The organism is Acidiphilium multivorum AIU301, assembly GCF_000202835.1.
Taxonomy (GTDB): domain Bacteria; phylum Pseudomonadota; class Alphaproteobacteria; order Acetobacterales; family Acetobacteraceae; genus Acidiphilium; species Acidiphilium multivorum.
Genome location: NC_015186.1, coordinates 1,605,393 through 2,290,000, shown reverse-complemented (window position 1 = coordinate 2,290,000; position 684,608 = coordinate 1,605,393). Strand labels below are relative to the sequence as shown.

The following is a 684,608-nucleotide window of genomic DNA, read 5'->3' as shown; positions in this document are numbered from 1 at the left end:
CGGTGGGTGCTAAGGTCCATCGTCGAGAGGGAAACAGCCCAGACCACCAGCTAAGGTCCCCAAATTGTGGCTAAGTGGGAAAGGATGTGGGAATTCCAAAACAACCAGGAGGTTGGCTTAGAAGCAGCCATCCTTTAAAGAAAGCGTAATAGCTCACTGGTCTAATAGAAATCCTGCGCCGAAAATGTAACGGGGCTAAAGCCACATACCGAAGCTGTGGGTGCATGGAAACATGCGCGGTAGCGGAGCGTTCCGTAGGCCTGTGAAGGGAGATGGGGTGACCCCTCCTGGAGGTATCGGAAGTGCGAATGCTGACATGAGTAGCGACAAACAGAGTGAGAAACTCTGTCGCCGAAAGTCCAAGGGTTCCTGCGCAAGGTTAATCCGCGCAGGGTGAGCCGGCCCCTAAGGCGAGGGCGAAAGCCGTAGTCGATGGGAAGGGGGTGAATATTCCTCCGCCTGCTGGAAGTGACGAATGCGAGATGTTGTCTGTCCTTATCGGATTGGGCAGGCTTTTTGAGCATTCCGGGAAATAGCTCCAGCGTATAGACCGTACCCTAAACCGACACAGGTGGACTGGTAGAGTATACCAAGGCGCTTGAGAGAACGATGTTGAAGGAACTAGGCAAATTACTCGCGTAACTTCGGGATAAGCGAGACCCGTATGTGGGCAACCATGTGCGGGTGGCACAAAAGAGGGGGTAGCGACTGTTTAGTAAAAACACAGGGCTCTGCGAAGTCGAGAGACGACGTATAGGGTCTGACGCCTGCCCGGTGCCGGAAGGTTAAGAGGAGAGGTGCAAGCCTTGAATTGAAGCCCCGGTAAACGGCGGCCGTAACTATAACGGTCCTAAGGTAGCGAAATTCCTTGTCGGGTAAGTTCCGACCTGCACGAATGGCGTAACGACTTCCCCACTGTCTCCAGCATCGGCTCAGCGAAATTGAATTCCCCGTGAAGATGCGGGGTACCCGCGGTCAGACGGAAAGACCCTATGAACCTTTACTGCAGCTTTGCAGTGGCATCAGAAGAGTGCTGTGTAGGATAGGCGGGAGGCATTGAAACCGGGGCGCTAGCTTCGGTGGAGCCAACCTTGAAATACCGCCCTGCGCGCTTTTGATGTCTAACCGCGGCCGGTTATCCCGGTCCGGGACCCTGCATGGTGGGCAGTTTGACTGGGGCGGTCGCCTCCTAAAGAGTAACGGAGGCGCGCGATGGTGGGCTCAAGCCGGTCGGACATCGGCTGTTGAGTGCAATGGCATAAGCCCGCCTGACTGCGAGAGCGACAGCTCGAGCAGAGACGAAAGTCGGCCATAGTGATCCGGTGGTTCCACGTGGAAGGGCCATCGCTCAACGGATAAAAGGTACTCTAGGGATAACAGGCTGATCTCCCCCAAGAGTCCACATCGACGGGGAGGTTTGGCACCTCGATGTCGGCTCATCACATCCTGGGGCTGGAGCAGGTCCCAAGGGTTCGGCTGTTCGCCGATTAAAGTGGTACGTGAGCTGGGTTTAGAACGTCGTGAGACAGTTCGGTCCCTATCTGCCGTGGGTGTTGGAGACTTGAGAGGATTTGTCCCTAGTACGAGAGGACCGGGATGAACATACCTCTGGTGCATCGGTTGTCACGCCAGTGGCACAGCCGAGTAGCTAAGTATGGACGGGATAACCGCTGAAAGCATCTAAGCGGGAAACCCACCTCAAAACTAGGTCTCCCCGAGGGTCGTGACAGACCATCACGTTGATAGGCCGGGTGTATAAGCGCGGTAACGCGCTCAGCTAACCGGTACTAATCACCCGATAGAACTTGAATATCTCAACCACCCCCACCATGCACAAACACCAACACAACTCACACAACACACCAAATCCACACCAGCCCAGAAACAACGATAGGCTGGACGACCTGGTGGCCATTGCGGGGAGCCTGCACCCGATCCCATCCCGAACTCGGCCGTGAAAATCCCCAGCGCCCATGGTACTGTGCCTCAAGGCACGGGAGAGTAGGTCGCCGCCAGGTCCTCCAGCCTATCGTAACCTCATCCACCGCGGGGTGGAGCAGCCCGGTAGCTCGTCAGGCTCATAACCTGAAGGTCACAGGTTCAAATCCTGTCCCCGCAACCACCATTACCGAACTCGCGAACAAACCAGATACACCCGCGCCCACTCGCGCGGCTTTTGACGCTCTGGAACCGGGCTCCAGCGCCAGCCCAACCATCGCCGCCAGTGCGCCCGTCAGCACAATCTTCGGCAGAGAGCGGGTATCGTCGCCATCAGGCGGTGACACGTCGACGCGCTCGATCAGCGCGCGAACCGCTTCCAGCGCCGCGGTGCCGCCATCCTCGCGGGTGAGGGCGGCATGAAGGTCGGTCACCCGCTCGCGATAGGTCTCCGCCAGGTTCGGATGCAGCAACGGTAACGAAATCCCGGCGGTCTCGATCTGCCGGGTCAGTTCCGCCTTCCGCGCCTCCAGCGTGTCGAGCTTCTGTTGCAGCCCCGGTGCACGCATCCCCTCCGCAATCGCATCGATCAGGCCATCCAGTTTGCGGGTGACACTCTCCAGTTCGCGCTTATGCGACGCGAGGGCGGCTGAGCGTTCGGAATTGAGCCGGTTATACTCGGCCGTGTATTCCGCCACGAACTCCGCGACGTGCTCGGGCTGCATCAGCTGGTGGCGCAGCGCATCCAGAATCAGGCTCTCGAGCTCGCTCCGCCGGATACCGCGCCGGTTGTCGCAGGTGCCCTGCTTCCGCGCGGCGGTGCAGGAGAGATAATCCTGGCCGACGGCGCCGAAGCTGCCACCGCAGCCGCCGCAGAACACCTTGCCCGTGAGTACGTGCTTCGCCCGGCGCCGCTCATGAAAGACCGCGCGGTCGATCTTGTACGCGCCCGACGCGATACGCACCGCGGCCAGGCGCTGCTGCACACAATCCCAAAGGTCCTGGTCGACGATCCGCAGATGCGGAACCTCCTCACGCACCCATTCCGTGGTTGGGTTCATCCGCGAGACGCGTTTGCCGGTGGCCGGATCCTTTATGTAGTGCATCCGGTTCCAGACCTGGACGCCAATGTAAAGTTCGTTGCGCAAGATGCCGGTGCCGCGGTTCGCATGTCCCCGAATCGTCGTGTCCTGCCAGGCACGCCCATTGGGTCCCGGGATTTTTGCGCCGTTCAGCGTCTTGGCAATGGCAATCGGGCTCGCACCCTCTGCCGCCATCGTGAAAATCCGGCGGACGACCGCCGCTTCGGCCTCGTTGATCGCCCGTTCGCCGCGGATCGGCTCGCCCTTGTGGTCGGTGCGGCGGACCACGTCATAGCCATAGGCGCGTCCGCCGGCAGAGAGGCCCGCCTCTACCCGGCCGAGTAGCCCGCGATGCGTCTTCTGGGCCAGATCCTTCAGGGCCAGCGCGTTCATCGTGCCCTTGAGGCCGATATGCATCTCGTTGATCTCGCCCTCGGAGATCGTCACGATCGAAACACCGGCAAAGCGCAGGCGCTTGTAGAGAGCGGCAATGTCCTCCTGGTCGCGGGAAAGCCGGTCCAGCGCCTCGGCCAGCACCACGTCGAACCGGCGCCGGCCGGCGTCCTCCATCAGTGCCTGAATGCCGGGACGGAGCATCGACGCACCCGAGATCGCTCGGTCCGAGTAGCTCTCCACTACCGTCCAGCCCTCGCGCTCAGCCCGCGCCCGGCAGATCCGCAGCTGGTCCTCCACCGACGCATCACTCTGCAAGTCAGTGGAATACCTCGCATACAAGGCTACTCGCACAGCCATCACCCGACTCCAGGGCAAATTGTGGAATGACGAAACCTACCATGCCAACGTCGCCGTGAAAGCCAGAATATAGCCATCCCACGCGGAACCGCCGGGCCACACCCGCAAGCGAACGCTCCCGGCTCCCGGCGGAACAGCGGATACCGAACTATTGCAAGAGCTTGAACAGCATGTCGGCACAGTCCGGGATGGGCCGGATGCGGATTCCGGAGAATTCGCCGGAGACTGCCCTTCCGCTATTGAGCCAGCGCTGATGACCGAGGGAAGACCCCGGGGCGTCGGAGGCAGGCGGGATGAACCCGAACTCCGGGTTCACTTCGGCAATGCCCCTGCGGTTCACGGCTCCGGGGAGTTGCTTTAAGAACCCCCGACAATTCCGGCTACCGAGGACCCATGATTCGTCTGGATAATATCAGCAAGCAGAACGGCACCCGCCTGATTTTTGTCGAGGCGTCGGCTGCCTTGCAGCGGGGTGAGAAGATTGGCCTTGTTGGCCCCAATGGTGCCGGGAAGTCCACGCTGTTTCGCATGATCAGCGGTCAGGAGCCTCCCGACGAGGGCAACATCCTCATCGATCGCGGCATCAGCATTGGCTTGTTCAGCCAGGATGTCGGCGAGATGGCGGACCGCAGCGCCGTGGCCGAGGTGATCGTAGGTGCCGGGCCAGTGAGCGAGGTGGGCGAGGAGCTGGCAAAGCTGGAAGCCGCTCTGGCCGATCCCGACAAGGCTGACCAGTTGGACGCCATCCTGGAACGCTATGGCGAGGTCCAGGCGCGCTTTGAGGAGCTGGGCGGCTACGCGCTGGAGGGCAAGACGCGCGAGGTGCTCGACGGCCTCGGCTTCAGCCAGGAGATGATGGACGGCGACGTGGGCCTGCTCTCTGGCGGCTGGAAGATGCGCGTGGCACTCGCGCGAATTCTGCTCATGCGCCCGGACGTGATGCTGCTGGACGAGCCGAGCAACCATCTGGACCTGGAGAGCCTCATCTGGCTTGAGCAATTCCTCGCCGGTTACGACGGCGCGCTGATGATGACATCGCACGACCGCGAATTCATGAACTGCATCATCAACAAGGTCATCGAGATCGACGGTGGCAATCTCACCAGCTTCTCCGGCGACTATGAGTTCTACGCCCGCCAGAGCGCCCTGAATGAGAGGCACCAGCAGGCGCAGTTCGAGCGCCAGCAGGCGACGCTCGCCAAGGAGATCGCGTTCATCGAGCGTTTCAAGGCCCGTGCCTCGCACGCCGCGCAAGTGCAGAGCCGAGTGAAGAAACTGGACAAGATCGACCGCGTGGAGCCACCCAAGCGGCGCCAGGCCATCGCCTTCGAGTTCCGCCCAGCCCCGCGCTCGGGTGATGACGTAGCCAAACTGCGTGGCGTCTCCAAGCGCTATGGCAGCAAGGTGATCTATGACGGGCTCGAATTGCTGATCCGCCGCAAGGAGCGCTGCTGCGTGCTCGGCGTGAATGGTGCGGGCAAATCCACGCTGCTGAAGCTGGTAACCGGCAACACTTCACCCGATACCGGCACGGTGACGCTGGGGGGCAGCGTGAAGATGGGTTACTTCGCCCAGCACGCCATGGACCAGCTGGACGGCGACGCCACAATCTTCGCAACACTCGACGCTGCCTTCCCGCATGCGGGCCAGGGTAGCCTGCGTACGCTCGCCGGGGCGTTCGGGTTCTCAGGTGACGAGGTGGAAAAGCGCTGCCGCCAGCTCTCGGGTGGGGAGAAGGCGCGGCTCGTCATGGCCCTGATGCTCTACGATCCGCCAAATTTCCTGGTCCTTGACGAGCCGACCAACCATCTCGACCTCGCGACGAAAGAGATGCTTATCACCGCGCTCTCGAACTACGAGGGCACCATGTTGTTCGTCTCGCATGATCGCCACTTCCTCGCCAGGCTCTCGAACCGGGTATTGGAGCTCACCCGGGAAGGCATCCATGACTATGACGGCGGATATACCGAATACGTGGCCCGCACGGGCCAGGAGGCACCCGGTCTGCACGGGTGAGCAAGGCCCGGGGGGTTGGGCCGGGAGCAGGCGGGCAGGTTTGGTATGGCGTACCGACAAGGCCGCCATCTCAACTGATCCACCGCGACAATATGCTTTGTCGCTAAAATCCTAAGTTACGCGACACACCCGGTCCGGGTAAAAACGACCCAACGATGTCATTCACAAAACGGGAATGGTCTTCGGAAAGCGGACTCTGTGCCGATCGCTGGAGGGCAGGCACCTGGGCCGAGCGAGTTGATGCAAGAATCTACACCTGAGCATCGTCGCCCGTCCCTTTAACGCGTGGCGCTTATCCAATACGACCCTCTGAAGGGCTATCGGGGAGCCTCCCATCTTAGAGGGGGGCATAGTTCGCTAGCTAGGTTTGGCGGTAATCTCCAAGGGCACTTACGGACGGGCGACCTCCAAAGGAGTTTCATGCCAGCCGACATGCTGGTGAGCTCAGTGCCGTTGTCGCTGACCACCATGAGCGGGCGCGCCCCGCGCTCAGTGATCGCCATATCCAACTCGCGTGCCACCCGGGCGCCCGAAATTGACGTGTCGGCGATCAAGCGAACGCATTCGCGGCTGAAATCGTCCACGACGGCGAAGATCCGAAACCTGCGCCCGCATGTCAGGGCGTCGGAGACGAAATCCAGCGACCAGCGCTGATTGCAGCCCTGCGGAATGGTCATCGGAGATCGTGTGCCCAAGGCCCGCTTTCGCCCGCCGCGACGGCGAACCTGAAGGCGTTCTTCGCGGTAAAGGCGCCGAAACTTCTTGTGGTTCATGGAAATTCCTTCGCGGCTGAGCAGCCAGTGCAGGCGCCGATAGCCAAATCGACGGCGCTCGCCCGCAAGCACGCGCATGCGTTCGCGAGCCTCCGCATCATCCGGGCGGCGGCTTTGATACCGCACCGTGGTCCGATCCACGCCCAGCGCATCGCAGGCCCGGCGTTGGCTCACCTCGAACAGGGTCCGAAGGTGAGCTACCGCCTCCCGCTTATGGCTGGGCGCTAGAATTTTATGGAATGGCCCGCCCCTTTCCCGCTTGTAGAGTAATCTGCCGGGGGCCAACGGAAGAAAGGGAGGCAGGCAATGAAGACAGAGATCGCGGTTTTAGGGATTGATCTGGGCAAGAACAGCTGCAGCCTTGCGGGACTGGATGGGACTGGTGCGGTGATCAAACGGCGGCGGATGCGACCGGAGACCGTGGTGACGTTCACGAAGGAGTTGCCGCCTTGCGTGATAGCGATGGAGGCGTGCTGCGGCGCTCATCATCTTGCCCGTCTTCTCGCGGCGCAGGGACACGACGTCCGGCTGATGTCGCCGGAATACGTGCGCCCTTATGTGAAGGCGCAGAAGAACGATGATCGCGATGCCGAGGCGATTGCGGAGGCGGCAACACGGCCAACGATGCGTTTTGTGTCCATGAAAACGGAGGAGCAGCTTGACATGCAGACCCTGCATCGGGCGCGTGACCGGCTGGTCGGTGAACGGACGGCGCTGATCAACCAGTTGCGAGCGATCCTGTTGGAGCGCGGGGTTACGGTGCCGCAGGGGCGGAGCAAGCTCGAGCGGTCCCTGATCGAGATGTTCGATGGCGATGAAGCCGAGCCACCGGCGACATTGACGCCGCGGCTGCGGGCGCTGATTGCCGACATGCGGGCCGAATGGCGTGAGCTGGATCGGCGGATCACCGCTTTTGAGGACGAATTTGTCGCTCGCACGCGCGAGGACGAAGCGGCACGCCGGCTGATCAGCATTCCCGGGATCGGCGTGATGAACGCGACCGCGCTGATTGCCGCGATCGGCAACGGTGAGACGTTCAGCCGGGGCCGCGATCTTGCTGCCTGGCTTGGTCTGGTGCCGCGGCAGATCACGACAGGAGGCCGACCGCGGCTGGTCGGGATCAGCAAGCGCGGCAACAAGTATCTGCGCAAGCTGCTGATCCATGGTGCTCGCGCCGCTCTTCCCAGTCTGTTGACCAGCTCAACGCCGCTCGGCGGCTGGCTGCGCGGGCTCACCGCTCGGGTCCACAAGAATGCAGTGGTTGTCGCACTGGCCAACAAGCTGGCGCGGATCGCTTGGGCGGTACTGAGAAACGGCGGCACGTTTGATGCCAGGTCCGCATCAGGGATGGCATGATTAGCCGGCTAATGATCTCGCTAACTTGATAGCCGGTCATGATGTTTGCGGGTGGTGGAATGAAGATGGCCTGACAGTCGACCGGCGTTTCGGGAACCTGCTTCAAAAAATGGCGCGCTTGATGCCGTGAATTTTATGAGGACCGGATCGCGCGGATCTCCATCTTGGCCGGGAGCTTGCTCCGAGGCCGGATACGTTGACGCAGACTGGTCAGTTCATCGAAAATACCACTTGCAGACGGGGCGGGCCATACGTTTTTGACGCAATTTCCTTGAGCATGGCGTTGTCCAGCACGGCGTCCGCCAACAGCCGCTTGAGCCGAGCGTTCTCGTCTTCCAGCTGTTTGAGCCGCCGGGCGTCCGAGACTTCCAACCCGCCGAATTTAGCCTTCCACTTGTAAAACGTCGCAGAGCTGATCCCGTGTCGACGGCAGACCTCCGCCGTCGACATCCCCGACTCCTGCTCTTTGAGGATGCCGATGATCTGTTCCTCGCTAAACCGACCGCTCTTCATCTCGTTCGTCTCCCTGATGGGGCGGACTCTACTCATTCCTGGAGGAAATCCACGGGCTCAGACCACGCACTGATATTGGTTAAATCCGTCCACGCGGCCTAGGGCATGTGGGGATTTAGGATTCCCATTTGGGGGTGGCTGTGATTATGGGATGGCCCGCCCCTCTCGTGGCGATCTGGTAGGATCGCCGCTGGTTTGGAGAGAGGAGCAGACCGATGGATATCATGATTCTCGGCATCGATCTTGGGAAGAACTCTTGCAGCGTGGTGGGCATGGACGCCGCCGGCCGGGTTGTTTTGAGGCGGAGACTTCGGCGGGGAACGTTGGAAAGTTTCGTTGGCGAGCTTGGGTCGTGCATTGTGGCAATGGAAGCATGTTGCGGCGCTCATCACCTCGGGCGGATTTTCGCCGCGCGGGGCCACGAGGTGCGGCTGATGTCGCCGGAATATGTCCGTCCGTACGTGAAGGCGCAGAAGAACGATGATCTCGACGCGGAGGCGATCGCAGAGGCTGCGACGCGGCCAACGATGCGTTTCGTGCCTGTGAAGAGCCAGGACCAATCTGATCTCCAGGCTTTGCACCGAGCCCGGGAGCGCCTCGTCTCGGAACGGACGGCGCTGATCAATCACTTGCGGGCGTTGCTGCTGGAGCGAGGGATCGTCGTTCCGCAAGGCCGGAGGAAACTGGAAGCCGAGCTTGAGACATTGGCCGAAGATGGCGGTTTTGCCGCGTTGAGCCCGCGCATCCGGACGTTGATCGAAGATCTTCGGGCGGAATGGCGTTCACTCGACCAGAGGATCACCGGCTTCGACGCCGAGTTCGTTCAGTTGGCTCGTGACGACGTGGCTGTGCGACGTTTGACCAAAATCCCAGGAATTGGAACGATAAACGCTACGGCGCTGGCGGCGGCGGTCGGCGAGGCGCATGCATTCAAACGTGGGCGGGACATGGCGGCGTGGCTGGGGCTCGTTCCACGGCAAATGACAACGGGTGGAAAACCGCGCCTGCTCGGCATCAGCAAACGCGGCAATCGTTATTTGCGGAAGAACTTGATCCATGGCGCACGAGCGGCGCTGCCTTATCTTGTCGAACGCGATACGCCGTTGGGCCGCTGGGCGCGGGGATTGCTCGATCGAGCGCATAAGAACGTGGTCGTAGTCGCGCTGGCCGCGAAGCTGGCTCGGATTGCATGGGCCGTTTTGGCGCACGGTTGCGATTACGACGCCCAATTCGAAGCGGCGGCTGCGGCCGCATGACGGAATCGCCCGAACAGCGCTCACAGTTGGGCGCGAAAGGGCAGTCGATGTCTGCGTGAGGTGAAAGGAAGATGGCCTGACAGTCGAACGGCGGCTTGAAAACCTGACGCAGTGAACGGCCTCCGAGGCCGGTGTGATTATGAGGATCAGGCCGCGCGGATCTCCATCTTGGCCGGGTTCGAAGCCCGAGACCGGATACGTTGAAGCAGACTGATTAGAGCCAGATGAAAATCACCCCTTGCGGACGGGGCGGGCCATACGTTCACGCTGTGAATGGAACGATTTGTACTGACGGACGCCCAATGGGCGAGGATAGAACCGCATTGTCTTGGCAAGGCGAGTGACCCTGGCCGCAGCGGCCGGGACAATCGGCTGTTTCTGGAAGCGGTGCTTTGGATTGTCCGTACTGGCAGTCCGTGGCGTGATCTGCCTTCGATGTTTGGCAACTGGAGCACGGCCTACCGCCGGTTCAACGACTGGCGCCGCGCTGATGTTTTCAAACGGATTTTCGACGCGGTATCTGATGAACCCGACATGGAATACGCCATGGTCGACGCCACGATCGTCAAGGTCCACCGTCACGGCCAGGGCGCAAAAGGGGGACTCAAAGCCAGGCCATAGGCCGTTCCAAAGGTGGCATGACAACCAAAATTCTGGCGCTGACGGATGCCTTGGGCAACCTTGTGCGCTTTCGTCTCATGCCGGGCAATCGCTATGACAGCATCGAGGTCCCGCCACTGATCGACAACGTCGAATTCGGTGGATTGATCGCAGACAAGGCATTCGACAGCAACGCTCTGGTCGCAGAACTCAACGAAAGAGGCGCCAGGATCGTCATTTCCCAGCACCCGGCCCGGGCACTGAAGCTGAAAATCGACCACGAAACCTACAAATGGCGTCATCTGATCGAGAATTTCTTCTGCAAGCTCAAGGAGTTCAAACGCATCGCCCTGCGCGCCTGCAAAACAGACCAGAGCTTCCAGCCAATGATCCACCTCGCCGCAGATCGCGTCCCTGGTGGTGGTGTAGGAGACCGCTGATCAGCCTGCCGGCGTGACCGTTGAGTGTCTGACGGCGGCGGGCTGATTGGCGGCCATCGCGGGGATTTTGGGTAGGGTTGGGTTGCGAACAACAACTCTGACCGGGAGATCCCCACGATGACCAATGACAAGATCGCGCTTCGTGACCTGCTTGAGAAGGGTTCGGACGCCGGCTTTCTGCGCGAGATGATCGGCTTTGCGGCGCAGCGGCTGATGGAACTCGAGACCGAGGAGCTCTGTGGTGCGGCGCATGGCGAACGGACCGCCGAACGGCGCAACCAGCGCAACGGCTATCGCGACCGGGACTGGCAGACCCGGGCCGGCACTGTCGAGCTGCGGATCCCGAAGCTGCGGCGGGGCAGCTACTTTCCGGCGTTCCTGGAGCCGCGGCGGATGGCGGAGAAGGCGCTGACCGCGGTGATCCAGGAAGCCTACGTCCAGGGCATATCGACCCGGTCGGTCGACGACCTGGTCAAGGCAATGGGAATGGAGGGGATCAGCAAGAGCCAGGTCTCCCGCCTCTGTTCCGAGATCGACGAGCGGGTCCAGGCATTCCTCGAGCGGCCGCTGGAGGGCGACTGGCCGTATGTCTGGCTTGATGCCACCTACGTCAAAGCCCGCCGCGGTCACCATATCGTCTCTGTCGCGGTGATCATCGCGGTCGGCGTCAACAGCGATGGAAGGCGCGAGGTGCTCGGCATGACCGTCGGCCATAGCGAAGCCGAACCCTTCTGGGTCGAGTTCCTGCGCAGCCTTGCGCGGCGGGGTCTGCGCGGGGTTAAGCTCGTCGTCTCCGATGCGCACGAGGGGCTGAAGGCCGCGATCAGCAAGATACTCGGCGCCACCTGGCAACGCTGTCGGGTTCATTTCATGCGCAACGCGCTGGCCTATGCCGGCAAGACCCAGCGGCGCATCGTCGCCGCCTGGATCGGCACCGCCTTCGCCCAGAACGATGCCGAAGCCGCCCGCAAGCAATGGCGCGAGGTTGCCGATCAGGCCCGGCCACGGGTTCCAAAACTCGCCGCCCTGATGGACGATGCCGAAGCCGATGTTCTCGCCTACATGAACTTCCCAGCCCAGCACCGCGCCAAGCTGCACAGCACGAACCCACTCGAACGCCTCAATGGCGAAATCAAGCGCCGCAGCGATGTCGTCGGCATCTTCCCCAACGAGGCCGCCGTCGTGCGCCTCATCGGCGCCCTGCTCCTCGAGCAAAACGACGAATGGGCCGTCCAGCGCGCCCGCTACATGACACTGGAAACCATCGCCACGGTAAGCAATACTGATCCCGTCAGCCTGCCGCCCATGGCAGCCTGACAGAGCAGCCAACCCTGCTCAGGAGACCCGCTCCTACACCACAACACGGGACACGATCTCGCCGCAGCCGTCATCAACTCACGATGAATCCCCACAAACCCTAGAATCTCAGGGGTGATGGGGATCACGTCAGCTTGTTTTTGTGTTAATCAAATCCCGCACCAGCGTCATGTCCGGCGCGCGCGGGTCCAGGCCGGGCTTGGGCGCAGGGAGCGGTGGTTTTTCTGCTGGGTAAGGCCGCCAGCCACCAAACACGGGAAGGGCTACGCGAGTTCTTTCGTTTCCGCCATTCGGAACGTGAGGATTATTGAAATGTATGAGTTGTGTCGGATCAAGCCAGGCCGGGTAATCCTTCTTCGACACGGGCAGTTCTATCTCGCTGCGGCGCAGTTTTTCCGCTATGTCGGCGAATTGTTCTAGCGCCTCTCGCTCGACGGGCAGAAGTTTAGCCGCCGGAACATGTTTCGTCACTAGCGCAATAAAATCCTCAATCTGCGCCACAACCACCGGATAATGGCGCGACTTAATTAAACCGGGGCCTTCGAGTATTGTGTCTAATTCTCCTAGCTTTTTGTGTATTTCAGGAGTCTCACTTACAGAATGATCGCCAATGACATAGGTTAATGTCCCAATATAAGATCTGTCCACCGGTATCGGTAGGCGCTGTGCTTCAATCTCCTGCTTGAGCCAGAGCAGTTGGTATACGATCCGGCCATAGAAATTATCGTTGGCCGGAGGATGTGCCTTGAAAGCATCGAGCAGAAAGATGATGCGCTCCATGGCATCAGCATATTCTTCTTCAATGCCAGGGCCGATGATTTCGGACGTAATCGGGATCATATTACGGAGAGACCTTTATAAGAGAGGTAATGGCTCCAGCAGGAGGTGTAACCTGTGTTCCACCGCCATCGAGCATGAGCATGCCATTGGTGATCGAACCGTCCGGATGGGTAAGCGCAAAATTCTCGAAGGCCGGGCCGATTGTCGCACTCTGCCCGGTTCCCCCGGTGGATACCACTCCCTGATATATTGCATTCGCCTGATTGGCACAGGGCAGCGCCAGATATATTTTTATGCCTGCGCTGTTCAATTCGCCTGTACTCGGATTTCTGTATTTGGACATGACATCATTGAAGCCATTCTGGTCCAGATAATACGCACTGTTGGGGCTAGGCGCGTACCCATCCGATCCAATTTTATACATAGTTTCACCGTCAACAACGGGTCGGGGTGTGAAATTCCCACCGCTATTGATGACTTGCCGGGCGTCAGTTTCCGAATAGCCAAGTTTTTGCAGAGCATCGTAGGCCGACTGATCACTGTCAGTCATTGCACCTGTTTTAACATTTTTCAAATTCTCGAATTTTGACCAGGTGGCCGGGGATGTCTTCCTTTCCTGATACGCCGCCAGAACCTGCTGGCGTGGGGATTTGGGAGGTAGGGGCTCATCTTCTGCCTCTGGCGCCTTGGGTTTCACCTCATGCACGCGCCTGACGATTTCGCGGAGCAGGACGAGGAGGCCCAGCGAGACCAGCGCCGCCGCGGCGAGTTTGGCGGCGAGTTTGATGTCATCTTCCGTGCGGGCGTGACCGGCCTTGACCACCGCCTCGGCGAAATCCTTCCCGGCAATCAGCCCCGCCCAGCCGAACTGCCACCAGGCAAGCCCGGCAATCATGCCGTCCACGATCGCATCCGCCCCCGGCACCGCCTGCACGACCGCGATCCCGCCGAAGAATAGCGCCATCACCGCAAGGTTCTGCGGCGTCAGGAATGCCTCGAATTCCGCCCTGGCCGCTTCGGTCAGATATTCGGGGATCGCCTCGAACATGGCGACCACTTTCTGCCCACCGCTCCAGCCGGACACCGGGCCGCGGCCCGGTAGGATCCCGCTACCCGCATCGCCGCGGATCATGCTGCGATGCGGGTCTCTCACGAAACGGAAGACCGCAAGCGCGCCTTGGCGGACATCCTCCTGCAACTGCCGGATCAGGAGTGCCCGCGGGACCTCCTGACGTTCGTTCCGCCAGGCCGCGTAGAAGCGACGGATCGCCGCAAGATTGCCCGGATGACTGAAAAATGGCGTGCCGCCCTGGCGCATGGTGTCGAGCATCTGCTCGAATTCAAGCCGGCCGAGGGTATCCGACCCCTGATACGCCTGGAACCGATAGACATCCCTCGTCTCCGCCGAGGTCGGCAGGACGAGATAGACAGTGTGGAGGCTCCGCAGTTCAAGATGGAGTGCTTGCGGATGGGGTATTGCCATCCAGGGGCGCGGTCCAGGTGAGCCTGAAAGTGCATTTCCCATTCGCGCCATCATAGACGATCATTGCAGAAGTCGGTTCATGCATAAACCCGTGATTTCGAGATGAAATCTAATCGCCGGGATAAGCAGAACTTTCAGGCGAGTCACTGAGGCAGCATGGTGTCATTCCGTAAGGCAGCGCGATTTGACGCGTGACTCGGGTGTTTCTTCACGGACCAGAATCGACCCAATGCAGCTTAACGATGAATGTCTGCTTTATCCAGCCCACGCCAGACAGCGGACAAGCGGTTATCCCCCCATGGCGGTCGACCGCCGACCGTCCGCGAGTGTCAGCTCCGGAGCATGCCCTCATGATGGCTGGACGACTGGGAAGGGCGCTGAGTGTCTGTAGCGTGTTTGTGATGTTCCCAGAACGACAAAACCCCTCGTCCTGAGTTGGGACGAGGGGGCGTTGTCATGTGGTTGAGTTCGGATCGATGAGGGCGAGGAGGTGCTTGCCGCTGGCGATGGCGCGGTTGCCGCGGTTTTCCACGAGGCGGCAGGCATGGCGGATGGCGCTCATGTTGTCGCGGCGGATGCGGGCGGCGGTTGCGGTGTCCATGGCATCGGCGGGGTCCTCGCCTTCGCCGCCGAGCATGGCGGCGAGGACGTCGAGCGTGTGCATCGCGAACTCGAGTGTATCGAGATCCGTGCTGAGCTGATCGCGGATGGCGTTCAGGCGCGCGGAATCGGTGGGCATGGCAACGATTGCCGTGCCCGGTGTGACCGGTTCGGTCATGGTGGTCTCCTGATGATATGGTTGGGGAATGGCGTGGCCGGGATCGGATCCCGGCGCAGACAGGGCCGGAGGAGCGTTTAGGTGGTTTCTCCCCGGCGACGCCAGGATGACTATCTGCTCACCAGATGTGGGAATATAATCAAGTATTTCAATATGTTATAGAAATATTCGTGCGATATTTGCTCTAAATGTCGAGCAATTCATTCCCTCCGCCGCCTGATCTTCGCCAGCCGCGCGTGGTTGTTCGCCGCCTGGGTCGCGGCGAGCATCTCGGCATGGAAGAATTCGGTGGCGATGATGGCATTGGCCCGGTTGTAGTGCTCGGCCGCGACCGCCTCGCTGATGTCGAGCACGGCGCGGGCGAGGCCGGGCTCGGCGCGATTGACCAGGGGTGTTGTGGTGCCGAGCGCGTGGCGGAACCGGTGCGGCCCGATCGCGACGCCGAGCAGGGCTTTGGACCGAACCCGGACAAGCTTCTGTCAACGGCGGATCAAAACCAGACTGGCGTGGCGGCGTAAAAACCAGCCACTGGATTGTGACGTGACGGATATGAGAACGGCCCCTGCAGGGGCCGTTCTCATATCCGCAGCCTGCTTGGCGGTGGGTATCAGCTGTCGTTGATTTCGCCGGTCTCTGGATCATGAGGCAGGTCGTCACCGGCCTTTTCGATACCCTTCCGGCGCCGGACGCGGGATTGCTTCAGGCGGTAGCTTTCGCCGTTCATCTCCAGGATCTGGACGTGGTGCGTGAGACGATCGAGCAGCGCGCCGGTCAGCCGTTCGGCGCCAAACACGCTCGTCCAGTCCTCGAAGGGCAGGTTCGAGGTGTCGATGGTCGAGCCGCGCTCGTGCCTCTGGCTGAATACCTCGAACAGCAATTCTGCTCCGGCCCGCGAGAACGGCACATAACCCAGTTCATCGATGATCAGGAGTTTGAGACTGGCAAGCGGCGCCCGCAGTCTCAGCAAACGGCGCTCGTCCCGCGCCTCCATCAGCTGGTGCACCAGGCCGGCCGCCGTCATGAACCCCACGGACAGTCCGCGCTGGCAGGCCGCCAGACCAAGAGCCAGGGCGACATGCGTCTTGCCGGTGCCGGCATTTCCCAGAGCGATGATGTTGTCGCAGCGCGCCAGATCGAGCACCAGCATCTTGTTCAGCGACTTGTTCAGCGACGGGATCGCGGTGAAGTCGAAGGTATCGAGGCTTTTGACCGCCGGGAAGTGCGCCGCACGGATCCGCCGCTCCACCAGCCGGCGTTCACGATCGAGCAGTTCCCGCTCCGCCAGCCGCAGCAGGAATTTCGGATGATCCGCGCGATCCTTCGCGCACTCGGCAGCGACCTTGGCATATTCGCGCAGGAAGGTCGGCAGCTTCAGCGCCTACAGATGATGCGCCAGCAGCACCTGCGGCGTCTCGATCGCGCCGCTCATGCCGCGTCTCGGCTCGGCAAAACGCCATAATCCGCGGCAGAGGTCATCCGCACATGCGCCGCCGGCAAATAGGGATAGCGCGGCAGGTCCAGCTGTGCCGGCCGTTGCTCGACCCGTGCCAGAACCAGCTGCTTGACCGTGTCAAAGCCAATCGCGCCAAGCCGCATCGCATCATTCACCGCGGCCGAGATCACCGTCTCCGCGAACACCTCCATCAGCCGCATGATCTGGATGAGCTCCCGCTTCCTGCGGTTCCCCATCCGCGCCTCCAGGAGTCGCCGGATCCTCTGAAACCCTTCCGGCAGAGCCCAGTTCTGCAAGGGTGCCGCCTGATCCAGCGCCCCAGGCTTCTGCTCGATCAGCGCCAGATAATGCAGCGGATCGAAGATGAACTCGCCGCGGCCATACACCCGCTCGTGGCGGGCGATGACCTCAGCCCCGGCCACGACCAGCACCCGATCGACGAAACCTTTGACCAATACGTCCCGGAAGGCATAGGTGCGCCGGCACCGAGTAGTCGTTCATCCGATAGCGGACCAGCGCCGTCGACGAGACCCGCGCCGGCTTCTTCTCGCAGGGCTCGAACGGTCCCGCCGGCAACACCCTCAATGCCGCGAGGTCGCGCAGCAACCGCTCGCCAATCGTCTCTTCATGGCGTCCAGAATGCTCATCCTGCCGCGCCAGACAGCGTGCTTCCAGCGCCGCGTTCAGGGCATCGAAGCTCGCCGCATGCGGCAGCGGCGTCATGAAGCGCCGCTGCGTATACTTCACCAGCCCCTCGACTTTCCCCTTGTCGTTACCTTTGCCAAGACGGCCGAACCGGCCCCTGAACAGGTAGTGGCTGATCAACTCCGTGAAGGCGCGCGTCCGCGTCCGTTGGCCATCGCCAAGGATCCGCGCCGCCGCCAGCTTCGTGTTGTCGTAGAGGATCGACAGCGGCACCCCGCCGAAGAAGGCAAAAGCCGACACATGCCCGTCCAGAAACGCTTCCGTCGTCTCCGCCGGATATGCCTTCACGAACGGGGCATCCGAGTGCGGCAGATCTATGCAGAAGACGTGCATCACCGTCCGCACACCGCCGATGAAGCCGATGCACTGGCCAAAATCTACCTGCGCATGCCCTGGCGGATGAGACAGCAGCACGAATGCCTCGCGTAGCCACTGCCGTGCCGTTTGAAGTCGATCATGCTCCAACTCTTGTTTGGCGATTAAGTTCATCACTTTCGGTTGACGCGAGAGCGTCAACCGAAAGCAATCTTGCTCTCAAATAAACTTTAGGAAGTCCGTTGCGGGGACACGATGAGGCTTGACGCCACGACCGCCCCGATCTAGTTACGATAACGGAATCAGATCCGGGATCGACAGATGGCCATAACAAGAATTGATTTCGAGCAGGTTGTCTTCCTTAAGCCGGGGTCAGAATACCGGCGCGCGCTGATGATCTACAGCCTCGCCTATACAGGGATCTCATGGAAATCGTGGAGCGACCAGGGCGAAAACGTGGCGGTCTATTATCCGCCCAACGACGTCATTTTCGCCTGCCTTTACGCGAATTACAGAGCCGCTCCCACCAAGGCCAAGTTCATGCAGTTGTCCTTCATGCTTATGCCTAGGAATAAAAAAGAGGCCGGGTTCATGATCGACCCGGCGCACAGGACGAGCGGCGCCCGGAAGGCTGCCCTTAGTAAGATCCCGGGAGTCAGCCGCGGCGAAGTGCTGGCTTCCGAAAATTGGCTGTTGCAGGTCTATTCCGAAATGTGGCTGACAGACGGGGGATCGCTGAGGGGATGGGCCGCGCAACAGCCGCAGGGCGTGGAAGGTATTTTGCGGGATTATGAGAAGAACAAGCTCACGGTCCAAAAATCCACCGAACTGATGACCTATTTCGAAACGCTCAGAAAGAAATTCTGTGGCGAAGGGATGGCGCAATCCTCGATCACCAAGGCCAATGTGTCTGCCTTCAGCGAGAGCGAGGTGGGATTTAATGTGCAGTGGGGTCGCCTGCGCTCCAATGGGAACTTGCCGAGGCCCATTTTCAACTGACCCGCGCCAGCCTTGGTCGCGTTTTCGCCGGTTTCGTCGTCCATTCCGCTCGCCCTCCGCCTCAGCGGCGTCGGCGCGCGCCAGAGCTAGGCGTTGAGGGTCGGGGTGTGACATGATAACGGCGGCGAATTGGCGGACGCGCGAATAGCGGCCACACATTCATCCACACGCTGCCAATTCATGACCGGATCGGTGAATCATGAATTCACCAACCTTCACAGGGGCAATGCGGGCGGCAAGATACCCTGCCACCACGGAACATAGCGGCAGGGCAAGATGAAATTTTATTGGGCCATTGAAATCGAATTCACAAGTTGATGTGTTTGGAAGCCTTACGGCTCTTGCGCATGACAAGACCCAACCCGGCGAGGCCGCTGCCCAACAACATCAACGAGCCTGGCTCCGCAGGGGCTACGCATGAAAATTTCGGGCATAGTTGACGGCATGGAATCGGGTGTGATTCGGGGAGTCTCCTTGAGATTGGGAGACGTGCATGTCGGTGAGGCGGCTTGTGGAGGAATTTTCGGCGTTGGAAGACCCCCGCTGCGGCGGCAAGGTTGAGCACCGGCTAATTGATATTCTGGTGATTGCGGTGTGCGCGGTGATTGCCGGGGCGGAAAGCTGGGAGGATATGGCACTGTATGGCCGTAGCAAGCAGGAATGGCTGGGCACGTTTTTGGCGCTGCCGAACGGCATTCCATCGCACGACACCTTCCGGCGTGTGTTCATGCTGATCGATACCGGGCGTTTCGAGGCATGTTTCGAAGCGTGGGCGCGCTCATTCGGGACGACTTTGGACCGGGAAGTGGTGGCGATTGACGGGAAAACGATCCGCGGCTCGTTTGATCGCAGCCGGGACCAGGCGGCGCTTCACGTTGTGAGTGCATGGGCGAGTGATCGGGGGCTGGTGCTCGGCCAGCGTCAGGTCGGCGACAAATCGAACGAGATCACCGCGATCCCGGAATTGCTGGATGTGCTGGACATCAAGGGCGCCATTGTCACGCTGGACGCGATGGGGTGCCAGCGAGCCATCGCGTCCAAAATTCTCGAGCGGGGTGCTGATTATCTCGTCACCCTCAAAGCAAACCAGGGGAAGAAACACAGCGCCGTGCAGGAGTATTGCGCAACCACCTGCTTCAGCCGCTCACCCGTTGATCGGCCGGTGCATGACGAATTCGATGATGGTCATGGTCGTCTTGTTCGGCGCCGGGTGTTCGTCTGTCCGGACGCCGTAGCGCTGGAACCGCTGCGCGACTGGCCGGGGTTGAAGAGCGTTCTGGCCGTGGAAACCATCCGCGGCGTCAACGGATCCGGCAAGATCGAAGCCGAAATCCGCTACTTCCTGTCCAGCAGCGACGATCAACCCGAAATCCTGGCGAAAGCGATCCGTCAACATTGGCAGATCGAGAACAGCCTACACTGGGTGCTCGACGTCACCTTCAACGAAGATCACTGCCGGATCCGGGATCGCAACGCCGTCCAGAACTTCTCCCTGCTTCGCAAGATCGCAATCAACCTCGTTCGCCGCCATCAGGCATCAAAGGCCAGTCTCAAGGGGCGCCGCAAAATGGCCGCCTGGGATAACCGTTACATGGAGCAAGTGCTCACCGGCTTCTTTCATGCGTAACCCCTGCCTGGCTCCGGAACATTGGTTGTCGATGAGAAAGACACGTTTACGCCCTTGCCGCCCTGGCTCGTCAAGGAGAAAAATCCCGGCGAACTTGCATAGCCAGTCAACGAAGCATAGCCCATGCCGCTGAGCGCAAAACCGAGATTTGTTTCACTGTAGGAAAATGATTTCAGAAAGAAACTTGTCGTCTCGCCATTTAAAGTTGCCGTATAGACGGTTTCCGGTGTGAAGTTTGTCAATGAAATATTTGACATTTCCACACAAGCATAGCAGCCAGAGCTGAAAGCGGGCGAGAAGCTCCCATAGGCTGTCCCAGAAACGATGTTGGCCGGACCGTTGAAATTGATCGAACTAGAACTGTAGGTCGCACCGCCATTCATGCTGATTTGACCGTTGAACATGGGATCGGCGAGCGCGTTTGATGGCAAACTCACAAAAGCGGCCGCAGCCAACATCGAAACGATGAGTAATTTTTTCATGTTAAATCCTATGATTGCTCAGACATACGGTAGCGTTCGATATAAGCAAAAATCATGCCAAATTTAAAAATTCATATAAAACAATGATTTAGATTTTTTTGCCAGTAGGCGTGTAAAGAATTCTGACACGCTCATGAGTGTTTTGCGAGTTATCTGCGTTAAAATATCGGGATGAAACTCAACATTTATGTTCAATTACCGGCATTTTTGTTAGAATTACCGGTAACGTCGACGCCTAAAGCGCCGCATTTTAGGGTGTTCTTATTCCGTTCCAGAAAGGCAATCAGGTGTTATCACGATCATGCCTGCCGGTCCGGCCAAATTCCGTGATTTTCGCTTTGCGATATACCGGAGCCAGTTCCATCCGGCCTTGTGAACGGACTGAGGATTTGGCCTACCAATGAGCGAGGCATTGCGGTGTCGATGCCATAGCTCGAAGGCCAGCGCTCGGGCAGATGGAGTGTGCCGAATATCCAATCGACCAATGGCAGCATGGCCGCATAATTCCGATCGCGCATCGAATCGTTGGTGTGATGCCAATGATGAAAAAACGGTGTCGCCACCAAAGATTCAAGAAAGCCGAACCGCCACCGCAAATTAGCGTGGATAAAAAATCCCCATAGCGTGCCCAAGACAATGATGATCGCAGGTATTGCGACACCTTGTGTCAGCCCGAGAGCGAAGACGGGTACGAATCCACAAAGTCGCACGAAAACGATATCGACCGGGTGAGCGCGGGTGTTGGAGAGGAAATCAAGCTGTTCGGCACTGTGGTGAATGGAGTGAAATCGCCAGAGCAGTGGTATCTCGTGGGACAAGCGATGCCCCCAATAGAAACCCGTCTCAGCGACGAAAATCGACAAAATCAGTGTCAGCCAGGATGGCAGATCCGCAATGGCGCGGAGCAAAACGGTTGGCATCATCGCATGGACGGTCGCGCCGAGCAAAGCGAGGGGAAACGCGAGCACTGCTCCGGTCAGCAACGAATTCAATGCATAATAGGCGAGATCCACAGCAAGTTGGGCACGAAACACCGGCTGTCGATGAACCGCAACAAGCCGTTCCAGAGGAACGAAAAGCGCAGACAGCAGAGCCAGCCAGACGGCGAGGTGCAGCACTTCAAAGAGAAAGGTCTCCATTTAGCACATCCAAACATGCCGATGGTCAGCCGTCCAGGCACGTTGCCCGGACGGCTTTCATGTTGTCAGGCCTCGGTTTTCGGCGTCTTCGTTGCCTTGCGGCGACGGCGCAGCACCAAGCCAAGCCCCACCAAACCACCGCCGAGCAACGCAAGTGAGCCTGGTTCCGGAACATCAGTGGCTGAAACATTGGTCAGGAGCGCCATTGGCGGTAGGCCGTTCGGCGTTCCCACTGAAAGGAATTTCAGCGTCTCCGACGTGCTGGACGCCACGAAATCGAGCGTCGCAGTCTGCCAACCGGTGAACCCTTGGCTTGCATTATTCAGTACCGCCGTATTCTGGGTCTGCGAGCCAAGCGAAACCGCGAGGTACTCAGTCGTTGCCCCATGCCTGCTCTGCATCTGGGCCCCCGCCCAGTTGAAGCTGACTTGATAGGTGCTGCCAACGGTCAGATCCTGCAGCACCTGCTGGATACTGGCTTGGACTCCGTTTGTCTGGTCGCCATCAAGGCCAACAAATGTACCCGGACCAGACGGCGGGGCCGATGCTCCCCACAGCTTTTCCAGGCCTGTATAAGTGTACTGGCCAGTTGCATTTACATTCACTGCTGCGTTGGCACTCGGGTACCAGATTTCGTAGCCGTTATTACCGGTCCACGCAGAGATAAATTGCTTCGTCGCAACCGTAGCCTGAGTGCCGAATTGAGTAGGTCCAGTAATCCCCCCGGTGACAGATGAAAAATCACCGTTGGTAACCAAATTGATTGGCGCCGCAAAGGCGGACCCCATTGCCGTGCCGACAACCAAGCCCGTCGCCAATAAAATCGTTCGCAATCGCATCGAGAAGTTCCCTTTTCCCAAAATCTATGGATGTAAGCAAAAGATGGTGAGTTGCTGCGCATGTCAGGGCACAACCAATATAAGCACAGCAAATTTTGTGCCATAAAATATTATCTATACAAAACAATGAATTAAGTGATGGTAATTCTTATTTCTTGTGTTCGCGTGTAAAAAAGCCCGACACTATCTATGGTTGTTGTTTTGGCCTTCTTGCTCCAAAAGGTTGCCACGAATTCCATGGTAGATTGCGATTTTGCATCGACATGGAATCCCAGCGTAAAGGCCCCGAATGTCTTTTGAGGCAGAAGGCTCTCTCGCTTTTCCAGCAGGGTCTTGGTCCGCGCCGAACTTGACCCTATCATCAACGGAATCTTCGAGAATCTATCATTGGGTTGCAGGCGCTGTAGACGGGTTTCAAGTTGATAGGCGCACCACATTCAAGCGCTCACGGTGCTGGCCGAGGCCAGGCCCTCTTCAACTACATCACGCCACAGGCGCTATGGGGCTAGTCATCGACCTTGACGCTCATGCCCATCGCCAACGAGAGTTTCTCGTCGTGCTCAGCAACATACGGGTATCAACTCTCGGTGGTTTCCTGTCCCCGCAACCACCATTACCGAACTCGCGAACAAACCAGATACACCCGCGCCCACTCGCGCGGCTTTTGACGCTCTGGAACCGGGCTCCAGCGCCAGCCCAACCATCGCCGCCAGTGCGCCCGTCAGCACAATCTTCGGCAGAGAGCGGGTATCGTCGCCATCAGGCGGTGACACGTCGACGCGCTCGATCAGCGCGCGAACCGCTTCCAGCGCCGCGGTGCCGCCATCCTCGCGGGTGAGGGCGGCATGAAGGTCGGTCACCCGCTCGCGATAGGTCTCCGCCAGGTTCGGATGCAGCAACGGTAACGAAATCCCGGCGGTCTCGATCTGCCGGGTCAGTTCCGCCTTCCGCGCCTCCAGCGTGTCGAGCTTCTGTTGCAGCCCCGGTGCACGCATCCCCTCCGCAATCGCATCGATCAGGCCATCCAGTTTGCGGGTGACACTCTCCAGTTCGCGCTTATGCGACGCGAGGGCGGCTGAGCGTTCGGAATTGAGCCGGTTATACTCGGCCGTGTATTCCGCCACGAACTCCGCGACGTGCTCGGGCTGCATCAGCTGGTGGCGCAGCGCATCCAGAATCAGGCTCTCGAGCTCGCTCCGCCGGATACCGCGCCGGTTGTCGCAGGTGCCCTGCTTCCGCGCGGCGGTGCAGGAGAGATAATCCTGGCCGACGGCGCCGAAGCTGCCACCGCAGCCGCCGCAGAACACCTTGCCCGTGAGTACGTGCTTCGCCCGGCGCCGCTCATGAAAGACCGCGCGGTCGATCTTGTACGCGCCCGACGCGATACGCACCGCGGCCAGGCGCTGCTGCACACAATCCCAAAGGTCCTGGTCGACGATCCGCAGATGCGGAACCTCCTCACGCACCCATTCCGTGGTTGGGTTCATCCGCGAGACGCGTTTGCCGGTGGCCGGATCCTTTATGTAGTGCATCCGGTTCCAGACCTGGACGCCAATGTAAAGTTCGTTGCGCAAGATGCCGGTGCCGCGGTTCGCATGTCCCCGAATCGTCGTGTCCTGCCAGGCACGCCCATTGGGTCCCGGGATTTTTGCGCCGTTCAGCGTCTTGGCAATGGCAATCGGGCTCGCACCCTCTGCCGCCATCGTGAAAATCCGGCGGACGACCGCCGCTTCGGCCTCGTTGATCGCCCGTTCGCCGCGGATCGGCTCGCCCTTGTGGTCGGTGCGGCGGACCACGTCATAGCCATAGGCGCGTCCGCCGGCAGAGAGGCCCGCCTCTACCCGGCCGAGTAGCCCGCGATGCGTCTTCTGGGCCAGATCCTTCAGGGCCAGCGCGTTCATCGTGCCCTTGAGGCCGATATGCATCTCGTTGATCTCGCCCTCGGAGATCGTCACGATCGAAACACCGGCAAAGCGCAGGCGCTTGTAGAGAGCGGCAATGTCCTCCTGGTCGCGGGAAAGCCGGTCCAGCGCCTCGGCCAGCACCACGTCGAACCGGCGCCGGCCGGCGTCCTCCATCAGTGCCTGAATGCCGGGACGGAGCATCGACGCACCCGAGATCGCTCGGTCCGAGTAGCTCTCCACTACCGTCCAGCCCTCGCGCTCAGCCCGCGCCCGGCAGATCCGCAGCTGGTCCTCCACCGACGCATCACTCTGCAAGTCAGTGGAATACCTCGCATACAAGGCTACTCGCACAGCCATCACCCGACTCCAGGGCAAATTGTGGAATGACGAAACCTACCATGCCAACGTCGCCGTGAAAGCCAGAATATAGCCATCCCACGCGGAACCGCCGGGCCACACCCGCAAGCGAACGCTCCCGGCTCCCGGCGGAACAGCGGATACCGAACTATTGCAAGAGCTTGAACAGCATGTCGGCACAGTCCGGGATGGGCCGCAGAGGGCGGGCTGGCGGCTTTCGGGCAGAGGGCGTAAGAAACCAACATCCAGTCAAAGCTTGACTGAGGTGCGGATCGCCGCGGCTCTGTATGCGGGGCCTTTAACTACGCATCGAAGCGCCCCCGAGAAACTTCAGGAAAGCATGCAGGATGGTAAAGCGTCGCAAGGAGGAAGAAATCGTCGGTGTGCTCGAGTTCGAAGGCAGGACCGGCGAGGATTCGGAAGTTATGAACTGGTTGGCCGAGCACAAGGCGCGGAACGGGGGCAAAATCCGGGTGAGCCGGGGTAGCACCGGCGTCCGAGTGGCATTCAGCAAGGCAGCAGACATGGCGTTGTGGCAAGAGCGGTCAATGCAAGCAAGCAAGGGGAAGCGATCGCCGCGTTCCTGAGCCTCGTTCATACCATGGAGGATATCCGCAGTGACGAAGGAAGAGCTGACCCTCTGGGCATTGGCGAATGGCTGGCGGCTCATCGCAGGCCATCCCAGCCTGACGAAGCCGGGCGCGCCCAACGATCCCATTGTGCGTCTTGTGATGAAGGCGACGGTAGTTAACCTCGAAGTGCGCAAGCCGGCGGGCAAATGGGAGAAAGTGGCTGGTGAGAGCTACGCTGATATCGTGGCAGGCGCGGAAGACGAACTGCCGCGTGGCCTTGGCTTCGAAACAGTCCCGAGCATCACGCTGCTGATGCAGGAAAATCGCGACGCCTTGGTATTCGCACGATTCAGCGGCAGATAGAGGCCGACCCGAGATCTTGATCACGCGCCTCTGCGTACCTGCTGCCGAAAGCGGTGCCTCCAACTCAGCCAAATATGCAGTCGTCTGATCGGCAACCCCACACAAAGCCAGCTTTCGTCCCATCTCCAACGGGGAGCGGGTTCGATAAATTTTTCGGAAGAAAATAATCCGCCCCAACGCAGCACCGAAATTTTACACAAGTGTTTCCCAGTGCTGCCAGTCATCCACCCTCCCAGTTGCCCCTCTTTCAGAGCCGGACCTCAAAAGATACTTGAGCGATTTCAGCGGGTTGTGATTCAGTTCGTTTGCGGAGACGAACAGAGATACAATGGACTTGACTGAAATTGCTCGGCAACGATTTTTCTGTCTCGGATTTTGGTACGCAAGCGACCTCACCGACGCCGAATGGGCCTTGATCGAACCATTCATGCCCTTTCTTTCGCAGAATTGGTGGCTTGCTCGCTGTCCCCCCACCCCGCCCGGTGGAACGGTCTCCTGTCAACCCTTCCAGAGCCCGAGCCGGCGCGCCAACCGTTCCGCCCGCTCGTAGATATAGGCCGCGGCTTCCTCCTCGGAGGGCCATTCCCGGTAGTTCCGCTTGCTGCCGCGCTCGCTGAAATAGGTGAACCACTTGCCGTCAACCTGCTCGATGCCATCGATCTCGCCGCCGCCGAGGCTGCCGTGCGTGTAGAGATCGCCGTCCTCGACGCCGTGAGCGCTGAGGCGCGCCTTCATCTCGCTGACCTTCATCTGGACCTCCCCTAGCGAACTCGCTGCAAGTAACCAGGACGGACGAGATCGCCAACCAACATGTCCGTCTTGTATTGTCCACCGTCCCGTCCAGCGCCTCGAACACCGCATCGCCGGCCGCCACCGCCCCGCCAAACCTGATCCCGATCCGCATTTCTGGCCCGAAATAGCGCCCGAAGCGCCTATCGCCCGGGCCGAACGTCCATTGCCCTGACATATGGGTTGCAGGCCGGACCGGCACGACAACCGCGCGGCGCGGTTCAGACCTCAGTCCGCCAGCAGGTTCGCCACGCCGCCGAAGCCAGGCACCGCCCGCAGAGCCACCAGCGCCAGCATCAGCCCGCCGAGGAGCAGGACCATGATCGGCCGCAGCACCGTCGCGGCCGCCTGCGGCACGACAATCCCGATGCCGCCGACCGCGATGTGGAAGCCGATCGCCGCATAAAGCCCGGCGAGGCCGATCTCGCCAAGCCCGAGCCCCAGCGCCGCCAGCCGGAATGTCAGCTTTCCCGCCGGCGTGCCGAGCGGCATGAAGAACATCGCCGGAATGAACACGAGCGCGAGCAGCAGTAGGAGCACCAGTTCGTTCGCTCCCAGCGCTGCGCGCAGGGACGCGACGCTGTCCACTCCTGGCAGGGCTAGGAACGCCCCGAGCGCGGTGAAGTCGATAATGAACAGGCAAGGCAGGGCCAGCAGCCCGGCTGCCGCGAAAGCCGGCGCCGGCACCAGCCGGGCAGGGGGCGACGGCCGCGGCGCGCTGGCCGATCCCGGCGGCAAGGCAGAAGGCCAGCAGAGCCCGCCAGGGCGCGACCGGCGCCAGCGCCAGCGCGCCCAGCCACAGCACAGTCCGGCGCACGCCGCCATCGCTGTCTGGCGGGCCCGCCACGCCGCGACGAACGGCAATGTCAGCGCCACCGCCATCGGCGTCGCCTGTTTCGGCGGGCCGTCCGTCGACATCGCCGTCCCGTCGATCCCCGGCATCGCCTCCCATGTCTCGATCGGCGCGGCAGGGTCGAGCCAGCGCAGCGAGACCAGCGCCCGCCAGATCACATACAGCCCCGGCGTCGCAAGGATGCTGACCGGCGCGGTGAGAAACAGGTCCCCGGCTCTGTCCGCCCCCACATGCAGCGCGAGCAGCAGCAGGATCGCCGTAAGCGCAGTCTGAACGACGGCCTTGCGTTGGCGAGCGAGCGCTACGCGGCGGCTGGTAGAGCGGCCTGAGTTTTCCAGGCCCAAGGCAACAGGGTGTCGATTTCGTTGGCCCTGGTGGTTCCGGCGACGATGCGTTCGAGGATTTCGGTGAGCCAGGCGAGCGGCTCGACGCCGCTGAGCTTGGCGGATCCGATCAGCGTCGCCATCAGCGCCCAGTGCTCGGCGCCGGTGTCGTTGCCGGCGAACAGGGCATTCTTCCGTCCCAGGGGGATCCGGCGGATCTCGCGCTCGACGGTGTTGGTATCGAGCTCGATCCGGCCATCGTCGAGGAAGCGGGTCAGCCCCTCCCAGTGCCGCATGACGTAGCGCATCGCCTTCGCCAGTTCCGATCCTTTCGAGATCCGCGGCAGTTGTTCGTCCAGCCACGCGTGCATCGCCTCGATCTCCGTGCGGGATCGCTCCCGCCGCACGGCGAGGCGGCGTTCGGCGGATTGTCCGCGGATCTCGGCCTCGATCGCATAGAGCCGCGCGATCCGGGCCAGCGCCTCGGCCGCGATCGGGGACTGCGTGGCCTGGTGGAATTCGTGGAAGCCGCGCCGCGCATGCGTCCAGCAGAAGGCCTGCGCCAGGGCGTCATCGTCGCGCTCCTTCACGACCTTGCCGAACCCGGCGTAGCCGTCCACCTGCAGAATGCCGCGGAATGAAGACAGATGCGCAGCCGGGCGCTCGCCCTTGCGATCGGTCGCATAGACGAAGGCAACCGCCGGCGGCGCCTGCCCACACCACGGACGGTCATCGACCGCGTAGCACCATAATCGGCCGGTCTTCGTCCGCCCGCGCCCCGGATCCAGCACCGGCAGCGTGGTGTCGTCGGCGAAGATCTTCTCCTGTGCCATCACATGCGAGAGGATCCGATCTTAGAGCGGCCGCAGCCACCAGAACGCCCGGCCGACCCAGTCGCCCAGCGTCGAACGGTCCAGCCGGATCCCGTGTCGCTCGTAGATCTGTGCCTGGCGATACAGCGGCAGATGATCGGCGAACTTGCTGACCAGCACATGCGCCACCAGCGCCTCGCTCGCCATGCCACCATCGATCGGCCGCGGCGGTGCCGGCGCCTGCACCGGCGGCCCGTCGCAGGACGCACAGGCATAGCGTGGCCGGCGGATCACCTTCACCCGGAACGACGCTGGCACGAAGTCCAGCATCCGGCTCACCGTCTCGCCCACCTGATGCAGCGCGCCGCCGCAGCAGGCACATTGCTTCTCCTCAAGATCGACCACGACCTCGACCTGCGGCAGGCTGTCCGGCAACGCCCCGAGATTGCGCTGCCGCCGCTTGCGTTCACGTGTCTGCCCATCCGCCGTGCCAGCTTGCGCCGATTCGTCTCCCGCAGCCTCCGCCTGTTCGAGATCTTCCAGCGCCAGGGCCAGCTGGTCCGGATCCATTTGTTCGGAGCGTTGGCCGAAGCGGTGCCGCTGCAGCTTCGCGATCAGCAGGTGCAGCTTGTCGATCTCCGCGCGCAGATCGTCATTGACGCTGCGCAGGCCGGCATTCTCATGCTCCGCGTGGCTCACCAGGTCGCGCAGGATGCCCGGGTCGTCGGGAAGGGCGGCAAGATCGATCGGCACGGTCAAACTATCGCAAGCAACCAGGCAGGATGCCAATGACTCTCGCGTGAGCGGGCCTATCCCGCCAGCACCGGCCGCAGGCTTTGCACCGGAGCCCGCCATTCGCAGCCCTCGAGCAGCGTGGCAAGTTGCGCCGGGCTCAGCGACATCAGCGCCGTCCCGCTTTGCGGCCAGGCAAACGCGCCTCGTTCCAGCCGCCTGGTCAGCAGGCACAACCCCACCCCGTCATGCCAGAGCAGCTTGATCTGTCCGGCACGCCGGCCGCGGAATGCGTAGACCGCACCATCAAACGGGTTCCCGCCAAAGACCTGCTGGACCAGCATCGCCAGCCCGTCCAGCCCCTTCCTCATGTCCGTCCGGCCGCAGGCAAGATAGACCCGGACACCCGCGCCGGGTGCGATCATGCGTCCCTCAGCGCCGCCAGCACCCGGCTCAATGCCGCCTGGCTCACCCCGGCGCCGACACGCAATCCCACCCCGTCCGGCAGCGTGATCTCGATCGTCTCCATCGCCGTCGGCGCTGACGCCAAGCCCAACGCCGGCGCAGTCCCGCTTACCACCGCCCGCGCAAAGCCCGGCACCAGCGGCGCCGCTTCAGCCAGATCGCCATCCCGATATTGTCGCCGCCACGTGCTCAGTTGCCCGCTGCTGATCTCGTGCTGACGGCACAGTGCCGAAACCATCACGCCGGGCGCCAGGCTCGCCTCCACAATCGCCCGCTTCACCGACCTCGACCACCGCCGGCGCGCCCCGCGCGTGATCACCTCAACCCGCTCCTTCGAAGCACTCGTATGAGCACTCGTACGAGCCGCTCCTATCGCCTCAACCCGATCCGCTTCAAAAATCTCAGAAATACTGACGTCGCTCATGCCCACAAACATCGGGCCCAGTCTGCGTCACAACAACAATGCCGGTCCCACAGCGTTTACCTGCTGCCGCCTGTTGGCATGCGATAATCCATCGGCCCGGCAACTGAAATCAACCAATATCAAGGCTTCGATGGCGGTATTGGGTGCAGAGCCGCCAGGCTGTTTTGGGTCCGGAATGGGCCGATTGCGGAATGACGGGTTACGGGTCCCGCACAGAGGAAAGTCGACTTTCAGGCGAGGACCGGCATTGGCCCGAATCGACCCACATTCGCCATTCGGGCGCACGAACTGCCCACTTGAAAGCAGCCGTTCGCGCCCAACCAATGAAGACCGCTTCGCAGCCGGCTCGGGGTGAGCCATGCCGGATCCATCGCTCGGCTGTTCGCCAGGTCGTTGCTCTCGGTCCAGGCGCCGATATTGCGCGACCGTGGGCTCTTGTCGCCTAACTCGTGGTCAAGGCCGCCTCGATCGTGGTCTTCAGATCTTCTGCCACGATGTAATTCGCTGGGATCGTGAAGGTGTTGAGAAGCTTGTCGTCCTTACCGCGCCTCTTCGCGACGACCTTCAGCGCCGCATGGAGCTTCTTCCCCTTTACAGTGGAGGGAGCCTTGCCGCCCGCCGCATCCCACATTGCCTCGGCATCGGGCGAGCCCCCATTCGGCCACACAGCCCGAACGATCATTTGACGCTTAGAGAGGAAGGTATCGCGTGCTTTCTCGACGGACTGGGCGGCCTCGCTGCGCCAGTCTTCGGCCTCCTCCAACGAGATGCCATATAAAGCGGCGAGATAGGGAGCGGTGCAGAAGTAGCCCTCCATGTCAGACCCAGCGGTGACCCATGGGAACACACCCTTGGTGTGGAAGGTCTTCTTCCACCGCCCGGCCTCCTCCTCGGTCATAAAGTCGCCGTCCCGGTGGATGATGGCGTTCACCTTTAGCTCACCATCAACGAGTAGGCCCTCGAGCAGCTTGTCGCGCGGGAGGTTGTCGATCCCGAAGCAGCGGCAGACCGCGATCTGACGACTGAGATCGGGCCATTGCCGCAGGATCGCCCGGAGGGGCTTGTCCTCCTCGTCCTCGACGAAAAATAGAGCTGACTTGTCCAACCCACCCCATCCTAGCATCCGACGGATCGCATCGTCGTCCTCCGTCTGTACGCGGCCGTCCTTCATCCAGACGAGTTTCGCCGATGGGCTAGCAGCCCTGACGATATGCGGGCTATGGGTCGCGAGGATAACCTGGGTGTCATAGTCGCTGGCGGCGCGTTCGAGCGCCTCGATGAGGCGCTCCTGCTTATCAGGGTGAAGGTGTGCGTCTGGCTCGTCGATCAGCATGACCTTCGGTTCGAAGAGTATGAGGTACGCAAATATTTGGACGACCTGCAAGACACCAGTCGCGGCCATCTCGAGCGGAATCTCCTGCCCCGAAAACTCTTCTGTCCGGATCGAGGCCGATATGTGGTAGTCCTCGCGTTCGTCGAAGGACACGTTGATCGAGACGCCGGGGTGTACTTGGTTGATGAGTTCGTTGAGCTGGTGCAGTCGCGCCCGGCCGCCAGCGTCATCGACCTCGCTCATCCTTCTGCTTCGAAGATTGAGGAGGATGTTCCGCAGCACCCCGCCCGCGTCCCCGCTTGCTGCCTGACGTCGTAAGGTCGGCTGGGCCAGGATCGTCTCCCTCTCGGAAAGACCGGCGAGCCCCGGGATGTAGGCCGTTATGAACTGAAAGCGCTGCTTGTATGGCGTGACCGCGGCGCCGCCATCCATGTAGGCGGTGATGCCGCCCCGGTTCCGGGCGGCGCGGATGCGCACCGTCGTCTGGATTACGTCCTCGCCGACCGGGCGGTGCGAGAATATCACTTCAACCGGCGTCGAGCTGGAATCCGTCTTCAGTTCGCCCTTGTAAAGCGTCTTGAGCGGCTCGCTTGACGGGACATAGTCCAGGCGCTCGAAGGAAATCATCTCCTTCGTGTTCTTGGGGAGCACGTAGCTCGCCGCACGAGCCGCCCAATGGATCGCCTGCAGAACGGACGACTTTCCGCAGCCGTTCGGGCCGACGAGGATCGTCACGCGGCTGACGGGAATCACCGCCTCCTCAGTCGCCTTGAATTTCCGAACAGTTATGGAATCCAGAGCACTCCAGCGACGGGCCCTCGATGATCTGGTGTCCGTGATACCCGGTGAGGTTGGCGGCGGCGACTGGAGCCCCTCCTCCGGCTCGCCCGTCACGTCGACGCTGGGCTCCTTGCCATCGAGCGGGACGGACTCCACCACCGCCTGGGCGGGCGTGATCTCCCCGGCGCTCTTCAGAACCTCGAATTCGGCGGCCTTTGCGGCCTCGTCGTCCATGTCGCCCGGTGCCCCTAGCCTGAAGACGCGCTCATCGCTCCGCGATGTCAAATAGCAGCGAAAACTAGGATACAGCTAGGGCGTTATAGCCGGGATATGCAAGGCACCTTTCCCTAGACCTACAGTGCAGGAACGAACGGCCGGTCTGCAGCCGTGCTTTCCAGAACGGGCCGGTGCGAGGCGCGGCCTTGAGCTGAGTGTTCGGTCTAGACACATCCTGGCCCGGAGGCGGACCGACAGAAAACTCCCCAAGGCCACCGTAAGCCTTCCCGAGGCGCGTGTCCGCTTCCGGGAAGCGATCCAGCTCGACCAAATAACCTGAATGGTGAAGGTTTTCGGATGCCTGCGGGCGTACGAAAACCGCCCAAGCACGAACCCGCGGTGAGCGGGCGCTAGTCTATGGGGAATTTGATTTTCGGCTGAGGCTGGGGATGGTTGCGTGGTCCCTGAGTAGGGGCCGGCGTGGAGTCTGGTTCCGCCATTGGCGGCTGGCACGGCGATTTCGCGTTCTGGGATGATGGTTGAGAGTGATTATGGGATCGCGGGTGATAGGCTTGGGCACAAGGGGAAGCGTTGACCGAAGCGCGGTTGCTGCGGTGTGCGTGTAGTTCGATCGGCGCCGGGTCACGATGAATTTCTCCCGGTTGACGTCGTGGGACACGGCGGCGCCCTGGGCTGACACCAGCGGGCGAACGTCTCGACGATGACCATGTGGCCGCCGCAGCAGGGGCACGGCGGACGAACATCGCGAGGCTCATCGGGCTCATCGTTGTTGGAGGGCGGCGCGGCGGCGAGGAGTTCTCGGGCGCGCACGAGATTGGGTTTGCGCGCCGTGGCGGAGAGCAAGCCGTAGTGGCGGATGCGGTGGAAGCCGCGTGGCAGGACGTGGATCAGAAAGCGGCGGATGAACTCGTCGGCGGCGAGCGTCATAGCCTGGTGGCGGTCGGCGCCATCGCGACGATAATCCTTGTAGCGGAAGATGACGCTGGCTTCGTCAAAGGCGAGCAGCCGCCGGTTCGAGATGGCGATGCGGTGGGTATAGCGCGAGAGATAGGCAAGCACCGCTGCGGGGCCGCTGAAGGGCGGCTTAGCGTAAACCACCCAGCGTTTGCTGCGGACCGGCGAGAGGTGGCGCAGAAAGGTGCGCCGGTCGGCGAGTGGTGCGAGGTCGCCAAAGAAGGCAAGCCGTCCTTGATCGTGGAGCGCGATCAGGCCGGTGATGAACAGGCGGCGGAACAACTTGCCCAGGACGCGCACCGGCACGAGGAAGGCCGGCCGCGAGGAGATCCAGCGCTCACCGTCGAGCGAGATGCCGCCGCCCGGCACGATCATGTGCACGTGTGGGTGGTGGGTCAGTGCCGACCCCCATGTATGGAGCACGGCGGTGATGCCGATCCGTGCGCCCAGATGCCGGGGATCGGCGGCAATCGTCAGCATCGTCTTGGCCGCGGCGTGGAACAGCAGGTCATAGACGGCAGCCTTGTTGTGGAAGGCGATGTCGGCGATCGCGGCCGGCACGGTGAAGACGACATGGAAATATCCAACCGGCAGCAGGTCGGCCTCGCGCGCGGCGAGCCAGGTGCGCGCGGCGGCACCCTGGCACTTTGGGCAGTGCCGGTTGCGGCAGCTGTTATAAGCGATCCGTCGATGGCCGCAGTCCTCGCAGGCTTCGACATGACCGCCCAGGGCGGCGGTGCGGCAATTCTCGATCGCCGACATGACCTTGAGCTGATGCAGGCTCAGCTGCCCGGCATGGCTGGCCCGATAAGCGGGGCCGGCGACGCGGAAGATATCGGCGACCTCGAGCGAGGCGTCCACCGCCTCAGCCGGTGGATGCCTTGCCCTCCATCAGTGACGCCAAACGCTCGAGTGGACTGGTGACCGAGCGTATCGTCTTGGTCGCCACACGCGCGTAGAGCGCGGTCGTATCGAGCTTGCTGTGCCCCAGCAGCACCTGGATCACGCGGATATCGACGTCCTGCTCCAGAAGATGGGTCGCGAAGCTATGGCGCAGCGTGTGGGGCGAGACCCGCTTCCGGATCCCGGCCGCTTCCGCGGCCTCATGAACCGCGCGGTTGATCTGTCGCGTCGAGACCGGATCGGCGGCACTGCGTCCGGGGAACAGCCAGCCATGGGGCAGCATGACGCCACGGCGTTTGCCTTCCGTCCACCACAACCGCAACAGGGCGAGCAGCTGGGGTGAAAGCATGGCGTTGCGGTCCTTGCGGCCCTTGCCCTGCTCGACCCTGATCAGCATCCGCGTGCTGTCGATATCGTCGACCTTGAGGCTTGCCACCTCCGACACGCGCAGGCCGGCGCCATAGGCGGTACCGAGAATGGCCTTGTACTTGATGCCGGGGGCAGCCTCGAGCAGCCGGCCGACCTCATCGACACTCAGCACATCCGGCAATTTGCGAGGCGAGCGCGCCAAGACCAGGCGCCGCGACAGGTCCGGCCGATCGAGCGTCACCGTGAAGAAAAACCGTAGCGCCGAAACCGAGCAGTTGATCGTCGGCGGTTGCACCCCGCTCTCGTGCTGGTGAACCTGAAAGCGACGGATATCCTCAGCTGTCGCCGTGTCCGGCGGCCGCCTGAGGAATGCCGCGAAGCTCTGAACAAAGCGAATATAGTCCCGCTGCGTGGCCGATCGCAGGCCGCGCATCGCCATATCTTCGAGCATGCGCTGCCGGAGCGCGCTGACAGGCCGTTCGATAGGTGAAACTGGCATCGGAGGTTCCTCTTAAAATGAAGGGAACCCCATGCTGAGAAGCCTACCGCCCCGCGCTCAAGACCTCATCGAAATGTGCCGCTTCAACCCCAGCCCTATTCCCGCGAAGCGGGTTCGTGCATGGGCGCAAAACCGCCTAGCCGCGCTCGGCTTGAACGGGCCGGGAGCCGACCATCGGGTTTCGGATGGACACCACGGACGAGCGGACATTGCTGCCGGAGGTGCCAATCTCGCCTATCTACCCAGCTTGAACATACGCGGGTTTAATTCGGCTTCCCGTTAGCGGACACAGAATAATTTTTCTGATACAATCCAGATTACCGCAAGTGGCTCACTATTTCATGATACTCTAACTATGATGACCAGCTTCAACGGCCGTAAAGGCGTCCTCTACTTCAGCCAATTTAAGCCGAGCGGGCCGTACGAGATCGCCGACAGCATCGTCGTCGTCCCGTCGGGAGGACTCATGCTCCCGATGCACAGCGGCGCCTCCCGTTGGGTGTCACGCTCGCATTTTGTCGCGCCTGCCGACTGGCCTGATAGCCTTGTATTTGAGCGGTTTCGGGATTGGCTGATCTTTGACTGCTTCGTGATGATGAACAGCCATGGGGCAGCGCACTACGACGACAACCTCCACGTCCTCGAAATCATCGCCAATCCCGAGGATGGCGGCGATTTACGTTATGCCGTGGACTATAACGACGTGGTTGGATTCCTCGTCGGTGCGCATGTCGCACGACCAAAGGGCTTGCCAGTGCGGTCGTACGCGGAGCTTTATGATGCATTCCGGGTGCTGCACTCGGAGACACGATCCGCAATAGAATGGTTTGTCTCCCAACCGCCCAGCCCGCGCCGTCTCGCCCCGCTCTTTGGCCAATACTGGGGCCTACTGCACATGACGATTCTCATCGAAAGTCTCATCGGCCTTCCGCCCAACTGCGGATGCTTGTCTGCTGCATGCCAAGTCTGCAATGCACCCCCCAGGCCCCACTACAAGGTATCGCGGAGGGATTGGCTGCGCCAAGAATTGACCCGCCGCGTCGAAGACACAGCTCTTGTCGGAGCGTACGTTTCACTAATTGAGGCGGGCAAGCGCGTCCGGGACAAGATGTCTCATGGCCCACATTTCGATCGAACCACACACCCCATTATGAACGTTGGAGAAGTGGCTTCATATGACGCCAAACGAGCTATCGGTGAGTTCAAGATTGACAGTAATGCTCTTGACACCCTGCTTGTTTCGCTCCGTGACGTAGCGCATGCTCTACTTGTCGACGAAGCATTTAGCATCAAACATTTCAGGCCACCATCCGATTTGAAAGTCGCAGTGGTTGGCTAGCACAGATGAGCCGCAATTTTGAGATCATCCAGCTCCAAATCAATGAAGCCACACTCAAGGCGCTGCCGAACCGACAGCGCAATCAGCTTCTTGCCTGTATGCACGCCCATAATGAATTGGCGGTTATGAACCGGCTGCTCATGTTCAGTTGCAATGCTGTGGGAGTCGGAGAACTGCATGACCACGCACAAGGCGTCCAAATGTGGTGCATCATGCAAGTCTTAACGGGCAAACTCTTTGAGGTATGGAAAATGCTCGATGAGCGTTTTCTAAAATCAAATCCGACTGACCCCGCTATTGCTGCATTGAGCGGCGATCACAAGGAGAATCTTGAATGGCTACAGGGCTATTTTGATACTAAGGATACTGCCCTGCGCATCATCCGCGATAAAAGTGCATTTCATTATGATAAACAATTAAATCTTGACGAGGCTGTTGCAGACGTTACTGAGGACGAGCGGCGAGTGTATCTCGCTGAACACCCTGCTAACGGACTCTATTACTTAGGCTCCTCCATAGTGTTCCGCACCGTATTCGCGATTGTCGCTGACAAGGCGGGCGGTACATCTGCGATGTCGCAGATCGAACGAATGCAAAAAGGGGTCGACGTTGCCCTCACCGATGTCCAGGAGGTGAATGTCCGCCTTCACGCCGTTCTCTACGGACTAGAGCGTATTTCGATCAGTCCGGGTCATATCCGCATGAGCTGAAGTAGTTGGCGCATTCGCGGTGCTGGAAGCTGTCGACGAGCCTGCCGATCAGGTCCCATAGGCCGGAGACGGTTCGCTCTCCGATCTTTCTGAGGATGGCCTTGAGGCGCGCGAACGCCTTCTCGATCGGATTGAAGTCGGGACTATAGGGCGGGAGGAAGCGCAGGGTTGCGCCGGCCGCTTCGATCCGTTCACGCACCGCGTCACGCTTGTGGCTCGACAGATTGTCCATGATGACCACGTCGCCGGGCCGCAGTTCGGGTGTGAGAACTTTGGTGACATATGCCTCGAACCAGTCGCCGTTGATGGGGCCGTCCAGCACCATCGGCGCGACCATCCCGGTCATGCGCAGCCCCGCCACCAACGTGGTGGTCTTGCGGTGACCGTGTGGGAAGCCCATCCGCAGACGTTCGCCCCTGGCGCAGCGGCCATGGCTGCGGGTCATGTTGGTGGCGGTCCAGGTTTCGTCGATAAAGACGAGGCGATCCGGGTCCAGATCGAACTGGCTATCGAACCAGTCCTGGCGCTGTTTCAGCTGAAGTTTTCACTGGTTTGAATGCAAACTCCCCGCATTTATCGACAACGTTTCTGATCAGGTTTTGACGGTTACTGGACACGCATGGGGTCGATCCCGATCAGGGCGAAGGCGGCGGTTTGCAGCGGCGTGGGGTTTGCCAGGGTGGTGAAGGTGGCGTTCGGGGCCTTGGGCAGGGCCGCGGTGTTCAGGGTCTGGGTGGCAAGATGCGCCATCAGGTCGGCGAAGCTTGAAATCGGCAGGTTCTGGTCGTTGCGGCGTCGCCCGCGCTTGCGATCGGCGGCCGGGGATGTCGATGCGGGGGCAACCGGCGATAAGCGTTCGGTCTCAGCTCCCGGGCGGTCGTGATCCTGGAACAGTAGGGGCTTGAGGGCGTCGCGCAGATGCCACTCGACGTAATAGGCCATCATGCAGAGAAAGACGTGGGCACGCACCCGCGGTGAGAGCCAGTGATGCACCGGGCGGATCGCGAGATCGACCGATTTGAGGGTCCGGAACGCCCGTTCCACCCGCGAAAGGTCCTTGTAGGCTGACACGGCTTCGGTCTCGCTCATGACGTCCGCGCTCACACTGGTGCGGATGACATAGATGCCGTCGAGGGCCGCCTCGCGCGCGATGCTGGCGGCGTTGCGCTGGAAATCGAAGCGGCTGGCGGTGATGGTGAGATCGAAATGCTTGGCCATCTTGCGCTGGTTGATCACCGCCCCCACCGCCAGCCCGATCGCGGCCTCGCCATGAAGAGGAGCGCGTTTGCGCCGTGTCGCATCCCGGATCCGCGCCAGTTCCGTCTCGGTGGCCACGAGCAGCGCCTCGCGCTTGCGCCGTCGTTCGGTCGCAAGGGCCGCGTTGCGACAGGCGATCAGCCGCTCGCCCGGATAATCGGGCGACGTGATCGCGGCGATATCGCGCTCGTCGAACAGCGACATCTGCAGCGGTCCCTCGGCAAGATCCTGGATCTGCCCCGCGCGCAGGCAGCTGATCCAGTCCAGCCCCGCCGGCTTGATCGTCTCGCGGATCCGCGCCGTGGTGATCATCCCGCGATCACCCACCAGGACGACGCGCTCGAGATGGAACCGCCGCTTGAGTTTCTCCACCTGCGCGGCGATCGTCGCCGGATCGGCGGTGTTGCCTTCGAACACTTCCACCGCGATCGGCCGCCCCTCGCGATCGCACAGCAGGCCATAGACGATCTGTGGCCGATCGGGCCGGTGATCGCGGCTGTATCCGTGGTGTGCCAGTTCGCAATGCCGGCCTTCGAGGTAGGATGAACTGACGTCGTAGAGCACCAGCGTGCCGTCGCGCAGATGGCGCCTTGCAAACTGCCGCTCGATCCGGCCCTGCTGCGCGCCCAGCCAGTCCAGTGCGGCGTAGATCTCGCGCTCTTCAATGGCGCCGAGTTCGAGGATCTCGCCGAGACTCGATGTCGCGGTCTGCGGGTTCAGACCGCGCAGGGTCGAGAGCTTCGAGCCCGGTGCGATCACCCGACCCGCGATCAGCGCCAGGGCAAGATCGCGCTCACGCGACGCCCTCCGGCCCAGCAGGCCGGGAATCTCAAGCTTGCGCATCATCCCGAGTGCCGCCGCCACATGACCGTGCGGCAGCGAGCGCCGGATCTCGAGTGCCTGATCGGCACCACCGACCACCGCGCCACCCGCGAGAAGCGCACGCAGCCCATCGATCAGCTCCGGCGGCATCTGGCTCAGATTGGCGATGGTGCGTTTATGAACCTTGCGACCCTCGCGGAAACTCTCCCGCAACAGCACGGCCGGCGCCGATCGGCCATTCGGAACCACGTCAATGAACATGGAGGCAGGGAACGTATGGCCCGCCCCGTCCGCAAGGGGTGATTTTCATCTGGCTCTAATCAGTCTGCTTCAACGTATCCGGTCTCGGGCTTCGAACCCGGCCAAGATGGAGATCCGCGCGGCCTGATCCTCATAATCACACCGGCCTCGGAGGCCGTTCACTGCGTCAGGTTTTCAAGCCGCCGTTCGACTGTCAGGCCATCTTCCTTTCACCTCACGCAGACATCGACTGCCCTTTCGCGCCCAACTGTGAGCGCTGTTCGGGCGATTCCGTCATGCGGCCGCAGCCGCCGCTTCGAATTGGGCGTCGTAATCGCAACCGTGCGCCAAAACGGCCCATGCAATCCGAGCCAGCTTCGCGGCCAGCGCGACTACGACCACGTTCTTATGCGCTCGATCGAGCAATCCCCGCGCCCAGCGGCCCAACGGCGTATCGCGTTCGACAAGATAAGGCAGCGCCGCTCGTGCGCCATGGATCAAGTTCTTCCGCAAATAACGATTGCCGCGTTTGCTGATGCCGAGCAGGCGCGGTTTTCCACCCGTTGTCATTTGCCGTGGAACGAGCCCCAGCCACGCCGCCATGTCCCGCCCACGTTTGAATGCATGCGCCTCGCCGACCGCCGCCGCCAGCGCCGTAGCGTTTATCGTTCCAATTCCTGGGATTTTGGTCAAACGTCGCACAGCCACGTCGTCACGAGCCAACTGAACGAACTCGGCGTCGAAGCCGGTGATCCTCTGGTCGAGTGAACGCCATTCCGCCCGAAGATCTTCGATCAACGTCCGGATGCGCGGGCTCAACGCGGCAAAACCGCCATCTTCGGCCAATGTCTCAAGCTCGGCTTCCAGTTTCCTCCGGCCTTGCGGAACGACGATCCCTCGCTCCAGCAGCAACGCCCGCAAGTGATTGATCAGCGCCGTCCGTTCCGAGACGAGGCGCTCCCGGGCTCGGTGCAAAGCCTGGAGATCAGATTGGTCCTGGCTCTTCACAGGCACGAAACGCATCGTTGGCCGCGTCGCAGCCTCTGCGATCGCCTCCGCGTCGAGATCATCGTTCTTCTGCGCCTTCACGTACGGACGGACATATTCCGGCGACATCAGCCGCACCTCGTGGCCCCGCGCGGCGAAAATCCGCCCGAGGTGATGAGCGCCGCAACATGCTTCCATTGCCACAATGCACGACCCAAGCTCGCCAACGAAACTTTCCAACGTTCCCCGCCGAAGTCTCCGCCTCAAAACAACCCGGCCGGCGGCGTCCATGCCCACCACGCTGCAAGAGTTCTTCCCAAGATCGATGCCGAGAATCATGATATCCATCGGTCTGCTCCTCTCTCCAAACCAGCGGCGATACTACCCGATCGCCACGAGAGGGGCGGGCCATCCCATAATCACATACCGAGACGCGCCGCAAGCCCCATGTATGGACACAAACAGAATACAGAAAAACAGCGCTACGCAAGGAAATCCGCCATGTTCAGGTTATTCTGAAGTAAAAACTTCAGTTTCAGGATATCGGGGCGATCCTGCTCGATGGCGTGGCCAGTCTTTTTTTACGCGTCATGCCGCGGCGGATGAAGAAGCGGTGAAGCCCGGCCACCGAGACGTGCAAGCCGACCTCGATCAGCGCCAGGCGCAGCTCTGCAAGCGAGATGTCCTTACGCGTTTCCCAGATTGCGAGAATGTCCGCCCGCCGTTCCTCAACCCGACGTGAGCGCGTGTCGCCACCCTGAGGCTTCGGAGCAAAGCTGCCGGTATCGCGACGCTGCGCTCGCCAGCGGATTGCCGTCGCCGGCGCCACCCCAAAGCGGGCTGCCGCTGCCCGGCAACTCATCCCCTCATCAATCGCCGCCAAAAGCCGCCGACGAAGATCCATCGATAGTGGTTGGCCCATCCATGCCGGCCTCCTTCACCAGCACGGATTCTGAATCATGTGTGGACGGCCCGTTGGGTTCAAGTCGTTAAAGCAGAATTTGGTATCGGTTCGAATGCGGTCATGTGTCCGGCCTTTGACGCGGTGGTCTGACCGCTGGCCCAGATGGGTGCCGCGAGCAACATCCAAACAGAAATTGCGGCATGGAACTGCCGTAGATTCAGACGGATTTTGTTGCTCGTCGGTTCGACCGATAACCATCTCCTGTTTGCCCCTAAACCCTCGGCACCGGCGCGCGGATCAGGCGGCTACCGGCTGACGCCGATACGCTTCACCACGCGCCATCATGGCCCAGATGATCCGGGCCATCTTGTTGGCCAGAGCGATCGCCGCGACCTTGCGCGGCTTCCGCTCCAGCAATTGCAACAGCCAAGCGGTCGCTGATTTGCTGCCTGGTTTAGCGAAGCGGATCACCGCCATCGCCCCGACCACGAGCAACTGTCGCAACCTCTCATTGCCTGCCTTACTTATCTTTCCCATACGATGCTTGCCGCCGGTGGAATGCTCTCGCGGAGTCAGCCCGAGCCACGCTGCAAAATGCCGCCCGGTCTCAAAATTCGCGGGGTTCACATTGAGCGCCATGGTGATCGCGGTGATTGCCCCAACGCCGGGAATCGCGGCGAGGAGCTTGCTGACCGCGTTGGCCTTGTGCTGTTCGAGCAGCTGTCTCTCCAGTGCGTCGATCTTTGCATCGAGATCCGTCACATGCTGACCCATTTGCTCAAACATCGCCTTTGCAATTGCTGGAATCGCTTCCTCGGCAGACAGGAGAACAAGCAATGCTGAGACGTTCGCGCAGCCCTTGGCGGCAACGATGCCAAATTCCGCCGCGTGCCCCCGCAACGCGTTGATCGCCTGGGTTCGTTGATTCACCAAGAGTTCCCGGTGCTTCACGATGATTGCTGCCGCTTGCTCATCCACCGATTTGACCGGAACCGTGCGCATGGTCGGGCGGGATGCTGCCTCACTGATCGCTTCTGCGTCGTTGCGATCATTTTTACTCCGCTTCACGAAGGGCTTCACATATTGCGGTGGGATCAACCTGACCCGGTGGCCCATACCGCCCAACACCCGCCCCCAGTGGTGCGAGCCTGCGCAAGCTTCAAGAACCACCTCCGTCGGAGCCAATTTGACGAAGAACGGTTCAACCTGAGCCCGCCTGATCTCGCGCCGCAGTAACGGGCGCTCCTGGTCATCGACCCCATGGATCGTAAAAACATGCTTGGACGTGTCTATAGAAATCCGCTTAAATTCCATTGGGCGGCCCTTTCATTAGGTTCGTTGTTCGACCCTATATTGGCACATTGGATGCCGTTGGGCCGTCCACCCCAACAGAAATCAACGCCAATGGGAATCCCCTCGCGATTCAGACCGGTCGAAAGCCGCTCTAATATCGGCAGCACTTAAGAAGCCTGAAGGAGCACCGCTTGCCGAGATTCACCAGCTACGGATTCCTGTAGTCGATGCTCCTCCACCTGGAATTGTTGCGTTGCCGATGTTTCTCGATGTTGGAAAGTGATGGCAGGTTCGGCAGATTTTGCACGCCGAAGCCGCCATTTCGGTCTCGGGTAGGTCGCACGCCGATCCGAACGTCCGGTATCTTCTTTCTTTGCCCAAAAGCGGCCCTTCTGCTTCCCCCCAAGGCCACCGTAAGCCTTCCCGAGGCGCGTGTCCGCTTCCGGGAAGCGATCCAGCTCGGACATATAACCTGAATGGGCGCTGAGCGTCCGTAGCGCGTTTGTGATGTTCCCAGGACGACAAAGCCCCCTCGTCCTGAGTTGGGACGAGGGGGCGTTGTCATGTGGATGAGTTCGGATCGGTGAGGGCGAGGAGGTTCCTGCCGCTGGCGATGGCGCGGTTGCCGCGGCTTTCCACGAGGCGGCAGGCATGGCGGATGGCGCTCATGTTGTCGCGGCGGATGCGGGCGGCGGTTGCGGTGTCCATGGCATCGGCGGGGTCCTCGCCGTCGCCGCCGAGCATGGCGGCGAGGACATCGAGCGTGTGCATCGCGAACTCGAGTGTATCGAGATCCGTGCTGAGCTGATCGCGGACGGCGTTCAGGCGCACGGGATCGGCGGGCATGGCAACGAGTGCCGTGCCCGGTGTGACCGGTTCGGTCATGGTGGTCTCCTGATGATATGGTTGGGGAATGGCGTGGCCGGGATCGGATCCCGGCGCAGACAGCGCCGGAGGAGCGTTCAGGTGGTTTCTCCCCGGCGACGCCAGGATGACTGTCTGCTCACCAGATGTGGGAATATAATCAAGTATTTCAATATGTTATAGAAATATTCGTGCGATATTTGCTCTAAATGTCGAGCAATTCATTCCCTCCGCCGCCTGATCTTCTCCAGCCGCGCGTGGTCGTTCGCCGCCTGGGTCGCGGCGAGCATCTCGGCATGGAAGAATTCGGTGGCGATGATGGCATTGGCCCGGTTGTAGTGCTCGGCCGCGACCGCCTCGCTGATGTCGAGCACGGCGCGGGCGAGGCCGGGCTCGGCGCGATTGACCAGGGGTGTTGTGGTGCCGAGCGCGTGGCGGAACCGGTGCGGCCCGATCGCAACGCCGAGCAAGGCTTTGGACCGAACCCGGACGAGCTTCTCGATTCCCGGCTCAGCGAGCGGTTTGCCCAGCGTGCCGACCCAGAGCGCGCCATGATCCGTGCCACGCAGCAGGGCAGGGCGGATCTCGCCGAGATAGCGATCCATGAATGGCGTCAGGCGAGCGGGGAGCAGAACGTTGTCACGCCGTGCGGTCTTGATCTGGTCGGGTCGGTAATCGATCCGGTAACGGCCGTCGACCTTGTGGAGATTGTCCGTTGCCATGGTCTGTGCCGTGGTGCGGAGGCGGCGGGCGCGGGAGCTCAGCACCGCGAAGATCAGCCCGTCGCGGAACTGGAGCAGTGCCTTGCGCCGCGTCCGGCACTGCTCCGCCGTCCCCATCAGGCGCAACCCCTCGGCATAGAGGATGCGGGTATCGGGGATGAGGAGTTCACGCTTGTCCATGAACAGGCGCTGGCGGATCGAGGCGCCGTTGGGCTGGAGGATGCAGGTCCGGTCGGCCTCGGGTGCCAGAACCCGGATCGCGAGGTTCAGTTCGGCGAAGCGGCCGGCGATGGTGAAGGGCGCATTGCCGCGCGCCATCAGGGCACGGAACCAGGCGGCGCTGCGGGGATGGGAGATCCGGGCGCCGGGCGGCGCTGCCGGGTCGAGCCATCCGGCCTCGTCGAGGAACCGTAGCCAGTAGGTGTAGCCCCTGGCGATCTTGAGCCGGCTGGCGAGGCGCAGCGTGCTGCCATATCCGGGATCGTCGAGCGGATCGGCGGCCGCACAGTTCTGCTCCCATCGCTGCCGGTCGATCGCCGGCCAGGTGGCGAGATAGCGCGCAAGCCGCCGCGCAAGCCGGGCCTCGTCCCGCGAAGCCGGCTTCTGTTCCCCAAGGTCACGCATCACGCTCTCCCTCCCATCGCTCTGTGGCGATCCGTCCTGCGGTCGGGCCCGGATTTCCGCGGGCGGAGCGTCCTCATCTGCTCGAGCACGGTCTGGTCGAAGCGGTCGAACGCACTGTCCTTCTCGGGGCCGGTATAGGATTTGCGTGCCGTCCGATCGGTCTTGTGGCCGAGCAGGACGCGGATGACCTCGAAATCCCCCGGATATCTCTTCAGATGGGCGACCGCGGCGCGATGGCGGACTAGATGGGAATTGATCTCGCAGCCCACCCGCTCGGCGACGATCCTCGCGAGCGTACTGCCCATCGCCTGCCGCGTCATCGGCCGCCCCTTCACGCCGGCGAAGAGGTAGGGATTGTCGGCTGCGGCGATCAGCGGGCGGAATTTTTGCTCCCACGCGATGATCATGTCGCTGGTCAGGGGCAGAACCGGGCGATCGATGGTCACGCGGTTCTTCACTTCCCCGGCCGGGATCAGGAAGCGGGTGATCGCGCTGCCGCCATGGCCCGGCCCGATGAAGTGGCGATCCCGGCGCAGGCCGAGCAGGTTGCTGACCCGGAACGCGTAGAACAGACCCAGATGCAGCACCAGCGCGCGCTTGGCCGCACTGACCGCGAGCACGCCGGAACGGGGCAGCAAAGCCTCCGCCTCCTCCATCAGCACTGCCGGCAGTGCGAGAATTTTCTGCTCGGCCTCCGGCGTCAGCAGCGGCTCGAGGCGTCGCCGGTTCTTCTCGGTCATCTCGCTGTATTCGGGCGTCACCGCCTTCTTCCATCCGGCGATGCGCTCGACCTCTGCCTTGGGCAGGCCGACATGGAATTTGGCGATCTGCCGGAGGATCTCGGCGACATGGCCGGCCGGGGCCGAGCGTTGCTTGCCGGCGCGGTCGCGCATGAAGCGGATGGCTTGGCGGGCCCGCTCGACCGGCACGACGAGGTCGCGGATACCGCGGATCTCCTCGAGCGGCACGCCGGTCTGCACCAGCGCCCAGACGGCCTGGCGGGCATGGCGCATGCGCTCCTCGATGGTGATGGCGCGCAGCGCCCGCCGTGGCGCCGGGGATGGTGATGCCCGACCGGCCAGACCGTCGTCATGATCGCCGCGGAGGTGATCGGCATCGAGATCATCGAGATCGGAACAGCCGAGGTGGCGCCGCATGCGCTCGAGATCGGCCTGCAGGCCGGGATGCATGGCCTCGAGCGGGACGGTGCACCGGACCCGCTGGCGTGCGGCGCCGAGGATCGGCAGCCCGAGATTGGGCTGTTCACGTGCGGCCTTGTTCCATTGATAGCGCATCTGGGCGAACAGCCGGGACGGGCTGCGGCAGAGGGTCGCGGCACGGATCCAGGCCTGGAAGCGCTCGAAGCTCGCATCCGAGACGGTGGACGGCGGAATGCCCTCGCGGCTGTGGAACTCGATGAAGCGGGTGAGGGTGGTTGCCGCCCGGGACGGGAGGCCGTCGCGAAGTGATCTCCAGTCGGCATCCAGGGGCGCGCGCGGCTCCAGCCGGCCGAGGCGGCGCATCACGAAGCGTGTATTCGAGCGCACGGTTGCCATCGAGGTCGCCGAGATCCCGAACAGCTGGGGCGGCTTGCCGAGCACCCTGGCGTTCAGCTCTGCCGGGCAGAGGCGCAGCTGGGCCGGATCGGTCCCGGCGATGCGGGCGAGTGCGCGCAGAGAGGAGATAATGCTCCGGCGACGTTCGTTCGTGAGATCGCTCCACGAGGCGACGAGCGCGATGGCTTCCGCAACGGTTGGTGCCGCGGGCGGAACATCGCCCGGACCCGGATGTTGAGTGTGTTCAGTCACTGTCTTGCTCCGTTTTGACAAGTGAGGACAGAGGCGGACATTAATGAGGACGCTATAAAGCAATACCAGGCCAATTGACTGATCGTGTTCTAATGAACATGAGCAATAGCTTGATATTGTGTTGTCTTTTGACTGGCTTTGATTTGTGTGCATTCGCGCGGCGCCGGCGGCCCGGTTTGTCCGTCCCGCCTGTCCGAACCACGGATCGCACGGCATGGCTCAGCGCCTCAGGCGCCGGGCGATCAGCGCGCGAATATCGGCAGGGTGGAAGAATACGGCGCCGCCGATCCTGACCGGCTTGAGGTGTCCGGCGGCGATCCAGCGCCGGAGCGTCCTGTCACCGCGGCCGAAGGTGGCGCACAGATCGTCAATGCCCAGGAGCGGCTCGATGGCTTCGGCAGCCTGCGGTTGGCCATCGTTCGGGATATCGGTTGCCGTGGAAGGCGGGACCGGCGGTGATCGCCGCTCAGCCATTGCCGGAGAGATCGGCGCTGGTGAGCGGGGATGTATCCACGACGGTGCGGTCGCCGGAGCTGACAACCCGCCGGAAGTCATCGCGCGCGGCCTGGGCGGCCAGAACCCGAATGATGCTCCGCAGCGATGTGCGCGCGGTGGCATCGGCAGCGCTGCCGGCGACCGGTTGGTCCTTGCTGCCCGCACCCGACGAAATGTGTGGCTCTCGACTCATCGAGAGCTTCAATGCGCGCGCTCGATGCCCGGATTCAAAACATCAGGCGTGCGGGAATGCCGAAACTTCTGAAGGGGCGGCTCAGCCCGATACCGGCATGTTCAGCAATCGCCGGATGTGTCCCAGCGTCTCCGCATCCGGCTCCATGGCCGAGCCGGATACCGATGGCCGAGGAGCCTGCAGGCGCTCGGCAATCCGGCGGATCTCGTCATCGCGCGCACCGTGGAACCGGCGCAGGGCGCTCCGCAGTTCCGATGCCGGGAAGATTCCGAGCGCCTCGTTCAGGAATTCTTCCACGAACCGCGAGAACGTGCCCGCCTTCGGATAGCGCCCCCTGATCGGTTCGTTCCTGAATGAGATCCACAGCGAGGCGCAGCACGTCACCGCGAAGTCCGCCGGGTCCGACATCTCCCGGCGCCCGTATCTTGTGCCAGCCACGTCCTCCGCGATCGAATGGGCCCCACGGTCTCCCACCGCCAGCAGCAGCCGGCACAGGGCGCGGAGACGCCGGGCCGCACCGCCGGGACGATCAATCGGGACCCCGGGTTCTATGGTGGCCCTGGCCTCCGCCATCGGGCGATAGGAGAGCAGCTCGAGGCGCTCCCCGAACCGGAACTTCAGCAGATGGAGCATCGTGTGATCCGCCCAGCGCCGGGCCTGCTGGAAGGTCTCCAGCGTGTTCGTCAGGGATGGTTCCGCACGCAGCCCGTCCCGATAGTCGCCGCATCGTAGCGCGACGTCGGCCAGCCTTGTGGAAAGATCCTCGCGCCCGAACCAGGTCTGGGCCAGGGCCTTCAGGTGCGCCTCGGCATCGATCGGTGGCGTCGGTTCCGCGGGAGCGCCCTTGCGCCGCCGCCTCACTCTGGTGGGCTCGAGGCCGCCCCTGGCGCGACCCTCATGCCGCGCATTGGCGGCAAGGAGGTCGAGCAGCTCGACGAGCCCCTGGATCGTGCGCGTCGCCCGCAGCAGGCCTGGTTGCGGCAGCCCCCGCGGGTTGAATAGCTGGCGCATCAGATCGGCGTGCTGGCTCGCATCGAGCTGCACCAGGATCGCCCGCAGCCGCTCGGCGCTCGCGGCAAGCATGGCGAGATCGCGCAGAAGATGCGAGCGCGGCCGATGACGCGCCGCGATACGTCGACGGCGCCAGTCCGCGATACGTAAACGGCGCCGGCGGGCGAACGTCATGAAGATCGAATTCGGGGGATCGCTGAGCGGCGGATCGCTGAGCGCCATGGGATGCGCGAGGATCTCGGCGGTCACCGCATCGATCAGCCCGAGATCGAACGAGGCTGCGTGCGCATCGGCCGCCGGCGCCCGCGTAAAATCGGCGGTTTGTGTGGTTGATCCAGGGGAAGTTTCCGTCATGGCCGCGGCATCCTTGTGAACGAGCCATCGAATCGGTCCGATTCGGGTGGGGCATCATAACCCGATTTGCGTGTTTGGCAGGAGCTGGGCAGGTGACGTACAGCACTTAACCAACTGTTTTTGCTGGCACTGAGTGTGTCCGGATCTTCCAGAACCCGGTCACGCTTCGCTGGTGACGCTGGTTCGAAGGAATAGCAGGCCAGCCCCCGCACAGGTGCGAGGGTGGCTGCTCAATCGGCATCGGTCCACGCCCCGCCGGAGCCCGCCCGTCCCGAAAGCCCCCTGCCGCTGGAGCCGGCAGGTAGGATGGTTCGCCGCTTCTCGAGAGGTGCTCCTCCTCCCGGGCGTCCCTGGGCCTCGAACCTTCGCAGTGCCCTTCGGGTGGATGACGCCTGCCCCACAGTACCCGATCCATCGCCCCGCTGCCGTCCAAGACCGACCAAGGCGAAGGGCCACGGCCAAATCCCGCCGTAACGGCACATCCCTGCCGCGGATCCACCTCGTTCCGGAAGGCGGTTCCGCGTGCGTGAATGCCGGAAACACTGAAGGGTGAGTGCGTGAATGACCGAGACATTGAAGGTTGGGTGTGCGAATGCCCGAGATTTTGAAACCCGGGACCGTCAGCCGTGCAGGATTGCCCGAAATATTCAACAGCTGGACACCCGCATTAACCCTGTGAGTGTTGTTGAATTCGTGATTCACTGAGGCGGTCGTGAATTGGGGGCGGGTGGATGGAGGCGTGGTCGCTGTTCGGGCTTTCGGAGCATCTTGAGCGTCTGAGCAAGACCGGGGACCCGCTGGAGGTTCTGGAAGCGACGGTCGATTTCGAGCATTTCCGTGGCTGGCTGGTTGACGGGCTGGGCTACGGGGACGGAGCCAGGGGTGGCCGCCCGCCCTTCGACCCTGTTTCGATGTTGAAGGCGCTGATCCTTCAGGCCCAGCACAATCTGAGCGATGCCAGGATGGAGTTCATGATCCGGGACCGCCTGTCCTGGATGCGCTTCCTGCGCTTTGATCTTGGCGGGCCGACGCCGGATGAGAACACGATCCGGCTGTTCCGTAACAAACTGACCGAGACCGGCACGCTGAAGCGGGTGATGAAGGCGTTCGACTGGCAGTTGCAGAAGAAGGGCTACATCCCGATGTCGGGCCAGATCGTCGATGCGTCGCTGGTGCCGGCGCCGAAGCAGCGGAACACGGACGTAGAGAAGGAGGCGATCAAGGCCGGCAAGACAGCGCGTGAGATCTGGCCGGACGAGCCCCACAAGGCGGCGCAAAAAGACACGGACGCGCGGTGGACGCTCAAGATCGGCGGCAAGATCCGGTATCGGCCGGACGGCACGCCACTGCCCCAGATTGCGCTGCCGGTGTTCGGCTACAAATCCCACATCGCGATCGACCGGCGCTTCGGCTTCATCCGGGAGAGTGCGGTGACGTCGGCATCCCTTGCGGATGGCCGGGTGCTGCCGCGGTTGGTGACGACGGACAACACCTCCTCGGAGGTCTGGGCCGACAGTGCCTATCGCTCGCAGAAGAATGAGAAATGGCTGGCATCAAGGATGTTGGTCAGCCGCATCCACAGGCGCAAGCCGGCGGGCAAGCCGATGCCGCACAATATCGCGCGGGCCAATGCCGCGAAATCGTCGATCCGTGCCCATGTCGAACACGTCTTCGCCCACCAGAAGAACAGGTTCGGCCTGTTCATCCGCACCATCGGCATCGCACGGGCCGAAGCGAAACTCATCCTGGCCAATATCGCCTACAATTTCGACCGGCTCATCTTCCATGAACGCGCCCAAGCCATGGGATGAATCCGTCCAGACCTCGGGATTGCGGCACCGATCGCAGCCTCCGCGACCCACGCAGACGGTCAAATAAGGCCCTTCAAACGGCCAAGAGCGCCGTATCCAGATTCAGATCCAACCAACCGCTAAATCCGCAAGGGTAGATACGGGTGTCCAGCTTGTTGGCGCAACGCGGCGGCAATAGCGCCGCGTCGGTATCTCCGTACGCTGCATAACGGCATAGCGACACGGCAAATGATCAGGCTATTTGGCATTTCGATGTGCGGGGTAATCTTTCTAATCCTTATAGGCATGGCCCTCCGTGCCGAATTTTATGGCTCAAGCCACTGACGCCGAGGCCGGAATACAGTGCGTATTTTGGTAGCCACCAGCACCACAACCGTTGCGTCACTGTGCAAGGTGATCAAAAGGTGACACAGAGATCTTCAATAGGCCATCTGTGCTCTCTGCGTATGTGAAATTGGTGGCATATGCATATCGGGGTCGCTAGCAAACACTGTTACGAGATCACCGGCCACAAGCCGAGAATAAATCGGGTCGGATATCGAAATCCCATAAGGAAATCCAATTTTTTGCAGCGCAGCATCATAGTTGTCGGGAAGCATGGCCATTAGGCACGCGCAATACGTAAGGTTTGGATATTGCCGAGGTTCCGCAATCTTCTTGAAACCGAGCCGTCGATACATCGGCATATGATGGGGACGAACCGCATTTATCATGATATCAGCTTCAAAATACAACCTCAGATACGCAACTATCCGAAAGGCGGCGATGATCAGGCTACGGTCATTGGCAAACGCGGGATCACGGGCGAAACGAGTAATTTCGATTACTCGCCCCGGATTTCCTTCTTGGATTGCTGCGGCCTCCAGCGCCAGGATCTCTTCGCGGAATATCTCCATGGCGGGTATCCGACTGGCGTCAGGCCAGGTCCCGCTATGATCATGGAGACAGATGCGGATAGTGGCTGCGGGAATATCGGCCCGGTAAATGACGACCGTTCGTTCATTCCGAGCCTGGTCATATGTGTCGGAAAACAGTCCCCCTTCCTGTGGGGCAATATATCCATAGGAGAGGTAACCATCATGCCGAATTTTGTATGCTTCTTTGAGTTCCTTAATCGTCACAGCCAGCCGTGCAGAGGTGTCGCCTTCTGACGGGATATTAAGAATTGTATCGCGCCGGTATGTGATCGGCGAGGAAAAGGTAGATCCGTCCATTTTTCGATTCTCCAGGATTGAGGTGTTTGGGAGTTTATCTCCTGAGAAATCATATGGTAGAAAAGTTTCAATTTTTATATAAATAGGCGTCAGGACGAATTTGGAGGTATCGATAATGCCATGCGCGACACGGCTAAAAGCGCACATTATTCATTTCTGTAAAAATATTGAAACGCTTCTATCGCGTCTATCCGGCCTTATTATTGTTCCAGTCCAGTACCGCTCTGCTGTTCAAATGGCCCAGATCGATTCTCGAGCTCGTCTTAGTTCGAAAATGGCGGTTGTTGGCGAAATTGTTTTGCTCGCATTTGCCTATGGATATGTTGGAAAGCCAAGGACAGCTTCATTTTTTATCTTCGTCATTTTAGTGTCTGTAAGCTATGGGGCATTGGTCTGGCTTGGTCAAAGCTGGAAAAGAAGCCAACGTAAGAGTAAATTTGTACCTAATTTCCATTGGGGTTACTGCGTAACGCAGTTTACATTAGGCGCAGCCTGGGCTGGGGTTGTTTCTGCTGCACTTCCTCAAGCAGACAAGGATCAGCTTGCCCAGATCTATGCTATTCTCATTGGATTGGTCGGAACGGCGGTATTTGCTGGTCCCGCTATTTATTCATTATTATTTTGGACTCCTCTCGTTTTTGGTTCAACTATTGCGCTAATTCTGCCTAGCGCGCAAACTAATGGCGCAACACTCATTGGTATATTTTCGTTTTATTTTCTCACGTTTGTTTCTATAATAGAGCTTAGTCGGAAAATGGTAGAGCGTGAGGTTGGTACGATCCGGATCGCGCACCATAAAGAAGAGACTGAAATTCTTCTGCGTGACTTTCAGCAGGGCGCAAGCGACTGGTTCTTTGAACTCGATCGTGATTTGGTGATCGTCAACCCATCCGACAGATTCTGTGAGGTGGCGCAACGCTCTGTGACTGAGATGCAGATCTCATTCCATAATCTGCTGCTGAACGGTGATGGCTCGATAATTCGCCACCGAGACGACGCAATCGATAAGTTGATGACGCATCTTGAAGGGCATACAATTTTTCGCGACGCAATCGTTTCAATCCCTTTCTCTGGCGAGTTACGTTGGTGGGATCTCTCCGGTAAGCCGATATTCGACGAGAGTGGAAGCTTCGTTGGCTATCGCGGCGTTGGCCGAGACGTTACTGACCTTCATCGGTCGCGCGAGCGGGTCGTCTATCTTGCCCGTCACGATCCGCTTACGTCCTTGCTCAATCGTGAGATGTTCTCCATCGCCCTTGAGCAGTTTCCGCATGACGCCGACGCTATGCAGACAGCAATTTTGTGTGTCGATCTCGACTATTTTAAGTCGATTAACGACAGTTTCGGCCATGGTGTCGGGGACAACCTACTGCGAGCCGCGGCTGAACGCCTGCGTAGCTGCGTCCGTGAAAGAGATATGGTGTTTCGTCTCGGCGGTGATGAATTCGCAATCATTTTGCCGGAAGTCGAGCGATCTGATGTTGAACTTATCGCAAAGCGAATCATCGATCACCTCGCGCAGCCATTCCGCATCAGGAATCTGACGATGACTATCGGTGCCTCGATCGGTGCGGCGATGCTCCCAAGCGATGCTAATTCCCCCGCAGGGGCTCATCATTGCGCTGATATCGCCCTCTATCAAGCCAAGGTAGAGGGCCGCGGAAAGTTCTGCTTTTTCGATGCTAGGACGCAGGATGCAATCTCTAAGCGCATAACAATTCATACTGACCTCAAGAGCCCCGCGGTTCGCCAACAGCTATTCCTTGAGTATCAGCCGATTATCGATCTCCGCACCGGTAAACCAATAGCGATGGAAGCACTGGTCAGGTGGCAACATCCTGTACGCGGTGTGATTAATCCAACAGATTTCATTTCCATTGCTGAGGATAGTGGCTTTATCAATGTCATTGGTAAGCACGTTATTGATATGACTTGCCGCTCTGCCGCACTTATGACCCCTAACCTCGAATTTGCAATCAACTTGTCCCCGCGTCAGCTTCGCGACGAGATGCTTCCCGATAAGATCTCTGAAGTTCTGCGTAAGAATGACATAGACGGAAGACGCATTTCCTTTGAGATTACCGAAACATGTCTACTAGATGTTGGTGGGAATAGCCTTGGTTTACTTGACAAAATACGAGCTCTCGGATGTCGTATCGTTCTTGATGACTTCGGAACAGGCTATTCGTCCTTTCGTCCTCTCCATAATTACGATTTCGACAGAATAAAGATCGCCCAAGCACTTCTGGATGACGTATTTCTATCGCCTAGCCGCCAGATTATCCTTGAGACTGTGGTCGCTATGGGCCAGCGCATCGGTATTGATATGATTGCAGAAGGCGTCGAGACCGAGCAGCAGGCGGCATTGCTGCGTAGCCTCGACTGTCCATTTGCGCAGGGGTTTTGGTTTTCTCGACCAATTAGCGATACCCAACTTATTCGTGAATACGGAGTAGCGAATACACTGTAGGATGGAAAAGCGGCTACAGCGCCTCCGAGGCAATCTTCGTCTTCAGCGTTGCATCAACCTTCCGTCTCGTCTTGTTCATGTCCTGCTCCGTCACCACAGCGAGCCGGAACTCCCCGACTTAGCCGCTGGTGTCATTTCCCTCGGCCAGCTCAATCGAGAGGGCACGTACAGCGTGGTCCCGTGATGCCACCACGGCGGAGGTGAAGAACGCAACGAAGCGGAGAGTCTCAAATCAGAATCGAAAGACTTGAGTTCGGTATAAGTGGCTGTGTGTCCCCGCAACCATCTTGATTTGCGCCTCCAGAACAGAAATAGAACCAAGCCCCGTTGCAGCAGCGCCGGGGCTTTTGTCGTTCCCGCCCCCTGACGCAAGACGTAGTATTCCCGCCAGCGCGCCTCGGAGTTCAACCTTCAGTTCCGCGCCCTCCGGAACCAGGATCACCGCCTCGATCAGCGTGCGGATGATACTGAATGCCTCGTCCTTCGTGGTCGGATCCTGCAGCGCCTCGTGCAGGTTGGCGACCGCCTCGCGGTAGAGCTCAGCCATCGCCGGATGAAGCGAAGGTTCCGGCACGGTCTCGCGGGCGAGAAGATCGGTCAGTTCGGCCTTGCGGGCCTCGATCCGGATCATCTCGTCGCGCAGGCTGGACGCCGGCATGCCCTCGGCGATCGCATCGATGATCCGGGCCTTGCGGTGTTCGATGCGTTTGAGTTCATCCCGCATCCCCGAAAAATGCGCCCGCCTCTGCGCGCTGGCGGCATTCTGCTCGGCGACGAACGCCTCGGTGAATTCCCTGAACAGCGCCGGGTCCATCAGCCGGTGGCGCAGCCCGTCGAGCACGATGGCTTCGAGCCGGTCGCCGCGGATATTCAGCCGGTTGTCGCAGGTGCCCTTGTTCCGCGCTGTCGCGCAACCGAACAATGTCGCGCTGATCTTGCTGTAGGCGCCACCGCACACACCGCACCGCATCAGGCCGGTGAGAAGGTGTTTGGGCCGCTGGTGGCGCCAGAATTCTGCCCCCGATGAGTTGCGGCGGGCACTCGGTTCCCTGGTCATGTCCGGGCGGGTCGCCTTGCGCATGTTGCCCTGTCGTTCCTTGACCGCGGCCCAAAGCTCGTCGTCGATGATCCTCAGCGCGGGGATCTCGGTGATCACCCATTTGCCTGGATCGTTCAGCCGTGAAACACGCTTCCCGGTGGCCGGGTCCTTTATGTAATGCAGCCGGTTCCACACCAGGCGCCCGATATAGAGTTCGTTGTTCAGGATACCCGTGCCGCGTTCGGGGTTGCCGTTGATCGTGCTCTGGCTCCAGCCTTCACCGCGCGGCCCTGGAATCTTCTCCTTGTTCAGCTGGACGGCGATCGCGCGCGGTGATTTGCCATGAGCAAATTCCCTGAAAATCCGGCGCACGACCTCGGCTTGTGCTCCATTGATCGTTCGCTCGCCGGTCTTCGCCGCGCCATCGGCGCCGAACTGGCGGACCACGTCGTATCCATATGAGTTGCCACCACCAGAGCGCCCAGCTTCGACCCTGCCTCTCAGGCCCCGCCGCGTCTTGTCGGCGAGGTCCTTCAGGAACAGCGCGTTCATCGTGCCCTTCAGACCGATATGCATCTCGCCGATCTCGCCTTCGGCAAGGGTCACGATCGAGACATTGGCAAAGCGCAGGCGCTTGAACAGCGCAGCGATGTCCTCCTGGTCGCGGGACAGGCGGTCCATTGCCTCGGCCAGTACGATGTCGAACTGGCCGCGGCCCGCGTCGGCCATCAGATCCTGGATGCCCGGCCGGAGCAGCGACGCCCCAGAAATCGCCCGGTCGGAGTAGCTGTCCATTACCCGCCAGCCCTGCCGCTCCGCATGCTCCCGCCACACACGCAGCTGGTCCTCGATCGACGCCGCACTCTGCAGGTCACTCGAAAAGCGGGCGTACAATGCAACTCGGGCGTTGGTCATCGCTCTGGCTCTGATCAGGAGTGAGCACCTATCGTTTGGGACCGCGGCACCCAATGTCAAGCTTTCTGCGGATTGCGCGCCGGAATCCAGACCAATCAATTCCAACCGCAGGTCGCCCACCCAAGGTCCAACACCGCAATGAAGTCGCCGTTCACGGCTCCGCCCGCCGATCAAGACGACGGATGATCCAATCCTTCCGGCTTGCTGGGGTGGGGGACCGGGGCTAGCATCCTCCGCGTCGATATATCTTCAGGAATAGAAGCCATGATCCACGAACTCCGCATCTATCACTGTATGCCGGGTCGACTTCCTGATCTTCTGAAGCGGTTCGAGACCGTGACACTCGGATTGTGGGATAGGCACGGCATTCGTCAGGCAGGGTTCTGGACGACGCTTGTCGGAGAATCCAACATGGATCTCACCTATCTGCTGGCGTGGGAATCTCTCGCTGAGCGCGAGAGCAAATGGACCGCTTTCCAGGCCGATACCGAATGGCTGGCCAAGCGCGCCGAAACCGAGAAGAACGGTCAGATCGTGGCCAGCATCACCAATCAGATCCTCGTGCCTACGGCATTCTCGGCAGTACGCTGACGTCCTGCGGCTGCGAGGGCTTCAAAATTATGTCGGTGCAGAAGGCTGGACGGCACTGCCGCCAGCCCCCCGTTCAATTGTCCGCCCATGATAGAAGGGGCGGTAGCAGAATGGCGGGTTTTGAGCAGCATGGCGACAAGGCTGCCATTGTAACTGGCCCGTCGGCTACCCTCTCCCCTACCGCCTTGTCGCATAAATCCTAAGTTGTGCGACAACCCTGGCCCCGGTGAAAACGACCATGGCAGCCGCCAGACTTCAGATCGCGTGATCCCGAAATCAGACATTCAACTCCACCTAATCGCGGCTTGCGAAGCTCCAGATTTCGAGTGCATCGTGCATAGATGACCTGGAAAACTCATACATTGGCAACAGAGGGTGAAGTATTCGAGCTTCTGATAAGGTGGCGCGGGGATAAGTGGTATTCGCGAGGCCAGTCAAAATGTTACAATTGTCTGATACCATCGATTGACCGTGATGCGATGAACGGGAAATCCCGTCCAGAGAAGATCAACCTTGAGCGTAGGAGCATAGACATCTTTCGTGCTTCAGCCAGGTTCTTCTCACACCCAGGGGAAATACTCGCTCTTACAGATGATCTTATCGCACTCGCTATACTGCGCCATCATGGTGCGCGGACTCGTCTGCTTGACTGGTCGCGCTCACCCTTTGTGGCTGCATATTTTGCGGTTTGCTGTGATGATGACGAAGATGGCGAGATTTGGGGATTCGATGAAAGCGAATACATGAAGAAGGGTGTATCGCAGTGGTCAAACCCGGCTGAATGGAAATACGAATTTGAGAAGGCGGCATTTTGCCCGGGCAATGGTCTAGATTTTTTTGTGTGTATGACTTATCCGACAGGTTTTGGCCGACAAAATGCCCAAGACGGTCTTTATTCTCTTACATCGGTATTCGACCGAGATCACGCTGAACGAATAGAACAACTATTAAACAAACCTGAATCGCACGCTCGATACCTAATTCCAAAAACACTCAAAGCGACAATCCGAGATCGGCTGCGCCTGGAACATGGCATCTGGGATGTATCGCTATATCCTGACTCTGCGGGTGCGGCCAAGACAGCAGGGGCTGTGTTCCCGTAAGATATTATTAAGATATACGCTAGCATTTCGTGGAAATGGCCCCTACCCATCTATCATCTGCCAAACTCGGGAGTGGTTGGTTTGTCCGGTATCTCAGAAGCCTTTGTTTAAAGCAGCCGTTCCGCTTTCCCCCAGCTAGGTCACCGATTGTCGCATAACTTGTGAATTACGCACCAGCCGGAAACGACCGGGCTTTGACACTTGCAGGTCATTCAGGCGCATCGACAAGCAGATACTAAATTTTGGTGGTATCATTGAAAGGGCGTTGGCCAATGTTTTCGACCAGACGAAGCAGGTAGCCATCCGGGTCCATGACCAGAAACTGTCGCTGGCCGAATTCAACCGTGTTGGCTCGATACCACGCCTCCTCAGGCTCCTTGAATAGCGGACATCCCGCTTTTGCCAGTCGGTCTAGGATCGGCCGGAGGGTCGGTGTCTTGATCTGGAAATTGATGCCACGACCAAGTGGTGCTTCGAGCGGCCCCGTCACCCATTGGTCGTCTGCCGTGTTGCGCTGCTCAAGCATTACCTGAGCACCGTCAAGGTCCAGGTATGCGAAGCCGGTTTCCGGCCGGTCGAATGCTACGGAGAAGCCGATCAGATTGCACCAAAAACGCAGGCTCACCTCCAAGTCCGAAACCACCAGTTCCGGAACCAGCCTCGATAGCGTCCGTCAATGTGGTGGAAATTGGGGTGTGATTGAGCGGCCATTGATTATGCGGCCACGGTGGTAATTTCAGCAGGCTTGATGTCGATCAAGAGCGGCGCGAGTTCGGCCATCGCCTCGATCTGCATGTAGCGGTTCTGGGTCTGCCATTCGTCGTTGGCCTCCAGCAGCACGGCGCCGATCAGGCGGATGATCGAGCCCTCGTTGGGAAAGATCCCGACGACATCGGAGCGGCGCTTCACCTCCTTGTTCAGCCGTTCCAGCGGATTGGTGCTGTGGATTTTGGTTCGATGCTGGGCGGGAAAGTCCATGTGGGCGAGCACGTCGATTTCGCTGTCATCAATGAACGCGCCGAGTTTCGGCCATTTGCCGCGGAGCTGATCAGCGACGTGGCGCAGGGTCTGGCTCGCATTGGAGCGATCCGGTTGGATGAACGCCTGGCGCAGCGCAGCGGCCACCATGCTCTGCTGCGCTTTCGGCACGTAGGACAACGCGTTGCGCATCCAGTGAACCCGGCACCGTTGCCAGGAAGCGCCCATCACCCGGCGGATTGCTGTCTTCAGTCCCTCATGAGCATCGGAGATCACCAGCTTCACGCCGCGCAAGCCGCGGCGGAGCATGCTCTTGAGGAAGGTTGACCAGAAGGTCTCGGCCTCGGACGGGCCGATGTGCAGGCCGACGATCTCGCGCCGGCCATCGGTGTTCACCGCCACAGCGATTATCGCCGCAACCGAGACGATCCGCCCGCCTTCGCGCTGCTTGAGATAGGTCGCATCTAACCAGAGATACGGCCAATCACCGGCAAGCGGACGATCAAGGAAAGCATTCACCCGCTCGTCGATGTCCTTGCACAGCTTGGAGACCGTGCTCTTGCTGATCCCTGTTAGCCCCATCGCCTGCACCAAGTCGTCGACACGCCGGGTCGAGACGCCGCCTATCCAGGCTTCCTGGATCACCCAGGGGCTACGCATGAAAATTTCGGGCATAGTTGACGGCATGGAATCGGGTGTGATTCGGGGAGTCTCCTTGAGATTGGGAGACGTGCATGTCGGTGAGGCGGCTTGTGGAGGAATTTTCGGCGTTGGAAGACCCCCGCTGCGGCGGCAAGGTTGAGCACCGGCTAATTGATATTCTGGTGATTGCGGTGTGCGCGGTGATTGCCGGGGCGGAAAGCTGGGAGGATATGGCACTGTATGGCCGTAGCAAGCAGGAATGGCTGGGCACGTTTTTGGCGCTGCCGAACGGCATTCCATCGCACGACACCTTCCGGCGTGTGTTCATGCTGATCGATACCGGGCGTTTCGAGGCATGTTTCGAAGCGTGGGCGCGCTCATTCGGGACGACTTTGGACCGGGAAGTGGTGGCGATTGACGGGAAAACGATCCGCGGCTCGTTTGATCGCAGCCGGGACCAGGCGGCGCTTCACGTTGTGAGTGCATGGGCGAGTGATCGGGGGCTGGTGCTCGGCCAGCGTCAGGTCGGCGACAAATCGAACGAGATCACCGCGATCCCGGAATTGCTGGATGTGCTGGACATCAAGGGCGCCATTGTCACGCTGGACGCGATGGGGTGCCAGCGAGCCATCGCGTCCAAAATTCTCGAGCGGGGTGCTGATTATCTCGTCACCCTCAAAGCAAACCAGGGGAAGAAACACAGCGCCGTGCAGGAGTATTGCGCAACCACCTGCTTCAGCCGCTCACCCGTTGATCGGCCGGTGCATGACGAATTCGATGATGGTCATGGTCGTCTTGTTCGGCGCCGGGTGTTCGTCTGTCCGGACGCCGTAGCGCTGGAACCGCTGCGCGACTGGCCGGGGTTGAAGAGCGTTCTGGCCGTGGAAACCATCCGCGGCGTCAACGGATCCGGCAAGATCGAAGCCGAAATCCGCTACTTCCTGTCCAGCAGCGACGATCAACCCGAAATCCTGGCGAAAGCGATCCGTCAACATTGGCAGATCGAGAACAGCCTACACTGGGTGCTCGACGTCACCTTCAACGAAGATCACTGCCGGATCCGGGATCGCAACGCCGTCCAGAACTTCTCCCTGCTTCGCAAGATCGCAATCAACCTCGTTCGCCGCCATCAGGCATCAAAGGCCAGTCTCAAGGGGCGCCGCAAAATGGCCGCCTGGGATAACCGTTACATGGAGCAAGTGCTCACCGGCTTCTTTCATGCGTAACCCCTGCTGGATCACCGCTGCCAACGCCTTCTCCGAAGTCCGGCGTGCCTCCAGAAAGGGCGGGAAATAACTGCCCTGCCGCAGCTTTGGGATCCGCAGCTGCAGGCTACCAAGGCGAGTGTCCAATGCCCGGTCCCGGTAGCCATTGCGATAGGTGGCGCGCTCGCCACTGCGCTCATAACGGCCGGCGCCGATCAGCCCATCCACATCGGTCTCCATGAGCAACTGCACCACGGTCTCCGCAACGCTACGCAAAAAGTCGCCGTCGCCGGCTTTGGCCAATAGCTCGGCCAATGGTAATCTCTCCTCGGTCATCGGGGTCTCCAGGCTTCAGGTTGAAGTGTCGCAACTCCACCATAGCCGACTGATCCGATGGCCACCCCAATCTACACCGCTACGGATTCCAAAAGTCCACCACCAGCCCGGACACTACCCCAGCCTCGCCGAGTTTGCCATTCCAATAAGCCCTTTAACCCCTATCCGACCGCTGTAATTACAGCTGCCCGCTGCTGCTACCCCCCAAGTTCGCCGCGCTCGTGCGAAATTCCTGATTTTCGCATTTTCTGATTCCAATAATGATGCTGTATCGTGGCGCGGATGGGAAATGCACTTTCAGGATCACCTGGACCGCATCCGTGGATGGCAATGCCCCATCCGCAAGCACTCCATCTGGAGTTGCGAAGCCTCCACGCAGTCTATCTCATCCTGCCCACCTCGGCGGAGACGAGGGAAGTCCACCGGTTCCAGGCGTATCAGGGGTCGGATACCCTCGGCCGGCTTGAATTCGAGCAGATGCTCGACGCCATGCGCCAGGGCGCCACGCCATTTTTCGGTCATCCGGGCAATCTTGCGGCGATCCGTCGCTTCTACGCGGCCTGGCGCAACGAACGTCAGGAGGTTCCGCCGGCACTCCTGATCCGGCAGTTGCAGGAGGATGTCCGCCACGGTGCGCTTGCGGTCTTCCGTTTCGCGAGAGACCCGCATCGCAGCATGATCCGCGGCGATGCCGGCAGTGGGGTCCTGCCGGGCCGCGGCCCGGTATCCGGCTGGAGCGGCGGGCAGAAGGTGGTCGCCATGTTCGAGGCGATCCCGGAATGTCTTGGAGAGGCCAGCCGGGCGGAATTCAGGGCGTTCCTGACACCGCAGAACCTTGCAGTGATGGCGCTGTTCTTCGGCGGGATCGCGGTCGTGCAGGCGCTGCCAGGGGCGGATGCGATCGTGGACGGCATGATCGCCGGGCTGGCCTGGTGGCAGTTCGGTTGGGCGGGGTTGATTGCCGGAAAAGATTTCGTCGAGGCGGTGATCAAGGCCGGCCACGCCACGACGGGTGAGGAGATCAAACTCGCCGCCAAACTGGCCGCGGCGGCGCTGGTCTCGCTGGGCCTGCTCGTCCTGCTCCGCGAAATCGTCAGGCGCGTGCATGAGGTGAAACCCAAGGCGCCAGAGGCAGAGGATGAACCCCTACCTCCCAAATCTCCACGCCAGCAGGTTCTGGCTGCGTATCCGGCGCGCGGCTCGACCGACGATATCATGCAACGCTACAACAACGGGAATGATGGCGTTACATATCCCCGGCGCGCCGATCAATTCACACCGGACAGCGTTTATGATTCAACCGCGCCTGCGGCTGACCAGCGTACTGCCATCAATCAGTTACAGAGCCAACTCGACTCAAGTGGAAATCCAGCGTGGGACGACGACAAGATCGACCAAATTCTGAATAGCGGCTCCAAATTTGGCACCAACGATTACTCCGCGGACGATAATATCTACAAAATTCAGAATCTTGGCTACAACCCTGATACACCCAGCCCCTATATTCTGGACCAGAATGGCATGAATCAGTTGATCAATCAGGGATATGTCGATGAGAATCTGAACGTGACGAACGCCGCCGGGGTCAAGCAATATCTAGCTTTACCATGTTACAATATGGCCCAAACAATATTCCAAGGGCAGGTCACGGCACCAACAACAGGCGTCACGTCACAGATCAATTCCGCTTCGGAATTGTTCAATCTTGATAATGGGGCGGGTGGCGTGGATGAAGGAAAGCTGCTCATGACCGGTGGCGGCTCTCAGGTTTCATTGCCGCCTTCAGCGGTCAGCTTTGGTAAATAGAGGAACATTTCCATGATCCCCATTACGCCTGAGATCATCGGCCCTGGCATTGAAGAAGAATATGAAGATGCCATGGAGCGCATCGCGTTCCTGCTCGACGCCTTCAAGGACTACCCCGCCTCGAACGAAACCGCGCATGGCCGCGTGGTCTATCAGCTCCGCTGGCTCAAGCAGGAGATTGACGCGCAGCGCTTGCCTGTTCCCGTGCATAAGAGCTGGATCGGCACGCTTTGCTACGTCGTTGGTTCCTGCGAGGTGGATGACTCCAAGGAAATCGCCAAAGCCTTGGGGGAGTTAAAGCGTATCTTGCAAGGCCCTGGCTTGCTCAAGCCTCGGCATTTCCCGGTTGTCGCGGCGCAGATCGACGATCTGGTGGCGGATATTCATCTATTTGGAGATCCGCTGACACCGGATGAAATAAAGTTCGTCGCGGATTTGGAAGACACCGCCAAGGGGATCCGATCCGGTCAAATTATTCCTCCGCTGACCGTTCCAAAAGGTATTCACCCTCTGAAGTTGGCTTTGATGCATGCCAAACGACTAGAAAATATACTCCCACAGCCACCAAACCCACATGAATATTGGAAACAATCACATTTTTTGCAACTTCCTCTATTTTCAGCCTGGCGTCCTTACGTAGTCCAAAAGCCTCCCTTGGGAGCGCCAAATCCTGGGCTGGGACCAGAAGCACCAGATTTCACGCTGGTTCGTAATCTGGTGAATACAAACGTAACGAAAACATAAGAGGCTATTTCGGAATGGAAGTGGAACGGCTTTGATGAGCGGTTGGATGGTTGGGCCGGATGTGATTTCGGGCAGGTGTTCGAAGCCTTGCCGGAGACACCATGTGGACGCCAACCACCCATGCGCAGCATAGCCGCACTGGGCTGCGCTGTGGAAGTGACGTGACTGACGCGGAGTGGTTACTCCTCTCGCCGTTCTTGCCCGCGCCGAGCCCATGTCGCATAACTTGTAAAATGTGCGACAGGCTGCGGTGAGCCGCAACTGGTCTGAGCCCGTGGATTTCCTCCAGGAATGAGTAGAGTCCGCCCCATCAGGGAGACGGACGAGATGAAGAGCGGTCGGTTTAGCGAGGAACAGATCATCGGCATCCTCAAAGAGCAGGAGTCGGGGATGTCGACGGCGGAGGTCTGCCGTCGACACGGGATCAGTTCGGCGACGTTTTACAAGTGGAAGGCCAAATTCGGCGGGTTGGAAGTCTCGGACGCCCGGCGGCTCAAACAGCTGGAAGACGAGAACGCTCGGCTCAAGCGGCTGTTGGCGGACGCCGTGCTGGACAACGCCATGCTCAAGGAAATTGCGTCAAAAAAATTCTAGCGCCCAGCCATAAGCGGGAGGCGGTAGCTCACCTTCGGACCCTGTTCGAGGTGAGCCAACGCCGGGCCTGCGATGCGCTGGGCGTGGATCGGACCACGGTGCGGTATCAAAGCCGCCGCCCGGATGATGCGGAGGCTCGCGAACGCATGCGCGTGCTTGCGGGCGAGCGCCGTCGATTTGGCTATCGGCGCCTGCACTGGCTGCTCAGCCGCGAAGGAATTTCCATGAACCACAAGAAGTTTCGGCGCCTTTACCGCGAAGAACGCCTTCAGGTTCGCCGTCGCGGCGGGCGAAAGCGGGCCTTGGGCACACGATCTCCGATGACCATTCCGCAGGGCTGCAATCAGCGCTGGTCGCTGGATTTCGTCTCCGACGCCCTGACATGCGGGCGCAGGTTTCGGATCTTCGCCGTCGTGGACGATTTCAGCCGCGAATGCGTTCGCTTGATCGCCGACACGTCAATTTCGGGCGCCCGGGTGGCACGCGAGTTGGATATGGCGATCACTGAGCGCGGGGCGCGCCCGCTCATGGTGGTCAGCGACAACGGCACTGAGCTCACCAGCATGTCGATCCTACGCTGGTCGAAAGAGCGGAACGTGGAATGGCATTACATCGCGCCCGGCAAGCCCCAGCAAAACGGGTTCGTCGAGAGCTTCAACGCCCGGCTCCGGGACGAGTGCCTGAACGAGACCTTGTTCACGAGCCTGCCTCAAGCGAGGTCCGTGCTGACCGCCTGGCGTCACGACTATAATCATCACCGCCCCCATTCGAGCCTGGGCAACAAAACCCCGGCAGAGGTGGCGGGAAAAATCAGCGGCGCGCCGGGTTGGGGGTTAACCCCCACCCCGGCTGTTGCACCTACGCCCAATCGTGGACACCATTCGGCAATTAGACTCTACTCCTGAATGGCGGGAACTTAGGGCTCAGACCAGCCGACCCGTCGGCTCCGCACCCATCCTGGTCAGTGTGGCGCCCTTCGGCATGGTCCGAAAGCCGAAATAAGAGACCTGTGCGCGGATAGGCGTAGACAGCGGTTCGGGTTGCTGATTCTCTGTTGCCGTTCGGAGATGGAGAGGTTCAGTGGTGCGACGTCGGATTGGCCAAGAGCTGCTTGCCATGGCGGGACCAGAACGCGACGCGTCTTCGCTCGACGCGCCGTCAAAACTTATTGATTGGCAGCCGATCTCTGATCTGCTTGGGCCGCTCCATCCGGTAAGGAAAGGTGAACCCGGTTGGCCGCCACTGGCAATCGTCAAGGCACTGCGCTTGGCGATGTGGCACGACCTGTCCGACGTCAAACTCGCCGAAGCTCTCGATGACCGCGCTTCGTTCCGCTGGTTCTACGGCTTTGTGCGGTTGGAGACGACGCCCGAGCGGACAGCTTTCGTGCGCTTTCGCCGCCTGCTGGTGGCACGCCGGCTCGATGGTGGATTGTTCGAGGCCATCACCGCGCAGCTGAAAGCGAAGGCGATCACAGTGAAGACCGGCACCCTGGTCAATACGACGATCATTGCTTCTGCAAATAAGGACGATGGCGAAGGACGCTGGGTCAAGCATAAGAGATGACCCGCCATCCACGGCTTCAAAGCCCAGGTCGGCGCTGATGCCAGCACGGCGCTGGTCGAGAAAGTCTCGGTGACGCTGGCGAACGTCAATGACGGCCGAGCCGGCGAAAGCGGCGGGCCCAAAAACCAGCCCTCTGTACGGCGAAAGCCAGTATCCCGTATCTCAGAAGGCCGGATCATCCGACGCATGGCGGCCGATCAGGGAGCGCAGCTCGCGGTCGATTTCAAGCAGTCGCGGATCGTAGCTGTCACGCGGGCGCGGTAGGGTTACTGGAATTGACTGGACGACGCGCGAGGGGCGCGGCGAGAAGACGATGATCCGGTCGGCGAGCCGGATCGCCTCGCGCACATCGTGGGTGACGAAGACAAACGTTGTGTTCTGCTCCCCGGCGATCCGTGAAAGGTCGGCGATCAGCCGGTCTCGCGTCTGCGCGTCAAGGGCGGCGAAGGGCTCGTCCATCAGCATGAACTCGGGTTCGGTGGCAAGCGTGCGGGCGATCGCGATGCGCTGCTTCATGCCGCCGGACAGCGTGCTCGGGTAGGCGTTCTCGAAGCCGGCCAGCCCGAGATGCTGGACGTAATGCTCGGCCCGGGCGCGGATTTCGGCACGGTCGAAGCGGCGCATCATCTCGAGGCCGAACATGATGTTGCCGAGCACGGTGCGCCAGGGAAACAGCACAAAGTCCTGGAAGACGATGCCTCGGTCCGGTCCCGGTCCCGCAACCGGCTTGCCGTGCAGCATCAACTCGCCGCCGCTCACCTTCTCGAAGCCGCCGATCATGTATAGCGTGGTTGACTTGCCGCAGCCGCTCGGGCCGAGCAGCACGGTGAACTCGCCGCGGCGGATCTGGAACGAGACGTCCTCGACGGCGACGACCGGTGGGTTGCCGTCCTGCGGAGTGAAGACCTTGCGGAGATTGCGGGCCTCGACGACAATCGGGCCTGCGGCGAGGCCGGTTTCTTGAACCGGTGTGACGCTTCCGTCCATCGTGCCGAGTCCTCCTTCGGTTTCGTGCGTCCTGGCGTTCATACGACCAGCCCCCAACGCTTAAGTGTGCGGCGTTCGAGCTGCGGGAACAGTATCTTCTCGATAGTGAGCCCGAGGAGCGCGATCAGGATAACGCCGGCATACATCGTTGCCACGTCAAAGAACTGACGGGCCGCGAAGATGGTGACACCAAGCCCTTCACCGTGCTGCGTGATGATCTCGGCGGCGATCACTGCACGCCAAGCATAGCCCATTCCGACGCGCAGCGCCGGCAGCATCTGCACCAGCGCGCTCGGTACAATGATGTGGCAGACGGTCGACCAACGGGTGGCTCCGTAGGAGCGTGCGACCCAGAGCTGACGGGCGGCGACCGAGCGGGCCCCCTGCAGCGCCCCGAGATAGAGCGGAATCCAGGCGGAAAAGATGACCGTGCAGACGATCACCGCCTGGCCCACGCCGAGCCAGAGCGAGAGCACGGGGATCGTCACGATCCCGGGCAGCGGGATCCAGAGTGCCACCAGTGGATTGAGCGCGGCGGCGATGTCGTCGTTCCTTCCGGCGAGCAGACCCAGCGCCGAGGCGGCAAGGAGCGCGATCGCAAAGCCGAGGATGAGGCGGCCGAGTGTAGCGGCCGTGGCGATCGCGAGGATGTGGTGCGGCCCAAGGAAGCCTTTCCAGAGGCTGTGCGCGATCGCGGTCGGGCTCGGGACCGCTGGGTTGTGGACGAGGCCGAACCCGACGAGCATCTGCCAGATTGCGAGCAGTGCAATCAGGATCAGCGGGTTGGAATGGCGCCGGACGAAGCCGGCGAGGCGGCCGCGGCGGGGCGGTTCGCAGGCGGTACCGCGAGCGTGGGCCGGCTGCATCACTGACTGCCTCCCGAGGCAATTACGCCCCAGCGGATCGCCGTGCGACGTTCGGCACGGCGGAACAGGGCTTCGATGCCGAAGCCCAGCAGCGCGATCACGACCATGTAGAGATAGATCGTGCGGGTGTCGAAGAACTGGGCGGCCTGGAAGATGGAGTAACCGAGGCCACCGGACAACGCGGTCAGGCTTTCGGTCGCGATCAGGGAGCGCCAAGCATAGCCCATGCCCATGCGCAGTCCGGCGATCAAGGGTACGGCGATCCCGGGCAGTAGGATGTGGCGGAAGACGTCGACTGGGCGGGTGCCGAAGGAACGGGCGGTCCAGTAGTAGCGCCTGTCGACCAGCTTCACGCCCTCATGGACGTAGACCGCGATAGGCACAAAGGCGGTGAAGATCACGACCGTTACGTCGGTCGCGTTGCCGATGCCGGTGATCAGCATGAGGATCGGCACGATGGCGATAGCCGGTACGGCCATTAGTACGGCGAAGACTGGCTGGAGCAGCTTGCCGGCCGGCGGCCACAGGGCCGAGATTACGCCGAGCGGCACTGCAAGAGCGACGGCGCAGGCGAAGCCGCCGAGCAGGCGGACCATAGTCAGGGTGATGTCGTGTTCGAGCTGGAACGGCACCGCGCCGCCCTGCCCGGCGAGCACGACGGCTTGGCGGGCAAGCGTGACCGGCCCGGGCAGCAGCACGGTGGGCACGACGCCGAGACTGGACATGGTCTGCCAGAGGAGAAGGACCGTCCCGACCGAGGCGGCACCAATGCAGATGTTGCGCGAGGGACGCCACCGTCCCCTGGCATGCCCCGCCATGCTGGCTGCACCGGACATGGTTCAGTGCTTTTCCTTGGCCTTGGCCATAGTGAAGGCGAGGCGCAGCGGCTCGGGGTCGATCAGCTTGCCGAAATCGGGAACTTTCGCGATCTTGTGTTCCCTGACCATGAAATCGCCGACCCTTTCAAGTGCCGCGGTATCGGCCTTCGTGATGTGCATGTCGAAGGTCATATGATTGAAGGCGCGAGTGAAGGCGGCGGGGCTGACCGAGGCGCCGCTCTCGCCGGCGACCTTCGCGGCGAGCTTGCCGGCACCGGTCGGGTCCGTCTTGATGAAGCGATACATGTCGATCATCGAGGCGAGGACCCGCACCACGGCGTCGCGATGTTTCTCCACGAAGGCCTTTCGCGCGATGAGGAGCGACGGATCGGAACTGACCTCGCCGAAGCTCTGGATGACCTTGGCAATGCCCTTGGTCACCAGGATCGAGGGAGTCGGCTCCCAGACCAAAGCGGCGTCGATCTGGCCCGAAGCGAGGGCTGACCCCATGTCCCCGGGTTTCATGTTGACGATGAGGAAGTCGCTGTTCTTCCAGCCCTTCTCCTTAAGATAGAGCTCGAAGATGATATAGGCTCCAGAACCGACCGGCATGGCGATGCGCTTGCCCTTGAGGTCGGCGAGCGACTTGTAGGACGCGCCGGGCTTCACCATCAGCTCATGGCGCTGGCCGCCGGAATGGGTGGCGGCGACGATGACGAGTGCGCCGGATGCGTGACCGAAAGCGCTAAGTGCGGGACCCGATCCGCTGTCGGCTAGATCGGAACGGCCGGAGAGCAATGCCTGCATCGATTGTACCCCCGAGGGCGAGACGGTCCCGGCCACATGCACACCGTAGGGTTCTGCCCAGTTCCTGGCGCGGTAGACGAAATCTTCCGGCACGCGCTGCATCGCGTAGTGAACCGTGGGCAGGCCCGCGCGGGCGAGGCGCGGCAGTATCACGACCGCCGGCGCGGCGACGGCGATCGTCATGGATTTCCGTCGGGAAAGAAGCTGGGTCATGGGACGTTTCCTTGTTCTGGCTTCTGGTGATCCTGTTTCGGATGCGATGCACGGGTTCCTACTGGGCGGCGGAACGGCAGGGGTTACGCATGAAAGAAGCCGGTGAGCACTTGCTCCATGTAACGGTTATCCCAGGCGGCCATTTTGCGGCGCCCCTTGAGACTGGCCTTTGATGCCTGATGGCGGCGAACGAGGTTGATTGCGATCTTGCGAAGCAGGGAGAAGTTCTGGACGGCGTTGCGATCCCGGATCCGGCAGTGATCTTCGTTGAAGGTGACGTCGAGCACCCAGTGTAGGCTGTTCTCGATCTGCCAATGTTGACGGATCGCTTTCGCCAGGATTTCGGGTTGATCGTCGCTGCTGGACAGGAAGTAGCGGATTTCGGCTTCGATCTTGCCGGATCCGTTGACGCCGCGGATGGTTTCCACGGCCAGAACGCTCTTCAACCCCGGCCAGTCGCGCAGCGGTTCCAGCGCTACGGCGTCCGGACAGACGAACACCCGGCGCCGAACAAGACGACCATGACCATCATCGAATTCGTCATGCACCGGCCGATCAACGGGTGAGCGGCTGAAGCAGGTGGTTGCGCAATACTCCTGCACGGCGCTGTGTTTCTTCCCCTGGTTTGCTTTGAGGGTGACGAGATAATCAGCACCCCGCTCGAGAATTTTGGACGCGATGGCTCGCTGGCACCCCATCGCGTCCAGCGTGACAATGGCGCCCTTGATGTCCAGCACATCCAGCAATTCCGGGATCGCGGTGATCTCGTTCGATTTGTCGCCGACCTGACGCTGGCCGAGCACCAGCCCCCGATCACTCGCCCATGCACTCACAACGTGAAGCGCCGCCTGGTCCCGGCTGCGATCAAACGAGCCGCGGATCGTTTTCCCGTCAATCGCCACCACTTCCCGGTCCAAAGTCGTCCCGAATGAGCGCGCCCACGCTTCGAAACATGCCTCGAAACGCCCGGTATCGATCAGCATGAACACACGCCGGAAGGTGTCGTGCGATGGAATGCCGTTCGGCAGCGCCAAAAACGTGCCCAGCCATTCCTGCTTGCTACGGCCATACAGTGCCATATCCTCCCAGCTTTCCGCCCCGGCAATCACCGCGCACACCGCAATCACCAGAATATCAATTAGCCGGTGCTCAACCTTGCCGCCGCAGCGGGGGTCTTCCAACGCCGAAAATTCCTCCACAAGCCGCCTCACCGACATGCACGTCTCCCAATCTCAAGGAGACTCCCCGAATCACACCCGATTCCATGCCGTCAACTATGCCCGAAATTTTCATGCGTAGCCCCTGGGCGGAACGGCGTCCTTCCCGCGCGGCGAGGATGTGCCGGGCGGCGGATTCACCGGCCTGGCGGCCGAACACGGCGCCGGAGGTGAGACCCGAGCCGCCAGGGTAGTTGAAAGCGAACAGGCCGCCGACCAGTTCGCCCGCCGCGAACAGGCCGGGGATTGGCACGCCCGCGACATTCTCGACCATCGCTTCGGTATTCACCTTCAGCCCGCCGAAGGTGAAGGTGATGCCGCAGGTGACGGCGTAGGCGACGAAAGGCGGTTCGGCGATCGTGTTGGCCCAGTTCGATTTCGGCACGGCGAGGCCGGCGGTTCCGCGTCCGTCCTTGACGTTCGGATCGAACGTTATGTCCTCGCGCACGGCTTCGTTGAAGGTGGCAACCGTGCGCAGGAAGCCTTCGGCGTTGACCCCCTCCATGCCGGCGGCCAGTTCCTCGAGCGTATCGCCCCTGGCCTTGGTGACCTCGCGGATCCGGTATTCGTCGCGCAGCAGGTGGGAAACCTTCGCGTCGAACACCTGCCAGGCGAACATGCCCGGCTGCATCAGGATCTCGCGGCCGTATTTCGCGTAGGTGTAGTTACGGAAGTCGGCCCCCTCGTCGAGGAAGCGCTCGCCGCGAGCGTTCACCATGATGCCGAATGGGTAGGAGTGTTTCTGGAACTGGTCGCCGATCGCAAGGTCGCCGAAGGCGGGGGCGTTCAGGTCCCAGCCGACCGCGTGGCAGCCGGACCAGTGGCCGGCGGGCATCGCCCCGATCGCGAGGGCGCTGCTGATCCCCTCGCCGTTATTGAAGCGCGTGCCGCGGACTTTCGCGAGGTCCCAGTCCGGGCCGAGATAGCGCGCCCGCATTTCGGCGTTCGATTCGAAGCCGCCACAGGCGAGGATGACGGCGCGGGTGCGGATGGTGCGGCGCCGTCCACCATGTTCGATGCGGACGCCGCAGATACCCTCATCATCGGTCTCGAGCCCGACCATCCGGGTCTCGTAGGCGATGCGGATGCCTGCGCGGCCAGCCGCCGCATACAGCATGTCAATGAGGCCGGGACCGCCGCCGACCACCTCGCAGGCGACGCCGCCCCAGAAGCGGAACTTGCCGTTCACCTTGAAGGCCTGGCGGCCAAGGCTGGGCTGGAAGCGGATGCCCTGCCGGCGCATCCAGGCCAGGGTAGCCCTACTGCGTCGGACCAGCATTTCGGCGAGGTCCGGGTCGCAGCGGTTTTCGGTGACGCGGAACAGGTCGTCGAAGAACCGATCCTCGGTGTAGCGGCCGAAATCGACGTCTCGCCGGTCCGTCTCGCTGAGTTCGTCGATCACTTCGGCATATTCGTCGAGATCGGCATAGGCGAATCGCATCGCGCCGGCGGTGTAGGCCGAGTTGCCGCCGCGTTCGGCCTCTGGCGCGGCCTCGATCACCAGCGGCACAACTCCCGTCTCGGCGGCCGCGAGAGCGGCGCAGATCGCGGCGTTGCCGGCACCGACGACGACGATCTCCGCCTCATTTGGCCATGGCGCGTCCATGTCCCGTTTCCTCTTCTTGTTTCCCGTTCTTGTTTTTTTTCCGGCGCCGCCGCTCGGCGATCAGCCGGTCGAGCGCGGCCGCCTGAGGGGCCGGCAGGTAGTTCTGGCGCAGGCGCAGCAGCGCCGGGCCGAATTCGGCGTCGAGCTCGCGTTCGAAGCGCGCGAAGATCTCGGCGACGTAGATTTCATGGCGGATCAGGCTCTCGGCGAGTGTGACCACCGGCAGGTTGCGCGTGTGCGCGCCGATGCCGCCTTCCGCCGTGTTCACCGTCAGCGCCTCGGCAAAGTCGATCGCGACGGTGACGAGCGTGTAGCCAAGCCCGACCTCGATGCCGTTGTTCTCGTGCATGAAGATCCGGCTGGGCGGGGCAAGCGGATATTCGTCGACCACCGAGGGATCGCCGAAGACGATGAGGACCACCTGCACGCCGCGTTCGGCCGCGGCGAGAAGCGCGGGACGATGGTCGCGCAGCAGGCGTTCGTGCGCCTTGATCCAGACATGCTGGGTCGCGGAAGCGATCATGCCGGCGATCTTGGCGTGGATCGCCTCGGTGCCGCGCAGCGACCAGACATGTTCCTCGCCGTCCGGGCGGTCGATCTCGGCCAGTATTTCGGCGGCGCGGCGGCACTGCGCTTCGAAGCCGGTCTGCATCCGGGGAAACAGCACCTCGGGGCGGACCGGCGCATAGCGCACCGGGTTCTCGGTGACCGGCTGGCAGGCGCCCTTCTTGCTCAGGGTTTCGAGCGCCGCGTAGACGTTGGCGCGCGGCAGGCCGGTCTGCTTGCCAACCTGGTAGGCGGTGACGGGACTTTCGCGGAGAAGGGCAATATAGGCTTGGGCCTCGTAGTCGGTGAAGCCAAGGCTGCGAAGTGGCTCGATCAGGTCGGTCATCGCCGGTGTGGTGTTCGTTCCCATCGCGCCCGTCTCAGGCCATCAGCCGGTAATTGACGGCGCGCCCGATCCCCTGGCGGAGCCCTTCGAGGCGGAGCACCTGGCCGGGAGTGACATTGGCAAGATTGATTTCAGGACCGTAGAGATTCAGCATTTCGGCGTGCTGCTGCGGGAAGCGGTAGGGGTCGGTTTCGATCAGGAGGCTGGCGAACCAGTCCTGCCGCACGAGCGTCCTCATCGCGTCCGCGTCCAGCATGTCGATCTCGCTCTGTTCCACGATCACGTGGGCGACGCCCGCGTCCGTCACGTCGGCCACGAGGCGGCCAAGCTCTTGCACCGTGAAGGCGGCTTCGGGATTCTTGCGCCCGAATTCGTAGATCACTTCGAAGCCGCGGGACTGAAATCGTTCGATGAGCCGAAGCCGCTCGTCGTCATCGAGCGTCACGTAGTTCTCGGAGATTTCGAGCATCGGGATGCCGATGCGTTCGAGCAGCGACAGCATTTCATCGAGCGCACCGCGCTGCCAGGCATATTCGAACAAGATGCCGCCGCTATAGGTCATGATGCCGGCATCGGCGTAGGTGGCAACGATCATCTTCACCGTCGTCTCAGGCATGAGCAGGGAATTGAGCGCGTAGATCTTGGCGTAGTCGATATAGGCGCCGGCGCAGGCGATGAGGTCGTGGATCGCTGCGGGACCGGTCCAGCCGAACGTGTCAGGCCCGAAATCGATCATCGCGGTGATTCCGCGCGCGCGAGGCTTTGGATTATGGCGGGGCAGGGCGAGCTCCATTTCTCAGTCTCCCGCCGGCTTCGCGCCGGAGATGGTGACGACGCGGGCAAGCGCCTCGATTTTCGCCGCGGGAACGTAGAGAACCCCGTCCATGATCGGACGCGCCGTGCGTTCGACCTCGGCTGACCGGATGTGGAACTTTTCGCCCTCAGCCGCGATGTCGGCATTGACGCGAAGCACACCGGCGGGATGGCCGAGCCGGATCGGACCGCCGCGCCAGCCCAGGGCGGATTCGGCGATCACGCTGCCTGCGACTGCGGCGGCGACGGCGGTGCAGATCGACCCGGTGACCGCCAGCGCCTTGTGCGGCCGCTGCATGGACATCTGGCGCACGCAGAGATCGACGTCGCCGGCGCCGACGATCATCCCTTCGGGCGTTTCGTAGTCCTGCGGCGGGGCGACCATGATCACGCGCGGGACGTTAGGGCTCGCCGCGCGGGCGGTCCCGGGTGAGGCGGCGAGGCCAAGCACGGTGGCGGCCCAGCCCCGCACGGCTTCGAGCCGGGCGAGGAGTTCCTCGTCGGCGGCGATGGAGGCTGCACTCTCGGTGCCTTTCCGGCCGAGATCGGACGCGCGGACGAAGACGAAGGGCGTCGCGGCGTCGACCAGCGAGACCGCGGCCGCGACACCGTCGAGGGAGATGCGGTCATACGCGTTACCGGTGGGCAGCAGATGGCCGGAGACCGCGCCAGAGCAGTCGCCGAAATCGAGGCCGATTCGCGCCCCGGTGCCGGGCACGCCCGGAATTGCGCAATCCCCCTCGATCGCGGGCAGCCCGTCCTCGACCGGGATGCGCGCGATGATTACCTGGCCGGTGTTGGTCGCACGGATGCGGACCGTGGTTTCCGGCGCTGTGGGGGGAACGAGGCCGCGTATGATCGCGAACGGGCCGACGCCGGCGAGCATGTTGCCGCAGGTTCCGCCGACGCCGATCTGCGCCGAGTCAAGCGAGACTTGGCAGAATGTGTAGTCGACATCGGCGTCCGGGCGTGTCGACGGCGCGACGATCGCGGCCTTGCTTGTCAACGCATCTGCACCGCCGATGCCGTCGATCTGCCGCATGTCGGGTGAACCGAAGGCGGCGAGCAGCAGAGCGCCGCGCTCGCGCTCGTCCGCGGGCAGGTCCTCGCCGAGAAAGAAGCCGCCGCGACTCGATCCTCCGCGCATGAACAGGCAGCGCAGGGATCTTTGCCGCGGATAGCTGACCCGGATGGGTTCAGGCGGCGCGGAGTGCGGGCTTTCCATCGGCCACCACGGTCATGCCGGGAATGATCGAAGCGTTTTCGAGCGTTTCGATATCCATCAGCGTGCGATTGAGTTCGGTGGCGCGCTCGTCGTCGATGGTGAGAGCGGCCATGCCGATGAACTTGCGTTCCAGCTCCTCGGCGGAGAGCGGGTTGGTCGGCTCACCGCGCGGCTCGGAGGATTCGCGGTGGATTGTCTGCCCGTTCCTGAGCCGGATCTCGATCCTCGCCTGGCGGCCGCCCAGGCCGAATGCCGGCTCGGCGACGAGGGTGACGCGGTGCTGCGCGGCGTCGTGGATTTCGGGCATCTCGAAGCCGGCCCAGTAATCGCGCAGGCCGTTGCTGCCGAGGGCGAGAGCGAGAGCGATGCCAAACTGGGTGCTGCCCATGGCCACATTGAGGTTCGGACAGGGCAGTTTCGAGGCCTGGCGGATCGCCAGCTCGCTCATGTGCACCTTAATCCGTTCGACGTCGGCAAGGCGCGCGCCGTCCTCCCAATAGGCAGCCTGGGCAAGGTCGAGCGGGCCATGCGCATAGCGGCAGGCGGCATGTGGCTTGAAGCCGACTTCCATGATCGCGTGACGGGTGCCCAGCCCCTCGACGAGTTCGGCGGCGTCGAAACGGCTGGTGAAGGCGTTGAGGAAGCCTTCGCGCGATTCAAGCGCCTTGCGCGGGCCGGTGAACCCGCTGCGCGCCATGATCGCGGCCATCATGCCGTTCATCGCCCCCTTGCCGGGGCTGAAAGGCTTGGCCATGCAGGAATCGTCGAGATACGCTTGGATGCCGGCGGACTGCATCGCGGCGAGGCCGATGGCGCAGGCGATCTGTTCCTCGTCGCCGCCGAGCAGTTTCGTCGCCATCGCCGCCGCGCCGAGCAGGGCGACGGTACCGGTGGTATGGTAGCCGCGCTGGCGGTGGCCGGGATTGATCGCCTTGGCGATGCGCACGGCGATTTCGTAGGCGCCAACGACGCCGGCGACGAGCTCTCTGCCCGAGCAGCCGGCAAGCTCGGCACTCGCCATCGCGAGGGATATGATGACCGAGCCGCCCTTGATCAGGCCCGAGCCGTGTGCGTCGTCGAGTTCGACGCCGTGACCTAGCATGGCGTTGCAGAGCACAGCCATCGGCGCCGGCACCTTCAGCCCGTAGCCGGTGACCGTGGCTTCGGGCTTGCCGCCCCAGCCACGCACCAGTTCGACCATGCGGGCGGCGGGTTCGGCGATGGCGGAGGCAGCGATCTGGTTACCCACGCCGTCGCGAATGATTGTCTTCGCCTTGAGGATGACCTCTTCGGGCAGATTCTCGTAGCGCAGGCCAGCGAGATGCCTGGCGTAGCGCATTGTCAATCCGGCGATCCGGCTTTCATCGGCATGGCGATCAAGCAGTCCCTGGTCCACTTTGTTTCCTCCGCGCAGAACGTCGCTGTAATCACTACTACCAAAATCCGAGAGGCATGCAACCCCTTTATGTCCACCTTTTGTGTGTCGACACATCTGACCTGTCCGCATACGCACCAACGATCCGGTCGCTGCATTCGAGGGGACCGCAATCACTGCGTCTTGAGTAGCAAGTCATCGAGCTACGTATTCGTCAGCTACGGCTTTCAGGATTGCTCGAGTTAACCTCGGCCTATCGGCTAGCTGGATACGAGCGCGTGTCCGCTACGCGTGAACGTCCACTAGGTTCAGCCATTCTCCGGGAGCGCACTGGCGGCTTTGGAGTGGAAAAACTAGGTAAGCTGCCATTGGTGGTCGGCAGTCGCACCAGGAGATGATGGCCCAAGCCGACGTGAAAAACGGGGGGCACGATGCCTGCTGATGGCGGGTGCGTTCTTCCAGGGGACTTTCGTATGCTCTCGGCGCCCAAAATTTTCCAGGATTCCGCCTTGTCCGGCTTTGGGCATGACCTGCAGGATAGCGGACACAGGGGGTTAAGTAGAATTGACTCTGTCTGGGGTTTCCAAAGCGGGAGTCTTGGCAATTCCCGCGAGCGGTATCGGCGCAAAAATCACGAGGTTTCCCGCCAAGATGAACGGCACGCCAAGCAATGCACGCCACGTCCAGGCATAGCTTTCGAGTATGGAGGATAAAACGAGCGCAATGATCGGCGAAATAACCGTGACGTAGGCAGCGTGCGACGGGCCGATCCTGGCGACGAGTGACAGGTAGGCAAAGAAACCAACGATTGACCCGATAAGCACAAGGTAAGCCAGGCCACCCAAATAGGCCGCCGAGACGTGCGGCATGTATCTGTAGTCACCGATGAAGACCACCGAGGCTAGGATCAACGCGCCCCAGCTCATCCCGCGAGCGATTGCATTGGGCAGGTTGGTGCCATCGGCCGTTGCGCGGCGTGAGGCAAGATTTCCCAACGAAAACGAGCAGGTTCCCGCCATGGCCAACAGCACACCCCGGACGTAGTGGGTTCCACCCGGTGCCGTGACTTGGTCTGCGAAGAGTAGCCCCACTCCGGCGATACCTAATACTCCGCCTACCAGAACGCGCCACCCGGGGCGTATTTTATGGAAAAGCCACTGGTTCAGCACGTTGAAGACTGTCGCCATGCTGAAAATGACGGAAACCAACCCGCTCGGAATGTCGTGTTCCGCAGAATAGAAGAGGAGGAAGTTTCCCGAGAAGAGCGTCAGGCCCATCGCCGAGAACCAGAAGTGCTGCCTTGGGCGGACCCGCCTGACTTTCCGGGTCGCCAACAGGATTAACCACGTGCCCGCAGCCGCAAGCGCAAAACGCCAGAAGACCGAGACCACATCCGGCGTGAGACCGAGCTGAAGGTGAATCGCATACCAGGTGAGACCCCACGCGATCGAAACAATTAGGAACAGGAACACCTGCATATGGTCACAACTCCGGAAGCGATTGGCGTATCCCGATCATGGAGCGATCTTGCAGTCCTGTCTGTCAGGCTCGGCCTGCGGTTGTCAGATTCTTGCTGTTTTCTATCAGCCCCGCGTGAGACACTATTGCTGGCGCCGCCGCGCTCTGGTCCTTTGCGTCCAGGGAACGCATTCGCAATGCTCAATCTTGCCGGCCACTCAGTCTACGACCATCTCGCCAGCGCAGGCGTGCCGCTTCGCGCTGCCGCCACGTTCGGCGACGGCCTCGCCGGAGCATTGTGGGATCGGAATGAGGACGCGACGGCGCGATACGAAACGCCGAGCCATCACACGCTGAGCCTGTACGTTTCGGGTGGTCTCGCGTTCCGGCGGAGGCTTGGAGAGGCCGCTGTGCCCAGCTTCGGACCGGGGAGCCTCTGCCTCATGCCGCGGGGAGCTTCTTCCGAATGGGAGGTCAGTGGCCCAATCCGCATGCTGCACCTCTACATCTCGCGACAGGCATTCGACCGTGCCGTCGTTGCCACTATCGACGCCGATCCTGATCGAGTGCATCTTCTGGATGTTCCCTATTTCCAGGACCCGGTGATCGAATCGGTCATGCGTCAGGTCGTGTTACCTCTCGACTGGAACGAGCCGTCAGAGCGAGTGGCGATAAGCCATGCCGCAGAGACGTTGCTTGCGTATCTCATCAGTCGTTTAACCGAACGCGGGCCTCGGGCGCTGGAAGCCCGGGGCGGACTTTCCCCAGCGGCGCTACGACGCGTATCCGAATTCATCGCAGCCCATCTGGCCGCTCCCCTTTCAGTCATGGATCTTGCGTCCTGTGCTGGGCTCAGTCCCCACCATTTCGCGCGGGCATTCCGCCGATCTACGGGCGAGAGTCCGCACGCGTTCGTGCTTCGCTGCCGGATCGAACGGGCAAAAGAAATTCTCTCGGGCGGCATGGCGGTGAGCGATGTGGCTGCACTTTGTGGCTTCAGCAGTCAGAGCCACTTCACAGCAAGATTTCGCCAGATGACCGGCGTGACGCCCGGGCAATTTGTGCGGGGAATATGAATGTCGGCAGAGTGGCGCCACTGACCGCCTGGTGTCCGCAATGCGCCCTCCAGAACTGGAAATGCTAATATTGGCTGCCTTAGGCAAGGCCGACCAGATGGGCCGGCGCCCGGAGTTGCCGACGCATCGACGCCTGCTGAGCTAGACGACGTCCTCTAAAGGCTGTGGTGATGCGCGGAGAGTAGCCGACGTCAGACGCTTCCCGTGCGTTCAATGACCAGCACGCGCGCTGCCCCAGTCGGTACGGCTCGGTGAGCTTCGCCTTCTTCCGCATAGAAAATGGAACCCGCAGTCAGCCTCAATACCCATTCTGCTCGGTCCTTTCCGACTTCCATGTCAACTATTCCGTCCAGCACGACAAATATTTCCGGCCCATCGTTGACATGCCAAATATAGGGCTTGTCGGTCCAATGCAGCCGCACGGTGACTCCATCCAATTCAGCAATTGCGATCGCATCCCAAGCCCGCTTACCCGTGAACGTATCTGCCTCGACGATGTTCATCTCCATCTCCTCCTGACGTCCGGGAGATGCTATAGCATCGTGATATGGACAAGATTGCGAATCGTCGTGATTGGCGACACTTCGAAAGTGCGCAATGAACCGATTGGGCAAGCGATTAGACGAGATTGATCGTAAAATCGTCGGCTTCCTGCGGCATGACGCACGCCGCTCGACAGCCTCAATCGCGCGAGCACTCAAACTCTCCCGGACGGCGGTTCAGGCTCGGATCGCCCGCTTGGAAAGCGACGGCATCATCCTGGGCTATTCGGCGGAGTTGGCACCCCATGTGGATGGCGGAATATCGGCCCTGATTACAATTTCGATCGCTGTTCGACCCTGCAGCCTTGTGGTGGATCAACTCCTGTCATGGCCGGTGGTCGAACGAGTTTATTCAATAGCAGGTGATCAGGATGCCGTTCTCGTCGCTTCAGTGGCATCTGCTGCGTCCTTGTCCGACCTGGCGGACAAGCTGCAGGCCCTTCCCGGTGTGCGCAAGGTTCAAACGACCGTAATTCTTTCCGAGCACAAAGCACAAACGTCAGCTCTGCCATAGCCATCGCCCAAAAAGCGAGATTGGTTCGAGCAACGTTCCTTTTACAGTGCCCTTCGTGGGCTTGCCGTTGCCAGCCCCAGATCTGCTGGGTGTCGGCCTCGTCGCTCAGCCGAACAGTGCGCGCAGATGATCATTCAGGAATACACCACCCGGATCCATCTGACGGCGGAGTGCGCGGAAATCTTCGGCCTTGGGGTAGAGGGCGGTGACGTCCTCGGCGTCAAGGAAGTGCATCTTGCCCCAGTGCGGTCGCGAATTGTAGCGGCGTAAAATCGCGTCGACATCGCGCAGATAGTCCCAGTAATCGATCCCTGGCCCGCCGGAGACCGACAAAGTAACGCTGTCCTGCTGATGGAACGGGCTCATCCACGCCGGATCGCCCGCGGTGAAGCGAAACTCGATCGGGTAGATGCAGTTTGTGTGTTTGGTCAGCATCAGCTCGCGTACATCACGCAGGGCATCCTTCCCGTGTTCGGCCGGCACTGCGTATTCAAGTTCGTGGAAGTTCGGTACGTATTCGATCGGATAGATGTCCGAGCTATAGGCGATGCGCTCGAACGCACCCTCCGTCGGCGGGGCCTCGGTAATGTCCATCACTTTCATCTCGCAGACATCGGCAGTCTTATTCGTGCTGGAAACTGCCGCGGTGTCAGGGAGGCAGTAGAGGTGGCGGCTTTCCGGCACCGGGCACCAGAAGAAGCCGAAATGGCGATGGGTGGCGGCGAGTTCATCGCTTGCCTATCCGGTTGTTACCCACACCCACTAAATGTAGGGTGTGTCCATTCCCCGGAATAAAGCTCGTCAAAGGTTGGTGCGGCTGCCCTACCCGCGATTCCGAGCAGCGAGCGGAACGCGTTGAAGGGATAGAGGCGCCGGTTGAACCGAAACGTGAATTCATTGAGGTAGGCTTGTAGATGTTTGGCGCTGACCCCGTGATGGATGCCGTTGATCCAGGTCTTCAGGTTGGTAAAGACCAAGTGGACGATCGGCAGGAATTCTTCTGCCACCTCCGGGTCGCCGCATTCGGCGATTGCATGGTGGTCGAACCCGCGCCTTCCGAGACCGGCATAGCCGCTCCAGTCGTCGGTAACGATCAGCGATCCGGGAGCAACGGCGTTTTCGACGAATCCGCAGAGCGAATTGGCGCTACGGTCGGGGACAACAGCGAGACGAACGCGTCCCGCGTAGCGACCGTCTTTCCGATTGTCGAGCTTGGTTCCCGGTTTCCGGTGGCGCACCTCCACGGCACAGGCGACGAGAACCTTGTGATGGACACCCCGTCCATCGCCTCGGGTTCGTCCTCCAACCCACGTTTCATCCACTTCGACGTGTTCTTGCGGCGTGTCGCCAATCTTGTCGCGCTCGGGGCGCACCATCCCGGCGCGCAGCTTATGAAGGATGCCGAAGGCGGTCTCGTAGCGCGACAGGCCGAGTTGCCGCTGAAATTGGACGGCCGACATTCCGGGCGTCTGGCTGGCGATCAAGTAAGCCGCCCAGAACCAAGTCGACAGCGGCGTGTGACTGCGTTCCATAACGGTCCCAGCCATCAGGCTTACGTCTTTGCGACAGGCCCGGCAGCGCAGAACGCCCGGGCGCGCCTCGAAACGGAACGGCTCGCCAACGACGCCGCACCTTGGGCAGGCGAACCCTCCATTCCAGCGGGCGCTTTCGAGATAGGCGGCACAGGCCGCGTCGTTCGGGAAAATACGCTGGAATTCCGGCAGAGACTGCGGGAACGGCAGGTCTTCACGGGCCAGGACATCCATGCCCAACACTAGATCTAGTAGGTATGGGAGTCAACCGGATAGGCAAGGTTCATCGTAGCGCTCCATGCAAGTTTCGAAATCGTCGCGCCAGAGCCTTTCGTGCAGATTGTAGGCCGGCATCGCTTGCAGGGTGATTTCCGAAATCACTCCGAGCGTGCCGACCGCGACCCGCGATGCGTGCAGCATGCCCATGTCACGTTCATCTACGGTGAGGATAGCACCATCCGGCTGCACCAGCCGCATGGCGACAATCTGCGAGGCCATATTCGACAGACGTGCCCCAGTGCCGTGGGTGCCGGTGCAGAGCGCGCCGGCCACCGCTTGGGTGTCAATATCACCCTGGTTGACCAGCGACAGCCCGGCCGCCTTGAGCGCCCGACCCACCTCGCTGATCCGCGTGCCGGCGCTCACCGTGACGCGCTGGCGTTCGGTATCGATGGTTCGGATGCCAGTCATGCCGGCGAGGGTGAGCAGCAGCCCGCCGGTTGCGACGATAGGAGTGAAGGAATGACCCGAGCCAGCGCAGCGGATGTTCAAACCCTGCGCATGGGCTCGGGCTATCATTTCGGCCAGTTCGGCCTCGCTAGCGGGAGCCCCCTTATAGAGCGGCACACAGGATTGGTTGCCGACCCAGTTTCTCCAGAGACCACCTTTTTCGAACGCTGACATGAACACCTTCGCTCAGATCGAGGTAAAACAATTGTCGACGAACAGATGGGCGCCGCTAATGAAGCTCGCCTCAGGGCCAACAAGGAACAAGGCGGCTTGCGCGACCTCCTCCGGTCGGCACATCCGCCCTTGCTGCGCCGCGATCGCCGCCTCAGAAACATCGACGCCGATGCCGGAAAGCAGATCAAGTTCCCGTTCGCCATGAGCTGTTCGAATGAAACCGGGGCAAACCGCGTTGCAGCGGATGTTCCGGTCGCGATATTCCACCGCAATCGCGCGAGCGAACATGTGACAGGCACCCTTGGTGGTATCGTAGAGCACCTCGCCCGGCGTCGCCGCGACCGCCGAGATCGAGGAGGTGCAAACGATGCTACCCCCGCCCGCCGCGATCATCTGCGGCAGCACTGCACGGGTCATCAGGAACATGCTGCGCACGTTGATCGCCATCAGCCGGTCCCATTCTTCGGCCGTAGTGTCGAGAAACGGCTTAACGATCAGGGTACCGGCGTGGTTGAACAGCACGGTGATTGGCCCAAGAGCGTCGCTCACCATGCCAACGGCGGCTGTAACTGCGGCTTCATCCGACACGTCGGCGGCGGCGAACACCGCTTCATGCCCCGCCTCGCGCAGTGTTGTGGCCAAGGCTTCGCCGTCGCTGCCTGGCAGATCGACGATGCCGATCTTCGCCCCTTCGCTGGCGAACAGCACCGATGCCGCCCGCCCGCAACCTCCTGCACCGCCACTGACGACCGCGATCTTACCAGCCAACCGCCCGCTCATAGCATCCACCCTTTCGTCAGTGTCGGCATGTTCAGTCTCCGCTCCCTTCCAGTGCTTGTTCTTCCAGCGTGATCAGCTGGGCACGCTCGGCGATCTGCTCGCGGCTGATCGGCGGTCCCTGAAAGCGTTTGCGCTCGAAGCCGAACCAGATAACGGTGGTCAGCGCCAGCACGCCAAGGGTTACGGTCAGCGCCTGATTGTTCGGTGGCTGCACACCGACATAGAGCAGCACGGCAGCACCGATGATTGCGAGCACTGCGAACACCGGATAGAGCGGCCCGACATCGAACGGCCCCATCTGCGTCCAGCTGCGCCGGTAGGCGATCAGTCCCGCGACTATTGGCAGTAGATAGGAAATATAGAGGAAGATCACGCAGACCGCCGCGATCGTGGTGTAGACCGGTGCATAGACCGTGAAGCCGATCGAGAGCAAAGAGACCACCCAAATCGCAATCATCGGTGTACGGAAACTGTGACTCACTTTGCGCAGATAGCGTGAACCGGGCAGCCCGCCGTCACGCGAAAAGGCAAAGACCATGCGACTTGCAGAGGTGACGGTAGCGAGACCGCAGAGGTACTGTGCAATCGCAATAGCGATATAAAGCGGCAACTTCAGCCCGACCGGGATCGCGTGATCCATGATCCAGAAAAACGCGTTACCGCCTTGTGCCGCGGCCTTGTCCATGTTCGGCACCGCAAGAATCACAGCCGAGAGCATGACCCAGCCGAATAAGCCGGACCAGACCACGGAATGGATCATGCCCCGCGGAATCGAGCGAGCGGCGTTAATGGTTTCCTCGGCAGTGTGTGCCGAAGCGTCGAATCCAGTAACGGTGTAAGCCGGCAATAGGAGGCCGAGCAGGAACAGATAGGTGAGGTTGCCGGTGTGCGGCCAGGTACCGCCGCCGGCCTTGCCGCTGTAGTTCGCGAAGGTCCAGAGTCGCGAAAGGTCGAGATGCGGCGCATAGGCGAGCAAGGCGACGGTGAGCGCAATAGCGCTGCCAAAAATCAGATAGCCAGAAAAATCGGTTAGTTTCGAGGTGAGCCTGATCCCGAGATGGTTGACCAATCCTTGGCTTAGCGTGATGCCACCGACGATTATTGTCTGGGTCAGGATACTGTAGCCGGTCGGGATGCTGGGTGTGAGGGCGGCGGTGTCGATCCCCAGCGCCGGCGCGAGCGCCCCCAGCAAAAACAAATAAGTACCGACATTGATGGCTGCAAGCACGGTGATCAGCCCGATCAGATTGAACCAGGCGGTTATCCAGCCAAGAAACCGACCGCCGAGCAGCGAACCCCAGTGATACAACCCACCCGCCGTCGGATAGGCCGAGCCGATCTGCCCCATCGCAATCGCGAAAAATAGCGAGAATAGGCAGGAGAGTGGCCAGCCGATACCTATTGAGGCGCCGCCCACGCTTGCAATGCCTTGGCTGAACGAGTTGATGCCGCCGGAGACGATACAAATAATCGAGAAAGATATCGCGAAGTTTTGGAACGTCCGCATTCGGCGGGCAAGTTCTTGAGCATAACCCATTTGGTGCAGCGTCGCTGTATCTTGATCGAGCACGCGGATATCATCGGGTCGTTCGGACATGATCGGTCTCCCAAAATTCGATGAAGGCACCGGGTAAGCTGACGTGAGCCCCCCTAAGCGCGCTTCGCTCCTGACGATCTTCCGCTCTTTGAGAGGCGGGTTATGATATGATGAATTTGTGACGTCGCCGGATAAAACTCGCTATATCCCGAAAGGGATACGAGGGCTGTAGGGATCTAGGAGTGACGGATGACCGGATATCCAGATGAACCGGCCGCTAATATGTCGGTGGCACGCGAAGCTGACACGATCGCAGCTGTAATTGGGCGAATCGGGACGCCAGATTTGCTGCTCACGCTTGATCAGGTGCTGAAATCTATCGCGGATTTCGATCTCTCCGTAGTCTTCGGCTATCCGTACGGCGAATGCCCGCGCCTGCTACACAATGGCTATGGTGCACACGCGACACACGAGGCGCTCGATGCCTACCTGCGTGGCGCCTATCTGCTTGATCCGTTCTATACCGCGAGCGTACACGGTCATTCACCCGGACTGTGGCGGATGCGCGAACTCGCACCAGATGATTTTTTCCAGTCGGATTTTTACGGTTCGTCCGAGGTCCACCCTTGTATTTCGCTCGAACCGGGGTCTTTGGTCGAGGAAATCGGATTTCTGGTGCCGCTGCCCTGTGGCTTCACCGCCGCCTATTCGCTGATGCGCAAAACGGGGCGGCCGCCATTCAACGAAGGCGAAATGAGCCGTCTGCGCGCGTTTGAACCTATAGTACGCGAGGCGCTGCGCAGCCATTGGCGGCAACTCGACAGCAGCGCTCCGGTAAGCCCACCCGGCGGCGGCCTGGAAGCGGCTTTCGCTCGATTCGCGCAGGATTATCTGACTTATCAACAGCGCCGGATCGTCCAGCTCATCCTGCGCGGCCACAGCACGCTCTCGATCAGCACAATTATTGGCAGCACCGAAGGCACCGTCAAAATTCATCGGAAAAATATCTATCGGCGGCTCGGAATTTCGAGCCAAAGTGAATTGTTTGGCTGTTTCATCAAGAGCTTATTCGGCGATGAGCGGTCATGTCCGGATTCCATTTCTGGGCGATCCGACTGCCCGCCGGCGACGAGTTTTCGGAGATGAGCGATCCGGCAAGTGGGGCTCCAAGTGCGTAGAGGATATCGGGTTGAGCGGACCAGGCGGTCGAGCCGGGTGACCATTGATGGTATCATCGGCCTCCAGCCCGTCGATCACCTTGCGGAGCTGGACGCCGTCGGTCCTGGCGTCGCGTCGCTAGCAGTTTCCTAGAAGACCTTCCCGCAGCCGGCGGCTTTCAGATGGGTGACCTGGGGGACCACGCTCTGCCCATCGGTGGAGACCCGGGCATACGCATAAATCATGCAGGAACTATGGATTGGCCGGCCCCCGATGAGTGGCCAGAGTTGAAGTTTGGCCGAACGCATTCAAGCGCCTGCCTGAATCGGAGTGGCGGCTGTGTGGCAAAGAGCGTGCGGCGGATACTTTACGGGCGGGCTGTATTCAGGAGCAAGTTAAGGTGGTTGCGGGGATATGAAACCACCGAGAGTTGATGCGCGTATGCTGCCGAGCACGACGAGAAACTCTCGTTGGCGATGGGCATGAGCGTCAAGGCCGGTGACAGGTCCTATGGTGCGCGTGGAGTGATGTACGTGAAGAGGGCCTGGTCTGCGGCCAGCACCGTGTTGAGCAGCTGATGCTCGAGAACGGCTTCCCGGCGCGCCCGAAGCGCCGCGCCTAGGCGAAGGACAAAGGCGAGCGCGCGATGATCCCGACAACATCCTTGATCGGGAGTTCTCCGCCGCCCGGCCAACCTAAAAATGGCAGGTCCGCTTCATTTATATTTGGGCCACCGCAGGATGACTGTACGTGGCCGTGGTTCATTGTCTCTTCTCCAGACGCATCATCGGCTGGTCGATGAAGACAGAGCGCGACGCTGCGCTGGTCATAGATGCGTTGAGGATGGCCGTCTGGCGCCGCGGCAATACTTCTTCATCCAGATCGGCTATGTCACCCTCATGGAGTTTAAGGCCCAGGCTATGCTAATTTATTGCCCATAAAATCGGCAGCAGCTCAGTCGGACTCGGTAGCCGCGCCGGACGTCCGGCGGAAGGGTAGTGTGATTTCATATGGACCGTTTCGTAATTCGGTAGAGGCAAAGAACGGGATCAACGCTCTTATTCGGAAGAAATTTGGCTTTGCCCGCACGACAAAAATGGGAATCGTCTGGCAGGAAGGCGATGCGTGCACCATGCTCCAGCCAGCGTTGCCCCATCCTAGCGGCTATTCAGAAATGATGGTGGAGGAGGTCGGTCACGCCCGGAAAACGCCGTCGATCGGCTCGATGGCCTGGTGGATACAACCGACACCGTGGTTGCCTATATGGCGCTCGAGGCCTTTACTACGGCGATTGCTGTTGTGGTGGGAGTGGTTGCGGATATCGCCGTCGGGGCGGGAGCCATATGCCTGATCACGTTTCTGGGCGTGGAGGCATTGGATGCGATTGCCTTTCTGGCTGCAGACGGGGCCATGACAATACCGGAAGCCAGAGATAGATTGACCGGCGGTAATCGTGCTGAACAGCCAGTCAAGAGTCATGCACTCTATAATCCCATCGAGACGTGGGGACCGGTGATTGCCCTGCCCGCAGTCGGCCGCGATATCTGGGAGTTGTTCAGATTGTCCGGGAAAATACGGCTTGTGAGCGATCTGCGGTCGCAGATGATCACGCATGGCAAGGCGGTGCTGCGCGAGATGCGGGCGACCGAAGCGTTCATTGGCGCCGAGGGCGATGCGGCACTTCGCGATTCCTATGCGTTTCTGAAAAGGAGCGTTCACGAAATGCGAGAGTCTCTGGTCGAGGTCGGGCGGGATTTCAACCGGCTGAGGCTGATGGGCGCGCCCGGTGACGGCCTGTCGCTGGTCAATGACGTGGTCAACTGGCACGACATAAAGGACGGTGTCATGGGCGATGTCGACGCGATTGGCATGTGGCTTTATTCGGGTGCCGGGCGGATTGCCGCAGGTGTGGCGCCGCAGCTATCCACACCCTATGCGGCGGAACGGTTCAGCGGAGCTGACCGGATGCACGGCGATCCGAAGGTAAGGATACACAGCTCGGTACGGATCACCATGCATCTGATCAGCGGGATGCATGTCAGGTCGAAAAAGGCCGAACGATGAGAGATCCTCGGTCTGGCCCGGCTTCATCGTTCGGAGAGCGGCAGTGGGAGGCACGCTTGTTCGGAGGATATCTGTTCTTTGCCGTCGCGTGTTCCGCGTTCACGTTCATGACAGGATCGATTCTGATTTTTCGCGGCAGCATCCATTTTGACGGCGACCTTATGACCATCGGCTGTGTCAGCGGCGGTATTCTGGCCATGGTCTTCGCCTATTTCGGGGCGCTTCGAAAGCACATGATCGTAATTCCCATCCTGAAATGATGGACGATCATCACGCTGCCCCTTCAGATCATCGTGTTTCTGGTGGCGCTGGGAGCAATGTTTCATTACGGCTTCTATAATCCAGATCATCAGGAGTTCGACAGCGGTTTGGCCGCCTTCCTTTCGCTGATCGGTTTGTTTTTCGGGGTGTACGGAGTGGTCCGCGGGGCGCGGCATCGCTGGTTCGGGCATGTGCTTCAGCGGGATTATCTTCGGTGAGACGCCGCTTTGGGAGTTCGGTGGGGCCGATCGGACGTGAAGCAATCCGAAGGAGAGGATACACAGTACGACGCTGTACGTGGCGGTAGAGAAGTAGGCCACGTAGCGGCGGCATTTTGCGCTGCGTGGCGGTGTAAAAACTGGCCACCTGTAAGGTCGCCCTTTGCGGATGGGGCGGCCGGGAGTGTTTTCGGTGAAGTTTATACGGCAAAAGCTGATCTGCCCCGTTCTGATTGGTCCGGAAGAGATCATCGCAAGTTGCGCGAGGCTGAGATTGTTCTGGCGCAGGGCGGGACGGTTGGGGATGCGTGCCGTCGGATCGGCGTTACCGAGCAGAGCTATTATCGGTGGCGCAAGGAGTATGGCGGCCTCAAGATGGACCAGGCGCGTCGCATGAAGGAACTGGAGCGGGAGAACGCTCGGCTGAAGCGTCTGGTGGCCGATCTGTCGCTGGACAAGGCGATCCTGACGGAGGCGGCACGGGGAAACTTCTGAGCCCCGTGCGGCGCCGGCGCTGTATCGATCACATCAGAGGAACGATGTCTGTCTCCGAGCGGCGGGTGTGCCGCGTGCTCGGACAGCATCGATCGACGCAGCGCAAGGTGCCACGCGGGGCGGATGACGAGGCGGCCCTGACCGGGGACATCATCGCCCTGGCCCGGCAATATGGTCGTTACGGTTATCGGCGGGTGACGGCTATCGCGCGACAATCAACTTGAGAATCCAGCGTCAATCAGGATGAGAATGCGGCTGGGGAGGCACCGGCGGAGGGCGTAGCCCGGAGCCGGTGCCTCCCCAGCCGGGCGGCGTCCTTGCCAGGGCGCCGCCGTGGTCGCGGCCGTCTGGGCCGCGGAGGATACCTCGTCACAACGGGGAGACCTTCGTGCCCGGCCGCCACATCAACGACCACCAGAAGAGGCTTTTCATGAGATATCGACAGACAGACGGCGTTGCCCTGGCGGCCGCCAAGGCCGGCTTCAGCACGGCCGCGGGCTACCGGCTCGAGCAGGAGCGGCACTTACCGTCATCGCCGAAGCCGCCGCGCGGCCGGCGCCGCCCGGATCCGCTGGCGACGATCTTCGACGCTGAGGTGGTGCCGCTGCTGGAAGCCGCGCCCGGCCTCAGGGCCGTGGCGATCTTCGAGGAGATGTGCCGGCGGCATCCCGATCTCGCCCCGGGTGTCCGGCGGACGCTCGAGCGGCGTATCCGCACCTGGCGCGCGCTGCACGGGCCGGAGCAGGAGGTCATCTTTCGCCAGACCCATGAGCCGGGCGCGATGGGCCTGTCCGACTTCACCGACATGAACGAGCTCGGCATCATCGTCGCCGGCGCCCCGCTCGACCACCGGCTCTATCACTTCCGCCTGGTCTGGTCCGGCTTCGAGCACGCCCATGTCATCCTGGGCGGCGAGAGCTACGTCGCCCTCGCCGAGGGGCTGCAGAACGCCCTCTGGCTTCTGGGCGGCGCCCCGCGCGAACATCGCAGCGACAGCCTCTCCGCCGCCTTCCGCAACCTCACCGCCGAGAACGTCGCCGACCTGACCCGCCGATATGACGCGCTCTGCACCCATTACGGCATGACCCCGTCGCGCAACAATCGCGGTGTCGCTCATGAGAACGGCGCCATCGAAAGCCCCCACGGCCATCTCAAGCGCGCGGTCCGCGACGCCCTTCTCCTGCGTGGCAGCACAGTCTTCGTCGACCTCGAAGCCTATCGCCGCTTCATCGCCGAGATCGTCGGCCGCCAGAACCGGCGCCACGCCGAGCGCATCGACGCCGAGCGCGCCGCCCTGCAGAAACTCCCCGATCAGCGCACCGCCGATTACGAGGAGACCGTCGTCACCGTCACCTCCTCCGGCGGCTTCACCCTCAGGAAGGTCTTCTACACCGTCCCCTCCCGCCTGATCGGCCAGCGGCTCCGCGTCCGCCTCTATGACAACCGGCTCGAGCTGTTCCTCGCCGCCACCCCGCTGATGACACTCCCCCGCGGCCGGCCACAACCGGATGGCAGGCACGGCCACGTCGTCGACTACCGCCACGTCATCCACAGCCTGCGCCGCAAGCCGATGGCGCTGCTCAATCTCGTCTATCGCCACCAGCTCTTCCCGCGCGATGCCTATCGCCGGACCTTCGAGCACCTGCTCGAGCAGACACCGCCCAGGGACGCGTGCAGGATCATGGTCGAACTCCTCGCCATCGCCCATGAGCGCGCCTGCGAGGCTGAACTCGCCAGCGTCCTCGCCGCCGATATCAAAGCCGGCCGTCAGCCCGACCTCAAGGCCATCCGCCAGCGCTTCGCACCCGATCCTGCCAGCCTGCCCGCACTCACCATCCCGACCATGCCGCTCGCCAGCTATGACATCCTGCTCCAGGGAGCAGCCGCATGAGCGAGACCGCACGCACCGTCGACGCCCAGCGCCTTACCCTGCTGCTCAACGAGCTCAGGCTCCCCGCCATCAAGCAGGTCTGGCCCGACTTCGCCGCCCGCGCCGACAAGGAAGCATGGCCCGCCGCACGCCTCCTCGCCACGCTCGCCGAGCACGAGGTCGCCGAGCGCGACCGCAGGCGCATCGAGCGCCACCTCCTCGAAGCCAGGCTGCCGCCCGGAAAGACCATCGCCACCTTCACCTTCGAGGCCGTGCCGATGATCTCCAAGGCCCAGATCCTCGCCCTCTGCTCCGGCGACGGATGGCTCGAGACCGGCGCCAATCTCCTCGCCTTCGGCCCACCCGGCGGAGGAAAGTCCCATCTCGCCGCAGCCATCGGCCTCGCCCTCGTCGAGAATGGCTGGCGCGTGCTGTTCACCCGCACCTCCGACCTCGTCCAGAAGCTCCAGATCGCACGTCGTGAACTCGCCCTCGAGGCCACCATCGCCAAGCTCGACAAATTCCACCTGCTGATCCTCGACGACCTCGCTTACGTCACCAAGGATCAGGCCGAAACCTCGGTTCTCTTCGAACTCATCAGCGCACGCTACGAGCGTCGCTCCCTGATGATCACCGCCAACCAGCCCTTCGGTGAGTGGGGCAAGGTCTTCCCAGATCCCGCCATGACACTCGCCGCCGTCGACCGCCTCGTCCACCACGCCACCATCTTCGAGATGAACGTCGAAAGCTATCGCCGCAAAACCGCCATCCAACGACGAGCCGGACCAGGACGCCCACCCACACGCGCGACAATCAACGAAAACATCAGATTGTCGCTCCACGACAATCAAGTCGCCGAAACACGCTTGCCAGCATCAAACCAATCCGATTAACGTTCCGAGGTCGCGATCACTTTCTCATCCTGATCGCCGCGCTTCTCATCCTGATTGTCGCGCTACAGACGGCCTTGCTGCGAGATGCGGGATGGCATGTGAACCGCAAGCGGGTCGAGCGGATCTGGCGGCGCGAGGGTCTCAAGGTGCCGCAAAGGCAGCCGAAGTGCTCACGCATCTGGCTCAATGACGGGTCATGTATCCGGCTGCGGCCTGAGTATCCCGGCCATGTGTGGTCCTACGACTTCGTCGAGGGACGGACCCACGACGGCCGCAAGTTCCGGATCCTGTCGATCATCGACGAGGCCAGCCGGGAGTGCCTGGCCCTGCCGGTCGCGCGACGGCTCAGGAGCGAGGATGTGCTGGGCGCTCTGGCCGAGCTGTTCGTCACCAGGGGGCCACCCGCTCATATACGGTCGGATAATGGTCCCGAATTCATCGCCCGGGCTGTGCGGCAATGGCTCGGGAAGGCCAGTGTGAAGACGCTGTACATCACGCCAGGTTCGCCATGGGAAGACGGATACTGCGAATCCTTCAACGGCTCGCTGCGTGATGAGCTACTCAACGGGGAGATCTTCTACACACTGGTGAAAGCGAAGGTCCTGATCGAGGCTTGGCGGTGGCACTACAACATCGTCGGGCCGCACAGTTCGCTCGGATACCGGTCCCCAGCGCCAGAGGTGAAATTGCACTAACTTTCAACCCGGCCCACTCAGTGTAGCCGGTCATGCGCCCAGGTGGATCCGCACGCGCCGGCTTCGGTGGCGGCATCGTTCCGCTCGCGCCGGACATGGCGCGGATGCACCTGCTCGACGCCGAAAGCGGCCTCGTCGTGTAACCATCGCGCGCCCTTGCGGGCGCGCGCGGCTTGCGCTCGGCCTGTCCTGCGCCGCCTTACGCGGTCAGCACGCGTCCCCGCGTCTCCGGCAGGGCGAGAGCGGCGAGGAAGAACAGGGTATAGGCCGTAACCGCAAAGATCGCGATGGCGTTGCCATACCCAACCGATTTGGTGAGAAAGCCGATCAACGCCGGAAACAGCGCGCCGAGGCCGCGGCCGAAATTGTAGCAGAACCCCTGGCCCGAGCCGCGCAGGCGGGTCGGGAACAGCTCGGTCAGGAACGGGCCCATGCCCGAGAAATAGCCGCTGGCGAAGAAGCCGACGGGAAAGCCGAGGATCAGCATCGCATCGTTGGGGATGTCGATCTGGGTGTAGGTGATGATAGTGATGATCGCGCCCGCCGAGAAGATCAAGAACAGCATGCGCCGCCCCAGCCGGTCGGACAGCCATGCCCCCGTGAGGTAGCCGACGAAGCTGCCGAGAATCAGTACCGCGAGATAGGGCGTGCTGCCGACGATGCTCAGATGCCGATCCACCTTCAGGAAGGTCGGCATCCAGAAGGTGATGGCGTAGTAGCCGCCCTGCGCACCCGTGGAGAGCAGCGCGCCGAGAATAGTGACGAGAAGGGTTTCGCGCCCGAAGATCGCCAGCAGCCCGGGCGAGGCGTTCCGCCGCGCGGCGATGGCGATCGCCGGCTCGGCGACGTTGCGCCGTAGATAGAGTACCAGCAGCGCCGGCAACGCGCCGATCGCGAACATCACCCGCCAGGCAATCGCCGCGGGGGCCAGCGAAAACACGATCGCCTGCGACAGCACGGCAAGCCCCCAGCCCACCGCCCAGGCTGATTGCACCGACCCCACCGCGCGCCCGCGATAGGCCGGGCGGATGACCTCGCCCATCAGGATGGCGCCGGCCGCCCACTCGCCGCCGAAGCCGAAGCCGAGCAGGGTGCGGGTGATGACGAGCTGGTCGAAATTCTGCGCAAGGGCAGAGAGTAGACTGAAGGCGGAGAACCACAGGATGGTGATCTGCAGCACTCTCACCCGACCAATACGGTCGGACACGTAGCCGGCAATCCAGCCGCCGACGGCGGAGGCCAGCAGGGTCAGCGTCGCCGCCAGCCCGGCCGGGCCGGGCGCTACCGACCATTGATGCATGATCGTGCCGATCACCAGCGGGTAGATCATGAAATCCATCCCGTCGAGGCCCCAGCCGCCGGCGCAGGCGCGGAAGGTGCGCCACTCCGCCGGGTTCATCTCCTTGAAAAATGCGCCGAGCCCGCCGCGCGTCGCGGCTTCCTCCACGCTTGTCTCGCTCGCCATTGCCATTTCCCCTCTGTTGCTGGATTGTTGCGTTATCAGAATGTCGCGGCTGCCCGCGCCGCCTGGTTATAGATGCCGGAGAGGGCGCGGAGAACGGTTGCTACATCTTCGAGTGAAGTCTCGCCAGGCCCGGTCGCAGCGGCCGCCTCGACCAGCAGGCGCTCGCGGATCTCGCCGTAGCGGGCGCAGAGCGCGATGCCGGCGGCGCTGGCGCTCACACGCTTTTCCTTGCCCGCGCGCTCGACCTCGATCAGCCCGGCCGCCGCCAGCTTGCGCAACGCGTAGGTGACGAGATGCGTCTCCTCGATGTCAAGCACGAGCATGATGTCGGCGATCTGCTTCGGCCGGTCGCGATGGCGGACGGTGTGCAGGATCAGCACTTCGAGCGGCGAAAGCCCCGGCAGCCCAGCCGCCGCCATGCAGCGCACCATCCAGCGCTGATAGGCCATCGTCGCGAGGTTGAGGCCGAATTCCACCGCCGACAATCCGGGCGACCGCCCCGCCGCCAGATGCGCGGAAGACACCACGGGCTCTCCCGCCACCTTGCTTGCGGGTTTCTGCGCCGCGTTGCGTCCGGGTTTTGCCGCCAAGGCCGCCTCCTCGATTTTATTCCAGCCCGACATTGACAATTTGTCGATAAATCGTCAATAAAAAATTTCAATGGCGCCATCGCTCGCTGCTTGCGCCAGGCAGGGGAGGAACCCGCATGCAGACCGGCCCGGCGACCGCTTCATCCGAACCCGCGCCCCGCTGGCGATTCTGGATCGACCGCGGCGGCACCTTCGCCGACATCGTGGCGATCGCGCCGGACGGCGCGCGGCGGACGCTCAAGCTGCTGTCCGAAAACCCCGGCAGCTATGATGACGCGGCGATAGCCGGAATCCGCATCTGCCTTGGCCTCGGGCAGGACGATCCGATGCCGGTGGATGCGATCGAGGCGGTCAAGATGGGCACCACCGTCGCCACCAACGCGCTGCTCGAGCGCAAGGGCGCGCGGGTGCTGCTGCTGACCGATCGGGGCTTGGGCGATGTGTTGCGGATCGGCACCCAGGCGCGGCCCGACCTCTTCGCGTTCGACATCCGGCTGCCGAGCATGCTCTACGAGCGCGTGGCCGAAATCGGCGGGCGCATCGGCGCCGATGGCGCCGAGATCGAGACGCTTGACGAAGCGGCGGCGATTGCGGCCCTGACCGGCGCGCGGGCGGCGGGGATCGAGAGCGTCGCCATCGCGCGGATGCACGCGTGGCGCCATCCGGCGCATGAGCTGCGGCTGGCGCAACTCGCCGCCGATCTCGGCTTTCGCCAGATCTCCGCGAGCCATGCGGTCAGCCCGGTGCTCCGGCTGGTCCCGCGCGGCGACACCACGGTGGCGGATGCCTATCTCTCGCCCGTCCTGCGCCGCTATGTCGATCGTGTCGCCGCCGGCCTGCCGGGCGCGCGGCTGTTCTTCATGCAGTCGCATGGCGGCCTCGCCGAGGCGCACCACTTCACCGGCAAGGATGCGATCCTCTCCGGCCCTGCGGGCGGCATCGTCGGTGCCGTCCGCACCGCTCAGATGGCCGGGATAGACCGCATCATCGGGTTCGACATGGGCGGCACCTCCACCGATGTCGCGATCCATGACCGCGCCTACGAGCGAAGCCTCGAGACCGAAATCGCCGGCGTGCGGCTGCGGGTGCCGATGCTGTCGATCAACACTGTCGCCGCCGGCGGCGGCTCGGTTCTCGGCTTCGATGGCGCCCGTCTGCGCGTCGGGCCCGACAGTGCCGGGGCGAATCCCGGCCCCGCCTGCTACCGGCTGGGCGGCCCGCTGACCGTGACCGACGCCAATCTCTTCCTCGGCAAGCTGGCGCCGCATCACTTCCCGAAGATTTTCGGCCCCACCCATGACGAGGCGCTGGATGCCGCGGTGGTGCAGCAGAAATTCACTGAGCTCGCCGCCGAAGTCGCCGCCGCAACCGGCACCGCGCAGACGCCGGAGCGCATCGCCGAGGGGTTCATCAGCATCGCCGTTGCGCATATGGCGCAGGCCATCAAGCAGATCTCGATCCAGAAGGGGCGCGACCCGGCGGCGTTCGCGCTCGCCTGTTTCGGCGGCGCCGGCGGTCAGCACGCCTGCCTCGTCGCCGAGGCGCTGGGCATGCGGACCATCCTGATCCACCCGCTCGCCGGCGTGCTGTCGGCCTATGGCATGGGTCTGGCTGACCAGATCGTGCTGCGCGAGCAGGCGGTGGAACGCGAGCTGAGCGCCGATTCCGTGGCGTCGATCGAGGAGGTGGCCGCCGGCCTCGCCCGCGCCGCCGCCACCGCCCTGGCCGAGCAGGGGGTCGATCCCGGCGTCGTGCGGACGCTGCGCCGCGCCCAGCTGCGCTATGCCGGCACCGACACGCCCCTGCCGGTGACCCTGGACGATGCAACTGCCATGCGCGCCGCGTTCGAGGCCGCGCATCGCCGCCTGTTCGGCTTCGTCGCGGCGGACCGCGCGCTGATCGTCGAGAGCGTCGAGGTCGAGGCCGTGGCGCCGGGCGAGAAGGTGACAGAGCAGATGCTGCCCGCCCGCGCGTCCGGCCGGCCGGAGCCGATCGACCATATCCGCCTCTACAGCCGCGGCACCTGGCACAACGCCCCGGTATTCGACCGCGAGGCCCTGTTCGCCGGCGATACGGTGGACGGCCCGGCAATGCTGCGCGAGGCCAACGCCACCACCATCGTCGAACCCGGCTGGCGCGCCGAAATCACCCCGCACAACCACCTGCTCATCACGCACCGCGCCGCAATCAGGACTGCCGCCAGCGCCGATGACGCCAGCCTCGATCCGGTGCGCCTCGAACTGTTCAACAACCTGTTCATGGCCGTCGCCGAGCAGGCCGGTGCGGTGCTGCGCAACACCGCAAGCAGCGTGAACATCAAGGAGAGGCTCGATTTCTCCTGCGCGCTGTTCGACGCCGAGGGCAATCTCGTGGCGAATGCGCCGCATGTCCCGGTGCATCTCGGCGCGATGGGCGAAAGCGTGCGGACCGTGCTGCGCCGCCGCGGCGCGGCTCTCAGGCCCGGCGATGCCATCGCGCTGAACAACCCGTTCGACGGCGGCACCCATCTGCCGGACATCACCGTCATTACCCCGATCTTCGACGATGCGGGCACCACGCTGCGCGGCTTTCTGGCGTCGCGCGGGCATCATGCCGATATCGGCGGCCGAACCCCGGGGTCGATGCCGCCCTTCGCCACCACGCTGGAAGAGGAAGGCGTGGTGATCGACGACATGAAGCTGGTCGATGCCGGCGTGTTCCAGGAAGAGGCGCTGCGCGCGGTGCTCTCCGGTGCCGCCTATCCGGCCCGCAACCCCGATGAATGCGTGGCCGATCTCAAGGCCCAGCTCGCCGCCAACGAAGCGGGCATCGCCGCGTTCCGGGCCATGGTCGACCAGTATGGCTGGCCCACCGTCGCCGCCTATATCGCGCATGTGATGAACAACGCCGAGGCCTCGGTCCGCCGCGCCATCGGCCGGCTGCGCGACGGCAGCTGGGACTACCGGATGGACGATGGCGCGCGGCTCATGGTCGCCATCAGGGTCGACCGCGCCGCCGGCACCGCCACCATCGATTTCACCGGCACCGCGCCGCAGCACAAGGGCAATTTCAACGCCCCGCCCGCCGTCACCCGCGCGGCCGTCCTCTACGTGTTCCGCTGCCTCGTCGACGATGAAATCCCGCTGAACGAAGGCTGCCTCCGGCCGCTCACCATCATCATCCCCGCCGGCAGTTTCCTCAACCCGGCACCCGGTGCGGCTGTGGTCGCCGGCAACACCGAGGTCAGCCAGGCGGTGACGGCGGCGCTGCTCGGCGCGCTCGGCGTCGTCGCGTCGGCGCAGGCGACGATGAACAACCTGCTCTTCGGCAACGCCCGCCACCAATATTACGAAACCATCTGCGGCGGCGCCGGCGCCGGGCCGGATTTCGACGGGTGCGACGCCGTCCATACCCACATGACCAACACGCGCATGACCGATCCCGAGGTGCTTGAACTCCGCTACCCGGTGCGCGTCGAAACCTTCGAGATCAGGCGCGGCTCCGGCGGCGCCGGGCGGCATCGCGGCGGCGATGGCGTGCGCCGCAGGCTGCGCTTTCTCGAACCGATGACCGTGACGATCCTCGCCTCGCGCCGCACCGTGCCGCCCTTCGGTATGGATGGCGGCGCTCCCGGCGCGGCCGGCCGGCAATGGGTCGAGCGCGCGGAGGTTGGGGGCGAGGTCAGGATCGAGGCCATGGGCGGCCGCGACCAGGCGACGATCGCCGCCGGCGATTCCGTCGTCATCGAAACCCCCGGCGGCGGCGGTTACGGAAACCCGTAGAGCCGGTGGGCGTTGGTGGTGAGGATGCGGTCCCGGACCGCGTCATCCGGCGCCCAGTCCGCCAGCAGGTCGAGCAGGTCGCCGACATTGGGCATATGCGCCCAGTTCGCGACATGAGGCCAGTCCGACCCCCACACGCACCGCTCGGGTGCTGCCCCGACCAGCGCGCGGGCAAGCTCAACGGTCCGCGCATAAGGCGGCCCGTCCAGCCGATAGGCACCCGAGAGTTTGACCCAGCCGCCATCGCGCACCAGGCCGAGCATGGTGTCGAAGCCCCGCCGCCCGGCATCCCCGGCAACCGAGAAATGGCCCATGTGGTCGATCACGAACGGCACGCGCAGGCGGCTCAGCCGGCCGGCGCGGTCGCCGAGCGCGCGAACATCGGTCAGGAACTGGAGGTGCCAGCCATGCTCGGCGCAGATCGCCTCGTAGCGGTCGAGCTGGTCGAACCCGACCCCGCCGCCGAACAGCGTGTTGATCCGCAGCCCCACGACGCCTGCCTCCGCCATCGCCCGCCATGCCTGCGCCGGCAGGTCGGGCGGGCTTACCGCAATGCCCCGCAAGCGGGCGCGATGCGCCGCCACGGTCTCCAGCATCAGCCGGTTGTCGGTGCCATGCACGCTGACCTGCACCAGCACGCCATGGGTCATGCCGGTGGCGTCGAGCATCGCGAGATAGGCCTCCGGCGTCGCCGGCGGCGGGGTGTAGCTCCGTTCGGCGACATAGGGGTGTTGCGGCGGCGCGCCGATGACATGCGCATGCGTATCGACCGCGCCATGCGGCACCCTGAACCGCGCGGGACCGTGCGGGGAGGGGGCGGGGCGGGGGCAGAGAGGGCCTGGTTCGTCCATGGATGAATCCTCGCTTGCGCCCCGGGGCGCGTCAAGCGGCATTGTCACGTTAACCCCGGTCGGGCAGCAGAGCTCCGCAGTGGATGGAGATGCACAGGTGATGTCACACGTGTCCTGCCGCCAGATATCGAAGGCCTGAGAGCGGAGAGCACGGTATGCCGTGGCGGTCATGAGGTGACGCCGCGGATGGAAGTGGCAGTGGATGAACGCGTGCGCAGAATGAAAGTTTTGCGCTTGATCCGGTACTTTGAACCGCTGCATCTGCCGCTCTCGTCGTCGCGTCGGTCGATGTGAATTCTCGGCGCGGTTGTTGAGATACCGGCTTTGCCGGTGCTCTACATTGGGAAGCAGTGACCGGCGCGCCACGCCGTAGCTCTTCAGTTGTCGGTGACGATCACCCTCGGCACGTACTGCAACCCCTTCAGCAACTTTTTGAAGAAGCGCTTGGCAGCGCGGGCGTCCCGCCGCAGCTGAACGAGGATTTCAGCACGACACCATCATGATCGACGGGACGCCACACGTAATGCTGAACGCCTTGGATCCGGATAAAGATCTTATCCATATGCCACTTGTCGCTCGGACGAGGTCGCCGTCGGCGCATAGCGTGAGCGAAGCTGGCGCCAAACTTCTGACACCAACGCCGCACGGTCTCATACGAGACCGTGACGCCACGCTCAGCCAGAAGCAGCTCAACATCCAGCACAGGCTGAGGCTGAACACATGATAGAGCCAGACGGCATGGTTGATGACCTCAGCCGGGAACCGGTGGCGGTAATGAGGATCGGATGACCGCTTCATGTCCCCAGTCTTCCCCGCCTCAGGCTCCGCCGCCAGAGCCAGGCACGATTACCGTGACAATGCCCTGCGAACACCTACCCGGAATCACGTATGGCCCAACCATTCAACTTTCAATCAAAAACGTTCCGATTTCATTCCGAAATAGCCTCTGACTCTATAATTTGCTAAGTCGTGTTTTTCGGCTTGTCCATGAAATTTGCACATGGATTTTAGTTCCGCCTCCGTTGGGTTCATGCGAGATCCATCCCGCATTGCTCCCGCGCGATATCGACGAAGCGCTGCACCCGGTGCGATGCCGTCTGTGGCTTGACCGCGAGCAGCAGTTCGCTCGCCGCCCCCGGTTCGCCGAGCTTGCGGCTTGCCACGTCGGAAATGCCGATGCGCACGTAGCATTCCGGCAGGATCGCGATGCCGATCCCGGCGGCGACCAGCCCGAGCACCGAGCCGAGTTCCCGCGCGTGCTGCACTACCCGCGGCGCGAACCCGGCCTCGCTGCACAGCGTCATGAAATGGTCGTACATGCCGCAGCCGATATCGGGCGCAACACTGACGAATGTCTCGCTTCCCAGCCGAGCGAGTTCAAGCGGCCCGTCCGCCCCGGCGAGCCGGTGCCCCGCCGGCAGGAACACAGCGAGTTCGTCGCGCCAGATCCGGTGCGCGACCAGCCCCGGCCCGGCCTGGAAGTAATAGGGCGGCCGCAGGATGCCGATGTCCAGCTCCTCGTCGAGCAGCGCCTGGAGTTGCTGAGCGGTCGACATGTGCCGCAATTCGATCCCGATCTCCGGATAGCGGTCGCGGAAGGCGCGCATCAGCCGGGGGAACATGTCCAGCATCGGCACCGAGCCGGTGAAACCGAGCCGGATCAGCCCGGCCTCGCCCTTCGCCGACAGCGCCACCACCTCCGCCGCGCGCCGTAGTTCGCCTAGCGCCTTGCGCGCGGAATCCAGCAGAAGCACCCCGGCATGGGTGATCTCTACCCGCCGCCGCGTCCGGTTGAACAGGGTCGCGCCGAGTTCCTCCTCCAGTGCCTTGATCTGCATGCTGAGCGGCGGCTGGCTGACATTCAGCCGTTCCGCGGCGCGGCTGAAGCTCAGCTCCTCGGCGACCGCGACGAAATAGCGGAGCTGGCGAAGTTCCATGACTTATATTCTTTCCTGATAAGTCGGCGGTCAAGATCGTATTGGACTTTATAAGTCGCATCGCGTCGTATGCCCCAAAATGGGGAGAACGACAGCATGCTGGGATTCAGGATCAATCGCCGCGAACGCCGTGTGCCGGCCAACCTGGTGGCACGGTTCCACGACCTGCCGACCGCGAACGTGAGCGACGTGATGGCCCGCATGGCCGGCGGCGGCGCGCGGCTGCGGCCGATGCATGGCGGCGGCGTCCTCGCCGGCCCGGCGCTCACGGTCAAGACGCGCCCAGGCGACAATCTCATGGTCCATAAGGCGATCGACATCGCCCTGCCGGGCGACGTCATCGTCGTCGATGCCGGCGGCGACCTCACCACCGCGATCATCGGCGAGATCATGGCGAGCCACGCCGCCGCGCGCGGCGTCGCCGGCATCGTGATCAACGGCGTGATCCGCGACTCCGCGGCCCTGCGCGCCGGCCGCTTCCCGGTCTTCGCCGCCGGCGTCGCCCATCGCGGCCCCTACAAGGACGGGCCGGGCGAGATCAACGTCGCCATCGCCCTCGACGGCATGGTCATCGAACCCGGCGATCTCGTGCTCGGCGACGATGACGGCCTGGTCGCCGTGCCCTTCGATCATGCCGAGGCGGTCTGCGCCGCCGCTGCCGCCAAGCAGGCGGCCGAGGACAAGATCCTCGCCGCCATCCGTGCCGGCCACGGCCAGGACCGCTCCTGGGTCGACGAAACCCTCAAACGCCTCGGCTGCGCGTTCGACGCCAGCTGACAAACCATCACAATCAGGAGGAAACGATGTCATCGAGCGAAGATCTCGAGACGGCGACCATGCGTCGCGTCTACTGGCGGCTGATCCCGCTGCTGTTCACGGGCATGTTCCTGAACTATCTCGACCGCATCAATATCGGCTTCGCCGCGCTGCGGATGAACCATGATCTCGGCCTGACCCCCTCGGTCTTCGGCTTCGGCGCCAGCGTGTTCTTTCTCGGCTACATGCTGCTCGGCGTGCCGAGCAACCTGATGCTCGACCGCATCGGCGCACGGGTCTGGATTCCCGTGATCCTGGTCTTCTGGGGCGTGGTGGCGACGCTGACGGCCTTCGTCCAGGGCGCCACCAGTTTCGATGCGGTGCGCTTCCTGCTCGGCGTCGCTGAGGCCGGCGCGCTGCCGGGCTTCGCACTCTATGTCACCCAATGGTTCCCGGCGTCCTACCGCGCCCGCGCCATCGCCGGCTACATCATCGCCGGCCAGGCCGCGGCCATCTTCGGCAGTCCGCTGGCCGCCTTCCTGATCACGATGACCGATCGCGGTTTCGGCCTGCACGGCTGGCAGTGGATGTTCATCATCGAGGGCCTGCCGACGATCCTGCTCGGCCTAGCCTTCCTTTTCCTGCTCACCGAGCGTCCGGCCGATGCGCGCTGGCTCGCCCCCGAGCAGCGCGAGTGGCTCCAGCGCAAGCTCGACGAGGAGCGCGCCGCCGCCGAGCGTGTCCGCCGCTTCCGCCTCGCGGATGTCGTCACCGACGGCCGGATCTGGTCGCTCTCGATCCTGTTCGGCTGTGCGCTGGTCGGCATCTACGGCCTGCTCATCTGGCTGCCGCAGATCATCAACGCGATGGGCCACATGAGCCTGTTCGAGGTCGGCCTGCTCGCCGCCATCCCGCCGGCGCTCGGCGTCGTCGGCCAGATCGCCGTCAGCCGCAGTTCCGACCGCACCGGCGACCGCAAGGTGCATCTCGGCGCCGTCTACGTGCTCGGCGCCGTCGCGCTCGCCCTCAGCGCCGTCTGCCCCAACGCGATCCTCGCCTACGTGCTGCTCTGCGTCGCCGGCTTCGGCATTTTCGCCGGCAACCCGCTGTTCTGGAGCATGGCCACGGCGATGATGACCGGCACCGCCGGCGCCGCCGCCATTGCCTTCATCAACAGCGTCGCCCAGTTCGGCGGCCTGATCGGGCCGTGGATGATCGGCTGGGTGAAGGGCACGACCGGCAGTTTCGAGATCGCCCTGCTGGCGCTCGCCGCCTTCCTGATCATCGCCGCGCTCATCGCCTTCGCGATGCGGGTCGCCCCGCGCCCCGCGGCGGCGGCGAGCGAAGCCTGACCACCAGCGAAAGGATCCGCCCCGCCATGATCATCGATTGTCACGGCCACTACACCACGTCCCCTCCGGCGCACGAGGAATGGCGGCGCCGGCAGGTGGCGGCGGGGCCGGGCGCGCCCCCTGGCCCGGCCCCGCGCATCTCCGACGACGAGATCCGCGACACCATCATCGGCGGCCAACTTCGCGTGCAGAACGCGCGCGGCGTCGACATGACGATCTTCTCGCCGCGCGCCGCCAGCATGGCGCACCACGATGCCGACGCCGTCGGCAACGCCGCCTGGGCGGATCTGTGCAACACGCTGATCCACCGCGTCTGCCGCCTGTTCCCGCGCAACTTCGTTGGTGTCTGCCAGCTTCCGCAGGCGCCGGGCGTCTCGCCGGCGAATTGTGTCGCCGAGCTCGAGCGCTGCGTCACCGAATACGGGTTCGTCGGCTGCAACCTCAACCCCGACCCCTCCGGCGGCTACTGGACCGACCCGCCGCTGACCGACCGCTGGTGGTATCCGCTCTACGAGAAGATGGTCGAGCTCAACGTGCCGGCGATGGTGCATGTCAGCTCGTCCTGCAACCCGAACTTCCACGCCACCGGCGCGCACTACATCAACGGCGACACGTCGGCCTTCATGCAGTTCCTCACCTCCGACCTGTTCCGCGATTTCCCGACGCTGAAATTCGTCATCCCGCATGGCGGCGGCGCAGTGCCCTATCACTGGGGCCGCTATCGCGGCCTCGCGCAGGACATGGGCCTCCCGCCGCTGCCCGAGCTGCTGCTCGGCAACGTCTTCTTCGACACCTGCGTCTACCATCAGCCCGGCACCGAGCTGCTGGCGCGCGTCATCCCGGTCGACAACATTCTCTTCGCCTCGGAAACCCTCGGCGCCGTCCGCGGCGTCGATCCCGAGACTGGCCACCCTTTCGATGACACCCGCCGCTACATCGAGGCCGTGCCCTGGCTCACCGCGTCCGACCGCCAGCAGATCTATGAGGGCAACGCCCGCCGGGTCTATGCTCGTCTCTCTGCGCAGATCGAGCGCCAGGCCGCCGCATGAGCGCCGGCGCGGAAAGGGAAGGGGAAACAATGGGTTCTATGCCGGTCCGCGTCGCGGTCCTCGACGACTGGCAAGGCCTCGCCCGCGAGGCGGCCGACTGGGCGGCGCTCGAGTGTCGCGCCGAGGTGGTGTTCTTCTCCGCCCCCTTCGCCAGCGAGGACGGCGCCGATTCCGGCGAGGCGACCGCCGAACTCGCGCTCGGTCTGATCATCGCCGCCGCCCGCTCGCTCCCGGCGGGCGACGCGGCAATCCGCGCCGGCGGCTTCCAGGCGGGCGTGCCGGCCGGATTCCAGCTTGCCGGCAAGACGCTGGGAATCATCGGCCTCGGCCGCCTCGGCGCGCGCCTCGCCCGCTACGCCGTCGCCCTCGACATGAAGATTCTCGCCTGGAGCCAGAACCTGACCGACGAGGCCGCCGCCGCCGCCGGCGCCATCCGGGTCGGGAAATACGAATTGCTCGCCGCCGCCGACGTGGTCAGCCTCCACCTCGTCCTCTCCGCGCGCACCCGCGGCATCATCGGCGCCGCTGAGCTGGCCGCGATGAAGCCGGGAGCGCTGCTGGTCAACACCGCGCGCGGCCCGCTGGTCGACGAGGCAGCGCTGGTCGCCGCCCTGTCCACCGGCCGCATTCGAGCCGCCCTCGATGTCTATGACAGCGAGCCGCTGCCCCAAGGCCACCCGCTCCGCGCCTGTCCACATGTCGTGCTCTCGCCGCATCTCGGCTACGGCACGATGGAAACGTTCCGTGCCTTCTACCGCCAGGGGATCGAGAACGTCCTCGCCTTCCTCGACGGCGTGCCGGTCCGCCGGCTCGACCCTATCGCCTAGATTTTGGGTCGGAAGACCCGTCAGCATCGCATGTGCCAAGATGAGGTCTCGAAACAAAGTCGGCGGATGGGGGAAAGATCGTCCAATGCCTGAAAGCGCATTTCCATTGATGCGTCGAAGAACGTCTTTACGATCCATGGTGTCGACGATGCGGAACGTTCAGGACCACAGCTAGAGCGCGTCTGTTGATCGATGAATCGAATGTGAAGTGACTTGGGCTGGTTTGGCTGATTTTTGAGTGAGGTGGATGATGGCGAGAGCACTGAGTGATGATCTGCGGCCCCGGGTCCTGAAGGCTTCGCCGGAAGGGATGTCGGCGCGGCAGGTGGCGGCGCGGTTTAGGTTCTGAACTCAACTGATCCGTGATGTGACGGCGAGGACGAGACAGATACCCGCGAGGAAGTTTCGTGCGGTTTTGTCGTAGCGTGTTGCGATGGCACGCCAGTCCTTGAGCCTACAGAAGGCGCGCTCGATGAGATTGCGCTTTCTGTAGGCGACGGGGTCGAAGGCCAGTATGGCGCGGCGGTTGGGCATCGGCGAGATCACTGGCCTGGTGCCTTGGGGGTGAGGAAGGCGCGGAGGTCATCGGCGTCGTAGGCTTTGGCGGCGATCGGGTCTTCTGGCGGCGGCATGGTGGGCAGAAGGGCTCGGGTGCCGCTGATGTCGGATGCCTGTCCTGGCGTCAGGAGGACGGCGGCGATGCGCCCCTGCTCATCCGCGACGGCGTGGATCTTGGTCGTCCGTCCACCCCTAGACGAGGCCCGCACTCCGCTAATCTATGCCGAAATCTACGCCAAATGTTCTAACGACAGACAAGCTGATGAGATCGTAGCTCTCCAGATTGTTGGGTGCCTGTGAGGTGCCGCGACGGGCGAGATCGTTCGGCGCCACGCAGGTTACCCAAGGAAACTCGCACAAGACCTGGGCGCGGTTGCCCGGAATGCCATCCAGCGGACCGGTGCGGATCGTAAGATCAATTGCCTCATCCGCGAGATCGGCCATACGGTCGCTTCCGCGCAAATTGCGTTCGGTCTGCTGCAATTGGTCTCGGGCGTGTTGCGGGAGCGGCACCAGGCAGGTCGTGAGGATAGACGTCGGCGCCGTGATGCGTACTCGGCCTGCGACGCAATCCCTCGACGCAACACTGATTGCAGCATCGGCCTTCTCTATCCCTCGCGTGACTTCCCCCGCCAGTGGCAGCAGGCGCTCGCCATCCTCGGTGAGTGAGACGGCATGGGTGGAACGGTTAAGCAGCCGTATTGTCCGTGCTTGTTCAAGCCTGCTGATCGTCTTGGGCACGTCGGGGTCGTCATGCCGAGGCAACGCCCGGCCGCTGCGAAGGACCCCGCCTCAGCGACGGCCAGGAAGCATGGCAGCTGGGTCATTGTCAGGGGTGACGATGTGGGCATGATGTCAACACTATTTGGGCTCCAATGGCGCTTCAAGCGGCTCCGCAATCCGACGATATTGCGGTTCATGCCAAGGAGCGTTTCATCATGAACATGATCCATGCCCAACCTTTTCTCGACGTAATGCATGCGAAGGCTTCGGTGGCGTTGGAAAAATATCTCGACCCGGACGTCACTCTCAGGAGCCCATTCCTCCCTGAGCCGTTCGTCGGCCGGGACGCGGTTGTAAGCGTTTTGAAGGCTTTGCTGGCCGGAATCGTTGCAATCCAGCAAAAGCTGGCACCGCTCGTTGGTGTGCCCGCGCTGGAACTGGTCGAGCGAGGACGGGGCTGATATGAACGTCTCCCTCAGCATTCCTGAGGAGACTCCCGTGCTACCTTCTATGCGTCTGTGTTCCGCGCCAGGTTCGCCTCGAACGCCTGGCAAGAGAGCAAATCTCGTCAGGCCGCCCGCCGAGAGCGCTATTGCGGACTGGTTTGTCGGTGCGGATCTGGTCGACGCCTATGCCATAATGCTGCCCGATGAGGCGCCCCATGATATCGAGGCCCTGGCGCGCGAGGCCTTGGAACACCCGCCGGCCTGGTTTCGGGTGCTGCTCCGCCTCCGCGACGCCGTCGTCTCGGCGGGCGGCGTAAAATCCTCTCGGCGGATACGGCAGGATGCCGAGTCCGAAGGTCGCGCGACCGTGGCGTTCTTTCCGGTCCTGGCGCGTTCGGAGCGGGAGCTTGTGCTGGGGGAAGACGACCGGCACCTCGATTTTAGAGCCTCAGTCCTGGTGCGGGTCACGACGGACGAGGAGAAGCGCGTCCTTATCATGACCACGGCCGTGCACTGCCATAATCTGCCGGGCCGCGTGTACCTGATGACGATCGCCCCGTTCCACCGCCTTATCGTCCGCAGCAATCTCGAACGTTTTCTTGCACGCTGACCCTTCAGGGGCGGTTGCATTTTCTTGGCGATTATTTCCGAATGTGCGTCGGAGCCGACGCACCCGCGTCACGCAGGCGGCAGAAATGCCCTGTCTGGGAAGGATTTCTCCACGACGTTCAGGAAGGCGCGCACCTTCGCCCCGACAAGCCGGCGGGAACTTTGTAGCGCCCAGAGCTCGACTGGAGGTTCGGACACTGGTCCCCAAAGGACGAGGCGGCCCGCCGCGACATCGTCGGCGACAAGCATTTTGGGCAACACCGCAGCCCCGGCGCCGGCCAGCACCGCGTCGCGCACCATCAACAGCGATGACAGCCGCAGCACAGGCTCCGGCTTGATAAAGATATCAGATCCCTGATTGGCGCGGAGCCGCCAGGTGATGTCCGGCGGCGTCGTGGTCAACACCACCGCCCGCACGGCAAGTTCACCCATCGCCGCTGAATGGCTCGTAGCCCGCGGCAAGTCCGGCGGCGCCACGATCAGGCGCTCGTCATTCAGGAACCGGCGGCCGACCAGTCGGTCGTCCGGCGCTGGATCAACGCGGATGACGAGATCATAGTCGTCCTCCACCGGGTCAACCTTGCGATCCTCGGCGACGATCTCGAGCTGAACGTCCGGATAGGTGAGGGCGAAACGCGCGCCGATCCGGCCGAATGCCATATGCGCGATGACGACCGGGATGCTGACCCTGAGCCGACCGCGCGGGGTGGAAGCTCCCAGCACCACCGCCTCGCGTGCTTCCGCGATCTCGTCAAGCGGCCCACAGGTGCGCTCATGCAGGGCGCGTCCCTCTTCGGTCAGGCGCAGGCTCTGCGAGCCGCGCTCGATCAGCCGCACGCCGAGATTCTGCTCCAGTTCCGCGACCTTGCGCGACAGCGTCGCCTTCGACCGGCCAGAAGCCCGGCTGGCGCGACCGATCCCGCCATGGGTGGCCACCAGATTGAAATCGGACAGGGCTTGCAGGTCCATAAGATGTTCCATTTTTAGGATGGTCTGTTTCAAACATGGCGGCTTTCAGCTAAAAATGGAACGGCCATTTTGCTCCTTATCGCGGATGGATTTCCGCAGCCACCAGAGGAGTACCTATCATGAGCATTCTCGTTACAGGCAGCACCGGCACGATTGGCGCCCAGGTTCTGGCCTATCTCCAGGAGCGCGGGGCCGATATCCGCGCGCTCACCCGCTCGCCTGGCAAGGCGTCGCTTCCCTCCGGCGTTACGCCGGTACGCGGCGACCTCGCCGATATCGACTCGGTGCGCGCGGCACTCGAGGGAGTAAGCACACTCTTCCTGCTCGTTCCCAATGTTGCCGATGAGCTGACCGAGGCCATGCTGACACTGACGGTCGCGCGCGAGGCCGGCGTCAAGGGCATCGTCTATCTGTCGGTGTTCAAGGGCGAGACCTATGCCGACGTGCCGCATTTCGCCGGCAAGCACACGGTCGAGCGGATGATCGAGGCGCTGGACCTGCCGGCGACAATCCTGCGTCCGGCCTACTTCATCCAGAACGACCTTCGCCAGAAAGACCCGCTGCTGAAGTTCGGCGCCTATGCCGCGCCGATCGGTTCGAAGGGGGTCTCGATGGTCGATATCCGCGATATCGGTGAAGCCGCTGCCATCGAACTGCTCCGCCGGGACCAGGCACCCGCACCGATTGGTCGCGAGATCTATGAACTGGTCGGCTCAGACAGCCTGACCGGAGAAGGTCTCGCGGCGATCTGGAGCGACGCACTCGGCCGCGCCATTCGCTATGGCGGCGACGATCTCACCGTGATGGAGCAGCGGATGAAAGCCATGCTGCCCGCGTGGCACGCGCTCGACCTGCGTCTGATGTTCGGTCGCTATCAGACTGACGGTGCCACGGCGACAGCTGCCGACATTGCTCATCTTGCCAAGCTGCTCGGTCGCGCACCCCGCTCTTACGCGGACTTTGCCAAGGATGCCGCCGCCCAGTGGGCGAAGGGCTGAGTGCCGGGCCATACGTCAAACAAGGAGACGGTTCATGACCGACATTCATCCCCTGCTTCCTCAGGACGCCGCGGCTGTCGCCGCGATGCGGCAGGCTGCGTCACCTCACAAGGGCGAGGTCCTCGGCCCAGAGGCGCGGCCGATATTCGACGCCATGCTCGCCGCGACCTCCCCTGCGGCGGGGATACGTATCGAACCGGCGACGGTCGGCGGCATCGAAGGCTTCTGGCTTCGCCCGGACACGGCGCGGCCCGCGGCACGGATGCTCTACCTGCATGGTGGTGGTTACATGCTTGGCTCGGCCCGGGCATTTGCCAGCTTCGCCGGGCAGATCGCCACGCGGAACGGCGCCGATACGTTCGTGCCCGATTACCAGCTTGCCCCCGAGCACCCGTTCCCGGCCGCAATCGACGATGTGCTCGCCGCCTATCGGGGCCTCGTCGCAGACGGAGCCGAACGGATTGTTGTTGCGGGCGACTCTGCAGGCGGTGGCCTGACGCTGGCACTGCTGTCGATCCTCGCGGACGAAAGGAAGAGGGGAACTTTGCAACCCGTCGCGGCGGCCGTGATGTCGCCCTGGACCGACCTCGCTCTCACCGGCGCCAGCTTCGAAACCCGCGCCGAGGCGGACCCGATCTTCACGCGTGGGACACTCCAGGCCTTCGCCGACGCTTACCTGCAAGGGCAGGCAGCCACCGATCCCAGGGCATCGCCGCTCTACGCACGGCTTGGCGGTCTGCCGCCGATCCGTATCGATGTCGGCGAAGATGAGGTCCTGCTCGACGATTCCGTCCGCTACGCGGATCGGGCGCGGGCAGCCGGCGTGGACGTCACGCTAGCGGTCTGGAACGGTATGCCCCACGTCTTCCAGTCTTCCCTCGACCGCTTGCTTGCGGCCGAGCAATCCCTGAACGCCATTGGCCGGTTCCTCCATCAGCGGCTCATCGCTGCGGCCGATTCACCAACCCGCCTGGACGCGTGACGCTCAAATTCACTGCTTTTGAACCCGAAACTGCGAAAGGCGGACTGCCGACAAGGCCGCGGTCCATGCGGGGATGATGTTCCAGCCTGGCCTGACCGGCGTCTCCACCGGGCGGCCATGGCTTGGAAGGGCGGTCCGGGTCACGGGCCGGCGGCATGGCCCGGGAAATTCATGCCGCCGCGCCACGTCTTGCCCAGGTCATCAGACTTGCCTTGACCATGTGACGGCGTCAGCCCCGGCGGGAATGCGCGTTGGCGCGTTGTCGTCCGTGGTGGCCCGCCATATAGCCTCCGCAACGTCCAACGGGCGAGTGAATTCCTCATGCTCGCCCATCAGGCCCGCAATGACGGCCTGGCCCAGCGGGGCGTAGGGTTCGGGAAACTGCAGCGCACCTGGGGTGAGGGCGCGGGCATTGTCACCGAAGCGGGTCTCCGGTGCGAGGCCGGGGAGAACGAGTTTGACCTTGATGTTGAAGGGTTCAAGCTCCAGCGCGAAGGATTCGGTAAAGGCGTTCACCGCCGCCTTGCTGGCCGTATAGACCGAGAGCAGCGGCAGCGGGCGCAACGTAACCGTCGAGGTCACATTGATGATGGTGCCGGACTTGCGCGCCCGGAATTGCGGCAGAACGGCCTGGATCATCGCCATGGTACCGAAGGTATTGGTTTCGAAGATGCGTCGGACCATGTCGATCGGCGTGCCTTCGAGCGCGTTCAGCCAGCCGATGCCGGCATTGTTCACGAGCACGTCGATATTCCCAGCCGCGGTGATGGCCTGCGCGATGCTGCTCTGGTCTGTCACATCCAGCTTCAACAGCTGCAGATTGGGGGCAGGGGGAATAACGCTATCATCCGGGGTGCGCATGGTGGCGATGACGCGCCAGCCGCGTTCGAGGAAGTATTTCGCGGTCTCCAGGCCAAAGCCCGAGGAGCAGCCGGTGATGAGTATGGATTTCATTATGACTCCTGCGATGAAGAGGAATGAATGGGAAAAGGAGGTTAGACTGGCACGCAGGGACGGAATATGATAAGAAATCCATATTTCATTTTAAGGAGTCCAGATGGCTGATCCTCTTGCCGAAATCGTCACGTTGCTCCGGCCCCGGATGAAGTTTTCTAAAGTGGCCAGCGGAGCGGGGCCATGGCGGCTGCGCAAAGAGGGGGATGGACATCTTTTCTATGGTGCCGTCGTGGAAGGGAGTTGCCGGCTGCAAGTGGAAGGGCGCGAGGCGTTGACGCTGGGCGTGAATGATTTCGTGCTGATTCCCGCCGCGGTGGATTGCATCATGATGAGCCTGCATCCGGAGGCGGAAGAGATGCCCCTCTCCGAGCCGGTGCGTTTGCCGTCGGGTGAGTTCAGATTGGGCGATCTGGCGGGGCCAGCAAATGTACGGAATTTAATAGGACATTGTGAATTTGCCTCGCCAGATGCGGCGTTGCTTGTCTCGCTCCTGCCGGAGCTGGTGCATGTGAGGGGCCAATCAAATCTGGCGACGCTTGTGGCGCTAGTCGGGGAGGAGGATCGCGCAAATAAACCGGGGCAAGGAATAGTTCTGGCGCATCTGCTGGAGGTGATGCTGATCGAAGCGTTGAGATCAGCTGCCGAATTCGGGGCTTCACCGGGCCTGCTGCGCGGCCTGGCGGATGGAAGACTGGCCGTGGCGATCAGGCGAATGCACGAGGCGCCAGAGCGAGCCTGGAGTGCAGCGGAGCTGGCGAAGGAAGCTGCTTTGTCGCGCTCGGCCTTTTTTGAACGCTTCAACCGAGAGGTGGGATTGGCGCCGATGGAATACCTGCTGACGTGGCGGATGGCTTTGGCGAAGAGGCTGCTGCGCAATGGTTACAGGGTAGCGGAGGTCGCGGCGCAGGTGGGTTATCAGTCCGCTAGTTCCTTCAGTGTGGCCTTTTCACAGCGTGAGGGGGTGCCTCCCGCGCGTTACGCGCGGGAGGTGGCGGAAGGCATTTCCCTGTGAAGACGTCTGCGAGATTACGAGCGTAAGAGGGAACGTGGCGGTAAAGAAGCTCTGATACCATCGGTGCTGAAGCTGATTGCATTCCTTCAGCCGCCCCATAAGGCAGAGCAGTTCAGGCCCCGTATTGTTCTTCTGGGATTGAGCATAGGCGCGAACTTCGCAGCCTGCCAAAAGCCAGGCCGTAAAATTGCTGGAAACTCATAATCCAGGGCTGCCAACAATCCGGATCGACACGGTTCGGAAAGGGCAATAGCATAGTCACCCGTGAAAAATCGAACTTTGCTGATCTGGGGGCGATGTTTTGGTGGCTGGCAATATTGGGATTTGCAGGGTCTGGGCGAGCTGAGGGGAAAAACCTTGCAAAACCGTTGGAGCGTTGCGCGGTGGTCGCGATCGTGATTCTCTCCCTTTGATGTCGAACATCATGCGTTTGGCGTGGAGGAAAGAATGCCGCCGAAGCTGAATGCCTCGCAGGATGATCTCGAACTGTTCCGCTCGCGGCTGGAGAACATCATCGACCAGCGGCATCCCCTGGTGCGGCTGGCCCGGCTGATCGACTGGCGGGTTTTCGAGGAACGCTTCGGCTCACTCTACGCCGAGGCGGCGGGACGTCCGGCACTGCCGACCCGCCTGATGGTGGCGCTGCATCTTCTCAAGCACATGGATGGGCTGTCCGACGAAGCGATCTGCGCGCGCTATCTCGACAGTCCGTATGTCCAGGCATTCTGCGGCGAGACGCATTTCCAGCACACGCTGCCGCTTGACCGATCCTCGATGACGCGCTGGCGCAAACGGATCGGGCCCGAGCGGATGGAGGCCCTGCTCGCCGAGACGCTGGCGGCCGCCGAGCGGGGTGGGGCCGTGGCGGAGAAGCACTACAAGCGGGTCACCATCGATACCACGGTCCAGCCAAAGGCCGTGACGCATCCGACCGACAGCAAGCTCCTGCACAGCGGCATCGAGACACTGGCGCGGATGGCACGCAAGCACGGTATCACGCTACGCCAGTCGTATCGCCGGGTCGCGCGCTACGCCAGGCAGGAGGCGGCGCGCCTGCACCATGGTGGCAAACGCCGCGAGGCCGAGGCTCGCGTGCGCAAGCTGCGAACCTGGCTGGGCCGGCTGGCTCGTGACATCACCCGCAAGATCGCAGGCAACGCTGAAGCGAAGGCCACTTTCGCCGAAACGCTGGGCCTGATCAATCGCCTGCTTCGCCAGAAGCGCTCCGACCGCGGTGCCGACAAGCTCTATTCCCTGCACGCGCCTGAGGTGGAGTGCATCGGCAAGGGCAAGGCCAGGACGCGATTCGAATTCGGCGTGAAGGTCTCCATCGCCACCACCAACGCCGCCGCACCCGGCGGTCAGTTCGTTCTCGGCATGCAGAGCCAGCCGGGAAATCCCTATGACGGCCACACCCTGGCCGGCCAGATCGAGCAGGTCGAGCGGATCACCGGCGTTGCCGTCGCCCGCGCCTATGTCGACCGCGGCTATCGCGGCCACGGCGTCGAAGCCGAGGGCAGAAGGATCTTCATCTCCCGCCAGAAACGCGGCATCACCCCCACCATCCGCCGCGAGTTGCGCCGACGCACAGCCATCGAACCCGTCATCGGCCACATGAAGACCGATGGCCATCTGGGGCGAAACTTCCTGCTCGGCTTCGACGGTGATGCCATCAACGCCATCCTTGCCGGCGCCGGCCACAACCTCCGGCTGCTCCGCAGATGGCTGATCAGGCTTCTTTGCGCCATCTTCACATGGCTCTCGGCCGCAAGACCCTCTCCAGACCTTCGCCTACCGAACTACCACATCGCTTAATTCACAGACGACTAGCATAATAGCATCTTCAACATGGACACGATCGACATGGGTTTCGAAAATCAATCTGTGTTTCGGCGTGGAAAATTGGCTCTGACTCACTTTTGATGGAATTGGCTGTTTGTATTGCCTTGGATTCGGGAAAGGAATCAAAGGCATGCGAGGTTGCCGTCCGGCGTTGCTGATCCGGTTGGATTTGCTGCGGAAAGCGTAGAGACAGAAGGAGATACGGCCACCATCAGGGTTCGCGCGGTGGCCGGGCGCGGTATTTGCCCGAACTGTGGGCGGGCGTCTTTTCGTGTTCATAGTCGCTACCATCGCCGCCTGGCGGATCTGCCCGCTGGTGGACGAATGGTCCGGCTCGTTGTTCTGGCGCGCCGGTTCTATTGCCACGAGGCTCGGTGCAGCCGGCGGATTTTCGCCGAGCGGTTCAGGGAACTGGCACCATGGGCACGCCGAACCGCACGACTGGATACGATTGTTCAGCATCTTGGGCTGGCACTCGGTGGTCGGCCGGCAGCTGTTTTGCCGGGCGGCTGATGATCCCGGTCAGCAACGACACGCTGCTGCGGGTGGTGCGCCGGCGCGGTACATCACCTCTGATACCGCCGCGTGTCGTGGGCGTTGATGATTCGGCTTGGCGGCGTAATTTCCGCTACGGCACGATTGTCTGCGATCTTGAACGACGGCGTACGATTGCACTTCTACCGGATAGACCGGGCCCAGCGGGCGCTGCTGCCAGGTCGTCACCTCGTCCGGCACCGCATCGGTAATCGTGCTGATCAGTTCTGCGGACGCATCGATGCCGTAGATCTCGGGCAGATGTTCCGCAATCTCGCGGGTGCTCAGCCCCCGCGCATACATCGAGATGATCTTGTCATCGAAGCCCGGAAACCGGCGCCGGTATTTGGCGATCAGTTGCGGATCGAAGCTGCCCGCACGGTCGCGCGGAACCGCAATCTCGATCTTCCCCGTGCCGGTCGACACCGACTTTCGGCCGTAGCCGTTCCGGCTGTTCTCGACCTCCGTGTCGTTACCGAGTGGTAATCCATCTCCGCGCTCAGAACCCGCTCCGCCAAGGCCTTCTTCTGCGCGTTCACCAGATCACCGAGTACAGGGCTGCCGCCGCGTCATCGCCAGTCAGCAACTGATCCAGTAAGTCGTCCGGGATCGCCAGTGCTTTCCGTCATGCCATATTGGGCTTCCTTTCTACCCATTATCCCAAACACACACAAAATTCAGGATAGTGCCCACAGCGCCAGTGCCCAGTCGGTGCCGACGTCTTCGGTGAGATCGAGGACTTGCGGGTAGTATCGCCAAAGTTGCTGACGGGCGCAGTTGGCCAGACCGATACACTCCCCCTTGAGTTCCTCGGCCATACGCGACCACTCGCGCAATTCCACGACGGCAGGGTCGAGTGCTTCCACGCGCTGAAAACAGCGACAATCGGTGCGCAGCGACGAGGCCAACATCAGGGCGTCGCGGCGGTCGTCCTTGGCACCGGCCGGCGAGAAGCGGTCGCGGAAACGGTCAAGCTGCTTGGGGTTGATGTCGAACACGGTTATGCTGCGGTCCAACAGCGCTTCGACAACCGGCGCATGCGGCGTCTCGATTGCAACGCTGACCTGGCCCGGCTGCTTGGCCTGGCTGCACAACCAATCGACCATCGCGCCGATCCCGGCGGCGTTATGGCGAACGCTCGCTGGACCGGCTGCTTCGGCCCCCATCGAGCGGACTTGGTGTGCGCTGCTCGCCCAGTCAATGCCGACGAGGACGAGCGATTCAGTGTCGATGGCTACCTCCCGCTTGCTGTTGTGCCAAGCGATAGCGTCCGTCAATGTGGTGGAAATTGGGGTGTGATTGAGCGGCCATTGATTATGCGGCCACGGTGGTAATTTCAGCAGGCTTGATGTCGATCAAGAGCGGCGCGAGTTCGGCCATCGCCTCGATCTGCATGTAGCGGTTCTGGGTCTGCCATTCGTCGTTGGCCTCCAGCAGCACGGCGCCGATCAGGCGGATGATCGAGCCCTCGTTGGGAAAGATCCCGACGACATCGGAGCGGCGCTTCACCTCCTTGTTCAGCCGTTCCAGCGGATTGGTGCTGTGGATTTTGGTTCGATGCTGGGCGGGAAAGTCCATGTGGGCGAGCACGTCGATTTCGCTGTCATCAATGAACGCGCCGAGTTTCGGCCATTTGCCGCGGAGCTGATCAGCGACGTGGCGCAGGGTCTGGCTCGCATTGGAGCGATCCGGTTGGATGAACGCCTGGCGCAGCGCAGCGGCCACCATGCTCTGCTGCGCTTTCGGCACGTAGGACAACGCGTTGCGCATCCAGTGAACCCGGCACCGTTGCCAGGAAGCGCCCATCACCCGGCGGATTGCTGTCTTCAGTCCCTCATGAGCATCGGAGATCACCAGCTTCACGCCGCGCAAGCCGCGGCGGAGCATGCTCTTGAGGAAGGTTGACCAGAAGGTCTCGGCCTCGGACGGGCCGATGTGCAGGCCGACGATCTCGCGCCGGCCATCGGTGTTCACCGCCACAGCGATTATCGCCGCAACCGAGACGATCCGCCCGCCTTCGCGCTGCTTGAGATAGGTCGCATCTAACCAGAGATACGGCCAATCACCGGCAAGCGGACGATCAAGGAAAGCATTCACCCGCTCGTCGATGTCCTTGCACAGCTTGGAGACCGTGCTCTTGCTGATCCCTGTTAGCCCCATCGCCTGCACCAAGTCGTCGACACGCCGGGTCGAGACGCCGCCTATCCAGGCTTCCTGGATCACCGCTGCCAACGCCTTCTCCGAAGTCCGGCGTGCCTCCAGAAAGGGCGGGAAATAACTGCCCTGCCGCAGCTTTGGGATCCGCAGCTGCAGGCTACCAAGGCGAGTGTCCAATGCCCGGTCCCGGTAGCCATTGCGATAGGTGGCGCGCTCGCCACTGCGCTCATAACGGCCGGCGCCGATCAGCCCATCCACATCGGTCTCCATGAGCAACTGCACCACGGTCTCCGCAACGCTACGCAAAAAGTCGCCGTCGCCGGCTTTGGCCAATAGCTCGGCCAATGGTAATCTCTCCTCGGTCATCGGGGTCTCCAGGCTTCAGGTTGAAGTGTCGCAACTCCACCATAGCCGACTGATCCGATGGCCACCCCAATCTACACCGCTACGGATTCCAAAAGTCCACCACCAGCCCGGACACTACCTGCCAAGCCGCCGCGCCGCTTCGCCGTTCCCTGTACTGGCGTTCACGGCTGCAATCAGTCAAGGCGCGACTGTACAATATGGGCGACCGGATGAGGCGCGCGTAACCCCCCCAAGGTGCTCAACGGCAAAGGGGGCAAAAAGGCAGCTCTCAACCGATCAGCCCGATACGGCTATGAAGAATCATAAACCGCGGCCAGATAGGTACAGGGCGCAAAGCCAAGCGATCTGCCGGTCGAGGGGTGAACGGGCGACCACGATTCACGCCGTCGCGGATGAGCAGGGGGGCGCATCGCCGCTATCCTCCTGACGCCAGGACAGACGTCTGAAATAGCGGCGCCCGAGCCCTTTTGCCGACCATGTCGCCGCCAGACTATCTGATCGCCGACAAGGCTTACAAAGCCGACGACCGCCGCGCTTTCCTCACCCGGCAGGGCAGCAGGTCGGTGATCTCACCCATGCCCAACCGCCACGCCATGCCGGCCTTCGATCCCGTCGCCTACAGAAGCGCAAATTCATCGAACGCGCCTTCTGCAAGATCAAGGGCTGGTGCGCCATCGCCACACGCTACGACAAAGCCGCACGAAACTTCCTCGCCGGTATCTGTCTCGTCCTCGCCGCCACCGCGTGGATCAGTTAAGTCCAGAACCTAACGTTCGTGCACATACGCCCCCGGCGCATCGCCGAGCACCGGCAATCCTCGCGATGGCGCTGCCATCGGCGGCGGATCTGCCGCGCAGCCCGTGCCGACGCCGCCGATCCAGTCACGCCACGCCGGCCACCAGCTTCCCTGGCGCTCCGGGGCGAGCGTTGCCCAGGTGTCCGGATCGACATAGCGCTCGCCATGGCGGCGCGTCAGGATCTGGAATGTGCCGATGGACTGGTTCGGCGGATTCACGACTCCCACATTGTGCCCGCCGGATGCCAGCACGAACGTGATATCCGTATCTGCGAATAGCGCGATCTTATAGACCGAACGCCAGGGCGCAATATGGTCGCGCGTGGTGGCAACGGCAAACAGCGGGACGCGGATGTCCCGCAGGGCGATGACCCGCCCCTCGACCGCAAAACGGCCGGCTGAAAGCCGATTTTCGAGAAACAGCCCGCGAAGGTATTCACTGTGCATGCGTGCCGGCATGCGGGTCTGGTCGCTGTTCCAGGCCGACAGAGGGGTCATCCTGTCACGCTCGCCCAGCATGTAGTTGCGGATCAGCCGCGACCAGACCAGTTCGTTGGAGCGCAGCGCCTGAAATGCTCCGGCCATCTGCCGGGTATCCAGATAGCCCTGATCCCACATGAGGTCCTCGAGCAGGAGGAATTGCCGCTCGTCGAGAAAAAGCATCAGGTCCCCGGCATCCGCGAAGTCGGTCTGCGCGGCGAGCAGGGTCAGGCTCGCCAGCCGGTCGTCATGATCCCGCGCCATGGTCGCAGCCGCGATCGCGAGGATCGTTCCGCCAAGACAATACCCGCAGGCGTGAATGGCACGGTCGGGCACGATGCGGGATACGGCATCGAGGGCTGCCATCACGCCGTGGCGCCGGTAATCGTCGAGGCCGACGTTGCGATCGTGCCGGTCGGGGTTGATCCACGAGATGATGAAGACGGTATGGCCGTTCGTCACCAGATAGCGAACCAGCGACGTCTCGGGTGTCAGGTCGAGGATATAGTATTTCATGATCCACGCCGGCACGATCAGCACAGGCTCGGCCGTGACCTTTGCCGTCGCGGGCGCATACTGGATCAGCTCCATCAGTTCGTTACGGTAGACGACTTTTCCGGCCGTCGTCGCGACCACCTCGCCGACGGGAAACGCCTCCGCGCCATAGGGGCCCTGCCCGGCCAGAAGACGTTCCGCGTCCTCGATCCAGTTCGACCATCCGCGAAGCAGATTGAACCCGCCTTCCTGCAAGGTCCGGCGAATGATTTCGGGATTCAACCACGGGATGTTGGTGGGCGCGGCAATATCGAGGATCTGCCGCGCCATGAAGGCGACCTCGGCTTCGTGCCGCCGCACCAGCCCGGGCACCTGTCGTGTTGCCTCCCGCCACCAGTCATCGGCGACAAGAAAGCCCTGGACGATGGCGTTGAACGGATAGGCCGACCAGCCTTCATCGGCGAAGCGGCGATCTCCCTCGGGGGGGCGCAAGGGCGGATTTTCAGGTTCGCCGATGGCCGCGCGAGGAAGCCAGAAGCCGAGCCGGAGCAGAAACGTCGCCGCGCGCATCGCCAGGGCCTCCTGCTTGCCGAGCGCCAGTTCGAGATGCAGCGCCCAGTCTGTCCAGGCATCGGCGACGGCGAGCGGCGACACACCCTGGCTGATCCGCGCGAACATCGCGCGCGAAAGGCGGTCGAACGTCGCGAAGCCCGGCATGGCGGTCGTGCCGCTATCGGCCCGGCGACGCGAAGGCAGGACGGGCGCGTTCGGCGAGGGCCGCACTTCCCGCGGCGGGGGGCGGCGCGGCGGCTGCCGCGCAGGATGTTTTCGATCCGCCATGGCCGGCTCCACCGCAATTGAAGCGGCCCAACTCCTGCCGCGCGGCTTTCTATTCCACGTTCTTCCGGGTGAAGCCTTGACGCAGGTCAACCAGAGCGGCGGCGGGTGGGAGGCACGATGTCTGCCACGGTCACGTCTGCCGCCGGCCCGGCAGCATTTCGTGCATCACGAACAGGGGGCCGACCAGCAGGTAGCGGAGATCGTCGAAAAAGGACGGCTTGCGGCCCTCGATGTGATGGCCGACGAATTGTCCGATCCAGGCGATGACGAAAATGCCAAGCGCGAGCGGCAGGATCGCTGACGGCGGAATGACGAGGGTCCAGAGCGCGAGCATCGCCGCAAGGACGGCCGCCATCGCCGCCGCGGCGCGCAAGGCCACCATCCGATCGGGGTCGATGAAGGCGTAGTAGATGACGGCGGCGATCAGCGCGATACCCGCCACGACGGGATTGATCGCCACCAGCCCACCCACCACCGCGAAGACGATCGCCGGCACGCATACGCAATGGATCAGCACATTCCGGCGATTCCTGTGGCTCTCCGCGTAGTGGAGCAGCTTCTGTTCGAGGGTGGTGTCCATGGCGGATTTCCTGCGCGTCAGCGTGTTGGACCGGGCGATCCGGAACCGGCGGCCGCGGATGGGGGCCGCGCCGCATTGTCGCAGATCAGGTTGAGCAGCCGGGGCACCACGCCCGGCGCGATGTCGTGGCCCATGCCGGGAATGACGACGAGGCGCGCGTCCGGGATCGCCGCCGCGGTCGCGCGGCCACCGCTCGGGTGCACCATCGGGTCCCGGTCGCCATGCACCACCAGCGTCGGCGCGGTGATCCGCCGCAGCATCGCGGTCCGGTCGCCGGATTTCACGATCGCGGTGATCTGCCGCACGATGCCGGCATCGCGGTCCGGGCCGCCACGATCCCAGGCCTTGCCGGCGTAATCGGCAAGCGCCGTCGCATCGATCGGGAAGCCGCGGCCTCCGATCGCGCGCATCGAGTCGACGAAGCGCTGCACCGCCGCCTCGCGCGTGCGCGGCGGCCCCTGCAGCAGGCGCAGCAGCGAGGCCAGCGCCGGCTGGCCAACCCGCCGCGCGCCGGTGGTCGAGAAGATGGAGGTCAGGCTGCGCACCAGGTCAGGCCGTGTCGCCGCCAGGGTCTGCGCGATCATCCCGCCCATCGACATGCCGACCACATGCGCGGGGCCGAGGCGAAGGTATTCGAGCAGGCCGGCGGCGTCCGCCGCCATGTCGGTCAGGTCGTAGTCCTGCGTCCGGGCCCGGCGCAGGAGCAGTTGCAGCTTCGAGGGCGGTGCGATCCCGATGCGGGACGAGCGGCCGACGTCACGATTGTCGAAGGTGATGACGCTGAAGCCGCGCTCGACCAGCCCATCCGCCATGGCGACCGGCCAGGAGTGCAACTGCAATTGCAGGCCGGCGATCAGCAGGATCGGCGGCCCGTTGCCGCGGACCCGGTAACAGAGGCGCGTCCCGCCGGCGAGGTCGCAGAATTGCTCGTCGGCGATCGGCAAATCTCGGGGTCGGTCCGGGCTTTCGGTGTTCTGGTTCTGCATCCGATTTCCTCTCGCGGATACAGATTGACGCAAACGGCAGGGAAATCAAAGGGGATGACGCACAAAGAATCGCGACAGCGCCCCGCCGGGTACGGGTCAGGCCCCGGCCGGTGCCTTCGCCGGCGCCGGCGCGGCCGCCCGGAGGATCATGCCGAACAGATCGCGCGGCTCGTCGGGGTCGGCCAGCATGTCGAGTCCCTCGTAGAGCCCGGTTCCGGCCAACTGGTCCCGCACATAGCGCAGGGCCGAGAAATCCTCGGTTGCGAAGCCGACCGAGTCGAACAGGGTGATCTGCCCCGGATTGGCGCGGCCCGGCGCGGCGCCGGTGATGACCTGCCACAGTTCGGTCACCGGATGATCCGGCGCGAGTTGCTGGATTTCCCCCTCGATCCGCGTCTGCGGCGGGTATTCGACGAAAATGTCGGAGCGCATCAGGATGTCGCGATGCAGTTCGGTCTTGCCCGGGCAATCGCCGCCGACGGCGTTGATGTGGATGCCGGCGCCGACCATGTTGTCGGTCAGGATCGTGGCGTATTGCTTGTCGGCCGTCACGGTGGTGACGATCTGCGCGCCGGCCACCGCCTCTTCCGCCGACTGGCAGGGTGTGATGTCGAAGCCGAACCCGGCGAGGTTGCGGATGCATTTCCGCGTTGCCGCCGGATCGATGTCGTAGAGGCGAAGCTGCCGGATGCCGAGCAGGGCGCGGAAGGCCACGGCCTGGAATTCGGACTGCGCACCATTGCCGATGATCGCCATGCACGCGGCATCCCGCGGCGCGAGGTGGCGGGCGGCCACCGCCGAGGTCGCCGCCGTGCGCAGGGCGGTCAGGATCGTCATTTCCGACAGCAGGACCGGATAGCCGGTGCCGACATCGGCCAGGACGCCGAAGGCGGTCACGGTCTGCCGCCCCTCGCGCGTATTCTTCGGATGGCCGTTCACGTATTTGAAGCCGTAGGTGCGGCCGTCGCTGGTCGGCATCAGTTCGATCACGCCCTCCGCACTGTGCGAGGCGAGGCGAGGCGTCTTGTCGAAGGTCTCCCAGCGGCGGAAATCCTCCTCGACATATTCGGCGAGGCCGGCGATGAAGCGCTCGATGCCGACGCGAAGCACGAGCTTCATCATGTTGTCGACGCTGACGAACGGCACGATATTCAGGTTCGGGATCATGATCAGAAGCTCCGTGTGGGATAGTCGAGCACGCGGCGGCCGAGCAGGCTGGCCAGCAGGTCCACCATCAGGATGGCGGTGCGGCCGCGTTCATCGAGAAAGGGATTGAGTTCGACGAGGTCGACGCTGCCGACCAGGCCGCTGTCGTGCAGCATCTCCATCACCAGATGCGCCTCGCGGAAGGTGGCCCCGCCGGGAACCGTGGTGCCGACGCCGGGCGCGATTGCTGGGTCAAGGAAATCGACGTCGAGGCTGACATGCAGGTGGCCGTTCGCCGCCGCCACCCTGGCAAGAAAGTCACGCAGCAGGGGGACGACGCCGTGCTCGTCGATGGCGCGCATGTCGTAAACCGTGATGCCGGCGCCTTCCAGGATGCGCTGCTCCGCCGGATCGACGCTGCGGATGCCGAGCATGCAGACATTTTCCGGACGGATGCGTGCCGCGGCCGGCGGGAAATAGCCCTCGAACCCAGCCTGCCCGGTGGCATAGGCCATCGGAACGCCGTGCAGGTTGCCGCTTCGGGTCGTATCGAGCGTGTGGAGATCGGGATGGGCGTCGAGCCAGAGCACGAAGAATTCGCGCTGCCGCTCCGCCGCCCGGCGGGCCAGGCCGGTCAGCGACCCGGCAGCGAGACTGTGATCGCCGCCGAGGCAGACCGGAAAGGCATCCTCGGCATCGAATGCCGAATAGGCAGCCTCGGCCAGAGAAGACGTCCATCCGGCAACCTCCGGCAGGCACTTCACCGTGCCGTTGCCATGCGGCTTCGATGCTGTCGGACGGGGTGCGATATTGCCGAGATCGTCCACCGCGTGACCGAGATCGCGGATGGCGCTCGCGATTCCTGCGGCTCGGAACGCGCTCGGCCCCATCTCGCAACCAGGCCTGCCGGCGCCATCCTGCACCGGAACACCGATCAGCCGGCATTGCTTCCGCTGCATCATCGATTGCTCCTCCGTCACCATTGCCATACACATCAAACCAGAGGCTGGCGGCGGAATGCACCCGGAAAATTGACATGTTTTCAAGTGGTATCTAGCATTCTGAAAAGCTGAATTGATCAGAATGGCACCTCCTTCATGGTACAGAACGATCCGCTCGACGACAGGCTGATCACCCTTCTCCGCCATGACGGCCGGCGAAGCATTTCCGACCTCGCGATCGAACTCGGCGTGTCGAGGGCGACGGTTCGCGCACGGATCGACCGACTGGAACGGAGCGGCGTGATCATCGGCTACACGGTGATCCTGCGGGCCGATACTGTTGCCGCACCGGTACGCGGCCTCATGCTGATCGAGGTTGAAGGCCACGCCGCCGACCGGGTGGTCCGCGCCCTCAGCGCCTTTCCCGAGGTGGTCGAGATCCATACAACCAATGGCCGGTGGGATCTCATCGTCGAGTTGGCCTCACCCACCCTCGCCGATCTGGATGGCATCCTGCGCCGGGTCCGGCTGATTCCCGGCATTACCGCCAGCGAGACTAACCTGCTGCTCAATACCCCGCGCAGCACAAGAGCGCGGCTCTAGGTTCTGTACCTATTGCATGACTACGGCGGCGCGTTTGATTCAAGCCTCTTCGGAGGGCTTGGAAGATGCCGGAGCTATTCTGGCTGAACGACACGCAATGGGCAGCGATCGAGCCACTGCCGCCGGACTTCGGCGGCAAACCGCGGGTTGACGATCGCCGGGTGCTGAGCGGCATCCTGCATCGCATTCGCGAGGGCTCGCGATGGCGAGCTCTTCCGGATGCCTAAGGGCCACGAACCACCGAATTCAACCGGTTCAACCGCTGGAGCCAGCGTGGCCTCTGGCGGGAGATGTTTGCCACTCTTGTCGCCTGCGCGGATCCGCCGCGCATCGCCATGGTGGATAGCACCTTGGTTCGGGCACATCGCGCGGCCGCGGGCGGTAAAGGGGGGTGCAAAGCCAGGCGATCGGCCGGTCGAGGGGTGGACGGACGACCAGGATCCACGCCGTCGCGGATGAGCAGGGGCGCATCGCCGCCGTCCTCCTGACGCCAGGACAGGCATCCGATATCAGCGGCGCCCGAACGCTTCTGCCCACCATGCCGCCGTTAGAAGACCCGATCGCCGACAAAGCCTACGCACCGATGATCTCCGCGCCTTCCTCACCAGGCAGGGCACAAGGCCAGTGATCTCGCCAATGCCCAACCGTCGCGCCATACCGGCCTTCGACCCCGTCGCCTACAGAAAGCGCAATCTCATCGAGCGCGCCTTCTACAGGCTCAAGGACTGGCGCGCCATCGCCACACGCTACGACAAAACCGCACGAAACTTCCTCGCGGGTATCTGTCTCGTCCTCGCCGTCACCTCATGGATCAGTTGAGGCCAGAACCTAAAGTGCTGCCCAACCACTCATTGAGGGCGACAAGAGACGTTGTCCCGAGTCTTTGCGCACGGCGGTCGCGACGTCGCTTCCGCATTGCTGAGCCATTTCGGCAAGGCCTTGGGCGTCATTTCCGGCCCATTGCCTGAACGGATACTCACAATATTACCTGCTTACCCATCTTGATCCGCTGATTCTGGCGCGGTACGAAACATGAACGTGCTGGCATGATCGGGAGGTTTGGATGGCGCGCAACGCGGTGCAGTTTCAGAAGGGGCTGAGCGAGGCAGAATTTGACCGGCTGTATGGCACCGAGGAACTGTGCCGGGCGGTCGTCATCAAGCTGCGGTGGCCGGATGGGTTTTCCTGTCCCGTCTGCGGTGGCACGGCGCATAGTATCCATACCGCGCGCGGGTTGTTTCAGTGCACGCGCTGCCGTCGCCAGACCTCGCCGACCGCAGGGACGATCTTCGCGGCGACGAAATTGCCCCTGCGCACGTGGTTCCGCGCGATATACCACATGACGCAGAGCAAACAGGGGATCTCCTCGATCGAACTCGGACGGCGCCTCGGCGTGCGGCAGACGACCGCGTGGATGCTCAAGCACAAGCTCCAGCAGGCGATGATGGAGCGTGACGGGCGCAAACGTCTGAAAGGGCGGGTCGAGATCGACGATGCGGTTCTCGGCGGTCAGCGCTCCGGCGGCAAGCGCGGACGCGGCGCGCCGGGCAAGACGCCGTTTGTCGCGGCGGTCGAGACGACCGAAGACGGCAAGCCGGTCCGGCTGAAACTGCGCCGGGTCGCGGGGTTCACCGGCCAGGCGATTTCACGCTTCGCGTTGCACAGTCTCGATCCTGCCTGCAACGTCGTCAGCGATGGGTTGGCCTGCTTTCATCGGGTCGCCGACGCCGGCTGCGCGCACGAGGCGATCGTCACCGGAGGCGGTGCCGAAGCCGCGCGTCACCCGGTGTTCCGATGGGTCAACACCACCCTGGGGAACATCAAGTCCGCGATCGTCGGCACCTACCGGGCGATCAGCAGCAAGCACGCGCCGCGATATCTCGCCGAATTCGAGTACCGCTATAATCGCCGATACGATCTCGCGAGTATGATCCCAAGGCTCGGATACGCTGTCATCCACGCGCCGCCAATGCCCTACAGACTACTGAAATTGGCGGAGATTCATGGGTAAGCAGGCAATATTAACCCTTTGCTGCCTAAAGACGACGAAACGGATTTTCGCCTCATCGAATCACAAGCAAGAAAGTGGATATGCGGTTTCCTCACCCGCCATGCCAGAAACTCCGGATTGTGCTTGTTGTGACATCTCGCCTCGCCGCGTCGAAATCCCGCAGGACTCTCGTGGCGGGCATCCTTCTCGCCTGCTTGCCAATTGTCGGTAATGCCTGGGCTCAGAGCGTCACCTTTGGCTATACCGGCGCCGCCCAAACCCTGCGCATCGCGATCACGGGAACCTACCAGATCACAGTCGCGGGCGCCCAGGGCGGCAATGGTGGCAATTCACGGCAAGGCGGCGCCGGTGCCGTGATCGTCGGCGACTATGATTTTTCCGCTGGCGAGGTCCTGAACCTCATTGCGGGTGGGGCCGGGAGTAGCTCGACTTATGGCGGCGGCGGCGGCGGGGGAGGTAGCTTCGTGTTCGACCAGTCGAGCAACACATTGGTCGTGGTCGCGGGCGGCGGCGGCGGCGCTGGCTCCAATCGAGGCGGCGGCGGCGGCGGACAGGTTACGACCTCAGGTGCCTCTGGCAGTGGCGCGGGCGCCGGGGCCGGGGGTAGCAACGGCGATGGCGGCGCAGCTAACCCCTACGACCATGGCGGGGGCGGGGGCGGCTTTCTTACGGCTGGGCAGAACAGCGGTTCTTTCGCGACCGGCGGCGCCGCCTACCCGTCTCTCGCCGGCGGTGTTGCACGATACGGCGAGGCGGGCGGTTATGGTGGCGGCGGAGCCGGGACCACCGAAGGCGGCGGCGGTGGCGGCTATTCGGGCGGCGGCGGCGGCTCGGGATATTTGAGCTTCGGCGGTGGCGGCGGCGGTTCTTACGAAGCAAGCGGGTTCACGCTGATCTCGGCGACCGCCGGCAGCTCCGGCAACGCCATCTCGGTCGCCGGAAATTTTGGAAACGGCTACATCAGCTTCCTTCTCTCCCAATCCAATATCTCCGGTCAGGGCGGGCAATTATCTGACGTCGGATCGTCGCTGACCACCGAGTTCGACGGAGGCAGCCTGACCAGCGACGCCAACGCCACCACGGCTGCCTCCTTCACCATCACCGGCAAGGGTGGCACACTGAATGCCGCCGGCCATACACTGATCTTCACAGGCGTCTTCTCTAATGCCAATGGCAGCACGCCAGGGCATCTGATCATCTCGTCCAATCCGAGTGCCGGCGGCGTCATCGTCCTTGATCCCGTTGGGGCGAATACGTTCACCGGCGGCATCCAGGTCCTGGCCGGCGCCACGCTGCAGATCGCATCTGCGAGCGCTCTGGGTTCGGGGACGCTTGCGCTTCTGGGTACGGCCACGATGCCCGCGGAACTGAGTGTCACCGGCACGACGGCCATAACTGACCCGATCGTGCTCGAGGGCGATCCGACCTTCGATATTGCCAGCGGCAAAACCACCACGATCGGCAGCGTGATTTCCAACGCGACCCCGGGGAGTCCCGCCGGCGATCTCGTGAAGCAGGGTGGCGGAGCGCTGGTGCTGACGGGGGCGAACACCTACACCGGAGCGACGACGATCGATGCCGGCACGCTTGCGCTTTCGGGAACCGGTGGAATTGTCGATTCCGCCGCGGTGACGAACAACGCGACATTCGATCTCTCCGGCTCCAGGCAATCGGTCAGGCTCAGCGGCGACTATACCCAGAGCGGGAGTGGCTTGCTGGTGCTCGGTGCGACCCCGACGATGACAATCGGCACCGGCTATTCTCAGCTGCTGGCGAGCGGACGGGCGACGCTTTCCGGCGCGCTCGGTATCGATCTCGGCTCTGGCACCTACGCAATCGGCGGCAAGTACGACCTTATCCACGCGAGTGGCGGGGTCTCCGGGACTTTCTCGCAGGTCGGCTACGCGGGCAGCTTCGGCCCTTACATCCTCCCCAGCGTCGTTTACCAGCCGGATGATGTGTATCTCGAACTCAGCCCGCAGCCGGTATTGGTCGATAGCGGCCGGGCTTATGTTGCGAGCCGGTTCGCCATCAACGAGGCGCTGTTCGACGACATTGACGCAATCCTTGGCGGCGATAGTGCAGGCTCGGCGCGTTCGGGCGTCTGGATGCATGCGCTCGGGAATTTCGGGAGCGCGAATGGCTTCGACTTCCGCACAGGCGGAACGCTGGTCGGACGCGGCTTTCCGATCTCGCCCGTCTGGATTGCGGGCTTTGCCGTGAATGCGTTGTTCACGGGCACGAGTGGCCGCTACGGCACGGTAAACAATACGGAGACCGGCATCGCCCTCTATGGGATTTATCATCATCGCCATCTCCAGATATCCTTCAGTAATGCGGTGGGCGGTCTCTCTGACAATTTCGAGCGCTCGGTGCCGGAATTCGGCATCGGTGCCCGTGCCGGCGGGGCTGGACTCTATGACGTGGCGGCGATGCGGGCGCAGTATGCGCTGCGGCAGGGCCTGTTCTTCCTGGCTCCGGATATCGAGGCAGCCTACGCTCATACACAGATCGGGACGGTGGTGGAGACTGGGGTCGGCAGTTTGGGTCTGACCTATGAGGCGCTCGCCACGGATCTCGGCCGGATCTCCGCGGGCATAACCGGAGGCATGGTCCTGCGCCGATCTTTCGGAACTGTCGAACCGTTCGTTTCAACCGGCGGCTATGGCAGCGTCGGGCAGTGCCGCTACAGTAACGTTGAGACGCTGCAACTCTCGAGTTCGGTGCAGACGGCGACCGTGGCAGCAACAGCAGCTTACACGGAAGGCGCGGGAGTGAAAGTGATCGGAACCGGACATTGGCGCGCTGAAGCCTATTGGGAGGGAGCATGGGGCGATAACAGCTCCATGCAAGATCTCGGTTTAGCCGTGCGCTATGTCTGGTAGCGGCCCAAACGCGTCGCTTCGCCCCTCCCCAGCGACATAGCGGGGCGGTCTTTAATCTCTCTGGCACCCACCTGTACAGAATTCCCTCTTGCGAGCGCTTTCCCACTTCTGTCGGCGACCGCCCCTGGGCGTAATTTTGTGCCGCCCCGGCGATCGCGTGAAGGGAAAGGCCGACGACGGCACGGACGGCCCGCTTCCGCGGGCGATCAGACGATCATGCCGATCAGCACGACGACCAGAAGAAGCAGGTAGGTCCGGGCGTGCCAGCCATCCGGAATCCGCCCGATGAAGGGTGCTGCCGCGCGGATGCCCAGCAGGGACCCGATCACGAGAACGACGAAGGCGAGCCCATCGACGCTTCCCACTTGCCATTGCGAGACCGCTACGGCATCGGCTGGCAGCAGCATGTAGATGCCCGCGCCGATCAATGCCACCGGCAGGGTGAGCGGCGTTGCCATGGCCGTGGCCCGAGTCATGTCCATGCCCCGCCGCCGGTTCATCGGAACCGTCATCACGCTGCCCCCCACGCCGAGAAAGGTCGCAATCGTGCCTATGATGATACCGGCAACGGCCGTAAACTGGGCCGGCATCCTCGGCAGGGGGCCGTCGTCTGCTGCCCTGGACAGGAAGCCGCGCCGCAGCAGGCAATCCAGGATTGTCACGCCCAGGTAGGCCACGAAGGCCCAGCGCATGACGTCATCGGAAGCGCTGGTCGCAAGCATCGCTCCGATACCTGCGCCGATCGCGATGTATCCTGCGAGTGGCCAGAGTTCAGCCGCGACGAGGTTGCCGAGCCGTGCGTGTCGCATCGTCGCCATGAAAGAGTTGACCACCATTACTGCGGTCGACGTGGCAACCGCCACGTGCATGGCGGCAGGACTCGCGCTCGTACCCCGCCCCAGATCCACCGTGAGGATCGAGAAGAGCAGCGGGACGATGACAAAGCCTCCGCCAAAGCCGAAGAGCACCGTTGTCACACCGCTGAGGACGCCAAAGACAGTCAGAATCAGGTAGGTCAGCACGCCGTATTCCCGCTTTCGAACAGGATCGCTCTACACAGATAAATCTTGCCCTGCTTGCGATGATAGGTCAGATATTTTCGAGAATGCGCCAAAACGGGAACGCCACGATGAACAGCCGCCAGATCCCTGTCGCCCGCAGCGACGGCATCGATCGGCCGGTATTGGCCTTCGGCACAGACTACCCGGACGGGACCTTGCTATCATGGCACTGCCATGCCCGCGCGCAGCTGCTCTACGCCGCCGTGGGTACGATGCGGGTGGACACGGAAAACGGCACCTGGATCGTGCCGCCGCAGCAAGCGGTCTGGATCCCGGCGGGCCATTCGCATCAGGTCCTGATGCAGCGCGCAAGCACGCGCAGTGTGTATGTCGATCCACCTGTCGCACCACGCTCCGGGCAATTCTGCGAAGTGCTGCAAGTGACGCCCTTGTTACGACAGTTGCTTATCGAAGCGGTGGAAGCGTCTGCGGACTACAAAGCCGGGGAACGGGATGGGGCTTTGTTCGAACTATTGCTGCACGAGATCGGCCGTGCCGCGGCTTTACCCCTTCATGTGCCGCTTCCTGCGTCCCCCGCGTTGCTGGAGCTGTGCCGTCGCTTCCTGCACGCCCCCGATATCCGGATTACGGCCGATGACTGGGCCCGCGGCCTTGCCATGAGTCGGCGTAGCCTCAACCGTCTTTTCCTGCGTGAAACCGGGACTACTCTCCTCCACTGGCGTCAGCGGGCCTGCGTCCTGGCTGCGCTCTCGCGTCTCGCGGACGGGACACCGGTTACGGTCGTCGCACTGGATCAGGGATACGAAAGCCCGGCGGCTTTTACGACAATGTTCAAGCGGATTCTGGACAGACCACCTTCCGCCTTCATGCGGCACCGGGTGTGATCGGGCACCAGATTTAGTCGCCTGCGGACGACTGTCACGATGCCCAGTGAACCGGATGGCCAATTCCGGCGTCAAACTGCGGCCTGCATACGCCCTTGCACTCGAGCTTCTACCGAAAGCCCACTGCTTTCAGGACCACTCGCGATGCATCGCGAGCGGCGGCTATCCAGGCAATGTGCGGAGGAAAAGCAGGATTTCGCTCAGAATTTGCCAGCGGTTGCGTTCCATCACCATCATATGTGTGGCTTCGCCGATCTCGATCCAGCGCCGATAGCGGGCACCAGTGAGGCGCTGAAAGAGGGCCGACATGCGCGGCAGCGGCACATCCAGATCCCATTCGCCGTGCAGCAGCAGCACAGGCGCGGTGATCGCTTCCGGTTCATAGAATGGACGGCCAACGGACCAATAATCCCGCACATCCTGGATGACGCCGGCAGGGGCGCGAATGATGCCGTCCTTGGACGCCGGATCACTCGCCAGAATGATTTCGGCCCAGGCGGCGAACCATGCGCTGGGCAAAATCTCCTCCTGCCGCTCGGTCGGCACGCCTTCAAGCCAGCGGTTGCGGAAGGCATGGACATCGAAACGGCGATAGGCCGGCACCGGGCCACCCGGATCAATGCGCGGCGGCCCGTCGCTCAGCCATTGCGGGGCGATGAGGACGAGTTTCGCGACATTGGTGGGATGAGTCGCGCTGTAGGTGCCAGTCACCGTGCCGCCCCAGGACATGCCGATGAGAGTCAACTGAAGAAGATCCTGCGCGGCCCGGATGTGATCCACAGCAGTAGCCAGGTCGCGTACCGCTTCCGCGGTGGAGACTTGAGGCGGGGCTGCGTCCGGCGCCCCATCCATGCCGGCGGGGCGGGTCGAACCGCCAAAGCCACGCACATTCAGCGCCCAGACATCGAAGCCTGCTTCTGCCAACACATCCATGAAAGCGCCTTCGCCGACCGGCACGTCATAGAGGCTTTCGGCCGGGAGCGTCGCGCCATGCATGAGCAGCAGGGTGCGTTCTGCTCCGAAGGCGGCGATGCCGGTGCGGCGCTTGCGGCGGAGATGGAGGGAAATGCCCGGTGTATCACTCGGGATGAGCCGGTTTTCGGTGGTGAGGTCGCTCATGATGCAGAGTTTTCCTTCGGATTTACGAACTTCCAGGCAAACCCGGGGCCGTTCCGCGTGATACGGCCGGCGCCGCTTTCGGCAAAATGGGCGGAAAAGCAGAGAGCACCACTTTCAGCGGCTTGCGCCAATACACCGCGGCGCGACTGCTCTGCTGTCTTGGGAAACTCGCAGTAGACCGACCGCAGATCGGGCCGGTACGCCTGCAGTGGATGATGCATGATATCGGCGATGAACCAGGCTTCCTCACCGCGAGAGCGTAGGCGGATAACGGCATGGTCGATGCTGTGCCCGGGTGCGGGATGGAAGGAGAGGCCGTCCGCAATCTCCTTGCCGTCGATCGCGATGGCCTGGCCCAGGCCGGCGTCGATCACGGGTTTCAGACTATCGGTATAAACCTGCGGCATGGGCGGATGATCCGCGCGGCCGAGATCTGCTGGAGGCAGATCGGGCGCAGGCGCGAAGCCGTCCAAGGCGGCGGCGTAACGTGCCTCTGTTTCGGAATAGACATGTCGTGCGCGGGTGAAGAGCGGTTGCCAGGTGTTATCCTGCAGCACCGTATTCCAACCGACATGGTCGGCATGAATATGCGTCAGCAGGACGAGATCGACCTGTTCCGGCGTCACCCCGGCGGCCGCAAGGCGGGACAGATAGGGCGTGTCGAGACGGTCCAGCATCGGGGCGCTGGGCCGCGGCTTGTCGTTGCCGGTGGCGGTGTCGATCAGAATGACGCGCCCGGCATGACGCACCAGCCAGGAATGCGTGCCCTGGGCGAGCTTGCCCGTATCAGGATTGTAGGAGCCGGCCGAAAGTTGGCTGCCATAGGCGCCCAGTGCTGCGGCGTCGAGATCGGGATAGAGCCGGGCAGGATCGGCATTCGTCCAGCGGAGTTCAGGGATACGGGTCACGAGCGCATCGCCGACCCGGAAGGAGAGCGGGGGTTCTGCGCCGTTGGAGGATTGCTGCGTCATGAACGGGAAGCTATGGTCCGTGGGGTCATCATGCAAATCGATTTCGGTCATGCGCTCTATCGATCACTTCAATCTCCGTTCCTTCGACCTCAACCTGCTGGCCGCCTTCGACGCCCTGATGACCGAGCGCAGCGTGACGCGGGCGGCGCAGCGGCTGAAACTCGGTCAACCGGCCATGAGCCACGCGCTGTCAACGCCGCGGCTTCTCCTGGATGACGAGGTTCTGGTCCGTGTCGGCACGGCGATGAATCCGACTGCCAAGGCGATCGCGCTGGCGCCGCGGCTGCGCGAGCTTCTGTTGCAGATTCAGAACACCCTGACAGACGGCAAGCCCTTCGACCCGCAATCCGAAACGCGAATAGTACGGCTTGGCTTTTCGTCTGAGTTGGAGATTCTACTGCTCCCCAGGCTGACTGCCTATTTGCAGGCCCATGCTCCGGGCATCAGCTTGCTGACCCGCTCGGTTGCGCGGGGTGACGCACATCGCATGCTGGATAACGGTGAACTCGATCTTGCCATCGGCTGTTTCGACTACGAGCTGGAACGGCATTGCGGCACGCCGCTATTTGAACAGTCACTTGCTTGCTGTTTCAATCCGGATCTCGTGCAGCCCGGGTTGCCTTTGACCGCTGCCGACTACATTGCGCATCCGCATGCATTGATGACGTTGAAGGACGATATCCAGGGCTGCCTGTCCGAGGCTTTGGCGCGCGCCGGCAAGGCGCTGCATGTGGTGCTGGCGGCGTCCGATTTTCTCACCGTTCTGGCTACTGCCGCCGAGGCACCGGTCATCGCCACGTTGCCAGCGCGAATGGCAGCACGCTATGCGCCGCGCTTCGGCCTCACGGTCGCGGAGATTCCACTCGACCTCCGCCTGCCTTCAGTGGCTCTGGTGTGGTCGATGCAGAACGACCGTGACCCGGCACTCGCATGGCTGCGGGCGCAGGTCGTGCCGCTATTGCAGGCTGCGTCCGCTTCGGAGATCGCTCGATCCTCGGTCAGGCAACCGAGCTGAGTCGATTCCGAATGTCGAATAAATTAGGGAATTGACCTGCTCCCCAATTTGTCAGCGTCCATAAGTTGGCGCTGTTCGTGTTTTGGTCCGCTCTGGACTAGTTTGCAAATTCGGTCGGGGTGAGACCGTCGAGGCTCGTGTGTGGTTTGTTCAGGTCGTAGCCGATCCTCCATTCTTCGATGATGTCTCTTGCGTGGCGATAACTGCGGAACAGATGCTCGTTGAGGCATTCGTCCCTGCGGCGGCCATTAAAGCTCTCGACGAAGCCGTTTGCATGGGCTTTCCTGGCGCGATGTAGTGCCATGCGACACCGCGATCCCGCTGCTATTTCAGCATGGCGTTTGGAGTGAGTTCGGCTCCGTAGCACGTCAGGAATGGGAGCCGCCGAGCCAGCGGGGCGCGGAGCCACGATGTTCGGCGATCGCATCCAGTTCTCGGGCCACGCGTTCCCCGGAGATCGAATTGTCGACAACGGCCGCAAGGCACTCCCGGCTGAAGTCGTCGATGACACACAGGATGCGGAAGCGGCGCCCGTCGACCAGGGTATCGGGCACTATCCTGAATTTTGTGTGTGTTTGGGATAATGGGTAGAAAGGAAGCCCCATATGGCATGACGGAAAGCACTGGCGATCCCGGACGACTTATTGGATCAGTTGCTGACTGGCGATGATGCGGCGGCAGCCCTGTACTCGGGTGATCTGGTGAACGCGCAGAAGAAGGCTCTGGCGGAGCGGGCCTGATGGCGGAGATGGATTACCATTTGAGTGATGATACGGAAGTTGAGAACAGCCGCAACGGCTACGGCCGCAAGTCGGTGTCGACCGGCACGGAGAAGATCGAGATTGCGGTTCCCCGTGACCGTGCGGGCAGCTTCGATCCGCAACTGATCGCCAAACGCCAGCGCCGGTTTCCGGGCTTCGATGACAAGATCATCACACACTACCATTCAGATTCAGGCTCTGAGGTAGTAACGGCTCGATCGCGCCCATTGCGTGTCGTTCAGCCAGGAAAGGCCCGCCATGTTCCATGGCCCTCAGTAGCGGCTTGGATCAAATCCTCTGTAGTCATCGCAATAGGTACAGAACCTATGCTGTGCACGGGTGGTTGCAAGTCCATATTGTGTCTCCGGCAAGGCTTCGAACACCTCCCACAATCACATCTGGCAAGTCACCCCTCACAAGATAATTCCTGAGTCGTTCCGAAATGGCATTCTCGCAGTATCAGAAAAGAACCATTCATTTTTTATTATCGCCTACTACACTTTCTAAGTTTTTTATTTTCCTGATTGCATCCTGCAAATTTCCTTTTTTTGATATCGGTGGATCGGTTATCACCATAAACAAAGCCGACTGCGGTCCTGCCGGAATTCTATTGATATAATCATTTTTTATTTCATTAATTTTTGAAATATCATGCATCTTTGAAGCTGTAAAAGCTAAATTTACAGCAATCTGCGCTTCAGAATTGCTAAGCATTCCACTTTTGGGGATTTGCAGTCTAGCTAGAGCAGACAACGCATGCTCCTCGGTCTTCCAATCTTTTTTCCGGTCAGCGTCAATAATAATTTTTTTTAATTCACTGTTTTTATGTTTTTCTTCGATGAATATTTTTTCATCTACATGTTTATTCTTCTTCATTGTTTCCATTTCATTATTCAATTTGTCAATTATTCTTTTTTGGTCAAAAGAAAGGGGCAGGTTGTTGATTCGGTTTAATATAATTTGTGCCGAGTCCAGATTATTTTGCCTAATTTGAAATTTTGCTAAATCAATTGACAATTCAAATTTTTTTCGGTCATTTTTTACGGTTTTTATGATTGTATTAAATATTTTTTCGGACGGATGATTGAGGCCGAGATCAAGAAGTTTACTAGACAATATCTTTAGCACCGGCATACCAAGCGAACTACCTGGTATAAGATCCATATTATCTTCAATTAGCGCAGCGGCAGCCAATGGACTCATTTTTTTTAAATTATCATCATTTTCAAGTGTGTTAAAGAATTTTTGCCGCAACCCATTAATTGAATCAGTCTCGTTGGGAAATAATATAAGTGCGCGATTCAAACCGGCCATTGCCTCTGTCCATGCACCATAAGCCGCCTGAAGTTGGGCTAAATGCAAGCGTAGGGACAATTCATGATGCTCCCCCCGCCAATCATAGATATGGTTTAATAATAAAGACGCCGCCGATTTGGCATCAATTTTATTCAACTTATATTCAAGCATAATCATGCGTGAGAAAGCGATGGCAGCATCACGATTATTTCTCGATTTTATTATATCATGATAGCTTATTAGAGCATTTTTGTTATTGCCTAATTTTTCCTGCAGCTCCGCTTTCTCCAGCCGGAGGTATTTCTCATTTGGGAATAATTGAAATAATTGCTCCAAAGCATGAATTTTTCCAGATCTAATAAGTGCTTCGGCAACAATTGGGGTAACTTGTCCTCTTAATGCAACTGGTAACGCCGACAAAACATTAATGTATTTTCTAAGAATATTACCAGAATTCTGATTATTATAAATTTCTGCATCGGCAACCCCGCGCCAAAAATTCGCCTGGTCTTCGCTTTTCGGCATCTTTTGAAGATGCTTCAGGGCCTTGTTCGGATGAAATGAGACGATATCTGAAACAGCATGCAGCAACTGCCACTGCGCGCTCCGCACGATGTATGGTTGGCTCTGTGCTAGACGATCCAGGGCAGCTCCAGCTTCGGGCCCCATATCCAAGGCGAGCATCACGCGAGCTAGGCGAAATGTTGCCTCTCGCCTATCGAGAGGCGGAGCTTCCGCAACTGCTACCCGTTCAATACCAAGCCTTCGTCTCAATCCGATTATGCCGTATTGTGGTAAATTTATGCCATTCGGAGTGTCTGAAACGTCTGTCAAAGGTGGCTTTACAAATGGATTTCCGATCGGCAGCCTGGCTTCAGGCTCCATTGCTTGCAATACAAAGCCTGATGGCTCTGGAGACAGCGTTATTGCATCGGATGACGCTACCACGGCAATTCCACGAGATGCCGGTATGAACCGATATCCTGGGCCGCTGAGATTACTTTTTATCGAGCAGGACCCAAGCACAGTGCCGACAAGCAAGGGACGGCCAGTCCGAGGATCCGACATTGATACGACCGCTGCGGATCGATCACACTTCAGATTGATTGCACCCTTATTGAATGAAACAGGCATTGCTTTTGATGCAATTGATTTCGCTATATCTACATGAAACGAACCTTGCCTATCCGGTTGACTCCCATACCTACTAGATCTAGTGTTGGGCATGGATGTCCTGGCCCGTGAAGACCTGCCGTTCCCGCAGTCTCTGCCGGAATTCCAGCGTATTTTCCCGAACGACGCGGCCTGTGCCGCCTATCTCGAAAGCGCCCGCTGGAATGGAGGGTTCGCCTGCCCAAGGTGCGGCGTCGTTGGCGAGCCGTTCCGTTTCGAGGCGCGCCCGGGCGTTCTGCGCTGCCGGGCCTGTCGCAAAGACGTAAGCCTGATGGCTGGGACCGTTATGGAACGCAGTCACACGCCGCTGTCGACTTGGTTCTGGGCGGCTTACTTGATCGCCAGCCAGACGCCCGGAATGTCGGCCGTCCAATTTCAGCGGCAACTCGGCCTGTCGCGCTACGAGACCGCCTTCGGCATCCTTCATAAGCTGCGCGCCGGGATGGTGCGCCCCGAGCGCGACAAGATTGGCGACACGCCGCAAGAACACGTCGAAGTGGATGAAACGTGGGTTGGAGGACGAACCCGAGGCGATGGACGGGGTGTCCATCACAAGGTTCTCGTCGCCTGTGCCGTGGAGGTGCGCCACCGGAAACCGGGAACCAAGCTCGACAATCGGAAAGACGGTCGCTACGCGGGACGCGTTCGTCTCGCTGTTGTCCCCGACCGTAGCGCCAATTCGCTCTGCGGATTCGTCGAAAACGCCGTTGCTCCCGGATCGCTGATCGTTACCGACGACTGGAGCGGCTATGCCGGTCTCGGAAGGCGCGGGTTCGACCACCATGCAATCGCCGAATGCGGCGACCCGGAGGTGGCAGAAGAATTCCTGCCGATCGTCCACTTGGTCTTTACCAACCTGAAGACCTGGATCAACGGCATCCATCACGGGGTCAGCGCCAAACATCTACAAGCCTACCTCAATGAATTCACGTTTCGGTTCAACCGGCGCCTCTATCCCTTCAACGCGTTCCGCTCGCTGCTCGGAATCGCGGGTAGGGCAGCCGCACCAACCTTTGACGAGCTTTATTCCGGGGAATGGACACACCCTACATTTAGTGGGTGTGGGTAACAACCGGATAGGCAAGAAACGAACTATTGCCGACCGTTGTAATTATGTCTTGTCCAAGCGGAAGCGGAATTTGTAAGACCGTTGCGCCGGGGAGATGAACTACTGTGGCATCTGGAATGCCGGTGACTTGGCGGAGGGCAAATTTCCGAACAGGGAGCTTGGCTGCCAGTACGATGTATTCATAATTTCCTTCACGGAAAATTGCCTGGCCAATTTGGGACGGCGCTAAATTATTTGGAACAAGAATACGAAACCAATATGGCTTCGTACTGATGGCGAGGGACGGTTCCGTACTGACAGCCAAAATGCCGCAAATATGCAGCAACATTTTAATTCTTTTGCTACATATCTTTTTTTGAGGTGAACGATTCATGGCGCGCCATCGGGCAGAAGTGAGGCAGCAGGCTGAGCTTCGATGGATGGCTGTGAAATTCCCGCAAGCTTCTCAGTAACCATCTGTGCTTTCTCGGGAGTCATGGCCGCCAGTATCGGTGCTGATTTCCGGCTATTCATTCGCTGAAGCACATTCAGTACGACTTCCGGATCTAACCCGTCAAAAATGCGTGCCGCGCTGCGTGGATCCATCGTTTCATATGTGGAAACCAAAGCAGCCCACTTCTTTTCATTCGCGGCGTGATGCTCTGCATTCATCGCTTCAAGCCGCTTGGCCAATGGCTTGAGTGCGGCGACTTGCTTTGCAATTGCTGCTTTTGCCACCGTCAGTTCAGCTTCCCGTTGATCCAGAGCAGCGGCTCTCGCATCAAGTTGTTTAGCCCGCTGCTTGAGTTGAAGCAGTATCTTGCGTTCTCCAGCCTGATCAAGCGGATCTGGCTTGCAAAGAGGAGGCGGAGGGGGGCGATCTGTCCAGTTAGCGACGGGTGCATAAGGCATTGTGTTGGAATTCGGTGGCGCGTTCGGTCCTGTCGGTTCGGCATCGGAATGACGGGCGTCAATCTTCTTGCTTACTTGCGACGTAGCCTCGGTCTTCGCAAACGCAGCCTCAATGAGGCCAGCCGACTTGAAGAGGATGGTTCCACATAGGCAGAACATTACAATAGGCAGGAGGCGTGGAGTACCGCCGGATCGGGAGTCGTTAGGTGACATCAGCCAACATCCGGACAAGATCGCGTTCGGCCCTGCTCTGCAACTTGACGCTCCGTCGTGACGATGAGGGGCGTGCAAGGGAATTTGGTGTGGCGGTTAACACTCCGTGCGGCGGAGCTATCAAGTGGGTGCTCTGAGGCTGCGTTGTCATCGCGGGCTTTAACGGTGCTTCGACAGCTTCCTGGCGTTCCATGAGCGGAGGCATATTGGCAACGATTGTTGCCTGGCTTATTGCGTCGTCGAGACGCTTGGTGGCTACCGCCGCTGCCTGGCAAGCTTCATCTAGTACAGCGGAACTCTTGCCCGCTTCTTTCGTGAGCCGATCTGTGGCGTCTATGGCAGCAGTCACAGATGTGCCGATCCGGTCGATAAGCTCCTGCAACGTCTGCCGTTCGGCTCGCATCTGGATGATTGATCGGTCCAGACGGCGCGCATAGATCAGAGTGAATACCAGAAGCCCAAAAAGGACAACCTGGAACCCCCAGGTTCCGAACTCGAGCAGATCTACTAGCATCGTTTGCACCATTTTGCGCCTAAGTTTTAAGAAACCACCAGATATCGAAGCTATTGGACAATCAGTTCCTGAAAGAGAATATCCTTAACGATTGCCGGAGCGGTCGCGATTTTAACACGATTGATTAAAGCTTCACGTAAGCGATAAGTACCTGAAGCACCGCGCAATTCGTCCGGCCGCATGGCACGAAGATAGGTTTCAAATACATCTACAACGCGCGGCATGTCGGTCATTGCAATTTTTGCTGATTTCGGATCAGCTAATTCTATGGTAGCTTCAAGTTTCACGTATGAATCTTGCCCACTTGGTACATTGAGATTGGCAACAATTTCAGGGACCTTGACATAGACTGGACCGGCCAACTTGTGATGATTTCTCTGCCCGAGAAGATGAGGCAGGATTCCCGTTATCCAGAGACCGACAACCAAAAGCATGATAGCGGCAACAGCCCCACCAATCACAAACAGCTTGCGTCTTGATGACTTGGCTGGCGCTTCCTCGGCCCCGGCTTCAGGCAAAGGGGTATCGGCAGCATTTTTTGCGGCGGTGGGCGTTTTGGCCATTTGTCGTCCTCTGGTCCTGCTCGCGCAGTATCGTGGATGAATGTTAATGAATGGTTATGTTTGGTGTTGCGGTCAGTGAAAATCACGGCTTCGTGGCAGGCTCTTCCTCTGCGGTACCGTGCCGCACGGCTCGGCCTCAGCTGAAGGCCGGTCCAGCGCCTCCAACAGGGCGGAGAGATCGCTCAGTGCTTCGACCAGGACATGCACGATGGCAGCATCCTTCTCGACGCTGCGCTGCACCCGTCCGCGCGCGCCGAGCAGCGATGCGCCGATCACCTGTGTCCGCAGGCTTTCGACCAGGGCCGGCCGGACAATCAGATTGGCGATCCCCGTTTCGTCCTCGATCGTAATGAAAACCGTTCCCCGTGCGCTCCCGGGCCGCTGGCGGATGGTGACGATCCCGGCGAGATCGACGATGCTGCCATCGGCGGCGAAGGCCGTAACGGCCTGGCAGGTCATCATCCCCTCAAGCCTGGGGTGGCCGCGTAGCAAGCCCATCGGATGTGCGCGCAGCGACAGCCCGGTGGCACGATAATCGGCGGCCACGTGGTCCTCGGGTCGCATCGCCGGCAGGTCTGGGGTTCCGCGCGGCGGCGCAGCCAGCGACAGCAGGGGGAAAGAGGCCGGCGGTTCCACAAGGCCGGCCTGCCAGAGCGCGGTACGCCGGTCCATGCCCAGAGATCGCAGGGCGCCGGCCTCGGCAAGCGCTTCGAGCGCGGCTGTCGGCAGCGATGCCAGCGCGGGCAGGCAGATTCGGCCCTCCGCCCGCAGGGCGTCGATCCGTGCGGCCCAGTCCGCCCTGAAGCCCCTGATCATGCGCAGGCCGAGCCGCAGCGCCCCGCTTTCCACCGTGCAGTCCCACGAACTCGCCGCTACATCGGCGGCGCGGACGGCGATACCATGCTCGCGTGCATCGCGCACGATCTGCGCCGGCTGATAGAACCCCATCGGCTGGGCGTTCAGCAGGGCAGCGGCGAATTCCGCCGGGTGGTAGCATTTCAGCCATGCTGAGACATAGACCAGGTGCGCGAAGCTCGCGGCATGGCTTTCGGGAAAGCCGTAGGTGCCGAAGCCCTCGATCTGGCGGAAGCAGCGTTCCGCGAAATCGCGCTCATGGCCGCTCGCGATCATGCCCTCGATCATCCTGTTGAAGAACCGCTCGATCGTACCGGGACTGCGGAAGGTTGCCATGGCGCGGCGCAGTTCGTTGGCTTCGCCGGGCGTGAAGCCTGCCGCCTCGATGGCGATCCGCATCGCCTGTTCCTGGAACAGCGGCACGCCGAGCGTCTTGCCGAGGACGGAGCGCAGGGCGGGCGAGGGCATGTCCGGCGCTTCCAGCCCGTTCCGCCGCCGCAGATACGGATGCACCATATCCCCCTGGATCGGCCCCGGCCGGACGATCGCGACCTCGATCACCAGGTCGTAGAAGGCGCGCGGCCGCAGCCGCGGCAGCATGTTCATCTGCGCCCGGCTTTCCACCTGGAACACGCCGAGCGCATCTCCCCGGCTCAGCATGTCGTAAACGCGCGGGTCCTCGCGCGGCACGTCGGCCAGATCGGCGATGCCCAGCATGGCGAAGCACTTGCGGATGCAGGTGAGCATGCCCAGCGCCAGCACGTCGACCTTCATCAGCTTTAGCGCGTCGATATCGTCCTTGTCCCATTCGATGAAGCTGCGCCCCGGCATGGCGGCCGGGCCGACCGGCACGATCTCGTCGAGCCGGGTGCGCGTCAGCACGAATCCGCCGACATGCTGGGACAGGTGCCGCGGCAGGTCGACCAGCTCGCGCGCGAGGCCGATGGCGCGCCGCAGGTCCGGCGCGGCCGGATCGAGCCCGGCCTCGCGCAGCCGGGGATCGGACCACAGCGCATCGCCCGGATTCCAGCTCTGCGCCGCCAGCGTCTCGATCGTCGCTGCGTCGAGGCCGAGCGCCTTGCCGACATCGCGGATCGCGCTGCGCGACCGGTAGTGGATCACTGTTGCCGCGATTGCCGCCCGCGCGCGGCCGTAGCGGCCGTAGATATACTGAATGACCTCCTCGCGCCGCTCATGCTCGAAATCGACGTCGATATCCGGCGGCTCGCCCCGCTCGGCCGAGACGAAGCGCTCGAACAGCAGGTCGATCTCGGCGGGATCGACCGCGGTGATGCCGAGCGCGTAGCAGACCGCCGAATTCGCCGCCGACCCGCGCCCCTGGCAGAGGATCCCCTGTCGCCGGGCAAAGCCGACGATATCGTTCACGGTCAGGAAATAGCGCGCGTAACCGAGCCGGGCGATCAGGTCGAGCTCGCGACGGATCGTCGCCGCGATCGCCACCGGCACGCCGCCGGGATAGCGGATCGCCGCCCCCGCCCAGGCGAGGTCGGCGAGATGCGCATCTGGCGTCCTGCCGGGCGGCACCGGCTCGTCGGGATATTCGTAGCGTATGTCGCCGAGCGTGAAGCCGACCGCATCCAGAATCTCTGCCTGCGCCGCGATCGCCGCCTCATGGCCGCGGAACAGCCGTGCCATCTCGTCCGCCGGCTTGAGATACCGCTCGCCATGCGGCTCAAGGCGCAAGCCGGCTTCGGCGATCGTGCAGCCATGGCGGATGCAACGCATCACGTCCTGCAACGGCCGGCGGGACGGCGCGTGATACAGAACGTCGTTCACCGCCACCAGCCGCCGCCGCCGTCCGGCCAGCGCGGCGAGCGCCTCCAGCCGCGCGGCGTCGTCCGGCGCATAGCGGCGCGCCGCCCCGAGCCAGACCGGGGCGCCGAAGCCCGATATGCGGTCGAGGCTGGCGGCGAAGGCGGCATCGGGCCAGGGCGGCGGCATCACGATCAGCGCCATCCCGGCCGCGTGGTCCTCCAGATCATCGAGGCGAAGGCGGCAGCCGCCTTTCGCCGCCCGCCCCTTGCCGAGGCTGAGCAGCCGGCAGAGCCGCCCCCAGCCCTCGCGGTCGCGCGGATAGGCGATGACGTCAGGGCCATCCTCGAAGCCCAGCCTGCTGCCGACCAGCAGCCGCAGCCCGCCTTGCTTCGCCGCGACATGCGCGCGCACCACGCCGGCGACCGTGTTCCGGTCCGCGATGCCCAGCGCCGCATGGCCAAGATAAAGTGCCTGGTCGACCAGTTCCTGCGGGTGCGACGCACCTTCGAGGAAGCTGAACGCGCTGGCGGCGGCGAGTTCGGCGTAGGCGGGCATCAGAACACCCCGTGGATGAACCATCGCGGCGGCCGCGCCCCGCCATGCAGCCCGGCGCGGAACACCCAGAAGCGGCGCCCCGTCTCATCCTCGATCGCATAATAGTCGCGCAGCATCTCTGCCTCGGCGCAGCCGGCGGCCTCGCGCGGTTCGTGCCGCCACCACTCCCGCGCGATCCGCTCCGGCCCGGTGGCGCGGGCGATGCGATGGCTCGCTCCGCGCCATCGCATCAGCCGCGGCGGATCGTCGGGTACCGGCGCGATTACCTCGATCCGCTCGGGCCGGACGAACAGCCGGACCGGCCGCGGATGCCCGGCGGGTGGCCAGCCTGGCGGCGGCTCCGTTACCGGAATCCGGCGCATCGCGCGCTCCGGCACATGGCTCGCCACCGGCGCCAGCCGCGACAGCCGGGCCCGGCCGGCCATCAGGTCGAAGGTGCGGGCGTGATCCGGCCGCACAGCGCCGCCCAGCTCCGGCTGCCCGGCCGGCAGCGACGCCACCTCCCCCTCGATCTCCAGGCCTTCCACGCCGAATCCCGGATCGACCCGGTTCAGAAGCTCGGCCAGTAGCCGACAGATATGCGGCGCATCGCGGGCGGGGGCGGCGAAGCCGATCGTCTCCCCGATCACCCGCGCATCGACCCGCCGGAACCTGACCCGCAAAACCGTCAGCCCGCATTCGGCTGCCTCCAGCCTGTCGCAGAGCCGGATGACGAGCCGTGTGAGCGCCGCGCGGAGCTGTTCGGCCGTCAGCAAGGGGTCGTGATGTGATTCAGCCTCGCGCCACGCGGCCGGCGGCGGCAGGAAATGCAGCGGCTCCGCGACCCGTCCGTGCAGCCGGTCGAGCCTGAGCAGCAGGTCTTCCCCGAAACCGGCCCGGATCTCGCCGCGCGAGAGGCGCGCCAGCGCATCGATCCGTCTGATGCCCAGCCGGTGCAGTCGCCGCGCCACCGGCGCGTCCAGCCCGAGTGCTGTCACCGGCAGATCGTCGAGTCTGGCGCCCGCCGTCATGCCGTGCCGCGCCAGCGCCCGTGCCGCCGCTGCGGTGGCGCCGATCGCCACAAGGGCACCGGGCAGCATGGCGCCGATCCGCGCGCACAGCTGCGCCTCGCCGCCAAAGAGATGGGCACAGCCGGTGATGTCGAGCAGAAGACCATCCGGCGGGTCCAGCGCCACCAGTGGCGTGAAGGCCTGGCAGCGCAGGGCGAGCCGCGCGAGGGTCTGCTCAGCCGGCGCGTCTGAGAGGTTGCTGGCGGGCAGTCCCGCCGCCAGCCAGATCGAAAGCATACGTCGCGCCGTCATGGCCCAGCTCTAGGCCGAAGGAGCCCGGCGGCACGCCGTGCGCATGCAGCAGCTCGGCTCGCCAGCGCCGCGCGCCATCCGGCCCCGAGGGTTCTGCGCCAATCCGCCATCTCGTCGCGAACGCATTAGAGTCACTTGCCTTTCCCATATTCAGCACCAGCCCGACAGCCTGGCCCCGCCGTGCCGCCAGCGCGAGGCGGCGCACTGCGAGGCGGGAGATCCGCGCCACCGGCCCGGCCGCATGTAGGCCGCCGGCCAGGGCGGTTTCGAGCAGCGCCAGTCGGTCCTCCTCCCGCTCCGCCTCGGCCATGACGAGCCGGCCGGGATCGAGCGCCAGCCCGGCAAGCCCTGGCGGGTAGAGATCGATCGAACTGCCGACCCAGCAGATCGGCGCCCCCCGCGTGCGGCCGAGCAGCAGGGCCGCGAAACTCACGATGGATTGATCGCCGGCGATTTCATGCACAGTCCCCGGTCGGATCTCCGGGGACTGCAGACCGGAAAAGAGCGCCACACTGGTCATGATCTTGTCCTTTGTTCTTATTTTGTTCTTTTTTAGGGCGGCGTCAATCCGGGTATCGCGATGGCGGCTGGGCGAATTTATTCCGCCGCTTAGCGGTTCATTAAGCTTTCAGCGCCATTCTCGCCATGCACGACCGCTCGTGATGTCCCAAAAGGGTGACAGGACAGGATGCAAAACACCAGCACGATCATTCTTTCGCGCATGCTCACGGCATCGCGCAATGTCGACGTGATCGCGAACAACATCGCCAACGTCTCGACGCCCGGCTACGAGTCGATGCATCTCGCCTCTACGACCTGGCTTGATCACATGCGCAATGTGACAGCGCCTCCCGGCGGATCGACGCTTGCCTACACACAATCGAACGGGACCTGGCGTGATGAACGGCCAGGCGCGATCCGCAACACAGGTAACGCTCTCGACCTGGCTCTGCCCGGCGGCGGCTATTTCACTGTGCAGACCCCGAACGGCCCCCGCCTGACCAGAGACGGACAGTTCAACCTGATGCCGGATGGCACAATCGCCAACGCCAACGGATACAGTCTGCTCAGCACGAACGGCCAACCCATCACCGTACCACCGCAGAGCGGCACTCTGACAATTGCTGCCGACGGTACGATCAGCACACCACAAGGCATTATCGGGCAGGTCGGCGTCGTGACCGTCCCCGATCAGCAGTCGCTGACAGCGCAAGGCAGAAATCTCTTCAAGGCCTCGACAACCCCGATTCCCGATCCCAATCCACAGATCGTGCAGGGGGCCATCGAAGAATCCAATGTCCAACCGGTTGTCGAGATCACCAACATGATCCAGGCCAGCCGGAACTACGAGATGCTTGCCCAGTTCCTCGCTTCCGAGAAGAACCGTAGCCAGACCGCCATCTCCCAGATTCTGGGTGCGACGACCAGCTGATACCCACTCCCCCGACAGGAAAGCAAGAATGCGCGCACTCGACATCGCGGCAACGGGCATGCAGGCCCAGCAGACCAATGTGGAAGTCATTTCCAACAATATCGCAAACATGACGACCACGGGCTACAAGGCCCAGCGAGTCGCCTTCCAGGACCTGCTCTATCAGGATCTGCGGCGCGCTGGCTCGAACAGTTCGGATGCGGGCACGATCGTTCCTTCCGGCACCCAGATCGGCCTCGGTGTGAAGACTGCTGCAATCTACCGGATCGACCAACAGGGAAACCTTCAGCAGACGAACAACACGCTTGACATGGCGATCTCCGGTAATGGGTGGTTCCAGGTCACCCTTCCTTCCGGCCAGACGGCCTATACGCGCGACGGTACGTTCGGCCTGTCGCCAAACGGCACGATCGTTACCGCAGACGGTTATGTCGTCCAGCCTGGCATCCAGATTCCGACCAATGCAACGAATGTCACCATCAATGCTTCAGGTCAGGTCCAGGTTTCGCTCCCCGGCCAGACGGCCCCGCAAACGGTGGGACAGTTGCAGCTCGCCGTCTTCCCGAACGATGCCGGTCTCGCCGCGCAGGGCGGTAACCTCTTCCTGCAGACTGCGGCCTCGGGAAATCCAGTTACAGGCGCTCCCAGCGCTCCGGGCTTCGGAACAGTCATGCAAGGCTTTGTCGAGAATTCGAATGTGAATGTCGTCAGCGAAGTCACAGATCTCATAACCGCCCAGCGGGCTTATGACATGAACAGCCAGGTTGTCACCGCAACAAACCAGATGCTGTCTACACTGACACAACTCTGAGGATCGCAAAATGCCTCGTTCAACCGGATATGCGGCCATGGTCATGTCTATCATGGCCAGCCTCGTCGCGCGTACCTCCCTGGCCGCACCATCGCCTCGAGGGATCGTTTCAATAGATCGTCCGGTTGTCGAACTTCAGGATCTCTTCAACGATGCAGGCTCGCATGCCAAGGACGTGCTGGGGTCAGCTCCTGCGCCTGGCCAGAGAATCGAAGTCGGCGGTACGCAACTTGCAGCGATCGCACACCAATATGGCCTCAAATGGAAGGACGACGGCTCTGATAACGCCGTGGTTATCGAGAGGTCAGGCATTCCCGTCAAGCCGTCCTTCATCATCCGGGCACTGCGCCCGCTGTTGTTGGGCGCAGACGCACCGAACCACTTCGTTGTGCAACTCGGTACGACCAACTTGCCGATGGTTCCACCCGGAACAAGACCACATGTCGTCGTAAACAATATTCGCTATGATCAAGTGAACGGGCAGTTCGATGCCGTTGTTCTTCTAAATGCCCGAGGAATGAAACCGGAAAGCTTCGAGCTCTCAGGTATCGCTGCACAGGCAGAGCGCGTAATTGTCGCTCGCCGCACCCTGGAACCGGGAGAGATCGTCACGATCAACGACGTGAAGATGTCTTGGGTGGCCCGAGCTGCGCTGCCTCAAGGCACATTAACCCAAGCCGCGGATGCTCTGGGCATGCAGGTTGACCGTCGGATTGCTGCCGGAACCCCTCTCAGCAAAAGGGTTGTTGCGCAGGTCATGATGGTAAACCGAGGAGCAACAGTAAACCTCGCAGTGGAAATGCCAGGCCTTGAAGTAACGGCCGAGGGCGTTGCCCTGGCTGCTGGCCCGAAAGGCGCCGTGATTCCAGTTCTGAATCCGAGTTCACACGAGGTGGTACAGGCTGTGATAGACGGTGAAAATCACGCTCACGTCATCCCTGGCAGCCGCCCAATGCCTCAGAGCGGGACAATTTCTTATTATAACCGCATGGTAGGACAAAGTGGCTGAGCTTTCCAAAATGGTTTGCGCGGGAAGCCGTCGACACCTCTTCCGGCTTGCAGCCTTCGGCCTTGTATCCCTGCTCGAAGGTTGCGGCACCTTCTCCAATCTTGCCTATGTTGGCCATGCGCCGCCGATGACGCCGATCACGAATCCGACAAAGGCACCATCATGGCGTCCGGTGAGCATGCCGATGCCGCCGCTCAGACGAGCACCAACGGAACCTGATAGCTTATGGCGCCGTGGGGCGCGTGCCTTCTTCAAGGATCAACGAGCTTCGCAGGTGGGTGACATCATCACCATCTTGATCAATATCAACGATGCCGCAACTTTGAAGGATCAGACCACACTTGGACGTACAGGCTCAGAATCCCTGGGCGTACCAAATCTTTTTGGCCTGGAGAGTCTGATTCCCCGTGTTCTGGGCAAATCGGTAAACCCATCGAGTCTGGTGTCTCTTTCCAGTGCAGGCAACTCGACCGGAACCGGGCAAATTCAGCGAAACGAATCAGTTTCTTTGTCCTTAGCGGGCGAGATCACGCAAGTATTGCCAGATGGTAATTTTGTCGTGGTAGCCCGGCAAGAGATGCGTGTGAATCACGAACTACGCGTTCTGACTGTTTCAGGTATTTGTCGTCCACAAGACATTTCAGGAAATAATACAATACAATCCAATCAGTTGGCGGAAGCCAGAATTTCGTATGGCGGCCGAGGTATTGTAAGCGGTGAACAATCACCGCGATATGGTCAGCAGGTTCTGGACGATATTGTTCCGTTCTGATTGTCCATCTGAAAGCATTTTGAATTTCTGTATTTATTTATAGACGGATATTAAAATATAATTTAACAATTTCAATGGGTGATGACTCGGTTCGTTTTCGCAGACCGACGCTATCTGTCTTTCGGTATGGAATAAGTGGTCTGCCTCAGAGCCCGAATCTGAATGGTAGTGTGGCTATCTGTGACGGGCGATTTTTCGTGTGATCAGGCGGATATGTGCGAGGAAGAGCCATGCGGTGGCGCTGATAACGGTGGCTTCGAAATCCTTTGCGAGGCGCCGGCATCTGCCGAGCCAGGCAAAGGTTCTCTCTACCACCCAACGTCGCGGCAGAAGTTCGAACCCGCTGGCGGCGTCGGAGCGCTTGACGATCTGTATGGTCCATTTGCCGATTTTGGCGAGGCGTCCATTGAGTTTGGGACCGGCATAGCCGCCGTCGGCGAATACGTGCCGCAACCAGGGATACAGGGATTTGACGGATTTGAGCACGTCGGGCGCCCCATCCCGATCCTGAATACCGGCATGATGAACGATCGCACCGACGAGGTGGCCGATTGTATCGGTGACGATGTGGCGCTTGCGTCCCTTGATCTTCTTTCCGGCATCGAACCCGCGCGGCCCGCCAGCCTCGGTGGTCTTGACCGACTGGCTGTCGATCACACCGGCTGTGGGAGACGCCTCTCGTCCGGCTATTTCCCGCGCCTGCATGACCAAGACGTGATTGATGCGATCGAACGTGCCGTCGCGACAGAAGCGGTAGAAATAGCCCTGCACAGTGGTGAACGGCGCGAATTCCTTCGGGATCTGCCGCCACTGGCAACCGGTCGACAGCATGTAGAAGATGGCCTCCACAATCCTTCGCAGTGCCACCGTTCGGGGCCTGCCTCGATGCGGCGGCAAGGGCATGAATGGTTCGATCAAGGCCCATTCGGCGTCGGTGAGGTCGCTTGCGTAGCGCAATCCGGCCCGGCAATATCGTTGCCGAGCGGTTTCAGTCCAAGCCATTGCGAATCCGTCTGTTGTTGCAAACCGACAGAATCACAACCTACTGAAATCGCTCAACTATCTTTTTCGGTCCGGCTCTCAGAGTCCATTTCGAATCTTTTTTCAACGAGCCAACCTGCGTAGCAAGAGGATGCTGGAGGCGGCGTAGAGGAAGGTTTCAGCGCTTTCGATGCTTGCCTCGAAGTCCTTTGCCAGCCGCCTGTTGCGATTGATCCAGGCGAAGAACCTTTCGACATGCGGTGATCGCGATCCGGCGGTTTGATCTGTCAAACTGGGGCGCGAAGCGAGCGGGTGGTCCGCTTGTTGGAGCCGAGGGAGGCAATCATGGCGCACTACGCAGGACTGGACATTTCGGACAAAGACACCGCCATTCACGTTGTGGACGACAACGGGAAGCTGGTCTGGCGGGGCAAGAGGGCCAGCGAGCCGGACGTGCTCGCCGCGGCCCTGCGCCGGCATGCGCCCGAACTCGTTCGGGTCGGGCTCGAGACCGGACAGTTGGCGCCGTGGCTCTACCATTCGCTCAAGGACCTCGGTTTTCCGGTGATCTGCCTCGATGCGCGCCATGCACGCGTGGCGACAGCGTTGCAGCGGAACAAGACTGACGCACACGACGCTGAAACTTTGGCGCAGTTGGTCCGGACTGGCTGGTATCGGGAGGCTCGTGTGAAAGGCTGGGCCGCACACGCCATGCGCCGTCTGGTCGGTGCCCGTTCGCAACTCGTCGGCATTTCCATCGATTTGTCGAACCAGATCCGCAGTACGCTGAAGACGTTTGGGCTGAGGGCGACTGGCGGGGCCGGACGCGTCTTCGAAGCGAAGGTGCGCATCGCGCTGGAGGGCCGGCCCGAGGTCGCCGGCGTGGTCGAGCCGTTGCTTGCGGCCTGGCGCGCCGTCCGCGATCAGGTCGCCGTACTCGACCGCAAGCTGATGGCCGCGGTCAAGGCCGACCCGACATGTCGGCTGCTGATGACCTGTCCGGGTGTCGGCGTAGTGGTTGCCGCGAGCTTCAGCGCCGCCGTCGAGGCCCCAGCGTATTTCCGGCACTCACGCTCGATCGGCGCCTATCTCGGACTTACGCCCCGACGCAACCAGTCCGGCGAAATCGACCACAGCGCCGGCGTGTCCAAGCGCGGGGACCGGTTGCTGCGGAGCTACCTGTTCGAGGCGGCTGCCTCGCTGCTGGTGCGGGTGCAAAGCTCATCAGCATTGAAAACATGGGGGCTGGCACTCGTGCAACGACTTGGTTTCAAGCGGGCAGCCGTTGCCGTCGCCCGTAAGATCGGCGTTGTGCTGCACGCCATGTGGAAGTCCAACAAGCCGTTCGAGGCTTGGCACGGCGCAACACCCAAGACCCGAGCAGCCTGACGGTTTCGCCAGTTTACTGAATCCGCCCCTCAGGCGGACGCAGGCGTCCTCGCCGGACGCGACGAGGCTACCCCGAGTTGGGTCTTGCTGCCGGACTATCCGGACCGCGCTCTCGACATGGTGGGCCTCGCCTTCGAAAAGCATGTTGCGGCGACCAACGAGGGTCGACCCCGGAAACAACCAAGATCCGGCGATGATGCAGCGAGCTGCAAGAAAGGAGTTGACAGGTCAGTCGCGATCAAACAACCCACCGGCGGGTGATGACGGCGAAGCCAACCTGTCTGTCGGCCTTGCGCACCACCTCGATGCGGATTGGGCTGGCGTCGGCGACGCGGGGCCCGGCATAGCCGCCATCTGCGTAGCCCAGCGCCACGAACGGCCAACTCGCACGCGACGCACGGAGCAGCGGCCCAGCCCCGTCACGATCCTGAATGGCGGCCGAATGGGCATGCAGCTTGAGCGCCGGGCCGTCGGTATCGACCATCGCGTGGCGCTTGCGGCCCTTGATCTTCTTCCCCGCGTCGTAATCCCGGGTCCCACCACTCTCGGTCGTCTTGACGCTCTGACTGTCGATCACTGCCGCCGTGGGCTCGCCTCCCGACCCGCCCGTTCGCGGTCCAGCATCACCAGATGATGGTTGATCCGCTCCCAGGTGCCATTGTCACGGAAGCGTGCAAACCAGCGATAGGCCGCGGGCCATGGCGGAAAATCCTTCGGCAAGAGGCTCCAGGCAATCCCGCCTCGCAGGACGTAGAAGATCGCGTCGACAATCTCGCGCATCTCCCACTTCCGACGCCGGCCGCATAGGCGCGGCGTGGGCAGAAACGGCGACAGGAGCAGCCATTCCGCGTTGGTCACGTCACTTCCATAGCGTAGTCCACTGCGGTTACGCTGCACACGGGTGGTTGGCGTCCACATGGTGTCTCCGGCAAGGCTTTGAACACCTGCCCGGAATCATATCCGGCCCAACTATCCAACCCCTCATCAAAACCGTTACACATCCATTCCGAAATGGCCTTTAAGGCGGCCGAACATGTTTTCGATGTGGTGGCGTGGGCGGCAGGGCGTCTTGTCGTGAGGCAGCGGCTCTTTCCCTCTCCTGATTGATGGAATGCAGGGCGTGAAGCCGCGTTCGAGGAGGGCCGCGCGGAAAGCATTGCTGTTGTAGCCGCGATCGGCGAGCAGTTCGCGGGCCGACGGCATGGCGGACAGCATCATCGCCGCGCCTTTGTGATCGCTCATCTGGTCTTCGGCCAGAAGCAACATGATCGAGCGGCCCTGTCCGTCGCAGACGGGGTGAAGCTTCGAGTTCAGGTCGCCCTTGGTGCGCCCGATAGAGCGTCGACAAGCCCCCTTTTGAAGCAGACTGGCCGCGGTGCGATGCGCCTTCAGATGAGTGGCGTCGATCATCAGCCGTTCCGGCGTGCCGGCTTCGGCCGCCAGGGCCGCGAAGATGCGGCTGAACACGCCAAAGGCGGCTCCAGCGGATGAACGATTGTAGAGCGTCTTCGGCGGCCCGTAGCCGCTTGGCGCATCCTTCCACTGCAGGCCATGCGGGATCACGCAGATCATCCCGCCGACCCCCCGCCCGTCATCTATCGGCGCTTGCAGCAACGCAAGTTAGCCACCTAAAATCCAACCCAGATGAGGCCTTCTCTTTCGTATCGCACCCCAAACTTTGCGCCAAATGTTTCGACAACGGACAAGCCAGAAATGGCCCGCCACGTTCCACGCCCTCCGTAGGGCCTTGAATCAAACGCGCCGTAGTCATGGAAATAGGTGCAGAACTCAAACCCTCTTGTACTGTTTGAATCCATAATGCTCGAAAATCTTCAGCGCTGCTGGTGACTGAATAAATGACAACCAAGCCTTTGCTGCATGCGGATGAGGAGCATTCTTCACCATCGCGCCACCGTAAATAGCGGTCGTGTTGTAACGTGCCGGCAGATCGACATGGCTGATCGGATGACCAATCTCTTCCTGAAAGATTGCCTCTGATTTCCAGGTTACGCCCGCATCAGCAAGACCTTGCATCAAAAACAACGGCGTCTGCCGGTGGTGGATATGTGTGAGAAGCGTCGTGCCATTCTTGACTCCAGTGTTGTAAATCTCATGTTCGAGCTTCTTGCCACCAGCTTTTCGCAAACTAGCCTCAATCTGACGGGCAATACCTTCAAAAGCAGGATTTGGCATCGCCACCTTCACGCCTTTGCGTGCGAGATCTGCAAGATCCCTGATGTGGTCAGGATTCCCCTTCGGCACCATGATCGTAAGGTCATTCGTCGCATAGGCCACCGCCGGCGCCGTCAGCCTACCAGCAGCGATCAGCGACTTTACCTTCTTCAGGCCTGCGAGATAAGCGTCGGGCTTAGCGGTAAAGCTCATATTGCCGATCATGAATCGCCCGTCCGCATTCATGGCCTTAATCAACATTCCTGGCGGGATGGTGACAACGAAGACCTTCCCCAAGTATTGGGGGTTTTCTTTCTCAAACATCTTCACCAGTGGAGCGACGGCGAAATAGTAGTTACCACCGATATACAGAACGAGCCTAGGATGATCGACATCGCCATGGAAATCGGCAACGTCGTCCACTTCCGGAATGGTGAATACAAAGCCCTTGTTTACGGTGTCGTTGTTGGCGCCGCCTTGCCAGGGCGGGAAGATGGCACCGCGATATTGTGGCGGCTGAACCTTGCCACGCCACCCCGTGTCGTGCGGCGACGTGGCGTGGGCAAGGCCTGCACCGGCCAAAAGGACGAACAAGCCCGTCGCGACCGCTTTTATATGCCTATTTCGCATACTGAAATCCTGCGAGTTCGAATTGGGGAATCGTCCCAACTATACCAGGTGTTAGTATGGCCCCGGGGATCAGATGATTGGTGAACTCGGCGGCGAGCTGCTCATGGGAAAGCTTGTCGGGATTAATGCCCCTTTTGAGCACAGCCATCGTGAGTTCCCACACTTCGTTATGGCATGCGCAGAATACGGCGCCGCGCCGTTGCAGCACGACGATAGAGTTGTCGTGCGGGGAAAAGACTCCCTTCGGATCGTTGAAGCTGGAGGCCGGCGAACTAGCCGCCGACGGCTCTTCGATCCAGATGTTCGATGAGAATTTTCCGCCGGTAAAACTGGATAAGTATTTTTTCCAGATATAGTTGTCATAGAGTGCGAGATGGGCGCTTCCGTGGGTGGCCGATACGGCGATAAAGTTCGGATGCTTCCAGGACCAGATCTGCGCATTCATAGCGTTTCGCATCAAGTTGAGCCACGGACCGGTAAGGTCTGTGTTGTCCCAGATCTGTTTCGGACCGGCCGCATAGGTAAAAAGGATATGTAGAGCTTCACTGTCCCATTGATCGGAATTTGTCAGGATCATTGGCACGGATTTGTAATTCCGCCGACGGGGCGCCTTGGCAAGGGCCGCAGCCAAAGCTCTGAGTTTTTTACTCTCTGGTGTGATCAGGTTCGGTGGAGGCGCCGAATTCGCAGCTTCGGCCGCGGGCATGATCATGGCGCCGATGACGGCTGTTCCGACACCTACCGCGGGTAGGGAGAGGGCAGTACGTCGGCTGAGTTGGAGGGATGAATCCCGTTCAGTCTGGCCAGTGTCAGACATTCCGTGCTCCTTTGCACCGATTATTTATTCGATCCGAGCAGATGGCCGTTCACCTTGCGGCCATACATCGAGAACTTGCTATCGTGGAATGCCTTCCGTGTTGCCGCGACGCTGCCGGAGAAGCGCGGGTCCTGCGGCCGATCGTGACTGTCGACATATTGCGCGACGTCCCAGGCTTGCTGGACGCTCAGTGTGCCGACGGCGCCGAAGGGCATGTTAGCATAGATGAATTCGGCAGCGTTCTTCACGCTGCCCATGCCGGCGCCCCAGTTGAAGGACTTCGTGCCCCAGAGCGGCGGGAAGACGGTTTGTCCGCGCGCATATTGCCCCTGGCCGCGGGCCCCATGGCACAATGAGCAGTCCTGACGATAGACGGTCCTGCCGCGGGCATAGTCCGGTGATTCCGCTGCCGCGGCAAGCCTGGGGTAGCCACGGCCGGCGAGGTGCGCGCCGGTCGGCGCGTTTTTGGCGAGCCAGAAGGAATACGCTTCGAGCGCAATGATTGTCTTGCTGTCGAGCGCTGGCACTCTGCCGTTCTCGCTGAAGCGGAAGCAGCCCTGTAGCCGCATGCCGAAATTGTTCACCTTGCGGTTCTTTTTCCGGTATGCCGGATAGCCCGTGTAGGCGGCCCACATCGGCGCCGAACCGGCAAGGCGGCCGGCATCCAGATGGCAGTTGCTGCAGTTCAGCGCGTCGCCGATCACGCCATGGGCATAGACGGTGGTATGGCGGAAAATATTCTCTCCAAGTTTGACGGCATCGCCGAACGGGCCTTTCGGCATGTCGGCCCGCGGCGGCGGTGCAAATGAGGGTTGTGCGGGGTTGGTGGCCAGCGCCGCGGCGATCGGCAGTTGAGCCGCGAGAAGTGCGGCGATTGTCCGGCGGATCATTGTTTGCCTCCGTCCGGCACGAGACCGGGCAGGGTGGTCGGGTTCGGCGACAGGCTGGCGTAAAAGGCGCTGACCGCCGAAATCTCGGCCGCCGACAACTGTCTCGCTACATTGCTCATCAAGTGGAGCGGATCGCCTGTGCGGCTGCCATTCTTCCAGGCAGTCAGTTGCGCCGAGATGTAGGATTGCGGCTGCCCTGCAAGGCGTGGGAACGAGACGCCGACGCCGATACCATAGGGACCGTGGCAGGAATCGCAGGCGGGAACACCTGTCAGTTTGCCGCCCCAGACACCGTTCATGGCAAGGGCTTCGCCCTGCGTGTTCAGCCTCTTGGTCGACTCGGGCGTGGCTGGCACCGGCAGCGTCGCATAATAGGCGGCGATGGCCGCGCGCGCCTTGGCATCGAGTGGATTTGCCATTGACTGCATCACGGCGTTCTTGCGCTCGCCATGTTTGAAGGCGGTGAGTTGGCGCTCGATATACGGCGCCGGCAGCCCCGCCAGGGCTGGAAAGCCGGCGCTGAGGTTGCCCATGCCGTTGACGCCGTGGCAACTAGCGCATGTCGCGATTTGTGGCGGTGCCGCTGCAATGCCGTTTCCAATGGAGATGGGGCTGACGAGGAGAGCCATACTGATGACAGCAAATCTCGACGATCTCGGACGGCGCATTCGCATCGACGATCTCCTTTACCTGTAGTATCCTCTTAACCGATATAAACAAACAGACTGCTTGGGAGATCAAATACATCACTGAATTCGATAATTTAGATATAAAAATAATTTGCGGATACCTGTGCCTTGAAAACATGGCCTGATCTTTCCCTTCGGAGTGATCCTGGATCTGCTTTAGATTTTGGCATGAAGGAGAGAGGGATGGCGAGGAAACACAAGCCAGAAGAGATCATCGCAAGTTGTGCGAGGCTGAGATTGTTCTGGCGCAGGGCGGGACGGTTGCGGATGCGTGCCGCCGGATCGGCGTCACCGAGCAGAGCAACTATCCGTGGTGCAAGGAGTATGGCGGTCTGAAGATTGATCAGGTGCCGCGGATGAAGGACCTGGAGCGTGAGAACGCCCGGTTGAAGCGGCTTGTCGCTGATCTGTCGCTGGGCAAGCCGATCCTGACGGAGGCGGCGCGGGGAAACCTCTGAGCCCTGCGCGGCGCCGGCGCTGCATCGATCATATCATGGAAAAGATGACTGTCTCGGAGCGGCGTGTTTGCCGCGTGCTCGGACAGCGCCGATGGACGCAGCGCAAGACGCCACGCTGGCTCGGCGGACCCCATTCCCGACGTGCTATGGTCCTGAATTCATCGCCAGGGCGGTGCGGCAATGGCTCGGGAAGGCCGGTGTGAAGACGCTCTACATCACGCCAGGTTCGCCATGGGAAAACGGATACTGCGTGTCCTTCAACGGCTTGCTGCGTGATGAACTGCTCAATGGGAGATTTTCTACACACTGGTGAAAGCGAAGGTTCTGATCGAGGCCTGGCGGGGGCCTACAACACCGTCAGGCCGCACAGTTCGCTCGGATATCGGCAGCCCCGGAAGCCGCGCCGTCGCCATGGCCGGCCTCCGGCTCCACTTCGCTCCACCCGCGGCCGGTCATGGCGCCAGACACAACAATGCACCAACTTTCAACCCGGACCACTCATCGGGGGGACGGTCAATCATCCACGCCATGATTGGATCAGGCGGCGCGCGCCACGTCCATCTCCCGCCAGACCAGGCGCAGCGCGTCGATCAGCCGGTCGATATCCGCCTCGGTGTGCAGCGGCGAAGGGGTGAGGCGCAGGCGCTCGGTGCCGCGCGGCACGGTGGGGTAGTTGATCGGCTGGACGTAGATGCCGAAGCGGTCGAGCAGGATGTCGCTGATCTGCTTGCAGAGCGTCGCGTCGCCCACCATCACCGGCACGATGTGGCTCGGGTTGGGCAGATGCGGCACGCCGATCGCGTCGAGCTTGCGGCGCAGGGTGGCGACGCGGGCGTGCATCGCGATGCGCTCGGCGTCGCTGGTCTTGAGGTGGCGGATGCTGGCCAGCGCGCCGGCGGCGACGGTGGGCGGCAGGGCGGTGGTGAAGATGAAGCCCGAGGCGTAGCTGCGCACGAAGTCGCACAGCGCGGCGCTGCCGGTGATGTAGCCGCCGATGACGCCGAAGCCCTTGGCCAGCGTGCCCTCGATCAGGGTGAGGCGGTGGGCGAGGCCCTCGCGCTCGGAAATGCCGCCGCCGCGCGGGCCGTAGAGGCCGACAGCGTGCACCTCGTCGAGATAGGTCATGGCGTTGTAGCGGTCGGCGACGTCGCAGATCTCGGCGATCGGGGCGATGTCCCCATCCATCGAGTAGACGCTCTCGAAGGCGACGAGCTTGGGCCGCGCCGGGTCGAGTGCGGCGAGGTGGCGGGCGAGGTCGGCCGGGTCGTTGTGGCGGAAGACGATGCATTCGGCCCGGCTGTGGCGGATGCCCTCGATCATCGAGGCGTGGTTCGAGGCATCCGACAGCACGGCGCAGTTCGGCAGCTTGTGCGCGAGGGTGCAGAGCGAGGCCCAGTTGGACATGTAGCCCGAGTTGAACAGCAGCGCCGCTTCCTTGCCGTGCAGGTCGGCCAGTTCGGCTTCGAGCAGCACGTGATAGTGGTTGGTGCCGGCGATGTTGCGGGTGCCGCCGGCGCCGGCGCCGCAGCGGTCGAGCGCCTGGTGCATCGCGCTGAGCACGGCGCTGTGCTGGCCCATGCCGAGATAGTCGTTCGAGCACCAGACGGTGACCGGGCGGCCGCCATCGTCGCCGTGCTGGGTGGCGCGGGGGAAGTTGCCGGCATGGCGCTCGATGTCGGCGAAGACGCGGTAGCGCCCCTCGCTGCGGAGCTGGTCGAGCTGGGAGCGGAAGAACTGTTCGTAGTCCATGGCGCGTATCCTCCCTTTCTTGGTGTTGGTGCCGCGCGGTGACGGATCAGGTGGCGAGGTGCAGTTCGCAGCCGGCGAAGGCGGCGGCGAGGCCGGTTTCATCGAGATCGCGGCCGATGGCGACGACCCGCGGGGCCTCCCCCTCGGCGGCGGCGAAGGCGGCCATGCTGGCGTGGTGGCCGGCGACGTCGAACTGGATCCAGCCGCGGCCGACGCGGGCGAGGCCCTTGAGCCGGGCGACCGGGCCGAAGGTGCCGCGCGCCGCTGCCTCGATCACCCGGCCGATCGCCTCGGCATCGCAGAGCGGGCCGAGCGTGCCGTGCCAGGAGACGAAGCCGGCGGCGGCGCCGTGGTCGTGATCGTGGTGGTCATGGTCGTGGTCGTGGTCGTGATCATGGTCGTGGTCGTCGTGATCGTGATGGCCGTGAGCGGCGTCGTGGTGGTGCGCATGATCGGGCGCGTGGTCGTGGTGGTCATGCGCGTGGTGATCGTGGTGATCGTGGTGATCGTGCGCGTGCGCGTGCGGGGTCGCGGCCTGCGGCGCGGGGCGGGGGGTCAGCGCGTCCGGCGGCACCGCGCCGTAGCAGGCGGTGACCAGCCTGGTCTCCGGGCTCAGCCGGTGCAGCGTCGCCTCGACCAGCAGGCGCTCGGTCGGGCTGACGAGATCGGTCTTGTTGATCACCACCAGCGAGGCGAGCCGGGCCTGGACGGTGAGGTGCGCCTGCATCTCGGCGAAATCGGCGAGGAAGGCGCCGGCATCGATCAGGGTGATCACCCGCAGGTCGCGCACGAAGCCGGCGATGGTCGGGCGCTGGATGACGCCGATCAGCGAGGCGAGATCGGCCACGCCCGAGGGTTCGATCAGCACGCGGTCGGGCGCGAAGCGGGCGACCACCTCCTCGAGCTGGGTGGCGAGATCGTCGCGCAGCGAGCAGCAGATGCAGCCGTTCGGCAGCTCGACCACATCCGCCCCCTGGCCGCGCAGCAGCGAGCCGTCGATCCCGACCGTGGCGAAATCGTTGACGAGGACGACGGTCTTTTCGCGGGTGGCGGCCGGCTGCTCGGCCAGCATGGCGAGGCGGCGGCGCATGAAGGTGGTCTTGCCGGCGCCGAGGAAGCCGGCGACGATCTCGACCGCGAACGGCCGCGCCGGGGCGCGCGAGCGCAGGCTCCATTTCCACAGCCGCGCCGCCGGCAGCGGCAGCACGAGGAACCAGTGCTCGAGGATGGCGAGCGACATCATCGTGCCGAGGAACATGCCGCCGACGCGGGCGAAGGCGGTGGGGGCCGCGGTGGCGCGCTGGAACATCAGCACGGCGATCACCGTCGAGATCGTGATGGAGAAGGGAAAGAGCAGGTTCATCGGCCGCTTGCGCAGGAAGCTCTTCAGGAAGGTCAGGTGCTCGGGGAGGAATTCCTCGTTGAGGTTGCGCACGCCGAGAAAGACGTTGAGCTTGGCGCTCTGGTGCATCCACCACAGCACCATGAAGGTCCAGGTGCCGATCTGGTTCGGCTGGCCCCAGGTGAGGGCGACGACGAGGCCGGCGGTGGCGATGATCGCCAGCTCGTGCCACAGGCTCGTCTGCACCGCGTGGCCGAAATGCCGCCAGCCGGCGCAATTCTCCGGGCAGGGCGCGCGGCGCGGCCCGGTGACGTAGCCCATGTAGAAGCTGATCTCCTGCCAGCCCCAGGCGAACAGGCCGTAGAAGAAGGCGAGATAGGCGGCGCCGACGGTGGTTCGCCCGGCGGTGTCGTGCAGGCCCCACAGACAGGCGAGCAGCACCGCGCTGGCGCCGAGCATGCTCCATTTGAAGGTGCGGCGGGGCAGGCCGTCGAGATAGATGATCGCGCCGGTGCTGAACCACCAGACGAACAGGGCGAAGGCGGCGGGGATGACATACTGGTGCATGGCGCGGCTCCTACCAGACCGGCTGCATGCGGATGTCCGCCGGCAGGGCGTTGGGCTTCGGGCGCATCAGGTAGAGCCGGCCGAAGGCGAGGGCGGCGCGGGCGGCGTTCGCGCCGCGGCGCAGCCGGGCGAGCGGGCCGGGCACCTCGCGCAGGGCGAGATTGGCGACGTCGAGCCGGCGCAGGGTTTCGAGCCCGGCGAGGAAGGCGGGGTTCTCGATGTCGAGCGTCAATGGGAAGACCTGCCGGCAGATCGCCGAGGTGATGCGGAAGACCTGCATGTCGTAGGCGGTGGGGTCGAGCCCGAGGGCGGCGTGGAAGCGGGGGCGGGCATGGTCGCGGATGTACATCGTGGCGAAGACCGCGAGCTGGAAGAAGCGCACCCAGAGCCGGTTGGCGCCGGTGAGCATGCCGGGATTGGCGCGCATCAGCAGCGCGAAGGCCTCGCCGTGGCGGAATTCGTCGTTGCACCACTCGCGGAACCACTTGAAGATCGGGTGGATCCGCAGCTCGGGATGGCGTTCGAGCTGGCGGAAGATCGAGATGTAGCGGGCGTAGCCGATCTTCTCGGAGAGATAGGTGGCGTAGAAGATGAATTTCGGGCGGAAGAAATGGTATTTCTTCGCCTTCGTCAGGAAGCCGAGATCGACCTTCATGCCGATGTCGTGCAGCGCCTCGTTGATGAAGCCGGCGTGGCGCGCCTCGTCGCGGCTCATGTAGCCGAACAGGGCCTTGAGGTCGGGGTTGGCGATGCGCTTGCGGATCTCGGCATAGAGCACGCAGCCGGAGAATTCGGCGGTGACCGAGCTGATCAGGAAGTCGATGAATTCGCGGTGCAGCTCGGGCTCCATCCTCGAGAGATCGACGGCGAATTCGTCGGTCCGCACGAAATGGCCCTTGTTGGGATCGGCCTCGAACTCGGCCATCAGCCGGTCCCACTCGGCGCGCACCGGCTCGATCGAGAGCCGGTCGAGGGCGGGGAAATCGGTGGTGTAGAAGCGCGGGCTGAGCATGGTGCTCGACTGGGCGATGGCCGTCTGCGCGTCGGGTGCTGCGGTGGGTGCTGTTCTTGCGTTCATGGCTCAGGCTCCCGGTGCGGCGAGGGCGGCCTCGGCCTCGGCGAGCGGCATGAAGCCGACCTCGTAGAGCTCGGTGATCTCGAGGATCGAGCGGAACTCGACCCACCAGCGCTCGATCGGGCTGGCGCGCCGCAGGGTGGCGCGGCGCGCGCAGGTCAGGCGCGTGCCGAAGCCGATCGCGGTCGGCATGTCGTGGACGATCACGACATCGCCGGGGCGGATCTCGACATCCTCGGGAATGGCGTGGGCGTGAAGGCTTTCGGGCGTTTGCTCGATGTCGATCGAGCAGAGCAGCTCGATGTCGCGGATGCTGCCGATCATGATGGCTCTCCCGGTTTGAGGGTCTCCGCGTTGCGGAGCAGCGTCGCGAACTGTTTCGCGTTGGCGGGCCCGAAGGCGCGCAGGTCGATCCGCTCGTGCGTGGCCGGATCGGCGACGACGAGGCGGTCGGGCCCGTAAAGGGCGAGCTGGAAGGGAAGGTCGCGGGTGATGCCGGCGCGGGCGCGGGCGGCGAAGAGGATCCGCATCGTCGCGCGCAGGAAGGTGTCGGCGGTGGGGGCGATGCGGGCGATGGGCTGCGCGGTCGCGGCGTTGCGGATCACCAGCGCGTCGTCCGGCGCCTGGGTGAAGCGCAGCAGCACGGCCTCGCGCGGCGGCGGGGCGGGGTGTGGCTGGCGCGTGAGGCGGGCGCCGGCGGCGAGCGCGATCGTGCCGGCGACCAGCAGGAAACAGCCGGCGAGCGCCCAGGCGGGGATGTGAATCCGGTCGTCATGCGCTTCGAGACCGTCATCGATCTGGGAATAGACGACCCTGCCATCGCGCGGCAGCGCGGCAACAGGTCCGGCGGCGCGGGGCAGGGCGGGGCGGGTCATGCCGGGCTGGCCTCGCCATGCGCGCCGGCCGGCTGGATCGCGGGCCGTGCGGCTTGTGGTGCGATGGGTGTGGCGAGGGGGCGCGGGGCGACGCCGTGCGCCGTCAGCGCATCGGCAAGGCAGGCGGCGACGGCTTCGGCCTCGGGCACGGCGCGCAGCATCGGCATCGCCCGCGCCCCGCGCCCGGCGCGCACATGCGGCCAGAGCAGGAGATAGGACAGCCGCGCGTCCGGGCGCGGGGTCAGCGGAATGTCGCCGGTGCCATCGGCGAAGCGGCGCAGGCCGGCGGCGTCGATCGCGGTGAAGGGCAGGTTGAGATGCTTGCGGATGGCGGCGCCGTGGGCGATCACAACGCGGCGGCTGGTGATGGTATAGACCGTGCTGCGCGCGGTGAGGCCGGCGAAGGCGACCAGCAGCAGCAGCGGCACGGCGCCGAGGGCGACGCACCAGGCGGCGGCGGCGAGGCCGGCGGCGGTGGAGTGATCGGCGATCGCGCTGCTGATCCCGCCCCAGGCCACCAGCAGCCCGACATAGACCAGCCAGAGCCGGATGCGGAAGGCGGAGACCAGGAGACGGCCGAAGCGCGGCGCGCCCTGCCAGAGCAGCGCCTCGCCGGCGGGCAGCGCGTGGGGCAGGCCGCGCGGCGCGCTCACAGCAGCGGCTCGGCGCGCTGGGGCGTTGCGTAGAGATGGCCGGAGGCGAAATAGGCCATCAGCCGGTCTTCCTCGCGCGGGCTGATCTGGTCGGGATGGGCGAGCGCGGGGGCGGCGGCGAACTGTGCAGCGGTGACCGACTTGATCATGACCTTGACCGTCTGGCCCGGCGCGCCGCCGGTCACGCGGGCGAGCATGATCGGCACCAGGACATGGCGGGCGGGATCGGCGGCGAGGCTCGCTTCGAGCCAGACGGCCATCTGGTCCGCCCGGTCGATCCAGATATCGACGACCGTGCCGGGGGACTGGCGGTCGCAGCAGATGACCGCGGCGCCGCGCGGATCGGGGTCTTCGCTCGCCACCCAGTGATCGGTCGCGACGCGCAGCGGGACGATCCGCGCCTCGCCCTCGGGCATCAGCTCGGGATCGGTGTCACGCTGGGTGAAGGCGGCCGGGCCGAGCCCGTCCTGCATCGGGTCGCCGAGCGGGATGATCGGCGCGCCGTCCCAGGGCGCGCTGGATTTCGCGTTCAGCACCTCGATCGGCTCGTTCCACGGCACCGAATGGGTCTTGCCGTTGGGCAGGAGAAAGGTTTTCGGCGCCGGCAGGGTGGGAAAGCCTTCCAGCCGCTCGCCCTTGTGCCCGGTGACCAGCGGGTAGCCCTCGCGCTTGCTCTCGCGCTGGAGATAGATCACGAGGCCCGCGAAGAAGATCCAGAACGCGTAGAGAACGACCTGGGCGACATCGATATAGGGGGTTATGGCGCCGGTTGGCATGACGGACCTCATTGTCAGGGGTGGTGGGGCAGGATGGCGGCAAGGCCGGAAGGCTGCCTGCCGGCGCGGCGGACCAGCGGGCCGATCGCGACGAGGGTGGCGAAGAGCAGCAGGATCTCGAGGTGATAGACGACGCCGTAGCCGGCGGCGGGGCCGGCGAGGGCGGTGCCGAGCGCGCCGGTGGCGGCGAGATGGGCGACGGCGTCGCGCAGCACGCCGGCAATCGCGATGGCGAGGCCGGCGGCGAGCGCCTGCACCGCGCCCCAGGCGCCGAGCGCGAGGCCGCTCATGTTGCCGACGACGCGGATCATCGCATCCGACAGGGTGCCGGCGAGAAACAGCCCGCCGCCGAAGCCGATCAGCCCCACCCCGGCGGCGAACAGCGCCGGCGAGGCGAGCGGGGCGGAGCAGATCACCGCGCTGAAGGCGAGCAGGCCGGAGAGCGCGCCGGCGGCGGCGATGCGGTAGGGGTCTCCGCCGCTGGCGAGGCGGCGGCTCGCGACCAGGAAAGCGAGCCCGGCGCCGCCGGCCAGCATCGCGGTGAGTGCCGTGGTCGCGCCCACCGGCAGGTGCAGCACCTGGCCGCCATAGGGTTCGAGCAGGATGTCCTGCATCGAGAAGGCGAGCGTGCCGATGAAGATGGCGACGAGGCGGCGCAGCGCGTGCGGCTGGGCGCGGAAGCGCGACCAGGCGAGGGCGAGGTTTTCTGCCGGCATGGCGGCCGCGTCATCCTCGGCCTCCTCGGTTGCTGGGCGACGACGGGGTTCCTGTTTCCACAGGGCAATGCCGTTGCAGACGAGGGTGAGCAGGGCGGCCGACTGGATCACCTGGATCAGCCGGAACGCGCTGAACGGGGTGAGGGCGGCGCCATAGGCCAGCGCGCCGCCGATCATGCCGAGCAGAAGCATCGCGCAGAGCATGGCGACGACGCGCGGGCGGGCGTGTTCGGGGGCGAGATCGGTGGCGAGGGCGAGGCCCGCGGTCTGCGTCGTGTGCATCCCGGCGCCAGTCATCAGGAAGGCGATGGCGGCGCCGAAGCGGCCGGCGACCGGGGCGGTGCCGCTGCCGAGCAGCAGCAGGGCGAAGGGCATGATCGCGAGGCCGCCGAACTGCATGATCGTGCCGAACCAGATATAGGGCACCCGCCGCCAGCCGAAGGCGGAGCGGTGACGATCCGAGCGGAAGCCGATCAGCGCGCGGGCCGGGGCGAGCAGCAGCGGCAGGGCGATCATGCTGGAGACTAGGGCGGCGGCGACGTGCAGCTCGACGATCATCACCCGGTTGAGCGTGCCGATGAGCAGGGCGGCGGCGAGGCCCACGGTGAGCTGGAACAGCGACAGGCGGAGCAGGCGCGGCAGCGGCAGCTCGGGGGTGGCGGCATTGGCGAAGGGCAGCCAGCTCGCATCGAGCCGCATCCAGAACGGCGCCGCCCCGCCGGTGCGCCGGCGCTTCACCGCCGCAACTCCAGCGCTTGGGAGATGTAGAACCCGGTGCTGATCCGCCGCGTGCGCCCCGCTTCGAGGCGGGCGAGCGCCGGGCTGAGGCCGATCGCGTCGCGCAGCGCACCCTCGGGCTGCGGCACGATGCCCGGCGCGCGGTCGCCGCGCGGAAACCAGCTGCCGGCGAGGTGCATGATCGCCAGCAGCGCGGTGCGGGGGGCGAAGGTGAAGAGCAGCGAGCGGTCGGTGCGGGCGGCGAGCCGGCCGAGGGCGGCGATCACGTCCGCCCTGTCGTAATGGATCAGGGAATCCATCGCGACGACATGGTCGAACCTGCCGTGCCCGGCGCCCAGCATGTCGCCGCTGACGAAGTCGATCCGCGTGGCGGCGGGGTCGGACGCGGCGCGCTGGCGGGCGAGATCGACCAGCTGCGGCGAGAGATCGACCGCGACCACCTCGGCACCGCGCCGCGCCGCCGCGAGGGCGAGCGCGCCGGTGCCGCAGCCGGCATCGAGCAGGCGGAGGCCGGAGAGATCGGCGGGCAGCATGTCGAGCAGGGTGGCGCGCATCGCGTCGCGCCCGGCGCGGACGGTGGCGCGCACGCCGCTGACCGGCGCGTCGGACGTCAGCCGCGCCCAGTTCGCCAGCGCGGTGCGGTCGAAATAGGTTTCAATCTCGCCGCGGCGGCGGTGGTAGCGGTCGGCGGTGGCGGCGTCCGGCGTCATCACTCGAATCCCAGCAGGTCGAAGATCTCGCGGTCGCGCAGCGGGACCGCGGCGAGCGGCTCGACGCCGGCCCAGAGCGACGCGGCGAGATCGAGATAGGCGGTGCGCACGGCGTCGAGCTCCGGTGCGTCCTCCATTTCGAAGACGACGGATTTCCTCAGCCGGCTGCGGCGGATGGCGTCGAGATCGGGGAACCGGGCGAGGGTGGAGAGGCCGGTGGCCTCGTTGTATTTCGCGAGCTGGTCGACCGCGGCGCTGCGGTTGGCGATGACGCCGCCGAGCCGCACGCCGTAGTTGCGCGCCTTCGCGCCGATCGCGGCGACGATGCGGTTCATCGCGAAGATGCTGTCGAAATCGTTCGCCGTGACGATCAGCGCGCGGTCGGCGTGTTGCAGCGGGGCGGCGAAACCGCCGCAGACGACATCGCCCAGCACGTCGAAGATGACGACGTCCGACTCCTCGAGGAGATGATGTTCCTTGAGCAGCTTCACCGTCTGCCCGACGACGTAGCCGCCGCAGCCGGTGCCGGCCGGCGGGCCGCCGGCCTCGACGCATTGCACGCCGGCGAAGCCCTCGTAGACGAAATCCTCGACGCGGAGTTCCTCGGGGTGGAAATCGACACCTTCCAGCGCGTCGATCACGGTGGGGACGAGACGCTTGGTCAGGGTGAAGGTGGAATCGTGCTTGGGGTCGCAGCCGATCTGCAGCACACGGCGGCCTTGCAGGGCGAAGGCGGCGGAGAGGTTCGAGGAGGTCGTACTCTTGCCGATGCCGCCCTTGCCGTAGATGGCGAAGACCTTCGCCCCGTCGATCCGCAGCGCGGGATCGAGGGCGACCTGCACGCTGCCCTCGCCGTCGCCGCAGCCGGTGGCGCAGCGCGCGGCTGCGGGAAACGCGCCGGCTTGGGGGCTGATGTCGTTCATGCGGCTTGCTCCATGTCGAGACCTTCGAGACGGTCTTCCAGTTCGGCGCCGGCGCGGCGCAGCGCATCGAGCATCGCCTCGTCCGGGCTCCAGTAGTGGCGCTCGTGCGCTTCGAGCAGGCGGTTGGCGATGCGGACCGAGGCCACCGGGTTCAGCTCGGCGAGGCGGCGGCGCATTTCGGGGTCGAGCATGAAGACGCTGCCGATCTCGCGGTAGATCCAGGGGTCGACCTGGCCGGTGGTCGCCGACCATCCCAGCGTGTTGGTCACCGCCGCTTCGAGGTGGCGCACGCCCTCGGCGCCGTGGGCGAGCATCGCCTCGAAATATTTCGGGTTCAGCGTGCGGGTGCGGGTTTCGAGCGAGACCTGCTCGGCAAGGCTGCGCACGGTGCCGGCGCCGGTGGTCTGGTCGCCGATATAGACCGCGGCCTCGCTGCCGCGGGCGGCGCGGACCGCCCGGCTGATGCCGCCGAGGCCATCGAAATAGTGATCGACCGTGGTGACGCCGAGATCGAGGGATTCGAGGTTCTGGTAGGCGAGATCGACGGTCTTGAGCACGCCGCCGAGCACCGCGTCGCACCGCGTCGGCCGGCCATCGGTGCCGTAGGCGAAGCCCTTGCGGCGGAGGAAGGCATCGCCCAGCTCGTCCTCGGTCTGCCAGGTACCGGACTCGACGAGCTGGTTCACGTTCGCGCCATAGGTGCCGTCGGCATTGCTGAAGACGCGCAGCGCCGCCGTCTCGATCGTGCCGCCATGGGCGGCGATATGGGCGCGGGCGTGCCTGGCGACGAAGTTTTGCGTCTCCGGCTCGTCCGCCCGGGCGGCGAGCAGCAGGGCTTCGGCGAGCAGCTTCGTTTGCAGCGGCAGCAGGTCGCGGAAAATGCCGGAGAGGGTGACGATCACGTCGATCCGCGGCCGGCCCAGCTCGGCGAGCGGCACCAGCTCGGCGCCGGCGAGGCGGCCATAGGAATCGCGGCGCGGCCGGGCGCCGACGAGGCAGAGCGCCTGGGCGATCGGGCCGCCTTCGGATTTCAGGTTGTCCGACCCCCAGAGCAGCATCGCCACGGTTTCGGGCAGCCGGCCGCAATCGGCCATGTGGCGGGCGAGCAGGCGGTCCGCCTGGCGGGCGCCGTCGTCCATCGCGAAGGCGCCGGGCATGCGGAATGGATCGAACCCGTAGATGTTCCGCCCGGTGGGCAGGATTTCGGGGTTGCGCAGCAGGTCGCCGCCCGGCGCGGGGCGGATATAGCCGCCATCGAGCGCGTGGATGATGGCGGGAAGCTCGCTGTCGGCCGCGAGCAGCGCGTCGGTCTCGGCGCGGCGGGCGGGATCGGTGATCCCGGCGGCATCGAGCAGTTCGGCGCGCTGGCCGGCGCCGGGCGCCTGGCCGACGACGTGCAGGCCGACCGGGATCAGCGCGTATTCGACATCGAGCAGAGAGGCGTGCAGCCGGGCGATGGCGGCATCGGCGTCGGCCCAGGAGGGATCGGCCGGGTCGGCGGGGGCGAGATCGAGCCGCGCCGCCTCGGCCTGGATCAGGGCGGCGAGGCCCTGCCGCTCTTCGGCCCCGGCTTCGGGCGGCAGGGCACGCCAGCGGAAGACCGAGGCCTTGAGATCGGCGAGGCCGCGATAGAGCCCGGCCTCGGTGACCGGCGGGGTGAGGTGGCTGATCAGCGTCGCGTTGGCGCGGCGTTTCGCGAGCATGCCCTCGGAGGGGTTGTTCGCCGCGTAGAGGCAGAAATTCGGCATCTCGCCGATCAGCCGGTCGGGCCAGCAGGCGGCGGACAGGCCGGCATGCTTGCCGGGCATGAATTCCAGCGCGCCGTGGGTGCCGAAATGGAGCAGCGCGTGGGCGCCGAAATCCTGCCGCAGCCAGCGGTAGAAGGCGCTGAAGGCGTGGGTCGGCGCGAAGCCGCCCTCGAAGAGCAGGCGCATCGGGTCGCCTTCGTGGCCGAAGACCGGCTGGACGCCGATGAAGACGTTGCCGAAGCGGGCGCCGAGGACGAACAGCGACGCGCCGTCGGTATCGTGGCGGCCGGGAGCCGGGCCCCAGACCGCCTCGATCGCGGCGAGATGGGGTTCGGCGCGGAGATGCGCATCGCGCGGGATTTTCGCCGCGACATTGGCGGCCGCGCCATGGTCCTGCGCGTTGCCGACACAGACGGCGTGGCGCAGCGCGGCGACATCGGCGGGCAGATCGACCGTGTAGCCGGCGGCGCGCAGGGCGGCGAGGGTGTTGAACAGGGATTCGAAGACGGAGAGATAGGCGGCGGTGCCGGTGGCGCCGGAATTGGGCGGGAAGTTGAAGATGACGATGCCGATGCGCCGCTCGGCGCGGGCGGTGCGGCGCAGGTCGACCAGGCGGGCGACGCGGGCGGCGAGCATGGCGGCGCGCTCGGGATGTGCCGACATGCGGCGCACGCCATCGCCGCCGTCCTCCTGACCCTCGGCGCGGCCGCCATAGGTCATCGGCATGATGCCGCCATCGAGCTCGGGGAGGGCGATCATCATCGTCGCCTCGATCGGCGTCAGGCCGCGCGGGTCGGCCTCCCAGGCGGCGATGCTCTGGAATTCAAGGGCGTGGGCGGAGATGTAGGGCAGGTCGAGCCCGGCGAGGACGGCCTCCGCCGATTTCGAATCGTTGTAGGCCGGGCCGCCGACCAGGGAAAACCCGGTGAGCGAGACCAGCGCGTCGATCACCGGCGCGCCGTCCGGCGCGAGATAGCGCGCGATGGCGGGGCGGGCGTCGAGCCCGGCGGCGAAGACCGGCAGGGTACGGAAGCCGGCGGCCTCGAACGCCGCGATCACCCCGTCATACTGGCCGACATCGCCGGACAGGACGAGGCTGCGCAGCAGGATCAGCCCGATCGTGCCGCGGCTGCCGGCGAGGCGGGGCAGGGACGCTGCGTCGGTCGCGATGCGGCCGGGAAGGCGCGGATGGTAGAGCCCGGTTTCGGGATAGTCGCGCGGCGGGGCGATGGCGGCCTGGCTGCGCAGGGCGGCGCGGGGGCCGGCGGCATAGCGCGCGACCAGCAGGCGGAGCAGGCGCTCGATATTGTCGGCCGAGCCGGCGAGCCAGTAGGACATGCCGAGGAAGAAATTGCGCAGGTCCTGCGCGGTGCCGGGGATGAGCCGCAGCAGGCGCGGCAGCCGGCGGAGCATGCGCAGCTGGGATTCGGCCGCCGAGACCTCCTTGCCGCCGCGCTTGCGCAGCGAGCGGAGGAATTGCAGCGCCGGGTTCTTCTGCCGGCTCATGTCCAGCCGGCCGAGCCTGGTCAGGTTCACGATCTCGGCGGCGGAGAGGATGCAGAGCATGGCATCGCAATTCGTCCGCCTCGCTTCGAGATGCGGGCGGACGAGGCGGATGTGATCGTCGAGGAAGAGCATGGTCGCGATCACGATGTCCGCCGTCTCGATCGCGCGCACGCAGGCGGCGAGGGACGCGGGGTCGGCGGCGAAGCGCTCGGCGGTGTGCAGCTCGACGACAAAGCCGGGATGGTCGGCGGCGAGGGCGGCGCGCGCGGCGGCGATGACCCCGCTGAGATGGGAGTCCATCGTCACGATGGCGATGCGCAGGGGCGTCGCCTCAGGCGGAGAAATGGGCCTTGGCGTCATAGATCGTCTCGATGGTGATCGGGTTCAGGCCGCGCTCGCGGGCGAAAATCTCGGTGTTGCGCCGCGCCTTGCCGCGGACGAAGAAGGGGATCTTGCGCAGCTCTGCCTCGGCATCGTCGCGCCAGACAGGCGCGCTGGCCAGTGTGTCGGCCAAGGCGCCGGCGGTTGCGCCGGCAGGGGCGGGCGCGGGCGATGCGGGTTCTGGCGGCGTGGTGGCGTGCGGGCCGAGATGGGAGGGGGCGGCGGTGTCGTTGAATTCGAAATCGTCGCGGAACATGCCGAGGAGATGTTCCTCGAGCCCCATCATCAGCGGGTGGATCAGGGTGTCGAACAGCACGTTCGCGCCCTCGAACCCGGCGAAGGGCGAGTGGCGGGCGGGGAAATCCTGGACATGCGCAGGGGCCGAGATCACCGCGCAGGGAATGCCGAGGCGCTTGGCCATGTGGCGTTCCATCTGGGTGCCGAGGACCAGCTCGGGCTGCGCCGCGGCGATGGCGGCCTCGACGGCGAGATAATCGTCGCTGATCAGCGCCTCGATCCCGTAGGACTGGGCGGCGGCGCGGACGGGGGCGGCGAATTCGCGGCTATAGGTGCCGAGACCGACCAGGGAGAAGCCGATCTCGGCGGTGGCGACGTGCGCGAGAGCGATCGCGTGGGTGGCATCGCCGAAGATGAAGACGCGCTTGCCGGTGAGATAGGTGGAATCGACCGAGCGCGAATACCAGCCGAGCCGGCTCTCCCCGGCGAGGCCGGGCGGTGGGGTGATCTGCGCTAGGCCGGCGATCTCGGCGACGAAATCGCGCGTGGCCCCGAGGCCGATCGGCACGGTGGCGATCGTTTTCTGGCCGAAGCGGCGGGCGAGATAGGCGGCGGCGGTGCCGGCGGCCTCGGGGTAGAGCACGAGATTGGCGTGGGCCGCCGGCAGGCGGGCGAGATCGGCGAAGCTGGCGCCGAGCGGGGCGATGACGTTGACGGCGATGCCGAGCCGCGCGAGCAGGGCGGCGATGTCGCGCACATCGTCGCGATGGCGGAAGCCGAGTGCTGTGGGGCCGAGGATATTGACGCAGAACGGCTGCGCCGCGCGGTCGGGCGGGGCCTGGCCGGCGGTCGCAACGCGGACGAGCTGGTAGAAGGTTTCGGCCGCGCCCCAGTTTTCCTTGCGCTGGTAGGCCGGCAGCTCGACCGGGATGACGGGGATCGGCAGGCCGAGCCCGGCGGCGAGTCCGCCCGGATCGTCCTGGATCAGCTCGGCGGTGCAGGAGGCGCCGACGATCATCGCCTCGGGGCGGAAGCGGTCATAGGCGTCGCGCACCGCGGTGCGGAACAGCTCGGCGGTGTCGCCGCCGAGATCGCGGGCCTGGAAGGTGGTGTAGGAGACGGGCGGGCGGCGGTCGCGCCGCTCGATCATGGTGAAGAGCAGGTCGGCATAGGTGTCGCCCTGGGGGGCGTGCAGGACGTAGTGCACGCCGTGCATCGCGGTGGCGATGCGCATGGCGCCGATATGCGGCGGTCCTTCATAGCTCCAGAGCGTGAGCTGCATCGGTTCAGACCTCCAGCAGCGCGCGGCGCGCGAGGGGGCGGGCGAACAGGGCGGCGAGGTCGGCGGCCTGTTCGAAGCCCTGGATCGGGCTGAACACCAGCTCGATCGACCATTTGGTGGCGAAGCCCTCGGCTTCGAGCGGATTGGCGAGGCCGAGGCCGCAGACCACGAGATCGGGGCGGGCCGCGCGGCAGCGGTCGAGCTGGCGCTCGACGTCCTGGCCCTCGGCGAGCTGGGCGCCGGCGGGGAGCAAGGCGAGATCCGGCGCCATCAGCCTTCGGTTGAGGAAGGGTGTTCCGACCTCGGTGAGGATCATGCCGCATTCGCGGGCGAGGAAGCGGGCGAGCGGGATTTCGAGCTGGGAATCGGGAAAGAGGAACACGCGGCGGCCGGCGAGGCGGGCGCGCGGCGCGGCGAGGGCGGCGGTGGCGCGGCGGACGGGCAGCGACAGCACGCCATCGACATGGGCGGGATCGATGCCGAAGGCGGCGGCGATGCTCTCGAACCAGAGCCGCGTGCCCTCGGCGCCGAGCGGGCAGGGGGCGGCGATCGGCACCGCGCCGCGCCGCTCCAGCGCGGTGGCGGTTTCGCCGAGGAAGGGCTGGGCCAGCACGTAGCGCGTGCCGGGGCCGACCGGCGGCATCGCGTCGGCGCGGCGGGCGGGCAGGAAATCGACCGTGGCGATGCCGAGGGCGGCGAAGAGGCGGCGGAACTGGTCCTCCACCACATCGGCGAGGGCGCCGACCACCAGCAGCCGCGTGGCCGGGCCGGGCGCGGGCGCGAGGGTGGGGACGAGGGCGGACAGGCAGGCATCCTCGCCCTCGGTGAAGGTGGTGCCGATGCCGCTGCCGGAATAGGCGAGCACGCGCGGGCTGCGGCCGAAGCGCTCCTCCAGCCGGGCGGCGGCGCGGCCGAGATCGAGCCGGATCACCTCGGACGGGCAGGAGCCGACCAGGAACAGCAACCGGATATCCGGGCGGCGGGCGATCAGGCGGGTGGCGACGCGATCGAGTTCGTCGTCGAGATCGGCGCGGCCGGCGAGGTCGCGCTCTTCGATGATCGCGGTGGCGAAGCGGGGTTCGGCGAAGATCATCACCCCCGCCGCCGACTGGAGCAGATGCGCGCAGGTGCGCGAGCCGACGACAAGGAAGAACGCATCCTGGATGCGGCGATGCAGCCAGACGATCCCCGTCAGCCCGCAGAACACCTCGCGCTGGCCGCGCTCGGCAATCACCGCGTGCGGTCCGGCCGGCGATGTGGCGCAGGCGCTCATCAGCCGGGGATCGCGGCGCGGGGGGCGGCTTCGAGCCGGGCCGCGCGCAGCTTCATCAGGAACTGGGTGGCGTTAACCAAGTAGGTGCCATAGGCCGCGAGCGCGATCAGCATCTGCGTGTGCGCGGGTGCTGCGCCGGTGACCAGCACCGCGACGTAGGTGACGTGCAGCCCGATCACGAGGACGCTGAACACGTCTTCCCAGAAGAAGGCCGGCGCGAAGAGATACTGGCCGAACACCGCGTTTTCCCAGATCGCGCCGGTGACCATGATGGTGAACAGGATCGCGGTCTTGGCGAGGATGGAGGCGGTGGCGATGGCCAGGCCCTCGCCGGTGGCGAGATAGCGCAGCACGAGGCAGACGCTGATCAGGAAGACGGCGAACTGGAGCGGCGCGAGGATGGCCTGCACCGTGGTCCAGGGCGTCGAATCCCGCCGCCGCCGCTCCTCGACGCTGTAGAGATAGGGCGAACGCCGCGTGCCGCGCCGGGGCGCGGGATGGGCCTGCGCCGAGATGCCGTAGGCGTGGCCCTGCCACGGGCAGCAATTCACGGGGGCGACCAGACGGTCGATGATGCGTGTAAAGTCCACTTGACATGCCCTCTCGAGAAGCGTTCGATCCACAACGAAAAGGAAGCCGGCAGGCAGTGGTCCGCTATCGTGCGGGCGCTACCCAGCCAGCCCGCTGGGGGCAGCGATGGCCAGATTTCATTTTATCAAGCCGAATCATCGGAATTTCCTCGGTCGCGTCATAGCGACAATTGAAAGGCTAGCGTCCGGCCGCTCCGAATGTCAATCTATATTTACGTCAATATCGATTGACATTCGGGAAAAATTAATGCCATCCTGTGCCCATGTTCGGGAGGTATCTGATGCGTGAATCTGCAGATGCGTATCTGGATTTGCACTTCGGGGACACCGAGAGCGGTACCGAACAGATCGACAGCGGCGGCCTTGCCGACCGGAACGCCCTTCGGCGTCAGCCGCAAACATACTTCCCTCCCTGGTCGGACCTGCTGGATCGTGTCCTGCGGCAGCAGGTTCTGCCGCGCGTCATCGCCAGCCATCTGCCCTTGCCCGTCTGGGTCGATGTCAGTCTGGTCAAGCCTTCGGCGCGGGAGGTCGAGCAGTTTCTCGGCTGCATCCTGATGGACGATGTCAGCCGCGCCCATGGGCTGATCGAGCAGTTCGCCGCGCGTGGGGCGGATCACGACATGATACTGCGCGATCTGCTCACCCCGGCCGCCCGTCGGCTCGGGGTGCTGTGGGAGGAGGATCGCTGCGACTTCGCCGCCGTGACGCTTGGAATGGTGCGACTGAACCAGATCCTGCTCGAGACCAGCCCGCCGCCAGAGCTGCCGGCTGGTATGGAGCGGATGGCCGGGCAGGCGTTGTTCGCGGCGGCGCCAGGCGAGCAGCACACATTCGGGATTGCGGTGCTGGCCGATGTGTTCCGCCGCACCGGGTGGCTGGTGAGTACCGAGCCGCGCAGCACGCGGACGGTTCTGTTGGCAATCGCGCGGCGCAACTGGTTCGACGTGATCGGCCTTTCGGTGACAGCTGACCGCTGGTTGAAAGGGCTGCCGGCCATCATCCGCTCGCTGCGCGCGGTGGCGCCAAATCCGGCTCTCCATGTCATGGTCGGCGGCAAGGTCTTTCTCGATTATCCGGAACGCTGCCAGTTCGTGGGGGCCGACTCGATGGCCGTCGACGCACAGGACGCGCTGCGCCAGGCAAACCGGCTGGATCTCAACCGGACGGCCGCACGGCGTTGAGACAACGCCCGAACTAGACGCATGTCACTACGCGTTGACGATCGGGGTAGTTGAAAGTTGACACTAGGGAGGATACTTCAGACGTCTCGAATATTTAAACGAATTCCTGAAAGAGTGGTCCGAGATGAAAGCCTTCAAATCGCCCGGCAAATGGCTCGTCGGCATGAGTGCGGACATTGTCGGGATGGTGATCGCGACGATGGCGGACATCGCCCTCATCGTCGACCGGAAGGGTGTGATCCGCGACATCGCGGTTCAAAATACGGCGCTTGCGCGGGAATTCGCCGAGATTTCCGACTGGGTCGGACGGCCCTGGGTGGAGACCGTGACGTTGGAAAGTCGTGACAAGGTGGTCGCGATGCTGAGCGCGGCGGGCGAGGCTCCTGCGGATCAGGCGCTTGCCACGGACCGGCACGTGAATTGTCCCGGGCGGGATGGCAGGGACGTGCCGGTGCTGTTTTCGGCCATGGCGATCGGCGAGAAGGGCAGCATCGTCGCCTTCGGCCGCGACCTCAGGACCATCGCGACGCTGCAGCAGCGGTTGATCGACGTGCAGCAGTCACTGGAGCGGGATTTTTCGCGGCTGCGCCATGTCGAGACGCGCTATCGGATTCTCTTTCAGCAATCGTCGGAGCCGATGCTGGTGCTCGATGGCGCAACGCAGCGTGTGGTCGAGGCCAATCCGGCGGCACAGCAGATGTTTCGCCGACAGGGCAAGCTGGTGGGGCGGGCATTTGCCGATGTCGTCGAACCGGGCAGCCGGGCCACGCTCGAGCGGTTGCTGGGCGGCGTGAGCCGGACGGGCCGCGCCGATGACACGCCGATCGGCCTGCTCGGGCAGAAGGAACCCGTCGGCCTCTCGGCCTTTGTGATCCGCCAGGGCAGCGGCCTGAATTTCCTCATCCGGCTTTCGCCGGTGAAACTCCCGGATCGGCAGGACGTGCTGCCCGCTGGCAAGGCGAACCTGCTCAAACTGATCGACAACGCGCCGGACGGGTTCGTCGTCGCCGGGCATGACGGGCGGGTGATCGCGGCGAATGCGGCCTTCGCCGAGATGGTGCAGGCGGCATCTCCCGAGCAGGTGGTTGGGCTTTCGCTGGACCAGTGGCTCGGCCGACCTGGCGTCGACCTGCCGGTGGTGACAGCCAATTTGCGGCAGAACGGCTCGGTTCGCCTCTATCCGACGACATTGCGCGACGAGTTCGGCGCCGAAATCGATGTCGAAATCTCGGCCGTTTCGCTGGTCAGCGACGGCAAGCCCTGCTTCGGCTTTGCGATTCGCAACGTCGCCGGGCGGGCTACGTCCGAACTCATGCGCCCTGCCGCGGCGCGGACAGTGCCGCGCTCCCTCGAGCAGATCAGCGAACTGATCGGCCGGGTGTCGCTCAAGGATATCGTCCGCGAGACGACCGACGTGATCGAGCGGCTGTCGATCGAGGCGGCGCTCGACATTACCGGCGACAACCGGGCCTCGGCGGCCGAGATGCTCGGCCTGTCGCGACAGAGCCTTTACGTGAAGCTGCGGCGGTACGGCATGATGGATGCCGCGCCGGCCAGCCCCGGATAGGCCGAAGGGGGAGCGATGGCGTCAGCGAAAGAGACGAACCTCACGCTTGCTCCCCTGCGCGTCGCCCCGGCATCGCTGCCCGGCTTCCGGGTCTGTCTCGAACTTCTCAAGCCGGTCACCTGGTTCGCCGCGATCTGGGCCTTCGTCTGCGGCGCCGTGTCCTCCGGCGCGCCGCTGGCCGGGCGCTGGCCGGAGCTGCTGCTCGGCATGGTGCTCGCGGGGCCGATGGTCTGCGGCACCTCGCAGGCGGTCAATGACTGGTTCGACCGCCATGTCGATGCGATCAACGAGCCGGACCGGCCGATCCCCTCCGGCAGGATGCCGGGGCGCTGGGGGCTTTACGTCGCGCTGATCTGGACCGCGCTGTCGCTCGCGGTGGCGGTGCCGCTCGGGCGCTGGGGGTTCGGCGCCGCGGTGTTCGCCCTGCTCGCGGCTTGGGCCTATAGCGCGCCGCCGCTGCGGCTCAAGCGCAATGGCTGGTGGGGCAATGCCGCCGTCGCCCTCTGCTACGAGGGGGTGCCGTGGTTCACCGGTGCCGCGGTGATGCGGGGCGCGCTGCCCTCCGCCCCGGTGCTGTGGCTGGCGCTGCTCTACAGTTTCGGCGCGCACGGCATCATGACGCTGAACGATTTCAAGTCGGTCGAGGGGGATCGGCGGAGCGGCATCCGGTCGTTGCCGGTGCAGCTCGGCGTTGCCCCGGCGGCGCGGCTCGCCTGCGTGGTGATGGCGCTGCCGCAGCTCGTGGTGATCGGGCTGATGATCGCCTGGGATCACCGGCTCGCGGCGTTCGCGGTCGGGCTGCTGCTGGCGTGCCAGCTCGGGCTGATGGGAAGGCTGCTGCAGCGCCCGCGCGAGCGCGCCCCCTGGTACAACGCGACCGGGACGACGCTTTATGTCATCGGCATGCTGGTCTGCGCCTTCGCGCTCGCCGGCGGAGGAGCGTGAAATGGCCGCGATACAGGATTATGACGTGGCGGTGATCGGCGGCGGGCCGGCGGGGGCGACGGCTGCCGCCACGCTGGCGCGGGCCGGCCGCTCGGTGCTGCTGCTCGACCGCGCGGGGCGGATCAAGCCCTGCGGCGGCGCGGTGCCGCCACGGCTGATCCATGATTTCGACATCCCCGATCACCTGCTGGTGGCCCGCGCGCGGGGGGCGCGCATCGTCTCGCCGCGCGGGCGGCAGGTGTCGATGCCGATTGCCGGGGACGGGTTCGTCGGCATGGTGGACCGCGACGTGTTCGACGAGTTCCTCCGCGCGCGGGCGGCCTCGGCCGGGGCGGTGCGGCTGACCGGGCGGCACGAGCGCATCGAGCGCGCGGCGGACGGGCGGACGCTGGTGCATTACCGCGCCGGCGAGGTGCGGCACACGGTGGCGGCGCGGGCGGTGATCGGCGCCGATGGCGCGGCCTCGGCGGTTGCGCGGCAGATGGTGCCGGCCGCGGGCGCGGCGCGGCGGGTGTTCGCCTATCACGAGGTGATCCGCGCGCCGGCGGCGGGCGCTGCGGCCGCGGGCTGGGATGGCAGGCGGTGCGACATCTATTACGACGCCCGGGTTTCGCCCGATTTCTACGCCTGGATCTTCCCGCATGGCGAGACCGCGAGCATCGGCACCGGCAGCGCGGTGAAGGGGTTCTCGCTGCGCCGCGCGGTGGCGGCGCTGCGCGACGAGACCGGGCTCGGGCAGGCGGAGACGATCCGCGCCGAGGGCGCGCCGCTGCCGCTGAAGCCGCTGGCGCGGTGGGATGACGGGGTGAACGTGCTGCTGGCCGGGGATGCCGCCGGTGTGGTGGCGCCGGCCTCGGGCGAGGGGATCTATTACGCGATGCTCGGCGGGAAGCTCGCCGGCGAGGCGGCCGACGCGTTCTGCGCCAGCGGCGATGCGCGGGCGCTGCGCGAGGCGCGGCGGCGGTTCATGGCGGCGCATGGCATGGTGTTCGCCGTGCTCGGGATGATGCAGGATTTCTGGTATGCCAGCGATCGGCGGCGGGAGCGGTTCGTCGCCATCTGCGGCGATGCCGACGTGCAGTCCATCACCTGGCAGGCCTATATGGAAAAGGCGCTGGTGCGGGCGAAGCCGGCGGCGCATCTGCGCATCTTCGCGAAGAACATCGCGCATCTCACCGGGTTGGCGCGGGCATGAGCGCGCTCGGGGGCGGCTGGGGGCCGGTGCTGGTCGCGGCGGGTGCGGCGGCGGCGACGGCGCTGGCCGGCGGGCTCGCGACCCGGCTCGGCGCCTGGTACCGCCAGCTCCGCAAGCCGTCCTGGCAGCCGCCGGAATGGCTGTTCGGTCCGGTCTGGACGCTGATCTTCGCGCTCGCAGCCGCCGCCGGCGTGATCGGCTGGGAGAGCGCGCCCGCGCCCGGCGCGGCGGGGCGGCTCCTGGTGCTGTTCGGGCTCAACGCGGTGCTGAACATTCTCTGGAGCGTGCTGTTCTTCACCCTCAAGCGGCCCGACTGGGCGCTGGCCGAGCTGGTGGCGCTGTTCGCCTCGATCGCGGCGATCATGCTGGCGATGCAGCCCTATGCTGCGGGGGCGAGCCTGTTGCTGCTGCCCTATCTGCTGTGGGTGGGCTTCGCCGGCGTGCTGAACCTGACGATCGTGCGGCTGAACCGCCCGTTCGGCGCCGCCATGGGAGCGCGCTGACATGGGCCCGTATCCGTTCAGCGCGATCGTCGGCCAGGCGGAGATGAAGGAGGCGCTGCTGATCGCGGCGATCGAGCCGGCGCTCGGCGGGGTGCTGGCGCTGGGCGATCGCGGCACCGGCAAGTCGACCGCGGTGCGGGCGCTGGCGGCGTTGCTGCCGGCGGTGAGTGCGGTGGCGGGCTGCCGCTATCGCTGCGATCCGGCCGATCGGCGGCGGCTCTGCCCGGAGTGCCGGGCGCGTCGCGTCGGCGGGCGGTTGCCGCGCGAGCGGGTGCGGGTGCCGGTGGTCGACCTGCCGCTCGGCGCCACCGAGGACAGGGTGGTCGGCGCGCTGGACATCGAGCGCGCGCTCGCCGACGGGGTCAAGGCCTTCGAGCCGGGGCTGCTGGCCCGCGCCAATCGCGGCTTTCTCTATATCGACGAGATCAATCTGCTGGAGGATCATCTGGTGGATCTGCTGCTCGATGTCGCGGCGTCGGGCGAGAACGTGGTCGAGCGCGAGGGGCTGAGCCTGCGCCACCCGGCGCGCTTCGTGCTGATCGGCAGCGGCAACCCCGAGGAGGGCGAGTTGCGGCCGCAACTGCTCGACCGGTTCGGGCTGTGCGTCGAGGTCAGGACGCCGACGGATATCGGCGAGCGGATCGAGGTGGTGCGGCGGCGCGATGCGTTCGAGCAGGACCCGGCCGGCTTCGCGCGGCGCTTCGCGGCGGCGGAGGCCGGGCTGCGCGAGGCGATCGTCGCGGCGCGGCGGTTGCTGCCGATGGTCGCGGTCGCCGACGAGGTGCTGGCGCTCGCCGCCCGGCTGTGCGTGGCGCTCGGCACCGACGGGCTGCGCGGCGAGTTGACGCTGCTGCGCGCGGCAAGGGCGAAGGCGGCGCTGGAAGGCGAGATCGCGGTGACGCCGGCGCATCTGCGGGCGGTGGCCCCGGCGGCGCTGCGCCACCGGCTGCGGCGCGATCCGCTCGATGAATCGATGGCCGGCGCGCGGGTCGATCGCGCGCTCGACGAGGTGTTCGTCGCATGAGCCCGATGCCGCCGCCGCGCCCGGCGCGCAGTGCGGCGGTGGTCGCGGCCCTGTTCAGCCTCGACCCCGCGGGGCTGGGCGGCATCTGGGTTCGCGCGCCGTTCGGCCCGGCGCGGGACGGGTTTGTCGAGCATGTCCGCGCCCTGCTGCCGGCGGGGGCGGCGATGCGGCGGGTGCCGGCCGGGATCGATGACGGACGGTTGCTCGGCGGGATCGATCTCGCGGCGAGCCTTGCCGCCGGGCGCCGGGTGATGGCGGCCGGCCTGCTGGCGGAGGCGGCGGGCGGCGTGCTGGTGCTGCCGATGGCCGAGCGGCTCGACCGCGCCCTGTGCGCGCGGCTGGCGCAGGCGCAGGAGGGCCGGTTCGGCGCTATCGCCCTCGATGAGGGGATCGGGCCGGAGGAGCATCTCGCCCCCGCGCTGGCCGACCGCATGGCCTTCGCCCTCGATGCCGCCGATCTGCTGGCGCGGCGTCCGCCTGCGCGGGTGCGCGGGCTCGGTGCGGCGCGGCGGCGGCTGGCGCGGATGCGGATGGACGACGGCGTGGCCGAGGCGCTCTGCCATGTGGCGGCGCAGCTCGGCATCTTCTCGCTGCGGCCGGTGATCCTCGCCATGCGGGCGGCGCGGGCCGCCGCGGCGCTGGCCGGCCGCCGCAGCGCCGGCGAGGAGGACGCGATGCTGGCAGCCCAGCTGGTGCTCGCCCATCGGGCCACCCGCTTGCCGGCGGCGGAAGAGGACACGGACGCGGAACCAGAGTCCGCGCCGCCGCCGGCGTGCGGCGACGAGGCGGCGGAGGCGGCGCCATCCGAGACCGAGGGCGAGCAGGCGGCGGACCGGGTTCTCGATGCCGCCCGCAGCGCGCTGCCACCGGAACTTCTGGCCGCGCTGCTGCTCGGCCAGGGCCGCCGCGGCACTGCCGGCGGGCGCGCCGCAGCCCCTGCCGCCGCGACCGCCGCGCATGGAAGGCCGCTCGGCGCGCGCCCCGGCCGGCCGGGGCGGGAGCATGGCCTCGCCCTCGTCGAGACGCTGCGGGCCGCCGCCCCGATGCAGGCGCTGCGCCGGCGCGAGCGGCCGGATCATCCGGGGCGGGTCATCGTTCTCGGCGGCGATTTCAGGGTTCGCCGGCATCAGGCGCCGGTCCGCTCGGTGGCGATTTTCGCGGTCGACGCCTCCGGCTCGTCGGCGCTGAACCGGCTGGCGGAAGCGAAGGGCGCGGTGCAGCTGCTGCTGGCCGATTGCTATGTGCGGCGCGACCAGGTGGCGCTTCTGGCGTTCCGCAACCGCGGCGCGGAGCTGCTGCTGCCGCCCACCGCGGCGCTGGCCCGCGCCCGGCGGAGCCTTGCGGCACTGCCCGGCGGCGGGGCGACGCCGCTGGCCAGCGGGATCGACGCCGCGCGGGACATGGCACTCGGCGCGCGGCGGCGGGGCAACCGGCCGCTGCTGGTGCTGCTGACCGATGGCGGGGCGAATATCGGCCGCGACCGGCAGCCGGGCCGCGCGGCGGCAGCGGCGGATGCGCGGGCGGCGGCGTCTGCCTGTGCCGCCGACGGAATTCCCGCCCTGGTGATCGACACGGCGCCGCGGCCGAACGCTTTCGCCGCCGAACTCGCCGGCGCGATGCGGGCGCGCTACCTGCCACTGCCCTTTGCCGATGCGCGCGCGCTGAGCCGGGCGATCCGCACGGAGCAGGCCGCATGAGCGCCGCCCTCGCGCTGTGGGACCGGGTGTTCGACGCCGATGCGCCCGACTGGGAGACCGACGGGCGGGACTGGCCGAACCGGGCGGCGAGCCGCTTCGTGACCGCCGGCGGGCTGCGATTCCACGTTCAGGTGATGGGGGCGGGGCCGGTTCTGCTGCTGCTGCACGGCACCGGGGCGGCGACCCATTCCTGGCGCGCGCTGGCGCCGCTGCTGGCGCGGGACTTCACCGTGATCGCGCCGGATCTGCCGGGCCACGGCTTCACCGCGGCGCCGTTCTGGCCGCGCATGTCGCTGCCCGGCATGGCCGGGGCGATCGCGACATTGCTCGACGTGCTGGAGGCGCCGCCGGCGCTGGTGGCCGGGCATTCGGCGGGGGCGGCGATCCTGGCCGAGATGTGCCTGCAGGGGCGGATCGCGCCGGCGGGGCTGGTCAGCCTCAACGGCGCGCTGCTGCCGCTCAAGGGCGTTGCCGGGCAGGTGTTCTCGCCGCTGGCGCGGCTGTTCGCGCTCAACCCGCTGGTGCCGCGCGTGTTCGCCTGGCACGCGGCGGACAAGGCGGTGGTGGCGCGGCTGCTGCGCGGCACCGGATCGCGCATCGATGCGCAGGGGGCGGAATTCTATGCACGGCTGGCGCGGCGCAGCGGCCATGCGGGGGCGGCGCTGATGATGATGGCGAACTGGGACCTCGCACCGCTGGCCGCGGCGCTGCCGCGTCTCGCGCCCAGGCTTTTGCTGATCGTGGGGGCGGCGGACCGCTCGATCCCGCCGGCCGATGCGCGGGAGATCGCGCGTCTTGTGCCGGGGGCGCGGGTCATCGTGCTGCCGCGTCTCGGCCATCTCGCGCATGAGGAGGCGCCGGAGCCGGTCGCCGGGGAGATCGCCGGCTTCGCGCGCGAGATCGGGGTGCTGGCGGCATGAACGTGATCGCCCGTCGGGATGTGGCACCGGAGGCGATGGCGAAGCGGCCGCATGCCATCGTGATCGGGGCGGGGTTCGGCGGGCTGGCCGCCGCGATCCGGCTCGGCGCGCGGGGCTGGCGCGTCACCGTGCTGGAGCGCTGCGAGCAGCCCGGCGGCCGGGCCTCGGTGTTCCGGCAGGACGGGTTCGTGTTCGATGCCGGCCCGACCATCATCACCGCCCCGTTCCTGCTGGAGGAACTCTGGGCGCTGGCCGGCGGGCGGATGGCCGACGATGTCGATCTCCGCTCGATCGACCCGTTCTACCGCATCCGCTTCGATGACGGCATGCATATCGACTGCTCCGGCGATCATGCCGCGATGTGCGCGGAGATCGGCCGGCTCGCGCCCGGCGATGTCGCCGGCTACGAGCGCTTCATCGCGATGACCGAGGAGATCTACCGGATCGGGTTCGAGCAGCTCGGCCACGTGCCGTTCGGCCACTGGACCGACATGGCGCGCATCCTGCCCGACCTCGTGCGGCTATCGGGCCATCGCAGCGTGCACGGGCTGGTCGCGCGGCATGTGCGCGATCCGCGGGTGCGCGCGGCGCTGAGCTTCCATCCGCTGCTGGTGGGCGGCAATCCGTTCCGCGTCAGCGCCATCTACGCGCTGATCCTGCATCTGGAGCGCCGGCATGGCGTGCATTTCGCGATGGGCGGGACCGGGGCGATCGTCGCCGGGCTGGCGCGGCTGATCGAGCGGCAGGGCAACCGCATCCGCTGCAACACGCCGGTCGACCGGATCCTCGTGCGCGAGGGGGCGGCCAGCGGCGTTGAACTCGCGGATGGCAGCCGGATCGCGGCGGATATCGTGGTCTCGGACGCCTGCACCGGGTTTACCTATGGCCACTTGCTGCGCGGGGTGGCGCGGCGGCGCTGGACCGACCGCAAGCTCGCCGCGGCGCGCTACTCGATGGGATTGTTCGTCTGGTATTTCGGCACCGACCGGCAGTTCGGCGAGGTGCCGCACCACACGATCGTGATGGGGCCGCGTTATCGCGGGCTGCTCGACGATATTTTCGAGAAGAAGCGCCTGGCGCCGGACATGAGCCTCTATCTGCACCGGCCGACGGCGACCGATCCGGCGCTCGCGCCCGCGGGGTGCGACGCCTTCTACGCGCTGGCGCCGGTGCCGCATCTCGGCGGCGGCCAGGACTGGGCGCGCGAGGCCGAGGCGTTCCGCCAGCGGGTCGAGCGGCGGCTGGAGGAGACGGTGATGCCGGGGCTTGGCGGGCACATCGTCACCTCGCGGGTGATGACGCCGCGGGATTTCGCCACGCGCTACGATTCGACCTTGGGCGCCGGCTTCGGGATGGAGCCGGTGCTGACCCAGAGCGCCTGGTTCCGCCCGCACAATGCGAGCGAGGATGTGCGCAACCTGTTCCTGGTGGGCGCGGGCACCCATCCCGGCGCCGGGGTGCCGGGCGTGCTCTCGACCGCCCGGGTTCTCGATACGGTGGTTCCCGATGCCAATGCGTTCGTCTGATCCCGACATCGCCGCCTGCGCGGCAAGGCTGCGGCGCGGCTCTGTCAGTTTCCACGCCGCCTCCCGCCTGCTGCCGGCGGAGGTGCGCGCCGCGGCGACCGCGCTCTACGCCTTCTGCCGCGAGGCCGACGACGCGGTCGACCTTGCCGCCGACAAGCAAGCCGGGGTTGCGGCGATATCGGCGCGGCTGGAGGCGATCTGCCGGGGCGTGCGGCTCGACGATCCGGTCGATCGCGCGTTTGCCGCGACCATCGCCCGGCACGGTATCCCGCATGCGCTGCCCGAGGCGCTGATCGAGGGGCTGGCCTGGGACGCGGCGGGGCGGCGCTATGCCACGCTGGCGGAGCTGCGCGCCTATGCGGCGCGGGTGGCGGGGTCGGTCGGGGTGATGATGGCGATGCTGATGGGCGCGCGGGACGAGGCGAGCCTTGCCGCCGCCTGCGATCTCGGCCTCGCGATGCAGCTGACCAACATTGCCCGCGATGTCGGCGAGGATGCGGCCGAGCGCCGGCTCTACCTGCCGCTCGACTGGCTGGACGAGGCGGGGCTGGAGCCCGAGCGGTTCCTCGCCCGCCCGGCTTTCACTCCGGCGCTGGCACAAGTGATCGGGCGCCTGCTGGAGGAGGCCGAGCGGCGCTATGCGGCCGCCGGACGGGGCATTGCCGCGCTGCCGCTGGCCTGCCGGCCCGGCATTGCGGCGGCGCGGCGGATCTATCGCGAGATCGGCCGGCTTCTGGCGGCGAACGGGCTCGACTCGGTCTCCACCCGCACCCGCGTTTCCAGCCGGCGGAAGCTCGGGCTGGCCGCACTCTCGCTCGCCGATGCCGCGACCGCCGGGCTCTGGGCGCCGCTTGCCGCATCGCCGCCGCCCTGCCCGGAAATGCGGTTCCTGATCGAGGCGGCGGCATCCGGCGGCGAGACGGTGGGGGCGGCGGCGCGGGTGATCCTGCTGATCGACCGGCTGGAACGCGAGGAACGCGCGGCGCGGATGATTGCGGCCGGGGCGCGCCGCCCGCTCGTCTGCGGCGCGGCGGAGCCGGCGTGATGGAAGAAGTGTGATGGAAGCCTGGGCCAGCCACTATGCGACCTTCCTGGAGTTTTCCGGCATCGACGTGCTGGTGCTGGCCGCCGCCGTCTGGTCGCTCGTGTCGGTGCGGCGGAGTCTGCGGCGGGACCGCGAGCGCGACGGCTCCTAGAGCACGTTCCGATCCTTTCGGATCGGATGATGCTCTGATCGGCTGCCTCAATCTCAGATGAACCGTCGCGGCATGCGGAAGGGCAGCATGAACTGGACGGCGGGATGGACGAGACGGTCGCAATCGAGCGTTTCGTGCACGGCCTCGACCGGTTCGCCGCCGAGCGAGGCGCCGATGCGGGCGCGGGCGTAAAAGGGCGTATCCTCGAGATTGCGGATGAGGCTGGCGCCGCCATCGCTGCGGGTTTCGCGCGCGAGGCGCCAGCGCGTCGCCGGCAGGGCGGCGGCGGGCGGGGGCGTGAAGGCGGTGGCACCGCCGCCGGCGGCGAAGCCCAGCGCGAGCGAGGTCTGCCCGCCGTCGCGCCGCTCCGCGTGATAGAGGATCGCGGCACCCTGCCGCGTTGCCGCGCGCGACCAGTGCCAGCGCCGAAAGGCATGCGCGATCGGCTCGTCGCCGTCGTTGCGATCGAGATAGGCGTTGCCTTCCCAGGCGAGCTCCGGCGCGGTGAAGGCGACGCGGATGCGCGCGCAGGGGGCGAGCGGCTGCCAGCGGTGCCGGCCCGCCGCATCGAGCTTGTAGGTGGTCGGTTCAAGGGCATGGGGGACGAGGCGGACCGTGCCGCGCACCCGGCGCGGCAGCGGGTTCGACCATTCGGCGATCTCGGCGGCAAGCCCGCCGGCATCGACGGCGAGCCGGCTCGGGCCGATGGCGAGGCTGTCGGCCTCGGCCCGCAGGCTGTGGCGGCGGCGCTCGGTCATGGTCCAGCGGTTGCCGCGGGGCCCGTAGAGGGCGAGGTTGATGGCGACGAAATCCTCAGGTGCGGCCCTGCCGGGGGCGAGGCGACGGGCGGCGGCGTAATAGGGCGAGAACACCGAGCCGATGAAGGCGATCAGGGTGAGCGCGTGGCGCCCGTCGTCGCTCAGCGCGTCGACATACCACCAGGCATAGCCGCCGCGCGGGACCGGGCGATCGAAGCGGATCATTCCGCATCCGCCATGATGGCGGCGGCGGCGAAACTGCCGGAGAGCGCGGCCATCGGCAGGCCCGGGCCGGGATGCGCCGAGCCGCCGGCGAGGTAGAATCCCGGCAGCGCGGTGCGCGCCCGCGGGCGGGCGAAGGGGTCGCGCCAGCCGGCGAGGTCGCGGCCGTAGAGCGCGCCGCCGGCGCCGGGGAACAGGCGCTCGAAACCGGGCGGGCCGGTGACGGAACTGCCCACGATGTCGAGTGTGAGGCCGGCGGCGGCGAGGCGGGCGCGCACCCGCGCCCAGCAGGCGTCGGTCGCGGCGTCGTCCGGCGCGGCGCGGTCGCCGAGCGGCGGGGCGTTGACCAGCACCAGCAGGCGTTCCGCAGCAGGATCGGGGTTTCGCGGGGCGCGGTCCGGAGTACGATCCTGGGCGCAGACATAGATGGTCGGGTCCGGCGGCAGCGTGCCGGCGGCGAGGGCGGCGAACTCGGCGGGGTAGTCGCGGCTGAAGAACACGTTGTGATGGCTGAGCGGGAAGCCGCGCGCATGGGCGACGACCTGCCAGGTCACCGCCGAGAGCGAGCGCGGGGCGGCGGCGGCGCGGCCGAGGGCGGCGCGGGCGGCGGCGCCGAGGCGGCCGGCGCCGATCGCGCCGATCTCGCCGGCGGCGATGACCGTGCGGCCGGCGATCTCCGAACCGTCCGCGAGGCGGACGCCGCTGACGCGGGCGCCATCGGTCAGCACCTCGGCCACCGGCGCGCCGAGGTGGAAGCGCGCGCCGTGGCGGCCGGCGGCGCGCATCAGGGCGGAGGCCAGCATCTTCATGCCGCCCTCGATCGTCCATACGCCGCGCTGCTCGGCATGGGCGATCAGCATCAGCGTCGCTGGCGCGGCGAAGGGCGAGGCGCCGGAATAGGTCGCGTAGCGAGCGAAGAGCTGGCGCAGCCTCGGATCGGTGAAGCGGCGGCCGAGAACCGACCACAGGCTGGCAAAGGGCGAGGCGCGGCCGAGGGCCAGCAGGCCGGCGAGGCCGGTGCGGCGGCCAAGGCCGAGAAGACCGGGCGCGGGGTTGCGCATGAAGGCGGCATCGAGCGCGTCGTAGAGCGCCCGGCTGCGGCGGCAGAAGACGCCGAATTCGCGGGCGGCGCGCGGGCCGAAGGCGGCGAGGATGGCGGCCTCGCTCGCCTCCGCGGTCTGCCGCAGGTCGAGCCGGGTGCCGTCCTGCCAGTGATGCCGGGCGATGACATCGAGCGGCGCGAGGCGAAGCTCGGCCGCGAGGCTGGTGCCGGCGGCGCGCAGCAGGTCGTCGAACACGTGGCGCATCGTCACCACCGTCGGCCCGGCATCGATGGCGCGGCCGGCGACGGCGACCGCGCGCAGCTTGCCGCCGGGTGCTGCCGCGCGGTCGAACACCACGACGCGGCGGCCGGCGGCGGCGAGGCGGATCGCCGCGGCGAGGCCGCCCATGCCGGCGCCGATGATCAGGACCGTCGATGTGTCTCGTGCGGAAATCGCGGGGTCCTCCGTTGCGGGCGAGTATCCGAAATTACTTGACTGAGTGTCAACCAAATCGCACAGTAAAAAACGACAATAAAAAGTGACAAACGGCTCAACCATCGGAGGTCCGTCATGGATGCCATGTCGCTCATCGAATCCACCCTCACCACTGCCATGCTGCGGGCCGAAACCGGCGGCGGGCCGCCGAAGCTGGCGGCGGCGATGCGGCACGCGGTGTTTCCGCGCGGCGCGCGGGTGCGGCCGCGACTGTGCCTCGCCGTGGCCTCGGCCTGCGGGGCGGACCGGTTCGACGCGGCGGTGGCGGCGGGGGCGGCGCTGGAATTCCTGCACTGCGCCTCGCTGGTGCATGACGACCTGCCGTGTTTCGACGATGCGGCGACGCGACGCGGCCGTCCCTCGGTGCATGCCGCGTTCGGCGCGCCGATCGCGGTGCTTGCGGGCGATGCGCTGATCGTGCTGGCGTTCCAGACCCTCGCACTTGGCTGCGCAGTGCAGCCTGGCCCGGTGATCGCGCTGAGCGGGATCGTCGCCGAGGCGGTGGGCATGCCGGGCGGGATCGTCGCCGGCCAGGCCTGGGAGAGCGAGGACGAGGTGGATCTCGCGCGCTACCAGCGGGCCAAGACCTCGGCGCTGTTCGCGGCGGCGGCGATGGCCGGGGCGGCGAGCGCGGGCGAGGATCCGCTGCCGTGGCGGGCGCTGGGGGACAATCTGGGCGATGCCTATCAGATCGCCGACGATCTTTGCGATGCCGCCGGGGATGCGGCTTCGTGCGGCAAGCCGGTCGGGCGCGACGCCGCGCTGCACCGGCCGAGTGCCGTGCGGCGCTTCGGCATCGAGGGCGCGCTCGACCTGCTGGACGAGGTGGCCGAACGCGCGGCCTCGTCGATCCCCGATTGTCCGGGCGTGGCGTCGCTGCGCGCGCTGATCGTGCAGGAGGCGAAGCGGCTGGTGCCCAAGGGGCTGGCCCGCGCGGCGGCCTGAGGCGCGCGCGGTGACGGCGAGCGCGTCGGGCTTCGTGGACCCGCCGGTGCCGGCCTGGCAGCGGCGCTGGCGGGATCTGCGCAACCGGCTGCTTGCGAACGGCACCTTCCAGGATCTTGCGGCGCGCTTTCCGCCGACCCGGTTCGTGGCGCGGCGGGAGGCGCGGGCGCTGTTCGATCTCTGCGCCGGCTTTGTCTATTCGCAGACGCTTGCGGCCTGCGTCGAGCTCGACCTGTTCGCCCAGCTGGCGAAGGGGGCGGAGACGGTCGAGCATCTCGCCGCGCGCGGCCGCCTCGCGCCGGCGGCGCTGCTGCGGCTCGCGCGGGCGGGTGCGGCGCTGCGGCTGCTGGAGACCGATGGCGCGCGGGTGGCGCTCGGCCCGCTGGGTGCTGCGCTGCTTGCCAATCCCGGCATCGCGGCGATGGTCCGGCATCATGCGCTGCTCTATCGCGATCTCGCCGATCCGGTCGGCCTTCTGCGCGGCGAGACGAACGCGACCCTGGCGGGGTTCTGGCCGTATGAGGGCGGCGACGCGCCGCGGGCGGATGCCTATTCGCAGTTGATGGCGGCATCGCAGCCGATGATCGCCGCGGGGATTCTCGCCGCCTGGAAATTCCGCCGGCACCGGCGGATTCTCGATGTCGGCGGGGGCGATGGCCGGTTTCTCGAGGCGGTCGCCGCCCGCGCACCGGCGCTCGCGCTCATGCTGTTCGACCTGCCGGATGTGGCGGCGCTGGCGCGGGCCCGCTTCGCCCGCGCGGGGCTCGCCGGGCGGGCCGCCGCATGGGGCGGCGACATGCGCGTCGACCGGCTGCCGGAGGGGGCGGACATCGCCACCCTCGTCAGGGTGCTGCACGATCACGACGACGACGATGCGATGGCGATCCTGCGCAATGTCCGCGCCTGCCTGCAACCCGGCGCGACCCTGCTGATCGCCGAGCCGCTGGCCGCGGCGGCGGGGGCGGCGCCGGTCGGCGATGCCTATTTCGGTTTCTACCTGCTGGCCATGGGGCGCGGCCGGCCGCGGCGCGCTGCGGAGCTGGCCGCGATGGCGGAGCGCGCCGGTTTCATCGGGGCGCGGCAGATCGCCACGCCGCAGCCGCTGCTGACCGGGCTGATCGCGGCACGCGCCGGATGAGCCGGGGCAATAAAAGAAGCGTTGACTGTAAGTTTAGATTGACATTTTGTTTTGTACTTGTAGGCTGACATTTACAATACGACCGCACGGCTCGCGGCACTCCAGAGGGGACGTGCCTTGCTCGACAGTCTCGCCATCATCATCGAAAGACCGTTCGACCTGTCGCTCCGGCGGGTGAGGCTCGATGCGCCCGCGGCCACGGATGTGGTGGTCGAGGTGGCGTGGTCGGGGGTGAGCACCGGCACGGAGAAGCTGATCTTCACCGGCGAGATGCCGCCCTTTCCGGGCATGGGTTATCCGCTGGTGCCGGGCTACGAGGCGACGGGCACGATTGTCGAGACGGGGCGCGAGGTGCGCGGCCGGCTGGGCGAGACGGTGTTCGTTCCGGGAGCCCGCTGCTTCGGTGAGATGCGCGCGCTGTTCGGCGCGGATTCCCGACATTTGGTGGTGCCGGCCGAGCGGGCGGTGCGGGTTCCCGCCGCACTCGGCGCGAACGCGACCCTGCTGGCGCTGGCGGCAACCGCCCGGCATGCGATCAGGGTTGCCGGCGGCGCGCCGGAGCTGATCGTCGGGCATGGCGTTCTCGGCCGGTTGATCGCCCGCCTCGCGACGCTCGATGGCGGGGCGCCGGTGGTCTGGGAAACCAGGGCGGCGCGGTTCGCGGGGGCGCGAGGCTACGAGGTGCGGGCCGCGGCGGACGATTCGCGGCGGGATTATCGCACGATCATCGACGCCTCGGGCGATTCCGCAATTCTCGACCGGCTGATCGGGCGCCTCGCGCCGGGGGGGATGATCACCCTCGCCGGGTTTTACGCCGCCCCGCTCGGCTTTGCCTTTCCCCCGGCCTTCATGCGCGAGGCGCGGATTGCCATCGCCGCCCAGTGGCAGCCGGAGGATCTCGCCGATGTCGCCGCGCGCGTCGCGGCGGGGCGGCTCGACCTGTCCGGCCTGGTGACGCACCGGGTGCCGGCGGCGGACGCGGCGCAAGCCTATCCCGCCGCCTTCAACGACGATTCCTGCCTCAAACTGCTCATCGACTGGAGAGACATGACATGAACGCAAGCGCCGGCCGCACGGCTCCCGATACCGAGATTGGCGCGAGCGCGAATCCGGCGAAGAAGACCCAGATCATCGCGATCTACGGCAAGGGGGGGATCGGCAAGAGTTTCACCCTCGCCAACCTGTCGTATTCGATGGCGCAGCTCGGCAAGCGGGTGCTGCTGATCGGGTGCGACCCGAAAAGCGACACGACCTCGCTGCTGTTCGGCGGCAAGTCGTGCCCGACGATCATCGAGACCTCGGCGCGGCGCAAGGCCGCCGGCGAGGCGGTGGAGATCGGCGATGTCTGCTTCAAGCGCGACGGGGTGTTCGCCATGGAGCTGGGCGGCCCGGAAGTCGGGCGCGGCTGCGGCGGACGCGGGATCATCCACGGGTTCGAGCTGCTCGACAAGCTGGGCTTTCACCAGTGGGATTTCGATTACGTGCTGCTCGACTTCCTGGGCGACGTGGTCTGCGGCGGGTTCGGCCTGCCGATCGCCCGCGATCTGTGCCAGAAGGTGATCGTGGTCGGCTCGAACGACCTGCAATCGCTCTATGTCGCCAACAATGTCTGCTCGGCGGTGGATTATTTCCGCAAGCTCGGCGGCAATGTCGGCGTTGCCGGGCTGGTGATCAACAAGGATGACGGCACCGGCGAGGCACAGGCTTTCGCCGCGGCGGCGGGGATTCCGGTGCTGGCCGCGATTCCGGCGGATGAGGATATCCGCCGCAAATCGGCGAATTACGAGATCGTCGGGCGGCCCGGCGGGCGCTGGTCGCCGCTGTTCGAGGCGCTGGGCGTGCAGGTGGCCGAGGCGCCGCCGATCCGCCCGACGCCGCTGAGCCAGGACGGGCTGCTCGGCCTGTTCAAGGGCGACGCGGTGGGCCGCGGCGTGGTGCTGGACCCGGCGAGCCTTGAGGACATGTGCGGTTCGGACGTGCTGAACCGGCCGTCCCTCGAAGTCGTCTACGAGGGGGCCTGACCATGCCCCCGCCGGAGGGAACGATCGCGCGGCCGCAGGACTCCGGCTGCCATGGCGGGCGGGAGACGATGCGCGAGGCCGCCCGCGCCGCCGGCAAGTCCGCCGTGCTGGAGCGGCTCGCCGCCGATTACCCGCAGGGGCCGCACGACCAGCCGCAATCGATGTGCCCGGCCTTCGGGTCGTTGCGCGTCGGCCTGCGGATGCGGCGGGTGGCGACGATCCTGTCCGGCTCGGCCTGCTGCGTCTACGGTCTCACCTTCACCTCGCATTTCTATGGCGCGCGCCGCAGCGTCGGCTACGTGCCGTTCGATTCCGAGACGCTGGTGACCGGCCAGCTCTTCGAGGATATCCGCGACGCGGTGCGCCGGACGGCGCAGCCGGACGCGTATGACGCCGTCGTCGTCATCAATCTGTGCGTGCCGACCGCTTCGGGCGTACCGCTCGACCTGCTGCCGCGGGAGATCGACGGTGTGCGGGTGATCGGCATCGACGTGCCGGGCTTCGGCGTGCCGACCCATGCCGAGGCGAAGGACGTGCTGGCCGGGGCGATGCTGCGCTATGCGCGGCGCGAGGCCGAGGCCGGGGCGGTGGCGCGGCCGCGCGCGGGGCTTGCCGAGGAGCGGCGGATCACCCTGCTGGGCGAGCTGTTTCCGGCCGATCCGCCAGGGGTCGCGGCGATGCTGGCGCCGATGGGGCTCGGCGTCGGGCCAGCGGTGCCGGCGCGGGAGTGGCGGGATCTGTACGGCGCGCTCGATTGCGTGGCGGCTGCCGCGGTGCATCCGTTCTACACCGCCAGCGCGCGGGAATTCGAGGCCGCGGGCCGCACGCTGATCGGCTCGGCGCCGGTGGGCGAGGAGGCGACGGCCGACTGGCTCGACGCCGTCGGCCGCGTCGCCGGGATCGAGGCGGCGCGGATCGACCGGGCGAAGGCCGCGGCGATCGCCCCGGTGCGCGCAGCACTCGCCGCCAACCCGGTTTCGGCGCGGATGATCGTTTCGGGCTACGAGGGGTCGGAGCTGCTGGTCGCGCGGCTGCTGATCGAGGCGGGGGCGGAGATCCCCTATGTCGGCACCGCGCTGCCGGCGACGCCGTGGAGCGAGGCGGACCGCGCCTGGCTCGCCCAGCAGGGCACGCATGTGCAGTTCCGCGCCTCGCTCGAACAGGATTGCGCGGCGCTGCGCGACGTTCGCCCCGACCTCGCCTTCGGCACCACGCCGCTGGTGCAGGCGGCGAAGGAGGCGGGTGTGCCGGCCGTCTATTTCACCAACATCGTGTCATCGCGGCCGATCTTCGGCGCATCCGGTGCCGCGGCACTCGCTGCCATCGTCGCGGCGCAGACGCGCGGGCGCGAGCGGTTCGGCCGGATGATCGGGTTCTTCGCCGGCGATGCGGCGCAGGCGGAGGAGGTTTGCTGATGCTGGTGCAGGATCATGACCGGGCGGGCGGGTATTGGGGCGCTGTCTACGCCTTCGCCGCGATCAAGGGGTTGCGCGTCGTCATCGACGGGCCGGTGGGTTGCGAGAATCTGCCGGTGACGGCGGTGCTGCACTATACCGACGCGCTGCCGCCGCACGAGCTGCCGATCGTGGTGACGGGGCTCGACGAGGAATCGCTCTCGATGAGCGGCACCGAGGGGCCGATGAAGCGCGCCGCCGGGATCGGCGACCAGAAGATTCCCGCCGTCGTCGTCACCGGCTCGATCGCCGAGATGATCGGCGGCGGGGTGACGCCGGAGGGCTCGAACCTGCGGCGCTTCCTGCCGCGCACGATCGACGAGGACCAGTGGCAGTCCGCCGACCGGGCGATGGTGTGGCTGTGGAACGAGTTCGGCAACGCGAAGGCGAAGCGCCCGGAGCGCAAGGCGGGCAAGCCGCGCGTCAACATCATCGGGCCGATCTACGGTACGTTCAACATGCCTTCCGATCTCGCGGAGATCCGCCGGCTGGTCGAGGGGATCGGCTGCGAGGTCAACCTGACCTTCCCGCTCGGCGCCGACCTCAAGGACACGCCGCTGCTGGCCGATGCGGATGTCAATGTCTGCCTCTATCGCGAATTCGGCCGCAAGCTCTGCGAGGCGCTGGGCAAGCCCTACCTGATGGCGCCGATGGGGATTTTCGCGACCACGAATTTCCTGCGCAAGCTCGGCGAACTGGTCGGTGTCGATCCCGAGCCCTTCATCGCCCGCGAGAAGGAGACCACGATCAAGCCGATCTGGGATCTGTGGCGGAGCGTGACGCAGGATTTCTTCGCGACCTCGTCGTTCGGGGTGGTGGCGACCGAGACCTATGCCCGCGGCCTGCGCCGCCTGCTCGAGGAGGAGCTCGGCATTGCGTGCAGCTTCGCGATCGCCCGTCGCCCCGGGGTGAAGCCGGACAACGACGCGGTGCGCGCGGCGATGGCGGCGACCCCGCCGCTGGTGCTGTTCGGCTCGTATAACGAGCGGATGTATGCGGCGGAGCGCGGCGGCCGCTCGGTCTATATTCCGGCGTCGTTTCCGGGGGCGATCATCCGCCGCGCGACCGGCACGCCGTTCATGGGGTATGCGGGTGCGACCTATGTCGTGCAGGAATACTGTAACGCGCTGTTCAACGCGCTGTTCAACATCCTGCCGCTCGGCGCCGATCTCGACCGGATCGAGCCGACGCCGGCGCGCGCCGATGCGGGCGAGGCCTGGGCCCCTGATGCGGCCGCGGCGCTCGACCGGCATCTCGCCCATGAGCCGTTCCTGATCAGGATTTCCGCGGCCAAGCGCCTGCGCGACCGCGCTGAGCGGTGCGCGCGCGAGGCGGGTGCCGCGCGCGTCGAGGCGGCGCATGTCGCCGTGGCGCTGCGCGAGACGGTGCCGGCATGACCGCTTCACCCGACAGAGCCGCACCTGGGCCGACCCTGGTGCTGCCCCTCCTGCTTGCCCCAGCGGCGAGGCTCCCCCATCGGCCGCCCGCCGCACGGCGCCGGCCGTCCCCCCGCGCGGGGTTCGCGCGGAACTGGCAGGCGAGGGCAACCGCGCCGGCCACAACGAGGATAACAGTCTGATGTCCATGACCACACATGATCGGGAAGGGTCGTTATCCGGCCTGACCGAACGGGAGGCGAAGGAGTTCCACTCGATCTTCATCGCCAGTTTCATCGGCTTCACCGTCATCGCGATCATTGCCCACTTCCTGGTGTGGCAGTGGCGCCCGTGGATCCCGGGTCCGCACGGCTATGTCACGGGGTTCCTGGATAACGCGCATATCGGGGTGAAGATGCTCACCTCGCATATCGGATAAGGGAGGACAGACCATGTGGCGCATGTGGCTTCTTTTCGATCCGCGCAGGGTGCTGACCGCGCTTGGCGTGTTCCTGTTCGCGCTGGCGATCCTGATCCACTTCATCCTGCTGAGCACGCCGCGTTTCGACTGGCTCGGCGGCGCCCCCGCGATGACGACGATGCAGCAGCAGTCGGCCATGCCGGCAAACAAGTAACGGGGCCTGCCAAACCCTTCAGATGATCCCGGTGCCGGTCGGCTCGTGCCGACCGCGCCGGGGGGAGGGGCCCCAACCGAACGGTGAGGAACTGCCCGATGGCACTGCTCAGTTTTGAAAGAAAATACCGCGTCCGCGGCGGGACCCTGATCGGCGGGGACCTGTTCGATTTCTGGGTCGGGCCGTTCTATGTCGGCTTCTTCGGTGTGACCGCCGCCTTCTTCATCATGCTCGGCACGGCGCTGATCATCTGGGGCGCGGCGCTCGGGCCGACCTGGAACATCTGGCAGATCAGCATCGCGCCGCCCGACCTTTCCTACGGGCTCGGCCTCGCGCCTCTGGCCAAGGGCGGGCTCTGGCAGATCATCACGGTCTGCGCGATCGGCGCCTTCGGCTCCTGGGCGCTGCGCGAGGTGGAGATCAGCCGCAAGCTCGGGATCGGGCTGCACGTGCCGGCGGCGTTCAGCGTCGCGATCTTCGCCTATGTCACGCTCGAGGTCATCCGCCCGCTGCTGATGGGCGCCTGGGGCAACGGCTTTCCCTACGGCATCATGAGCCATCTCGACTGGGTGTCGAACACCGGATACGCCTATCTCAATTTCGAATACAACCCGATGCACATGGTCGCCGTGACGCTGTTCTTCACGACGACGCTCGCCCTCGCGCTGCACGGATCGCTGGTTCTGGCCGCGATCAACCCGCCGGCGGGCGAGACGGTGAAGTTCGCCGAGCACGAGGACACGTTCTTCCGCGATTTCATCGGCTACTCGATCGGCACGCTGGGCATTCACCGGCTCGGCCTGTTCCTCGCCCTCGGGGCGGGGTTCGCCAGCGCCACCTGCATCCTGCTCTCGGGCCCGTTCTGGACCCAGGGCTGGCCCTCGTGGTGGGGGTGGTGGCTGCATCTGCCGATCTGGCAGTTCGGCGGTCATTGAGGTGCGCCATGCAAGACCGCACCAGTCATAACCTTCAAGCAGTCCGGGGGCTCGGATGATCGAATATCAGAACATCTTCACGCGGGTGCAGATCCGTGGGCCGCTGCATGACGGCGTTCCGGCGCCGGCGGGTGTGTGGGGCCGGCAGGGCAAGCCGTTCTTCAGCTACCTGCTCGGCCAGATCGGCAACGCCCAGGTCGGCCCGATCTATCTCGGCTCGCTCGGCGTCGCCTCCATCGCCTGCGGCCTGATCGCCTTCGAGATCATCGGGCTGAACATGATGGCCTCGGTGAACTGGAGCCCGATCCGCTTCGTGCGCGACCTGCCATGGCTCGCGCTCGAACCGCCGCCGCCGGCCTACGGGCTGCGGCTGCCGCCGATGGACCAGGGCGGGTGGTGGCTGCTGGCCGGATTCTTCCTGACCACCTCGCTGCTGCTCTGGTGGCTGCGGGTCTACCGCCGCTCGAAGCAGCTCGGCCTCGGCACCCATACCGCCTGGGCCTTCGCCTCGGCCATCTGGCTGTTCCTCGTGCTCGGCTTCATCCGCCCGCTGCTGATGGGCAGCTGGGGCGAGGCGCCGCCCTTCGGCATCTTCCCGCATCTGGACTGGACCGTCGCGTTCTCATTGCGATACGGCAACCTGTATTACGATCCGTTCCACATGCTCTCGATCGTGTTCCTGTATGGCTCGGTCCTGCTGTTCGCGATGCATGGCGCGACCATTCTCGCCGTCAGCCGGTTCGGCGGCGAGCGCGAGGTGGAGCAGACGGTGGACCGGGGCACCGCATCGGAGCGCGCCGCGCTGTTCTGGCGCTGGACGATGGGGTTCAACGCGACGATGGAGAGCATCCATCGCTGGGCCTGGTGGTTCGCGGTGCTGACCACGCTGACCGGCGGGATCGGCATCCTGCTCACCGGCACCGTCGTCGACAACTGGTTCCTGTGGGCGGTGAAGCACCATGTGGCGCCGGCCTATCCGCACATCTACGGGCATATCGCCGATCCGGCGCAGGGTGCGGCCGCGGGCAAGGGGACAATGCCATGAAAGTCACGATCACCCTGCTCGCCCTGATCGGCGGCATGACGGCGATGGTCATCGGCGTGCTGACCTTGCAGCCGCCCACGGTGCGCTCGGTGCAGCGCGGCTATCGCGGCACCGGCCAGCAGCTCGAATACAGCCCGGCGGTGATCGCCGCCGCCTTCGCCGCCAACCAGGCGCCCACCGCCCTGCCGCAGAACAATGCCGGGCCGCCGGCCGGCACGATCTACAAGAACGTTCAGGTACTCAAGAACGTTCCGGCCGGCGCCTTCGCGCGGATCATGGTCTCGATGGTGCAGTGGGTCGCGCCGAAACAGGGCTGCGGCTACTGCCACGTCGCCGGCAATTTCGCCTCCGACGCCAAGTATCAGAAGCGGGTCGCGCGGCGGATGCTGGAGATGACGATCTTCATCAATGCCGACTGGCAGACGCATGTGAAGAAGGTCGGCGTCACCTGCTATACCTGCCATCGGGGCAACAACGTGCCGAGCCGGGTCTGGTTCGAGGGCGTCGCCCCGCCGCATGCGGGCGGGCTGCTGCAGACCGACAGCGGCGAGGCGCGGCCCTCGGCGGTGGCGGATGGCTCGGCGCTGCCGGCCGATCCGCTCACGCCCTTCCTGCTCGGGCACGAGCCGATCCGGGTGACCGGTACGACCGCGCTGCCCACCGGCAACCGCCACTCGATCCAGCAGACCCAGTGGACCTATGCGCTGATGATGCACTACGCGACGGCGCTGGGGGTGAACTGCGATTTCTGCCACCAGACCCGCGCCTTCGCCGACTGGTCGGAAAGCACGCCGCAGCGGGTGACCGCCTATTACGGCCTGCACATGGTCCGCGCGCTCAACAACGACTATCTGCTGCCGCTGACCGGCACCTTCCCCAAGGCCATGCTCGGCCCGGCCGGCGATGTGGCGAAGGTGGACTGCGCGACCTGCCACCAGGGCGTGTTCAAGCCGCTCTATGGCGCGCCGATGGCGAGCCAGTTCCCCTATCTCCGCGGTCCCGCCGCGCTCGCCCAGCCCGATCCGAAGGCGGCGGCGGCGCATGGCGAGGACAACCCGGCGATGATCACCATGGCGTCCGCCCCGGCTTCGGGCAGCGCCAAACCGACAGCGTCCCCCGCCCCGACCGGGGCGGGTGCACCGGGCCAATAGCGCCGCGGCTCCCCGGCGTTTGCCCGATACTTGGCGTGGGTCGAAAGGCCCACGCCTTTTTATGCGTCACTCGGCCTTGGTGGCCGCTTGCCATTGGGAGGTCGGGGATCTGTTCTGGGACCTTGGCAGGAAGAAGGATCGGGATGGCAAGGAACCATACGCTGGAAGATCACGGGCGAGCTGCGTGAGGTTGTGCAGGCGAAATTATCAAATCCCGCGCGACGCCGGCGCTGTATCGATCACATCAGAGGAAAAAAAGGCCGTCTCTGAGCGGTGCCATCCTCCACGGCAGGTTTCGGCAATGGAGGCTCACCGCGGAACAGATTGCCGGGCTGGAAGGCCGCGCCAGGGATCCGGCCACCGGCAGGCGCGTCTCCTGGATAAACCCCATGACGGAATGGGTACGTGATGAAGTGCCGCCTCTGCGGCTGCCGCAGAGGCGTTTTCGCCGTTGTCGGCCAGAATGATCTCGCCTGCTCCGCTCGCGGAGGCAGACACCATGATGTCACTCCGTGATGGGCCGGACCATCCGTTCCCGGATCATTTGACGACGGACAGAAAGCGGGTTGGTTGTCGGGTCAGGCGGGGGCGGGCGGGGCGCGCGGGCGGCGCAACGGCCGCGCGCCGCGTCGGGCCGGGCGGTGTGGCCGGGTCGGCGGGTCGGCGGCGGCCGGGGTGCCGGGTGCGCGGGTGCGGCGCGGGCAAGATTGCGGTGCGGGGAGCAAAATCCCGAGGGTGCGGCAAAGCGGGCGGAGGATGCGGCCGAGCCGGGGTTCGGCGGCGATGAGGGCGCGGGTTTCGGGTTCGGCGAGGAAGGCGCGGAGTTGCGAGGCGGTGGCGGTGGCTTCGGGCACCGGGGCGAGCAGCCAGCCCCGGCGGCGCGGCAGGTCCGGCGCGCTGCGGGCGCGGGCCGGGCGCGCGGGGTTACTGCGCTGGCGCGGACGCGGCGGCGGGGCGCCGGCGGCGAGGCGGGCGAAGCGCGCGACGGCGCGTTGCAGGCGGGACCAGAGCAGGACGGTCAGGGCGTGGGGGTTGGTGAAGGCCGAGCCGCGACGCGACGTTTCGCGCACGAACGCCCCGTTAGCGCCGCGCATGGCGACGGCGGCGCAGAGGGCGTGGAGGATGGCGGCGAAGCGGGCGGCCAGGTTCATGCGGCGCAGAAGACCATGGACGGGCGGGGGTGGGCAATCGTTTTTTCTCCGCATCGGTTGTGTGACCGCGAACACTTTCTGCTGTGTCAAATCCCGATTAGATCGCAACGACCGCTTCGCATTCGCGGATTGCGTGGGCATCGTCGGGCGGGGACCGTGGTGCCGAATGAGGGAGCGTGCGACGCGCTTGACGCGGGTGTGGGCCGGTAGGTGTTGGACCTGGAAGTTGTGTTTTAACGATCTTTGCGGCACCGGTCGTTTTGCTCCCGAATTCGTCTTGTCGGCCGATCGATGCCGGTTCATGAATGACGCATGGGTATAAACGGAGAGTCTGGATGTCAGGAGTTGTTGGCAAGGCTGTTTCCTTCATCCCTTCCAAGGTGAAGCTGGGCGCCGTCAGCGAAGGGGTGAAGGCTGTCCACACGGGCAGCGGCAATTTCCTCGCCGGGGTGTTCGACCTGATCACCGCGGACCCGGAGAATCCCGCCATCGACAATCCGTTCTTCGAACAGAACGGCCATGACGGCCCCTCGCCAAGGACGGCGGACTATTTCTCCGCGATGAAGCCGCTGGTGATTGGCGCGACCATGGGCGTGTCGATGATGGACATCGTCGGCATCACCAGCCTCGTGCAGACGGGGGCGAAAGGGCTGGTCTGGTACCGGCTCAACGCGCTGTTCGAGCAGTTGGTGCCGCCCTCGCGCCGGGCGAAGCCGGTCGTCTATGCGGGGTGGTTCTCCTATGAGGTGGCGCAGAAGGCGGTGCCGGCGGGTAGCCTGGAGGCGCGGCTGACCGCGATCATCCGGCAGAAGATGTACGCCACCGGCATGAGTGCGATGACGGCCACGACCAAGTTGACCACCGAAGGGCTTGTCGGGTTCTTCGTCGACTCGGCCATCGCCTGGGCGGGGCCGACGCTGGATTCCTGGTTTGGACAGGACACGATCGTTCTCGCCCAGGGGCTGCACTGGTTCGCGTTTCTGGAGACGGTGGTCGGCCGCGGACAGGGCAAGGGGCCGGCGCTGCGCATCCTCGAAGTCATCTGGAAGGAATTCGCGCTGGGCTCGGTGGCGCTGCCGAAGCTCGAGGATATCGTCCGCGAGCCGCGCGGCTGGCTGGTGATCGCCGAGAGGCTGAAATAGAGCACTTTCCGATCCTGTCGGATCGGATGTAGTGCTCTATCATATTGATAAGCAGAGCATCTTTATCCGATCAGATGACTCCATCTGATCGGATGATGTTCTAGTGTCCCGAATCTGAAATCCATCGGATTTCAGAGTCAAAGTGGACACTGGAAAAAACAATAGTTTAGAAGCCTGCTTGTCCCTGAAATTCACCCACGAATTTCAGGGGCAGGACACTAGAGCACTTTCCGATCCATCCGGATCGGATGTAGTGCTCTACCACATTGATAAACAGAGCATCTTTATCTGATCAGATGACTCCATCTGATCAGATGATGCTCTAGAGCGCCGGCCGCGACGGGCACCGGGGTGCCTGGGATGCGAGGGCGGCGACAGAGGTCGGGCGCGGTTCGGACGTTCCGCCCGTGATGCCGGCCACACACCGAACAGGGCCGCCGCATCGTCTGCATGATTCCGGACGATGCGGCGGCGAGTCTTGTTGTTCCGCTCAATCATGCGAGCGGGTATCTCTCATGCCGTTAGAACGGTGCCGGCGCTGGTCGCGGCGCTGTGAAGCGCATTGGTAAACTGGCTGATCAGGACCCTGCTGCCATCGTTCAGAGTGAGTAGTGTGCCGCCGGCCGAGGTTGTTTCAGTTTGGCTGATCGACAGCCCCGACTTCAGCGTGATCGAGTCGAGAGTTCCCGTTGCGCCGAACCCGGCAATCGTGGTCGTGGCATTGGCCATCTGGCTGTTGAGTTGGAAGATATTGCTTGCGCCGCTGACGGTGCTGGCGACAAGCATTTCATCGCCGGAGCCGCCAACGATGGTGTTGCTGGTGCCATTGCCAACCAGCGTGCTGTTGCCGCTGGCCGCGAGGTAGTTGTTGCCCGTGGTCCCGCCGATGAACACGCTGCCGTTATCAGCGCCCATTGCTGTAACCGCACCTTCGCCCCCGGTCATGACGATTTGTCGGCCGCTTGCCAGGTCGTTGATAAACAGCGTCCCGCGGCCGCCGTTGATGGCAAGCCCGTTGCTTCCGCCAGGAGAGGGGCTCCCGGCGAAGATCGTGTCATTCCCGCCGATGTCGTTGATGGTTGAATTCCAGGATCCGCCCGGGATGGAAATCACGCTATCGCCCGTCTGCGTCGTGATGACGTCGAACCCGGTGGCGACGATGGTGTCTGCGGCGGCACCGGAAGCTGCGGCAACGGTGACGGCGGCATTTCCGCTGGCGTTGATCAGGTTGCCCGCCCCGGTGACGAGGATGGGCGAATAGACCGTCGCACTCACCGTATCGTTCGAGCCGCCGACCGTGGCGCCGATGGCTCCGGGTGCTCCCGCCTTGATGTCCAGCATCGCGGTATTGCCTGAGCCGCCGACACTGACGGTGGCGTAGCTGGTCGCCGAAACGTAATCGCCGGTTCCCGTCTCGTTGATCATCAGGGAACCGAAAGTATTGGACGACGTGACGGAATCGCCCTTACCCGCCGCCGTCACCACACCACCGGTGACCGACATCTGGTCATTCGCCCCGGTCATGGTGACGTTGCCATAAGTGGCGTAACTTCCTGGCCCGCCCACTCCGTTGATCGTGTCGTTCGAACCCGCGATGGTCAGGAAATCGGACTGTCCGAGTTGCTGGACGTTGATCGCGGCGCCGCTGTGCGTGTCCGGGGCGGGCAGATTGTCGCCGCCGGTGATCGTCTCGGACAGCGGGGGCGGTGGGGCGGTTGGCGGAGGCGGTGCCGACAAGGGAGTGGCCGCGACAAACCAGCTTGCTTGCGGCGTGGACGAGAGATCTCTCAGCGTGAGTGTCGCCCCGCTCCCGAGATCGAATGTTGCCGTCGATCCGGTGACGGTGGCCGTCTTGAGAAGCGCGTCGATCTGGGTGGTTGTGGGCGCCGTGCCGCCGGCACCCGCCAGGGAGATCTGATCCGTCGCCGGATTGAACCCGTAAACGGTCGCCATCTGCTGCGCCAGGGGCTGAACGACAACGGTGGCACTGCCGGAGCCGGATATGGAGGCCGAAGCGTTCATGCCGAGAACAACTGTGCTGCTTGCGCCGTTCTCGGTGATGATGGTCGGTGTCACGTCGCCGCTGGCGGTGACGGAGATCACGTCGTTGCCCGTCCGCGTGGTGATGGTGTTGAAACTGGTGGCGACGATGGTGTCTGCCGCGGCACCCGAAGCTGCGGCAACGGTGACGGCGGCATTTCCGCTGGCGTTGATCAGGTTGCCCGCCCCGGTGACGAGGATGGGCGAATAGACGGTCGCACTCACCGTATCGTTCGAGCCGCCGACCGTGGCGCTGACAGCCCCCGGGGCACCCGCCCTGAGGTCCAGCACGGCGGCATTACCCGAGCCGCCGACACTGACGGTGGCGTAGTTGCTCGCCGCAACGTAATCGCCGGTTCCGGTCTCGTTGATCGTCAGGGAACCGAAAGTATTGGACGACGTGACGGAATCGCCCTTACCCGCCGCCGTCACCACGCCCCCGGTGACCGACATCTGGTCATTCGCCCCGGTCATGGTGACGTTGCCGTCGGTCGGAAAACTGTTGGCCCCGCCCACTCCGTTGATCGTATCGTTCGAACCCGCGACGGTCAGGAAGTCGGACTGTCCGAGTTGCTGGACGTTGATTGCGGCGCCGCTGACCGTATCGGCGATCGAACCGCCGTTCCCACCAAGGACGGTTTGTGCCGAACCCGAAGTGACGATCGACATGGGCGTGCTCGGCGCGGCGGGCGTTGGCTGACTCGGCGCTCCGCCACTTCCGCTCGCGGGCGTCGAAGCGGCTGCTGCTGCATTGTACGCTTGCGCCGCACTGATCAGCGAAGCCGACGGCGTGATCGTCTGGTTCTGCTCGTTGAACCAGGCGCTGCCGGGAACCGTCTCGTTGGCGACGAAAAGTGTTTCATTGGGAGAAACGGCAAACTGGATGCCCCCGTTGACCGTGACGGCCGTCGCCTCGATCGCGGAAATCTGTGCTGCGGTCAGCGCCGTGCCGTTCGCGTTGACGATGTCAACCTTGTCAACAGCAGGGTTGAAGCCGGCAATCGTGACGGCGCCGGCTGCCGCCGCATTGAGGACAAACAGATCCTGCCCGGTGCCGGCGGTGAGCTGCGCTGTGCTGCTCGCCTTGATGTAGGTCGCGCCCCCGCCTGCGATGATCGTATCGTTGCCGGCGCCCGCGAAGATGTCGTTGCCATTAGGGCCACCGAAAATGACATCGTTGCCGGCGCCGCCGAAGAGCAGGTTGATGCCGGCGCCCCCGATCAGCGTGTCGGCACCGCCGCCCGCGTAGAGCAGGGCATTCTGCGTCGCGTCGATGGGGGTGAGGGCAGTTGCGCCGCTCGCCCCGTCCTTGCCGAGGACCATGTTGGCGAAGGAAAGAAGCTGACCATTCGCCAGGCGGGGATCGATCAGGAACTGCGGATTACTTGCGGCAATCTGTGATGGCGTGGTGAACGGCGCACCACTATCGAGGAGCCAGCCGAAGGCTTGCATCGCCTCGTACTGGTAGTTACCCATGACGGCCGGGTTCTTGACACTGACAGTGATGATGCCGGCGAGGGACTGCATTGCCAGGGCACCGTAGTCACCCACGCTCTGCCCCCAGTTCATGGTTCCCGAAGCCGTGATGTTTGATTGTCCGGCGGCTTGCGTAGCCTGCTCAATCTGCGCCCAGGTCTGGTAATAGGGGCCGCCGGCACTAAGGCCACCCGGGCCTGCGCCGACGGAGAGATTGTAGGCAATTCCGTCTTGTGGTGCGAAGCCCTGGCCTTGTGCGAAGAAGCGGCCGACCAGGAAGTTGGATTCCCATTTCAGGAAGGTGAGGGCATTGGTGTTGCCCATTTCGGCACCCTGGACGACCGTGCTTGCGAGATAATCCTCTTCCCAGGGCGGCAAGGTCGCAACGCCGGAACCATATACTCCTGGCAAATACCCGTATGCCTGACCTTCTGCGGTCGTAAGCTGGGGGATCAGGGATACCACGTAGCTGTAGTTCGCGTTGGTGACCGCAGTGAAATACGCCTTGTCCGCCGAGCCTGTCGGGTTGGCGTAGGCGGCCTCCTGGATGGTGCGCAGGCTCCAGGCGGAACCACGAATCTGGTTTCCGAAACTGGCGACAATCGCTTGGCCGCCGTTGCGCGGAGATGGCCAGAACTGGGTAACGGCAAAGGACGCCTCGGCGTTCAGTTGTTCAAGCGCGACGACATTGCCGGTCAGCATGTAGTTGACATAGTTGAGGTCCGGCATATGAGCCGGGTCGGCGGTCCAGCCGGTATTGGGACTGACCTGCTGGGTAAGGCCAGTGGTATAGGATGACGGACCACCTCGCCCATCCGTCCAGATATTGGCGTAGTCGGCAGTGTTGAGGAAGCTTCCGTTGCTCGTCGGATCGTAGAAATGCCACGGCACAGACGCGGCTTCCATAGCCTGACCCAGCGCGAATGAAGCCGCGGCGCCATTTTGGGTGATCAGCCACGTCGCGTTCCCCTGGGTGGTCGGCCCGATATCGGCACGACCGCCCGTCATTGGCATGTATTGCGTGATACCGTCGGTGCCGAGCGGCGCGTTCCAGCCCGGCGCGTTGATTGCAGAGGTCGCGTTGGCGATGCTGCCGCTCGGGACACCGTATTGCGTATCGAAATTGGGAATGGCCCCGGTGGCTTCGAGATAGGCGATGTCATGCTGCACATTCAGGCTGGCAGCGGACGGGGTGGTTCCTGTTGAGAGACTCCAATCCTGGTATTGATATTGGGTCAAGTTCGATTGCTGGGCGACGGTGACGCCGTTCTGGATCACGGTGGCGCTGTACGTAATCGTCCCGCCATTCGCCTGCATCGCGGCGTCGTTGTTGAATTGCAGGGTCGTGCTGACCTGGCCATTGGCATAGGCGGTCACATCGGCTTCGATGCGCAGGGAACCGGTAACCGGTATGCTCACGATCGCTTCGCTCGCCAGCGGGCCGGAGAGCCAGGACTGTACGGTGCCGGCGGCGAGCGCGCTACGAATTGCACCCGCGATGTCAATGGTTTGCGAACCGGTGTTGCCGCCTTGATTGGCCGTGATGTTGAGGGCCGCCGTCAGACTGTAGTTCGCGAGAGCCGAGGCAAGATTGACCGCCGGCGCCGCGTTGGCTGGCGCCAGGTTCAGCATCGCGGAAACGGAGGTTCCGGCAGCAATGGCGGGCGCATTGATGGTGACAATCCCGCTGGCGACCGACCCGTCCGGGTTGAATGTCTTGGCGTCAAGCTGGGCCGGATAGGTCACGCCGCCGATCGTCACCGTCAGACCGGAACCCTGCGGAACCGCTCCAGGCGCGAAGACTTCGTTGAGCGTAACGGGCTGCGCGGCGAGAGTTGTTGTGCCGGTATTCTGAAGGATGAAACCGACAATCTGGCCCGGAGCGGTGGCCGATGCGACCGCAGGAGCAACGATGTTACCCGGAGGGGTGAGGCTTGACGACATGGGACCTTCCGATATCAGAGCGGAATGAGGATAGGCATTACCGGATCAGGCGTTTTGCCGGAAAGCGCCCCGAAAATATCTAGACTATTCTTAACAAATGATTAGCACGACAATCTAAATATCCCATGGGATGAGTCATGGGTATATTTATGATTCAAATCGAACAGATGTTGATGCCGCCTCGTCACTTGTAAAAAAAATGCGACTTTGTCTGTTGTTCGTCGATTTTTGGTTGCCGCACGTATCAGCATTCGCGAGGGGAGGCCGTCTTGGTCTCAAAAACATGTAAAATCCCCGAACCGATCGTGATCTGGATGCAGGAGAAACGGATGATGCCGAAGCGGACATTGCCGCGGGATGAGGTGGAGCCGTTCCGATGCCACCTTGGCCCAACCCGGACAGTGAATTTCATGATAACTAGCGATTTCAGCAAGTTATACGCCAGCAGGCTGGCATTGCCATTGTCCGGCGTCAGGATCCATAGGGCAATTGAGTCGAATTGGACAAGGGTGGATTTCCGGCTCAACTGCACCCCGTCGTCGTCACGATGAGCCAGAAATCCTGGCGCCCGAAATCCCCCGCTGAGGCGGTAGTTCCGCATCCGCCAGGCGAACCGGCGGCTCTCCTTGGCGGGTTAGAAGATGTGCATCGTATTCGACGGCGAGATGATGCGGCAGATCATATTCGCCAGCCGTAACCCGCACAGCCATCGGCTGCTCGCACCTACGATCTCTCGGACTAAGCGGGTCCGCAATATGGCGCAAATGCACGCGCCGGCGCGTCATGTAGCCAAACCGCACAAGGGATGGTTTCGGCCAGCGCTCCGGTTCCACACCGTAGAAAATATCTTGGCGTGCGACGGTCGGCTCCTCTCATGCCAACCTCCCATGAATCTCTCAAGCGTCGGTTCGGGAACCCAAAAGACACCCGCGGCATTGCGTAGAGATAACATGACGTTTGTCTTGTCTTCCATCTCGATGGACATGAAAATAATTTTCTTGCCTACATGGATGTCCCGGCTCAACGCAGGGTCAAGATCCGTTCAGCGAGCCCAATCCAGGATAGCGTCCGTCAATGTGGTGGAAATTCTGGTGTAGCTGAAGCGGCCAATGGTCACGCGGCGACGGTGGAAATTCGTGGTGTATCGGCATCGATGGCGGGTGCCATGAGTTCGACCATTCCCTCGATCTGCATATAGCGGTTCTGTGTCTGCCATTCGTCGTTGGCCTCGAGCAGCACGGCCCCGATCAGGCGGATGATCGAACCTTCATTGGGAAAGATGCCGACGACATCGGCGCGGCGCTTGACCTCCTTGTTCAGGCGTTCGAGCGGATTCGTCGAGTGAATTTTGGTTCGGTGCTGGGCGGGAAAGTCCATGTGCGCCAGCACGTCGGTTTCACTGTCGTCGATGAACGCGCCAAGTTTTGGCCATTTGCCCCGGAGCTGGTCGGCCACATGGCGCAGGGTCTGGCTGGCACTGACGCGATCCGGCTGGATAAACGCCTGACGCAACGCGGCAGACACCATGCTCTGCTGCCCCTTCGGCACATAGGACAAGGCGTTGCGCATCCAGTGAACGCGGCATCTTTGCCAGGATGCCCCCATCACCCGGCGGATCGCCGCCTTCAACCCTTCATGAGCATCGGAGATCACCAGTTTCACCTCACGCAGCCCACGGCGGACCAAGCTCTTGAGAAAGGTCGACCAGAAGGTCTCCGCCTCGGACGGGCCGATGTGCAGGCCGACGATCTCGCGCCGACCGTCGGTGTTCACCGCCACTGCGATTATCGCTGCAACTGAGACGATCCGCCCACCTTCGCGCTGCTTGAGATAGGTCGCATCCAACCACAGATACGGCCACTCGCCGGCGAGTGGCCGGTCGAGGAAGGCGTTCACCCTCTCATCGATGTCCTTGCACAGTTTCGAGACCGTGCTCTTGCTGATCCCCGTCAGCCCCATGGCCTGCACCAGCTCGTCTACCCGCCGGGTCGAGACACCGCCAATCCAGGCTTCCTGGATGACCGCGGCCAGCGCCTTCTCCGAGGTCCGGCGAGCTTCCAGGAACGGCGGGAAGTAGCTCCCCTGCCGCAGCTTCGGGATCCGAAGCTGCAAGCTGCCAAGCCGCGTGTCCAATGCGCGTTCCCGGTAGCCGTTGCGATAGGTCGCGCGCTCGCCGCTGCGCTCGTAGCGGCTGGCGCCGATCAGCCCATCCACATCCGTCTCCATCAGCAGTTGAACCACCGCCTCCGCGACGCTGCGCAGAAAATCGCCGTCCCCGGCTTTGGCCAGTAGCTCAGCCAGTGGTAATCTATCTTCGGTCATCGGGTTCTCCAGGCTTCAGGTTGAAGTCTCGCAACTCCACCATAGCCGACTGATCCGATGGCCACCTCAAACTACACCGTTACGGGGCCCAAAAGTCCACCACGACCCCGGACACTACCCCAATCCAGCGCCTGACACGGAAAGCAAGCTCTGCGCCGATGTCGTCGGCATCGCCGCGCCCTACGTGTAAGCGTCGCTAAGAAAGTCAATTCCGTGAAATTTCTCTGAAGGGTCTCCGAAGAAAAGTGAGCACTGAACCGTCGCCGCTGAATTCACCAGGACTTCCGGTGAGTTACGTATGATCATCGCCCGATCGTTTCCCACGCGGGCAGGTTGACTCGAAGGACGTTGTTACGGATACGAAAACGTACGCGGTTAACTGGTATTTCGGCAAGTCAGACGTCGCCTGCAGATCCCGGAATCTCGCCGCGCCAAGTCATGGCTATTCAATACACTGGAGTCTGAAATGCTGAAACGCGTATTGTCCGGAATTGCATTCTCGATCGTGCTCGCCGGAGGAAGCCTTGCGGATGCCAACAGCGTCAGCGCTGGAAAGGCGTTGTATGTGTCCCATTGCAGCGGATGCCACCGTGCCAATGGCGCCGGCGGCTTGCATTTCGGCAAGGCCGTCTCGGCCGATCTGCAAGCGCCGGGGCTTGAAAATACCTATCATCACAGCACGAAACTTCTCGTCCGCGCCATCCTCGATGCCCGCGACGAGGATGGCGACCGCCTCGACCGGCCAATGCCTGCCTGGAAGGGCCGATTGTCGCGCGCGCAGGCACTCGACATCATTGCGTTTCTCAAGACCCTTCACGCCTGAGGCCGGCCGGCCGGGCGCGGTCGCGGGCTATACCGGCCGGGAGCCGCTCGCCTGCACCAACGGGCGAAGACCAGCCATCTGGCCTGACGCCTCCGGGCGTCCGCGCCGCGTCCGCCGCCGATGAGACGCTGACCTCGCATCTCATTGACGGCGGCCGCTCCACGCCACTCCTTGCCGCACATCATACGCGACGGAACACCCCGACTCGGCACTCGGACAGGCCTATTCAGAAAATGTGTAAATCGATCTGGTAACCCGATCCGCCGGCTCGCATTCGACTGACTAAATCGCAATCGAATATTTCAAAATGATGTCGCCGTGTTCGCGTTGACTTCAAAACATAACGTGACAGACTGTAACTCGAAGGCTACCTCCCCACCGAGATTCGAACGCAGCCTGCCTCTGATGCCTGAGGTGCTGCCGCCATTGCGTCAAACTGGGAGAAGGTCTGATCATGAAATATGTTCGTTCCGAATCAGCAAGGTCGACATTGCGCACCCTGCTGCTTGCTGGCGCGAGTCTTGCTGTCATCCTGCCACGGGCCTCCGCGCAGACCGTCAGCGCCGGACAGGTCTCGGCGACCGCGACATCGGATTACTACACTCATCTCGGAAAATCGAGCGTCAAGCTCACCAAGAAAAAGATCTTCAAGTCCTCGCAGTCCGAGGCCGTGGTCAGCCGCCAGGACATCCAAGCGCTCGGTCCCTCGACCAGTTCGGCCGGTGTGTTGTCGGCGGCGCCGGGCGTGCAGATCCGCGGCTATGGCGGTAATTCCGACACCGCCCGCTATCAGATTCAGCTGCGCGGCTCCAAGGTCGGCTGGTCATCGACAAATGGCGACGCCGAACGCAATGGACTTACCGTGCTGTTCGACGGCATTCCGATGAACAACACGATTTCCCATAATGGCCAGTGGGATTCAAACGAAATCCCGATTACCCAGCTATTCAGCGGCATCAATATCATCTACGGGCCGGGTAACCCCGACTCCCGCTGGTTCGACTCGGTCGGCGGCACGATCAACTACGTTCCCGTGCAGCCGACCAAGCACCCGCATTACCAGGTCGGCATCGCCTATGGCAGCCAGCAGACCGAAAATCTTCATTTCATCTTCGACACCGGTGAATATGACGGTTGGAGCGGCGTTGTTGCCGGCGGCTACGCGGGCGCCAAGAGCTACTGGGGCGGCACTTCGGTCGGGCACTATTCCTGGCCGGCGCAGTCGCACGCGATCTATGCCAAGTTGGTCAAGGACTTCGCCAACGGCTCGCTAAGTTTCGCCGTCTATAACGACAACAACGTCGAATACGCGCCGCGGCCGAACTTCATTCCGCTGACGCCGATCCCCGGTGTCACGGTAACAGGCTATTCCGGTTCGCCACTGTTCAGCCAACAGACCTCGGGCTTTTACGGCACCGGCACACCGGATATCTGGTTCAAGCAGTTGCAGGTGCGCGACACGATCCTCTACAGCAAGATGTCGGTTGCCCTGTCGAAGAACATGACGTTCCACAACAATATCTGGTATCGCTGGGGGCATCGCGTTCATTACCGCATCAACAATTACGGCACGAATTCCCCGCTGTCCGGTGCCGCCTATGTGCCGAATGCGACCAATGCCGAATACTATTATCCGACCACCAACCAGTATGGCGACAATCTCTTCTTCGACTATCACCTGCCATATAACGACATCAAGTTCGGCGGCTATGTCATCTACGAGCGGTATTTCTCGCCCTATCGCGGCTACAACGATCTCGGCGTCGGCGGCTCTACGCAGGCGAATCCCGCCAGCATCCAGCAGTTCACCCTCTACACCACCTACGCCAACGGCTTCCTTCAGGACACGATCCACCCCTTCCGGGGATTTTCGATCACGCCGGGCATTGCCGAGGTTTCGTATCATACGGATTTCCACAACGACTTGCCGATCGGCGGCACGAATGCCGTAGGTGCGGCGGATGCCTCGAAGACCTTTGTCCGCGCCGAGCCCTCGATCGGGCTGCGCTACGAGCCGGTGCCCTGGGCCGCGCTCTACGGCAGCATGGCGCTCTCCTACCAGAACCCGACGGACAATGCGTTCGGCGCCAACCAGTCGACCTCGCCCAATCTGTCGTTCCTGAAGCCGACCCAGGCGCGGGATTATGAGATCGGCCTCAAGCTGTTCAGCGACCATGTGCCCTACCTGCATCACGCGACGCTGAACCTGAACTATTTCAACGATACGCTGACCAACGAAGCGATCGCGATCTATCACGCGAACATCGTCAATTCCTCGCTGGCCGCGGCGAATGCGCGTCTGCAGGGCGTGCAGATCGACGCTTCTGTCGAGCCGAACTTCCACTGGCGCGCCTTCGTCAATGCAAGCTTCGACAACAACAAGTATCTGCAATACGAAACCGGCAACGTCGTCTATCACAACGAGCCGATCGCCTATAACCCGAACATCCTGCTCAATTTCGGCCTGAACTACCGCACCTTCATCGGCTCGACGCTGGTCACACTCGGCTTCCTCGACCAGTACACCGGCGCGCAGCACTACTTCAATAACAACACCAACAACGTCTCGTCGCGCAAGCTGCCGGGATTCAACGTCGCCAACCTGTCGATCGCGGCGAACATTCCGGTGCCGCAGAGCCTGTCGCACGCGGTGAAGGTTCTCGAACTCTCCTTCAACATCAACAATGTCTTTGATACGAAATACAACGACAACGGTTATATTACGTCCGGTGGCTATTTCGGCACCAATGCCGCTGGAGCAAATACCGCGAACGCGATCCTGGTGCAGCCGGGCGCGCCGCGCCAGTTCATCGCAGCGCTGACCGCGAAGTTCTGATCTGTTCTACCCACCCGGCAGCTCCGGCCGGGTGGGACCATCTGATTCCGGCTGTCGGCGTTCTTCTCACCGCTCCCGCTCTTGCCTTCTTGTCCTAGTTAAGCAGAGGATTTTACGCACCTGTAGCGGCTTTATACGAAATCGTGAGGGGGGTGAGAGACGATAGTGCTTTTGCGAACTGGTGACGGTGATCTGCCGCCTTCTGAGTGGTCCGGGATCTGTTTTGGATTTGGCCTGAAGGAGGACTGGGATGGCGAGGAATCACAAGCCGGAAGAGATTATTGGCAAGCTGCGCGAGGCTGAGTTTGTTCTGGCGCAGGGCGGGACGGTTGCGGATGCGTGCCGTCGGATCGGCGTCACCGAGCAGAGCTATTATCGGTGGTGCAAGGAGTATGGCGGCCTGAAGATGGACCAGGCGCGGCGCATGAAGGAACTGGAGCGGGAGAACGCCCGGCTGAAGCGTCTGGTGGCCGATCTGTCGCTGGACAAGGCGATCCTGACGGAGGCGGCACGGGGAAACTTCTGAGCCCCGCGCGGCGCCGGCGCTGTATCGATCACATCAGAGGAACGATGTCTGTCTCCGAGCGGCGGGTGTGCCGCGTGCTCGGACAGCATCGATCGACGCAGCGCAAGGTGCCACGCGGGGCGGATGACGAGGCGGCCCTGACCGGAGACATCATCGCCCTGGCCCGGCAATATGGTCGTTACGGTTATCGGCGGGTGACGGCCTTGCTGCGAGATGCGGGATGGCATGTGAACCGCAAGCGGGTCGAGCGGATCTGGCGGCGCGAAGGTCTCAAGGTGCCGCAAAGGCAGCCGAAGCGCTCACGCCTCTGGCTCAATGACGGGTCATGTATCCGGCTGCGGCCTGAGTATCCCGGCCATGTGTGGTCCTACGACTTCGTCGAGGGACGGACCCACGACGGCCGCAAGTTCCGGATCCTGTCGATCATCGACGAGGCCAGCCGGGAGTGCCTGGCCCTGCCGGTCGCGCGACGGCTCAGGAGCGAGGATGTGCTGGGCGCTTTGGCAGGACTGTTCGTCACCAGAGGGCCGCCGGCGCATATACGGTCGGATAACGGTCCTGAATTCATCGCCCGGGCGGTGCGGGAATGGCTTGGCAGGATCGGTGTGAAGACGCTCTACATCACGCCAGGTTCGCCATGGGAAAACGGCTACTGCGAGTCCTTCAACGGTTCGCTGCGCGATGAACTGCTCAACGGGGAGATCTTCTACACCTTGGCGGAAGCGCAGATCCTGATCGAGGCCTGGCGGCGGCACTACAATACCGTCAGGCCACACAGCTCGCTCGGATATCGCCCGCCGGCCCCGGAAACCGCGACGCCGCCACGGCCGCCCTCCGGTTCCGCTTCGCTCCACCGGCGACCGGCCATGGCGGCGGAGACAACAATGCACTAACTTCCAACACGGACCACTCACTGGCGGCCGGTCACTGACGGGAGTGACCTACACCATGAAATCGGCGCCCCCGCCGAATCGGGCGCCGTTTAGAGATCGGCTAGACACGGGATCAACTCATCTCCAACCGTGTGAACCGATGTCGGAACTTGCAAGATGACGAGCAGATGGCGTGATCGATCGATCCCCGACGCGAGACACTCCGAGGCTGCCAGTGGCCCTCTATGCGGTCGCTCCATTGTTCGGAACTCGCCTCGCGGAAACCATCTTGGCCAGCGTTCATGCGCGAGCGCACCAACAGGCCGGACATATGGACGCAAGCGATCCGATCACATCACCCTCTTATCCTGCGGAAATTTCGGCAAAATTCTGAAAAATATTGCGAAAGACGTCACGCCAGATTTTCTTCCGACGCTCGGTGAATTGCGCGACAACCAATATCGTGAGCGGCACGCCGAGAAGTTCCATCGATCGGGTTTGCCATGCCGTCACGGGCCAAGGTGACTCGGCGGCAACGAATTGTAAAAGCGGCAGATGCATGAGATACAAGGTCAGAGTTGAGCCCGCGATCCAGCGGATCGGGGCCGCTGACTTGGTCAGAATCCCCGCCGGGACATGGGAAATACGTCTGAAACCGATCAGGTGGAGCGTAAACAGCGTCCCGATGATATAATCTTGAATGATGTGGGCGCGCCCCAGCCAGTTCGCTGCAACCGGCCGACCGAGGTGCCACGCCAGGAACTCGTAGCCTCCCCACGCGATGATCGCGCCAACGCACATGAGCCAGCCGAGCGTGAGGGGGATGACCCATTTGGCGAGTGCATGATAGGCCGCCACGCCCATTAGCCAAATGGGCAAAAGCGCATCGATTTTCGGCCCCATGATCAACAAGGCCAATATCATCAAGACGACGCGTCGACGCTTCGATGTGAACATCACAACGCCGAACGCGATATAATACCAGACCTCGAAGCCCAATGACCAGAATGGCAAATCGGATCCGGGCGCTATTCGATTGAACCAGATCTGGTTTGTGAAGGTTATGGCATGAAGGAATTGGGACACGCGGCCCGTCCAAGCATACCCCCAGTCGGCGGTGTAAAGCGAGGGCTTGGCGGCGCGGCCGAGCGCATCGAGAACGAATGTCAATATCAGCGCAGGTGCGACGACCGAGTAGATGCGGGCGCAGCGACTGATGGCGTATTCCGTCAGATCATGCTCGCGCGTATCGCAGACATAGGCGATGACAAAGCCCGACAGAACAAAGAATACGTCTACGGCCTCCGCGCCATAGGGGCCGATTTGCCAGAAGAGGCCACCTGTCAGCCGGGCGCCAGCGGCATGGCTTGCGAAGACGATGAAAGCCGCGACAAAGCGGATCAGATCCAGATAGATCGATGTCGATTTATTCATGACAGTGTAGCCACGTTTATTCATGTGACTTGCCGATGCTCGGTTGTGAAAGAGTAGAGGCGATAAAATTCACTGCCAGGCGCAGTTGCGCCAGGGTATCCGTACTTATGATCATAGCGCGGGGCGTTCATCGATAAGCCAAGTCAGTGCGGTGACGATAGGGGCAGTGGTATTATCCACCAATTCAAGCAGTCGATTAGCGGTTGGATGCGGCGCCGAAGCGTCGGCGAAAATAGTCAAAAACGCCGGCACGTATCGATTTGGCGCCCTGCTGACCGGAGACGAGCCAGAGCAGCGGGGCTGCGGATTCCTTGGCGGCTTGCCAGTATAGATCGCGAATGACGCGGAACAGGCCGATCGGGGAGCGATCATGCTTTTCCCACAACAGGAACTTATTGCGCGCGATATAATACAGTTTGCGGGGCGTCATGCGGGCGCCGAAGCTGCGTGACTCGAAATGGATGATCCGCGCGGAATTGAGGCACAGGCTCGGTATGCCGAGCGCCTTCGCACGGAGAAAGAAATCGGTCTCCTCGAGCTGAAGAAAAAACCGTTCGTCAAACATCCCGACCCGGTCGAACACGGAACACGGGATCATCAGGCAGGCACCGTAGGCGAAATCAAGCGGGTAAAGGTGCGGCTGGCCTTGAAGTGCCGCGCTGGAGGGATTCTGGGCGGGGTCAAGCTGGATACCATCCCCAGGATCGCCGTAATCGATGGCGGGGTGCAACAGGCAGTCTCCAACCTGATCGAGCGCGCCGAGCAGGGGCGCGAACGCGCCGACGGCGGCCAGCGTGTCGTTGTTCAGCAGGCAGACGGCCCTTGCGCCGCGCGATCGTGCCCACGCGATCCCGACATTATTGCCGCCGGCCCAACCTTGATTGGCCGGCAGGGTGACGGTGTCGATACTCGGAAACTCGCGGCCCAGCGTGTCGGCCGCCCCCGTCCCGGTGCCATTATCGATGACCAGAACCCGCCAGTCGGCCGGCAGGCCGGGCGTCAGCGCGGCGAGGCAGGCGCGGGTATCGGCGAAGCTACCATAATGCAGGATGATGACGACGAGAGCGGGTTGCATTCCAGAGGTGACTACTAGATACAAGATCAAACTTTATTGATTTTCCGTACCAGTGGCGGGCAGTTACCGTGCCTGTTAAATATCGCGTCGCGAAGAGAAAGAAATAAACTTAACAATAGAGCTCCCTTCACTTTGAGGCCTCTTTTTTCAATAGAACGGCCCAAAAGTACTGATTTTATTTCCCATGCCATACACCGCCATGCAAATATCAACGATTTTTTATCGAGATTTTTCCTTGCAAAAAATATTCTATTTCTTGCTATAAAGTAGCGATATAATGGTGAACTAACTCCGCCAAATGTTTGTGCCCCAATATGAAAGCAAATAGATTTTTTTGAAAACACACAGCGCATGTTATTTGATCGCGCTCGAAAACACCAATCCGTTTCATCATAATTTAGAAAATAGCGCTCATCGAAATATCCTATTTTGTCAAATCCTTTTTCGGTGATTAAAAATGAACATCCTTTCAGTTCTGGAACATCAATATCAGGGCCGTCAAATACAAATTCTGACTTTTTCATTGAGGTTTGTCGCGAAAACCCCGACTCCGACGTTAGCTGAGATCCAGCAAATTCAAGCCAATCCGGGTTCGAATATGAGATCACAACCGAACCGACAGCCGCAACATCCTCAGCGTCAATTGCCTCAACAAGAGCGGATAGTGTTTTTGGCTCAACACGGATATCTGGATTGATTAAATAAAAATAATTGTACCCATGCAATTTTGCAAGTTTTATTCCATAATTATTACCACCAGCCCACCCTAAATTTGAACCAGAATTATATATCTCAATATAAGGAAATATTTTTCTTATATTTTCAATAGAACTATCTTCCGAATTGTTATCAATTATATAAATTTTGAATTTCGGATAGATGATTCTTTGAAGAGACTCAATGCATGCGATAGTATTTTTTGAGTCGTTCCAGTTCAGAACGATGATAGCGACCGCTGGGTAATCTTCGTAATTTGACATGCTATGATAGGCCTTCGTCTTTATAAAAATCCATCGCGCCCGCCAATCGCGCTGCGAAGGCCGACTGTGACTGGGTCCGCTCTACAAAATCACGCGCCCCTCTTCCGAGCTTTTGAGCGAGATCAGGCTTGGCCAATAATGTTTCAATGGCGTGGCGAAGCGCTTGAGGATCATCTGGAGGGACTGTCAGGCAAGTCTCCCCGGGTTTGAGAACGTCGCTCAGAACGGCGGTATGGGTGACGATGAGGGGTTTGCCCATGGCTGCCGCTTCGAGAACGGCGCTGATGCCGCCCGCGTTCAGCGTTTCGACGAGGGGGATCACGACCAGTTTTGCCTTGGCGTAGAGGGTTCGCAGATCGGGGAATGGTAGGGGCTTGCCGATGATTTCGACGTTTTCGGGTTGATTGAGATCTGCGACGACCGCTGGGGATGTGCGGATCTTGACATGAGTGGCGAGCGGCGAAACGGCCTTGAACAAGGTTCCGTAGTCTCGGCTCGCGTCATTGCCGAGCGACAGTACAAAGTCATCGGGTTCGATGGGTTGCGGTCGAAAAAATACGGTATCGACCGAGTGGCCAATCATTTGAACGGGCGCCCGCAAGCGCCACTTCGCCTCGATATAGCGTTTTTGCTCGGAGGCGAGGACCATGACTCCGTCAACGCGCGGCAATACGTAATCGAGAACCCGCATACGCAGCCGCCATGTCTCGGTTAATCCGACATCCCAGAGAATGATCTTGGTGCGGAAGCCGAAAACATGACGGGCCATGAGCAGGGGAGCGGCATTGCCTTCGAAGACGGAGACGATCAGGTCATAACGCCGTTTGCGCGCAAGGATTTTGAGTGCGCGGAGCGGGTCGAACGACTGAAGCAATGGATTCATGCCGCCAAACGGATTCCACGGCCGGACGCCGGGGTCGAGAATATCAACGCACCATCCAAGATCGTGCAGTGCGGCGTCGAGACGTTGGGGAACCGGCCCGCCATCCTCTCCCACCGTTTCCCGATAAGGTAACCATCTGATCGGCGGGACCATCAGAACGCGGCGGATGGTCATGGAGCGCGTCCCGGGACGATCCAGTATTGGGGCTGCTCGGCGCGCGCCTCCGGGCTGGTTTCCGGGGCGTTGGCGTGATCGAGCCAGTGATAGGCCGCGCGTGCCCGGGCGGAGTGGGTCGTGTTGATGATCCCGGCGAGCGCGGCAAGGCGGGTCTGGGCGTAATAGCCCTGGCTGTGCGACCAGCCCGTGCCGTTGGCCTGGCCGCCTCGCTCGGTCGCGCGACGGATCGCAGCCCAGCTGGTGAAATATTGGTGGGTCGAGGGGTCGTAGGTCGCCAGGTTATAGGCAATGCCGTCATGCGGGTTGAAGCCGCGGGCGAGCGGGAGCAGTGAATTTGCGAGGAAATGGGTCTGCCAGCGCACCACGACGCGCGCGCCTTGCTCCCCAAACCGGGCGAGGCGGCTCATCGTGGTGGCGAAGAAATCCTGCTGCCACGGGGCCATTGATGCGCCATTGCCATAGGCGCCGGGTACATATCCATAAGCCTCGCCTTCGCGGACCTGCCAGATGGGGATTTTGCGGCGGAGAAAATCCAAGTTGTTGGCGACCATGCGGGCAAAGTAGCGGCGCATGGTGCTGTGGTCGGGGTTGATGTAGGCGGCCTCGGCGATTTCACGGAGGTCCCACGCCGCCCCCCGCACCTGATTGCCCGACCCGACGACAATCCCTTCGCCGCCGTTGCGAGCCTGCGCCGCGGGCCAGAAGTCGGTCTCGGCGAAGCTGGCCTGGGCGTTCAGCTGGTCGAGATAATAGCGGCGCCCGGTCAGCAGGTAGGGAATGTAGGCAAGGTCTGGCTGATGGGAGGCGTCTGGGGTCCAGCCGGTATTTCCCACCTGCTGCGTGAGGCCAGTCGTGTAGGAATGCGGGCCGCCGCGCGGATCGGTCCAGATATTCGGAAAATCGGCGGTGGTCAGGAAATTGCCGGCTTTCGGATACCACATGTGCCAGGGAACGGCGCCGGCGGCATCGGCCTGCCCGATCGCATACTCCGCGGCAATCGGGTTCTGGCTGATCAGCCAGACCGCGTTGGCGCGGGTGGTGGGGCCAATGCTGCCGCGTCCGCCCGTGGTCGGCATATATTGGGTCACGCCATCGGCGGCGAGCGGAGCGTCCCAACCCGGTTGCATGATTGCGCGCCGATATCCCACCAGCAGGCTGGGTGCCGCCCCTGGGTGCAACGCATAATGGGGAATCGCGCCCAGACGCTCCAGCGCTGCGATGTCATGCACCACGTTGATCGGCACGCGGCCATCGGTACGCAGGACGACGTGCCAGTCCTGATATTGGTGCTCCGTCAGCGGGCCGACGCGATAGATCGTCTTTCCGCCGAGGCTGATGCTGACGGTTTCGCGCATGGCACCGCCCGACGATGTCATGGCGCGGTCATTGTCGAACTGGATGTCCGCGCCGATCGCGCCGCTGCGATAGGCCGTCAGATCGACCACGAGGCGGAGCGAACTGGCCAGCGTGCGGCTGAGCCGGACCTGGTGGGCCAGCGGGCCTTGCAGCCAGGTTGACAGACGATCTGCTGCCTGGGCGCGTCGATACCAGCGGCTGAGGTCGATCGTGAAGGTTTGGGGTGTTCCGCCTTTGGGCGTGATCACGGCCTTGATGGTGATTGGATGGGCGGCCAGCGCCGGTGCGATCGCCACTGTACCGCGGGCGGCGCGGCCGTTTGCGCGCAGGAGCAGGCTGGCATTGGCGGCGGCGGCGATAGGCGGTGTTTGCAGGGTGATGACCGCGAATTTGGCCGAGCCGTCCGGATAGCGCAGCTTCACATCGGCCTGTGCCGGCAGCGCGCCCGCACTGATGCCGGTGCCGCGGGGCAGGGCGCCGTCAGCGAACATGGCGGCAAAAGTGATCAGGCGCGGCGGCAGGGCGTGGTGCGTCGTGTTTTCAAGCACGACGCCTGTCAGCGCACCCGGAGCGCGAGGCACGGGCGGCGCCATCACAAAGCTCTGCGCACGAGCTCCGCGCGGGAGGACGACGGCGGCAAGAGCGAAAACGAGGTAAAGACGTTTCATGCCGGAAGCCGCCTTGTCTCGATGCGCCGGAGCATCGCACGAAGAAAATCGAGCAGGTCGCGTTCGGCACCCTCTGGCCGGCCGGCCAGAAGCCATAGGCCGATCAGCGATGCGGTATAGCTGATCGCACCGATCATGACGGCCGCACCGAGATGGATCGCCTGCCAGCGGTCGGTGCCCGGTTCATCGCTCCAACCGAGATGCAGTGTTACCAGCAGCGCGGTCATCAATGCGGCGGCGGCGATGCTGCGCCAGATCCGGCCAAGCACGGTACCCAGCGACAGGTCCAGCCGATGAACGGTCACGACGATAAGGACCAGCTGGTTGACGATGTCGGTCAGTGCAATGGCAATGGCTGCGCCGGGGAGGCCATAAACGGGCAACAGCACGATGATCAGGCCGAGGCGCGTGAGGGTGACGGCCGCTCCAAGTTTGAATAGGGCTTTCATCCAGGCCCTCACGCTGAACACCACTCCGCTGATCATGCCGAAGATGCTGAATGCATTTGCGATGCCGATGATCTGAAGCAGCGGCACGGCGCCGATCCAGTTCTTGCCGAACCCGAGTTGCACGATGGGATAGGCGGTCAGCGACAGGCCGAGCCCGGCGGGCAGGGCGATGATGGTCATCAACGCGAGCAGGCGCAGCAGCAGGCTGGCTCCATTGTCGTCATCGGCCCGCGCATGGGCGAAGCCGGAGAAGGCCGAACGGCAGAGGGGGCCGACCAGTTCAGTGTTGGGCAGACCCGCAATTTCGTTGCCGAGGCCGAAAATGCCGACGGCTCCAACGCCGAGCATTTTCCCGATGATGAAATTGGTGCCGTTCGAATTGAGCTGCGAAACGAGGTTATTCACCCAGATCCACGCGGAATAGCCGGCCATGCGGCGCCAGGCGACCAGGCTGAGCCGCGGGCGGTAGGGATGCAGCCGATAGGTCATCATGGTGGTGATCGCCTGGTTGGTCAGCAGCGCGATGATCAGCGCCCAGTAGGAACGCAGGATGAAACTGAGCGTGATGCCGATAGCGGTCTGAACGATGCGGGGGATGATCTTCAGGACGAATTCGCGGTCGAAGGCGATGAACCGGCGGAAATCGACGACGCCGATATTCTCCATCGCGCCCAGCGCGCTGATTCCCGCCACGGCCAGCAGCACCGGCGCCAGATTCGGATTGTGGAACAGCGCGGCGATCGGAAATGCGCCGATCAGCAGCACCAGCGCCACTCCGAAGCCGCGGATCAGGTTGATGGTAAAGCCCGTATCATAGAGGGCGCGGTCGGGGTGAGGATCGCGAATGATCGCATCTTCAACGCCGACTTCGCACAGCTGGCCAAAGCCCTGAACGAAACTGGTGGCGAGCGCGACAATGCCGAAATCGGCCGGCGTGAGCAGACGCACCAGGATCAGCGTGCTGAACAGGCCGATGAACCGGGTGCAGAACCGCCAGCCAATCACCCATCCGGCGCCGCGCGCCGTGCGGCTGAGGATCGAGCCTTCGCCGGCCAGGCTGGCGAGGCCGGCGTCCTGCGAGGCCGTGCCGTCCCGCGGGCCGGCGGATCCAGGGTCAGCTGTCATGGGGCACCCGGCGCTGGTGCTGCCAGTCGGCCAGGAAGCTGTCGAGCACCAGAAGGTGCCAGAGCAGCGCGGTATGGTCGCGCCGGCCGCTCGCATGGGCATCGAGCAGGCGGGCCACGGCGGGGCCATCGAACCAGGTGCTGGCCAGGAGGGCGGATTGCGGGCCGCAGAGCATCTCCCGCAACTGCGGCGCCGCCTTGCGCATGTCCGGGCCGAGCGTGGCGGCGAACCCCTGTTTCGGGCGATTCATGACCGAGGCGGGCAGCAGCGACGCCGCCACATCGCGCAGGATCGCCTTGCCGCGGCCGCCGCGCAGCTTCAGATCCGCCGGCAGCGCCAAGCCGAAAGCCAGCAGCGTCGGGTCGAGCAGCGGGCATCGCACCTCGAGGCCGACCGCCATGCTCGTGCGGTCGGTCTTGACCAGGATGTCCCCGGGCAGCCAGGTTTCGAGGTCGATCCGCTGGGCCACGCGCAGCGCATCGTCGTCCTCATGGTCGGCGGCGACGGCATGAAAGCGCGTGGCGGGGTCGTGACCCTCGATATCGCGGCGGAAGCCGGCGCTGAACAAACCGTGGCGCGTCGCGGCCTCGCTGCGGCCGACGCTGCGGTAATACGCCTCGGCGGAGTCGAGGCTGAGTTCGGTAAGCGTCGATTTCGCCCGCAGCCAGCGCGGCGCGGCGTCGAGCTTCGGATAGGCGCGGGCGATCGTGCCGATCACGCGGCGTCGGACCGGCCCGGGCAGCATGCGCCGCGCCGCGTCGGTAAGATGATGGAACCGGTATCGCCGATACCCGCCGAATGCCTCGTCACCGCCATCGCCGGACAGGGCGACGGTGACGTGACGCCGCGCCAGGGCCGCGACGGCGCGGCTCGGCACCGAGGAATGATCGCCGAACGGTTCGCCGAACATCGCGGCCTGGGCCGCGGCATCGCCGAGGATGGTGTGAGCCGACATCTCCGCGGTTTCGTGCTCGGCCCCGCAGTGGCGGGCGATCTCGCTGGCGGCCTCCCGTTCGTCGGCCTCGGGGAAGCCGATCGTGAAGCAGCGGAGCGGCCGGTCGGTCCGGCGCGCCGCGAGCGCGACGACGCAGCCCGAATCGATGCCACCCGACAGGAACGCGCCGAGCGGAACATCGGCGATCATTCGCCTGGCCACGGCATCCTCGAACAATCCGCCCATGACACCGGCGGCCTCATGCGCGTCGGCCGGCGGATGGGCGCGCGGCAGGCTCCAGTAGCGGAACGGGGCCGGCAGCGGCCGGTCGGCCTCGATCAGCATCGCATGGGCGGGCGGCAACTTGCGGATGTCGCGGAATGCGGAGGCCGGGTCGGGAATATAGCCGAGGGCAAGAAAATCCTCGATCGCCGTCGGGTCGAGCCGGTCGGTCAGGCCCGGCACCGGCCTGAGCGCGGCGAGTTCCGAGCCGAAAGCCAGCGTGCCGTCCGGCGCCGTGCCGTAATAGAGGGGCTTCTTGCCGATCCGGTCGCGGGCAAGCAGAAGCTGGCGCGTCCGCCGGTCCCACAGCGCGAAGGCGAACATGCCATCGAGCCGGTCGAGCACCCCCGCACCCCATTGGCGCCAGCCATTGAGGATGGTTTCGGTGTCCCCCCGCGTGCGGAAGCTCTGACCCAATACCGCCAGTTCGGCGGCAAGCTGCCGGAAATTGTAGATTTCCCCATTGAACACGATGGTCTGCGCCCCGTCGGCGCTGTGCATCGGCTGCGGGCTGCCGGCCAGGTCGATCACCGCAAGCCGGCGGAAGCCGAGCCCGATCTGCCCGTCGAGCGCGAGCCCTTCGGAGTCGGGGCCGCGATGCGCGATCGCATCGGTCATGCGCTGGAGAAGGGCGCCATCGACCGGACCGGACCGGGCAAAAACAGCGTCGCTCCGAAATAATCCGGTCAGGCCGCACATGGGGCCAAATGTCCGAGACCGGTCATATCGTCATTGTCAAAAATGGAAGCTTTCACGGTTTTTTTACGATACAAAACAATAATAGGTCATAGTTGAATTTCGCTATAATTATATCATAATTTCACATTGACAATGCGTCTTGTGAGGCGAATGTAAGACGTCGTTTCAACAAGCATCGCGGGTGAATTGAGATCGGAATGCTGTCGCGTCTGAGTGCCGCGGCAAGACATATGCGCCGCGAGGATGCTGAACGGCTCGCCTGGCCGAAGGCGGCGCTGCTGATTTTTCTCGTCTCGGTCGCGGCCTGGGCCGTCATTCTCGGATTGATCATCTGGGTCTGAGGTCTCCGTTTGGCGCGCACGGCGCGAGGAGGCCGAGCCAGTCCGCCGTCATCCGCGCCACATCGAACAGCGTCTCGGCCCGGCGGCGATTGGCCGCGCCGATCACGGTCAAATCCATCGTCCCGGCCGCCCTGAAGGCGCCGGCCAGCGCCTCGTCGCTGCAATGGGCGAGCAGAGGCCGGTTTTGTTCGGAAACCATGGCGCGAATATCGCCCACCGCCGTCGCGATCACGGGCAGCCCGCTCGCCATCGCCTCGATCACGGAGAGCGGCATCTGCTCGGTGTCCGAGGACAGCGCGAACAGATCCGCCGCGCGATAGAGCGGCGCCGGATCGGCGATGTCGCCGAGAAATTCGACATCGAGCGACAGGCGGGCGGCGAGATCCCGCAGCGCGGCACCCTCGGGGCCGTCACCGGCGATGAGCAGGCGCGGCCGCGGCGTCAGGTCGGCCAGAGCGAGCGCGCGCAGCAACCGGCCGAGATTTTTCTCCGCCCGCAATCCGGCGACGCAGAGCACCGTCAGCCCGCTCCCCTCGGTCCGGGCCGGCGCGGCGGGATGAAAGCGCTCGAGGTCGATGCCGTTGGCGATGTAGTGGAGGCGCCGCGGCGGCAGGCGCCAGACCTGCCGGGCGATGTCGTTCAGTGTCGACGAGGGCACGACCACCTCGCTGCGCCGCAGCGCGATCCGCCGCGTGAGGACGCGGCGGCGCAACTGGCTCTGGCGCTCCTCCGGCCCGAAACCGTCCTCGGTATGGATATGCCGGCGAATTCCGGCGAGCGATCGGGCCATCGCCCATTCGATCGATCCCCAGTTGCTCGTGATCAACAGGTCCGGGCCGATCTCCCGCAGCATCGCGCGGATGCGGCGCAGCCGCCCGGGCAGCGAGGGGGCCGACGCCGGCGGATCGATGAAGGTGACGTCGAGGCCGGGTGCGAGATGGCTGCGGCAGCCGGTCTGCCGGTCGAGTGCTACGATCGCGTGGCGGAACCGCGCGCCGAAGCGGTTGGCCAGCGTCGCCATGCGCATCTGCGCGCCGCCGACGGCGAAACTCGGGAAGACATGCAGGATCAGCATCGCGGCGGGCGGCGTCATGAGCGCGTGGCGAGGGCGATGATGCGCGCCGCATTCTCGTCCCAGAGATAGGGGTGCGACAGCACCTCCGCGCGCGCGGCGCGGCTGAGGCGGCCGCGCAGCGCCGGGTCGGCGGCAAGCCGGCGCACCGCGCGCCACAGCGCCGCCCGATCCCCCGGATCGACCAGCAGCGCGTTGCGCTCGTGGGTCAGCACCTCGCGGATATTGGGCTGGTCGGGGGCGACGATGGCGCAGCCCGCGGCCATGTATTCGAACAGCTTCAGCGGCGAGGCATAGGCGACTGAGGCGGGCTGCAGCGCGATATCGATGCCGGCGAGAAGGGCCGGAACCGCCTCGCGGTCGACCAGCCCGGCGAAGCGCACCCGGTTCTCGATTCCGAGGGCGGCGGCGCGGGCCCGCAGGTCGGGCAGCGCGGGCCCGGTGCCGGCGATCACGAGGTCGAGCGGCAGGGTGCTGTCGCGAGCCATGTCGTCGATGATCAGGTCGAGCCCGTGCCAGGGGCGGACGAAGCCGATGAACCCGAGCACCGGCGTATGCGCGGCGGCGCGGTCCGGTTCGGGAAACCGGCCGATATCGACGCCGTTCGGCGTGATCGTGATGCGGTCGGCCGGCGCGCCCTCGGCCACGAGTATGTCGCCCAGCACCCGGGTGACGGCGAAAACCCGGTCCGCGGCGCGCCAGACGGCGCGTTCCCCGGCGCGCGCCACCGCCTGCAGGCGCAGGCCGCCATGCTGCGCGCGCTCGTCGGCCAGCGGGGAATTGACCTCGACGAAATAGCGGCAGCGGCACAGCCGCGCGGCCCAGGCGCCGGCGAGGAAAAACAGGTTGTAGCGCTCGTAGATCAGGTCGGGGCGGAATGTCCGCACCGCGCGCCACAGGCGCCAGAAGGCGGGAAGATTATAGGCCAGCTCGGCGAGTTCGCCGATGGCGGCGGGCAGCAGCCGGCGCAGCGCGCCGGCCGCGCCACCCGAATCGCCGAAGCGCGACGCGGCATAGGCGCCGGGGCCGACCACCAGGACCTCGTGCCCGGCCCGCCGGAACGCGGCGATCAGGTCCTCGAGATGCACGGACTGGCCGTCGCGCGACTGGATCCGGTGGCTGTAGAGAATTTTCATGAGGGAACGCCGGTTGTCTGGCCGCGCCGCCGGCGGGCGCGGCGCAGGGCGCCGAGCCGCTCGCGGGCGAGCATGGCAAGGCCGGCGGCGCTGCGCGGATTGATCAGCAGCAGCCCGGCCATGGTCCGGTGCCGGGAAACCCAGTCGCGCTTGTAGCGATCGTCGCCGCGCCCGAAATCGAGGTGATCCACGGTGTCGGCGGCGAGGATCGACCTGATCATCAGCGCCGTCAGAACCGTTCCGGGCGAGCGCGCCACAGCGCCCTCGACATGCGCCAGCTTGAGCAGATAGGCGCGGCCGCCGCTGATCGCCCAGTATTGCGCGGCGATCGGCCCGTCGTCATCGGCGAGAATGCCGGCGCGCAGCAGCCCCGCGCCCGCCAGCCCGCGCATGATCCGCGCGTTGATCCCGGCGAAGGGCTCGGCGGGCTTCCATGATCGGTCATAAACCGCGTCGAACTGCGCGACGGCCTGGTCGAGATCGACCGGCTCCGGCTCCGGGCCGTCGCCCGGCGACGCCGCGCCGAAGCCGAAGCAGCGGAACCGCAACGCGCCGGCGGCCCGCATCCGCCGGCGGATGGTGTTGCGCAGCGCCCCCGGCCGCCCGGAGAGCCAACGCTCGAAATCGCCATCCACCGGCATGAACCAGTTGCTGAAATGATCGAACCGGCTGACCGCGAGGCCATGCGCCGCGGCGGCCCGTTCCAGCGCGGCGATGGCCGGATCGTCCGGGTCGAGCGCGTCGAGCCGGACGACGCCGCGCACCTGGCCCATGAGATGGCGGGCGACAGCGGACGGATCGTGACCGCCCGGCCGGAACACGAGCGTATAGGGGCTGTTCAGCCCGGCCACCGGCACCAGCGCGCCGGCCCGTGAGCGGCACCATAGCGGCAGGCTCGCCCCATCTTGTGTCAGCATGGCGGGCACCAGATCACGCGGCCGCGCCGCCCCGGCGATCATGTCGAACCACAGAAAACTGCCGAACAGGTCCCGCGCCGGATCGGCAAAGCCCATCGCTCCGGCGCCGGGCCAGGGCATGATGCCCGCCGCCCCGCTCATGGCCGTGCGCCGTCATGACACGCGGCGATGAATTCGGCCGCCTTCAGCCGCCAGTCGGATCGGCTCGCGCGGGCGCGCCCGCCTTCGGCCAGCCGCGCGCGCAGCGCCGCGTCCTCGCGCAGGCGGCGCATCGCCGCGGCGATCGCCGGAACCGAATGACCGTCGACCAGCAGCCCGTTCTCGCCGTCGCGCACGGCGGCGGGGCTGCCGCCGTCGCGGCCGGCGATCACCGGCAGGCCGGCGGCATTGGCTTCCAGGAACACGAGGCCGAACCCCTCCGTATCGCCGGAGGCGAGCGCCCGGTTGGGCATCACGAACACGTCGCCGAGACGGTAATGATCGGCGAGGTCGGCATCCGGCACGTCCCCCGCGAACACCACCGCCTCGCCCACGCCCTCGGCCACGGCGATCTGCGCCAGCGTTCCGGCATAGGGCCCGTCGCCCACCACCAGGAACCGCAGCGCCGGATCCGCGCGATGCAGCGTCGCGAAGGCGCGGATCGCGTTGTCGATGCCCTTCTTTTCCAGCAGCCGGCAGACGGAGACGAACACGAAATGCCCTCGCAGGCCATGGCGTTCGATCAGGTCGCCGCGCGGGCCGCCCGGCGCGGGAGCGAATCGATCGAAATCGACGCCATTCTCGATGAGCCGGATCCGGTCCCGCGCGCCCGGCAGCATCGATGCCACGGTATCAAAGGTGAAGCGGCTGACCACGATGATGACATCGGCGGCGGCGAGCGCGGCGCGGCGGCGGCGTCCGCTCGGGTCGTAATTGTCGTCGGTGGTGATTTCCTCGCCATGGACATAGGCCACGCGGCGCAGCCCCGGCCAGAACCGCAGCACCCGCAGGATCCAGGCGCCGGACATCAATTCGCCGACGCAGACCGCACTGATCGGCCGCGTCGCCAGAATCGCGACGAGGCGGCCGAGCACCGCCAGCCGCAGGGCGAGGTCATAGGCGATGAAGCGCAGCCGGGCGATCGGGGGTTCATCGCCCGACTGGCGCAAAGGCGTGCGCAGCAGCATCAGCCGCGTCACGCGGAACGGGGCCTGCCGGTCATGCTCGCGCCAGCCGATCAGCGGCAGATCGTCGGCGTAATGGGTGCGGGGGGCGAGAACCTCGACCATGCCGTTCGCATGGCGGGCGAGTTCGCTGTAGACGAGCGCCGAGCCGCCGCGCACCGGCGGGAAATTGTTGGCGATCAGCAGGACGCGGCCACCGGCCATCACCGCGCCGCGGTCATCGGCTGCGGCCCGGCGGGGGCGAGCAGGCCGGGAATGGCATCGGTCCGGACGAACCGGCAACCTGTCCGGTCCGCGAGATCGGTCAGCATGGCCGACAGGTCGTCGTAGAAATGATGCAGGTCGCGCCGGCTCCGCACATAGGGGTTCCGGCCCGGCCAGATCGAGGAGCTATGGAAGCTGAGCGGGAAAATGCGCTGCTCCCGCGCGAGCAGGGCGTCGGTCAGACGCCGCGCCGCCCCCGCGCCATTGCCCTCGGGCGAGAGCGTCACGCGTTCGGCGCAGCCGAGGCGGGCCAGCGCCGCGCCAAGGATCTGCCGCCGGCGGCCCGGCTGGTTGATCCACCTGTAAGCCGCGCGGCCGAACGCCCGGCCCCAGCCGATGACCGACCGGCAGAGCGGCAATTCCAGGAGCTTCCGGTCATCGCCAAACCAGAACGGCTCGAAATCGATCGCGCTGTAATCGAGCCCGCCCTCGCCGGCCATCGAGGTTCTCGGCGCAAGGCTGGTATCGATCGAGACGCCGAGTTTGCTGATCAGCCGCGCGGTATGGGGGCCGAGGCCATAGCGGCCGGAGCGGAACACGGTTGGCGGCATCGCGAAACAGTCCACGAACTTCTCGTGGAGATTCTCCAGCTTCTGCGCCTCGATTTCAGAATCGAGATTGCTCGCGAACGACAGGTCCGAGCGCGGCTGCCCGGCGAAAGGGGGCGTGATCCAGGCGTGAAGCTGCAGGCCGAGGGCGCAATCGCCACGCTCCGCCATCCGCCGCAACTGGGTCACGATTTTCGGATTCTCGAGAACGGGGTAGGTCAGCAGCAGCGTGGGAACGGCGCCATAGGCGCGCAGGATGGGGCTCAGTTGATCGAGGTGATGCAGGTAGGCCGTGTCAAACGGCGTACCCTCGACCGGCGTCAGCCAGTCGAAATCCTCTTCCGTGTCGATGATGACGGTGGCAACCGGCGTAGGCTCGCGCAGCCGCGCCGGAACCGGAGCAATAAATAGATCTGAAATCAATTCAGGCATGACAATTTAATCTTCTTATGGAATTATCTTTTTTTTAATGACACGTGGAACCTTCGATTTCAAGCGCAGCCCGTCGGGCTCCGATCACGATCCGGCCCTGACGGTGGTGGTCGAGGACGATCCGGACATCGCCGCCCTTGGCGAGGAATGGCAGGCGCTGGAGGCGCGGGCCGACGGCTCCTTCTTCACCTCATGGACCTGGATCGCGGCCCTGCTGGCCAATGGTCTCGTCCATCCGCTGGTGGTGCGCGTCGAGGCGGCCGGGCGGCTTGTGGCGATCGGGATTTTCCACCGGCGGGCGAGAGGGTTCTCGCGCTCGCTGAGCCTGACCTCGGTGGATGACCCGGAATACGACGCCCCCTATGTCGAGCATAACGGACCGCTGGTCGATCGCGACTATCCGGAGGCGTCAGGGATCTGGTGGCAGGCGATCGGCCGGCTCGGCGCCAGCGTCGTCTACCTGCCGGGGATCGCGCCGGAGGCGCTGCCCGGCCTGCGCCGGCTCGGCACGGTGCTGGTCGAGCGGCAGCAACCGGCCCCGCGCCGCAGCCTGGCGCCGGTGCGCGCCTGCGGTGGCGACGTCACGGCGCTGATGTCGCCCAACAGCCGAAGGCAGATCCGCCGCGCGATCCGCGCCTGCGAGCAGAGCGGCCCACTGACGTTAGAACGGGCGACGACGCCGGACGACGCCCGCCTCGCCTTTGCCCGGATGGCGGAGCTGCATCGCGCGGGCTGGCGGAGGCGCGGCCAAGCGGGGGCGATGTCACCATCGTTCTGCCGGTTTCATCTTGATGTTCTGGCCCGGGGTGTCGCGGCCGGTACGGCCGATCTGCTGACCGTCAGGGCGGGCGACCGGCTGATCGGCCATCTGTACAATTTCCGCTACGGCCGGACGGTGTCGGCCTATCAGAGCGGCTTCGCGTATGACACGGCCGTGCCGCACGAAAAGCCGGGGCTGGTCTGCCATGCGCTGGCAATCCGGCATTATGCCGAACAAGGCCTGGAGATTTACGATTTCCTCGCCGGGGCGGCACGCTACAAGACCAGCTTCGCCGACCATGCGCGGGATCTGGTCTGGCTTCGGCTCGCGATGGGCCATGCGCCGCTGGCATTGATGATCCGGGCGCGGGCGAGGGTGGCGGCGTATCGGGATCGCCGGGATATTTGAAAGAAGATCCTGTCCGGAGAATTTCCACGTCACGCATTCTGGTTCTCTGGAAAGGCAATAATCCGCTGGAATCATTGAGTGCGTCGTTGTCGTCGCACGCGCGCGGCATGAACGACCGCGGCGATGCCTTCGGCAGGCCGATGGCTTGGCCCGCTCTATGTTCCGGCGTCGCTCGACATCGCGAGGCCCAGGCGCCGCATCAGCACGGGGTTTCCGGGCGAGACAACGTCGGCGAGCGTATAGCGGTCGAACACGCCCAGAAACGCGTCCCGCGCCTCATTCATCACGGCCTGAAGATCGCAGCACCCGCCGATCGCGCAGCGCCCGCCCTCCTGGCAGGCAACCAGCGCCAGGCCCGGTTCCATCGCCCGGATGACCTCGCCAAGCCCGATATTCGCAGCCGGCCGGGCAAGGCGCATCCCGCCATGCCGGCCGCGGATCGTCTCGACCAGGCCGGCCTGGCCAAGGGCATGCACGACCTTGGTCAGGTGATGATCCGAAATGTCGTACGAAGCGGCGATTTCGGCGATCGACGCCTGGCGGTCCGGCCGCAGGGCGAGGAAGATCAGCGTGCGCAGACCGTAATCGGTGAACATCGTGAGATGCATCTGTCCTCACTATCGCCACGGCCGGTCCGGATCAACGCAGCTGGACCTGCTCGGCGAGAATCTGCGCCTCCGGCACGCCATGCCACCGCGCCGTCGTCACCACCGCCTCGACCAGCTTCGGCGGACCGCAGACATAGATGTCCGGCGGCGCGGCGGCGTTGGAAAGCCATGAATCGAGGGCCTCGGCGGAGGTGCCCGTAAATCCGCTCCAGTCTCCCTCGGGATGCCAGATCGCGGTGGTGACGGTGAGGCAGGGCAGTTGCGCGGCCAATGCCGCAATCTCGTCGGTCGCGAACAGTTCGGCCTCGCGGTTGGCGCCGAAGATCAGGTGGGTTTCCTGCATGTCCTGGAATTCGGCGAGGTGCCGCAGCATCGAGAGCAGTGGCGCGAGGCCGCAGCCGCCGCCCACCAGGCAGCGCGGTCGGGGGCTGGTGTCGTCCAGCACGAAACGGCCGAGCGGGCCGCGCAGCGAGAGCGCATCGCCCGGCTTCGCCTCGGTTCCGAGCCAGGTCGAAAAGGCGCCACCCGGTACCAGCCGGATCAGGAATTCCACCCGCCCGTCCCAGTTCGGCAGGTTGGCCAGCGAATAGGCCCGGCGGATATCGGTGCCGGGGATCGCCACCTCCATATACTGGCCGGGCACGAAATCGGCGGCCTGTCCGAGTTCGGCATCCGGCCGCAGGCGCAGGGCGAGCGAAACGGCGCTCGCGCCCGCCGGCGCGATCCGCTCGATCACCGCCTCGCGGGTCGGCGCGCGATGCCGCAGGATCGCCGACTCGGCATAAGGCAACGCCACCGTCATGTCGGAGGTCGGGCGGCACTGGCAGAGCAGCACGTCGCGGGTGATCGTCTCGCCAGGCTGCCCGCCGGCATCGTGGTCGCCGCTGGCGATTTCGGCGCGGCACAGGCCGCAGCTGCCTTCATGGCACATCGAGGGCAGGAACAGCCCGGCGGCCTCGGCGGCGGCGAGCACGGTTTCGCCCGGCGGGCAGGCGACGTCGAGACTCGCGCCGTCGCGCGTGAGAAGGGTGATGTCGTTCATCGTTCGGTTCCTGGGGTCGATCCCTGGTTCGGATGCGGGGGCCGGGGCGGCGCGTGGCCGTCCCGGCTTGTGGTCGTCAGGCCGCCGCCTTCGGCGCGAGTGCGTCGGCAATGTCGGCCTCGGCCGAGGTGATCGGCCGCACCCCGAAGCGGTTCACCAGGATGTCGAGCAGCGCCGGCGTCAGGAAGCCCGGCAGCGTCGGCCCGAGGCGGACGTTGCGCACCCCGAGTGCGAGCAGCGTGAGGAACACCGCCGCCGCCTTCTGCTCGAACCACGAGACCACGAGCGACAGCGGCAGGTCGTTCACCCCGCATTCGAAGGCGCCGGCCAGCGCCTGGGCGATCACCAGCGCGGAATAGGCGTCGTTGCACTGGCCGATATCGAGCATCCGCGGCAACCCGCCGATCGTGCCGAACTCATGCGTGTTGAAGCGGTACTTGCCGCAGCCGAGCGTCAGCACCACCGTGTCGTCCGGCGCCTGTTCGGCGAACTCGGTGTAGTAGTTGCGCCCGGGCGCGGCACCGTCGCAGCCGCCGATCAGGAAGAAATGGCGGATCGCGCCGGCCTTCACCGCGCCGATCACCTGCTCCGCCGCCCCCAGCACGGCCTCGCGCCCGAACCCGGTGGTGACCGTCCTTTCCGGCTCGGTGCGGGTAAAGCCCGGCAGCGCCTTCGCCGCCTGCACCACCGGCGAGAAATCGCCATCGGCGATATGCCGCAGCCCCGGCCAGCCCACCGGCCCGGCGGTGAAGATGCGGTTGCGGTAAAGCGGCTGCGGCTCGATCAGGCAGTTCGAGGTCATCACGATCGGGCCGGGGAAGGCGGCGAACTCGGTCTGCTGGTTCTGCCAGGCGGTGCCGTAATTGCCGGCGAGATGCGAATAGGCGTGCAGCTTCGGATAGCCGTGCGCCGGCAGCATCTCGCCATGGGTATAGACGTTGATGCCGGTATCCTTCGTCGCCTCCAGGATCGCGTGCAGGTCGCGCAGGTCATGGCCGGAGACCAGGATCGCCTTGCCCTCGACCGGCGTGATCCGCACCGGCGTCGGCGCCGGCGCGCCATAGGTGCCGGTATTCGCGGCGTCGAGCGCTTCCATCACGGTGAAATTGACGCGGCCCAGCGCCAGCGCCTCTTCCAGCATGAGTTCGAGATCGACCGGATCGCCGGCCAGCAGGTCGAGCACCCGCGCCACCCCGTCGGCGATCGCCTCGCGGGTCTCGCCCAGCACCTCGGCATGGTGCGCGTAGGCGGCAACGCCCTTGAGGCCATAGAGCAGCAGGGCGCGCATGCCGATCACGTCCTCGCCGACCGCCTCGGCGCCGGCGCGCACGCTGGCGACATTCGCCTGCGCCAGCAGGCCCACCAGCGAATCCGCGGGAATGAACGCGGCGGCGCCACCCAGCGCCTCCGGGGTCTGCCCCGCCTCGCTCGCCGCCTCCGCATAGGCGTCGCGGAGCCGGTCGCGCAGCCGCGCCGCCGTGGCAATCATTTCAACGAAGCGGGCCCGGTTGAAATTCACATTGGTGAGCGTGGTGAACAGCGCATAGAGAATGAAGCTGTCCGCCTCGGCGTCCCGGCGGCCGAGTGCCTGCAGCCGCGTCACATACTGGCCGATGCCCTTGAGCTGATGGATCAGCACGTCCTGCAGGTCGGCGGTCGCCTCGTCCTTGCCGCATACGCCTTTCGGCCCGCCGCAACCCGCTGCTCCCGTCTCGGAGCGCATCGTCTGTTCACACTGAAAGCAAAACATGAATCTGAAATCCCTTCGCTGGTGATCCTCCCGCGCGGGGCCGTCGGGCCGGCGTCAAAAGGTGTATCCGAAATGCCTGTTAAAAAACGTATCCGCCTTGATCTGGATCATGCGGCCGGAAAATCATGTCGCCCGCATCACGCGGGCGCAAAATCATGTCGTGCGCTTGCGGAACAGCCAGGCCGCGAGGCCGAGATTGACCGCGCCGATCGCCGCCATCGGCCAGAACTGGCCGGCCAGCGTGCCGAACCCCGCCCCTTGGAGAAACGCGCCGCGCACGATCACCAGCATGTAGCGCAGCGGGTTGACCAGCGTGATCCGTTCCACCCAGACCGGCATGTTGGCGATCGGTGTCGCGAAGCCCGACAGAATGACGGAGGGCACCATGAACAGGAACGCGCCGAGCAGCGCCTGCTGCTGTGTGGCCGACACCGCCGAAATCGCGAGCCCCACCCCGGTCACGGCGGTGACGAACAGCAGCAGCCCGACATAGAGAGCCACGATGTTCCCGCGCAGCGGCACGTGGAACCAGAACACCGCCGCGAGAATGATCACCGTGGCCTCGACCATGCCGATCAGCAGCCCCGGCACGCTCTTGCCGATCAGGATGTCGAGCTGTGTCAGCGGCGTCACCAGCAGCTGGTCGAAGGTTCCCGCCTCGCGCTCGCGCGCCACCGAAAGCCCGATCACCACGAGGGTCACCACCTGGGTGAGCAGTGCGACGATGCCCGGCACCACGAACCATTGCGAGCGCAGCGCCGGATTGTAGCGCGCCCGCATCACGAGATGCGCCGGCGGCCCGCGCCCGCCCCGCGCCGCCCGCCAGTCATCGCCGAAGCGGGTGAGGATCGTGTTCGCATATCCCACGATGATCAGCGCGGTGTTGGAATTCCGCCCGTCCACGATCACCTGCACGGGCGCCGCCCGCCCGCTCAGCAGGTCGCGCGTGAAGTGCCGGCCGATCACCAGCACCATCTGCACCGCGCGGGAATCGATCAGCGCGTCGATCCGGTGGTCGCTGTGCAGCGTGTCCGCCAGTTCGAAGGTGGGCGCGCCGAGAAACCGCGCGACCAGTTCCCGCGAGGCCTGGCTGCCATCCTGGTTGTAGATCGCGACCGGCACTCGGTTGAGGTCGAAGGTCGCGGCATAGCCGAACACCATCAGCTGGATCAGCGGCGCGGCGAACAGCACCACGCGGCCCCTGCGGTCGCGCAGGATCGCCTGCAGCTCCTTGATGATGAGGGCGATGATGCGCGCCATCCCGCCTAGTCCAGCCGCTTGCGCGCCAGCGCCCGCGCCAGCCCGAGAAAGATCGCCGCGAGCACGACGAGCGCCGCCGCGTTCGGCAGGATGACGGCCCAGACATCGCCCGCCAGGAATACGGATTGCAAAATCGCAACGAAATATCGCGCCGCCACCACATGCGAGATCGCCTGGACGAAGCCGGGCGTGCTGTGCAGGTCGAACACGAAGCCCGAGAGGATGAAGGCCGGCAGGAAGGTGGTGATCAGCGCGATCTGCCCGGCGACGAACTGGTTGCGCGCCACCGTCGAGATCACCAGCCCCATGCCGAGGGTGGCCAGCATGAACAGCGCGGCGCAGGCGCTGAGCACCACGATCGAGCCGTGCAAGGGCACGCCGAAGAGAAACACCGCGATCGCGACCGAGCCGAGCATCCCGCCCATTCCGAGCACGAAATAGGGCACGAGCTTCGCGATCAGGATTTCGCGCAACGCCACCGGCGTCACCATCAGCGCCTCCATCGTCCCGCGTTCCCATTCGCGGGCGATGACGAGGGCCGTCAGCAGCGCGCCGGTCAGTGTCATGATCAGCGCGATCAGGCCGGGGATCAGATAATGCCGGCTGTTGACCGAGGGGTTGAACCGCACGCGCGGGCGGACATCGAGCGGCAGCGGATCGCGCACCCCCTGCCGCGCCGCCTCCGCCGCGACCCATCCGGCCCACACCTGCTGGACATAGCCCTCGACCAGCCGCGCGGTATTGGCATCGACGCCATCGATGATGACGCCGATCGGCGCGCCGGCCGACCCGCGCGCCTGCCGGCCGAAATCGGCCCGCAGCCAGACGATCCCGTCCACCTTCCGCGCCGCCATCGCCCGTTCGGCCGCCTGGCCGGTCAGGTAGCGGTGCGGATCGAAATAGCGCGAGCGGTCGAACCCGGCGGCGAAGCTCGCGGCAAGCGCCCCCGGCTGCTCCACCACGATGCCGAGCGGCACCCGCCGCGCATCGAGCGTCACGCCGTAGCCGAACAGCCAGAGCAGGATCGCCGGCAGCAGGAAGGCGATGGCGAGCGCGGACGGGTCGCGCAGGATCTGCAGCGCCTCCTTGCGCATCAGCCCCCGCACCCGCCGCAGCGCCGCGCCGTTCATGCCGCCTTCCCCTCGGCCGCGCCGATCACGGCGATGAACGCGTCCTCCATCGTCGGGTCGGGCCGGGCCGCGTCCGCCGCCGCGGCGCGGATCGAGGCCGGCGTGCCCTCGGCGAGAATGCGCCCCTGCGCCATGATCACCAGCCGGTCGCAATACTCGGCCTCTTCCATGAAATGGGTCGTGACCAGCACCGTCACCCCGGCCTCCGCCAGCGCGCTGATCCGCCGCCAGAAATCCCGCCGCGCCAGCGGGTCCACACCCGAGGTCGGCTCGTCGAGAAACAGGATGTCCGGCTCGTGCATCAGTGACGCGGCGAGGGCGAGGCGCTGCTTGTAGCCGAGCGGCAGGTCGCGCGCGGCCGCCCCGCGCATCGCCTCCAGCCCGAATTCCGCCAGCGCCCAGCCGATCCGTGCCGCCCGCCGCCCGCCGCGCAGCCCGCAGGCGCTGGCGAAGAAGGTCAGGTTCTGCGCGACGGTAAGGTCGCCATAGAGCGAGAATTTCTGCGCCATGTAGCCGATCCGCCCGCGCGCCGCCGCCGCCGCGCGCCGCAGATCGTAGCCGGCGACGTCGAGCCGCCCCTCGCTCGGCGGCAGCAGGCCGCACAACATGCGGAACGTGGTCGATTTTCCCGCCCCGTTCGCGCCGAGCAGGCCAAAGATCTCGCCGCGGCGCACCTCGAAACTCACGGCATCGACGGCGGTGAAATCGCCGAACCGCCGCGTCAGCCGCTCCACCGCGATGACGGTCTTCGCCGCCTCGGCCGCCGGCATCGGCGGGGCAGGGGAGGGGGCCGCAGGCGTTGCCGCCCCGCCGCGCAGGCGGAGCAGTTCGTCGACGAACCCGTCCTCGAAGCGCGGCGCCGCCGGCAGCGCCTCGATCCCCGGCGGTCCGCGCCAGGGCGCCGCATCGCTCACCACCCGCACGAAACGTCCCTCGATGACGGTGTCGATCACCCCCGCTGCTGTGGCGAGGGCCGCCTGCAGCCGCCGTCGTTCGCCCTCGGGTGCGGCGACGCGAAAGGTCCGTCCCGCCATCGGCGCGGTGAACTGCGCCGGCGGGCCGTGCGCCAGCAGCCGACCCTCGTGCAGGAGCAACACGGCGCGGCAGCGCGCCGCCTCGTCGAGATAGGCGGTGCTGAACAGCACCGTCACCCCCTCATGCGTGGTCAGCCGGTCGATGATCTCCCACAATTCCCGGCGCGACACCGGATCGACGCCGACGGTCGGCTCGTCGAGCAGCAGCAGCCGTGGCGGATGCACGAGCGTGCAGGCCAGGCCGAGCTTCTGCTTCATCCCGCCCGAAAGCCGCCCGGCCCGCCGCGCGGTGAAGGGGGCGAGGCCGGTCATCGTCATCAGCTCGGCATAGCGTGCGGGCCGTTCCGCTGCCGAGACGCCCTGCAAATCGGCGTAGAGGTCGAGATTTTCGCGGACCGTCAGATCCTCGTAGAGCCCGAAGCGCTGCGGCATGTAGCCGATCCGCCCCTGCACCGCGAGCGGATCGCGCCGCACATCGATGCCGAGCACCTCGATCGCGCCGCGATCCGGGCGCAACAGCCCGGCGATCAGCCGCATCAGCGTGGTCTTGCCCGCGCCGTCGGCGCCGATCAGGCCGGTCACCCCGCCATGCGGCACCACGGCGCTGACCTCGTCCACCGCCGCAATCTCCCGCCCGCCGCCGCTGAACCGCCGGCAGACCCGGTCGAGGCGCAAGGCCGGCGTGTCACCGTCCGCCATCATGGTCCGGCAAGCAGCCGGTCGCCCCGGTTGCCGGCGCAGCCTTGTCGATCCGCACCGTCGCCGGCATGCCGAGCCGCAACTGCCCGCGCGGATCGCAGACATAGACCCGTATCCGGTAGACCAGCGCGGTGCGCAGTTCCGGGCTTTCGATGGTTCGCGGGGTGAATTCGGCGGTGGGCGAAATGTACCCGATCCAGCCGCGATACCGCGTGCCGGGAAAACTGTCGGTACTCACCGAGGCCGTCATGCCGGGCCGCAGCCGGCCGAGTTCCGCCTCCGGCACATAGGCGCGCACCCAGAGCGGGGAGGGGAGGGCGATGGTGAACACCGGTGTGGCCGGCGAGGCCATGTCGCCCGGCTCCAGGATCCGGTCCTCGATCACGCCGTTCGCCGGGGCATGCAGCTTCGTTTCGTCAAGGTTGCGCCGGGCGAGGGCGACGGCTGCGGCGGCTTCCCGCCAGGCCGCGCGCGCGGCGGCGATGTCCTCGGCGCGCGGCCCCTTCACCGCGAGAAGATAGGCCTGCCGCGACGCCTGATACTGGTCCCTGGCCGCCAGGAATGCGGCTTGCGCGTTGTCCCGGTCCTGAAGGCTCGCGGCGCTCTTCCGGCTCAGCGATTCGAGGCGGCGATACACCCTGCCATCGTTGTCGGCCTGCGCCTTCAGGGCGTCCATCGTGGCCTTCGCCTGGGCGATCTCCTCGGGGCGGGAGCCGGCCAGCATCCGCGCGAGCGTCGCCTTCCGGTTCGCCATGGCGGCCTCGGCCTGCGCGAGCGCCGCCGCATAGCTGGTATCGTCCAGCGTGGCGAGCAGTTCGCCCCGCCGCACCCGCGCGCCTTCCTGGACCGCGATCCGCGTGATCCGCCCGCTCACCTCGAAGGCGGGCATCGTCTCGCGGATATCGACATTGCCGTAGAATGTCATCGCGTCGCTCTTCCGCCCGTCGCCGAGGCGGAGCAGCGCGGCGCCGCCCGCGGCGGCGAGCAGCATCACCGCCACGAGAACGAGGCGGACCGGTCGGGACGGCAATTTCGGCAAGTCGCGGCTCCTCGCGATGTGCGATGCTTGTAACGCCGCGATACTGGACGCCGCCCCGCCCCGCCGCATTGATCGGGATCAACACCGCCGGCCCCGCAAACGGCGAAGGCGGATGCGACATCGCCGCATCCGCCTTCCGTTGACCCTGCCCGGCCGAAGCCGGCGCGAAGGGTCAGGGCATCAGTTACCCACGAACGGGGTGAAGCCCGGGGAGGTCGTCACCGGCGTCTGCGTGCCGGCCGGCGCACCCGCGGTCGCGCTATTGCCGAACGACACGGCGCCGTTGCTGTGCGCCGCTTCCGCGGCGATCGGCTGGCTCTGCAGCGGAATCTGCGCGGCCATCGCCGTGCCCGCCGTCATCACCGTGAAACCCGCAAGCGCCGCCATGATCTTGATCGTCTTCGTCATTGCACTTCTCCATGTCGCGGAAGGCTCTTCGGCCATTCCGTCGGTTTCCGCCGGCAGGGAGCAGCCGGCTTACGGAGAAGCAGATGGGTCCTTGTGGCGGTTCGATGAACATGCCCTGTCTCAATATCATTCATGTGCAGAATGTATCGGTGCGGGGCTTGCGGCCGCTCAGGGAGCGATAAACCGTCCGCGCGCCGCGCCCAGCCGCTCGCCGATATGCCGGGCCACCTCGCTCACCCGCCTTGTCTTGTGCGTGTCGGGGTGGGCGATCAGCCAGTAGCTCCGGGTAAAGCGCAGGTCAGGCACGAGGCGGCGCAGCTCGGGAAACCCGATGGCCGCGTAATCGTGCAGGATGCCGATTCCATGCCCCGCCCGCACCGCCTCCATCTGGCCGACCACGCTGCCGCATTCGAAATGCCGCCGCATGATCCGCCCCAGCGTCGCCGCGTAGTCGAGCGCGCGGCTATAGGCGAGCTCCTCGACATGGGTGACGAACAGGTGCCCGGCGAGGTCCTCCTGCCGCCGGATCGGCCCGTGCCGGTCGAGATAGGACGCGGCGGCATAGACGCTCAACGTGTAGTCGGTGAGCTTGCGCACCACGAGCCGCCCCTGTTTCGGCCGCTCCAGAGTGATGACGAGATCCGCCTCCCGCCGCGACAGCGAGAAGGTGCGCGGCAGCGGCACGAGCTGGATGGTCAGTTCGGGGTGCCGCGCCGCCAGCGCGCCGAGTTCGCGGGCGAGGAAATAGTTCCCGAGCCCATCCGGCGCGCCGACGCGCACCACCCCCGCCACGTCTTCCGCCGTTCCGGCCAGCGCCGAGCCGACGCGCAGGAAATCCGATTCCGCCCGCTCGGCGGCGAGCAGCAGCGCCTCGCCCGCCCCGGTCAGCGTGCAGCCGCCGGTATGCCGCTCGAACAGCTTCGCGCCCAGTTCCTCCTCCAGCGCCGAAAGCTGCCGCCCCACCGTCGCGTGGTTGAGCCGCAGCTGCCGCGCCGCGCCGAGAATCTGGCCGTGCCGCGCCACCGCAAGGAAAATCCTGATCCGGTCCCAGTTCATCGCGGCGAACGTTATTTCATGCACATCGATACCGCAATTCTGCGCGTTGATATGCGGAATTCAAAGCGCGAAAAACGGTGCCGCCATCCCATCAGACGGAGGAGGAATTTCCATGCCGACCGAGATCCAGCATTTCATCGAGGGCCGCCTCGTGCCGGGCCAGAGCGGCCGCACCGCGCCGGTCTACAACCCTGCCACCGGCGAGGTCGCCGCCCAGGTTCCGCTCGCCTCCGAAGCCGAGATCGCGGCGGCGATCGCCTCCGCCCACAAGGCCTTTCCCGGCTGGGCCGAAACCACGCCGCTGCGGCGCGCGCGCATCCTCAACCGCTTCCTGCACATCCTCGAAGAGCGGATCGACGATCTCGCCGCGGTGATCTCCGCCGAGCACGGCAAGGTGATCTCGGATGCGAAGGGCGAGGTGCAGCGCGGCATCGAGGTGGTCGAGTTCGCCACCGCCGCCCCGCTGCTGCTCAAGGGCGAGGTCACCGAGAATGTCGGCACCAGGATCGACAGCCACTCCGTCCGCCAGCCGCTCGGCGTCGTCGCCGGCATCACCCCGTTCAACTTCCCGGCGATGGTGCCGATGTGGATGTTCCCCGTCGCCCTCGCCTGCGGCAACTGCTTCATCCTCAAGCCCTCCGAGCGCGACCCCTCGGCTGCCCTGCTGCTCGCGCAATGGCTGAAGGACGCCGGCCTGCCGGATGGCGTGTTCAACGTCGTCCATGGCGACAAGACGGCGGTGGACGCGCTGCTCGCCCATCCCGACATTTCCGCCGTCAGCTTCGTCGGCTCGACGCCGATCGCCCGCTACATCTATGAAACCGCCGCCCGCCACGGCAAGCGCGCCCAGGCGCTGGGCGGCGCGAAAAACCACATGATCATCATGCCCGACGCCGACATGGACCAGGCGGTCGATGCGCTGATGGGTGCCGCCTATGGCTCCGCCGGCGAGCGCTGCATGGCGATCTCGGTCGCCGTCCCGGTCGGTGAGGCGACCGCCAACGCGCTGGTCGAGCGCCTCGCCCCCCGCGTGCGCGACCTGCGCATCGGCCCGGGCACCGACCCCGAGGCCGAGATGGGCCCGCTCGTCACCCGCCAGCATCTCGACAAGGTGCGCGGTTATATCGACGAGGGCATCGCCGCCGGCGCCGAGCTGGTCGTCGATGGCCGCGATTTCCGCCGCCAGGGCTACGAGAACGGCTTCTTCATCGGCGGCACGCTGTTCGACCGCGTCACCCCGGAGATGAAGATCTACCGTGAGGAAATCTTCGGCCCCGTGCTCTCGGTGGTCCGCGCCGGCAGCTTCGACGAGGCGGCGGGGATGATCAACGCCCATGAATTCGGCAACGGCACCTCGATCTTCACCCGCGACGGCGATTCGGCCCGCGAATTCGCCCACCGCATCCAGGTCGGCATGGTCGGCATCAACGTGCCCATTCCGGTGCCGATGGCGTTCCACTCCTTCGGCGGCTGGAAGGCCTCGCTGTTCGGCGACCACCACATGCACGGGCCGGAAGGCGTGCGCTTCTACACCAAGCTCAAGACGATCACGACCCGCTGGCCCACCGGCATCCGCGCCGGCGCCGAATTCGTGATGCCGACGATGAAGTAATGCAGGCTCCCGCCTGACGAAGTGGCGCCGCTCCCGGCGTGAGTCAGAACGGCCCGGATCACCGATCCGGGCCGTTTTCATTGCGGCCATCCCGATCCTCGTCAGCCCCCGCTCAGGGCGCGGGGGCCGCGCCGAGTTCGTATTCGACCTCCGCCGTATAGGCCGGATGGTCGTCGCTCAGGTGCGAGCTGAACAGCGTCATGTGCCCCACCTCGATCGGCGGCGAGCGGTAGAGATTGTGGCTCTGCACGAATTCGGCGAAGCGCGGTCCCACCGGCAGATCCATCCGTGCCAGCGTCACGTGCGGCGCGTAGCGGCGGCGTTCCGGCGGCAGGCCGATCCGCCGCAGCGCGGTCTCGATCTTCGATTGCAGGTGCAGCAGCGCCGGATTGCGGTCCACCCCGATCCACAGCGAGGTCACCCGGCCGCCCTTCTCGAACCAGCCCGCACCGGCCAGGGTAAGCGGAAACCCCGGCGCGCGGATCGCGGCGAGCGCGTGATCGATCTCCTCGGCCTGGAGCCGGCTGGCCTCGCCGATGAAGCGCAGCGTCACGTGCATGTTCTGCGCCGGCACCCAGCGCGCACCTTGCAGGTTGAAGGCGAAGCCCGCCAGGGTCTGCCGGATCTCCCAGGGCAGATCGAGGGCGATGAAAAGTCGCATCGGTTTGCCCTCCTCTCGGCGCTCATCGTGGGCGGCGCCGTGCGGCGGGTCAAGATCAGGCGTGCGCCGCGGCGCGGACCTCCCGGTTCGCGTTCAGCCCGAGCATCAGTCCGATATTCTGCACCGCCGCGCCCGAGGCGCCCTTGCCCAGGTTGTCGAGCCTTGCCACCAGCACCGCCTGGCTTTCGGCCTCGTTTTCGAACACGAACAGCTCCATCAGGTCCGAACCTTCGGCCGCCGCCGCCTCCAGCCGCTGCTCGCAGGGCGTCTTGCGGACCACCACCTGCCCGCCGCCGTCATACCGGTCCATCAGCGCCGAGCCGATCTCGCGCGCGGTCGGCCGGCCGGGCAGGGTGTCGAGATGCAGCGGAATCGAGACCAGCATGCCCTGGCGGAAATGCCCGACCGAAGGGACGAAGATCGGCCGCCGCGCCAGCCCGGCATGGGCGACGATCTCCGGCAGGTGCTTGTGGTTGAGCGACAGCGCGTAGAGCTCGAAGGGCGGGCCGCCGGCGCTCTCGTGATCGGCGATCATCGCCTTGCCGCCCCCCGAATATCCCGACACCGCGTTGATCGCGACCGGATGATCCTCCGGCAGCAATCCGGCATCGACCAGCGGCCGCAGCAGGGCGATGGCGCCGGTGGCGTAGCAGCCCGGATTGGCGACGCGCGGCGCCGCGGCGATGGCGGCCGCCTGTCCCGGCGCCAGTTCGGCGAACCCGTAGGTCCAGCCGGGCGCGGTCCGGTGCGCCGTGCTGGCGTCCAGCAGGCGCGGGGCGGCGCTGCCCATTCCCTCCACCATGGCGGCGGCCTCGCGCGCGGCCGCATCCGGCAGGCAGAGCACCACGAGGTCCACGGATTCCATCATCGCGCGGCGCGCGGAAGGGTCCTTGCGCATCGCCGGGTCGAGGCTGCGCAACGCCACGCCGGGCATCCGCCGCAGCCGCTCCACTATCTGCAGGCCGGTCGTTCCGGCCTCGCCGTCGATGAACACGCTCCTGGTCATGGCGCAAGCTCCTTGTCGCGTCATGCTGGCACCAAACGCGCCCCTGTGCTAGGCGGGCCATCAGTCAAATGGAGCCACCACCAATGTCCGAAACGCAGATCGCGCCGCTCACGCTCAACATCCAGTACACGAAGGACCTGTCCTTCGAGGTTCCCGGTGCGCCGGCGATCTATACGCTCCTCCGCCAGGCTCCGACCGTGAACATCAACCTCGACGTTCAGGTCCAGCGCCTGCAGGACGACGCCCATGTCTACGAGGTGACGCTGACCACCCGCGCGGAAGCGACCCATCCGGCACCGGCCGAAAGCGGCAACGGCGCTGAGGGCGGCAAGGACCTCACCGTGTTCATCGCCGACCTGTCCTATGCCGGCGTGTTCACCCTGACCGGCATTCCGGACAACCAGATCGAGCCCGTGCTGCTCGTCGAATGCCCGCGCCTGCTGTTCCCCTTCGCCCGCAACATCCTCGCCGATGTCACCCGCGATGGCGGCTTCCCGCCGGTGATGCTCGGCCCGGTGGATTTCGTCGGCCTCTGGCAGGCCCGCCGCGCCCAGGGCGACGGCGAGACGATCGCCAACGCCTGATCCGCAGCGGCGCCGCCGCGCGCGGCGCCGCACGCTGACGCCTTTCCAGGAACGACCTGCCGATGCGCTACGTCTCCACCCGCGGTGCGGCCCCGTCCCGTGAATTCGACGATGTCCTGCTGGCCGGGCTGGCCGAGGATGGCGGGCTGTTCGTGCCCGAGACCTGGCCGGTCTTCTCCCCGGCGGAATGGCGCGCGCTGCGCGGCCTGCCCTATGCCGAGCTCGCCGCCCGCGTCATGGCCCCGTTCATGACCGGCGGCGCCATCGGCTTCGACGATCTGCAAGCCATCACCCGCGCCTCCTATCGCGGGTTCGACCATGCGGCGGTCGTCCCGCTGGTCCAGCTCGAACCCTCGCTCTTCGTGCTGGAACTGTTCCACGGCCCGACCCTCGCCTTCAAGGATCTCGCCCTCCAGGTCGCCGGCCGCCTGTTCGACCATGTCCTGTCCGCCCGCGACGAGCGGGTGACGATCGTGGGCGCCACCTCGGGCGATACCGGCTCCGCCGCGATCGAGGCCTGCCGCGACCGCCTGCGGGTCGACATCGCCATCCTCCACCCCGAAGGCCGCACCTCCGAGGTCCAGCGCCGGCAGATGACCACGGTCAAGGCCCGCAACGTCCTCAACATCGCCCTCTCCGGCACGTTCGACGACTGCCAGGACCTGGTGAAGGCGATGTTCGCCGATGCGCCCTTCCGCACCGAGCTGCGCCTGTCGGCGGTGAATTCGATCAACTGGGCGCGCATCGCCGGCCAGATCCCCTATTTCGCCGCCGCCGCCCTCGCCCTCGGCGCGCCGGACCGCCCGGTCGCCGTCGCGGTGCCGACCGGCAATTTCGGCAACATCCTCGCCGCCTGGGCGGCGCGGCAGATGGGCCTGCCGATCGAGCGCTTCATCGTCGGCAGCAACGCGAACGACATCCTCGCCCGCTTCCTCGCCGCCAACGACATGCGCACCGCCGGCGTGGTCGAAACCGTCTCCCCCTCGATGGACATCCAGGTCAGCTCGAATTTCGAGCGCCTCCTGTTCGAGGCGCTGGGCAGGGATGCGCCGGAGACCGCCCGCACCATGGTCGATTTCCGCGCCAGCGGGACGATGAAGGTCTCCCGCGAGGTCTGGCAGTCGGTCCGGCGGGATTTCGCCGGCCTCGCCCTCGACGATGCGGCGACCCTCGCCGAAATCGCCCGGATCCGCGCCGAAACCGGCTACATCGCCGACCCGCACACCGCGATCGGCATCGCCGCCGCCCGCGCCGCCGCCCCGGTCGGCGTGCCGGTCATCGCCGCGGCGACGGCGCACCCCGCCAAGTTCCCCGAGGCAATGCATCGCGCGATCGGCATCCGCCCGGGGCTGCCGCCGCGTCTCGACGACCTATATGACCGTCAGGAACATTTCGTACGCGCGGGCAACAGCCTCGACGAGGTCGAGACCCTGGTCCGCCATTTCGCGCACAGGAACGATGCATGAGTGATACAGTGCAGGTGACGAAACTCGACTCCGGCCTGACCATCCTGACCGAACGGATGGACCGGGTGGAGACCGTCTCCTTCGGCGCCTATGCCGGCGTCGGCACCCGCCACGAGACGGCGGCGGAAAACGGCGTCTCGCATTTCCTCGAACACATGGCCTTCAAGGGCACCGAGCGCCGGAGTGCCGCCGCCATCGCCGAGGCGATCGAGGATGTCGGCGGCCACATCAACGCCTACACCTCGCGCGAGCAGACCGCCTATTACGTGAAGCTGCTGAAGGAGGATCTCTCCCTCGGCATCGACATCATCGGCGACATCCTCTGCCATTCCACCTTCGATCCGGCGGAATTCGAGCGCGAGCGCGGCGTCATCCTGCAAGAGATCGGCCAAGCGAACGACACGCCGGACGATATCGTGTTCGACCATTTCCAGCTCGCCGCCTATCCCGACCAGCCGATGGGCTGGCCCACCCTCGGCACCGAGGAGATCATCCGCGCCATCGGGCCGGACGCGCTGCGCCGCTACATGAAGGCGCACTACACGCCGGAGAACCTCGTCATCGCCGCCTCCGGCAATCTTGAACACGCGCGCGTGGTCGATCTCGTGGCGAAGCACTTCGCCGACCTGCCGGCCGCCACCCGCGCCGAGCCGCTGCCGGCCGATTACGCCGGCGGCGAATACCGCGAGCTGCGCGATCTCGACCAGGCGCATCTCGTCCTCGGCTTCCCCGCCGTCGGCTACGCCGATCCCGATTTCCACGCCGCGATGCTGCTCTCCACTTTGCTCGGCGGCGGCATGTCCTCGCGCCTGTTCCAGGAAATCCGCGAGAAGCGCGGCCTCGTCTACTCGATCTACAGCTTCGCCCTGCCGGCGCGCGATGCCGGGCTGTTCGGCATCTATGCCGGCACCGGCGAGGCCGAGGCGGCCGAACTCGTCCCCGTCACCCTCGGCGAGCTGGCCAAGGTTCGCCAGAGCGTCTCCGAGGCCGAACTCCGCCGCGCCCGCGCCCAGGTCAAGGCCGGTCTGCTGATGTCGCTGGAAAGCACCGGCAGCCGCTGCGAGCAGATCGCCCGCCAGTGGCAGATCTTCGGCCGCATCGTGCCGACCGCCGAAACCGTCGCGAAGATCGACGCCGTGACGGTGGACGACATCACCAGCGTCGCCACCCGCATCTTCCGCGCCAAGCCCACCCTTGCCGCGATCGGCCCGGTCGGCCGCGTGCCGCAGATGCCGAAAATCATCGAGAGGCTGGCGGCGTGAACCGGCTCGACCTGCTCGAAGCCCTGCTCGACGCCGCGAAGCGCGCCGGCGCGGATTCCGCCGATGCGCTGATGGGCTCCGGCACCTCGCTCTCCGTCGGCCGCCGCCTCGGCAAGGTCGAGGAGATCGAGCGCGCCGAAAGCGACACGGTCGGCCTGCGCGTCTTCGTGGGAAGCCGCAGCGCCATCGTCTCCTCCGGCGCGATCGACCCCGCAGGCTTCTCCCGCCTCGCCGAACAGGCGGTGGCGATGGCCCGCGTCGTCCCCGAGGATCGCTTCTCCACCATCCCCGACGCGCCGCCGCCGCCCGATTCCGCCCCGCTCGACATGGACGATCCGGCCGAACCCGGCGTCGAGGCGCTGCTCGCCCGCGCCGCCGCGGCGGAAGAGGCGGCCCTCGCGGTCAAGGGCATCACCAATTCCGAGGGCGCCGGCGCCTCCTGGTCGCGCAGCCACATCGCGCTGGCCACCTCGCGCGGCTTCGCCGGCGCCTATTCCCGCTCCAACCACGGCGTCTCCGTCTCGCCCATCGCCGGCGAAGGGGTGGGGATGCAGCGCGACTATGAATATTCCGCCGCCGTCCACGGCGCCGACCTTGCTGACCCCGCCGGCCTCGGCCGCGCCGCCGCCGAGCGCGCGGTCAGCCGGCTCGACCCGCGCCGCCCGGCCACCACGAAACTGCCGGTGGTCTACCACCCCCGCGTCGCCGGCTCGCTGCTCGGCCATTTCGCCGGCGCCATCAACGGCGCCGCCATCGCCCGCGGCACCAGCTTCCTCAAGGATGCGATGGGCCAGGCGATCTTCGCCCCCGGCATCTCCATCATCGACGATCCGCTGCGCCGCCGCGGCCTGCGCTCGCGCAGCTTCGACGGCGAGGGCCAGACCGTCTCCCGCCGCGCCCTGATCGAGGATGGCCGGCTGACCACCTGGCTGCTCGACTCCCGCAGCGCCGCCCAGCTCGGCCTCGCCACCACCGGACACGCCGCCCGCGGCACCTCCGGCCCGCCATCCCCGGCGCCGAGCAATCTCTACATGCAGCCCGGCGCGCTCTCGCCCGAGGCGCTGATCGCCGATATCGGCCTCGGCCTCTATGTCATCGAGCTGATCGGCATGGGCGTGAACGGCATCACCGGCGATTATTCGCGCGGCGCCGCCGGCTTCATGATCCGCGACGGCCAGCTCGCCGAGCCGGTCGCCGAGGTCACCGTCGCCGGCAATCTGCGCGAGATGTTCCTCCACCTCACCCCGGCGAACGACCTCGAATTCCGCCGCGGCACCGACGCGCCGACGCTGCGGATCGAGGGCATGACGATGGCCGGAGCCTGAGCCGGGAGGCTCAGGACGGCCGGAGCCTGAGCCGGGACGCTCAGGACGGCCGGAGCCTGAGCCGAGGGCTCAGGACGGCAGGCGCCTGAGGCTCAGCCCTCCGGCGTCAGCCCCTTCAGCACCGCGCTCATCGCCCCGGCCAGTTCGGTCGGCAGCAGGATCGTCGCCCCCCGGTCCTTGTTCATCTCGTAAACCAGGTTCATCTGCCGGATCTTCAGCGCCATCGGGTTGGCGGCATACACCTCCCCGGCATGGACGATCTGCTCGGCGATCGCCACTTCCGAACTCGCCAGCGTCACCCGCGCCTGCTTCTCCTTCTCCGCCTGCGCGTTGCGGCTCATCGCGTCGTTCAGCTCGGCCGGAATCCGCACGTCGCGGATCTCCACCGCGATCCCGCCGATCCCCCAATCCTGCGACTTCGCGGCGATCGCGGCGCGGATCTTCGCATCCATCGCCTCGCGATTGCCGAGAATCTCGCCCAACCCCATCCCGCTGATGATCTCGCGCAGCGAGGTCTGCGCCACCTGGCCGATCATCGCGCGATAATCGGTCAGCTCGGTTGCCACCCGCCGCACATCCTCCACCTTCCAGAACAGCACCGAATCCACCGCGACCGAAACGCCATCCAGCGTCAGCGTGTTCTCCGCGCTGATGATCGTGCTCTGCTTGCGGGTATCGACCAGCACATAGACCGTCTCGATGACCGGGATGATGAAGAACACGCCCGGCCCGCGAATGCCGGCGAAGCGGCCGAGCCGCAGCACCACGGCGCGCTCCCATTCGTTCGCCGTCCTGAGCGTCAGCCCGCAGGCGATGCCGAGCAGCGCCACCACGGCGCCGGGAAAGGCGAGGCGCAGCGGCACGGCGATGAGAACGCCAAGCACGATCAGGATCACGGCGATGGTCGCGGCGGAACGGTTCATCCGGCGTCTCCCTGCGCCGCCCCGCCACCGCCCGGCGCGGTGGCCGTCACGCGGCCGAAACTGCTCCGCCGATCATGCGATGCGGGCGAGGGCGGCGTCCAGCCTCGCCATCTCCGCCTCGGCCGCTTCCAGCCGCTCGCGGTTCTCGGCGATCACCTCTTCCGGCGCGCGGCGGACGAAATCCTCGTTGCCGAGCTTGCCGCGCAGCTTGCCGGCCTCGGCCTCGGCCTTGGCCCGCGTCGTCGCCAGCCGCTTGCGCTCGGCGGCGAGGTCGATGATGCCGGCGAGCGGCAGCACCAGCGTCGCCTCGTCGAGAATCGCCTGCGCCGCGCCCTGCGGCATCTCGCCCTCCAGCGGGGCGAGGGTCGCCACCCGGGCGAGCCGGCCGATCTCCTCGCGCCAGCGTGCCGCCCGCGCCAGGGTTTCCGGCGCCGCGTCGCGGATCAGCAGGTCGATCCGCGTTGCCGCCGGCACGTTCATCTCGCTGCGCACGGCGCGGATTTCCGAAATCGCGCGGATCGCCCACGACACCTCGTCGCGCGCCGCGGCCGCCTCGCGCACCGCCTCCGGCACCGGCCAGGCGGCGCGGATCAGCGAGCCCGGCGCGCCATAGCCGAACTCGTCCCACAGCGCCTCGGTGACGAACGGGATCACCGGATGCAGCAGCCGCAGCAGCAGGCCCAGCACATGCGCCGCCACCGCCCGCAGCTCGCGCGCGGCGTCGTCCTCGCCGGCCAGCCCCGGCTTCGCCAGCTCGAGGAACCAGTCGCAGAAATCGCCCCAGGTGAAGCGGTAGCAGGCCTGCGCATAATCGGCGAGGCGGAACCCCTCCAGCGCCTCGGTCGCCTCCAGCACGGCGCGGTTCGCCGCATCAAGGATCCAGCGCGAGAGCGGCAGCGCCGCCGTCTCCGGCCGGAACGCCGGGTCGGGCCGGCACTGGTTCATCTCGCAGAACCGTGCCGCGTTCCACAGCTTGGTGACGAAGCTGCGATTGGCCTCGACCATGTTCGGCCCGAGCTTGATGTTCCGCCCGGCGCCGCTCTGCGCGATCACCGTATAGCGCAGCGCGTCCGCCCCGAACTGGTCGATCAGCGCCAGCGGATCGATCACGTTGCCCTTGGTCTTGCTCATCTTCTGGCCGCGCTCGTCGCGCACCAGCCCGTTGATCATGACGGTGCGGAATGGCACGTCGCCCATCGCATACATCCCCATCATGATCATCCGGGCCACCCAGAAGAAGATGATGTCGAACCCGGTCACCAGCACGTCGCCCGGATAGTAGCGGTCCAGCTCCGGCGTGTTCTCCGGCCAGCCGAGGGTGGAGAACGGCCAGAGGGCGGAGGAAAACCAGGTGTCGAGCACGTCGTCGTCCTGCCGCAGCGCGACGGCATGGCCGAAATGCTCCGCCGCCTCCGCAAGGGCCGCCTCCTCCGTCTCGGCGACGAACACGGTCCCGTCCGGCGCGTACCAGGCGGGAATCCGGTGCCCCCACCAGAGCTGGCGCGAGATGCACCAGGGCTCGATGTTGCGCATCCAGGCGAAATACGTGTTTTCCCACGATTTCGGCACGAACTGCACGCGCCCGTCCTCCACCGCCTCGATCGCCGGCCCCGCCAGCACTTCGGCGTTGCAGAACCACTGCTCGGTCAGCAGCGGTTCGATCACCGCGTTCGAGCGGTCGGCATGCGGCACCGCGTGCACATGCGGCTCGATCTTTTCCAGCGCGCCGATGTCTTCCAGATGCGCCACGATCCGCCGCCGCGCCTCGAACCGGTCGAGCCCGTCGAGACTGTCGAGAAATGCCGCATCCGGCGGCGCGCTCTCCGCGCGGATCTCGGCCAGGGTGATCCGCGCCTCGCGGTCCAGCACCGAGGGCATCGCCAGCCCATGCCGCTGGCCGACGCCGAAATCGTTGAAATCATGCGCCGGGGTGATCTTCACCGCGCCCGATCCCTTTTCCGGGTCGGAATGCTCGTCGGCGACGATCGGAATCCGCCGCCCGGTGATCGGCAGGATCACGGTGCGGCCGACCAGGTCGGCATAGCGCTCGTCGGTCGGGTGCACCGCCACGGCGGTATCGCCGAGCATCGTCTCCGGCCGCGTCGTCGCCACCGTGATGGTCCGCTCCGTGCCCTCGACCGGGTAGCGCAGGTGCCAGAGATTCCCCTTCACCTCGCGCATCTCGACCTCGAGGTCGGAAATCGCCGAGCGGAACACCGGGTCCCAGTTCACCAGCCGCTTGGCGCGGTAGATCAGCCCGTCATTGAACAGCCGGACGAAGATGGTCCGCACCGCCTTCGACAGGCCCTCGTCCATGGTGAAGCGCTCGCGCGACCAGTCCGGAGAGGCGCCGAGCCGGCGCAGCTGGCGGGTGATGTTGCCGCCCTGCTCGGCCTTCCAGGTCCACACCCGGTCGAGAAAGGCGTCACGGCCGATCTCCTGGCGCGACGTTCCCTCGCGCTGGAGTTCCCGCTCCACCATCAGCTGGGTGGCGATGCCGGCATGGTCGGTCCCCGGCTGCCACAGCGCGTCCCGCCCGTTCATCCGGTGATGGCGGATCAGCACGTCCTGCAGCGTCATCGTCAGCGCATGGCCGACATGCAGGCTCCCCGTCACGTTGGGCGGGGGGATCATGATGGTGAAGGGCGTCGCCGCGCGCGACGGGTCGGCGGCAAAGGCGCCCGCCTGTTCCCAGAGACCGTAGAGCCGCGACTCGAACGCGGCCGGATCGAAATTCTTGTCCAGCATGAAGCCTCTATGCGCGAAACCCGGGAGAGACGGAAGGCCGCGGCCTGATGTCCCGTATCTGAAATCCGACGGATTTCAGATTCACGGCGGACACTGGAAAAATCAATATTTCAGCGCGCAGCCCCTGGAATCCACCCGCGAAGTTCAGGAGCGGCGGCCTAGCGGCCCTCCTCGCCGATCAGCCGCTCGATCTCGGCGCGGACGATCCGCTCCACGAGATTGGGCAGATGGGCGTCGAGCCAGGCCTTCAGCAGCGGGCGCACTTCCGAGCGGACGACGTCCTCGATCGTGAGGTCGCCGCGGCCGAGCGAAAGTCCCCGATCCGCCGAAACCGTGCGGCGCAGCGAGTCGATATGGCTCGCGGCGCGCTCCGCGGCCTCGGCGCTGACCAGGCGTTCCGGATTCTGCAGCGACATCGCGGCGGCATCGACCGTCTGTCCGGTGGCCATGCCCGGCGGCGTCGCCGGCGACAGCGCCGGCGCCGAGGCGACGGCGCCCGGCTGCTCGAACTCGGCCGCGCCGCCGGCCTTCCCCGGGCCGCGCCCCTCGGCCACGATCATCGACGGATCGAGGTCGAGCACGGGTTTCCCCGCCTCCTCGGGCACGTCCGGCGCCGGCATGGCGACGGCATCGTCATCTTTCAGGATGCGGCGGATGGAGGAAAGGATTTCGTCCATCGAGGGTTCGGCCGCGGGGTCCGTTGGCGTTCCGCTCATGGGTGTGTGTCCTCGGGCTGGATATGCAGTTCGGTCGGGCCGCTTGGCGCCATTTTGGGCCGGGCGAGAAGGGTGCCGTCCGGGGCGATGCCGGCGTCGCGGAACGCGACGTCGCCATTGCCGAACAGGGCGTCCTTCACGGTGTCGTAGTATTTGAGGTCGTCGTAATGCGTCACCGGCAAGGCGAGATCGGTCGCCGTCAGCCGGCCGATCGCGGCGGCGATCGCATAGGACTGCTCGACCTCGTTGGCGATGTTCTGGATCTGCGTGGTCTGCGCGTTGAACAGGAGCTGCTGCGCGTTCAGCACGTCGAGCGTGTCGCGCGTGCCGACGATTTCCTGCCGCTCGGTGCCGTCGAGCGCGATCGCGTCGGCCTTGATCTGCGCGCGGGTGCTGACGATCGCCGCCTTCGAGGCCTTCAGCCCCTCCCATGCCTGGGTCGCCTGCTGCACCGCCGTCCGCTGGGCGTCGATCACCGCCGAATAGGCATACTGCACATTGTCCCGCGCCTGCCGGATCGCGGCATATTCCTTGCCGCCCTGGTAGAGCGGGATGGTCAGGTTGGCGAGGATCTGCCCGCCGGTGGAGCGCGAATGCGGCCCGCCGGGGTTCGACTCGTCGAAGGCCGAGGCCGAGAGGGAGAGCTGCGGCCCGAGCCCGGCCACCGCGGCATCGACCGAATCCTTCTTCGACGCCATGGTGAACAGCGCCGCCACCACGTCGGGATTGTTGCGCAGCGCGGCATGGGCGAGGGGGGTCTTGCCCCGCACCGGCAGTTCGAGCGGCTGCGGCGGCACCAGTGTCCGCGCCGGATAGGAGCCGACAAGCTGGCGGAAGCTCTCGTCGGCGATATGCAGGTTGCCCTTCGCCACCGCGACCTGTTCCTGCGCCCCGGCGAGCGAGGCCTCGGCCTGCGCCACCGAGGTTTCGGTGATCTCGCCGACATTGAACTGGTCCTTCACCGCGCGCAGCTGCTGGGCGAGGACGTTCTCGTTGTTGATGTCGAGATCGAGCAGGTGACGGTCGGTGATGACGGTCACATAGGCATTGACCACCTTGGCGAAGACGGTCTGCTCGGTCGCCAGCAGCTGCGCCCTGGCGGCGTAGACGCTGTTCTTCGCCTCATGCAGCTTGGCGGCGGTCAGCCCGCCATCGAAGATCGACTGGTTGACGGTGATCTGCCCGGTCGCGTCGTTGCGCGCCGCGGTCAGGCTGTTGCGCGTCAGGGTTGGCGGGTTGCCGACGTTGAACGCGGATTCCGTGGTCTCGTCGACACGCCCGGCCGACCCCTGGATCGTGACGGTGGGCCGCCAGCCGGAAAGCGCCGCCGGCACGTTCTCGTCGGTGGCGCGCAGCGTCGCCCGCTGTTCCTGCAGGGTCGGATTGTTCGAATAGGCTTCCGCCAGCGCCGCGGTCAGGGTCGAGGGCCTTGCGTCGCCGGCCCGCGCCGCCGGCGCCGCCAGCAGCGCCGCCATCGGCAGCGCGGCCCAGAGCGCGGCCCGCCGCCGCCATCCCGGTTTCGCTCGCAATGCCTGCAAATGCCGTGTCTCCTGAAAAGAGGACATGAAACCTATCATTTCTTTATGATCAAAAACTGAATGCCGCCTTACGCTGGAACGATGCTAACAACGGCGCGTTCCGGTCGGCAAGCGTCCGGTGCGCGAAGGCGCCGCCCACCGCCTCGGCAACCACCAGCCGGCCGATGCCGTCATCGTTCAGGATGGTGACGAGCCGGCCCCCCGGCGCCAGTTGCGCCGCGAAGGCCGCCGGCAGCATGTCCACCGCGCCCTCGATCACGATGACGTCGAACGGCGCCTGCGCCGGCGCGCCGGCCGCAAGCGGCCCGGCCACCAGCCTCACATCCGCCGCCTCCGCCGCCAGCGCTTCCGCCGCCATCGCGCGCAGCGCGTCGTCTTCCTCGAGCGCCACCACCGCCGCGCCGCCGGAGGCGAGCACCGCGGCGCCGTAGCCGGTGTTGGCCCCCACCACCAGCACCCGCGTGCCCGGATGCGTGGCGGCGGCTTGCGCCAGCCGCGCGATCGTCAGCGGCGCCGGCATGAACCGGCCATGGCCGAGCGGCAGGTCGGCATCGGAATAGGCGCGGCCCGTCTGCGCCGGCGGGCAGAACCGCTCGCGCCGGATCGTCCGCATCGCGGTGATGACCCGGTCATCCGCGATATTGTTGGGCCGGATCTGGCCGTCCACCATCAGGGTGCGGGCGTCGCGGAAATACCGTTCATTGTCCGACATCGGGGATCCTCTACGCTGGGGCCGCCCCTCTATAGGACGCGGGGCGCGATCGGGCAAAGCCATCCTCCGCCGCGGGGCTTGACCGGAACCCGGCCCGGCCCGATAAGCCGCACTCAGTCGCGCGCCGGTCCGGTGGCAGAGTGGCTATGCAGAGGACTGCAAATCCTTGGATGTGGGTTCGATTCCCGCCCGGACCTCCAGCAGCGCGCGCCTCCGCGCTGCCAGACTGCGCCAACGCGCGGTTTCGTGCTGCCGGATCTCGCCTCGCGCGAGCGACTCCTCCGCCCCGATTGCCCGCCGCCCGGCTTGCTCCTAGTCTCTCCGTAACGACCGGCCAACGGAAGCGAGGGAGCGGAAAACATGTCCAGCGAATACCAGGCGCGCTACGATTCTTGGCATCGGGCCCCCGAGGCCTACTGGGACGAGGCCGCCCGCCGGATCGACTGGATCACCCCCTATGAAAAGGTTTTTGATCCCGCCCAGGGTCCGTTCGGCCGCTGGTTTCCGGGCGGCACGCTGAACACCGCCGCCAACTGCCTCGACCGTCACATCGCCGCCGGCGCCGGCGAGCGCGTCGCCCTGATCTGGGACAGCGCGATGGAGGGCCGCATCGCCCGCTACACCTACCGCGCCCTGCGCGACCGCGTGGCGAAACTCGCCGGCGCGCTCGCCGCCCGCGGTGTCGCGAAGGGCGACCGCGTGGTGATCTACATGCCGATGGTCCCCGAAGCGGCGATCGCGATGCTGGCCTGCGCGCGGCTCGGCGCCATTCATTCCGTCGTCTTCGGCGGGTTCGCCGCCCCCGAGCTGGCCAGCCGCATCGACTCCGCCGAGCCGAAACTCGTCATCGCCGCCTCCTGCGGCCTCGAACCCGGCCGCGTCGTGCCCTACAAGCCGATCCTCGACGCTGCCCTGGAGCGCGCCGCCCACAAGCCGCGCGCCTGCCTGATCTTCCAGCGCGAGGCCCTGCGCGCCGATCTCGTCCCCGGCCGCGACGAGGATTATCTCGACGCCGAGGCCGCCGCCGTCCCGCACGATCCCGTCCCCGTCGCCGCGACCGACCCGCTCTATGTGCTCTACACCTCCGGCACCACCGGCCGGCCCAAGGGCATCGTCCGCGACAATGGCGGCCACGCCGTCGCCCTCGCCGCCACCATCCCGATGATGTACGACGTCCATCCCGGCCCCGGCAGCGCGAGCGAGGTGATGTGGACCGCCTCGGATGTCGGCTGGGTCGTCGGCCACACCTATATCGTCTATGCCCCGCTGCTCGCCGGCGTCACCACCGTGATGTACGAGGGCAAGCCCGTCGGCACGCCGGATGCCGGCGCCTTCTGGCGCGTCTGCGCCCAGCACGGGGTCAAAACCCTGTTCACCGCCCCCACAGCCCTGCGCGCGATCAAGCAGCAGGACCCCGAGGGCGCGCTCACCCGCCAGCACGATCTCTCGAAACTCGAAGCCCTGTTCCTCGCCGGCGAGCGCTGCGACCCGCCGACCGCCGAATGGATCGCCGCCCTGCTCGGCAGGCCGGTGATCGACAACTGGTGGCAGACCGAAACCGGCTGGCCGATCTCCGCCCGCTTCCGCGGCCTCGGCCTCACCGCGTTCAAGCCCGGCTCCGGCGGCCGCCCCTGTCCCGGCTACGAGGTCCGGGCGCTCAACCCCGAGGGCGGGCTGATGCCCTCCGGCGAGGTTGGCGCCCTCGCCATCCGCCTGCCGCTGCCCCCCGGCTGCGCCCCCACCCTCTGGCACGACGACGAGGGCTACCGCCGCGCCTATCTCGAAACCTTCCCCGGCTGGTATCGCACCGGCGATGCCGGCATGGTCGATGAGGATGGCGACATCTGGGTGATGGGCCGCACCGACGACATCATCAACGTCGCCGGCCACCGCCTCTCGACCGGCGCGATGGAAGAGGTTCTCGCCGCCCACCCCGATGTCGCCGAATGCGCCGTGATCGGCCGGCACGACGCGGTGAAGGGCGAGGTGCCGCTCGGCCTCGTCGTCCTCAAATCCGGCGTCGCCCGGGCGGATGCCGAAATCGCCGCCGAGCTCGTCGCCCTGGTGCGCGAGCGCATCGGCCCGGTCGCCGCGTTCAAGGACGCGCTGGTGGTCCAGCGCCTGCCCAAGACCCGCTCCGGCAAGATCCTCCGCGCCACGATGAAGCAGATGGCGAACGGCGCGCAGCCGGTCATCCCGCCGACGATCGAGGACGCCGCCGTGCTCGACCAGATCGCCCCGCTGCTCTCCCCCTGATTTTTGCCCCGGCCCGCCGCCGGGGTCAGACTCCTGCCCCGGCCCGCGGCCAGGGTCAGACTTCTGCTCCGGCCCGTCGCCAGGGTCAGAATTTATCCTTGGCGGCGCGCAGCCGGGCGAATTCCTCGGCCGAGGCGGCGCGGAGGAAGGGATTCGCCGCCAGCTCGTCGGCGAGCCGCACCGGCAGCGTCGGCGCGCCCGCCGCGCGCAGCCGCTCCACCTCCGCCGCCCGCGCCGCCAGCGCCGCGTTGTCCGGGTCGACATGGCGGGCGAACCGCGCGTTCGACAGCGTATATTCATGCCCGCACAGCATCAGCGTCTCGGGGTCGAGTGCCGCCAGCGCCTGCAGACTGGCATGGAACTGCGCCGGCGTGCCCTCGAACATCCGCCCGCAGCCGAGGCTGAACAGCGTATCGCCGCAGGCCGCCGCCGCATCGCCGAACAGGTAGGTGACATGCCCGACCGTATGCCCCGGCGTCGCGATCATCCGCACGGCCTCTCCGCCAAGATCGATCGTCTGCCCCGGCGCCAGCGCCGCATCCAGCTTCGGCAGCCGCGCCGCATCCGCCGCATTGCCGGCGATGCGCGCGCCGAACCGCGCCGCGAGGTCCACCGCCCCGGCGATGTGGTCGTCGTGATGATGCGTCAGCAGCACCCAGTCCAGCCGCCCGCCCGCCGCCTCGACGGCCTCGATCGCCGCCGCCGCGTCCGCCGGGTCGACGAAGGCGCTCGCCCCGCCATGCGCCACCAGCCAGGCGTAATTGTCAGCGAGCATCGGCACACGCGTGATCGTGAAGCCGCGATGGGAAATCGCCATGATCCGTCCTTCTCACATGCTATAGGTGGAGGGATGCGTCTCGATGCGCCCTCGATCGCCGATTTCTACGCCACGCCGCGCGGCGCCGCCACCGCGCGGCTGATTCGCGCGCGGCTGCGGGAGTTCTGGCCCGAGGCGCGCGGCTGCGAGATGCTCGGCCTCGGCTATCCCGGCCCCTATCTGCGGCTCTGGCGGGATCAGGCGGCGCGCTGCATCGCCGCCGTGCCGGCGCAGATCGGCGCCGCCCCCTGGCCCGTCTCCCGTCCCGGCCTCAGCGTGCTGGTCGAGGAGGATGCCTTGCCCTTCGCCGATGTCAGCGTCGACCGGCTGCTGCTGATCCACGGTCTCGAACACGCCGAAACCGCCCGCCGCCTGCTGCGCGAGGCCTGGCGGGTGCTGCGCCCCGAGGGGCGGATGATCGTCGTCGTGCCCAACCGCGCCTCGCCCTGGGCCTATCTCGAACGCACGCCCTTCGGCCACGGCCAGCCCTATTCGCCCTCCCAGCTCGGCCGCATGCTGGCCGACTCGCTGTTCCGGGTCGAGCGGCGCGATGCCGCCCTGTTCCTCCCCCCGCTCGGCGGCCGCGCCATCCTCCGCGCCGCCCCGCTGGTCGAGCGGGCCGGCCGGCGCATCGCCGCCCAGGCCGGCGGCATCATCCTCACCGAGGCGACGAAGGACGTCGCCGGCGTCATCCCGCTGCGCGCGGGCCGCCGGCGCCGCCTCGTCCTCGCCGAGCGCTGACGGGGGAGCTCACCCCTTCGCGCGCAGCTTCCGGTGTTCGAGGTGCCGCTTCGCATAGGCGCGGAACATCGCGTCCACCTTCTTCTGCTGCGTGGCGTCCAGCTTCGTGTAGAGCGTCTGGAACGCGGCGGTCAGCTTGTTCATGTTGTCCGCCTGCTTCGCCTGGATCGCGGCGAAGGACTCCATGTTCTGCACCGCGTTCATCGTGGCGAGATGCGCGGCCCGGCTCTGGTAGAGGGCGGCGATCGAGGTCGCGTTGTCGCGCGAGACCTGGGCGAAGCCATGCCAGGCCGCCTGCTCGGCCTTGGTGATGCCGAGTTTCGTCTTCAGCGCCGCCAGCCGGTGATCGACATGCTTGAGCACGGGCGAATGCGGGGCGGCCGCCGTCGTGGTCTTGGTCTCGGGGGTTGCGGCGCGCGCATGGGGCAGGGCGAGGGCGGCGATCGAGGCGCCGGCCATGGTCGCGGCCAGCAAGGCGGCGGGGGCGTGGGCGCGGAGGGAGCGGATCGGCTTCATGTCGGAACTCCGGTTGGTTGAACCGCTCCGCCTTAGCCTGCGTTTCATGACGCGATGCTGGCGCCGCCGTGTCGGAATCATGGCCTACGCCGAATTCATCCGCGGTTTTGCCCTGCGTCAGCCCCCCTTGTCCTTTGCCCCGATCGGGACGATGTTGTGCCGAAAGGACCGCACAGGTCCGGTTTGAAATACGGAGTGTCTTCCATGTTCATCGAAACCGATGTCACCCCCAATCCGGCCACGCTGAAATTCCTCCCCGGCCGCGAGGTGCTCGGCCAGGGCTCGGCCGATTTCGACTCCGCCGATGCCGCCGCCGCGAGCCCGCTGGCCGAGGCGCTGTTCGCGCTGCCGGGCGTCGTCCGCGTCTTCCTCGGCGCCGATTTCGTCTCCGTCACCCGCGATGAAGGCACCGAATGGACCTCCCTCAAGCCGCAGGTGCTCGGCGCGATCATGGAGCATTATCTCTCCGGCCGCCCGGTCATGGCCGGCGCCCAGGCCGAGGTGGACGAGGACGTCGATCCGGCCGACCGCGAGATTGCCGACCAGATCAAGGAACTGCTCGACATGCGGGTCCGCCCGGCGGTCGCCGGCGATGGCGGCGACATCGTCTTCCGCGGCTTCCGCGACGGCATCGTCTCGCTGCACATGCAGGGGGCCTGCTCCGGCTGCCCGTCCTCGACGGCGACGCTCAAGATGGGTATCGAGAACCTGCTCAAGCATTACGTGCCCGAAGTGAAGTCGGTCCGGCAGGTGATGGCCTGAGCCGGCGATCCCCGCCGTCCCCCAGCTGAACGGAGAGTCCGCATGACGCTCGATGACGGCGCGCTCGACGCGCTGTTCCGCACCGCCCGCACCAAATCCGCCTGGACGGCCGACCCGGTGCCGGACGAAACCCTTCACCAGCTCTACGACCTGCTGAAGAACGGCCCCACCTCGGCCAACTGCTCGCCCGCGCGCTTCCTCTTCCTGCGCAGCGCGGAATCGCGCGAGCGGCTGAAACCCGCCCTCAACCCCGGCAATATCGAGAAGACGATGGCCGCGCCGGTCACCGTCATCGTCGCGCACGATCCGCAATTCTACGAGAACCTGCCGAAGCTTTTCCCGCACGCCGATGCCCGCGCCTGGTTCGCCGGCAACCCCGACCTCGCCGAGGAAACCGCCTTCCGCAACGGCACGCTGCAAGGTGCCTATCTCATCATGGCCGCGCGTGCCCTCGGGCTCGATTGCGGGCCGATGTCCGGTTTCGACAAGGCGAAAGTCGACCAGATTTTCCTTTCCGAACAGGGATGGCGTTCGAATTTCCTCGTCAATCTCGGCCACGGCCAGAAAGACGACCCGTTCCCCCGCGCCCCGCGCCTCGAATTCGACGAAGCCTGCGTCCTGCTCTGAGATGGCGCCGCCCGCCGCGCGCCTGCTGGTGCTCGATGCCGCGCTGAAGCGCGCCCATGTCGGCGTGATCGCGGGCGAACAGGTTCTCGCCGCCCGCGAGGGCGCGCCCGAGACCGGCCTTGCCGATTTGCTGCCGGTCTGGGCGGCGGACTGCCTCGCCGAGGCGGGACAGCCCGCCGCCGGCCTCGACGGCATCGCTGTCACCATCGGCCCCGGCAGCTTCACCGGCCTGCGCGCTTCCCTGGCCCTTGCGCAGGGAATCAGCCTCGCCGCCGGCATTCCGGTCCACGGCGTCACCGTGGGCGAGGCGATGGCGGCGATGCTGCCCGATCTTGCCCGAAAGCTCTGGGTCGTCACCGCGGCGCGGCGTGGCCGCGTCTTCCTGGAACGCGACGGTGTGGCCGCCGCCTTCGACGACGCCGATCTGCCCTCGCCGGACGGTCCGGTCGCCCTCGCCGGCGACCGCGCCGCCGAGGCCGCCGCCCGTCTCGCCGCGCGCGGTCACGACGTCCTGCTGACTGGCCTGCGCGCCTGCGCCATCGGCGGCATCGCCACCGCCCTGCGCCGGCGCCTCGCCGCCGGGCTGGCGCCGCGCCCGGCCCAGCCGCTCTATGTCGACCCGCCCGAGGCGCGCCTGCCCGCCGGCGGCCTGCGTCCGCCCCCGCGCCCGTGAACGGCTCCGGCCCGGCGCCCGTCAACCGGGTCCACGCCGAAGCCCTGGCCGCCCTCCACGAAGCCGCCTTTCCGGACGACCCGTGGCCAGGCTCCGCCTTCGCCGCCCTGCTCGACAATCCGACGACCTTCGGCTTTCTCGACCCCGCCGGCGGTCTCGTCATCGCCCGCGCCGTCGCCGGCGAGGCCGAAATCCTCACCATCGGCGTCGCCCCGCCGGCCCGCCGCTGCGGCCTTGCCCGCGCGCTGCTCACCGTCGCCCTCGCCGCGGCGCGGGCGCGCGGGGCCGAAACCGTGTTCCTCGAGGTCGAGGCCGATAACGCCGCGGCCATCGCCCTCTACCGCGCCGCCGGCTTCATCGCCGCCGGCCGCCGGCGCGATTACTATGGCGCCGGGCGCGATGCCCTTCTGTTCAGTCTTCGGCTTTCCGGATCACCAGAATAGCGCTGCCATCCGGCAGATCGATCATGTCGAGCAGGTCGTGACCCTGGTCGGACGCCGCGCGGGGAACATTCGCCCGCGGCTCCGCGCCGCGCAGCCGGACCAGCAAAACCTCGCCCGCCGCCATCGAATCGAGCGCGAGTCGCGTGCGCACGTAAGTCATCGGACAGGTTTCGGCAGTAATGTCGATTGCCCTGTCATGGGCGGGGAGTTCCATGATTTTCGTGTCCTGCATTACCGTTTCCTAATCATGCACAAAAAATGGAACAGTTGTTACCCGAATTACCTGCTCCTTTCGGACGATTTTTTGCGGCAAATTCTTGCAATTCATCCGGAAATGTTCCAAATCAGCCGGAAGTTCAACATTGTTTTTGACTTCATAAAAGGACAAATCATGCCGGAGAGCCAGGATAACCAGCAACTCCTTCAACTGACGGCGCAGATCGTGTCGGCGCATGTATCGCACAATTCGGTTTCCGCCGAAATGCTGCCGGCGCTCATCCGGGATGTCTATCAGAGCCTCAGCGGCACCGAGCAGCCAGTCGAGGAACCGCCGCCGCCGCTGGAACCGGCTGTCAATCCGAAGAAGTCAGTCTTCAACGACTACATTATCTGTCTCGAAGACGGAAAGAAGCTCAAGATGCTTCGCCGCCATCTGAAGTCGGCCTATAATCTGACGCCTGAACAGTATCGTGAACGCTGGGGCCTTGCGAACGACTATCCGATGGTCGCGCCCGCCTATGCGAAGCAGCGCTCCAACCTTGCCAAGAAGATCGGCCTCGGCACCAAGCCCGCGAGCCAGGCGCCCGCTTCCGGCTCGCCCCGGAGCAAGAAGGGCGACTGACCGCCGCCCTGCTTCCGGTTCTCCGGACGAAATCGACCCGGCGGCACTGTCCGCCGGGTTTTTTTGTCTCCGTGAACCGCCGCTCTGATTGTCAACATGATAAGGCACGGCATCCGATCCTTCAGGGTCGGAAAGTGCTGGATGCGGGACGATGGTTGCGTTTTGATCCGCCGTGCTCCAATGATGTTCGCAAGCGAAAGCCGGCCGGCCGGCATCGCGCCTGAAACAGGGGGAAGCGCGTGTCGGACAATTCCGCATCCATCAGCCGGCGGGCCGAAATCGTCGCCCTGGTCGGCTCGAACGGATTTCAGACCATCGAGGCGCTGGCCCGCCACTTCGACGTGACGGTGCAGACCATCCGCCGGGATCTCAATGCCCTCGCGGCGGACGGCAAGCTCAGCCGCTATCGCGGCGGCGCCGGCCTGCCCTCCAGCGTCGAGAACATGGAATACCAGCGCCGCCGCGTCGTGCATCTCGAGGCGAAGCAGCGCATCGCCGACATGGTGGCGGCGGACATTCCCGAACACGCCTCGCTTTTCATCAATATCGGTTCGACAACGGAGCAGGTGGCCCGCGCCCTGCTCGGCCATCACGACCTTTCGGTGATTACCAACAACCTCAACGTCGCGCGGATCATGAGCGAGGACACCGATTTCCGCGTCATCGTCGCCGGCGGCATGGTGCGCAACCGCGATGGCGGCATCACCGGCCAGGCCACCCGCGACATGTTCGACCGGTTCCGCGTCGATATCGGCATCATCGGTGTCTCCGGCATCGATGCCGACGGCGCGCTCTACGATTTCGACATGGACGAGGTGATCTGTTCGCAGGCGATCATCCGCAATGCCCGCCGTGTCGTGCTGGTGACCGACCATTCGAAATTCGGCCGTCCGGCGATGGTGCGGATCGGCACGCTCGCGCAGGTTTCCGCCCTCTATACCGACCAGCCGCCGCCGCCGCCGATCGCCGCGCTGATCGGCACGCTCGGAATCGAACTTCATGTTGCCGATTCGGGGCCGGCTTCCGGCGCCCCATGAAAAACGCCCGGTCCCTCGCGGGGCCGGGCGTTGCGGACTGCGTCGCGGTCAGGGGCTCAGTCGGCGGCCAGCGCCATGTGCTTGCGGGCGATCTCGCCGCTGACATAGGCCTCCACTGCCTGGCCGATCGCGTCGGCATGGTTGGCGAACACGTGATCGGCGCCCTCCAGCACGCGGTAATCGACGGCGACACCCTTCTGCGTGTTCAGCTTGTCCACCAGCTTGCGCACCGAAATCTCGGGCACCAGCTCGTCGGCGTCGCCGTGGATCATCAGGCCGCCGCAAGGGCAGGGGGCGAGGAAGCCGAAATCGTAATGCGCCGCCGGCGGGGCGACGCTGATCCAGCCCGACACTTCCGGCCGGCGCATCAGCAACTGCATGCCGACGAAGGCGCCGAAGGAATAGCCGGAAATCCACAGCCCGCCATGTCCCGGGTTCAGCGCCTGCATCCAGTCGAGCGCGGCGGCGGCGTCGTTGATCTCGCCCATCCCGCCGTCATAACTGCCCTGGCTGCGGCCGACGCCGCGGAAATTGAACCGCATCACCGAGAAGCCGAGGCGCTGGAACACCTGATACATCGTGTAGGTGATGCGGTTGTTCATTGTCCCGCCATGCAGCGGGTGCGGGTGCAGCACGAGGGCAAGCGGCGCGCCGCGGTCCTTGGCGTGATGATAGCGTCCTTCAAGTCGGCCGTCCGGCCCGGCAAACATAACTTCAGGCATGGTCTTGTCTGGTCTTTCTCACTCGATCGTCAGGTCATCCGATATCGGGGATGGGCGGATATCGAAGGTTCCGGTCAACGCGGCCCCCCGGCCGCTCGGCGAATCCGTTCAGGTGCCGCCGGATCCGGGAAATCGGACTAGGCTACCACTGTATATAGGCATAATCCGCGCATTATTGACCGGTCCGGTCTGCATACCTACTCTCCTGAACGTGACAATCATTGTCTCTCGTAAGGATGAACCGTGTGATTCGCGTCTGGCCCGTTCAATGCGGCAGTCCAAAGAGCCAGCGGAGGGCCGTGCCGTTCCGCCGTGTTCGCCGGGCCGGGCCCTTGCCAAAAATGTTTCTCCCTGTGCTTTCAATCCGGCTCCGCAGCGCCACATCTCGCCGCGGGTATCCACAATTAGTGGATAGGATTGAAATTTTCCACGGAAATGTCGCATGAGCCGCATGTTTTTGCGTGAGACCATCCGGGCCTACCGCCAGCGCGACCCCGCTGCCCGTTCGGATCTTGAGGTCCTGCTGTGCTACCCGGGCCTGCATGCCGTCCTGCTGCACCGCGTCGCGCACTGGTTCTGGCAGCGCCGGCTGCGCCTGACCGGTCGGTTCATCTCCCATCTCGCCCGCATGGCGACCGGCATCGAGATCCATCCGGGGGCAACGATCGGCCGCCGCTGCATGATCGATCACGGCATGGGCGTGGTCATCGGCGAAACCGCGGTAGTGGGCGACGATGTCTATCTCTACCATCAGGTCACGCTCGGCGGCACGTCGAGCGAGCGCGGCAAGCGCCATCCCTCGGTTGCGAACAACGTCATCATCGGCGCCGGCGCCAAGGTGCTGGGCAACATCCTGATCGGCGAGAACGCCCGCATCGGCGCCAACGCCGTGGTGGTGGCCGACGTGCCGGCGAACACCACGGTGGTCGGCATCCCCGCCCGCCCGGTCGAGCGGGGCTCGGCGACCCGCCCGCCCAAGCCCCGCTTCGACCCCTACGGCACGCCCTGCGACCCCTGCCTCGACCCGCTGCTGGGCGAGATCGAGCGGCTGCGCACCGAACTGACCGACCTCGAGGCCCGCATGGCCCGCGCCGAACGGCGCGAAACGGAGCATGCCGAACGGCGCGAAACGGAGCATGCCGAACGGCGCGAACCGGATCGTGCCGGGCCGCGCGAAACCGACCATGACGAGCCCGTTGCCCGGGGCTGAGCCGGGCCTCTACCTCGACGCCAACGCGACCGAGGCGCTGCGCCCCGAAGCCCGCGAGGCGGTGCTCGCCGCCTTCGATCTCGTCGGCAATCCGGCCTCCGTCCACGCCGATGGCAGGGCCGCGCGCAAGCTGCTCGAATCCGCCCGCGCCGCCCTTGCCGCACGCCTCGGCGCCCGGCCGGAAAACGTCGTCTTCTGCGCGGGCGCGACCGAGGCGAACGCGATGGCGATCCATGGCCTCGCCGGCGGCGGCGCCATCGTGATCGGCGCCACCGAGCACGATGCCGTGCGCGCCGCCGCCCCCGCCGCCCTCATCGCCCCGGTCGATGCCGCCGGCCGGCTCGACCAGACCGCCTTCGCCGCCCTGCTGGCCGCGCACCGCCCGGCACTCGCCTGCGTCATGGCGGCGAACAACGAAACCGGCGTTCTCAACGACATCGCCGCCATCGCCGCCCTCTGCGCCGCGCAGGGCACGCGCCTGCATGTCGATGCCGTGCAGGCCGCCGGCCGCGTCGCCGATCCCGATTATCTCGCCCAGGGGGCGTCCAGCGTCGCGACCTCCGCGCACAAGCTCGGCGGCCCGAAAGGGGTGGGCGCCCTGCTGCTCGCACCCGAGGCCGCGTCCGCCTTCGCGCCGCTGATCCGCGGCGGCGGGCAGGAGCGCGGCCGCCGCGGCGGCACCCACAACCTGCCCGGCATCGCCGGCTTCGCCGCCGCCCTCGACGCCGCCCACGCAACCACATGCCCCGATCCGCGCCTCGCCGCCCTGCGCGATGCGATCGAGGCCGGCGCGCGCGACTGCGGCGCCCGCATCGCCGGCGCCGGGGCCCCGCGTTTGCCGAACACGACCTGCCTCGTCCTGCCCGGCCTTGCCGCCGAAGCCCAGGTCATCGCGCTCGATCTCGACGGCATCCGCGTCTCCGCCGGCTCGGCCTGCTCCTCCGGCAAGGCCGCCAGCAGCCACGTTCTCGCCGCCATGGGCCTCGGCGATCTCGCTGGCAACGCCATCCGCGTCTCGTTGCCCTGGAACGCGCCGGACGACGCGCCCGCCCGTTTCCTCGCCGCATATCGGCGTCTTGCCGCCCGCGCCTTGCGCAAATCCGCGCATGTCTCTACCTCGGCAGCGTGAATGGCGGCGGAACGGCGCGCGCCTTCCACCACGCAACGGGTTCAAGGGTTTCAAATGCCGAACATGACTTTCATCGAGCGCGACGGCACGCGCCGGACGGTGGACGCGCCGTCCGGCCTGTCGGTGCTCGAAATCGCCCACAAGCACGGGATCGACATCGAGGGCGCCTGCGAAGGCTCGCTCGCCTGCTCGACCTGCCATGTCATCGTCGATCCCGACTGGTTCGCGAAGCTCGCCGCCGCCTCGGAAGACGAGGAGGACATGCTCGACCTCGCCTTCGGCCTGGAAAAGACCTCCCGCCTCGGCTGCCAGATCGTGATGTCCCCGGCGCTGGACGGGCTCGTCGTGAAGCTGCCCGCCGGCGTGCGGAACGCGCAGAACGGCTGAGATCGTGCGCGTCGTCGTCGCCATGTCCGGCGGGGTGGACAGTTCGGTCGTCGCCGGGCTGATGCACGAGGCCGGGCACGAGGTGATCGGCGTCACCCTCCAGCTCTACGATCACGGCGCGGCCACCAGCCGCAAGGGGGCCTGCTGCGCCGGGCAGGACATCCACGACGCCCGCAACGTCGCCGACCGTCTCGGCATCGCCCATTACGTGATCGACGCCGAGGCCGCCTTCCGCGCCGCGGTGATCGGCGATTTCGCCGAATCCTACGCCGAGGGCCGCACCCCGGTGCCCTGCGTGCGCTGCAACCAGCACCTCAAGTTCGGCGACCTGCTCGGCCTCGCCCGCGACCTCGGCGCCGAGGCGCTGGCCACCGGCCACTATGTCCGCCGCGAGGACGGGCCGGAGGGAGCGGAGCTTCACCGCGCGGTCGATGCCCGGCGCGACCAGTCCTGGTTCCTCTTCGCCACCACGCGCGACCAGCTCGCATTCTCCCGCTTCCCCCTCGGCACCATGCCGGACAAGGACGCCGTCCGCGCCGAGGCCGCGCGGATGAACCTGCCCGTCGCCGAAAAGCCGGACAGCCAGGACATCTGCTTCGTTCCCTCCGGCACCTATGCCGACATCGTCGCGAAGCTCCGCCCCGATGCCGCCGCTCCCGGCGAGATCGTCACCGAGGACGGCGCCGTGCTCGACCGTCACCAGGGCATCGCCCGCTACACGGTCGGCCAGGCCAAGCGCCTCGGCGCCGCCTCCGGCCACGTCGTCACCCGGATCGACGCCGCCCGCCGCCGCATCGTCGTCGGCCCCCGCGGCGCCGGCGGTCGCGAGGTGCGGATCGCCGAGCCGAACTGGCTGATCGATCCGCCCGCCGCCCCGTTCCGCGCCAGCGTCAAGCTCCGCGCCGGCGAGACGCCGCACCCCGCCGAGATCGACATCGCCCGCAACCTCGTCACCCTCGACACCCCCGCTCTCGCCGCCCCCGGCCAGGCCTGCGTCGTCTATCGCGAGTCCCGCGTTCTGGGAGGCGGTTTCATTTTATGAATTCATTCGCATCATAAGATAACATAACGTTAAATTCGCGTCCGCTGAAGCATTAAAAAAATTGAATCTCTTGTTGTCGTTGCTTATCATGGCGTCAGAATATTTCAAATTTCAGACATATTTGAACGCGGGAGAGCGGCATGTCCGATGTGACAATACCTTCTGGTGATACGCTGATTCTCAATGCATCGCTGACCAGCAACTTTTCATTTCCAACGACGGGGTCAGCCCCGACGGATCTCGTCATCGAGCCGTCCGCCCTTTCAATAACCTTCGTGGGGGTCACGACGGCCGTCACCGCGCTCGAACTGGGCGGCAACATCCAGCATTTCGGACCGAACGACACGATCGTCCTGGCCGATGCCACGACCGACTTCTCCAATTTCGACACCTCGCCCTCGGCGCCGAGCGATGTCACGACGTTCCAGAATATCGCCGGCCTCGCCGTGAGCCAGGATCTCAGGATTTACGCCTCGGATGGTCTGATCCAAACCGACAGTCCCCTCATCAACCTCGAGTACGGATCGGCACTGAATACGTCACTCGCGCCGTTCATCAACGCGATCGAGCAGTCCCTGTTCGGCAGCATCCCTTCCACCGGCACGCTGACCCTCTCGGTCGGCCTTAGCGATTTCGGCGACTCCTCGGCCGAGCCCGGCCCTGCGTCCGAGACCGGCGGATACGCCTTCACCATCACCACGGGCAGCGACATCAACCCCTGCTTCGCCGCCGGCACGCAGATCCGCACCCCGGCCGGCGAGACCCCGGTCGAATCCTTGCGGGCCGGCGATACCGTCCTCACCGCCGCCGGCGCCGAACGCCGCGTGGTCTGGATCGGCCGCCGCACGCTCGACCTCAGCCGCCATCCGCGCCCCGAACTGGTCCGCCCGGTCCGCATCGCCGCCGGCGCGCTGGCCGATGGCGTCCCAGGGGTTACGCATGAAAGAAGCCGGTGAGCACTTGCTCCATGTAACGGTTATCCCAGGCGGCCATTTTGCGGCGCCCCTTGAGACTGGCCTTTGATGCCTGATGGCGGCGAACGAGGTTGATTGCGATCTTGCGAAGCAGGGAGAAGTTCTGGACGGCGTTGCGATCCCGGATCCGGCAGTGATCTTCGTTGAAGGTGACGTCGAGCACCCAGTGTAGGCTGTTCTCGATCTGCCAATGTTGACGGATCGCTTTCGCCAGGATTTCGGGTTGATCGTCGCTGCTGGACAGGAAGTAGCGGATTTCGGCTTCGATCTTGCCGGATCCGTTGACGCCGCGGATGGTTTCCACGGCCAGAACGCTCTTCAACCCCGGCCAGTCGCGCAGCGGTTCCAGCGCTACGGCGTCCGGACAGACGAACACCCGGCGCCGAACAAGACGACCATGACCATCATCGAATTCGTCATGCACCGGCCGATCAACGGGTGAGCGGCTGAAGCAGGTGGTTGCGCAATACTCCTGCACGGCGCTGTGTTTCTTCCCCTGGTTTGCTTTGAGGGTGACGAGATAATCAGCACCCCGCTCGAGAATTTTGGACGCGATGGCTCGCTGGCACCCCATCGCGTCCAGCGTGACAATGGCGCCCTTGATGTCCAGCACATCCAGCAATTCCGGGATCGCGGTGATCTCGTTCGATTTGTCGCCGACCTGACGCTGGCCGAGCACCAGCCCCCGATCACTCGCCCATGCACTCACAACGTGAAGCGCCGCCTGGTCCCGGCTGCGATCAAACGAGCCGCGGATCGTTTTCCCGTCAATCGCCACCACTTCCCGGTCCAAAGTCGTCCCGAATGAGCGCGCCCACGCTTCGAAACATGCCTCGAAACGCCCGGTATCGATCAGCATGAACACACGCCGGAAGGTGTCGTGCGATGGAATGCCGTTCGGCAGCGCCAAAAACGTGCCCAGCCATTCCTGCTTGCTACGGCCATACAGTGCCATATCCTCCCAGCTTTCCGCCCCGGCAATCACCGCGCACACCGCAATCACCAGAATATCAATTAGCCGGTGCTCAACCTTGCCGCCGCAGCGGGGGTCTTCCAACGCCGAAAATTCCTCCACAAGCCGCCTCACCGACATGCACGTCTCCCAATCTCAAGGAGACTCCCCGAATCACACCCGATTCCATGCCGTCAACTATGCCCGAAATTTTCATGCGTAGCCCCTGGATGGCGTCCCCGCGCGCGACCTCGTGGTCTCGCCCGACCACGCCCTGTTCCTCGACGGCGTGCTGGTCCAGGCGAAGGATCTGGTCGACGGCACCATGATCGCACCCGACCGCCGAATCTCCCGCGTCACCTATTTCCATGTCGAGCTCGACCGGCACGACGTCCTGCTGGCCGAGGGCGCGCCGGCGGAAAGCTTCCTCGATACCGGCCATCGCGGCCTGTTCGAGAACGCCGGCGAACCGATCACCCTGCACCCCGACCTGATGCAGGCCCGGCGCGAGGCCGAAGGCTGCGCCCCGCTGGTCACCGGCGGCGACGCCCTGGCCGCGATCCGCGCCCGCCTCGCCGCGCGCCGCGCCGCGCAGGGCTTCGCCCTGGTCCGCGTCCGCCCCGCGCTCCGCCATGGCGACCTGATCATCGAGGCCAGCGAGGAGAAGCCCGGCACGTTCCGCTTCGCCCTGCCCGCGAACGCGACCGAATTCGAACTCCTCGCCGGCACCTTCGTCCCCGCCGAGGTCGACCCGGTCTCCACCGACCGCCGCCGCCTCGGCCTGTCGGTTGCCGGCCTCGCGCTGGACGGCGTGGCGCTCGACCTCGAAACCGCGATCCCAGCACCCGGCCGCCTGCCGCGCGCGGGCGGCGATGCCGGCGTCTGGACAAGCGGCAACGCCGGCATCCGCCTGCCCCGCGCCGGCGCCGAACTGGCGCTGACGCTGACCGCCCAGGCCCTGTTCTGGACCGCGCCGGCCGCCATGCGGCGCGCCAGCGCCTGATCTCCGCCGGCCCACCGGCCGCGCCCTGTGATGGTGGCGGGTGTGTGATGCACCCGCCACAAGCGTTTTTTTATCCCATGCCGGGCGCTTCCGATTGGTTTCGGCGCCCCGGCAAGCTATATCTCCGCCTGCGGCATCCGTTTGCGGGCTCTCCGAACGGGCGGGGCCGAACATGCGGCAGCGGGTTCCGGCCCGATGCCATGACCCGATGCACCCACGCCATGGCAACCGCCATGCCCGGCAAGAAAAAAAGGACTCCAGACGTGGCCAACGAAAAATCGCAGAACGTGCAGGATGTCTTCCTCAATCACGTTCGCAAGAGCAAGACCCCGGTCACCGTGTTCCTGGTGAACGGCGTGAAGCTCCAGGGTGTGATCACCTGGTTCGACAATTTCTCCGTCCTCCTCCGCCGCGACGGGCACACCCAGCTCGTCTACAAGCACGCGATCTCGACCGTGATGCCCGGCGCGCCGATCCAGCTCTTCGACGCGACCAAGGCCGAGGGCGCCGCGCCGGCGGGCGGCGCCACGCTCAGCCTCGGCCGCGCCGGCGATCCCGACCGCGATGCCGGGTAGGCCGGGTTGAGCATACCCACCCAGGCCGCGCCCACCCGCGCCGCCGTCCTGCTGCCTTGGGAACATGGCGGACGCAACGGCCCGCGCGAGGCCGAGGCCCGCCTCGCCGAGGCGATCGGACTCACCGCCTCGATCGGCCTCGTCATCGCCCATGACGAAATCGTGCAGATCCGCGCGCACCGCCCCGCCACCCTGTTCGGCGAGGGTCAGGTGCGGCGGATCGGCGAGTCCATCGCCGAGGCCGAGATCGGCGTCGCGGTGGTCGATTCCACGCTCAGCCCGGTGCAGCAGCGCAATCTCGAACGCGCCTGGAAGTGCAAGGTCATCGACCGCACCGGCCTGATCCTCGACATTTTCGGTGAGCGCGCCCGCACCGCCGAGGGCGTTCTGCAGGTCGAACTCGCGCATCTCGCCTACCAGCGCTCCCGCCTCGTCCGCTCCTGGACCCATCTGGAGCGCCAGCGCGGCGGCTTCGGCTTCCTCGGTGGCCCCGGCGAAACCCAGATCGAGGCGGACCGCCGCCTGATCACCGACCGCATCGCCCGCCTCCGCCGCGAGCTCGACGAGGTCCGCCGCACCCGCGCCCTGCACCGCGCCGCGCGCAACCGCGTGCCCTATCCGGTCGTCGCCCTGGTCGGCTACACCAATGCCGGCAAATCCACGCTGTTCAACGCGCTCACCGGGGCCACCGTCCACGCGCAGGACCAGCTTTTCGCCACCCTCGACCCGACGATGCGCCTCATCGTCCTGCCCTCCGGCCGCCAGGCCATCCTGTCGGACACGGTCGGCTTCATCTCCGACCTGCCGACCGAACTCGTCGCCGCCTTCCGCGCCACCCTCGAAGAGGTCGCCGCCGCCGACATCATCCTCCATGTCCGCGACTGCGCCCACCCCGACAGCGCCGCCCAGCGCGCCGACGTCGTCTCCGTGCTCGACGGCATGGCCCGCTCGGGCATGATCGACGAGGGATGGTCGTCCCGCTGCATCGAGGTGATGAACAAGATCGATCTGCTCGATCCCGCCGCGCGCGACCTGCCGGGCGCTTCCGCCATCGCCGTCTCGGCGCTGTCCGGCGAGAATCTCGACACGCTGCGCGCCACGATCGATGCCCGGCTCGCCGGCGCCATGCAGGTCGCGACCTACTGGCTCGCGCCGGCCGACGGCGCCGGCCTCGCCTGGCTCTACCGCCACGGCGAGGTGCTCTCCCGCGCGGATGGCGAGGACGCCATCGCCATCGAGGTCCGGCTCCGCCCCGAGGACCGCGCCCGTTTCGAGCGCGATCACGAAGCCGCGCTGCACGCCCCGGTCCCCTGACCCACCGCCACGGATTCCAGCCCATGATGCCTGACAGAACCGACCTTTCCGCCATCGCGGCGCTGCTGCGCGACGTCGCGCGCACGATCGTGATGCCCCGCTTCGGCCATATCGGCCCGGCCGACCTGCGCACCAAGTCCGGCCCGCTCGACCCCGTCACGGTGGCCGACGAGGCGGCCGAGCGCGCCCTCACCGAAGGCCTGCGCGCCCTGTTCCCCGATGTCGCGGTGATCGGCGAGGAATCCGTCGCCGCCGATCCCGCCCTGCTCGGCGCGGTCGCCGGCCCCGGTCCCGTCTTCGTCATCGACCCGATCGATGGCACCCAGAACTACGCCGCCGGCCTGCCGCTGTTCGGCCTGATGATCGCCCTGGTCGAGGACAATCGAACCATCGCCGGGCTGATCCACGACCCGCTGCGCGACGACACCATGCTCGCCACAAGCGGCGGCGGCGCCTTCCTGCTCCGCGGCGCATCCGATTCAGCCGAATGGCTGCCCCTGCGCGTCGCCGCCCCGGCGCCGCTCGCGCAGATGATCGCCTCGGTCTCCTGGCAATACATGGCGCGGGCCGAAAAATCCCGCGTGCTCGGCAGCCTCGCCGCCCTCGGGCAGACGCCCAACCTGCGCTGCGCCGCCGCCACCTACCGCGCCATGGCCTCCGGCCATATGCACGCCTCGGTCTCCCGCCGCACTTTGCCGTGGGACCACGCCGCCGGCACGCTGATCGTCGAGGAAGCCGGCGGCCATGTCCGCCGGCCGGATGGCGAGGCCTGGCGCCCGGCCGATATCGATGGCGGCCTCATCGCCGCCACCGACCGCGACACCTGGCACCGCCTGCGCGACGCGCTCTACGGCTAGAGCACGTTCCGATCCGAACGGATCGGATGATGCCCTAGAGCACCATCCGATCCATCCGGATCGGATGTAGTGCTCTATGATATTGATAATTAGAGCATCTTTATCCGATCAGATGACTCCATCTGATCGGATGATGCTCTAGCCCTCCCGCTTCACCGCCTGCCAGAGCGCTTCCATCTCGGCGAGCCCGGCCGCCTCCGGCGTCGTCCCGGCGGCGGCGAGCCTCGCCTCCACCGCGCGGAACCGGCGCTCGAACTTCGCATTCGCCCGCGCCAGCGCCTGCTCGCCATCGCAGCCGAGCTTGCGGGCGAGATTGACCATCACGAAGAACATGTCGCCCAGCTCGTCCTCGATCCGCGCCGGGTCCGCCCCCGCCAGCTCGGCGCGCAGCTCCGCCGTCTCCTCGTCGAGCTTGTCGAGCACCGAATCCGCATCCGGCCAGTCGAAGCCGACCCGCGCCGCCCGCGCCGCGAGTTTCCGCGCCCGCATCAACGCCGGCAGCGTGGAGGCGATGCCATCCAGCACGCCGCTCTCCGCCCGTGCCGCCCGCTCGCGCGCCTTGTCCGCCTCCCAGGCCCGGGTCTGCGCCGCCTGGTCCCGCGCCGCGGCCTCGCCGAACACATGCGGATGCCGGCGGATCATCTTCTCGGCGATCCCGGCGGCCACCTCCTCGAAGCCGAACCAGCCGCGCTCCTCGGCCATCCGCGCGTGATAGACCACCTGGAACAGCAGGTCGCCCAGCTCGTCGCGCAGCGCGTCCGCATCGCCTTTTCCGATCGCGTCCGCAACCTCATAGGCCTCCTCGACCGTATAGGGAGCGATGGTGGCGAAATCCTGCTCGCGATCCCACGGGCACCCGGTCTCGGGATGCCGAAGCGCTGCCATGACGGCGAGGAGGCGGTCGATCGGTCTGTCGGTCATGCGGTCCCGAAGCTGTGAAGGGTGGTCCCGCGCGGGTCACGGCGGGTTGATGAATGGCCTGCGCGCACCAGAGTAATCTATCGCCCGAGGAGAACAACCATGCACGTCATCCGCAAACCGGACTGGTCCCTGCCCGAAACGGAGGCGACCCCGCCGCATCTGGCGCTCGACCGCCGCGCCGCCCTTGCCACGCTGGGCGGCGCCATGCTCGGCTTCGGCCAGATCGGCGCCGCCCTCGCCGACACCAACGCCAACGCGAACGCCAAACCGGGCGACCGCATCTCCGACTACCCGCCCTCCGCCGCGCGTTTCGACCCCGAGCGCAGCCTCACCCCGCGCCACAATGTCGAGACCTACAACAATTTCTACGAATTCGGCCTGAACAAGGACATCTGGCGCAAGGCCCAGAAACTGCCCACCGAACCCTGGACCATCCGCATCGACGGCATGGTGGAAAAGCCCTTCACCATCTCCTTCGACGACCTGATGAAGAAGGTCAGCACCGAAACCCGCATCTACCGCCATCGCTGCGTCGAGGCCTGGTCCCTCGTCGTCCCCTGGGAAGGCTTTCCGCTCGCCGATCTGGTGAAACTGGCCAAGCCGCTCTCGGGCGCGAAATATCTCCGCTTCACCACGCTGTCCGACCCGAAGGTGATGCCCGGCCTGTCGATCCCGTTCTTCCCCTGGCCCTACCACGAGGGCCTGACCATGGCGGAGGCGACGAACGAGCTCGCCTTCGTCGGCACCGGCATGTATGGCGCGAAGATGCCCAGGCAGGACGGCGCGCCGATCCGCGTCGTGCTGCCCTGGAAATACGGCTTCAAATCGGCGAAATCCCTCGTCCGCATCGAGTTCGTCAAGGAGCAGCCGGTTACCTTCTGGGAAAAGACCAGCCCGGACATGTACGGCTTCTGGGCCAATGTGAACCCGAAATACCCCACCCTGCGCTGGAGCCAGGCGCGCGAGCGCGTCATCGGCACCGGCGAGGTGGTGCCGACGCAAATCTACAACGGCTACGGCAAATGGGTGGCCCCGCTCTATGCCGGCATGAAGCAGGACAAGAAACTGTTCATGTGACGACCAGCAGCCGGCGGGCGATGCCGATCACCCGCCGCGCCTCGCTCCACAATTCGTAGCGGTCGAACTCCGCCGCCCTGACCCAGGCGATGTCGGTCACGTCACCGCCCGCCACCGCCTCGCCGCCCTGATACAGCCCGGCGAAATCGAGGATGGTGTAGTGAAACTCGATCCGCTGCGCCGCGTCGCGATGGATCGAGTCCACATGCGCGGCCAGCACCAGCGCGCCGGCCTCGAGCCCGGTCTCCTCGCGCAGTTCCCGCCGCGCCGCCGCCTCCGCCGTCTCGCCGAGCTCCTGCGCCCCGCCCGGCAGGCTCCAGGCGCCGAGTGCGGGCTTGCGGCCGCGGCGGATCAGCAGCACCTCGTCGCCGCGCAGCAGCACCACCCCGATGCCGACGCGCGGCGCCGCCGGATAGGCCCGGCTCATCCCGCCACCAGCGCGCGGATCGCGCGGTCCTGCTCGAACAGGTGCAGCAGCACCCGCGCCGCCCGGCCGCGCGGGGTTTCCAGGTGCGGGTCGGTGTCGAGCAGCAGTGTCGCGTCCTTCTGCGCCATCGGAATCAGGTCCTCGTCGCGTTCGGCGTCCGCCAGCCGGTAGCCGGGCAGGCCGGACTGTTTCGCCCCCAATATGTCACCGCCGCCGCGCAGCCGGAAATCCTCGTCGGCGATGCGGAACCCGTCCTCCGTCTCCCGCAGGATCGCGAGCCGGCGCCGCGCCGCCTGGCTCAGCTCGTCGCCGTGCAGCAGCAGGCAGAAACTCGCCGCCGCCCCGCGCCCGACCCGCCCGCGCAGCTGGTGCAGCTGCGCCAGCCCGAACCGGTCCGCCCGCTCGATCACCATCACGTTCGCCTCCGGCACGTCCACCCCCACCTCGATCACCGTGGTCGAGACCAGGATGTCCGCCTCGCCGCGGGCGAAGCGCTCCAGCGCCGCCGCCCGGATCTCGATCGGCTGCCGCCCGTGCGCCAGCACCACCCGGTCGCCGAACCGCTCTGCGAGTGCGGCGAACCGCGCCTCGGCGGCGGCGATGTCCACCGCCTCGCTCTCGGCCACCAGCGGACACACCCAATACACCCGCCCGCCCCGGCGGATCATCCGCGCCACCGCGGCGACGATCTCCTCCATCCGCCCCGCCGGGTGCAGCGTGGTGCGGATCGGCTTGCGTCCGGCGGGCTTCGCCAGGATCCGGCTCACACTCATCTCTCCCCAGTGCGAGAGCAGCAGCGTGCGCGGAATCGGCGTCGCCGTCATCACCAGCATGTCCGTCGCACTTCCCTTGGCGCCGAGGGCGAACCGCTGCTCGACGCCGAACCGGTGCTGCTCGTCGATCACCGCGAGGCCGAGATCGTGGAACGCCACGCTCTTCTGGAAGATCGCATGGGTGCCGACCACGATCGGGATCGACCCATCCGCGAGGCCGGCCAGTACAAGCCGCCGCTCGGCCGCCCGCAGCGAGCCGGTCAGCAGCGCCACCGGCACCGGGCAGAGTTTTTCCAGCGTCGCCAGATGCTGGCGGGCGAGCAATTCGGTGGGGGCGAGCAGGGCGGCCTGTGCGCCGGCCTCGACCACGCGCAGCATCGCCAGCGTCGCCACCAGCGTCTTCCCCGCGCCGACATCGCCCTGCAACAGCCGCAGCATCCGGTGCGGCGCGGCGAGATCGGCGTCAATTTCGGCCAGTGCCGCCGCCTGCGCATCGGTCGGCGCGAAGCCGAACCGCGCCAGCGCGGCGGCCCGCAGCCTTCCATCGCCGGTAAAGGCGCGCCCCGGCCGCCGCCGCCGCCGCGCGCGGATCAGCGCGAAGGCCAGCTGCCGCGCCAGCAATTCGTCATAGGCGAGCCGCCGTGCCGGGCGGTCGTCCGGCATCGATTCGGGCGCGTGCAGTGTCCGCAGCGCGGCGGTAAAGCCCGGCCAGCGCCGCTTTTGCAGCACCGAGGGCAACTGCCATTCCGGCAGCTCCGGCAGCCGGGCGAGGGCGCCGTCCACCGCCCGCGCCATCACCCGTGCCGTGAGTCCCGCCGTCAGCCCCCGCACCGGCTCGATCGCCGGCAGGCTCGCCGCCTGCGCCGCCGGCAGCACGTAATCGGGGTGGGGCAGGGTAGGGCGGTCGGCGAAGCGCTCGATCTTGCCCGACAGCAGCAGTTTCGCGCCCACCGGAAACTGGCCGAGCCGCCCGGGGTGGAACAGCACCACCTCGCCGAAGCCGCTGGCGTCGCGAATCACCACCCGGTGCGGCTGCCCGCGCCGCGCCGGCGCCTCGTGCCGCACCACCTCGACCATCACCGTCGCGACCGATCCCGGCTCCGCCTCCGCCAGCGTCGACTGCCGCGAGCGGTCGATGAAATGCAGCGGCAGGTGGAACAGCAGGTCGCCCACGCTCGGCCCGCCCACCGCGCGCGCGATCAGCGCCGCGAGTTTCGGGCCGATGCCCGGCAGGCTGGCAAGCTCGGCCCGGAACGGCGCCAGCGACTCGGAGATGTTGGTGGTCACGGGCTGACAGTGGCGGAGCACTCGACTATATCGCAAGCCATCATGACCGAAGTATCGTCCGAGGCGCTCATCCAGCGCCGCCGCCGGCTGCTCTACCGCGCGACCCATCGCGGCACCTACGAGAACGACCTGATGATCGGCGGCTTCGCCCGCAAATACATCGACGGGATGGACGATGAGGCGCTCGACGCGCTGGAGGCGGTGATGGAACACCCCGATGCCGAGCTGGCCGACTGGCTGACCGGCCGCAAGCCGGTCCCGGCCGAGGCGGAGTCGGACATGCTCCGCCGCATCCGCGACGAGGCGGCGGAGATCGCCCAGGGCGAGTTCGGCGCCAAGCGCGGGCGATGAGCCTGCTCACCGTCTACGGCGCGCCGGAAGGGTTCGACGCCGACCTGATCGCCCGCCGCGCCGCCGAGGCGGGCACGGTGCTGCACATCGCGCGCGACGATGCCCGCCTCGCCCGGCTGGAGGACGCGCTCGCCTTCTTCGCCCCCGCCGCCGAGATCATCCGCTTCCCCGCCTGGGACTGCCTGCCCTACGACCGCGTCTCGCCCAACCCGGCGATCGTGGCCGACCGCGTCGCCGCCCTGGCCCGGCTGCTGGAACCGGCGAAGGGCACCCGCATCGTGCTGACCACGGTGAACGCCGCGGTCCAGCGCACCCCGCCGCGCGCGCGCTTCGCCGATGCCAGCCGCACCATCGCCCCCGGCGGCGCCGCCCCGCCGGACGATCTCGCCCGCTTCCTCGAACAGCGCGGCTATCACCGCGTCGGCACCGTCATGGAGCCGGGCGACTTCGCCGTGCGCGGCGGCATTTTCGACGTCTGGCCCTCCGGCGAGCCGGCGCCGGCCCGCATCGACCTGTTCGGCGACACGGTGGACACGCTCCGCCGCTTCGACCCAGGCACCCAGCGCAGCGGCGAGGCGCTGCCCTCGCTCACCTTCCGCCCCGCCTCCGAACTCCCGCTCGACGCCGACTCGATCAGCCGCTTCCGCACCGGCTTCCGCGAGCTGTTCGGCGCCGAGGCGCTGACCGACCCGCTCTACGAATCGGTCTCCGAGGGCCGCCGCCATCCCGGCATGGAGCATTTCGCGCCGCTCTTCTGCGCGACGATGGAAACCGTGTTCGACTATGCGCCCGGTGCCGCCATCAGCCTCGACCACCAGGCCGAGGAGGCCGCCGCCGCCCGCTTCGAGATGATCGCCGATCACTACGAGGCCCGCTCCGCCCCGCCCCGCGCCGGCGAGGCGCCGTACCGGCCGGTCGCGCCCGCGCGCCTCTATCTCGACCGCGCCGGCCTCGATGCGCTGCTCCGCGCCCGCGGGGCAACCGTGTTCTCGCCCTTCTCCCGGCCCGAGGGCGCCGAGGGCGTGGAAGCCGGCGGCCGCCCCGGCGCCATCCTCGCCTCCGCCCAGGGCATCGCCTCGGTCTATGAGGAATTCCGCCTGCTCGCCGCCCGCTGGCGCGAGGCCGGGCGCCGCGTCGTCCTCGCCGCATGGTCCGCCGGCTCGCGCGACCGTCTCGCCGCCCTGCTGCGCGACCACGGCATGCGCTCGATCCCGATCGACAACGCCGCCGAGGCCCGCATCGCCCAGGGCGACGCCGTGCTGCTCGCCGTCCTCGGCCTCGAACGCGGCTATGTCGCCGACGATCTCGCCATCGTCGCCGAGCAGGACCTGCTCGGCCAGCGCATCGCCCGCCCGCCGCGCCGCCGCCAGCGCGCCGACCAGTTCATCGCCGACGCCACCGAAATCGCCGAGGGCGATCTCGTCGTGCATCAGGATCACGGCATCGGCCGCTATGACGGGCTGGTGACGCTGAGCGTCGAGGGCGCGCCGCATGACTGCCTGCGCATCCTCTATGATGGCGACCAGAAGCTCTTCCTGCCGGTCGAGAACATCGACATGCTCTCCCGCTTCGGCAGCGAGACCGCCGGCGTCGGGCTCGACCGCCTGGGCGGCGCCTCCTGGCAGGCGCGCAAGGCCAAGGCCCGCAACCGCATCCGCGACATGGCGGCCGGCCTCATCCGCATCGCCGCCGAGCGCAAGCTGCACGACGCCGCGATCCTCGCCGCCGATGACGGCGCCTTCGCCGAATTCTGCGCCCGCTTCCCCTACACCGAAACCGAGGACCAGGCTCGCGCCATCGCCGACGTGATGGAAGATCTCGCCGCCGGCAAGCCGATGGACCGGCTGGTCTGCGGCGATGTCGGCTTCGGCAAGACCGAGGTCGCGCTCCGCGCCGCCTTCATCGCCGCGATGTCCGGCGCCCAGGTCGCCGTGGTGGTGCCGACCACGCTGCTCGCCCGCCAGCACTACCGCCTGTTCTCCGAGCGCTTCGCCGGCCTGCCCATCCGCGTCGAGCAGCTCTCCCGCCTCGTCTCCGCCAAGGATACCGCGAAGGTGAAGGCCGGCCTCGCCGACGGCACGGTGAACATCGTCGTCGGCACCCATGCGCTGCTGTCGAAAACGATCGCCTTCGCCGACCTCGCGCTGCTGATCGTCGACGAGGAGCAGCATTTCGGCGTCGCCCACAAGGAACGGCTGAAGCAGCTCAAGGCCGACATCCACGTCCTCACCCTGACCGCGACGCCGATCCCCCGCACCCTCCAGCTCGCGCTGACCGGCGTGCGCGACCTCTCGCTGATCACCACCCCGCCGGTCGACCGTCTCGCCGTGCGCACCTTCATCATGCCGTGGGACAAGCTGGTGATCCGCGAGGCCATCGCCCGCGAGCGCTTCCGCGGCGGGCAGATCTTCTGCGTCGTCCCGCATATCGAGGATATCGACCGGATGCGCGAGCGCCTGGCCGAGATCGCGCCGGACCTGCGCACCGCCACCGCCCATGGCCGCCTGCCGCCGACCGAGATCGAGCGGGTGATGACCGAGTTCAGCGAAGGCAAGCACGACGTCCTGCTCGCCACCAACATCGTCGAATCCGGGCTCGACATGCCGGCGGTGAACACCATCCTGATCTGGCGCGCCGATCTCTTCGGCCTCGGCCAGCTCTACCAGCTGCGCGGCCGCGTCGGCCGCGGCAAGCAGCGCGGCTACGCCTATCTCACCTGGCCGGCCTCGCACACGCTCGCCGCCTCCTCGCAAAAGCGCCTCGAAGTGATGCAGACGCTCGACACGCTCGGCGCCGGCTTCACCCTCGCCTCGCACGATCTCGACCTGCGCGGCGCCGGCAACCTGCTGGGCGACGAACAGTCCGGCCATATCCGCGAGGTCGGCATCGAGCTCTACCAGCAGATGCTGGAGGATGCGGTGGCCGAACTGCGCGCGGCCGGCGGCAGCGAATCGCGCGAGGCCGCGCGGGACTGGACGCCGAATATCAGCCTCGGCCTGCCCGTCCTCATCCCCGAAGCCTATGTTGCCGACCTGCCGGTCCGCCTCGGCCTCTACCGTCGCATCGGCGGACTCGCGACCGATGCCGAGAGCGAGGCGCTCGCCGCCGAGCTGGTCGACCGTTTCGGCCCGATGCCCGAGGAGGTGGAAAACCTCCTCGCCACGGTGGCGCTGAAGCGCGCCTGCCGCGCCGTCGGCGTCGAGAAGCTGGAGGCCGGGCCGAAGGGCATGGTCGTCGCCTTCCGCGGCAACGCATTCGCCAATCCCGGCGGCCTCGTCGCCTGGCTCGCCACCCGCGCCGGCCTGCTCCGCCTGCGCCCGGACCACAAGCTGGTCATGGTCCGCGAGATGGACGTGAAGGCCCGCCTCGCCGCGGCCCGCGACATAATATCGAACCTGCAACGCATTATCGACCAGTCGAAGGCGGCATGAATCGAATTCGTAACTAAACGAATCGAAACTTGCCTCATCCTGCCGGGTCCTCATCTTCTCGTGAGGAAGGCGGCCGCTCCTCGGCCGCCCAGCCCACGTCCGCCCCGCGGTCGTGACGCTCGCGGCCGCTCCCCGGCCGTCCAGTACAGGAGGTCATGCCCATGACAGACCGAACCCTTTTCCGCGCCAGCGCCGTTGCCCTGATCGCCGCCGCGATGGCGAGCGCGCCGGCCCTCGCGGCGACCGGCAGCCCCGCCGCCGCCGCGCCCGCGCCCACCACCGGGTCGATGTCCGCGGCGCCGTCCGCATCGCCGCAAACCATCGCCAGGGCCGGCAAGGCCCTGCACCAGGTCCTCGAGATCAACCACAGCTACGGCGCGAAGCTCGCCCACACGACCGATCCCGCCGGCAAGCAGCGCCTGATCGCCTCCGCCAAGGACAAGGCCACCACCGCCATCACCGCGCAGGGCCTCACCGTGCGGCAATACGACCAGGTGCTGGCCGAGGCCCGGCAGAATCCGGCCCTGCGCGCCCGGCTCTTCGCCGCCGCCGGCCTGCCGGCGCAGAAATGATCACATGACCGCTTCGAGGATCACCGCCGTCCCATAGGCGGTGACCTCGTTCATCGCCTGGCCCTGGCCGGCGTCGAACTCCCCGGAATCGAACCGCATCCCGATCACCGCATTGGCGCCGAGCGAGGCGGCATGCGCCTTCAGCGCCGCGATCGCCTCGTCCCGCGTCTGGTTGACCATGGCGATGTAGCCCTCCTGCGAACCGCCGAAAATCGCGCGGATGCCGCCGAGCATGTTGCCCACGATGGTCCGGCTGCGGATCGAGGTGCCATAGACCGGGCCGACCACCCGGGCGATCCTGGCATTGGCCACCTCGTTGACGGTGACGACGAGAATTTCGTTCATGGCCTGGGTCCGTTCCTGCCTGTCCAACCGCGCGTTCATATCATTGACCGGGCGCGGCCGCATCGGCTTTATGATTTTGTCATGGATCTGGTTCCCCCGCGCCCCGAACAAGACGCCGCCGCCTGCGCCGACGGGGAGCTGCCCCCCTGCGTCCTCACCCGCCCGCCGCGCCAGTCCGCCCCGGTCGTGGTCGCCTCGCCGCATTCCGGCCGCGCCTACGCGCCGGATTTCCTCGCCCTCTCCCGGCTCGACGCCCGCGCCCTGCGCAAGAGCGAGGACGGCTTCGTCGACGAGCTGTGCGCCGGCGCCCCCGGCCTCGGCCTGCCGCTGCTCGCCGCCCGCTTCCCCCGCGCCTGGTGTGACGTCAACCGCGAGCCCTGGGAACTCGACCCCGCGATGTTCGAGGACGCCCTGCCGCCCTATGTGAACGCCACCAGCCCCCGCGTCGCCGCCGGCCTTGGCACCATCGCCCGCGTCGTCGCCTCCGGCGAGCCGATCTACCGCCGCAAGCTCCGCTTCGCCGAGGCGCAGGCGCGGATCGAGGCCTGCTGGCGCCCCTATCGCGCCGCCCTGGCCGGGCTCATCGCCGAAACCCGCGCCGCCTTCGGCGCCTGCCTCCTGCTCGACATCCATTCGATGCCGCGCCCGCCCGGCCTGCCGCACGGCCACGGGCCGGACATCGTGGTGGGCGACCTGCACGGCGCCTCCTGCGCCCGCCCGGTCGTGCAGCTGGTCGAGCAGGCCCTGCGCGGCGAGGGCTTCGCGATCCGCCGCAACGATCCCTATGCCGGCGGCTACGTCACCCGCCACTACGGCCGCCCGCGCGAGCACGTCCATGTCGTGCAGATCGAGATCGCCCGCGCCCTCTACATGGACGAGGCGACGATGCTCCGCCTGCCCGGCTTCGCCGCGCTGCAGGCGAGCCTCACCCGCATCCTCGCGCGGGTCGCCGCCGCCGTGCCGGCGCTGGTCTGACCATGGCGCCCCCCGATCGCGAACCCGCCGCGCGGGTGCCGCTCTACGCCCGGGTGAAGGAGGCGATCGTCGAGCGCATCGCCAGCGGCCAGATCGGCCCCGGCGGCCGCCTGCCCTCCGAGCACGAGCTGATGGCCGAATTCGGCGTCTCGCGGATGACGGCGCATCGCGCCCTGCGCGAACTCTCCGCCGCCGGCCTCGTCGCCCGCGTGCAGGGCAGGGGCAGCTTCGCCGCGCCGCCGCGCCCGCGCCTCGAATGGCTCGAAATCCGCGACATCTCCGATGAGATCGTCGCCTCCGGCCACCGCCACCGCGTCCGCGTCCTCGCCCAGGAAGCCACCCGCGCCCGCGCCGACCAGGCGCTCGCCTTCGGCCTGCGCCCCGGCGCGCGCATCTTCCACGCCACCCTGCTGCATTACGAGGACGACGTGCCGGTGCAGATCGAGGACCGGCTGGTCTCGCCCCGCTTCGCCCCGGATTTCCTCGAACAGGATTTCACGAAGGAGACCGTCGCCGCCTATCTCCTCCGCCTCGGCCCGGCGACCGAGACCGAGCACGTCGTCTACGCGACCACGCCCTCGCCCGAGATCCGCGCCCTGCTCGAGATCGGGCGCGACGAGGAGCAGGCCTGCCTCGTCGTCCTCCGCCGCACCTGGAGCGGCGGGCTTCCCGCCACCCAGACCGAGTTCATCCACCCCGGCGCCCGCTACGCGCTCGGCACCCGCTCCTCGATGGGCGACCGGCCGGACGGCCCGGCCGCCCCCTGAACCTCAGCCGGTGATCCCCGGCAGGTTCAGCCCGTTCTCCCGCGCGCAGTCGATGGCGATGTCGTAGCCGGCATCGGCATGGCGCATCACCCCGGTCGCCGGGTCGTTCCACAGCACCCGCTCCAGCCGCTTCGCCGCCGCCTCGGTGCCGTCGGCGACGATCACCATCCCCGCATGCTGCGAATACCCCATCCCGACCCCGCCGCCGTGATGCAGCGAGACCCAGGTCGCCCCCGAGGCGCAGTTGAGCAGCGCGTTGAGCAGCGGCCAGTCCGACACGGCGTCCGACCCGTCGCGCATCGCCTCGGTCTCGCGGTTGGGGCTGGCGACCGAGCCGGAATCGAGATGGTCCCGCCCGATCACCACCGGCGCCGACAGCTCGCCCCGCGCCACCATCTCGTTGAACGCGAGGCCGAGCCGGTGCCGCTGCCCGAGCCCCACCCAGCAGATCCGCGCCGGCAGGCCCTGGAAGGCGATCCGCTCGCGCGCCATGTCGAGCCAGTGATGCAGGTGCGGATCGTCCGGGATCAGCTCCTTCACCTTCGCGTCCGTCCGGTAGATGTCCTCGGGGTCGCCCGACAGCGCCGCCCAGCGGAACGGCCCGATCCCCCGGCAGAACAGCGGCCGGATATAGGCCGGCACGAAGCCCGGAAAGTCGAACGCGTCGGCCACCCCCATCTCCTGCGCCATGGCGCGGATGTTGTTGCCGTAGTCGAGCACCGGAATTCCCATCCGCCAGAAATCGAGCATCGCCCGCACCTGCCCGGCCATCGACCGCTTCGCCGCCAGCGCCACCGCCTCGGGGTCGCGCTCGCGCATCGCCGCCCAGTGCTCCAGCGTCCATCCCGCCGGCAGGTAGCCGTTCACCGGATCATGCGCCGAGGTCTGGTCGGTCACGATATCCGGGCGGATGCCGCGGCGGACGAGTTCGGGAAACACCTCCGCGGCATTGCCGAGCAGCCCGATCGAGACCGGCTTTCCGTCGCGCTTCGCCTCCTCCAGCATCGCCATCGCCTCGTCGAGCGTGTCGGCCCGGCGGTCGAGATAGCGCGTGCGCAGCCGCATCTCGATGCGCGAGGGCGTGCACTCCACCGCGATCATCGAGGCACCGGCCATCGTCGCCGCCAGCGGCTGCGCCCCGCCCATGCCGCCAAGCCCGCCGGTCAGGATCCACCGCCCGGCGAGATCGCCGCCGTAATGCTGCCGCCCGGCCTCGACGAAGGTCTCATACGTGCCCTGCACGATGCCCTGCGAGCCGATATAGATCCACGACCCCGCCGTCATCTGGCCGTACATCATCAGGCCCTTGCGATCGAGTTCGTGGAAATGCTGCCAGTTCGCCCAGTTCGGCACCAGGTTGGAATTGGCGATCAGCACGCGCGGCGCGTCCGCATGGGTGCGGAACACGCCGACCGGCTTGCCCGACTGCACCAGCAGCGTCTCCTCCGGCCCGAGGTCGCGCAGCGCGCCGAGAATGCGGTCGAAACTCTCCCAGTCCCGCGCCGCCCGGCCGATCCCGCCATAGACGACGAGTTCCTCCGGCCGCTCCGCGACATCGGGGTCGAGGTTGTTCATCAGCATCCTGAGCGGCGCCTCGGTCAGCCAGGACCGGGCGCTGAGATCGCTGCCATGCGGCGCGCGGATCGTCCGCGCATTGTCGAGACGACGATTCATCCTGTTCATTCCTTCGAGTTCGCGAAATCGAGGCAGTCGCGCAAAATCCCCTCCAGCACGCCACGCAGCGTCGCCGCCCGTGCCGGATCGTATGGCGTCGGCCAGTTCGCCGCACTGGGTGCCGACGGCTCCTCCATGTAGCCGCGGCAGGCGAGTTCCATCTGCACCGCATGCACGCCTTCGGCCGGCGCGCCGTGATGCCGCGTGATCCAGCCGCCGACAAACCGCCCGTTAGAAACGTGGCTGAACCCCGCCTCGGCGCAACGTCCGGCGATCCGCGCCGCAAGTCGCGGATCGGCCGCCCGCCCGCGATCGGTGCCGATATTGCAGACCGGCAGCTCGCCCTCGAACAGTCGCGGAATCACCGAGCGGATCGAGTGGCAGTCATACAGCACGACGCGCCCGTGCAGCGCCCGCAGCCGCGCGATCTCGCCTGCGATAACATCATGATAGGGATCGTGAAACGCCTGCCGGCGCCTCGCGATTTCCGCCTCGTCCGGCTCCCGCCCGTCGCGATAGAGCGGCGCGCCGTCGAAATCCGTGGTCGGGCACAGCCCCGTCGTCGCCTGCCCCGGATAGAGCGAGGCGCCGGACGGATCGCGGTTGACGTCGATCACGCTGCGCGAGATCCGCGTGCGGATCACCGTCGCATCGAGCCCGGGCGCGAAATCGTAGAGCCGGTCGATCCACCAGTCCGCATCCCGCAGCGCCTGCCAGGACGAGACGAAATCCCCCGCCAGCGCCTCGGGAATTTCGGTCCCCGTATGCGGAATGCTGACCAGCAGCGGTGCGGCACCCCGCCGCAGCTCGATGAACGGGGCAGGGGAGGGGGCGCTCACGCGTCGAGCTCCGGCAGCGCGTCGCATCCCGCCGCCCGCTCGGCGGCGCCGCTCTCGATCAGCGCCCGCGCCCGCGCGATGTCCGGCGCCATCAGCCGGTCCTCGCCGAGCACCGGCACGCTCTCCCGCAGCGCCGCGTGCATCCGCCCGAGCGGCGCGCTGGTCGCGAGCGGGGCGAGCAGGTCGATCCCCTGCGCCGCCATCAGATACTCGATCGCCAGAACATGCGAGAGATTGTCGGCCATCCTCAGCAGCCGCATCGCCCCGTGCGTCGCCATCGAGACATGGTCCTCCTGGTTGGCCGAGGTCGGGATGGAATCCACGCTGGCCGGATGCGCCAGCATCCGGTTCTCCGCGACCAGCGCCGCCGCGGTCACCTGCGGAATCATGTAGCCCGAGTTCAGCCCCGGCGCGCGGGTCAGGAAGGCCGGCAGCCCCGAATGCGCCGGATCGACCAGCAGCGCGATCCGCCGCTCCGCCAGCGACCCCGCCTCGGCGATCGCCAGCGCGATCTGGTCGGCGGCGAAGGCGACGTATTCGGCGTGGAAATTGCCGCCCGAAATCACCTCGCCGGTCTCGGCGAACACCAGCGGATTGTCCGACACGCCATTGGCCTCGGTCGCCAGCGTCCGCCCCGCCTGGCCGAGCAGGTCGAACACCGCGCCCATCACCTGCGGCTGGCAGCGCAGCGAATACGGGTCCTGCACGCGCGGATCGCCGATCCGGTGCGAGTCGCGAATCCCGCTTCCCGCCAGCAGCGTCCGCAGCGCCGCCGCCACCGCCATCTGCCCCGCATGTCCGCGCAGCGCGTGGATGCGCGGATCGAACGGCGCGTCTGACCCCCGCGCCGCATCCGTCGTCAGCGCCCCGGTCAGCAGCGCCGCGCGGCACAGGCGCTCGGCGCGGAACAGCCCGGTCAGCGCGATCGCGGTCGAAACCTGCGTGCCGTTCAGCAGCGCCAGCCCCTCCTTCGGGCCGAGCACCAGCGGCGCCATCCCCGCCCGGCCGAGCGCCGCCGCGGCATCCTCCCGCCCCGCCGCGCCCAGCACCTCGCCGATGCCGAGCAGCGCGCAGGTCATGTGCGCGAGCGGCGCGAGATCGCCGGAGGCGCCGACCGAGCCCTGCGCCGGAATCACCGGCAGGATGTCATGATCGAGCAAGCCCTGCAGCGCCTCGATCGTCTCCCACCGCACGCCCGAGGCCCCGCGCGCCAGGCTCGCGAGCTTCAGCGCGATCACCATCCGCACGATCGGCGCCGGCAGCGCCTCGCCCACCCCCGCCGCGTGCGACAGCACGAGATTGCGCTGCAAGGTGGTGAGGTCCGCCGGCTCGATCCGCGTCGAGGCGAGGCGCCCGAACCCGGTATTGATGCCGTAGACCGCCTCGTCCCTCTCCAGGATCGCGGCGACGCATCCCGCCGCCGCCTCCACCGCCGCGCGGCATCCCGCATCCAGCCGCGCCGCGTCGCCCTGCTGCACCGCCCGCCAGTCGGCGAGCCGCATCGTCCCCGGTGAAATGATCACGCATCAACTCCTTTCAGAACGCGCCGCTCCAGCGGCGCCGGCCCGACCCAGGCGAGAACCTGGTCGAGGCTGTCCACACTCCAGATCGCGAGGTCGCACGACCGCCCCGCGTCGATCGCGCCGCATTCGCCGCCGAGCCCGAGCGCATCGGCGGCATGGCGGGTGATGCCGAGCCAGGCCTCCTCGAAGGATAGGCCGAAGAACACGCAGGCCATCTGCGCCGAAAGCCGCAGCGAGGCGATCGGCGAGGTGCCCGGATTGCAGTCGGTCGCCACCGCCATCCGGCATCCCGCCGCGCGCATCGCCGCGACATCCGGCCGCTTCGCCTCGCGCAGCACGTAATAGGCGCCGGGCAGCAGCACCGCGACGCTGCCCGCCCGCGCCATCGCCGCGATTCCCTCGGCCGAGGCATATTCCAGATGATCGGCCGACAGCGCGCCGAACCGCGCCGCCAGCGCCGCCCCGCCGCCCTCGGCGCGCTGGTCGGCGTGCAGCTTCACCGCCAGCCCCGCCGCCCGCGCCGCGGCGAACACCGCCGCAACCTCCCCGGCGCCGAAGGCGATCTCCTCGCAGAACGCATCGACCGCATCCGCCAGCCCCGCCTCGGCGATCGCCGGAATCATCCGCCGGCACACGAGATCGAGATAGGCGGTCCGGTCCATCTCCGGCGGCATCGTGTGGGCGCCGAGATAGGTGGTGGCGACGCGGAACCGCCCCGCCCGGCCGATCGCGCGCGCCGCGCGCAGCATCGCGAGTTCCGTCGCCTCGTCGAGCCCGTAGCCCGACTTGATCTCGACCGTCGTCACCCCCTCCGCCGCCCAGGCAGCCAGCCGCGCCTCGGCGCCCGCCCGCATCGCCGCCTCGTCCAGCGCCCTCGTCGCCCGCATCGTCGCGCGGATGCCGCCGCCTTCGCGGGCGATGCTCTCATAGCTCTCGCCAGCGAGCCGCCGCGCGAACTCGCCCGAGCGGTCGCCGCCGAAAATCAGGTGGGTGTGGCAATCGACCAGCCCCGGCGTGATCCAGCGCCCGGCGCAGTCGATTGTCTCCGCCGCTTCCAGCGCCGGCATCTCCGCCTCCGGCCCGGCCCAGACGATCCGTCCGTCCCGGCTCGCCACCGCGCCGCCCTCGACCACCCCGAGCCCGGGGCGGTCCGGCGCGCAGGTCGCCAGTCGCGCATTCCGCCACAGCCGGTCGCATCGCATGATACCCTCCTGACAACGCCGAACAAAATGTATATACAACTAGCCGAACGACGATGGCAACCCATTCCCGAAAGGACCGACCATGCGGCGACTCTGGCTCGAACAGGCTTTTCTCCCCGAAGGATGGGCATCCGGCGTCGCGCTCGACATCGACGGGTCCGGCCGCATCGCCGGCCTCGCCGCGAATGCCCCGCTGGCCGATCGCGAAACCGTCCCCGGCTGCGTGCTGCCCGGCCTGCCCAACCTGCACAGCCACGGCTTCCAGCGGGCGATGTCCGCGCTCGCCCAGCGCCGCCGCGCCGCCGCCGAGGATTTCTGGTCCTGGCGCGGCGTGATGTACCGCACCGCCCTCGCGCTGCCGCCGGACGACATCGCCGCCGTCACCGCCATGGCCTTCATGGAAATGCTCGAGCGCGGCTTCACCGCGGTCGCCGAATTCCATTACCTGCACAACGATTCCGCCGGCGCCCCCTATGCCGATCCCGCCGAGCTCGCCACGCGGGTGATCGAGGCGGCGGCGCAAACCGGCATCGGCCTCACCCTGCTGCCGGTGCTCTACAGCGCCGCCGGCCCCAACCGCCCGCCCGAGCCGGGCCAGCGCCGCTTCATCACCGATCTCGACGGGTTTCTGCGCCTGCACGCGGCCACGGCGGAACGGCTGCGCGCCCTGCCGGGCGCCGTGCTCGGCGCCGCGCCGCACTCGCTGCGCGCCGCCCGCGCCGCCGATGTCGCCGCCCTGTCCGGCCTGCTTCCCGAAGGCCCGCTGCACATCCACGCCGCCGAGCAGACCGGCGAGGTCGCCGAGGTCGAGGCCGCGCTCGGCGCCCGCCCGGTCGAATTCCTGCTCCGCGAGGCGGGGGTCGACGCCCGCTGGTGCCTGATCCACGCCACCCACATGACGGCCGAGGAAACCGCCGGCCTTGCCCGCGCCGGCGCCGTCGCCGGCCTCTGCCCGATCACCGAGGCCGATCTCGGCGACGGCATCTTCAATGGAAACGCCTTCATCGATGCCGGCGGGCGTTTCGGCGTCGGCACCGATTCGAATGTCGCGATCGAGGCCCCCGCCGAGCTGCGCCAGCTCGAATGGAGCCAGCGCCTGCGCGACCGTCGCCGCCTCGTCCTCGCCGACTCGGCGCGCGACGGCGGCTCGACCGGCGCCGCCCTCTACCGCGCGGCCCTCGCCGGCGGCGCGCAGGCCCTGGCCCAGCCCATCGGCGCCATCGCCCTCGGCTGCCGCGCCGATCTCGTCTCGCTCCGCCGCGCCGGCACCGACCTCGCCGCGCTCTCCGCCGAAACCCGGCTCGATCACTACATCTTCGCCGGCGGCGCGCGGCTGGTCGACCATGTCTACGTCGCCGGGCGCTGCCTTGTGCGCGAGGGCCGGCACGATGCCCGCGCCGCCATCGAATCCCGCTTCGCCGCGGCCCTCCGCCGCCTGGAGGACGCGCTCTGAACTTGTATGTACAATCTCAGCCCGGCTGGCCGCCATCCTCGCGGATCAGCGCCAGCCGGCGATAGAGCGTGTTGCGGCTGATCCCGAGCCGCCGCGCCGCCCGGCTCATGTTGCCGCCCGCCGCCTCGATCGCCTGCAGGATCAGCTGGTCCGCCCCCTCCCGCAGCGAGGCCGCCGGCACGGCTGGCGCTGGCGCCGCCGCCGCCACCGGCGCGTCCGCCTTCGCCGGCCGGGCGCCGCCGCGCAGTTCCTCGGCGATATCGTCCGGCAGGTGCTCCCAGCCGATCTCCGTCTCGTCCGCCTCGCACATCGACTGGCCGATCCGCAGCACATTGGCGAGCTGGCGGATATTGCCCGGCCAGTCATGCGCCCGGAACGCCGCCATCAGCCCGGGGGCGACGCCACGCACCGTCTCCCCCGCCGCATCGAGCCGCAGGATGCGCTCGACCAGCGCATCGAGGTCGGTGCGCCGGCGCAGCGGCGGCAGGGCGACGCCGAGCCCGTTGATCCGGTAGAACAGGTCGGCGCGGAACCGCCCCTCGGCCACCGCCCGGCGCAGGTCGCAGTTGGTCGCGCAGATCAGCGCGAAATCCACCGGCGCCGGCCGCCCGCCGAGCGGGGTCACCACCCGCTCCTCCAGCACCCGCAGCAGCCGGGTCTGCATCGCCAGCGGCATGTCGCCGATCTCGTCGAGGAACAGCACGCCGTCCGCCGCCTCGCGGATGCGCCCCGGCGCGCCCTCGCGCCGCGCCCCGGTAAAGGCGCCGGGCGCGTAGCCGAACAGCTCCGCCTCGATCATCGTCTCCGGCAGCGCCGCGCAGTTGACGGCGACGAACGGCCCGCCCCGCCGCGGCCCCGCGGCGTGGATCGCCCGCGCCATCACGTCCTTGCCCACCCCGGTCTCGCCATGGATCAGGATCGGGATCGCCCGCCCCAGCGCCCGCCGCACCTGGCCGATCGCCCGCGCCACCAGCGGATCGCCGGTCTCCAGCGCCGCCAGCGCGTCGGTCGGCCAGATCGTCCTCGGCCGCGCCGGCCGCGCCGCCCGCGGCATGTCGACGCGCAGGAACACCCGCCCGCCGCCCGGCGGCCGCAGCTCCAGCGGCTCGCCGCCGCCGCGCCGCTCGCGCGCCAGCAGCGCCTCCACCGTCTCCTCGAACACCTCCACCGCCGACACCTGGCCGAGATCCTCGCGCCGCAGGCCGAGCATCTGCATCGCCGCCCCGTTCGCCCCGCGCAGCGTGCCGTCCGCCCCGAACGCCACCACCCCCTCGGCCAGCGTCCCCACCCCCTGGCGCGAGGCATGGAAGCGCAGCTTCACGTCACGCAGATGTGACATCTCGAACATCCGGTTCTCGATCATCTGCGCCGCCGCCCGCACCAGGCCGAACGTGTGCGGATGATACACCCGCTGGTCGCAGGAAATGTCGATCACGCCGAGCAGCTCGCCGGTCGAGGCGGTGAGGGGGGCGGCGGCGCAGGCGAGGAAATTGTTCCGCTCCAGGAAATGCTCCGCGCCGTGGACGACGACCGGCGCCGCCTCGATCAGCGCGGTGCCGACGGCGTTGGTCCCGCGGTCCGTCTCCGCCCAGCTCGCCCCCGGCTGCAGCGCCACCCGCGCCGCCCGCCCGCTGAAGCCGGGATCGCCCACCGCGTCGAGCAGGAAGCCGTTGCAGTCCGACAGCAGCACGATGCAGCCGGAATCGCGGATCTGCCCGTAGAGATATTCGATGATCGGCCGCGCCCGCAGCGCGAGGTCGGAAACCCGCTCCTGTGCCGCGCGCAGCTCGGCGCCGCAGAGATGCGGGGCCTCTCCCGCCGCGCGGTCGGGCGCGAGCCCGGCGCTGACGCAGCGCTGCCACGACCGCGCGAGCAGCGGGCTCGGCGCCGCCCCTGGCAGCCCGGCGGAGAGCCGCTCCTTGCCGGCCCGCAACCGCGCGGACCTGTCGTCGTGATGTGTGGAAAGATGGTCCATGGGCGTAGTCCGTCCTGCGTTTCCTCGATCGTCGCGGCGCGCTCCTGCTGGCGGCCGTCGTCATGTTTGCCTGACACTATGCCCCGTCGTCCCGCCATGCAACGGAACAATACGAAACGTCCCGTTTTGGGACAGTGTCCCCGATCGGGACGTCCCGCCTGTCCCGCGCCCGGCGCGCCCGGCACGCCGGCGGGCGGATTCGGCCGCGTCCCGGCCTTGGCACGGCGCTTGCAGTCCTCCCTGGCGAAGCAACCAGCGCGGCCCGGAACGTCGGGCCGCAGGACGGAGGAAGACCAATGCCCGACGGCGCCATTCGCCCCTCGCCCGGAACCGCACCCGGCGGATTCACCTTCAAGCCCCGCTACGACAATTTCATCGGCGGCCGCTTCGTCGCCCCGGCCGAGGGCCGCTACTTCGCCAACGTCACCCCGGTGACCGGCCACGCCTTCACCGAGGTCGCCCGGTCGAGCGAGGTCGATATCGAGCACGCGCTCGACGCCGCCCACGCCGCCGCCGAGTCCTGGGGCCGCACCGCCCCGGCCGAGCGCGCCCTGATGCTCAACCGCATCGCCGACCGGATGGAGGAAAACCTTGCCCTCCTCGCCTATGTCGAGACGGTCGACAACGGCAAGCCGATCCGCGAGACCACCGCGGCCGACATTCCGCTCGCCATCGACCATTTCCGCTATTTCGCGAGCTGCATCCGCGCCCAGGAAGGCACGCTCTCGGAAATCGACCACAACACCGTGGCCTACCACTTCCACGAGCCGCTCGGCGTCGTCGGCCAGATCATCCCCTGGAACTTCCCGATCCTGATGGCGGCCTGGAAGCTCGCCCCGGCGCTGGCGGCGGGCAACTGCGTCGTCCTCAAGCCGGCCGAGCAGACCCCGGTCAGCATCCTCGTCCTCGCCGAGCTGATCGCCGACCTGCTGCCGCCCGGCGTGCTCAACATCGTCAACGGTTTCGGCCTCGAGGCCGGCAAGCCGCTCGCCTCCTCCAGCCGCATCGCCAAGATCGCCTTCACCGGCGAGACCACGACCGGCCGGCTGATCATGCAATATGCCAGCCACAACCTGATCCCGGTCACGCTGGAGCTCGGCGGCAAGTCGCCCAACATCTTCTTCGCCGACGTCGCCGCCGAGGATGACGACTTCCTCGACAAGGCGCTGGAAGGCTTCGCGATGTTCGCGCTCAATCAGGGCGAGGTCTGCACCTGCCCGTCGCGCGCGCTGATCCATGAAAGCCTCTACGACCGCTTCATGGAGCGCGCCGTCCCCCGCGTGCAGGCGATCCGCCAGGGCAGCCCGCTGGATGCGGCGACGATGGTCGGCGCCCAGGCCTCCAGCGAGCAGGTCGAGAAGATCCTCTCCTATCTCGACATCGGCCGCCAGGAAGGAGCGGAAGTGCTCACCGGCGGCGGCCGCGCCGCGCTCGGCGGCGAGCTCGCGGACGGGTTCTACGTCCAGCCCACCATCTTCCGCGGCCACAACCGGATGCGGATCTTCCAGGAGGAAATCTTCGGCCCCGTCGTCTCGGTGACGACCTTCAAGGACGAGGCCGAGGCGCTCGCCATCGCCAACGACACGCTCTACGGCCTCGGCGCCGGTGTCTGGACGCGCGATGCCAACCGCGCCTATCGCTTCGGCCGCGGCATCAAGGCCGGCCGCGTCTGGACCAACTGTTATCACCTCTACCCGGCGCACGCGGCGTTCGGCGGCTACAAGCAGTCCGGCATCGGCCGCGAGACGCACCGGATGATGCTCGACCACTACCAGCAGACCAAGAACATGCTGGTCAGTTACGACCCGAAGAAGCTCGGCTTCTTCTGACCATGACGGGACCGGATCATCCCCCGCGCGTGACCGCGACGCCATCGGCCCTCGCGCTGATCGCCGAGCTGACGGCGCGTCACGGCCCGGTCCTGTTCCACCAGTCGGGCGGCTGCTGCGACGGTTCGGCGCCGATGTGCTACCCGCAGGCGGATTTCGTCGTTTCCCCTGACGATATCTGCCTCGGTGCCATCGGCGGCGCGCCGTTCCACATCAGCGCGTCGCAGTTCGAGTACTGGCGTCACACCCAGCTCGTCATCGACGTCGTCGAGGGGATCGGCGGCATGTTCTCGCTCGACAACGGCACCGGGCTGCGCTTTCATGTGCGCTCGCGGCTGTTCTCCGGAGAGGAAGCCGCGATGCTCGCCGCCGCCCGGGCTCCCCTAACCTGACGGCGCAACAAACCGCCGCTCTTTGATCCTGACAACACCAGAAACCTCTTAGGGAGATCTTCATGAAGTCCAGATTTGCCAGAACCGGAACCGCGCTGATCGGCGCCCTCGCCGGCACGCTGCTCGCCGCCGGCGCCGCCTCGGCCCAGCCCGCCTACCCGAGCGTTACCCAGGCCCGGCTCGACAACGCCGCCGCCTCGAAGGGCTGGCTGATGTTCAACCGCAGCTACGCCGGCGACGATTACGCGCCGTTTGCGCAGATCAACACGAAGAACGTCGCCTCGCTGAAACCCGCGTGGTCGTCTGCGAAAATCGACATCCCCAACGGCTTCGAAGGCACGCCGATCGTCAATGGCGACTACATGTTCGCCACCACTCCGCTCGACCATCTCATCGCCTTCAACGCGAAGACCGGCAAGAAACTCTGGGAATACGACTACGACCTGCCGAAGACCGCGCTGAAGACGGTCTGCTGCGACGTGAACAACCGCGGCGTCGCCGTCTACGGCAACGAAGTGTTCATGGGCACGCTGGACAATCACGTCCTCGCCTTAGATGCGACAACCGGCAAGGTGCTGTGGAACGTCGCGCTCGAGAAGCCGGGCATCGGCTACTCGATCTCCGAGGCCCCGATGATCGTCGACGGCAAGGTGATCATCGGCTCCGGCGGCGGCGAATACGGCGCCCGCGGCTTCATCGTCGGGCTCGACGCGCAGACCGGCAAGCTGCTCTGGAAGACCTACACGATTCCCTCGCCGAGCGAGCCTGGCGGCAAGACCTGGCCGGCCGGCGCCTACAAGCACGGCGGCGGCAGCCCGTGGATGACCGGCACCTACGATCCGAAGACCAAGCAGCTCTTCTGGGGTGTGGGCAATCCGGGCCCGTGGCTCGCCTCGATGCGCCCGGGCAACAACCTGTATTCGGACAGCGTCATCGCGATCGATCCCAATACCGGCGCCATCAAGTGGCACTACCAGTACACCCGCAACGACACCTGGGACTATGACGGCGTGAACACCGCCCAGCTCGCCGACATCACCTACAAGGGCAAGCCCTACCACGCCCTGGTCGAGGCCAACCGCAACGGCTATTTCTACGCGATCAACCGCGAGACCGGGAAGCTGATCTACGCCGTGCCCTTCGTGCACGACACCTCGATCACCGGGATCAAGGACGGCCAGGCCGTCAACAACATGAAGCTGCGCCCCGCGCTCGACAAGCAGATCTTCACCTGCCCGAGCTTCCTCGGCGGCAAGAACTGGTGGCCCGGCGCGGTCGATCCCGCGACCAACATGGCCTATGTGCCGACGCTGCACGCCTGCATGACGATGAAGGGCGTTCCGGTCAGCTACGCCGCGGGCCTGCCCTATCTCGGCGAAACCTTCGAGATGAAGCCCGACCCCGCCTCGCCGCACCACATGGGCTCGATCCAGGCGATCGATCTGTCCACCGGCAAGCAGGTCTGGCAGCACCGCACGAAGGAGCCGTGGGACGGCGGCGCGATGGCGACCTCCGGCGGCCTCGTCTTCTCCGGCACGGCGGACGGCCATCTCTACGCCTTCGACGCCAAGACCGGAAAGATCCTGTGGAAGAGCCCCTATCTCGGCTCCGGCATCATCGCCAACCCGATGTCCTACGAGATCGACGGCAAGCAGTATGTCGCGGTCTGGTCGGGCTGGGGCGGCGTGTGGCCGCTGTGGTCGGGCAAGCTCGGCGCCTCGCTCGCCAAGGCGCCGCGCGGCGGCCAGCTCCATGTCTTCGCGCTCAATGGCTGAGCGCAGGCACCCCCGGCCGCTTCGGCGGCCGGGGCTTCTCCGCGCCGCGCTGGCCGGCATCGTGCTGGCGGCGTGCGGCATCGCCTCCGCCCGCGCCGCCGGCCCCACGGTCTGCATCGACCGCGCCAATCCGATGCAGCGTGTCGATCGCGCGCTCACCGCCGCCATCGGCCGGCTCGACGGCGTCGCCCCGCGCATCGTCAGCATCGACACGCGTGACGGCACCGACGCGCTGAATGCGAAGAAGCCGCGCTTCTTCAGCATGCTTGCCCGCCAGCGCTGCGACCTCGTGATGGGCTTCCCGGTCGAGACCGGCGATCCGGCGCTGCCGCCCGGCGTCGCCGCGACGCATCCCTATGTGAAGACCGGCTTCGTCATCGCCGGCGAAGCGCCGCCGCCCGCCTTCTCGCGCCTCGCCCCGGGCACGCAGGTCGGCGTCGTCTATCTCACCGTGCCGACGACCTATTTCGGCGCGGGTCCCGGCGCGCGCCTCGCCGAGCACCAGTATTCCACGCCCGCGCACGTGCTCGCCGCCCTCAAGCGGCACGAGATCGCCTATGCCCTGCTCTGGCAGCCGCTGCTCGAACAGGCCCTGGCGCGGGACGGAATGCACCTCCACCAGCGCCCGCTCCGCCAGCCGCACGCCAACTGGTCGGTCGTCGCCCTCTACGCGCCGACCGCATCCGGCCGCGCCGCGGCCCGCCGCTTCGATGCGGCGCTCGCCCATCTCGCGAAGGACGGAACCCTTGCCCGTCTCGTCGCCCCCTACCATACCCCGTGACTCGCGGCGGGCAGGCTCGCCCGCCGGTTCACCCGCTGAAAGGATACCCCTGATGCTCCGACGCCTCTCCCGCACCCTGCGCCGCCCGGATGCGCGCCTGCTCGCCGGTCTCGCCGCGGCGGGTTTCTGCACCGCGATCGCCGCCGCCGCCCCGCTTCCCGCCCTCTACACCAAGGCCCAGGCCAAGGCCGGGCACGAGGCCTTCGAGACCCATTGCTCGATGTGCCACGGCAAGAACCTGCAGGGCATCAGCGGCCCCGCCCTGGTCGGCCAGGGCTTCGCCAGCGCCTCGAACAACTACACCGTCGCCGCGATCTTCGACGAGCTGTCGCAGCAGATGCCGGCCGGCGCCCCCGGCAGCCTGCCGCACAAGGACTATGCCGACATCATGGCCTTCATCCTGAGCAAGAACGGCTACCCCGCCGGCAAGACGGCGCTGACCTATTCCGCCGCCCAGTCCTCGACCGCGAAGCTGGTCTCCCAGGTGAAATGACTCGGGCCGCAAGCCGGCGGCCGGCCCCGCGCCGGCCGTCGGCGCGGCATCCCTTCATTTCTCGAAAATAACGACAAATCCCATACAACGTTACAGTCCGTCGCGTTATTTCGATATTTCGAGACTTACATGCACCGGTCTCCCGGACGGTCACCTTGTATTACAATTCTTAATCCCGGCAATATCATTTCCGATTTATTTATTGTCCGAATAGATGGCGGAAATGAACCGCCGACATTCGTCATTTTGCAATATTTCCGGGAAGACTCGAAATGCAGCAGAATAATACCGAAAAAGGGTCGGTCGCGACGCCGTTCGTGCCCTTTCTGGCGCGATCGCTGGAGCGTCCGCGCCTCCCTTATTCATCGCCTCCCTTATTCATCGCCCGTCCGCGCCGCCGCGGTCGAGGCGGCGGTGCCGGGGCGCACCCGGATCGGCCTCGTCGATTCCTCGCGGCTGACGCGCGAATGCCTTGCCAGTGCCCTCGTCGCCCAGGGCGCCGATTTCGCGGTCCGCAGCTTCGTCACCGCCGAGGACTGCATCGATGCGGCCGGCGAGGGGTTCGATCTCCTGCTCTGCCACGCGCATGAGGACGGGCCGGCGGCGAAGGCCGTCCTCGCCGACATCGCCGCCCTGCGCGAGGCCTTTCCCGGCCTGCCGATCGTCGTCCTGCACGATGCCGCCGAGACGCCCGACACCGGCTTCGTCCGCCTCCTGTTCCAGGAAGGCGCGCAGGGCTTCGTCCCGACCCGCATGGTCGGCATCCCGCTCGCCGTCGCCGCCATCCGCTTCGTCCAGGCGGGCGGCCGGTTCGCCCCGGTCGATCTCCTGCTCGACGACCGTCCGCCGCCCCCCTCCGGCTTCGCGCCGGGCGACGATTTCCTGACACCGCGCCAGAAGCTCGTCTTCGCCCATCTGCGCCAGGGCAAGGCGAACAAGATCATCGCCTACGAGCTGGGCGTCAGCGAAAGCACGGTGAAGGTCCACATCAAGAACATCATGCGCAAGATCGGCGCCACCAACCGCACCCAGGCGGTCTACAAGGCGCAGTCGGCGCTGCTGCGCGCCTTCGCGCCGGATGCGGGCTGAGGCCGCGCGTCCGGTTCAGTCGGGCAGGTCGAGATCGCCCTCGACGATCCTGGTCCCGCCGCAGACGAAGCCGCCGCTCGCGGTCACCGAGGGCGTGCCGGGCGCGTAGCTGGCCTGGCCCGCCCCATAGGGCGTCCGGTTGGCGATGGTCGGCGGCGCCGGCGAAAATCCGGCCTCGCACTGGCGCGACAGCGCGGTGATCGACAGGCCGCTCGCCGTCACGAAGGCGGGGCTGAACGCGTAGCCGTCGCGGAACTCGGCGCCGCTCGCGCCGATGGCGCCGGAACTGTCCGTGTTCGCCATCATCACCGCGTAGATCGACGCGACCCCCATGCTGGTCTCAAGGATCATCCGCCCGTCGGTGTCCGGGGCGACGCTGAGCGGCCCGGATGGCCCCGTGATCCCGCCGGTCCCGCAGGCATAGATCGGCGCCGTCCACTGCCCCGCGGCACCCGGCCCCGCGGCCGGCGCCTGGCAGAACGCCTTGCCGATCCCGCTCGACTGCATCGTCACCGCGACCGGGGGGATGCTGAGGTCGATCGTGTTGCCGGTCATGCCGGTCAGCTCGGCCAGCGCCCAGAGTGTCGCGAGAACGATGGCGGATGCCGCCGGAATGCCCAGCGAATCCGGCGAATTCCGCAGCTTGCGGCCCACCTGCACGACAACCAGCTGTCCCAGCGCCCGCCATGACAGGATCGTCGGATCGCCAATGCTCACGCGGTCACCGGAGTGTATGATTTCCGAGGCCATTGCCGAAATTTAACACTGGATTTACCTCGGGAACAACCAAAAACTTCGTGACATCGCCGCCGCCACCCGCATTGCGTGCAGGATGTTGCGGCGTCACATGATGTCCGGCGGCCAACTGCCTGACGGGCATGGCTTCCGCCGCCCGCATCCGCGACGCGGCGGCGACGGACCGCGCCGGATGGACCAGGGGATGAACCGGAAACCGCGCAAGACGCTCACGAACGCGTGAAATCTGCGTGTCGGAAAATTTTACACACCAGCCGGTTTATGCCGACGGTTCGCTGATAAATAATTGAAAAATAATGATAATATTTTCTGGCATCGTTTTTGCATATGCCTTTGCAGAGAGCTAGCATGCAATTCCGAGAGAGGGCTATCGTCATGAATTTGAAGTCCCGGCTTTTCCCAGCGGTGCGAACCGCCGCGATCGCCCTGGCCGGCCTGATCGCCACCGCCACCGCCGCCCAGGCCGGCGCGATCGCGAACCCGATCAGCCAGCTCAGCGCGACCTATTATTCAGTGCCGAACGGTATCGCCGATTTTGGCAATGACCCCATCAAGGCCATACCGAACGACGTCAAGTCCACCCTTGGCCCTGACGGTCTGCCGGTCAACAACGCCAACTACCAGAACGTGAATGGCGCCGGCGAACTGCAATGGTGGCAGAGCCAGTACGAGACCGGCACCGGAACCGTCACGTTGCCGATCAATAACCCTTCCAATTACTTCCCGCCGAACGGCACCGGCCTCAATGATTCGACGCACTTCCTGACCGCGATCTTCCGTGGGACGTTCACGATCGCCAGCGCCGAGAAGCTCAGCTTCACCATGGCGGCCGATGACGATGCCTACCTGTTCATCGACAACAAGCTCGTCGCCGATATCGGCGGCATCCAGGCGCTGTCTCCGCTGAATTACTCATCGGCCATGCTGGGAGCCGGTATGCATACGCTCACCCTCTTCTATGCCGACCGGCATACCGTCCAGGCAGGCCTGACGCTCGCCTTGAACACCCAGGGCGTCACGATCACCGCCGTGCCGGAACCCGGCTCGCTCGCCCTTCTCGGCACCGGCCTGCTCGGCATCGGCCTGGTGGCGCGCCGCCGTCGCCGCCGCGGCTGAACCGCCCGCCGCACGACCGCGTCATGCCTCGCGGCGCCTCCGGGCGGCGCGAGGCTCCTGTCCGACCCGCATCCCGCCCGGCGCGAGACGCTCTGTCCGGTCCGGTCCCCCGGATCGGATCAGAGCATCTGCCCGCCATCGACGACGATGTTCTGCCCCGTCACCCAGCGCGCCGCCGGCGAGCCGAGGAACATCGCCACCTCGGCGATTTCCTCCGCGGTGCCGAACCGCCCGAACGGAATCGAGGCGAGGGTCGCCTCGTAGAGTTTCGGATTGGTCTCCTTGCGCTGCTCCCACAGCCCGCCGGGAAACGCGATCGAGCCGGGCGAGATCGCATTCACCCGGATCCGCTTCGGCGCCAGCGTCGCCGCCTGCGACATCGTGTAGTTGATCACCGCGGCCTTCACCGCCGCGTAGGGCAGGCTGCGGGTCGAGGCGCGCAGGCCGGAAATCGAGGCGATGTTGACGATCGCGGCCCCCTCGGCGGCCTCCAGGAAGGGCAGGGCGGCATGGCTCGCCCGCACCACCGCCATCACGTCCACCCCGATCGAGGCGGCCCATCCCGCCTCGTCATCGGTCATCCCGAAGCCCGAGGCATTGTTCACGAGAATGTCGATGCCGCCCAGCGAAGCGGCCGCCTCCGGTACGAAACGGGCGATCTGTTTCGCCTCGGCAAGGTCGCAGGGGGCGGCGAACACGCGCCCGCCATGCCCGGCGATCTCGCGCCGCGCCACCTCCAGCGCTTCGGCGCCGCGCGCGCAGATCGCGACCGCGGCCCCCTCGGCGGCAAACCCCATCGCGATGGCGAGGCCGATTCCCCGGCTGCCGCCCATCACCACGACCTTCCTGCCCGCAAACCGCATCGCCCGCTCCTCGCCCTTCATGTTGTGGCAGGGCCGGGGCAAACGCGCCCCGGCCCGCCGGTTCAGGCCGCCTTCTGCTTCGCGGCCGTCGGATAGTCGGTATAGCCCTCGGCGCCGCCCTGGTAGAAGGTCGACATGTCGGGCGGGTTCAGCGCCAGCCCGTCGCGGAACCGCTCCACCAGGTCCGGGTTCGCGATATAGAGCTGCCCGAACGCCACCGCGTCCACCTCGCCCGCCTCGATCGCCGCCTCGGCGGTCTCGCGGGTGAACTTCTCGTTGGCGATATACACGCCGCCGAACGCCGCCTTCAGCTGCGGCCCGATCCAGTCCGCCGCCTTGTGCTCGCGCGCCGCGATGAAGGCGATCTTCCGCTTGCCGAGTTCGGTGGCGACATGGGTGAACAGCGCCAGCTTGTCGGAATCGCCCATCGTGTGCGCATCGCCGCGCGGGGCGAGATGCACGCCCACCCGGTCGGCACCCCAGACGCCGATGGCCGCGTCCGTCACCTCCAGCAGCAGCCGCGCGCGGTTCGCGATCGAACCGCCATACTGGTCGGTCCGCTTGTTGGTCGAATCCTGCAGGAACTGGTCGAGCAGGTAGCCGTTCGCGCCATGGATCTCGACGCCGTCGAACCCGGCCGCCTTGGCGTTCCGCGCCGCGGCCCGGTAGGCCTCGATCACGCCCGGAATCTCCTCGGTCTCCAGCGCGCGCGGCGTCACGAAGGGCCGCTCCGGCCGCACCAGGCTCACATGCCCGCCGGCCGCGATCGCGCTCGGCGCCACCGGCAGTTCGCCGTTGAGGAAGATCGGGTCGGAAATCCGCCCGACATGCCAGAGCTGGGCGAGGATGATGCCGCCCTCGCGATGCACCGCCTCGGTGACGATGCGCCAGCCCGCCACCTGCTCCTCGGACCACAGGCCCGGCGTCGCGGCATAGCCGACGCCCATCGGCGTCACCGAGGTCGCCTCGGAGAGGATCATGCCCGCGCCGGCGCGCTGGGCGTAATACTGCGCCATCAGCGCGTTGGGCAGGCGCGCCTCGCCGGCCCGCGCGCGGGTCAGCGGCGCCATGACGATGCGGTTGCGCAGGGTGAAGGCGCCGGCCCGCAGGGGTTCGAACAGTTTCGACATTGATCAGCCTTTCCGGTTGATGCTGCGAATTCAGGGAGTGGGTTCGGGCCGATCGAGGGATTTCGCGAGTCCCCTGATCAGCGCGTCGATCGCGCCGTCATTGCGCCGGTAGAACACGAAGGTTCCGACCCGCCTGGTCTCGACCAGCCCCGCCGCGTGAAGGGCGGCGAGATGGGCCGAGATGCTCGATTGCGACAGCGGGCAGCTCCGCTCGATCGCCCCCGCGCACACGCCGAAGGAGAGCGGGTGCTCCTGCCCGGCGAAATGCCGTTCGGGTTCGGCGAGCTTGGCGAGAATCGCGCGCCGCACCGGATGCACCAGGGCCTTCAGCCCCTCGTCCAGATCCGGTGCGTGGTCATGATCGGCATCGATCGTCATGCGACGATAGATGGATCGGGTTCACCCGATATGAAGATCGGGGATTTGCGAACTTGCGCAGGGCAGGGATGCGCGCCGGCAGCCCGGCGCGCATCGCGGGCATCAGCCCCGCTGGTCGATCGAGACGTAGTCGCGCCGCGGCGCCCCGGTATAGAGCTGGCGCGGCCGGCCGATCCGCTGCGACGGGTCGGCGATCATTTCCATCCACTGGCTGATCCAGCCGGTGGTGCGCGCCAGGGCGAAGAGCGGGGTGAACATCGTGGTCGGGAAGCCCATCGCCTTGAGGATGATGCCCGAATAGAAATCGACGTTCGGATACAGCTTGCGCGAGACGAAATAATCGTCGTCCAGCGCGATCTTTTCAAGCTCCATCGCCAGTTCCAGCAGCGGCTCGTGCTTGATGCCGAGCTCGCCCAGCACCTCGTGGCAGGTCTGCTGCATGATCTTCGCGCGCGGGTCGAAGTTCTTGTACACCCGGTGGCCGAAGCCCATCAGCTTGGTGTGGCTGTTCTTGTCCTTCACCTCGGCGATGAAGGCCGGGATGTTGTCCTTGTGCCCGATCTCGCCGAGCATCTTCAGCACCGCCTCGTTGGCGCCGCCATGCGCCGGCCCCCAGAGCGCGGCGATGCCGGCGGCGATGCAGGCGAAGGGGTTGGCCCCGGTCGAGCCGGCGAGCCGCACGGTCGAGGTCGAGGCGTTCTGCTCGTGATCGGCGTGCAGGATCAGGATGCGGTCCATCGCCCGCTCCAGGATCGGGTTCTTCCGGTACGGCTCCGGCGGCACCGCGTTGATCATGTAGAGGAAGTTCTCCGCATAGGAGAGATCGTTGCGCGGATACATGAAGGGCTGGCCGGTGGAGTATTTGTGGGCCCAGGCGGTGATGGTCGGGATCTTGGCGATCAGCCGAAACGCGCTGATCTCGCGCTCCCGCGCGTCGTTCACGTTCACGCTTTCCGGATAGAAGGCCGAGAGCGCGCCGACCACGCCGCACAGCACCGCCATCGGGTGGGCGTCGCGCCGGAACCCGTCGAAGAAGCGGCGCACCTGCTCGTGCAGCATCGTGTGCATGGTCACGCCGCGGTTGAACGACTCGAACTCCGCGGCCGTCGGCAGCTCGCCGTAGAGCAACAGGTGCGCGACCTCGAGAAAGGTCGATTTCTCGGCGAGCTGGTCGATCGGGTAGCCGCGATACAGCAGCACCCCCTCATCGCCGTCGATATAGGTGATCTTGCTCTCGCAGGAGGCGGTCTCGCCATAGCCGGGGTCGAAGGTGAAGATCCCGGTCTGCGCCTGGAGCTTGCGGATATCGGCGACCTGCGGGCCGAGCGTGCCGTTCAGGAGCGGGAGTTCGGCCGTCTTGTTGCTGCCGGGTATCGTGAGCGTCGCGTGCGTCGCGCGCGCGCCTTCGGTCGTGCTGCTCATGGTCAAGATTCCTCTAATGTCCGGTCGAACCGTCCTGATCCGCGCCCTGGTCAGGGGCTGAGACTAATCGGTCTGAGTTCCCATTCTGTAAATCCTTCCGGGACAATCGCGCAACCTTCGCGCCTGCAACATGACACTCATGTTCAGCCGGGAGGAGGCGGATCGATCACCCGCTGCAGCCGCGCGCCGGCCGGCCGCAGGTCCCGCCAGGGGGTGAGAACGAGGAATTCCGCCGCCCGCATGGTCGGGAATCCCTCCTCCAGCCGCGCATGCGCCGCGTCGCGCGCCTGCGCGCCCGAGGCCAGCATCAGCGCCAGCTCGTGCAGCCCCGGATTATGGCCGACCAGCATCACGCTCAGCATCGTCTCCCGCAGCTCGCGCAGGATTTCCAGCAGCCGCGCCGCCGGCGCCATGTAGAGCGTCTCCATCACCTCGATGTTCGGCGTCCGGTCCTCCCAGAACGCCACGCCCTCCAGCGTCTCGCGCGTCCGCCGCGCCGAGGAGACCAGCACCACGTCCGGCTCGATCGCGAGGCCCCGCAGCCGGTTGCGCATCCGCCGCGCCGCCTCGCGCCCGGCCGGGCTGAGCGCGCGATCGTGATCGGCCTGGTCGTCGCGGGCCCGTTCGGCCTTGGCGTGGCGCATGAGAATGAGCTGGTGCATGAATCTCTTTCGCGGCAGGGGTTGGCGGGGGCGTTTATGCGCGGCTCCGCCCTCGCGATCCAGAGCGCGTGCCCTATTTATTGCATCGGAGCGTTGCGCGGCCGGCGTCGCGGCATCCATTCGCCGCCCGTTGCCCGTAACCGCAGGGAAACCGTGAAGGAGGAACGATGACCGACGCCCCCATCGGCCGTCGCGGCGTCCTCGCCGCGGCGGCAGCCCTGGCGTTGCCCGTCCCGCGGGACGACCGCCTGGCATTCGACATCTACCGCAACGGCAGCCATGTCGGCCGGCAGAGCCTGCGCTTCATCCGCGCGGGCGACCATCTCCGGGTGGAGAACCACGCCGCCCTCAAGGTCGGGCTGATCGGCATCCCGCTCTTCACCTACCGCGCCCATATCGTCGAGCACTGGCAGAACGGGGCCTTCCGCGCCGCGACCAGCGAGATCGACGACAACGGCCGCAAGATCCGCCTCAGCGTCGAGCGGACGGCGTCCGGCGTCGTCATCGCCGGCAACCGCATCGCCCGCTACACCGCCCCGCGCGACGCCCTGCCGCTCACCTACTGGAACAAGGCGATGCTGAACGGCCCGATGATCAACATGCAGACCGGCCATACCGACCGGCCGACCATCACCCGCCAGGGCTGGTTCCACCTGCCCGCCATGCCCTCCGGCACCGTCACCGCGGCGCGCTACCAGCTCACCGGCCCGATCCGTCTCGCGGTCTTCTACAACCAGGCCGACACCTGGTCCGGCCTCGACTTCCATCACGAGGGTCACGTCACCTACCGCCCGATCCTCGGCTGATGCCCGGCCACCTGCGCGTCATCCTGGGCGACCAGCTCTCGCCCGCCATCGCCGCCCTCGCGGGCCTCGACCCCGGCGCCGACACGGTGCTGATGGCCGAGGCGATGGGCGAGTGCACCTATGTCCCCCACCATCCGCAGAAGATCGCGCTCGTCCTCGCGGCGATGCGCCACTTCGCCAGGGCCCTGCGCGCCCGCGGCGTCGCGGTCCGCTACGTCGCGCTCGACGATCCGGCCAATACCGGCACGCTCGCCGGCGAGGTCGCCCGCGCCTGCGCCGCGCTGAAGCCGGACGCCATCATCGCCACCGAACCCGGCGAATACCGGGTGCTCGAGGCCATGCGCGGCTGGGCCGAGCAGACCGGCATCCCCTGCGAGATCCGCGACGACACGCGCTTCCTCTGCTCCCGCGCCGATTTCGCCGCCTGGGCCGGATCGAAAAAGCAGCTCCGCATGGAGTTCTTCTACCGCGAGATGCGCCGCCGCCACCGCATCCTGATGGAGGGCGACGACCCGGTCGGCGGCAAATGGAACTACGACCCCGAGAACCGCAAATCCCTGCCCGCCGGGCTCGCGCCCCCCGAAGCGAAGCGCTTCCCGCCCATGGCCGAAACCCGCGAGGTGCTCGCCCTCGTCGCCGCCCGCTTCGCCGATCATTACGGCAGCCTCGATGCGTTCGACTGGCCGGTCACCGCGCGCGACGCCGAGTCGGGCTTCGCCGATTTCCTCGCCCGCCGTCTCCCCGGCTTCGGCGACTGGCAGGACGCGATGGCGGCGGACCGGGATTTCATGTTCCACTCGCTGGTCTCCGTCCCGCTCAATCTCGGCCTGCTCGACCCGCTCGATCTCTGCCGCCGCGCCGAGGCCGAATACGAGGCCGGCCGCGCCCCGCTCAACGCCGTCGAGGGCTTCATCCGCCAGATCCTCGGCTGGCGCGAATTCATCCGCGGCATCTACTGGCGGCACATGCCCGGCTACGCGACGCTGAACGCCCTCGGCGCCGACCTTCCGCTGCCGGATTTCTACTGGACCGGCGCCACCGACATGCGCTGCATGGCCCAGGCGATCGGGCAGACGCTGCGCCGCGCCTACGCCCATCACATCCAGCGCCTGATGGTCACCGGCAATTTCGCCCTCCTCGCCGGCATCGCGCCGGATGCGGTCGACCGCTGGTATCTCGCCGTCTACGCCGATGCCTATGAATGGGTGGAAATGCCCAACACCCGCGGCATGGCGCTGCACGCCGATGGCGGCATCGTCGGCTCGAAGCCCTATGCCGCCTCCGGCGCCTATATCGCCCGCATGAGCGATTACTGCGCCGGCTGCCATTACGACGTGAAGGACGCGACCGGCCCGCGCGCCTGCCCCTTCAACGCGCTCTACTGGGATTTCATCGCCCGCCACGCGGATCGCTTCGCCGCCAATCCGCGCATGGCGATGCCGGTGCGAACGTGGCACAAGATGGCGGAACCGAAGCGCCGCGCCCTGCGCGACCGCGCCGCCGAGCTGCGCCGCCGCCTGCAACACGGAGACAGAATATGAAACCCGTCACCAGCGCCGACGGCATCGTCTGGATCACCGGCGCCTCCAGCGGCATCGGCCGCGCCCTGGCCGAGGCGCATGTGGCGCAGGGCTGGCGCGTCGCCATCACCGCCCGGCGCGAGGCCGAGCTTCGCGCCCTCGCCGAAACCCATCCGAGCCGCATCATCGTCGCGCCGGCCGACGTGACCGATCCCGACTCGGTGCGCGAGGCGGTGAACACCATCACCCGCGACGGCCCGATCGCCCGCGCCATCCTCAACGCCGGCACCTATGAGCGCGACACCGCCGAAACCTTCACCGCCGATCGGCTGCGCCGCCAGGTCGAGCTGAACCTGCTCGGCACCGCGCACGGGCTCGAACTGGTGATGCCGGCGATGATCGCCCGCAAGCGCGGCCAGATCGCGCTGATGTCCTCGCTCGCCGGCCTCGCCGGCCTGCCCGGCTCGGTCTCCTATTCGGCGACCAAGGCGGCGCTGATCGCCACCGCCGAAGCCCTGAAATTCGACCTCGACCGCCACGGCGTCGCGATCTCGGCGATCTGTCCCGGCTTCGTGAAATCGCCGCTCACCGCGAACAACCGCTTCCCGATGCCCTTCCTGATGGAAACCGACGCCGCCGCCCGCGCCATCCTGCGCGGGCTCGATGCCGGGCGCTTCCTGATCGCCTTCCCCGAAGGCCTGGCCCGCCCGCTGCGCATCCTGCGCCTGCTGCCCCATGCCGCCTTCTTCCCGCTCGTCGCCCGCTTCACCGGGTCGCGCACGCCGGGCAGGGCGGAGCCGGACCCGGAGAGCTAGTTCCCCATCGGGAAATCGAGCCCGGTGCTGCCGAACCCGCCCGCCTCGCGCGCGGTCCGGTCGAGATCGTCGGTCTCCTGCCACACCAGCCGCGACACCGGTGCCAGCACCGCCTGGGCGATCCGCATCCCCCGCGTCACCTCGAACGCCTCGGTCCCGGCATTCAGCACGATCACCTGGATCTCGCCGCGATAATCGCTGTCGATCGTCCCCGGACTGTTCGGAATCACGATCCCATGCTTGAGCGCGAGGCCCGAGCGCGGGCGGACCTGCAACTCGAAATCCGGCGGCAGCGCGATGGCGAGCCCGGTCGGCACCAGCGCCCGCGCCCCCGGCGCGATCACCACCGGCGCATCGACCGCCGCCAGCAGGTCGAGCCCCGCCGATCCGGCGGTGGCATAGTCGGGCAGGGGCAGGCCGGCGCCATGCGCCAGCCGCTTCACGGCAACTGCAATCGTCATTGGAAAATCCCTGAAATCCTCTCCGCCAGCCGGTCGGCCACCGCGTCCTTCCCGGCGCGCGGCCAGGGCTCGGCGCCCGCTTCGGTGATCAGCACCACCTCGTTCTCGGCGCCACCCATGATGCCGGTTCCCGCGCCGACATCGTTGGCCACGATCCAGTCGCACCCCTTGCGCGCCCGCTTCGCCGTCGCCTGCGCGACAAGGTCGCCCGTCTCCGCCGCGAACCCGACGACAAGGCGCGGCCGCCGCCCCTCAAGCCGCGACACTTCCGCGAGAATGTCGGGGTTTTCCACCAGCGCCAGCGCCGGCGGCGCGCCGGTCTTCTTGATCTTCCGCCCCTGCGCCTCGACCCGCCAGTCCGCGACCGCGGCGCAGAACACCGCGGCATCGGCGGGCAGGGCGGCGAGCACCGCCGCGCGCATCTCCAGCGCCGTCTCGACCCGCACCACCGCCACGCCGGCCGGATCGGCCAGCGCCACCGGCCCCGAGACCAGCGTCACCCGCGCCCCGCGCCGCGCCAGCGCCGCGGCGATCGCGTGGCCCTGCCTGCCCGAACTGCGATTGGCGATGTAGCGCACCGGGTCGATCGGCTCATGCGTCGGCCCGCTGGTCACCACCACATGCCGCCCGGCCAGAATCCGCTCGCCATCGAGCCGCGCGACGATCGCCTCCAGAATCGCCGCCGGCTCCGCCAGCCGTCCCGGCCCGAACTCGCCGCAGGCCATCGGCCCCTCCTCGGGCCCGACCACCGAAACCCCGCGCCGAAGCAGCGTCTCCAGATTCGCCACCGTCGCCGGATGCGTCCACATCCGCACGTTCATCGCCGGTGCGACCAGCACCTCCTTGTCGGTCGCGAGCAGCAGCGTGGTCGCCAGGTCATCCGCCATCCCCGCCGCCATCTTCGCCAGCAGATCCGCCGAGGCCGGCGCCACCACCACGAGATCCGCGCTGCGCGAGAGCTGGATATGCCCCATCTCGCTCTCGCCGGTCAGCGAGAACAGGTCGGTATGCACCCGGTCCTCGCACAGCGCCTGCACCGAAAGCGGGGTGACGAATTTCTCTCCCCCGGCGGTGATCACCGCGCGCACCGCGCCGCCCTCCTTGCGGATCAGCCGGATCAGCTCCAGCGCCTTGTAGGCCGCGATCCCCCCGCCAATGACGAGCAGCACCCGCCGCCCGGCGAGGCGTGCGCTCACAGCCGCCATCCCGAATGGATCGCCGCGATCCCGCCGCTCAGGTTCCGGTATGAAACCCGCTCGAATCCCGCCCGCCGCATCATCCCCGCCAGCGTCTCCTGGTCGGGGAACATGCGGATGCTCTCGGCGAGATACTGATAGCTCTCGCGGTCCTGCGCGACCCGCGCGCCGATCGCCGGCAGCGCCACGAACGACCACTTTTCGTAAAGCGGCTGCGCCGCCGCCACCTGCAAGCGCGAGAACTCCAGGCAGAAGAACCGCCCGCCCGGCTTCAGCACTCGCCGCGCCTCGGCCAGCACCCGGTCCTTGTCGGTGCAGTTGCGCAGCCCGAACGCGATCGACACCCGATCGACGCACGAATCCCGCAGCGGCAGCGCCTCGGCATCCGCCACCGCGAAGCCGATCCCCTCGATCCGCGCCTGCTCCTCCGCCCGTCCGCGGCCGACGCGCAGCATCGCCTCGTTGATGTCGGTCATCAGCACCGGCCCGCCGCCGGCGGCGAGCCAGCGCAGCGAAATATCCCCGGTCCCGCCCGCGAGGTCGAGCAGCGTGCGGTGCGGCCGCGGGTCCATCATCGCGACGAATTCCCGCTTCCACAGCCGGTGCACGCCGAGCGACATCAGGTCGTTCATGATGTCGTAGCGCCCGGCGACGCTGTCGAACACCTCCCGCACCTTGTGCCGCTTCTCGCCGCGCGGCACGGTGGAAAACCCGAAATCGACGGTCTCGCTGCTGGTATCGGCCATGGGCTCAGGCTATAGCCGCAAACGCACCATGCCGGAACTCCCCGAAGTCGAAACCGTGATGCGCGGCCTCGCCGCCAAGCTCGAAGGCCGCCGCCTCGCCCGGGTCGTCCTCGCCCGGCCCGACCTGCGCTGGCCGATCCCCGAGGGCTTCGTGCAGTTCCTCTCCGGCGCCCGCGTCGAGGGTTTCCGCCGCCGCGGCAAATACATGTTCATGCGGCTCGACCGCGCGCTGTCGGTGCTGATCCATCTCGGCATGTCCGGCCGGATGACGATCGATTCCGCCCCGCTGCCGCACCAGCACCTGACCCTCGAAACCGACGACGGCGCCATCATCGGCTTCGTCGATCCCCGCCGCTTCGGCGCGCTCGACCTCGTCGCGACCGCGGCGGAGGACTCCCACCGCCTGATCGCCGGCCTCGGCCCCGAACCGCTCGACGATGCCTTTTCGCCCGCCACTCTTGCGTCCGCCCTCGAAGGCAAGAAAACCCCGATCAAGGCGGCGCTGCTCGACCAGTCGGTCGTCGCCGGCCTCGGCAACATCTATGTCAGCGAGGCCCTGTTCCGCGCCGGCATCCTCCCGCACCGCCTCGCCGGCACGATCGGGCGGGGCAGGGCAGGGCGCCTGGTGCCGGCGATCAAGGCCACGCTCACGGACGCCATCGCCGCCGGCGGCTCCTCGCTGCGCGACTACGTCCAGCCCTCCGGCGAACTCGGCTATTTCCAGCACGCCTGGAAAGTCTACGACCGCGCCGGCCAGCCCTGCGAACGCTGCCCCGGCCCGGCCGCCTGCGCCGGCATCAGCCGCACCGTCCAGTCCGGCCGCGCCACCTATTTCTGCGCCCGCACCCAGAAATAGCCCGCGCCGGGCAACCGCCGGCCCGGCCTCAGGCCGCGTGCGCCGCCGCGACGAAGTCCCGGATCAGCGGAACCGATTTCTCCCCCGGCGCGCTCTCCACCCCGGAGGACACATCCACCGCCGCCGCCCCGCTCGCGCGCACCGCCGCGGCCACGTTCGCCGGCGTCAGCCCGCCCGCCAGCAGCCACGGGGCGGGGGCCTGCCAGCGCTGCATCACCGCCCAGTCGAACGCGGTGGCATTGCCGCCCGGCCGGTCCGCGCCCCGCGGCGGCTTCGATTCGATCAGGAACCCGTCCAGCCCCTCATCGTCGCGCGGCAGATCGGCGGCGGAAGCAACCCCCACCGCCCGCCACACTTTCGCGCCGAACCGCGCCCGCATCGCCCGGCAGGCTTCCGCGCCGGCATAGATCTGCAGAAATTCGAGGTCCTGCACCTTCAGCACCGCCTCGATCGCCGCCGGTTCGGGGTCGACGAACAGCCCCACCCTTGGCACCCGCGCATCCGCGCCGATCGCCTTCAGCGCCTCGGTGGTGAGAAAGCGCGGCGAGCGCGGAAAGAACACGAACCCGACCCAGTCCGCCCCGGCGTCCGTCGCCGCCAGCCAGGTCTCCCGCGTCCGCAGCCCGCAGATCTTCGCCCGCGCCATCAGCCGATCGACGCCGCGATGGAAGCCGCCGCCGCCGCCGGGTCCGCCGCCGTGGTGATCGGCCGGCCGACCACGATATAGCTCGCCCCCGCCGCGATCGCCGCCTCCGGCGTCGCCACCCGCGCCTGATCGCCATGATCGGCGCCCGCGGGCCGGATTCCCGGCACCACCAGCACCGGGTCGGCGCCGAACGCGTCGCGCAGCACCGAAATCTCGTTGGCGCTGCACACCAGCCCGTCCGCCCCGGCGGCGAGCGCCAGCTTCGCCAGCCGCAGCACCTGCTGGCGCGGTCCGCCAGCCACCCCGGTCTCCGCCAGCGCGCCGGCCGAAAGGCTGGTCAGCACCGTCACCGCCAGCAGCACCGGCCGCGCCGCGCCCGCCGCCTCGGCCGCTTCCCGCGCCGCCGCGATCATGGCGCTGCCGCCCGCCGCGTGCACCGTCAGCATCGCCGGCCGCAACGGCAGCAGCGCGCGCACCGCCCCGGCCACCGTGTTCGGAATGTCGTGCAGCTTGAGATCGAGAAACACGTCGTGCCCTGCGGCGGCGTCCAGCAGCGCCGGCCCGTTGGCGCAGAACGCCTCCAGCCCCAGCTTCACCAGCCCGCAATGCGGCCCCACCGCGCCGGCCAGCCGCCGCGCCTCATCGAGCGAAGGCGTGTCGATCGCGGCGATCAGCCGCCGCGCGCCATGTCGTGCCGCGCCCATGTCAGACGGCCGGCGGCAGGCTGATCGTCTCGTCCGCCGGCGCTTGCGGTGCCGGCGGCTGCGCCCGCAGCGCCGCGAGCTGCCGCTCGGCCCGCTTCGCCCGCCGCTGCGCCCGCAGCCGGTGCGGCACATGGATCAGCATGCCCAGCAGCATGCCCAGCCCGAAGGCGATCAGCACGATCGCGCCGAGCACCGCCGAGCCCAGCGTGCCGAACGGAAAGAACGAAACCGCCACCGGCGCGCGGTTCGACAGGAGAAAAATCACCAGCGCCAGAATCACCAGCGCCCCGAAAATGAGCCGGACGGTCTTCAGCGGTCTACTCCTCGTCGTCCTCGTCGTCGTCCCCGGCGCCATCGGCCCCGCCGTCGAGCGGTTTCATGCCCGCGTTGACCATCTCGCGCAATTCGCGCCCGGCGCGGAAGAAGGGCACGGTCTTCTCGTCCACCTTCACCGTCTCGCCGGTCCTGGGGTTGCGCCCCGCCCGCGCCTGGCGCTGCTTCACCGAGAACGCGCCGAAGCCGCGCAATTCCACCCGCCCGCCCGCGGCGAGGGTGGCGGTCATCTCGTCGAACATCGCGGTGACGATCCGCTCCACATCCGCCAGCGTCAGGTGGGGATGGTCAGCCGCCAGCGCCGCGATCAGTTCAGATCTTGTCATGAGCCCGCCTCCCGTTTGCGTTACGGTGCCAGACGCGCCCGGTCCGGTCAATCCGCGCCTTGCCTAGAATGTTGAAAACGGCGGAAATTTCCGCCTCAGCCGAGATGCAGCGCGGCCTGCGTGCCCTCGATGATGAACTGCGCCGCCAGCGCCGCGACCAGGATGCCCAGCACCCGCCCGACCACGCTGGCCCCGGTCGCCCCCATCAGCCGCGCGAGCCGCCGCGCGCCCAGCATCGAAACCAGGGTGGCCGCGATCATCGCCGCCAGCGCCAGCGCGTTGGCGAGCACCGCCCCCGGCTGCCCGCCCGCCTTGGCGTGCAGCAGCACCATCGTGGTCATCCCGCCCGGCCCGGCGATCAGCGGAATCGCCAGCGGAAACACGCTGATATCCTCGGTCGACTCGCTCGCGGCACTGCGCTCCTCGCTGCTCGCCCGCAACTCGCCCTTCGCCGTCACCATGTCCTTGGCCGAGAGGAACAGCAGCGCCCCGCCGGCGATCTGCAAGGCCGGAATCCCGATCCCGAGCAGCCGCAGCAGCTTTTCCCCCGCGAGGCCGAACACCAGCAGCACGAGGAAGCTGATCGCCGAGGCCCGCCTGGCGATCGTCCGCCGCTTCGCCGCGTCGTCATGCGTGGTGAGCGCCGCGAAGATGATCGCGGTGCCGACCGGATCGATGATGACGAACAGCGCCACCGCGGCATAGAGGAAATCGGCGATGAACGCGTTCAGCACCGCCCCGCCTCCGCCGCGTCGAGATCGGCCTGCGTGTTGATGTTGACGAACGGGTCGCGCTCATCCGCGAACGCCACCGCGCGCATCCCGATCTCCGCCGCGAAGCCCGACACCCGGTATGGTCCCTTCCCGTCGAGGAAGCGCTCCAGCGCGTCCGCCGCCGCCACCGGCCAGAGTGCGACGAGATGATGCGTCCGCCCGTGCGAGGCCGCCACCGCGGGTGCCGCGCCAAGCCGGGCCGCAAGGTCGCGCGGCGCGAAGGGCGTGTCCACCGGCAGGCTCAGCAGCGTCTCGCCGCCTGAAGCCGCCGCCCAGCGCATCCCGGCGAGCACCCCGGCCAGCGGCCCCTTGCCGCGATGCCGCCCGTCCTCCAGCACCGGAATCCCGAACCGCGCGAAACGCGCCGGATCGCCCGCCGCGCTGAGTGCCACGGCGCCGACCTGTCCCGAAACCGTTGCGATGGCGTGATCGAGCATCGTCCGTCCGTGCAGGATCAGCAGCGCCTTGTCCACCCCGCCGAGCCGCCGCCCGGCGCCGCCGGCCAGGATCACCGCCCGGAGATGAGAACCCGATGGATCTGCCATGAGGGAATTGCGAGGGGCAAAAAGATGGGGCGAACGATGGGGCTCGAACCCACGACATCCAGGACCACAACCTGGCGCTCTACCAGCTGAGCTACGTCCGCCGACGGACGGGGGTTTAGGCCGATCGACGCGGTCTCGTCAATCGGCCTTCCCGGATAATCAGGCGGCCTTCCTGCCGATCAGTCCGCGCTTGACGATCGTCTCGGCGATCTGCACCGCGTTCAGCGCCGCGCCCTTGCGCAGATTGTCCGAAACGCACCAGAAGCCGAGCCCGTGCGGCACCGTGGGATCGACCCGCAGCCGCGACACATAGACGGCATCCTCGCCCTGGCATTCCAGCGGGGTGACGTAGCCGCCATCCTCGCGCTCGTCGAACAGCGTCACGCCCGGGGCCGCGCGCAGCGCCGCCCTTGCCGCCTCCAGCGGGGCCGGGTTGGCGAACTCGACATGCACGGCCTCGCCATGGCCGATGAACACCGGCACCCGCACGCAGGTCGCGAACACCGCGATATCGGGGTCGAGGATCTTGCGGGTCTCGACCGTCATCTTCCACTCTTCCTTGGTCGCCCCGTCCTTCATGAACACGTCGATATGCGGGATCACGTTGAAGGCGATCGGCTTGGTGAAGACTTCCGGCTTCGTCGTCTCGTGGACATAGGTGGCCTTGGTCGCGCGCTCCAGCTCGTCCATGCCCTCCTTGCCCGCGCCGGAGACCGACTGGTAGGTCGCGACCGACACGCGGCGGATGCCGAACTTCTCGTGCAGCGGCTTCAGCGCCACCACCATCTGGATCGTCGAGCAGTTCGGATTAGCGATGATCCGCCGCCAGTCCGGCTTCGCCATGAAGGCTTCCAGCGCGTGGGTGTTCACCTCCGGCACCACCAGCGGCACGTCCGGCTCCATGCGGAAATGGCTGGTATTGTCGATCACGATGCACCCCGCCTCGGCCGCGCGCGGCGCGTGCACCGCCGAGATCGAGGCGCCCGGCGAGAACAGGCCGAAATCCACCCCGCGGAAATCGAAGGTCTCCAGGTTCTTCACGGTGAGGATCGCCTCGTCGCCAAAGCTCACCTGCTGCCCCGCCGAGCGCGGGGAGGCGAGGGCGATCACCTCGGAGGCGGGAAAGTTCCGCTCCGCGAGCGTCTTGAGCATCTCGCGCCCGACCGCCCCGGTGGCCCCGACAACTGCAACTCTATACGCCATCTGCCTTCATCCTCATCCAATTCAGCTGCACGAGCTAGCGTCCCGCCCGGCAAGGTGCAAGGGAAATGCCCGCACCTCACAACGGAACGGCGCGAAATTCCTCGCGGTGGATCGCCGTGCGCAGCATCCGGTCGCCGCCGATCATGCCGCGATACATGCCCGACGAATTGAACGGCATCACCGGGTCGCCGGCGGCGCCGAGCGCGATCAGCCCGCCATCGCCGCCGCGCGGCGCGAGCTCGGCGATCACGTCCGCCGCCGCCTTCGCCAGGCTCTCGCCCTTGTAGCGCAGCCGCGCCGCGATGTCGGCGGCGGCGGTGTAGCGGATGAACACCTCGCCCGTCCCGGTGCAGCTCACCGCGCAGGTCTCGTCATCGGCGAAGGTGCCGGCGCCGAACACCGGCGTGTCGCCCACCCGTCCGGCGCGCTTGGCGGTGATCCCGCCGGTCGAGGTCGCCGCGGCGAGATGCCCGTGCGCGTCCCGCGCCACCGCCCCCACCGTGCCGTGCCGGTCGGCGTCCGAGCGCGTGTCCGGCGCGCCCGAGGCCCGGCGCGCCAGCTCCATCTCCAGCGCCGCCCGCCGGTTAGGCGTCTCGAAATAGGCCTCGGTCTCGAATTCCAGCCCCGCCGCCCGCGCCACCGCCAGCGCGCCGTCGCCGATCATCAGCACATGCGGCGTCGTCTCCATCACCGCCCGCGCCGCCAGCACCGGGTTCACCGGCCCGCAGATCCCGGCCACCGCCCCCGCCGCGCGATCCGCCCCGTTCATGATCGCGGCGTCCATCTCCAGCGTGCCGGCATCGGTCAGCACCGCCCCGCGCCCGGCATTGAACAGCGGATCGTCCTCCAGCACCACCACCGCCGCCGCCACCGCGTCCAGCGCCGAGCCGCCCTCGCTCAGCACGTCCCAGCCCGCGCGCAGCGCCCGCCGCAGCCCCTCGTGCCGCGCCTCCGCCATCTCCGGCGTCATGTCCGCCGCCCGCATCGTGCCCGCCCCGCCATGGATCGCGATCGAGATGCTCATTTCGTCTCCTTATTGCCGTAAGCGTCAGTTCTCGCCATACTCGGCGCACCGGCGCACACTAGTCGCCCGGAACGCAGGGAGGAACAGGAATGGCGGCAGAGCTGATCGTGGAAAGCGTCGGAGCGGTGCGGGTGCTGAAGCTCAACCGGCCCGACCGTCTGAACGCGCTGAACGAGGCGGTGCACGAGGCGCTCGCCGCCGCCTTCGCCGCCATCGAGGCGGACGATTCGGTCCGCGCCGTGCTGCTGACCGGCGAGGGCAGGGGGTTCTGCGCCGGCGCCGATCTCAACCAGTCCCTCGGCGGCGGCCCGCGCGATCTCGGCGCCTCGATCGACCGGCACTACAATCCGCTGGTCCGCCGCATGCGCGCCCTGCCGAAGCCGATCGTCGCCGCGGTCAACGGCGTCGCCGCCGGCGCGGGCGCCAATCTCGCCCTCGCGGCGGATATCGTGCTCGCCTGCGAGTCGGCGAATTTCACCCAGGCCTTCATCCGCATCGGCCTGATCCCGGATGCCGGCGGCACCCATTTCCTCCCCCGCGCGGTGGGCGATGCCCGCGCCCGCGGCCTCGCCATGCTGGGCGAGACCATCACCGCCCGCCAGGCCGCCGACTGGGGCCTGATCTGGCGCTGCCTGCCCGACGAGGGCTTCCTCGCCGCCGCCCTCGCGGTCGCGGCCGATCTCGCCTCCCGCCCGACCCAGGCGCTCGCCGCGATGAAGGCGGCCTTCAACGCCGCCGGCGCCAACGGGCTCGACGCCCAGCTCGATCTCGAGCGCGACCTGCAACGCCGCATGGGCCGCACGCCGGACTTCGCCGAGGGTGTGATCGCCTTCCGCGAGAAGCGCCCGGCGAACTTTACCGGCGCGCCGCCAGCGCGAGACTGAGCGCGATCGCCCCGAGCCCCGCGAACAGCGCGCGGGGCCCGGCCCCCGCGTGCAGCAGCGCGGTCAGGATCAGGCTCGCCGCGACCATCCCGGCGGCGGAGAGAATGTTCGTCCCCGCCACCGCCCGCGCCCGCGCCTCCGCCGGCGCCCAGGCCTGCACCGCGGCGAAGCTCGGCACCGCGATCACCCCGCCGCCGAGGGCGACGACGAACAGCAGCGCCAGCGTCACCCCGAACCGGTCTGCCGCCGCCAGCGCCCCCAGCGCCAGCGCCGCGATGCCGACGGCGACCGTCCCGCCCCATGCCGGCGCCAGCGCGATCCGCCCGCGCAGCCGTGATGCCGCGAGAAAACTCCCCGCGCCGATGCCGAGCGAGAACACCGTCAGCCCCAGCGTCACCGCGCCCGGCCCGCGCCCCAGCGTCGTCCGCGTCAGCACCGGCAGCAGCGTCATGCAGGTGATCCCGGCGAACCAGAACCAGGCGTTGACCAGCGCCGCCCGCCACAGCGGCGCCGCGCCGCGCAGCGTGCGCAGCAGATCCGCCGAGGCCGCCACCGGGCTCGCCGAGAGTTTCAGCCCCGGCCGCGCCGCCCCCGGCCGGGGGATCAGCGCCGCGGCGCCGAAGGCGAGCAGGGCGAACCCCATCACCACGGCGCCGAGCAGCCAGGGCTCCCGCGCGCCGAGCAGCCCGCCCAGCGCGGTCCCCGCCAGGATCGCGAGGAAGGTCGCGAAATCCACCATCGCGTTGGCGAGCGGCAGCCGCGCCGTCTCCAGCAGGTCCGGCAGCAGCCCGTATTTCACCGGCCCGAACAGCGCCGCCAGCACCCCGAAGGCGAGCAGGGCCGCGAACAGCACCGGCACCGAGCCGGCGAGAAACCCCGCCACCGCGAGCCCCGCCGCCCCGATCTCGACCCCCTTGACCACGGTCGCGACCCGCGCCTTGTCGAACCGGTCCGCCAGCTCGCCGGCAATCCCCGAACACAGCAGGAACGGCAGGATGAACACCCCGCCCGCCAGCGCCACCAGCGCCGGGCCGTCCTTCGCGCGGTAGAGGATCAGCACCACCAGCGCGGTCTTGAGGAAATTGTCGTTGAAGGCGGCGAAGGCCTGGCACCAGAACAGCGGCGCGAAGCGCCGGTCCAGCAGCAGCGCGCCTGGGGTCGCGCCCGAAGGCGCGCCGGATGTCGCGCCCGAAGGCGTGCGGGCGTTCGCGCTCAGGCTTCGTCCGGCGTCTTGAGGTCGAGGCTGAGCGCGTGCAGCCCGGTCTCGAACTCGGCCTTCAGCGCCTCGTTCACCGCCCGCTGCCGCGCCACCCGGTTCATCCCCCGGAACGCCTCGGCCACCATCTTCAGCCGGTAATGCGTCTCGCCCGCCTCCGGCGCGTGTCCCGGCCCGGTCATCCGGCCGATATGGCTGGCGTGTTTCGCGCTGTCGTCCTTCAGCTCGAGCAGGCCGGGCGCGAAGCGTTCTGCGAGGATCGCGCGGATTCTGTCGGATCGTGATGTCATGGGTGGATTGTGCGCCGCCGCCCCCCGGTTGCCAAGACGCCGGCAAAGGGCAAATTAGGGAACATGACGAGACTATGCCCATGACCCGGACCACCCGCCGCGTGCGCGCCTTCGCGCCCGACCCGGATGCCCCGGGCCGCGCCTGCGACATGCCCGACTGCGACAAGCAAGGCGAATACCGCGCCCCCCGCTCGCGCGAGCACCTGCGCGACTGGCACTGGTTCTGCCTCGAGCATGTCCGCGCCTACAATGCCGGCTGGGACTACTACAAGGGCATGAGCCCCGGCGAGATCGAGGCGCATCTGCGCGCCGACACCGCTTGGCAGCGCCCCACCTGGCCGCTCGGCCGCGCCGGCGCCGTCGGCGAGGCGGTGGAGGCCGAGCTCGCCGCCTTTTCCGGCCTCGGCCGCGCCCGCCGTCCCGAGCCCGAGCGCGCCCCGCCCGAGCTGCGCGAGGCGCTGGACGTGCTCGGCCTCGCCTGGCCGGTCACCCGCGAGGCGGTGCGCGCCCGCTACAAGGAGCTGGCCAAGCGCCACCACCCGGACGCCAATGGCGGCGACCGCAGCGCCGAGGAACGGCTGAAGACGATCAACCTCGCCTACGCGACGCTGCGCGCCCGCCTGCCGGCCGCCGAGGGTCAGCCCCGCGCCGCCGCCGGCGCCTGATCCCTTGCGCGCCGCGCCATGCCGAGTACTCTGACGACAAGAGACCTGAGGATGATGGATCGATGAACAATCTCGCTGCAATCGCCGAAACCCGCGGCACGCCGACCTCGGCGATCAACCTGCCGGACCGCACCGTCTCGGCGCGCGAGGTCTTCGGCATCGAGTGCGGCTTCGAGATCCCCGCCTTCTCCGAGCGCACCGAGCACGTCCCCGAGATCGACGCGACCTACCGCTTCGACCCGGAGACGACCATCGCCATCCTCGCCGGCTTCGCCCTCAACCGCCGGGTGATGATCCAGGGCTATCACGGCACCGGCAAGTCGACGCATATCGAGCAGGTCGCCGCCCGCCTCAACTGGCCCTGCATCCGCGTCAATCTCGACAGCCACATCTCCCGCATCGACCTCGTCGGCAAGGACGCGATCGTGCTGAAGGACGGCAAGCAGGTCACCGAATTCCGCGAGGGCCTGCTGCCCTGGGCGCTGCAGCACCCCTGCGCGCTGGTGTTCGACGAATACGACGCCGGCCGGCCGGACGTGATGTTCGTCATCCAGCGCGTGCTGGAGGTCGAGGGCAAGCTCACCCTGCTCGACCAGAACCGCGTCATCCGCCCGCACCCGGCCTTCCGCCTCTTCGCCACCGCCAACACGGTCGGCCTCGGCGACACCACCGGCCTCTATCACGGCACCCAGCAGATCAACCAGGGCCAGATGGACCGCTGGAACATCGTCGCCACGCTGAACTACCTGCCGCACGGCCAGGAAGTCTCCATCGTCATGGCCAAGCTCGGCATCACCGAGGCGGACGCGGCGGAGAAGAAGCGGATCGAGAGCATGGTCGCCCTGGCCGATCTCACCCGCGCCGGCTTCATCAACGGCGACATCTCCACCGTGATGTCCCCGCGCACCGTCATCACCTGGGCCGAGAACGCCCGCATCTTCAACGATGTCGGCTTCGCCTTCCGCCTCACCTTCCTCAACAAGTGCGACGAGGCCGAGCGCGCCACCGTGGCCGAATACTACCAGCGCTGCTTCAACGCGGAGGTTGAAACCGGCGTGCATCCCCGCCGCGGCGCCTGATGCCGGCCGAACCCTCCCGCAGCGAGGAATTCAAGCGCGCCACCGCCGGCGCCGTCCGCGCCATCGCCGGGTCGGACGAGGTGCAGGTCGCCTACCAGCCGGGGGCGGCGGGCCTCGCCGGCAAGCGCGCCCGCCTGCCGGCGCCGACGCGCGCCCTGCCGCCGGCCGAGGTCGCCAGGCTGCGCGGCATCGCCGATGCGATGGCGCTGCGCCTGCGCCATCACGACGACGCCATCCACGCCGCCCGCGCCCCCGTCGCCCGCGACGCCCGCGATGCCTACGACGCGCTGGAACAGGCCCGCGTCGAGATCGTCGGCGCCGCCCACATGCAGGGTGTCGCCGCCAATCTCCAGCGCAAGCTGAACGAGGACGCCGAGGCCGAGGGGCTCGACCGGATGAGCCGCGCCGAGCAGCTCTCCACCGCCCAGGCGCTCGGCCTGCTCGCCCGCGAGCGCATGGACCCGGCCTCGATCCCCGCCGCCGCCCGCCACATCCTCGATCTCTGGCGCGAGACCCTGACCGGCGATGCCGACCGGGCGCTGGACGATCTCGCCGCCGAGCGCGCCGACCAGGACGCCTTCGCCCGCGCCGCCCGCCGCCTGCTCGCGGTGATGGACCTCGCCGAGGCCGAAGCCGAGTCCGAGGAAGGCGAGGACAGCGAGGAACAGGGCGAGCAGGGCGAACAGTCCCTCTCGCAGGACAATTCCAGCGAGGGCGAGACCCAGACCCGCGAGGACGACCAGGACCTGCTTTCCGAGGCCCCCGACTCCCTCGAATCCGAAGCCTCCGACGCCGAGGCCGACGAGGAGACCGACGACGATTCCGCCGCCGCGCCGGACGAGGCGCCCGCCGGCCCGCAGCAGCGCCGCAAGCCGGTGGAAGATGAAACCGGTGCCGCCTACCACGCCTATACCCGCGCCTTCGACGAGGAAATCGGCGCCGAGCAGCTCTGCGATCCCGAGGAACTCGCCCGCCTGCGCCAGCAGCTCGACCAGCAGCTCCAGCATCTGCACGGCGTGGTCTCCAAGCTCGCCAACCGCCTGCAGCGCCGCCTGCTCGCCCAGCAGCAGCGCGCCTGGGATTTCGACCTGGAGGAAGGCCTGCTCGATGTCGGCCGCCTCGCCCGCGTCGTCGCCGACCCGCTGCTGCCGCTCTCCTTCAAGCGCGAGCGCGAGATGGAATTCCGCGACACGGTGGTGACCCTGCTGATCGACAATTCCGGCTCGATGCGCGGCCGGCCGATCTCGGTCGCCGCCATGTGCAGCGACATCCTGGCCCGCACGCTGGAGCGCTGCGCGGTGAAGGTGGAAATCCTCGGCTTCACCACCCGCGCCTGGAAGGGCGGGCAGAGCCGCGAGAAATGGGTGGCGGACGGCAAGCCGCGCAATCCCGGCCGGCTGAACGACCTCCGCCACATCGTCTACAAGGGGGCGGACGAACCCTGGCGCCGCGCCCGCCGCAATCTCGGCCTGATGCTGCGCGAGGGGCTGCTCAAGGAAAACATCGACGGCGAGGCCCTGGCCTGGGCCTATCGCCGCCTCTGCGCCCGGCCCGAGCACCGCCGCATCCTGATGGTCATCTCCGATGGCGCGCCGGTCGACGATTCCACCCTCTCGGTCAACCAGGGCAGCTATCTCGAACGCCATCTGCGCGACGTGATCCGCGACATCGAAAGCCGCGACTTCGTCGAGCTGGTCGCCATCGGCATCGGCCACGACGTCACGCGCTACTACCGCCGCGCCGTCACCCTGGTCGATGCCGAGGAACTCGGCGGCACGATGATGAAGAAACTCGCCGAACTCTTCGACCAGGACGCCGCCGAAAGCTGGGCCCGCGCCGCCGCCCTCCGCGCCCCCCTGGTCGCCTGAGGGCGGCGCCCGCGCCTCAATCCGCCGAGGTGAGCCGGAACTCGATCCGCCGGTTCTGCGCGAGGTCCTGCGGCGTATTGCCCGTGGCGATCGGGTGATCCGCGCCGAACCCGGCCGCCACCACCCGGTTCTTCGGCACCCCGTCCGCGATCAGCAGGTGCAGCACCGAAAGCGCGCGCGCCGCCGAGAGGTCGAAATTGTCCTTGTACGGCCCGCCGGTGATCGCCTCCTTGTCGGCATAGCCGGTGACGCTCAGCACCCAGTTGATCTTGTCCGGAATCTTCGGCGCGATCGCCTCGATCGCCTGCGCCACCTTCGCGATCTCCGCCTTGCCCTTGGCCGAGAGCCGTGCCGAGTCGGAGGGGAACAGCACCGCGCTCTCGAACACGAAGCGGTCGCCCACCACCTTGATGTCCTTCTGGTCCGCCAGCGCCTTGCGCAGCACGCCGAAGAACTCGCTGCGATACTGCTCCAGCGACTGCACCTTGCGCGCCAGCGCCTCGTTCAGCCGCTGGCCGAGATCGGCGATCTGCACGTGCTCTTCCTGGTCCTTCTTCTGCGCCGCATCGAGCGCTGCGGCGATCGTCGCGAGCTGCAGCCGCAGCGCCGCGATCTGCTGGTTGAGCAGGCTGACCGTCTGCAGCTCCTGCGCGTTCAGCTTCACCTGGCCGGCGAGTTTCCCGCCCGCCGCCGTCACGGCGGCGCCGAGCGTCGCGGTCTTCGCCGTGAGCGCCGCGTTCGCCGCCATCAGCGCGGCCTCGCGCGTCTTCGCCGCCTTCATCAGCGAGGCCATGCTGGCGAGTTCGTCCTGCAGCGAGGCCGTCTTCGACTTTTGCAGCGCCAGCACGTGCGAGAGCTGGGCGATCTCGCTGCGCAGCGCGGTGATCGTCTTGTTCCGCCCCGACAGCGCCACCGACAGGAACGCCTCCGCCAGCACGAAGACGAGCAGCACGAAGATCGTCACCATCAGCAGGGTCGACAGCGCGTCGACATAGCCCGGCCAGATCTCCAGCCCGTTGTTGCGGCCGCGGATCGTGCGTGCCATGGCTCAGCCCTTCGCCTCGTCGAACCGCGCGGCGACGGTCCGGGTCAGCACGTTGAGGTCGTGGCGCAGATCGGCGAGCCCCTGCACCCGCCCCTGTTCCGCCTCGGCGATCATCCGCGCGATCAGCAGTTCGATGTTGCGCAGATGCGCCCGCGCGATCTCGCTGCCGTTGCGCTCGTCGCTGCGTTCGGCGAGGCGGGTGAGGGCGGCCAGCCCTTCGCCCACCCGCAGCATCACCCGCTGCGAGTTCTGGATCGATTCCGCCAGCACGTTCATCCGCTCGCTCATCTCCGCGATCGTCCGCGTGGCGTCGTGCCGGCTCTCCTCGCTGCGCGCCAGCAGTCGTTGCAGCGCCTCGACATTCTCGGTGTTCTGCTCCAGCAGCGCCTGCGCATAGGCCGGCAGCCCGCCCTCGCCATCCGCGGCCACCGCCCCCGAGGAAACCCGCGTCAGCCCGGCGAGCCACTCCTCCAGCTCGTTGAAGAAGCGCGTCATCGCCTGTCCTGCCGTCAGGTCGAGGAAGCCGAGGATCAGCGCGCCCGAAAGCCCGAACATCGAGGAGGAGAACGCCGTGCCCATCCCCGCCAGCGGCCCGGCGAGCCCGGCCTTGAGCTGGGCGAACATCCCGTTCACGTCCCCGCCCGCGAGGTTCATCGCCGCGATCACCGCGGCCACCGCGTGCACCGTCTTCAGCAGCCCCCAGAACGTCCCGAGCAGGCCGAGGAAGATCATCACCCCGGTCACGTAGCGCGAGGTCTCGCGGCTTTCGTCGAGCCGGCTGGCGATGCCATCCAGCATGGTCCGCATGCTCGCGACCGACAGCGTCACCCGCCGCCCGTCCTCGTGCCGCCCGCCGAACATCCGCGCCATCGGCAGCAGCAGCCGCGGTTTCGGCCCATGCTCGATCGAGGCGCGCGAGCGCTGGAACCGCTCCACCCAGTCCACTTCCGGGCTCAGCCGCATCACCTGCCGCAGGTTCCAGAAGATGCCGAACACCTCCACCACCGCGATCACCGAGTTCACCACCGGGTTGGCGAGGAAGAACTTCTCCAGCGTCGGCGCGAGGAAGGCGGCCAGCCCGTAGACCAGGACCAGGAACACCAGCATGCGGATCAGGTAGCTGTTCGGTCGGGTCATCGGGGCTCCTGCCTCAGGGAAGGGTGCTCAGCGTCACGCGGTCGTCCGGCGCGCCCGGCGGATTGCCGAGCGCCTGCACGATGATCCGCTCTGCCGGAATCCCGGCCTTCAGCAGCATATGGCGCACCGCCATCCCCCGCCGCAGCGCCAGCCGCCGCGCGATGGAGGGATCGTCGGCCACCCCCGGCGCGGTCGCGCGCACCAGGAAGCGCAGCCCGCGCGGCCGGGGCGCGGCGAGAAACCGCTTCACCGCCGCCTCGCCCCGCGGTCCCGGCGCCGCGCTGGTGCCGGGCATCACGATGGCGACGGGCGCGGGCGGCTTCGGCGCCGCCGGCTGCGGCTTCGGTGCCGGCTTCGGCGCCGGATGGGGCAGGGCGGGCCGCGCCGCGGCGATCACCGGCGCGGGGGGCGGCGGCAGCGGCAGGCGCGACACGGCGCGATGCGGCGCCGGCCGCCGGACGATCGCCGGCTTCGGCACCGCCCGCCGTTCGGGCGCCGGCGCCGCGGGCTTCGCCGCCGGCGCGGGCCCGCCGAGCTGCCGCAGCGCCTGCGGGTTGACGACAACCTGCGCCGGCGCCGGATGAATGAGGATGAACGCGGCCGCCATGCACGCCGCGAGGAAGCCGCAATGTCGCATCGCGTGCGACACTAGCGCATGTCTCCCATGCCGCTCAATGGCGGCCCGGATCAGGTTTTCGCGGTCTCCAGCGCCGAGCCGACCAGCTCGCGCAGCCGCGGGTGGATATGCGGGTTGCCGGCGACGATGTCGCCGCTCAGCGCATCGCCGCCATCCGGCGCGGTGGCGTAGCCGCCCGCCTCGCGCACCATCAGCGCGCCGGCGGCGACATCCCACAGATGGGTGCCGAGTTCCCAGTAGCCGTCATACCGCCCCGCCGCCGTCCAGGCGAGGTCGAGCGAGGCCGAGCCCATCCGCCGCACGCCCGCCGTCTCCGGCATCAGCGCGCCGAGCACGCGGGCGAAGGCGAGGCGGTTGCGCGGCGCGGTCCTGGCGAAGGGAATCCCCGTCGCGAACAGCGCGCTCGACCAGTCCCGCCGCGACGACACCCGCAGCCGCCGGTCGTTGAGATAGGCGCCCGCGCCCTTTTCGGCCCAGAACAGCTCGTCGAGCGCCGGCGCCATCACCATGCCGGCGACGATCTCGCTGCCGCCCTCCGGCAGCCGCTTCTCCAGCGCGATCGAGATCGCCCAGTTCGGGATCGCGTGCAGGAAATTGGTCGTCCCGTCGAGCGGATCGACGATCCACCGCCACGCCCAGTTCTCCGAGCCATGCGCCCCGCTTTCCTCCATCAGGAAGGCGTAGCCGGGCCGGGCGCGTTCCAGCTCCTCGCGGATCGTCTGCTCGGCGCGCATGTCCGCCTGGCTGACGAAGTCGGACGGCCCCTTCACCGAGACCTGGAGATGCTCGACCTCGTTGAAATCGCGGACCAGCCGTCGCGCGGCCTTCTGGGCCGCGGCGACCATGATGGTCATGTGCGCGGAACGGCGGGGGGTCATGGCTCGATACTCCGGAAAACGGTCCGGCGCGGCGCCCGTGCGCCGCGCCCGGCCTCAGCCCTTGGCCCGCTCGACGTAGGTCGAATCCTCGGTGCGGACGACGATGCGCTCGCCCGCCTCGATGAAGGGCGGCACCATCACCTTCACCCCGTTCGACAGCTTCGCCGGCTTGTAGGAGGAGGAGGCGGTCTGCCCCTTCACCACCGGATCGGCCTCGACGATCTCCAGCGTCACCGTCGCCGGCAGGTGGATGCCCACCGGGTCGCCTTCCACCAGGTCGACGATCACCGCCATGTTGTCCTGCAGGAACGGCGCCTGATCGCCGAGCAGCTCGGCCGGCACCAGGAACTGCTCGAAGGTCTCGCCGTCCATCAGCACCAGGTTGTCGCCGTCGGTGTAGGAATAGGTGTAGTCGCGGTTGTCCGTCATCAGCCGCTCGACCGTGTCGGCGGTGCGCCAGCGCTCGTTGGTCTTGTTCCCGGTCTTGAGGTCGCGCATCTCCACCTGGATGAACGCGCCCCCCTTGCCCGGGGTGATGATCTGCTGCTTGAGCACCGTCCAGCGGCGACCGTCATGCTCGATCACCTGGCCGGCGCGGATCAGATTCGCCTGCTGCTTCATGAATTCACACTCGAACTGCGATAAGGATGCGGCGGCTTAACGCGATGCGCGGCTTTCGGCAAGTTTGCGCTCCGCCGCCACCAGGGCCGCGAGCACGATGCCGAGCCCCTCGCGATGCCAGCGCTGGACCGATTTGTGGTCCGCCCCCAGCACGCCGCCGAGCCTGCGCCAGGGAAACAGGTGCCGCCCGGTCAGCGGATGGGTCAGCGCCCGCGCGCCGAGAATCCGCCGCAGCACGAACCGCTCCTCGGGGATCGCGGCGAGCCAGCCGAGCGCCTCGTCCATGCGGTCGATCTCCGCACCCGAGGGGTGCGGCGGGCGGATGCGCGAGGCCTCCCAGCCATAGGCGTCGAGCGCGCTGCGCACCACCTCGTAGCGGGTGATCCTGAGGTGCGGCGAATAGCCCCGCTCCGGCAGCGCCAGCAGGCACGACCCCGCCGCCTCCAGCCTTGATGCGATCGCGCCGATCGGGTCCGCCGCCCCGCTCACCGCCGGGCAGGGGGCAATCTCCACCCGCCGCTCCACCCCCGCGGCGCCGATCCCCGAGCCGAGCACCTCGCCCGCCCGGCGCGCCCGCACCGCGCTCATCGCTCATCCTCCCGCCCGGGGGCGGCGAGGGGGACGAACGCCGTGCCCTCCAGAATCGTCCCGCGCGTCAGCAGCCCCCAGGAGCGCGGATGCCCGGCCGGCAGCGGCGGGCGGTTCGGATCGTCCTCCGGCGGCGGCTTCGGCCGCGCCGCCTGGCTCGGCCCGCCGGCGGCGCAGAGCCGCCGCCCGCGCTCGATGATCGTGTTGCGCGACAGGCCGAGCACGGCGGCAATCGCCGCCCAGGTCGCCCCGTCCACCCGCATGCGGCGGATCGTCTCGTCGGCGGCGTCGGTCCAGATGCGGCGTTCGGGCATCGCTCATCTCCTCGTTGATGAGCGGATTGTTAGTTCAGCCGGTTAGAGATGTCAATAAAACTAACAACGCGAATCGCGCGGCCGCAACCGGGCCTGTCGGCGGACCGCCAGCGTCACCAAGCCGATCGATCAGTCAATCATCTGAAAGAATTGAAGTTATCCGCCGTCCCGCGCCGCGGCTCCGCCCGCGGCAGGAGCGAAAAAAAATCGCGCCCGCAGCAGCACATCGCCCGCGACCGCCGCCCGCACCGCCGCCTCGCCGTTAGTATCGCCGACAATCACCACATCGCCGGACCCGTCCTCGGTGCCCCGCGCCCGGTCGAGAAACAGCCGCGTCAGCGCCGCCGCCACCGCGCCGCGCGGCACGCAGCACGAACACCCGATCCCATGCCCGAACCGCCGCACCTCCTCCGCCCGGAACCCGCCCACGACCCGCGCGCCGGAAGGCGGCGCGAACCCCTCCTGCACCAGCACCGCATCCCCCGGCGCCACCGCCCCGCCAAACCTGATTCCGATCCGCATTTTTGCTCCTTCTTCTTGCTCCGGCCGGCGCCGCGAAATCCCCGCCCCGCGAAATCCCACCATGGCGCGACGTGGCAATCGGCCGCCGCCGCCGCAAGCCCGGCCGCCTTGCCAGCAACACGGGCCGGACGATACGTTGCCGCTGCCGTGTTGTCCGCAGGAGTTCGCCTCATCGCCCGCCCGCCCGTCTTCCCGTCCGGCCGGATCTGACCGGTGCTGGTCCCGCTCGCGCCGCCCCTGCTCGCCGCCGCCGCCCTCGCCGCCTTCGCCGCCGGCTTCGTCAAGGGCTTCGCCGGTTTCGGCTTCGCCGTCGTCTTCACGCCGCTGCTCTCGCTGATCTCCGACGATCCGCGCCATGTCGTGTTCGCCGCCCTCGTGCTCGGCACGCTGATGAGCCTCGGCGTGATCGCCGAACTCCGCCACGCCATCACCCGGGACCGCGCGCTGCCCGTCCTTCTCGGCACCGCGCTCGGCACGCCGGCGGGCATCGCGCTGCTCGGCCTGGTCGCCCGCCCGGCGCTGAAATTCGTCATTGCCGGGCTTGCGGTCGGCGTCACCATCCTCCGCCTCGCCCGCGTGCGGGTCCGGCTCGGCGGCGGCGGCGGCCCGCTCGCCGTCGGCGCCCTGCTCGGCGGCCTGCTGAACGGCTGCACCAGCATGGGCGGGCCGGTCCCGGCCATGGTCGTCGCCTGGCAGGGCCGCGCCGTCGCCGACAGCCGCGCCATCCTCGTGATGTTCAATCTGCTGAGCTACGTCCTCGCGATCGCCGTCGCCCTCGCCGGCGGCATCGCCCGCCCGCACTGGCTGCTCTCCGGCCTCTGGCTCGCCCCGGCCGCCGCCCTCGGCACCTTCGCCGGCATCCGCGCCGTGTGCCGCATCCCGCCTTCCGTGTTCGGGCATGTCATCACCGCGGTCGTCGGCCTCGCCGGCCTCGCCGGCCTGGCCTCGGCGCTGCGGCTCTACCTGTCGATCGGGTAGGGCACCGCATCCGCTCCGGGCGGATCGGCGACCGCCCCACCGCCGCGCCGGCCCGGCGCGGCCGTCACCACCAGCCCGGCGATCACCAGCGCCGCCCCCGCCCATCCCGCCGGCTTCAGCCGCTCGCCGACGACGAGCACCGCCAGCACCGCCGCCACCACCGGCTCGACCAGCGTGATCGTCGTCGCCACACTCACCGGAATCCGCGCGAGCCCGACGCCGAAGCAGAGATAGCCGAGAAACATCGGCACCCCCGCCATGTAGATCCCCACCGCCGCATTGCCCCAGGAGTCGAGAAAGGCGCCGCCGGTCGCCGCCAGCACCGGCATCAGCAGCGCGCCGCCGATCCCGAACGTCGCCCCCATCGCCACCGCCGAGCGGATGCCGCGCAGCATCATCCCCCGCGCGGTCCAGGCGTAGAGCGCATAGGTGAGCCCGCCGACGAGGCCGAGCCCGATCCCGAGGACGCTTCCATCGCCCGCGGCCGCCCCCGGTTCCGAAAAGGCGAGCAGCGCCATGCCGGCAATCCCCGGCAGCGCCCCGGCGACCCAGCGCCCGCTCAGCCGGGTGCCGGCGAGCACGCGCTCGATCAGCGCCGAGAAGATCGGCGCCGAGCCGAGCGTCACCACCGTTCCCACCGCCACACCCGAAAGCCGCATCGAACTGTAGAAGGCGAGGGGGTAGAGCGCGACCGCGACACCGCCCGCCGCCAGCAGCCCGCCATGCCGCGCCAGCGCCGGCAGGTCGCGCAGGATGCGGGGGGCGGCGAGCAGCGCCTGCAACAGCCCGCCGATCCCCATCGCCGCGGCGCCGATCGCCAGCGGCCCGACCGCGGGCGCGAACGTCGCCGCCGTGCCGGTCGTGCCCCAGACCAGCGAGGCGAACAGCACCGCCGCCACCCCGGTCGCGAACCGCCCGTCATGCGCGCTGCCGTCGTCGCGCAAGCGCGCCCCCTCATCGCCACCCACCGTCATTCATATCCCTCCGCCGCCGCCGGTATACGCCCCGGCCCGCCCCGATCAATGCAGCCCGCCGTCGCCCCGCATTGGAAATGTGGCGCGCATCCTATATTCCCACCACCATGAGCAGACCCTCCCTCCTCGAAGCCCTCCGCCACCGCGTCCTCCTCTGCGACGGCGGCATGGGATCGCGCGTCCAGGCCCTCACCCTCGATACCGAGCGCGATTTCTGGGGCAAGGAAAACTGCACCGAGGTATTGAACCTCTCCCGCCCCGACCTCGTGCGCGAGATCCATCGCGGCTACTACGAAGCCGGCGCCGACATGGTGGAGACCAACAGCTTCGGCGGCTCGCCCATCACCCTCGCCGAGTTCGAGCTCGGCGACCGCGCCCGCGAGATCAACCGCATCGCCGCCGAACTCGCCCGCGAGGCCGCCGAAACCTTCGCCGACGGGCGCGACCGCTACGTGATCGGCAGCGTCGGCCCCGGCACCAAGCTGCCCACCCTCGGCAACATCGAATACGACCCGCTGGAAGCCGGCCTCGCCGAGCAGTGCCGCGGCCTGATCGAGGGCGGGGTCGACGCCATCCTGATCGAAACCTGCCAGGACACGCTGCAGATCAAGGCCGCCGTCAACGGCGCCAGGATCGCCCGCGCCGAGCAGAAACGCGACACGCCGATCTTCGTCCAGGTCACCGTCGAGACCACCGGCACCCTGCTCGTCGGGCCGGACATCGCCGCCGCCGCCACCGTGATCCAGGCGCTCGACGTGCCGCTGATCGGCCTGAACTGCGCCACCGGCCCGCAGGAAATGGCCGAACACGTGCGCTACCTCGCGCAGAACTGGCCCGGCCTCATCTCCGTGCAGCCCAATGCCGGCCTGCCCGAGCTGGTCGATGGCAAGACCCATTACCCGCTCACGCCGGACGAACTCGCCACCTGGCTCGAACGCTTCATCCGCGAGGACGGCATCAACCTCATCGGCGGCTGCTGCGGCACCTCCACCCCGCATATCGCCGCCCTCGACGCCATGCTCCGCCGCCTCGGCGAAGTCCGCCCCGCGCCCGTCCCGCGCAAGCCGGTCTGGATCCCCTCCGTCGCCAGCCTCTACGGCTCCACCCCGCTGCGCCAGGAGAACGCCTATTTCTCCATCGGCGAGCGCTGCAACGCCAACGGCTCGAAGAAATGGCGCGAGCTGCAGGAGCGGCACGACTGGGACGGCTGCATCGCCATGGGCCGCGAACAGGTCGCCGAGGCCTCCAACGCGCTCGACATCTGCACCGCCTTCGTCGGCCGCGACGAACTCGGCGAAATGTCCGAAATCATCACCCGCTTCACCTCGTCGGTGAACGCCCCGCTGGTGATCGACTCCACCGAAACCCCCGTCATCGAGGCCGCCCTCAAGCTCCACGGCGGCAAGCCCATCATCAACTCGATCAACTTCGAGGATGGCGAGCACATCGCCGAGGAGCGCATGCTCCTCGCCCGCAAGTTCGGCGCCGCCGTCATCGCCCTCACCATCGACGAGACCGGCATGGCCAAGGAGCCGGCGCAGAAGCTCGAAATCGCCACCCGCCTGGTCGATTTCGCCTGCCGCAAGCACGGCCTCCCGCAATCCGACCTGCTGATCGACCCGCTCACCTTCACCATCGCCACCGGCAACGAGGACGACCGCAAGCTCGGCCTCTGGACCCTCGAAGGCATCAGGCTGATCCGCGATGCCTTCCCCGACATCCAGATCATCCTCGGCCTGTCCAACATCTCCTTCGGCCTCAACCCCGCCGCCCGCGCGGTGCTGAACTCCGTCTTCCTCGACCACGCGGTGAAGGCCGGCATGACCGGCGCCATCGTCCACGTCTCCAAGATCCGCCCCCTGCACCTCATCCCGCCCGAGGAAGTGCGGGTCATGGAAGACCTCATCTTCGACCGCCGCCGCGAGGACTACGACCCCCTCCAGCGCGTCCTCGAAATGTTCGCCGACCGCAAGGCCGCCGACGCGGTGAAGAAGGTCAAGGCCGACACCGTCGAGGGCCGCCTGCGCGACCGCATCGTCGATGGCGACCGCAAGGGCCTCGCCGACGATCTCGACGAGGCGATGAAATCCCACGCCCCGCTCGACATCATCAACAACCTCCTGCTCGACGGCATGAAAACCGTGGGCGAGCTCTTCGGCGCCGGCAAGATGCAGCTCCCCTTCGTCCTGCAATCCGCCGAAACCATGAAGGCCGCCGTCGCCTACCTCGAACCCTACATGGAGCGCGTCGAGGGCCAGCAGAAAGGCACCATCGTCCTCGCCACCGTGAAGGGCGACGTGCACGACATCGGCAAGAACCTCGTCGACATCATCCTCACCAACAACGGCTACCGCGTCGTCAATCTCGGCATCAAGGTCCCCCTGGCCGACATGGTCGCCGCCGCGAAGGAACACCGCGCCCACGCCATCGGCATGTCCGGCCTCCTCGTCAAATCCACCGTCGTCATGCGCGAAAACCTCGAGGAAATGTCCCGCCAGGGTCTCGACATTCCCGTCCTCCTCGGCGGCGCCGCCCTCACCCGCAACTATGTCGAGGAAGACTGCGTCGCCGCCTACGCCTCCGGCCGCGTCGCCTACGCGCGCGACGCCTTCGACGGCCTCCATCTGATGGACCGCGTCACCGGCAACGGCTTCGACGATTACCTCGCCGCCCTCCAGTCCAAGCGCCGCGGCAAGGCCCGCAACACCAAGCGCACCCTCGGCCAGGCCGACGCCCGCGGCTTCGCGCCGGTCGACATCTCCGCCGCCCAGGCCCGCCGCCGCCGCCTCACCCGCGAAACCCCGGTGCCCACCCCGCCCTTCTGGGGCGCAAGGATCATCGAGGCCCCGCAGAAAGCCCTCGTCCCCTACATCAACGAACGCTCCCTCTTCCAGTTCCAGTGGGGCTTCCGCAAGCAGGGCAAGTCATTGGAAGACTTCATGGGCTGGGCCCGCCAGGAACTCCGCCCCGTCATGAAGCGCATGCTCGACCTCTGCGCCGCCGACTCCATCCTCAAGCCCCAGGCCATCTACGGCTACTGGAAAGCCGCCGGCCAGGGCAACGACCTCATCCTCTTCGCCGAGGACGGCGCCACCGAACTCGCCCGCTTCACCCTCCCGCGCCAGCCGCGCGACGACGGCGAATGCATCGCCGACTTCTTCCGCGACGTGGACGACGCCGAACGCGACGTCATCGGCCTGCAAGTCGTCACCATGGGAGCAAAAGCCTCCGAAACCGCCCGCGCCTGGTTCGAGGAAAGCCGCTACCAGGACTACCTCTACCTCCACGGCCTCTCCGTCGAAATGGCCGAGGCCATGGCCGAATACACCCACAAACGCATCCGCGCCGAACTCGGCTTCGCCGCCGAGGACGACCGCGACATGGAAAAAATGCTCGCCCAGTCCTACCGCGGCTCACGCTACTCCTTCGGCTACCCCGCCTGCCCGAACCTCGAGGACCAGAGTCTTCTCCTCCGCCTCCTCGACGCCGAACGCATCGGCGTGTCGCTCTCGGACGAACACCAGCTCCACCCCGAACAATCCACCAGCGCCATCGTTGTCCTCAACCCCCACGCGAAGTATTTTTCCGTGTGAGGGGAGGGGACGCGTCTTGAAAGGGAAGGGGAGCGAAAGAACTTCTTTTTGAAAAAAGAAGCAAAAACTTTTGCTCCTTTTGACGTGCGGATTACTCGTCGCGCTTGGCCAGTCCAGACACCACGGCGACGAGAATCAGGCCGGCCATCCAGCCGAACAGCGTCTCGAACCACACCGCGAACTGCGCAATCCGCCCGCCCCAAGTCCCCGTCTCCGGCCGCCACGTCCCCTCCTGCCCGAGATTGCCCACCGGAAGAAGCACGTTCAGCGAATAGGCCAGCGGATAGAACTGCGGATACTCAAGCCTTATTGCCTTGCAATCCGTCCACCGAACATGCGCCGGCAACCCGCACATTCCGCCAAACCGTGAGAACAATGCCTGTGTGGACGGCACGAACGCGCCATCCCATCGCGCCGCGGCGAAATAGCCACCACCAAAGACAAGCCAGACAACTGTGGCAATCATCAGCAGCCTGAGCGGCCGGTATCCATACCCGACCAGCGCGCCATACCCGATATGCAGCAGCCGCGCCGTCTTTCCATAAACTGAACCGCCGACCGCACGCAGCGCCTGACCCACCGAAATCTCGGGCACCCGCCCGATCAGCCCGCACTCCCGCTTGCGCCGCTCGAATGCAATCCCGACCTCCCGCGCCGCCTCGTAATGCCCCATCTCCCGCAGCACCTTGCGAAGCTGCTGCCAAGGCTGCGGCCGGAATTCCGCTCCTTTGCCATCTTTGCCACTATGGGCCTCGGATTGCTTGTCGAGCCAGCCAATTCGCATCTTTGCGTCAGTCGGCGCTTTCCCTCCGAGCGCACCGTAAACAAAGCCGTCGAGGATGACGCCCTTTTTCCACGAGTTTTGATCGTCAATGAGTCTGGATACCTTCGCGCCGGTCAGATCGATTGCCCCCGTCTGAATCGTGAGGCTGTCGATAAACAGTGCGCCATCGACGTGGGCGCCCTCTATGTTGATGGCAGCTTGCTTACCCTGAAACCATCCTTCGCGGAAAACGAGATCCCCTCCGATTCTTGCAGCGAGCAGCCGCACTTCGCCGGTCGCTTTAAAATTTTTGGCGTCGCCGGTCGGACTGAACCATTTGTGCATGAACACGGTTCCGCCGACATTGATGCGGTCGGCGTTGAGGGCCGTTTGATCCTCATTTTCGAAAGTACCACCGGAACAATCGAAATTGCTGTCAATCTTGGCCCCGACGAACCGCACATGGCCAGTCGCTTTGAACGTACCAGTCAGGAAAACAGCGCCCGCGACAACGATCCCGTCGGCGATGAGGGCATCTTTGCCCTTTTTATCGAACAAGCCGTCAGAACAATCGAAATTGCTGCCGATTTTGGCTCCGAGCAACCGAACCTCATCTGTTGAGACGAACTTGTTTCTCAAAAACAGTGAGCTGTCGCAGGTTAGACGATCGCCTCGTAAACCCGGCATCTCGCTACCGTTCAAAATGAGTGCACCGGTAATCCGTGCGTCTTGGAAGGCCGGCTCTGCCTCAAATGTAGAGTTCACCAGATAAAGGCCACCTTTGCTTTCGACGCCCCACAGATCAAACGCGCCCTCGATCCACGCGCCCTGAAGCTGGACGCCTTTCTCGTGAACAGGCGCATCCTCGTCCCCGCCCAGAGCCAGAAACCGGATGAATTCGCCGCGTACCTTGTTGGCGTCGTTGGCGCTCTCCGGCCTCACATTGCCGAAAACCGCGATCTCTCCCGCCGCCGCGCAGGCCAGCAATTTTCGCTCTGCCGTGCTGAGTTTCCCAAACTCCGCCAGCGTGCGTCCTTTCGGCCGCTTCGCGCCCCGAGCATTCGTCATCTTGGCCCACCCGTTAACAACCGGCTCCGACTATCGCACCCAAACGAAATCGAAATAAAGCCCCGAAGCGGAATCGCGCCACCATGCCCGCGCCGTATGGTCGCCCGCTTAGCCCTCGGGACCGGCACCGCCCCTCGCGCCGATCGCACGCTCCGGACCCGCGTCCATCCTCGGGCAGCCGGCCAGCAGGGTTCAGTCGGCGTTCGGGCCCTCGGGATCGCCGTTTACGGCCACCGCCAATGCTTCGGCAAATCCCCAATCCCTGCCATCCATGACGGTGCTTCCGCCAGCTGGATCGCCTCGGTCGGGGGCAAAATCTCGGGGTCGTCGAACGTGCCCGTCTGCACGTCCACGCTCCCCGGAAACAGCTTTTGGCTCCGGTAGAACAGTCCCGCGCCGCATCTCGGGCAGAACGAGCGCTCCACGTCGCCGGAGGAGCGATAGACCGCGACCTCGCCGCTGACCCGGAGCATACCCTCGTCCACCACCGCCCAGCCCACCACCGGCGCCCCCGCGCAGCGCCGGCAATCGGCGCAGAAACACAGCGAATGCCGCCGGGGCCGCCCGCCGATCACATACCGCACCGCCCCGCAATGGCACCCGCCCGCAATCTCCATTGCCTCCATCGAACCACCCTCCGGCGTCGTCACCCCGCAACCCTAACCCGCCCGCCGCCCGACCCGAAGCGGAATCGCGCCACCATGCCCGCGCCGTATGGCAGGCGGCGAAAAAACACGGACTGGCGCAAGAACCTGTTAAGAAAACCGGCATAGACCCGCAACAAACAAGAACAGACCAAGTCAACACGGAGTCCGATACATGACGATTGGCAATATGCGTCAAATTTTAGATAATTCTCGAACATTCGACGCACTTGGGGACTCCTTCGGCATCATCAGCTTTGCCCCCGACGGCACGATTACTGATGCCAACGACAATTTTCTTCAGTTGGTGGGCTACCGCATCGGCGAAATCGCCGGCCGCCATCACCGCATCTTTCTCTCCGCCGAGGAACGCGATGCCGCCGCCTACGGCGAGTTCTGGCAGCGCCTGCGCGGCGGCGCCTTCTGCTCCGGCGAGTTCCGCCGCATCGCCAAGTCCGGCGGCGATGTCTGGCTCCGCGCCTCCTATGTCCCCGTCCGCAACCGCGCCGGCAAGGTCGCCAAGGTGGTGAAGGTCGCCCTCGACATCACCGCCGAGAAACGGGCCGCCGCCGAAAACGAAAGCATCCTCAACGCCATCGAGCGCTCCCAGGCCGTCATCAAGTTCGCGCTCGACGGCACCATCCTCGAAGCCAACGACAATTTCCTCCACCTCATGGGCTACGCGCGCGACGAGGTCGTGGGCCGCCAGCACAGCCTCTTCGCGATCGATGGCTACGCCGCCAGCCGCGAATACCAGGCCTTCTGGGAACGCCTGCGCCAGGGCGAATTTCTCTCCGCCGAGTTCGAGCGCGTCGCCAAGGGCGGCCGCCACGTCTGGCTCCAGGCCACCTACAACCCGGTCTACGACGCCGAGGGCAAGGTCACGAAGGTCGTCAAGTTCGCGGTCGACCTCACCGAACGCATGGCCGAGGTGAACGTCGTCGGCGACGCCCTCGAACGCGTCTCCGAAGGCGATCTCACCGCCTCCGTCGACCGCCAGCTGATCCCCTCGCTCGACAAGCTCCGCATCGACTTCAACACCGCCGCCAGCCGCCTCGCCGAAAGCGTCAACGGCGTCCGCCAGAGCACCGACGAAATCAATCTCGGCGTCGCCGAAATCGCCGAAGCCGCCGAGGATCTCGCCCGCCGCACCGAACAGCAGGCCTCCACCCTGGAGGAAACCTCCTCCGTGCTCGACAGCGTCACCACCGGCATCCGCCGCACCGCCGACAACGCCTCCAAGGCCGCCAGCGCCGTCGACGCCACCAACAACGCCGCCCGCAAGTCCCACGCCATCGTCGGCGAGGCCGTGGTCGCCATGAACCGCATCGAAACCTCCGCCCGCGAAATCGACCAGATCATCGGCCTGATCGACGAAATGGCCTTCCAGACCAACCTCCTCGCCCTCAACGCCGGGGTCGAGGCCGCCCGCGCCGGCGATGCCGGGCGCGGCTTCGCCGTCGTCGCCTCCGAGGTCCGCGCCCTCGCGCACCGCTCCGCCGATGCCGCCAAATCCATCAAGCTGCTCATCGCCCGCTCCTCCGAACAGGTCGGCAACGGCGTCCGCCTCGTCGGCGAAACCGGCACGGCGCTGGATACCATCCTCGGCCACGTCACCGACCTGCACGGCCTCGTCGGCGAAATCGCCACCGCCGCCGCCGAACAGGCCGGCAGCCTCGCCGAAATCAACGCCGCCACCGGCCAGATGAACCAGGCCGTCCAGCAGAACGCCGCCATGGTCGAACAGACCTCCGCCGCCACCCACTCCCTGCGCGAGGAAATCAGCCGCCTCGCCGGCCGCGTCTCCGGCTTCCGCACCGCCCACGCCGCACCCGCCTACGCGGCACCCGCCGCAACCGCCCACACGGCATCCGCCCACGCCGCACCGACAGCATCCGCCCCCATCGCCCCGGCCCGCACCCCGCCGCGCCGCGCGCGCCGCGTCGCCGAACCCGCCTGACCCGACAGGCCCGATCCCGCCCGGCCGGGGCCGGGCGGGGCAGGGCAGGGGGGAGCAAGGCGGAGCGGAGCAAAAGCCCGCTTGCCCACCCCCCGGCCTTCATGGTCCATACTGGTCCATGACCGCGTGCAGCCCCGCAACCCCGGCCGAGCGTCTCGCCCGCATCCTTGACGGGTTGTATTGCGTCGTCGCGGCCGAGGGCCTCGCCCGCGGCCTCGCCGGGCCGTTCATCATCCTCGTCTGCGCCCGCCTGCGGTTTTTCGTGGCCCGCTTCGCCGCCCATCTCGCATCCCGCCCGCGCCCGCGCCGCCTCGCGCCGTCCACGCCCCGCCCCCGCGCGCGTAAAACCCTGCCGCGCCGCTACGCCTGGCTGCTCAACCTCATCCCCGGCGCGGCCGCCGCCCGCGCCCAGCTCCGCGCGCTCCTCGCCGAACCCGACATGCAGGCGGCCATCGAATCCCGCCCGGCCACCGGCCGCGCCCTGCGCCCGCTCTGCCACACGCTCGGCATTCCGTTGCCGCCGGCGCTCCGCCGCCCGCGCCGCCCGAGGCCCCGACCGCCGGCGGCCGAACCCGCACCGCCCAAAAACGAAAACGGCGGCGCGAACCCCGCGCCGCCGTCTCCAGGCTTTTTCGCCCGCCCCGCGTCACCGCGCGGCGGAGCGGAGCAAAATATCAGCCGCCCGCCGCCGCCGCGACCTCCGCCGCGAAGTCGGTGGCTTCCTTCTCGATCCCCTCGCCGAGGGTGAACCGCACGAAACGGGTCAGGGTCGCCCCGGCGCTCTGGACGATCTTCTGCACCTTGCTTTCGCCGTCGTGCACCCAGGTCTGCTCCAGCAGCACCACGTCCTCGTAGAACTTCTTCACCCGGCCCTCGACCATCTTCTCGATGATCGCTTCCGGCTTGCCGGAGGCGCGCGCCTGCTCGGCCAGCACCGCCTTCTCGCGCTCCAGCGCCGACGGATCGACATCGGCGATGCTCAGCGCATCCGGCCGCGTCGCCGCGACATGCATGCCGATCTGCCGCCCCAGCGTGCTCAGCGCCTCGTCGGCCTTGCCTTCCAGCGCCACCAGCACGCCGATCTTGCCGAGCCCCGGCTTCAGCGCGCCATGCACGTATGACGCGGCAACGCCGTCCTTCACCTCGACCACCGCGGCCCGCCGGATCGACATGTTCTCGCCGACGGTGGCCACCAGGCTCACCAGCTCGTCCGCAACGCTGTGCGACTTGCCCGGAAAGGCCGCCGCCTTCAGCGCCTCGACATCCTCGCCCACGGTCAGCGCCAGCTTCGCCACCGTCTCGACGAAATTCTGGAACGCCTCGTTCCGCGCCACGAAGTCGGTCTCGGCATTCACCTCGACCATCGACGCCCTGTTGCCCTCATGGGCGACACCGACCAGCCCTTCCGCCGCGGTCCGCCCCGACTTCTTCGCCGCCGCGGCAAGACCCTTCTTGCGCAGCCAGTCGACCGCGGCTTCCATGTCGCCGTCGGTCTCGACCAGCGCCTTCTTGCAATCCATCATGCCCGCGCCGGTCTTCTCACGCAGATCCTTGACCATCGCGCCGGTGATATCGGCCATGGGAGTTCTCCTCAGAAAATGAATACGGCCGGACCCGCCAGGGGCGGGTCCGGAATTCGTCCCGCGTGCGGCTCAGGCCTGCGCTTCGGCGTCCTCGTCCACCGCCTCGGCCGGCAGTTCTTCCAGCGCGCCGATATCCGCGCCGGAAGCCGCCATCTCGGCGCTGATCCCGTCGAGCACCGCGTTCGCGACCAGGTCGCAATACAGCGTGATCGCGCGGATCGCGTCGTCATTGCCGGGGATCGGATAGGTGACACCCTCGGGGTTCGAGTTCGAGTCGAGCACCGCGACGACCGGAATGCCGAGCTTGTTGGCTTCCTCGACCGCGAGCTTCTCCTTGTTCGTGTCGATGATGAACAGGATGTCCGGCAGGCCGCCCATTTCCTTGATGCCGCCCAGCGCGCGGTCGAGCTTGTCGCGCTCGCGCATGAGGTTCAGCATTTCCTTCTTGGTCAGGCCCTGGCCATCGCCGGCCAGCGTCTCTTCCATCTGCCGCAGCTTGCGGATCGAGTTGGTGATGGTCTTCCAGTTGGTCAGCATGCCGCCGAGCCAGCGGTGATTGACATAATACTGGCCGCAGCGCTTCGCCGCATCGGCCACATGCTCGGCCGCCGCCCGCTTGGTGCCGACGAACAGCACGCGCCCGCCGCCGGCGGTGACGTTGCGGATCTCGCGCAGCGCGCGCTCGAGCATCGGCACGGTCTGCTGCAGGTCGATGATGTGGACCTGGTTGCGCACGCCGAACAGGAACGGCGCCATGCGCGGGTTCCAGCGGCGGGTGTTGTGGCCGAAATGCACGCCGGCTTCGAGCAGCTGGCGCAGGGAGACGTCTGGCATCGCCATGATCTGGTATCCTTGTCTGGGGCCGCCGGGCAGGCGGCCATCCGGTTGAACCTCCACGAAGCCGAGCCTTGCGGCACCGGAACCAGCGCGCTGGATAAGGCGCTTCGTGTGCGAATTGTCGGCAACTTCGCCCGAAGGCGTGCCGATCGGGGCGATATGGCCCAGATCGGCCTCCGGCGCAAGACGTGCTAGACGCCGGGCATGACGCCGCTCGCCCTTTATATCCACTGGCCGTTCTGCAAGGCCAAATGCCCCTATTGCGACTTCAACTCCCATGTCCGCGAGCGGATCCCGGAGCGGCGGATCGTCGCCGCACTCCTCGCCGAACTCGACTTCGAGGCCGCCCGCCTCGGTCCGCGCCGCCTGACCTCGATCTTCTTCGGCGGCGGCACGCCGAGCCTGATGGCGCCCGAAAGCGTCTCGGCACTGATCGCGCGGTCCTGCCGCCTGTTCGCGCCGGCGCCCGATCTCGAGATCACGCTCGAAGCCAACCCCACCAGCATCGAGGCCGGGCGGTTCCGCGCCTATCGCGAGGCCGGCGTCAACCGCGTCTCGATCGGCGTGCAGAGCCTGAACGACGACGCGCTGCGCTTTCTCGGCCGCGAGCATGGCGCGGCCGAGGCGATGGCCGCGGTGGAACTCGGCCGGGCCATCTTCCCGCGCCTGTCCTTCGACCTGATCTATGCCCGGCCGGGCCAGACGCTCGCCGCCTGGCGCGCCGAACTCGGCGCCGCCCTCGCCGTCGGACTCGATCATCTCTCGCTCTACCAGCTCACCATCGAGCCCGGCACGCGATTCGCCACCGCCCATGCCCGCGGCGATTTCGCGCTCCCCGAGGATGACGATGCCGCGGCACTTTACGACGCCACCGCCGAGGAGGCGGCGCGCTTCGGCCTCGGCCCCTACGAGATTTCGAACTACGCGAAGCCGGGCGAGGAGTCGCGCCACAACCTCGCCTACTGGCGCTACCGCGACTATGCCGGCATCGGCGCCGGCGCGCATGGGCGGATCAGCCTGGGCGAGACACTGCTCGCGACCCGGCGGCACCGCGCGCCGGAGGAATGGGCCGCCCGGGTCGAGGCGGCGGGGCATGGCAGCACCGAGGAAATCGAGATCGGCGCGGACGAGCGCGCCCGCGAGGCGCTGCTGATGGGGCTGCGGCTGGCCGAGGGGATCGACAGGGACGCCTACGCGGCGCGGACCGGGCGCGATCTCATGGACATGCTCGACCCCGATGTGACGGCGCAGGCGATCGAGGCGGGCTATCTCGACGTCACGCCGGCGCGGGTGAGCGCGACCTATGAAGGCCGCAAGCGGCTCGACTCGCTACTGGCGGCGCTGCTCGGCTAGAGCATCATCCGATCAGATGGAGTCATCTGATCGAATAAAGATGCTCTAATTATCAATATTATAGAGTACTACATCCGATCCGGATGGATCGGAAAGTGCTCCAAGGCCTACTGCGGCCGGCGCTGCACGCCGGTGCCGAGGAAGCCGCCATCGACCGCGAGCACGTGGCCGGTGACATAGCCGGCATCCTCCGAGCAGAGGAAGGCGGCGGCGCCGGCGATTTCCTCCGGCGTCGCGTAGCGGCGCATCGGCACGGCGTCGGTCCAGATCCGGCGGATCTCGGCGTCGTGCATGCGCGCGACCAGCGGCGTGTCCACCGGGCCGGGGGCGATCACGTTCACCCGCACGCCGGCGGTGGCGAGTTCCACCGCCATGACCTGGCTCATGATCACCACGCCGCCCTTCGAGGCGCCGTAGGCGGTGCGGCCGACATTGCCGCGCATGCCCGACACGCTGGCGATGTTGACGATCGCGCCGCCGCCCTGCGCGACCATCGCCCGCGCCGCCGCCTGCGCGACCAGGAACGTGCCGCGAAGGTTGATCGCGATGATGCGGTCGAACAGTTCGGGGGTGGTTTCCAGCAGCGGCACGTCATGGCCGATGCCGGCCGCCTGGACCAGGATATCGACCCGGCCATGGGTGGCGCGGGTGGTCTCGACGAGTTCGGCGGCGCTCGCCGGATCGGCGACGTCCACGCGCAGCGGGGCGATGGGGGGCGCGGCATCGAGCGTTGCCGCGTCGGTCGCGATATCCGCGGCGATCACCTTCGCGCCCTCGGCGGCGAGGCGGGCGGCGATGGCGGCGCCGATGCCGGACAGCCCGCCGGTGACGATGGCGATCTTGTTGTCGAATCTCATGGCTTGTCTCCGGTCGGGGCGAGTCTGTCAGTGGGGGAGCAGGGCCGTGGTGATCGCCGGGACGAAGGCGACGATCAGCAGGCCGACCAGCAGCGCGGCAAGATAGGGCACGATGCGGCGCATGCCGGCGGCAGGGTCGATCCGCCCGATCGCGCAGGCGGCGTAGTAGCCGACGCCGAAGGGCGGGGCGAACAGGCCGATCCCCATCGCGAGGATCACCACGATCGCGTAGTGCACCTCGTTGATGCCGGCCTGGCTCGCCACCGGGAACAGCAGCGGGCCGAACAGCACCATCGCGGGGATGCCCTCGAGAACGCTGCCGAGCACGATGAAGACCAGGATGGACGCGAGCAGGAAGCCGTCGCGCCCGCCGGGCACCGCCTGCATCGCCGCCCCCAGCGACATCGCGAAGCCGGATTGGGTGAGCGCCCAGGACATGCAGCTCGCGGTGCCGATGATGAACAGGATCGCGCCGGAGAGCGATGCGCTGTCCACCAGCATCGGCCAGAGGCGGCGCCAGTCGAACTTGCGGTAGACGAGCAGGCCGACCAGGGCCGAATAGAAAATGCCGATGGTGGACACCTCGGTCGCGGTGGCGATGCCGTCGGCGACGGCGAAGCGGATCAGGAAGGGGACGACCAGCGCCGGCAGGGCGATGACGAAATTCCGCGCCATGATCCGGACGGGCGCGCGCGGCGCAGCACCGTGGCCATCGCGCCCCGCGTTCCGCCGCGCGATGATGCCGAGGACGATCGCCAGCACGAGCGCCGGCAGCATGCCGCCGGCGAAGAGGGCGGCGATCGAGACGCTGGTGACCGAGCCGATGATGATCAGCACCAGGCTGGGCGGGATCGTCTCGCTCATCGCGCCGGAGGCGGCGAGCAGCGAGACCAGCTCGCCCTCCGGCACGCCGCGGCGCTTCATCTCGGGGAACAGCACCGGGGCGACCGCCGCCATGTCCGCCGCCTTGGCGCCGGAAATGCCAGAGACGATATACATCGCGCCGAGCAGGACATAGCTGAGCCCGCCGCGGAAATGGCCGAACAGGGCGGCCAGGCTGTCGACCATCGCGCGGGCCATGCCGGTCATCTCGATCAGCGTGCCGAGGAAGACGAAGAGCGGCACCGCGAGCAGGATCAGCGAGCTCATGCCCTCCTGCATCTTGCCGACCATGATCGAGAGCGGAATGCCGCCGGCATCGGCGAGATAGGCGAAGGTGGCGAGGCCGAAGGCGAAACCGATCGGCACGCCGGCGGCAACGCCCGCGCCGAGCAGCAGCACGAAGAAGACGACGAGCGACCAGTTGCCGATATCGTCGAACCAGGGGGCGAGGACGGACAGCGCCAGGCCGGCGGCGGCGAGGCCGATCGCGGCGAGCAGCAGGTCGCGCAGGCGGTGCGCCGGGAGCTGGACCAGCGCGGTCAGCACGATCAGCCCGAAGCCGGCCGGCAGGGCGGCGGTGCGCAGGCTGCCGGGCAGGCCGAGCGCCGGCGTGTGGATCGCGCCCTGCTGGGCGGCGAAGCCGATCGCGTCCGGCAGGAGCAGCAGCGCGAAGCCGGCCATCGCCGCCAGCGCGAAGGCCTCGGCGAAGGCGCGGGACGAGGGGCCGAGACGGGCGACGAGCGCGGTCATGCGCATGTGGCCGCCGCGGCGCAGCGCGATGACCGTGCCGAACATGGCGAGCCAGAGGAACAGGAGTTCTTCCAGCTCCTCCGACCAGACCATCGCGATGCCGCAGGCGCGCGCCAGGATGCTCGCGCCGAGCAGCAGCACCTCGGCGGCGAGCAGCAGCGCCGCCGCCGCCTCGACCGCGCGGGCGAGCGCGCGGTCGGCACGGGCGAGAGCGCCGGGGCGGGGCGGCGTCATCGCAAGGCGGTCGTCAGGCGAGCTTGCCGACCGCGGCTTCCAGCGTGCTCCACGCCTCGTCGCCGAAGCGCTTCTTCCACTCGGCATAGAAGCCGGCCTTCTGCAGGGCGGCGCGGAAGGGGGCGGCATTCGTGTCGTTGAACTTCAGGCCCTGGCCGGAGAGCTTGCCGCGCAGGGAATCGTTGAGCTTCGCGACATCGGCGCGCTCCTTCACCGCGGCGCCGTTGATCTCGTCCTCGACGATGGCGCGCAGCTTCGGCGGCAGCTTCTCGAACGCCTTCGGGTTGGCGAGGAACCAGAACCCGTCCCACATGTGGTTGGTCATCGAGCAGTATTTCTGTACCTCGTAGAGCTTCGCCGTCTCGATCACCGCGAGCGGGTTTTCCTGCGCGTCGACGAGATGGGTCTGCAGGGCGGAGTAGACCTCGTTGAAATTGATCGAGGTCGGCACCGCGCCGAAATCCTTGAACAGCGAGGTCCAGAGCGCGGCGACCGGCACGCGGATCTTGAGCCCCTTGAAATCGGCCGGCTGCATGATCGGGTGGGTGCCGGTGGTGGTCTGGCGGAAGCCGTTGTCGAAGATCCGGTCGAAGGCGGTGAGGCCATGCGCGGCGATGCGGCCGCGGATATGGGCGCCGAGCTTGCCGTCCATCGCCGACCAGACCTGATGGTAGTCCTTGAAGGCGAAGCCGACGCCGGAAATCGCCGCGTCGGGCACCAGGGTCGACAGGATCAGGCCGGAGAGGGTGAAGAACTGCACGGCACCGCTGCGCAGCTGGCTGAGCGTTTCGGTATCCGAGCCGAGCGCGCTGTTCGGGAACAGCATGATGCGCAGCTGGCCGCCGCTGCGGTGCTCGATGTTGCGGATCGCCTCGGAGAGGCGGACGTTGAGCGGATGGGTCGCCGGCAGGTTGGTGGCCAGCCGGTAGCGCAGCACCGCCGCCTCGGCGCGGCCGCCGATGGTGAACAGGGGCAGGGCGGCCGCCGAAAGCCCGAGCTGGCGTCGCGTGATGGTCATGGTCAGGTTTCCTCCCGTTTTGCTGCGCCGGTTGTAAATTAAACGCGATCGTTTGCAACGGAAATGAACGCCGTGGCGGCGGCGGCCGTCACGGCGTCGGGATGCCGGCGCGGCGGGCGATCTGGCGGGCGCGGGCGCGGACCGGGGCGTCGACCATGGCGCCGTCGACCGCCTCGGCGCCATCGGGCCCGGCGGCGAGAATCCGCTGCGCCCAGGCGAGTTCCGCCGCCGACGGGCGGAAGCCCTGCCGGGCCGGCGCGATCTGGCGCGGGTGGATGCAGAGCTTGCCGCCGAAGCCGAGGCTGGCGGCGTGGCGGGCGTCGTCCTCGATCGCGGCTTCATCGTCGATCGCGGTGGTGACGCCGTCGATCGGCGGCGGCAGGGCGGCGAGGCGGGCGGCGAGCACGAGTTCCGCGCGGGCGTGGAGCAGGGCCTCGCGCGTGTGCGCGGCGCCGAGATCGGCGCAGAAATCGATCGAGCCGAACGCAAGCCGCGCAACCCCGGCGGCGGCGAGGCGGCGCGCCTCGGCGAGGCCGCGCGCGGTCTCGATCAGGGCGATGACCGGAGGGCCGCCGGCGGCTTGCGAAACCGCGGCGATCCGCTCCGGCGCTTCCGCCTTGGGCAGCACGATCCCGGCAAGGGGCAGGCGCGCGGCGCAGGCGAGATCCTCCGCGTGCCAGGGCGTGCCGGCGGCGTTCACCCGCAGGAAAATCTCGATCCCGCCGGGCAGCGCGCCCGGGGCGGCGAGGGCGGCGCGGGCGGCGGACTTCGCCGCGGGGGCGACCGCGTCCTCGAGGTCGATGATGATCGAATCGGCGCCGGAGGCGGCGGCCCTGGCGAAGCGTTCCGGCCGGTCCGCCGGGACGAAGAGCAGGGCGAGACCGCCGGCGCTCATGCGGGCGATCCGGCGCGCGGGGCGGGTGGGGTGCAGGGGCGGAAGGCGGGCAAGCGGCGTCTCCGGTTCGGCTGGATGCCGCAGGTTAGAGAGCCGGCGCGCGGGGTCAATGCGTCGCGCCGGGGAATGCGCGGGAGCGGCGTCAGATGGCCATCGCCGTCTGGTCCGGCCGCGCCGGCACCGAGAGATCGAGTTCGGCATCGGTCATGTTGGTGAAGTAGTGGTCGGGGTAGATGGTGTTGAGCCGGCGCAGGCCGAGGCGGGCGATTTCGGCCAGCGAGACGTCGTTCTGGGCCTCGTAGATCTCGACCTGCATGATGACCCTGTTGTTGCGCAACGTCCGCTCCATGCCTTTGAGGACGCGCGCCTCGTGGCCTTCGACATCGATCTTCATCACGATGACCGCGCCGGTTGCGGGCAGTGCCGCATCGATGGTGGTCGCGGGCACCGGGTAGGAGTCGGCGCCGTCATCGAGGATGCCGACGCCGGCGCGGTTGCCGTCCGGATGCGTCCGGCTGTCGCGGAAGCGGATGGTGCCGGTTGTATCGGTCACGGCGATGTTGGCGGCGGTGATCGCGTGCGTCGCGTCGTTCAGCAGCAGGTTGGCCTGCAGCTGGGCGAAGTTGTCGCGGTCGGCCTCGAAGGCGTGGATCCGGTCGAACAGGCCGGTGCGCAGGGCGAGGAGCGAATAGAGGCCGAAATAGGCACCCACATCGACGAACATCATGGAACCGATGCGCCCGGCGCGGCGGGCGAGGTGGAAGAGATAGTCGAGCTGCTCGCGCTCCCATGCATCGCTGTCGATCAGGGCGCGGTCGACGATCGAGCCGCGGTCGAGCAGGAGCGTGAGGCCCTGGCGGTCGTGGATATCGAATTTCGACCGGTGCCGGGGGGCCGCTTTCGGCACGCCCATCGCTGCCTCGATGGATGAAATCTTGTCGCTGATGTTCAGCAGCGCCGAATAGGCGCGGATCGTCTGACGCAGGGGGGTGAAGGTCCTGATCGACATCGCGAGGGTCCCGGATGGTGTCGCGGGACGATCCCATCCGCCTGCGGCGCCAGCAAGACGGGCTTAAGTATCCCGATCTCGCTCATTGGTGGTAGGGCCACCGGGACCGCACGGCATTTTGACCGGATGGTCGGAGTGAGAGGATTCGAACCTCCGGCCCCTGCGTCCCGAACACAGTGCTCTACCAGGCTGAGCTACACTCCGATGACGCGGCCTATAGCCAAGGGAGGCGGGATAGGCAAGGCTCCGGCGGCGCGTTTCTGCCGTGCGCGGCGACGGAAGGTGACGCAGGGCCACCATTGCGTTGACGAGATTTAACCACAGCATCCCGCCCCGATTATTCGCGATCTTGCAGATTGGGTGCTATGGAGCCGCCATGTCTCGACCTCTGAAAGCCGGCGAGCGGCTGGCCAAATCCGATTCGCGGCGCCGTGCCGGCCCCACTCCTCCCAAGCGTGGCGGCAAGCCTGCCCCCAGGAAGCGCCCCGGCCTTGCCGGCGTTGCGGGCGGGATGTTCGTGCGCGGCCTCTATCGCCTGGCGCTGGTCGGGATGGTGGGCGGCGTTCTCGTGGGCGGCGGGCTGTTCTTCTATTTCAGCAGCGGCCTGCCCGGCGTGGACCGGCTGCGCCATTACGAGCCGCCGCTCGAAACCCGGATCTACGCCGAGAATTTCCGCCTGATCGGCGCGCTGGGCACGCAGCACCGGATTTATGTGCCCTACGACCGGATTCCGCCGCTGGTCGCCGATGCGTTCATCGCGGCCGAGGACAAGAATTTCTGGACCGAGCCGGGAATCGACCCGCTGGCCATCGTCCGCGCCGGCGTGGTCGACCTGACCCGGATCGGCAGCCATGAGCGCCCGCTCGGCGCCTCGACCATCACGATGCAGGTGGTCAAGAACATGCTGCTCGACAACCGGATCGACTTCACCCGCAAGATCAAGGAGGCGATCCTCGCCGTCCGGGTCAACCGGGCGATGTCGAAGAAGCAGATCCTGACCCTGTATCTGAACGAGATCTTCCTCGGCCAGGACAGCTGGGGCGTGGCCGCGGCGGCGCAGGCCTATTTCGACAAGCCGCTGTCGCAGCTGACCGTTGCCGAGGCGGCGATGCTCGGCGGCCTGCCGAAGGCGCCGACCAATTACAACCCCTTCCTTCACCCCAAGCGCGCCCGCGACCGGCGGGACTGGGTGATCGGGCAGATGCAGGCGGACGGGTTCATCACCGCGGCGCAGGCGCGCGAGGCACTCGCCGCGCCGCTGGTGCCAAAGGCGGCTGCCGGGCCGGCGTCGATTCCCGGTGCGGGCTATTTCGTCGGCGCGGTGGAGACGCAGCTGGTCCGCATGTTCGGCCGCAAGACGGCGATGGAGGGCGGGCTCATCGTCCGCACCAGCCTCGATCCGAAGCTGCAGGCGGCGGCGACGCGGGCGATGCGCGACCGGCTCGTGTCGTACGACCACGAATTCGGCGTCTATCACGGCCCGGTCGGGCATATCGGCGCCGGGGAACTGGCCGCCGGCTGGGCGCGGGCGCTGGCGCGGCAGGACACGCCGAAGGGGCTCATCGCCTCCTGGCGTCTCGGCGTGGTGATCAGCGAGACCGCGCAGCGCGCGCGAATCGGCTGGCTCGACGGCGACTCGCCGTCGGAGGCGCATACCGGCACGCTCACCCTGGCGGCGATCCAGTGGGGGCGGCCGATGATCCACGGCCGTCCCGGGCCGCTGCTGCGCAACATGGCGCAGATGCTCAAGCCGGGCGATGTGATCATGATCGAGCCCAAGCCGGACAAGGGCGGGACGGTCTCGCTGGAGCAGGTGCCGAAGGTCGAGGGGGCGATGCTCAGCCTCGATCCGCAGACCGGGCGGGTGCTTGCCATGGTCGGCGGCTGGAGCAACCGGCTCAGCCCCTATAACCGCGCGATCCAGGCGCATCGGCAGCCCGGCTCCAGCGTCAAGCCGTTCGACTATCTGACCGCGATGCAGGCGGGCGTTCAGCCGGATGCGACGATTCTCGACGCGCCGTTCATCCAGCGCCTGTCGGACGGGCAGATCTACCGGCCGGGCAATTACGAGAATTCCTTCCAGGGCCCGGTGCCGGTGTTCTACGCGATCCAGGAGTCGCTCAACCTGGCCACGCTGCATCTGGTGCGGCGGGTCGGGCTGCCCAACGTGATCGCCAATTTCAAGAAATTCGGCGTGGTGAAGCACGCGCCGCTGATCTATCCGGCGGCGATCGGCGCGCTCGACACCACGCTGTGGCGCATGGTCCGCGGCTATGCCGCGCTCGACGAATACGGGCGCAAGGTGCAGCCCTCGCTGATCGACAGCGTGACCGCGCCGGACGGGCACATCCTGTACCAGGCGCCGGACCAGTCCTGCGCCAACTGCATGGACGGTTCGGCGCAGCAACCGCCGATCCTGAACCGGCCGGGCGCGCGGCTCGCCAATCCGGACAGCGTCTATCAGGTCATCATGATGATGCGGAACGTGGCCGAATACGGCACCGGCGTGCCGGCGGTGAAGGGGCTGAAGCGGCCGATCGCCGGCAAGACCGGCACGACCAACAATTTCAACGACGCCTGGTTCATCGGCTTCGTGCCGCAGATGGTGACGGGATGCTGGATCGGCTTCGACAAGCCGAGGGATCTCGGCGTCAACCAGACCGGCGGCAATGTCTGCGGCCCGGCCTGGAACCAGTACATGAAGGTCGCGCTCAAGAACCAGCCGGTGATTCCGTTCAAGCCGCCGCCGGGCATCACGCTGCACAAGGTGACGTTCCGCGACGAGACGGTGGAAGAGGCATTCAAGCCGGGCCAGACGCCGGGCGCGCAGTCCAACCCCGGGCTCGTCGCCGACGATCCGCTGAATCTCGGCGGTGCCTTCGCGAACACGACGCCGTCGACCGGGTCGCACGATTTCAGCCCGGCGCCGGATGGCCAGACCCCTTCGGGCGGGGCGCCGGCGCCGTCCGGCAATGTCGACAAATCGCTGGGCGGGCTGTATTGACCGGCTTTGGAAATCATCCCGACAGAATCTGAAGAGAAGAGAGAATGTCTGCCGAAACCCAATCGCTCGCCGAGCAGATCACGCAAAGCGTGGCCCTGCTGAGGAGGCATCTTTGACTGGGATGCCGCCCTTCGAAAACTCGAGGAACTGAACGCCCGCGCCGAGGACCCGGCGCTGTGGGACAATGCCGACGCCGCCCAGGCGATGCTGCGCGAGCGTAACCGCCTCGCGACCCAGACCGAGGCGGTGCACACGATCGAGCGCGAGACCGAGGATGCGCTCACCCTCGCCGAACTCGCCGAGGCGGAGGGCGACCAGTCGGTGCTCGCCGAGGCCGAGGCGGCGCTGCGCCGCATCTCCGAGGAGGCCAAGCGCCGCGAGATCGAGAGCCTGCTCGCCGGCGAGGCCGACGGCAATGACTGCTATCTCGAGGTGAATGCCGGCGCCGGCGGCACCGAGGCGCAGGACTGGGCCGAGATGCTGCTGCGCATGTACACCCGCTGGGCCGAGCAGCACGGCTACAAGGTGACGATGCTCGAGGAATCCGAGGGCGAGCAGGCGGGCATCAAGTCCGCCACCATCCAGGTCTCCGGCATGAACGCCTATGGCTGGCTGAAGACCGAGGCCGGGGTGCATCGGCTGGTGCGGATCTCGCCCTTCGACGCCAATGCGCGGCGGCAGACCAGTTTCGCCAGCGTCTGGGTCTATCCGGTGGTCGACGATTCGATCGAGGTCGAGATCAACCCGGCCGACCTGAAGGTGGACACGTTCCGCGCCTCCGGCGCCGGCGGCCAGCACGTCAACAAGACCGAGAGCGCGATCCGCATCACCCACGTCCCCTCCGGCATCATCGTCGCCTGCCAGAACGACCGCAGCCAGCACCGCAACCGCGCCACCGCGATGGAGATGCTGAAATCCCGCCTCTACGAGATGGAGTTGCAGAAGCGCGAGGAGGCCGCCGCGGCCTCGGAAAGCGCGAAGCGCGACATCGGCTGGGGGCACCAGATCCGCTCCTACGTGCTCGCACCCTACCAGCTCGTGAAGGATCTGCGGACCAACTTTGAAAGCGGCAATCCGGACGCGGTGCTGAACGGCGATCTCGACGCGTTCATGGCCGCATCGCTCGCCTCCCGCGTGGGGGCGACCCGCAGCGAGGCGTCGGCCCAGGCCGAGTGAACCGGCCCGAAGCGGCGGGTTCTGCCGCCGCTTCGGGAGACGGGCTGAATGCGGATGGCGGGACTTGAACCCGCACGCCCTGACGGGCAACAGATTTTAAGTCTGCTACGTCTACCATTCCGCCACATCCGCGTGGCGAACCGTTCCTGCCACGGCGCGGGCGCGTCGGGCAAGCGCCCGGCGGGCAGGTCAGAATCCGAACTGCACCTGCCGGCTGTTGCCGCGGGCGAGGTTGCGGTAGCGCGCCATCGCCAGCAGCGGGAAGAACCGCGGATAGCCGTGGTAGCGCAGGTAGAACACCCGCGGGAAACCGACCGCGTTATAGGGCTGTTCGGTCCACGAGCCGTCGTCTTCCTGCACCGATTGCAGCCAGGCGATGCCGCGGGCGACGGCCTCGTGCTCGGCCTGGCCGGCGGCCATCAGGCCGAGCAGCGCCCAGGCGGTCTGCGAGGGCAGGCTTTCGTGATACTCGCCGGGCTTCGCGTGGGCGTAGGTCTCGCAATCCTCGCCCCAGCCGCCATCCGGCCGCTGGCGGGCGAGCAGCCATTCGACGGCGCGGACCATCATCGGATCGTCCTGCGCCACGCCGGCGGCGTTCAGCGCGCAGAGCGAAGACCAGGTGCCGTAGATGTAGTTCGTGCCCCAGCGGCCGAACCAGGAGCCGTCCTGTTCCTGCTCGCGGCGCAGATAGGCGACGCCGCGCTCGATCGCCGGGCGATCTTCCGCGTGGCCGAGCTGGGCGAGGAAGGAGATGCAGCGCGCGGTGACGTCCGCCGTCGGCGGGTCGAGCAGGGCGCCGTGATCGGCGAAGGGGATGTGGTTGAGGTAGTGGAACTCGTTGTCCGAATCGAAGGCGCCCCAGCCGCCGGAGCGGCTCTGCATGCCGAGGATCCATTGCCGGGCGCGTTCCACCGCCTCGCGATGGGCGGGATCGCCGTTGCGGTCGAGGATCATGCCGACCACGGCGGTATCGTCCACGTCGGGGTAGTGCGCGTTGTTGTACTGGAAGGCCCAGCCGCCGGGCGGGGCGTCGGGCTTGCGATAGGCCCAGTCGCCCTTCACGTCGAGGATCTGGCGGGGGATCAGCCAGTCGCAGGCGGCGGCGAGTTGGGCATCGCCGGGGCTGCCGGCCTCGGCGAGGGCGTGGGCGGCCAGCGAGGTGTCCCAGACCGGGGAGAGGCAGGGCTGCACATAGCTCGCCCCCTCGAAACGGTAGGAGGCATCGGTCACCAGCTTGCGGACCGAGGCCCAGGCCGTCGCGTAATCCGGGTGGTCGGGGCTGTAGCCGAGCGTGTGATACATCATCACCGTGTTGGCCATGGCCGGGTAGATGGCGCCCAGCCCGTCCTCGCCGTTCAGGCGCGGGGTGATGAAGTCGATCGCCGCCTGGATCGCGCGCTTGCGGCTGCGGGCGGGGAAATGCCGCTCGAGCGGGCGCAGCGCCGAATCGATCGCCTTGAACAGGTAGCCCCAGTTCGAGCGGTAGGGGCCGCGGATATAGTCGGTCACCTGATCGGGCGGGGTGACGAACAGCTCGTCGATCCGCACGTTGCGCGGGTTGCGTGCGATGGGGCGCTCGGTCAGCAGCACCAGCAGAGGTGCTATGACGGTGCGCGACCAGTAGCTGATCTTCCAGATGGTGATCGGGAACCAGTCCGGCAGCAGCATGATCTCGACCGGCATGACCGGGCAGGCCCGCCAGGGGACGGCGCCGAACAGCGCGAGCTGGATGCGGGTGAACACATTGGTGCGCGCCGCCCCGCCGCGGGCGAGGATGGCTTCGCGGGCGCGGCGCATGTGCGGGGCGTCCGGATCGTCGCCAATCGCCTTCAGCGCGAAATAGGCCTTCACGCTGGCCGAAATGTCCATCGCCCCGTCATGGAAGAGCGGCCAGCCGCCGGGATTCTGCGGCGAATTGCCCTGGATGCCGCGCAGGAACACGCCGATGCGCGCTTCAAGCTCGGGGTCGATCCGGTCGAGGAAATGTTCGAGCAGGACGTATTCGGCGGGGATCGTCGCGTCGGCCTCGAGTTCGTAGACGTAATGGCCGTCCGCGCGCTGTTCCGCCGAAAGCCGCGCGTGGGCGCGGCTGATCGCCTGGTCGAGGGCATCGAAATCGAAGGAAATCGTATCGAACATTGCCCCCGTATATGCGATTTTGCTTCGCCGCGCCTAGTATCCTGCGGATAGGGCAGGGCCGGGATGCGGCTTGCGCCGGTCTCCCGCGCCCTGCGGAGCCGTTCAGTCGGGCAGGGTCTGGCCGCGCGTTTCGCGGCCGAAGGGGACGATCAGCAGCCCGATCGCGAAGGCGACGGCGGTGATCGCGACCGGCGTGCCCAGCGTTCCCATGCCCTTCACCGCCCCCGCGAGGATGAAGTTGACCACGGCGCCGGCGAAGCGGCCGATCGAGGTGCAGAAGGCGAAGGCGGTGGCGCGGATTTCGGTCGGATAGAGTTCCGGCAGCCAGAGACTGAACATCGCGAAGTTGCCGCCGCCGAAACCGAGGAAGAACAGGACGGTCAGGAAGGCCGGCAGGGCATGGCCGGCGGGCAGGTAGAACGCCCAGCCGAAGGCGAGGATGATGGTGATGAACATCACCGCGAAATAGATCGAGAGCGTCGGCCGCCGTCCCCAGCGCTCGGCCATGATCGGCAGGGCGATGCAGCCGAGGATGGTGCCGATGGAAAGGATGCCGGTGCCGAAGGAGGCCATGTGGATCGCCGCCTTGATCGGCATGCCGGCGGCCTTCGCGAGGATGATGATCGCGCTCGGTTCATAGACCGCGCCGGCCCAGAGCCCGATGATGGCGACCGTGAGCAGCACCGACATCACGATGGTCTGGCGCCGGTAGGCGGGCGCGAAGATGGCGACGAGGGGATGGGTGTCGCGGCCGGCGTGGTGGCGTTCCCATTTCCCCGTCTCCTTCACGCCGAGCAGGATCAGGATCGAGATGATGACGGGGACCATGCCGCAGAGGAACATCGCCCGCCAGCCAAGGCTTGCGCCCACGGTGAAATTGAGCGCGGCGGCGGCGAAGAAGCCGAAATAATAGCCTGTCTGCAGCAGTCCGGCGCCCATCTTGCGCCGGTCCTCCGGCCACGCCTCGGCGACATAGGTGCCGGCCATCGCCCATTCGCCGCCGATGCCGATGCCGGCGATCAGGCGGAACAGGCCGAGCTCCCAGATGTTTTGCGACAATGCCGCGGCCCCGGTGAAAACCGCGTAGAGCATGATGGTGGCGGCGAGCGCGTTGCGGCGGCCGAACCGGTCGGCGATCGGGCCCCAGAGGAACGAAAAGCCCCAGCCGACCAGAAAGACGGCGAACAGGATGGAGCCGATCTCGCCGATATTCGCCGGGGTGGGCTTGATGCCGGAGTGGGGCAGCAGCTCGGTGAGCGCCGGGGCCAGAACCAGCGCGTAGATCACGCTGTCCATCCCGTCGAGCATCCAACCGAACCAGGCGCCCCAGAACCCGGCGATCTGCTGCCGGTTGAGGCTGGTTCTCGCGCGCGCGCCACCAGGCGCGGCCGTGCCGAAATCGTTCATTCCGTTCCTCCCGCGTGCCGGAATCGGAGATTCCGGCAGAGCTTTCTGTCCAGTTATTTTTTTATGGACGCATGGGAACGATTCGCCAAATCAGCTTTCGGTGGTGATGAGCCCGCGCGTGCGCCGGGCCAGCCAGGACTGGCCCGGCGGCGCCATCAGCTGGTCGACCGCGGCGGCCCGCGCCACCGTTCCGTCGCGCAGATAGGCTTCGTGCCGCGCCTCGATCGCATCGGGATCGTAGAGATAGTTCACCATCACGCCGAACGACTCGGCGATGCCACGCGGACTCGTGTTGCCGAGCCAGTTGATCCGTTCGAGACGCGCGCCATTGCCGAGATGGAAGCGGGCCACCGGGTCGGGCCGGGCGGCGGCCGGAACGCCGTTCGCGCGCCAGGCGCCGGTCAGATAGAGCGCGGCGAGGCGCAGCAGGGGGCCGCGCAACGCCGCGGCGAGCGGCGCTTCGGTCCACCATGGGCGGTCCTCGAGAATCGATTTGAGCAGATTGGCGTCGCCTTCGGCGGAGGTATCGGCCGCCGGGGCGGTGCCGAGCGCGCGGCCGATCGCCTCGCGCTCCTCGGCGGCAAGCAGCGGGGCGGAGGGCGAGTCCAGCACCGCGCGGATGGCGCGGCGCAGGCCGGGAACGGGGGACAGGGTCGAGAATTTCCGCAGGTTTGCCAGTTCGGACTGGAGTTCGGCAACGACCTGCTTGATCAGGAAATTGCCGAAGGAGATGCCGCGCAGGCCCTCCTGGCAGTTCGATATCGAATAGAAGATCGCCGTATTTGCCCGTGCTGCGGCATCCTGCTGGGCATGCTCGGCGGCATCATCGTCGGCGGCCGGGGCCAGCAGCGGGCCGATCGCCTCGGCCAGCCCCTTGACCAGCGCGACCTCGACGAAGATCAGCGGCTCGTCCGGCAGGGCGGGATGGAAGAAGGCGAAGCAGCGGCGATCGGGGGCGAGGCGGCGGCGCAGGTCGTCCCAGCCCTGGATTTCGTGCACCGCCTCGTAGGCGATGAGCTTTTCGAGAATGAAGGCCGGGGTGCGCCAGTCGATCCGGCGGAGCTCCAGGAAGCCGCGGTTGAACCAGGATGCGAAGAGGTGCCGAAGGTCGGAATCGAGCGGAGCAAGGCTCGGGCGTTTCGGCAGTTCGGCCAGCACCTCCCGGCGCATGTCGATCAGCGCGCCGGTGCCGCCGGGCGCCATGTTCATCCGGCGCAGGAGTTCCTGGCGGGGCGGCTCGGCGGCTGTGGCGAGGGCGGCGGCGGTGGCCGCGTCGGGCGATCCCAGATAGGCGCGGGCGGCGTCCTGGAGGCGGTCCGCGTCCGGCTCGAAGCCGGTGGCGAGGAATTCGCAGAACGTGATCCGCTCATGCGGCGCGAGGCCGCGCAGCGTGCCGAGCAGGGCAGCGGCGAGGGCCGCGCCGGAGGCTTCGCCACGCCCGCCCAGCAGGGCATCGGCCAGAAGCTCCGCCCGCTCGCGCGAGGGAAGATCGTCATTCGGCAGATTGACGAAGACGCGCCCGTGCTCGGCGATCGACGACCAGAGGCGTTCAAGCCAGGAGCGGTTGGGGCGATCGTGCGAAAGGGGGGAGGTGGCGGACATCTCGGAACTCCTGCGGCAATCGACGCCGGATGATACCGGATTGCCGCAGGGGTTGGAACCGAGGAGCGGTGCGGACTCAGTTTCCGTGCGTGGCGAGGGCGTCGACCCGCGCCTGCGCGGTGATCAGACGGTCGGACGCATCGCGCCAGGCGATCTCGTCCGCGTCATCGGTTTCGCGCCAGGCCGCTTCGGCGGCGGCGAGTTCGTCGGCCGCCTTGAGCGGATCGATTTCGCCGAGCTTGGTGATCGCATCGGCGAGCACGGTGCAGCGCTCTTCGGTGATCTGGGCGAAGCCGCCGGAGACGAAGAAACGGTCGACCAGCTTCTCGTCCTCGTAAAGGTCGATCAGGCCGCCGCGCAGCGAGGTGATCATCTTCGAATGGCCCGGCAGGACACCGAGGTCGCCCTCGGTGCCGGGGATCACCACCATGCTGACCGGCCGGGCGAGCAGGAGCCGCTCCGGGCTGATGATTTCGAGCGCGACGGTCATGGGATCAGGCCGTCGCGTTCAGGGACTCGGCCTTCTTCACCGCGTCCTCGATGGTGCCGACCATGTAGAAGGCGGCTTCCGGCAGGTGGTCGTATTCGCCGGCGCAGATCGCCTTGAAGCTGCGCACCGTGTCTTCCACCGGCACGAAGATGCCCGGCGAGCCGGTGAACACCTCGGCGACGTGGAAGGGCTGCGAGAGGAAGCGCTCGATCTTGCGGGCGCGGGCGACGGTGAGCTTGTCGTCTTCCGACAGCTCGTCCATGCCCAGGATCGCGATGATGTCCTGCAGCGACTTGTAGCTCTGCAGGATGCGCTGCACCTCGCGGGCGACGTTGTAGTGCTCCTCGCCAACGATGCGCGGGTCGAGCGCGCGGGAGGTGCTGTCCAGCGGGTCGACCGCCGGGTAGATGCCCTTTTCCGCGATGGCGCGGTTCAGCGTCGTCGTCGCGTCGAGATGCGAGAAGGAGGTGGCCGGCGCCGGGTCGGTCAGGTCGTCAGCCGGGACGTAGATGGCCTGGACCGAGGTGATGGAGCCCTTCTTGGTCGAGGTGATGCGCTCCTGCAGCGCGCCCATGTCGGTCGCGAGCGTCGGCTGGTAGCCCACCGCGGAGGGGATGCGGCCGAGCAGCGCCGAGACCTCGGCGCCCGCCTGGGTGAAGCGGAAGATGTTGTCGACGAAGAACAGCACGTCCTGGCCTTCCTCGTCGCGGAAATATTCCGCCATGGTCAGGCCGGAGAGGCCGACGCGCATGCGCGCACCCGGCGGCTCGTTCATCTGGCCATAGACCAGCGCCACCTTGGAGCCCTCGGTGGTGTTGTCGCCGAGCTTGATGACGCCGGCGTCGATCATCTCGTGGTAGAGGTCGTTGCCCTCGCGGGTGCGCTCGCCGACACCGGCGAAGACCGAGACGCCGCCGTGGCCCTTGGCGATGTTGTTGATCAGTTCCTGGATGAGCACGGTCTTGCCCACGCCGGCGCCGCCGAACAGGCCGATCTTGCCGCCCTTCAGATAGGGGGCGAGCAGGTCGACGACCTTGATGCCGGTGACGAGGATCTCGGCCGAGGTGGCCTGCTCGTCGAAGCTCGGCGCCTGGCGGTGGATCGGCGCGGTGCGGGTGGTCGGGATCGGCCCGCGCTCGTCGATCGGCTCACCGATCACGTTGAGGATGCGGCCAAGGGTCTCCGGGCCGACGGGAACGGCGATCGCCTCGCCGGTGTCGCGCACCTCGTCGCCGCGGGCGAGACCGTCGGTGCTGTCCATCGCGATGCAGCGGACGGTGCGCTCGCCGATTTCCTGCGCGACTTCAAGCACCAGCCGGCGGTCGCCCACCCTGGTTTCCAGCGCGTTGAGGATGTAGGGCAGCTCGCCCTCGAACTGCACGTCGACCACGGGGCCCATGATCTGCGTGATGCGGCCGGTAACGTTCTTTGCCATATGCGTAATTCCCTAAGCCTCAGAGCGCTTCCGCGCCGGAAATGATCTCGATCAGTTCCTTGGTGATGTTCGCCTGACGGGTGCGGTTGTAGTTCAGCGTGAGACGGTTGATCATCTCGCCCGCATTGCGCGTCGCGTTGTCCATCGCGGTCATGCGCGCGCCCTGTTCGCCGGCGGCGGATTCGAGCAGCGCGCTGTAGATCTGCACCGCGAGGTTGCGCGGCAGCAGACGGTCGAGCAGCGTGCCGTCATCCGGCTCGATCTCGTAGTCGCCGGCGGGCTGGTCCGAACCGGCATTGTCGTTCGCGGCCTGGCCGGCGCTCGCCGGGATCAGCGGCGTTTCGCTCGGCACCTGCGACATCACCGAGACGAAGCGGTTGAACATCAGCGTGCAGACGTCGAACTTGCCGTCGTTGAACGCGGCGATGATCTGGTTGGCGATCGCTTCCGCATCGGCGAACTCGATCGTCTTCTTGCCGACGAAATTCGCCTCGCCGATGATCTTCTCGCGCATGTCGCGGCGGAAGAAGTCGCGCCCCTTGCGGCCGACCGTGAACAGCCGGACCTGCTTGCCCTCGGCCTCCAGCTTGCGCGCCCGCGCCCGGGCGGCGCGGTTGATCGAGGCGTTGAACGGTCCGGCGAGGCCGCGATCGGCGCTCACGACGACGATGAGATGCGTGCGGTCCGCCCCGTTGCCGACGAGCAGCGCCGGCGCGTTCGGGTTTTCCGCAGCGCCCTCGGCGAGGGCGCCCATCATCGCCGCCATCCGCGTGGCGTAGGGGCGCGCCGCCTCGGCCTGCGCCTGGGCACGGCGCAGCTTGGCGGCGGCGACCATTTTCATCGCCTTGGTGATCTTCTGCGTCGACTTGACGCTGGCGATCCGGTTCCGGAGGGCTTTCAGGCTGGCCATCTGTGCCGACCGCCGCTTACGCGAAGCTGGAGGCGAAGGACTTGACGAAGTCGACGAGCTTCGTCTCGGTCTCCTTCTTGATTTCGCGGTCGTTGCGGATCGAGTCGAGGATTTCCGGCGAACGCGCCTTCATCTCGGAGATCAGCTGGGCCTCGAAATCGCCGATGCGGTTGACCGGCACCTCGTCGAGATAGCCGCGGGTGCCGACGAAGATCGACACCACCTGCTCCTCCACCGGCAGCGGCTTGAACTGCGGCTGCTTGAGCAGCTCGGTCAGGCGCGCGCCGCGGGCGAGCAGCTTCTGGGTCGAGGCATCGAGATCCGAGGCGAACTGCGCGAAGGCCGCCATCTCGCGATACTGCGCGAGGTCGAGCTTGATCTTGCCGGCGACCTGCTTCATCGCCTTGATCTGCGCGGCCGAGCCGACGCGCGAGACCGAGTTGCCGACGTTCACCGCCGGGCGGATGCCCTTGAAGAACAGTTCGGTCTCGAGGAAGATCTGCCCGTCGGTGATCGAGATCACGTTGGTCGGGATATAGGCCGAGATGTCGCCCGCCTGGGTCTCGATGACCGGCAGCGCGGTCAGCGAGCCGGCGCCGAACTCGTCGGACATCTTCGCGGCGCGCTCGAGCAGGCGCGAGTGCAGGTAGAACACGTCGCCCGGATAGGCCTCGCGTCCCGGCGGGCGGCGCAGCAGCAGCGACATCTGGCGATAGGCGACGGCCTGCTTCGAGAGATCGTCATAGACGATCAGCGCGTGCATCCCGTTGTCGCGGAAATACTCGCCCATCGCGCAGCCCGTGTAGGGGGCGAGGAACTGCATCGGCGCCGGCTCGGAGGCGGTGGCGGCGATGACGATGGAGTATTCCATCGCGCCGTTTTCCTCGAGCGTGCGCACGAGCTGGGCGACGGTGGAGCGCTTCTGCCCGACCGCGACGTAGATGCAGTAGAGCTTCTTGCTCTCGTCGTCCTGCGCGTTCAGCGGCTTCTGGTTGATGAAGGTGTCGACGATGATCGCGGTCTTGCCGGTCTGACGGTCGCCGATGACCAGCTCGCGCTGGCCGCGGCCGATCGGGATCAGCGCGTCGATCGACTTCACGCCGGTCTGCATCGGCTCGTGCACCGACTTGCGCGGGATGATGCCGGGCGCCTTGGTCTCGACCAGGCGGCGCTCGGTCGCCTCGATCGGGCCCTTGCCGTCGATCGGGTTGCCGAGCGCGTCGACCACGCGGCCGAGCAGGCCCTTTCCGACCGGCACGTCGACGATGCGGCGGGTGCGGGTGACGGTGTCGCCCTCGCGGATCGCCTTGTCGTCGCCGAAGACGACGACGCCGACATTGTCGTTCTCGAGGTTCAGCGCCATGCCCTGAACGCCGGCATTCGGAAACTCGACCATCTCGCCGGCCATCACGTTTGCGAGGCCGAACACGCGCGCGATGCCGTCACCGACCGACAGGACCTGGCCGGTTTCGGCGACGTCCGTCTCGGTGTCGAAGCTCGCGATCTGCTTCTTCAGAATCTCGGAGATTTCGGCGGGGCGGATCTCCATATCAGGCGGCTCCCTTCATCACATGGCGCAGGCGTTGCAGGCGCGATTTCAAACTGGTGTCGTAAAGCTTGGATCCGATCCGCACGGTCAGCCCGCCGAGCAGCGACGGGTCGACCGTTTCGCGGATGGTGACGCGCCCGTAGCCGGCCTCGGCGAGGCGGGCGGTGAGCTGGGCGCGCTGGGTGTCGGTGAGCGGATGCGCCGAGGCGATGTCGGCCGCGACCACGCCGCGCTTCTCCGCGACATAGACGGCAAATCCCGCGACCAGCGACGGCAGGTCGGCCAGGCGGCGGTTGGCGATGGCGGTGCCGATGAAATTACGGACGAGATCGGACACGCCCTGGCTGGCGAGCACCTGTTCCATGGCGCGCCCGGCCTCGCGCGCGTCGATCGAACGGCTGGCGATAAGGCGGCGCAGCGACGGATCTTCCGCGAACAGCCGGCCCAGTGCCGCCATTTCGGAGACCACTTCATCGAGCTGCTTGCGTTCGTCGGCGAGTTCATAAAGCGCCCGCGCATAGCGGGCCGACAGGCCGGATGTCCGGTCCTGCTGCGGGGAGGCGGCTTGCGGCGATGCGGAAACGGCGGACGACACCAGTATGACCCTGCTTTCGATCTCAGTTCTTGCGTTTCAACCCCGGACCGGCCCGCCGCGCCCTGTCGGCCAGAGTGCGGACATGCCTTCCCGTGCGCTTTTTCAAGCGATGCGCGCCAGTAGCATACGCCCCCCGGCCGCGCAACGCATGCGCTCACAGGAATGAGATCGGATCGATGTCGATATCGATCCGCGCGGCGCGGGGCAGCCCCTCGGCGCGAGCACGGTCGAGCCAGGCGCGCAGCACGGGCTGCACCGCGATCCCGCGCGGCGCGCGCAGCAGCAGGCGGCGGCGATGCCGGCCGCGCAGCATGGCGAAGGGGGCCGGCGCCGGGCCGAGCACCTGCACGCCATCGCGCGGCTGGGTGCGGGCGAGGGCGGCGGCGGCGGCATCGGCGGTGGCGGCCTCGTCGGCGCTGACGATCAGCGCGGCGAGCCTTCCGAAGGGCGGCCAGTGGCCCGGCGCGCGCAGATCGGCCTCGGCGCGGCGGAAGCCGGCAAGGTCGTTGCCGATGAGGGCGCGCATCACCGGATGCTCCGGCGCGTAGGTCTGCAGCAGGACACGGCCGGGCAGGCGCCCGCGCCCGGCGCGGCCGGCGACCTGGTGCAGCAACTGGGCGCTGCGCTCGCCGGCGCGCAGGTCGCCGCCGCCGAGGCCGAGATCGGCATCGACCACGCCGACCAGCACGAGATCGGGGAAGTGCCAGCCCTTGGCGATCATCTGCGTGCCGATCACGAGGTCGATCTCGTGGGCGACGATGGCGCGCAGCGCCGCCTCCGCCTGCTCGGCGGTGGTGATGGCGTCGCTCGCCATCAGGATGGTGCGGGCGGCGGGGAACAGCTCGGCGACTTCCTCGGCGATGCGTTCCACCCCCGGGCCGATCGGGACGAAACTCTGCTCCGCCGCGCAGTCCGGGCATTTGGCGGGAGCCTGCGCGGCGTGGCCGCAATGGTGGCAGAGCAGGTGGCCGGGCCGGCGGTGTTCCACCAGCCAGGCGGTGCAGTTCGGGCAGGTGAGCCGGTGCCCGCAGCCGCGGCAGAGCGTGAGCGGCGCATAGCCGCGGCGGTTGAGGAAGAGCATCGCCTGGCCGCCGCCTTCCAGCGTGGTCTCCAGCGCGCCGGCCAGCACGGGAGAGAGAAAGCGGCCGCGCGCGGGTGGGGCGGCGCGCAGGTCGATCGCCTCGATCGCCGGCAGCCTCGCGCCGCCATGGCGGGCGGCGAGGGTGATGTGGCGGTAGCGGCCGGCTTCGGCGTTCACCGCCGATTCGAGGCTCGGCGTGGCGGAGGCGAGGATGACGGCGCAGCCGGAGATCCGCCCGCGCACCACCGCCATGTCGCGCGCATGGTAAGTGACGCCGTCCTCCTGCTTGTAGGCGGCCTCGTGCTCCTCATCGACCACGATCAGGCCGGGATCGGCGAAGGGGAGGAACAGCGCCGAGCGGGCGCCGAGCACCAGCCTCGCCGCACCGCTCGCGACAGCGTGGTAGTTCGCGCGGCGGGTCGCGGGTGTCAGCCCGGAATGCCACAGCGCCGGCGCCGCGCCGAAGCGGGCGGCGAAGCGCGCGGCGAACTGGGCGGAGAGCGCGATTTCCGGCACCAGCACCAGCGCCTGCCGCCCCTCCCGCAGGCAGGCGGCGATGGCTTCGCAGAACACCTCGGTCTTGCCCGCGCCGGTAACGCCCTCGAGCAGCGTGACCTCGAACCGCCGTGCGGCGACCGAGGCGCGCAGGGCGGTGGCGGCCTCTTCCTGTGCCGCCGACAGCGCGGGCGGCGCGTGGTCGGGGTCGGGCAGCGGAACAGACGGATCCCGCACGGCGGGGCGCAGCAGCCCGGCATCGGCAAGGCCGCGCACCACGGCGGCGCCGGTGCCGGCCGCGGCGGCGAGCTCGGCGGTGGTCGGGCGGTCGAGCGTCGCGAGCGCATCGAGCACGCGCTGGCGCGTGGCGGTGATCCGCCCGGACGGCGCTGCGCCCGCCGCCCAGCCGGCGCGCGGGGCGGGCGGGTCGAGCAGGCCGGTCTTGAGGGCGAGGGCGAGCACCTCGCCGCGCGGCGCCATGGTGTACTGCGCGACCCAGTCGATGAAGCGGCGGAGCGGACCGGGCAGGGCAGGGGTGGCGATAACGGCGTGCAGCGTCTTCAGCCGGGCCGGCGCGATGCCCGGCTCCGGCGCGTCGTCCCACACCACGCCATGCACGATGCGCCGGCCGAGCGGCACGGTGACGACGGCGCCCGGCGGCGGCGCCTCGCGCGCCTCATAGGTGAAGGCGGCATCGAACGCGTAGGGCAGCAGGACGGAGACCAGCGCCATCAGGCGCGGGCCGGGTCAGACGTTGAAGCGGAACAGCAGGACGTCACCATCCTGGACAATATAGTTGCGCCCCTCGATTCGCAGCTTGCCGGCCTCGCGCGCGCCGGCCTCGCCGTTGCAGGCGACGTAGTCGTCATAGGCGATGGTTTCGCAGGCGATGAAACCGCGCTCGAAATCGCCATGGATCACGCCCGCCGCGGCGGGGGCGGCGGTGCCGCGCGTGATCGTCCAGGCGCGGGTCTCCTTCGGGCCGCAGGTGAAATAGGTGATCAGGCCGAGCAGGTCGTAGCCGGCGCGGATCACCCGGTCGAGCCCGGAATCGGCAAGGCCGAGGCCTTCGAGGAATTCCTCGCGCTCGCCGGCGGGCAACTGCGCCACCTCGGCCTCGATCGCGGCGGAGACGATGACATGCGCCGCCCCCTGCGCCGCCGCCATCTCGGCGACGCGGGCCGACTGCGCGTTGCCGGTCGCCGCCGAGGCTTCCTCGACGTTGCAGACATAAAGAACTGGCTTGGCGGTGAGCAGCTGCAGCCGGCGCACCGCCTCCTCCTCGCCAGCGGGAATCGCGGTGCGGGCGGGCCTTCCGTCTTCGAGGACTTTCAGAAGCGGCTCGATCAGCGCGAGCTCGGCGGCGGCGGCGCGGTCGTTGCCGCGCGCCTTCTTCTGCAGGTTGGGCACGCGCTTCTGCAGGCTTTCGAGATCGGCCAGCATCAGCTCGGTCTCGACCGTGTCGGCGTCGCGCAGCGGGTCGATATGCCCCTCGACATGGGTGATGTCGTCATCCTCGAAGCAGCGCAGCACGTGGATGATGGCATCGACCTCGCGGATATTGGCGAGGAACTGGTTGCCGAGACCCTCGCCCTTCGCCGCCCCGCGCACGAGGCCGGCGATGTCGACGAATTCGAGGCTGGTGGGAACGGTCTTCACCGACTTGCCGATCTTCGCCAGCACGTCGAGCCTGGGGTCGGGCACGGCGACGCGGCCGACATTCGGCTCGATCGTGCAGAACGGATAATTCGCCGCCTGCGCCGCGACGGTCGCGGTCAGCGCGTTGAACAGGGTCGACTTGCCGACATTGGGCAGGCCGACGATGCCGCAGTTGAAACCCATCTCAGGCGGTGTCCTTGGTCAGGAGGGCGACTTTCGTCATGAAATCTTCCGGCTTGCCGGCGGCGAGCAGGGGGGCGGCGTCGGAGACGGCTTCGAGCGTGTCGACCAGCCAGTCCTCGTCCGTCTTCGCGAAATTGCCGAGCACATGGCCGTGCACCCGCGCCTTGTCGCCCGGATGGCCGATGCCGAGGCGCACGCGCCAGTAGTCCTGGGTGCCGAGCGTGCGATCGATGCTGCGCAGGCCGTTATGGCCGGCCGCGCCGCCGCCGCGCTTCACCCGCACCTTGCCGGGGATCAGGTCGAGCTCGTCATGAAAGACGGTGACGGCGTCTGGCGGCAGCTTGAAGAAGGCGCTGGCCGGCTGCACCGCGCGGCCCGACTCGTTCATGTAGGTCAGCGGCTTGAGGGCGACGATCTTCTCGCCGCCGATGCTGCCCTCGCTCACCAGGCCGGAAAAGCGCTTCCGCCACGGCGCGAAGCCGTGGCGGTCGGCGATCACGTCGATCGCCATGAAGCCGATATTGTGACGGTTCCGCGCCATCCCGGGTTCGGGATTGCCGAGGCCGACCCACAGCTTCATGGCGAGGGTTCCGCGATATTACTTCTTGCCGCCCTTGGCAGCGCCCTTGGCGGCACCCTTGGCCGGCGCGGCGGCGGCACCCTCGGCCGGGGCCGCCTCGGCCACCACGGTCGGCGGCGCGATGGTCGCGATCACGAAGTCACGGTCGGTGATGGTCGGCTTCGCCTCGCCGGTGCCCTTGAGGTCCGACCAGCGGATATTGTCGTTGATGTCGAGCGGGCCGAGATCCGCCTCGAAATGATCGGGGATGTGATCCGGGTCGCACAGCACCTCGACGGCGTGGCGCACGACGTTCAGCACGCCGCCGCGCTTCATGCCGACCGAGATCAGCTCGTTGAGGAAGTTGACGTTCACAGCCACCCGAACCGGCTCGCCGGCGGCGAGGCGCTGGAAGTCCACATGCTCGGGCTGGTCGGTGACCGGATGCAGCTGGATGTCGCGCATCAGCGCGCGGGCCTTGCCCGAAGCGGTCTCGATCTCGTAGAGGCGCGAGCGCCAGCCGCCGCGCTTCATCTCGCGCAGCACGATGCGCGGGTCGAGCGCGATCAGGGTGGGTTCCTGCTTCGCCCCGTAAATCACCGCCGGCACCTTGCCGGCCCGCCGTGTCGCCCGCGCCACCCCCTTGCCGGCCCGCGCGCGATCCTCGGCCGCAATGGTCTCGAACTTGGCCATTCTTCGCTCCATGAACTCAATGAAAAAAACCGGCCTCCAGGGGTGCCGGCAGGGTTCGCCTAGCCCATCGGGGCGGGCGTGACAAGTTTTGTCGCCGCATGCGCGCCATCCGCGTGGCGGCGGGGCGGGTCAGAGCATGAAGCGGTCGCCGAGATAGACGCGGCGGACCTCGGGATGCGCCACCACCTCGTCCGGCGCGCCTTCCATGAGGACATGGCCCTCGTGCAGGATATAGGCGCGGTCGATCACTTCCAGCGTCTCGCGGACATTGTGGTCGGTGATGACCACGCCGAGGCCGCGCTGCTTGAGCTGGGCCACCATGTCGCGGATCTCGCCGACCGCGATCGGGTCGATGCCGGCGAGCGGCTCGTCGAGCAGGATGTAGCTCGGCCCGGTGGCCAGCGCGCGGGCGATCTCGACCCGCCGGCGCTCGCCGCCGGACAGGGCGAGGGCCGGCGTGCGGCGCAGGTGCGAGATGCCGAATTCGGCGAGCAGGGCATCCAGCATGGCCTCGCGCCGGTCGGGATCGTTCTCCACCACCTCGAGGGCGGCGGTGATGTTCTGTTCGACCGTCAGGCCGCGGAACACGCTGGCTTCCTGCGGCAGGTAGCCGATGCCGAGCCGCGCGCGGCGATACATCGGCAGGGTCGAGATATCGGCGCCGTCGAGCATGATCGATCCGGAATCCGGCTGGATCAGCCCGACGATCATGTAGAACGTCGTGGTCTTGCCGGCGCCGTTCGGGCCGAGCAGCCCGACGGCCTCGCCACGCCGCAGCGTGACCGAGACGTTGCGCACCACGGGACGCTTGCGGAAACTCTTGCCGAGGCCACGCGCGACCAGCCCCTGCTCGGCCAGAGTGCCGGGAACGGGGAAGCGTTCGCGAACGCCGCCCTCGATGACGCGAAGCTGCTCCTTCATCATTTCGCTCTGGCGCCCGATTGCGGCGATTTCGCGGCACCGGGTTTTGCGGCCGGCGCCGAGTCCGGCAGGATGAGGCCCTCCACCCGATGGCCGGGAGCGGAGAGCAGCGTCGCCACCCCTGTCTTCATGTTGACCTGGGCGATGTGGCCGGCAAGCTCGTTCGGGCCGTGGGTGATGTGGACATTGCCGGTGAGCACCGCGATTCCGGTGGCCGGATGATAGACGCCGTGATCGCCGGTCGCGACATCGGTCTGCGTCGTCACGACGACATGCCCCTCCGCCACCACCTTGCGCAGCTGGCTCGCTTCCGCCGTGGAGCCCGCCGGTGGCGTGCCGCCGGCTTTCGGCGCGGCGGGGGCGGCGGTGAAATAGCCGGTCAGCCGGTCGGCGGTGACGGACCGGCCGTCCTTGCCGAGCACTTTCGCATGGCCGATCGCGACCGCCTTGCGGGCCTCGGACCAGTATTGCAGCGCCCTGGTGGCGGTGACCGTCTCGGTCGGGGTGATCAGCCGCAGGTTGCCGCCGGTCAGCACGAGTTCGTGGCGGGCCATGTGATAGACCGCGAGATCGCCGAAGGCCTGCTCGGTCGCGGTGAAGATGTGGACATGGCCCACCGCGTCGAGCTGGGTGATCTGCGACGCGCCGGAATCGAGGCCGCCGAGGCCTCCGGCCGAAGCATCAGGTTTCGCCGCCGGCGTCGGCTTTGCCGCGCCGCTGGCCGGCTTCGGGCTGTAATGGGCGACGAGTTCGTCCGCCGTCACCGTGACCTTGCCGCGCACCGCCCTGGCATTGCCCTTCGCGGTCACGATCCGGGTCTTCTGGTTCCAGGAAATGCCGTTCTGCGCCGTGATGTCGATCGGCGCCGGCTGGCCGCCGGCGGTGCCGAAACCGAGCGACTGCGCGCTGGCGCCGGCGGGAAGGGCGGCCACGAGCAGGAGCGCCGTGAGCGGCGCCGCCAGCGGCCTCATGAACCGCCTCCGGCACCCGTGGCGGTCGATGACGGATTCGCCTGGTCGAGCACGAGATGCGAAGGCCCGGTGAAAGTGATGATCTGGCCGCGATTGCGCGCGGTGAAGCCCTGCGCCGAGGTCAGCGTTCCGAACGGGCCGAAGGCGCTGACCGGGTCGTGCCCGTCGGCGGTGCCGGCCTGGATGTCGATCGTTGCCTGGCGCGTGCGCATGGTGGTACCGTCGGCGCGGTAGAGCGTCACCTTGCCGGCCAGGTCGAGACGCTGGGTCTTCTGGTGATAGACGCCGTTGCGGGCATCGAGCATGAACCAGGCGCCGCCTTTCGTCGTGATGTCGCCTTTCGGCCCGGTCAGGCTCAGCCGGTCGCCGCCGGTCTGCACGGCGTGGCGCGCGGTGATGGTGAATTTCTCGCCGCGCGCGTCCACGCCGCGATATTCCGCCGTGCTCATCCGCGAGAGGGCGGCGCCCGAGGCTTGCGGCAATTCGCGATAGGTGACCCGGCCGAAGCTCGCGCCGCTGCGCAGGTCGGGGAAGATCACGATGGCGAAGAGCAGCACGGCCGCGATCGCCGGGAGAACGATCTTGGCGATGCCGACGATGCGCCGCTGCCGGCCGAGGGCGGCGCGCTGGCGGTCGCGCGCGTGGGCCAGGGCGGCGAACAGCCCGTCGGCCTGCGAGAACAGCGTGCCGTGCCGCTGCGGCTTGCCGGGCTGGTCGGGGGTGCGCGCGGTGTTCATGCGACACCCGCCCGCAGCAGGTCGTGCATGTGGACGATGCCGAGCACCCGCCGCGACTCGTCCACCACGAACAGCGACATCACCCGCGGGGTCAGCGCCGTCATGTCGTGCAGCGCCTCCTCGGCCAGGCGTTCGGGCCCGATCACGCGCGGGCTGGTGGTCATGATGCGGCCGACCTCCCGCGTCAGCAGATCCGGCGCCATGGCCCGGCGGAGGTCGCCGTCGGTCACCACGCCGAGCAGGCGGCGTTCGCCGTCGATGATGCCGAGGCAGCCGAAATGCTTTGCGGTGATCAGCAGGATCGCCTGATCCATGCGCGTGTCTGGCCCGGCGAGCGGCACGGCCTCGCCTTCATGCATCAGGTCGCGAACGCGCCGGAGCCGGGCGCCGAGCTTGCCGCCGGGGTGGAACAGGCCGAAATCGGCGGCGGTGAAGCCGCGCCGGGCGAGCAGGGCAACGGCGATGGCGTCGCCGAGCGCCATCTGCATCGTCGTGCTGGTGGTCGGCGCCATGCCGATCGGCCCGGCCTCGGGGGCGGCGGGGAGCAGCAGCACGAGGTCGGCGGCGCGGGCCAGGGTGCTCTCGGCGCGGCTGGTGATCGCGACCAGCGGCAGGGCGAAGCGGCGGACATGGGAGACGATGGCGGCGAGTTCGGCGGCCTCGCCGGAGTTCGACAGGGCGATCACCGCGTCGCCCGGCACGATCATGCCGAGATCGCCGTGGCTCGCCTCGGCCGGGTGGACGAACAGCGCCGGCGTGCCGGTGGAGGCGAGGGTGGCGGCGATCTTGCGCGCCACATGGCCGGACTTGCCCATGCCGGTGACGACGACGCGGCCGGCGATGTCCGCCAGCGTCGTCACCGCCGCGGTGAAGCCCTCGCCCAGCGTTGCGGCCAGGGCGTTGAGCGCGGCCGCCTCGGTCGCGAGCACGTCGCGCGCGATGGCGAGATCGTCGGTGGCGGCCGTCGGGGACTGATCGCGGCGTGGAGGGGCAACAGGCATGGTCTGTCCGCTCGTCATGGCCTTGTATGTGACGATGCGCCGCGCCGGGTCAACAGAATGACGCGCGGGGCGGAGCCGCCGTCAGCGATGGCTGAAAATGTCGGGATCCTCGAAACCGAGCAGATCGAGCTTCGCGCGCGCCGGCAGGAACCGGTAGCACGCATCGGCCAGTTCGCGCCGCCCCTCGCGGACCAGGAGGGCTTCGAGCCGCGCCCAGATCGCATGCAGGTGCAGCACGTCCGACGCCGCATAGGCGCATTGCTCGGGCGAGAGCTCGGCCGAACCCCAGTCGCTGGTCTGCTGCTGCTTGGAGATCTCGATGCCGACGAGGTCGCGGCAGAGGTCCTTCAGCCCGTGGCGGTCGGTATAGGTGCGGACCAGCTTCGAGGCGATCTTGGTGCAGATCACCGGCGCGGTCGTCACGCCGAGCGCGTGATACAGCATCGCGAGGTCGAACCGGGCGAAGTGGAACAGCTTGGTCACGCCGGGATGCTCGAGCAGGCGCTTCAGGTTCGGGCAGTCGGCGCCGCGCCCGCCCAGGGCGGGCGGGACGATCTGCACGAGATGCGCGCTGTTGTCGCCGGCGGAGAGCTGCACGAGGCAGAGCCGGTCGCGCCGCGGATCGAGGCCCATCGTTTCGGTGTCGACGGCGACCACGGGGCCGAGATCGAGCCCGTCCGGAAGGTCGTGGCGATGGATGTGTATGGTGGCGCCGGCGGCAAACTGGGTCTGGCTCATCGGCCCATCACGATCCCGCACGCGGGACTATTGAGAGTTGGTGCCCAGGAGAAGACTCGAACTTCCACAGCCTTGCGGCCACAGGTACCTGAAACCTGCGCGTCTACCATTCCGCCACCTGGGCAAGGAGGCTAACCGCGCCGCACCGGCGCGCTTCGGTGAACGGGGCTGTAGCGAAGCGGCGCCCTGCCGTCAATCCGCCTTCGTGCGGGAGGCGGTTGTCTTGCGCGGGCCAGTCATGCGAACAGAAGGCACCCATCAAAAGGAGACCCTCATGGCATCGCGCAAGGTTGCAACGGTTTTCGGCGCATCCGGCTTCATTGGCCGCCATGTCGTGAAACGCCTGGCCGCCGCGGGCTGGGTGGTGCGCGCGGCGATGCGCGATACCGAGGCCGGCGCCTTTCTCCGCCCGCTTGGCGATGTCGGCCAGATCGTGCCGCTCTATGCTCCGCTCGACAACGAGGCGGCGTTGCGCCGCGCGATCGAGGGGGCGACCTGCGTCATCAATCTCGTGGGAATCCTGGCCGAACGGCGGCGCGGCGATTTCGACCGGGTGCAGCACCAGGGCGCGGCGAGGATCGCGACGCTCGCGGCGGAGGCGGGGGTGCGCGCGCTCGTGCACGTCTCGGCGATCGGCGCCGATCCGAAGGCGGCGAGCCAGTATGCGCGGAGCAAGGGGCTGGGCGAGGCGGCGGTGAAGGCGGCCTTTCCTGCGGCGACGATCCTGCGCCCCTCGATCGTGTTCGGGCCGGAGGACGGGTTCTTCAACCGCTTCGGCGCGATGGCGGCGCAACTGCCGTTCCTGCCGGTGATCGAGGGCGAGACGAAATTCCAGCCGGTGTATGTCGGCGACGTCGCCGATGCGGTGATGGCGGCGATCGACCGGCCCGAACTCGCCGGCGCAACCTACGAGCTCGGCGGCCCCGAAGTGCGGAGCTTCCTCGACCTGCTGGCCTATATCAACGCGGAAACCGGCCATCACCGCGCCCTGGTCGGCGTGCCGCGCTGGGCCGCCTGGTTGCAGGCTGCGGTGCTCCAGCGCCTGCCCGGACGGTTGCTGACGACCGATCAGCTCCTGCTGCTCCGGCGCGACAACGTGGTCGCGCGGAACGCGCGGACGCTGGCCGATCTCGGCATCGTCGCGACGCCGATCGACCTTGTCGTCCCCTCCTACATGCGGCGCTACCGGCATGGCGGCGGGCGTCCGACTGGCGGCGAAGCGTGATAGGTCTCAAACGGGACATAATTTTCTGTCACAAAACCGCGGTGATGAGGGCGCAGAGCTGGTAATCGAGCATATATGGCAGTTGATATGACTTAACATCGAATTATTGCTGGCAATCTCCGTTCCCGTGAGCTAGATACTGCCGGAAACAGCCATCCACGGAACGGAGTTGTGCCGATGACCGAGCACATGCAGCAATTCGTGCGTCTTGCGCAGCAGCCGCCGGAAAAGCGCGCCGCCGTCGAACGCCGCGAGGATTTCGGCGAGATCTATCGCGATTTCGACCCGAAGGACGCGGCGGCCCAGGCTAGCCGGTGCAGCCAGTGCGGGATTCCGTTCTGTCAGGTGCATTGCCCGCTTGGCAACAACATCCCCGACTGGCTGAAGCTCTCGGCCGAGGGGCGGCTCGAGGAAGCCTACGAGATTTCCGCCGCCACCAACACCTTCCCCGAAATCTGCGGCCGCATCTGCCCGCAGGACCGGCTCTGCGAGGGCAACTGCGTCATCGAGAAGGGGTTCGAGAGCGTGACCATCGGCGCCGTCGAGCGCTACATCACCGACACCGCCTTCGAGAATGGCTGGGTCCGGCCGATCCGCCCGCGGCGCGAGCGCGCGCAGAGTGTCGGCATCATCGGCGCCGGGCCGGCCGGCCTCGCCGCCGCCGAGGCGCTGCGGCGCAAGGGGTATCAGGTGCATGTCCATGACCGGCACGACCGGGTGGGCGGGCTGCTGATCTACGGCATTCCCGGCTTCAAGCTGGAGAAGGAGATCGTCGCCCGGCGGCGCGCCTGGCTCGAGGACGGCGGCATCCATTTCCATCTGAACGATGATATCGGCGGCGCCCTGAGCTTTGCCGAGTTGCGCGCGCGCTACGACGCGGTGCTGGTCGCCACCGGCGTCTACAAGGCGCGCGAGATCGACGTGCCGGGCAGCCGGCTCGACGGCGTGGTGCCTGCGCTCGACTATCTCATCGCCTCGAACCGCAAGGGGCTGGGCGATGCGGTTCTGGACTATGATTCGGGTGCCTTGAACGCCGCCGGCAAGCGCGTCGTCGTCATCGGCGGCGGCGACACGGCGATGGACTGTGTCCGCACCGCGATCCGCCAGGACGCCGCCGCCGTCACCTGCCTCTATCGGCGCGACCGCGCCAACATGCCCGGCTCGGCGCGCGAGGTCGCGAACGCGATCGACGAGGGGGTCGAGTTCACCTGGCTCTCCGCGCCGGAAGCCTTCGTCGGCGCCGGGCGGGTCAGTGCGGTGAAGGCGGTGCGGATGCATCTCGGCCTCGCCGATGCCTCCGGCCGCCAGACCGTCGAGCCCATCGCGGGCTCGGAATTCACCATCGAGGCCGATCTCGTCATAAAGGCGCTCGGCTTCGACCCCGAGGATCTGCCCGGCGCCTTCAACGAGCCGGGCCTCGCGCTGACCCGCTGGGGCACGCTGAAGGTCAACTCGAAGAGTTTCATGACCGCGCTGCCCGGCGTGTTCGCCGCCGGCGACATCGTGCGCGGCGCCAGCCTCGTCGTCTGGGCGATCAAGGACGGCCGCGATGCCGCCGACGCCATGCACGCCTATCTCGAAACCGCCGCCGCGCGCCCCGACGGCGCGCTCGCCACCGCCGCGGAGTGATGACCATGACCCATGAAACCGCCTCCGAATTTCTCGCCGCCTGGCAGCGCAACACCACGGCCCTCGCCGGCAGCTACGATCCGGCGCAGGAACACGATGCCTGCGGCGTCGGCCTGATCGCGGCGCTCGACGGGCGCAAGCGGCGCGACGTCGTCGTCGCCGGCATCGACGCGCTGAAGGCCGTCTGGCATCGGGGCGCGGTCGATGCGGATGGCAAGACCGGCGATGGCGCGGGCATCCATGTCGAGATTCCGCAGGACTTCTTCGCCGATGCGGTGGAGCGCGGCGGCGACCGCATGCGCCGCGGGCCGATCGCGGTAGGCATGGTGTTCCTGCCCAAGACCGATCTCGGCGCGCAGGAGCGCTGCCGGCAGATCGTCGAGACCGAGATCCTGAATTTCGGCTACCGCATCTATGGCTGGCGCCAGGTGCCGATCGACGTCTCCTGCATCGGCGAGAAGGCGAACGCGACCCGCCCCGAGATCGAGCAGATCATGGTGTGGAACGCGCTCCGCAAGTCCGAGGAGGAGTACGAGCGCGACCTCTACGTGATCCGCCGGCGGATCGAGAAGGAAGCGATCGCGGCGCAGATTCCCGAGCTCTACATCTGCTCGCTCTCCTGCCGCTCGATCATCTACAAGGGCATGTTCCTCGCCGAGAGCCTGACGGAGTTCTACCCCGACCTGCTCGACGAGCGGTTCGTCTCGCGCTTCGCGATCTACCACCAGCGCTATTCGACCAACACCTTCCCCACCTGGCGGCTCGCCCAGCCGTTCCGCTGCCTTGCGCACAACGGCGAGATCAACACGCTGGCCGGCAACGTGAACTGGATGAAGAGCCACGAGACGCGCCTCGCCGCCGGCGCGCTCGATGATTATCTCGGCGACATCAAGCCGGTGATCCAGGCCGGCAGTTCCGACACCGCGACGCTCGATGCCGTGTTCGAACTGCTGGTGCATGGCGGCCGCGACGCGATGATGGCGAAGACGCTGATGATCCCGCCCTCGATCGGCGCCGATGCGACGATGAAGCCCGCGCATCGCAACCTGATCAGCTATTGCAACGCGGTGATGGAGCCGTGGGACGGACCGGCCGCGATCACCGCGACGGATGGCCGCTACGTCATCGCCGGGCTCGACCGCAACGGGCTGCGGCCGCTGCGCTTCACCCGCACCAGCGACGGGCTGCTGATCGTCGGATCGGAAACCGGCATGGTCAAGCGCGAGGAGGCGGAGATCGTCGAGCGCGGCCGCGTCGGGCCGGGCGAGACCATCGCCGTCGATCTCGCCGATGGCCGCTTCTACCATCATGCCGAGCTGATGGACGATCTCGCCGCCCGGCAGGATTTCGGCGCCTGGACCGCCGGCATCAAGGTGATCGACCATATCGTGAAAACCGATACGCCGGAGCCGGTTCTCTTCGAGGGCGAGGCGCTGCGCCGCCGCCAGCTCGGCGTCGGCTACACGCTGGAGGAGCTCGAACTCATCCTGCATCCGATGGTCGAGGACGCCAACGAGGCGACCGGCTCGATGGGCGACGACACGCCGATCGCCGTGCTGTCGGAGCGTTATCGCGGGTTGCATCACTATTTCCGCCAGAGCTTCAGCCAGGTCACCAACCCCGCGATCGACAGTCTGCGCGAAAGCCGCGTGATGTCGCTGAAGACGCGGCTCGGCAATCTCGGCAACGTGCTCGACGAGGATTCCAGCCAGTGCGATCTGTTGCAGCTGGAAAGCCCGGTTCTCTCGACCGCCGAGTTCGACGCGATGCGCCGGACGATGGGCGACAATGCCTGCGTGGTGAACTGCACCTTCCCGGTCGCCGATGGCGAGGGCGGGCTGCGCGCCGCGATCGAGCGGATCCGCCGCGAGGCCGAGGAAGGCGTGCGCGCGGGCTGCACGCATGTCATTCTCACTGACGAGACGTTTGACGAGGCGCATGCGCCGATCCCGATGATCCTCGCCACCGGCGCCGTGCACACGCATCTCGTCCGCCAGTCGCTGCGGACCTTCACCAGCCTCAACGTGCGCGCCGCCGAATGCATGGACGTGCATTACTTCGCCGTGCTGATCGGCGTGGGGGCGACCACGATCAACGCCTATCTCGCGCAGGAAAGCATCGCCGACCGGCATCGCCGCGGCCTGTTCGGATCGATCAGCCTGAAGGAGTGCATCGGCCGCTACAAGAAGGCGGTGAACAAGGGATTGCTCAAGGTGATGTCGAAGCTCGGCATCTCGGTGATCTCGTCCTATCGCGGCGGCTACAATTTCGAGGCGATCGGACTCTCGCGCGCGCTGGTCGCCGAATTCTTCCCCGGCATGCCCTCGCGGATTTCCGGCATCGGCCTGCCCGGCATCGCCCACAAGATGCTGGAACTGCACCGCACCGCCTGGGATTCGGATGCCGTCACCCTGCCGGTCGGCGGCGCCTATCGCCTGCGCCGCAAGGGCGAGACGCATGCGTTCGACGGGCAGATGGTCCACATGCTGCAGACCGCGGTCGCGACCGACAGCTTCACGCTGTATCGCAAATACGCCGATGCGGTGAACGCCCAGCCGCCGGTGGCGCTGCGCGACCTGCTCGATTTCCGCAGCGAGGGGATGACGCCGATCCCGGTGGACGAGGTCGAGAGCATCACCGAAATCCGCAAGCGGCTTGTCGCACCGGGCATTTCGCTCGGCGCGCTCAGCCCCGAGGCGCACGAGACGCTGTCGATCGCGATGAACCGCATCGGCGCGCGCTCGGATTCGGGCGAGGGCGGCGAGGACGCGGCACGGGCGACGCCGCGGCCGAACGGCGATAACGCGTCGTCGGCGATCAAGCAGATCGCCTCGGGCCGTTTCGGCGTGACGGCGGAATATCTCAACAACTGCCGCGAGATCGAGATCAAGGTCGCCCAGGGGGCGAAGCCCGGCGAGGGCGGCCAGCTGCCCGGCTTCAAGGTTACCGAGCTGATCGCCAAGCTCCGGCATTCGACGCCGGGGGTGATGCTGATCAGCCCGCCGCCGCATCACGACATCTACTCGATCGAGGATCTTGCCCAGCTGATCTACGATCTCAAGCAGATCAACCCGCAGGCGACGGTGTGCGTGAAGCTCGTCTCGCGCTCGGGCATCGGCACCATCGCGGCCGGCGTGGCGAAGGCGAAGGCGGATGCGATCCTGATCTCCGGCCATTCTGGCGGCACCGGTGCCTCGCCGCAGACCTCGATCAAGTATGCCGGCCTGCCCTGGGAGATGGGCCTGTCGGAGACACATCAGGTGCTGATGCTCAACCGGCTGCGCCACATGGTGAAGCTGCGCACCGATGGCGGCATCAAGACCGGGCGCGACGTGGTGATCGCGGCCATGCTCGGCGCCGAGGAATTCGGCATCGGCACCGCCTCGCTGGTGGCGATGGGCTGCATCATGGTCCGCCAGTGCCATTCCAACACCTGCCCGGTCGGCGTGTGCACGCAGGACGAGGCGCTGCGCGCGAAGTTCGAGGGCACGCCGGAGAAGGTGATCAACCTGTTCTCCTTCATCGCCGAGGATGTGCGGCACATCCTCGCCTCGCTCGGCGTGCGCCGGCTCGAGGACGTGATCGGCCGCACCGATTACCTGCACCAGATCTCGCGCGGCTCCGAGCTGCTCGACGATCTCGATCTCAACGCGCTGCTCGCCCAGGCCGACCCCGGCCCCTATGCGCGCTTCTGCACGCTGCAGGGCCGCAACGAGGTGCCAGAGACGCTGGATGCGCAGATGATCGAGGATGCGACACCGTTCTTCGAGCGCGGCGAGAAGATGCAGCTGCAATACGGCATCCGCAACACGCATCGCGCGATCGGCACCAAGTTCTCGGGACAGATCGTGCGGCGCAAGCGCGGCGCCGACCTGCAGGCCGACCACGTCACCGTGCGGCTGCGCGGGGCGGCGGGCCAGTCGCTCGGCGCCTTCGCGGTGCGCGGGCTCAAGCTCGAGGTCTTCGGCGATGCCAACGACTATGTCGGCAAGGGCCTGTCCGGGGCGACCATCGTGGTGCGGCCGGCGCCGTCCTCGACGCTTGTCAGCCAGGATAACACGATCATCGGCAATACCTGCCTCTACGGCGCAACCTCGGGCCGGCTGTTCGCCGCCGGCCAGGCGGGCGAGCGCTTCGCGGTGCGCAATTCCGGCGCCGTGGCGGTGGTCGAGGGGGCAGGGTCGAATGCCTGCGAATACATGACCGGCGGAACGGTCGTGATTCTCGGGCCGGTGGGCGACAATTTCGGTGCCGGCTTCACCGGCGGCATCGCCTTCGTCTACGATCCGGCCGCCGATTTCGAGCTGCGGGTCAACCCCGACACGCTGCTTTGGAATCGGGTGACGGAGGCCTACTGGGCGCAGCATCTGCGCGACCTCGTGACCGAGCACGCGCGCGAGACGCAGAGCCTCTATGCCGAGCGCCTGCTCAACGAGTGGGAGCGCACGCTGGCGCGGTTCTGGATGGTGGTGCCGCGCGACTATGCGCGCTTCCTGCCGGTTCCGATGACGGCGCCGGCGGCGGAGAAGATTCCGGCCGAGTAACCGGCCGGAAGATCTTCAGCCGAGATGCGCCGCGGCGAACTGCCGCAGCGCCCGGTAGCGGTGGCTGATCGCCGATTTTTCCGCCTTGTCGAGTTCGGCGAAACTGCGCGTCTCGCCGAGCGGCACGAAGACCGGATCGTAGCCGAAGCCGCCATCGCCGCGCGGCGCGGGGGCGATGCGCCCGCGGCACCAGCCGAGATAGGTGAAGGTCCGTCCTTCGGGTGTCGCGAGGCAGATCGCGGCGGCGAAGGCGGCGCGGTCGTCCGCCCGGCTGGCGGCGATGATATTCGCCATCGCCGCGGCATAGCCGCCCGCCTCCTGCGCGAACCGCGCCGAGCGCACGCCGGGCGCGCCGCCGAGGGCGGCGACCTCCAGCCCCGAATCGTCGGCGATCGCCGCAAGACCGCTCGCTGTCGCCGCCGCGAGCGCCTTGATCCGCGCATTGCCGGCGAAATCCGGCGCGTCCTCCGCCGGCTCCTTCAGGCCGAGCGCGCCGGAAGATACACAATCGAGCCCGTGCGGGGCGAGCAGCAGGGCGAATTCGGCGAGCTTGCCGGCATTGTGGGTGGCGATCACCACCCGCTGGCCGCGTTCGAGCCGCATCGCCGCCTCAGGCCGCATCGAGGGCCGCGCGCTGTGCCGTGAACAGCTCGGCGGTGCCCTTGCGGGCGAGGCCGAGCAGGGTGCCGAAGGTCGCCTCCTCGAAGGTCGCCCGTTCGGCGGTCGCCTGGATCTCGACGATGCCGCCCGTGCCGGTGAGGACGAAATTGGCGTCCGCCTCGGCGTTGGAATCCTCGGCGTAATCGAGGTCGAGGACCGGGACGCCCCCGAACACGCCGCAGGAGACGGCCGCAACCTGGCCAATCAGCGGGTCGGTCGCGATCACGTTCGCCTTGCGCAGCGTGCGAATCGCGAGCGCGAGCGCGACCCAGGCGCCGGTGATCGCGGCACAGCGCGTGCCGCCATCGGCGTTCAGCACGTCGCAATCGAGGGTGATGGTCATTTCGCCCAGCGCCGTGCGGTCCACCACCGCGCGCAGCGAGCGGCCGATCAGCCGCTGGATTTCCTGTGTGCGGCCGGACTGCTTGCCGCGCGCCGCCTCGCGGTCGCCGCGGGTGTGGGTCGCGCGCGGCAGCATGCCGTATTCCGCCGTCACCCAGCCCTGGCCGGCGCCGCGCAGGAAGCCCGGCACCCGGCCCTCCACGCTCGCCGCGCACAGCACCTCGGTGCCGCCCATGCGGATCAGCGCCGAGCCCTCGGCATGGCGGGAGAAGCCGGTGACGATCTCCACCTGGCGCAGCGCATCGGCCATGCGGCCGCTCGGTCTCTTGATTTCGGGCATGAAGCCTCTCCTGTCGGCTGAAACGTGTCGCTTGATTTTCGCCCCGCGATACCCGACTCTGGCGCCATGGACCAGACATCCAAGCGTTCCTCCGCCCGCGCCGGTCGGCCAAAGCCGGCGGTCGGGCCGGTGCGGCTGCCGCCGGGGCTTGATGAACGCTCCGCCGCGGTGCTGCGTGAAATCGTCGAGCAATATGTCGAGACCGGCGAGCCGGTGGGCAGCCGCACGCTCTCGCGCCTGCTGCCGATGGGCCTGTCGCCGGCGACGATCCGCAACGTCATGGCGGACCTGACCGATGCCGGGCTGCTGTTCTCGCCGCATATCTCGGCCGGACGGCTGCCGACCGAGCGGGGCTTGCGCCTCTTCGTCGACGGTTTGCTGCATTTCGGCGAGTTGTCGGACGAGGAGCGCGAGCGGATCGAGGCGGCGCTCGCCCAGTCCGGCCGGTCGATCCAGGACACGCTCACCGAGGCCTCCGCCCTGCTCTCGGGCCTGTCGCAGGCGGCCGGGATCGTGCTGGCGCCGAAATCGGAAGGGGCGGTCAAGCATATCGAATTCGTGCCGCTGAGTTCCGGCCGCGCCCTCGTCGTGCTGGTCTCGGCGGATGGCCAGGTCGAGAACCGGGTGATCGAGACGCCGCCCGGCGTGCCGCCCTCGGCGCTGCAGGAGGCGAGCAACTACCTCAATGCCCAGCTCTCCGGCCTGTCGCTCGGCGAGCTGCGCGTTCGCGTGGCCGACGACATGAGGGCGGACCGCTCGGCGCTGGACGATCTCGCCGCCGGCATCGTCGAGGCCGGTCTCGCGACCTGGTCGGACGAGGGCAGGGGCGGTTCGCTGATCGTGCGCGGCCAGGCGCGGCTGCTCGCCGATGTCGACCAACTGGAAAAACTCGCCTCGGTGCAGCAGCTCTTCGAGCGGCTGGAGGCGCAGGAGACGATGCTGAAGCTGCTCGAACTGGCCGAGCGCTCGGAAGGCGTGCGCATCTTCATCGGCGCCGAAAGCGGGCTGTTCGGCGCCTCCGGCATGTCGATGGTGGTTGCCCCGGCGCGCTCGCGCGATGACCGGATCGTGGGCGCGATCGGCGTGATCGGGCCGACGCGGATCAATTACGGGCGCATCATTCCCGTGGTGGATTACACCGCGCGGGTGATCGGGCGGCTGCTCGGATGAGCCTGTTCTTCGACGATCTGGCGGTGGGCACCCGCTTCGAAAGCGGCACGACGACGCTCGATGCGGCGGCGATCCGGGAGTTCGCCGCGCGATACGATCCGCAGCCCTTCCATCTCGACGATGCGGCGGCGCGGACGACGCTGTTCGGCGGGCTCGCCGCCTCGGGCTGGCACACGGCGGCGGTGACGATGCGGCTGCTGGTGGAGAGCGTGCCGATCGCCGGCGGGCTGATCGGCGCCGGGAACGATATCTCCTGGCCCCGGCCGACGCGGCCGGGCGATGTGCTGCGCGTGGTTACCGACGTCGTGGAGATGACCCCCTCCGCCTCGCGCCCCGATCGCGGGCGGGTGGTGATGCGGTCGGAAACGCTGAACCAGAACGGCGAGGTGGTGCAGATCCTGCTCGCCCGGCTGGTGGTGCCGCGGCGTGCGCCGTAGCCACTCATCCGCGACCGAGCACCATGCCAGGGCGACGCCGGTCCGGCGATGAGGCCGCCGGCGCGGCGCGCCCGGTCTTGACGCTGCCGCCGCAAGTATGATTATTTTTTTATCGATAGCAGAAATAATCAATCTCAGGCGGGAACGTGGTAACAGATCGAGGCGACCGGCCATCCGGCGACGATACCGAACTCGTCACCCGGGTGGCGTGGCTCTACTACGAGGCATCCCTGACCCAGGCGGAGATCAGCGCGCAGCTTCGCATTCCGCCGGCGCGCGTGCAGCGGCTGATCGCCGGCGCCGCGCGCAGCGGCCTCGTGCGGATCCTCATCGAGGGCGATCTCGCCGGCTGCCTCGGCCTGGAGCGGACGCTGATCGAGCGCCATGGCCTGACCTATTGCCGGGTCGTTCCCGCGCTGCCCGACGCTCCGGCCGCGGCGGGCGGCGCCGCATCGTCCCGCGTCATTTCCTCGCTCGGCCGCGCGGCGGCGGCGTTTCTTCATGAAACCTTCGCCCGCGGCCAGCATCGTGTCGTCGGGTTCGGGCATGGCCGCACCATGGCCGCGACGGTCGAACACCTGCCGCGCGAGCCGCGGGAGGGGCTGAAGGTCGTCTCCATCATCGGCGCGCTCGCGCAGCGGATCGACGCCAACCCGTTCGACGTGATCCACGCGCTGGCGGAAAAGACCGGGGCGGCGGCCTATCTGCCGCCGGTGCCGTTCTATGCCCAGTCGCGCGCCGATCGCCGGGTGCTGCTGCGCCAGCGCGGCGTGGCCGAGGCGTTCGTCGTGGCGGCGGAGGCCAGTCTCTATGTCATGGGCATCGGCGAGATCGGGCGGACGGCGTCGCTCTGCCAGACCGGCATGCTGCTGCCCGAGGAACTGGAACAGGCGCGGCGCGACGGCGCGGTGGCCGAGGCGCTGGGCTCGTTCTTCGACGCCGGGGGGCGGCGCATCCGCACCGAACTGCATGACCGGCTGATCGGCATCGATCTCGCCGAAAGCGGCGATCGCGAGGTCGTCGCCGTGGCGGGCGGGATGGAGAAGCAGGCCGCGATCGCCGCGATGCTGCGCGGCCGGCTGATCACCGGGCTGATTACCGACGAGCGGACCGCTTCGTCCCTGGTGGCGGACAACGACGACGGCGCGGCGCGTGGCGCGTCCCGCAGGGTGGCGAAGGCGTGACGCGCCGGCGTTTCGCGCGCGCGAGACATGGAGAACCGCCGTGGAGGCCGTGATCGGGCTTGACTGCAGCACCAGCGCGGTCAAGGCGCTGGCCTTCGACCGGCAGGGAAGCGTGCTGGCCATCGGCCGTGCCCGGCTCCCCTTCGCGCCCGATGCCGAAGGCCGGTTCGAGCAGGACCCGGAAGACTGGTGGCGGGCCTGCCGCGCGGCGCTCGCCGAACTGGCCGCGGGGCTCGACGGGATCGAGATCGCCGGGCTGGCGATCGCCAACCAGCGCGAGACGATCGCGCCGCTCGATGCCGGTTTCCGGCCGGTTCGGCCGGCGATCCTGTGGCTCGACGGGCGGGCGGTGGGCGATGCCGCTGCGATGGCGGAGGCCCTCGGCGCCGACCATCTGCACCGGGTCACCGGCAAGATCCCCGACCCCAATCCGGCGCTTTACAAGCTGGCCTGGATGCGCCGCTGCGAGCCGGAGCGGCTCGGCGCCAGCGCCTGGTTCGCCGAGGTGCATGGCTATCTGGTCCAGCGGCTGACGGGCCGGTTCGCGACCAGCACCGCATCGGCCGATCCGCTCGGCGTCTATGATCTCGCGGCGAAGCGCTACGCGGACGACCTGCTCGACGCGATCGGGCTGTCCGCCGCGCGGTTCGCGCCGGCGCTGCCGCCCGGCACGAAGCTGGGCGGCCTGACCGCCGAGGCCGCGCGCGCGACCGGCCTGCAAGAAGGGCTGAAGGTGATTGCCGGCGCCGGCGACGGCCAGGCGGCCGGTCTCGGCGTGAATGTGATGGAGCCGGGCCGGGCCTATCTCAACCTCGGCACCGCCGTGGTCGCCGGAATGCGGAGCGCGAGCTACCGGGTGGGGCGTGGCTTCCGCACCATGATCGCCGCGGATGGCGAGGGCTATATCCTCGAAACCTCGCTCCGTTCGGGCACGTTGCTGTGCGACTGGCTGACGCGCGACATCTTCGGCGGCGATGCAGCACTGCTCGCCGAGCTCGAACCCGCGGCGGCGGCGCTGCCGCCGGGATCGGACGGGGTGATGATCCTGCCCTATTTCCTCGGGGTGATGACGCCGCACTGGGACGGCGCCGCGCGCGGCGCGATCGTCGGGCTCGCGCCGCATCACGGCAGGGCGCATCTCCTGCGGGCGCTGTACGAAGGCATCGCCCTGGAGCAGGCCGGGGTGATGGCGCGCATCGAGGCCGAGGCCGGGCTCGCCGCGCGCGAGATCGTCGCCATCGGCGGCGGCGCGCAGAGCGACCTCTGGTGCGCGATCCTGGCCGACGCGCATGGCGTGCCGGTGCTGAGATCGGCGACGGTCGAGGCCACCAGCCTTGGCGCGGCGATGGCCGCCGCCGTCGGCGCGGGCTGGTATTCCGGATTTGCCGAGGCCGCATCGGCGATGGCCGGCGCGGTGACCGCGCGCTTCACCCCGGATGCAGGCCGCGCCGCCCTCTATGCCCGCCTGCGCCGCGCCCATGCCGGGCTCTATCCGGCGCTGCGGCCGTTCGGCGCCGCCCCGTTGACCTGAAAGGATACCACGATGAAGGCACTCTACATCCGCGGCGTGCGGGACATCACGATCGGCGATGCGCCCGAGCCCGTGCCGGGAAACGACCGCATTGCCGTCGAGGTCGCCGGCGTTGGTGTCTGCGGCAGCGACCTGCATTATTACCTCGAAGGATCGATCGGCAGCCAGGTCATCGTCGAGCCTTTCGTGCCGGGCCATGAATTCGCCGCCCGCGTGCTCGAGGCGCGTCCGGAACTCGGCCTTGCCAAGGGCGAACTCATCGCGGTCGACCCCGCCATGCCCTGCGGCCATTGCGAATGGTGCCATCGCGGCGAGATCAACCTCTGCCCCGACACCGTGTTCAACGGCGCGCCGCCCTATCCTGGGGCGATGGCCGAGCGCATGGCGATCGAGCCGCGCCAGGTCGTGAAGGTGCCGCAGCATTTCACGATCGAGGAGACGATGATGCTGGAGCCGCTCGGCGTCGCGATCCACGCCATCGACCTCGCGAGGCCGCGCCTGCTGGAATCGGTTGCGGTGATCGGTTGCGGGCCGATCGGTCTGCTGATGATCGCGCTCGCCCGCCTCGCCGGCGTCGGGCAGATCCTGGCGATCGATCCGGTGGCGTATCGCCGCGCGCATGCCGGCGCGCTGGGTGCCGACCGCGTCAGCGCCGACCGGCACGACATCGCCGCCTGGACCGATGGCCGCGGCGTCGATCTCGTGCTCGAGGCGACCAACGCGCCGGAGGGATTCCAGCACGCGGCCGATGTCGCGCGGATCGGCGGGCGGATCGTCCTCGTCGGCATTCCCGAAGGGAATTCCTACACGCTTGCCGCCGGGGCGGCGCGGCGCAAGGGGCTTTCCGTCAAGTTCTCGCGCCGCATGGGCCATGTCTATCCGCGCGCCATCCGCCTCGTCGCCGAACGGCGGGTCGATGTCGCGCGCATCGTCACGCACCGGTTTCCGCTGGCCGAGGGCGCCCGCGCCTTCGAGATTCAGGCCGCCTGCGCCGATGGGGCGCTCAAGAGCCTCATCCTGCCGAACGCCTGAACGGCCGGATAATTCCGGTTGCAGGCGATGATTAATCCGGGCATACGTGAAAAAATAATCAAACTTCGCGGCAACCCCGCCTTCAAGGAGGATACGTCATGCAGAGAGTGCTGAAATACGCGCTGGCAGGGGCGACGAGCGCGCTCGTCGGCCTCGGCGCGAGCGCCCCGACCGCCCATGCCTGGACGCTCGCCCAGGCCGCCGCGCCCTACAAGGGCATGACGGTGACCGTGGTCGGGCTCGACCGGCCGAGCTACAAGGCCGCCGAGAAACTGACGCCGGAATTCGAGAAGGAAACCGGCATCCACGTGAAATGGGTGAACTACCCGTACGAGAACACGCTGAAGGCCGAGACGCTGAACTTCGTCTCGCACAGCAGGCAGTTCGACGCGATCCTGACCGACGTCGTCTGGCCGGTGGACTTCACCCGCGCCCACTGGGTCGTGCCGGTCGATCATTTCCTGGCCGACAAGGCGATCGCCGATCCCGATATCGACATCGGCGATTTCTTTCCGGTCTGGCGCCATGCCTTCACGGTGGGCGGCAAGCTCATCGGCCTGCCGTTCGATTCCTATGCCGGGCTGCTCTACTACAACAAGAAGATCCTCAAGGAGCACGGCTTCTCCGGCCCGCCGACCACCTGGACCCAGCTGCTGAACGACTACGCGGCGAAGCTCTACGATCCCTCGAAGAACCTCTACGGCTACGCGCTGCAGTCGGCCCGCGGCGAGACGCAGACGGCCGACAGCTTCACCCGCTTCCTCTGGCCCTGGGGCGGGCGTTACTTCGACGCCAAGGCGAAGAAGATGACGCTGGATTCGAAGGCGGCGATCGCCGGCGAGACCTTCCGCCAGGAGCTGGTGAAATACATGCCGAAGGGCATCATCGCGGATGATCACTCGCAGGTCGTCCAGCTGATGGGCCAGGGGCAGCTGGCGATGATCACCGAATGGTCGGCCTTCTACCCGACGCTCAAGGCCTCCTCGATCGGCAACGATCTCGGCGTCACGGTCGAGCCCAAGGGGCCCAATGGCCGCTACTCGGCCTTCGGCGGCTTCGCCTACATGGTCAGCGCGCAGGTTCCGGCGAAGGAGCAGAACGCGACCTGGCTGTTCATCCAGTGGCTGACCTCCAAGGCGATGGCGCAGCCGCTGATCGAGAACGGCGCGGTGGTCGCCCGCAAGAGCGCCGATACCGACCCGGCGCTCGATGCGAAATATCCCTACCTGAAGCCGATGGTGGAAACCTGGGAAAACGGCAGCGTGCCCGACTGGCGCCCGCAGATCGCCTGCTATCCGTATTTCTCTGAACTGGTCTCCGATTACGGCTCCGAAATCGAGGCCGGCAAATACCCGGTCGCGAAGGGGCTGAAGCTGCTCAACGCCAAGCTCCAGCACTACATGAACTCGACGGGTTGCTGGAATTCGGTCAACCTGCCGAAGCGCTGATCTTCCGGCGCGAACCATGCGCCCCGTCCGGCGGGGCGCATGCGACGCGGCGGCGCACGCTGCAAACGGGCAACGGATACCAATGGCAAACACGGACGGAACGGCAAGCCTCGCGGCCGCGAGCACGACGTTGAAGACGCCGCTGGCGCGGCGGCTGGAGCCGTGGTTCTTCGTCGGGCCGTCGCTCTTCCTGCTGCTGCTCGTCGGCCTCTACCCGACGATCTTCGTGCTCTACTACTCGTTCCATAACTGGACGATGGGCATGGGCCCGCCGACCTTCGCCGGGCTCGAGAACTACATCAACGCGCTCACCTCCCCCGGCTTTCTCGACGCCCTCAGGCGGACCGGCGAGTTCCTCATCGTCACCCTGCCGGTCGAGCTCGGCCTCGGCATGGCGATCGCGCTGGCGCTCGACCAGACCCGGAACCCCGCGCTGCGCCGCCTCGTGCAGATCCTCCTCGTGGTGCCGATCGCGACCACGCCCAGCGTGGTCGGCATGCTCGTCCAGCTGATGTTCAACACCCAGCTCGGCATCGTCAACTATCTCGGCCATCGCCTCGGCCTCGGCCAGGTGGACTGGCTCGGCAGCGGCACCGCCGCGTTCGGCATGGTGACGGTGACGCAGATCTGGGAATGGACGCCCTTCGTCGCCCTCGTGCTCTCGGCCAGTCTCGCCACCGTGCCCGGCGACATCGAGGAGGCGCTGATGCTGGAGACCGAAAGCTTCTGGGCCCGCTTCCTGCACATCAAGCTGCCCTACATGCGGCCGGGCATCGTCGCCAGCCTCGTCTTCCAGACGATCTTCACGGTGAAGACCTTCGACATGATCTACTCGATCCAGAAGGGCGGCCCCGGCAACGCGACGCAGATGGTCTCGCTGAAGATCGAGCGCATCGCCTTCCGCGGGTTCGATGTCGGGCTGGCCTCGGCGGAATCGGTGCTGACGCTCGTCTTCACCATCCTTCTCGCCCAGGCCGTGGTGAAATTCCTCTATTCCGACCGGGCGGAGGGCTAGCGATGAAACAGCGCGCCCTCACCCTGCTGCACGGACTGTTCCTGCTCGCCGTGGCGCTGGTGATCGTGTTTCCGTTCTACTGGATGATCGCCTCCTCGCTGAAGCCGGAATCGCTGATCTTCCGCCTGCCGCCGGCGTGGCGCTTCGCGCCGGACCTTGCCGGTTATGCCAAGGCGATCACCCAGAACGACATGCTGCGCGCCCTCGCCAATTCGGTGATCGTGACGGTGGGCGCGGTGGCGCTCGGCCTCGCGGTCGGCGCGCCGGCGGCCTATGCCCTGGCCCGCTACGAGTTCCGCGGCCGCGCGCAGATCCAGTTCTGGTACGTGACGAACTGGATGCTCATCCCCGTCGTGGTGCTGATCCCGTTCTATCTTCTCGCGGCCGACCTGCAGCTGATCAACAACCCGGTCGTGCTGATCCTGATCTACCAGACCTTCGTCGTGCCGCTGGTCGTCTGGCTGCTGGTCGACCAGTTCCGCGCGGTTCCGGTGGCACTTGAGGAAGCGGCGCTGCTCGACGGCATGAGCCGGTTCGGCATCTTCCTGCGCATCACCCTGCCGCTGACGCTGCCGGGCATCACCGTCGCCGCCATCCTGGCCGGCATCTTCGCCTGGAACGACCTGCTCTACGCCTTCATCCTCACCCCCGCGAACGATGCGCGGACGGCGCCGGTCGTCATGATGGGATTCCTCGGCGGCTACATCATCCCGTGGCAGACGGTGATGTCCTGCGCCGTGATGATCTGCGCGCCGGTCGTCGTCGGCGGCATCGCGATCCACAAATACATTGCCCGCGGCCTGACGCTGGGCGCAGTGAAGTAGCCGGCGGGAGACAAGCGTGGCAGAGATCATCATCGAGGGCGTGACCAAGCGGTTTGCTGCGGTCGAGGCGCTGCAGCGGGTCGACCTCGCGATCGCCGACGGCGAGTTCATGGTGCTGCTCGGCCCCTCGGGCTGCGGCAAGACGACGCTGCTGCGCATGATCGCCGGGCTCGAGACGCCGAGCACCGGCCGCATCCTGATCGGCGGCACCGACGTGACGCTGCTGCCGCCGGCCCGCCGCGACGTCGGCATGGTCTTCCAGAACTACGCGCTCTATCCGCACATGACGGTGCGGCAGAACATCGCGCTCGGCCTGAAGCTGCGCGGCCTCGATGCCGCGGAGATCGAGCGGCGGATCGGCTTCGTCGCCAACCTCGTGCAGATCGCGCCCTATCTCGACCGCAAGCCGCGCGCGCTGTCCGGCGGGCAGCGCCAGCGCGTCGCCCTGGCCCGCGTCATCGCGCGCGAGCCGTCGGTCTCGCTGATGGACGAGCCGCTGTCGAACATCGATGCCCAGCTGCGCACCATCATGCGCGCCGAATTGCTGCGGATCCACCGCAAGGTGGGGATGACGACGATCTACGTCACCCACGACCAGGAAGAGGCGATGGGCCTCGGCGATCGCATCACGGTGATGAATTTCGGCCGCGTCGAGCAGATGGGCACGCCGGACGACATCTATGCCCGCCCGGCCAACGCCTTCGTCGCCCGCTTCATCGGCGCGCCGCGGATGAACCTCGTGCGCGCCGCCCACGGCATCGGGCGCGACGTGATCGACACGCCGTCGCTCCGCGCGCCGCTGCCGCCCGGCGTGGCCGTACCGGACGACGTGCTGGTCGGCTTCCGCGGCGAGGATGCGCGGCCCGGCGCCGCCGCCCCCGGCGAGATGGCGATCGGCGGCGTGATCGACGTGGTCGAGCATCTCGGCGCGCAGATCGAGGTGCATTTCCGCACCGCGGACGGCCAGGAAGTCGTCGTCCGCCGGCCGCGCAACGAGCGCCACTGGCGCGAGGGCGAGCGGATCGACCTCGCCGTGCCGGCCGACAACATGCATCTCTTCGACGCGCAAGGCGGGGCCGCGTTGCGCCCGCCGGGACATTGAGGAGGAACGCGATGGGAGGTTCGGGAACCGGGCGTTTCGCGGGGCGGCGCATCCTGGTCACCGGCGCGGGCAAGGGCATCGGCCGGGTCGCGGTCGCGATGCTTGCGGCGGAGGGCGCGGAGGTCGTCGCCGCCAGCCGCGCGCCCGACGACCTCGAAAGCCTCGCCGCCGAGACCGGCTGCCGGATCCATGCCGTCGACCTCGCCGATGCGGCGGCGGCGGCGGCCCTGGCCGAGGCGGCGCTGCCGGTCGACGCCCTGGTCAACAATGCCGGGATCGCCGAACTCGCGCCGTTCGTCGACACCACGGCCGAGATGTTCGACCGGATCATGGCGGTGAACGCGCGGGCGCCGATGCTGGTCGCCCAGGTCGTGGCGCGGGACTGGATCCGCCGCGGGGTGAAGGGGACGATCGTCAACGTCTCCTCGATCGCGAGCCTCTGGGGCACGCCGGATCACGCGGCCTATGGCGCGTCCAAGGCGGCGCTCGATTCGCTGACGATGACGATGGCGCAGGAACTCGGCCCGTTCGGCATCCGCACCAACAGCGTCAACCCGGTGGTGACGCTGACGCCGATGGCCGAGCGCGCCTGGAGCGATCCCGCCAAGGCCGGCTCCATGCTGGCGCGGATCCCGCTGCGCCGGTTCGCGCAGCCGGAGGAGGTGGCGTCGGTGATCGCCTTCCTGCTCTCGGATGCGGCCAGCATGGTGAACGGCGCGATCCTGCCGGTCGATGGCGGGTTCACCGTCGCCTGACCGTCCGCCCGCGGGCGGTTACCTGCGGGCCGTGGACGTCTCCGCCGGCTCGCGGAGCATCGCCTCGCGCGCCGCCGTCGCCAACTGGTCGACCCGCTCGTTCATCGGGTCGCCGGCATGGCCGCGCACCCAGATCCATTCGATCTCGTGCGGCTTCGCCGCGGCCAGCACGCGCTGCCAGAGCTCGTAATTCGCCACCGGGTCGCCCTGCGCGTTGCGCCAGTTCCGCCGCACCCAGCCGGTATGCCAGCGGGTGATGCCGTTGCGCAGATATTCGCTGTCGGTGTGCAGTTTCACCCGGCACGGGCGCTTCAGCGCCTCCAGCGCGGCGGCGGCGGCGGTCAGTTCCATGCGGTTGTTGGTGGTCTCGCGCTCGGCGCCGGACATTTCCCGCTCCGCCGCGCCGAAGCGCAGAACCGCCGCCCAGCCGCCGGCGCCCGGATTGGGCTTGCAGCCGCCATCGGTCCAGATCTCGACCAGTCCGCCCGGCTCAGACGCCATAATCGGCCGCCGATCCCGCCTGCAGGTGAAAGCGCAGGCGCCAGTAATAGTCGAGCGGGTCCTTGCGCGTCACCAGCGCGTCGTCCGGCGTGTTGATCCAGTCATAGAGCCGGGTGAGCAGGAAGCGGATCGCCGCCCCCCGGCAGAGCACCGGCAGCGCCTCGGTCTCGGCGGCCGAGAGCGGGCGGACCGCCTGGTAGCCGCGCAGCAGCGCGCGCGACTTGGTGATGTTGAAGCTGAAATCCGGCTCGAAGCACCAGGCGTTGAGGCACACCGCGATGTCGTAGGCGTACAGGTCGGTCGCGGCGAAATAGAAATCGATCAGCCCCGAGATCGCGTGGTCGAGGAAGAACACGTTGTCGGGGAACAGGTCGGCATGGATGTGCCCGCGCGGCAGCGCTCCCGGCCAGGCGGCGAGGGTGGCGTCCAGCGCCGCGCGAACCTCGCCGGTCAGGCCCGGCCGCACCGCATCGCCGCTGTCGCCGCAGCGCGCGAGCAGCGGCGGCCAGCCCTGCGGGCCGAGCGCGTTGGCGCGGGTCGGCGCGTAATCCTCGCCGGCGAGATGCATCCGCGCCATCGCCGCGCCGAGCGGGCCGCAATGCGCGACCGTCGGCCGCCGCGGCCACACGCCGGGCAGGAAGGTGGTGATCGCCGCGATCCGCCCGGCCAGCGGATTGAGATTGGCGCCGTCGCGCGCGCGCACCGGCAGCGGGCAGGGCAGGGATTTCGCGGCGAGATGTTCCATCAGCCCGAGAAACCAGGGCAGGTCCGCCGGGTCGACCCGCCGTTCGTAGAGCGTGAGGATGAAGTCGCCCTCGGTGGTGCGCAGCGAATAATTGCTGTTCTCGACCCCCTCGGCGATGCCGCGGAACGCGACCATGCGGCCGATGTCGTATCCTTCGAGGAACGCGGCCAGCGCGTCGTCCGTCACTTCCGTATAGACTGCCATGGCCCCGGGAGATGACCGATCGCCGATTTGATGGCAAGGGAGAACCGACAAATCGGATGGAGACAGAGTTGACCCGCATCGCCCGCCTTGCCGCCCTGTTCGTCCCGCTCGCTCTTGCCGCCTGCGCCGGCGGGTCCGGCCCGAAGCTCGACTGCCCGCAGGTCGCCGTGCTCCAGCAGGCAAGCCGCCTGGTCCGCAGCGCCGGCCCGTCCGACGAGGTCGCGGCCCGGATCATCGATGCCAGGGTCACCGGCGTCGCCGGCAAGTGCACCGCGCGCGGCCATCATGGCGAGCGCGTCGTCTTCCGCATCGGCTTCGCCGCCACCAAGGGCCTCGCCGCCCGGCAGGACGACTTCACATTGCCGTATTTCGTGGCGATCACCGAGGGCGACAGCATCATCGCCAAGCAGGTCTATCCGGTGCGCTTCGATTTCCGCAACGGCGCGACGCAGGCCGTCGCCACCACGAAGCCGATCCGGCTCGATTTCCCGAACGCGCCGCGCAGCGCCGCGCAGCAGGTGCTGGTCGGCTTCCAGATGACGCCGTCCGAACTCGGCCAGGCGCGCGGCACGGCGCGATGAACGTGCCGGCGCCGGAGGTGATGGCGCACCACCAGGGTGCGGACTATCTCGACTGCCTCGGCCGGCTGCACCGTGCCCTGGCACCGCGCCGCTATCTCGAGATCGGCGTCTGGCGCGGCGAGTCGCTGGCCTTGGCGGAAGCCGAGAGCCTCGCGATCGACCCCGATTTCCGGCTCGACCGCGACGTGCTCGCCGGCAAGCCCGCCTGCCATCTCTTCGCCTGCACGAGCGACGATTTCTTCGCCCGGCGCGACCCGCTGGCGCTGCTCGGCGGCCCGGTCGATTTCGCCTTCCTGGACGGGATGCACCGCTTCGAGTTCCTGCTCCGCGACATCGTCAACACCGAGCATGTCTGCCACGGGCGCAGCGTGATCGCGCTGCATGACTGCCTGCCGATCGACCCGCGCATCACCAACCGCGACCAGAACCCCGACCTGCGCCGCGATGCCGTGGTGCCCGGCTGGTGGGCCGGCGATGTCTGGAAGGTCGCCGTGCTGCTGCGCCGCTACCGGCCGGAGCTGCGGCTGCTGGCGCTGGATGCCCCGCCGACCGGGCTGCTGCTGGTCACCGGGCTCGATCCGGCGAGCCGCCGCCTCGAGGACAACTACGAGGCGATGGTCGCGGACATGATGGATGTCGATCTCGCCGCCTTCGGCACCGCGCGGCTGTTCGACCTGCTCGCCCCGCGCCCGACCGCGCTGCTCGACGATCCCGCCGCCCTCGCCGCGGCGCTGTTCCCATGACCGCGCCGTTCGAGGGCGCGGCGCTGGTGACGGGCGGCGCGAAGCGGCTGGGGGCCGCGATCGTCCGCAGCCTGTCGCAGGCCGGCTTTCCGGTCGTCATCCACCACCGCGCCTCGTCCGGCGAGGCCGAAGCCCTTGCCGCCGAGCTGCGCGCCCAGGGCGGGGTGGCGCATGTCCTGGCCGCCGACCTCGCCGATCCGGCGGCGGTCGAATCCCTGATCGCGCGGGCCGAGGCGCTGGCCGGGCCGATCGGCGTGCTGGTCAACAACGCCTCGCGCTTCGAGTTCGATTCCGCCGCCAGCGTCACCGCCGGCTCGATCGCCGCCCACATGGCGCCGAACCTCGCCGCGCCGGTGCTGCTGGCGCGCGACATGGCGGCGCGGATCGGCGGCCGGCAGGGCGTGATCGTCAACCTGCTCGACCAGAAACTCGCGAACCTGAACCCTGATTTCTTCGCCTATACGCTGTCCAAGGCCGCCCTCGCCGCGGCGACCGAGATGCTCGCGATGGCGCTGGCGCCGGCGATCCGGGTCTGCGGTGTCGCGCCGGGGCTGACGCTGATCGCCGCGAAGCAGAGCGAGGAGAATTTCCGCCGCGGCCAGAGCGCAACACCGCTGCGGCGCGGCTCGCAGCCGGAGGACATCGCGCGTGCGGTGCGTTTCATCGTCGAAACCCCGTCGGTCACCGGCACCACGCTCTATGTCGATGCCGGCGAGCACCTGATGCGCCGGCAGCGCGACGTGTCGTTCAACGCCGGGTAACGCGGCGGATCAGCCGGGCGAGCGGCAGCACGGCGCGCACCGGCCAGGGCCCATCGGGCCAGACCAGTTCGGCGTTCAGCCGGGCGAGCGCCGCGGCGTGCACCGCGTCCAGCGCATGGCGGGCCTCCTGCCGGCGCAGCCTTTCCTCGAGGTCGAGAATCCGGTCCTGCAATCCCGCGATCTTTTCGTCGCGGCTCGCGATCATGCGCCGGAAGACGGCATCGACAGGGGAACGCGGAAGGTCGGTCGGGCGGAGATCGGCAATTGGCATATGCACGTTATACGTGTGGTCATGTAACGCCCAAAATTAAAAATTGTAATCGTTGCGGCTTTCGTTCCGCGGCCATCCGACCGCGCCGGCCCTTGTGCAGGGTCGGGCCGTGTCTTAATTGCGGCGCATGACCGAAGACACGCTGAACGCCGAACCCGTGCTCGACGCGGGGGCGGATCCCTTGGAGGCCGGCAGCGAGAGGGCGCCCGCTTCCGAGGCCGAGCAGCTTGCCGCCGCCCGCGAGCGGATCGCCGCCCTCGAGGCGGAGTCCGCCGACCTGCGGGACAAATGGGTGCGCGCGCAGGCGGAGATGGAGAACCTGCGGGCCCGCACGCGGCGTGAGGTGGAGGATGCGCGGCTCTACGCCGTGCAGAAATTCGCCGCCGACGTTGCCGAGACCGCCGAGAACCTTCGCCGCGGGCTGGATGCGCTGCCGCCGCCGCAGGAGGGCGAGTCGCCACTGCTCGCCAGGCTGCGCGACGGTTTCGCCGGGGTCGAGCGCAGCTTCATCGCCATGCTCGAGCGCCACGGCATCCGCGCCGAGGAGGCGATGGGCGCGACATTCGACGCCGACAAGCACCAGGCGATGGGCGAGCAGGAGACATCCGATGCCCCGCCGGGCACGGTGATCCAGGCCTGGAGCCGCACCTGGACGCTGAACGGCCGCCTGCTCAAGCCGGCGATGGTCGTCGTCGCCAGGGCGCAGGCGGGCAAGCCGCTGGATATCGAGGCGTGAGCCTTGAGTTTTCGTTAACGCCGGGCGGCTAAATTTCCGCAGCCGCCGGCCGGCCGCCCCTTGTGCCTTCGGGGGTGGTTCAATACATCAACGGGGTGAAACAATAGGGGTGCGCCCGATGCTTCGGGTCCGGCTCACCCGCTGAAAGGAGCGTTTCTATGAGTAAGGTCATCGGTATCGACCTCGGCACCACGAATTCCTGCGTCGCGATCATGGAGGGCAAGGATGTCCGCGTGATCGAGAACAGCGAGGGCGCGCGCACGACACCGTCGATGGTCGCCTTCTCCGAGAGCAACGAGCGTCTGGTCGGCCAGTCCGCCAAGCGTCAGGCGGTCACCAACCCGACGAACACGCTGTATGCGGTCAAGCGCCTGATCGGCCGCCGCTATGACGATCCCACCGTCGAGAAGGACAAGGGACTCGTCTCGTACAATATCGTGCGCGGCGACAATGGCGATGCCTGGGTCGAGTCGCGCGGCCAGCGCTACGCGCCGAGCCAGATCTCGTCCTTCGTGCTGACCAAGATGAAGGAAACCGCCGAGGCCTATCTCGGCGAAGCCGTGACCCAGGCGGTCATCACCGTCCCGGCCTACTTCAACGACGCCCAGCGCCAGGCCACCAAGGACGCCGGCAAGATCGCCGGGCTCGAGGTGCTGCGCATCATCAACGAACCGACGGCGGCGGCTCTCGCCTACGGCATGGACAAGAAGCAGGGCGGCACGATCGCGGTCTACGACCTCGGCGGCGGCACGTTCGACATCTCGATCCTCGAACTGGGCGACGGCGTGTTCGAGGTGAAGTCCACCAACGGCGACACCTTCCTCGGCGGCGAGGATTTCGACCAGCGCGTGATCGACTACCTGGCCGAGGAGTTCAAGCGCGAGCAGGGCATCGACCTGCGCAAGGACAAGCTCGCCCTCCAGCGCCTGAAGGAAGCCGCTGAAAAGGCGAAGATCGAGCTGTCCTCCTCGAAGGAGACCGAGATCAACCTGCCCTTCATCACCGCCGACGCCTCGGGGCCGAAGCATCTCGTGATGAAGCTCACCCGTGCCAAGCTCGAAAGCCTCGTGGATGATCTGGTCGAGCGCACGCTCGGCCCGTGCCGCGCGGCGCTGAAGGATGCCGGTGTCACCGCCGGCGAGATCGACGAGGTGATCCTGGTCGGCGGCATGACCCGCATGCCCAAGGTCATCGAGACGGTGAAGACCTTCTTCGGCAAGGAACCCGCCCGCAACGTCAACCCCGACGAGGTGGTCGCCATTGGCGCCGCCATCCAGGGTGCGGTGCTGAAGGGCGACGTCAAGGACGTCCTCCTGCTCGACGTCACCCCGCTCTCGCTCGGCATCGAGACGCTGGGCGGCGTGTTCACCCGCCTGATCGACCGCAACACCACGATCCCGACCAAGAAGAGCCAGACCTTCTCCACCGCCGACGACAACCAGACCGCCGTGACCATCAAGGTCTACCAGGGCGAGCGCGAGATGGCGGCGGACAACAAGCTGCTCGGCAATTTCGACCTGACCGGCATTCCCCCGGCCCCGCGCGGGGTGCCGCAGATCGAGGTCACCTTCGACATCGACGCCAACGGCATCGTCTCCGTCTCGGCGAAGGACAAGGCGACCGGCAAGGAGCAGCAGATCCGCATCCAGGCCTCCGGCGGCCTGTCGGACACCGATATCGAGCGCATGGTGAAGGACGCCGAGGCGAACGCCGCGGCCGACAAGGCCAAGCGCGAGCTGGTCGATGCCCGCAACCATGCCGACGGCCTCGTCCACCAGACCGAGAAGACGCTGAAGGACAACGAGGGCAAGGTCTCCGCCCAGGACAAGGGCGAGGCCGAGGCGGCGATCGCCGCGGTGCGCTCCGCGCTGGAGGGCAGCGATCTCGAGGCGATCAAGTCGGCCACCGAGCGGCTGACCCAGGTCGCCATGCGGATTGGCGAGGCGATGTACAAGGCGCAGGCCGAGGCCGGTGCCGCCCAGCCGGGCGCCGAGACGGCCGCGCCGGGCGACAAGGTGGTCGACGCCGAATTCGAGGATGTCGACGACAAGAAGAAGTCCGCGTGACGTCGTCCGCCGCGCGATAGACGGTTACCAGTCCCGGGCCAGCAATGGTCCGGGACATTCTTGTTTCAGAGATTGTCGGGGTTAAGCCGGGACCATGGCGAAGACGGATTATTACGAACTTCTCGGCGTGTCGCGGGGCGCTTCGGCCGATGAGCTGAAGAAGGCCTATCGCAAGCTGGCGATGCAGTACCACCCGGACCGCAACCCGGGCGACGCCGCGGCCGAGCAGAAATTCAAGGACATCAACGAAGCCTACGACGTCCTCAAGGACGAGCAGAAGCGCGCCGCCTATGACCGCTTCGGCCATGCCGCGTTCGAGAATGGCGGCGGGCCGGGGGCCGGCGGCTTCGGCGGCGGCTTCGGCGGCTTCGGCGGGTTCGAGGGCGGCATCGGCGACATTTTCGAGCAAATGTTCGGCGAGGCGATGGGCGGCCGCCGCGGTGGCCGCACCGAGCGCGCGGGCGCCGACCTGCGCGCCGCCGTCGAGATCGACCTGACCCAGGCCTTCACCGGCACCAAGACCGAGATCCGCGTGCCCACGCGCGTGTCCTGCGATGCCTGTTCGGGCACCGGCTCGGCCGACAAGTCCGCCGCGAACGACACCTGCCCGACCTGTGGCGGCGCCGGCAGGGTGCGCGCCCAGCAGGGCTTCTTCGTCGTCGAGCGCACCTGCCCGACCTGCGGTGGCGCCGGCCGCACCGTGCGCAATCCCTGCCGGGTCTGCTCCGGCGCCGGCACCGTGCCGCGCGAGCGCACGCTCTCGGTCACCATTCCCGCCGGCGTCGAGGACGGCACGCGCATCCGCCTCTCCGGCGAGGGCGAGGCCGGCGGCCGCGGCGCGCCGCCCGGCGATCTCTACGTTCATGTCTCGATCCGCCCGCACCCGATCTTCCAGCGCGATGGCGCCAACGTGTTCTGCCGTGTGCCGCTGCGCATGGCCCAGGCCGCCCTCGGCGGCGAGATCGAGGTTCCGGCGATCGACGGCACGCGCGCCCGGGTCAAGATCCCCGCCGGCACCCAGACGGGCGACCAGTTCCGCCTGCGCGGCAAGGGGTTCTCGGTGCTGCGCAGCACGGCGCGGGGCGACATGTATATCCAGGTCGCGGTCGAGACGCCGCAGAACCTGACGAAGCGCCAGCGCGAACTGCTCGAGGAGTTCGAGCGCGAGGCCGGCAACACCGCCTCCGGCAGCCCGGAACACGAGGGATTCTTCGCCAAGGTGAAGGAATTCTTCGACGGGCTGTGACGCGCCTCACGGCCGGCGGCCTGCCTCGCGGGCGATCGCCGTTGCGTTCCGCCGCCCGCGCGCCAACTATCTGGACGGGGCTCCAACCAACAGGATGAAGGACATGAAGCCAGTTCTGCCTGCCGCCGCCGCCATCGCCCTTCTGCTCGCCGGCTGCGCCGTGGCGCCGCCGAGCGGGCCGAGCGTCGTCTCGATGCCCGGGCCGGGCGTTTCGTTCGACCAGTTCCGCCATGACGACTCGCTCTGCCGTTATTACGCGAGCCGCCAGATCAACCCGGCCGAGGCGCAGGCCGCCGGCCAGTCGGCCACCAACACGGCGGTCGGCGGCACGCTGCTCGGTGCCGCGGCCGGCGCGCTGCTCGGCGCCGCGGGCGGCAATGCCGGCACCGGCGCCGCGATCGGCGCGGGCTCCGGCCTGCTGCTCGGCAGCGCCATGGGCGGGGGCAACGCCCAGAACGCGGCGGACTCGATGCAGGCGCGCTACAACGTGGCCTATGCGCAGTGTATGGTGGCGCACGGCAACAAGATGGAAGGCTATGCGCGCGGATACGGACCGGCCTACAACTACGGCGCGCCCGCCTACGCGCCGCCCGGCTACTACGCCTATCCGCATTACTGATCCGGTCCGGGCCGGCGGCGCGGCGCTTGGTGCCGCGCCGCCGCCGATGACGCGGGAGAGGCGGCGGCGGCCGCGCTGGCGCATTCCCCTGCCGGTTTCGCTGGCCCTGCACGCGGCGATCCTGCTGCTGCTGCTCTACGTGGTGCATTCCCGCCGGCTGCCGGAGCCGCAACCCGAATCCGGCATCGCGGTCGTGTTCCAGAATTCCGGCCTCACCCACACCGCGAAGCGGAACGCCGCGCCGAAGACGCCGACCCATGCGCCGAACGCGGTGCCGAACCTGCCGCCGCCGCCGCCCATGGCCGCGCCGCCGCCACAGCCGCAACCGGCGCCTCGGCCGGCACCGTCGCCTGCCCCGCCGCCGGCGGTCCATCTCAACATGAAGCCCTTCACCCCGCCGGCGATGCAGGCCGCCATCATCCCGCAGGCGCCGCCGGTGCCGAAGTCACCGCCGCACCCGGCCCGGCCCGCGCCGCGCCACTCCTACATGGTGATGAACGGCATGTCGTTCGGCACCCGGCCGACCACCGCGCTCGCCCACCGCAGCACGGCGCTCAACCTCGCCCCCGCAGCACCCGACTTCAACCGGCACGCGCCGGACATCGTCTTCAAGGGCAAGGCCGGTCCGGACTGGCAGAGCGCATTCAACAAATGGGTGAACACCCACGACTATTACCCCGAGGGTGCCGCCGCCCAGGGCCAGCAGGGCTCGGTGACGGTCAGCTTCACCGTGTTGCCCGACGGGCGGGTGATCGACCTGCGCATGGTCCGCCGCTCCGGCGCGCCGCTGCTCGACATGGCGTGGTACGGCCTGTTCAACGGCGCGCATGTGCCGAAATTCCCGCCAGGCTCGAAAGCGAAATCCGAGCAGGTAACGGCAACCATCCATTACATCCTGATCCACTGACCCCGCCCCGCGCGGGGCAGGGCAGGGACCAGCCCCGCGCCGCGGCGGAGAAAAATCAGGCGCGCCGCACCCGACGGATCGCGCCCGCCGCCTCCAGCGCGGCGATCTCGGCCTCGGTATAGCCATGCTCGGCGAGGATCTCGTCGAGATGCGCGGCAAAGCCGGGCGGCGGCGCGTGCGGCCCGCCCGGCGTGCGCGAGAACTTGATCGGCGTGCCCAGCGTGCGCACCCCGTCCAGCTCCGCCACCATGCCACGATGCCGCGCGTGCGCGCTCTCCAGCGCCGCGTCCACCGGCCGCACCGGCCCGGCGGGAATCCCGGCGCGGATCATCCGCTCGGCCAGCGCCTCGCCGTCATGCGCGGCGAGGGCCTCGGTCAGCGCCGCGGTCATCGCCGCGCGGTTGGCGAGACGGTCGGCATTGGTGGCGAAGCGCGGATCGGCGGCGATGTCCGGCCGCTCCAGCAGCGCGCAGAGCTTGCGGAACTGCCCGTCATTGCCGCCGGCGATGAAGATCTCGCAGGTCGCGGTGGGGAAGGTGTCATAGGGGGCGATGTTCGGATGGGCATTGCCGGTCGCCGCCGGCCGCTTGCCGTTGAGCAGGTAGTTCGCCGCCGCCGGATGCAGCAGCGCCATGCCCGCATCGTGCAGCGTCATGTCGATGAACTGCCCGCGCCCCGAGCGCTGCCGCTCCTGCAACGCCATCAGGATGCCGATCGCCGAATACAGCCCGGTCGCGAGATCGACCACCGGCGTGCCCATCCTGAGCGGCCCCTCGCCGGGACGGCCGTTGATGGTCATCAGCCCGGTCATCGCCTGCACCACCGCGTCATAGCCCGGCAGCCCGCCGAACGGTCCGTCGGCGCCGAACCCCGAGATCCGGCAATGCACGAGGCGCGGAAAGCGCGGGGCCAGCGCCGCCTGCCCGATATTCCATTTCTCCAGCGTGCCGGGCTTGAAATTTTCCACCAGCACGTCGGCGTCCTCCAGCAGCCGCAGAAGCACCGCGCGGCCCTGCTCGTGCGCGAGGTCGAGCGTCATCGCCCGCTTGTTGCGGTTGGCGCCGAGGAAATAGCTCGCATCCCGCGCTCCGTCCGCCCGTTCGAGGAAGGGCGGCCCCCAGTCGCGCACCTCGTCGCCCTGCGGCGGCTCGATCTTGATCACGTCCGCGCCGTGATCGGCGAGGATCATCGTGCAATACGGCCCACCCAGCACCCTGGTCAGGTCGATCACCTTCAGCCCGGTCAGCGCGCGCTCGGTCATGGCGGTGGTCATGGTCCCCTGTCGAATTCGGTATCGCGCCCATCTGATGCTATGGACGCGGCCTCGACACAAGCAGGACAGGGAAGGGAGCAGAGATGGAACTCGGACTGAAGGGCAGGCGGGCGATCGTGTGCGCGGCGAGCAAGGGGCTCGGCCGCTCCGTCGCGTTTTCCCTCGCCCGCGAGGGCGTGGATCTGGTGATCACCGCGCGCGGCGAGGCGGCGTTGGCCGAAACGGCGGCGGCGATCCGCGCCGAGACCGGCGTCAAGGTCGAGATCGCGGCGGGCGACATCACCACCGAATCGGGCCGCGCCGCGGCGCTCGCCCTCTGCCCCGCGCCGGACATCCTGATCAACAACGCGGGCGGCCCGCCGGCCGGCGATTTCCGCAAGTTCACCGATGCCGACTGGGAAGCCGCCCTGCGCGCCAACATGCTCACCCCGATCGCGCTGATCCGCGCGACGGTCGATGGCATGATCGAGCGCCGCTTCGGCCGCATCGTCAACATCACCTCGGCGGCGGTGAAATCGCCGATCCCCGCCCTCGGCCTGTCGAATGGCGCCCGCGCCGGGCTGACCGGCTTCGTCGCCGGCCTCGCCCGCCAGGTCGCGAAGCACAACGTGACGATCAACAATCTTCTCCCCGGCCCGTTCATGACCGACCGGCTGCGCGACAACGCGGCCACCGCCGCCCGCGCCTCCGGCCGCTCGGTGGAGGACGAGCTCGCCGCCCGCGCCGCCGCCAACCCGACCGGCCGCGTCGGCACGCCGGAGGAATTCGGCGATGCCTGCGCCTTCCTCTGCTCGGCACAGGCGGGCTTCATCGTCGGCCAGAACCTGCTGCTCGATGGCGGCGCCTTCAACGCGGCGTTCGGCTGACCTTGCCCTACCCGGTCTCGGATCATTACGACGGCGCGCGCTTCTTCAACCCCGAAGGTGCGCGCCGCCGCACCGGCCGCTTCCCGATGCTCCGCTGGGTGACACGGCGCGAGGGACGGGCGAAATGGCCGGACCGGGTGGAAAACCGGACTTTTGCTCCGCCGCCCGCCGAGGTGGCGGAGGGCGAGGCGGCGGTGACGTTCATCGGCCATGCGAGCTTCCTGATCCGCCTGCCGGGCCTCGTTCTGCTGACCGACCCGATCCTGTCGGAGCGCTGCTCGCCGGTCGGCTGGGCCGGGCCGCGCCGGGTCCGCCCGCCGGGCCTCACGCTCGACGCAATGCCGAAGCCGGACGCGATCCTGCTCTCGCACAACCATTACGACCATTGCGACATCCCGACCCTCGCCGCCCTGCACGCGCGCTTCGGCCGCACCCCGATCTTCGCGCCGCTCGGCAACCGCGCCTTTCTCACCCGCAAGGGGCTCGGCCCGGTCACCGAACTGGACTGGTGGCACCATGCCGAGCTGCACGGCACCCGCATCACCCTCACCCCGGCGCGGCATTTCGCCGCCCGAACCCTGCGCGACCGCAACACCACGCTCTGGGGCGGATTCATGCTGCGCCATGAAGCCGGCCAGCTCTATTTCGCCGGCGACACCGGCTATACTGGCTATTTCCGCATGATCCGCGAGCGCCTCGGCCGCCCCGGCCTCGCCTTGCTGCCGATCGGCGCCTACGAGCCGCGCTGGTTCATGGGCAATGTCCACATGAACCCGGCGGATGCGGTGCGCGCCTTCGCCGAGCTCGGGGCGGCGCGGGCGGTGGGGATGCATTTCGGCACGTTCCAGCTCACCGACGAGGCGATCGACGCGCCGGAGCGCGACCTCGCCGCCGCCCGCGAGGCCGCCGGCATGCCGGCAGCGCGTTTCACCACGCTCGATGTCGGCGAGACCGGCCTGTTCCGCCTCGATCCCGGCTGATTGACCTCAGCCGGCGCGAAAACCCGGCTGACTGACCTCAGCCGGCGCGAAAATCCGGCTGACTGACCTCAGCCGGAGCAAAAACCCGGCTGATTGGGTTCAGCCCCGAATCGCCTCGATCCGCGGCGGGTTGCGCAGCGTCTGCAGGATCACGCAATACCGCTCGGTGCTCTGGATCAGCCGCGCCACGGTTGCCTCGTCCGCATCGGTGTCGAGATCGAAGCGGAGCGAAATGTCGGTGACACCCACCGGCGCGGCGCGGTCGATCGCCAACGTGCCGCGCGCGTCCCACACCCCCTCGGCAGTGATGCTGCCGCGCTTCACAATCACCCCCATCGCGGTGGCGACGGCGGAGAGCGTCACCCCGGCGCAGGCGACCAGCGCCTCCAGCAGCATGTCGCCCGAACAGGCCTGCGAGCCGTCGCCGCCGGCCGCCTCGTGCAGCCCGGCGGTCACCTCGCCGTCATGGCCGCGCACCACGCAGGCGATCCCGCCCTGCACGATCTCGCCCACCGCGCGCGAGACGATCCGCGCCGCGGCGGCGTCCTCGCGGTATTTCTGCTTCAGCGGCGCCTGCAGGGCGCGGAGTTCGGCGGCATCCATGGCGGTCTCCCGAAGATCGATCCTCGTTGATGAAGATGCGGCTGCGGCGCGGTTCAGGCAAGCCGCCGCGCGGGCCTCAATGCTCTGCGGCGGGGGCGGGTTCGACCGTGTTGGGCTTGGGCATCGGCCGGTTTTCGACGACGCGCAGGAACTGGTGCGACATCGCGTGATAGACCGGCTCCTTGCAGACCAGCCGCGAGGCCATGGTGCCGAGAATCGCGGCGATGCCCACCGGCACCGACATCGACGGATCGGACGTCATCTCGATCACGATCACCGCCGCCGTCAGCGGCGACTGCACGACGCCGGCGAAATACCCGGCCATGCCGACCATCGCGAATCCCGCCACCGGCAGGCCCGGCAGCAGATGCACGAACGCCGTGCCGACACCAACGCCCACGGCGAGCGAGGGCGCGAAAATCCCCCCCGGAATCCCCGAGAGATACGACACCAGGGTGGCAAGGAATTTCAGCGGCCCGAAATCGACCGGCGGCAGCACGCCCGAGACCATCGCATCCCGCGCATTGGCATAGCTCGCATCGAACACCATCCCGTGCGAGGCGTAGCCGATCGCCGCGAGCACGAGGCCGCAGAAGGCGGCGAAGACCACCGGCCGCTTCTGCGCGAGCCGGTTGACCGCGCCCGGCAGGAACTTCCACGGCGTCACCAGGATCTGCGCGAACAGCCCGCCCGCGAGCCCGCCGATCACGGCGCAGACCGGGATCAGCAGCCAGATCCAGTCGAGCCTCAGCACCGCGTGCGAGAAGCCGAAATAAGGCTGGTAGCCGAGGACGAAGAGCAGGGTGATGCCGCTGGCGAAGGCGGCGAGAATGATCGAGCGCACCTGCCGGTCGTCGAAGCTGCGCGCCATCTCCTCGATCGCGAAGATGATGCCGGCCACCGGCGCGTTGAAGGCGCAGGTGATGCCCGCGGCACCCCCGGCGAGGATCAGCAGCCGTTGCAGCGCATGGGTGCGCTCCAGCCCCATCCGCCCGCAAATGTTCATCGCCGCACAGCCGATCTGCACCGTCGGCCCTTCCTTGCCGATCGACGCGCCGGTGGCGAAGCCGATCAGGGTGAGCAGGAACTTGCCCACCGCGATCCGCAGCGACAGCACCGAATCGACATCGGCCGAATCCTGCATCTGCAACCCGGCCATCGCCTGCGGAATGCCCGAGCCCTGCGCGCCGGGAAACACCTGCCGGGTGAGATAGACGATCAGCGCGAGCCCGGCCGGGCAGAGCAGGAACACGATCCAGCCGCGCTGCGCCGTCACGTTCTGGAACAGCGCCGTCGCGCGGACGACGCCGATGCCGAAGGCGATGGAGACCAGTCCGGTGATGATGGCGGCGAGCACGAAAATGAGATTGCGTTTCAAAGCCGCCATTCCGGCCGGTCTCCTTGACTGTCATTCCTGCGTGAGGCCGGAGCCTCCGCCGGCCGGCCAGCGTGGACAGGGCTTGCCCGACACCGATTGATTCATGTCAATGCCAGAACAGGCATCGCATGTGAACCGTCCGCCGCCCGCGCCCGGCGCTGCGGCCGCCGGATCCGCGTGAGAGGACAGACTTGACCGAGGCAGACAACCACGACGCCGCCCCGCCCCGCCGCACGCTCGACCGCCGCCTGATCGCGGCGGGGCAGGGCGCGCGGCGCTTTCTCGCGCTCGCCATCGGGCTCGGATTCGCCGCCGGGCTCGCGGTGATCGGCCAGGCGCTGCTGCTCGCCCATGTCGTCACCGCGCTGATCTTTCGCCACACCGCCCCCGCCGCGCTGGCCCTGCCGCTCGCTTCCCTGGCCGGGCTTCTGCTCCTGCGCGCGGCGCTGAGCTTTGCCTCCGAACTCGCCGCCCACCACGCCGCCGCCGCGGTCAAGCTCTCGCTCCGCCGCGCGCTGCTCGACCATCTCTTCGCCCTCGGTCCCGCCTATGCCGCCGGCGAGCGCAGCGCCGACCTCGCCGCCACCATGCTCGACGGGGTCGAGGCGCTGGAGCCCTATCTCGCCCGCTACCTGCCGCAAATGGCGCTGGTCGCGCTGGTCCCGCTCGCCATCCTCGCCGCCGTTTTCCCGGTCGACTGGATCAGCGGTCTGGTCCTGCTCGTCACCGGCCCGATCATCCCGGTCTTCATGGTCTTCGTCGGCTACCGCGCCGAGGCGATCAACCGCCGGCAATGGCGCGAATTGCTGACCATGAGCGCGCGCTTCCTCGATGCCGTGCAGGGCATCACCACGCTGCGGCTGTTCGGCCGGGCGCGTGACGAGATCGCGCTGATCGGGCGGATCGCCGATGAATACCGCCGCGCCACCATGGCCGGGCTGCGCGTCGCCTTCCTCACCTCGGCGGTGCTGGAATTCTTCGCCTCGCTCTCGATCGCCCTGGTCGCCGTGCTGTTCGGCGCACGGCTGCTGCACGGGCATATCGGCTTCTTTCCCGCCTTCTTCGTGCTGCTGCTGGTGCCGGAATTCTTCCTCCCCCTGCGCGGCCTCGCCACCCATTATCACGCGCGGATGACGGCGCTGGCCGCCGCCGGCCGCATCTTCGACGTGCTCGACGCGAAGCCCGCCACAAGCTGGGGCAGCGCCATTCCCCCTGCCGGCCCGCTATCGCTGCGCTGCGCCGGCCTCACCATCGCCCACGAGCCCGGCCAGAAGGTGCTGCACGGGATCGACTGCGCCTTTCCCGCCGGTTCGATGACCGCCATCGTCGGCCGCTCCGGCGCCGGCAAATCCACCCTCGCCGCCGCCCTGCTCGGCTTCGTCGCCCCGCAATCCGGCGCCGTCATGGTCAACGGCGACACGGCGCTCGCCTCGCTCGACCGCGAGGCCTGGTGGGCGCGGCTGGCCTATGTGCCGCAGACCCCCCGCGTCTTCGCCGGCACGATCGCCGAGAACCTGCACCTCGGCCGGCCGGAGGCGGACGATGCGGCGCTGCGCGATGCCCTGCGCCGCGCCCGCCTGCTCGACGAGATCGACCGCCTGCCCGCCGGCATCGAAACCCGCATCGGCGATGGCGGCGCCGGGCTGTCCGGCGGCCAGGTCCAGCGCCTCGCCCTCGCGCGCGCCTTCCTGCGCGACGCCCCGCTGCTGATCCTCGACGAGGCCACCGCCCATCTCGACCTCGAGACCGAGGCCGAGATCACCGCCGCCATTGCCGAGCTGGCGCGCGGCCGCACCGCGATCCTGATCGCCCACCGCCTCGCCACCGTCCGCCGGGCCGACCGCATCCTGGTGCTGGAGGGCGGGCGCCTCGCCGAATCCGGCACGCACGATGAGCTGCTCGCCCGCGGCGGCGCCTATGCCACCCTGCTCGGCGCCGCGGAGGCTCCATGCGCGACCTGATCCGCCTGCTCCGCCTCTACGCGCCCTACCGGGTCTGGGTTCTCGCCGGCATCGGGCTCGGCGTTCTCACCGTGCTGGCGAATTTCGCGCTGCTCGCGCTCTCCGGCTGGTTCCTCGCCGCCACCGGGGTCGTCGGTGTCGCCGGCTATGCGGCGCAGAACGCCTTCAACTTCTTCACCCCGGCCGCCGGGGTGCGCTTCTTCGCAACCCTGCGCGTGCTCGCCCGCTATGCCGGCAGGCTGGTCGATCACGAGGCGACGTTCCGCCTGCTCGCCCGGCTGCGCATGGTCGCCTATGCCGGGCTCGAACCGCTCGCCCCGGTCGGCCTCGCCGGCGAGCGCGGCGGCGACCTGCTCTCCCGCCTCGTCGCCGATATCGACCGGCTGGGCGATTTTTTCCTCCGTGTCGCCTCGCCCTTCATGATCGCGGCGGCGGCGGCGCTGGTCATGGCGCTCGGCTTCGCCATCGTCTCGCCCGAGGCCGGGCTGCTGCTCCTGCTCGGGCTGGTCGTCGCCGGGGTCGCGGTGCCGCTGGCGAGCCTCGGCCTCGGCCGCCGCCCGGCCGGCGCCGCCGTCGCGCTGCAGGCGACGATGCGCGCCGATCTCGTCGATTCCGTCCAGGGCATGGCCGAACTGCTCACCTGCAATGCGAGCGGGGCGATGGCGGAGCGGGTCGACGCGGCGAGCGCGGCGCTGCTCGCCGCCCAGCGCCGCCTCGCCGCGATCGCCGGCTTCGGCGCCGCCGCCGGCCTGCTCGTGGCCGGGCTGACGATGCTGGCGATGCTGCCGCTCGGCGGCGCGCTGGCCGATGCGCACCGGATCGCCGGGCCGGTCATCGCCCTGCTCGCCCTCGGCGCGATGGCCGCCTTCGAGGCCGTCGCCCCGCTGCCGGCGGCGTTCCAGCTCCTCGGCGGCATGGCGGATTCGGCGCGCCGCGTCTTCGACCTGCTCGACCGCCCGCCGCCCGTCGCCGAGCCCGCCTCCAGCCCGCGCCGCCCGGCCCGGCTCGATCTCCGGCTCGACGGCGTTTCGCTCCGCTATCCGGGCGCCGCGCATCCGGCGCTCGCCGGGATCGACCTCGCGATCGCCGAGGGCGAGCACGTCACCATTCTCGGCCGCAGCGGTGCCGGCAAGACCTCGCTGTTCAACCTGCTGCTCCGCTTCGCCCCGCACGAGGCGGGAACGGCCACGATCGGCGGCGTCGATCTCGCCGCCATCCGCGGCGACGACCTGCGCTCGCTGTTCACCGTGGTCTCGCAGACCACCGCGATCTTCGCCGGCACCCTGCGCGACAACCTCCTCCTCGCCCGCCCGGATGCGGACGATGCGGCACTCTGGCGCGCGCTCGAGACCGCCCGCCTTGCCGATTTCGTCCGCGCCCGTCCCGGTGGTCTCGATTCGCTGGTGGGCGAGGCGGGGGCAAAACTCTCCGGCGGCGAGGCGCGGCGGCTCTCGCTCGCCCGCGCCGCCCTGCGTGCCACCCCCTTCCTGCTGCTCGACGAGCCGACCGAGGGGCTCGACCCGCTGACCGAGGCCGAATTCCGCCGCGCGCTCGCCGGCCTCGCCGCCGGGCGTACGGTGATCGCCATCACCCACCGTCTCGACCACCTCGCCGATGACGACCGCGTGGTGATGCTGGCCGAGGGCCGCATCGTCGCCGACGGCCGTTTCGGCGCGCTCCGCCAGGGCGCCGGGCCTGTGGCGCGCCTGTCACGGCTGCGGGAGATGTCGCTCCGGTTCTGAGCCCGGCTGAAACGGATTGATACAGATCAATGCGCCGCCGCGTGGCGGCATTATCGATCGGGAAACTACCGTTCACCGCCGTGCGGGGAATCCCGCCGGTCCTCGGGCCAGGAGTCCATCATGATCGACCCGACAGTCGTCGACCTGTCGCGCCTGCAATTCGCGCTGACCGCGCTATATCATTTCCTTTTCGTCCCCCTCACGCTGGGCATGACCTTCCTGCTCGCGACGATGGAGACGGTCTACGTCATCACCGGCAAGAAGATTTACAAGGACATGGCCCTGTTCTGGGGCAAGCTGTTCGGCATCAACTTCGCCATCGGCGTCGCCACCGGCCTGACCATGGAATTCGAGTTCGGCACCAACTGGTCGATGTACTCGCATTTCGTGGGCGACGTGTTCGGCACCCCGCTCGCCATCGAGGGGCTGATGGCCTTTTTCATGGAAAGCACCTTCATCGGCCTGATGATCTTCGGCTGGGACCGGCTGAGCCGCCCCGCGCATCTCGCCATCACCTACCTCGTCGCCCTCGGCTCGAACCTCTCGGCGCTGTGGATCCTGATCGCCAACGGCTTCATGCAGGACCCGACCGGCGCGAAATTCGACCCGGACACGATGCGCATGCAGTTCCACAGCTTCATGTCCCTCGTCTTCAGCCAGGATGCGCAGGCGAAGTTCGTGCATACCTCGATCGCCGGCTTCGTCACCGGCTCGATGTTCGTGATGGGCATCTCGGCCTACTACCTGCTGCGCCGCCAGCACCGTGAATTCGCCGCCCGCTCGTTCCGCATCGCCGCGATCTTCGGGCTGATCTCCACCCTCGGCGTGGTCACGCTGGGCGACGCGCTCGGCCGCATGGACTATCTCGTGCAGCCGACCAAGCTCGCCGCGATGGAAGGCATCTGGCACACCACCAAGGGGCCCAGCGCGCCCTGGCTGATCGCCGCCGTGCCGAATGACCGCACGCAGAAGAACGATTTCGCCATCGGTATCCCCTATGTGCTGACCCCGCTGGTCGCGCATGCCTGGAATGTCCGCATCCCCGGCATCGACGAACTGGAACAGCAGGCCCAGCTTCGCGCCGCCAAGGGCATCCAGGCGGTGATCGCGCTCAAGCAGTATGGCGAAACCCACAGCCCGGCGGCGCTCGCCGCCTTCCGCAAGAACGAGGCGGACATGGGCTACGGCTTCCTCGCCCAGCGCTTCGCGCCGGATCAGGACCTGTCGAAGATCACGCCCTCGAACCTGCCGGGCATCCTGAAAAGGGCCGGCCGCGAATCGATCCCCAACGTCTTCGTCGAGTTCTGGAGCTTCCGCCTCATGGTCGGCCTCGGCCTCGCCTTCCTCGTGGTGTTCGCCTTCGGCGCCTATTACAGTCTGAGGAACGAGCTTGAGAAACACCCGCTGGTGATGCGCGCGGCGATGTGGGCGATCCCGCTGCCGGTGCTGGCCTGCGAGTTCGGCTGGATCACCGCCGAGAACGGCCGCCAGCCCTGGACGGTTTATGGCTGGCTGCCGACCTTCCAGTCCGCCTCCAGCCACACGGTCGGCTACATGCTGTTCTCGCTGATCGGCTTCGCGCTGCTCTACAGCCTGTTCATCGCCGCCGAACTCTACCTGATGTTCAAATATGCAAGGCTCGGCCCCGGCGAGCACGCCCATGCCCGTCCGGTCGAGGCGGCGGCCAGCCCGTCGCTGATGCGCCCCGGCTACGCCGACAAGTCCTGGCAGTAAGGAAACCGCGCCATGGAACTCTATATCGCGCTCAAGGTCATCTGGGCCGTGCTGCTCGGGGTGCTTCTCTCCGGCCTCGGCATCATGGTGGGGATGGACATGGGGGTCGGCGCGCTGCTGCGCTTCGTCGGCCGCACCGATGCCGAACGCCGCACCGCGCTCGCCGTGATCGGCCCGCACTGGGACGGCAACCAGGTCTGGTTCATCCTCGGCGGCGGCGCCATCTTCGCCGCCTTCCCGACGCTCTACGCCACCTCGTTCTCGACCTTCTACGTGGTGATGATCCTGCTGCTGTTCAGCATGATCATGCGCCCGGTCGCCTTCGAATACCGCTCCAAGGTCGATGCGCGGCGCTGGCGCGCGACCTGGGACTGGGCGTTCCTGATCTCCGGCGCGCTGCCGATGATCATCTACGGCGCCGCCTTCGGCAACGTGCTGCAGGGGGTCGGCTTCCACTTCAGCTGGGACGGCCAGTATTACCAGGATGGCAGCTTCATCTGGTACCTGCTCAACCCCTTCGCGGTGATGTGCGGTGTGCTCTCGCTCGCCCTCGCCGTGCACCAGGGCGGGGCGATGCTGATGATCCGCGGCGAGGGCCCGATCGCCGAGCGCGCCCGGCGCTATGCGGTGCCCGCCGGCCTGCTCGCCGCCGCCCTGTTCGCGATCGGCGGCGTCTGGGTCCGCTTCATCAAGGGCTTCGCCTACACCGCCCCGGTCAACCCGGCGATGCCGGCGACCCCGCTCGGCGGCCCTTCGGTCGCGATGCGCGCCGGCGCCTGGATGGACAATTTCCACCAGCATCCGGTGCTCTGGCTGCTGCCGGCGGTGGGGCTGCTCGGCATGGTCGCGGGTCCGCTGGCGCTCGCCGCCCGCAAGCCGATCCTCGGCTGGTGGCTCGGCGCGCTGGCCTGGATCGGCACGATCTTCACCACCGGGGCGGCGATGTTCCCCTTCCTGATGCCCTCCACCACCGCGCCGGCGCAGAGCCTGACGGTGTGGAACGCCTCGGGCAGCGCCTACAATCTCGGCTGGATGCTGGCCTTCGCGCTGGTCTTCGTGCCGATCATCCTGAGCTACACGGCCTGGGCCTTCCGCGTCATGCGCGGGAAGGTCAAGACCGAGTCCGTCATCGCCAACGATCACTCCTACTGAGGAGCGGAGATCGAGCCATGTTGAACACGATCAAATTCGCCGCCCTCGCGGTCATCCTCTTCGCGGCGATCCTGCTCGCCGTGGTCACCGGCGACGAGGGGCCCTGGTATTTCGGCTGGCTGGTCGGAACGATGATGATCGTTCTGATCTCGGCGAGCGGCGCCGTTCTGTTCGAGGCACAGCAATCGGCGGTCCTTGGCCGCCATCAGCCCGACGACAAAGTGTAAGGAGACGCCCCGATGCTCGGTGGACTTGAAGGCCTGATCCTGTTCATCCCGTTCGTCTATCTCGGGTTGTACGTTCTCGCATGGCTGTACACGCGGCGCCGCTTCCCCTGACGGCAGCGCCGTAGCCGTGCCAGTCTGGCCGGGCCGCTTTCGGGCGGTCCGGCCGCTTGTCGTTCTGGAGGACTTGCCGGCCGGGCCGGCATCCCTTGCGTCGGTGCGGGTCAGAGCAGGAAGGTGTGTTCCCCGGCCCGGGAGACCGCCCGGGCAACACCGCCGAGCGCGCCTGCCGGAAGGTCGGCCCCCGTGGCGACGATGCGGATGGCGCCGCAGCCGGTATCATGCGCGATGGCCGCGAGCCGTGCCGCGAGTGCGGTGAGCAGCGGCCTGTCATCGAGCGGGTCGAGCACCGCGAAGGGCCGCACCGCCATCAGCCGGCCATGTTCGAGATCGGCCTCGCACCGGTAGCAGGCCAGGCCGCAAGGGTTGCGCCGCCGCACCCGGCGGATCGTGATCATGCCGCGCCGGCCGGGATTCGCCGCGATGCACTCGCGCGCATGGCGCCGCCATCGCGCGAGGTCGAGCCAGGGCTGGGCCAGGCGCGCGATCACGAAGCACGGGTCGATGTGCTCGCGGATCATGGGTTCGATCAGGTAAGTCGGTTCATGCATGCAATGTAACATCGTCAGAAAGCATGACAGGATCGACCAAGCGGATGAACCGCGCCTTGATCGAAATCAACCGGAAGCCCTGTAAGATTCTCGAATTAAAAGACAAAGCGCCGCGCGCGTCGCCGGTGGCGCAGCTAACCGCACATTCGCGGCCTGAATCATACGAGTTGCGCGACCTTGTTGCTCTGCACTACAAAATGATTGCTGAGACGTCGGAAGGACGCGAGATGCTGGAGCAGCGGGACCGGGCGCTTCGCTCGCCCATCAATCTTTCGGAAGCCATCATTCCTGGCCTGTGCGCGGGCTGCGAGGCGCGGCATATCGGCCTGTGCGATGCGCTGGCGGACGAGGATCTTCATTTCCTCGCGAGCGTGGCGCGGCAGTCCACGGTGTCGCGCGGCCAGAGCTTCGCGGTGGAGGGCGACAGCGCCCGTTACTTCTTCAACATCAATCACGGCACCGCCAAGCTGCACAAGGACCTGCCCGACGGGCGCCGGCAGATCACCGGCTTCGTCGGCGCGGGCGATTTCGTCGGCCTCGCCGCCGACGACCGCTACACGTTCAGCGCCGAGGCGATCGACGATGTCCGGCTGTGCCGGTTCGACCGCGTGGAAATGCGCAACGTGTTCTCCCGCTTTCCCGCGCTCGAGCGCCGGCTGCTCGACGTCGCCTCGCACGAACTCATCGTGGCGCAGGAGCAGATGCTGCTGCTCGGCCGCAAGAGCGCGATCGAGCGGCTCGCCAGCTTCATCGACAGCTGGAGCCGGCGGGCGATGATGTGCGGCGCTCCGCGGGCCGGGCTGCGGCTGCCGATGACCCGCACCGATCTCGCCGATTATCTCGGCCTGACCATCGAAACCGTCTCCCGCGCGCTCACCGCGCTGCGCAAGCAGGGCGTGATCGACGTGACGCCGGACCACAATATCAGCGTCGCCCGCCCGCAGGCCCTGGCCGAAATCGCCCGCGCCGGCGCCTGAGGCCGGCCCGCTTCCGCGATTGACGCATGTCAATGCGCGGGCGGAGGGCATCGCGCATGGTCCTCCTAGCCAAAAGGAGGATGACATGAACGTGCGTGAGATCATGACGGTTGGTCCACTCACCGTCGAACCCGAGACGACCGTTGCCGATGCCGGCCGGATCATGCTCGACCAGAACCTGTCCGCCCTCCCGGTGATCGACCGTGGCGGCCGGCTGCTCGGCATCATCACCGATGGCGACATGCTGCGCCGCCCCGAACTCGAGACCGCTCCGGACATCGGCTGGTGGCGCGGCTTCCTCGCCCCCGAAACCTCGGCCCGACAGTTCGCCCGCACCCGCGGCCGGCATGTCGGCGAGATCATGACCACGCCGGTCCGCTCCGTCGGCCCCGACACGCCGCTGTGCGATGCGATCGACATCATGGAAACCTACCGGGTGAAGCAGCTGCCGGTCGTCCAGGGCGAGATCCTGCTCGGCATGCTCAACCGGCGGAACATCCTCGCCCGGCTGATCACCGCGCTGCTGGTGGTCGAGGATACCCCGGTCAGCGACGATGTGGTGGCCAGCCGCATCCGGGCCGCGATCGAGAAGACCAACTGGGCGCCCAAGGCGACCATCGAGGTCAAGGTCGATCATGGCGTCGCGACGCTTTCCGGCCCCGTGTTCAGCGATGCCGAGCGGATGGCGCTGATCGTGCTCGCCGAGGGAATCGGCGGCGTGCGCCGGGTGGCGGACGAGATGGTCTATGTCGATCCGACCAGCGGGGTCGCCTTCGGCTCGTACTGAAGGGGCCCTATCTTCCGGGCGGCGATTCGGTCAGCCGGCGCGCCGCCTCGGCGATGTCGGCCTCGTCGGCGCAATAGGAAAACCGCACGAAATCGCCGCCGCGCGCGGTGTCGAAATCATGCCCAGGCGTCGCGGCGATGTGCAGGTCGTGCAGCATCGCGCGGCAGAAGGCGGCGCTGTCCTGCCCGGTCGCGGCGATGTCGGCATAGATGTAGAAGGCGCCATCCGCCGGGGAGAGCTTCGTCATCCCGGCGCGGGGCAGGGCGTCGAGCAGCAGGGCGCGCGAACGGGCATAGGCATCGCGCCGCGCCGAAAGCTCGGCGTGGCAGTCGAACGCCGCCTCGGCCGCGCGCTGCGCGACATGCGGCGCGCAGATGAACATGTTCTGCGCGAGGCACTCCACCGGCCGCACCAGCTCCTCCGGCAGCACCATCCAGCCGACGCGCCAGCCCGTCATCGAGAAATATTTCGAGAACGAGTTGATCACGATGGCCGAGGGGCTAAAGGCGGCGGCGGTGGCCGCCGGCTTGCCATAGGTCAGGCCGTGATAGATCTCGTCGCTGATCAGGCGGATGCCGTTCGCATGGCAGTGCCGGGCGAGGGCGGCGAGCTCGTCGGGGTGCAGCATCGCCCCGGTCGGGTTGGCGGGCGAGGCGATCAGCAGCCCGTCCGGCTGCGGGTCGAGCGCCGCGATCATCGCCACTGTCGGCTGGAATCCGGTTTCCTCGGTGGCCGGCAGCAGCAGCGGCCGCAGCCCGAGCGCCGTCATGATGTTCAGGTAGGGCGGATAGCATGGGGCGGCGAGGGCGATCGTATCCCCCGGCTCGAAGGCGGCGAGGAAGGCGAGCGGAAACCCGCCCGAGGCCCCGGCGGTCACCGCGACGCGCGCGGCGGGCAGGTCGAGCCCGTACCAGTCGGCATAATGCGCGGCGATCCGCCGCCGCAGGCCGGGCAGGCCCAGCGCCTCGGTATAGCCGAGCGGATCGGTCCCCGCCATCGCGGCGGCGACGGCGTGGCGCACGCCCTCCGGCGCGCCCTGGCCGGGCTGGCCGACCTCCATGCGGATCACCCGGCGGTTCGCCGCCGCCGGGCTGGCGGCGAGCGCGTTGGCCGCCGAGATCACGTCCATCACCAGAAAGGGCGGAACCCGCGCCCCGGCGCCGGTCTTCAGGGTCATTGCCGCCTCAGCGCGAACTGATGGCGAGGCCGGCGCCGCGCGGATCGGCCGCGGCGGCGCAGGATTTCGGCGCGCTCGGCAGCGTGCCGGAACAGGCGATCGCATCGGCGCGGCCCGGTGCCGGCACCGGCCGGGGCATCGCCTGGCCGGTGCGCAGCGAATCGGCCATCGCGGCGGCGGCGGCGAGCGGCGCGCCGGCCTGCCCGGTGCCCGTCGTCACCGCGCGGAAGGCGCCGTCGCGGGTGGCGAGGGCGACGCTCAGCAGCGGCGGCGTCACCCGCCGCGGCGAGGCGGCGAGCAGGATGCCGGTTCCCGTGGCGATGCGCCCGGTGCCGAACAGGTTGTTCATCGTGGTCGCGCAGCCGACCACGCCGCCCTTCGAATCGGCGACGGCGAATCCGGCCGAGGCCGGCAGCGCGCCGAACCCGCGCACATGCCGGCCGGCGGCGGCGGCGGCGATCGCATCGCGCCCCGCGCCGGCGAGATCGTCCGGCGACCTGGCGAGCGCCTCGATCGCCGCGCGCGTGCCGAGCCCGGCGGCCGTCGGCGGCAGGGCGATGTCGGCGCCGAGGGCGTGGACGATGTCGGGGGCGGCGTAGCGCGCGGCCACGGCGCGCAGATCCGCGCCGGTCAGCCCGGCGCCGGCCGCACGCGCGCCGGCAAGCAGCCGGGCGGCGAGATGGCCCTGGTAGAAGCTCAATACGCCTCCGCCCTGCAGCCGCGCGAGGGTGGCGGCGAGGTCGGGCTGGCGCAGCGTTTCGCCGGCCTGCAGCACGCCGCCGGACGGCCCGGCGAACACGTTGCGCGCGGCCGGGTCGGCCAGCAGCGCGTTGCCCACCACGGCAAGGTCGGCCGCCAGCGCGCGGGAGACCGGCACGCCGCCGCCGGCCATCGCGGCGGCGGGCGCCATGTCGGTGGCGAGCGGCAGGGCGCCGTAGCGCGCCTGCATGGCGAGCAGGCCGCGCACCATCTGCGGGACCGCGGCCGGGCGCGACGCGCCGGCCTGGCTGCCGCGCGGCGCGCCGGGCGGGAAGAGCAGGGCGACGGGACGCCCCTTGCCGCCCTCGTCATGCGGCATGTCGATCAGGCAGACCGCGCCGCCGCCGAGCCCCGCGCGCGAGGGCAGCGTGACGCCGAGCGCGAAGCCGGCCGCCACGGCGGCATCCACCGCGTTGCCGCCCTTCTGCAGGATCTCGTGCGCGGCGACGGTCGCCTCGGGAACCGGGGTCACGGCGAAGCCGGCCACCGGCGCCTGCGGCCGCGGCTCGCCCAGCCGGGCGGTGCCGCCACCGCCGACAAGGTCGTTCGACAGGCCGCATCCGGCGAGCAGGAGTGCGGCGGCGAGCGGGGCGGTGCGGCGCATGATCGACAAATTCGCCATCCTCGTGACTGTGATTGCGGCAGGTCGCCAAGGGGATAACCGCCTTCGCGCGGCCGGGCAACACGGGGCGCCGCGCAGGCCTGCGCCGGCACGGGGTTGCGCCGCCGGATGATCGTCCCAATTCGCAACCAGCCAGGACGGAAAGCCGCGACCGGCCCGCCCTGGCGGCAGTCCGGAAAGGGAACGGCATGGTATTGGCGAATTTCGACGCGTGGCTGGACCGCACCCTGCGCAACCATGAAAAATTGCGCAGGCTTGCGTGGTTCGCGATCATTTATGGCGCGAGCGTGGTGGTTTTCGGAATCATTGCCTTCGGCCTGCAGGCGCTTGTGCCGGCCTGAGCGAGGGCCGGATGTTGCGCCGCCGCATGGAGTGCGCTACCGGCGCTGCTCATGCTGATGAAGGCACCTGAACGGTCCGACGGTGGCGTGATGTCCGCCTACCGGACGCGGATCGACGCCGGCACCATCCTGCCGGACCCGGTCCAGCGCCGGGCGGCGGAGCGCCTGCACGAGCTTTGGGGCCGGCTGCGCGACTACGATCCGCAGCCGAAGGCGCCGCCCAATGGCTGGCTCGGCCGGCTGCTCAACAAGAAGCGGGTGGACGAGGTGCCGGAGGACTATCCCTCGGGCCTCTATCTCGTCGGCGAGGTCGGCCGCGGCAAGTCCATGCTGATGGACCTGTTCTTCGCCGCCGCCGAGGTGCCGCGCAAGCGGCGGGTGCATTTTCACGAATTCATGCAGCAGGCCCATGCAAGGCTGCACAGGCTGCGCGCCGAGCGGCCCGATGCCGATGCGGTGCTCTCGCTCGCCGACATCATCGCCGGCGAATCGGCGCTGCTCTGCTTCGACGAGTTCCAGGTCCACGACATCGGCGATGCGATGATCCTGGCCCGGCTGTTCGAGGCGCTGTTCGCCCGCGCCGTGGTCGTCGTCGCCACCTCCAACACGCTGCCGGACGATCTCTACCGCAACAAGCCGGGTTATGAGAGCTTCCGCCCCTTCATCGCCCTGCTCAAGCGCCATCTCGACGTGATGGTGCTCGATGGCGGGCGCGACTACCGGCGCGAGCGGGTGCGCGGCGCGCGCAACTGGTACGTGCCGGCGGATGGCCGGGCCGAGCGCGCTCTCGATGATGTGTTCGCCGAACTCACCGGCGGTGCCGCCCCGCGCGCGGAGGCGCTCACGGTCTTCGGCCGCAAGCTCGCCGTGCCGCTCGCGGCGCGCGGCGTCGCCCGGTTCGACTTCGCCGCCCTCTGCGCCCAGGCGCTCGGCTCGGGGGATTATCTCGCCCTCGCCACCCATTACGACACCGTGCTGATCGACGGCATTCCCCGTCTTTCGCCGGACAATTTCGACGAGGCGCGGCGCTTCATCACCCTGATCGACGCGCTCTACGAGCATCGGGTGAAGCTCTACGCCTCGGCCGCGGCGGAACCCGCGGCACTGTATACCTCGGGCGAGGGGGTCGCGATCTTCGAGCGCACCGTCTCCCGCCTCGAGGAAATGCGCAGCGAGGCGTATTTCGCCCTCGCGCATCTGACCTGAGATGCGGTTGCGCCGCTCCGGCCATTGGTCTAGGCCGCACGACGACGGAACCGCCCGGGACGGACGGCGCGCAAGGCGCCGGGTTTCGAGTGACAGGCGAGTGATCACCGTATGGGGGCCCCATGAACATACATGAATACCAGGCCAAGGAACTGCTGAAGTCCTATGGCGTCGCGGTGCTGGACGGGCACGTCGCCTGGACCGGCGAGGAGGCCGCCGAGGCGGCGCGCAAGCTCCCCGGCCCGGTCTATGTCGTGAAGTCGCAGATCCATGCCGGCGGCCGCGGCGCCGGCCATTTCAAGGACGATCCGGAGGGCAAGGGCGGTGTCCGCCTCGCCAAGTCGCCCGAGGAGGTCGCCGCCGCCGCCGAGGCGATGCTGGGCAACACGCTGGTGACCAAGCAGACCGGCCCGGCCGGCCGCGTCGTCCGCCGCGTCTATGTCGAGGCCGGCTGCGACATCAAGCGCGAGCTTTACCTCTCGCTGCTGGTCGACCGCGCGAAATCCGAGATCGTCATCATGGCCTCGACCGAGGGCGGCATGGAGATCGAGGAAGTCGCCGAGAAGCATCCCGAGAAGATCCTCCGCGTCGCGGTCGATCCGGCGAGCGGCATCTCCGGCTTCCACGCCCGCCGCCTCGGCTTCGGCCTCGGGCTCGACGCCACCCAGATGAAGGCCTTCGCGAAATTCGTGAACGCGATGTACAAGGCCTTCGTCGCGCTCGACTGCGCGATCGTCGAGATCAACCCGCTGGTCGTCACCGGCGCCGGCGAGGTGGTCGCCCTCGACGCCAAGGTCAGCTTCGACGACAACGCGCTCTACCGTCACCCCGATCTCGAGAAGCTGCGCGACGAGGCCGAGGAAGACCCGAAGGAACTCGAGGCCGCCAAGCACAGCCTGAACTACGTGGCGCTGGACGGCTCGATCGGCTGCATGGTCAACGGCGCCGGCCTCGCGATGGCGACGATGGACATCATCAAGCTCTACGGCGCGGAGCCGGCGAACTTCCTCGATGTCGGCGGCGGGGCGACCAAGGAGCGCGTCACCGCGGCCTTCAAGATCATCCTGTCGGACCCGAATGTCGAAGGCATCCTGGTCAACATCTTCGGCGGCATCATGCGCTGCGACGTGATCGCCGAGGGCGTGGTCGCCGCGGCGCGCGAGGTCTCGCTCTCGGTGCCGCTGGTCGTCCGCCTCGAGGGCACCAACGTGCAGCTCGGCAAGGACATCCTCTCCAAATCCGGCCTGCCCATCATCGCGGCCGACAATCTCGCTGACGCGGCGCAGAAGATCGTCGCCGCCGTGAAGGAGGCCGCATAATGGCTATTCTCGTCAACGCCGAAACCAAGGTCATCACCCAGGGCTTCACCGGCGCGCAGGGCACCTTCCACTCCGAACAGGCGATCGCCTACGGCACCAAGGTCATGGGCGGCGTCACCCCGGGCAAGGGCGGCACCCGCCATCTCGACCTGCCGGTGTTCGACACCGTGGCCGAGGCCCGCGAGGCGACCGGCGCCGATGCGAGCGCGATCTACGTCCCGCCGCCCTTCGCGGCGGACGCCATCCTCGAGGCGATCGACGCCGAGATCCCGCTGATCGTCTGCATCACCGAGGGCATCCCGGTGCTCGACATGGTGAAGGTCCACCGCGCGCTGTCCGGCTCGAAATCGATCCTGGTCGGGCCGAACTGCCCGGGCGTCATCACGCCGGATGCCTGCAAGATCGGCATCATGCCGGGGCACATCCACCGCCGCGGCAAGGTCGGCATCGTGTCGCGCTCCGGCACGCTGACCTACGAGGCGGTGGCGCAGACCACGGCGGCCGGGCTCGGCCAGTCGAGCTGTGTCGGCATCGGCGGCGACCCGGTGAAGGGGCTCGACTTCGTTGACGTTCTGGAAATGTTTCTGGCCGATAATGAAACCGAGGCACTGATCATGATCGGCGAGATCGGCGGCCAGAGCGAGATCGAGGCGGCCGAGTTCCTGGCGCGCAACAAGGTGAAGAAGCCCACCGTGGGGTTCATCGCCGGCGTCACCGCGCCGCCGGGCCGGCGCATGGGTCATGCCGGCGCCGTGATTTCCGGCGGGCGCGACACCGCGCAGGCCAAGATCGAGGCGATGAAGGCGGCCGGCATCCATGTGGCCGACAGTCCGGCATCGCTCGGCAGCACCATGGTCAAGGCGCTTCGCGCGTAACGAGGAGTCGGCGGGTTTGTTCATTCGTCATGGATCGGGGAGGCTTCATGCAAGGAAAGCATCCCAGAACCGAGACTTGACGGTGCAACGGCCTGATCGATTGGACTATGTCACGGTCTTGACTTTGCAGCGCGCCGGCTCAGTGCCGGCGCGAACTCCATGAGCCCAGTACGGCCGAGGGACATCTGAGATGGCGGGTGTGGATATTCTTGCGACGGCGATGAATGGCGGCAACGCGGCGTTCATCGCCAACCTCTATGCGAAATGGGTCGAGGCGCCCGATTCGGTCGATCCGGATTTCGCCAGCCTGTTCGCCGCACTGGGCGACGATGCGCGATCGGTGCTGGGCGATGCGGCCGGTGCCTCCTGGGCGCCGCGACCGATCAGCTTCGAACGACCGGCCGCGCCGGCCGAGGCGGGCAAGGGCGCGCCGCTTTCCAGACAGGGCACGATCGATTCGATCCGTGCCCTGATGTTCATCCGGGCCTATCGCGTGCGCGGCCATCTGGAGGCCGATCTCGATCCGCTCGGCCTGCGCCAGCCCGGCCACCACCCGGAACTCGACCCGGCCAGCTACGGCTTCACCGAGGCCGACATGGACCGGCCGATCTTCATCGACATGGTGCTGGGCCGCGAGACCGCGACGATGCGCGAGATCATCGCCATCCTGCGCGAGAGCTATTGCGGCAAGATCGGCGTCGAGTTCATGCACATCCAGGACCCCGAGCAGAAATCCTGGATCCAGCGCCGCGTCGAGGGCGCGCCCTGGCGCACCGCGCTCGACAAGGAGGGCAAGCGCCGCGTCCTCACCCAGCTCACCGAGGCCGAGGGCTTCGAGACCTTCTGCCAGCGCCGCTATGTCGGCACCAAGCGCTTCGGGCTGGAGGGCGGCGAAAGCACCATCCCCGCGCTGCACGCGATCATCGAGACGGCGGCGCGGGCCGGCGTCAACGAGATCGCGATCGGCATGCCGCATCGCGGCCGGCTCAACACGCTGGTCAACATCGTCAAGAAGCCGTTCACCGCGGTGTTCTCCGAATTCGGCGGCGAGAGCTTCAAGCCGGACGCGGTGCAGGGCTCGGGCGACGTCAAATACCATCTCGGCACCTCGGCCGACCTCGTCATCGCCGGCAACAAGGTGCATCTCTCGCTGCAGCCCAACCCCTCGCATCTCGAGGCGGTGGATCCGGTCGTCGCCGGCAAGGTCCGCGCCCGGCAGGACATGGCGGGCGACACCCGCGGCCGCCGCTCGGTCATGGGCATCCTGATGCATGGCGACGCCGCCTTCGCCGGCCAGGGCCTCGTCTATGAAACCCTGGCGATGAGCCAGCTGATCGGCTACCGCACCGGCGGCACGGTCCATATCGTGGTGAACAACCAGATCGGCTTCACCACCGTGCCCGCCCACGCCTATTCCGGCCTCTACTGCACCGATGTCGCCAAATCCGTGCAGTCGCCCATTTTCCATGTGAACGGCGACGATCCCGAGGCGGTGGTCTTCGTCGCCCAGCTCGCGACCGAGTTCCGCCAGGAATTCGGCGTCGACGTGGTGATCGACCTGGTCTGCTACCGCCGCCACGGCCATAACGAGACCGACGAGCCGGCCTTCACCCAGCCGCTGATGTACCAGGCGATCCGCGGCCGCAAGACGACCCGCACCCTCTATGCCGAGCGCCTCGCCGCCGAGGGCGCGGTCGGCACCGCCGAGTCCGACCAGATCCACAAGGATTTCGTCGCCACGCTGGAAGAGGCCTACAAGGCCGCCGCCAGCTACAAGCCGAACAAGGCGGACTGGCTGGAAGGCCACTGGGCCGGCCTCAACTCCGCGCGCGACGAGGAGGGCGAGACTGAGGAACCCACCGCCATCCCGCTGGACACGCTGCGCCGGATCGGCAACGCGCTGGCCCGCGTTCCCGACGATTTCGACGTCAACCCCAAGATCGCCCGCCAGCTCGAGGCCAAGGCCGAGATGATCCGCACCGGCGAGGGGATCGACTGGGCGACCGGCGAGGCGCTCGCCTTCGGCTCGCTCCTGCTCGAGGGCCATCGCGTCCGCCTCTCCGGCGAGGACTGCCAGCGCGGCACGTTCAGCCAGCGCCACGCCGTGCTGATCGACCAGACCAGCCAGAACGAATACGTCCCGCTCAACAATATCGGCGAAGAGCAGTCCCGCATCGAGATCTTCAACTCGCTGCTCTCCGAGGCCGGCGTGCTCGGCTTCGAATACGGCTATTCGCTGGCCGACCCGCGCACCCTCGTGCTCTGGGAAGGCCAGTTCGGCGACTTCGCCAACGGCGCGCAGGTCATCATCGACCAGTTCATCGCCGCCGGCGAGAGCAAGTGGCTGCGCATGTCCGGCCTGACCCTGCTGCTGCCGCACGGCTATGAAGGGCAGGGGCCGGAACATTCCTCGGCCCGCCCCGAGCGCTTCCTGCAGCTCTGCGCCGAGAACAACATGGCGGTTTGCAACATCACCACCCCGGCCAACTATTTCCACGCGCTGCGCCGCCAGCTGAAGCGGAACTTCCGCAAGCCGCTGATCATCATGACGCCGAAATCGCTGCTGCGGCACAAGCTCGCGGTCTCGACGCTGGAGGACATGACCAACGGCTCGGCCTTCCGCACCGTGATCCCCGAGACCGATGCGCTGGTCGCCCCCGAGAAGGTCCGCCGCGTCGTGCTCTGCTCGGGCAAGGTCTATTACGACCTGGTCGCCGAGCGGCGCGACCGCGGGATCGACGATGTCGCGATCGTGCGGGTCGAGCAGCTCTACCCCTTCCCGAAGAAGGCGTTGAAGACCGCGATCGAGGCCTATGTGAACGCCGAGGTGATCTGGTGCCAGGAGGAGCCCGAGAACATGGGCTACTGGCATTTCCTTGACCGCCGGATCGAGGCGGCGCTGGAATGCACCGCGACGAAGATGGCCGCCTCGCGCCCGCGCTTCGCCGGCCGCAAGGCCGCGGCGAGCCCGGCGACGGGGCTTGCGAAGGTTCACGCCGCCGAACAGGCGGCCCTGGTCAGGGAAGCGCTCGGCGTCTGAGGCGCGGGCAGGAACAGCAAAAGGCAGGAAGCATGAGCACCGAAATCAAGGTTCCCACCCTCGGCGAGAGCGTGACCACCGCGACCGTCGCGCGCTGGATCAGGAAAGTGGGCGAGACCGTCGCCCAGGACGAGCCGATCGTCGAGCTGGAGACCGACAAGGTCACCGTCGAGGTCAATGCGCCCGAGGCCGGCACGATCGAGGCGATCGCCGCCGATGAGGGGGCCGAGGTCGAGGTCGGCGCCCTGCTGGGCACGATCGGCGCCGGCACCGGTGCCGCCGCCGCGCCGAAAAAGGCCGAGCCCGCGGCGGAGGCCCGCCCGGCCGCCAATCCGCAGCCCGGCGTCAACCCGCCGCCGCCGCCCTCCGGCCCGGTCGCCCGCACCGGCCACGCGCCGATGCCCGCCGCGCAGAAGATGATGACCGAGCAGAAGATCGACGCCGCCCAGGTCGATGGCACCGGCAAGGACGGCCGCATCACCAAGGGCGATGTGCTGGCCTTCGTCGAGAAGCCGGCCGCAGCCACAGCGCCGGCAGCCCCCAGGGCGCCGCGCACCGCCGATGCCCGCGAGGAACGGGTGAAGATGACCCGCCTGCGCAAGACCATCGCCGCAAGGCTGAAGGAAGCGCAGAACACCGCCGCCATGCTCACCACCTTCAACGAGGTGGACATGGGCCCGGTGATGGCGCTCCGTGCCGAATACAAGGACGTGTTCGAGAAGAAGCACAAGGGCATCCGCCTCGGCTTCATGAGCTTCTTCGTCCGCGCCTGCATCGCCGCCCTGCGCGAGTTCCCGGCGGTCAACGCCGAGATCGACGGCGACGAGATCGTCTACAAGAACTTCGTCAACATGGGCATCGCCGTCTCCAGCCCCTCGGGCCTGGTGGTGCCGGTGCTGCGCGACGCCGACCAGATGAACTTCCCGCAGATCGAGGGGGCGATCGCCGATTTCGGCAAGCGCGCCCGCGACGGCGCGCTGAAGCTCGACGAGCTTTCGGGCGGCTCCTTCTCCATCACCAATGGCGGCGTGTTCGGCTCGCTGATGTCGACCCCGATCATCAATCCGCCGCAATCGGCCATTCTCGGCATGCACAAGATCCAGGACCGGCCGATGGCGGTCGGCGGCAAGGTCGAGATCCGGCCGATGATGTATCTCGCGCTGTCCTACGACCACCGCATCATCGACGGGCGCGAGGCGGTCTCCTTCCTCGTCCGGGTGAAGGAGAGCATCGAGGATCCGCGCCGCCTGCTGCTGGACATCTGAGGAGCGCATCATGGCCGATCAGTTCGACGTCATCGTCATCGGGGCCGGTCCGGGCGGCTATGTCTGCGCCATCCGCGCCGCCCAGCTCGGCATGAAGGTCGCGTGCGTGGAAAAGCGCGCGACCCTCGGCGGCACCTGCCTCAATGTGGGCTGCATCCCCTCCAAGGCGCTGCTGCAATCCTCCGAGAACTACCACGAGCTCCTGCACGGCTTCGCCCGCCACGGCGTCTCCGCCGAGAACGTGTCCTTCGATCTCGGCAAGATGATGGGCCACAAGGACGAGGTCGTCGGCGCCAACACCAAGGGCGTCGAGTTCCTGTTCAAGAAGAACAAGGTCACCTGGCTCAAGGGCGCCGCGTCGTTCAAATCCGCCAACACGATCGTGGTGGACGGCAAGGAATACGGCGCAAGACACATCGTCATCGCCACCGGAAGCGAGAGCGTGCCGCTCCCCGGCGTCGAGGTCGACGAGACGCAGATCGTCACCTCCACTGGCGCCATCGCGCTGGAGAGCGTGCCGAAGCATCTCGTGGTGATCGGCGGCGGCTATATCGGCCTCGAACTCGGCAGCGTCTGGCGCCGCCTCGGCGCCGAGGTCACCGTGGTCGAGTTCCTCGACCGGCTGGTGCCGACGATGGATGGCGAGGTCGCCACCGCCTTCCAGAAAACCCTCGGCAAGCTCGGCATGAAGTTCAAGCTCGGCACCAAGGTCACCGGTGCGGCGAAGACCGCCAAGGGCGTCACCCTCACGCTCGAACCCGCCAAGGGCGGCGCCGCCGAAACGCTGGAGGCGGATGTCGTGCTCGTCGCGATCGGCCGCCGCGCCCATACCGAAGGGCTCGGGCTCGACGCGGTGGGTGTGGCGACCGACGAGCGCGGCCGGGTGAAGACGAATGGCCACTACGCCACCAGCGTCCCCGGCATCTACGCGATCGGCGACGTCATCGCCGGGCCGATGCTCGCCCACAAGGCCGAGGAAGAGGGCGTCGCCCTCGCCGAGCTGCTGGCCGGTCAGGCGGGCCATGTGAACTACGGCGCCATCCCCGGCGTGGTCTACACCTGGCCGGAAGTCGCCTCCGTCGGCAAGACCGAGGAAGAGCTGAAAGCCGAAGGCGTCGCCTACAAGGTCGGCAAATTCCCGTTCACGGCGAATGGCCGCGCCCGCGCCATGGGCGATACCGACGGTTTCGTGAAACTCCTCTCGGACAAGACGACCGACAAGCTGCTCGGCGCCCACATCATCGGGCCGGATGCCGGCACGATCATCGCCGAGCTGGTGCTGGCGATCGAGTTCGGCGCCTCGGCCGAGGATGTCGCGCGCACCAGCCACGCCCATCCCTCGCTCAACGAGGCGGTGAAGGAAGCGGCGCTGGCGGTCGACGGGCGGGCGCTGCACATCTGACGTTCCGTCGGATGAACTAAATTTCCCGTGTCCCGATCTCCGTGCAGGAGATCGGGACATTTCGTTCCGCGTTCAGGACATCAGGGCAGATCGATGTCCAGCCAGGACAGGTGTCCGCCCTTGCCGGCCCCGGTATCCATCATGATCGCCCGCCCGCCGGCGCGTCCTTCCAGGGTCAGCGGCTGGCCGTTGGTGCTGCGCTGGTCGTGCCCGCAATACACCGTCACCCCCTCGGGAATCCGGTGCACCCAGTCGAGCACGCGCTCGGGCTTGCCCATGCCGGTCACCCGCCCGGTGGTCTGGCCGTAGAGGGCGCGGGCGAGCAGCCGGTCGCGCTTGTCCGCCATCGTCCGCGGCGGGATGAACAGCATCGCCGGATCGAACCCGCCATGCACGAATACCACCCGCCCGGCGACGAGCCAGGCCGGCGCCCGGCCGATCTCCTCGACCGCCCGCGCCGCCGTCGCCGGATCGAGCGAGGCGATCGTCGCGGCCAGCGCCTCGCCCACCTGCACGCTGTCGCCGCGCAGGGCGCGGGCGAGCTTGTAGTCGTGATTGCCGAGCAGGAAGAGGCCGCGCCCCGCATCGAGCCGGCCGAACATCAGCCGCAGCGCGCCCGGCGTGTCCGGCCCGTCATCGACGAGGTCGCCGAGCTGGACGATGAAGCGCTCCGTGGCGCAGGCGGCGGCGAAGGCAGTGGAATCGCCGTGCACGTCGCCCACCACGCGGAGTTTCGCGCCGGGGGGGAGAAGCACCGTCATGCCCGCGCCGCGATCGCCGCGCGGAGATCCTCCTGCGCCGCGCGGTCGATCGGGAAGCGCCGCATGATCGCGGCGGCGGCGATCTTCAGCGCCGAGGGCACGCCGCAATACAGCAGGAGAAGAAGCGTGATCTGCATGGCGCCGTTCCGGCCGTGGGTCGAAAATCCGACAAGCCCCAGCAGCGAAAAGGCAATCCCCGGCGCCAGCGCGTTGCCGGCCTTCTGCGCCATCGTCGCCGCGGCGAAATACAGTCCGGCCCGCCGCTCCCCGCTCGCCAGCTCGTCGACATCGACGACATCCGCCTGGATCGCCGGCGGAATGGTGAAATCCGCCCCCAGCCCGGCGCCGGTGAACAGGCTGATCACGCCGAACCAGATGAGCGGATGCGCCGTGCGCAGGATGGACGGCACGAAGGCGAAGGCCAGGCCCGAGACCGCCATCGCGATCGTCCAGGCACGGTGCTTCCCCGCCCGCACCGAGAGCGCCAGCCATAGCGGCACCGAGGCGACCCCGGCCGCGAAATAGACCAGCAGGATCGGCCCCGAGGCATCGGGCGCGTGCAGCACCTTGTCGAACACGATCAGGATCAGCGCCGCCGGCAGGCCGTTCGCCAGCCCGTTCACCGCCCAGGCGAGGATCAGCCGCCGGAACGGCGCATTGCCGCCGATCAGCCGCAGCGCGTCACCAAGCCCCGCCGGCGGCGCGGCGCCGCGCGCCGGCTTCGGGTCCGGCACGGCGATCAGCGCGAGCGCCACGGCCGGCCCCGCCAGCCCGATCGTCAGCAGCGCGAGCAGATGGGCCTGCCCGACATGCGAGGTGATGCCGAGCAGCACCGGCGCCAGCGCCGAGATCAGGATGCCGAGAATGGTGCCGCCCTCGCGCAGGCTGGTGATCCGCTGCCGCTCGGCATAATCCTCCGAAAGCTCCGCCCCCCACGCCCAGTAGGGCAGGGAGAGCGCCGTCCACCCCCAGGTCACCAGCGCGTAGAACACGAACAGCCAGAGCGCCCCCGCGCCGGCGGGCGGGAAGAACAGCCCGATCGCCCCCACCGCCGCCACCGGCATCGCCAGCGCCATGAACGGCCTGCGCCGCCCGAAGCGCGAGCGGCTGAGGTCGGAGAGCCGCCCCACCATCGGGTCGATCACCACGTCGAAGATCCGCACCGCGGTCAGCACGATGCCGACGGTCGCGAGATCCAGCCGCATCGCGCCGGCCCAGAAATCCGGCAGGATCACCAGCAGCGGCAGGCCCAGCATGGCCAGCGGCAGGGCGGGGGCGGCATAGATCAGCCGCTTCCGCCGCGTCATCCGCGCGGCCAATCAGCCCCGCGCGATCAGGAACTGGCCGACATCGGTCCACCCGGCGCGGAACCCGGCCTCGCAATAGGCGAGATAGAATTCCCAGAGCCGCTTGAACCGCCCGTCATATTGCGGCGACATCCGCGCGATCCGCGGCCAGGCGGACTGGAACGCGTCCTGCCAGCGGGCCAGCGTCTCGGCATAGTCCTGGCCGAAATGGAACGCGTCGCGGAGCGCGAAGCCGGCGCGGGCGATCTCGGCGCGCAGCCGCGTGGGCGAGGGCAGCATGCCGCCGGGAAAGACATAGCGCTGGATGAAGTCGGCCTTGCGGCGGTATTCCTCGAAATACCGGTCGGCGATGGTGATCACCTGCAGCGCGGCGAGCCCGCCGGGCGCCAGCCGGTCGCGCAGGGCGGCGAAATAGGCGGGCCAGAACGGTTCGCCCACCGCCTCGAACATCTCGATCGAGGCGATGCGGTCGAAGGTTTCGGGCACGTCGCGGTAATCCTGCAGCCGGAACTCCACCTGCCCGCCCAGCCCCGCCGCCGCGATCCGCGCCCGCGCATAGGCGAGCTGCTCGCGCGAGAGGGTGATGGCGGTCACATGGGCGCCGTAGTCCCGCGCCGCGATCTCGGCGAAGCCGCCCCAGCCGCAGCCGACCTCCAGCACCCGCATCCCCGGTTCGAGGCCGAGGGCGCGGCAGAGCCGGTGATATTTCGCGTCCTGCGCGGGTTGCAGCCCGGCCTGGCCCGGCGCGAACAGGGCGGCGGAATAGGTCATGCTGGGGTCGAGCCAGGCGGCGTAGAAATCGTTGCCGAGATCGTAATGCTCGGAAATGTTGCGCCGCGCGCCGCGCCGCGTGTTGGGCCGCAGCCGGTGGGCGAGGAAGCTCGCCGCCCGCGCCCAGAGCTTGCCGCGCAGCATGTCCTCCCAGCTTTCCTCGTTCAGCGTGCCGAGGCGCAGCACGTCGATCAGGCGGGGGCTGTCCCACCAGCCATCGAGATAGGCCTCGGCGAGGCCGAGGCTGCCGCCGAAGGCGAGCCTCGCGATCATCCGCGCGTCGCGCACGATCATCGTCGCGGCCGGGCCGTGCGCGGCGCCGGCGAAATGATGCACGGAGCCGTCCGGCAGCACCACTTCCAGCGTGCCCACGCGGATCATCCGCGCGATGCCGAGGCCGAGGCGCAGCCTGCGGTCGCGCGGCAGCGGCGGGGCGGAGAGGGCGGTGGCGTCGGTCATGCGGGGTCTCCTCGGACGATCGGCGGGTGGCCGTCTTTCGGCTCGCGGTGGAAGGTCGCGCCGCGCAGCAGGGTGAGCAGCGCCTGCCAGTGGATCGCGGCGATGATCTTGAGCGGCAGCAGCGGCATGCGCAGCACCTCGCGCAGCAGCGCGGCGTCGGTGGCGGGGCGGCGGATGAGCGCCATCGAGGCGGTCAGCCGCGGCGCCGGATCGCCGTGGACGATGCGGATCGCGAAGCGGCGCCCGGGCGGGGTGAGGGTGAACTCGTAGCCGCCCTGCATGTCGAACAGCGGCGAGACGTGCATGCGCTTCGCCGCGCGCTGGCGGATCGGCGATCCCGCCGGTGCCGGGATCAGGTAGCCGATCTGGTCGCCGAACGTGTTCTTCACCTGGTGCAGCACGGCGCCGAGCCGGCCCTCCCGGTCGTAGCAGACATAGAAGCTGATCGGGTTGAACGCATACCCGAGGATACGGGGGATGGTGATCAAACGGATGCGGGCGGCGAAGGCGGAAAGTCCGGCATCGTCCAGCGCCGCTTCCACCCAGGGGCGCAGCGCCGAGCCGTCGCGCGGGCCGTGGTCGCGGTCGTGCAGGGCGATCAGGCCGAAGCGGTTGTGGCGGAAGACGCGGCTTGCGGCGGCGAAATCGTCGATCGCGTCGAGATCGATGTCGAGCATCCAGAGCCGGTAGGCGAAGGCGCGGCGCGGCTTCACGTGGCGGACATGGCGCAGCACGCCGGCATAGATCCCGGGTGGATTCACGGCGCCCCGTCCGCGCCCTGCCAGGATACGGGCAGGCCCATCGCCCGCGCCACCCGCGCGGCCGAGGCGATGCCGTCCTCGTGGAACCCCCAGCCGGTCCAGGCGCCGGCGAACCAGAGCCCGTCCCGCCCCTGGATCTCGCCGAGCCGTTCCTGCGCCGCCATCGCCGCCGCGTCGAATTGCGGATGGGCATAGTCGCGCACGCGCAGCACCGTCGCCGGATCGGGCTCGACCAGCGGGTTGAGGCTGACCAGCAGCGGCCGCTCCGAGCGCAGCCCCTGCAGCCGGTTCATCCAGTAGGTGACGCTGACGGCGCGGCCGTGATCGGCGGCGTCGCGGGCGAGATAGTTCCACGACGACCACACCGCCCGCCGCCGCGGCATCAGCGCCGTGTCGGTATGCAGCACGGCGCGGTTGGGCTGGAAGCGCACCGCGCCGAGGATCTCGCGCGTCTGCGGGGCGGGGTCGGCGAGCATCGCCAGCGCCTGGTCGGCATGGCAGGCGAACACCACCTCGTCGAACGTTTCTTCTCCCGCATCGGTGACGACGATGACACCCCCTTCCGCGCGCCGCACCTGCCGCACCGGCGCCGAAAGCCGCACCCGCCGGCCGAGCGTCGCCGCCACACGCTCGACATAGCGGCGCGAGCCGCCGGTCACCGTGCGCCATTGCGGCCGGTCGTTCAGCGTCAGCAGGCCGTGATTGTGGAAGAACCGGGCGAAATGCCGCGCCGGGAAGGCCCGCATCCCCTCGACCGAGGCGGACCAGATCGCCGCCCCCATCGGCAGGATGTGATCCTCGACGAAATCCCGGCCGTAGCCGTTGCGATCGAGCCAGGCGCCGAGCGATTCGTCGCCGGTCGCGTGCAGCAGCGACGGCGCCTCGCGGTTGAAGCGCATCACGTCGCGCAGCATGCGCAGGAAGCGCGGGCGGACCAGGTTGCGCCTCTGCGCGAAGAGCTGCGCCAGCGAGCCGCCGCCATATTCAAGCTCGCCCCCGCCGATCGACACGCCGAAGGACATGTCGGTGTCGTGGGTGGCGACGCCGAGTTCGCGGAAGAAGGCTTCGAGGTTCGGATAGTTGCGGTCGTTCAGCACGATGAACCCGGTATCGACCGCGATCTCCTGCGCGCCGAGCCGCACATGCTGGGTGTCGGCATGGCCGCCGAGCTGGCGCTCGGCCTCGAACAGCACGACATCCCGCCGCGCGCGGGCCAGCCACGCCATCGCCATGCCGGCGATGCCGCCGCCGATCACGGCCAGCCGCGCGCCGCTCACGACGCCTTCCCGCTGATCGCGGCGAAGGCGGCGAGTGCGCGCTCGCGCCCCTCGGCGAGGTCGACGATGGGCCGCGGATAGCTCGCCCCGAGCCGCACGCCGGCGCCGCGCAGCACGATCTCCGGCGCCTCCCACGGCGCGTGGAGGTATTTGTCCGGCAGGTTGGCGATCTCCGGCACGAAGCGGCGGACATAGGCGCCGTCCGGGTCGAATTTCCGCCCCTGCAACACCGGGTTGAAGATCCGGAAATAGGGCGCCGCATCCGCCCCGCTGCCCGCCACCCATTGCCACGAGGCCGCGTTCGACGCCGCGTCGGCATCGACGAGACAGTCATGAAACCAGCGCTCCCCCGCCTGCCAGGGCAGCAGCAGGTGCTTGACCAGGAAGGAGGCGACGATCATCCGCACCCGGTTGTGCATCCAGCCGGTCTGCCAGAGCTGGCGCATCCCGGCATCGACGATGGGCACCCCGGTCCGCCCGTGCTGCCAGGCGGCGAGATCCGCCGCGCTTTCCCGCCAGGGCATGGCGGCGAATTGCGCCTTCATCGGCCGGGTCGCGAGGTCCGGCGTGTGCCAGAGCAGATAGGCGGCGAATTCGCGCCAGATCAGCTCCTTGAGGAAGGTCTGCCGCGCCGCGTCGCGCCCCGGTGCTGCCACCGCCGCGCGCCAGACCGCGTCGATCGCGATCTCGCCCCAATGCAGGTGCGGCGACAGGCCGGAGGTGCCGGCGACCCCCGGCAGGTCGCGCTGGCGGTCGTACTCGCCGAAGCCATCGGCGAGGAAGGCGTCGAGCCGCGCCCGCGCCCCGGCCTCGCCGGGCGTCCAGCTCGCCCGCAGCCCGCCGGCCCAGTCGGGCTTCACCGGCAGAAGTCCCCAGTCGCCGAGGCGGTCGCCGCCCGGATCGCCGGCGGCGGCGAGGCGGGCCGGCGCGGGAATCGGCGGGCGTGGCGCGAAGGCATCGAAACAGGCGCGGGAGAACGGCGTATAGACGCCGTAGACCCCGCCGGTCCTGGTGGTGATCCGCTCCGGGCCGAACATCAGCGCCGAGCGGTGGCGGTGAAACCCGATCCCCGCTTCCTGCAACGCCGCCGCCACGCGCCGGTCGGCCTCGCGCAGCCAGGGCTCGTGCGCCCGCCCGGCATGGACGGCGACCGCGCCAATCTCGCGCGCCAGCGCCGGGACGATCGCCGCCGCATCGCCCCGCCGCAGCACCAGCCGCCCGCCGCGCGCGGCGAAATCGGCCTCAAGTGCGGCGAGCGAATGGTGCAGCCACCAGCGCGACGCCCCGCCCGTCTCCGCCGCCGGATCGAGCACGAAGACCGGCAGCACGTTTCCCTCCTCGATCGCGGCGGCGAGGGCGGGGTTGTCGGCCAGGCGCAGGTCGTTGCGCAGCCAGAGCAGCGTCGTCGCCATCACGCGGCCTTTCCGGCATGGGCGAGGGGAAAGGCATAGACCCGCTCGCGCCCGAGCAGGAACACCTGCCCGCCGCGCGGGAACAGCGCGCGGATCGGCGGCGAAGTCACCTCCAGCCCGCCGGCATAGGCGCCGAAGGCCGGCAGCAGCACGCGATGGGCATCGGCCACGAAACACGGCCGCGCCACCGAAGCGGCCCGTGTCGCGATCCGGGCCTTCGGATGGAAATGGCCGGAGAACTCGACCTGCCCGGCGGCGACCGGCCCCGCCACATGGCGGAACACGGCCCCCGCCTCCGCGTGTTCCGCAAGCCCCGTGCCCGCGTCGTGATTGCCCTCGATCCAGAGGAAGCGATGCGCCGCCTCCATCCGCGCGAGAAGCGAAGCCTCCTCCGCCGGCAGGCGGGCGCGGCCGGCCTCGTCGTGGAAACTGTCGCCGAGCGCGATCACCCGCTCCGGCGCGTAGCGGCGCAGCAGCAGCGCGAGCCGATCGAGCGTCGCCCGGCTGTCATAGGGCGGCAGCAGCCCGCCGCGCGCGGCGATCGACGAGGCCTTTTCGAGATGCAGGTCGGCGACGATCAGGGCGCGCCGGTCCGGCCAGAACACGGCGCCGGCGGGATCGAGCAGGAAGCGCCCGGCGGCGCGGTGGATGGGTGCGGCAGTCATGATGCCGGTCATTTCACAGGCGCGTGCGTTAGGCCAGAGTGTCCGTCCCCATCGCCTCGGCGACGAGGGCTTCCGCCTCGCCGAGCAGCGCCTCCTCGGCCTCGGCGCCGCCGACGCGCTCGCGGCCGATTTCGAGCAGGACGGGCACGGCGAGCGGCGAGACGCGGGGCAGGGCGCGGTGATGCACCCGCCCGCGCGCGCGCGCCAGCATGCCGGCGATGCGGGCGAGATCGACCAGCCCGTGCGCGGCATCGGCCCAGGTGGCGCGGAGGAGAATATGGCTCGGGTCATGCTTGCGGAGGACATCGTAGATCAGATCGGTATTGATGGTGATCTGTCTACGGTTCTTCTCGCCGCCCGGATGCATCCGTTCGATCAGCCCGGCGATGACCGCGACATTGCGGAAACTGCGCCGCAGCATCGAGCTGTCCGCCATCCACGCCTCCAGGTCCTCGCCGAGCAGGTCCTCCTCGAACAGGCGGGCGATCCCGGTCGGCTCGCGCGCGCACCAGATGCCGAGCACGTAATCGGTCGCGACATAGCCAAGCGGCTGGAAGCCGAACCGCTCCAGCCGGCGGGTCAGCAGCATGCCCAGCGCCTGGTGCGCCTGCCGCCCCTCGAAGCAATAGGCCACGAGATACCACCGCCCGCCGCGCGGAAACGTCTCCACCAGCAGGTCGTCCGGCGCCGGCAGCGCCGAGCGCGCCGCCTGCAGGCCGAGCCATTCGCGCACCGGCGCGGGAAAGCGGTCCCAGGTGGCGGGCGTGTGCAGCATTCGCCGCACCCGGTCGGCGAGGTTGGTCGAAAGCGGCATCCGCCCGCCGGCATAGGCCGGGATCTTCGGCTCGCCCGTGCCGCCCTCGGCGCAGAGCACGCTGGTCTCCCGAATGCCGAGAAAGCGCAGCAGCCGCCCGGCGAAGCGGAACGTGTCGCCCGGCGCCAGCATCGCCGCGAAATATTCCTCGACCTCGCCGAGCACGATCCCGCCGCGCCCGCCGCCGAGCCGCACCTTCAGCACCGGCGCCTCGACGATGGTGCCGATATTCATCCGCAGCCGCCGCGCCACCGCCTCGTTGCGGACATGCACCACCCCCTCGGCGTCGCGGAACAGCCGCCGATATCGCTCATAGACCGCGAGCGCGTAGCCGCCATCCTCGACGAAGCGCAGCACGTCGTCGAAATCCTTGCGCGCCAGCGCGGCATAGGGGGAAGCGGCGGTGATCTCGGCGAACAGGTCGTCGGGGTGGAAGGGCGCGGCGCAGGCGCAGCCCAGCACGTGCTGCGCCAGCACATCGAGCCCGCCCGGCCGTGGCGGATCGCCGTCGAGATCCTGCGCCGCCACCCCCTCGATCGCCGCGGCGCATTCCAGCACCTCGAAGCGGTTGGCGGGCACGAGCAGCGCGCGCGAGGCCTCGTCGAGCCGGTGATTGGCCCGCCCCAGCCGTTGCAGCAGGCGCGACACCCCCTTCGGCGCGCCGATCTGGATCACCTGGTCCACGCCCGCCCAGTCGATGCCGAGATCGAGCGACGAGGTCGCGACCACGGCGCGCAGTTTTCCGCCCGCCATCGCCGCCTCGACGCGGCGGCGCTGCTCCACCGCGAGGCTGCCGTGATGCAGCGCGATCGGCAGGGTCTCGTCGTTGTGCTTCCACAGCGCCTCGAACATCAGCTCGGCCTGGGCGCGGGTGTTGACGAACACGATCGTCATCCGTGCCGCGCGGATGCGCGCCAGCACCGCCTCCGCCGCCATCAGCCCCATATGGCCGGACCACGGCATCCGCGCCGGCCCGATCAGCATCCCGATCTCCGGCGCCGCCCCGGCCTCGCCCGTAATCATCTCGGTCGCCCCGCCCCGGCCATCCGGCGAGATCCAGGCGCGGATCGCCTCGGGATGCGCGATCGTCGCCGACAGCCCGATCCGCACCGCCCCCGGCGCGAGTTGTGCGAGCCGGGCGAGGCAGAGCGCGAGCTGGTCGCCCCGCTTGGTCCCGGCCAGCGCATGCACCTCGTCGATCACGATGCTCGCCAGCCCCGCGAAGCGCGACGCCGCCTCGGGATCGTAGAGCAGCAAGGCGAGGCTCTCCGGCGTGGTCAGCAGAACATGTGGCGGCCGGGCGCGCTGCCGCGCCCGCCGGTTCGCCGGCGTGTCCCCCGTGCGGGTCTCGACGCGGATGGGCAGGCCCATCTCCGCCACCGGCGCTTCGAGATTGCGGGCGATATCGGTCGCCAGCGCCTTCAGCGGGCTGACATAGATCGTGTGCAGCCCCTCCGGCGGATCGTCCGCCAGCGCGATCAGGCTGGGCAGGAACCCGGCCAGCGTCTTGCCCCCGCCGGTGGGGGCGATCAGCAGCGCGTTTTTTCCCCGCCGCGCCGCGTCCAGCACGGCGATCTGGTGCGGCCGCGGCGTCCAGCCGCGCGCGGCGAACCAGTCGGCGAAACGGTGGGGCAGGGCGGTCACGCGCCAGACATGGCAGACTTGGCGAAACCTGCAATCCGCCCCCATCTTCCCGCCATGCCTCCGCATCCCGAAACCTGGCTGCACCCTCGCCCCGAAGGGCTCCATTGCGTGCCGGGCGACTTCTTCATCGACCCCACCCGCGCCGTCGATCGCGCGGTGATCACCCATGGCCATGCCGACCATGCCCGGCCCGGCCACCGCCACGTGCTGGCCAGCGCCGAGACGCTTGCGATCATGCGGGTGCGGATGGGCGAGGCGCGGGCCGGCGCGGCGCAGCAGGCGGCCGCACCGGGCGAGATCGTCCGCGTCAACGGCGTCGGCGTCTCCCTCATCCCCGCCGGCCATGTCCTCGGCTCCTGCCAGGTGGTGCTGGACTATGAAGGCAGCCGCGCCGTGGTCTCGGGCGACTACAAGCGCCGGCGAGATCCCACCTGCGCGCCCTTCGTCCCGGTGTCATGCGACGTGTTCGTGACGGAGGCGACCTTCGGCCTGCCGGTCTTCCGCCATCCGGACGCCGCGGCGGAAATCGCGAAACTGCTCCACTCCATGACGATCTTCCCCACCCGCGCCCATCTCGTCGGCGCCTACGGTCTCGGCAAGGCGCAGCGGCTGATCGCCCTGCTGCGCGAAGCCGGATACGATTCCCCGATCTACCTCCACGGCGCCCTGCAAAAACTCTGCGACCTCTACGAAACCCTCGGCGTGCCCCTGGGCGATCTCCGCCCCGCCACGGTCGCCGACAAGGACGCGCTGAAAGGCGCCATCGTCCTCGCCCCGCCCTCCGCGGTGGCGGATCGCTGGGCGCGGCGGCTGGATGATCCGGTGGTCGCCGTCGCCTCGGGCTGGATGCGGGTGCGCCAGCGCGCCAGGGCCTCCGGCGTCGAGCTGCCGCTTGTCATCTCCGACCATGCCGACTGGGACGAACTGCTCGCCACGGTGGAGGATGTCGCCGCCCCGGAAATCTGGGTCACCCATGGCGCCGAGGCGGCCCTGCTGCGCCAGCTCTCGCTCATGGGACGGCGCGGCCGCGCGCTCAGCCTGATCGGCTATGGCGACGAGGCGGAGCAGGAATGAAACCCTTCGCCGATCTGCTGGAACGCCTGCTCTACACCACCGGCCGCAACGCCAAGATCGCGCTCCTCGCCGATTACTTCGCCCACCGCCCCGATCCCGAGCGCGGCTACGCGCTCGCCGCCATCGCCGGCGCGCTCGATTTTCCCGGCGCGAAACCCGCCGTGCTGCGCGAGCTGGCCGCCGCCCGCACCGATCCCGAGCTGTTCGCGCTCTCCTACGATTTCGTCGGCGACCTCGCCGAGACCATCGCCCTGCTCTGGCCGCCGGCCGCGCGCGCGGCGCCGCCCGGCCTGCCCGATCTCGTCGCCGCCCTGCGCGCGGCGCCGCGCGCCGAAATCCCGGCGCTGATCGAAGGCTGGCTCGATGCGAGCGACGTCTCAACGCGGATCGCCCTGATCAAGCTGATCACCGGCGGCCTGCGCGTCGGCGCCTCGCTGCGGCTGGCGAAACTCGCTCTGGCCCGACAATTCGCCGTCGAGGCCGACGAGATCGAGGAGGTCTGGCACGGGCTGGAGCCGCCCTACACCGCGCTGTTCGACTGGCTGGAAGGCCGCGCCCCGCGCCCCGCGCCCGGTGCGGCCCCCGTCTTCCGCCCGCCGATGCTGGCCCACCCGATCGAGGCGGCCGACCTCGCGACACTCGACTGGTCCGCCCATCGCGCCGAATGGAAATGGGACGGCATCCGCGTCCAACTCGTGTCCACCCCCGGCGGCAGCCGGCTCTATTCGCGCGGCGCGGAAGACATCTCCGCCGCCTTCCCCGAAATCGTCGCGGCGATGGATTTCCACGCCGTGCTCGATGGCGAGCTGCTGGTCATCCGCGATGGCGCGGTCGCCCCCTTCGCCGATCTCCAGCAGCGCCTCAACCGCAAGAGCGTCCCGGCGAAACTCCGCGCCGCCAACCCGGTCGGCGTGCGGCTGTATGACATGCTGTTCGAGGGCGAAACCGACCTCCGGGGCCTGCCCTTCGATGCCCGCCGCGCCCGGCTCGAAGCCTGGTTCGCCCGCACCGCCCCGGCGCGGATGGACCTTTCGGAGCTGATCCGCTTCGCCTCGGCCGAGGATCTCGCCGCCCTGCGCGCCGGCGCCCGCGATGCCGCGATCGAGGGGCTGATGCTCAAGCGCGCCGACAGCCCCTATCTCGCCGGCCGCCCCAAGGGCCATTGGTGGAAATGGAAGCGCGACCCGCTCAGCCTCGACTGCGTACTGATGTATGCCCAGCGCGGCCACGGCAAGCGCTCCTCCTATTATTCCGACTACACGTTCGGCGTCTGGACGGCGGAGGGCGCGCTGGTGCCGGTCGGCAAGGCCTATTCCGGCTATACCGATGTCGAGCTGCAACGGCTCGACCGCTGGATCCGCGCCCACACGGTCGCGAGCTACGGCCCGGTGCGCGAGGTGGAGAAGGCGATCGTGCTGGAAGTGGGGTTCGACGCGGCGCAGCGCTCCACCCGCCACAAATCCGGCATCGCGCTGCGCTTCCCGCGCATCCTGCGCATCCGCGAGGACAAGCCGGCGGCCGAGGCCGATACGCTGGAGACCGTGCGTTTGCTCCTGCCCGGCTAGTCCGGGCCGCTTGAGAGCGGCAGCTTCACTGATCCGTGCCGCCTGCGAGCGGCCCGAGCGCCGCCTGGATGCCGAATTCGCCGGGCAGCGCCCCATGCGGGAACAGCACGTTGACATGGCCGAGCTTGCGCCCCGGCCGCGCGGCGGTCTTGCCGTAGTGATGCGGGATCAGCCCCGCCGTCGCCACGATCCGCGGCCAGAGGGCGATGTCCTCCGGCCCGACCAGGTTCTTCATCACCGCGTCGGAATGGCGGATCGCCGGCGGCAGCGGCAGGCCGGCGACGGCGCGGATATGCAGCTCGAACTGGCTGGCCGGGCAGGCATCGATCGTCCAGTGCCCGGAATTATGCGGCCGCGGCGCGATCTCGTTGGCCAGCACCCTGCCGTCGCGGTCGATGAAGAACTCCACCGCGAGCAGCCCGACCAGGCCGATCCGCTCGGCCACGAGGCGCGCCATCTCCCGCGCCGTCTCCCGCACCGCCGGGTCGAACGGGGCCGGGGCCAGGGTGAGGTCGAGGATATGGTCGCGATGCCGGTTCTCGACCATGTCGAAGGCGCTGACCGTCCCATCCGCCCCGCGCGCGACGACGACCGACCCCTCCGCGGCGAAATCGACGAAGCCTTCGAGGATCAGCGGCTTCGGATGCAGCAGGCCGAAGGCCATCTCCGCCTCCGCCTCGGTGCGGATCAGCGCCTGGCCCTTGCCGTCATAGCCGAGGCGGGTGGTCTTCAGCACGGCGGGCAGGCCGATCGCGGCGATGGCGGCGGTCAGCTCCGCCATGCTGCTCACCGGCGCCCAGGGCGCGGTGCCGATGCCGGCCTCGTTGAGGAAGCTCTTCTCCGCGATCCGGTCCTGGCTGATCCGCAGGATTTCCGGCCCCGGCCGGACCGGGCGGCGGTCGGCCAGCAGGTCGAGCCCCTCGGCGGAGACGTTCTCGAACTCGAAGGTGATGACGTCCACCGCATCGGCGAAGCGCAGCAGGGCGGCGTTGTCGTCGTAATCCGCCCGGGTCGTCGCGGCCGCGACCTGCGAGGCCGGGGCGTCGGGTTCCGGAGAAAAGATATGGCAGCGATAGCCGAGCCGGGCTGCCGCCATGGCGGACATGCGGCCGAGCTGGCCGCCGCCGACGATGCCGATCGTGGCGTTGGGGGGAAGCGGAAAACCGGTCATTCTGTGGGCAGGTCCTCGGGCAGGTCGGGCACGTTGTCGGTCTGGGCGCGGCGCCAGGCGTCGAGCCTGGCCTCGATGGCCTTGTCCGTCACCGCGAGCATGGCGGCGGCGAAGAGGGCGGCGTTGATCGCCCCGGCCTTGCCGATCGCGAAGGTGGCGACCGGCACGCCGCCGGGCATCTGCACGATGGAATGCAGGCTGTCCACCCCTTTCAGCGCCGCGCTCTCCACCGGCACGCCGAGCACCGGCACCGGGGTGAGGGCGGCGACCATGCCGGGCAGGTGCGCGGCCCCGCCGGCCCCGGCGATGATCGCGGCGAGACCCCGGCCGCGCGCGGCATGGGCATACTCGACCATGCGCAGCGGCGTGCGGTGGGCGGAGACGACGCGCGCCTCGAAGGGAATGCCGAGTGCTTCCAGCGTGTCGGCGGCGTGGCGCATGGTTGGCCAGTCCGACCGGCTGCCCATGATGATCCCGATGCGCGGCGTCACGCGATGCTGTCCGGGATCAGGCGGCTTTCGAGGCGGAGGATCTGGTCGCGCAGCAGCAGCTTGCGCTTCTTGAGCCGCTGGATCTGCAGCTGGTCGATCGTCGGCTGGTCGCCCAGCCGGGCGATCACGGAATCGAGGTCCCGGTGCTCGCTGCGCAGGCCATGCAGCTGGCGGAGCAGATTATCCTTGTCGGTCAGCATGGTTGGCTTCTAGCACAGGCGCGGGAGGCTGGCCTATCCCGGATTTGCCGCAACCGCCCCGCGCCGGGGCGAATTTCGGCGGGATGACTTTTGTAAAAGTCTGATGACAACCGCCGCGTGCAGGACTAGATTCGCTTCAGGCGCCCGCTCCGGGCACCGGAAGGCGGGCGCCGCAACGATCCACACTCGGAAAGGAGTCGAGGATGAGCCTGCAAGCGAGACTTGAATCCCTCAAGCAGCGTCACGCCGGCCTGGAAATGCGGATCACGGAGGAGGACCGGCGGCCGCGACCGGATGAGGACAATCTCGCCCGACTCAAACTGGAGAAACTTCGTCTCAAGGAAGAGATGGAGCGAATTCAGGCGCGCTGAGGCGCGCGGAAGTCCGGAAACCGGCGGCAGGACGCCGCCGCGCCGATGAAGATCATCTGAACATCATCGCCCGGGCCGGGATCTCCGGTCCGGGTTCGTCGTCCCGGGATCAGGCCGCCTCGTCGCCGCTCTCGGGCACGGGCGGGGGCGGCACCGGCTCGCCGTCGCGCTCGGCGCGGGCATTGGCGGCGGAGACCACGTCGTTCAGGTCGGACTGCTTGCAGAGGCCGAGGATCACCGGGTCGCGCGGCTTGATGTTGGCGCTGTTCCAGTGCGAGCGGTCGCGCACCTTCTGGATCGTGTCCTTGGTGGTGCCGAGCAGCTTGACGATCTGCGCGTCCTGCACCTGCGGGTAGTTGCGCAGCATGAAGGCGATGGCGTCCGGCCGGTCGATCCGCTTGGCGACGGGGGTGTAGCGCGCGCCCTTGGTGCGGCGGCCGCCGGGGATGGCGGCGTCGAGCATCTTGAGGCGGGCCTTGGGGTCGGCCTCGCAGCGGCGGATTTCCTCGGCGGTGGTCTGCTTGTTGGCGATCGGGTCGTAGCCGACGATGCCCTGCGCCACCTCGCCATCGGCGATCGCCTGCACCTCGAGCGGATGCATGCCGCAGAAATCGGCGATCTGCTCGAAGCTCAAGGCGGTCTTTTCGATCAGCCACACGGCGGTGGCCTTCGGCATCAGGGGCAGCGTCATCATCATACCTCAGAGAGAGAGCGGCGGTCGGCCGGACGGGCGCGGCGGACACGCCGTCTTAATATTGCCGTGCATATGGTGCAGAGATATTGCCCGGGTCAAGCCACGGGCGGAGAAATGCCGCATTGCGCCCCGGTGCCGGCCGGAAACGGGACTTGCGTTTGCGGGCGCGAGAGTAAAGATGACAGACATGATCGATCCGTTCGGCCGCGCCATCACCTATCTCCGCATCTCGGTCACCGACCGGTGCGATTTCCGCTGCGTCTACTGCATGGCGGAGGACATGACCTTCCTGCCGAAGGCGGACCTGCTCTCGCTCGAGGAGCTGGAGCGGCTGGCGGGCGCCTTCGTCGATCTCGGCGTGCGCAAGCTGCGGCTGACCGGCGGCGAGCCGCTGGTCCGGCGCGGGGTGATGGCGCTGATCAACCGGCTGGGCCAGCGGATCGGCCAGGGGCTCGACGAGCTGACCCTGACCACCAATGGCAGCCAGCTCGGCCGCTTCGCCGACGAGCTGGTCGCGGCCGGGGTGAAGCGGGTGAACGTCTCGATCGACACGCTGGACGAGGAGAAATTCCGCACGATCACCCGCTGGGGCCGGCTGCCGCAGGTGATCGACGGCGTGATGGCGGCGAAGGCGGCGGGGCTGCGGGTGAAGGTCAACGCCGTGGCGCTGAAGGGCGTGAACGAGGACGAGTTCGACGCCATGCTGGACTGGTGCGGCCGGCACGGCTTCGATTTCTGCCTGATCGAGACGATGCCGCTCGGCGAGGTGGACCAGGACCGGACCGATCAATACCTGCCGCTCTCCACCGTGCGCCAGCGCCTCGCCGCGCGCTGGACGCTGACGCCGACCGATTACGTGACCGGCGGGCCGGCGCGGTATTTCGACGTCGCCGAGACCGGCACGAGGCTCGGCTTCATCACCCCGCTCACGCATAATTTCTGCGAGGGCTGCAACCGGGTGCGGCTGACCTGCACCGGCACGCTCTACATGTGCCTCGGCCAGGACGACGCGGCGGACCTGCGCGCCGTGCTGCGCGGCTCGGACGATGACGCGGTGCTGCGCCAGGCGATCCTCGATGCGATCGCGCGCAAGCCGAAAGGGCATGATTTCGTGATCGACCGCGCCGGGCGGGCGCCGGCGGTGGCCCGGCACATGAGCGTGACCGGCGGATAGGCCGGGGGCCTTCGCCGGGCGCGGTGGGACGATTTCATCCTGTTCTTGAGTCACGAGAAATAAATTTGACAATCGATATGATCGTGGATAGAGATCTTCAGAAATACAACTCGGTCAAAATAATAAAAATTCCTTAAGAACTGCATGTTTTCAGTCTGGTCATAAGAATTGGTGGCCTTCGTTCGGCCTGTATTTGGGCAGGTCTAAGCTGAATCGCCTGGGCATCGGGGAATGGGGCTCACATCTTTCTATCTGTTCTTCGATGGCATGATACTGGTGGGCGGCACCCTGCTGCTGGCCACGGGAATGCTGTCCGGCTGCGCCACGCTGAAATGGTGGAGCCTGAGCTATTTCACCGTGGCGGCCGGGATCGCGACGGTGGTTTTCGGGCACGCGGCCTGGCCCTGGCTCGGCTACGGGTTGGGGCCGGGGCTGAATCTCGCCGGGTTCGGCGTCATGTGGGCGGGGGCGCGGCGGCTGAGGGGACGGCGCGCGGCGCCCTGGCAGGTGCTGCTGCCCGGCGTCGTCTGGTTGGCGGTCAGCGCGGTGCTGCCCTTCGGCGACGCGCCGTGGCTGCGGATGGTGACGCAGACGCTGTTCATCGAGGCGATTTTCGGACTGATCCTGGCCGAGATCCTGCGGGCGCCGGTCCGCGCGCTGGCGCGGCTTCCGCTGGCGGGGGCGACGTTCGGGCATGCGGTCTTCGTTCTCGTGCGCGCGGTCGCCCTGCTGTTCTACGGCAGCCCGGCGGTGTACCGCTTCTGGCTCTACGGCACGGCGATCGAGGGCATGCTGTTCATGTTCTGCGACGCGCTGCTGATCAGCCATCTGGTCCGCTCGTGGCGCGAACACGACCTGCACGACGTCGCGCGCACCGATTTCCTGACCGGCGTGCTGAACCGCCGCGGCTTTACCGCACGCGCGGAGCGCTGCCTGCGGGAGGCGCCTTGCATGCTGCTGGTGCTGGATATCGACGGGTTCAAGGGAATCAACGACACGCTCGGCCATGGCGAGGGCGACCGACTGCTGCGCGAGCTTGGCCGGATCTGCGTGGAGAGCGTGCGGGAAGGCGACGTGGTCGGGCGGCTGGGGGGCGACGAATTCGCGATCCTGATCGTCGGCGGCTCGGCGGAGGTCGCGGCGGCGATCGCGCAGCGGATCCGCCTTGCCTTCGCGCAGACGCGGGTCGCGCGCGGGCTGGCCGCCGCGGTCAGCATCGGGATCAGCGGTGCCGGGGCCGGCGGCGCCACGCTCGACGACCTGCTGGTGCAGGCGGATATGCGGCTCTACCGGGCGAAGGACGAGCGGCCGGCATTGGGACCGGCCATGCTCCGGGCCGGCTGAACGCTCCATTCTCATTTTGAAAACGTAACGATATTGGCGTGCCGGGGCGCGGTGCGCTCAGGCGCGAAAAACGGCGGCGCGGGGCGGGCGGACGCGCGGGCGGCGTGGCGGCCGCGGGCGCGGAACCGGCGCGGCGGCTTGCGGGCCGGCCTGTGGCTGAAGTGCTGGCGGGCGGGGCGCGGGCGGAATGGACGCCGGGAGGGGCAGTCGCAGCGACGGCGGCGGGCGGAGGCCGAGCAGGTGGCAGAGCGGGCGCAGCGCGCGGCCGGTGGCGGGGCGGGCTTCGAGCAGCGCCGCCATGTTCGGTTCGGCGAGGAGATGGGCGAGTTGCGCCGTGACGCCGGCGAGTTCGGGCAGGGCGCGGCGCAGCCAGAACCGGCCGCGCGGCAGGGGGCGCGGTGTCGCGGGGCGTTTGGTGTCGGGCGCCGGGCGGCGCGGAGCGAAATTGCGGCAGCGCGGCGGCGCCGGGGGGCGGATCAAAAGTGTGGCGAAGCGGGCGGCGAGGCGGCGCAGCCGGGTCCAGACCAGCACGATCAGCGCGCCGGTCAGGCCGCGCGCCAGGCCCTTCGCCGCCAGCACCTCGCACAGCGCGGCGACGATCGCCTCGAGGCGGGCGGCCAGGGCAGCGGCGTCGGGATACAGGGCAGCGGCGTCGGGGTGTGGTGCTGCGGCGTCCATGCCAGCAGAGCACCACGAAGGGCGGGGGGTGGGCAAGGCAGTGCGGCGCTCGATTGTTTGACTTGACAGACGGAAAGCCGCGCCGATAGGCTCATTTTTATAAGTTAACGAACACCCGAAACGGGAATCTGCTCATGGGGGAGCGACTGCGGGGCCGGGAACCGGCGCCAGACACGTCCGGCATCGGTCCGGCATCGCCAGCTCCGAGCCTGGCGCGGCGGGGGATCGACATCCTGCTCCTGCCCTGGGTGAGCGTGCTGATCGCGCTGGTCGCGATTTCGGCGCTGCTGAGTTTGGCGACCCCGTATTTCTTCACCGAAGACAACATCATCGGCACCGTCGCGGTCTATTTCTCGTGGATCTGCATCGCCGGGTTCGGCGAGGCGCTGGTGATGATCGGCGGCGGGCTCGACCTTTCGGTGGGCTCGACCATGGGGCTGGCCGGCATGATCTCGGCCATGGTGCTGGCGGCGGGCGGCAACCTTGCGCTGGCGCTGCTGGCGGGGCTCGCGACCGGGGCGGCGGTGGGGCTGGCCAACGGGCTGGTGATCACCCGCATCGGGCTCAACCCGTTCATCACCACGCTTGGCTCGCTCAGCGTGGTGCGGGGGCTGGCCTTCGGGATCGGCCAGGGGATGGCGGTGACGGCGCCGAGCGATGCGGCGGGCAACGCCTTCTCGGCGCTCGGCACCGGCACGGCGCTCGGCATTCCGGTGCCGGTGCTGGTGATGCTCGGCTTCGGCGTGATCGTCCATGTCGTGCTGACCGGCACGCCGTTCGGCCGGCATGTCTACGGGCTTGGCGGCAACGAGCAGGCCTCGCGCCTGCTGGGGCTGAACGTCGACCGGCTGAAGATCCGGCTCTACGTGATTTCCGGCGTGCTCGCCGCGATCGGCGGGATGCTGCTGACCGCGAAATCGGGCACGGCGCTGCCGGATGCCGCCACCGGCTACGAACTCAAGGTGATCGCCGCGGTGATCATCGGCGGCACCAGCCTCGCCGGCGGGCGGGGCACGATTCCGGGCGTGCTGATCGGTGCGGCGCTGCTCGGCGTGATCAATGACGGCATCGTCCTGCTCGGGCTGGCCGGCTACTGGCAGCAGCTGATCACCGGGCTCGTGATCGTCGCCGCCGCGGCGATCGACATCCTGCGCAGGAGGCTCGAACGCGTGCGCATCGCCTGAAACCGAACAAAGACAGGAGGATAACGCCATGACCAGAAACACGCTCATCCGCGCCGGGCGGCGCGACATTCTCAAACTCGCCGGCGCGGGGGCGGCGGCGGGGCTCGCGATGCCCGCGATCGCCCGCGCGAACAAGCGCTACACGATCGCGGTGGTGCCGAAATCGCTCGACAATCCGGTGTTCTACACGGCGCATTACGGGGCGATGCAGCGGGCGAAGGAGCTTGGCGATGTCGACCTGATCTGGACCGCCTCGGCCTCGTCGGATGCGAGCCAGGAAGCGGAGATCGTGCAGAACCTGATCACGCGGCATGTCGATGGCATGGCGATCGACGCCAACGCGCCGCAGCCGCTGATCGCCCCGGTCAACGAGGCGGTGGAGAAGGGCATCGTCACCATCACCTGGGATTCGGACGTGCCGGGCAGCAAGCGGCAGGTCTATTACGGGGTGGACAATACCAAGATGGGCGTCTCGATGGGCGAGCAGGCGCTGAAATTCATGGGCACCAAGGGCAAGGTGATCCTGATTTCCGGCGGGCCGGGGGCGACCAACCTGAACGCGCGGCTGGCCGGCGTGAAGCAGGTGATGGGCAAGCACAAGGGGATCGAGTTCCTCGGCCCGTATTTCGACAATGACGACCTGACCAAGGCGCAGGAGCTGATCGACAACGTGCTGACCGCGCATCCCGACGCGGGCGCGATCGTCGATGTCGCGGCGGTGGCGTTCTTCGGCAAGCTCTCGGCGATGCCCAAGCTGATCGCCAACCGCGGCAAGGTGAAGATCATCGGCTCGGACGTGCTGGCGCCGGAGATTCCGCTGGTCGAGAAGGGCTATGTGCAGGCGCTGGTCGGCCAGGATTACTGGGGCTGGGGGTATCAGACCGTCACCATCATCCACAACATGCTGACCAACAAGAAGTGCCATTATCCGACGCTGGTGCCGCAGGCGATGCCGGTGGTGACGAAGGCGAACGCGGCGCACTGGGTGAAGCTGTGGGACGAGGCGAAGACGCCGGCCGGGGCGGCGAAGGCGTTCCGGGAGGCGCCGATCGGCTGCATGGGCTGAGGCGATGGCCGAGCCGATCCTGAGCCTGCACGGCATCGCCAAGCATTACGGCCCGGTGCGGGCGCTCGACGCGGTGGATTTCGAGGTCGCGGCCGGCGAGATCGTCTCGCTGGTCGGCGACAACGGGGCCGGCAAGTCGACCATGGTGAAGATCATGTCGGGCGCGGTGCGGCCGAGTGCCGGGGAGATCCGCTTCGCCGGGCGGGCGGTGAGCTTCGCCTCGCCGCACGACGCGCGGGAGGCGGGGATCGAGACCGTGTATCAGGACCTGGCGGTGGTGCCGGAACTCGACGCCGAGGCGAACCTGTTCCTCGGCCGGGAATGGACCGGCAGCGGGCCGATCTCGCGCTTCTTCCTCGACAAGCGGCGGATGCGGCGGGCGGCGGAGGAGCATATCGCCTCGCTGAAGGTGAACCTGAAATCGACGCGCCAGCCGGTCGGCCTGCTGTCGGGCGGGCAGCGGCAGAGTGTGGCGGTGGCGCGCGCGATCCTGTGGGGGCGGAAGGTCGTCATCCTCGACGAGCCGACCGCGGCCCTCGGGGTGCGGGAGTCGCGCGGGGTGCTCGACCTCGTGCTGGAACTGCGGGCGCGGGGCTTCGGCGTGGTGATGGTCAGCCATTCGATGCCGCATATCTTCGAGGTGTCCGACCGGATCTTCGTGCTGCGGCACGGGCGGCGGGCCGGGTTCGTCGAGCGGGCGGCGGTGACGATGAACGACGTGGTGGGGATGATCACCGGCGTCGCCGTCTCGGAGAGCATGACGGTGCGGGAGGCGGGGCACTCGTAGAGGCGGTCGCCGCGGCGGCGCTCAGGAGAGGAACGGGAACGGGCCCGGATAGGAATCGACGAAGACCATCTGCGAGGTGAAGGACGCGCCGTCCCAGCGGTGCATCACGAAGGCGGGCGGTTCGAGGACGAGGGCGGAGGGGCCGTCCGGCTTCAGGTCGAACTGCACCTGGTGGGCGACCGAGGGGGCGATGACCACCGGCGCGCCGGCGAGGCGGCCGTGGATCATGCGGTGGACATGGCCGCACCAGAGCCCGGCGACGCGGGCGGCGTGCGGGGCGATCGCGGCTTCGAGGGCGGCGGCGTTCTCGAGGCCGATCGCGTCCATGTGGGCGATGCCAGTGGCGATGGGCGGGTGGTGCAGCAGGATGGCGGCGGGGCGGGGATCGGCGGCGAGCCGGTCGCGCAGGAAGCGGAGCTGGCCGTCGCCGAGCCGGCCGTGGCTCTCGCCGCCGATCGTGCTGTCGAGCGGCAGGAGGCGGACCGGCAGGTGCTCCGCCGGGCGGTTGATGCCGGCCTCGTCATCGGCGGCGAGGCGGTCGCCGAGGATGGCGCGCATCGCCGCGCGGTCGTCGTGATTGCCGGGGATGAGGATGACGGGTACCCGGACATGACGCTCGATCAGCCCGGCGAGGAGGCGGTAGGCCTCGGCCTCGCCGCGGTCGGCGAGGTCGCCGGTGATCGCCAGCGCGTCCGGCGCCGGGGCGAGGGCGGCGAAGGCGGCGAAGGCGCGCGCCGCCAGCATGTTGGTCTCGACGATGCGGTTGGCGGTCAGCCCCGGCGCGCGCAGGTGCAGGTCGGAGAACTGGGCGACCAGCAGCGGCGGCGCGCCGGGGCCGCCGCTCATTGCGCGGCCGCGGGGGCGAGGGCCTCGGCCTCGTCGTTCAGGTCTTCGAGCGAGCGGCCGGCGGTCTCGGGGATCAGCGCGTAGGTGAGGATGGCGCCGAGGACCGAGAGGCCGGCGAGCACGCCGATCGCCGCCACCTCGCCGAGCTTGGCGAAGACCAGCGGGAAGACGAAGGCGCTGAGCGAGGCGCCGAGGCGGCCGCCGACCACGGTGAAGCTCTGCGCCATGGTGCGGATGCGGGTCGGGCTCAGCTCGACGCCGAGCATCGCCGCGCCGCTGACCATGCTGGGGCCCATGATCATCACGTTGAACAGGCCGTAGACGACGAGGCCGAGCACCGGGTTCTGGCCGATATCCTTGTGGATCAGCGCGAAGATGACGAGGAGAAGGGCGGCGCCGGCATAGCCGCCGATCTGCACCGCCTTGCGGCCGAAGCGGTCGAGCAGGGCGAAGGCGCCGATCAGCACCGCCGGCATGATGAAGGCGAAGGTCATCAGCAGGGAGAACATCGTCGGGCTCAGGCCGAGGCCGTGGGCGATCAGCGAGGGGCCGAACAGGACGGTCGAGTAGATCACGATGTCGAAGATGAACCAGAGCAGGGCGGCGGCGAAGATCTGCCCGGCATGGCGGCGGAGCACCGCCATCACCTCGCGGCGGTCGGCCTCGGGGGCGGCGTGGCCGGTGCCGGTGATGCCGCGGATGACGGTTTCGGCGGCATCCTGGTCGCCGGCGACGCGGGCGAGGTAGCGCGCGGTCTCCGGCATCCGGCGGCGCAGCCAGAGCACCGAGAGCGCGGGCAGCGCGCCGGCGGAGAGGACGATGCGCCAGACCATGTCCGGCGCCACGCCGAGCGCGTGCAGGACGAGGGCGAGCAGGCCGGCGAGGGCGGCGCCGAGCCACCAGGTGAGGCAGAAGCCGACGCCGAGGGCGCGGCCGCGGTCGCGCCGGTTGGCGTGCTCGGCCATGATGGTGGGGGAGAGCACGTAGTCGGCGCCGACGCCGATGCCGAGGATGAAGCGGATCGCGATCAGCCAGGCGAGGTTGGGGGCGAAGGCCTGGGCGACCGCCGCGATCGCCATCAGCGCGACGTCGAGCCCGTAGAAGGTCTTGCGGCCGCGCTGGCCGAGAAAGCCGAAGATCAGCGCGCCGAGGGCGGCGCCGACCAGGGCGGAGCCGGCGAGCAGGCCGGATTCGAGGCTGTCGATCTTCGTCAGGCCGAAGGAGGCGAGCACGGTCGGCAGGACGATGCCGATCGAGGACAGGTCGTAGCCGTCGGCGAGCACGCCCATGCCGGTGGTGAACACGGCGCGCCAGTGGAAGGTGCCGAAGGACTGGTCGTCGAGGATGGCGAGGGAGGAACGCTGCATGGATTCGGCCTTTTTGCACAGGGATGCGGCGGGATTCGCCCGGCGGGCGGGTGGCTGGCCGCCTGCTTAGGGCAGAAGCGGCGCGGGGTGGGTGACGCTACGGTGAAGGTTTCGGGACAGTCCGGTGACGCCGGGCACACGGCTTCGTCAGATGACGAGCGCGTGCGGACGGGTTGCGCGACCGCCCGGACGGCGGAAATTCACCTCCATGCCGAATCGTGTTCGCGCCGCCGCCCTGGGCCTTGCCGTGTTGACCTGTCTCGCGCCGCGCCCGGCGGCGGCGCAGGGGTCGGTCTGGACGCGCAAGCACCTGTTCGGCGACTGGGGCGGGGTGCGGAGCGATCTCGCGCGGCGGGGCGTCGCGCTCGGCGCGGTGGAGCAGGTGGTGCCCTCGGACGTGCTGGGCGGCGGGGCGCGGCAGGGCACCTCGGTCGCCGCGCTGATGACGCTGTCGGCGCGGGTGGCGCTGGGGCAGTATGCCGCGATTCCGGGGCTTTCGGCCTATGTCTCGGCCTGGCTGGTGCAGGGGCGCGGACCGTCGGGCCATGACGTGCAGAGCCTGAGCGGGCTCGCCTATGAGGAGGCGCCGGGCGGGGCGCGGCTGGGCGATGCCTATCTGAGCTGGAAGGCGGCGCATGACGCGGTGCACGTGAAGCTCGGGAAGTTCGGGATCGACGAGAATTTCGACCAGAACCCGGCGGCGGCGGCGCTGGTGAATTCCAATTTCACCTACCGCAACATCATGGCGGACAACCTGCCGGGCGGCGGGCCGGCGTTTTCCTACGAGGGGCCGGGGGCGATGGTGGCGGTGCAGGCGACGCGGGCGCTGCGGCTGCGGGTGGGGCTGTTCGGCGGCGATCCGCTCGGGCAACCGCTGGAGGGGCCGGCGCCGCCGGCGCGGGATGCGGGCGGCCTCGGCTTTCCGCTGAATGCCGGGGCGCTGGTGATCGGCGAGGCGGATGTCCGCTACCGCCTGCCCGGCCTCGGCCGGGGCATGGCGCTGGTCGGTGGGCTGTACGACACGCTGAGCCGGCCGGACCTGCTCTACAGCGTGACCGGGCAGAGCCTGGCGCTGGCGGCCGTCGGCATCGATCCCGGCCCGGCGCGGCAGGACCGGGGGGATGACGTGATCTATGCCGGGGATACGCAGACGCTCTGGCATGGCGCGCGCGGGCGGCGGCTGCGGGGCTTCGCACGGGTGGCCGCCGCACCGCCGGACCGCAACCTGATCTCGCTCGACGCGCAGGCGGGGCTGGTGCTGGACGGCACGTTCCGCGGGCGGCCACATGATGCGGCGGCGGTCGCGGTGTCGTGGGACCGGATCAGCCCGCGCGCGGCGACGCTGGTGCGGGCGGAGAACCGGCTCGGCGGGGCGCGCGCGCCGGTGCCGGGGGCGGAGACCGATCTCGAACTCGATTACACGGCGCAGGTGGCGCCCTGGCTGAGCGTGACGCCGGATGTTCAGTATATCGTCCGGCCGGGCGGCGGGATTCCCGATCCGCTGGATGGCGCGAAGGCGGAGCCGGACGCCGTGGTCGGGCAGGTGGAGGTGACGGTGGTGTTCTAGTGTCCTGCCCCTGAAATTCGTGGGTGAATTTCAGGGACAAGCAGGCCACTAAACTATTGTTTTTTCAAGTGTTCACTGTGAATCTGAAATCCGATGGATTTCAGATTCGGGACACTAGAGCATCTTTATCAATGGGATGGAGGCGCGGCGGTCAGCGGGCGAAGGCGGCGAGCAGCAGGGGGGCGGCGGCGAAGCCGGCATAGGCGAACAGCACGGCGAGGTTTTCCGCCTGCTGCCAGCGGGCGATGCCGCGGCGCAGGGTGGTGACGTGCGGGTCGAAGACGATGCGGTCGGTCAGTTCGATGGTGGTGGGCATGGACGTCTCCTTCGCGCGGTTCCGCGCGGCCGGACTCCGGGCCGGCCGCAACTGCTGGTTTTGCTGATAGTCGAATTGTCGCGCCATGCGTGTTGCGAAATCGGCGCGGCTGGTTCGCGGCGGGCGCGGTGCCCGCCCCGCGAGACGGTGGATGGGAAGCGGGGCGGGGGATGGCGGCGCCGGTTTCAGCCGGCGCGGCCCCAGATCCGCAGGAACACCTTCTTGTAGCCGTTCGGCGGGTTGAACACGTCCTTCGCACCGCCGTCCTGGTTGACGTTCTCGGGGGTGAAGAGGTGCACCGGGTCGGGCTCGGCGACCGGCTTCTGCCCGGCGAAGGCGCGGTTCAACTCGTCGACGCATTGCCAGCCCTCCAGCTCCAGCGGGGCGGCGACGGTCGCGGTCTGGAACTCTTTCGAGCGGATGCGCTGGAAGGCGGATTGCGAGCCGTCGCCGGCCGAGACGTTGTAGGGCGGGCCGTCGCCGCGATGGCCGGCGGCGGACAGGCCGGGGGCCATGTAGTCGTAATAGAGGTCGTTGATGGCGAGCGAATAGGTCCAGCTCTTGCCGTATTTGGCGAGCAGGGCGGCGGTCACCTGCGGCATGCGCGTCGCGGTGGAGGAGAGCGGCACGTTCTCGATGCCGAGCAGGTGGCAACCCTTGCACGCGCGGATGATCGCCGCCATCCGGTTCGACTTGGCGAGCGCGATCGAGAATTCGCTGGTGGTGAAGATGACGACGCCGGCATGCCCGTCCGAGCGGGCGATGGCGTAGAGGGCGGCGGCGCGGGCGACCTCCAGCGGGTCCTGGGCGACGTTGTAGACGATGGCGGGCTTGGCGATCGGCCCCGGGTGCGGGCTGACATTCCAGCCGACCACCTTGATCCCGGCCTTGTCGGCCTGTTCGATGAAGGGGGCGGATTGCGTCGCATCCAGCCCGCCAAGGACGATGCCGGCGGGCTTCAGCGCGATCGCCTCGGACAGGGCGGCGTTCTGCCCGGCCGCCGTGCCCTTGCCGTCGAGCAGGCGGAAGCGCCAGCCGATCGCCTTCGCCGCCGCGCGCACCGCCTCGCCCACGCCGCGCGCCCCGCCATTCGACTGGTTCGACGAGACATAGACGATGAACTTGCCTTCCACCGCCTTCGGCCCGGTGGTCGGCCCGGTATAGGGCAGGGCGGGATTGGTCGCCGCCGCGACATATTGCCGCGCGGTCGCGAGCATCGAGGGCGCGGCCAGCGCCGGTGTCGCGAAGCCGGCGACGGAAAGCGCCGCCAGCAAGGTGGTTTTCCTTTTCATGAGTCCTCCCCGGTTGCGGCGGGCGCCGGCGGCGCCGCCTTGATGAGACCGCCGCGCCGCCGCTGGGCGAGACCGGCCAGGCCGATCGAGACCACGAGGGTGACGCCGTTGAACAGGCTGGAGACGAAGAACGCGCCGCCGAGTTGCTCGATCCCGGAAATGCCGACCGCGAGCAGCAGCTCCGCCACCACCGTGCCCCACACGTTCACCCGGCCGGGGCGGATCGTGGTCGAGCCGAGAAAGGCGCCGACCAGGGCGGGCAGCAGGTAGCTCAGGCCGAGGCTGGTCGCGCCGATCCGCAGCTGTGCCGCCAGCACCACCGAGGCGAAGGCGGTCAGCACGCCGGAGGCGACGAAGACGAGAATGACGTGGCGGCGCACCGCGATGCCGTTCAGCTCGGCGGCGCGGCGGTTGGCGCCGATCGCGTAGAGCACGCGGCCGAGCGGCATTCGCTCGGTCACCAGCCAGAGCAGCAGCGCCACCACCAGCACGTAGAGCGCGGGGAAGGGCACCAGGCCGAACAGGCGGCCGTCGTTGATGGCGGTGAAGGCGGCGGGCAGCGTGCCGACCACCTGCTCGCCGCCGGTATACCATTCGGCGAGGGCGTAGATGATGGTGCCGGTGCCGAGTGTGGCGATGAAACTGTCGATCTGCGCGATCTCGACCAGCATGCCGTTCATCAGCCCGAACAGCCCGCCGAGGACGAGCACCGCCAGCACCGCCAGCGGCCAGGGCCAGTGATATTGCACCTGCAGGCTGATCGCGATGATCGACCACAGCACGATGCCGTAGCCCACGGTCAGGTCGATCCGCCCGGCGATCATCGGCGGCAGGGCGGCGAGTGCGAGCAGGGCGACGACCGATTTCACCACGAAGATCGCCCGCATGTTGCCGGCGGTGGGGAAAGTGTCCGGCAGCAGGAGCGAAAACAGCACGATCAGTGCCACCGTGAGGATCGGCAGGCCATAGACGGTGAGCAGGCGGCGGCGGAGTTCGGCGCGCGGCAGGGCGGCGCGCTCGGCGCCGCTCGGCTCCAGCGCGTCGGACTTAAGCGATTCCATCGCGGATCTCCCCGGCTTCAGGTGGTGCCGCCGCCGCGATGCCGGCGGAGGCGGCGGCGAGCAGGCGTTCCATGGTCAGCGCCGCCCCGGCGATCTCGGCGACCACGGCGCCGCGGTCGAAGACCAGCGCGCGGTCGCACAGTTCGGCGATCTCCTCGAAATCCGACGAGACGACGACGATCGCCGCCCCGGACGCGGCGGCGGCGGCGAAGAGGCGGTAGATGTCGGCCCTGGCGCCGACATCGACGCCGGCGGTCGGGTCCTCGAACACCAGCAGCCGGGCGGCCTGGTCGAGCCAGCGGCCGACCACGACCTTCTGCTGGTTGCCGCCGGAGAGCTGCTCGATCGGCAGGGCGGGATCGTTCGGCCGCAGGCCGACGGCGCGGCCGAGGGCGATGGCGCGGCGGGCGAGGCGGCCGGGCGGGACGATGGAAAGCGGCTTCATGCCGTGGGCATAGGCGTTGAGGAAGGCGTTCTCGGCGACCGAAAGGCGCGGCGCGGTGGACTCGCCCACCCGGTCGCCGGCGACGAAGCCGATGCCGAGCGCCATCGCCGCCTGCGGGGAGTCCGGCGCGGCATCGGCGCCGTCGAGCAGGATGCGGCCGGCGCTGCGCGGGGCGAGGCCGAACAGGGCGCGGCCGAGGCGCTCCTGCCCGGCGCCGACGAGGCCGGCGAGGCCGAGGATTTCGCCGGCGCGGACCGAAAGGTTCACCGGCGGGCCGCCGGCGACCGAGAGATCGCGGCATTCCAGCCGGACCGGGCCGGGTGCGGCATCGGCGCGGCGATGGCGGGCGACGGCGCGGCCGACGATCATGCCGATCAGCGCCCCGGCATCGAGTGTCGCGACCGCGCCGGACCCCGCCAGCCTTCCGTCGCGCAGCACCACCGCCTGGTCGGCCAGGGCAAACACCTCGTCCAGCCGGTGGGAGACATAGAGCATCCCCACGCCCTTGGCGCGCAGCCGGCGCAGGGCCGTGAACAGCCGCTCGACCTCGGCGGCGGGCAGGCTCGCGGTGGGTTCGTCGAGCACCAGCATCTCGCCCTCGCCGGCCAGCGCCCTGGCGATGGCGACCAAGGCGCGCTCGGCGCGGGCGAGGTCGCGGATGCGGGTTTCGGGGTGGAGATCGACGCCGAGTTCGGCCAGCGCGGCGGCGGCGCGGCGGGCGGCGGCACGGCGGTCGATCAGGCCGAGGCGGCGGGGAAAGCCGAGCGCGAGGCCGAAATTCTCGGCGATCGTCATCCAGTCCACCAGGCCGAGATCCTGGTGGATGAAGCGGACCGGCAGGGCGCCGGGGGTGGCCGGCGCGCCGCGAAAGCCGATCTCGCCGCGATCCATCGGGTAGACGCCGGCGAGAATCTTGATCAGCGTGGATTTGCCCGCCCCGTTCTCGCCGAGCAGGGCGACGATCTCGCCCTCGTTGACGGTGAGATCGACCGCATCCAGCGCCCGCGTGCCGCCGAAACTCTTGCAGATGCCGCGCATGGCGAGCAGCGGGGCGGTCATGTCGCGCCGGTCTCGCGCCGGGGAAAGGCGCGCATCAGCGCGGCGGTATCGGCCGCGCCGAGCCCCTCGGCGACGCGGGCGCGATGGGTGGCCAGAGCGGCCTCGAGCAGCGGCAGCGCGAGACCCGCCTCGGCGGCGAGGCCGGCGGCGCCGGCGAGATCCTTCACCATGTTGTCGAGCCGGCCGGTCGGGGTTTCGTCGCGGGCGGCGAATTTCGCGCCGAACTCGCGCAGGATGGCGGAGTCGGCGCGGCCGCCGGCAAGCGCCTCGGGCAGGCGGGCGGCATCGACCCCGGCGGCCTCGGCGAGCGCGATCGCCTCGGCCAATGCGGCGAAGCCGGCGCCGCAGAGCAGCTGGTTGACCAGCTTGGCCGCCTGGCCGGCGCCGGTGCCGCCCATCAGGGTGAAGCGGGCGGCGAGATGGTCCATCACCGCGCGGGCGGATTCGAAATCGGCGCTGGTGCCGCCGGCCATCACGGTGAGCCGCCCGGCCAGCGCGCCCGGCGCGCCGCCGGAGAGCGGGGCGTCGAGCCAGCGCCCGCCGCAGGCGGCGGCGAAGCCGGCGGCGAGGGCGCGGGTCGCCACCGGGTCGATCGAGGACATGTCGATCACCAGCGTCTCCGGCCCGGCGGCGGCGGCGATGCCGCCGACGCCGAAGGTGACGGCGCGGATGCCGGCGGCGTCGTTCAGGCTGAGAATGACGAAGGGGCAGCCGCGCGCGGCCTCGGCCGGGGTGGCGGCGGGCAGGGCGCCCAGCGCGGCGAGGGCGGCGAGCTTGGGCGGGTTGCGGTCGTGCACGCGCAGGCTGAAGCCGGCGGCGAGCAGGCGGCGGGCGATCGCGCCGCCCATCACCCCCGCGCCGATCAGCCCGATCGCGGTCATACGACGCTCGTCAGCCCGCCATCGACGAAGATCATCTGGCCGTTGACGAAATCCGCCGCGGCGCTGGCGAGGAAGATCGCGGCGCCCTTCAGCTCGTCCGGCTCGCCCCAGCGGCCGGCGGGGGTGCGCGCGGCGAGCCAGGCGGAGAACTCGGCATCCTCGGTGAGGGCCGCGGTCAGCTCGGTGCGGAAATAGCCGGGGGCGATGGCGTTGACCTGGATGTTCCGCCCGCCCCATTCGGCGCAGAGGCCGCGGGTGAGCTGGCGGACCGCGCCCTTGCTCATCGTGTAGGGGGTGATCGAGGCGCGGCCCAGCTCGCTCTGCACCGAGGCGATGTTGATGATCTTGCCGCGGTTGCGGGCGAGCATCCGCCGGCCGACCGCCTGCGCCATGACGAAGGCGGCGCGGACGTTGAGCGCCATGATGCGGTCGAAGGCGTCGAGCGGGAAATCCGCCGCCAGGGCGCGGTGCTGCAGGCCGGCATTGTTGACCAGGATGTCGATCGGCCCGTCGGCCTCGATGCGCTCGATGGCGGCGGCGGTGGCGTCGGCGTCGGTGACGTCGAAACAGGCGGCGTGGGCGTCGAGCCCGAGGGCGCGCAATTCGGCGACGGCGGCCTCCAGCCGGCCGGCATCGCGCGCGTTCAGGATGACCGTCGCCCCGGCCTCGGCGAGCCCGGTGGCGATGGCGCGGCCGATGCCGCTGCGCCCGCCGGTGATCAGGGCCCTGCGGCCCGAAAGGTCGAACAGAGTCAGTCCCACGTATCCATCCCTCGACCGGTCCGCGCCGGTCATTTTTTTGATCCGCCGGCGGATGCCGGCATTTTTTGCTCCGCCGGCTGGCGCCGGATGGTTGCCGAAGTGCGGGAACCGGCGCATGTTAGCGGTAACACAGGATGGCGTAACACGAAGTCGGGCCACCGCTCAAGGAGGAAATCACCATGACAGCGATCGTGATCCACGCCGCGGGCGATCTCAGGATCGAGGACCGGCCGGCGCCGCCGCCCGGGCCGGACGAGGTGCGCGTACGGGTGCGGCGGGGCGGGATCTGCGGTTCCGACCTGCATTACATGCGCCATGGCGGGTTCGGCCCGGTGCGGCTGGCCGAGCCGATGGTGCTCGGCCACGAGGTGGCGGGCGAGGTGGAGGATGCTGGGGCGGAGACGGGCTTCGCGCCGGGCGAGGCGGTGGCGATCGACCCGTCGCTGCCCTGCGGCGCCTGCCGGTTCTGCGCCGCCGGGGCGACGCAGCATTGCACCGACATGCGGTTCTTCGGCAGCGCGATGCGCCGGCCGCATATCCACGGCGCGTTCCGCTCCGCGATCACGGTGCCGGCGCGCCAGCTCGTGCGGCTGCCGGCGGGGCTGGCGGTCGAGCGCGCCGCCTTCGCCGAGCCGCTGGCGGTGGGGCTGCACGCCGCGACACGGGCCGGGATCGGGCCGGGGATGCGGGTGATCATCGCCGGGATGGGGCCGATCGGCCTGCTCGCCCTGCTCGCCGCACGGCATCGCGGGGCCGCCGAGATCGTCGCCTGCGACGTGCTCGGCGCGCCGCTCGCCCTCGCGGCAAGGCTGGGGGCGACGGAGACGGTCGATCTCGGCCGGGAGCCGGACGGGTTGGCCCGCTTCGCCGAGGGCAAGGGCTGGTTCGATGCGGGGATCGAGGCGTCGGGCGCCGCTTCCTCGCTCGCCGGGCTGATCGGGGTGGTGCGGCCGCAGGGGCGGATCGTCCAGCTCGGCCTCGGCGGCGACATGAGCCTGCCGCTGATGGCGCTGGTGAGCAAGGAGATCGAGCTGGCCGGCGCCTTCCGCTTCGGTCCCGAATTCGCCGAGGCGGTGGCGCTGCTCGCCTCTGGCGCGATCGACCCCGACCCGTTGCTCAGCGCGGTGCTGCCGGCGGAGCGGGCGGCGGAGGCCTTCGCGCTCGCGGCGGACAAGGCGCGGGCGGTGAAGGTCCAGCTCGCCTTCTAGGCGGTTCCGCGATGGCCTCCCCGCCCGACCGCGCGCCGACGATGGACGATGTGGCCGCCGCCGCCGGCGTGTCGAAGATGACGGTCTCGCGGGCGCTGCGCGGCGCGCGCGTGGCGGCGGCGACGCGGGCGCGGATCATGGAGGCGGTGGCGCGGCTCGGCTATGTGCCGCACGCGGCGGCGGGCGCGCTGGCGAGCCGGCGGTCCGGCTTCGTCGCCGCCATCGTGCCCTCGATGGACAATTCGAATTTCGCCGAGACGATCGCCGGGCTGGAGGCGGCGCTGCGCCAGGCGGGGCTCGACCTGCTGCTGGGGACCACGCTCTACAGCAATGCGCGCGAGGAGGAGCTGCTGCATACGCTGATGCGGCACCGGCCGGAGGGGATCGTGCTCACCGGCGGGGTGCACAGCCGGCGGGTGGCCGCGCTGCTCGGCCGCTCGGCGCTGCCGGTGGTGGAGACCTGGGACCTGCCTTCATCCCCCATCGGCGGGGTGGTCGGGTTTTCCAACCGCGCGGCGGGGGCTCTGATGACGGCGCATCTCGCCGCGATCGGGCGGCGGCGGATCGCCTTTCTCGGCGGCGCCTCAAGGCGGGACCCGCGCGGCGAGGATCGCGGCCGGGGGTATGAGGAGGCGCTGGCGGCCGCCGGGCTCGGGCCGCCGCTGCTGTTCCGCCACGGCCAGCCGCCGCTGTCGATGCGGCACGGGGCGGAGGGCATGGCGCTGCTGCTGGAACGCTGGCCGGAGACCGACGCGGTGGTGTGCGCCAGCGACCTGATCGCCTTCGGCGCGATCGCCGAATGCCAGCGGCGGGGGATCGGCGTGCCGGAGCGGATCGCCATCGGCGGGTTCGGGGATTTCGAGGTGTCGCGCTGCGCGGTGCCGGCGATCAGCACGGTGGCGGTGGATGCGCGGGGGATCGGCGAGCGGGCCGGGGCGATGCTGGTGCGCGCGGTGGCGGCCCGCCGCCGCGGCGAGGCGGCAGCGCCGGAGCGGATCGAGGTCGGACTCCGGCTGGCGGCGCGGGGCAGCACCGTCGCGCCGCGCCGGGATTCATGACGCCGCGAGTTCGAGACGGCGGGCGGCGGCTTGCGGCGATTGCTGCGAGAAGCGGAAATGGGAGACGATGTTGGCCAGCGCCGTCGCCTCGCCGGCGAGGGTGGCGGTGGCGGCGTTCGCCTCCTCGGCCATGGCGGCGTTCTGCTGGATCGCCTTGTCGAGATGGCTGATCGCGGTGTTGATCGCGCCGATATCGTCGGACTGGGCGGTGACGGCGGCGGCGATGTCGGCGATGCGGAGGTTCATTTCGTCGACATTGCCGAAGATTCCCTGCAGCGTCTCGCCGGTGCGGCCGACGAGATCGACGCCGGCGGAGACCTGGCTGCGCGAGGCGAGGATGAGCGCGGTGATCTCCTTCGCCGCCTCGGACGAGCGCTGGGCGAGGGCGCGCACCTCGGAGGCGACCACGGCGAAGCCGCGCCCGGCCTCGCCGGCGCGGGCGGCCTCGACCCCGGCGTTGAGCGCGAGCAGGTTGGTCTGGAAGGCGACCTCCTCGATCATGTCGATGATCTGGGCGATCTGGCCGGAGGAATTCTCGATCGCGTGCATCGCGGCGACGGCCTCGCTGACCAGGCGGCTCGATTCGCCGGCGACGCCGGCCGCGGCCGTGGCACTGGCGCGGGCGCGTTTCGCATCCTCGGCGGTGGTGCGCAAATGCCGGTCGAGCTGGGCGAGGGCGGCGGCGGATTCCTCGAGGCTCGCCGCCTCGCTCTCGGTGCGGCGGGCGAGATCGTCGGCGGCGGCGCGGATCTCGCTCATCGAGGTGTCGATCACCGCGGAGGACTGGCGGAGCTGGAGCATCGTCGTCCGCAGGGCGCCGACGGCGCCGTTCAGGTCGCCGGCGATCGCATCGAAGGGCGCGGGCAGGCCGGCGGGCACCGCCACGTCGAGCTCGCCGGCGGCGAGGCCGGCCAGGGCCTGCTTGATCAGGTCGACGGCGCGGACGCGGTCGGTCACGTCGGTGGCGAAGATCATGATGCTGGCGAGCCGGCCTTCGGCATCGCGCATGCCGTTGTAGGATTCGGCGAGCCAGACGGCGCTGCCATCGTGGTGCCGGCGGCGGACCTCGGTGACGAAATGCTCGCCGGTGCGCAGCCGGTCCCAGAACCGGCGATAGGCGTCGCCGCTGACGTCTTCCGGGGTGGCGAGGATGCGGTGATGCTGGCCGACCAGCTGCTCGCGCCGGTAGCCGACGGCGCGGAGGAAATTGTTGTTGACGTCGATGATCGTGCCGTCCGGCGCGCATTCGATCATGCCGCGGCCGCTGGCGATGGTGTGCAGGCCGCGCGCCTCGCGCATGGTGCGAAGCTCGTCCTCGGTGAGCGGGAGGATCAGCTCGACCGTGCCGCGCGCGGCGCCGGCGGCGAGGGCGTGGGCGGCGACATGGACATAGACCGGTTCGCCGCCGGCGGTGACGAGTTTCTGGATGCCGCGCCAGCCGCCGCCGGCGGCGAGATGGCGCAGATAGCCGCCATCGGCGGCGCCGGCGATCAGCCCGGCGCGGGGCTGGCCGGCGAGCTGCGCCGGCGTGCGGCCGAGCAGGGCGCAGAACGCCTCGTTCGCCTCGGTCACGGTACCGTCGGCCCCGACCTGGACGATGCCGGCCATGGCGTTCAGCGACGCATTCACGCGTCGGCTGGCACCGTTGAACGGAAACTTCATCAAATGGCCTCCAAAGGAGATGGAACGTCACGTTATCGTTACAATCTCGCCTAGTATTGGGGCGGGTGGTTAAATCACGATTAACGGAATCCATAGTCTCACTGACGGATACGAAATCCATGAAATTTGGACGTTGATGTTTCGATTATTGGTCAAACGCGGTGTTTGCCGGGCTGGCGGCGGCGCCGTCTATTGATTTTTGCGCCGCCGGCTTCGAAGCTGGGGCGGAACGAATGCGGGGAGGGACGCGATGGACGGCGCGGCGGCGGGCGAGGGGGGACGGTTGCGAATCGGGATCGCGGCGTCGGCGGCGATGCGGAGCAGCGAGGTCTCGCCGCTGTTCGGCCTGTTGCGGGATTTCGCGCCGTTCCTGTCGTCGTCGGCGGTGGCGCTGCACGCGGTGGGGGCGACCTGCGACGCCATCCTCGCCTCCGGCCTGCTGGCGGGAAACCCGCCGGCGCGGCTGCGGCCGGCGCGCGAGGGCGGGGTGATCACCCTGACCTCGATGGTGGTGCCCGACGCCGAGGGGCGGGCGGCGCTGGATTTCGTGATCTACCTGATCGATCCGGTCGACCCGATCGGCGTGTTTCCCGAGATGCAGGCGCTGAAGCGGCAATGCGTGGTGCATGGGCGGCCGTTCCTGACCAACAGGGGCGCGGCCTCGGAATGGTGCGCGCTGGTCTGGAACGGCATGGCGGGGATCGACCGCACCGGGCTTGCGGCGCAGCTCGCCCGCTGGGTGCGGCCGGAGGCGACGGCGACGGAGACGATCGGGCTGATCGCCCACGATACGCAGAAGCCGGTGATGCTGGATTTCGCCCGGCGACATCACGCGCTGCTCTCGCGCTTCGGCCGGCGGCTGGCGACGGGGACGACCGGCGGGCTCCTGAACGGCACGGTGCCGGCGCGGCTGCGGGCCGAGACGGCGACGCTGCTGCCGCTGCTGCCGCCGGCGGTGCCGGGATGGACCACCGCCTTCCAGTCCGGCCCGCGGGGCGGGGATGCGCAGATCGCCGAGGAGGTGCTGGAAGGGCGCTGCCGGCGGCTGATCTTTTTCGAGGACCCGCATGTGGCGCGGGAGCATGAGGCGGATATCCAGCTGCTGGAGCGGGCGACGCGCTTCGCGCCGGACGGGTGCCTCTGCATCAACGATACGGCGAGCGCCGAATTCTGGACGAGCGGCTTCGGCGCGCTCGTCCAGGGGTGAGGGAGGCGGTCAGCGCGACAGCGCGGCCTTCGGGTTCATCGTCGGGTCCGCCCGGCGCGGGCCGAGGCGGAGCACGCCGGTGAGGGCGAGGCTGGCGACGGCGAGGACGACATAGACGAGGAAGCCGCGCGCGTAGCCGGCGGCTCCCATCGTGCCGACGAAATGGCCGAGCAGCGGCGGGACGGCGAAGCCGCCCAGCGCGCCGAGGCCGCCGACCCAGCCGGCGGCGCCGCCGACCGCGTGCGGCACGTAGTTCGGCACCAGGCGGAAGACGGCGGCGTTGGTCACGCCCATGCCGGCGCCGACCAGGAGTTCGCCGCTCACCGACAGGGCGAAGCTGCCGGACAGCGTCATGATCAGCGCGCCGGCGAGCAGGACGAGCAGGGCGAGGGCGGCCACCGCCTCGCCGCCGAAGCGGTCGGCCCAGGCGCCGCCGGGCACGCGGATCAGCGAGGAGAGCAGCGAGAAGCCCGCGGTCAGGATCACCGCCGTCCAGTGCGTGGTGCGGAAGAAGCTCTGCCAGTAGATCGGGAACCAGGCGGTGAGGGCGAGGAAGCCGCCGAAGGTGGTGAAGTAGAGGAGCACCAGCGCCCAGGTGCGCCATTCGGCGGCGGCCTCGCGCAGGGCGCGCAGGGCGCTGGCCTGCGGGAAGAGCTCCTGCCCGCAGGCGGCGGCCTCGGCGGCGGCGCCCTCGCGCGAGAGGCCTTCGTGGCGGAGCTGGAAGAAGGGGGCGTTGTGGCCGAGCACGAGATAGGCCGCGATGCCGGCGACGACGATGCCGAGGGAGACGAGATAGGCGCCCCAGAGGCCGATGAAGACGATCAGCAGCGGCAGGATCAGCGCGACCAGGCCGGGCGAGGTGTTGCCGAACCCGGCATAGGCGGCGAGCGCCCAGCCCTGGTTGCGCTTCGGGAACCAGTAGGAGACCTGGCCGATGCCCACCGAGAAGGTGGCGATGCCGCAGCCGCCGAGGGCGCCGAAGAGCAGGAGCAGCGGATAATGCTGCTGGCCGAGATGGGTGGGGTAGAGGGTCAGCAGCATGTAGTAGAGCCCGCCGATGCCGATGACCGAGAGCACCAGCAGGATCAGGAAGGGCAGCTTGCCGCCGGTGGTGTCGACCCAGGCGCCGAAGGGGATGCGCAGCAGCGAGCCGGTGAGCATCGGGATCGCGACCAGGAAGCCGACCTGCTCGGGCGAGAGATGCATCACCCGCACGAAGCTGTGCGCCGTCGGGCCGAACAGGGAGACGGCGCCGAAGCCGATGAAGAAGCCGATCGTGGCGCCGAACAGGGCGTGGTTCGGGCTGCCGCGCAGGGCGGGGCGGGGGGTGGCGCGCGGTTGAAGCGGGTCGCTCATGGCGCGGGTTCCTCTTCTGCTGAAACGTCGGTCAGGGTGGCGGCGTAGGCGCGTGCCGCATCGAGCCAGGCGCGCTGGCGCAGGTGGTCGCGGATGCGGTCGCGCACCGCCTCGAAGGGGAGGTCGCGGCCGTCCTCGCGGCGGTCGAGGCGGAGGAGGTGGTAGCCGTGGCGCGTCGGCACCGGGACGGGGCAGATCGTGCCGGGCGTCATCGCCGCCAGCATGCTGGCGATTTCCGGCGTGACGTCGCGCGCGGTGATCTGGCCGAGGCCGCCGCCATCCGCGCCGCTCGGGCAGGCGGAGTGCTCGCGGGCGAGGCGGGCGAAGCTGTCCGGGCGCGCGGCGAGGAGGGATGCGAGGCGGGCGGCCTCGGCGCGGGCGGGGGCGCGGGCGTCCTCGGAGGACATGTCGGCGGCGATCAGGATATGCGCGGCCTCGAACAGGGGCGGGGTGCGGAAGCGGGCACGGTGGCGCGCGAACTCGGCGCGGCAGTCGGCCTCCGACACGTCGGCGACGCGGATCCTGCGCTCGAGCAGGCGGCGGATCCGGCTTTCGTCCGCGGTTTCGCGCACCGGCGCGTCGTCCTCCGGTTCGGGGGCGAGGCCGGCGCGGTCGGCCTCGGCGAGGAGGGCGGCGCGCAGGCGCAGCGCGCGCTCGGCGCGGCGCCAGGCCTCCTCGCGCGTGGCGGCGGGGTGGTGCTGGAGTTCGGCGGCGATCGCCGCTTCGGAGAGGGCGGCGCTCATGGCCGGCGCTCCCGCACGAGGGCCGGCGCGGGGCGGCGGGTGCGCACGATCTGGTAGCCGCGGCGGCCGAGATACCAGACCGGCGCGCTCCAGACATGGACCATCCGGGTGAAGGGCGAGACCAGGAAGATGGTGAAGCCGAGCAGGATGTGCAGGCGGTAGACCAGCGGCGTGCCGACCAGCAGTTGCGCGACATCGGGCTGGAAGGTGACGACGCCCTTGACGTAGCCGACCAGCTGCTCGAACAGCCCGCCGCTCATGTGCAGGGCGGAGACCGGCACGGTGAGCAGGCCGAGGGCGAGCTGGCACCAGAGCATCAGCACGATCGCGATGTCGCGCTTGCGGCTGGTGGCGCGGATGCGCGTGTCGGTCAGGCGGCGGTGGATGAGGACGGACAGGCCGATGATGGCGATGATTCCGGCGAGCCCGCCGACCGCCATCGCGAGCAATTCGTGCTGCGCCGGGCTGATCAGCCAGGAGACCGCCCAGTCCGGCATCAGGAAGCCGACGAAATGGCCGCCGACCACGGTGAGCACGCCGTAATGGAAGAGGTTGGAGCCGAGGCGCAGGCGCTTGCGGCGCAGCAGTTGCGAGGAGTCGCTCTTCCAGGTGTAGGCGCCGTGATCGAAGCGGATCAGGCTGCCGACCAGCAGCACGGCGAGGCAGACATAGGGGTAGACGCCGAACAGGGCGGTGTTGATCCAGCTGCTCATGGGAGGTCTCCGGCGCAGGCGGCGGGCGAGGGGGCGGCGGTGAAGCGGATCGGGGCGTCGGCCCAGGCGGCGTCGCGCGCGGCGGCGGGCTCGTCGTCCGGCGAGGCGGGGACGAGATCGGCCGTCGCCTCCGGCGCGCGATCGGCGGCCGCCTCGGGGGCGAGGGCGAGCAGGGCCGCGAGGGGGGCGGCGTAGTCGCTGCGGCGCTTTTCGAGGCGCTGCGCCAGCGAGGCGGCGATCGGGCGGATCTCGCCGAGCAGGGCCAGCGCCTCGTCGGCCGGGATGGCGTCGAGATATTCGAGGAAGAGGGGCAGGAAGTCGGGCAGTTCGCCCGGCGCCATCTCCAGCCCGCGCGCCTCGTATTGCGCGCGCAGGTCGACCATCGCCTGGCCGCGGTCGCGCGATTCGCCGTGGACGTGCTCGAAGAGGTAGAGCGAGAGCGAGCGCGTCTGGTCGAACAGGGCGACGTAGCGTTCCTGGGTGTCCAGCAGGTCGTCGGCGGCGATGCGCAGGGCGAGGCGGGCGAGACGCTCGGCGAGGTCGGGCGGCAGGGCATCGGCGGCGCGGCAGAGGTGGGCGATGTCGGGTGCGGCGTCGCGCAGCGCGTCGTCCGGATAGGTCAGCAGCAGGCTGAGCAGCTTGAAAATTCGCATGGCGGCCTCAGGCGTTTTCCGGCGCGATCGGCACCGGGCGATGGCTCGGCGAGCCGAACAGGCTGGGTTTCGCGGCACTGCCGGAGCAGCCGTTGCCGAAGCTGAAGCCGCAGCCGCCGCGCAGGTCGAACGCGTTCTCGCCGGCTTCGCGATGCGTCGAGGGGATGACGAAGCGGTCTTCGTAGTTCGCGATCGCCATCAGCTGGTACATCGCCTCGATCTCGGCGGCGGTGAGGCCGACGCGGGCGGCGATGCTTTCGTCGATCACGCCGTCGACCGTCTTCGCGCGCATGTAGGCGCGCATGGCGAGCATGCGCTCCAGCGCCTGGGCGACCGGCGCCTCGTCGCCGGCGGTCAGCAGATTGGCAAGGTAGCGCAGCGGAATTCGCAGGCTGCGGATATCGGGCATGCCGTCGCGCTCGGCGATCGCGCCGGCATTCGCCGCGGCGGTGATGGGCGAGAGCGGCGGGACGTACCAGACCATCGGCAGGGTGCGGTATTCGGGATGCAGGGGGAAGGCGACCTTCCATTCCATCGCCAGTTTCCACACCGGCGAGCGGCGGGCGGCGATGAGCCAGTTTTCCGGCACGCCGTCGGCGCGGGCCTGGCGGATCACCTCCGGGTCGTTCGGGTCGAGGAAGATCGAGAGCTGGCTTTCATAAAGGTCCTTCTCGTCGGGCGCGCTGGCGGCGGCCTCGATCCGGTCGGCGTCGTAGAGCACGACGCCGAGATTGCGGATGCGGCCGACGCAGGTTTCCGAGCAGACCGTGGGCTCGCCGGCCTCGATGCGCGGGTAGCAGAAGATGCACTTCTCGGATTTGCCGGACTTCCAGTTGTAGTAGATTTTCTTGTAGGGGCAGCCGGAGACGCACATGCGCCAGCCGCGGCACTTGTCCTGGTCGATCAGCACGATGCCGTCCTCGTCGCGCTTGTAGATCGCTCCCGAGGGACAGGCGGCGACGCAGGCCGGATTGAGGCAGTGCTCGCACAGGCGCGGCAGGTACATCATGAAGGTGTTCTCGAACTGGCCGTAGATTTCCTTCTGGATGCCTTCGAAATTGTAGTCGGCGCTGCGCTTCTCGAACTCGCCGCCGAGGATCTCCTCCCAGTTCGGGCCGCGCTCGATCTTCTCGATCGGCGCGCCGCTGATCAGCGAGCGGGGCTTCGCCGTGGGCGTCGCCTCCATTTCGGGCGCGGAATAAAGATGCTCGTAATCGAAGGTGAAGGGCTCGTAGTAGTCGTCGATCTCGGGCAGGTCGGGGTTGGCGAAGATGTTGGCCAGCACGCGCCATTTCGCGCCGATGCGCGGCTGGATCGTGCCGTCCGCCAGGCGGCGCCAGCCGCCGTTCCAGCGCTTCTGGTTTTCCCATTCGCGCGGGAAGCCGACGCCGGGCTTCGTTTCGACATTGTTGAACCAGGCGTATTCGACGCCCTCGCGCGAGGTCCAGACATTCTTGCAGGTGACGGAGCAGGTGTGGCAGCCGATGCACTTGTCGAGGTTGAGAACCATCGCCACCTGGGCACGGATTTTCATTACACGGTCTCCTTCGCGGCGGCATCGAGCGGGCGGTCGAGCCAGTCGACATGGTCGAGGCGGCGGACGATGACGAACTCGTCGCGGTTGGAGCCGACGGTGCCGTAATAGTTGAACCCGTAGGCGAGCTGGCCGTAGCCGCCGATCATGTGCGTCGGCTTCGGCACCGTGCGGGTGACGGAATTGTGGATGCCGCCGCGCTGGCCGGTGAGCGGCGAGCCGGGGGTGTTCACCGTCTTGTCCTGCGCGTGGTACATCAGCGTCATGCCCTGCGGCACGCGCTGGGAGACCACGGCGCGGGCGACGAGCGCGCCGTTCGCGTTATAGGCCTCGATCCAGTCGTTGTCGGCGATGCCTGCGGCTTTCGCGTCGACCTCGCTGATCCAGACCACTGGGCCGCCGCGGTTGAGCGTCAGCATCAGCAGGTTGTCGGTATAGGTGCTGTGGATGCCCCATTTCTGGTGCGGGGTGATGAAGTTCAGCACGAGATCCTTGCCGTCGGCCGCGCGGGCCTTGATCATCGGTGCGATGCTGCGGGTGTCGATCGGCGGGCGCCAGACGCAGAGCGCCTCGCCGAAGGCGCGCATCCAGAGATGGTCCTGGTAGAGTTGCTGGCGGCCCGTCAGGGTGCGCCAGGGGATCAGCTCGTGGACGTTGGTATAGCCGGCGTTGTAGCTGACGTGCTCGCTTTCGAGGCCGGACCAGATCGGCGAGGAGATGATCTTGCGCGGCTGGGCCTGGATGTCGCGGTAGCGGATCTTTTCGTCCTCGCGGGCGATGGCGAGATGGGCGTGTTCGCGCCCGGTGGTCGCGGCCAGCGCGTCCCACGCCTTGACGGCGACGGCGCCGTTGGTTTCCGGGGCGAGGGCCATGATGGTTTCGGCGGCGTCGATATCGGTTTCGATGCGCGGGCGGCCGGCGGCGGGGCCGTGCGCGACGGTGCCGTTCAGCTTGCCGAGGAATTCGATTTCCTCCCGCGTGTTCCAGCCGATTCCCTTGCCGCCGTTGCCGAGCCGGTCGAGCAGCGGGCCGAGCGCGCTGAAGGCGGCGCTGACATTCGGGTAGTCGCGCTCGACGACGCTGACCTGCGGGAGGTTGACGCCGGGGACCGGCTTCGTTCCCTCCTGCGTCCAGTCATCGACGCCGAGGGGCTGGGCGAGCTCGCCGGGCGAGTCGTGCATCAGCGGGGTCAGCACGACGTCGCGCTCGCGGCCGAGCACCTCGGGGGCGATGCGCGAGAAGGTTTCGGCGATGCCCTTGTAGATGTCCCAGTCGCTGCGGGCTTCCCAGGCCGGCTCGACCGCCGCGGAGAGCGGGTGGATGAAGGGGTGCATGTCCGAGGTGTTGAGGTCGTTCTTCTCGTACCAGGTGGCGGTGGGCAGCACGATGTCGGAATGCAGCGCGGTGGTGGACATGCGGAAATCCAGCGTCACCAGCAGGTCGAGTTTGCCCTCCGGCGCTTCGTCGTGCCAGGCGACGTCGCGCGGTTTCGCCCCGCCGCGGGCGCCGAGATCGGCGCCCTGCACGCCGTGCGAGGTGCCGAGCAGGTGCCTGAGGAAATATTCGTGCCCCTTGCCCGAGGCGCCGAGCAGGTTGGAGCGCCAGACGAAGAGGTTGCGCGGCCAGTTGTCCGGATGGTCGGGGTCCTCGGCGGCGAAGTGCAGTTCGCCCTTCGCCAGACGGTCGGCGACGTAGTCGGCGGGCGCGAGCCCGGCCTCGTCGGCGGCGGCGGCGAGGCGGAGCGGATTGGCCGAGAGCTGCGGCGCGCTGGGCAGCCAGCCGAGGCGCTCGGCGCGGAGATTGTAGTCGATCAGCGCGCCGGACCAGTCGCCCTTCGGGGCGGTGGGCGAGAGCAGGTCGGCGATGTCGAGCGTTTCGTAGCGCCACTGGTCGGTATGGGCGTAGAAGAACGAGGTGCCGTTCATCTGCCGCGGCGGGCGCGACCAGTCGAGCGCGAAGGCGAGCGGCAGCCAGCCGGTCTGCGGGCGGAGCTTTTCCTGGCCGACATAATGCGACCAGCCGCCGCCGGACTGGCCGATGCAGCCGCAGAGCACCAGGAGATTGATGATCGCCCGGTAGCTCATGTCCATGTGATACCAGTGGTTCAGCCCGGCGCCGAGAATGACCATCGACTTGCCGTGGGTCTTCGCGGCGTTCTGCGCGAAGCCGCGCGCGACCTCGATGACATGGCCGCGCGGCACGCCGGTGATGCGCTCCTGCCAGGCGGGGGTGAAGGGGACGTCGTCGTCATAGCCGGCGGCGACGTTGGCGCCGCCGAAGCCGCGGTCGATGCCGTAATTGGCGGCGAGCAGGTCGAAGACGGTGGCGACGAGGATTTCGCCCTCCGCCCCCTCGATCCGGCGGACGGGCAGGCGGCGGAGCAGGATGTCGGGGTGGTCGGTGCCGGCGACATGGGCGTGGCCCTTGCCGCCGAAATAGGGGAAGGCGACATCCTCGAACCCGTCGGCGGCGGCGGCGACGGACAGGGCGAGGCGGACCTCGCTGCCGTCGGCGGCCTTTTCCTCGAGATTCCAGCGCCCCTGCTCGCCCCAGCGGAAGCCGAGCGAGCCGTGCGGGGCGACGAGGCGGCCGGTGGTCTCGTCGAAGGCGAGCGTCTTCCATTCGGGGTTGTTCGATTCGCCCAGCGCGCCGGCGAGATCGGAGGCGCGGAGCAGGCGCTCGGGGACCAGCGCGCCATCCTGCCGGACGAGGCGGACGAGGAAGGGCATGTCGGAATAGCGGCGGCAGTAATCGGTGAAATAGGGGTCGGGATTGTCGATGTGGAATTCGCGCAGCACGACATGGCCGAGGGCGAGGCCGAGGGCGGCGTCGGTGCCCTGCTTGGGGTGCAGCCAGAGATCGGCGAATTTCGAGGCCTCGCTGTAGTCGGGCGAGACGACGACGCTCTTGGTGCCGCGATAGCGGGACTCGGTGTAGAAATGCGCGTCCGGCGTGCGGGTCTGCGGCACGTTGGAGCCCCAGAGGATCAGGTAGCCGGCGTTGAACCAGTCGGCACTCTCCGGCACGTCGGTCTGCTCGCCCCAGGTCTGCGGCGAGGCGGGCGGCAGGTCGCAATACCAGTCGTAGAAGCTGAGATTGACGCCGCCGATCAGCGAGAGATAGCGCGAGCCGGCGGCGTAGGAGACCATCGACATCGCCGGGATCGGCGAGAAGCCGAAGATGCGGTCCGGCCCGTGGCGGCGGATGGTGTAGGCGTTGGCGGCGGCGATGATCTCGTTCGCCTCGTCCCAGGGGACGCGGACGAAGCCGCCCTTGCCGCGCACCTTCTGGATGGCGCGCCGCTTCTCGGGGTCGTTCATGATCGCGGCCCAGGCGGCGACGGGCGTCATCATCCGCCGTGCGGCGCGCCAGTAGCGGATGAGGCGGCCGCGCACCATCGGGTGCTTCAGCCGGTTGCCGCTGTAGAGATACCACGAATAGCTGGCGCCGCGCTGGCAGCCGCGCGGCTCGTGGTTCGGCATGTCCGGCCGGGTGCGGGGATAGTCGGTCTGCTGGGTTTCCCAGGTGACGATGCCGCCCTTGACGTAGATTTTCCAGGAGCACGAGCCGGTGCAGTTCACGCCATGGGTGGAGCGGACGATGCGGTCGTGCTGCCAGCGGCCGCGATAGGCCTCTTCCCAGCTCCGGTCTTCCCGCGTGGTGATGCCGTGACCGCCGGCGAAGGGCTCGGGCTTGCGGCGGAAGAAGGTCAGCCGGTCGAGGAAATGACTCATGTGCGGGATCCGTCCGTGATGCGATCTGACGGAAACGTTACCCGAAAGGGTCAATGGCGGATTTGATTTCGATCAAATAGATTGTTGATGGCATCCGAAACTCGGCGTAATCCGGCGAAACGATCTACCGGAGGTTGCCTGAAGATGTCCGCCACCATGCACATGACCGATGACGCGGGCACGCCGGAGCTCGTGGCGCTGCTGCGCGATTCGCGGCTGTTCCCGGGCCTCGACGAGGCGGCTTGCCGGCGACTCGCGGCCCCGGCGATGACGATGCTGGTCGCGCGGCGGACGCGGATTTTCGAGCAGGGCGAGATGCCGGGGGCGCAGGTGATCGTGAGCGGGGGCCGCGTGCACCTGACCGCCTCGGCCGGCGGGCGGGCGGAGATGCTGGTGGAGACGGTGCGGGCGCCGGACCTGCTGCTGCCGGCGGCGGTGCTGGAGGATTCGCCCTATCTGCTGCGCGCGGTGGCGGCGACGGAGTGCCGGCTGGTGCTGGTGCCGGCGGTGACGTTCCGCGCCGTGGCGGCGGCGGAGCCGGCGGTGGCGCAGGCGGTGATCGCCTGCCTCGCGCGGCAGTTCCGGCGGATGACGCGGCAGGTGAAGATGCTCAAGCTGCGGACGACGACGCAGCGACTCGCCGCCTGGCTGCTGGCGCTGCGGCCGGCGGACGGGGGCGGGACGATCGAGCTGCCCTACGACAAGGGGATGATCGCCGCCGAACTCGGGATGACGCGGGAGAGCCTGTCGCGGGCCTTCGCGGCGCTGAGCGGCGAGGTGCTGACGGTGGAGGGCGCGCGGGTGCGGGTGCGCGACTGGGCGGGGCTGGAGGCGGTCTGCCCGCGCGATCCGCTGATCGACGATTGAACGCGGCGCGGCGCCGAACGGAATAGGGGGATGGTGCCGCTCTCTCACGGCAGTCACCGAGTTGCCGACGACATTTTTCGGCGGCGGGCGCGGTCCCCGTGCATTTTGCACGGCCTGTAGCGTGCTGGTTACCAGCCAGCAGATGCACGCATCTAGGCGTTTTGATGCATAAGTGGAACATATCGGGCAAAAGTTAAGAAACCCTTTCCATTTTCCGTCCGAGCCGAAATAATTCCCGAATCGCATCAATCCGGCGCCGGGCGGCGGCGGGGCAAACGCTCGACGCGGCGGCGCGGGGTTGATAAGCCCCGGGGCGCGAAGGAGGCGGCGAGTCGGACATGACGGTGGCGATCGAGATGGGGATGACGGCCGGCCAGGCGCCGGCGATGCTCGACCTTGAGGAACTTCTGGCGACGCGGCTGCTGGTCCAGGGCAATTCCGGGTCGGGCAAGTCCCATCTGCTGCGCCGGCTGCTGGAGCAGAGCGCCGCCTGGGTGCAGCAGACGATCGTCGATCCGGAGGGGGATTTCGTCACCCTCGCGGAGCGGTTCGGGCATCTCGTGATCGATGCCGAGGCGCATGCCGAGGCGGCGCTGCAACTGGCCGGCGAGCGGGCGCGGGTGCATCGCGTCTCCACCGTGCTGAACCTCGAGGGACTCGACGCCGAGAACCAGATGCGCCGCGCCGCCGCCTTTCTCGGCGGGCTGTTTGAGGTGCCGCGCGACCACTGGTACCCGATGCTGGTGGTGGTGGACGAGGCGCAGCTTTTCGCCCCCGCCGTCGCCGGCGAGGTGTCGGACGAGGCGCGCAAGCTCTCGCTGGGGGCGATGACCAACCTGATGTGCCGCGGCCGCAAGCGCGGGCTCGCCGGCATCATCGCCACCCAGCGCCTCGCCAAGCTGGCCAAGAACGTCGCCGCCGAGGCCTCGAACTTCCTGATGGGGCGCACCTTCCTCGATATCGACATGGCGCGCGCCGCCGACCTGCTCGGCATGGAGCGGCGGCAGGCGGAGGCGTTCCGCGACCTGGAGCGGGGGCATTTCATCGCGCTCGGCCCGGCGCTGTCGCGCCGGCCGCTCTCCCTCCGGATCGGCCCGACCGAGACCGAGGCGCGGCATGTGACGCCGCGGCTGACGCCGCTGCCGGAGGCGGCGATCGCCGATGCGCAGACCGTGATCCTCGCCCCGCCGCCGCCCGAGGCATCGCGCCCGCCGCGCCGCGCCCCGGCGCCGCCGCCGCCCGACCTGCTGAGCCAGCTGATGGCGGCGCGGCCGGCCGTGGAGGACAGCCGGGCCGAGGTGCCGCCGCCGCAGAGCCCGGAGGAACAGGCGGCGCGGCAGGCGCGGCTGGAGCGCATCCTCGCCGAGATCCTCGCCGACCCGGAGGCGGGGTTCCGGCCGGTCGGCGTGCTGTATCAGGATTTCCTGGTGCGCTGCCGGATCGAGGCGCTCGGCGCGGCCGCACCCGACCTTGCCGCCTTCCGGCGGATGCTGACCCGGGCGCGGGCCGGGATCAGTGCGGCGATGGCCGAGGATGCGGCGTGGCAGGACGTGCTGGGCCGCGCCGCGATCCTGCCCGAGGACATGCAGGGGATTTTCCTGATGCTCGCCCGCGCCGCGCGGGACGGGCTGCCCTGCCCGGGCGACCCGGCGATCGCGCGGGCCTACGGCACGCGCTCGCTCGGCCGGGCGCGGCGGCTGCTCGCCTATATGGAGGAGCAGGGGCTGATCGTCTGCCAGCTCGACGGGGCGGGGCGGCGCATCGTCACCCTGGTGGAACTCGCCTGGGCGACGGCGCCGGGGCTGACCGACGCCGAGGACAGGCTGCCCGTCTGATTTCGACCCGTCTGAGTCCGTCGCGTCCGATGCCGGTCCGGATTACGAGAAGCCGACCACCGCGTGCGGCACGTAGGGGGCTTCGAGCCGGGCGATCTCCTCGGCGCCGAGGGTGACGCCGATCGCCTCGATCGCGTCCTCCAGATGGGCGAGCTTGGTGGCGCCGACGATGGGCGCGGTGACGCCGGGGCGCGAGAGCACCCAGGCGAGGGCGACCTGGGCGCGCTTGAGGCCGCGTTCGGCGGCGATCGCGGCGACGGCCTCGACCACCTTGCGGTCGGCCGCCTCGGTGGCGGCGTAGAGGGTCTTGCCGAATTCGTCGGTCTCGGCGCGGGCGGTGGCGTCGTCCCAGTCGCGGGTGAGGCGGCCGCGGGCGAGCGGGCTCCACGGGATCACGCCGACGCCGGCGGCGCGGCAGAGCGGCAGCATCTCGCGCTCCTCCTCGCGATAGAGCAGGTTGAGGTAGTTCTGCATCGAGACGAAGCGCGTCCAGCCGTGGCGCTCGGCGGTGGCCAGCGCGGTGGCGAATTGCCAGGCGAACATCGAGGAGGCGCCGATATAGCGGGCCTTGCCCGCCTTCACCACGTCGTGCAGCGCCTCCAGCGTTTCCTCGATCGGCGTCGAATAGTCCCAGCGGTGGATCTGGTAGAGATCGACATGGTCGGTGCCGAGGCGGCGGAGGCTGTTGTCGATCTCGGTCATGATCGCCCGGCGGGACAGGCCGGCGCCGTTCGGGCCGGGGCGCATGCGGCCGTTGACCTTGGTCGCGATCACCACCTCGTCGCGCCGCGCGTAGTCGCGCAGGGCGCGGCCGACGATTTCCTCGCTGGTGCCGTCGGAATAGACATTGGCGGTGTCGAAGAAGTTGATGCCGGCTTCGAGCGCGCGGCGGATGATCGGGCGGCTGCTCGCCTCGTCGAGCGTCCAGGCGTGGTTGCCGCGATCGGGCACGCCGAAGCTCATGCAGCCGAGGCAGATGCGCGAGACCTCGAGGCCGGTGGCGCCGAGTTTCGTGTATTCCATCAGGGACCTCCGAACGGTTCAGCCCGTGGCGGGCGAGGCGCGGAGGTTAGCCGGGGCGCGCGGCCCCGGCCAGAGCGCGGGCGATCACGCGAGGGCGAGCATCGAGAGCCATTGCGCGACCAGGGCCGGCTTCGGCTGGTCCTCGATCTCCACCGTCACGTCATGCGTCAGCAGGAGGCGCCGCTCGCCCTTCTCGGCGAGACCGGCGAGGGCGAAACGGCCGCGGATGCGCGACCCGGCGCGGACCGGGGCGAGGAAGCGCAGGCTGTTCATCCCGTAATTCACCGACATCGCCACCCCCGCGAGCCTCGGCAGCGTGTCGTACGCCATGCGGCTGAGCAGCGAGAGGGTGAGGAAGCCGTGCGCGATGGTCCCGCCGAACGGGGTTTCGCGGGCGCGTTCGGGATCGACATGGATGAACTGGTCATCGTCCGTCACCTCGGCGAAGGCGTCGATCCGCGCCTGGCCGACCTCGATCCAGTCCGAACAGCCGACCTCGGTGCCGACCAGGGCGCGATAGTCGGCGAGGGTGAGCGCCGGGGCGCTCACAGAACCTCGAACAGGCCGGCAGCGCCCATGCCGCCGCCGACGCACATCGTCACCACCACATGGCGCGCGCCGCGGCGCTTGCCCTCGATCAGCGCGTGGCCGACCATGCGGGCGCCGGACATGCCGTAGGGATGGCCGATCGAGATCGAGCCGCCATCGACGTTGAGCAGTTCGTCCGGCAGGCCGAGACGGTCGCGGCAATAGAGCACCTGCACGGCGAAGGCCTCGTTCAGCTCCCACAGGCCGATATCGCCGACGCCGAGGCCGAAGCGCGAGAGCAGCTTGGGCACCGCGAAGACCGGGCCGATGCCCATCTCGTCCGGCTCGGTGCCGGCGACGGCCATGCCGACATAGCGGCCGAGCGGCTGCAGGCCGCGCTTCTCGGCGAGTTTCGCCTCCATCACCACGCAGGCCGAGGCGCCGTCCGAGAGCTGGCTGGCATTGCCGGCGGTGATGCAGCCGCCCTCGCGCACCGGCTTGAGCCCGGCGAGGCCCTCGGCGGTGGTGTCGGGCCGGTTGCCCTCGTCGGCGGCGAGGGTGACGGTCTGCTGGCTGGTGGCGCCGGTGGCGCGGTCCGTCACCGTCTTGGTCGCGGTGACGGGGATGATCTCGGCATCGAACCGGCCGGCCTGCTGGGCGCTGGCGGTGCGAAGCTGCGATTGCAGGGCGTAGGCGTCCTGCGCCTCGCGCGAGACGTTGTAGCGCTTCGCCACCACCTCGGCGGTGTCGATCATCGGCATGTAGGTGTCGGCGTGCAGGGCGAGGAGTTCGGGATCGCGATCGACCCGCATCGCCTCGGTCTGCACCGTGGAGATCGATTCGACGCCGCCGGCCAGCACCACGTCCATCCGGTCGACGATGACCTGCTTCGCCGCGGTGGCGATGGTCATCAGGCCGGAGGAGCATTGCCGGTCCATCGTCATGCCCGGCACGGTGACGGGCAGGCCGGCGCGGAGCGCGGCGGTGCGGCCGATCGTGTGCTGCCCGCCCTGGGGCAGGGCGCTGCCGATCAGGCAGTCGTCGATCTCGGCGGGGTCGATCCCGGCGCGGCGCACCGCCTCGCGCAGCGCGTGGGCGGCGAGGGTGGGGGCGGGGGTGGCGTTGAAGGCGCCGCGATAGGCGCGGCCGATCGGGGTTCTGGCGGTCGAGACGATCACGGCGTCACGCATGTCTGTTCGCTCCTCTGGCGGAAAAAGGGATGGGGCGGCCTCAGGGTTCGGCCGTCTCCACCGGGTTGGCGGCGACGAGCCCGCCATCGACGGTGAGCACCTGGCCGACGACATAATCGCCGGCGCGGCTGGCAAGATAGATCGCGGCACCCGCCATGTCCTCGGCGCGGCCGATGCGGCGGGCGGGAATCGCGGCGGCGACCCTGTCGCCCCGGTCGCGGGCGGCGCGGTTCATCTCGGAGGGGAACGCGCCGGGGGCGATGGCGCTGGCGACGATGTTGTCGTGGATCAGCCGCGCCGCCATCCGCCGCATCAGGTGATGGATCGCCGCTTTCGAGGCCTGGTAGCTGTAGGTCTCCCAGGCGTTGACGCGCAGCCCGTCGATCGAGCCGACGCAGATCACCTTGGCCGGGCGGTCGGGCCGCGCCGCCGCCTTCAGCGCGCCGTGCAGCGCCTGGGTGAGGAAGAACGGCGCCTTCACGTTGACGTCGAACACCTTGTCCCAGCCATGTTCGGGGAAGCTGTCGAACGGCGCGCCCCAGGCGGCACCGGCGTTGTTCACCAGGATGTCGAGCGCCGGCTCGCGTTCGGCGATGGTCGCGGCCAGCGCGCGCGCGCCCTCGACGGTCGAGATATCGGCCGGCACGGCGATGCAGTCGGGGCCGAGTTCGGCGGCGGCCGCGTGGCACTGCTCCGCCTTGCGCGCCGAGATGTAGACCCGCGCGCCCTGGGCGAGGAAGCCCTCGGCGATCATCCGGCCGATGCCGCGCGAGCCGCCGGTGACGAGGGCGACGCGGCCCTGTAGCGAAAACAGCGATGCCGGATCGATCATGCCGGTCCTCCCTTATGGTTCCGGGCCGCGAAGCGGCGCTTCTCTCTGTTCAGCTAAGCCAGGCGGGCCCGGCTGGCAAGCCGGTTTTGGATGAGCGTACGGTTTTTCCGGGCGGATCGCCCCGGCGATCGCGGCGGCGAAATCCTCCCGCGCCAGCGCGAGCAGCGCCGTGTCCGCCCCGGTGGCGGCGGCGCGGATCAGCTTGCCGACGAAGACGGCCTGCACCGCGAGCGGGCCGGCGGGGTGCGGCGGTGCGGCGGCCATCGCCGCCAGCCGCCGGCGCCAGGCGCCGTGCTGGTCGCGCAGCGTGGCCGCGATGGCCGCGCGCAGCGCCACGCTCTCGCCGGGCGCCTGGGCGGCGCGGAGAAACACGGCGTAATGGCCGAGCGCCTCGCGCGCATGTTCCAGCACCTCGCGAAACCAGATCGCCGTGGTGAGATCGACGAGCCGCATCTCGTCGATCTCGGCGGGGTCGATCGCGCCGAAGCCCGCGCGGTAGCGCGCCTTCGCCCGGTCGAACAGCGCCACCTGCGCAGTGGCGAGCAGGGCGCCGATCGCCGGGAAGTAATAGGCCGGGCCGCTGCGGGCGAGGCCGGCGCGCTCGGCGATGGCGGCCCAGCTCACCGCCCCCGCGCCGGACTCGACGAGAATGTCGATCGTCGCCTGCACGATCCGCGCCCGGGTCTCGCGCTGGCGCGCAGTGGCCGGTCCGGCCGCGTCGTCCGGCGCGGGGGCGGGCGGGCCGAGTTGCGCGGGGTCGAGCCGGCCCTCGATGAGGTCGCGCGCCGCCTCCTGGTCGAGGCCGAGCGGGTGGAGCAGGAAGGTGAGGCCGATGGCGCGGTCGATTGTGGCGCGGGCGGCGCGGCGGTCGAGCCCGAAGCCGAGATTCTCGCCGATGGCGTGCCAGATGTCGTCGAGCCTGGCGTACCAGTCCTGCGCGAGGCGCCGCCCCTCGGCGCCGCGCCCGCCATGCAGGATGAGTTCGCACCAGGCGAGCGAGCGTGTCCGCTCGCGGCCGAGCGCGTTGAGCACGACGCGGGTGACGAGATCGTCGATCCGCGCAAGCCCGGTCGCCTCCCCGGCGCTGACACGGCGTTCGAGCCGGGCGAAGGCATCGAGATAGCCGCTCATCAGATGGCGGGAGGCGCTGGCGATGAGGTCGGTTTTGGAATCGAAATGATATGTCGTCGCCGCGAGACTCACGCCGGCCGCGGCGGCCACCGCCCGATGGGTCAGGCCGGCGACGCCACCTTCGGCAAGAACGCTGACGGCACCCTCGTGAATCCGGTGCCGCGTGCGCAGGCTGCGGTCCTGCACCATGCGCCGCCGCCGCGCGCGCTAGAGGGCGAACAGGGCGGCGGGGGCGTCGAGGCTGGTGGTCTCGAGCGTCGCGCAGAGGGCGAGGCGGGCGATCCCAAGCGGCAGTTCATGCGCCATGAAATAACGGCATGTCAGTATCTTGCCCTCGTGAAAGAGCCTGTCCGGCGCTGGGGGATTGCCTTCCAGCGCGGTGGCCGCGACCAGCGCCTGCCACAGCCAGAGCCAGCCGATGACGACATGGCCGAACGCATCGAGAAACACCGTGGCATTGGCGAGGCGGCGCGGCAGGTCGGCGCAGGCGAGCAGGGTATCGGCGGTGACGCCGAGCTGGTCGAGTGCCGCCACGAGGCGGGCGGCCTCGTTCGCGAGGGCCGGCTGCCGGGCGGCGGTGGCGGCGGTCTCGCGCATCTGTGCGGCGAAGCGGCGCAGCGCATCGCCCTTGTCGCCGCCGAGCTTGCGGCCCACGAGGTCGATGCCCTGGATGCCGAACGTGCCTTCGTGAATGTGGTTCAGCCGGTTGTCGCGATAGAGCCGCTCCAGCGGATAGTCCCGCGTGTAGCCATAGCCGCCGAGAATCTGCATCGCCCATTTGTTGGCCTCGAGGCAATGCTCCGAGGGCCATGATTTCACCACCGGCGTGAGCAGCCCGAGCAGGGCGCCGAGCCAGGCTTTCTCATCCGCGTCCGTGGCGATTTCCTGGCGGTCGACGAGCTGCGCGGCATAGAGGCAGAGCGCCTGCGCGCCCTCCACCGCCGCCTTCTGGGCCAGCAGCATGCGGCGGATATCGGCGTGCTCGACGATCGGCACCGGCGGGGCGGACGGGTCCTTCTGCCCGGCCCTGCGGCCTTGCGTGCGGGTGCGGGCGTAGTCCGCCGAATGGCGATAGCCGGCGAGGGCGGACATGGTCGCGGCATGGCCGACGCCGATGCGCGCCTCGTTCATCATCTGGAACATGTATTCGAGGCCGCGATGCGGCGCGCCGATCAGATGGCCGATCGTCTCGCCGCTCTCGCCGAAATTGAGCAGGCAGTTGGTGGTGCCGCGCTGGCCCATCTTGTGGTTCAGCCCGGCGAGGGCGATGTTGTTGCTCTCGCCGACGGCGCCGCTTTCATCGACGCGGCGCTTGGGCACGAGAAACAGCGAGATGCCGCGGGTGCCGGCCGGCGCGCCGGCGATGCGCGCCAGCACCATGTGGACGATGTTCTCCGATATTTCCTGATCCCCGCCCGAAATCCACATCTTGCTGCCGCGGAGCGAAAACGTGCCATCGGCGCGCGGGGTGGCGGTGGTGGTGATGTCGGCGAGGGACGATCCGGCCTGGGGTTCGGAAAGGCACATCGTGCCGAACCAGCGCCCCTCCAGCATCGGCGGCAGGAAGCGGCGGCGCAGCGGCTCGGAGCCGAAGGCGGCGAGCAGGTTGGCGGCGCCGACGGTGAGGAAGGCGTAATTGGCGACGGCGGTGTTCGCACAGGTGAAGATGCCGCTCGCCGCCGTGTGCAGCACCCGTGGCGCCTGCAGCCCGCCATGCTCCTGCGCGAAGGGCAGGGCGAAGAATCCCGCCTCGGCGCAGGCGCGCAGGGCGTGGCCGGTGCCCTCCGGCATCTCCACCCGTCCGCCGACGAAGCGCGGCTCGTTGGCGTCCACCTCGGCGGCGATGGGCAGGAAATGGTCCTCGGCGATCTGCTGCGCGGTGTCGAGCATCTGGGTGCAGGCGTCGCGGTCGAAGGCGGCGAAATGCGGATGGCGGAGCAGCTCCTCCATGCCGAGCAGGTCGAAGAGGATGAAGTCGAGGTCGCGGCGGTCGACGATCATGGACATGGCGGTGGCTCCCGGATGCGGGGCGCAGGATACCGGGGCGGAGCGGCGCTGTCGATCCGGAATTGAACGGTTGTACGGTTTTCGGGCGGCGCGGCGGGGCGGCGGGCGGCGCTGTCTTGCCGCCGTCACAAATCATGGCGGGTTTGTCCTCCGATGCCCTTGCCGCGGGCGCGAACTCGGTCTAATAGGGCGCTCACGCACGGTGGGGCCATAGCTCAGTTGGGAGAGCGCCTGAATGGCATTCAGGAGGTCGTCGGTTCGATTCCGATTGGCTCCACCAGCGTTTTCCAGGACATGAACGACGTTTCGCGGATGCCGTGGCGGCATGGCCGGTCGCGCGGTTGCGTGCGGCCCTGATCGGCCGGCATCCGTGCAAGTCGCACCGGGGCCCTGGCCGACCCGATCGGGTCAGCTGCTCAATTCGCCTGGCACGGGAGCGAGGAAGGGCGGGCTGCGGCGGCTGAGGCGCACCGCCAGCCGGTCGACATGGCGCTCGAACAGGACCGCGACCGGCAGGGTGACCGCGAGGCCGGCGATGAGCGCGGCCAGGCAGCCCGGCACGGCGCCGGACCGTGGCGCGATCAGGTTGAACACGCCGCACCCGATGGTCGCCATGACCGGGAAATGCACCAGGTAAAGGCTGAACGAGATGCGGCCGAGGAACTGCGGCAGGCGGCGTTCCAGCAGGTGCTGCGCGCGCGGCAGGTGCAGCACGCCGAGGAAGATCAGGATCGCGCCGACCTGGTTGGAGAAGTGAAACGGATCCGGCGGGTGCTGGTGGCGCAGCAGGCTGTGCAGCAGCAGGATCGGCGCCGGCGGGATCAGGCGGCAGAGCAGGATGCCGGCGGCCAAGGCGAGGATCGCGAGGCCCTGGCGCAGGCGCCCGGGTGACGGCCGGCGCAGGCCGGCAAGCGCGTAGCCGAGGGCGAAGAGGAACCACTGGCTCGCCCCGAGCCAGTGGGCGAGGGCGGCGATGACGTAGGGCAGCAGCGCGCGCCGGCGCCGCTCGACATAGCTGAGGCCGAGGCAGAGCACCGATCCGGACAGTTCGACATTGAGAGTCCAGGTCGGCGGATCGAAGGCGTGCAGGAGATCCGGCATGGGGATGAGGTGGCGGAGGAACGGAAAGCCGTTCGCCCCGGCATAGCCGGTGAGGACGCTGTTCAGGATGGCGTCGCGAAGGACGGGACCGGGGGCGGGCGGGGTCGCGAGCAGGATGCCCAGCCAGTGCGTCGAGCCCGAGAGGGCGGCGGTATGGAGATGCGCCTGGTCGTCCAGTGTAGCGCGACAATCAGGATGAGAAGCGCGGCGATCAGGATGAGAAAGTGATCGCGACCTCGGAACGTTAATCGGATTGGTTTGATGCTGGCAAGCGTGTTTCGGCGACTTGATTGTCGTGGAGCGACAATCTGATGTTTTCGTTGATTGTCGCGCGTGTGGGTGGGCGTCCTGGTCCGGCTCGTCGTTGGATGGCGGTTTTGCGGCGATAGCTTTCGACGTTCATCTCGAAGATGGTGGCGTGGTGGACGAGGCGGTCGACGGCGGCGAGTGTCATGGCGGGATCTGGGAAGACCTTGCCCCACTCACCGAAGGGCTGGTTGGCGGTGATCATCAGGGAGCGACGCTCGTAGCGTGCGCTGATGAGTTCGAAGAGAACCGAGGTTTCGGCCTGATCCTTGGTGACGTAAGCGAGGTCGTCGAGGATCAGCAGGTGGAATTTGTCGAGCTTGGCGATGGTGGCCTCGAGGGCGAGTTCACGACGTGCGATCTGGAGCTTCTGGACGAGGTCGGAGGTGCGGGTGAACAGCACGCGCCAGCCATTCTCGACGAGGGCGAGGCCGATGGCTGCGGCGAGATGGGACTTTCCTCCGCCGGGTGGGCCGAAGGCGAGGAGATTGGCGCCGGTCTCGAGCCATCCGTCGCCGGAGCAGAGGGCGAGGATCTGGGCCTTGGAGATCATCGGCACGGCCTCGAAGGTGAAGGTGGCGATGGTCTTTCCGGGCGGCAGCCTGGCTTCGAGGAGGTGGCGCTCGATGCGCCTGCGGTCGCGCTCGGCGACCTCGTGCTCGGCGAGCGTGGCGAGGAGGCGTGCGGCGGGCCATGCTTCCTTGTCGGCGCGGGCGGCGAAGTCGGGCCAGACCTGCTTGATGGCGGGGAGCCTGAGCTCGTTGAGCAGCAGGGTAAGGCGCTGGGCGTCGACGGTGCGTGCGGTCTCGCTCATGCGGCTGCTCCCTGGAGCAGGATGTCATAGCTGGCGAGCGGCATGGTCGGGATGGTGAGTGCGGGCAGGCTGGCAGGATCGGGTGCGAAGCGCTGGCGGATGGCCTTGAGGTCGGGCTGACGGCCGGCTTTGATATCGGCGGCGAGGACGCTGGCGAGTTCAGCCTCGCAGGCGCGCTCATGGGCGATGGCGAGGAGTTCGACCATGATCCTGCACGCGTCCCTGGGCGGTGTCTGCTCGAGCAGGTGCTCGAAGGTCCGGCGATAGGCATCGCGCGGGAAGAGCTGGTGGCGATAGACGAGATTGAGCAGCGCCATCGGCTTGCGGCGCAGGCTGTGGATGACGTGGCGGTAGTCGACGACGTGGCCGTGCCTGCCATCCGGTTGTGGCCGGCCGCGGGGGAGTGTCATCAGCGGGGTGGCGGCGAGGAACAGCTCGAGCCGGTTGTCATAGAGGCGGACGCGGAGCCGCTGGCCGATCAGGCGGGAGGGGACGGTGTAGAAGACCTTCCTGAGGGTGAAGCCGCCGGAGGAGGTGACGGTGACGACGGTCTCCTCGTAATCGGCGGTGCGCTGATCGGGGAGTTTCTGCAGGGCGGCGCGCTCGGCGTCGATGCGCTCGGCGTGGCGCCGGTTCTGGCGGCCGACGATCTCGGCGATGAAGCGGCGATAGGCTTCGAGGTCGACGAAGACTGTGCTGCCACGCAGGAGAAGGGCGTCGCGGACCGCGCGCTTGAGATGGCCGTGGGGGCTTTCGATGGCGCCGTTCTCATGAGCGACACCGCGATTGTTGCGCGACGGGGTCATGCCGTAATGGGTGCAGAGCGCGTCATATCGGCGGGTCAGGTCGGCGACGTTCTCGGCGGTGAGGTTGCGGAAGGCGGCGGAGAGGCTGTCGCTGCGATGTTCGCGCGGGGCGCCGCCCAGAAGCCAGAGGGCGTTCTGCAGCCCCTCGGCGAGGGCGACGTAGCTCTCGCCGCCCAGGATGACATGGGCGTGCTCGAAGCCGGACCAGACCAGGCGGAAGTGATAGAGCCGGTGGTCGAGCGGGGCGCCGGCGACGATGATGCCGAGCTCGTTCATGTCGGTGAAGTCGGACAGGCCCATCGCGCCCGGCTCATGGGTCTGGCGAAAGATGACCTCCTGCTCCGGCCCGTGCAGCGCGCGCCAGGTGCGGATACGCCGCTCGAGCGTCCGCCGGACACCCGGGGCGAGATCGGGATGCCGCCGGCACATCTCCTCGAAGATCGCCACGGCCCTGAGGCCGGGCGCGGCTTCCAGCAGCGGCACCACCTCAGCGTCGAAGATCGTCGCCAGCGGATCCGGGCGGCGCCGGCCGCGCGGCGGCTTCGGCGATGACGGTAAGTGCCGCTCCTGCTCGAGCCGGTAGCCCGCGGCCGTGCTGAAGCCGGCCTTGGCGGCCGCCAGGGCAACGCCGTCTGTCTGTCGATATCTCATGAAAAGCCTCTTCTGGTGGTCGTTGATGTGGCGGCCGGGCACGAAGGTCTCCCCGTTGTGACGAGGTATCCTCCGCGGCCCAGACGGCCGCGACCACGGCGGCGCCCTGGCAAGGACGCCGCCCGGCTGGGGAGGCACCGGCTCCGGGCTACGCCCTCCGCCGGTGCCTCCCCAGCCGCATTCTCATCCTGATTGACGCTGGATTCTCAAGTTGATTGTCGCGCGATAGTCCAGCGACAGCAACGCGCCGGCGAACAGCACGGCCGCGGAAGCGGGCAGGCCGAGGCGCACAAGGCGGCGCCAGAGGCCGGAGGCGAAACCGTCGATCCGGGCGAAGGCCCGCCGCAGCACGTAACCGCTGAGCAGGAAGAAGATATACACGGCGCTGTAGCCGTTGATCAGGAACACGGCGGGAGAGCGGGCGATGGCGGCCTGCCAGCCATGGGAGGCCAGGAGGTCGGCGGGACCCAGGCCGGCCATCGCAAGGACCGGCAGAAACGCGCTCACGTAGTGCAGAAAGACGACCTGGAGGGCGGCAAGGCCGCGCAGACCGTCAAGGAAAGCCACCCGTTCGGATTTCAGTGTCCGCTCCATCGAATTTATCAATGAATCGGAGATTCCATTATTGAATTTTGTTGTCAATTTGAAAATAAATATATTAGTGAGAGTGCATAAATACTTCAAAACGTATTTATGACTTTAGAATAAAAGTATTTTTTTAAATTATTCTGTAATATTAGAATGGTGCATGGTTCGACCGCGTTGATGCCGGCAGGTTGCGGGAGTCGGATCTGCTCTGGATGTCCGATCCGGTGCGGCAGGATGGAGCGCGATCGCCGGCCGCCGGCATGATCCGTCCCGCACGGCATCCCGTCGCGGCATTGAAACGATAATCAAACGGCATTGGATTCATCGAGGCGCCGCCGGCATTTTTCAGGAGCCGCACGCGGCGCCACGGATCGGCGGTTGCGGGAGACGGCGGGGACGATCCGCTTCGCGGATCCGACAAGGAGGACACCATGAAGACACTCATTCTGCTCGGCGCCCTTGCTCTGGCCGGGACGGGCACGGCATTCGCGCAACAGGGCAACGCGGGCACGCGCCTGACGCCGCAGCAGGCGACGACGATGAAGGCGGACCTGACCCAGGCGCAGGCGCTGGTCGCCAAGATCAACCGGAGTTACCACACCGACTTCGCCATCGCGCCGAAGATGGAGCACGAGGCGATGATGCACATGGCGCGCGCCGAGATGGAAATGGCGAAGGCGATCATGGACCTGCAGATCAACTTCAACCCGAGCCCGCTCGGCGGTTTTTCGGGCGGCAACTGACCGGCCGGCCCTGGCACAAGAAAGGCCGGAGCGCGATGCGCTCCGGCCGTGTTGCCGGCGTGAAGGGTCTTACTTCTTCGGCAGGGCGAAGATCGCCACCGCGTCGCCGTAGGGATAGCTGAGCTGGAAGTTGCCGCCGGCGGCCACCGCGACGTATTCGCGGCCCTTGACCGAATAGGCAATCGGCGGCGCGTTCACGCCGGCGCCGAGATTGAAGCGCCACAGGCGCTTGCCGGTCTTGGCGTCCATCGCGTCGAACCAGCCATTGCCCTCGCCGGTGAAGACGAGGTTGCCGGCCGTGGCCAGCACGCCGCCCATCATCGGCTGCGGCACCGTGTCGTTCCAGGCGATCTTGCCGGTATCGACGTCGATCGCGGTCAGCGTGCCGTCCTGGATGCCGTGATCGACATTCTTGAAGGTGCTGCCGAGGCGGATCTGGCCGGGGATGGCCGGGCTGCTCTTCTCGTTGGTGAAGGTCATGAGCTGGTTCATGCCCATCACGTAGACGTCGCGGGTGATCGGCGAGAAGGCCGGCGGCGACCAGTCATCGCCGCCATTCGCGCCCGGCAGCATCTGCACGCCCTTCGGCGTGGGCTGCGCGAACATGTTCTCCTGCTTGTCGAAGGGCTGCGACTTGCGGATCAGCTTGCCGGTCTCGCGGTTGACGATGTAGTACCAGGCGGTCTTGCCGGCCTCGCCGACGGCGGGGACCATCTTGCCGTGGTCCTTCACGTCGATCAGCATCGCGTTGCTGACGGCGTCGTAGTCCCACACGTCGTGCTTCACTTCCTGGTAGTACCAGACGAGCTTGCCGGTGTGGATGTTCAGCGCCACGATCGAGTCGGTGTAGCGGTTGTCGCCCTTGCGCGCCGCGCCGTTGAGGTCGGGGTTCGGGTTGCCGGTCGAGAAGATCACGAGGCCGCGCTTCGGATCGACGGTCGGCGTGGTCCAGACGGTGCCGCCGCCGGTCTTCCAGGAATCGCCTTCCCAGCCGGCCTTGCTGTCGGTGGTGTGGAAGCGCCAGATCTGCTTGCCGGTCTGCGCGTCATATGCGGCGATGAAGCCGCGGATCGGCCACTCGCCGCCGGCGCTGCCGATGATGACCATGTTCTTGTATACGGTCGGCGCCATCGTCTCGGAATAGCCGTAGCGCGGATCGGCGACCTGGGTCATCCATTCCTGCTTGCCGGTCCTGGCGTTGACCGCGATCAGGTGGTCGTCCAGCGTCAGCATGTAGACCATGCCGTTCGAGGCGGCGGCGCCGCGGTTCACCGGGCCGCAGCAGATCTGGATCTGGCCGTCGGTGTAGGTGTAGGTCCACAGCGTCTGGCCGGTGGTCGCGTTCATCGCGATCAGCGCCTGCTTGGAGTTCACCATCGGCGTGGTGAGATACATGATGCCGTTGACCACGATCGGCGTGGTCTCGAAGCTCGCGCTGTAGCCGGTCTGGGCGATGGCGACCGGGGCGAGGTCCTTCACGTTCGCGGCGTTGATCTGCTTGAGCGGCGAGAAGCGCGAGTTGTCGTAGTCACGGCCGGAGACCAGCCAGTTCGCGTCCGCCTTCGGCGCCGCTTCCAGCATCTTGGTGGTGACGCTGACATCGCCGGTGATGGTCTTGCCGACGACCGCGGTCTTGCCGCCGGTCTCCGAGCCTTCGGCCTGCACGGCACCGGCCTGCGCCGTCTGCGCCAGCGCGAGGCCGAGCAGCGCCGCCGCCGGCAGGGCGGCGAGACGCAGCCGCCGCGCGAGGCGGGAATCGTCCGTTTTCGTTGTCATTCGTGAGTTTCCCCTGTGGTTTCAGCCAGATCCGGCCGCCCGGGGCGGCCGGCGGTTCCGCCCTGCTTCAGGACTTGCCGGGATAGGGCAGCATCTTGATGCAGGAGGCGGTTTCGGCGTCCAGCTTCGTGCTGCCGGACGGATAGCCGTTCTGCTGGAGGATGTGGGCGAAGATCGCGTCATACTCCGCGGATTTGAGGCTGCCGGGCGCCTGGTAGGGCATCTGCGACTTGATGAAGGCGAGCAGCTGCGCGCCCGTGATCTTGGTGAATTCGAGATAGGACTTGAACTTCGCGCCACCCAGCGCCGGGCCCGACCCGCCGGAGAGGTTGGTCATGTGGCAGGCGGCGCAGTTCGCGTCGTAGAGCGTCTGCCCGGTCGCCGCCTGGGCGGCGGTGAAGTCGCCGCTGGCGCAGCCCGCCTGGGCGAGGCCCGGCAGCGAGAGCATCGCCGCGGCGGCCGCGGCGAGCAGGGCCCTGTGTCCTTTGGTCATGAATGTTCCCCATGTTCGGTTCGCCCGCGACCGGGCGGTGTTCTCATATTCGTTACGCGGCAGGTATATGAACCCTTCCATCCTGTAAAGCTGCGGTAATCCCGGCGAGAGAGACTGTTCCGCTTCGCCACGCCCGCGCCCCGCGGCGTCTGGCCGTGCGGGCGGGAATCGTCGTAGCCTCGGCGCGAAACCGGGAATCGAGGAGAAGCGCCATGGCATCGGAACCGTCCTGTCTCATCATCGGCGCCTCGCGCGGGCTCGGTCTCGCCATGGCGGAGGAGTATCTCGGGCGCGGCTGGCGGGTGACGGCGACGGTGCGCGGCGCGGGGCCGACCGGCCTGCACGCGCTGGCGGCGCGGGCCGGCGGGCGGCTCGCGATCGAGCGCCTCGACATCAACGACGCGGACCAGCTCGCCGCCCTGCGGGCGCGGCTGGAGGGGCAGGTGTTCGACCAGCTGTTCGTGAACGCGGGAATCGCCAGCGATCCGGCGGCGCCGATCGGCGCGGTGAGCACCGAGACCTTCGTCGAGCTGATGGTGACCAACGCGCTCAGCCCGATGCGCGCGGTGGAGGCGCTGGGCGACCTGGTCGCGCCGGAGGGCGGGATCGGGCTGATGTCTTCCGGGCTCGGCAGCGTGGCCAACAACACGACCGGCATGTTCGAGGCCTACCGGGCGAGCAAGGCGGCGCTGAACACGCTGATGCGCAGCTATGCCGCGCGCCACAGGGACTCCGCGCGCAGCCTCGCCCTGGTGGCGCCCGGCTGGGTACGGACCGACATGGGCGGGCCGCAGGCGACGCTGTCGATCGGCGAGAGCATTCCCCGCGTGGTCGACCAGCTGATCGCCCGGCGCGGCAGGCCGGGGCTGGCGTTCTTCGACTATACCGGCGCGGAGCTGCCGTGGTGAGGCGCTGACGCCGGTCTCGATCCGCCGCCGAAGGGCGTTGTCATGTCGCGGTTCCGGCCGGACCGGCCTGCCGGGACGTGGTCGAACCGGATCGGCTTGATTGAGGATATCCTGTGGCTGACCGGAGGCCGCGTGGCTCGAACGTCAGGCCGTTGCGGGGGCGAGGCGTCAATCGCGTTCATCTGGTGGGTTGCGGTGGAATGGGGCGGCTGGTCCCGCCGGGCCGGTCGTGGGGGGCGCGTCGCCCTCGGTTTTCAGGCATGATCCGGGCGGAAGGTGATGGGCGGCCTCATCGGCGCGGCATCCGGCATGCGTGCGGTGCCAGTGCGGCACGGTTGCGCCGGGGTGGCCCGCGATCAGTGCCGGAACCATGATGAGCCAGACGGTCAACCGCATTTCTCCGGCACGGACTCAAGGCTCCCGGCGGCATCGCGGAGGGATGCCGGCCGCCTGGGGGTGGGTGGTGTTCATCGTGGCTTCCTAACGGATTCGCGCGGCGGCGTGATGAAATTCCCGTGACCGATGGCCACGGTGTCGCGAACCGTCCAGGGGTGTCGCTTCTTCGGCGGTGCGGTGACGCGGCGGCGCGCCATGTCGGGCCTGGCGTGGCCGGGCAGCGGATCAGATCGGGGTGATGCCGGGGATCGGGGAGAATGGCGAGCCGGCGCCCGGAAGCCGATCCCTGACATCCGGTCGCGAAGAGTCGAGGGGCAGGGCGCTCGTTCAGGTCAGAACGGGGACCGCCATGGTCACGATCGATACCGTGATCAGGATGCATAACGCGATCGAGATCCGTGATCGCTTGATGAAAATTCGCCGTCTCGCCGGTAATGCCGCCTGCACAGCCACCTCCCGTCTCATATCGTTAAAATATCAACCGATATTTGAATAAAAATTCAGTTAATAAGACAAAATTTTCTTGATTTCTGTACGGCGTCAATACGAGCATGAGGTGAGGAAGCGAATGCGAGGCTGGAGCGCTGCATCCGACCCTTCAGGATCGGATGCAGCGCTCCATCATATTGATCATCATGGCATCCTTGTCCGATCGGACGACGCCCGAGGTGGTTTCATACCCCATGAAAAACGCCAGAATGCGAATGCTGATCTTGTGTCTGGCTGGCACCGGGCTCATTGCGCTCGTGCTGTTTCTCGCGGCGGGTACCGTGAGGTATTGGCAAGCGTGGGTGTATCTCGCGGTGAACGACATCGCCGCCGTTCCCTACGTGCGATACCTGCTCGACAACCCGAGGCTGCTGGAGGCCAGGATGAAAGCGGGTCCGACGGCGGAGCAGCGGTCCGTGCAAAAGGGCATTACGCTGCTCGGCTTCATCTCAATCGTCGTCGCATTCATCGTTCCGGGACTGGATGACCGCTTCGGATGGTCGAACGTGCCGCCTTGGCTCGTGGTGACGGGCGATCTTCTGATCGTCGCGGGCATGCTCATGGTGTACCGGGTCGTCAAGGAGAACCCGTTCGGCGCCGCGACTGTCGGGGTCGTCGAGGATCAGAGGGTTGTCTCGACCGGGCCCTACGGGGTCGTGCGGAATCCGATGTATGCGAGCGCGCTGGTCTACCTGATCGGCATGCCCCTGGCGCTCGGTTCCTATTGGACGCTCATTCCCTCGGCCCTCACGGTTCTCGGCCTCGTCTGGCGCCTCCTCGATGAGGAGAATTTCCTTGCGCAAAACCTGCCGGGATACACGGAATACTGCACAAGGGTGCGCTGGCATCTGGTCCCCCTGATTTTCTGACGGGCCGTTGCGCCGTCTGCACGTTCGCCACGCGGGGCGGGGTGTTCGCCCGTCATGCGCACGGAAGCTTGATCGCGCCGGGGGGCAGCGCCGCCGCCGGACGATTGACAGGCCACGCCGCCGGGACGTTAGCTGTATTCCGGAATTGACATATATCTCTGGGAGGCTTCGTGATGACCCGGTTACCCCGCCCCCGTCTCGTCGGGGCTGCCCTTCTCGCCTTCGGCCTTGGCCTCGGCACGGCCGCCGCCGCGGGGCTTGCCCCGGCCACTTCGCCGGACCAGGCCGCGGCGGAGGGCTTGCACATCTTCAATCATGATCAGTTCGGCGGCGTGCGCACCTGCTCGTCGTGCCATGTCAATGGCGGCACCACGGCCGGCCACCTGCCGGGCGGCGCGAAGATCCCGAGCCTCGAGGGGGTTGCGGCGCAGTTCCCGAAATATAACGGCCATGCGCATCGTGTGGTGACGCTCGAGCAGCAGCTCGTCCACTGCATTCGCGGCGGCCTGCAAGGCAAGCCGCCCGGCGCTTCCAGCCCGCAGATGACCGACCTGATCGCCTATCTCACCAAACTCTCCAAGGGGGCGAAGATGGGGCAGCAGTTCAAATAGGCCGGATACCCGGCCCGCCCGCGCCGCCGCCGTTTCGCAATCACGCCGGGGACCGGCGGTTCGTTCGCGGGACTGCCGGTCCCGGCCCGTCATTCCCATGGCAATCCATCGGCGCTATGAAGACTGCGCCAAGCGGGATTTCCATGCGGAGGGCCACCATGGCCAATGCCGAATACGCGCTGACGATGGCCAGATACAATGCCTGGCAAAACCGGAACCTTCTCCGCGCGACGGCCCAGCTGCCACCCGAAGGGCGGGCGCTCGACCGGGGCGCCTTCTTCGGATCGATCGAGGCGACGTTCTACCACCTGCTCTGGGCGGACCGCATGTGGATGAGCCGGTTCAAGGGCACGCGGCCGCCCGAGGGAGGGATTCCGGGCTCGACGAGGTTTGACGGGAGCTGGGACGAATTCTGCGGGCAACGCGCCGCGATGGACCGCGAGGTGCTGGACTGGGCAGGGCAGCTGGATGCCGCCTGGTTCGCCGAAGATCTCGTCTGGTTTTCGGGCGCGCTGGGACGCGAGATTTCGAGGCCGAAGACCGTGATCGTCATGCATCTCTTCAATCACCAGACACACCATCGCGGCCAGATCCATGCCATGCTCACGGCCGCAGGCGTCAGGCCAGACGATACCGACCTTGCGTTCATGCCGGAGCACCCCGAAATCCTGTAAGCATCGGCGGCGCTGATCCGGCACGCCGGGCCGGCGCTTGTCCCGATCCTCGCGAACCTGAAGCTTCATGAGGACGCATTCGGCTGCGGGCCTGCCGGCCTGGCGGGGCCGGGGTTTGCGGGCCCGCGATGGCGGGGTATTCTGTTAACGTGCTGTTATTTCTCGACGGCCGTGGCGCTTCAAGGACGCTGGCCGGACGCGCGGGAGGGAGGAAAACATGGACGGATCGGGCATCTCGGGCCGGCCCACGCAATCGGCGCGCGACCGGACGCGCTGGGTGAGCGGGGCGGGGCGGTATGTGGCGGATGTGCGGGCGGAGGGCGCGCTGGCGGCGGCCTTCCTGCGATCGCCGCACGCCCATGCGGCGATCGTCTCCCTCGATGCGGCGGCGGCGCGGGCGATGCCGGGCGTCGTCGCGGTGCTGACCGGCGAGGATTGCGCCGCCGCCGGCTTCGGCAATTTCCGCGCGCTGATGCGCTATGGCGCCGAGGGCGAGCGCCCGCTCGTCGCCCCGTTCCGCCCGGTGCTGGCGCAGGGGCGGGTGCGCTATGCCGGCGAGCCGGTCGCCTGCGTGGTCGCCGAAACGCTCGCCGCGGCGATGGACGCGGCGGAGGCGATCGCGGTGGAGTACGAGATGCTGCCGCCGGTGGTCGGGCTCGACGCCGCGCCGGACGCGCCGCCGATCCATCCCGAGGCGCCGGGCAATCTCGCCTTCCGGCATGTGGCGGGCGACGCGGCATCGGTCGCCGCCGCCTTCGCCGCTTCGGCGCATGTGGCCGCGGTGCGGTTCGATCTGCCGCGCCTCGCCCCCTCCACGATGGAGCCCGGCGGCATCGTCGCGCGGTATGACGCGGCTTCGGGCGTCTATCACCTCGTCACCCCGCACCAGGGCATCAACGAGATCCGGCTCGATCTCGAGGCCGTGCTGGGTGTCCCGGCGTCGCGCATCATGATCGAGCTGCCCGATGTCGGCGGCGGGTTCGGCCTGCGCAGCCCGGCCTATCCCGAGCACGCCGCCCTCCTGCTCGCCGCCCGCGCCACCGGCCGGACGGTGCGCTACGTGCCGACGCGCGGCGAGGCCTTCCTCAACGACAATCACGGCCGCGGCACCAGGCTCGCCGGCCGCCTCGCGCTCGATGCCGATCTCCGCTTCACCGCGATCGAGATCGAGTATCACACCGATCTCGGCGCCTATGTCACCACCGTCGGCGCCTTCGTGAACGTCCATAACGCGCTGCAATCGGGCACCGGCGCCTACGCGATCCCGGCGGCCCATGCCCGCTTCGCGCAATATTTCACCAATGCCGGGCCGCTCGGCCCGTATCGTGGCGCCGGGCGGCCGGATATCGCGCTGCTGGTCGAGCGCCTGGTGGACGAGGCCGCCGCCGCGGCCGGCGCCGACCCGCTGGATCTGCGGGCGCGCAACGCGGTCCCCGCCGCCGCCTTTCCCTGGCGCACCGCGCTGGGTGCCACCTATGACAGTGCCGACTATGCCGCGCTGATCGCCGCGGCGCGGGCGGAATCGGGGTGGGATGACATCGCGGCGCGACGGGAAGCGGCGGCCTCGCGCGGGGCGCTTTACGGGCGCGGCGCCGCGCTGTTCACCGAGGTGGCGGGTGGCGGGGCGGCGGCGCAGGACGAGGCGAAGGTGACGCTGTCGACCGTCGGGGGCCGCGCCGTCGCCCGGATCGAGACGGTCACCGGCGGCAGCGGGCAGAGCCAGGCGGAGACCTATGCCTTCATCCTCGCCCGCGAAACCGGGCTCGACCCCGCGGATATCGAACTCGTGGCAAGCCCGTCCGATTGCAGGCTGACCGGCGCCGGCTCGATCGGCTCGCGTTCGACGGTGAGCGCCGGCAGCGCGGTGGCCGATGCCGGTGGCAGGCTGCGTGAACGGCTGCTCGCCCTCGCCGGGCTGCGCGCCAATGAAGCACCGGAGGACCTCGCCATCGCCAGTGGCGCCATCCTCCGGCGCGACGGCTCCCCGGTGATGACCCTCGCCGAGGCGGTGGCGGCTTCTGGCGGCGAGATCGCCGTCACCGGGGTCAAACCCGTCGCCGCGACCTTTCCCTCCGGCTGCCACATCGCCGAGGTGGAGATCGACCGCGAGACCGGGCTGGTCCGGCTCACGCGCTATGTCGCCGCCGATGATTCCGGCGTGCTGGTCAATCCCGTCGTCGCCGAGGGGCAGATCCATGGCGGCATCGTCCAGGGCGTGGGCGGCGTGCTGGGCGAGGGGATGCGCTACGATGCCGCCGGCCAGCCGTTGACCGGCAGTTTCATGGACTACACGATGCCGCGGGCGGCCGACGTGCCCGGTTTCGTCACGCTCGACCTGCCGACGCCCTCGCCCAACAATCCGCTCGGCGCCAAGGGGCTGGGCGAGGCGGGGACGACCGGCGCGCTGCCGGCGGTCGCCAATGCGGTGGCGGACGCGCTGCGCCAGATCGGCGCCGCCCTGCCGCCGCTGCCCTGCACCCCGCTGCGGGTCTGGGAGGCGATCCGCGCGGCGGAATTTTGACCCCGCTCAGATCGCGGCGGCGTGCCGCCCCGCCTGGCCGAGCCAGGCGTCGAAGGCGGCGGCGGCATGGCGCAGGAACGGCCGCCCGGCCTCGGTGACGATGATGCGGCTGCCCTCGCGGTGCAGGAATCCGTCGGACTCGAGCGGGGCGAGGGCGGCGCATTCCCCGGCGAAGCGGGCGGGATCGGCGCCGAAGGCGGCGAGATCGACTTCGAGGTCGCACATCAGCCGCTCGATGATCGCCCCGCGCAGCCGGTCCTCGTCGTCCAGCGCCAGCCCCTTGGCGGTGGCGAGCGCGCCGGCTTCGATGGCGGCGAGGTAGGGCTGGGTGCCGACGGCGTTCTGCGCGTAGCCCTGCGGCAGGAACGAGATCGCCGAGGCGCCGAGGCCGATCAGCAGGTCGGAGGGGTCGACGGTATAGCCCTGGAAGTTGCGCCGCAGCGCCCCGGTGCCGGCGGCGCGCGCCATCGCGTCCTCCGGCCTTGCGAAATGGTCGAGCCCGATCCGCCGGTAGCCGGCGGCGACCAGCAGTTCGGCGGCGCGCTGCTGCTGGGCGAAGCGCGCCGCGACATCCGGCAGGGCGCGCTCGGCGATCACCTGCTGGCGCTTGCGCGTCCACGGCACATGGGCATAGCCGTAGAGCGCGATGCGGTCCGGCCCGAGGGCGAGCACCTCGCCGATCGTCGCCTCCAGCGAGTCGATGGTCTGGAACGGCAGGCCGTAGACGAGGTCGAAATTCACCGAGGCGATGCCCGCCGCCCGCGCCGCATCGGCGGCGGCTTTGGTCTGGGCCACGCTCTGGTGCCGCCCGATCGCCGCCTGCACCGCGGGCGCGAAATCCTGCACCCCGAGGCTGACGCGGGTGACGGCGAGATCGCGCAGCAGCGCCGTGGCGTCGTCGGGCAGGGTGCGCGGGTCGATCTCGATGGCGATTTCGGTCGTGTCATCCAGCGCGAAATGGCGGGCGAGCGCCGCATGCACCCGGCGCAGGAGCGGTGCGGGCAGGGCGGTCGGCGTGCCGCCGCCCCAATGGATCTGCCCAGCCGGCAGGCGATGGCCGATCGCGGCGGCGACGCGGCCGATCTCGGTCTCCAGCGCCGCCGCGTAGCGTTCCAGCGCGCCGACGCTGTGCACCGCGCTGGTGGTGCAGCCGCAGAACCAGCACATGGTGCGGCAGAACGGCACATGCAGGTAGAGCGAGGCGCGGGCGCCGGGCGGAATGGCGGCAAGCCAGAGGGCATGGTCCTTCGCCCCGGTCGCGGCGGAGAAATGCGGCGCGGTCGGATAGCTGGTGTAGCGGGGCAGCGGGCGGTCGTAGCGCGCGAGAAGGGCCTGTTCCATGCCTTCTCTCTGGGCCGCCGGGGCCGCCGCGTCGTTGATCGAGATCAAGCGGCGCGGCGGCGCTTCCTCAGGCGGCGCCGGCCTCGGCGCGGGGGGCGGCGAAGCGGCGCTCCATCTCCCGGCGCGCGGCGATCGCGGTTTGCAGCGCCGATCCGGCGGCGGCGAAATCGACATCGTCCCACCCCACCACCTCGCCCTCGGCGATGCCGCGCCGCAGCCGCGCGTGATGGGCGAGCCCGATCGGCAGGGCGCCGGCGGCGAGGCTCGCCTGCGCCGGCAGCAGCTTGCCCCACACCGTGTAGCCGCCCTCGCCATCGAGCACCTCGCCGGCCGCGAGATCGCGCTTGGCGATGGCGACGACATCGCCGGCAAACCCGCGCGGCCGCCCGGTCGGCTCGCCGCGCAACGCGACCGAGAGCACCGAGACGTTCAGTTCGAGGCCGATCAGGTGATAGGGCTTGTACATCGCGGCGTAGCGGCCGGAGGCGTCGGTCTTCAGCCCATATTGCGCGAAGCAGGCGGCGGCGTAGTCGTTCGGCGCCTCGAACACGGCATAGACGCCCCAGCGCAGGTCGCGGAACACCGGCCGCCCGTCGCGCTCCAGCGAGGAGACCACCTCGACCATGCCGGCGCGCTCCAGCACCCCGCCCGCCGCCCGCGGGCGGAGCAGATGCGGCAGGTCGTCCACCCCGCAGGCCGGGAAATGCAGGCCGGACGAGGGCACGGCGAGGCCGGTCGCATTGGCGATCGCCGCCATCTCGATCGCGGATTTGGTGCCGTCGAGGAAGGAGTTGAACATTTGCGGGTTCATCCCGCCCTCGCGCGCCTGCTCCGCCGTCAGCCCGTAATGCTGCCACACCGTATCCGGCGTGACGCCATGATAGAGCGGCAGATATTTCGTCCCCTTGCCGGCGGCGACCACGGAAAATCCGCAGGCCCGCGCCCAGTCCACCATCTCGGCGACGAGGGCGGGCTGGTCGCCATAGGCGAGCGAATAGGTCACCCCCGCCGCGTCCGCCTCGGCGGCGAGCAGCGGCCCGGCCAGCGCATCGGCCTCGACATTGACCATCACCACCGGCTTGCCGGCGGCGAAGGCGGCGCGGGCATGGGCGATGCCGGCGGGCGGGTTGCCGGTCGCCTCGATCACCACGTCGATGTCGTCGCGCCGCAATTCGGCGCCGGCATCGTCGGTGAAGCGCGTGGCGGCGATCAGCGCCTCGTCCCAGCCGACGGCGCGGCAGGCGGCGCGGGCGCCGTCCGGCCGCAGATCGGCGATGGCGGCGACCTCGATGCCCCTGGTGTGCGGCACCTGCGAGAGGAACATCGAGCCGAATTTCCCGGCGCCGATCAGCAGCACACGGACCGGCCGCCCGGCGTCGGCCCGGGCGGCGAGGAGGTGGGAGAGGTTCATCGCCCTATTCCGCCGCCGCGCGGGGCTGGGATGCCGCCGCCAGCCGCGCCAGCGCGTCGTCCGCCACCGGCACGATCGGCGCGAAATCCCGGTGCGCGATGAACTCCGGCCGCGTCGGCGTGCGGATGTAATTGGAGACCGCGTTGAGCGTGAGATAGACGATGCGGCGCGGATAGGGCGTGATGTTCCCGGCCGAGCCATGCACGAGATTGCCGTGGAACATCAGCACGCCGCCAGGCTTGCCGGTGGGGGCGACGATCCCGCCCTCGGCGACCAGCCTGCTCACCGTCGCCTCGTCCAGCGTCCAGAGCGGGTAGGAGGTGGTCTCGACATCGTGGCTCGCCTCCAGGTCGCCGGCATTGTGGCTGCGCGGCACCAGCAGCAGCGGGCCGTTGATCGGCATCACCTCGTCGAGGAACACCGAGATGTTCATCGCCCGCGGCTCGGGCATCCCGTCATCGCGCTTCCAGGTGCCGTAATCCTGGTGCCACTGCCATACCTCGCCGGTGAAGGCGGCCTTCGCGTTGATCTTGTACTGGTGCATGTAGACCTGCTCGCCGAAGAGCTGCTCGACCGGCCCGATCAGGCGGGGATGCGCGCCGAGCGTGCCGAAGGCCTCGTTATAGGTATGCGCGGCGAAGGCGGTGCGCGGCGCGCCGGTCTTCTCGCGCCACACTTCCGGGCGATGCTCGCGGTAGATCGCCTCGGATTCCCGCTTGAGCAGCGCCACCTCCTCGGGGCTGAACAGCTCGGGCAGGAACAGCCAGCCCTCGCGGTGGAAATCCTCGATCTGCTGCGGGGTGAGTTTCATGTCGTGTCCTCCTGTCTGGTCGAATGGCGTCAGGCCGCCCGCGCGAGTTCGGCGAGGCGGCGGGCGGTGGTCTCGCCGGCGATGCTTGCATGGTCGCGCGCCGCCGCTTCGGCCCCCGCCTCGTCGCCCGCGCGCACGCGGGCGAGGATTTCGGCGTGCTCGCGCCAGGCGCGGGCGCGGTAGTCTTCGGTCTCCAGCACCGCCGCCATGGCGCGGGCGAGGGCGGGGAAATGCGGGCCGGTCATCGTCGCGAAGACCGGGTTGCCGGAGGCGCGGTAGAGCGCGCGGTGGAAGGCGAGATCCAGCCGCAGCAGCGCCGAGGCGCCGGCGGCGGCGCCGGCGGCGGCAACGATGGCGTCGAGTTCGGCGAGCGCGGCCGCATCCCGGCGGGCGGCGGCGCGGCGGGCGGCGAGGCCGTCGAGAGCGGCGCGGACATCGTAGATCTGGGCGACGCGTTCGGGGTCGACCGGCGCGATCTCGAAGCCCTTGCGGCCGCTTTCGCGCAGCAGGCCCTGGCGGTGCAGCAGGTGGAGCGCGTGGCTGACCGGCTGGCGGGAGACGCCGAGACGGGCGGCCAGTTCGCCCTGGCGGATGCGCATGCCGGGCAGCAGGGCGCCATCGGCGATGGCCTCCACCACGCGTTCGTAGACCTTGTCGATCAGCGTTTCGCCGGTTTCGATCGGCTCCATGCGCGCTCCCACCGCATTCGGAATTCCGAAATTCTGCGGCAGGCGGGCGCCGGCGTCAAACCCGGCGCGGCGGGGTCAGCGCGGGCTGATCAGGGCGCGGCCGATGATCATCTGCTGGATCTGCGTCGTGCCCTCGTAGAGGCGGAGCAGGCGGACATCGCGATAGAAGCGCTCGACCTTGTATTCGGCCATGTAGCCGGCGCCGCCATGCACCTGCACGGCGCGGTCGGCGACGCGGCCGACCATCTCGGTGCAGAACATCTTGGCGCAGGAGGCGCGCATCGGCAGGTCGGCGACCGGCGCGCCGGCGGCGCGGTCGTCATAGGCGCGGGCGATGTCGCGCACCAGCGCCCAGCCGGCGGACAGCTCGGCCTCGGAATCGGCGAGCATGGCCTGGACGAGCTGGAACTCGCCGATCGGCCGGCCGAACTGGCGGCGCTCGCGGGCATAGGCGATCGCCTCGTCCTGCAGGCGGCGGGCCATGCCGCAGGCGACGGCGGCGATGTGCAGGCGCCCGCGGTCGAGCACCTTCATCGCGGTGCGGAAGCCCTGGCCGGGCACGCCGCCGATGATGTTCGCCGCCGGCACGCGGGCGTTTTCCAGGATGACGTCGCAGGTCTTGGTGCCGCGCTGGCCCATCTTGCGGTCGGGGCGGCCGAGCTTCAGGCCGGGCGTGTCGGCCGGGACGATGAAGGCGGAGATGCCCGAAGCCCCCGGCCCGCCGGTGCGCGCCATCAGCGTGAAGCCGCCGGCGCGGGGGGCGTTGGTGATGTAGCGCTTGGCGCCGTTGAGGATGTAGTCCTCGCCGTCGCGCTCGGCGCGGGTGGTCAGCGAGGCGGCGTCCGACCCGGCATCGGGCTCGGTCAGGGCGAAGGACATGATCAGCTCGCCGCTGGCCACGCGCGGCAGGTATTCGGCCTTCTGCGCCGCGGTGCCGTCCATCAGGATGCCCTGCGAGCCGATGCCGACATTCGAGCCGATCACCGAGCGGAAGGCGAGGGAGGTCTGGCCGAGACGGTGGACCACCTCGCATTCCTGCGCCATCGACAGGCCGATGCCGCCATGCTCCTCAGGGATCGACAGGCCGAACAGGCCGAGCTCCTTCATCTCGGCGACGATCGGCGCCGGCACGTCGTCCTGCTCCTCGACCTCGTTCTCGGCGGGCACCAGGCGTTCGCGCACGAAGCGGTCGATGGTTGCGAGCAGGATGTCGAAGCTTTCCGAATCAAGCGCCATGGGGGTTCCTTCCGTTTACGGCAAGGATAGCCAGCGGCGCGGCGGCGGGAAACCCCGCGGCGGCGGGTTCATGACAGGAATTTAAAGACCGCGCCGGCGGGCCGGTCACAGAAATGCCATTGCCGCGGATTTAGTTCGGGTCAGCGATCGAAAGGAGATCGAGGATGGAACGCAAGACGATCGGACTGCTTGGCGCGATGGCCGGCCTCGCCGCCGCATCGCCCCTCCATGCCGCGAGCGCGGAGGCGGCGCCACTGCCGGAGGCCGCATCCTACGCCGAACTGCTGGCGCCGGTGGCGGCGCCGGGCGTGATCCTGCGCGCGCATGACGCCCTGCTGGCGCGCGAGGGGACGCAGGCGCCGGCGGCGCGGCTGGAGCAGGTGGACCATCACCACCACCACCATCATCACAACGCGTATCGCCGGTTCTATTATCATCACCATCACCACCACCATCATCACCATCATCATCATGGCTATTACGGCTATTACGGGTGGTATTCCCGGCCTGGCTGGTATTGAGGCCGCCGCGCCGGAGCGAAGGAGGATCGGGTGACGAATGTGAGGCTGCGCTTTTTCGAACCGGGACTGGCGCCGCGGCGCACCAAGCTCGAGGTGCCGGGCTGGGGTGGCGAACCCCAGCCGCGGCGCGACGGCGCGCACGAACAGCCCTGGCACTGCATGCCCTTCATCGAGGGCGCGCAATACGGGATCGAACTCTTCTATCCCTATGACAACGAACTCCGCGTCGGCCGCCGCGACGGGGTGGTCACGCTGGAGAGCGACTGGGGCCCGGACCCCTGCACCGGCATCAACTGGCCGCCCTTCCGCCCGTTCGGCGAGGGGTATTACACGCACCAGCTGCTGCTCGACATGGCGGTGGACGAGCCGATGGCGGTGCGGGTCGAGCCGCATCCGCGCTATTACACCTCCGGCGCGGACGACGTGCCGCTCGCCGTGCCGGCGCTGTTGCGGACCCAGTGGTGGCCGATGATCTCCTTCGTCGTCTTCAAGGCGCCGCCGGAGGGGGTGACGCATGTGTTCCGCCGCGGCGAACCGTTCATCCAGCTGACCGTGGTGCCGGCGGAGCCGGACCTCGACCTGCAGCCGATGGCGCCGGAGGAGGCGGAGGCGCGGGAACTGCGGTCGCGGCGCATTCACGCCAGCCGGGAGACGCTCGGCCAGGAGACGCGCTGGACGTCCTCGACCGACACGGTGTTCGACGGCACCTATCGCAACCTGCTGCGCGCCGCGCGCGGCAAGCCGGTCTGATCGCACCCGGCGGCGACTCGCCGCGCCGGCGCGCGGCGGGACCGCCATGCGAACATCAAATGGGCCGTTAATTAATCGAGTAGTAATTATTTCGGGCAATCTTCCGGTTTTCCGAGACGGTCGTCTGGTCCGAGATATTCTTGTTCGCTCAATCCACCATCATCCCCACGGTCGAGGTCCTGCAGGCGCTGCTGGATTCGATTCCGAACCCGGTCATCGTGATCGACCGGGAGCATCGGCTCGTGCTGGTCAATCAGGCGATGGCGGATTTCATGGGCCGGCCGCGGGAGGCGTTGCTGGGGCAGACCGGGGCGGGACTCCTGCCGCAGGCGCAGCTCGAGGTGTTCTGGCGGATCGACGATCAGGTCTTCGCCACCGGCCTGCCGAACGAGAACGAGGAGATCGTGACCGGGGCCGGCGGACGGCAGCGCATCGTCATCACCCGCAAGCGCCTGATCCATCTCGACACCGCCGAGGGCAGGGCGCCGTTCATCGTCGCCGTCATTTCCGATGTGACGCGCTTCCGCGAGGCGGAGGCGCGGGCCCACCACCTTGCCGCGCATGACCTGCTGACCGGACTGCCCAATCGCGGGCAGCTGACCCTGCGCCTCGCGCAGGCGCTGGCCGCCGCGCGAAGCAGCGGCGAGGTCGTCGGCCTGCTGCTGGTCGATCTCGACGGGTTCAAGCCGATCAACGACCAGTTCGGCCACCTCGTGGGCGACAACGTGCTGCGCATCGTCGCCCGGCGGCTGAGCGGCGTGATCCGCGCCGGGGATACGGTCGCGCGGCTGGGTGGCGACGAGTTCTGCGTGATCCAGCTCGGCATTCGCGACGCGGCGCAGGCGCTGCACCTGGCCGACCGCATCGTCGCCGCCATCGGCCACCCGTTCGCGACCGATCCGGAACCGATCGTCGTTTCCGCCTCGGTCGGGGTGGCGCTGTGCCCGTTCGACGGCGACGATCCGGAGACGTTACTCGACCGCGCCGACCGAGCGCTCTACGCTGTCAAGCATGCCGGGCGGGGGAGTTACCGCCGCTACGAGGCATCGATGCAGCGCCTTTCGGCCTCGCCGGTGATGCGCCCGGCCGGGCCGGACGGCGCCGCCGCCGCCGGAGGGGAGCCATGAGCCGCACCGTGCCCGACGATGTGACGACGCTCGGCGCGCTGGTCCTGGGGGGGCGCGGCGTGGTGCTCTGGGATCTCGATCCGGTGGCGGGCCTGATCCGGCATTACCACGGGCAGGCGCGGGAAGGGGTGGATTGCCCGCCGGCGGAGACGGTCGAGCAGGTCTGCGCGCGGGTCCATCCCGACGACCGGGCGCAGGTCGGCGCGGCGCTGCGCTGCGACGACGGGCAGGCGGCACCGGAGTTCGAGATCGGCTATCGTGCGCGGGATGCGGCCGGCGGCTGGATCCGGCAGGTCGCGCGCGGCCGGGTGGTGGTGCGCGACGCCGCGGGCCGGCCGCTGCGGGTGGTGGGCATCACCATCGATCTCGACCTGGTCCCCGACCTGCCCGCCACGCCTTGCGGGGGCGGCGATTCCGAGCGTCTCGCCGCGCTGGCGCTCGAACTTGCGCAGCGCACCGAGGAACTCGCCAGCGCGCATCGCCTCGCCCGCGTCGGCGCCTGGCGGTGGGACCTGGCACGGCGCCGGATCTGGCTCTCGGTGGAAACGACGTGGCTGCTCGGCCTTGAAGGCGGCGCCGCCGAGATCGATTACGACCAGATGCGCCGCGCCATCCACCCGGACGATTACGACGCCGCGATGGCGACCTTCCGGGAGGCCGCGCGGAGCGGGACGGCGGCGACGCTGGAATACCGGGTGATCCTGCCGGACGGGGCGGTGCATGACGTGCTGACCCATGCCGAGCCGGTGGTGGGGGCGGACGGAACCGTGTCGCAGCTGCGCGGCACCACCCAGGACATTACGCCCTATCGCCGGATCGAGGCGGCGCTGCGCGAGAGCGAGGACCATTACCGGCACATGGTCGAGCTGCACCCGCAGATTCCATGGACGGCCGGCCCCGACGGCGCGATTCTCGAGGTCGGCCCGCAATGGTTCGCGCTGACCGGCATGAGCCGGGACGAGACCATGCCGTTCGGCTGGGTTTCGGCGCTGCATCCGGACGACCGGGACCCGACGCTCGCCGCCTGGCGGCGGAACATCGAGTCCGGCGCGCCGATCGACGTCGAATACCGGCTCCGGCTGTCCGACGGCGCCTATGGCTGGATGCGCGCCCGCGCCGCCGCCCGGCGTGGCGAGGACGGGCGGATCCTGCGCTGGTACGGCACGCTGGAGGACATCACCGATCGCCATGCGGCGGAGGAGGCGCGGAAGGCGTCCGAGGCGCTGGCCCTGCGCGTGCTGGAGGCGAGCGGCGATGCCGTGATCGTTTTCGATGCCGCGGGGCGCGCGAGGTTCGCCAATGCGCGGGCCATGACCATGCTCGGCCTGCCGGACGATGCGGTGGGATGCAACGTCGCCAGCCTGTTCGCCGAAGCCCATTGCCGCGAGCTGCGCATGGCCGTTTCGCGGGCGATGCGGGACGGCGCCGGCGGGCATTTCGAGCTGTTCTGGCCGCCGACCGATCTCTGGCTGGAGGCGAGCCTGTTCGCCGATGGCGGCGACATTTCGCTGTTCCTGCGCGACATTTCGGAAAAGCGCCTCGCGCAGCAGCAGCTTCGTTACGCGGCGAGCTTCGATTTCATGACCGGCGCGGCGAATCGCGGCACCCTGTTTTCGCGGCTGTCCGCGCAGCTGGAGCGGCAGGACGCCGGCGACCTGACGGCGCTGCTGTGCCTCGATCTCGACTATTTCAAGGAGATCAACGACCAGCACGGGCATCCCGCGGGCGATGCGGTGCTGCGCCAGTTCGTCAGCCGGCTGCGGCTCTGCCTGCGTTCGCAGGACCTGCTCGCGCGCTGCGGCGGCGACGAGTTCGTGGTCATGCAGACCGGGGTGGGCGGGCCGGCCGACGCCATCGCGCTCGCCGAGCGCATTCTCGCGATCATGCGGGCGCCGTTCGATGTGGATGGCATCTCGCTGCCGAGCAGCGTGTCGGTCGGCATCGCCGTGTCGAGCCTGGGGATGACCGATGCCGATGCGCTCTACAACCAGGCGGATCGGGCGCTCTACGTCGCGAAGTCGAAGGCGCGCGGCTCCTATCGCCTGTTCCATCCGGACATGCAGCGGGCGGACGAGGCCGGGCGGCGGCTGCGCGCGGAGCTGTCCGGCGCGCTCACGCGGGGCGAGTTCGCGCTCGCCTTCCAGCCCATCGTGCAGCTGGCGAGCCAGCGCATCGTCGGCGTCGAGGCGCTGCTGCGCTGGCACCATCCCGAGCGCGGCCTGATTCTGCCGGCGGAGTTCATTCCGGTCGCGGAGGAAAGCGGCCAGATCGCCTCCCTCGGCGCGTGGGTTCTCGGCACCGCCTGCAAGGCCGCCCGCCACTGGCCGGAGGACGTGAAGATTTCCGTCAACGTCTCGCCGCGCCAGTTCGAGCTGGGCGATATCCGGCTGGTCGTCGGCGAGGCGCTGGCCGCGGCCGGACTGCCCGCCTCGCGGCTCAAGCTCGAAGTGACCGAATCGGTCCTGCTGTCGCAGAACGCATCGAGCATTCACGTCCTGCAGGATCTCCGCGAGCAGGGCGTGATTCTCGTGCTCGACGATTTCGGAACGGGCTATTCGTCGCTGTCCTATCTCGACACGTTCAAGGTCGATATCGTCAAGGTCGACAAGTCCTTCATCTCGCGCATCCGCGCGCCGGGCGACCGGCAGCCGATCTTCGAGGCGATCATGGGCATGACGGCGGCGCTCAACCTGCCGGTGACGGCGGAAGGGGTCGAAACCAGAGTCCAGCTCGATTACGTGACGCGGCTCGGCTGCGAGTGGGCGCAGGGCTATTACTTCGCCCGCCCGGTGTCGGAATACGAATTGCGCCGGCGCCTGCAGGGATTCTCCCGCGCCTGAGCGGGATGCGTCGCCGCGCCGCGCCGCGCAAGCCATTGTCGATGTCCGGAAAGGCCCTGGTAGCGGCGGGCGGATTTGAACCACCGACCAAGGGATTATGATTCCCCTGCTCTACCGCTGAGCTACGCCGCCCCATGGGTGGCGCTCAGGTAGCGTCAGAGACGAGGCAAGTCAATCATGCCGGATTCATGGCCGCCCCGCCCGGTGATAGGGGTGCCCGGCGAGGATGCATTGCGCCCGGTAGAGCTGTTCGGCGAGCACCGCGCGGGCGAGGAGATGGGGCAGGGTCAGGTTGCCGAGCGACAGCACGGCGTCGGCGCGCTCGATGATCCGCCGCTCCAGCCCCTCGGCGCCGCCGATGACGAAGGCCAGCGGCCGGGAGGTTTCGCGCCATGACGCGAGCATGGCGGCGAAGGCCGCGCTGTCCGGCGCCTTGCCGCCGAGGTCGAGGGCGATGACCAGATCCTCGGCGGCGAGGCGGCGGAGAATGGCGTCCGCCTCGCGCCGCTTGATCTCGGCCGGGCTGCCGGTGCCGTCGGGCAGGGCGACGACCTCCGGCCGGGGCTGGAGCCGCGCGGCGTAGCGGGCGACGAGATCGGCCTCCGGCCCCTTGGAGTCGCGCCCGATCGCGATGATGCGCAACCGGGCGCCCGGAGCCGTCACACCGGCTCGTCCAGATCGGCACTCCACATCTTTTCGAGCGCGTAGAGCTCGCGCGCTTCCGGCTTGAAGAGATGGACGACGATGTCGCCGGCATCGACCAGCACCCAGTCCGACCCGCCGGCGCCCTCGACCTGCACGCGCTTGACGCCGATCGCGGCGAGCTTTTCGAGCAGGTGGGTCGCCATCGCGGCGATCTGCCGGTCGGCAAGGCCGGTGGCGACCACCATGCGGTCGGCGAAGCTGGCGCGGCTGGCGAGGTCGATCGTCACGATGTTCTCGGCCTTGTCGTCGGCGAGGCTCTCGGTGATGACCCGTTCCATCTCCGCGAGCCGTTCGGCCGCCTTGTCCGCGCTGCGGCGCTGGCGGGCGGCTTGCGGCGCGGGTCCGGCGATGGCGGCCTTCTTGCGCGGGGTTCCGGGGGCCTTGGGCGCGACTTCGGCGGGAAGCGGCGGCTTGCGCTTCGCGGCCGGCTTGCGCGGTGTGGCGGCGGGCGGGGTCGAGCGGGTCGGCGGGCGGGCTATGGCCGGTCTCCTTGAATGCCGCGCGGCGCGCGGGCCTTGCGGGCACGGGCGCGCAGCGCGGTGGCTGATAACGGATTCTCGCGCGCGGGCAGCCAGATCCACGCCGGCGGCGGGCTGCCGGCGAGGCTTGCCGCCCGGCGCGCGGCAATCCGCGCATGCCGTAGCACATGGGCGGCCCGCCCGGCCAGCGCGGCGCGCGTTTCGCCCGGGCGCGGCAGCACGGCGATCGGCACGGCGGCGGCGATGTCCCGCCAGCGGTGCCAGCGGGGGAGCTGGGCAAGGTTGTCCGCTCCCATGATCCAGACGAATCGCGCGCGGGGAAAGCGGCGGCGGAGCTGGGCCAGGGTGTCCGCCGTCCGGCGGGTGCCGAGCGCGGATTCGATCCCCGTCGCGACCAGGCGGCGTCCGTCGGCAAGGCGCGCCGCGGAGGCGAGGCGTTCGGCGAAGGGCGCCATGTCGGCGCGGCGCTTCAGCGGATTGCCGGGCGAGACCATGAGCCAGACCTGATCGAGCCGCAGGGCGCGGCGCGCCGCCTTCGCGACGTGGAGATGGCCTTCATGCGCGGGGTTGAAGCTGCCGCCGAGCAGGCCGATGCGGAGCGGCCTGCGGTCGCCGAAGCGGGGCAGCCGGTCTGTGCTCAGGGACGCACCTGGCCGGTGCCGACGACGTGATAGCGGAAGGTCGTCAGCTGCGCCGGGCCGATCGGGCCGCGGGCGTGGATTCGCCCGGTGGCGATGCCGATCTCGGCGCCGAAGCCGAATTCGCCGCCGTCGCAGAACTGGGTCGAGGCGTTCCACATCGCCACCGCGCTGTCGGTGCCGGCGAGGAAGCGGGCGGCGGCATCGGCGTTTTCGGTGACGATCGCCTCGGTATGCGACGAGCCGTGCCGGGCGATGTGGTCGAGCGCTGCATCGAGATCGTCGACGACGCTGACCGAGAGCATCGCGTCGAGCCATTCGGTGTCGAAATCCGCCGGGCCGGCGGCCGGCAGGCTCGGCACGATCGCCCGCGCGCGGTCGTCGGCACGGAAGCCGCAGCCAAGGGCGGCGAGATCCTCGATGAGGCGCGGCAGCAGGGCGGGGGCGATCGCCGCGTCGATCAGCAGGGTTTCGGTGGCGCCGCAGATGCCGGTCCGGCGCATTTTCGCGTTGGCGAGCACGGTTCGGGCCATCTCGGCATCGGCCTCGGCGTGGATGTAGGTGTGGTTGAGCCCCTCGGCATGGGCGAGCACGGGCACCCTTGCCTCGCGCTGCACGCGCTCGACCAGCGACTTGCCGCCGCGCGGGATGATGAGGTCGATCTGCCCGGAGGCGCCCAGCATCGCGGCGACGAAGGCGCGGTCGATATTCGGGGCGATCTGCACGGTGCCGTCGGGAAATCCGGCCTGGCGCAGGCCCTTGGTCATCGCGAGATAGATCGCGGTGTTCGAATGATAGCTTTCGGAGCCGCCGCGCAGGATCACCGCGTTGCCCGACTTGATGCAGATCGCCGCGGCATCGGCGCCGACATTGGGGCGGCTTTCGTAGATCATGCCGATCACGCCGAGCGGCTGCGGCACGCGGCGGATGACGAGGCCGTTGGGGCGCGTCCATTCGGCGAGGCTGCCGGCGAGCGGATCGGGCAGGTCGGCGATGGCGTCGATTCCGGCGGCGATCGCCTCGATGCGCGCCTCGTTCAGCAGCAGCCGGTCGCGCATCGCCGACGGGCCCTCGAAACTGTCGAGGTCGCGCGCATTGGCGGCGAGGATGTTCACGGCGTGAATGCGCAGCTCGGCGGCGGCGGCGCGCAGCGCGCCATCGCGCCGGGCCGCCGGCATCGCCGCGAGGCTGCGCATGGCGGCGCGCGCCCGGCCGGCGGCGGTGCGGAGGATGGCTTCGGCTGAGGGGGTCGCGGTATCCATGATGGGAGAATTGCGCGCCCGCGGCCGGCAAATCAACCGTCAAACCGTGGATCGCCCTTTCGGCCGCGCGCCGGACAAGCTATCCCGGTGCGGCCAGGAGACAGTGCGGGGGTTTTGCGTGCCGGATAGCGCCACCAGGGAAACCGTCGGAACGGCCGTGCTGCGGCCGCTTCAGCAGGAGGATGCCGCCCGCTTCCACCAGCTCATCAACGACTGGGACATTTGCCGCCGGCTGCCGGAAGCGCCGTTTCCCTACCCGCTGGAGACCGCCGAGGCCTGGGTGGCCGCGGCGGTGGCCGACCGTGCCGCCGGGCGCGCCCACGAATTCGCGATTCTCGATGCGGATGGCAGCATGATCGGCAGCGCCGGGCTGCGCCTCGATGCCGCGCGGGGCAGCGCTGCGCTGGGATACTGGATCGGCCGCCGGTTCTGGCGCCGCGGCCATGCGGGGGCGGCCGTCGCCGAGCTGCTGCACTGGGGGTTCGCCGAGCTGCCGATCGCGACGATCGAGGCGACGGTGGCCGCCGACAACGCGGCGTCGATCGCGCTGCTCGAACGCGCCGGGTTCAGCCCGACGGGGCGCGGCCATGCGAAGTTCATCGGCCAGCCCGGCGCGAGCCTGCCGGTGATGCGTTACGCGATCACCCGGGAGGCGCTGGCGCTGCGCCACCTTGCCGCGCCCGAGCCGGTGGCCGCGCCCGCCGCCGCGAAGCCGCTGGTGCTCGTGGCCGCCTGCGCGCTGGTCGATATCGAGGGGCGGATCCTGCTCGCCCGCCGCCCGCCCGGCAAGAAGATGGCCGGGCTGTGGGAGTTTCCGGGCGGCAAGCTCGCACCCGGCGAAACCCCCGAACGGGCGCTGGTGCGGGAGATGGAGGAGGAACTCGGCATTTTGCTCCGCGAGGAGGATGTCGCCCCGTTCGCCTTCGCCTCGCACGCCTATGACCAGTTCCATCTGCTGATGCCGCTCTACCTCGCCCGCCGCTGGAGCGGCACGCCCGAGCCGCGCGAGGGCCAGGCGCTGGCCTGGGTGCCGCCGGACCGGCTCGACGAATATCCGATGCCGCCGGCCGACCGACCGCTGCTGCCGCTGCTGCGCGATTTTCTGTGATCCGGGAGACCGACATGCCCAGCAATCCCACCGCCGCCATCCTGATCATCGGCAACGAGATCCTCTCCGGCCGGACGCAGGACGTGAACACGAAATTCATCGCCGGCCGCCTGGCCGCGCTCGGCCACCGGCTGGAAGAGGTGCGGGTGGTGCCGGATGTCGCCGAGCGGATCATCCGCGCGGTCAATGAGCTGCGCGCCGCCTATGACAACGTGTTCACCACCGGCGGCATCGGGCCGACGCATGACGACATCACCAGCGAGTGCATCGCCGCCGCCTTCGGCGTGCCCTGGGAAAAGCACCAGGAAAGCTGGGACGCGCTGGAGCGGCATCTCGGCCGCGAGCAGTTCAACGAGGCGCGGCAGCGCATGGCGATGCTGCCGCGCGGCGCCGTGCCGATTCCCAACTCGGTCTCGATCGCGCCGGGGTTCTCCATCGGCAACGTGCATGTGATGGCCGGCGTGCCGCGGATCATGCAGGCGATGTTCGCGGGGCTGGAGACGGTGCTGGCGCGCGGCACGCCGATCGCGATGCGGGCGGTGCACGGGCTGCGGGTGAAGGAAGGCAGCATCGCCGCCGGGCTGTCGGCCATCCAGGCGCGGTACCCGCAGGTCGATGTCGGCAGCTATCCGTTCTACCGCGAGTCCGGCAGCGGGGTGGCCGTCGTCGTCAAGGGCACGGATGTCGAGGCGCTGGAGGCCGCGATCGGCGAGGCGGAGTCGCTGATCGCGGCGGAGGGCATCACGCCGGTCCGGGGCGAACCGCCGGTGTGATGCCCGGTGTGATCAGCGATCGTCGTCGCCGCCGAGCGGCAGGCTGAAGCCGAAGGACAGGCCTGCCGGGAAGGATGGCGCGTAGTAGGCCGGCGGCGGCGGCGCATAATAGGCTGGCGGCGGCGGCGCGTAATAGCGGGGCGGCGGCGGCGGCGCGTAATAGACCGGCGGGGGCGGCGCGTAATAGGCCGGCGGACCGGCGATGCCGATCGAAAAGCTCGGGCCGCCATCCCAGTCCGCGTGGGCGACGCCGGTCGCGGCGAAGGCGACACAGGCGGCCATCGCGCCGCCGACGATGATGCTGGTTCGCTTCATGTAGGCATCTCCTGATCGATGATCGCAATCTGGCAGGAGAATGCGGCGGAATTCGGCGATGGCGCTTTACCGCCGGATGAAATTGCGTTCATCCGGGAGGCTCAGCCCTGGCGCATGCCCACCGCCTCGATGAACAGCGCGACGATCAGCACCGCGAGCACGACGATCGAGATCGCCCAGCGCAGGGCGAGGTAGTTCCCCGGCACGATGTCGCGCCCGCGCCCGACCGTCTCTGCCACGATGGTGGCGAAGAAGCCGGCGATCAGGATCGCGATGGCGAGGCGCGGGGCCTGCGCCAGCGAGAGGACGAGCAGCGCCAGCCAGCCGACCAGCGCCGGCAGCACGCCGAACAGCAGGCGCTGGTTGTTCAGCCGCGCCTCGGGAACCACGCCGCCCGGCTCCAGCGCGAAGCCCCAGTGCACCGCGCCCAGAAAGGCGAGGATGCAGGCGCCGTAATCGATCATCACCGTGGTCGCGAGCGGGGCGCGCGTCGGGTCGGTGACGATGACGGCGAGGCCGGCGAGGAAGGGGATCAGCCCGGCGATACCGAGCAGGACGGCGATGGTGAAGGGAGCGCGGTTCATGCGCGCTTATGTCATGAAATCGAGCCCGATATCCAGCACCCGCGCGCTGTGGGTGAGCCACCCCGCCGAGATCAGGTCGACCCCGGTTTCGGCGATGGCGGGGGCGCTCTCCGGGGTGATCCGGCCGGAGGCCTCGGTGATCGCGCGGCCCTTCGCCATCGCGACGGCGCGGCGCAGCGTGGCGGGGTCCATGTTGTCGAGCAGGACGGCATCCGCCCCGGCCTCCAGCGCCTCGGCGAGCTGGTCGAGCCGGTCGACCTCGCATTCGATCTTCACCAGATGGCCGACCGCGGCACGGGCGCGGCGCACCGCGAGGCCGACGCCGCCGGCGATGGCGATGTGGTTGTCCTTGATCAGCACCGCGTCGTCGAGCCCGAAGCGGTGATTGGCGCCGCCGCCGCAGCGCACGGCGTATTTCTGCAAGGCCCGTAGGCCGGGAATGGTCTTGCGCGTGCAGGTGATCCGCGCCCCGGTATGGGCGATCGCGGCAGCGATGCCGGCTGTGGCGGTAGCGACGCCCGAAAGCTGGCCGAGAAAGTTGAGCGCCGTCCGCTCGGCGGAGAGGATGGCGCGCGCCTTCCCCTCGATCCGCGCGATCACGTCGCCGGGCGCGACGGCGCTGCCATCCGGGATGAGGATGTCGAGCGCCAGCGATGGATCGAGCAGGTCGAAGGCGATGGCGGCGCAGCCGAGGCCGGCGATCGTCCCCGGCTCGCGGGCGACGAAGGCGACGGCGGCGCGGCTGTCGTCCGGGATCACCGCCTCGGCGGTGATGTCGCCGGCGCGGCCGAGATCCTCGAGCAGGGCGGCGCGGACCGCGGGTTCGATCATGATGCGGGGCAACGGGGTCATGCGGCGTGGGGCCTTTGCGCGAGGGCGGCGGCGCGGGCGAGGGCGGCCGCCTGGGTGAGATCGGAATGGCGCGGCTGCGCGGCGCGGGAGGGCGCGTCGGTCCGCGCATGGGCGCCGCGGCTTTCGGCGCGGTGGAGCGCCGCGACGCCGATCATCAGGCCGATCAGCGCGGCATCGTGCGCGGGCGCCAGCGGGGCGAGGCGCTCGATCAGGTGGGACAGGCCGGCGGCGTCGCGCAGCACGCCGAGATGGCGGCTGACGAGGTCGCGCACCAGCGCCGGCGGCGGGACGCGGCGCGGCGGGGCGGCGGGCGCGGTCGTCGCGGCCGCATCGGGTTCGCCGGCGAGCGCGGTTCCGGCATCGGTGCCGGTGACGAAGGCTTCGAGCAGCGAGTTGCTGGCCAGGCGGTTCGCGCCGTGCAGCCCGGTGCAGGCGGCCTCGCCGGCGGCGTAGAGCCCGTCCACGCTCGCGCGGCCCCGCGCGTCCACGGCGATGCCGCCCATGTGGTAATGCGCGACCGGGCGCACCGGGATCGGCTGGCGGGCGGGATCGATCCCGGCGGCGCGGCAGGCGGCGTCGATCGTCGGGAAGCGGGCGGCGAAGCCGGCGCCGAGACGCGTGGCGTCGAGCCTGACGCGATGGCCCTCGGCGAGATGGCGGACAATGGCGCGGGCGACTTCGTCGCGCGGGGCGAGTTCGTCGGTGAAGCGGTGGCCGGTCTCGTCGGTCAGGATGGCGCCCTCGCCGCGCACGGCCTCGGAGATCAGCGGCATCGGCGTGGCGCCGGAATCGAGGCCGGTCGGGTGGAACTGGACGAATTCGAGGTCGCGCAGCACGGCGCCGGCGCGCGCGGCGAGGGCGAGGCCGGTGCCGTCGGCGCCCGGCGGGGTGCTGGTGTGCCGCCACAGCGCGCCGACGCCGCCGGTTGCGATCAGCACGGCGGCGGCGGGGAGATGGACGAGGCCGCCGGCGGTCTCGGCCCAGAGGCCGCGCACCCGGTTCTCCGCGACATCGAGCGCCACGGCGCGGGCGTGTTCGATGATCGTGACATGCGGTGCGGCGCGCACGGCGGCGGCGAGGGCGGTGGTCACGGCGTGGCCGGTGGCATCCTTCACATGGCTGATCCGCCGGCGCGCATGGGCGGCTTCGAGTCCGAGCCCGGCATCGAAGCGCACGCCGTGGGCGCGCAGGGCCTCGATCACGAGCGGCCCCCCGGTGATGATGCGGGAGACGGCGGCGGCGTCGCACAGCCCGTCGCCGGCGGCGAGCGTGTCGGCGATGTGCAGGTCGATGGAGTCGTCGGCGCCGATGGCGGCGGCGATGCCGCCCTGGGCCCAGAGACTGGCGGCGCCGGCATCGAGCGTGCCGGCGGTGAGCAGCCGCACCGGACGCGGCGCGGCGGCCAGGGCGGCGGCGAGGCCGGCGAGGCCGGCGCCGATGATGATCGGGGCGTTCATGGGATCGCGAGCATCCGCCATCAAGGTATCGCGAGCATCCGCTCGACCGCCGCGCGGGCCGGGGCGGCGAGGGCGGGGGCGATCGTCACCGGTTCGGTCATGGTTTCCAGCGCGCGGCGAATGCCGGCCAGGGTGATGCGCTTCATGTGCGGGCAGAGATTGCAGGGCTTGACGAAGGTGGTTCCCGGGCTGGCGGCGGCGATGTTGTCGGCCATCGAGCATTCGGTGATCAGCGCGGCGCGGGCGGGGCGGTGGCGCGCGATGTAGTCGGCGAGGGCGGCGGTGGAGCCGGCGAAATCGGCGGCGGCGACCACCTCCTCCGGGCATTCCGGATGGGCGAGGACGGCGACCCCGTCATGTTGCCGGCGCACCTGCGCGATGTCGGCGGCGGTGAAGCGCTCGTGCACCTCGCAGGCGCCATCCCAGGCGATGATGCGGATGGCGGTCTCGCGCGCGGTGTTGGCGGCGAGGAAGCGGTCCGGCAGCATGATCACCGCGTCGGTTCCTGCGGCGCGGGCGGCGTGCTCGACCACCTTGCGGGCGTTGGCGGAGGTGCAGCAGTAATCCACCTCGGCCTTCACCGCGGCGGAGGTGTTGACATAGGCGATCACCGGCAGGCCCGGATGGCGGGCGCGCAGGCTGCGGACATCGGCGGCGGTGATGCTTTCGGCGAGCGAGCAGCCGGCGCGGGAATCGGGGATCAGCACCGTCTTGTCCGGGTTCAGCAGCTTCGCCGTCTCGGCCATGAAATGCACGCCGGCGACGACGATCACCGATGCGCGCGCCGACATCGCCTCGCGGGCGAGGGCGAGGCTGTCGCCCACGATGTCGGCGACGCCGTGATAGATGTCGGGCGTCTGGTAGTTGTGGGCGAGGATGATCGCGTCGCGCGCCTGCTTGAGGTCGCGGATCGCCGCGATGTCCTCCTGCATCAGCGCCCATTCGGCGGGCGGGACATGCGCCGCGAGCGGCGCGGGAATGGGGGCGGCGGCGAGGGTCATGGCCACATCCTTATGCTCGATATGAGCATATTATGAGCGGTTTTCCGGGCGAAAATCGACCGGTTCGACGCCTCTTATAGTGGATGTGAGTATAATGGGGTCAAGGTCTGGAGAGCGGCGGGCGGCTGCCGGTCATGGCCCGTTCGTCGCGGATGGCGCTGCGGAAGCGGAACAGCTTGGCCGGGCGGCCCGGGCCATTCGCGAAGTCTCCGGTTTCTTCCAGCAGGTTCTGGCTTTCGATGAGGCGCCGGAAATTCTGCTTGTGCAGGGGCTGGCCGCCGATGGCTTCAATGCAGCGTTGCAGATCGAGCAGGGAAAACCGCTCCGGCATCAACTCGAAAACGGCGGGCCGGGCGCGCAGCCGGGCGCGCAGCCGGCTGATCGCGGTGGCGAGGATGCGCCGGTGGTCGGCGGCGAGCGTCGCGCCCGGGGCGAAGTCGCCATGCGCCGGCCGGCCGTCGCGCGCGGCCTCGCGCACCAGCCCGGCCTCGTAGAGGAGTTCGTAGCGGTCGAGCGCCAGATCCTCCTGCCAGGGCGCGCCGTCGAGCCCGAAGCAGCGGGCGATGCGGGCGCGCCGCGTCGGCTCCGTGCCCGCCCAGCTTCGCAGGCCGGGTTCGATCCGTGCCAGGGCGTCGTTCGCGGTGCGGCGGTCTTCCCAGGGAAAATAGCGGTACCAGTCCTGCCAGGAGACCTGGCCGCCGAGCCGCGCCCGCGTCTCGCTGCTCAGGGCGAGGTAGGAGATCGAGATGCTGCGCCCGGCGCGGCTGCGGCCGGCGTCGGCGAAGGTGTAGAGTTGCTCCACATGGCCGAGCGGATGCCCGGTCTGGCGTTCCACCCGGTCGCGCAGCCCGGCCTGCAGCGAGCGATGGGCCGATTCGAGCGGGCCGGCGGGCAGGGCGCTGCCATCGAGCAGGGTGAGGACGCGGGGGGTTGCGTCGGTGACGGCGACGACGACGGCGATCAGTTCGGCATGGATCGGGTCGGCGGCGCCGCTCACGGCTTCATCATCCGGAAGGCGAGGCGGGCGGCGAGGCCGCGGGGCGCGAAGCGGGTGCCGAAGGCCATCGCCGCGTTGCTCCGCCCGGCGACGACGCTGGAGCGCCCGGCGAGCAGCGCCGCGATGCCGATCCGCGCGACCTCGGCGCTGGTCATCGCGCTGCGCCTGGTGAAGGCGGAGCGGGTCTGGCCGGCGGCGTCGAAGAACTCGGTTTCGGTGACGCCGGGGCAGAGCACCGTGGTGCGCACGCCGCGCCCGGACAACTCGACATTCAGCGATTCGCCGAGCGAGAGGACATAGGATTTGGTCGCGGCATAGGCGGCGTAGAGCGGCACCGGCTGGAAGGCGGCGGTGGAGGCGACCATCATGATCCGGCCCCAGCCACGCGCGGCCATGGGAGTGGCGAACAGCCGGGTGAGATGGGTCAGGGCGGTGATGTTGACCGCTAGCATCGCCTCGGTCCGCGCCCATTCGGCTTCGGCGAAGGCGCCGAAGACGCCGAGCCCGGCATTGTTCACCAGAATGTCGATGGTGGGGAAACGCTCGGCCAGGGCGAGGCGGCCGGCCTCGTCGGCGAGGTCGGCGGCGGCGGTTTCGGCGGTGACGCCGAACAGGCGGCATTCGGCGGCCAGCGAATCGAGCCGGTCCTGCCGCCGCGCGGTGAGCACGAGGTCGGCGCCGCGCTGGGCGAGCTGGCGGGCAAGATCGGCGCCGATGCCGCTGGAAGCCCCGGTGACGAGGGCGCGGCGGCCACGGAAAGCGTCGGTCATTGATCCGTCTCCTTTAATAGATCATGATGCCAGCGCAGGAAGGCCGGCGCAATTCGCCCGGCCCGCCGGAGCCGATGGCTTCGGCCGCGACCGGTGACGCCGGCGCGGAACAGGGCGGCTGATACCAAAAGAGAGGAAACCTCATGACATTTTCGATTCGCGTGGCGGGGCTGCTGGTGGCGGCCGGGATTGCGGGCGGCGCCGTGGCGCAGGCGCAGTCGCCCAACGTTCCGCTGGCGACGCGCGACATGACGCAGATGCTCACCGCGATCGGGCATTCCAGCTACGCGGACTTCGTCGCGCCGGCGACGACGGTGTTCAAGGCGCATGTCGATCCCAAGAAATTCCCCGTTCAGGCGGCCGAGATCAATGCGAAGATCCCGCTCGGGCAGCCCTTCTCGGTGAAATACCTGACCACGCAGCGCGTCGGTCCGACGGTGGGTTACATCTTCGAGGTGACGCTGCATGACGGCGACCAGGTCCTCACCGACCTTACCCTGAACAACGGCAAGGTCGCGAGCTTCCACCTGCTCTGAGGCGCATCGCACCCGGCGGTCAGGCGCCGCCGGGTCGCCAGAGCGTGTCGGCCCGGCCTTCGTCGTTCAGCAGGCGGGCGAGGATGAACATCACGTCCGACAGGCGGTTGAGGTAGGGGATCGGGATGTCCGAAACACCCGCCTCGGCGGCGAGGGCGACCAGTTCGCGCTCGGCGCGCCGCGCCGCGGTGCGGGCGAGATGCGCGCGCGCCGCGGCTTCGGTGCCGCCGGGCAGGATGAAACTGGTGAGCGGGGCGAGCCGCGCGTTCCAGTCGGCGGCGGCCGAGTCGAGCCGGGCGAGATAGGTTTCGGTCAGGCGTGACGGCCGGGCCGGGTCGGGCGGGGCGGCGAGTTCGGCGCCGATGTCGAACAGGTCGTTCTGGATGGCGGCGAGCACGCGATCGACCGCCGGCAGTCCGGCGCAGGCCACGCGCAGGAATCCGATCGCCGTGTTGGCCTCGTCCAGCGCGCCGAACACCGCGATGCGCCTGTGGCTCTTGGCGACGCGGGAGCCGTCGGCCAGCGAGGTTTCGCCGCGATCGCCGCCGCGGGTCACGATCGTGTCCAGTTTCACCATGTGGCGTGCCTCATTTCACCATGATCCCCTCGTGCTTGGCCTTGTTGTCCGGCTCGACGTGAATCGTGATGATCACGCCGGCCATCTCCCGCCGCAGGGCAGCCTCGATACGGTCGCATATGGCGTGGGATTCGGCGACCGTCATGCCCCCGGGGACGACGAGGTGGAATTCGAGGAAGCGCGACTGGCCGGCCTCGCGCATGCGCATGTCGTGCGCCTCGATCGCGCCGGCGGCGTGGATGGCGACCAGATGGCGGATGCGCTCGACCATTTCGGGCGGCGGCGCGCGGTCGAGCAGGGCGCTGAGGGCGCGCAGCACGGTCCGCCCGCCCATGAAGGCGATCTGCGCGGCGACGGCGATGGCGATGAGCGGATCGAGCACCGGCAGGTTGGCCAGAATGGCGAGCGAGAGCCCGCCGATGATGCCGAGGGTGGTGATGGCGTCGGCGATCAGGTGGGCCTGGTCGGCGGCCAGCGCCGGGAACTTCCGCGTCGCGCCGGAACGGCCGAGCGCGAGCGCCCAGAGCGCGTTCACCACGCCGCCCGCCGCGTTCAGGCCGAGACCGAGTTCCGGTGCGACGGGCAGGCGGGGGGCAAGGATGGTGCTCGCGGCGCGCTCGAGGATCAGTACCGCGGCGAAGATGATCATCCCGCCCTCGGCGACCGCGCTGAGCAGCTCGGCCTTGGCATGGCCGTAGGGATGCTCGGAATCGGCGGGCTTGGCGGCGGCCTTGAGCGCGATCATGACCATGACGGCGGCGAAGACGTTCACCAGCGATTCCAGGGCGTCGGAATAGAGTGCCGCGGAATGGCTCACGCGCCAGGCGGCCGCCTTGAGGCCAAGCGAGACGAAGCCGACGACGACGCTGCCGGCGGCGAGGCGAAACGGGACGCGCATGGGTGTTCGGGCCGATCCTTCTGCCGGTGCTGGTGCCGGAAGCCCCGCTCGATCCACATGATCAGGCGGGCATCCCTATCCGATCGGACAAGCCGGTCCGACCGGAAGATGCTCTAGCCCAACCCGGCGGCGGATGAAACCGCCGGCGCCGGTCAGGCCGAGCGGCGCGCCGGGACCGCGGCCAGCGTGGCTGCCGGCAGCCAGACGCGGCAGGTCGTGCCCTCGCCCTCGACACTGTCGATCAGCAGGCGGCCGCGATGGCGCATCACGACATGCTTGACGATGGCAAGGCCGAGCCCGGTGCCGCCCACCGCGCGGGCGCGGCCCTTGTCCGCCCGGTAGAAGCGCTCGGTCAGGCGCGGCAGATGCTCGCGGGCGATGCCCGGCCCGTCGTCAACGACCGATACGAGGACGCCGGGCTGGTTGAAATCGGCATCCGGCGTCGCGTGCGCCGTCATCACCACGGTTCCGCCGGCGGCGCCGTGCTTGAGCGCGCTGTATTTGACGGCATTGTCGATCAGGTTGCCGAAGACCAGGGTGAGCTGGCCGGAATCGCCGGGCAGGGCGGGCAGGTCGGCGGCGATGTCGAGCGTCAGGGTGGCGGACGCCTTTTCGAGAACCGGCTCCATGAAGCCGGCGACCTGGCGCAGCACCGGCCCGATCTCGATCTGTTCGGCGGGGGGCTGGTGCTCGGTCATCTCGATTCGCGACAGGCTGAGCAGGTCGGCGATGATCCGCTGCATCCGCTCCGCCTGTTCGGCCATGATGGCGAGGAAGCGCGGCAGGGCCTCGGCATCGCCCAGGGCGGGGCCGCGCAGGGTTTCGATGAAGCCGATCAGGCTGGTCAGCGGCGTGCGCAGCTCGTGGCTCGCATTGGCCACGAAATCGGCCCGCATCCGGTTCAGCTCGCGCTCGCGCGTGCGGTCGGCCAGCAGGATGTAGATCGGCGCGGCGCGGCCGGTATCGCCGCTGCGTATGACGGTCGCGTCGAGGTCGCGCGGCACCGGTGTTGCGAGCGAGATGGTCGCGCGCACCGGCTGCTCGGCCAGCTCGACCTCCGCCAGCGCGGCGCGGAGCTGCGGATGGCGGAGCAGGGCGGATTCCTCGGCGCCATAGGCGCGGACCGCCGCGGGATTCCGCCAGACGATTCGCCGCGCGCCGGGCGGGCCGTCGAGCTGGAACAGCGCGTCGGGCAGGCGGTTGAGCAGCGAATGGCTGTAATTCGCATCGGCGGTGACGGCCTCGCGGGACTGGCGCTCGGCCGCGATCGTGTGGATGATGCGTTGGGCGAGATTGGTGAGCCCGGGCGTGATCAGCCGGAGTTCGGCGGGAGCCGAGGCGGCGAGCGCCTCGCTGAAGCGCCGCAGGTCGCGCGCGAGCACGACGCCGGCGGCGACCGACCAGACGGCGCAGCCGGCGAGCCAGCCGGCACCTTCCCAGGCGGGAATCGCGCCGGCCAGCATCAGCGCGACGAGTACCGCCGCGGGCGGGCCGCCGAGCCAGGCCGCGATCGTGGCGATCGGACGCCGCATGAGGGCCCCGTCAGGCGTTCGGCGGCGATGCCGGCGAGGGCAGCGTCTGCGGCGCCGGCGAGACGATCTTCGGTCCGCCGGGTTCGACGCGGAACACCGCGAGGCCGCGCTCCACATGTCCGTCCGGCAGCAGCCGCATCACGCCGTCGGTGCCGGCGAAGCCGGTCGGGTTGGTGAGGACCGCGGTGGTATAGCCGCCCTCATGCGCGGCCAGCACCGCGATCGCCGCGGCGTCGAACGCGACCTTGTCGATCGAGGGCGGCTTGCCGCCGCCATAGGTCGCCTCGAATTTCTGTTCGAAGGGAAGGCCGGCGGCGGGATCGGGCGCGGCATAGAGCGCGCCGCGCAGCGCATCGTGCGTGGCCATCGCCTTCGCCTTGCTGGCCCAGAGCGCCGGGCCGAGCAGCTGCACCTGCGGCGGGCCGGCCTCGTAATAGGGCAGGAAGGTCTGCAGTTCGGCCAGATCCTCGCCGGTCGCGCCGAGCAGGAGCGCATCGAAGGGGGGCGGCGGCACCGGCTCGGTGCGCAGCTTGTCGGCGAGGCGCCGGCCGGCCGCATTGTCCTGGTCGCGGGCGGCGCGGATCCGGGCCATCAGTCCGGCGCCGCGGCTGTCGAATTGCGAGATGCTGCGGGTCGTCGCGTTCAGGCTGGCAAAGGAGGCGGAGTAATAGCCGATGCGCGGTGGCGGCGTGCCGAGACGCGCCGCGGTCTGGCGCAGGGCGGCGGCCATGAGCCGGCCGAACTGGCCTTCCGGCAGGATCGCGGCCGTGCGGGTGCGCCCGCTCTCGATCGCGTAGGACACGACCCGGCTGACCTGCTGGTCCGGCGAGATGCCCATCGGCCAGACGCCGGGTTGCGCGATGCTGTTGTCGTTGGTGAAGGCCAGGACATTGACGCCCGCGGCCTGGGCGATCGGCGCAACGGCCTGGGTCTCGCCCTTGGTGAGCGGGCCGAGGATGAGGCCGGCGCCATCATTGATCGCGGCATGCGCGGCGGCGGCGGCGCCCGAGGGCGTGCCGCCGGTGTTCTCGATGTCGAGTCGCGGCGCGCCATGGGTGGAAAAGGCGAGCTTGACGGATTGCTCGATCGACCGGCCGATCCCGGCATAGGGCCCGCTGAGCGGCACCAGAAGCGCCACGGGGCCGTGCCGCTGGCCCAGATCGGGGCTGGTCATGCCCTGGGCCGTCCCCCCGACGTTCGAGACCGGGGGGGACGTCACGGTGCTGCATCCCGCCAGCGCCAGGGCCGCCAAGGTTGCCAATACCAGTGTCACAGGCGTTAATGTCCGGCGTGACATCCGAAACTCCTTCCTCATCATCCGACGCGCTCTCCCGCCGGCAACCCGATCTTGTGCTGGTTTCCACGCCAATCGGCAACCTCGGCGATCTGTCGCCGCGCGCGGTCGGGGCGCTGCGCGACGCCGACATGATATTGTGCGAGGATACAAGGGTTACAGCGCCCCTGCTGGCCCAGCACGGCATCGTCACGAAACTGCAGTCGTTCCATGATCATAACGAGGAATCGCGGACCGCGTCGCTGATCGCGATGATGCAGGACGGGCGGCGGCTGGCGCTGGTCAGCGATGCCGGCGCGCCGCTGATCGCCGATCCCGGATACCGTCTGGTGCGCGCCGCCATCGAGGCGGGGCTCGCGGTCAGCGCCGTGCCGGGGCCGAATGCCGCGCTCATGGCGCTGGCGCTGTCCGGCCTGCCGCCGCATCCCTTCCTGTTCAATGGCTTCCTGCCGCCGCGCGCGGCCGCTCGGCGCAGCGCGCTGCAGCGGGTGGTCGCCGCCGAGCATGCCGGACTGTCGGCGACGCTGGTCTTCTACGAGGCGCCTCACCGGCTGGCCGCCTGCCTTGAGGACTGTCTGGCCGTGCTTGGCGACCGCCCCGCCGCCGTGGGGCGGGAGCTGACGAAGCGATTCGAGGAGGTGCGGCGCGGCGGGCTCGCGGCGCTCGCGGCGCATTACGCGGCCCATGAGGCGCGCGGCGAGATCACGCTGGTGATCGGGCCGGCGCCGCAGACGAGCGCTTCGGAGGAGGAGCTGGACGAGGCGCTCGGCGAGGCCCTCGCGCGGATGACGATCAGGGATGCCGCGGCCTTCGTGGCGCGGGAACTCGACCTGCCGCGCAAGCAGGTCTATGCGCGCGCGCTCAGCCTGAAGGCGGGCTCACCGTGAGCCGGAGCAGTTCCGGATGGAACAGGTAAGGCACCGCATACAGGATCGCGACGCCCAGGTTCACGACGAGCAGCAGGGCGATCGCCTTCCACCAGTTGGTCTTGAGGCCGGTGCGCAGGATGAAGGCCTGCAGCCATAGCATGTAGGCCCCGATCATGCCGGCGGACATCGCGAGCGCGGCCGGCAGGCCGACGCCCATCGACACCAACCCGTCATTGACCACCATGGCGGCCGGGATGAGCACGAAGATGATCCAGATCGACCAGTTGAGCGCCGTGCTGGTGGTCAGCCAGCGTTCCTGCCGGCCGAGCCGCCGCGCGGCGAACTCGACGATCACCGGCTGGAGCAGGACGCCGCAGAGGCGGGAGAGCATCAGCGACGCGGCATAGACCCAGTATCCGCGCAGGCCGAGCAGGGCGGCGCCGACCAGCGGAAACGCGATGAGGGGCGCGATCGATGCGGAAAACGCGGCCGGGGTGTTGCGGAATTCCCGGAACGCCTCGACCCGCCCGAGCGCCAGGCCGACCAGACCGCGCAGCGTGCCGAGGACCGAGGTGGCGAAACCGTCGTTGCCGTTCATCGGAACACGCGGTCCAGGATCCGGCCGTAGATTTCGGCCAGCGCGCGCAGCTCGCTCACCGGCACGGCCTCGTCCACCCGGTGCATCGAGGTGCCGACCAGGCCGAATTCGGCGACGGGGCAGTGCGCGGCGATGAAGCGGGCATCCGACGTGCCGCCGCCGGTGTCGAGCTTCGGCGTGATGCCGGTCACCGCCGCCACCGCCTCGCTGAACAGCGTGGTCACGGGGCCGGGTTCGGTCAGGAAGGCCTCGCCGCTGATGCCGATGTCGCAGGCGGCGCCGGGGGCGTGGCGGGCCACGGTATCGCGGATCCAGGCGGCGAGATCGGGGCCGGTGTGGCGGTCGTTGAAACGGATGTTCAGCCGGGCCGAGGCGCTCGCCGGGATCACGTTGCCGGCCTTGTTTCCGGTATCGACGCTGGTGATCTGCAGCGATGAGGGCTCGAACCACGCGGTTCCCTCGTCAAGCGTCGTGGCGCGCAGGGCTTCGAGTGCCGGAATCAGGCGATGGAGCGGATTGTCGGCCAGATGGGGGTAGGCGACATGGCCTTGCACGCCGCGAACCGTCACATGCGCCGAAATCGAGCCGCGCCGGCCGATCTTGATCGTGTCGCCGAGCCGGGCGCGGCAGGTCGGCTCGCCGACCAGGCAGAATTCCGGCAGGGCACCGGAGGCGGCGAGATGGTCGAGAATGCGCCGGGTGCCGTCCACGGCATCGCCTTCCTCATCGCCGGTGATGAGGAGCGAGATCGTGCCTGCATGATTTGCCGGGCGGGCGGCGAGGGCGGCGACGAAGGCGGCGATGGCGCCCTTCATGTCGACCGCGCCGCGTCCGAACAGCAGGCCGTCCTCGATGACGGCCGCGAAGGGGTCGTGGCGCCACCCCTCGCCCGGCGGCACGACGTCGGTATGGCCGGCAAAGCCGAAATGCGGGCTGCCTGAGCCGCGGCGTGCGACGAGGTTGCTCACCTCGCCGAAGCGCAGCCATTCGATCGAGAATCCCAGGGCGTCCAGCGCCCTCGCGAGAACGGTCTGGGCGCCATCGTCCTCGGGGGTGACCGAGCGGCTGCGCAGCAGGTCCCGCGCGAGGGGAACGGGATCGGCCTCGGTCACGCCCGCAGCAACTCGTTGATCGCGGTCTTCGACCGTGTCTGGGCGTCGACCCGCTTGACGATCACGGCGCAGGCGAGGGACGGGCCCGGAGTTCCGTCCGGCAGCGGCTTGCCGGGCATGGTGCCTGGCACGACGACGGAATAGGCCGGCACGCGGCCATAGATCACTTCGCCGGTCGTCCGGTCGACGATTCGGGTGGAGGCGCCGAGGAACACGCCCATGGAGAGCACGGCGCCGCGCTCCACGATCACGCCTTCGGCAACTTCGGAACGGGCGCCGATGAAGCAGTCGTCCTCGATGATCACGGGGTTGGCCTGCAGCGGCTCGAGCACGCCGCCGATTCCCACGCCGCCGCTGATGTGGCAGTTGCGGCCAACCTGCGCGCAGGAGCCCACCGTGGACCAGGTATCGATCATCGTGTCCTCGCCGACCCGGGCGCCGGCATTGATGAAACAGGGCATCAGCACGGTATTGCGGCCGACATGCGCCGAATGGCGGACGACGGCGCCGGGCACCGCGCGGATGCCGGCGGCGGCGAAGCGCGCATCGTCCCAGTCGCCGAACTTCATCGGGACCTTGTCGAACACGGGCGCGCCGCCGGCGCCCGGCATGGTGCGGTTGGGCAGCAGGCGGAAGGACATGAGGATCGCCTGCTTGAGCCATTGATGGACGACCCAGCCGCCCGGGCCGGGCTCGGCAACCCTCAGTTCGCCCCGATCGAGACGGGCGAGCGCATCGCTGACGGCCTCCCGGTCGGATCCCTGATAGGCCGGACTGAGCTGGTCGCGGCGTTCCCAGGCGGCGGTGACGGCGGCGGCGAGTTGCGTGTGGTCCATCGGCAGGCGTTCCGTATCTTGTGTGGGCGCGACCATGCTGAGCAGGGTCGCGCCTGTCAATCCGGTGGTAATCCGTTGTTTACCTGATCCTGCGAAAACGCATCCATGACGAATCGGGCAGATTTTTCGACGGACTCGTATGCGAATGCTGGTTCGGCAGGCGGCGGAAATGCGGAGCGCTTCGACCGCCTGGTGCGCATGATCGAAAGCCTGGCCGGATTGCCGGATGCGACGACCGCCGGCTCGGCCGCCTGCGCCCTGCTGGCGGCGGAATTCGCCGATTCGGGCGTCTGTGTTGTCGCTCGTCCGGTCCCGCCGCTGACGGGAGCCGAGACCGTTCTGGCCGATTACCCCTACGGCATTGGCCTTGCCGACATGCCGGGGGGCGAATCGATCACCATTCCGGTCGATCTCGGCAACGTGACGGCCGGACGATCGGTCAGCGCCGCGCTCCTGGCATGGCGCAGCCCGGGAGACAGGCGGTTCACCGCAGCGGAAACGGAACTTCTGACCGCGATCGGCCCGCATCTGCGCACGCTCGTCGTGCGCCTGCTCGATGTCGCCGGTGGTGGCAAGCGTAATGCGCTCGACCCCGAAACGGGCTTGTGGCCGTTGCCGAGCTTTCTTGCGCAGGCCGATCGGCGGTTTGACCGGCTCGATATCGAGGAGCGGGTTGGCACCATGTTCGCCATTGGCTGGGTAAAGTCGGGCGGCGCGACCGGCTCCGAGGCGTCGTCGGCGGTCATTCGCGAATCGGCCGAAACGCTGCGTGACATGCTGCGGCCGAGCGACCTGATCGGCCGGATCGGGCCGACCCGGCTTGCCGCCTGGTGTGACGGCGTCGATCACCTGATTGCGGCCGAGCGAGGCGACCGGATCGTGGCAAGGCTTGATGCGATGCTGGCCGGCACCGGCCGTCATGCGGCCATCGGCATCGCGTCGCGCTGGGCGCGTTCGGGCGACGATCCAGCCACCGTGCTTGCCAATGCCCGCGCCGGACTTGAACAGGCACGGCTCACTTCGGCGGCGACAGGCCGGCCAGTGGTGCGGATTTGGCAATCCGAAATTTCCTAGTGTCCCGAATCTGAAATCCATCGGATTTCAGATTCAAAGTAGACGCTAGGAAAATCAATGATTTAGTGGCCTGCTTGTCCCTGAAATTCACCCATGAATTTCAGGGACAGGACGCTGGAGCATCATCTCCGTCAGCGGGTGGTCGGCGGGGCGCTGGCTTTTTTCGATGTTCGAGCGAGATAGCGCGCGATGTTGGCGCGCTGTTTGGCGAAGGTCCGGGCAAATACATGGCCTCCCTTGCCTGTCGCGACGAAGAACAGCGCGTCGGTCTCGGCGGGGTGAAGCACGGCGCGGATCGCTGCGAGACCCGGCGCGCAGATCGGCCCCGGCGGCAGGCCGTGGTGGCGATAGGTATTGTAGGGACTCGCGGTCGATAAATCGTGGTCGTCGACGCGGTGGGTGAGGGCGGTCGACCGGCCATGGGTGACGGCGAAGATCACTGTCGGGTCGGCCTGGAGCATCATGCCCTTGCCCAGCCGGTTCTCGTAGACCCCGGCGATTTTTGGCAGTTCCGCGGGGAGCGGCGTCTCCAGTTGCACGATCGAGGCGAGAATGAGCGCCTGCCGCGGGGATTGCAGCGGCAGGCCCTGGGCGCGCGATGCCCAGGCTTTCGCCAGCGCGGTTCGCATCGCCGTCTGCATGCGGGCAATGATGGCGGCTCGCCTTGTGCCGTAGGTATAATCATAGGTCTGCGGCAGCACGCTGCCCTCGGGCGGCGGTGCCACGTGGCCGGTGGCGTCCGGCAGGGCGTTGATGATGTCGGCGATCTGCACCGAAGTCAGACCTTCGGGGATGGTTGCCTTGTGTTCCACTTCCGGCGCGAAGCGCAGCGTGCGCAGCACCGAACGCAGGCTGCCATGATCGATGAAACGGAATTCGCCGGAGCGGATCGGCCCTTGCCGGCTGGTGAGGAACGCCGCCACCTCGAAGATCAGGGGTGTGCGGATAACCTTCTTCCGCGCCAGCAGCCCGGCGACCTGCCTTGTGCTGCCGGGCGGGATGTAGATGTCGGCGGAGGCCGGGAGCGGGCCCGGGCCATCATAGGCCTGGTTGACGGCCATGCGGCCCAGCTGCAGCAGCACCAGAACGGTGAGCAGCAGGAGGATGAGGCGCCCGCTTCCCCGCATGCCCGCCGGGGCCAGGCTCAGCCTGGCTTGCGGAACAGGATCGAGGCGTTGGTGCCGCCGAAGCCGAAGCTGTTGGACAACACGATATCGATCTTGCGCTGCTGGGCGGTATGGGCGACGCGGTCGATCACGCTGGCGCGGCTCGGCTCGTCAAGATTGAGGGTTGGCGGGGCGATGCCGTCGCGCAGGGCGAGGATCGAGAAGATCGCCTCCACCGCGCCGGCGGCGCCGAGCAGGTGGCCGGTCGCCGATTTGGTCGAGGACATCGCCACGGTCTTCGCTGCGTCGCCGAACAGGTTTTCCACGGCTTCGAGTTCGAGGTCGTCGCCCATCGGGGTCGAGGTGCCGTGCGCGTTGATGTAGTCGACATCCGCCGGCGTGAGGCCGCCGGATTTCAGCGCCGCTTTCATCGCACGGAAGGCGCCGTCGTGATGCGGTGCGGGGGCGGTGATGTGGTGCGCGTCGCCGGACATGCCGTAGCCCGCGATCTCGGCGTAGATTTTCGCGCCGCGCCTCTTGGCGTGCTCGTATTCCTCGAGGAACAGCACGCCAGCGCCTTCGCCCATGACGAACCCGTCGCGGTCCTTGTCCCACGGGCGGGAGGCGGCCTTCGGATTGTCGTTGAACGCGGTGGACAGGGCGCGTGAGGCGCAGAACCCGGCGATGCCGATTTCGCAGACGGCCCCTTCGGCGCCGCCGGCGAGCATAATGTCGGCATCGCCAAAGGCGATGAGCCGCGCGGCATCGCCGACAGCGTGAACGCCCGTGGCGCAGGCGGTGACCGCGGAATGGTTCGGTCCCTTGAGCCCGAACCGGATCGAGACGTGCCCCGACACGAGATTCACCAGGGCGGACGGAATGAAGAAGGGCGAAAGCCGGCGGGCCCGGCCCTCATGCACCATGACGGACGCTTCGTAGATGGTCTGCAGGCCGCCGATGCCGGAGCCGATCATCACGCCGGCGGCGCAACGCTCTTCTTCGGTCTCAGGTGTCCAGCCCGAATCCTCCATTGCCTCGACGGCCGCGGCCATGCCGAGATGGATGAAGCGGTCCATCTTCTTCTGTTCCTTGGGCGGAACCCACTCATTGAGGTCGAATCCGCCATCCGCCCGCGATCCCGCGGGCAGTTCGCCCGCGACCTTGCAGGGCAGCTCCGCCGGGTCGAACCCGGTTATCGGACCGATGCCCGATTCGCCGGCGACCAGACGCCGCCAGACATGCTCGACCCCGACCCCGAGCGGGCTCGCGATCCCCATGCCTGTCACCACGACCCGACGCATGTTCATGTCCCGTCCGCTACCCGACTTATTCGGCTTTCTTTTTCTCGATATAGTCGATGGCGTCCTTCACGGTGCCGATCTTTTCGGCGGCGTCCTCGGGGATTTCCACGCCGAAGGCTTCCTCGAAGGCCATCACCAGTTCGACGGTGTCGAGGCTGTCCGCGCCCAGATCGTCGATGAAGGAGGCTTCCGGGGTCACCTTGGCTTCGTCCACGCCGAGATGCTCGACGACGATCTTCTTAACTTTTTCGGCGACTTCACTCATCGAATTCGTGCTCCTGTAGCGATTATCGATCGTTGGGCGGTTTGAACCGGCGGCGTCGACCATCCCGCCACCGGTCGAATGGATAGCATGCGTTGATCATGCCGCACGAGGCTGGCGTCATGATCGCTGCGAAAGTCCGGCGCGCTTAGCATGGTTCGCCCGGTCGCGCCAACCGCGGCTCAGATCATGGCCATGCCGCCATTCACGTGCAGCACCGCGCCGGTGACCCAGGCGGCCGCGTCGGAGGCGAGATAGGCGACGGAGGCTGCGATATCCTCCGGCTTGCCGAGGCGGCCGAGCGGGATCTTGTCCGCAAGCGAGGCACGCTGCGCCTCGTTCAGGGCATCGGTCATCGCCGTCTCGACGAAGCCGGGGGCGACGAGATTGACCGTGATGTTGCGCGAGGCGACTTCCTGCGCCATCGCTTTGGTCATGCCGATCAGGCCGGCCTTGGCGGCGGCGTAGTTCACCTGGCCCGGGTTGCCGGTGCTGCCGACGATGCTGCCGATATTGATGATCCGCCCGCTGCGGCGGCGCATCATCCCCTTCATGACGGCACGGGAGAGGCGGAACGGCGCGGCAAGGTCGACGTCCATCACGCTGGCCCAGGCCTCGTCCGACATGCGCAGCAGAAGGCCGTCGCGGGTCAGGCCGGCATTGTTCACCAGGATGTCGATGTGGCCGAGAGCCGATTCGGCCGCGGCGATCAGCGCATCGGCGGCCTTCGGGTCGGACAGGTCGGCCGGGCAGACATGGGCGCGTTCGCCGAGTTCGGCGGCGAGCGCCGTGAGGTTTGCCTCGCGGGTGCCGGAGAGGGCGACGGCCGCGCCGAGGCCGTGCAGCGTGCGCGCAATCGCGGCGCCGATGCCGCCGGAGGCGCCGGTGACCAGCGCCGTGCGGCCTTCGAGCGAAAAGAGTTCAGCCGACATGCTTCGCCAACTCCTCGAGTTCGGCAGGTGTGCCGCAGGACAATGCTTCGGCGTCCGGCGCGATGCGCCTCGCGAGGCCGGAAAGCACCTTTCCCGCGCCGAGTTCGATGAAGCGGGTAACGCCGAGCGCGGTCATGGTGGCCACCGATTCGCGCCAGCGCACGGGTGCCGTCACCTGCTCGACGAGCTTGGCCACGATGTCCGCCGGGTCGGTCACCTTGGCCGCGGTCACGTTGGCGATCAGCGGCACGACCGGGGCATTGACCGCAACACCCGCGAGCGCCTCGCGCATCGCCTCGGCCGCGGGGGCCATCAGCGCGCAATGGAACGGGGCGGAGACCGGCAGTTTCAGGGCGCGCTTGACGCCGCGGCCACGGGCGATCTCGATCGCCCGGTCAACGGCGGTGGCGGTGCCGGAAATCACGACCTGGCCGCCGCCGTTGTCATTGGCGACGGAGACGACCTCGTGTCCGTCCGGACCTTCGGCGGCCTCGGTGCAGATCGATTCGGCGGCGTCGAGCTCGACGCCGAGCAGCGCGGCCATCGCCCCCAGGCCGGGCGGCACGGCCTTCTGCATCGCGTTGCCGCGGATCCTGAGCAGGCGGGCGGCATCGGCCAGGGCGAAGGTGCCGGCGGCGGCGAGCGCCGAATATTCGCCGAGCGAATGGCCGGCGACCACAGCCGCGCGGTCGGCAATGCGGATCCCGGCTTCCTTCTCGAGGCAGCGCAGCACCGCGATCGACATCGCCATCAGCGCCGGCTGGGCATTCTCGGTGAGGGTCAGTTCCTCGGCCGGTCCCTCGAACATCAGGCGGGAGAGTTTCTGCTTGAGAACCTCGTCCACTTCCTCGAACACCTCGCGCGCCGGCGCGAAGGCGGCCGCGAGGTCGCGCCCCATGCCCACGACCTGGCTGCCCTGTCCTGGAAAGATGAAGGCGTTTACCGCCATGCTCCGTTTCTCCTGTCGTGTCGGCGACGTGGCCGGCGGCGTTCCGCCCGTCCGGGCGGTCCCGTGTTTACATGCGCTGACGGAGGCGCGGGGTAGATGCAGCGCGCGCGCAAGTCAATCTTTCGTCAACCTCCCGGTATCCATTTGTTCAGAAATGCCGCTCGAACACCCGGATCACGTCGCCCGGCTCGATCAGGGCGGAGACCGGCGCGCGATATTCGCGGGGGGTGCCGCCGGTCACCCGGATCACGCCCACTTCCGATTCCGCCGCCCGATAGGTGAACCCGCCGGCAAGGGAGACGGCGGCCAGCACCGTCATGCCCGGTTCGAACGCATACTGGTCGGGCTTGTTCACCTCGCCGAGGATCGAGAACGGGCGATAGGCCTTCACCTCCACCGCCACGGCCGGATGGCGCAGGATGCCCTTCGCCACCAGCGCGCGCGCGATGGCGCGGCGCAGCGCCGCCGTGGTCCGGCCGGCGGCGCGCACCGGGCCGAGCAGCGGCAGGTCGATCATGCCGGAGGCGTCGACGAGGTAGGTTGCCGTGAGCTGCTTCTGGCCGAACACGACGACGCGCAGACGGTCGCCTGTGCCGAGCCGATAGCCTCCGGGCGGGGCGGGCGGCAGGGGCGGCAGGCCGCTCCAGGCCGCGCAGCCGGACAACAAAGCCGGTGCGGCGAGGGCGGACACGGCCGTGGCGAGCAGATGGCGACGTGTTTCGCGGCGGAATTTCGGCATCACATGCAACCCTCGCCAGAAAATAGGCAAAATATACAACTTAAAATTGACTTAATTTCGTGTCGCAGACAGAATGCACAGGCAAGGGTTGGCTTTGCAAACCGGGCGGGTTTCCGGTGAACAGGAATCGGTTCTGAAATGGACACCGCGGCAAATGCGCGAGACCGGGTCAGGCAGATCGGGGGGACAGCCGATCCGATCGATGCATTGCGCGCCGTTCGCCGCCATTGGCGCCTTGCCGTGCTGGTCGCGCTTGGCCTGCCATTGCTGTCGCTCGGCGCGCTTTCGCGCATGCGGCCGGTATACACGGCGACCGGAACGCTTCTCTACAATCCAGTCGATTTCAACCCGAAGTTGCTACGCGGCGTGGTCGAGACGCGGCAGGTCACCGATGCGCTGATGGCCAGCCAGGCCGCCATTCTGAAAAGCCCGGCCGTGGTGGCGCGCGTCATCGACGGGCTCGATCTGGGCGCGAGCCCGGAATTCGACCCCGCGCGGCAGCGTCCCTCCCTGTTGCGGCGCTGGCTCGGCAGCGCCGGCCCGCCGCTTCCGGTTGCGCCGGACGCGTTGCGCGACGCCGTCACCGCCCGGTTTCACATCGACGTCCCGGCCGGTTCCCAGTTGATCAACGTATCCTTCACCGCCCACGATCCGGCGCTGGCCGCACGGGCGGCGAACGCCGCCATGGCCGCCTATCTCGCCAGGGAACGCCGCGAAAGTCTCGCGGTGCTGGATCGTGCTCAGGCCTGGCTCGGCCAGCGGGCAAAGGCGACGGCGCATCGGCTCGAGGCTCTGGATGTCGCGATCGCGCGCGAACGGGCGCGCAGCGGCACGGTGCGCGGCGCGGGCGCGGCGCCGCTGACGAACGAGGAGGCGGGGCAACTGACCGGCAGCCTTGCGGCCGCGCGGGCCGATCTTGCGGCCGCGCGGGCGCGTCTTGCGGCGTTGAATGGCGGCAGCGAGGCCGAAGCCGCGGCCGCCGTTGCGCCGGAGATCGCGCCGATGCGCGCGAGAGAGGCGGAACTGGCCGCGAAACTGCGCGCGCTCGGCAGCACCGAAGGGCCAAACTATCCCGATATCCGCGCGACGAAGCGCGCCCTCGCCGCATTGCGCGGCCAGATCGCGGCGGAGACGGGGCGGTTGATCACGGCGGACAGGATGCGCGCCGCCGCCGCGGCGGCGCGGGTGAAAAGTCTGAAAGCGGAACTCGCGGCCGTGCGCGACCGGGCGGCGGCGCAGTCGGTCCGGGCGGCGCCGCTGGCCCGCCTCGAGGAAGAGCGCACGGCCGAAAGCGACCTGCTGCGCGCGCAGACCGAGCAGATCGGCACGCTCGAGAGCCATAGCGCGCTGACCCGGCCCGATGCGCGGATCATCGCCGCGGCCACCCGCCCGCTGCAGCCGAGCGGCCCGCGCAGCGCGGCGATCCTCTCCGGCGCGGTCCTGCTCGGGCTCTGCCTTGGCGTGCTGGCCGCTCTGCTGGCGGATTCGCTGAACGGAAGTTTCCGTTCCGGCGGGCAGGTCCGCGAGGCGCTGGAATTGCCCTGCATGGCATTGCTGCCCGAGGTCGGGCGGCGTGAGCGTCGTGGCCTGTCCGTGCCCGACTATGCGCGCCGTTACCCGTTTTCCGCCTTCGCCGAGCAGATCCGCGCGCTGCGAACCGGCCTCTGGCTTGCTCCCGGCGCCCCGCGCAGCCTGGCCGTCACGGCGGCGCGGCCGGGCGAGGGCAAGACGACGCTGGCGGTCAGCCTCGCCCTGTCGGTTGCGGCGAGCGGGGCGCGGGTTCTCGTGATCGACTGCGACATCCGGCAGCCGAGTTTCGACATGATCTTCGGGCTCGGCGGTCTGCCCGGACTGACCGACCACCTCGCCGGGCGAGCGACCCTGGAGGCCGCGATTCATCGACCGGCGCTGGAGGAGGGGGGCAGCCTGCCAGACGTGATGCCCGCCGGGGCCGTGGCGACCGAGGCGCTGGCTCTCTTCATGTCCGACCGGCTGGGCCGGTTGATGGCGGAACTGCACGGGCGCTACGATCTCGTGGTTCTCGATCTGCCGCCGGTCTTCGCCCTGGCGGAGGCGCAGCTGCTCGCGCGCGCCGCGGCCGCCACGCTGCTGTGCATCCGCTGGGGCCAGACCCCGCGGCGCACCGTGGCCGCGGCGCTCGCGCTGCTGGACCAGGGCGGGTTGCGGCTCGCCGGCGCCGCGCTCACGCGGGTCGACGGTCCGCGCCACGCCCGGTCGGGCTTTCCCGATTCGGAACTCTATCATCCGCGCTATGGCGGCTATTTCCGTCTCTGAGGTCGCCGTGCGCGCAAGGCGCCGCCCGGTGCCTGGCGCCGACGCCATCATGATTGGTGTCGCGGCGGCACTGATCCTGTGGCCCGCCCTCGTGAACGGATACCCCCTCATCTTTTCGGATACCGGGACCTACATCTCGCAGATGATGGAGCGGCATCTCGGCTGGGACAGGCCGCCGTTCTATAGCCTGCTCGTTCTCGCCGCCGGGCTTGGGCGGTCGCTCTGGCCCGTGATCGCCGGGCAGGGGCTGCTTGCGGCGGCGCTGATCCGGGCGACGCATCGGCTGCTGAGCCCCGATGCGGGGACGCTCGACAGCGCGCTGCTGCTGGTGATTCTGGCTGCCGGGTCTTCGCTGAGCTGGACCGCGGCGCAGGTGATGCCGGACATCTTCACGCCGTTGATGGTGCTGGCCTTCGCGATCCTGATTCTTGCGCCGCAAGGGGCGGCAGGCCTCATCGTCCCGGCCATGGTGATCGGTCTGGCGATTCTCGTGCATCTGAGCAACATGCCGATCTATGCGGGACTCTGCCTTTGCGTGCTGCCGCTGCGCGCGTTGCGGCAGCGGGTCCGCTGGCGGCCTCTGCTGCTGCCGTTCCTGCTCGGCCTCGCCGGGCTGACCGCCGTGAACGCGATTGCGCGCGGCCGCATTTCGCCCTCGCCCTATGGCGGGACATTTCTGCTCGCCCGCCTGATCGAGAACGGTCCCGCGCGGACGACACTCGCGCATGACTGTCCGAAGGCGGGTTGGGCACTTTGCGCCTATCGTGGCGATCTGCCGCGCACGGCCGATGGGTTCCTCTGGCGGGCGGATAGCCCGCTCTACCGCGCTGGAGGGCCGCGCCGGCTGATCGACCAGACCGATGCGATCGTGCGCCGGACCATCGTCGAGCATCCGGCCGCCGTCCTGGGCGCGGCGATACGGGATTTCGGCCTGCAACTCGTGATCTTTTCGCCGGGCAGTGGCCTGCGTCCCTGGTATGCGACGGCGTGGCAGACGATCCGCCGCGATCTGCCGCAGACGGCGTACGCGGCCTATCTCGCCAGCCGGCAGGCGCGCGGGCGGATGGCGGTGCCGCCCCTGCTTGCGGCATTCGTGCAGGCGCTCGCGGTCGGCGGGATGGGGCTGACCTGTGGCTTCGCGCTCTACGCGGCGGCGGCGCGGCGTCTCAGGCCCGAAGCAGCGTCACTCGGGCTGTTCTGCTGGATCGTCGTCCTGGCGCTCGCGGGTAATGCCGCGGTCACGGGCGCGCTATCGGGCCCGCATGCGCGGTACCAGAGTCGAATGGTGTGGCTGACGGTTCTGGCCGGATGGCTGGTGCTGCGCCAGATTCAGGCCGGATGCCGGTCGCGCCCGACCAGCAACACGACATAAAGTCGGAGGCGCCCGAAGCCGAGGCGGCGGCGCCAGTCGATCATGTGGGTCAGGCGGTGGCGCATGCCGAAATGCAGCTCGATCGCCCGAAGCTGCGCGTCGGAAAAACTCGCCGCGAGGTCGTGCGGCAGCGCATCGAGGAACCGGCCGAGCGGGGCCGAGCGTTCTGGTGCCGGCATGGCCGCATCACTCGGTCATCCGGTCGAGCACGGGAACGGAGCGCAACACCGCCCGCTTCAGCACCACCGGGCCGAGCAGGCCGGCGCTCATCAGCACCGCGGCGAAGGGGAGGAAATGCGTGCCGTTCCAGCCCGTGGCGAGCAGCAGCAGGCCTTTGGCGAGGCCGATGAAGATCGTGTTGAACAGGTAGATCATCAGGGAATACCGTCCGAGCGTTGCCAGTGTCCGGGCGGAGGATAGGCACGGAAATCTTACCAGGGCGTGAAGTGCGGGCATCGCCGTGAGGCCGAGCGTCACCAGGCGCAGATTGAACGGCAGCACGTTGCCGTCGAGCGCGACGAAGGCGAAGCCGGTCACGAAGGCAGCGATCAGCGGCCAGCGCCAGCGGTCGATCCAGCCGGTCCAGCGGTCGCCGAGGGCTCCTGCCGCGAGGCCGGCGCCGAAGAACAGCGCGTAGCGGCCTGTCTCGGCCAGGTAGAGATGCCAGGGCAGGGGGATGAACTGGAACGCGGCGAAGATGCAGATCACCGGCCAGAGGCGGCCGCGGCAGGCGGCGAGAAGCAGCGGCGTTGCCACACTGAGCAGGAAGAGCACCGCGAGGTACCACAGCGAGTAGGCCGGGCTGGCGAGCGGATGCCAGATCGTGTCCGCCAGTCCGCCGAGCAGGCCTTGCGGGGGGTTGTCAACATGGATGAAACGGGCGGCGGCGAGTTTTCCGGCGGTGATCGTGAATGCCATGACGGCGAAGGGGATCAGCAGGCGCCGCGCCCGCGCGCGGATCAGCCCCGGCCATCCCGCCGGCGGCGTTCCGGCATGGCCGGCCAGCCAGGTGACGAGCCCGCTGAGGTAGAAGAAGAACGGCATGTGGAAGCCATAGACCGCCCGGCGCAGCGCCGGATACCAGAGCACATGCGCCGGGTCTTGCCGGGCGACGATATGGCCGAAGACAACCAGCGAGATGGCGAGACCCTTGGCGCGGTCGATATCCGCCCGGCGATTCACGGCAGGGCTGGATGCACGATATGCCCCTCGCCCAGCGCGCCGCGCAGGAAACCGCGGGCGTAGGCGGCCTTGCAGCGCAGCCCGATCTGGCCGGTGCTCGCCGGCGGCCAGAGGCCGAACGGGGCGAGTAGCAGCGCGTGCAGCGCGAGGCGCGCGGCCCGCGCGAGGCGTGGCTCGCCGAGGGCGCCCAGCATCACCGCCTCGGATACGCCGGACCAGTATTGCCGGCGGACCAGCCAGGCGGGGTTGAGGCGCGAGCGGTCGATCTCGTGATGCACCACGAGGTCCGGCGTGAAGCGCACCTTCAGCCCGCCCCGGCGGAGACGGCGGATGATGTAGGTTTCCTCGTTCGAGATCATCAGCCCGGCGCGCCGGCCGAGACAGGTGGGAAACCCGCCGAAACGGGCGAGAACATCGCGCCGGAAGGCGATGTTGGCGCCATAGGGATCGATGTCGGCGACCCCCGGCTCGCTCGGCCGCACCTGGTCGATGATGGTCAGCACGGCGCGCAGCGAGGGCGGCCACCAGCATGGCAACTGAGCCTGCCATTGCGGCAGGATCGGGCCGCCGGTCGCGGCCAGTTCCGGGTCCGCCGCGACGGTGCGCAGCAGCACGGCGCACCAGTCCCGGGCAGGGGTGGCGTCGTCATCGAGATAGGCGATCCACCTGCCCCGCGCGGCCGCGAGGGCGGCGTTGCGCGCCTCGCTCAGTCCGGGTGCGGGCAACCGGACATGCGTGGCACCGTGGCGGGCGGCGGCGGCGCGGATCAGCTCTGCCTCGCGCGGTGCCGAACCGGAGTCGATGACGAGCGTCTCGACCCCCTCGGGCGCGGGTGAAAGCGCCGCGAGGCAGCGTTCGGTCTCGCGGCCGCGGTTATGGGTGCAGATCGCAACGCTGAGGCGTATCGGGTCTATGGCGGCGTCTTGCATGAGTGCCCCTGTTTTTTGCACGACACACAATTAAAGGTTGTGTATACCTGAGCGCAAATGACCGCTGATTGCAATTGATTTGATAGATTTTCCGGCCCTCCTGCGGTGCATTCTTTTTGCACTGCCCGCGCTTGTCGCGGCCGGGGGGGCCGCGCGGGGGGATTCGCTGGGCAGTTTCCTGCCGATGGCGATCCCGGGTTTCGGCGTCGCGCCGGGGGTTTCTGCGCGCTCCCGCCTGCATTCGGGCGATTTTCCGGTCCCCCTTGCGCCGCTCGCGAGCGCCGGACTTGAGGTGTTTCCCCGTCTCGCGGTCGATGCAGGGCTCGATACTGCGCCCGGCGCCGGCCAGGGGATCACGGCGATGGGCATGGTGCGGCCGGAAGTGCGGCTGGCCGACCCCGAACTGGGCCTTGCCGGATTCGCGAATGCCGAGCTGGACCGCTATGCCCGCGATCCCGCCGCCAATGCCAACCGGGTGACGGCGGCGCTCGGCCTCGCCCTGCCGTTCGGGCCGGACCGGATCACGCTCGGTGCCGCCCATGTCAGCACAGCGCAGACGGCGCTGGGACTCGCCGCCAATGGCGGGGCGGCGCCGCTCGACGTGACGACGGATGCCGGCCGGATCGGCCTGAGGTTCGGCTTCGGCGCCTTCGACGCCACGGCGCGGGTCTGGTTCGGACGCGACCGTGTGGCCGCCGGCGGCGTGGGGCCGGCCGGCTTCGGCAGCCGCGCCATCACGCGCGGGCAAGTCGCGCTGGAAACGGCGGATGGCGCGCCACTGCGGGAACTTCTCCTGCTGCGGGCCGGCACGACCCGGTATGCAGGGGCGCTGCCTGGCAGCGGCTTTGCCGACAGTTCGAGCCTTGCCGTGCTGGCCGGCGGGGTGACCGGCGCGCGGGCGCTGTGGCGCCTGCGCGTGGTCGGCGGCGCCGAGCGGATCCGCTATGCGGAAGGGGGACCGGCGTCCGGCATTGCCGTGGTTGGCGACCTGGCGCTGCAATGGACGCCGGATCCGCTGATCGCCGTCGATCTCGATCTGTCGCGCCGAGCGGGAGCGGATGGCGGGTTCGGCGTGCCGGGCAGCATCCTGACGACCGAGCGGCTCGGCCTTGCCGAATCCTATGCGCGCGACCTGCTGTTCACCGTCGATGTCGCCGCGCGGCAGGGGCGGGTTTCCGGCCATGCGGCGACCGAGGCCGACGTGACGGCCGGCGCACTGTGGCGGCTGTCCCGCGCCGTCTCGTTCAGGCCGTCGGCCAGTTTCGCCTTGCGGCACGACCTGCCCGGCTCGGCGCCGCACGAGGCGCGGCTGATGCTATCACTGGTCTGGACGCCATGAGGGGGCAGCGCTTCGCGCCGTTCGGCATCCGTTTCGATCGCCTCGGGCCGGAGGCGGCGCTCGGCTTCGTGCTGCGCTGGGACCGGCGCCGGCCGTTCGGCTATGTCGTGACGCCGAATGTCGATCATCTCGGTCGGTTGCGGCGGGGCGGAGACTTGCGAACGGCTTATGACGATGCCGCGCTGTGTCTGCTGGATTCGCGGGTTGCGGCGGGTCTCGCGCGGATCTGCGGCGTTGTGCCGCCGCCGGTGGTGACCGGGGCGGACCTGCTGGCGGCGGTGATGCCGGCGCTGGAGATGCGCGGCGCGAGGGTGGCGGTCGTCGGCCTCGATGCCGCGGCGATGGACGCCTTCGCCGCATGCTATCCGGGCGTCGATTTCACCCATGCCGAACCGGCCCGCGGGTTCGAGCATGACGAGGCGGCCCTCGGCGCGGTGGTGGACTTCATCGAGCGCGCGCGGGCGGATTGCACGATCCTCGCCGTGGGATCGCCGCGGCAGGAGGTGCTGGCGCAGGCGGTGCGGCGGCGCGGACGCGCCCTGGGCATCGGGCTGTGCGTCGGCGCGGCGCCGCTGTTTCTGTCCGGGGTGCTGCGCCGCGCGCCGGCGCCGTTGCGGGCGGCGGGGCTGGAATGGACATGGCGCCTGATGCGCGAGCCGGCGCGCCTGGCACGGCGCTATCTGATCGACGGACCGCCGGTTCTGCTGGCGCTGGCGCGGGAGTTTCGCCGCCCCGCCTTGCCGGGGGCAGGCAGTTGCGCGATAGACAGGAGCATAATCAACGGGATGGAGGCGCAATGTTCAGGCAGACTGACGCATGACGGCGTTCCGCTCGTCGCTCGATCCGCGCAGCGCCGCGTTTCGGGCGAATCAGGAGGCGATGCGCAGCCTGGTCGAGGATCTGCGCGCCAGGGTGGATGACATCCGCGCCGGCGGCGGTGAAGCGGCGCGGGAGCGGCATGTCGCGCGGGGGAAGCTGCTGCCGCGCGACCGGATCCGCACGCTGATCGACCCGGCATCGCCCTTCCTCGAATTCTCCCAGCTTGCCGGGTACGGCATGTATCACGAGCCGGTGCCGGCCGGCGGTATTATCACCGGGATCGGCCGGGTGTCGGGGCGGGAATGCGTGATCGTCGCCAACGACGCCACGGTGAAGGGCGGCACCTATTTCCCGATCACGGTCAAGAAGCACCTGCGCGCCCAGGCGATCGCGGCGCAGAACCGGCTGCCCTGCCTCTATCTCGTCGATTCCGGCGGCGCCAACCTGCCGAACCAGGACGAGGTCTTCCCCGACCGCGAGCATTTCGGCCGCATCTTCTACAATCAGGCGCAGATGTCGGCGGCGGGGATCGCGCAGATCGCGGTGGTGATGGGCTCCTGCACCGCCGGCGGCGCCTATGTGCCGGCCATGGCCGATGAGAGCATCATCGTCCGCGAGCAGGGGACGATCTTTCTCGGCGGCCCGCCGCTGGTGAAGGCGGCGACCGGCGAGGTGGTCACCGCCGAGGCGCTGGGCGGGGCCGACGTGCATACGAGGGTCTCCGGTGTGGCCGATCATTTCGCCGAGTCGGACGCGCATGCCCTCGGCATTGCCCGGCGGATCGTCGGCGGGCTGAACACCCGCAAGCCGGCGCAGATGGACTTGCTCCCGCCACGGCCGCCGGTGGGGGCGCCGGATGCGATCTATGGCGCCGTGCCGGCCGATCCGCGCACGCCCTATGACGTGCGCGAGGTGATCCGGCTCATCGTCGATGCCGGCGAATTCGACGAGTTCAAGGCGCGCTACGGCACGACGCTGGTGACCGCCTTCGCCCGCATCTGGGGCTATCCGGTCGGCATCGTCGCGAATAACGGCGTGCTGTTCTCCGAATCGGCGCTCAAGGGCGCGCATTTCATCGAACTCTGCGCGCAGCGGGGGATTCCGCTGGTGTTCCTGCAGAACATCACCGGCTTCATGGTCGGGCGGAAATACGAATCCGGCGGCATCGCCAGGGACGGCGCAAAGCTGGTGACGGCGGTGGCCACCGCGAACGTGCCGAAATTCACCGTGATCATTGGCGGCTCGTTCGGGGCCGGGAATTACGGCATGTGCGGCCGGGCCTACGATCCGCGCTTCCTGTGGATGTGGCCGAACGCGCGGATCTCGGTGATGGGCGGGACGCAGGCGGCCTCGGTGCTGGCGACACTCCGGCGCGACAATATCGAGGCGCGGGGCGGCGGGTGGTCGGCGGCGGAGGAGCAGGCGTTCCGGGCGCCGATCGAGGCGCAGTACGAGCATCAGGGGCATCCTTATTACGCCAGCGCCCGGCTGTGGGACGATGGGGTGATCGACCCGGCGGATACGCGGATGGTGCTGGCGCTCGGGCTCTCGGCGAGCCTGAACGCGCCGATCGAGCCGACGCGGTTCGGCCTGTTCAGGATGTGAGGCGATGAGCGAACCGGTTGAATTTTCCCTGGCCGAAGACGGCACCGCGACGATCTCGATGAACCGCCCCGCGCTGCACAACGCGTTCGACGAGGGGATGATCGCGGCGCTCACCGCCGCCTGCCTGCGGGCGGGCGAGGATCCGCGCGTCCGCCGCGTGGTGCTGGAGGGGCGGGGGAAGAGTTTTTCCGCGGGCGCCGATCTCAACTGGATGCGTCGCAGCGCGGCTTACACGGCCGAGCAGAACTACGCGGACGCGCTGGGGCTGGGCCGGCTGATGCGGACGCTGAACGACCTGCCGAAGCCGGTGATCGGGCTGGTGCAGGGGGCGGCTTTCGGCGGCGGCGCCGGGCTTGCGGCGTGCTGCGACATCGTGATCGCCGCGGAGGATGCGAAATTCTGCTTCTCCGAGGTCCGCCTCGGCCTGATCCCGGCGGTGATCAGCCCCTATGTCGTCGCCGCGATCGGGCCGCACCAGGCGCGGCGGTATTTTTGCTCCGCCGAGGTGATCCCCGCGCCGGAGGCGATGCGGATCGGACTCGCGCATATCGTGGCGCCGCGCGACGGGCTGGCGGCGGCGCGGGATGCGATGATCGCGACCCTCGCCCAGGGCGGGCCCGAGGCGCAGGCGGATGCGAAGGCGCTGGTCGGCGATGTCGCGGGCCGGGATATCGATGATGCGCTGGTGAACATGACGGCGCGGCGCATCGCCGATCGCCGCGCGAGCGCCGAGGCGCAGGAAGGCCTGGCCGCGTTTCTGGAGAAACGCGCGCCGTCCTGGCGGGCGGGGTGAGCGCGATGTTCGGATCGGTCCTGATCGCCAATCGCGGAGAGATCGCCTGCCGGGTGATCCGCACGGCGCGGCGGATGGGGCTGCGCAGCATCGCGGTGTTCTCGGATGCCGATGCGGGGGCGGCGCATGTCGCGATGGCGGATGCAGCGGTGCGGATCGGGCCGCCGGCGGCGGCGGAGAGCTATCTCGCGATCGACCGGATCATCGAGGCGGCGCGGCGCACCGGTGCCGAGGCGATCCATCCGGGTTACGGGTTTCTCAGCGAGAACGCCGATTTTGCGGAGGCCTGCGCCGCGGCGGGGCTCGTGTTCGTCGGGCCGCCGGCGGAAGCGATCCGGGCGATGGGCTCGAAATCGGCGGCGAAGGCGCTGATGGAACAGGCCGGCGTGCCGCTGGTGCCCGGCTATCACGGCGCGGACCAGGACCCGGCGGCGCTGGCGCGGGCGGCGGCGGAGATCGGCTATCCGGTGCTGATCAAGGCGTCCGCCGGTGGCGGCGGCAAGGGCATGCGCGTGGTGCGCGCGGCGGCCGATTTCGCGGCCGAGCTCGACCGGGCGAAGGGCGAGGCGCGCGCCGCCTTCGGCGATGACCGCGTGCTGGTCGAGAAATACCTGACGAAGCCGCGGCATATCGAGATCCAGGTCTTCGCCGACACCCACGGCAACGTGGTTTCGCTGCACGAGCGCGACTGCTCGATCCAGCGGCGGCACCAGAAGATCGTCGAGGAGGCGCCGGCGCCGCTGATCGACGAGGCGATGCGCGCGGCAATGGGCAAGACGGCCTGCGACGCCGCGCGGGCGATCGGCTATGTCGGCGCCGGAACGGTCGAGTTCATCGCCGAGGATGGCGCGTTCCACTTCATGGAAATGAACACGCGGCTGCAGGTCGAGCATCCGGTGACCGAGATGATCACCGGGATCGACCTCGTCGAATGGCAGTTCCGCGTGGCCGCGGGCGAGGCGCTGCCCCTGAAGCAGGAGGGGATCGGCCGGCGGGGCCACGCGGTGGAGGTGCGGCTCTATGCCGAGGACCCGGCCCGGGATTTCGCGCCCTCGACCGGCGCGCTGGCGCGGCTGCGCCTGCCGGCGGAGAGCCGCCATTTGCGGATCGAATCCGGCGTGCGCGCCGGCGACGAGGTGTCGGTGCATTACGATCCGATGATCGCCAAGCTCGTCACCTGGGACGAGGACCGGGACGGCGCGCTGCGGCACATGGCGCAAGCGCTGGCGGCCTGCGAGATCGACGGGGTGCAGACCAATCTCGACCTGCTGCGGCGGATCGTGACGCACCCGGATTTTTGCGCGGCCGCGCTCGATACCGGGTTCATCGCCCGGCACGAGGCGGCGCTGCTGCCGGCGCGGGGCGCGCCGCCGGTCGCGGTGCTGGCGGCGGCGGCGCATCGCTGGCTGGCCACGCTGCCGCAAAGCGGCGATCCTTCCGATCCGTGGTCGCCCTGGGCGACGCGCGCGGCCTGGCGGCTGAATGGCGAGCGTTTCCAGGATGTCGTGATCGAGGATGGCGAGGCCACGCACCATCTGCGCCTGCATCCGCGCGACGAGCGGCATTTCCGCCTCGACCACGCGGGGCGGGAGGTCTTCGTTTGCGTCGATGCGGCCGGCGAGGATGAAGTGTCGGTCGAGATCGACGGTATCGTCGCGCGGCTGGGCACGAGCGGCCAGGGGGGACGGATCGTCGTTTTTGCCGATGGCGCGCGCCACGTGCTGGCCGTCGCCGATCCGCACCGCGCGGCGGGCGAGGCGGACGGCGCGGCGGCGCGGGTCACCAGCGTGATGCCGGGCAAGGTCGTGGAACTCGCCGTCGCCGCGGGCAGCGCGGTGCGCGAGGGCGATCTGCTCGCGGTGATCGAGGCGATGAAGGTGCAGTTCCGCATCACCGCCCCGCGGGACGGGGTGATCGCCGCCCTCCATTGCGCGGTGGGCGACCTGATCGAGGACGGCGCCGAACTCATGGCGTTCGCCACCGATACGGACTGAAGGAAAGGACTCGAAATGCTGTGCATCATGGGAACGATCAGGCTGCCGGCCGACCGGATGGCGGCGGCGCGGGCGCCGATGGCGGCCATGATCACGGCCACGCGGGACGAGGCGGGCTGCCTCGAATACGCCTTCGCCGAAGACGTGCTTGATCCCGGGCTGATTCGCGTCAGCGAGCGGTGGACCGATCGGCAGGCGCTCGACGCTCATGCCGCATCGGCGCATATGCGGGCCTGGCGCGCGGCGCTGCGGGAGATCGGCGTGCTCGATCGCGACCTGACGCTCTACGACATCGGTCATCCCCGCCCGCTCTGATCGTGCCGCTTGCCATCCGTCGGGGATTGTGCGATTGGCCGCTCTTCCCTGCCGGGCGGATGGCATTTCGCCCGGCTATGCCCGTTTCCATGGGGGAAATAGGCGCTCACCGGCGCCGGGGCTGAAACCAACCACAGGGGGACATATGCCGCTATACGAATGCGTGCTGATCGCGCGCAGTGAAATCACGCAGCAGCAGGTCGACACCATCGCCGACGCGGTGACCGCCCAGGTCGAGAGCGAAAGCGGCGCGGTGAAGAAGCGCGAATACTGGGGTCTGCGCAATCTCGCCTACCGCATCAAGAAGAACCGCAAGGGACATTACGTCCTGCTCGGGCTCGATGCCGAACCGGTGACGATCAGCGAGATGGAGCGCCAGCTCGGCCTGAACGAGGACGTGTTGCGCTTCATGACCGTGCGCGTCGAGGACATCGACGAGGCGCCGTCCGCGCCGCTCGCGCGCCGCGGCGAGGACCGTGATCGCGACCGCGGGTTCCGCGGGCCGAAGCCCGCCGGCCGCTTCGATTCGGGCCGCCGGCGCGGCGCCGATGATCGCGAGGAATACCGGGCGCGCGACGAGTATCGTTCGGACCGCGACGAAGATCAGAACGAGGAGAACTGAGCCATGTCCGACAGCATCGAGACCGCGCCGGTCAATACCCCGGCCGCCCGTCGCACCGCGGTCGGCGCGCGCCGTCCGTTCTACCGCCGCCGCAAGGCCTGCCCGTTCTCCGGCCCGAACGCGCCGAAGATCGATTACAAGGACGTCCGGCTGCTGTCGCGCTTCCTCTCGGAGCGCGGCAAGATCGTGCCGAGCCGCATCACCGCCGTTTCGGCCAAGAAGCAGCGCGAACTCGCGCGCGCCATCAAGCGCGCCCGCTTCCTCGCCCTGCTCCCCTACGTGGTCGATTGAGGAGCTAGCATCATGGCACAAGTCGAACTGATCCTGCTCCAGCGCGTCGAGCATCTCGGGCAGATGGGCGAAGTGGTGAAGGTGAAGCCGGGCTATGCCCGCAACTTCCTGCTGCCCCAGGCCAAGGCCGTGCGCGCCACCAAGCAGAACCGCGAGCGCTTCGAGCGTGAGCGTGCCCATCTCGAGGCGCAGAATCTCAAGCGCCGCGAGGAGGCCGAGCGCGTCGCCGAGCGCGTCGCCGGCCTGACCGTGACGCTGATCCGCCAGGCCAGCGACGCCGGCTCGCTCTACGGCTCGGTGACGTCGCGCGACATCGCCGATGCCTGTGGCGAAGCGAGCCTCGGCATCACGCGCAGCCAGGTCCTGCTGGTCCACCCGATCAAGACGCTGGGCCTTGCGACGGTTCGCGTGGCGCTGCATCCCGAAGTGCTGATCGATGTCGTCGTCAACGTCGCGCGCTCGCCGGAAGAGGCGGAGAAGCAGGCGCGTGGCGAGGCCATCATGCGCGAGGAAAGCGAGTACGAACTGGAGACCGGCGAGGAAGTCGCCGAGGGGCCGGAACAGACCGCCTGACCGGCATCCCGGGCTTCCAGTGCTGATGAACGGCGTCGGTCCGCGGACCGGCGCCGTTTTTCCGTTTATGCAGCTCTGGTAGCCATTCTGTCGTTTCCCTCTTTTCCGACGGGGCGTCAGTTACCAAATCCTTGCCGGGTTCTTCAGCCGGCGGAGATTGGTCATGCGGATATTACTGGACAACCTGTTGAAACGCCTGGTCGCCCACGGCGATCTGAGCGTGATCTGGCCGGATGGCGCGATCTCCCATTACGCAGGCCGCCCGGGGCGGGCGGCAACCCTCGCGATCCGCGATCCCGCCATCATCCGCCGGCTCGTCACCGATCCGGCCATGGCGCTCGGCGAAGGCTACATGGAGGGCGCGCTCGATCCCGTCGACGGCTCTATCTATGACGTTCTGCATGTCCTGCTCTCGAGCGTGCAGGAAAGCGAGGGACGCATTCCGGCGCTGCGGCTGCGCAACGCGTTCGGGCGCGTGTTCCGCCCGCTGGCGCAGCTCAACAATGCCCGCCGCTCGAAGCGCAACGTCGCGCATCACTATGATTTGAACGGCCGGCTCTACGCGCTGTTCCTCGATCGTGACCGGCAATATTCCTGCGGCTATTTTCCGCGCGGCGACGAGACGATCGACGAGGCACAGGCGGCGAAGAAGCGGCATATCGCCTCCAAGCTGCTCCTCGACCGGCCGGACCTGGAAGTTCTCGACATCGGCTGCGGCTGGGGCGGCATGGCGCTGACCCTGGCGCGCGACTATGGCGCGCGGGTGACCGGGATCACCCTTTCCGAGGAACAACTCGCGGAGGCACGCCGCCGCGCCGAGGCGGAGGGGCTCGCCGATCGCGTCAGTTTCGAACTGATGGACTACCGGGCGATGACCCGCGAATTCGACCGCATCGTGTCGGTCGGCATGTTCGAGCATGTCGGCGTGCCGAATTATCCGAGTTTCTTTGCCACGGTGCAGCGGTGCCTGAAGCCGGACGGGGTTGCCCTGCTGCACGCGATCGGCCGCTTCGACGGTCCTGACGTCACCAGCCCGTGGCTGGCGAAATACATTTTCCCCGGCGGGTATTCGCCCTCGCTGTCCGAGGTGTTCGCGCCGCTCGAACGGTCCGGCCTGCGCAGCACCGACATTGAGATCCTGCGGCTGCATTATGCGAAGACGCTCGCCCACTGGCGCAAGCGCTTCGCCGCCAACCGCGATGCCATCGCCTCGCTGTACGACGAGCGGTTCTGCCGGATGTTCGAGTTCTACCTTGCAGGTTCGCAGCTTGCCTTCGAGGTGCAGGACCACATGGTCTTCCAGATCCAGCTGGCCCGCCGGCAGGACGCGGCTCCGCTCACGCGTGACTACATGATCGACGCCGAGCGGGCGGCTCAGTCCCTGAGCCGCTCGATATCGGCGCCGCACGCGGCGAGCTTGCGCTCGACGGCCTCGTAACCCCGGTCGAGGTGATAGACGCGGTTGACGATCGTCTCGCCCTTCGCGGCGAGACCGGCGAGCACCAGCGAGAACGAGGCGCGTAGGTCGGTCGCCATCACCGGCGCGCCGGACAGCCCCGGCACGCCGCGCACGATCGCCGATGAACCGTGGACGTTGATGCGCGCGCCCATGCGGTTGAGCTCGGGCACATGCATGAAGCGGTTCTCGAAGATCGTCTCGGTGATCATCGAGGCGCCCTCGGCCACGGCCATCAGCGTCATGAACTGCGCCTGCATGTCGGTCACGAAGCCGGGGAAGGGCTCGGTCATCGCATCTGTGCCATGCAGCCCGTTGCGCCGGCTGACGGTGACGCCCTCGGCCACTTCCGTCACATCCACGCCCGCCTCGCCGAGCGTGGAGGCCAGCGCGCCGAGGTCGAACATCCGTGCGCCGCGGAGCAGAACGCCGCCGCCGGTGATGGCCGCGGCACAGGCATAGGTGCCCGCCTCGATCCGGTCCGGCAGGATGGTGTGCCGCGCGCCGTGCAGAGCCTTCACCCCGCGAATGGTAAGCCGGTCCGAGCCGATTCCGCTGATATCCGCGCCCATCTTGTTCAGGCAGTCGGCGAGATCGCCGATCTCCGGCTCGCGGGCGGCGTTGACCAGCACGGTCTCGCCCTCGGCGAGGGTGGCGGTGAGCAGCAGCTGCTCGGTGGCGCCGACCGACACGAAGGGAAAGGTGATGGTCGCGCCATGCAGCCCTTTGGGCGCGCGGGCGTTGATGTAGCCGCCATCGAGGGCGATCTCGGCACCCATCGCCTCCAGCCCCTTGAGGTGCAGGTCGACCGGGCGGGTGCCGATCGCGCAGCCGCCGGGCAGCGACACGCGGGCCTCGCCGGTGCGCGCCAGCAGCGGGCCGAGAACCAGGATCGAGGCGCGCATCTTGCGCACGATGTCGTAGGGCGCCTCGGTATTCGTGATGGCGCCGCCGACCGATAGCTGCTTTGCTCCGGTTTCCTCGACGGCGATGCCATGTTGCGCGAGCAGTTGCGCCATGGTCGCGACGTCGGCGAGGGCCGGAACGTTCTCGAGTTCCAGCCGCTCGTCGGTGAGCAGGCCGGCGACCATCACCTTGAGCGCCGAATTCTTGGCGCCCGAAATGTCGATGACGCCTTCCAGCGGCCGACCGCCGCGGATGCGGATTCTATCCATGAAGCCTCACAGTCTGGGAAGCGAAACGCCGCGCTGGCGCATGTATTTGCCGGCCTTGTCGGCATAGCTGGTTTCGGGCGGCGCAGAGCCCTGCAGGAAGAGGAACTGGCAGATCCCCTCGTTGGCGTAGATCTTGGCGGGCAGGGGGGTGGTGTTCGAGATCTCGATGGTCACCTGTCCCTCCCATTCGGGTTCGAGCGGTGTGACGTTCACGATGATGCCGCAGCGCGCATAGGTCGATTTCCCGAGACAGATGACCAGCACATCGCGCGGGATGCGGAAATATTCGACCGTGTGCGCGAGCGCGAAGGAGTTGGGGGGGATGATGCAGACGGGCCCCTTGCGGTCGACAAAGCTGTCGGATGAAAAATTTTTCGGATCGACAACAGCGGAATCGACATTGGTGAAGATCTTGAAGTCGTCGGCAACCCGGGCGTCATAGCCATAGGACGACAATCCGTAGGAGATCACCCCGTCGCGCTTCTGGGTTTCGACGAAGGGATCGATCATCCCGTTCGAGACAGCCTGCTCGCGAATCCAGTGGTCCGGCATTACCGGCATGGGCTGTCTCCGTCAGCGGCTTCGGGCCTGACTGCGGGCTGAGCGGCGCGTTCACGAAGTTGCTGCTTGCGGCGCCAGAGATTGGCGCGCAGAGCTTCAGCCTCGCGCTGCCTTCGAGCTGCCGCGGCCGCCTCGGCGTCGCTGCGAGTATCTTTTGTGCTGCCGGTCATGGCAGGACAAAGCGGAATTGCAGGGATGCCGTCAAGTGCCGCGCTTGCGCCGGGCGGCTCCTTTGGATATACCGCCCGGCAACGCGGCGCTGTCATAGCTCAGGGGTAGAGCACCTCATTGGTAATGAGGAGGTCGAGGGTTCAATTCCCTCTGACAGCACCATAAAATCAAGCACTTAAGTGGTGATTTCCGGTTTCCGAATGTCACCTCGGGTATAACTGTGCTTCACATGTGCTGAAGAAATCTCCGGCAGCGTGAACGCCTCATTGCGTATCGCCCGCGCCCTCCATGTGCGCTGCCGGCTGTCGCATGCGGCGAGATTGCTCACCACGATTGATTATTTGATTATTCTGGCCAGCGTGCGCCGGACTGCCGCCTCTGCAACAACGTGCGCATCTTCGATGCCCTTCTGCGAAAAGCGGTTCGATTTCTGAGGGCTATCTGGCGGACCCGGCGCGATTCGAACGCGCGACCTTTGCCTTCGGAGGGCAACGCTCTATCCAGCTGAGCTACGGGTCCGGCAACGTCCGCATAGCGCGGATTGGATCTGGGCTCAATGCCCTTCGGCCGTTGGCGGCGCAAGTGGAGGCCGTCCTCTTCGCTGGCGATAGGCATCGGGGGTCTTTGGCGGTATTGTGGCGATCGTTCACACAGCGCGTGAGGTGTTCATGTCCGACTCAGCGGGCGCGATAGATTTCGAGATGATTCAGGTTCGGGAGCGAACCGTCGCTTGTGACGGGGGAGGCGGCCCGTTGGGGCATCCGCGCGTCTATCTGAAGATTGAGGATCGCGAAGTCACCTGTCCTTATTGCTCCCGCCACTATGTCCTGACTGGAAATGTAACGCCGGGCGAGGGGCATTGACCAGGCGGCTGGTTCTTGTCGATGGCTCCGGGTTCATTTTCCGGGCCTTCCATGCCTTGCCGCCGATGACGCGGGACGATGGCACGCCCGTCAACGCGGTCTTCGGGTTCTGCAACATGCTGGCCCGGTTGCTCAAGGAGCATACAGGCACGCATCTCGCGGTGATTTTCGATGCCGGACGCACGACGTTCCGGAACGAGATCGATCCGCGGTACAAGGCGCACCGCCCTGAACCTCCCGAGGAACTGGTGCCGCAATTCGCCCTTGTGCGCGAGGCGACCCGCGCCTTTGCCGTGCCGGCTATCGAGTTGGACGGGGTCGAGGCGGATGACCTGATCGCCAGCTACGCCGAGGAGATGAAGAAGGCCGGGGGCGAGGCCGTGATCATCTCATCCGACAAGGATCTGATGCAGTTGCTTGATGCCCATGTGTCGATGCTGGACCCGATCAAGTCCACGCCGATCGGGCCTGACGAGGTCGTCGCGAAGTATGGCGTCACCCCGGAGCAGATGGTCGATGCCCAGGCGCTGATGGGGGACTCGGTTGACAACGTTCCCGGTGTACCGGGAATCGGCCCCAAGGGAGCGGCTCAGTTGATCGCCGAGTTCGGCGATCTCGAATCCATTCTCGCGGCAGCCGCTTCGGGAACGATGAAGCCGTCGAAACGACGCGAATCACTGGTGGCGTATGCCGAAGAGGCGCGGATTTCCCGCCGGCTGGTCGAATTGCGACGGGACGTTCCCTTGCCGGTTCCGATCGACGAGCTGGCGATCGCACCGCTGCACGACGGCATGCTGAACGACTTCCTGGATGCTCAGGGCTTCAAAAGCATCAAGGCCCGACTCGGGCTTGATGGCGTGGCGAAGCGGAACGGCGAGCGTCTTGCCGAAGCCGCCGGTGCGGCCGATGCGCCGGCGCCGGCCGCACCCGCGGCTGATGCGCCGTTCGGCCCCTATGTCACGATCGACAGTGAGGCTGAACTCGACCGCTGGATTGCCGAGATCAGGCATGCCGGCCGTTTTGCGATCGACACCGAGACGACCGGTCTCAATCCTCGGCATGCGAAACTGGTCGGCATCTCGGTCGCGACCGCGCCCGGCCGGGCGGCCTACATTCCGCTCGGGCACGAGGATGGCCCGCAACTGCCACGCCCGCTCGCGCTCGAGCGGCTGGCGCCGGTTCTGGCCGATCCGTCGATCCTGAAAATTTTCCACAACGCGAAATTCGATCTGCACGTTCTCGAGCGTGCCGGCCTCGCGGATGCGACGCCGGTGGATGACACGATGCTGATGTCCTACACGCTCGGCGCCGGCCGGCATGGGCATGGGATGGACGAGTTATCGGCGTTGCATCTCGATCATCGGCCCATTTCCTACGATGAGGTGACAGGAACCGGCCGTAGCCGGGTTTCCTTCGCGGCCGTGCCGATCGATCGTGCTACCGCCTATGCCGCTGAGGATGCCGATGTCACGCTGCGCCTCTGGCTGCTGTTGCGGCCACGGCTGCGTACGGAGGCGGCGCTCGCGCTCTATGAAACGATGGAGCGCCGCTTGCTATCCGTGCTGCTCGGCATGGAACGTGCCGGCATCATGGTCGATCGCGCCGATCTCGAGTCGATGTCCGCCGAGTTTGCCCGGCGGATGGACGATATCCAGCGGGAGATCGAGAAACTCGCCGGCCGCGCCTTCAATCCCGGCAGCCCGAAGCAGCTCGGGGAAATCCTGTTCGACGAGATGGGGCTGCCCGGCGGCAAAAGGACCAAGACGGGCGCCTGGGGAACCGACGCAACCGTCCTCGAGGAACTGGCCGCATCCGGTCATGATCTGCCGGTCCGCGTGCTGGAATGGCGGCAGTTGCAGAAGCTGAAATCCACATACGCCGACGCCCTGGTCGGCGAGATCGATATCGCGGATCAGCGGGTCCATACCAGTTTCTCCCAGGCGATCACGACGACGGGACGGCTTTCGTCAAACGAGCCGAACCTGCAGAACATCCCGATACGGACCAGCGAGGGCGCGCGGATACGCCGAGCCTTCATCGCCGCGCCCGGCAAGGCGCTGATTTCCGCCGACTATTCGCAGATCGAACTGCGGCTGCTGGCGCATGTTGCCGATATTCCGGCGCTGAAGGAGAGTTTTGCCAAAGGCGAGGACATCCATGCCCGCACGGCCGCCGAGGTGTTCGGCCTGCCGATGGAGGGGATGGATCCGATGGTCCGGCGCCGCGCGAAGGCCATCAATTTCGGCATCATCTACGGCATTTCCGCCTTTGGTCTAGCCCGCCAGCTCGGGATCGAGAATAGCGAGGCCAAGCGCTTCATTGATGCCTATTTCGCGCGCTATCCGGAAATCCGGCGCTACATGAACGAGACGGCGGAATTCGCGCGCACGCATGGCTATGTTCTCACGCCCTTCGGTAGGCGCTGCTATGTTCCTGGAATCACAGAGAAAAATCCGGCGCGGCGAGGTTACGCGGAACGCCAGGCGATCAATGCGCCGTTGCAGGGAGGGGCGGCCGACATCATCAAGCGTGCGATGGTGCGCCTTCCCGCGGCGATCCGAGATGCGGGACTGGATGCCGTGATGCTGTTGCAGGTGCATGACGAACTGGTCTTCGAGGCGCCAAAGGATCAGGCAGAGGCGACGGCGAAGCTCGCATGCGCGGTGATGCAGGGGGCGGCATCGCTTTCGGTGCCGCTGCTGGTGGAGACCGGGATCGGCGCGAACTGGTCGGACGCGCACTGAGCAAGATGCAGGCGACCTTACTCCGGCCGGTTGAACCGTTGCCTCGTGACGCCGTGATGCAGCCGCGCCAGGGCGTCTCCCAGCGGTCCATCGGGCAGTCCGGCCGGTGGCGCGCTGGCCTTGTGTCGTGGTCGAAGCGGTCGAGTTGTCGCGGGGATGATCATGTCGGTGAAGCGCAGCCGTTGGACGGGCGCGCCGCCGAGGGCAAGATTGATCTTCCCGATCAGGGTCGGGGCGAGATGCTGAAGCGCCAGCGCGTCTGGCCCCGCGCAGCCGATCGTCAGCGTACCTGCGGCGAATTTGACGGGGTGGCTGCAAGACGAAATTTCCGGTCCGGCAATATCGCCCCAGTCGGCGATCAGCGTGCCGAGCACCGAGCCTCGCCGCCGAAGGGCCGGCCGCAGCACGGGGGCAAGCAGGGCTGCGATGCCGCGCGGCGCGTTGTGCCGCGGCGCTTCCGGTGCCGGCATCCTGGGTCTCGCCGGCGTTTTTCGTGAGTCCGTCCCTGCCATCCGCCGAAAATCTGCTCCGCTGGTATCATGTCCACCGGCGCATCCTGCCTTGGCGCGCCGGCCCGGGTTCCCTGCCCGATCCCTATCATGTCTGGCTGAGCGAAATCATGCTGCAGCAGACAGTCGTGGCGACTGTCATACCTTATTTCCATCGCTTCATCGAGCGTTTCCCCACGATCAGCGACCTCGCGGTCGCAGCTGATGATGAGATTCTGGGCCTGTGGGCGGGGCTTGGCTATTACGCGCGGGCACGCAACCTGATCCGCTGCGCGAGGGCCGTCGCCGAGGCGGGTGGGTTTCCCGTCACGCTCGACGGGCTACGTGCGCTGCCCGGCATCGGCCCTTATACGGCTGCGGCGATCGGCGCGATCGCCTTCGATATTCCGGTGGTTCCGGTGGACGGCAATGTCGAGCGGGTTACCGCCAGGATGTTCGCGATCGAGGAGGCGTTGCCCGCGGCGAAGGACGCGATTGCGGTCGCCGCTGCCCGCCTTGGCGCGCAGGCGGCAGCGCAATCCAGACCAGGTGACTTTGCGCAGGCATTGTTCGATCTCGGAGCCACCGTCTGCACGCCGCGCAGTCCGTCGTGTATGGTCTGCCCGTGGCGCGACGGATGCGCGGCACATGCCCGGGGGCTGTCCGCCGACCTGCCGCGCAAGGCGAAGCGCGCGGCGCGGCCCGTGCGGCGCGGCACCGTGTTCGTGATGCAGGATCGATCCGGCATGATTGGCCTGCGCCGGCGGCCACCACGCGGATTGCTCGGAGGGATGCTGGAGGTGCCGGGCACGGATTGGGAGGCGACAGCTCCGCCCCCGGTGCCGCCATGCGCTGCGCATTGGCTTGATGCCGGCACGATCGTTCACGTTTTCACCCATTTCGAGTTGCGCCTCACCGTGAAGGTGGGCCGCGTCGCGGCGCTACCCGGCGGGATCGTCGCCGCGCCGCCCGATACGCCTCTGCCGACCGTGATGCGCAAGGCGCTGGAGGCCGGGCTTGCTGTTCTCGATGAGCGGTCGCCGAAATAAAAAGCTGCCCCGGACATGAAGTCCGGGGCGAGTTGACAGGACGGGTGCCGGCCCGATGCCGGCACCGCGGGGGAACTCGAAGGGATCAGCGATCCGGTGCGCTGACGGCCCAGCTGTGATGGTGCACCAGCCCGTCGTCGTGATCGTGGCCATGGTCGATAGCCGGCGTTTCGTCACGGAACTGTTCGGTTTCGGTGCTGCCGGCCATTGCCGTGGTCGAGGCCTGGCCTGCGGAGATCGCGACGGCAACGGCGTCGAAGTAGGAGGTGCCGACCTCCCGCTGATGGCGCGTCGCCGTGTAGCCGTCCTTCTCGGCGGCAAACTCCGCCTGCTGTAGCTCCGAATAGGCGCTCATGCCGCGGGCGGCGTAGCCCTTGGCGAGCTGGAACATCGAGTAGTTCAGTGAATGGAAGCCGGCCAGGGTGACGAACTGGAACTTGTAGCCCATGGCGCCGATCTCGCGCTGGAAGCTCTCGATCTTTTCCGGCGAAAGCTTCTTGCGCCAGTTGAAGCTCGGCGAGCAGTTGTAGGCCAGCATCTTGCCGGGGAACTGCTTATGGATGGCTTCGGCGAACTGCCGGGCCTCCTCGAGATTGGGTTCGGAGGTTTCCCACCAGAGCAGGTCGGCATATGGCGCGTAGGCGAGTGAGCGGGCGATCGCGTATTCCACGCCGATTCCCGGCTTGATCCGGTAGAAGCCCTCCGGCGTGCGTTCGCCGGTCAGGAACGGGCGGTCGCGCTCGTCGATATCAGCGGTCAGAAGCTGGGCCGCGTGGCTGTCGGTGCGGCAGAGCAGCACGGTGGGGACGCCCTCGACGTCGGCGGCCAGACGGGCCGCGTTCAAGGTGCGGATATGCTGGGCGATGGGCACCAGCACCTTGCCGCCCAGATGGCCGCACTTCTTCTCGGAGGCGAGCTGGTCCTCGAAGTGAACGCCAGCCGCCCCGGCCTCGATCATGGCCTTCATCAATTCATAGGCGTTCAATGCACCGCCGAACCCGGCCTCTGCATCCGCAATGATCGGCGCCATCCAGTATTGCGACGAATCGCCTTCCATGCGGGCGATCTGGTCGGCGCGACGTAGCGCGCTGTTGATGCGGCGGACCACCATCGGCACCGAGTTCACCGGATAGAGCGACTGGTCGGGATACATTTCTCCCGACAGGTTCGCGTCGGCGGCGACCTGCCAGCCGGAGAGATAGATTGCCTTCAGCCCTGCCTTTACCTGCTGCATGGCCTGATTGCCGGTGAGCGCGCCGAGCGTGTTCACATAGGGTTCGGTCTTCAGCAGATGCCAGAGGCGGTTGGCGCCCATCTCGGCGAGCGTGTGGCGTACCCTGAACGATCCCGCGAGCTTCTCGACATCGGCCGGCGTATAATCGCGCTTGATTCCGGCAAATCGGCCGGGGGCGACGGAGAGCCCACCCGGAATGCCTTCCGGGGAATGGGCCGGGTTGGGGAAATTTGACATGACACTCTCCTTTGCCGTGGCGGCGAATTCACAGACGCTCAAGTCGCGCTGATGAGTGAATTATTTACGCTGCAACCGCGAATGTCATTGCCAAAAATGGCATTAAATGATGAAATGCGTCGCTGAATTGACCGTAAAATTTTACAATATGTAAAATCTGAAAAATCCACCTGCTCGACGAGGCTGCTCGCATGTCCAAGCCGTTAATCGGTCGTATCGTTCGCCGCCTGCGTCAGGAACACGGCCTGACGCAGCAGAAACTGGCGAGCCGGCTGGGCATCTCGACCTCGTATCTCAATCTGATCGAGCATGATCAGCGGGGCGTGACGGCTGCGCTGCTGATCAAGCTGACCGAGACGCTTAAGGTGGATCTTGCTGCGCTTTCCGGCTCCGACGAGCGGCAGGTGGAACAGGCGTTGCGGGAAGCGTTCGCCGACCCGCTGATCGGGACGGAGTCGGTGCCCGATTCCGAAGCGCAGATGATCGCCGCATCCGCCCCCGCGGCAGCCCAGGCGATGCTTGGTCTGTATCGCGCGTTCCAGGCGGTCAGGGAGGAGACCGGCGGGATCACGCTCCCGTCCGGCCGCAAGATCCTGTTGCCGAACGAGGAAGTGCGGGATGTCTTTCATGAGCATGCCAACCACTTTCCCGAGCTTGAGGAGGCCGCAGAGGCGCTCGGGGCGGAACTGCCGGCAGCGACGCTGGGGATGAATCACGCCTTGGCGGAGCGGCTGCGCCACAAGCATGGGCTTGTCGTTTCCGTGGCGCCCCTGCCGGGGGCACTGCGCGTGTTCGATCCCGCGCGGCGGCATCTTGTCCTGTCCGAGACCCTCCCGCGGGAGAGCCGCGGATTTCAGATGGCCTTCCAGCTTGGCCTGTTCGAGGCCCGTGATCTGATCGAACAGGTGGTCCGACGGGCGACCCTCACCACACGCGATGCGGGGGAGTTGCTGCGGATCGGACTGATTAATTATTTCGCCGGCGCCGTCCTGATGCCCTATGTGCCGTTCTTGGCTGCAGCCCAGGAATTGCGGCACGATGTTGAACATTTGGCGATGCGCTTCGGTGTCTCATTCGAGCAGGCCTGCCACCGCCTCTCCACGCTCCAGCGCCAGGGGGCGCGCGGCGTGCCGTTCTTTTTTCTGCGCGTTGACCCTGCGGGGAATGTCTCGAAGCGATTTTCCGCCGCAGGGTTTCCGTTCGCACGTTTTGGCGGCAACTGCCCGCGCTGGATCGTGCACTCGGCGTTTGCGACTCCCGGGACAGTCCGGGTGCAGGTGGCGCAACTGCCGGAGGGCGCAACATATCTATGTTTCGCGCGCACGATCATTGCCTCGCCCGCGCATTGGGGCGAACCGCCGGCCACGCGCGTTGTGGCGATGGGGTGCGACATCGGCCGTGCCGGCGAGGTCGTTTATGCTGACGGGCTCGATCTGGACCGCGCGGCGGTAGGGATTGGCCTGTCCTGCAGGCTTTGCGACCGGCCCGATTGCCGCTCCCGCGCCTTCCCGCCGCTGGCCCATCGCCTCGCGCTTGATGTTTCGACGACCAGTGCCAGCCCCTACCGGTTCAAGCCAGCAAGTGGAGGCGGTAGCCAATAGCGACCGGACCGGTTTCCGTTTTGCCCGTGCCGCTGCCGGCACCATCCGTGACCAAACGCTCAGCGGAGAAAAAAAGGACCGCCGCCGCCCGGGAAGAGATACCGGCTTGCGAAAGTGGTTGCCTCTGCAGCAATCGGGACAGGCGGGAAATGTGCAAGGATTGAAAGGGTGCGCGGCGGAGGGAGGGTAAATTCCGCGCCTTTCGCGGCGGCAAGGGCTGCTGGCCGATTGCCATGACGCAAGGCGAGGCTGATCGTCACCATTGAATTGATGACGGTCTGCGATAGTGTGCCCGGCCTGATGCCGAGTATCGCCCGCACCGCGCGACGCGCCCGCAGCATCTGGAGCTTGGCAAGACTATTCATTGAGACCCAGCGGCCGCCGGTGGCAAATTGTCCGGCCATGGCGTCGAGCGAGGCGACGGCAAGCGCCATTTCGGCCGGTCGTCCCTGCATGGCTTTGGGGTGGGTGAATGACCAGCGCGCTTCGTTGGTTGCCGCGATCGCCGGATCTTCGCCAATGACCCGACCGTCGAAGGCATTTGCCGGGAGATAGCCGGTGGATGGAGGAGGCGTTTCGAGTGCGCAGCCGGAAAGGCCAAGACTGACCAGACCGATGAATAGACTGGAGCGGATCGCCTGGTGCATGGCATGTCTCCAATGCCGTGCCGATAAGATCAGACCGGCTTGAGCCCGTTGCGGAAGCGCGCCGCAAGTTCGACGTAATGCGGTGCCGTCAGATCATATTGGGCACGTTCCTCATTCGTCATCACCCTGACCAGCCGGGCAGGTGATCCCATCCAGAGTTCGTTGCGGCCGATGCGCTTGCCTGGCGTCAGCAGGGAATGCGCAGCCAGCATTCCCCCTTCCTCGATGACCGCTCCGTCGAGCACGACGGCACCCATGGCGACGAACGCGCGATTCTCCAGCGTGCATGCATGAATAATTGCGGCGTGACCGATGGTGACATCGGCGCCAATGCGTGCCGCGAACCGTTCGCCGGCGTTCACGTGGATAACCGTGCCGTCCTGGACGTTGGTTCGTGGACCGATCTGGATCACGTTATTATCAGCACGTAACGTGCAATTGAACCAGACATTGGCTCCCGCCGCGACCTGAACGGCGCCAATCAATACCGCGCCGGGTGCGACCCACGCATCCGGATCGATTTCCGGGCGGACGCCGTCCAGTTCGAACAGGGCAGGTGAGGTGTGGTGCATCCCGCGATCCTCCGTGTCAGCCGTCGGCCGGTGGCACCCAGGGAATTTGAGCGAACTCGATTCCTTCTTCGGCAAGCGCTTCCGATTCGGCCTCGGTGGCTTCGCCGTAAATGCCGCGCGAGGGGGCATCGCCGTTATGGATGCGCCGCGCTTCGGCCGCGAATTCTTGGCCGACATAGTCGCAATGCGTCTCGACCTCGCGCCGCAGCCCCGCCAGCAATGCCCGCAATTCGTCGGGCATGCGTCCGGCGACCGCGGCGGTTCTCGGCTTCCTGGCCGGAGGTTGTTGGCGCGGCTCTTCCGGATTGCCCTTGCCGATTCGAGGAGCCATCAAAGCGCGTGCCACGTCCGTGCCACCGCAGCGCGGGCAATTGAGAAGGCGGCGCTTCACCTGGCGTTCGAAGCTTGCACTATTGGCAAACCAGCCATCGAATTCATGAGTGCAGGCGCAGCGGAGTTGATAATGGATCATGCTGCAAGGAGTGGATCAAGCCGGCCGGTCCGTTCGAGTTCGAGCAACTCGTCGCAGCCGCCGATCGATTGGCCGTCGATGAAGATCTGCGGTACGGTCGTGCTGCCACCAGATCTTTCAATGGCCTCGCGGCGGGCTGCGGAGCCTCGGGGCGCATCAATTTCTGTGAACGGCACGCCCTTCTCGCGCATGAGGCGAACGGCGCGGCTGCAGTACGGGCAGAAAGCCTGGGTGTAAATTTCGACTGTCGGCATATGATCTCTCCAGCCCTTCACATACGCGAGCCGAAATTTATCGCAAGACTGTTGCGTAATTGTTAAATGTCTTCGGCCTCCGCGACACGTGCAATGGCCAAAACATCAACAGCAGCGGCCCCTGCGGCGTAGAGCGCATCAGCGCAGGCGGATGCCGTGGCGCCGGTTGTCAGGACATCGTCGACGAGCAGGATTGTGCGCCCTGCAATATGCGCTTCGCGGCCCTCGCGGATGCCGATTGCCCCTTTAAGGGCCAATTCTCGCCCTGTCTGGTCCAGTTCTGAAAGAGGCCGGGTTGCCCTCAGGCGGACGAGGGCATCGATCATGACGTTCTTGCCGGAAATGCGCCCCAGCGCACGGGCGAGCAGCCCGGCCTGGTTATACCCGCGATGAGCAAGGCGCGAGCGGTGTAGCGGCACGGGCACCAGGAGATCCGCGCGCGCCAGTAACTCCTTGCCAGGGCGGAGCAGCAGCCGTGCGAGGCCGATAGCGAGTTCCGGCCGATCGGCATACTTGAAAGGCAGGATCAGCCGCTTGGCGGCGGCATTGTATTGCAGTGCGGCGCGGGCGCTGCGGAATGTGGGGGGCGCCCAGTCACAACTCGTGCAGAGCGGGGCAGGCTCGGCAAGCGGAAGGCCGCATTGGCCGCAAACCGGGTCAGTGATGAAACTGGTCTCGACGAAACACGAGACGCAGAGCAGCCCGTCGGCCGGCACCTCCTCGCTGCAGGCCAGGCACTGGGGCGGGAGCAGGAGATCAAGCGCAGCACGGGCCAGCGACTTCAGCATGACAGGGGCTTTTCGCCAGCCGGCAGACGCGGCACAAGCACGCCGATGAGCCAGATGGAGATCTTCGATCGCAGGGCAGTCGCCGCCCATCGGACCCGGGCAGCACCACGGCTGGCCAAGGTTCGGCCAGTGCTCGACGAGCTCGCGTTTCGCGTGCTCGACCGGCTTGACGATACCGGACGGCGATTCCGTCTCGCGCTCGACATCGGCGGGCGGGGTGCGGTTGCACCGCTGTTGAACGCCCGCGGTATCGAGGTCGTCACCTGCGATATATCGCCCGCTCTCGCGCACGGAACGGCCAGCGTTGCAGGAGACCCCGAATTTCTGCCGTTCGGTCCCGCGCGGTTCGATCTCATCGTCGCCCATATGTCGCTGCACTGGGTGAACGACTTGCCCGGGGCCCTCATCCAGTTGCGCCAGGCGCTGACGCCAGAAGGGCTCTTCATCGGTAGCCTGCCGCTTCTCGGAACCTTGTCGGAACTGCGTTCCGCCCTCATCGAAGCGGAAGAGGTCCTGACCGGAGGAGCGGCGCCGCGTGTCTCGCCATTCCCCACGCTTGCGGACTGCGCCGGCCTGATGCAGCGCGCGGGATTTGCGCTGCCGATCGCCGAACGGGAGGAGGTTGACCTCGAATACGCGGAGCCGTTCGCCCTGCTGCGCGATCTTCGCGATGCGGGAGAGACCAACGCGCTTTCGGCCAGGTCGCGCCGGATTCCCCCGCGGGCTCTGTTTCCAATGGCGCTCGCCACGATTGCCGGATCTGCGGGGCGCCTGCGTATCAACCTTCCCATCGCCGTTCTCAGTGGCTGGGGATCATAGCAGACCCAGCCGCTTGAGGCTGACCCACTTGCCATTACCGACGATCACGTGATCGTGCAGGACGATCGAAAGTGTTGATGCAGCCTGCTTGATCTCGCGCGTCATCGCCACGTCTTCCGGCGACGGGGTCGGGTCACCGCTGGGATGGTTATGGACCAGGATGATCGCGGTTGCATGGTGTTCGAGAGCGCGCCTGATCAACTCGCGCGGATATAGCGGGGTGTGGTTCACGGTTCCCACGGACTGGACCTCGTCGGCGATCAGCCGATTGCGCTGGTCGAGAAACAGCGCCCGCGCCTGCTCGACCCGTTCACGGGCCAGCACCGCCGTGAGGTATTCTATGAGCCTGTCCCAGTGGCTCAGCACGGGACGATAAGCGATTTCCGCCTTCGCGAGCCGGAGTGCAGCCGCCTGAACGATCTTCAAAGCGGCGGCGCCGGCCTCGCCCAGCCCTTCGACGCCCCGCAACTCGCCGATTGGCGCCGCAATGGCGCCCGCATAGGAGCCGAAGCGCCGGACGAGCGCGCGTGCGATCGGCTTGGTGTCGCGCCGGGGAACGGCAAGAAACAACACCATCTCGAGGATTTCATGGTCGGCAAGCGCTTCAGGCCCAGCCTTGAGCAGGCGTGCACGCAAGCGCGCGCGATGCCCGGTTGCGCCATGGACATCGGAACCGTGCGGCTCATCGTCCGGCGATTGACCTTCCAGAAGAAGATCCGCCTGAATATTACTATCTTGGAGTGCGTTCCGGCCGCTCGTCACAGCCGGAGCTTGTCATAGCTGGCTGCGCTTGCAAAGTGCGCCGATCAGATCACTTCGCCGGCTGCCAGGGTAAAAACCTCGCAACCGGACTCCGTAATTCCGACCATGTGCTCGAATTGGGCCGACAGGCTGCGATCCCGCGTCACCGCTGTCCAGCCGTCGTCGAGCACCTTCACCTCCGGCCTTCCCGCGTTCACCATCGGTTCGATGGTGAAGAACATGCCAGGGCGTAGTTCGGGCCCATCTCCCTTGCGGCCGAAATGCAGCACGTTGGGCGCTTCGTGGAAGCGGCGGCCGATGCCATGGCCGCAGAAATCCCGCACGACGGAGAAACGCTGCGCCTCGACATAGGTTTGGATGGCGTGGCCGATATCACCGAAATGCGCACCCGGCCTGGCGGCGTGAATTCCTTCCAGCAGCGACTGATAGGTAACATCGATCAGTCGGCGAGCTTTCGTCGACGCTGTGCCCGCTATGTACATCCGGCTGGAATCGCCGTGCCAGCCATCGAGAATTACCGTGATGTCAATGTTCAGAATGTCGCCATCCATCAGCACGCGATCGCCTGGAATGCCATGGCAGACAACGTGGTTGATCGAGATGCAGGTCGATTTCGGGAACCCACGATAGTTGAGCGGCGCCGGAATTGCGCCGCGGGCGACGATATAGTCGTGGCAGATCCGGTCGATCTCTCCGGTCGAGATGCCTGGGCGGACATGCGCGCCGACCATGTCGAGCACCTCGGCCGCCAGTGCGCCCGCAGCTCGCATCGGCACGAAGTCTTCCGGCTTATGGATCGTAATCTGCCGCTGTTCGGCGCCGCCGTCCATCAGCCGCACTCCGCCAGTTTGACCGCTTCATGATTCATCTTCGCTACATGACCTCCGCGCGCCGGGATGGCAAGATGGCCAGTCGCACTGCCAATGCAAGCCCGGCCAGCAACAGTAGCGCGATCATCGTCACCACGCCGCTCCAGCCCCACGAACTCCAGGCGAATCCGCCGAGCGAGCCCACAAGGCTCGACCCGAGATAATAGAGAAACAGGTAAAGTGCCGCAGCCTGTGCCCGCGCGCCGCGCGCGGCGGCCCCGACCCAGGCGCTTGCCGTCGTGTGGCTCGCGAAGAAGCCGAGCGTGACCAGCGCGATACCTGCGATGACAAGCCATAGAGTCCCCGAAAGGGTCAGAAGGGCGCCGGCAAGTTCCAAAGCGATCGCGATCGGCAGCATCCGCGCCCTTCCGATCCTGCCGGTGAGGTGGCCGCTCCAGGCCGAACTGCCGACGCCCACGAGATAGACCGCGAAAATCATGCCGACCGCAGCCTGCGACAGGCTGAATGGCGGGGCGAGCAGGCGGAACGTGATGTAGTTATAGATGGTCACGAAGCCGCCCATGATCAGGAAGCCCTCGGCATAGAGCAGTCGCAATGCCGGATCGGCGAGGTGAGCGGCATAGCTTCGCGCGAGATGCCTGATTGAAAGTGTCCGGCGGGTGAAGTTGCGCGATGCCGGCAGGCTGGAGGTGAAGATGATTCCGGAGGCGAGGCCGATCGCGCCAATGCCCGCAATCGCGATCCGCCACCCGGCAAGATCGGCCAGCACTCCCGTAATCAGTCGACCGCTCATGCCGCCGAAGCCGCTGCCGCCGACATAGAGGCCCATGGCGAGACTCATCGATTTGGGATCAATTTCCTCCGCGAGATAGGCCATGGCCACCGCGGGCAGGCCCGAAAGCACAAGGCCGATCAATGCGCGGACCGCGAGAAAGGCGCCCCAATGCGGAATCGCCGCCGAAGCAATGGTCAGGAAGGCGGCGCCGATGACCGAGCCCGCCATCATGTTCTTGCGGCCCCATGCTTCCGAGACCGCGCTGGCCACGAGCAGGGAACCGGCGAGGGTGAAAGTGGTGAGCGACAGAGCGAGGCTTGCCGACACCGGGCGCACGCGGAAATCGCTCGCAAACACCGGCAGCAGCGGCTGCACGCAATACATCAGCGCAAAAGTCGCGAAGCCGGCAGCGAACATTGCAAGTGTCGTGCGGCGGAATTCCGCGGAGCCGCGCTTTATATGGAACGAGGTCGCGGTTGTCGGTGTCGGATCGTTCATCCACCCTCAATGAGGGCAGGGAGGTGAGGTTTTCCAGACACGCGTGCGCAGGGCTGCTTCCGCGCGCCGGTGGACCAACGCCTATTTCTGCACCCAGGGCAGACCATCATGCTTCCAGCCAGCCACATGGCCGCGATGGCCGCGCTGGTCGTGCGGGCCTTCGAATCCGTCCCTCACGTTGTAGACATGGGGAAAGCCATGCTCCTGCGCGATCCGTGCCGCAGCCATGCTGCGGCCGCCGCTACGGCAGATGAAATAGACGTGGTGATCCGCGTTTAGGCCCGCGCGCTTCATCTCGTCGAGAAAATGCGGATTGTGCTGCATGCTGGGGAAGACCTGCAACTCGATCGGGATGACCTGCTTTCCGGCCTGGGAGAGGTCGGGTAGCCCGACAAAGGTCCACTCGGCGCTGGTCCGCACATCGCAGAGCATGGCCTCGGGGTTGCTCATCAGCGCCTCCCACACCTGTTTCGGAGCCACATCGTCAACCATATCATCCTCCGGTTCATCGCCTTCCTGGCATCGAAGCATTGTTGTCCGACGCCAGGTTCTGATGCAAGACGGTTACACGGGAGAAAGAACAGCGTGACAGTGCAATCAGCGACCTCGATCGCCGGCGGATTCATCGGTGCGATCGGCCATACACCCTTGATCCGCCTGCGTCGTGCATCCGAGGCGACTGGCTGTGAAATCCTTGGCAAGGCCGAATTCATGAATCCGGGCGGCTCTGTGAAGGATCGTGCGGCGCTCGCGATTATCGAGGATGCCGAGGCGCGGGGCCTGCTCACGCCGGGCCGGTCAGGCACCATCGTCGAGGGAACGGCGGGCAACACCGGGATTGGCCTCACGCTGGTGGCCAATGCGCGCGGCTATCGCAGCATTATTGTGATGCCCGAGACGCAGAGCCAGGAAAAGAAGGATTTTCTCCGCATGATCGGCGCCGATCTGCGCCTCGTGCCGGCAAAACCCTATCGCGATCCCGGCAACTACGTTCACGTTTCCCGTCGTATTGCCGAGGAATGCGGCGGCTACTGGGCGAACCAGTTCGACAACCTTGCCAACCGGGAGGGGCATCGCCGCACGACCGGGCCGGAGATATGCGCGCAGACGGGCGGCAGGATCGATGCCTTCACCTGCGCTTGCGGAACCGGCGGCACGCTCGCCGGCGTCGCCTTGGCGTTGAAGGAGCGCAATCCGGCCACCCGCATCGTGCTTGCCGACCCCGAAGGCAGCGCCTTGCATTCGTGGATCAAGACCGGTGAGATAACGTCCTCCGGATCATCGATTTCCGAGGGAATCGGCCAGGGACGGGTTACGGCCAATCTGGAAGGCGCGCCAATTGATGATGCGGTGCGCATTCCCGATACCGAAATGCTCGGGCAGGTCTACGACCTGATGATCCACGAGGGCCTCTCGGTCGGTGGTTCCGCGGGAATCAATGTCGCAGCGGCCATTCGCGTCGCACGCGAAATGGGGCCGGGCCACACGATCGTGACGATCCTTTGCGATGGCGCGTCGCGTTACCAGTCGAAGCTGTTCAACCCGGAATTCCTGCGCGGCAAGGGGCTGCCGGTGCCGCCCTGGCTCGGGTAAGGGGGGAATCAGACGCGACGGTAGGTCAGGACCAGAACATCCCGGAAGGCGGGGCGCGCGGGGTCGATCGGGACTACCGGCGTCACGCCATGAAACACGCGCCGGTCATCCACAAGTGCCGAATCGCGAGGGCGGGTCAGCGTGAAGCTGCCGAGATCGTTTCCGGCAAGATCGTGGATCGTCGTCGTGCCTTGCTTGATGTTCTCTCGCCGCACCATCAGCACGAAGACAAAATCGACTCCATCACGATGCATGCCTTCCGGCGTTGGCAGGCCGGCGCCATCCGACGGCGCTTCGATCCGGAACTGATGGGCCTCGATATGCCAGGCAACGCTGCCGATCCGTTCCTCGAAAAGCGAGCGCGTAAAGCCGAGCAGGGCCTGGAAGGTGAGGCCTGCCGCGACATCGTCACCGATCGGTTCGAACCAGCGCTCCACGCCACCGTTCAGAGCGTTGTAATCACGCGTCTGATAGTGAGCCTGATGCGGCGCGCGACGTATCGTCTGGTTGGATATCGCGCTGAACACGCCGAAGCGCCGACGCCGATAACGCCCTCCATCGGCCATGTATTCATCAAGCGGCATATTGTCCCAGCTCGCCGCGAAGCCGTCCCACGCCGCGGAGGCGACCGCTTCGGCGGGTAGCATGCAGTCGAACGCTTCACCGGAAAGGAAGGCAAATCCGTCTCCGGCGAGTTTAAGGCCAAGCTCGTTGCGGGCAGCGATGGGGTCCATGCGTCAGAAATAACACTTTCTCCGTCCGGGGAAACCGTGCGCCGTGTGAAACTCAGCCATTCTCCGGCGTGGTCTCGTGCGGCGGGCGTGCCTCACCTGAAGTGCCGGAGCCAAACGCGGCGCGGAATTCTTCCGGATCGATGGTCAGCCGCTGATAGGGGAAGGGTATCTCGATGCCCTCGGTGTCGAACCGGATTTTGAGGCGGCGGTTGAATTCGCGGCGTACCGCATGCTGCTGTCCGGCCGGGGTGCGCATGCGGCCCACGATATCGAGCGAGGAGGCACCGAACTGGTCGAGGCCCCAAAGTTCGATATCGCCGAGAATATTCGGCGCCCATTCCGGGTCCGCGCGCATTTTCGTGAACTCATCCCGGATCACGGCGAAGACGCGGTCGATATCCTCCTTGTAGGCAACGCCGACCGTGATCGGCGCAAATGAAAACTCCCGTGAGAAATTTGATACCGTGCTCACCGCGCTGAACGGGATCACGTTCAGCGAACCGTCACCGGCGCGCAGCCGGATGGTGCGGATCGAGAGTTTCTCGACGCTGCCGGAAATTCCGGCGAGGGTCACCCAGTCTCCGACCTGCACGGCATCTTCCAGGAGCAGGAAAAGTCCGGTGATGATGTCCTGCACCAGCTTTTGCGAGCCGAAGCCGACGGCGAGCCCGAAGATCGACAGCCCGCCGAGCAGAAGCGTGATGTTGACGCCCACGGCGCCGAGCACCACCAGCGCGACCACAACCAGAATGGCTCCCATGAGGACCGATCGGAGCATCGGGAGAAGGGTGCGATAGCGGGCGGCGCGGCCGGGACGCCCCTGACGTATCAGACGCTCGGCGTGAGCTTCCAACGCGGCGTTTGCTGCCTCCCAGACGATGAGGGCGATGAGGATGGCTGCCGCAATGGTCACGACTGCCGAGGCGATCTGGCGCCCGAGCGTGGTTCCGGCGAACCAGGCAAACACGCTGACTCCCCAAAGCTGCAGCGTGACCAGAAGGCCGAGCGCGGCGATCACGCAGCCTGTCGAGAGTTTCAGGACCGGGAGATAGGTCCGCATCCGCGCGTGGAGGTCGGGATGCCGAGAACGTAGCGTGCCTCGCTCGTCGAACAGCGAATCGAGCCCCGACGCCAGGCTGGCCGCGACTCCGCGTCCGATAATGGCGACGAGGCCGAGGACCACGACGATCCGCAGCATGATGAAGAAGGCGTGCGGTACCCCGATCGCCCATGCGACCCATAGGGCGATCACGTAAAAGAGAGCGAGAATGTGCCAGGTATGCGCGAGTCCGATCCTGAGCGCGCCCGTGAAGCCGGCCGACGGCGTCTCCCCCCGGATGAAGGCCGCCACCGGCCTCCGCGCCTGCAGGATCATGACCGCAAGCATCAGATGCACCGCCAGCGAAACGATCTTGACCAGCACGCGGCTGGCTGCCGGATAGAGGCCGAACAGGCCGCCCGTCGCAATTGCCGCGTATCCGAAGGCTACTGTGCCAACAATGGCTCGCAGCCAGGCGGTGAGCCAGCGTGCCCGGTCATCGCCAAGGCCTGCCAGCCGAATTTCCGGCGCCCTTGGGTTGAGCAGGAGACGGGCGCATTCCATCGCAAACCGCGAAACGACATAGGCTTCCAGCGCGGCGCCGATCACAAGACGTGAGACCCTGTCATCCGCGATGCCGCCCGATACCAAAGCGACACCTGCCAGTGCGAAGGCAATGACCGGCACGAGTTCGAGGGCGAAATGGCCCAGGGCCCACGGGACGCGGCGCAACCAGCGTCGCAGCGGCTGGCGGCGGCGTGAGCGCTCGGTCTCTCCTGCCTCGGCCGCCGCAATTCCCTCGGCCCCGTCGGCCTCTTGCCCCGGTCCATCTGCGGCTCGCCGTCGCGCCGCGTTTCGCAACAGGCTCGTACGAGGTCGACGCAATGCCCTGCGGACCACCCATTCGGCGCAGAGAGCCGCCGCCAGTACGACGGCCAGCCGCCAGGTCGCCTGCAATACCGTGTGCCGCAGCCACGCATCCGTCGCGACGAACTCAATCCAATGCCAGATCAGGGAAATGTCGGTCGCGTCGCTGAGGGCTCGCCCGATCCCCTGAAGCGTCTGTTCCGCCCATTCCTCGATCGTCTGCGCGATGCCGAGGCCAATACCTGGCGCGCCTTGTTGCGTCGTGGCCGCTGTCGCCCCTCCTTTCATGGCTTCGAGCGTGGCGATAAGGGTGGCGCGCTGCTTCGCGTCGCGCAGCGTCGCGATCGCAGTGTCGATCTGTGTGGCGGTGAGGGGCGGAGCGGCCTTTACGGCGGGCGATGCCGCGGCTGCGGTGGCCTTGGAGGCGGGCGCAGCCGCGCTCGCGGCCGGGATGGTTCCCAAGAGCAATGCCAGGATCGGCAGGGCGAGCGACAGGGCGCGGAACATCTCTCCTCTGAAAGGGGCATCGCGTTTCATGTCAACCGCCACCCCCTATCGACGGCCGGAGTCAGTCATTATATGGCAAGGTATGCGTGATATTCTTCTGATCCTCCTCGGCGTCGACATGGTTGCGGTGGTGGCCGTTCTTCTGGCCGGCGCCGTTGGCATGACGCAGGGCGCCGATCCGCGACGGCAGAACCGGTTGATGCGCTGGCGTGTCGGCCTTCAGGCGGTCGCGGTGGCGCTTGTGGTCATCCTGCTCGTGACCGCCTGACCGGTATGACGCAGCCCCGCGCCGTTCTGTTTGACGTGTTCGGCACGCTGGTGGACTGGCGTGGCAGCGTGATCGCCGGTCTGACGGCGTTTGGCTCGTCCCGCAGCCGTTCCGCCGACTGGGCCGAGGTTGCCGATGCCTGGCGCCGGACCTATCGGCCCTCGATGGACCGGGTGCGGCGCGGCCTGATACCCTGGACTCTTCTGGATGACCTGCATCGCGATGCGGTCGTCGAACTGGCTCGCCGGCACGGGTTCGGGCCGCTCAGCGATGCCGATTGCGATCACCTGGTGAAGCTGTGGCACCGCCTGGCACCTTGGCCGGACGTGGTTTCAGGCCTCGCGCGGCTTCGGCAGGCGGTCATCATCGGCCCGCTCTCGAACGGGCATCTTGCGTTGCAGGTTTCGCTCGCACGGCGCAATGGCTTCCCGTGGGACGTCACGTTCGGTTCGGATATTTTTCGGCACTACAAGCCGGATGCCGAGGTCTATCTCGGCGCCTGCGACTATCTCGGTCTTGCCCCGCACGAGGTCATGCTCGCTGCGGCGCATAACGACGATCTTGCCGCCGCTGCGAGTTTCGGCCTGCGCACTGCCTTCATCAGCCGTCCGCTCGAATTCGGCGCCGCGACCGGAGACCGCGCCAATCCTTCCGGACCGTGGGATGTGGTCGTCGATTCGGTCGAGGCACTGGCCGCCGAATTCGGCGTCTGAGTCTCGATTAGCGCTCGTCGCGCAGGGCCCGGCGTAGCAGCCGGTTCATGCTGGCCTCGAGCGTGATGCGGCCGGCGAGCAGATCGGTTACCGCCTCTGTGACCGGCATTTCACAACCAGTTGCCCGGGCGCGGGCAAGAAGCGCCGGCGCTGTGGCGATACCCTCGATCACGCCAGCTTCCGTGTCGGGTCTCTTGCCCTGGCCAAAGGCAAGGCCGGCGCGATAGTTCCGGCTCGCGCTGCCGGTCGCGGTCAGGATGAGATCGCCGAGCCCGGCAAGGCCGGAGATCGTCTCCGCCGCCCCGCCCAGCGCTTCGGTCAGGCGCGCGATTTCGGCAAGGCCGCGGGTGATCAGCGCCGCGCGCGCGTTCTCGCCGAGGCCGGCGCCGATCACCGCACCGGCGGCAATGGCGATCACGTTTTTCGCCGCCCCGCCCAGTGCGGCACCGATTGGATCCGCGCTGCCGTAAACGCGCAGGCGCGGTGTTGCGAGGTGTTGCACGAGGTCGCGCCGTGCCCCGTCATCGGTCATGGCCAGAACGGCGGCGGCCGGCAGGCCGATGGCGATCTCGTGGGCGAAATTGGGACCGGTGAGCACCGCGCATGGCCGCCGCGGCTCCATTTCCGCCGCGATTTCCGGTCCCAATGCGCCGCTTTCGCGTTCCACTCCCTTGGCACAGAGCACAAGCGTACCATTGCCTTGCGGCAGGCGACCGAGGGTCTCGCGCAGATGCTGGAACGGTACGGCGAGCAGCGTGACCGGCGCTTCGGGCGGACGCGCCGTCACGGCGAGGGAGTCAGGCAGGCGAAGCCCGGGCAGACGCGGCGTCGAGCGCGTGGTTGCCAGTGCCGCGGCTTTTGTAGAATCGCGGGCGATAAGCGCGACCCGCCGCCCCTGCGCCGCATAAAGAGAGGCGAGCGCGGTGCCCCAGGCCCCGGCGCCGATCACGGCGAATTCGGGATGTGCCGTCATACCCCATTCTCCCGGGCCAGCCGCGTGATTGCAACGCTGGCATCCGCCTCGCCCAGCACCGCACGAAGTGCTTCCAGCACCGGGGCCGCCGCGGCTTCGAAACCATAAGGCGGATTGATCACCAGCAGGCCGCATCCGTTCAGCCGCGCCGGGTCGAGTGCCGGGCGGAGCAGCATCTCGCAGACGATAATGTCGGGAATGCCTCTGGCCGTCATATCGGCAGCGAAATCGCGAACCGGCGTCCGGTGCTTCACAGGATACCAGGCGGCAAAAATCCCCGAGGGGAATTTCCGCCGCCCGGCATCCAGCGATGTCGCCAACGCGGCGAACTCGTCGGGCCGTTCGAACGGTGGGTCGATCAGCACAAGGGCGCGGCGCTCGGGCGGCGGCAACAACGCGGTCACGGCCTCGTAGCCGTCGCGGGCATGAACCTGCACCATCGGATCGCCGCGGAACCGGCGCTTCAGCACCGCCGCATCTTCGGGGTGAAGTTCGCAGAGCGCAAGGCGGTCGCCAGGCCGAAGCAGCGCGCGCGCGATGGCCGGCGATCCAGGATAGGCAAGGCCAGGCGGGATCAGCCCGAGATAATCTGCAAGAGCGGTGGGTGCGACCGTGCGGAGCTTGCCGATACCGCCTTCCCATTCGCGGGTGCGGCCCGCTTCCGGGCCGGCGAGATCGTAGATGCCGATTCCCGCATGGGTATCGAGCACGAACAGCGGCTTCTCCTTGCGTGTCAACGCGCGCAGCAGCACAACCAGCAGCGCGTGCTTCATGCAATCGACGGCATTGCCGGCGTGGTAGGCGTGGCGATAATTCATCTTGGATCGGCAGATAATCGCCTGCGGCGGGACGCGCCAGAGCCCGGCATTTGACGGGCGGCTTTTCCGGCCTATCTCTGGGACGTAAGGAGTGATTGATGACGTTGATTCGGCCACTGGCCCCGCCCGACGATCTGGCCGGCGTAACAGTACGGTCTGAATGCGACAGTGACGCCGCCTTCGCCCTGCCGTCCTGGAATCTCACCGATCTCTACCGTGGCACCGAGGATCCCGCGATCGCGACCGATATCGCAAGGCTCGGCGCCGATGCGCGCGCCTTTGCCGCCGCTTTTCGCGGACGGGTTGCCGGGTTGGACGGCTCTGGGCTCGCCGAGGCGATTGCCCGATACGAGGCGATCGAACAGGGGCTTGGGCGTTTGCACGCCTTCGCCCAGCTGAATTTCAGCGCCGACGCGACCGTTCCGACTGCGGGGCAGTTCTACCAGTCGATATCCGAACGGGCGACGGAAATCGGAGCGGACGTCGTTTTCTTCACGCTGGAGATCAACCAGATTGACGACGCCGCCTTCGAGGCGGCGCTCGCCGATCCTGCGCTGGCGCGCTTTGCGCCGTGGCTGGGCGACCTGCGCGCCCTGCGCCCGCATCAGCTTTCCGATGAGATCGAGCGGCTCCTGCACGAAAAGGAGGTGACAGGCCATGCCGCCTGGTCCCGCCTGTTCGACGAGACCATCGCTGCGCTACGGGTCCCGGTTGCAGGCGAGGAACTGACGCTCTCCGCGGCTCTCAACCGGCTTTCCGACCCGGATCGCGTGCAGCGCGAGGCAGCCGGCCATGCGATCGGTACGACCCTGCAGCGCAATGCACGGCTGTTCACCCAGATTCTGAACACGATCGCGAAGGACAAGGCGATCGAAGATGGCTGGCGGCGCTACGCGTCGCCCGAAGCAGCGCGCCACCTCGCCAACCGGGTGGAGCCCGCCGTGGTCGAGGCGCTAGTCTCTGCGGTGACCGATGCGTATCCCCGGCTTGCCCACCGGTATTACACGTTGAAGGCCGGTTGGCTTGGTCTTGACCGTCTGCAGCACTGGGACCGGAACGCGCCGCTGCCCGGCGAGTCCGACCGGCGGATCGGCTGGCCGGAGGCGAGGGAGCGGGTACTCGCCGCCTATGGTGCCTTCAGCCCGGAGATGCGCGTGATCGCTGCCCGGTTCTTCGATGGCGGCTGGATCGATGCCGTGCCGCGCCCGGGCAAGTCCGGCGGCGCCTTCGCCCATCCCGCTGTTCCGGACGTGCATCCCTACATCCTCCTGAACTACCACGGGCGCGCGCGCGATGTGATGACGCTGGCCCACGAGCTGGGGCACGGCGTGCATCAGGTTCTCGCCGCACGCCAAGGATATCTGATGGCCGCAACGCCGCTGACCCTGGCGGAGACCGCCAGCGTGTTCGGCGAGATGCTCACTTTCCGTGCCCTGCTCGACGCCGAAAGCGACCCGCAGCGTCGCCGGCTGATGCTGGCGCAGAAGGTGGAGGACATGCTGAACACGGTGGTGCGGCAGATCGCCTTTCACCAGTTCGAGCAGCGCCTGCACGCGGCGCGGCGGCGGGGCGAGTTGTTGCCTGACGAGATCAGCGCCATCTGGATTGGCGTGCAGCGGGAAAGTCTGGGCCCGGCGTTCGAATTTTCCGACGACTACCGCATGTTCTGGGCCTATGTGCCGCATTTCGTGCATTCGCCATTCTACGTCTATGCCTATGCCTTCGGTGATTGCCTGGTGAATGCGCTCTACGGCGTATATCGCGACCAGGCGGCGCGTGGCGCAGGGGCGGATTTCGTTGCGCGCTACCTCGATATGCTGGCCGCCGGCGGCACGAGGCGGCATCGCGAATTGCTGGCTCCGTTTGGCCTCGATGCGTCCGATCCGGCGTTCTGGCGCAGGGGGCTCGATGTGATTGCCGGCTTTATCGACGAACTGGAAAACTGAGGAAAATCGGGGATACATGGGCAACGAAGCGGATACCGGCGGCACGCTGTTCGGCGAAATCAGGCGCTTTGCCCGCACCTCGGGCGCGGTTTCCGGCATTGCGGCGCGGGTGGCGGGCGAGCGGGTTTTCGGTATCCGCACCGACCGCGGCCGCCATGCCGAAGACCTGAAGACCATTCTCGGTGGCCTCAAGGGGCCGATGATGAAGATCGCCCAGATCCTCAGCACCGTGCCCGACGCCCTGCCCGAGGAATATGCCCGGGAACTGGCGCAGTTGCAGTCGAACGCGCCACCGATGGGCTGGGCCTTCGTCCGCCGCCGGATGGCTGCCGAACTCGGCCCTGACTGGGAAGGGAAATTCCGCACCTTCGGGCGTGAGGCCGCGGCTGCCGCCAGTCTGGGCCAGGTCCACAAGGCCGAACTGCCGGATGGCCGCATCGTCGCCTGCAAGCTGCAATATCCCGACATGCCGAGCACCGTGGAATCCGACCTCCGGCAACTCAAGCTCGCGATGGCCGTCTACAAGCGGATGGATAACGCGATCCACCAGGACGACATCTATGTCGAGCTCGCAACGAGGCTGCGCGAGGAACTCGATTATACGCGCGAGGCAGCGCAGGCCCGGCTCTATGCGATCATGCTCGAGGGGCAGCCCGATATCGTCATCCCCGAGCCGATCCCCGAATATTCCTCCCGTCGCCTGCTGACCATGACCTGGCTGGACGGCATCGGGATGCAGGCCTTTCTGGATACCGACCCCGATCAGGAAAGTCGCAATCGGGTGGCCCGCGCCCTGTTCCGGGCCTGGTATGTGCCGTTCTACCGATACGGCGTCATCCATGGCGATCCGCATCTCGGCAATTATCAGGTGAACAAGGCTGGTGGCATCAATCTGCTCGATTTCGGCGCCATTCGCGTGTTCGGCTCGCGCTTCGTCGCCGGTGTGATCGACCTTTTCCGCGCGATCCGTGACAATGACGATGCGCTCGCCCATCACGCCTATTCCTCATGGGGTTTTACCGATATCACCAAGGAAAAGCTCGACGTGCTGAACGAATGGGCCCGGTTCCTGTACGAGCCGCTGATGCAGGACCGGGTGCGGCCCATACAGGAGACCAACGACGTAACCTTCGGTCGCAGTGTTGCGGAGAAGGTTCATGAAGGGCTGAAGCGCACCGGCGGTGTTCGTCCGCCGCGCGAGTTCGTGCTGATGGACCGCTCCGCCATCGGGCTTGGCAGCGTGTTTCTCCGGTTGCGCGCGGAACTCAACTGGCACCAGCTTTTCCAGGAGACGGTCGCGGAATTCGATGCCGCCTCGCTCGATGCTCGTCAGGATGCCGCCTTGGCCAGTGCCGGCGTGCCGAAGCCGCTCTGACCATGGCGATTCTTCAGCGCGGGCTGCGCGGCGGGTTGCTGGCACGGGCCTACAGGAAAATCCTGCATTCGTGGTATCTCAATGATCTGGCGTTCGATATCCGCCTCGCCGCCAAGCGGGAGGCGGTGGACTACGTCATCGAGCATATGCAGGCAGCGATGATGCTGCGCGACCGGTTCGATTTGCTGCGTTTCGCTCTGTCGCGCGCGCCGGAACAGGGGCTCGTTCTTGAATTCGGGGTGGAGAAGGGGCTTTCGCTCAACTGCCTGGCGCGAGCGACCGCTCGCACGGTGCATGGATTCGACTCCTTCCAGGGTTTGCCGGAGGACTGGTCGGGCACCGCCTCGGCCCGCGGCGCGTTCGACCGGCATGGTGCCCTGCCAAAAGTGCCTGGAAATGTGCGTCTTCATGTCGGCTGGTTTGATGCAACCCTGCCCGCATTCCTCGCTGAAACCGCGGAGCCGGTCGCGCTGCTGCACATCGACTGCGACATCTATTCCTCGACGAGGACGGTGTTCGACATGCTGGGAGATCGAATCCGGCCCGGCACGATCATCGTGTTCGACGAGTATTTCAACTACCCGGGCTGGCGGCAGCACGAATACAAGGCGTTCCAGGAATTCTGTGCCGAGGGGGGGCGCAGATACCGCTATCTCGGCTATGCCGGCGAGAAGGGGCACGTCGCGGTGATCATGGCCTGACCGTGGTCAGGCCGTATGGCGCCAGATGACGAGTCGCGCCGCGCCATGTGCCCGCTCGGCGAGCGGAGACACACCGTCTGGCGTTGGGTCTGCCTTGCCGAATTCCGCAGCGATCAGTGCTCCCGGCGCCAGCCATCCGGCGGTGGCGAATGCCGACACCGCCCGGCCCACGAGTCCCTTGCCGTAGGGCGGATCCAGCAGGACCAGATCGTGCGGCGTGCCGCGGGAAGGGGCGAGTGCATCGACCGCGACGATGCGGCTGCGATCCTCCGCCCGGCAGGCGGCCACGTTCCGGCGAAGAGCCGCCAGTGCCGCGCGGTCCTGTTCGATGAAGGTCGCTCCCGCCGCGCCGCGCGACAGCGCTTCCAACCCCAGTGCGCCGGAGCCAGCGAATGCGTCCAGCACCATGCGACCGCCAACAGCGCCCTCCGCCCAGGATGTGTGGAGGAGGATGTCGAACAACGCTTGCCGTACTCGTCCGGCGGTCGGCCGCGTGAGGGGGCCATCCGGCACGGCGAGGATCCGCCCTCGCCAGGCACCGGCGATAATTCGTGGCCCGGTCATCGGCCAACTTTCGGCAATTGTTCGCGGAGTACCTTGGGATTGACTTCCGCGACCGCCCCTCGCGGCAGGTTGCCGAGCTGGAACGGGCCATAGGCGATACGAATGAGTCGGGTTGTCTCAAGCCCGAGCGCGGCCATGACCTTTCGGATCTCGCGGTTCTTGCCCTCGTTAAGCCCGACTGCCAGCCAGGAATTCGATCCCTTCGTGGAATCGATTTCAGCCGAGATCGGACCATATCGAACACCGTCCACCACGATGCCGCCCTTCAGCGCCGCCAGGCGGGCGGGGTCGACCGTACCGTGCACCCGTACACGGTAGCGGCGCAGCCAGCCGGTTGTCGGCAGTTCCAGTTGCCGGGCGAGGGCGCCGTCATTGGTGAGCAGCAGCAGCCCCTCGCTGTTGAGATCGAGCCGGCCAACGCTGACAACACGGGGCAATTCGGGCGGCATCCGCTCGAAGATCGTGGGCCGGCCCTCGGGGTCGCGATGCGTGGTCAGCAGTCCAGCCCGCTTGTGGTAGCGCCAGAGCCGGGTACGCGATGGCTCACCGACCGGACTACCGTCGATAAGGATGATGTCGCCAGCGGCGACGAAGGTCGCCGGGTGCAGAACCTTCGTCCCGTTGAGAGCGACCCGTCCGGACTCGATCATGCGCTCGGCGTCCCGCCGGCTCGCCACGCCAGCCCGGGCCAGGTATTTCGCAATCCGCTCTCCGCGTTCGCCGCTTTCCGGGTTGGTCATCGCGCAGCCTCGACGAAGGCTTCGAGCAGGCGCCGGTCTCCCGGGTCGATCAGGAATTCCGGGTGCCACTGCACGCCAAGGCAGAACCGGTGCGCTGGTGATTCGATGCCCTCAATCACACCGTCAGGCGCCACCGCATTCACCACGAGGCGAGGTCCCGGGGCGCGTACGGCCTGGTGGTGTGCCGAATTGACCCGCATCGTGGCGGCGCCGACGATTGCGGCAAGGCGGGTGCCGGGCGTGAGGGTGATCTCGTGTCCCGGTTCATTGCGCGGGTTCGGCTGCTCATGGGGCAGCGCATCGGGCACCGTGTCCGGGATATGCTGGATGAGGGTACCGCCAAGCGCGACCGCCAGCAACTGCTCACCGCCGCAAATGCCGAGAATCGGCATGCCGCGCGCAAGCGCGCCGCCGATCAGCGCCGTCTCGGCCGCCGTCCTCCCCTCCTTCAACATGACGGTTTCGTTCCGTCCGACCTCGCCGTAAAGCTTGGGGTCAACATCGAACGCGCCGCCGGTGACAACCAGGGCGTCGACGGCATCAAGCAGGTCGGTAGCCAGTTCCGCCCGGTGCGGTAGCGCGACAGGCACGCCGCCACAGTCGGCGATTGCATCCATATAATTGCAGCGGAGGGCATACCAGGGGAACTTCGAGTAGCCGCCGGGCTGCTCCGCATCCAGTGTCAGTCCGATCAGGGGCCGGTTTTTCATGGCGCGAGCTAGACCTCATCCGGCCGTCAAGGCAAGAGAGCAAGCGTGACCCCGATGCAGCAAGCCCTTGCGGAAGCCGAAGCCGCCGCGCGCCGTGGCGAGGTGCCGGTTGGCGCCGTTGTCGTCGATGCTGGCGGGTCCGTGCTTGCCGCGGCCGGCAACGAGGTTGAGGCTCGCGGCGATCCGACCGCGCATGCCGAAATTCTCGCGTTGCGCGCGGCGGCGCAGCGGAGGGGTGGGAAATTTCTGCAGGGCTGCCGGCTGTTTGTAACCCTTGAACCCTGTCCTCTCTGTGCGGCAGCAATTTCCTTGTTCCGCATCGACCGTCTGGTGTTCGGCGCCTACGATCCGAAATCGGGCGGAGTCGAGCACGGGCCTAGGGTTTTCTCTCATCCGACGTGCCACTACCGGCCCGAGGTGGTCGGCGGGGTGGATCAGACGGCGGCGGCAGAGCTGCTTAGGCACTTTTTTTCTCAAAAACGCGACTCGGCAAATTCTGCCGGGCGTTAACCGAACGGTTACCCATATAGGCGATTCTTGTCCTGCGACAAAAGGTCGCAATCGCAGGATGGATTCATGCAGTTCTCCACACGGCTGCGTTGGGACTCAAAATTGGGGTCCCTCGGCTGATGAAGCAGTTGATCGCGAACCTGCGGGCGCTCGGCCCGGTGAAGCTTGGCGCCATGGGCGCCGTGGCTGTTGCCGTGCTCGGGCTGATGGCGGCACTGGTGTTGACGGGCGGTCCATCCCCGTCCGCCACGCTCTATTCCGGCCTTGGTCTCAAGGACGCCAGCCACATTACCGAGACGCTGAAAGCGGCACATATTCGTTATGCGATCGGCAACGGCGGTCATAGCGTTCTCGTCACCCCTGCCCAACTCGACGAGGCGCGGCTGTTGCTGGCCCAGCACAATCTTCCAGCCGGCTCGTCCAACGGCTTCGCGATATTCGATCACAAGAATCCCCTATTAGGATCCAGTTTTCTCAACCGGATCGATGAGACGCGCGCACTCGATTCCGAGCTTGAGCGGACGATTAATCTTATCCACGGGGTCGAAGCGTCGCGCGTTCAGGTTGTGCTGCCGCGACGCGACGAATTCAGTTTGAGTACTGCCCCGGCCCAGGCGAGCGTCATGTTGTCGCTCGCTGGCGTCGGCCCTCTCGACCACGAAAGCGTTGAGGCCATCCTCAACTTGGTCGCATCCGCAGTGCCGGGGCTCAAGCCGAACAACATCTCGATTGTCGACAATCGCGGCGATCTCCTTGCTCAGGCCGGTCGGACCGACAATTCTCTTCTCAGTTCACGTGATGCGGCGTTGAAGCAATCAACGGAGCGGCAACTGTCGGAAGCGGTGCGCTCCATGCTTGCTGCCGTGGTCGGTCCGAACCAGGTCAGGGTTGTTACGGCCGTTTCCATGGACTTCGACCGGAGCGAACAAACCTCGACAACCTATAACCCGAACGGACAGGTTGTACGTAGTCAGCAGCAGACAAGGTCCAAAAGTTCACGCAGCAGCGGGACGAACAAGACCGTATCCGTATCAAACAATCTCCCAGGTGCGACGTCCAGCAAAGCAGGGCCGAAACGGCTCGATACTCAGAGCAAGTCCACTCAGACGACCAATTACGAGATCAGCCAGGACGTCAAGCACATTGTTCATGCGACGCCACAGATCACGCGTATCAGCGTCGCGGTGATGCTGGACGACGTGAAGACGACAAACCCGAAAGGCAAGGTCATCTGGACGCCGCGCTCCCCGGCGCAGGTCGCGCAAATTCGTAAGCTGGTTGAAACGGCCATCGGGTATGACAAATCCCGCGGCGACGTCGTCGACGTTCAGTCACTCCAGTTCGCACCCAATGAACTACCGGTTAGCGCCAAGCGGTCTCTGATCGGACGCTTCCTGTCGAGTGGGCTGCTGATGCCGTTGCTACGCCTCCTCCTCACCGCAGCCATCGGGATTGCCGCGCTGCTTGTGGTCTTCCGGCCGATGGTTCGTCGTATCATTACGCCACCCGAAAATACGACCGCAGAACCTGCGCTCCTGGCCGAACAGAACGGTGCCATCGCCGGCCCGGCAACGACGGAGGAGACCAATCCTGTCAAAGTGATCGCTGATCTGATCGACCGTCATCCTGAAGCCAGCGTCGCGATCCTGCGCGACTGGCTAGGCCAAGAAGGCGCCCGATGAGCGATACGTCAGATCGCAATCTCAACGGGGCCTCGCGCGCGGCTGCCTTGCTCCTTGCTCTTGGTGAAGAGGCTGGCGGCAAACTGATGGCGATGCTCAACGATGACGAGTTGCGTGAGATTTCACGCGCCATGGTGGCGTTGCGCGCTGTTCCGTCAGAAACGGTTGAGGCGCTTTGCTTTGAATTCGCGGGGCGGATGGGAAAGGCCTCTGGCGTGTCCGGCTCTGCAGAGGTCGCGGAGAAATTGCTCCGAAAGATGATTCCTCCAGGCCGAGTCGAACAGATCCTCGAAGACATCCAAGGGCCAGCGGGAAAAAACATCTGGGATAAACTTGGCAAGGTCAACGAGTCCGTGCTCGCAGACTATCTCTGCCATGAACATCCTCAGACCGCAGCCATGGTGCTCTCTCGCGTCACTGCCGAGCACGCCGCCCGTGTCATCGCACTACTGCCCGAGCCTCTCTCGATCGATGTGATCGAGCGCATGCTGACGATTGAGAGTCTGCAACGAGAGGCCATAGATGACGTGGAACGCACGCTCAAGGTCGATTTCATGGTGAACCTGGCGTCGAGCGTGCAGCGAGATCCGCATGAGAAACTGGCGGAGATCTTCAACTCTTTCGATCGAGCCGTCGAGAGTCGGATGTTTGCCGCGCTGGAGAGCCGCAACCAGGAGGCGGCGAGTCGGATTCGGTCACTGATGTTCACTTTCGAGGATCTCATCCGCCTTGCGCCGCGAGACATCCAGACAGTTCTGCGTTCGGTCGACAGCGATGTGATGCCGCTCGCGCTCAAGGGAGCATCGGATAAGATCCGCGACCTCTTCATGAGCAACATGACGGAGCGTGCCGCAAAGATGCTCCGCGAGGATATCGAGGCGCTGGGCCCGGTGCGTTTGCGCGATGTTGATGCCGCGCAGCTAGCGATCGTGACCACAGCAAAGGAACTCGCCGCTCAGGGCGAAATCGAGATTGGAACCGGAAAGGAAGACGACCTTGTCATCTGAAATCACGACGCCAACCGGAGAGCCGAATGGCAATGGCCAGGTGTTGTCGGACCTGCCGCTTGCGCCGGTTTCCCGCCGCACGGCGGGAGATGGGCCTGAGACCCAGCGCCCTAGCCGGGATCTTGAGGCTGTCTACGATGTGCCCGTGCTCGTCAGTGCCGTGCTGGGTCGCTCGACCATGCAGGTCAGCCAGTTGCTTAAGCTTGGTCGAGGCGCCGTCGTCGAACTCGATCGCAAAGCCGGAGACCCGATTGATATCTTTGTCAACAATCGCCTGATTGCACGTGGCGAAGTGGTGATGCTCGACGAAACGAAGCTCGGCATTACCATGACCGAAATCGTCAAGTCTGACCGCAACGGTTGACCGAATATGCGGGTTCTCATCATCGGTTCACTGTCGGGAGAACTTGGTGTCGCAGCTCGTATTGCTGCGGCTCGGGGTGCAACGCTCGCACAGGCTGAGACCGTTGATGCGGCCCTGGAATGTCTACGTGCCGATGCGAGGACCGACCTCATCATTTGCGACGTCACGCACGATTTCGGTACCCTGATGAGGCGACTGGCCGCGGAGCGCTTCACAACGGCTGTCGTTGCCGCGGGAGCCGAAAATGATGAGAAGGCCGCCGTTGACGCAATTCGTGCTGGCGCACGTGAATATCTCCCTTTGCCTCCGGATTCCGACCTCATCGCAGCCATTCTGTCGGCTGTTTCTACAGAGCAGAAGGGCGAGTTCATCGCGCGTGACCCCGCTATGCGGGCAGTACTGTCACAAGCTGACCAAGTAGCGCCATCCACTGCGTCAATCCTGATCACAGGAGAAAGCGGCACAGGGAAGGAGGTTCTTGCACGGTATATTCACGAGCGCTCAAGGCGCCGCAAAGGGCCATTCGTCGCTCTCAACTGCGCAGCAATACCAGACACACTGCTCGAGTCCGAGTTATTCGGACACGAGAAGGGGGCATTTTCCGGTGCAATCGCGCGCCGTACCGGGAAGTTTGAGGCTGCCGACCGAGGCACTCTATTGCTTGATGAAATCGGAGAGATGGACGCGCGCTTGCAGGCAAAGCTGCTGCGCACGCTTCAGGAGCGCACTGTGGATCGAATTGGCGGTGATCGGCCCGTGCCAGTTGATGTGCGCATCCTTGCTGCCACGAACGTTGATCTGCGGTCGGCCATTGCGGATGGCAGATTTCGGGAAGATCTGTTCTTTCGTCTGAATGTCATGACGTTGCGAATTCCGCCGTTGCGTCAGCGTCCTGGGGATATTGCGCCCCTCGCGCACCATTTCGTGGCTCATTATGCCAGGCTGAATGAAGTTGGCACCAAGCATCTTACAAGCCGAGCTGTTGAGCGTCTGCTTGCCTATTCCTGGCGTGGAAATGTTCGAGAACTCGAAAATACCATGCATAGGGCTGTGTTGTTGTCGTCAGGGCCGATGATCGACGTTGAGCATATCGGCATACCCACGGAAGCAGAGGAACCGTCATACCTGCTCTCGCCCCACGCACATGCTACTGCCGGCGACACGATTGGCTCGCTGGTTGGCCAACGTGTCGAAGACGTCGAGCAGGCACTGATTCTGGAGACGCTGAATCACTGTCTTGGCAACAGGACACATGCCGCCACGATCCTCGGAATTTCCATACGGGCACTGCGTAACAAGTTGCGTGAATATGCCGCTCGTGGTGCAGAAGTGCCGGCGCCACACAACGGTGTGGCCGCCTGATGGCTGCAACAGACCTCGCGGCCCTTCGCGGGCGACTGCAAGAATTCCGGATCGGTACCGATATCGGTCTGGCGATCGGCGTGGTGTGCATCATCACGATTCTGATCGTGCCGTTGCCACCATTTCTTCTGGATACAGGGCTTTCGCTCTCATTCACTGCCAGCATTCTGGTGTTGATGGTTTCGCTGTTCATACGGCGCCCGATCGATTTCACGAGTTTTCCGACGGTGCTGTTGCTCACCACGCTGTTGCGTCTCTCACTCGACATTGCCGCAACGCGTGAGATTCTATCTCATGGTAGCGAAGGGCCGGATGCGGCGGGCCACGTCATTGCGGCATTTGGCGGGTTTCTGATGGGTGGCGATCTGCTGATCGGGCTGATTGTGTTTGCGATCCTGATCGTGGTGAACTTTATCGTTATTACAAAAGGCTCCACACGAGTCGCCGAAGTTGCGGCGCGTTTTACCCTTGATGGTATTCCCGGCAAGCAGATGGCGATCGATGCCGAGTTGAACTCAGGTGCGATCAGTGAAGTCGTCGCGCGCCGTAAGCGTGCCGAGCTCGAGCAGGAGAGCGGGTTCTATGGTGCGATGGATGGTGCCGCGAAATTCGTCCGTGGCGACGCGATTGCAGCTCTTATCATAACATCAATCAACATTGTGGGCGGCTTTGCGATCGGCGTTGTCCAGCGCGGAATGTCAGTGCATGACGCCGCGTCGGCCTTTACCACTTTGTCGATCGGCGAGGGGCTCGTATCCCAGATACCGGCACTTCTGGTGTCTGTGGCTGCAGGCATCGTGGTAACCAAAGGGAGTGCAGAGGGCACTGCAGATGCGGCTCTGGTTGCGCAACTAAGCCGTTCGCATAAGCCCCTGGCGATTGCATCGGCAGGTGCGTTTGTGCTTGCCATCCTGCCTGGCTTGCCATTCATTCCGTTCGTGACGCTTTCCGGCCTGGCTGGATGGGGTTCCTACTATCGCTGGAGAAACCCACCTCGGCCGGAGCAAGAGGAGGCGGCGCCTGCCCCGGTTGAGTCGGCGGAGCCGCCGATCACCGAGGCGCTCAAGATCGACCAGATCCGACTTGAACTAGGCTATGCATTGCTGGTGCTTGCGGGTGGAGATACGCCGCGGCTCACAGAGCAGATCAAGGCGCTTCGCCGTGCGATCGCAGCTGAAATGGGCTTCATCCTTCCGCCCGTACGCATTCAGGACAATATGCAACTGGCTGCAACGACGTACTCCCTGCGCATCAAGGAGATCGAGGCTGCGTCTGGCGAGTTGCAGCCAACCCGCCTTTTGGCCATGAGCCCATCCGGAGCCTTGCCTGACGTGCCGGGAGATCCGACGACAGAGCCTGCATTCGGTATGCCGGCAGTCTGGATCGACCAGGCGGATCGCGAACAGGCGTTGGCGCGTGGCTGCACGGTGGTCGATCCCGCAAGTGTTCTCACAACCCACCTGACCGAGGTGGTCAAGGAAAACATGGCCGAACTTCTGTCTTTTGCCGAGACCCAGAAGCTACTCGATGATCTTCCGCGCGAACAGCAACGTCTGGTGACCGACCTGATCCCAACCCATTTTACGGTTGGAGGCGTTCAGCGCGTCCTGCAAGCGCTGCTCGCCGAGCGGGTGTCGATCCGCGATTTGCCGACGATCCTCGAAGGAATCCACGAGGCGTGTTCGATGCAGTTGCGGGCCGTTCCTGCCATTGCGGCCCACGTGAGGACTCGCCTCGCCCGACAATTGACCGACGCTCATACCGGCTCGCGGGGGTATGTTCCATTGGTCATCATCGGCCCTGAATGGGAAACGGAACTCAACGAGGCCCTCGTGGGCCCAGCCGAGGCACGACAACTGTCTCTGCCGTCAAATCGCCTTTCGGAACTTACTCGTCGTATCAATCAGGTCTTTGAATCCGCAAGTGTCGACGGAGAAGCTCCCGTACTGCTGACTAGCGCGCATTTGCGCGCCCATGTGCGGGCTATTCTTGAGCGGATCCGGCCATCCACTCCAGTGCTCGCGCAGACGGAAATTTTCCCGCGTGCCCGCATCAGAACCGTTGGAGCGATTTGAATGAAAGTCAAAGTGATCAGAGCGGCATCAATGCGCGAGGCATTCGCGGAGGCTCATCGCATCCTCGGTCCCGATGCGCTGATCCTCGATAGCCGCCGTCGAGGACGCGAGTTCGAGATTACGGTCGCACTGGACCCTGAGCTGCCGCCTGATCCGGCCAACCCCTGGCGCCAGGCGTTGTCTTTCCATGGCATTCCGGCGCACATCGCGTCTGCCTGGGCAGACCAGCCGCCCGACGCCGCCGTTGCTGGCAGCCTGTCGTTTGGGAAGCTTGATTTCGACCGACCGTTGGTCATTGCGGGACCGCCAGGCGCCGGCAAGACGATGACGACAGTTAAACTGGCGACACGATTTGTTCTTGCTGGTGTCCGTCCAACAGTAATTAACGCCGACCAGAACCGGGCCGGTGCATCAGCGCAGTTGGCCGCACTGTGTCGCATCCTGCGCGCCGAGTTCATCGACACGGCTTCGAAAAAGGGTGGAATGCGGCGTCGTCCGGCAAGCCGCCGTCCGACGCTGATCGATTTGCCTGGGATGGATCCGTTCGACAAATCTGAAATGGACGATTTGCGATCGATGGTTGAGGAAGTCTCTGGCGTTGCCGCGCTGGTAATGCCCGCGGGACTTGATGCGGCCGACAGCGTGGAAATTGCTTCTCGCTTTCATGAGGCGGGTGCGACGGCTCTGATTCCGACGCGCCTTGATGTGTCGCGCCGCCTTGGTGGCCTTGTTGCCGCGGCAGGCTCCGTGCCGCTCCAGCTAACCGAGGCCGGCACGTCTGGTCGCGTCAGCGATGCGCTCGAAACGGTCACGCCAGCCTTTCTGGTCCGGCGCCTGCTTGATGCCGGTCGTGTTCAGGAGCCGGTCGCCAATGCAGCCTGAGACCTCCCTCGTCGGCCGAGGGAGACCTCTGCATGTCAATGCGCGGGAACAGCGAGCCCGTGAGAAGTCGAATGCCCGGCAGCGGCCACGCGTGATCGCGATCGCGTCCGGAAAAGGTGGGGTCGGCAAGACGTGGCTGACGTTGTCGCTGGCTCAGGCCATGAGTGCGAGGCGCGCGCGCATCCTGGTATTGGATGCCGATTTCGGTCTCGCAAACGCCGATATTCAACTCGGCCATCTCGCTGCGACCGATATTGGCGCAATCCTGCGTAACGAGGCGTCCCTCGCAGAAAGCATCGTGCCGGTGGAGCGGGGCGGGTTCGACCTGTTGGCCGGGGAGGCCGGTTCAGGTGCGTTTTCCGGCCTCGATCCGGTCATCGTCGAGCGGCTTGTCTGCAGGTTGGTCGATTGTGATGCTAACTACGACGTCTTGTTGTGCGATCTTGGCACTGGCGTCGAGCCCGCGGCGCGCCATCTGGCGGCGTTGGCTGATACGCTTGTTCTGATTTCCACAGGCGATCCGACGAGCCTGACCGATGGCTACGCCGTCCTCAAACTGCTCCAGCGTGACCGGAATGATCGCGGCGAGCCGGTCGATGCTAGGATTGTGATCAATCAGGTCGACACCGATCGCGCTGGCCGGCGCGCTCATGCGGCACTCGCCCGCGCGGCGCGGGGGTTCCTGCGCCTCGATCCGCCGCTGCTCGGCATCATCCAGCGCGACGAGAATGTCAGCGAGGCGATTCGCGGCCAGCGACTGTTTCTTTCGGAATTTCCGAAATCCTCTACAGCGGCAACCGTTCAATCGATTGCCCGTCGGTTGCTCGCGAAATAGGCTGGCCGGTACCCGTGGCGGCAATCTTAGGCTGGCGTCTTTCGCCGGCCCGGCGGAGTAGCCAGCGGGTGGTGCTCCTCCACCAGCTTTTGCAGCCGTTCCGCGAGAACGTGGGTGTAGATCTGTGTCGTCGAGATATCGGCGTGGCCGAGCAGGGTTTGCAGGCTGCGCAGATCAGCACCGCGCGCCAGGAGGTGGGTCGCAAAGGCATGGCGCAGGCTGTGGGGTGAGACGCGGGCAGGGTGGATCCCCGCCATGACCGCGACCCTCTTGAGCTGCCGTGCGAAGGCTTGGCGCGTCATCGGAAATCCCATGCGGCGTCCCGGGAACAGGTGCCGGCTGGGGCGTTTCCGGTTCATTTCACGTAATCTGGCCGCAGCATCTCGCGCGGCGGCGGAGAGCGGCACGATGCGCTCCCGGCCCCCTTTACCCTTGATCAGCAAGGCAGAGGCATCGGTGGACAAAGCATTTGCGGGCAGCACGAGAAGCTCGGAAATTCGCATGCCGGTGGCGTAAAGTATTTCCAGTCCCGCCTCGGCGACCCGTCCGGCTTGACCGGGCATTGCCGCCGCGGCGGTGAGCAGTGCGTCGACCTCCGCCTCGCTGATCGTCTTTGGCAGTGTGCGCGCAAGTTTCGGTGACGAAGTCAGGGCCGTCGGATCATCGGCACGTTGCCCGTCACGCAGCAGGAAGCGCTGGAACTGCCTCAGGGATGACAGGCGGCGCGCCTGAGTGCGCGCGGAAAGTCCAGCCGTGGCGAGGCCGCCGAGATAGTCGGCCACGCTTGCCGCGTCGGCTTCGGCTGGTCCATGCCCACGAGAGGCGCAGAACGCCGCAAAGTCTGCGAGATCGGCTTGATACGCAAGAATAGTATTCCGCGCCGCGCCGCGCTCTGCGACCATTGATTCAAGGAAGGCCTCGATATGCCGCTCTAGTGCCATCGTGTTTTTGTGGTAAGCCGCAGCACAATGTTCGACAAGAGTTTTCATTCACCCGGCCTTCCTGTCGCCTTGCCGATGCGCAGCATCGTGCTGATCGGACTGATGGGGGCTGGCAAATCGGCGGTCGGCCGCCGGCTCGCGGCCCAACTGGCCCTGCCGTTTCACGATTCCGATGCCGAGATTGAGGCGGCCGCGGGCAAGACGGTTGCGGATATTTTCGCTTCAGAAGGCGAAGCCGCCTTCCGGGCGCGCGAAAGGGCCATGATTGCCGAGCTTTTGGCCGGTCCGCCGATCGTTCTGGCGACCGGCGGCGGCGCCTTCATGGACCCCGAGACCCGCGCAGTGATTGGCGCGCGGGCCATTTCCGTCTGGCTGCGGGCGACGCTCGACGTGCTTCTGGCCCGGGTGCGCGGCCGCACCCATCGGCCACTGCTTAATCAGGGCGACCCTGCCGAAATCCTGTCCCGGCTTTCCGCGCTGCGTGCGCCGGTCTATGCCGAAGCGGACATCATCGTTGACAGTACCGAGGCCCCGCCTGACATGACCACCGAGACCGTTGCCGCTGCCATCGCTCGCCACGCGCCCGAGCGGACCATTCGGATCGAGCTTCCCGATGCCGGCTATGACGTGGTGATCGGCCGCGGATTGCTCGATGGCGCGGGTGCCCGTCTCGCCGCAGCCCTGCCGTCGCGTCGCGCCGTGGTGGTGACCGACGCGAACGTGGCGCAGACACATCTGCCGCGACTCGAACGCGCGCTTGACGATGCGGGCTTCATCCACGACCGGATCGTGGTTCCGCCGGGCGAAGGATCAAAAAGCCTCTCCCGTTTTGCCGCACTGGTTGAGGACATTCTTGCCCTGAAGCCGGAGCGGCAGACCGCGATCATCGCGCTTGGCGGCGGCGTCATCGGCGATCTGGCCGGGTTCGCTGCTTCCAGCGTACTGCGCGGGCTGCCCTTCGCGCAGGTTCCGACCTCGCTGCTCGCGCAGGTTGATTCCAGCGTCGGTGGCAAGACCGGCGTCAATTCGCGCCACGGCAAGAACCTGATCGGCGCGTTTCATCAGCCGCGTCTTGTCGTCATCGACAGCGATACGTTGGCCACCCTGTCGCGGCGCCAGGCCGCCGCAGGCTATGCTGAAATCGTCAAGGCGGGGCTCATCGCCGATCCCGCGCTCTATGAATGGTGCGAAGCCCATGGCGCCGCGCTGCTTGGTGGCGACCAGGGCTTGCAGGAAGAAGCGATTGCCCGCGCTGTTGCCTTCAAGGCGCAGGTGGTGATGGCCGATCCGCGCGAGCAGGCCAAGCGGGATGGCCGCGCGCTGCTCAATCTCGGCCACACTTTCGCTCACGCCTTCGAGGCCGAGACCGGTTATGGCGAGGCGCTGCTGCACGGCGAGGCGGTGGCGATCGGCATGGTTTGCGCTTTCGACCTCTCGGCCCGTCTTGGTTATTGCGATCCGGGAATCGTTCCGCGCATTGCCGCGCATCTGGACGAGGTCGGCCTTCCGCACCGGATCGGCGGCTGGAACGCGGAAGCGCTGCTCGGCCACATGCAGAGCGATAAGAAGATGCGGGACGGCAGGCTTGCCTTCGTTTTGGCCCGTGGGATCGGCAGTGCGTTCACTAGCCGCGAGGTGCCGCAGGAAGCCGTTCGGGCAACGCTTGCGGCCTGTGGCGCGGGCTGACCGACGCCAATGTATACTCCGCCGGCTTTCGCCGAGGATGATCCCGCAATCATCGCGGCGATCATGCGCGCCTGCCGCTTGCCCGTTCTCGTCAGTGCCGGGGAGGCAGGGCTGGAGGCGACGCATCTGCCGCTGCTCCATTTTCCCGACCCGGCACCGCACGGTACGCTCGTCGGGCATCTCGCGCGCGCCAACCGCCAATGGCACGTGCTGCGCGATGGCGCGCCGGCCATGGCGATCTTCCAGGCGCATGATTTTTACGTCTCGCCCGGCTGGTATGCGACCAAGCGCGAGACTGGCCGCGTCGTTCCGACCTGGAATTACGAGGCTGTGCATCTGCAGGGCGCGGTCGAAATCATCGAGGATCCGATCCGGCTACGCGACATTGTCACTGCCTTGACCGACCGCGAAGAGGCGCCCCAGCCCAATCCATGGCACGTGGATGACGCACCAGAAGACTTCATTGCCGCCCAGCTCAAGGGCATTGTCGGTGTGGTGATGACGGTGCGTTCGGTCATCGCCAAGCGCAAGCTCAGCCAGAACCGCCCCCCGGCCGACCGCGCCGGCGTCATCGCCGCGCTCGCGGCGTCAGGCCGCGCCGAGGAAGCCGCCCTCATGCAGGAACGGGAGGCAGCGGCGGATCGACCTGGCCCAGAACCCAGCCCTCGGTCGCGCGGATAACGGGTTCATCGCCGGGCAACCCGGCTTCTGTGCCATCCGGCGCGCCGTCGATCACCCGGATCAACCCAAGCACGCCGAGCAGCGAGTCGAACGCGTCTTCTCCCTCTGGCCGAGCGCCAAAACCATCTTCGATCAATGCGACGAGATCCCGTGCGGGGGTGTGGCGGCAAGCCGCGAAATGCGCGCGGAGGGCCGGGGAAAGTGCCGAGCGGTCCTGCCGACGCCGCTTGCTGCCCACGAGTTTCAGTCCGGTCTGGACCATGGCTTCAGCCGGATAGGTTTCGGCGATGGCGACGCAGCCGGGAGCCAGAAGATCTGGCAGCGTGCCGGCGAAGGGCCAGAGCCGCAGCGGAACGTTCCGGGTAAAGGCTGGCAGCAGGCAGTCCCGCCAACCGGATAGCGCTGCCTTGCCGCACTGGTTGGCGCCCATCGTCCAGAATAGCGGCGCGCCCGCCGGCCGCCGCGCGGTCCGGCAATCGACCGCGCGGCGCAATGCGGCGGCGTCATTCAGGCCGAGAGCGGCAGCGAGGCGTGCCATCTGCCCGGCACCGGCCATGCTCTTCAGCGGGTAGAACGGACGGGCCAGGCTGACCTCATCGAGGGTCGCACACGGGCGGAAGACACCATCTGCCGGATCGAGTCCGGCGAGCCAGACGGTGAAATCAGCGATGCCCGCAATATTCGAATAGGCGCGGGGCAGGCCGAGCGGGAAATCCACGCCGAGAACCACGGCAGCACCGGCGGCGCGGTCGAGCAGCCGCGCGGCAAGGGTTGTGGCATCGCCTACTTTCTCGGGCATGCCGATCTTCCAGAGACCGTCATCTCGCCGGGCGATGCTCATCCAGCGCTTGTCCGCGTTGACGCTCCAGTCGGCGTGAGCCGCGACAACAGGGCTTAACAAACTGTACGATTGACGCAATGAGGCTGCCATTGCCACGCCATTTTCCTGTGATCAGAGAATTGGCACATCATTCGAGGTCAATTCATGGACGACCGTTATCGCCCATCCATCCAGTTCCTGCATTGGTTGATCGCCCTGACCGTCATAGGGCTCGTCATTGCCGGGCTGCTTCTGCATTACGACCTGATTCCAAGATCCGTTCACAAGCCGCTCGCCTTCCTGCACATGAGTTTCGGTCTTGCCATTCTGGCGCTGATGCTGGTCCGCCTTTTCATCCGGCGGCGCACCGGCGCGCCGGAGTTGCCCGAGGAAATCGGCCGGCCGTTCCGGATCGCTGCGCATACGACCCAGATTCTGTTCTACGCGCTCCTGCTGGCGATGCCGGTGTTCGGCATCCTTTTCGTCGAGGCACATGGTCGCAAGGTGCCCTTCTTTGGCCTGTTCACCCTGCCTGCCTTCGTCGGCAAGAATCATGGCGTGCAGGAGGTTTTCGCATTCCTCCATTTCTGGGGCGGCATCGCGGTGATCCTGCTGCTGATCGCCCATGTTGGCGGCGCGGTAAGGCACGAGTTGCGCGGCGAGCGCATGATCCGGCGGATGCTGCCCGGCCGCCGTTCAACGTGATGGCATGGCGGGCGCGAGCCGGCCGCCGAGGCGCACCGGCTCGACTGCCAGCGCTCGCCCGTCGGAGGCGACGCGGATCAGCGCGCCGCACACCGTCGCCTCTCCTTCGGTCGGGTGCAGGCGCTCGCCGGGCATCTTGCGGATGAACCGGCCGATCGCCGCGTCCTTGGTCATGCCGATCACGCTGTCATAATCGCCGCACATGCCGACATCCGCCATGAAGCCGGTGCCCCCGGCCATGACATGGTGATCCGCGGTCGGGATATGGGTGTGGGTGCCGAGCACGGCCGTCACCGCGCCGTCGAACCGGTGGGCAAAAGCCATCTTTTCGCTCGTCGCCTCGCCGTGAAAATCGACGAGGATTGCCGCATGGGTCACGCCGAGCCGTGCCCGCGACAGAACGCCTTCCAACGCGCGGAACGGACAGTCCATCGGGTCCATGAACAGCCGTCCCATGACCTGGGCGATAAGCACCCGCCGGCCGTCCGGCAGAGTGATGTCGACGATGCCATCCCCCGGCGTGCCGGGGGGAAAGTTGAGCGGCCTGATGACCCGCTTCTGCTGCGCGATATAGGGGATGATCTCCTTGCGGTCCCAGGCATGGTTGCCGAGTGTGATGGCATCCGCTCCGGCGGCGAACAGAGCATCGGCCATGTCCGGCGCGAGGCCGAATCCGTGCGAGGCGTTCTCACCGTTGACCACCGCCACATCGATGCCGAGCTCGTGCCTGAGGCGGGGCAGGGTGGATATTACCGCTTCCCGTCCGGACCGGCCCACTACGTCACCCAGATAGAGGAGTTTCATCGCTGTCGTCTGCATGGCGACATGCGGTATTCGCTCCGCGCCGGTTGGGCAAGTCGGCTTGGGCGGCCGGCTTCTGTTCCGGCACATGACTTTGCCGGGAAATGACGATAGCCTGCCGCCATGGAAACGCAGAGCACGATCGACGCCGCCCGCGCCATTTTCGGCGACCGGCTCAGCCTGAACGCCAATATCCGCGAAACCCATGCCCATGGCGAGGCCAATGCAGCCACCAGCCTCCCGGATGCCGTGGTCTTTCCCGAATCGACCGAAGAAGTATCGCGGTTATTGCGACTTTGCCACGCGACGGACGTACCGGTGACGCCGTTCGGCGCCGGCACTTCGCTCGAGGGCCATGTGACGCCGGTGCGCGGCGGCATCAGCCTCGACCTCACGCGGATGAACCGCGTACTCGAGGTGAACGACGCCGATCTCGACGGACGGGTCGAGGCCGGGGTGACCAGGCGGCAGCTGAATACCTATTTGCGCGACCATGGCCTGTTTTTCCCGGTCGACCCTGGGGCGGATGCAACGATCGGCGGGATGTGCGCGACACGTGCCTCCGGCACGACCACGGTGCGCTACGGCACGATCCGCGACAATGTGCTCGGCCTTCGCGCCGTGCTGGCCGATGGCACGGTGATCGACACGGGCGGGCGGGTCCGCAAATCGTCCACCGGCTACGACCTCACTCGTTTGCTCATCGGCTCGGAGGGCACGCTCGGCATTATCACCGAGGTGCAACTGAAGCTGTATGGCATTCCAGAGGCGATCGGCGCTGCGGTGTGCGGCTTTGCTGACGAGCATGCGGCGGTCGCGGCGGTGATCGAGATCATGCAGACTGGCATCCCTGTCGCCCGCATCGAATTCGCCGACACGGCGCAGATGGCAGCCTCGATTGCCTATTCGAAGCTTGATCACCTGACTGCCGGCCCGACGCTGATGTTCGAGTTCCACGGCAGCGCGCAAGGCGTCGCCGAGCAGGGAGCGATGGCCGAGGAGATCGCGAGGGCGCATGGCGGTAGCGGCTTCGCCTTCGCGACCGAGACCGAGGCGCGCAACCGCCTCTGGCGGGCCCGGCACGATGCCTACTGGGCCGCCCGCGCGGCGTATCCCGGCATGGGCGCGTTTGCTACCGACACGATCGTGCCGATCTCGCGGCTTGCGGAGGCGGTCTCGCTGGCACGCGAGGCGGTCACCCGTTCCGGCCTTGAAGCCTGCATCGTCGGCCATGTCGGCGACGGCAATTTTCACGTGTTGATCCTCTACCCCGAAGGAGAGGAAGGGCGGGCAAAGGCATGGGAACTCGACCGCGAGATTGTTGCCCAGGCACTTGCGCTCGGTGGGGCAGCGAGCGGCGAGCATGGGGTCGGGCTCGGCAAGAGGGAGTTTCTGCCCCGCGAGCATGGGGCCGCAGCACTCGGCGTCATGCGCGCGATCAAGCAAGCCCTTGATCCGCGCGGTATTCTTAATCCGGGAAAGATGTTTCTCGACTGAAAGACGGCCTGGCCAAACGGGCCCGGCCGTCTTTCACGCGCCACTCAGTTGGCGTTGGCAGGTGAAGCCGGCGCCGCTGCGGCTCCAGCGGGCGACGAACCGCTGGCGGCCGCGACGGGTTGGGCGGCGATGCCAATATCGGTGACGCCCGCCTTCCGTGCGGCATCCATCACCGTGACGAAATGCTGGAAGGCAACCTTCTTCGACGCGGCGATGGTCACCTCGGTCTTGGCCGGATCGCCATCGCCCCGGAACAGGGCGGTGAGTTGAGCCGGAGTCAGCACCTGCGTCTTCACCTTGATGCTGCCGTCGTCGAGAATGTTGACGGTGAATTTCGGGTGCTTGAGGTGCTGGGTCTGTGTCGAGTTCGGCAGCTGCATCGGGATTCCGGCATCGGGGATCATCTGCAGCGTGACGATGATGAAGAATACCAGCAGGAAGAGCATCACGTCGATCATCGGAATGATCTCGACGCGCGCCTTCCGGGCCTCGAAATAGCGCATGTTCATTGCGTCAGGCCGCCACCACTGCGCGGACCGCGAGTTCGCCGCCGACATGGGGCACGACTGGCGCGCCATCGGTACGATTCAGCACCATGGTGCGGATCGTCTCAAGCTGGTGAATGATCAGCCGGACCTGGTTCTGCAGCATGTTGAAGGTCGCGAGGCCGATCATGGCGATAAAGATGCCGCACGCCGTTGCAACCAGTGCATCGGCGACGCCGCCGGTCACCTCTGCCGGCGCGTGGCCGGGCGTGGCGAGGATCGAGAAGGCGTGGAACATCCCGATGATCGTGCCGAACAGGCCGAGCAGCGGGGCGAGGGTGACGATCGTATCCAGCACCCACATCCGGCGGTCGAGCCGGGGCGCAACCAGCATGATCGCCTCATCCATGCGGCTGTTCATGCCGGCGTGGTCGGCGTCATTCATATGATTCAGGGCGGTGTCGAGCAGCAGCCCTTCGGGCATGCGGCCGGCAAAATCGCGCAACGCTGCAAGATCCTGCTCGTTCACCCGGCCCATGGCCGCCATCCGCCTGACGATCGAACCGCCCCGCAGGATCGCCCGGCGGAGATACCACATCCGGTCGATGATCACCGCTACTGCGATGACGAAAAGACCAGCGAGCACATAAAGCACACCGTCCGAATAATTTGCGAGATGAATGATGTAGCCAAAGGTCATGCCCAATCTCCGAGGTTACGCCCAAGACAGGACCCGGCCAGTTCCGGCTCAGGAGCCGTACTGGTCGGATCGGCTTGCCCGACAAACGACGCACATGGCGGTTCCGCCGCGCGGATGCCACACTGCCGCTCAGCCTTTAACCGAGCTGGCTGCTGCGTAGTGTGAAGCCTACGTGACAGTCATCGGTCCGTGCCTTGATGGCGCGCCCTTGTGCCGGCCCATGCACGGCACGACATCTGGCGTTCCGAAAGCAGGGAGCACTTCCGATGGACTACCGTCAGCTCGGCCGATCCGGCCTGAAGATTTCAACGCTGACGCTCGGCACCATGACGATGGGCGGGCGCGGCGTGTTCGAGAAGGTTGGCAATGTCGGGCGTGCCGAGGCGCGGCGGCAGATCGACATGTGCGTCGATGCCGGCGTGAACCTTCTTGATACGGCCGACATCTATTCCACGGGCGGTTCCGAGGAGATCATCGGCGAGGCTCTGGGCGGTCAGCGGCCTCAGGGACTGCTGATCGCGACCAAGGTAAGGTTTCCGATGGGGAAGGGGCCGAACGACCGCGGTCTGTCGCGCCATCACATCATCACCGCCTGCGAGGCCAGCCTGAAGCGGTTGCGCACTGACGTGATCGACCTGTACCAGGTGCACGAATGGGACGGGATCACACCGCTCGACGAAACGATGCAGGCGCTCGACACACTGATTCGTGACGGCAAGGTGCGCTACATCGGCTGCTCCAACTACTCGGCATGGCATGTGATGAAGGCGCTGGCCATCGCCGAGTCGGCGCATCGCGAACGCTTCGTGTGCCAGCAGATCCATTACACGCTGGAGGCGCGGGAGGCAGAGAACGAGCTGATCCCGCTCGCCATCGATCAGGGGCTCGGCGTGCTCGTCTGGAGTCCGCTCGCCGGCGGCCTGCTCTCCGGCAAGCACCGTCGCAACCAGGAAACGCCGGCAGGTACCCGCCAGCTCGCCGGTTGGAGTGAGCCGCCGATCCATGACGAGAGCCGCCTCTGGAACATCGTCGAGGCTCTCATTGAAGTGGCAGGCGCGCACGGCGTTTCTGCGGCGCAGGTCGCCCTTGCCTGGCTGCTCGGTCGGCCCGCGGTCACCTCGCTGGTGATCGGCGCGCGCAACGAGCAACAATTGGCGGACAATCTCCGCGCCGCAACGCTCGTGCTGACCAAGGAGGAGCGATCGATGCTCGATGCGGTCAGCCAGCGTCCGTTGCAATATCCCTACTGGCATCAGGCGCAGACCGCGAGGGATCGTCTCGGCCCGGCCGATCTCGCCTTGCTGGGACCGCATCTCTGAGCGACGTGTGAACCGCCCGCCAGCCGTAGAAACCTCAATTCCTGCCCGGCTCGACCGGCTGGCCTGGGGGCGGTTTCACTGGCTGGTGGTTGTGGCCCTTGGCGTCACCTGGATACTCGACGGGCTGGAAGTCACGCTGGTGGGCTCGCTATCCGGCGCAATCGCGAAATCGCCGGACATGCAATTGTCCAGCGCCGCTGTCGGTGGCCTGGGCAGCTCTTATGTCTCCGGTGCGGTGCTCGGTGCCCTGCTGTTTGGCTGGTTGACGGACCGGTTGGGGCGCAAGCGTCTCTTCACGGTGACACTGATCGTCTATCTCGCCGGCACGATCGCTTCCGGCCTTGCCTGGAACTATACCGCGCTGCTTGCCTTCCGCTTCGTGACCGGGATGGGCATCGGCGGCGAATACGCGGCGATCAACGCCACCATCCAGGAACTGGTGCCGGCCCGGTTTCGCGGCTTCACCGATCTCGTGATCAATGGCAGTTACTGGATTGGTGCGGCGTTGGGGGCCGCGGGCGCGCTCGCCGCGCTCGACCCGCAACTGGTGCCACCGGCCTATGGCTGGCGTCTTGCCTTCATTCTCGGAGGCTTCCTGGCTGCGACCGCACTGGCCCTGCGACGCCATATTCCTGAAAGTCCGCGCTGGCTGATGACCCATGGGCGCCCCTCGGAGGCGGAACAGATCGTCGCTGGCATCGAGTTCCGGTGCGGCCCGGTCATGCCGACGGAGTCCCTGCCGACCATCCGCCTGCGTACCGATGTCAGCAGCTGGTTCGGCATCGGGCTGCGAGCCCTGCTCGGGCGCTATCGTCGACGCGCCGTGCTCGGTGTGTGCCTGATGACTGCGCAGGCTTTCTGCTACAACGCGATCTTCTTCACATATGCCATTGTTCTTACGAAATTCTATGGCGTGCCGGGTGATCGGGTGGGGATGTTCATCCTGCCCTTCGCACTGGGCAATTTCGCGGGGCCGATGATACTCGGCCGCCTCTTCGATACGGTCGGTCGCCGCACGATGATCACCGCGACCTATGCCACCGCCGGGCTGCTGATGATCGCCACCGGGCTGCTTTTCGTTGGTGCCGATCTTTCCGCGACGGGGCAGACCGCGGCCTGGACGACGATCTTCTTCTTTGCCTCGGCCGCAGCGAGTTCGGCCTATCTGACCGTGAGCGAATGTTTCCCGCTGGAAATCCGGGCGGTCGCCATCGCGCTGTTCTACGCGTTTGGCACCGCTCTGGGCGGTATTGCAGGTCCTCTCCTGTTCGGGATGCTGATAGGCAGTGGCGAGCGGATCAAGCTGTTCTACGGGGATCTTCTGGGCGGCCTCCTGATGCTGGGGGCCGCCGCAGTGGAGGCGGCGATCGGCGTCGAGGCAGCGCGCCGCCCGCTCGAGTCGGTGGCGCGTCCGCTGTCGGAAGTCGATTAACTCAAGCCTGGGCGGGTGCGATCGGGCGCGGACGACCTTCGCTGTCGATCGCGACAAAGGTGAACACCGCCTTCGTCACCCGCCGCTCGCTCGCCGAATCGCGCGCCCGGCGCCAGGCCTCGACATTCACCTGGATCGAAGTCCGGCCAACCTTCAGAAGCTCGGCATAGACACTGACCTCGTCGCCAATCTTGACCGGACGGATGAAACTCATCGCATCCACCGCCACGGTCGCGATTCGCCCATGGGCGATCCGGCCCGCCAGATTCGACCCGCCAAGGTCCATCTGCGACATCAGCCAGCCGCCGAAAATGTCGCCATTCGCATTGGCGTCGGCCGGCATGGCGATGGCGCGCATCATTGGCGGCGTCGCTGGTGGCGACTCCGGATCGTCCGCCACGGCCATCAGATGTTCTTGTCCAGCCAGGCCTTGAGCACGCTCTTCGGCGCGGCGCCGACATGCTGCGCCGCCGGCTTGCCGTCCTTGAACAGGATCAGTGTCGGGATGCCGCGGACGCCGTACTGCGTCGGTGTCATCGGGTTTTCGTCGATATTCACCTTGGCGATCGTGACGCGCCCGGCATATTCGCTGCCGAGTTCCTCGAGCGAGGGGCCGATAATCTTGCAGGGGCCACACCATTCCGCCCAGAAATCGACCAGCACCGGCTCCTTCGAGTTGAGAACTGACGTTGAAAACTCCGCGTCAGATACGGCTTTTGTTGCTGCACCCATGATCCTGCTCCTTAAACGAGATGTTGATGGGGAGAATGGCGTCTCGCCCGGCGACGATCAAGCGGATGGCTGGTCCGGCTTGGGCGCATGTCGCGCGAGCCTTGCCGCGGGCACCGGCATGACATGGCCCCGCGCGGTCCAGACCAGCACCGCGTCGATCCGGCGGCCTGGATAGATCTCGGCAAGCACGGCGGCATAGGCCGCAAGCTGCGCCGCATAGGCTTCGGGAATTCCGGCCGGATCTGCTGGCGGCTGGCGATCGGTCTTGTAGTCGGCAATCAGCACCCGGTCGGGTAAAACCGCGAGCCGGTCGATCAATCCGCCGATCTCAACACCGCCGACGATGCCGGCGATCGGGGCCTCCGCGCGCGAGGCGGGGCCGAATAGCGCTGTCAGGTCCGGGTGATCGAGCACGCCAAAGACCGCGTCGATCACATCCGTCTGCTCCACATCGCCAAGCCGGTGACCGGGTTGCGCCAGATAACGGCGCGCGGCCTCCCGCCGGTCGCCTGGCGGGAGATCCGGCAGGTGCTGCAGCAGCGCGTGGATCAGCCGCCCGCGCGCCATGGCGGCTTCCCGGCCCGTGCCACGGCCAGCGAGCGGCGAGGCGGCGGCCAGACCGGTGCTTTCCCCCTCGGCACTCCTGCTGGGTACCAGCCGGTCGATGCGCTGTTTTGGTTCGGGCGGTGGTGCTGCGCGCCAGCCGGTTTCCGGACCGATCCATCCGGGCAGCGGCGCCGCAGTCGCCGTGCTGATTGCCGCAAGCCGGTCCGGCGGTGCGGATTGCGGTGCGGCATAATACAGCATCGTGCCGTCGAGCGGCGGTTCGGCCTCGATTTCGGCAACTCCATCGAGCCGTTCGAAACCGGCGCGCACGCTTTCATACCAGCAGGTCTCGGGGAGGCGGGATTTCGTCGCAGCACCGCAAACGATCAGATGGTCTTCCGCCCGGGTCAGCGCAACATAGAGAAGCCGATTGTATTCCTCGAATCCGCGGTCGGATGCACTGGCGAGAGCCTGGCGCACGGCGGCGCTGCGCATGTCGGCTCGCGGGCAAAAAATGGGAACCTCGCCGCCGCCTTGCGGTGCGTCGATCCAGTAAAGGAGATCGCGCGCTTCCTTCCCCCGCTGACCGGTGGTGTCAGGCAGGATCACCAGCGGCGCCTGCAATCCCTTCGCGCCATGCACGGTCATCAGCCGCACGGAATCGCCCGCGGCTTCCGCCTCCCGTTTCACCTCGGCTGCGGCGGCGTCGAGCGCGGCGAGGAAACCCTGCAGGCTCGGCGCTTCGTGCGTGCCATAGTCGAGGGCGGTGGCGAGCAACTCATCGAGAGGTTCCGCCGCCTCGGGACCAAGCCGGGCGAGCAGCCGCGCCCGCCCGCCCATCGGCCCCAGCACCTCGGCAAAGAAGCGGTAGGGGGTGACGAAATCCGCCCGCGCCTGCGCTTCGGCAATCAGGTCGCGAGCCGCCGCAAAGGCCGCGTGTTCGTCGGCGCGGGTGAATAACGCGTCGCGCAGCGTGCCTTTGCGGTCGAGGGCGAGATTCATCAATTCCTCGTCGGAAAGCCCGCCGAGGGGACTGGCCAGCACGGTGGCGAGTTCGACGTCGTCTTCCGGCAGCAGCACCGCGCGGGCGAGGGCGATCAGGTCGGCCACGGCGCGGGTTTCGGTCAGCACCATGCGGTCGAGCCCCGCGACCTTGACCCCCGCCTCCTTCAGCGCGCGGGTGAGCGCGACGCCGAATTCGTTCCGCTGCCTGACCAGGATCAGGATATCGCCGGGAGCGAGCACCCGGCCGCGAGACTCGAGACGCATCGTGCCGACATTTGCGGCAATCCAGCCCGCGACCGACCTGGCCAGTCGTCGCCTGGCCGAGGCCTGTTCGGCGTAGGTCTCGGCCGGTGCCCAGGCAGCGAGTTCGGGGTCGGGATCCGCCGGCACCAGCGGCCAGAGCGTGACCGAGCCGGCTTGTCCGGCGCGGCTCGCGCCATGCGCCAGCACCTCGTCCGGCATGACCACACCGCTGCGTGCCGGCCCGCGTTCGAATACCTTGTCCACCAGGGAGAGAATGGGCGCCGTGGAGCGGAATGATGTCGCAAGGCTGCCTTCGTGCCAGCGCGCGCCGGCGGCCGAGACGCGCGCTCCGATCCCCGCCCGCCAGGCGTCGAAACTCGCGAGATCGGCGCCCTGAAAGGAATAGATCGACTGCTTCCGGTCACCCACCGCGAAGACGGTGCGTGCGGTGCCGTCCCGCGCACCGGTGCCGGCGAAGAATTCCGCGACGATCGCGTCGATCACTTCCCATTGCGCCGGTGCGATGTCCTGCACCTCGTCAAGCAGAATGTGGTCGATTCCGCCGTCGAGCTTGTAGAGCACCCAGGCGGCACCGGGGTCGACAAGCAGTTCCGCGGCGCGGGCGATCAGGTCTGCATAGTCGAACCGCGCGCTACCCTGCTTCGCGCTCTGCTCGGCGGCTTGGATCGGCAACACGAGCTGGGCGAGCGCCGCCGAAAGATCGGCAAGACGGCGCGCCGCGAGCCGGTCTTTCGCGCGCAACAATCGCCCCTGTTCCGCCTCGATCGTGGCCTTGAGTGTGGGCTCCTCGGCGTCGAGCCCCTTGCTCACCAGCGAAGACATCGCGCGTGGGTCGCCCTTGCCGGTGAAGAAGCCGCTGATCCAGATATCCTGGCAGGCGAGGCGCGCCTCTGTTTCGAGATTCAGCCAGCTGAGCAGTTCGCCCGCCTTTTCACACGCCTTCGTCGAGCTCCGATCCTTGATGATGGAAAGAGCGCCACGGATCTCGCGATCGTCGAATTCGACGATCGCGCGGCGGATCGTTTCCTCGTCGTCATCCGGAGCATCGAGGGCCGCTGCCTGCATCGCCGCGATGATGCCGGCATCTGGGTGGCGGCTCACGAGTCGGGCAAGGCGGGCCTGCGCATCGGTCAGCATCCGGTCGGTCAGTCCGGCGAAATCGGTTTCCGAAATCTGCCCCGCGAGCAGACGCAGCGCGGCTTCGGCGGCGCGGCTGTCATCGCCGAGCACGGCCTCGCGCGCGCCGCGGCGGCGGACTGCGGCTTCGGCCTCATCGGCGACGGCGAAATGTGGCGAGATCTGCGCTTCCAGTGGAAAGCGGCGCAGCAGCGACTGGCAGAAGGCGTGAACCGTGTCGATCCGCAGGCCGCCCGGCAGGTCGAGCACCTGGCCGAACAGCATCCTTGCTCGATGCCTCGTCCCGGTATCCGCCGGCATGTCCAGCGCCGCGAGATCGGCATCGAGAGTTTCGTCCGTGGCGATCGCCCAGTCACCGAGCCGCCGGCGGAGGCGGATCGCCATCTCGGCGGCGGCGGCGCGGGTGAAGGTGAGGCAGAGAATGCGGCCCGGCGTGGCGCCGGAGAGCATCAGCCGCAGCAGCCGGTCGGTCAGCAGTTTGGTCTTGCCCGAGCCGGCCGAAGCGCCGACGAAGGCCGAGATGGAAGGGTCGGAGGCCGCGCGTTGCGCCGCCTCGGCTGCTGCGATCGCGCCGCTCATGCGTCCTCCTGCCATTCGGCGCGCCGGGAAATGCCGGCGAAGGGCTGGTCATAGGGTTTGCGGCCCGGATGCGGCGCGTCGAGAAACGGTGTCGCCGGGTCAGCATAATAGGCGAGCAGGGCAGGGATCTGCGTCCGCGCCGCGTCGATCACCGCCCGGAGTGGCCCGGCATTGCCGCCGAACAGCGCGCGCGTTTCACCTTCCGTGGCGCCGCCCGACAGTTTCCAGTAGGCGAGTTCCGTTACTTTGCCGGTGAAGCCGGGAAAGCCACCGGCCTCCGCGATGACCGCCTCGATCGGCAATTGTGGCGCGCTGCCTGCCTCCACCGCCTTGTCAGCGGGCGGGCTGCCGGTCTTGTAATCGATGATCGCGAGGGTCTCGCCCCGGCGTTCGATCCGGTCGGCACGCCCCTTCACCGTGAAATGGCCGAACCGCCATTCGCCGGGTAGTTCCACCTTGATGTCATCCGCCTTGCCCAGGTCGGCAAGCCTGCCGCGCTCGATCTCGACGATCCATTCGGCGATCCGTTCGAGCCGCACGAGCCAGAACGCCTCCAGCGCACGGCGCAGGCGCTTGCCGCGCAGTTCCGAGGTAAATGCGTGGGCGAGTCGTGCCGCCGCATCCGGCGCGGACGCCCAGTCCCGCGTGCGGGTCACCGCTTTCAGCGCATCATGGGTGATAGTGCCGAACAGTGCCGCATCGGTTTCCGCCTGCAGCGGGTTGAGCGTGTGCAGATCCAAGACCTCGCCGGCATAGATCGCATAGGGGTCGCTCAGCAGCGTCGTGACTTTCGAGATCGAATAGGAGATGGGCCTTGCACGGGCCGGCGGGCGCGGTTCCGGCCGGGGCCGGGCAATCCGCAGTGTCGGCTGGTCGAGCCTGGTCGACCAGTGGCTGGCGGGATGTTGCTTCAGTGCGCTGCCGGCCCCGCGCAACGCAAGGTCGATCCGCGCCAGAAAGCGCGAAGGTACCGCCGGCGCGCGGCCCCGCCGGCGCGGCGCCGACAGGATCACCTCGTCGCATGAGGCGATCAGGATGCCGAGATCGTGCGCGGCCTCGCCGATCCGCTCGGCATCGTCCGGCAACCGCGCGGCGCGCCGCATTGGGCGCGAAAGCCAGGGGCCTGGCTCTGGTTCGGCCGGAAACACGCCCTCGACCAGCCCGCCGAGAACGAGCGTGTCGACCCGTTGCAATCGCGCCTCCATCATGCCCCAGATCGCGACGCGCGGATTGGCGTCGCGCGCTCTGGGGCGGCGCAGCCGGGCGTTGCCGAGCACCGCGTCGAGCAACGGCACGAGTTCCGTCGCCTCGACATCCGGCAGGGCATCGAGCGCTGCGATCTGAACGGCGAGATGTTCGGACAGCGCCGCCCCGGCCTCGCCGGTCCAGAGTTCGTCGGCGATCGCCTCCGCTGCCTCCACCAACCCGGCGAGAAGGCTGGCCGGCGACGTCTTCGCCGGGCCGAGCGACAGCGGGCGAAGGCTGACCTGCAGGTCGGCGAGAAAGGTCGAAAGCGCCTCGTCCGGTTTGGTTGAGTGATCGGCGGCATGGCGCATGGCCGAAAAGCCGGGGCCGGGCAGGGCGGCGCGGAGCAGCAGGTCTAGCCGACGGGCGAGGGCGCGGCATCGTCCCGCCGGCAGGCCGGCATTGACCAGGGGGTGTTTCAGCAGCGCCAGAAGCGGCACGGCATCGTAGTCGCTCGCGGCGGCGGCGGCGAGCAGGCGCAGCAGCACCGCGGGCGGTGTATCCGCAAGCCGCTCCCCTGCGCTGTCCTCGGCGCGAATACCGAGCCGTTCGAGTTCGGCGGCGACACGCTGGGCCAGGCCGCGATCCGGCGTAACCAGCGCGGCGTGACGCCCTGGCGTTTCGAGCGCGTGGCGCAGGGTCAGCGCGATGGCACGCGCCTCGTCCTGCTCGTCCGCTGCATCGAGTCGCCAGAGTCCGTCGGCCGATGCGGCGGCAATATCCGCTGCCGGCGCCGTGGGCAAAAAGGCGCGGCGCAGGAGTGCAACCCGTGTCTCGCGGCCGGTTGCACCGCCTTCTCGCAGAGGTGCAACCTCTTCGCGTCGCACGCCGATCGCTTCGGCAAGGCGGTTCAGTCCGGCCTGGGGGTGGGTCGGCGTGTGATCGAGCATCGACCAGGCTTTATCGGGCAGATCGGGATCGAACCCCGGCAGCACCACGCAACCGTGCGGCAGGCCCGCGACGACTCTCGCCAGGCGCCCGAGGGCCGGGGGGGCCGCGGCAAGCCCGGCGAGCCAGACCGGATGCGCCGGCGGCGTGAGGCGCCAGCGTTCGGCTTGCGCGTCGATCAGCATGCGCTGGCGGACCGCCGGATCGACAGCACCGCGTTCGGCGAGAATGGCAGGCCATGTCCTTGTCACGATCGAGAGGAAATCCAGCGTGCGCTGCCAGTGTTCCGCAAGGTCCGGCGCCACGATTCCGGGCAGCGTCTCCGCAAGGTCGATCTCGGCCTGGGCGGCGGTGTCGAGCAGCAGGGCGAGATCGTCCGCGAGCAGGAGCGCGGCGGCGAGGGTGGTCGGCGCGCCGTCGCGCCCGCCCATGCCGAGGATGAGCCTGGCGAGGATCGCCCGGCGTTCCTCGGCCGTGATCGCCGGCGGCAGGTCGAGCCCGGCGAGGATGCCGAGTGCCGCTTCATCCGCCGCCCCGATGGCGGCGATGCGGGGCATGATCAGTGGTCCGCCCTTGGCGTCGAGAAAGGCGGCGGCGGCGGCGCGGGCGGCGCGGCGGGTGGGCAGGAACAGCACGCCATCGGCCGGATCGCGCCCGTCACGCGTCGCCTCATCGAGCCACGCGCGGGCGAGTTCGGGCAGGAACGGACGGTCGGCGCTGATGAAACGCACATGGGGCGTCATCGCATGAGCCTTTCGAGCAGCGCATCCGGCCCGGACGCGGTAGCCGTGCGGGTATTGCCCTCGCCCCAGCCCAGCGCGAGCGTGATCGCCTCGCGCGGGGCGAGCGGGCCGAGCCGGTCTGGCCACTCGATGAGGGCAATGCCGGCCAAGGCGGCATCCAGCCCGAGTTCGGCGACGTCGTCCGGTCCGGTGAGACGCCAGAGGTCGAAATGCGTCACCGGCGGGTCAAGTTCGTAGGTCTGTACCAGGGTGAAACTCGGGCTCGGCACATCGAGCGAGGCATCGCCCGCGCGGGCGCGGATGAAGGCGCGGGCAAAGGTCGATTTTCCCGCGCCCAGATTTCCCGAGAGCAGAAGCGCATCGCCCGCCCGTGCCCGCACGGCCATCGCCTGCGCGAGAGCGACGGTCTCAGCCTCGCTGCCAAGCGTCATCTTCCGAATCGCCATGGCGCGATCCTGCCCGATCAGATCGTCTTTGCAAGTTGACCCGCGCGCGGTTTCGGCTAGGCATGGGGCATGGCAGAGACGATCACCACCGATGTGGCCATTATCGGCGCGGGCCCAGCCGGCCTGTTCGCCGTTTTCGAGTGCGGGATGCTGAAGCTCGGCACCGTGCTGATCGACGCGTTGGGCGAGGTGGGCGGCCAGTGTGCGGCGCTCTATCCGGAAAAGCCGATCTACGACATTCCCGCCCTGCCGGCGATCGAGGCGGCAGGGTTGATCGAGAATCTGGAGCGGCAGATCGCGCCCTTCGCCGCGCCGCGCCTGCTCGGCCGGCTCGTGACGGCGATTTCCGGCAGTTCGGGCGATTTCACGATCGGCACCGACCTGGGCGACATCGTCCGCGCGAAGGCCATCATCATCGCAGCCGGTGCGGGGGCATTCGGCCCGAACCGTCCGCCGCTGGAGGGACTCGCCGCCTACGAGGCGAGTGGTGCGGTGCAGTATTACGTGAAGCGGCGCGAGGCGTTGCGCGGCAAGCGGGTGGTGATCGCCGGCGGTGGCGACTCGGCGGTGGACTGGGCGCTGGCGCTGTGCGGGATTGCATCGAGCATCGCCGTGGTCCACCGGCGGCCGAAATTTCGTGCCGCGCCCGAAAGCGCCGCGCAATTGGCCGAAGCGGCGGCGCGGGGCGACATCGACCTCGTCATTCCCTATCAGTTGCATGCGCTGCATGGCGCCGATGGTGCGCTGCGCACGGTCGAGGTCGCCGATCTCGACGGCGCAACCCGGCATCTCGAGGCCGATGTGCTGTTGCCGTTCTTCGGTCTCGCCACCGATCTCGGGCCGGTCGCGACCTGGGGGCTTGAGCTTTCGCTTCATCACGTTCTTGTGACCCCCTCGACCTGCGAGACCAGCACGCGCGGCATTTTCGCGATTGGCGACGTTGCGCAGTATCCGGGCAAACTCAAGCTGATCCTGCAGGGCTTCTCAGAAGCGGCGATGGCGGCCCACGCGATCCATCCGATCGTGCATCCGGACGAGGCGCTGCATTTCGAGTATTCGACATCGAAAGGTGTGCCGGGCACTGCCTGAGGCCAACCAGTTCACGTCAAAGCGTCCTGACAAACCGCGACCTGCTTCCCGATCCCGGGCATTGGGAGGATTCGCCGATGCGTATCCACGCTGGACTGGGGCACTGTTGGCAACCGGGGGAGTCGGAGACCGCTGCCGACAACCTGCGCCTCGATGAAATCGCGGATGACGTCCGGCAATAGACCGCAAGCGCCTGTCGCCCCCATCCCAGGATTCTGTCCCGTTGCCTGCGCGATCGGGGGATATAGCAGGAACTTCATTATAAATCAGATAATTGTCCGCAGCAATTCGATGGCAACATCAAATGGGTGCGTGCCCCCGACCTAGCCCAAGTTCCTTCACCCGGGAAGGCGCTCGCAGTTCACCGGGTTGCGGCTTGCGTGCGATCTCCGAAACGGGGCAGGTCTTGCGGCCTCGGCGGAAGGCAACCCTGCCGTGGTGCTCGGCCGTCCTGACCCCGCTCTGCAAGACGCTGGCAGCAATCGCAGCAAAGGCGGCAGAGGGCGGTCGGTAGAAAGCTGGACGGCCCCTCCGACCGGCTGTTCTCCGTCCAGTTCCCTGTCTGAGCCGTCCGGGAGCTATGAAAAGTCCGGCTTGCGCTTCTCGATGAAGGCCGCCATGCCTTCGCGCTGGTGGGGTGTGCCGAACAGCGGAAGGAAGCTCGCCCGCTCGTATCTCACACCCTCGGCCAGCATGGTCTCGAAGGCGGCGTTGATGCTGCGTTTGGCCTGGAGGAGGGCGACGGGAGACATGCCGGCGATGCGCCTGGCTAGCTTCATCGCCTCCGGCATCAGGTCCGCGGCCGGCACCACGCGGGCGACGAGGTTGGCGCGTTCGGCTTCTTCGGCATCCATCATCCGGCCGGTCAGGATCATCTCCATCGCCTTGGATTTCCCGATGGCGCGGGTCAGGCGCTGGGTGCCGCCGGCACCGGGGATCACGCCGATGGCGATTTCCGGCTGGCCGAACTTCGCCGTGTCGGCCGCGATGATGATGTCGCACATCATCGCCAACTCGCATCCGCCGCCGAGCGCATAGCCCGATACCGCCGCGATCACCGGCTTGAGCGTCGTGGTAACGACTTCCCATGATTTTCCGATGAAATCGTCGAGGCCGGTTTCGGGCCAGCTACGGTTCTGCATTTCCTTGATGTCGGCGCCGGCGGCGAACGCTCTGTCCGATCCGGTGAGCACGATGCAGCGGATTGACTTGTCGGAATCGAAGCCGCGCAAGGCGTCGGCGAGTTCGCTCATCAACTGGTCGCACAGCGCGTTCAGCGACTCCGGGCGGTTCAGCCGGATGACGGCCACGGCGCCGTCGGTTTCGGTCACAATCATCTCGTAGGGCATGGAATCCTCCGCTCTGCTGGCGTCAGGATGGCTGATTTGACCCCGGATGCAAGCCGCGAGGTCGGTCCGGGTGCGCATCAGCCATTGACGCGACCACGGCGCGTTCGTCAGGTATAGGGGGGAGAGACAGACCGAGGCCCAAATTGCCCTTGACCGCCGTTCGCGAATTGCCGCTCGATCAGCTTCTGCTTGGCGATGCCGTCGAGATGATGCGCATGCTGCCGGATGCGTCGATCGACTGCGTCTTCGCCGATCCGCCCTACAACCTGCAACTCCGTGGCGAATTGCGCCGGCCGGATGACAGTGTGGTCGACGGTGTTGACGACGACTGGGACAAGTTCACCGATTTCGCGGCCTATGACGAATTCTCGCGCGCCTGGCTCTCTGAGGCGCGGCGGCTGATGCACAAGGACGCGACGATCTGGGTGATCGGCTCCTATCACAACATTTTCCGCCTCGGCGCGATCATGCAGGATCTCGGGTTCTGGATTCTCAACGACGTGATCTGGCGCAAGACCAACCCGATGCCGAATTTCCGCGGCCGGCGCTTCACGAATGCGCACGAAACGCTGATCTGGGCGGCGCGGGAGCCGAAATCGCGTTACCGGTTCAACTATCAGGCGATGAAATCGCTCAACGACGATACACAGATGCGCAGCGACTGGACGATTCCGCTCTGCACCGGCGGCGAGCGGCTGCGCAACCAGCACGGCCTCAAGCTGCATCCGACCCAGAAGCCGGAGGCCCTGCTGCACCGCGTGATCCTGGCCGCGACCAACCCGGACGACGTGGTGCTGGACCCGTTTTCTGGCACCGCGACGACGGCGACGGTGGCCAAGCGGCTCAACCGGCATTTCATCGGCATTGAGCGTCATCCCGCCTACGTCGAGGCCGGCTGGGCGCGGCTGCGGGAGATGCGGGCGGCGCCGGCGCATCTGACCAGGCCGATGCCGAGCCGCAGAGAGGCGCCGCGCATCGCCTTCGGCGTGCTGGTCGAGCGCGGCTTGGTCCCGCCAGGCACATTGCTGCATGACAGGCTGCGGCGGGTGAGCGCCACGGTCGCGGCGGATGCCAGCATCATCGCCGGCGCGCATCGCGGCTCGATCCATCAGGTCGGTGCCGCGGTTCAGAACGCCGCAAGCTGCAATGGCTGGACGTTCTGGCATATCGAGCGCGAGGGGAGGCTTGTCGCACTTGATCATGTGCGCGAAACGTTGCGTCCATGACCTCCACCCTTGCCTCGATGACCGGCTTTGCCCGCCACGCGGGCAGCCACGACAATGCCAGTTTCGTCTGGGAAATCCGCAGCGTGAACGGTCGCGGGCTCGATCTTCGGATGCGCCTGCCCGCGGGGCTGGATGGGCTCGAGCCGGCGCTGCGCGAGGTGGCCGGCAAGCGGTTGAAGCGCGGTAATGTGTCCGCCACGCTGACGTTGAAGCGCGAGTCCCAGGCGGCGATGATGGTGGACGAGGCGGCGCTGGAAGGGCTCCTGCGCCATGCGCTTGCATTGTCGGAGCGGATTCCGGGTGCGATGGTGCCGCGCGCCGAGGCGCTGTTGGCGTTGCCTGGCGTCATCCGTCCCGCTCCCGCCGAGGATGTCGCGGAAGATGCGGAGGCCGCCCGGCAAGAGGCTCTTGCCGCCACTCTGGCCGCCGGCTTCGATGTTGCCATCGAAGCGCTCGATCGTGCGCGGCGTGACGAGGGCGGTCGGCTTGCCGTAATCGCCGCGGATCTGCTCGGCGCGATCCGCCGCCTGGTCGCCGCGGCGCGTGCTCATGCACCGGAACAGGCGGCTCAGCACCGCGCCCGGCTGCAGGGCGCGCTGGCCGATCTGCTCGGCGATTCCGACCCGGTGCCGCAGGAGCGGCTGGCCCAGGAAATCGCGCTGCTCGCCACGAAATCTGACGTGCGCGAGGAACTTGACCGGCTGGATGCGCATGTCGAGGCGGCGCATGCGTTACTCGCAGAGTCGGCACCGGTCGGCCGCCGGCTCGATTTCCTGATGCAGGAATTCAACCGCGAGGCGAACACGCTGTGCAGCAAGTCGGCGTCGCTGCAACTGACCGCCATCGGGCTCGACCTCAAGGCAACGATCGAGCAGCTGCGCGAACAGGTTCAGAACATTGAATAGGCGCGGCCTCTGCCTCGTGCTTGCAGCGCCTTCTGGCGCCGGCAAGACGTCGCTCTCTCGGGCGTTGCTTGCCGGTGATTCACGGCTGTCGCTGTCGATCAGCGCCACCACCCGCGCGCCGCGCGATGGCGAGCAGGAGGGGGTGCATTATTTCTTCCGTACCCCGGAACAGTTTGCGGGCATGGTCGCGGCAGGCGAATTCCTTGAGTATGCGACGGTGTTCGGCCGGTCCTACGGCACGCCGCGCGCGCATGTCGGGGAGATGCTGGCGGCGGGCCGGGACATCCTGTTCGATATCGACTGGCAGGGCTTTCGCCAGCTCAGGGCCGCGCTGCCGCGCGATGTGGTTGGCGTATTCATCCGCACGAGCAGCCTTGAGGAACTTCATCGCCGCCTTGTGGCGCGTGGCGATGATCCCGCCGCGATCGCGATGCGGATGGAGGAGGCCGAGGACGAACTCGCGCATCAGGGCGAATTCGATTTCATCATCGAAAACAACGATTTCGATACGGCTCTTGGCGATCTTTCGGCGATCCTGCGGGCGGCGCGGCTGATGGCGTCTCGTATGGCATGAATGCTTGCCTGTCAGAGGCAAGTGCGCCTAAAGAGCGATGACGTTTTTCATAAAAACGAACATCACTTTATGCGGAGAGATGTCGTGGCCGAGGAAAATTCAGAGCGCAAGCCGCGCTCAACGCCTTGGCGGCTCCTATTGCTTGTGCCTTTCGTGGCAACGCTCTGGGTGCCGTTCTTCAATCATGCCAAGCCCGCCGTGCTAGGCTTTCCCTTTTTCTATTGGTACCAGCTCGCCTGGGTGGTGATCTCGTCGGTCATCATCTGGATCGTCTGGCGCGCCGAAAGCTAAGGAACGTCGCCATGCTCATAGCCGGTATCGTCTTCGCCGTCCTCGTGGTCGGCGTTCTCATCCTGGGGTTCTTCGCTGCACGCTGGCGCGGCGGTGACCTCGACCAGCTTCACGAATGGGGGCTTGGCGGCCGCCAGTTCGGCACGCTGATTTCCTGGTTCCTGATCGGCGGCGATCTTTATACGGCCTATACGTTCATTGCCGTGCCCGCGCTGATGTTCGGCGCAGGCGCCATCGCCTTCTTCGCGGTGCCATACACCATCGTCGCCTATCCGATCCTGTATGTTGTGTTTCCGAAAATGTGGCGGGTTGCCGCCAAATACGGTTTCGTCACCGGGCCAGAGTTTGTCAGAGGCCGCTATGGCAACCGCTGGCTTGCGCTTGCGGTGGGTATCACCGGCATCATCGCGACCATGCCCTATATCGCGTTGCAGCTTGTCGGCATGCAGGTGGTCATCGGCGCGTTCAACCTCGGTACCGGGTTCGGCAGTCATCTCCCGCTGATCCTGGCCTTCCTCGTGCTCGCCGCCTTCACCTACACGTCGGGCCTTCGCGCGCCGGCCATGATCGCTGTGGTCAAGGACACGCTGATCTACCTCACCATCATCGTGGCGATCTTCGCGATCCCGGCCTCGCTGGGCGGGTTCGGACATATTTTCGCGAAGATCGCCTCCACCAAGCTGCTGCTGCCGAAGCCAGGCCCGCATACCACCGGGCTTTATTCTGGCTATGCGACGCTGGCACTCGGCTCGGCGATGGCGCTGTTCCTGTATCCCCACGCGTTGACCGGCATCCTGTCGTCGCGCTCGAGCGAGACGGTGCGAAAAAACGCGGTGATCCTGCCGGCCTATTCGCTGATGCTCGGCCTGATCACCCTGCTCGGCGCCATGGCGGTGGCAGCCGGCGTTTCCGCGCTGCCCCAGTTCGCCGCGGGCTTCAAAGCCTATGGGCCGAGTTTCGCCGTGCCGGCGCTGCTGATCCATACCTTGCCGGGCTGGTTTGTCGGCATTGCCTTTGCCGCCATCGCGATCGGCGCCCTGGTGCCTGCCGCGATCATGGCGATTGCCTCGGCGAACATCTTCACGCGCGACATCTGGAAGGAATTCGTCTCCCCCGGCGTATCGGCGGCGGCGGAATCGCAGATCGCCAAGCTGTTCTCGATCGTGATGATTATCGGAGCGCTGCTGTTCATCTTCGGCCTGCCGCTGAAGTACGCGATCCAGTTGCAGCTGCTTGGCGGCATGTGGATGATCCAGATCTTTCCGGCCATCGTATTCAGCCTGTTCACCCGGTTCTACAACGGATGGGCGTTGCTGGTCGGCTGGGCGGTGGGCATCGGCCTTGCGACGCATTTCGCGTTGCTGAACCATCTCAAGGGCGCGATCTATCCGTTCCACATCGGTGGGATGACCTATCCGTGCTACATTGCGCTGGCCACCTTCGTCGTGAACGTGATCGTGGCCACCGCGCTATCGCCGGTGTTCCACGCCATCAAGTCGGACCGCACGCGCGACGTGACCACCAGCGCCGACTACGCCTGAGGGATGGTGCGTCTTTCGCGCCAGTGTCGATGAGCGGTTCCACGTCCCGCAGGCGCGGGGCCGCTTTCGGCTTCATCATGGCCACGATCCTGCTGGACATGCTGGCCATGGCGATCGTGCTGCCGGTCCTGCCCGCGCTCATCACCGGGCTGGTCGGCGGGGGCGCCGGGCTGAGCGCGCATGTGTTCGGCGCCTTCGGTGCCGCCTGGGCGGCGATGCAGTTCATTGCCTCGCCGATGCTTGGCGCGCTGTCCGACCGGTTCGGCCGGCGGCCGGTGATCCTGCTCTCCTGCCTCGGCCAGGCGGTGGATTTCACCGTGATGGCGCTGGCCCCATCGGTCGGCTGGCTGCTCGCCGGGCGGATTCTCTCCGGCGCTTCGTCGGCCAACATCGCCGCCGCGAATGCATATATTTCCGATGTCACGCCACCGGAGCGGCGGGCGGCGGCGTTCGGCGTCTCGGGCGTTGCCGCGGCGATCGGCTTTGTGCTCGGACCGGCGCTGGGCGGTCTGCTCGGCGCGGTTTCGCTGCGCCTGCCGTTCTGGTTCGCAGCCGGTCTTTCCCTCGCCAACTTCCTCTACGGTCTGGTGGCGCTGCCGGAATCGCTCGCGCCGCGCCGCCGCCGGCGGATCGGCTGGCGGGGCCTCAACCCGCTGGATGCGCTGCGCTTCTATCGCCGGCCGGGCGTGGCCGCGCCGGCGACGATCTATGCGCTCGGCACGCTCGCGCTGCAGGCGGTGCCTTCGGTCATGGTGCTTTACGTGCAGGAGCGGTTCGGCTGGCGCCCGCAGCTGATCGGCGCCACCCTCGCCGCCGCCGGGGTCGGGTTTGCCGTGGTCGGCGGCGTTGTGGTCGGGCCGATGGTGCGCCGGCTTGGCGAGCCGAGAACGCTGATCCTTGGCCTGATCGGTGGCGCCGCGGGGTTTGTGCTGTTCGGTCTCGCGCCCGATTCGCGGATTTTCTGGATCGGCGTCCCGGTTCTCTCGGCCTGGGGGCTGGCGATGCCTGCGGTGCAGGGGATCATGGCGCACCGGATTGGCGGGCGCGAGCAGGGGCGGCTGCAGGGGTTGCTCGCCAGCCTGAACGGGCTGACCGCGCTGGTCGGCCCGTTGCTGTTCACCACGATCTACGCGGCGACGCTGGGGCCTGACGGCACGGCGGACGTGCCGCGCTCGGGCACCGCCCTCGTCGTCGCCGGCCTGCTGCTGCTCGCCTCGCTGATTCCGCTGCGCTGGGCGGTGCGGTATCAGGCCGGCAGGCCGAACCCGTAGGCGTCCATCCGCAGGATGGCGTGCTCGGTCGAGTTGTGCAGCCGCCGTGCCGCGCTGCCCTCTCCGGCGCCGATCGCGGTGAAGAGCGGCAGCAGATGCTCTTCGGTCGGGTGTTCGTCGCGCGCATGCGGCGCGCGGGCGCGATAGTCGAGCAGGGCGGCGATGTCGTTGCCGGCAATGGCCGCGTCCATCCAGGCGCTGAACGCCGTCACATCCTCCGCCTCCGGCGCGTCGACCGGCTGGCCGCGGAAGCGCCGCAGGTCGTGAGTGAAACTGCCGGAACCGACGATCAGCACATCGTCACGCCGCAGCGGCGCCAGCGCCCGGCCGATGTCGAAGGCGTGGCGCGGGCCGAGCCGGGTCTGTACCGAGAGCTGGAGTACAGGGATGTCGGCCGCGGGCCAGGCCAGCAGCAGCGGCACCCAGGCGCCATGGTCGAGGCCGCGCGCGGGGTCGAGCCCGGTGGGAAAACCGGCCTCGCCGAGCAGCCCGGCAATGCGCTGCGCCAGCGCCGCATCGCCCGGCGCGGGATAGGAAAGTTCGTAGAGCGCGCGGGGGAAGCCGAAGAAATCGTGGATGGTCTCGTTGCGGGCCACCGCATTGACCATCGGCTCTGCCGTCTCCCAATGCGCGGAGACGACGAGAATGGCGCGAGGTCTGGGCAGGGTGGCGGAAAGTCCGGCGAGGAACATCCTCGCCGGGGTTTCGGTGAGTGCCAGCATCGGCGAGCCATGGCTGACGAAGAGCGAGGGTTGCATCACGCGGTCCTCCGGCCGAACGGTGTGGGGACGAGGGCATAAGGACCATCGCCGATCAGGGCGAGCACCACGAGGGCGATGGCCCAGAACGCGGGATATTCCCATCCGCCGCCTTTCGCCGTGAAATAGAACCCGTTATGGATATGCACCAGCGCGATGGCGCCGATCAGGTCCGGCACGATCAGTAGCGCGGCGAGCCGCGCCCATATCCCGAGCACCAGCGCGATGCCGGCCGCCAGTTCCCACAGCATGACGAACAGGCCGAACCAGCCCGGCAGACCGAGGCTGGCGAAGAAATGTTCCGTCCCGGCAGGGGTGAAGATGGCGTATTTCAGCCAGTCATGGGCGAAGAACAGGAAGCCCAGAGTTAGCCGGAGCAGCAGGGCGCCGTAGCCGGCGGTTCGGGTGTCGATTGTCGAGTCCATGTGCGTAATCTCCTTCACCCCCCAGATAACCATGCGAGAATGGTTGGTTAATATCCAATTCTTTGGTTATCGTCATGCGGATTCGCATAGGAGTGACGATGGATTGGGACGATCTGCGCAGCTTTCTCGCCATAGCCCGCGAGGGCACGCTGTCGGCGGCGGCGCGGCGGCTGGGCGTACGGCAATCGACGATGGGACGGCGGCTCGCGGCGCTGGAGGCGCGGGCCGGTGTGCGGCTGCTGGAACGCACGCCGCGCGGCTTCCGGCTGACCGCCGCCGGTGAGGCGGCGCGCGCCGAGGTGGAGCGGATGGAGACGGCGGCGCTGGCGGCCGAGCGGGCGGTGAGCGGGCGGGATGTGCGGCTGGAAGGCACCGTGCGCCTGACGACGGTGAGCGATTTTGCGCCCTCCGTGCTGATGCCCGCCTTGGCCGATCTTGCCGACCGCTATCCGGGCATCGTGGTGGAACTGATCGCCGATGACCGTACCCTCTCGCTCGCTGCGCGCGAGGCTGATCTCGCCCTCCGTCTCGCGCGGCCGCGTGGGCAGTCGTTGCGGGGGCGGCGAATCGGCACGGTATCGTTCGGCCTATATGCGAGCGAAACCTATCTTGCCGCGCGCAGCGTGCCGGCCTGGCCTGGCAGCCAGGGCGAGGGCCACCGGCTCATCCTGTCGCGCGACGAGACCGGCGCCTATCCGGAGCTCGACGCGCTGGCGGCGATGGCGCCGAAGGCGGCTGTCGCCCTCAGGACCGACAGCCGGGTAAGCCAGCTCGCCGCCGCCCGCGCCGGGCTGGGCATCGCCGTGCTCGGGCACCACGTCGCCGCCGGCGCGGGGTTGACGCGGATCGATTCACCGCCGCTGCCGGAGCGGGAAATCTGGCTGGTGCAGCACGAGGATACGCGCGACGTGCCGCGCATCCGCGCCGTTGCCGATGCGCTGGCGGCCAGGATGCGCGCGGCGGAGCCTGTCTTTGCCGGGCTGGATCAGGCGCCCGCCAGTCCTGAGCCCACGAGTTTTGCCGGGTCGCAGAGCCGGTCGAACGTCGCGGGGTCGACGCCGCCATAGCCGGTTGCCGCTTCGCGCAGCGTCAGGCCGTGTTCCGCCGCGTGATGAGCGATCGCGGCGGCGCGATCATAGCCGATTTCCGGGCTCAGCGCGGTGACCAGCATGAGCGAGCGGCCGAGCTGTTCGTCGATCCGCGCACGGTTCAGCGCGGTCCCCTCCACCGAAAACCGGCGGAAGGCGGTGCAGGCTTCCGTCATGGTCCGGCAGGTGCGGAGCACGTTGTTGATGATCAGCGGCCGCATCGCGTTCAGCTCGAAATTGCCCTGGCTGCCGGCGAAGGCAACCGCCGCGTCATCGCCGATCGTCTGGATGCAGACCATCACCAGCGCCTCGCACTGGGTCGGGTTCACCTTGCCGGGCATGATTGAGGAGCCTGGCTCGTTCTCGGGGAGCAGGAGTTCGCCGATGCCGCAGCGGGGGCCGGAGGCGAGCCAGCGCATGTCGTTGGCGATTTTCATCAGTGCTACGGCGAGGCCGCGCAGGGCGGCCATCGTCGCGACCATCGCATCGAGCGAGGCTTGCGCGGCGAACTTGTTCGGGGCGGTAACGAATGGCTTGCCGGTGATCGCGGCGATTCGTGCGGCGATCGCCCGGCCGAAGCCGGCGGGGGCGGCGAGGCCGGTGCCGACCGCGGTGCCGCCGGCGGCGAGTTCGAGCAGCCCGCCGCGCGATGCCCCGACCCGCGCCAGCGCATCGCTAAGCTGGTGCGCATAGCCCGACCATTCCTGGCCCACGGTGAGCGGCACCGCGTCCTGCAGATGGGTCCGGCCGGTCTTGGGGATGTCCATCCACGCGAAGGCCTTCGCCTCGATGGCGCCGGCGAGCGCGTCGATGGCGGGAATGAGATCCTCGTCCAGCGCCGCGAGGGTCGCGACATGCATCGCCGCGGGAAAGGTATCATTGGAGGATTGCGAGCGGTTGACGTCGTCATTCGGATGGATCGGCGCTCGAGCGCCGGGTTCGGCGCCGAGCAGCTGGTTCGCCCGCGCGGCCAGCACCTCGTTGAGGTTCATGTTGGACTGCGTGCCCGAGCCGGTCTGGTAGACATGCAGCGGGAAATGATCGTCGAGTGCGCCCGCCATCGCCTCTTCGGCGGCGCGGACGATCGCCGCCACCTTCCAGCCGGGCAGCGCGCCAAGCTCGGCATTCACCTCTGCCGCCGCCTTCTTGACCAGCGCATAGGCGCGGTAGAGCGCCGTCGGCATCCGTTCGCCGATGGCGAAATGGCGCAGGCTGCGTTGGGTCTGGGCTCCCCAGTAGCGATCCGCCGGCACCTCGATCGTGCCCATCGAATCATGCTCGGTGCGGGTGCCGGTCGCATCGATGCCGACCGGCACGTCACGCAGTCTTTCTGCTCCGGTGCTCATCGAGAGCAGATGGCGTGCCGCCCCCGCCGGTTAAAGCGGCTCGATTGCGGCGAAGCGGATCAGACGGCCCTATTCTTCCTCGATATCCTCGAGGCTGAACTGCTGGGCTTCCTCGTCGTAGGAATAGATCTCGGCGTAGCGGCCCCAGGAGATCGCGGTGCGCAGCGTTTCCTCGGCGCGTTCGGGCGACATGTGATCTTCCAGTTCGTCGCGGAAGCGGACGGCGGAGGCGCGATGGTTCCAGCGTTCGTCGATCACCTGGCGGATCGCGGCGACCAGCTTCACGTTGGCGAGGGCGGCGGCGGCGAAGATCTTCTTGCGCTCCTCGGTATCGGCATTCACGAAGGTCCGGCCCTGCTCGGTCAGGCGGATATCGCCATCCTCAAGTTCGGCGAAGCGCAGCAGTTGCAGGGTTTCGCCGAGTGGCAACAATTCGTCAGCCTCGTATTGCAGCACGGAGGCGAGGGCCGGCAGGTCGGCGCGGCCGTCATATGGCGGGGCGGCGAGCGTTTCCATCAGGCCGGACATCAGGTTGGTGCCGATCGGGTGGAGCGGCGTGGCAAAGCCGGTCGCCGGGTGGGCGGCCTCGGCCTTCAGGTCCGCCGGCGACTTGCGCCGCGTCATCACCGCGTAGATGTCGTCCACCATCTTGCGGAAGGCCGGATCGAGCCGGTTGCGCGGGTGTGGAAAGGGAACGCGCAATTCGTGCGCGACCCGCCCGGGATCGGACGAGAAGACGAGGATGCGGTCGCACATCAATACCGCTTCCTCGATATTGTGAGTTACGATGAGGATCGACTTGACCGGAAGCTTGCCCTCCGACCAGAGGTCGATCAGGTCGGTGCGCAGGGTTTCGGCGGTCAGCACGTCCAGCGCCGAGAACGGCTCGTCCATCAGCAGCAGGTCGGGATGGGTGACCAGCGCGCGGGCGAGGCCGACGCGCTGGCGCATGCCGCCCGAGAGTTCCTTGGGGTAGGCGCCGTCATAACCGCCGAGGCCGATCAGGTCGATCGCCTCCTCGGCGCGCTCCTCGCGCTCGCGCCGGGCGACACCCTGCGCCTCCAGCCCGAGCTCGACATTTTCCTGCACCGTGAGCCACGGAAACAGAGCAAAACTCTGGAACACCATGGCGACGCCGCGTACCGGGCCGCGCACCGGCGCACCCTTCCACGACACATCGCCGCGGGTCGGGCGCAGCAGGCCGGCGATGATCCGCAGCAGCGTCGATTTGCCCGAGCCGGAGCGACCGAGCAGGCCGACGATCTCGCCCTCGCGCAGCGTCACGTTGACGTCGTCGAGCACGACCAGTTCGCTGTTGGCTTCCTTCGGATAGGATTGCCGGCAGTTGCGGACATCGAGCAGGATGCCGGGCGCGGTTTGCTGGTCCATCTCTCCTCCTTATCCGAAATTGGTGCGCCGGCTGGCATAGGCGTAGAGGGGGCGCCAGACCAGCCGGTTGAAGCCGAGCACGAAAGCCGCCATCACGGCCACGCCGAGCACGATGCGGCTGGTGTTCCCGGCCATGGTCGCCTGCGCGATATAGGCGCCGAGCCCACGCGCGACCAGCGTGGTATGGCCCCATGAGGCGACCTCGGCAACGATCGAGGCATTCCATGCCGCGCCGGTCGCGGTGAGTGCGCCGGTAACGAAATAGGGCAGGATGCCGGGGATGATGAGCCGGCGCCACCAGAGAAGCCCGCTCAGGCGGAAATTCGAAGCCGCTTCCTTCAGGTCGCCTGGCAGCGCGGCGGCGCCCGCGACGACGTTGAACAGGACGTACCACTGTGTGCCGAGGATCATCAGCGGTGTCAGCCAGATGTTTGGCGTGAGGCGGAAATGCACGATTCCGGCAACCACCACGGGGAAGACGAGGTTGGCGGGGAAGGCGGCGAGGAACTGCGCGGCTGGCTGAACCAGTCGCGTTGCCCACGGCCTGAACCCGACCCAGACGCCGACGGGCACCCAGATCACGCAGGAGATCACCAAAGCCGCGATGACGCGGGCAAGGGTGTAGAAGGCGAGCACGACGCACTGGGCAAGATCGCTCCAGTACATCGTGCGCGCGCAGAACTCGACCACTTGTGCGGCAGCGGCGCCGGCCGCGATGATCACGACCGCATAAAAGGCGGCGTCGCCGATCCGTCCGGTGGCGCGGTCGAGGCCGGCGGACCCGAACTTCCGGTCGGCCCTGCCGAGGCGCAGGCGGACGACGTGGGCAAACTGGTCGCTCAGCCAGTCCCCTGCGGCGCGGAGAAGAAAGGTCCGGCGCAGCAGGCGGAGGACCCAGGGTTCCGTCTCGCCGGCGGAGGGCACGGTTTCGAACCGGAATTTGCCCGACCAGGCAACAAGAGGGCGGAACAGCAACTGGTCGTAGAGCAGGATTACCACCAGCATGGCCAGCAGCGCATAGACGATGGCAGCGAAATCGCGGTGCTGCAGCGCGACCGCAACGTAGGAGCCGATCCCCGGCAAGGTGAAGGTGGTGTGACCGACCGTGATCGCCTCAGACGCGACCACGAAGAACCAGCCGCCGGACATCGATAGCATAGTGTTCCACACGAGGCCCGGCACGGCGAACGGCACGTCGAGTCGCCAGAAGCGTTGCCAGGGTGTCAGGCCGAAGCTGCGGCAGGCCTCGACCAGATCCGCCGGTTCGGTGGTCAGCGACTGATAGAAGCTGAAGGCCATGTTCCAGGCCTGGCTGGTGAAGATGACGAACACCACCGCGAGTTCCGCGCCGAGTTCCTGTCCCGGGAAAAGATGCAGGAAAAACAGCACGGTGAAGGAAATGAAGCCGAGAATCGGGATCGATTGCAGGATGTCGAGGATCGGGATGATGATGATTGCGGCGCGCCGGCTCTTCGCGGCCAGTGTCGCGACCGTGAAGGTGAAGCCGAGCGAGACGAGCAGGGCCGCGAACATGCGCAACGTCGTGCGCAATGCGTAGCCGGGCAGCCACGCCGGATTCAGGTGGATATGGCCCGATTTCATCCGCGCGAGGGGCGCCATCGTGCCCTGCGCGACGTGCGCCACCCCGATCAGCAGGGCGAAGACGAGAGCCATCGCCGCGACGTCCCACGTATTGGGCAGCCGGCGGCCATGAACAAGGGCGGGCGGGACTGGTCTGGTCATGAGCCGATCCGCGTTGAAATCATTGCCGATTGTCGAACTGAAGCCGGGCGCTGCACCCCGCGGACCCTGCCTTAGCCCGGCTTTTCGCCGCTGTCACCCACCATCGGGCGGCGGGATGGTTCAATTCCGGTTCGAACTGGGCTATGCAGCGAGACCCGGGTGCTGAGGCAGCCCGGTCAGGCTGACTGGAAGGATCGCATGAAGCTCAAGGCGGATCGGGCAACGCTGCTGAAGGCGCTGGCCCATGTTCAGAACGTTGTCGAAAAACGCAACACGATTCCCATCCTGGCCAATGTGCTGTTGTCGGTGAAGGAAGGCCGGCTGACCATCGCCGCGACCGATCTGGAGATCGCGCTGATCGAGGAGGTCGCCGCGACGACGATGAGGGACGGCTCTGTCACCGCGCCGGCGGCGACCCTTTACGAGATCGTGCGCCGCCAGCCGGACAACGCCGAGATCGAGCTCGACCATCCGGGCGGTGACGCGCCGCTCGCGCTGCGGGCAGGACGCTACGCCACCAAGCTCGTGGTGCTGCCGACCGACGAATTCCCCAAGCTCGATGCCGGCAAGCTGACGCATCGCTTCGCCGTGCCGGCGCAGGCGCTGCGCGGGCTGATCGACCGCACGCGCTTCGCGATCTCGACCGAGGAAACCCGCTACTATCTCAACGGCATCTATCTTCATTCCGCCGAGTCGGAGGGAGTGCCGGTGCTTCGCGCCGTGGCGACGGACGGGCATCGTCTCGCCCGCGTCGAGGAACCGCTGCCCGAGGGCGCCGCGGGGATGCCCGGCGTCATCGTGCCGCGCAAGACGGTGAACGAGATCCGCAAGCTGCTCGACGAGGTCTCCGGCGATGTCTCGATCGCGCTCTCGGAAACCCGCATCCAGTTCGAGCTGGACACCATGCGGATGACCAGCAAGCTGATCGACGGCACCTATCCCGATTATTCGAAGGTGATCCCTACGGGCAACGACAAGATACTGCGCGTCGAGACCGCCGATTTCTCCGCCGCAGTGGCGCGCGTCTCGGCGATTACCTCCGAGCGAAACAAGCCGGTCAAACTCTCCGTCGGCCGCGACCTCCTGGTGCTTTCGGCGACCAGCCCTGACCAGGGCACGGCAACCGAGGAACTCGACGCCGAGCAGGTGGAATACCGTGCCACCCCGCTCGAAATCGGCTTCCAGGCCCGCTACCTCAACGACGTGACGGAACAGATCAAGGGCAAGGTGGAGTTCTGCTTCGCCGACGGCGCGGCGCCGACCCTGGTGCGCGCCGCCGGCGACGAGAGCGCGATTTTCGTTCTCATGCCGATGCGGGTCTGACCCCGCGGTGCCGCGCCGGGGCCTCCGGGCGCGGCGCCGGAGGCTTCACCCCCTGCATGGAGCCGCTTTCGCGCAGACGGGCGTGCCAGGACAGCGCCTGTTCGATCAGATGCGGCGTCTGCCCGCCACGGCTGCGCACGGCCTCGTTGAAATAGTCACGCAGCGCGTCGCGGTAGAGCGGGTGCGCGCATTTGTCGATGACCAGCGCCGCCCGCTCGCGCGGGGCAAGGCCTCGCAGGTCGGCCAGCCCCCGTTCGGTGACGATCACGTCCACGTCGTGCTCGGTATGATCGACATGCGAGACCATCGGCACGATGCTGGAGATCTTGCCGCCCTTGGCCAGCGACTTGGTGACGAACACTGAGAGATGGCCGTTCCGCGCGAAATCGCCGGAGCCGCCGATGCCGTTCATCATGTGCGTGCCACCGACATGGGTGGAGTTCACGTTGCCGTAGATATCTGCCTCCAGCGCCGTGTTGATGCCGATGATGCCGAGGCGGCGGACGATTTCGGGATGGTTGCTGATTTCCTGCGGGCGCAGCACCAGCCGGTCGCGGTAGCGGCCGATATCGCCGAGCACCCGTTCGTAGAGCGGCTTCGACAGCGTCATCGACGAGCCGGAGGCGAAGACAAGGCGGCCGCTGTCGAGCAACGAGATCGTGCTGTCCTGCAACACCTCGGAATACATGGTGAGGTTGCTGAACCGGCTTTCGGTGAAGCCGTGCAGCACCGCGTTGGCGATGCTGCCGATGCCGGCCTGCAACGGCATCAGCGAGGGCGAGAGCCGGGCCTCGCGCACCTCGTGGTCGAGGAATTCCAGCAGGTGCCCGGCGATCGCGGCGGTGTCCTCGTCGGGCGGCTCGATGCGCGAGGGGCTGTCGGCCTTGCTGGTGATGACGATGCCGATGATCTTCTGCGGGTCGATCGGCACATAGGGCAGGCCGATCCGGTCGCTCGGCCGCATCACCCCGAGCGGCTCGCGATAGGGGCGGCGCGAGGGGAAATAGATGTCGTGCAGGCCTTCGAGTTCCTGCGGCATCGTCATGTTGATCTCGACGATCACCTTCTCCGCCAGCACGGCGAAGCTCGCGGCGTTGCCGACCGAGGTGGTGGGCACGATGCCGCCCTTCTCGTTGATCGCCGTCGCCTCGACCACGGCGATGTCGACCGGGCGAAGCTGGCGTGCGCGCAGCTGTTCCACCGTTTCGGACAGATGCTGGTCGATGAACATCACCTCGCCGTCATTGATGCGGCGGCGCAGGGCCGGGTCGGCCTGGAAGGGCATGCGGCGGGCGATCACGTTGGCCTCGGACAGCGTCTTGTCGATATCGTTGCCGAGCGAGGCGCCGGTCATCAGCGTGATCCGCAGTGGATCACGCCGGGCGCGCTCGGCGAGGGCCACCGGCACCTCCTTGGCGTCTCCGGCGCGGGTGAAACCGCTCATGCCGATCACCATCCCGTCCCTGATCGACAGCGCGGCCTCCTCGGCCGACATCACCTTGCCCCAGAGCGTCTCCAGCCTGATCCGGTCACGATACATTCCGCTTCAACTCCCCGCGTTGCCACGCCTCTTGAGCAAGCGCTTTGCCGATCGTTTCGGAACGTTTCATTGAGGCAGATCAAGGATCGGGTCGTACGAGCCGGCCTGGGGACATGGCTGCGTTGCGGACAAGGCCGTCGGCCGGCAAACCTACCCGATCGAGTGATTTCCGCCCGCGGAACCTGCTCCTAGAATCGTCTCGTCAAGACCATTCGGAGTGTAGCGATGTCCAGCAGCGAAGACCTCCTCGTCGTGATTGCCGATGGCGCGCAGGCGCGCTTCGTGCGGTTCCGTCCCCCAGGCAAGCTCAAGACCGAGCGCACATTCGAATCGGTGGCGGCGCATCTGCGTTCCTCCGAACTGCGCAGCGATGGGCCGGGCGCATCGTTCCATACCGGCTCGACGGCGCATCACGCGGTTGAGCCGCGGCATGACCCGCACGAGTCGGAAAAGATCGCCTTCGCCCGAACCGTGGCGTCGGAACTCAATGCGCTGCCCGAAGGCAGCTTCGGCGGTTTGATCCTTGCTGCGCCTGCGCGGCTGATACCGACGCTGCGCGACGCGCTGGCGCCCTTGCCGGCGCGCAACCTGATCGGCACCGTCGAGCACGACCTCGTCAAGGTGCCGGATGAGGAACTCTGGCCGCATCTGGAAGCGGTATTGCCGGCCGGAATTCATCCCGCGCGATTGTGATCGCCCGCTCAGAGGTCGATGGCCGCGCCGTCGCGGAGCACGAGATTGGCGGCCTCGCTGAAGCCGCTGGCCTCGTGCAGCACAAGGCCCGGCAGCAGCACGGTCGGCCCGCGCCCGCCGCGAATTGCCCGGAGAATGAACAGCTTCGCCGGCCTCCCGGCACGTGGCCAGAGCGGCAGGATCCGCAATGATCCGCAGCCCGCCGCGCGCGCCGCCTCGAGCGCGGTATCGAGCGATGCCGCGGGGAGGATCAGCGACAGGCTGCCGCGCGGACGCAGCAATCGCGTCAGAGACGCGGTCCAGGCCGGCAGCAGATCGCCGGGCGCCTCGTAGGCGAGGCGGCGGCCGGGATCGGGCGAGGGGGTGTCGGCGACCGGGCGCCAGGGCGGGTTGGCGAAGGCATGGTCGACTGGGCCGGTGAGCGGTGGGCCGGTGATGTCGGCGGTAATGATCGTGGTGCCCTCGAAGCCGTTCGTCCGCAGGTTGTCGCGCGCGAGGGCAGCCAGTTCCGGATCCCGCTCGATGCCGACTCCGCGGAGTTCGGGCACGCGATAGCTGAGGCAGAGAAGACCGGCGCCGGCACCGGTTCCCGCCTCGATCACCCGTTCGCCCGGCCGTGCCGGCACGACGGCGGCGAGCAGCACGGGCTCGATTCCGGTCCGATGCCCGGTCGCGGCCTGGGTGTAGCGGATGCGACCGGCAAGCAAGGTGCCTTCGGTAAGCCTCATGCCTCGCCGGCCTCGCGCAGAATGCGGCGGGCCTGCGCCGCCTCGTCCGTCGCAACCGCGATCCGGCGGGGAAACGCCCCGATATTGCCCTCGATCGCGGCGATATTCTGATCCAGCAGCACCGGGGCGAGTCCGGCATCGCGGAGGAGCGCCATCAGGAAACTGAGGCGGATCGTATCCGTCGACGCAACGATCGTTTCCATGCGGTCTCCTCCCTCGCGGGCCGCCTTGACCCTCTGTCCCCCGCGCCGATATGCTGTCCTGATCCAGATGGAAACACAAGGTTGATACCGGCTGTGGATGGGCTGCTGACCTCGGGACAGGATGCCGGAACGGCGCGCACGCGTCCGGAGGAAGATGCCTTGCATCGCCTCGCGGTGGTCCTTCAGGACGATCTGACGGAAACGAACCGCACCATCCTCGCGCGCATGGCGAGCGATGTGGAACTGATCCCGCAACTTGCTGCGCATCTGATCGCCGCGGGTGGCAAGCGGCTGCGGCCGCTTCTCACACTCGCCGCGGCGCGTCTCTGCGGCTATCGCGGCGAGCGGCATATCCACCTCGCCGCATGTGTCGAATTCATCCACACAGCCACGCTGCTGCATGACGATGTGGTGGATGAAAGCGGCCTCCGCCGCGGGCTCGCGAGCGCGAACGCCGTGTTTGGCAACAAGGCTTCGGTGCTGGTGGGGGATTTCCTGTTTGCCCGTGCCTTCGAGCTGATGGTCGAGGACGGCTCGCTGGACGTGCTGCGAATTCTCTGCAACGCCTCGGCTACCATCGCCGAGGGCGAGGTGCTCCAGCTTACGACCCAGAATGATCTCAGCACGGACATTCCGCGCTATTTCAAGGTGATCGAGGGCAAGACCGCGGCGCTGTTCGCGGCGGCGTGCGAGGTGGGCGGTGTTGTTGCCGACCGTGACTCTGCGGTGTGCGGCGCGCTTGCCGGCTACGGCGCGGCGCTCGGCATGGCGTTCCAGCTCGTCGATGACGCACTCGATTATGCGGCCGACCAGAACGAACTGGGCAAGACCGTCGGCGACGATTTCCGCGAAGGCAAGCTGACCTATCCGGTCCTGGTGGCCTATGCGGCGGGCGATGGTCCTGAGCGCGCGTTCTGGCGCCGTACCATCGAGGACGGCGAGCAGACCGAAACCGATCTCGCCACAGCTCTCGATCTGATCCGCAGGCATGACGCCATCGGCCAGACCATCCGCGAGGCCGACGCATTCGCGCGCAAGGCGAAGGACGCACTGGCCACGCTGCCGGACGATCCGCTGCGCGCCCTGATGATGGAGGCGGCTGATTATGCCGTCTCCCGCCATCGCTGAACCCGCTACCCGGAGAGACGCCACATGACCACGCCGCATCTGCGCGGACGCTGTGCCGAATGGGGCCGGATGAGCCGGGCGGAGCGTGACCGCGCCTATGACAATTCGGCGGCCGTTCCCGAAAGCCCGGCGCTGAACGAGGCACGGATCGCCGCCTCGCGCGAATTCCGCGCCCGCCATGCCGCCGGGCTCGATCTGCGGTACGGCCCGCGTGAGCGCAATCTCTGGGACATCTACGCCGCGGAAGATCCCAACGCCCCCTGCCTCGTGTTCATCCACGGTGGCTACTGGCAGCGAAACCGGCGCGAGGATTTCGCCTGCCTGGCCGAGGGGGTGCGCGCCCATGGCTGGTCCTGTGCCCTGCCAGGCTATACCCTGGCACCCGAGATCACGCTGGCGGACATTGTCGCCGAAATCCACCAGGCACTGGATTGGCTGGCGGGACATGGCGCCGCGCACGGCGTCGCTGGCCCGGTCGTGCTGTCGGGTTGGTCTGCCGGCGGGCATCTCGCGGCGATGGGGCTGCGCCATCCGCGGGTGACGGCGGGGTTTGCCATTTCCGGCGTGTTCGAACTCGGGCCGCTGCGCGACACCTACCTCAACGAGAAGCTGCGCCTGACCGACGAGGAAGCCGCGACGCTGTCGCCCCTGCGCCTGCCGGTCGTGAACAAGCCCCTCGCGATCGCCTACGGCACGCGTGAACTGGCGGCGCTGGTTACCGACAGCCGCGATCTGCACGCCCTGCGTGCCGCCAGTCATGCGCCGGGGCCGCTCCTGCCTGTGGCCGGCGCCGACCATTTCACCATCCTCGATCAGCTGCGCCGGCCGGATGGGGAACTGACGAGAGCCACGCTCGGCCTGTTGCCTCAGAGATAGGGCAGGAGCAAGCGCGCGGCCGCGTCGCGTAGCGGCGCGAATGGCCCTGTCTCGAGCCCCTGCCGTAATGGTGCCGCCGCCGCCACTTTCGAGTCGATCAACGCGTCGATCCTGGCGCAGACGACCGGATCGTAGCATTCGAGATCGAACTCAAAATTGAGCCGCAGGCTCCGCGTGTCCCAGTTCGAGCTGCCGATCAGGCACCAGGCGCCGTCCACCGTCACCAGCTTGGCGTGGTTGAACGGCGCTGCGCCGAGCCGCACATGCGGGCGGATGGCGCGGAAGAAGCGCAGATGCGCGCGCATCGCCCAGTCCATCAACCGGTGATCGCTCCGCTCCGGGATCACGATCTGCAACTCGACCCCGCGGAGCGCGGCCTGGGCAAGGGCGAACTCCAGCTGCGGATCAGGCAGGAAATAGGGGGTGACGATCCTGATCCGCCGTTCCGCAAGGGTGATCGCAGCACCGAGAATCGTCTCGAGGTTGAACAGGTCGCCATCCGGTCCGGAGCGGATGCCGCGCGCGGGCGTCACGCCGGCCTCGCCGATCTGCGGCCACCAGGCCGGACCTTCGAGCGTCTCGCCGGTTGTGAACAGCCAGTCCTGGGCGAAGCTGGCCATCAGTTGCCGTGTGGCCGGCCCTTCCACGCGAAGGTGAACATCGTCCACCCGGTCGGACGGATCGTCGGGGGCGAGATTCTCGGCGCCGATGTTCAGCCCGCCGGTGAAGCCGGCGCCGCCGTCGATCACCAGCAGCTTCTTGTGGTTGCGCAGGTTCAGCAGCGGCATCCGCCACGGCGCCCAGCTGTGCAGGAACTTCGCGCAGGGCACACCGGCTCGTCGCAGCGCGCGAAAGGCGGGCGCGCGCAGATAGCCGCCGCCGACGCCATCGATCAGCACACGAACCTCGACCCCCCGCTCATGCGCCGCGGCAAGGGCGGCGACGAAGGTCCGGCCGACGCGGTCATCGCGGAAAATGTAGGATGCGAGTGCGATGCTGTGTCGTGCCGCGCGGATCGCCTCCAGCATCGCCGGATAGGCCTTGGATCCGCCGTGGTGGATGGCAACGGCGTTGCCCGATTGCAGGGGAACGCCGGTGACCCGCTGGCCGACCCGGGCGAGCGCCTGTATGGCGGGTTGCGCGTCGGGCGGTGTCGCTTCGCCGAAACTGACATCGAGCGAGTCGGTGCGGACGGAGAGGCGGCTCGCGCGCCGGTTGATCCGGTTGATGCCGAAGGCAAGGTAAAGCGGGCCGCCAATCACTGCCGACAGCCAGGCGATCGCGATCCAGCCGAGGGCCGCCCGTACATCCGCCTTGCGCAGCAGCGCGTGCCGCGTCACCGCCAAGGCGACTCCGCAATGAATCAGCAGGAGCAGGAAAATCAGCGGCCGCATCCGCGCCGTTCGTCATTGGCTGCCATGCCGCCATGCATACACAAGATGGGCGGGGAGGCTACCATATCATTCGCATTGTCCTGCCGTCAGCCGGCCTGACGGCGTGCTCAAAGGGAGGTTTGCCGATGCGCCTGATCAGCTGGAACCTGCTCCGCCGCGTGGGCGCCGAGGCCCGCGAGGTCGCGGCGCTGATCGAGGATTACCGGCCCGACCTGATGCTGATGCAGGAAGCGACCGAGTCGATTGCCCAGGTCACCGATCTTTGCGGCGGATGGTTCTATCGCGCGCCGATGCAGGGGCGGATCTACGGGCTTGCCGTCTGGAGTCCCGCACCGCTGGCTGAGCCCGGCACGGTGCGGTTGCCGGCTTCGGTCATGCCCGGAAGGGTGCCGCCGCGCCTCGCCCTGCTGGTGGAGGCGCAGGGAATCACCTTCGCCAACGTCCATCTCTCGCACGGGCAGATGCTCAACCGCCTGCAGCTTCGCCATATCGCCCGGCAGATCGACGGCCCGGCGGTGATCGTTGGCGACTACAATGCGGTGGGCCCGATCCGGCTCAGGGGATATCGAGATGTCGGCCCGAGGCAGACCACCTGCCGCGCCGGCGAGATGGTGCCGTTCCGGCTCGACCGTTGCATGGTGCGCGACCTGCACGCGCATGAGGCCCGGGTGCTCGGCCGCGGCAGTTCCGATCATCACCCGATCGTGGTGACACTCGCCGCCGCCGCCGCCGAAGGCTGATCCGGCGCGGGCAGGAAGGGCAGGGCAGCAGGCCGGATCACCCGTGCGGCGATGAGCTGCAGATCGGCGGCAGCGAGCGTTTCCCGCCGCAGCAGATCATCCGCCACCTCGTCGAGCAGGGCACGATTCTGCCGCAGGATGAGACGCGCCGCCTCGAACGCTGTATCGAGAATATCCCGCACCGCGGCGTCGATCGCATCCGCCGTCTGCTCGCCGTAGCGGCGTGGCCTGAGATCGGTGGCCGAGGCACCGCCGAGCCAGGCGCTGCCTGAGTCCGTTTCATAGGCCACGAGGCCGAGTTCCGGCACCATGCCATAGCGCAGCACCATGCTGCGGGCGATCTCGGTGGCCTTCACGAAGTCATCCGCCGCCCCGGTCGAAACCTCGTCGAATACCAGGGATTCGGCGGCGCGGCCCGCCAGCAGCACCGTCATCCGCTGGAACAGTTCCCGCCGGTCCATCAGGTAACGGTCCTCCAGCGGGCGCTGGATGGTGTAGCCGAGGGCGGCGATCCCGCGCGGGATGATCGAGATCTTCTGCACAGGATCGGCGCCCGGCAGCGCCATGGCGACAAGCGCATGGCCGGTTTCGTGATGGGCGACGATGTCCCGCTCGTGCGGGTTGAGCAGCCGGTTGCGCTTCTCCAGCCCGGCGACGATGCGCTCGATCGCCTGGTTGAAATCCTCCAGCGTCACGGCATCGGCCCGGCGCCGGGTGGCGAGCAGCGCGGCCTCGTTCACCAGATTGGCGAGATCCGCGCCGGTGAAGCCCGGCGTCAGCGCCGCGACCTGCTCGATCGAGACATCCGGAGCAAGGGTGATGCGCTTCGCATGGATGGTCAGGATGGCAATGCGTCCCTTGCGGTCCGGCCGGTCGACCAGCACCTGGCGGTCGAACCGACCTGCACGCAGCAGCGCCGCGTCGAGAATTTCGGGGCGGTTGGTCGCGGCAAGGAGAACGACGCCGGTGCTGCTGTCGAACCCGTCGAGTTCGGTCAGCAACTGGTTCAGCGTCTGCTCTTTCTCGTCGTGCCCGCCGCCGGTGAAAATGCCGCCACGCGCGCGGCCGAGCGCATCGAGTTCGTCGATGAAGACGATCGCCGGCGCCTGCCGTCGCGCCTGCTCGAACAGGTCGCGCACGCGGGCCGCGCCGACGCCGACGAACATCTCGACGAATTCCGATCCCGAAATCGAGAAGAAGGTCACGCCGGCCTCGCCGGCGACGGCGCGCGCGAGCAGCGTCTTGCCTGTTCCTGGCGGGCCAACCAGCAGGATCCCCTTGGGAACGCGCGCGCCGAGGCGGCCGTATTCCTTCGGATTCCGGAGGAAATCGACCACTTCCTGTAGCTCGGCCTTCGCCTCGTCGACGCCGGCAACGTCGGCAAAGGTCACCTTGATATCCTTCTCGACATAGATTTTCGCCCGGCTTTTGCCGATCGACATCATGCCGCCGACACCGGACTCCCCGGACATGCGGCGGATCAGGAACAGCCAGATGAACGCGAAGAGGAAGATCGGCAGCACCCAGCCAAGCGCGCGCTCGAGCAGGGTGGGCCCCGGCGTCGCCGCGAAGCTGATCCCGGTCTTTTCGAGTGTCGCGGCTAGCGCCGGTTCGACCCTGTTGGTTTCGAATGTCGCCGGTGTTTTCGCCGGCGGCTTGGTGAAGCGGCCGGTGATCCTATCCTGGTCGATCCGGAGGTCGGCAACACCCCCCGACTTCGCAAGGGTGAGGAATTCGCTGTAGGGAATCACCTTCACGTCTGGCGGACGGGTGAGGAGGTTCTGGATCAGCAGCACACCGATCACGGCGGCGATGAGAAACCAGAAATTGATCTTGTGCTCGCGCTTGATGTCCATATCCGTCCGACCCGGAAATTGTCCCGCCAGTTTAGCAGCGATCTCCGGTCCCGCCTTGAGCGGGATCAAATGACGGTTTCGTTGAATTATTATCAATAAAGAACGAAATTTCATGCGGAGCTGCCGCCGGTCAGACGTGAATTGACAAGGCGTCGGACCGGTTCGACAGTTCAACGACACGGCAGACGAAGGGGAACACGTCATGCTCGAGTCCGCGGCCAGGTTTGGGATGATCGTTGCGGCGCCGGGCGCCAGATCGATGCCGGTGAAGGCGGCGTCCGCTTCTGGCTATGGAGCGGGATTATCGGGAGTTCGGTCATGAGCCCGGCGAACGACGCGACGGGGCGGGGCCACGGATCGGTGACCGTGCGCCACGGACCAGGCCGCGATGCGCTGCTCGATGGGATCGCCGGCGCAATTCGGCGCAGCCTGCAAGGCCCCCTCGCGGACGCGGCCTGCGGTTTTCTCGATCATTACGCAGCGGGCATCGCCACAGCCGATCTCGCCGCCCGGCCCGCGGAGGACGTCGCGGCGGCGGCACTCTCGCTCTGGTCCTTCGCGCAGGAGCGGCGGCCGGGTGAAAGCCTGCTGCGCGTGTTCAATCCGCGCGGCGGCGGCGCAGGCTGGGGCAACGCCAATGCCGTGCTGGAACTGATCAACGACGACCGCCCATTTCTTGTGGAATCCGCTCTTGCGGTGCTGCAAAGCCTGGAACAGCCTGTTCATGCCCTGGTCCATCCGGTGCTCACGGTCGAGCGCGACGCGGACGGCGCGCTGCGCGGGATCGGCGCGGGCCGGCCAGAGTCGATGATCCAGATCGCCTTCGGCCCCGAAACCGATCCGACCCGGCTCGATGCGATCGCCCAGGACATTCGCCGCGCGATGCAGGATGCCACCGCCGCCGTCGCCGATGCGGAGGCAATGCACCAGCGCCTGCACGAGCGTTTCGCCGCTCTTGCCGAGGGGCCGGAGCGCGACCTGCTCGGCTGGATCGCCAATGACAATTTCATCCTGCTTGGGCTGCAGGAGATCGGACTCGGGCGCGATTACGCGCTCGTGCCGGATGGCGCGGGACTCGGCGTGCTGCGCGCGGATGACGTCGCCCTGTTCGACATCCTGCGCGATGCCGCTGCCTGGCGCGCGGTGGCCGAGGAGGCGCTCGCGCGGTTCGACCGCGTGGCGGTGGCCAAGGCCGATATCAGCAGCCGCGTGCAGCGCGCCCAACTTTATGACGTCGTCGTGGTGAAGACCTGCGATGCGAGCGGCCACCCGGTCGGCCTCACCCTGTTCGCCGGCCTGTTCGCCCCGGACTCCTACAACCGCAACCCTCGCAGCATCCCCATGCTGCGCGAAAAGGTTGAGCGGATCATGCAGGACTCCGGCGTCGATCCCTCGGGGCATGACGGCCGCGCGCTGCGGCACATTCTCGATACCTGGCCGCGGGACGACCTTTTCCAGGGCCTGCCCGATGAAATCATCGCCGCGGCGATGCGGGTGATGGGGCTGCAGGTGCGGCCGGAACTGGCGCTGTTCCTGCGTCGGGATCCGTTCGGGCGGCACATCTCCGCCATCGTGTTCGTCCCGCGCGATCGGTTCGACACCGCGCTGCGCCACGCGCTCTCCGGCATGATCAACCGTGCCGCCGGCGGCGAACTGGTCGGTTACGCGACCGCGATGGGTGACGGGCCGCTGGCACGGGTGAATTTCATCATCGCCGCTGACCCCAAGCGGGCCCGGGCACTGGATGTCGCGGCGCTCGAGGCCGCAATGAAAGAGGCCGCGCGCAGTTTCCGAGAAAGACTGGCCGACGCGCTGACCGGCGAACAGGGCGACGTGACGGCGGCGGCGACCCTTGCCGAATGGGGCGATGCTTTCCCGCCGGAATATGCGGCATCCACCCCGGCCCATATCGCCGTGCGCGACATCGAGGCTGCCGCCGCGGCGCGCGCCGCCGGCCGGTTCCGCCTCGCCCTTGTGCGGCCGTTCGGCATGGCGGACGACCGCGTGGTGCTCAAGCTGTTCCGCGCCGGCGAGGCCGTGCCGCTCTCGGACATCGTGCCGCTGATCGAAAGCCTTGGCCTGCGGGTGATCGAGGAGGTGCCTTACCGGCTCGCGGCCCGCGGCGGTGTGGTCATGCTTCAGCGCCTCACGCTGGAGACCGCGGATCGCGAGGCCTTCGACCTGACCGGACGGGCCAGCGCGGTGCTGGAGGCAATCGAGGCCGAATCGGACCACCGGGCCGAGGTCGATGGATTCAACCGCCTGATCCTGCGCGCCGGGCTCGACTGGCGCGAAGTATGGCTGATGCGCGCCATGTTCAAATGGTGCCGCCAGGTGCGCGCGCCGTTCAGCCAGAACGCGGTGGAGGCAGCGCTTGCCGCCAATCCGGCGGCGACCCGGCTGCTGGTCGAACTGTTCCACATCCGCTTCGATCCTGACCGGAATCGCGATCCGGAGGCCGAGGCGGCGCTGGATGCGCGCTGGCGCGACCTGCTCGATGCCGTTGCCAGCCCCGAGGAAGATCGCATCCTCCGCCGCTACCGCCGGCTGCTGGACGCGGTGCTGCGCACCAATTTCCACGATGCCGCAACGCCGGTGATCGCCCTCAAGATCGACAGCGCGCGCGCCGGCGACATGCCGCTGCCGCGGCCGATGTTCGAGATCTTCGTGCATGGCGCTCGGATGGAGGGCTGCCATCTGCGCGGCGGCATGATCGCGCGCGGCGGCATCCGCTGGTCGGACCGGCGGGATGATTTCCGCACGGAAATTCTGAGCCTGATGAAGGCACAAATGGTCAAGAACGTCGTCATCGTGCCGGTCGGGGCGAAGGGCGGGTTCGTGCTCAAGCGCCCGCCGACGCCGACCGGCGATGCGAATGCCGATCGCGAGGCGTTCATGGCCGAGGGCATCGCCTGCTACCGGCTGCTCATCAATGCGATGCTCGATGTGACGGACAATCTGGCGGGCGGCACGGTGGTCGCCCCGCCGCGCATCGTCCGGCGCGATGGCGACGACCCCTATCTCGTCGTCGCCGCCGACAAGGGCACCGCGACCTTCAGCGACATCGCCAACGAGATCGCCGTCTCGCGCGGCTTCTGGCTGGGCGACGCCTTCGCCTCCGGCGGCTCGGTCGGCTACGACCACAAGGCGATGGGCATCACCGCGCGCGGCGCCTGGGTGAACATCGCGCGGCATTTCGACGAATTGGGTCACGACATCCAGCGCGAGGACTTCACCTGTGCCGGCGTCGGCGACATGTCGGGCGACGTCTTCGGCAACGGCCTGCTGGTCAGCCGTCACACGAAGCTGCTGGCCGCATTCGATCATCGCCATATCTTCCTCGATCCCGATCCTGATCCGGCGAAGAGCTACGAGGAACGCCGACGGCTGTTCGGGCTGAAGCGCTCGTCATGGGCGGATTACGACCCCGCGCTGATCAGCGAGGGCGGCGGCGTGTTCCCGCGCAACGCGAAAACGGTGACGCTGAGTGCCGTGGCGGCCTCTATGCTCGGCCTCGAGGCCGGCGCGCACGAGCCCGAGCTTGTTCTGCGCGCCATCCTGACCATGCGGGTCGATCTGCTCTATTTCGGCGGGATCGGCACCTATGTGAAGGCGGGAACGGAAAGCCAGGCCGATGCCGGCGACCGCGCGAACGATGCCATTCGCGTCGATGGCCGACACATCCGCGCCCGGGTCGTCGGCGAGGGCGCCAATCTCGGCGTCACCCAGGCGGGACGGATCGAGGCAGCGCAGGCCGGCGTGCGGATCAATACCGATGCCCTCGACAATTCCGCTGGTGTTTCGACCTCCGACCACGAGGTGAACATCAAGATCCTGCTGGCGAGCGTGATGGAGGCCGGCAAGCTCACGGCGCACCAGCGCGTCGACCTGCTAGGCTCGATGACGGACGAGGTGGCGGCGCTCGTGCTGCGCGACAATCACCAGCAGTCGCAGGCGATCTCGCTCGATGCGCTCGGCGGTGCTGCCGATCTCCCGGCGCAGAACGCGCTGATGAGCCAGCTGGAAGCAGCCGGCGTGCTCGACCGCGCAGTGGCCGGCCTGCCGGACGCGGCGGCGATGGCCGCGCGCGCGGCTTCTGGCCAAGCCCTGACCCGGCCCGAGCTCTGCACCCTGATGGCACACGCCAAGCTGCATGTCGGCGCGATGATCGATGCTTCGCCGCTGGTCGACGAACCGGCGCTCGGGCACCTGCTGGCCGATTACTTTCCGCACACGCTGCGCGAGCGGTTCCGGGCGGAAATCGACGACCACCGGTTGCGGCGTGCGCTGATCGGCACGGCGGTGACCAACGAGCTGATCAACCGGATGGGGGCCGCGGCTTTCGGGCGGATCGCGCTCGAATCCGGGCAGGAACCGCCGGCGATAGCCTGCGCGGCGCTGATCGCCTCCGCCGCGTTCGACCTGCCGTCCCGCTACCGTGAGATCGAGGCGCTGGGCATGGCGGTGCCGGCGGCGCAGCGCCTCGGGATGCTTTTCGCCCTGCGCCGCCTGCAGGAAGCCGCCGCGCGCACCCTGCTGGCCGGCCCGCCTCTGGGGCCGATCGGCGACGAGGTCGAGGCTCTGCGCTTCGGCCTCGCGGATCTGGCCGCCTCGGCCTGTGCCCGGCTTGAGGAGTCCGAGGACGTGCAAGCCCTGACCGCGCATGGCGTTCCGCTGCCGCTCGCGACCTTCACGGTGGCGCTGCCGGAGCTGATGGTGGCGCCGATCGTGGTGCGGCTCGCGGCCCGGCACGACCGGGCGATCGAAATGGTCCGCGCGGTCTGGACGGATGCCGGCGAGGTGTTCGCGCTGAACCCGTTGCGCGCGGCCCTTGGCGCCGTTCCGACCGCGGGCGGCTGGACGACGCGGGCCGTCGCCGCGCTGGCGGACGAGCTGAACGAAATCCAGGGCGCCCTGGTGGAAGCGGCGCTCGACGGCGGCGGCGATCCGGCGGCGCTGCGTTTCGCGTTGGGTCGCCCGGCCGAGAGCGCCATCGCGCTCGCGCATGATGTGGCGCTGATGCCCGATCTCGCCGCCCTGATCGTCGCCGTGCGGGGGCTCCGCCGGCTGCGCGGCTGAAGCCGGACGGCGCCGCTCAGGTAGCGGCGCCGTCCGGCTTCTCGATCAGATGGTTGGCGAATCGCGCGCGTAATTCGGTCTTGAGCAGCTTGCCCGTCGCGCCGTGCGGCAACTCGTCGACGAAGATCACGTCGTCCGGCACTGCCCAGCGCGCGACCTTGCCCTCATAGACCGAGAGCAGTTCCTCGCGGGTGGCGCTCGCGCCTGGCTTCAACGCGACGATCACCACCGGCCGCTCATCCCATTTCGGATGCTTTGCCGCGATCGCCGCCGCCTCGGCGACCGCCGGGTGACTGACCGCGATGTTCTCGATATCGATCGAGCTAATCCATTCGCCGCCCGACTTGATCAGGTCCTTGCTCCGATCGGTGAGAATCACGAACCCGTCAGGATCGATCATCCCGACATCGCCGGTCGGAAACCAGCCGTCCTCGGTGGTGCCTTTCGGCATCCGGTAATAGCCGGTGGTCACCCAGTGGCCGCGTAGCTCGATGTCGCCGGCGGTCTCACCGTCCCACGGCACTTCCTCCGCGCCGCGCCGCGCCCGCAGGTCGATCCCGAACAGCACCCGACCCTGGCTCAGCCGCTGGCGCCGCGCGGTCGCGGCGTCAACCTCGGGCACCGGGGTCGCGACCGTGGCGATCGGGCTGCTCTCTGTCATGCCCCAGGCGTGGACGATGGTGACGCCGAGTTCGTCATAGGCGTCGAACAGCGCCTCCGGACAGGCCGACCCGCCGACGACCATGCGTTCAAGCGTGGTGAACCGCGCCCCGGTCTTGCGGACATGAGCGAGCACGCCCAGCCAGACCGTCGGCACGCCCGAGGCGCACGTAACACGCTCGCCCTCGATCAGTTCATAAAGGCTCTGCCCGTCGAGAAAACGCCCCGGCATCACCAGCGATGTGCCGGCGGCGGCGGCGGCATAGGGCAGGGACCAGGCGTTGACATGGAACATCGGCACCACCGGCATCAGCCGGTCGGCCGCCTTGAGGCCGATCGCATCCGCCGCGTTTACTGCCATCGCCTTCAGTACGGTGGAGCGATGGGTATAGAGAACGCCCTTCGGCCGCCCCGTCGTGCCCGAGGTGTAGCAGAGGCCGCTGGCCGTCCGCTCGTCGAACCGGGGCCAGTCGTATTCGTCGGTCTCGGCGCCGATCAGGCTTTCGTAGTCGGTGATCGCAATGCCGGCGGGCAGGGCAATGCCGGGCAGGTCCGCCGCGTCGCAGAGAAACACCACCTGGCGGAGCAGGCCCGGCGGCAGCTTGCCGGCGACCTGCTCCACCAGGGATGCGAAATCCGCCTCGGCGAACAGCACGCCATCCTCGGCGTGTTCGAGGATATAGGCGATGTCGTCGGGTGCCAGGCGCGGATTGACGGTGTTGACCACGGCGCCCGAGCCGGAAATCGCGAAATAGAGCTCGACATGGCGGTGGTTGTTCCAGGCGAGAGTGGCGACGCGATCCCCCGGCCGCACACCGAGCCGGCCAAGCGCGCGAGCGAGCTGGCGGGCCCGCCGCGCCGTATCCACCCAGGTCTGGCGATGAATGCCGCCGGCGAGGCGGGAGACGATTTCCGCCCGCGGATGATGCCGGGCGGCGTGGACCAGAAAGTCCGAGATCATCAGGTCGTGGTGCTGCATCAGGCCCAGCATGGACGGCTCCCATTCTTTGGATTCTTTGTGCGCGAAACATGCTTCAAACCATCGGCGCGCGCAATCGCCGGACGATGCGGCCGGTCAGAACCGCTCGACCCAGGGCCTGAGCTCGATCTCCGAGGTCCAGGCGCTGCGTGGCTGGTGCAGGACATGAAGATAGGTCTCGGCGATGGCCTCCGGGTCGAGCAGGCTGTCCGGCGCATCCGCCGGCACCGGGCGGCTGGCGGAGCGGATGCCGCCATCGATGACGAAATGCGCGACATGGATGTCCTTCGGCGCGAGTTCCCGTGCCATGCTCTGGGCAAGGCCACGCAGGGCGAACTTGCCCATCGCGAAGGCGGCCGACTCCGCATAGCCCTTCACGCTGGCCGAGGCGCCGGTGAACAGGATGGCGCCGTTTCCGGCGTCCAGCATCCGCCGCGCCGCGTGCTGGCCGACGAGAAAGCCGCCGAAGGCCGAAACCGCGAGGGCGCGCGCAACCGCCTCGGGATCGAGTGAGGCGACCGGGCCGCGCACCCGGCCGGAGGCGTTGTAGACCACCACATCCGGCGCGCCGCCGCCGGCTTCCACCTGCTCGAATAGCCCTGCGACCGCCGCCGCGTCGGCGGCATCGCAGGCGAAGGATTTCGCCCCGATATCGGCACAGAGCGGCGCGAGCTTGTCGGGATTGCGCGCGGCGAGCGCGACGCTCATCCCCTGTGCGGCGAAGCGGCGGGCGAGGGCGGCGCTCAGCCCGCTGCCGGCGCCGACGATCAGGGCGCGGCGATAACGCGGCCCGGACTGATCTGTCATTCCATCTGACCTTTCGTTGTCATACGACACAGGCGGTGGTGGCGCCGTCCATCGTGATGTTGACGCCCGTCACATAGCTGGCGCGGGGCGAGGCGAGAAACAGCACCGTATTGGCGATTTCCTCCGGCGTTGCCATCCGGCCGAGGGGAATCCGGGCAATGCCGCGGGCGCGCGCCTCGTCGATGCTGATGCCGGCGAGCCGCGCATCCGAGGCGAGGCCCTCGGCGACGCGCCCGGTCTCTGTCAGTCCCGGATTGAGGCCGACCACGCGCACACCCTGTTTCGCATAGGCGGTCGCGAGCCCGGCGGTCGCCAGCATCAGCGCCGCGTTCGCCGCCCCGCCGGCCAGATGCACGGGCGAGGCAATCTTGCCGCCATTGCCAATCACGTTGACGATCACCCCGCCGCCGCGTGCGGCCATGCGCTTCACCAGCGGATCGATCACGTTGATATAGCTGAAATATTTGGCGTCCATCGCAGCCCGCCAATGTGCCGGCGTCAGTTCGTCGGGCGGGGTGCGCCGTGCCGCGCCGGCGCTGTTGACGAGAATGTCGATCGGGCCGAGTTCGGCTTCCGCCGCCTTAATCATCGCGTCCGCTGACGCGGCGTCAGTCAGGTCGGCAGATAGCGCGGCGCGCAGGCGCAGCGTCGCTTTGGCGGCTTCGAGATTGGCCTGCTGCCGCGAGCAGATGGCGACCTCCGCGCCCTCGGCTATGAATGCAGCGGCGCAGGCGAAGCCGATGCCCTTCGAGCCGCCAGTGACGAGGACGCGCTTTCCCGCGAGCGACAGATCCATTGTTTTCTCCTTCGGTGAACTTTTTCGTCATGGTACGAATGCACGCGCGGGATGTGGGCGCACGAGGCGGAGAACGCAATTGCGCCCGCGCGGCAAACACTGCATCATCGCTTGCGCAATCCGGCATATATGCGGGTGAACACGTTCCGTTGGTGATGGAGGTGGAAGTGGCCAGGGCCAATCACTGGATTTCGAATTCAATCGTGGCACGGCGGGGCGTCGGCTGGGCCCGCAAGCCGCGTGTCCACAAGCTGACAGAGGAAATGCAGGGCCAGTATCACTACACGATCGGCCCCTATTCCGAACCCGTGCTGACGGTCGAACCGGGCGATCGCATCGTGGTCGAGACGCGCGATGCCTTCGAGGGCGCGATCCGCACCGAGCGGGACAAGCCGAGCCGCCGCCTGCGCATGCCTTTCGTCAATCCGCAGAACGGGCCGATCATGATCGAGGGCGCGGAACCCGGCGACGCGATCGCCGTGCATATCGAGCGGATGCGCCCGCGCGGCGAGGATCCGCACGGCACCTGCTGCATGATTCCGCAATTCGGCGCGCTCACCGGCACCGCGCTCACCGCGACGCTGAATCCGCCGCTGCCCGAAATCACCCGCAAGGTGCCGGTCAACGAGAAGGAGGTGCGCTGGAGCGCGCGCGTCGTGCTGCCCTATGCGCCGCATATCGGCACGCTCTCCACCTCGCCGGAAATCGACAGCATCAACTCGCTGACGCCGGGATCGCATGGCGGCAACATGGACCTGCCGGACATGGGGCCGGGCAGTATCACCTACCTGCCGGTCCGCTCGCCGGGCGCGCGGCTGTTCATCGGCGATGCCCATGCCTGCCAGGGCGATGGCGAGGTGTGCGGCACGGCGGTGGAATATGCCTCGGAAACCACCATCCGCGTCGACCTGATCAAGAACTGGGCGCTCGAATGGCCGCGGCTGGAGCGCGAGGATTTCATCATGGCGATCGGCTCCGCGCGGCCGCTGGAGGATGCGACGCGCATCGCCTATCGCGACCTCATCCTCTGGCTCGAGGCGGAATATGGATTCGGGCGGTGGGACGCCTACATGATGCTGAGCCAGTGCGGCCGGGTGCGTCTCGGCAATTTCGTCGACCCGAACTATACGGTCGGCGCCGGCATTCTGAAGAAATATATTGACGGGGAGACAGGCTGACATGGATCTCGGACTGAAGGGCAAACGCGCCGTCATTACCGGCGGCACCAAGGGGATCGGCCGTTCCGTGGCCGAGCTGCTGGCGCAGGAAGGCACCGATGTCGCGATCTGCGCGCGCAACGCGCAGGAGGTCGAAAGCGCGGTGGCGGAGCTGCGCCGCGCGGGCGTGCGCGCCACCGGCCGCGCCGTGGACGTTTCGGATCATGCTGCGCTGGCGACCTGGATCGCCGATGTCGGTGTGGAGTTCGGCGGGATCGACATCGTCGTCGCCAATGTCTCGGCGCTGTCGATCGGGCAGGACGAGGCCTCGTGGCGGGCGGAATTCGAGACCGACATGATGGGCACGGTCACCGCGGTGAACGCGGCGATGCCGTTCCTCGAAAAATCCGGCGCGGCATCGGTCGTGGTGATTTCCTCGGTGTCGGGCCGCGAGGTGGATTTCGCCGCCGGCCCCTATGGCGTGTTCAAGGCGGCGCTGATCCATTACGCCAAGGGGCTGTCGTTCCAACTCGCGGGCAAGGGCATCCGCGTCAACGCGCTCTCGCCGGGCAATACCTATTTCCCCGGCGGCGTGTGGGAAAAGATCGAGCATGGCAATCCGGCGCTATTCAAGGAGGCTCTCGCCCTCAACCCGACCGGCCGCATGGGCCGGCCAGACGAGGTGGCGCGCGGCGTGGTGTTCCTCGCCAGCCCCGCGGCGAGCTTCGTCACCGGCACCAACCTGGTGGTCGACGGCGCGCTGACCCGTGGCGTGCAGTTCTGATCGCGCGCCGTCAATAACCAAAAGAAAACCCGCCCGGATCATCTCCGGGCGGGTTTGTCATTTCAGCAATGAGCCAGGTTCAGTCGTAATAGCCAGGCGCGTGCTTGAAGCTCGGCCAGGCGATCGGGTCGTGACCGGTGACCACCGTCGCACCGGTCTTCTCCGCGAGCGTGCGCAGTTTCTGCACCGAGCGCACCGTATCGACCGTGCTGGCGAGGAAGCCCGGCAGCGCCTTTTCATCCCAGTGATCGGTCGTATAGGCCGCATCCACCGTCAGCAGCATCGGTCCGGTCTTCGGCAGCGTGACCAGGAACGACTGATGCCCGGGCGCATGGCCGGGGGTGAAGACGGTGCGGATCACGCCATCGCCGTAGAGATCGTAGAAATCATCGGCGGTGCCGTTGAGGAACTGCCATTTCAGGCCGGGCTTGTCGAAATCCTTGCGAATGTAGCCGCCGGCGGCGAACCAGTCCGGCGTATAGGCATATTCGTATTCCGCCCGCTGCACGAGATGGGTCGCGTTCGGGAAGCGGCCGATCGCCCCGGTATGGTCGAGATGCAGATGCGATTGCAGCACGTAGCGCACGCTCGCCGGATCGATGCCGAGCTTCTGCAGCTGCGGCAGGCACGCCTCCTCGCGCGTCATCACCGGCAGATAGACATCGCAGACCGCCCCCCAATGCGCCCGCATGTCCTCGGCGACCTCTGCGGCATTGCCGCCATCGATCACGATGTTGCCCTTCGGATGGGTGATGAGAAACCACGGCACCGGGATCTCGTAGGGATCGTTGCCCTGGTTCATCTTGATCGAGGCGGTCACGGTCTTCAGTGTGCCGCAGCTGAACATGTAGAGCCTTATGTCTGACATTTTCCTTGCCCTCGTGTTATTGGCGTTTCACCAGTTGCGCATCGACTGGCGCAGTATTGTCTCCAGGATGCCGGCATCCACCGGCTTGGGCGATCCGGCGAGCAGGCGCTGCTGCTTCAGCGCGCCGTCGATGATCGCGGGAATATCCGCTTCGGTGTAGCCAAGTTCGGCGATGCCCGAGGGCGCGCCCACCGCCTTCATCAGGTCGATCAGTGCCGCGGGCAGCGAGTCCGGGCCGGGATTCTCGATATCGTGGCCGCGCAACAGGCTGGCGGCGCGGATATGCTTCTCGGGCGCCGCATCATAGGTGTAGCGGAACGCCGCCGGCGAGGTGACGATCACCGAGAAGCCGTGCGGCACGAAGGCGTGGTTCCGCGAATAGCCTGGGGCGTGATAGACGTGCTTGAGCCCCGCGATCGGATAGGCGCAGGCATGGGGAATGTGCACGCCGGCTGTGCCGAAGCCGATGCCGGCCATGGTGGCGCCGAGCATCATCGTCCCGCGCGCCTCGTAATCCTCGCCATCGGCCACGGCGCGGGCGAGATATTTCCCGCCGAACTCGATCGCCTGGAGCGACCAGATATCGGCCACCGGGTTGGAGCCCTGATAGGGCGGGCGATCGTCCGGCGAGGCCGGCTTCGGCCGCTGGTTGAACGGTTTCGAGATATAGCTCTCGACCGCATGGCAAATCACGTCGAGCCCGGCCGAGGCGGTGACGCCGGCTGGTGTCGTCCGCGCGAGGGCAGGGTCGACCATCGCGAGGGTCGGCCGCATGTAGCGGTGCGAGATCCCGCTCTTGACCTTGAGTTCGGGGATGTCGAGCACGGCGACGGTGGTCGCCTCCGACCCGGAGCCGGAAGTAGTGGGCAGCGCGATCAGCGGCCGCAGCGGTCCGGGCGGCTTCCTGCCGCCGCCGATCGGCGGGTTGACATAGTCGATCACCGCCCCGCCATGGGTGCTGATCAGGTTGGCGACTTTCGCGGTGTCGATCGTCGAGCCGCCGCCGAGGGCGATGAACCCGTCGCAGGGATGCGCCTCCGCGAAGGCGGCGGCGCGGGCGAAACTGTCGATCGTCGGCTCGACATGGATGTCCTCGAACCGGTCGAAGGTTATGCCGGAGGCGGCGAGGATCCCCTCGATTCGCTCGATCAGGCCGAACTGGTGCAGCATCGGGTCGGCGACGAGGATGACATGGCGGAGGCCAAGGCGCTTCGCCTCCCAGCCGAGTTCGTCAGCCGCGCCGATGCCGTATTTCAACTGGGTGGCTTCGAGCGTGAAGACGCTTTCGAAGCCCTGGTCTGCCGTCTGGCTCATGATTTCCTCCATCCTCGGCCGTGAGCGGGCCAATGCGGGAGGGACTATGCCCCGTCCAGCGCGGTGCGCAATCGTCCGCCCGCCCCCGCGAGGCGCGCGCGCGCCTCGGTCGTGCCGATTCGCAACATGAGCATGACGATGGCGGTCTTTACTTCGTAACCGCTTGTTTCAAGGGCATCTTTCGCATCGGCCTCGGGCGCGCCGGCAATCGCGCGGACAATGCGGATGGCGCGGGCGCGCAGCTTCGCGTTGGTGGCGCGGAGATCGACCATATAGGGGCCGAATGTCTTGCCGAGGCGCATCATCACCGTGGTGGAGAGCGCGTTGAGGGCCAGTTTCTGGCTGGTGCCGGCCGAAAGCCGGGTCGAGCCGGCGAGCACTTCGGCACCCGTCGCGATCACCACCGCGATGTCGGCCGAAGTGGCGAGCGGACCATCGGCATTGACGATAGCCCCGGTCAGCAGGCCGCGCGCGGCGGCGGCGCGCAGCGCGCCGAGGGTGAACGGCGTCCGCCCGGAGGCGGCGATGCCGACGAGAACATCCGCCGGGCCCGCCTTGTGGTCATCGAGCAGGGCGGCGGCGGCGGCGGCATCGTCTTCTGCGCCCTCGACCGCGCCGGTCACCGCCGCGCCGCCGCCGGCGATCAGGGGAATGATCACCCCGTCCGGCAGCGAGAAGGTTGGCCCGCATTCCACCGCATCGAGCACCGCGAGGCGGCCTGAGGTTCCGGCGCCGGCATAGAACAGCCGCCCGCCGGCTTCGAGCCGCACCGCCACGTCCTCCGCCAGGCGGGCGAGCGCTGGGATCGCTCGCTTCACCGCCGCCGCCGCTTCCTGTTCCTGATCCAGCAACGCGGCCATGATCGTGGCGCTGTCCGCCCGGTCGAGTTCGTCGAGATCGCGGCGGATCGTCTCCGTCGCTGGCATGGCGGCGGCATGGCGCGCCGGCGCCGGCAGGGGATGCAGTGCCGTCCCGCCGATCCAGGCATTGCGGATCTCGAACGCATCGTCGAACCAGACGAGATCGGCCAGGCACCCGGCGGCAAGCCGCCCCCGATCGGCAAGTCCGAGCGCTGCGGCGGGGGCTTCGGTCGCCGCGCGTAGCGCGGAAGCGGGCGCGATGCCGGCGCCGATCAGGCGGCGTAGCCCTTCATCGAGCGTGATCGTCGCGCCGGTGAGCGATCCGTCCGGCCGCCGCGCGGCGCCGTCCCGCGCCTGCGCTGAATCGCCGCCGAAGCGTGCCGTGCTGCCCTCGGGCAGGCCGGCGAGGCTGACCGAATCGGTTACGGCCACCGCGCGCGCGCCGGCGGCGGCGAAGCCGAAGCGCAGCGCCAGCGCATCCGCATGCACGCCATCGGCGATGAAACACGCATGCACCCGCGCATCCGCGAGGGCGACGCCGATCAGCCCCGGATCGCGATGATGAAACGGCCGCATCGCGGTGAACACATGCGTCACCAGGCGGGCGCCGGCCTCGATCGCGGCCTGCGCTTCTGTCGCATCGGCGTCGCTGTGGCCCAGCGCCACCATCACCCCCGCATCCGTCAGCCGCCGCACCGCCGCAAGCCCGCCCGGCCGCTCCGGCGCGAGGGTGACGAGCTTCAGGGTGGCGGCAAGATCGGGGTCGGCCAGAAGTTCGTCCAAGGCCGCGCTGGTCGGATCGCGCAGCCAGTCCGCGCGATGGGCGCCGCGCCGGTTGGGTGCGAGGAACGGGCCTTCGAGATGCAGCCCCGGCATCCGCGCGACCGGTTCGCCCGCCATCGCCGCCAGCGCCGCGCGCAGGCGCCGCGCCGCGCCATGCAGGGCGGCGAACGGCGCGGTGATGACGGTCGGCGCGAAACTGGTGACACCGCGCGCGCCGAGGGCCCGGCAGAGATGGCGGAAGCCATCGGTATCCGCCTCGGCGCAATCGATGCCGAAGGCACCGTTATTGTGCAGGTCGATCAGGCCGGGGGCGAGGATGCCGCCCTGAAGCCGCAGGTCCGGGTTCGCCGGATCGTAGTCCAGCACCGCGGCGATCCGCCCGTTCTCGATGGCCACCGCGCCGGGGCCGGTGATCGCCCCGTCGCGGAACAGGCGGTCGGCCGCGATCAGCATCGGCTCAGCGGACGAGCATCGGCCCCAGCGGACGGCCGGCGAACACGTGCACGTGCAGATGCGGCACTTCCTGGTGGCTGTCCGGCCCCATATTGGCGAGCAGCCGGTAGCCGGTCTCCTCCGCGCCGATCTGCCGCGCCACCTCGCCGACCGCGCGCACGAAGCCGGTGATCTCGGCATCGCTGGCGGTGGAAGAGAAATCGGCGAAGGAGACGTATTTCCCCTTCGGAATCACCAGCACATGCTGCGGCGCCTGCGGGTTGATGTCGTGAAAGGCGAGGGCGAATTCGTCCTCATACACCTTGCGGCAGGGGATTTCGCCGCGCAGGATCCTGGCGAAGACGTTCTGGTCGTCATAGGGCGGCTTGCCGCTCACACCTGGCTTCATGGAATTTTCCTCGTTTCCGCGATCGACAGCAGCATCGGGCGGGACGCCTTTTCGGTGATCCCGGAAATGCCTTCCCGGCGCTGGAGTTCCAGCCACACATCTTCCGGCCGTACCCCGGCCGCGACCCACATGACCAGCAGGTGGTAAAGCACGTCGGCGCTTTCAGCGATCAGCGCCGTCCGGTTGCCGGCGACTGCCTCGATCAGGCATTCGACCGATTCCTCGCCGAATTTCTGGGCGACCTTGTTGACCCCGCGCGAGAGCAGGCGGGCCGAGTGACTGACCAGCGGATCGGCGGCTTTCCGGGCGAGGATGGTCGACCACAGCCGGTCGAGCACCTGGGCGTTCGGCGCCGCAGGGTTCAGCAGCGGGACGGGCGGATGGCTCGCGGCGCCCACTCCCTTCGGCTTCGCCTTCACCTTGGGTTTGGCGGAAGCGACCTTTTTCGGCTTGGCGTCGGCAGCGGCGGATTTCACGGGTTTCTTGGGCATGGCGATCTCTAGTGGGAGGCAACCGGGCGAACCGGCAGGCCGGCGGCGGCGAGGGCGGCCTTCACCTCGGCGATGGTGAACTGGCCGAAATGGAACACGCTGGCGGCAAGCAGCCCCGTCGCGCCCGCCTCGGCGCCTTCGACGAAATGCGCGAGCGTGCCGACCCCGCCCGAGGCGATCACGGGAATGTTCACCCGCGCGGTCACGGCGCGCAGCAGGTCGAGGTCGAAGCCGAGGCCGGTGCCGTCGCGGTCCATCGAGGTCAGCAGGATCTCGCCGGCGCCGCGCGCGGCCATCTCGGCGCACCAGCCCACCGCGTCGATCCCGGTGCCGCGCCGTCCGCCATGGGTGAACACTTCCCAACCCCCGCCGCCGCGCCGCGCATCGACCGCGACGACCACGCACTGGCTGCCGAATTTCCGTGCCGCCTCGTTGATGAAATCCGGGCGGGAAATGGCTGCCGAATTGATGCTGCACTTGTCGGCTCCGGCCAGCAGCAGGCGGCGCATGTCATCCGTGCTGCGGATGCCGCCGCCGACGGTCAGCGGCAGGAACACTCTGGCTGCGGTGCGGCCGACCACGTCGATGATCGTGTCGCGATTCTCATGGCTCGCGGTGATGTCGAGAAAGGTGAGTTCGTCGGCGCCCGCGCGGTCATAGACCACGGCCTGCTCCACCGGGTCGCCGGCATCGCGCAGCGAGACGAAGTTCACCCCCTTGACCACGCGCCCGTCCTTCACGTCGAGGCAGGGAATGACGCGCAGCTTCAGCATGCGGCGGCCTCCGCCAGCGCGGCCTGCGGGTCGATCCGGCCATCGTAGAGGGCGCGGCCGATGATCGTGCCGGCCAGATTGGGCGTCCGGGCGGCGGCGGCGCGCAGGTTGCGGATGTCCTCGATGCCGGCCAAGCCGCCCGAGGCGATCACCGGGATGGCGATGGCGGCGGCGAGGGCTTCGGTGGCGTCGAGATTGAGGCCCTGAAGCATGCCGTCGCGCGCGATATCGGTGTGGATGATGGCGGCGATGCCGGCATCCTGCAGGCGCATCGCCATCTCGGTCGCCGGCAGCGACGATGTTTCGGCCCATCCCTCGGTGGCGACCATGCCATCCCGCGCGTCGATGCCGACGACGATCCGCCCCGGAAAGGCGGCCGCCGCCTCGCGCACCAGGGCAGGGTTCTTCACCGCGGCGCTGCCGAGAATGACGCGCGAGATGCCAAGCTCGATCCAGGCGGCGATGCCCGCCATGTCACGGATGCCACCGCCGAGCTGCACCGGCATCGCCACCGCGGCGAGTATCGCGCGCACCGCCTCGCCGTTCACCGGCCGCCCGGCAAAAGCGCCGTTCAGGTCAACCACGTGCAGTGCTGTGAATCCGGCGGCCTCGAAGGCGCGGGCCTGGGCGGCCGGATCCTCGGCATAGACCGTCGCCTGGTCCATCTCGCCGCGGCGCAGACGCACGCAGGCGCCATCCTTGAGGTCGATCGCCGGGTAGAGGGTCAGCGCCATGTCAGGAAGCCTGCAACAACTTGTAGTAGAAATGCCCTGCGATCGTCTGCCCGTCGGTGCGGGCATAGGCCGGGTGCGTACCCCAGCGCACGAAACCAGCACGCTCGTAGAGGGCGATCGCGGCGTCCTGGGTCGCGCGGACATCGAGGTTGAGCACCTGATAGCCGAGGGCGCGGGCGCGGTCTTCGACCCGCTCGACGATGAGGCGAGCCAGGCCGTGGCCGCGTGCGTAGGGGGCGACGAAATTATGCGCGAGCGTCGCGCCGAAGGCCTGCGCCTCGTTGTTGCGTGGCGGGCGGACAAGCTGGGCGGCGCCGTAGATCACCCCGTCCATCCGGCCGACGAACAGTTCGCGTTCCGGCACCATCACGACGCCGCGGAAATACTGCTCCAGCGCCGCGCGCCCTGGTGGGCGGAGCCAGCCGAAGCCGCCGCCATCGATGATCGCCGCATCGGCGGCCTCGCACAGCGTCTGCATGTCGTCATCGGCGATCGCGGTCAGGCGATCGACCTGCATGCTCGACGGGGGAGGAAGGTCGCAGAGGTCCGGTTGGGTCATCATGGCATCCAGCGCAGGAAATTCGCCAGAATGGTCAGGCCGACCTCCTGGCTTTTCTCAACGTGGAATTGTGTACCCGCCCGGTTGCCGGTTGCAACCATTGCCACGATCTCTTCACCATATGATGTGGTCGCGATCACCGGTCCGCGATCATCCGTGCGCAGGGCGTAGGAATGCACGAAATACGCATGGTCGCCCGGCGTGAGCCCGTCGAGCAGCGGGTGCGCGCCGGGGGTGAAGGCGAGTTCGTTCCAGCCCATGTGCGGCAGGCGCAGGCCGTCTGCGCGAATCGGCGCGATGTCGCCGCGAATCCACCCGAATCCGGGGGTGATTTCGTGTTCGAGACCGCGTTCGGCCATCAGCTGCATGCCGACGCAGATGCCAAGAAACGGCACCCCGGCCTCGACCCGCCGATGCATCGCGGCGGCAAGGCCCGGGCGCGCGGCGAGCCCGTGCGCGCAGTCGGCGAATGCGCCCTGGCCGGGCAGCACGATCCGGTCGGCACCGGCAACGATATCCGGGTCGTCGGTAATCGAGACGGTGGCATCGAGCCCGAGACGGGAGGCGGCGAGTTCAAGCCCGCGCGCCGCCGAGGCGAGATTGCCGCTGCCGTAATCGATGACCGCAATCCTCACAGCACCCCCTTGGTCGAGGGGATCGCGCCCGCGGCCCGCGGATCGGGCTCGACGGCCATGCGCAGCGCCCGTGCCGCCGCCTTGAACGCGGCCTCGGCCACGTGATGCGCGTTGTGGCCGGCGCGGCGGGTCAGATGCAGGGCGAAGCCGCCATTGGCGGTCAGCGCCTGGAAGAATTCCTGAACCAGCTGGGTGTCCATGTCGCCGAGCATCGGCCGCTCGAACGGCACGTCGAACACCAGGAACCCCCGCCCGGAAAGGTCGATCGCGGCCTCGCACAGCGCCTCGTCCATCGGGGTCGCGGCGAAGCCGAAGCGGGTGATGCCGCGCTTGTCGCCCAGCGCCTCGCGAATCGCCTGGCCAAGCACGATGCCGACATCCTCCACCGTGTGGTGGGCGTCGATATGCAGGTCGCCCTCGGCGCGGACGATCAGGTCGAGCATGGCGTGCCGGCCGAGCGCGGTCAGCATGTGGTCGAAGAACCCGATTCCGGTGGCGATGTCGGTGTTGCCGGTGCCATCGAGGTCGAGCATCAGTTCGATCGATGTTTCGGATGTGGTGCGCGTGATGCTTGCAGTGCGGCTCATGCGCGCTGGCCTAGCCCAATTTCGCCGGCCCGCCAATCAGCCGGCCGGCGAAACTTCGCTCAGTGGTTGATCTGCTCGAGCGCGAGTCCCCTGGTCGAGGGACCGAGAGCGATCATCGCGATGCCCACCAGCATGGCGACGGCGATGAACACGGCCACTCCCGGCACGCCGTACCGGGCGAGCAGCACGCCGATCGCGAGCCCGGCGAAGGCCGCCGCCAGCCGGCTCCACGAATATACGAAGCCGACCGCGCGGGCGCGGATCCGGGTCGGATACAGCTCCGGCTGGTAGCCGTGATAGGCGAAGGACATCACGTTCGAGGCCAGCGTGAACAGCACGCCAAGGGCGATCAGCACCGGCGGCGCCGAACTCTGCGCGAACAGGCCGATCACGACCGTCATGACGACGAGCGCGCCGATGATCTGCGTCTTGCGCTCGATCCGGTCGGCGAAGACCGTGCCGAGCAGCGGGCCGAACGGATTGGCGATGGCGATGATGAAGGCGTATTCGAGACTGTGGGTGACGGTGATGCCGCGATGGATCAGCAGCGTCGGCACCCAGGCGGCGAAGCCGTAGAAGCCGATCACCTGCGCCATGTTGAAGATGGACAGGATGATCGTCCGCCGCAGGTATTCGGCGCCGAAGATTTCCATGATCGATCCGGCGCCTTCCTCTTCCGGGGCCGCCGGCTGCAATGGCGGCAGGGCCGCGCCGGTCTCCGCCACCACCCGCCGCTCGATGTCGGCGACGATCGCCTCCGCCTCCGCCATCCTGCCGTGGCGGGCCAGCCAGCGCGGGCTTTCCGGAATGCCGCGCTGCAGGGCAAACACCACGACGGCGCCGACCGAGCCGATCAGGATCAGCACCCGCCAGTAGTCCAGCCCGAACGGCTTGCTGCCCTTCATGGCATAGGCCAGGAACGCGATCAGCGGCACCACGAGGAAGGTGATGAACTGGTTCACCGCGAAGGCCTTGCCGCGCTCGCCGCGTGGGATGATCTCGGATATGAACGTATCGATGGTGACGAGTTCGACCCCGATGCCGATGCCGGCGATGAAGCGCCAGATATCGAGCGCGAGGCCGCTGGTCTGGAACGCCATGATCGCGGTGCAGACCATGTACCACAGCAGCGAGCCGGTGAAGACGGCGCGGCGGCCGAACCGGTCGGCGACCTGGCCGAAGATCAGCGCGCCGACCCAGAGCCCGGCGAAGGTGGCAAAGACGAAGGTGCCGAAGCCGGCGACCTTCAGCACGCTCAGCCCGGCGAGGAAGCCGAGCGATTCGGGCTTGAACAGCCCGTCGCCCACCATTCCCGGAGCGACATAGCCGGTGAAAAAGAGATCATAGAATTCGAATATGCCGCCGAGCGAGATCAGGACAATGATGGTCCAGACCGTGCGCGACGGCGGCAGACGGTCGAGGCGGGCGGCGATTGTCGCCGCAGTCTGGTCCGGCATGCGATCCTCACTGACATGTTTTTTATCAGTAAGCCCGTCTCCTGAGACCTTGGCAAGTCGGGGGCCGGCCTCGCCCGTCTAATCCTTCATTTCCCGGCGATCCTGGTCGCGGACCAGCCAGTAGACGATTCCGAGCGACAGGAACGCGACCGAAAGTGCGAGGAGTTGCAACGCGTTCTCATGCGCGAGATCCATGATGATCAGCTTGCGGACGATCGCGAGCATCCCGATCAGGATGACCACCCGCACGCGCACCGGCCCCTCGTCGCGCTCGCTCGTCACGAGGATCGATCGCTTGAATTCCAGCGCGATGACGACGGTGAAGATCCCGCCGAACACCGACTGGAACACCGCCGCGTTGGTCGGATCGAAGGTTGTGGCCAGGATGTCGTGTGCGATGTTCACCACGAGATGCGCGAGTGCCGCCGTCACCACGATCGCCATCAGCAGCGTCACGGCCTGGACGACGACGAATTCGAAATATTGGTACGCCCTGCTGCCGAACCGGCGGTCCATCCCCTGGTCTCCCCGTGTCTGCCGCGGCAATGATAGCGGCTTCCGCCGTCCGTTGCATGCACGAAAGGGACACGGACCCGCGCCCCTTCAACCTTTGGCGCCTTGCCCGGCCATCCGCGCGGTGCCATCTGGAGTGCATGATGAATACCAATGATCCGGTCGGCTGGCATGGCACGACCATTCTCTGTGTGCGGCGCGACGAGCAGGTCGCCATGGCCGGCGACGGCCAGGTCTCCCTCGGCAACACCGTGGTGAAGGGCAACGCGCGCAAGGTGCGCCGAATCGGCAATGGCAATGTCGTGGCCGGGTTCGCCGGCGCCACCGCTGATGCCTTCACCCTGCTCGAACGGCTGGAGGCGAAGCTGGAGCGCTTCCCGAACCAGCTCGAGCGCGCCTGCGTCGAACTCGCCAAGGACTGGCGGACCGACCGCTATCTCCGCCGGCTCGAGGCGATGATGGCGGTGGCCGACCGCACCCATGCCTACACCCTCACCGGCAATGGCGACGTGCTGGAACCCGAGGACGGCATCATCGCCATCGGCTCCGGCGGCAACTACGCCCTTGCCGCGGCGCGCGCGCTGATCTCGGTGGACGGCATGACCGCCGAGGACATCGCCCGCCGGGCGATGAAGATCGCCGGCGACATCTGCGTCTACACCAACCATCACGTGACGGTGGAAATCCTGTGATCGACAGCCCGACCTACACGCCCCGCGAAATCGTCTCCGAGCTCGACCGCTTCATCGTCGGCCAGCAGGACGCGAAGCGCGCCGTCGCCATCGCGCTGCGCAACCGATGGCGCCGCCAGCAGCTCCCCGAGGGGCTGCGCGAGGAGGTGGTGCCGAAGAACATCCTGATGATCGGGCCGACCGGCTGCGGCAAGACCGAGATCGCCCGCCGCCTCGCCAAGCTCGCCCAGGCGCCGTTCATCAAGGTCGAGGCGACGAAATTCACCGAGGTGGGCTATGTCGGCCGCGATGTGGAAAGCATCGTGCGCGACCTCGTCGAGGTGTCGATCACGATGCTGCGCGACATGAGCCGCAAGGGCGTGCAGGCCCGCGCCGAACTCGCCGCCGAGGATCGGCTGCTGACCGCGCTGGTGGGCGAGGGGGCCTCGTCGGAGACGCGCAACCGCTTCCGCCGGATGCTGCGCGACGGCGAGATGGAAGAAAAGGAAATCGACGTCGACGTGAGCGAGGCGCCGCCCAACGTGATCGGCCAGATGGACATGCCGGGCATGCCGCCGGGCGGCGCGATTAATCTCGGCGACATGATGAAGTCGATGTTCGGCCGCCAGCATGGCCGCAAGCGGATGACCGTCGCCGCCGCCCGCGCCGCGCTGGAGCGCGAGGAGGCCGACCGCCTGCTCGACAACGAGCAGCTGACCGCTGATGCCCGCCTGCACGCCGAGACGCACGGCATCGTCTTTCTCGACGAGATCGACAAGATCTGCGCGCGCACCGAAAGCGGCTTCCGCGGTGGCGACGTCTCGCGCGAGGGCGTGCAGCGCGACCTGCTGCCGCTGATCGAGGGCACGACGGTCTCGACCAAATACGGTCCGGTGAAGACCGATCACATTCTCTTCATCGCCTCGGGCGCGTTCCACGTCGCCAAGCCGTCGGACCTGCTGCCGGAACTGCAGGGGCGGCTGCCGATCCGCGTCGAGCTCGCCTCGCTCTCGCGCGAGGATTTCCGCCGCATCCTGACCGAGCCGGAACATTCCCTGCTCAAGCAGTATGTCGCGCTGATGAAGACCGAGAATGTCGACCTGCACTTCACCGACGACGCGGTCGATGCCGTGGCGGCGCTGGCGGCCGACATCAACGACCGGGTCGAGAATATCGGCGCGCGTCGGTTGGCCACGGTGCTGGAGCGGCTGCTCGAGGAGATCAGCTTCGCCGCGACCGACCGCGCCGGCGAGACCGTGACGGTCGACGCCGCCCTGGTCAACGACAAGGTCGCCCCGCTCGCCGCGCGCGGCGATCTCGGCCGCTTCATCCTGTAACGGCGCGGGTCTCCGGCGACGCCAGGGGGATCAATCCCCCAGCGTGCGCCGCCGGGACTCGAACTCGGCAGCGTCGATCTCGCCGCGCGCGAAGCGCTCCTTGAGGATATCGAGCGCCGTCCGCTGCGGCGGATGCGTCGGCCCGTGGGTGAACGTGCCGGCGGAGCGCAGCAGCGCCACCGCCACCATGACGATCACGGCGAGAACGAGGATCATGAAGAAAGGTCCGAGAAACATCGTCGTCCACCCATCATCCCACCACATCATGCCCGGTCCGTAGCCGAACCCGCCAGGTCCCGCCCCGCCCTGCGCGAAGGCGAGGCCCGGCAGGGCGGCGAGCGCGGCCGGTGCCGCAATCCGTTTCAGCCTGTTCATGATCGAGCCTCCTTCATCCACGAGGTCACGGGAGAAGAATGCGACTGTCTGCCCTTCTCCGCATTGATCCATATGGATATGCCCCGGCGTTCCGCGTAGCGCTGGTTTGCGCCAGCCGGAACGGGGCGGAGGATCAGCCGGCGCCGCGCGGGTCGATCGGCATGATCGGCGCATCGTCCCGCGCGATCGCGGCGCCGGCGGCGAGCAGCACATCCTCGCGGAAGGGGGCGGCGACGAGTTGCACGCCCAGCGGCGCACGGCCGGCGAAGCCGGCCGCGACATTGAGGCCCGGCAGCCCGACCAGCGGCAGCGCGATCTGCGTCGCCTGCGCATCCCACACGCGGCGGAAGGAGTCCGGCCCGGCGAGGTCGAGCCCGTCGCGGAAGGGCAGCTCGCCGGAGGTCGGCATCATCAGCACGGGGAAGCGGGCGAGCAGCTGGCGCCAGGCGCGGGCGATGGTGGCGCGGCGCTTCAGCGCCTGCGCAACCACGTCGCCCGGCCAGGATTTCGCCAGCTCGCGGAAGGAGTCGATCACCGTCATCGCGCCGGGATCGCCCTCCTGCGCGACGGTCGAGGCCAGCGCGTCGAAACCATCGCCGAGCCAGAGCTGGATCTGCACCTCGACCGCCTCGCGCATGTGCGGCAGGTCGTCGATCGTCTCGACCGCCCAGCCCGCCGTCTCGAGCGCCCGGCCCGCCGCGATCAGCGCCGCCTCGACTTCGGGGACCACCTTCATCCCGCCGGGGCGCAGGCAGAGTGCCGCCCGCCGCGGCAGGTCCGGCCCGTCGAGCGGCGCCGGGCACCACCACGGGTCGCGTGGGCCCTCCGGACTCGGGTCGGGTTGGGCCATCGCCGCGAGGGCGAGGCGCAGATCCGCCATGCTGCGCCCGATCGGGCCGGAGACGGCGGTGATCTGCGCGCCGATGCCGCGCTCGGGCCCCGAGGCGTTGAACGCCGCGACACGGCCGATGCTCGGCCGCAACCCGTGCAGGCCACAGGCATAGGCCGGGTAGCGGATCGAGCCGGCAATGTCGGTGCCGTGGGCGAAAGCGCCGATCCCGCTCGCGACCGCCGCCGCCGCCCCGCCGGACGAGCCGCCGGGCGTCAGCGCCGGATCGTGCGGATTTCGTGTGTCACCGTGCAACTGGTTGGTCGTGAACCAGCGCATCGAGAAGGCGGGGGTATTGGTGCGGCCAATGATGACCGCTCCCGCGCGTTCCAGGTTGTCGACCACCGGACTGTTGCTCTGGGCAACGAGATCCATCTGCAGGCGGATTCCGTTGGTGGTGGCGAATCCCTTCTGGTCGATATTCACCTTCACCGTGACGGGAACGCCGGCGAGCGGGCCCGGATCATCGCCGCGGGCGAGTGCCGCGTCGATCCGCCCGGCGGCGGCCAGCGCCCGTTCCGGGCGATGGTCGATCACGGCGTTGATCGCCGGGTTCACCTCGTCCAGCCGGGCGAGCGCGGCGGCGGCCGCCTCGCGCGCCGAAACCTCGCGTCGGCGGATGCGCGCGGCGAGGTCGGATGCGGTGAGTTGCCAGAGTTCGGTCATTATCGCTCCTGTCGTCTCCGCCGGTTCAGCCCGGCTCCAATCCGCACCATTGCGCGACGAACAGCGCGATCGCCTTCGTCACCCGCCGCACCGAGGCGAGGTCCACCGCCTCGTCGATCCCGTGAATCCCACGCGAGACCGGGCCGTAGCACAGCGCCGGAATCCGGTCGTAGAGCGCATGCACCCGCGCATCGAGATAGGCGCCGGTCATCATCGTGCCGAGCGGCGCACCGGTCGCCGCCGCGTGGGCGTCGGCCAGCGCCGCCTCCGCCGCCGATCCCGGCTCCAGCACGTAGCCCTCGGCGAAGAAGCCGTTGAAGCTGACGCGCGGCGGGTTGGCTGCGAGCATCGGGTCCGTCGCGGCGAAGGCGGCGATCCGCGCCTCGATCTCGCGCGCGGCATCGCCCGCCCGCGTGCCCGGATAGAGCGAGATCCGGCAGGAAAGCCGGCATCGGCTCGGCACCGAGGAGGCCCAGTCCCCACCCTCGATCCGGCCGAGATTGAGATTGATCGGGTGCGGCTCGGCGGCGAAAAGCGGATGCCCGCCCTTGCGCGCGTTCCACTCCGCCTCCAGCCCGCGCAGATCGGCGATGATGCGATATGCGGCATCGATCGCGTTCGCGCCCTCCGCCATGGCGCGGACATGCGCCGGCGCGCCGCGCACCTCGATCTCGAACCAGAGCACGCCGACATTGGCGCGCACCAGGCGTTCGTCCTGCGGTTCGGGAATCAGCGCGGCATCGGCCCGATAGCCGCGCAGATGCGTCATCAGCGCGCCGTTGCCGGTCGATTCCTCCTCGACCACCGATTCGACATGCACGGTTCCGGCCGGCTGGAACCCGGCGCGGCGCAGCGCGTCGAGCGCGAAGATGTTGGCGGCGTGGCCGGCCTTCATGTCGGCCGCGCCCCGCCCGTGCATCCACCCCTCCGCGATCACCGGCTCGAAGGGCGGATGCCGCCACATCTCCGCCGGGCCCGTCGGCACGACGTCGACATGCGCCTGCAGGATCAGCGAGCGGCCGGTGTCGCGCCGCGGGCGATGGGTGCCGATCACGATCGGCGCGTCGGAATGTTCGGCCGAAATCCGGCCCGCACCCGCATGCCGCGCCAGCGCGTCGCGGTCCATGGTGAAGCGGTCCATCGCATAGAAGCGGTCTCGCAGCGCGCGATGGACGAAGTCCTGGATCGGCGCCTCGGCGCCGCGGGTGGAGGGGAAGCGCACCAGCGCCTGGGTGAAGGCGACCTGCTCGTCGAACCCGGCATCCACGGCGTCCATCAGCCTTGCCGCCAGATCCGGATCCAGTGTCATCGCCGCCCCCGTTTTTCTGGCGGCGATTTGAGAAGCCGGGGCGGCGGCTGTCAAGAAAGGGCGGGCAGGATCAGAACAGGCCGGCCCCGGACAGCCCGCCATAGACGCCAAGCCCCGCGGTGACCGCCGACATCGCGATGGCAAGCCCGGCATACCAGCCCCGCAGCCGCACCTGCGGCGGCAGCGCCTTGAGGCCGAGCATCACCAGGAAGCCGAGCACCAGCGGCAGCAGCAGCGCGTTCATCACCTCGACGGCGATGTTCAGGATCACGAGGTTCGGCACTACGCCGACCAGCACTGCGCCGAGGATCAGGCAGGCGGCATAGACGCCGTAGAACCACCTTGCGCGCAGCGGGTGATCCTCCAGCGAGCGGCGATACCCTGCCACCTCGCCAAGTCCCCAGGCCAGCGCGAGCGAGGCGACGATGGCCGCCACCAGCCCGGCGCCGAGCACGCCGGCGCCGAACACCAGCTTGCCCATCGCGACGCCGAGATAGGGGGTGAGGGCCGCGGTGATGTCGCCCACCGTGTCGAGGCTGGCATTGGGGTTGTGCCGGCCGATCGTCGCGGCGGTCGAGATCAGCACCGCCGCCATGACGAGCTGGGTGACCACCGCGCCGATCGCGGTATCCCAGCGCGCATACTTGAAATCCGCCGGCGTCAGCCGCTTATCCGCCACCGCCGATTGCTGGTAGAAGATCATCCACGGCATGATCACGGCGCCGATATTGGCGGCGACGAGGTAGAGATAACCTGGATTGCCCAGCGCCGGCTGGAAGGTCTGCGCGGCGATCTGGTCGACATCCGGCCGCGAGACGAAGGCGATGACGAAGAACACCAGCTCGAACAGGCCCAAGGCGATCGCCACCCGCTCGACCCGGCGATAGGAGCCGGTGAACGCGACCACGAGCAGGAACACGACGGCGAGCGTCAGCGTCACCGCGCGGGGGATGCCATAAAGCTCGCCCACGCCGGCCACACCGGAGAATTCCGAGAGCAGCGCGCCGACGGTGGCAACCGCGAGGCCCCCGGCCGAAAGCCAGGCCCAGCCCTTGCCGAACGTGTCGCGGATCAGTTCGCCATGGCCCTTGCCGGTGAAGATGCCGAGCCGGACGGTGAGTTCCTGAACCACAAAGAGAATGGGAATCAGGATGAACTGCAGCAGCAGCAGCCGATAGCCCCAAGCTACGCCGGATTGCGACGCCGTGATGATGCTGCCCACCTCGGTATCCGCGAGCATGACGACGATGCCAGGGCCGAGCACGGCGAGGAAGGGCAGGCGCGAACGACGGGAACGCGGTGACACGGCGGTTTGCGACAAGAGCGGTCTCCGGGTTAATTGAGAATGAGAATTATTCTCAACTGATGGTCATGGTGAATACAGGACCTCACAGGTCCTGTCAACGCGCCGACCGTTCCATGGCTCTGCGTCAACGCGCCGGTTGACTTCCGCTTGCCCGGAGAGGAAATCCGCGGCCATGATCCAGATCAAGCTGCACAACACGAAAACACGCCGGCGCGAGCCCTTCGCCCCCGCCGACCCCGCGCATGTGAAGCTCTATGTCTGCGGTCCCACGGTCTATGACCGCGCGCATCTCGGCAATGCGCGCACGGTGGTGGTGTTCGACACGCTGGTCCGCCTGCTGCGCCACCTGTTCCCGCGCGTCACCTATGTGCGGAACATCACCGACATCGATGACAAGATCAACGCCCGCGCCGCCGAAACCGGCGAGACGATCGGCGAGATCACCGCGCGGACGACAAGCTGGTTCCACGAGGACATGGCCGCCCTGTACTGCGCCCCGCCCGATATCGAGCCGCGCGCCACCGGGCATATCGGCGACATCATCGCCCTCATCGAGCGCCTGATCGCCCGCGGCCACGCCTATGCCGCCGAGGGCCATGTCCTGTTCGCCGTCGCGACCGATGCGGAATACGGCAAGTTTTCCGGCCGCTCGCCCGAGGAACTGCTGGCCGGCGCGCGGGTGGACGTCGCCACCTACAAGCGCGATCCGGGCGATTTCGTGCTCTGGAAACCCTCGCCGCCCGACCTGCCGGGCTGGGACAGCCCCTGGGGCCGCGGCCGGCCGGGCTGGCACATCGAATGCTCGGCGATGATCCACGCCACCCTCGGCGAGACGATCGACATCCATGGCGGCGGCGCCGACCTGATCTTCCCGCATCATGAGAACGAGATCGCCCAGTCCTGCTGCGCCTTTCCCGGCTCGGAATTCGCCCGCGTCTGGGTGCATGCCGGCATGTTGCAGGTGAACGGCCAGAAAATGTCGAAATCCCTCGGCAATTTCCGCACCGTTCAGGACGTGCTGGACGAGGCGCCGGGCGAGGCGGTGCGCTTCCTGCTGCTCAAGACGCATTATCGCGGCGTGCTTGACTTCTCCACCGCCGCGCTGGCCGAAGCGAAGCGGGAGCTCGACCGGTTCTACCGCGCACTGGAAAAGCATGCCGACCCCGCGCCCGCCGCCACACCGCCCGCCGCCTTCATCGAGGCCCTGGCGGATGACCTGAACACCCCCGGCGCGATTGCCGAACTCCACGCGCTGGCCGATGCTGCGATGCAGGGCGATGCCGCCAGCGCCGCCGGCCTGCGCGCCGCCGGCATGCTGATCGGCATCTTCAATCACACTGCCGACCAGTGGTTCCGCGGTGAGGCGACCGACGATGCGCGGATCGACGCGCTGATCGCCGAGCGTCTGGCCGCGCGGAGGAACAAGGATTTCGCCCGCGCCGACGCGATCCGCGCCGAACTCGCCGCCGCCGGCATCCTGCTCGAGGACGGTCCCGGCGGTACCACCTGGCGGCGCGCATGACCGGGCGCGATGAAGGCGCTGATCTCGCGCCGATCGACCCGTCCCCCGTCATCATCCTGGTCCGCCCGCAGCTTGCCGAGAATATCGGCTCGGTCGCGCGGGCAATGGGCAATGGCGGGCTGTTCCATCTCCGCCTCGTCGCTCCGCGCGACGGCTGGCCGCAGGACCGGGCGATGCGCACCGCCTCCGGCGCCTACCGCATCCTCGAAGCCGCGACGGTGCATGACACGGTGGCCGACGCGGTGGGCGACCTGCACCGCGTCTTCGCCACCTGTCCGCGCCCGCGCCACATCGTCAAGCCGCTGCTCACCGCCCGCGGTGCCGCCGCCGAACTGCGCGAGATCGGCGCTCGCGGCCTGAAATGCGGCATCCTGTTCGGCCCCGAGCGCGCCGGCCTCGACAATGACGACATCGCCTGCGCCGACAGCCTGATCCGCTACCCGCTCAACCCGCGCTTCATGTCCCTCAACCTCGCCCAGGCGGTGATGGTGATGGCCTATGAATGGTGGATCGCCGGCGAGGCCGCGCCGGTGCGCAAGCTGCAGACCCACAAGACCCATGTCGCGACCAAGGGCGAGCTGGAAAACTTCCTCACCCACCTGATCGCCGAATGCGACGAGGCCGGTTTCCTGCGCAACGAGCAGAAACGGCCCGGCATGGTGCGCAACATCCGCCACTTCTTCCAGCGCGGCGAGGTGACGGAACAGGAATTGCGCACGCTGCATGGCATCGTCACCGAACTTGCGCGCGGCCGCCGTGGCGCGCGTTGAGTTGGCGTCCCGATTCTGTCATCATAGGGGTGCCATATCGAAGCGGCGATCAGCGGAGTGGACAGCGTGATGGACCAGGTCGAAAGCGCAGCGCCGAACGCGTTCCTGAGGGATGTGCGCGCCATCTCGGCGCGGATGCACGGCGCGCTGCTCGATGAGGAGTCGGAGGGCGCCGATCCCGCGCTCGTTCTCCTGCAAAGCGCGCTCACGGCCGAAATCCTCTGCGTCTGGCGCTACACCATGATGTCGGTCTCGCTCGCCGGGCTGAAACAGCCGCGCATCGGCGCCGAGTTCCAGGAACAGGCGAATGACGAGCGCCGCCACATGGTCGCCATCGCGCAGCGCATCCGCGAACTCGGCGGCACGCCGGATTTCTCCCCGCACGGGCTCGAAACCCGCTTCGGCGAATTCGGCACCAGGGCGGATCTCGCCGGCCTCGTCGAACAGAACCTCGCCGCCGAGCGCGAGGTGATCGGCCTCTACCGCCGGATGATCGACCATTTCGAGCCGCACGACCCGGTCACCGCGCTGATGCTCACCAACATCCTCGAAGAGGAAAGCGAGCACGCGACCGACATGCAGGACCTGCTTTCGATCGAGACCGGCGGCCACGGCTGAAACGCCTGCCGCGCCGTCGCCGAACCGCTACCCCAGCAGGCCGATCAGCCCGCGCAACAGCGCGGCCGGTGTCGGCGGGCAGCCCGGAATCGTGAGCGTGACCGGCAGGACCGACGCCGTGCCCCCGAGGCAATGCGGGCTCGCCGCGAACACCCCGCCATCGCGCCCGCAATCGCCCACGGCAACGACGAATTTCGGCGCCGGCATCGCCTCGTAGGCCAGCCGCGTCGCGGCACTCATGTTCCGCGTCATCGGGCCGGTCGCCAGCAGCACATCAGCATGGCGGGGCGAGGCGACCAGTTTCAGCCCGAACCGCTCCAGATCGTAAAGCACGTTGCCAAGGGCGATGATTTCGAGCTCGCAGCCATTGCACGATCCCGCATCCACCGCGCGGATCGCCAGCGACCGGCCGAGCCGCCGCAACGCCGCCCGGTCGAGTTCCGCGACCAGCGCGGCGGTTTCGGCGTCGCGCGGCGGAGCCGTTTCGGTCATGGTGCCGCGATGGAGGCTTTCGAAGAGGGTTCTGCGCATTACAGGTCGCACCCCGAATAGGCGGCGTTGAAGCTCTTGTTGCAGAGCGGGAAGTCGGCGACGATGTTGCCCTCGATCGCCGCTTCCAGCGCTGGCCAGAAAAACCACGACGGATCGCGCATGAACGCATCCGCCACCACCGCGCCGCGCAGCCGCACCGCGGCGAAGACATCGCCCCTGAACCCTTCCACCAGCGCGCAGCCGAACGCCTCGCCACCGTTCTCCGGCCGTGAGGCGCGAATGTCGCCCTCCGGCAGATCGCCGAGCAACTCGCCGATCAGCGCGACGCTGGCGCGGATCTCGGCGATCCGGATCCGCACCCGCGCATCGACATCGCCGGCCGCAAGCGCGGGCACGTCGGGCGCATGGCGGTCATAGGGCGGGTAGGGCGCATCGCGCCGGGCGTCGAAATCCTGCCCCGCGGCGCGGCCGACATAGCCGCCGCAGCCGAGGCGGCGGGCAAGGTCGGGGGCGAGTCTTCCGGCGCCGACCACCCGGTCCTGCAACGAGGCGGTCTTGCCATAGAGTTCGACCAGTCGCTCGAACCGCCCGCGCCAGGACGGCAATTCGGCAAGCAGGGAAGCGGCGGAAGCCGGCGCCAGATCGGCGGCAACCCCGCCGGGGACGATCCGGTCCATCATCAGCCGGTGGCCAAAGCAGGCCTCGGCCTGGCGCAGGATCGTCTCGCGCAGCGCGCCGGCATGGGCGTTGATCAGCGGGAACCCGGCATCGTTGCAAATCGCGCCGAAATCGCCAGCATGATTGGCGAGGCGTTCGAGCTCGGCCATCACCCCGCGCAGCACTGACGCCCGCTTCGGCACGACAACCCCGAGTGCCGCCTCGACCGCGCGGGCAAAGGCCCACGCATAGGCCACGGTCGAATCGCCCGAAACCCGCCCGGCGAGACGCGACGCCGCATCCGGTGTCGCTCCCCGCATCAGCCCGAGCGTGCCCTTGTGCGTGTAGCCGAGCCGCGCCTCCAGCCGCACGATCGTCTCGCCGTTCACCGTGAAGCGGAAATGGCCCGGCTCGATCGTCCCGGCATGGATCGGCCCCACCGGTATCCGGTGCAGCCCCTCGCCCTCGGCGGGCAGGAAGGCGAAGTCCCGCTCATGGTCGAGCCAGGGGCGCGGATCGGGCAATCCCTCGGCGCGGAGCCCGCTCGCATCCTGCAAGGCCCGCTCCATCAGGATCGCCCCCGGATGATACCGCCCGATCGACGGATAGGAACCGTCCTCCGCGCGCAGGGCGATCACCGCGAGATCGCTCCCGTTGGGCCGTCGTGTCGCCAGATGAACGCGCGCCCCCGCATCATCCCGCGCCGCCCAGAGCGCGACCAGCACGCGCTCCCCCGAAGCGAGTGCAGCACCTGCCGCGCGCCATCCGGCGGCGTCGACCATCGGCGGCGCGTCAGCCGAGCAGGGCGGCGGCATGGGCGAACCAGTCATACAGAAATCCCGGCAGCGCGATGCCGACGGCAAGCACGAGGCCGAGATGCAGCAGCAGCGGGGTCGCCGCGGCGGAACTCGGCGCGTTGCCCGGGCTCGGCGCGCCGAAACACAGCCCGGTCATCCGCAGCAGCAGCGCGCCGAAGGCAAGCAGGATGCCGAGGCCGAGCAGCACCGCGAGCAGCGGGGCGCGGGCGAAGGTCGAGGTGATCAGCAGGAATTCCGAGGTGAAGATGCCGAAGGGCGGCAGGCCCGCGATCGCCGCGATGCCCGCCACGAGCGTCCAGCCGAGAAAGGGATGGCTCGCCGTCAGCCCGCCGATCTCGGCGATCTTCTGCGTCCCCTTGGCCTGCGCCACATGCCCGACCGCGAAAAAAATCGCCGACTTGGTCAGGCTGTGCATCGCCATCTGCAACAGCCCGGCGAGATTGCCGATCGGCCCGCCAATGCCGAAGGCGAAGGTGATGATGCCCATGTGCTCGATCGAGGAATAGGCGAACAGGCGTTTGATGTCCCGCCGCCGGTAGAGCATGATCGCGGCGAAGAACAGCGTGGCGAGGCCGAAACCCTCCATCAGCGTCCCGGCGGCGATGCTGGCATGGCTCGCCGCGAGCAGGATCTTGAAGCGCAGCAGCGCATAGAGCGCCACATTCAGCAGCAGGCCGGACAGCACGGCCGAAATCGGCGTCGGCCCCTCGGCATGGGCGTCCGGCAGCCAGGCGTGCATCGGCACCAGCCCGGCCTTGGTGCCATAGCCGATCAGCAGGAACACGAATCCGACATCGAGCAGGGCCGGGTCGAGTGCGGCGGCATGGCGGAGCAGGCCGGTCCATTGCATCGCCTTCATCCCGCCGCCGAGCGCCGGCTGGGCCGCGAGATAGACCAGGATCGTGCCGAACAGCGCGAGCGCGATGCCGACGCTGCCGAGGATGAGATATTTCCACGACGCCTCGATCGCCGCCGGGGTGCGGTAGATCCCCACCATCATCACCGTCGACAGCGTGGCGAGTTCGACGCCGAACCACATCAGCCCGAGATTGTTGCTGACCAGCGCGAGATTCATGCCGAGCATCATCGCCTGGTACATCGCGTGGTAGAGCCGCAGGTGATGCGGCGCGAGGCGGCCGGTGCCGATCTCGTGGCCGATATAGCTCGCGCTGAACAGGCTGGTGGTGAACCCGACCAGCCCGTTCAGCAGCAGGAAGGCGATGTTCAGCCCATCCACGAGAAACAGCCCGTCCGGCGCCGGCCGGTGGACCAGCAGCACGGCGGCGGCGGCCACCGTCGCGCAACTCGCCAGCGCGTTCAGCCGCGCCGCCAGCCGCCACGACGGCACGAAGGCGAGCAGCAGCATGGCACCGGCCGGAATGGCGAGGGTGGCGATCACCGCGGCGAAGGCAGCGCCCGTCATCGCAGCTCTCCGCGGAACGCGTCCAGTGCGGCGCTGTCCACCGTGTCGAACCGCTCGCGGATGCGGAAGAGAAACACGCCGATCACGATGAAGGCGATCAGGATCGAGAAGGCGACGCTGATCTCCACCACCAGCGGCATGCCCTGCGCCCCCGCGGCGGCGAGGATCAGCCCGTTCTCCAGCATCATGAATCCCGCGATCTGGCTCACCGCGTTGCGCCGCGTCACCATCATCAGCATGCCGATCAGGATGACCGACAGCGCGAGAGCCAGATCCTCCCGCGCCAGCGCGTTGGCCTGGGCGGCAGTGCGCAGCATCACCAGCAGCGACAGCGCGACGAGCCCGATCCCGGCCAGCATCGTCAGGCTGATCCCGCCCACCGTCTCGACCTCGCGATGGATGTCGAGCCGCTCGATGATGCGGTGCAGCGCGAGCGGGATCGCCACCGCCTTGAACCCGATCGCGATCGCCGCGGTGATGTAGAGTTCCGGCGCCCGCTGCAGCCAGGCCTGCCAGCCGACCGCCACACCGAGCAGGGCGGCGTGCAGCGCCAGCACATTGACCAGCGCCGGCAGCCGGTCCTGATACAGCATCATCAGGCTGACCAGTACCAGCGCGCCGGCGAGCACATGGGCAAGGCCGAAGGCGGTTGCGCCGGGCGTAAAGGGGGCGAGCATCAGGGTCATAGCGAGGCCGACATGAACAACAGCAGCGTGCCGAGCAGGCCGAGCATCAGTGCTGCGCCGACGAAATTCGGAATCCGGAAGACCCGCATCTTGGCGATCGTCGTCTCGAACCCTGCCAGCGCCACCGCGCCGGCGCCGAGCTTGCCGGCATAGCTCAGAAGCCCGAGCGCGAGGGAAGCGGGCCCGGCCCCCGGCGGCGCGATGCCGAACGGCGCGAAGATGCAGGCGATCAGCGACATGTAGAGCAGCAGCCGCATCGCCCCGGCCAGCTCGATCAGTGCCAGGTGCCGGCCGGAATATTCCAGCACCATCGCCTCGTGCACCATGGTCAGTTCGAGATGCGTCGCCGGATTGTCGACCGGGAAGCGCCCGGTCTCGGTCAGCCCCACCATCACCAGCGCGACCAGGCCGAGCGCGAGCGACAGCCTGAGCCCCTCGGCGCCGGAATGCATGAAGGTGGCGATCGCCGAAAGCTGGCTGGTGCCGGCGACAAGCGCGACGGTGAAGACGATCATCAGCATCGCCGGCTCGGCGAGCGAGGCGAGCATCGCCTCCCGGCTCGCGCCGATACCGCCGAAGGCGGTGCCGGAATCAAGCGCCGCCAGCATCTGGAAGAAGCGGGCGCTGCCGAGCAGGGCTGCGATCACGATCAGGTCGCCCGACCAGGAGAATTGCAGATTGGTCGCGAATTCCGGCACCAGCGCCGCGGCGACCCAGGTGGCGGCGAAGATCACGTAAGGGGAGACGCGGAACAGCCACGATGATGCCTCGGGCACCACCGCCTCCTTCGCCACCAGCCGGGCGAGATCACGATAAACTTGCAGCAGCGGCGGCCCGGCGCGGCGCTGCAACCGCGCCTTGACCTTGCGCACGAAGCCGGTGAGCAGCGGCGCCGCCGCCAGCGCGATCGCCATTTCCAGCGCCTGCAGGGCAAGATGCACGATCAGGCCCATAACGCCACCGTCGCGAGCAGGATCAGCAGCGTCACGAACACCATCGCGAGATAGCGCCGTATGGTCAGGAACTGCAGCCGGTTGGCGCGGTCGGCGGCGCGGTTGACCAGTGCGGCGAGCGCCAGCGCGCCGCCATCCCACGCCGGATCGGTGATGCGGCTGGCGAAGCGCGCCGGCGCGGCCATCCCCGGCGGTGGCATCGCCACCTCGTCGCGGGCGCGGAACAGCGATGTGGCGAACACGCGGCGGATCGGCTGGCTGAATCCCGCGGGCGAATATTGCGTCCCCGCCGGCAGCGCCGCCCTGCCCTCGGTGAGAAAGCCGCATCCCCAGGGCACCGCCCGGCGCAGGGCGCGCGAGCCGAAGCGGTGCAGCCCCAGCGCCGCGAGGCTGCCGGTCAGCGCGATGAACAGCGCGATCAGCAGCGGATCGTAGGAGCTCTGCCGCGCCGGCACCGGCAGCAGGGTGAGCGCGCTCCAGCCCGGCCGCCCCGGCAGCGATATCCCGACCAGTTCCCTTGCCACCGGCGCAAGATGGCCGAGCACCAGCGCCGGCATCAGCCCGAACACGAGGCAGAGTGAAGCGAGCCCGATCATCGCGGCGCGCGAGATCCCGTCGGCCTCATGCGCGCTTGCAGCGGCCGCGCTGCGCGGCCGGCCGAGATAGGCCATGCCGTAGAGCCGGACGAGGCAGGCGCTGGCAAAGGCCGCGGCCAGCGCCAGCAGCGCGCCCGCCGCCGGCACCGCGAGCTTGAGCCCGAATTGCGGCAGCGACGGGCTGAGCAGCACCGCCTGCAACAGCAGCCATTCCGAGGCGAACCCGTTCAGCGGCGGTAGCGCCGCGATCGCCATCGCCGCGACCAGCATCGGCACCGCGCTGATCTGCATCCGGTGGATCAGCCCGCCAAGTTCCGAAAGCCGCCGGGTGCCGGCGCCGTGCTGGATCGCGCCGGCGCCGAAGAACAACGTGCTTTTGAACAGCATGTGGTTGAAGGCGTGGAACAGCGCGGCGGTGAGCGCGAGGCTCGCGGCCAGCGCCAGGCCGTCGGCCCGGAAGGCGAGGGCGAGGCCGAGCCCGGCGAAGATCAGCCCGATATTCTCGATCGTGCTGTAGGCGAGCACGGTCTTCACATCGTCTTCCAGCAGCGCCTGCAGCACGCCGAGCACGGCGGAAACGGCACCTGCCGCCAGCACCACGAGCCCCCACCACCAGGCGGCCGGGCCGGCGAGATCGAAGGCGATGCGGATGAAGGCGTAGACCGCCACCTTCGTCATCACCCCGCTCATCAGCGCCGAGACATGGCTCGGTGCCGCGGGATGCGCGCGCGGCAGCCAGACATGCAGCGGCATCAGGCCCGCCTTGGACCCGGCGCCGAGCAGCGCCAGCAGCATCGCGACCGCCCCTGTCCATTGCGCCCGGTGCGCCGCCGCGATGGAGGCGAATCCGTATGCCCCGTGCGGTCCCGCGAGCAGGCCGAAGGCGAGCAGCAGCATCAGCGTGCCCGCGCTCGCCATCAACAGATAGACGAACCCCGCCAGCCTCGTCTCCGCCCGCGTATGGTCCGCCATCACCAGCGCCCAGGAGGCGAGCGACATCAGCTCCCAGAACAGCAGGAACCCGTAGGCGTCGGCGGCGATCACCACCAGGTTCATCGCCGCGAGGAACACCGGGTAGAAGGGCAGCACCCGCCAGGGCTCCGCCTCGTGTCGCCCGTAGCCGAGCGCATACAGGCTGGCGGCCGCACCGCCGAGATCGACCAGCACGAGGAACGCGGCCGACAGCGGATCGACGGCGAACCGCATGCCGATTCCCGGCAGGCCGAGCGGCAGGGTGATGCCTGGCGCTCCGCCGCCAAGCGATGCGAAGGCCACGCCAAGCGCGATCAGGGACACGGCGAGCGACCCGCCATAGACCACGATGCGCCCGGCATCGCGGCGGGAAAGTGCTGCGCCGGCCGCGCCGAGCGCGAGCCAGGCCAGGGCGCAGAGCAGCAGTGCCGCCGTCACGTCCCGCTCTTGAGGCGCACGCCGCGCCCGCCGCTGGCATCCGAAACATCGCCCGGCCGGATCACCACGATCCCCGCCCGGTCCAGCGCGTCCAGCAGCTTCATCAGCGAATCGACATTGCCGCGGATCACCCCCTCGCTCGCCTCCATCCGCTGGATGGTCGGCAGCGACAGGCCGGACAATTCCGCCAGATCCCGCTGGTCGATGCCGAGCAGGGCGCGCGCCGCCTTCAACTGGCCGGAAGAAATCATGTCTGAAACATCATCTCCTGCGTTTCAGGCATCATAAATAATCGACAGGCCGTGCCGATTCGCATTTTGCTCGGAGCAGGAATGCGCCCGGCACGCAGCCGTGCGTGCCGGGCGGCGGGGTCAGGGCCGGGTCAGGAAACGACCCGGTCCGGGTCGCGCAGCACCACGTAGATCGCCGGGATCACCAGCACCGTCAGCAGGGTAGACGAGGCAAGGCCGAACAGCAGCGAGATCGCCAGGCCCTGGAAGATCGGGTCGAGCAGGATCGTCGATGCGCCGATCATCGCCGCGAGCGCGGTCAGCAGGATCGGCCGGAAGCGGATGGCGCCGGCCTCCAGCAGCACCTCGCGCAGCGTCAGCCCCGGCCGCGCGCCGTGGCGGATGAAGTCCACCAGCAGGATCGAGTTCCGCACGATGATGCCGGCCAGCGCGATGAAGCCGATCATCGAGGTGGCGGTGAACTGCGCGTGCAGCAGCCAGTGCCCGGGCATGATGCCGATCAGCGTCAGCGGCACCGGGGTGAGCACCAGCAACGGCACCTTGAAGCTGCGGAACTGCGCGACCACCAGCACGTAGATGCCGAGCAGCGCGACGAGGAACGCCGCCCCCATGTCGCGGAACGTGACATAGGTGATCTCCCACTCGCCGTCCCACAGCAGGGTCGGGTGCGCCTCGCTCGCCGGCTGGCCGCGGAAGCTGATCGTCGGTTTCGGCAGCTTGCCCCAGTCATGCTGGTTGATCAGCTTGTCCACCGCGAACATCGCATAGATCGGCGCCTCGAACTTCCCGTCCAGCTCGGCGGTGACCATGTCGGCGAAATGCCCGTCGCGCCGGTAGAGCACGCGCGATCCCTCCGTGCGCGTCACGTGCACCACCTGCCCGAGTTCGACGACCGACTTGTCCGCCGGCACCGCATTGGCCGGCACCGGCGTGTCCGCCAGTTGCTGGCTCCAGTCGAGCGCGTGGTTGGGCAGGCCGATCGCGATTTCGATCGGCAGCCGGTTCTCGCCGCGATAGGAATAGCCGACCTTCATGCCGCCGAAGAGGTCCTGGATCGTGTCATAGACATCGGCCTGCCGCACGCCGAAATATTCCAGCCGGTCCTGGTCGATCGCGATATGCAGCTGCTTCTGCCGATGCCCCCAGGAATCGTCGATATCGACGATATAGGGCACCTTCCTGAACAGCTTCTTCACCTCCCGCGCCACGGCAAGGCGCGTCGCCTCGTTCGGGCCGTAGATCTCGGCGAGCAGGGTGGCGAGTACCGGAGGACCCGGCGGCGCCTCGACCACTTTCAGCACCGCCCCATGCGGCAGGGGCAGGCGTTTCAGCAGGCGCCGGCGCAGCTCGCCCGCGATCTGGTGGCTCTGCTGCGAGCGGTCGCCCTTCGGCGTCAGCATCACATGCAGGTCGCCCTGCCAGGGCTGGTCGCGCAGGTAGTAATGCCGCACCAGCCCGTTGAAGTCGAAGGGCTGCGGCGTGCCGGCATACACCTGCAGGGCCCGCACCTCGGGCATCGTCTCGGCGATCCGCGCCGCGGCGAACAGCGTCTGCTCGGTCTGCTGCACGGTGCTGCCGGCGGGCAGGTCGAGCAGCACGTTCAGGCTCGACTTGTTGTCGAACGGCAGCAGCTTCACCGTCACCGCCTCGGTGTAAAACATCGCGCAGGCGGCGATCGTGGCGATGCCGACCAGGGCGAGAAACAACCCGGCCCGGCGCCGCGTGCGCAGGATCGGTGCGGCAACGGCGCGGTAGAGCCGCCCGAGCCGGTCCGGATGCGCCGCCGCAGCACCCGCCTCATGGGCGAGGGCAGGGGTCGTCAGTTCGAGGAACTCGATTTCTCCCGCCCTGTCTTCCTCGGCGAACCGGTCCCGCCCGGCCAGCTTGTACATCAGCCACGGGGCGATGATCATCGCGACGAAGAACGAGAACGCCATCGCCGCCGAGGCGTTCACCGGGATCGGCGCCATGTATGGCCCCATCAGCCCGGAGACGAACAGCATCGGCAGCAGCGCGGCGATCACCGTCAGCGTCGCGACGACGGTCGGGTTGCCCACTTCCGCGACCGCCTCGATCGCCGCCCGCCGGCGCGAGCGCGTGCCCGGCATCGCCCAGTGCCTTGCGATGTTCTCCACCACCACGATCGCATCGTCCACCAGGATGCCGATGGCGAAGATCAGCGCAAACAGGCTCACCCGGTTGATCGAGTAGCCCATCAGTTCCGAGGCGAACACGGTGGCGAGAATGGTCGTCGGAATCACCACCAGCGTCACCACCGCCTCGCGCCAGCCCACCGCGAAGGCGATCAGCACGACGATCGAAATCGTCGCCAGCCCGAGATGGAACAGCAGCTCGTTCGCCTTCTCGTTGGCGGTGCGCCCGTAATCCCGCGTCACCTGCACCGAGATGTCGGAGGGGATGAGCGACCCCTCGAGGCTCTTCACCCGCTTCAGCGCGTCATCGGCCACCACCACGGCGTTGCTGCCCGCGCGCTTGGCCAGCGCCACCGTCACGGCGGGCGCCGTGTGCCAGGCCTTGCCTTCATGGGTGATGGCGAAGACATGGCTCTGCAGCGGCGCCGGCCCGACGACGACATGCGCGACATCCCGCAGATAGACCGGCCGCCCGTCCCGCGTGGTGATCAGCAGCAGGCCGATATCCGGCACGCCGAACAGCGTCTGCCCCGCCGCCACGTCGCGCAGCTCGCCATGGTCGAACACGCGCCCGGCGATGAAGCTGCGGTTGGCATCGGCCACCCGCGAAGCGAGCTGCTGCAGCGTCACGCCGTAGAGCATCAGCTTGTCGGGTTCGGGTTCGACGCGGATCTGCATCGGGTCCGACCCGGCGATGTAGCTGAGCCCGACATTCGGCACCTTGATCAGCTGATCCTGCAGCTTGGTCGCGATTTGCGACAGCGCGCCCTGGGTCCAGTGCGTCGCCGCCCCCGGCTTCGGCGCGAGGGTGAGGGTGAGGATCGCGACATCGTCGATCCCGCGCCCGACCACCAGCGGCGGCGGAATGCCGATCGGGATGCGGTTCATGTTGGCGCGGATCTTGTCGTTCACCCGCACCACGGCGGCGTCCTCGTTGGTCCCCACCCTGAAGCGGGCGGTGACCAGAACCTGGTCGTCGCGGGTCTCGCTGTAGATATGCTTGACGCCCGGAATCGCCTTCAGGATCGTCTCGAGCGGCTTGGTCACGAGTTCCGCGGCATCCGCCGCCTTGAGCCCGTTCGCCTGCACCATCACGTCCACCATCGGGACATGGATCTGCGGGTCCTCGTCGCGCGGAATGGTGGTGATGGCGACCAGCCCGGCCGCCAGCGCCGCGAGCAGGAACAGCGGCGTCAGCGGCGAGCGGATGAAGGCGCGGGCGAGCCGCCCGGAAATGCCGAGCCTCACGGCCGCACCAGCACGTCACCCGGCACCAGGCCGGCGAGGATCTGCAACCCGTCCGGCATCGCGCGGGTCGGCAGCGGCAGCCCCCGCTGCACCGGCGCGTCGATCACGCTGCCATCCTTCTGCCGCAGCCTCACGTAATCCTGGCCGAAGCGGGTGAAGACGAAGCCTGACGGCACCACGATCGTCCGCCGCTCGCCGGCCGGGACGAAAACGCGCACGCGCTCGCCCACGAAGTAGCTGCCGATCCCCTTCACCTCGGCATCGGCGCGCACCTCGCCGGCGACGATCTGCGGATAGACCAGGGTGATGCGGCCGAACCGCGCGCCGGTAAGGCCGAATTCGCCGCCATCCAGCCGCACCATGTCGCCGGCCTTCAGATGCAGCGCGTGCCGCTCGGGGATCCGCAGGCGGAGAATGAAGTTCTGCTCGGCGACCGTGGCGATCGTGTCCCCCGGCAGCACCACCGTGCCGTCGGTCACCGGCACGGTCAGCACCCGCCCGGCGATCGGCGCCAGCACCGCGCCCTCGTCCTGCTGCTGGGCGGCCACGGCGCGCTGCGCGATCCGCGCGCGGAGCGTGCTGGCGGCAACGTCCACCGCCGTCCGCGCCTGGTCGAGCTGCTGGCGCGATACCGCGCCGCTATGCGCCAGCGCCTCGGTGCGCCGCAGATCGGTCTGCGCCTGGACGAGGCTGGCCCGCAGCCCCGCAATCTCGGCATCCAGCGCCTTGATCTGCAATTCGAGCTTCTGGTCATGCACGGTGGCGATGACCTGACCCGCCGTCACGCTGTCGCCGTCATGCACCGAAAGCGCGGTGACGGTGCCGCCGATCCGCGTGCGCGCCGGCACCACGTTGCGGCTTTCGACGGTGGCGAACACGGCCTTCTGGTCCGGCACCATGCGGGCGGCGACGGTAAAGGTCGAGACGGGTGTTGTGGCGCCCGCCGCCATCCCCGACAGGAGCAGGAGCGGCAGCAGCAGCGAGAGGAGGAATGGCTTGCGGGGCATGCTGTCGTTCCTTGTCGGGGACGGTGCGGCGGGCGGGAGGTCAGCGGCGGTCGACCACCTGGCCGGTGGCGGAATCGAGCGAGACATACGGCATCCCCGCCGCCTTCCACGCCATCATGCCGCCGGCGAGATGAGCGTTCACCGCGATGCCGGCCTCGCGGCACTTCGCCGCCGCCATCGCCGAGCGCTTGCCCGAGCCGCACTGGAAGACGATCGGCTTGCCCGGGTCCTGCGGCAGCATCGCCGGATCGAAGGTGGAGAGCGGGAACAGCATCGCGCCGTGAATGCGCTCCACCGCGAATTCCTGCGGCTCGCGCACATCGACCAGCAGGATGCGTCCGGCGCGCAGGTCGTCATGCACGGTGGCGGGGTCGAGGTCGCGCAGCTTGGAAGGTGTCGTCATGTCGAAATCTCCGTTGTCGATGAAGGATCGGGCACCGCGCAGGTGACGCCCTCCGGGCTACAATAGATTCCGGCAAGGGCCGAAATCACCGTGCGGGCCGGCGCGCTGGCGATCGAATACCGGATGCTCTGCCCTTCGCGCCGGGCGGTCACCAGCCCGTCCTTGCGCAGCAGCGCGAGGTGCTGGGAGACCGCGCTGTCGCGGATCTGCAGGAACGCGACCAGCTCGCCCACCGACCGCTCGCCGTCGAGCAGCTGGCAGAGAATGAGCAGGCGGTGCCGGTTGGCCAGCGACTTCAGCAGATCGCTGGCCTCGTCGGCCGCCAGGTTCATCGCGTCGATATCCAGTTTCATACTTGCGTATATACGAATATATGCATATATTGTCAAACGTGGCGGCGCCGGATCGACCGGCCGCACCGCGCTTTCGCAGTTTTCTCCCGGCTGCCGGCGCGGGCGTTGATCCAGGTCAAGCCGGCGTCGCCGCAAACCAATTAACATCCCTCCGGGCGCGGCGGAGCGCCGCCTTCGCCGGAGCGCTCGGAAAGGCAGGAAAGCATGGCAGAGATTGTGGTCCTTGGGGCGGGGCTTGGCGGCACGCTCGCCGCGTTCGAAACCGCGGGACAGATCCGGCCGGAAGACAGGATCACGCTGATCGGCGAGCGGAACACGTTCCAGTTCACCCCGTCCAACCCTTGGGTCGCCGTCGGCTGGCGCGAGCGCGCCGACATCGAGGTCTCGCTCGACAAGGTGACGCGCCGCAAGAACATCACCTTCCGCACCGAGGGTGCCGCCCGCGTGCATCCGGCCGAAAACCGCGTCGAGCTCAATGGCGGCGAGAGCATTCCCTACGATTATCTCATCATCGCCACCGGCCCCGAACTCGCCTTCGACGAGATTCCCGGCTGCGGCCCCGGGCAGAACACCGTCTCGATCTGCCAGACCGACCATGCCGCCGCCGCTTTCGAGGTGTTCGAGCGCTTCTGCGCCAATCCGGGGCCGGTCGTCGTCGGCGCGGTGCAGGGCGCGTCCTGCTTCGGCCCGGCCTACGAATTCGCCTTCATCCTCGATCGCGAACTGCGCAAGCGCCGCCTGCGCAGCAAGGTGCCGATGACCTTCGTCACCTCCGAACCCTATATCGGCCACCTCGGGCTCGATGGCGTGGGCGACACCAAGTCGCTGATGGAGAGCGAGTTGCGCCACCGCCACATCAAATGGATCACCAACGCGAAGATTGCCGCGGTGGATGCCGAAAAGGTGGTGGCCGAGGAAGTCGGCGCGGACGGCCAGACGATCGCAACCCACGAGCTGCCCAGCCGCTTCACCATGTTCCTGCCCGCCTTCCGCGGCGTGCCGGCGCTGCGCGGCATCGAGGGGCTGGTCAATCCGCGCGGCTTCGTGCTGATCGATGAGCACCAGCGCAACCCGGCCTATCCGAACGTCTTCAGCGTCGGCGTCTGCGTCGCGATCCCGCCGGTGGGCAAGACGCCGGTGCCGGTCGGTGTGCCGAAGACAGGTTTCATGATCGAATCGATGGTCACCGCCACCGCCCACAATATCGGCGCGCTGCTGCGCGGCGAGGCGCCGCACGCGCGGGCGACGTGGAACGCCGTCTGCCTTGCCGATTTCGGCGATGGCGGCGTGGCCTTCGTCGCCCAGCCGCAGATCCCGCCGCGCGACGTCAACTGGGCCTCGACCGGCGCCTGGGTGCATCTCGCGAAAGTCGCCTTCGAGAAGTATTTCCTCCGCAAGATCCGCGCCGGCGAGAGCGAGCCCTTCTACGAGCGCTTCCTGATGAAGCAGCTCAACATCACGAAGATTCACCACAACGACCGCAAGCCGGCGAAAGGCGCGGGCCATGGCTGACGCAACCCATCTCGTCTGTCCGCATTGCGGCGCGGTGAACCGCATCCCGCCGGCGCGCCCGGCGCAGGCCGCGCAATGCGGCGCCTGCCACCGCAAGCTGTTCGACGGCCATCCCGTCGAGGTCGACCAGGCCGGCTTCGAGCGCCACGCCGAGCGGGACGGGATTCCCCTCCTGCTCGATGTCTGGGCGCCCTGGTGCGGACCGTGCCGGATGATGGCGCCGCAATTCGAGCAGGCGGCCACCATCCTCGAACCGGAGGTCCGGCTGCTCAAGCTCAATGCCGACGAGGCGCCGGAGATCTCCGCCCGCCTCGGCGTGCGCGGCATCCCGGCGCTGTTCCTGCTCAGGGGCGGTCGGGTCATCGGCCAGAGCGCCGGGGCCATGAGCGCTCAGGCGATCGTCGATTTCGCGCGCCGCCACCTCGCGGCGGCGGCGTGATGTTCAGAGCATCATCCGATCAGATGGCGTCATCTGATCGGATAAGGATGCTCAGGTTATCAATATGATGGAGCACGACATCCGATCCAGCAGGATCGGAAAGTGCTCCAGGGCAAGGGACATGCTGTCATGAATGTGGACAAGACCGTTCTCAGCTTCGCGGGTTTCATGGTGCTGCTCAGTCTCGCGCTGGGCTGGCTGGTGAGCCCGTGGTTCTACGTCCTCACCGCGCTGGTGGGGCTCAACCTGTTCCAGGCCGGTATCACCGGCTTCTGCCCCGCCGCCATGCTGCTGCGGCGGCTTGGCATGAAGCCGGGCTGCGCCTTCCGCTGAGCCGTCCCCGGCCGCTCAGCGATAGCGGCCGTGGCGTTGCAGCACCTCGATCTGATATCCGTCCGGATCGGCAACGAAAAAGAACCGCGCGAGCAGCGTGCCGTCGCGCCTGAACTCGACGATCTTGCGCGGCGCCCAGCCCGCCGCGTCGAACCGCGCGTGCTCGGCGTCGAGATCGTCGACGCAGAAGGCGATATGGCCATAGCCATCGCCGAGCGCATAGGGTTCGGTGCGGCCCTTGTTGATCGTCAGTTCGAGTTCAAAATCATTTTCCGCATTGCTCATGTAGACCAGCGTGAACGTGTCGAAATCGAGCCGATCTGCGATCTCCAGGCCGAAAGCCTGCGCGTAGAACGCGATCGAGCGCGCCTCGTCGAGCACGCGGATCATGCTGTGGATCGCTTTGGCCATGCGTCGTCTCTCCTTTTCTCCGATGCGGGTTATACGGGCGTCCCGCCCGCAGCCCAACCCGTCCATCCCGCGGCTTCCGCGGCGGCCCGGCTTTGACCTGAAGCAGAACAGAACCCGCGCACGATCGTTCCGTTTCTGAGCAGCGAGCGCCAGGCGCCGATCACCGGTCCGGCACGAAATCCTTCGGTTCCGGTTGTCCTTGCCGCGCTGGCACCGCGTTTGCACGGGTTGTGCCTGAACCGGGTCATGAACCCGAAGCCGGCGCCACCAAGGCGGCGGCAGGGAGGAACGATGTGCAATCTTCTGCAAGGCCGCGACCCTGCGGATTTCGCCCAGACCAGCCGCTCGGTCCGGCTCTCCGGCCGGTCGACCAGCGTGCGGCTCGAACGCGTCTTCTGGGACGCGCTGGGCGAGATCGCCACGGCGGAAGGCGTCTCCGTCCCGCGTCTGATCGCCCTGCTCCACGATGAGGCGGAGGACTGGTTCGGCGATATCGACAATCTCGCCTCGCTGCTGCGCGCCGCGTGCATTCTCTATCGCCGGCGGAGCCCCTGAAACGCCGTCAGGACGGCGCCGTCTCGCTGCCGATCCGGTTCTCCGCGATCCAGCGCGCGGCGAGCACAAGCGTGCCCATCGTGAATTCCCGCCCGTGCCGCGCCACCATCTCTTCCGAAAGCTGGGCAACGCGCTGGAAGAACTCGTCCTTGCTCCGTTCCTCGTCGGTCATCTGCACCTGCATGTCCGTCTCCCTTTCTCCGCCTGTGGTCATTTGAACATCCGGTCCGGAAACGCCATGATGCTCACCATCCCGTCCGCCCCGATGGCGGCGAGGTGGTGCCCGTCAGCCGACCAGCCGAGTGCCGTCACCGCGCTGCCGCCGGGGCGCACGAGCAGTTCGTCCCGCCCGCCGATCTGGACGAGCAGGATCTGGCCGTTGGCGTAACCCGCCGCGACGAGCGGACGCGCCGGATGTGCGGCAACGCTCTCCACCGCCACCAGCCCCGCCCGGCCGCTGACCAGCGCGCCGGTCATGTCGCCATCGAGCGGCGGCGTCGCCATCGACCAGGCGGCGACGCGAAACGCCCCGGATGCCACGAACGCCGCGGCCGGCCCGCTCCAGGCGGCATCGCGCGTCGCCATCGGAAACCCGGTGACGGTGCCGCTGCGTCCGCCCTCGCAATCGATCATCAGGAACCCTCCCTCGGCCAGCGTGCAGGCGAGCCAGGCCTCGTCCTCCCGCCAGGCGAGCGACAGCGGGCGCGACAGCAGGCCAAACACCATCGGCGCCCGGCCGCTGCCGTCGATCGCCACGATGCTCAGGCTCTCGCTCCGCGCAATGGCGAGATGCCGTCCGGAGGGCGAGAGGCGGATGCCGACGATCTCGCCTTCGCCATCGTCGGCCAGCTCGTCGGATAGCGCACCCACGCCCTGGCACAGCTGCACGGCGTCGCTGCCCGCGACCGCGGTGATCGCCACCGCAGCCGCATGATCAAGCGCGATCACCGGGCCGTCGATCCGCGCCCGCGTGCCGCGCACCGCGCCGTCCGCCCCCAGCACGACGATCTCGCCGTCCCGCGTGCCGGCCAGAAAGCCGCCGCCATCGCCGGCCGCGATCGGCGGCGCGCCGTCATGCAGGGAAGGCGAGATGGCAAGCGGTGCGGGTGGTCGCGCGCGCGGGCGGATCGTCGCCTGCCCGACATCGCCGCTGATCCGGATCCGCGTCTCCGGCGGTTCGGGATCCTCGATCGCAGCCACCGCCACCGTACCGTCGGCGCAGGCAAAGGCGACGGCCGTCCCATCGCCGCCGAAGCACAGCGCGCCGGCCGGCGCGCTGCAGTGCCAGACGCGTCCGAGCAGGTCGAAAAGGGTGAGCGTTCGCGGGCCAGCCTGGTTCATCGCACCTTTCCTCCGTTCAGTCGTCCGTCATCGCCGCCAGCAACCGGTCGATCTCGGACATCTCCGCCTCCACCGTCTCGATCCGCATCTCGCACGCGGCCTGCGCATCGCGCAGCGCGGCGGCTTCATCGGTGGCGGCGCGCAACTGCTCCGGCGCCGGCGGCGCATCGCCATCGTCCTCGGCCTCCAGCCGCTGGATGTCGATCTCGATGGCGGCAAGGTTCTGCAATACGCGCAATGCCTCGGCATTCAGCCCGCACATCACGCCGACGAGTTCGAGGCGGCGGCCCAACAGCCGCCGCCGTTCGGCCATCGCGCCGCTCATGGCCTGGCCTCCGGCGGCGCGGGCGCCTCGAAATCGGCGAGCTGCCGCGGCAGGTCGGGAAGCTGGGCGCGGAACCGGGTTTCCGCCATCTCGATATGGCTCCTGAGCTGGTCCCAGATATCGATCCGCAGCAGCGACGACGCATCGCCGATCAGCCGCTCGATCTCGCCGATCCCGAACTGCCGTGAAAGTGCCACGCCGGAAAACACGAATTCCCGCAGCAGGGCGGCATGCCGCTCGATGAACAGCCGAATCATCGGGTGCGTCTCCTGAGTCACTCCGGCCGCGGCGAGGGCATCGGTGATGAATGTCTCGAAATGCCGCTGCATCCTATGCTGGCTCTCGCCGAGAAATGTCATGGTGAACACCAGATCGCGCGACATCAGCCGCATGAGCTGATCGACCGCGTCGTCCTCGTTCCACGTGGATGCAGCCGGATTTCGGGTTCGCCGCTTCTTTTCGGACACCTTCGTCTCCTCGGCCCGATCGGCCGGCAGAGCCGCGCCGATCTTCTGGGGCCAAGACTTAGCTTCCGGTCCGCGGCAAAGTCAATTTGATAACTCATAGAAAAAGATGAAGATGTTCGGAATGACAACAGTATTACAGCTGTCATTTACAGGTGTAAGATTTCTTTACAGCCCATGTGTCCGGCGCAGTGCCGCCCTGTGTCCTAAACGGCCCTGGCGCCGGCTTTGCGCGGCCCGCCCCGCTTGGCACACGACTTGCAGAACATCGGGCAGAAGAAACCCATCGCGCCAGGCGCGGTGCCACAAGAACGAAGGAACGGAGGAAACATGGCTGGCGGCCGACGCGCGTTCGTCGTTGCCAGACCGGATCGTTCGCAGACCTTTGCCGTGATCCACTGGGCGGGCTCGATCCCGTCGACAACTCGAACGGCGGCGTGTGTGGCCGCTTTCCGCCGGGGTCAGGGGACCCGGGCGCAAACAAGGTGGAGGTTTGAAGACATGACGTCCTTGACGCTCAACAAGATTACCTCGCAGCGCGGCATATCCGTCGGCGAGGCGACCAGGAAGATTTCCGACCTCGGGTGGAACCCGACCTATGTCCAGGAAGCGATGACCTTCCCGACGGACTACAAGATCACCAAGGCACCGCGCGATCCGATGAAGCAGGTGCTGCGCTCCTACTTCCCGATGCAGGAAGAGAAGGACAACCGCGTCTACGGCGCGCTCGATGCGGCGCTGCGCGGCGACATGTTCCGCAATGTCGAGCCGCGCTGGGTCGAATGGATGAAGCTGTTCCTGGCGATCATCCCCTTCCCGGAAATCTCGGCGGCGCGCTCGATGGCGATGGTCGCGCGCCTCGCGCCGGGCGAGGATCTGCGCACCGGGTTCACCATGCAGATGGTCGACGAGTTCCGCCACTCGACCATCCAGATGAACCTCAAGAAATGGTACATGGAGAACTACATCGACCCGGCGGGCTTCGACATCACCGAGGAAGCCTTCGGCAAATGCTACGCGACCACGATCGGCCGCCAGTTCGGCGAGGGGTTCATCACCGGCGACACGATGACCGCCGCCTGCATGTATCTCACCGTCGTCGCTGAAACCGCGTTCACCAACACGCTGTTCGTCGCCATGCCCTCCGAGGCCGCCCGCAACGGCGACTACGCGCTGCCGACCGTCTTCCTCTCGGTGCAGTCCGACGAGAGCCGGCATATCGGCAACGGCCACTCGATGCTGATGGCCGCCCTCAAGGAGCCGGACAACCATCTCCTGCTCGAACGCGACCTGCGCTACGCCTTCTGGCAGAACCACGCGATCGTCGATGCCGCGATCGGCACCTTCATCGAATACGGCACCACCAATCGCGACAAGTCGAAGGAATCCTATGCGGAGATGTGGCACCGCTGGATCTTCGAGGATTACTACCGCACCTACATGCTGCCGCTCGAGAAATACGGCATCAAGGTGCATCACGACGACGTCCAGGCCGCGTGGAAGCGGCTGACCGAGAAGCTCTATGTCCACCACGTCGCCCAGTTCTTCGCCGTCGGCTGGCCGGTGAACTTCTGGCGCATCGAGGCCCAGCGCGAGGCGGACTTCGAGTGGTTCGAACACAAATACCCCGGCTGGTACGCGAAGTTCGGCGATTTCTGGAAATGGTACGACAAGCTCAGCCATCGCGGCGAGACGGTCATCACCTTCAACCAGGATGTCGGCTACGTCTATCCGCATCGCTGCTGGAGCTGCCTCGTCCCCTGCCTGATCCGCGAGGACATGGTGGTCGACGAAATCGACGGCAAGCTGCACACCTTCGCCCACGAGCTCGATCGCTGGACCGCCGTCGAGGCCTTCGCCGACGAATATCAGGGCCGCCCGACCCCCGCGATGGGCCGCTTCAGCGGCAAGCGCGAGTGGGAGACGGTCTATCACGGCTGGGATCTCGCGGACGCGATCAAGGATCTCAACTTCGTCCGCTCCGACGGCAAGACCCTGGTGCCCCAGCCGCATCTGCGCTTCGAGGACAGCGAACTGTGGACGCTCGATGACGTGCGCGGCCACACCCTGCTCTCGCCGCTCACCTTGCTGCGGGAGATGAGCCCGGAGGATCGCGCGAAGCATATCGCCGAATATCGCGCGGGCTTCACGATCACGCCGTTCAACTGATCCGGCGCACTTCGCGGGAGCCGTTCGCCCCGGCTCCCGCTTCCTTCTCAACGCGACATCTCCGGCAACCCAGCCGGAGCGTGATGGACTTTCGGGAGATCGGCCAGATGGGTGGTACGCATACGGTCAGGCTCGAACCGGTCGGGGTCGAGTTCGAGGTCGAGGATGGCGAGACGGTGCTCAACGCCGCGTTCCGCCAGGGCATCGCCCTGCCGCATGGCTGCAAGGAGGGCCAGTGTTCGGCCTGCAAGTGCATCCTGACGGATGGCGAGGTCGACATGCTCAGGTACTCGACCTTCGCGCTCAACGACACGGAGCGGGAGAGCGGCCATATCCTGCTCTGCCGCGCGATCGCCTATTCCGACATGGAGGTCGAGCTTCTCAACTATGACGAGGAGGTTCTGTCGCGGTCGATCGCGGTGCGGACCTTCAGCGGCCGGATCAGCGAGATTTCGCGGCTGACGCACGACATTCGCGGAATCACGATCGACCTCGACTCCCCGATCAAGTTCTGGGCCGGACAATATGTCGACATTACCGTCACCACGGAAAAAGGGGAGACGATTACGCGCTCGTTTTCCATGGCAAATACGCCGGACCAAACCAAAAGCCTCTCCTTCATCATCAAGAAATATCCCGAAGGAAAATTCTCCGGAGAACTCGACAGCGGCGGAATCAGGATCGGCGCCGATGTCTCCCTCACCGGGCCCTACGGCACCTGCTTCCGACGGGAAGGACGAACCGGACCGCTGATCCTGGTCGGCGCCGGCTCCGGCATGTCGCCGATCTGGTCGATCCTGAACGACCATTTCGCCAGCGGCGAAAGCCGGCCGGTCTACTTCTTCTACGGCGCGCGCACGCGGGAGGATCTGTTCCATCTGGACCGCATCGCGCAGCTTGCGGACCGCCACCCGGAGCTGGAATTCATCCCCGTTCTCTCGCACGCGAGCGGCGATGCCGGCTGGGAGGGCGAACGCGGCTTCGTGCATGAATGTGTCGACGCCAGGCTGAAGGCGCTCGGCATCGACGGCGAGGGCGACGTCTATGCCTGCGGACCACCCCCCATGATCGATGCGCTGCAGCCGGTGCTGTTCATGAACGGCTTCGAAAACGAGCGCGTCTTCTTTGACAGGTTCACCACATCCTCGAGCGTTCCCGTACCCGCCGGTCACTGATCGCGCGCCGCACGGGCCAACCGAAACCCAGGGAGAGAAACAATGCCAGCCTTGTCGAGTTCAGTCGGATCGGGTGCCGCGGGAGCGGCGATCTTCGCGGATTCCGACAGCCGCCGCTACCGCTATTTCGAGCCGCGCGGCAAGCGCGCCACCCATTACGAAGACGTCACGGTCGATGTCCAGCCCGATCCCGAGCGCTACCTGATCCAGAACTGGATCATCTCCTTCGCCAACGGCAAGGGTGCTTATGTGAAGGACGCCACGGCGCTGAAAAGCAGCAACTGGCATGCCTTCCGCGCGCCGGACCAGGAATGGGAGCGCACGCATTACCAGCGCCAGTCCCGCATCGAGACCATGGTGCAGAGCGTGATCGCCAATGCCCGCCGCGCCGGCGCGCCGGCGAATTTCGACAAGGCCTGGCAGCGCATCCTGCAAACCCATCTCGGCGCCTGGAAACATGCCGAATTCGGGCTCGGCACCTCGCTGATGCAGGCGCAGCGCTATGGCTACACGCAGATGATCAACAACGCGACGCTGACCAACTCATCCTACAAGATGCGCCTCGCGCAGGACATCACGCTCTACCTCGCCGAAATCGGCATGGACATTCCCGGCTGGAACGACGAGCTCGGCAAGGTCGCCTGGCTCGAAGACCCGATCTGGCAGGGCACGCGCGAGGCGGTCGAGACGATCATGGGGTCGAGCGACTATCTCGAACAGTATTTCGCGATCAACATCGTCTTCGAGCCGCTGGTGGGCGAGCTGTTCCGCTCCGGCTTCCTGATGCAGGTCGCCGCCGCCAACAACGATTTCGTCACCCCGCCGGTGATCTCCGCCGCCGAGGCCGATTACGAACGCAACCTCGCGAACACGATCGACCTCATCTACCTCCTCGCCAACGACGAGACACATGGCGGCGAGAACCGGGCGATTCTCCATGGCTGGCTCGAAAAACACCGCGCCCTCGCCGACAAGGCGGCCCTCGGCCTGCAACCGATCTGGTCGATGCCCCATTCCAAACCCGTCTCGTTCCAGGATGTCAGGGCGCAGTCGCAGGAGCGCATCGGCAAGATCCTCGGCGAACTCGGCCTCGCCTGACGCCCCGCACAGGAGATAACATCATGTCAACAGCAGCACGCGACGCGACCCATTCGACCATCTTCAAGCAGATGAAGGACATCACCTTCGAGCAGACGATCTCGGATCAGTGCGGTGTCACCATGAACGATTCGGTCGAGGCCCGCGCCATCGCCGAATTCATGAGCGACAAGCCCGGCGTCACCGTCACCTACCAGCCGGCGCTGATCCGTATCGACGGTCACGGCAAGCTGATCTTCAAGATGGACGAGATCGGCGATTATCTCGGCCGCGAGATGACGGCGGAAATCTTCGAGGTGAACACCTCG

General features: G+C 67.2%; 618 protein-coding genes, 10 tRNA genes, 2 rRNA genes and 20 pseudogenes (2 of these 650 cut by a window edge). 275 read left to right on the top strand and 375 right to left on the bottom strand.

All coding sequences use genetic code 11. The annotated features are described in order from the left end of the window. From ACMV_RS10250 to ACMV_RS10240, 3 genes are all read left to right on the top strand, one after another. A 23S ribosomal RNA gene (locus tag ACMV_RS10250) occupies window positions 1–1,812 on the top strand (it extends 926 nt beyond the left edge of the window). Window positions 1,813–1,903: 91 nt separating this feature from the next. Continuing rightward, window positions 1,904–2,018 (top strand): 5S ribosomal RNA (gene rrf / locus ACMV_RS10245). Window positions 2,019–2,045: 27 nt separating this feature from the next. Further along, window positions 2,046–2,122: transfer RNA gene (locus ACMV_RS10240), tRNA-Met, on the top strand. Here ACMV_RS10240 and ACMV_RS19920 read toward each other — a convergent pair. Next, the gene (locus ACMV_RS19920; RefSeq protein ID WP_081479271.1) at window positions 2,079–3,773 is read right to left on the bottom strand and encodes a recombinase family protein; all 1,695 of its coding nucleotides are present in this window, start codon (window positions 3,771–3,773) and stop codon (window positions 2,079–2,081) included. The two genes, ACMV_RS10240 and ACMV_RS19920, sit on opposite strands and share 44 nt — an antisense overlap. A gap of 393 nt (window positions 3,774–4,166) precedes the next feature. Here ACMV_RS19920 and ACMV_RS10225 point away from each other — a divergent pair, with 393 nt between their 5' ends. Beyond that, window positions 4,167–5,789 (top strand): ABC-F family ATP-binding cassette domain-containing protein, encoded by a 1,623-nt coding sequence (locus tag ACMV_RS10225; protein ID WP_013640399.1) that lies wholly within the window; start codon window positions 4,167–4,169, stop codon window positions 5,787–5,789. A 434-nt stretch (window positions 5,790–6,223) separates the two neighbouring features. Here ACMV_RS10225 and ACMV_RS19915 read toward each other — a convergent pair. Further along, a pseudogene (locus ACMV_RS19915) lies at window positions 6,224–6,784 on the bottom strand (DDE-type integrase/transposase/recombinase); the annotation flags it as partial. Between the two features lie 84 nt (window positions 6,785–6,868). On the opposite strand from ACMV_RS19915, the gene ACMV_RS10210 reads away from it, so the two are divergent. Next, window positions 6,869–7,918, top strand: coding sequence for an IS110 family RNA-guided transposase (locus ACMV_RS10210; protein WP_013634994.1), 1,050 nt, complete (start codon window positions 6,869–6,871; stop codon window positions 7,916–7,918). 240 nt (window positions 7,919–8,158) lie between these two features. Here ACMV_RS10210 and tnpA (ACMV_RS10205) read toward each other — a convergent pair. Further along, window positions 8,159–8,431: pseudogene (tnpA, locus tag ACMV_RS10205) on the bottom strand (IS66 family insertion sequence element accessory protein TnpA); the annotation flags it as partial. Between the two features lie 215 nt (window positions 8,432–8,646). Here tnpA (ACMV_RS10205) and ACMV_RS10200 point away from each other — a divergent pair. The 3 genes from ACMV_RS10200 to ACMV_RS10185 all read left to right on the top strand — a co-directional run bounded on the left by ACMV_RS10200 (window position 8,647) and on the right by ACMV_RS10185 (window position 12,044). Next, on the top strand, window positions 8,647–9,687 hold the full coding sequence (locus ACMV_RS10200) for an IS110 family RNA-guided transposase (RefSeq protein ID WP_011930570.1): 1,041 nt from the start codon (window positions 8,647–8,649) through the stop codon (window positions 9,685–9,687). Window positions 9,688–9,960: 273 nt separating this feature from the next. Next, window positions 9,961–10,727, top strand: a protein-coding gene (locus tag ACMV_RS19905) for an IS5 family transposase (protein WP_085947338.1) whose coding sequence is annotated in 2 segments (ribosomal slippage) — window positions 9,961–10,291 and window positions 10,291–10,727 — 768 coding nt in all. Because the reading frame shifts where the segments join, the coding sequence is not laid out codon by codon here. Between the two features lie 117 nt (window positions 10,728–10,844). Continuing rightward, window positions 10,845–12,044, top strand: a complete 1,200-nt coding sequence (locus tag ACMV_RS10185; RefSeq protein WP_013640395.1) for an IS256 family transposase — start codon at window positions 10,845–10,847, stop codon at window positions 12,042–12,044. A 129-nt stretch (window positions 12,045–12,173) separates the two neighbouring features. On the opposite strand, the gene ACMV_RS19900 is transcribed toward ACMV_RS10185, so the two are convergent. From ACMV_RS19900 to istA (ACMV_RS10165), 6 genes and pseudogenes are all read right to left on the bottom strand, one after another. Then, window positions 12,174–12,884 carry a hypothetical protein gene (locus ACMV_RS19900; RefSeq protein ID WP_013640394.1) on the bottom strand — a complete coding sequence of 237 codons (711 nt, stop codon included), beginning with the start codon at window positions 12,882–12,884 and terminating at the stop codon, window positions 12,174–12,176. 1 nt (window position 12,885) lies between these two features. After that, the gene (locus tag ACMV_RS10180) at window positions 12,886–14,307 is read right to left on the bottom strand and encodes a hypothetical protein (RefSeq protein WP_231844387.1); all 1,422 of its coding nucleotides are present in this window, start codon (window positions 14,305–14,307) and stop codon (window positions 12,886–12,888) included. Window positions 14,308–14,761: 454 nt separating this feature from the next. Then, window positions 14,762–15,085 carry a hypothetical protein gene (locus tag ACMV_RS10175; RefSeq protein ID WP_013640392.1) on the bottom strand — a complete coding sequence of 108 codons (324 nt, stop codon included), beginning with the start codon at window positions 15,083–15,085 and terminating at the stop codon, window positions 14,762–14,764. Window positions 15,086–15,285: 200 nt separating this feature from the next. After that, a complete protein-coding gene (locus tag ACMV_RS21530; protein WP_013640391.1) occupies window positions 15,286–15,438 on the bottom strand; it encodes a hypothetical protein in 153 nt (50 codons plus the stop codon). Window positions 15,439–15,692: 254 nt separating this feature from the next. After that, window positions 15,693–16,442: an IS21-like element helper ATPase IstB gene (istB, locus tag ACMV_RS10170; protein WP_269447796.1), complete on the bottom strand. Its 750-nt coding sequence runs from the start codon at window positions 16,440–16,442 to the stop codon at window positions 15,693–15,695. 68 nt (window positions 16,443–16,510) lie between these two features. Then, window positions 16,511–17,699: pseudogene (gene istA, locus ACMV_RS10165) on the bottom strand (IS21 family transposase); the annotation flags it as partial. A 180-nt stretch (window positions 17,700–17,879) separates the two neighbouring features. Between istA (ACMV_RS10165) and ACMV_RS10160 the strand changes: the two are divergent. After that, window positions 17,880–18,557, top strand: coding sequence for a hypothetical protein (locus ACMV_RS10160; RefSeq protein WP_013640387.1), 678 nt, complete (start codon window positions 17,880–17,882; stop codon window positions 18,555–18,557). A gap of 307 nt (window positions 18,558–18,864) precedes the next feature. On the opposite strand, the gene ACMV_RS21975 is transcribed toward ACMV_RS10160, so the two are convergent. Then, window positions 18,865–19,122, bottom strand: coding sequence for a PEP-CTERM sorting domain-containing protein (locus ACMV_RS21975; RefSeq protein ID WP_081479241.1), 258 nt, complete (start codon window positions 19,120–19,122; stop codon window positions 18,865–18,867). On the opposite strand from ACMV_RS21975, the gene ACMV_RS10155 reads away from it, so the two are divergent. Beyond that, window positions 19,051–20,184 carry an ISAs1 family transposase gene (locus ACMV_RS10155; RefSeq protein WP_013634879.1) on the top strand — a complete coding sequence of 378 codons (1,134 nt, stop codon included), beginning with the start codon at window positions 19,051–19,053 and terminating at the stop codon, window positions 20,182–20,184. The genes ACMV_RS21975 and ACMV_RS10155 overlap by 72 nt on opposite strands. On the opposite strand, the gene ACMV_RS20840 is transcribed toward ACMV_RS10155, so the two are convergent. The 4 genes from ACMV_RS20840 to ACMV_RS10140 form a co-directional block, all read right to left on the bottom strand. Further along, window positions 20,175–20,666 carry a hypothetical protein gene (locus ACMV_RS20840; RefSeq protein ID WP_013640386.1) on the bottom strand — a complete coding sequence of 164 codons (492 nt, stop codon included), beginning with the start codon at window positions 20,664–20,666 and terminating at the stop codon, window positions 20,175–20,177. The genes ACMV_RS10155 and ACMV_RS20840 overlap by 10 nt on opposite strands. A gap of 299 nt (window positions 20,667–20,965) precedes the next feature. Further along, window positions 20,966–21,805: a sterol desaturase family protein gene (locus tag ACMV_RS10150; protein WP_013640385.1), complete on the bottom strand. Its 840-nt coding sequence runs from the start codon at window positions 21,803–21,805 to the stop codon at window positions 20,966–20,968. A gap of 65 nt (window positions 21,806–21,870) precedes the next feature. Next, on the bottom strand, window positions 21,871–22,644 hold the full coding sequence (locus ACMV_RS19890) for a PEP-CTERM sorting domain-containing protein (RefSeq protein ID WP_013640384.1): 774 nt from the start codon (window positions 22,642–22,644) through the stop codon (window positions 21,871–21,873). A gap of 560 nt (window positions 22,645–23,204) precedes the next feature. Further along, entirely contained in the window at window positions 23,205–24,905 is a 1,701-nt protein-coding gene (locus ACMV_RS10140) for a recombinase family protein (protein ID WP_041664953.1), read from the bottom strand. Window positions 24,906–25,252: 347 nt separating this feature from the next. Between ACMV_RS10140 and ACMV_RS21205 the strand changes: the two genes are divergently transcribed. From ACMV_RS21205 to ACMV_RS21200, 3 genes and pseudogenes are all read left to right on the top strand, one after another. Then, window positions 25,253–25,492, top strand: a complete 240-nt coding sequence (locus ACMV_RS21205) for a hypothetical protein (RefSeq protein WP_041664952.1) — start codon at window positions 25,253–25,255, stop codon at window positions 25,490–25,492. Between the two features lie 30 nt (window positions 25,493–25,522). Beyond that, a complete protein-coding gene (locus tag ACMV_RS10130) occupies window positions 25,523–25,840 on the top strand; it encodes a hypothetical protein (RefSeq protein ID WP_013640381.1) in 318 nt (105 codons plus the stop codon). Window positions 25,841–26,168: 328 nt separating this feature from the next. Next, window positions 26,169–26,273: pseudogene (locus ACMV_RS21200) on the top strand (IS5/IS1182 family transposase); the annotation flags it as partial. A gap of 65 nt (window positions 26,274–26,338) precedes the next feature. Here ACMV_RS21200 and ACMV_RS10125 read toward each other — a convergent pair. From ACMV_RS10125 to ACMV_RS10090, 8 genes and pseudogenes are all read right to left on the bottom strand, one after another. Beyond that, window positions 26,339–26,590: a hypothetical protein gene (locus tag ACMV_RS10125; RefSeq protein WP_013640380.1), complete on the bottom strand. Its 252-nt coding sequence runs from the start codon at window positions 26,588–26,590 to the stop codon at window positions 26,339–26,341. Window positions 26,591–26,857: 267 nt separating this feature from the next. Next, complete coding sequence (locus ACMV_RS10120; RefSeq protein WP_013640379.1) at window positions 26,858–27,712, bottom strand: hypothetical protein; 855 nt, start codon at window positions 27,710–27,712, stop codon at window positions 26,858–26,860. Between the two features lie 71 nt (window positions 27,713–27,783). Further along, window positions 27,784–29,376: pseudogene (tnpC, locus tag ACMV_RS10115) on the bottom strand (IS66 family transposase). A gap of 50 nt (window positions 29,377–29,426) precedes the next feature. Further along, window positions 29,427–29,774 carry an IS66 family insertion sequence element accessory protein TnpB gene (gene tnpB, locus ACMV_RS10110; RefSeq protein ID WP_013640376.1) on the bottom strand — a complete coding sequence of 116 codons (348 nt, stop codon included), beginning with the start codon at window positions 29,772–29,774 and terminating at the stop codon, window positions 29,427–29,429. Next, window positions 29,771–30,238, bottom strand: a complete 468-nt coding sequence (gene tnpA / locus ACMV_RS10105; RefSeq protein ID WP_172637328.1) for an IS66-like element accessory protein TnpA — start codon at window positions 30,236–30,238, stop codon at window positions 29,771–29,773. Before tnpA (ACMV_RS10105) ends, tnpB begins: the two co-directional genes overlap by 4 nt. Window positions 30,239–30,680: 442 nt before the next feature. Next, window positions 30,681–32,585 carry an ATP-dependent nuclease gene (locus ACMV_RS10100; protein ID WP_013640374.1) on the bottom strand — a complete coding sequence of 635 codons (1,905 nt, stop codon included), beginning with the start codon at window positions 32,583–32,585 and terminating at the stop codon, window positions 30,681–30,683. A 624-nt stretch (window positions 32,586–33,209) separates the two neighbouring features. Beyond that, window positions 33,210–34,403: an IS91 family transposase gene (locus ACMV_RS10095; protein WP_013639834.1), complete on the bottom strand. Its 1,194-nt coding sequence runs from the start codon at window positions 34,401–34,403 to the stop codon at window positions 33,210–33,212. 4 nt (window positions 34,404–34,407) lie between these two features. Then, window positions 34,408–35,265 (bottom strand): tyrosine-type recombinase/integrase, encoded by an 858-nt coding sequence (locus ACMV_RS10090; RefSeq protein WP_231295272.1) that lies wholly within the window; start codon window positions 35,263–35,265, stop codon window positions 34,408–34,410. A 406-nt stretch (window positions 35,266–35,671) separates the two neighbouring features. Between ACMV_RS10090 and ACMV_RS10085 the strand changes: the two genes are divergently transcribed. Together ACMV_RS10085 and ACMV_RS10075 are read left to right on the top strand one after the other, a co-directional pair. After that, window positions 35,672–36,652 (top strand): hypothetical protein, encoded by a 981-nt coding sequence (locus ACMV_RS10085; RefSeq protein ID WP_154653541.1) that lies wholly within the window; start codon window positions 35,672–35,674, stop codon window positions 36,650–36,652. A gap of 5 nt (window positions 36,653–36,657) precedes the next feature. Continuing rightward, a complete protein-coding gene (locus tag ACMV_RS10075; RefSeq protein WP_154653540.1) occupies window positions 36,658–37,362 on the top strand; it encodes a hypothetical protein in 705 nt (234 codons plus the stop codon). On the opposite strand, the pseudogene ACMV_RS10070 reads toward ACMV_RS10075, so the two are convergent. The 11 genes and pseudogenes from ACMV_RS10070 to ACMV_RS21525 all read right to left on the bottom strand — a co-directional run. Further along, window positions 37,334–37,897 (bottom strand): annotated as a pseudogene (locus ACMV_RS10070) (IS630 family transposase); the annotation flags it as partial. The gene ACMV_RS10075 and the pseudogene ACMV_RS10070 sit on opposite strands and share 29 nt — an antisense overlap. A 71-nt stretch (window positions 37,898–37,968) precedes the next feature. Beyond that, window positions 37,969–39,702, bottom strand: coding sequence for an IS1634 family transposase (locus ACMV_RS10065; protein ID WP_013634984.1), 1,734 nt, complete (start codon window positions 39,700–39,702; stop codon window positions 37,969–37,971). A 273-nt stretch (window positions 39,703–39,975) separates the two neighbouring features. Then, complete coding sequence (locus ACMV_RS10060) at window positions 39,976–41,016, bottom strand: IS110 family RNA-guided transposase (protein ID WP_011930570.1); 1,041 nt, start codon at window positions 41,014–41,016, stop codon at window positions 39,976–39,978. Between the two features lie 187 nt (window positions 41,017–41,203). Further along, window positions 41,204–41,590: a helix-turn-helix domain-containing protein gene (locus ACMV_RS10055; protein WP_013639723.1), complete on the bottom strand. Its 387-nt coding sequence runs from the start codon at window positions 41,588–41,590 to the stop codon at window positions 41,204–41,206. A gap of 279 nt (window positions 41,591–41,869) precedes the next feature. Further along, on the bottom strand, window positions 41,870–42,886 hold the full coding sequence (locus ACMV_RS10050) for an IS110 family RNA-guided transposase (protein WP_013640371.1): 1,017 nt from the start codon (window positions 42,884–42,886) through the stop codon (window positions 41,870–41,872). A gap of 540 nt (window positions 42,887–43,426) precedes the next feature. After that, window positions 43,427–43,750, bottom strand: a complete 324-nt coding sequence (locus tag ACMV_RS10045) for a hypothetical protein (RefSeq protein WP_013640369.1) — start codon at window positions 43,748–43,750, stop codon at window positions 43,427–43,429. Window positions 43,751–43,950: 200 nt separating this feature from the next. Beyond that, on the bottom strand, window positions 43,951–45,075 hold the full coding sequence (locus ACMV_RS10040) for a site-specific integrase (RefSeq protein WP_013640368.1): 1,125 nt from the start codon (window positions 45,073–45,075) through the stop codon (window positions 43,951–43,953). Then, the gene (locus ACMV_RS10035) at window positions 45,075–46,883 is read right to left on the bottom strand and encodes a tyrosine-type recombinase/integrase (protein ID WP_013640367.1); all 1,809 of its coding nucleotides are present in this window, start codon (window positions 46,881–46,883) and stop codon (window positions 45,075–45,077) included. Before ACMV_RS10035 ends, ACMV_RS10040 begins: the two co-directional genes overlap by 1 nt. A gap of 219 nt (window positions 46,884–47,102) precedes the next feature. Beyond that, a complete protein-coding gene (locus ACMV_RS21195) occupies window positions 47,103–47,357 on the bottom strand; it encodes a helix-turn-helix domain-containing protein (protein WP_013640366.1) in 255 nt (84 codons plus the stop codon). Next, window positions 47,350–47,571, bottom strand: a complete 222-nt coding sequence (locus ACMV_RS21190; RefSeq protein WP_013640365.1) for a hypothetical protein — start codon at window positions 47,569–47,571, stop codon at window positions 47,350–47,352. The genes ACMV_RS21195 and ACMV_RS21190 overlap by 8 nt, the downstream gene beginning before the upstream one ends. An 81-nt stretch (window positions 47,572–47,652) precedes the next feature. Next, complete coding sequence (locus ACMV_RS21525) at window positions 47,653–48,831, bottom strand: hypothetical protein (RefSeq protein WP_231844385.1); 1,179 nt, start codon at window positions 48,829–48,831, stop codon at window positions 47,653–47,655. Window positions 48,832–49,667: 836 nt separating this feature from the next. Between ACMV_RS21525 and ACMV_RS10015 the strand changes: the two genes are divergently transcribed. After that, complete coding sequence (locus tag ACMV_RS10015) at window positions 49,668–50,747, top strand: IS5/IS1182 family transposase (RefSeq protein ID WP_013640363.1); 1,080 nt, start codon at window positions 49,668–49,670, stop codon at window positions 50,745–50,747. Between the two features lie 419 nt (window positions 50,748–51,166). Here the strand turns inward: ACMV_RS10015 and ACMV_RS20835 are convergent, their stop codons facing one another. Then, window positions 51,167–51,961: an N-acyl amino acid synthase FeeM domain-containing protein gene (locus ACMV_RS20835; RefSeq protein ID WP_013640362.1), complete on the bottom strand. Its 795-nt coding sequence runs from the start codon at window positions 51,959–51,961 to the stop codon at window positions 51,167–51,169. A 115-nt stretch (window positions 51,962–52,076) separates the two neighbouring features. Here ACMV_RS20835 and ACMV_RS10005 point away from each other — a divergent pair, with 115 nt between their 5' ends. Next, the gene (locus tag ACMV_RS10005) at window positions 52,077–54,431 is read left to right on the top strand and encodes a putative bifunctional diguanylate cyclase/phosphodiesterase (RefSeq protein ID WP_013640361.1); all 2,355 of its coding nucleotides are present in this window, start codon (window positions 52,077–52,079) and stop codon (window positions 54,429–54,431) included. A 232-nt stretch (window positions 54,432–54,663) separates the two neighbouring features. On the opposite strand, the gene ACMV_RS10000 is transcribed toward ACMV_RS10005, so the two are convergent. After that, window positions 54,664–56,385 carry a recombinase family protein gene (locus ACMV_RS10000; protein ID WP_041664939.1) on the bottom strand — a complete coding sequence of 574 codons (1,722 nt, stop codon included), beginning with the start codon at window positions 56,383–56,385 and terminating at the stop codon, window positions 54,664–54,666. A gap of 264 nt (window positions 56,386–56,649) precedes the next feature. Here ACMV_RS10000 and ACMV_RS09995 point away from each other — a divergent pair, with 264 nt between their 5' ends. After that, a complete protein-coding gene (locus tag ACMV_RS09995) occupies window positions 56,650–56,976 on the top strand; it encodes an NIPSNAP family protein (RefSeq protein WP_013640359.1) in 327 nt (108 codons plus the stop codon). Between the two features lie 341 nt (window positions 56,977–57,317). Beyond that, window positions 57,318–58,079 carry an FRG domain-containing protein gene (locus ACMV_RS19875; RefSeq protein ID WP_013640358.1) on the top strand — a complete coding sequence of 254 codons (762 nt, stop codon included), beginning with the start codon at window positions 57,318–57,320 and terminating at the stop codon, window positions 58,077–58,079. Window positions 58,080–58,314: 235 nt separating this feature from the next. Here ACMV_RS19875 and ACMV_RS09990 read toward each other — a convergent pair whose 3' ends face one another. Both ACMV_RS09990 and ACMV_RS09985 read right to left on the bottom strand, forming a co-directional pair. Next, window positions 58,315–58,722, bottom strand: coding sequence for a bleomycin resistance protein (locus ACMV_RS09990; protein ID WP_331429014.1), 408 nt, complete (start codon window positions 58,720–58,722; stop codon window positions 58,315–58,317). Window positions 58,723–58,793: 71 nt separating this feature from the next. Continuing rightward, window positions 58,794–59,702, bottom strand: a pseudogene (locus ACMV_RS09985) (IS256 family transposase); the annotation flags it as partial. Window positions 59,703–59,791: 89 nt separating this feature from the next. On the opposite strand from ACMV_RS09985, the gene ACMV_RS09980 reads away from it, so the two are divergent. Continuing rightward, a complete protein-coding gene (locus tag ACMV_RS09980) occupies window positions 59,792–60,925 on the top strand; it encodes an ISAs1 family transposase (protein ID WP_013634879.1) in 1,134 nt (377 codons plus the stop codon). Window positions 60,926–60,928: 3 nt separating this feature from the next. On the opposite strand, the pseudogene ACMV_RS09975 reads toward ACMV_RS09980, so the two are convergent. Beyond that, window positions 60,929–61,240: pseudogene (locus ACMV_RS09975) on the bottom strand (transposase); the annotation flags it as partial. Between the two features lie 324 nt (window positions 61,241–61,564). On the opposite strand from ACMV_RS09975, the gene ACMV_RS09970 reads away from it, so the two are divergent. The 5 genes and pseudogenes from ACMV_RS09970 to ACMV_RS09955 all read left to right on the top strand — a co-directional run bounded on the left by ACMV_RS09970 (window position 61,565) and on the right by ACMV_RS09955 (window position 65,950). Then, the gene (locus ACMV_RS09970; protein WP_231844384.1) at window positions 61,565–63,046 is read left to right on the top strand and encodes a hypothetical protein; all 1,482 of its coding nucleotides are present in this window, start codon (window positions 61,565–61,567) and stop codon (window positions 63,044–63,046) included. A 12-nt stretch (window positions 63,047–63,058) separates the two neighbouring features. Further along, entirely contained in the window at window positions 63,059–63,790 is a 732-nt protein-coding gene (locus tag ACMV_RS19870) for a hypothetical protein (protein WP_013640353.1), read from the top strand. Window positions 63,791–63,891: 101 nt separating this feature from the next. Further along, window positions 63,892–64,008: pseudogene (locus tag ACMV_RS21185) on the top strand (IS5/IS1182 family transposase); the annotation flags it as partial. A gap of 109 nt (window positions 64,009–64,117) precedes the next feature. Continuing rightward, window positions 64,118–65,289 (top strand): IS3 family transposase gene (locus tag ACMV_RS19865; RefSeq protein WP_407921940.1). Its coding sequence is split into 2 segments (ribosomal slippage): window positions 64,118–64,379 and window positions 64,379–65,289, totalling 1,173 coding nucleotides; the frame shifts between segments, so codons are not numbered across the junction. Window positions 65,290–65,500: 211 nt separating this feature from the next. After that, window positions 65,501–65,950 (top strand): transposase, encoded by a 450-nt coding sequence (locus ACMV_RS09955; protein ID WP_231844378.1) that lies wholly within the window; start codon window positions 65,501–65,503, stop codon window positions 65,948–65,950. A gap of 162 nt (window positions 65,951–66,112) precedes the next feature. On the opposite strand, the gene ACMV_RS09950 is transcribed toward ACMV_RS09955, so the two are convergent. The 11 genes from ACMV_RS09950 to ACMV_RS09900 form a co-directional block, all read right to left on the bottom strand. Continuing rightward, window positions 66,113–66,979: an ABC transporter ATP-binding protein gene (locus tag ACMV_RS09950; RefSeq protein WP_013640349.1), complete on the bottom strand. Its 867-nt coding sequence runs from the start codon at window positions 66,977–66,979 to the stop codon at window positions 66,113–66,115. Further along, entirely contained in the window at window positions 66,976–67,803 is an 828-nt protein-coding gene (locus tag ACMV_RS09945) for an ABC transporter permease (protein WP_007421436.1), read from the bottom strand. The genes ACMV_RS09950 and ACMV_RS09945 overlap by 4 nt, the downstream gene beginning before the upstream one ends. Then, window positions 67,803–68,639, bottom strand: coding sequence for an ABC transporter permease (locus ACMV_RS09940; protein WP_041664922.1), 837 nt, complete (start codon window positions 68,637–68,639; stop codon window positions 67,803–67,805). Before ACMV_RS09940 ends, ACMV_RS09945 begins: the two co-directional genes overlap by 1 nt. Window positions 68,640–68,642: 3 nt before the next feature. Then, window positions 68,643–69,641, bottom strand: coding sequence for an ABC transporter substrate-binding protein (locus ACMV_RS09935; protein ID WP_041664916.1), 999 nt, complete (start codon window positions 69,639–69,641; stop codon window positions 68,643–68,645). 83 nt (window positions 69,642–69,724) lie between these two features. Further along, entirely contained in the window at window positions 69,725–70,858 is a 1,134-nt protein-coding gene (locus ACMV_RS09930; RefSeq protein WP_013634879.1) for an ISAs1 family transposase, read from the bottom strand. Next, a complete protein-coding gene (gene tcuA / locus ACMV_RS09925; protein WP_013640346.1) occupies window positions 70,791–72,464 on the bottom strand; it encodes an FAD-dependent tricarballylate dehydrogenase TcuA in 1,674 nt (557 codons plus the stop codon). Before tcuA ends, ACMV_RS09930 begins: the two co-directional genes overlap by 68 nt. Further along, window positions 72,442–73,380: a TrmB family transcriptional regulator gene (locus ACMV_RS09920; protein ID WP_007421432.1), complete on the bottom strand. Its 939-nt coding sequence runs from the start codon at window positions 73,378–73,380 to the stop codon at window positions 72,442–72,444. The genes tcuA and ACMV_RS09920 overlap by 23 nt, the downstream gene beginning before the upstream one ends. 10 nt (window positions 73,381–73,390) lie before the next feature. After that, window positions 73,391–74,149, bottom strand: a complete 759-nt coding sequence (locus tag ACMV_RS09915) for a phosphosulfolactate synthase (protein ID WP_007421431.1) — start codon at window positions 74,147–74,149, stop codon at window positions 73,391–73,393. A gap of 3 nt (window positions 74,150–74,152) precedes the next feature. Further along, complete coding sequence (locus ACMV_RS09910; RefSeq protein WP_013640345.1) at window positions 74,153–75,394, bottom strand: 2-methylaconitate cis-trans isomerase PrpF family protein; 1,242 nt, start codon at window positions 75,392–75,394, stop codon at window positions 74,153–74,155. Beyond that, window positions 75,366–76,790 carry an MmgE/PrpD family protein gene (locus ACMV_RS09905; protein WP_148361001.1) on the bottom strand — a complete coding sequence of 475 codons (1,425 nt, stop codon included), beginning with the start codon at window positions 76,788–76,790 and terminating at the stop codon, window positions 75,366–75,368. The genes ACMV_RS09910 and ACMV_RS09905 overlap by 29 nt, the downstream gene beginning before the upstream one ends. A 533-nt stretch (window positions 76,791–77,323) precedes the next feature. Further along, entirely contained in the window at window positions 77,324–78,247 is a 924-nt protein-coding gene (locus tag ACMV_RS09900; RefSeq protein ID WP_013640343.1) for a DMT family transporter, read from the bottom strand. 177 nt (window positions 78,248–78,424) lie between these two features. Here ACMV_RS09900 and ACMV_RS09895 point away from each other — a divergent pair, with 177 nt between their 5' ends. Then, a complete protein-coding gene (locus ACMV_RS09895) occupies window positions 78,425–79,303 on the top strand; it encodes a helix-turn-helix transcriptional regulator (RefSeq protein WP_013640342.1) in 879 nt (292 codons plus the stop codon). Between the two features lie 191 nt (window positions 79,304–79,494). On the opposite strand, the gene ACMV_RS09890 is transcribed toward ACMV_RS09895, so the two are convergent. After that, window positions 79,495–79,806, bottom strand: a complete 312-nt coding sequence (locus tag ACMV_RS09890) for a cupin domain-containing protein (RefSeq protein ID WP_013640341.1) — start codon at window positions 79,804–79,806, stop codon at window positions 79,495–79,497. A 94-nt stretch (window positions 79,807–79,900) separates the two neighbouring features. Between ACMV_RS09890 and ACMV_RS19860 the strand changes: the two genes are divergently transcribed. Continuing rightward, window positions 79,901–80,359, top strand: a complete 459-nt coding sequence (locus ACMV_RS19860; protein ID WP_013640340.1) for an Lrp/AsnC family transcriptional regulator — start codon at window positions 79,901–79,903, stop codon at window positions 80,357–80,359. A gap of 105 nt (window positions 80,360–80,464) precedes the next feature. Here ACMV_RS19860 and ACMV_RS09885 read toward each other — a convergent pair whose 3' ends face one another. The 5 genes from ACMV_RS09885 to ACMV_RS09865 form a co-directional block, all read right to left on the bottom strand. Further along, window positions 80,465–80,962 carry a D-arabinono-1,4-lactone oxidase gene (locus ACMV_RS09885; protein WP_231844367.1) on the bottom strand — a complete coding sequence of 166 codons (498 nt, stop codon included), beginning with the start codon at window positions 80,960–80,962 and terminating at the stop codon, window positions 80,465–80,467. Between the two features lie 146 nt (window positions 80,963–81,108). Then, entirely contained in the window at window positions 81,109–82,125 is a 1,017-nt protein-coding gene (locus ACMV_RS09880; RefSeq protein WP_007421341.1) for an IS1595-like element ISAcr1 family transposase, read from the bottom strand. Window positions 82,126–82,155: 30 nt separating this feature from the next. After that, a complete protein-coding gene (locus tag ACMV_RS09875; protein ID WP_013640338.1) occupies window positions 82,156–82,794 on the bottom strand; it encodes an FAD-binding protein in 639 nt (212 codons plus the stop codon). 12 nt (window positions 82,795–82,806) lie between these two features. Beyond that, window positions 82,807–83,562 carry an SDR family NAD(P)-dependent oxidoreductase gene (locus ACMV_RS09870; RefSeq protein ID WP_231844365.1) on the bottom strand — a complete coding sequence of 252 codons (756 nt, stop codon included), beginning with the start codon at window positions 83,560–83,562 and terminating at the stop codon, window positions 82,807–82,809. A gap of 43 nt (window positions 83,563–83,605) precedes the next feature. Beyond that, window positions 83,606–85,171: an APC family permease gene (locus tag ACMV_RS09865; RefSeq protein WP_013640336.1), complete on the bottom strand. Its 1,566-nt coding sequence runs from the start codon at window positions 85,169–85,171 to the stop codon at window positions 83,606–83,608. A 189-nt stretch (window positions 85,172–85,360) separates the two neighbouring features. Here ACMV_RS09865 and ACMV_RS09860 point away from each other — a divergent pair, with 189 nt between their 5' ends. The 3 genes and pseudogenes from ACMV_RS09860 (at window position 85,361) to ACMV_RS09850 (ending at window position 88,333) form a co-directional block, all read left to right on the top strand. Then, window positions 85,361–86,257 (top strand): helix-turn-helix transcriptional regulator, encoded by an 897-nt coding sequence (locus ACMV_RS09860; RefSeq protein ID WP_013640335.1) that lies wholly within the window; start codon window positions 85,361–85,363, stop codon window positions 86,255–86,257. Window positions 86,258–87,013: 756 nt separating this feature from the next. Then, window positions 87,014–87,142 (top strand): annotated as a pseudogene (locus tag ACMV_RS21520) (DDE-type integrase/transposase/recombinase); the annotation flags it as partial. Window positions 87,143–87,502: 360 nt separating this feature from the next. Further along, the gene (locus ACMV_RS09850) at window positions 87,503–88,333 is read left to right on the top strand and encodes a hypothetical protein (protein WP_013640333.1); all 831 of its coding nucleotides are present in this window, start codon (window positions 87,503–87,505) and stop codon (window positions 88,331–88,333) included. Window positions 88,334–88,356: 23 nt separating this feature from the next. On the opposite strand, the gene ACMV_RS21180 is transcribed toward ACMV_RS09850, so the two are convergent. Next, window positions 88,357–88,770: a hypothetical protein gene (locus ACMV_RS21180; RefSeq protein ID WP_152982804.1), complete on the bottom strand. Its 414-nt coding sequence runs from the start codon at window positions 88,768–88,770 to the stop codon at window positions 88,357–88,359. Between the two features lie 259 nt (window positions 88,771–89,029). Between ACMV_RS21180 and ACMV_RS20600 the strand changes: the two are divergent. From ACMV_RS20600 to ACMV_RS09820, 4 genes and pseudogenes are all read left to right on the top strand, one after another. Then, window positions 89,030–89,519 (top strand): annotated as a pseudogene (locus ACMV_RS20600) (transposase); the annotation flags it as partial. A 176-nt stretch (window positions 89,520–89,695) separates the two neighbouring features. Then, complete coding sequence (gene istA / locus ACMV_RS09830) at window positions 89,696–91,198, top strand: IS21 family transposase (RefSeq protein ID WP_013640087.1); 1,503 nt, start codon at window positions 89,696–89,698, stop codon at window positions 91,196–91,198. After that, complete coding sequence (gene istB / locus ACMV_RS09825; protein ID WP_013640088.1) at window positions 91,195–92,070, top strand: IS21-like element helper ATPase IstB; 876 nt, start codon at window positions 91,195–91,197, stop codon at window positions 92,068–92,070. The genes istA (ACMV_RS09830) and istB (ACMV_RS09825) overlap by 4 nt, the downstream gene beginning before the upstream one ends. A 68-nt stretch (window positions 92,071–92,138) precedes the next feature. Further along, a pseudogene (locus ACMV_RS09820) lies at window positions 92,139–92,765 on the top strand (IS3 family transposase); the annotation flags it as partial. Between the two features lie 199 nt (window positions 92,766–92,964). Here ACMV_RS09820 and ACMV_RS09815 read toward each other — a convergent pair. Next, window positions 92,965–94,230 carry an MFS transporter gene (locus ACMV_RS09815; protein ID WP_013640329.1) on the bottom strand — a complete coding sequence of 422 codons (1,266 nt, stop codon included), beginning with the start codon at window positions 94,228–94,230 and terminating at the stop codon, window positions 92,965–92,967. A gap of 35 nt (window positions 94,231–94,265) precedes the next feature. Next, window positions 94,266–94,820, bottom strand: a complete 555-nt coding sequence (locus tag ACMV_RS09810; protein ID WP_231844355.1) for a winged helix DNA-binding protein — start codon at window positions 94,818–94,820, stop codon at window positions 94,266–94,268. Window positions 94,821–94,936: 116 nt separating this feature from the next. Here ACMV_RS09810 and ACMV_RS09805 point away from each other — a divergent pair, with 116 nt between their 5' ends. After that, window positions 94,937–98,581: a hydantoinase B/oxoprolinase family protein gene (locus ACMV_RS09805; RefSeq protein WP_013640327.1), complete on the top strand. Its 3,645-nt coding sequence runs from the start codon at window positions 94,937–94,939 to the stop codon at window positions 98,579–98,581. Here ACMV_RS09805 and ACMV_RS09800 read toward each other — a convergent pair. The 3 genes and pseudogenes from ACMV_RS09800 to ACMV_RS09790 form a co-directional block, all read right to left on the bottom strand. Continuing rightward, complete coding sequence (locus ACMV_RS09800) at window positions 98,566–99,432, bottom strand: amidohydrolase family protein (RefSeq protein ID WP_013640326.1); 867 nt, start codon at window positions 99,430–99,432, stop codon at window positions 98,566–98,568. The genes ACMV_RS09805 and ACMV_RS09800 overlap by 16 nt on opposite strands. 120 nt (window positions 99,433–99,552) lie before the next feature. After that, a pseudogene (locus ACMV_RS19850) lies at window positions 99,553–100,230 on the bottom strand (IS6 family transposase); the annotation flags it as partial. Between the two features lie 230 nt (window positions 100,231–100,460). Further along, a complete protein-coding gene (locus ACMV_RS09790; RefSeq protein WP_007421410.1) occupies window positions 100,461–101,369 on the bottom strand; it encodes a LysR family transcriptional regulator in 909 nt (302 codons plus the stop codon). 96 nt (window positions 101,370–101,465) lie between these two features. On the opposite strand from ACMV_RS09790, the gene ACMV_RS09785 reads away from it, so the two are divergent. From ACMV_RS09785 to ACMV_RS09770, 4 genes are read left to right on the top strand one after another with little or no spacing between them, the layout of a single operon-like run. Further along, window positions 101,466–102,146, top strand: a complete 681-nt coding sequence (locus ACMV_RS09785; protein WP_007421409.1) for an RraA family protein — start codon at window positions 101,466–101,468, stop codon at window positions 102,144–102,146. Window positions 102,147–102,172: 26 nt separating this feature from the next. Further along, window positions 102,173–103,477, top strand: coding sequence for an MFS transporter (locus ACMV_RS09780; protein WP_007421408.1), 1,305 nt, complete (start codon window positions 102,173–102,175; stop codon window positions 103,475–103,477). Between the two features lie 26 nt (window positions 103,478–103,503). Continuing rightward, a complete protein-coding gene (locus ACMV_RS09775; RefSeq protein WP_007421407.1) occupies window positions 103,504–104,526 on the top strand; it encodes an amidohydrolase family protein in 1,023 nt (340 codons plus the stop codon). Window positions 104,527–104,555: 29 nt separating this feature from the next. Continuing rightward, the gene (locus ACMV_RS09770) at window positions 104,556–105,353 is read left to right on the top strand and encodes an NAD(P)-dependent oxidoreductase (protein WP_231844347.1); all 798 of its coding nucleotides are present in this window, start codon (window positions 104,556–104,558) and stop codon (window positions 105,351–105,353) included. A 351-nt stretch (window positions 105,354–105,704) separates the two neighbouring features. On the opposite strand, the gene ACMV_RS09765 is transcribed toward ACMV_RS09770, so the two are convergent. The 3 genes from ACMV_RS09765 to ACMV_RS19845 are packed head-to-tail and all read right to left on the bottom strand — an operon-like array spanning window position 105,705 to window position 106,652. Beyond that, a complete protein-coding gene (locus ACMV_RS09765) occupies window positions 105,705–105,887 on the bottom strand; it encodes a transposase (RefSeq protein ID WP_083818639.1) in 183 nt (60 codons plus the stop codon). 8 nt (window positions 105,888–105,895) lie between these two features. After that, on the bottom strand, window positions 105,896–106,120 hold the full coding sequence (locus ACMV_RS09760) for a transposase (protein ID WP_007421404.1): 225 nt from the start codon (window positions 106,118–106,120) through the stop codon (window positions 105,896–105,898). Between the two features lie 4 nt (window positions 106,121–106,124). After that, complete coding sequence (locus tag ACMV_RS19845; protein ID WP_013640323.1) at window positions 106,125–106,652, bottom strand: LysR family transcriptional regulator; 528 nt, start codon at window positions 106,650–106,652, stop codon at window positions 106,125–106,127. A 197-nt stretch (window positions 106,653–106,849) separates the two neighbouring features. Here ACMV_RS19845 and ACMV_RS09750 point away from each other — a divergent pair, with 197 nt between their 5' ends. Beyond that, the gene (locus tag ACMV_RS09750; RefSeq protein WP_148360979.1) at window positions 106,850–107,095 is read left to right on the top strand and encodes a hypothetical protein; all 246 of its coding nucleotides are present in this window, start codon (window positions 106,850–106,852) and stop codon (window positions 107,093–107,095) included. Between the two features lies 1 nt (window position 107,096). Beyond that, a complete protein-coding gene (locus tag ACMV_RS09745; protein WP_231844340.1) occupies window positions 107,097–107,690 on the top strand; it encodes a DUF2867 domain-containing protein in 594 nt (197 codons plus the stop codon). Between the two features lie 68 nt (window positions 107,691–107,758). Here ACMV_RS09745 and ACMV_RS09740 read toward each other — a convergent pair whose 3' ends face one another. Then, entirely contained in the window at window positions 107,759–108,658 is a 900-nt protein-coding gene (locus tag ACMV_RS09740; protein ID WP_007424997.1) for a LysR family transcriptional regulator, read from the bottom strand. Window positions 108,659–108,777: 119 nt separating this feature from the next. Here ACMV_RS09740 and ACMV_RS09735 point away from each other — a divergent pair, with 119 nt between their 5' ends. Then, entirely contained in the window at window positions 108,778–109,656 is an 879-nt protein-coding gene (locus tag ACMV_RS09735; protein WP_013640320.1) for an NmrA/HSCARG family protein, read from the top strand. 34 nt (window positions 109,657–109,690) lie between these two features. Further along, window positions 109,691–110,638, top strand: a complete 948-nt coding sequence (locus tag ACMV_RS09730) for an alpha/beta hydrolase (protein WP_013640319.1) — start codon at window positions 109,691–109,693, stop codon at window positions 110,636–110,638. Between the two features lie 201 nt (window positions 110,639–110,839). Here ACMV_RS09730 and ACMV_RS09725 read toward each other — a convergent pair whose 3' ends face one another. Beyond that, window positions 110,840–111,592, bottom strand: coding sequence for an SDR family oxidoreductase (locus ACMV_RS09725; protein WP_013640318.1), 753 nt, complete (start codon window positions 111,590–111,592; stop codon window positions 110,840–110,842). 103 nt (window positions 111,593–111,695) lie between these two features. On the opposite strand from ACMV_RS09725, the gene ACMV_RS09720 reads away from it, so the two are divergent. The 3 genes from ACMV_RS09720 to ACMV_RS21970 all read left to right on the top strand — a co-directional run bounded on the left by ACMV_RS09720 (window position 111,696) and on the right by ACMV_RS21970 (window position 114,962). After that, window positions 111,696–112,607, top strand: coding sequence for an AraC family transcriptional regulator (locus ACMV_RS09720; protein WP_041664860.1), 912 nt, complete (start codon window positions 111,696–111,698; stop codon window positions 112,605–112,607). Between the two features lie 447 nt (window positions 112,608–113,054). Next, window positions 113,055–114,422: an IS5 family transposase gene (locus ACMV_RS09715; RefSeq protein ID WP_013635006.1), complete on the top strand. Its 1,368-nt coding sequence runs from the start codon at window positions 113,055–113,057 to the stop codon at window positions 114,420–114,422. 252 nt (window positions 114,423–114,674) lie between these two features. After that, window positions 114,675–114,962, top strand: coding sequence for a transposase family protein (locus tag ACMV_RS21970; protein ID WP_353851091.1), 288 nt, complete (start codon window positions 114,675–114,677; stop codon window positions 114,960–114,962). Window positions 114,963–115,127: 165 nt separating this feature from the next. Here the strand turns inward: ACMV_RS21970 and ACMV_RS19835 are convergent. The 8 genes and pseudogenes from ACMV_RS19835 to rocF form a co-directional block, all read right to left on the bottom strand. Beyond that, window positions 115,128–115,599: pseudogene (locus tag ACMV_RS19835) on the bottom strand (transposase); the annotation flags it as partial. Window positions 115,600–115,660: 61 nt separating this feature from the next. Continuing rightward, window positions 115,661–116,260: an IS110 family transposase gene (locus tag ACMV_RS21295; RefSeq protein ID WP_013640314.1), complete on the bottom strand. Its 600-nt coding sequence runs from the start codon at window positions 116,258–116,260 to the stop codon at window positions 115,661–115,663. 37 nt (window positions 116,261–116,297) lie between these two features. Next, window positions 116,298–117,506, bottom strand: a complete 1,209-nt coding sequence (locus ACMV_RS09700) for an IS256 family transposase (RefSeq protein ID WP_013640313.1) — start codon at window positions 117,504–117,506, stop codon at window positions 116,298–116,300. Window positions 117,507–118,272: 766 nt separating this feature from the next. Beyond that, window positions 118,273–120,117, bottom strand: a complete 1,845-nt coding sequence (locus ACMV_RS09695; RefSeq protein WP_041664858.1) for a PHA/PHB synthase family protein — start codon at window positions 120,115–120,117, stop codon at window positions 118,273–118,275. Window positions 120,118–120,247: 130 nt separating this feature from the next. Next, window positions 120,248–120,697: an Mpo1 family 2-hydroxy fatty acid dioxygenase gene (locus tag ACMV_RS09690; RefSeq protein ID WP_007424757.1), complete on the bottom strand. Its 450-nt coding sequence runs from the start codon at window positions 120,695–120,697 to the stop codon at window positions 120,248–120,250. Window positions 120,698–120,714: 17 nt separating this feature from the next. After that, window positions 120,715–121,683, bottom strand: coding sequence for an alpha/beta fold hydrolase (locus ACMV_RS09685; protein ID WP_048858054.1), 969 nt, complete (start codon window positions 121,681–121,683; stop codon window positions 120,715–120,717). A gap of 96 nt (window positions 121,684–121,779) precedes the next feature. Then, a complete protein-coding gene (locus tag ACMV_RS09680) occupies window positions 121,780–122,850 on the bottom strand; it encodes an ornithine cyclodeaminase (protein WP_007424759.1) in 1,071 nt (356 codons plus the stop codon). A 2-nt stretch (window positions 122,851–122,852) separates the two neighbouring features. Further along, on the bottom strand, window positions 122,853–123,791 hold the full coding sequence (gene rocF / locus ACMV_RS09675; protein ID WP_427942185.1) for an arginase: 939 nt from the start codon (window positions 123,789–123,791) through the stop codon (window positions 122,853–122,855). A gap of 135 nt (window positions 123,792–123,926) precedes the next feature. On the opposite strand from rocF, the gene ACMV_RS09670 reads away from it, so the two are divergent. The 4 genes and pseudogenes from ACMV_RS09670 to ACMV_RS21825 all read left to right on the top strand — a co-directional run bounded on the left by ACMV_RS09670 (window position 123,927) and on the right by ACMV_RS21825 (window position 129,269). Then, on the top strand, window positions 123,927–124,373 hold the full coding sequence (locus tag ACMV_RS09670; protein ID WP_007424761.1) for an Lrp/AsnC family transcriptional regulator: 447 nt from the start codon (window positions 123,927–123,929) through the stop codon (window positions 124,371–124,373). Window positions 124,374–124,438: 65 nt separating this feature from the next. Then, window positions 124,439–125,192: pseudogene (locus tag ACMV_RS19830) on the top strand (IS5 family transposase). A 244-nt stretch (window positions 125,193–125,436) separates the two neighbouring features. Beyond that, complete coding sequence (locus ACMV_RS09655; protein ID WP_013640308.1) at window positions 125,437–126,384, top strand: IS1595 family transposase; 948 nt, start codon at window positions 125,437–125,439, stop codon at window positions 126,382–126,384. Window positions 126,385–126,554: 170 nt separating this feature from the next. Then, a complete protein-coding gene (locus tag ACMV_RS21825) occupies window positions 126,555–129,269 on the top strand; it encodes an autotransporter-associated beta strand repeat-containing protein (protein WP_013640307.1) in 2,715 nt (904 codons plus the stop codon). A 206-nt stretch (window positions 129,270–129,475) separates the two neighbouring features. Here ACMV_RS21825 and ACMV_RS09645 read toward each other — a convergent pair whose 3' ends face one another. Further along, complete coding sequence (locus ACMV_RS09645) at window positions 129,476–130,291, bottom strand: sulfite exporter TauE/SafE family protein (protein WP_013640306.1); 816 nt, start codon at window positions 130,289–130,291, stop codon at window positions 129,476–129,478. A 107-nt stretch (window positions 130,292–130,398) separates the two neighbouring features. Between ACMV_RS09645 and ACMV_RS09640 the strand changes: the two genes are divergently transcribed. Further along, window positions 130,399–131,175, top strand: coding sequence for an AraC family transcriptional regulator (locus ACMV_RS09640; protein ID WP_013640305.1), 777 nt, complete (start codon window positions 130,399–130,401; stop codon window positions 131,173–131,175). A 162-nt stretch (window positions 131,176–131,337) separates the two neighbouring features. Here ACMV_RS09640 and ACMV_RS09635 read toward each other — a convergent pair whose 3' ends face one another. After that, window positions 131,338–132,294 carry an alpha/beta hydrolase gene (locus ACMV_RS09635; protein ID WP_013640304.1) on the bottom strand — a complete coding sequence of 319 codons (957 nt, stop codon included), beginning with the start codon at window positions 132,292–132,294 and terminating at the stop codon, window positions 131,338–131,340. Continuing rightward, complete coding sequence (locus ACMV_RS09630; protein WP_013640303.1) at window positions 132,291–133,316, bottom strand: MBL fold metallo-hydrolase; 1,026 nt, start codon at window positions 133,314–133,316, stop codon at window positions 132,291–132,293. Before ACMV_RS09630 ends, ACMV_RS09635 begins: the two co-directional genes overlap by 4 nt. Between ACMV_RS09630 and ACMV_RS09625 the strand changes: the two genes are divergently transcribed. Beyond that, the gene (locus ACMV_RS09625) at window positions 133,315–134,280 is read left to right on the top strand and encodes a LysR substrate-binding domain-containing protein (protein ID WP_013640302.1); all 966 of its coding nucleotides are present in this window, start codon (window positions 133,315–133,317) and stop codon (window positions 134,278–134,280) included. The genes ACMV_RS09630 and ACMV_RS09625 overlap by 2 nt on opposite strands. A gap of 97 nt (window positions 134,281–134,377) precedes the next feature. On the opposite strand, the pseudogene ACMV_RS21505 reads toward ACMV_RS09625, so the two are convergent. Then, window positions 134,378–134,834 (bottom strand): annotated as a pseudogene (locus tag ACMV_RS21505) (integrase core domain-containing protein); the annotation flags it as partial. Between the two features lie 69 nt (window positions 134,835–134,903). Between ACMV_RS21505 and ACMV_RS19820 the strand changes: the two are divergent. After that, a pseudogene (locus ACMV_RS19820) lies at window positions 134,904–135,223 on the top strand (transposase); the annotation flags it as partial. A gap of 292 nt (window positions 135,224–135,515) precedes the next feature. On the opposite strand, the gene ACMV_RS19815 reads toward ACMV_RS19820, so the two are convergent. Then, window positions 135,516–137,285 (bottom strand): tetratricopeptide repeat protein, encoded by a 1,770-nt coding sequence (locus tag ACMV_RS19815; RefSeq protein ID WP_231844331.1) that lies wholly within the window; start codon window positions 137,283–137,285, stop codon window positions 135,516–135,518. A gap of 277 nt (window positions 137,286–137,562) precedes the next feature. Between ACMV_RS19815 and ACMV_RS09610 the strand changes: the two genes are divergently transcribed. After that, on the top strand, window positions 137,563–138,579 hold the full coding sequence (locus ACMV_RS09610; RefSeq protein ID WP_007421341.1) for an IS1595-like element ISAcr1 family transposase: 1,017 nt from the start codon (window positions 137,563–137,565) through the stop codon (window positions 138,577–138,579). On the opposite strand, the gene ACMV_RS20825 is transcribed toward ACMV_RS09610, so the two are convergent. From ACMV_RS20825 to ACMV_RS09590, 7 genes are all read right to left on the bottom strand, one after another. Next, the gene (locus ACMV_RS20825) at window positions 138,563–138,952 is read right to left on the bottom strand and encodes a hypothetical protein (RefSeq protein ID WP_148360983.1); all 390 of its coding nucleotides are present in this window, start codon (window positions 138,950–138,952) and stop codon (window positions 138,563–138,565) included. The genes ACMV_RS09610 and ACMV_RS20825 overlap by 17 nt on opposite strands. Continuing rightward, complete coding sequence (locus ACMV_RS20820; protein ID WP_138919228.1) at window positions 138,949–139,683, bottom strand: MotE family protein; 735 nt, start codon at window positions 139,681–139,683, stop codon at window positions 138,949–138,951. The genes ACMV_RS20825 and ACMV_RS20820 overlap by 4 nt, the downstream gene beginning before the upstream one ends. After that, complete coding sequence (locus ACMV_RS09605; protein ID WP_172637327.1) at window positions 139,673–140,197, bottom strand: hypothetical protein; 525 nt, start codon at window positions 140,195–140,197, stop codon at window positions 139,673–139,675. The genes ACMV_RS20820 and ACMV_RS09605 overlap by 11 nt, the downstream gene beginning before the upstream one ends. Before the next feature lie 50 nt (window positions 140,198–140,247). Further along, window positions 140,248–140,760: a flagellar basal body-associated FliL family protein gene (locus ACMV_RS19810; protein ID WP_013640295.1), complete on the bottom strand. Its 513-nt coding sequence runs from the start codon at window positions 140,758–140,760 to the stop codon at window positions 140,248–140,250. 72 nt (window positions 140,761–140,832) lie between these two features. Next, window positions 140,833–143,946, bottom strand: coding sequence for an error-prone DNA polymerase (locus ACMV_RS09600; protein ID WP_013640294.1), 3,114 nt, complete (start codon window positions 143,944–143,946; stop codon window positions 140,833–140,835). Beyond that, window positions 143,946–145,247 (bottom strand): Y-family DNA polymerase, encoded by a 1,302-nt coding sequence (locus ACMV_RS09595; RefSeq protein ID WP_172637326.1) that lies wholly within the window; start codon window positions 145,245–145,247, stop codon window positions 143,946–143,948. The genes ACMV_RS09600 and ACMV_RS09595 overlap by 1 nt, the downstream gene beginning before the upstream one ends. Continuing rightward, on the bottom strand, window positions 145,171–145,767 hold the full coding sequence (locus ACMV_RS09590; RefSeq protein WP_231844330.1) for an ImuA family protein: 597 nt from the start codon (window positions 145,765–145,767) through the stop codon (window positions 145,171–145,173). Before ACMV_RS09590 ends, ACMV_RS09595 begins: the two co-directional genes overlap by 77 nt. Before the next feature lie 168 nt (window positions 145,768–145,935). Here ACMV_RS09590 and flgF point away from each other — a divergent pair, with 168 nt between their 5' ends. The 4 genes from flgF to flgH are packed head-to-tail and all read left to right on the top strand — an operon-like array spanning window position 145,936 to window position 149,271. Then, complete coding sequence (flgF, locus tag ACMV_RS09585) at window positions 145,936–146,679, top strand: flagellar basal-body rod protein FlgF (RefSeq protein WP_013640291.1); 744 nt, start codon at window positions 145,936–145,938, stop codon at window positions 146,677–146,679. Between the two features lie 28 nt (window positions 146,680–146,707). After that, window positions 146,708–147,490, top strand: a complete 783-nt coding sequence (flgG, locus tag ACMV_RS09580; protein WP_007424946.1) for a flagellar basal-body rod protein FlgG — start codon at window positions 146,708–146,710, stop codon at window positions 147,488–147,490. 10 nt (window positions 147,491–147,500) lie between these two features. Next, complete coding sequence (gene flgA / locus ACMV_RS19805; protein WP_013640290.1) at window positions 147,501–148,499, top strand: flagellar basal body P-ring formation chaperone FlgA; 999 nt, start codon at window positions 147,501–147,503, stop codon at window positions 148,497–148,499. 10 nt (window positions 148,500–148,509) lie between these two features. Then, window positions 148,510–149,271 (top strand): flagellar basal body L-ring protein FlgH, encoded by a 762-nt coding sequence (gene flgH / locus ACMV_RS19800; RefSeq protein WP_007424944.1) that lies wholly within the window; start codon window positions 148,510–148,512, stop codon window positions 149,269–149,271. A 174-nt stretch (window positions 149,272–149,445) separates the two neighbouring features. On the opposite strand, the gene ACMV_RS09575 is transcribed toward flgH, so the two are convergent. Together ACMV_RS09575 and ACMV_RS20815 are read right to left on the bottom strand one after the other, a co-directional pair. Beyond that, window positions 149,446–150,273: an IS5 family transposase gene (locus tag ACMV_RS09575; protein WP_013639729.1), complete on the bottom strand. Its 828-nt coding sequence runs from the start codon at window positions 150,271–150,273 to the stop codon at window positions 149,446–149,448. Window positions 150,274–150,375: 102 nt separating this feature from the next. Further along, a pseudogene (locus ACMV_RS20815) lies at window positions 150,376–150,507 on the bottom strand (IS5/IS1182 family transposase); the annotation flags it as partial. A 90-nt stretch (window positions 150,508–150,597) separates the two neighbouring features. Here ACMV_RS20815 and ACMV_RS09570 point away from each other — a divergent pair. After that, on the top strand, window positions 150,598–151,641 hold the full coding sequence (locus ACMV_RS09570; RefSeq protein WP_013640289.1) for an IS110 family RNA-guided transposase: 1,044 nt from the start codon (window positions 150,598–150,600) through the stop codon (window positions 151,639–151,641). Window positions 151,642–151,882: 241 nt separating this feature from the next. Here ACMV_RS09570 and ACMV_RS09565 read toward each other — a convergent pair. From ACMV_RS09565 to ACMV_RS09540, 6 genes and pseudogenes are all read right to left on the bottom strand, one after another. Continuing rightward, window positions 151,883–152,559 (bottom strand): annotated as a pseudogene (locus ACMV_RS09565) (IS5 family transposase); the annotation flags it as partial. Between the two features lie 75 nt (window positions 152,560–152,634). Beyond that, window positions 152,635–153,255: an IS5 family transposase gene (locus ACMV_RS09560; protein ID WP_267884475.1), complete on the bottom strand. Its 621-nt coding sequence runs from the start codon at window positions 153,253–153,255 to the stop codon at window positions 152,635–152,637. A gap of 174 nt (window positions 153,256–153,429) precedes the next feature. Further along, entirely contained in the window at window positions 153,430–154,443 is a 1,014-nt protein-coding gene (locus ACMV_RS09555) for a substrate-binding domain-containing protein (protein ID WP_013640285.1), read from the bottom strand. Then, window positions 154,433–155,260: a thiosulfate dehydrogenase gene (gene tetH, locus ACMV_RS21500; protein WP_013640284.1), complete on the bottom strand. Its 828-nt coding sequence runs from the start codon at window positions 155,258–155,260 to the stop codon at window positions 154,433–154,435. The genes ACMV_RS09555 and tetH overlap by 11 nt, the downstream gene beginning before the upstream one ends. 20 nt (window positions 155,261–155,280) lie before the next feature. After that, window positions 155,281–156,150, bottom strand: coding sequence for a c-type cytochrome (locus ACMV_RS09545; protein WP_007425005.1), 870 nt, complete (start codon window positions 156,148–156,150; stop codon window positions 155,281–155,283). Continuing rightward, window positions 156,147–156,824: a c-type cytochrome gene (locus tag ACMV_RS09540; protein WP_013640283.1), complete on the bottom strand. Its 678-nt coding sequence runs from the start codon at window positions 156,822–156,824 to the stop codon at window positions 156,147–156,149. The genes ACMV_RS09545 and ACMV_RS09540 overlap by 4 nt, the downstream gene beginning before the upstream one ends. A 198-nt stretch (window positions 156,825–157,022) precedes the next feature. Between ACMV_RS09540 and ACMV_RS19795 the strand changes: the two are divergent. Continuing rightward, window positions 157,023–157,829, top strand: a pseudogene (locus ACMV_RS19795) (integrase core domain-containing protein). A 5-nt stretch (window positions 157,830–157,834) separates the two neighbouring features. Here ACMV_RS19795 and hemA read toward each other — a convergent pair. Genes hemA through bchF form a run of 14 tightly spaced genes read right to left on the bottom strand, consistent with a single transcriptional unit; the run spans window position 157,835 to window position 174,438 of the window. After that, window positions 157,835–159,046 carry a 5-aminolevulinate synthase gene (hemA, locus tag ACMV_RS09530; protein WP_013640280.1) on the bottom strand — a complete coding sequence of 404 codons (1,212 nt, stop codon included), beginning with the start codon at window positions 159,044–159,046 and terminating at the stop codon, window positions 157,835–157,837. A gap of 46 nt (window positions 159,047–159,092) precedes the next feature. After that, on the bottom strand, window positions 159,093–160,955 hold the full coding sequence (gene puhE / locus ACMV_RS20595) for a putative photosynthetic complex assembly protein PuhE (protein WP_013640279.1): 1,863 nt from the start codon (window positions 160,953–160,955) through the stop codon (window positions 159,093–159,095). A 10-nt stretch (window positions 160,956–160,965) separates the two neighbouring features. Further along, on the bottom strand, window positions 160,966–162,033 hold the full coding sequence (acsF, locus tag ACMV_RS09520; RefSeq protein ID WP_035188146.1) for a magnesium-protoporphyrin IX monomethyl ester (oxidative) cyclase: 1,068 nt from the start codon (window positions 162,031–162,033) through the stop codon (window positions 160,966–160,968). Between the two features lie 3 nt (window positions 162,034–162,036). Beyond that, the gene (locus ACMV_RS09515; RefSeq protein WP_007423725.1) at window positions 162,037–162,354 is read right to left on the bottom strand and encodes a hypothetical protein; all 318 of its coding nucleotides are present in this window, start codon (window positions 162,352–162,354) and stop codon (window positions 162,037–162,039) included. Beyond that, window positions 162,351–162,905, bottom strand: a complete 555-nt coding sequence (puhC, locus tag ACMV_RS09510) for a photosynthetic complex assembly protein PuhC (RefSeq protein ID WP_013640277.1) — start codon at window positions 162,903–162,905, stop codon at window positions 162,351–162,353. Before puhC ends, ACMV_RS09515 begins: the two co-directional genes overlap by 4 nt. After that, window positions 162,902–163,558, bottom strand: a complete 657-nt coding sequence (puhB, locus tag ACMV_RS09505; RefSeq protein WP_013640276.1) for a photosynthetic complex putative assembly protein PuhB — start codon at window positions 163,556–163,558, stop codon at window positions 162,902–162,904. The genes puhC and puhB overlap by 4 nt, the downstream gene beginning before the upstream one ends. Continuing rightward, on the bottom strand, window positions 163,555–164,334 hold the full coding sequence (puhA, locus tag ACMV_RS09500; protein WP_013640275.1) for a photosynthetic reaction center subunit H: 780 nt from the start codon (window positions 164,332–164,334) through the stop codon (window positions 163,555–163,557). The genes puhB and puhA overlap by 4 nt, the downstream gene beginning before the upstream one ends. A 14-nt stretch (window positions 164,335–164,348) precedes the next feature. Beyond that, entirely contained in the window at window positions 164,349–165,788 is a 1,440-nt protein-coding gene (locus ACMV_RS09495) for a BCD family MFS transporter (RefSeq protein WP_013640274.1), read from the bottom strand. After that, entirely contained in the window at window positions 165,785–166,498 is a 714-nt protein-coding gene (bchM, locus tag ACMV_RS09490) for a magnesium protoporphyrin IX methyltransferase (RefSeq protein ID WP_013640273.1), read from the bottom strand. The genes ACMV_RS09495 and bchM overlap by 4 nt, the downstream gene beginning before the upstream one ends. Further along, window positions 166,498–167,421: a ferredoxin:protochlorophyllide reductase (ATP-dependent) iron-sulfur ATP-binding protein gene (gene bchL / locus ACMV_RS09485; protein WP_013640272.1), complete on the bottom strand. Its 924-nt coding sequence runs from the start codon at window positions 167,419–167,421 to the stop codon at window positions 166,498–166,500. The genes bchM and bchL overlap by 1 nt, the downstream gene beginning before the upstream one ends. Beyond that, window positions 167,418–171,035, bottom strand: coding sequence for a cobaltochelatase subunit CobN (locus tag ACMV_RS09480; RefSeq protein WP_041664850.1), 3,618 nt, complete (start codon window positions 171,033–171,035; stop codon window positions 167,418–167,420). Before ACMV_RS09480 ends, bchL begins: the two co-directional genes overlap by 4 nt. Continuing rightward, the gene (gene bchB, locus ACMV_RS09475) at window positions 171,007–172,575 is read right to left on the bottom strand and encodes a ferredoxin:protochlorophyllide reductase (ATP-dependent) subunit B (protein WP_013640270.1); all 1,569 of its coding nucleotides are present in this window, start codon (window positions 172,573–172,575) and stop codon (window positions 171,007–171,009) included. Before bchB ends, ACMV_RS09480 begins: the two co-directional genes overlap by 29 nt. 4 nt (window positions 172,576–172,579) lie before the next feature. Further along, complete coding sequence (locus tag ACMV_RS09470; RefSeq protein ID WP_013640269.1) at window positions 172,580–173,848, bottom strand: ferredoxin:protochlorophyllide reductase (ATP-dependent) subunit N; 1,269 nt, start codon at window positions 173,846–173,848, stop codon at window positions 172,580–172,582. Continuing rightward, the gene (gene bchF / locus ACMV_RS09465; RefSeq protein WP_013640268.1) at window positions 173,848–174,438 is read right to left on the bottom strand and encodes a 2-vinyl bacteriochlorophyllide hydratase; all 591 of its coding nucleotides are present in this window, start codon (window positions 174,436–174,438) and stop codon (window positions 173,848–173,850) included. Before bchF ends, ACMV_RS09470 begins: the two co-directional genes overlap by 1 nt. 263 nt (window positions 174,439–174,701) lie before the next feature. On the opposite strand from bchF, the gene ACMV_RS09460 reads away from it, so the two are divergent. From ACMV_RS09460 to ACMV_RS20805, 11 genes are all read left to right on the top strand, one after another. Next, complete coding sequence (locus ACMV_RS09460; RefSeq protein WP_231844519.1) at window positions 174,702–175,622, top strand: cobalamin B12-binding domain-containing protein; 921 nt, start codon at window positions 174,702–174,704, stop codon at window positions 175,620–175,622. Window positions 175,623–175,746: 124 nt separating this feature from the next. Beyond that, a complete protein-coding gene (ppsR, locus tag ACMV_RS09455) occupies window positions 175,747–177,189 on the top strand; it encodes a transcriptional regulator PpsR (protein ID WP_013640266.1) in 1,443 nt (480 codons plus the stop codon). 15 nt (window positions 177,190–177,204) lie between these two features. Next, window positions 177,205–178,134, top strand: coding sequence for a chlorophyll synthase ChlG (chlG, locus tag ACMV_RS09450; RefSeq protein WP_013640265.1), 930 nt, complete (start codon window positions 177,205–177,207; stop codon window positions 178,132–178,134). A 1-nt stretch (window position 178,135) separates the two neighbouring features. Then, a complete protein-coding gene (locus ACMV_RS09445) occupies window positions 178,136–179,329 on the top strand; it encodes a geranylgeranyl diphosphate reductase (protein ID WP_013640264.1) in 1,194 nt (397 codons plus the stop codon). Continuing rightward, entirely contained in the window at window positions 179,326–179,832 is a 507-nt protein-coding gene (locus ACMV_RS09440; RefSeq protein ID WP_007424653.1) for a TspO/MBR family protein, read from the top strand. The genes ACMV_RS09445 and ACMV_RS09440 overlap by 4 nt, the downstream gene beginning before the upstream one ends. A 1-nt stretch (window position 179,833) precedes the next feature. After that, on the top strand, window positions 179,834–180,856 hold the full coding sequence (bchI, locus tag ACMV_RS09435; RefSeq protein ID WP_013640263.1) for a magnesium chelatase ATPase subunit I: 1,023 nt from the start codon (window positions 179,834–179,836) through the stop codon (window positions 180,854–180,856). Then, the gene (locus tag ACMV_RS09430; RefSeq protein WP_013640262.1) at window positions 180,853–182,553 is read left to right on the top strand and encodes a magnesium chelatase subunit D; all 1,701 of its coding nucleotides are present in this window, start codon (window positions 180,853–180,855) and stop codon (window positions 182,551–182,553) included. Before bchI ends, ACMV_RS09430 begins: the two co-directional genes overlap by 4 nt. After that, window positions 182,550–183,473: an alpha/beta fold hydrolase BchO gene (gene bchO / locus ACMV_RS09425; protein ID WP_013640261.1), complete on the top strand. Its 924-nt coding sequence runs from the start codon at window positions 182,550–182,552 to the stop codon at window positions 183,471–183,473. Before ACMV_RS09430 ends, bchO begins: the two co-directional genes overlap by 4 nt. Beyond that, window positions 183,470–184,999, top strand: coding sequence for a phytoene desaturase family protein (gene crtI, locus ACMV_RS09420; RefSeq protein ID WP_013640260.1), 1,530 nt, complete (start codon window positions 183,470–183,472; stop codon window positions 184,997–184,999). The genes bchO and crtI overlap by 4 nt, the downstream gene beginning before the upstream one ends. After that, a complete protein-coding gene (locus ACMV_RS09415; protein ID WP_048857831.1) occupies window positions 184,980–186,044 on the top strand; it encodes a phytoene/squalene synthase family protein in 1,065 nt (354 codons plus the stop codon). The genes crtI and ACMV_RS09415 overlap by 20 nt, the downstream gene beginning before the upstream one ends. Before the next feature lie 13 nt (window positions 186,045–186,057). Next, the gene (locus ACMV_RS20805; protein WP_154653538.1) at window positions 186,058–186,195 is read left to right on the top strand and encodes a hypothetical protein; all 138 of its coding nucleotides are present in this window, start codon (window positions 186,058–186,060) and stop codon (window positions 186,193–186,195) included. A gap of 53 nt (window positions 186,196–186,248) precedes the next feature. On the opposite strand, the gene ACMV_RS09410 is transcribed toward ACMV_RS20805, so the two are convergent. Beyond that, complete coding sequence (locus ACMV_RS09410; protein WP_013640258.1) at window positions 186,249–187,178, bottom strand: carotenoid 1,2-hydratase; 930 nt, start codon at window positions 187,176–187,178, stop codon at window positions 186,249–186,251. Next, entirely contained in the window at window positions 187,175–188,638 is a 1,464-nt protein-coding gene (gene crtD / locus ACMV_RS09405) for a 1-hydroxycarotenoid 3,4-desaturase CrtD (protein WP_456236368.1), read from the bottom strand. The genes ACMV_RS09410 and crtD overlap by 4 nt, the downstream gene beginning before the upstream one ends. Window positions 188,639–188,788: 150 nt before the next feature. On the opposite strand from crtD, the gene ACMV_RS09400 reads away from it, so the two are divergent. From ACMV_RS09400 to pufC, 11 genes are all read left to right on the top strand, one after another. Beyond that, on the top strand, window positions 188,789–189,658 hold the full coding sequence (locus ACMV_RS09400) for a polyprenyl synthetase family protein (RefSeq protein WP_013640256.1): 870 nt from the start codon (window positions 188,789–188,791) through the stop codon (window positions 189,656–189,658). 10 nt (window positions 189,659–189,668) lie between these two features. Next, window positions 189,669–190,796, top strand: a complete 1,128-nt coding sequence (locus ACMV_RS09395; RefSeq protein ID WP_013640255.1) for a methyltransferase — start codon at window positions 189,669–189,671, stop codon at window positions 190,794–190,796. A gap of 117 nt (window positions 190,797–190,913) precedes the next feature. Continuing rightward, window positions 190,914–191,852, top strand: a complete 939-nt coding sequence (bchC, locus tag ACMV_RS09390; RefSeq protein ID WP_013640254.1) for a chlorophyll synthesis pathway protein BchC — start codon at window positions 190,914–190,916, stop codon at window positions 191,850–191,852. Then, window positions 191,849–192,817: a chlorophyllide a reductase iron protein subunit X gene (locus tag ACMV_RS09385; RefSeq protein WP_007423561.1), complete on the top strand. Its 969-nt coding sequence runs from the start codon at window positions 191,849–191,851 to the stop codon at window positions 192,815–192,817. Before bchC ends, ACMV_RS09385 begins: the two co-directional genes overlap by 4 nt. A 2-nt stretch (window positions 192,818–192,819) precedes the next feature. Next, window positions 192,820–194,232, top strand: a complete 1,413-nt coding sequence (gene bchY, locus ACMV_RS09380; RefSeq protein ID WP_013640253.1) for a chlorophyllide a reductase subunit Y — start codon at window positions 192,820–192,822, stop codon at window positions 194,230–194,232. After that, window positions 194,232–195,668, top strand: a complete 1,437-nt coding sequence (bchZ, locus tag ACMV_RS09375; protein ID WP_013640252.1) for a chlorophyllide a reductase subunit Z — start codon at window positions 194,232–194,234, stop codon at window positions 195,666–195,668. Before bchY ends, bchZ begins: the two co-directional genes overlap by 1 nt. A 181-nt stretch (window positions 195,669–195,849) precedes the next feature. Continuing rightward, window positions 195,850–196,086: a light-harvesting antenna LH1, beta subunit gene (gene pufB, locus ACMV_RS09370; protein ID WP_007421832.1), complete on the top strand. Its 237-nt coding sequence runs from the start codon at window positions 195,850–195,852 to the stop codon at window positions 196,084–196,086. A gap of 13 nt (window positions 196,087–196,099) precedes the next feature. Continuing rightward, a complete protein-coding gene (gene pufA / locus ACMV_RS09365; protein WP_007421831.1) occupies window positions 196,100–196,282 on the top strand; it encodes a light-harvesting antenna LH1, alpha subunit in 183 nt (60 codons plus the stop codon). Window positions 196,283–196,380: 98 nt separating this feature from the next. Continuing rightward, window positions 196,381–197,217 (top strand): photosynthetic reaction center subunit L, encoded by an 837-nt coding sequence (gene pufL, locus ACMV_RS09360; RefSeq protein WP_007421830.1) that lies wholly within the window; start codon window positions 196,381–196,383, stop codon window positions 197,215–197,217. 55 nt (window positions 197,218–197,272) lie between these two features. Continuing rightward, window positions 197,273–198,262 carry a photosynthetic reaction center subunit M gene (gene pufM, locus ACMV_RS09355; RefSeq protein ID WP_013640250.1) on the top strand — a complete coding sequence of 330 codons (990 nt, stop codon included), beginning with the start codon at window positions 197,273–197,275 and terminating at the stop codon, window positions 198,260–198,262. After that, window positions 198,259–199,413, top strand: a complete 1,155-nt coding sequence (gene pufC, locus ACMV_RS09350; protein ID WP_013640249.1) for a photosynthetic reaction center cytochrome PufC — start codon at window positions 198,259–198,261, stop codon at window positions 199,411–199,413. Before pufM ends, pufC begins: the two co-directional genes overlap by 4 nt. Before the next feature lie 578 nt (window positions 199,414–199,991). On the opposite strand, the gene ACMV_RS09345 is transcribed toward pufC, so the two are convergent. Beyond that, a complete protein-coding gene (locus tag ACMV_RS09345) occupies window positions 199,992–200,564 on the bottom strand; it encodes a hypothetical protein (RefSeq protein WP_013640248.1) in 573 nt (190 codons plus the stop codon). A gap of 335 nt (window positions 200,565–200,899) precedes the next feature. Here ACMV_RS09345 and ACMV_RS09340 point away from each other — a divergent pair, with 335 nt between their 5' ends. Further along, a complete protein-coding gene (locus ACMV_RS09340; protein ID WP_007424702.1) occupies window positions 200,900–201,706 on the top strand; it encodes a hypothetical protein in 807 nt (268 codons plus the stop codon). Between the two features lie 513 nt (window positions 201,707–202,219). Here the strand turns inward: ACMV_RS09340 and ACMV_RS09335 are convergent. The 3 genes from ACMV_RS09335 to ACMV_RS09325 all read right to left on the bottom strand — a co-directional run bounded on the left by ACMV_RS09335 (window position 202,220) and on the right by ACMV_RS09325 (window position 209,488). Further along, window positions 202,220–207,166, bottom strand: coding sequence for a beta strand repeat-containing protein (locus ACMV_RS09335; RefSeq protein WP_041664848.1), 4,947 nt, complete (start codon window positions 207,164–207,166; stop codon window positions 202,220–202,222). A 244-nt stretch (window positions 207,167–207,410) separates the two neighbouring features. Next, the gene (locus tag ACMV_RS09330) at window positions 207,411–207,767 is read right to left on the bottom strand and encodes a hypothetical protein (protein WP_013640245.1); all 357 of its coding nucleotides are present in this window, start codon (window positions 207,765–207,767) and stop codon (window positions 207,411–207,413) included. Between the two features lie 512 nt (window positions 207,768–208,279). Next, window positions 208,280–209,488, bottom strand: a complete 1,209-nt coding sequence (locus ACMV_RS09325) for an IS256 family transposase (RefSeq protein WP_011930484.1) — start codon at window positions 209,486–209,488, stop codon at window positions 208,280–208,282. Window positions 209,489–209,954: 466 nt separating this feature from the next. Between ACMV_RS09325 and ACMV_RS09320 the strand changes: the two genes are divergently transcribed. From ACMV_RS09320 to ACMV_RS09305, 3 genes are all read left to right on the top strand, one after another. Beyond that, window positions 209,955–210,311, top strand: a complete 357-nt coding sequence (locus ACMV_RS09320) for a c-type cytochrome (RefSeq protein ID WP_007424704.1) — start codon at window positions 209,955–209,957, stop codon at window positions 210,309–210,311. Between the two features lie 454 nt (window positions 210,312–210,765). Continuing rightward, window positions 210,766–213,147, top strand: coding sequence for a TonB-dependent receptor (locus ACMV_RS09315; RefSeq protein WP_013640242.1), 2,382 nt, complete (start codon window positions 210,766–210,768; stop codon window positions 213,145–213,147). Window positions 213,148–213,397: 250 nt separating this feature from the next. Further along, a protein-coding gene (locus tag ACMV_RS09305) for an IS3 family transposase (protein WP_085947337.1) occupies window positions 213,398–214,566 on the top strand; the annotation gives its coding sequence in 2 pieces (ribosomal slippage) (window positions 213,398–213,659 and window positions 213,659–214,566; 1,170 coding nt in all). 342 nt (window positions 214,567–214,908) lie between these two features. Here the strand turns inward: ACMV_RS09305 and ACMV_RS09300 are convergent. The 7 genes from ACMV_RS09300 to asnB form a co-directional block, all read right to left on the bottom strand. Next, window positions 214,909–216,003, bottom strand: a complete 1,095-nt coding sequence (locus ACMV_RS09300; protein WP_081479236.1) for an acyltransferase family protein — start codon at window positions 216,001–216,003, stop codon at window positions 214,909–214,911. Between the two features lie 172 nt (window positions 216,004–216,175). Then, window positions 216,176–217,054, bottom strand: a complete 879-nt coding sequence (locus tag ACMV_RS09295) for a glycosyltransferase family 2 protein (protein ID WP_013640238.1) — start codon at window positions 217,052–217,054, stop codon at window positions 216,176–216,178. Between the two features lie 26 nt (window positions 217,055–217,080). Then, window positions 217,081–218,034 carry a glycosyltransferase family 2 protein gene (locus ACMV_RS19780; RefSeq protein ID WP_013640237.1) on the bottom strand — a complete coding sequence of 318 codons (954 nt, stop codon included), beginning with the start codon at window positions 218,032–218,034 and terminating at the stop codon, window positions 217,081–217,083. Between the two features lies 1 nt (window position 218,035). Beyond that, window positions 218,036–219,091 (bottom strand): glycosyltransferase family 4 protein, encoded by a 1,056-nt coding sequence (locus tag ACMV_RS09290; RefSeq protein WP_013640236.1) that lies wholly within the window; start codon window positions 219,089–219,091, stop codon window positions 218,036–218,038. Further along, the gene (locus ACMV_RS09280; protein WP_041664840.1) at window positions 219,088–221,118 is read right to left on the bottom strand and encodes a hypothetical protein; all 2,031 of its coding nucleotides are present in this window, start codon (window positions 221,116–221,118) and stop codon (window positions 219,088–219,090) included. Before ACMV_RS09280 ends, ACMV_RS09290 begins: the two co-directional genes overlap by 4 nt. Beyond that, window positions 221,115–222,692, bottom strand: coding sequence for a lipopolysaccharide biosynthesis protein (locus ACMV_RS09275; protein WP_013640234.1), 1,578 nt, complete (start codon window positions 222,690–222,692; stop codon window positions 221,115–221,117). The genes ACMV_RS09280 and ACMV_RS09275 overlap by 4 nt, the downstream gene beginning before the upstream one ends. Further along, window positions 222,682–224,607, bottom strand: a complete 1,926-nt coding sequence (asnB, locus tag ACMV_RS09270; protein ID WP_041664839.1) for an asparagine synthase (glutamine-hydrolyzing) — start codon at window positions 224,605–224,607, stop codon at window positions 222,682–222,684. The genes ACMV_RS09275 and asnB overlap by 11 nt, the downstream gene beginning before the upstream one ends. A 197-nt stretch (window positions 224,608–224,804) precedes the next feature. Between asnB and ACMV_RS21165 the strand changes: the two genes are divergently transcribed. Then, window positions 224,805–224,948: a hypothetical protein gene (locus ACMV_RS21165; protein ID WP_007421449.1), complete on the top strand. Its 144-nt coding sequence runs from the start codon at window positions 224,805–224,807 to the stop codon at window positions 224,946–224,948. Here the strand turns inward: ACMV_RS21165 and ACMV_RS09265 are convergent. From ACMV_RS09265 to ACMV_RS09245, 5 genes are read right to left on the bottom strand one after another with little or no spacing between them, the layout of a single operon-like run. Beyond that, entirely contained in the window at window positions 224,935–226,041 is a 1,107-nt protein-coding gene (locus tag ACMV_RS09265; protein ID WP_013640232.1) for a glycosyltransferase, read from the bottom strand. The genes ACMV_RS21165 and ACMV_RS09265 overlap by 14 nt on opposite strands. Then, window positions 226,038–227,156: a glycosyltransferase family 4 protein gene (locus ACMV_RS09260; protein ID WP_013640231.1), complete on the bottom strand. Its 1,119-nt coding sequence runs from the start codon at window positions 227,154–227,156 to the stop codon at window positions 226,038–226,040. Before ACMV_RS09260 ends, ACMV_RS09265 begins: the two co-directional genes overlap by 4 nt. Next, the gene (locus ACMV_RS09255; protein WP_013640230.1) at window positions 227,153–228,214 is read right to left on the bottom strand and encodes a GNAT family N-acetyltransferase; all 1,062 of its coding nucleotides are present in this window, start codon (window positions 228,212–228,214) and stop codon (window positions 227,153–227,155) included. The genes ACMV_RS09260 and ACMV_RS09255 overlap by 4 nt, the downstream gene beginning before the upstream one ends. Then, window positions 228,211–229,440: a glycosyltransferase family 4 protein gene (locus ACMV_RS09250; protein WP_011942502.1), complete on the bottom strand. Its 1,230-nt coding sequence runs from the start codon at window positions 229,438–229,440 to the stop codon at window positions 228,211–228,213. The genes ACMV_RS09255 and ACMV_RS09250 overlap by 4 nt, the downstream gene beginning before the upstream one ends. Further along, window positions 229,440–230,480: a polysaccharide deacetylase family protein gene (locus ACMV_RS09245; protein ID WP_011942501.1), complete on the bottom strand. Its 1,041-nt coding sequence runs from the start codon at window positions 230,478–230,480 to the stop codon at window positions 229,440–229,442. The genes ACMV_RS09250 and ACMV_RS09245 overlap by 1 nt, the downstream gene beginning before the upstream one ends. A 37-nt stretch (window positions 230,481–230,517) precedes the next feature. Here ACMV_RS09245 and ACMV_RS09240 point away from each other — a divergent pair, with 37 nt between their 5' ends. Beyond that, on the top strand, window positions 230,518–231,648 hold the full coding sequence (locus ACMV_RS09240; protein ID WP_013640229.1) for a GNAT family N-acetyltransferase: 1,131 nt from the start codon (window positions 230,518–230,520) through the stop codon (window positions 231,646–231,648). A 155-nt stretch (window positions 231,649–231,803) separates the two neighbouring features. Here ACMV_RS09240 and ACMV_RS09235 read toward each other — a convergent pair whose 3' ends face one another. The 9 genes from ACMV_RS09235 to ACMV_RS09195 all read right to left on the bottom strand — a co-directional run bounded on the left by ACMV_RS09235 (window position 231,804) and on the right by ACMV_RS09195 (window position 241,698). Next, complete coding sequence (locus ACMV_RS09235) at window positions 231,804–232,256, bottom strand: RrF2 family transcriptional regulator (RefSeq protein ID WP_013640228.1); 453 nt, start codon at window positions 232,254–232,256, stop codon at window positions 231,804–231,806. A gap of 31 nt (window positions 232,257–232,287) precedes the next feature. Further along, entirely contained in the window at window positions 232,288–233,298 is a 1,011-nt protein-coding gene (locus tag ACMV_RS09230; protein ID WP_013640227.1) for an FAD-binding oxidoreductase, read from the bottom strand. A gap of 76 nt (window positions 233,299–233,374) precedes the next feature. Continuing rightward, complete coding sequence (gene hcp / locus ACMV_RS09225; RefSeq protein ID WP_041664838.1) at window positions 233,375–235,048, bottom strand: hydroxylamine reductase; 1,674 nt, start codon at window positions 235,046–235,048, stop codon at window positions 233,375–233,377. Window positions 235,049–235,201: 153 nt separating this feature from the next. Continuing rightward, on the bottom strand, window positions 235,202–236,308 hold the full coding sequence (locus ACMV_RS09220; protein WP_013640225.1) for an ABC transporter permease: 1,107 nt from the start codon (window positions 236,306–236,308) through the stop codon (window positions 235,202–235,204). 5 nt (window positions 236,309–236,313) lie between these two features. Further along, window positions 236,314–237,438, bottom strand: coding sequence for an ABC transporter permease (locus ACMV_RS09215; RefSeq protein ID WP_013640224.1), 1,125 nt, complete (start codon window positions 237,436–237,438; stop codon window positions 236,314–236,316). After that, window positions 237,435–239,171, bottom strand: a complete 1,737-nt coding sequence (locus tag ACMV_RS09210; RefSeq protein WP_041664837.1) for an ATP-binding cassette domain-containing protein — start codon at window positions 239,169–239,171, stop codon at window positions 237,435–237,437. The genes ACMV_RS09215 and ACMV_RS09210 overlap by 4 nt, the downstream gene beginning before the upstream one ends. Then, entirely contained in the window at window positions 239,158–240,210 is a 1,053-nt protein-coding gene (locus ACMV_RS09205; RefSeq protein ID WP_081479235.1) for an efflux RND transporter periplasmic adaptor subunit, read from the bottom strand. Before ACMV_RS09205 ends, ACMV_RS09210 begins: the two co-directional genes overlap by 14 nt. A 180-nt stretch (window positions 240,211–240,390) precedes the next feature. Beyond that, window positions 240,391–240,618: a hypothetical protein gene (locus tag ACMV_RS09200; protein ID WP_013640221.1), complete on the bottom strand. Its 228-nt coding sequence runs from the start codon at window positions 240,616–240,618 to the stop codon at window positions 240,391–240,393. 168 nt (window positions 240,619–240,786) lie between these two features. Further along, window positions 240,787–241,698 (bottom strand): LysR family transcriptional regulator, encoded by a 912-nt coding sequence (locus tag ACMV_RS09195; RefSeq protein WP_231844328.1) that lies wholly within the window; start codon window positions 241,696–241,698, stop codon window positions 240,787–240,789. 88 nt (window positions 241,699–241,786) lie between these two features. On the opposite strand from ACMV_RS09195, the gene ACMV_RS09190 reads away from it, so the two are divergent. Then, on the top strand, window positions 241,787–243,286 hold the full coding sequence (locus tag ACMV_RS09190) for a CoA-acylating methylmalonate-semialdehyde dehydrogenase (protein WP_013640219.1): 1,500 nt from the start codon (window positions 241,787–241,789) through the stop codon (window positions 243,284–243,286). 112 nt (window positions 243,287–243,398) lie between these two features. Here the strand turns inward: ACMV_RS09190 and thpR are convergent, their stop codons facing one another. Further along, window positions 243,399–243,947, bottom strand: coding sequence for an RNA 2',3'-cyclic phosphodiesterase (gene thpR / locus ACMV_RS09185; protein ID WP_011942491.1), 549 nt, complete (start codon window positions 243,945–243,947; stop codon window positions 243,399–243,401). Window positions 243,948–244,002: 55 nt separating this feature from the next. Further along, a complete protein-coding gene (gene argC / locus ACMV_RS09180) occupies window positions 244,003–244,953 on the bottom strand; it encodes an N-acetyl-gamma-glutamyl-phosphate reductase (RefSeq protein WP_011942490.1) in 951 nt (316 codons plus the stop codon). Window positions 244,954–245,036: 83 nt separating this feature from the next. Here argC and secB point away from each other — a divergent pair, with 83 nt between their 5' ends. From secB to ACMV_RS09160, 4 genes are all read left to right on the top strand, one after another. Next, window positions 245,037–245,537: a protein-export chaperone SecB gene (gene secB / locus ACMV_RS09175; RefSeq protein WP_013640218.1), complete on the top strand. Its 501-nt coding sequence runs from the start codon at window positions 245,037–245,039 to the stop codon at window positions 245,535–245,537. A 62-nt stretch (window positions 245,538–245,599) separates the two neighbouring features. Then, entirely contained in the window at window positions 245,600–247,003 is a 1,404-nt protein-coding gene (gene thrC / locus ACMV_RS09170; RefSeq protein ID WP_013640217.1) for a threonine synthase, read from the top strand. After that, window positions 247,000–248,265 carry a M16 family metallopeptidase gene (locus ACMV_RS09165; protein ID WP_041664835.1) on the top strand — a complete coding sequence of 422 codons (1,266 nt, stop codon included), beginning with the start codon at window positions 247,000–247,002 and terminating at the stop codon, window positions 248,263–248,265. Before thrC ends, ACMV_RS09165 begins: the two co-directional genes overlap by 4 nt. Beyond that, the gene (locus tag ACMV_RS09160) at window positions 248,262–249,590 is read left to right on the top strand and encodes a TldD/PmbA family protein (RefSeq protein ID WP_013640215.1); all 1,329 of its coding nucleotides are present in this window, start codon (window positions 248,262–248,264) and stop codon (window positions 249,588–249,590) included. The genes ACMV_RS09165 and ACMV_RS09160 overlap by 4 nt, the downstream gene beginning before the upstream one ends. Before the next feature lie 92 nt (window positions 249,591–249,682). Here ACMV_RS09160 and ACMV_RS09155 read toward each other — a convergent pair whose 3' ends face one another. From ACMV_RS09155 to ACMV_RS09135, 5 genes are all read right to left on the bottom strand, one after another. After that, on the bottom strand, window positions 249,683–250,513 hold the full coding sequence (locus ACMV_RS09155) for an SPFH domain-containing protein (protein ID WP_013640214.1): 831 nt from the start codon (window positions 250,511–250,513) through the stop codon (window positions 249,683–249,685). A 72-nt stretch (window positions 250,514–250,585) separates the two neighbouring features. After that, on the bottom strand, window positions 250,586–253,261 hold the full coding sequence (locus tag ACMV_RS09150) for a valine--tRNA ligase (protein WP_013640213.1): 2,676 nt from the start codon (window positions 253,259–253,261) through the stop codon (window positions 250,586–250,588). 158 nt (window positions 253,262–253,419) lie between these two features. Then, window positions 253,420–253,977 carry a DUF2497 domain-containing protein gene (locus ACMV_RS09145; RefSeq protein WP_011942484.1) on the bottom strand — a complete coding sequence of 186 codons (558 nt, stop codon included), beginning with the start codon at window positions 253,975–253,977 and terminating at the stop codon, window positions 253,420–253,422. Then, window positions 253,974–255,452, bottom strand: a complete 1,479-nt coding sequence (locus tag ACMV_RS09140) for a TolC family outer membrane protein (protein ID WP_013640212.1) — start codon at window positions 255,450–255,452, stop codon at window positions 253,974–253,976. Before ACMV_RS09140 ends, ACMV_RS09145 begins: the two co-directional genes overlap by 4 nt. 112 nt (window positions 255,453–255,564) lie before the next feature. Continuing rightward, window positions 255,565–256,227: a protein-L-isoaspartate O-methyltransferase family protein gene (locus ACMV_RS09135; RefSeq protein ID WP_013640211.1), complete on the bottom strand. Its 663-nt coding sequence runs from the start codon at window positions 256,225–256,227 to the stop codon at window positions 255,565–255,567. 126 nt (window positions 256,228–256,353) lie between these two features. On the opposite strand from ACMV_RS09135, the gene ACMV_RS09130 reads away from it, so the two are divergent. After that, window positions 256,354–256,427 (top strand) — tRNA-Cys (locus tag ACMV_RS09130). Window positions 256,428–256,587: 160 nt separating this feature from the next. Then, complete coding sequence (locus ACMV_RS09125) at window positions 256,588–258,483, top strand: AMP-binding protein (protein WP_013640210.1); 1,896 nt, start codon at window positions 256,588–256,590, stop codon at window positions 258,481–258,483. An 85-nt stretch (window positions 258,484–258,568) separates the two neighbouring features. Here the strand turns inward: ACMV_RS09125 and gloB are convergent, their stop codons facing one another. Next, window positions 258,569–259,300 (bottom strand): hydroxyacylglutathione hydrolase, encoded by a 732-nt coding sequence (gene gloB, locus ACMV_RS09120; protein ID WP_013640209.1) that lies wholly within the window; start codon window positions 259,298–259,300, stop codon window positions 258,569–258,571. A 33-nt stretch (window positions 259,301–259,333) separates the two neighbouring features. Between gloB and ACMV_RS09115 the strand changes: the two genes are divergently transcribed. After that, window positions 259,334–260,041, top strand: coding sequence for a class I SAM-dependent methyltransferase (locus tag ACMV_RS09115; protein ID WP_013640208.1), 708 nt, complete (start codon window positions 259,334–259,336; stop codon window positions 260,039–260,041). A 9-nt stretch (window positions 260,042–260,050) separates the two neighbouring features. Here the strand turns inward: ACMV_RS09115 and ACMV_RS09110 are convergent, their stop codons facing one another. Further along, entirely contained in the window at window positions 260,051–260,557 is a 507-nt protein-coding gene (locus ACMV_RS09110) for a Spy/CpxP family protein refolding chaperone (RefSeq protein WP_013640207.1), read from the bottom strand. Between the two features lie 204 nt (window positions 260,558–260,761). Between ACMV_RS09110 and ACMV_RS09100 the strand changes: the two genes are divergently transcribed. From ACMV_RS09100 to ACMV_RS09085, 4 genes are read left to right on the top strand one after another with little or no spacing between them, the layout of a single operon-like run. Further along, the gene (locus ACMV_RS09100; protein ID WP_013640206.1) at window positions 260,762–261,319 is read left to right on the top strand and encodes a NifU family protein; all 558 of its coding nucleotides are present in this window, start codon (window positions 260,762–260,764) and stop codon (window positions 261,317–261,319) included. A 42-nt stretch (window positions 261,320–261,361) separates the two neighbouring features. Then, the gene (locus ACMV_RS09095; RefSeq protein WP_007423328.1) at window positions 261,362–261,946 is read left to right on the top strand and encodes a malonic semialdehyde reductase; all 585 of its coding nucleotides are present in this window, start codon (window positions 261,362–261,364) and stop codon (window positions 261,944–261,946) included. Window position 261,947: 1 nt separating this feature from the next. Further along, a complete protein-coding gene (gene tsaB, locus ACMV_RS09090) occupies window positions 261,948–262,619 on the top strand; it encodes a tRNA (adenosine(37)-N6)-threonylcarbamoyltransferase complex dimerization subunit type 1 TsaB (protein ID WP_013640205.1) in 672 nt (223 codons plus the stop codon). Then, a complete protein-coding gene (locus tag ACMV_RS09085) occupies window positions 262,616–263,062 on the top strand; it encodes a GNAT family N-acetyltransferase (protein ID WP_013640204.1) in 447 nt (148 codons plus the stop codon). Before tsaB ends, ACMV_RS09085 begins: the two co-directional genes overlap by 4 nt. On the opposite strand, the gene ACMV_RS09080 is transcribed toward ACMV_RS09085, so the two are convergent. After that, window positions 263,031–263,294 (bottom strand): sulfurtransferase TusA family protein, encoded by a 264-nt coding sequence (locus tag ACMV_RS09080; RefSeq protein ID WP_013640203.1) that lies wholly within the window; start codon window positions 263,292–263,294, stop codon window positions 263,031–263,033. The genes ACMV_RS09085 and ACMV_RS09080 overlap by 32 nt on opposite strands. A 159-nt stretch (window positions 263,295–263,453) precedes the next feature. On the opposite strand from ACMV_RS09080, the gene ACMV_RS09075 reads away from it, so the two are divergent. Both ACMV_RS09075 and ACMV_RS09070 read left to right on the top strand, forming a co-directional pair. Then, window positions 263,454–263,903: a MucR family transcriptional regulator gene (locus ACMV_RS09075; protein ID WP_011942476.1), complete on the top strand. Its 450-nt coding sequence runs from the start codon at window positions 263,454–263,456 to the stop codon at window positions 263,901–263,903. Between the two features lie 239 nt (window positions 263,904–264,142). Then, window positions 264,143–264,940, top strand: coding sequence for a DeoR/GlpR family DNA-binding transcription regulator (locus tag ACMV_RS09070; protein ID WP_007422904.1), 798 nt, complete (start codon window positions 264,143–264,145; stop codon window positions 264,938–264,940). Window positions 264,941–264,996: 56 nt separating this feature from the next. Here ACMV_RS09070 and ACMV_RS09065 read toward each other — a convergent pair whose 3' ends face one another. After that, window positions 264,997–265,662 carry an alpha/beta hydrolase gene (locus tag ACMV_RS09065; protein ID WP_011942475.1) on the bottom strand — a complete coding sequence of 222 codons (666 nt, stop codon included), beginning with the start codon at window positions 265,660–265,662 and terminating at the stop codon, window positions 264,997–264,999. Between the two features lie 442 nt (window positions 265,663–266,104). Between ACMV_RS09065 and cysE the strand changes: the two genes are divergently transcribed. The 5 genes from cysE (at window position 266,105) to ACMV_RS09040 (ending at window position 270,386) form a co-directional block, all read left to right on the top strand. Further along, window positions 266,105–266,872: a serine O-acetyltransferase gene (cysE, locus tag ACMV_RS09060; protein WP_013640202.1), complete on the top strand. Its 768-nt coding sequence runs from the start codon at window positions 266,105–266,107 to the stop codon at window positions 266,870–266,872. Next, window positions 266,847–268,001 (top strand): cysteine desulfurase family protein, encoded by a 1,155-nt coding sequence (locus tag ACMV_RS09055; protein ID WP_048858353.1) that lies wholly within the window; start codon window positions 266,847–266,849, stop codon window positions 267,999–268,001. Before cysE ends, ACMV_RS09055 begins: the two co-directional genes overlap by 26 nt. Before the next feature lie 54 nt (window positions 268,002–268,055). Continuing rightward, window positions 268,056–268,388: a ferredoxin family 2Fe-2S iron-sulfur cluster binding protein gene (locus ACMV_RS09050; RefSeq protein ID WP_007423728.1), complete on the top strand. Its 333-nt coding sequence runs from the start codon at window positions 268,056–268,058 to the stop codon at window positions 268,386–268,388. Window positions 268,389–268,392: 4 nt separating this feature from the next. After that, window positions 268,393–269,430 (top strand): tRNA 2-thiouridine(34) synthase MnmA, encoded by a 1,038-nt coding sequence (gene mnmA, locus ACMV_RS09045; protein ID WP_013640200.1) that lies wholly within the window; start codon window positions 268,393–268,395, stop codon window positions 269,428–269,430. 275 nt (window positions 269,431–269,705) lie between these two features. Next, entirely contained in the window at window positions 269,706–270,386 is a 681-nt protein-coding gene (locus tag ACMV_RS09040) for a Hint domain-containing protein (protein ID WP_041664832.1), read from the top strand. Here the strand turns inward: ACMV_RS09040 and ACMV_RS09035 are convergent. Next, complete coding sequence (locus ACMV_RS09035; protein WP_013634879.1) at window positions 270,364–271,497, bottom strand: ISAs1 family transposase; 1,134 nt, start codon at window positions 271,495–271,497, stop codon at window positions 270,364–270,366. The genes ACMV_RS09040 and ACMV_RS09035 overlap by 23 nt on opposite strands. A gap of 85 nt (window positions 271,498–271,582) precedes the next feature. Between ACMV_RS09035 and ACMV_RS09030 the strand changes: the two genes are divergently transcribed. The 4 genes from ACMV_RS09030 (at window position 271,583) to ACMV_RS09015 (ending at window position 275,105) form a co-directional block, all read left to right on the top strand. Beyond that, window positions 271,583–272,359 carry a Hint domain-containing protein gene (locus ACMV_RS09030; RefSeq protein ID WP_267884511.1) on the top strand — a complete coding sequence of 259 codons (777 nt, stop codon included), beginning with the start codon at window positions 271,583–271,585 and terminating at the stop codon, window positions 272,357–272,359. Window positions 272,360–272,622: 263 nt separating this feature from the next. After that, window positions 272,623–272,934 carry an RNA chaperone Hfq gene (gene hfq, locus ACMV_RS09025; protein ID WP_041664830.1) on the top strand — a complete coding sequence of 104 codons (312 nt, stop codon included), beginning with the start codon at window positions 272,623–272,625 and terminating at the stop codon, window positions 272,932–272,934. A gap of 6 nt (window positions 272,935–272,940) precedes the next feature. Next, the gene (gene hflX / locus ACMV_RS09020; protein ID WP_013640196.1) at window positions 272,941–274,248 is read left to right on the top strand and encodes a GTPase HflX; all 1,308 of its coding nucleotides are present in this window, start codon (window positions 272,941–272,943) and stop codon (window positions 274,246–274,248) included. A gap of 26 nt (window positions 274,249–274,274) precedes the next feature. Continuing rightward, the gene (locus ACMV_RS09015; RefSeq protein ID WP_231844327.1) at window positions 274,275–275,105 is read left to right on the top strand and encodes an inositol monophosphatase family protein; all 831 of its coding nucleotides are present in this window, start codon (window positions 274,275–274,277) and stop codon (window positions 275,103–275,105) included. Window positions 275,106–275,243: 138 nt separating this feature from the next. On the opposite strand, the gene mazG is transcribed toward ACMV_RS09015, so the two are convergent. Next, entirely contained in the window at window positions 275,244–276,026 is a 783-nt protein-coding gene (mazG, locus tag ACMV_RS09010) for a nucleoside triphosphate pyrophosphohydrolase (RefSeq protein WP_011942470.1), read from the bottom strand. A 99-nt stretch (window positions 276,027–276,125) separates the two neighbouring features. On the opposite strand from mazG, the gene msrP reads away from it, so the two are divergent. Then, entirely contained in the window at window positions 276,126–277,103 is a 978-nt protein-coding gene (msrP, locus tag ACMV_RS09005; protein ID WP_013640195.1) for a protein-methionine-sulfoxide reductase catalytic subunit MsrP, read from the top strand. Here msrP and ACMV_RS09000 read toward each other — a convergent pair. Together ACMV_RS09000 and recG are read right to left on the bottom strand one after the other, a co-directional pair. Further along, window positions 277,096–277,530 carry an NUDIX hydrolase gene (locus ACMV_RS09000; RefSeq protein ID WP_013640194.1) on the bottom strand — a complete coding sequence of 145 codons (435 nt, stop codon included), beginning with the start codon at window positions 277,528–277,530 and terminating at the stop codon, window positions 277,096–277,098. The two genes, msrP and ACMV_RS09000, sit on opposite strands and share 8 nt — an antisense overlap. Continuing rightward, window positions 277,527–279,590 carry an ATP-dependent DNA helicase RecG gene (recG, locus tag ACMV_RS08995; protein WP_013640193.1) on the bottom strand — a complete coding sequence of 688 codons (2,064 nt, stop codon included), beginning with the start codon at window positions 279,588–279,590 and terminating at the stop codon, window positions 277,527–277,529. The genes ACMV_RS09000 and recG overlap by 4 nt, the downstream gene beginning before the upstream one ends. A 42-nt stretch (window positions 279,591–279,632) precedes the next feature. Here recG and ACMV_RS08990 point away from each other — a divergent pair, with 42 nt between their 5' ends. The 3 genes from ACMV_RS08990 to ACMV_RS08980 all read left to right on the top strand — a co-directional run bounded on the left by ACMV_RS08990 (window position 279,633) and on the right by ACMV_RS08980 (window position 283,944). Next, window positions 279,633–279,941 (top strand): succinate dehydrogenase assembly factor 2, encoded by a 309-nt coding sequence (locus ACMV_RS08990; protein WP_013640192.1) that lies wholly within the window; start codon window positions 279,633–279,635, stop codon window positions 279,939–279,941. Beyond that, window positions 279,938–283,372 carry a transcription-repair coupling factor gene (gene mfd / locus ACMV_RS08985; RefSeq protein WP_007422886.1) on the top strand — a complete coding sequence of 1,145 codons (3,435 nt, stop codon included), beginning with the start codon at window positions 279,938–279,940 and terminating at the stop codon, window positions 283,370–283,372. The genes ACMV_RS08990 and mfd overlap by 4 nt, the downstream gene beginning before the upstream one ends. A gap of 161 nt (window positions 283,373–283,533) precedes the next feature. Then, window positions 283,534–283,944 carry a DUF4168 domain-containing protein gene (locus ACMV_RS08980; RefSeq protein ID WP_013640191.1) on the top strand — a complete coding sequence of 137 codons (411 nt, stop codon included), beginning with the start codon at window positions 283,534–283,536 and terminating at the stop codon, window positions 283,942–283,944. On the opposite strand, the gene ACMV_RS08975 is transcribed toward ACMV_RS08980, so the two are convergent. Then, a complete protein-coding gene (locus ACMV_RS08975; protein ID WP_011942465.1) occupies window positions 283,945–284,289 on the bottom strand; it encodes a YbjQ family protein in 345 nt (114 codons plus the stop codon). 81 nt (window positions 284,290–284,370) lie between these two features. Between ACMV_RS08975 and ACMV_RS08970 the strand changes: the two genes are divergently transcribed. Then, entirely contained in the window at window positions 284,371–285,264 is an 894-nt protein-coding gene (locus ACMV_RS08970) for an N-formylglutamate amidohydrolase (RefSeq protein WP_013640189.1), read from the top strand. A gap of 2 nt (window positions 285,265–285,266) precedes the next feature. Beyond that, a complete protein-coding gene (hutC, locus tag ACMV_RS08965; RefSeq protein WP_007422586.1) occupies window positions 285,267–286,031 on the top strand; it encodes a histidine utilization repressor in 765 nt (254 codons plus the stop codon). A 3-nt stretch (window positions 286,032–286,034) separates the two neighbouring features. Here hutC and hutU read toward each other — a convergent pair whose 3' ends face one another. Genes hutU through hutI form a run of 4 tightly spaced genes read right to left on the bottom strand, consistent with a single transcriptional unit; the run spans window position 286,035 to window position 291,269 of the window. Next, window positions 286,035–287,705 (bottom strand): urocanate hydratase, encoded by a 1,671-nt coding sequence (gene hutU, locus ACMV_RS08960; RefSeq protein WP_041664825.1) that lies wholly within the window; start codon window positions 287,703–287,705, stop codon window positions 286,035–286,037. A 5-nt stretch (window positions 287,706–287,710) separates the two neighbouring features. Then, a complete protein-coding gene (gene hutG / locus ACMV_RS08955) occupies window positions 287,711–288,544 on the bottom strand; it encodes an N-formylglutamate deformylase (RefSeq protein WP_013640187.1) in 834 nt (277 codons plus the stop codon). Further along, window positions 288,541–290,067, bottom strand: a complete 1,527-nt coding sequence (gene hutH / locus ACMV_RS08950; protein ID WP_041664823.1) for a histidine ammonia-lyase — start codon at window positions 290,065–290,067, stop codon at window positions 288,541–288,543. Before hutH ends, hutG begins: the two co-directional genes overlap by 4 nt. Further along, window positions 290,064–291,269 (bottom strand): imidazolonepropionase, encoded by a 1,206-nt coding sequence (gene hutI / locus ACMV_RS08945; protein WP_013640185.1) that lies wholly within the window; start codon window positions 291,267–291,269, stop codon window positions 290,064–290,066. The genes hutH and hutI overlap by 4 nt, the downstream gene beginning before the upstream one ends. An 82-nt stretch (window positions 291,270–291,351) precedes the next feature. Between hutI and ACMV_RS08940 the strand changes: the two genes are divergently transcribed. Further along, entirely contained in the window at window positions 291,352–292,722 is a 1,371-nt protein-coding gene (locus tag ACMV_RS08940) for a formimidoylglutamate deiminase (protein WP_013640184.1), read from the top strand. Window positions 292,723–292,738: 16 nt separating this feature from the next. On the opposite strand, the gene ACMV_RS08935 is transcribed toward ACMV_RS08940, so the two are convergent. Continuing rightward, window positions 292,739–294,697, bottom strand: a complete 1,959-nt coding sequence (locus ACMV_RS08935; RefSeq protein WP_013640183.1) for a sigma-54-dependent Fis family transcriptional regulator — start codon at window positions 294,695–294,697, stop codon at window positions 292,739–292,741. Window positions 294,698–294,993: 296 nt separating this feature from the next. Between ACMV_RS08935 and adh the strand changes: the two genes are divergently transcribed. The 6 genes from adh to ACMV_RS21820 all read left to right on the top strand — a co-directional run bounded on the left by adh (window position 294,994) and on the right by ACMV_RS21820 (window position 301,056). After that, entirely contained in the window at window positions 294,994–296,526 is a 1,533-nt protein-coding gene (adh, locus tag ACMV_RS08930) for an aldehyde dehydrogenase (protein ID WP_007423109.1), read from the top strand. Between the two features lie 2 nt (window positions 296,527–296,528). After that, the gene (locus ACMV_RS08925; protein ID WP_013640182.1) at window positions 296,529–296,918 is read left to right on the top strand and encodes a DUF779 domain-containing protein; all 390 of its coding nucleotides are present in this window, start codon (window positions 296,529–296,531) and stop codon (window positions 296,916–296,918) included. Between the two features lie 62 nt (window positions 296,919–296,980). Beyond that, window positions 296,981–298,693 carry a methanol/ethanol family PQQ-dependent dehydrogenase gene (locus ACMV_RS08920; protein ID WP_013640181.1) on the top strand — a complete coding sequence of 571 codons (1,713 nt, stop codon included), beginning with the start codon at window positions 296,981–296,983 and terminating at the stop codon, window positions 298,691–298,693. After that, window positions 298,686–299,474: a type 2 periplasmic-binding domain-containing protein gene (locus tag ACMV_RS08915; RefSeq protein ID WP_007423112.1), complete on the top strand. Its 789-nt coding sequence runs from the start codon at window positions 298,686–298,688 to the stop codon at window positions 299,472–299,474. Before ACMV_RS08920 ends, ACMV_RS08915 begins: the two co-directional genes overlap by 8 nt. 52 nt (window positions 299,475–299,526) lie before the next feature. Then, window positions 299,527–299,967 carry a c-type cytochrome gene (locus ACMV_RS08910; protein WP_011942454.1) on the top strand — a complete coding sequence of 147 codons (441 nt, stop codon included), beginning with the start codon at window positions 299,527–299,529 and terminating at the stop codon, window positions 299,965–299,967. Window positions 299,968–300,381: 414 nt separating this feature from the next. Next, entirely contained in the window at window positions 300,382–301,056 is a 675-nt protein-coding gene (locus ACMV_RS21820; protein WP_158320267.1) for a helix-turn-helix transcriptional regulator, read from the top strand. A gap of 15 nt (window positions 301,057–301,071) precedes the next feature. Here ACMV_RS21820 and ACMV_RS08900 read toward each other — a convergent pair whose 3' ends face one another. Further along, entirely contained in the window at window positions 301,072–301,773 is a 702-nt protein-coding gene (locus tag ACMV_RS08900; RefSeq protein WP_007423116.1) for a hypothetical protein, read from the bottom strand. 414 nt (window positions 301,774–302,187) lie between these two features. Between ACMV_RS08900 and ACMV_RS08895 the strand changes: the two genes are divergently transcribed. Beyond that, window positions 302,188–302,928, top strand: coding sequence for a PEP-CTERM sorting domain-containing protein (locus ACMV_RS08895; protein ID WP_035187366.1), 741 nt, complete (start codon window positions 302,188–302,190; stop codon window positions 302,926–302,928). A gap of 119 nt (window positions 302,929–303,047) precedes the next feature. On the opposite strand, the gene ACMV_RS08890 is transcribed toward ACMV_RS08895, so the two are convergent. The 5 genes from ACMV_RS08890 to ACMV_RS08870 form a co-directional block, all read right to left on the bottom strand. Beyond that, a complete protein-coding gene (locus ACMV_RS08890; protein ID WP_013640177.1) occupies window positions 303,048–303,812 on the bottom strand; it encodes an SDR family NAD(P)-dependent oxidoreductase in 765 nt (254 codons plus the stop codon). Window positions 303,813–303,853: 41 nt separating this feature from the next. After that, window positions 303,854–304,921, bottom strand: a complete 1,068-nt coding sequence (locus ACMV_RS08885; RefSeq protein ID WP_011942449.1) for an alkene reductase — start codon at window positions 304,919–304,921, stop codon at window positions 303,854–303,856. A 30-nt stretch (window positions 304,922–304,951) separates the two neighbouring features. Next, window positions 304,952–305,299, bottom strand: coding sequence for an ArsR/SmtB family transcription factor (locus ACMV_RS08880; protein ID WP_007422929.1), 348 nt, complete (start codon window positions 305,297–305,299; stop codon window positions 304,952–304,954). Between the two features lie 102 nt (window positions 305,300–305,401). Further along, window positions 305,402–306,721, bottom strand: a complete 1,320-nt coding sequence (gltA, locus tag ACMV_RS08875) for a citrate synthase (protein WP_007422930.1) — start codon at window positions 306,719–306,721, stop codon at window positions 305,402–305,404. 143 nt (window positions 306,722–306,864) lie between these two features. Further along, window positions 306,865–307,383, bottom strand: coding sequence for a SixA phosphatase family protein (locus ACMV_RS08870; protein WP_011942448.1), 519 nt, complete (start codon window positions 307,381–307,383; stop codon window positions 306,865–306,867). Between the two features lie 167 nt (window positions 307,384–307,550). Between ACMV_RS08870 and ACMV_RS08865 the strand changes: the two genes are divergently transcribed. The 3 genes from ACMV_RS08865 to ACMV_RS08855 are packed head-to-tail and all read left to right on the top strand — an operon-like array spanning window position 307,551 to window position 310,524. Continuing rightward, window positions 307,551–308,189, top strand: coding sequence for a DUF6134 family protein (locus tag ACMV_RS08865; protein ID WP_011942447.1), 639 nt, complete (start codon window positions 307,551–307,553; stop codon window positions 308,187–308,189). Then, entirely contained in the window at window positions 308,189–309,730 is a 1,542-nt protein-coding gene (locus ACMV_RS08860) for a cryptochrome/photolyase family protein (RefSeq protein WP_013640176.1), read from the top strand. Before ACMV_RS08865 ends, ACMV_RS08860 begins: the two co-directional genes overlap by 1 nt. Continuing rightward, on the top strand, window positions 309,727–310,524 hold the full coding sequence (locus tag ACMV_RS08855) for an SDR family NAD(P)-dependent oxidoreductase (RefSeq protein ID WP_013640175.1): 798 nt from the start codon (window positions 309,727–309,729) through the stop codon (window positions 310,522–310,524). Before ACMV_RS08860 ends, ACMV_RS08855 begins: the two co-directional genes overlap by 4 nt. On the opposite strand, the gene dut is transcribed toward ACMV_RS08855, so the two are convergent. The 3 genes from dut to ACMV_RS08840 are packed head-to-tail and all read right to left on the bottom strand — an operon-like array spanning window position 310,521 to window position 312,927. Beyond that, a complete protein-coding gene (dut, locus tag ACMV_RS08850) occupies window positions 310,521–310,985 on the bottom strand; it encodes a dUTP diphosphatase (RefSeq protein ID WP_007423662.1) in 465 nt (154 codons plus the stop codon). The two genes, ACMV_RS08855 and dut, sit on opposite strands and share 4 nt — an antisense overlap. Continuing rightward, window positions 310,982–312,190 (bottom strand): bifunctional phosphopantothenoylcysteine decarboxylase/phosphopantothenate--cysteine ligase CoaBC, encoded by a 1,209-nt coding sequence (gene coaBC / locus ACMV_RS08845; protein WP_013640174.1) that lies wholly within the window; start codon window positions 312,188–312,190, stop codon window positions 310,982–310,984. The genes dut and coaBC overlap by 4 nt, the downstream gene beginning before the upstream one ends. Continuing rightward, on the bottom strand, window positions 312,178–312,927 hold the full coding sequence (locus tag ACMV_RS08840; RefSeq protein ID WP_011942444.1) for a class I SAM-dependent methyltransferase: 750 nt from the start codon (window positions 312,925–312,927) through the stop codon (window positions 312,178–312,180). Before ACMV_RS08840 ends, coaBC begins: the two co-directional genes overlap by 13 nt. Before the next feature lie 28 nt (window positions 312,928–312,955). On the opposite strand from ACMV_RS08840, the gene mutM reads away from it, so the two are divergent. Beyond that, window positions 312,956–313,783, top strand: coding sequence for a bifunctional DNA-formamidopyrimidine glycosylase/DNA-(apurinic or apyrimidinic site) lyase (gene mutM, locus ACMV_RS08835; RefSeq protein ID WP_013640173.1), 828 nt, complete (start codon window positions 312,956–312,958; stop codon window positions 313,781–313,783). Between the two features lie 28 nt (window positions 313,784–313,811). Here the strand turns inward: mutM and ACMV_RS08830 are convergent, their stop codons facing one another. The 9 genes from ACMV_RS08830 to ACMV_RS08790 form a co-directional block, all read right to left on the bottom strand. Further along, on the bottom strand, window positions 313,812–314,429 hold the full coding sequence (locus tag ACMV_RS08830) for a phosphoribosylanthranilate isomerase (RefSeq protein ID WP_013640172.1): 618 nt from the start codon (window positions 314,427–314,429) through the stop codon (window positions 313,812–313,814). Continuing rightward, complete coding sequence (gene pyrF / locus ACMV_RS08825) at window positions 314,429–315,133, bottom strand: orotidine-5'-phosphate decarboxylase (protein ID WP_013640171.1); 705 nt, start codon at window positions 315,131–315,133, stop codon at window positions 314,429–314,431. Before pyrF ends, ACMV_RS08830 begins: the two co-directional genes overlap by 1 nt. A gap of 1 nt (window position 315,134) precedes the next feature. Beyond that, window positions 315,135–315,488 carry a lipopolysaccharide assembly protein LapA domain-containing protein gene (locus tag ACMV_RS08820; protein ID WP_081479234.1) on the bottom strand — a complete coding sequence of 118 codons (354 nt, stop codon included), beginning with the start codon at window positions 315,486–315,488 and terminating at the stop codon, window positions 315,135–315,137. Beyond that, the gene (locus tag ACMV_RS08815) at window positions 315,451–315,792 is read right to left on the bottom strand and encodes an integration host factor subunit beta (RefSeq protein WP_007423782.1); all 342 of its coding nucleotides are present in this window, start codon (window positions 315,790–315,792) and stop codon (window positions 315,451–315,453) included. The genes ACMV_RS08820 and ACMV_RS08815 overlap by 38 nt, the downstream gene beginning before the upstream one ends. Window positions 315,793–315,887: 95 nt before the next feature. After that, the gene (locus ACMV_RS08810) at window positions 315,888–316,526 is read right to left on the bottom strand and encodes a MarC family protein (RefSeq protein ID WP_013640169.1); all 639 of its coding nucleotides are present in this window, start codon (window positions 316,524–316,526) and stop codon (window positions 315,888–315,890) included. Then, window positions 316,520–317,110, bottom strand: coding sequence for a molybdenum cofactor guanylyltransferase MobA (gene mobA, locus ACMV_RS08805; RefSeq protein WP_041664821.1), 591 nt, complete (start codon window positions 317,108–317,110; stop codon window positions 316,520–316,522). Before mobA ends, ACMV_RS08810 begins: the two co-directional genes overlap by 7 nt. Before the next feature lie 25 nt (window positions 317,111–317,135). Next, window positions 317,136–317,211: transfer RNA gene (locus ACMV_RS08800), tRNA-His, on the bottom strand. Between the two features lie 58 nt (window positions 317,212–317,269). Beyond that, window positions 317,270–318,313 carry an aspartate-semialdehyde dehydrogenase gene (locus tag ACMV_RS08795; protein ID WP_041664820.1) on the bottom strand — a complete coding sequence of 348 codons (1,044 nt, stop codon included), beginning with the start codon at window positions 318,311–318,313 and terminating at the stop codon, window positions 317,270–317,272. Window positions 318,314–318,389: 76 nt separating this feature from the next. Continuing rightward, window positions 318,390–319,337: an isoaspartyl peptidase/L-asparaginase family protein gene (locus ACMV_RS08790; RefSeq protein ID WP_013640166.1), complete on the bottom strand. Its 948-nt coding sequence runs from the start codon at window positions 319,335–319,337 to the stop codon at window positions 318,390–318,392. Between the two features lie 89 nt (window positions 319,338–319,426). Here ACMV_RS08790 and ACMV_RS08785 point away from each other — a divergent pair, with 89 nt between their 5' ends. Beyond that, the gene (locus ACMV_RS08785) at window positions 319,427–320,221 is read left to right on the top strand and encodes an enoyl-CoA hydratase-related protein (RefSeq protein WP_013640165.1); all 795 of its coding nucleotides are present in this window, start codon (window positions 319,427–319,429) and stop codon (window positions 320,219–320,221) included. On the opposite strand, the gene ACMV_RS08780 is transcribed toward ACMV_RS08785, so the two are convergent. Beyond that, the gene (locus ACMV_RS08780) at window positions 320,193–321,341 is read right to left on the bottom strand and encodes an MFS transporter (RefSeq protein ID WP_269214176.1); all 1,149 of its coding nucleotides are present in this window, start codon (window positions 321,339–321,341) and stop codon (window positions 320,193–320,195) included. The genes ACMV_RS08785 and ACMV_RS08780 overlap by 29 nt on opposite strands. 92 nt (window positions 321,342–321,433) lie before the next feature. Then, the gene (locus ACMV_RS21160; protein ID WP_007423540.1) at window positions 321,434–321,727 is read right to left on the bottom strand and encodes a BolA family protein; all 294 of its coding nucleotides are present in this window, start codon (window positions 321,725–321,727) and stop codon (window positions 321,434–321,436) included. Window positions 321,728–321,801: 74 nt separating this feature from the next. Here ACMV_RS21160 and ACMV_RS08770 point away from each other — a divergent pair, with 74 nt between their 5' ends. The 3 genes from ACMV_RS08770 to cobT all read left to right on the top strand — a co-directional run bounded on the left by ACMV_RS08770 (window position 321,802) and on the right by cobT (window position 325,339). Continuing rightward, entirely contained in the window at window positions 321,802–322,392 is a 591-nt protein-coding gene (locus tag ACMV_RS08770; RefSeq protein ID WP_013640163.1) for a J domain-containing protein, read from the top strand. A gap of 62 nt (window positions 322,393–322,454) precedes the next feature. Next, window positions 322,455–323,471, top strand: a complete 1,017-nt coding sequence (cobS, locus tag ACMV_RS08765; RefSeq protein WP_007423827.1) for a cobaltochelatase subunit CobS — start codon at window positions 322,455–322,457, stop codon at window positions 323,469–323,471. Further along, window positions 323,471–325,339, top strand: coding sequence for a cobaltochelatase subunit CobT (cobT, locus tag ACMV_RS08760; RefSeq protein WP_013640162.1), 1,869 nt, complete (start codon window positions 323,471–323,473; stop codon window positions 325,337–325,339). The genes cobS and cobT overlap by 1 nt, the downstream gene beginning before the upstream one ends. Before the next feature lie 16 nt (window positions 325,340–325,355). Here the strand turns inward: cobT and ACMV_RS08755 are convergent, their stop codons facing one another. The 8 genes from ACMV_RS08755 to ACMV_RS08720 form a co-directional block, all read right to left on the bottom strand. Then, on the bottom strand, window positions 325,356–326,384 hold the full coding sequence (locus tag ACMV_RS08755) for a peptidoglycan -binding protein (protein ID WP_007422760.1): 1,029 nt from the start codon (window positions 326,382–326,384) through the stop codon (window positions 325,356–325,358). A 3-nt stretch (window positions 326,385–326,387) separates the two neighbouring features. Then, window positions 326,388–327,521, bottom strand: a complete 1,134-nt coding sequence (locus tag ACMV_RS08750; protein ID WP_007422761.1) for a hypothetical protein — start codon at window positions 327,519–327,521, stop codon at window positions 326,388–326,390. A 13-nt stretch (window positions 327,522–327,534) separates the two neighbouring features. Then, window positions 327,535–328,170, bottom strand: coding sequence for an OmpA family protein (locus ACMV_RS08745; protein WP_041664817.1), 636 nt, complete (start codon window positions 328,168–328,170; stop codon window positions 327,535–327,537). Window positions 328,171–328,208: 38 nt separating this feature from the next. Further along, entirely contained in the window at window positions 328,209–329,036 is an 828-nt protein-coding gene (locus ACMV_RS08740; protein ID WP_011942432.1) for an inositol monophosphatase family protein, read from the bottom strand. Between the two features lie 54 nt (window positions 329,037–329,090). Further along, window positions 329,091–329,657 carry an elongation factor P gene (gene efp / locus ACMV_RS08735; protein WP_007423006.1) on the bottom strand — a complete coding sequence of 189 codons (567 nt, stop codon included), beginning with the start codon at window positions 329,655–329,657 and terminating at the stop codon, window positions 329,091–329,093. A 36-nt stretch (window positions 329,658–329,693) separates the two neighbouring features. Next, entirely contained in the window at window positions 329,694–330,245 is a 552-nt protein-coding gene (locus ACMV_RS08730) for a DUF6362 family protein (RefSeq protein WP_013640160.1), read from the bottom strand. Then, window positions 330,242–330,559: a hypothetical protein gene (locus ACMV_RS08725; protein WP_007423008.1), complete on the bottom strand. Its 318-nt coding sequence runs from the start codon at window positions 330,557–330,559 to the stop codon at window positions 330,242–330,244. The genes ACMV_RS08730 and ACMV_RS08725 overlap by 4 nt, the downstream gene beginning before the upstream one ends. Before the next feature lie 156 nt (window positions 330,560–330,715). Beyond that, window positions 330,716–331,081, bottom strand: a complete 366-nt coding sequence (locus ACMV_RS08720; RefSeq protein ID WP_013640159.1) for a hypothetical protein — start codon at window positions 331,079–331,081, stop codon at window positions 330,716–330,718. Between the two features lie 213 nt (window positions 331,082–331,294). On the opposite strand from ACMV_RS08720, the gene ACMV_RS08715 reads away from it, so the two are divergent. Beyond that, the gene (locus tag ACMV_RS08715; protein WP_013640158.1) at window positions 331,295–332,059 is read left to right on the top strand and encodes a sulfite exporter TauE/SafE family protein; all 765 of its coding nucleotides are present in this window, start codon (window positions 331,295–331,297) and stop codon (window positions 332,057–332,059) included. On the opposite strand, the gene ACMV_RS08710 is transcribed toward ACMV_RS08715, so the two are convergent. Then, entirely contained in the window at window positions 332,041–333,033 is a 993-nt protein-coding gene (locus ACMV_RS08710; RefSeq protein ID WP_013640157.1) for a DMT family transporter, read from the bottom strand. The two genes, ACMV_RS08715 and ACMV_RS08710, sit on opposite strands and share 19 nt — an antisense overlap. Window positions 333,034–333,140: 107 nt before the next feature. Here ACMV_RS08710 and metH point away from each other — a divergent pair, with 107 nt between their 5' ends. Continuing rightward, a complete protein-coding gene (gene metH / locus ACMV_RS08705; RefSeq protein ID WP_041665276.1) occupies window positions 333,141–336,626 on the top strand; it encodes a methionine synthase in 3,486 nt (1,161 codons plus the stop codon). A gap of 91 nt (window positions 336,627–336,717) precedes the next feature. Here the strand turns inward: metH and ACMV_RS08700 are convergent, their stop codons facing one another. Together ACMV_RS08700 and ACMV_RS08695 are read right to left on the bottom strand one after the other, a co-directional pair. Further along, window positions 336,718–338,457: a hypothetical protein gene (locus ACMV_RS08700; RefSeq protein ID WP_013640155.1), complete on the bottom strand. Its 1,740-nt coding sequence runs from the start codon at window positions 338,455–338,457 to the stop codon at window positions 336,718–336,720. A 224-nt stretch (window positions 338,458–338,681) separates the two neighbouring features. Beyond that, complete coding sequence (locus tag ACMV_RS08695; protein WP_041664815.1) at window positions 338,682–339,083, bottom strand: GFA family protein; 402 nt, start codon at window positions 339,081–339,083, stop codon at window positions 338,682–338,684. 193 nt (window positions 339,084–339,276) lie between these two features. Between ACMV_RS08695 and ACMV_RS08690 the strand changes: the two genes are divergently transcribed. Together ACMV_RS08690 and ACMV_RS08685 are read left to right on the top strand one after the other, a co-directional pair. After that, window positions 339,277–341,061: a methyl-accepting chemotaxis protein gene (locus tag ACMV_RS08690; protein WP_041664809.1), complete on the top strand. Its 1,785-nt coding sequence runs from the start codon at window positions 339,277–339,279 to the stop codon at window positions 341,059–341,061. Between the two features lie 118 nt (window positions 341,062–341,179). Beyond that, on the top strand, window positions 341,180–341,809 hold the full coding sequence (locus tag ACMV_RS08685) for a hypothetical protein (RefSeq protein WP_013640152.1): 630 nt from the start codon (window positions 341,180–341,182) through the stop codon (window positions 341,807–341,809). On the opposite strand, the gene tsf is transcribed toward ACMV_RS08685, so the two are convergent. Both tsf and rpsB read right to left on the bottom strand, forming a co-directional pair. Continuing rightward, window positions 341,736–342,641: a translation elongation factor Ts gene (gene tsf / locus ACMV_RS08680; RefSeq protein WP_007422559.1), complete on the bottom strand. Its 906-nt coding sequence runs from the start codon at window positions 342,639–342,641 to the stop codon at window positions 341,736–341,738. The genes ACMV_RS08685 and tsf overlap by 74 nt on opposite strands. A gap of 72 nt (window positions 342,642–342,713) precedes the next feature. After that, window positions 342,714–343,484 (bottom strand): 30S ribosomal protein S2, encoded by a 771-nt coding sequence (gene rpsB / locus ACMV_RS08675; protein WP_007422558.1) that lies wholly within the window; start codon window positions 343,482–343,484, stop codon window positions 342,714–342,716. 201 nt (window positions 343,485–343,685) lie between these two features. Here rpsB and hemW point away from each other — a divergent pair, with 201 nt between their 5' ends. Next, complete coding sequence (gene hemW / locus ACMV_RS08670) at window positions 343,686–344,834, top strand: radical SAM family heme chaperone HemW (RefSeq protein ID WP_013640151.1); 1,149 nt, start codon at window positions 343,686–343,688, stop codon at window positions 344,832–344,834. 107 nt (window positions 344,835–344,941) lie between these two features. Here hemW and ACMV_RS08665 read toward each other — a convergent pair whose 3' ends face one another. The 6 genes from ACMV_RS08665 to ACMV_RS08640 all read right to left on the bottom strand — a co-directional run bounded on the left by ACMV_RS08665 (window position 344,942) and on the right by ACMV_RS08640 (window position 350,683). Further along, window positions 344,942–345,691 carry an SDR family NAD(P)-dependent oxidoreductase gene (locus tag ACMV_RS08665; RefSeq protein WP_013640150.1) on the bottom strand — a complete coding sequence of 250 codons (750 nt, stop codon included), beginning with the start codon at window positions 345,689–345,691 and terminating at the stop codon, window positions 344,942–344,944. Window positions 345,692–345,718: 27 nt separating this feature from the next. Next, entirely contained in the window at window positions 345,719–347,557 is a 1,839-nt protein-coding gene (locus ACMV_RS08660) for a TRAP transporter large permease (protein ID WP_013640149.1), read from the bottom strand. 13 nt (window positions 347,558–347,570) lie between these two features. Then, window positions 347,571–348,575 (bottom strand): TRAP transporter substrate-binding protein, encoded by a 1,005-nt coding sequence (locus ACMV_RS08655; protein WP_007423815.1) that lies wholly within the window; start codon window positions 348,573–348,575, stop codon window positions 347,571–347,573. 88 nt (window positions 348,576–348,663) lie between these two features. Continuing rightward, on the bottom strand, window positions 348,664–349,470 hold the full coding sequence (locus ACMV_RS08650) for an HpcH/HpaI aldolase/citrate lyase family protein (RefSeq protein ID WP_011942420.1): 807 nt from the start codon (window positions 349,468–349,470) through the stop codon (window positions 348,664–348,666). Between the two features lie 142 nt (window positions 349,471–349,612). Beyond that, window positions 349,613–350,479 (bottom strand): FkbM family methyltransferase, encoded by an 867-nt coding sequence (locus ACMV_RS08645; protein ID WP_013640148.1) that lies wholly within the window; start codon window positions 350,477–350,479, stop codon window positions 349,613–349,615. Window positions 350,480–350,606: 127 nt separating this feature from the next. Beyond that, a tRNA-Pro gene (locus ACMV_RS08640) sits at window positions 350,607–350,683 on the bottom strand. Between the two features lie 172 nt (window positions 350,684–350,855). Here ACMV_RS08640 and ACMV_RS08635 point away from each other — a divergent pair. Both ACMV_RS08635 and prfB read left to right on the top strand, forming a co-directional pair. Further along, window positions 350,856–353,483 carry a penicillin-binding protein 1A gene (locus ACMV_RS08635; protein WP_011942418.1) on the top strand — a complete coding sequence of 876 codons (2,628 nt, stop codon included), beginning with the start codon at window positions 350,856–350,858 and terminating at the stop codon, window positions 353,481–353,483. 44 nt (window positions 353,484–353,527) lie between these two features. Continuing rightward, a protein-coding gene (gene prfB, locus ACMV_RS08630) for a peptide chain release factor 2 (RefSeq protein WP_138919183.1) occupies window positions 353,528–354,659 on the top strand; the annotation gives its coding sequence in 2 pieces (ribosomal slippage) (window positions 353,528–353,596 and window positions 353,598–354,659; 1,131 coding nt in all). A 49-nt stretch (window positions 354,660–354,708) separates the two neighbouring features. On the opposite strand, the gene ACMV_RS08625 is transcribed toward prfB, so the two are convergent. The 19 genes from ACMV_RS08625 to ACMV_RS08535 all read right to left on the bottom strand — a co-directional run bounded on the left by ACMV_RS08625 (window position 354,709) and on the right by ACMV_RS08535 (window position 373,948). Continuing rightward, window positions 354,709–354,791, bottom strand: a tRNA-Leu gene (locus ACMV_RS08625). A 57-nt stretch (window positions 354,792–354,848) separates the two neighbouring features. Beyond that, window positions 354,849–356,798 (bottom strand): squalene--hopene cyclase, encoded by a 1,950-nt coding sequence (shc, locus tag ACMV_RS08620; RefSeq protein WP_007423079.1) that lies wholly within the window; start codon window positions 356,796–356,798, stop codon window positions 354,849–354,851. 102 nt (window positions 356,799–356,900) lie between these two features. Beyond that, on the bottom strand, window positions 356,901–358,205 hold the full coding sequence (locus tag ACMV_RS08615; protein ID WP_007423080.1) for an MFS transporter: 1,305 nt from the start codon (window positions 358,203–358,205) through the stop codon (window positions 356,901–356,903). A 90-nt stretch (window positions 358,206–358,295) separates the two neighbouring features. Further along, window positions 358,296–359,807: a malonyl-CoA decarboxylase gene (locus tag ACMV_RS08610; protein ID WP_007423081.1), complete on the bottom strand. Its 1,512-nt coding sequence runs from the start codon at window positions 359,805–359,807 to the stop codon at window positions 358,296–358,298. A gap of 76 nt (window positions 359,808–359,883) precedes the next feature. Beyond that, on the bottom strand, window positions 359,884–360,297 hold the full coding sequence (gene atpC, locus ACMV_RS08605; RefSeq protein WP_011942415.1) for an ATP synthase F1 subunit epsilon: 414 nt from the start codon (window positions 360,295–360,297) through the stop codon (window positions 359,884–359,886). Between the two features lie 4 nt (window positions 360,298–360,301). Beyond that, entirely contained in the window at window positions 360,302–361,732 is a 1,431-nt protein-coding gene (gene atpD / locus ACMV_RS08600) for a F0F1 ATP synthase subunit beta (protein WP_013640147.1), read from the bottom strand. Window positions 361,733–361,751: 19 nt separating this feature from the next. Then, window positions 361,752–362,642 (bottom strand): F0F1 ATP synthase subunit gamma, encoded by an 891-nt coding sequence (locus tag ACMV_RS08595; protein ID WP_007423084.1) that lies wholly within the window; start codon window positions 362,640–362,642, stop codon window positions 361,752–361,754. 16 nt (window positions 362,643–362,658) lie between these two features. Further along, entirely contained in the window at window positions 362,659–364,191 is a 1,533-nt protein-coding gene (gene atpA, locus ACMV_RS08590) for a F0F1 ATP synthase subunit alpha (protein ID WP_007423085.1), read from the bottom strand. A 1-nt stretch (window position 364,192) separates the two neighbouring features. Continuing rightward, a complete protein-coding gene (locus ACMV_RS08585) occupies window positions 364,193–364,786 on the bottom strand; it encodes a F0F1 ATP synthase subunit delta (RefSeq protein ID WP_007423086.1) in 594 nt (197 codons plus the stop codon). Window positions 364,787–364,940: 154 nt separating this feature from the next. After that, a complete protein-coding gene (locus ACMV_RS08580) occupies window positions 364,941–367,094 on the bottom strand; it encodes a primosomal protein N' (protein ID WP_013640146.1) in 2,154 nt (717 codons plus the stop codon). A gap of 15 nt (window positions 367,095–367,109) precedes the next feature. Further along, a complete protein-coding gene (gene ychF, locus ACMV_RS08575; RefSeq protein ID WP_011942413.1) occupies window positions 367,110–368,204 on the bottom strand; it encodes a redox-regulated ATPase YchF in 1,095 nt (364 codons plus the stop codon). 1 nt (window position 368,205) lies between these two features. Beyond that, window positions 368,206–368,784, bottom strand: coding sequence for an aminoacyl-tRNA hydrolase (gene pth / locus ACMV_RS08570; RefSeq protein ID WP_007421906.1), 579 nt, complete (start codon window positions 368,782–368,784; stop codon window positions 368,206–368,208). Window positions 368,785–368,802: 18 nt separating this feature from the next. Further along, on the bottom strand, window positions 368,803–369,456 hold the full coding sequence (locus ACMV_RS08565; RefSeq protein WP_007421907.1) for a 50S ribosomal protein L25/general stress protein Ctc: 654 nt from the start codon (window positions 369,454–369,456) through the stop codon (window positions 368,803–368,805). A 129-nt stretch (window positions 369,457–369,585) separates the two neighbouring features. After that, entirely contained in the window at window positions 369,586–370,380 is a 795-nt protein-coding gene (gene lptB, locus ACMV_RS08560; RefSeq protein ID WP_011942411.1) for an LPS export ABC transporter ATP-binding protein, read from the bottom strand. Further along, a complete protein-coding gene (locus ACMV_RS08555; RefSeq protein ID WP_013640145.1) occupies window positions 370,377–371,348 on the bottom strand; it encodes an LptA/OstA family protein in 972 nt (323 codons plus the stop codon). The genes lptB and ACMV_RS08555 overlap by 4 nt, the downstream gene beginning before the upstream one ends. Continuing rightward, the gene (lptC, locus tag ACMV_RS08550; RefSeq protein WP_011942410.1) at window positions 371,345–372,085 is read right to left on the bottom strand and encodes an LPS export ABC transporter periplasmic protein LptC; all 741 of its coding nucleotides are present in this window, start codon (window positions 372,083–372,085) and stop codon (window positions 371,345–371,347) included. Before lptC ends, ACMV_RS08555 begins: the two co-directional genes overlap by 4 nt. Continuing rightward, a complete protein-coding gene (locus ACMV_RS08545; RefSeq protein ID WP_007421911.1) occupies window positions 372,082–373,086 on the bottom strand; it encodes a KpsF/GutQ family sugar-phosphate isomerase in 1,005 nt (334 codons plus the stop codon). Before ACMV_RS08545 ends, lptC begins: the two co-directional genes overlap by 4 nt. 81 nt (window positions 373,087–373,167) lie before the next feature. Next, a complete protein-coding gene (locus ACMV_RS08540; RefSeq protein WP_013640144.1) occupies window positions 373,168–373,824 on the bottom strand; it encodes a ribonuclease D in 657 nt (218 codons plus the stop codon). Window positions 373,825–373,862: 38 nt separating this feature from the next. Next, a tRNA-Leu gene (locus ACMV_RS08535) sits at window positions 373,863–373,948 on the bottom strand. Window positions 373,949–374,098: 150 nt separating this feature from the next. On the opposite strand from ACMV_RS08535, the gene ACMV_RS08530 reads away from it, so the two are divergent. From ACMV_RS08530 to gltB, 3 genes are all read left to right on the top strand, one after another. Then, on the top strand, window positions 374,099–375,049 hold the full coding sequence (locus ACMV_RS08530; protein ID WP_013640143.1) for a complex I NDUFA9 subunit family protein: 951 nt from the start codon (window positions 374,099–374,101) through the stop codon (window positions 375,047–375,049). A gap of 177 nt (window positions 375,050–375,226) precedes the next feature. Continuing rightward, entirely contained in the window at window positions 375,227–376,678 is a 1,452-nt protein-coding gene (locus tag ACMV_RS08525; protein WP_013640142.1) for an NAD(P)-dependent oxidoreductase, read from the top strand. 5 nt (window positions 376,679–376,683) lie between these two features. Further along, on the top strand, window positions 376,684–381,222 hold the full coding sequence (gene gltB, locus ACMV_RS08520; RefSeq protein WP_041665275.1) for a glutamate synthase large subunit: 4,539 nt from the start codon (window positions 376,684–376,686) through the stop codon (window positions 381,220–381,222). Between the two features lie 15 nt (window positions 381,223–381,237). Here the strand turns inward: gltB and rdgB are convergent, their stop codons facing one another. Then, the gene (gene rdgB / locus ACMV_RS08515; RefSeq protein ID WP_081479268.1) at window positions 381,238–381,825 is read right to left on the bottom strand and encodes an RdgB/HAM1 family non-canonical purine NTP pyrophosphatase; all 588 of its coding nucleotides are present in this window, start codon (window positions 381,823–381,825) and stop codon (window positions 381,238–381,240) included. A 7-nt stretch (window positions 381,826–381,832) separates the two neighbouring features. Further along, entirely contained in the window at window positions 381,833–382,564 is a 732-nt protein-coding gene (rph, locus tag ACMV_RS08510) for a ribonuclease PH (protein ID WP_013640139.1), read from the bottom strand. A 66-nt stretch (window positions 382,565–382,630) separates the two neighbouring features. Between rph and hrcA the strand changes: the two genes are divergently transcribed. The 10 genes from hrcA to ACMV_RS08460 all read left to right on the top strand — a co-directional run bounded on the left by hrcA (window position 382,631) and on the right by ACMV_RS08460 (window position 393,062). Continuing rightward, on the top strand, window positions 382,631–383,734 hold the full coding sequence (gene hrcA, locus ACMV_RS08505; RefSeq protein ID WP_007421917.1) for a heat-inducible transcriptional repressor HrcA: 1,104 nt from the start codon (window positions 382,631–382,633) through the stop codon (window positions 383,732–383,734). Further along, entirely contained in the window at window positions 383,731–384,171 is a 441-nt protein-coding gene (locus tag ACMV_RS08500; protein ID WP_011942405.1) for a MaoC family dehydratase, read from the top strand. Before hrcA ends, ACMV_RS08500 begins: the two co-directional genes overlap by 4 nt. A 146-nt stretch (window positions 384,172–384,317) precedes the next feature. Next, window positions 384,318–385,355, top strand: coding sequence for a sugar-binding transcriptional regulator (locus ACMV_RS08495; RefSeq protein WP_013640138.1), 1,038 nt, complete (start codon window positions 384,318–384,320; stop codon window positions 385,353–385,355). 40 nt (window positions 385,356–385,395) lie between these two features. After that, window positions 385,396–386,886, top strand: a complete 1,491-nt coding sequence (locus ACMV_RS08490; RefSeq protein WP_013640137.1) for a xylulokinase — start codon at window positions 385,396–385,398, stop codon at window positions 386,884–386,886. A 12-nt stretch (window positions 386,887–386,898) separates the two neighbouring features. Then, a complete protein-coding gene (locus tag ACMV_RS08485; protein WP_013640136.1) occupies window positions 386,899–387,918 on the top strand; it encodes a zinc-dependent alcohol dehydrogenase in 1,020 nt (339 codons plus the stop codon). 98 nt (window positions 387,919–388,016) lie between these two features. Next, entirely contained in the window at window positions 388,017–389,366 is a 1,350-nt protein-coding gene (locus tag ACMV_RS08480; RefSeq protein ID WP_007421923.1) for an ABC transporter substrate-binding protein, read from the top strand. A gap of 82 nt (window positions 389,367–389,448) precedes the next feature. Continuing rightward, window positions 389,449–390,381: a carbohydrate ABC transporter permease gene (locus ACMV_RS08475; protein ID WP_007421924.1), complete on the top strand. Its 933-nt coding sequence runs from the start codon at window positions 389,449–389,451 to the stop codon at window positions 390,379–390,381. Window positions 390,382–390,383: 2 nt separating this feature from the next. Further along, a complete protein-coding gene (locus ACMV_RS08470; RefSeq protein ID WP_013640135.1) occupies window positions 390,384–391,205 on the top strand; it encodes a carbohydrate ABC transporter permease in 822 nt (273 codons plus the stop codon). Window positions 391,206–391,221: 16 nt separating this feature from the next. Continuing rightward, window positions 391,222–392,307 (top strand): ABC transporter ATP-binding protein, encoded by a 1,086-nt coding sequence (locus ACMV_RS08465; RefSeq protein WP_007421926.1) that lies wholly within the window; start codon window positions 391,222–391,224, stop codon window positions 392,305–392,307. 11 nt (window positions 392,308–392,318) lie between these two features. Beyond that, complete coding sequence (locus ACMV_RS08460; protein ID WP_013640134.1) at window positions 392,319–393,062, top strand: SDR family oxidoreductase; 744 nt, start codon at window positions 392,319–392,321, stop codon at window positions 393,060–393,062. 18 nt (window positions 393,063–393,080) lie between these two features. Here ACMV_RS08460 and rnhA read toward each other — a convergent pair whose 3' ends face one another. Beyond that, a complete protein-coding gene (gene rnhA, locus ACMV_RS08455; protein ID WP_007421928.1) occupies window positions 393,081–393,563 on the bottom strand; it encodes a ribonuclease HI in 483 nt (160 codons plus the stop codon). Next, entirely contained in the window at window positions 393,553–394,512 is a 960-nt protein-coding gene (locus tag ACMV_RS08450; protein WP_013640133.1) for a homoserine kinase, read from the bottom strand. The genes rnhA and ACMV_RS08450 overlap by 11 nt, the downstream gene beginning before the upstream one ends. A 68-nt stretch (window positions 394,513–394,580) precedes the next feature. On the opposite strand from ACMV_RS08450, the gene ACMV_RS08445 reads away from it, so the two are divergent. Genes ACMV_RS08445 through ACMV_RS08435 form a run of 3 tightly spaced genes read left to right on the top strand, consistent with a single transcriptional unit; the run spans window position 394,581 to window position 396,597 of the window. Next, window positions 394,581–395,093 carry a hypothetical protein gene (locus tag ACMV_RS08445; RefSeq protein ID WP_231844324.1) on the top strand — a complete coding sequence of 171 codons (513 nt, stop codon included), beginning with the start codon at window positions 394,581–394,583 and terminating at the stop codon, window positions 395,091–395,093. Beyond that, a complete protein-coding gene (locus ACMV_RS08440) occupies window positions 395,090–395,836 on the top strand; it encodes a class I SAM-dependent methyltransferase (protein WP_013640131.1) in 747 nt (248 codons plus the stop codon). The genes ACMV_RS08445 and ACMV_RS08440 overlap by 4 nt, the downstream gene beginning before the upstream one ends. After that, window positions 395,833–396,597, top strand: a complete 765-nt coding sequence (locus ACMV_RS08435; protein ID WP_013640130.1) for an SDR family oxidoreductase — start codon at window positions 395,833–395,835, stop codon at window positions 396,595–396,597. Before ACMV_RS08440 ends, ACMV_RS08435 begins: the two co-directional genes overlap by 4 nt. Here the strand turns inward: ACMV_RS08435 and ACMV_RS08430 are convergent. After that, window positions 396,584–396,868 carry a hypothetical protein gene (locus ACMV_RS08430; protein WP_011942396.1) on the bottom strand — a complete coding sequence of 95 codons (285 nt, stop codon included), beginning with the start codon at window positions 396,866–396,868 and terminating at the stop codon, window positions 396,584–396,586. The genes ACMV_RS08435 and ACMV_RS08430 overlap by 14 nt on opposite strands. Window positions 396,869–396,995: 127 nt before the next feature. On the opposite strand from ACMV_RS08430, the gene ACMV_RS08425 reads away from it, so the two are divergent. From ACMV_RS08425 to ACMV_RS21815, 5 genes are all read left to right on the top strand, one after another. Beyond that, a complete protein-coding gene (locus ACMV_RS08425) occupies window positions 396,996–397,604 on the top strand; it encodes a nucleotide exchange factor GrpE (protein WP_007421610.1) in 609 nt (202 codons plus the stop codon). A 158-nt stretch (window positions 397,605–397,762) separates the two neighbouring features. Continuing rightward, complete coding sequence (gene dnaK / locus ACMV_RS08420) at window positions 397,763–399,670, top strand: molecular chaperone DnaK (RefSeq protein WP_007421611.1); 1,908 nt, start codon at window positions 397,763–397,765, stop codon at window positions 399,668–399,670. Between the two features lie 94 nt (window positions 399,671–399,764). Then, entirely contained in the window at window positions 399,765–400,916 is a 1,152-nt protein-coding gene (gene dnaJ / locus ACMV_RS08415; protein WP_013640129.1) for a molecular chaperone DnaJ, read from the top strand. 103 nt (window positions 400,917–401,019) lie between these two features. Continuing rightward, window positions 401,020–401,535: a glycine zipper family protein gene (locus ACMV_RS19775; RefSeq protein ID WP_035186982.1), complete on the top strand. Its 516-nt coding sequence runs from the start codon at window positions 401,020–401,022 to the stop codon at window positions 401,533–401,535. 46 nt (window positions 401,536–401,581) lie between these two features. Beyond that, complete coding sequence (locus ACMV_RS21815) at window positions 401,582–402,442, top strand: energy transducer TonB (RefSeq protein WP_013640127.1); 861 nt, start codon at window positions 401,582–401,584, stop codon at window positions 402,440–402,442. Window positions 402,443–402,497: 55 nt separating this feature from the next. Here ACMV_RS21815 and ACMV_RS08400 read toward each other — a convergent pair whose 3' ends face one another. Beyond that, complete coding sequence (locus ACMV_RS08400) at window positions 402,498–403,715, bottom strand: CaiB/BaiF CoA transferase family protein (RefSeq protein WP_011942394.1); 1,218 nt, start codon at window positions 403,713–403,715, stop codon at window positions 402,498–402,500. A gap of 83 nt (window positions 403,716–403,798) precedes the next feature. Between ACMV_RS08400 and ACMV_RS08395 the strand changes: the two genes are divergently transcribed. Further along, on the top strand, window positions 403,799–404,581 hold the full coding sequence (locus ACMV_RS08395) for an SDR family oxidoreductase (protein ID WP_007423299.1): 783 nt from the start codon (window positions 403,799–403,801) through the stop codon (window positions 404,579–404,581). Window positions 404,582–404,583: 2 nt separating this feature from the next. Next, entirely contained in the window at window positions 404,584–405,561 is a 978-nt protein-coding gene (locus ACMV_RS08390; protein WP_013640126.1) for an MBL fold metallo-hydrolase, read from the top strand. A 99-nt stretch (window positions 405,562–405,660) separates the two neighbouring features. Here ACMV_RS08390 and ACMV_RS08385 read toward each other — a convergent pair whose 3' ends face one another. Together ACMV_RS08385 and ACMV_RS08380 are read right to left on the bottom strand one after the other, a co-directional pair. Beyond that, window positions 405,661–406,164 (bottom strand): OsmC family protein, encoded by a 504-nt coding sequence (locus tag ACMV_RS08385; protein WP_011942391.1) that lies wholly within the window; start codon window positions 406,162–406,164, stop codon window positions 405,661–405,663. Window positions 406,165–406,240: 76 nt separating this feature from the next. Next, on the bottom strand, window positions 406,241–407,551 hold the full coding sequence (locus ACMV_RS08380) for a chloride channel protein (protein WP_007423302.1): 1,311 nt from the start codon (window positions 407,549–407,551) through the stop codon (window positions 406,241–406,243). Window positions 407,552–407,733: 182 nt separating this feature from the next. Here ACMV_RS08380 and cydD point away from each other — a divergent pair, with 182 nt between their 5' ends. The 5 genes from cydD (at window position 407,734) to ACMV_RS08355 (ending at window position 414,358) form a co-directional block, all read left to right on the top strand. Next, window positions 407,734–409,503 (top strand): thiol reductant ABC exporter subunit CydD, encoded by a 1,770-nt coding sequence (gene cydD / locus ACMV_RS08375; protein ID WP_013640125.1) that lies wholly within the window; start codon window positions 407,734–407,736, stop codon window positions 409,501–409,503. Further along, window positions 409,491–411,245, top strand: a complete 1,755-nt coding sequence (gene cydC, locus ACMV_RS08370; protein ID WP_013640124.1) for a thiol reductant ABC exporter subunit CydC — start codon at window positions 409,491–409,493, stop codon at window positions 411,243–411,245. Before cydD ends, cydC begins: the two co-directional genes overlap by 13 nt. Before the next feature lie 120 nt (window positions 411,246–411,365). Next, window positions 411,366–412,979: a cytochrome ubiquinol oxidase subunit I gene (locus ACMV_RS08365; protein WP_007421726.1), complete on the top strand. Its 1,614-nt coding sequence runs from the start codon at window positions 411,366–411,368 to the stop codon at window positions 412,977–412,979. A gap of 12 nt (window positions 412,980–412,991) precedes the next feature. Beyond that, entirely contained in the window at window positions 412,992–414,131 is a 1,140-nt protein-coding gene (gene cydB, locus ACMV_RS08360; protein ID WP_007421727.1) for a cytochrome d ubiquinol oxidase subunit II, read from the top strand. Between the two features lie 17 nt (window positions 414,132–414,148). Continuing rightward, window positions 414,149–414,358 (top strand): hypothetical protein, encoded by a 210-nt coding sequence (locus tag ACMV_RS08355; protein ID WP_007421728.1) that lies wholly within the window; start codon window positions 414,149–414,151, stop codon window positions 414,356–414,358. 221 nt (window positions 414,359–414,579) lie between these two features. Here ACMV_RS08355 and ACMV_RS08350 read toward each other — a convergent pair whose 3' ends face one another. Next, complete coding sequence (locus tag ACMV_RS08350; RefSeq protein ID WP_007421729.1) at window positions 414,580–415,026, bottom strand: hypothetical protein; 447 nt, start codon at window positions 415,024–415,026, stop codon at window positions 414,580–414,582. Between the two features lie 44 nt (window positions 415,027–415,070). Between ACMV_RS08350 and ACMV_RS08345 the strand changes: the two genes are divergently transcribed. Beyond that, window positions 415,071–416,003: a Crp/Fnr family transcriptional regulator gene (locus ACMV_RS08345; RefSeq protein WP_011942385.1), complete on the top strand. Its 933-nt coding sequence runs from the start codon at window positions 415,071–415,073 to the stop codon at window positions 416,001–416,003. Between the two features lie 85 nt (window positions 416,004–416,088). Further along, entirely contained in the window at window positions 416,089–416,790 is a 702-nt protein-coding gene (locus tag ACMV_RS08340) for a CBS domain-containing protein (RefSeq protein ID WP_007421731.1), read from the top strand. A gap of 7 nt (window positions 416,791–416,797) precedes the next feature. Here the strand turns inward: ACMV_RS08340 and ACMV_RS08335 are convergent, their stop codons facing one another. Further along, entirely contained in the window at window positions 416,798–417,967 is a 1,170-nt protein-coding gene (locus tag ACMV_RS08335; protein WP_013640122.1) for a pyridoxal phosphate-dependent aminotransferase, read from the bottom strand. Window positions 417,968–417,974: 7 nt separating this feature from the next. Next, window positions 417,975–419,330: a gamma-glutamyltransferase gene (locus ACMV_RS08330; RefSeq protein WP_013640121.1), complete on the bottom strand. Its 1,356-nt coding sequence runs from the start codon at window positions 419,328–419,330 to the stop codon at window positions 417,975–417,977. 32 nt (window positions 419,331–419,362) lie between these two features. Between ACMV_RS08330 and ACMV_RS20800 the strand changes: the two genes are divergently transcribed. The 7 genes from ACMV_RS20800 (at window position 419,363) to lpdA (ending at window position 428,796) form a co-directional block, all read left to right on the top strand. Continuing rightward, window positions 419,363–419,689: a DUF2474 family protein gene (locus ACMV_RS20800; protein WP_048858116.1), complete on the top strand. Its 327-nt coding sequence runs from the start codon at window positions 419,363–419,365 to the stop codon at window positions 419,687–419,689. 51 nt (window positions 419,690–419,740) lie between these two features. After that, complete coding sequence (gene zapE / locus ACMV_RS08325) at window positions 419,741–420,895, top strand: cell division protein ZapE (protein ID WP_013640120.1); 1,155 nt, start codon at window positions 419,741–419,743, stop codon at window positions 420,893–420,895. A 122-nt stretch (window positions 420,896–421,017) separates the two neighbouring features. After that, a complete protein-coding gene (sucC, locus tag ACMV_RS08320) occupies window positions 421,018–422,214 on the top strand; it encodes an ADP-forming succinate--CoA ligase subunit beta (protein ID WP_011942380.1) in 1,197 nt (398 codons plus the stop codon). After that, the gene (sucD, locus tag ACMV_RS08315) at window positions 422,214–423,089 is read left to right on the top strand and encodes a succinate--CoA ligase subunit alpha (protein ID WP_007422249.1); all 876 of its coding nucleotides are present in this window, start codon (window positions 422,214–422,216) and stop codon (window positions 423,087–423,089) included. The genes sucC and sucD overlap by 1 nt, the downstream gene beginning before the upstream one ends. A gap of 190 nt (window positions 423,090–423,279) precedes the next feature. Continuing rightward, the gene (locus tag ACMV_RS08310) at window positions 423,280–426,129 is read left to right on the top strand and encodes a 2-oxoglutarate dehydrogenase E1 component (protein WP_007422248.1); all 2,850 of its coding nucleotides are present in this window, start codon (window positions 423,280–423,282) and stop codon (window positions 426,127–426,129) included. A 32-nt stretch (window positions 426,130–426,161) separates the two neighbouring features. Beyond that, a complete protein-coding gene (odhB, locus tag ACMV_RS08305; protein ID WP_013640119.1) occupies window positions 426,162–427,394 on the top strand; it encodes a 2-oxoglutarate dehydrogenase complex dihydrolipoyllysine-residue succinyltransferase in 1,233 nt (410 codons plus the stop codon). Between the two features lie 10 nt (window positions 427,395–427,404). Continuing rightward, complete coding sequence (lpdA, locus tag ACMV_RS08300) at window positions 427,405–428,796, top strand: dihydrolipoyl dehydrogenase (protein ID WP_011942378.1); 1,392 nt, start codon at window positions 427,405–427,407, stop codon at window positions 428,794–428,796. A gap of 80 nt (window positions 428,797–428,876) precedes the next feature. On the opposite strand, the gene ACMV_RS08295 is transcribed toward lpdA, so the two are convergent. The 8 genes from ACMV_RS08295 to ACMV_RS08260 are packed head-to-tail and all read right to left on the bottom strand — an operon-like array spanning window position 428,877 to window position 438,712. After that, window positions 428,877–429,557 carry a metallophosphoesterase gene (locus ACMV_RS08295; protein ID WP_007422245.1) on the bottom strand — a complete coding sequence of 227 codons (681 nt, stop codon included), beginning with the start codon at window positions 429,555–429,557 and terminating at the stop codon, window positions 428,877–428,879. Continuing rightward, a complete protein-coding gene (locus ACMV_RS08290) occupies window positions 429,554–430,864 on the bottom strand; it encodes an MFS transporter (protein ID WP_013640118.1) in 1,311 nt (436 codons plus the stop codon). Before ACMV_RS08290 ends, ACMV_RS08295 begins: the two co-directional genes overlap by 4 nt. A 12-nt stretch (window positions 430,865–430,876) precedes the next feature. Next, window positions 430,877–432,094 (bottom strand): SAM-dependent methyltransferase, encoded by a 1,218-nt coding sequence (locus ACMV_RS08285; protein ID WP_011942375.1) that lies wholly within the window; start codon window positions 432,092–432,094, stop codon window positions 430,877–430,879. Continuing rightward, window positions 432,091–432,855: a DUF1365 domain-containing protein gene (locus ACMV_RS08280; protein ID WP_013640117.1), complete on the bottom strand. Its 765-nt coding sequence runs from the start codon at window positions 432,853–432,855 to the stop codon at window positions 432,091–432,093. The genes ACMV_RS08285 and ACMV_RS08280 overlap by 4 nt, the downstream gene beginning before the upstream one ends. Continuing rightward, entirely contained in the window at window positions 432,852–434,132 is a 1,281-nt protein-coding gene (locus tag ACMV_RS08275; protein ID WP_007423620.1) for an NAD(P)/FAD-dependent oxidoreductase, read from the bottom strand. The genes ACMV_RS08280 and ACMV_RS08275 overlap by 4 nt, the downstream gene beginning before the upstream one ends. Next, window positions 434,129–435,544, bottom strand: a complete 1,416-nt coding sequence (locus ACMV_RS08270; protein WP_013640116.1) for a cryptochrome/photolyase family protein — start codon at window positions 435,542–435,544, stop codon at window positions 434,129–434,131. The genes ACMV_RS08275 and ACMV_RS08270 overlap by 4 nt, the downstream gene beginning before the upstream one ends. Then, complete coding sequence (pdeM, locus tag ACMV_RS08265) at window positions 435,544–436,209, bottom strand: ligase-associated DNA damage response endonuclease PdeM (RefSeq protein ID WP_269447791.1); 666 nt, start codon at window positions 436,207–436,209, stop codon at window positions 435,544–435,546. The genes ACMV_RS08270 and pdeM overlap by 1 nt, the downstream gene beginning before the upstream one ends. A 28-nt stretch (window positions 436,210–436,237) precedes the next feature. Continuing rightward, window positions 436,238–438,712: a ligase-associated DNA damage response DEXH box helicase gene (locus ACMV_RS08260; RefSeq protein ID WP_013640114.1), complete on the bottom strand. Its 2,475-nt coding sequence runs from the start codon at window positions 438,710–438,712 to the stop codon at window positions 436,238–436,240. Between ACMV_RS08260 and ACMV_RS08255 the strand changes: the two genes are divergently transcribed. After that, window positions 438,677–439,741 carry a ligase-associated DNA damage response exonuclease gene (locus tag ACMV_RS08255; RefSeq protein WP_013640113.1) on the top strand — a complete coding sequence of 355 codons (1,065 nt, stop codon included), beginning with the start codon at window positions 438,677–438,679 and terminating at the stop codon, window positions 439,739–439,741. The two genes, ACMV_RS08260 and ACMV_RS08255, sit on opposite strands and share 36 nt — an antisense overlap. Next, on the top strand, window positions 439,738–441,306 hold the full coding sequence (locus tag ACMV_RS08250; RefSeq protein ID WP_013640112.1) for a cisplatin damage response ATP-dependent DNA ligase: 1,569 nt from the start codon (window positions 439,738–439,740) through the stop codon (window positions 441,304–441,306). The genes ACMV_RS08255 and ACMV_RS08250 overlap by 4 nt, the downstream gene beginning before the upstream one ends. 25 nt (window positions 441,307–441,331) lie before the next feature. Here the strand turns inward: ACMV_RS08250 and ACMV_RS08245 are convergent, their stop codons facing one another. Genes ACMV_RS08245 through ACMV_RS08235 form a run of 3 tightly spaced genes read right to left on the bottom strand, consistent with a single transcriptional unit; the run spans window position 441,332 to window position 443,168 of the window. Then, the gene (locus tag ACMV_RS08245) at window positions 441,332–442,477 is read right to left on the bottom strand and encodes a 5-(carboxyamino)imidazole ribonucleotide synthase (protein WP_007422933.1); all 1,146 of its coding nucleotides are present in this window, start codon (window positions 442,475–442,477) and stop codon (window positions 441,332–441,334) included. Beyond that, window positions 442,474–442,944, bottom strand: coding sequence for a 5-(carboxyamino)imidazole ribonucleotide mutase (purE, locus tag ACMV_RS08240; RefSeq protein ID WP_172637348.1), 471 nt, complete (start codon window positions 442,942–442,944; stop codon window positions 442,474–442,476). Before purE ends, ACMV_RS08245 begins: the two co-directional genes overlap by 4 nt. A gap of 20 nt (window positions 442,945–442,964) precedes the next feature. Then, window positions 442,965–443,168 carry a YdcH family protein gene (locus tag ACMV_RS08235; protein ID WP_007422935.1) on the bottom strand — a complete coding sequence of 68 codons (204 nt, stop codon included), beginning with the start codon at window positions 443,166–443,168 and terminating at the stop codon, window positions 442,965–442,967. Window positions 443,169–443,371: 203 nt separating this feature from the next. On the opposite strand from ACMV_RS08235, the gene ACMV_RS19770 reads away from it, so the two are divergent. After that, window positions 443,372–443,539, top strand: coding sequence for a YdcH family protein (locus ACMV_RS19770; protein WP_007422936.1), 168 nt, complete (start codon window positions 443,372–443,374; stop codon window positions 443,537–443,539). A 109-nt stretch (window positions 443,540–443,648) separates the two neighbouring features. On the opposite strand, the gene ACMV_RS08230 is transcribed toward ACMV_RS19770, so the two are convergent. Then, window positions 443,649–444,233, bottom strand: a complete 585-nt coding sequence (locus ACMV_RS08230; protein ID WP_035188529.1) for a DUF1013 domain-containing protein — start codon at window positions 444,231–444,233, stop codon at window positions 443,649–443,651. A gap of 187 nt (window positions 444,234–444,420) precedes the next feature. On the opposite strand from ACMV_RS08230, the gene moaA reads away from it, so the two are divergent. After that, window positions 444,421–445,407: a GTP 3',8-cyclase MoaA gene (moaA, locus tag ACMV_RS08225; protein WP_007422938.1), complete on the top strand. Its 987-nt coding sequence runs from the start codon at window positions 444,421–444,423 to the stop codon at window positions 445,405–445,407. Between the two features lie 231 nt (window positions 445,408–445,638). Beyond that, window positions 445,639–446,751, top strand: coding sequence for a GGDEF domain-containing protein (locus ACMV_RS08220; RefSeq protein WP_013640109.1), 1,113 nt, complete (start codon window positions 445,639–445,641; stop codon window positions 446,749–446,751). 57 nt (window positions 446,752–446,808) lie between these two features. On the opposite strand, the gene ACMV_RS08215 is transcribed toward ACMV_RS08220, so the two are convergent. After that, a complete protein-coding gene (locus tag ACMV_RS08215) occupies window positions 446,809–447,429 on the bottom strand; it encodes a hypothetical protein (RefSeq protein WP_013640108.1) in 621 nt (206 codons plus the stop codon). A 134-nt stretch (window positions 447,430–447,563) separates the two neighbouring features. Here ACMV_RS08215 and ACMV_RS08210 point away from each other — a divergent pair, with 134 nt between their 5' ends. Genes ACMV_RS08210 through ACMV_RS08200 form a run of 3 tightly spaced genes read left to right on the top strand, consistent with a single transcriptional unit; the run spans window position 447,564 to window position 450,466 of the window. Then, window positions 447,564–448,613, top strand: a complete 1,050-nt coding sequence (locus ACMV_RS08210; RefSeq protein WP_007421775.1) for an ABC transporter permease — start codon at window positions 447,564–447,566, stop codon at window positions 448,611–448,613. A 28-nt stretch (window positions 448,614–448,641) separates the two neighbouring features. Then, entirely contained in the window at window positions 448,642–449,679 is a 1,038-nt protein-coding gene (locus ACMV_RS08205) for a sugar-binding protein (protein WP_007421776.1), read from the top strand. A gap of 4 nt (window positions 449,680–449,683) precedes the next feature. Further along, complete coding sequence (locus ACMV_RS08200; RefSeq protein ID WP_007421777.1) at window positions 449,684–450,466, top strand: ATP-binding cassette domain-containing protein; 783 nt, start codon at window positions 449,684–449,686, stop codon at window positions 450,464–450,466. Window positions 450,467–450,487: 21 nt separating this feature from the next. Here ACMV_RS08200 and ACMV_RS08195 read toward each other — a convergent pair whose 3' ends face one another. Together ACMV_RS08195 and ACMV_RS08190 are read right to left on the bottom strand one after the other, a co-directional pair. Then, a complete protein-coding gene (locus ACMV_RS08195; protein ID WP_013640107.1) occupies window positions 450,488–451,312 on the bottom strand; it encodes a metallophosphoesterase in 825 nt (274 codons plus the stop codon). After that, on the bottom strand, window positions 451,309–452,679 hold the full coding sequence (locus tag ACMV_RS08190) for an MFS transporter (RefSeq protein WP_007421778.1): 1,371 nt from the start codon (window positions 452,677–452,679) through the stop codon (window positions 451,309–451,311). The genes ACMV_RS08195 and ACMV_RS08190 overlap by 4 nt, the downstream gene beginning before the upstream one ends. A gap of 208 nt (window positions 452,680–452,887) precedes the next feature. Between ACMV_RS08190 and ACMV_RS08185 the strand changes: the two genes are divergently transcribed. Continuing rightward, window positions 452,888–454,246 carry a carbohydrate porin gene (locus ACMV_RS08185; protein WP_013640106.1) on the top strand — a complete coding sequence of 453 codons (1,359 nt, stop codon included), beginning with the start codon at window positions 452,888–452,890 and terminating at the stop codon, window positions 454,244–454,246. Between the two features lie 151 nt (window positions 454,247–454,397). Here ACMV_RS08185 and ACMV_RS08180 read toward each other — a convergent pair whose 3' ends face one another. The 6 genes from ACMV_RS08180 to ACMV_RS08155 all read right to left on the bottom strand — a co-directional run bounded on the left by ACMV_RS08180 (window position 454,398) and on the right by ACMV_RS08155 (window position 460,094). Further along, complete coding sequence (locus tag ACMV_RS08180; RefSeq protein WP_013640105.1) at window positions 454,398–454,562, bottom strand: hypothetical protein; 165 nt, start codon at window positions 454,560–454,562, stop codon at window positions 454,398–454,400. 185 nt (window positions 454,563–454,747) lie between these two features. After that, entirely contained in the window at window positions 454,748–455,854 is a 1,107-nt protein-coding gene (locus ACMV_RS08175; RefSeq protein ID WP_013640104.1) for a substrate-binding domain-containing protein, read from the bottom strand. Further along, window positions 455,851–456,915 (bottom strand): ABC transporter permease, encoded by a 1,065-nt coding sequence (locus tag ACMV_RS08170; protein WP_011942359.1) that lies wholly within the window; start codon window positions 456,913–456,915, stop codon window positions 455,851–455,853. Before ACMV_RS08170 ends, ACMV_RS08175 begins: the two co-directional genes overlap by 4 nt. Further along, complete coding sequence (locus ACMV_RS08165; protein ID WP_013640103.1) at window positions 456,902–458,419, bottom strand: sugar ABC transporter ATP-binding protein; 1,518 nt, start codon at window positions 458,417–458,419, stop codon at window positions 456,902–456,904. Before ACMV_RS08165 ends, ACMV_RS08170 begins: the two co-directional genes overlap by 14 nt. Then, window positions 458,416–459,300: an NAD(P)-dependent oxidoreductase gene (locus tag ACMV_RS08160; protein WP_013640102.1), complete on the bottom strand. Its 885-nt coding sequence runs from the start codon at window positions 459,298–459,300 to the stop codon at window positions 458,416–458,418. The genes ACMV_RS08165 and ACMV_RS08160 overlap by 4 nt, the downstream gene beginning before the upstream one ends. After that, a complete protein-coding gene (locus ACMV_RS08155; RefSeq protein WP_013640101.1) occupies window positions 459,297–460,094 on the bottom strand; it encodes a glucose 1-dehydrogenase in 798 nt (265 codons plus the stop codon). Before ACMV_RS08155 ends, ACMV_RS08160 begins: the two co-directional genes overlap by 4 nt. 146 nt (window positions 460,095–460,240) lie before the next feature. Here ACMV_RS08155 and ACMV_RS08150 point away from each other — a divergent pair, with 146 nt between their 5' ends. Together ACMV_RS08150 and ACMV_RS08145 are read left to right on the top strand one after the other, a co-directional pair. Next, window positions 460,241–461,269 (top strand): L-idonate 5-dehydrogenase, encoded by a 1,029-nt coding sequence (locus ACMV_RS08150; protein ID WP_013640100.1) that lies wholly within the window; start codon window positions 460,241–460,243, stop codon window positions 461,267–461,269. An 11-nt stretch (window positions 461,270–461,280) separates the two neighbouring features. Next, window positions 461,281–462,327 (top strand): LacI family DNA-binding transcriptional regulator, encoded by a 1,047-nt coding sequence (locus ACMV_RS08145; protein WP_011942354.1) that lies wholly within the window; start codon window positions 461,281–461,283, stop codon window positions 462,325–462,327. On the opposite strand, the gene ACMV_RS08140 is transcribed toward ACMV_RS08145, so the two are convergent. Further along, a complete protein-coding gene (locus ACMV_RS08140) occupies window positions 462,322–463,989 on the bottom strand; it encodes a methyl-accepting chemotaxis protein (protein WP_013640099.1) in 1,668 nt (555 codons plus the stop codon). The genes ACMV_RS08145 and ACMV_RS08140 overlap by 6 nt on opposite strands. A gap of 250 nt (window positions 463,990–464,239) precedes the next feature. On the opposite strand from ACMV_RS08140, the gene ACMV_RS08135 reads away from it, so the two are divergent. Then, window positions 464,240–465,196, top strand: a complete 957-nt coding sequence (locus tag ACMV_RS08135; protein ID WP_013640098.1) for a hypothetical protein — start codon at window positions 464,240–464,242, stop codon at window positions 465,194–465,196. A gap of 9 nt (window positions 465,197–465,205) precedes the next feature. On the opposite strand, the gene ACMV_RS08130 is transcribed toward ACMV_RS08135, so the two are convergent. Genes ACMV_RS08130 through ACMV_RS08105 form a run of 6 tightly spaced genes read right to left on the bottom strand, consistent with a single transcriptional unit; the run spans window position 465,206 to window position 473,929 of the window. Beyond that, the gene (locus ACMV_RS08130) at window positions 465,206–466,552 is read right to left on the bottom strand and encodes an MFS transporter (protein ID WP_007423599.1); all 1,347 of its coding nucleotides are present in this window, start codon (window positions 466,550–466,552) and stop codon (window positions 465,206–465,208) included. Then, window positions 466,549–467,295, bottom strand: a complete 747-nt coding sequence (locus tag ACMV_RS08125; RefSeq protein WP_011942351.1) for a peptidylprolyl isomerase — start codon at window positions 467,293–467,295, stop codon at window positions 466,549–466,551. Before ACMV_RS08125 ends, ACMV_RS08130 begins: the two co-directional genes overlap by 4 nt. Then, window positions 467,292–468,008: a respiratory nitrate reductase subunit gamma gene (gene narI / locus ACMV_RS08120; protein ID WP_013640097.1), complete on the bottom strand. Its 717-nt coding sequence runs from the start codon at window positions 468,006–468,008 to the stop codon at window positions 467,292–467,294. Before narI ends, ACMV_RS08125 begins: the two co-directional genes overlap by 4 nt. Beyond that, the gene (narJ, locus tag ACMV_RS08115; RefSeq protein WP_013640096.1) at window positions 468,005–468,661 is read right to left on the bottom strand and encodes a nitrate reductase molybdenum cofactor assembly chaperone; all 657 of its coding nucleotides are present in this window, start codon (window positions 468,659–468,661) and stop codon (window positions 468,005–468,007) included. Before narJ ends, narI begins: the two co-directional genes overlap by 4 nt. 7 nt (window positions 468,662–468,668) lie before the next feature. Beyond that, window positions 468,669–470,195, bottom strand: a complete 1,527-nt coding sequence (gene narH, locus ACMV_RS08110; RefSeq protein ID WP_013640095.1) for a nitrate reductase subunit beta — start codon at window positions 470,193–470,195, stop codon at window positions 468,669–468,671. Next, window positions 470,195–473,929 carry a nitrate reductase subunit alpha gene (locus tag ACMV_RS08105; RefSeq protein ID WP_013640094.1) on the bottom strand — a complete coding sequence of 1,245 codons (3,735 nt, stop codon included), beginning with the start codon at window positions 473,927–473,929 and terminating at the stop codon, window positions 470,195–470,197. The genes narH and ACMV_RS08105 overlap by 1 nt, the downstream gene beginning before the upstream one ends. A 144-nt stretch (window positions 473,930–474,073) precedes the next feature. On the opposite strand from ACMV_RS08105, the gene ACMV_RS08100 reads away from it, so the two are divergent. Together ACMV_RS08100 and ACMV_RS08095 are read left to right on the top strand one after the other, a co-directional pair. Further along, window positions 474,074–474,796 (top strand): helix-turn-helix domain-containing protein, encoded by a 723-nt coding sequence (locus ACMV_RS08100; protein ID WP_007423946.1) that lies wholly within the window; start codon window positions 474,074–474,076, stop codon window positions 474,794–474,796. 338 nt (window positions 474,797–475,134) lie between these two features. Then, window positions 475,135–476,631 carry an ATP-binding protein gene (locus ACMV_RS08095; protein ID WP_013640093.1) on the top strand — a complete coding sequence of 499 codons (1,497 nt, stop codon included), beginning with the start codon at window positions 475,135–475,137 and terminating at the stop codon, window positions 476,629–476,631. A gap of 42 nt (window positions 476,632–476,673) precedes the next feature. On the opposite strand, the gene ACMV_RS08090 is transcribed toward ACMV_RS08095, so the two are convergent. From ACMV_RS08090 to ACMV_RS08065, 6 genes are all read right to left on the bottom strand, one after another. Next, window positions 476,674–477,654, bottom strand: coding sequence for an aldo/keto reductase (locus ACMV_RS08090; RefSeq protein WP_013640092.1), 981 nt, complete (start codon window positions 477,652–477,654; stop codon window positions 476,674–476,676). 84 nt (window positions 477,655–477,738) lie between these two features. Then, the gene (locus ACMV_RS08085) at window positions 477,739–478,203 is read right to left on the bottom strand and encodes a MaoC family dehydratase (RefSeq protein ID WP_013640091.1); all 465 of its coding nucleotides are present in this window, start codon (window positions 478,201–478,203) and stop codon (window positions 477,739–477,741) included. Continuing rightward, complete coding sequence (locus ACMV_RS08080) at window positions 478,200–479,372, bottom strand: acetyl-CoA C-acyltransferase (protein WP_007423901.1); 1,173 nt, start codon at window positions 479,370–479,372, stop codon at window positions 478,200–478,202. Before ACMV_RS08080 ends, ACMV_RS08085 begins: the two co-directional genes overlap by 4 nt. Window positions 479,373–479,412: 40 nt before the next feature. Continuing rightward, window positions 479,413–480,204, bottom strand: a complete 792-nt coding sequence (locus tag ACMV_RS08075) for an SDR family oxidoreductase (RefSeq protein WP_011942344.1) — start codon at window positions 480,202–480,204, stop codon at window positions 479,413–479,415. A 12-nt stretch (window positions 480,205–480,216) separates the two neighbouring features. Further along, complete coding sequence (locus ACMV_RS08070) at window positions 480,217–481,524, bottom strand: TetR family transcriptional regulator (protein ID WP_011942343.1); 1,308 nt, start codon at window positions 481,522–481,524, stop codon at window positions 480,217–480,219. Window positions 481,525–481,542: 18 nt separating this feature from the next. After that, window positions 481,543–483,342 (bottom strand): acyl-CoA dehydrogenase, encoded by a 1,800-nt coding sequence (locus ACMV_RS08065; RefSeq protein ID WP_013640090.1) that lies wholly within the window; start codon window positions 483,340–483,342, stop codon window positions 481,543–481,545. A gap of 204 nt (window positions 483,343–483,546) precedes the next feature. On the opposite strand from ACMV_RS08065, the gene ACMV_RS08060 reads away from it, so the two are divergent. Next, window positions 483,547–483,622, top strand: a tRNA-Ala gene (locus ACMV_RS08060). Between the two features lie 128 nt (window positions 483,623–483,750). On the opposite strand, the gene ACMV_RS08055 is transcribed toward ACMV_RS08060, so the two are convergent. The 4 genes from ACMV_RS08055 to ACMV_RS08040 form a co-directional block, all read right to left on the bottom strand. Next, entirely contained in the window at window positions 483,751–484,509 is a 759-nt protein-coding gene (locus ACMV_RS08055) for an acyltransferase family protein (RefSeq protein WP_331429017.1), read from the bottom strand. A 178-nt stretch (window positions 484,510–484,687) separates the two neighbouring features. Continuing rightward, entirely contained in the window at window positions 484,688–485,563 is an 876-nt protein-coding gene (istB, locus tag ACMV_RS08050) for an IS21-like element helper ATPase IstB (protein ID WP_013640088.1), read from the bottom strand. Then, the gene (gene istA / locus ACMV_RS08045; protein ID WP_013640087.1) at window positions 485,560–487,062 is read right to left on the bottom strand and encodes an IS21 family transposase; all 1,503 of its coding nucleotides are present in this window, start codon (window positions 487,060–487,062) and stop codon (window positions 485,560–485,562) included. Before istA (ACMV_RS08045) ends, istB (ACMV_RS08050) begins: the two co-directional genes overlap by 4 nt. A gap of 141 nt (window positions 487,063–487,203) precedes the next feature. After that, entirely contained in the window at window positions 487,204–487,614 is a 411-nt protein-coding gene (locus ACMV_RS08040) for an acyltransferase family protein (protein WP_013640086.1), read from the bottom strand. A 425-nt stretch (window positions 487,615–488,039) separates the two neighbouring features. Here ACMV_RS08040 and ACMV_RS08030 point away from each other — a divergent pair, with 425 nt between their 5' ends. After that, window positions 488,040–488,351, top strand: coding sequence for a hypothetical protein (locus ACMV_RS08030; RefSeq protein ID WP_007422215.1), 312 nt, complete (start codon window positions 488,040–488,042; stop codon window positions 488,349–488,351). A gap of 69 nt (window positions 488,352–488,420) precedes the next feature. Here the strand turns inward: ACMV_RS08030 and ACMV_RS08025 are convergent, their stop codons facing one another. Together ACMV_RS08025 and ACMV_RS08020 are read right to left on the bottom strand one after the other, a co-directional pair. Beyond that, on the bottom strand, window positions 488,421–490,127 hold the full coding sequence (locus ACMV_RS08025; protein WP_007422214.1) for a pyrroloquinoline quinone-dependent dehydrogenase: 1,707 nt from the start codon (window positions 490,125–490,127) through the stop codon (window positions 488,421–488,423). 67 nt (window positions 490,128–490,194) lie between these two features. After that, on the bottom strand, window positions 490,195–490,620 hold the full coding sequence (locus ACMV_RS08020; RefSeq protein ID WP_007422213.1) for a c-type cytochrome: 426 nt from the start codon (window positions 490,618–490,620) through the stop codon (window positions 490,195–490,197). 212 nt (window positions 490,621–490,832) lie between these two features. Here ACMV_RS08020 and ACMV_RS08015 point away from each other — a divergent pair, with 212 nt between their 5' ends. The 5 genes from ACMV_RS08015 (at window position 490,833) to ACMV_RS07985 (ending at window position 497,088) form a co-directional block, all read left to right on the top strand. Beyond that, window positions 490,833–491,528, top strand: coding sequence for an SDR family NAD(P)-dependent oxidoreductase (locus ACMV_RS08015; protein ID WP_011942340.1), 696 nt, complete (start codon window positions 490,833–490,835; stop codon window positions 491,526–491,528). Between the two features lie 1,004 nt (window positions 491,529–492,532). Further along, window positions 492,533–493,282, top strand: a complete 750-nt coding sequence (locus ACMV_RS08000) for a methyltransferase family protein (RefSeq protein ID WP_148360964.1) — start codon at window positions 492,533–492,535, stop codon at window positions 493,280–493,282. Window positions 493,283–493,455: 173 nt separating this feature from the next. Continuing rightward, window positions 493,456–493,893 (top strand): hypothetical protein, encoded by a 438-nt coding sequence (locus tag ACMV_RS07995; protein WP_007423242.1) that lies wholly within the window; start codon window positions 493,456–493,458, stop codon window positions 493,891–493,893. Window positions 493,894–494,051: 158 nt separating this feature from the next. Further along, window positions 494,052–494,567 (top strand): DinB family protein, encoded by a 516-nt coding sequence (locus ACMV_RS07990; protein WP_007423243.1) that lies wholly within the window; start codon window positions 494,052–494,054, stop codon window positions 494,565–494,567. A 217-nt stretch (window positions 494,568–494,784) separates the two neighbouring features. Then, on the top strand, window positions 494,785–497,088 hold the full coding sequence (locus tag ACMV_RS07985) for a xanthine dehydrogenase family protein molybdopterin-binding subunit (RefSeq protein WP_013640084.1): 2,304 nt from the start codon (window positions 494,785–494,787) through the stop codon (window positions 497,086–497,088). 6 nt (window positions 497,089–497,094) lie between these two features. Here ACMV_RS07985 and hemN read toward each other — a convergent pair whose 3' ends face one another. The 5 genes from hemN to ACMV_RS07960 all read right to left on the bottom strand — a co-directional run bounded on the left by hemN (window position 497,095) and on the right by ACMV_RS07960 (window position 502,576). Then, window positions 497,095–498,429 carry an oxygen-independent coproporphyrinogen III oxidase gene (hemN, locus tag ACMV_RS07980; RefSeq protein WP_013640083.1) on the bottom strand — a complete coding sequence of 445 codons (1,335 nt, stop codon included), beginning with the start codon at window positions 498,427–498,429 and terminating at the stop codon, window positions 497,095–497,097. A gap of 67 nt (window positions 498,430–498,496) precedes the next feature. After that, window positions 498,497–499,840: an NAD(P)H-dependent oxidoreductase gene (locus ACMV_RS07975; protein WP_011942333.1), complete on the bottom strand. Its 1,344-nt coding sequence runs from the start codon at window positions 499,838–499,840 to the stop codon at window positions 498,497–498,499. 4 nt (window positions 499,841–499,844) lie between these two features. Then, on the bottom strand, window positions 499,845–500,651 hold the full coding sequence (locus ACMV_RS07970) for a phytanoyl-CoA dioxygenase family protein (protein WP_007422436.1): 807 nt from the start codon (window positions 500,649–500,651) through the stop codon (window positions 499,845–499,847). A gap of 29 nt (window positions 500,652–500,680) precedes the next feature. Continuing rightward, window positions 500,681–501,340 (bottom strand): GntR family transcriptional regulator, encoded by a 660-nt coding sequence (locus ACMV_RS07965; RefSeq protein ID WP_013640082.1) that lies wholly within the window; start codon window positions 501,338–501,340, stop codon window positions 500,681–500,683. A 75-nt stretch (window positions 501,341–501,415) separates the two neighbouring features. After that, complete coding sequence (locus tag ACMV_RS07960) at window positions 501,416–502,576, bottom strand: acyl-CoA dehydrogenase family protein (RefSeq protein ID WP_013640081.1); 1,161 nt, start codon at window positions 502,574–502,576, stop codon at window positions 501,416–501,418. Between the two features lie 164 nt (window positions 502,577–502,740). On the opposite strand from ACMV_RS07960, the gene ACMV_RS07955 reads away from it, so the two are divergent. From ACMV_RS07955 to ACMV_RS07940, 4 genes are all read left to right on the top strand, one after another. Then, entirely contained in the window at window positions 502,741–503,097 is a 357-nt protein-coding gene (locus ACMV_RS07955; RefSeq protein WP_013640080.1) for a hypothetical protein, read from the top strand. A 30-nt stretch (window positions 503,098–503,127) separates the two neighbouring features. Beyond that, the gene (locus tag ACMV_RS07950) at window positions 503,128–503,847 is read left to right on the top strand and encodes a hypothetical protein (RefSeq protein WP_013640079.1); all 720 of its coding nucleotides are present in this window, start codon (window positions 503,128–503,130) and stop codon (window positions 503,845–503,847) included. A 140-nt stretch (window positions 503,848–503,987) separates the two neighbouring features. Then, the gene (locus ACMV_RS07945) at window positions 503,988–504,974 is read left to right on the top strand and encodes a GGDEF domain-containing protein (RefSeq protein WP_013640078.1); all 987 of its coding nucleotides are present in this window, start codon (window positions 503,988–503,990) and stop codon (window positions 504,972–504,974) included. Then, a complete protein-coding gene (locus ACMV_RS07940; protein WP_013640077.1) occupies window positions 504,971–507,814 on the top strand; it encodes an EAL domain-containing protein in 2,844 nt (947 codons plus the stop codon). The genes ACMV_RS07945 and ACMV_RS07940 overlap by 4 nt, the downstream gene beginning before the upstream one ends. Window positions 507,815–507,871: 57 nt before the next feature. Here ACMV_RS07940 and ACMV_RS07935 read toward each other — a convergent pair. The 5 genes from ACMV_RS07935 to ACMV_RS07915 form a co-directional block, all read right to left on the bottom strand. Then, a tRNA-Met gene (locus tag ACMV_RS07935) sits at window positions 507,872–507,946 on the bottom strand. Window positions 507,947–508,000: 54 nt separating this feature from the next. Then, window positions 508,001–508,477 (bottom strand): 23S rRNA (pseudouridine(1915)-N(3))-methyltransferase RlmH, encoded by a 477-nt coding sequence (locus ACMV_RS07930; RefSeq protein ID WP_011942327.1) that lies wholly within the window; start codon window positions 508,475–508,477, stop codon window positions 508,001–508,003. Further along, window positions 508,474–508,869, bottom strand: a complete 396-nt coding sequence (gene rsfS / locus ACMV_RS07925; RefSeq protein WP_035188450.1) for a ribosome silencing factor — start codon at window positions 508,867–508,869, stop codon at window positions 508,474–508,476. Before rsfS ends, ACMV_RS07930 begins: the two co-directional genes overlap by 4 nt. Window positions 508,870–508,994: 125 nt before the next feature. After that, window positions 508,995–509,585: a nicotinate-nucleotide adenylyltransferase gene (locus ACMV_RS07920; RefSeq protein ID WP_331429016.1), complete on the bottom strand. Its 591-nt coding sequence runs from the start codon at window positions 509,583–509,585 to the stop codon at window positions 508,995–508,997. A gap of 50 nt (window positions 509,586–509,635) precedes the next feature. Then, on the bottom strand, window positions 509,636–510,898 hold the full coding sequence (locus tag ACMV_RS07915) for a glutamate-5-semialdehyde dehydrogenase (RefSeq protein WP_041664718.1): 1,263 nt from the start codon (window positions 510,896–510,898) through the stop codon (window positions 509,636–509,638). A 103-nt stretch (window positions 510,899–511,001) separates the two neighbouring features. Here ACMV_RS07915 and ACMV_RS07910 point away from each other — a divergent pair, with 103 nt between their 5' ends. Next, window positions 511,002–512,006 carry a bifunctional GNAT family N-acetyltransferase/(deoxy)nucleoside triphosphate pyrophosphohydrolase gene (locus tag ACMV_RS07910; protein ID WP_013640073.1) on the top strand — a complete coding sequence of 335 codons (1,005 nt, stop codon included), beginning with the start codon at window positions 511,002–511,004 and terminating at the stop codon, window positions 512,004–512,006. 14 nt (window positions 512,007–512,020) lie between these two features. Next, window positions 512,021–512,779, top strand: a complete 759-nt coding sequence (locus ACMV_RS07905) for a competence/damage-inducible protein A (RefSeq protein ID WP_011942324.1) — start codon at window positions 512,021–512,023, stop codon at window positions 512,777–512,779. Window positions 512,780–512,791: 12 nt separating this feature from the next. Here ACMV_RS07905 and ACMV_RS07900 read toward each other — a convergent pair whose 3' ends face one another. The 7 genes from ACMV_RS07900 to ACMV_RS07870 form a co-directional block, all read right to left on the bottom strand. Further along, window positions 512,792–513,094 (bottom strand): hypothetical protein, encoded by a 303-nt coding sequence (locus ACMV_RS07900; RefSeq protein WP_007423360.1) that lies wholly within the window; start codon window positions 513,092–513,094, stop codon window positions 512,792–512,794. 101 nt (window positions 513,095–513,195) lie between these two features. Then, window positions 513,196–513,678 (bottom strand): DUF3429 domain-containing protein, encoded by a 483-nt coding sequence (locus ACMV_RS07895; RefSeq protein WP_013640071.1) that lies wholly within the window; start codon window positions 513,676–513,678, stop codon window positions 513,196–513,198. Between the two features lie 6 nt (window positions 513,679–513,684). Continuing rightward, window positions 513,685–514,530, bottom strand: a complete 846-nt coding sequence (nadC, locus tag ACMV_RS07890) for a carboxylating nicotinate-nucleotide diphosphorylase (protein WP_011942321.1) — start codon at window positions 514,528–514,530, stop codon at window positions 513,685–513,687. Next, window positions 514,527–515,987 (bottom strand): L-aspartate oxidase, encoded by a 1,461-nt coding sequence (locus ACMV_RS07885; RefSeq protein ID WP_231844506.1) that lies wholly within the window; start codon window positions 515,985–515,987, stop codon window positions 514,527–514,529. The genes nadC and ACMV_RS07885 overlap by 4 nt, the downstream gene beginning before the upstream one ends. Window positions 515,988–516,007: 20 nt before the next feature. Continuing rightward, window positions 516,008–516,988 carry a quinolinate synthase NadA gene (gene nadA / locus ACMV_RS07880; protein WP_011942319.1) on the bottom strand — a complete coding sequence of 327 codons (981 nt, stop codon included), beginning with the start codon at window positions 516,986–516,988 and terminating at the stop codon, window positions 516,008–516,010. A gap of 100 nt (window positions 516,989–517,088) precedes the next feature. After that, window positions 517,089–517,985, bottom strand: coding sequence for an NUDIX hydrolase (locus ACMV_RS07875; protein ID WP_011942318.1), 897 nt, complete (start codon window positions 517,983–517,985; stop codon window positions 517,089–517,091). Continuing rightward, window positions 517,982–518,755: an SDR family NAD(P)-dependent oxidoreductase gene (locus ACMV_RS07870; RefSeq protein ID WP_013640069.1), complete on the bottom strand. Its 774-nt coding sequence runs from the start codon at window positions 518,753–518,755 to the stop codon at window positions 517,982–517,984. Before ACMV_RS07870 ends, ACMV_RS07875 begins: the two co-directional genes overlap by 4 nt. A gap of 143 nt (window positions 518,756–518,898) precedes the next feature. On the opposite strand from ACMV_RS07870, the gene ACMV_RS07865 reads away from it, so the two are divergent. Then, window positions 518,899–519,291: a hypothetical protein gene (locus ACMV_RS07865; RefSeq protein ID WP_007423777.1), complete on the top strand. Its 393-nt coding sequence runs from the start codon at window positions 518,899–518,901 to the stop codon at window positions 519,289–519,291. Window positions 519,292–519,310: 19 nt separating this feature from the next. On the opposite strand, the gene ACMV_RS07860 is transcribed toward ACMV_RS07865, so the two are convergent. The 4 genes from ACMV_RS07860 to ACMV_RS07845 form a co-directional block, all read right to left on the bottom strand. Continuing rightward, complete coding sequence (locus ACMV_RS07860; RefSeq protein ID WP_007423778.1) at window positions 519,311–519,868, bottom strand: cob(I)yrinic acid a,c-diamide adenosyltransferase; 558 nt, start codon at window positions 519,866–519,868, stop codon at window positions 519,311–519,313. 10 nt (window positions 519,869–519,878) lie between these two features. Then, complete coding sequence (locus tag ACMV_RS07855; RefSeq protein WP_013640068.1) at window positions 519,879–520,766, bottom strand: cation diffusion facilitator family transporter; 888 nt, start codon at window positions 520,764–520,766, stop codon at window positions 519,879–519,881. 152 nt (window positions 520,767–520,918) lie between these two features. Next, a complete protein-coding gene (locus ACMV_RS07850) occupies window positions 520,919–522,298 on the bottom strand; it encodes a sensor histidine kinase (protein WP_011942314.1) in 1,380 nt (459 codons plus the stop codon). Between the two features lie 10 nt (window positions 522,299–522,308). Next, complete coding sequence (locus tag ACMV_RS07845; protein WP_041665265.1) at window positions 522,309–523,517, bottom strand: penicillin-binding protein activator; 1,209 nt, start codon at window positions 523,515–523,517, stop codon at window positions 522,309–522,311. Window positions 523,518–523,579: 62 nt separating this feature from the next. Here ACMV_RS07845 and rsmI point away from each other — a divergent pair, with 62 nt between their 5' ends. Beyond that, a complete protein-coding gene (gene rsmI, locus ACMV_RS07840) occupies window positions 523,580–524,479 on the top strand; it encodes a 16S rRNA (cytidine(1402)-2'-O)-methyltransferase (RefSeq protein WP_011942312.1) in 900 nt (299 codons plus the stop codon). Here rsmI and ACMV_RS07835 read toward each other — a convergent pair. From ACMV_RS07835 to dapD, 3 genes are read right to left on the bottom strand one after another with little or no spacing between them, the layout of a single operon-like run. Next, on the bottom strand, window positions 524,454–525,059 hold the full coding sequence (locus ACMV_RS07835; RefSeq protein WP_011942311.1) for a hypothetical protein: 606 nt from the start codon (window positions 525,057–525,059) through the stop codon (window positions 524,454–524,456). The two genes, rsmI and ACMV_RS07835, sit on opposite strands and share 26 nt — an antisense overlap. Continuing rightward, on the bottom strand, window positions 525,056–526,171 hold the full coding sequence (gene dapE, locus ACMV_RS07830; protein ID WP_011942310.1) for a succinyl-diaminopimelate desuccinylase: 1,116 nt from the start codon (window positions 526,169–526,171) through the stop codon (window positions 525,056–525,058). Before dapE ends, ACMV_RS07835 begins: the two co-directional genes overlap by 4 nt. Continuing rightward, complete coding sequence (gene dapD, locus ACMV_RS07825) at window positions 526,168–527,007, bottom strand: 2,3,4,5-tetrahydropyridine-2,6-dicarboxylate N-succinyltransferase (protein WP_013640065.1); 840 nt, start codon at window positions 527,005–527,007, stop codon at window positions 526,168–526,170. Before dapD ends, dapE begins: the two co-directional genes overlap by 4 nt. Window positions 527,008–527,112: 105 nt before the next feature. Between dapD and ACMV_RS07820 the strand changes: the two genes are divergently transcribed. Beyond that, window positions 527,113–528,081, top strand: coding sequence for a diguanylate cyclase domain-containing protein (locus tag ACMV_RS07820; protein ID WP_007422689.1), 969 nt, complete (start codon window positions 527,113–527,115; stop codon window positions 528,079–528,081). Between the two features lie 131 nt (window positions 528,082–528,212). Here the strand turns inward: ACMV_RS07820 and mltG are convergent, their stop codons facing one another. From mltG to ACMV_RS07790, 6 genes are all read right to left on the bottom strand, one after another. Beyond that, the gene (gene mltG, locus ACMV_RS07815) at window positions 528,213–529,208 is read right to left on the bottom strand and encodes an endolytic transglycosylase MltG (RefSeq protein ID WP_013640064.1); all 996 of its coding nucleotides are present in this window, start codon (window positions 529,206–529,208) and stop codon (window positions 528,213–528,215) included. Between the two features lie 17 nt (window positions 529,209–529,225). Then, complete coding sequence (gene fabF, locus ACMV_RS07810) at window positions 529,226–530,494, bottom strand: beta-ketoacyl-ACP synthase II (RefSeq protein ID WP_011942307.1); 1,269 nt, start codon at window positions 530,492–530,494, stop codon at window positions 529,226–529,228. A gap of 19 nt (window positions 530,495–530,513) precedes the next feature. Next, window positions 530,514–530,753, bottom strand: a complete 240-nt coding sequence (locus ACMV_RS07805; RefSeq protein ID WP_007422686.1) for an acyl carrier protein — start codon at window positions 530,751–530,753, stop codon at window positions 530,514–530,516. A gap of 179 nt (window positions 530,754–530,932) precedes the next feature. Further along, on the bottom strand, window positions 530,933–531,682 hold the full coding sequence (gene fabG / locus ACMV_RS07800; protein ID WP_007422685.1) for a 3-oxoacyl-[acyl-carrier-protein] reductase: 750 nt from the start codon (window positions 531,680–531,682) through the stop codon (window positions 530,933–530,935). Then, entirely contained in the window at window positions 531,672–532,631 is a 960-nt protein-coding gene (gene fabD, locus ACMV_RS07795; protein ID WP_013640063.1) for an ACP S-malonyltransferase, read from the bottom strand. Before fabD ends, fabG begins: the two co-directional genes overlap by 11 nt. Before the next feature lie 148 nt (window positions 532,632–532,779). Further along, on the bottom strand, window positions 532,780–533,370 hold the full coding sequence (locus tag ACMV_RS07790; RefSeq protein WP_007422683.1) for a polysaccharide biosynthesis/export family protein: 591 nt from the start codon (window positions 533,368–533,370) through the stop codon (window positions 532,780–532,782). 138 nt (window positions 533,371–533,508) lie between these two features. Between ACMV_RS07790 and ACMV_RS07785 the strand changes: the two genes are divergently transcribed. Together ACMV_RS07785 and ACMV_RS07780 are read left to right on the top strand one after the other, a co-directional pair. Next, entirely contained in the window at window positions 533,509–535,665 is a 2,157-nt protein-coding gene (locus ACMV_RS07785) for a GumC family protein (RefSeq protein ID WP_013640062.1), read from the top strand. 7 nt (window positions 535,666–535,672) lie between these two features. Further along, complete coding sequence (locus tag ACMV_RS07780) at window positions 535,673–537,037, top strand: hypothetical protein (protein WP_231844505.1); 1,365 nt, start codon at window positions 535,673–535,675, stop codon at window positions 537,035–537,037. On the opposite strand, the gene ACMV_RS07775 is transcribed toward ACMV_RS07780, so the two are convergent. Genes ACMV_RS07775 through ACMV_RS07765 form a run of 3 tightly spaced genes read right to left on the bottom strand, consistent with a single transcriptional unit; the run spans window position 536,995 to window position 539,148 of the window. Next, window positions 536,995–537,216, bottom strand: coding sequence for a hypothetical protein (locus tag ACMV_RS07775; RefSeq protein ID WP_011942304.1), 222 nt, complete (start codon window positions 537,214–537,216; stop codon window positions 536,995–536,997). The genes ACMV_RS07780 and ACMV_RS07775 overlap by 43 nt on opposite strands. Before the next feature lie 7 nt (window positions 537,217–537,223). Continuing rightward, the gene (locus tag ACMV_RS07770) at window positions 537,224–538,219 is read right to left on the bottom strand and encodes an acyltransferase family protein (RefSeq protein ID WP_013640060.1); all 996 of its coding nucleotides are present in this window, start codon (window positions 538,217–538,219) and stop codon (window positions 537,224–537,226) included. Continuing rightward, entirely contained in the window at window positions 538,216–539,148 is a 933-nt protein-coding gene (locus ACMV_RS07765; protein WP_007423500.1) for a glycosyltransferase family 2 protein, read from the bottom strand. The genes ACMV_RS07770 and ACMV_RS07765 overlap by 4 nt, the downstream gene beginning before the upstream one ends. A 184-nt stretch (window positions 539,149–539,332) precedes the next feature. Here ACMV_RS07765 and ACMV_RS07760 point away from each other — a divergent pair, with 184 nt between their 5' ends. The 10 genes from ACMV_RS07760 to ACMV_RS07715 all read left to right on the top strand — a co-directional run bounded on the left by ACMV_RS07760 (window position 539,333) and on the right by ACMV_RS07715 (window position 548,937). Continuing rightward, on the top strand, window positions 539,333–540,487 hold the full coding sequence (locus tag ACMV_RS07760; protein WP_013640059.1) for an outer membrane beta-barrel protein: 1,155 nt from the start codon (window positions 539,333–539,335) through the stop codon (window positions 540,485–540,487). Then, window positions 540,484–541,407 (top strand): WecB/TagA/CpsF family glycosyltransferase, encoded by a 924-nt coding sequence (locus tag ACMV_RS07755; protein WP_013640058.1) that lies wholly within the window; start codon window positions 540,484–540,486, stop codon window positions 541,405–541,407. The genes ACMV_RS07760 and ACMV_RS07755 overlap by 4 nt, the downstream gene beginning before the upstream one ends. Further along, window positions 541,304–542,911 carry a carboxyl transferase domain-containing protein gene (locus ACMV_RS07750; protein WP_013640057.1) on the top strand — a complete coding sequence of 536 codons (1,608 nt, stop codon included), beginning with the start codon at window positions 541,304–541,306 and terminating at the stop codon, window positions 542,909–542,911. Before ACMV_RS07755 ends, ACMV_RS07750 begins: the two co-directional genes overlap by 104 nt. Before the next feature lie 4 nt (window positions 542,912–542,915). Beyond that, on the top strand, window positions 542,916–543,704 hold the full coding sequence (locus tag ACMV_RS07745) for an enoyl-CoA hydratase-related protein (protein WP_013640056.1): 789 nt from the start codon (window positions 542,916–542,918) through the stop codon (window positions 543,702–543,704). Between the two features lie 5 nt (window positions 543,705–543,709). Beyond that, complete coding sequence (locus tag ACMV_RS07740; protein ID WP_011942299.1) at window positions 543,710–545,698, top strand: acetyl/propionyl/methylcrotonyl-CoA carboxylase subunit alpha; 1,989 nt, start codon at window positions 543,710–543,712, stop codon at window positions 545,696–545,698. A gap of 15 nt (window positions 545,699–545,713) precedes the next feature. Further along, window positions 545,714–546,013 carry a putative quinol monooxygenase gene (locus ACMV_RS07735; RefSeq protein WP_013640055.1) on the top strand — a complete coding sequence of 100 codons (300 nt, stop codon included), beginning with the start codon at window positions 545,714–545,716 and terminating at the stop codon, window positions 546,011–546,013. A 145-nt stretch (window positions 546,014–546,158) separates the two neighbouring features. Beyond that, entirely contained in the window at window positions 546,159–546,635 is a 477-nt protein-coding gene (gene rpsF / locus ACMV_RS07730) for a 30S ribosomal protein S6 (RefSeq protein ID WP_013640054.1), read from the top strand. Between the two features lie 3 nt (window positions 546,636–546,638). Further along, the gene (rpsR, locus tag ACMV_RS07725) at window positions 546,639–546,926 is read left to right on the top strand and encodes a 30S ribosomal protein S18 (protein WP_011942298.1); all 288 of its coding nucleotides are present in this window, start codon (window positions 546,639–546,641) and stop codon (window positions 546,924–546,926) included. 12 nt (window positions 546,927–546,938) lie between these two features. Further along, window positions 546,939–547,499 (top strand): 50S ribosomal protein L9, encoded by a 561-nt coding sequence (gene rplI / locus ACMV_RS07720; RefSeq protein ID WP_007422451.1) that lies wholly within the window; start codon window positions 546,939–546,941, stop codon window positions 547,497–547,499. A 163-nt stretch (window positions 547,500–547,662) separates the two neighbouring features. Then, complete coding sequence (locus tag ACMV_RS07715; protein WP_013640053.1) at window positions 547,663–548,937, top strand: SAM-dependent methyltransferase; 1,275 nt, start codon at window positions 547,663–547,665, stop codon at window positions 548,935–548,937. On the opposite strand, the gene murA is transcribed toward ACMV_RS07715, so the two are convergent. Both murA and dcd read right to left on the bottom strand, forming a co-directional pair. Beyond that, window positions 548,874–550,130, bottom strand: a complete 1,257-nt coding sequence (gene murA, locus ACMV_RS07710) for a UDP-N-acetylglucosamine 1-carboxyvinyltransferase (protein ID WP_007422449.1) — start codon at window positions 550,128–550,130, stop codon at window positions 548,874–548,876. The genes ACMV_RS07715 and murA overlap by 64 nt on opposite strands. Window positions 550,131–550,136: 6 nt before the next feature. Continuing rightward, window positions 550,137–550,691, bottom strand: a complete 555-nt coding sequence (gene dcd, locus ACMV_RS07705) for a dCTP deaminase (protein WP_007422448.1) — start codon at window positions 550,689–550,691, stop codon at window positions 550,137–550,139. Window positions 550,692–550,949: 258 nt separating this feature from the next. On the opposite strand from dcd, the gene ACMV_RS07700 reads away from it, so the two are divergent. Next, window positions 550,950–551,024 (top strand) — tRNA-Thr (locus ACMV_RS07700). A 92-nt stretch (window positions 551,025–551,116) separates the two neighbouring features. After that, entirely contained in the window at window positions 551,117–551,296 is a 180-nt protein-coding gene (locus tag ACMV_RS20795) for a hypothetical protein (protein ID WP_154653536.1), read from the top strand. Between the two features lie 8 nt (window positions 551,297–551,304). Here the strand turns inward: ACMV_RS20795 and ACMV_RS07695 are convergent. Continuing rightward, window positions 551,305–551,381: transfer RNA gene (locus ACMV_RS07695), tRNA-Arg, on the bottom strand. Window positions 551,382–551,530: 149 nt separating this feature from the next. Between ACMV_RS07695 and ACMV_RS19765 the strand changes: the two genes are divergently transcribed. Beyond that, window positions 551,531–551,725, top strand: coding sequence for a zinc-finger domain-containing protein (locus ACMV_RS19765; protein ID WP_373856281.1), 195 nt, complete (start codon window positions 551,531–551,533; stop codon window positions 551,723–551,725). Beyond that, on the top strand, window positions 551,722–554,469 hold the full coding sequence (gene polA / locus ACMV_RS07685) for a DNA polymerase I (RefSeq protein ID WP_041664709.1): 2,748 nt from the start codon (window positions 551,722–551,724) through the stop codon (window positions 554,467–554,469). The genes ACMV_RS19765 and polA overlap by 4 nt, the downstream gene beginning before the upstream one ends. A 17-nt stretch (window positions 554,470–554,486) precedes the next feature. Here polA and ACMV_RS07680 read toward each other — a convergent pair whose 3' ends face one another. Next, complete coding sequence (locus ACMV_RS07680) at window positions 554,487–554,939, bottom strand: DUF721 domain-containing protein (RefSeq protein ID WP_013640050.1); 453 nt, start codon at window positions 554,937–554,939, stop codon at window positions 554,487–554,489. Between ACMV_RS07680 and ACMV_RS07675 the strand changes: the two genes are divergently transcribed. Beyond that, window positions 554,930–556,006: an A/G-specific adenine glycosylase gene (locus ACMV_RS07675; RefSeq protein WP_013640049.1), complete on the top strand. Its 1,077-nt coding sequence runs from the start codon at window positions 554,930–554,932 to the stop codon at window positions 556,004–556,006. The genes ACMV_RS07680 and ACMV_RS07675 overlap by 10 nt on opposite strands. Before the next feature lie 85 nt (window positions 556,007–556,091). On the opposite strand, the gene aceA is transcribed toward ACMV_RS07675, so the two are convergent. Beyond that, the gene (gene aceA, locus ACMV_RS07670) at window positions 556,092–557,477 is read right to left on the bottom strand and encodes an isocitrate lyase (RefSeq protein ID WP_011942291.1); all 1,386 of its coding nucleotides are present in this window, start codon (window positions 557,475–557,477) and stop codon (window positions 556,092–556,094) included. 191 nt (window positions 557,478–557,668) lie between these two features. On the opposite strand from aceA, the gene ACMV_RS07665 reads away from it, so the two are divergent. Next, a complete protein-coding gene (locus tag ACMV_RS07665) occupies window positions 557,669–559,078 on the top strand; it encodes a helix-turn-helix domain-containing protein (RefSeq protein WP_007421843.1) in 1,410 nt (469 codons plus the stop codon). A gap of 59 nt (window positions 559,079–559,137) precedes the next feature. On the opposite strand, the gene ACMV_RS07660 is transcribed toward ACMV_RS07665, so the two are convergent. The 5 genes from ACMV_RS07660 to ACMV_RS07640 all read right to left on the bottom strand — a co-directional run bounded on the left by ACMV_RS07660 (window position 559,138) and on the right by ACMV_RS07640 (window position 561,811). Further along, entirely contained in the window at window positions 559,138–559,725 is a 588-nt protein-coding gene (locus ACMV_RS07660) for a hypothetical protein (protein WP_013640048.1), read from the bottom strand. 29 nt (window positions 559,726–559,754) lie between these two features. After that, on the bottom strand, window positions 559,755–560,297 hold the full coding sequence (locus ACMV_RS07655) for a gamma carbonic anhydrase family protein (protein WP_013640047.1): 543 nt from the start codon (window positions 560,295–560,297) through the stop codon (window positions 559,755–559,757). Between the two features lie 16 nt (window positions 560,298–560,313). Continuing rightward, complete coding sequence (locus ACMV_RS07650; protein ID WP_007421846.1) at window positions 560,314–560,769, bottom strand: DUF1178 family protein; 456 nt, start codon at window positions 560,767–560,769, stop codon at window positions 560,314–560,316. After that, window positions 560,766–561,023: a glutaredoxin 3 gene (gene grxC / locus ACMV_RS07645; RefSeq protein ID WP_011942287.1), complete on the bottom strand. Its 258-nt coding sequence runs from the start codon at window positions 561,021–561,023 to the stop codon at window positions 560,766–560,768. The genes ACMV_RS07650 and grxC overlap by 4 nt, the downstream gene beginning before the upstream one ends. Before the next feature lie 62 nt (window positions 561,024–561,085). Then, entirely contained in the window at window positions 561,086–561,811 is a 726-nt protein-coding gene (locus ACMV_RS07640; RefSeq protein WP_013640045.1) for a ComF family protein, read from the bottom strand. 54 nt (window positions 561,812–561,865) lie between these two features. On the opposite strand from ACMV_RS07640, the gene ACMV_RS07635 reads away from it, so the two are divergent. After that, a complete protein-coding gene (locus ACMV_RS07635; RefSeq protein WP_373856280.1) occupies window positions 561,866–562,630 on the top strand; it encodes a methyltransferase domain-containing protein in 765 nt (254 codons plus the stop codon). Here ACMV_RS07635 and radC read toward each other — a convergent pair. The 4 genes from radC to ACMV_RS07615 form a co-directional block, all read right to left on the bottom strand. Continuing rightward, complete coding sequence (radC, locus tag ACMV_RS07630; protein WP_013640043.1) at window positions 562,625–563,392, bottom strand: RadC family protein; 768 nt, start codon at window positions 563,390–563,392, stop codon at window positions 562,625–562,627. The two genes, ACMV_RS07635 and radC, sit on opposite strands and share 6 nt — an antisense overlap. 44 nt (window positions 563,393–563,436) lie before the next feature. Then, the gene (map, locus tag ACMV_RS07625; RefSeq protein WP_041664703.1) at window positions 563,437–564,222 is read right to left on the bottom strand and encodes a type I methionyl aminopeptidase; all 786 of its coding nucleotides are present in this window, start codon (window positions 564,220–564,222) and stop codon (window positions 563,437–563,439) included. Between the two features lie 43 nt (window positions 564,223–564,265). Then, a complete protein-coding gene (locus ACMV_RS07620; protein WP_013640041.1) occupies window positions 564,266–565,495 on the bottom strand; it encodes an MFS transporter in 1,230 nt (409 codons plus the stop codon). Between the two features lie 81 nt (window positions 565,496–565,576). Next, window positions 565,577–565,987: a rhodanese-like domain-containing protein gene (locus ACMV_RS07615; protein WP_011942282.1), complete on the bottom strand. Its 411-nt coding sequence runs from the start codon at window positions 565,985–565,987 to the stop codon at window positions 565,577–565,579. 93 nt (window positions 565,988–566,080) lie between these two features. Here ACMV_RS07615 and ACMV_RS07610 point away from each other — a divergent pair, with 93 nt between their 5' ends. Further along, window positions 566,081–567,088 (top strand): cysteine synthase A, encoded by a 1,008-nt coding sequence (locus tag ACMV_RS07610; protein ID WP_013640040.1) that lies wholly within the window; start codon window positions 566,081–566,083, stop codon window positions 567,086–567,088. An 8-nt stretch (window positions 567,089–567,096) separates the two neighbouring features. On the opposite strand, the gene ACMV_RS07605 is transcribed toward ACMV_RS07610, so the two are convergent. Together ACMV_RS07605 and ACMV_RS07600 are read right to left on the bottom strand one after the other, a co-directional pair. Next, the gene (locus ACMV_RS07605; protein ID WP_013640039.1) at window positions 567,097–567,822 is read right to left on the bottom strand and encodes a 2OG-Fe dioxygenase family protein; all 726 of its coding nucleotides are present in this window, start codon (window positions 567,820–567,822) and stop codon (window positions 567,097–567,099) included. A gap of 52 nt (window positions 567,823–567,874) precedes the next feature. Continuing rightward, window positions 567,875–570,265, bottom strand: coding sequence for a mechanosensitive ion channel domain-containing protein (locus tag ACMV_RS07600; RefSeq protein WP_013640038.1), 2,391 nt, complete (start codon window positions 570,263–570,265; stop codon window positions 567,875–567,877). Here ACMV_RS07600 and ACMV_RS07595 point away from each other — a divergent pair. Both ACMV_RS07595 and ACMV_RS07590 read left to right on the top strand, forming a co-directional pair. Further along, window positions 570,264–570,503 (top strand): twin transmembrane helix small protein, encoded by a 240-nt coding sequence (locus ACMV_RS07595; RefSeq protein ID WP_231295398.1) that lies wholly within the window; start codon window positions 570,264–570,266, stop codon window positions 570,501–570,503. The genes ACMV_RS07600 and ACMV_RS07595 overlap by 2 nt on opposite strands. Window positions 570,504–570,508: 5 nt before the next feature. Next, window positions 570,509–571,216 carry a haloacid dehalogenase type II gene (locus ACMV_RS07590; RefSeq protein WP_007421857.1) on the top strand — a complete coding sequence of 236 codons (708 nt, stop codon included), beginning with the start codon at window positions 570,509–570,511 and terminating at the stop codon, window positions 571,214–571,216. A 7-nt stretch (window positions 571,217–571,223) separates the two neighbouring features. Here the strand turns inward: ACMV_RS07590 and ACMV_RS07585 are convergent, their stop codons facing one another. Further along, window positions 571,224–572,189 carry an NAD(P)H-dependent glycerol-3-phosphate dehydrogenase gene (locus ACMV_RS07585; RefSeq protein ID WP_013640037.1) on the bottom strand — a complete coding sequence of 322 codons (966 nt, stop codon included), beginning with the start codon at window positions 572,187–572,189 and terminating at the stop codon, window positions 571,224–571,226. Further along, complete coding sequence (locus tag ACMV_RS07580; protein ID WP_007421858.1) at window positions 572,186–573,007, bottom strand: 23S rRNA (adenine(2030)-N(6))-methyltransferase RlmJ; 822 nt, start codon at window positions 573,005–573,007, stop codon at window positions 572,186–572,188. The genes ACMV_RS07585 and ACMV_RS07580 overlap by 4 nt, the downstream gene beginning before the upstream one ends. Before the next feature lie 98 nt (window positions 573,008–573,105). On the opposite strand from ACMV_RS07580, the gene ACMV_RS07575 reads away from it, so the two are divergent. The 3 genes from ACMV_RS07575 to ACMV_RS07565 are packed head-to-tail and all read left to right on the top strand — an operon-like array spanning window position 573,106 to window position 577,029. Continuing rightward, a complete protein-coding gene (locus tag ACMV_RS07575) occupies window positions 573,106–574,953 on the top strand; it encodes a M3 family oligoendopeptidase (RefSeq protein ID WP_013640036.1) in 1,848 nt (615 codons plus the stop codon). A 16-nt stretch (window positions 574,954–574,969) separates the two neighbouring features. Beyond that, window positions 574,970–576,328, top strand: coding sequence for an ABC1 kinase family protein (locus ACMV_RS07570; RefSeq protein WP_011942276.1), 1,359 nt, complete (start codon window positions 574,970–574,972; stop codon window positions 576,326–576,328). Window positions 576,329–576,330: 2 nt separating this feature from the next. Then, on the top strand, window positions 576,331–577,029 hold the full coding sequence (locus tag ACMV_RS07565) for a class I SAM-dependent methyltransferase (protein WP_007421862.1): 699 nt from the start codon (window positions 576,331–576,333) through the stop codon (window positions 577,027–577,029). Between the two features lie 6 nt (window positions 577,030–577,035). Here the strand turns inward: ACMV_RS07565 and rsmD are convergent, their stop codons facing one another. Genes rsmD through ACMV_RS07550 form a run of 3 tightly spaced genes read right to left on the bottom strand, consistent with a single transcriptional unit; the run spans window position 577,036 to window position 579,043 of the window. Further along, entirely contained in the window at window positions 577,036–577,593 is a 558-nt protein-coding gene (gene rsmD, locus ACMV_RS07560; protein WP_081479232.1) for a 16S rRNA (guanine(966)-N(2))-methyltransferase RsmD, read from the bottom strand. After that, window positions 577,590–578,333: a pseudouridine synthase gene (locus ACMV_RS07555; protein WP_007421864.1), complete on the bottom strand. Its 744-nt coding sequence runs from the start codon at window positions 578,331–578,333 to the stop codon at window positions 577,590–577,592. Before ACMV_RS07555 ends, rsmD begins: the two co-directional genes overlap by 4 nt. Beyond that, window positions 578,330–579,043 (bottom strand): gamma-glutamyl-gamma-aminobutyrate hydrolase family protein, encoded by a 714-nt coding sequence (locus ACMV_RS07550; protein ID WP_013640034.1) that lies wholly within the window; start codon window positions 579,041–579,043, stop codon window positions 578,330–578,332. The genes ACMV_RS07555 and ACMV_RS07550 overlap by 4 nt, the downstream gene beginning before the upstream one ends. A 54-nt stretch (window positions 579,044–579,097) precedes the next feature. On the opposite strand from ACMV_RS07550, the gene ACMV_RS19760 reads away from it, so the two are divergent. The 8 genes from ACMV_RS19760 (at window position 579,098) to ACMV_RS07510 (ending at window position 587,760) form a co-directional block, all read left to right on the top strand. Next, complete coding sequence (locus ACMV_RS19760; RefSeq protein ID WP_011942272.1) at window positions 579,098–579,553, top strand: nucleoside deaminase; 456 nt, start codon at window positions 579,098–579,100, stop codon at window positions 579,551–579,553. Between the two features lie 119 nt (window positions 579,554–579,672). Then, window positions 579,673–581,235 (top strand): flagellar basal-body MS-ring/collar protein FliF, encoded by a 1,563-nt coding sequence (gene fliF / locus ACMV_RS07540; RefSeq protein WP_013640032.1) that lies wholly within the window; start codon window positions 579,673–579,675, stop codon window positions 581,233–581,235. Then, window positions 581,232–582,242, top strand: coding sequence for a flagellar motor switch protein FliG (gene fliG / locus ACMV_RS07535; protein ID WP_007421868.1), 1,011 nt, complete (start codon window positions 581,232–581,234; stop codon window positions 582,240–582,242). Before fliF ends, fliG begins: the two co-directional genes overlap by 4 nt. Continuing rightward, on the top strand, window positions 582,232–582,606 hold the full coding sequence (fliN, locus tag ACMV_RS07530; protein ID WP_007421869.1) for a flagellar motor switch protein FliN: 375 nt from the start codon (window positions 582,232–582,234) through the stop codon (window positions 582,604–582,606). The genes fliG and fliN overlap by 11 nt, the downstream gene beginning before the upstream one ends. Before the next feature lie 6 nt (window positions 582,607–582,612). After that, window positions 582,613–583,968 (top strand): sigma-54-dependent transcriptional regulator, encoded by a 1,356-nt coding sequence (locus tag ACMV_RS19755; RefSeq protein WP_013640030.1) that lies wholly within the window; start codon window positions 582,613–582,615, stop codon window positions 583,966–583,968. After that, on the top strand, window positions 583,968–586,043 hold the full coding sequence (gene flhA, locus ACMV_RS07520) for a flagellar biosynthesis protein FlhA (protein ID WP_011942268.1): 2,076 nt from the start codon (window positions 583,968–583,970) through the stop codon (window positions 586,041–586,043). The genes ACMV_RS19755 and flhA overlap by 1 nt, the downstream gene beginning before the upstream one ends. Then, on the top strand, window positions 586,044–586,925 hold the full coding sequence (locus ACMV_RS07515) for a flagellar biosynthesis protein FlhF (RefSeq protein ID WP_231844504.1): 882 nt from the start codon (window positions 586,044–586,046) through the stop codon (window positions 586,923–586,925). A gap of 91 nt (window positions 586,926–587,016) precedes the next feature. Then, on the top strand, window positions 587,017–587,760 hold the full coding sequence (locus ACMV_RS07510; RefSeq protein WP_007421873.1) for a nucleotide-binding protein: 744 nt from the start codon (window positions 587,017–587,019) through the stop codon (window positions 587,758–587,760). 26 nt (window positions 587,761–587,786) lie between these two features. Here ACMV_RS07510 and ACMV_RS07505 read toward each other — a convergent pair whose 3' ends face one another. Next, entirely contained in the window at window positions 587,787–588,749 is a 963-nt protein-coding gene (locus tag ACMV_RS07505; protein ID WP_013640028.1) for a site-specific tyrosine recombinase XerD, read from the bottom strand. On the opposite strand from ACMV_RS07505, the gene aroB reads away from it, so the two are divergent. Together aroB and ACMV_RS07495 are read left to right on the top strand one after the other, a co-directional pair. Next, a complete protein-coding gene (gene aroB / locus ACMV_RS07500) occupies window positions 588,729–590,387 on the top strand; it encodes a 3-dehydroquinate synthase (RefSeq protein WP_013640027.1) in 1,659 nt (552 codons plus the stop codon). The genes ACMV_RS07505 and aroB overlap by 21 nt on opposite strands. Before the next feature lie 9 nt (window positions 590,388–590,396). Continuing rightward, window positions 590,397–591,068, top strand: coding sequence for an FMN-binding negative transcriptional regulator (locus tag ACMV_RS07495; protein ID WP_013640026.1), 672 nt, complete (start codon window positions 590,397–590,399; stop codon window positions 591,066–591,068). Here the strand turns inward: ACMV_RS07495 and ACMV_RS07490 are convergent. After that, window positions 591,001–591,909, bottom strand: coding sequence for a hypothetical protein (locus ACMV_RS07490; RefSeq protein ID WP_013640025.1), 909 nt, complete (start codon window positions 591,907–591,909; stop codon window positions 591,001–591,003). The two genes, ACMV_RS07495 and ACMV_RS07490, sit on opposite strands and share 68 nt — an antisense overlap. A 144-nt stretch (window positions 591,910–592,053) precedes the next feature. Between ACMV_RS07490 and ACMV_RS07485 the strand changes: the two genes are divergently transcribed. After that, window positions 592,054–592,593, top strand: a complete 540-nt coding sequence (locus ACMV_RS07485) for a cytochrome b (protein WP_013640024.1) — start codon at window positions 592,054–592,056, stop codon at window positions 592,591–592,593. Here the strand turns inward: ACMV_RS07485 and ACMV_RS07480 are convergent. Then, window positions 592,585–593,397, bottom strand: coding sequence for a TIGR00282 family metallophosphoesterase (locus tag ACMV_RS07480; protein ID WP_011942260.1), 813 nt, complete (start codon window positions 593,395–593,397; stop codon window positions 592,585–592,587). The two genes, ACMV_RS07485 and ACMV_RS07480, sit on opposite strands and share 9 nt — an antisense overlap. Window positions 593,398–593,517: 120 nt before the next feature. Here ACMV_RS07480 and ACMV_RS07475 point away from each other — a divergent pair, with 120 nt between their 5' ends. Next, window positions 593,518–594,891, top strand: coding sequence for an FAD-binding oxidoreductase (locus tag ACMV_RS07475; protein ID WP_011942259.1), 1,374 nt, complete (start codon window positions 593,518–593,520; stop codon window positions 594,889–594,891). Window positions 594,892–594,935: 44 nt separating this feature from the next. Here the strand turns inward: ACMV_RS07475 and ACMV_RS07470 are convergent, their stop codons facing one another. Both ACMV_RS07470 and ACMV_RS07465 read right to left on the bottom strand, forming a co-directional pair. Beyond that, window positions 594,936–595,400, bottom strand: a complete 465-nt coding sequence (locus ACMV_RS07470) for an ExbD/TolR family protein (protein WP_007421880.1) — start codon at window positions 595,398–595,400, stop codon at window positions 594,936–594,938. Between the two features lie 4 nt (window positions 595,401–595,404). Next, entirely contained in the window at window positions 595,405–596,076 is a 672-nt protein-coding gene (locus ACMV_RS07465) for a MotA/TolQ/ExbB proton channel family protein (protein ID WP_011942258.1), read from the bottom strand. A gap of 266 nt (window positions 596,077–596,342) precedes the next feature. On the opposite strand from ACMV_RS07465, the gene ACMV_RS07460 reads away from it, so the two are divergent. Both ACMV_RS07460 and ACMV_RS07455 read left to right on the top strand, forming a co-directional pair. Continuing rightward, complete coding sequence (locus ACMV_RS07460; RefSeq protein WP_007421882.1) at window positions 596,343–597,395, top strand: aldo/keto reductase; 1,053 nt, start codon at window positions 596,343–596,345, stop codon at window positions 597,393–597,395. A 7-nt stretch (window positions 597,396–597,402) separates the two neighbouring features. After that, on the top strand, window positions 597,403–598,827 hold the full coding sequence (locus tag ACMV_RS07455) for an MFS transporter (RefSeq protein WP_013640023.1): 1,425 nt from the start codon (window positions 597,403–597,405) through the stop codon (window positions 598,825–598,827). A 1-nt stretch (window position 598,828) separates the two neighbouring features. Here ACMV_RS07455 and ACMV_RS07450 read toward each other — a convergent pair whose 3' ends face one another. From ACMV_RS07450 to tsaE, 5 genes are read right to left on the bottom strand one after another with little or no spacing between them, the layout of a single operon-like run. Next, window positions 598,829–599,233, bottom strand: a complete 405-nt coding sequence (locus ACMV_RS07450) for an acyl-CoA thioesterase (protein ID WP_013640022.1) — start codon at window positions 599,231–599,233, stop codon at window positions 598,829–598,831. Beyond that, the gene (trxA, locus tag ACMV_RS07445) at window positions 599,233–599,559 is read right to left on the bottom strand and encodes a thioredoxin (protein WP_013640021.1); all 327 of its coding nucleotides are present in this window, start codon (window positions 599,557–599,559) and stop codon (window positions 599,233–599,235) included. The genes ACMV_RS07450 and trxA overlap by 1 nt, the downstream gene beginning before the upstream one ends. Window positions 599,560–599,616: 57 nt before the next feature. Next, window positions 599,617–603,090: a double-strand break repair helicase AddA gene (addA, locus tag ACMV_RS07440; RefSeq protein WP_013640020.1), complete on the bottom strand. Its 3,474-nt coding sequence runs from the start codon at window positions 603,088–603,090 to the stop codon at window positions 599,617–599,619. Continuing rightward, complete coding sequence (gene addB / locus ACMV_RS07435) at window positions 603,087–605,966, bottom strand: double-strand break repair protein AddB (RefSeq protein ID WP_013640019.1); 2,880 nt, start codon at window positions 605,964–605,966, stop codon at window positions 603,087–603,089. Before addB ends, addA begins: the two co-directional genes overlap by 4 nt. After that, the gene (gene tsaE, locus ACMV_RS07430) at window positions 605,963–606,412 is read right to left on the bottom strand and encodes a tRNA (adenosine(37)-N6)-threonylcarbamoyltransferase complex ATPase subunit type 1 TsaE (protein ID WP_013640018.1); all 450 of its coding nucleotides are present in this window, start codon (window positions 606,410–606,412) and stop codon (window positions 605,963–605,965) included. The genes addB and tsaE overlap by 4 nt, the downstream gene beginning before the upstream one ends. A gap of 69 nt (window positions 606,413–606,481) precedes the next feature. Between tsaE and ACMV_RS07425 the strand changes: the two genes are divergently transcribed. Next, window positions 606,482–607,501 carry an NAD(P)/FAD-dependent oxidoreductase gene (locus tag ACMV_RS07425; RefSeq protein ID WP_007421889.1) on the top strand — a complete coding sequence of 340 codons (1,020 nt, stop codon included), beginning with the start codon at window positions 606,482–606,484 and terminating at the stop codon, window positions 607,499–607,501. Window positions 607,502–608,079: 578 nt separating this feature from the next. Here the strand turns inward: ACMV_RS07425 and ACMV_RS07415 are convergent. Next, complete coding sequence (locus ACMV_RS07415; protein ID WP_007421890.1) at window positions 608,080–608,850, bottom strand: enoyl-CoA hydratase-related protein; 771 nt, start codon at window positions 608,848–608,850, stop codon at window positions 608,080–608,082. A 206-nt stretch (window positions 608,851–609,056) separates the two neighbouring features. Between ACMV_RS07415 and ACMV_RS07410 the strand changes: the two genes are divergently transcribed. From ACMV_RS07410 to ACMV_RS07385, 6 genes are all read left to right on the top strand, one after another. After that, on the top strand, window positions 609,057–610,076 hold the full coding sequence (locus ACMV_RS07410) for a site-specific DNA-methyltransferase (RefSeq protein ID WP_172637347.1): 1,020 nt from the start codon (window positions 609,057–609,059) through the stop codon (window positions 610,074–610,076). Further along, window positions 610,073–610,981, top strand: coding sequence for a YicC/YloC family endoribonuclease (locus ACMV_RS07405; protein WP_013640017.1), 909 nt, complete (start codon window positions 610,073–610,075; stop codon window positions 610,979–610,981). The genes ACMV_RS07410 and ACMV_RS07405 overlap by 4 nt, the downstream gene beginning before the upstream one ends. Then, window positions 610,974–611,555 (top strand): guanylate kinase, encoded by a 582-nt coding sequence (gene gmk / locus ACMV_RS07400; protein ID WP_011942249.1) that lies wholly within the window; start codon window positions 610,974–610,976, stop codon window positions 611,553–611,555. Before ACMV_RS07405 ends, gmk begins: the two co-directional genes overlap by 8 nt. A gap of 84 nt (window positions 611,556–611,639) precedes the next feature. Next, the gene (locus ACMV_RS07395) at window positions 611,640–611,846 is read left to right on the top strand and encodes a DUF3311 domain-containing protein (RefSeq protein ID WP_007421894.1); all 207 of its coding nucleotides are present in this window, start codon (window positions 611,640–611,642) and stop codon (window positions 611,844–611,846) included. Between the two features lie 11 nt (window positions 611,847–611,857). Beyond that, window positions 611,858–613,387: a monocarboxylate uptake permease MctP gene (mctP, locus tag ACMV_RS07390; protein ID WP_007421895.1), complete on the top strand. Its 1,530-nt coding sequence runs from the start codon at window positions 611,858–611,860 to the stop codon at window positions 613,385–613,387. Between the two features lie 29 nt (window positions 613,388–613,416). After that, the gene (locus ACMV_RS07385; RefSeq protein ID WP_011942248.1) at window positions 613,417–614,658 is read left to right on the top strand and encodes an MFS transporter; all 1,242 of its coding nucleotides are present in this window, start codon (window positions 613,417–613,419) and stop codon (window positions 614,656–614,658) included. Here ACMV_RS07385 and ACMV_RS07380 read toward each other — a convergent pair. Both ACMV_RS07380 and ACMV_RS07375 read right to left on the bottom strand, forming a co-directional pair. After that, the gene (locus ACMV_RS07380; protein WP_013640016.1) at window positions 614,634–615,416 is read right to left on the bottom strand and encodes a DODA-type extradiol aromatic ring-opening family dioxygenase; all 783 of its coding nucleotides are present in this window, start codon (window positions 615,414–615,416) and stop codon (window positions 614,634–614,636) included. The genes ACMV_RS07385 and ACMV_RS07380 overlap by 25 nt on opposite strands. Further along, window positions 615,416–615,841 (bottom strand): DoxX family protein, encoded by a 426-nt coding sequence (locus ACMV_RS07375; protein ID WP_007421898.1) that lies wholly within the window; start codon window positions 615,839–615,841, stop codon window positions 615,416–615,418. Before ACMV_RS07375 ends, ACMV_RS07380 begins: the two co-directional genes overlap by 1 nt. 98 nt (window positions 615,842–615,939) lie before the next feature. On the opposite strand from ACMV_RS07375, the gene ACMV_RS07370 reads away from it, so the two are divergent. After that, on the top strand, window positions 615,940–616,908 hold the full coding sequence (locus ACMV_RS07370; RefSeq protein ID WP_011942245.1) for a LysR family transcriptional regulator: 969 nt from the start codon (window positions 615,940–615,942) through the stop codon (window positions 616,906–616,908). On the opposite strand, the gene ACMV_RS07365 is transcribed toward ACMV_RS07370, so the two are convergent. The 3 genes from ACMV_RS07365 to ACMV_RS07355 all read right to left on the bottom strand — a co-directional run bounded on the left by ACMV_RS07365 (window position 616,827) and on the right by ACMV_RS07355 (window position 621,407). Beyond that, the gene (locus ACMV_RS07365) at window positions 616,827–618,275 is read right to left on the bottom strand and encodes a class II fumarate hydratase (RefSeq protein WP_013640015.1); all 1,449 of its coding nucleotides are present in this window, start codon (window positions 618,273–618,275) and stop codon (window positions 616,827–616,829) included. The two genes, ACMV_RS07370 and ACMV_RS07365, sit on opposite strands and share 82 nt — an antisense overlap. Window positions 618,276–618,344: 69 nt before the next feature. Continuing rightward, a complete protein-coding gene (locus tag ACMV_RS07360) occupies window positions 618,345–619,664 on the bottom strand; it encodes an ABC transporter ATP-binding protein (RefSeq protein WP_007422950.1) in 1,320 nt (439 codons plus the stop codon). 9 nt (window positions 619,665–619,673) lie between these two features. Then, window positions 619,674–621,407, bottom strand: a complete 1,734-nt coding sequence (locus tag ACMV_RS07355; protein WP_013640014.1) for an ABC transporter permease — start codon at window positions 621,405–621,407, stop codon at window positions 619,674–619,676. A gap of 198 nt (window positions 621,408–621,605) precedes the next feature. On the opposite strand from ACMV_RS07355, the gene dnaN reads away from it, so the two are divergent. After that, window positions 621,606–622,730, top strand: a complete 1,125-nt coding sequence (gene dnaN / locus ACMV_RS07350; protein WP_013640013.1) for a DNA polymerase III subunit beta — start codon at window positions 621,606–621,608, stop codon at window positions 622,728–622,730. On the opposite strand, the gene ACMV_RS07345 is transcribed toward dnaN, so the two are convergent. Beyond that, entirely contained in the window at window positions 622,711–624,270 is a 1,560-nt protein-coding gene (locus ACMV_RS07345; RefSeq protein ID WP_013640012.1) for an acetyl-CoA hydrolase/transferase family protein, read from the bottom strand. The two genes, dnaN and ACMV_RS07345, sit on opposite strands and share 20 nt — an antisense overlap. 225 nt (window positions 624,271–624,495) lie before the next feature. Here ACMV_RS07345 and ACMV_RS07340 point away from each other — a divergent pair, with 225 nt between their 5' ends. Continuing rightward, the gene (locus ACMV_RS07340) at window positions 624,496–624,963 is read left to right on the top strand and encodes a host attachment protein (protein ID WP_011942242.1); all 468 of its coding nucleotides are present in this window, start codon (window positions 624,496–624,498) and stop codon (window positions 624,961–624,963) included. An 8-nt stretch (window positions 624,964–624,971) separates the two neighbouring features. On the opposite strand, the gene ACMV_RS07335 is transcribed toward ACMV_RS07340, so the two are convergent. Together ACMV_RS07335 and ACMV_RS07330 are read right to left on the bottom strand one after the other, a co-directional pair. Then, window positions 624,972–625,691, bottom strand: coding sequence for a tRNA1(Val) (adenine(37)-N6)-methyltransferase (locus ACMV_RS07335; protein ID WP_013640011.1), 720 nt, complete (start codon window positions 625,689–625,691; stop codon window positions 624,972–624,974). Continuing rightward, window positions 625,688–625,894: a putative signal transducing protein gene (locus tag ACMV_RS07330; protein WP_007422958.1), complete on the bottom strand. Its 207-nt coding sequence runs from the start codon at window positions 625,892–625,894 to the stop codon at window positions 625,688–625,690. Before ACMV_RS07330 ends, ACMV_RS07335 begins: the two co-directional genes overlap by 4 nt. A 93-nt stretch (window positions 625,895–625,987) precedes the next feature. On the opposite strand from ACMV_RS07330, the gene ACMV_RS07325 reads away from it, so the two are divergent. Both ACMV_RS07325 and ACMV_RS07320 read left to right on the top strand, forming a co-directional pair. Next, entirely contained in the window at window positions 625,988–627,022 is a 1,035-nt protein-coding gene (locus ACMV_RS07325) for a polyprenyl synthetase family protein (RefSeq protein WP_013640010.1), read from the top strand. A gap of 24 nt (window positions 627,023–627,046) precedes the next feature. Next, window positions 627,047–627,898 carry an alpha/beta hydrolase gene (locus tag ACMV_RS07320; protein ID WP_007422957.1) on the top strand — a complete coding sequence of 284 codons (852 nt, stop codon included), beginning with the start codon at window positions 627,047–627,049 and terminating at the stop codon, window positions 627,896–627,898. Here the strand turns inward: ACMV_RS07320 and ACMV_RS07315 are convergent. After that, window positions 627,889–629,292: a phospholipase D-like domain-containing protein gene (locus tag ACMV_RS07315; protein WP_013640009.1), complete on the bottom strand. Its 1,404-nt coding sequence runs from the start codon at window positions 629,290–629,292 to the stop codon at window positions 627,889–627,891. The two genes, ACMV_RS07320 and ACMV_RS07315, sit on opposite strands and share 10 nt — an antisense overlap. A 125-nt stretch (window positions 629,293–629,417) precedes the next feature. On the opposite strand from ACMV_RS07315, the gene ACMV_RS07310 reads away from it, so the two are divergent. Further along, window positions 629,418–630,032 (top strand): endonuclease/exonuclease/phosphatase family protein, encoded by a 615-nt coding sequence (locus ACMV_RS07310; RefSeq protein ID WP_011942237.1) that lies wholly within the window; start codon window positions 629,418–629,420, stop codon window positions 630,030–630,032. Here the strand turns inward: ACMV_RS07310 and ftsH are convergent. After that, window positions 629,987–631,888 carry an ATP-dependent zinc metalloprotease FtsH gene (ftsH, locus tag ACMV_RS07305; RefSeq protein WP_011942236.1) on the bottom strand — a complete coding sequence of 634 codons (1,902 nt, stop codon included), beginning with the start codon at window positions 631,886–631,888 and terminating at the stop codon, window positions 629,987–629,989. The genes ACMV_RS07310 and ftsH overlap by 46 nt on opposite strands. 318 nt (window positions 631,889–632,206) lie before the next feature. Here ftsH and ACMV_RS07300 point away from each other — a divergent pair, with 318 nt between their 5' ends. Continuing rightward, window positions 632,207–636,967 carry an NAD-glutamate dehydrogenase gene (locus tag ACMV_RS07300; RefSeq protein ID WP_013640008.1) on the top strand — a complete coding sequence of 1,587 codons (4,761 nt, stop codon included), beginning with the start codon at window positions 632,207–632,209 and terminating at the stop codon, window positions 636,965–636,967. A 16-nt stretch (window positions 636,968–636,983) separates the two neighbouring features. On the opposite strand, the gene ACMV_RS07295 is transcribed toward ACMV_RS07300, so the two are convergent. The 3 genes from ACMV_RS07295 to ACMV_RS07285 all read right to left on the bottom strand — a co-directional run bounded on the left by ACMV_RS07295 (window position 636,984) and on the right by ACMV_RS07285 (window position 640,209). Further along, window positions 636,984–638,618: a long-chain-fatty-acid--CoA ligase gene (locus ACMV_RS07295; RefSeq protein ID WP_013640007.1), complete on the bottom strand. Its 1,635-nt coding sequence runs from the start codon at window positions 638,616–638,618 to the stop codon at window positions 636,984–636,986. An 84-nt stretch (window positions 638,619–638,702) separates the two neighbouring features. Continuing rightward, window positions 638,703–639,413 carry an SDR family NAD(P)-dependent oxidoreductase gene (locus tag ACMV_RS07290; RefSeq protein WP_013640006.1) on the bottom strand — a complete coding sequence of 237 codons (711 nt, stop codon included), beginning with the start codon at window positions 639,411–639,413 and terminating at the stop codon, window positions 638,703–638,705. Window positions 639,414–639,432: 19 nt separating this feature from the next. Continuing rightward, complete coding sequence (locus tag ACMV_RS07285; RefSeq protein WP_011942232.1) at window positions 639,433–640,209, bottom strand: SDR family oxidoreductase; 777 nt, start codon at window positions 640,207–640,209, stop codon at window positions 639,433–639,435. Window positions 640,210–640,364: 155 nt separating this feature from the next. Here ACMV_RS07285 and ACMV_RS07280 point away from each other — a divergent pair, with 155 nt between their 5' ends. Then, window positions 640,365–641,387, top strand: coding sequence for an acetamidase/formamidase family protein (locus ACMV_RS07280; protein ID WP_011942231.1), 1,023 nt, complete (start codon window positions 640,365–640,367; stop codon window positions 641,385–641,387). 1 nt (window position 641,388) lies between these two features. Then, on the top strand, window positions 641,389–642,150 hold the full coding sequence (locus tag ACMV_RS07275; RefSeq protein WP_013640005.1) for an SDR family NAD(P)-dependent oxidoreductase: 762 nt from the start codon (window positions 641,389–641,391) through the stop codon (window positions 642,148–642,150). Window positions 642,151–642,229: 79 nt separating this feature from the next. Here the strand turns inward: ACMV_RS07275 and attM are convergent, their stop codons facing one another. The 12 genes from attM to ACMV_RS07215 all read right to left on the bottom strand — a co-directional run bounded on the left by attM (window position 642,230) and on the right by ACMV_RS07215 (window position 652,568). Then, entirely contained in the window at window positions 642,230–643,018 is a 789-nt protein-coding gene (gene attM, locus ACMV_RS07270) for an AttM family quorum-quenching N-acyl homoserine lactonase (protein ID WP_007422967.1), read from the bottom strand. Window positions 643,019–643,045: 27 nt separating this feature from the next. Beyond that, complete coding sequence (locus ACMV_RS07265; protein WP_011942229.1) at window positions 643,046–644,332, bottom strand: hydroxyacid-oxoacid transhydrogenase; 1,287 nt, start codon at window positions 644,330–644,332, stop codon at window positions 643,046–643,048. Window positions 644,333–644,376: 44 nt separating this feature from the next. Then, the gene (gene nagA, locus ACMV_RS07260) at window positions 644,377–646,428 is read right to left on the bottom strand and encodes an N-acetylglucosamine-6-phosphate deacetylase (protein ID WP_013640003.1); all 2,052 of its coding nucleotides are present in this window, start codon (window positions 646,426–646,428) and stop codon (window positions 644,377–644,379) included. A 4-nt stretch (window positions 646,429–646,432) separates the two neighbouring features. Further along, a complete protein-coding gene (locus ACMV_RS21485; RefSeq protein ID WP_007423214.1) occupies window positions 646,433–646,816 on the bottom strand; it encodes a histidine triad nucleotide-binding protein in 384 nt (127 codons plus the stop codon). Beyond that, window positions 646,813–647,307: a phosphoribosyl-ATP diphosphatase gene (locus ACMV_RS07250; protein ID WP_013640002.1), complete on the bottom strand. Its 495-nt coding sequence runs from the start codon at window positions 647,305–647,307 to the stop codon at window positions 646,813–646,815. The genes ACMV_RS21485 and ACMV_RS07250 overlap by 4 nt, the downstream gene beginning before the upstream one ends. Window positions 647,308–647,315: 8 nt before the next feature. After that, complete coding sequence (hisF, locus tag ACMV_RS07245; RefSeq protein ID WP_013640001.1) at window positions 647,316–648,080, bottom strand: imidazole glycerol phosphate synthase subunit HisF; 765 nt, start codon at window positions 648,078–648,080, stop codon at window positions 647,316–647,318. Further along, window positions 648,074–648,814 carry a 1-(5-phosphoribosyl)-5-[(5-phosphoribosylamino)methylideneamino]imidazole-4-carboxamide isomerase gene (gene hisA / locus ACMV_RS07240; RefSeq protein ID WP_007423217.1) on the bottom strand — a complete coding sequence of 247 codons (741 nt, stop codon included), beginning with the start codon at window positions 648,812–648,814 and terminating at the stop codon, window positions 648,074–648,076. The genes hisF and hisA overlap by 7 nt, the downstream gene beginning before the upstream one ends. 1 nt (window position 648,815) lies before the next feature. Next, window positions 648,816–649,376: a GNAT family N-acetyltransferase gene (locus ACMV_RS07235; RefSeq protein WP_011942224.1), complete on the bottom strand. Its 561-nt coding sequence runs from the start codon at window positions 649,374–649,376 to the stop codon at window positions 648,816–648,818. Continuing rightward, window positions 649,373–650,008 (bottom strand): imidazole glycerol phosphate synthase subunit HisH, encoded by a 636-nt coding sequence (gene hisH, locus ACMV_RS07230; protein WP_013640000.1) that lies wholly within the window; start codon window positions 650,006–650,008, stop codon window positions 649,373–649,375. Before hisH ends, ACMV_RS07235 begins: the two co-directional genes overlap by 4 nt. Beyond that, the gene (hisB, locus tag ACMV_RS07225) at window positions 650,005–650,595 is read right to left on the bottom strand and encodes an imidazoleglycerol-phosphate dehydratase HisB (protein ID WP_011942223.1); all 591 of its coding nucleotides are present in this window, start codon (window positions 650,593–650,595) and stop codon (window positions 650,005–650,007) included. Before hisB ends, hisH begins: the two co-directional genes overlap by 4 nt. A 59-nt stretch (window positions 650,596–650,654) precedes the next feature. Beyond that, window positions 650,655–652,052, bottom strand: a complete 1,398-nt coding sequence (locus ACMV_RS07220) for an MFS transporter (protein WP_013639999.1) — start codon at window positions 652,050–652,052, stop codon at window positions 650,655–650,657. A gap of 78 nt (window positions 652,053–652,130) precedes the next feature. Beyond that, window positions 652,131–652,568, bottom strand: a complete 438-nt coding sequence (locus ACMV_RS07215; RefSeq protein ID WP_007421789.1) for a phosphate-starvation-inducible PsiE family protein — start codon at window positions 652,566–652,568, stop codon at window positions 652,131–652,133. Between the two features lie 137 nt (window positions 652,569–652,705). Here ACMV_RS07215 and hslV point away from each other — a divergent pair, with 137 nt between their 5' ends. Together hslV and hslU are read left to right on the top strand one after the other, a co-directional pair. Then, window positions 652,706–653,257, top strand: a complete 552-nt coding sequence (gene hslV, locus ACMV_RS07210; protein WP_007421790.1) for an ATP-dependent protease subunit HslV — start codon at window positions 652,706–652,708, stop codon at window positions 653,255–653,257. Next, window positions 653,254–654,573, top strand: coding sequence for an ATP-dependent protease ATPase subunit HslU (gene hslU / locus ACMV_RS07205; RefSeq protein ID WP_007421791.1), 1,320 nt, complete (start codon window positions 653,254–653,256; stop codon window positions 654,571–654,573). The genes hslV and hslU overlap by 4 nt, the downstream gene beginning before the upstream one ends. 30 nt (window positions 654,574–654,603) lie before the next feature. Here hslU and ACMV_RS07200 read toward each other — a convergent pair whose 3' ends face one another. The 4 genes from ACMV_RS07200 to ACMV_RS07185 all read right to left on the bottom strand — a co-directional run bounded on the left by ACMV_RS07200 (window position 654,604) and on the right by ACMV_RS07185 (window position 659,118). Continuing rightward, complete coding sequence (locus tag ACMV_RS07200; RefSeq protein ID WP_007421792.1) at window positions 654,604–654,948, bottom strand: SHOCT domain-containing protein; 345 nt, start codon at window positions 654,946–654,948, stop codon at window positions 654,604–654,606. Between the two features lie 133 nt (window positions 654,949–655,081). After that, the gene (locus ACMV_RS07195) at window positions 655,082–656,503 is read right to left on the bottom strand and encodes an amidase family protein (RefSeq protein WP_013639998.1); all 1,422 of its coding nucleotides are present in this window, start codon (window positions 656,501–656,503) and stop codon (window positions 655,082–655,084) included. A gap of 25 nt (window positions 656,504–656,528) precedes the next feature. Then, window positions 656,529–657,812 (bottom strand): ArgE/DapE family deacylase, encoded by a 1,284-nt coding sequence (locus ACMV_RS07190; protein WP_013639997.1) that lies wholly within the window; start codon window positions 657,810–657,812, stop codon window positions 656,529–656,531. A 70-nt stretch (window positions 657,813–657,882) separates the two neighbouring features. Continuing rightward, a complete protein-coding gene (locus ACMV_RS07185; RefSeq protein WP_231295395.1) occupies window positions 657,883–659,118 on the bottom strand; it encodes an NRAMP family divalent metal transporter in 1,236 nt (411 codons plus the stop codon). A gap of 172 nt (window positions 659,119–659,290) precedes the next feature. Here ACMV_RS07185 and cysS point away from each other — a divergent pair, with 172 nt between their 5' ends. The 3 genes from cysS to ACMV_RS07170 all read left to right on the top strand — a co-directional run bounded on the left by cysS (window position 659,291) and on the right by ACMV_RS07170 (window position 662,028). Continuing rightward, window positions 659,291–660,640 carry a cysteine--tRNA ligase gene (gene cysS, locus ACMV_RS07180; protein WP_013639995.1) on the top strand — a complete coding sequence of 450 codons (1,350 nt, stop codon included), beginning with the start codon at window positions 659,291–659,293 and terminating at the stop codon, window positions 660,638–660,640. Beyond that, complete coding sequence (locus ACMV_RS07175; RefSeq protein ID WP_013639994.1) at window positions 660,637–661,410, top strand: RNA methyltransferase; 774 nt, start codon at window positions 660,637–660,639, stop codon at window positions 661,408–661,410. The genes cysS and ACMV_RS07175 overlap by 4 nt, the downstream gene beginning before the upstream one ends. 69 nt (window positions 661,411–661,479) lie before the next feature. Further along, complete coding sequence (locus ACMV_RS07170; RefSeq protein WP_011942215.1) at window positions 661,480–662,028, top strand: ferritin-like domain-containing protein; 549 nt, start codon at window positions 661,480–661,482, stop codon at window positions 662,026–662,028. 27 nt (window positions 662,029–662,055) lie between these two features. On the opposite strand, the gene ACMV_RS07165 is transcribed toward ACMV_RS07170, so the two are convergent. The 11 genes from ACMV_RS07165 to ACMV_RS07115 form a co-directional block, all read right to left on the bottom strand. Then, window positions 662,056–662,559, bottom strand: a complete 504-nt coding sequence (locus ACMV_RS07165) for an NADH-quinone oxidoreductase subunit B family protein (protein ID WP_013639993.1) — start codon at window positions 662,557–662,559, stop codon at window positions 662,056–662,058. Then, a complete protein-coding gene (locus tag ACMV_RS07160; protein ID WP_048857899.1) occupies window positions 662,559–664,007 on the bottom strand; it encodes a hydrogenase large subunit in 1,449 nt (482 codons plus the stop codon). Before ACMV_RS07160 ends, ACMV_RS07165 begins: the two co-directional genes overlap by 1 nt. Beyond that, window positions 663,970–665,418 carry a hydrogenase 4 subunit F gene (locus tag ACMV_RS07155; protein WP_013639991.1) on the bottom strand — a complete coding sequence of 483 codons (1,449 nt, stop codon included), beginning with the start codon at window positions 665,416–665,418 and terminating at the stop codon, window positions 663,970–663,972. Before ACMV_RS07155 ends, ACMV_RS07160 begins: the two co-directional genes overlap by 38 nt. Further along, complete coding sequence (locus ACMV_RS07150) at window positions 665,415–666,095, bottom strand: hypothetical protein (RefSeq protein ID WP_007421802.1); 681 nt, start codon at window positions 666,093–666,095, stop codon at window positions 665,415–665,417. The genes ACMV_RS07155 and ACMV_RS07150 overlap by 4 nt, the downstream gene beginning before the upstream one ends. A gap of 5 nt (window positions 666,096–666,100) precedes the next feature. After that, a complete protein-coding gene (locus tag ACMV_RS07145; RefSeq protein ID WP_011942211.1) occupies window positions 666,101–667,057 on the bottom strand; it encodes a respiratory chain complex I subunit 1 family protein in 957 nt (318 codons plus the stop codon). Continuing rightward, window positions 667,048–669,063: a hydrogenase 4 subunit B gene (hyfB, locus tag ACMV_RS07140; RefSeq protein ID WP_011942210.1), complete on the bottom strand. Its 2,016-nt coding sequence runs from the start codon at window positions 669,061–669,063 to the stop codon at window positions 667,048–667,050. Before hyfB ends, ACMV_RS07145 begins: the two co-directional genes overlap by 10 nt. Beyond that, complete coding sequence (locus ACMV_RS07135; RefSeq protein ID WP_007421805.1) at window positions 669,060–669,314, bottom strand: helix-turn-helix domain-containing protein; 255 nt, start codon at window positions 669,312–669,314, stop codon at window positions 669,060–669,062. The genes hyfB and ACMV_RS07135 overlap by 4 nt, the downstream gene beginning before the upstream one ends. Before the next feature lie 131 nt (window positions 669,315–669,445). Beyond that, the gene (locus ACMV_RS07130) at window positions 669,446–672,715 is read right to left on the bottom strand and encodes an efflux RND transporter permease subunit (protein ID WP_013639990.1); all 3,270 of its coding nucleotides are present in this window, start codon (window positions 672,713–672,715) and stop codon (window positions 669,446–669,448) included. Then, complete coding sequence (locus ACMV_RS07125; protein ID WP_013639989.1) at window positions 672,712–673,722, bottom strand: efflux RND transporter periplasmic adaptor subunit; 1,011 nt, start codon at window positions 673,720–673,722, stop codon at window positions 672,712–672,714. The genes ACMV_RS07130 and ACMV_RS07125 overlap by 4 nt, the downstream gene beginning before the upstream one ends. Before the next feature lie 40 nt (window positions 673,723–673,762). After that, on the bottom strand, window positions 673,763–674,125 hold the full coding sequence (locus tag ACMV_RS07120; protein WP_007421808.1) for a rhodanese-like domain-containing protein: 363 nt from the start codon (window positions 674,123–674,125) through the stop codon (window positions 673,763–673,765). Further along, window positions 674,122–674,457, bottom strand: coding sequence for an ArsR/SmtB family transcription factor (locus ACMV_RS07115; RefSeq protein ID WP_231295394.1), 336 nt, complete (start codon window positions 674,455–674,457; stop codon window positions 674,122–674,124). The genes ACMV_RS07120 and ACMV_RS07115 overlap by 4 nt, the downstream gene beginning before the upstream one ends. Before the next feature lie 225 nt (window positions 674,458–674,682). On the opposite strand from ACMV_RS07115, the gene ACMV_RS07110 reads away from it, so the two are divergent. From ACMV_RS07110 to ACMV_RS07100, 3 genes are all read left to right on the top strand, one after another. Beyond that, window positions 674,683–675,990, top strand: a complete 1,308-nt coding sequence (locus ACMV_RS07110) for an NAD(P)/FAD-dependent oxidoreductase (RefSeq protein ID WP_007421809.1) — start codon at window positions 674,683–674,685, stop codon at window positions 675,988–675,990. Next, window positions 675,983–676,429: a thioredoxin family protein gene (locus ACMV_RS07105; protein ID WP_007421811.1), complete on the top strand. Its 447-nt coding sequence runs from the start codon at window positions 675,983–675,985 to the stop codon at window positions 676,427–676,429. Before ACMV_RS07110 ends, ACMV_RS07105 begins: the two co-directional genes overlap by 8 nt. 129 nt (window positions 676,430–676,558) lie before the next feature. Continuing rightward, window positions 676,559–676,762, top strand: coding sequence for a YgaP family membrane protein (locus tag ACMV_RS07100; RefSeq protein WP_011942207.1), 204 nt, complete (start codon window positions 676,559–676,561; stop codon window positions 676,760–676,762). Window positions 676,763–676,777: 15 nt separating this feature from the next. On the opposite strand, the gene ACMV_RS07095 is transcribed toward ACMV_RS07100, so the two are convergent. Continuing rightward, a complete protein-coding gene (locus ACMV_RS07095) occupies window positions 676,778–677,173 on the bottom strand; it encodes a VOC family protein (protein WP_007421814.1) in 396 nt (131 codons plus the stop codon). 246 nt (window positions 677,174–677,419) lie between these two features. Between ACMV_RS07095 and ACMV_RS07090 the strand changes: the two genes are divergently transcribed. Then, window positions 677,420–677,728, top strand: coding sequence for a ribbon-helix-helix domain-containing protein (locus tag ACMV_RS07090; protein WP_007421813.1), 309 nt, complete (start codon window positions 677,420–677,422; stop codon window positions 677,726–677,728). 7 nt (window positions 677,729–677,735) lie between these two features. Here the strand turns inward: ACMV_RS07090 and ACMV_RS21155 are convergent, their stop codons facing one another. From ACMV_RS21155 to ACMV_RS07075, 4 genes are read right to left on the bottom strand one after another with little or no spacing between them, the layout of a single operon-like run. After that, window positions 677,736–677,912 carry a hypothetical protein gene (locus ACMV_RS21155; protein ID WP_011942204.1) on the bottom strand — a complete coding sequence of 59 codons (177 nt, stop codon included), beginning with the start codon at window positions 677,910–677,912 and terminating at the stop codon, window positions 677,736–677,738. Between the two features lie 26 nt (window positions 677,913–677,938). After that, window positions 677,939–679,069 (bottom strand): WD40 repeat domain-containing protein, encoded by a 1,131-nt coding sequence (locus ACMV_RS07085; RefSeq protein ID WP_013639987.1) that lies wholly within the window; start codon window positions 679,067–679,069, stop codon window positions 677,939–677,941. Window positions 679,070–679,085: 16 nt separating this feature from the next. Continuing rightward, window positions 679,086–679,394, bottom strand: a complete 309-nt coding sequence (locus ACMV_RS07080) for a hypothetical protein (protein WP_007421817.1) — start codon at window positions 679,392–679,394, stop codon at window positions 679,086–679,088. Further along, the gene (locus ACMV_RS07075; RefSeq protein ID WP_011942202.1) at window positions 679,391–679,861 is read right to left on the bottom strand and encodes a hypothetical protein; all 471 of its coding nucleotides are present in this window, start codon (window positions 679,859–679,861) and stop codon (window positions 679,391–679,393) included. Before ACMV_RS07075 ends, ACMV_RS07080 begins: the two co-directional genes overlap by 4 nt. Window positions 679,862–680,359: 498 nt before the next feature. Between ACMV_RS07075 and ACMV_RS07070 the strand changes: the two genes are divergently transcribed. The 4 genes from ACMV_RS07070 to ACMV_RS07055 form a co-directional block, all read left to right on the top strand. Beyond that, complete coding sequence (locus ACMV_RS07070) at window positions 680,360–682,027, top strand: aromatic/alkene/methane monooxygenase hydroxylase/oxygenase subunit alpha (RefSeq protein WP_013639986.1); 1,668 nt, start codon at window positions 680,360–680,362, stop codon at window positions 682,025–682,027. 107 nt (window positions 682,028–682,134) lie between these two features. Then, window positions 682,135–683,202 carry an NADH:ubiquinone reductase (Na(+)-transporting) subunit F gene (locus ACMV_RS07065; protein WP_231295393.1) on the top strand — a complete coding sequence of 356 codons (1,068 nt, stop codon included), beginning with the start codon at window positions 682,135–682,137 and terminating at the stop codon, window positions 683,200–683,202. Between the two features lie 42 nt (window positions 683,203–683,244). Beyond that, window positions 683,245–684,300 carry an aromatic/alkene monooxygenase hydroxylase subunit beta gene (locus ACMV_RS07060; protein WP_007421822.1) on the top strand — a complete coding sequence of 352 codons (1,056 nt, stop codon included), beginning with the start codon at window positions 683,245–683,247 and terminating at the stop codon, window positions 684,298–684,300. Window positions 684,301–684,323: 23 nt separating this feature from the next. Continuing rightward, a protein-coding gene (locus ACMV_RS07055) for an MmoB/DmpM family protein (RefSeq protein ID WP_007421823.1) crosses the window boundary here: on the top strand, window positions 684,324–684,608 show its 5' portion. 84 nt of this gene lie beyond the right edge of the window; only the first 285 of its 369 coding nucleotides appear in the window; the start codon lies at window positions 684,324–684,326; the stop codon falls past the right edge of the window.

Coding starts and splice junctions, on each gene's coding strand:
- ACMV_RS08215 (WP_013640108.1), bottom strand. CDS start 447,429: ATGGACGCCGCAGCACCACACCCCGACGCCGCTGCCCTGTATCCCGAC.
- ACMV_RS07865 (WP_007423777.1), top strand. CDS start 518,899: ATGACATTTTCGATTCGCGTGGCGGGGCTGCTGGTGGCGGCCGGGATT.
- ACMV_RS07595 (WP_231295398.1), top strand. CDS start 570,264: ATGTCAACCGCCACCCCCTATCGACGGCCGGAGTCAGTCATTATATGG.
- ACMV_RS08075 (WP_011942344.1), bottom strand. CDS start 480,204: ATGATCGATCCGGCATCGCTGTTTTCGCTACAGGGCCGCGTCGCCCTC.
- ACMV_RS07885 (WP_231844506.1), bottom strand. CDS start 515,987: ATGAACGCCCCGATCATCATCGGCGCCGGCCTCGCCGGCCTCGCCGCC.
- coaBC (WP_013640174.1), bottom strand. CDS start 312,190: ATGGCGGCTGTGAGCGCACGCCTCGCCGGGCGGCGGGTGCTGCTCGTC.
- ACMV_RS07565 (WP_007421862.1), top strand. CDS start 576,331: ATGGCGATTCTTCAGCGCGGGCTGCGCGGCGGGTTGCTGGCACGGGCC.
- ACMV_RS07485 (WP_013640024.1), top strand. CDS start 592,054: ATGGACGACCGTTATCGCCCATCCATCCAGTTCCTGCATTGGTTGATC.
- ACMV_RS08175 (WP_013640104.1), bottom strand. CDS start 455,854: ATGAAAAGGAAAACCACCTTGCTGGCGGCGCTTTCCGTCGCCGGCTTC.
- bchB (WP_013640270.1), bottom strand. CDS start 172,575: ATGCAGCTCACGCTCTGGAGCTATGAAGGACCGCCGCATATCGGCGCC.
- ACMV_RS07785 (WP_013640062.1), top strand. CDS start 533,509: ATGGACACCGCGGCAAATGCGCGAGACCGGGTCAGGCAGATCGGGGGG.
- gltB (WP_041665275.1), top strand. CDS start 376,684: ATGACCCATGAAACCGCCTCCGAATTTCTCGCCGCCTGGCAGCGCAAC.
- ACMV_RS08355 (WP_007421728.1), top strand. CDS start 414,149: ATGTTGAACACGATCAAATTCGCCGCCCTCGCGGTCATCCTCTTCGCG.
- ACMV_RS08255 (WP_013640113.1), top strand. CDS start 438,677: ATGGCAGACTTGGCGAAACCTGCAATCCGCCCCCATCTTCCCGCCATG.
- ACMV_RS08530 (WP_013640143.1), top strand. CDS start 374,099: ATGGCATCGCGCAAGGTTGCAACGGTTTTCGGCGCATCCGGCTTCATT.
- atpA (WP_007423085.1), bottom strand. CDS start 364,191: ATGGAGATCCGCCCCGCCGAAATCTCCGAGATTCTGAAGAAGCAGATC.
- ACMV_RS09605 (WP_172637327.1), bottom strand. CDS start 140,197: ATGCTAGTAGATCTGCTCGAGTTCGGAACCTGGGGGTTCCAGGTTGTC.
- ACMV_RS08990 (WP_013640192.1), top strand. CDS start 279,633: ATGACCGAAGTATCGTCCGAGGCGCTCATCCAGCGCCGCCGCCGGCTG.
- ACMV_RS07755 (WP_013640058.1), top strand. CDS start 540,484: ATGAGGGGGCAGCGCTTCGCGCCGTTCGGCATCCGTTTCGATCGCCTC.
- ACMV_RS09670 (WP_007424761.1), top strand. CDS start 123,927: ATGGTACAGAACGATCCGCTCGACGACAGGCTGATCACCCTTCTCCGC.
- ACMV_RS19760 (WP_011942272.1), top strand. CDS start 579,098: ATGCAGCAAGCCCTTGCGGAAGCCGAAGCCGCCGCGCGCCGTGGCGAG.
- tnpA (WP_172637328.1), bottom strand. CDS start 30,238: ATGAGCGACGTCAGTATTTCTGAGATTTTTGAAGCGGATCGGGTTGAG.
- ACMV_RS09790 (WP_007421410.1), bottom strand. CDS start 101,369: ATGGAACTTCGCCAGCTCCGCTATTTCGTCGCGGTCGCCGAGGAGCTG.
- ACMV_RS07195 (WP_013639998.1), bottom strand. CDS start 656,503: ATGACCGAACTCTGGCAACTCACCGCATCCGACCTCGCCGCGCGCATC.
- ACMV_RS07970 (WP_007422436.1), bottom strand. CDS start 500,651: ATGAAACTCACCCCGCAGCAGATCGAGGATTTCCACCGCGAGGGCTGG.
- ACMV_RS08135 (WP_013640098.1), top strand. CDS start 464,240: ATGGACGGCGCGGCGGCGGGCGAGGGGGGACGGTTGCGAATCGGGATC.
- ACMV_RS08700 (WP_013640155.1), bottom strand. CDS start 338,457: ATGACGAATGCTCGGGGCGCGAAGCGGCCGAAAGGACGCACGCTGGCG.
- pufA (WP_007421831.1), top strand. CDS start 196,100: ATGTGGCGCATGTGGCTTCTTTTCGATCCGCGCAGGGTGCTGACCGCG.
- ACMV_RS07975 (WP_011942333.1), bottom strand. CDS start 499,840: ATGAACCTCTCCCACCTCCTCGCCGCCCGGGCCGACGCCGGGCGGCCG.
- ACMV_RS07760 (WP_013640059.1), top strand. CDS start 539,333: ATGGCGATCCCGGGTTTCGGCGTCGCGCCGGGGGTTTCTGCGCGCTCC.
- ACMV_RS08880 (WP_007422929.1), bottom strand. CDS start 305,299: ATGACGATCGATGCCGATCATGACCACGCACCGGATCTGGACGAGGGG.
- ACMV_RS07965 (WP_013640082.1), bottom strand. CDS start 501,340: ATGGAGCCGATCGAAACCGGCGAAACGCTGATCGACAAGGTCTACGAA.
- ACMV_RS08030 (WP_007422215.1), top strand. CDS start 488,040: ATGAAGACACTCATTCTGCTCGGCGCCCTTGCTCTGGCCGGGACGGGC.
- ACMV_RS07505 (WP_013640028.1), bottom strand. CDS start 588,749: ATGAAAACTCTTGTCGAACATTGTGCTGCGGCTTACCACAAAAACACG.
- ACMV_RS09685 (WP_048858054.1), bottom strand. CDS start 121,683: ATGCAGAACCAGAACACCGAAAGCCCGGACCGACCCCGAGATTTGCCG.
- ACMV_RS07680 (WP_013640050.1), bottom strand. CDS start 554,939: ATGCCGGCACCGGAAGCGCCGCGGCACAACGCGCCGCGCGGCATCGCA.
- ACMV_RS07915 (WP_041664718.1), bottom strand. CDS start 510,898: ATGGATACCGCGACCCCCTCAGCCGAAGCCATCCTCCGCACCGCCGCC.
- ACMV_RS07345 (WP_013640012.1), bottom strand. CDS start 624,270: ATGTATCGTGACCGGATCAGGCTGGAGACGCTCTGGGGCAAGGTGATG.
- ACMV_RS07060 (WP_007421822.1), top strand. CDS start 683,245: ATGCCAGCCTTGTCGAGTTCAGTCGGATCGGGTGCCGCGGGAGCGGCG.
- ACMV_RS08250 (WP_013640112.1), top strand. CDS start 439,738: ATGAAACCCTTCGCCGATCTGCTGGAACGCCTGCTCTACACCACCGGC.
- ACMV_RS09220 (WP_013640225.1), bottom strand. CDS start 236,308: ATGGCGCGCATCATCGCCCTCATCATCAAGGAGCTGCAGGCGATCCTG.
- ACMV_RS10005 (WP_013640361.1), top strand. CDS start 52,077: ATGCCATGCGCGACACGGCTAAAAGCGCACATTATTCATTTCTGTAAA.
- ACMV_RS19860 (WP_013640340.1), top strand. CDS start 79,901: ATGAACCGATTGGGCAAGCGATTAGACGAGATTGATCGTAAAATCGTC.
- ACMV_RS07475 (WP_011942259.1), top strand. CDS start 593,518: ATGGAAACGCAGAGCACGATCGACGCCGCCCGCGCCATTTTCGGCGAC.
- ACMV_RS08565 (WP_007421907.1), bottom strand. CDS start 369,456: ATGGCCAAGTTCGAGACCATTGCGGCCGAGGATCGCGCGCGGGCCGGC.
- ACMV_RS07265 (WP_011942229.1), bottom strand. CDS start 644,332: ATGAGCCAGACGGCAGACCAGGGCTTCGAAAGCGTCTTCACGCTCGAA.
- ACMV_RS09400 (WP_013640256.1), top strand. CDS start 188,789: ATGGATGCCATGTCGCTCATCGAATCCACCCTCACCACTGCCATGCTG.
- ACMV_RS07235 (WP_011942224.1), bottom strand. CDS start 649,376: ATGATGACCCAACCGGACCTCTGCGACCTTCCTCCCCCGTCGAGCATG.
- ACMV_RS09920 (WP_007421432.1), bottom strand. CDS start 73,380: ATGGGAACGAACACCACACCGGCGATGACCGACCTGATCGAGCCACTT.
- cydB (WP_007421727.1), top strand. CDS start 412,992: ATGGAACTCTATATCGCGCTCAAGGTCATCTGGGCCGTGCTGCTCGGG.
- ACMV_RS08750 (WP_007422761.1), bottom strand. CDS start 327,521: ATGACCCGACCGAACAGCTACCTGATCCGCATGCTGGTGTTCCTGGTC.
- ACMV_RS10015 (WP_013640363.1), top strand. CDS start 49,668: ATGGAGGCGTGGTCGCTGTTCGGGCTTTCGGAGCATCTTGAGCGTCTG.
- ACMV_RS09900 (WP_013640343.1), bottom strand. CDS start 78,247: ATGCAGGTGTTCCTGTTCCTAATTGTTTCGATCGCGTGGGGTCTCACC.
- ACMV_RS07340 (WP_011942242.1), top strand. CDS start 624,496: ATGTCCAGCAGCGAAGACCTCCTCGTCGTGATTGCCGATGGCGCGCAG.
- ACMV_RS08475 (WP_007421924.1), top strand. CDS start 389,449: ATGGCAAACACGGACGGAACGGCAAGCCTCGCGGCCGCGAGCACGACG.
- ACMV_RS10150 (WP_013640385.1), bottom strand. CDS start 21,805: ATGGAGACCTTTCTCTTTGAAGTGCTGCACCTCGCCGTCTGGCTGGCT.
- gltA (WP_007422930.1), bottom strand. CDS start 306,721: ATGAGCAGCACGACCGAAGGCGCGCGCGCGACGCACGCGACGCTCACG.
- ACMV_RS07820 (WP_007422689.1), top strand. CDS start 527,113: ATGACGAATCGGGCAGATTTTTCGACGGACTCGTATGCGAATGCTGGT.
- hrcA (WP_007421917.1), top strand. CDS start 382,631: ATGGACCAGACATCCAAGCGTTCCTCCGCCCGCGCCGGTCGGCCAAAG.
- mazG (WP_011942470.1), bottom strand. CDS start 276,026: ATGACCGACAGACCGATCGACCGCCTCCTCGCCGTCATGGCAGCGCTT.
- ACMV_RS09910 (WP_013640345.1), bottom strand. CDS start 75,394: ATGGAAAGCCCGCACTCCGCGCCGCCTGAACCCATCCGGGTCAGCTAT.
- ACMV_RS10000 (WP_041664939.1), bottom strand. CDS start 56,385: ATGACCAACGCCCGAGTTGCATTGTACGCCCGCTTTTCGAGTGACCTG.
- ACMV_RS08725 (WP_007423008.1), bottom strand. CDS start 330,559: ATGCCCGAACGCCGCATCTGGACCGACGCCGCCGACGAGACGATCCGC.
- ACMV_RS10065 (WP_013634984.1), bottom strand. CDS start 39,702: ATGTTCATTGACGTGGTTCCGAATGGCCGATCGGCGCCGGCCGTGCTG.
- ACMV_RS09275 (WP_013640234.1), bottom strand. CDS start 222,692: ATGACAGCTGACCCTGGATCCGCCGGCCCGCGGGACGGCACGGCCTCG.
- ACMV_RS09325 (WP_011930484.1), bottom strand. CDS start 209,488: ATGACCGAAGATAGATTACCACTGGCTGAGCTACTGGCCAAAGCCGGG.
- ACMV_RS08645 (WP_013640148.1), bottom strand. CDS start 350,479: ATGTCGATCAGGACCTTCACCCCCCTGCGTCAGACGATCCGCGCCTAT.
- ACMV_RS07955 (WP_013640080.1), top strand. CDS start 502,741: ATGGAACGCAAGACGATCGGACTGCTTGGCGCGATGGCCGGCCTCGCC.
- ACMV_RS09600 (WP_013640294.1), bottom strand. CDS start 143,946: ATGCCCGCCTACGCCGAACTCGCCGCCGCCAGCGCGTTCAGCTTCCTC.
- ACMV_RS07170 (WP_011942215.1), top strand. CDS start 661,480: ATGGACCAGGTCGAAAGCGCAGCGCCGAACGCGTTCCTGAGGGATGTG.
- ACMV_RS07585 (WP_013640037.1), bottom strand. CDS start 572,189: ATGACGGCACATCCCGAATTCGCCGTGATCGGCGCCGGGGCCTGGGGC.
- ACMV_RS08975 (WP_011942465.1), bottom strand. CDS start 284,289: ATGAACGAAATTCTCGTCGTCACCGTCAACGAGGTGGCCAATGCCAGG.
- ACMV_RS09445 (WP_013640264.1), top strand. CDS start 178,136: ATGGCCGCGATACAGGATTATGACGTGGCGGTGATCGGCGGCGGGCCG.
- ACMV_RS09235 (WP_013640228.1), bottom strand. CDS start 232,256: ATGCATCTCACGATGTTCACCGATTACGGTCTGCGCACGCTGATCTTC.
- ACMV_RS07590 (WP_007421857.1), top strand. CDS start 570,509: ATGACGCAGCCCCGCGCCGTTCTGTTTGACGTGTTCGGCACGCTGGTG.
- ACMV_RS07615 (WP_011942282.1), bottom strand. CDS start 565,987: ATGGTTGACGATGTGGCTCCGAAACAGGTGTGGGAGGCGCTGATGAGC.
- ACMV_RS09545 (WP_007425005.1), bottom strand. CDS start 156,150: ATGATCCGCCGGACAATCGCCGCACTTCTCGCGGCTCAACTGCCGATC.
- ACMV_RS09930 (WP_013634879.1), bottom strand. CDS start 70,858: ATGTCGGTGAGGCGGCTTGTGGAGGAATTTTCGGCGTTGGAAGACCCC.
- mutM (WP_013640173.1), top strand. CDS start 312,956: ATGCCGGAACTCCCCGAAGTCGAAACCGTGATGCGCGGCCTCGCCGCC.
- ACMV_RS08165 (WP_013640103.1), bottom strand. CDS start 458,419: ATGACCGCCCCGCTGCTCGCCATGCGCGGCATCTGCAAGAGTTTCGGC.
- ACMV_RS09555 (WP_013640285.1), bottom strand. CDS start 154,443: ATGCGAAATAGGCATATAAAAGCGGTCGCGACGGGCTTGTTCGTCCTT.
- ACMV_RS07985 (WP_013640084.1), top strand. CDS start 494,785: ATGGACGGATCGGGCATCTCGGGCCGGCCCACGCAATCGGCGCGCGAC.
- flgF (WP_013640291.1), top strand. CDS start 145,936: ATGCAAAACACCAGCACGATCATTCTTTCGCGCATGCTCACGGCATCG.
- ACMV_RS08440 (WP_013640131.1), top strand. CDS start 395,090: ATGAACGTGCCGGCGCCGGAGGTGATGGCGCACCACCAGGGTGCGGAC.
- ACMV_RS08025 (WP_007422214.1), bottom strand. CDS start 490,127: ATGACAACGAAAACGGACGATTCCCGCCTCGCGCGGCGGCTGCGTCTC.
- ACMV_RS09280 (WP_041664840.1), bottom strand. CDS start 221,118: ATGAAACGTCTTTACCTCGTTTTCGCTCTTGCCGCCGTCGTCCTCCCG.
- grxC (WP_011942287.1), bottom strand. CDS start 561,023: ATGCCGACAGTCGAAATTTACACCCAGGCTTTCTGCCCGTACTGCAGC.
- ACMV_RS07900 (WP_007423360.1), bottom strand. CDS start 513,094: ATGAAGCGAACCAGCATCATCGTCGGCGGCGCGATGGCCGCCTGTGTC.
- ACMV_RS09250 (WP_011942502.1), bottom strand. CDS start 229,440: ATGGCCGGTGGCCGCGTCCTGCTGATCGCCAACAATTTCCCGCCGGTG.
- ACMV_RS08205 (WP_007421776.1), top strand. CDS start 448,642: ATGACCAGAAACACGCTCATCCGCGCCGGGCGGCGCGACATTCTCAAA.
- ACMV_RS09690 (WP_007424757.1), bottom strand. CDS start 120,697: ATGGACACCACCCTCGAACAGAAGCTGCTCCACTACGCGGAGAGCCAC.
- bchI (WP_013640263.1), top strand. CDS start 179,834: ATGGGCCCGTATCCGTTCAGCGCGATCGTCGGCCAGGCGGAGATGAAG.
- ACMV_RS09190 (WP_013640219.1), top strand. CDS start 241,787: ATGCCGACCGAGATCCAGCATTTCATCGAGGGCCGCCTCGTGCCGGGC.
- ACMV_RS09570 (WP_013640289.1), top strand. CDS start 150,598: ATGGCGCACTACGCAGGACTGGACATTTCGGACAAAGACACCGCCATT.
- ACMV_RS08210 (WP_007421775.1), top strand. CDS start 447,564: ATGGGGGAGCGACTGCGGGGCCGGGAACCGGCGCCAGACACGTCCGGC.
- ACMV_RS08890 (WP_013640177.1), bottom strand. CDS start 303,812: ATGAAGGGCGAGGAGCGGGCGATGCGGTTTGCGGGCAGGAAGGTCGTG.
- ACMV_RS09265 (WP_013640232.1), bottom strand. CDS start 226,041: ATGACGCCGCCCGCCGCGATGCTGATCCTGCATGTCTTCCCGAGTTTC.
- ACMV_RS19770 (WP_007422936.1), top strand. CDS start 443,372: ATGAGCCTGCAAGCGAGACTTGAATCCCTCAAGCAGCGTCACGCCGGC.
- ACMV_RS08615 (WP_007423080.1), bottom strand. CDS start 358,205: ATGAACGATTTCGGCACGGCCGCGCCTGGTGGCGCGCGCGCGAGAACC.
- ACMV_RS08425 (WP_007421610.1), top strand. CDS start 396,996: ATGACCGAAGACACGCTGAACGCCGAACCCGTGCTCGACGCGGGGGCG.
- ACMV_RS07065 (WP_231295393.1), top strand. CDS start 682,135: ATGGGTGGTACGCATACGGTCAGGCTCGAACCGGTCGGGGTCGAGTTC.
- ACMV_RS09915 (WP_007421431.1), bottom strand. CDS start 74,149: ATGGAGCTCGCCCTGCCCCGCCATAATCCAAAGCCTCGCGCGCGCGGA.
- ACMV_RS07495 (WP_013640026.1), top strand. CDS start 590,397: ATGTATACTCCGCCGGCTTTCGCCGAGGATGATCCCGCAATCATCGCG.
- ACMV_RS08485 (WP_013640136.1), top strand. CDS start 386,899: ATGAAGGCACTCTACATCCGCGGCGTGCGGGACATCACGATCGGCGAT.
- tsf (WP_007422559.1), bottom strand. CDS start 342,641: ATGGCCGATATCACCGGCGCGATGGTCAAGGATCTGCGTGAGAAGACC.
- msrP (WP_013640195.1), top strand. CDS start 276,126: ATGCACGTCATCCGCAAACCGGACTGGTCCCTGCCCGAAACGGAGGCG.
- ACMV_RS09000 (WP_013640194.1), bottom strand. CDS start 277,530: ATGAGCCGGGCCTATCCGGCGGCGCCGCGCGTCGGCATCGGGGTGGTG.
- ACMV_RS09080 (WP_013640203.1), bottom strand. CDS start 263,294: ATGCAGGACACGAAAATCATGGAACTCCCCGCCCATGACAGGGCAATC.
- cobS (WP_007423827.1), top strand. CDS start 322,455: ATGAACAATCTCGCTGCAATCGCCGAAACCCGCGGCACGCCGACCTCG.
- ACMV_RS09955 (WP_231844378.1), top strand. CDS start 65,501: ATGGCGGGACCAGAACGCGACGCGTCTTCGCTCGACGCGCCGTCAAAA.
- rdgB (WP_081479268.1), bottom strand. CDS start 381,825: ATGCGGCTCGAACGCGGCCAGCGGGTGGTGATCGCCACCCACAATGCC.
- ACMV_RS09865 (WP_013640336.1), bottom strand. CDS start 85,171: ATGTCCGAACGACCCGATGATATCCGCGTGCTCGATCAAGATACAGCG.
- ACMV_RS10100 (WP_013640374.1), bottom strand. CDS start 32,585: ATGGACGACGAGGCCGCAAAGGCCGCCGAATTCGAGGTTCTGAAGAGC.
- flgG (WP_007424946.1), top strand. CDS start 146,708: ATGCGCGCACTCGACATCGCGGCAACGGGCATGCAGGCCCAGCAGACC.
- sucC (WP_011942380.1), top strand. CDS start 421,018: ATGAACATACATGAATACCAGGCCAAGGAACTGCTGAAGTCCTATGGC.
- ACMV_RS09635 (WP_013640304.1), bottom strand. CDS start 132,294: ATGAGCGACCTCACCACCGAAAACCGGCTCATCCCGAGTGATACACCG.
- ACMV_RS21180 (WP_152982804.1), bottom strand. CDS start 88,770: ATGCCGCGCCCCGCGGACCACTCCGTACACCCCGAAAAACAAACCGAT.
- ACMV_RS09720 (WP_041664860.1), top strand. CDS start 111,696: ATGGCTGATCCTCTTGCCGAAATCGTCACGTTGCTCCGGCCCCGGATG.
- zapE (WP_013640120.1), top strand. CDS start 419,741: ATGCTGATGAAGGCACCTGAACGGTCCGACGGTGGCGTGATGTCCGCC.
- ACMV_RS19755 (WP_013640030.1), top strand. CDS start 582,613: ATGCGGGTTCTCATCATCGGTTCACTGTCGGGAGAACTTGGTGTCGCA.
- ACMV_RS08145 (WP_011942354.1), top strand. CDS start 461,281: ATGGCCTCCCCGCCCGACCGCGCGCCGACGATGGACGATGTGGCCGCC.
- ACMV_RS07310 (WP_011942237.1), top strand. CDS start 629,418: ATGCGCCTGATCAGCTGGAACCTGCTCCGCCGCGTGGGCGCCGAGGCC.
- ACMV_RS08100 (WP_007423946.1), top strand. CDS start 474,074: ATGTCCGCCACCATGCACATGACCGATGACGCGGGCACGCCGGAGCTC.
- ACMV_RS10160 (WP_013640387.1), top strand. CDS start 17,880: ATGGCCATAACAAGAATTGATTTCGAGCAGGTTGTCTTCCTTAAGCCG.
- ACMV_RS07995 (WP_007423242.1), top strand. CDS start 493,456: ATGACCCGGTTACCCCGCCCCCGTCTCGTCGGGGCTGCCCTTCTCGCC.
- ACMV_RS08155 (WP_013640101.1), bottom strand. CDS start 460,094: ATGACCGGCGCGGACCGGTCGAGGGATGGATACGTGGGACTGACTCTG.
- ACMV_RS07200 (WP_007421792.1), bottom strand. CDS start 654,948: ATGAACAGGCTGAAACGGATTGCGGCACCGGCCGCGCTCGCCGCCCTG.
- aceA (WP_011942291.1), bottom strand. CDS start 557,477: ATGTCAAATTTCCCCAACCCGGCCCATTCCCCGGAAGGCATTCCGGGT.
- hemA (WP_013640280.1), bottom strand. CDS start 159,046: ATGGACTACGAACAGTTCTTCCGCTCCCAGCTCGACCAGCTCCGCAGC.
- ACMV_RS09315 (WP_013640242.1), top strand. CDS start 210,766: ATGAAATATGTTCGTTCCGAATCAGCAAGGTCGACATTGCGCACCCTG.
- ACMV_RS09295 (WP_013640238.1), bottom strand. CDS start 217,054: ATGCAACCCGCTCTCGTCGTCATCATCCTGCATTATGGTAGCTTCGCC.
- ACMV_RS09745 (WP_231844340.1), top strand. CDS start 107,097: ATGAACGTCTCCCTCAGCATTCCTGAGGAGACTCCCGTGCTACCTTCT.
- ACMV_RS19920 (WP_081479271.1), bottom strand. CDS start 3,773: ATGGCTGTGCGAGTAGCCTTGTATGCGAGGTATTCCACTGACTTGCAG.
- ACMV_RS09145 (WP_011942484.1), bottom strand. CDS start 253,977: ATGAGCGGAACGCCAACGGACCCCGCGGCCGAACCCTCGATGGACGAA.
- dcd (WP_007422448.1), bottom strand. CDS start 550,691: ATGCCGGTAATGCCGGACCACTGGATTCGCGAGCAGGCTGTCTCGAAC.
- ACMV_RS08865 (WP_011942447.1), top strand. CDS start 307,551: ATGACCGACGCCCCCATCGGCCGTCGCGGCGTCCTCGCCGCGGCGGCA.
- ACMV_RS09340 (WP_007424702.1), top strand. CDS start 200,900: ATGTCAGGAGTTGTTGGCAAGGCTGTTTCCTTCATCCCTTCCAAGGTG.
- ACMV_RS07385 (WP_011942248.1), top strand. CDS start 613,417: ATGAGCGGTTCCACGTCCCGCAGGCGCGGGGCCGCTTTCGGCTTCATC.
- nadA (WP_011942319.1), bottom strand. CDS start 516,988: ATGACCCTCGCCGCCGCCCCCATTCCCGCGCCGCTCGCGGCGCATGTC.
- crtI (WP_013640260.1), top strand. CDS start 183,470: ATGAACGTGATCGCCCGTCGGGATGTGGCACCGGAGGCGATGGCGAAG.
- ACMV_RS09230 (WP_013640227.1), bottom strand. CDS start 233,298: ATGAACGACATCACCCTTCTCACGCGCGACGGCGCGAGTCTCGACGTC.
- hutI (WP_013640185.1), bottom strand. CDS start 291,269: ATGCGATGCGACCGGCTGTGGCGGAATGCGCGACTGGCGACCTGCGCG.
- trxA (WP_013640021.1), bottom strand. CDS start 599,559: ATGGGTGCAGCAACAAAAGCCGTATCTGACGCGGAGTTTTCAACGTCA.
- lptC (WP_011942410.1), bottom strand. CDS start 372,085: ATGAACACCGCGCGCACCCCCGACCAGCCCGGCAAGCCGCAGCGGCAC.
- ACMV_RS08970 (WP_013640189.1), top strand. CDS start 284,371: ATGGATCTGGTTCCCCCGCGCCCCGAACAAGACGCCGCCGCCTGCGCC.
- ACMV_RS10200 (WP_011930570.1), top strand. CDS start 8,647: ATGGATATCATGATTCTCGGCATCGATCTTGGGAAGAACTCTTGCAGC.
- ACMV_RS07190 (WP_013639997.1), bottom strand. CDS start 657,812: ATGACACTGGATCCGGATCTGGCGGCAAGGCTGATGGACGCCGTGGAT.
- ACMV_RS08920 (WP_013640181.1), top strand. CDS start 296,981: ATGAAGTCCAGATTTGCCAGAACCGGAACCGCGCTGATCGGCGCCCTC.
- ACMV_RS07575 (WP_013640036.1), top strand. CDS start 573,106: ATGACGTTGATTCGGCCACTGGCCCCGCCCGACGATCTGGCCGGCGTA.
- rph (WP_013640139.1), bottom strand. CDS start 382,564: ATGCCCGAAATCAAGAGACCGAGCGGCCGCATGGCCGATGCGCTGCGC.
- ACMV_RS09245 (WP_011942501.1), bottom strand. CDS start 230,480: ATGCCTGAATTGATTTCAGATCTATTTATTGCTCCGGTTCCGGCGCGG.
- ACMV_RS21160 (WP_007423540.1), bottom strand. CDS start 321,727: ATGACATCACGATCCGACAGAATCCGCGCGATCCTCGCAGAACGCTTC.
- ACMV_RS10175 (WP_013640392.1), bottom strand. CDS start 15,085: ATGACCGAACCGGTCACACCGGGCACGGCAATCGTTGCCATGCCCACC.
- ACMV_RS09480 (WP_041664850.1), bottom strand. CDS start 171,035: ATGACGCCAAGGCCCATTTCTCCGCCTGAGGCGACGCCCCTGCGCATC.
- dnaJ (WP_013640129.1), top strand. CDS start 399,765: ATGGCGAAGACGGATTATTACGAACTTCTCGGCGTGTCGCGGGGCGCT.
- ACMV_RS08200 (WP_007421777.1), top strand. CDS start 449,684: ATGGCCGAGCCGATCCTGAGCCTGCACGGCATCGCCAAGCATTACGGC.
- ACMV_RS07285 (WP_011942232.1), bottom strand. CDS start 640,209: ATGGATCTGTCGCTCGCGGGAAAGCGCGTCCTCGTCACTGGCGGCTCG.
- ACMV_RS09255 (WP_013640230.1), bottom strand. CDS start 228,214: ATGAGCGGGGCGGCGGGCATCATGCCCTGGCCCGGCGCCGGAGCGATG.
- ACMV_RS07370 (WP_011942245.1), top strand. CDS start 615,940: ATGGATTGGGACGATCTGCGCAGCTTTCTCGCCATAGCCCGCGAGGGC.
- fliF (WP_013640032.1), top strand. CDS start 579,673: ATGAAGCAGTTGATCGCGAACCTGCGGGCGCTCGGCCCGGTGAAGCTT.
- ACMV_RS09940 (WP_041664922.1), bottom strand. CDS start 68,639: ATGTCCGGTGCAGCCAGCATGGCGGGGCATGCCAGGGGACGGTGGCGT.
- ACMV_RS10180 (WP_231844387.1), bottom strand. CDS start 14,307: ATGGCAATACCCCATCCGCAAGCACTCCATCTTGAACTGCGGAGCCTC.
- ACMV_RS07715 (WP_013640053.1), top strand. CDS start 547,663: ATGCGGATATTACTGGACAACCTGTTGAAACGCCTGGTCGCCCACGGC.
- ACMV_RS19900 (WP_013640394.1), bottom strand. CDS start 12,884: ATGATCCCGATTACGTCCGAAATCATCGGCCCTGGCATTGAAGAAGAA.
- ACMV_RS07960 (WP_013640081.1), bottom strand. CDS start 502,576: ATGGCGCTTGATTCGGAAAGCTTCGACATCCTGCTCGCAACCATCGAC.
- ACMV_RS09725 (WP_013640318.1), bottom strand. CDS start 111,592: ATGAAATCCATACTCATCACCGGCTGCTCCTCGGGCTTTGGCCTGGAG.
- ACMV_RS08020 (WP_007422213.1), bottom strand. CDS start 490,620: ATGACCAAAGGACACAGGGCCCTGCTCGCCGCGGCCGCCGCGGCGATG.
- ACMV_RS09640 (WP_013640305.1), top strand. CDS start 130,399: ATGAACAGCCGCCAGATCCCTGTCGCCCGCAGCGACGGCATCGATCGG.
- ACMV_RS08350 (WP_007421729.1), bottom strand. CDS start 415,026: ATGCATGAACCGACTTACCTGATCGAACCCATGATCCGCGAGCACATC.
- cydC (WP_013640124.1), top strand. CDS start 409,491: ATGCGCGACCTGATCCGCCTGCTCCGCCTCTACGCGCCCTACCGGGTC.
- hslV (WP_007421790.1), top strand. CDS start 652,706: ATGATGAATACCAATGATCCGGTCGGCTGGCATGGCACGACCATTCTC.
- ACMV_RS07550 (WP_013640034.1), bottom strand. CDS start 579,043: ATGAAAAACCGGCCCCTGATCGGACTGACACTGGATGCGGAGCAGCCC.
- ftsH (WP_011942236.1), bottom strand. CDS start 631,888: ATGGACATCAAGCGCGAGCACAAGATCAATTTCTGGTTTCTCATCGCC.
- hisB (WP_011942223.1), bottom strand. CDS start 650,595: ATGAGCCGCACTGCAAGCATCACGCGCACCACATCCGAAACATCGATC.
- ACMV_RS07570 (WP_011942276.1), top strand. CDS start 574,970: ATGGGCAACGAAGCGGATACCGGCGGCACGCTGTTCGGCGAAATCAGG.
- lptB (WP_011942411.1), bottom strand. CDS start 370,380: ATGATGAAGGAGCAGCTTCGCGTCATCGAGGGCGGCGTTCGCGAACGC.
- ACMV_RS09800 (WP_013640326.1), bottom strand. CDS start 99,432: ATGGACGAACCAGGCCCTCTCTGCCCCCGCCCCGCCCCCTCCCCGCAC.
- ACMV_RS10040 (WP_013640368.1), bottom strand. CDS start 45,075: ATGCGTGACCTTGGGGAACAGAAGCCGGCTTCGCGGGACGAGGCCCGG.
- ACMV_RS09740 (WP_007424997.1), bottom strand. CDS start 108,658: ATGGACCTGCAAGCCCTGTCCGATTTCAATCTGGTGGCCACCCATGGC.
- ACMV_RS07450 (WP_013640022.1), bottom strand. CDS start 599,233: ATGGCCGTGGCGGACGATCCGGAGTCGCCACCAGCGACGCCGCCAATG.
- ACMV_RS19780 (WP_013640237.1), bottom strand. CDS start 218,034: ATGTCAAATTACGAAGATTACCCAGCGGTCGCTATCATCGTTCTGAAC.
- ACMV_RS08000 (WP_148360964.1), top strand. CDS start 492,533: ATGCAGCGCTCCATCATATTGATCATCATGGCATCCTTGTCCGATCGG.
- ACMV_RS09765 (WP_083818639.1), bottom strand. CDS start 105,887: ATGCCCAACCGCCGCGCCATACTGGCCTTCGACCCCGTCGCCTACAGA.
- ACMV_RS09780 (WP_007421408.1), top strand. CDS start 102,173: ATGTCATCGAGCGAAGATCTCGAGACGGCGACCATGCGTCGCGTCTAC.
- ACMV_RS08180 (WP_013640105.1), bottom strand. CDS start 454,562: ATGCCCACCACCATCGAACTGACCGACCGCATCGTCTTCGACCCGCAC.
- ACMV_RS09935 (WP_041664916.1), bottom strand. CDS start 69,641: ATGACCCAGCTTCTTTCCCGACGGAAATCCATGACGATCGCCGTCGCC.
- argC (WP_011942490.1), bottom strand. CDS start 244,953: ATGACCAGGAGCGTGTTCATCGACGGCGAGGCCGGAACGACCGGCCTG.
- ACMV_RS07095 (WP_007421814.1), bottom strand. CDS start 677,173: ATGGCCAAAGCGATCCACAGCATGATCCGCGTGCTCGACGAGGCGCGC.
- ACMV_RS08610 (WP_007423081.1), bottom strand. CDS start 359,807: ATGTCCGCCACCTCCCCCCTTTCGCACGATCGCCCCAACCGCTCCTGG.
- ACMV_RS07470 (WP_007421880.1), bottom strand. CDS start 595,400: ATGAACATGCGCTATTTCGAGGCCCGGAAGGCGCGCGTCGAGATCATT.
- ACMV_RS08435 (WP_013640130.1), top strand. CDS start 395,833: ATGACCGCGCCGTTCGAGGGCGCGGCGCTGGTGACGGGCGGCGCGAAG.
- ACMV_RS08090 (WP_013640092.1), bottom strand. CDS start 477,654: ATGGAATACACGAAACTCGGCGCCACCGGCCTCGAGGTCTCGCGCATC.
- ACMV_RS08770 (WP_013640163.1), top strand. CDS start 321,802: ATGCCCATGACCCGGACCACCCGCCGCGTGCGCGCCTTCGCGCCCGAC.
- ACMV_RS10045 (WP_013640369.1), bottom strand. CDS start 43,750: ATGACCGAACCGGTCACACCGGGCACGGCACTCGTTGCCATGCCCGCC.
- ACMV_RS10155 (WP_013634879.1), top strand. CDS start 19,051: ATGTCGGTGAGGCGGCTTGTGGAGGAATTTTCGGCGTTGGAAGACCCC.
- purE (WP_172637348.1), bottom strand. CDS start 442,944: ATGGGCAGCCGGTCGGACTGGCCAACCATGCGCCACGCCGCCGACACG.
- map (WP_041664703.1), bottom strand. CDS start 564,222: ATGGACGGCGGCGCCGAACAGCGGCAGATTACGATCCATAAGCCGGAA.
- sucD (WP_007422249.1), top strand. CDS start 422,214: ATGGCTATTCTCGTCAACGCCGAAACCAAGGTCATCACCCAGGGCTTC.
- ACMV_RS07460 (WP_007421882.1), top strand. CDS start 596,343: ATGGACTACCGTCAGCTCGGCCGATCCGGCCTGAAGATTTCAACGCTG.
- ACMV_RS09700 (WP_013640313.1), bottom strand. CDS start 117,506: ATGACCGAGGAGAGATTACCATTGGCCGAGCTATTGGCCAAAGCCGGC.
- hcp (WP_041664838.1), bottom strand. CDS start 235,048: ATGTTTTGCTTTCAGTGTGAACAGACGATGCGCTCCGAGACGGGAGCA.
- ACMV_RS07805 (WP_007422686.1), bottom strand. CDS start 530,753: ATGAGTGAAGTCGCCGAAAAAGTTAAGAAGATCGTCGTCGAGCATCTC.
- ACMV_RS08070 (WP_011942343.1), bottom strand. CDS start 481,524: ATGGTGCAGGACCGCAGCCTGCGCACGCGGCACCGGATTCACGAGGGT.
- ACMV_RS09595 (WP_172637326.1), bottom strand. CDS start 145,247: ATGACGGCGCGACGTATGCTTTCGATCTGGCTGGCGGCGGGACTGCCC.
- dnaN (WP_013640013.1), top strand. CDS start 621,606: ATGAAGCTCAAGGCGGATCGGGCAACGCTGCTGAAGGCGCTGGCCCAT.
- puhE (WP_013640279.1), bottom strand. CDS start 160,955: ATGCACCAGTATGTCATCCCCGCCGCCTTCGCCCTGTTCGTCTGGTGG.
- ACMV_RS09440 (WP_007424653.1), top strand. CDS start 179,326: ATGAGCGCGCTCGGGGGCGGCTGGGGGCCGGTGCTGGTCGCGGCGGGT.
- ACMV_RS08885 (WP_011942449.1), bottom strand. CDS start 304,921: ATGTCGAAACTGTTCGAACCCCTGCGGGCCGGCGCCTTCACCCTGCGC.
- ACMV_RS10085 (WP_154653541.1), top strand. CDS start 35,672: ATGACCAGCTTCAACGGCCGTAAAGGCGTCCTCTACTTCAGCCAATTT.
- ACMV_RS09320 (WP_007424704.1), top strand. CDS start 209,955: ATGCTGAAACGCGTATTGTCCGGAATTGCATTCTCGATCGTGCTCGCC.
- ACMV_RS09345 (WP_013640248.1), bottom strand. CDS start 200,564: ATGAACCTGGCCGCCCGCTTCGCCGCCATCCTCCACGCCCTCTGCGCC.
- ACMV_RS08660 (WP_013640149.1), bottom strand. CDS start 347,557: ATGACGCCGCCCCGCCCCGGCGCTCTCGCCCGTGCCGACCGCGCGCTC.
- ACMV_RS20805 (WP_154653538.1), top strand. CDS start 186,058: ATGGAAGCCTGGGCCAGCCACTATGCGACCTTCCTGGAGTTTTCCGGC.
- ACMV_RS08545 (WP_007421911.1), bottom strand. CDS start 373,086: ATGCCTGTTGCCCCTCCACGCCGCGATCAGTCCCCGACGGCCGCCACC.
- ppsR (WP_013640266.1), top strand. CDS start 175,747: ATGAAAGCCTTCAAATCGCCCGGCAAATGGCTCGTCGGCATGAGTGCG.
- flgH (WP_007424944.1), top strand. CDS start 148,510: ATGGTTTGCGCGGGAAGCCGTCGACACCTCTTCCGGCTTGCAGCCTTC.
- ACMV_RS08385 (WP_011942391.1), bottom strand. CDS start 406,164: ATGGATGCCGCCGAACTCCGCGCCCTGCAGGCGCCGCTGAAGCAGAAA.
- ACMV_RS20835 (WP_013640362.1), bottom strand. CDS start 51,961: ATGGACGGATCTACCTTTTCCTCGCCGATCACATACCGGCGCGATACA.
- ACMV_RS07380 (WP_013640016.1), bottom strand. CDS start 615,416: ATGCAACCCTCGCTCTTCGTCAGCCATGGCTCGCCGATGCTGGCACTC.
- hutC (WP_007422586.1), top strand. CDS start 285,267: ATGGCGCCCCCCGATCGCGAACCCGCCGCGCGGGTGCCGCTCTACGCC.
- ACMV_RS21195 (WP_013640366.1), bottom strand. CDS start 47,357: ATGGCTGAGCGGCGATCACCGCCGGTCCCGCCTTCCACGGCAACCGAT.
- hisF (WP_013640001.1), bottom strand. CDS start 648,080: ATGCTGAAGCTGCGCGTCATTCCCTGCCTCGACGTGAAGGACGGGCGC.
- rpsR (WP_011942298.1), top strand. CDS start 546,639: ATGTCCGACAGCATCGAGACCGCGCCGGTCAATACCCCGGCCGCCCGT.
- ACMV_RS09410 (WP_013640258.1), bottom strand. CDS start 187,178: ATGATCCGCTTCGATCGCCCGGTCCCGCGCGGCGGCTATGCCTGGTGG.
- ACMV_RS07110 (WP_007421809.1), top strand. CDS start 674,683: ATGGCAGAGATTGTGGTCCTTGGGGCGGGGCTTGGCGGCACGCTCGCC.
- ACMV_RS07155 (WP_013639991.1), bottom strand. CDS start 665,418: ATGACGGGCGCTGCCTTCGCCGCGGTGATCGCCACCCTCGCCATTCCG.
- ACMV_RS07335 (WP_013640011.1), bottom strand. CDS start 625,691: ATGAGGCTTACCGAAGGCACCTTGCTTGCCGGTCGCATCCGCTACACC.
- shc (WP_007423079.1), bottom strand. CDS start 356,798: ATGTTCGATACGATTTCCTTCGATTTCGATGCCCTCGACCAGGCGATC.
- ACMV_RS09240 (WP_013640229.1), top strand. CDS start 230,518: ATGACACGTGGAACCTTCGATTTCAAGCGCAGCCCGTCGGGCTCCGAT.
- ACMV_RS09140 (WP_013640212.1), bottom strand. CDS start 255,452: ATGGCGGCGCTGCTGGCGGCGCCGGCGGCGCGGGCCGGCGACGCAAGG.
- nadC (WP_011942321.1), bottom strand. CDS start 514,530: ATGACCCCGTTGCCCCGCATCATGATCGAACCCGCGGTCCGCGCCGCC.
- ACMV_RS09135 (WP_013640211.1), bottom strand. CDS start 256,227: ATGTCGGACAATGAACGGTATTTCCGCGACGCCCGCACCCTGATGGTG.
- ACMV_RS07605 (WP_013640039.1), bottom strand. CDS start 567,822: ATGGACCCCATCGCTGCCCGCAACGAGCTTGGCCTTAAACTCGCCGGA.
- ACMV_RS08980 (WP_013640191.1), top strand. CDS start 283,534: ATGACAGACCGAACCCTTTTCCGCGCCAGCGCCGTTGCCCTGATCGCC.
- fabD (WP_013640063.1), bottom strand. CDS start 532,631: ATGGCGGTAAACGCCTTCATCTTTCCAGGACAGGGCAGCCAGGTCGTG.
- ACMV_RS07315 (WP_013640009.1), bottom strand. CDS start 629,292: ATGCGGCCGCTGATTTTCCTGCTCCTGCTGATTCATTGCGGAGTCGCC.
- ACMV_RS07870 (WP_013640069.1), bottom strand. CDS start 518,755: ATGACCGACGCTTTCCGTGGCCGCCGCGCCCTCGTCACCGGGGCTTCC.
- ACMV_RS09860 (WP_013640335.1), top strand. CDS start 85,361: ATGACCGGATATCCAGATGAACCGGCCGCTAATATGTCGGTGGCACGC.
- ACMV_RS08480 (WP_007421923.1), top strand. CDS start 388,017: ATGCAGAGAGTGCTGAAATACGCGCTGGCAGGGGCGACGAGCGCGCTC.
- ACMV_RS09035 (WP_013634879.1), bottom strand. CDS start 271,497: ATGTCGGTGAGGCGGCTTGTGGAGGAATTTTCGGCGTTGGAAGACCCC.
- ACMV_RS09885 (WP_231844367.1), bottom strand. CDS start 80,962: ATGAAAGTGATGGACATTACCGAGGCCCCGCCGACGGAGGGTGCGTTC.
- ACMV_RS07275 (WP_013640005.1), top strand. CDS start 641,389: ATGGATCTCGGACTGAAGGGCAAACGCGCCGTCATTACCGGCGGCACC.
- rocF (WP_427942185.1), bottom strand. CDS start 123,791: ATGATGCAGCGGAAGCAATGCCGGCTGATCGGTGTTCCGGTGCAGGAT.
- ACMV_RS09630 (WP_013640303.1), bottom strand. CDS start 133,316: ATGACCGAAATCGATTTGCATGATGACCCCACGGACCATAGCTTCCCG.
- ACMV_RS09470 (WP_013640269.1), bottom strand. CDS start 173,848: ATGAGCGCCTGCGCCACATCGCCGGCCGGACCGCACGCGGTGATTGCC.
- ACMV_RS07375 (WP_007421898.1), bottom strand. CDS start 615,841: ATGGACTCGACAATCGACACCCGAACCGCCGGCTACGGCGCCCTGCTG.
- ACMV_RS07895 (WP_013640071.1), bottom strand. CDS start 513,678: ATGAACCGCGCTCCCTTCACCATCGCCGTCCTGCTCGGTATCGCCGGG.
- ACMV_RS09125 (WP_013640210.1), top strand. CDS start 256,588: ATGTCCAGCGAATACCAGGCGCGCTACGATTCTTGGCATCGGGCCCCC.
- cysS (WP_013639995.1), top strand. CDS start 659,291: ATGATCCAGATCAAGCTGCACAACACGAAAACACGCCGGCGCGAGCCC.
- ACMV_RS08395 (WP_007423299.1), top strand. CDS start 403,799: ATGGAACTCGGACTGAAGGGCAGGCGGGCGATCGTGTGCGCGGCGAGC.
- ACMV_RS09770 (WP_231844347.1), top strand. CDS start 104,556: ATGGGTTCTATGCCGGTCCGCGTCGCGGTCCTCGACGACTGGCAAGGC.
- dut (WP_007423662.1), bottom strand. CDS start 310,985: ATGACGATTGCAGTTGCCGTGAAGCGGCTGGCGCATGGCGCCGGCCTG.
- ACMV_RS08130 (WP_007423599.1), bottom strand. CDS start 466,552: ATGAGCGACCCGCTTCAACCGCGCGCCACCCCCCGCCCCGCCCTGCGC.
- ACMV_RS09785 (WP_007421409.1), top strand. CDS start 101,466: ATGCTGGGATTCAGGATCAATCGCCGCGAACGCCGTGTGCCGGCCAAC.
- ACMV_RS07425 (WP_007421889.1), top strand. CDS start 606,482: ATGGCAGAGACGATCACCACCGATGTGGCCATTATCGGCGCGGGCCCA.
- ACMV_RS08190 (WP_007421778.1), bottom strand. CDS start 452,679: ATGCAGCGTTCCTCCCTCGCCATCCTCGACGACCAGTCCTTCGGCACC.
- ACMV_RS08540 (WP_013640144.1), bottom strand. CDS start 373,824: ATGAGCCAGACCCAGTTTGCCGCCGGCGCCACCATACACATCCATCGC.
- ACMV_RS09995 (WP_013640359.1), top strand. CDS start 56,650: ATGATCCACGAACTCCGCATCTATCACTGTATGCCGGGTCGACTTCCT.
- ACMV_RS08460 (WP_013640134.1), top strand. CDS start 392,319: ATGGGAGGTTCGGGAACCGGGCGTTTCGCGGGGCGGCGCATCCTGGTC.
- ACMV_RS09970 (WP_231844384.1), top strand. CDS start 61,565: ATGGCAATGCCCCATCCGCAAGCACTCCATCTGGAGTTGCGAAGCCTC.
- ACMV_RS09115 (WP_013640208.1), top strand. CDS start 259,334: ATGCGTCTCGATGCGCCCTCGATCGCCGATTTCTACGCCACGCCGCGC.
- ACMV_RS08220 (WP_013640109.1), top strand. CDS start 445,639: ATGGGGCTCACATCTTTCTATCTGTTCTTCGATGGCATGATACTGGTG.
- narH (WP_013640095.1), bottom strand. CDS start 470,195: ATGAAAATCCGTGCCCAGGTGGCGATGGTTCTCAACCTCGACAAGTGC.
- secB (WP_013640218.1), top strand. CDS start 245,037: ATGTCCGAAACGCAGATCGCGCCGCTCACGCTCAACATCCAGTACACG.
- ACMV_RS08830 (WP_013640172.1), bottom strand. CDS start 314,429: ATGGCGCGGGCGAAGATCTGCGGGCTGCGGACGCGGGAGACCTGGCTG.
- rpsB (WP_007422558.1), bottom strand. CDS start 343,484: ATGGCGATGCCAGACGTCTCCCTGCGCCAGCTGCTCGAAGCCGGCGTG.
- atpD (WP_013640147.1), bottom strand. CDS start 361,732: ATGGCAAAGAACGTTACCGGCCGCATCACGCAGATCATGGGCCCCGTG.
- ACMV_RS09155 (WP_013640214.1), bottom strand. CDS start 250,513: ATGAACCGTTCCGCCGCGACCATCGCCGTGATCCTGATCGTGCTTGGC.
- ACMV_RS09290 (WP_013640236.1), bottom strand. CDS start 219,091: ATGACCATCCGCCGCGTTCTGATGGTCCCGCCGATCAGATGGTTACCT.
- ACMV_RS07765 (WP_007423500.1), bottom strand. CDS start 539,148: ATGCAAGACGCCGCCATAGACCCGATACGCCTCAGCGTTGCGATCTGC.
- ACMV_RS10140 (WP_041664953.1), bottom strand. CDS start 24,905: ATGGCTGTGCGAGTAGCCTTGTATGCGAGGTATTCCACTGACTTGCAG.
- ACMV_RS19870 (WP_013640353.1), top strand. CDS start 63,059: ATGATCCCCATTACGCCTGAGATCATCGGCCCTGGCATTGAAGAAGAA.
- ACMV_RS09540 (WP_013640283.1), bottom strand. CDS start 156,824: ATGCGAATGCGCCGTCCGAGATCGTCGAGATTTGCTGTCATCAGTATG.
- ACMV_RS09050 (WP_007423728.1), top strand. CDS start 268,056: ATGCCGAACATGACTTTCATCGAGCGCGACGGCACGCGCCGGACGGTG.
- ACMV_RS08665 (WP_013640150.1), bottom strand. CDS start 345,691: ATGAGATTCGACAACAAGATCGCCATCGTCACCGGCGGGCTGTCCGGC.
- rnhA (WP_007421928.1), bottom strand. CDS start 393,563: ATGGCGTCTGAGCCGGGCGGACTGGTCGAGATCTGGACCGATGGCGGC.
- ACMV_RS08430 (WP_011942396.1), bottom strand. CDS start 396,868: ATGCCAATTGCCGATCTCCGCCCGACCGACCTTCCGCGTTCCCCTGTC.
- ACMV_RS07480 (WP_011942260.1), bottom strand. CDS start 593,397: ATGAAACTCCTCTATCTGGGTGACGTAGTGGGCCGGTCCGGACGGGAA.
- tetH (WP_013640284.1), bottom strand. CDS start 155,260: ATGTCTGACACTGGCCAGACTGAACGGGATTCATCCCTCCAACTCAGC.
- ACMV_RS21155 (WP_011942204.1), bottom strand. CDS start 677,912: ATGCAGGTGCAGATGACCGACGAGGAACGGAGCAAGGACGAGTTCTTC.
- hemN (WP_013640083.1), bottom strand. CDS start 498,429: ATGGAACAGGCCCTTCTCGCGCGCTACGACCGCCCGCTGCCCCGCTAC.
- ACMV_RS08635 (WP_011942418.1), top strand. CDS start 350,856: ATGTCTCGACCTCTGAAAGCCGGCGAGCGGCTGGCCAAATCCGATTCG.
- efp (WP_007423006.1), bottom strand. CDS start 329,657: ATGAAGCAGCAGGCGAATCTGATCCGCGCCGGCCAGGTGATCGAGCAT.
- ACMV_RS21815 (WP_013640127.1), top strand. CDS start 401,582: ATGACGCGGGAGAGGCGGCGGCGGCCGCGCTGGCGCATTCCCCTGCCG.
- ACMV_RS08230 (WP_035188529.1), bottom strand. CDS start 444,233: ATGATGACGCTGCCCCTGATGCCGAAGGCCACCGCCGTGTGGCTGATC.
- ACMV_RS07280 (WP_011942231.1), top strand. CDS start 640,365: ATGGAGGTGGAAGTGGCCAGGGCCAATCACTGGATTTCGAATTCAATC.
- adh (WP_007423109.1), top strand. CDS start 294,994: ATGCCCGACGGCGCCATTCGCCCCTCGCCCGGAACCGCACCCGGCGGA.
- ACMV_RS08450 (WP_013640133.1), bottom strand. CDS start 394,512: ATGGCAGTCTATACGGAAGTGACGGACGACGCGCTGGCCGCGTTCCTC.
- ACMV_RS07320 (WP_007422957.1), top strand. CDS start 627,047: ATGACCACGCCGCATCTGCGCGGACGCTGTGCCGAATGGGGCCGGATG.
- ACMV_RS19890 (WP_013640384.1), bottom strand. CDS start 22,644: ATGCGATTGCGAACGATTTTATTGGCGACGGGCTTGGTTGTCGGCACG.
- ACMV_RS09335 (WP_041664848.1), bottom strand. CDS start 207,166: ATGTCGTCAAGCCTCACCCCTCCGGGTAACATCGTTGCTCCTGCGGTC.
- ACMV_RS07250 (WP_013640002.1), bottom strand. CDS start 647,307: ATGCCCAAGAAACCCGTGAAATCCGCCGCTGCCGACGCCAAGCCGAAA.
- ACMV_RS08380 (WP_007423302.1), bottom strand. CDS start 407,551: ATGGCGGCTTTGAAACGCAATCTCATTTTCGTGCTCGCCGCCATCATC.
- ACMV_RS07790 (WP_007422683.1), bottom strand. CDS start 533,370: ATGCCGAAATTCCGCCGCGAAACACGTCGCCATCTGCTCGCCACGGCC.
- ACMV_RS07165 (WP_013639993.1), bottom strand. CDS start 662,559: ATGCGCAGAACCCTCTTCGAAAGCCTCCATCGCGGCACCATGACCGAA.
- ACMV_RS09260 (WP_013640231.1), bottom strand. CDS start 227,156: ATGAAAATTCTCTACAGCCACCGGATCCAGTCGCGCGACGGCCAGTCC.
- ACMV_RS10210 (WP_013634994.1), top strand. CDS start 6,869: ATGAAGACAGAGATCGCGGTTTTAGGGATTGATCTGGGCAAGAACAGC.
- rpsF (WP_013640054.1), top strand. CDS start 546,159: ATGCCGCTATACGAATGCGTGCTGATCGCGCGCAGTGAAATCACGCAG.
- bchL (WP_013640272.1), bottom strand. CDS start 167,421: ATGAACGACATCAGCCCCCAAGCCGGCGCGTTTCCCGCAGCCGCGCGC.
- ACMV_RS08330 (WP_013640121.1), bottom strand. CDS start 419,330: ATGCGCCGCACCGCCCCGCTCGCCGCCGCACTCCTGCTCGCCGGATGC.
- ACMV_RS08340 (WP_007421731.1), top strand. CDS start 416,089: ATGAACGTGCGTGAGATCATGACGGTTGGTCCACTCACCGTCGAACCC.
- pyrF (WP_013640171.1), bottom strand. CDS start 315,133: ATGGGCGCGGCACGACATGGCGCGCGGCGGCTGATCGCCGCGATCGAC.
- ACMV_RS07665 (WP_007421843.1), top strand. CDS start 557,669: ATGTCCAAGCCGTTAATCGGTCGTATCGTTCGCCGCCTGCGTCAGGAA.
- rplI (WP_007422451.1), top strand. CDS start 546,939: ATGGCACAAGTCGAACTGATCCTGCTCCAGCGCGTCGAGCATCTCGGG.
- ACMV_RS08860 (WP_013640176.1), top strand. CDS start 308,189: ATGCCCGGCCACCTGCGCGTCATCCTGGGCGACCAGCTCTCGCCCGCC.
- ACMV_RS08140 (WP_013640099.1), bottom strand. CDS start 463,989: ATGAAGTTTCCGTTCAACGGTGCCAGCCGACGCGTGAATGCGTCGCTG.
- puhA (WP_013640275.1), bottom strand. CDS start 164,334: ATGCCAACCGGCGCCATAACCCCCTATATCGATGTCGCCCAGGTCGTT.
- ACMV_RS07650 (WP_007421846.1), bottom strand. CDS start 560,769: ATGATCCATTATCAACTCCGCTGCGCCTGCACTCATGAATTCGATGGC.
- ACMV_RS07555 (WP_007421864.1), bottom strand. CDS start 578,333: ATGACCAACCCGGAAAGCGGCGAACGCGGAGAGCGGATTGCGAAATAC.
- thrC (WP_013640217.1), top strand. CDS start 245,600: ATGCGCTACGTCTCCACCCGCGGTGCGGCCCCGTCCCGTGAATTCGAC.
- ychF (WP_011942413.1), bottom strand. CDS start 368,204: ATGGGTTTCAACTGCGGCATCGTCGGCCTGCCCAATGTCGGCAAGTCG.
- ACMV_RS08235 (WP_007422935.1), bottom strand. CDS start 443,168: ATGCTGACCGACAAGGATAATCTGCTCCGCCAGCTGCATGGCCTGCGC.
- ACMV_RS09695 (WP_041664858.1), bottom strand. CDS start 120,117: ATGGCGGATCGAAAACATCCTGCGCGGCAGCCGCCGCGCCGCCCCCCG.
- ACMV_RS08855 (WP_013640175.1), top strand. CDS start 309,727: ATGAAACCCGTCACCAGCGCCGACGGCATCGTCTGGATCACCGGCGCC.
- ACMV_RS07580 (WP_007421858.1), bottom strand. CDS start 573,007: ATGAATTATCGCCACGCCTACCACGCCGGCAATGCCGTCGATTGCATG.
- ACMV_RS21485 (WP_007423214.1), bottom strand. CDS start 646,816: ATGAAGCCAGGTGTGAGCGGCAAGCCGCCCTATGACGACCAGAACGTC.
- ACMV_RS08040 (WP_013640086.1), bottom strand. CDS start 487,614: ATGGAGCGGACACTGAAATCCGAACGGGTGGCTTTCCTTGACGGTCTG.
- ACMV_RS08790 (WP_013640166.1), bottom strand. CDS start 319,337: ATGAGCATCTCGATCGCGATCCATGGCGGGGCGGGCACGATGCGGGCG.
- ACMV_RS08080 (WP_007423901.1), bottom strand. CDS start 479,372: ATGCGTGACGCCGTGATCGTCTCGACCGCCAGAACCCCGATCGGCCGC.
- ACMV_RS07290 (WP_013640006.1), bottom strand. CDS start 639,413: ATGACAGATCAGTCCGGGCCGCGTTATCGCCGCGCCCTGATCGTCGGC.
- ACMV_RS07745 (WP_013640056.1), top strand. CDS start 542,916: ATGAGCGAACCGGTTGAATTTTCCCTGGCCGAAGACGGCACCGCGACG.
- ACMV_RS10075 (WP_154653540.1), top strand. CDS start 36,658: ATGAGCCGCAATTTTGAGATCATCCAGCTCCAAATCAATGAAGCCACA.
- ACMV_RS08685 (WP_013640152.1), top strand. CDS start 341,180: ATGACCGCGTGCAGCCCCGCAACCCCGGCCGAGCGTCTCGCCCGCATC.
- bchZ (WP_013640252.1), top strand. CDS start 194,232: ATGCTGGTGCAGGATCATGACCGGGCGGGCGGGTATTGGGGCGCTGTC.
- mltG (WP_013640064.1), bottom strand. CDS start 529,208: ATGCGGGGAAGCGGGCGCCTCATCCTCCTGCTGCTCACCGTTCTGGTG.
- ACMV_RS09590 (WP_231844330.1), bottom strand. CDS start 145,767: ATGACCAGTGTGGCGCTCTTTTCCGGTCTGCAGTCCCCGGAGATCCGA.
- ACMV_RS09815 (WP_013640329.1), bottom strand. CDS start 94,230: ATGGCGAGCGAGACAAGCGTGGAGGAAGCCGCGACGCGCGGCGGGCTC.
- pufL (WP_007421830.1), top strand. CDS start 196,381: ATGGCACTGCTCAGTTTTGAAAGAAAATACCGCGTCCGCGGCGGGACC.
- ACMV_RS08740 (WP_011942432.1), bottom strand. CDS start 329,036: ATGACCCCCCGCCGTTCCGCGCACATGACCATCATGGTCGCCGCGGCC.
- ACMV_RS09730 (WP_013640319.1), top strand. CDS start 109,691: ATGACCGACATTCATCCCCTGCTTCCTCAGGACGCCGCGGCTGTCGCC.
- ACMV_RS07660 (WP_013640048.1), bottom strand. CDS start 559,725: ATGCACCAGGCGATCCGCTCCAGTCTATTCATCGGTCTGGTCAGTCTT.
- ACMV_RS07100 (WP_011942207.1), top strand. CDS start 676,559: ATGAATGTGGACAAGACCGTTCTCAGCTTCGCGGGTTTCATGGTGCTG.
- dapD (WP_013640065.1), bottom strand. CDS start 527,007: ATGGACCACACGCAACTCGCCGCCGCCGTCACCGCCGCCTGGGAACGC.
- ACMV_RS19810 (WP_013640295.1), bottom strand. CDS start 140,760: ATGGCCAAAACGCCCACCGCCGCAAAAAATGCTGCCGATACCCCTTTG.
- ACMV_RS07080 (WP_007421817.1), bottom strand. CDS start 679,394: ATGAGCGGCGCGATGGCCGAACGGCGGCGGCTGTTGGGCCGCCGCCTC.
- hutU (WP_041664825.1), bottom strand. CDS start 287,705: ATGAATCGTCGTCTCGACAATGCGCGGACGATCCGCGCGCCGCATGGC.
- ACMV_RS09890 (WP_013640341.1), bottom strand. CDS start 79,806: ATGAACATCGTCGAGGCAGATACGTTCACGGGTAAGCGGGCTTGGGAT.
- ACMV_RS09515 (WP_007423725.1), bottom strand. CDS start 162,354: ATGATCGGCAGCATCCGCGACATCGAGCTGCTCTGCTCGATCGACATC.
- ACMV_RS09330 (WP_013640245.1), bottom strand. CDS start 207,767: ATGCGGAACTACCGCCTCAGCGGGGGATTTCGGGCGCCAGGATTTCTG.
- ACMV_RS08470 (WP_013640135.1), top strand. CDS start 390,384: ATGAAACAGCGCGCCCTCACCCTGCTGCACGGACTGTTCCTGCTCGCC.
- hisA (WP_007423217.1), bottom strand. CDS start 648,814: ATGGCGCTGACCCTCTACCCGGCGATCGACCTCAAGGATGGCGCCTGC.
- mobA (WP_041664821.1), bottom strand. CDS start 317,110: ATGGCAGATCCATCGGGTTCTCATCTCCGGGCGGTGATCCTGGCCGGC.
- ACMV_RS08400 (WP_011942394.1), bottom strand. CDS start 403,715: ATGACCACCGCCATGACCGAGCGCGCGCTGACCGGGCTGAAGGTGATC.
- ACMV_RS08820 (WP_081479234.1), bottom strand. CDS start 315,488: ATGGCGCCGGGGACGACGACGAGGACGACGAGGAGTAGACCGCTGAAG.
- ACMV_RS08755 (WP_007422760.1), bottom strand. CDS start 326,384: ATGGCACGCACGATCCGCGGCCGCAACAACGGGCTGGAGATCTGGCCG.
- ACMV_RS07905 (WP_011942324.1), top strand. CDS start 512,021: ATGCCCAGCAATCCCACCGCCGCCATCCTGATCATCGGCAACGAGATC.
- ACMV_RS09110 (WP_013640207.1), bottom strand. CDS start 260,557: ATGAAGCCGATCCGCTCCCTCCGCGCCCACGCCCCCGCCGCCTTGCTG.
- ACMV_RS07465 (WP_011942258.1), bottom strand. CDS start 596,076: ATGACCTTTGGCTACATCATTCATCTCGCAAATTATTCGGACGGTGTG.
- attM (WP_007422967.1), bottom strand. CDS start 643,018: ATGTCAGACATAAGGCTCTACATGTTCAGCTGCGGCACACTGAAGACC.
- ACMV_RS10060 (WP_011930570.1), bottom strand. CDS start 41,016: ATGGATATCATGATTCTCGGCATCGATCTTGGGAAGAACTCTTGCAGC.
- ACMV_RS07410 (WP_172637347.1), top strand. CDS start 609,057: ATGATGCGCATGCTGCCGGATGCGTCGATCGACTGCGTCTTCGCCGAT.
- ACMV_RS08150 (WP_013640100.1), top strand. CDS start 460,241: ATGACAGCGATCGTGATCCACGCCGCGGGCGATCTCAGGATCGAGGAC.
- ACMV_RS08935 (WP_013640183.1), bottom strand. CDS start 294,697: ATGGACCATCTTTCCACACATCACGACGACAGGTCCGCGCGGTTGCGG.
- istB (WP_013640088.1), top strand. CDS start 91,195: ATGAGCGAGACCGCACGCACCGTCGACGCCCAGCGCCTTACCCTGCTG.
- ACMV_RS08170 (WP_011942359.1), bottom strand. CDS start 456,915: ATGGAATCGCTTAAGTCCGACGCGCTGGAGCCGAGCGGCGCCGAGCGC.
- ACMV_RS09735 (WP_013640320.1), top strand. CDS start 108,778: ATGAGCATTCTCGTTACAGGCAGCACCGGCACGATTGGCGCCCAGGTT.
- ACMV_RS08910 (WP_011942454.1), top strand. CDS start 299,527: ATGCTCCGACGCCTCTCCCGCACCCTGCGCCGCCCGGATGCGCGCCTG.
- addB (WP_013640019.1), bottom strand. CDS start 605,966: ATGACGCCCCATGTGCGTTTCATCAGCGCCGACCGTCCGTTCCTGCCC.
- ACMV_RS09015 (WP_231844327.1), top strand. CDS start 274,275: ATGCCTGACAGAACCGACCTTTCCGCCATCGCGGCGCTGCTGCGCGAC.
- ACMV_RS08015 (WP_011942340.1), top strand. CDS start 490,833: ATGGCATCGGAACCGTCCTGTCTCATCATCGGCGCCTCGCGCGGGCTC.
- ACMV_RS09980 (WP_013634879.1), top strand. CDS start 59,792: ATGTCGGTGAGGCGGCTTGTGGAGGAATTTTCGGCGTTGGAAGACCCC.
- dnaK (WP_007421611.1), top strand. CDS start 397,763: ATGAGTAAGGTCATCGGTATCGACCTCGGCACCACGAATTCCTGCGTC.
- narJ (WP_013640096.1), bottom strand. CDS start 468,661: ATGCGAATTTTCAAGCTGCTCAGCCTGCTGCTGACCTATCCGGACGAC.
- ACMV_RS07855 (WP_013640068.1), bottom strand. CDS start 520,766: ATGCGCGTCCCGTTTCGCCTCGCCGCCGGCAGCGTCGTCGTCGGCTTC.
- ACMV_RS09575 (WP_013639729.1), bottom strand. CDS start 150,273: ATGGCTTGGACTGAAACCGCTCGGCAACGATATTGCCGGGCCGGATTG.
- lpdA (WP_011942378.1), top strand. CDS start 427,405: ATGGCCGATCAGTTCGACGTCATCGTCATCGGGGCCGGTCCGGGCGGC.
- ACMV_RS08125 (WP_011942351.1), bottom strand. CDS start 467,295: ATGAGCGCCGCCCTCTCCGAAGCGGCGATCGCCGCCGAACTCCAGCAC.
- ACMV_RS20825 (WP_148360983.1), bottom strand. CDS start 138,952: ATGAATCGTTCACCTCAAAAAAAGATATGTAGCAAAAGAATTAAAATG.
- ACMV_RS19775 (WP_035186982.1), top strand. CDS start 401,020: ATGAAGCCAGTTCTGCCTGCCGCCGCCGCCATCGCCCTTCTGCTCGCC.
- ACMV_RS08815 (WP_007423782.1), bottom strand. CDS start 315,792: ATGACAAGATCTGAACTGATCGCGGCGCTGGCGGCTGACCATCCCCAC.
- ACMV_RS07405 (WP_013640017.1), top strand. CDS start 610,073: ATGACCTCCACCCTTGCCTCGATGACCGGCTTTGCCCGCCACGCGGGC.
- ACMV_RS08915 (WP_007423112.1), top strand. CDS start 298,686: ATGGCTGAGCGCAGGCACCCCCGGCCGCTTCGGCGGCCGGGGCTTCTC.
- acsF (WP_035188146.1), bottom strand. CDS start 162,033: ATGAACGCAAGAACAGCACCCACCGCAGCACCCGACGCGCAGACGGCC.
- ACMV_RS08840 (WP_011942444.1), bottom strand. CDS start 312,927: ATGGCCGATACCAGCAGCGAGACCGTCGATTTCGGGTTTTCCACCGTG.
- ACMV_RS08260 (WP_013640114.1), bottom strand. CDS start 438,712: ATGGGGGCGGATTGCAGGTTTCGCCAAGTCTGCCATGTCTGGCGCGTG.
- ACMV_RS09945 (WP_007421436.1), bottom strand. CDS start 67,803: ATGCAGCCGGCCCACGCTCGCGGTACCGCCTGCGAACCGCCCCGCCGC.
- ACMV_RS07150 (WP_007421802.1), bottom strand. CDS start 666,095: ATGCTCGCCCCCTTTACGCCCGGCGCAACCGCCTTCGGCCTTGCCCAT.
- ACMV_RS07125 (WP_013639989.1), bottom strand. CDS start 673,722: ATGCCCCGCAAGCCATTCCTCCTCTCGCTGCTGCTGCCGCTCCTGCTC.
- ACMV_RS10050 (WP_013640371.1), bottom strand. CDS start 42,886: ATGGAATTTAAGCGGATTTCTATAGACACGTCCAAGCATGTTTTTACG.
- ACMV_RS07635 (WP_373856280.1), top strand. CDS start 561,866: ATGGAGATCTTCGATCGCAGGGCAGTCGCCGCCCATCGGACCCGGGCA.
- ACMV_RS09460 (WP_231844519.1), top strand. CDS start 174,702: ATGTTCGGGAGGTATCTGATGCGTGAATCTGCAGATGCGTATCTGGAT.
- fabG (WP_007422685.1), bottom strand. CDS start 531,682: ATGTCGGCTGAACTCTTTTCGCTCGAAGGCCGCACGGCGCTGGTCACC.
- ACMV_RS09165 (WP_041664835.1), top strand. CDS start 247,000: ATGAGTGATACAGTGCAGGTGACGAAACTCGACTCCGGCCTGACCATC.
- ACMV_RS07775 (WP_011942304.1), bottom strand. CDS start 537,216: ATGCCGGCACCAGAACGCTCGGCCCCGCTCGGCCGGTTCCTCGATGCG.
- ACMV_RS09300 (WP_081479236.1), bottom strand. CDS start 216,003: ATGAATAAACGTGGCTACACTGTCATGAATAAATCGACATCGATCTAT.
- ACMV_RS09385 (WP_007423561.1), top strand. CDS start 191,849: ATGAACGCAAGCGCCGGCCGCACGGCTCCCGATACCGAGATTGGCGCG.
- ACMV_RS08580 (WP_013640146.1), bottom strand. CDS start 367,094: ATGGCGCTGGTCTCCGTCCTGCTGCCCTACGCGTTCGATGCCGCCTTC.
- tsaB (WP_013640205.1), top strand. CDS start 261,948: ATGGCGCCGCCCGCCGCGCGCCTGCTGGTGCTCGATGCCGCGCTGAAG.
- ACMV_RS07835 (WP_011942311.1), bottom strand. CDS start 525,059: ATGAACGGCAACGACGGTTTCGCCACCTCGGTCCTCGGCACGCTGCGC.
- istB (WP_013640088.1), bottom strand. CDS start 485,563: ATGAGCGAGACCGCACGCACCGTCGACGCCCAGCGCCTTACCCTGCTG.
- ACMV_RS08525 (WP_013640142.1), top strand. CDS start 375,227: ATGACCGAGCACATGCAGCAATTCGTGCGTCTTGCGCAGCAGCCGCCG.
- ACMV_RS08365 (WP_007421726.1), top strand. CDS start 411,366: ATGATCGACCCGACAGTCGTCGACCTGTCGCGCCTGCAATTCGCGCTG.
- ACMV_RS09215 (WP_013640224.1), bottom strand. CDS start 237,438: ATGAACGGCGCGGCGCTGCGGCGGGTGCGGGGGCTGATGCGCAAGGAG.
- ACMV_RS07360 (WP_007422950.1), bottom strand. CDS start 619,664: ATGGACCAGCAAACCGCGCCCGGCATCCTGCTCGATGTCCGCAACTGC.
- pufC (WP_013640249.1), top strand. CDS start 198,259: ATGAAAGTCACGATCACCCTGCTCGCCCTGATCGGCGGCATGACGGCG.
- ACMV_RS09775 (WP_007421407.1), top strand. CDS start 103,504: ATGATCATCGATTGTCACGGCCACTACACCACGTCCCCTCCGGCGCAC.
- ACMV_RS09095 (WP_007423328.1), top strand. CDS start 261,362: ATGACGCTCGATGACGGCGCGCTCGACGCGCTGTTCCGCACCGCCCGC.
- ACMV_RS08160 (WP_013640102.1), bottom strand. CDS start 459,300: ATGACCGCGATCGGGCTGATCGGCGCGGGGGTGATGGGCGGCGCGATC.
- ACMV_RS08285 (WP_011942375.1), bottom strand. CDS start 432,094: ATGACCGACGCCACCGCCCTCTCCGCCCCGCCGCTGCCGCGCGACCGC.
- mfd (WP_007422886.1), top strand. CDS start 279,938: ATGAGCCTGCTCACCGTCTACGGCGCGCCGGAAGGGTTCGACGCCGAC.
- cysE (WP_013640202.1), top strand. CDS start 266,105: ATGAGCCGCATGTTTTTGCGTGAGACCATCCGGGCCTACCGCCAGCGC.
- ACMV_RS07175 (WP_013639994.1), top strand. CDS start 660,637: ATGACCGGGCGCGATGAAGGCGCTGATCTCGCGCCGATCGACCCGTCC.
- nagA (WP_013640003.1), bottom strand. CDS start 646,428: ATGCTGATCGCGGCCGACCGCCTGTTCCGCGACGGGGCGATCACCGGC.
- ACMV_RS08555 (WP_013640145.1), bottom strand. CDS start 371,348: ATGAGGCCGCTGGCGGCGCCGCTCACGGCGCTCCTGCTCGTGGCCGCC.
- metH (WP_041665276.1), top strand. CDS start 333,141: ATGAGCAGACCCTCCCTCCTCGAAGCCCTCCGCCACCGCGTCCTCCTC.
- ACMV_RS09430 (WP_013640262.1), top strand. CDS start 180,853: ATGAGCCCGATGCCGCCGCCGCGCCCGGCGCGCAGTGCGGCGGTGGTC.
- ACMV_RS08105 (WP_013640094.1), bottom strand. CDS start 473,929: ATGAGTCATTTCCTCGACCGGCTGACCTTCTTCCGCCGCAAGCCCGAG.
- ACMV_RS08870 (WP_011942448.1), bottom strand. CDS start 307,383: ATGCACCAGCTCATTCTCATGCGCCACGCCAAGGCCGAACGGGCCCGC.
- ACMV_RS07490 (WP_013640025.1), bottom strand. CDS start 591,909: ATGAGCATCGCCCGGCGAGATGACGGTCTCTGGAAGATCGGCATGCCC.
- ACMV_RS07620 (WP_013640041.1), bottom strand. CDS start 565,495: ATGAACGATCCGACACCGACAACCGCGACCTCGTTCCATATAAAGCGC.
- ACMV_RS09750 (WP_148360979.1), top strand. CDS start 106,850: ATGAACATGATCCATGCCCAACCTTTTCTCGACGTAATGCATGCGAAG.
- ACMV_RS08270 (WP_013640116.1), bottom strand. CDS start 435,544: ATGGCGACGACGCTGCTCTGGCTGCGCAACGACCTGCGCCTGGCCGAC.
- ACMV_RS07735 (WP_013640055.1), top strand. CDS start 545,714: ATGCTGTGCATCATGGGAACGATCAGGCTGCCGGCCGACCGGATGGCG.
- ACMV_RS09610 (WP_007421341.1), top strand. CDS start 137,563: ATGGATGTCCTGGCCCGTGAAGACCTGCCGTTCCCGCAGTCTCTGCCG.
- ACMV_RS20820 (WP_138919228.1), bottom strand. CDS start 139,683: ATGTCACCTAACGACTCCCGATCCGGCGGTACTCCACGCCTCCTGCCT.
- ACMV_RS08290 (WP_013640118.1), bottom strand. CDS start 430,864: ATGACGCGGCGGAAGCGGCTGATCTATGCCGCCCCCGCCCTGCCGCTG.
- ACMV_RS07990 (WP_007423243.1), top strand. CDS start 494,052: ATGGCCAATGCCGAATACGCGCTGACGATGGCCAGATACAATGCCTGG.
- ACMV_RS07115 (WP_231295394.1), bottom strand. CDS start 674,457: ATGAACCTGGCGGCCGACGAGGCCAGCGATCTGCTGAAGTCGCTGGCC.
- ACMV_RS09150 (WP_013640213.1), bottom strand. CDS start 253,261: ATGCTGGACAAGAATTTCGATCCGGCCGCGTTCGAGTCGCGGCTCTAC.
- ACMV_RS09210 (WP_041664837.1), bottom strand. CDS start 239,171: ATGGCGGACGGTGACACGCCGGCCTTGCGCCTCGACCGGGTCTGCCGG.
- addA (WP_013640020.1), bottom strand. CDS start 603,090: ATGAGCGGCGCGATCGCAGCAGCCGAGGCGGCGCAACGCGCGGCCTCC.
- atpC (WP_011942415.1), bottom strand. CDS start 360,297: ATGACCGTCGCGCTCGAAATCATCAGCCCGGAGCGGCTCCTGCTCGCC.
- ACMV_RS07640 (WP_013640045.1), bottom strand. CDS start 561,811: ATGCTGAAGTCGCTGGCCCGTGCTGCGCTTGATCTCCTGCTCCCGCCC.
- narI (WP_013640097.1), bottom strand. CDS start 468,008: ATGAGCAGCTGGATCAACACCGCCCTGTTCGGCGTCTACCCCTATGTC.
- rsmI (WP_011942312.1), top strand. CDS start 523,580: ATGTCCGGCGTGACATCCGAAACTCCTTCCTCATCATCCGACGCGCTC.
- ACMV_RS09415 (WP_048857831.1), top strand. CDS start 184,980: ATGCCAATGCGTTCGTCTGATCCCGACATCGCCGCCTGCGCGGCAAGG.
- ACMV_RS19765 (WP_373856281.1), top strand. CDS start 551,531: ATGTCCGACTCAGCGGGCGCGATAGATTTCGAGATGATTCAGGTTCGG.
- cobT (WP_013640162.1), top strand. CDS start 323,471: ATGCCGGCCGAACCCTCCCGCAGCGAGGAATTCAAGCGCGCCACCGCC.
- ACMV_RS08785 (WP_013640165.1), top strand. CDS start 319,427: ATGGCGGCAGAGCTGATCGTGGAAAGCGTCGGAGCGGTGCGGGTGCTG.
- tnpB (WP_013640376.1), bottom strand. CDS start 29,774: ATGATCGCACCCGGCGCGGGTGTCCGGGTCTATCTTGCCTGCGGCCGG.
- ACMV_RS19875 (WP_013640358.1), top strand. CDS start 57,318: ATGACCTGGAAAACTCATACATTGGCAACAGAGGGTGAAGTATTCGAG.
- moaA (WP_007422938.1), top strand. CDS start 444,421: ATGATCGATCCGTTCGGCCGCGCCATCACCTATCTCCGCATCTCGGTC.
- ACMV_RS10090 (WP_231295272.1), bottom strand. CDS start 35,265: ATGCTCGAAGATATGGCGATGCGCGGCCTGCGATCGGCCACGCAGCGG.
- tsaE (WP_013640018.1), bottom strand. CDS start 606,412: ATGGCGATTCGGAAGATGACGCTTGGCAGCGAGGCTGAGACCGTCGCT.
- rsmD (WP_081479232.1), bottom strand. CDS start 577,593: ATGACCGGGCCACGAATTATCGCCGGTGCCTGGCGAGGGCGGATCCTC.
- ACMV_RS07090 (WP_007421813.1), top strand. CDS start 677,420: ATGAACCCGAAGCCGGCGCCACCAAGGCGGCGGCAGGGAGGAACGATG.
- ACMV_RS09680 (WP_007424759.1), bottom strand. CDS start 122,850: ATGATCCCGAACCTGAATATCGTGCCGTTCGTCAGCGTCGACAACATG.
- ACMV_RS08795 (WP_041664820.1), bottom strand. CDS start 318,313: ATGGCGTATAGAGTTGCAGTTGTCGGGGCCACCGGGGCGGTCGGGCGC.
- ACMV_RS08195 (WP_013640107.1), bottom strand. CDS start 451,312: ATGAGCGGCGGCCCCGGCGCGCCGCCGCTGCTGGTCGCCCAGTTCTCC.
- ACMV_RS08710 (WP_013640157.1), bottom strand. CDS start 333,033: ATGACGGTGGGTGGCGATGAGGGGGCGCGCTTGCGCGACGACGGCAGC.
- fabF (WP_011942307.1), bottom strand. CDS start 530,494: ATGAACATGCGTCGGGTCGTGGTGACAGGCATGGGGATCGCGAGCCCG.
- ACMV_RS07160 (WP_048857899.1), bottom strand. CDS start 664,007: ATGACTGGTTCGCCCATGCCGCCGCCCTGCTCGGCTGACGCGCCGCCG.
- ACMV_RS08245 (WP_007422933.1), bottom strand. CDS start 442,477: ATGACCGGTTTTCCGCTTCCCCCCAACGCCACGATCGGCATCGTCGGC.
- murA (WP_007422449.1), bottom strand. CDS start 550,130: ATGGATAGAATCCGCATCCGCGGCGGTCGGCCGCTGGAAGGCGTCATC.
- ACMV_RS08925 (WP_013640182.1), top strand. CDS start 296,529: ATGACGGGACCGGATCATCCCCCGCGCGTGACCGCGACGCCATCGGCC.
- bchY (WP_013640253.1), top strand. CDS start 192,820: ATGCCCCCGCCGGAGGGAACGATCGCGCGGCCGCAGGACTCCGGCTGC.
- ACMV_RS21205 (WP_041664952.1), top strand. CDS start 25,253: ATGGTAAAGCGTCGCAAGGAGGAAGAAATCGTCGGTGTGCTCGAGTTC.
- ACMV_RS07330 (WP_007422958.1), bottom strand. CDS start 625,894: ATGGAAACGATCGTTGCGTCGACGGATACGATCCGCCTCAGTTTCCTG.
- ACMV_RS07120 (WP_007421808.1), bottom strand. CDS start 674,125: ATGACGACACCTTCCAAGCTGCGCGACCTCGACCCCGCCACCGTGCAT.
- ACMV_RS07355 (WP_013640014.1), bottom strand. CDS start 621,407: ATGACCAGACCAGTCCCGCCCGCCCTTGTTCATGGCCGCCGGCTGCCC.
- ACMV_RS08500 (WP_011942405.1), top strand. CDS start 383,731: ATGAGCCTGTTCTTCGACGATCTGGCGGTGGGCACCCGCTTCGAAAGC.
- ACMV_RS09625 (WP_013640302.1), top strand. CDS start 133,315: ATGCGCTCTATCGATCACTTCAATCTCCGTTCCTTCGACCTCAACCTG.
- ACMV_RS08695 (WP_041664815.1), bottom strand. CDS start 339,083: ATGGAGGCAATGGAGATTGCGGGCGGGTGCCATTGCGGGGCGGTGCGG.
- tcuA (WP_013640346.1), bottom strand. CDS start 72,464: ATGGACGCGCCATGGCCAAATGAGGCGGAGATCGTCGTCGTCGGTGCC.
- flhA (WP_011942268.1), top strand. CDS start 583,968: ATGGCTGCAACAGACCTCGCGGCCCTTCGCGGGCGACTGCAAGAATTC.
- thpR (WP_011942491.1), bottom strand. CDS start 243,947: ATGCGACTTTTCATCGCCCTCGATCTGCCCTGGGAGATCCGGCAGACC.
- ACMV_RS07295 (WP_013640007.1), bottom strand. CDS start 638,618: ATGCTGGGCCTGATGCAGCACCACGACCTGATGATCTCGGACTTTCTG.
- ACMV_RS07215 (WP_007421789.1), bottom strand. CDS start 652,568: ATGGACCGCCGGTTCGGCAGCAGGGCGTACCAATATTTCGAATTCGTC.
- pdeM (WP_269447791.1), bottom strand. CDS start 436,209: ATGACTGCCGCACCCATCCACCGCGCCGCCGGGCGCTTCCTGCTCGAT.
- aroB (WP_013640027.1), top strand. CDS start 588,729: ATGTTCGACAAGAGTTTTCATTCACCCGGCCTTCCTGTCGCCTTGCCG.
- ACMV_RS09065 (WP_011942475.1), bottom strand. CDS start 265,662: ATGCCTGAAGTTATGTTTGCCGGGCCGGACGGCCGACTTGAAGGACGC.
- ACMV_RS07750 (WP_013640057.1), top strand. CDS start 541,304: ATGACGGCGTTCCGCTCGTCGCTCGATCCGCGCAGCGCCGCGTTTCGG.
- ACMV_RS07940 (WP_013640077.1), top strand. CDS start 504,971: ATGAGCCGCACCGTGCCCGACGATGTGACGACGCTCGGCGCGCTGGTC.
- ACMV_RS07740 (WP_011942299.1), top strand. CDS start 543,710: ATGTTCGGATCGGTCCTGATCGCCAATCGCGGAGAGATCGCCTGCCGG.
- ACMV_RS10225 (WP_013640399.1), top strand. CDS start 4,167: ATGATTCGTCTGGATAATATCAGCAAGCAGAACGGCACCCGCCTGATT.
- ACMV_RS07415 (WP_007421890.1), bottom strand. CDS start 608,850: ATGCCCTACGAGATGATTGTGACCGAAACCGACGGCGCCGTGGCCGTC.
- bchM (WP_013640273.1), bottom strand. CDS start 166,498: ATGACGCCGGACGCCGCCACCGCCGACCGCTACCACCGCCGCCGCGGC.
- ACMV_RS09200 (WP_013640221.1), bottom strand. CDS start 240,618: ATGACGAAGACGATCAAGATCATGGCGGCGCTTGCGGGTTTCACGGTG.
- ACMV_RS08690 (WP_041664809.1), top strand. CDS start 339,277: ATGACGATTGGCAATATGCGTCAAATTTTAGATAATTCTCGAACATTC.
- ACMV_RS09055 (WP_048858353.1), top strand. CDS start 266,847: ATGACGAGCCCGTTGCCCGGGGCTGAGCCGGGCCTCTACCTCGACGCC.
- ACMV_RS08335 (WP_013640122.1), bottom strand. CDS start 417,967: ATGACCCTGAAGACCGGCGCCGGGGCGCGGGTTCCGCCCTTTCTGGTG.
- pth (WP_007421906.1), bottom strand. CDS start 368,784: ATGAAGCTGTGGGTCGGCCTCGGCAATCCCGAACCCGGGATGGCGCGG.
- pufM (WP_013640250.1), top strand. CDS start 197,273: ATGATCGAATATCAGAACATCTTCACGCGGGTGCAGATCCGTGGGCCG.
- ACMV_RS09950 (WP_013640349.1), bottom strand. CDS start 66,979: ATGAACGCCAGGACGCACGAAACCGAAGGAGGACTCGGCACGATGGAC.
- ACMV_RS07220 (WP_013639999.1), bottom strand. CDS start 652,052: ATGCCGGACCAGACTGCGGCGACAATCGCCGCCCGCCTCGACCGTCTG.
- ACMV_RS08185 (WP_013640106.1), top strand. CDS start 452,888: ATGCCGAATCGTGTTCGCGCCGCCGCCCTGGGCCTTGCCGTGTTGACC.
- hemW (WP_013640151.1), top strand. CDS start 343,686: ATGACGCCGCTCGCCCTTTATATCCACTGGCCGTTCTGCAAGGCCAAA.
- ACMV_RS08650 (WP_011942420.1), bottom strand. CDS start 349,470: ATGAGCGCCGGCGGTCTCGCCCTGCTCTTCGTCCCGGCGGACCGGCCG.
- ACMV_RS09880 (WP_007421341.1), bottom strand. CDS start 82,125: ATGGATGTCCTGGCCCGTGAAGACCTGCCGTTCCCGCAGTCTCTGCCG.
- ACMV_RS10055 (WP_013639723.1), bottom strand. CDS start 41,590: ATGGGCCAACCACTATCGATGGATCTTCGTCGGCGGCTTTTGGCGGCG.
- ACMV_RS08895 (WP_035187366.1), top strand. CDS start 302,188: ATGAATTTGAAGTCCCGGCTTTTCCCAGCGGTGCGAACCGCCGCGATC.
- ACMV_RS07860 (WP_007423778.1), bottom strand. CDS start 519,868: ATGGTGAAACTGGACACGATCGTGACCCGCGGCGGCGATCGCGGCGAA.
- ACMV_RS07850 (WP_011942314.1), bottom strand. CDS start 522,298: ATGCGGCGTCCGATCGCCACGATCGCGGCCTGGCTCGGCGGCCCGCCC.
- ACMV_RS09805 (WP_013640327.1), top strand. CDS start 94,937: ATGCAGACCGGCCCGGCGACCGCTTCATCCGAACCCGCGCCCCGCTGG.
- ACMV_RS07135 (WP_007421805.1), bottom strand. CDS start 669,314: ATGATTTCTTCCGGCCAGTTGAAGGCGGCGCGCGCCCTGCTCGGCATC.
- bchO (WP_013640261.1), top strand. CDS start 182,550: ATGAGCGCCGCCCTCGCGCTGTGGGACCGGGTGTTCGACGCCGATGCG.
- odhB (WP_013640119.1), top strand. CDS start 426,162: ATGAGCACCGAAATCAAGGTTCCCACCCTCGGCGAGAGCGTGACCACC.
- ACMV_RS09100 (WP_013640206.1), top strand. CDS start 260,762: ATGTTCATCGAAACCGATGTCACCCCCAATCCGGCCACGCTGAAATTC.
- ACMV_RS08595 (WP_007423084.1), bottom strand. CDS start 362,642: ATGGCCAGCCTGAAAGCCCTCCGGAACCGGATCGCCAGCGTCAAGTCG.
- gloB (WP_013640209.1), bottom strand. CDS start 259,300: ATGGCGATTTCCCATCGCGGCTTCACGATCACGCGTGTGCCGATGCTC.
- ACMV_RS08095 (WP_013640093.1), top strand. CDS start 475,135: ATGACGGTGGCGATCGAGATGGGGATGACGGCCGGCCAGGCGCCGGCG.
- ACMV_RS08295 (WP_007422245.1), bottom strand. CDS start 429,557: ATGACGGTGCTTCTCCCCCCCGGCGCGAAACTCCGCGTGGTGGGCGAC.
- ACMV_RS07145 (WP_011942211.1), bottom strand. CDS start 667,057: ATGGGCCTGATCGTGCATCTTGCCCTGCAGGCGCTGGAAATGGCGATC.
- ACMV_RS09895 (WP_013640342.1), top strand. CDS start 78,425: ATGCTCAATCTTGCCGGCCACTCAGTCTACGACCATCTCGCCAGCGCA.
- ACMV_RS08655 (WP_007423815.1), bottom strand. CDS start 348,575: ATGACCATCACGCGACGCCAGCTCGGGCTTTCGGCGGCCGCCCTGCCC.
- ACMV_RS07070 (WP_013639986.1), top strand. CDS start 680,360: ATGACGTCCTTGACGCTCAACAAGATTACCTCGCAGCGCGGCATATCC.
- ACMV_RS21165 (WP_007421449.1), top strand. CDS start 224,805: ATGCTGTCGCGTCTGAGTGCCGCGGCAAGACATATGCGCCGCGAGGAT.
- ACMV_RS09715 (WP_013635006.1), top strand. CDS start 113,055: ATGCCGCCGAAGCTGAATGCCTCGCAGGATGATCTCGAACTGTTCCGC.
- ACMV_RS07655 (WP_013640047.1), bottom strand. CDS start 560,297: ATGCACCACACCTCACCTGCCCTGTTCGAACTGGACGGCGTCCGCCCG.
- ACMV_RS10125 (WP_013640380.1), bottom strand. CDS start 26,590: ATGAAGGTCAGCGAGATGAAGGCGCGCCTCAGCGCTCACGGCGTCGAG.
- ACMV_RS07365 (WP_013640015.1), bottom strand. CDS start 618,275: ATGAGCACCGGAGCAGAAAGACTGCGTGACGTGCCGGTCGGCATCGAT.
- asnB (WP_041664839.1), bottom strand. CDS start 224,607: ATGTGCGGCCTGACCGGATTATTTCGGAGCGACGCTGTTTTTGCCCGG.
- ACMV_RS08345 (WP_011942385.1), top strand. CDS start 415,071: ATGAACCGCGCCTTGATCGAAATCAACCGGAAGCCCTGTAAGATTCTC.
- ACMV_RS09875 (WP_013640338.1), bottom strand. CDS start 82,794: ATGTCAGCGTTCGAAAAAGGTGGTCTCTGGAGAAACTGGGTCGGCAAC.
- puhC (WP_013640277.1), bottom strand. CDS start 162,905: ATGACCCGCCCCGCCCTGCCCCGCGCCGCCGGACCTGTTGCCGCGCTG.
- fliG (WP_007421868.1), top strand. CDS start 581,232: ATGAGCGATACGTCAGATCGCAATCTCAACGGGGCCTCGCGCGCGGCT.
- ACMV_RS20840 (WP_013640386.1), bottom strand. CDS start 20,666: ATGAAAAAATTACTCATCGTTTCGATGTTGGCTGCGGCCGCTTTTGTG.
- ACMV_RS07600 (WP_013640038.1), bottom strand. CDS start 570,265: ATGAAACGCGATGCCCCTTTCAGAGGAGAGATGTTCCGCGCCCTGTCG.
- ACMV_RS09075 (WP_011942476.1), top strand. CDS start 263,454: ATGCCGGAGAGCCAGGATAACCAGCAACTCCTTCAACTGACGGCGCAG.
- flgA (WP_013640290.1), top strand. CDS start 147,501: ATGCCTCGTTCAACCGGATATGCGGCCATGGTCATGTCTATCATGGCC.
- mctP (WP_007421895.1), top strand. CDS start 611,858: ATGCTCATAGCCGGTATCGTCTTCGCCGTCCTCGTGGTCGGCGTTCTC.
- ACMV_RS08720 (WP_013640159.1), bottom strand. CDS start 331,081: ATGCGGATCGGAATCAGGTTTGGCGGGGCGGTGGCGCCGGGGGATGCG.
- ACMV_RS08940 (WP_013640184.1), top strand. CDS start 291,352: ATGCGGCGACTCTGGCTCGAACAGGCTTTTCTCCCCGAAGGATGGGCA.
- pufB (WP_007421832.1), top strand. CDS start 195,850: ATGTCCATGACCACACATGATCGGGAAGGGTCGTTATCCGGCCTGACC.
- chlG (WP_013640265.1), top strand. CDS start 177,205: ATGGCGTCAGCGAAAGAGACGAACCTCACGCTTGCTCCCCTGCGCGTC.
- ACMV_RS07515 (WP_231844504.1), top strand. CDS start 586,044: ATGAAAGTCAAAGTGATCAGAGCGGCATCAATGCGCGAGGCATTCGCG.
- ACMV_RS07300 (WP_013640008.1), top strand. CDS start 632,207: ATGAGCCCGGCGAACGACGCGACGGGGCGGGGCCACGGATCGGTGACC.
- ACMV_RS07105 (WP_007421811.1), top strand. CDS start 675,983: ATGGCTGACGCAACCCATCTCGTCTGTCCGCATTGCGGCGCGGTGAAC.
- ACMV_RS07085 (WP_013639987.1), bottom strand. CDS start 679,069: ATGAACCAGGCTGGCCCGCGAACGCTCACCCTTTTCGACCTGCTCGGA.
- ACMV_RS10185 (WP_013640395.1), top strand. CDS start 10,845: ATGACCAATGACAAGATCGCGCTTCGTGACCTGCTTGAGAAGGGTTCG.
- ACMV_RS08310 (WP_007422248.1), top strand. CDS start 423,280: ATGGCGGGTGTGGATATTCTTGCGACGGCGATGAATGGCGGCAACGCG.
- ACMV_RS08730 (WP_013640160.1), bottom strand. CDS start 330,245: ATGAGCGCGGTGCGGGCGCGCCGGGCGGGCGAGGTGCTCGGCTCGGGG.
- ACMV_RS21190 (WP_013640365.1), bottom strand. CDS start 47,571: ATGAGTCGAGAGCCACACATTTCGTCGGGTGCGGGCAGCAAGGACCAA.
- ACMV_RS09655 (WP_013640308.1), top strand. CDS start 125,437: ATGGCGCGCAACGCGGTGCAGTTTCAGAAGGGGCTGAGCGAGGCAGAA.
- ACMV_RS08065 (WP_013640090.1), bottom strand. CDS start 483,342: ATGTCCATGATCGTCGACCGCCGCGACCTCGACTTCATCCTCTTCGAC.